The sequence below is a fragment of the Acidovorax sp. M14 genome (assembly GCF_049331375.1).
Taxonomy (GTDB): Bacteria; Pseudomonadota; Gammaproteobacteria; order Burkholderiales; family Burkholderiaceae_C; genus Acidovorax.
In genome coordinates this window covers 3,480,996-4,317,500 of sequence record NZ_CP186263.1, presented here as the reverse complement: position 1 = coordinate 4,317,500, position 836,505 = coordinate 3,480,996, and the positions used below count along the sequence as shown (strand labels likewise).

Here is an 836,505-nt window from a genome sequence, read left to right as displayed (position 1 = left end):
AAAGAGATGTCAAAGTTATAGGGTCAAGTGACTAAGAGCATGTGGTGGATGCCTTGGCGATTACAGGCGACGAAAGACGTGATAGCCTGCGATAAGCTTCGGGGAGCTGGCAAATAAGCTTTGATCCGGAGATTTCTGAATGGGGAAACCCACCTCGCAAGAGGTATCGCATGATAAATACATAGTCATGCGAGGCGAACCGGGTGAACTGAAACATCTCAGTAGCTCGAGGAAAAGACATCAACCGAGATTCCGAAAGTAGTGGCGAGCGAAATCGGAAGAGCCTTCTAGTGATAGCACGACTGTTAGCAAAACGGGATGGAAAGCCCGGCCATAGCAGGTGATAGCCCTGTATGCGAAAACAGACGTGTGGTACTAAGTTAGAGAAAAGTAGGGCGGGACACGAGAAATCCTGTCTGAATATGGGGGGACCATCCTCCAAGGCTAAATACTCGTAATCGACCGATAGTGAACCAGTACCGTGAGGGAAAGGCGAAAAGAACCCCGGGAGGGGAGTGAAATAGATCCTGAAACCGCATGCTTACAAAAAGTAGGAGCCCGCAAGGGTGACTGCGTACCTTTTGTATAATGGGTCAGCGACTTACATTCAGTGGCAAGGTTAACCGAATAGGGAAGCCGTAGAGAAATCGAGTCCGAATAGGGCGAATCAGTCGCTGGGTGTAGACCCGAAACCAAGTGATCTATCCATGGCCAGGATGAAGGTGCCGTAACAGGTACTGGAGGTCCGAACCCACTAGTGTTGCAAAACTAGGGGATGAGCTGTGGATAGGGGTGAAAGGCTAAACAAACTTGGAAATAGCTGGTTCTCTCCGAAAACTATTTAGGTAGTGCCTCAAGTATTACCTGCGGGGGTAGAGCACTGTTTAGGCTAGGGGGTCATGGCGACTTACCAAACCTATGCAAACTCCGAATACCGCAGAGTACAGCTTGGGAGACAGAGCACCGGGTGCTAACGTCCGGACTCAAGAGGGAAACAACCCAGACCGCCAGCTAAGGTCCCTAAAATTGGCTAAGTGGGAAACGAAGTGGGAAGGCTAAAACAGTCAGGATGTTGGCTTAGAAGCAGCCATCATTTAAAGAAAGCGTAATAGCTCACTGATCGAGTCGTCCTGCGCGGAAGATGTAACGGGGCTAAGCCAGTTACCGAAGCTGCGGATTTGCAATTTATTGCAAGTGGTAGGAGAGCGTTCTGTAGGCCTGTGAAGGTGTCTGGTAACGGATGCTGGAGGTATCAGAAGTGCGAATGCTGACATGAGTAGCGTTAAAGGGGGTGAAAAGCCCCCTCGCCGTAAGCGCAAGGTTTTCTACGCAACGTTCATCGGCGTAGAGTGAGTCGGCCCCTAAGGCGAGGCAGAGATGCGTAGCTGATGGGAAACAGGTCAATATTCCTGTACCGATCAATAGTGCGATGTGGGGACGGAGAAGGTTAGCTCAGCCAACTGTTGGATATGTTGGTTCAAGCCTGTAGTCGTGCCTGGTAGGCAAATCCGCCGGGCTTAGATGAGGGGTGATAACGAGTCTGCTTGCAGACGAAGTGAGTGATACCCTGCTTCCAGGAAAAGCCACTAAGCTTCAGCTATTGACGACCGTACCGCAAACCGACACTGGTGCGCGAGATGAGTATTCTAAGGCGCTTGAGAGAACTCAGGAGAAGGAACTCGGCAAATTGATACCGTAACTTCGGGAGAAGGTATGCCCCAAGTAGGTGAACTCGTACAGAGGGAGCCCAACGGGGTTGCAAAAAATCGGTGGCTGCGACTGTTTAATAAAAACACAGCACTCTGCAAACACGAAAGTGGACGTATAGGGTGTGACGCCTGCCCGGTGCTGGAAGATTAAATGATGGGGTGCAAGCTCTTGATTGAAGTCCCAGTAAACGGCGGCCGTAACTATAACGGTCCTAAGGTAGCGAAATTCCTTGTCGGGTAAGTTCCGACCTGCACGAATGGCGTAACGATGGCCACACTGTCTCCTCCTGAGACTCAGCGAAGTTGAAATGTTTGTGATGATGCAATCTCCCCGCGGAAAGACGGAAAGACCCCATGAACCTTTACTGTAGCTTTGTATTGGACTTTGAACAGATCTGTGTAGGATAGGTGGGAGGCTTTGAAGTGAGGACGCTAGTTCTCATGGAGCCAACGTTGAAATACCACCCTGGTGTGTTTGAGGTTCTAACCTAGGTCCATTATCTGGATCGGGGACAGTGCATGGTAGGCAGTTTGACTGGGGCGGTCTCCTCCCAAAGCGTAACGGAGGAGTTCGAAGGTACGCTAGTTACGGTCGGACATCGTGACGATAGTGCAATGGCATAAGCGTGCTTAACTGCGAGACTGACAAGTCGAGCAGATGCGAAAGCAGGACATAGTGATCCGGTGGTTCTGTATGGAAGGGCCATCGCTCAACGGATAAAAGGTACTCTGGGGATAACAGGCTGATACCGCCCAAGAGTTCATATCGACGGCGGTGTTTGGCACCTCGATGTCGGCTCATCTCATCCTGGGGCTGTAGCCGGTCCCAAGGGTATGGCTGTTCGCCATTTAAAGAGGTACGTGAGCTGGGTTTAAAACGTCGTGAGACAGTTTGGTCCCTATCTTCCGTGGGCGCTGCAGATTTGAGGAAGCCTGCTCCTAGTACGAGAGGACCGGAGTGGACACACCTCTGGTGTATCGGTTGTCACGCCAGTGGCATTGCCGAGTAGCTAAGTGTGGAAGAGATAACCGCTGAAAGCATCTAAGCGGGAAACTCGTTTCAAGATGAGATCTGCCGGGGCCTTGAGCCCCCTAAAGAGTCGTTCAAGACCAGGACGTTGATAGGCTGGGTGTGGAAGCGCAGTAATGCGTTAAGCTAACCAGTACTAATTGCTCGTGCGGCTTGACCCTATAACTTTGATAGCCAACACGCACACCACAATGGTTGTGTGAAAAGCTCAAAGTCTGTTATGCCAAGTTAGACGCAGTCAAAAGACACAAAATCTGATTCCAGACTCTATGAATTCGTTGTGTTGCCACAAAAGCAGCACGACAACAAGTTATGCCTGATGACCATAGCAAGTTGGTCCCACTCCTTCCCATCCCGAACAGGACAGTGAAACGACTTTGCGCCGATGATAGTGCGGGTTCCCGTGTGAAAGTAGGTCATCGTCAGGCTCTTACAGCCCAGAAAACCCCAGTCTCATAAAGACCGGGGTTTTTTGCTTTGTAGAACACGAAAACGCGCCAACAGCAACAGGCGCTACTCAACGGTTGCGTATGACATGGGGTTCACTTGGTCTGTCTTCCATACCAGACCTGTATCGCTGGCGCGAACCTATAAAGCCGCTCGGACCCTGAGCTCTGGATCATTTGCCTTGGGCAACGTCGCGCTGTCCGCTGGACTGGGGTGAGTCTTTTAAACCGCGCTGATTCGAATTGAATGCCCTGCCCTTGTCTCTATCCGCCACTCAATGAGCGTATGCGAGGCGCTTGCAGCCATACTTATTCAAGACTGGCCGCCCGAAATCTTTGAACACTACCCGGGTCGAGAAAACGCTCGAGCTTTCCCTCTATCCACAGATAGTGCAGATGCGCCAAAGCCTCTCCCATAGCAAAAGTCATTTGATGGGTGTCTAGCTTGCGCTTAAAGAGAATCGACAAAGTGTCCGCAGCACTCAAGGCATGGTCATGTGCCGCCTGCAGGATTTCTTCAAGCCTCTCCCGGTGATGGTCTTGGAGTTGTGCGATGCGCGTAGCCAGGCCTGTGAATGGCTTGCCATGTGATGGCAGTACCAATGTGCTCTCCGGAAGGTCCAGGTAGCGCAGCAGGGAGTCTAAAAACAACTGCAATGGGTTGGCCTCGGGCTCACTGGCATGGACGCTTACATTGGTCGATATGCGCGGCAGCACCATGTCTCCGCTGATCAGTGTAGTGAGCTCAGCGCAAAACAATGCCATGTGCTCCGGTGCGTGGCCATAGCCGCTGATGCAGCGCCAGGCGCGACCACCGATATTGAGGATGTCTCCATCCATGAGTCGGTGAAAACGGGTCGGCAAGGCGGGGACCAAGGTTGGAAAATACGATGCACGACCGCGTACATGGGCCAGAAAAGACGGGTCTTGCGCACCGTGCAACGCATAAAAATCCGCCCCCGCTGCCCCGCCAAACCCCTGTGGGTCATAGACAGCAACGCGTGCCACGTTGTAGTCGGTGGCACTGATCCACAAGCGCACATTCCAGCGCTCGCACAGCCAGTGCGCCAGCCCGATATGGTCTGGATGCATGTGGGTCACGATGACGCGCAGGATGGGTAGCCCCTCCAGGCAGTTCGCAAAGATCTGCTCCCACTGGGCGCGGGTTGCAGCACTGTCGATGCAGCAATCCACGATGGTCCACCCGTCTACCAGCGCCCCGCCTGCATCTGGCTGTCGATCGCGCAACAGCCACAGATTGATGTGATCCAGTGCAAAGGGTAGGCCCATGCGGACCCAGCGCACTCCGGGTGCGACTTCCAGGGTGGCGCCCTCGGCGGGAAGCGCGTCGCCGAACGGGTAGTGGATCTGGTGTTCGAGTGGATTCATGGAGACAGTGCGATGGGTTAGCATTGACGTTAACGTAAACGTCATGCACTCAATGCATTGTAGAGAGCAGTCGCCATACGACTGTCTCCTGTGCGAACCCAATAGCGCTGCGTGCAGCACCCACCATGGCCAATACTTACACCATCAGTGACCTCGCCAAAGAGTTCGATCTCACCACCCGGGCGATCCGTTTTTATGAAGACATGGGCTTGTTGCAGCCGGAGCGCACCGGCGCCGCAGGCCGCAACCGGGTTTACAGCGCACGCGACCGCACGCGGCTGCGCTTGACGCTGCGGGCCAAGCGCCTGGGTCTGTCTCTCACCGAGGCCAAGGAGATCATCGATCTCTATGACAGCCCCCGTGACACCGGCGTACAGCTCCGCAAGTTCCTGGACGTGCTGGTGGTTCATCGCAAACAGCTCGAAGAGCAAATGGCCGATTTGCAGGCCAATCTGGAAGAGGTGCGGGAGCACGAAGAAGAGGCGCGGTCGCTATTGGCCAAGGTAGAAAAGCAAAATTGATTCATAATTGACGTTTACGTAAACGTAAATCAGGAAACTACAGTGAGCACGCCCCCCTTTGAGCCGCGTTGCATCGACTTTGCCGACCGCGTGCGCGACAGCTTCGCGCGGCAGGGGGCTATGCACACGCTTGGCGCGTCGCTGGGGTTGGTGGCACCGGGCGCGGTAGACATTGAATTTCCCTGGGCTCCCGCGCTAACCCAGCAGCATGGTTTTCTACATGCGGGCATGGTGTCCACCGCGCTGGATTCGGCCTGCGGATATGCCGGTTTCACTCTCATGGCGGCCGATGCCGCCGTGCTCACCATCGAATTCAAGATCAATCTGCTGGCCCCTGCCAAAGGCGAGCGGTTCCGCATGGAAGGGCGGGTGCTGAAGCCCGGCCGCACCATCACCGTCTGTGAGGGCCGCGCCTTCGCCATCGACGGCAACCAAGAAAAGCTGATCGCCACCATGGGCTGCACCCTGATGGCGGTGACCGGACGCGACAACATCCAGGGCTGAGCCCTGCCCATTCCCCACCTTCTACGAGGAGACAACCCCCATGAGCATTCCTGCCAACCTTCCCGGCCTCAACTTCCAGTTGGGCGATGACATTGACGCCCTGCGCGACGCCGTGCGCGACTTTGCACAGGCCGAAATCGCGCCCCGCGCGGCCGAGATCGACCGCAACGACCAGTTCCCCATGGACCTGTGGCGCAAGATGGGCGACCTGGGCGTGCTGGGTATCACGGTGCCCGAGCAGTACGGTGGCGCCGCCATGGGCTACCTGGCCCACATGGTGGCCATGGAAGAAATCTCGCGCGCCAGCGCTTCGGTGGGCCTGTCCTACGGCGCGCACAGCAACCTGTGCGTGAACCAGATCAACCGCAACGGCAACGAGGCCCAAAAGGCCAAGTACCTGCCCAAGCTCATCAGCGGCGAGCATGTAGGCGCGCTGGCCATGAGCGAACCCGGCGCAGGCTCTGACGTGATCAGCATGAAACTCAAGGCCGAAGACAAGGGCGGCTACTACCTGCTCAATGGCAGCAAGATGTGGATCACCAACGGCCCGGATGCCGACACGCTGGTGGTATACGCCAAGACCGAGCCTGAAATGGGCGCACGCGGCGTCACGGCATTCCTCATCGAGAAGGGCATGAAGGGCTTCTCCATCGCACAAAAGCTCGACAAGCTGGGCATGCGCGGCAGCCACACCGGCGAGCTGGTGTTCCAGGACGTAGAAGTGCCCGCAGAGAACGTGCTGGGCGGCGTGAACAACGGCGCCAAGGTGCTCATGAGTGGCCTGGACTACGAACGCGCGGTGCTGACCGGCGGCCCCCTGGGCATCATGCAGTCGGTCATGGACAACGTGATCCCTTACATTCACGACCGCAAGCAGTTCGGTCAGAGCATTGGCGAATTCCAGCTCATCCAGGGCAAGGTGGCCGATATGTACACCGTGCTGCAGGCAGGGCGTTCGTTTGCCTACACTGTGGCCAAAAACCTCGACATGCTCGGCACTGACCACGTGCGCCAGGTCCGCAAGGACTGCGCCAGTGTGATTCTGTGGTGTGCCGAAAAGGCCACCTGGATGGCGGGCGAAGGCGTGCAGATCTACGGTGGCAATGGCTACATCAACGAGTACCCGCTGGGCCGCCTCTGGCGCGATGCCAAGCTGTACGAGATTGGCGCGGGCACCAGCGAGATCCGTCGCATGCTGATCGGCCGCGAGCTGTTTGCCGAAACCTGCTGACCTCTCCGTAACGCCAACCTTTCACCGCAAGGACCCCATGCCCTCCTCCATCGACGACCTGTTTGTTCACAACCGCGCCTGGGCGGCCCAGATGGAGCGGGAGCGGCCAGGCTTCTTCACCAGCCTGCTGGCGCAGCAGAAGCCCAAGTACATGTGGATCGGCTGCTCTGACAGCCGGGTGCCTGCCAACCAGATCACTGGGTTGGAGCCGGGCGAAGTGTTCGTGCACCGCAATGTGGCCAACGTGGTGGTGCCTACGGACCTCAACTGCCTGTCCACCATCCAGTACGCGGTAGACCAGTTGCAGGTGGAGCACCTGATGGTGGTGGGGCACTACGGCTGCGGCGGCGTGCTCGCCGCGCTGCAGGGCACGCGCGTGGGCCTGGCAGACAACTGGATCCGCCATGTGACCGATGTGCGCGACCGCCACCGCGACCTGATCGCCGCCACCGCACCCGAATGGCGCCACGACGTGCTGTGCGAGCTGAACGCCATCGAGCAGGTGGTGAACATCGCGCAGACCACCGTCATGCTGGACGCCTGGGGCCGCGGCCAGAAGGTGACCCTGCATGGGTGGTGCTATGGGCTCAAGGACGGGCTCATCAACAACTTGCACATGTCGGTAGACAGCACCGAAGGCCTGGAGTCGCTGTACAAGGCCGCGATTGCTGGTGTGGCTGCTACCCGGCGTCAGTAAGCAGGGCGCCCCCGCTTACGCATGCGACGGTTGCGCTGACAAGGATGCCTGCCATCATGTTCCCGCAACGCCTGGATGCTCCCCAGGCCTATGGCATTGCCAAGGCCATGATGGACGGCTTCAACCGGCACTACCGGCTGTTTCGCACCGAGTCCGCGCGAGCCAAGCACCGCTTTGAAACTGCCGACTGGCATGGCCAGCAGCGGGCGCAGCGCGAGCGCATCGAGTTCTACGACCTGCGGGTGAAGGAATGCGTGCGCCGCCTGGAGAAAGAGTTCGAGGCCGGCGCGCAGCCCATGGATGTGTGGCATCAGGTCAAGCTGCATTACATTGGCTTGCTGGTGAACCACCACCAGCCCGAGCTGGCCGAGACCTTCTTCAACTCGGTCACCACCAAGATCCTGCACCGCACGCATTTCCACAACGACTTCATCTTTGTGCGGCCTGCGGTCAGCACCGAATACATCGAGAACGACGAGCCCGCCGCGCGGCCCACCTACCGCGCCTACTACCCCACACGCGAGACGCTGGGCGACACCTTCCAGGCTATCGTGGAGAACTTCCAGCTCCAGCGCGAGTTTGCCGACCTGCAGCGCGACACCGGCTGCGTGGTGGCCGCCATGCGCAGCCGACTCGACAAGGTGCGGCTGCGCACCAACTTCCAGATCCAGGTGCTCACCAGCCTGTTCTTTCGCAACAAGGGCGCCTATGTAGTGGGCAAGATCATCAACGGCTTCAACGAGGTGCCGTTTGCGCTGCCCATCCTGCACGACGACAGCGGCAGGCTCTATATCGACGCGGCCCTGTTTGGCGAAGACGACATGCAGATGCTGTTCAGCTTTGCACGTGCCTACTTCATGGTGGACATGGAGGTGCCCAGCGCCTATGTGCAGTTCTTGCGCAGCCTCATGCCGCGCAAGCCGCGCGCTGAGATCTACAACGCCCTGGGCCTGGCCAAGCAGGGCAAGACGCTGTTCTACCGCGACTTTCTGTACCACCTCAAGCATTCCAGCGACCAGTTCCGCATTGCGCCCGGCATCAAGGGCATGGTGATGCTCGTGTTCGATCTGCCGAGCTTTCCGTTCGTCTTCAAGCTCATCAAGGACTACTTTCCGCACCAGAAGGAAACCACACGCGAGCAGATCAAGGCCAAGTACCTGCTCGTCAAGCAACACGACCGCGTGGGCCGCATGGCCGACACGCTGGAGTACAGCGAGGTCGCCTTTCCGCGCGACCGTTTTGACGACGCGCTGATTGCCGAGATCGAGAAGTTTGCCCCCAGCCAGCTCGAAATCAGCGACCGCGATGGCGACGGCCAGACCGAGGTGATCATCAAGCACCTGTACATCGAGCGGCGCATGATCCCGCTCAACATCTACCTGCAGGAAGCGTTCGATACCGGACTTTCGGACCCGCGCGCGCGCCAGCAGATGGAGCACAGCGTCATCGAATACGGCAATGCCATCAAGGACCTCGTGGCCGCCAACATCTTCCCCGGCGACATGCTCTGGAAGAACTTCGGCGTCACGCGCAACGGCAAGGTCGTGTTTTACGACTACGACGAGATCGAGTACCTCACCGACTGCAACTTCCGCCGCGTGCCGACGCCGCGCAACGAGGAAGAAGAAATGAGCGGCGAGGTCTGGTACAGCGTGGGCCCACGCGATGTGTTTCCCGAAACCTTCGGCCCCTTCCTGCTGGGCAACGACGCGGTGCGCGAGGTCTTCATGTTGCACCACGCCGATTTGCTCGATGCCGCGTTCTGGCAGTCGCACAAGGAGCGCATCCAGGCCGGCCAGATGCTCGATGTGTTCCCTTACGACCCGGAGCGGCGCTTTGCGCAGCGCGCTGAGGCGGGCTGAGCGCCTGCCTAGCCCCAATTTTCACCCACCCCTTTTCCTCTGACCCTTACCCCGGAGACCTTCACCATGTCCATCCAAGACCCCATCGTCATCGTCGGCGCTGCACGCACCCCCATGGGCTCGCTGCAGGGCGACTTCTCCAGCCTGGCCGCGCACGACCTGGGTGGCGCCGCCATCAAGGCCGCCATCGAGCGTGCCGGTGTCTCGCCCGATTCCGTGGGCGAAGTGCTGTTTGGCAACTGCCTGATGGCCGGCCAGGGCCAGGCGCCTGCGCGTCAGGCAGCCTTCAAGGGCGGCCTGCCCAAGGGCGCGGGCGCGGTCACGCTCAGCAAGATGTGCGGCTCCGGCATGAAGGCCGCGATGATGGCGCACGACATGCTGCTGGCCGGCACGCACGACGTGATGGTGGCGGGCGGCATGGAGAGCATGACCAACGCCCCCTACCTGCTGCAAAAGGGCCGAGGGGGCTACCGCCTGGGCCACGACCGCATCTTCGACCACATGATGCTCGACGGCCTGGAAGACGCCTACGAGGCTGGCCGCTCCATGGGCACCTTTGGCGAAGACTGCGCTGCAAAGTACCAGTTCACCCGCGAGCAGCAAGACGCGTTTGCCACCGCCAGCGTGCAGCGCGCCAAGGCGGCCACTGAGTCGGGCGCGTTCGCGGCCGAGATCGTGCCCGTGACGGTGAAGGACCGCAGCGGCGAGCGTGTGGTGTCGGTGGACGAAGGCCCCGGCAAGGTCAAGCTCGAAAAGATCGCTGCGCTCAAGCCGGCGTTCAAGAAGGATGGCACCATCACCGCCGCCTCCAGCTCCAGCATCAACGACGGCGCCGCTGCGCTGGTGATGATGCGCGAGTCCACTGCCAAGAAGCTGGGCGCCAAGCCCCTGGCCCGCATCGTGAGCCACGCCACCCACGCCCAAGAGCCCGAATGGTTTGCCACCGCACCGCTCGGCGCCACGCAGAAGGCACTCGCCAAGGCCGGCTGGCAGGTGGGCGACGTGCAGCTGTGGGAGATCAACGAAGCCTTTGCCGTGGTGCCCATGGCGCTGATGAAGGAGCTGGATCTGCCCCACGACAAGGTCAACGTAAACGGCGGCGCCTGCGCGCTGGGCCACCCCATTGGCGCCAGCGGCGCGCGCATCATGGTCACGCTGATCCACGCGCTCAAGGCCCGCGGCCTGACCAAGGGCCTGGCCACGCTGTGCATCGGCGGTGGCGAGGCCACGGCCGTGGCGCTGGAACTCGTCTGAGGCCGCTGGCTGGAGATGGGATGATCCCCGACTTTGTACAAGGACCGCGATGACCACTCCCTCTCCCGCCATCGGCGCCTTCTGGCGCGCGTTTTCTGATGCCCAGGCATCGCTCCAGGCCCTGCCGCTGCGCGAGCGCGTGGGGGCGGCCAATGCGCTGATCGATCAGCACCTGGAAGGCCTGGCGCTGGAGATGTCCGGTGACGATGCTGATGCGGTGGTGGACCTCATTGTCACGGCCCACGGCAGCATCGAACGGTTTCCGCTGGTGGCGCAGGTGGTGGCGGCCGCACCCGCGCTGCCGCACTACCGCGTGCGTGCGTTCCGCGAGCGCACCACGCAGCCGGACTTTCCCATCGGCATGGAAGGCTTCGAGCTGTCCACCGCCGAAGTGCTGGTGGCGCTGGAACAGGACGGCGGGCAGGCGGCGCTGGAGATCCGCTTTGGCCGCGAGATTCCCAGCGACTACCAGGACCACGCGCGCAACATGGCGTTCATCATGCTCGACCACGTGCTGGGCGAATACGACTTTGCCGTGAAGGTGGGCGCGGTGGACTTTGTGGGCGAGCCGGACGATGCCCACACCCCCTGGGTGCCGCTGAGCCAGCTGCCCCCGGTGTTCGACCGCTACTGGACCGAGACCCTGGGCCACACCGGCCACTTCCCCACGGGCGAGGCCGAGTGGGACGGGCTGGAGCTGCAGTTTGACTGCCCCATCGACGAAGACGGCAACGAGCTGCCACCCGACGACATCGACAGCGACGATGCGCCCGAGACCGGCGTGGTCATGGTCAACACCAGCGCCAACGCGGTGGCCATGCGCGCCGACCTGGCCTACGCCCTGACCGTGGATCTGGCCGTGCCCGACACCGACACCCTGACCGCCGTGCAAGACCTGCAGGACCAGGCCGCCACCGTGCTGCAAGTGCCGCAACTGGGCATTCTGGTGCTGACGCTGATGCGCGCGGGGCGCCGACAGGCGCTGTACTACGTGAGCGACGAACAGTTGGCCAAGCAGGCGCTGGCGCCCTTGCTGCTGCGCGACGAGGCAGCATCGCTGGAGCTGAAGGTGGCGTACGACCCCGCGTGGTCGGGCTATTTCGAGTACGCCGGCTACCTGTCTGCCTGAGCGTGCGACGTTTCTTTGAATACTCCTGAATTGATAGCTACTAGCGCATGATGTACTAGCGCTTGCGGCACATTGGGCTTGAAAATGAACTCCATACTCGTGATCGGCGCGTCCCGGGGCATTGGCCTGGAGCTGGTGCGCCAGTACACCGATGCCGGGCGCCGGGTGATTGCCACCGTGCGCGACGACGCGGGCCGCGAACGCGTGCTGGCGCTGGGCGCCGAGGCGCTCACCGTCGATGTGGCCAACCCCGCCAGCGTGAGCGGCCTGGCCTGGCAGCTCGACGGCGAAAAGCTGGACCTGGCGCTCTATGTGGCCGGCGTCATCCGCCGCCCCAACGCGCTCACCCCACCCACGCAGCAAGACTTTGACGCCGTCATGCACACCAACGTGCTGGGCGCCATGCAGGCCATTCCGCAGGTGGCGCCCCTGGTGGCGGACGCGGGCGGCGTGTTTGCGTTTCTGTCGTCCTCCATGTCGCAGATCGGCAGCGTGCCTGACAGCGGCTCCTGGCTGTACCGCACCAGCAAGGCCGCGCTGAACATGGCCGTGGCCGCCGCGCAGCACGACTACCCCGGCGCCACGCTGGTCACCATCGACCCCGGCTGGGTGCAGACCGACATGGGCGGCGGCGGTGCGCCGCTAACGGTGGAAGACAGCGTGCGTGGCCTTCGCAGCACGCTGGCCAGCGTGACCGCTGCCGACAAGGGCCGCCTGCTGCACCACGATGGCCGCCGCGCTGCCCATTGGTGAGCTTTTTGAACTTCTGAACAACGACTTTGGAGACAACCCATGCTGCTGACCCAAGACCAGGAAATGATCCGCGACGCAGTGCGCGACTTTGCACAGACCGAGCTGTGGCCGCACGCCGCGCGCTGGGACAAGGAACACCACTTCCCCAAGGAGGCCCACCAGGGCCTCGCCGCGCTGGGTGCCTACGGCATCTGCGTGCCCGAAGAGTTTGGCGGCGCCAACTTGGACTACGTGACGTTGGCCCTGGTGCTGGAAGAAATCGCGGCCGGTGACGGCGGCACCAGCACAGCCATCAGCGTGACCAACTGTCCGGTCAACGCCATCCTCATGCGCTATGGCAACGCGCAGCAAAAGCGCGACTGGCTCACGCCGCTGGCGCGTGGCGAGATGCTGGGCGCGTTCTGCCTGACCGAGCCGCATGTGGGCTCCGACGCCTCAGCGCTGCGCACCACGGCGGTGAAGCAAGGCGATGAATACGTGATCAACGGCGTCAAGCAGTTCATCACCAGCGGCAAGAACGGCCATGTGGCCATCGTGATCGCCGTGACCGACAAGGGCGCGGGCAAGAAGGGCATGAGTGCCTTTCTGGTGCCGACCAGCAACCCCGGCTATGTGGTCGCTCGGCTGGAAGACAAACTGGGCCAGCACAGCAGCGACACGGCGCAGATCAACTTTGACAACTGCCGCATCCCGGCCGAGAACCTGATCGGCGCCGAGGGCGAGGGCTACAAGATCGCCCTGGGCGCACTCGAAGGCGGCCGCATCGGCATCGCCGCCCAAAGCGTGGGTATGGCGCGCAGCGCGTTCGACGCGGCGCTGGCATATTCCAAAGAGCGCGAGAGCTTCGGCACCGCCATCTTCAACCACCAGGCCGTGGGCTTTCGCCTGGCCGACTGCGCCACGCAGATCGAGGCTGCGCGCCAGCTCATCTGGCACGCCGCCGCGCTGCGCGATGCAGGCAAGCCCTGCCTGAAGGAAGCCGCCATGGCCAAGCTGTTTGCGAGCGAGATGGCCGAGCGTGTGTGCAGCGCCGCCATCCAGACGCTGGGTGGCTATGGCGTGGTCAACGACTTCCCGGTGGAGCGCATCTACCGCGACGTGCGCGTGTGCCAGATCTACGAAGGCACGAGCGACGTACAGAAGATCATCATCCAGCGCGCGCTGGCCTGAGAGGCTGAGAGTCTTTGAACCATGTCCGCCTTGCACGCCAAAACGCCCCGGCTCTTCGTTGCAAATGCTCGCCACAGCGCGAGCTATGGCTGTGCTTTGCGCCTCGATCCGAGGCGTTTTGGCGCGCCTTTCGGGGTTGGCTCAAAAACTCTCAGCCTCTGAGCCTGCGCGCCACGGTGCCCGGCCTGCGGTGTGCAGGAGGCCTTTCGGGCGCGGTCCACAACGCTCAGCCCCTGAGGCGTAACTCGCGCTCCAGCAGCGCGAGCCGCTCGGGCTCGGCGTGGTGCCGGGCCACCGGCTGCACGCTGGCAAACACGGTGCGCCCCATTTCCGCGCGCCCGCTCCAGGCCAAGGCCAGCGCGTAGTCGCAGGTGCACACGGCCAGTGAGGGCCAGGCGCCCGGGGCCTTGCGCACCAGCCCCAGAAATTGCTCACACGCCTTGCCCAGGTGGCTGGCAGCCTCGCTTGCCCGGGCCGGGTCGCGCAGCGCAATCATGCCCCGCACCCAGTCGATGAATGCTTGCCCGTGGGGAGGCAGCATGGCGGGCTGCAGGGTGTCCACGAAGCGCTGCGCTTCGTCGGGATGGCCCGCGCGGGCCTCGCCCAGGGCCAGGTCCAGCTGCAAAGTGGGCTCTCCCGGCCGCTGCGCTATCAGGTCGCGCAGGCGCGCGGTAAAGCCCGCATGGTCGCCCGTGGCCAGGGGCAGGGTGTAGATGCGTGACAAGAATTCGCCTTCGTCCGCTGGGCGCATGGGGTGGATGCGCAAGCGCAGGATGGCGGCGTCCACCCCTTCGGCGCGCGCCTCGAACCAGGCCATGCGCACGGCGGCGTCCCAGGCGGGCTTTCGCAAGAACGCATGCCGTTCGGCTGCGCGGTCCAGCCGCTGGGCCAGCACGTCCAGGCGGGGCAGGTCGCCCGTGGCGTGTGCGTGCAGCATCTGCTGGTACATACGCTGAAACTGGTGCATGTAGGCAAACACCCCCAGCGGCGCCAGCATGGCCAGTACCAAAATGCCTTGCACCCACGGGCTCCACTGGCGCCACACGGCCAGCGCCACCAGGGCCGCGCACACCAGCAGCCAGGTGCGGTTGTTGCGCAGCAGCTGCCGCAGCGTGGTCCACAGGCCGGGGTTCTCCTGGGCTTCGATCTGGTCGCGCGCCAGCTGGCGCAGTGCCTTCACGTCCAGGGTGCCCAGTGCGTCGTCCGCCATCTCGGTCATCGCACGGGCATACAGCCCGGAGGTGTGCAGCTGCACCTGGGTCAGCGGGGGCTGCTGCAGCGCCGCAATAGCCTGCATGGCTTCTTCGGCCGTCTGGGCATGCACGAAGCCCTCGGTGGGGCGGCCTTGCGCGTCCTGCGCCTGGTACAGCCAGCGGGGCTGGCCGGGCGGTGGGGTGGTCCCGGTGGTGGTCATGGTGTGGCTCCCTCCTCATGTGACTTGCCAGCGTGTCGGTGTCGCCGGTCGATGGCTGCGGATGGTAGGGGGGCAGGGGATGGCTGCGTGCAGCGGGCAGACGGGCGGTGCACCGCTGGCGGACGGCCGGTGCTGTGGAAGGGCTTATTGGAAAGGCACGGGGTGCTGTTCCCGCTGGCTTTTGCCATGAGCCAGCCACTGCACCAGCACCGCATGCAGCTCTGCAGGGTTCACCGGCTTGCGCAGCACCAGGTAGCCCTCGTCCTCGGCGTCCCGCAAGGCGGGCGCGTCGAACTCGCCGCTGACCATCGCGCCCCGGGCGGAAGGGCAGCGTGCCAGCAGCGTGCGCAGGATGTCAAAGCCGCTCTCGCCCGAGCGCAGCCGCTGGTCGCAGAAGATGGCATCTGGCACCAGCCCTTCGTCGAGAAGGCCATGGGCTTCGACCCCGGTGGTGGCATAGGCTGCCGCCACGCCCCAGGCTTCGAGCATGGCGCGCCAGGCCTTGAGCACCTGGGGGTCATCGTCCAGCACCAGGCATTGGCCCTGCAGCGGTCGGCTCGCCACAGCCTGGTGGTGCGTTGCGGCAGAGGTGGTGGGCGCGCCTGCATCGGTGGCCACATGGGCTGGCAGCCGCAGCCAGAAGCGCGAACCCCGCCCCGCCAGCGAGTGCACACCGTAGGCCGCCCCCAACTGCTCGGCACAGCGCGCCACCACGGCCAAACCCAGGCCGTGCCCCGCGTCGTCCATCTGGTCGGCCCGCGATCCCCGGTAGTAGGGGCTGAACACCCGGGCCTGATCGGCCGGGGCAATGCCAATGCCCGTGTCCCGCACCTCCACCAGCCAGCCGCCGCCGCGTGCGCGGGCACTCACCAGCACCTTGCCCTGCGGCGTGTAGCGGATGGCGTTCTGCACCAGGTTCGCCAACGCCTGGCGCAGCAGCACCGGCTCGGCCCAGACGGTGGCGCCACGGCGCGGCAGCCGCAGCCGCAGGGTCAGGCCGCCCAGGCTGGCCTGCTCGCGGAACAGCCGCACCACATCTGCCAGCAGCGCGCCGAGGTCCACGGCGGTTTTGTGGCCCAGTGGCTGCCCCGACTCCAGGCGCGACAGGTCCAGCAGCGCATTGAACAGCTGGCTCATGGCCTGCATGCTGGCGCGCAGATCGGCCACCAGCGGACGCAGGACCGGGTCGGTATTGCGCAGGCTGATCGCCTCCACCATGAGGGACATGGCGTGCACGGGCTGGCGCAGGTCATGGCTGGCGGTGGCGAGGAACATGTTTTTCTCAGTCAGGGCGCTTTCTGCCTGTCCCCGGGCGGCGGCCAGGGCCTCGTTGGCCGTGCGCGTGCGGCGGTACAGCCAGAAGCTGGCGCCCGCCGCGAGCAGTGCCAGGGCCACAGCCGCCGCCAGTCCTATCTGCTGCATGCGGCGCACGCGCAGCTCGGCATCCTGCACCCGGTTGGCCTGCGCCAGCTGATCGATCTGGCGCTGGCGCTCAGCGCTGTCAAAGCGCTCCTGCAAGGTCGCCACGGCCTGGTCGCGCTCGGTATGGAACAGCTCCTTGGCCAGCGCCTGCTGCTTGCGGGTGGTGGCCATGGCTTCGCGGTACAGGCCCGCTTGTTCATACATGCGCGACAGCTCGCCCAGCAGCTGTTCTTCCATGGGCAGGGAGCCCGCTTCGTGCACAAACCGGATGCCCGCCTCCACCTCGTGCACACCGGCCGCAATGCGGCCCTGCCCCATGAGCGCAAAGCCCAGGTTGGCCTGGGCCAGTGCGGCACCATTCAATTCGTGTGCGTCGCGGTAGGCTGCCAGCGCCTCGCGCATCACAGGCTCCGCCTCCGCATACGCCTTGCGCTGCAGCAGGACGTCGCCCAGGTTGTTCAGCGCCGTGGCCTGGAGCCCGGCCAGCCCTCCTGCGCGCGCAATCTGCAGCGCTTGGCGGTATGCCGCTATGGCCGTGTCGAGGTCGCCCTGCACGTTTTCGACGTTACCCCGGTGCAGGTGCAGCCAGCCCAGCGCTTGCCGGGCATCCAGCTTCTCGGCCAGGGGCAGCGCCTCGCGGATGGTTTGCAGCGCCCGCTCCGGGTTCTTCATGTCGAAATGCAGCAGCTCCAGATGCGTGCGCGACCGCAGCTCTGCCGTGGCCGCCTGGCGAGGCAGCGTGCGCGACAGCTCCAGGCTGCGCAGCAGCTGGGCCAGTGCCTCTTCAAACTGCCCGTTGCCGCTGTGCAGCGCGCCCAGCGTCAGGTGGTACAGCCAGCGCACCCAGGGGTCGCCTACGGTCTCGGCCCCGGCCGCGACTTGCGCCAGCGCCGCCAGCCCCGCACGTGTCTTGCCCGCCACGGCCAGTTGCCGGGCCTCAAAGGCTGCGGCCAGCACCTGCGAGGACATGTCGTTCGACGTGGATGCCAGCGCCTTCAGTTGCGCGATGGCCTCCGTCACCACGGGGGCCTGCCCGGTCTCGAAGGCCGCGTCTGCCAGCGCGGCGTAGTAGGTGCGCCGGGTATCGACATGCGCCGCGCGGGCAAAGCGTGGGGCTGCCGCCTGCAGTGCCTGCACGGTCTCCGCGCTGTTGCGCTGCGACAGGGTCTGCAGGCGGTCCAGCTCGGCCAGGTCCTGGGACGGTGTCTGCGCGCTTGCGGACAGAGCTCCGAACAGGCCCAGCGCAGTGGCCAGCACCCAGGGCCGCAAAAGGCGCATCAGGACAGCTCCAGCCGCCGCCCACGCAGCAGGGTGATGGCCTCCACCCGTGTGCGCACGCGCAGCCGCTCCAGGATGCCCGTCACGTGCTCCTTCACGGTGCTCTCTGCAATGTCGAGCTGCGACGCAATGCGCTTGTTGGGCAGGCCTTGCAGCACCAGCGCAAGGATCTGTCCCTGGCGTGCAGACAGGCCCAGCTCTGCCGGTGTCACCGGCAGGTCGCGGCTGCGCGGCGGCTGGCTGCCGATCTGGCCGGGCTCAAACCACACCAGGCCGCCCAGCAAGGCTTCCACCGCCAGGCCAAAGGTGTCGGGTGCGGCCTGCTTGTGGATGAAGCCCTGGGCGCCCGCCTGCCGGGCCTGCGCCATCACCGCAGGGTCATCGTCGCCGCTGATCACCGCAATGGGGGTGCCCGGGCAGTGCGCGCGCACCTGCGCGATCAGGCCCAGCGCCGAGCCCTCGGCCAGCCAGAAATCAACCAGCACGATGGCCGGTGTGCCCCGCGTGCCCACCCAGCGAAGCAGGTCGTCCGCGCCGGAGGCCACCACCACGTCCATCTGCGGCATGCGGGCACGCAGAAATTCGGCCATGCCGTGTGCCACCAGCGGATGGTCGTCGAGGATGAGCGCGTAAGGAGAGGAAGGAGACATGCGGGGTGGGGGAGGGAGGCAGCCCGGCGGGCGGCCCATACCGAAAGGTATGCCTGCGGGCAAATTCTGCCAAGTGTTCAGCAGGATGGACGGCGCGCAAACCCTACCAGCGTAGGGTTTCGCATGGGAGGGGGTGCTGCACAGAATCCGCGCTCCATTCACCATCACGAGGTTTCTGTTCATGACACGACAAGCCAGCGCAACGGGTGCCGGGCGCACCTGGCACCCCGCACGTCCTATCTTCCGCTGGGCCCCCCTGGGCCTGGCTGCCGCCTTGCTGGCGGGCTGCGGCGGCGGTGATGACAACAACGGCACGCCGCCGCCCAGTGCGGGTGCATTCAGCATCGGCGGCGCGGTCAGTGGTCTGGGTGCTGGCAAGACAGTGACGTTGCAGAACGCCGGCAAGGACGACCTGACGGTGAACGCCAATGGCAACTTCGTGTTCGCCACGCGCCTGGACAACGGCATTGCCTATGCCGTCACCGTCAAGACCCAGCCCAGCGGTCAGCGCTGCACCGTGACGGAAGGCACTGGCACGGCCACCGCCAATGTGAGCACCGTGCAGGTGCGCTGCGAGAACCTGGCGGCGGCCACCTATACCGTGGGCGGCTCGGTCAGCGGCCTGGCGGGCGGCACCGTGGTGCTGCAGAACAACGGGCGCGACGACCTGTCGGTTGCCAGCAACGGCGGCTTCACCTTCGGCACAGCGCTGGCGGGTGGCACGGCCTACGCCATCACGGTGCGCACACAGCCTTCGGGCCAGAGCTGCACGGTGCGCAACGGTACGGGCACGGTGGGATCGGCCAACGTGAGTACGGTGGACGTGAGCTGCGCGACCGCTGCGCAGGGGCTGCCGGAGGGTGACTGGAAGCAGGGCCAGTGTTCCGTGGTGCGGCCTGGTGTGTGGGGGCGCGTGCTTTGGCGCATTGCCCGACAAAGCGATACCCGGGCAACGGCCGCACAAGGCGTCATGACCTATGCGACGGCCGACTGCTCGGGCCAGGGCACGATCGCGGGGCCGCTTACCGATCTGGGCGTGTTCAACTTCGACCGCAGCGGAAGCACGGCAAGCGCCACAGCTTTCTGGAGCACCTGGGTGACGCCGTCGGGCATCACGTCGCGCTCTGTGTGGACTCGCAAGGGTGCCTATCTGTGCGTTTTCGGTGACAGTACCCCCACGGTATTTCCTACGGCAGCCAGTGCAGAGGCTTACGCAGACCTCATCATTGCCAACAAGGCCTGCTACACGCAGAACTGATGGTGCTTGGGCGCTTCCTGGCAAGGGGGGCTGCCCTATCGCCCATCGCGTTCGATGTCTCCGCCGCGTGTGGAAAAGAGAGGCCGCCATGGATTGCCATGGCGGCCTTTTTCAATACTGAACCGGACGGTTACTTTGACAGCTCCACCATCGTGGCCGCGTCCAGTCTGCCCGACTGCGCGATGCCCCGGTCTTTCTGGAACGCGCGCAGTGCGGATGCGGTCTTGCCGCCCATGGCGCCATCGGGCGTGCCCGCGTTGTAGCCCAGCTCATTCAGGCGAGCCTGCGCGTCGCGCAGCGAAAGCCCGGCGGTGGCTCCATTGCTTTGCGCGCCAGCACGTGCGGCCGATGTCTGCGAGGGCGGTGCGGCGCCGTCCACACTCAGCCGCCCGCCGCCACCCAGGCCCTGGCCCTTCACCGTCTGGGCGCGGTAGTTGCGCAGCGACTGCACCATCTGGTTGAACGCATCCATGAAGGCTGCCGCAATCACCTTGCCTTCGGCCGTGTTGGAGTAGCCACCCATGCGCGCGCCGCCCGAGCCGCCCAGCAGCTGCCCCATGGCGCCAAAGTCGGTCTTGGCGGCGCTGCCTTCCGAGGCCGCCACCTGCACGCCCGAGCGGTTGTCGATGAGCGTGAGCAGCGCACTGGCCTCCTTGGTATTCATGCTGCCGCCAAGGGCTGCCAGCAAGCCGCCTGCGCGGCCGCCGACCAGGCCGCCCAGCGATGCGGAGGCCCCACCCGCGTTGTTGTTCTGGAACACGATTTCGGGCGACAGGCCATAGTCCGAGGCCACCATCTGGCCCTGGCCAAACTGGCTGCCCTGCCGCATTTCGCCCGACTGCATCAGCGCGCGCTCGCGCGTCATCGCGTTCATGCCGGCCGCACCCCGCTCCACCACCACAAAGCAGTTGGACTGCTGCACCAGCAGGCGCAGCAGGTTGGCCGTGGGGGGCAGGCGGTACTGGTCGCGCAGGATGGTGTACCAGCCGGCCTGCTGGTTTTCGATCAGCGAGACGGTACCCAGCGGGCTTTCGCAGCGCTCCAGCGAGTCGCTGGCGCCGGTGGACGCTCCGCCCGCAGCGCTGCCGGTGGCCACGGTCTTGGCATCGGCGCTGCCCATGCGCATGTTGGTGGTTTCGCAGCCGCTCAGCAGGGCAGCAGCGGCCACGGCGGCGCTGACCGCGCACAGGCGCAGCGGGGTGGAGGAACGGGACAGGTTGGCAGCGGCACGCGCGCGCCGCAGCGGGGCAGAAAAGGTGATGGTCATGGTGACGGATGTGGCCGCATGTGCAGCGAAAGGGAGGAACACAAAGTCCTGATCTTTCGCCGTGCGGCCAACCACCGACAACCCGACAGAAGTAGGGTGGCAGCAGCGTCACACCCGGCCCGGGGTGCGTCACAGCCCGTGGCTACGGTGTCAGCGGCTGGACAGCGCCGCGCTCTGCAACTGCGCCAGCGTCACGAACTCCAGCGCACGCGCATGGGTGCACTCCAGGATCACCGGCGGTGCCACACCCGCCTCGTAAGCCTCCTTCCAGCGCAGGGCGCACAGGCACCAGCGGTTGTTGGGCTTGAGGCCTGCAAACCGGTACTCGGGCCGGGGGGTGATGAGGTCGTTGCCCCGCGACAGCGAGAAGTCCAGAAACGCCTGCGTCATGCGTGCGCAGATCACGTGGGTGCCGTGGTCGTGCTCGTCGGTGTTGCAGCAGCCGTCGCGGTAAAAGCCGGTCAGCGGGTCGTAGGAGCAGGGCATCAGCATGGTGCCCAGAACATTCAGTGCAGTCATATCGGATGGTGTGGTTGGGGCGGTAGCAGAGGCTGGACGCGACGGGTCAGCCCTCGTCGCCACGGCGGCGCAGCACCACGGTGATCTGGCCGTTGGTTTCGATGGTCGCACGCTCCACCTCGTGCGCGTGCAGGCAGCCGCCAGCACGCAGCGCGGCCTCCACGTCGTCGCGGGTCAGCAGCTCTTTGCGCATCAGGGACTGGTTCAACTGGCCTTTGTCGATCAGCACCTGCGCCTGGCCGTCCACCCAGCGCCCGATGCGCGGAAAGTGAAACGCCAGCCGGGCCAGGGCCACGTGGCACAGCATCAGCGTGCTGGCTGAGATGAGCCCGCCCACCAGCGAGTTGTCGCCCGCGTTCATCGAGTTTTGCACCGCGTTCGACAGGATCAGCAGCAGGATCAGGTCAAACGGCTCGTACTGGCCGGTCTGCCGCTTGCCCGACAGGCGCATGAACACCAGCAAGAACAGATACACCACCACGCCGCGCACGACAAATTCCCACCACGGCACGCTCATTTCCCACATTGCAAGGTTCCTTGTTGGATGCTTGGGTGCTGGCAGTCTACGGCCTGCTGCGCCCCTTCGATGCGGTGAGCGAAAATCCCGCACTCACCGTCCCTGCGCGCTCCCCTGGCTCCCCATCGTGTGCCGCCCGCGCTCCTTCTGAAAGAACCGATCCATGCAACGCCGCCAATTCACCCAGGACAGCCTCGCCGGGGCTCTGCTGTGCGCCACCGCGCAACATGCCTGGGCCCTGTCGCTGGGCAATCTGACCAATGCCGATGCCGCCAGCGGACTCAAGGCCGCACTGACCCAGGGCGCGCAGGCAGCGGTGTCGCTGCTGGGCCGCAATGACGGTTTTCTGGGCAACCCCAAGGTGCGTATCGGCCTGCCGGGCTACCTGGACGACGCGGCCAAGGTCATGAAGTCCCTGGGCCAGGGCAAGCGCATTGATGAGCTGGTGGTGTCCATCAACCGCGCCGCCGAAGCGGCCGTGCCCATGGGCAAGGACCTGCTGGTGGGCGCGGTGCAAAACATGACGGTGACCGACGCCAAGAACATCCTCACCGGTGGCGACAACTCGGTGACCACCTTCTTTGCCGAGAAGACGCGCACGCCCCTGGGCCAGCGTTTTCTGCCCGTGGTGAACCAGGCCACCGAGAAGGTCGGCCTCACGCAGAAGTACAACGCCTTCGCCGGCAAGGCCGCGAGTTTTGGCCTGCTGAAGGCCGAAGACGCCAACCTGGCGCAGTACGTCACCGGCAAGACGCTGGACGGCCTGTACCTCATGATCGGCGAGGAAGAGCGCAGGATCCGCCAGGACCCGGCCGCCGCCGGCAGCGCCATCGCCCGCAAAGTGTTTGGTGCCTTGCGCTGAGGGGCGTCACGATGTCTTTGCCGCAGCCTAACGACCCCTGCCCTTGCGGGCGCCTGGCGCCTGCGGGCCCGGGTGGCAACAAGGGCAAAAGCGCTACCCCTTTGCCCTTTGCCAGCTGTTGCGGCCGCTACCTGGTCGCGCCTGGGTTGGAGGCCTTGGCAGCCCCTGATGCCGAAAGCCTCATGCGGTCGCGCTACACCGCCTTTGTGTGTGAGCGGGCCGACTACCTGCAGGCCACCTGGCACGCCAGCACCCGCCCGGGCACGCTCGACTTTGATGCGGGCGCCAAATGGCTCGGGCTGGACGTGCGCCGATACGCCACCACCGATGCCGACCACGCCGTGGTCGAGTTTGTGGCCCGCTACCGTGTCGCCGGGCGCGCCGTGCGCCTGCACGAGACCAGCCGTTTTGTGCGCGAGGGCGGGCGCTGGTTTTATGTCGATGGAGACCTGCATGGCTGAATTTCAAGCCAAAACCACCCCAGGCGCTAGTGCAACATGCCTTGATAGCTATGAAATTTGAAGCAATCCTGTTTGACTGCGACGGTGTGCTGGTAGACAGCGAGCCCATCACCAATGGCGTGCTGCGCGACATGCTGGCTGAGGCCGGTTGGGTGCTGACGCCCGAAGAGTGCATGCGCCTCTTCATCGGCAAGATGGTGCGCAGCGAGGCGGCGCGCATTGAGCACCACACCGGTCGCCCGCTGACCGACGAATGGATGTCGGCCTTCTACGCCCGCCGCAACGCCGCGCTGGAGGCGCAGCTCACCGCCATCGAGCACATCCATGGCGCCGTCGAGCGCGTGCACGCTCACCACGACGGGCGCATCGCCTGTGCCTCAGGGGCCGACCGCTTCAAGGTCGAGATGCAGCTGGCCAAGGTGGGCCTGGCACCGTACTTTGCGGGTCGCATTTTCAGCGGCCACGAGATGCCCGCCACCAAACCCGCACCCGACGTGTACCTGGCCGCTGCCGCAGCGCTGCAGGCCGTGCCCACGCGCTGTGCGGTGGTCGAAGACACCGTGACCGGCGTCACCGCCGGTGTGGCAGCCGGGGCCACCGTGTTTGCCTACGCCCCGCTGGACGATGGGGCCGCGCTGCGGGCTGCAGGGGCGCAGCACGTGTTTCGCAGCATGGCGGAGTTGCCAGAGCTGCTGGGCTGCTGACCGCAGAGCCTGTTTGCGGCCCCACGCGCGATCGCAAGCAAGTGTTCAGGGCTGCGTATCGGGCGCGGGCGTGGTCGGCACGCCTTGCTCTTCAGCGGCGCGCACCTGCGCTGCCATTGCCCGCTGGTAACCGGGCCGCTGCTGCAGCCGCTGCCAGTAGGCCTGCGTGGCCGGGCCAAATTGCGCACTCAGCCCCAGGTGCTGCGCCAGCAGCAGCGCATAACCCACCGCCACATCCGCCGCCGTGAAGCGGCCTGCACACAGGTAGTCGTTGGCGCCGTGGGTCAGCGCCGTCTCCACGGCGCGCAGCCGTGCCAGAAACCAGCGGCTGTAGTCCTCCACCACCTGCGGTTGCTTGCGCTCTGTCGGTTCAAACCGCCCATAGCGCAGCACCAGCGTCTGCGGAAAGGTCAGCGTGGCATCGCTCATGTGCAGCCAGTTCAGGTACGCGCCATACGCCGGGTGTGTGGGCGCCACATCCAGCCCCGCGTCGGGGTGCGTGGCAGCGAGGTACTGGCACATCGCGGCCGATTCGGTCATACGCACCTCGTTCGGCGCGGCGCCCTGCACCAGCAGCGGCACCGTGCCCAGCGGGTTCTCGTCCAGAAACCACCGCGCCTTGGCACGCGGTGGAAAGGGCAGCATGTGGAGCTGGTAGGGCAGTTGCAGCTCTTCGAGCATCCACAGGGGGCGGAAGGAGCGGGCGCTGACGCAGTGGTGGAGGTGGAGCATGGCAAGCAGGTCGAAGTCAAGGGCCAGTGTAGTGAGGCTGCAATGCCGTGGCGTGACGCCACCTGTCACGTTGGGTGCAAATCATGCCGTGTGGGTCTGGCGGCGAAATTCGGCAGGCGACAGCCCCGTCCACCCTCTAAACGCCCGGATAAAACTCTTCTCGTTCTCAAACCCTGCCGCCTCCGCCACCTGCTTGATGGGCCGCTGCGTGCGGTGCAGCAGCTCCACCGCACGGGTGCGGCGCACCTCGTCTTTCAGGCCTTGCAGCGTGGCGCCTTCTTCCTTCAACTGCCGGTGCAGCGTGCGCGGCGACACGTGCAGCAGCGCGGCCAGTGATTCGGCGCTGTGCTGAGGCAGGGCGTGGGCGGGCTGGCCAGGCAGGGAGGCGGCCAGCAACTGGCGCACGCGCTGCACCAGCAGGCGGTCGCGGCGGTAGTGCAGCACTGTCAGGGGCAGTGCATGCTGCAGCATCTGGCGCAGGGCTGCCTCGTCGCGGCGCAGGGGCAGGTTCAGGTAGCGGGCGTCGAAGTGGATGGCGGTGCGCGGCGCGTGGAAGGTGACGGGGCCCCGGAATAACACGGCATAGGCATCGGCGTGCGGCGGCGCGTCAAACGCGAACTCTGCGGCGATGAGCGGGATGCGCGAGTCCACCATCCAGCAGGCCAGGCCGTGGGCATTGCGCAGCACGGACACTAAACAGAACTCGCGCAGCGCGCCCAGGTCGCGGGCCTCGGTGATGGCCAGGGAGGCGGTGTCGCCTTGCGTGGTGAGGTGCAGGGCAATGTCGTCCGTCAGCAGCCCGTGGTGGCGGCACCAGCGGGCCAGGGCCACCTGCAGCGTGGGCGAGCTGATGCTGGCGCGGGCCAGCATGCCGTAGCTGCCCCAGGGCAGGCGGCGGCTGAACCAGCCCAGGGCTTCATCGTCCAGTTCCTGCATGGCGGCGTCGGAGATTTGTTCCATTTGCCAGGCGGTGATGCGGGCGCTGTCATCGTGCAGCAGCTGTGGCGCAATCTGTGCATGGGCCAGGGCATTCTGGGGGCCTAGGCCGCGACGCTCGTACGCCAGAACAATGGCGCGCACAAAGGCAATGGGCGTGGCGGCGGGCGCTGTGCCGACCGTGGTGGCTGGCGCTGCCGTGGGCTCGAGAGGCGAGGGCGGGGAGTTCACGGCCGCCAGTGTGCCTGAGTTCGCTGGGAGCACTGCTTCTGTGGCACGATTTGCAACCATTGTGGCAACCTGCCCTGGTACAAGGCTTCTATGCTTGAGGGTCGTTTGCCGCCGCTGCACCCGACGCCCCTCCCTCGTATCGCACCGGGTGCTGTGGCAGACCAGGAGACAAAAAACCATGACGACCAGCGCAATCGCCGCAATGCCCCGCGGGCTGACCGAAAGCTACGCCCGGGGCACCACCGATGTTCCTCTGATCGATCAGACCATCGGCGCATTCTTTGCCGACATGGTGGCCCGCCAGCCCGAGCGCGAGGCGCTGGTCAGTGTGCACCAGGGCCGCCGCTACACCTACGCCCAGTTGCAGGCTGAAGCCCACCGCCTGGCCAGCGCGCTGCTGGGCATGGGGCTCACCCCCGGCGACCGCGTGGGCATCTGGTCGCACAACAACGCCGAATGGGTGCTGATGCAGCTGGCTACCGCGCAGGTGGGCCTGGTGCTGGTCAACATCAACCCGGCCTACCGCACGTCTGAGGTGGAATACGCGCTGAACAAGGTGGGCTGCAAGCTGCTGGTGAGCATGGCGCGCTTCAAGACCAGCGACTACCTGGGCATGCTGCGCGAGCTGGCGCCCGAGTGGCACCACCAGCAGCCGGGGCAACTGGGCTCCGTAAAGCTGCCCCACCTGAACACGGTGGTGTGGATTGATGAGGCGGGGCAGGGCGCCGACGAGCCGGGCCTGATGCGCTTTACCGACCTGCTGGCACGCGGCAACGCGGCCGACCCGCGCCTTGCAGCCATCGCTGCGACGCTCAAGGCCACCGACCCCATCAATATCCAGTTCACCAGCGGCACCACCGGCTTTCCCAAGGGCGCCACGCTCACGCACCGCAACATCCTGAACAACGGCTTCTTCATTGGCGAGTGCATGAAGCTCACGCCCGAAGACCGCCTGTGCATCCCCGTGCCGCTGTACCACTGCTTTGGCATGGTGCTGGGCAACCTGGCCTGCTTTACCCACGGTGCCACCATCGTCTACCCCAACGACGGGTTCGACCCGCTCACCGTGCTGCAGACGGTGCAGGACGAGCGCTGCACCGGCCTGCATGGCGTGCCCACCATGTTCATCGCTGAGCTGGATCACCCGCGCTTTGCCGAGTTCAACCTGAGCACGCTGCGCACCGGCATCATGGCCGGATCGCCGTGCCCCACCGAGGTGATGAAGCGCGTGGTGGAGCAGATGAACCTGCGCGAGATCACCATTGCCTACGGCATGACCGAGACCAGCCCCGTGAGCTGCCAGAGCAGCACCGACACGCCGCTGGACAAGCGCGTATCGACCGTGGGCCAGGTGCAGCCGCACCTGGAAGTGAAGATCGTGGACCCAGACACCGGCGCCATCGTTCCCGTCGGCCAGCGCGGCGAGTTCTGCACCAAGGGCTATTCCGTCATGCACGGCTACTGGGGCGATGAGGCCAAGACCCGCGAGGCGATTGACGAAGGCGGCTGGATGCACACCGGCGACCTGGCCACCATGGACGCCGAGGGCTACGTGAACATCGTCGGCCGCATCAAGGACATGGTGATCCGTGGCGGCGAGAACATCTACCCGCGCGAGATTGAAGAATTCTTGTACCGTCACCCGCAGGTGCAGGACGTGCAGGTGGTGGGCGTGCCCGACCAGAAATACGGCGAAGAACTCTGCGCTTGGATCATCGCGAAGCCCGGCTCCAAGCCGACGGAAGACGACATCCGCGCCTTCTGCAAGGGCCAGATTGCGCACTACAAGGTGCCGCGCTACATCCGCTTTGTCACCAGTTTTCCGATGACGGTGACGGGCAAGATCCAGAAGTTCAAGATCCGCGACGAGATGAAGGACCAACTGGGCCTGGAAGAACAGAAAACCGCTTGAAAGAGCAAGACCGTATGACCATTCTCGACACCCAACTCAACGCCCGCTCGGCGGACTTTCTGGCCAATGCCGCCGCCATGCGCACGCTGGTGGATGACCTGCGCGCCCAGCTCGACAAGGTCGCCCAGGGCGGCGGCGAAGCGGCCCGCGCCAAGCACACCGCACGCGGCAAGCTGCTGCCGCGCGAGCGCGTGCAGATGCTGCTGGACCCCGGCACGCCGTTCCTCGAACTGGCGCCGCTGGCTGCGCTGAACATGTACAGCAACGACGCGCCCTGTGCGGGGCTCATCGCGGGCATTGGCCGCGTGAGCGGCGTGGACTGCATGATCGTGTGCAACGACGCCACGGTGAAGGGCGGCACCTACTACCCGCTCACCGTCAAGAAGCACCTGCGTGCGCAAGAGGTGGCGCATCAGAACCACCTGCCCTGCATCTACCTGGTGGACTCGGGCGGCGCCAATCTGCCCAACCAGGACGAGGTTTTCCCAGACCGCGACCACTTCGGTCGCATCTTCTTCAACCAGGCCAACATGAGCGCCATGGGCATCAGCCAGATCGCCGTGGTGATGGGCTCGTGCACGGCGGGCGGCGCCTATGTGCCTGCGATGAGCGACGAGTCCATCATCGTCAAGAACCAGGGCACCATCTTTTTGGGTGGCCCACCGCTGGTCAAAGCCGCCACGGGGGAGGTGGTGAGCGCCGAAGACCTGGGCGGTGGTGATGTGCACACGCGCCTTTCGGGCGTTGCCGACCACCTGGCGCAAAACGATCTGCACGCGCTGCAGCTGGCACGCAATGCGGTGCGCAATTTGAATAAAAACAAGCCGCAGGCGCTAGTGGATCATGCGTCGGTAGCTCCTAAATTTGCAGCAGAAGAACTCTATGGCGTGATCCCCGTGGACACGCGCAAGCCCTTTGATGTGCGCGAGATCATTGCCCGCATCGTCGATGGCAGCGAGTTCGACGAGTTCAAGGCGCGCTACGGCACCACGCTGGTCACGGGTTTTGCGCGCATTGAAGGGATGGCTGTGGGCATCATCGCCAACAACGGCATTCTGTTCAGCGAGTCGGCCCTCAAGGGCGCGCACTTCATCGAGCTGTGCTGCCAGCGCAAGATCCCGCTGGTGTTCCTGCAGAACATCACCGGCTTCATGGTGGGCCGCAAGTACGAAAACGAAGGCATCGCCCGCAACGGCGCGAAGATGGTCACGGCCGTGGCCACGGCGAGCGTGCCGAAGTTCACCATCATCATCGGCGGCAGCTTTGGCGCAGGCAACTACGGCATGTGCGGCCGCGCGTACAGCCCCCGCTTCTTGTGGATGTGGCCCAACGCGCGCATCAGCGTGATGGGCGGCGAGCAGGCTGCTGGCGTGCTGGCCACTGTGAAGCGTGACGGTATCGAGGCCAAGGGCGGGCAGTGGAGCATGGAGGAAGAAGAAGCCTTCAAGGCCCCCATCCGCCGCCAGTACGAAGACCAGGGCCACCCTTACTACGCCACGGCCCGCCTGTGGGACGACGGCGTGATCGACCCCGCCGACACCCGCCGCGTGCTGGCGCTGGGCCTGGCCGCAACGCGCAACGCGCCCATTGAAGACACCAAGTTCGGCCTGTTCCGGATGTAACCCCACCAAAGCCGGAACCGAGAGCTGCGATGGACGCTGTTGCCCACTTCACCCAGCTGGCACGCTACAACGTGTGGGCCACGGCGCGCGTGCTCGATGCCGTGCGGGCGCTGCCGGAGGAGGCCTACCGGCGCGACGTAGGCCTGTTCTTCAAAAGCGTCCACGGCACGCTCAACCACCTGCTGGTGGGCGAGCATCATCTATGGTTTGTGCGCTTTGCCGAAGGCATCTCGCCCAAGGTGGCCCTGGACGCCGAGCTGGAGAGTGACCGCGCGCAGCTCGATGCCCGGCTGCGCGAAGGCGCGGCCCGTTGGGCGCCGCTGATCGCCTCGTTCAAGCCCGAGCGCTGGACCGGCAAGCTCGACTACACCACCATGCGCGGCACGGCGGCATCGCTGCCGTTTGCGGCCACGCTGGCGCATGTGTTCAACCACGGCACACACCACCGGGGCCAGATCACTGCGGCATTGACCGCACTGGGCCAGCCTTGCCCCGAGCTGGATCTCGTCTACTTTCTGCAAAACCCGACCAAGCCATGAGCAGTCAGAACCTTTCCATCACCCAGACCGGCGCCGTGGCGCGCATCACGCTCACGCAGCCGGAGATTCGCAACGCGTTCAGCGACGAAGTCATTGCCGAGATCACCGCCGCCTTCATCGATGTGGGGGGGCGCGCCGATGTGCGCGCCGTGGTGCTGGCGGCCGAGGGGCCCGCGTTCTGCGCCGGTGCCAACCTCAACTGGATGCGCCGCATGGCTGACTACACGCGCCATGAAAACATCGCCGACGCGGGCAAGCTGGCCGAGATGCTGCGCGTGATCTACGAATGCCCCAAGCCTACGATTGCCCGCGTGCAGGGCGACGTGTACGCAGGCGGCATGGGCCTGGTGGCCGCGTGCGACATGGCCGTGGCAGTGGACACGGCGGGCTTCTGCCTCAGCGAAGTGAAGTTGGGGCTCATCCCCGCCACCATCAGCCCTTATGTGATCCGTGCCATGGGTGCGCGCGCTGCGCACCGTTATTTTCTGACGGCCGAGCGATTTGGCGCGGCCGAGGCGCTGCGCATCGGCTTTGTGCACGAGGTGGTGGCTGCCGACCAGCTCGACGCCAAGGTGGACGAACTGCTCAAGGCTCTGACCACCGCCAGCCCCAACGCCGTGCGTGTGTGCAAGAAACTGGTGATGGATGTGGCCGAGCGCGAAATCAACGCGGGGCTGATTGCCGCTACCGTGCAGGGCATTGCCGACATCCGCGCCAGCGACGAAGGCAAGGAGGGCGTGCAGTCCTTCCTGAACAAGCGCAAGCCCAACTGGTTGGGTTGATCGCTACATAACGGTCATGGACACCCTCTGGCTTCACATCGTGCAGTGGCTCCACACCGTGGGGCTGCATGTCGATGGCGGCACTGCGCGCGCCGTGGGCGACGCGGCGGCCACGGCAACCGCGAAGCTCGACATGCCCAGCCTGCTGGCTTTGGCCGCCGCGCTGGGCTGGGCCAGCGGCTTTCGCTTGTATGCCGTGGTGTTCATCGTCGGCATGATGGGTGTGCTGGGCTGGATGCCGCTGCCTCCCGGCCTGGCCATGCTGCAGCACCCTCTGGTGCTGATGGTCAGCGGCTGCATGTTGATGGTGGAGTTTTTTGCCGACAAGGTGCCCTGGGTGGACAGCGCCTGGGATGCGGTGCACGCCTTCATCCGCGTGCCCGCAGGGGCTGCGCTGGCCTACGGCGTGTTTGGGGCCGACAACGCCACGATGGCGGTTGTGGCGGGGCTGCTGGGGGGCTCGCTGTCTGCCACGGCGCTGGCGACCAAGATGACCACACGGGCGGCGGTGAACACCTCGCCCGAGCCCTTTTCCAACTGGGGGCTGTCGTTCTTTGAGGATGGCCTGGTGGTGGCCGTGGTGTGGCTGGCCACGCAGCACCCGGTGGCCTTTGGCATCGCGTTGGTGGTGATGGTGGCGGTGTCGGTGCTGCTGCTGGTGGTGCTGTTCAAGTTTCTGCGCGCCGTGGTGCGGCGCTTGTCTTCTTTCTTTTCTGGTTCTGCCAAGGTGGCTTAGATGTTTACGAAAATTTTGATTGCCAATCGCGGTGAGATCGCTTGCCGAGTGGCCGCCACGGCCAAGCGTCTGGGCGTGAAGACTGTCGCCGTGTATTCCGACGCCGACGCCAACGCCAAACACGTGGCCGTGTGCGATGAGGCCGTGCACATTGGCGGCAGCGCGCCCAAGGACAGCTATCTGCGCTGGGAGCGCATCATTGACGCCGCCAAGGCCACGGGCGCGCAGGCCATCCACCCGGGCTACGGCTTTCTGAGCGAGAACGAAGACTTCGCCAAGGCCTGTGCCGATGCGGGCCTGGTCTTCATCGGCCCGCCCGCCAGCGCGATCAACGCCATGGGGCTCAAGGCCGAGTCCAAGCGCCTGATGGAGCAGGCCCAGGTGCCCCTGGTGCCGGGCTACCACGGCGCTGATCAAGACCCCGCCATGTTGCAACGCGAGGCCGACCGCATTGGCTACCCCGTGCTCATCAAGGCCAGCGCTGGTGGCGGTGGCAAGGGCATGCGCGCGGTGGACAAGGCCGAGGACTTCGCCGCTGCGCTCGACTCCTGCAAGCGCGAGGCCATCAACAGCTTTGGTGATGACGCAGTGCTGGTCGAAAAGTACGTGCAGCGCCCGCGCCACATCGAGATCCAGGTGTTCGGCGACACGCACGGCAACTGCGTGTACCTGTTCGAGCGCGACTGCTCGGTGCAGCGCCGCCACCAGAAGGTGCTGGAGGAGGCCCCCGCCCCCGGCATGACACCCGAGCTGCGCGCCCGCATGGGCGAGGCCGCCGTGGCGGCCGCACGCGCCGTGAACTACGTGGGCGCGGGCACGGTGGAGTTCATCGTCGAGCAGCCCGGCGGCTACGACGCGCCCGAGCAGATGAAGTTCTACTTCATGGAGATGAACACCCGCCTGCAGGTGGAACACCCCGTGACAGAAGCCATCACCGGCCTGGACCTGGTGGAGTGGCAGCTGCGCGTGGCGTCGGGCGAACCGCTGCCGCTGAAGCAGGAAGACCTGCGCATCACCGGCCACGCCATCGAGGCGCGCATCTGTGCCGAGAACCCCGACAACAACTTCCTGCCTGCCACCGGAGCGCTCAATGTGTATGCGCTGCCCGAGTGCGTGACTTTCGAACGCGCGAATGTGAGCGACACAGGCGTCGCGGTCCGCGTCGATTCCGGCGTGCGCCAGGGCGATGCGATCAGCCCGTTCTACGACTCCATGGTGGCCAAGCTCATCGTGCACGGCGACACGCGCGAGCAGGCGCTGGCGCGGCTGGATGAAGCGCTGGCGCAGACCCACATCGTGGGCCTGGCCACCAACGTGCAGTTCTTGCGCCGCGTGGCGAAGACGGCAGCATTCGCGCAGGCCAAGCTCGACACCGCGCTGATCCAACGCGAGCAGGCCGTGCTGTTCCACCAGGAGCCGGTCGGCCTGCCGCTGGCTGCAGCTGCCGCCATTGCCCAGACCCTGCTGCAAGAGCGTGCCAGCGAAGCCGCCGACCCGTTCAGCCGCCGCGACGGCTTCCACACCCATGGTGTGGTGCAGCGCCGGTTCGAGTTCGATTTTGGTGGTGCACATGCCAAGGCCTGGCTAACGTACGAACGCGGCGGCAGCCTGCATCTTGCCGTCGGTGAGGGCGACGCTGCCGTGGCCGGTCCGCTGGTGTTTGCGGCCATTCCCGGGGGCATCGAGCTGCAGTTTGCCGGCCAGCGCACGCGCGCCGCTGTGTATGCACAGGGTGAGGTGGACCATGTCTTCACCCCGCTGGGCGCCACCCAGATCACGTCCATCGACCTGCTGGCCCATTCGGGCGAGTCGGCTGCCGAAGGCGGGCGCCTGACGGCGCCCATGCCTGGCAAGGTCGTGTCATTTGCCGTGAAGGCGGGCGATGCCGTGACCAAGGGCCAGCCGCTGGCAGTGATGGAAGCCATGAAGATGGAGCACACGATTGCAGCGCCCGCTGACGGCGTGGTGCAGGAGCTGCTGTACGCACCTGGCGACCAGGTAACTGAAGGGGCCGAGCTGCTCAAGCTCGTGGTGGCCGAGAAGGCGTAAGCACCATCGGGGCACCCCGTGCGTGACAGCGCGGGGTGCGCAATGCGGCTACGCTCGGGGCCCATGAAAATCACCTTTTGCTGTACTGACGCCAAGCCCGAGCCCTGGCTCCAGGGCTTTTCCGCCGCGCTGCCCGGCGCTGAGATTTCTGTGTGGCAGCCCGGCGCTCCCCAGGCCGACTACGCCGTCGTCTGGGCCCCGCCCCAGCAGTTCATGGACGAGCAGCCCGCGCTCAAGGCACTGTTCAACATCGGTGCGGGGGTGGATGCCCTGCTCAAGCTGCGCCTGCCGCCCCAGGCCCTGGTGGTGCGGCTGGACGATGCGGGCATGGCCGTGCAGATGGCCGAATATGTGTGCCACGCCGTCATCCGTCACTTCCGCGAGTTTGACGGCTACGAGGCCGACACGGCCGCTGGGCGCTGGGGCTACCGCAAGCCGCGCCTGCGCAGCGACTACCCCATCGGCGTGATGGGCCTGGGTGTTCTGGGCGAGCGTGTGGCCAAGGCGCTGGCGCAGTTTGACTTTCCGATCAACGGCTGGAGCCGCAGCCCCAAGGCCATCGAGGGTGTGCGCGCGTTTGCGGGGGCGGATCAGTTCAACGATTTTCTGGCCGCAAGCCGTGTGCTGGTCAATCTGCTGCCCCTCACACCCGACACCACCGACGTGATCAACAAGGACACGCTGGCCCGGCTGCAGCCCGGCGCCTATGTCATCAACGTGGCGCGCGGAGCGCATCTGGTGGACGAGGATTTGCTTGCCGCCATTGACAGCGGCCATGTGGCGGGTGCCACGCTGGATGTGTTCCGTACCGAGCCGCTGCCTGCGGGCCACCCGTTCTGGAAGCACCCCCGCATCACCGTCACGCCGCACACCTCTGCGCGCACGTTGCGCGATGAAAGCATCGCCCAGATCGCGCGCAAGATGGTGGCGCTGGAGCGGGGCGAGGCGGTGGCCGGGGTGGTGAACCCGGGGCGCGGCTACTGAGTCAATGTCCCCGCCGCCCGGTGCTCAATCCACCGTCACGCCCGCATCGCGCACCAGCTTGCCCAGCCGCTGCGCGTCGGCTTTGATCAGCGCGCCAAAGTCGGCGGCGTTGCCCGCCACCACCGGCGTGCCGATGGCTTCCCATTTGGTGCGGAAGGCGGGGTCCTTGAAGATCGCGTTCACGGTGGCGTTGAGCTTGTCGATGGTGGCTTGCGGGGTACCCGCGCGCACGGCAATGCCGTGCCAGCCCGTGATCTGGTAGCCCGCAATACCGGCCTCGGCCATCGTGGGCACGTTGGGCAGGACCTTGGCGCGCTCGCTGGACGTGACCGCCAGCGGGATCAGCTTGCCCGCCTGGATGTGGGGCAGCGAGCTGCCGACGATGTCGAACATCACGTTCACCTGCCCACCGATCAGGTCGTTGAGCGCCGGGCCTGCGCCCCGGTAGGGGATGTGGCCCATCTTCACGCCTGCCATGGTGTTGAACAGCTCGCCCGCCAGGTGCTGCGGTGTGCCGTTGCCGGCCGACGCAAAGCTGAGCACCGGCTTGCCCGCCTTGGCCAGGGCCAGAAATTCGGCCAGGGTCTTGACGCCCAGCGAGGGGTGCACTTCCAGCACCAGCGGAAAGGCCGACAGCTGGATTACTGGCGCCAGATCGGTCAGCGGGTTGAACGGCATGCTGGCGTAGAGCGAGGGGTTCACCGCCATCGGGCCACTGGCCGCCAGCAGTAGCGTGTGGCCGTCAGCGGGAGCCTGCTTGGCGACTTCGGCGCTGCCCGTGTTGCCACCCGCGCCGCCCTTGTTGTCCACCACCACAGGCACGCCCAGGCGGCTTTGCAGCTCGGGTTGCAGCATGCGGGCCATCAGGTCGGTGGGGCCGCCGGGCGGGTAGGGCACCACAAAGCGGATGGTCTTGCTGGGGAACGCGGTAGCGGCCGTCTGTGCGGCGGCCTGCCCAGCGAGGCCCAAGGCAAGGGGTACGGCCAGGGCTGCGTGAAGCACGGCGCGGCGGTCGGGGCGGGGCGTGGATGAGGAAATGGGGCGGTGGTGCATGTCTGTCTCCTGTGGGGATGGATAAGGCCCGTCTGCTGCGGGTTGATGTCGATGGAACAAGGGAAAGAGGACTTTCAAGAAGCACCAAAGCGCTGCCGGATGTCGGCGGCGGTGGCCAGCGGGCGGCCCAGCGCATTGGCGGCTTCTACCGCCTGGCGCACCAGTGCGGCGTTGTCGGGCGCAACGCTGCCGTCCTTGCACAGCAGGTTGTTTTCAAACCCCACGCGGGCGTGGCCGCCAAACACGGCGGCTGCGGCCACGCAGGCGTTCTCTGCCGCCCCGAACGCACACACGGCCCAAGGCTCGTTCCCCTCATGGGCGTTCAGAAACGGCAGCAGGTCGCGCGGGCTGGAGGTCTGGCCCGCGCTGTAGCGGCCCAGCACGAACAGCAGGAACCACGGCGCATCGGGCACCACACCACTGGCGCGCAAGGCCTGCCAGCGGCGCAGGTCGGTCACGTCGTACAGGATGACCTGCACCATGGTGCGGCGCTGGGCCAGGCCGGTGAAGAAGCGCTGCAGACCGGCTTCGCCAATCTCGGGCTTGTCCACCTCGCGCAGACCGATGGAGACGGCCTCGGGCTGTAGTGCGTCGACCATGGCGATCTGTGCCGGAGCCTGGTACACGCCGGCGGCTTCGGTGGTGATCTGGATGACCATGGCATCACCCACGGCCTGGCGCACCACGCGCTGGGCCTCACGGTAGCCCTCCACATCCAGGCTGTGGCGGCCTTGTGCGTCGCGGATGTGCATGTGCAGCATGGCCGCGCCCGCATCCAGGCAGGCCTTGGCCGTGGTCGCCAGCGTGGCGTGGGTGATGGGCACGGCGGGGTGGTCAGCGGGCTGTTTGTATGCGCCGTTGGGGGCGACGGTCACGATCAGCGGGTCGGCCCACTGGCTGGGAGTCGTGGGTGATGCAGGCGATGCGGTCATGAACGATCTCCGGTATGGGGGGCAGCGTTGGCAGGGGGCTCGATGGTGGGTAGCTCGCTCGCCAGCAGCGCCAGGCCCTGGCGCAGTAGCGTGTCATAGCGCGCGCGCTCGGCTTGCTTGCGGTCTTCGGGCCAATCGAAAAATCCCTTGCCCGTTTTCATGCCCAGCTGGCCCTGGGCCACCTTGTCGCGCAGGGCCTGGGCGGGCACGTCGGTGTTGGACAGCGTGGGGTACATGGTGGCCGCGGCGGCGGTGTGCACCTCAATGCCTGCATGGTCGCGCTGCAGCACCGGCCCCGCCGCCAGAAAGCGGAAGCCGAAGCCAAAGCGCACGGCGGCGTCCACGTCTTCGGGCGAGGCAATGCCTTCGTCGATGAGGGCAAACGCCTCGCGCGACAGCGCATGCTGCATGCGGTTGGCCAGAAAGCCCGGCTTGTCTTTCTTGACCAGCACCGGCACGCTGCCGCAGCCGCGCATGAAGGCGTGCAGCCAGGTGCCCAGGGCCGCGTCGCTGCGCTCGCCCAGCACCACCTCCACCAATGGCACCAGGTGGGCGGGCATGAAGAAGTGCAGCCCCAGCATGCGCTGCGCGGTGGCCAGCCCCTGGGCAATGGCGCTGATGGGAAAGCCCGAGCTGTTGCTGGCCAGCACAGCGTTTGCGGGCGCTACGGCTTCCAGCTCGGCAAACAGTTGCTGCTTGGCGGCCAGCTGCTCGGTGATGCATTCGACCACCAGCACCACGCCGGTCCAGTCCACCTCCTGCAGCGCAGCGCACACCTGCACCGGGCCTGCGTGGGTGGCCTGGCCTGCTGCGGCCAGCTCCTGGGCGATGTGGGGCAGCAGCCGGTTGCGGCGGTCGGTGTGCGGGTCTATCACCGTCACTTGGGCGCCCCCGCGCGCCAGGACCACCGCCACATCGGCCCCCATGGTGCCTCCGCCCACCACCACGGTGCGTGCGTTGCGAGGCGAACTTGTTTCCATCTTGTCTCCAGTTTTTGCTTGTCGTGCTGACGTGCAATGCAGTCTAGGTATCCTGAATTGCGCGGTCCAGACGTCTTTTTCGATAGACTGATCGGCCATGAAGATCAATTGGTCCGCCCGCGAGGTGGATGTGTTCCTGTCGCTGGCCGAGACGCTGAGCTTTCGGCGCACGGCCTTGCAGATGCACCTGTCGCAGTCGGCGGTGTCCGGCACGGTGGCGCGGCTGGAGGAGATGCTGGATGTGCGCCTGTTCGAACGCACCACGCGCACCGTGCAGCTCACGCTGGCGGGCGAGGTGTTTGCCGAGCAGGCGCGGTTCCTGCGCCACCAGATGGAAGAAACCGTGCGCCGCGTACAGGAGGTGGCGCAGCTGCAGGTGGGCCGCGTGGCGCTGGCGGCGCTGCCGTCGCTGGCCGCCGGGGCCGTGCCACGGGCCTTTGCCCGGTTTGCCGCGCAGCACCCGGGCGTGCAGATGGAGCTGATCGATAGCCTGGCAGGCCCGGCGTTTGACATGGTGCGCGCCGGGCGGGTGGACTTTGCCCTCACGGCCGCCAACCCCGCCTACGCGGACCTGGACTACACCCCGCTGGTGTCCGACCGGTTTGTGCTGCTGATGCCGCGCACGCACCCGCTGGCCCGTGGGCGGGGCGCTGTTGCCTGGGCCGATGTGGCCGAGCTGCCCCACATCTCCATGCCCGCGGGCACCAGCGTGCGGCAGTACGCACAAGAGGCCCTGCTGACGCACCGCATTCGCTTTGAACCCCACTACGAGGTGGAGCACCTGGCCACCATTGCGGCCATGGTGGCGGCGGGGCTGGGGGTGAGCGCGCTGCCCGAGCTGGCCGCCCAGGTGGTGCGTCGGCCCGAGGTGGTTACGCGTCCGCTCAAGGCGCCTGTGCTGCACCGGCCCATCGGGCTGATCACGCTGCGCGGGCGGTCCCTGTCGCTGGCGGCGCAGGCCATGGTGGCCTTGCTGCGGCAGGAGGTGGAAGACGCCGAGGCGCAGAGCGGCTGATGGCGCGTCCGGCGAGTGGTCTGGCACGATATGGGGTGGCCCTGTGAAGGCGGTGGCGAGACAATGGCGGCATTCCTTGATCCACCCTTGGTAGCCCCATGAGCATTCCCTCCCGCGTCCGCCTCATCGACGTTGGCCCCCGCGACGGCCTGCAGAACGAAAAGACCCCGGTGCCTGCCGCCGTCAAGATCGAGCTGGTGCACCGCCTGCAGCAGGCGGGCCTGAAAGAGATCGAAGTCACCAGCTACGTCAGCCCCAAGTGGGTGCCGCAGATGGCCGACAACCACGAGGTGATGGCGGGCATCACGCGCCAGAGCGGCGTCGCGTATTCGGTGCTCACGCCCAACCTCAAGGGCTTTGAGGCGGCCGTGCTCGACAAGCCCGACGAGATCGTCGTCTTCGGCTCCGCCAGCGAGGCCTTCAGCCAGCGCAACATCAACTGCAGCATTGCCGAGAGCATTGAGCGCTTTGCCCCAGTGGTAGAGGCCGCGTTGGCCGCAGGCATCCGCGTGCGAGGCGCCATGAGCTGCACCGTGGGCTGCCCGTACGAAGGCGATATTGCGCCCGAACGCGTGGCGTACCTGGCGGGGCTGCTCAAAGGCATTGGCGTGCAGCGCGTGGATGTGGCCGACACCATCGGCGTGGGCACGCCGCGCAAGGTGCAAAAGGCGCTGGAGGCGACGCTGCAGCACTTTGGCATCGATGAAGTCTCGGGACACTTCCACGACACCTACGGCCAGGCGCTGTCGAACACGCTGGCCGCGCTGGAGCTGGGTGTGTGGAACTTCCAGTCGTCCGTGGCTGGGCTGGGCGGCTGCCCCTACGCCAAGGGAGCCACCGGCAATGTGGCCACCGAAGATGTGGTCTACATGCTGCAGGGCATGGACATTGAGACCGGCATCGACCTAGACCTGCTCATCGACGCAGGCGCCTACATCAGCGGTTTTCTGGATCGCAAGCCCAACTCACGCGCGGCCAACGCCTTGCTGACCAAGCGCGCGGGCTGACCCCGCTGGTCCAACGCCACCCGGTCGCCGTCAACCGGCGTCCGGGGTGCCGCCCAGCACCTTCCAGAGCGTCACGCGGTTGACCTGCTCGGCCTGGCGCAGGCCGATCAGAGTCTGCTGCGCCGCATACAGGCTGCGTTGTGCATCCAGCACCGTGAGGTAGTTGTCCACCCCGGCCTTGAACCGGGCCTCCGACAGATCGAACGCCTTCTGGGTGGAGGCTACCAGGCGCGTCTGTGCCGCGATGCGCTCGTCCCATTGCGCGCGGTCGGCCAGCACATCGGCGGTCTCGCGGAACGCGGTCTGCACGGCCTTCTCGTACTGGGCCACTGCGATACGCTGGTTGGCCTCGGCCACCTGCACGTTGGCGCGGTTGCGGCCAGCGTCGAAGATGGGCAGACGGACCAGCGGCACAAAGCTCCAGGTGCCGCTGCCTGCGCCAAACAGGCCGTCCAGCTCACGGCTGCCGGTGCCTACGTTGGCCGTGAGGCTGATGGTGGGGAACAGGGCCGCCCGCGCAGCGCCGATGTTCGCCTCGGCGGCGCGCAGGGCGGCTTCGGCAGCCTGTATGTCGGGCCGGGCGAGCAGCACGCTGGAGGCCAGTGGCACCGGCACGGGCTGCAAGGCCGCCGGGGCCTGCGCGTCGGCACGCAGCGTGCTGGCGGTGGGCCAGAGGGCCGCAGGCACTGGGCCGCCCACCAGCAGTTGCAGGGCGTTGCGGTCGCGCTCCACCTGGGCCAGATAGGTCGCGACATCGCCGCGTGCAGCGTCTACCGTGGTCTGTGCCTGGGCCAGCACCAGCCCCGATGTGGAGCCGATGGCGTGGATGCGTTCGGTCAGCGCATAGGCCTTCTCGCGGCTGGCCAGGGTGTCGCGTGCCAGTTGCAGCCGTGCTTCGTCGGCGGCCAGGGTGAGCCAGGCGTTGGCCACATCGGCAATCAGGCCCGTCTGGATGTTGCGCTGGTTCTGCTGGCTCTGCAGAAACTGCTGCAGCGCCGCCTCGTTCAGGTTGCGCACGCGGCCCCAGAAGTCGATTTCGTAGCTGGCAAAGCCCAGTTGGGCTGTGTACTGCGTAGCCACTTGTGCGGGCGCGGTGGCGCTGCTCATGCCGGCGGCGGTGCGTGCGCGGCTGGCTTGCGCCTGCGCGGTGACGCTGGGCAACAGGTCGGCCCGGGTGATGCCGTACTGGGCACGGGCCCGCTCGATGGCCTCGATGGCTACGCGCAGGTCTCGGTTGTTGGACAGCGCCAGGGCAATGACATCACGCAACGGCTGGGCCTGCACCCAGCCCAGCGCAGCGGCCGCTTCCACGCTGGCGTCGCTGGCTACGGCGTGTTGTCCGCCGGTTGTGCCCACGGTGTCGGGCACAGGCAGGGCAGGGGTCTGGTGGATGGGAGCCAGGTTGCAGCCCGCGAGCAGTGCAGCAGCGGCCAGGGCGGCCGTCATGGCGGCAAGGGTAGTGGGCCGACGCTCGCGGCCTGGCGACAAGGGTGGGCGCGTCATGCTGCGCTCTCCTGTGTGGGGTGCGGTGGGGTGGTGGCTGGGGGCGGCGGGGCGTTGTCCTCGCTGCGCGACCGGCTCTTGAACCAGCGGCGAATCAGCAGGAAGAACACCGGCACCAGGAAGATGCCCAGCACGGTGGACGCCAGCATGCCGCCCAGCACGGCGGTGCCGATGGCCACCCGCCCGCCTGCACCCGCGCCGGTACCGATGGCCAGCGGGATCACCCCGAAGCCAAAGGCCAGCGACGTCATCAGGATGGGCCGCAGGCGCAGGCGCACGGCGGCCACGATGGCATCGAACAGGTTCTTGCCCTGCTCCTGCAGCTGCACCGCAAACTCGACGATCAGGATCGCGTTTTTGGACGCCAGCCCCACGGTGGTCAGCAGCCCCACCTGAAAGTACACGTCGTTGGTCAGGCCCCGGGTGTAAGTGGCCGCAAGCGCGCCCACCACGCCCAGCGGCACGGCCAGGATCACCGACAGCGGCACGGTCCAGCTCTCGTACAGGGCGGCCAGGCACAGGAACACGAACAGGATCGAGATTGCGTACAGCATGGGCGCCTGGGCGCCAGACTGGCGCTCTTGCAGCGAGGCGCCCGTCCACTCGTAGCCGATGCCGGGCGGCAGCGTGCGCAGGATGTCTTCCACGATCTTCATGGCGGCGCCCGAGCTCACGCCCGGTGCCGCGCGGCCTTCCAGCTCGTAGGCAGGGTTGCCGTTGTAGCGCAGCAGCTGCGGCGAGCCGTAGGCCCAGTAGCTGGTCGAGAACGCGCCAAACGGCACCATCTCGCCCTTGCTGTTGCGCACGCTCCAGCGCGCCACGTCTTGCGGCAGCATGCGTGCTGGCGCGTCGCCCTGGATGTACACGCGCTTGACCCGCTCGTTGTTCAAAAAGTCGTTCACGTAGGTGCCGCCAATGGCGCTGGAGAGCACGCTGTTGATGTCGTTGTACGACAGCCCCAGCGCAGCGGCCTTGCGGTCATCGATCTCCAGGCGCAGCTCGCTGGCGTCCTCCAGATTGGTCATGCGCAGGTTGGTCAGCTCGGGTCGCTTGCGCGCTTCGGTCAGGAAGGTGTTGGTGGCCGCCAGCAGCGCCTGGTGGCCCAGCCCGTTCATGTCCTTGATCACGAAGTTGAAGCCCGAGCTGGAGCCCAGGCCCCGCACGGCCGGCGGCATGACGACCAGCACCCGCGCATCACGGATGGAGGCCAGGTCGCGCGTGGCCTTGTAGGCGATCTGTGCGGCGGCCTGGTTGGGCAGCGTGCGGTCTTCCCAGGGCTTGAGGCGCACAAAGCCGCGTGCCGAGGCCTGGTCGCCGTTGATGCCCGAGACCTGGTAGAAGCTCAGCACATCGGGCTGCTGCGCAAAGTAGTCGCGCACCTGGTCCAGCACGCTCTGCAGCCGCGCATCGGCGGCGCCCGATGGCAGGTTCACGTTCACGTACAGAAAGCCCTGGTCTTCGTCAGGCAGGAAGGAGGTGGGCAGGCGCGCCATGAGCAGCCAGACCACGCCACACACGGCCAGAAAGATCAGCGCCATGCGCTTGGTGCGGCGCAGGGTGTAGGCCACAGTGCCCTGGTAGCGCGCCGCAGTGGCATCGAAGTGGTGGTTGAACCAGCGGAAGAACCGGTCGTTCAGGCCCAGCAGGCCGCGCCGAATGGGCCGGTCATGCCCAGCCGATGCGGCTGCGGGCTTGAGCAGCGTGGCGCACAGCGCCGGGGTGAGGGTCAGCGCCACAAACACCGACAGCGCCATGGCCGCCACGATGGTGATCGAGAACTGCCGGTAGATCACGCCGGTGGAGCCGCCAAAGAACGCCATGGGCACAAACACCGCCGACAGCGTGACGCCGATGCCCACCAGGGCGGGCGTGATCTCGCGCATGGACTGGCGGGTGGCCTCTTTGGCCGATTGGCCGGTCTCGTGCATCACCCGCTCGACGTTTTCGACCACCACGATGGCGTCGTCCACCAGCAGACCAATCGCCAGCACCATGGCAAACATGGTCAGCGTGTTGATCGAATAGCCCGCGAGCGACAGCACCCCAAAGGTGCCCAGCAGCACCACCGGCACGGCGATGGCGGGGATCAGCGTGGCGCGGAAGTTCTGCAAAAACACGAACATCACGATCACCACCAGGATCATGGCCTCGCCCAGCGCGCTGACCACTTCCTTGATGGAGGCGCGCACGAAGGGCGTGGAGTCCGAGCTGACGAAGTAGTCGATCTGGTTGGGGAAGTAGGGCTTCAGCTCGGCAAGCTTGGCGGCGATGGCGTCGGCCACCTGCATGGCGTTGGCGCCGTCGGCCAGCACGATGCCCATGCCCGCGCCGGGCATGCCGTTGAGTTTGGCCTTCACGGTCAGGTTCTCGGCGCCCAGCTCCACACGGGCCACGTCCTTGATGGTGACCACCGAGCCGTCGAGTGCCGACTTGAGCACGATGGCTTCGAACTGCTCCACGGTCTTGAGCTTTGTGCGGGCCGTGATGGTGGCGTTGAGCTGCTGGTCGGACACCGCTGGCAGGGCGCCCAGCTGGCCGGCGGACACCTGGGCGTTCTGGGCGTTGAGCGCGTTGACCAGGTCCGACGGCATCAGCGCGTACTTCTCCATCTTGGCCGGGTCCATCCAGATGCGCATGGCGTAGTTGGTGCCGAACACGGTCACGTCACCCACACCGTCGATGCGGCCGATCACATCCACCAGGCTGCTGGTCAGAAAGTCGCCGATGTCCACGGCGCTCATCGACGGGTCTTTGGAGAAGAAGCTGTAGGTGACCAGGAAGTCCTGCCCGCCCTTGTTCACGAACACGCCCCGGCTCTTGACGGCGTCGGGCAGGCGGTTGGTGGCGGCCTGCAGCTTGTTCTGCACCTGCACCTGCGCCACGTCGATGTTGGTGCCGGGCGCAAAGGTGAGCGTGGTGCGCGAGCGGCCCGAGGCATCCGAGGTCGAGCTCATGTAGAGCATGTTGTCGATGCCCTTGAGCTGCTGCTCGATGATCTGCGTAACCGAGTTCTCGACCGTCTCGGCCGAGGCGCCGGTGTATTGCGAGCCGATGGTCACGCGCGGCGGAGCGATGTCGGGGTACTGCTCCAGCGGCAGCGTGACGATGGACAGCGCGCCGCCCAGCATGATGATGATGGCGATGACCCACGCAAAGATGGGCCGGTTGATGAAGAACTGAGCCATGTGCTGCGTCCTTCGTGCTCAGCGGGAGGCTGCCGGAGCGGGATTGGACGCGGGTGCCGACGCGGGCGCGGCACCTGCGGCGGCGGGTGCGTCAGCGCCAGGGGCGCCCTTGCGGCCCTTGGCGGGGGCCTTCGGGTCCACCTCTACCGCGCGCACCTTGTCGCCGGGTTTGACGCGTTGGAAACCCTCGACCACCACGCGCTCGCCTGCAGCCAGCCCGCCTTGAAGTAGCCACTGGTTGCCCACGGCACGGTCGATGCTGATCGGGCGCTTTTCCACTACATCACCGTCCTTGACCACCAGCACGCTGGGCTTGCCGGTGAGGTCGCGGGTCACGGCCTGCTGGGGCACCAGCAGGGCTTCTGGCGCGAGCCCGGTGGGCAGCAGCGCCTGTACGTACATACCGGGCATCAGCGTGCCCTTGGGGTTGGGCACCACGGCACGCAGCGTGACAGTGCCGGTGGTGGCGTTCACGATCACGCCCGCAAACTGCAGCTGGCCGCGCTGTGCGTACTCGGTGCCGTCGTCCAGGCGAATGCGCACCGGGATCTTGTCGCCCTCGACCTTCTGGAAGCGGCCTGCGTCCCAGTCCCGCTGCAACTGCATCAGCTCGGTGGTGGACTGGGTGAAGTCCACATACATCGGGTCGAGCTGGACGATGGAGGTGAGTGCGTCGGCCTGGTTGGCCGTGACCAGCGCCCCCGGCGTGACGTTGGACAGGCTGATGCGGCCGCTGATCGGTGCCTCGATGCGGCTGTACTTGAGGTTGATGCGCGCCGTGGCCAGGTTGGCCTTGGCCACGGCCACGTCGGAGCGCGACTGGGCGGCGGCGGCCTGGCTTTCTTCAAACGCCTGCTCGCTGATGGCGTCGATCTTCACCAGCTCCGCATTGCGCTTGGCCGTGGCTTCCTGGGTGCGCGCGGTGGCCTCGGCCTTGGCCAGGGCGGCCTGCGCGCTGGCCTCGGTGGCGCGCAGCGAGGCGTCGTCGATCTGGTACAGCGGCTGGCCCTGGCGCACCAGCGCGCCTTCGGTGAACAGACGCTTTTGCAGGATGCCCGACACCTGGGGCCGGACCTCGGCCGTGAGCGAGGCGCGGGTACGGCCCGGCAGCGCGGCTTCGAGCTGCTGGCTTTGCTGCTTGAGCGTGACCACGCCCACTTCGGGGGCGGCCTTGGCCGGTGCAGGGGCCTCGTTGGGTTTGCTGCAGCCGGCCAGGATGCCTGCGATCAGCAGCAACCCCAGCAACGCTCCCCGGGACGGCAAGGCCCCCAGGGCGGGGCGGGCGGCGCGGCCTGACACGGGATCGGCAGGGGACGGCGCAGACAGGCTCGGGCACAGCAGGGACAACGCGGCATCGTTCATGGGCGTAGGGCTTGGGGCGTGGGGGTGGAAAGTTCGGCGCATTGTGGGGGGCGCACATTTCCTGTTTGTAAAGTGGCCTGATTTGGCCCGGGTGCCGGAGCGCCGTGCAGGGACATGCGGGGCAGGGCGCCGGGCAGGCCCTGGCGCGCGGCAAAATGGAGGGAGACCCGACCGAATCACGCCCCCATGGGGGCCCGCTGGAGACCGATGCGCATGTGTGGAGCCGAACTGAAAAACCTACCCGAGGGCGTACAGCGTGTGGCTGCCGAGCTGCAGCGGCTCGGCCACCCGCACCTGCCGCAGATGCTGGACGATGCCGCGCGCACTGCGCAGCAGGCCGCTGATGCGCTGGGCATCCTGGTGGGGCAGGTGGCCAAGAGCATCATCTTCCGGCGCAAGAGCGACGATGCAGCGGTGCTGGTGGTCACATCGGGCGACCGTCGCGTGGACGAGAAAAAGGTGGAAGCCCATGTGGGCGGCAAGATCGGCCGCGCCGATGCCGAGTTCGTCAAGTCGCGCACCGGCTTTTCGATTGGCGGCGTGTCGCCCGTGGCACATGCCACGCCGCCGGTCACACTCATCGACCAGGACCTGCTGCGCTTTGACGTGGTGTGGGCCGCAGCGGGCCACCCGCATGGCGTGTTCCCCCTGCACCCCAGCGACCTGCAGCGCCTGACGGGCGCTCCCGTGGTGGACGTGGTGCAAGCGCCTGTGGCGGACACCCCCGCGCCCCAGGTGGCCGCATGAATGCTATTGATTTGCTAGCTGCCAAGGCAAAAGACGCTAGCGCTACCGGCCATTTTGACCCCCAAAGCACCGAGCCGGTGCCCTCGCCCTGCATCTCGGTGTGCCGCATGACGCCCGACCGCAGCCACTGTGAAGGCTGCTTTCGCACGCTGGATGAAATCCGTGCCTGGTCGCGCGCCGACGCCCCGCAACGGCGCGCCATCTGGGCGCAGCTGTTGCAACGTGCGGGTATTGCCTGGCCCGTGCCGGAGACCGAAGCATGAAGCGCATCACGTTCTACCTGGACTTCATTTCGCCCTATGCCTGGCTCGCGTTTGAGCGCTTGCCTGAAGTGCTGGAAGGGCTGACCTACAGCGTGACCTACCAGCCCGTGCTGCTGGGTGCCCTGCTGCAGCAGCACGGCAACCCCGGCCCTGCGGGCATTGCCCCCAAGCGCGACTGGACCTACCGCCACGTGACCTGGCTGGGCCATGCGCAGGGCACGCCACTGCAGATGCCGGCGCGCCACCCGTTCAACCCGCTGCCCTTGCTGCGCCAGGCCCTGGCCTGCAGCGACGACGGCAGCATCAACCGCTACGTGGCGGGCACGGTGCTGCGCCACGTGTGGCAGGGCGGTGGGGACGCGCTCGACCCCGCGCGGCTGGCCGCGCTGGCCGAGGCGCTGGCGGAGCAAGTGCGCCCCGGGCAGGATGTGAACAGCGACGGCCCCAAGGCCTTGCTGCGCGCCAACACCGAGGCCGCGCAGGCCGCCGGTGTGTTTGGCGTGCCCGCGTTCGGGGTGGACGGCAAGTTGTTCTGGGGGCTCGACGGCCTGCCCATGCTGCGTGCCTACCTCGACGGCGACGCCTGGTTCGGCGGACCGGCCTGGGATGCTGTCAGCCAGCTCCCATCGGGTTTACCCGGCAAGCGCTGAGCAATTTCCGGATGCTGAAAGGGGTGCTGCGGGTTTCACCCTAAGTTGTCAGAGAGCGGTCAGTTTGATGAAAGCTCGTGTTGGTTTCGTGTCAGAGGGTGGTCAGTGCCATACAAAACAATGGCCTCAGCCCGCCGCAGTGCGGTCTGTAACACCAATAGGAGACACACACCATGGCAACTGTTCATCCCGCACCGCGGCCGATGTCGCCCGAAGAGAGGAAGGTCATCTTCGCCTCGTCGCTCGGCACCGTTTTCGAGTGGTACGACTTTTACCTGTACGGCTCGCTCGCAGCCATCATCGCCAAGCAGTTCTTCAGCGGTCTGGATGCCGGTTCGGCGTTCATCTTCGCGCTGCTGGCGTTTGCGGCGGGCTTCATTGTTCGCCCCTTCGGCGCCATCTTCTTCGGCCGCCTGGGCGACATGATTGGCCGCAAGTACACGTTCCTGGTCACCATCCTAATCATGGGCCTGTCCACCTTCATCGTGGGCATCTTGCCGACTTATGCGTCCATCGGTGTGGCCGCTCCAGTCATCCTGATTGCCTTGCGCCTGCTGCAAGGCCTGGCACTGGGCGGTGAATACGGCGGTGCTGCCACCTATGTGGCCGAGCACGCTCCGCACGGCAAGCGCGGCGCCTACACGGCCTGGATCCAGACCACTGCCACGCTGGGTCTGTTCCTGTCGCTGATGGTGATCCTGGGCACCCGTACCGTGCTGGGTGAAGAAGCCTTTGCCGACTGGGGCTGGCGTGTTCCGTTCATCGTGTCGATCCTGCTGCTGGCCATCTCCGTCTGGATCCGTTTGTCGATGAACGAATCGCCGGCCTTCCAGAAGATGAAGGCCGAAGGCAAGACCTCCAAGGCTCCGCTGAAGGAATCCTTCGGTGAGTGGAAGAACCTCAAGATCGTGATCCTGGCACTGGTGGGTCTGACCGCCGGTCAGGCCGTGGTGTGGTACTCGGGCCAGTTCTATGCGCTGTTCTTCCTGACGCAAGCACTGAAGGTCGATGGCGCCACCGCCAACATCTTTGTGGCCGTGTCGCTGCTGATCGGTACGCCGTTCTTCATCGTGTTCGGTGCCCTGTCCGACAAGATCGGCCGCAAGCCCATCATCCTGGCAGGCTGCCTGCTGGCCGCGCTGACGTACTTCCCCGTGTTCGGTGCCCTCACCAAGGCGGCCAACCCCGCTCTGGCTGAAGCCCAGGCCAAGAACAAGGTGGTGATCACCGCCGACCCTGCCGAGTGCTCGTTCCAGTTCAACCCCACAGGGACCACCAAGTTCACCAGCTCGTGCGACATCGCCAAGCAGGTGCTGGCTGGTGCTTCGGTGAGCTATGAAAACGCTGTGGCACCCGCCGGCACGGTGGCGACCATCAAGATTGGCGAAACCGCGATCCCCTCGTACTCCAGCAAGGGCCTGAGCGCTGACGAAGCCAAGAAGAAGGACGCCGAGTTCAAGAAGCTCGTGGCCGACGACCTGAAGGCCGCTGGCTATCCCACCAAGGCTGACCCAGCCCGCATCGACAAGGTGATGGTCACCATCATCCTGACCTACCTGGTGCTGCTGGTGACCATGGTGTACGGCCCCATCGCCGCCATGCTGGTCGAAATGTTCCCCACCCGCATCCGTTACACGTCCATGTCCCTGCCGTACCACATCGGTAACGGCTGGTTCGGCGGCCTGCTGCCCACCACGGCGTTTGCCATCGTGGCCCAGACCGGCAACATGTACAACGGCCTGTGGTACCCCATCATCATTGCCGGTGCTACGGTGGTGATCGGTGGCCTGTTCATCAAGGAAACCAAGGACGTTGACATCTACGCCAACGACTGATCGTTACTGACCGGTGTACAGGGCCCGTCCCGCAAGGGTCGGGCCCTGTGTTCCATCAAGGGGCTTGTACCGCGCACCAGTACAAACCACAACCCTGGGGATGCTGTGCATGATTCGAGCGGTAAGTGTGCGCTGCGGATCGGGATGGGCTGCAAGGCGCAAAACGCAGCAATAGCCGTAGCTATTGCGAGTATTTGCAACGCGGCAGGCCACCCGAGCCCGCAGATGCACACGGCGCGACGAATCGTGCACGGCATCCCGAGCCAGGCCCCTTGATTGAACAAACCCATCCCAGGAGATATTGATATGTGGAAGATTGTTGTTGGCTTCGTCTTGTTTGCTGCTTTGTCGATGTACGTGATCATCACGGCGGGCGACAAGGCCGACATGGGCGGTGAAAAGCACGGTGCCGATGCGGTGCACGCGCCCGAGGCCCCTGCGAGCGCTGCGGCACCTGCTGCCGCACCTGCACCCGCTGCGGCTCCTGCCTCGGCTGCCAGCGCGCAATAAGCACGTTGCCCGGCATGACAAAGGCCCTGCCAGCAACCGCTGGCAGGGCCTTTTTTGCGGTGACCTGAGGCTCGGGAGCGTGTGCCGTGTCAGCGCTTGAAGCGGCCGTCCGTGCCGATGATGGACAGGTCCGAGAAGTCCAGCCCGCTGTGGTCGGTAGGGCTGTAGCTCAGCTCCATGCCGCCCAGATCCCACTTCTTGATACTTTCCAACCCCATGTGGAGTTTGGCGCTGTCGGGCTTGGCGCCTGCACGTTTGAGGCCTTCCACGAGTACCTTGGCGCTCACAAAACCCTCCAGCATGGCGGGTGTCAGGTCGCCGATGTTCTTGGCCTTGGCCAGGTCCATGGCCTCCTTGACCACGGGGTAGTTGAGCGAGCGCTCCGACGGGAACACCTGCGTCACCACCACGCCCCGGGCCTGATCGCCCAGGGCCTTCACAAACCCGCCCGACGCGTTGTTCGACAGCGTGACGATCTGGCCGGCAACGCCCGCAGCGCGCAGGGCCTTGATGCCATCGACCACCGCCGCGCCCGTGCCGATGAAGATCACCGCCTGGGGCTGCTTGCCGGCCACGCGGGGTGCGATGGCACTGTAGTCGGGCTTGGCGCGGTCAAACTTCTCGATGAACAGCGCCTCGATGTTGTTGGCCTTGAAGCCGGCCTGGGCGCCCGCCAGGCCGTCCGCGCCAAACGTGTCGTCCACATGCACCACGCCAATGCGCTGGATGCCCAGCGTGTGCAGGTGCGAAATGGCCTTGGTCACCTCGCGCTGGTAGGGCGCACGCACGTTGAACACGTATTTGCTCACCGGCTGGTGCAGCGCAATCGCTCCGGTGGACGGGCCCACCAGCGGCACGCCATGCTGCTCCAGCACCGGGATGATGCCCTGCGTGTGGGGCGTGCCCCGGGTCATAAACATGCCGATCACGCCCTTTTGTTCAATCAGCGTGCGGGTGTTGTCCAGGGTCAGCTTGGGGTCGAACTTGTCGTCCAGCGACAGCACCTCCACCTTCTGCCCGCCCACGCCGCCCTTGGCGTTGATGTGGTCGATGTAGAGGGCGGCGCCCTGCATGGATTCGGCCACCGTGGCGGCGGCCGAGCCGGTGATGCCCACCGTCTGGCCGATCAGGATCTGTGCGTGGGCGGAACCGATGCCCAGGGCGGCAGCCAGGGCGCAGAGCGCACCGGCCAGGCCAGTTTTTTTCATGGGGTTGTCTCCTGCGTGTGGAGCGCCCGAGTGTAGGCAGGCTCCCGCGCGGGACAACTGTAAAAACGCGTAGACCTAGCGCCCAGGCGCTCAGCGGCGGAAGCGCCCGTCCGTGCCGATGATGGACAGGTCGGCAAAGTCCAGTCCGGTGTGGTCTTCGGGGCTGAAGTTCACCTCCAGCCCGCCCAGGTCCAGTTTCTTGATGCTTTCCAGCGCGGTCTGGATCTTGTCGCGGGTGGGCTTGGGGCCCGCGCGCTTGAGGCCTTCGACCAGCACCTTGGCGGCGGCAAAGCCCTCCAGCATAGCGGGGCTGATCTCGGTGAGCCCCTTGGTCTTGGCCAGCTCCTGGGCTTCCTTCACCATCGGGTAGGTCACGGCCCGCTCATTGGGGAACACCTGGGTCACGATGACACCCCGTGCGTTGGCGCCCAGACTCTTGATGAAGCCGCTGGAGGCGTTGTTCGACAGCGTCACGATCTGCGCGGCCGAGCCCGCCGTGCGCAGCGCGGTGGTGGCGTCCACCACCGCAGAGCCCGAAGCCACCATCAACACCGCCTGCGCGTCGGCCTTGGCTACCTTGGCGGCAATGGGGGCGAAGTCGGGTTTGGCGCGGTCGAACTTTTCGGACACCACGGCGGTCAGCTTGGCGGCTGCCAAGCCCTTTTGTGCGCCCTGGATGCCGTCCGCCCCAAAGCTGTCGTCCGCATACACCAGCGCCACGCGGCTGATGCCCATGGAAGCGAGGTGGGTGATCGCCTTTTCGGCCTCGCGCTGGTAGGTGGCCCGCACGTTGAAGATGTATTTGCGCACCGGCTGGTGCAGCACCATGGCACCCGTGGACGGCGCCACCAGCACCACGCCGTGCTTGTCCAGCAGGGGCAGGATGGCTTCAGTGTGCGGGGTGCCCCGGTTGAGGAACAGGGCCAAGACGTTCTTGTCCTCGATCAACGTACGGGCGTTTTCCGCTGCCAGCTTGGGGTCGAACTTGTCGTCCAGGGAGATCAGCTCGATCTTCTGGCCGTTGACGCCGCCCTTGGCATTGATGGCATCGATGTACAGCAGTGCACCATCGGTGGTCTCCTTCACCCCGGCGGCGACCTGGCCGCTGAACCCTGCTGTCTGGCCGATCAGGATCTGGGCGTGGCTGGCTGCACTGGCCGCCAGCGCCAGGACCAAGCCCGCCGCCCGCAGTTGCCATTGTTTTGTCATGGCGGTCTCCTCTTGTTTTGTGTGGAGGCCGCAGTCTAGCCGGATGTTCCCGGCCAGAACACCCGCTTTTCCCTAGCCGCTGCTCCATTGCGCGTGCTTTGTCCATGGTCAAAAGCACCGCAGTGCGCCTCGGGGGTAATCGGCGGGCGCAGGCGCAAACCCGGAGTGCGTCCCTAGAATGTCCCGCCTCACCCCAGAAAGACCGCCTCCATGACCCAGGGACAGATCCGTATCCGTGGCGCACGCCAGCACAACCTCAAGAACCTGGACCTGGACATCCGCACCGGCGAACTGACGGTGGTGACGGGCCCCAGCGGTTCGGGCAAATCCAGCCTGGTGTTCGACACGCTGTATGCCGAAGGCCAGCGCCGGTACGTGGAGACCTTCAGTGCCTACGCGCGCCAGTTCCTGGACCGCATGGACAAGCCCGCCGTGGACAAGGTCGAGGGCGTGCCCCCCGCGATTGCCATCGACCAGACCAACCCCGTGCGCTCCAGCCGCTCCACCGTGGGCACCATGACGGAGCTGAACGACCACCTCAAGCTGTTGTTCGCGCGTGCGGGCCAGCTCTTTGACAAGCAGACCGCGCAGCCGGTGCGGCACGACTCGCCAGAGACCATTTACGCGGAGCTGCAGCGTCGCAGTGCCGAGGCAGGCGACCCGCGCATCGTGCTGACCTTCCCCGTGGAACTGCCGGGGGGCACCTCCGCCGAACAGGTCGAGCAATGGCTGTCCGCCAGCGGCTTCACCAAGGTGCAGGCTGAGCGCGAGGTGGCCACGCCCACCGGCCCGCGCAAGGTGCTGGACGTGGTGGCCGACCGCTTCCGCCTGGGCAATGCCGAGAAGGCGCGCGTGATCGAGGCCATCGAGGTGGCGCTCAAGCGTGGCACGGGGCGGCTGAATGTGTACCGCCTGGTGGATGAGGGAGAGCCGGAACTGTGGAGGTTCTCGACAGGCCTGCATTGCCCCGACAGCGACTTGCGCTACAGCGACCCCATCCCCTCGATGTTCTCGTTCAACTCGGCCGTGGGCGCGTGCGAGAGCTGCCGGGGCTTTGGCCGCGTGATCGGCGTGGACTACGGCCTCGTCATCCCCAACGACAAGCTCACGCTGCGCGCGGGCGCCATCAAGACGATCCAGACCCCCGCGTGGCAAGAGGCACAAGACGACCTCATGCGCCATGCCGAAGCCGCAGGCATCCCGCGCGACACGCCCTGGTACAAGCTCACCGACGACCAGAAGAAATGGGTCATCAACGGCGCCCCCGGCTACAAGGACGGCCAGTGGAGCAAGCAGTGGTACGGCATCAAGCGCTTCTTTGAATACCTGGAGAGCAAAGCCTACAAGATGCACATCCGCGTGCTCTTGTCCAAGTACCGCAGCTACACGCCGTGCCCCACCTGCGCGGGGGCGCGCCTCAAGACCGAAAGCCTGCTCTGGCGCATCGGCCGCAAGGAAGACGCCGACGCGGTGCTGGAGCCCGCCAAACGCTTCTTGCCCGAGGGCGTGCAATGGAGCCGTGAGCAACTGGAGGCCTTGCCTGGCTTGTGCCTGCACGACCTGATGCTGCTGCCCATTGACCGCCTGCGCCAGTTCTTTGCGCGCATGCAGTTGCCGGTGGGGGACGACGCCAAGGGCGGCGACGCGCCAGCGCTGAAACTGCTGCACGAAGAGATCACCACCCGCCTGCAGTACCTGTGCGACGTGGGCATTGGCTACCTCACACTCGACCGGCAAAGCCGCACGCTGAGCGGTGGCGAAGTGCAGCGCATCAACCTCACCACGGCGCTGGGCACGTCGCTGGTCAACACGCTGTTCGTGCTGGACGAGCCCAGCATCGGCCTGCACCCGCGCGACATGCACCGCATCACCGAGGCCATGCTCCGCCTGCGCGATGCGGGCAACACGCTGGTGGTGGTCGAGCACGACCCTGCCGTCATGCTCGCGGCCGACCGCATGATCGACATGGGCCCCGGCCCGGGTCGTCTGGGCGGGCAGATCGTGTTCGACGGCACCACCGCCGACTTGCGCAAGGCCGACACCCTGACGGGCGCCTACCTGGGCGGCCGCAAGCATGTGGGCTTTGGCTTCAAGCGCATGGTGACGGAGTCAACCCCGCGCCTCATCCTTGAAGGTGCACGCGAGCACAACCTGAAGGATGTGACGGTCGAATTTCCGCTGCAGCGCCTGGTCACCGTGACCGGCGTGAGCGGCTCGGGCAAGTCGAGCCTGATCCAGGATGTACTGGCCCCCGCGCTGCTGCGGCACTTTGGCAAGGCCACCGACAGCCCCGGCGCGCACGACCGCATGCTGGGTGCGGACCATCTGTCGGACGTGGTGTTCGTGGACCAGTCTCCCATCGGTAAAACTGCCCGATCCAACCCCGTGAGCTATGTGGGCGCGTGGGACAGCATCCGCGAGCTCTTCGCCGTGGCGCCGCTGTCCAAACAACGCAGCTACACCGCTGCCAAGTTCAGCTTCAACAGCGGCGACGGGCGCTGCCCGACCTGCGGCGGCTCGGGCTTCGAACATGTGGAGATGCAGTTCCTGTCGGACGTGTATCTGCGCTGCCCGGACTGCGACGGCAAGCGCTACCGCCCCGAGATTCTGGAGATCACCATCGAGCGCGGCGGGAAGACGCTGAACGTGGCTGATGTGCTGGCGCTCACCGTGGCCGAGGCGGCCGCCGTGTTTGCCAACGACCGCGACGTGATCCGCGCGCTGCAGCCCATCGTGGACGTGGGGCTCGAATACGTGGCGCTGGGCCAGCCCGTGCCCACCTTGTCGGGCGGTGAGGCGCAGCGCCTCAAGCTGGCAGGCTTCCTGGCCGAGGCGGCAAAGACAGCTGCCAAATCCCGCCAGGCTGTGGCGCGCAAAGGCACGCTGTTCCTGTTCGACGAGCCCACCACCGGCCTGCACTTTGATGACATTGCCAAGCTGATGCGCGCACTGCGCAAGCTCATTGATGCGGGGCACTCGCTCATCGTCATCGAGCACAACCTGGACGTGATCCGCGCAAGCGACTGGCTCATCGACCTGGGCCCGGAAGGCGGCGATGCAGGCGGCCTCATCGTGGCCGAAGGCACGCCCGAAGACGTGCGGGCCCATGCCACATCCCACACCGGGCAGGCGCTGCGCGACTACGAACTGGCGCTGGGCGTGGGCGGCCACTCGGTGCACGAAAAAGCTGCGGTGCTACGAAAAAAGGAGCTTCTTGGGCAAGAGGGACGAGCGCAGGAGGCCAAAAATGCCATAGAAATCGTCAATGCCAAGGAACACAACCTCAAGAACCTGAGCGTGGACATCCCGCGCGGCAAGTTCAATGTGGTCACGGGCGTGAGCGGCTCGGGCAAGTCCACGCTCGCGTTCGACATCCTGTTCAATGAAGGCCAGCGGCGCTACCTCGAATCGCTCAACGCGTATGCGCGCAGCATCGTGCAACCGGCTGGCCGGCCCGAGGTGGATGCGGTCTACGGCATCCCGCCCACTGTGGCGATTGAGCAGCGCCTGTCGCGCGGAGGGCGCAAGTCCACCGTGGGCACCACCACCGAGGTGTGGCACTTCTTGCGCCTGCTGTACGTCAAGCTCGGCACGCAGCATTGCACCAAAGACGGCGCCGCCGTGCAGCCGCAAACGCCCGAGAGCATTGCCGCCCAGCTACTCACCCAGTTCCGGGGCCAACACATCGGCCTGCTTGCGCCGCTGGTGATGAACCGCAAGGGCGTCTACACCGAGCTCGCCGACTGGGCCCGCCCGCGCGGCTACACGCACCTGCGGGTGGACGGCAACTTTTTGCCCACCACCAAATTCCCGCGCATCGACCGCTTCAAGGAGCACACCATCGAGCTGCCTGTGGCCAGCCTCGATGTGTCGCCCGAGAACGAAGCGCAGTTGCGCACCGCGCTGGCCGACGCACTCACGCACGGCAAGGGCGTGGTGCACGTTCTCTCAGGCATTGCAGGCCTGCGCGAAGCTATGGAGGGCGGTCAGCCCACGGCGGGCATTGGTACGCTGCAGGCTTTTTCCACCAAGCGCGCCTGCCCCGTGTGCGCCACCAGCTATGCCGAGCTGGACCCGCGCCTTTTCTCCTACAACAGCAAACACGGCTGGTGCCCCGACTGCGTGGGCACGGGCGTCAAGCTCACCAAAGACCAGCGCAAGGTGTTTGACGACTCGGTGCAGGACGACAAAGAGAAAGGCCGCGAGCAGACCTTTGCCGAGCCCGAGGTGGAAGATCTGGCTGAAACGGCCTGCCCCACCTGCAGCGGCACCCGTCTGAACGCCACGGCCCGAGCGGTGCAGTTTGCAGGCGTGGGCATCACCGACATTGCCGCGCTGTCCGTCACGGACGTCCGCCGCTGGGTGGAGACCCTGCGCGTGGAGGGCGGCATGACAGCCCGCGAGGCCGACATCGCCCGCGACCTGGTGCCCGAGATCCAGAGCCGCCTTGAATTCCTCGAAGAAGTCGGCCTGGGCTACCTCACGCTCGACCGGGGCGCGCCCACATTGAGCGGTGGCGAGGCCCAGCGCATCCGCCTGGCTGCGCAACTGGGCAGCAACCTGCAGGGCGTGTGCTACGTGCTGGACGAACCCACCATCGGCCTGCACGCGCGCGACAACCAGATTCTGCTCAATGCCCTGCACAAGCTGGGCGACAAGGGCAACACGCTGGTGGTGGTGGAACACGACGAAGACACCATCCGCCGCGCCGACCACATCATCGACATTGGCCCGAGCGCCGGCAAGCGCGGCGGGCGCCTGGTGGCACAGGGTTCGGTGAGCGATCTCACGGCCGCAGAAGATTCACAAACCGGCCGCTACCTGCTGCACGCGATGAAGCACCCGCTGCAACTGCGCCGCAGCATGGTGGCAGGCGAAGTGAGCGCCGAGGCCACGGCCGCGTTTGCGCAGGCTGAAGCCGCAGCGCCCACCGGCCGCCAAAGCGCCGCCGTGAAGAAGCGCGCCGCCCAGGCCGCAGCCCTGGCGGCCGACGCACTCACCGAGGCCAAGGAACGCGCTGCCATGCGCTGGCTCACGGTGCACGGCGCGCAGCTGCACAACCTGCAGAACGTGACCGCCACCGTGCCGCTGCACCGCCTGGTGGCGGTGACGGGCGTGAGCGGCTCGGGCAAGTCCACGTTGGCGCGCGATGTGCTGCTGGCCAACGTGCAGGCCTGGGTGCAGCAGCGCAGTACCAAGGCCGGGCGTGATGCCATGGACGCTGGCAAGGCGCCGCCACTGGTCGGTTGCACGGGTCTGTCCGGCTTTGAGAGCATCGACCGTGTGCTCGAAGTGGACCAGACGCCCATCGGCAAAACACCGCGCAGCTGCCCCGCCACCTATATCGGCTTCTGGGACACCATCCGCAAGCTGTTTGCCGAAACGCTGGAGGCCAAGGCCCGTGGCTACGCGGCCGGGCGCTTCAGCTTCAACACCGGCGAAGGCCGCTGCCCCAGCTGCGAAGGCGCGGGCGTGCGCACCATCGAGATGAGCTTTTTGCCCGACGTGAAGGTGCCTTGCGAAACCTGCCACGGCGCGCGCTTCAACCCCGAAACGCTGGCCGTGACCTGGCGCGGCAAGAGCATTGGCGACGTGCTGCAGATGGAGGTGGACGAGGCGGTGGATTTCTTCGCCACCATGCCCAGCATTGCGCACCCGCTGCAGCTCTTGAAGGACGTGGGCCTGGGCTACCTCACGCTGGGCCAGCCGTCGCCCACGCTGTCCGGTGGCGAGGCGCAGCGCATCAAGCTGGTGACCGAGCTGACCAAGGTGCGCGACGAGGTCGGCCGCCGGGGCCAGAAGGCGCCGCACACGCTGTATGTGCTGGACGAACCCACCGTGGGCCTGCACATGGCTGATGTGGACAAGCTCATCCGCGTGCTGCACCGCCTGGTCGATGGCGGTCACAGCGTGATCGTGATCGAGCACGACCTGGATGTGATCGCCGAGGCCGACTGGATCCTGGACCTGGGACCGGAGGGCGGCAACGCCGGTGGCCGCATCGTGGCGGCCGCTACGCCCGAAGAGGTGGTGGCGGCAGGCACGCACACGGGCAAGGCGCTGGCGCCGGTGCTGGCGCGCTGAGGCGCCGAGGGCGGAGGGCAGAGGACCAGGGGCGCACATCCCTGTCGGCCTCTGTCCTACGTACAGCGCGGAACATGGCGCACGTGGCGCCTGGGTTGGTTTTCCTACGATGGGCTGCAGGGGATCGGTTCCCCACCTTCCATCCACATCCCAGGACACACCGCCATGAAAACGCTCCATTTCCTCAAGACCTGTACCGCGCTTGCGGCCACCTCTGTGCTGCTGGTGGCCTGCGGTGGCGGCAATGACGACGATCCATCCCCCAGCAACGAACCCGGCGTGCTCACGGTGAGCAACGCCACCGTTGATGGCCTGAACGGCGTCTACGGCAACGGCGCGCTCAACCTCACCGATGTGGACAAGAAGAACCCCATCGGCTCGGTGCCCGAGCTGTGCACCTTCCGCTTTGACGGTGCCAACAAGGTGGGCTCGTCCGCCACCGCGTTCGGCGACATCCGTTACCGCCCGGATGCCACCAGCCTGCACCAAGTGTTCCTGACCTTTGACGGCAAGGAATACGGCAGCGGCGAACCCACCGACACCGCTGTGGTGCGCGAGAGCGACCAGGTGCGCTTCACCGGCAAGACGCTGACGGCTTCCGACGGCTCGGGCGCCACGCTGCGCGTGAGCGGCATCGTGCCGATGCGCCCCAACCGCCCTGCGGGCTGCTAAGCCCAGCGCGCACCGCGCGTTCTACCGATCTCATTCGATCTCATTGCTTGTCTCCCTCCCCGGTCCTTCGGCCGGTTCAGCCCCTGCTGCCCTCGCAGCGGGGGCCTTTTTTTGGGGCATGGGGTGAGGGGCCCGCCGAGCTGGACGGGCGTCATCGCGGGGCCGGGACATTGAAGCTGGCGGCACAATGGGCCAAAGCGTGTGCGGTGTTGCCGTTGCGCTCTACGCCATTCGCAACTGATGTCCACACAACCCCCTGGCTCACCCACCGTGGTGTGGCTGCACCCTGAAGCACCGCCCAAGCCGGCCGAAGGCGCGCCCTGCAACGGCTGCGGTCTGTGCTGCCTGGCCGAGCCCTGCCCTCTGGGCGTGTTGGTGTCGCGCCGTCGCCGGGGCGCCTGTGCGGCCCTGCGCTGGAGCAATGCCGACCAGCGCTACTGGTGCGGCATGGTGGCCGACCCGGCGGCGGTGACGGGCATGACGCACCCGTGGGCGGTGCGTGCGATGTCGGCGCTGGCCCGGCGTTGGATTGCGTCGGGCATTGGCTGCGATGCGCGGCTGGACGCGCAGGTGTTGCCGCCGGGGCAATGACAGGATGCACTCCTGATTTGATAGCTGTTAGGGCGCTATGTACTAGCGCTACCAGACATTTTTATGGCTCTCTTCCATTTCGGGTGGAAAGCCACATTCCCCACCAGAGCCATGGTCAGGCCCTTGCTTTTTGCAAAGGACAGCCCGGCAGGTGAGTGAGCTTTCCCGCGATCAGGAACGCCATGGCGATGAAGTGATCGGTGGTGCCATAACCACGCGCCTTGGCCTTGGCTGCTTGCAGCAGTGAGTTCACCGCCTCCACATAGCCGGTGTGCAGGTGAGAGGCATCAAACGCCTGGAGTATTCCCGCCCAGTGCTGCTGGATGGTCTTGGCCAGATCAGTGAAGGGCCGCAAGCGGCTGCGCTGTGCCCATCGCAGCCACTTTTTGATTGCCAGCTCGCTTTGTGCAGCCTGAGTCTGAGCGAGCGCACTGCGGTAGATGTCCCGCAGCGCCTCCTTCATCCGCCACGCCCTGGCGGTCTTCAATCGGGTGCGGGGCAGCCAATCCATCTTTGCCTGCTCTTTGTCCGTCCACTTGGCTTTGTCCTTGAGCCAGCACCAACGCGTCTTCTTGAGCCAGCGCTCGCCCCGGGCCTCATCCCGCCGCACTGCGTCCACGGCCCGGTTGGCCAGTTGCACCACATGGAATCCATCAAAGGCAATGGCCGCTTGGGGCAAGTGCTGGCCAGCTCCTGCGATGAAGGCCTTGGACATGTCCATGCACACCACTTGGATGGCTTCGGCCTTGCCTTGGTGGCTCTTGAAGTCCTCGGTAAATCTCTGAACCGTGCTGGCATCCTTGCCGGATGTGGCGTAGATCAGTCGCGCTCGCTCTAGATCGTGCACCAGGGTGATATAGCTATGGCCTTTGGCGCAACTGGTCTCATCGATACCAATGACCGCCACACCCGCGTAGCTCTCCTTGGCGCGCGCCAAGCCAACATGGGCATCGATCTGGCGCCACAAGGCGTTGTCCGCGCAGCGCAGGATGCGCGCACACGCGGCCACCGGCATCTCACGGGCCAGCGTCAGAGCCAGCGCCTCGAACATGAGCGTGAAGCGGCTGCCCTCTCGCGCCCAGGGAACACTCAGCTGGCTCGTAGAGCCGCAGGCGCTGCACGACACCCGAGGCAGAGCGCAGTGCACGTAGGCTTCAAACTGAAAGAAATCCAGATGCCGCCAGCTACGCTGGCGGTGGTCATGCAGTCTCTGGTCAGCTGCGGCGCAAACGGGACAGGCTGCACTGCCGGATTGCCAGACCACGTACAGGTCGATGCGGCTGCGCTCGACGTCCAGTGCAACACGCTCCACAGCCCAGGGCGCGGCCAGCCCCAACGCTTGGCAGAACAACGCTTCTTGCATCGGGAGGGCTCCTGTTCAGGGGGTGTCAATGGATTTATTTGAACTGTAGTGTTCCACCCGAAATGGAAGAGAGCCATTTTTATGCCCAATGGGCCTGTGATGCGCTGGCGCAGACCGGTCGCACGCCGCTGGGTGCAAAGCTTGGCAGGGCACGACGGCGTGCTTCACGGGCATGGGGGACCTGGCACCCAAGCCACCAGAATGCGCAGAAAATTGCCGATCTGCCAGTTGCCCCGCCCACCATGACCAAGCTCGACGACACCGACCGCGAAATCATCAGCATCCTGCGCGCCGACGCCCGCACCCCGGTCGCCACGCTGGCGCAAAAGCTGCGCGTGTCGCGCGGTACGGTGCAAAACCGCCTGCACAAAATGGAAGAGAGCGGCGTCATCACCGGCTACACCGTGCGCCTGCGGCCCGATTCGGAACCCCAGCGCATCCGCGCCTGGATGAGCATTGCGGTGGAGGGCAACGCCGCCCCCGCCGTGATCCGCGCGCTGCGTGGCGAGCCCACCGTGGGCACACTGCACACCACCAACGGCCGCTGGGACATCGTGGCCGAGGTGCGCGCCGAGAGCCTGGAGGCGTTTGACGCCGCGCTTGGCCGCATCCGCCTCACGCCCGGCATTGCCAACACTGAAACCAGCATCCTGCTGTCCACCTACAAGGCGTGATGCAGCCCCAGCGGTGTACCAGCGCAAGGGCTGTGCGCTGGCGCCTTGGCGACATCGGCTAGGGGGTTTCCGCATACCCTCGTCGCGCGGCCGGCAGTCCAATGGCGACGTCCTTGTTTTTGCTTTTCAGGAGCCCGCCATGCAACGTCGCCAGATCATCCAATGGGGAGCCGCCAGCCTGGCCGCCCCCGCATTCCTGGCACAGGCCCAGAGCTTTCCCAACAAGCCCATCAAGCTGATCATCGCCTTCCCTGCCGGTGGCCCCACCGACATCACCATGCGGTCGCTGGCCGACAACGCCAGCAAGATCCTGGGCCAGCCCGTGATCGTGGAGAACAAGCCCGGCGCGGGCGGCACCCTGCCTGCGCAGCAGTTGCAAACGTCTCCAGCCGACGGCTACACGGTGGCGCAGATTCCGCTGGGCGTGTTCCGCCTGCCCTACACCACCAAGATCAACTGGGACCCGGTCAAGGACATCAGCTATGTGCTCAACGTCACCGGCTACGCGTTTGGCCTGGTGGTGCCCGCCGACTCGCCACTCAAGACCTGGACCCACTTCGTGGCCTGGGCCAAGGCCAACCCGGGCAAGCTGAGCTACGGCTCCACCGGCACCATGACCAGCCCGCACCTGACCATGGAACTCATCGCGCAGCAGCTGGGCATCGAGCTGCTGCACGTGCCCTACAAGGGCAGCGCGGATCTCATGCAGTCCATCCTCGGCGGGCAGATCATGGCAGCAGCCGACTCCACCGGCTTTGCGCCGCAGGTCGAGGCCGGCAAGCTGCGCGTGCTCAATACCTGGGGCGCCGAGCGCCTGGCCAAGTTCCCCGATGCGCCCACACTCAAGGAGCTGGGCCTGAACCTGGTGCAGAACTCGCCCTTTGGCATCGGCGCGCCCAAGGGCACGCCTGATACAGTGGTTAAGCGCCTGCACGACGCCTTCAAGCAGGCCATGGAGCAGGACAGCTACAAGACGGCCCTCGCCCGCTACGACATGGTGCCGATGTACATGAGCACGTCGGCGTACAAGAAGTTTGCGCAGGACACCTTCACCCGCGAGAAGGCGCTGGTCGAGAAACTGGGCTTGGCCAAACCCACCTGAGGCCACGCCCTTCGGAGGGGGCAATGCGTTCCGTGTGATGATCCGCAGCATTGAACGGAACTCACACACGATATGGCATCCCCCTCCGACAGCATCAGCATGGCCCTGTTCTGCGACTTTGAAAACGTCGCCCTGGGCGTGCGCGATGCGCAGTACGAAAAGTTCGACATCAAGCCCATCCTGGAGCGCCTGCTGCTCAAGGGCTCCATCGTGGTCAAGAAGGCCTATTGCGACTGGGAGCGCTACAAGGGCTTCAAGGCCACCATGCACGAGGCGAATTTCGAGCTGATCGAAATCCCGCACGTGCGCCAATCGGGCAAAAACTCGGCCGACATCCGCCTGGTGGTGGACGCGCTGGACCTTTGCTACACCAAGTCGCACGTCAACACCTTCGTCATCATCAGCGGTGACTCGGACTTTTCGCCGCTCGTGTCCAAGCTGCGTGAGAACAACAAGCAGGTGATCGGCGTGGGCGTGAAGCAGTCCACGTCCGACCTGCTGATTGCCAACTGCGACGAGTTCATCTTCTACGACGACCTGGTGCGCGAAAACCAGCGTGCCCAGGCCCGCCGCCAGAGCCCTGGCAGCAACCCGCCACCTGCGCCCCGCCGCAGCCCCGAAGAAGAGCGCAGCCGCAAGGAAAGCCAGGACGCGCGCCGCACCCAGGGCGTGGAGCTGGCCGCAGAAACTTTTGAGGCCCTGCTGCTGGAGCGGGGCGACACGGGCAAGATCTGGGCCTCGGTACTCAAGGAGGCGATCAAGCGCCGCAAGCCGGATTTCAGCGAAGGGCGCTATGGCTTCCGCACCTTTGGCAACCTGCTGGAAGACGCCCAGGCGCGTGGGCTGCTGGAGTTTGGGCGCGATGAAAAATCAGGCGCGTATGTGTACCGCAGCCATGGTGGGCCGAGCGCCCCAGCCGCATCTGCGCGGCCTGAAGGCACCGGAGAGCGTGGCAATGAGCGCACCAGCCAAGGCGGAGCGACACGGCACGATTTCCATGCGGTGGCGACGGCACCCGATTTGCGTTCTGACAACAGCGAAGGGCAGGGCGCACAGGGCCGCAGCCGGGGGCGTCGTGGTGAGGGTGCAGACCGCGCAGACCGTGGAGACAATCGCCCCGCGCAGCGCAACGAACACTTTGAGGCCGAGCAGGCCGATGCTCCCGCTGAGCGCCCAGCCAGCCGCTATTTCAGCCAGCCCGTGGCTCTTGAGGCGGTGCCGCCGGAGCCGGTGATCGATACCACCGCGCCACAAGCGCTGCGCTCCGAAGCAGAAGAGAGCGCGGAAACCCCGGAGGTCAGTGCGTCGACCGAGGCCGACCGCTCCGAAGCGGCTACCCCTCGCCGCAGCCGTGCGCGCAGTGGAGACAGCGCAAAGCCTGCCGCCAGCCCACGCAAGGCCGCCACGCCCCGTGCACGCGGTGCGCGTGCTGAGGGTGAAGCCGCCGATGCCACGGCCGCTGCGCCCGAGGACTCTCCTGCAGAGGCAGAAGGCACCACCTCCGCCAAGGCCCCTGCTGCCCGTCCCCGCAGCCGGGCCCGCAAACCGGCCGCCAAGCCCGCCGAGTAAAGGCTACCGGCCTGCGGCAGTCGCAGAGCGCCGCAGTGCCAGCCTTTCGCGCACTTCTTCGTAACGGGGGGGCGTGCAGCCCGCCCGCTCTACGCAATGGCTGGCACTCGCCAGCGCGTGGTGCAGCACGGTGCGCAAGCGGGCCTCCGTGATAGGCGCAGCAAGGCCCCTCGCGCGCAGGGCCAGTGCTTCTTGGCCACGTTCGGGTCCGGCCAACAAGGCGGTGATCAGCCCCGCCAGAAAACAGTCACCCGCACCCACGGTGTCCACCACCGTGATCGGTACTTCTTCGCGCGCATGCACGGCCAGCCCATCACGCTGCAGCAGCCAGGCACCTTCTGGCCCCAGGGTCAGGGCAAGCCATTGCGCCTGTGTTTGCTGCTGCAAATAGTGGGCACGTTCCAATGCGTTGGCGCCCGGCACCGCCAGCGCTTCCAGGTCGTCGTCGCTCACCTTGATGAGGTGGGCGTGCTGCAGGGCGGCCATCACATTGGCGCGGTAGGCGTCGGCGTCGTCCACGGCCGACAGGCGCAGGTTGGCATCCACCACCACCATGCGGCCTGCTGCGCGCTGCGCTGCCAGCCAGGGTTGGTAAACGGCAGCGTCCTGTGCCACCAGCGCCAGGCAGCCCGTGGCCACCACCTGCAGCTCAGGCAACGCGGCGCAGGCGGCCGTCAGTGCCGCTGCCGTCACCTGGCGGTCGGCCACGCCGTCGCGGTAGAAGCTGTAGCTGGCCTTGCCCTCGGCATCCAGCGCGGCCAGCGCCAGCGCGCTGGGCGCGCGCACCGGCGTGGGGGAGGCCAGGGCCACGCCCGCATCGTGCAGGCCACGCGCCAGTTGCCGCCCCTGCATGTCGCCCGACAGCGGGTTGAGGTACAGCGTGCCCACGCCCTGCAGGCCCAGCGCGCGCGTGAGGTTGTAGACCGCGCCGCCCGCGCAGGGTTTCAGGCGGCCGTCCGGCTCTTCGATCAGGTCAAACAGGGCCTCACCCGCCGTGGCCACGCGCAGCGGCCGTGGGGTGTGGGCGGGGGCAGAGCTGGCGGACTGGATAGGGAAAACCATAAGTAAATCCACTTGATTTATTAACTTGTCGACCACTATAGTTCGATCCCATCCACCCGACAAGAGTGGTTCACCTGCCAGCCGCGCAGCACGGGGCCGACAGGAATCTGCCATCCCAACACCTGGAGACAACGCCATGCAACGCATCCCCGCCTTCGCGCTTTCTGCCCTTGCCCTCACCGGCGCCCTGGCCTGTGGCCTGGCCCAGGCGCAAACGTCCGAGCCCGTCATCGGCCTCATCACCAAGACCGAGACCAACCCCTTCTTCGTGAAGATGAAAGAGGGCGCTACGGCCGAGGCCAAGAAGCTGGGCGCCAAGCTGGTGTCGGCCGCAGGCAAGACCGACGGCGACAACGCGGGCCAGGTCACGGCCATGGAGAACCTGATCGCCGCCGGTGCCAAGACCATCCTCATCACCCCCAGCGACGCCAAGGCCATCGTGCCCGCCATCAAGAAGGCGCAGGCACGCGGCGTGATGGTGATCGCACTCGACAGCCCCACCGAGCCCATGGATGCGACGGACGCGCTGTTCGCCACCGACAACTACAAGGCGGGCGAGCTGATCGGCCAGTACGCCAAGGCCGCCACCGCAGGCAAAAAGCCCGTGATCGCCACGCTGGACCTGTTCCCCGGCCACCCGGTGGGCGCGCAGCGGCACAACGGCTTTCTGAAGGGCTTCGGCCTGCAGGCCAACGATGCCAAGAGCAACGAGCTCTCGCGCCCCGCCGAGGTGGTGTGCATGGCCGACAGCTTTGGCGACCGCGCCAAGGGCCAGACCGGCATGGAAAACTGCCTGCAGAAGAACCCCGACATCAACATCGTCTACACCATCAATGAACCCGCTGCGGCCGGTGCCTACAACGCGCTCAAGGCGGCGGGCAAAGAGAAGAACGTGCTCATCGTCTCAGTGGACGGTGGCTGCGCCGGCGTGGCCGACGTGGGCAAGGGCGTGATCGCCGCCACCAGCCAGCAATACCCACTGCGCATGGCGGCCATGGGCGTGGCAGCCGGCGTGGAGTACGCCAAGACCGGCAAGAAGGTCAGCGGCTACACCGACACGGGCGTGACGCTGATCGCTGCCAAGCCCATGGCGGGCGTGGACAGCAAGGATGTGAAAACTGGCACCGACCTGTGCTGGGGCGCCAAGTAAGAGCCGTTCTCAAAACTCTTCTGGCGTCGTTGCTGCGTCTTGTCGTACTACCGTACTGCCTGCGACGCAGCGCCTAGCCAGAACCGCTTCGCTGAGTTTTGCGATCGGCTCCCAACCGACAACTGCTTTTTCTGAGCGCCACCTTTGTCCACCCGCACGGAGCCGCCATGTCCTCGACCGCTTCCAAACTACCGCCGCTGGCCACGCTGGGGCCGTTCATCGCGCTGATCCTGGCGTGCGCCTTTTTTGCCACGCAGAGCGAGCGTTTTCTGTCAGCGCAGAACTTCGCGCTCATCCTGCAGCAGGTCATGGTGGTGGCAGTCATTGCCATCGGCCAGACGCTGGTCATCCTCACGGCGGGCATTGATCTGTCGTGTGGTATGGTGATGGCGCTGGGCGGCATCGTGATGACCAAGATGGCGGCGGACTACGGCCTCTCGGCCCCCGTGGCAATTGCCTGCGGCATGGCGGTGACCATGCTGTTTGGTTTGGTCAACGGCCTCTTGGTCACCAAGATCAAGCTGCCGCCCTTCATCGTCACGCTGGGCACGCTCAACATCGCGTTTGCCGCCACGCAGCTGTACTCGGGTGCGCAGACCATCACCGACATCCCTGCGGGCATGACAGCGCTGGGCAACACCTTTCAGCTGGGGCAGACCGCCATTGTTTGGGGCGCGGTGCTGATGCTGGTGCTGTACCTCGTCACCTGGTTTGCGCTGCGCGAGACCGCGCCCGGCCGCCATGTATACGCCGTGGGCAACAGCCCCGAGGCCACGCGCCTCACCGGTATTGCCACCGACAAGGTGCTGCTGGGCGTGTATGTGCTGGCCGGCCTGTTCTACGGCATTGCGTCGGTGCTGTCGGTGGCCCGCACCGGCGCGGGCGACCCCAACGCGGGGCAGACCGAAAACCTCGACGCCATCAGCGCCGTAGTTCTGGGCGGCACCAGCCTGTTTGGCGGACGCGGCGTCATCCTGGGCACGCTGGTGGGGGCGCTGATTGTGGGTGTGTTCCGCAACGGGCTCACGCTGATGGGCGTGTCGTCGGTCTACCAGATCCTGGTCACCGGCATCCTCGTGATCCTGGCCGTGGCCACCGACCAACTCTCGCGCAAAGGAGTGCATTGATCATGACCAACTCCACCCACACAACGAAAGCTCCACTGGTGATGCAGGCCAAGGGCCTGGTCAAGCGCTACGGCCAAGTCACCGCGCTCGACGGCGCTGACTTTGAACTGCGCGCCGGGGAGATCCTGGCTGTGATCGGTGACAACGGTGCGGGCAAGTCGAGCCTGATCAAGGCGCTGTCCGGCGCCACCGTGCCGGACGAAGGCGAAATCCTGCTCGACGGCCAGCGCATCCAATTCAAAAGCCCCATCGACGCGCGCCGTGCGGGCATCGAAACCGTATACCAAGACCTGGCCGTGGCCCCGGCCATGACGATTGCCGAAAACCTGTTCCTCGGACGCGAGCTGCGCCGCCCGGGCCTCTTGGGCAGCGCGCTGCGCATGCTCGACAAAAAGAAGATGCTTGAAGAGAGCGTGGCCCGCATGGCCGAGCTGAAGGTCGGCATCCGCTCCATGACGCAGGCGGTCGAGACGCTTTCGGGCGGCCAGCGCCAGTGCGTGGCCGTGGCGCGTGCGGCAGCATTTGCACGCCACGTGGTCATCATGGACGAGCCCACCGCCGCCCTGGGCGTGAAGGAGGGCAACATGGTGCTGGAGCTGATCCGCCGTGTGCGCGACAAGGGCCTGCCCGTCATCCTCATCAGCCACAACATGCCCCATGTGTTCGAGATTGCCGACCGCATCCACATCGCCCGCCTGGGCAAGCGTGCGGCCGTGGTCAACCCCAAAAAGATCAGCATGAGCGATACCGTGGCCGTGATGACGGGAGCGATGGCCGCGTCTGATTTGCCTGCTGAATGCCTTGCCTGAAACGCCTCTCATGCTGAAGAACATTGATCCGCTGCTGACCCCCGACCTGCTCAAGGTGCTGGCCGAGATGGGCCACGACGATGCCATCGTGCTGGCTGATGCCAACTTCACCGCCATGAGTCTGGGCGCGGGCAAGCCCGTGCTGCGCCTGCCCGGCATTGGCATGGCGCGCGCCGTGCAAGCGGTGGCCAGCGTGTTGCCTCTGGCGCAGGACGTGGCCCACCCCGTGGCCTACATGCAGGTGGGCGGCACCGAGGTGCCTTACCGCTCGGCCCTGCAGCGCGAAACCTTGGACGTGCTGGCGCGCGAGGGCGTGGCCAGCGAACAGGCCGAGGGCGTGGAGCGTTTTGCGTTCTACGAGCGCGTCAAAAAAGCCTATGCCATCGTCGTCACGGGCGAGCGCCAGCCCTGGGGCAACTTCCTGCTGCGCAAGGGCGTCATCGGCGACACTCTGAACGCCTGACCGATTCATCACCATGCTGGACACCGAAGCATCTCCACCTGCCGTTGACAACGCTGCCGCCAGCCCCGCGCTGCTGCGCCAGCGCGGATCCAACCACGTGGGGCTGCGCCAGTTCAACGAGCGCGTGGTGCTGCAGGCGCTGCGCACCCACGGCAGCCTGGCCAAGGCCGAGATGGCGCGGGTCACGGGCCTCACGGCGCAGACCATCGGCCTCATCACTGCGCGGCTCGACGAAGACCAGCTGCTGCGCCGCGAAGCGCCTGTGCGTGGTCGTGTGGGCCAGCCCTCCGTGCCGATTGGCCTGAACCCTGACGGCGCGTTTGCCATCGGCATCAAGATCGGCCGCCGCAGCGCCGACTGGCTGCTGGTGGACTTCACCGGCCATGTGCGCGAGCGCATCGTGCTCGACTACGCCTTCCCCGACATCGACGTGCTGCTGCCCGCCATCCGCACACACCTGAACCAGTTGCTCGACGGCCTGGGCCCGCTGCGCTCGCGCGTGGTGGGCGTGGGCGTAGCCGCGCCGTTCCAGCTGGGTGGCTGGCACCGTATGCTGGGGCTCACCGAAGCGCAGTCCGAAGCCTGGAACAACATCGACCTGGCCGAGCAGGTGCAGCAGATGACCGAGCTGCCCGTGAGCTTTGCCAAAGACACTTCCGCCGCCTGCGTGGCCGAGCTGCTGCAGGGGCGCGGGCGCGACATCCCGAGCTTTTTGTACCTGTTCATGGACACCTTTGTAGGCGGGGGGCTGGTCATCAACTCGCACCTGCATCGGGGCCTGCACGGCAACGCAGGCGCCGTGGCCTCGCTGCCCCTGTCACCCGCGCAGCCGGGCCAGGCGCCCGCGCAGCTCATCAGCCAGGCATCCCTGTGGGAGCTGGAGCAGCGCTTTCGCGAACACGGCCTCGACCCCATGGCGGCCTACGACAAGCGTGTGCTGCAGGCCCCGTGGCTGGAACACAGCCGGGGCTGGATTGCGCGCGCTGCGGCGGGCCTGGCGCACTGCATCGTCTCGGCCACGGCGTTTTTGGACCTGGATGCCGTGGTGGTCGATGGCGCCGCAGCCCCCGAACTGCTGCAGGCCCTGTGCGAAGGTGCGCGCCACGCACTGGCCGACTACAACTGGGAAGGCCTGCACCAGCCGCCCCGGCTGGAGCTGGGCACCATGGGCTCCGACGCGCGGGCGCTGGGCGGAGCGCTGCTGCCGCTGCATGCGTGTTTTGCGCCGGATACGGACATCTTCCTCAAGGCTTGATGGTTTGCTATTGAAATAATAGCTGTTGTGGCATGTTTCACTAGCGCAGACGAGCGTTTTCAATCAAAACGACTTCCTGGCAGCCGCGCGCGCACAGTGTCCCGTCGTGGGGTGGCTGGCTTCATCGCGTCAATCAGCCAGGGGCGGTGGCGATCCCACCCTGCCGCTTGATTTGCTCGTCGTTAGCGGCCCGCCAGAATCGCCCTAGCCACTTCCGCAAACCCCGCGCCCCGTTCTCCCTGCGTCACATACCGTGGCAGATGTGAGAGCTGCGGCACAAACCGCGCGATGTTGGCCACGCCCACGCTGTGGGTGAAGTGCTGGAACATCGCCTGGTCATTGCCCGAGTCGCCCACAAACACCCAGCGGTCCAGCTCCTGCGCAAGGTCGCGGCCCAGCAGCTCGCGCACGATCCAGTTGGCACCCTGCCATTTGTTGAAGTCGCCAAAGCAGCCGTGGATGTGGATGCTGCTCACCGTGGTCTGCATGCCTTCGCGCTGCAGCAGAGCCAGCACCTGCTGCACGGTCTCCGGCGGGTGCCGGTCGAACTCGGCGTAGTCAAAGGCCAGGTCGGTCTCGCGCCCGGCGCTGTCGCGGCTCAGGGCCACACCTGGCACTTCCGAAGCCACCAGCGCGGCGATCTCACGCATGCGTGCCTGGTTGGCACTGCGCGTGGCGGCGTCTTGCTGGTAGCGCTTGACCAGCGGTGGTTGAGCGCCAGAGCCCCGGGTAAACGCCACAGCACCGTTCTCCGCCACCATGGCATCCACCGGCCAGGTCGCGCCTGCGGGCCCTGCCATGAACAGCTCGCACCATCCAATCGGCCGCCCGGTGATGGGGATGACCAACAGGCCCGCTGCCTTCAGATCAGCCAATGCCTGCAGTGCGTCGGGCGTGATGGCGCCTTCGGTGGTGAGCGTGTCGTCGATGTCGGTGAATATTCCAGTGATGGTGGAGCGGACGACCGAATTCCAGTGAGTCAGGGGCAGCATGTGGCAGATGCAGGAGGTATTCTGGCCCGATGATCAGCGCGCAGCTTGCAGGAGGGGCCTCTCGATGCAGCGGAACCACAGCATGCTGATGACAACAATTGCAACGGGAAGACAGAGCAGGAAGAGGAGCAATAACTGGGGTTCCGAAATACCAAGGGACATGCGCATTCGACCGCTGGCGTCGAGCAGGAATGTGTGAAGTAAATACAAACTGTAGGAAGCATCGCCCACTGCGACCAGCCAGGCGGGTGGTGAAAACCTGGTTTGCTCAAGGCTCAGGGCAATGATTAGAGTGGCAAGGCCTACCACCCCGAAGCTCGCCGCGCGCATGACTTCGACCCGATCAAAAAAAGGCGACAAGGAACCCAGACTGAATCCTAAGGCCATCAGCAGAAGGCACAGCGGGATGGTAATTTTGTGTGTTCGAAAGATTGAAGCGCGTCGGTCATAAGCGTGTGCCACTAGTGCCCCTGCGAGGAACTCTAGCCCCAGCCCAGTAAGTCCATACCGTAGTGGCTGGTCGCCTTCAAAAACACCTTGCGGATCTATGGTGACCCATGCGATGCCCCAAGCCGCAAGTACCAGCATTACCGAAACAATGACTTTGATCTGGTGTTGCCGCGGAAGGATTGCGATGGGAATGATCCATAGATAGAAGTAGATCTCCATTGTCAGCGACCAAGCTGGAGGCAGCCAGTTGTCCCAAATGTTGGGGTAAAGCAGAAGAGTGCTGAAAATCATCTTCTGCAGAGGCGGCAGACTCTCCTGGTATACCCAAACTGTCGTCAATGCGATGAGTAGCAGGACGGGCCAATAACCCATATAGATGCGTCGCAAACGGTTCACCACGAAACGTTTGATGCCGCTTGCAGGAATGGTGCGCAGGGCCGAGCGGTACACCACGAAGCCGCTGAGTGTGAAAAATATGTCGACCCCGGAGAAACCCCAGCGGGTGAACGCACTAGTGGTCGACAACAGTGGAACCAAGTTCCAGTGGGGGTGCATGTGGAAAAAGAGCACCATGAGCGCTGCCACGCCGCGCAGCGCCTGAATCCACAGTAAATCAGTCTGTGCAGCGGCAGTCGCACAGGCTGCGCTATTGCGAGAGCTTGATGTGCGTTCCACGATGCTCCAGGTATGGCGTACGAGAATTCAGCCTTTGTGGCGAAAGAGCCATTTAGTTGCCCCGGTAAAATTGACGACCATGCCCAGTAAACTGCCAATGCATACGTAGGTACTGAGCCATAGAGGCGATTGACTGAAGCGTGAAGCTAAGAAAGAATAAGCCGCTAGATTCACAAGGCCACCACCTAGCATAAGACCTAAGTAGCGCATATACTCGCCAAAAATATGCATGCCCGCAGAGCGATTCGCAAATGTAAACCGTCGGTTTAATATCCATGTAGCCGTAGCTGCTCCCAGAAAGGACGCTAAGCGAGCAGCATAGATGCCAATAGGCTCTCGCAATAAGGCGAGCAATGTTACATCCACCGCGAGTCCAATGATGCCCACCAATCCAAACCGCAATAGTTCGCGGGTTAGCGTCATGAGGAGTGGCTCGCCTTATTGCTGTCCGTGATACTCAAATAAACTAAGCGCTTGAGTTCGCGTCGCATCTGGGTGATGCCGTGAAGGATCAATCCACTAACGCCCGACACCACGCCGCAGAGCATCAATGCAGTCACCAGACCCAGCGTGGGAAAACGTCGCACAAGGCCTGTTTGCTCAAACTCTAGAATGATAGGGACTGCGAGTGCAACAGAAGCTGCCATAAGAAACGCACCCAACCAACCAAAGAACTGAAGTGGTTTCTCGCTCAGAACGAGACGTCCTATTGTTTTTAGAATGCGCCAACCATCCCGATAGGTTGAGAGTTTGCTGGTTGATCCTTCGGGACGAGCCCCATAGGGTGTATCGATTTCCGCACACGGCATACGCAACTCTAGTGCGTGTACGTTCAATTCGGTCTCGATCTCAAAGCCGTGTGATTGAGCTGGGAACGATTTTACATAGCGGCGCGAGAAAACACGATACCCCGACAACATGTCCCGGAAACTGCCTCCAAATATTTGCTGCACGCATCCAGTCAGAAGCTTGTTTCCCAGCCTGTGACCCGGGCGATACGTAGCCCCACCAACTCCTTGGTCTGACTCTACTCGGGCTCCGACGACCATATCTAGCCGTCCGTCAATTAGTGTCTTGATGAGCAAGCAAGCGGATGGTGCATGGTATGTGGCATCACCATCCGCCATGACGTAGATATCGGCATCAACATCTGCAAACATGCGTCGCACTACATTACCTTTGCCACGGAGCGCAACGTGAACAACGGTAGCGCCATGCTCTACAGCGACTTTGGCAGTTTGATCGGTGGAGTTGTTATCAAACACATACAGCTTGGCTTGCGGCAAAGCTGCCTTGAAGTTGTCTAAAACAATTCCGATCGCAAGCGCTTCGTTAAAGCACGGAATTATGACCGCGACATCAGGTTCAGTTCCACGGATCTTTTCCTTGTATCCATTCATGAGTTCTTGCCCAAGGTAGAAGACGCCGTGCTATTTAAATATCCAGTTGAGGAGGTTTGAGAGTACAAAACTGGGAGGAGGATCATAGGAGCTGCAAAAAATGTGAGCAAGTATCTATATTCTCCGGCTATTGAGAAAATAAAAACGGCTATTAGGTGTAATGTTAGTGTGCTGCATATAATGAAGCTGCCGTGGTCCTTATGTCTCCAAGTACGTACGCTGCCAGTAGCTACTAAAAATAATCCCAGCCATGGGGTCCATAGTATAAATCGATAGGCGAGCGAGAAATCGAACCAAGAAGATATTGCGCGATGGATAGCCCCGTTTCGAAAGCGTGGTTGGGATAGTGATTTTGTTTTGTTTAAAATTATCTCGGCGCTCGCAAGTCCTGGAATTCCGCCGTTGGCAAAAGCCGAGTACAAGAAGATATTAATGCGGCTCGCTGTAAACGCTGGAAGATTGTGCCAGAGGTTGTAGGTGAAGAATTCGCGAATGATTGTCTTCTTTGCCTTTGATGACAGACTCATTAAATTGGGTCCATCGTTAAAGTATACGAGTGGGTCCCAATAGTAGTGATCGTAGTATTGGTTGATACGATCTATGCTTTCGCCATTCGAGGTCAGGGCATCGAGCGTTTGAGGGGTTACTCGGGGCTCGTTGCGCTCCCACAGACCCATCGGGCGATGTTCCAGAAAGCCCACTGTTTCGTAGAGTGCCAAAGGAAAGATGGCGCCATGAGATTCTCTTTGAAAGTAGGTGCTCGCAAGAATGGCTGATGCACACCATGGTAGGAGGATTGCGGCTAATTTCCAGCGATCTCGTGTTGAGGAAATGGTTGCCAAAGCCACTATAGCTACTATACTAATTATTCCGTTTGGACGTGCAAAAAGTGCGAACGGAATTGTTAAAAATAGCATCCAAACAGCGGCGTGATCAATTTTTCTTGCCTTGTAGCAGCGCCAGACCTCGAATAGCATTCCAATTGATGCCATTGCGTACACCCCGTCTCCGTATAGACTGCTTGAATAATAAATAACACTAGGAGCCAGGGCGACAAAAAACAAGCAGTAAATAAAACTCTTGTACATTTCGTGGCTCAGCATCCAGCCTAAAATGCGCGCGCATACAATGGCACATAGTGTCATTTGAAAGATGATTGGAATTTCCGTCAGTCCCCAGGTGCCATATAGTAAGAGATTGTAGGCATACCAGAAAGATGGTTTTCCGGATGAAAAACCTCGATCTGTATCTACTTCTAACATAATTGCGAGACTGTCTTGTCCAAGAACGCCTGGCCAGCATGCAATCATCCAAACTGCATATGCCAAGCTCAAGGCTACTAGTAAAAATCCAAACCGCTGAAGTTCGGTCAGTTGTCGATTTTTATTTTTGAAGAAATTGAGTGGGGAGGAGCATGATAAGGCTGTCTTTTTTGTGGATGGCTTGAATTTTAGAAATTGCTTCTCAAGCCCGTGCCAACTAAGATATGCAAGAAAGGTGGTTGCTAAAAAGGCAAAGAACAGAGTTACCAAGAATCCTTGTGAGGGGAAAAGATAAAATATTATTGTTTGTTGAATCGGGAAGGCGAAAAGATATATTCCATAAGACGGATCGCCCCAGTGGCCAGCTTTCCTGATAAAAGGAGTTGATCGGGTGCCAAGATATATGATAAAAAATGGTAGGCCTATCAGGAGCGCGGTATGGTGTAAATTTGCCGTCCATGAGATTGCAGTAGCGGTAGCTATTGCCCCAGCCCATAGAGCTGGATGACGGGTCCAATTTTTTTCCAATGTCTGCAGTGCAACACCTGCCGCAAAAAAGGCACTTAATTCCCAGTTATAACTAACAATTTTTGTTAGATCGGCATTGTATTTTTGAAAAAACCAAGCGAAATAAATGAAGATACAAATTAATAGTATTGGTCGATATTTTAGTAGGCCGATTAAGCCTCCTAAGGCCAAAATGATGTAGCAACGAACCTCGATAGGAATGGTCCACAGTGAGCCGTTAACCCCCTTAGGGTAGGGATTTTCCTCAAAGACACCTGGTAAAACAAAGTGGATTTTCATCCACAGTCCCTGAAGGTAATTTGCAGTCGCTCGATGAGTGATGTAGTCTTTGAGTGGCAGCTCTGTGACCAAAGCACCCAGGCCATATGCCGTCAGAACTAGCGCGGCGGTCAGTGCTGGCCAGATGCGCAAAAAGCGCCGCAGCGCAAATCGAAAGAAATTTGGGTCACGCTGCCAACTAGCAGCGACCAAATAGCCGCTAATAATAAAAAATATTGCGACGGCCAAGCCCCCGTAGCTATGGATTCCAAAAAAGCTGGGCTCCATCTGACCCGTCAAGGCGTAATGGTGACTGATAAGCACCATAGAGGCCGCCACGATACGGATCGCGTCAAAGTTGTTGCCGGCGAATGAAGATCCCCCTGCGGGTATATGTGCTGCACTCATTTCAGTGTCAGCGCATCAAGCATTGGCCTGCAATGCCAACCCCGCATGCTCACGCAGCGGATGGAAGTGGATCTTGGGAAACCGCTCCTGCGCCAGCCGCACGTCATAGGGTGAAGTGCACAGGTAGGCCAGCGTGTCCGCCGCGTCGTGCGCCAGGCGCAGCGGGTAGGCATCGGTAAAGGCGCGCAGGTCGGCCGCGTTGTCGGCCGTGATCCAGCGCGCGCCCGTGTACTGGCAGCCTTCCAGACGCACGTCGGCGTCGTACTCGGCCTTCAGGCGGTGCTGCACCACTTCAAACTGCAGCTGGCCCACGGCGCCCAGCAGCATGTTGCCACCGGCGTCGGGCTTGAAGACCTGGATCGCGCCTTCTTCGCCCAGCTGGGCCAGGCCTTGCTGGAGCTGCTTGGTGCGCAGCGGGTTCTTGAGGACCACGGTCATGAACATTTCGGGCGCGAAGAAGGGCAGGCCGGTGAACTGCAGGTTGGCGCCGTCGGTGATGGTGTCGCCCAGCTGCACGCCGCCGTGGGTGGTGAAGCCAATGATGTCGCCCGCGTAGGCTTCTTCGACGGCCTCGCGGCGCTGGGACATGAAGGTCACCACCGATGTGGGGCGCAGCTCCTTGCCGGTGCGCTGTACCTTGAGCTTCATGCCCGGCGTGTACTTGCCGCTGGCCACGCGTACGAAGGCGATGCGGTCGCGGTGGTTGGCGTCCATGTTGGCCTGCACCTTGAACACCACGCCGGAGAAACCTTCGTCCTCGGGCTGGATGGTCTTGACGACGGGCTGTTTGTTCACCTCCAGCGTGCTCACGCGCGGGCCGGGCGGCGGGGCCATGTCCACCAGGGCGTCCAGCACTTCCATCACCCCGAAGTTGTTCACGCCGGAGCCGAAGAACACGGGGGTCAGTTTGCCGGCCAGGAAGGCTTCATGGTCCCAGGCGGGCGATGCACCGGTAGCCAGCTCCATGCTGTCCATGGCGGCGTCGAACTCTGCGCCGAAGCGGGCGCGCAGTGTGTCCACATCGGTGAGCGGAATGGATTCGAAGTCCTGCGGGCGGCGCTCGCTGCCGGACTCGAACACCGTCATGGTCTTCGTGCGCAGGTTGATGATGCCGCCGAAGCTCTTGCCCTGGCCCACGGGCCAGGTCATGGGGCAGCAGGGCATGCCCAGTTCGCGCTCCACCTCGTCCATGATGTCCAGCGGGTCGCGCACTTCGCGGTCCATCTTGTTGACGAAGGTGATGATGGGGGTGTCGCGCTGGCGGCAGACCTCGATCAGGCGGCGGGTTTGTGCTTCCACACCGTTGGCGGCGTCGATCACCATCAGCGCCGAGTCCACGGCGGTGAGCACGCGGTAAGTGTCTTCCGAGAAGTCCTTGTGGCCGGGCGTGTCGAGCAGGTTGATCACATGCTCGCGGTACAGCATCTGCATGACCGAGCTGGCCACCGAGATACCGCGCTGCTTTTCGATTTCCATCCAGTCGGACGTGGCGTGGCGGCTGGCCTTGCGGCCCTTGACGGCACCCGCGATCTGGATCGCGCCCGAGAACAGCAGCAGCTTTTCCGTCAGCGTCGTTTTACCGGCGTCGGGGTGGGAAATGATGGCAAAGGTGCGGCGGCGCCGGGTTTCTGGGGCGTAGGACACAGGGGTTCCTGAATGGGATGGGTGCGGGGCAGAGTGCCCTGCGCAAGAAATCTTCGGGCCGGGACCTGCAGGGGGCGCAGGTGCGGCAGTCGCGGGATTTTACTGTTCCGTGCAAGGCCCGGGACGGATTCACCCCGCGGGCGTGGCGCCGGAAATGCACTTGCTTTTATAATCCGCCGATCCGAGGAGCGTTGCAGCGTCCCCAGCACATGCGGGGCGTGAGGCTCGGAGTCATCTAGCAACGACGCTCATCCACTTCGCGTGCGGTGAGGCGTATCGACCATCCCCCCGCGCAGTGGCTTTTCAAACATGCTTTGGAGCACACCATCATGAACGCACGCGTCAACGCCCCGGTCAACACCGACTGCATCATTGCCGACATCGGCCTGGCCGAATGGGGCCGCAAAGAGATCCGCATCGCCGAAACTGAGATGCCCGGCCTCATGGCCATCCGCGAAGAATTCGCGGCCAAGCAGCCGCTCAAGGGCGCACGCATTACCGGCTCGCTGCACATGACCATCCAGACGGCGGTGCTGATCGAGACCCTGCAGGCGCTGGGAGCCCAAGTGCGCTGGGCCTCGTGCAACATCTTCTCCACGCAAGACCACGCCGCCGCCGCGATTGCTGCCGCTGGCACGCCTGTGTTCGCCATCAAGGGCGAAACCCTGGCCGAATACTGGGACTACACCCACCGCATCTTTGACTTCGGCGCGGCCGGCACCGACGGCGAAGGCCCCAACCTGATCCTGGACGACGGTGGCGATGCCACGCTGCTGATGCACCTGGGCAAGCGCGCCGAAAAGGACGCGTCCCTCATCGCCAACCCCACCAGCGAAGAAGAAACCTGCCTGTTCGCCTCCATCAAGGCCAAGCTGGCGCAAGACCCGACCTGGTACAGCCGCAAGAGCGCCCAGATCATCGGCGTGACCGAAGAAACCACCACGGGCGTGCACCGCCTGAAGGAAATGTCGGCCAAGGGCTCGCTGATGTTCCGCGCCATCAACGTGAACGACTCGGTGACCAAGTCCAAGTTTGACAACCTGTATGGCTGCCGTGAGTCGCTGGTGGACGGCATCAAGCGCGCCACCGACGTGATGATCGCCGGCAAGGTGGCCGTGGTGGCGGGCTACGGCGACGTGGGCAAGGGCAGCGCCCAGGCCCTGCGCGCCCTGAGCGCCCAGGTGTGGGTGACCGAGATCGACCCCATCAACGCCCTGCAGGCCGCAATGGAAGGCTACAAGGTCGTGACCATGGAATACGCTGCCGACAAGGCCGACATCTTCGTGACCACCACCGGCAACAAGGACGTGATCCGCCACGAGCACATGCTGGCCATGAAGGACCAAGCTATCGTCTGCAACATCGGCCACTTTGACAACGAAATCCAGGTCGCCACGCTCGAGCAGTACCAGTGGGAAGAGATCAAGCCCCAGGTGGACCATGTGATCTTCCCGGACGGCAAGCGCATCATCCTGCTGGCCAAGGGCCGTCTGGTGAACCTGGGCTGCGGCACGGGCCACCCCAGCTTTGTGATGTCGTCCAGCTTTGCCAACCAGACCATCGCCCAGATCGAGTTGTTCACCCACAGCGACTACTACGAAAACGGCAAGGTCTACGTGCTGCCCAAGCACCTGGACGAAAAGGTGGCGCGCCTGCACCTCAAGAAGGTGGGCGCCATGCTGACCGAGCTGACCGACGAACAGGCCGCCTACATCGGCGTGCCCAAGCAAGGCCCCTACAAGCCTGACACCTACCGCTACTGATCCCGGTGCTGTGCGCCCCGGCGACGGGGCGCGCGCACGGTGGTCTGGCGCCGTGATGCTGAGCAATGCCTGATTGCTCATAAATTGATAGCTGCTGGCGCATGATTCACTAGCGCTACCAGCCGATTTGACTCAAAAAGGATGGGCGCGATGCGCGCAGATGTGTTTTTGGTGGAACGTGGCCATGCCGCCACGCGCTCGCAGGCGCAGCGCCTGATCGCTTCGGGGGTGGAGTGGCGCTTGACGCCCTTGTCGCCCTGGAACAAGGTGGCCAAGAACGGGGATGACATCCCGTCCGTGGCCGAGGTGAGGCTGCTGGACGATGCCGAGGCCAAATACATCTCGCGTGGCGGGCTCAAGCTCGAAGGCGCCTTGCAGGCCACGGGCCTGGACGTGAAGGGCCTGCGCTGCCTGGATGTGGGGCAGAGCACCGGCGGCTTCACGGACTGCCTGTTGCAACATGGTGCGACCCAGGTGGTGGGTGTGGACGTAGGGCATGGCCAGTTGCATGAGCGCCTGCGCGATGATGTGCGCGTGGTCGGCGTGGAAGGGCTCAACGCCCGCGCCATGACGGCCGAGTCGCTGCTCGAAGGCTGTGAAGCGGCCTTGTCTGAAGAGCTGGTGCAAGACCATGAAGACAACGACACCCAGCCGGTCGCTCCTTACAGCTGGATGCGCAACGGCGGTCTGGTCGATGAAGAATACGACGACAGCGACGATGCCAAAGAGCAAGACGTAGAAGCCTTCAAAGCCGAGCGCGCAGCCAAGGCCCGCGCGCGGGCCGAGGGCACTTTGCCGGTGGTGCGCCAGCGCCGAGAGGGGCGAGAGGATGTGCGGGTCACGCCCGTGTTTGACCTGGTGACGGGCGACCTGTCATTCATCTCGCTCACCCTGGTGCTGCCTGCACTGGTGCCGTTGCTCGCGCCGCAGGGTGACTTGGTCATGCTGGTCAAGCCCCAGTTTGAATTGCAGCCGGGGCAGGTGGGCAAGGGCGGCATCGTGCGCGACGAGTCCTTGTATGCGGTGGTGGAACAGCGCATCCGCGACTGCTGCGTAGCGCTGGGCCTGGAAGTGCGGGCGTGGATCGACAGCCCGATCCAGGGCGGTGATGGCAATCGAGAATTTTTTGTACACGCAAGGAGAGCCACATGAATGCAGCCCACGCGCAAGGCACCGGGTTTCCGGTGAGTTTCGAGTTTTTCCCGCCCAAGACGCCTGAAGGCGCCGACAAGCTGCGCGTGGCGCGCCAGCAGCTGTATGCACTGCATCCGGACTTCTGCTCGGTGACCTATGGCGCGGGGGGCTCCACGCAAGAAGGTACGTTTGGCACGGTGCGCGAGATCCTGTCCGAAGGCGTGGTCGCTGCTTCGCACTTTTCGTGCATCGGGGCCACGCGTCAGTCGGTGCGCGAGCAGCTGGCCACGCTCAAGGCCATGGGCGTCAAGCGCCTGGTGGCACTGCGCGGCGACCTGCCCAGCGGCTACGGGGCGGGCGGCGAGTTCCAGTACGCCAGCGACCTGGTGGCCTTCATCCGCGCCGAAACGGGTCGGGACTTCCACATCGAGGTGGCGGCCTACCCCGAGGTGCATCCCCAGGCCAAGTCTCCCGATGCGGACCTGCAGGCCTACGTGACCAAGGTGCGTGCGGGGGCGGACTCTGCCATCACCCAGTATTTCTACAACAGTGATGCGTATTTCCGCTTTGTGGAAGACGCGCACCGCCTGGGCGCTGACGTGCCGGTGGTGCCGGGCATCATGCCCATTTCCAGCTCCACGCAGCTGATGCGGTTCTCGGACGCCTGCGGTGCCGAGATTCCGCGCTGGATCCGTCTGCGCCTGCAGTCGTTTGGGGACGACACCGCCAGCATCAAGGCGTTTGGCCTGGATGTGGTGACCGACCTGTGCGACCAGCTGCGCACGGCCGGGGTGCCCGCGCTGCACTTCTACACCATGAACCAAAGCGCCGCGACGCTGGAAATCTGTCGCCGGCTGGGGATTTGATGGCAGGGGGCGCCAAGCCTCCCGGGGGCCGTCGCGGCGCTGCCCTGCTGGTGCTGCTGCGGCGGACTATGGGTCTGTGGCTGCTGTGCAGCGCCTTCACTGCTGCGCACGCCCAAGGGCTGCAAGCAGAGCCGGACGCGCTGGCCCCCAACCTGCTGTCCGTACCGGGGGAGGCGATGCTGATCGATCCCCCGGCCAAACCGGAACCCACCACTCCCGGCGGGTCGCCGCTCAGCCTGGAGGCGGACGAGGTGGGGCTGGCCTCGTGGTACGGGGCGCAGTTCCACCGGCGGCGTACCGCCAGTGGGGAGCTGTTCGACATGCGTGCGCTCACGGCGGCACACCCCACGCTGCCCTTTGGCTCCCGCGTGTGTGTGCGCAGTCAGGCTACGGGGCGTACGGTGATCGTGCGCATCAACGACCGCGGGCCCCACACCCGCAACCGGGTGATCGACCTGAGCCGGGGCGCCGCCGAGGCGTTGGGCATGGTGGGCCTGGGGCTCAAGCCGGTGGAGCTGTTCGCCCTGCAGGACGACGACAAGGATTGTCCGGCGGCACCTTGACGCCAGGCAGAGTACCGGAAGGGGCGGTCAGCCGCCCGATTCCAGCGTGTGGGTGGCGTGTTTGTCCTGTGCTAGCAGCTCGGCCATCTGGGGCAGGGCGTCTTTAAGCGCGGCCTTGAGGGTGTAGGGCGGGTTGATCAGGAACATGCCGCTGGCCGGCAGGCCGGGGCGTTTGGTGTCGCCCGTGACGGTTTCCGTGATCTTGCTCGACTTGACGGTGAGCGTGGCGTGCAGCCAGCTCTTGCCCGCCTTGGTGGCCAGTGTCTTCAGGCGGCGGGGCAGGTCGTGGGCTTCGGGGCGCGGGATGATGGGGTACCAGAACGCATAGGTGCCCGTGGCAAAACGCTTGAGCGAATCGGCCGCCATGTCGAGCACCTTGGCGTAGTCGCTCTTGATTTCATAGCTGGGATCGCACAGCACCAGTGCGCGACGGGCCGGTGGAGGCAAAAACTTCTTGATGCCCTCAAAGCCGTCTTCGTGCAGCACCGCCACCTGGCGGCCTGCCTCCAGCTGGGCCACGTTGCCGGCCAGCGCGCGCAGGTCGGTGGGGTGCAGCTCAAACAGCTTGAGCTTGTCGTGGCTACGCAGCAGGCGCTGGGTGATGAAGGGTGAGCCGGGGTACACGCGCAGCGCCTTGCCCTGGTTGAAGTCGCCCACCATGTCCACATAGGCCTGCAGGGCTGGGGTGAGGGCAGGCGTGGTTGGTGCAAACAGCCGGGCCACGCCGTCGGCGGCTTCGCCGCTGGTGCTGGCATAGTCCCCGTCCAGCCGGTACAGGCCTGCGCCTGCATGGGTGTCCAGCACGGTCAGCGCCGCGTCTTTCTCGGTAAGGTGTTGCAAGGCAGCAATCAAAACGGTGTGCTTGAGCACATCGGCATGGTTGCCTGCGTGGAAGGCGTGGCGATAACTGAACATGACCCAATGGTAACGAGTGTGTTGTGCGTCGGGGCAGCGCCCTCGTCCGGGCGCGGCACAATCGGGGGTCTTGTGGTGGCGGGGGACGTGATGTTTTTGGCAGACAGGCCGTCCTTTGTTAGCCATTTGTTGCCAAATCCGGTGCGGCCATGCCTCATGATCGCGCCTGCGGTGGGGTCCGCTTTCCGCCGTTGCGCTTGTTGTCCCATTGATTTGCCTGTGAAATTGCCAGCCCGCCCCGTCTTCCGACCATGACCGAAAGCTCCAGCACAGCCCCCGCCAGTGGTGTCAGCCATATCGATGCGCTGCCCCCTGGCACACGCTTGGCGGAGTTCGAGATCCTGGGTTTGCTGGGGGTGGGCGGTTTTGGCATGGTCTACAAGGCGTTTGACCATTCCCTGCACCGGGCGGTGGCCATCAAGGAATACATGCCGTCGGCGCTGGCTGGTCGCTCGCAGGGGCAATCGCTCTGGGTGCGGTCTTCGTCCGATCAGCAAACCTTCCAGGCCGGCCTGGTGTCTTTTGTGGGCGAGGCGCGGCTGCTGGCGCAGTTTGACCACCCCTCGCTGGTCAAGGTGTTCCGCTTCTGGGAGGCCAACAACACGGCCTATATGGTCATGCCGCTGTATTCGGGCATGACGTTCAAGCAGGCCCGTGCCCAGATGCGCACGCCGCCGCCCGAGGCCTGGCTGCGCAAGCTGCTGTGGTCGGTGCTGGATGCGCTGCGTGTGCTGCACGACGGCAACACGCTGCACCGCGACATCTCGCCAGACAACATCTTCCTTCAAGACAACGGCCCGCCGGTGCTGCTGGACCTTGGTGCCGCCCGGCACGCCATCAATGACCAGGACCGCAAGCACACGGCCGTGCTCAAGGTGAATTACGCGCCCATCGAGCAGTATTCCGACGGTGACGAGGAACTGCGCCAGGGGCCTTGGAGCGATCTGTACTCTCTGGCAGCGGTCATGCACGGCTGTCTGGCCAACGACACGCCCCTGCCTGCCACGCTGCGCTCTATCCGCGACCGCATGGTGTCCTTCTCCCGCATCGCCAAGACCGTCAAGCGGCAGTTCGGTGTGGAGTATTCGGCGCCGTTTGTCGCTGCGATATCGCAGTCCCTGGCTCTGCGGCCCGAGGACCGGCCGCAGAGCATCGATGCCTTTCTCCAGGCCATGGAGATGACCTCGGCGCCGGACGATGTGCAGCACTTCGACTTTCGGGCGGAACTGGGCGACATCTGGGTGGAGCCCGCCGACCAGCCTGGCCCGGGGCTGCCCACGCCCACCGTGGATGTGACCTCTGCCCCCGGCATCGTGGCCGAGATCCAGGCGCAAGCCCAGCGCGCGGAATCAGTCGCAGCGGCACCGTCCCCGGTGCAGGCGGGCCGCCCTGGCGATGACTTTGGCGCGGACACGGTCATGCTGGCCGGTCCTGACACGGTGGCGGCCGATGCGGGCGACACGGTGTTCATCGACGCTGGCGACACCGTGGTCGCTGAGGACGATTCCCGCTTTGAGGACCTGCCGCACCACCGCTCGCCGGGCGCCAGCGGGTCGCGCGCGGCGGACCGGCGGTCCGCACCCTTGGAGCGGGATCTGGTGCGTGGCAACGGCAAGCCCACATCCTCATCGCGGCGTTCGCCCTTGGTGGCGGGCATTGTGGTGGCGGCGCTGGTGGCCGTGGTCGCCGGAGGCGCTTGGCGCTGGAGCCAAAGCAGCAAACCGCCGCGCGATGACATCATCACCGAGATGGCCGAGCCGCCAGCGGCAGGGGCTTCGTCAGCGGCTACACTGGTGGACGTCAGTGCGCCTGGGACGGCAGGCGCAGACGCAGCGGCCGTGGCCTCGGAAGGTGCTGACACGCCGGCCGACACGGCTTCCGCCGCCGTAGCTGCACCCGCCTTTGTGGTCGCCTCGGCGCCCAAGCCCTCCGCCCGTGTCACCAAGCGTGTGACTGCCGAGCCGGCCCCCACCCCCATCGTGGTGCACGAAGAGCCTGTGCCTGCGCCGCCCCCTGTGGTGGCCGAACCCAAGCCCCGTCCTGCGCCGCCACCCCGCCTGCCTTCGCCGCAGGAGGTGTGCGCTGACGCCAATTTCCTGGCCCGCCCCATGTGTATCCACCAGGAGTGCCAGAAACCGTCCCAGGCCAATCAAGCCATTTGCGTGGAGAACCGCCGTCGGTACGAAGCCGAAGAGCAGCGCCGCCGCCAGACGCCCAACTGACCGCTTTGGGGCTTGGACTGGGGGCCACTTGCGCGGCGGCCGCGCTCTTTCGTATAATGGAAGGCTTCGCAGCGCTTTTGTGGTCCCGCGGCGAAGACTGTTTGCCACCTAAGAGGCTTCCTTCAGAGAAGCACCGACCGTGGAAAAGGACCCGCCAAACCCCTCTTTCAAGAGAAAACTCATGACAACTACTTTCAGCGCAAAGCCCGCTGAGGTCGTGCACGAGTGGTTTGTGATTGACGCGACCAACAAGGTCCTCGGACGAGTAGCCAGCGAAGTTGCTCTCCGTTTGCGCGGCAAACACAAGGCCATTTACACGCCTCACGTCGATACCGGTGACTTCATCGTCGTTATCAACGCAGCCCAACTCAAGGTCACCGGCACCAAGTCCCTGGACAAGGTGTACTACCGTCACTCGGGTTACCCCGGCGGTATCACGGCCACGAACTTCCGCGACATGCAAGCCAAGCACCCCGGCCGCGCGCTGGAGAAGGCTGTCAAGGGCATGCTGCCCAAGGGTCCCCTTGGCTACGCGATGATCAAGAAACTCAAGGTGTACGGTGGTGCTGAGCATCCACACACCGCCCAGCAGCCCAAAGTGCTGGAAATCTAAGGAGCCTTGAGATGATTGGTGAATGGAACAATGGCACCGGCCGTCGCAAGTCCAGCGTCGCCCGCGTGTTTCTGAAAAAAGGCTCCGGCAAGATCACTGTGAATGGCAAAGACATTCAGCAGTACTTCGGCCGTGAGACCTCGATCATGATTGCCAAGCAACCGCTGGCGTTGACCAACCATGTCGAAACCTTCGACATCCAGATCAACGTGCACGGCGGCGGTGAATCCGGCCAGGCTGGCGCTGCCCGCCACGGCATCACCCGCGCCCTGATCGATTACGACGCATCCCTCAAGTCCGTCCTGAGCCAAGCCGGCTTCGTGACCCGTGATGCACGTGAAGTCGAACGTAAGAAGGTCGGTCTGCACTCCGCACGCCGCGCCAAGCAGTTCTCCAAGCGTTAAGTTTTGGGCCCTGCCGGATGCTGCCCTGGGCAGCATCCACTGCAAAGTGCTCCCTGCGAGTGCTTTACAGAGAAAAACCGCCTTCGGGCGGTTTTTTCGTTTATGGTGCGCTCTTTTCTTTTTTGGGGAGCGCCTTCCCGGGCCTGCCCGTCGAGCCCATGCGCTTTCGCCTGCTTCGCCGTCGGTTGACCATCAGCGCCCCCCGGGTGGCCATCCGCAGCGCCTTGCCCTGGCCCTTTCGCTGGCTGGCCCTGGCCGTGGTCATGGGTTTTTGTGCCGCCGTGGCGTTGTGGGCCTTCGAGTTCGGCAAGTCCATTGCCGGGATCGATACCGTGTCCCGCGATGAAGTGGTTCAGATGAGGGCAGAGATCAGCCGCCTTCGCGAAGAGGGCCAGGAGCGCCAGACGGTGGCGTTGACTGCCGAAAGTTTGCTGGCCACCGAGCGCGCCGCCAAGGAAAGCCTGATGGCCCAGGTGCGCCAGCTTGAAGCCGACAACCGCACGCTGCGCGAGGATCTGGGCTTCTTCGAAAAGCTGATCCCTGCCGCCAAGACCGATGGGCTGGCCATTCGCGCGCTGCAGGCGGAGGTGCTGGGCGGGATGCAACTGCGCTGGCAGGTGCTGGTCATCCAGGCGGCCCGCAATGCACCCGAGTTCAATGGGCGCCTGGAACTGGTGCTGGCGGGCACGCTGGACGGCAAACCGTGGACTCAGACCCAGCCCCCCCAGGGCCAGCCGCTGCAGGTCAAGCAGTACCGCCGCATCGAGGGGGTGCTCGATCTGCCCCCCCAGGCCGTGGTAAAAACCGTGACCGCGCGCGTGCTGGAGGGCGCCACCGTACGCACCAGCCAGACCATGGCCATCGAATAGTGCGGGTGGACGGTGGATGCGCTGATCTGGTTTCGATGCCCTCGCCCAGGCAACCTACGCAGCAGCCGCTGCCCACAACCTGCCGATTTGCTGGCACGTTTTCCATTCGCAAGCGGGCTTCTGTACCGCCTGCTCCTTCAGGAGTCTTCCGACCATGTTCTCGCGCAAAAAGCAGCCACCCATCAAAAGCCTGGTGGCACAGGGCACCAAGATCGAAGGCAATGTGCATTTTGCCGAGGGCATGCGCATTGATGGCGATGTGGTCGGCGATATCCGGGCGGCCGCGGACCAGCCCAGCATCCTGGTGATCTCCGAAACCGCGCGGGTCGAGGGCGCGGTGCATGCCGACCACGTGATCATCAACGGCCAGGTGCTGGGCCCCGTGCATGCGGGCGAACTGCTGGAGCTGCAGCCCAAGGCGCAGATCACCGGCAATGTGCATTACAAGGCGCTGGAGATGCACCAAGGGGCCGTGATCGCGGGGCAGTTGATTCCCACGGCGGTGCTGGTGGAAGAAAAGCCCCCACTGAAGTTAGCGTCAAACAGCCAGTGATCTGAATTCCCGAGAGGTTTGCAGTAGTATTCCGTACAAACCCTGAACCCGGAGTACCCCATGAGCGCAGTTGCCGAAAACATCCAGACCGAAATGCCCGCCCCCATTCTGTTCACCGACAGCGCGGCGGCCAAGGTGGCGGACCTGATTGCCGAAGAAGGCAACCCCGACCTGAAGCTGCGGGTGTTTGTGCAGGGCGGCGGCTGCTCCGGCTTCCAGTACGGGTTCACTTTTGATGAAATCACGAACGAAGACGACACCACCATGACCAAGAACGGTGTGTCGCTGCTCATCGACGCCATGAGCTACCAGTACCTGGTGGGCGCCGAGATCGACTACAAGGAAGACCTGCAAGGCGCGCAGTTCGTGATCAAGAACCCCAACGCCACGACCACCTGCGGCTGCGGCTCCAGCTTCTCGGCGTGAGGATCGTCGTGCCAGGCAAAGACCTGCACCCCCGCCGCTGACTGAATGAACCGCCTTCGGGCGGTTTTTTCATGGGGCCGCTTGTTTCGTTTGGAAAGCTCTGCAACCCATGCATCAGGAACCCTCCCAGAAAGTGCTGCTGTGGCTGGTGGCCGTCGGCTTTTTCATGCAGACGCTGGACGCCACCATCGTCAACACCGCGCTGCCCGCCATGGCGCAGAGCCTGGGCGAGAGCCCGCTGCGCATGCAGTCGGTGGTTGTGGCGTACTCGCTGGCCATGGCGATGCTGATCCCGGCGTCCGGCTGGGTGGCCGACCGGTTTGGTGCGCGCCGGGTGTACTTTCTGGCCATCGTGTTTTTTGTGGCGGGCTCGGTGTTCTGTGCGCTGTCGCACAGCCTGACCCAGCTGGTGGCCGCCCGGGTGCTCCAGGGGCTGGGGGGCGCGCTGCTGCTGCCCGTGGGGCGCCTGGTGGTGCTGCGCACTTTCCCGCGCGAGAAGTTCTTGCAGGCCATGAGTTTTGTGGCGATCCCAGGGCTGATCGGCCCGCTGATCGGACCGACCCTGGGCGGCTGGTTAGTGGAGGTGGCGTCGTGGCACTGGATCTTTCTGATCAACGTACCGGTGGGGCTGGTGGGCTGTGCCGCCACCATGCGCTACATGCCCGGGGTGGTTGCGCCGACGGTGGCACGGTTTGACCTGGCGGGCTATCTGATGCTCGCCTTTGGCATGGTGGCGCTGTCGCTGGCGCTGGACGGTCTGGCCAGCCTGGGGCTGCGGCAGGCGAGTGTGCTGGTGCTCATGATCTTCGGTCTGGCGAGCCTGGTGGCCTACTGGCTGCACGCGGCGCGGCGGCCTGACCCTCTGTTTCCGCCCCGGCTGTTCTCCGTCGACACCTTGCGCATCGGGCTGCTGGGCAATCTGTTTGCGCGGCTGGGCAGCTCGTGCATGCCGTTCCTGATTCCGTTGCTGCTGCAGGTCACCATGGGCTATTCGCCGCTGCAGGCGGGCATGATGATGCTGCCCGTGGCGGTGGCGGGCATGTCCATGAAGCGTTTCACCACCACGCTGATCACCCGCTTTGGCTACCGCCAGGTGCTGGTGGGCAATACGCTGCTGGTGGGGGTGACCATGGCCAGCTTCGGGCTGGCGGCGCCCTCGCAACCGCTGTGGGTACATGTGGTGCAGCTGGCGGTGTTCGGGGCGGTGAACTCGCTGCAGTTCACGGCCATGAACACCGTGACCCTGAAGGACCTGGGGCACGACATGGCCAGCAGCGGCAACAGCCTGCTGTCGATGGTGCAGATGGTGGCCATGGGCATGGGGGTGGCTGCGGCAGGGGCCGTGTTGGCGGCGTTCACCGATTTCTTCCAGCCTCCGGGCACAGCGCAGACCCTGCAAGCCTTTCAGGCCACGTTTGCCTGCATGGGGTTGATCACGGTGGCTTCAGCGGGCATCTTCTGGCAACTGTCGCCGCAAGACCGGTCCGGCACCCAAGTGGGGGCCTCGGTCGATGCCGGGGACCACGGCTAGTCGCCCTGCCCAAGGCTGCGTAGACCGGGGGTTTCAGGCCGGGTACACCGCGCCCAGCACGCGAGGGCCCACGGCGCCCGTCACGCTGGGGAGGTTGCCCGGTGCTCCGTTCAGCGCCTGGCGCGCCAGCCAGGCAAACGCGGCGGCCTCCACCTGTAGGGCGGGCAGGCCCAGCGCATCGGTGGCCACCACCTGCAAGGACGGGCAGGCAGCCTGCAGCCGCTGCATGAGCTGGCCATTGAGCGCGCCACCGCCGCATACAGCCAGGGTTTTGCTATTGTTTAGATAGCTGTTGGCGCATATTGCACTAGCGCTTGCGGTGAATTCGGTCAATGTAGCCTGCACATCGGCCGCAGCAGCCTGCACAAAGGGCTGCAGGTGTGCGGCCAGCCAGGCGGGGTTGAACAGGTCGCGCCCTGTGCTCTTGGGGGGCGCCTTGTGCAAATAGGGCTCCTGCAGCAACGCGGCCAGCAGGCCCGGCAGCACCTGTCCGGTGGCAGCCCAGGCGCCGTCCTTGTCAAACGGCTGGCCCGTGTGCTGCTGGCACCAGTGGTCCATCAGGGCGTTGCCCGGGCCGCAGTCGAAGCCCAGCACACTGCCATCTGCCTCCAGCACGCTGAGGTTGGAGATGCCGCCAATGTTCAGCACCAGCACCGTCTCGTCCGGCCGGCCGAACACGCCCTGGTGGAAGGCGGGCACCAGCGGCGCACCTTGGCCGCCTGCGGCCACGTCGCGGCTGCGCAGGTCGGCTACTACGGTGATGCCTGTCAGCTCGGCTAGCAGGGCGGGGCTGCCCAGCTGCAGGGTGTAGCCTGTGCCGTCAAATTCCTGGGGGCGGTGTCGCACCGTCTGCCCGTGGGCGCCTATCGCTCGGATGGCGCTTGCCGGGTGGCCACTGCGCTGCAGCAGGGTGTGCACCACCTCGGCGTAGGCTCGGGATAGCGCATTGCCTGCGAGGGCTGCGCGGTGCAGCTCGTTGTCGCCGGGGGTGTTGAGGGCCAGCAGCTCGGCGCGCAGTGCGGGGGCAAAGGCGGCGCTGGCGTGGTGCGTGACCCGCAGGCGCGGGCCTGAGAAATCGGCCAGCACCCCGTCGATCCCGTCGAGCGAGGTGCCCGACATCAGGCCGATGTACAGATCGGACATGGCCTTGACGGGTGGGGTGCGTCGTTGGTACGCCGGGATCAGTCTGCGCTGGCCTGCTCAATGAGCGCGGCCGCGTTCAGTTGAACGCGCATGTTGGCAGCTAGGCGGTCAAACGCAGGGCGCGCGGCTGCAGACACCGGTGCGGCGGCTTCGCTCTGGGCGACGATGGTCATCGGGTCCTGGTGCACGCCATTGACGCGGAACTCGAAGTGCAGGTGCGGGCCGGTGGCCCAGCCGGTGGCGCCCACGGCGCCCAGCGTCTGGCCTTGCTCGACCGACTGACCCTGGCGCACGTCGATGCGGCTCAGGTGGGCATACACGGTGACGTGCTGGTTGCGGTGCTTGACGAACACCACGTTGCCGTAGCCGTTCTGCACACCCGCAAACTCCACCACGCCATCACCCACGGTGCGCACGGCGGTGCCTGTGGGGGCTGCAAAGTCGGTGCCCAGGTGGGCGCGCCAGGTTTGCAGGATGGGGTGCAGGCGCATCTTGAAGCCGCTGGTCACGCGCGAGAACTCGACGGGCGAGGTCAGGTAGGCGCGGCGCATGCTTTCACCGTCCAGCGTGTAGTAGGCGCCCTTGGCGGCGTTGGGCTCCTGGAACCAGATGGCCTGGTGGGTCTTGCCGTTGTTGACGAACTCGGCGCTCAGCACGCGGCCGCTGGACAGAGGCTCGCCGTCGGCTTCCAGGGTTTCGTACACCACCGAGAAGCGGTCGCCCTTGCGCAGCGAGCGGCGGAAGTCGATGTTGCCCGAGAACAGTTCGGCCACCTGCACGGCCACGGCGTCGGGTATGTTCGACGCGTCGGTGGCGGCAAACAGCGAACTGTGGATGATGCCGCCCGCCAGACGGCTGTTGGTCGTCATCTTGGCGGTTTCGATGCGGGTCGCAAACTTGTTGTCGCCCGTGCGCTCGACGATCAGGCGGCGGAAGTTGCCGCTGTCGTCCGGCACCCAGCGCACTGTCAGGCGGATCAGGCGGTGGTCGTCGGTGGTTTCGGCTGACACGATGCGGCCCGTGCGGCCCAGCACGTTCTGGCGCACCGGCGTGTCGCTGCGCATGAAGGCGGCGGCGGCCGGGTCGGCCACGCCCATGCGCTGCAGCAGCGACTCGGGCGTGTCACTGCTGCGCACCTGTTCGGAGCGGAACAGCGAAAAGCTGGGAGCATCCATTTGGCCCAGCACCATGTTCTCGGCCAGCGACTCGACCGGGTAGTTCACCATGCGCACCGGCAGCTCGGCCGGATCGGGTGCAAAGGAGGCCACGGCGAATGCGCCGCCGCCACCCGTCAGCAGGATGGCTGCGACGGCGGCGGTGATGCGTTTGGGATGTTGCTGGATTGTGCGGGACAGCCGGTCAAGCAAAGCGATGCTGGCGGTGCGGACCGTAGTGAGGCCGTGAATCAAAGGTCTATCCCCAGGGTGATTGCGGTTCCGTGGCACACCCCCGGTGCGTATGCGGGGCGGGGCCAGGAGCACAGACTGTCAGGCTGCAGCCATTCGACAGGTTGATGAAAAACAGGTCGAAACGGCGGGCCCACTAGAATCCGCCTCTGCAATGTGGGCTGAAGTATAGCGGTGCATGCTGTCTAGACATCCCAAAAAACCCTTATGAATCAATCTGCTGTTACAACAACCCCGGTCTCTGATGGTGTAAGACAAGCCCTCGAAATCTCGCTGCGCGGTGTGCAAGAGCTGCTGCCACAGGACGAATGGGTCAAGAAGCTGGCGCGCTCGGAGGCCACCGGCCAGCCGCTGCGCATCAAGCTGGGCCTGGACCCCACGGCCCCCGACATCCACATCGGCCACACGGTGGTGCTGAACAAGATGCGGCAATTGCAAGATCTGGGCCACCAGGTCATCTTTTTGATCGGCGACTTCACCAGCCTGATCGGTGACCCCTCGGGCCGCAACAGCACGCGCCCTCCGCTCACGCCCGAGCAGATCAAGGTGAATGCCGAGACTTATTACAAGCAGGCCAGCATGGTGCTGGACCCGGCCAAGACCGAGATCCGCTACAACAGCGAGTGGAGCGAGCCCCTGGGTGCGAGCGGCATGATCCAGCTGGCCTCCCGCTACACCGTGGCCCGGATGATGGAGCGCGACGACTTCCACAAGCGCTTCACCACCGGCCAGTCCATCGCGGTGCATGAGTTCTTGTACCCGCTGATGCAGGGCTACGACTCGGTGGCTTTGAAGAGCGACCTGGAACTGGGCGGCACGGACCAGAAGTTCAACCTGCTCATGGGCCGCCACCTGCAGCAGGAATACGGCCAGGAGCCGCAGTGTGTGCTCACCATGCCGCTGCTGGTGGGCCTGGACGGCGTGGACAAGATGTCCAAGTCCAAGAACAACTACATCGGCATCGCCGAAGACGCCAACACCATGTTTGCCAAGGTGCTGTCGATCAGCGACACCCTGATGTGGGACTGGTTCACCCTGCTGTCGTTCAAGAGCCTGGCCGAGATCGCCGCGCTCAAGGCCGAGGTGGAAGGCGGGCGCAACCCCAAGGACGCCAAGGTGATGCTGGCCAAGGAGATCACCACGCGCTTCCACAGCGCTGCCGCCGCCGACGCGGCGGAGCAGGACTTCATCAACCGCAGCAAGGGCGGCGTGCCCGATGAGATCCCTGAGGTGAGCCTGTCGGGCGCGCCGCTGGGCATTGGTGCGCTGCTCAAGCAGGCCAACCTGGCCCCCTCGACCAGCGAGGCCAACCGCCTGATCGATGGCGGCGGCGTGCGCGTGGAAGGCAGCGTGGTCAGCGACAAGGGCTTGAAGCTGGCCGCCGGCACTTACGTGGTGCAGGTGGGCAAGCGCAAGTTTGCACGGGTAACGTTGGCCTGATTTGGGGTCAAAACAGCCGCAAGCGCTAGAAAAATATGCGCTGGCAGCTATCAAAATGAAAGCGCTGGGACCGCAAGGCCCAGCGCTTTTTTCATGATCCATCCAGGTTGTCGTTCAGGTCCGGGTCGGGCACATCGCCAATCGCCTGACGGGTGGCCTCGGCCTGCACCTGCAGCCAGGCGCAGAAGGCCTTGATCTCCGGCCGGTTGACGCTGCGCGGCCCCACCATGAGCCAGTAGGCCAGGGGCGAGTCGATGCGGTGGCCGGGCAGCACCTCCACCAGGTCGCCCGCAGCCAGCGCATCGGCAATCAGCGGCATCCGGGCCAGCGCCAGGCCCTGGCCGGCCAGCGCGGCCTGCACGATCTGGTGGGCGTAGTTGAAGTACAGCCAGCGCTGGGGCTGGAGCTTGGTCAGGTCGCGGGTGTCGAACCAGCGGCGCCAGCTCAGGTATTCCAGGTAGTGCGTGCGGTGGGCGTCGCCCGCCTCGATCAGGGTGAACTGCGCCACATCGGCGGGGGTGCGCAGCGGCTTGCCGCTTTTGAGCAGCCAGGGGCTAGCCACCACGGCCAGTTGCTCGCCAAACAGGCGGATGCCGCCCTGCGTGGCACCGGCAGGCATGGCATAGCGCAAGGCCAGGTCCACGTCCGACGTTTCGAGGTCCACCTGCACGTCGCTCGCATCAATGCGGATGTCGATGCCCGGGTTGTCACGTTGGAACTCCTCCATGCGCGGGATCAGCCACATCGATGCAAAACTGGCCCAGGTGGTGATGGCCACGCTGCGTCGCCCGGCCGTCTGGCGCACCAGGCGCACGGCGGCGTCCATGCGCTCCAGTGCCGGGCCCACGGCGCGCTGCAGTTGCGCGCCCGCGCTGGTCAGCTCCACCGCGCGTGTGTGGCGCAGGAACAGGGGCACGCCCACTTCTTCTTCCAGCGCCTGGATCTGGCGGCTCACGGCCGACTGGGTAAGGGCCAGCTCGTCGGCCGCCGCGCGGAAGTTGAGGTGCTTGGCCACGGCCAGGAAGGCGCGCCAGTGCCCTGTGGCCACGGGCCGGGTGCGCAAGACGGCGGGGGAGTATTCGGCAGAGGTCATGGCGGCATTCCTGCAAAGGATGATTCATGCGTCGATGGAATGAATAGCGTACCGCGTTTTCATTGGACTGTGTACGGTGCAAGGCGCACCATTCAGGCTCCTCAACACGTTTTGCTGAAGCCAAGGAGCCTGTCATGTCCGCCCGCAACGTTCTGGAATCGCAACAATCCGTCCACGCCGCCACGGCTGGCCGTCGCGCGGCCGGTTGCTGGAAACTGGCTACAGGCCAAGCCTTGTCCTTGCGGCCCCACTCCCATGGCGTGCTGCAGATCGCCCAGGGGCAGGCGTGGGTCACCTTGCGCGGCACATTGGCGGACCTGCCGGGCGCCGCGGTGGACCATGTGCTGCAGCCGGGCGAACAGCTGGCGGTTGCACCGGGGCAGCATGTGGTGATGGAGGCGTGGAACCACCAGGGCAGCGCGGAGGCCGTGGCCTTCCGCTGGGATGCGCTGCCAGCCTCTGCGCTGACAAGGCCCGCCAGCCAGGCCGCCCGGGACTGGGAATGTGGCGTGGTGCAGCCGCTGCGCGACTTGGGACAGGCGCTGGGACAGGGCGGCCGTGCGCTGGGCACGGCGCTGGCCGGTGTGGCGGGCGCTGGGGGCCGGTTTGCCGCTGGCCTGGCCCGGTTTGCTCTGCTTCGGATAGCAGCACCGCTACAGCGCAGGACCGTTTGAGCGGCTCATGCAGGAAAAGCATCAATCGGTGCCGTGCTTTTCATTGGACGTTGTTCTGCAACCGGCGCACCATACGGTCATATTAGGGTTAACCCGGAGAAAGTCATGACAACCTCTCACGCTTTGCATCTGTTTGCATCTTCCCGCGCCACGGGCGCTGCCGCCGGTGAGGCGGGGCAGGTGGCCGCAGGCGCCGCCGTCACCCTGGCCCCCAAGGCCGCGATGACCCTGCGCATTGCCGAAGGCCAGGCCTGGGTCACGCTGGGCCAGGGTCTTGGCGACGGCAGCGACATGTTCCTGTGCGCAGGTCAGTCGCTGCCCGTGGCGGCTGGCCAGGCGGTGGTGGTTGAACCCCTGAACGGCCGCCGCCTGCAGTACCGCTGGGTGCGCGGCGATGCCGCCGATGCACGCCCTGCCGCCTGGTGGCGCCGCGCGTCGGTGGGCAATGGGGCGCCTGCCTGGGGCGACGCCTGCTGCGCCTGATTTGATCCCTGGGGCGCCTTGCCCCCGGTGATGTGACTCTCGAAGGGCTGCCGGTGCTTGTTGAACAAGCGCTGGCAGCCCTTTTTTTATCGGTCCGAAGGGCTGGGGGTACCGTCTTCCAGCCAGTCTGTCAGCTGCGTCTGCAGCGTCTGCATCAGCTCGTTCGACAACGCGGGCTGGGCCGCTGCGGTGGCGCGCGCCAGCACCATCCCGCCCACCATGGTGGCCAGCACATGGATGGCGCGGGCGCGGTCTTGCGGCGATGGGGCGGCGCTACCGCTCGCATCGGCAGTGCTGTCGGCCAGCAACTGGGCAAACCGCTGGATGTTGCGCTCGATGCCCTGGGCAAACACTTCAGACACCCCGCCGCCCGCCCGCGCGGCGTCCACCGCCAGCGCGGCCACGGGGCAGCCCGAGCCCGGCGCGTCGCGGTGTTCGGGTGAGAGGTAGCGCCGGACGCGGTCGCTCACCGTGGCGTGGGGCCGCTCGCCGTCCAGCACGGGGATGGACCAGTCGAACGCCTGGGTGCACGCCTCCTGCGCCAGTGCTTCTTTGGAGGCGAAATGCCGGTACAGCCCGCCATGCGTCAGCCCGGCATCGCGCGTGATGTCGGCGACGCCCACACCGGTCAGCCCCCGCTCGCGGTACAGGCGGGCGGCTGCGTCCAGGATGCCCTGCCGGTTCTCTGCGGCCTGTGCTTTGGAAACCTTCATGGAAGCCTCTTATTGATTGCGGTCGTACGCAAAATGGGTTTGCGGTTTATGATGACGATTGCAATCATAAAGGTGCAGAACCGCTGCACCCAACTGTCTGACGAGGTGAATCCATGCAAAAAGCAAGTGGTGTGTGTAGCAACAAGGGAGTGGCCTGATGCGCCGCGTGGTGGTCACGGGCATGGGCCTGGTGTCGCCGTTGGGCTGTAGCGTGGAGCTGGCCTGGCAGCGCCTGCTGGCCGGGCGCTCCGGCCTGTCGCGCCTGCCGGACGCGGTGACCGAGGGCATTGCCGCCAAGGTCGCCGGGCAGGTGCCCGACGTGGCACAAGACCCCGAGGGCGGCTGGGATGTGGACGCCATCGTTTCGTCCAAAGACCAGCGCAAGATGGACCGCTTCATCCCCTTTGCACTGGGCGCCGCGCAGCAGGCGCTGGCCCAGGCAGGCTGGCCGCCAGCCGACGAGCGGGCGCGTGAGCGCACCGCCACGGTCATCGCCTCGGGCATCGGCGGCTTTGGCGCAATTGCCGAGGCCGTGCGCAACACCGACACGCGCGGGCCGCAGCGCCTGTCGCCGTTCACGGTGCCGTCGTTTTTGGTCAACCTGGCGGCGGGGCAGGTGTCGATCCGCCACGGGCTGAAAGGGCCGCTGGGCGCACCGGTCACTGCGTGCGCCGCCAGCGTGCAGGCGATTGGCGACGCAGCGCGCCTGATCCGCAGCGGCGAGGCCGATGTGGCCGTGTGCGGCGGCAGCGAGGCCGCCATCGACCGGGTGAGCCTGGGCGGCTTTGCAGCGGCCAAGGCACTGGGCACGGCATTCAACGACACGCCCGAGCAGGCCTCACGCCCGTTCGATGCACAGCGCGATGGCTTTGTGATGGGCGAGGGCGCGGGCATGCTGGTGATCGAGGCGCTGGACCACGCGCTGGCGCGCGGCGCGCAGCCGCTGGCCGAGCTGGTGGGCTACGGCACGTCGGCCGACGCGTACCACATCACCTCCGGCCCCGAAGACGGTGACGGCGCCGCGCGCAGCATGCAGGCCGCGCTGGCGCAGGCGGGCCTCACGGCGCAAGACGTGCAGCACCTGAACGCGCACGCCACCTCCACCGGCGTGGGCGACCGGGGCGAGCTTGCCGCCATCCGGCGGGTATTTGGTGCGAACGCGCCGGTGGCCATCAGCTCCACCAAGTCGGCCACGGGCCATCTGCTGGGCGCAGCGGGCGCGGTGGCTGCCATCTTCACGACGCTGGCGCTGCGCGACCAGGTGGTGCCCGGCACGCTGAACCTGCACCAGCCCGATGCGCTGGCCGAGGGGCTGGACCTGGTCGCGCTGCGGCCCCGACCCATGGCCCTCACGCATGCCATGCTCAACGGGTTTGGATTTGGCGGCGTCAACGCTACGCTGATCCTGCGGCGCTGGACCTAGGAATGGTTTAGAGCGACTAACAAAACTCTTCTGGCGTCGTTGCTGTGTCTTGTCGTACTGCTCGTACTGCCTGCGACACAGCGCCTGGCCAGAACCGCTTCGCTGAGTTTTGTTAGCCGCTCTTAGTTGAGAGCGGTGCGAGGCGGCGGGTCAGAGCACCAGCTCGCCCCGCACGGCCTCGAACGCGGCGAGCGCCGCGTCGCCATCCAGCAGCTCCATGCGGGCCAGTGCGTCCACGTCTTCCACGGTGCTGAACGCCAGGCTGAAGTGCTGGAATCGCCGTCCCGCCAGGGGGCCGTGGTGTAACACCTCGACGTTGATGTGGCGGGGGTCGTTGCGGATGCGCTCGATGAGCTTGAGCACGGCTTTTTGCGGGCCCTCCAGCTGCTGGCAAAAGCGCTGTCCGTCAAAGATCAGCAGGCCCGTGATGTCCAGCTCAGCATTCACAAAGCGCGCGCGCCCCGCAATTTCGGCCACCACGCTCAGCGGTTGATCGGGGGCGATGGTGCTCACGTAGAGCACCTCATACAGGGCGGGGGATAGATTCATAGATGCAGCCCAATGTAGGGGGCGCAGGGTGCCCGCGCAATGTCAAAAGACATAGAGGCGACAGCGATGGCGCATCGCGTGCAGCTTTGTTGCAACGAGCTGTTTCGGCATGATTCCCGTCCCTAGAATCGCTCCTTCATGAACGCCACCTTGCCCGCCCATGTCTGTCCTCCGGCCTGCACCAATTGCCGGCTGCGCAAGACCGGTGCATTCACCGCCGTGAAGCCGGAGGTGCTGGACTTCATCCAGGGCTTTCGCAGCGAGACCATGGCGGTGGAAGCCGGCGGTGCGCTGGTGCGCGAGAACCAGACCAACGCCAAGCTGTTCACGCTGTATTCCGGCTGGGCATTTCGCTACAAGACGCTGAGTGACGGGCGCCGCCAGATCCTCAACTTCTTGCTGCCCGGCGATCTGGTCGGGCTGCAGCAGGAGTTTGGCGATGTATCGGCGCACGGCATCGAGGCGCTGACCGACTGCTCGCTGTGCGTGTTCCAGAACGACAGCCTGTGGGCGCTGTTCCGTGAACACCCGCGTCTGGGCTACGACATCACCTGGCTGTCGGCGCACGAGGAGGGCCATGTGGACGACAACCTGCTCACCGCTGGCCGCCGCAACGCCACCGAGCGCGTGGCCATGCTGCTGATGCACCTGTACCGGCGGCTCGACCGCATCGGGCTGGTGGAGGAGGGCTCGGTGGCGTTCCCGCTCAACCAGCAGCACATTGCCGACGCGCTCGGGCTGTCGCTGGTGCACACCAACAAGACGCTGCGGCGCCTGGCCCAGCTCGGCCTGCACGAGCTGAAAAACGGGCGGCTGCGCCTGCTCAACACCCGCGCGCTGGCGCGCATTGCCGAGTACTACGACACGCCGCCCCGGCTGATGCCGCTGTTGTAGCGCCAGGTTTTGGTTCAAATAGGCCGCAAGCGATAGTCAATCATGTGCAGGCAGCTATTGTTTATGTAGCATCTTGCGCCCCGTGGGCCGCAGCCGATAATCCAGTCAATGCCCCCGCGCCGGGCGTGTGCTGCGCAACCCCCTTCCATTTTCATGACCCCAATCGACATCCTCATCATGGCGGCCGGCAAAGGCACGCGCATGAAAAGCCGCATCCCCAAAGTGCTGCAGCGCCTGGCCGGGCGCCCGCTGCTGCACCACGTGCTGGATCAGGCCGCGCACCTGCAGGCACGCAGCGCCATCGTCATCACCGGCCATGGTGCTACAGAAGTAGAAGCAGCTACCGCAAGCGCGACTAGCGCTACCGGCACTTTTGACTTGAAATTCGTACGCCAGGAGCCCCAACTGGGCACCGGCCATGCCGTGCAGCAAGCCGTGCCCCACCTGCGGGACGACGGCACGGCCGTGGTGCTGTCGGGGGATGTGCCGCTGACGCAGGCCGACACCCTGCGCGCGCTGGTGGCGGCCAGCGAAGGCGACAAGCTGGCCCTGCTGACGGTGACCCTGCCCGACCCCACGGGCTATGGCCGCATCGTGCGCAACGCCGACGGCGCCGTGCAAGGCATCGTCGAGCACAAGGACGCCACCGACGCCCAGCGCGCCATCACCGAGGTCTACAGCGGCATCATGGCCGTGCCGGCGCGGCGGCTCACGCCCTGGCTGGCAAGGCTGACCAACCACAACGCGCAGGGCGAGTACTACCTCACCGACATCGTTGCCATGGCCGTGGCCGACGGCGTGCCCGTGGTGGCCCACCGCATCACCGACGCGCTGCAGGTGGCGGGCGTCAACAGCCCGCTGCAACTGGCCGAGTTGGAGCGCGCCCACCAATTGCGCCAAGCCCGCGCGCTGATGGAGCAAGGTGTGCGCCTGGCCGACCCGGCCCGCTTTGACCTGCGCGACGACACCCGCACCGGCGTGCGCGGCGAACTGGTCTGCGGCCAGGACGTGGAGATTGACGTGAATTGCGTCTTCACCGGCCGCGTGGAACTGGGCGAGGGGGTGAGCATTGGCGCCAACTGCTGCATTGCCAACGCACGCATTGCGGCAGGCGCAGTTATCCACCCCTACACCCACATCGACGGCGAAAAGGCCGGCGCCGCCGTGGGCGAGGGCGCCTTGATCGGCCCCTTTGCCCGCCTGCGCCCCGGCGCGCAGCTGGGCCGCGAAGTGCACATCGGCAACTTTGTGGAAGTGAAGAACAGCACGCTGGCCGACGGCGCCAAGGCCAACCACCTGGCTTACCTGGGCGACGCCACTGTGGGCGAGCGTGTGAACTACGGGGCAGGCAGCATCACCGCCAACTACGACGGCGCCAACAAGCACCGCACGGTGATCGAGGCCGATGTGCACATCGGTAGCAACTGTGTACTGGTGGCCCCCGTCACCATCGGCGCAGGCGGCACGGTGGGCGGCGGCAGCACCATCACCAAGAGCACGGCGCCCGGCGCGCTGAGCGTGGCACGCGGCAAGCAGGTGAGCATTGCCAACTGGTCCCGCCCCGCCAAACAACCCAAGCCATGAACGAGTCAGGCACCGGCGTCGATCACGAACTGCAGCAACTGCGCGCCGACTTGGCCCGCAGCCAGCAGCAGGTGGCCGACATGGCGGCGGCACAGGAGGAGTTCTTGCGCGCCGTCTCGCACGACCTGCGTGCGCCGCTGCGGCATGTGACGTCGTACGGCACGCTGGTGCGCGAGGTACTGTGCGACCTGCCGCCCGAGGTGGTGCAGGGCGCCGAGGTGCAAGAGGCCCTGGGCTTCCTCGCCACCATGGACCAGTCCGCCCGCCGCATGGGGCTCATGATCGATGGGCTGCAAGCCCTGGTGCGCACCAGCCGGGCACCGCAGCGCCTGCAGCCCGTGCCGCTGGCCGATGCCGTGGCCCAAGCGCGCGCCACACTGGCCCCAGCCGAAGCGGGGCGCGCTGTGGAGTGGCGTGTGGCTGCCGACCTGCCCACGCTGCAAGCCGACCCCGCGCTACTGCAGGATCTGCTGGTGCAGCTGCTGGGCAACGCCCTCAAGTTCACCCGCCCCGTGGCTCAGCCGTGCATCACGGTGTTGGCGGATGCCGCACCGGTGGGCCAGGTTGCCTTCACGGTGCAGGACAACGGCGTGGGCTTTGACCCGGCGCGCGCGGGCAGCTTGTTCGGCGTGTTCCAGCGCCTGCACCGCGAGATGGAGTTCGAGGGGGTGGGCACGGGGCTCGCACTGTGCCGCGCCATTGCGCAGCGCCACGGCGCACAGATCAGCGCGACGGCGGTGCCGGGCGCTGGTTGCACGGTGCGGGTGAGTTGGCCGGTGAATCCAGCAGTCGCCAAGGAGTCCTGAAGCCGGCCGCAGTGCTGGCTGCTACACCGCCGGCACCAGCGCTGGCTCCATGCACCCCGCCACTTGATTGCGTCCGCCGTTTTTGGCGACGTACAGCGCCGCATCCGCTGCGTCGATCCACGCACGCAGGCTGCTGTGGCGGTGGTCGGCCGGGGCCACGCCGATGCTGCTGGTGATGCGCAGTTCGGGCAGGCTGCGCAGGCGCACGCCTTCTGTCTGCTCGCGGATGCGCTGGGCAATGGCCAGGGCGTCGCGCGCATGCATGCCGGGCAGCACGATGGCGAACTCGTCCCCGCCATAACGCCCCGCGCAGTCACCGGCGCGCACATTGCCCCGCACCACATGCGCCAGCGCGCGGATGACCTCATCACCCACGGTGTGGCCGTAGGCGTCGTTGATCTCCTTGAAATGGTCGATGTCCAGCATCAGCATGCAGGCGGGTTCGTCGGTGGTGTGGTGGCGGCGCAGTGCGGCCTCTGCCTGCTCTTGCCAGTGGCCGCGCCCGAACAGGCCGGTCAGTGCGTCCACGCGGCGCAGTTCGTCCAGCATCTGGTTCTGGCGCGCGGACTGCCGGATGAGCTGGTAGCTGACGGCGCTGACCGACAGCGTGTGCAGCGACATCACCGGCAGGCAGGCCACCATCACGCGCATGGAAGTCTCGGGCGCCCAGTGCAGCCCCATGACCGCAGTGCTGGCCACACCGGCCGCCAGCATCACCCACAGGGCGCGCACCCACAGCCCCCGGATGCCGGTGGTGATCTTGTCCACCATGGTCAGGGTCAGCAACATCACGCTGGGCAGCAGGTTGAAGTGCATCAGCGGCACCAGCGCAGCGACCAGCGCCGAGTCGATGAGCAGGTTGCGCACCTCGGCGGCGTACGGGTCGGCCGCGCGGCGGGTGAGCAGGTAGGCCACGTGCGGCCACACCAGCGTGGCCAGCAACAGCGCCGTCCAGGCCAGGGGGGATGCCTGGCGCTCCCACAGCACCGTCGCCACCACCATGCCGCCCAGCCCCATGCCCAGGATGCGCAAGGGGTAGATGCGGCGTGGCATCTGGCGGCGGGGCGTCGGCATGGGGGTGCAGGAGAAGGGCGGTGCTGCCACGCGGGCATCCACCGGCCAGGTAGGTTGAAAGTGCGGGGGAGCTTACAACGCCCGTTCAGGCGATACCAGCAAGAAATGACCGTGGTCCATTCCCATCAGTCGCATGGAGGACGTTGCTGGTGGTGAGGCGTGCTGCGGGGCCTGTCAGGGGTGGGGCTGAGGGGCGAGGTGGTGAGAAGGCACCCTTGAGGATTCAGATGGGTTTGCTAACAAATTGATAGCGGATAGCGCATATCAATCTAGCGCTACCGGCACTTTGGTCTCAAATTTGGCCCGCCGGGTTGCAAAGAACGCCTTCACATTGCGCACGTTGGCATCGCCGGTGAACAGCCGCTGCGACAGCGCCAGGTAGCCCGGCATGTCCCGCGTGTGCACCACCAGCACAAAGTCCGGCCCGGGCGAGACGCGCCAGCACTGCTGCACGGCGGCCTCCTGCACGGCGCGGGCTTCGAAGGCGTCGAGCTGTTCGGCCCCCTGGCGGTCTAGCGAAACCTCCACGATGCACGCCAGCCCGTGGCCTTGCAGGGCAGCCAGCCGGTCGGGCTGCAGGATGGCCACCTGCCGCTCGATCAGCCCCGCATCGTGCAGGCGCTTGACGCGGCGCAGGCAGGTGGGGGGCGACACGTGCACCTGTTCGGCCAGGGCCTGGTTGCTTTGCGCGGCATCGGTCTGCAACAGGTTGAGCAGTTGCAAGTCAATGGCATCGAGTGATATGGATTCCATTAAAAATCAAAAAATGAACAGAAATTTCACCACTAATGATTGGTGAAATTAAAGTTCATATTTCTATAAATATCAATCAATAATTTTTTTGCGCGCTGCCTACTATCGCCGCATCCCATCACATTCCATCCAAAGGCAACCACCATGTGCGGCATCGTCGGCGCAGTCTCTACGCGCAACATCGTTCCCCTCCTCGTGCAGGGCCTGCAGCGGCTTGAATACCGGGGCTATGACTCGTGCGGCGTGGCCGTGCATGCGTCCAGCCTGGACGCCACGCGCCCTGCCGGCCTGCAGCGCGCCCGCAGCACCGCCCGCGTGGCCGAGCTGCTGGAGCAGGTGAGCACCGAACACATCGACGGCGCCACCGGCATCGCCCACACCCGCTGGGCCACCCACGGCGCGCCAGCCGTGCACAACGCCCACCCGCATTTCAGCCACGGCACGGGCGCAGACGCCCATGCGCAGGCCGCAGGCCGGGTGGCGCTGGTGCACAACGGCATCATCGAGAACCACGAAGAGCTGCGTGCCCGCCTGCAGGCACGTGGCTATGTGTTTGCGAGCCAGACCGACACCGAGGTCATCGCCCACCTGGTGGACAGCCACTACAGCGGCGACCTGTTCGACGCCGTGCGGGCCACCGTGGCCGAACTGCATGGCGCCTACGCCATCGCTGTCATGCATAAGGACGAACCCCACCGCGTGGTGGGTGCACGCGCCGGGTCTCCGTTGATCCTGGGCGTGGGCAAGGACGCCACCGGCGCCCCGTCATCGCGCGAGCACTTTTTGGCCAGCGACGCCATGGCCCTGGCGGGCGTCACCGACCAGATCGTCTACCTGGAAGAGGGCGACCTGGTGGACCTGCAGCTGGGCCGCTACTGGATCGTGGGCAAGGACGGTAATGCGCTGACCACCGGGCAGCGCCCCGTGCGCACCGTGCAGGCCCACAGCGGCGCGGCCGAGCTGGGGCCGTATCGCCACTACATGCAAAAGGAAATCTTCGAGCAGCCCCGCGCGATTGCCGACACGCTGGAAGGCCTGGCCGGCATCGTGCCCGAGCTGTTTGATGGCGCAGGCCAGCATGGCGAGCCCGGCGCTGCTGCCTGGCGCGTGTTCAAGGAAATCGACAACGTGCTCATCCTGGCCTGCGGCACCAGCTACTACAGCGGCTGCACCGCCAAATACTGGCTCGAAGAAATCGCGGGCATCCCCACCCAGGTGGAAGTGGCCAGCGAATACCGCTACCGCACCAGCGTGCCCAACCCGCGCACACTGGTCGTCACCATCAGCCAGTCGGGCGAGACGGCCGATACCCTGGCCGCGCTGCGCCACGCGCAGTCCCTGGGCATGCAGCACACGCTCACCATCTGCAACGTCGCCACCAGCGCCATGGTGCGCGAATGCAAGTTGGCCTACATCACCCGCGCTGGGGTCGAGATTGGCGTGGCCAGCACCAAGGCCTTCACCACGCAGCTGGCAGGCCTCTTCTTGCTGACGCTGGCCCTGGCGCAAAGCAAGGGCCGCCTGAGTGAAGAGCAGGAGGCAGCCCACCTCAAGGCCATGCGCCACCTGCCCGTGGCCCTGCAGGCGGTGCTGGCGCTCGAACCCCAGCTCATCAGCTGGGCGGAAGACTTTGCGCGCATGGAGAACGCCCTATTCCTGGGTCGGGGCCTGCACTACCCCATTGCGCTGGAAGGCGCGCTCAAGCTCAAGGAAATCAGCTACATCCACGCCGAGGCCTACCCGGCCGGTGAACTCAAGCACGGCCCCCTGGCCCTGGTGACCAGCGCCATGCCGGTGGTGACGGTAGCGCCCAACGACGCCCTGTTGGAAAAGCTCAAGAGCAACATGCAGGAAGTCCGCGCCCGCGCGGGTGTGCTGTACGTGTTGGCCGATGGCGACACCCACATCGAAAGCAGCGAAGGCATCCACGTGATCCGTATGCCCGAACACTATGGCGCATTGAGCCCATTGCTGCACGTTGTGCCGCTGCAGCTGCTGGCGTACCACACGGCCTGCGCGCGGGGGACGGATGTCGATAAGCCCCGAAATTTGGCCAAGAGCGTTACTGTGGAGTGAGTTGTTGAAAACCCGTTTTTTTGCCAACAACTGACTGATCGATTGGCCAGTTGTTGTTTGCTTTGTGATGCCTCGCCGGTCAGTGTTCAAACCACTGTGCTGAACGCGGGACTGCTGTGATTGCAATTCAGGGATTGCAATACGCGCAGTGGCGAGGATCTGCCAATGCCCGCGTGGCTTTGCTCACTCTGGACTGGTATTCGCAGCGTGGGCACGACCACACCTCAGCGCGGCAGGATGCGGTAGGCCGTCCACACGCAGAGCAGGCAAGCCCCGGTATGCGTTTGGTGACCCAGTAACCTGGGGTGTTGCAGGTCGGGCAGCTGGACTGCAATCGCTGCAGCAAGTCCTGCGCAGCTTGCTCGATGAGGCGCATGCGGGTGGGGTTGGCAAAGGCCCTCAGGTCCGTCTCCACAAAGACCTGGCGGTTGCTGGCCTGGGCTTGGCAGGCGTCGAAGCAGTGCCGCAACCGGTCCCAGTCCGCGATGCCTTTGTGCATGCGGGTGTCGTCCTGGCTCTCCGGGCGCAGCACCAGTTGGTGCTGTGGGAAGCCCTCGCGCTGCGCAAATGCCTCCACGGCACTCCAGTCATCGCTCAGCAGGTGCCCGCTGCGCGCAGGCCCTTGTGCCATGCCGACGACCTCAATGCCCAGGCGGTCGTCCAGCCAGGCGATCAGCTCCACGTTCCAGGGCACCATGCCTGTGAACGGATCGGGACCAAAGCTGCCCTCGCTGGCCAGGCCGGCATCGAGGCCGGAAAGCTCCATGCCCTTGCGGGCTTTGCTCCGTGCTGCATCCAGTTGCGAGCCCGCACGTGCCGTTTCGCGGGTGAAGGTGCCCAGCAGGTCGGTATCGAACCCGCTGACGTGTTCAATCGTGCAACCCAGACCCGGCTCCAGCGCGGGCGCGATGACCCGCTCCTTGCCATGCTGGGTCAGCAAGGCGATGCGGCGGTCTGCATAGGGGCGTGCACTGGGGTGCATCACCCGTTCTCCGTGTGCAGCGGCTCCCAGACACCCTGGTCATAGCGCATCAGGTCGGCGCCTTCCCACCGCCAGAGGTGCAGCCACCCGTGGTCCACCAGTTGCTTGACGACGGCATGTTGATTTATCACCGCGTTGATGGACCGGCGAGGCGCATCAATCACCACGGTCAACCTCAGCGGTTCGTGGGCCCAGCGCTTCCCGTCGTGCACCGACTGCTGCGACAGGCCGATGCGCAGATCGCCGCCGTTGCCTTCAAAGACGCCGATGTTTCCGCCCACCACGTTGTGCAGCACCTTGTTGCCACTCCCCAGCCGTGTGGGGTCGCAGGTGGATGCGTGGTACTGCCAGTTGATCCAGTGGGTGACCAGCATGGGCGCGGTCATGAGCGCCTCCAGCAGGCTGCCGTCGGGGTCTCTTTGGGCGTCATAGTCGTGCAGAAAGCTGCGTCCTAGCAGTGCTGCGCCCAGCGTCCTGTGCCGGGGTGCGATGACGAAGGCTGCGTTGCCCGCCAGACCCCATTCCGGCCGTGTCTGGGCGCCGTCGTTGGCGCGCCTGCGCAATTGCTTCAGCAAATCGTTGTGCGGCGCCCGTGGGTCGAGGTGCAGGTGCGGCGCCCGTTCTCTGCGGACCTGGTCACTGGCATGGCGCAGCACCGGTTGCAGGCTGTCCCACCGTTGGCGAGCAGCTGGGGGCAGCAGGTCCAGATCAAAGCCCTCGATCTCATCGGTTGTGGTGTTGTGCAGGGCCGCCACGAAGGCTGTGGACTCCGGAATGGCGATGCCTTGTTCCGCCAGGCCCGTACGCACGGCAGGTTCGTTCAGCAGTTGTGCCAGGCTGCGGGCGCTGACTTCGCCGGTCTGGCCGCAGCATGCGCCGCAATCCAGCGCTGCCGCATGGGCGTTGTTGGCCGACTGGCTGCCATGCCCTACCAGCAGTACCAGGGGCGCCAGATATCCGTCCAGCCCCATGGAGCGCAGCACCCGCGCTGCCAGCGACACCTTGGTGCCGATGTCCAGCCCCATGAGCTGGGGCCGGCACAGGGGGCGATAGCGCGCTGGCAAACCTTCCAGTGCATCGTTGGCCCTGGCTTGCCGGGAGGGCCGCAGCCACTGGCCCAACTTGCCCGCATAGCCCACGCCCGCCGCCTCGACAAACGAGAACGCCGCACCTGGCCAGCGGCTGGCAGACAGCCATTGGTCGGCCAGCGCAAAGCGCCTGGAGCGTGCGTTGGTCGCTGCTTCTTGTAGCGTCGCATCGGTCTTCAACGCGCCCGCAGTGGATGGCACGATGCAGTCAGTGGCTTCTACTGCGGGTGCCAACAAGCCCGGCAGGTGGGGCGTGCGAGCGGTGGTGCCCAGCGGTGTGTAGGCGAGGGGCAGGCCGAAAAATCCCGCGAACCCGATGGTCTGTACGGCGGGCCAAATGGCCTCCAGGGACCTCCGCAGTGGCTCGCTGCGCACATCGATACAAAAAGCGGCTTGCACCTCAATCTCGTGCTGGTTGGGCGGGGCACTGCCGGCACCGAGGAGCCGCTGAGCCAGTTGGCGCTGGTAGCCGACTTCCAGAGCTACTTGCCACACTTCGTCGACCAGCAGAGCCTGCTCTGCCCGTTGCAACAAAGCTGGGGCCTGGCCCCAGGCCTGTTGCAGCGCCTGGAAGGCATGGGTGCCTGCGGCATCGTCCTTGCAATGCAGCAGAACCGCACCCCATGCCAGCCGGATCGCCAGCAACTCCCGCAGGTGCGGGTCGGTCGTCTGGTTCAGGTGGGCCTGCCAGCCTAGATAGGCGCACCACGAAGCCCAGCCATTCACCGTCAGCAGCACCGACTCCAGATAGTCTGGCCACACCGCCTTGGGAAGGCGCAGCCTGTGCAGCACCCAGCGTTCGGCGTCTTCCCGGGTGGCGGGCAGAGCCTTCAAGGCCTCGGCGAGGTGTGGCAAGCCCATCAGCAGGCCGATGGAGTGGTCGTGCTGCAGAGTCTCGCGCCAGAACTCATAAAGGCCCTCGGACCGCTGGGGCTGCCAGTCTGCCTGTGTCTGGTCGAAATACGCGGCACAAGTCTGGCTCACCTGGTGGGTGATGGCTTGGCGCCAGGACAAGCGGGTGTGGCGGTGGGGGTCGTTGTCCAGCACATCGATCAGTAGCGGCAATTGCTCCACAGGCTGGGTGTTGTGCAGGGCCTGTACGCAGTCTTCGGCCGTCAACCCGCTGGCTTGCGCCTGAGGCACCTGGCGGATCGCCTGATCAAGGTCCTGGGCGCTGATGCGTCCTTCCGTCCACGCTTGCAGTTGCCGGTCGCGCCCGGGAAAGACCTGAATGCCGCCCAGCGCTGCCATGCGCGCAGCCACCCGGCGCACCGGCATGCCGATGCGCGCCCAGTGCGGGTTGACTGCAATGGCACGGTCCAGGGGCCAGGCCGGTGCGATGGCCTGGCACGCTTGTGCGCAGGCGGTGTCGATGTCGTTGTGCGAGGCCGGGTGCTGCGCGGCGTGCGTGGGCGTTGGCGCCGCGAGCTCCTCGGTGGGGCAGTCGGTCAGTGATTCCATCATCGGGTTCTCCGGGTGCAGTGCGGTTCAGGGGGCGACTCTTTGCAACGTGGGGCCTGCTACACGGTGCACAGCGTCACGCGGGGCAGGGGGTGTCCAGGCGGTGGGCCAGATGTAGAGGGCCAGCCGGGTGTACGCCTCGTCGATGTAGAACCCCGCATAGCTCCACCGGCGCCACGTCCGCAGCATGTGGGGCTGCCTTTGCAGCAGCGCCAGAAAGAGGTAAAGGCCTAAAAGTCCGATCAGTGCCAGCCACCCCAGAACGTGCGCCGGAGCATCGCGCAAGCCCAGTGGCAGATGGTGGATGGCGACCGCCGCTGCGGTGAGGCCTGCCACCATCACCAACCCCGCCAGGCTGTGCCAGGCCGCAGTCTTGGCGCTGGCCTGGCCCTGAGGCGACCAGAGCAGCGGTGCCCAGGCCAGCCCCAGCACGGCAGACCACCATGCCGGCCAGGGCGCATCCGCCGCCAAGTTCAGCACCACCAGCACGGTGGCCGTGGCGGCGACGGGTGCCAGCGCCAGGCTGATGGCAGTCGGAGGGGTTGCGCTGTGCATGGCCTGCAGCCGGGTTTGCCGAACCGCGTTAGACGCCGACAGAAACACGTGGGCCTTGTACAACGAGTGGCCCACGAGGTGCAGCGCAGCCAGTGTGTACAGGCCCAGCCCGCATTCGAGCAGCATGAACCCCATCTGCGCCACGGTAGACCAGGCCAGTCGCACCTTGATGCTGATGCGCGTCAGCATGACCATGCCAGCGAGCACGGCTGTACCGAGGCCAAAAACGACCAGCACGACGCGGGCAGCGGCGGCGTTTTCCAGCAAGGGGGCGAACCGTATCAGCACGAACCCGCCCAGGTTGACCACGCCTGCGTGCAGCAGTGCAGACACCGGCGTGGGCGCCTCCATCACCTGGATCAGCCAGCCATGTACGGGCAACAAGGCCGTCCGCAAGATCACGGCCAGGGTCAGCAACACCGCGCTGGCGTGCAACAACGGGGACATGCCGTCGCGTGCGATGTACGCCCACAATGCCGACAAAGAACCGCTGCCGGCTTCCAGCCATGCCAGTGCCGCCGCACCGACCAGCAATACGTCGGCCACCCGGTCAGCCATCTGTTTTTTGTGGGCAGCCAGGCTGGCAAAAGCCCGGTCGGGGTAGAAGCACAACAGGTGCTGCAGCGCAATGCCCACCAGAGCCCAGGCAATGGCCAGGACGATCCAGTGGTCTGCCAGCAGCAGCATATGCACGGCAGCCAGCACGCCCGCCAGCGCCGCCATGTAGCGCGGCTGGCCGGGCTCTCCCTCCAGGTACCGCGCAGAAAACGCTGCGATGACGGTGCCCAGCAGTTGCACCAGAACACCCATGCACAAGCCCATCGGCGATGCCTTGAGCCAGCCTGCGAGGTCCAGACTGCCGATGCCAGCCATGGCCGCAATCGCCGCCAATACAGAACCCGCCAGCGCGGTACCGGACAGGATCAGCATCCAGCGCCACAACGTGGCAACCGAGCCTTTGTGGCACAGCGCCAGCGCCATGGCGGCCAGCATGAGCATGCCCGGTGCCCATGCGCTGGCGTGGGACAAAACGTGAAGAAATGGCATCACTCAACCTCCAGAAACAAGACTGGGGGCGATGATGCTGCGGGGTTATTGTTCTGTAAAATACATTGAAAAGAACAAGGAAATACTAAAAATAGAACAATGAGACTCGATCAACTCAACTTCAACCACCTGTTCTACTTTTGGCGTGTGGCCAAGCTGGGGCACCTCACCCAGGCAGCGCAAGAGCTCCACACGTCCCAGTCTGCGGTGTCCACCCAGATCCGGCAGCTGGAAGAGCGCCTGGGCGAAGAGCTTTTTTTGCGAGAAGGCCGCCGCCTGCTGCTGACCGACACCGGGCAATTGGTGCTGGCATATGCCGAGAACATCTTCGGGCTGGGTCAGGAAATGCTGGGGCGCCTGCAGGGCAGCGCGTCGGGTGTGACCCGGCTGCGTGTGGGCAGTGTGGCAACGTTGTCCCGCAACTACCAGGAGAACTGGATCCGCCCCTTGCTGGCCGACCCGTCCGTGGTTCTGACGCTGGAGTCAGGACTGCTGGAGGGGTTGATTACCCGCCTGGTGCAGCACCAGCTGGACGTGGTGCTGGCCAATGAGTCAGTGCCTTCCGACTCCGAGCGCCCCTTGCACTGCCAATTTCTCGGCAGCCAGTCCATCTCGCTGGTCGGCCCTGCCAGCGTGTGGCAATCGCGCTCGTTGCGCATACCTGAAGACCTAGAGGGCATGGAGGTGGCACTGCCTGGCCCCCGCCATGCGCTGCGCGCGCAGTTTGAGGCCCTGTGTGCATCGGCCGGGGTGACGCCCCGATTGCGCGCCGAGGTGGATGACATGGCCATGCTGCGCCTGATCGCCCGTGACAGCGGCTGGCTGACCGTGCTGCCCGAGGTGGTGGTTCAGGACGAGTTGCGCACGGGCATCCTGGTCAAGGTGGGCTACTCCGCCGGGCTGCAGGAGCATTTCTACGCCATCACCACCCGGCATCGGCACCGTATCGAGGTGCTGGAAACCCTGCTGGAACGTTCGTCGGGCCGCATGGGGCCGTCCTGACAGACCCAGCTGGGATTCGTCAAAAGATTGCCCCATGAAAAAAGCCCCGCAATGGGGGCTCGTTCATGGGCGATGCAATGTGACGCGGTGCACCGATGACGCCTTCGCTCAGCCGCAGTGGATGCGCCAAGCGGTGGCGTCCGAAACGCCCGCATCGGCTTGCATCACATGGCGTTGCCGATTTCGCCGTGGGAGATCTGGCCCGTGCGAACGGCTTCTGCGGCCTGGGCACGCACGGCAGCGCGGTCGGCGGTGGATTGGTAGGTGGCAACGCGCGAGCCAGCGGGTTCCATGCTGTGTGTTTTGGCTTCTACCACGGCCTCTGCGCGGACTTCGGCGCGGGTGCGTTGGGTTTCGAATTGGGTCGCAAATTGCGAAGCATCGGCTTCATCAGCGTGGGCGCCCAACGAGGCGAAAGCGGCAACAGCAGCGATGGAGAGGAAGCGTACGGTCTTGTTCATGATGCAAATCCTTGAATAAAAAAGCGTCTCGAAAAAAGCCGGCGTGAGGTGCACAAAGTGATGACGAAAAATCACTTCACTCCGGGTTCGGTGAGTCGCCAGAAGGGTTCGGCTCATCGATGGGATGAACTGTACGCCGATGGTGTTCAATTAAAAACTACTGAGTTTTTAATTGACTATTCTGGTATTAGAAATAATTGGGCTGAGATCTGAATGCACTGAGCGGCGATCTCTGCATGCCTTGCGGCAGCCGCAGCGGGTCAGGGCTTGCTGCGCGCCTTGCGTGCTGGACGGGGGGCGGGGGTGGGAGGCTTGTGGCTCGCCTGATCCAGCCACAGCAACGTGTCCATGTGCGCCATGAAGTGGCGCAGATAGTCCGGAGACAGGGTGCGCATGAGGCTGAGGGAGCGCAGCATCAGCTTGTGCGCGTTGAGGGGGCCCGCATTCTCCGGCCCTCGGTGCAGGGCCTGTACCACCTGCTGCTCTGCCGCGATGTGGGACCAGGCCTTGCTGAACTGGTGCACGCTTTTGAGCTCGGGCAATGGAGCGCTGTCCACCGCAAACGGGTCGCCCCCGGCGGCGCTGTGCCGGGGCATTCCCAAGGACTGATTCAGTTGTGCCAGCGCGGAGTCCGCGTTGGCATGGCGTTCGTGGCGGGTTGATGGCGTGGTGTGGGGCGCCTTCTGGGGGTAGCTCGCCAGCGCGGCTTCCAGCTTGTGCGCCAACAGGCGCTGCACAGCGGGCGGCTGGCTGGGCAGGCGACTTGCCAGCGTCTCCAGATAGTGGAAACGCACGGGGTCGTGATGGTGCGCGCCTGCTGCGCGCAAGGCCTCCAGGCGGGGATCGGTCATGGGGCTCGGGGGGACTCGGCCGGCCGTTGAGGCGCGGCCTTGGGGACGGGCGCCATCTCCACGCGGCGGTTTTGTGCACGGCCTTTTTCGTCACTGTTGTCGGCTACGGGTTGTTCGGCACCAAAGGCGGCAGCGAACACCTGGGACGACGGCATGCCTTCGTCAATCAGCGCCCGGGTCACGGTGAGTGCGCGCTGGGCCGACAGCTCCAGGTTGTCCGCAAAACGTTTCTGGCTGCCGCGCAGCAACGCGGTGTTGTCGGTGAAGCCACTGACCATGAGCATTTCATCGCGCTCGCGCAAATACACCCCCAGCGGCTGGACCAGGCTTTTGAGCAACTGCCGTCCCTCGGCACGCAGTTCGTCAGAGCCAGTGGCAAACAGCACACTGCCGCTGATGCCAATGCGTCCGTTGTTCACCGTCACGCGCCCAGCAGCCAGCGGAACGGCCAACGCCTTTTCAAGCGCCATGCGCCGCTGCTCTTCCATCTGGCGCTTTTGCACTTCTTGCTGCAGGCTGGCCACCAGGTCAATCTGCACCACCAGCACGCCGACGAGGATCAACACAAAAGCACCCAGCAGCCCCGCCATCAGATCGCCGAAGACGGCCCACACCGGGGCTGTCTGGTCGGTGGCATCGTCCAGAGTGTCGTCCACGCCGATCACGCAGGCACCCCTTGTTCTGCCGTGGCACGGCCATGCAGTCGGCGCAGGTCTTCCACGATGCCTTGTTGTGCGCTGATGCTCAGGTCGATCACCTCGCGGGCCTGTGCCACGTAGTAGGCCAGTTGCTCGTCGCTGCGGCCCATGGACTCGCGAAGCGCGCCCTCCATGCCTTGCAGGCTCTCCACCAGCTTGTCGTTGCTGGCGCTGAACAGGCCCACGCCGTGCTGGAAGGATTCACCGAGGCTGGACAACTCGATGGCGCTGGCTGCCACTTGCGCAGCGACCTCGTCCACCTTGCCCGCTTGCGCGCCCAGGGCCTGCGCAAACTGCTGGCCCGCCTGCTCCAGCACCTGGGCGGCTGAGCCCACCAGGGCGTCAATGGCCGCGCGTTGCCGCACAGCAGCTTCGTTCACGGATTGCAGCAGAGTGCCCAGCTGCTGCGTCATGGCCGTGCGCTCGGCCAGTGCCAGGTTGTCGCGTTCGCCCAAGCGTGTCATTTCCTGCCGTAACTGGGTAATGACTTCGGCTGCCGCCTGTGGCACATCGGAGGCGGTCTGCAGCAGGCGCGTGAGTGGGGCTTCCAGCGAAGCGCCGAGGGTGGCCAGGTGCTCTGCCACGGCGGCTTGCAGGGTCTCCAGGCGGTCCACGGCCGCCTGCCCGCGCGTCGCTTCGGCATCGCGCAGGGCGACCAGCTCATCGCGCCACACCTGGGTCAGTGCCTCCATGCGCTGGCCCTGGGCTTGCACCCACTGGGCTTCGGTGTCGATGCGTGTGCGCAGCAGCGCGTCGGATTGGTCCATCAGCGCAGTGGTGCTGCCCAAGGTGCGTTCCACCTGGGCGTTCAGTTGCTGGCTCACCTGTGTGGCAGTCTCCTCCAGCGTCTGCACCAGGACGCGTTGTTGTTCCACGGTCTGGGTGGCGGCGCGCTGCCATTCGGCGCTGAGCGTGTGCGCCAGGTTCTCCAGGGACTGGCTCCAGTCTGCCAACCGTTGCGTGTCGGCGTCGCGCTGTGCCTGCTGGGCATCGGCGGCTGTGGCTTGCAACGCAGCCAGCAGGGCCTCTGAGCGTTGTTCGAAGGCGCTATTGGCGGTCTGCAGGCGGTGTTCGATCTGCTGGGCGGCTTGGGCGAGTGCCGCGCTGGTGGCCTGGTGCTGTTCGGCAGTCTGTGCCCCGGCGCTCTGCCATTCGCCGCTGATTGTCTGGGCCATCTGGCGCATGGACTGGGTCCAGTCGGCAAGCCGCTGCGCGTCCGCAGACCGTTGTGCAGCGTGGGCTTCGGCCACGGTGGCTTGAAGCGTGGTGACCAGTGCTTCGGCCTGCTGTGCAAAGGCCTGGGTGGTGGCCTGCAATTGCCGGTCCATCTGCTGTGCTGTGCGCTCCAAGGCCTGGCCCACCTCCTGCTGTTGGGTCAGGGTGTGGGTGCCTGCACGCTGCCATTCAGCGGCGAGGTTGCGGGCCATGTCCTCCATGGTGTGCTCCCAGCCTTGCAGTCGCCGTTGGTCCACCTCCGCCTGGGCGGCCTGTTGCTGTGCGGCTGATGCGTGCAGGGAGTCCACCAGGGATTTCGAGCGGTCGTCAAAAGCCTGCGTGAGTGTTTGCAATGCGCCCTCGAACTGGGTTGCCAGTGCGCCCTGCGTGTTCGTCTGCTGGTCGAGCGCCCGGGCCCAGGTGTCGGCCACCTTGCGTGCGGTGCCCTCCCATTGCGCGCTGAGATTTTGCAGCTGCTGACTGGTGTGTTCTCGCAGCCGCTCGTGGGTGCGCTGGGACTCTTGTGCCAGCGTCGCCATGGCCTGTTCCACCACCGGGCACATGGCGGCAGTGGCCTGCTGGGCACTGGTGCTCAGGCTGTCTTGCAGCGATGCGCCCACGGCCTGCGCCAATTGGGTGTAGGCGGCAGAGGCCTCTTTGTGAAACCCCTGCTGTTGCGCCAGCAGCTGGTCGTTGAGCTGGCTGTGGCGGCGCTCCAGCCCCTCCATCATGGCTTGCAGGCGGTCGGCAATCAGCGGCAGGGCCTGGGCCTGCGCTTGCAGGGCCTGCAGTGTGTCCTCCCGCCGTTGAGCGGAAGAGAAGGCACGGAACAGCGTGGGGATGCGTGCATCCAGCTGGCGGACCGCCTGCAGCCGTTCACGGCGGCTCAGGGCGGACAACAGGCCCAGCGCGGCCGACGTAGCCACCCCCGCGACGGACGTCCCAAACGACAGGCCCAGTCCCTTGATGGGCGCAGCCAGTGCGTTGCGGATGGATTCCAGGTTGCCAGAGGCCTCCAGGGCGAACACCGCACCGTGGAACGTCACCACCATGCCCACAAAGGTGCCCAGCATGCCCAGCATCACCAGCAGTCCTACCAGGTAGGGTGTGAGCGCGGGGCCTGGCAAGGCCACTCTCTCGCCTTCGATGCGTTGCCGAACCGGGTGGCGTAGTGCCGGGTCCAGGCTTTCCAGCCAGGCCTCCAGCGCAGGAGGCTCTTGATGGGCGTCGAGCGCGCGCGTCAGCGATACGGTGGCCGCGCGATAGCGCATCAGCTCCCAGGCTCCCAGCAGGTAGGTGGCGGCGATCATCACCGTCATTGCCAGTGCCAGCGGGCTGTGGCCTATAAAACCCCAGCCCACCCAGCCAGCGGCCGCGAGGCCTGTGGCAAAGATGGTTGTCATCACACTCTTGTTCATTCCTGTTGTCCTGTCGTGTCGTTCTGGGCCGCTTCCAGCAGTCCCGTGATCGGTTCCATGCGCGTTTGCAGCTCTGCGGTGAGCAGGGCCTGCATGTCGCGTTCGAAGGCCCACAGCCAGCCTCCTGCCTGCCGCCAGCGCGCAGGCTCATCGGTCAGCCCCTGGGCGGTCAGCCGGTGCTGGTGTTGCCGATGGCGGTGCGCCAGGCGGCGCTCCAGGTGCGCGGGTAGCAAGGCCCACAGCCGTTGCTCACGCGGTGCCAGCATGTGCTCCATGACAGCGTCCAGCGCCGCTACCTGGCGCAACCTGGGGGTACCCTGTGCGATCGCCTGGCGCACTTGCGCCCTCAGGGGCTGCAGCCGCAGCTCCATCTGCTTTTGCAGGTCCAGATAGCGTGGCGCATGGGTGGCGAATTCCGTCTCCACCGTCGGGTCGGGCAGTTCCACGGGCGTGTTGTCCGCCCGGGCCCGCAGCGGTTTGGGGGCAGCGGGCCTGGTGGTCAGCTGCACTTCGAGATCGGCCTTAACCTTCGCTACCAGGCCGGTGAGTGCCGTCATGTTTAGCACCACGGGTGGGCGTTGTGCACTGGCTGCCTGCGATGGCAGGGTCTCGATCGCGTGCAGCGCTCGGCTGAGCTGGACGGCGTCCACGGTTCCGAGCCATTGGCTCAGCTGCTCTGCCACGTCGGGGGGCTTGACGGCTGGCACCGGACGCGCGGCCCGCTCAATGGCGTCCCGCGTCCATTGCTGGAGCAGGACCACGAGGGCTGAGCTGTTGAGTCGGTGGTGTTGGGTCATCCCGCGAAGGCTGTGCACTGGGTGGGCACGGCCGAGCGGGAGGGGCCGGCGGCGCGTGCAGGAGGGAACGGGTCCCCGTAGGCAAAGCCCGCTATTTTCGCAGGAACGAAAGGACGGTCGGCCGGTCAGCGTCCGGCGTTGCAGCTGTTACACGACGGAAAGAGCGCCATGCAGCGCCCAGAGGCCCGGCCGCTGGGCCTTTTGGAGGCTCCAGGGCTTGAATTAGAGAGAGACCTCAGGCCAAGGCCTTTGCGGCCTTAATAGGTTTCCAGGTGCAGTCGGCCTTCGCGCTGCAGCGTCGCGCCCAGGGTCTCCCAGCTCAGCCCTGCCTCTTGCGCGATTTCACGCAGTGCCATCACCACGCCTTCTTCCATGCCCTTGAGGCCGCAGACGTAGAAGTGGCTGTTGTCGTCGCGCAGCAGGGCCAGCAGATCGGCGGCGCGCTCGCGCATCAGGTCTTGCACGTAGCGCTTGGGCTGCCCGGGCGTGCGGGAGAAAGCCAGGTTGATGTCGATGAAGTCTTTGGGCAGGCTTTGCAGGGGGCCGAAGTAGGGCAGTTCCTGCTGCGTGCGTGCACCAAAGAACAGCAGGAGCTTGCCACCTTCGAACTTGCCGCTGTTGCGCAGCCTGCGCCGCCACTCGGTCATGGCGCGCATGGGAGCGCTGCCGGTGCCGGTGCAGATCATCACGATGTGCGATCGCGGGTGGTTGGGCATGAGGAAGCTGCTGCCGAACGGCCCCACCACTTGCACCTTGTCGCCCACCTTCAGGTCGCACACATAGTTGGAGGCCACGCCACGCACAGGGTTGCCATCGTGGTCCACGGTCACGCGCTTCACGGTCAGCGCCAGATTGTTGTAGCCGGGGCGTTCACCGTTGCGTGGGCTGGCCACCGAGTATTGGCGCGCATGGTGCGGTTTGCCCAGAGCATCGACACCCGGCGGGATGATGCCAATCGATTGCCCTTCCAGCACAGGGAACGGCATGCTGCCGAAGTCGAGCACCACATGGTGGGTTTCGCTCTCAAAACCCGCCTCGGTGCAGTTGAAGTTGCCGACCACGGTGGCTGTGGTCGGGCTTTTGGGTGGAAACAGATTGGTGTACGGATGGGCGGCGGACCAAGGCGGCACCGTGGCTCCGTACTGGGCAGACCGAAACACCTGCATGCCCGGCTCTGCAGGGGCCTCAACGGCTTGTTGTGGTGCTGCCGCCGCTGTGGCAGGTTCTGCGCCTGCTGCAACCAGTTCGTGGGGCGCAAGCTCGCCGGGCAGCTCTTCCCAGCTGAGCTGCTCTTCAATGCTGTAGGCCCTGCCCACCGGCACCGCGCGCCAGTTGTCGATGGAACCCGTGGGGCAGGGCGATATGCAGGCCATGCAGCCATTGCACACATCTGCCCGCACCACGTAGTTGTTGTCGTCGTGCGTGATCGCATTGACCGGGCAGGTGGCTTCGCAGGTGTTGCAGCGGATGCAGATCTCCGGGTCGATCAGGTGCTGCTTCAGGATGCCGTTGTCGATCAGCGTGTGGGTTTCCATAGTCGTTCTTCGTGCAATGTCTGTCGACGGGTACTGTGACCTTGCATGCGTTGGCTGGCTTCAGTCGATGCAGAGCAAAACCGCTGTGCCTGGCCGCACGCGCCGAGCTACCCCTGGGAGAGGCGGGCACTGGCGGCTCAGGCTCAGCAGGGGTCAATTGAAACGCACGTACTCGAAATCCACCGGCTGGCGGTTGATGCCCATGACCGGGGGCGCGATCCAGCCGGCGAACTTGCCCGGCTCGACCACGCGGCCCATCAACGACGCCACAAACGCGAAGTCTTCGGGCGTGGGCAGCCATTCGGCCTTGCGTGCGGTCCATTCCGCCTCGCTCACCACGCGGCCGTCAGGCGACATCTTGATGCCGGCCAGCGCGCCGATCTGGCGATTGAAGGCCTTGTGTGGGACCACCAGGCGGGTGGGAACGCCCGCTTTCTCCAGCACCTTGTTCCACCGGCCCACGCCCGCCATGGAGTCCTTGATGAAGTCGTCGCGTAGCACTTCGTTCAGCGCGTTGAGCATGGGCACTTCTTTTTCCAGCAACTGGCCGTCCTTGACCTCCAGCACCTTGTACGTATGACCCTTGAGCACGTGGTCGTCGGTGCGTTTGCCTTCTTCGTAGCGACCCTTGAGGCCCGAGCTGTAGAACGTGGCGGCGTTGCTCGACTGGTCTGCGCCGAACAGGTCGATGGTCACGCTGTAGTGGAAGTTGAGGTAGCGCTGGATGGTGGGCAGGTCGATGGCGCCCGCTGCACGCACCTGCGTAGGGTCATCGGTCTTGAGGTCGTTCATCACCTGCGCAGTGCGCGACAGCACGCGCGAGATGCCGCTTTCGCCCACAAACATGTGGTGGGCCTCTTCGGTCAGCATGAACTTGGTGGTGCGCGCCAGTGGGTCAAAGGCGCTCTCTGCCAGCGCCGAGAGCTGGAACTTGCCGTCGCGATCAGTGAAATAGGTGAACATGAAAAACGCCAGCCAATCCGGCGTTTTTTCATTGAAAGCGCCCAGGATGCGCGGGTTGTTCTCGTCGCCGGACTGGCGTTGTAGCAGCGCTTCGGCCTCTTCGCGACCGTCGCGGCCGAAGTGCTTGTGCAGCAGGTACACCATGGCCCACAGGTGGCGGCCCTCTTCCACGTTGATCTGGAACAGGTTGCGCAGGTCGTACATGCTGGGCGCCGTCAGGCCCAGGTGGCGCTGCTGCTCTACCGAGGCAGGCTCTGTGTCGCCCTGGGTCACGATGATGCGGCGCAGGTTGGCGCGGTGTTCGCCGGGCACGTCCTGCCAGGTTTTTTCGCCTTTGTGGTCGCCAAAGTGGATTTCGCGGTTCGTATCGCCGGGGTTCAGAAAGATGCCCCAGCGGTAGTCGCGCATCTTCACGTGGCCAAACTGTGCCCAGCCATTCGGGTCTACGCTGACGGCGGTGCGCAGATAAACCTCATGATTGGTCGATCCCTCTGGGCCCACGTCGTCCCACCAGTTGATGAAGTTGGGCTGCCAGCCTTCGAGCGCGCGCTGCAGCGTGCGGTCTTCGCCGAGGTTGACGTTGTTGGGGATCTTTTCGCTGTAGTTGATGCTGCTCATGGGGTGCTCCTCTGGATGTAAATCGAATGCAGGGCAGGGGGTCAGACGCGCGTCTGGTCAAACCCGGCCTTCTGGCCGGTGCCGTAGACCTTGAGCGCGCCCTTCTCGCCCACGGCGTTGGGGCGGTTGAAGATCCAGTTCTGCCACGCGGTCAGGCGCCCGAAGATGCGGGTGTTCATGTTTTCCTTGCTGGCAAAACGCAGGTTGGCCTCCAGGCCGGTCAGCGCGTCGGGCGACATGGCGGCGCGTTCTTCGATGGCGATGCGGATTTCGTCGGCCCAGTCGATGTCGTCGGGGGCAGCCGTGACCAGGCCCAGCGCCAGTGCACTGTCTGCGTCCAGCGGCCGGCCGGCGGCGGCGCGGACCGCTTCCAGCGGGCCCGCCTCTTCATAGAAGCGGCGTTGCAGGCGGCTTTGGTCGTTCACCATGGGCAACAAGCCAAAGTTGAATGCGTTCAGGGTGAGCGTTGGTGCCTGCTCGGGAGCGTCGGGCAGGGCCAGCATGTATGTGCGGTCCGCCGCCAGCGCCAGCTCTGCCAGGGTGCCGGCAAAAGCTGAGCCCGTCTCTATCAGCGCGAAGAGGGTGCGCGAAGACACATCCAGACGGGCAAAGGTGCGCCGCAGTGCGCCGATGGTCTCGCGCACCAGCCAGTGGTCCTGGTGGGCAAGCAGGACAGCATCGCTGGCCAGCACGGCTTGTGCGTCCCCTTCGGTCTTCAGCAGCCAGGTGCCAATGTCCAGCTCGTTGGTGCGCAGGTTCAGAATGGCGTCGTCCAGCTCGCGGGCCATTGCCAGCGGCCACCAGGCGGCGCCCGCTGCTTCAATGGCGGCCGTCTCTGCGGGTTGCGCCCCTTGAGGTGCCCGGATGCACAACGTGGCTGTGCGCCGTGCGCGGTCGATGTCCACCGTCACGTGCTGGTAGCGCATGCCGTCGGCATGGTCCTGCCGCTCCACGCGGGGCAGGGCAATGCCTTGTGCGTCGCTGGGGCGGGTGCTGGTCTGTGCATGGGTGGCGGCGCGCTCTTGTACCGTGGCGGCAAATTGCGCGGGCTTGGCGATACGGTCCACCAGGCGCCAGTCCACCGCGCGCTGGCCACGCACACCCTCCACGCTGGTGCAGAAGATATCGGCCAAGTCGTGCCGCACGCGGCGCTTGTCCGTGACGCGTGTCAGCCCACCGGTGCCGGGCAGTACGCCCAGCAGAGGCACTTCGGGCAGCGATACGGCAGACGACCGGTCATCGACCAGGATGATTTCATCGCACGCCAGTGCCAGCTCGTAGCCGCCGCCTGCGCAGGCGCCATTCACGGCCGCAATGAACTTGAGGCCCGAGTGTTTGGAGGAGTCTTCAATGCCGTTGCGCGTTTCGTTGGTGAACTTGCAGAAGTTGACCTTCCAGGCGTGGCTGGATACCCCCAGCATGAAGATGTTGGCACCCGAGCAAAAGATGCGGTCCTTGCCGCTGGTGACGATGACGCTGCGCACGTTGGGGTGCTCAAAGCGGATGCGGTTGAGCGCGTCATGCAGCTCAATGTCCACCCCCAGGTCGTAGCTGTTGAGCTTGAGCTTGTAGCCAGGACGGATTCCGCCGTCCTCCGCAATGTCGAGGGACAGCCGCGCAATAGCGCCCTCGACCGACAAGGTCCAGTGGCGGTACTGTGTGGGGTCAGTGCGGTAGTCAACGCGTTCGGGAGCGTGGGTGAGGTCTGCCATGAGGTCTCCGTGGAGAATTAATGCAATATAGTGCTTATTTCTTGCTGTTGATGTGCATCATCGTGCATGTTATGCGGTATGTCAATGCATTTTTTTGCCGATGGCAGTCGGGCAGATGTGCAGCGCTACTGAGGGCTGCGCAGGGGTGTGAGGGGGCGAACTGCACAGGCCACCGTGGCGGTGGCGCTGTGCGGTGCCGTGATGGGCGTGGGCGCTGCGGCGTCCGTGTCCGGGCTGCAGCCGCTCAGGGGGAGTGCGGGGTTTTACGCCGCCCGGGCCATGGCCTTGCGCACACTGGCACTCAGGGCTTGCAGGCTTTGCTCGGGCGTCTGGCCGGAGGTGTCCACCGTGATTTCGGCCTTGGAATAAAAAGCAGCGCGCCCGTCCAGGATGCGCTTGAGGTCGTCCATGGCCTCTTTGCTGGCGGCCATCGGGCGCATGTCGCCCTGGGCCACCACGCGCCCCATGTGTTCCTCGGGCGCGGCCCTTAACCACACGGTGGTGCAGTGGGCCAGCAGTTCGTTGAAAGTGGCAGGGTCCGACACAATGCCGCCCGGCGTGGCAATGACCACCTCGCTGTGGATCTGTATCGTTTCTTCCAGCGCTCTGCGCTCGTAGCGGCGGTAGGCGGTGGTGCCGTACAGGTCATGGATTTCGCGCACGCTGCACCCGGCAAGGGCCTCGATGGCGCGGCTCAGTTCAATGAACGGCACGTCCAGCTCGCGCGCCAGCAACGGCCCCAGTGTGGATTTGCCAGCCCCCCGCAGACCCACCAGCGCAATGCGGCGGTGCCTTGCGGCGTCGTTGTGCCCGCCGCTCAGCAGTTCGTGCAGCGCCAGGCGGGCGCGGCGCAGTTCGGGCTCGCTGCGGTGTTCCAGCAGTTCGCGGATCAGCAACCATTCGGGCGATTGCGTCGTGAAGTCGCCCACCAGCTCCGCCAGCGAGCAGTGCAGGGCATGGGCCACCTGCTGCAGCACCAGGATGGAGGCATTGCCGGTGCCGTACTCCAGGTTGGCCAGGTGGCGCTCCGACACATCGGCAGCCACGGCCACTGCCTTGCGGGTCAGGCCCCGCTGCGCACGCAGGTTGCGAACGCGCTCGCCCAGCGCCACCAGCAGGGGGTTCTTGGGCTCCTCGGCCGATGGCGGCGCACCCTCCTGCGCGGAGGCGGGTGCCAGCAGCCCCGCCGTTTCTGTTTCGTTCATACCCATCCTTTTCATGGAGCACCCTGGCTTCTCAGGGAAAACGCCATGCATGCACTATAGTGCTTGACATGGATCTTTGAGGTAACTATGGTTCGTTAATTGGCAAAATACTGCATGTTTTGGATGCGCGCAAGGCGGTGGATCAAAAACGGTGCAGATTGGGCCCCGACTCTAGCTGCACCCACTGCCCATGTCCGACAAAACTGCATTTCACCAAGCCCTGGCTGATCTGACCGCCCAGCTCGCTGGCAAACCCCTGGATGCCGCGCTCGCGCAATGGCTTAACACTGCGCACGGCCCCGCCAGTGCGACCTACCAGCGCTTGCGGGAGGCGTGTCTTCAGGGCGTGTGCGAGGGGTGGTTGTGTGAACGCGAGGGCGGTGACATTCGCTACGGCCGTGTGTTCAAGCCCGAAGATGCCTTGCACCGGTTTTCTGTGGACGTGGTGGACATGCAAAACATTGCAGGCCCCCACCACACCCATCCGCAGGGCGAAATCGATTTGATCATGCCGCTGGAGGGCGAGGCGGTGTTTGACGGCCACCCTGCCGGATGGTGCGTTTACCCACCCGGCAGTGCCCACCACCCCACGGTGGCGCACGGCAGGGCGCTGGTGCTGTACCTGCTGCCCGAGGGGCAGATCCAGTTCACCCGCTAGTGCTGGCGCCTGCGCTGCTCACCCATGGACCTTCTCGCTCTGAAAGACCGACTGCATGACTGAATTGCTCGCCAACCACGTTGCCGGCCGCTGGCAACACGGAACAGGGCCCGGCACCGAACTGCGGGACCCTGTGCTGGGCACCGCCTTGGTGCGGGTGGACGCCACGGGGTTGAACCTGCCCGAGGCCTTTGCATTTGCCCGCGAACAGGGAGGTGCTGCGCTGCGCGCCGCCACCTATCGTGAGCGGGCTGCCATGCTGGGCGCGGTCGCCAAGGTGCTGCAGGCGCACCGCGACAGCTACTACGACATTGCCACTGCCAACTCCGGCACCGTCAAGACAGACTCAGCGGTGGACATCGACGGCGGGATCTTCACGCTCGGCCAATACGCCAGATGGGGTGATGCGCTGGGCGATGTGCGCGTGCTGCGCGACGGGGACGCCGTCAGGCTGGGTAAGGACCCGGTCTTTCAGTCGCAACACCTGCAGGTGCCTCGGCCAGGGGTGGCGCTGTGCATCAACGCCTTCAATTTTCCCGCCTGGGGGCTGTGGGAAAAAGCTGCGCCCGCCTTGCTGTCGGGCATGCCGGTCATCGTCAAGCCCGGCACATCCACGGCGTGGCTGACCCAGCGCATGGTGCAGGACGTGGTGAACGCCGGGGTGTTGCCCGCCGGCGCGCTGTCGGTCATCGCGGGAAGCTCGGCGGGCTTGATGGACGCGCTGCAACCGTTTGATGTGGTGTCGTTCACCGGCTCTGCCGAGACGGCGGGCGTTGTGCGGGCGCATCCGGCTGTGGCGCAGCGTTCGGTGCGCGCCAATATCGAGGCCGACAGCCTCAATGCCGCGCTGCTGATGCCTGATGCGGCGCCCGGCAGCGCGGCCTTTGACTTGCTGGTGCGCGAAGTCGTCCGCGAGATGACCGTCAAGTCCGGCCAGAAGTGCACCGCGATCCGCCGCATCCTGGTTCCCTCCGCGCTGTACGCCGCGGTGGCCGAGACGGTCAGCGCCCAACTGGCCAGCGTGGTGGTCGGCAACCCCCGCAACCCGGAAGTGCGCATGGGCTCGCTGGTCAGTCGCGCGCAGTTCGATGGCGTGCAGGCTGGCATTGCCGCCCTGGCCGCCCATACCGACGTCCTGCTCGACGGCCGAACCCGCCCTCTGGTGGATGCCGACCCCGCCGTGGCCGCCTGCGTCGGCCCGGTGCTGCTGGGCGCGCGCGATGCCGACCGGGCCACCATCGTCCATGACGTAGAGGTGTTTGGCCCGGTGGCCACCTTGCTGCCCTACAACGATCTGCCCCATGCGCTGGCCCTGGCGCAGCGAGGCCAGGGCTCGCTCGTGACCTCGCTCTACGGCGCCGATGACAAGGCCCTGGCCCAGGCCGCCATTGCGCTGGCGGCGAGCAACGGCCGGGTGCATGTGGTGACGCCGGGCGTGGCCACTGCGCACACGGGCCACGGCAATGTCATGCCCATGTCACTGCATGGCGGGCCCGGCCGGGCCGGTGGTGGTGCCGAGCTGGGTGGCTTGCGGGCGCTGGACTTCTACCACCAGCGCAGCGCGGTGCAGGCCAGCCCCGAAGTGCTCGCGGCGCTGGGCTGCTGACCCCGAACCCACCCACAAAAACAACGCCATCGCGACGGAGACACGCCATGAACAGCCTTCCAGAACAGTTCAATTTTGCAGAGCATCTGTTCGCCCTGAACCGCGCGCGGGGTGACCGCATTGCCTACATCGACGACCAGGGGACCCTGAGCTACAGCGCGCTGGAAGACCGTGCGCGGCGGCTGGCGGCTGTGCTGGCCAACGCCGGTGTGCGGCGCGAGGAACGCGTGCTGCTGCTGATGCTGGACACCAGCGATTGGCCGGTGGCGTTTCTGGGTTGCCTCTATGCCGGTGTGGTGCCGGTGGCGGTCAACACCCTGCTCAAGCCCGACGACTATGCCTACATGCTGACGCACTGCCGCGCGCAGGCGGCGCTGGTCTCTGGAGCATTGCTGCCGGTGCTGAACGAGGCGCTGGCCCTGGCGCCCCACCACGAAGTGCGCGCTTGTGTGGTGTCGCAGCCGCAGGGCACGTTGGCTGCAGGGACTGTGGACATGCAGGCCGCCATTGCCAGCACCCCCGCACTGACTGCACCCGCGCGCACGGGGCCTGACGAGCCAGGGTTCTGGCTCTATTCTTCCGGCTCCACGGGCAAGCCCAAGGGTACGGTGCACACCCAGGGCAGTCTGTGGTGGACGGCGGAGTTGTATGGCAAGGCGGTGCTGGGCCTGACCGACAAGGACGTGTGCTTTTCGGCCGCCAAGCTCTACTTTGCGTATGGACTGGGCAACAGCCTGACCTTCCCGTTGTCGGTAGGCGCCACGGTGGTGCTGATGGCCGAACGCCCCACGCCAGAGGCCACGTTCGAGCGCTGGACGCGCCACCAGCCCACGGTGTTCTTTGGGGCGCCCACCGGGTTCGCCGGCATGCTCGCCTCGCCTCGCCTGCCTTCCCGCAGCGCGGTGGCGCTGCGCATGTGCTCGTCGGCGGGCGAGGCGCTGCCGGCCGAGATTGCACAGCGATTCAAGGACCATTTCGGTTGCGACATCATTGATGGCATTGGTTCGACCGAGATGCTGCACATCTTCCTGTCCAACCGCCCAGGCGATGTGCGCTACGGCACTACTGGCAAACCGGTGCCGGGCTACGAGATATCCCTGCGCGGCGAAGACGGCAGCGAGGTGCTGCAGGGCGAGATTGGAGACCTCTACATCCAGGGCCCCAGCGCTGCGCTGATGTACTGGAACAACCGCGCCAAGACCCGCGAGACCTTCCAGGGCGCGTGGACCAAAAGTGGCGACAAGTATGTGCGCGATGCTGAGGGCTACTACACCTACGCCGGGCGCAGCGACGACATGCTCAAGGTCAGCGGCATTTATGTGTCCCCTTTCGAGGTGGAGGCCACGCTGATGCAGCACACCTCCGTGCTGGAGGCCGCCGTGATCGGCACGCAGGATGCCGACGGCCTGACCAAGACCAAGGCGTTTGTGGTGCTCAAAGATGGGCAGGCGGTCACACCAGATGAACTCAAGGCCTTTGTGAAGGAACGCCTGGCGCCCTACAAGTACCCGCGTCTGATCGAGTTCCTGCCCGAGCTGCCCAAGACGGCCACCGGCAAAATCCAGCGCTTTCGGCTGCGCGAACTGGAGCAGCGGGCGTGAATGCCAACGTCGCCGCATCTGGCCCTGTGGGGGCCACAGAGCGCGTGCCCGTGGTCTGGCGCAACCGCACGGTCCACATCGAGTACCAGTGGATAGCCCCCGAGCGCAGCGACGCCCCCTTGGTGGTGTTCTTGCACGAAGGCCTGGGCTCGGTAGCGATGTGGAAGGACTTCCCGCGCCAGCTGTGCGATGCGGTCGGGTTGCGGGGGCTGGTGTTCTCCCGTCCCGCCTATGGCCGCTCCACCCCCCGGGGCCCGGACGAGGTGTGGGGCCCGGACTTCATGCACCAGCAGGCACATGAGGTGGTGCCTGCATTCCTCGATGCACTGGGAGTGCAGGAGGCCGCCTGGCTCTTTGGCCACAGCGATGGCGCATCGATTGCGCTGTTGATGGCTGCGCGCTGGCCGCAGCGCGTGCAAGGGCTGGTGGTGATGGCGCCACATCTCTTTGTGGAAGACGTGACGGTGCGGAACATCGAACGCGCGCGGGAGGCCTACGAACAGACCGATCTGCGCCACAAGCTGGGGCGCTATCACGACGATGTGGATTCCGCCTTCTGGGGCTGGAACCGTATCTGGCTGGACCCTGCTTTCCGTGCGTGGAACATCGAGCCCGAGGTTGCCCAGATCGGCGCACCCGTGCTGGCCATCCAGGGCTGTGACGACGAGTACGGCACCCTGGCGCAAATCCGGGGCATTGCCCAACGCGTGCCGGGCACCAGGCTGCTGGAGCTGCCGGACTGCGCGCATTCTCCGCACCGCGACCAGCCTGACGCGGTGGTGGCCGCTGCGGTTGCCTTCATCCAAGCGCACCACACTCCTGCATAGCTGCGGACGGGGCGGTGGCAGGGCAATAGCCCGTGCCCCAGCGAGTCCAAGAGAAAGCGCTATTCCACCTGGCGCCGCAGCCCTTCCAGGTCGGTGACGGTGATGCCGCCGTATTCAATCTCCAGCAGGCCCGCAGCCTGCAGCCGCTTCAGCGCCGCGTTGCAGCGCTGGCGCGACACGCCCGAGAGGTTGGCAATTTCCTCCTGCGACACCTGCAGGTGCGTGTCGCTGCCCGGGTGCAGCCAGGGGTGGAACAGGCCGGCGAGCGCACGGGCCACCTGGCTGTCGGTATCGAGCAAATGGTAGGCCGTGAAGTTGCCCAGAAACCAGTGCATGCGCTCGTTGATCTGGCGCAGCAGAAAGTGGTCAAAGCTGCGCTGCGTGGCGTGCAGCCATTCAAAGGTCTCCATCGGCACTAGCGCCACGCGGCTGGGGCGCAGTGCGATCACGTCGGCCGTGCGCGGCGTGCCGCGCAGCAAGGTGCCCTCGCCAAACCAGCTCCCCGCCGACAGCCCGCCCAGCGTGACCGAGCGGCCATCGCCGGAGGTCACCGTCCACTTCAGCAGCCCCTCGATGGCGCCATACCAGTGCACGGGGGTGTGGCCGCGCCGGCATAGCGCGCCGCCCTGGGGCACTTCGACCTCGCGCACATCGTCCATCACCCGCTGCTGGGCGGCGCTGTCCAGGGCCGGGAACCAGGCGGAGTGCAGCAGCAGATCGGTGAGGGTAGGGGGCGCCAGTTTGACCAACATGGTGAGAGTGTCTCCTGCGCCCCTGGGTGCTGTACAGGCGCGTGCGCGTATTCCCTGAGTCCAAATGTCATCGCGATGACTGAGTGGCGCGGGGCTACAAAAAATAATGACCGCTCCATCCACAGGAGACACATGATGATGCACACGCGCCGCCAGTTCATGCACCACGTCGGTTGCGCCTCTGCGCTGGGGGCTTTGTCGCCACTGGCCGCCTGGGCGCAGACCATCGACCAGGTCAAGATCTTCTACGGCTTTCCTGCTGGCAGCGCGGGCGACAGCGTGGCGCGCAGGGTGGGCGAGAAGCTGGCCGCATCGCCCTACACCCGCAACCCTGCGGTGGTGGAAAACAAGCCCGGCGCGGGCGGCCGCATTGCGCTGGAGTCGCTCAAGGGCGCGCCTGCCGATGGCAGCGTGCTCACGCTGTCGCCGTTTTCGTGCACCTCCATCTACCCGCATATTTACAGCCGCCTGAGCTACGACCCGGCCAAGGACTTTGTGCCGGTGTCCATCGGTGCCGTCATGCACCACGGTCTGGCCGTGGGGCCGCTGGTGCCCGCCTCCGTCAAGACGGTGAAGGACTTTCTGGCCTGGGCCAAGGCCAACCCCGGGCAGGCGAACTACGGCTCACCCGCAGCGGGCTCCACGCCGCACTTCATCGGTGCGCTGCTGGGCTTGAACAACGGCGTGGACCTCAAGCATGTGCCGTACCGCGGTTCCATCCCGGGGGTGACCGATGTGGTGGGCGGGCAGATCGCGTCGATGGTCACGCCCAGCGGAGACTTCATCCCCAACCACAAGGCGGGCAAGCTGCGGCTGATCGCCACCTCGGGCCAGGCACGGTCACCGTTTTCGCCCGAGGTCGCCACGTTTGCAGAGCAGGGCTTTCCAGAACTCACGACCGAGGAATGGTTCGGCTTTTACGCACCGGCGCGCACGCCAGCGGCCGTGGTGGCCGCCGCCAACGCTGCCATCAACACCGCGATCAAGGACAAGGCCGTCACGGACAGCCTGGCCGTGGTGGGGCTCATCGCCAAAGGCTCTACGCCCGCAGAGATGTTGGCCTCGCAACAGGCTGAGTACGAGCGCTGGGGGCCGCTGGTGAAAAAGGTTGGCTTCACGGCCGAGTCCTGAAAGGCCTCGCATGGCACACACCGTGAAGCGCGTGGCCGTAGTGGCCACCGGCACCATTGGCGCAAGCTGGGCCGCCTACTTTCTGGCGCGGGGCCTGGACGTGGAGGCCACCGACCCATCGCCCGGGGCCGAGCAGCGACTGCGGGAAGCCGTCGCTGCGCATTGGGTGGCACTGGCGCAGCAGGGGCTGGCGCCCGGCGCCAGCCCGCAGCGCTTGCGCTTTCACGCGCGGCTGGAAGACGCTCTGGCACAGGCCGACTTTGTGCAAGAGAACGGACCCGAGCGGCTCGACTTCAAGGTGGACCTGTTCCGCCGCATGGATGCAGCGACCCCGGCGCATGTGGTGCTGGCGTCCAGTTCCTCGGGGCTGGCGGTGACGGACATGCAGAAGGATTGCGCGCACCCCGGGCGCGTGGTGCTGGGCCACCCGTTCAATCCGCCGCACATGATCCCGCTGGTCGAAGTGGGCGGCGGCGAGCGCACCACGCCCCAGGCGGTGGCTAATGCCATGGCGTTCTATGCCCACATCGGCAAGCGTCCCATCCAGGTGCGGCGCGAGATCAAGGGGCACATTGGCAACCGCTTGCAGGCCGCTCTGTGGCGCGAGGCCTTCCACCTGGTGGACCAGGGCGTGGCCACCGTGGAAGACATCGACACCGCCATCTCGCAGGGCCCTGGCTTGCGGTGGGCGCTGATGGGACCGTTCATGAACCTGCACCTGTCTGGGGGCGACGGTGGCATCGCCCACCTGCTGGCCCACCTGGGTGGCCCCATCGAAAGCTGGTGGAAGGACCTGGGCGCCCCGTCCATGACCGAAGCCTTGCAGCGCCAGGTGACCGAAGGTGTGGCGCAGGCGCTGGGTGACAGGCAGGCCAGCGATCTGGCCCGTGGGCGGGATGCCTTGCTCATCGAGCTGTTGCGCGCCAAGCAGGCGTCTGGGCTGCTCGGTCAACCTGATCCCGATCTCGATGCCTGAGGCATAGCGCCTCAGTGTTTGAACCTCCATCGCTCCCGAGAACCCACCATGTACCCAGCCTTTCTTGATGACGAGCGCCAGATTGCCCCGGCGCGCGCCGTGCGCACCCAGTTTGACGATGGTTCTTTCACGCTGCGCTCTCCCATGGCGCTGCAACCCTATGCCCGCTGTGTGGGGGAATGGCTGGAGCGCTGGGCCAAAGAGACGCCTGATGCCCTGGCACTGGCCGAACGGAGCGACAGCGCAGAGGGCTGGCGCAGCCTGACCTATGCCCAGTTGCGCCGCCAGGTGGGCGCCGTGGCGCAGTCGCTGCTGGACCTGCGCTTGCCCGCCGGGCGGCCGATTGCCATCCTGTCCGACAACGCGGTGGACCACGCGGTGCTCATGCTGGCGGCCATGCATGTGGGTATCACCCCCTGCTCGCTGTCGAGCGCATACGCACGATCTCAGGACCACAGCCGCCTGCACGGCATGCTGTCGGTGCTGGAGCCCAGTCTGGTCTATGCGTCCGATGCCAGCGTCTATGCGCCAGCCCTGCAAGGCTGGGATAGTGGCGCCGTGCGCGTGTTCAGCCGCAACGCCGCTGCGTGTCCGGGGGCGCTGCCTTGGGAGCATCTGCTTGCCGGGCAGGAGACACCCCAGGTGCAGCAGGCCATGCAGGCGCTGCTGCCCGATGACCATGCCAAATACCTTCTCACCTCTGGCTCCACCGGCCGGCCCAAGGTGGTCATCAACACCCACCGCATGCTCTGCGCCAACCAGCAGATGATGGTCCAGGCATGGCGCTTTTTAGCGCATGAAAAGCCGGTGCTGGTGGACTGGCTGCCGTGGAGCCATACCTTTGGCGGCAACCACAACCTCAACATGGTGCTGTGCCACGGGGGCACGCTCTACATCGACGAGGGGCGGCCGATGCCGGGGCTCATCGACAAGACGGTGCGCAACCTGCGCGAGGTGCAGCCCACCATGCTGTTCAACGTGCCCCGGGGCTTTGACATGCTGGTGCCGTTCCTGGAGGCCGACGACCGCCTGGCCGCCGACGTGCTGGCGCGCATGCGGCTCGCCTTTTATGCGGCAGCGGCGCTGGCTCCATCGACCTGGCAGCGCCTGCAGGCCGTTGCCCGGCGCGTGCGCCCTGCGCAGCCGCTGTGGCTCACCACCTCGTGGGGGTCCACAGAGACAGCGCCCGCTGTCACCACCGCGCACTGGCACCTGGAGGGCGCAGGCTGCATTGGTGCACCCTTGCCGGGGTTGGAGCTGAAGCTGGTGCCCAACGGCAGCAAGCTGGAGATGCGCGTGCGGGGCGTGTCGGTGTTTGCGGGCTACCGCAATGCGCCGCGCGAGACGGCCGCCGCGTTCGATCACGAAGGGTTCTACCGCATTGGCGATGCGGGCTATCTGGTGGACGCGGAGCAGCCAGACAAAGGCGTGGTCTTCAACGGACGTGTGGCGGAGGATTTCAAGCTGTCCAGCGGCAGCTGGGTGTCGGTGGGCACCTTGCGGGTGGACTTGGTGTCGCAACTGGCGCCATTGGTGCAGGACATCGTGCTCACCGGGCATGACCGCGACGAGGTGGGCATGCTGGTGTTCCCGTCTGCGGCCGGCGCCGCCGACGCTGCGCGGCTGGAGCAAGCGCTGCAGGCCGTGATGCGCGCGCGCCGCGATGCTGGTGCGGGGTCTTCGCAGTGCCCCACGCGGGCCATGGTGATGGATTCCGCGCCCGATGCAGATGCCGGGGAGATCACCGACAAGGGCTACATCAACCAGGGGGCGGTGCTCTCACGCCGCGCTGCGGCGGTGCAGGCGTTGTATGCCCATCCTGCGGCGCCAGGGGTCATCAGGGCCTGATTGCGCAAGGCCCAGGGCGTGCATGGGGCATCGTCGCGCGGCCGTTGCAAGCTCCACCAAAGAAAAAGGGGCCTTGCGGCCCCTGTTGCTGACGCAAGCGCCTTGCGGCGCCGGGTGCATCAGACGGTTGCGTCCTTCAGCTTCTTCAGGGCGCGGGTCTTGATCTTGACCGAAGCAGGCTTGGCGGGGAACCAGCGCTCTTCACCCGTGAACGGGTCCTTGCCAAAGCGCTTCTTCTTGGCGGGCACTTGCTGCAGGCCGATCTTGAGCACGCCAGGCAGCGTGAATTCGCCAGAGCCCTTCTTGTGCACCGAGCCCAGGATGGCGGCTTCCAGCGCGGCCAGCACGGCCTTGGTGGCCTTGGGTTCCACGCCCGACTGTTCAGCCAGGTGGGCGACCAGCGTGGTCTTGTTGAACGCAGTCTTGATGGGCTTCAGCGCAGCTGCAGCGGCCACGGGCTTGGCGGCGGGCGCAGCAGCCTTCTTGGCGGCTGGCGCAGCCTTTTTGGCTGCAGGGGCTGCCTTCTTGGCGGCGGGTGCTGCGGCCTTGACGGCCACCTTCTTTGCGGGAGCGGGAGTTTTCTTTGCAGTTGCCATGATGTTTTTTCGTTGATTGGAATGACGATGGGCCCTGCCTCTGCGGGCGAGGACCTGCGTGATTTTAGGTGCGATAACGCCAGGCGCGATAGGGCCTGCATGCTGCAGGTGTTTGCAGCCGTTGCATCGATGCGGCATTGCCTGCTGGTGCAGGGCCCGCGAGGCGGTTGCAGGCGCGTGCGCTGCGACCGTTTTGGGTGGCTTGGCCAGGGCCTGTTGACCCTCATTTCGGGGTCGCGAAGGCCCTTGCCGGCTTGCCAATCTAGGCGCGCGACGCCGCTTGTGCATGTGCACACGCCAGGAGCGCAACGACGAGTGGCGCGCCGGCAAGGACCTTCCCTTCGGGTTGCCCCTGCCTGGGGGCCGTCTGCGGCGTTGCCCGTGCTTGCAAGGTTCCTACCTTGCTGCGCACCGGCGCCTTGCATCCAGCCCCCAGGCCGGACAACGCGATCCCCGAAATGAGTGTCAACAGGCCCTAGGTCACCGTCTGCAGGCCCAGCACCGCGATCACGTGGCAGCCCGTGCCTGCAATGACGCAGCCATGCCACACAGCGTGGGCATAGCGCACCACAGCATCCATTACGAAAAACACCACGCCAGCTGTGTACGCAGCCCCGCCGATGACCAGCCAAGCCGCACTCACGGCGGGCACATGGGCCATCAGGGGCAGGGCCGCCAGCAGCGCTACCCAACCCATCGCCACATACAAGACGGTGGAGAGCCAAGGTGCTGCGCGCCGCGTGCGCAACTGCAGCCAGCAGCCCGCCAGCGCCGCAACCCACACCAGCACCAGGGCCGCGATGTGGTGTCTGTGGCCTGGCGCACTCAGCGCAAACGGGGTGAAGCTGCCCGCAATGAACAGGTGGATCGCCGCATGGTCCAGCTGCTGCGCCCATTGCTTGGCCCGCCCCGGCGGCAGTGCGTGGTACAGGGTGGAGGCGCCATACAGCAGCGCCATGGTGGCCCCAAACACCAGCACGCCCCAGATGGCAGCAGGATGCACGGCGGGGGCTGATTGCAGCAGCTGCGGCACGGCCAGGCAGGCGCCCACCAGCGCAGCACCGTGCAGCGCACTGTTCGCCACCTCTTCGTGCAGGTCCTGCGGCCGGTCGCTCACGGCGGTCTCGCTAATGGTGGGCAGGCGTGTGCAGCCGCTCGCGCCACAGCTGCCAGCGCGCGCGCTGCAGGGCCAGAAACTCCACCACGCCCCAGGCCAGTGCGCAGGCCAGCATCGCCCAGCCCATGGCCCAGCGGTAGGCCTCAGTCTTGCGCGATGGCGGGTACATCGTCGTGGTCCCAGCCGGTGGTGCGGGGCAGGTCCAGGCTCAGCCATCCGCGTTCATCGAACAGCTCATCGAGCAGCCGCTGCAGTCCGAACAGTTTCCAGAGCATGGTGCGCCTCTTCCAAAGGGTGGTAACTGCTGGCAAGGTAGCGCCGTTGTGTGACGGTTTCGCGTCGGTTCGCGCAAACCCCACAGGCCCGCCGCAACGCTGTTCGTGCCGTGCCCCGGGCGCTATCCTCGCTGCTTGGCACGCGCTCTGGCGTGCTTTACACACCGACTTACCCCCAACCATTGAACATGCTGCCCGAGCTTGCGGCGCTGGAAAAAATCCTCGACCTGGGGGCGCCTCATCTGGAGGTGCAGGTCGTCCAGCAGGTGGCTGTGGCATCGGGGCCGCATTTGCCCATCTACGCCATCGGGTTGGGCAACCCGGCGCTGGACGTGCCTGCGGTGGGGTTCTTTGGCGGCGTGCATGGGCTGGAGCGCATTGGTGCCGAGGTGGTCATTGCCTACCTGCAGAACGTGGTCATGCGCCTGCAGTGGGACACCACCTTGCACCAGCAGCTGGAGCGGGTGCGCCTGGTCTTCATGCCCATCGTCAACCCCGGCGGTATGTGGTCTGCCACGCGTGCCAACCCGCGCGGGGTGGACCTGATGCGCAACGCGCCCGTCGATGCGGTGGACCCGGTGCCCTGGGGTGTTGGTGGGCAGCGCGTGAGCGCGGGCCTTCCTTGGTACCGGGGCAGGCTGGGTGAGCCCATGGAGGCCGAGAGTCAGGCGCTGTGCGACGTGGTAGCGCAGCAGCTGCTGGCGCGGCCGTTCAGCATTGCGCTGGACTGCCACTCGGGCTTTGGGGTGAAGGACCGGCTGTGGTTCCCGTTTGCCCACACCCGCCGGCCCATTCCGCACCTGGCCGAGCTGCATGCGCTGCAGGACATCTTTCTGCAGGCGCACAGCAACCACCAGTACATCATCGAGCCGCAGAGCGCGCAGTACCTCGCCCATGGCGACCTGTGGGACCACCTGTACCTGCAGGCCTGCCGCGATGTGCCCGCGCACACCTTCTTGCCGCTCACGTTGGAGATGGGGTCGTGGCTGTGGATCAAGAAGAACCCGCGCCAGCTATTCTCGCGCAACGGCATCTTCAACCCGCTCATCAACCACCGCCAGCAGCGGGTGCTACGGCGGCACCTGTCGCTGCTCGACTTTCTGTCGCGCGCCGCCTGCAGCCATGCGCGATGGGTGCCAGCGCCCGAGCAGCGTGCACAGCGCCGGGCCGATGCCCTGGCGGCGTGGTACTGAGATGCCCGCGCGCCCACCCCGCCAATGGATCCTGCTGCGCGGGCTGACGCGCGAGGCCGCGCATTGGGGCGCATTTGCCGAGGGCTTTTTACAAGCGGTACCTGGCGATGACGTGCTGGCGCTGGACCTGCCGGGCAACGGCGAGTTCCACCATCTGGCGTCGCCCTGGTCGGTACAAGGCATGGTGCAGGCCTGCCGCGCAGAGTTGGCGCGGCGCGCCGTGGCCCCCCCCTACCACCTGCTGGCCATGTCGCTGGGTGCGATGGTGGCCACCGAATGGGCACGCGTGGCGCCGCACGAGGTGGCGGGCTGCGCGCTCATCAACACCAGCTTGCGGCCGTTCAGCCCGTTCTGGCATCGCCTGCAGCTGCACAACATCGCGCCGCTACTGCGGCTGGCGTGGTGGTGGCGATCTGCCGAGGCCGCGGAGCAGGTGGTGTGGCAGATCTCCAGCCGTAGCGCACCCTCCGCCGCCGCGGGTGTGGTGGCGCAGTGGGCCGCTGTGCGCAGGCAACGGCCCGTGTCGGCCCGCAATGCAGTGCGCCAGCTGGTGGCGGCCGCGCGGTACCACGCGCCTGCAGCGGCACCCGTGGACCGTGTGCTGCTGCTGGGCAGCCAGAAGGATCGGCTGGTGTCCAGCCAATGCTCGCAGGCCATTGCGCAGGCCTGGGGGCTGCCGCTGCAGTTGCATCCGTGGGCGGGGCACGACCTGCCGCTGGACGACCCGCAGTGGGTCATCGATGCCGTGCTGCAGTGGCTGTCCAAGAGCGAGTCAACGGACGATTAACAAGGGCTACTGCGTGAGGCCATTCAACCCGCCTTGTGCCACCAGCTCGCGGTACCACTCGGCATAGCCCGCGCTGCTGGGGTGCAGGCCGTCAGCGGCATTCAGCTCCTGGCTGCGGGTCACGAACGGGTCCTGGTCGCGCGGCTTGAGCAAGCGCACATAGTGCACCTGCTGCGCGCTGGCCACCTCGCGCGCCAGGGCATGCAGCGCCTCGGACCGGCGCGACATGGCCCACGACAGGGGCGGCACAAAAAAGGGCGCGTGGCCCACGTTGCCACAAGGCATCAGCACCACCTGCTGCCCCTTCCGGCGTGCCAGCGCCACGGCCTGCTGTACCTCATCGCGCAGCGTGTCCTCGGGGGTGAAGCGGATAACGTCATTGCCACCCGCCAGCACCAGCACCAGGTCATAGCCGCCGTCTGCGCGCTCCAACTGCTGCACCACGTCGCCAAACTTGGCGCCGTTGGCCGCCAGGTTGTCGATGCGCCATTGGGGATGGTCCTGGCCCATGCGCCCCGGCAGGCTGTCTGCTGCCGTGCTGGCCCCGGTGCCCACAGCGGTGCTGTCGCCCACCACCAGCACGCGCCGCGTGGGTTGCGGGGGCTGCGCGGTATAGGGGCGGGCGTCGCGGGCCAGGTCGGCGGCCGTCCACATGCGCCAGGGGGCACAGCCCGTCAGCAGCAGGGCCCCTGCAGCCAGCGCTGCCAAGGTGGCCCATCGGCGGGTGGCGTTGTGGTGCGGGGCGGTCTTTCGCGGCATGGTGCGGGCGCTCAAAGTGGTGGTGCGCCCAGCGTACTGGCAGACCCGGCGACCCTGCGTCGGCGTCGGGCATTCGCGTGCGTAGGACAGTGCTACGCGCCGCGTCCAGACATTGCTATTGCTTGAACACGACGGCGTCCAGCGCCATTGCGCGGATCGCCTCGGCCGCGGTATCGGCCTGGGCGCGGGTGGCGTAAGGCCCCACCCGCACGCGGATGCGGCGGCCCTTGGAATTGTTCAGCTCCTGGCGGAACGCGGGCAGGCCTTCGTTGAGCAGGCGCGCCTGTGTCTTGCGGGCGTTGGCTTCCTCGGCAAACAGGCCCACGTTGATGTAGTAGCCCGGGGCTGTGCCCACCGTGGGCAGCGCGGTGTCGGCGCTGGACGCTGCAGCCGCTGGGGCCTTGGGCTTGGCGGATGCAGCGGGGCGGCTGGCGGCCTCACGGCGCGTTGGCGCTGGGGTGCTGGCCGCAGGCGTGGGGGCGCGGGTTGATGCTGCGGGTGTGGCGGGCTTGGGGGCGGAAGCTTTGGTGACCGGCGTGGAGGCCTTGGCTGCGGCGGGCGGTGCAGAGGCCGGGGGCTCGGTCGCTTTGGGGGCAGCAGTGGTGGCGGCGGGTGGTGCGACTGCTGCAGGCGCGGGTGCCACAGGTGCGGGGGCTGAAGCCGCAGCAGAGGCCGGGGGCGCTACAGGCGTTGCGGTGGCCTCGGCGGCAGGCGTTGGAGACGTGGGGGGCGTCTGTTCGGTCTCGGGCGTCGGCAACGCCCCCACGGGGTGGGTTGCAGAAGCGGCCTGGGCGGCTGCCGTGGCTTGTGCCACCGTGACGGCGGGCTCCAATGCCAGCGGCTTCACGTCCGACGGGGACAGTGCCAGGTAGGCAATCAGTGCGGCCAGGCCCAGCACCACGTTCGCCAGCACCAGCACCTGCAGCCGTTTGCGCGAGCTGGCCTGTTTTTCGAGCAGCGCACAGGCTTCGGGCACGGTGCGCGATGCGGCCAGCGCGCGCGCAATGCGCTTGCGGATGTCGGCGTACAGGATGGCGTTGCCGTACAGCCCCGGCACGGCAAAGGCCAGCACCGCAAAGGCGCCCAGCACGCCCAGTTCGATGCCCACGGGCCAGTGCAAGAACGAGCGGCCCACGCCAAACACGATCAGTGCCAAACCCTCGGCCGCCGCTACGTAGACCAGCGCAGCTCCCCACAGTTGGCGAAACAGCATCCAGTTCAGGGTGCACAGGCAAGCGGCCCAGTTCCAGGTGGTGGTCGTGCGGCCCGTGTCGTCAAAGCGCTCGAACACCTTCAGGTAGTAGTCCGTATTCACGGGCCCCAGGGCCAGGCGCGACATGGCGGCCATGGCGTTGTCGGACGGCGAATCGAGCGACATGGCCGGGATGATGGAGGCGACAGGATCCGTGTGGTCGAGCATGGTCGGATTCTGTCATGCACCGGGCGGTGTGTTACCTGCCGAATCGCAAGGTGCTGCGCGGCGGCAACGGGTGCGCGCAGCGTGGCGGTGCGCTGCGGGGCGTCTGGGCAGGCCCCTGCATGCCTGCGGGGCGGTTTTTAAGTCAAATCGGCCGCAAGCGCTAGTCGAATATGCGCAAGCAGCTATCAATTAAATAGCGTTCACTATTTGCCCCGCACCAGGGCCATGATCTGGCCCGCGTCCAGCGTGGCCGCCTTCTGCTGAATTTGCGGCAGGTACTGCGTCTGCAACTGCTTGGCGGGCGTGAGCAGGCCCTGAAAGGTCTCGCGCAGCATGGCCGTGCTCATGACCCGGCCCCCTGCGTAGTAGCGCTTGGCCACATGCCCCAGCGCGTAGGTGGTGGCAAACGAAAACGCCATGCCGGTGGCGGCGCCGCCCAGCCCGCCGAGGGTGCGGCCCGCCACCTTGCCCAGCAGGCCGCCCATCAGCTTGCGGCCAAACTGCTCCAGGTACTGTGATGTCATGCCTACGCCGGCGGCGGCGATGAACTCCTTGATATGGCCCTGGTCCAGCTCCACCCCGTGCGCCTTACCGATGCCGTAGACCATCTTCACCTGCAGCGGGATGATGGCCATCGATGCCCACGACTGCGGCAGCAGCTCCATAGCGCCGTTGAGCAGCGCGTAGTTGAGGATGGATTTGTCCAGCTCCGCATCCGAGGCATTGGAATGGATAGTGGCGGCTGCCGCCAGGGGCGCTGCCGCAGCGCTGACCACGGGCACCGCCATCGGCACGGCCTTTTCGGCCACGTCCACCAGCGCATCGGCTTGCTGGTCAAATGCCGCCGTCTGCGGCTCGCCCAGCTGCAGCGCCGCCTTGAGGCGGGTCAGAAACTCGCGCTCCGCTGCGGTCTGGCGGCCATCCACGTCGCACACGCACACGGCCATTTCGTAGGCCAGCTGGCGGTGCATGGGCTCGCTCAGGCCTTGCACGGCGGCCTGCACGCTGGTGCGCTGCAGCAGCACGTCCTGGTAGATACGCGGCAGGTCGGCCACGCCCCCGTCGCCCGCGAGCGACTGGGCAATGCGGCGTATCTCTTCGCGTTCGGCATCGTCCTTGTTGCCATCGGCAAACGCGGCCAGAAGGGCGATGGTGAGGATGGATTTTTGCTGGTCCAAGGTCATGGTCGTCGTGCGGGAAAAAGAGGTGGGAGGGGCTGCGCACCGCTTGCAGTGCGTCGTGCGGTGGCTTGTGGGCAGGTTCTTAGGTGCAGTCTAGGCAATGCGGTTTCAACGCCACAGCGTGTGGGGGATTGATGACGCGGGCACCGCATGGCGCCAGCGCTTCGGGTTTTCCCTTGGGTAGTTCGGCGACTGTGCGGACAGCCGTGGCTTGCCTACAGTGCTGCCATCGCGCCGTCGTGGCGCACATCAATGGAGGATGGACATGGGTGCAGCGATCGTGGGTTGGGCACATTTGCCGTTTGGCCGGCTGGACGGCATGGGCCTGGAAGACCTCATCACCCGCGCGGGCCGCGAGGCCCTGCAGCACGCGGGCATTGACGGCACGGTGGTGGATGGCGTGTGGCTGGGCAACCTCAATGGCGGCTTCACGCCCGATGTGTTTGCCTCGTCGCTGGCCCTGCAGTGCGACGACGCCCTGCGCTGGAAGCCCGCCACGCGGCTGGAGAATGCTTGCGCGTCGGGCTCGGCCGCCCTCTATGCCGCGTGTGATGCGATCGAAGCCGGCCGCGCCCGGGTCGCCCTCGTCATCGGCGCCGAAAAGATGACCGCTGTCTCCGGCGCCGAGACCACGCGCATCCTGGGCGACTGCGGCTACTCCGGCGAGGCGGGCCATCCGCCCGGTGGCTTTCCGGGCATTTTTGCGTCCATCGCGCAGGACTACTTTGCCGCGCATGGCGACCATTCGGCCACCCTGGCGCGCATCGCCGCCAAGAACCACGCCAACGGCGCGCTCAACCCCTGGGCGCACATGCGCAAGGACCTGGGCTTTGAGTTCTGCAACACCGTGTCCGACCGCAACCCGATGATTGCCGCGCCCCTGCGCAAGACGGACTGCTCGCTGGTGTCTGACGGCGCCGCAGCGGTCATCCTGGCGGCCGATGATGCAGTGGACGACTTCCCCCGCGCCGTGCGCCTGCGGGCGCGGGTGCAGGTGAACGACTACCTGCCCATGGCGCGCCGCCGTGTGGTGGACTTTGAAGGGCCCCGGCGCGCCTGGCAGCAGGCGCTGCAGCAGGCCGGCCGCGCGGTGCACGACCTGTCGCTGGCCGAGGTGCATGACTGCTTCACCATCGCCGAGCTGCTCACGTACGAGGCCATGGGCCTGGCGCCTGCAGGCCAGGGCCACCGTCTGCTGGAGGACGGCACCGTGCTGCGCACTGGCCGCTTGCCCGTCAACGCCTCTGGCGGGCTCAAGGCCAAGGGCCACCCGATTGGCGCCACGGGCGTGTCAATGCATGTGGTGTCGGCCATGCAGCTCATGGGCGAGGCGGGCGACCTGCAGGTGCCCGGCGCCACGCTGGCGGGCGTGTTCAACATGGGCGGATCGGCCGTGGCCAACTACGTGAGCATTCTGGAGCGCGCCCGATGAACATCGCCCACCTGCTGCGCCGCAGCGCCCTGCTGCACGCCCACCGGCCCGCGCTGCTGCATGGCGACCAGGTGCTGTGGAGCTACGGCACGCTGGCCGCCCGCACCGCTGCGCTGGCCGCCCATCTGCGCACACACTGCGGCGTGGCCCCCGGCGACCGCGTGGCCATCTATGCAGCCAATGCCCCCGAATACCTGGAGGCCCTGCACGCCATCCTGTGGGCGGGGGCCGTGTCGGTGCCGGTCAACTACAAGCTGCATGCCAAAGAACTCGCCTACGTGCTGGCCGACTCGGGCGCGCGCATGGTGTTGACCTCTGAAGCGCTGGCCCCCGCCGTGCACGAGGCCGGGGCGCCGCAGGACGCGGTGCTGGTCTTTGGCTCCGACGCATACCGTGCCGCAGTCGCCCACACGCCCATGGATGTGTGCGACCGCGCGCCGCACGACGTGGCCTCGCTGTTCTACACCTCGGGCACCACCGGCCGCCCCAAGGGGGTGATGCAGACCCACCGCAACCTGCTGGCCATGACGGCCTGTTACTTCACCGATGTGGACGACATCCTGCCCGGCGACGCCATGGTCTACGCCGCACCCATGTCGCACGGCGCAGGGCTCTACAACTACGCCCAGGTGCTGCGCGGCGAACGGCATGTGGTGCCGCGGTCGGGCGGGTTCGAGCCGGCCGAGCTGGTGCAGTTGGCGGCCAGCGTGGGCCAGCTCACCCTGTTTGCCGCACCCACCATGGTGCACCGCTTGGTGGACCATGTGCGCGCCACGGGTGCCGACGTGTCGGGCTTCAAGACCATCGTCTACGGCGGCGGCCCCATGTATGCCGACGACCTGCGCAACGCCCTGGCCGTGATGGGCAACCGCTTTGCACAGATCTACGGCCAGGGCGAAAGCCCCATGACCATCACCGCCCTGTCGCGCGCCCAGTTGGCCGACCGCGACCACCCGCGCTGGGCCGAGCGCATGGTGTCGGTGGGCGTGGCGCAGTCGCTGGTGGAGGTGCGCGTGGTCGATACTGCAGGCCAGCCTGTGCCTGCTGGCGAGACCGGCGAGGTCGTGGTGCGCGGCGACACCGTGATGCCCGGCTACTGGAACAACCCCACCGCCACGGCGCAGACGCTGCGCGACGGCTGGCTCTACACCGGCGACATGGGCGCGCTGGATGCCGATGGCTTTCTCACCCTCAAGGACCGGTCCAAGGACGTGATCATCTCCGGCGGCAGCAACATCTACCCGCGCGAGGTGGAAGAGGTGCTGCTGCTCCATCCCCGGGTGCGCGAGGTGGCCGTGGTGGGCCAGCGCGATGCGGAATGGGGCGAGGTGGTGGTGGCCTTCCTGGTCGCTGGCGAGGGCGGTGCAGTGCCCGGGGCAGAGCTGGATGCACTGTGCCTGGAGCACATTGCGCGGTTCAAGCGTCCCAAGGAATACCGGTGGGTGGAGGCGCTGCCGAAGAATGCCTATGGGAAGGTGTTGAAGACGGAGTTGCGTGCCAATAGCTAGTGCTGCGGCGGTGCGGCACGATGGGCAGTAGCGCGTCGAGACAGCCCGCTCTCACGGCGGGTCTTCGTCGGCGGGTTGTTTGTGGACAGTTGCCTGCGCAAGTTCGGACGCTTTTCAAACCGGCTTTCGACACCAGCGCCAGAACGTGGACCTGCTGACCCCCAGCTCTGCAGCGGCTGCGCCGGTGCGTCCTCCATGGCGCTCCAGCGCCGCCAGGGCCCGTGTGTGCCGGTCAGGTTTTTCTGGCGGGTGCTCTGTGGCGGTTGAAGCGTCTGGGGCTTCTTCGATGCGTGGCGTGCCCGCAAAGAGTTCCGGGCATTCGTCTCGCAGACTGCTCCACTCCACGCTGTCGCTGCGGCGGTACTGAGACAGCCATACGGCGATGCGGTCGCACAGGTTTTCCAGCTCACGCACGTTGCCGGGCCATGGATGCTGTTCCATGGCATCTCCGAATTGGGTCAATACCTCAGCGGCTGTGATGCCGGTTACGCCGACCCGGCTCAGACTGTCGGCCAGCAAACGCACGGCCAAGACTTGGACGTCGCCCTTGCGATCCCGCAGCGGGGGCAATGCCAGCGTGAGGGTGTTGATCCGGTAGTACAGGTCCTGGCGGAATTGGCGCGCGTTCACCATCTGCAGCAGTGGCTGGTGGGTTGCCGCTATCACGCGCACATCGACCGGGATGGACGTGACGGACCCCAAGCGGGTGATGCGCCGCTCCTGCAGTACGCGCAGCAAGCGGGTTTGCAGCGTGAGTGGCATGTCGCCGATTTCGTCCAGAAACAAGGTTCCCGTGTGGGCTGCTTCAAACAGCCCGCGCTTGCCGCCGCGGCGCGCACCGGTGAACGCACCTTCCTCATGGCCGAACAGTTCGCTTTCGAGCAGCGACTCAGGGAACGCGGCGCAGTTGATGGCAACAAACGGGCGGCGCGCCCTCTGGCTGGCGTTGTGCATGGCCTGCGCAAAGAGTTCTTTGCCGGTACCGCTCTCGCCGGTGATCAGTACGCTGAAGTCGGTGGCGGCATAACGGCAGGCTCTGGCGATGGCTTGCAAAAACGCCGGGGCTTGCCCCGCCAAGCTTTCAAAGCGGTGGCGCGCGGCGTGGTCGCTGCGGCGGTGCTGAATACGCAGGCTGTTGTCGGCCTCGTGGATGGTGCGCGCGTCGTACAAGGTCAGCGCCGCACCCGTGGTGTGGCCGCCTTCGTAAATGGGCGTGCGATTGGCAATCCAGTCGCGGCCTTGCAGGCGCAGCACCGCGCCATGTTCGGGCTGGCCGCCTTCCAGTGTCTCGCGCAACGACAGATCGGAGGTGACGGACGCGAGGGGTTCACCCAGGCGCGGCGCACGCACCAGGCCCAAAATGCGTTGCATCGCCGGGTTGATGGCAATGATCTGCTCGGACTGATTCACCGCCAGGACTGCCTCTTGCAGCGTGTGCAGCACCGTGTTGAGTTGTTCGTATCGCCCGGCCTCCAGCTGCGCCACCCGCGCCAGCTCCAGAGCGTCTTCAAAGCCCTGGCGGATGCTGGCATGCGAATACGCCAGCAGGCCAACCAGGCCTGCGTTTTCTGCCAGTTCCACCACGAGGCTGGAGCCCACGACCACGCGGATGCCATCGCTGTGCAGCTGGCGGATGCAATCGCGGGCTGAGTCGGGCGTCTGGTAGGCGTACTGGTGGATATCGATGTTCAACAGACCTTTGACGGATTCCAGCTCCGGAAGGGTGTGGCCGTACATCACGATGCCCACGCGGTCGGCCGTTGCCCGGGCCTTGATGAGCGCCTGCAGGATGTCAAACCCGCTCAACTGGATGGTGGCCACCGGGGCGCTGATCCCACGGCGCAGCAGGCTGGCGTTGGACCCTGCGCTGACAAAGACATCGACCAGTCCGCTGTCCAGCCGCTTGCGGGCCAGGTCCAGCGCCACCTCAAAGCTGCCATCGATCACCTCGATCTCCGCTCTGTCCCGGTACTCCGCCACGATGGGCATGGCCATCAGCCGGATCTGGCGATAGCTCATGAAGCAAAGGCGAGGGCGGCTGGCAAGTGGTGTGACGGGGGTTGGCATAGGGCGGACGGTTGCGCGGACGATGCGTTGGCTGTGCAAGCGTTTCAACGACCGATCGTTGTGTTTCATTCTTTCTTGATTGAAACACAAATATGAAACATTGGAGCGAGTAGTGAAACATGCATGCCGCTGCTGTACGACGTTACTGCGGGCACAGCCAATCAAATCAATGCCTTACAGCAGGTGGGCGGGCTGGCACGTACTGTGCAGTAGCTGCCTACACACAACCCTGTTTGCAACATTACTCCATGGCTATGTCTGAATCTGCTCCTTCTTCCAAGCCCTCCATGCCCGCTCCCATCTCTTTGCGCCAGCGCCTGACCCAGCCCGGGCTGGTGATCGCCCCCGGGGTGTACGACATGGTGTCGCTGCGGCTGGCCGACACCTTCGGCTTTGATGCCTTGTACATGACGGGCTTTGGCACGGTGGCCTCGCACCTGGGCTTGCCAGATGCCGGGCTGGCCACGTATTCGGACATGGTGGGGCGGGTGAAGGCCATGGCCGGCATGGCCCGCTCCCCGCTGATTGCGGACGGCGATACGGGCTATGGCGGTCTGCTCAACGTGCGCCACACGGTGCAGGGCTACGAGGCTGCTGGCGCGCAAGCCATCCAGTTGGAGGACCAGGAATACCCCAAGAAATGTGGCCACACCCCCGGCCGGCGGGTGATCCCGATGGAAGACATGGTGCGCAAGATCCGCGTTGCTGTGGACAGCCGCAGTTCGTCCGATTTCCTGGTCATCGCGCGCACGGACGCCCGCACCAGCCTCGGCCTCGATGAAGCCCTGCGCCGGGCAGAGGCGTACGCCCGCGCTGGGGCGGACATCCTTTTTGTCGAGTCGCCCGAGAGCGAGGAAGAGATGCGAAAGATCGGCCAAACCGTGGACAAGCCCCTGCTAGCCAACATGGTGGAGGGCGGGCGGACGCCTGTGCTGTCGCACAGCGAGCTGGAGTCCATTGGCTACAAGCTCGCCATTTTTCCGGTGACGGCCTTGCTGGCCGCCACCCAGGCCATGAAGACGGTGTATGCGCAGTTTCAGCGCACGGGCTCGTCGGTGAACAGCGACGCTGGCTTGATGCCCTTTGCGGAATTGACGCAGCTCATGGGTTTCGAGGACGTCTGGGCGTTTGAACGCCAGTACGCCGAGACCCCCTGATTGGCGAAGCACGCGCCAGCTGAAGCCTTTCACCCCTCGACAAGACGACACCAAAGCACAACACGAAGGAGACAAACATGAAGCCCCATCCATTTCTCATCCAACACAGCCATGTGCGGTCTGCGTCCTCCCTGCCGCGTCGGCGCATGCTGCTGGCCCTGTCAGCGCTGCTGTGCCTGGGCGTGGTGGCCGGTATGCCCAAGGCCACGCACGCGCAGGACGTGTGGCCCAGCAAACCCCTTCGGCTGATTGTTCCTTTCACGCCCGGGGGCGTCACCGACACCAGCGGGCGTCTGATTGCCGAAAGTCTTGGCAAGCGCCTCGGCCAACAGATTGTGGTGGACAACAAGCCGGGGGCCTCCGGAAACATTGGCACCGCGCTGGCCAAATCGGCGCCGGCGGACGGCTACACGCTGGTGCTGGGTTTTGACGGCACCATGGTGATCAATCCGCATGTGTTCTCCAAACTGCCTTTTGATACGGCCAAAGACTTCGCGCCGGTCGGCAAGATTGGGGATGCGACCCTGGTGCTGGTGGCAAACCCCGGCGTGCCGGTCAAGGGTCTGGCCGATGTGATTGCTCTGTCGAAGACCCAGCAAGGAGGCCTTTCATTCGGTACCTCGGGGACGGGAGGCACCCCCCACATTGCTGGTGAACTACTGAAGATCCGGACCGGCGCCAACCTGACCCACGTGCCCTACAAAGGTGGCGGCCAGGCCATGACCGATGTGCTGGGAGGCACGATCCCGCTGGTGTACACGGCGGTGGCGGGCGCGCATGGGCACATCAAGTCCGGCAAGCTCAAGGCCATTGCGGTGTCGAGTGCGCAGCGCACCAGCGCCTTGCCCGATGTGCCCACGTTTGCCGAGAGCGGTGTGCCAGACTTTGTCGTCAACTCCTGGGTGGGGCTGCTGGCGCCGGTGGGTACGCCTGCGGCGGTCATCACGCGACTCAACACTGAACTGAACGCGGTGCTGAACGATGCCGCCGTGCGCGAGAAATTGCGTGTGATGGGCATCGAGCCGACCCCTGGCACTGCCGAGCAATACCGCGATGAAATCAAGCGGGACCTGGACCGGTATGGTGCCGTGGTGAAGGCGGCTGGCATATCGATCGAATGAGGCGGCTGGTCCTGCACACTTCACCTTTCTCGGAGCAAGTCCATGGATCTGAATCTGAAGGAAAAGCATGTCCTCATCACGGGGGGCAGCAAAGGCATTGGTTATGCCTGTGCCGCGGCGTTTCTGGCCGAAGGGGCGCGCGTCAGCCTGGTATCCCGCAGCACCGAACACCTGGAGGCCGCACGTGGTCGGTTATCGGCGGATGTCCATGGCAGCGCTGGGCGCATCAGCGTTCATGCTGCGGACCTGCAGCAGCCCGAGTCGGCCGCACAAGCGCTGGTCGACGCTGAAGCCGCCTTCGGGGACGTCGATGTGCTGGTCAACTCTGCAGGGGCTGCCCGGCGCACCCCGCCCGAGGAGCTGAGCGCGCAGGCCTGGCACGACGCGATGAACGCCAAATTCTTCACGTACGTCCACATGGTGGATCTGGTGGTCAAGAAAATGGGCGCGCGGGGCCGGGGAGCCATCGTCAATGTGGTTGGTGCCGGAGGAAAGGTCGCCAGCCCCATCCACATGCCCGGCGGAGCCGCCAATGCGGCGCTGATGCTCATGAGCGCGGGCATGGCGGCCGCCTATGGGCCGAGGGGCGTGCGCGTGAATGCCGTCAACCCGGGCGCCACCCACACCGAGCGATTGCAGGCAGGGATGATCGCCACGGCACGCATGCACAACATCTCGGAGCAGGAAGCGCTTGCGCAGGCCACGAGCAAGGTGCCGCTGGGTCGCCTGGCGCAGCCGGAGGAGGTTGCCAACGTGGTGCTCTTTTTGGCGTCCGAGCGTGCCAGCTATGTCACGGGCGTGGTTCTGACGATGGACGGCGCAGCAACGCCCATGGTGGTGTGATACTGGCGGCACACTCTGGTTGGACAGCGCTTCAATCGCTACCGGAGGCGCTCATTAAGCCTGCGGCCTCCGCGGTTTTGAAGCCCGTCCTACCATCCTGGCTTGCCATCCACAGACTTGACCCATGACCACCACCCTCAAAATCGATTTCGTCTCCGATGTCTCCTGCCCCTGGTGCATCATCGGCCTCAAGGCGCTGGAGCAGGCGGCGGACCGGCTTCAGGGCGAGGTCGCGCTGGACTTGCACTTTCAGCCGTTCGAGCTGAATCCGCAGATGGGGCCAGAGGGCCAGGACATTGGCGAGCATCTGCAAGAAAAGTACGGCGCCACGCCCGAGCAGAGCCAGAAGAACCGCGAGGCCATCGCGGCGCGCGGTGCGGCCCTCGGGTTCACCTTCAGCATGGACAAGCGCAGCCGCATCTACAACACCTTTGATGCACACCGCCTGCTGCACTGGGCCGAAGAGAAGGGCGTGCAGGCTGCGCTGAAGAAGGCGCTGTTCAAGGCCTATTTCACCGACGGGCAGGACCCGAGCAACCACGAGGTGCTGGTGCGCGTGGCAAGCGAAGTGGGGCTGGATGCGGCCGAGGCGCGTGCGCTGCTGGCCTCAGACCGCTACGCCGACGAGGTGCGCGAACGCGAGCAGTTCTATCTGCAAAACGGCATCCATTCGGTGCCTGCCATCATCATCAACGAGCGCCACCTGATCCAGGGTGGGCAGCCGGTGGAGGTGTTTGAGCAGGCACTGCGGCAGATTGCCACGCAGGGTTGATTGCTATTTATTTGATAGCTTTTGGGATATATTGCACTAGCGCTACCGGCGGTTTTGATCAAAAAAGGGGCCTTGGGCCCCTTTTTTTATGTGTAAGCGGTGCCTGGGCGGCCGCGTGGGCCCGTCACTTGCGCAGCGGGATGGCGGTGGCGCGGTCCACCGGCACTGCGGTCACGCTGTTCTGCGGCGAGCCGTCGATGAGCTTGTCGGAGTAGGTGAGGTACACCAGCGTGTTGCGGGCCGGGTCCACCATGCGCACGATGCGCAGCCGCTTGAACAGGATGGACATGCGCTCGCTGAACACTTCTTCCTGCTTTTTCAACGGCTCGGGAAAGCTGATGGGCCCCACCTGGCGGCAGGCGATGGAGGCCTCGGCGCGGTCTTCGGCCAGGCCCAGCGTACCCTTGATGCCGCCAATGCGGGCGCGCGATACGTAGCAGGTCACGCCCTGCACGCCGGGGTCGTCATAGGCCTCGACGATGATGTCGTGGTCACGGCCGATCCATTGGAAGGCCGTGTCCACGGTGCCGATCTTTTCGGCAGTTGCAGCCTGCGCTGCGCCGCCTGCAAGGGCGGTGAGTGCAGCAACGGCCACGGCGGCTGCGGCTGCAGCTGCCAGCGTGCGCGCGGCGGTCATTCCGTGGTCTCGCCTTCGGTGCAGCGCTGGGCCAGGTGGGCCAGCGCTTCTTCCACCTGGTCCACAAGCACCAGGCACAGGTCGCCGGGTTGTAGGCGCGCCAGCGCGGCGTCGATGGCGATGAACTCGCCACGGATTTCTTCCACATGCGTGGTGCGGGGGGCGCCCGCCAGGCCTTCGCGCAGCAGGGCCATCACTTCGCCGTCGGCGCGGCCGCGCTGGGCGGCGTCCTGATACAGGATCACGTCGTCAAACGCGGCACCCAAAATCACGGTCTGCTCGCGGATGTCTTCGTCGCGCCGGTCGCCCGCGCCGCTGATGACCACGCTGCGGCGCTTGCCGGGCAGGGCGTCCACGGCCTGCACCAGGGCGCGCATGGCGTCGGGGTTGTGGCCGTAGTCGGCGATCACGGTGGCACCCCGGTAGTCCATGATGTTGAAACGGCCAGGGGCGTTATCGCTATCGTTCACAAAGCCCGACAGGCCCCGGCGGATGGTCTGCCAGGGCATGCCAACGCCCCAGGCGGCGGCCACAGAGGCCATGACGTTCTCCACCTGGAAGCCGATCTTGCCGTTGCGCGTGATGGGCACGTCGCGCAGGTGGATGGTCTCGCGCCACGAGCCTTCGGAGGCCACGATGGAGTCGCCATCCACATACACGGTGCGGTGGCCTTGGGCGCGGTGCGTGACCATCACGGGGTGGTGGCGGTCGCTCGCAAAGTAGATGACCTTGCCGGGGCACGAAGACGCCATGGCCGCCACGATGGGGTCGGCGGCGTTGAGCACGGCGTAGCCCGTGGGGGCCACGTTCTGCACGATCACGCGCTTGAGCACGGCCAGGTCTTCCACCGTGGTGATGTAGTTCAGCCCCAGGTGGTCGCCCGCGCCGATGTTGGTGACCACGGCCACCTGGCAGCGGTCAAAGCCCAGGCCTTCGCGCAGGATGCCGCCCCGTGCGGTTTCGAACACGGCGGCGTCCACCTCGGGATGCAGCAGTACATTGCGGGCGCTCTTGGGGCCGCTGCAGTCGCCGCTGTCAATCTGGCGGCCGTTCACGTACACGCCGTCGGTGTTGGTCATGCCCACGCGCAGGCCCTGCGCGGTGAACAGGTGCGCAATCAGGCGCGCGGTGGTGGTTTTGCCGTTGGTGCCGGTCACAGCCACGGTGGGTATGCGGCCGTCGTCGCCATGGGCAAACAGCTTGTCCACCATGGCAGCCCCCACGTTGCGGGGCTTGCCATAGCTGGGCGCCAGGTGCATGCGCAGGCCGGGGGCGGCGTTCACTTCCACAAAGCCACCGCCTTGTTCTTCGAGCGGGCGCAGCACGGTCTCGGCCACCATGTCCACGCCGCAGATGTGCAGGCCCACCATCTGGGCGGCGGCCACGGCGCGGGCTGCGACCTCGGGGTGCACGTCGTCGGTCACGTCGGTGGCAGTGCCGCCGGTGGACAGGTTGGCGTTGTTGCGCAGGATGACGCGCTGGCCTTTTTCGGGCACCGATTCGGGCGTCAGGCCTTGCATGGCCAGGCGGGCCACGGCGATGTCATCGAGGCGGATCTTGGTCAACGAGGTGGCGTGGCCTTCGCCACGGCGCGGGTCCTGGTTGACCACGTCTACCAGCTGGCGCACGGTGTGTTCGCCATCGCCCAGCACCTGGGGCGGCTCGCGGCGTGCGGCGGCCACCAGCTGGTCGCCCACCACCAACAGGCGGAAGTCGTGGCCGGGCAAAAAGCGCTCGACCATCACGGTGCCATAGTCGGCGGCGTTCTTGTAGGCCTCTTCGAGCTGGGCGCGGTCGGTGATGTTGACGGTGACGCCCTTGCCCTGGTTGCCGTCTTGCGGTTTGACCACCACGGGCAGGCCGACCTTCAGGGCCACTTCCCAGGCTTCGTCCACGCTGTCCACGGGCTTGCCCAGGGGCACGGGCACACCGGCTGCATGCAGCAGGCGCTTGGTCAGGTCCTTGTCCTGGCCGATGGATTCGGCCACGGCGCTGGTCGAGTCGACCTCGGCCGCCTGGATGCGGCGCTGCTTGGAACCCCAGCCAAACTGCACCAGGCTGCCGCGTGTGAGGCGGCGGTACGGAATGCCCCGGGCCACGGCGGCTTCGACTATGGAGCCGGTGCTGGGGCCCAGGCGTTCGTCCTCGTCCAGTTCGCGCAGGTCCGCGATCACGGCGTCCGCGTCAAAGCTGCCGCTGCCCAGTGCGGCCTCGACGAGCTGTTGTGCGTATTCAAACGCCTTGCGGCCCACAGCTTCTTCGCTGTATTCGACGACCACCTGGTACACGCCCGCATCGGTGGTGGCGGTGGTGCGCGCAAAGGTCACGGGGCAGCCGGCCTGGGCCTGCAGGGCCAGTGCGGCGGTCTGCAGCACGTGGGCCAGCGATACGTCGCCGCCACCGGTTTCCGGGTGCAGCGCGCCGATGGCGGGGAACAGGGCCCGCAGGCGGGCTTCGAATCCGGCCATCTGGCCCACAGCGCGCTCGTTCTCGGCGCAGGTCACCACGGCCTCGATGGCCATGTGGCGGCTCCAGAGGTTGGGGCCGCGCAGGGCCCGGGTGCGGGTTACATCCATGGAAGTCTCTTTCAGTGGTCCATCAGGGCACTGGGGCCCTGTTCAGGTCGTGGGATGTGAGGTCAAACAACAAAAAGCGGCAAATGCGCGGCGGGCCATCAAGACCGCAGGGCGGCAGTGGGGACCAGCTCGGGCTCGAAGGTCTTGATGCCTGCGCCGATCAGGTCGGGGGCAATGTCCAGCGCCCAGGCCGCGCCAATGGCGGCCAGCAGGGCGTCGGTATCGGGCACCACGGCGTTGCGGCCAAAGGTCAGGTCGGACAGGGCGCCCAGCACATGCTCGGCACTGCCCGTCGCCAGGACCACGCGGCCGTTCTTCACGAAGACCGCGCGGCCGTTGTCCTTGGCGCGGTGCTCGGCAATCACGGGCAGCGTGCCGTCCTGCGCATACAGCACCACGTCGCCGTCCGACAGCGGGGCCAGGTCGGCCACCTGGGGGATGGCCGCATTGAGCACCGCAGCGCCTTCGGCCAGCACCACGTCCACCTGGGTGCGCATCACCTTGGTCATCTGGTCCTGTTCGTGCACGTCAAACTCGGCCAGCGTTTCCACGCCATCCATGTCGGTCACCACGCCCACCTGGCAGCGGTCGTAGGCGAGGCCGTCGCGCAGGATGGTGCGGGCGTCGCTTTCGATCACGGCGGCCTGCACCATCTTGTTCATCAGCAGGCGGTGTGCGGCTTCCCAGTGGGCGCAGTCGGTGGCTTCCACAAGGCGGCGGTCCAGAAAGAGTCCATCACGGCAGGCCAGGCCGGTGTGGTGGCCGCTCAGGTGCAGCAGCCAGGCCACCACGCGCGAGATGGTGGCGGTGTTGCGCGTGCCTGCCACGCCCACCAGGGGGATGCGGCCTGCGGGGCCTTCGTCATCGGCGTCAGAGGGGAACAGATGCTCGGCAATCGCCTGGCCCACGGGGCGGGGTGCGCCCACCGCAGGCTTCAAGTGCATGAGCAAGCCGGGGCCTGCGTTCACTTCGACAATCGCGCCGCCTTGCGTGTGCAGGGGCTTGGAGATGTCACGGGCCACCAGGTCGATGCCGGCGATGTCCAGGCCCACCACCTTGGCGGCGAGCTGTGCGATGTAGGCCACCTCGGGGTGCACGTCGTCCGTGCAGTCCACGGCCACGTTGCCGTTGCGCTGCACCACCACCTGGCGGCCGGCAGCGGGCACTGAGTCGGCTTCGAGGTCCTGGCGCTTGAGTTCGAGCTGCACCTTGGTGTCGGTGGCCAGGTCGATGATTTCGAGCGGGTACTCTTCCTCGTAGCCACGGCGAGGGTCGGAGTTGAGCTGGCTGTCGATAAGTTCCTTGACCGTGTTGCGGCCGTTGCCGGTGATGCTGACCACCTCGCCGCGTGCGGCGGCAACCACCTTGCCGCCGACCACCAGGATGCGGTGTTCGTCGCCGGGGATGAAGCGCTCCACCATCACGTCACTGCCTTCGGGGTAGGCCACGTGGTAGGCCGCTTCGATGTCTTCCTTCTTGCGCAGGTCCAGCGTCACGCCCCGGCCGTGGTTGCCGTCGGAGGGCTTGACCACCACGGGCAGGCCAATGTCTTGCGCGGCTTCCCAGGCTTCTTCGGGGCTATTGACCACCTGGCCTTCGGGAATGGGCACGCCGCAGGACTTGAGCAGGCTCTTGGTCAGGTCCTTGTCGCTGGCAATGCCTTCGGCAATCGCGCTGGTGTATTCGGTCTCGGCCGTCCAGATGCGGCGCTGGCGGGCGCCGTAGCCCAGCTGCACCAGGTTGCCGTCGTTCAGGCGGATGTGGGGGATGCCCCGGTCGGTGGCGGCGGTGACGATGCAGGCGGTGCTGGGGCCGAGGTACTGGTCGTCCACCTCGGTGCGCACGCGGGCCACGGCGGCTTGCACATCAAAAGGCTGGTCGTTGATGGCCGCCATGATCAGCGCATGGCCCTGGGCCAGTGCCACGCGGGCCACGCTCTCGTCGCGGGCGCGGAACACCATGCGGTACACGCCGCGCTGGCTGGTACTGCGCGTCTGGCCAAAGCCGGTGGGCATGCCCGCTAGGTTGAGCAGCTCGATCACGATGTGCTCCAGCACGTGGCCGCACCAGGTGCCCTCCTGCAGGCGTTGCAGGAAGCCGCCGCGTTCGCCCACGCCGCAGTGGTGTTCGACCAGCGCGGGCAGCCACGCCGTCAGGCGGTCATTGAAGCCGGGGATGGTGTTGGAGGGGTAGTCCTCCAGCTCGCCCAGGTCCAGCCAGACTTCCAGGACCGGCCGGTAGGTCCAGATATTGGGGCCCCGCAGGTAGTTGATGCGAAGCAGTTGGATGTCGTTGAGTTTCGCCATGGATTGCAGCGGTTGTGGTTCCGGCCTTGGTAAGGGCTGTGCGGTAGGGGGACGAGAGGGAATTTTGTGGACGATGATTGTGCGCCAGTCCAGCGCCTGTGCGCAGTGTCAGCCAAAAGGCGGCCACAGACGTTACAGGAGGATGCCGTCGCACCGTGGCGTGCAGTATCGGTGAGAATTCTTGCTTTCGCGAGAGCGGCCACCGCAGGCAGCCGGTGGCGGAAAACCCAACCAAAAATGCAACATCACCATTCTGTGGACGCCTCGGGTGTCTTTTCTGGCCCTGTGGGGGCCGATTTGCGGGCCATGCTCGCTTCCAAAGAGAACGTGTTGGCAGCTTTGCCGGTTGACCTGAGCGCCACGCTGCGCTTTGCGGCAGGGTGGGTGGTGGTGACGTCCGAACGGCTGCTGGCTTGCGACCCAGGCACCACCACATGGCGCAGCTGGCCTCTGGGTGAGGGCCTGGCGCTCAAGCTGCATGACCACGGTGGGGTGGGCTCGCTGGAGTTGCACAACCCGGCCGAGCGCCTGGCGCAGTGGCGTTTTACGCTGGCGAACCATCCACAGGCGCTGCGCCTGGTGCAGCGTTTCGAGCAGCAATTGACCCTGGGCGCCGGCAACGTCTCCGCCGAGGACGACGAGCCCGCCTGCCCCACGTGCCATGCCCCCCTGCCGCCCGACACTGAAGAATGCCCGGCCTGTGCCCGCGCCCAGCCGCCGCAAACCTCTACCTGGGTGCTGCTGCGCCTGTGGCGTTTTGCCCGGCCCTACCGCAAGCAGCTGGCCGCAGGGTTTGCCCTGACGCTGGCGTCCACCGCCGCCACGCTGGTGCCGCCGTACCTCACCATCCCGCTGATGGACGACATCCTGATCCCGTTCCAGAACGGCAAGCAGATTGACCCCCTGCTGGTGCTGATGTACCTGGGTGGGTTGCTGCTGTCGGCCCTGCTGGCCTGGGGCCTCTCCTGGGCGCGTACTTACATATTGGCACTGGTGTCCGAGCGCATTGGCGCCGACCTGCGCACGACCACGTACGAGCATCTGCTGCGCCTATCGCTGGACTACTTTGGTGGCAAACGTACGGGCGATCTCATGGCGCGCATCGGGTCGGAGACCGACCGCATCAACGTGTTCCTGTCGTTGCATGCGCTCGATTTCATCACCGACGTGCTGATGATCGTGATGACGGCGGCGATTCTGTTCTCCATCAATCCCTGGCTGGCGCTCGTTACGCTGGTACCGCTGCCCTTCATCGGCTGGATGATCCACACCGTGCGCGACCGCCTGCGCACCGGGTTTGAAAAGATCGACCGGGTGTGGTCTGAGGTGACCAATGTGCTGGCCGACACCATCCCCGGCATTCGCGTGGTGAAGGCCTTTGCGCAGGAAAAGCGGGAGGCCCAGCGTTTCCGCGACGCGAACCAGCACAACCTGGAAGTGAACGACAAGCTCAACAAGACCTGGAGCCTGTTCACGCCCACGGTGTCGCTGCTGACTGAGATCGGTCTGCTGGTGGTCTGGGCGTTCGGCATCTGGCTGGTGTCACGCAACCAGATCACGGTGGGTGTGCTTACCGCCTTCATCGCCTACATCGGACGGTTCTATGGGCGTCTGGATTCGATGAGCCGCATCGTCTCGGTCACGCAAAAGGCGGCCGCCGGCGCCAAGCGCATATTTGACATCCTGGACCACGTGAGCAACGTGCCCGACCCTGCCCAGCCCGTCCAGGTGGACAAGGTGCAGGGCGCTATCAGCATGCAGGGCGTGGGCTTCCGCTACGGCAGCCGTGCGGTCATCAAGGGGCTGGATCTGGACATCCGCCCCGGCGAGATGATCGGCTTGGTGGGCCACAGTGGCTCGGGCAAGAGCACGCTGGTCAACCTGATCAGCCGCTTTTATGACGTGAGCGATGGCTCCATCCAGGTCGATGGCATCGACATCCGCCGCTTTGCCGTGGCTGACTACCGCCGCCACATCGGGCTGGTGCTGCAGGAGCCCTTCCTGTTCTTCGGCACCATTGCCGAGAACATCGCCTACGGCAAGCCCGAAGCCACGCGCGAGGAAATCGTGGCCGCCGCCCGCGCTGCGCACGCGCATGAATTCATCCTGCGACTGCCGCACGGCTACGACTCGCTGGTGGGCGAGCGCGGCCAGGGCCTGTCGGGCGGCGAGCGCCAGCGCATCAGCATTGCGCGCGCGCTGCTGATCGACCCGCGCATCCTGATCCTGGACGAGGCCACCTCGGCGGTGGACACCGAGACCGAAAAGGAAATCCAGAAGGCGCTCGACAACCTGGTGCAAGGCCGTACCACGATTGCCATTGCCCACCGCCTGTCCACCCTGCGCAAGGCCGACCGCCTGGTGGTGATGGACCGTGGCGAGGTGGTCGAAGTGGGCCCGCACGACGAGCTGATGGAAAAACAGGGCGCCTACTGGCGGCTGTACGAAGCCCAGGCCCGCCGCGCCGAGGAAGACGCGCAGGCCGCAGGCGTGATCATCGACAGCAGCCTGCTGCACCCGGCCCACCCCGCCGGCAACCCCTGAGACGCTGTGAGCAACCCTGCCATGAATGCTTCCCTGACCCCATCGTCGACTATCCCCGCCTTCCAGCTCACGCGCAACCCGCACGGCCGCCTGGTCCTGACCCTGGCCGACGGCACGGCCCATGAGGGCGTGACCCCCGTGCGCGCCTTTCCCATCGCTGCACCGGGCGAGGGGCTCTCGCTGGTGGGTGCCGACGGCCATGAACTGCTCTGGGTTCCCCGGCTGGAGGCCGTGACGGGCGCCGCCCGGCAGCTCATTGAAGAAGAGCTGGAAGTGCGCGAGTTTGTGCCCACTATCCAGAAAATCTTCGCCGTTTCTAGCTTTTCAACGCCCAGCACCTGGGATGTAGAGACCGACCGGGGGCCCGCCCGCCTGGTGCTCAAGGCGGAAGAGGACATCCGCCGCCTGGGCGGGCGCACCCGGCTGCTGATCGCCGGTGGCGACGGTTTGCAGTTCCGTGTGAAGGACACCACGGCGCTGGACAAGCATTCGCGCCGCCTGCTCGAACGTTTTCTGTGACCTTTTGCGGCGGAGTCAGTCCGGCTCTGCCCATGGCCCAGGCCCAGGCAGCTGTCCTGCCGCCGTGAGTTGTCTGTGCGCTACTGCGCGACCGTGAGCAGGCGCTGAAGAGTAAATAGAGGCTAGAAGAAGGGGCTGCGCCCCCTGCGCATTTCCAGGGATTTCCACGGGACGACTCGAGCGGTGCGTCTCCCTACTCGCTCCCTTGCGCTGGGTGACGCGCCCGGATAGCGCTCTCTCCCTCTCCGAACTGCGTGGTGCTGCCGCGACGTCCGCACACGTGCGCGGCGTACTTTGGAGCCCACTCGGAGGGCTCCTGCTCGACAATCCGACCCCGGGAAGGCGCTAAACCGTCCCCAAAGGCTGGATTTTCACTAGGGAAAACCCTAAATTTCGGCCAATCGGCGAAAAAGACCTAAATTCACCCTTCTTTTTGCCGTAATGGATGTACGAAGAGGCCGAAAGACCCTCTCCACACTTTTGTTCAACTACGGGCCAATGTCATGCAAATGCCACCTGTCGATCGATCGCCGTCCTGGCGTCCTCAGGGCGCTGATTTGTATTCCACTGGCGCCTCGGGTGCGCCTCCGGTGCGTCCCATCAACGCTCCCAATCCGGTCGAGTCCATGGACCGGCTGGGTGAGGGGGCGATCGTGCGCGAGCCGGACAAACCCTCGGCGCCCGAGGCGCCGAACCGGGACTGGACGGCGGTAAAAAAGAAGGAAACCGTCGAGGAGCCGCCGGAGCCTCCCAAAGAGCCGATCTACAAGCAGCTGCTGGAGTTCATCCAGTCAATGTGGCGCGCCAGCGGCAGCGCGGTAGAGGTAGCTCAGGACGTCAACAAGATGACCTTGCAGGAGCGCCTCGCCCAGCAGGCCAAGAACGAGCCGCTGACCTACACCGACCCCAAGGTCAAGCGCACCGGCGGCGTTTGAGCCACCGGCGTTGCCGGGCTGCCGCCGCGAAGGCGCCCCATTGCGTGTCATGGCGCCCGGTGCAGTTTGGCGAAGCCCCTGTGCAGCGGCAATCTGTGGCGTACAGGAGCCGTATCCGGTGGGCGCCACTTACCGTGCACATAGGCTGTGGGGACTGCCACGATGCATTCAGTATTTTTGCTATCAAATAGATAGCTGATGGCGCATATTGCACTAGCGCTCCTAGTCAATTGGATTCATTTTTTGGGTTTGCCGCTCAGCAAAGTGCAACCTGCGTTCCTCAGGGACGGGCCTCCGGTGCTGGGAGCGACGCAGTCGGGGCTGATGGCGTGGCTGCCGCTTGTGCGGCTGCCCGCTGACGATCGCGCTCGGCGCGGTACTTTGCGGCAAAGGCGCGCACTTCGGCATACGACACAAAGCCATCACCATCCGTATCGGCCTCGTCGAAGGCCGCCGCCAAACGCGGGAACAGTTTCACCTCGGAGCGGCTGAGCTTGCCGTCTCCGTTGAAGTCCAGCATCTTGAATTCGCGCTGGGCCTTCAGTTCGCCCGGGCTCACCGCCGCTGCGGGTTCTGTGGCCGCGTGTGTCTCCACTGGATGGGCAGGTGGTGGGGGTGTTTGTGCCAGGGCTGCACAGGCTGCAAACAGGGCCACCGTCGCCAGGACAGGCTTCTGCAGCCACAGGGGCGCCCAGGATGTGCGAATGCGCAAAGTTTTCTCCTTCAAAGTCTCAATGGCCATGGTGGCACATGAGGGGCGAGGGCGGTGGTTTGCAACCGGGGCTTTGCAGGCTTTCACCGGGCGTTGCAAGTCTTTGCAGATCTTTTCGCAAGGGCCGGGCACGGAGCGGCAGAGTCCGCAAGCTTGCAGGGGCGGCTTCAGCGGTCAGTTCCCCACAACCCGCACCGGATTCGAGATGCCACTGTTCACATGACCCGCAGGCACATGTCGCGCTGCCGACGTGACGTGACCGGTCTGGTCGTCAAAGAAGAAGTCGGGTTCGAATTCACGCAGAAACTCGCCTTTGGGCAGGCCGCCCAGAAACATGGCCTCGTCCACCGCAATGTTCCAGTCCATCAGGGTGCGGATGGCGCGCTCGTGCGCGGGGGCGCTGCGGGCGGTGACGAGCGCGGTGCGGATGCGCATGCCGGTGCCACCCGCTTCGCCCGCCGACTGCAGGCGGTGCAAGGCGGCCAGCAGGGGTTTGAACGGGCCGTCGGGCAGGGGCTGCGCGGCCTTGTCGGTTTCGTGTTGCTGGAAGGCGGCCAGCCCCTCCGCCTGGTACACGCGCTCGGCCTCATCGGAGAACAGCACCGCGTCGCCGTCAAAGGCAATCCGCACTTCGTTGGGGTTGGAGTCGCCGGCCTGCACCGACTCCGTCACCACCCGCGCTGCGGGGTAGCCCAGGTGCAGGGCCTCGCGCACATCGGCCTCGTTGGCGGACAGGAACAGGTGCGCGCCCAGTGGCCGCAGGTAGCGAAACGGGTCGCGCCCTTGCGTGAACACACCGCGCTGGATGGAGGGGAGCCCGTGGGCGTGGCAGGAGCGGAACACGCGCATGCCGCTTACCGGGTCATTGCGCGACAGCAGCACCACCTCCACGCGCTGGTGCTCGGAGGTGTTGAACGCGAGCAGCTTGCGCACCAGCGAAAACGCCACGCCCGGCGCAGCAGGCACGTCGAGCCGCTGGCGCTGCAGGTCCACGTAGGCGCGGTCATTGTCCTTCTCGAAGACGCGGTTCTCTTCCTCAAAATTGAACAGCGCGCGCGAGGAGATAGCGACCACCAGCTTGTCGTCGAGCGTTACAGCCATAAGGTCACTTCACAAACTGGTTGAGCTGGATGATCGGCAGCAGCACGGCCAGCACGATCAGCATCACGATCAGGCCCATGCCCACGATGAGCAGAGGCTCCAGGATGGTGGCCAGCGCCATGGCGCGGCGCTGCACTTCGGCCGAGAGCTGGCGGGCTGCGCGCTGCAGCATCACCGGCAGTTGCCCGGTCTGCTCGCCCAGGCGCGCAAACATCGACAGCAGGCCCGGAAAGCGTTTTTTCTGCGCCAGGGCCGATGCCAGCGGAGCGCCTTCGCGCACCAGCACCAGCGCGTCGAGCGCGTCGGCACGCAGCGCGCGGTTGTTCAGTGTTTCTGCGGCGGCCTGCAAGGCCTTCAGGATGGGCACACCGGCGCCCGCCAGCATGGCCAGCGTGCCGGCGAACCGCGCTGCGTTATAGCCGCGCGCCAGCTTGCCCACCAGGGGCAGATTGAGCCAGGCGGCATCGAATTTCTCGCGAATATGGCCGATGGTGAGCGCCCATCTTGCCCCAATTGCTATCAAAATAGAAGCAATCAGCATCACCCAGCCATAGCTGCGCACAAAGGCGCTCAGGCCCAGCATGGCCACCGTCAGGAACGGCAGCGCGCGCTTGGTGCCTGCAAACACGCTGGCCACCTGCGGCACCACATAGCCCACCAGGAACAGCACGATCACGATGGCCACCAGGGTCACGATGGCCGGGTACAGCGCGGCGCCCACCAGCTTGGCCTTGAGCGCCTGGCGCTCTTCCAGGTCGTCGGCCAGGCGCTCCAGCACCAGGCCCAGGTTGCCGCTGTGTTCGCCCGCGTCGATCACGGCGCAATAGATGTCAGAGAACTCGCGCGGGTGCTGTGACAGCGCGCGGGCAAAGGTGGCGCCCGCGTTGACCTCGGCGCGCAGCGCGGCGACCAAGTGGCGCTGGCGTTCGTCGTCGGCTTCTTCGGACAGCGCGGTCAGCGCGCGCTCCAGCGGCAGGCCGGACGACACCAGCCCGGCGATCTGACGCGTCCAGATGGCCAGCCCGGTCGCGCTGAACACCGGCCGGGTGAAGAGGCGCTGGCCCAGGCTGGCGGACCGGCCGTCCAGCGACTGGCCTGTCTGCACCATTTCCACTGCCAGCGGCACCAGCGCCTGGGCCCGCAGCAGGCTGCGCGCGGCCTTGGCGGTGTCGGCCTCCAGGAGGCCTTTGCGGGTCTGGCCCTGGGCGTCCAGGGCTTCAAAGGAAAAAGCAGGCATGCAAATGCGGGCGTGGGTGGTGGGGCGTTGGCGTGGCAATCACGCAGTCCTGCAACGGGCAAACATCCGTTGCAGGACCGGCAGCCCCTGATGGTAGCCGCTACCCAAGGCCCAGTGCCTCCACCCAGCTTCCATGCCCGGGGCATGACACAGGTCAAGGCGCTGACGCATTGCGCGCGCAGAATGAAAAGTGATCTGTGGCATCGGGTTGCAGGCGTTTTGAACGAACAAGGGGTCTTTCATGCTGAAGAACAAGGTGGCATTGGTAACGGGCGCATCGTCGGGCATCGGTCGCTCCATTGCGCTGGTGTGGGCGCGCGAAGGTGCCAAGGTGGTGGTGTCGGACGTGAATGTGCAGGCGGGCGAGGAAACCGCCGCGCTGGTGCGCGCGGCCGGGGGTGACGCGATCTTTGTAGCGGCCGATGTGGGCAAGCCTGAGGATTGTGAAGCGCTGGTACAGCGCACCGTCGCCCACTATGGCCGCCTGGACGTGGCCTGCAACAACGCGGGCATCGGTGGCCCACAGGCACCGACAGCCGATTACCCGCTGGACGGCTGGGCGCAGGTCATCAACATCAACCTGTCGGGCGTGTTCTACGGCATGAAGTACCAGATCGCCGCGATGCTGAAGAACGGTGGCGGCTCCGTCATCAACATGGCGTCCATTCTGGGCTCGGTGGGCTTTGCCACGGCGCCCGCCTACACGGCGGCCAAGCACGGCGTGGTGGGGTTGACCAAGGCGGCGGCCATCGAATACAGCGCGCACGGCGTGCGCATCAATGCGGTGGGCCCAGCGTTTATCCACACGCCCATGATCAGCGGGCTGGAGCAGGACGCCGGCATCAACGCCATGCTGGTCGGAGCCCACCCCATCGGCCGCCTGGGCCAGCCCGAAGAGGTGGCTGAATTGGTGACCTGGCTGGCGTCCAGCAAGGCGTCGTTCGTGACCGGGGCGTATTACCCCGTCGATGGGGGCTATCTGGCGCGCTGAAGCGCGAACAAACGACGGGCGCTCAGGCCGCCACGGCGGCCTGGCCCAGCGTGGCGTGCGCCTGGGCGGCGATGTCCAGCGAGCGCAAACGCAGTGCCGGGTCGTACACGTCGCTCACCAGCATCAGCTCGTCGGCGCCGGTGGCCTCTATCAGGCGCGCCAGCCCCGCACGCACTGTGTCCGGCCCACCGATCACGGCTGCAGCCAGAAAGTCGCCAATTGCTGCCCGCTCCTGCGGTTGCAGGCGCGCAGCGTAGCCCTCGATGGGCGGCAGCAGGCGTCGGCGGTCGCCCGTCAAGATGCCCAGAACCCGCTGGTAGGTGCTACTGGCCAGGTAGTCGGCCTCTTCGTCGGTCGGGGCCGCGATCAGTGGCACGCCAATGGCCACGTGGGGCTTGGGCCAGACAGCGGAGGGGCGGTACAGATTGCGGTACAGGTCAATCGCCTGGTGCAGCATGCGCGGCGCAAAGTGCGAGGCAAAGGCATACGGCAGACCCCGCTCGGCCGCCAGCTGGGCCGAAAACAGGCTGGAGCCCAGCAGCCAGATCGGCACATTGGTGCCCGCGCCGGGCATGGCAATCAGGCGCTGGCCGGGTTCGGCAGGGGCCAGCAGGCGCTGCAGTTCGGCCACGTCGCGCGGAAAGTCTTCTTCGGTCTCCACCCGGTTGCGGCGCAGCGCACGCATGGTGGTGGGGTCGGTGCCGGGCGCGCGGCCCAGGCCCAGGTCGATGCGGCCGGGGTACAGCTCGGCCAGCGTGCCGAAGGCCTCGGCCACCACCAGCGGGGCATGGTTGGGCAGCATCACGCCGCCGGACCCCACGCGGATGCGCGAGGTGCCACCGGCAATGTGGCCCACCAGCACAGCAGTGGCGGAGCTGGCAATGCCCGCCATGTTGTGGTGCTCGGCCAGCCAGTAGCGGGCAAAGCCCAGTTTTTCGGCATGCTGGGCGGTGCGCAGCGCAATCTGCAGCGCATCGGCCACGGTGCCGCCTTCGCGGACGGCCACCAGATCAAGCATGGACAGGGCAGGGCGGCGGGGAGTAGAGGTCATCCCCGGATTGTCCAGCGCGCGCGGCTTTTGCGCAGGCGGTGGGCGTAGAGCTGGCAGTGTCAGCAGGGTTGCCTGCGCCGATTTTTACCAGAGGGTCATTTTTTGGTAGCCAAAACGGCGGAGGCACCACAGAATGTTTCAAGACATTTCCGCGCTGGCTGCCATCCTGCGCTGCGCGGACCAGTCGTGCAAAAGGGATGACGCATGGGTTTTTTCAGCCGCTTGTTCAAGATCCGGGAGCAGGACCCCACCAGCCCCGAGACCACCTGGGCCATGGAAGACAACGGCAGCGAACTGGTGCTGGACGCTGAATACGCGGCCACGCTGATGACCGAGATCGATATCGATGCCGCCATCGCCAGCCACGAGCGCTGGCGCCTGCAGCTGCAGGACATGGTCAACGGCCGCTCCGACGAAGTCATGCGGCCCGAGCGCATCTGTCAGGACGACCGCTGCGACCTGGGTCGCTGGCTCTACGGCACAGGCCGGGTGCGTCTGGGGCACTACCCCGCGTTCGACATGCTGGTGGCGCGGCACAAGTACTTTCACCAGCAGGCGGCCGATGTAGTGACGGCCTTCCAGTCGGGCGACCAGCCCAAGGCGGCACAGCTGCTCAACGGCAGCTGCCGCCACGCGTCCAACCAGGTGCTGCTGCTGCTCAAGGAACTCAAGCGCGGTCTGGGGCGCTGAGACGCGTCGCTCCGAAGGGCGGATTCTTCTGCCAAGCCAGTCGGCCGTTTGAGGCCTTCACTTTCTATCGCGGGGCGTCAGGCCTTGTGGTGGCGAGGTGTCGTCAACCCTGTTGTGGGATGGCGGCCCGCACACAGCATCGGCACACAGCTCTTACATCTGCAGACAGGACCCACCCCCGGAAACAGGAGGTGGCGTCGCTATATTCCGGCGCATTTGAGAACCATTGCTTGCACAAGGTTGCTCAATAAAACATCCATACCTAAAGCAACGACCACAAAAAGAGAGGGAATTCGATGGACCGCCGCCAATTACTGACGCTTGTGACCCTGGCATCCGGCGTGAGTGCCGTATCGCCCGTCTGGGCGCAGTTTGACCTGGGCAAGATGCTCGACGCGGGCAAGGACCTGGCCAAATCCGAGTCGCTGACCGATGACGAAGTCAAGGCCGCCTTCGACCAGATGGCCGCCGAAAGCGACCGCCAGAACCGTATCGCCCCCTCAGGCAACCCGTATGCCACGCGCCTGAACAAGCTCACGGCGGGTTTGGGCACCTATGACGGCCTGAAGATGAACTTCAAGGTCTACCTCACCCCCGACATCAACGCCTTTGCCATGGCCAACGGCACCATCCGTGTGTACTCGGGCCTGATGGACAAGTTCACCGATGACGAAGTGCGCTACGTGATCGGCCACGAAATCGGCCACGTCAAAAAGGGCCACAGCAAGGCCCGTATCCAGGCCGCGCTGCGCACCAGCGCCCTGCGCAACGCCGTGTCGTCCAGCAACAGCCGCGCCGGCGCCATCGCCAACTCGCAACTGGGCGATCTGTTTGAAAAAGTGGTGCGCGCCCAGCACTCGCAAAGCAACGAGCGCGAGGCCGACGACTACGCCATGGGCTTTATGAAAGCCAAGCGCTACCAGCCCAGCGCCTGCGTGAGCGCTCTGCAAAAGCTTGCCGCGATGTCGGGCGGTGATTCGAGCAGCTTTCTGTCCACCCACCCCTCGCCAAAAGAGCGGGCGGAGCGGATGAAGACGCAGTTGGCTTGATCTATGAATAAAGGCAACGTCGAGATTTCTGCTCCTGTTGGAGCGTTGGCTGCTAACAAACCAAGTGACGTCAAACTGATTCAGAGCCTATTGAAGAGCCACGCAGTTGAGTTTTCGGGTTCTCGGTCATTCGGTATTAACGGTGTTTTTACATCAAGTCTCGTTGATGCGATTAAGGCATTTCAAACCGCTGGATCGATTCCTTATGTTACCCATGGTCGAGTAGAACCTCGGAGTCTCACATTACGCAGTTTAAATATGAGGCCTGAAGTATTTGGCTATCAGCAGAAAATCAAAATAAACGAAGTGATGGTGTCTGATGTACAGGATCAGGCTGTAGAGGTGTTCATTTTTGATGCCATGATGCTTAGTCCAGGATCTCAGTGGGGTCACGCTGCGGTAGATATTGATGATGTGATTTATACGCGAGCGCATTCACAATATTCATCCATTGCGAGGGGCAAGTATTTGCAGAATAATAGCTTTATTCGTGATTTTACTGGGTTGGTGCTTAAGGTTTCCTCGCGCGAGAAAAAAATCATGAAGCAAGAGTTCGAACGAAGAATCGCTGAACAGAAGCCGTACGACATTATTTCAAATAGCTGCTCTACAAATGTGGCTGAAGTTTTGGAGTCGATTGGGGTTCTTGCGCACGACCCTAGATTTCAGGTCAATCCGATATCGTTTAATGGTGTGACGCCGAAAGAATTACTGATTGTGGTATCTAGGTCTAATCGATTAATTGAGCGAATAAATTACAGCAAAGTAAAAAGTCAATGAAAATATTGTTGGTGTTTTTTGTTTGCATGTTATTGTCAGGTTGTTGGAGTTCTCCAGAGGGCCGTTGGGAAGCGGTTGAGCGCGTGGAGGTTTATAGGAATGATGATAGTTTCAAGGTTGTGTTTTATATTTCCCCTGGTGAGGTCTGTAGCATATCGCCGCGGTGGGAGATAAATAAGGCCGCTGCGTATAAAAAAGTCGTGTGTGAAAAGGGTGTTGGTTGGATTATGGATGATAGATTTTTTAAGAAAATTAATTAATCTTGGAATTGGAATTTGAGGGATTGCGGTAAGGTCTGTGGTGGGGTGTAATTTCCGTTTTTGGGTGGCAGTGAGGCTAAATGATGTTGAGAATTTTGAAATACTCAACGCGCCCTTTGTCTGTCCCTATTCTGGATGAATTTTTGGTCATCATCCATGGGATTGGTAGCGTTATTTGTTTTATAAAATTCTGATTAGTTGCCATGGCTGCCACCGTTATTCGGAGGAAACATAGTTATGTGTGAGGCAGACTGCTGGGGCCGGAAAACGCCATGGCGTAACGCTAGTTTTGGTGCTTTATGCTTGGTATTTACTGCTATTGCTGCGCCTATCGCAGTTGCTGCAAATATTCCTGACATCGATCGGGTGCCGGTAGAGCTGGAACCTTGGAGTGAAGAGATGAAGGACGGCATGGCACGTGCCTTGCGGATGACGCCCCATGCGTTTGTGGTCGTGCACACCCGTGTTGCCATCGAGCCTGTCATCGACGAGCGCACAGGGGCTAGTTTGCTGCATGGAGAAATGCCCTCAATAACAGAGGAGCGTCACATCTATGAGGCTCGGGTGCTAGAGACGCTGCGCGGCCGCACTATGCGGCGTATCCGCTACGAAGTAATTGTGGACAGCGGCGATAGCGCGGCTTTGTCCTCAAGGCCAGAAATTGTGATGTTGTGTCGAGGGGCGCGCGGTTTCTATGGGGCCGGCGTGGGTACGTCGTTCAGGGCCTCCCGTGATTCGGTAGTGCTTGCGCGGACTTTGGCAAAAGACTTGGCTAAAAAGCTCACAGACAAGTTTGGCTATTGCGATTGATGTGTGGACGCGGCGGGTGCCAAAAAGCCCTTCGAGGTCCATGCATGAGCTTGGCCCAGGGCCGATTTCTTTGTTCAATAACTCCGCCCATCCTTGTACATCGCATGCTGCCGCCGGTTCAGCGTGGCGGCTTCGCCCAGGCGGCCCATGGCGGACCCGGCATGGGCATGGGTGATGGCCATGCCCAGGCCATCGGCGGCGTCGGTGCCTGGCAGGCCTGGTAGTTGCAGCAGGCGCCGCACCATTTCCTGTACCTGGCTTTTGGCGGCGCGGCCGTGGCCGACCACGGCTTTTTTCATCTGCAGCGCGGTGTATTCGGCCACGGGCAGGTTGCTGGCCACCAGGGCGGTGATGGCGGCGCCGCGTGCCTGGCCCAGCAGCAGGGTGGACTGGGGGTTGACGTTGACGAACACGATCTCGACCGAGGCCACATCGGGTTGGTAGCGGGCTGCGACCTCGGTGATGCCGTCGAACAGGATCTTCAGGCGACCGGGCAGGTCGCCCAGTGCGAGGGTGGTGGTGCGGATGGTGCCGCTGGCCACGTAGCTGAGGTGGTGGCCGTCCATATCCACCACGCCGAAGCCGGTGGTCTGCAGGCCGGGGTCAATACCAAGGATGCGCATTTGCTCTCGTTTTTATAGCTATTGGGGCAATGGGGACTAGCGCTACCGGTCGATTTTTCTATAAACCGAAGTACCAGCGTGCCGAATGGAAGAAAACGGGCGCCGCAAAACACAGCGCATCCACCCGGTCAAGCAGGCCGCCAGCACCGGTGACGGACATACCCTGCATGCCCCAACTGGTGATGCCGCGGTCGCGCTTCAACGCCTTCATCACCAGGTGCCCCATGCTGCCCGCCACGCAGGCCAGCAGCGCCATGCCGAGCGCCTGGCCGGGCTTGAAGGGGGTGATGAAGGTGAGCAGCCCGCCCGCGAGGCCCCCGGCAGCCACGCCAGCCAGCCAGCTCGTCCACTGAAAGCTCTGGCTCACCTGCGGTGCCACCGGCTTGTGCGGAAAGCGCCGCCCCAGCAGGTGCTGCACCAGCATGCACGTCTGCACCACAAACACCAGGAAGAACACCAGAAACGCGCCCTTGTCGCGGTAGCCCGGAAAGTCCAGCAGCAGCAGCGCCGGCACGTGGCTCATGCCGTACACGCAGACCATGATGCCCCACTGCAGCTTGGCATTGCGCTCCAGAAAACGCTGGGGGTCATTGGCCAGTGCGCTCACCACCGGCAGCGCCAGGAACACGTACACGGGGATGAACACCGTGAACAGGTCAAAGTGCTTGCTGCCCACCAGCCAAAACTGCAGGGGCAGCACCACAAAGAACGCCAGCACCAGGCTGCGGTGGTCGCCCCGGCGGGTGGGCGACAGGGTGATGAACTCGCGCAGCGCAAAAAAACCCACGATGGCGAACAGCACGGTGGCCACTGTCTCGCCCAGTACCCAGCCCACCCAGAACACCGTAGCCATGACCCAGGAGGTCTTGAGCAGCCCCCAGAACCGCCGGGCCTCCAGGGCCTGGGCTTCGGCTTCGGGGTCGTCGCTCGGGTGCTCGCGCAGATTGCGCACAAAGGCCCACACGGTGACGATGGACAGGATGCCGAACACGACCAGGAACAAGGCCCCGATCTGCTGGGTGGCGGTGAGGTTGCGCAGGAATTGGTTCATGTCAGCGCGCGCTCCAGTGCGCAGCGTTCGGCAAGTTCAGGGGCTTCGCGCGGGTCATGGTCAGACTTCCCGCAGTGCAATGACGGCGCGGCGCGCGCGGTCGAGGAACGGGCGGCGTTCTTCACCCGCTTCGAGCTGGATGGGCGCGCCAAAGGTCACCGAACACAGGATGGGCACTGGCACCACTTCGCCCTTGGGCATCACGCGCTGCACGTTGTTGATCCAGGCGGGCACCAGCACCACCTGCGGAAACATCTGCGCCAGCTTGAACAGACCGGATTTGAAGGCCTGGGGCTCGTCGCCATGGCCGCGCGTGCCTTCCGGAAAGATCACGATGGAGTCGCCGCTCTCGAGGGCGCGCACCAGCGGGGCCAGCGGGTCCGATTCGGGCAGCGCGGCGCGCCGTTCTTCAGGCGTGGGTGCGCGGGGCAGCGCTTCGGGCGATGGGTCTGGGCCCCCGGCAGCTGCCGTGTCGGCATCGGCTGCGGCGGCCTGGGCCACGGTGGGATCGGCGGCCACGGGCGCTGCGGGCCGCGCGGGCGTGGCCTGGCGGTCCACATACACGGCGTTGAACACGGCGGTGGTGATCCACTGCCGGAACGGCGTCTTGGTCCAGTAGTCTTTAGCGGCAATGGGCCGCGTGATGCTGCGCAGCTCCTCGGGCAACGCCGCCCAGATCAGCACCATGTCGGCATGGCTCTGGTGGTTGGCAAAGTAGATACGCTGCTCGGCCTTGGGCGGACAGCCATACCAGCGGGCCTGGGAGCCGGTGAGAAACCGTACGATCCCCAGCAGAAGGAAACTCATCAACTTGGCAAGCATGGCGGGGATGATACGGGCAGGCTTCGATGCGCTTTGCCAAACGGTGTGCGCAGGAGCGCTAGGCATCCTCTGCACGAATCGAGCGGCAAGTGGGCACTGCGGATCGGGATGGGCTGCAAGGCGCAAAACGCAGCAATAGCCGCCGCTATTGCGAGTATTTGCAACGCCGCAGACCGCCCGAGCCCGCAGATGTACACGGCGCGCTGACTCGTGCAGAGGGTGCCTCGCAGCGTTTGCCTAGAATCCACCGCTTCCTTTCCCCCGCGCACCTTGTTTTGTGCGCCGCAGCGCCTATCTGGCCCGGTGCCTGATGTGCTGATGTGCGGGCCGCTGCTGGTGGCTGCGCGGCCGTGATTGCATGGTTCCTGCTCGCTCTACCCCGCCATGTTGGGCGGAGCGCCTTGCATTTTTGCCTCCCTTTTTCCTTCTGTGGGTCCATGGTTCTAGACATTGTGTTGTTGCTGCGCAGGTGCCTGCGCCCCTTGGGGCGACGCTCCGTTATGGCGTGGGCGGCGGCTTTGCTGCCGTGCCTGTGGGGGATGCATTTCGCCCAGGCGCAGCCCGCCACGGCGGGGGCGCCCTGGGTGGCCGCGCCCGCCTCTCCGGTCGCATCCCCCGCCTTGCCTGGAGCTACCACCCCGCCCGCAGCGCCATTGGCAGCACTGCCCCCGTCTGCGCAGGCGGGCTCTGCCAATGCGGCGAGGCTGGCGGCCGTCTTGCGGCTCTTTGTCCGGCCGCAGGGCCACTTGCTGATCGTGGGGGGAGGAGAAACGCCTGTCAGCGTGCAGCAGCGGTTTGTGGCGCTGGCCGGGGCAGAGAACGCCCGCATTGCCGTGTTTCCCATGGCCAGTTCCAAGTCGGACGAGGAGGCCCTGGAAGTGGCTCGCGACTTCAGCCGCCTGGGCGCGTTTGCGCAGGTGGTGGACATCCGCCCCGGTGAGGCCAACAGCGCTGCCGTGGTGCAGATGCTGGAGGGCTTCACGGGATTCTGGTTCTCCGGCGGCGACCAGTCGCGCCTGTCCACGCTGCTGGTGGGCACCCGCGCATTGCAGACCATCGAGTCGCGCTACGTGGCCGGGGCGGTGGTGGGCGGAACGTCGGCCGGGGCCTCGGTCATGAGCCGGTTGATGCTCACCGGCAAATGGCGGGCGCCGCGCAACTCCGATGAAGAAGAGCAGGTCAACATCGCCCGGGGCATGAAGGAGCTGGCACCCGGTTTTGGCCTCTTCCGGGGTGCGATCGTGGACCAGCATTTCATGCACCGTGCCCGCTACAACCGCCTCATCAGCGCGGTGCTGGACCACCCCCAGCTGATCGGTGTGGGCATTGACGAGGAAACCGCCCTGCTGGTGCGCCCGGACGGCATATGGGAGGTGCTGGGCAACTACTACGTCAAGCTCTTTGACGCCCGCCGGGCGCAGATCGTGGACGACGACGGCCCCATGGCCAAGGCTGCGGATATCCGCATGCATGTGCTGCCCGAGGGCGGCCTCTTCGACCCGCAGCGGCGCCGGGTGACCTTCCAGGAAACGCACATTCCGTGATTGGAATCGCCCCCGGGCCTTGTTCCGCGTTGTTGCCCTATACCCAGATCCGGTACACCCAGAACGCCTCGTCGCCATAGATGCCGTCATACAGCGCCTGCGGTGCGTAGCCGGTGATGCGGCGCGTGACGCGGCACAGGTGTGATTGGTCGGAGAACCCGGCGCCCGCTGCCACATCGGCCCATTTGACCGAGCCCTGCGCAGCCTCGGCGGCGATGGTGTCGAAGAACGCCTGCTCGGCCTTGCCAAAGCCGCGCAGCTCGCGCAGGGGCAGTCCGGCCCAGCGCTTGATGCGCCGCTCCAACTGGCGCAGGCTGCGGCCTGGGGCGGACAGGGCGGCGCGCTGTGCGAGGTGTGCAGCCCAGTCGCCGTAGCGCTGTGTGGGCAAGGATTGTGCGGGGCGGCAGGCCTGCCAGCGGGGCTCCAGAAAGTCTTCCAGGTGCTGCAGGCGGGTCGCGTTGTCGGGCAGGTTCTGCACTGCCTCGCACAGCGCCAGCCAATCGGGTCGCAACAGCGATTGCGCGTCCACCATGCGATCGGTCAGGGCCCCAGGGTCCACGCCGGTGAGCTGGTGCAGCGCGTCGGGCATGAACATCACCATCATGGCGTGTGTGGGGCCTGCGCAGTAGCTGGAGGTGGGGCGGGTCTGCGGGCCGGCCAGCACCCAGGGGCCGGGGTAGGCCTCGCGCGGGCTGTGCTCCGTGGGCATGGAGTCGGGACGCTCGGCCACCAGGGCCTCGCTGCGGCCTTCAAACCACCAGCTCAGGCTGCACAGCGGCGAGGCCGGAAAGCGGTTGATGCGCTGTGCATCGCTGAGCGTGCGGCCCACCGTGTTGCGCGCGATGGCAGCACGCAGGCAGGCCGTGAGACTGGGGCGCGGCAGCCACAGCTCGCCCGAGGGGATCAGCCCGGCAGGGTGCCGAGGGGAGAGGGGGGCCAAGCTTGCCATGGGGCGCGAGTGTAGGCGACGGGGGCTGTCGCAATCGTTCAATACCAAGTCGTCGCTGCGCTGCAGCATGTGGGGCATGAACACGACCACAGTCACCACCTCGTCTGTTTCTTCTGTTGCTTCTCCCACTCCTCCCACCACGCCTGCAACGCCACGCGGCCCGCGAACCCGCTGGTGGGGCCTGCCGCTGCTGCGCGCCATGCGGTCCGACTACCTGGGCTTTGTCACCCAACTGCAGCGCGAGCATGGCGACCTCACCCGCATGCGTTTAGGGTACGAAGATGCGTGGGACCTGATGCACCCCGATCTGGTGCGCGAAGCACTGGTCACCCATGCCGACCAGCTCATCCGCTGGGAGCGTGGCATGGAGGTGTTCGAGGAAGTGTTTGGCCAGAGCGTGCTGGTGACCGAAGGCGACACCTGGCAGCGCCAGCGCCGCATGCTGATGCCCGCCTTCACCCCTAAGCGGGTGGCAGGCTACGCGCAGTTGATGACCGATGCCGCCCGCAGCGCGCTCGACGCGGCCGTGCCGCGAGGCCAGCCCGGTGCGCTGGTGGCGGTGGATGCGCTGTGGACGGACGTGGCCATGGACGTGATCCTGCGCACGCTGTTCAGCACCTCGGCGCAGGCCGATGCGCGCGAAGCCGCCTGGGCCACGCAGACGCTGTCAGAAGCCGCCTTCCACGAAATGTTCATGCCCTTCACGCTACCCGACTGGCTGCCCCTGCCGGGCAAGGCTGCCAAGCGGCGCGCCATCCGGTCGCTGAAGGGGCTGGTCTGGCGCCACATCCACGCCCGCCAGGCCGAGGTGGCCGCACCCGGTGCCCCGGAGCGCTCAGACCTGCTGCACATGCTGCTGGCGCTGCGCGACGAGCAAACCGGCGAGGCCTTGTCGGCGCAAGAGGTGTTTGACCAGTGCATCGTCAGCTTCCAGGCCGGGCACGAAACCAGCGCCACCACGCTGCTGTGGTGGACCCTGCTCATGGCCCAGCACCCCGAGGCCGCACTGCGCGCCCAGGCCGAGGTCGATGCCGTGTTGCAGGGCGGCACCCCCGGCCCCGAGCATCTGGCCCAACTGCCCTGGCTGGGTGCCACGCTCAAAGAGGCGCTGCGCCTGTACCCCCCGATCGCCGCGCTGATGAGCCGCCGCACCACCGCGCCCATCACGCTGGGCGGCGTGCCGGTGCCCCAGGGCGCCATGCTGCGCATCACCCCCTGGGTGTTGCACCGCGATGCGCGCTGGTTTGCCGAGCCGGACCGTTTTGTGCCCGAGCGATTTCTGGACGGCGCGCCACCCATCCCCCGGGGCGCGTGGATTCCGTTTGGCCTGGGGCCGCGCGTGTGCATTGGCCAGCACTTTGCGATGCTGGAGATGACGCTGCTGGCGGCGATGCTGCTGCAGCGCTACACGGTGCGGCTGCCGGTGGGGGGCGCCGTGGGAGCGCCCCGGTTTCAAGTGACACTGCGGCCGGAGGGGACGTCTGCGCTGTGGCTGCAGCGGCGCGATGCGCCGCAGGGGCGATAAGGCGCGCTGTTTAGCGGTGGGTGACGTTCAGGGCAACTCCGCGCCGCCCATGCGCCCCAGGATCGTGCGCGTGCGCCCGGCCAGGTAGGCCGATCCGGGCGTTTTCTCAAAGCGCTTGGGCGCAGGCAGCATCACGGCCAGGCGTGCGGCCTCGGCGGTGTTCAGGCGGCTGGCGCTTTTGCGGAAGTAGTGCTGCGCAGCGGCCTCGGCGCCGAACACGCCCTCGCCCCATTCCACGTTGTTGAGGTAGATCTCCAGGATGCGCTGCTTGGAGAGCAACTGCTCCAGCGCCAGCGTGAGCACGAACTCCTGCCCCTTGCGCAGCAGCGTGCGTTCGCCCGACAGCAGCAGGTTCTTGGCCAGCTGCTGGGTGATGGTGGAGCCGCCCCGGATCTTGGGGGCACGCACCGGGCGCTCGGGGGCGCGGGCCTGCGCCTTGCTGGCCTGGGCTTCGGCCTTGGCGTTGCGCTCCCAGGCTTTTTCGATGGCGTTCCAGTCCACGCCGTCGTGGTTCACAAAACCATCATCCTCCGATGCGATCACCGCGCGCTTGAGGTGGTCGGAGATGTCCGCATACCGCACCCATTGCTGGCGCCAGGGCACATGGCCTTTGCTGGCCAGCAGCGTCCAGGCTTCGGAGCGCTGAAAGGTGGTGGACTCGGGGTTGATGGCCGCCATGGCGGCGATGCGCAGCACAAAGAACAGCTGCAGCGCCACGAAGGCAATCACCAGCAGTCCCAGCCAGCGCAGCACGGCTTTCATCGTGGCGTCCCCGGGGCTCAGGCGGTGGCAGACTGCTGCATTTCGCGCAGCACCTGGGCCGACGGCGGGCGTACGCCGCGCCACAGCAAGAAAGCCTCGGCGGCTTGCTCCACCAGCATGCCCAGGCCGTCGCGGGGCACCGCGCCGTGCTGCCGGGCCCAGTCGAGGAAGCCCTGCGCTGCAGGGCCGTACATCATGTCGTAGGCCAGGGCGCCGGGGCGCAGCACGCTGGCGGGCACCGGGATGCCGCCGCCAGAAAGGCTGCTGGCCGTGGCGTTGATGATTACATCGAAATGGGCCGATAGCGCTAGTGGATCTTGTGCTGATAGCTCTGCTTTTTGTAGCGCGGCCAGGGCACTGTGCGACTGCACCAGCGCCTGCGCCTTGGCCAGGGTGCGGTTGGCCACGGTGATGTGGCGGGCCCCCGCCAGCAACAGCGGGCCCAACACGCCTGCGGCGGCGCCCCCGGCGCCCACCAGCAGCACATCGCGCCCGGCCAGCGACACGCCCGCGTTGCGCGTGATGTCGGCCACCAGGCCCAGGCCGTCGGTGTTGTCAGCGTAGATGCTGCCGTCGGCGCGGAAGGTGAAGGTGTTCGCCGCACCCGCCAGTTGCACGCGCTCGCTGCATTCGGTCGCCAGGCCTGGCGCTTCGGTCTTGAAGGGCACGGTGACGTTGCAGCCGCGCCCGCCTTCGGCAGCGAACGCGCGCACGCCTTGGGCAAAACCGTCCATGGGCACCAGGCGGCGTTCGTAGGCGATGGACTCGTCCGTGAGTTCGGCAAAACGGGCGTGGATGGCGGGCGAGCGGCTGTGCGCCACCGGGTTGCCCATCACGCAGTACAGGTCGGGGGTTTGGCTCATGACAAAAGCTTGTGCGGGTGGCTCCGCGGGGGCCGCGCCGGGAACTACCGGACGGTGGTTTCGAGGGTCTGGTCGCGGGTGAACTTGAAGCGCGCCACCATGGCGATCTGGTCGGCCTTTTTGCGCATATCGGCGCCGAAGGCTCCAAAGGGACCGGCGGCACGGGCGATGGCTTCGGCACGGCGGTCCAGGGTGCTGTTGCCCGAGCCTTGCACGATCTCGGTGCCCAGCACGCGGCCGTCGTGGTTGACGGTGACGATCATGGTCAGCTCGCCATACAGCTTGCGCCCGGCCTGTTCGGGGAAGTTCTCGGTGCCTTTGTCCTCGACCTTGCGGCGCAACGCGTCGTAGTAGATGGCGTAGGCCTCTTCGCGCGTGGCAGGGCTGATGTAGCGCTTCTTGGGGCGCGAGTTTTCTTCGTTGATGCGCTTTTCGATCTCGGCCAGCAGCTTGACGAGCTGGCGGCGCTTTTCCTGTTCGTTCGCCTGGTCGGCGCTCTGGCTGGGCTTGCGTGGGTCGGGCTCGGGCATGGTGGCGAGTTGCTTGCGCAACTGGGCCAGCAGTTGCGCCTGCTGCTCCTGCATCGCGTCCATCTTGCGCTGGGCTTCTTCGTAGTCGTCACCCACCGTGGTCAGCGCGGTGTACGGCAGGGGGCTGGTGGCCCGGCCCTTCTCTGCATCGCCACCGCCCGCCAGATTGGCCTGGGCAATCGCCTGGGCCTTGTCGGGGCGCTCGTTGGACTTGGCGTTGACCAGGATGACTTCGAGTGGCGTGTCCTGGAACACGCGGTTGAAGCCCTCGGGGTCGATGAAGCGCACCGAGATGAGCGCAGCATGCACGGCGATGGAGACGCCCAGCGCCAGCTGCAGCGTGCTGAAGGTGCGGAGGAAGGCAGGGAGTTTCATCGCCGGCAATTATCAGGGGGCTGTCCGGGGCTTCAAGCGGTGGGGGCCGCTGCAGCAGCATCGGCAGGGGCCTCGTTCACATCCACCGCAATCGCAATCGGGCCGGCCACGGTGTCGTCGTCCTCGGCATCATCCACGGGGCCATCGTCGCTGGTGTCTGCGGGGTCGTCCAGGCGCTCGATCACGGTGCCGTGGATGTCCAGGGTGATCTCATCCACCTCGCCCAGCTTGACCTTGAGGCGCGCGCCGCGCGGCAGGTTCTGCGCGCCCAGCACGGGGAAGACCAGCGGAATGTCGTCCGCGCGGACGAGGAAGCTGCCGCCCGGGCCTTCCTTGAAGACAGTAGCGTTCAGCTCGGTGATGCCGTTCTGCTCCACGTACTTCAGCGTCCAGAAGCGTTCCATGCCCGCCTGGTAGCCGTTGTAGGCGCTGTAGGCCGCGTCAAAACTGCTGATGATGGAGAACAGGTCGGCGTCCTTGGGCTTGAAGGGCGCGGCCAGCGCGGCCGTCTTGCCGTGGCGCGCGCAGGCAATGATCTGCCACTGGTTCACCAGGTCGGTGTAGCGGCGCAGGGGCGACGTGGCCCACGAATACGCTTTGACGCCGATGCCCGCGTGCGGCAGCGCCTTGGTGCCCATGCGCACCTTCACGCCCGGCGCCATGCTGGCCTGGCTGCGGTAAATGCCGGGAACGCCCAGCTCCGCCATCCAGCTGCCCCAGGTGCTGTTGGCCACGATCATGGCCTCGGCCACGATCAGGTCCAGAGGCGCGCCGCGCTGGCGCACGCTGATCTGCACTTGCTCGTCGCCGGTGGGCTCGGCACCGTTGTTGCCGACCAGACGGAAGTTGTAGTCCGGCCGGTTGAAGTTTTCGGGCTTGCCGCGCACGACTTCGCGGCGGGCCTTGAGGTCCTTGGCGAGGCGGTGCAAAAACGATAGCTGCGGGCGCAATTCGGACAAGCGCTGCGGGTCACTTTGGTGCTCAAACGCCGGGTTGGTGAGCCATTCTTCCGTCACCACGCTGTCGAGCTGGTCGTGGCGCAGGTTGGCGGCCACATGCACGCGCTCCAGCTTGGTCTCGGAGCCTTTGAACTCCAGCGTCGCTTCGTCGATGGTCACGTACAGCGACACGGCCGGGTTGGCGCGGCCTTCGTCCAGCGTGTAGGTCTGCACCACGTCGTCGGGCAGCATGGTGATCTTGTAGCCCGGCATGTAGACCGTGGACAGGCGCGCACGGCCGAGCTGGTCGATGGCGCTGCCTGGCTGGATGGCCAGGCCGGGCGCGGCGATGTGGATGCCCAGCACCACGGTGCCGGTGCCCAGGCCCTGCACGGACAGCGCATCGTCGATTTCGGTGGTTTGCGAATCGTCGATGGAATACGCCTGCGCGGTGGACAGGGGCAGCTCGTCGGCAATGACGGGCGCCGTGACGGCCGGAAAGCCCGTGCCCTTGGGGAAGTTCTCGAACAAAAAGCGCTTCCAGTGGAACTGGTAGGCCGAGTCGATGGCGCCCGCTTTTTGCAGCAGATCGAGCGGCGCGGTGTGCGTGGCGCGGCTGGCCTCGACCACGGCCTTGTACTCGGGCGCGTTCTTGTCGGGCTTGAACAGGATCTTGTAAAGCTGGTCGCGGATGGGCTGCGGGCATTCGCCCCGGCCCAGTTGGGCGGCCCATTCGTCGATTTGCGCGAGGATGGCCTTCTTCTTCTCGATGGCGGCCAGGGCTTGCTGCAGGATCTCGGCCGAGGCCTTCTTGAAGCGGCCCTTGCCCGCACGGCGGAAGTAGTGCGGTGCGTCGTACAGGCGGAACAGCGCACCGGCCTGCTGGGCCAGGGTGGCGTTCTCGGAGAAATAGTCGCGCGCCAAGTCGGCAAAGCCGAACTCGTCTTCAGGCGCAAATTCCCACGCCAGATCCAGCTCGATGGTCTCCGCCACGGCCTGGGCCTGGGCAATGAGTTCTGCCGGGGCGGGTTTTTCGAACTTCAGAAGGATGTGGGCGGCCTTGACCTTGACCCGTTTGCCCGAGTCCAGCTCCACTTGGGCGGAGGTATCGGCTTCGGACAGGATACGGCCGGCGAGAAATTTGCCGGCTTCTTCAAACAATGCGTGCATAGCGGCGATTGTCCCATGGGCTCACACCGACCTGGCGGGACAAGCTGCCGTAGCCAGCCCCTATGATGTCCATCACTTCGCCGACGCCGTACTAGCGTTGAATCTATTTCGAGTGATCTCCATGCTTTTTGACGCCGTTGCTGCGCCTTTTTTTTTGCTGGCCCTGACACTGCCCTTTGTCTTTGGGTACACCCAGCCACCCATAGCTAACTTCTGGCCCCTAGTGGCTTCTTGGACATGCGGGCTTCTGGTGCTGCTACTTTGGTGGGCGCGCTGCGTACATGCTCGTGATCGCTTGGGGCACATGCCGCCTATGGTCAAGGCTGGTGGCGGACGAGTATTTATTGCCACACACCTTGCTGAAGGTTTATTGCTTGCCGCATTGCTGAGCAGCGTTATAGGCTTGGTTCAATACTTTGGAGGGGATGTAGGGTTGGCGCCATGGCTTCAGGCCTCAACGCCTGGTCAAGCCATAGGCAATCTGCGCCAACGCAACCAGCAAGCGACGCTGATAAGTCTTGGGACTTGGGCTCTATTGTGGATACTGGCGCAGATCCAAGTGCGACTGGAGACAATAGAAAAGGGAGTGACGGTGCAGCAGGTACTGCAAGGAGGAGGGCGGCCCTGGCCCTCCTGGCTGGTGGGAATCTTGTTAGCTTGGGGAATAGCGCTACTTGCGATCGGGGGCGCGGCTACTGCATCGCGCACAGGCGCGGCGGAGTGGGTTCTGATAGTAACGCTGATGCTGTTTTGGCGCGCTAGTTATGGTCGCGTGGCCTTGGGCTTGGCGATGGTGGGCATCCTACTTTACGCTGTGGCCGCTTGGCTGCTACCGCGCTTGCTATTTGATTGGACCGGGTTTACCACTGATGGCTTGTTCTCGCGCATATTGGGACATGAGCAAGATTGCACCAGCCGAAGGGTTCTCTGGGAGAACGTGCTTTATTTGATAGCACAAAGACCCTGGGTGGGCTGGGGTTGGGGGGAGCTGGATTACGCGCACTATGTCACCTTATTCCCGGGAAGCCGATTCTGCGTGCTGCTCGATAACGCTCACAATTTGCCTTTGCACCTAGCTGTGGAGTTGGGCTTACCTGTGGCGGTGTTGGTTTGCTTGGCTCTGATCCTTTGGTTGGTGCAGGCAAGGCCTTGGAACGAAAGGGATCCAGTACGCCAGCTGGCTTGGGGGGTGCTTGCAATTGTGGGCTTGCACAGCATGCTGGAATTTCCACTCTGGTACGGACCATTCCAGCTGGTGTCCGTTCTTGCTGTGGCCTTGTTGTGGAGAGGCGCTTTGCCGCGATGGGTTTTTTCGCCGCTAGCAAAGGTTGCGGGGGGCGTTGCGTTGGTCGGAGTCGCGGCTGTCGGTTGGATAGTTGCATCGGACTATTACCGGGTTAGCATGCTCTATCGCCCGGTGATGTTGAGACCAGCGGCTTATCGTGAGGACACGATAGCGAAAGTGTCTGACACCGCTTTTTTCCCCGATCAAGTGGATTTTTCTCTGCTGTCCACTACCCCTTTGACTAGAGATACAGCACCTCAGATTTATGTCATCGCTAATGCGCTGCTGCATTTCTCCCCTGAACCTCGTGTCATCGAGGCAGTTATTGAAAGCTCGCTGTTGATGGAAAAAGAAGACGAGGCTGCGTTCCACATGAAGCGCTACCGGATTGCATATCCAGCAGAATATGCACGTTGGAGAAGTACAGCGGAGAAGGTGCCTCGGCCTCAGTGATTCCGTCTCCCGCTGCGTATCAATTAGGGGTATTGGTCTAACCAAGGTCCAAGAACTCTGCCACAAGTTGCAGGTAGTCCCCATAGTTGCCCAGCGCGTGGTCGCCCCCCTCCAGCACCACCTGCTCAGCTTGCGGGTAGCGCCCCACCATCTCACGCCAGTCCAGCACTTCGTCGCCCTTGGCAATCAGGGCCAGTTCGCGGGCGGCAGCGGGGCGGGCCCGCATGTCCAGGGCCTGCAACTCTTCGATGTACTCCGGCAAAAAATAAAAGCGCTCGCTCGGGTCGTGCCAGCTGGTCTGCTCGCCGATGTAGCGGGCGAGGTCGCGTGCCGGGTCCACAGCGGGGTTGAGCATCACGCTGGGGCAACCCGCGTACTGCGCCACCCAGCTGGCATAGAAGCCGCCCAGCGACGAGCCAATCACGGCCATCGAATCCCGGGGCCAGCTGGCAATGCCCTGCGCTACCAGCGCCATGGCGGCCCGGGGCGATGGTGGCAGCTGCGGGCACCAGAAGGTCACGGAAGGGTGGTGGGCCGCCACGTGGGCCGCAGTCTGGCGCGCCTTGGCCGACGAGGGGGACGAGCGAAAACCGTGCAGGTACAGCAGGTGGGTGGTGGTCATGACGCAGAAAGTGATCGGGGCAGGGGAATCACTGCTTTTACCGGGCTGGCGCAGGCATAAGATGTGCGCACCAGGGCGCCACACCGTGCGGCGCCTGGTTTTGCTACTCGCACCATGACCGATTTTGCCCCGCTTTCCACTGCCAGACGATGGGCGCTCGGATCAGGCGACAAGCCGCCTGCGTCGCTGGGGCGGTTTGAACTCAAGAAGCAACTGGGCAGGGGCGCCCAGGCCACCGTGTGGCTGGCGCTGGACCCGCGCCTGCAGCGCGAGGTGGCCATCAAGCTGATGCGCCCCATGCAGGACCAGGACCCCTCCGTGCTGGAGCAGTGGCTGCGCGAGGCCCGCCACGTGGGGCGTCTGGCCCACCCCTACATCGTGCCGGTGTTCGAGGCCGATGTGCAGGGCGCGCAGCCCTACATCGTGTTCGAGTACGTGCCCGGAAGCACGCTGGCCGAGCACCTGGCCCAGCAGGGGCGCTGCACGCCCCACGATGCCGTGGCGCTCATGGTGGATGTGCTTGATGGCTTGCACGCCGCCCACCAGGCGGGCATCGTGCACCGCGATCTCAAGCCGTCCAACATCATGATCGACGCGCACCGGCACGCCCGGGTGATGGACTTTGGCATGGCGGCCCCTGTCCAGGCCGCACCGGATGCGCAACTGGCGAGCGGCACGCCTGCCTACATGGCGCCGGAGGCTGCGGCGGGCGCCGCGCCCACCCCCGCGATGGACGTGTATTCCGCTGGCTTGGTGCTCATCGAGATGCTGACCGGGCGCCCCCTTATCCACCAAAAGGACACCTGGCAGGCGCTGTACCGCATTGCCAACGAAAACCTGGCCCTGCCCGCCGACCTGGGCCCCGGCGTGGACGATGGCCTGCGCGCCATTCTTCAACGGGCCATGGCGCGTGACCCGGCGCAGCGCTACGCCACGGCGGCGGACTTTCGGGATGCGTTGCGCGCCTGGGCGGCACCGGCCAGTGCGCCATCGGCTGCCAGCAACGCCACGCTGGACTTTTTGCTGCGGCGCATGCGCCACAAGAGCGACTTCCCGGCCTTGTCGGATTCGGTGGCGCGCATCCAGCGGGTGGCCAATTCGGAAGACGACAGCATCAGCGACCTGACCCACGAAATCCTGAAAGACGTGGCGCTCACCAACAAGCTGCTGCGTCTGGTCAACAGCGTGCATTACGCCCACGCCAGCCGGGGCACCATCAGCACCGTGTCTCGCGCGGTGAGTCTGGTGGGCTTCAATGCGGTGCGCAACATGGCGCTGAGCCTGGTGTTGCTGGACCACATGCAGGACAAGGCCCATGCCAGCCAGATGCGCGAGGAATTTTTGCGCGCCATGATGGCGGGCTCGGTTGCGGCCGAACTGTGCAGCACCAGCCAGGCGGCCGAAGAGGCCTTCATCGGCGCGATGTTCCAGAACCTGGGGCGCATGCTGTGCGAGTTCTACTTTCCCGAAGAGGCGCGGCAGGTGCGCAGCCTGGTGGCGTCCGGGCGGCTGGAAGGGGGCGAGGAGGCCGCGTCCGTCCAGGTGCTGGGCCTGGGGTTTGAAGACCTGGGTGTGGGCGTGGCGCGCGTCTGGGGCTTGCCCGACAGCCTGCAGCGCTGCATGCGCAAGCCCCTGGGCTCGCCCATGCAGCGTGCGCCCGAGCAGGGCGTGGAGCGTTTGCGCTGGGCCGCCATGGCGGCCAACGAGGTCGCCAGTGCCCTGTTGTTCAGCGAGCCCGCCCAGCTGGAGGGACAACTGGGACAGGTGGGCACACGCTACGCCCGCACGCTGGCGCTGTCGGCCGAGGCCATTGCCGACGCCACGCTGCGCGCGCGGCACAAGCTGGTGGCGCTGGCCGAGGCGCTGGACCTGCGCGTGGACCCCGACACGCCGGCGGCCCGCCTGCTCAAGTTGCCCTCGGCCGCTGGGGCGCAAGCCGCACCCGACGACGCCTTGGGCGCCCACGAGTTGCGGGTGACGGAAACCCAGCCCCTGCCCGCCGTGCTCGAATCCCAGGCAGGTGGCGCAGTGTCGGTAGCGCAGGTCAATGAAGTGCTGGCGGCAGGCATCCAGGACATCACCAACGCGATGGTCGAGAGTTTTCAGCTCAACGATGTGCTGCGAATGATCCTGGAGACCATGTTTCGCGCCCTGGGTTTTCGGCGCATGGTGTTTTGCCTGCGCGAGGCCCGCACCGACATGCTGACCGGCCGCTTTGGCCTGGGGGAGGGCAGCGAGGGGGCGGTCCGGGCCCTCAAAGTGCCGCTCAAGGCCCAGGGCGACCTGTTTGCCGCCGTGTGCCTGCGCGGCGCCGACACCCTGATCAACGACGCTACCGAGCCCCGCATGCAGGCGCGGCTGCCCGAGTGGTACCGCAAGGGCGTCAATGCGCCGTCGTTTCTGTTGCTGCCGCTGCAGATCAAGGGGCAGCCCTTTGCCCTCATTTATGCCGACCAGGCCACGCCGGGCGGCATTGTGGTGGACGACAAGGCCTTGGGCCTGCTGCGCACCCTGCGCAACCAGGCGGTGATGGCCTTCCGGCAGGCGGGGTAGGGCTGCGGCTCGCGATGTCCCTGCAGGGGCGTGGGCTGCTCTGGTGTGCGGCATCCGCCCGATAATCGGGGGATGGCCGTCGTTTTTGAAAAGCCCACGCTCGTCCAGCGTCTGGCGCCCCTGTTCCGGGGCTTTGACCTCCCCCTCCTGTTGCTGGTTCTGATGCTGGCCAGCGCCGGGTTGCTGGCCATGTATTCGTCGGGCTATGACCACGGCACGCGGTTTGTGGACCATGGGCGCAACATGCTCATCGCCGGGGCCATCCTGTTCATGGTGGCCCAGGTACCCCCCCAGAAAATCATGGCCTGTGCCGTGCCGCTGTACCTCACCGGCGTGGCCCTGCTGGTGGCGGTGGCGCTGTTTGGCATCACCAAAAAAGGGGCGACGCGCTGGATCAACGTGGGCATCGTCATCCAGCCCAGTGAGATCCTCAAGATCGCCATGCCGCTGATGCTGGCCTGGTGGTTCCAGAAGCGCGAGGGCACGCTGCGCCCGCTGGACTTTGCCGCGGCAGGCCTGCTGCTCGCCGTTCCGGTGGGCCTGGTCATGAAGCAGCCTGACCTGGGCACCTCGCTGCTGGTGCTGGCGGCGGGGCTGTCGGTGATCTTCTTTGCGGGCCTGTCCTGGAAGCTGATCCTGCCGCCGGTGCTGATTGGCGGTGTGGGCATCGCTACCCTGGTGCTGCTGGGCGACCAGCTGTGCGCAGACGGCGTGCGCTGGGTGGTGCTGCACGACTACCAGCAGCAGCGTATCTGCACCTTGCTGGACCCCACCCGCGACCCGTTGGGCAAGGGCTTTCACATCATCCAGGGAATGATCGCGATTGGCTCTGGAGGGCTGTGGGGCAAGGGCTTCATGGCGGGCACGCAGACCCACCTGGAGTTCATCCCCGAACGCACCACCGACTTCATCTTTGCTGCCTATTCCGAAGAGTTTGGCCTGGCAGGCAACCTGTTCCTGCTGGTGTGCTTTCTGCTGCTGGTCTGGCGCGGGCTGGCCATTGCTGCAGGGGCCAGCACCTTGTTCGGTCGCCTCATGGGGGGGGCGGTGTCGATGATTTTCTTCACCTACGCGTTTGTGAACATGGGCATGGTCAGCGGCATCCTGCCGGTGGTGGGCGTGCCCTTGCCCTTCATCAGCTATGGCGGCACGGCCATGGTCACCCTGGGGCTGGCACTGGGCATCCTGATGTCGGTGGCGCGGTCCCAGAAGCAGGAAACCAAGGACCCTCTCCCTGCTGCGCTGTAGGGCCTTGTGCAAGCGGTTGCCCGCAGCACGCCCTCGGGGTACAAACCGGCTGGCCAACCGTGTTTTGGTCGCTCAGCATCCGGAGGGTTTCCTATGGCGGCGAAGTTTGAGCTTAAAAAGTCGAAAAACGACAAGTTTGTTTTCAACCTGCTGGCCGCCAACGGCCAGGTCATCCTGACCAGCGAGATGTACGAGTCCCGCGCCAGCGCGCTGAACGGCATCGAAGCGGTGCGCAAGAACGCCCCGAACGATGGTCGTTTTGGTCGGCTCAGCGCCAAGAACGGTGCGCCGTATTTCACCTTGAAAGCCGCCAACGGCCAGGTGATTGGCCAAAGCCAGATGTATTCGGGTGCCAAGGCCCGGGACGCAGGCATCGAGTCGGTGCAGGCCCATGCGGCCGAGGCCGGGCTTGACGACCAGACGGCCACCTGACGTGGTGGGCGGCGCTGAAGGTGCGCCGGGTGCACATAGGGGCATGTGGACCCCACCCGGGCAAGGGCTGGTCGGGCGCCTAAAATGCTTTGATGACTTTCCGCTCCACCATTGCCGCCCCCCAGCGTGCGGCCACCAGCCAGCGCATCGATGTTGCCCGTGAACTGCTGCTGACCCCTTTTGGCCTGGACGAAGGCCACCTTGCCCGCGCTTTGGCCGAAATCCGCGCCCACCAGGTGGACGATGCGGACCTGTACTTCCAGTACACCCGCAGCGAAGGGTGGAGCCTGGAGGAAGGCATCGTCAAGACCGGCTCCTTCAGCATCGATCAGGGCGTGGGGGTGCGTGCCGTCAGTGGCGAGAAGACAGCCTTTGCGTATTCGGACGACATCTCCGAGGCGTCTTTGCTGGATGCGGCCCGCACCGTGCGGTCTATTTCGTCTGCAGCGCAGGCAGGTAAAGCGCGAGTAGCTCCCAAAAAAGTAGCGGCTAGCCGCAACCTGTACCCGGGCGTGGACCCCATCGCCTCGCTGGACAGCACGGCCAAGGTGGCGTTGCTGGAGCGGCTGGAGCAGCGCGCCCGCGCCAAGGACCCGCGCGTGGCGCAGGTAATGGCCGGGCTGGCCAGCGAATACGACGTGGTGCTGGTAGCGCGCGCCGACGGCACGCTGGCAGCGGACGTGCGCCCGCTGGTGCGGCTGTCCGTCACCGTGATTGCCGAGCAGAACGGTCGCCGCGAAATGGGCTCTGCGGGCGGCGGTGGCCGTTTCGGCCTGGCCTATTTCGACGACGAGCAGATGGGTAAATACGTGGACGAGGCCGTGAATGCGGCCTTGGTCAACCTGGAGTCCCGCCCCGCCCCGGCGGGCGAGATGACCGTGGTGCTGGGCTCGGGCTGGCCCGGCATCCTGCTGCACGAGGCCATTGGCCACGGCTTGGAAGGCGACTTCAACCGCAAGGGCTCCAGCGCGTTCAGCGGCCGCATCGGCCAGCGTGTGGCGGCCAAGGGCGTCACGGTGCTGGACGACGGCACGATTGCCGACCGCCGAGGTTCGCTGAACGTGGACGACGAAGGTCACGCCAGCCAGCGCAACGTGCTGATTGAGGACGGCATCTTGAAGGGCTACATCCAGGACTCGCTGAACGCCCGCCTGATGGGCGTGGCGCCCACGGGAAATGGCCGGCGCGAAAGCTATGCCCACATCCCCATGCCGCGCATGACCAACACTTACATGCTGGGCGGTGACAAGGACCCGCAAGAAATCATCGCCAGCATCAAGAAGGGCCTGTACGCCAGCAACTTCGGGGGCGGGCAGGTGGACATTACCTCGGGCAAGTTCGTGTTCTCGGCCAGCGAGGCGTACTGGGTGGAAAACGGCAAGATCCAGTACCCCGTCAAGGGCGCCACCATCATCGGCAGTGGCCCCGAATCGCTCAAAAAAGTGACCATGATCGGCAACGACATGCGCCTGGACAGCGGCGTGGGCACCTGCGGCAAGGAAGGCCAGAGCGTGCCCGTGGGCGTGGGGCAACCCACGCTGCGCATCGAAGGTCTCACGGTGGGTGGCACGGCCTGAGGGTTGCGTTGGCAGTCTGTCGGCAGACGTTGGGTGGTGCGTGACTTCGCGTTTTCACCTGCTTTTCGGGGCTTGTACTGCGCATTGGCCAGCGCACAATGGGTGACACCATGCCCGCCACGCGCCCCAGTCAACTGCTGACGCTCCAGTCGTTTGGAGATATCAGCCGCTTCTTGCGCGAGGGCGTGGCGGACGAGGATTCGCGCCAGCTGCGTGACAGCCTGGGCGTGCTGTCCACGCAGATCGACGAGGCGGTGCGCACCCGCCGCACCAGCACCGACACCACCGAAATCACCCGCCGCGTGGTGGCCTTGTCCCACAGTGCGCGTGAGCACCAGCTGTTTTTGACCGGCCTGGGTTCTGCGTGGCACGCGCTGTACGAGTTTGGCGCCTACCAGCGCGCACTGCGAGAGCTGCGCAACGCCATTGCTGACTGGCAGTCGATGCTTGAGCAGCGCAGCACCAAAGAAAGCGCCAGTTTCGACCAGTTCGAGCTGCTGGCCTGGCGCACGCTGGGCGAGGCGTTGCTGCTCATTGACATGTACGAGCACCAGAGCAATCCGGCAAGTGATTTGCAGGACATGCCGCCGCCGCGCAAGCCCTCGGCACTGCAGCGCTTGCGGGCATGGTTTCGGGGCGGCCTGCGGTGAATGGCCGGGGCGCCACGTGTTGTAAGCGGGCGCGTGTCGTGCATTCGCAACAGACGGAGGGTGCCGAACCGGCGCACTCCTGTGCTACATTGGCTGCCATGCAAGTTCGCAGCGCGTTTTATTTTTGGTTTTTTATCTCGGTCCCCGGCGGATGAGAGGAAAACGCGCAAGCACACACAACCTCCCCATACCAACCGCCGACGCTGCAAAGCCCGGCGGTTTTTGTTTTTCAGCCCTCCCGTTTTTCCATCCACTCCAACCGACTCCACGAGGAAGCAACCATGACGGCCACTACCAACCCCACCAGCGATGCCTGGTACCGCAGCGTCGAGAAAACCAGCCAGACCGACGACGAACGTATCAAGGACATCACCGTGTTGCCTCCTCCCGAGCATCTGATCCGCTTCTTCCCGATCGGCGGCACGCCGGTCGAGTCGCTGATCACCCAGACCCGCAAGAACATCCACAACATCATGGCTGGCAAAGATGACCGCCTGCTGGTTGTGATTGGCCCTTGCTCCATCCACGACCCTGCCGCCGCCGTCGAGTACGCCCGCCGCCTGATGGCCGTACGCACCCAGTACGCCGACACACTCGAAATCGTGATGCGCGTGTACTTCGAAAAGCCACGCACCACCGTGGGCTGGAAGGGACTCATCAACGACCCCTACCTTGACGAAAGCTACCGCATCGATGAAGGCCTGCGCATTGCGCGCCAGCTGCTCATCGAGATCAACCGCCTGGGCATGCCCGCGGGCAGCGAGTTCCTGGACGTGATTTCGCCCCAGTACATCGGCGACCTCATCAGCTGGGGCGCGATTGGCGCGCGTACCACCGAAAGCCAGGTGCACCGCGAGCTGGCCTCGGGCATCTCGGCCCCCATCGGCTTCAAGAACGGCACGGACGGCAACATACGCATCGCCACCGACGCCATCCAGTCGGCGAGCCGGGGCCACCACTTCCTGTCGGTGCACAAGAACGGCCAGGTGGCCATCGTGAACACCAAGGGCAACAAGGATTGCCACGTGATTTTGCGCGGTGGCAAGACGCCCAACTACGACGCTGCGAGTGTGGCCGCCGCCTGCAAGGACCTCGAAGCCGCCAAGCTGCCAGCCACCCTGATGGTGGACTGCAGCCATGCCAACAGTAGCAAGCAGCACGAAAAGCAGCTGGATGTGGCCCGCGACGTAGCGGCCCAGGTGGCGGGCGGTTCGCGCAGCGTGTTCGGCCTGATGATCGAAAGCCACCTGACCGCAGGCGCCCAGAAGTTCACGCCTGGCAAGGACGATCCTTCGGCACTCGAATACGGCAAGAGCATCACCGACGCCTGCCTGGGCTGGGACGCCTCGCTGCAGGCGCTGGCCGAGCTGTCGGACGCCGTCACGGCACGCCGCGCCCGCTGATCGCTGGCTTCATTGCAAGGTCTAAACTGGGGCCTCTTGCTGCACGCACTCTAAGTGCAGCAGCGGTCACCAGTCACCGCAACAACACAGAAAGGCGATCCATCATGCACAGCGAAGTGTCGGTCAAGCTGGCCGCAAACCAGGAATACCGTTTTGATCTGGAGGGCGCCGAGCCCATGGCCCACGAGGCGGGGCGGCGCTGGCTCGACGATCAGTTCATCGCGCTGGACTGCGAGCCTCTGCGCGCCAGCGGCAAGGTGCTGCTGGCCGACAAGGTGCTGACCGTGGCCCGCGCCGCCGGTGTGGCGCTGATGCAAGACCCCACCTGGTCCCGCGACTTTGCGCGTGCCGCCAGCGCCGCACTGGCCAAGCCCATCGTGCGGGTGGACGTGCCGGGCATGGCGGTCACCTTTTGAACGCCATTTGATAAAAATTGGCTGCTAGCGCTAGTGGAATATGCGCCAGCAGCTATTATTTTTGTAGTGCCTGCAGCAGCTTGGTGTGGATGCCGCCAAAGCCGCCATTGCTCATACACACCACATGGTCGCCCGGGCGTGCGGCCTGGGTGACCTGGGCCACCAGCGTATCGATGTCCGGGGCCGTCTGCGCGCGCTGGCCGGGTCCGACGCCCAGCGGTGCCAGCGCCTGCGCAGCATCCCAGTCCAGCCCTGCCGTGTGGCAAAAGGCCAGATCGGCGGGCTCCAGCGCCCAGGGCAGCTGGCTTTTCATCGCGCCCAGTTTCATGGTGTTGCTGCGGGGCTCGAACACCGCCAAGATGCGTGCGCCAGCGCCTAAAGTACGGTGCAGGCCGTCCAGCGTGGTGCGCAAGGCGGTAGGGTGGTGGGCAAAGTCGTCGTAGACGGCCACACCGCCCACGGTGCCGCGCAGCTCCATGCGCCGCTTGACGTTCTGAAAACTGCCCAGAGCGGCTGCGGCCTGTGCGGGCGCCACGCCCACATGGTGGGCCGCTGCGATGGCCGCCAGCGCATTGAGCTGGTTGTGCACGCCGGTCAGCGACCATTCCACGCGCGCTACGGTTTGCCCCTGGTGCACCACATCAAAAGCCTGCGGGTCACCCACGGCGTGAAAGTCGCTGACGGCGGCGCCAAAGCTGGCCACCTCGCTCCAGCAGCCGGTGTGCAGCACGCGGGCCAGGCTTTCTTCCAGTCCATTGACCACCACGCGTCCCGACGGCGGAACCGTGCGCACCAGGTGGTGGAACTGGCGCTCGATGGCCGCCAGGTCGTCAAAGATGTCTGCGTGGTCGAACTCCAGATTGTTCAGCACGGCGGTGCGGGGCCGGTAGTGCACGAACTTGCTGCGCTTGTCGAAAAAGGCGGTGTCGTATTCGTCGGCCTCGATCACGAACAGCGGTGCGGCGCCGATCGGCGTGGCGGCTGGCGCGGGGCGCTGCGCAGCGCCCAGGCGCGCGGACACGCCAAAGTTCAGCGGCACCCCGCCGATCAGAAAGCCCGGTTGCTGCCCGGCCGATTCCAGAATCCACGCCAGCATCGAGGTGGTGGTGGTCTTGCCGTGCGTGCCAGCCACGGCCAGCACATGGCGACCCTGCAGCACATGCTCTGCCAGCCATTGGGGGCCGCTGGTGTAAGGCAGGCCTGCGTCCAGAATGGCTTCCATCAACGGAAACTTGGGGGAGCCGTCAGCCAACCGGGCGCGGCTGACCACATTGCCCACCACAAACATGTCGGGCTGGAGCGCGAGCTGGTCGGCGCTGAAGCCTTCGATCAGGTCGATGCCCAGCGCGCGGAGCTGGTCGCTCATGGGTGGGTAGACCCCGGCGTCGCAGCCCGTCACCTTGTGCCCTGCCTCGCGCGCCAAGGCCGCGAGGCCTCCCATGAACGTGCCGCAGATGCCCAGTATGTGTATATGCATGGGCGCAGATTCTAAGGCCGGGGGGTGGGTGCCTCCTTCAAGGCAAAAAGGACTGCAGGTGCCGACTCTGGCTGCCTGAGGTGCTCTCAAAATAGTAGTTCCGCTGCACGCCGGTTGTCTGGGGCGCCAGTGCCGCCTGGGGTCATCGGCCGCCGTGTCACGGCTTCGCGCCACAATGCAGGGTCTTTAGTTCTCCACCGCTGCCATGCACACACCCCTGAGCGAAGAAATCGCCCAAACGACCGCCCGCCTGGTGGTGGAAGAGGGGCTGGAATGGGGCCCCGCCAAGCGCCGGGCGCTGCGGCAGATGGGCCTGCCGGCCCGCACCCCGCTGCCGGACAATGATCTGGTGGAAGAGGCGGTGCGGGAGTACATCCAGCTCTTCTGTGCCGATACCCAGCCGCGCGAACTTCGGGCTTTGCGCCAGCTAGCCCTGGTGTGGATGGACCGCATGGCGGCCTTTCGACCGCATCTGGCGGGTGCGGTGTGGCACGGAACGGCCACGCGCCTGTCGGACATTTACCTGCAATTGTTCTGTGATGACCCCAAATCGGCAGAGATCGCGCTGATCGATCATCATGTGGACTACGAACCGCGCACGGTCACCGGTTTCCATGGCGAATCGGTGGAGGCGCTGAGCCTGGGTAGCAAATCGCCCGAGCTCAATGAAATGATCGGTGTGCACCTGCTGATCTATGACCTGGACGACCTGCGGGGTGCGCTCAAACCCGACTCGAAGGGCCGGACACCGCGCGGTGACATCACGGCCGTGCGCCGCTTGCTTCAGGAAACCACGACCCCATGACACAGCCTGCTGAATCTCTCGCCCCGGTGACTCCCGATGTCTCTGCTCCCTCGGCAGCGCGCAGGCGCCTGTTGTATGCGGGGGTGGCTGGGGCTGCGGCTCTGGGTGGCGCGGGCTTCGCATGGTGGAAATTTCAGCCCCATGCCGTGGAGCCGGGGGCCGAGCAGGCGCTCTGGGGGCTGGAGTTTGAAACGCCAGCCGGTAGCACCGTGGCCATGAAGTCCCTGGCTGGCAAGCCGCTGCTGCTTAATTTCTGGGCCACGTGGTGCCCACCTTGCGTGGAAGAGCTGCCCATGCTCAACGCCTTCTATCGCGAACAATCTGCCAAAGGCTGGCAAGTGCTGGGGTTGGCGATTGACCAGCCCTCGGCGGTGCGCAAGTTTCTGACGCGCATTCCGCTCGATTTTCCGGTGGGGCTGGCTGGCTTGGGCGGCACAGACCTGGGGCGGTCGCTGGGCAACCTGACAGGAGGCCTGCCCTTCACGGTGGTCCTGGGCGGGGAGGGGAAAGTGCTGCATCGTAGAATGGGGCAAGTGACCGCCCAGGACTTGCAGCTTTGGGCGGGGCTGCGTTGAGGATGCGCGCCCATATACACGGGCTGTATAGGGGTTCTCGACGTGTCTTCTCTCGATGAAACGGCACTTTCCCATGCCGAAGTTCATGAAAAATGCGGGTGGAAGACTGCGATAGGGTGAAATTGGAGTAAATTCGCGCCCTATTCAGTTTTATAGCCGTTGGAGCTTCCATGGATCTGCGAAAACTCAAAACCCTCATCGATCTCGTGTCCGAGTCGAATGTCTCTGAACTCGAAATCACGGAAGCCGAGGGCAAAGTCCGCATCGTCAAGAGCGGTGGTGCTGTGGTCCAGCAGTATGTGGCGGCCCCGGTGGCAGCCCCTGCCGCAGCGCCAGCAGCCGCGCCTGTGGCTGAACTGCCTGCCCCACCGGCCGCAGCAGCCCCTACCGGCCACATCGTGAAGTCCCCCATGGTGGGCACTTTCTACCGCTCGTCCAGCCCCGGCGCCAAGCCTTTTGTCGAAGTGGGCAGCCAAGTCAAGGAAGGCGAGACCATCTGCATCATCGAGGCCATGAAGATCCTCAACGAGATCGAGGCCGACAAGTCGGGCACTGTGACCCGCATCCTGGGCGAAAACGGCCAGGCCGTGGAATACGGACAACCTTTGTTCGTCATCGAATAAGGCGCGCATGTTCAAGAAAATCCTGGTCGCAAACCGAGGGGAGATTGCCCTTCGCATTCAGCGCGCCTGCAGTGAACTCGGGATCAAGGCCGTGATGGTCTACTCCGAGGCCGACCGCGACGCCAAATATGTCAAGCTGGCTGAAGAGGCCGTCTGCATTGGCCCCGCGCCCTCGCCACTGTCGTACCTCAACATGCCGGCCATCATCTCGGCGGCCGAGGTGACTGACGCCGAAGCCATCCACCCAGGCTACGGTTTCCTGTCCGAGAACGCCGACTTCGCCGAGCGCGTCGAAAAGAGCGGCTTTCAGTTCATCGGCCCTACGCCCGAGTCGATCCGCATCATGGGTGACAAGGTGTCGGCCAAGCAGGCCATGATCCGCGCTGGCGTGCCCTGCGTGCCGGGTTCCGAGGGCGAGTTGCCCGATGACCCAGTGCAGATCCGCCGCATCGCCAAGGCCATCGGCTACCCGGTCATCATCAAGGCTGCTGGCGGCGGCGGTGGTCGCGGCATGCGCGTGGTGCACACCGAGGCGGCGCTGGTCAATGCCGTGCAGATGACCAAGGCCGAGGCGGGCGCAGCATTCGGCAATCCGGCGGTGTACATGGAGAAGTTCCTCCAGAACCCGCGCCACATCGAAATCCAGATCCTGGCCGACAAGCACCGCAACGCGGTGTACCTGGGCGAGCGTGACTGCTCCATGCAGCGCCGCCACCAGAAGGTGATCGAAGAGGCGCCGGCCCCTGGCATCCCCCGCAAGCTGATCGAGAAGATTGGTGAGCGCTGCGTGGCAGCCTGCAAGAAGATCGGCTACCGCGGTGCGGGCACGTTCGAGTTTCTGTACGAGAACGGCGAGTTCTATTTCATCGAGATGAACACCCGTGTACAGGTGGAACACCCCGTGACCGAGTGGATCACTGGCGTGGACATTGTGAAGACGCAGATCATGGTGGCGGCTGGCGAAAAGTTGCCCTTCACCCAGCGCCAGATCGAAATCCGCGGCCACGCCATCGAGTGCCGGGTGAACGCGGAAGATCCGTACAAATTCATCCCGTCGCCGGGGCGCATCACCACGTGGCATCCACCGGGGGGGCCTGGCGTGCGTGTGGACTCGCATGCCTACAGCAACTACTTTGTGCCGCCGAACTATGACTCGATGATCGGCAAGATCATCGTGCACGGCGACACGCGTGAGCAGGCCCTGGCCCGCATGCGCACGGCGCTGTCCGAAACGGTGATCGAGGGCATCAACACCAACGTGCCGCTGCACCGCGAACTGATGGTGGACGCCAAGTTCATGGCGGGTGGCACCAACATTCACTACCTGGAAGAGTGGCTGTCGCAGCACAAGCGCTGAGCAGGCAGACTTGCAGGTCGTTCACATGCTGGCTCCTGGCAACGGGTGCCAGCATTTCACTTTTTTCGAGAGACGCCTATGTTTGAGCTGAGTCTGATGTGCCCCGAGGACCGGATTGAAGCGGTCAGCGATGCGCTGGACGCGCTGGATGCGCTTTCCGTATCGGTGGAAGACGCCGATGCGCAGACCGACGCCGAACAGGCGCTGTTTGGCGAGCCTGGCATGCCGCCGCCCAAGGATGGCTGGCAGCGCAGCCGTGTGGTCGCCTTGTTCCCCTCCGAGGTGGCGGCCCGCGAAGCGCAGCAGTTGCTGGTGGTGCAGGACTTTTTTGTGGGCTGCCAGGTGCTGGGCGTAGCCCAGGTGCCTGAGCAGGACTGGGTGCGGCTGACCCAGTCGCAGTTCGCACCGGTGGACATCACACCCGATTTCTGGATCGTGCCTACCTGGCATGAACTGCCCGCCCAGGCGGTACGCAGCATCCGGCTCGACCCCGGTCTGGCGTTTGGCACGGGCACACACCCCACCACACGCATGTGCCTGCGCTGGATTGCGCGCAACGGCGCTTCGCAGCCCGGTCAGGGCAACCCCCTGGGGCGGGTGCTGGACTATGGATGCGGGTCGGGCATTCTGGCCATTGGTGCGGCCAAGTTCGGCGCCACGGACATTGACGCAGTCGATATCGACCCTGCGGCTGTGGAGTCCACCGTACAAAACGCCGAGGCCAATCAGGTCACACTCAAAGCAGGTCTGCCGGACAAGGCACAAGGCGAATACCAGACGGTGCTGGCCAACATCCTGGCGACGCCGTTGCGGGTGTTGGCCCCGCTGCTGTGCAGCTATGTGGCTGCGGGCGGCCATCTGGTGTTGGCGGGCATTCTGGAGCGCCAGGCGGATGAGCTCAAGGAGGCTTACGCGCCCTGGCTGCCGCTGGAAGTGGCGGACACCGAGGATGGCTGGATTCTGATGACCGCACGCCGTTGAACGTGCGCGAGCGCTGCTCTGGCGGCCGTGGCATGGCCTCTACAATCCTTCGCTGATGAGCCAGATCACCCGCTGCCCGTCCTGCGCCACCACCTTCAAGGTCGTGGCGGACCAATTGCGCATCTCGGAGGGATGGGTGCGCTGCGGCCAATGCAAGGAGGTATTCGATGCCTCTGCCCATTTGCTGCCGGTGGCGCCTGAAGCGCTGCTGCCCGATGTGTCGCTCACGGACCTGCGGGCGCCCACAGCCCCGGTCGTCCGAAAGCCCGATGCGCTGGGTGCGTGGGGCGGCGGCAAATCAACTGGCGCCGCTCTGCCCGCTGCTGCGAATGCAGCCAAGGCGACCACGCCTGTCACGGGAAGCGTTTCGGAGTCCGTTACCCGGGCAGCGGCGACCAACACGGTTGACGCCCCGCTGTTCTGCGTGGTGGATGATGTACCTGCAGCCCCTGTGCTGGATATCCCCAGCCCGGCGGTGCCCGCGTTTCTCACGGCAGGCGCTCGCAAGGAAACCTCTCCTGAAGTTCTGGGGGATGACCTCCTCGCCCCCTTTGCATGGAGGGCCCACAGCGCGCCACGGGCTCCGACTGCGGTGGATGCCGGGGCAACGCTATCGGCCCCAGTGCCTGCGGAGATTCCGGGGCCGATAGTGGAACCCACCACGGCTCCACGCGCCGGTGATTCCGTATTGGATGCGAACGGGTCTGTACATGGACGCGGGGATGCTGCGGCGGCGCCCTCGGGCTCGGTGACACCCGTTGTCAGCGAGGATGCCAGCAGCTTGGTCGGTGGGGCTTTGCCGCCGGTGACCGAGCCCCCCAGCCCTGCTGGCTACGAACTGCCTTTTGCAGAACTTCGCGATTCCGAAGTGACACTGGATGCGTCCTTGGATGCGGATGCCGCTGGCCTCGTCGACCTGTCGGGCGATCCTATCCATTCAACGGGGGCATCGGAGGCTTTGGCGCCGCAGCCGTCCGACCCCAGTGCCGCGCTTCTGGACGAAGTGCGGAAGCTCGCGCCAGTGCCGGTCGCGGAGTCCGTTGCTCTGGCACCTCCGCTGCCTTCCGTCGACTTTGTGCCCAAGGCGGATGCTCCGGAGACGCCGGCCATGGAGCTGGTGAAGGACGAGTCGCACGCGGCCATCCTGCGGGCACGACCTCGGCGGGCTGCGGACGACGACGATGAGGCCGAGGACCAGGAGTCCGACCTCGAGGTCAGTTTTGTGCTTGCTGCGCGCCGTAAGGCGTTCTGGCGCAAACCTGTCGTGCGGATGGCGTTGGGGCTGGTGTTCTTTATTTCCCTGCTGGGCTTGGCCTTGCAGATTGCCGTGCAGGAACGCGACCGCATTGCCGCGCTGGACGCTCGCACCCGCCCCTGGCTGGTGAAACTGTGCGAGCCCTTGCGCTGCGAGCTTGCTCCCGTGCGCCAGATTGCCGATGTGGTCATCGACAGCTCTTCCTTCAACAAGGCGCGCGGCGACAGCTACCAGCTGGCGCTGACGATGAAGAGCACCGCCACCATCCCCTTGGCCATGCCTGCGGTGGAATTGACCTTGACCGATGCGCAGGACCAGCCCGTGTTGCGGCGGGTTTTGTTGCCCACCGACATGGCCGCGCCGGCGGAGTTGCCCGCGAAGGGGGAGTGGGGCACCTCGGTGTCGGTGCTCGTGACCACGGGCGGTGCACGTGTGGCGGGCTACCGGCTGCTGGCGTTCTATCCCTGATTTCTCCCAACAACTTACCGAGTTTCACTATCTATGGCTGCCCTCATTTGTGGTTCCCTGGCGTTCGACACCATCATGACTTTCGAGGGGCGTTTTGCTGAGCAGATCCTGCCGGATCAACTGCACATCCTGAACGTGTCCTTCCTGGTCCCTTCGCTGCGCCGCGACTTCGGGGGGTGTGCGGGCAATATCGCTTACAGCCTAAAGCTGCTGGGTGGTGAGCCACTGCCCATGGCCATGCTGGGCAGCGATGGTGCTGATTACTTGCAGCGGCTGGAGTCGCTGGGTATCAGTGCTCGCCACGTTGGGCAGGTGCAGGACACCTACACCGCACAGGCGATGATCATGACGGACCGTGACAACAACCAGATCACGGCCTTTCACCCCGGTGCCATGATGCAAGCCCATGCCAACCGCATTGGTGCCGACAGCCGTGTCGGCGTAGGAATCATCGCGCCGGATGGGCGCGATGCCATGCTGGAGCATGCAGCCCAGTTCGTCGCGGCGGGCATCCCGTTTGTGTTCGATCCGGGCCAGGGCCTGCCCATGTTCAACGGGCAGGAATTGATCCAGTTCATTGAACAAGCCACCTGGGTCACCGTCAATGACTACGAGGGGAAGATGCTGTGCGACCGCACCGGCTGGTCGCTGGCCGATATCTCCCGCAAGGTGCAGGGGCTGGTGGTGACATTGGGCGCAGAGGGCTGTGAGGTCTGGGTGAATGGTGACAAGACCCGTGTCCCCCCCGTGAAACCTGCCGCCGTGGTGGACCCTACGGGCTGTGGCGACGCCTGGCGCGGCGCGCTGCTGTTTGGTCTGGAAAAGGGCTGGCCACTCGTACGTTGTGCCGAATTGGGCAACCGGGTGGGCGCTCTCAAGATCGCGCAGCGTGGCCCACAGAACTACACGCTGGATTTCGATCCGCTGGCATAAGCCACTCAGCCAATGTCGCCCGCGTTGCGTTACGCCGGGCGCTACAGCGCAACTTGCTCACGGGGCAACTCCCGGGAGAGTCCCTACCAAGATGCAGACGAAAAAAACCCGGTGCGTGTGCACCGGGTTGAGCGCGTGGCGCGCCAGGATCAGGGCTTGTTGCCCGTAGGGAAAGGCCAAGCTGCCTGAGGGTTCAGCGTGGTTTGTGCTGCGGGGGCAGCGGCCGCAGGGGCAGGCGCCTTGGGGGCCTTCTTGGCCGGTGCAGCTTTCTTTGCGGGGGCAGCCTTGGCAGGTGCAGCAGCCTTCTTTGCAGCTACGGCCTTCTTGGCGGGAGCGGCTTTCTTTGCTGGTGCTGCTGCCTTCTTGGCAGGTGCAGCCTTCTTCGCAGCTACGGCCTTCTTGGCGGGAGCGGCTTTCTTTGCCGGTGCTGCTGCCTTCTTGGCAGGTGCCGCCTTCTTCGCAGTTACGGCCTTCTTGGCGGGAGCGGCTTTCTTTGCCGGTGCTGCTGCCTTCTTGGCGGGTGCAGCCTTCTTCGCAGCTACGGCCTTCTTGGCGGGAGCGGCTTTCTTTGCCGGTGCTGCTGCCTTCTTGGCGGGTGCAGCCTTCTTCGCAGCTACGGCCTTCTTGGCAGGAGCGGCTTTCTTTGCTGGTGCTGCTGCCTTCTTGGCAGGTGCAGCCTTCTTTGCGGCTACGGGTTTGGCCGTTGCAGCCTTCTTCGCGGGAGCAGCCTTTTTAGCGGCCGGTTTTTTCGCAGTTGCCATCATGTTCTCCTTGGGTCAATTTGCAAAGAGCACTTCCTGTCTGCAGTGGACAGAAAGCGATCCATGGGGATGGATCAAAACTCCATCTCCATGAACACGGGAACGCCTCGCAGGGCAGCACTCTGCGGCGCTGTCGGTGCTGGGCGTGGTGTAAAAATCCATGTGGTGTGGCCTGCAAAAAAAAGCGCTAGTCCCAGGACAGCGCACCACCGGACTGGTATTCAATAACCCGGGTCTCGAAGAAGTTGCGTTCCTTCTTGAGGTCGATCATCTCGCTCATCCACGGGAACGGGTTTTCTTCGTTGGGGAACAGTGTCTCCAGCCCGATCTGCGTGGCGCGGCGGTTGGCGATGTAGCGCAGGTAGCCCTTGAACATGGAGGCGTTCATGCCCAGCACGCCACGGGGCATGGTGTCTTCGGCGTAGCGGTACTCCAACTCGACGGCCTTGAGGAACAGCGCCTTGATCTCGGCCTTGAATTCCGCCGTCCACAGGTGCGGGTTTTCCAGCTTGAGCTGGTTGATCAGATCGATGCCGAAGTTGCAGTGCATCGACTCGTCGCGCAGGATGTACTGGTACTGCTCCGCAGCGCCCGTCATCTTGTTCTGCCGACCCAGCGCCAGAATTTGCGTGAAGCCCACGTAGAAGAACAGGCCTTCCATCAGGCAGGCAAAAACGATCAGCGACTTGAGCAGGGTCTGGTCGGTTTCGGGGGTGCCGGTTTTGAAGGATGGGTCCATGATCGCTTCGATGAAGGGGATCAGGAACTCGTCCTTGTCGCGGATCGACTGGACTTCGTTGTAGGCGTTGAAGATCTCGCTCTCATCCAGGCCCAGCGACTCGACGATGTACTGGTAGGCGTGGGTGTGGATCGCTTCTTCGAAGGCCTGGCGCAGCAGGAACTGGCGGCACTCAGGGGCCGTGATGTGGCGGTACGTGCCCAGCACGATGTTGTTGGCGGCCAGCGAGTCTGCGGTGACGAAGAAGCCGAGGTTGCGCTTGATGATGCGGCGCTCGTCGTCGGTCAGGCCGTTGGGGTCCTTCCACAACGCGATGTCGCGCGTCATGTTCACCTCTTGGGGCATCCAGTGGTTGGCGCAGGTGGCCAAGTATTTTTCCCACGCCCACTTGTACTTGAAGGGCACCAACTGGTTGACGTCGGTCTGGCCGTTGATGATGCGTTTGTCGGCTGCATTGACGCGGCGATGCGCTGCAGCGGTGACGGGGGTCGTGGAGGTGTGTGCTGCGGGGGATGTGGCGCCCACGGGTTGCAGCGAAGGTGTCTGGAAAGCGAGAGGCGGTTGTCCCACCTGGCGGTTGTTGGGCAGACCGCCGTCCAGTTGATTTTGCGATGAGGGCTTGACTTCTTCGTCCCAGGTCAACATAGATTTTCCAGTGTTCGGATTATGAAAGCAGTGCTGCGAAAAGAAAAGCACTGAAGCGTTGTGCAGCAAGGTTTTGTTGCTTCACAGCACCGAAGCAACGCCCCGGGCGATTCCGAAGCGTTGCTCGCAAAGTGCTTACTGGCAGGCCTCGCAGCCAGGATCGTCGATGGCGCAGAACTTCACGTCCGTCGCTGGCACCGCCGCGGCCTGTTGAGCAGCAGCTGTTGCAGCAGCTTCCAGCGGGCTGGGCTGCGCTTGCGCCGTGGCAGAAGCTGCCGATGCGCCGCTGTCTCCACCCGACGACACGGCATTGAGCTGGCGTGTGTTCACGGTGCTCATCTCGACGTGTGTGGCGCTCTGCGTACGCAGGTAGTAGGTGGTCTTGAGGCCACGGACCCATGCCAGCTTGTAGGTGTCGTCGAGCTTCTTGCCCGATGCGCCAGCCATGTAGATGTTCAGGCTCTGTGCCTGATCGATCCACTTCTGGCGGCGCGATGCGGCCTCCACCAGCCACTGAGGCTCGACTTCAAAAGCTGTGGAGTACAGCGCCTTGATGTCCTGCGGCACGCGGTCAATGGGATGCAGCGAACCCTTGAAGTGCTTGAGGTCCATGATCATCACGTCGTCCCACAGGCCCAGGCGTTTGAGATCGCGCACCAGCCCGCTGTTGATCACGGTGAACTCGCCCGACAGGTTGGACTTGACCGACAGGTTGCCAAACGAAGGTTCGATCGAGGCATCCACGCCGATGATGTTGGAGATGGTGGCGGTGGGCGCAATGGCCACGCAGTTGGAGTTGCGCATGCCGTCCTGCGCAATCTTCTTGCGCAGCGCGTCCCAGTCCATCGTGGACGAGCGGTCCACTTCCACATAACCGCCGCGGGCCTTGGCAAGCATGTCCAGCGTATCAAACGGCAGGATGCCGCGATCCCACAGCGAACCCTTGTAGCTGGAGTACTGGCCGCGTTCCTTGGCGAGCTCGGTGGAAGCCCAATAAGCGTAGTAGCAGATGGCTTCCATCGACTTGTCGGCGAATTCCACTGCTTCTTGCGAGGCATAAGGAATGCGCAGCGCATACAGGCTGTCCTGGAAGGCCATCACGCCCAGGCCCACGGGGCGGTGGCGCAGGTTGGAGTCGCGGGCCTTGTTCACGGCGTAGTAGTTGATGTCGATCACGTTGTCCAGCATGCGCATGGCCACGGTGATGGTCTTCTTGAGCTTCTCGTGATCGATCTGGCCGTCTTTGATGTGCTGCAGCAGGTTGACCGAGCCAAGGTTGCAAACGGCAGTTTCGGTATCGCTGGTGTTCAGCGTGATCTCGGTGCACAGGTTGGACGAGTGCACCACGCCAGCGTGCTGCTGGGGCGAGCGCACGTTGCAGGCATCCTTGAACGTGATCCAGGGATGGCCGGTTTCAAACAGCATGGTCAGAATCTTGCGCCAGAGGTCGGTGGCCTGCACGGTCTTGGCGGGCTTGATCTCGCCGCGTGCGGCTTTTTCTTCGTAGGCCACATAGGCCTTTTCAAAGTCGGCGCCGAACAGATCGTGCAGATCCGGCACGTTGGAGGGCGAGAACAGGGTCCAAGTGCCCTTTTCCATCACGCGGCGCATGAACAGGTCGGGAATCCAGTTCGCCGTGTTCATGTCGTGCGTGCGGCGGCGGTCGTCGCCGGTGTTCTTGCGCAGTTCCAGGAACTCTTCGATGTCCAGGTGCCAGGTTTCCAGGTACGTACAGACGGCGCCCTTGCGCTTGCCGCCCTGATTCACCGCCACGGCCGTGTCGTTCACCACCTTCAGGAACGGCACCACGCCTTGCGATTCGCCGTTGGTGCCTTTGATGTGGCTGCCCAGTGCGCGCACGCGCGTCCAGTCGTTGCCCAAGCCGCCCGCGAACTTGGACAGCAGGGCGTTTTCCTTGATGGACTCGTAGATGCCGTCCAGGTCGTCCGGCACCGTGGTCAGGTAGCAACTCGACAGCTGTGAGCGCAGCGTACCGCTGTTGAACAGCGTGGGCGTGCTGGACATGAAGTCGAAGCTGGACAGCACTTCGTAGAACTCGATGGCCCGTGCCTCGCGGTCGGTTTCGTTCAGTGCCAGGCCCATGGCCACGCGCATGAAGAAGGCCTGGGGCAGCTCGATGCGGGTCTTCTTGACGTGCAGGAAGTAGCGGTCGTACAGCGTCTGCAGGCCGAGGTAATCGAACTGCAGGTCGCGCTCGGCCTTGAGCGCAGCGCCCAGGCGGTTCAGATCGTATTGCTTGAGCAGGCGCTCATCCAGCAGCTCGTTGTCCACCCCCTTCTGGATGAAGGAGGGGAAATAGTCCTTGTAGGCCTGGCCCATGTCGCTTTGGGTCACGTCACGCCCTAGCACCTCACGCACGATGGTATGCAGCAGCAAGCGGGCCGTGGCGTAGGTGTAGTCGGGATCTTTTTCGATCAGGGTGCGGGCGGCCAGAATGGATGCCTTGTAGACCTCGTCCATGGGAACGCCGTCATACAGGTTGCGCATGGTCTCGGCGACGATGGGAGCGGCCTTGATGTCAGCGCCCAGGTTGGCGCAGGCCGACTCGATCAATGCGTGCAGGCGCAGGATGTCCAGCTGCACACGTTGGCCGTTGTCGATCACGTGCATCACCGGGGTGGCGGGAGCGAGCTGTTCCTGGTGGTGGGCGCGCTCCTGCGTGCGGCGCTCGCGGTACAGCACGTAGGCGCGGGCGACTTCGTGGTGCTCGCCGCGCATCAGGCCCAGCTCGACCTGATCCTGCACATCTTCAATATGGAAGGTGCCGCCGCCCGGGCGCGAGCGCATCAGGGCGCGGACCACGTTCTGGGTGAGCGTATCTACCACCTCACGCACGCTGGCAGAGGCGGCGCCCTGCGTGCCGTGCACTGCCAGAAACGCCTTCATCATCGCCACTGCAATTTTCTGGGGCTCGAACGGCACCACCGCGCCGTTGCGGCGAATGATCTGGTAATGCGTGAGCGGGTGCCCGGAAGCTGCGGCCGCTGCAGCGTGTGTGGCGGTATCTGCAGAGGCGGTGGGCGATGGGGAAGGCGTGTTCAAAGCAGCTTGCATGGGTGTCCTCTTCTGTGGGCTGTCTGGGGTGGCGTGCGGCCTGGAGCGCCGCCGCAGTGTGTGGGTGCTGCACCGGACTTCAGTCTGGCGCACACTATATATGGTGTGTCGAGGCGGTTCAAGACACTACCGGTAGTGTACCGCCGGAATGAGTCCCCAAAACCGAAACAGCATGTTCCCAACCCCGTTGCCTTGGCAATCGGCACCTGCGGCGAACCCTTGTAAACGCGATGTGGGCGATGCAAAACCTTGCAGTGGCGTACCTTGGCGGCGGATTTCCTGCGCCAGGCCGCGCAGTGCTTGGCTGCAAAAATATGTGCGAACGCACAAAGAAAAAATTGCCTTGATGCGCCCGTGCGACAGTGAAAGCGCGGCGTCAGCGAAGCTGCTGCGGGCCCGTCTGTGTGCCTTGCGGAAATCGCTGCGCTGGCCAGCCCAGGGCCTGTTGCAGCCTGGACCAGTCAAACCCCGGGCCCGGGTCAAGCTTACGCCCCGGGGCGATGTGTTCATGCCCCGCGATGTGCTCGATGGGGTAACGCAGCGTAATGTCCTGGCAGACCCAGGCCAGTGTCTCGTATTGGGCGGACTCGAAGGTGAGGCCCTCCAGGCCTTCCAGTTCAATGCCGATGGAATCGTCGTTGCACTGGCTCCTGCCACGGTAGAACGATTGCCCCGCATGCCAGGCTCGCTGGTCGCAATCCACAAACTGCCACAGTGCACCGGTGCGCTCGATGAAAAAATGGGCGGACACCTGCAGTCCGCGAATGCCCTGGTAGTAAGGGTGCGCGTCCCAGTCCAAAGTGTTGGTGAACAGCTGTTGCACAGCGCCGCCGCCGTATTCACCCGGGGGCAGGCTGATGGAGTGCACCACGATCAGGTCCACCCCCGAGGCCTGTACGGGGCGTGGTCCGAAGTTCGGCGATGCCAGCCGCTGGGCTGCCAGGTGCCATCCGCCGTCCCAGCGCGTGGGGGCTGCTGCCGGGGCGCTGTCAGCCCTGGTCGTCATGCGGGTCCTGGTCGTTGGGTACCGCGATGTTCAGCCGGGCAATGCGGTAGCGAATCTGGCGCAGGCTGATACCCAGGCGTGCCGCCGTGGCCGTGCGATTGAATCCGGATTCTTTGAGCGCGCGGATCAGTATCTCGCGCTCCTGCTGATCCAGCCAGGCCTGTAGGTCGCTGGGGAGGGGCACGGTGCATCCGCTGGCCAGGGGCTGCTGGGTTGGGGCGGTATCGGACGGGGAGGAGGTGCCGCCGGCCGAACCCTCTGCCGCAGTGGCCAACGCGGGTGTCGCGGGCCGCGCCATCTGCACCTCTGCCGCACCGCTGGGCGCATCCACCTGCAACTCGTCCCCATCGCTCAACGCCACTGCACGGTGCAGCAGGTTTTCCAGCTCGCGGACGTTTCCGGTCAGCGGGTGGACGGCGATGGCGTTCAGTGCACGGTCAGTGAGCTGGGGCACCGGCATGCCGGACTCGTTGGCAATGCGGGTGAGCAGTGCTGCACACAGTGCGGGCAGATCCTCCCGACGCTCGCGCAGTGGCGGGATGACGATCTCGATCACATTGAGCCGGTAGTACAGATCCTGGCGGAACCGGCCGGCCTGGACATCGGCCGCCAGGTCGCGGTGGGTGGCGCTGACGATGCGCACGTCCACGGTTTCTTCCTGGGTGGAGCCCAACGGCCGCACGCTGCGCTCCTGGATGGCGCGCAGCAACTTGGATTGCATCGCCAGCGGCAGGTCACCGATTTCGTCGAGGAACAGGGTGCCCCCGCGTGCGGCCTGAAAGTACCCATCACGGTCTTGCGAAGCCCCGGTGTAGGAGCCCTTGCGGGCGCCAAAGAATTCGGCTTCCAGCAGGTTTTCAGGGATGGCTCCGCAGTTCACGGCGACCAGGGGGCCATCCGCGCGCTGGCTGCTGGCGTGCAAGGCCTGGGCCACCAACTCCTTGCCGGTGCCCGACTCGCCATGGATCAGCACGGGCGCCATGCCACGCGACACCTTGGCCACGCGCTGTTTGACGTTGCGGATGGCGTCGGACTCGCCCACCAGGCGATCCAGGGCGGCGTTGGCACTGCCGAATTCGCTGGCCGCCGCCGCATTGGCAGACCGGCTGGAGCCGTTGCTGCGTGCCGCACGCGGAGGGGGGACTCCGCCGGTGCCCTGGATGGCCGAGGCCACCACCGAGCGGAACTGCTTGAGGTCCACGGGCTTGGTGAGGTAATCGAATGCCCCGGCGCGCAGCGCCTCGACCGCGTTTTCTGCCGATCCGTAGGCGGTCATGACCACGCAGCGCTCCCGGCGCTGCTGGTCGCGCAGGTCCTGCAGCAGTTCCATACCGAACCCGTCAGGCAGTCGCATGTCAGTGATCACCGCGTCAAAACGCTGGGCCTTGAGCTGCTCGCGGGCCTCCTGCACGTTGGACGCAGTCTCAACCCGGTAGCCCTCACGCAGCAAGGTGAGCTCGTACAGGGTGCGCAGATCGGGTTCGTCGTCAACGACAAGGATGGAGGCGGCAGGGGCGTTCATGGAGGCTGCAGTCAGACCACGATAGTGTCAAACAAGGTGGCATTGTCGGCGGGGCGGGTCGTGCGGCGGAAGCCCACGGTGAAGGCGTTGCCTCCGATGTCTCCGCGTGCGGTGGGGCGGTTCAGGCGCTGGTAGCTGATGGAGGCGCCATGGCGCTGGCACAGCTCCCGGCAAATATAGAGGCCCAGGCCGCTGGAGCGGCTCTCGGACGAGAAGAAGGGCTCGAACAGATGCCGCTCCACGGATTTGTCCATGGGCGCTCCGTCGCTCCACACCTGCAGGCTGACCTGGCCGGCAGGCGTATTGCGCGTGGTCACCGATAGCGAGTCGGGCTCCGGGCCCATGTAGCGCAGGGCGTTGTCCAGCAGGTTGACCAGAACGCGGCGCAGGTGCTCGGCGTCAAACTCCACCTGGGTGGCACCGGTATCCAGCGACACCACGGCGCGCCGCCGCGCGGGGTCCTGGGCCTGCCAGTCGTTCCAGATCTGGGCGACGGTTTCGTCCAGCACCACGGTGGAGGCGGGGGCGTGGCTGATCTGGTGCTGCACGCGGGCAATGTCCAGCACCTCTTCGGCAATGCGTGCCAGGCGGTCGGCGTTCTGCTGCACCATGTGCGCCAGGCGCTTTTGTGCCGGCTCGTGCAGGTCTTCTTCCAGCAGGGCATTGGCTTGCACGATGGCGGCCAACGGGTTGCGGATCTCGTGGGCCACGGCGGCAGACATGCGGCCCATGGCCGCGAGTTTTTCGGTGCGCAGCCGCGCTTCCATTTCCCGCAAGTCGTGCAGGAACATCACGCACAGCCGCTCGGAGTGCGTCTGCAAGGCTGCATTGCGTGTGGACGTGAGCCAGGTGCGCACATGCAGGCCGGTGGGGCTCTGGCCTTCGTGCAGCAGATCAACATCGGCCGTCTGGGGCTGTTCGTGACGGAAGGTGCGCCGCGCCAAAATCACCAGGGGGTGCCACGGCGCGGTGGAGGTCAGGGCAAACGGCAACTCGGTCAGTGCCACGCCACCCAACAGTTGCAGCCCTGCGGGGTTGGCAATGCGCACCACATCGGTCTCGTCCACCACCAGCACCCCGTCGGTCAGGTTCTGGATGACCAGTGCACTGACCTGCGTTTGCACGCGCGCCGCGATCTGGCTTTGTTGCGCCACTTCCTGTTCGCGCGCCAGGCGGGTGGCCAGCTGGTGCACCAGATAGCTCACGATGAAGTAGCCTGTGCCGGTCAGCGCACTTTGCAGGTAGCGCTGGCCCTCGTCGCCCGTGCTGTACTGGCCCACCCACCAGGCCCAGCCCAGCAGCAGCAGCGTGACTGCGGCAGTGGTGCCCAGGGCCAGGGTCAGCGTGCCCATGACCGCTGCGATCAGGATGGGCAGGCCGAACAGGGGCGTGTAGTTCATGGTGCCCGCATGCAGCAACTGCAGCGCAGTGATCGCCGCCAGGTCCACACCAATGGAGGGCAGCCACTGCGGGCCGGCGCCGGGCGACGGCGGGGCTTTGCGCGACAGCACCCGCAGCACCACGGTGGCCACGAGGTAGACCACGCAGACTGCGAGCACGGAAGGTGCCGCCGCTTGATTGATCAGCTGCCCGGCCCCCTGCAGCACCAAAAGTGCCAGGGCCACCATGACGCGGCCCGTCAGAAAACCGAGCCACAGCCGTGCGAAGGGGGCGTCTGCGGAAGGCGGCAGTGGGCCTGCGGGCGCTGCTTGCATGGTCACAACGGCAAGGCGTCGTTCAGGCCGGGCCCATGCGCCGGTGCTCGGCGCTGCAATAGGCCTGACTGCCCAGCATCAAGGCTTCGGCCTGCGGGATGTGCACGCCGCAGTGCGCGCAGGCCAGCATGTCCTGCGGCAGGGCAGGCGGTGTGGGGGGCGCTTTGGGCGCCGCCGCATCAGGGGCGCGGCGGCTGCGCCAGATACCTACGGCCACCGCGATGACGACCAACAAGACCAGGTACTTCATGCGCTGCGGCCCAGAACAACTTCCAATACAAAACGCGAGCCCACATAGGCCAGCAGCAACAGGGCCGAGCCCGCATACAACACACGCACCGCATTGCGGCCCCGCCAGCCAAAGCGGGCACGGCCCAGCAGCAACGTGGCAAAGGTCAGCCACGAGAGCATCGAGAACACGGCCTTGTGGTCCCACCGCCAGGCCCGGCCATACAGCGTCTCGCCAAACAGCCACCCGGCCAACAAAGTGGCGGTGAGCAGCACAAACCCCGCCGTCACGAACCGGAAGGTCAACCGCTCCAGCGTCAGCAGTGGGATGCCGCTGTGCGGGTCTTCAGCCTGCCGGATGTGGCGTTCGGCGCGTGTCATGAGCCAGGCATGCACCACCGCCGCTGCAAACAGGCCATAACACGCAATGCCCAGCGCCAGGTGCAAAGGCAGCCAGGCGGATGCGGTCACGTGCAGGGGCTGCCCCGGGAACAGCATGGCCAGCACGATGGCGGCCGCGCCCAGCCCTGCCAGCACCCAGCGTGACTGCATTTGTGGAAACAACTGCCGCTCCACGGCATAGACCGTGAGCACCAGCCAGGCCGTCATCGACAGCGCGGGCGCAAAACCAAACCGTGGCGCATCGCCCCACAGGCCCCAGACCAGCACGGCGCCGTGCAGCAACCACGCGACCAGCAGTGCATTGCGCGCTGCTGCAGCCCCCAGGCGGGAGGCCGCGGCAGCCGGCACGGCATAGGCCACGGCAGCGGCCAGGGCCAGCACCCAACTGACGGGGGAGCTACTCGTTAAAATCATGGGCACAGTTTAGCCTTTCGCCCACCGCCAGCGCCCTGGCGGGGCTGCGCACGCAACGCCCTTGTTGACGGCGCGCAGCCAATACCGGAAACACCCCTATGGCCTCCGCCCTTACCGACAAACTCACGCGCCTCGTCAAGGAGATGCGTGGCCAGGCCCGCATCACCGAATCCAACGTGCAGGACATGCTGCGCGAAGTGCGCATGGCGCTGCTCGAAGCCGACGTGGCCCTGCCCGTGGTGCGCGACTTCATCGCTCGCGTCAAGGAAAAGGCCCTGGGCCAGGAGGTGCTGGGCTCGCTCAAGCCCGGGCAGACGCTGGTCAGCATCGTCAACCGCGAACTGGCCGCCACCATGGGCGAGGGCGTGGCCGACATCAATCTGGCCGCCCAGCCGCCCGCCGTGATCCTGATGGCCGGCCTGCAAGGTGCGGGCAAGACCACCACCACGGCCAAGCTGGCCAAGCACCTGATCGAAAAGCGCAAGAAGAAGGTGCTGACCGTGTCGGGCGACGTGTACCGCCCGGCCGCCATCGAGCAGCTCAAGACCGTGACCAAGCAGGCCGGGGCCGAATGGTTCCCCAGCACGCCCGACCAGAAGCCGCTCGACATCGCCCGCGCCGCCCTGGACTACGCCAAGAAGCACTACTTTGACGTGCTGCTGGTCGATACGGCCGGCCGTCTGGCGATTGACGAAGCCTTGATGAATGAAATCAAGGACCTGCATGCTGCGATCAACCCTGTCGAGACCCTGTTCGTGGTGGATGCCATGCAGGGCCAGGACGCCATCAACACGGCCAAGGCCTTCAAGGAGGCGCTGCCCCTCACCGGCATCGTGCTCACCAAGCTGGACGGCGACTCGCGTGGTGGTGCCGCGCTATCCGTGCGCCAGATCACGGGGGCGCCCATCAAGTTTGCGGGTGTCTCCGAGAAGATCGACGGGCTGGAAGTGTTCGACGCCGAGCGCCATGCGGGCCGCATCCTGGGCATGGGCGACATCGTGGCGCTGGTGGAGCAGGTGACGGCCGGGGTGGACATGGAGGCCGCACAAAAGCTGGCGGCCAAGGTCAAGAGCGGTGACGGGTTCGACCTGAACGACTTTCTCTCGCAGATCCAGCAGATGAAGCAGATGGGCGGGCTTTCGAGCCTGATGGACAAGCTGCCCTCTCAGCTCACCGCCAAGGCCGGTTCGCTGGACATGGACAAGGCCGAAAAGGACATCAAGCGCAAGGAAGGCATCATCCAGAGCATGACCCCCCTGGAGCGCCGCAAGCCCGAACTCATCAAGGCCACGCGCAAGAAGCGCATCGCCAACGGGGCGGGCGTGCATGTGCAGGAGGTCAACCGCCTGCTCAAGGAGTTTGAGCAGATGCAGGGCATGATGAAGAAGATGAAGGGCGGCGGCCTGATGAAGATGATGAAGCGCATGGGCGGCATGAAGGGCATGGGCGGCGGAGGCATGCCCAAGATGCCTTTCTGAAAGGTTTTCAAGCCTTTTTGGCACCAGGCGCTACAACCATATGCCTGAGATGCTATGAAAATATGAGTGAACAAAAAAGCCGACATGTGTCGGCTTTTTTATGGCCCGCCCGGCTGGGAGCGGTGGTGCGGTCTGGCACCTCAGGCGGTTTGCAAGGCCATGGGCCGCCCCATGCGCCCCGCATGCAGCCAGGCGCGGCGCAGCACCGGGGGCGACCACGACTCCTCAGGAATCAGCAGCAGCCGCTGGGCACGCAGCGCCCGGCCCAGCGCGATCTGGCTGGTCCACACGGCCAGCGGAATTGCCAGTGCCAGCGGCAAGCCCACGGGCATCAGCCACAACAGCGCGCTGCTGTCGATCAGCGCCACGCCCGCCGCCAGCAGGGCGATCACGGTGCTCATGGGGGCCAGCTGGCGCACGGCGTGGCGCCAGGGCACGGCATGGGCCTCGCGCGGGGGCGACTTCCATTCCAGCTTCAGTCCAGTCAATGCGATCAGCACAAACAGCGAGTGCGCCAGCATGCGAACGGGCGCCTGCAGGATGGCCATGACGCTCTCCAGCAAAGCGCTCTTGAGCAAGCTGAAAGCGCCGCCGTACTGCTTTTGCTCGCGGCGCATGAACACGGCTGTGACGCCCAGGATGCGGGGCAGGAACAGCAGGCACAGGGTCCAGGCCCACAGCGCCAGCAGCTCGGCGGGCAGGATGTGCCAGTCCGCCACCAGCTTGGCGCCCGACAGCCACAGGGCCGTGCCCAGCGTGAGGAAGGCCAGCCACAGCGGCGCCGACAGATAAGCCATGGCGCCGGTGATGAACATGGAGCGGTGCACGGGGTGGATGCCGGGCTCGGCCATCAGGCGTGCGTTCTGCAGGTTGCCCTGGCACCAGCGGCGGTCGCGCTGCAGTTCGGCCAGCAGGTCGGGCGGCTGCTGCTCGTAGCTGCCGATCAGGTCGGCCACCAGCCACACGTGGTAGCCCGCGCGGCGCATCAGTGCGGCCTCCACAAAGTCGTGCGACATGATGCCGCCAGACAGACCCCCCGTGCCCTGGATGGGCGCCAGTGCGCAGTGCTGCATGAAGGGCGCCACGCGGATGATGGCGTTGTGGCCCCAGTAGTGCGATTCGCCCAGTTGCCAGTACTGCATGCCCAGCGTGAACAGGCGGCCCGTGACGCGTGAGGCAAACTGCTGCGCGCGGGCATGCAGCGTGACATGGCCGATGGCCTGCGTGGCGGTCTGGATGATGCCGGCCGTGGGGTGGGCTTCCATCAGCTTGGCCATGGAAACGATGCAGTCGCCGCTCATCACGCTGTCGGCGTCCAGCACCACCATATAGCGGTAGTCCTTGCCCCAGCGGCGGCAGAAGTCGGCCACGTTGCCTGCCTTGCGGTGCGTGCGGCGCGTGCGCAGGCGGTAGTACACCTGCACCTGGGGATGCTGGCTGTGCTGCGCCAGGGCGTTGCGCAGCTCTTCCCAGGCAGCGCGCTCGGCGCGGGCAATGGCGGGGTCGTTGCTGTCGGAGAGCACAAACACGTCGAACGTGGTGCCATGGCCGGTGGCGGCCACCGACTCGCAGGTGGCCCGCAGCCCGGCAAACACGGTGGCCACGTCTTCGTTGCAGATCGGCATGATGATGGCGGTGCGGGCGTCGGGCGCCAGCGTGTGCCTAGCCACGCTGCGCGCCGACAGTGCATGCCGGTCGCCGCGCAGCATCACCCAAAAGCCCATCAGCCCGGTCAAAAAGCCGGTCACCACCCAGGCGGACAGCAGGGCAAACAGCGCGATCTGGCCGTAGCTCAGCCACGCGTTTTCGTAGTCGGGCTGCACGCTGGCAAACAGGGTGCTGGCCAGGGCCGTCGTCAGCAGGGTGAGCAGCGCAAACGTCCAGCGGCGGCGCTGCGCTGCACCTTGCCAGGCGGCGGTGGATTCAGCGGGGGCTTGTGCCGCCGTGGCTGGTGCAGGTTGTGGGGATGTACGGCCCGTGAGGCGCAGCAGCACGGCAGTGCCCACGCTGTTCCAGAAGCCGCGCCAGGGCAGGGGCACCATGGAGCCGCGGTGCAGGGGCGGTGCCGTCACCGCATTGGGGTGGCGCTCTTCGCGCAGGGTGCTGCGTCGGCTGGGGGTTGGCCGAGGGTAGGCAACACCCCGCCGCGCGACCACGGCAGGGCCGGTGGATGCGTGGGTGCCGTGGGGGTCATGAGGGCTTACTCGGGAAGACTGATGTGCGTCCATGTTTCACTCACAGCGTGGTTGTCGTGTTGGAGAAAAGCGCGCAGCTCGATGGGCCGGTCAGCCTGCAGGCGCTGGATGCGAACGGTCATGCGCCAACCGCCGGTGGCGGGGTTGCGGTAGGCAATGTTTTCCAGCACCTTGCCGTTGGCATCGCTGGTCACAACGGCCTTGAGGGAGGCCTCCGCAGGCAGGGCCTTGAGAGCCGGGCCCTCGAAATCGACCACGTACTGAACCTGCTGGCGCAGAGCCTGGGCCGACAGCTTGGTGTAGCCCATGCCACGGCGCGACTGGGTGGCCCAGGCGCCGGGCGGGCGCTGCTGTTCGTCGCCTTGCCAGCTCAGCTCATAGGCAAATTCCAGCGGCTGGCCGGGGGCGGGCATCTGTGCGGGCACCCAGTACGCCACGATGTTGTCGTGCGTCTCGTCGGGCGTATTCAGCTGCACCAGCTCCACACGGCCCGCGCCCCAGTCGTTCAGGGGACGGACCCAGGCGCTGGGGCGGCGCTCGTAGCGGGCTTCCACGTCCTCGTAGCTCGCCCACTGGCGGTCGCGCTGCATCAGGCCAAAGCCCTTGGGGTTCTTTGTGGCGAACGAGGTGACCAGTGTTTGCCGGGGGTTCTGCAGCGGGCGCCACAGCCATTCGCCTTCGCCCGTGGCCACCATGAGGCCGTCGGAGTCATGCACTTCGGGGCGGAAGTCCTCCTTGCGTGGCTGGTTCTCGCCGAAGAAGAACATGCTGGTCAGCGGCGCAACGCCCAGCGTGGCGATGGGTGGGGTGCCCGAGGCGGCGCGCACAAAAATGCGGCTGCGCACCGTGGTGGTGGTCTGCGCGCCGGGCTGGATGTCGAAGCGGTAGGCGCCCGTGGCGCGTGGCGAGTCGAGCAGTGCGTACACCGTGACCTGGGTGGACAGCGGGTCGGGCCGCACCAGCCAGAACTCGGTGAAGCGGGGGAATTCCTCGCCCCGGCCGCCCACGGTGTCGATGGCCAGCCCGCGCGCCGACAGGCCGTACTGCTGGCCTTGGCCCAGCGCGCGGAAGTAGCTCGCACCCTGGAAGACCACCAGTTCGTCCTTGTAGGCGCTGGAGTTCAGGTGGTTGTGCAGACGAAAGCCTGCAAAGCCCAGATCGCCCCAGGCCTCGGGCCGCAGCTGGTTCTTGCCGTAGTCAAAGTCCGCGCGGCTGTAGGGGATGTGACGCACGCCCTGGGGCGTCACCTCGTTGATCAGCACCGGCTCTTTCTGGTAGAGCCCCAGATGGAAGAACATGGCCTCGTAAGGCAGCTTCTCGGCCCGCCACAAAGCGCGATCAGGGCGCCAGCGGATGTCGCGCACCTGGTCGTAGTTGAGCTTTGCGAGGTCGGCCGGGAGCTTGTCGCTCACGGGCCGGTAGGGTTGGCTGGCGCGGTCGCGGGCGAGGCGGGTCACGCTCTCGAAGTCAAAGCCCTGTGCGTGTGCACCCCCAGCCAGCAGGGCGGTGGCCAGGGCCATTGCGGGCCCTGCGCGCCTGCCGATCTGTCGAAAAAAGGAGGGAAGAACTGCGTGCATGCCAGACATAGGGCAAACCCTGTGCCAGCTGCAAAAAATGCTTTGAAATCAATGGGTTGGAGTGGCCTCTGCGTGTAAGCAGTTGTGCAATCGCCTGTGGGCGCCTATCAGCCCCCGCTTTTTGTCGCCAGATGGCGACAAGGGGTGGGTGCTTGGATCAAAACACCCAGTAAATCAATGACTTATTCGTGTCGCTCATCCACGACATCGTCCGCATCGCCTGCATCCTGCTTGAACTGCCCCGGCGTCAGCGCGTGCTTTTGCAGCAGGCGGTAGAACTCGGTGCGATTGCGTTGCGCCAGTCGCGCCGCATCGGCCACATTGCCGTCGGTCATCTTGAGCAGGCCCACGAGGTACTCGCGCTCGAAACGCTGGCGGGCCTCCGCAAAGCTCAGCACCTGGGTGGACGGGGTGCGCAGCGCGCGCTGCACCAGGGTCAGCGGGACCAGGGGGGTGGTGGACAGGGCGCACACCTGCTCGACCACGTTGTAGAGCTGGCGCACGTTGCCCGGCCAGGCGGCGGTGGTCAGTGCCTTGAGCGCCTCGGGCGCAAAGCCGGACAGGCGCTTGTCGTATTTGCGGGACAGCCGGTCCAGAAAGTGGTTGGCCAGCAGCGCAATGTCCTCGCGCCGCTCGGCCAGGGTGGGCAGCACCAGCGACACCACGTTCAGCCGGTAATACAGGTCCTCGCGGAACTGCGCGCTGGCCATGGCGGCCTCCAGGTCCCGGTGCGTGGCCGAGATGATGCGCACGTCGATGGGCGTGGCCTGGCTGGCACCCACGGGGCGCACGGCGCGCTCCTGCAGCACCCGCAGCAGCTTGACCTGCAGGGCCGGGGGCATGTCGCCAATCTCGTCCAGCAGCAGGGTGCCGCCGTCCGCCGCCTGGAACAGCCCCTTGTGGTTGCTCACCGCATCGGTGAAGGCGCCCTTGACGTGGCCGAACAGCTCGGACTCCAGCAGTGCCTCGGGGATGGCGCCGCAGTTGACGGCCACGAACGGACGGGCAGCACGCGGACTGGCGCGGTGGATGGCGCGTGCCAGCAGCTCCTTGCCCGAGCCGCTGTCGCCGCGCAGCAGCACGCTGGCGTCGGACTGGGCGACCATGTACGCCTCGGACAACAGGTCTGTCATGCGGTGCGACCGGCTCACGATCTCGGCCCGCCAGTCCTCGTTGGCATGCGGCTGCGCCACGGCAGGGGCGCTGAGCGCCAGCGCCTGCGCGATCTTCTCCAGCAGCTCCTTGCCGTCGTAGGGCTTGGTCAGGTAGGTGAACACCCCGCGCGACGTGGCCTCGACGGCGTCAGGAATGGTGCCGTGTGCGGTCAGCAGGATCACGGGCAGTGAGGGGTGGCGGGCGCGCACTTCGTCAAACAGGGCCAGGCCGTCGCGCCCGGGCAGGCGCACATCGCTGAGCACCAACTGCGGGCGCGCAATGTCCAGCTGCGCCAGTGCCGCTTCGGCAGAGCCCACGGCCACCACGTCGTGCCCGGCGGCTTTCAGGCGCAGCGACAGCAGCCGCAGCATGTCGGCGTCGTCGTCCACCACCAGGATGCGGGCGGGAGGGGCGGCACGGTGGGGGGCAGAGGAGTCCATGGCAGGGGGAGATGGTCAGGGGGCGGGCCGTGGCGCGGAGCCGTTGCCCATCGCTGGGGCGGACGGAGATGCGGCGGGCGCTGGGCGGGTGCTCAGGCTGCGTTCGATGGCGCGCACGGCTTCCAGGCGTTCGCTGAGCTGATCGTTGCGGCGTTGGGTGTCGCGCAGTTGCTGCGCCTGACGGTCGAGCTGGTCCTCCAGCCGGCGTTGTTGCAGCAGTCGGGCCTCCAGCAGCCGGGCCAGGGGATGCAGCGGCTGCGCTGCGGGGCTGGTGTTGCCCAGCACGCGCTGCACCAGGCCCAGCGCGCGGGCGGTATCCACGGCCTGGCGGGTTTGCGCCAGGGCCGTGGCCAGAAGCAGCGGCGTGTCGGGGGTGGCGTCTTCCGCTTCGCCCAGCCGGGCGATCTCCTTGGCGAGTTCGGCAGGGGGCAGCTTGAGCACACGGTCCGTCTGGGTCAGCAGCAGCGCGACGGGGGTGTGGTGGGTGTCCGCGTCGGTGCTCCTTGCTTCGGCAGGGTCCACTTCCACCGTCGGGGCCACGGGCACGGTAATGATCATCGCGACCGGTGGCGCCTGGGCGGGGGCGGGTGGGGGCGTGGTGGTGGCACAGCCTGCCAGCACGGCACCCAGCGCAAGCAGCGGCCATCGCAGGGCGTGGGAAGAAAGGGTGGGGCTGCTAGGCGGCATGGGGAAGTTCGATGCGAAAGAAGGAGTGTGCGCCTTCGTCCACCAGGCGCACGCTGCCGCCATGGGCCTGCACATATTCCTGCACGATGGACAGACCGATGCCGGTGCCGCGCACGGCATCGTCCGGTTGGCGAACACCCCGGTAAAAGGGTTCAAACACGCGGTCACGGTCCACCCGGTCCACGCCGGGGCCTTGGTCAAAGACGTCCAGACGCACATGACCGGGAGGTTGCGAGAGCACCAGCCGCACCGTGCCTTGGGGCGGTGAAAAGCGGATGGCGTTGGACAGCAGATTGCTGACGGCGGAGGTGATCTTGTCGGCGTCAACGGGCATGCGCACGGGCGGCCCCTCTATCCGCACAGTCAGGCCCTTGGCCTGCCACTGCAGCCGCTGGGCCTCGACCTGGGCCTCCAGCAGAGCCAGCAGATCGGTGTCGCGGCGCTGCAGCTGGCGAGCCTCAAAAGCGGCGGCATTGAAGCGCAGCAGGGCCTCGATCTCACCCTGCAGCTGCAGCGTGTTGTGGTGCAGGATTTGCGCGATCTCGCGCTGGCCAGCGGTGAGTTCGCCCGTCACGCCGTCCTGCAGCAGTGCTACGCCCTCGCGCAGCGCGGCCAGCGGCGTCTTGAGTTCGTGGGACACATGGCGCAGGAAACGCGCCTTGTCGGCGTCCAGCTCCAGCAGCCGCAGCCGCAGCCACTCCAGTTGCTGGCCCAGCCGGCGAACGTCGTCCGGGCCGGAGATCAGCACCGGCTCGTCCAGCTGGTTTTCGCCCAGCTGACGGATCGCACCCTCCAGTCGCTTGAACGGCCGCGCGAGCCAGATGCCCAGCGACAACGCCAGCACCAGCGCCAGCACAATCGCGCCCACCACCTGGTGCGTCACGCTGCGGCGGCTTTGCTCCACCTCGTCCTGCAGCGCGTTGTTGCGTTGGGTGTTGAGGTCCTGCACCGTCTGCACCATGGTGCCGTGCAAGGTCTCCAGGGCCACAAACTCTTCGGCAACCAGGCGTTCGTTGTCCAGTGCGCGGTCCGGCGGTGCGTCCAGCAGGGCTTTGACGGCATCGAGGTGGGTGCGCCATGCCCCGGTCTGCGCAGCGGGCAGGCCTGCGGCCTGCAAATGGTCGAGCACCGTGAGGGCCTCGACCGCCATGTCGTCGAAGCTGCGGCGCAGGGGCGCATCCCGCAGCACCAGGGACTGCCGCGCTGCGCGCTCCAGGGCCTGGCCGCGCTGGTTCAGGCCCTGTGCGGCTGCAGTCAGCGCAGTGGCCTCGGCTGTGCCGTGGCGGCTGAGCACCATGAGCTGCTCCAGCGTGTGCAAAGCCCGCAGCGAGCTGACCCCCAGCAAGCCGGCAATCAGCACGAACGCCAGCAGCAACAGTTGCTGGAAGGAGAGGCCATGCAACAGGCCTTCGGCGGGTGGCGGTGCCTTGGGCGGTGTGCTGGGGGTGGGCATTGCAGCCAAAAGGGCGCGGGGCGTGCGGGGTGTCGGTACCCGCGCGTCAGCCGGCCAGTGCGGCGGTTTCGTGCGTCAGCACCTCGCCCCGCAGGGTGTAGGCCTTGGCTTCGGTGATGGTCACATCCACCATCTGCCCCACCAGGCGGGGCTGCCCGGCAAAGTTGACCACGCGGTTGCATTCGGTGCGGCCCATCAGCTCGCCCGCATCGCGCTTGGAGGCGCCCTCCACCAGAATGCGCTGCACCGTGCCCACGCGGCTTTCGCTGATGGACTTGATGTTGGCGTTGATCACGCCCTGCAGGTGCTGCAAGCGGCGCAGCTTCACATCGTGCGGCGTGTCGTCGTGCAGGCCCGCAGCAGGCGTGCCAGGGCGTGGGCTGAAGATGAAACTGAAGCTGTTGTCAAAGTGGATGTCGTCGATCAGCTTCATCATCTTGTTGAAGTCGTCTTCCGTCTCGCCGGGGAAGCCCACGATGAAGTCGCTGCTCATGGCCAGGTCGGGGCGGATGGCGCGCAGCTTGCGCACCGTGCTCTTGTATTCCATGGCGGTGTAGCCGCGCTTCATCGCCATCAGAATGCGGTCGCTGCCGTGCTGCACGGGCAGGTGCAGGTGGCTGGCCAGCTTGGGCAGCTTGGCATAGGCCTCGATCAGCCGGGGCGTGAACTCGTTGGGGTGGCTGGTGGTGTAGCGGATGCGCTCGATGCCGGGAATGTCCGACACGTATTCGAGCAGCAGCGCAAAGTCGGCAATTTCGGCCGTGCCGCCCATCTTGCCCAGGTAGGCGTTCACGTTCTGGCCCAGCAGGGTGATTTCCTTCACACCCTGGTCGGCCAGGCCCGCCACTTCGACCAGCACATCGTCAAACGGGCGGCTCACTTCTTCGCCACGGGTGTAGGGCACCACGCAGTAGCTGCAGTATTTGCTGCAGCCTTCCATGATTGACACAAAGGCCGAGGCACCTTCGACGCGCGCGGGCGGCAGGTGGTCGAACTTTTCAATCTCGGGGAAGCTGATGTCCACCTGTGGCTTATCGAGCTGCTCGCGCTGGTTGAGCATCTCGGGCAGGCGGTGCAGGGTTTGCGGGCCAAACACCACGTCCACATACGGGGCGCGCTTGATGATCTCGGCGCCTTCCTGGCTGGCCACGCAGCCGCCCACGCCAATCTTCACGCCGCGCGCCTTCAGGTGCTTGATGCGACCCAGGTCGCTGAAGACCTTCTCTTGCGCTTTCTCGCGCACGGAGCAGGTGTTGAAGAGGATGAGGTCGGCCTCGTCCACGTTCTGGGTGGGCTCGTAGCCTTGGGCAGCGTTGAGCACGTCGGCCATCTTGTCCGAGTCGTACTCGTTCATCTGGCAGCCGAAGGTTTTGATGAAGACTTTTTTGGCCATGGCAATTTCGCAAAAAGGCAAGCAAACACCGCGCCCTGCGTGGCGCGGAGACTGTGAAGGGGCAGTGGCGCAGCGGCCTGGCAGTAGCGCGGCGGATGGGTTACTTCAGTGTGGCGCCCGAGCTGGTCGTGATGTTGGTGATGACAGCATCGCTGCCCTTGCGGGGCTGCGCGGCCTCGCCTTCGGTCAGGATCCAGGCAGCGTGCAGCATGCCGGTGCTGTTCTCCAGCACATAGTTGACCTTGAAGGTCTGGCCCATCACGGTGTGCGCCATGACCAGGGTGTTCTGGGGGCTGAACAACCGCATGCCCGGGGCCATGCGGATGGTCTTGCCATTGAGTGTGGCTTCGGACGCGGTGTTGATGCTCAACGTGCCACGCAGCGCGGCTTCGGGGAACGGGCGTGAGAGGCCCAGGCCGGGCTGGGTCTGGGCCGAGGCGGGTGCCACGGCGCAGAGGGCTGTGCTGGCCATCACTGCCAGCAATGCAGCTTGGAAAAATCGAGGTGCCCGGCGGGAGGGGGCTGGGCCGGAAGAGCGTGTGGTGCAGCGGTTCATGGTTTACATCCAGGGGCTGAAGGCACAATTTTAGAAGGGGGTTGCCAGCGTGGCACATCCCTCGGACAAGTCAAGCGGCCCGTGCATCAATGGTCACTGGAGCGGGTTCTTGGGCTTGCCTGAAAGAAAAAACCCACAGTGGGTTGCCTCACTGTGGGTTTTTGTATTTGGTGGTCGTAGGTGGACTTGAACCACCGACATCAGCATTATGAATGCTGCGCTCTAACCAACTGAGCTATACGACCGCAAACCAAGATTATAGAACAAAAATTATTGGTGTGTGAAGTTTGCCGTGCGTTTGTTCATGAACGCGTCCATGCCTTCCTTCTGGTCTTGGGTGGCAAACAGCGCGTGGAACAGGCGGCGCTCGAACATCACGCCGTCGGCAAGCGTGCCCTCGAAGGCACGGTTGACCGATTCCTTGGCCGCCATGACGGCAATCTGCGAGAAGCCGGCAATGATGATGGCAGCGCCCAGCGCTTCGTCCATGAGCTTGTCGTAAGCCACTACGCGGCTGACCAGCCCAGCGCGCTCAGCTTCGGTCGCGTCCATCATGCGGCCTGTCAGTGCCATGTCCATGGCCTTGGACTTGCCCACAGCGCGGGGCAGGCGCTGCGTGCCACCGGCACCAGGGATCACGCCCAGCTTGATCTCGGGCTGGCCGAACTTGGCATTGTCCGCAGCGATGATGAAGTCGCACATCATGGCCAGCTCGCAGCCGCCGCCCAGTGCAAAGCCGCTGACGGCTGCAATGACGGGCTTGCGGATGGAGCGGATGGTCTCCCAGTTGCGGGTGATGTAGTCGCCCTTGTAGGTGTCAGCAAAGCTGTACTTGGCCATGGCACCAATGTCCGCGCCCGCCGCAAAAGCCTTTTCGCTGCCGGTGACGATCATGCAGCCGATCTTTTCGTCCGCATCGAAGGCCTTGAGGGCAGCGCCCAGTTCATTCATGAGTTGGTCGTTCAGCGCATTGAGTTGCTTGGGCCTGTTGAGGGTGATGATGCCGACCTTGTCCGCTTCAACGCGCACCTCGATGGTTTCGTAAGCCATGAAATCTCCTGGGGGTTATGGTTGGTTATGAAAGCTGCAGCAATATACCCAAGGCAGTGGGGCTTTGCTGTCGTCAGGTCAGCCAGCGTCCCAGCGCGGCGGCGTCTGTCACCGTCAGGCTGATGGTGTCTGGCGCCATGGATGGAGCTGCAGCGTTGCGTCGGCCCTTGGCAGGGACTCCAGTCGACTGGACCGGCGGCATTTCCAAGGGCAGGCGCAGGAGCCGCCCGTCGCGTGCCACCAGGGCCTGCAGGGTGGTGTGGGTCCCCGCGTAGAAAGTGACGTCGTCGAGCTTGCTGACGCGCCAGCCCTGGCCCTGCACTTCTATGCCCAGCCACTCGTCGCCGGCAGACATTCCAGCCTTCTCTGCGGCTCCGCCACGCAGCACGGTCTTGATCTGCACGCTGTGGTTCTCGGCCACACGCAGGCCCAGGCGCTGCGCCAGTTGCGGCCGGTCGGCCTTGAGCGCCACGCCGTGGGCTGCCAGCAGCTCTTCCAGGGGCAGATCGGCAGTGCTGTGCACCCAGTGCGCCAGCTCTTTGTCGAATGGCCGCCCGGCCAGGTCGTGGAGCACGGCGCGCAGATCTGCTTCGGTCATCGGCCCGCCCGCGCAGCGCTCCCACAGTGCGCGCATCACATCGTCCAGCGTGGCTTGGCCCTCGCGCCGCAGGGCCAGGTCCAGACACAGGGCCACCAGCGAGCCCTTGGTGTAGTAGCTGACGGTGGTGTTGGGCGTGTTCTCGTCCTGCCGGTAATACTTCACCCAGGCGTCAAAACTGGCCTGGGCCACGGTTTGTACCGACCGGCCGGGTGTTTGCAGCACCTGGTTGATGGTTTTGGTGATGAGCTTGAGATAGGTTGCGTCGTCCAGCAGCCCGGCGCGGCGCAGCAGCAGGTCGTCGTAATAGCTGGTGAAACCCTCGAAGAACCACAGCAGTTCGGTGTAGTTCTCCTGCGCATAGTCGTAGCGGGCGAACTCGGCGGGCCGCAAGCGCTTGACGTTCCAGGTGTGAAAGTATTCGTGGCTGATGAGGCCCAGCAGCGTGGTGTAGCCCTCACTGGCCCGCGCCTCGCCCTGGCGCGGCAGGTCACGCCGTCCGCAAATCAGCGCTGTGGAGTTGCGGTGTTCCAGTCCGCCATAGCCGTCTCCCACGGCGTTGAGCATGAAGACGTAGCTTTTGAAAGGCGCCTTGCCTTCGCGGTGCCAGAAGCGGATGGCGGTTTCACAAATTTTCTGCGTGTCGGCCAGCAGCCGCTTGGCGTCGAACGATAGAGCCGAACCCGCCACCACAAACTGGTGGGCAATGCCGCAGGCCTTGAAGCGCCCCACCCAGAAGTTGCCCAACTCCACCGGGCAATCCACCAGCTCGTCGTAGTCGGCCGCCAGATACAGGCCAAAGCCTTGTTTGTCTGCATCCAGGGGCCGTAGGCCAGTGGCGGCAGCCCAGGTCGCCGTGGCAGCCGTGCGTGCTAGCTCCAGAGTGTGAGGCCGCGTCTCCTGCCCATGCACGCGCAGGCACAGGCTGGTGCCGTTGAAAAAGCCGCGTGAGGCGTCCAGCCAGGCGGTGCGTACGGAGCTGTCGTAGGCGCACACCTGATAGATCAGCACCAAGGGCTTGCCCTCTGCGCATTGCACTTGCCAGCGGTGCTTGTCCAGTTGGGTCGTTTGCAAAGCGCGTTGGCCTTGCCGAGCCGCCAGCGCTTGCAGATTCTTGGAGAACTCCCGCACCAGGTAGCTGCCCGGGATCCAGACCGGCAGAGACAGCTCTTGCGATGCCGTCGGCCGCTGCACCGTCAGTGTCACGGTGAACAGATGCGCATTCAGGTCTGTGGGTTCGACGCGGTAGTGAATGTCTGCGGCAGAGGCTGGGCGGGAGAGGGGCATGGCATGTGCCGCGCAAGGGCCGCGCGGAGTCGTCGGTCGGGGGCTTTCAGTGGTGGTTCAATTGGCGGAGGGTGTGTCGCTGGCGGCTTCGGCCAGGCGCTTTTCCACCTCCTGGGCACCGATGGCGCCGGGCACGCGTGTGCCGTTGGCAAAAATCAGGGTGGGGGTGCCGGTGATCTTGTACTTCTTGCCAAAGGCCAGGTTACGCTGCAGAGCACTGGTATCGCAGCTGGCGGCCGGTGCGGGCTTATCACGCACCATCTGGTCTTGCCACGCCGTGGCCTGGTCCTTCGAACACCAGATGTTGCGCGACTTTTCGGCGGAATCCGGGCTCAGGATGGGGTACAGGAACAGGTACACCGTCACGTTGTTGATCTGCTGAAGGTCGCGCTCAAAGCGCTTGCAGTAACCACAGTTGGGGTCCTCGAACACGGCCACCTTGCGCTTCCCATCGCCGCGCACAATGGTCACGGCATCTTTCAGGGGCAGGGCTGAGAAGTTGACCGCTGTCAGCTTATTGATGCGGTCTTCGGTCAGGTTGCGGCGCGCTTTGGAGTCGATGAGTTCGCCCTGGATCACATAGTCGCCCTTGGCGTCGGTGTAGAACAGGTCGGTGCCGATGCGCACTTCGTACAGACCCTTCATGGGAGTTGGGCGCACTTCGTCGATCTTGTCCATCTGAGGAATACGCTGGGCCAATGCCTTGCGGATGGCGTCCTCTTGCGCCGTGGCGCTCAGGCTCAGGGTGGCTGCCGCAACGGTCAGCAAAGCAGTGGTCAGTTTCATCGTATTCCTGTCTATCAAACTCGCGCGTTCAGCGCATTCCCATGGCTTGGCGGGCCACAAAATCTTTCAGCAGGCCGCTGCGTTCAAAACCCTTCATGCCCCAATTGCGCAGGGCTTGCCAGGGTGCTTCCTGGCGCGCAAACAGTTGCTGCAATCCATCGGTGGCCAAGCCCATCGCTGCCAGGGCTGCTTTTTGCTGCCGCTCATAGCGGCGCAGCAGTCGCAAGTCGGCCACGCTGCGCCAGTAGTCGCGGGTGCGCAGCACCTCGGCCAGGGCTGCCACATCAGCCAGCCCCAGATTCAGCCCTTGCCCTGCCAGCGGGTGCACGTTGTGGGCGGCATCGCCCGCGAGCACCCAGCTTCGTGCAGCATTTCCGGTAGAGGTCGCGCCGCACCAGCGGTCTGCCTTGGCCAGTTGCAGCGGCCACGTGGCACGCTCTGCAATGAGTTGAACGTTGCCCAGGGTTTGCTGGCTCGCCGTCTGCAACTCTTGCGCAAAAACGTCGGCAGACAATGCCATCAGCCCGGACACCCGGTCCTCAGGAACGGACCACACCACGGCCACAGAGTTCCCCTGGGCGCCCTCCAGCGGCAAAAAAGCCAGAATGCCTTGTGGCGAAAGCCACTGGCGTGCCACCTGTCCATGCGGGTGTTCGCAGCGCACCCGCGTGGCAATCGCGTGCTGGGCATAGGGCGTCACGTCAAAGCGCACGCCAAACTCGGCCCGGGTGGTGCTGGCGCGGCCTTCGCACACCACGGTCAGGGGCGCGGCCACCGGGCTGTCCACCACCTCCACCAGGGGCTGAAACCGCACAGCCTGGGCCAGGCGCTCTTCGAGGGCCGGCACGTCCACGATCCAGGCGAGTGCTTCCACCCCCTGGGGGGCGGCATCGAAATGCACGCAGCCGTCCTGATCACCCTGTACCTGCATGTGCTTGACGGCGGTGGCGTGTTCAGCATCGGGCCAGCTGCGCAGCGATTCGAGCAGGCTGCGGGACGCTGCATTCAAGGCATAGGCCCTTACGTCGGCGGTCGCCGCGCTGTGTGGGCCCGGGGCGGGCACCAGTGCCACCTTCAGTCGTTCCCGTGCCAGCAACAAGGCCAGCGTTCGGCCCACGATGCCGGTGCCACGAATACAGATATCAAAGGTTGGGGCCATGAGAGGCATTGTAGGAGGGGTCTTACCCCCTGCGATGAGAGGGCAGAATTGCGGTCTGGCCTTTCTGGCACCCTTCTTCAGGAGTACCCGGCGTGAGTTTCCCTTCCGAGTCTGATCTGTCCGGCACCATTGCGCGGCTGTTTGTGTACCCCGTCAAATCCTGTGCGGGCATCGAGGTGCAGCAGGCGCTGCTCACCGAGACCGGGTTGGATCTGGACCGCGCCTGGATGGTGGTGGATGCGCAGGGCATGTTCCTCACCCAGCGCAGCTTGCCCCGCATGGCGCTGATCCGGCCCCAGCTCAAGAGCGACGAATTGGTGCTGCGGGCTCCGGGCATGCTGGCATTGCATGTGGCGATCGACGCGGTGGAAGCGCCGGCCACGGTGACCGTCTGGCGCGACACGGTCCCAGCGTGGGACATGGGCCCTGTGGCGGCGCAGTGGTTCAGCGATTTTCTGGGGCAGCCTTGCCGCCTGGTGCGGTTTGACCCAGAGCATCGGCGCCTGTCCAGCCTGGAGTGGACGGGGGGCGTGGAGGTCCCCAACCAGTTTGCCGACGGGTTTCCGCTGCTGGTGACCAGTGAGGCCTCCTTGCAGGACCTTAATGTGCGGCTTGCCGCCGAGGGGCATCCCTCCGTCGGCATGGAGCGGTTCCGGCCCAATGTGGTCTTGGCCGGAGTGGATGCCCACGACGAAGACCGTGTGGACATGATTCACGTGGAGGGCGATGGCACCGCCGACGTCCACCTGCAGCCGGTAAAGCCCTGCGCGCGATGCCCTATTCCTGACATCGACCCGGCCACAGCTGAGAGCCATCCGTCGGTTGGTGACACCCTGCGCACCTACCGCCAGGACAAGCGGCTGGACGGCGCCATCACCTTTGGCATGAACGCCATCGTGCGCAGCGGTGCGGGGCAGTGGCTGCGCGTGGGGCAACGCATGGCCGCCGATTTGCGGTTTGAATGAAGGCCTGATGCAGGCCCTCGGCAGCGGGTGCTGGGCGGGCCCGTAAAATCGGCGGTTTGTCTCCAGAACACCAGAAAGCCCTGCCATGAGCCTCCAATGCGGCATCGTGGGCCTGCCCAACGTCGGCAAGTCCACCCTTTTCAACGCGCTGACCAAGGCTGGTATTGCCGCCGAAAACTATCCCTTCTGCACCATCGAGCCCAATGTGGGCGTGGTGGAAGTGCCGGACCCCCGCCTCCAGCAACTGGCCGAGATCATCCACCCAGAGCGCATCGTCCCTGCCATCGTCGAGTTTGTAGACATTGCCGGTTTGGTGGCGGGCGCCAGCCAGGGGGAAGGCCTGGGCAACCAGTTCCTGGCCCACATCCGTGAAACCGATGCCATCGTCAACGTGGTGCGCTGCTTTGAAGACGACAACGTGATCCACGTGGCAGGCCGTGTGGACCCGATCTCCGACATTGAAGTGATCCAGACCGAGCTGTGCCTGGCCGACCTGGGCACAGTCGAGAAAGCCCTGAACCGCTACACCAAGGCCGCCAAGTCGGGCAATGACAAGGATGCAGCCAAGCTGGTGGCGCTGCTCACGCGCATTCAGGCTGCCCTCAACGAAGGCAAGCCCGCCCGCTCGGTCGAGATCACCAAGGAAGAGCAGCCCCTGCTCAAGTCCCTGTGCCTGATCACGGCCAAGCCCGCGATGTTCGTGGGCAACGTGAGCGAAGACGGCTTCGAGAACAACCCGTTCCTAGACCGCCTCAAGGACTACGCGGCCAGCCAGAACGCCCCCGTGGTGGCCATCTGCGCCAAGATGGAAGCCGAGATGGCCGAGATGAGCGACGAAGACCGCGACATGTTCCTGGCCGAGATGGGCCAGACCGAGCCAGGCCTCGCGCGCCTGATCCGTGGCGCTTTCAAGCTGCTGGGCCTGCAGACCTACTTCACGGCGGGCGTGAAGGAAGTGCGCGCCTGGACCATCCACATCGGCGACACCGCCCCCCAGGCGGCGGGCGTGATCCACGGCGACTTCGAGCGCGGCTTCATCCGCGCGCAGACCATCGCCTTTGAGGACTTCATCGCATACAAGGGCGAGCAGGGGGCCAAGGATGCCGGCAAGATGCGCGCCGAAGGCAAGGAGTACGTGGTCAAGGACGGTGATGTGCTGAACTTCCTGTTCAACGTCTGACCACCCCCAGACCCGTGTGGGTCTGCCGTGCTCCCCGCCATCCCTGTCTGCCCTTGGGCTGGCAGGGATTTTTTCTGGCGATGCCGCGTTCGATCCCGCGGCTGTCCACCCATTTACCCGTTCTGGGTTTTTTGCGTATGAATACCGGAATCCTCTACGCCGCCCTGGCCTATGTCGCCTGGGGATTGTTCCCGCTGTACTTCAAGCAGGTGGCCGATGTGCCCTCGCTGGAGGTGGTGATGCACCGCACGCTGTGGTCGCTGGCCGTGGTGCTGGGGCTGCTGGCGGTGCGCAGGCAATGGGCGTGGATGGCGTCGGTGGTGCGCCAGCCGCGTGTGCTGGGGGCCTTTGCGCTGTCGGCAGTGCTGCTGTCGGGCAACTGGCTGACCTACGTATGGGCCGTACAGAACCACCACGTGGTCGATGCGAGCCTGGGGTATTTCATCTTGCCGCTGGTGAATGTGGCGCTGGGCTTCGTGTTCCTGCGCGAGCGCCCCCGGCCTGGGCAATGGCTGGCCGTGGCGGTTGCTGCGGCTGGTGTGCTGTGGCTGGCAGTGCAGGCAGGGCGCCCGCCATGGATCGCGCTGGTGCTGGCCCTGACTTTCGGGTTCTATGGCCTGTTGCGCAAGGTGGCGGCGCTGGGCGCGCTGGAGGGGCTCACGCTGGAGACCTTGATGCTGGCGCCGGTGGCGGCCGTGGTGCTGGCCTGGTGGAGCTGGCAAGGGCAGGGCGCTCTGGTGCAAGGTGACCTGTCCACGGTGGGTTGGCTGCTCCTGGCCGGGCCCATGACGGCCGTGCCTCTGCTGCTGTTTGCCGCTGGCGCGCGGCGCATTCCCATGTCCACGCTGGGCATCCTGCAATACATCTCCCCCAGCCTGCAGTTTGCACTGGGCGTCTGGGTGTACAACGAGGCCTTTCAGCCTGCGCGTCTGGTGGGCTTTGTGCTGATCTGGGCGGCGCTGGTGGTGTACAGCGTGGAAGGCTGGTGGGCGCGCCAGCGGGCGGTGCTCGCATAGCACGCCTGCGGGTGGGCGGTTGTCGCCTGGGCTACTGGAAAACGCGCAGATCGATTTTGTCAGCCACGCGTAAGATCCTGCGATTTGTCTGACGGGTGCTGCGCGAGTGTTGCTGCGCCACCTTTCCTTCCTCTTCCAGGCCTGAGCCCGCCACCACATGCTTTTTGGACGCAAAAACCTGTTTTCGGTGACGGATGCCTTCCCGTTGACCGATGCCGTGCTGGAGTTCGACGATTCTTCGTCGGTGGCCGTCCGACCTGGACGGCGCGCGCTGGACGGCTTCGGTCCCCGGGGCGAACGCAGCGCTTCGTCCAAGTGGTGGACCGTGGCGGGGCTGATTGGCCTGTATGCGGTGGCCCTGGCAGGGTTTTACGCCCTGGGCGTGGTGCGTGCCCAAGTGCTGTGGGTACTGGCTGGCCTCACGGCTGCGGGCTTTGCCGTGTTCGGTGCCGTGTTCCGGTCGGGCTTGCAGCGTAAGCTCAGGCTGCGGCATCTCAAGCTGGGCATTGTGACCACGGCCATCGGCGGCATGCTGGTGGTGTTTTATCTGGAGCCGGTCACGCAGATTCTGTTGGCACCGTTCATGTTCGTGGCAGTGGCCTACGGCATTTTCACCGTGCCCCGGCGCACGCTGCTGGTGCTGACGGCCGCTGTGTTGTGCGCCTATGCGGCGGTGATTGCTGCGCACTATGCAGAGCAGGGCAACGACGCCCTGTTGCGGCTGGAGCTGATGCACCTGCTGGCGCTGGCCGTATCGGTGCCGGCGTTCATCGTCCTCATGGGCCGCGTGCAGCGGCTGTACCGCAGCCTGTACCAGGCCAGCCGCAAGATCAAGAACATCCAGGAAGACGCGCAGCGCGACACCTTGCTGGGCTGCTTCAACCGCCGCTACATCCTGGCGGCGCTCGAAGAACAAAAGCAGCTGGCCGATGAAAGCGGGATTCCTCTGTGCCTGGCCGTGCTGGACATCGACCACTTCAAACGCATCAACGACGAGCTGGGCCACCTCGGGGGCGACGAGGTGTTGCGCACCTTTGCCCGCATTGCGCAGCAGGGTGTGCGCGGTGGCGACGTGTTTGGGCGGTATGGCGGGGAAGAGTTCTTGCTGATCTTCCCGGCCACCTCGCTCCTGCCCTCGCTCAACACCTGCGAGCGCATCCGGGCCCAGGTGGAGTCGCACGCCTGGACGGGCCTGCTCAAGGGCCGCGTGACGGTCTCCATCGGCGTGACGCAGTATGTGCTGGGCGAATCGGTGCTGGAGTTCTTCTCGCGGGCAGACACCGCCATGTACATGGCCAAGGAGGGTGGGCGCAACCAGGTGGTGGTCGAGGAGCCGATTGCCAAGGGCGATTCGCAGATGTCGGATTTGTCGATTCCCAGCAGCCACGCGTTCTTGTAGGGACTCGCCCGCATGGGTGCACAAGCCCCCGGGCGCCCTGCGCATCGGAGGCATCGACCCACCATGAGTCCATTGCCAAAGCCCATTGCAGCAGGGCTCTGACCGGCAACCTAAATCGCCAGATGACCAGGCATGAAATACAGCAGCACGCTGGTCATCGCCAGATAGCGCAGAAACTTGCCCACTGCCATATAGGCCAGGCATTGCCAGAACGGCAGCTTGAGCCAGCCGGCCACCGCGCACAGCGGGTCGCCCACCACCGGCAGCCAGCTCAGCAGGCAGGCGCGCGCGCCAAAGCGCTTGAGCCAGTTCAGTGCCTGTACCTCGGTGGCACTGCCGCGCGCCTTGTCCACGGCCTTGTGCGCCCCCAGACCCATCCACCAGCTCACGCTGCCGCCCAGGGTGTTGCCCACGGTGGCGACCAGGATGGCAGGCCAGAACAGGTCCGGGTTGAGCTTGATCAGGCCAAACACGGCGGGCTCGGAGCCCAGTGGCAGCAGCGTGGCCGAAACAAACGACACCACAAAGACCGTGCTCAGCCCGAACTGCGGCAGGGCCAGCCATTCGAGCAGCTGGTGCATCCAGATTTCCATAGCGGCTGAGTGTAGGGGGCTGCCGGGGCTCCGTTCGCCCCTGGGGGCTCTGTCCTACAGCGGCGCGCGCCATCGGCGCATGGCCGGGCCGGAGGGGCTTTTGTATCGTGAAAACACATTGGCCCTGAATGACACACCCAGGAGGTCGTCCATGCTGGCATTGCCCACCACGCCCACTCCCCGCCGCTTGAATCCCGTCGCTGCCATGCCGCCAGCGACCCGCTGGTCGTCCGTGGCCGTGGCCTTGCTGCTGTCCGCGTGCGTGCACAGCCCCCAGGCCGCGGTGCCCACCCCGGGGCTGCAAAGCGGGGTCATGCCGTGGGAGCAAACGGCCATCTCGCCCTGCGACAAGGAGCCCACCGCAAGGCCCGCGCTGGAGCGTATTGGCCGTGAGCTGCAGTCCCAAGGGATGGCATTGCAGGCCGCCTGCAACGCTGCCAGCGGGGGCTGGGTGGTGCAGGTGCAGGTGGTGGATGGCACCAAGGCCCACAAGGTGGTGCGCGGGCCGCTGGCCGACGGGCAGGCCGTGGACATGGGCACCCCGGCGGGCGCTGCGCGGTCCGAGGCGGCAGCGGGAGCCAAGGGCTTTTCCCCCGACGTGCTGCACAACCGCCAGTGGCTGCGTGCGCTCATGGCGCGCCACCAGTTCGACAACCTGCCGGATGCCTGGTGGCATTTCGCGCAGCGGAGTCTGCCGCCGGCGCAGGCTGCAGACACTGATCTCGCCGCACGGTGAAGTGAGGCTCCGTCCCCGGGGCACCTGACCTCAGGAGGAGACTAGGGGTGCTGGCCCATAACGGTCCATCAATGGAGCCTTGGCGGCAGATAGAAAGCGCGTGCACCCCATTTCAGTTGCTGAAATTTTGAGCAGGTACAATCCCGCCTCCTTTTTCAGCATCTTCTGCTGCCTCCCCGCTTCCTACCCCGCCCATGCAGATCGGCCACATTCCTTTGGCGAACCGGTTGTTCGTCGCCCCGATGGCGGGCGTCACCGACCGGCCGTTTCGCCAGTTGTGCAAGGCGCTGGGCGCGGGCTATGCGGTGAGCGAGATGGTGACCTCGCGCAAGGACCTGTGGAACAGCCTCAAGACCTCGCGCCGGGCCAACCATGAGGGCGAGCCGGGGCCCATCGCCGTGCAGATCGCCGGCACCGATGCGCCGATGATGGCCGAGGCTGCGGTCTACAACGTGGAACGCGGCGCGCAGATCATCGATATCAACATGGGCTGCCCGGCCAAGAAGGTCTGCAACAAATGGGCGGGCTCTGCGTTGATGCAGAACGAAGCCCTGGCGGTGGAGATTGCCGCTGCGGTGGTCGAGGCATGCGCGCCTTTCAACGTGCCCGTCACGCTGAAGATGCGCACGGGCTGGTGCCAGGAGCACAAGAACGCCGTTCAACTCGCGCGCCAGTTCGAGGCCGTGGGCATCCAGATGCTCACCGTGCACGGCCGCACACGCGAGCAGGGCTACAAAGGTCAAGCCGAGTACGACACCATCGCGGCCGTCAAGGCGGCGGTGAAAGTGCCCGTGGTCGCCAACGGCGACATCACCTCGCCCGAGAAGGCGCGGGACGTGCTGGCCGCCACCGGCGCCGACGCGATCATGATCGGCCGCGCCGCCCAGGGCCGGCCGTGGATCTTCCGCGAGATCGGCCACTTTCTGGCCACGGGCGAACACCTGGCGCCACCGCTGGTGGCCGAGGTGCGCCGCCTGCTGCTGGACCACCTGCACGACCACTACAGCCTGTACGGCGAGCTGACCGGGGTGCGCAGTGCGCGCAAGCACATTGCCTGGTACCTGCGCGCGCTGCCCGGCGGCGAGGCCCTGCGGGCACACATCAATACGATCGAAGACTGCACCACGCAGTGGCAGGCCGTGGCTGACTACCTGGACGCCCTGGGCCAGCAGATGGACCGGTTGCCTGCCGCCACCGACGTGGATGCCGACACAGAAGAACAAGAGGGATTGGCTGCATGAGCAAGAAACACATAGAAGAATGCGTGCGCGAGAGCCTGCAGGGCTACTTTCGCGACCTGGGCGGCGAGACGCCCGATGGCATGTACGACATGCTGGTGCGTGTGGTCGAAAGGCCGCTGCTGGAAGTCGTGATGCAGCAGGCCGACAACAACCAGTCGCGCGCCGCCGAATGGCTGGGCCTGAACCGCAACACCCTGCGCAAGAAGCTGGTCGAGCACAAGCTGCTCTAAGAGACTGAGAGTCTCTTGTCCGAACCCGCCATGCACGCCAAAACACTCCGGCTCGTCGTTCCAAATGCTCGCCATAGCCCGAGCTATGGCTGTGCTTTGCGCCTAAATCCGAAGCGTTTTCGCGCGCCTTTCGGGCTCGGCCAAAAAACTCTCAGCCTCTGACTGCTCTACAAGACATACAACTACTAAATTAATAGCTGCCAGCGCATGATGCAGTAGCGCTACAGCCCGTTTTTATTCAAAACCTCCGCACCACCACCATGAACGCACTCCTCTCCGTCTCTGACAAGACCGGCATCGTCGAATTCGCGCAAGCGCTGCATGCGCTGGGCATCAAGCTGCTGTCCACCGGCGGCACCGCCAAGCTGCTGGCCGACAAGGGCCTGCCCGTGACCGAAGTGGCTGAGGTCACGCAATTCCCCGAAATGCTGGACGGCCGCGTGAAGACGTTGCACCCCAAGGTGCACGGCGGCCTGCTGGCCCGTCGCGAGCTGCCCGAGCACATGGCCGCGCTGAAGGAGCACGGCATCGACACCATCGACCTGCTGGTGGTCAACCTGTATCCCTTTGAAGCCACCGTGGCCAAGGCTGGCTGCACGCTGGCCGACGCCATCGAGAACATCGACATCGGTGGCCCCGCCATGGTGCGCAGCGCTGCCAAGAACTGGAAGGACGTGGGCGTGATCACCTCGGCCGACCAGTACGACGCCGTGTTGGCCGAACTGAAGGCCGGTGGCAAGCTCAGCGACAAGCTGCGCTTTGCACTGTCGGTGGCCGCGTTCAACCGCATCGCCCAGTACGACGGTGCGATCAGCGACTACCTCTCGTCCGTCACGTTCGAAGAAGACAAGCTGTCGGAAACCTACGTGCCCACCCGCACCCAGTTCCCCGGCCAGAGCAACGGCATCTTCACCAAGGTGCAGGACCTGCGCTACGGCGAAAACAGCCACCAGCAGGCCGCGCTGTACCGCGACCTGCACCCTGCGCCCGGCTCGCTGGTCACCGGCGTGCAGCTGCAGGGCAAGGAGCTGAGCTACAACAACATCGCCGACGCTGATGCCGCGTGGGAATGCGTGAAGAGCTTTGAAGCCGCGGCCTGCGTGATCGTCAAGCACGCCAACCCCTGCGGCGTGGCCGTGGGCCTGGACGCGCTGAGCGCCTACAGCAAGGCCTTCCAGACCGACCCGACCAGCGCTTTCGGCGGCATCATCGCCTTCAACCGCGTGGTGGACGGCCCGGCTGCAGCGCAGGTCAGCAAGCAGTTTGTCGAAGTGCTGATGGCCCCCGACTTCACCTCCGAGGCGCTGGAAATCTTCAAGGCCAAGGCCAATGTGCGCCTGCTCAAGATCGCGCTGCCCGCCCACGGTGGCAAGACCGACTGGGAGCGCGGCCGCAATGCCATGGACGCCAAGCGCATCGGCTCGGGCCTGCTGCTGCAGACGGCCGACAACCACGAGCTGTCGCTCATCGACCTCAAGGTCGTTACGAAGAAGCAGCCCACGCTGGAAGAAATGGAAGACCTGCTGTTCGCCTGGAAGGTCGCCAAGTACGTCAAGAGCAACGCCATCGTCTTCTGCAAGGGCGGCATGACCATGGGCGTGGGCGCAGGCCAGATGAGCCGCCTGGACTCGGCCCGCATCGCCAGCATCAAGGCGGGCCACGCAGGCCTGACCTTGCAAGGCACGGTGGTGGCGAGCGATGCGTTCTTCCCCTTCCGCGACGGCCTGGACGTGGTGGTGGATGCGGGTGCGACCTGCGTGATCCAGCCTGGTGGCTCGATGCGCGACAACGAAGTGATCGACGCTGCCAACGAGCGCGGCGTGGCCATGGTCTTCAGCGGCGTGCGCCACTTCCGCCACTGAGATGATGGGGATAGCGACGGGGCCTGCAGCGGTGCGCGTGCATGATGCACCGCGACGATGAGACCCTGCCACCCCGGCCCCGCTGGCTGGGGTGGGCCCTGATGGGGTTCATGGCGCTGGTGGTGCTGGGCATGCTCAACCTGGGCTGGCGCATGTTGCAGCCGGTGTCGGGCGCTGGCGGGCAAGACAGCGCCGCCTCAACGCCCGCCGCATCGGCCGGACTTCGCCTGGTGGAAGCATCCGATTGCCTGCGCTGCCACGGTATGGAGCGCCACTACATAGGCCCCTCGTTCCAGCAGATTGCAGCGCGATACCGCGACCGCGCCGACGCCGTCGATTACCTGGCCGGCAAGATCCGCAACGGCAGTGTGGGCGCGTGGGGGCGCACCGTGATGCCCCGCCACCCGCAAGTCACAGAAGCCCAGGCGCGTGAGATGGTGCAGTGGCTGGTGTCGCTGCCGGTGCCGTCCGTGGCGGCACCCGGCGCGTCGGCCTCAGAGGCCGCATCGGCGCCACGCTGAAAGCGATGGCGGCCGGGGCTCAGGCCCCAAAGTTCATCGGCAGGCCCACATAGTTTTCCGCCAGCGACACCGAGGCCGCACGGGAGTGCACCAGGTAGTCCAGCTCCGCCTCCTGAATCTTCTGGCCGAATTCGCCCGTCTCTGGAAAGCGGTGCATCAGCGAGGTGAACCACCATGAAAAGCGCTCGGCACGCCACACGCGGCGCAGGCAGCGGTCGGAGTAGGTGTCGATGCCCACGGAGGATTTCTCGTTGTAGAACTCGGACAGTGCGGTCCATAGATAACCCACGTCGCTGGCGGCCAGGTTCAGGCCCTTGGCACCGGTGGGGGGCACGATGTGGGCGGCATCTCCGGCCAGGAACATGCGGCCAAAGCGCATGGGCTCGGCCACAAAGCTGCGCAGTGGGGCGATGCTCATCTCCAGCGCCGGGCCGGTCACCAGGTTGGCGCGGGCCTCGGGGTCCAGGCGGTTGCCCAGCTCGGTCCAGAACTGGTCGATGGTCCAGTTCTCGACCTTGTCAGTCGTAGGCACCTGCACGTAGTAGCGGCTGCGCGTGGCGCTGCGCATGCTGCACAGCGCAAAGCCGCGTTCGGTGTTGGCGTAGATGAGTTCGTGCGACACGGGCGGCACGTCTGCCAGCACGCCCAGCCAGCCAAAGGGGTACACGCGCTCATAGGTTTTGAGCAGATTAGCTGGCGCACTGGCGCGGCACACGCCGTGGTAGCCGTCGCAGCCCGCGATGAAGTCACAGGCCAGCTCATGGGTCTGGCCGTCCTTCTGGTAGGTCACGCGCGGGTTTTGGCCGTCAAAGTCGTGCACTTGCACGTTCTGCGCGTCGTACACGGTGGTCAGGCCTGCTGCGGTGCGGGCGTCCATCAGGTCGCGCGTGACTTCGGTCTGGCCGTACACCGTCACGCGGCTGCCGCCGGTCAACTCGTGCAGGTCGATGCGGTGGCGCTGGCCCTTGAACAGCAGCTCGATCCCATCGTGGGGCAGACCCTCGGCATGGGCACGGACGCTCACGCCCGCCTGGTCCAGCAGGTCCATGCAGACCTTCTCCAGCACCCCGGCGCGGATGCGGCCGAGCACGTAGTCGGGGCTGCGCTGCTCGATGATGACGGCGTCAACGCCAGACTTGTGGAGCAACTGACCGAGCAGCAGGCCGGCGGGGCCGGCACCAATGATGGCAACCTGGGTGCGCATGGGAAACCTCTGGGAAAGGGATGTGGAAGCTGGGGAGATACCGAAAACCAATGGCCTTGAGCGTAGGTTGATCCAGATCAAAGCGATATCCGACAACGCCGATTGCGTGCGATCAGTCGATGCTTTGTGCGATGATCGCGCAGTCTCAAGGGGGCCGACGTCTGTAACCTGGGCCGCCATGGCTCTGAGCCGCTGCAGGGTCTCCGCCAGCGCTTGTGTCCCCCCGAGTCCATCCACCTGCAATTCACTCATCACCTCTCATGGCCTCCACCCCCATCGCCAAGGCAGATTTCATTGAAGGCATGGCCAAGGGCATGGCCGTGCTGGAGAGTTTTGATACCGAGCGCCAGCGCCTGAACGCTACCCTGGCGGCACAACGCACCGGCCTCACACGCGCGGCAGCGCGGCGGCACCTGTTGACGTTGGCACACCTGGGGTACCTGGAGACGGATGGCAGCTACTTCTGGCTGGCGCCCAAGGTGCTGCGGTTTTCGGGCAGCTACCTTGCGTCTGCACGGTTGCCCCGCGTGCTGCAGCCCACGCTGAACCGGCTGGCCGCGCAAACCCAGCAGTCGTTCTCGGCGGTGGTGCTGGACGGGGACGAGGTGGTGATCGTGGCGCGCAGCGGCGTGTATGGCGCGCCGGCGCGGGTGCTGGCCTATGGTTTGCACCTGGGCGCGCGGCTGCCGGCCCACCCCACGTCCACCGGGCGGGTGTTGCTGGCGGCGCTGCCCCCGGCGGAGCTGACCGCCTGGCTCAAGAACCGGCCCCTGCACCGCCTCACGCCGCAGACGATCACGCAGGTGGGCCCGCTGCGGCAGGCGATCGCCAAGGTGCGGCGCGACGACTATTGCCTGGCGGTGGAGGAGCACGAGCTGGGCGTGCATGCGCTGGCCGTGCCGCTGCGCAACCTGCAGGGCCACACGGTGGCGGCGCTCAACGTGGTGGCATCGCCCAAGCAGATGGACGAGGGCAGTCTGCAGCGCGACATGCTGCCGTTGCTGCAAGACGCTGCCCGCGAGTTGCGCGGACTGCTGTGAGTCTCCTCCGTTGCAAGCCTTGCCGCCATGAAAAATGGCCCTCGTGAGGGCCATTCAGTGCCAAATTGGCAGTAAGCGCTAGTGCAATATGCGCAGGTAGCTATTATTTTGAGAGCGTCTTGAACACTTCGCGCGCAGCAGTCACGGTGGCTGCCACATCGTCGGCGGTGTGGGCGGCGCTCACAAAACCGGCTTCGTACAGGGCCGGTGCAATGTAGATGCCCCGGTCCAGCAGGCCGTGGAACAGCTGGTTGAAGCGTGCGCTGTCGGTCTTGAGCACCTGGGCGTAGTTTTGCGGCAGTTCGGGCAGCAGGAAAAAGCCGAACATGCCGCCCTCGCAGTCGCCGCAGAACGGCACCCCCTCTGCCGTGGCGGCGGCTTGCAGCCCATCGACCAGCGAGCGGGTGCGGGCCGACAGCGCATCGAAAAAGCCGGGCTTTTGGATCTCGCGCAGCGTGGCCAGCCCGCATGCCGTGGCCACCGGGTTGCCCGACAGCGTGCCCGCCTGGTACACGCCGCCCAGTGGCGCGAGGTGTTCCATGATGGCGCGCGGGCCGCCAAAGGCCGCCAGCGGCATGCCACCGCCAATCACCTTGCCCAGCACGGTGAGGTCGGGTTGGAAGCCGGGGATGCTCTTGGCGTACACGCTTTGGGCGCTGCCCAGGGCCACGCGGAAGCCCGTCATCACTTCATCCAGCACCAGCAGCGCACCGTACTCGGTGCACAGCTCGCGGCAGCGTTTCATGAACGGCACGCTGGCGCGCACCAGGTTCATGTTGCCCGCAATGGGTTCGATCATCACGCAGGCCAGCTCCTTGCCGTGCAGGGCAAAGGCTTCTTCGAGCTGCGGGATGTTGTTGTATTCGAGCACGATGGTGTGCTGCACCACTTCGGGCGGCACACCGGCGCTGGTGGCATTGCCAAACGTGGCCAGGCCCGAGCCGGCCTTGACCAGCAGCGAGTCGGCATGGCCGTGGTAGCAGCCTTCGAACTTGATGAACTTGCTGCGGCCCGTGGCGCCGCGCGCGAGGCGAATGGCGCTCATGCCCGCTTCAGTGCCCGAGCTGACCAGGCGGATCATCTCCATCGAAGGGACCAGGCTCAGGATCTCTTCGGCCAGCTCCACTTCGCGCTCGGTGGGTGCGCCAAAACTGAAGCCTTCGAGCGCGGCCTTCTGCACGGCCTCCAGCACCGCCGGGTGGCCGTGGCCGAGGATCATCGGGCCCCAGGAGCCGATGTAGTCGATGAAGCGCTGGTCGTTCGCATCCCAGAAGTAGGCGCCTTGCGCACGCTTGACAAAGCGGGGTGTGCCTCCGACCGCCTTGAAGGCCCGCACGGGCGAATTCACGCCTCCGGGGATCAGCGCCTTGGCGCGTTCGAACAGGGGGATATTGAGATCAGTGCTTGGTGTCATGGGGTGGCATCACAAAACCCTCCAGGGCCTGTGTTTCGTCAATCGTGGGTTCTTCTTCGTCGCCGCCGGTCTCGTCGTCCTCGGGCTGTGCCCAGAACATGCGGTCGGGCACGATGTGCCCCATGCCGGGGCGAAAGCCTGCATCCAGGCAGCGGTCCAGATAGCCCAGTGCTTCGCTGGTGGCTTCGCCCAGATCGTTGCCGGCGGCCACCAGGGCCGTGAGGGCTGCTGACAGGGTGTCGCCTGCACCGGAGAAGGTGGCATCGAACAGCTCGAACTTGCCACTGCCCAGCACGGTCTGCGGCGAGGCCAGCACGTTCTCGACAAACTGCTCGGGCAGCGGGATGCCGGTGACCAAGGTGTAAGGCACGCCCATCTCGGAGGCGGCACGGGCAATGTCACGGGCGGTGGGGCTGCGCTCGCCCGTCCAGTCCGGCAGCAGCCAGCGCCACAGGGTGCTGTGGTTTCCAACCAACACCGAGGTCTGGGGCAGCAACAGCTCGCGGAAGGCGTCGAGGTACTCGTCTATCAGCTCGTCGCGCCACCAGGACAGGTTGGGCATGTAGGCGATCACGGGGACTTCGTCGTAGTCGGTCGTGATCTCGGCAATGGTGCTGATGTTCTCGGTGCTGCCCACAAAGCCGACCTTGATCGCCTGCACGGGAAGGTCTTCCAGCACCGCGCGCGCCTGCTCGGACACCGCCTCGTCGTCGAAGCTGAAGTGGTCAAAAATCTGAGCCGTGTCGCGGGCATAGGCCCCGGTGACCACGGCAATCGGGTGTCCGCCGACGGAGGCGATGGTGGTGATGTCGGCGGTCAGTCCGCCCGCTCCACTGGGGTCGCTGGCGTTGAAGACCAGCACACAGGCCGGGCTCGCTTCCTCCGCGTCATCGTCGTCAATATCTGGGATTTCGGAGGGGGGAAGGGAGGCTTTGGTGGTCATGGACCAGATCCTGCTGGAGGGGTGGCACGGAAGCTGCAGGCCGCGGAAATCGCTAGATACAATCGTTGCATTCTATGTGAAGGCCCTTTAAGCTGTGACCGACTTTAAAACTTGGATGTGTTTGATTTGCGGCTGGATTTATGACGAAGCGGCGGGGTCTCCCGAGCACGGCATTGCACCCGGCACGCCCTGGGATCAGGTACCGATGAACTGGACTTGCCCAGAATGTGGCGCCCGCAAGGAAGATTTCGAGATGGTCCAGATCTGAGGCGCTTCAGCACCATTCGCTGCTGCGTTGTTTATTTTCTCCATCGGGAGCAGTGACAATTGACTACAACAGGCGCATCTTTCAAAGTGCTCGTGGTGGATGACAGCAACACCATCCGTCGAAGCGCCGAGATTTTTCTCAAGCAGGGGGGGCACGAAGTCTTGTTGGCCGACGACGGCTTTGATGCTTTGGCCAAGGTCAACGATTACCAGCCTCAGCTGATTTTCTGCGACATCCTCATGCCCAAGCTCGACGGGTACCAGACCTGCGCCATCATCAAGCGCAACGCCCGTTTTGCGGATACCCCGGTGGTCATGCTGTCCTCCAAGGATGGTGTGTTCGACAAGGCGCGCGGGCGCATGGTCGGCTGCCAGGAATATCTCACCAAGCCGTTTACCAAAGACCAGCTGTTGCAGGCCGTGCAGCAGTTTGGCAATTCCCAACAAGGAGCCCTCTAATGCCCATTCAGAAAGTATTGGTCGTCGACGACTCGAAGACCGAGTTGATGTTTTTGACGGACCTGCTTCAGAAAAAAGGCATGCAAGTCCGTACTGCAGAAAATGCCGAAGAGGCATTTCGCCGTCTGGCCGAAGACAAGCCCGATCTCATCCTGATGGATGTAGTGATGCCCGGCCAAAATGGCTTCCAGCTCACGCGTGCCATTACCCGCGACCCCCTTTACGCTGATGTGCCCATCATCATGTGCACCAGCAAGAACCAGGAAACCGACCGTGTCTGGGGCATGCGCCAAGGTGCGCGCGGCTACATCACCAAGCCGGTGGACCCCGCAGAGCTGCAGGCCAAAATCGACGCTCTGAACTGAGGCAGCGGCGCGCTCATGGCAAACCGCGAAGCCCTACGGGAGCTCCAGACCCGACTTGCCAGCCGCTTGCAGGCTGCAAGGTCCGAAGGTACGTCCGTGTCCTCCTGGCTGGCTGTAGAGTCCGCCGGGAATTCCTATTTGCTGCCCCTGGGGCAGTCCGGGGAGATCTTCCCCTGGGTGTCGGTGCAGGCCGTGCCTTACACCCAGAGCTGGTTTCTGGGCGTGGCCAACCTGCGCGGTGGCCTGGTGGGGGTGGTGGACCTGGCGGGTTTGCTCGGTTCCACCGTACCGCGCACCGAGCAAGCCTTGTCCGAGGCCAGCCTGCTCGCGTTCAACGCCGCGCTCGACGTCAATGCCGCCCTGCTGGTGGACCGCCTGGCCGGGCTGCGCGGCACGGACGCGTTTGTGTCGTCCGAACCGCCGGCCGAGGATTCGCCCAGCTTCTTCGGCACCACCTATATCGATTCCAGTGGCACACGCTGGCAGGAGCTGAACTTGCAGATCCTGTCCCAACATCCCGCTTTCCTGAGCATCAGTGCTTGAGTTTTTCTGTAAGGCTGCACCATGTCCGTCGTCAATCAATTTGGAAAACTGTTCAACCGGAAACCCGCCACGCCTGATACCGGCGCAGCCACCGGCGCGACCGACGATGGGCAGGACCTCCTGGCCACGGGAGCCCTGGATGGCTCGCAACTGCGCGACTCCTACCAGGCCGAAGCCATGAACAGCGTCCAGGGCGATCCCGACGGCTACACGCCGGAACTGACCGCGCCCGAAGCGGAAGAAGACCTCATCAGCCTGCCCTTGCTGGGCCGCTCGACCGCTGCCGGCCATCAGCGCCGGCTGCTGGCCTTGCTGGCCGTGGGGGTGGTGGTGCTGGCACTGATCGCCGGTTGGGTGCTGCAGCAGGCCGATCGTTCCGCGCAACAACTGGCGGCTACCGGCCAGTCGCTGATGCAGTCGCAACGTCTCGCCAAGTCGGTGTCGCAGGCGCTGGTGGGTAGTCCACAGGCGTTCCCGGACGTGGTGGAAAGCTCGGGCGTGTTGGCCCGCAACGTGCGCGCCCTGAATTCGGGTGACAACGAGCTGGGTGTGCAGTCGCTGGGCGAACCCTTCAAGCCCGATCTGGATGCCGTCAACCCCCTGATGGAGCGCGCGGAGCGCAATGCCAGCGTGGTGATGGGCCAGCAAAAGATCCTGACGCAGGTCGGTGATGCTCTGCGCACCATCAACCGCCAGTCGTCCGACCTGCTGGAAATCGCTGAAACGGTGTCGTCGCTCAAGCTGCAGCAAAACGCTCCTGCGGCAGAAATCTCTGCCGCAGGCCAGCTGGTGATGTTGACCCAGCGTATCGGTAAGTCTGCCAACGAGTTCCAGACCATGGAAGGCGTGAGCCCCGAGGCCGTGTTCCTGCTGGGCAAGGACTTGAACTCCTTCAAGGAAATTGCACAAGGCCTGCTGGAAGGCAGCCCCGAGTTGCGCCTGTCGGCCACCAAGGACGCGCAGACCCGCGAGCAGCTGGAGGCTCTGATCAAGCTGTACGAACAGACCCGTACCCAGGCCAGCGCCATTCTGGGCAACCTGCAAGGTCTGGTGTCTGCCCGTGAAGCGCAGTCCGCCATCATTGCCGACAGCGAGCCCCTGCGCCGCCAACTGGAAGGCCTGCAGAGCAAGCTGTCCGCCCAGACCGGTCTGGGCGCCGGCCAGTTCGCCGCTCTGGCGCTTGCTGGCTTGTTCGTGCTGCTTTGCGGTATCGGTATTTCGCGCGTTCAGCTGCTGGACAGCCGTGGCCGTCAGGCAGCTGCTGAAAACCAGCAACGCGACGCCAAGCGCCAGGAGCAGGAAGCCAAGCGCGTCAACGACGCCAACCAGGCCGCCATTTTGCGTTTGATGAACGAATTGCAGTCGGTTGCTGAAGGTGACTTGACGCAAGAAGCCACGGTGACGGAAGACATCACCGGCGCTATTGCCGACTCGGTGAACTACACGGTGGAAGAGTTGCGCCAGCTGGTGGGCAGCGTGCAGAACACGGCGACCCGCGTGGCGCAGACGACCGCTCAGGTGGACAACACCTCGACCGAGCTGCTGGCAGCATCGACCGAGCAGCTGCGCGAAATTCGCGAAACCGGCCGCTCCGTTCTGGACATGGCGACCCGAATCAACGAGGTGTCCACACAGGCGCAAGAGTCCGCCACGGTGGCCCGTCAGTCGCTGCAAGCTGCGGACTCGGGTCTGCAGGCCGTGCAGAACGCCATCGGCGGTATGAACTCCATCCGCGACCAGATCCAGGACACCTCCAAGCGGATCAAACGCCTGGGCGAATCGTCGCAGGAGATCGGTGAAATCACCGAGCTGATTTCTGACATTACCGAGCAGACGAACGTGCTGGCTCTGAACGCCGCCATTCAGGCCGCGTCTGCCGGTGAAGCCGGTCGCGGCTTCTCGGTGGTGGCGGAAGAAGTGCAGCGCCTTGCTGAACGCTCCGCAGACGCTACGCGCCAGATCTCGGCGCTGGTGAAAGCCATTCAGACCGACACCCAGGACGCCGTGGCCGCTATGGAGCGCTCCACGCAGGGTGTGGTGGAAGGGGCTCGGCTGTCCGACAGCGCCGGTACCGCACTGACCGAAATCGACCGCGTGTCGCGCCGTCTGGCTGAACTGATTGAGCAGATTTCGTCTTCGACTTCCCGGGAAGCTGTTCTGGCCAACGAAGTGGCCGACAACATCCAGCACATTTTTGCGGTGACCGAACAGACGGGTGAAGGTACCCGCACGACTGCGCAACAGGTGCGCGAGCTCTCGCACATGGCCGAAGAACTGCGCCAATCGGTGGCACGGTTCAAGATCGCCTGACGCAGCAGTTAGTCATCAACCAGCTGGCTCATTGCAGCCGGGGACGAATCCATGTCATCTATTGATGTCAACAATGCACCGGCCGCCGACGGGACCCAGGGAGATCAGGACCTGGGTCCTTTGGCTTGGGTGCTTGACGAGCTGCGCAAATCCCTGGACGGTGCCGTCAAGGCGATGCGTCGCTTTGTGCGTGATGCCGAGGTAGCACGCGAGTCCGATCTGGCGGCGCTGGACGCTGGCCCCTTGCGCATTGCACGCCAGCAGTTGCACCAGGCCTGCGGCGCGCTGGAAATGGTGGGCATGGGCCCGCCCGCGCTGGTGCTGCGGTCTATGGAATCGGCGGTGCAGAAGTTTGTTCAGCGCCCCGAGACCTGCAGCGATGACGCTGCCGCCGTTATCGAGCGTGCCAGTTTTGCGCTGATCGAATACCTGGAAACCGTGCTGGCCGGCAAAGCCGTGTCGCCCGTGGCGCTGTTTCCGCAATACCGTGATGCGCAGGCCCTGGCGGGTGCTGATCGTGTTCACCCCGCAGACCTGTGGCCGGTGGAACGCCGTTTCCGCGAGCCTGAAGGCGCGGTGTCGCTGCCTCCGTTGCCTTATGGTCCCGAGGCGCGTGCGCGGCTGGATGCTGCAGTGCTGCGCATCGTCAAGTCGGGTGATCTGAAGGCCGCCCTCAGCTTGCGCGACACCTGCCTGGGCTTTGTGGCTGCCCAGACGGACCGGCAGGCTCGCGCGTTCTGGAAAATCTGCGCGGGCTTCTTCGATGCCTTTGGCTCAGGGCTCTTGCCGCCGGATGTGTACGTGAAGCGCGTGGCGTCCCGTGTGCTCATGCAGTACGCCACCCTGGCCAAGGGTGATCCGACGATTGCCGACCGGCTGGTGCAGGATCTGCTGTTCTTCTGCTCGCAGGCGCGGGTGGCAGATCTCCCGGATGACGCTGCGCCATCGCTGCGGGCGGTTCGCCAAGCTTTTGCGTTGGACCGGTTCAAGCCGGTGGACTACGAGACCGCCCGCTTTGGCCGTTTTGACCCGGCGGTGCTGGCCCAGGCGCGCAAGCGCATTGCCTCCGCCACGGAAACCTGGTCCGCCCTGGCGGGCGGTGACCGCAACAAACTCAAGCCAGCCGCAGACCAGTTCAGTCTGGTGTGCGATTCGCTGCGCAAACTCCATCCCGGTAGCGAGAACCTGGCGCAAGCGCTGACGCGTGCCCTTGATTCCACCACCCGATCGGGTGAGCCTCCATCGCCCGCGTTGGCCATGGAAGTGGCCACCTCGGTGCTGTATCTGCAAGCGGCTTTTGAAGAGCTGGACACGGCGGACGAGCAGATGGAAGCCCGCGCCAGCCGTCTCGCAGAGCGTCTGGACGCGGTCACGGCAGGTGCCGAGCCCGAACCGCTCGAACAATGGATGGAAGAGCTGTACCGCCGGGTCAGCGACAACCAGACCATGGGCAGCGTGGTCGATGAACTCAGGGTGACCCTGGGCGAGGCCGAAAAGGCCATGGACCAGTTTTTCCGGAATCCCAAGGACACCGGCGTGTTGGCGACCGTGCCAGGGCATCTAGCGCAAATGCGTGGCGTGCTGTCGGTGCTGGGGTTGGACCAGGCGTCGCTGGCCGTGGTTCGCATGCGCGACACGGTGGAGCGTCTGCTGATCAATGAAGTGCCCGAAGAAGAACGCCAGGGCGCATTTGAAAAGCTGGGCAACAGCCTGGGAGCCTTGGGCTTCCTGATCGACATGCTGAGCTACCAGCGCACCATGGCGCGCAAGCTTTTCGTCTACGACGAAGATCTGGGCGAGTTGCGCATCCTCATGGGCAAGACCCGTGCGCGCGCCTCCGATGCGGTGGAAGAAGCGCCCGCCAAGCTGGAAGAGCGTTCAGCCACCGTGGTGCCCGACGTGATTCCCCGGTTCCCTGTGCAGGAGCCTGCCAGCGAGCCCACGGACTTTGCGCCGTTCCCTGATTTTGATTCGGCCCCTGCGGCCGATGCTGGCGTGGCGGCTGAGCCCGCCGGCCTGGCCCCGGACATTTCTTTTGACGTTCCGGCCCCTGCCGTGGTGGCCCCTGCGCCAGCCGAGGCGGCGTCCCCGGTGCCCGCCGCTGCGCCCGCCGCAGTGCCCGATGTGGAAGACGAACTGCTCGACGTGTTCCTCGAAGAGGCGCGCGAAGTGGTGGTGAACGGCCTGGCTGCCATCGAGCAGCTGCGGGGCGAGCCCGGTGACCTGAGCGAGCAGACCACACTGCGTCGTGCGTTCCATACGCTCAAGGGCAGTTCGCGCATGGTGGGGCTGAACGACTTTGGCGAAGCCGCGTGGTCGATGGAGCAGGTGCTCAACGTCTGGCTTGCCGAACAAAAGCCCATGCAGCCCAGCTTGCTGCAGTTGTCGACCGATGCCCTGCATGCCTTCAGCAGCTGGGCCGATGACATCGCTGCAGGCCGGGCGACGGGCTGGGACCCCGAGTCCTTCCGTCGATCTGCCGACGCCATGCGTCTGGACGGCACATTGGTGCCGCTGGCCATGGCCTCTGGCGGCACTGCCGCGCTGGAGCCCGTCCTGGACTCGGCAGTGGCAGACGTCGCAGAGGAGCCCGCACCGGAGCCGACCATGGCGGCGACGGCCCTCCCTGCTGATACGCTCGAAGACGAACTGATGGTGCCGGACTTCCAGGCCACCGAGATCTCGGACCATGTGCCCGAACAGCCTGCCGAAGCTGCCAGCGCTGCGCCAGAGGTGGCCGAGGAGATCGACTTCTCCGTGTTCACCGCAGCACTCAACGAGTCCGCTCCCGAGCCCGCACCGGCGGTGGATCCGTCCAGCGCAGACTTCGTACTCGACCTGGAGCTGCCCGATCTGGAACCCGTGTCGGCCGAGACGCCTGCGCCAGCAATGGCTCACGCAGAGCCCGTCGACGCGCCGCTGGAAGTCCCCGCAGACGCTCTGGGCGACGAATTCCTGCTACCGGAAGACCTGGTGCTCGACGCGCCCGAACCGGAAACCGGGGTGGTCACGGAGGCCAGCGTTCCTTCGGACGGGTTGGAAGCGCTGGATGTGGCCGAGCTGGAGAAGCTGCTGGAGGCCGAGTCGGCCGAGGCTGCTGCACTGCAGGCACCTGCCCCCGAGGACGTTGCCGAGGCAAGTCCCGAAGCCTTGCCAGACGACCTCGCTGAAGCAGAGTCCGCGCAAGACGTGGCGAATCTGCTCGATGCCCTGCCGCAGGAAGAAGGCGGCAGCGACGATGCCGTCAAGGTCATCGACACGCTGCGCATTGGCATCCCGCTCTACAACGTGTACCTGAATGAGGCTGATGAATGGTCTCGTCGCCTGGTGACCTGCTTGCAGGAATGGGCGCTGGAGCTGCACGAGCCGCTGCCTGACACGGCCGTGGCCTTGTCGCACTCGCTGGCCGGCAGTTCGGCCACGGTAGGCTTCACCGCGTTGTCCGAAATGGCCCGCGTGCTGGAGCACACGCTGCAGCATGTGCAATTGCAGTCGGGGGGCACCGAGGAACAGGCGGCCGCCTTCATGGCAGCGGCGGAAGACATCCGTCGCCTGCTGCACCAGTTTGCTGCCGGGTTCCTCAAAGAGCCCAGCCCGGAAGTGCTGGCCCAGCTGCGCCAGATTCTGGAAACCGAGGTGGTCAGCACCCAGTCTCCGCCCGAAGAGGATGCGCAGGCCTACCTCGACGCCGCCGAGCAGGAAGCGTCCGAAGCTGCCGCTGCCGAATTGGCACCAGAGCCGGTGGCGAAGGCGCCCGTCGCGGATGCCGAGCCAGAGCCAGCTGCACCTGCCGTGCCCGAGCCCGTGTCCGCACCTGCCGTGGGCCATGTGGCCCCCGCGCTGTCTGCGGTCATCCACGACCATGATCAGCACATTGACGATGCCATCGCGCACGCCATTGCCTCGATCCCGGACGCGGACGACGACATCGATGCGATCGACGTCATCGACCCTGACCTGTTCCCCATCTTCGAAGAAGAGGCGGCCGAGTTGCTGCCCCAACTGGGTGGTGCGCTGCGCCAGTGGGCCTCGCGCCCCGACAACCTCAGCGCCCGCAGCGAAGTGTTGCGGGCCCTGCATACGCTCAAGGGCAGTTCACGACTGGCCGGTGCGATGCGCCTGGGCGAAATGGCCCATCGGCTGGAATCTGCGATCGAACAACTGGACGCAGAGACCGTCACGGCCGACCAGATCGAGCCGCTGCAAGGTAGTTTCGACGGCCTGCAAGCCAACTTCGAGGCACTGCGTGCCATTGGTCAGGCTCCCTCGGACGGTGTGGTGGCCTTGCCGGTGGAAGCCGTGCCTGCCGCCCGCGCCAGCGTGGCGGATGTGTCGGAGGCTTCCGTCCCGTCGGTGGCCGCACCGTCTGCCAAGCCGGTGGCGATGACGGCCCCGGCCGTGCGCCTGCCAGGACCCTCGCAACTGGCGCCCCTGCGCGTGGCGGCCAACCAGTCGGTGCGCGTGCGTGCACAGCTGCTGGACCGCCTGGTCAACCAGGCGGGCGAGGTGATGATCAGCCGTTCGCGCCTCGACGCGCGCCTGGGCCAGTTCCGCAGCTCGCTCACCGATCTGTCGGGCAACCTGGACCGCTTGCGCCAGCAATTGCGCGACATCGAGGTGCAAGCCGAGTCGCAGATGCAGTCGCGCCTTGCGCTGTCCAAGGACTCTGCGGCAGGCTTCGATCCGCTGGAGTTCGACCGCTTCACCCGGGTGCAGGAGTTGACCCGCATGATGGCCGAGTCGGTCAACGACGTGGCCACGGTGCAGCGCAATCTGCAACGCGCCATGGAAGGCGCCGAAGACGACCTGATCGCCCAGGGCCGCCAGGCGCGTGAGCTGCAGCGCGATCTGCTGCGCACCCGCATGGTGGAGTTCGAAGGCATTGCCGAACGCCTGTACGCCGTAGTGCGCCAGGCCTCCAAGGAAACCGGCAAACAGATCAAGCTGGACATCACCGGCGGCTCCATTGAAATGGACCGTGGCGTGCTGGACCGCATGACACCCGCCTTCGAGCACTTACTGCGCAATTGCGTGGCCCACGGCATCGAAGAGCCCGAGGTCCGCATGGCGGCCGGCAAGCCGGCGTCGGGCACCATCACGGTGGACCTGCACCACGAAGGCAATGACGTGTCGGTCGAGTTCCGTGATGACGGTGCGGGCCTGAACCTGCCGCGCATCCGCGAAAAGGCCCTGTCCCAGGGCATCGTGGAACCCGGCGTGGAGCTGAGCGATGCTGACGCCGCCAACCTGATCTTCATGCCGGGCTTCTCGACGGCCTCGGAGGTCACGGGCCTGGCAGGTCGTGGCATCGGCATGGACGTGGTGCGTGCCGAAATCAACGCACTCGGCGGCCGCATTGAAACCACGACCGAGGCCGGTAAGGGCGCTGCGTTCCGCATGGTGCTGCCGCTGACCACGGCGGTGACGCAGGTGGTGATGCTGCGCTCGGGCGATCTGGCGATCGGGGTTCCGGCCAACGTGGTCGAGATCGTTCGCCGCACGTCGGCCCCCGACCTCGCAGAGGCGTATCGCACCGGTGTATTTGACGACGGCATGGAGAAGATCCCGTTCTTCTGGTCGGGAGCCCTGCTGCAGTCATCCGCCCGCAGCACCGAGCCAGCGGGCAAGACCCGCCCGGTGGTGATCTTCCGAAGCGCTGCCCAGCGCGTGGCCATGCACGTGGACGAAGTGCTGGGCAACCAGGAAGTCGTGGTGAAGAACCTGGGGCCGCAGTTGTCCCGTCTGCCAGGTCTGGCGGGCATGTCTGTGCTGGCCTCGGGTGCCGTGGTACTGATCTACAACCCGGTGGCCTTGGCCACGGTGTATGGCGACCAGGTGCGTGCGGCCAGTGCCGATATGGCGCCAGCACCCGACACCCCCGCTGCCAGCGGTACGGGCAAAGCCGTGGTGTCCCAGCAGTTGTCGGGTCCGAGCCAGGTGCCTTTGGTGCTGGTGGTGGACGACTCCATCACGGTGCGCCGCGTGACGCAGCGCCTGCTGCAGCGCGAAGGCTACCGTGTGGCCCTGGCGGCAGATGGTCTGCAGGCGCTGGAGCGTCTGCAGGAAGAGCGCCCGACGGTGGTTCTGTCCGACATTGAAATGCCGCGCATGGACGGCTTCGATCTGGCGCGCAACATCCGTGCGGACGGTGCCTTGCGTGATCTGCCCATCATCATGATCACCTCGCGCATTGCTGAAAAGCACCGCGAGCATGCGATGGAACTGGGCGTGAACCACTACCTGGGCAAGCCGTATTCGGACGAAGAGCTGCTGAGCCTGATCCAGCACTACGCCCGCATCGCCGCAGCGGCCGAGGCCTGACACCATGCAGGCCCACTCCCGACCCTGCGAGTCAGCCTGGGTCGGGAGTGCTCATTCATCACCATCGCTTGTGTCCCGTGCATGGATACGGCGGACCGAGTCTCCGTGATGGACCCGCTGACACCATCCCCGCCCCCCGATCCCCGGCTGCTGGCTTGCCTGGCCCTGGTGGCGCGCGAGCGGGCTTCGGACCTGTTTCTGATGGCAGGTGCAGCGCCCACCATCAAGCGGCAGGGCGCCTTCATCCCCATTGCGCAGCAAGTGCTCTCAGCCGACGATGTGCGGCAAATGGCCTATTCCATCCTGCGGGAGGCCCAGCGCAAGGAGTTTGAGGCCACGATGGAATGTGACCTCTCGCTGCAGACCGCCGATGGCGAGCGCTTTCGGGTGAATGTGCACATGCAGCGGGGGCAGGTCGGCATGGTGATTCGCCATGTGATTGCGCGGATTCCCACGCTGGAAGAACTGGGGTTGCCGCCCGTGCTTCAGCGGCTGGCGTTTCTCAAAGGGGGATTGGTGTTGACGGTGGGCTCGGCAGGCTCAGGCAAGACCACCACGCTGGCTGCACTGCTGGACCATCGCAACACGCACACCGGCGGGCACATCCTCACGGTGGAAGACCCCATCGAATACCTGCACAGCCACAAAAAATCCCTGGTGACGCAACGCGAGGTAGGGCTCGATACCCTGTCGTATGACGAAGCGCTGCGCCGCGCCATGCGTGAGGCGCCTAACGTGATCATGATTGGCGAGATCCGCGACCGGGCCACCATGCAGCACGCGCTGCACTACGCCGAATCCGGCCACCTGTGTGTGTCCACCCTGCACGCCAACAACGCCAACCAAGCCGTGCAGCGCATCGTCAACTTCTTCCCCGAGGATGCGCACCGCCAACTGCTCATGGACCTGTCGCTCAACCTGCGCGCCGTGATTGCGCAGCGGCTGGTCCAGGGGCTTGCGGGCCATCTGGTACCCGCTACTGAGATCATGCTGCTGACGCCCTATGTGGCCGAGCTGATCCAGAAGGGGCAGATCGACGAACTCAAGACCGCCATCACCCGCAGCGGCGAGCAGGGCATGTGGAGCTTTGACCAGTCGCTGCTGGGCATGGTGGAGGCGGGCGCGATATCGCCCGAAGAAGCCATCGCCAACGCGGACAACCGCACCGATGTCCGCTTGCGGCTGCGGCTGGCCGCGGGGGCCTCGCTGGGCGGCGAGGGCATGCAGATGGCGCCGGAGGAACCCCCGCCGGACGAACTACCGCCCACGACACATCGCTGACCCCCCGTGTGCCCTGCTCAACAGGGCGGGTGTTACCCCCCGGCCGTCTTGACGACGGCGTAGCGCTCCAGCGTGCGCTGCCGCGCTGCGTCATGCTCCACCACGGGCAGGGGGTAGGTGTCACCCAAGCGTACCCCCGCCTCCTGCAACTCCAGCGGCCGCGCCAGCCACGGGGCGTGCAGCGCCTTGGTGGGAAGCGCTGCGAGCAGGGGCAGGTAGCGGCGGATGAACTTGCCCTCCGGGTCGAACTTCTCGCTCTGGCTCACCGGGTTGAAGATGCGGAAATAGGGCTGGGCGTCGCACCCGCTGGAGCTGGCCCACTGCCAGCCGCCGTTGTTGGCGGCCAGGTCGAAGTCATTGAGGTGCGTGGCAAAGTAGGCCTCGCCGCGCCGCCAGTCGATGCCCAGGTCTTTCACCAGAAAGCTGGCCACTACCATGCGTAGGCGGTTGTGCATGTAGCCCGTCTGGTTGATCTGCGCCATGGCGGCGTCCACCAGCGGGTAGCCGGTGCGGCCCTCGCACCAAGCGGCAAACAGGGCATCGGCTTCGGGGCCGGTCTCCCAGGCGATGGCGTCGTAGGCCGGCTTGAAGCTCTGGCCCACCACATGCGGGTGGTGGTGCAGGATCTGGAAATAGAAGTCCCGCCAGATCAGCTCACTGAGCCAGGTCGTGGCTCCGGGGTTGCCTTCCAGCATCAGGCGGTGCGCCGTGCGCGCGAGCAAGCGCGGCGAGATGGTGCCAAACCGCAGGTGCACGCTCAGGTAGCTGGGCCCTTTCACTGCCGGAAAGTTGCGCGTGTCCTCATACCGCTCGATGCGGCCCAGAAAATCGTCGAACAGCTGCTGTGCGCCCCGGGCTCCCGTGGGCAGGCGCAGCTGGGACAGGGCCGTGGGCTCAAACCCGAGGTCCTGCAAGGTGGGCACAGGCTGGCATTGGGCCTCAGGGCGCGCTGCCAGATGGTGGGCGTGGCGCTCCACCGGATAGCTCTTGAGCTGGAACGCATCGATCTTCTTGAGCCACGCATTCTTGTACGGCGTGAACACGCTGTACGGTTTGCCGGTCTGCGTCAGCACCTCGCTGCGCTCCAGCAGGGTGTGGTCCTTGAAGGTGTGAAAGGCCTTGCCGGCCGCCGCCAGGCGCGTGCGTACCAGGCCGTCGCGGTCCAGCGCCTGGGGTTCATCGTCGTGGTTGGCAAAGACAGCCTGCACGTCCAGGGCGCTGGCCAGGGCCGGAATGGCGTCGCTGGCCACCGCGTGCCACACGATGAGGCCGCCCCTTTCCTGCCCCGAAAGCGCGCGCAGCGTGTCATCCAGCTCCACCAGCGACTCGCGGATGAACTCCACCCGCCGGTCGGCGCGGGGCAGGGCGTCGAGGATGTCCTTGTCGAACACAAAGGCGCAGAACACCTGCTCGCAGCGCGTCAGCGCGTGGTACAGGGCGGCCTGGTCGTGGGCGCGCAGGTCGCGGCGGAACCAGACCAGGCCGCGGGGGTAGCGGGGCTCGGGGGAGGGGGGCATGTTCACCGTTAAAATTGCGGGATGTCTTTCGATTCTGCGCCCATCAACCTGACGCATCATTTCCTGATCGCGATGCCCGGCCTGGAAGATGAGTCTTTTGCGCGCAGCGTCGTCTATCTGTGCGAGCACAGCGAGCGCGGTGCGCTCGGCCTCATCATCAACAAGCCCACCGATATCACCCTCAAGGGCCTGTTCGACAAGGTGGACCTGTCCCTGCGCCGCGAGGACCTCACCAAAGAGCCCGTTTTCCAGGGCGGCCCGGTGCAGACCGAGCGCGGTTTTGTACTGCACGAACCCATGCTCATGGACAAGGGGGAAACCGACGAGTCGGCCTATGCCTCCACCATGACCATCCCCGGCGGCCTGGAGATGACCACCTCCAAGGACGTGCTCGAAGCGCTGTCTACAGGCGCAGGCCCCCGCCGCGTGCTCATCACGCTGGGGTACTCGTCCTGGGGCGAGGGGCAGCTCGAATCGGAGCTGGCCGAGAACGCCTGGCTCACCGTGGCGGCCGATCTGTCGGTGATCTTCGATACCCCCGTGCCCGAGCGTTACGACCGGGCCCTGTCGCTGCTGGGCCTGCAGGCCTGGATGCTGTCGCCCGAGGCGGGGCACGCATGACCGGCGTGCCCGTTCAGTCGATCCAGCCGCCAGCCGTTCCTGCGCATTTCCAGACCTTTCTTGCTTTTGACTTTGGCCTCAAGCGCACGGGCGTGGCCTCGGGCAACCGCATGCTCAAGAGCGCCACGCCCCAGCGCACCATCCAGGCCGAGGGCGACGCCCGTTTTGCCCAGGTGGCCGAGCGCATCAAGGAATGGCAGCCTGACGCTTTGGTGATCGGCGTGCCTTACCACCCGGACGGCGCAGCCCACGAAAACACCGCACGTGCGCTCAAGTTCGGGCGCCAGTTGCGTGGCCGCTTTGGTCTGCAGGTGTTTGAGGTGGACGAGCGCTACAGCACCACCGAAGCCATCGCTGGTGGCGCCAAGGATGCCGACGCGGCCTCGGCCTGCATCATCCTGGAACAGTTTTTGAGGAATCTTCCATGACCACCCCATCCCCCGGAATGTCCGGCAGCCTGGTGCTAGACGCCGAGGCGCTGTACCGCGAACTGCTGCGCGGCGTGCGCAGCATGCTCACCCCCACCACGCGCCTGGCGGGCATTGCCTCGGGCGGTGCCTGGCTGGCCGAGCGCCTGCAAAAAGACCTGGGCCTGGAAGGGCCCGCCGGTGTGCTCTCGTCGGTGATGCACCGCGACGACTTCGCGCAGCGCGGCCTGTCGGCCAGCGCACAGACCGCGCTGCCGTTTGATGTGAACGGAGCCGACGTGCTGGTGCTCGACGACGTGCTTTACACCGGCCGCACCATCCGCGCCGTGCTCAACGAGCTGTTCGACTACGGCCGCCCCGCCAGCGTGCGCCTGGCCGTGCTGGTGGACCGGGGTGGGCGCGAGCTGCCCGTGCAGGCCGACTTTGCCGCCGCGCGCGTGGCGCTGCCCGCCGCCCAGTCGCTGGCCCTGGCGCGGGGCGACAGCGGCACCTTCCAATTCCAAGTCCAGGACAAAGACTAAAGAGGCCCGACCGTGCTGCACAAGCGCAACCCCCAACTCAACAAGAACGGCGAGCTGATCCACCTGCTGTCCATCGAGGGCCTGCCGCGCGACATCGTCACGCACATCCTCGACACGGCCGCCAACTTCGTGAGCGTGAACGACCGCGAAGTGAAGAAGGTGCCTCTGCTGCGCGGCAAGAGCGTGTTCAACCTGTTCTTCGAGAACAGCACGCGCACCCGCACCACCTTCGAGATCGCGGCCAAGCGCCTGTCGGCGGACGTGATCAACCTGGACATCGCGCGCAGCTCGGCCAGCAAGGGCGAATCGCTGCTCGACACCATCGCCAACCTGAGCGCGATGGCGGCCGACCTGTTCGTGGTGCGGCACAGCGAGTCGGGTGCGCCCTACCTGATCGCCCAGCACGTGGCGCCCCATGTGCACGTGATCAACGCCGGCGACGGCCGCCATGCCCACCCCACGCAGGGGCTGCTGGACATGTACACCATCCGCCACTACAAAAAGGACTTCAGCAACCTCACCGTGGCCATCGTGGGTGACGTGCTGCATTCGCGTGTGGCGCGCTCCGACATCCACGGCCTCACCACCTTGGGCTGTGCCGAAGTGCGCGTGGTGGGCCCGCGCACCCTGGTGCCCAGCGACATGGCGCAGATGGGCGTGCGCGTGTGCCACACGCTCGAAGAGGGCATCAAGGATGCCGACGTGGTCATCATGCTGCGCCTGCAGAACGAGCGCATGAGCGGCGCGCTGCTGCCGTCCAGCCAGGAGTATTTCAAGAGCTTCGGTCTCACGCAGGAAAAGCTGCAACTGGCCAAGCCCGATGCCATCGTGATGCACCCCGGCCCCATCAACCGCGGCGTGGAAATCGACTCCGCCGTGGTCGATGGCAAGCAGAGCGTGATCCTGCCGCAGGTGACCTTCGGCATCGCGGTGCGCATGGCGGTGATGTCCATCGTCGCGGGGAATGAAGCGTGATCCGTCGGGTGAATGCTCCTGTTTTAGTAGCTGTTAGCGCATATATCACCGGCGCTATCGGCCTATTTGGCTTGAAATCATGAAGATACTGATCCAGAACGGCCGTGTGATCGACCCCGCCTCGGGCCTTGACCAAACCTGCGACATCGCGCTGGCGGCAGGCCGCATCGTGGGGGTCAACCGTGTGCCTCCTGACTTTGCGCCCAACCGCACCATCAACGCTGCCGGCTGCATCGTGCTGCCCGGCCTGGTGGACCTGGCTGCGCGCCTGCGTGAGCCGGGCCACGAGCACGAAGGCATGCTCGAATCCGAAATGGCTGCCGCCGTGGCCGGTGGCGTGACCAGCCTGGTCTGCCCGCCCGACACCGACCCCGTGCTCGACGAGCCCGGCCTGGTGGAGATGCTCAAGTTCCGCGCCGAGAAGCTGCACCAGTCGCGCCTGTTCCCCCTGGGCGCGCTCACGCGCGGTTTGGCCGGCGAGGTGCTGACCGAGATGGCCGAGTTGACCGAATCCGGCTGCGTGGGCTTTGGCCAGGCCGAGGTGCCGCTGGCCAGCACCCAGGTGCTGCAGCGCGCGCTGCAATACGCCGCCACCTTTGGCTACACGGTGTGGTTGCGCCCGCAGGAGATGCACCTGGGCAAGGGTGTGGCCGCCAGTGGTGCGCTGGCCACGCGGCTGGGCCTGTCGGGCGTGCCCGTGGCGGCCGAGACGATTGCGCTGCACACCATTTTTGAACTGCTCAAGACCACCGGCGCGCGCGTGCACCTGTGCCGCCTCAGCAGCGCTGCGGGTGTTGAGTTGGTGCGCCGCGCCAAGGCCGATGGCCTGAAAGTCACGGCCGACGTCAGCATGAACTCGCTGCACCTCACCGAGAACGACATCGGCTTCTTTGACAGCCGCGCGCGCCTGACGCCGCCGTTGCGCCAGCAGCGCGACCGCGACGCCCTGAGCGCGGCGCTGCTCGATGGCACCATCGATGCGCTGGTGTCCGACCACACCCCGGTGGATGAAGACGCCAAGACCCTGCCGTTCGCCGAGGCCGAACCCGGCGCCACGGGCCTGGAGCTGCTGCTGTCGCTGGCACTCAAGTGGTCGCAGGACAGCGGCGTGCCCTTGCAGCGCGCGCTGGCCGTGGTCACCGCCGAGCCCGCACGCGTGCTGGGCAACGCGCTGGGCACCTTGCAGGCCAGCGTGGGCCAGATCGTGGAAGGCGGCGTGGGTGACCTCTGCATCTTCGACCCGCAGGCCGCCTGGACGGTGCAGGACGACGCGCTCGCCAGCCAGGGCAAACACACGCCGTTCTCGGGCTACGAGCTGCCCGGCCGCGTGCGCATGACCCTGGTGGGCGGACAGGTCGCTTTCGACCGCAGCTGAGACGACTCAACGCGATAAGGCCCAGCCGTGAAGTTCCTGCGCGCCAGCTGGCGCCTCTTGCGGCTGCTGGGCCATATTGCCAAGGGCCTGTGGATCGTGGCGCTGCGGTTTCCGTCGCTGTCGCCGGAACAGCAACACGCCCGCGTGCAGGTGTGGTCGATGGAGCTGCTGGCCCATGCGGGCATCAGCCTGCGCATCCTCGGGCGGCCCCCGGTCACCGGCCCGGTGATGCTGGTGGCCAACCACATCTCGTGGCTCGACATCCCGGTGATGCACGCCGCACGGCACTGCCGTTTTGTCTCCAAATCCGACGTGCAGGCCTGGCCGCTGATCGGCACCCTGGCCACGGCCGCTGGCACGCTCTACATCGAGCGCAGCTCGCGCCGCGATGCGCTGCGCATGGTTCGGTCCATGCAAGAGGCGCTGGAGCGTGGCGAAGTGCTGGCCGTGTTCCCCGAGGGCACCACGGGTGACGGGCGCGAGATGCTGCCCTTCCACGCCAACCTGTTGCAGGCTGCCGTAGCCGCGCAGGCACCGGTGCAGCCCGTGGGGCTACGCTTTGCCGACAAGGCCACCGGCGCCACCAGCTTCGCACCCAGCTACATCGGCGATGAAACCCTGGTGGGCTCGATCTGGCGCACGCTCAGCGCCCCGCCCATCGAAGCCGTGGTGCACTACGGCACGCCCGAGCTGGCGGGCGAGCGCGACCGCCGCACCTGGACGCAGCACCTGCACGACACCGTCGACAAGCTGCGCAAAGCCTGAGAACGCTCGCAGGCTTCGGGTCCTGCGCTAGGTTCCCCAAAAGCCGTCTTTGTGCGGCAAAAGCGTGCATATTCCACGCTTTGGGTCGTGCAGGCGATGGCGCGGGTGGTCTGCCCGGTGCAATGTCCCGTATCGTCCGCGCTTTCCGTTTGCCTGCGGGTCATCGCAGGCCTTTGCACACTGCCGGGAGGGCACCATGAACCTGATTGAACGCGCCAAAAGCATTCTTCTGCAACCCAAGGAGGCCTGGGCCACCATCGACACGGAGGCTACCGACACCGCCACCCTGTTCACCAGCTACGCCATGATCCTGGCCGCCATCCCGGCGGTCTGCGGTTTCATCGGCATGTCGCTGATCGGTTTTGGCGGCTTTGGCGTCACCATCCGCGTGCCGTTTGTGTCCGGGTTGGTGAACATGGTCGTGTCGTATGGGCTGAGCCTGGTGGGCCTGCTGGTGCTCGGTTTCATCATCGATGCGCTGGCGCCCACCTTCGGCGGGCAAAAGAACGCCATCCAGGCACAGAAGGTGGCGGTGTACGCCAGCACGGCTGCCCTGCTGGGCGGCATCTTCAGCCTGCTGCCCTCGCTGGCCATGCTGGGCCTGTTGGCGGCGGCGTATTCCATCTACCTGCTCTACACCGGCCTGCCGGTGCTCATGCGCAGTGCGCCTGAAAAGTCGGTGGGCTACACAGTGGTGGTCATCATTGCGGCCATCGTGATGGGTGTGGTCATCGGTGCCGTCAGCGCGCTGTTCATGCCGCGCAGCGGTGCACTGTTTGGCGGCGCCGACGCCCCTGCCATCACCATGAACACGCCCGGCGGCAAGGTCTCCATCGACACCGCAGGTCTCGAAGCAGCAGGCAAGAAGATGGAAGAAGCCGCCCGCAAGATGGAAGAGGCCCAGAAGAGCCAGGACCCGGCCGCCATCGCCGCCGCCACGGGCGATGCCGCCAAGGCTGCGGCCGGTGTGCTGGGTGGGGGGCAGGCCATCGCGGCCCAGTCGCTCAAGGCGGCACTGCCGGAGAAGCTGGCAGGCCTACCCCGCACGGGTTTTGATGTGCAGGACGGCGCCGCCCTGGGCTTGCCCACCAGCCAGGCCAGCGCGCAATATGGCAACGATGACAAGCAGCTGCGCCTGGAGATCGTGGATGTGGGCGGCCTCGGGCAGATGGCGGTGATGGCCATGGGCATGGTGCAGGGCGAGAAGGAAGACCAGACCAGCGCCGAAAAGACCTGGCAGGAAGGTGGTCGCACGCTGCACCAGCGCTACGACAAGGACGGCAGCCACGCCGAGTTCAAGACCATCCTGAAGAACGGCCTGGTGGTCAGCATCGAAGGGGACAAGATCGGTGTGAAAGAGCTGCGCGGCCTGATGTCGCAGGTGGACCTGAACGGCCTGGAGGGCCTGCAGCGCAAGGGCAAGTCCTGAGCGGAAGGGTAGTTGCTATTGATTCAATAGCTATTCAGGCATGTTCGACTAGCGCATCCGGCCGATTTTGATCCCAACACCCGTTTAGCCGCGCGGAAACGTCACCACGTGGTCCACCTGGGCACGGATGCCGATCCACTCGCCCAGCGCGTGGTCGTGGTGGCTGGGCACATGGGCCAGCACCGTGTGGCCGCTGGCCAGGCGCAGGGTGTACAGAAACTCCGAGCCCCGGAACGACTTGCGCACGATCTGCGCCTGCACGGGCGCATGGTCGTCGTGCACGATGTCGTCGGCGCGCAGCAGCACATCACATTCCCCAGCGGGGTAGCTGCTGGGCAGGGGGCACTCGTCCAGGTCGGTCAGGTCGCCCAAAGGGGTTTGGGCCACCACGTTGTTGCCGCGCTGCACCAGCGTCGCCGGCGCAAACACGCCGTGGCCGATGAAGTCCGCCACAAACCGCGTGGCGGGGCGGTGGTACAGGGTGTACGCGTCGTCCCATTGGTGCAAGTGGCCCTCGTTCATCACGCCAATCACATCGCCAATTGCAAACGCCTCGAACTGGTCGTGGGTGACGAACAGGGCCGTGGCGCCTGCAGCTTTCAGGATGCCGCGCACCTCGTGCGCCAGGCGCTCGCGCAGGTCCACATCGAGGTTGGAGAACGGCTCGTCCAGCAGCATGAGTTGCGGGCGCGGCGCCAGCGCGCGGGCCAGTGCCACACGCTGTTGCTGGCCGCCAGAGAGTTCGTGCGGGTAGCGGTGCTCGCTGCCTTCCAGCCCCACAAGCTTCAGCACCTCGGCCACCCGCGCGGCCTGCTCAGCCCGGGGCAGCTGGTGGATGCCAAACGCCACATTGCGGCCCACCGACAGGTGCGGGAACAGCGCGTAGTCCTGGAACACCATGCCGATGCGCCGCAGCTCGGGGGGCACGCTCAGGGTGGCGCTGCTGACCACGCTTTTGGTCAGGCGAATCTCGCCGCCCGTCACGGGCTCCAGCCCGGCCACGGCCCGCAGCAGGGTGGTCTTGCCGCAGCCGGAGGGGCCGATCAGCACGCCGATATCACCCGCTTTCAGGCTGAGCGTGACGCCTTGCACAGCGGCCTGTGCGCGGCCTGCGTAGCGCACTTCGAGTTGGGAGACCTCAAGAAACATATCCGCGCATTTTAGGCGGCGTGGAGTGAATGCTTAAAATTCGCATTTGCATTCCTGGGTGCTGGTGTAGTGTTGCGCGCTGGATGGCACATTGAAGACCGATGGATTTTTGGTCAGGGCAAGGCGCAAATCACAGCGATACCCGAAGGTGTCGCGAGGATTTGCAACGCAGCCCTGGCCGAAAAGACGCGGTTTTTGAGTGCCAGATAGCGTGCAACACTGCACCAGGGTGCCCATGCCCTTTGGCAGGTGTGCGCTTTCTTCCTTCTGCCGAGCCCACCGCCTTGCGCCGTACCCCGTTCTCTGTTTTTCGCAGCATTCCGCTGATCCTGTTTGCAGGCTTTCTGGCCTTGCCAGTGCTGGCGGTGCTGGCGTCGTGGTTGCCGTTCTCGGCCACGGGGCAGGGCGATGCGCAGGCGGGTGCCATCCTGCGCGAGATGGCATCCACCGTGCTGCCCGGCTACGTGTGGACCACGCTGTGGCTTAGCGTGCTGGTGGCATTGGGCGCCGCCGTGGTGGGCACGCTGGCGGCTGCGGCTGTGACGCTGTTCGACTTTCCGGGCCGCCGCACCTTTGAATGGCTGCTGCTGTTGCCCCTGGCCATGCCCGCCTACGTCACGGCCTATGCGTACACCGACTTTCTGCAGTTCAGCGGCCCGCTGCAGGTGGGCCTGCGCAACACCTTCGGCCTGGAAGGCCGCTTGCTGCCCGAGGTGCGCAGCCTGGGCGGCGCCGTATGGGTGTTCATCTTCTCGCTGTACCCCTATGTGTACCTGCTGGCGCGCACGGCCCTGGGCGAGCGCGCCGCCCACCTCATGGAGGCCGCTCGCCTGCTGGGCGCACCGCTGCCCCGCCGCATCCGTGCCGTGGCCCTGCCGCTGGCGCGCCCGGCTGTGGCGGCGGGCGTGGCGCTGGTGCTGATGGAAACCCTGGCCGACTTCGGCGTGGCCAGCTACTTCGGCATCCAGACCTTCACCACCGGCATCTACAAGGCCTGGCTGTCGATGGACAACCGCTTGGCTGCCGCGCAGCTGGCCACCATGCTGTTGGTGGTCGTGATGGCGCTGCTGCACCTGGAGCACCGCGCGCAAAAGCGCATGCGTTTTGCTACCGGTGGCGGGCGCGCAGGCTCGGCCGAGGCGCAGCCGCTGCGGCTGCAGGGCGGGCGCCGCTGGGCGGCCTGGGCCGTCTGTACCGTGCCTGTGCTCATGGGGTTTGTGGCGCCCGTGGCCTTCATGTTGCGGCCACTGGCGGCCGACTGGTCGGTGCTGCCGTGGGAGCGCTTCATGGAATGGGCCTGGCACAGCGTGCGCCTCGGCGGTATCACCGCCGCACTGGCCGTCGCCATCGCGCTCGCCCTGGCTTTTGCGGTGCGCCGCCAGCCCGACGCCATCACGCGTGGCGTGGTGCAACTGGCCAGCGTGGGGTATGCCGTGCCTGGCGCCGTCATCGTCGTGGGGCTGCTGTTGCCCGTGGGCTGGGTGCAGGCGGCCATGCCGCAGTGGGGTGTGGGCGCGCTGGTCACCGCCACGGCGTTTGGCATTTTGTGGGCCTACCTCGTGCGGTTCTGTGCCGTGGCCCTGCAATCCATGCAAAGCGGCTACGCGCGGATTCCGCCCAGTCTGGACGATTCCGCCCGCATGCTGGGCATGGGCAGTGCAGGCCTGCTGGCGCGCGTGCACTGGCCCCTGCTCAAACGGTCCACCGCCGCAGCCGCGCTGCTGGTGTTTGTGGATGTGATGAAGGAGCTGCCCGCCACCATGGTGCTGCGCCCCTTCAACAGCGACACCCTGGCCGTGGTGGCCTACCAGCTGGCCCGCGACGAGCGCCTGGGCGAAGCGGCCTTGCCGTCACTGGCACTGGTGGCCGTGGGGCTGGTGCCGGTGATTTTGCTCAGCCGTACGTTGCGCAGCCGGCACTGACCCCAGGACGCCTTAGCGCGCCTGCTTGCGGGGAACTGCTTAATGAGACTCCTTGCCCGGCTCGCGGGGCAAAGTCAGCGTGAAGCGCGACCCCTGGCCCTCCGAAGAGGACAGCGTGAGCGTGCCCCCCATCAGCACCGCCAACGCCCGCGATAACGCCAGCCCGAGGCCCGTGCCGCCGTGCTGGTAGCTCACCTGGTCGTTGCCTTGGCGAAATTTCTCGAAGATGGTTTCGTGCAGGTGCGCCGGGATGCCCGGGCCGGTGTCCACCACGTGGAAGCTCACGGCGTCTGGGCTGGCGTCCACCTCGATGGCGACCGAGCCCGTGTCGGTGAACTTCATGGCGTTGGACAGCAGGTTGTTGAGCACCTGCTTGAGCCGCAGTCCGTCGCACATCAGGGTGTGCGGGGCGTCCGGGGCGATGCGCACATGGAGCACCAGGTTCTTGTTGGCGGCCGTGACGGCAAAAAAATCGGCGGTGGACTGAACAATCTCCGCCACGTTTTGCTCGGTGGGGAGATGGGGCATGGCGCCGGCTTCCACCTTGGCCAGGTCCAGAATCTCGGTGAGCAGGGCGTTCAGGTGCTCGGCGGCTTTGCGGATCAGGCTGGCTTGTTCCTTGAAGCGGGGCTGGTCCAGCCGCATTTCCATCAGCTCGGCAAAGCCCCGGATGCTGGTGAGCGGCGTGCGCAACTCGTGCGAAACGGCGGCCAGAAACTCGCTTTTGGCCTGGCTGGCCGAGCGGGCCTCGGCCTCGCTGATGCGCAGGGCGGCGTTGGTGCTTTCGAGCTTGTGCACGCTGCGCAGAAAGATGACGGCCGCCCCCACGAGTGCCACGCTGAACAGTGCCATGGTGAACAGCGCCACGTTGCGGTTGCCGCGCCACCCGCTCAGGGCCTCGTCGGTACTGGTGGCCACCACCAGCAGCAGCGGGTAGTTGCCCACCCGGCTGTAGGCGTAGATGCGCTCGATGCCATCCAGCCCGCTGGCGCGTATGTAGTGACCGTTGGCCCCCAGTTCTTCGGCGTTGTTGTTGGCGGCACGGGCCACCACCTCGCCCATGCCGATGCTCTGGCCGCCCATGACGCGGGCGCGCACGGCACGGTCGTTACCGACCAGGGTCACGATGCCCGTCTTGCCCAGCTGCACGTCCCGGTACACGTCCTCGAAGTAGCCGGGGTTCACCGAGGCCACCACCAGCCCGGCAATGCTGCTGGTGCCATACGAGATGCTGCGCGACAGCTGGATGGTCGCCTTGCCTGAGACCTTGCCCACCACCGGTTTGCCGACGAACAGGCCGCTGGGCGTCATCTGCAGGCGCGCGGCTTCCGTTGTGGTGCGGGTCAGGTGCACCTGCACATGCTCACGCTCCGACAAGTCCACATGGCCTGTTTTTTCGCCGGTGGGATCGATGTTGCTGCCGACAAACCGGCCATCAGGACCTACCAGCGACAGCTGGGTGAGGATGTCGGGGGCGAGGCCCGTTTCGTTGGCAAAGCGCGTGAAGTCGGCCTTGTCAAAGTCACCTGCCAGCACTGCGTCGCGCATGCGGATCGTGGCCTGGTCTACCGCCGCCATGACCCGCACGGTCTGCTCGCCCAGGCTCAGTGCCAGGTTGCTGTTCTGGCGTATCTGCGCGTTCATCGCATCGCGCCACGACACATTGAGCAAGATCGCCACGGTGGCCCACGCCAGCAACAGCACCAGTGCGGTGCCCAGCACCACCATCGTCCGCAGGGGCAGGCTGGAGTGTGGTGGCTTGGACGGCGCAAGGTGCGCGGCCGGTGGGTGCAAGGCGGGGTTGTTTGCAGGCGGGGATGCTGGGGCCGTCATGGGCAGGTGTTTCAAAAGGCAACTGCAACCATCATAGGGCTGCGACCTGTCACGGTCACGGCCTTGCACCCCGACCCGGTATCGGCCGCAGTTTCACACCCAACCTGCGCCACCCCATTACGATGCCTGTCACGCTCATCACCGCCCCGCCCAAGCTCAGCGCGATGAGCAGCACATCCCACAGCGGTCTGCGCTCCAGCAGGGGCAGCCAGTCCCAGCTGTGCAGCATGGCAAACAGCCAGCGGCTGGTACGGCGGTGGCTGTCGGTGCGGCTTAGCACCGCACCGGTGTGCGGGTCGATGTGCACCCAGGTGGCGTGCGGGTCGTCGAACACCACGCGCAGTGCGGGCAGGGGTTTGTCGATGCCGCCAGTCATGGTGTGGGCAGCGCGGTCGTAGTAGTGCAGGTCGTAGGCCGTCAGCGTTTCGGTGCGCACCACCGCGTGGGGCAGCAGGTGCTCGGCGGCTTCTGCCACAGCACCCGGGGCCCACACATGTGCGGCGGCGTTGATGGCGTCCAGCACCGTCGGGGCGCCGGTGGGGCTGTAGGCTAGCACCAGCGTGTGTCCGGCATGGCGCACCCACCGCAGCTCACGGGTGTTGGGCGATGCCGCAGAGAGCAAGGCGTGTACCGCTGCTGCCTGCGCGGGCACTTGCAGGGGGCCGCCATGCATGGCCTGCTGGCGCAGTGGCACTGCACCGCTGTCGAAAATCTTCCATGGGTTCATGGACATGAGGCCGCTGAAGATCCAGGTGAACGTGATGACCGCAAAAACGAGCCCGAACACATGGTGCCAGCGCATCATGAAGCCCCGGTACGGCGTGCGCGCGCCCGTCTTGTACCGGCCCCGGAAGCGCCAGCGCAGCACGCCCACCACCGTGCCCGTCACCGTGAGCGTGATGCCCGCGATGGACAGCCAGTTGACGATGTCCGTCCAGTAGTCGTTGAAGACATTGCCCCGGAAGGGGTAGAGCCAGTGGATCCAGGCGCCTGCGTAGTTCCAGGCGCGCTCTTGCAGCGGCGCATCGCGCACCACCTCGCCCGTGGTGCCGGAGACGTAGACCACGGTGCCCGCGCTGTCGCCCAGGTGCAGGCGGTGCAGCGGGCGGTGCGCGTCCAACGCGCGCGAGTGGGTGAAGGCGTCTTCGTCGATCGTGCCCTGGTAGTCGATGGACGGGTTGGCTTCCTGCGCAAAGGCGCGGGCCGAGGCGATGGCGCGCGTGGCGTCCACACCCTGCAACCGCTCGCCGGTGATGGCGTCGATTACCGCAGGCGCGGGGGCCCTGCGCGGGCGTGGCGCGGCGTCGCTGGTGGAGGCTGCGGGCACCACCAGGTACACGGCGCGCCCGCCGCTGGCCAGCGCCAGCCGCAGGTCCTGCAGCGGGCCTGCCAGGCCTGCGCGGGCCAAGGCGTCGGCGGGCTCCAGCAGAGGCTCCGCGCCCAGCATGGCGCTACGCAAGGGCGGCAAATGGGCCAGGCGCTCGGCCTGCGTCAGCTTGGGGTAGCCCACATACATCATCACCACGCCTGAGACGAACCACATGGCGAAGAAGGCGCACAGCAGCACGCCCAGCCAGCGGTGGACGAGGTACAGCCAGCGTTTGGCGTGTGGCATGTCCGGTGCTCCGCCTGCGTCAGAACGCGGTGTGCAGCGTCACGTCCAGCGTGCGCGGCGCACCCAGGTAGACCTGGTCGCGCGTCTCGGCTGCGTAGATGCGGTCGGTGGCGTTGCGCACGCGGCCCGTGAGAGTGGTGGTCTTGTTGACCTTCCAGGCCAGGCCCAGGTCCAGCAGCGTGTACGACGGCCAGAACTTGGTGTTGGCCGCGTTGCCATACACCTTGCCCACATGGCGCGCCCCCGCGCTGGCGGTGACGGTGGGCGTGATCGCGTACGAGGCCCACAGGTTGGCGACCTGCTGCGGCACCAGTTGCGGCAGATTGCCCGCGCGCGAGACGCCGCCCTGCACAAAGTTCTCATACCGCGCACGGATCAGCGACAGGTTGCCCTGCAGCTGCCATTGCGGCGTGGGGCGGATACCGGCCGACAGCTCGATGCCCTTGGACGACTGTTCGCCCACCAGCACGGTGAGATTGGGGTTGGACGGATCTTGCGAGGCGATGTTCTTGCGGCGGATGTCAAACACCGCCACCGTGGCGCTGCCCTTGCCGTCCCAGAAGTCGAACTTGCTGCCCACCTCGAACTGGCGCCCCGTGGTCAGCTCACTGTTGTTGCGCACATCGGCAAACGAGGCCGAGGCCAGCGAACCCGAGGGCGGATCGGCCGCATTGGAGGCCTGCGCGTACAGGTTGGCGCCGGGCGCAATGTCCCACACCACGCCCAGGCGGCCCGTGGTGGGGCTGTAGCTGCGGCTGAAGGTGGCGGGCGATGTGGCCGTCACCGCTCGGCGGTTCACCAAGTCGAGGTCGATGCGCTCGTGCCGCAGTGCGGTGATGAGGTTCACCCCGGAGGCCACCAGGGTGCGGTTTTCCAGGTACAGCGCGGTGTTGGTGATCTTGTTGTCCTTGTCGGGGTTCAGGACGGGCGACATGCCGGGGATGTCGAAGAAGTTTTCAGTGGTGAAGTTGTAGGGATTGACCGTGCTCACGGTGACCGAGGGACCGAACGGGAAGCGCGTCTGCTTGTTCACGCTCACGTCCAGGCCAAAGGCCCAGTCGCTCTTTCGGCCTGCGAGCTGGCCCTGGTAGGTGCCCTCCAGCCGGTCGCCCACCAGCTGTTGGTCGTGGCGTTGCAGATAGGGCGCTGTGCGGGTGACAGCGGTGTTGTTCGCATTAAAGGTGTAGGTCTCCACGTTGCGGTAGTCGCGCAGCGCGTCGTACACGTAGAACGTGTTCTTGAGCTGCAGCACATCCGACACGCGCCACTGCGCCACCGAGCGCAGCCACTGCACGCGATGCTCGTACATGCCATCGGCGCTGTTGTAGTTCTTGAAGCGCGTGGCGGGGTCGATGGTCAGTGCACCCACGGCGGGGTTGAGCACCGGCGTGCCCCAGTACGGGCGGTCCACGTGGTCCCTCTGGTATTCGTAGGCCAGTGTGTGCGTGAAGCCGCCGCTCAGGTCCGACAGCAGCGAGGTCGCCAGCTGGGTGGACTGCGTTTTGGTGCCCTCGATCCAACTGCCTGCGTTGCGGTGGTTGAGGTCGATGCGCGCGTAGTGCGCAGGGCCTGCAGTGCCATCGCTGCCTGCGATGCGGCGGTTCAGGCCCACCGACACTTCCTTCAGGTCGTAGGAGCCCAGGCGCAGCTGGCCCTCGGTGAAGTCGCTGCGCTCGGCCGTCTTGGTGATGTAGTTGATGGAGCCGCCCACGCCGCCCGATCCGTACAGAAAACTCGACGCGCCGCCGATGGCCTCGACCCGGTCGTAGATCCAGCTATCGACCGCGCGTGTGGCGCTGCCGTATTGCGGATTGATGCCGTTGTAGAGCTGCGCGACCGAGTTGCTGGTAAAGCCCCGGTAGTGCGCGGCCATGGAGCCCGGCGCGTTGTGCGCCACTACGCCCGGCACGGCGCGCAGGATCTCCTGCGTGTCTTGCGCGCCGCGTGCGTCGATGGTGGCGCGGTCCACCACGGTGACGGAGGCGGGGTTCTCGCGCACCGTCAGGCCCAGGCGGCTGCCGGTGTCCACGGGGGTGTCCAGGTTGAGTTTGCCGTTGGGGGAGGCGGCGGCATCGACCACATCCACGGCCTGCATGGTGGGTGGGGTGTTGGTCTGTGCATGGGCTGCGACAGACGACAGTGCGCAGGTGGCAAGTACGCCCAGGCACAGAGGGGAAAGGGGCAGGCGCGGCAAGGCCGCAGCGCTGCGCGAAGCAAAGGAAATACGGGACATGAAAACGCTCTTGTCTTGAAGCGACAGCGCAGCCAGGCCCGCGTGGGTTGCACGCAGGCCTGCGCCATCTGGAAACCAGCGGGAACAGGGCAGCACCTGACCACCAGGTACCGGGCACTGCCAACAAGCTTCAGATCAAGAGCGCGATGGGGGCCCGCGTGCGGGCAGGGGGGCTGCCGTAGCGGCCGCAATGCGGGCGGCCTCGACGGGCTGCAGCGCATGGGCCAGGGGGTGGGGCGGCAGCACGGCGGCGACCGGTGTGGGGGGCGGGGCGCTGGGGGTGGAGCACAGCGGGCAGTCCATGCCCATTGCGCCCATTTCAACGGTGCCATCGTCGGTCTGCACCAGCAGCTTGATGGTGCCCGCGCCCGAGCAGATCACTTCAAAGGCCTGGGGGTGCACCAGTGGCGATGCGATGGCTACCCCCATCGACGCCACGAACCATGCGAGCACCCACAGGCGCAGCGCAGAGAAGGTTCGGAGGGCGGTCATGGGGCGCGATGATAGCGGCTGCCGTTGTGGCCGGAATCAGCGGCACAGAGCAGACGGATTGTTGTTGCTATATAAATAATAGCTGCCAGCGCATGATTCACTAGCGCTTGCGGTCGATTTGGCTGAAAACCGTTGGCGAATGACCTGTGCGATGCCCGTGCGCGCCAACGCGGTGCAGGCGCCTGGCCTCGCCACTCCGGGGCTGGAGTGGCGTCGCGGGCGCAGGCTTGTGTCGCGCCCGCCTCAGGCCTGCGTGTAAGCGGTCTTCACCGTGGTGTAGAACTCCGCCGCGTAGCGCCCCTGCTCACGCGGGCCGTAGCTGCTGCCCTTGCGGCCACCGAAGGGCACGTGGTAGTCCACGCCCGCCGTGGGCAGGTTCACCATCACCATGCCGGCTTGCGCGTGGCGCTTGAAGTGCGTGGCGTGTTTGAGGCTGGTGGTGGCGATGCCGCTGGCCAGGCCAAACGGCGTGTCGTTGGCCAGGGCCAGCGCCTCTTCGTAGTTCTTGGCGCGCAACACGCTCACCACGGGGCCAAAGATCTCTTCGCGGTTGATGCGCATGCCGGGCGTGGTCTCGGTGAACAGCGCGGGGCGCAGGTAGAAGCCGGGCGCGCCGTCGGCGTTCTTCTCCAGTGCCTCGCCGCCGTAGGCGAGCTTGGCGCCTTCCTGCTGGCCGATGGCGATGTACTCCAGGTCTTGCGCCAGCTGGCGGTCGTCCACCACGGGGCCGATGTCGGTGCCGGCCTTGCGGGCGTCATCCACCTTCAGGGTCTTCATCTTCTCGACCATGGCGGCCACGAAGCGGTCGTGGATGCCTTCGGTCACGATCACGCGGCTGCTGGCCGTGCAGCGCTGGCCGGTGGAGAAGAAGCCGCTGTTAATCGCAGCGCCCACGGCCACGTTCAGGTCGGCGTCGTCCAGCACCACAAACGGGTTCTTGCCGCCCATCTCCAGCTGCACCTTGGCGCCGCGTGGCACGCAGGCCGCCGCCACGCGCTGGCCCGTGCCAACGGAGCCGGTAAAGCTCACGCCCGCAATGCGCTCGTCTTCGAGCAGCACGGCGCCCACGTCTGAACCGCGACCCATCACCAGGTTGAATACACCGGCGGGCAGGCCCGCGCGGTGCAGGATGTCGGCCAGCGCCCAGGCAGAGCCCGGCACCACCTCGGCGGGCTTGAAGACCACCGTGTTGCCGTAGGCCAGGGCCGGGGCGATCTTCCAGGCCGGGATGGCGATGGGGAAGTTCCACGGCGTGATGATGCCGATGGTGCCCAGCGGCTCGCGTGTGATCTCGATGCCCACGCCGGGACGCACGGAGGGGATCATCTCGCCGCCAGGGCGCAGCGCCTCGCCCGCAAAGAACTTGAAGATGGCCGCCGCGCGGCCCACTTCGCCGATGGCTTCGGGCAGGGTCTTGCCTTCTTCGCGGGCCAGCAGGTCGCCCAACTCTGCCTTGCGGGCAATGATCTCGTTGCCCACCGCGTCGAGGATGTCAAAGCGCTGCTGGGGCGTGGACAGGCTCCAGGCCGGGAAGGCCGCGTGTGCTGCGGCGACGGCGTCGAGTGCCTGCTCGCGGCTGGCCACGGCGTAGTCGCCGATCACGTCGCGCGTGTCGGAGGGGTTGGTGTTCTGGTACGTGCGGACGCCTTCGGTCCAGTTGCCGGCGATCAGGTTTGCGTGCATGGCGGTGGTGGTGTGAAAGGGTGGGTGGTTGAAGAAAGTCGGATCAAAGCCCAGGGGCCAGGACGGCGTGGCCGAGAGCGCTGTCCGCTGCGGGCGGCGTCCATCCAGGCCACTTGGGGTACCAATGCGGGGCAATGGTGGATTTGTTGTATGTCATCGTACAACATAAGCGCATCTATGGGTACTTCGGGTAACTACTCATGAGATCACTCCTTGCCGCCTGGGCCCTGCTGTCGTATCTGGCTCATCGGACCCGCAGGGCGACAGGTCAGCGCGCCGGGTGGGCGGCATTGCCGGGTCCCCCGGACTTCAGCCGGCCTCGGCCTGCGCGCGCCGGCGGCGTTCGCGGCTGTTGGCCAGGTGGGTGCGCATGGCAGCGCGGGCGGCGTCGGGGTCCTGGCCGACGATGGCGTCGTAGATGCTTTCGTGCTCTCCATTCACGCGGCGCAGGTACTGCCTGCGCTCGTCATTAGGGGCCTCCACCGAATCCAGCCGCGCGCGCGGAATGATCATGCTGCCCAGCGTGCCCATCAGCTCGGCAAAGTGGCTGTTCTGCGTGGCGCGTGCGATCTCCAGGTGAAACTGAAAGTCCGCCGCCACCGCGTCGCGCCCGGCGTCCACGGCTGCTGCCACGGCGTCCAGCGCCTCGCGCATCGTCTTGAGGTTGGCGGGGGTGCGGCGCTGCGCCGCCAGCGCGGCGGCTTCGGTTTCTACGCCGATGCGCAGCTCCAGCACGGCAATCACATCGCGCAGGGTGCTGAACTGGTCGGGGGTGATCTTGAAGCCCGGGGCCTGCCCGAGACCCAGCACAAACGTGCCGATGCCATGCCGTGTCTCTACCAGGCCGGACGCCTGCAGCTTGGAAATGGCCTCGCGCACCACCGTGCGGCTGACGTTGAACTCGGCCATGATCGCGGCCTCGGTGGGCAGCTTGTCGCCCAGTGCCAGGCGCCCGTCGCGGATGCGGTCACCCAGGGAGTCCACCAGCTCCAGGGCCAGGGTGCGGGGCTTGCGGCGTGGGGCAATGTCGGTGCTCATGTCTCGGTGTTATCCCTATGTGTTGGACGGGTTGAAAGGAGTACATTGCCTCCTCGTTGTATGACAACTGATGACGTTCAACCACGTGTAACGCCACTGTACCAAGAACCTCCGCAAAAGCCATGCCCTGTCACCCGACACCGATCCGTTTTCAACGCTTGTTATTGACCGGGGCCGCTGGCGGACTGGGGCGTGAATTGCGCACGCGCCTGAAGGCGTACTGCACCACCTTGCGCCTGTCCGACATCGCCGACCTGGGCAGCGAGGCGCCGGGCGAAGAACTGCGCCCCGCGCGGCTGGAAGATGCCAGTGCCATGTTGCCGCTGCTCGAAGGGGTGGACGCCGTGGTGCACCTGGGGGGCGTGTCCACCGAGCAGCCCTGGGACCCCATCCTGCAGGCCAACATCGTGGGGGCATACAACCTCTATGAGGCCGTTCGCAAGCAAGGCGTCAAGCGCGTGGTGTTTGCCAGCTCCAACCATGTGACCGGCTTTTACCGCCAGGACGAAGTGGTGGGCCTGCGCGACCCGGCACGGCCCGATGGCCTGTATGGCCTGTCCAAGGCGTTTGGCGAGGACCTCTCACGCTTTTACTTCGACCGCTACGGCATCGAAACCGTGTGCCTGCGCATCGGCTCCTCCTTCCCCGAGCCGCGCAACCGCCGCATGCTGGCCACGTGGATGAGCTACGACGACCTGGAGCGCCTCGTGGTGGCCAGCCTCACGGCGCCAGTGGTGGGCCACAGCATCATCTATGGCATGGGCGACAACACCACCACTTGGTGGGACAACACACTCGCCCGCCACATCGGCTACCGCCCGCAGGACAGCTCCGAGCCCTTCCGCGCCAAGGTGGAGGCCGCAGACCCTCAGCCCGACCTGACCGACCCGGCCGTGATCTATCAGGGCGGGCCGTTTGTGCGCACCGGTCCGTTCGAGTGAGCGTGCCCATGGAACTCTTGCTGCCTCACCACCAGGACCAGGTGGGCGAAAGCCCGCTGTGGAGCCCTGCCGAGCAGGCGCTGTACTGGGTGGACATTGAAGGCCGCGCGCTACGCCGCCTGCGCTGGGCCGAACGGCAACTGAGGAGCTGGACGACCCCTGAGCGGCTGGCCTGTATTGCGCTGCATGCGAGCGGTGGGCTCATCGCTGGCATGGACACCGGCGTCTTCCACCTGCAGCCTGCCGACGACGGCACTTTGGTCTGCACTCTCATCTCTGCCGTGCAGCACCCGCAAGCTGGCATGCGCTTCAACGACGGCCGCTGTGACCGCCAGGGGCGCTTCTGGGCCGGCACCATGGTGCGCGACATGTCGCTCGCCCTGCCTGCGGGCGGCCTGTACCGGCAGGATGCACGTGGCCTCTCGGCGCCGCAGGTGCAGGGCCTTGTCACCCAGAACGGCCTTGCCTTCAGCCCCGATGGCGCCACCATGTACCTCAGCGACAGCCACCCCAGTGTGCAGAAAATCTGGTCGCTGGACCTGCACGACGACGGCAGCCTGGGGCCGCGCCGCGAGTTCGTGGACATGCGCGAACTGCCGGGCCGGCCCGACGGCGCTGCCATCGACACCGACGGTTGCTACTGGATCTGCGCCAACGATGCAGGCTTGGTGCATCGCTTCACGCCATCGGGCGTGCTGGACCGCTCGCTGGCCGTGCCGGTCAGCAAGCCCTCGATGTGCAGCTTTGGCGGGCCCGACATGGACCTGCTGTTCATCACCTCCATCCGCCCCGGCCAGCCGCAGGGCAACGATGCAGCCCACGGCGGCGCGGTCTTCGTGACCCGCCCGGGCGCCCAAGGGCTCGCAGAAGCCCCGTACCAGAGCGCGTGAGCGCAGCACGCCACCCCCCATTCAACCCAGGAGACAAAGCACCATGAACGTTCCACACCTCTTTGGCCGCGTGGCCATCGCCGCCGGCATCCTGCTCGGCAGCCTGGCCGCGCAGGCTACCGAGTTCCGCTCGTCCGACATCCACCCCGAGGACTACCCCACCGTGCTGGCCGTGCGCCACATGGGCGAGACGCTGTCCAAGGCCACCGGCGGCAAGCACAGCATCAAGGTGTACGCCAAGGGCTCGCTCGGCATCGAGAAGGACACCATCGAGCAGACCAAACTGGGCGCCATCGCCATGACGCGCGTGAACGTCGCGCCCATGAACAACATCTGCCCTGCCACCATGGTGCCCACCATGCCGTTTCTGTTCCGCGACAAGGAGCACATGCGCAAGGTGCTGGACGGCGCCATCGGCGACGAGATCCTGAAGGACTGCGAATCGCAGGGCTTTGTGGGCCTGGCGTTCTATGACTCCGGCGCACGCTCGATCTACACCGTCAAGAAGCCCATTAGGACCCTGGCCGACGTGAAGGGCCTGAAGGTGCGCGTGCAGCAGAGCGACCTGTGGGTCTCACTGCTGGAAGCCATGGGCGCCAACGCCACCCCCATGCCCTTTGGTGAGGTGTACACCGCGCTCAAGACGGGCCTGGTGGACGCGGCCGAGAACAACTACCCCAGCTACGAAAGCTCGCGCCATTTCGAAGTGGCCAAGTACTTCAACAAGACCGAGCACTCGATGGCGCCCGAGATCCTGTTGTTCAGCAAGCGCGTCTGGGACAAGCTGAGCGCCGACGAGCAAAAGGCGATCCGCGCAGCCGCGAAGGAGTCGGTGGTGTACATGCGCAAGCTCTGGGACGAGCGGGAGGAGAAGTCGCTGGCCGTCGTCAAGGCCGGTGGCGCTGACATCGTGGAAGTGGACAAGGCGCCCTTCAAGGCGGCCATGAAGCCGGTGTACGACAAGTTCCTGAAGGACCCCAAGCTCCAGGACATGGTCAAGCGCATCGACGCGGTCCAGTGAACCTGGCCATCCCTGCCGCAGGGCCCGACGCCCGGCGGCAGGTTTCTTTGTTTGTCTTCTGAATGTTCCTTCTATGTACACGCGACTCTGTGCCTTCATCGCGCGCACCTGCCTGAAGCTTGGCGTGGGGGGGCTTGTCCTCCTGGTGTGCGCCGTGCTCTACCAGGTCATCGGCCGCTACATCTTCAACGACACACCCACCTGGGCCGAGAGCGGCGCCGTGCTGCTGGTGCTGTACGTGACCATGCTGGGCATGGCCGTGGGCGTGCGTGACGCGGGCCATATCGGCCTGGAATCCTTCCTGGTGCTGGCGCCCGACTGGCTGCGCACCAAGCTCGAGTTGTTGATCCACGCCCTGGTGCTGCTGTTCGGCATCGTCATGGCCTGGAACTGTGGCGTGCTGGCTGAATCCGTGGCGCCTTACAAGATTCCCACGCTGGGCATCTCCGAAGCCTTCAAGTACGTGCCGCCCGCCATGGCCGGCGTGCTGGTGGCCATGTTCTCGCTGGAGCACATCATCGCCATCCTGCGTGGCGTTGAAGTCGAGCCTGCCTGGCACTAAAGAGACTGGGAATCCCTTGTCCATGCCCGCCTTGCACGCCAAAACGCCCCGGCTCGTCGTTGCAAATGCTCGCCATAGCGCTGGCTATGGCTGCGCTTTGCGCCTAGATCCGGAGCGTTGTGGCGCGCCTTTCGGACACGACCAAGGAATTCCCAGCCTCTAAGCCCGCTCCTTAAACGTCTTCATAAAAATTCCATCACCATCATGGCGTTGACCATCCTGTGCGTGAGCTTCACGCTGCTGCTGCTGCTGGGCGTGCCCGTGGCCTTCTCGATCGGCCTGTCCTCGCTGGCCACCATCCTGTACGAAGGCCTGCCGCTGGCCGTGGGCTTCCAGCAGATGATTTCGGGCATGAACCCGTTCTCGTTCCTGGCGATCCCGTTCTTCATCTTCGCGGGCGAGATCATGATGTATGGCGGCATTGCCGACCGCATCGTCAACTTTGCCAAGAGCGTGGCGGGCCATGTGCGTGGCGGCCTGGGCATGAGCAATGTGCTGGCTTGCACGCTGTTTGGCGGTGTCTCGGGCTCGCCGGTGGCCGACGTGTCCGCCATGGGCGCCGTGCTCATTCCGCAGATGAAAAAAGAGGGCTACCACGCTGACTATGCGGTGAACGTGACCACCCACGCCTCGCTGGTGGGCGCGCTCATGCCCACGTCGCACAACCTGATCATCTTCACGCTGGCTGCTGGGGGCAAGGTGAGCATTGCGGCGCTGATCCTCGCGGGCATCGTGCCGGCCCTGCTGCTGACCATCTGCAATCTCGCAGCCGCCTATTTCGTAGCCGTCAAGCGCGGCTACCCCGCCGGCACCTTCCCGGGCTGGGAGATTGTGTGGATCTCGTTCCGCGCCTCGGTGCCCGGCCTGGCGGTGGTGGTCATCATCATCGCGGGCATTTTGTCGGGGGCGTTCACCGCCACCGAGTCGGCGTCGGTAGCTGTGCTGTGGGCGTTGATCCTTTCGGTGTTCGTCTACAAAAAGCTCACGCGCGAGCAGTTCCTCAAGGCCGCGTCCAAGGCCGTCAAGACCACGGGCACGGTGCTGCTGCTCATCGGCATCTCGTCCATGTTCGGCTACCTCATCGGCCTGTACGGCGTGGCTGAGCTCACCGGTGATGCGCTCAAGTCCATGAGCACCTCGCCCTGGGTGATCTTCCTGTCGGTGAACATCATCCTGTTCGTGCTGGGCACCTTTCTCGACATGGCGGCCACCATCCTCATCTGCACGCCCATCTTTTTGCCCATCTGCCAGCAGTTCGGCATGAGTACCGAGCAGTTCGGCATCGTCATGCTCATCAACTGCGCCCTGGGCCTGAACACGCCACCCGTGGGCACCACCCAGTTCATCGGCTGCACCATCGGGGGCGTGTCGGTGGGTGAGGTGATGAAGACCATCTGGCCGTTCTACAGTGCGCTCATCGTGGCGCTGATGCTGGTGACCTATGTGCCCCAGTTTTCGATGTGGCTGCCAGACCTGGTGCTCAAGGGTGGCGGCTGACCCGGCGGGAGTGATGGCTCTGCCACTGCGTGGAGCGAAACCGGCATACCTTGTGAATTGAACGGACTTATGCGACAAGCTCTCACCATCCGCATGCACGCGGATGACAACGTCGCCATCGTCGCCAACGACGGTGGCCTGCCTGCAGGCACCCTGCTGCCAGCCAGTGTGCCGGGCGCAGGCATCACGCTGCGCGACAAGGTGCCGCAGGGCCACAAGGTGGCGCTGGCAGACATCCCTGAAGGCGGCGTGGTGCGCCGCTACAACGTGCCCATCGGCTATGCGCTCAAAGACATCGCGGCCGGCAGCTGGGTGCACGAGCGCCTGCTGCAGATGCCCTCGGCCCGAGCGCTCGAAGGCCTGCCCATGGCCACCGTGAAGCCACCGGTGCTCGAACCCCTCACGGGCTACACCTTCGAGGGTTATCGCAATGCCGATGGCTCGGTGGGCACGCGCAACATTTTGGCCATCACGACCACCGTGCAGTGCGTGGCCGGCGTGGTGGCGCAGGCCGCGCGCCGCATCAAGGCCGAGCTGCTGCCTCTGTACCCCCATGTGGATGACGTGATCGGCCTGGAGCACACCTATGGCTGCGGCGTGGCCATTGATGCACCCGACGCCATCATCCCCATCCGCACGCTGCGCAACATCAGCCTCAACCCCAACTTTGGGGGCGAGGTCATGGTGGTGAGCCTGGGCTGCGAAAAGCTGCAGCCCGACCGCCTGCTGCCCCCGGGCAGCTTCCCCATCACTGACGAGCGCGATGCGGCTCTGGGCCCCGAGACGGTGTGCCTGCAGGCCGACGAGCATGTGGGCTTCATGTCCATGCTCGACCACATCGTGCAAAGCGCCCGGCCCCACCTGGAGCGCCTGAACGCCCGCCGCCGCGAGACCATCCCCGCCAGCGAGCTGGTGCTGGGTGTGCAGTGCGGTGGCAGTGATGCGTTCTCGGGTGTCACTGCCAACCCTGCTGTGGGCTTCTGCGCCGACCTGCTGGTGCGCGCTGGCGCCACGGTGATGTTCAGCGAGAACACCGAGGTGCGCGACGCCGTGGAGCAGCTCACCAGCCGCGCCGCCACGCCCGAGGTGGCTGACGCTATCGTGCGCGAGCTGGGCTGGTACGACCGCTATCTGGACCGGGGCCGTGTGGACCGCGCGGCCAACACCACGCCGGGCAACAAGGCGGGCGGGCTGTCCAACATCGCCGAGAAGGCCATGGGCTCCATCATCAAGAGCGGCACTGCGCCCATTGCGCATGTGCTGGCGCCGGGCGAGAAGTTGCGCCGCGACCAGCGCGGCCTGGTGTACGCCGCCACGCCCGCGAGCGACTTCATCTGCGGCACGCTGCAACTGGCTGCGGGCATGAACTTGCACGTGTTCACCACGGGCCGGGGCACGCCCTACGGCCTGGCTGAATGCCCGGTGGTCAAGGTGGCCACGCGCACTGACCTGGCGCGCCGCTGGCACGACCTGATGGACATCAATGCCGGCAAGATCGCTGATGGCGAGGCCACCATCGAACAGCTAGGCTGGGAGATGTTCCACCTGCTGCTCGACGTGGCCAGCGGCCGCAAGAAGACCTGGGCCGAGCAATGGCAGCTGCACAACGCGTTGGTGCTTTTCAACCCGGCGCCGGTGACCTGAACCCCGTCGGGCCCCGGCCCTTTGTGTTCCCTCTTCAACAGCCCTTGCCTGCAAGGGCTGTTGTCCTTGAAAGACCGTTTCTCATGGGTCACACCCGTTTTTCCGACCGCAAGGTCGTGGTGGCGTTGGCGCTGCTGTGCTGCCTGCTCTGGGGCAGCTCGTACCCGGCCATCAAGACCGGCTACGCCTGGTTTGGCATCGCCCGCAATGACATCCCCACGCAGCTCGTATTCGCAGGCTGGCGGTTTCTGGGCGCAGGGCTGATCCTGCTGGCCTGGGCGGTGGCCACGCGCAAGGCCATCTGGGGCCTGGGGCCCGGGGCAGGGCGCCAGCTGGTGGTGCTGGGTCTGGCGCAGACCACGCTGCAGTACGTGTTCTTCTACGTGGGCCTGGCGCATACCACGGGCGTCAAGGGCTCCATCATGAATGCCACGGGCACCTTCTTCAGCGTGCTGCTGGCGCACTGGGTGTATCACAACGACCGGCTGAGCCACGCCAAGCTCTGGGGCTGCGTGGTGGGTTTTGCGGGCGTGATGGTGGTGAACCTGGGGCGCGGCACGCTGGACCTGGACTTCACGCTGCTGGGCGAGGGCTTTGTGGTGATCGCCGCGTTCGTGCTGGCGGCCGCCAGCATCTACGGCAAGCAGGTGTCGCAGCGCATGGACTCGGTGGTGATGACGGGCTGGCAACTGGGCCTGGGCGGTGTGGCGCTGCTGGCCATCGGCTGGGCGCTGGGGGGCTCGCTCACGGGTTTCACCGCGGGCTCGACCGTGCTGCTGGTGTATCTGGCGCTGCTGTCGTCGGCCGCTTTTTCGCTGTGGAGCATTTTGCTCAAGCACAACCGCGTGAGCCAGGTCACGGTGTTCAACTTCACGGTGCCGATCTTCGGCGCGGCGTTGTCGGCGCTGTTTTTGGGCGAGGCACTGTGGGAGTGGAAAAACCTGCTGGCCCTGGTGCTGGTGTGTGTGGGCATCTGGCTGGTCACGCGCGATACGGCCAGTGCCACCAAATAGACTCGGCCCATGGCTTACACACTTTCCCGCGAAGCGTTTCAACAAGAGCTGCACGGCCAGCGCACGGACCTCTTCACCCTGCGCAGCCCCGGCGGCCTTCAGGTGGCCGTGAGCAACTATGGCGCGCGCTTGGTGCAGGTGGCGGTGCCCGACGGTCAGGGTGCTCTGGCCGATGTGGCGCTGGGCTACGACAGCCTGCAAGGCTACCTGGACGGCCAGCTCTCCATGGGCGCACTCATTGGCCGCTGGGCGGGGCGGCTGCGTGCGGGCACGCTGACCCTGCCGGACGGATCGCACCGGCAACTGCCCACTAACAGCGGGCCACACCACCACCATGGGGGCCCGCGCGGCAGCCGCTTTCAGGTGTTTGCGGTGGAGCAGGTACAGGCCGATGCACTCACCCTGAGCCACACCTTCCGCACCGAAGACGACGGCGTGCCCGGCACGGTGTGCGTGCGGCTCCACCTGCAGGTCACGGCCGACAACGCGCTGCACATGGCCTGGACGGCCGAGGTGCTGGATGCGCCCACGGTGCTTAATCTCACCGGGCATGCGTTCTTTAACCTGGCAGGCCAGGGCAGCACCCACGGCCACACCCTGCAGGTGCCCGCCAGCCGCTACGTGCCATTGGCCGCTGACGTGTGCCCCACGGGCGGGCTGTCGGGAGTGCAGGGCACGCCGTTCGACTTCCGCCAGCCCCGCCGTGTGGCGGATGCCATCGCAACACCCCATGAGCAGCTGGCTGTGGCGGGCGGGCTGGACCACTACCTAGTGCTGGACGAACAGGCTCCGCCCCTTGCCCCTCCGTCGTCATCCATCACTCCAACGGGCTTGCGCCTGGCCGCGCTGCTGAGCGAGCCGGTGAGCCGCCGTGCGATGGAGGTGTGGAGCACCGCCCCTGGCGTGCAGGTGTATGCAGGCCACGGCCTCAAGGCCGACCCCGCCCGGGACCTGGGGCGTGGAGCGGGGCAGGGCGGCTGGCTGTGGCAGCCGGGCGACGGTATCTGCCTGGAGCCCATGGAGTACCCCGATGCGCCCAACCACGCAGGCTTTCCGGTGCGCTGGTGGCAGCCGGGCGAGGTGGTGCGGGGCGCTATCGTGTACCGCTTCGTCAGTGGTTGAAGGCCCGTAGTGGGGTGGCATGGGAGGCCCGTGCCGCGCTACCATGCCGCCTGGCTTTTAACCAAGGTGGCTCATGCACATGTCCAACGCCCCCAGCACCCAGTGGAAAGAAGTGGTGGCACCCGATGAAGCGCAGCGCTTTGCGGGCTACGCGCGCCAGTTTGCCGAGCTGCAGGCACGCAAGTCGCAAAAATATGGCAACGGACGGGGCTTGCACCGCAAGCAGCTCACGGCCGCGTATGGCCGCCTGGAGGTGCTGGGCGATCTGCCCGCGTTTGCGGCCCAGGGCTTGTTCGCGCGGCCAGCGCAGTACGACGTGCGGGTGCGGCTGAGCAACGGCGGCATGGACAAGGCGGCGGACCACAAGCCCGACATCCGGGGCTTTGCGATCAGTGTGCGGGGCGTGCAGGGCGACTCCGCGTTGGGAAACGGGCCCGCCAAAAGCCAGGACTTTCTGCTCATCAACCAGGAAAAGTTTGCCTTCCCCCAAAGCGCCGAGTTTGTGGATTTTGTGGTCGCTGCGTCGCACGGCGGCGGTGCGTTGATCAAGTTTCTGGTGCAGCGCCACGGCTTGCTGGGTGCGGCCCGGCAGATCGCCAAGACGGTCAAGACCTTTGGGCGGCCCTTTGGGGGCTTTGCATCGCATGCCATGTTCAGCGCTGCGCCCATTGCGTGTGGGCCCTATGCCGTGCGGGTGCGGCTGGTGCCCCATGCGTCCAACGGCGCGCCCGTCAGGCAGGTGCAGCACGACTGGGATGCCGAGTTCTCCGGCCGCCTGCGCCAGCAAGACCTGCAGTGGGACCTGCAGCTGCAGCCGTTTGTGGACGAGGCCACCACCCCGATTGAAGATGCCAGCGTGGACTGGCCAACGCCCTACACCACCGTGGCCCGGCTCACCCTGCCACGGCAGGACCCCGCCGCCGATGCCGCCCTGGCCGCCGAGGTGGAGGCCGCTGTGTTTGACCCCTGGCAGGCGCTGGCTGCACACCGGCCCCTGGGCGACGTGATGCGGGCCCGCAAGGTGGTCTATTTCGAGAGCCAGAAGGGCCGTGGCGCCGCGTGACCTGCGGGGTGCTGCGACCGGGGCGCTTCGTGAGGAGGCTCTCACATGACTCAGAAAAGCAAACAGGGACTTTGAACAGCTTCTAAGTTTCGTCTAAGTGTTGGTGCCCACACTGCCCTCCATCGCAACTCCGATTGGAAAGGCACCACACCATGAACACGACAACGCTGACCTCCACCCCCCGCCGCCTCATCCTGGCCCTGGTGGCCGCCGGTGCGGTGGGTGCCACGGGCGTAGGCCTCATCACCGGGCACCAGGCCCGCGCCCTGACCCCGCCCCCCGCCATCGTGGCCCAGACGCCCGCCGCCCCCGGCGGGGCCTTGCCCAGCTTCGCTCAGATCACTGCGCAAAACGGCCCGGCAGTGGTCAACATCAGCGTGACGGGCAGCACCAAGGCCGCCATGGCCGATGACGACGGTGAAGACGACGGCCAGCCCGCCGCGCGCCAGGGCCGGGCACCGCAAATGGACCCCAACGATCCGTTCTACCAGTTCTTCCGCCAGTTCGGCTTTCCGGGCGGCATGGGCCCGCAGGCACAGCCCAACGTGCCCACGCACGGCCAGGGCTCGGGCTTTATCGTCAGCCCCGATGGCCTGGTGCTGACCAACGCCCATGTGGTCAAGGGTGCCAGCGAAGTCATCGTCAAGCTCACCGACCGGCGGGAGTTCCGCGCCAAGGTGCTGGGCTCTGACCCCAAGACCGACGTGGCCGTGCTCAAGATCGACGCCAAGAACCTGCCCACCGTGCGCCTGGGCAGCACCCGCGACCTGCAGGTGGGTGAATGGGTGCTGGCCATTGGCTCGCCCTTTGGGTTTGAAAACAGCGTGACGGCCGGCGTGGTCAGTGCCAAGGGCCGGTCGCTGCCCGACGACAGCCTGGTGCCCTTCATCCAGACCGACGTGGCGGTGAACCCTGGCAACTCCGGTGGTCCGCTGTTCAACGCCCGTGGCGAGGTGGTGGGTATCAACTCGCAGATCTACAGCCGCTCGGGCGGCTACCAGGGGGTGTCGTTCTCCATCCCCATCGAGCTGGCCGCCAAGATCAAGGACCAGATCGTTGCCACCGGGAAGGTGCGTCACGCGCAACTGGGCGTGGCGGTGCAGGAGGTGAACCAGGCGTTTGCCGAGTCGTTCAACCTCGACAAGCCCGAAGGCGCGCTGGTGGCCAGCGTCAGCAAGGGCAGCCCGGCTGAGAAGGCCGGCCTGCAGGCGGGCGACGTGATCCGCCAGGTGGACGGCCAGCCCATCGTCGCTTCGGGCGACCTGCCCGCCTGGGTGGGCCAGGCGCAGCCGGGCCAGCAGGCCAAGTTGTCGGTGTGGCGCCAGGGCAAGCCGCTGGAGCTGACCGCCACCCTGGGCGACGCCAGCGACAAGGCAGTCAAGCAGGCGCGCAACGATGACGCCGTGGGCAAGGGCCAACTGGGCCTGTCGCTGCGCCCGCTGGATCCGCAGGAGCGGCGTGCGGCGGGCCTCAATGAAGGCCTGGTCATCGAGCAGGCACGCGGCCCCGCCGCTGCGGCCGGCGTGCAGCCGGGCGACGTGCTGCTGGCCATCAATGGCGCCCCCATCAAGGACATCACGCAGGTGCGTGCGGCCATGGCCAAGGCGGGCAAGTCGGTGGCGCTGCTGATTGAGCGCGACGGCGACAAGATCTTTGTGCCCGTGCGCCTGGGCTGATCCATGGCCTGCGCCCGCCGTCGGTTGAGGCCCTGCGGCGGGCGCTGCGCGTCAGCGCGGCAGGGGCTCCACTTCCTTCGTCCAGCGGTCGATCAGGCGCCGGCGCTCGGCGGCCTTACCGTATTTCTCGAAGTCGTATTTGATGAGCTTCACGTTGTCCAGTGTAGGGATGCGCGGGTCCATCTTGAAGGTCTTGTTGGCAGGCACCTGGTAGCTGCCCACCTGGGCGCCCACGGCCTGGCCTTCGGGGCTCATCAGCCAGTCGTAGTACTTTTTGGCGTTGTCCATGTTGCGCGCGCCCTTGACCAGCGCAATGCCGCCCACCTCGTAGCTGGTGCCTTCACAAGGCGCCTGGGTTTTTACCGGGTACTTGTCGGCCTTCCATTTTTCAAAGTTGAACATGAAGGTGATGCCCACACCCACCTCGCCCTTGGCCACGTTGGGCGCCTGCGCCTGGCCGCTGCGGGTGTAGGTGGTGGTGTTCTTGTGCAGGGCCTTGAGGTAGTCGAACGCCTTGTCTTCGCCCATCAGCTGCACCAGCCCCGCAATCACGGTGTAGGCCGTGCCGCTGGAGGCGGGGTGCGAGATTTCTACCTCGCCCTTGTAGGCGGGCTTGATCACGTCGGACCAGCACTGGGGCTCGGGCAGCTTTTTCTTCTTGAGCGTTTCGGTGTTGTAGCCAAAGCCGATGGCCGAGCTGTAAAAGCCTCCGACCTGGTGGCCCGACATGGCGTACTGGCGCACGCTCCAGCTATGCAGGTCATGCAGGTAGGCAGGGCGGTATTCGGCCAGCAGGCCCTGGTCGGCCGCCTGCAAGAAGGGGTCGCCCGTGCCTCCCCACCAGATGTCGGTCTTGGGGTTGTTGGCCTCGGCGCGCAGCTGCGCGGCAATCTCGCCCGTGCCTTTGTGAGCCTGGTTCACCTTGATGCCGGTCTTGCGGGTGAACTCCTTGGCGGCTGCTTCGCACCAGGGGGCGTCGGTGCTGCACAGCGCGTTGACCACGCCCTGTGCCTGGGCGCCCGTGGCAGACAGCGCGGCCAGCGCAACGGCTGCAGCAACGTGGTGGAGAGGGGGGAATGTGATTGGAATGGCCATCGGTCTTGCTCCTTGTGTGTTGTCGTAATGGCCCGGCCCCTGGGGCGGGCGGTGTGCGCGTGGCGCTTTCATTGTGACAGTGATGTGTCAAATTCAAGTCGTTCTGGCAGCCCGGTGCTGCGCCAGCGCCCATGCCGCCGCTATCCTTGGCAGCCAGCCCTTTTACTGAACTCCTGACCGACCGATCTTTCTGCCCCTTTGCCATGCGCCTGCTGCTTGTTGAAGACGATTCCATGATCGGCGAAGCCGTGTTGGACCTGCTGCGCGCCGAGCAGTACGCGGTGGACTGGGCGCGCGATGGCGATGCGGCCGATACGGCACTGCGCACCCAGGCATACGACCTGGTGCTGCTGGACCTGGGCCTGCCCAAACGCGACGGCCTGGCCGTGCTGCGCGACCTGCGCGCCCGCAAAAACCGCACCCCCGTGCTGGTGGCCACCGCGCGCGATGCCGTGGCGCAGCGCATCGAGGGGCTGGATGCCGGGGCCGATGACTACGTGCTCAAGCCCTATGACCTGGACGAGCTGCTGGCCCGCATCCGCGCCCTGCTGCGCCGCGCAGCGGGCCGGGCCGAACCGGTGTACGAGCACCAGGGCGTCAGCATCAACCCCGCCACGCGCGAGGTCACCGTGCGCGGCACACCGGTGGTGCTGTCGGGGCGTGAATGGGCGGTGCTGGAGCCGCTCATCGCGCGGCCTGGCATGGTGCTGTCGCGCCAGCAGCTGGAGGACAAGCTCTACGGCTGGGGCGACGAGGTGAGCAGCAACGCGGTGGAGGTCTACATCCACGGCCTGCGCAAGAAGCTGGGGCCCGAGCTGGTGCTGAACGTGCGCGGTGTCGGGTATCTGGTACCGAAGATGTGATGGAAAAAATCTTGCGCACCTTCCAGGGCCTGCTTCCGCGCTCCTTGCGCATGCGGCTGCTGATGTTCTTGCTCGCCGCCATCGTGCTGGCCGGGGCGGTGCAGGGCGCGCTGGCCTACCGGGGCGCGCTGGAAGAGGCCGATGCGCTGTTCGACTACCACATGCAGCAAACCGCGCTGGCCTTGCGTTCGGGCCTGCCGGTGGATGCGCAGGGTCTGGGCCCCGGGCTGGACCCCGAGGACGAAAACCACGAATTCATCGTGCAGGTGTGGACCAACGAGGGCCTGCGCATTTTTGAATCCGCCGTGGGCGCCGCACTGCCGCAGATCGCCGTGCTGGGCTTTACCAACGTGCAGGCGCGTGGCGGCACCTACCGGGTGTTCTCCATGCAGACGCGCTCGCAGGTCATCCAGGTGGCGCAGAACATGGCCGCGCGGCGCGACATGGCCCGCAGCCTTGCACTGCGCACGCTGGCGCCGCTGGCGATCATGGCGCCGCTGCTGGTGCTGGCCGTGTGGTGGGGCGTGAGCCGGTCACTCGCCCCGGTGGAGCGGGTGCGCCGCCAACTGGCAAAGCGCCAGGCCGACGACCTCTCGCCGGTCAGCGACGCACAACTGCCCGACGAGGTGCAGCCGCTGGTGAGCGAACTCAACCTGCTGTTCGAGCGTGTGCAGCACGCGTTTGAGGCCCAGCAGCACTTTGTGGCCGACGCCGCGCACGAGCTGCGCTCCCCACTGGCCGCACTGCGCCTGCAACTGCAGGGCCTGCAGCGTGCGGGTGACGATGCCGCGCGGGCGGCCGCCGTCGAACGCCTGTCGGCCGGCATTGAGCGCGCCACGCGCCTGGTCGAGCAGCTGCTCACCCTGGCGCGGCAGGAGGCCAGCACGGCCGTGAATGACCCTGTGGACCTGCGCGCCACTGCGCAGCTGGCGCTGTCCGACGTGGCCCCCGCTGCCCAGGCGCGCAGCATGGATGTGGGCCTGCTGGAATCGGACGCGGCCACCGTCACCGGCAACGCCGAGGCCCTGCGCATGCTGGCCCGCAACCTGCTGGACAACGCCATCAAATACAGCCCGCCCGGCGGCCAGGTGGACTTGCAGGTGCGCCGCGAGGGAGACCGCGCCGTGCTCACTGTGGAAGACAGCGGCCCCGGCATCGCCCCCGAGCACCGCGAGCGGGCCATGCAGCGGTTTGTGCGCGTCACCGCTGACGGTGCCCCGGGCAGCGGCCTGGGCCTTGCCATCGTGCAGGCCATTGCCCAAGGCCATGGCGCCACCGTGGTGCTGGACAGCTCGCCGCGCCTGTGCGGCTTGCGGGTGACCGTGCGGTTTGCAGCCGCCAAGCCTTGAGCTGTGTGATGAACTGTTTGCTATTAATTACATAGCTGTTCAGGCAAGTTGCACTAGCGCTACCGGCCAAAAAGCCTTCAAAAGCACCCGCAGAGCGCTTCAATGCGCCTCGTCACGTGTGCGCCACGCCGCCAGGGGCCTGCCCCGCACAATGCGGGGTAGCGCGCAGGCTGTGCCGGTTCCCGGTCTGCCTGCGTCCACTTCCACCTCAGCACACACGCATCGGCATGAACTTCATCGTTTTGGGCGCAGGCGCCATTGGTTGTTATGTGGGTGGGCGCCTGGCCGCGCACGGCCAGCCCGTGTGCCTGGTGGGCCGCCCGCATGCGCTGGAGCCCATCGCGCAGCACGGCCTGAAGGTCACCGACCTGGACGGCTTTGACCGCACCGTGCCCGCGTCCGCGCTGCAACTGGCCCCCACGCTGGCCGACGCCGCGCCCGGTGCCGACAGCGTCATCCTGCTGTGCGTCAAAAGCGGCGCCACCGAGTCGGCGGCGCGCGAGCTGGCGGCGGCCTGTGCGCCCGGCACGCCGGTGATCTCGCTGCAAAACGGCGTGGACAACGTGGCCCGCATCGCAGCCTTGGCGCCCGGCCTGAACGTGCTGGCGGGCATGGTGCCCTACAACGTGGTGCTGCGTGGCGCGCAGGCGCACCGCGCCACCGCAGGCCATTTGCAGCTGCAGCGTGACGCGGTCACCGAGCGCATCGCGCCCCTCTTCAACGCCGCCGGTCTGGCCACCACGCTGCCGCCAGACATCCGCGCCGTGCAGTGGGGCAAGCTGCTGCTCAACCTCAACAACCCGGTCAACGCGCTGTCCGACCTGCCCCTGCGGCAAGAGCTGCTGGACCGCGACTGCCGCCGCGTCTTTGCCGCGCTGCAGACCGAGGCGCTGCGCGTGATGGCGCGCGCGGACATCACCCCCGCCCAGGTCACCGCCGTGTCGCCCACGCTGCTGCCCCGTGTGCTGCGCCTGCCCAACTGGCTGTTCACGCGGCTGGCCAAGCGCATGCTGCAGATTGACGCCACGGCTCGCTCGTCGATGTGGGACGACCTGGAGGCCGGGCGCGTGACCGAGATCGACGCGCTGTGCGGCGCTGTGGTGCGGCTGGCCGCGCAGCAGGGCATGGCAGCGCCGCTCAATGCGCGCATGTGCGAGCTGCTGGGCGGGCCGCGCCAGCGCCTCACTGGCAAGCAGATGCGCCAGATGCTGGGGCTGTGATTGCGGTTGTGGCTTCGTGATCAGGCCACGGTTGCTGCGCTGTCCAGCGGCACGCGCAGCCCCGTCTTCAGGCTGGCCAGCGCCACCGAGGTCCGAAACCGCTTGATGTTGTCGTCCCCCTCAAACAGCCGCCGCGTCAGCGCCTCGTAGTCCGCCATCGACGCCACGTTCACCACCAGCAGGTAGTCTGCTTCGCCCGTCACGCTGTAGCACTGCTGCACCGCGTCTTCGGCCGCAATGCGCGCACGCAGCGGGGCGGTGCGGTCGGGGCGTTCGTTGTCCAGGTGCACCTCCAGCACGATGGTCAGCGGCTTGCCCACCTTCACCGGGTCCAGCACGGCCACGTTGGCGCGGATCACGCCGCTGTCCTTGAGCCGCTGGATGCGCCGCTGCACCGCAGGCGCCGACAGATTCACCGCCTGCGCAATCGCGCGCTGGGGCGTGGTGTTGTCGGCCTGCAGGATGTCGAGGATCGCGAGGTCAAAGCGGTCAAGTGCAGACGGAGTGGCCATGAGATTTCCTTGGAGCATGCTCTGAGGGTGAGCGAAAGTTGCGCGCAAGCCCCTAAATTCGAGCCAAAAGCACGCAGGGGTCGCACTATATTTTCAGCCCATGAGCGCTTTCCCTCTCCGTTCTCTTTTGCACCGTTTCTTTCCCTTCCTGGCCGTGCTGGGCTCCGTCACCGCACTGGGCATCGGCACCTCATGGGCCAAGCACTGGCTGTTCCCGGTGGTGGGAGCGCAGGGCACCACCGCCGTGCGCGTGGGCTTTTCTGCACTGCTGGTGTTGCTGCTGTGGCGGCCCTGGCGCTGGCACCTGTCGCGCGCGGACGCGCGGGCCGTCATGCTCTACGGCGCGGCGCTGGGCGGCATGAACCTCATGTTTTACATGTCGCTGCGCACTTTGCCGTTTGGCCTGGCGGTGGCCATCGAGTTTGCGGGACCACTGGCGGTGGCGATCTGGTCATCGCGCCGCGCGGTGGATTTTGTGTGGGTAGCGCTGGCGATCACGGGCCTGGGCATGCTGCTGCCGCTGGGGCTCAACGGCAGCACGCTGGACCCGGTGGGCGTCTTCTACGCCCTGGGTGCGGCCGTGTTCTGGGGGCTGTACATCGTCTTCGGCAAGCGCGCCGGGCACCTGCACGCGGGGCATTCGGTATCGCTGGGCCTGCTGGTGGCCGCGCTGGTGGTGGTGCCCGTGGGCGTGGTGCATGCGGGCGCTGCGCTGCTGTCGCCCACCGTGCTGCTCATTGGCGCGGCGGTGGCGGCGGTGTCCAGCGCCATCCCGATCTCGCTGGAGATGATGGCTTTGAAACGCCTGCCCAAGGAGGCCTTTGGCATCATGATCAGCATGGAGCCCGCCGTGGCCGCACTGGTGGCCATGGCGCTGCTGGGCGAGCACCTGAGCGCGGTGCAGTGGCTGGCCATTGGTTGCATCATGGCTGCGTCGATGGGCAGTGCCATGACGGCTGCGCGGCCCGCTGCTGCCGACCGCACGGCGCCGCAAGCGGCCTGAAGGCGCGGGCTGGCGGAGCGGGGCTGCCAAGCGGGCGGTGCCATGGCACGGCGCATTGCCTGACAGGCGTGCGGTCTGCAGGCTGGCTTGATCGGTTGGGTTGCAGGGCTAAAAAAGGACTGTGACGGCACCCCCTTGGCGCCGTCGTTCCCTGTCCAAGGAGCCCATCATGATTCCCTCTACCACCCCTTTCACTGCGGCCACCGCACCCGTGGACCAAGACCTGGCCGAGCAAGCACGCCCCGGCTACGGCATCCCATCGCAAGACCCCCGAACTGGCGCCCAGACCGCGCTGGAGCCTGAAGACGCAGAGCGCGAAGCCCACTCCGCCTTAATGGGCGGCGGCATGATGGCTGGTGCAGCAGCCGGCGCCGCTGTGGGCGTGGCCGTCGCGGGCCCGGTGGGGGTGGTGGTTGGGGGCACTTTGGGCGGCATCGCCGGTGCGTTGGGTGGTGCTGCAGCGGGCACCATGGTCAGCCCGGACGAGCCTTTGGCCAATGCTGTGGAAGACGATCACCTTGCGCAGTCTGCGCGAGGGCCTGCAGGCAAGAGGGACTCGAAGTAAGGCCGCCAAGGCGGCCACGCGCTGACTGGGGCAGTGCGCGTATTGTGTGCGGATGCTTCAGATTTGATAGCTGCCAGCGCATATTGCACTGGCGCTAGCGGCCATTTTGGCCATGAATCTGGTCCCCTCGACAGGAATCGAACCTGTATCTAGCGCTTAGGAGGCACTCGTTCTATCCATTGAACTACGAGGAGCAAGGCAGCCGCGCATTGTAGTGGCGCGCGGGGGGCTTCCTGGCCGCTGAGGCCTCAGTCGTACTTCACGGTGTAGATGATGTCCACCGCACTTTTCTCGCCAGTTTGCCCGCGCAGCGTGAGGCGGCGGGAGAGGTCGTAAAAGATGTACAGCGTGCCCAGCGTGCCCGACAGGCTGCGCTCATACGTCACGTACAGGTCTTTGGACAGGCGCTTGCCGAAGGTGAGGGCGGCGGCGCTGGCGTCTTCGCCCGTGGTGGCGCCGCGAAAGCCGATTTCGTCCAGGCCCAGGCGGCTGGCGGCGTTGGCCGTGGGGCTTTGGCCGCCGTTGCGGCCCAGCAGCGCCAGCGCGGCCTGTTGCAGCACGGCCGCTTCGGCGCCTCCGGCCGAGGCATTGCGGCCCAGCACCACCCACGACAGCTTTTCGGCATCGGGCAGTTCCGGGTCGGAGTACAGCGTGACGCGCGGCGCCTTCGCGCTGCCCGTGACCTGCACCCCCGCGCGCACGCTGATGTTGGGGCGCAGCGCTAGGATGTCGAGCGAGGGGTTGTTGTACGGGCCGTTGAAGCGGATGAGGCCCGTCTCCACGTCCAACATCTGGCCCCAGGCGCGGTAGCGGCCCTGGTCGGTGCGCACCTCGCCGGTCACACGCGGCGGGGCGCCGGGCACGGCGCTGCTGCGGATGTCCACCTCGCCCGTCAGCCGGGTGGTGATGCCCTGGCCCTGCAGCGCAAAGTCGCGCCCCAGGTTGAGGGTGACGGCGATGTCGGGCGGCTTGGCGGTCTCCGCCTGCGCGGCCACCTGGTTGGCCTTGGCGGCGGCCTGGGCCTTGGCCTGGTCTTCGCGGTCCTTGGCGGCGGAGCGCACGACCACGTCCGAGCCCAGTCGCGGTGCGGATTCATCGGGCAGGATGATGGTGGCGCGGTCGGTGGTGAGCTTGCCGCGCAGGCTGATCTGGCCCTGCTGCAGCTGGGCCTGCAACTGGCCCGACACGCTGACCTGCCGGTCGGCCCGTACTAGCACCTGCAGGGCCTTGGCCTCGGCCTGCAGGGACATGGTGATGCCCGACAGGCCGGTGGCTGCCGTGGCGCTGTCGCCCCAGGCCACGCGGCCGGTGGCGGTCAGCGTGCCGCCGTCTTGCGCGGCGGCTGTGCGGTTGCCGCTGAAGCCTGCGATGCGCGCGCTGCTGCCCCGCCCGCCTTGCAGGCGGAACTCGGTGATGTTGAGCTGGTTGCCCTGCAGCGTGGCGCGCAGGCGGCCGCCTTGCAGGTCCACGCCGTCTACCACCGATCTCACTGCCATGTCGTCGGCCCCCAGGGTGCCCGCCCAGCGAGGCGCATCGCGCGTGCCCGACAGGGTGGCGCTGGCATCCAGCGTGCCGCGCACGCGCCAGCCGGGCGGCGCCAGCGCAGACCACACGCCCACGTCAGGCAGTCGGGCGCGCAAGGTGCCGGCCAGTGGTGCGTCGGCAGGCCAGGTGATGGGGGCATCGGCGTTGGCAGCGGACAGACGCGTGCTGGCGGTGGCGTCGATCTCGCCCGCGCGGTCGCTGGCCCAGAGCAGGCGCGCGCGCAGCGTGTCACCTTCAGCGGTGACCGTGATTTCTGCCTGGCGCACACCGGCGGGCGTGCCTGGGGCGCTTGCTGCGCTGGATGCACTTGCAGGCGGCGTGGCCGCAGTCGCCACCACAGTGGTGGCGCCTGCACCGGTGCCCTGTCCGCTGCTTTGCACCGCCGTGATGGCCATGGCATCGCCCGCCAGGACGCTCAGGTCGCCACTGGCACGGCGCAGGCTGGCGCTGGCGCGCAGGGCGTCGCCCGTGGTGTCCACACTCCATTGCCCATCGAGCACGATGCTGCTGGCAAGGCCCATGCGCGCAAGCAGCGGCTGCGCGGGACGGCCTGCGGCGGCGGGCGTCTCGCCCAGGCCCAGCGCATCCACCCAGGCCATGGGCAGGCCCTGCAGCGTGCCCTGCGTTTGCAACCGCAGGGGGGTGTTGGATGCCGTGGCGGCAGACCATTGCACCGGCGACCAGCGCAGCGTCACGGTGCCCGGCAAGGGGCCTGTGACCCGGGCCTGACCGGCCGATGCCTGCAGGCTGAGGGCGCTGGTGGTGGGCGATGGTGCTGCACGCCCGCTGGCCGGTGACCTGGGGGCTCCAGGGGTAGGGGTGCCGGTGCGCACGGTCAGGCCCAGGGGCTCAGCCAGTTGCAGCGTCCACGGCCCGGGGCGCTGGGCGACCTGGGCTTGCAGGCGCAGTTCGCTGACCTGCAACTGCCATTGCCCGGCACCCAACAGGGTGCTGGCAAGGCGGGTCTGCACCGTGGTCTGCAGGGCCTGGGGCGCTGGCGTGCGGACCTCGCCGGTCAACGCCAGAGAGGCCTGCGCCAGGTTGCCCCCCAGTTCGGCCTTGAAGGCGCGCAGTTGCAGGGCTTGCCCGGCGGATGTGCCGCCGCTGGCGTTGGTGGTGGCCGGGAGCGTCAGGTCCAGCTGGGGGGTGTTCAGCGTGGCCTGCAGATCAAAGCGGTCGGGGTTGCGGGCGGGTGCGCTGTTGGCTGTGGCAGTCTGAAGTTGCTCAGTCAACGTCTGCCATCCACCCTTCCAGCGCGCGGTGATCTGTGCGGCGCCCTGGACGCTGGCCCCTTGCAGGGTGCGCTGCACGGAGGTGCCCACCACGGGCAGGCCGGCCAGCCAACGCTGCGCGAGTGCTGTATCGGCCCACTGCAGCTGCAGGTCGCCAGCGCCGCTGCGCGGGGCCAGTGTGCCTTGTGCCTGTGCAGTGGCGCCGGGCACTGCCAGGGTGACCTTGCCTTGCGCAGACTGTGTGCCCAGTGTGACCCGCAGTCCGCTGGCTTCCACGCGGGCCTGCAATGCGTCCAGCAACAAGCGGTCCAGCCGCACCGTGCCGCCGTCGGCGGCCTGCCAGGTGCCTTGTGTGTTGAAGGTATTGATGCGCAGCGGTGCGCCCGCTGCACCAGGGGTCTTTACGGTTGCTGCACGCGCCGCCGTGCCGGTGTCTGCCCGCACGTCGGCACTGAAGCGCACGGCGTCGCCCTGGGTTTGTGCGGTGACGCGGCCGGAGAGCGGGGCGGCGGCCAGCAGCGTGTGCAGGGCGTCGGGGCGCAGCGCGCGCAGGGTGGCCTGGCCCTCCAGCGCGTGGGTGGTGGGGGTGTAGTGGCCCTGTGCGGTGATGCTGCCCGCACCCGCCTGCAGGGTGGCGCTGGGCACGGTCCAGCGGGTGCCGTCATAGCTTGCGCTGGCGTCCAGCGCGGTCAGCGGCAGGCGGGCGGTGTCCCAGGGGCCGGGCAGGTCGTTGCGCAGCGCGGCTTGCAGACTCCAGCCTGTCGTGCCTGTGCCACCGGATGTCGGCCCGGCTTGCAGCGTGCCGTGCAGTTGCGTGACCGGTGCCTGCGGCCACAGGGCTGCCAGATTGACGGCACGCAGCGTGGCGTTGGCAGACTGCAGGGGCTGCTGTGCCCACGGTGCCAGCCTGGCGGTCAGGTCGGCCTGCATGGGGTCGGCAGCGGGCGCAGGGGTTGTGCGTGGGGAAGTAGGTTTTGATGCGCCCGGTTTACTGGCGGGCGCGGCTGCGGGTGGTGTGGCGGTTTCGCTGGTCGGCTCGGGCTTCAGGCGTGCCTGCAGTTGCAATTGGGCGGCGGCGGTGGCCAGCGTGCCCTGTAGCGTGGCGTGGGCGCCCACCTGCAGCGCGGCACCGCCCCCGGGCACGACGGTTTGCACGGTGCCGTCCACGGTGGCATCCAGCGCCATGGGGGCTTGTGCGTCCAGCGTGGCGCGAGCGCTGTAATGGCCCTGGGCCAGTTCTACCGCGCCGATGTTCAGGCGGTGCTGGCGGCCATCAAACCGGTAGTCGCCCACCAGGCCCTGGGCTTCCACGGCGGGTGACCCGGCCCACACAAGCTGGTCGACCCGGAACGGCACGCCCAGCTGCAGCGGCAGCACCAGGCTGGTAGGGGGCGTGGGGGGGGGCTCGGGTGTGTCAGTGGTTTTGGGCTGGGGGGTGATCGCCACGCGGGCGGCATGCACCTCGCCCAGCTCCAGGCGGCGCTGCAGCAAGGGGGCCAGCTGCCAGCCCAGGCGGATGTCGGTCACTTCCACCGCCAGGGTGGGGCTGCTCCAGCGCAGCCAGCCAATGCGCCCGCCGCTACGCAGCGAGCCACTGACATCGCGGCTCTCCAGTGTCTGGTCGGTGGGCAGGTATTGCGCTGCACGGGCCAGCGTGGTGGCCAGTGAGGTGCCGCTGCCCGCCCACCACCACAGCAGCGCGCTGGCCCCCAGCAACAAGGCCAGCAGCGTTACCACCAGCCAGCCCAGGGCCCGCAGCCAGCGCGGCGTGCGAGGGGGTTGAGGGCGGGGTGCCGAGGACGACCCGGCGCTGAAGTCCGACGCGCGGGCGCGGGGCTTGGGAGTGTGGGGGGCGTCGCTCATCGCTATCAGAAGCTGAACCCCAGGCGCAGGTGCAGCCGCACCTCTTTGGTCTTGATGCCGTAGGCCAGGTCGGCCTGCAGCGGGCCCACGGGGCTGCGCCAGCGCACGCCGGCACCCACGCCCACGCGCGGGCTCAGGTCACCCACCTTGTCGGCCACGGCACCGGCGTCCACAAACAGCGTGCTTTCCCAGTCGGTCATCGCCCCTTTGTAGACGATGGGGCGTTGCCATTCCACGCTGCCTACGGCCAGGTAGCGGCCCCCGTACAGCTGGCCGTTGTCGGTGCGCGCGCCGATGCTGCGGTAGCCGTAGCCGCGCACCGTGGTGTCGCCGCCCGTCACAAACAGCTGCGTGACGGGGATCTGCGCGCCCTCGCGCGCCAGCACTGCGCCTGCCTCGGCCCGCAGGGCCACACGGGCATTGCGGCCGATGCCTGCGTCGTCCTGCACGCGCCCTGCGGGGAGGAAGGACTGCCACCGCACCAGGGTGCGCACAAACGGGTCGCGCTCGGGTCGCAGCGTGGTGCCCAGGCCCAGCTCCACCGCCACGCCATGGCCCCGCATGGGGGCGGTCATGCTGTTGAAGTAGCGGCCGGTCCACCCGTAGTTGATGCTCAGGGCGGTGCTGGTGTCGGAGGGCGACCGCGTGTTGTCGGTCAGGCCCTGGCTGTTGGCGTAGTCGTACTGCAGGAAGTAGTTGCGGTCGATGGATTTGGTGCTTTTGCTGCGACCCGCGCGCAAGCGACCGCTGTTCACGTCGTAGTCGCCCGTGGCCTCGCGCAGCAACTGGCCGCCCGCAAACCAGCGCCAGCCGTTGTCATTGGGCAGGTCCGTCCATTCGGTGTTGGCGAGCTTGGTTTCGCGGTCGAGCGCGAGTTTGGTCACCGCGCGCCAGCCCAGCACGGGCATCTGGTTGTGGATGTGTTCCAGGGACAGGCGTGCGCCGCTGTCGGTCGAGAAGCCCGGACCAAAGACCAGCTTTTGCATCGGGGCCTCGCGCACCTGGGCCACCACGGGGGCGGCCTGCGGGTCGGTGCCTTCGGTGTCGAGGGTGAGGAACACGGCGTCGTAGTAGCCGCTGCTGGCCAGGCGCAACTGGGCGTCCAGCATGTCGGCTTCGTCATACACGGCGCCCGTGGGAAGGCGTGCCAGACGCCGCGCACCATCGCTGTCGTAGCGCTGGCTGCCTTGCACGCGCAAGGGGCCGAAGCGGTATGCCGGGCCGGGGTCGTAGCTCACGCTCAGCTGGGCTTCGTGCCGGTCGGCATCGATCTCGGCCCGACTGTTGGCGATGCGGGCCGTGGGGTAGCGCCGGGCCTGCAACTGGCGCAGCCCGTCGGTCTTGGCGCTGTCCCAGGCCGACTGGGTAAAGGGCTGGCCGGGGGCGAGGGACCAGTTGCGCTGCAGGCGTTGCTGCCGTCGCGCCAGGGTGTCCTTGTCGGCTTCGTCGGTGCCTGCCACCGTGATGTCGGCACGGGCAATGCGGGTTTGGGGGCCGGGCTCCACGGTGACAGTGACGGTGCGGGGCGCGCCCTTGCGGGTACCGGCAGTTTCCTGGGCCTCCGTCAGCTCCACGGTGATGGTGGGCGCGAAGTAGCCCAGGGTGCCCAGCAGTTCCCGCGCATTGGCATCAGTGGCGCCCAGCAGGCGCTGCAGCTCGTTGGCCTGCAGGTCGGGCAGCTGGCGAAAGCGCTGCAGCTCCAGGTGGCGCTCCAGCGTCTCGCGCACCGCGTCGGGGGCGCGCACCACCACGTCAAACGATGGGGCGCCACTGCTGGCTTCGGGGCTGATCAGGTCGCTGTGGGTGTCGCCGGTCGTGGGCTCATCGGCACGCGGCAGCAGGCTGCAGCCGCTCAGGCACAGCGCGCCGGAAAGCAGCAACGCCGACCACAGGGCCGGCGTTGGGGTACTAACAGTGGCGGGGCGCAAAACGCGGAAGGGCACGGTGCGAGAGGATGAGTCAGGGGATCGTGTGGGGAAGGCAAGCCTGCCAGCCCGCCCGATGCATCCCCGACTATGCCCTGAAACGGCGGCGCTCCCTGTCGGACAGATGCTCACAAGGCATCTGACCCCGGTACCGCGCCTATTTGGACAGCAGCCGCATGGTTTCTTCCAGCCCCTTGAGCGACAGCGGGTACATGCGGTTGCCCACCAGCTGCTGGATGATGCTGATGCTCTGGCGGTACTGCCACACGCCCTGGGGCTCGGGGTTGATCCACGCAAACTTGGGGAAGGCGTGGGTGAGCCGCTGGATCCACTCGGCACCCGGCTCCTCGTTGTTGTATTCCACACTGCCGCCGGGCTGCAGGATCTCGTACGGGCTCATCGTCGCGTCGCCCACAAAGATCAGCTTGTAGTCCTTGTTGTACTTGCGGATGATGTCCCAGGTCGGGAACTTCTCGGCAAAGCGGCGGCGGTTGTTCTTCCACATGAAGTCGTACACGCAGTTGTGGAAGTAGTAGAACTCCAGGTGCTTGAACTCGCTCTTGACCGCACTGAACAGCTCTTCCACGCGCTGGATGTGCTCGTCCATCGTGCCACCCACGTCCATCAGCAGCAGCACCTTCACGTTGTTGTGCCGCTCGGGCACCATCTTGATGTCCAGGTAGCCTGCGTTGGCCGCCGTGCTGCGGATGGTGTCGGGCAGGTCCAGCTCCAGCTCATGCCCTTCGCGCGCAAACTTGCGCAGGCGGCGCAATGCCACCTTGATGTTGCGTGTGCCCAGCTCCTGCTGGTCGTCGTAGTCCTTGTAGGCGCGCTGCTCCCACACCTTCACCGCGCTCTTGTTCTTGCCCGCGCCGCCAATGCGCACGCCCTGCGGGTTGTAGCCGCCGTGGCCAAACGGGCTGGTGCCGCCCGTGCCGATCCACTTGTTGCCGCCTTCGTGGCGTTCTTTCTGTTCTTCGAGGCGCTTCTTCAGCGTCTCCATGAGTTCGTCCCAGCCCATCTTCTCGATGGCGGCTTTCTGCTCGGGCGTGAGTTCGTTCTCCAGGATCTTGCGCAGCCAGTCGGCCGGGATCTGCTTGGTGAAGTCGGCCACCATTTCGACGCCCTTGAAGTAGGCGCCGAAGGCCCGGTCGAACTTGTCGTAGTGCTTCTCGTCCTTGACCAGCGTGAGGCGCGAGAGGTTGTAGAAGTCGTCCAGGCTCCACGCGTCATCTGACTTGGGGCCCACCACACCGGCTTGCAGCGCTTCGAGCAGGGTGAGGTATTCCTTGACCGACACGGGCAACTTGGCCGAGCGCAGGGTGTAGAAGAAGTCGATGAGCATGATTTTGGCCTCTAGCGCTAGTGTTTATTGCGCGTGACGCTCTAAAAGATATAGCAGCTGTGCCTTGGCCTCGGGCCATTCGCCAGCACGCATGCTGTACATCACCGTGTCGCGGATGGTGCCGTCGCGGCGCAGCGCGTGGCCGCGCAGCACGCCGTCCTTCTTGGCGCCCAGGCGCTCGATGGCGCGTTGCGACGCAAAGTTGTAGTTGTCGGTGCGCCAGCCCACCACATGGCAGCCCAGCGTGTCGAACGCGTGGCCCATCATCAGCAGCTTGGCGGTGGTGTTGACGTGGGTGCGCTGCACGCTGTGGCGGTACCAGGTCCAGCCGATTTCCACGCGTTTCACGGCGGGCACGATGTCGTGGTAGCTGGTGGAACCGAGCACTTTGTCGGTGGCATCTTCCACCACGGCAAAGGCAAAGCGGTTGCCGTCTTCGCGCATCTTGAGCGCGGCTTCGATGTACGCGCGGGTGTCCTGCGGCTCGGGCACCGAGGTGATGCGCAGCTTCCACAGCTGGCCATCGGCGGCAGCGGCCCGCAAGCCGTCTTCGTGGGCCAGCGCCAGCGGCTCCAGGCGGACGCCGCGATCCCGCAGCGTGACAGGTTCTACAAAAGCCATGGGTCTCTACCCTTTGATCATCAATCCTTGTACGGCTGGCTGCGGCGGCTGTTCTGCCAGCGCCGGGCCCCGTGCAGTCCCAGGCCACCACCGAGGCCCACCAGGGCAATGCCCACCAAGCTGCCGGTGCCGTAGCCGGGCGCGAAGATGTCGAGCCCCAGCAGCTGGCCGAGCCAGAAGCCCAGTAGCGCACCGCCCACGAAGCCCACGGCATCTGCGACGCCGTTGACTAGCAGCTGGCGGGTGTCGTCGTTGCTCACTCAGCGGTTCCTCTGGTTCATGAACACCAGCTTTTCAAACAGGCTCACGTCCTGTTCGTTCTTGAGCAGCGCGCCCACCAGCGGGGGCACGGCCACCTTGTTGTCTGCGCTTTGCAGGGCGGTGAGCGGAATGTCTTCGGCCACCAGCAACTTGAGCCAGTCGATCAGCTCGCTGGTCGAGGGCTTCTTTTTCAGGCCGGGCAGGTTGCGCACGTCATAGAACGTCTTCATTGCCACGGTGAGCAGCTCGCTCTTGAGCGTGGGGAAGTGCACGTTGATGATCTGCCGCATGGTGTCGGCTTCAGGGAACTTGATGAAGTGGAAGAAGCAGCGGCGCAAGAATGCGTCGGGCAGTTCCTTCTCGTTGTTCGAGGTGATGAACACCAGCGGGCGGTGCTTGGCCTTGATGAGTTCGCGCGTCTCGTAGCAGTAGAACTCCATACGGTCGATTTCGCGCAGCAGGTCGTTCGGGAATTCGATGTCGGCCTTGTCGATCTCGTCGATCAACAGCGCCACAGGGCGGTCGGCCGTGAAGGCCTGCCACAGCACGCCCTGGATGATGTAGTTGCGGATGTTCTTCACGCGCTCGGCGCTGTCCCCATCGTTGAGCTGGCTGTCCCGCAAGCGACTCACCGCGTCATATTCATACAGGCCTTGCTGGGCCTTGGTGGTGGACTTGATGTGCCACTGCAGGAGGGGCATGTCCAGCGCCTGCGCCACTTCCTCGGCCAGCATCGTCTTGCCCGTGCCGGGCTCGCCCTTGATCAGCAGCGGCCGTTGCAGCGTGATGGCTGCATTCACGGCAAGCATCAGGTCTTGGGTGGCGACGTAGTTCTGGGAGCCTTGGAATTTCATGGGGGAAAACACCGGATCGTTGATGAATGGGCTTGACAGGGCGCTGGCTATAATCAACGGCTGATCAGAGCCCAGAGCTGAACTTCCACGAGATTGTGCGCGCAAAATGAACAAAACGTTGACCACGCTATTTGCCCTGGCTGTCGCTTCCGTGACCGCCTTGTCCCACGCCCAGGAAGCCAAGGGCGACGTGGAAGCTGGCAAGCAAAAGATTGCCATGTGCATTGGGTGCCACGGCATCGTCGGCTATCAGGCCAGCTTCCCCGAGGTGCACAAGGTGCCCATGATCTCGGGCCAAAGCGCCAAGTACATTTCGGCAGCGCTGGTCGCCTACCAAAAGGGTGAGCGCAAGCACCCCACCATGCGCGGCATCGCCGAGTCGCTGTCTGAAAAAGACATCGCTGATGTGTCGGCCTATTACGAACAACACGGCAAGACCGGCGCCGAGCTGCCCGCCAAGCCATCGCGCGAGCCCAGCGTGCAAGTGGCCGAGCTGCTGAAGAAGGGCGCTTGCGTGTCTTGCCACGGCGACAACTTCGCCAAGCCCATCGACCCGTCTTACCCCAAGATCGCTGGCCAGCACGCCGACTACCTGTTTGTCGCTCTCAAGTCCTACAAGGTCGAGAAGAACGCCAATGTGGGCCGTGGCAACGCCATCATGGGCGGTGTGGCCAAGCAGTTCACCAACGCCGAGCTGAAGGCTTTGGCCAACTACGTGAGCAGCCTGGACGGCGACCTGCACACAGTGCCCCAGTCGCGCTTCCGTTGATCAGCAGTCTTGCTGAGCGCAACAAAAAAGCCCGCTTCGGCGGGCTTTTTGCTGGGCGTCTGAATCGTCAACGGCTGACGGCCCATGTCCCCACCGCCAGACACACGCAAGCCGTGACCGTGAGGCGCCATCGCAGCGGCAAGTACCACGCAGGAAGCGAGGTACGCGCAGCCAGCCGATGGTCTTGCACCAGGTGCGCAGCAAAGCCCGCGACCAGTAGCACCGACCCTACTACATGGGGCAATAGCGTGGCAGGCCAGGCCATCAGCGATGGCACCACGCTCCATATAAAGCAGCGCGTGCGCTCTGGGGCGCTCAGCCCGCTTTGCGCCATGGCAAAGCCCCAGTGCAGCGCCCCCACAAAACTCAGAATCACTGCGCCGTAGGCCAGCAGCGCTGCGCTCCACCACGGTGCGCTGGGTGACCACAGGCCCACGGCTGCCAGCGCCAGGAACGGCAGCAGGCCGCCGTAGCCCAGCCAGGCCACTGCCGGCGGGATGGGAGCCGAGGAGGGCGAAGGCAAAGGTGGTGTGGGCGTGTGGATATGCGTCGACATGAAAGCCTCCAGATGTGTGTCTGCATTGTCTGGAAAGTGAGACTCCCGAGTGCCATGCATGGTTGTGCGTGCAAGCCAGCCGTCTTTTCGCGGGTGCCTCAAGCCCTATGCCTACAAAGCAGCCCGGTATCGCCAGTTAAAATATTTGCTGGGTGTCGGCGCCATGGTGGCCCGGCAGGTTCATGCGCTGGTCGGGCCGCCGCGCGGTTTTTCTGCGACCCATGAACTCCTCCCCCGCCCTGATCCAGGTGGTTGGTGCCGTCCTGTTCGGCCTGGCCATTCTTCACACCTTCTCTACCAAGTATTTCGAGCACCTTGCGCACACACAGCCCCGGCATGCGGGCATCTGGCATCTGCTGGGCGAGGTAGAGGTCGTCTTCGGCTTCTGGGCGATGGTGCTCATGCTGTTCATGTTTGCCATCAGCGGCAAGCACGAGGCCACGGCCTACCTGGACTCGCGCAATTTCACCGAGCCGCTGTTCGTGTTCGCGATCATGGTGATCGCCGCCACGCGGCCCATCCTGGAGATGGCCGGGGCGCTCGTCCGGGCGCTCGCCGCCTTGCTGCCGGTGCAGCGCGGCATGGCCATGTACTTTGTGGTGCTGGCGTTCGTGCCGCTGCTCGGGTCGTTCATCACCGAACCGGCGGCGATGACGCTGGCCGCGCTGATGCTGCGGGACACGCTGTTCTCACACCCTATTTCCAGTCGGCTCAAGTATTCGACCATCGGCGTGCTGTTCGTGAATATCTCCATTGGTGGAACGCTCACTTCGTTTGCGGCGCCGCCCGTGTTGATGGTGGCTGCCAAGTGGGACTGGGACATTGGGTTCATGCTGTCCAACTTCGGCTGGAAGGCGGCGGTGGCCGTGCTCATCAACGCGGCCATCGCGATGCTGATCTTCCGCAACCAGCTGGGCCACATGGGCCGCAAGATCCCTGCCTCCGAGTCCCCCGTGCCGTGGACCGTGACGGGCGTGCACCTTGCCTTCCTGGTGCTGGTGGTGGTGTTTGCCCACCATCCCGCCGTGTTCCTGGGCCTTTTCCTGTTCTTCATGGGGTTCACCACGGCGTACCAGCGCTACCAAAGTCCGCTGATCCTGCGCGAGGCGCTGCTAGTGGCATTCTTCCTGGCTGGGCTGGTGGTGCTGGGCGGCCTGCAGCAATGGTGGCTGCAGCCCGTGCTCATGAAGATGGACGCCAACGCCGTGTTCTTCGGCGCCGCAGCGCTCACCGCGTTCACCGACAACGCTGCGCTGACCTACCTTGGCTCGCTGGTCGAAGGCCTCAGTGACGAGTTCAAGGTGGCCCTGGTGGCGGGTGCTGTGACGGGGGGTGGCCTGACGGTGATTGCCAATGCGCCCAATCCGGCCGGGGCATCCATCCTGAAGGAGAAATTCTCGGACGGCGTCATTAATCCGCTCGGTCTGCTGCTGGGGGCCTTGCCCCCTACGCTGGTGGCGGTGATTGCGTTTCGGGTGTTGTAGTTGCGGGGGCGGTCAGCGATCTGCCAGTACCGCCTGGTTGGTCATGGCCTCGCAGATGGAGCGGATCTGAGGTCGCATCAGCCGGGCCACCTCGTCACGTCGGTGAGATTCGAGTCTTCCTGAAATGGCGGCCACGCTGATGGCGGCGATGGGATTGTCCGGCGGAAACGCAATGCCGATGGCGGCTGTGCCAGGGGTGACCACGCTGTCCAGAAACGCGTACCCCTTGTCGCGGCCCACCTTGATCGCTTCGCGCAGGTAGGGGGCTGTGACGAACCCGTACTTCTCATACTTGGGAGCGTTGGCATCGATGATGGATTCGGCCTCGTCCGGTGGAAGTGCGCACAGGATGGCCAACCCGCCTGCTCCCACGCCCAGAGGGCGGCGAATGCCCACGTCCAGCGCCAGCGACTTGATCGGATAGTCGCCCAGTGCACGGTGGGTGCACACCGCCTCCAATCCGCTGCGTTCGCTCAGGTAGATGGTGTCCTGCGTCACTTCGGCCAGCTTCTGCAGCGCGCCGTCACACAGTTCCGACAGTCGGTAGCGGGGCCGTGCGAGCAAGCCCAGTTCATACAGCAGCGGTCCCAGGTAGTACTTGCGCGTGTGCATGTCCCGGTTCAACAAACCTTCTGCCTCCAAGCGATGAAGCATGCGAAAGCAGGTCGATTGCGGCAGCCCGCTTGTGGCGGCTATTTCGCCGATACGCATGCCACCTCTTCCGCGAGACGCCACGATGCGGAGCATCTGGACCACCCGTTCAATGCTTTGGGTACCTGTTTTAGAGTTTCCACTATGTGGCGGTTCTTTTGTCTCTAAGGAGACTGCTATGGCTTTTTTATTCATGATGTCTTTGTAGTTTGTATCCACATAGTGGGCAATATAGGGTTTACCCAAGGCAATTGCTGAACCGTTTGATTTTTTAATAAGTCATCAAACGATTTGTTCAACTTCCACATAGTGGATAACTGGGTAAAGCCGCATGTCTTACACGATGACTGAAAAGATCCTCGCCCGGGTTGCAGGAGTGCCTGCGGTCCGGGCGGGCGACGAGATCCTGGCGCGGCCGGATTTCGTGATTGCCTACGACTTTCCGGGCTACACCGATGTGTTCTTCAAAGAGGCCAAGGAGGAGTTCGGTGTGGACAAGGTGCCGAGTCCTGAGCGCTTTGTGCTGTTCATCGACCACATGGTCCCGGCGGCTGCCCCCAAAGAGGAAGAACTCCACAAGATCACCCGTGCCTGGGGCAAGGAGCAGGGTGTGCCTGTGCATGAGCGCGAAGGCATTGGCCACCAGGTGTCAGCCGAGCTCGGCTATGCCACGCCGGGGGCGTTTGCAGTGCACTTTGACGGGCATGTGAGCCAGCTGGGCGCGTTTGGTACCCTGGCGATGGGCGCCCGCAAGAGCGTGCTGGAGACCTTTGTCTCCGAGCGCATGGCGCTCGTGGTGCCCGGCACGGTCAAGATCGAAGTCACCGGTACGGTGCAGCCCGGCGTGATGGCGCGGGACATCTTCCACCACCTGGTGCGGGTGATGGGGCCTTCGTCCTGCCGATTCAAGGTGGTGGAGCTGTGCGGCCCCGTGATCGATGCCATGAGCATCGAAGGCCGCCAGACGATCTGCGGCCAGGCCATGTTCCTGGGCGCGACGACGATGCTGATCGCGCCCGATGCCAAGACGCTCGAATATGCCAAGGGCCGCGCCAAGATCGCTCTGGACCCGGTGTACCCTGATGCCGACGCGCACTACGACCGTGTCGTGACCGTGGATGTGAGCGATCTGGCCCCCATCGTGGTGGCGCCGCCCAGCCCTGCCAACACACGGGACCTGACCGAGTACGCAGGCCTGGAGGTGCACATGGGCTATCTGGGCAGTTGCGCCAGCGGCCGGCTGGAGGATCTGCGCGTTGCAGCGCAGGTGCTCAAGGGTCGCAAGATCAAGCCGGGCTTCCAGCTGCATGTGGTGCCCACCTCGCAGGCCATCATGTCGCAGGCCGCCAGTGAAGGCCTGATCTCGACCCTGGTGGATGCCGGCGCGTTCATCAGCTCGTCCAGCTGCGACTACTGCTATGGCCGCATTGCCACCATGACGGATGGCCAGCGCGCTGTCTCTACCGGCACGCTCAACACGCCCGGCCGCATGGGCAGTGCCGATTCTGAAATCTTCATCTGCAACGCCGCCGTGGTGGCTGCATCGGCCCTGGAGGGCTGCATCACCGACCCCCGGCCTTACCTCTCCAACACCGAAGGGAGTGCAGCATGACTCTGCCCACCTTGCACGGCCGCGCGGCCTGGGTCTTCACCGAAGACGACTACGACATCGACCTGATCGTCGGCATCAAGAACATCAAGATCACCGACATCAACGAGCTGGCAGCGGTCACCATGACCAGCTACGACCCCGACTTTGCCCAGTCTGTCAACAAAGGCGATCTGCTGGTAGGCGGGCAGAACTTTGGCTATGGCCACCCGCATTACCCGGCCATGCGCGCCATGCGCCACCTGGGCGTGGCAGGCGTGATTGCCGAGTCGTTCTCTCCCGGCTTCTTCCGGGGCGAGATCAGCATGGGGTTCCCGCTGATCACCTGCCCGGGCATCCGCGCGGCGACGCAGCGGTGGGACACCCTGCAGGTGGATTGGGAGCGCGGCGTGGTGGTCAACCAGCGCACGGGGCAGACACTGCCGTTCGAGCCCTGGTCGTCCACCGAACGCGCCACCATCGAGGCGGGTGGGTTCACGCCCTATCTCAAGGCCCGGCTGGCACGCGAGCGTGCTGCCGCAGCCGCAGCGTGACGCGCAAGGGCTCAGTATGTTGCAAATGATCGTGAGCGGCGTCGCCCTGGGCGCCATCTATGGGCTCATCGCTCTGGGCATCGTGATGGTGTTCAAGGCGACGGGCATCCTCAACTTCGCGCATGGTGAGGCGGCCATGCTCTCGGCCTTTGTGGCCTACACCCTGTTCAAGCTGGGTCTGCCGCTGTGGGCGGTGGTGCCGCTCACGTTGCTCTTTGGCGCAGCGCTGGGCATGGCGATCGAGCGGTTCATCATCCGCCGCTTCATTGGCAAGGCGCTGCTGTCGTCGGCCATTTGCACGCTGGGCCTGTTCCTGGTGTTTGGTGACCTGGCCATCTGGGTGTGGGGCAAGGATACGCAGGAGCTGCCCAGCATCTTCCCGGCCGCGCCCATCGACATCGGGGGCGTGATCGTTTCGGGCATCGACCTGGGCATCGTGGCCGTGTGCGCCACGCTGGCCGCCCTGCTGTTTGCGTTCTTCCGCTTTACGCGGCTGGGTATCGCCATGCAGGCGACGATGGAAAACCCCACGGCTGCGCGCCTCATGGGCATTCCGATCAAGCGCATCTATGCGTTGGCTTGGGCGCTGTCGCACGTGATCGCAGCTACGGCGGGCTTGCTGATTGCGCCGCTGACTTTCGTGCACTTTTCGATGATGCAGCACGCACTTCACTTCGCGTTCGCTGCTGCCGTGCTGGGTGGCATTGGCAGCATGCCAGGCGCGCTCTTGGGTGGCGTGATCATTGGTGTGTCGTCAAACCTCACTGGCGCCTACGTGTCCTCGGCCTGGAAGGACGCCGTGCCCTTCATCGTGATGCTGGTCATCCTGATCCTGCGTCCCCACGGTTTGCTGGCCCGCGCCCAGATCAAGAAGGTCTAAGGAGCCGCCATGACCAAAGTCTTTGACGCATACCCCTGGCTCGGCCCGGTGCTGTTCGTGCTGGCCTTCGTGCTGGCGCCGCTGGTGCCCGGTGGCTACGTGCTGTACATCTTCACGCTCGTCATCATCTACACGCTGGCTTCGTTCGGCACCAACATCCTCACGGGCTACACCAACCTGATCTCCATGGCGGGTGCCGTGTTCTTCGGCATCGGTGCCTATGGCTCGGCCATCCTGACCACGCACTTTGGTGTTCCGCTGGTGCTGTCAATGTTCATTGCAGCCAGCATGGCCACGGTGGTGGGCTTACTGCTTGCGCTCCCCGTGCTGCGTCTGGAAGAGGTGTTTCTGGCGATTGCCACGCTGGGGTTTGTGATGATCTCGGTAGAGATTGCCAAGTCCAGCGGTGACATGTCGGGCGGCGAGAACGGCATGGGCGCACCCGGCCCCACCCTGTTTGGCTGGGAGTTGGACGAGCGCGCGTACCACGTGTTCACAGCCGTCGTGCTGGCGGGGGCGCTGTGGGTTGCGCGCAATCTGGCACGCAGCCGCTTCGGGCGGGGCTTTCTTGCCATCAAGGGCAGTGAGACGGCCGCTCGCGCTCTGGGCCTGAACACCACAGCGCTCAAGCTGGTGGCATTTGGCGTTTGCGCTTTCTACACCGGGCTGTCAGGCGCTTTGTACGCGCCGCTGGTGCGCTTTATCGACCCATCGCTCTTCAGCATCATGGTGTCGATCAGCTTCGTCTCGATGGTTATCGTGGGTGGGCTGGGATCCATCCTGGGCTCGGTGCTGGGTGCAGTGTTCGTCATCGGTGCGCCGCAGCTGCTCACGTACCTCGGGTTCGATCAGTTCCAGCGTGCGCTGTATGGCGTGGCCATGATCTTGGCGTTGATGTTCCTGCCCGACGGGCTGGCCAGCCTCTTCAAGCGCAAGCGCCTGCCGGGTGCGGATGCAGCGCAGAGCGGGGGGGTGCGATGAGGGTAATGGACCACAAGACCTTGCCGTCGCAGGCGCCGGTATCGGCAGCATCCGGCCGACCAACGCCGTTGCTCAGCATCCAGGGTGTGCGCATGGCGTTCGGCGGCATCGTAGCCGTGCAGGACGTGAGCTTTGACGTGATGCCCGGCACGGTGCACGCACTCATTGGCCCCAACGGCGCTGGCAAGACGACGATGCTCAATTGCATCAGCCGCTTCTACACGCCCCAGCAAGGCGCTATGCGCTACCGCACGGCTTCCGGTGATGTGGAGCTGCTGGGCTGCAAAGCCCACCAGGTGGCGCGGCTGGGCATCGCCCGCACGTTCCAGAACCTGGAGTTATTTGCTGAACTGACCGTATTCGACAACGTGCTGATTGCCCGCTCGATGGCCATGCGTGCGACGCTGGCGGAGGCTTTGCTGGGCCTGCCGCGCCAGCGCCGCGAGGAGCGCACGGAACGCGAGCGTGTGGAGATCGTGTTGGAGAAGCTCAACCTGCAAGCCCATGCCCACGCCGTGGTGCGTGACCTGCCCTATGGCACGCAAAAGCTGGTGGAGCTGGCCCGTGCCATGGCATTGGAACCGCGCCTGATGTTGCTGGACGAGCCCGCTGCGGGCATGAACAACCGCGAGATCGACGCCCTGGGTGAAACGCTCAAGCGGCTGCAGGCCAGCACGCAAGCGACGCTGCTGCTCATCGAGCACAGCATGCCGCTGGTGATGTCCATCTCGGACACGATCACTGTGATGCACAACGGCGCGTTTCTGGCACAGGGCACACCCAGAGAAATCGAAAACCATCCCGCCGTGGTTGAGGCGTATCTCGGAGGAGGCAAGAGTGGCAAACGGCGTTGAGACATCCAATACACCCGCACTGCTGAGCGTGGACAACCTGAGCGCGGGCTACGGCAAGATCCGCGCGCTACACGGCGTCAGCCTGCGTGTGCCGCAGGCCCGCATCGTGTGCGTGCTGGGCGCCAATGGGGCCGGCAAGACCACGTTGATGCGTGCGCTATCGGGCCTGCTGCCGGTCAGTGAGGGCCAAGCCATTTTTGATGGCCAGTCCATTGCCAACGTGCCTGCCGAAGCGCTGGTGCGGCGCGGCATTGCCCATGTGCCGCAAGGCCGCATGGTTTTTGCGCAGCTTACGGTGCGCGACAACCTGGTACTGGGCGGCTACACGCGTCCCGCCGCCGAGGTGCGCGACGACATCGACCGGGTGCTGGGTTATTTCCCCCGGCTCAAGGAACGCATCACGTCCCGCGCCGGAACCCTGTCCGGCGGCGAGCAGCAGATGCTGGCCATTGCCCGGGGCCTGCTTGCCAAGCCACGCCTGCTGATGCTGGACGAGCCCTCCATGGGCGTTGCGCCCATCCTAAAAGACGCGATTTTTGAGACGCTACGCGACATCCGCGACCGTGAAAACCTCACGCTGCTCATCGTGGAACAAGACGCCGACATTGCGCTCGACATTTCTGACGATGGCTACGTCATTGAAACCGGCCGCGTGGTGATGCAAGGCCCGGCCGCCGAGCTGGCGGGCAATGAAGACATCCGCCGCGCTTACCTGGGTGGCTGATCACTGGCCCAGACCCCAAGTTCCTTTTCCCATGTTCCCTTCCCACCGATAAACACAGGAGACAAACCATGCGTCACTTCATTCCACGCCGTACGCTGCTGGCTGCCGCTGCAGCAAGCTGCCTGATGGCGACCACGCTGGGCGCGCAGGCTTTCGAGAACAAGGACGAAGGTGTGCTGACCCAGGAGATCGTTCTGGGCTCCTCGCAGCCGCTGTCGGGCACGCTGGCCTACATGGGCAAGGCCGTGGACGAAGGCATGCGCACCTACTTCGACATGGTCAACGAGCAAGGCGGCGTCAACGGCCGCAAGATCAAGCTCATCACCTATGACGACGAGCTCAAGCCCGCCAAGTCAGTGGCCAATGCGAAGCTGCTGGTCGAGCGCGACAAGGTGTTTGCCATGGTGGGCAATATCGGCCACGCCACCAACATCAGCGCCTACGAATACAGCTCCACCAAGAAGGTGCCCACCATCGGCGCGCTGAGCATCTCGGACCTGACCTCCAACCCGCCGCGCGACCTGCTGTACGTGCTGCCATCGCCCCAGTCCACCGAGACGGCGGCCTACATCGACCATGCGGTCGAGGTGCTCAAGGCCAAGAAGATCGCGATGCTTTACCAGAACGACGGCTGGGGCAAGCCAGCCTACGACATTGCCGTGCAGCGCATGGAAAAGCACGGCATGAAGCTGGTTGAGGCGCAGACCTTCGAGCGGTTTGCGACCGACCTTACCTCGCAGGTGTTCAAGCTCAAGCAGGCCGAGCCCGATGTAGTCATCGTCTACGCGCTGGGTCAGGAGGCCGTGCAGTTCTTCCGCGGTGCCGAAAAACTGGGCTGGAAGCCTACGGTGTTCGGTGCGGGCGGGCTCAACGACCCCAAATTCATCGAGCTGCTGGGCAAGACGCAGTCCAAGCTGTACGTGGCTTCGTACTACGACGCGGTGGACGGCAACAACCCGGCCATCCAGTCGTTCTTCCAGCGCTACGCCAAGCTGTACCCCAAGTCGGCACCCACGTCGATGGCGCTGATGGGCTATTCGTCGGCCGCTGTGACCGTCGAGGCGCTGAAGCGTGCCGGTGCCGAGCCCAGCCGTGCCAAGGTGGTTGCTGAGCTAGATGGCATGAAGGATTTTGACCAGAAGATCGGCCCCAAGATCACCTTCCAGCCTATCAGTGCTGGTGGTTATGCGCGGCGCGGCCAAACAGGCGTGGCGCTGATGGAACTCAAGGACCAGAAGTTCGTGTCCATGGGCAGCTATATCGACCCTGTGAAGCGCTGAGGACCTGACCATGACCAAGAGCTTGCGACAACAGCTGCGTGCGCGCATCCAGTCAGGCCCGACCTTCTGGATGGCGGGCGCGCAAGACGCCCTGTCGGCCCTGCTGGTGGACCAGTCGGACTTTGACGGGATTTTCACCACCGGCTTTGGCATCTCGGCATCCTTGCTGGGCCAGCCAGACATGGAGGTCTACACGTTGACCGAAAACGTGGGCGTGGTGCACAACATCGTCAATGTGGTGAAGAAACCGGTGTTTGCAGATGCCGACACCGGCTACGGCAACGTCATCAACGTTGCCCGTACAGTGCGTGAGTTCGAGAAGGCGGGTGTGGCTGCGATCTCGATCGAAGACCAGATCAGTCCCAAGCGCTGCCCGGCGGCGGCGGCCGTGACGCCCGTGGTCTCCATCCCCGACGCTGTAGCGCGCATCAAGGCAGCGGTGGATGCCCGCCATGACCCGGACTTCCTGATCGTGGCCCGCACCGATGTGGCCGACCCCGAGGAGGCTATCGAGCGTGCCGTGCGTTTTGCCGAGGCCGGTGCGGACCTGATCCAGCCCATCTCGCGCACCTTCAAGGGCTATGAGGATTTGGTGCGCTTGCGCAATGCCTCGGGCCGCCGCCTGTCGCTGCAGCTCATGCAGGGGCTGTGGATGTCGCGCCTGACGCGGTCGCAGATCGAAGAGGTGGCAGCCTTTGCGACCTACCCGGTGGTGACGCTGATGAGCACGGTGCATGCTTTGCAGAAGAATCTGGCGACGCTGTCGGCACGTCGCACGGGCGATGTGGACGGTTTGCCCTGTGGACAGACCAGCATGGCCGACTTCAAGGAAGTGATTGGCTGGAAGGCGATGGAAGAGCGCCAGACGCATTACGAAACGGCTTGATCGTCCCCGAAGGGCTTTCACCACCCAAAACAAAGGCCAGTGCCCATGGGGCGCTGGCCTTTGTCGCTTTCTCAGAGGCTTGCTGGATCAATCGCGCGTGGCGCGGCGTTGCACGGCGGCAATGTAGGCATTGCCATCCGGCGGTCGGCCGGAGCGCTGGCTTTCCCACAGCATCTCGCCCAGGCAGTCCATGGCGGCGTGGTGTGCGTCGTGCAGCGAGTCGAGGCGTGCTGTCAGCAACTCCACCGCCTGGCGGATGCCGCGGGGCTGGTCGATGCTGCACTGTTCGCTGATCGACAGGTGCATCGACAGGTGCAAAAACGGATTGGTCTGGTCCGGTGTTTCGTCGTAGTTGCGCGCCACGGCGGCGTCGACATCCGACAGGTCGGCGTGGTATTCGGGGTGCTCGGCGATCCACAGGCTGGCCAAAGTTTCGATGGCTTCCATGGGGGCGCCGCTCTGGGTCTTGGCGTGCACGCCGCACAGAAAGCGGCGCACATCGGCTTGGGAGGGGCTGAACATGGAGCGTGAGGGTAGCACGCAGGGCAAGGGCCTGGCATGCGCAGGGGTGGTGAGGGCGAGGCCAGGGCCGTGCGGGTCGCGCCGGCGCGCTACAGAGTGCCGGGGCGGCGTCCTACGCGGGCGGCGGGTTCGCGCACCTACATTGGGCTGGCGCAAAGCAGGGAGCCGGGTCCCCTTTGTCGCAGTCCTCAAAACCCGGCACGTTGGGAGAACTGTCATGAAGGCAATGCGAATTGTGGGTGTGCTGCTGTTGGTGCTGGGCCTGGCCGGGTTTTTGACCGGTGGCTTCAGCTTTACCAAGGACACCACCCAGGCCAAGCTGGGGCCGCTGGAACTCACCGTGAAGGAAAAAGAGTCCGTCAACATTCCGCAGTGGATGAGCCTGGGCGCGATGGTGCTGGGCGGCGTGGTGTTGGTGCTCGGCTTTCGCAAGAACTGATTTCACCCACCGTTCACCCGTCGTGGCGAGCGGCTGGGGTTGCGGCTCCGGCCCTTGCCCTATCCACGTAAGACGAGCGTTGGAGCTTCAGTTTCAGGCGCTCGTCGCGATGGGTGACCCCAACTCCCGTTCGGGATGTTCGGTTCATCCATAGGCGCCTATCCTCTTGGCGCCCCCATCATGCGCGAGATAGTCCGCGCCGCACTCAGCAGCGCGGGCAGCAGGCTCTCCCGCATCATGGCCGCACTTGTGCGATTGGCCTGACCGCTGATGTTGAGCGCGGCCACTGTCTGCCCCGTGCGGTTGGTCAGCGGCGCAGCAATCGAAATCAATCCCTCTTCCAGCTCCTGGTTCACCAGGCACCAGCCTTGCTGCCGCGCCTGACGGATGTGCGCCAGCAGCGCCTCCATATCCGTGGTGGTGTGCTCGGTAAAGCGCTGCAGGGGGTGGTCCTCCAGCCGGGCTTGCAATTCATCATCCGGCAACCCGGCCAGCAGCATGCGGCCCATGGAGGTCCAGCACGCGGGCAGGCGCGAGCCCACGCCCAGCGTGGTGCGCATGATCTTGTGCGTGGGCACGCGCAGCACATAGACGATGTCCAGGCCGTCGAGCACGGCGGCCGATGACGACTCGCGCACCTCTTCCACGAGGTCTTCCATCACCGGCTCGGCCAGGTTCCAGATGGGCAGCGAGGACAGGTATGCAAACCCCAGGTCCAGGATGCGCGGGCTCAGGCGAAACAGCTTGCCGTCCGTCTCCACATAGCCCAGCGTCTGCAGCGTGAGCAGGATCCGGCGCGCGCCTGCGCGGGTCAGGCCCGTCTGCGCGGCGACTTCACTCAAGGTTTGCTGCGGCGTGGCCGCGCTGAACGAGCGGATCACCTCCAGCCCGCGCGCGAACGACTGCACATAGCTGTCGCTCGGTTTGGGGTCTTTGGCCTCAGGGGTTTGGGAATTCATACGTATGCCAACTATAATTCTTTAAGCGAACATTTGTTCTATATGCGAACAAATTTCAAAGAGACAACAGAGAAACCAAGAAAGCGTTGCAATGATCAACAAACTGGCGGACTCGGTGGCCCAAGCCCTTGCGGGGGTGAAGGATGGTGCCACGGTGTTGATAGGCGGGTTCGGCACGGCCGGCATTCCGGGCGAGCTGATCGATGGCCTCATCGCCCAGGGGGCGCGTGACCTCACGGTGGTCAACAACAACGCAGGCAATGCCGATCAGGGCCTGGCCGCGCTGCTCAAGGCCGGGCAGGTGCGCAAGATCATTTGCAGTTTTCCGCGCCAGGTCGATAGCTACGTGTTCGACGGCCTGTATCGCAGTGGCAAGCTGGAGCTGGAACTGGTGCCCCAGGGCAATCTGGCCGAGCGCCTGCGCGCTGCGGGCGCGGGCATCGGCGCTTTCTTCTGCCCCACGGCCTATGGCACCGAATTGGCGGCGGGCAAGGAGACGCGCGAGATCAATGGCAAACACTACGTGCTGGAGTACCCCATCCACGGCGACGTGGCCCTGATCAAGGCCGAGAAGGGCGACCGCTGGGGCAACCTGACCTACCGCATGTCGGCGCGCAACTTTGGCCCCGTGATGGCCACCGCCGCCAAGACCACGATTGCCACCGTGCACGAGGTGGTGGAGCTGGGCGCGCTGGACCCCGAAGCCATCGTCACGCCCGGCATCTACGTGAGCCATGTCGTGAAGATCGCGCGCACGGCCACGCAGGCGGGTGGATTCAAAAAATCAGCATGAAATTGGCACCTACCGCCTGAGGAGTAAGCGTGAGTAGCTATCAAAAGCGTAGTAAAGACGAACTGGCGAAACGCGTGGCGCAAGACATCCACGACGGTGCCTACGTCAACCTGGGCATCGGCCAGCCGACCCTGGTTGCCAACCACATCCCCGAGGGCCGCGAGGTCATCCTGCAAAGCGAAAACGGCATTCTGGGCATGGGCCCGGCGCCCGCTGCGGGGCTGGAGGACTACGACCTGATCAACGCGGGCAAGCAGCCCGTCACGCTGCTGCCCGGCGGTGCGTACTTCCACCACGCCGACAGCTTCGCGATGATGCGCGGCGGCCACCTCGACATCTGCGTGCTGGGCGCGTTCCAGGTGTCGGCCACGGGCGACCTCGCCAACTGGAGCACCGGCGAGCCCGGCGCCATCCCCGCCGTGGGCGGGGCCATGGACCTGGCCATCGGCGCCAAGCAGACCTGGGTGATGATGGACCTGCTGACCAAGCAGGGCGCGAGCAAGATCGTCACGCAATGCACCTACCCGCTCACCGGTGTCGCGTGCGTGAAGCGCATCTACACCGATCTGTGCACACTGGCCTGCACACCCACCGGGCTGCAGCTCATCGACACCGTGCCCGGCCTGTCGCACGCTGAGCTGGAGCAACTGGTGGGCCTGCCCATCCGTGCAGCCGCCTGAATTCAACCCCTAGAAACGAGGAGACAAAACCATGAGCCCACAACGCCAAGCCTTCATCTGCGACGCCATCCGCACACCCTTCGGCCGCTACGGCGGCGCGCTCTCCAGCGTGCGCACCGATGACCTGGGTGCCATCCCCATCAAGGCGCTGATGGACCGCAACCCCGGCGTGGACTGGGCCGCTGTGACCGACGTGCTCTACGGCTGCGCCAACCAGGCCGGCGAAGACAACCGCAACGTGGCCCACATGAGCAGCCTGCTGGCGGGCCTGCCCATCGACGTGCCCGGCGCCACCATCAACCGCCTGTGCGGCTCGGGGCTCGATGCTGTGGGCACCGCAGCGCGCGCCATCAAGGCGGGCGAGGCGGGCCTGATGATCGCGGGCGGTGTGGAAAGCATGAGCCGCGCGCCCTTCGTCATGCCCAAGGCCGAGTCGGCCTTCAGCCGCAACAACGCGGTGTATGACACCACCATCGGCTGGCGCTTCATCAACAAGCTGATGAAGGAAAAGTACGGCGTGGATTCGATGCCCGAAACCGCCGAGAACGTGGCGACGGACTTCAAGATCGAGCGCGAAGCCCAGGACCAGATGGCCCTGCGCAGCCAGCTCAACGCCGTGGCCGCCATCAAGGCCGGCCACCTGGCGCGCGAGATCGTGCCCGTGCACATCCCGCAGAAAAAGGGCGACGCCATCATCGTTAGCCAGGACGAACACCCCCGCGAGACCAGCCTGGAAGCGCTGGCCAAGCTCAAGGGCGTGGTGCGGCCTGACGGCACGGTGACGGCGGGCAACGCCAGCGGCGTGAACGACGGCGCCTGCGCGCTGCTGCTGGCCGATGAAGCCAACGCCGCCAAGTACGGCCTCAAGCCCCGCGCCCGCGTGGTGGGCATGGCCGTGGCCGGTGTGGCGCCGCGCATCATGGGCTTTGGCCCCACGCCCGCCACGCTGAAGGTGCTGGCGCAAACGGGCCTGACCATCGATCACATGGACGTGATCGAGTTGAACGAAGCCTTTGCCGCGCAAGGCCTGGCCGTGCTGCGTGCGCTGGGCTTGAAGGACGACGACGCCCGCGTGAACGCCTGGGGCGGCGCCATTGCGCTGGGCCACCCGCTGGGCGCCAGCGGCGCGCGCCTGGTCACCACCGCCGTCAACCGCCTGCACGAGCACGCCGGCCAGTACGCGCTGTGCACCATGTGCATCGGCGTGGGCCAGGGCATTGCCGTGATCCTGGAGCGCGTGTGACCGTGATTGAGCGCAACCCCACGCCGGTCACCGTCATCACCGGTGCCAGCAACGGCATCGGCCGCGCGATTGCCGAAGCCGTGCTGGCCCAAGGCCACGCCGTGGTCAATCTGGACTACGTGCGGCCCAGCTGGAGCCACCCTCAACTCACCTCGTACCAGGGCGACCTGACCGACGAGGCATCGACCCGGGAACGTGCGGCCGAGATTGCGGCCAAGCACAACGTCACGGCGCTGGTGAACAACGCGGGCGCCACGCGCCCCGGCACCATCGATACCGCGACCACCGCGCAGCTCGATGACGTGGTGGGCCTGCACCTGCGTGCACCGATGCTGCTGGTGCAGGCCTTTCTGCCCACGTTGCGCGCCAGCGGCCAGGGCCGCGTCGTCAACATGTCCTCGCGCGCCGCGCTGGGTAAGGGCGAGCGCATCGTGTATTCGGCCACCAAGGCCGGAATGATCGGCATGACACGCACGCTGGCCATGGAGCTGGGCCGCGACGGCATCACGGTCAACGCCATCGGCCCCGGGCCCATCGCCACCGAACTCTTCCGCCAGAGCAACCCCGACGGAGCGCCGCAGACGCAGCGCATCCTGAACAGCATCGCCGTGGGCCGCATGGGCACGCCCGACGACGTGGCGCGCGCAGCGCTGTTTTTCCTCTCGCCCGACAACGGTTTCGTGACCGGGCAGGTGTTGTACGTGTGCGGAGGCACCACGCTGGGAGTGGCGCCTGTTTGACAACCTGAACTGATCTTCCCTGCCGCCCTGCAAGGGGCGCACCCCTGTTCTCGCCCGGAGGCCTCGGCGCCCGGTTGAGGCCACGGCGCGGCCGGATGTCGCGTCCGTGAGACCCCTTTCATCCACCTTCTTGAAGGAGACAAACCATGACCCGTTCCATCCAAACCACCCGCCGTTTCGCGCTGTCGGCCGCTGCCTGCGCGGGCATTGCCGCGATCGCAGGTGCGGGCCTGCTGGGCAGCAGCGCCGCACTGGCCCAGGCCTACCCGAGCAAGCCTGTCACCATCGTCGTGCCCTTTGCCGCAGGCGGCACCACCGACATCCTGGCGCGCATCATCGGCCAGGCGCTGACCACGGAACTCGGCCAGTCGGTCATCGTGGACAACCGCGCGGGCGCGGGCGGCAACATCGGCGGCGCCATGGCGGCCAAGGCCCCGGCGGATGGCTACACCCTGTTCATGGGCACGGTGGGCACCCATGCCATCAACGCCAGCCTGTACAAGAAGATGCCGTTTGACCCCATCAAGGACTTCGCGCCGCTGACGCGCGTGGCCAATGTGCCCAATCTGTTGGTGGCCAACCCCGCGCAGCCCTACAAGACGGTGAAGGAACTGATCGCCTACGCCAAGGCCAACCCCGGCAAGGTCAACTTTGGCTCGTCGGGCAACGGCAGCTCCATCCACCTGTCGGGCGAGCTGTTCAAGAGCCTCGCCAAGGTGGACATGGTGCACGTGCCCTACAAGGGCAGCGCCCCCGCCGTGACCGACCTGCTGGGCAACCAGATCGGCATCATGTTCGACAACATGCCCTCGGCCATCCAGCATGTGCGCAGCGGCAAGCTGGTGCCCATTGCAGTGACCACCGCCAAGCGCTCGCCCGAGCTGCCCAATGTGCCGACCATCGCCGAAGCTGGCGTGCCCGGCTACGAAGCCACGTCGTGGTTCGGCATGTTTGCACCTGCGGGCACGCCTGCGCCAGTGCTGGCCAAGCTCAATGGCGCACTGGTCAAGGTGCTGAACCAGGCCGATGTGAAGAAGAAAATCAACGAACAGGGCGCCGAGACGTACAGCGAAACGCCCGAGCAGTTTGCAGCCTTCATCCAGGCCGAGTCGGTGAAGTGGGGCAAGGTCGTGAAGGAATCTGGGGCGAGCCTGGACTGAGCGCTACCAAGATTTTTTGTAGCTACCAGATTGATAGCTGCTACCGCTCATGCATCGGGCGGTAGCAGCTATTTTTGTTTCACATTCGGGTCGGCAGGATCACTGCACCCGGTACACACGCCCCGTCTGCGCGCCTTCCACGCTGCGCTGGTAGGCCAGCGCCACGCGTGCAGCGGGCACCGGCTCGAACCCCGGGAAGAACGGCCCGTAGCTGCCCATCGACTCGGTCAGTACCGTGGGGCTGATGGCGTTGATGCGCAGGCCGCGCGGCAGCTCGATGGCGGCGGCGGCCACAAAGCCCTCGATGGCCGCGTTCACCGCCGTGGCATTGGCGCCGTTGCGGATGGGCTCGACCGACAGGATGCCCGCCGTGAGCGTGATGGAGCCGCCATCGTTCAGGTATTTCTGGCCCACCAGCGCCAGTTGCACCTGGCCCAGCAGCTTGTCTTGCAGGCCGATGTTGAACTGCTCGGCCGTCATCTCTGGCAGCGGGCCAAAGTGCAGATTGCCCGCCGTGCTCACGATGGCATCCACCTTGCCCACGGCCTCGAACAGTTGGGCGACCGAGCCTGGCTGCGAGAAGTCTGCACGGTGTGTGCCGCTGCTGCGGCCCACGGTGATCACGTCGTGGCGTGTGCCCAGGTTGGCCAGCACGGCTTGGCCGATGGTGCCACTGGCGCCGATGAGAAGAATCTTGGACATGGTGTTTTCCTTGGGTGTCAAAAGGGGTTGATGAGGAACTGACAGTCCGATTCTTTTGCTAATCAATCAATTCATAAAGAGGCTGCAAGTTATGCTTGAACTAACTATTGATTAGTAATTGAGGGGGTTGTCATGGACAAGCTGCGCAACATGGAAGTCATGGTGGCGGTGGTGGAGGCGGGCAGCTTTGCCGCCGCCGCGCGCCAGCTGCAGATATCCGCCGTGATGGTGGGCAAACACATCCAGCAGCTCGAAGCCCACCTGGGCGCGCGCCTGTTCCAGCGCAGCACGCGCCAGAACAGCCTGACCGAGGTGGGTGCTGCGTTCTACGAAGACAGCAAACGCGTGCTGGAGCAGGTGCGCTGGGCCGAGTCGGCCGTGGAGCGCAGCCGCGCCGTGCCCCAGGGCCTGCTGCGGGTGAGTGCGCCGTTCACGCTGGGCAACCACGTGATCGCACCGCTGGTGGCCGACTTTCTGCAGCGCCACGACCAGGTGCGTGTGGACCTGCAGCTCACCGACAGCGTGGTGGATTTGGCAGGCGAGGGCTTTGACGTGGCCGTGCGCATTGGCCAGGTGGTGAACGAGGGCCTGGTGGCGCGCCCGCTGCGTCCCTACCGCATGGTGATTGCCGCCGCACCCGCTTACCTGCAGCGCTACGGCACGCCCATGCGCGCGGCCGACCTGGCGCAGCACCAGTGCCTGAGCCACTCGGTGTGGCAGCGCCGGGTGGAATGGACGCTGCGCGATGGCAAGGAGGAGTTCTTCTGGCCTGAGAACGCGCGCTTTGTGTGCAACCAGGGCGATGGCCTGCGCCAGGCGGCACTGCGCGGCCTGGGCCTCATCATGCAGCCCGAGGTGCTATTGGCCGACGACCTGGCCAGCGGTGCGCTGGTGCCGGTGATGCAGCACTGCCTGCCTGCGCCGCGCCCGGTGCATCTGGTGTATGCGCCCGACCGGCGGCAGTTGCCCAAGCTGGCGCGGTTTGTGGAGTTTGTGGTGGGCGCGCTGGGCACCGCCTGAGCGGTGCGGATCAGTTTGCGCGCTTGGGCCTTGGGCTTGCTGCCCAGGGCCGCTCACTCCACCGCGTTGCTGGGCACCTCAGGCCCGATCTTGAACACCCCGCTCACCCGCGCACACGGCACGCCGTCGGCGGTGACCAGGCCCTGTGCAAACACCAGCGAGCGCGTGATGCGCAGCGGCTCGGCCTCGCCCTCCACCCAGGCACCCAGCGGGGCAGGGGCCAGGTAGTCAATCTGCAGGCTGATGGTGGGCAGGAAGCGGTTCGACACCTGGTCGCTTTTGCGGTGCACCGACAGGGGCACCAGCATGTCGCAAAAGGTGGCCATCATGCCGCCGTGCAGGTTGCCCATGGGGTTGGTGTGGCGCGGCTCCACGCGAAAGCCGAACTTCACCACTTTGCCCTGGTGCAGCACATACAGCGGGCCGTTGTGCTGGATGTAAGGGCCGCCCGCCACCAGCGGGGCAAAGCCCTCGGGAATGGGGGCAGTGGTGGCGTTCTCGGGGGCGTGCGTCATCAGCGGGCTTCCTTTTCAATGTCGTTGGCAAAACTGGCGTCCTGCAGACTGCTGCGCGTGGCGTCGCCCTGCAGCCAGCCGCTGTACACCGTGCGAAAGTCCGCCACGATCTGCGCGAGCGGCATGTCGTCAAACGCGCCGCGCTGGTGCACGTATTCCATGTGGCGTGCGCCCGACTTGTCGAACGGGTGGTAGATGGAATCGTTCTCGCCATCGAACTCCAGGGGCAGCAGGCCAAAGCGCTCGCACAGCTCGATGTTGAAGGCCGGTGTGGCCTTGCGCCAGGCGCCATCGAGCCAGATGTCGGTGTAGCCGTGCCAGATGAAGAGGTCGGTCTTCATGGTCTCGCGCATGCGCTCAGTGCTGAGGTGGTTGCGCACGTCGGCAAAGCCCATGCGCGCGGGGATGCCCGCTGCGCGGCACACAGCGGTGAGTAGTGCGGCCTTGGGCACGCACCAGCCGTAGCCGTTGGCCAGCACGGTGCTGGCAGTCATGCCCTGGGGCGAGAGGTCGATGCGGTAAGGGTCGTAGCGAAAGCCGTCGCGCACGGCGAGGTACAGGGCCACGGCGCGCTCGCGGTCGGTGGTGCCGCGTGCGTGCTGGGCAGCAAAGGCCTGGACGGCAGGGGCGTCGCTGTCGATGAGGGCCGTTGCAAGCAGGTGGGCGGGCGTGGGAGCTGTGGTCATTGTGGTGTGTCTCCTGCAGTCGGACGGGGGCCAGTGTGCGGGCCCCGGGCCCCTGATGCTGTCACAGGCGCGCCAGCCTTGCTCGGCACGGCTATATGCGCCTGTCACACCCGCCAGGCGGGTAGATCCCAGTTGCGCCACACCGCCAGCCCGCGCAGCCCGGCCGTGAGCACCACGCAGGCCACCAGCGGCGCCCAATCCGGCGCCTGCAGGTGGCGCAGGGCCACGTCGGCCCAGCCACCGGCAAATGCGCACAGGGCGTAGGGCCGGTGGTCGCTGAAGGCCTGGGGCACCTCGTTGCACAGCACGTCGCGCAGCACACCGCCAAACACGCCGGTGATCACCCCCATCATCACGCCGATGATGGGGGGCATGCCGATGGCGGTGGCAATGTCCAGACCCACGGCGGCGAACAAGCCCAGGCCGATGGCATCGGGCAGCAGCATGGCGCGTTCGGTGGGCTCAAAGTGCCGCTGGCGCATGAACAGCATGGCGCCAATGCACAGAGCCAGAATGCCCCACACAAATTCGGTGTGGCGGATCCAGAAGAAGGGCCGCTGGTCCAGCAACAGGTCGCGCAGCGTGCCCCCGCCAAACGCAGCCACAAAGGCCACGACACATACGCCCACAGCATCCAGACGCTTGCGTGCGGCGGCCATCACGCCCGACAGTGCGAACGCCACGGTGGCGGCCACCTCCAGAACGAGACGCAAGGTGTTCACCCAGGGGGCGTTGAGCAGGGATGGGTCCATGCCCGCGATTGTGCCGTGCGGAATGTGCTATTGAATAGATAGCTGAATGCGCATGATAGTTGAGCGCTTGGGGCCTTTCGGGACTAAAAGGCTGGCTCAACCCACGGTACGCAGCCCCACGACGCCCAGCGCCATCAAACACCCCGAACACCCCAAAGCCCCCAGCCGCATTGCCCAGCGCCGCGCCGCCGTTGGCCACTGGTTCATGCCCAGCACCAGCAGCCAGCCCAGAATCATCCATGCAGACACCACCAGTGCCGTGCCTGCTGCGGGCCCTGTTGCCGCCACGGCGGTCACGGTCTGCAGCAACAGTGTTATCAGCGCTGTGGCCCAGGCGCGCTTGCGCGCCAGCCCCTGCAGGCCATCGCCCCAGGCGCGTGTGGCTACGCACTGCGCCCAGTGCGTCAGCGCCATCAGCGAAGCCAGCGCGGCACTGGCGGCCATGAGTTCCGGGTTCATGCGATCTACGTGCGGTGGAGTTCGGTGGCGTGGCTGGGCAGGCTGCGCGATGGGAGTACCACCCGGCCCCGCTTTCGCAATAGGGGCACCGCAGCGGCCAGCACGCACAGCCCCGCTGCTGCCGCCCACTGCCACAGCCCGGCCTTGGCCGCCAGACCACCGTAGGCCAGCACGGCCAATACCCACAGCCCCATGGAAGTGTGGGGCGCCCAATGGCGCAGCGTGGCAGCGGGCAGGGCCACAAAAAAGGCGATCAGCAGGCCCAGCATGCCTGACGAGCGCGCGGGCTCGGTGGCCACGATGTGCGCCAGCCGGAACGACTCCACCGCCAGCACGCCGCTCAACCAAAACGGGCCATGGGCGGGTGCCAGCCAGCGGCCCCAGCCACGCAAATGCCGATGCTGACGCGCTGCGGGTGCATGCGTTGCTGCGCCTGCAGAGGCCGCGGCGTGACGCGCGGATTTGCGTCGGGGCGCTTGCACGCGCCCCGGCCCTACAAAAGCCGCAATGGCGCCGCAGCCCAAGCCCACAACGCCCAGGCTGATCAACATCGCCGGGCCTTGTGCGCTGCCCAGCGCCAGCCCGGCAAGGCCCGCCAGGGCCAGCAGCGCGCCCGCGCCCCCCAGCGCCACACGCCACAGCGCCAGCGTGCGCAGCTCCCACGCGGCCAGGGCCGACAACAACAGCCACACGCCGATGAGCACCCACACCGTCCATACGGGCCGCTGCGCCAGCGGGGCCAAGCCCGGTGGCCCCCACAGATGCACCAGCACCACCACGGCGAGTGCGGCGGGCATGGTGGCGTGCAGGGCCAGATAGAAGCGGTGCATGGCAGAGCGGTTGAAAAAATGAGACGTGAGCGATGGGTTAAAGCAGGTCAGCCCGCTGCCGCAACCTCTTCAGAGGCTGGCTGTGCAGCGTCGGCCTCGCGCCTGCGCTGCTGGCGTGCATCCAGCCAGATCAGCGTGCCCGAGATCGACAAGAACGCGGGCGTCATGCCCAGCAAGAAGTACAGCCACTTGAGCGCCAGCCCGCCAAAGTCGCCAAAGTGCAGGGGCTCCATGAGCCCATTGACCAGCGACCAGAAGCCCGCCGTGCGCGGGTCGTGCACCTTCTTCGGCACGCCCGTGGCGGCATGGATGTCCACCCGCGCGGTGCTGGCCAAGTGGCCCTGCAGGTTGCCGGTGAAGCCCGCCTCGGCCGTGCTGGTGCCCCAGCGGCGCAGCGACACATAACGCGCCTCCAGCCCCGGCACGGCCTGCTGCGCGGTGGCGTAGAGCGCATCCAGCGACTGCATGGGCGCGGGCTCGCTGCCCTCGGCCTTGCGCGCGGGTTTGGCGGCTGCCGCTTCTGTGCTGCCAGTGGTCACGTACTTGAAGCCCTGTTCAAACAGCGGCGCCAGCCCCATCCAGGCGCCCGTGGCTGCGATCAGGATGTGAAAGCCCAGCCCCCAGATGCCCGCAGACTTGTGCAGGTCCGACATCACCACGCGAAAGCTGCGGCCCCAGCGCTGGGTGAACAGCTCGGCCAGGATCTTGCGGTGGATGACGATGCCCGTGGCAATCAGCACCAGCATCGCCACGCCCAAAAAGCCCACGATCCAGCGCGGCCCGAAGAACAAAAACACATGCAGCATGCGCAGGTACTGGCCGAGCTGGCTGTCCACCGGGCCCACCACCGCGCCCGTGTCAGAGCGCAAGGCCACCTTGGTGCGCGTGTTGGCCGGGGCTCCGCGCTCGCGCACAAACGCAAAGTAGTTGGGGTTGACCGCGTCGGGCAGCCCAATGGTCTCTACCGTGGCGCCGGGGTAGCGGGTTTGCAGCTGCGCCAGCACCGCATCGAGTGACGCAGGTTTTTCAGAGCGCGGCAGCTGCGCCAGTGACGGGTTGGCCCACAGGTCGATTTCGTTCTTGAAAACCACCACCGCGCCCGAGAAGCACACGATGAACATCAGCAGCCCCGTGACGATGCCCGCCCAGGAGTGCAGGGTGAACAGGCGGTTGAGTGTGCGCTGGCTGGTCATGGTGTGCGGGCATCAGGGGGTGGGGCCGTGCGTCAGAAGAAGTACGTCACGCCCAGGCTGAAGTTGCGCGGCAGCGAGGGCGAGACCACGTTGGCGTTGATCGCGCCGTCGTAGTACGCCTTGTCGAACAGGTTCTTCACCCCCGCCGTGATGCGGTAGTTCTCACCCACGTAGCTGATGGACGCATCGGCCACAAAGTACGACGGCAGCGTGAACGGGTAGGAGCCGATCTGCTCGCTCACATAGCGCCCGCCCACGCCCAGCGTCACGCGCGGGTACTGCGGCAGCTTGTAGGTGGCCCAGGCCGTGAGTGTGTGGCGCGGCGTGAGGTTGAGCGGCAGGCCCACGATGGCGGCGTTGTTGTCGCGCGTGACCTTGGTCTGTGTGTAGGTGTAGGCGCTGGTGATCTTCCAGCCGTTCTTCAGGTCCGCACCCAGCTCCAGCTCCAGCCCGCGTGCACGCTGCTCGCCGGTCTGCACGCTGAAGCCCGTGTTCACCGGATCGGCGGTGGTCACGTTCTGGCGCACCAGGTCGAAGACCGCGAGCGCGCCGGTGATCTGGCCGTTGGGGGACTCGTACTTCACGCCCGCCTCCCACTGCTTGCCGGTTTCGGGCACGAAGTTCGAGCCTGCAAACGTCAGACCCGACTGGGGCAGGAACGATTCGCCATAGCTGCCATACGCGGCCCAGCCGGGCTTGAACTCGTACACCAGGCCGGCCGACAGCGTGGTGGCGCTGTCCTTCTGGCGCGTCTGTGTTTGGGCCACGCGGTTGTTGGTGTCGTTGGTGGACCAGTCGCGGCGCAGGCCCACCAGGGCCGTCCAGCCCTGGCCGAACTTGATCTGGTCCTGCGCATACAGCCCGGCCACGGCGAGCTTGGAAGGCGCGTCGCTGGTCAGCGCCTCGGGACAGGTGGCCTGCATGCCATACACGGGGGCGAACAGGTCCAGCGCGCCGATGCGGCAGGTGCGGCTGGCCAGCAGGCTGGTGCCGCTGCGCACATCCAGGCCCGTGACCAACTGGTGCTTCACGCCCAGCGCTTCAAAGCGCGAGAGCAGCGAGGTGTCGGTGGCCAGCAGGTCGTAGTCCATGTACTGGCGCGAGGCCTGTCGGTTCTGCAGCCGCTGGTTGGCCTGCAGCGCCTGGTTGGAAACGAAGTTGCCCGTGCCCTTTTCGGTCTCGTAGCGCACGTTCTGGCGGAAAGTCATGGCATCCGACAGGCGATGCTCCAGCGCGTAGCCCACCGTGGTGCTCTCCACGTCGTACACGCCAAAGCTCGGGTCGCCCGTGAACATGGTGCGGGACAGCGTGCCGTTGCGGTTGGGCAGCAGCGTGCCGTAGGGCGTGATGCCCTGCTGGCGCATCCACTCGCTCTGGCTGTAGGTGGCAAACAGCACCAGGTCGGTCTGCGCGCCCAGGTCGATGGAGAGCGAGGGTGCAAACCACCGGTCCTTGCGGTAGACGAACTGCGTGGGGTCGTCGGCGTTGGACACCTGTGCGTTGATGCGCAGCGCCGTCTTGCCGGATTCGGACAGCGGTCGGTTGATGTCGGCCTGCAGCGTGCGCTGGCCGAAGCTGCCCACTTCCACGCCCACCTCGTTGATCGCATCCTTCTTGGGCCGCTTGCTCACCGCGTTGACGATGCCACCCGGCTGCACCTGGCCATAGAGCACCGACGCCGAGCCCTTGAGGACTTCGAAGCGCTCGTAGCCGTAAGGCTGCAGCTTGGCCCACATGCCCGGGCTTTGCACCAGGCCATCGACCAGGATGGATTCGGTGGAGCGAAAGCCCCGGATGTTGAGGTCGTCAAACCCCCGGCGGCCAAAGTTGACGGGACTCACGCCCGCCACGGTCTGCAGCGCCTGCTGCACATTGGTGATCTGCCGCGACTCCATCTGCTCGCGCGTGACGACGCTGACCGACTGCGGTGTCTCCAGCCGTCGCATGGGCGCCTTGCTGGCAGTCTGGGCCTCAACTGGGGCAAAGCCCATGTCTTTTTCGGAGCTGGCGTTGATGCGGACTTCCTGTAACTGGGGGGCGGCCGTTGCCGGGTCTGCAGTGGGTGCGCTGGCCTGCTGTGCCGAGGCGGCTTGGGCGAGGCACAGGGCCAGCGGGGTCAGGGTGAAGAGGCGGGCGCGGCTGAGCCGCGGCAAGGGCGAGCGCGCAGGCGGTGACAAGCGCTGGGGTTGAGAAAGCATGGAGGTCCCGGTGAAGGTGAGCGGACAACAGACGCAGTGGGGCGCTGGCTCACGTGACGTATCGGGACGTTGGCTGGCAGTATGTTCAGAATTGTAATGCGAATAATTCTTGTTTAATGCCTAAAATGAGTGAGGGTATGGTGCCGGCGTCGGTGCTGGAATGGCGCGCCGCGCGCTTTGGCACTGATTTACACCGTCTTTGGCGCTAAATTTCGCTGCCTTTGGCGCTGAATGTCTCAAACAAAAGCCGCCCGGAGGCGGCTTTTAAACCCGGCTACTGGTCTTTTCACTCGCTGGACAGCATCGCCACGATCCTTTCCAGCTCCTCCTGCACGCTTCGCAAATCACCTGCGTAGCCCCAATGCCTGGGCTTGCTTGCCGCCTTGTGGCTATGAACAGCCAACCGGTCGTTCAGCGCGGCCAGAAGGATGGAAATGTTGGCCTGCCGGGCTTGATAGGTTTCCAAGGCGGTCGATTCCTGGTCCGCATCAATCAATTCGAGGCCGCTGGCATTTTGGAAGGTGATCATTGAGGGCTCTTTAAAGTGGTGTTGCGATGAACCCAGTACCGCTCTTTAAAGCCCCGCCAGCAAGCCAAGCCAGACCGCCGTTGTCTGGCACTAGGCCAGTTTAAAGTTGCTGATCAGCACCTCGGCCGCCTCCTGCTTGCTGCTGCCGCTGATGCTGTACCGGGTCTTCACTGCCTCAATCCGGAAGTCCGCGAAGGTCTCCCGCACCCCAGGGGTGTCATTCAGGCTCAGGATGAACTTGCCTTTCACAGCTCCCAGGAGGCACGCCAGGCGCGCGAAGTCATCCTTGCTGAACAATCCCTCGCCGTAGTCCTTCTCACAGTCCCAGTACGGCGGGTCAACGTAGAAAAACGTCCCCGGCTTGTCAAAACGCTGGATGACCTGGTCGTAGGGCTTGTTCTCGATGAACACCCGCGCCAAGCGCAGATGGGCTTCGCTCAGGTCCTCCTCGATCCGCAGCAGATTCAACCGAGGCGCGCCGGTCGCCGAGATGCCGTAGGTCGGCTTCACGATCCGGGCGCCAAAGCTGGACTTCGCCAGGTAGAAGAACCGGGCCGCCCGCTGGATGTCCGTGAGCGTGTCGGCAGGCGTTTTGAGGAAGCGGTCGAACTCGTCACGCGACACCAGCATCCAGCGGAACTGAGTGACCAGCTCGGCCAGGTGGAACTTCACGCACCGGTACAGGTTGGTGAGGTCCGAATTGATGTCGTTGATGATCTCGACCTTGCTTTCCGGCTTTTTAAAGAGCACCCAGGCCGCGCCTGCGAACACCTCGCAGTAGGTCTGGTGAACCGGCATCTTCTCGATGATCCGGTCTGCCAAGCGGCTCTTGCCGCCCAGCCATGCCAAAGGGCTTTTTTGCGTCGTCATTGCACATTGCTTTGTGACGCTCGTGGCGCTCTGGTGGGGGGCTCTGCCCGCTGCGATCAGCGGGGCTGGCTCTCCAGTGGTTCAGGCACCCGCAGCGCGGGCACTTGATCTCTACGATTCCATCGGCTCGGGCCAGCAACTTCTGGCACCGTCCGCATCTCACTTCCTGCATGTCGGCATCACCTATGATCAGCCCCGCCTAGCTAGGTGGCAGGGTCTTTGGTCGATGCCGTGCTCACTCACGGCGGAGGCGTTTGCAGGGGGTGTTAGCGCACCCCTTGCACTCGCCCTGTCTTTTTTGCTATCCCTCGGCCGACACATACGTCAGCGTCGGTGCACCTCCTTCAATCAGGCCAGCCCGCACAAACACGCGCTGGCCTGCCGTGCCCTCTCCCCGGGCCTGAAGCACCCCGCCGCCTGGCAGCGTGATGATTGCCACGCCCCCTGCGATGGAAGTGATCTCGCCGACTTCCAGGGGCTGATCTGGCATCAGGTCCATGAACTCCCGATAAGCGTTAGGCATGGGTCTCGATCTCCAGCGTTTGGCGCAGGCGGGGGAGGTTCCAATCGATGGCCGTGCTGCGCACGATGCCCATCACCGGGGTGTCACCCAGGTAGCGCACGAATTGGCCTGGCACGATGACGCCGGTCTCGGGCAGCACCTGCATGTTGAGCGTGATGCGCTCTTGCTTGCCGGTGTCCGACAGCTCGGCAATACCGCGCTGGCGATGGGCGTCCGGGTGGGTGATCAGGGCATGGTTCACCTGGGGGGCGATCACGTTGCCTGCTGTGCCCGTCCGCGTGAACGGACCAAACACCCCGGCGCCTATGCCGCCCAGGAACACGCGGTTGTAGGCGGGCTTGTCGATGTACTCGGTGCCCTCGACCTCGGCCGCATCGGCGGGAATCTCAAAGTCGGGCGTGATGCTGTCCCAGTACCAGGGCGCCAGCGGATAGCGCGGCAACACCCGCAGCGTGGCGGCCGTGTTGTGGGGTTGCACATAGCCGCCTGCGGCCCCTGCGATGTCGTTGATGGCGTCGATGTAGGTGCCCTGGATCGCCCAAGCCCCAGCAGGCACCAGCCAGTCGTCCAGCCCCCAATCCACCGTCCAGCCCATGGGTACGCCATTGACCGTGAGCACGTCGGCCATGAGCTGCTGGGCAGTGCGGTCCACCAGGTTGCGAAACGACTGCTTGGGAGCGTCGGCCGAGCCGAGCACCGAGGCCTTGCCCTTGCCAGACACCGCCCAGCGCGTGGGGCTGAAACGCCGGTCCCGCGACTTCGCTTCCAGCCGCAGGCGGAACTCCACCCCATTGACGAACACCGCCAGCTCGGCCGGATCGCCCGCACTGTCGCGGCCCAGGTGGTTTGCGGCATCGCTGTGCAGCGTTGCCGTCCAGGACCAGGTCCAGGACTGGTGGTCCAGCGACATGCTGAAGCTGTAGGCGCGCAGCTCGGCGCCCGTGTCCACCCGGTGCAGGGTGATGTTGTTGATCACGATGTAAGTCCTCCGAACTGGAACAACGATGGTCTCGCCTGGCTGCGGCCCCGGCCCATGCCGCTCACACACGAACACCAAGCCCACGGGCTGGCTGCTGTCGGCCAGCTCTTCAAACACCAAATGCGCGGGCAGGCTGGGCACGTAGCACGGGTCTTCGGCAGGCGGCTGCACGGGCCTGCTGATGCCTGGCGGTGGCTTGCGGGCCTCCTCATACCGCGAGGCCCACACGCGAGACAGCGGCAGCGCATGGTCGAAGCGGCCCAGGACATCGGCGTGGCGGCCCTGCGCCTCTTCAAAGCGCGACCGCACCAGATTGCGCAGGCGGGTGGCGTCTTCAAAGCGTTGCAGCGTTGGGGGCGCTGCGAGCTGCAGGGCCTGCTGCATGACCTGTAGTGCCACGGAGCGCAGTCGCGTCGCTTCCTCAAACCGCTGCAGTGCTGGGGCGCTGCCCAGGCGTTGCGCTTGCTGCATGACCTGGCGCACGACAGCGCCCCGGGGCTGCGCCTGCTGCCAGCGCACCTGGTGCACGGCGCCAACAACGCTGGCGTCTTGCCACACAGACAAGACTGCGGCCTGCATCGGCTGGCCCTGCTCATACCGAACCTGGTTGCTTGCCTGCAGCCCCCGGGCGTTCTGCCAGCCGTTCACGGTTGTGGCCGCCACGGGCCGCTCCACGTTCACATCAAACCGCACCTCGATCCTGCCTCGCAGGCCCGTCAAAGTGCCTGCCGCGCGCAGCCTGGTCGCCACGCGCACGCCGATGCGGCCGCGCAGACCGGTGATCGTGCCGCTGGCCAGCAGCTCGACGGCGCCAGGTGGCAGGCCACTGTCATCGCCAAAAACGATCTCGACGGGACCGCCTGGCGCGTTCGCCAGCTGACCAAAGAGCAGATCGGTGCTTGCCACAGCCCAGCCCTACGTGAGTGAGGTGGTGCCCAGCAGCACCAGGCCACCGGCCTGCAGCAGCGGGCTGGTCTCGCCGATGGGCGTGACGCCCCCGGCCACCCAGAAGTCGCCACCGTTGGCCTCGTCCGTCACGCTGCCCTCCGCCACGATCTGGCCTGCGCCATTGACCCACAGGCCCCAGCGCGGCATGCCCGTCGCCATCACCAGCGTGCCGTCAGGGTCTGCCACGTGCAGCACCAGGGCACCGTCCACGATGGAGGCGCAAGGCACAGCCAGCACCACTTCGGCCTGCGGCAGGTCGCCCGCAGCGCCATCCAGCGCCGAGTGCCGTGCGGTGGTGTACAGCTGGATCTTGCTGGGGCCCGGGCCTGCGTCAGCCAACTCGATGGTGGCCTGCAGCTGGGCCAGCGCCGTGGCAGGGCCGATGCGCCAGGTGCCGCTCATGCCAGCACCTCGGGCGTGAGCCGGTTGGCCGCCACGGGGCGAAAGTTACCCGCAGCGTCTTCAGCCAGCGTCAAAAACTGCTGGCTGGTATCGATGCCCCTGAACTCAAAATAGCCCGTCGTCTGGTCGCTCCAGGTCTCGCGCACCGGCAGCTTGCTGCGCTGGTGCAGCAGCACCACGCGGGCCTTGGCGGGCACGTTCGGAGTGCCCTTGGTCTTGGTGGTGCCGTAGATGGCTCCGGCGCCGCCCACCTCAACGTCCCGGGCCAGCTGCAGGCGCGCGGCGCTGCGGGTGCTGTGGCCTGGCACCAGAAACGACGCAGCCACGCCCGCGCGCGCGGCTCGGTAGCCCTTGAGCGGTGTCGCAGGCGCCGGGAACGTTGCAGTCGGCACCGGCAGCGGGCCGCCCGTGCCCCGTAGAGCCAAGCCCTGCGTGAACCGCATGGGCCCCAACAGGCCCAGAAAGCTTCTGCTCCCAAGGCCGCTGAGCGGGTTGCCGCCCAGCCGGATGTTGCCGGGCGACAGCGGCGTAAAGGTGCCCGAAACCGTGTACGAGATCACATCCACCGAATTGACGGCAGCGATCAGCGTGTTGCCCCTGCGCGTGACTTCCAGATATGACCAAAAGCCGTTGGGGACCGACCCACCTGAATAGCTGGACACGTTGACCCAGCTTTGCCCATCCAAAGAAGCGAGCACAGCGAGTGCCCCGGTGGACAACAGAGAAACGCCCACGTTGGCATAACCTGCAAATGGCGAAACGCCGATATCAATGATGTAGTTGCCATTCGCAGTGGTGGATGTCGGTTTGCACCACTGCTCCAGGGTCCACTCCGTGTTGCTGACCGCAGACCTGACATTGCCCGGGATCGTGGCGACCCCGCTGCTCGGGTCGAGGGCATCGCCACCAAAGGGGTCAGCGCCAGCCACCCATGCCGCGCCCACCAATGTGATGGGGGCACCGAATGCGCTTTCATCGACGCGGTTGCCCCGCAGCAGAATGGCGGATTCTGAGGACTGGTACATCAGCGGCTCCAGGGGCCGGTCATGTCCATAAAGACCGTGCCCACGGTGCCGCTTGCGGGCGGCCCGGTGCGGATGGCCATCAGCCGGCGCCCTGCCAAGTCGTCAGTGCCATCGACGATGGCGCCCGAGGCGAAAGCGCTGCCCAAGTCTTGCACCGGGTGCAGCAGGCCCGGCAGCGTGCCCCGGATACCGAGCGCGTGCAACTCCAGCGCGCCGGTCATCAGGCCGTTGTTGGGGCCGTTGGGATACGACCCGAGAGAGTACCCAGCCACCCCGGCATAGACATCCGTCGTGCCGCCGTTGTGGTGGGCGCCCAGGCGCTGCACAGAGGTCGATTGGCCGATGGCGGTGTGCGAGCGCACTACGTAGGCCCCATTGCGGGTGGTGCGCCCGGAGTAGCCAAGACAGCCATCGGGCGCCGTAGAGGCATTGGTCTGGTCGGCCTGGTTGCCGCTGAGCAGGTATCCGTAGGCATCGCCGCTTTTGAGACTGGCGATGTCACCGCTGAACACCAAGGTGTATCGGTCGCTGCCCGCAGAGGCGACGGCCAGATAGAACGCACGCTCATCGGCCACCAGATACCAGGTGCGGGCGGTGCTGTTGGCCGTGCTGCTCTTGGGCCAGTACAGGCCGCCAGAGAGCTGGCTATCGAGCGGCGTGGGGCCTGTGCCGGTGCTCGCATCGGTCATGGCCTCATAGGCGCGCACGCGGGCGTTGGTGGTGCCCGTGTCATCAATGCGCAGCACACAGCCGGTGGCCTCGACCACCGTGGGCTTGACGCACAGCACGTTGGTGACCGTGCCAGCAAACAGCTCCTGCCAACCCGCTGCGGCCACCTTGTGCGTGATGGTGCCGGTCGCCGTACCGTTTGCGATGCCTGTGGCATCGAAAGTGACCGAGTTGGTGGTGGTGGTGAGGATGCGCTTTTGCCCATTGAGGCCCGCAGGCGTAGCCCCGGCAAACTGCGACACGGTGCCGACGCGGTAAGGGTGCGCCCCGGCAAAAGTCGCAGTGGCAATGCCGGAGGCCACGGTGAGCGTGGCCACGGAGCCAGCCCCGAAGCCATCGACCAGGCAGGCTTTGATCAGCGCACGCAATGCGCCAGCGGAACCAGAAAGGACGGGCGCGCCCGTCATCGCGGAATCGAAGGTGTAAATCATGGTGGTTCTGGATCAGATGACTGGGGTGGTGGGCGCGCGGTCGATATCGCCGCGCTCGGTCAGTTCAAAGGCGTAGTCGGTGCCGATGGCCTCCGAGGGCTGCGTGGCGCGGATGACGGCCATGGGGTAGTAGGTGCCCACGGTGGGCAGGAACAGCGTGTTGCCCGGCACCCAGCCCGCGCCCCACCCTGCAGCAGCCAGCGTGAAGTAAGGCGCCCCGCTGATGGGGTTGATGGGGGCGATGGCCGTGTTGCGGCTGAAGGTGCCGAGGTTGCCGACGTGCTCGCCGATCACCTCTACGTCGGTGCCCCCGGTCAGCACGCGCAGGGCAAAGCGCTCGGTCACGGCGCCTGCGTTGGTCACCACCACAGGGAACGCGCCGTCGTTGTAGGTGGCGGGCGCGGGGTTGCCCACCGTGGCGTCGGCCCAGGTCACGCCGTCCCACGTCTGTTGGTCGAACACCGGCAAGGCCCGCGCGCGCAGGTTGCCCGCCATGATGGCGCTGCTGACCACACTGCCCACGGGGAACACATGCGCGAGCTGCTTGGTCAGCTTGAGGGTGCCATCGATTTGCACATCGGCCACGCGGGCCATCTGCTCGATGCGGTGCTTCACCGTCACGGGCTGCACCCAGCCAGTGATATCGGTGACAGCCACGGTGCCAGCGTCAAGATCGGGGGTGTAGCCCGTGCGGATCAGCTGCCCATCGGCGCCGACCAGGTACACCCGTGAGAGGCGCTCGCGGGCGCAGTTGATGGTCTGCCCGTTGGCATAGGTCGCGGCAGGCACCACACCGGTGTGGCCGATGACCACATAGCTGCCCACGCGGTAGATCGGCACGCGGCCATCGGGCGGCAGGCGTACCGGGTCCAGGCCCACGATATCGGCGTCCAGCGGCAGGTAGAAGTAGGCCACGCTGTTGTAGCGCAGGGTGGTGGGGTCCACAGGCCAAGGCCGCCAGATCTTGCCCGGCTCGACGGCACCGACGTCGGCGGCGTTGTACCACCACTCTGCCTTTTGCGCGGCGGTGAGGCTGGAGTCGAGAACGAAGTCACCGAACTGCAGCTCGGCCACCCCATACTGGTAGTCGAAGTACCCCAGCATGTGGGGTCCGATCAGGTTGCCGCTCAAGTCTCCGGTGGCCGTGAGGGCGTTGCCCTGCACGTCCAGCAGCGTCATCACGAAGCCTGTGGGCTTGATCGGCGCTGCCTGGGTGCGCATGAAGATGCTGGCGGTGCGCCAGGCGCCCTTCTGGGTCCACAGGCTGTTGAGCACAAAGTTGCTGGGCGAGCCGCTGACTACCCAGTCGGTCATGCGGGCCAGGCCCGCGCCATAGTCGATGGTGCCGCTGGCAAACCCTGTGGTGGTGGAGCTGCGGCCCCGGTAGATCACGCCCTCGAAATCCTCATACACCTCACCCATCCAGGTGAAGCGCACGCTGCCAGGCACGATGCGGTCTGTGGTGTATGGGCACAGGTCAATCACCACATCAGGCGGGGTGAACGACATGGTCTGGCTGGTGGGCGACGTGGTGCCCACCTTGTAGCGCGCCACCACGCTGGAGCCTGCGAGGATCTGTGCGCCCACGGCTGTGGTGCCATATTCGCCTCCACGCTGCGAGCTGCCTCCACTGGAAGACGTGCCACTGCCGCCCGCCGCATTGTCGAACTCGGTGGCGCTTTCGTGGTCGGCCTTGTAGCTGGTGGTGCTGGTGTCAAAAGACACCATGCGCAGCGACACGGTCTTGCTGGCGTAGGCCACCGTACCCATACCGCCGATGAAGCCTCCCGCACCGTCGTCGGTGATGGTGTTGAGGTCAAGCCGTCGCAGCGTGCCGCCCTGATCGCTTTGCCGCGTGAGCGTGCTCTTGCTGCTGTTGCTGCGCACCGTGGTGATGAGGGCCGAGACGTATTCGACCCCAGCGCTGCCCGGGTAGCCAGAGCTGCCGTTGAACCACAGTGCCACCCCGGTGCCACCCGCGCCAGTGGCCCCCGTGGCGCTGAGCTTGTCTTCAGCCGCCAGGCGGGGCACCTGCTGCACGACGGTGCTGCTGTCGGCGGTCTTGTTGCTGCTCTCGCTGGCGAGCGTGCCGCCGCTGGTGTTGGACACCTCGCGCGCGGTGACCCAGCTGATGGACAGCGAACCCGCCGCAGGCTGCTGGGCCAGCGTGAGGGTGGCAAAGCCGCCCCCGTCCACCGTGGGTGCGGGCAGGATCTCGGTTTGCTGCGTGCTGACCTGGTAGGCAACGCTGAACTGGCCGCCCGGGTCGATCATGTACGCAGGGCGGAGGAACACGGTGCCGCTGGGGGCGTCGATCTCCCCAGCCGCGTGGCCCGTGATCTTGCCCGCTGCATTGGCTGTGGCCGTGCGCGTCACGCCGCCAGAGGTCCAGGTGATGACAGCCGAGCCGGGCTCATAGCCGTCCTGCTCCAGCACAAAACAATACTCAGGGGGACGCACCTGGGCGCCCTGTGCACTGCGGTTGGTGAAGCCCACCCGCTCGCCCCACTGGATGATGATGCTGCTGCCCGCATCGGGCAGCGATGGCAAGGTCACAGAGCCGCTGCCGGTACCGTAGATGATCTGCCCGGCGCCGCTGCCGGTGAAGGCACCAGAGCCATCATCTTGCAGCGAGTACCAGGTGCCCAGCGCCATCCAGCTGATGGTGATGGTGGCAGGCTCTGGCAGCGGCTTGAGCAGGAACACGTAGTTGAACCCCCGGTTCTCCTGCCCGACCTTGATACGCTGGGTGTGCGGCGCTGCGGCCACCTCCACCTGGCGCGGCGACGTTGCCAGCACGATGCTGCGGGTGGCAGCGGGACGCTGGTCCAGCGCCGATGTCTCGGTGCGGGAGTTGGGCACCAGCTGCGTGTAGATGCTGGACACCTTGACGGCGCTGTCGCCGATAGCCCCTGCTACCGTCAGGGGCGATGCACCGTAATACACAGCGGCATCGGCCACGGTGGTGTCACGGATGAGGGTTTTGGTGGTGTTGCGGCCAAACGAACGGTCAGGTGGACTGCCGGGGAAGTTGTAGCGCAGCGCATCGGAGAGGTCGAGCTGACTGACCGAACCCTGGAAGTCGATATAGCTGCCGCTGGCCTGGTAGGTGAAAGTGCGCGTCTCTGTAGTGACCTTGGTCACGCGCACGTACTGGATGAGCTGGCCCGGCAGGTTCTCGTTGTAGATCAGCACCAGCGTGCGGCCGATGGGCGGGGTCGGCGTGCCTGGCCGGTGGAACAACTGGATGTTGCGCTGACCCACGACGTGGTTCTCCAGCAGGTAGCCCGACCACTCGCTGCCCTGAATCAGGTAGTTGGCAATGGCCGCCGCAATCTCGGTGCGGCGCGCGAACAGGTTGCACTTGGCGAGCGTGACCGACACATTGGGGTCGGTGGGCAGCATGGACAGGATGAAGTTGGCACCCATGTACTGCTCGGCGGTGGAGGTCATCACCGCTGCATGCACCTGCCGAATGCTGACGTTGCCACCGGCGCGGTCTGCCTCGGTGATGTCAGAGAAGATGTGGTTGCTGCCGCCGTAGGGGATGACGTTGCCGGTGGGGCCGCCGCCGCCCTCGGGCACATCGTCCATCACGCGGGACGCGAGCAGCTTGATGTCGCCTTCAAGGATGGTCATGGGTCAGACTTTCAGAAAACGGAAGGTGGGGCGATAGAACAGCTCGGGCGTGATCTCGCCGTCCAAGAGCTTCCAGATCGGCTGGGCCGAGAAGCCGCCCTTGGCGTGATCAAAGATGACCCGGTGCGTCTCGCCGCGCAGGACCAGGTCGAGCTGGATGCCTGGCAACTTGGCCCAGGCCTGCAAGGAGCTGCACAGGGCGCGGCTGATCCAGGCGTTGGTGTCGGTGCCTTCCAGCGTGATGGGCTGGCCCGCCTGCTTGACGGACACGTCCACCAGCAGTGCGCCGGTGGTGCTGTATCCCGTGGCCTGCTCGACCGGGGACCAGTCGAACTCATCCGCCCAGTGCAGGCGGTCGCTCAGGGTTGCGGTGGTGCCGCTGTAAGTCAGTGTGATGCTCATGGGGTCTACCGGACAGCCGTGCTCTTGGCCCGAGCCAGCCTGCGCAGCAGGTCTTCACCCTTGCCCTGGCTCTCTGCATCGGCAAAGCGCACGGTGGTGGGTTGGCCGTCGATAGTGATGTTGGAGACGTAGGTGGCGCCCGAAGAGCCGCCACTTCCGCCTGCAGACGTTGCCGGACCTCTTTGAGGAGTGGTTCGCCTTCTTCTTTCGAAGTCGAGCATCTGGTCCGCGTCGGCGTTGCCTTCGTCGGTGTATTTGTAGTACTCGGCCATGTTGCCCAGCGCTTCAGACAACGTGCCGAACTTTCCAGCCCACCGCTTTTGGACATCCTTGGCTGTGTATGGCACTTTGCCGTTGGCATCGACAAATTGCTCAGAGAGCTTCCGAGCGAGCAGCTCATCAAGCCCGGCCTGTTTGAGGTAGTCGATGATTGCGGTGCGCGTCCATATGCCTTGGGTCAGCGCACGGCCCATCGCATCGCTCGACCAGCCGTCCTTGTTGCGGAACTGCGAGCCGCCCGTGCCCACTTCCTGCACACCACCACCCAGCTCCTGGCCGTTGCTGGAGAACCGACCGCGTTCAAACAAGCCCTTGTCGCCCTCTCCCGGACGGCCGTAGGTCTGCTGCATGCGGCGCTGGTATTCCTGCAGGGCCTGCGTTGAGGTACGGATCGCCGAGGTCACGCCACCCCAGTCGCGCTGCATACCTGGCGCCACGCGACCGCTGGATGCACCGGTCTGCTCAATGGAGTCACGCAGCTTCAGCGTTGCCTTGCCCGCAGCGTCGAGCTGGACCTCGTAGCCGCGCACAGCCGCTTGCCCTTCAACCCAGGCTGGAGCAACCCCTTTGTTTGCTGCGATAGCCGCCTCCGCAGCCCGTTTAAAGCCCTCGCCCAATTCGCGGGCACTCGCTGTGCCGCTGGCGGTAAGCGTGTCGTAGGCTTCCTTGGCATCGGTCGCCGTCTTCTTGAGCGTCTCGTCGGACGTCACACCCAGTTGCTTCAGAGCCTCGCGCACGCTGTTGATGCCTGGAGTAGCTTGGTCCAGGGCATCTTTCAGGGCGAGTGCCTTTTCTTTTGCCTGGTCGAGCAAGCCATCAGCGATCTTGTCGCCCAGGACCTTGCGAACCTGCTCGATCTGAGAGCGCACGGTCTCCAGTGCTTTCTCGCTATCCGCCGACTGGATGGCCTTGCTCAACGACGCGGTGAGCGCGCGACCGGTGTCCACGCCCTCTGCCTTTAGCTTGTCTAGGCCCGCGATGATGGCTTCCACGTCGTTGATGGCGCTGCGGGAGGTGGTGCCGATCCGACCTTGCAGTTGTTCAAACTCAAGCCCTGTGCGCTTGACTGCCTCCCGAAGGAGCGCATCCATCAACTGAGCGGATCGATCCGCTTCTCGTGTCAGCACTGCGAAGGTCGCGTCAGCTGTTGCCTTAAGAGCCTTCAACTGTTCTTCGGCGACTCCTTGCGAGAATGCATCCTGGTATGCCTTAGCAGCTTTCTCAGCTTCGCTACGCGCCGCAAAGAATGCAGCCCGGGCCTTAGCTTCAAAGTCAGCCAGGTCTTTGCCATCCAGTGCTTTCGACCAGGCGGCTTGTAACTCGCTAGCAGTGATCTTTCCGTCAGCGGCCAATTTTTCAAGGACCGCTGAGAAGTCACGAATGCCTTGAACCTTCGTGAGATCGAACGCGTCCGTTGCCTTCTTCAACGCTTCGGCAACGCTCAAGCCCTCCTTGGTCAACTTCTCAAAATCCCCGAGGCTTACTCGCGCAGCCTTGGATAAGTCGAAAGTGCGATCAATAGCAGCTTGAATAGCAGCGGCCAACCTTGCCTTGTCTGCTGCCGCCTCCTTGGCAAGGTCTGCCGCCAGCTTGTCTGCGCGTGCCAGCTCATCGGTACGGTCCTTGTACCCCGCCAGCTTGGCGGCGGCCTCACCGATCCAGGTGCCGATGTCCTTGAAGTTGGCGACCAGGCCAATCAGGGTGAAGGTGCGCAGGCTGGCAAGGATCGTGGCGAATCGGCTCGCGCCCACTGCGGCTGTCGCGGCGGCGTTGCCAGACGCGACCATCTGAACATTGTTGGCAGCTACCGCTGCGGCCGAAGCCTGTGCGGCTACCCCGATTCCCAGGAAGTGCTGAGCGAGCCGGAGTGCCATGAAGGCAGCAGTGGCCTGTCCAACATCAATGAGAAGCCCTGCAACGGTCTTGAGGTTGTTGGCGAGTGCGCTGATCGCAGAGGCCGCCGTCGCACTAGCGCCGGTTGCCTTGTCGGTCTCGCTCACATAGAGGGTCCATTGGGTAGACAAGTCCTGCAGAGCCCGGCCCACCGTCGGTGGCAACTTTGAGAACTCGGCAGCTACCGTTTGGCTCTGCCCCTGCAGCGCTTTGATAACGGTGTCGCTGGTGAGCAAGCCAGCCTCTGCCATCTTGCGAAGCTCGCCAGTAGTGACGCCGAGGCCATCCGCCAAAGCGCGTGCCAGCCGTGGGCTCTGCTCCATGACGGAATTGAATTCATCGCCGCGCAAGGCGCCGCCCTGCAAGCCTTGCACCAGCTGGGTAATCGCCGCACTGGACGCCTGAGCGCTGGCGCCGCTGAGCTGGATCGTCTGATTGATCGTCTCGGTCAGCGCCAAGGCCTGGGTGCTGGCCGCGACAGTGGACAGGCCTGCGTCCTTGCCTGCCTGTGCCAGGCGCGTGAAAAGAACGCCCGTCTCTTCCAGCGCACTATGGGTGCGCAATGCAACTTGGGTGACTTCGTTCCAGGAGCGAGTGAAGTTGTCACCTTCGCCGGTCACCAGCTTCAAACGGGCCTGCAGGTTGTTGACCTGGTCTGCTGTCTCCGCCAGGTCCGATGCCATGGTCTTTAAACCCTGGAAGCCCTGGAGGGCTGCGTAGAAGCTCTGGAGACGGGCCAGTTGCTGGCTGATGGACTCCACACCGTCACCGATTTGGCGGTGGGTACGCACCATGGTCTCACCGGCATTGGAAGCTCCGGTGGCGGCCCCCTGGTAGGCGGGCACCAGGTCCTGAATAGCCTCACGAACTCCGGCCACCTCTTGGCGCAGTCTTTGCTGTGCATCACGGGCGTTCTGCCCGGACACACCAAAGCGCTGTAGTGCGGTCTGAGCGCCCGATAGCGCTTGCTCCTGCTGGCTCAGGGCTACACGTGCGGCATCGACCCCCGCCTGCAGGCGCTGCTGCGCTGCAACTTCCTGGGCAGTCGGAGGCCCCATGGCAGCAATTTGCCGACCATAGTTGGCGGCCTCGGTTTCTGCCGCCTTGAGCGCGCGACCCGCATCGCGTGCCTCGGTCTGCAGTTGCAAGAAGGCCGATATCGCAGCGTCTTGCTCGGCCAGCTCGCGCAGCCGGGCAGCGGCTGATTGTGCGGACTTTGACAGCTCGCCTGTCAGTACCTTGGAGACATCGTCCAGGTCATCCGCCAGGCCCGTGATGGACTCACGGCCCGAGACACCAACGCGGAGTTCTGCACTGACTTGCTTGTCGGCCATGTTTTCTTACAATGCAGGCATGCGCCCGATCCTCTTTTTGCTGTGTGTTGCGTTCCTGCTTGCTGCAGGTGGCTTCGTGTCGATTGGCATGGCCGTGGGCTTTGTTGCCTTTTTTGGCCTGGGCGCCTTCATCACCTGGCTGGTTCTGAACCCGTTTTTCAAGCGCCCGCAGTAGCTGCCATGACGTAACTGTCTCGCGCGAAGCACAAAAAAATAAGGCCGACAAATGTCGGCCTTATTCGTTTGGGGGAGTGGGTGGGTCGTTGTCAGACCTTGCGCACGCGGTAGTACTTGCTGACGCCGACCCCGCTCTTTGTGTCGTCCTTCAGGACGGCGCCGGTGACCGGCAGGCTTGCGAAGCCCTTGTCGGCCAGCAGGCCGATGGCAGACGCCACCCCCTGGCTTGCACGCCAGATTTCCACAATGCATGGCTTGCCGTCGTCAGCCTCGTTGAGCCCTTCAAAGATCAGCTCCAGCTCCTTGGCCTTGGTCGTCAGCGCTTCGATGATGGCGTAGCTGCCGTACTCATAGCTCAGCTTTACATCGTCATCGTCGGCCAGGTCCACGGCATCCGGCAGCACGTAGACACCGGAAGCACGCACTTCGTAGTTGCCAGCTTCGGCAATCAGATCACCCACCGTGGCATACGTGTAGTTCACCCAAAAGACGGAGCCATCGGCCACGCCGGGCGCATCTGCTGCCACCTGGATACCCCCTGCGACCACGGTGTAGTTGCCCGCAGCCGTCAGTGGTGTCGCCGTGGCCCCGTCTGCTCCCACTCGGATGCTGACGTTCGTAGCAGGCGCTGCGGTCAGATGCAACAGCGGCACGAGGGCTCCTTTGTTCACCCCGGAGTGTTGCTCATCCGTTGCCGTCGCTGTACCCGCAGTGCTACCTTTGCGCAGCGTCAGGTTCTTTGGGCCGATGTGCGCGGTGCGCAGCAGGCCACCCCGAGTGACCTTTTGCGCTTCGTTCGCAACTGTCCCAGCGTCCACGCCGTGCACGGTGCCCAACGATGCGCGCGCGAAGTTGGTCACGTTTAGGTCGGCCAGCTTCATCTTGATCTCGACATCGGTCACACGGCGCATCTCTGCGTGGGTGCCGCCGCCGAGAGCCGTCATGTCTGGTTGCTTCTGGACATCCTCCTTGTGGGACAGCTCCAGTTCCAGGACGTTGCCGATGGGCATGGGGGCGGCCGTAGTACCGCGCTCGCGGGCGTACACCTGGCCCATATAGCCTGCGGGTGCGAAGACGCGTTTGATGATGTCTGCAGAGGTCATAGATCAGTCCTTGGTGGTGGTGGGTAAGGGGGATACAACGCCCACGGCGCGCAGCCAGCGGGCAGTTTCTGGATGTACGACGAGGGGTGTGCCAGGTGGCCTTTTCTCGCCCAGGTGCTCATGCTCCCGGGCCAGAATCACTTGCTCCATCGCGGGTGGCGCGGGAGGTTGAGCGGCCTTTTTCCTCGGCTTGTTGGGGGTCGGTTTCATGGCTTTCTCCATTCGGCCCAGTTTCGGGTTTTGAGTTCGAGTGCCGCGCTGTGGCACAGCAGACCCGCGAAGAGCACAGGACCAGCACTGGCGACTTGCACGCCTCGCTCTTCCGACAGACCCGAGCCCAACAGGCCAGGCAGGCCCAAGGAGCCGTCCACGCGCACGGCATCGCGCATGCGCTCGACCAGGTCATCAAAGATCAGCTCGCTGTCAATGGCGGTCTGGAAGGACAGATAGCCGCGCACCAGCCAGGTGTGTTCGTTCAGGATGCGTCCGTTGGCATTCACCTCCGAGGTCGCCGTGCGTCGCACGTACCAGCCACGGATATGCGGCTCATTGGCAAAGGCATCCGTGGCAGGATCGGCATGGCTGTAGAGGTAGGCCTGTTTAAACCCCAGCTCACCGTCTGCATACCGTTCGCACGCATGCACCACGCCAACAGCAGACACGGAACGCAACAAGGCCAGCAATGCGGCACGCGAAGCGGCGAGGGTGTTGGGCATCGTCATTTGCGTGCCCCCACCAGGTGGGCCGCCACTTTGGCGGCAGCGCGGTCAAACATCGCAGCCACTTGCCCCTCGGTGGACTGGACGGCTCGCGCCATGGGGTGCTGCGCAGGTGTTCCCTCACGCGCAATCTTGCGGGCCACCAGGAAGGCAACCCTCTTGACCTCCTTGGGCTCACGGATACCCAGGACCGCCTGAACCCAAGGCTCAATCGCAGCGACTGGGGGCATGTGGGGACGGGTGCCCAGCTCCAGGAACAGTGCATTGGGCTGGCTGCTACTCACGATGCCAAGCACGCCAGCCGGTGTGCTGGCTACATCGCTGGTAATGCTCCTGGCCGTGAGGCCGGAGACGCGAGGCATGTTCTCCTGCCATTCGCGTTGCACCAGCAACGTGGCTTCGGTCATAGCCTCCTGCAGCACCTGGTCCGTATAGGCAGGGGCCTCACGCAGTCCGTTTGCGAACGACTGCAAGCCGCCGAGGCTGATCGACAGATTCACAGGCCACCTCGCTGCACCAGGCGGTGACGCGGATTGCGGCTCGGCCAGCTCACGACGCCTGCAGCGGCGGTAGAGCCTGAGCTGCCGCCCGTCGCCGGGGTGAACGGGTCGGAGACGCCAATACCGGCGTAGTAGGCAGACCGCAGTTCTTTGGCTCTGGCGGCGAACTCACGCGCCCGCGTCTCCGTCATGCTGGCGTCAGAACCAAAGCTGTTCTCGCGCTGCGCGCTGTAGTGGGTAGCCAGTTGGTGGCACAGCAGGTGCGCCGCGTACTGCGCCACAGGCAGGCGGTGCCGAGCTGGAATGGTGTCCTCAGTGGCCGAGAGCGCATGCTCGGCCATGAACTTCACGCGGACTACGCCACCCACTGTCACGTGATCCGCTGCCATGAGCTGCCAGCCAGTGGGAGACAGGTAGGCCGACACGTCGATGATCGCAATCGGGTCTCGACCGATGGGGTACTCCGCGCTTTGAATCCATGCGCCGTCCGTCCAGCCTTCCGGCGCAGGAGCCAGTGAACCACTGGGCCAGGTCACATCGCTCATCAGGCGGCGAGGAAGGTCCGCGCTGTACTGCAGACGGGCAGCTTCCAGTGCGCGGGCGCGGGTGTCCACAGTCAGCACAGACGCTTGATCACGGGCCAGATCGCTGAGCAGCGCCTGAAAATCGGCCAAAGCCATGGTGGGTCGGAGTCCTGTTTAAAGAAGGGGTGTTGGTCGGCTGGGTTGCCGAAGGCTCCACGTCGCAGGACTCGGGGCCTTGGACAACCCACCCCTTGCGGGGCGGGCCGGGTGCTTTGTCAGGCCACCAGCCTGTTGCGCCGAAGCGCTTCGCGCCGCTGGGTGTGTCCAGTGCGTTACGCCACCACGGCCTTGGTGAAGGCGCGGTAGTCGGTCACCGCGCCGCCGTAGATGTGGCGAATCTTGTAAGTCAGCTTGTCGGCCGCAAACATGGAGCCCACGTTGGGCGTGTCCTGCACAAACAGCTCGGGCTCCTCGCGCCCGTCCAGGAAGCCCACCTCAATGCCGGGGATGTCTGCGGGGTCGGCTGCGGTGCACCAGTCGTTGGCATCGGTCCAGTACCACACAGGGATGATGTTCATCGTCAGGGACTGGATGAACGTCTTCTCGTTGTTGGTGGACAGCTTGAAGAGATCGACCGCCGCCTCCTGCAGGTCGGAGGGAACAACCAGCCGCGAAGGGGCGATGCCGATGCGGTCGTTGCTGGACAGTTCGGTCTGCTTGAGCATCGCCAGACGGTGGACCGCCAGCTCGGCCTTGGACAGAGCCGCCGCGAACAGGTTGGCGTGGTCCACATGGAACAGCGCCTTCGTGTCATAGATCACCGGGTTGGTGCGCAGGAAGTCGAACACGAACTTGGCGAGCGTGCGCTTGGCAGCGCGCGACAGCTTGGTGGGGATGCGACGGATCACACCCACGTCATCGTTCTTGATCATCTCCAGGGTGATGTCTTCCGTGCCACCCTTCTTGCCCGCCTTGTAGGTGGCCTCTTCATCACCAGGGCTGGTCAGCGGTTGGTAGTCGGCACCTTCTGCCACAGTGGGCAGGTCGCCATAGCCACCCCAACGCGTGCGGTGTTGCATGCGGAAGTCGTTCACCGGCACCACGCTCACGAGCTGGCGCCAACCGTCGAAGTCCACCGCAGCGCGGTATTCGGCCAGCATGCGGCGGGTCACGCTGTCGCCCAGCACTTCACCCAGCGATGCGCTGCCCAGCGATTCCACCAGGCGCGACTGGTCGCACTCGCGGAGACGGCCGGTCACCAGGCGGTCGCCCGTCATCTCGATGTAGCACTCCTTAAAGGACTGCACGCGGCCGTGATCCTTGTGGGTCGGGTCCCAGAAAGCGTCGAGCATGTCACGCATGGTCAGGCTACGGTCACCCACCACCATGGAGCCTTCGCCGAACATCGGCACGCGCACGGTACCGCTCTCCGTCATGCGGGCGATGTACTCGCCCTCGGCCTTGATCAGGTCGCCCACGGCGGCCTCGGTCAGGCGGTCGGCGCCAGCGATGGATACCTGCGCCTGCAGGCGGTCCTTGGCGGCCTGGGGCAGCTTGGCCGTGTTGATGCGTTCGCGGGCTGCGCCACGCAGGGTGAACACTTCCAGGTCGGCACGGGTCAGAGGCGTGTTGTCGCCCTGGCCTTCGGTGATGCGGGTCGCACCAGGCGCGCTCGGCACCAGGGAGCCACACACGGCTTCGTGCAGGGTCACCAGCTCATCGTCACCGATGGTCTCGGCGTTGATGGTGGCGTGCTTGGCGGGGTCTTTGGCCTTGATGGCCTCCAGCAGGCGTTGCTTCCAGAGAGGCATTGCGTTTCCTTCAGGGTTGTTGAGAGGTTGGTCGGCAGCGGCTTCAGTCAGGCGATCCAGGCCGCCGCCAGCGCCCGGTTCGACAATCAGGTCAACGGAGTGCACCTTGGTGAACTTCACGGCCTCGCGCAGGGTCTCGGTCCCGGCCTTGCGCTGCTTGGTGCGGGCATCTGCGTCGATAGAGAGGCCCAGCAGGCTCTGCATGCCGCGCTTGACGGACTCGGTCATCTTGGTGACCGCCGCATCCGTGGGGTCCAGGGCTTTAAAGGTGCCCACCAGTGCCCCGGTGTCGGGCGCCTTGCCTTCCACAAAGCGCACGCCGTAGATGCCACCGATCAGGTTGCGCACGTCCTTGCCCTTGCCCGCGATGTGCTCTGCGTCGCTCTTGGTGAATACGCGCACACCCTCAAACATGGGCGCTGCCTCGCGCAGCGTGGCGTCGGGGTAGTAGTTGCGGTTGCCACTGCGGCCGGAGCGGATGAGGGTCACCTCGATAGACCCGTCAGCGGCCTCGCGGAAGGCCTCACTGCCCACTGCCTCGCGCACTGCTGCAGGCGCAGCGGCCGGAATAGTTGGAGCGGGTGCAGGGGTGGGCGCGGTGGGGACGTACTGCTCCACGACCTCAATGGGAGAGCCCAGCACTACCTGGTCAGTCCCCGCGATGTGCTTGAAGGAGTAGCTGTATTGAAAGTGCTTGCCGTCCAGCTCGATCACGGCGCGGTCGCTGTAGATGGCCGATAGGCCGATGTACCGACGCTGCTCGGGAAGGCGCCCGTTGTTGATCTGCTCGGAGATCGCTGCCCGCACCACGTCGATGAGCTGACGGAAGTCGCGCTCCGGGGCCGCTGCGGCCTCGCGCAGGGCGGTGTCCACCGCTGCCGCAGTGCGCAAGCCGCCACAGGCCGCCAGCGCTGCAATGAGTTGAGCCCAGTTCATGCGGGCTTACTCCTCACCCGTGCTGGTGAGCTTCTGGCCGTCCTTGGTGACTACGACCACATGGGTGCCGTAATCCTTGAAGGACAGGACTTCTTCAGCCTTGACGGCCACGCGCTTTTCGCGGGGCACCTTGGCGGCCTTTCCTTCTTCGCCTTTGCCGTCCACGAGTTCGACCACCGTTCGCTGTACGCGCTTGGCGGCCTCGGCGGAGGTCAGTTCTTTGGACTTGCCCTTGTCGTTCTCGGGCGTCGGGGTCGGGGTTGCGGACATGCATCACTCCATCCATGTGAGCCGCACTGGGCGGCGGGTTGCGATGGAGTGACTGTGCCGAGGGGGGCACAAAAAACTAAGGCCGACATATGTCGGCCTGTGAGAAGAGAAATTGCGAAAAGACTATAGCGTCACTGTTTGGGTTTTTGGTTGAGCGAAAAGAGCCCTTCAATTGCCCGTTTCCCTTCGTCCTCTCGATCCACGAAGGATTTGATGGTGTTTGCCGGGACCAACGTTAAAAGCACAGTCCACAATTGGAACAGTGTCAGAGCCACGAGCACTCCGTACGAAATTCCGCGACACCATTCCACATCTAATGGAAGTGGATATTTCTTCGCAATTGGCGCAATCACCCCCAGTAGCAATATCGCGCCAAGGATCAGTGTTGAGTTCATGACAGGGCTGAAGAGCTGCCCTATGCCAGTCTCGGACGGCGCCCCGTCCTTCTTCTGCTTAAAAGATAGCTTAAGACGCTCGGGATAGATGATTGCCAGCCATGCACCAATGACGCCAAAAATGATGGCGGCCGTCGTTCTCAGTGCCTCAAACATCGGCCATTGCTCGGCAAATGGTACGTTTCGGCCGAACCACCCCCCGGCGAGTACCGCCACAAGAGCAAACATCCAACCCAAAACCCGTAACACATTCATCCTTTCAATTCATTCGTCCTAGTAGGTGGTCGCGATGTCGGGCCAACTCACGTAGCAAGCCCTCTGGCCGCACCAGTTCTGTATTGTCTCGCTCTACTTCCAGTTGCAGGGTCTCGCGCACAAACTCCTTGCCAAGCCAGTGAGTTGCAGGATCGCCTTTGAAGACAAAGCCATAGTCGGATTCATCAGCATCCTCCTCTTGCCATTCTGAAACGATCTGTTGAACCTCGCCTTGCGTAAGGCCATCGACCTCAACTTGGTACTTGATTACTGCTTCCTGCTGATGCGTTTGGTGGTCCGCTAGGTGGAAGGCCGTAAGCAGCTTCTGGAAAAGAACCTTATCCGGTTGGATGGCGAGACTCAGCTTCGCCTTTCGTTCAAGCTTTCGGATATTTGCCGCCCGCTCGATAATTTGATCAATAGGCCCCGGCTTCTGATACACCTCAGTTTTAAACCGGGCCCTCAGATTCATGGGCGCAGTGTTCTCATCAGGACGGTAGCCAACGATAGTGTGTTGCCCCTGGGCATCTGGCTCGCTTAACACCACATAGGTCGTGAAGCGATCCACAAAACAACGCATGTACTTGTTCATCGAGGACACACCAGTCGTGGGGTGCTGGAAACGAACACTCATCATCAACCCTTGTGCTGGTAAAAACCAGAAGTAGGTTGCATGACCTGGGATGTGTCCCTCTTCAACCTCAGTCTCTGAGACATCAGCATTTCCAACTGCTGCTTGCCCATTGATGGACGTTACGGTCCCATCAGTGTTGTGGGACTCGTTCCACAAGGTAAGTAGCCAAGCATCACCCGCTTGGGTTGCGTCCACAAGGTAAACGGGTAGATGATTACCTCCGTCTGCGGGATCAAAGGTCTTTGTATGGGCCAAGCGCTTACCTATACCCCAGTTCTTCAAATCGCGAAGAACATCGTTGATCCCTGCAAATCTGGGATTCTTGCGATCCCCTCTAGGGTAGTAGCCGCATTCTGCGACCTTGTACAAAGATACCTTCACCTCTTCCATCAGTACAGCCTCCGCTCCATTTGTGGGTGAAAGGCATTACATCACGATACAAACATTGCTTTAAACCCCCTTTAAATCGCCCGGCAGGCCTGGTCTGCAGAAATTTCCAAGGGGTTGCCGCGCCAAGCCTGTTTAAAGCGACGTAGCCCGCGACAGCTCCACCCCCTCACTCCTGCCTCCGCCCCGCCTCCTTGGCTGCCTTGTCCAGGGCCGCCTTGCGCGCATCCAGCTTCAGCTCCAGCTCCGTGAACGGCTTGGCCCCCGGGGTGGCTACCTTCCAGCTCTTCAAGTAGGGAATGGCAAGGCACCCGCAGTTAATCACCTGTTCTGGCGGGGCTTTGGGGTCATGGGGGCACTGCATCAGGTCGATGCCGCCGCCGGGATTGGGCACCTTGAAGGACGCACCTGCCTCCACGACCTGGCCATCCATAAGGTCATGGGCCCACCGACTGTGAATCTTGCCGCTGCGCCGCCACTGCTTACCAAGGCCTGGCACCAGAGGGGCTGCTTGCATCAGACGCTCTTTGGATGCCACGGCGAACGCCCGGCTTACCTCGGTACGTACGATGGTGGTGGCGCGCTTGGTCGAGTCGCTTTCCAGCAGTGCCTGAACTGCCTTGATGGCCTGGAAGGGCGTCACGCTGCCAATGGTGACCAGGCCGAGCTGCTGCCCGATCTTGCCCAAGGCCTCGGCCGCAACGTTGTTCAAGCGCTCATGGCCAAAGGTACGCATGGCAGACAACACCCGCGCATCCAGGGCCGTGAGGCGCATCTCCACCGCGTGCCCTGCGGCCGCCAACGGCTTGTCCACCAGGTCCTCGCCTTGCTGCCAGGCATCACGCAGGGCCAGGTCGGTCTCCGCCCCTGCCTTTTGGCCTGTTGCGACGAGCACGGTCGAGATCTGGTCCCGCAGCCTTGTCAGATGCCATTGTTGCCACTCGGCGGGCTGGCTTGCGAGCTGGGCCGTGATCTGGCTCAACGCATCCCGAAGCAAGCCCACGACCTTTTGGTCGGCACCAATCAGCAGCCGAGCGCGCTCCGCCAGGCGCTCTTTAAGCACCGCCTCAAATCGCTTTTGCTCGGGCGTCACGCCTGGTCAGCCGTTGCAGGAACCGGGGCAGGTGCTGGTGCTTTGGGCTGTGCCTTGCCCGCCTGCAGCTCGTCGCGCAGGTCAGCGGGCAGATTGAAGCTGTCCTCCGCTGCCTTGGCCTTCTTGCGTTCCTGGTGTTCCTTGCGGGCCGCGTCCAGCTCGGCCTTGGCGTCGAAGTCTTGGCCGAACCGCTGGGCCACGTCAGCAACCAGTTTCAGGGCGGTTTCTTCGGTCAGCAGCCCCGCATCAATCATCTGGATCACCGCTGTGACCAGCGAAGCCATGGCAGCGGCAAACTTCGTCACGTCACGGTTCACCAGCTCGGGGAAGACCGCCGTCACCTGCCACTCGTCCTCAGACCAGTCGGGCTTAAGGCCTTTGGCGTCAGCAGCTCGCCACAGCACGAACCGTCCAACCTCTTCCAGCATCAGTTTCAGAAAATTCTGGCGTCCCGTGTATATCTTGAAAGTGGGCTCGCCCATCTCAGAGGCGGCAGCACGGTTCACGTCGCCGCCACCGCCGAACCAATGCTCGGGCGTGGTGCTGCCGCCCAGCACATGGTTGCGCAGCAGCCGGGCGCTTTCGCTGGTGTCGGCGGCCTGCAGGCTTGGGCTCTTGGCTTCCAGCTTCACGCTCTCGTTGTGCACAAAGGTGCTGTTGGGTGCCGGAGCCTTGAATTCCTTCTCGTAGTCCTTCACGGCCTGGGGGTCGGCCCCGGCCAACGTCACATCCCAGGTAAAGGCGCGCAGGTAACCAATGCGGTCCAGCTCGTTGAACAGAAACTCGTCGTAGGCGTCGAGCCAGTCGATCTGCCCCAGCAGGTCACTGCGGCCACGGCTGCCGTTGGGGAACTTGTTGAGCTGGTACAGCAGGCACTCGCCGTCTGTGAAGTCCTCGGCGCGGATGCGGGCGGTGTTGGTGCTGAACAAGTCGCTGTCCTCGCCCAGCACGATCACCCGGTACTTGTGCTGCTTGCCCCGGTTGTCGCGCTTGGTCACCACGCCGATGGGCTGCTCGGGGTTATCCGGGTCGGTCACCACGGTAGCGATCTGGCGAGGGTCCAGGTAGCCCAGCCGCACAAAGCCATCCCCTTCGCGCACGTTGGCGATGTAGCACTGCTCGCCCAGCAAGCCCAGGGCACGCACGCGGGGCGTGAGTTTTAAAGGCCAGTTGTTGATAGGGTCCGACCAGAAGGCATTGAGCAGCTTTTGGTGCTCTTCGTCCTTGCACTGCAGGGTGACGCCTTCGGCCAGCAGGTAGGCCAGCGGAAGCTCCACCAGGCGGTTGGCAAGCAAGTTGCTTTGCCACAGGTACTCGGCCACCTTCTGCATGCGGTCCTGCGCCATGGGCGAGAGGTCGCGGTCGTTCTGGTTGCTCAGGCCGTCGCCGCTCAGGCGGCGCCAGCCGGGCTCATCTGCGCCTTGGGCAGATGCTGCCTCACGGACAGGGTTGGATGGTTGGGCAGGGGCAGCGGTGATGCCCACGGCCTCTTTCAGTCGATCTATCAGCCACATGGTGTCATTCCTCTGCAGCCAGCTCGGCGCCCACAAGGGCGAGCGCCAGGCGGCCATGGTCGTTGTGGTGGGCGATCACCTCGCGCAGCTTTTGCGCGGCCAGCTCGATCCCCTTGCGGTCAGCGGCTGGCAGGCCAGCGATGTGGCCCCGAATGATCAAAAGGTTTTGTTGGTCTTCGGTCATGGCGGTCCCTGGTCACCCGCGCCGAAACATACGCTGGGCCGTGTGGCCATATCGCTCACGGGCAGACTGTTGACTGCCCGGGTTGTTGCCTCCTTGGGCGGCTGCAGCAACCCCACCGGTCACGGCCAGCATCCACAGCATCACGACCATATCGGGGCCGTCGTCGTGATCGGCCTTGGGGAAGTGGCGGAACTGGTCGACCAACGTGGTCTGGCTGCGGTGCAGTCGGATCAGGCCGTTGTGCATGTGCGGCTGCAGGCTTTCAATGCGCAGCAATTTGTCAGCGATGGGGAGCAACCCACGCGCCGGAACCGGCACGCCGAGCTGAGCGCTGCGCTTGACCAGCTCGGTGCGCAGGAACTCCTGGAACTGCACCGATTCCACGCCCCACACGATGCAGCAGTACTCCCGCTGGAAATCGATGATGTCGCTGATGATCCGGTCGGGTGTGCGCTTCTTGATCTTGGCTTCGACCACATCCAGGATGCCGGTGGTGCGCTGATAGCCACCGATGCCCAGGGCACTGGGGTCGCGGCTGTTGCCATGCTTGCCCAAGGATGGATCGGCCGCGCCATAGAACACCCACTCAGCCAGGCGGTTCACCCAGAACTGGATGCTGTGGGCAAAGGGGGCATCCTCGCCCGCAACCGGGTCGTTCTGCTGCTCGCTGTCGAAGGCGCTGTGGCCTTCTCGGGCGCGGCGGATCATGAGCTTGTGGATGGGGCGAAGGGCGGGCCAGCTCACCACCGCACCTTTGTCCATCTCGGCCTGCTGCTCGCGATACATCGCCATGGCTGCGGCCTCACCCTCCTGGGGCGTTTCGGCGCCCAGGAGCAGCCCTTCGAACTGCTCCCACAGATCCATGCGGTCAGGCCACTGGATGATGGCTTTAAAGACCTTGCGGTTCCACAGCGGGTTTTTGAGGAAGCGTGCGAGGACCGAGTCGTAGTGCAGCACCGTGCCGATCAGGATGGCATCCATGCTGTCGTCGGGAGGCCCCAGGTTCAACACCGAGGCCGTGACAAACTTCTGCAGCTTGTCGCGCTGAGCCGGGGTGGTTACGTTCTCATCGTTCTCGATGTCGTCCATCACCGCCAGGTCAGGACGGTGGGCACCGTGGCGGCGGCCCCGAATCTTCTTGGCGGAGCCGAAGGCTTCAACCTTGCGGCCATTGGCCGTGACGATCACGCCTGCGCGCCAGACCTTGCCCTGGCCGCAGGCTTCGGGGAAGTCCCCCTGCAGGCGCGGGTTGGCTTCCAACTCGGCCTTGATGGCTTCCAGCATCTCGGCGGCCTGCTCAAAGGCGTCCATGATGATCACGGGATACCACTTGATCCCGGTCACCACGCACCAGAGCACGAATGACATGCTGACTTTGGTGGACTTGGCCTCGCCCCGTGGGGCGGCCAGGGCGTCCCGCTGGCCGCTGGATGCATTGACCATTTCAGGCAGGCGCTTGTACAGGTACTGGTGCAGCGCGCTGGGCTCGGCGGTGCCGTAGTGCGGGAAGTAATTCCGGTCCCAGTATTCATACCCGGTCACCGGATCGAACACCTTGCGGCGGCGCTCGCCAATAGCCTCGGGCGATACGTCCCATCCGTCGAGGTTGGCGTCGATCTGGCGGCGCAGGCCATCGGCCAACGCGGCCAAGCCTTCGAGGAACTCCTTACTGCTCTTTGCCATGGCGTTACTTCACCTTCGCCAGTTCTTCGCCGAAGGGCTCCAGCAGCTCCACCATGGCCGTGAGGTGCTGCGGAAACCGGGCCTGGGCGAACGACACCAGGCGCTGCAGCACGTCGAGCTGGATGGCCTGCTTGTTCAACTCGGGCGACAGGCGCTTGAAGCTCGCCATGGTCTTGTTGAAGCTGTCGCTCATGCTGGCGAGCGTTTCCGCCCGTTGCATCGGCCCCATGTCCTTGGCTTCCCGCAGCAGGTCCATGGTGGCCTGGTGCTGCACCAGATAGTCTTCCAGCAGCTTCTTGCTCAGGCTGGCGAAGTTGTCATCGCCCAACGCCATGGCAGCGCGAACGCTGTCCCAGTCGTCGCCCTTGTCGGCGGCTTCCTGCTTCCATCGGTTGGCGGTGCTGCGTGGCACGCCCACCTTCTTGCAGGCGGTCTCCATCGGCAGGCGCTGGTACACATACAGGCCACGAAGCTGCGTGCGCTTCTCGGATGCGTGGGCCATTACTGTCCGGCGCCTCCACGGCCCAGCCATTGCTTCACGCCCTCGATTGCCAGGGCGATGCCGATGGACACGGCAGAGCCGCTGATGGCACCGGCCACGGCCGCCTTTTGTTCCACAACACGCAGGCGCTTGTCGATGGCGTTGTGGCGCTCTTCCATCCGCCGGTCGAGGGCGTCGATGCGCTGATCCTGGCGCCCCAGGTGGGCGGTAATGCTGTCGAGCTTGCCGTCCATCTTGCCCAGCAGCATCAGTTCGTCTTTTTCCATTGGCATGGATGCGTCACTTTCCGTTTAAATAGTCGATCAGATGTTGGTAGCGCTGCCGGTCGGCCGCACAGGCTTTGGCATTGGCTGCGTGGTTGGCCCAGGCGTCGTTGAGGGTGAGGCCGGAGCCTTGGGCACAAGCAGCGTCGGAGCCTTCGGTGGCACCAGCAGGGCCGCAGGCACCTGTCGCTTGGTCGGTGCCGATGAGGGCGCCGTTCCACATGCGGACAGCAGCAAGAGTGAGGACAGGGCTGCTATCGACAGCAGTTGCAGGCGCACTCCGCTCATCCGGGCCCGGCGAGTCAGGCCCAGGCGATTCGCTGCGGGTGACAACAACCACAGGCCCAGGAACAACAAGAGGCACGCGGCGGCGAAGGTCTTGATAAGTGGCGTTGAGGGCGGCATAGCGGTCTTCCTGGTCAAGGTGTTCGGTTAGGTAGTTGGCGGCGGCCTGGTCGGCGCGCTTGGTTTCCTTGGCGGTCTCTGCGCGCTCGGCCTCCAGAGCTTTCGCGTGCTTGGCCTGCCAGGCGTTGTCAGTGGCATTGCTGCCCCACCAGTACCCCCCGCCCACCAGGGCCAAGGAGAAAATCAGGGCGAATAGGAGACGTGCGGCCATGGCATCAATGGGGCATTTGGCCGACCATCCACATGGCGGTCAGGCTCAGGACAACGAAGGCGATAACGACGGCAGATGCGACAGCCCAAAGAAGGCGTTTGAGCGTCTTCATCACTGCAGCTCCATGCACTTCTTGTGGCGCTCAAGCTGGCGGGTCCAAACACCACGACAGACCTTGTTCCCGGGCGTGCTGCAGTCGAACTCCCAGCGCACCGGCTTGCCCTGGGCGTCGCGCCTGTTCACGGTCCAACCCGGCCCCTCCTGGCGGGCGCTGGTCAGCTTGTGGTAGTCAAGCAGGCCATCGCACGCGGGCTTGTAGTTTCCCGCGAGCAGCTCGCGCCGCATCGGGGAAGTGCGCCAGGCGCCCATGCCGTACTGGTACACCCAATCGAGATACAGGTCGTATTCGCCCTGGTGGAGCGCTACGCCTGGCAGGCTGTTGCGGAAAGCGGCCTCATCCTTGGTGATATGGGCATGGGCTTTGATGAGCGCACGCACCGGGGTGGTGGTGTCGCCCATCTGCACGGGGGTGCCGTCTTCGTGGATGGTGGAGCCGAAGCCCACAGTGGGACGGTCGCCCTGCGTGGGAACGATGGCTTTTTCGGTGTAGCTCTCGTGGACCACCAGGCCCACCAGTCCAGCCGCTGAGAGCGACATGACTGCAACGATCTGACGCGGGCTGGCGCTGCCACGCATCCCATCTTTTGATCGTGCTCGTGGCCCAGCCCCCCAGCTCAGGATGCAGGCGAGCAGCAGCACCGTGACGATGCCCAGAAGGAAAGAGGTGGTGATTCCCATGCCGCGACTGTCGAGGTCGGGGCACAAAAAACTAAGGCCGACATATGTCGGCCCCGGGGGGTAAAAAATACCTCAGAAGTATCGATGCATATCCGTTGGATCAAGGGCTGCCAGTAGGACAGGACTCTCGTGCAAGCTTGAAAGCCACCATGGCTTTTTCCGCGTCCTCGAAGTCACCCTTTGACAACACATCGCCCAATTTAAGTTCGTTGCGCATGAACACAAGGAACCCCTGCTCAGTGCTGCTCATGCTCTTGAGTAACTCAACCTTGCCAGCATCCAAGCAAGGTGGAGCAGTGATTTTCTCTGCGTCTCGTCTGATGGCCTGCAGTGTAGCCACCGGCCCGGAAAGAGATATTCGACTTGTCGTTCCTGCAACCTTGACAGCGTCGTTCCAGCGAAGGACCACGTCGTCAAATGCCTTCAGCGCCGTAGTCAAAGAATCGCGTTGAGCTTTCTCTTTGGCTAGTCGCTCTTCGAGTGCTTGGCGCTCCTGCTCTGCGCGGGTCTGCTGCGCTTGCTTCTCCGCAGTTTCCTTTGCCAAAAGCTTTTGTGCCGCCCGATATTCACTGAAGCGCCAAGCGCCGAGAACGGCGGCCACCAGCACCAAAAGTATGACCCAGACAGCGTAGCCGCGCTGGCGATCTGCTGCGGTCACTCCAACATTCTTGTTTCGATTGCTCATTCCTCTCCCTCCTAAAAGTTTGTTGCGACGCCATCGACTGGCAGCATCAAAGTTCGCCCCCATGCCAAACGACACGACCACAAATGCGTAGGTTGTTCGCCTGTGCACCTTCAAGAATTTGTACTGGGAAGTCGGGGTTGTAGCTGACGACTCTCACCCCGCCGGTTTGGAAGTCCCTCTGTAGCAACTTCACATAGTCCTCGCCATCAATCTCAATGACGTAGATGCCATCCTGTGTCAACGAATTGACAGATGTGTTGACGAGCAAGATATCTCCGTCGTTGATGCGGTCAGCCATTGATCGCCCCCTTGCTCGAACGATCTTGGCATTGCCTTTATGCAGGCCCTTGCTCTTGAGCCAAGACCTTCGGAAAGCAAATTTCCCGATCACTTCATCGTGGCCGTTGACTGCCCCATTGCCCGCACTGACTCGTGCGGCAAGCATGTCAATCAATACGAAGTCATCGTCGTCGTTGTCACGCGACACCTCACCTTGGGCCGCCTCTTCGGTACGGACCGGTGCATTGAAGTGCTCGACAGGCTTGCCGGAGAGTTGAGCAGCCAACAGAAGTTGCCGAATCGGTACCGCTCCTCTCTTTCGCCAGGTTCGGACCGTTTCAGGTTGAACCTCCAACGTGCTCATCCATTTCTCGCCCAGTGCCAGTGCTAGACGATGCAACACCGCGTCAACAGAGGGGTGTTCGGTGTCTTGTTGAGATGAATTTTTCATACCGACTAGTTGACTTTGGTTCAAATTGGCCCAAGAATACGGTTCACGTTGAAACGTTTCCTTTTGAACCACAAGCGTAGCACCGAAATGCACCCCGAACAAATCAAAGCGGAGATTCGCATGCAAGGGACCACTCCTGCGGCAATTGCAGACGGTCTCGGGCTATCCCGCATGACGGTTAGCAATGTCATTCATGGACGGACTAAGTCAGCCCGCGTCGCATCTGAAATTTCTCGTGTTCTCAAAAAGCCACTCGCCACTCTGTGGCCGGTTCAATACGGACCTAAGCAGCGTCGCAGCTTGAAACGGAGCAGCAAGTGAAGCCTCGTTTGAAGCCCCTTCGTGACGGAAGCCTCAGCGTGATCAAAAAGGGAACGAACCCCTGGGGCGAGGCCAGCGCCCGCACATACATCCAGGAACAGTACGGATCACTGTCCGCATTTGCTTCCCGCTACCGGTTTCCGTATGCCGCAGTCTGTAAAGCCCTCCGCTCACCTGTTGCAGACGAAATGGCGGGCTCAGTTGCAAAAGTGCGCCAAGTGCTAGGGCTTCCTTCGCGTCCAACCAAGATGGCCCAAATCGCTGCGCGCTCTGCAAAACGGAGGCAACAATGACTTGGCTCACCGCACGCGAAATCTCAGGCCTACCCGGCATGCCCAGCACAGAGTTCCGCACTCGCGAGAAGCTCGAAAAGTTAGGTATACCGCGCCAGCCTCGAGCAGGCCGGGTCGGCGGCGGACTCGAATACGACACCACTGCACTGCCCGCTGAGACCCGCGCGGCTATTGCAGCCCGCACGGTCGCCAAGGCTGCACGCACTGCTCTGGCACAGGTTGACCCCGCTCCAGTGGTGTCCTTCGTCCCGCCTGAAAAGCCATTGCCCACCCCCCTGGCCCCAATGCCAGAGCCCACCCGGCGCCCGCCCAGCCTGACCGACAAGGCCACGGCCGACGCACGCATGCTGCTGGTGAACATGGTGCTGGACCTGGAGCCCCTGCACGGCATCAAGCGCGCATGCAACTTGGTGGCCCTGCAGCTTGCCAGCGGCCAGGCCAACGCCGAGTTGCAGGCCACCGCCCGCAAGGCTAACCAGCGCGCTCGCGCTGACCAGGTCAGCGCCCGCACCTTAGAGCGTTACATCGGCATCTACCGCGCCGAGGGCTGGTGGGGCTTGCTGCCCGCGCCAGCACCGGAGCCAGCTTTGCAAGACGTGGAGCAGGACGTGGCCGCAGTGCTGGGTCTGTTCCACAGCCGGGACGCGCGGTTTCGCAAGCTCACAGGCGCAGCCAAGGAAGTGACCCGTCAGCTCGGCCGGGACTTCGATACCTGGAAGGCCCTGTATGCACGGGCACGCCGCGCCCTGGACAAGTTCGGCAAAAGCCACCAGGCCAACACCGCACTGATCAAGGCGCGCTTCGCACCCGGTGCGCAACGCGACGCCCAGCTGCCATTCAAATGGCGCGACACCTCGGTCCTGAAGGCCAACGATGTCGCCCTGATTGACGGCCACACGTTTAAAGCCAAGGTGCGCCACCCGGATCACGGGGCACCGTTCGCCCCCGAACTGACGGTGACCTTGGATGCAAAGACCCGGATGGTCACGGGCTGGTCAGTCAACCTGTCGGAGAACGTGCGTGCGGTGGGAGATGCCTTGAGGCATGCAGTAGGCCAGTGGGGCGTGCCAGCCATCCTCTACGGCGACAACGGTGCAGGCGAGACCGCCAAGCAGATGGATTGCCCGATTGACGGGTTCTGCGCTCGGCTGGGGATTGACCACCGCACCGGCATCGCTGGCAAGCCGCAAGGCCACGGGGGCATTGAGCGCCTGTGGCAAACGGTGGGCATCAACTGTGCCCGCAACTTCGCCACCTACCAGGGCAAGGACGTTGATGGCGGCACCTTCCGCAAGGTAGCGGCCGAGCTGCAGAAAGAGCAGCGCGCCGTGCGCCGAGCCCAGCAGACCGGTGAGGTGGTTGTGCTCAGCTCCAAGGTGCCGACCTGGCAGCAGTTCATCGACGCAGTCGAAAAGGCTGTGCATGAGTACAACCACGAGCACCGCCACCGCAAGCTGCCCAAGCGCGCTGACGGCAAGCACATGACCCCTGCCGAGGCATGGGCCGCTGAGTACAAGGTCGAAGAGCAGGAGCTGCTCACCCAGCTTGAGCTGCGCATGATGTTCATGCCCGCTGTGCTGCGCACCGCCAAGCGCGGGCAAGTGACCTTCTTCAACCAGACCTACGCAGCCCCCGAGCTGATGCGCCGAGACGTGGATGGCCGCGAGGTTAGCGTGCGCTACGACATCCACGACCCGAGCTTTGTGCTGGTCTACACGCTGGACGGTGACTACGTCTGCGAGGCCAAGTACGAAGCCAGCCGCCGCGACTTCTTCCCAACGCCCGTGATTGACATGGCCCGGGAGAAGCGCGTGAAGGCCGCCGTCAAGCGTCGTGAGCAGCAGATCGACCTCGCATTGCGCGAGCTGCAGACCACGGTGCAATCCGCCCAGTTTTCCCTGCCGGAGCCCAGCACGCCATTCGTGGTCGTGCCCTCCACCCCGGAGGTTTTCTCCTCCCTCCCTCCCTGTTCTTCCTCCGAGGGCGAGGCCGTGCAAGCGGCTTCGGGCAGGCCTTTCTTCGACACGTCCAGCGACCGCTACGAGTGGCTCATGGTCCACCGCGATCAATGGGACGCAAGCGACGAGCAATGGCTGCGTCAGTACGTGAAAAGCGAGGGGTATGAGGGCCTGGCCGACTACTACACGGCGCGGGGCCTGGGCTGGGATGACGCGGACGAGCAGTCCGGTTTTAAGAGTGCCCTGTGACGGCGGCAACCGTCACAGAGCGTGCCTGAGTGATTTTGAGAGACCCAAACGAAGGGGAATGTAAGGTGAAAAAAGGATTCGTGCAAACCACCAACTTCCGGCTGCTCAAGGAGGCCGAGAAGATCGTCGAGCGCCGGGGCGCCCGCGAGGCCAGTCTGGTGCTGATCCAGGGCAAATTCGGTATCGGCAAGTCTGAGATGACTGAGCGCTGGGCCAGCGAGAACGGCCATGTGTTCATCCGCGCCAAGAAGGTGTGGACACCTCGCTCCATGCTGGAAGACATCGCTGCCGAGCTAGGAGTGGCAGTACGCGGTTCTGCCAAGGACATCGAGAACCGCATTACCCAGCACCTGGCGCAGACCATGCAGGCGCTCATCGTTGATGAAGCCGACTATCTGGCCGACATGAAGAGCGCAGCCAAGCTGGAGACCATCCGTGATATCTCGGACGTGACCGGCACCATGGTGTTCCTGGTCGGCATGCAGGACTTCCCCGCCATCGTGCAGCGGTACGAGCACATCGCCAGCCGCGTAGCACGCATCGTGCAACTTCACCCACTGAGCCTGGCAGACGTGCAGGCGACCTGCAAGGCCAAAGCCGAGGTGGCGCTTTCGCCCGCCTTAGTAGAACAAATCCATCGCGACAGCAAGGGCCGCATGCGCCACGTTCTCAACGCCATCGCCAACATCGAGGTGTGGGCCGAAACCAATAGCTGGACCGAGGTGGATGTGACCCATGTAAAGGGCAAACCCCTTTGCACGGACTTCACCGGCCACATCGCGGCCAACAAGGGGGTGTGATGGCCTTCTTGCAATGGTTCTTTCTCCCTGCGCTGGCGGCTATCGGCGCCAACGTCCAGCGCACCACCCAGGCGATCACGGCCGCTGAGGTGAGTCGATGGGCCACCAGTGATCAGCTGGACTATCCCGTCGGCATCGCTGACCTGGCTCTGTCATCGCTCCAGAAGCATGGGTATGTCGAATCGCGGGCTTTGAAGCCGCAGCGGTCGCGCAGCCCCCGGCTCTGGTTCGCCACGGCGACGGGTCTGCAGGTCGCCCAGGCAGCGGTGCAGGCAATGCCAGGCGCCACGCCCGACCTGCAGGCCTTGCCCACCCGTGTGTGGAACCTGCTGCGCATCCGCCGCCGCCTGACCGCCGTCGAAGCGGCAGAGACGCTGATCGACGCAGACGACAACTTTGAAGCGCAGACCAAGCGGATCGGGGCGCTGCTCTTGACCTGGACAAAACATCCGACCTCTGCGGTTGTGACCGGCCAAAAGCGCGAGGCAGGTGGGCGCGTGCGCTACGTCCTGGTCAAAGACCTGGGGCGTTGGCCACCACCAACCAAACCTGGGCAGATACACCCCAGCCAGTTGCCAAACGCGAGCGCAGTGCCCGCACGCTATCGCAAAGCCTCGCCCGCCGTCGCCAGTGACTCCGAAGGGTGCCTCGACCAATGAAGCCACCGTATATGAGCGAGTCATGGTTTGAACTGCTGCAGAAGCGCACCGAGGGACAGCAACGCACCCAGGTGGCAAAGACGCTGGGTATCAGCCCCGCCACCTTGAGCCAGGTCCTCAACGGCAGTGGGGAATACGGCAAGGGCACCGCCAGCACGTCGCGTGTCGCCGACAAGGTGATCCACACCTTCGGCCGCTACGTGTGTCCTCACCTGACCGAAGAGGCAGGAGGCGTGTCCCAAGAGGTCACCGCCGATCAATGCCGTGCACATGCACACCGCAGCGCCCCATCGACGCCGAGGGACATGCGGCATTGGCAGGCCTGCAACCAGTGCCCCCACAAGGCCGCCAGCGCACCACCCGTTGCGCGTGCGGTCCAGCCCCGCAACAAGGTCATTCCCATCCACAGCACCCCGACCCCCCAGGAGGCCCCATGAACGTTTTTAAAACCATCGCCATAGGCGGCCCCGTGGGCTTGGCGCACGCGGTGCGCGAAGCCTGGGTGGCTCGCCGCATCCGCCGCATCGCGACCTACATGGACCGCGAGCGCGCATTGCACCGCGAGCACATGGCTCAGCTCCGCGCCGAGCTGGATGCGCTCCAGGCCAAGCAGATCAGCAGCACCGCCCGCGCGGCCAGCTTCTGGAAAGGGCTGTCATGAGTACCGCACCCAACTACCAGCGCCCGCCGCTTCGCTGGATCACACGGCGCGCCCGCTGCCTGCAGAACGGCTTTGGGATTGAGCGTCGCGAGGCTCTGCGCTTCGCTGTCATCGACTACGCATGGTTCCAGGGCATGCGTGGGCTCACAGTGGTCCAGGGAGGGCGCAGCCATGGCTAGAGGCATTACCCATTCCTGTGCCCACATCTGGCGGCACATCGCCCGCGCGGGCGGCTGGTGGAGTCTGCTGCGCGTATCCCGTGAGTGGGAGGGCGTTTTCTCGATGGATGAGATCGCCGAGCACCTCGCGACCCTCAAGCGCGGTGGCTTTTTGGCTTCGATGGAATACGTCCGCGAAGGCACCGTCTACGCCTACACACCGCAGTGCCGCCAACTCCCTGGCGAAACGCTGGTGGCGGTTACCTCTGACTGCCAGGAGGCAGCCAAGCAAATTCCGACGCCCAAGCGCGAGGTCATGACCGGCACCTACGTGCCCCCCTCTATGCCGACAGCTCGCCTCGGTGCGCTGGATCACACCCGTCACCCCAGCCTTTTGCAGGGCAAGCGTAGCTACAGGAGCACAGCCGCATGAACGTCGCAGCCGATTCCACCGAACGACACGCCGAGCGCATCCGTCGGGTGCAAGAGCTGGAGAACGTGATCTTGGGCATCCCTGCTCTCAAGGATGCGCCTCACGCTGACGTGCTGACTGCTCTGCTGGCCGTCTACATCCGTATGGCTGTGAGCCACCCCTGCTGCACCGAGTCCTGCGTGATCCAGACCACCAAGGCCGCAATCCTGCTGGCGCAGCACTCTGCAACGACCACTGCGCCCCAAGGCGCGCCCATCCACTGAGCACCGACCAAGGAGAGAAAAACCATGACAGAGAAAACCATCCCCAACGGCTATTGGGAAGACGCCAACGGCGCCCTGATCCCCGTGTCCAAGATCAAGGACATCGACAAGGACCGCCACCGCACAGTGTCCGACCTGTGCCAAGCCGCCGCCAAGCAGCACGCCGAGCTGGCCCGCTTTAAAGCCGCCGCCATGGCCGAAGTCAGCGACTTCATTGACCGTAGTCTGGCCCAGTACGAGGTGCAGCACGGTGGCAAGAAGGGCAATGTGACGCTGATCTCCTTTGATGGCCGCTACAAGGTGGTGCGCCAGATCCAGGAGAGCCTGGTGTTCGATGAACGCCTCATGGCGGCCAAGGCCTTGATTGATGAGTGCATCCAGGTGTGGAGCAAGGGCAGCAACGCACACATCAAGCTGCTAGTCAACGATGCGTTCCAGGTGGACCAGGCCGGGAAGATCAACACCGGCCGTGTCTTGGGCCTGCGCCGCGCCAAGATTGACGACGAGAAGTGGCAGCGCGCCATGGCCGCCATCGGCGACAGCATTCAGGTGGCTGGCAGCAAGCCCTATATCCGCTTCTACGAGCGCGATGCCAACGGTGTCTATCAGGCCATCAACCTGGACATGGCGGCCGTATGAACCAACGTACCAAGCCCACCCCCGAGGTCATCGAGGTCGAGATCGAGCGCTTAAAGGCCGTGCAACCGTTGGTGCCCACCCACTCGTACTTTGGCGATGACAACCGCGCGGCCATCACGGCGCAGATCAGAGTGCTGCAAGAGCGCATGTCGCTGGAGGAGGTGCACGACGCCTTCGGCGAATTGAGCGATGCGGGCGACTTCAGCCAGAACACGCTGGACTGCGCCTTGACCGCCCATGACTGGATGCAAGGCCTCTTGGCTGACGACGAGTCTCCACCTGCATTTGGCTGGGAGGGCATCGCCCGATGAGTGCATCCCCACGCATCGTATGTGTGTGCTGCCAGGTCAACGAAGTGGCTTGGTACGAGCTGACGTGCGAAGCCTGCCGCCCCGCGCTTGAAGCTGCAGGCCTGCTTGCCCCAGCACCTACCGACAACGAACCGGCCGATCAGCGCATCCAGATCGGCCCCACCGACATTTAAAGGAGAACCCTATGGTTCAAAACGCGAAGAGCGCGCCCGTTCCGGTGAAGCCCGCAAAGCTGCAGGTGAACACCGCTGGCGCCTGGAAGGACGTGGCGCGCTTTGATGTGGCCGACGAAGCGGCCTGCGCTGCTGTCATGAACGCGGCCCGCGACATCGGCTTCTATGCCACGCATGACGTGCGGTTTCGGGTGGTACGCGACGACGCGCTCAACGAACCGCTGATGACCTGGACGAAGCAGGACGGTTGGAAGGAGTGGCGTCATGCTGGTCGTTGAACTGCTCTCCACGCTGCTGGGCATGCTCGGCGCGGCCCTGCTTGCAACGCGCAGCCGCTGGGCCGGTTGGGCTTTCGTGGCCTGGCTCTTCAGCAACCTGGGCTGGTTGGTGTTCGGTGCAGGCAACCAGCATTGGGGATTCTTCCTGCAGCAGGGCGTATTTTTGGTGACATCGCTCCTGGGCATCTGGGAGTGGCTGATCAAGCCCCGGCTGCGCAACCGAGTCCAGACAAGTGCCGTGCCGCCTGGTCCAGCCATCATGACTCTGGAGCGTGCGAAAGCCATCGTGCGGCTGATCGATCTCCCGGGCTATCACTTCCAGGTGATTGGCAACTCCAGCCCCATGTACCTACAGGCCACGTTCCATGCGCCGTGCAGCGTCTCAGGCGGCCAGCCGATCAGACAGACCACGCGGAAGTGGCAGCTCTCTGCGCATATGACGCCCAGCGAGCTGGTACAGACCGCGCTCAAATGCGCGCTGACGTCAGTGGAGCACGAGGCGCGCGAGCAATTCCGCTATCGGGGTCTGGCGATCTTCGGTCCCCATTTCAATGTGGACCGCCTGGCGGAGCTTTGCATGTGCCCTGATGGGCAGGAGGTGCGTTCGTGAGCGCCCCCACCAAAAAACAATTGGCGTCCCGCCACATGCGCCGTCTGCGCACGATGCGCGAGCAGGTACTGGATATGGCTCGGCAGTGGGAAGACCTGGACCAATATGCCGTTAACGTGCTGGAAGACCTGGCCGAGGCCATGGAATCCACCGCGAGCAACTTGCTGGATGAAGATGCCGTTGAGGGAGCAATGCCGTGAACCGCGATGACGCCCTCAAGAAGATCAAGAAGTGCCTGGCTCTCAGCCGCAGTGCGAATGAACACGAAGCCGCCGCCGCGTTGCGCCAGGCGCAGGCGCTGATGCGTGAGCATGGCCTACGCGAGAAGGATGTCTCTCTGGCCGACGTGGTCGAGGTGAAGGTCAAGGCTTGCAGCACTGCCGCCAATGCCTGGGAGCTTCGCCTAGTGAGCGTCATCGCTGACGCCTTCGGCTGCGAAACCTTCGGATTGCTGGCAGGCCGATACAACCACGCGGGCAACTACGTACGGTCGCGCCACTGGGTATTTGTCGGCATGAATGCAGCTCCCTCGGTGGCAGGGTACGCCTGCGAGGTGCTACTACGCCAATGCGCCAAAGCCAGGCTGGCCCACATCGCCAAACAGCCACGCAACTGCAAGCCCATCACAAAGACTGCACGGGGGGATGCCTTTGCCATGGGCTGGGTATCCGCAGCATCCCAGCTCGTGGAGCGCTTTGCCCAGCCCGAGGCCGATAAAGCCCTGCTGCTCACCTACATCGAGCAGCAGCATGGTGAGCTGAAAAGCGACAAGGCCCGCAACATTGCAAAGGCACGGAAGACGGATTGGGGGCACTACTCGGCCGGACATCGTTCTGGCGAGAACGCCCAGCTTCATCGTGGCGTTGGCGGCACGGCTGCGCAGGGGATGCTGACATGAGCCGCTCCACCGCCAAGCCAACGCCGATGGCATGCCTGACCATTGGCTATCTGGACTACCTCATGCCCTCGGATAAGGCGATGAAGGTGGCAGAGCTGATGCAGCACGCCATCGAGTGCGAATCCAACTTTGAAGGCACAGGCTACGTCTACACCGCCAAGGATCAACCCAACGTTGAGTTCTCCTTGGTGCGACCGAACCAGGTACGCATGCCCAAAGGCGAAACCATGCCCGTGCCCACGACGCGTCAGAGGCTGCTGCGATGAAAACCGTCAGTCTCTATGTTGGTGCCGCTGTCCTCGTGCTGTGGGCGCTGGGTCTGCTCGGCTTCATTGACTTCCGCTTGTGCGTTGGCCCGGCCGGAACCTGCAACACGCTGAGCGCTGGCTCTAGGACTGCTTGATGCCGTTCTACCGCCTCAAGACCGGCATCGTTCACGTCAAGGGAACGCGCCTGCCCGCGCCCTGCTGTGTCCGATTCTCCTGGCCGACCAGAGGTAAGGAGCAGGACTGCATGGCCCCCAGCGCTTATCTGTGCGACGGCCCCAATGAAGCCAACCGCAGCGGCACCTGCGATGCCCCGCTGTGCGATGTCCATGCCCGCCAGATCGGCCCCAACCGGCACCTGTGCCCCGCGTGTCTCCAGTCCCACCGTGATACCGACCCACAGCGCGGCCTGTTCACCTCCCTCGTTTAAAGCATGGCAACCACTACACGCCGTTTCACTGCCCACAGCAACACGGGCAACGCAGACGCCCAGCGCAAGCGCGAGCTGGGCCACATCCACCAGGGCCGCGCCGCGCTGCGCTGGAGCGAGGACGACTACCGGTTTCACCTGCGCAATCTCACCGGCAAGGACAGCTCCGCCGAGCTGGACGCCGCAGGCCGCCGCAAGGTGCTAGACCATATGGCGACGCTCGGTTATGCCCCCAAGGCCAGCACCTTCAAGACATTTGACCAGGCCGCCAAGATCAAGTGGCTGTGGAAGAAGATCGGCGAGCACGGTGGTCTGCGTGACTCCAGCCCGGCCGCGCTGCTCGCCTTCATTGGCCGCACCACGGGTAGTGGCTACTCCGATGCGAAGTTCGTTCCTACCTTGGAAGCATCCAAGGTTATCGAAGCCCTCAAGGCGATGCTGGATCGCGCCAAGCGGGCGCAGGGCAAGGAAGGTGGCGAAGCATGAGCGCTCACAAGCATTCCCACGGCTGCTGCGCCGACAAGGTATGTAACGACAAGACCTGCATGGAGCTGCCCACCGGCAAGACCTGCGGCCACTGCGTCCATGAGCGTAGGTGCTGCACGATTTTTGGACACACGCCGTCCGACACCTATTGCGACTGGTTCCCCCGCCGGTTCTCGGAAAAGCCCACGCGCAAGGAAGAGGGCGGCAATGGCTGACACCTTCCAGCAACGCACCCCGACCTGCCCGCACTGCGGCTACGCCATGGACCACGACGACATGGTCAATGCACCCGATGACGTTTTCGAGGCCGCAGTCAATGAGCAGCGCCTTCCGGTTACCTGTCCCTCGTGCGATGCCCAGTACTGGCTGCAGGGCGGCTATAGCCCCCACTACACCACCGCGTTTTCCGAAGAGGAGTTGTCATGACCGCACCGACCAAGCCTTGTAAGAACGGCCCGCGCCACAAGTGGAAATGGCTGAAGAACGTCGCCAGCAGCCAAGTCGGTGGGCATGGCGCATATGCACACTTCACGCTGCGAGGCCTCTACCGCTGCGAATGCGGCGCCAAAAAGGTCGGCCGACCCGACAACAGCGGAGCCGATTTGCGCGACCTGTTCGAGTCACAAAAGGACCATCGCCCATGATCCGCCTCATCGACATCAACGGCCTGACCCACTACATAGCGCCGCAGTCCATCGCCAAAATCATAGAGGCGGGCACCAGCAGCCAGTGGCATGGCATCCGTGCATACGTACGCACCACCAACGGCGAGACCATCGAAGCGCGCGAAACAGCCGACCAGATCGCCATGATGGTCGCTGCAGGCGCCGAGAAGCTGATCGCCCTGCAGGCCGAGATCGACGCCCACGAGATGGCGAACAGCAACCTCTTCGCCCTGGTCAATGAGCTGCGCGCGCTGCTGCAGGACGCCAAGAGTGCAATGTCGGAACTGCACGTGGCCGCCATCCCCGACGAGTCCACCGAGGGCGTCCCGGCCATCATCCCGCCCGAGGCATTTCGCAAGTTCGTGGACACCCATGCACGCCTGTGCTTCCTCATGCACCAGCGCGGGCATAACCCAGCTCAGGAGGGCCAGCGCAATGGCTGACGCAGACACTCCGCTGGTCCCAGTTGTGGCCCGCCTGTACACCCAGTCAGGCTACCGTCGCGCGTCGACAAAGCCCGGACCAGGCGCTCCGCTGGTGCAGCTCTCTGACGCGCAAGCCGTCATTGGCACATGGCAGCAGCGCGCGGTGCAAAGCAAGGCGGCTTTCGCACAGGTCGTCAGCGAGCGGGATGCTCTTCTAGCCGCAGTGCGTCAGGCGGTCGAGGAGCTTTCTTCCGTCACCCCGTCTCAGGCCTACCCCACAGCCGTCTCTGCCTATACCCGGCTCCGTCAAGCCATCGTTCCGTTTAAATGACTCATCGGGCTGAAGCCATCTCTATCGAATTCCTGCCGCCGCTGCTGCAGGATTTCGAGCGCCTGATCGGCCTGGAGCCCACTATGGCCCTGGTCAGGCACTCGGGCGGGCTGCGCATTTACATCCCCACGCCCGAGCGCGTAACAGCCGACCATATATTCGCGCACGTCATCGGTCTGGAGAACCTTTTAAAGCTGGCGGAGGTGTATGGCGGCGAGTCCCACTTCCAGCTCCCCAAGGCCGAGCGAGCGCTGATCCAGGTGCGCAATGCACGCATCGCCCAGGCCTACACCACCCACAAAACGGCCCGCGAGTTGGCTGTTGAATACCACCTGACGGAGCGACAGGTGGAGCGCATATTGGCAGCGGCCGGGGCTGAAGCTCCTGAAGACCGGCGCCAGGCCGTTTTGTTTTAAAGCGGTTTTAAGGCGTGCGACTTGGTCGAAGTCGCACGTTGTGGATAAATGCGATGCGGCGTTCACTAACCCATTGATTTCAAAGCATTTATCCGAAGGTGCACCCTAGATTGCCGTGCGACTTCCTTGCGTGCGACTTTCCGAGGGCGCTCCAACCTCAACCAAGTGTCTATTTGGAGGGGGCCTAAAGCGCAGTTCTCCAATGAAAACGGGGCCACAGGGCCCCGAAACCACTTTAAGGCATCCAAGGCCCACCCGCGTCCAGAAAACGCCCATTTCGGCCATTTAGGCCCTTTGATCTGCCCATTCGGTGCCAATACCACCGGCAATACTCAAAAGCCCCAAATTGCCCGCAAACCCGCGCCAGTACTAGCAATGGCCAAATTTATCCACAGCCCCCGACCGTGCCAATTCGATCACCTCCCCACTCTGGGCGTGCAATGAAGCAGTTTGGTGCAAATGTTTCTGGCTTGGCACACCTTGGCATTCGAAGCAGTCCAGCAACCGCAGTTGCCACGGATACGATCACGCGCTTTGCTGATCCAGGCTGCGGGCAGTACGCAGGGCCTCCATGAACGCAGCGGCCAAGTTTTGGCATGGATCAGCGGCATCTTCGCAAACAAGCAACTCTTACATGACGCAGACGACAAGGCGCGATATCACCGCCAATGAAGCCCAGACCATCATCAAAGAGGCGGCCACTTGGAAGGGAACTGCCTACGCGTTGCGAGGTGCGGCTTCGGTCAAAGGGGTTGCCGGTGACTGCAGCGGCACGACCTTCTTGATCTATCGCGCAGCGGGTTTCCCGTACGACTACCAGCCTTCGGGCACATTCCCTTTGTATGCCCAGCGTTCCGGCCTGTTTCGTCTGCTCACTGCGGAGGAGTCGGCACAGGCGGGCGACGTCTTGTCGTGGCCCAATCACATGGCAATTTACGCGGGCTCTGCATTGCAGAAGGAAGACGCCACCACCCAGCGCACCAACGCGAGCGGCAGGAGCTGGACGCAACAAAATGACATCTACACGGCCACCCATCCGAATGGCGCAGCCTATATGCCAGCGTCCTTGCGCTACTGGCGGCCTGATCCGCCGAAGATCTACCGTTACCAGACCAGCGCACCATGACGAACGCGATGTTTGAACGGATGAAGCCCCTGCCATTTACCGCCCCGATGGCGATTGCCGCTCGGCTGGTGTTGCTGGTTTGTGGAGTTTCGGGCCTGGCAGGGGCCGCGCTGGCGGATGAGCGCAGCGACGGTGTCACACCCCGCATCGTGTTGGCACCGCAAGCTCCGCTGGCGCGTGGGGCGGAGATCGCGCGTGCTGTGGTTTACCTCGAAGCAGAAGAGGCCGATGTTTCGCTGACTCCGGGGCCGTTTCTCGTCAGCCCGATCCTGTTGAGGGTGCAAGGTCCGGTGTTCGGATGGTTGGGAGAATCGGAGCCTTATCCCGACCGCCACTTCCCCGAACTTCGGTTTTTCAGCAACGGCCAACCTGTGCCTTATTCAGAGTCTTTCCGCGCTACGGTGGGTACGGTGGATATCTCAGCGCTGCTCAGCGACGCCAAAGTGAGTCCATGGCTGATTGCTGACACACCGCCATTTGTTGCCACGGAAGATATGCCCGCCGAAACCCGGTCGAAGTTGACGCAGGCTGGTGCCATGAGTGCGTCCGGCGGCGACTATTTGGCCCAGTGGCGCGCGCAACGCACGTTGGGGGTTGCGTTGGTCCCAGGCCAAACGCTGGACATGCGCTATCGGCTTCGGCCTGGTTACGCCCTGCTGTCCCTGCAGGAGCTGGGCGGAGCAACGCTGCGGCAGCGCTACTGCCTGACCGGATCGCACCTGCAGGCGCTGCAAAAACGGTTTGGTCGTCAGGCCCAGTTCGTCACCCGGTACTACGCTATGGCTGTGGGATGGGAGGGGAGAGTCCCGCCCAGCGCGCGCCTGACAGTGGTGCCGCAGCCGGGGGTGGTGCAAGTGGCAGCTTGCACGCGCAGTGCCAAACAAGCATTTGGCATGGACGCGGTGTGGACAGATGTCGAGACGGTTCCGGATCGCCAATCCGTGCTCCACGTTCTCACGTTGGAGCCGGTCATTCCTTGATCCGGCAAAGGTGCGTCGCTCGACCGATGAGCCCCTGAGCACGATCGTTGCTGGCGCATAGGGAGCCTGCATTGCAGGCGCTTGCGTCTAGTGCGGAGGCGTTGCTTTCACGCTGTCAGGCAAGGCTGTCTCCGGCGCCTCGACGGGATGCTCCTCATAACCGGGATACGCGGAACTCGCTGCATTCATCGCCGCACTCTCCTGCCGCTCCCGCGCCATCTGCTCAGCAAACTGGTTGCGGCCTTCGCGCGCCACGGCAATGAACTTGGCGCGGTCCTTGTGGTGCGGGTACATGCGGTCGGCCAGCGCGATGTTGTGGGTGCGAAATCGCTGGGTGATGGCGGTGGCCTGCGCGGGGGGCAGGCCCATCAGCTCCAGCACGGTGTGGGCGCTTTGCAGGCTGGACTCGAACAGCTCGCGCTGCACCAGTGTCACGCCCAGGTCGCGCAGCTTGTTCCAGTGGGTCACATCCCGTGCGCGGGCCACGATCTGCAGGTGCGGGAAGTGCTCGCGCGCCAGCTTGGCGATCTGCAGGGACTGCTCGGCATCGTCCACGGCTACCACCAGGATGCGTGCGTGTTCGGCCCCGGCAATGCGCAGCAGGTCGAGCCGCGTGGCGTCGCCGTAGAACACGCGGTAGCCAAAGGTGCGCGCCACCTCCAGCATGTCCACGCTGTGGTCCAGCACGGTGGTGGGGATGCCCTGGGCCAGCAGCACGCGCGAGACGATCTGCCCGTAGCGGCCGAAGCCCGCGATGATGATGGGCGCCTCCTGCGGCTCGGAGATTTCCTCGGCCTGGGGCTTGGCGGACTTGAGTTGGGCATAGCGGCGCAGCAGCACGCGGTCCAGCAGCACCAGCAGCAGCGGGCTGATCAGCATGGACAGCGCCACGGCACCGATGAGCAGCGAGGCGGTCTCTGCCGGGAACACGCTGGCGCCCGCAGCGGCCTGGAACACCACAAATGCAAACTCTCCGCCCTGGGCCAGCAGCAGGGTGAAGACGGGGCGCTCCTGGTAGGGAATCTCGACCACCTTGGCCAGGGCGTAGATGACCACCGCCTTGGCAGCGAGGAAGCCGACCAGGATGGCAGCCATGAGCCCGGGGGAACGCAGGATCACGCCGAAGTCAATGCTCATGCCCACGGCGATGAAGAACAGCCCCAGCAGCAGGCCCTTGAAGGGCTCGATGTCGGCCTCCAGCTCGCGCCGGTATTCGCTGTCGGCCAGCAGCACGCCGGCGAGGAAGGCGCCCAGCGCCATCGACAGGCCCACCAGCACCATCAGGTAGGCAATGCCCACCACCAGCAGCAGCGCGGCGGCGGTGAAGATTTCGGGGGTTTTGCTCTTGGCGATCCAGCGCAGCACGGGGCGCAGCAGCAGGCGCCCGCCGAGGATGATGGCCGCGATCACGCCGACGATCTTGAGCACCTCCAGCACCATCTCGCCCGGTGTGTGGCCCGCGCCTTCACCCGCGGCGGCGCCCAGCACGGGCATCAGGGCCAGGATGGGGATGGCCGCCACATCCTGGAACAGCAGGATGGAGAAGCCCGCCTGCCCGCTCTGCGTGCGCATGAGGTTGCGCTCGGCCAGCGACTGCAGCGCAATGGCTGTGGACGACAGCGCCAGTCCCAGCGCACCCACCAGACTCACGCGCCAGGGCAGGCCGGCCAGCGCGCCCAGCGCAAACAACACCGCTGCGCAACCCAGCACCTGGGACGTGCCGGTGCCAAAGATGGGGCGACGCAGAGCCCACAGGCGGCTGGGTTGCAGCTCCAGCCCGACCAGAAAGAGCATCAGCACCACGCCGAACTCGGCAAAGTGCAGGATGTCCTGCACGTTGCTGACCAGCCCCAGGCCCCAGGGCCCGATGGCGATGCCTGCCGCCAGGTAGCCAATGATGGCGCCCAGGCCCAGCGCCTTGGCAATGGGCACGGCCAGCACGGCGGCGGTGAGGTACAGAAAACCGTAGGTGAGCCAGGTGGGGGCGTGTTCCATGGGGCAGAGTGCGCTGGAGGTCGTCGTGGGGAGGCAGAACACCGCGCCCCCGATGTGCGGGGCGGGTGTGCCAGATTCTGGCACCGCCGCAAGGCGTCGGGGCGGTTGCCGTGGTTTGGATCTGTGGCGCTATTTATTTGATAGCTATTCGGGCATGATTATCCAGCGCCTGCGCCTGTTTTTATGCAGATCATGGTGCCGGGGGTCCTGCGTTGCTAAGATGCGGGCCCTTCTTCGCACACAGGCACGGTGACCCATGGATTTGCAGACTTGGCTGGCTTTTTTTGCGGCGTCTTGCCTGATTGCGGTGTCGCCGGGCTCGGGGGCCGTGTTGTCGATGAGCCATGGTCTGTCGTTCGGCGTGCGCAAGACGAGCGCCACCATCGTGGGCCTGCAGCTGGGGCTGCTGCTGATTTTGCTGATTGCTGGGGCGGGTGTGGGCTCGCTGCTGCTGGCGTCCGAGGCGGCGTTCAGCCTCGTCAAGGTGCTGGGCGCCTGCTATCTGATCTATGTGGGTTTCAACCAGTGGCGTGCGGGCGATGCGCCCATCGCGCAAGGCGATGAGCATGAGGCCGCTGGCACCTGGCAAAAACGCTGCCTTACGGGCTTCTTGACCAACGCCACCAACCCCAAGGGCATCATCTTCATGGTGGCCGTGCTGCCCCAGTTCATGACCGACACGCGTCCGCTGTGGACACAGCTGCTGGTGATGGCCGCCACCACGGTGACGGTGGACGTGGTGGTCATGCACGGCTACGCTGCGGGGGCGAGCGCGCTGCGCCGCCTGATGCGCAGTGCGCGGGCCGTGCGGGCGCAGAACCGCGTGTTTGGCGGTTTGCTGATGGCGGTGGGGGCGGGGCTGTTCTTCGTCAAGCGCGGTGGTCAGCACGCCTGAGGCGGCTGTGGCACCGCTGGGGTGTCAGAGGGTGCTTCTGATTTGATAGCTGCTAGCGCATATGAATATTGCGCTTGAGGCTGATTTGGCTTGTATTTTCATGGACCTGCAGATTCCAAGGAGCTTGTCATGCCAGTAGTTGTTGTCGCCAACCCGAAGGGCGGAGTGGGCAAGTCCACGCTGTCCACCAACATCGCGGGCTACTTTGCCAGCCAGGGGCATCCCGTGATTCTGGGCGACACCGACCGGCAGGAGTCCGCCCGGCTGTGGCTGGGCCTGCGCCCGCCCGCTGCGCGCCCCATCGGGAGCTGGGACACCAGCTCGGACGTCATCAGCCGCCCGCCCAAGGGCACCACCCACGCGGTACTCGACACGCCCGCCGGCCTGCACGGCTGGCGCCTCAACGATGTGCTCAAGCTGGCCGACAAGGTCATCGTGCCGCTGCAGCCCAGCGTGTTCGACATCTTTGCCACGCGGGCCTTTCTGGACCAGTTGGCCGAGCACCGCCACGCCGCCGGGGTGCCCGTGGGCATCGTCGGCATGCGGGTGGATGCGCGCACCAAGGCGGCCGAGCAGCTGCACCACTTTGTGGACAGTCTGGGGTTTCCGGTGCTGGGCTATCTGCGCGACACGCAAAACTATATCCACCTGGCAGCACACGGCCTCACGCTGTTTGACGTGGCCCCCGGCCGTGTGGCGCGCGACCTGGAGCAGTGGCAAGGGATCTGCACGTGGCTCAATTCTTAAAGGACAGCGTGAAGCACGACGTACATCCATTCCCCCGGGAAAACACCTGTCACCCGGCAGACAAGGCGCGCCGGAGCGCGGGGCTACATTGCAAAGATGAAAATCTTCCGCTCTTATTCCGAAGTCAGCGCCTGCGTGGGCCAGGAGGTCGCTGTGACCGACTGGATCACCATCACGCAGGAACAGGTCAACCTGTTCGCCGAGGCCACGGGCGACCACCAGTGGATCCACGTGGACCCCGAGCGTGCCAAGGCCGGGCCATTTGGCGCGCCCATTGCGCACGGGTTTCTCACGCTGTCGCTGATTCCCAAGTTCTTCGAAGTGGGCCTCACGATCGAGGGGGCACGCATGGGCGTGAACTACGGGCTCAACAAGGTGCGCTTCACGGCGCCGGTGCCGGTGGGCAGCCGCTTGCGCGCGCGCCTCACGCTGCAGGCTGCCGAGCCCGTGGCGCCCGATGGAATGCAGATGACCTGGCTGGTCACTGTGGAGCGCGAGGGCAGCGACAAGCCGGTGTGCGTGGCCGAGTCGCTGGCGCGCAACTTCGGCGCCCCGGCCTGAGCCGGGCCACCAGCGGGCAGGAGGTCTGAACCATGGACCGCCTGCAAGCCATGAAAATTTTCGAACGCGTGGTGGAGGAGGGCGGCTTTGCCGCCGCCGCCCGCGCCATGGACATGTCGCCCCCCGTGGTCACCCGCATGGTGGCCGAGCTGGAGCAGCACCTGGGCACACGCCTGCTGCAGCGCACCACCCGCAAGCTGGCGCTCACCGACGCGGGGGAGTCGTACCTGCAGCGGGTGCGCGCCATCCTGCACGAGATCGACGACGCCGAGGCCGCCGCTGCCGCCAGCACGCGCGATCTGCGCGGCACCATCCGCATCGTGGCGGCGCCGGTGCTGGCCACCAACTTTCTGGCCCCCATGGTGGCGGTGTGGCATGCCTACTATCCCAAGCTCATGCTCGACATCAGCATGGACGCCTATGCCTCCAGCCGTGTGGATGAGTTCGACGTGACCATTATGGTGGCGGGCGAGGACTTTGATGCCAACATCGTCGCGCGTCCTCTGGTGCAGGGTGAGGCGATTGTGGTGGCGTCCCCCGATTACCTGGAGCGCCGGGGCATTCCGCGCGAGCCGCAAGACCTGATTCACCACGACTACCTGCGCGACTCGAGCGCGCCCGTGCGCCTGCAGTCAGGGCCTGGCCGCAAGCTGCGCCTGCAGTCGCTGCGGGCGGATGTGCCAGACGAAGAGGTGGACGCACCAGCGGTGCTGCAGTCCGTCAGCACCGAGCTGCTGATGCGCGCCGCTGTGGATGGGGCGGGCGTGGCTGTCACGTCGCGCCTGCTGGCCGAGGAGCACCTGGCCCGGGGCGAGCTGGTCCATATCCTGCCGGGCTGGATCTTTTCGCGTTACACGATCTATGCAGCGTTGCCCTCGGGCCGCATGCTGCCCGCGCGCACGCGGGTGTTTCTGGACTTCCTGACCGAACACGTGCCCCGCGCCATGGCGGAAAAATCCGGTCAGCTCAGTTGAGCTGTGCGAACCCGCTGATGATCGTGCCCTCGGGCTCGACCATCACCTGCCCGTCAGGCATGGCAAAGCTGTTCTGGCGCCAGGCCTCGAACACGGTCACCGCTACGGCGTTGGACAAATTGAGGCTGCGCTGACCGGGCACCATGGGCAGGCGCAGGCGCTGCGCTGGTGGGAAGCTCTCGCGCAGCTCGGGGGGCAGCCCCCGCGTTTCCGCGCCAAACACCAGCCAGTCGCCGGGCAGAAAGCAGGTGGAGTGCACGGGTTGCGAGCCGTGGGTGGTCATCGCAAACATCCGGGTCGGGTCCGGCTGGGTGTCCCGCAGAAAGGCCGTCCAGCCTGCGTGGACCTGCACGCTGGCATATTCGTGGTAATCCAGCCCTGCACGACGCATCTGGCGGTCTTCCATCGAGAACCCCAGGGGCTCGATCAGGTGCAGCGAGCACCCGGTGTTGGCCGCCAGGCGAATCACATTGCCGGTGTTGGGCGGAATCTCGGGTTCGACGAGGACGATATGGAACATGACCGCCATTGTCATCGTTGGACCTGTGAGTTGAGCAACCGCTCGTAATCAAAAGTATCCCTTTAGTACCTGTTCGGTGTTCGTTCGGTGCCGGTTCGGTACCTGTCTGGCGCTTTTCAGTCCAGCCCTGTGCGCGCCAGCACAGTGGCCGTGACATGCGCGACACCTGCCTCGCGCAGTGCCAAGGTGGCTGCATGCAGGGTGGCGCCCGTGGTCATCACGTCATCGATCAGTACCACCCGCTGGCCACGCAGGCTGGCTGCGCGGGCGGGCTCTACGGCGAAGGCGCCGCGGAGATTGCGCAGCCGCTGCACCCGGGGCAGGCCGCTTTGGACTTCGGTGGCATGCAGTCGCAGTAGGGTGTGGCAGTCCGCCTTGGTGCCAGCCAGTTGCCTTGCCAGAAGGGCCGACTGGTTGAAGCCCCGCTCGCGCAGGCGCTCGGTGGACAGGGGGACTGCCAGTACCCGGTCGGCCGCCTCCAGTGCCGGCTCCATCCAGGGCGTGCTGCGCATCAGGGTGGCCAGGGCGCTGGCCCAACCCGGATCGCCCCTGAACTTGAACTGCGCCAGGGCGTCGGCCCAGGGGTACGCGTAGTCTACGGCGGCAATGCAGGCGTCGAAGCTGGGCGGGTTCTGCAGGCAGGCGCCGCACACGGCAACCCCTGCGGGCACCCGCAGCGCGCAGCGCTGGCAACGCGTGGCAGGCTGGGCAAACCGCATCACACACGCATTACAGACACGCTGCGACGGCCAGGCGTGGCACACGGCGCACTGGCTGGGCACTTTGTCCACCCAGGCGTGGAGGCGGCGTGAAATCCCTGGCAAACCCAAAAAGAGCATGAATCAATATACTCGCGCGTCCTTCTGCCCCGCCCATGTCCTCCGAGCGTCCCCCCACCATTGATCCTGTTGCCGCCGCCCGCTGGCATGCTGCGGCCCCGGCCGCGTCCCCCTGGCTGCACGAAGAGGTGGCGCGCCGCATGGAGGACCGGTTGCAGTGGATTCGCCAGGCACCCGCCTCCTGGTGCCATTGGGACCCAGTGCGTGGGGGTCTGCAGGCGCATGCCCTGGTGAGTGCTCGATACCCGACGGCGCGTTGCCAGTTGTACGAGACCAGCGCACATTGCGAACCTGTGGCACGGCAGGCGTTGGCCAAGCCTTGGTGGAACCCCGCACGCTGGGGTGCTGGGGCCTTGCAAATGGGGCCGCCGGCCGATGCCAGCGTGCAGATGTTGTGGTCCAACATGGCGCTGCACATGGCGGCCGACCCGCAAGACCTGATCGGCCGCTGGCACCGTGCCCTGGCGGTGGATGGCTATCTGATGTTCTCGTGTCTCGGACCGGACACCCTCCGTGAGCTGCACGGCGTGTACGCCGCCATGGGGTGGCCGCCCGCGGGCCATGCCTTCACCGACATGCATGACTGGGGAGACATGCTGGTGCACGCCGGTTTTGCAGAGCCGGTGATGGACATGGAGCGCATCACGCTTACCTTTGCCACGCCCGAGCGGCTGGTTCAAGAGCTGCGCGAGCTGGGTGCGAATTTGCATCCTGATCGCTTTCCCTCATTGCGCGGACGGCGCTGGCGCGACAAGCTCTACCAAGTGCTGTCCGAGCGTCTGGCCGATCCGGGCCATGAAGGTCAGTTGGCACTGACTTTTGAAATCATCTATGGCCATGCCTTCAAGCCTGCACCCCGGGTGCGCGTCAGTTCCAGCAGTGCGGTGTCGCTGCAGGACATGCGCGCCATGTTGCGCAAGGGCGGCACTGAGAACTAACCTGTAACGGCGTGTCAATGACTTGGAACAAGGCACGCTACAATTCTTGGTTATTGAGATTTCGGGCATCTTCCCGCGCAATTTGGCAGGCTGTGCCTGTTGTGCCCAAGGCGCAACGTGTGCTGCAGCCGGCAGTCTTGTGAGCACTCACGGTGACGGGCTTGGTTTTTCGTTTTGCCACGGTGTCGGGTCAGCGCATTGACTGGCGTCTGGTTCGCAATTGTTCGGTCACGCCGACGCAATTGGGCTGGATGTATCTGTCGCTGTGTGTGGTGTCCCTGGGGATCGCGACATTCTTCTGGATGCTCGGCGCCCACCTGGTGATGCCCTTCGCCTGGCTCGAAATCGTGGCAGTAGGGATTGCATTCGCCATGTACGGTCGCCATGCGGCGGATGGCGAGAGGATTTCATTGCAGGGCTCACGCCTTGTGGTGGAGCTGGAGACAGCAGGCAGGCTGGAGCGCGCGGAGTTTGACCGGAGCCGGGTTCGCGTAGAGCCCAAGACGGGAGACCATTCGCTGATCACGCTGTCTGCACAGGGCCGTTCGGTGGAGGTGGGGCGCTATGTGCGCCCAGAGCTCCGGCCGGCCTTGGCATCGGAGATCCGCATGGCCTTGCGCGCTGCCTGACCCCACGCAGGCGCGCGAAAGGGATTGGTTAAATTGAGGCTTAGAAGTAAGTGAGAACTATGAAGAGCATTTCCAACAAGCTGGCTTCTCTGCTGCTGATTGCCAGTGCATGGGTGGGCTCCGCAGCCCATGCCGTTCAGGACCTGCCTGGCGGCCCTGCAGTCAACCAGCTGAACCTGGCGCCGCCCGTCACCAAGATCGCAGAAGAGCAGCATTTTCTGCATTGGATGATGCTGATCATCTGCACGGTGATCTTTGTTGCAGTGTTCTCCGTGATGTTCTACTCGATCTGGAAGCATCGCCGCTCCAAGGGCGCGAAGGCTGCCAACTTCCATGAGTCGGTGACGGTCGAAGTGGTGTGGACCATTGTTCCGTTCATCATCGTGATCCTCATGGCCTTGCCCGCCACCAAGGTGCTGGTCGCCCAGAAGGACACCACCAACGCCGACCTCACGATCAAGACCACGGGCTACCAGTGGAAATGGGGCTATGACTACATCACCGGCGAAGGCGAAGGCTTGGCCTTCATCTCCACGCTGGACAGCAGCCACCGTGTGATGTCTGACAGCGGCAACGTCAAGGACGCCCCCGCCAACTACCTGCTCAAGGTGGACAACCCCATGGTGGTCCCGGTCAACAAGAAGATCCGCATCATCACCACGGCCAACGACGTGATCCACGCCTTCATGGTGCCTGCCTTCGGCATCAAGCAGGACGCGATCCCTGGCTTTGTGCGTGACACCTGGTTCCGTGCCGAGAAGATCGGCGACTACTACGGGCAGTGCGCAGAACTGTGCGGCAAGGAACACGCCTACATGCCCATCCACGTGAAGGTGGTGTCCGCCGAGGACTACACCGCCTGGGTGGCCGAACAAAAGAAGAAGGCCGCAGCCAAGCTGGACGACCCCACGAAGGTGTGGGCGCTGGACGACATCCTCAAGCGCGGCGAGAAGGTGTATGCGGCCAACTGCGCTGCCTGCCACCAAGCCAACGGCAAGGGCGCTGGCCCCATCAAGCCACTCGACGGTGCTGCCGTGGTGCTGGATGCCGACCATGCCAAGCAGATCCAGGTCTTGCTCAAGGGCCAGAACAATGGCGCCATGCCTGCATGGGCGCAGCTGAGCGACACCGACATCGCCGCCGTGGTCACCTACACCAAGAACAACTGGTCCAACAAGACCGGCCAGCTGGTGCAGCCTGCTGAAGTTCTGGCCCTGCGTGGCAAGTAATCATCGCCCCATCGTATTGAGGAATTCACCATGAGCGCAGTACTCGACAACCACGGGCACGCTGGCGACCACGCACACGACGGCCACGACCACCATGGCCCCACCGGCTGGCGCCGCTGGGTGTTCGCCACCAACCACAAAGACATCGGTACGCTGTACCTGCTGTTCTCGTTCACCATGCTGATGGTCGGCGGCATCCTGGCGCTGCTGATCCGCGCCGAGCTGTTCCAGCCCGGCCTGCAACTGGTGAACCCGGAGCTGTTCAACCAGCTCACCACCATGCACGGCCTGATCATGGTGTTCGGCGCGATCATGCCGGCCTTCGTGGGCTTTGCGAACTGGATGATTCCGCTGCAGATCGGCGCCTCCGACATGGCCTTCGCGCGCATGAACAACTTCAGCTTCTGGCTGATGATTCCTGCCGCACTGATGCTGGTCAGCTCGTTCTTCATGCCCGGCGGCGCTCCCGCTGCCGGCTGGACGCTGTACGCACCGTTGACGTTGCAAATGGGTCCTTCCATGGATGCCGGCATCTTCGCGATGCACATCCTGGGTGCTTCGTCCATCATGGGCTCGATCAACATCATCGTGACCATCCTGAACATGCGCGCCCCTGGCATGACGCTGATGAAGATGCCCATGTTCGCCTGGACCTGGCTCATCACCGCCTATCTGCTGATTGCCGTGATGCCCGTGCTGGCTGGCGCGATCACCATGACGCTGACGGACCGTCACTTCGGCACCAGCTTCTTCAACCCCGCCGGCGGCGGTGACCCGGTGATGTACCAGCACATCTTCTGGTTCTTCGGTCACCCCGAGGTGTACATCATGATCTTGCCGGCTTTCGGCATCATCAGCCAGATCGTGCCTGCGTTCAGCCGCAAGAAGCTGTTCGGCTATGCCTCCATGGTGTACGCCACTTCGTCCATCGCCATTCTGTCGTTCATCGTGTGGGCCCACCATATGTTCACGACCGGCATGCCTGTGACTGGCCAGCTGTTCTTCATGTACGCCACGATGCTGATCTCCGTGCCCACGGCCGTGAAGATCTTCAACTGGATCGCCACCATGTGGCGCGGTTCGATGACGTTTGAAACCCCCATGCTGTTTGCCGTGGGCTTCATCTTCGTGTTCACCATGGGTGGTTTCACCGGCCTGATCCTGGCCATGGCCCCCATCGACATCCAGCTGCAAGACACCTACTACGTGGTGGCCCACTTCCACTACGTGCTCGTGGCCGGTTCGCTGTTCTCCATGTTTGCTGGCGTGTACTACTGGCTGCCCAAGTGGACCGGCGTGATGTATTCCGAAACTCGTGGTCAGATCCACTTCTGGGGCTCGCTGATCACGTTCAACATCACCTTCTTCCCGATGCACTTCCTGGGTCTGGCTGGCATGCCCCGTCGTTATGCCGACTACCCCATGCAGTTCGCTGACTTCAACGCGATTGCCTCGGTGGGCGCGTTTGGCTTCGGTCTGATGCAGGTGTATTTCTTCCTGGCCGTGGTGTTGCCAGCCATGCGTGGCAATGGCGCCAAGGCCCCTGCCAAGCCATGGGACGGTGCCGAGGGTCTGGAGTGGGAAGTTCCTTCCCCCGCGCCTTTCCACACGTTTGAGAATCCTCCCAAGCTGGACGCCACGGCAACCCGAGTGATTGGCTGAACACCATGTCCATGACCCCAGAGCAAAAGAAGAACAACCTGCGGTTGGCGCTGATCCTGGCGTCCGTGGCGGCGGTGTTCTTTGTCGGGTTCATGGTCAAGGTGGTGTTGCTGTCCCGCTGAGCCACCGGCCGACTCTATGAGCCTGCACCGCGAAAACGCCAAGATGGTCGGCAAGCTGGTCGTTATTGCGGCCGGCATGTTCGCCTTCGGCTACGTGCTGATCCCCATCTACAAGCACATCTGTGAGATGACGGGCATCAATATCCTGTCGCTGTCGGAGCGGCAGGTGCCGGGCAACGGTGTGGCCGGTAAGGACGTGCGCGTACCCGCCAACACCCAGGTGGACAAGTCGCGCACCATCACGGTGGAGTTCGACGCGAACTCGCGCGGACCTTGGGACTTCAAGCCGGCGCAGCGTTCCGTGCAGGTGCACCCTGGTGAGCTGACGACGGTGATGTACGAGTTCCAGAACGTGCAGAACCGCCGCATGGCCGCCCAGGCCATTCCCAGTTACGCGCCCCGGCAGGCCGCTGCGCACTTCAACAAGCTGGAATGCTTTTGCTTCAATCAGTACACCCTGGAGCCCGGTGAAAAGAAAACCTGGCCCGTGGCGTTCGTGATTGATCCGAAATTGTCCAAAGACGTCACCACGATCACGCTGTCGTACACCTTCTTTGAAGTGGGTGGCAAGACACCCGCAGCCCCCGAATCAACGGCTGCAGCCGTGATGCCGGGTGCCAATGCGGCGGCCTTGCAAGGAGCGGGCTCATGAGCGCGCCGCGCGGGCCATCCGCAGACGTGAAGCCGTCGCAACGCAAAGGCTCATTGCTGCGCACGGTGCGCGCGGTGGCATGGTCGCTGATTGGCTTGCGCAAAGGCAGCGAGTACCAGCAAGATGTCGAAAAACTCAACCCGATCCACATCATCGTGGTGGGATTGATGGCAGTTTTTTTGTTGGTCATGGGCCTGATCGGGCTGGTGAACTGGGTCGTGTGAGTGCGTTGGCTGGTTTGTGCGAACAAATACTGAAAACAAAGATTTTGAGAATCAGGAGCTGAAATGAGTGCATCAACCCATGGCGGAACCCCGTACTACTATGTGCCCGCCGAGTCCCGCCACCCGGTGATGGCTGCGGCCGGTCTGTTCTTTGTGATCCTCGGCGCAGGCCAGTGGATCAATGGTCATGACTGGGGCAAATATTCGCTGGCCGTGGGGCTGGTGTGGTGGCTGTTCACGCTGTACCAGTGGTTTGGCGACGCAGTGCGCGAGAGCGAAGGCGGCCTGTACGGTCACAAGATCGACCTGTCGTATCGCTGGAGCATGAGCTGGTTTATCTTCTCCGAGGTGATGTTCTTTGGAGCGTTCTTCACCGCCCTGTGGTGGGCGCGCTCGCACTCGGTGCCTGCGCTGGGCAGCCTGGACAACGCGCTGCTGTGGCCTGACTTCAAGGCCGTCTGGCCCAGCATGGCTGCAGGTGTCACGGCATCGCCCGCCGGCATCATCGAACCCTTCCAGACCGTAGGCCCCTTCTGGCTGCCCACGATCAACACCGCGCTGCTGTTGACCTCGGGCGTGACGCTGACCATTGCCCACCACGCCCTGCGTGAAAACCAACGTGGCAAGACCATCGGCTTCATGTGGGCCACGGTGCTGCTGGGCTTCGTGTTCCTGCTGGTGCAGGGTTACGAGTACTACCACCTCTACACCGACCTGAACCTCAAGCTCAGTTCGGGTGTGTTTGGTTCCACGTTCTTTATGCTCACCGGGTTCCACGGCTTCCACGTGTTCCTGGGTATGCTGATGCTGCTGGTGATCACGCTGCGCCTGCAAAAGGGCCACTTCACGGCCGACAAGCACTTTGGCTTTGAAGGTGCTGCCTGGTACTGGCACTTTGTGGACGTGGTGTGGCTAGGCCTGTACGTGCTGGTCTACTGGATGTAAGCCAGGCCCGGACGCCGTCAAAAAAAGCGCCTCGCGGCGCTTTTTTTGTTATACCGCTCGGTGGTGCGGGTCAGCAGTAGCCTGTGATGGGCGCAGGTTCTCCGGTTGGTGTGTCAAGCCCCTGCGTCAACGGGTGGCGGGCAGCCCGGTGGGCTGGATGTATCCCAACTGCCAAGCGACCAGAATGCACAAGAACAGCACGATGGACAGCCCCACACGCACCGCCAGCGCCTTGGCCATGTGGTTGCCCTTGCTCTTGTCGTCGCGTCCGTTGCGCATCATGAAGAACAAGGCCGATGCCAGGCTGGCCAAAATGGCGATGAACGCCAGCACTACGAGGTATTTCATGGAGCGCATTATCCTGTGACCCCCCTTCGCCGTCCTGCGGGCCTGCGTTTTTGGCTCATTACCCTGGCTGCCGTGGTGGGCATGCTGGTCACTGCCTCTTTGGGGCGTTGGCAATTGTCGCGAGCCGCCCAGAAAGAGTCGCTGCAGGCGATGCTGGATGCGCGGGCCAGCCAGCCGGCCATAGACGGGCGTACGCTGACAGACCAGGCTAGCGCGACGCCCGAGGCCCAACAAGCCCTTGTACACCGTGCTGTGGTGCTGCAGGGGCGCTGGCTGCCTGAGCACACGGTGTATCTGGACAACAGGCAGATGCAGGGGCGCCCTGGGTTTTTTGTGCTCACACCACTGCAACTTTCTGGCGCTGGGGTGGTGCTGGTGCAGCGCGGATGGGCAGCGCGCAATTTCCAGGACCGCACCCAGCTGCCTTCCGTGACCACGCCGACGGATACCGAGGTACGCGTTCAAGGCCGTGTGGCCCTGTCGCCCTCGCGGCTGTATGAGTTCCAGGGGGGCGATAGTGCACAGGGGTCTTCCCGCATCCGGCAAAATCTGGACTTGGCAGCGTTCCGCACCGAAACCGGTCTGGCGCTCGCCCCCCTCACGGTGTTGCAGACGGGCCCAGTGGGCGACGCGGGCGATGGCCTGCTGCGCGACTGGCCTGTGGTCGGCGCGGGTGTCGAAAAACACTACGGTTACGCATTTCAATGGTTCGGGCTCTGCGGCCTGATAGCACTCCTTTATGTCTGGTTCCAAATCGTCCGACGGTTCATTCGCCCGCGCAGCCAGCCTGCCGCCTGAGGCGCGTTCGGAGCACCCGCTGGGGTTGACCGTACACACCTTGCCCGAGGCGGGGGAGGCGGTCGCCACCGCACAGCGTGCGCGCCATGGGCGCTGGAAGATGCTGGGCGTGCTGCTGATCTGCGCCGCGCCAGTGGTCGCCTCGTACTTCACCTACTACGTGATCCGCCCGGAGGGGCGGCGCGTTTACGGCGAGCTGATCAACCCCCAGCGCACCGTGCCTGCGCTCACCGCCTCCACGCTCGATGGCGGGGCCAAGCGGCTGGAGTCCCTCAAAGGCCAATGGTTGCTGGTCAGTGTGGCCGGGGGCGATTGCGATCCGGCCTGCCAGAAGCACCTGTACCTGCAGCGCCAGCTGCGCGAGAGCTTGGGTAAGGAAAAAGACCGGGTGGACTGGGTATGGCTGATCAACGACAACGCCCTGCCACCCGCCGCTCTCACGCCCGCCCTGCAGCAAGCCACTGTCTTGCGGGTCGAGCCCAGTGCCCTCACGGCCTGGCTGGAGCCTGCTCCGGGCCAGCAACTTGCAGACCACCTCTATGTGGTGGACCCGATGGGCAACTGGATGATGCGTTTTCCGGCAGCCATGGACACGAGTGGCGCCGCCAAGGCCAAGCGGGACCTGGAGCGCCTGCTGCGTGCTTCTTCTTCGTGGGACGAGCCGGGGCGGCCGGTCAAGCCATGACCGATACCCAACCGCTGTACGACCTGGCCCCAGTGTTCGAGCTGATGCTGCTCGGCCTGGTGATCGCGCTGGGGCCGCTGGTCTGGGTGTGGGCGCGCAATCGCCGCAGCACGCCCATGCGGCGCTTGCAGGCGCTCACGGTGCTCACGCTGTTCCTCACGTTTGATCTGGTGCTGTTCGGCGCCTTCACACGCTTGACCGATTCGGGCCTGGGTTGTCCCGACTGGCCCGGCTGTTATGGCAGCGCCAGCCCGGTGGGTGCCCGCGCCGAGATTGCGGCCGCCCAGGAGGCCATGCCGACCGGCCCCGTGACGCACGGCAAGGCCTGGATCGAGATGATCCACCGTTACTTGGCCACAGGTGTGGGGGTGCTGATCATTGTGATCACTGTGTCGTCCTGGGTGCAGCAACGGCGTGCCCGGCGTGATGGCGGGCAGCAGGCGCCGCCGCTCAGCCCCTGGTGGCCCACGGTGACCTTGTTGTGGGTGTGCCTACAGGGCGCGTTTGGCGCGCTCACGGTGACCATGAAGCTCTTTCCTGCCATCGTCACCCTGCACCTGATCGGTGGTCTGGTGCTGCTGGCACTGTTGTGTGTGCAGGCCGTGCGCCATACCCACAGTGCCCAGGGGCGCTCACCGGTGGCCTTGTCCCCCGTGCTGCGCTGGGGGCTGGTACTAACGGCCCTGCTGCTGGCCCTGCAAGTCGTGCTGGGCGGCTGGGTCAGCACCAACTATGCGGTGCTGGCATGCACCACCTTCCCCACCTGCCAGGGCAGCTGGTGGCCCGCCATGGACTTTGCGCAGGGCTTCCAGATCTGGCGCAAGCTGGGCATGTTGCAGGACGGTAGCCACATAAGCTTTGCTGCGCTCACCGCCATTCATTACGTGCACCGCCTGATGGCCTATGTGGTGCTGCTGGCACTGGGCCTGGTGGCCTGGCGCTTCCATCGCAATGGCGTGTTGCCTACGCAGGCCCGGTGGATTGGCGGTCTGGCCTTGCTGCAGCTGGTGACGGGTTTGTCCAACGTGGTGCTGGACTGGCCCCTGGTGGCCGCGGTGTTGCATACCGGCGGCGCCGCTGCCCTGGTGGTGGTGCTGACCTGGGCCCTGGTGTCCAGCCGCGCGGCACCTGCGCCCCAAGAGTTTTCCGCGCCCACGGGCGCATCGAGAGTATCTGCATGAGTGTTGCCCCCTCCGCCGTTGCTGCGCCGCCCTCGCGGTTCCAGCAGTTTTATGCGCTGACCAAGCCCCGCGTGGTGCAGCTCATCGTCTTTTGTGCGCTGATTGGCATGGTGCTGGCCGTGCCCGGCCTGCCCAACGCTGCGCAACTGGCCCACATGGCGCTGGCGTGCCTGGGCGTGTGGCTGGTGGCCGGTGCTGCGGCCGCGTTCAATTGCATCGTCGAGCAGGGTATCGACGCCAAGATGAAGCGCACCGCTTGGCGTCCGACGGCCAAGGGCGAGCTGTCCAATGCGCAGACGCTGCTGTTCTCAGCCGTACTCTGTGCCGTAGGTTCCGCGCTGCTGTACGTCTGGATCAACCCGCTGACCATGTGGCTCACCTTCGCCACCTTTGTGGGCTATGCGGTGGTCTACACCGTGATTCTCAAACCCCTCACGCCCCAGAATATCGTGATCGGCGGCGCCTCCGGGGCCATGCCACCGGTGCTGGGCTGGGCGGCCATGACCAACGATGTGGGGCCCGAGGCGCTTATCCTCTTCCTCATCATCTTTTTGTGGACGCCGCCGCACTTCTGGGCACTAGCCCTGTACCGGGTGGAGGACTACCGCAAGTCCGGCCTGCCCATGCTGCCCGTCACGCACGGCAACGAGTTCACGCGGTTGCAGGTGTTCCTGTACACGCTGATCCTGCTGGCCGGGTGCATGATGCCGTTCATCTATGGCATGAGTTCCTGGATCTATCTGGCTGCCGCCGTGCTCCTCAGCCTCGGTTTTTGCGGGTACGCGTTCGCGCTGTGGCGCAATTATTCGGACGCTCTGGCCCGTAAGACCTTCCGCTTTTCACTCATCCATCTGAGCGTGCTGTTTGCGGCACTGCTGGTGGACCACTACGTGCTGTGATGACCTCCATGCAGAAACGAAATGCTCTTCAATTGATAGCTGCTAGCGCACTGTCTCTCTGCGCTACAGGCCTCCTGGGCGCATGTTCCGAGAAAAAGGCCGAATTCCGGGGTGTGGACGTCACCGGCGCTGAATACGCCCGCGACATTCCCCTGACCGACCACAACGGCCAACCCCGCCACATCAAGGACTTTGCCGGCAAGGTGGTGGTGGTGTTCTTTGGCTACACCCAGTGCCCCGACGTGTGCCCCACGTCGATGCAGGAGCTGGCCGAGGTTAAGCAGATGCTGGGCAAGGACGGCGACCGCCTGCAGGGTATTTTTGTGACCGTAGACCCGGAGCGCGACACGCCCGAGGTGCTCAAGGCCTACATGGCCAATTTCGATCCAAGCTTCCTGGCGCTGTATGGCACGCCCGAGCAGCTGGCTGCCGTGGCCAAGGACTTCAAGATTTACTACAAAAAGGTCGATGGCAAGACGCCCACCAGCTACACCATGGACCACTCGGCAGGCAGCTACGTGTACGACACCGCAGGACGCCTGCGGGTCTACAACCGCTACGGCAGCGGCGCGCAAGCACTGGCGGCCGATGTGAAGGTGTTGTTGGCCGAGGCCGGGGGCTAAAGCCCCAGCCTCTGAGTGCCCCGGGGCCTGTGCCAGGCCGCCGTGGCGCGGGGCGCTGTGCGGCCCCGCATGAGTTGGCGCCTTGGGGCCTTATTCGGCCTTGATACCGCGCATCGCAATCACGCCGCCCAGCAGATTGGTGTCGGCTTTGATGCGGTTGGCCAGGCCTTCGGGCGACGAGCCCACCGTCTGCCACCCTTGCTGGAACAGCTTGCTGCGCACGTCCTCGCTGCGGGCGATCTCGCTGAGCAGCGCGGCCAGCTTGGCCTGGATGGGCTTGGGCATGGTGGAGGGCGCTGCGAAGGCATTCCAGATCTCCAGGTTGAAGTTGCTGATGCCAGCCTCGGCCAGGCTCGGCACATCGGGGGCCAGCGGGCTCCGTCCGGACGAGGTCACACCGATCGCGCGCAGCTTGCCTGCACGCACCTGGGCCTGGGCCAGCGCCGGGGGCAGCAGCGCCATCTGCAACTGGCCGCCCAGCATCGCGTTGGCTACCTGCGGATAGCCGGGGTAGGGCACATGCACGGGGTTGATGTTGCTGCGTGCCTTGAGCAGTTCGGTGCCGATGTGGCCCACCGTGCCCACGCCGGGCGTGCCATAGCTCCACTTGTCGCCCCCGTTGCGTGCGGCCACGAAGAAGTCCCGCGCAGTGCCGTTGGCGGCCACGCCAGGCTGGTTGACGGGTGCGGTCAGGATCAGCGGCGAAGTGCCGATGAGGCTCAGCGGTGCCAGATCCTTGATCGGGTCATACGGAACCGCCGGGTTCAGCAGCTTGGCAATCGTCATGTTGCCGTTGATCATCAGCCCGATGGTGTGGTCGTCACGGGCCTTGGCCACAGCGTCGGCGCCAATGTTGCCGCCTGCGCCCACCTTGTTGTCCACGATCACGGGCTGGCCCAAGGCCTTGGACAGCGGTTCAGCGAACGTACGCGCCGTCAGGTCCGGCGACGAACCGGCTGGAAAACCCACAATGATCTTCAGCGGCTTGCTGGGCCAGGCCAGTGGCGCGGGCGCCGTAGCGGCAGCCTTGCCGGCGCTTTGCGCCAGCGCCCACGGGGACACGGCAGCCAGCGCGATCAACAGCGAAGCACGGCGGGAAACACGGCCGGTAAAGGCGGGACGTGAGGGCATGAGGTGCAATCTCCTTGAAGAATATTCGGGGGCCCAAACGACGCGGGGCCCCAGAACTGGGGCCCCGCGAGGCAACTTCTGCAGCCGGAGATATTAACCCCGCTGCCCGGCCCGGTCAGGCGTATTCGGCCAGGGCCTTTTTCATCTTCTTCATGGCGGCCACTTCGATCTGGCGAATGCGCTCGGCGCTCACGCCGTACACGGCGGCCAGGTCGTGCAGCGTCATGCCGCCGGAGCCATCGTCGTTGACCTTGAGCCAGCGCTCTTCCACGATGCGGCGGCTGCGGTCGTCCAGGCTGGCCAGGGCGTTGGCAATGCCGTCGGTGGCCAGCGCGTCGCGCTGGCGCGACTCGATCATGGCCGTGGGTTCGTGCGATGCGTCTGCCAGGTAGGCAATGGGGCCAAACGCCTGCTCGCCGTCATCGGAAGGGGCAGGGTCCAGCAGCACATCGCCACCCGACATGCGGGTTTCCATCTCGATGACTTCTTCGCGCTTGACGTTCAGCTGCTGCGCGACCGAGTCGATCTCGCTGTCCGACAGGGTGTCGCGGTGCGTGGCCGCATCGGCGGCGGCATCGGCCTTGAAACCCTGCTTCATGGACCGCAGATTGAAGAACAGCTTGCGCTGGGCCTTGGTGGTCGCCACCTTGACCATGCGCCAGTTCTTCAGAATGTATTCGTGGATCTCGGCCTTGATCCAGTGCATGGCGTAGCTCACCAGGCGCACACCCTGGTCGGGGTCAAAGCGCTTGACGGCCTTCATCAGGCCCACATTACCTTCCTGGATCAGGTCGCCATGGGGCAGGCCGTACCCCAGGTACTGGCGTGCAATCGAAACCACCAGACGCAGGTGCGACATCACCAGCCGGCCGGCGGCGTCCAGATCGTTGTTGTCCTTGAGTTGGCGCGCGTAGGTCTGCTCTTCTTCGTGCGTAAGCAGGGGCAGGCGGTTGACAGCCGAAATATAGGCGTCCAGGTTGCCCAAGGGGGGCACCAGCGCCCAGGGATTGGCGGGTGCCAGAGACATCGTCGCGGTTCCAGATTGAATTTTCATTCCGGGAATCCTTTCCTCTAAGCCATCATATTAGCACTCTCTCTGATTGAGTGCTAAGCCCGGAGTTCCCGTCAGGTTGCTCATTGATACCGTTTGACATTATCAGAGTCAAATCAGCATCGAGTGCTAGTGCTACATGCCTGAAAAGCTATCAAAAACATAGTGAATAACTGTCAACGTATCGCCCTCAAACGGTCGGTTCCAGCTGTTGTGGAGTGCCTCTGTCCCCTCTACACGCCCTGCCGCACCCGGTTTTCAAAGTCTTCCAGCGTGAGCGGCCGGCCGAACAAGTAGCCCTGAAAGGCCTGGCAGCCGTGCGCCAGCAGAAACTGATGGTGGGCGGTGGTTTCCACCCCTTCGGCGATCACAGACAGACCCAGGCTGCCGGCCAGCGCGATGATGGAGCGGGCGATGGCCGCGTCGCTGGCGTCCAGCAGCACGTCGCGCACAAAGCCCTGGTCGATCTTGATCTGGTCCAGTGGCAGGCGCTTGAGGTAGCTGAGCGACGAGTACCCCGTGCCAAAGTCGTCCAGCGAAAACCCCAGGCCATGGGCCTTGAGGGCGCGCATGGTGGCGATCACGCTGTCCACGTTGTCCAGCAGCAGGCTTTCGGTCAGCTCCAGCTTGATCTGGGCGGGATTGGCGCCGGTCTGCCGCACCAGCGCCAGCACCTGGGCCACAAAGTCGTCCTGCAGGAACTGGCGCGCGCTCACGTTGATGGCCAGGCTCAGGTGTGCAAACAGCGGGTCTTGCTGCCAGCGGGCCTGCTGGTGCAGGGCGGTTTCCATGACCCATTGGCCCAGCGGCAGGATCAGGCCCGACTCCTCGGCCAGCGGGATGAACTCTGACGGCGGCACCATGCCCTGCACCGGATGTTGCCAGCGCACCAGGGCCTCTGCGCCGGTCACGCGCCCCTGGCTGTCCACCTGCGGCTGGTACAGCAGCAGGAACTGCGCGCGCCGCAGGCCGTTGTGCAGTTCGGTCTCCAGCAGTGCGCGGCGGTTCACGGCCTCTTGCATTTCGGGGTCAAAAAAGCGCAGCGTGTTGCGCCCGGCGTCCTTGGCGCGGTACATGGCCATGTCGGCCTGCTTGAGCACCTCGTCCACCGAGTCGCGCTGATGGGTGAGCAGCGTCACGCCAATGCTGGCCGTGAAGTGGTGCTCGTGCCCCGCCAGCTCGTACGGCTGTCGCAACTGCGCCAGCATCAGCTCGCCCAGCGTGCGCGCCTGCGCGGCGGCCTCGGGGGCGTCGCTGCTCAGGTTCTGCAGCACCACCACAAACTCGTCTCCCCCCAGGCGGGCCACGGTGTCCTGCTCGCGCACGCAGCTGCGCAGGCGTTGGGCCACGTCCTTGAGCAGCAGGTCGCCGACTTCATGGCCCCTGGTGTCGTTCAGGGTCTTGAAGTTGTCCAGGTCCACAAACAGCACGGCCGTGGTCAGGCCTGATCGGGCACCGTTGACCAGTACCTGCTGCAGCCGGTCCACCAGCAGGCGGCGGTTGGGCAACTGGGTGAGCGCGTCGTAGAAAGCCAGGTAGCGGGCCTCGTCCTCGGCGGCCTTGCGGCCCGAGATGTCGATATCAATGCAGAACATCTCCGGCGGGTGGCCTGGCACCTGGATGTAGGCGTGGCTGGAGAACACGTGCACCGGCGTGCCGTCCTTGCGCTGCAGCTGCAGCTCGCCCGCGGGAATCACCTCGCCGGTGGCGAACATGTGCTGCATGTGCGCCCGCACATCGTTGCGCATGGGCGGGGGGATGATGAGGTCGAGCAGGTTACTGCCGATGGCTTCTTCGGCGGTGTAGCCGTACAGCTGCTCGGACGCCTGGTTCCAGTAGCTGGTGGTGCCGTCCTGCAGGTAGCCCTGTACCGAGATGGACGGAATATTGCGCAGCAGCGAGCGAAAGCGCAGCTCGGACTCGCGCAGCGCACTTTCTGCCTGCTTGCGCTTGGTGATGTCGCGGGCCAGAAACACCACGGCCGCCTGGCCGCCCACCTGCACGCCCAGGGGCTGGGTGCGCCCCTCAAACTGGCGCAGCCCTGACAGGGTCTGCATTTCATATTCCACGCTGTGGGTCTGGCCAGACTGCAGCGTGTCCCGGATGAGCGCCATGAACCGTTCGGCCTGCTCGGCGGGCAGCACATCGTGCAGCCGCTGGCCCACCAGCACGGGCGCGCTGGCCACCAGGGCGGAGTCGTTGGGGGACAGCACTTCTACGTACCGGCCCTGGGCATCCAGCACCAGCAGCACATCAGGAATGGCCTGTGTGATGGCATGCAGGCGCGCTGCCGTGCCCGTCAGCGCCCGCTCGGTGGCCATGCGCTGCTCCACATCGTGCAGCAGCAGGCCCAGCACCACCGTGGAGGGGGTGAAGGTCAGCAGATAGGGCAGGGCCAGCGTCTGGTTGATGCGCTGCACGGCCTCGGCGGGCAGCAGCTGAAACAGCGCGATCACCGCCGTGTGCAGCAGCAGCCCGAACACTGCCAGGGTGACGGGCTCCACCCCCAGCCGCCCCCGGGCCCGGCCCTCGCGGTACACCAGCCCCAGGGCGGTGCACAGCACGATCACCATCAGTCCCACCTCGGCCCCGGCGCCTCCCAGCCACAGGCGGCCCGTGGCCGCCATCAACGCCGCAATGCCAGCCACCAGCGGGCCGCCAAACAGGCCGGCCATGCTCAGCACCACCGAGCGTGCGTCAAAGATCACACCCGGCATCAGCACCACCGGGGTGAGCATGCCCACCACGCAGATGCCACCGAAGATCAGCCCCGAAAAGACCTGGCCCACCCACGGGTGTTGGCGCCAGACGCGGATGTTGAACCCGTGCAGAAAGCACAGCGCCAGCAGCAGCGCAACGCCTTTGACCAGCTCAATGAACATGGGCCTCCGTGCTTTCCAAGGTGAAAGCCCATGATGGAGGAAACGTTGCGATCCGTAAACGTGTAAATGGCCCCGGATGGGGCCATTTCTCACATCGGTTGAGCGCAGATCGTGAGGCTCAGCTCAGCAAGGCCTGGGCAAATTCGCGGGCATTGAAGGTTTCCAGGTCTTCGAGTTTTTCGCCCACACCGATGAAGTACACCGGGATCGGGCGCTCCTGCGCGATGGCGGCCAGCACGCCGCCCTTGGCCGTGCCGTCCAGTTTGGTGACGATCAGGCCGGTGAGCTGCAGCGCATCGTCAAACGCACGCACCTGGGCCAGCGCGTTCTGGCCGGTGTTGCCGTCAATCACCAGCAGCACCTCGTGCGGGGCGGTGGCGTCGGCTTTGGTGACCACGCGGCGGATCTTCTTCAGCTCTTCCATCAGGTGCAACTGCGTGGGCAGGCGCCCGGCGGTGTCCACCAGCACCACATCTTTGCCGCGCGCCTTGCCAGCGGTCACGGCATCAAAGCTCACGGCAGCGGGGTCACCGCCTTCCTGGCTCACGATCTCGACCGTGTTGCGGTCAGCCCACACACCGAGCTGCTCGCGCGCAGCGGCACGGAAGGTGTCGGCGGCGGCCAGCAGCACGGCGGCGCCTTCGTCTGCCAGGTGTTTGGTGAGCTTGCCGATGGAGGTGGTCTTGCCCGCACCGTTCACGCCGGCCACCATGATCACGGTGGGGGTGTGCTCGCCAATCACCAGGGCTTTTTCGAGCGGGCGCAACAGGTCGGCCAGTGCATCGGCCAGCAGGCCCTTGACGGCCGCAGGGTCGGTGGTTTTGCTGTCCTTCACGCGGCGCTTGAGGTCTGTCAGCAGGTGCGTGGTGGCCTTCACACCGGTGTCGGCCATCAGCAGGGCCTCTTCCAGCTCCTCATACAGCGCGTCGTCAATTTGGGTGCCGGTGAAGACGGTGGCAATGCTGCTGCCAGTTTTGCGCAGGCCCGCCTTGAGGCGGTCGAGCCAGCCTTTGCGCTCGGGCGCTGGGGCAGGGGATGCAGCCGACATGGCGGGTGCGGCCACGGGCGCAGGCGGTGGCGTGATGGGTGCGGGCGGAGTCACCGGCGCAGGCGCGGCAACGGGAACCGGGGGCGCGACGGGGGGGAATGCTGGGCTTGTGGCCACTGCGGCAGCGGCCGGTACGGTAACTGCAGGCGCCGCAGGGGGCGGTGTGACGATCGGCGCCACCGGTGGCATCGCCACAGGCGCCGGAGCGGGCTCGATGGCGGGCGCGGGTGCGGCGGGGGGCGGCGCCGCGGGCTCGGGGGCTTTGCTGCCAAACGGGTTGCGCAGCCAGCCAAAACCGGCCGGGGCGGACGCCGCTACGGGCGCGGGTGCGACCGGCGCAGGGGTGGTAGGGGTCGCCACGGGCGGCGTGGCGGGTGGGGGCGGCGCTACGGGCGCATCCACGGCGGGCGCCGGTGCGCCTACCGGCTGGGCCGGGGCGGGCGCATCGGTGGGGGCGGGCGAAGGAGCGGGCTTTTTCTTGAAAAAACTGAACATTGGCGGGTTCTTAGAATCTCCCCATTCTATGAAACGCGCTTTCACCCTTCTGGGCCTGCTGGCCTGCCTCTCGTCCGGGGCTGCCTTTGCGGCCACCACCCCGGTGTCTCAACCCTCCAGCGCGCCGTCTGCCACGGCCTCTGGCGCGCAGCAGTTCACCCTCAAGAACGGTATGCAACTCATCGTGCAGCCTGACCGCCGCGCCCCGACGGCGGTGCACATGGTCTGGGTGCGTGTGGGCTCGATGGACGAGGTGGACGGCACCTCGGGCGTGGCCCATGCGCTGGAGCACATGATGTTCAAGGGCACCAAGACCTTGCCGCCGGGAGAGTTCTCGCGCCGCGTGGCGGCGCTGGGCGGGCGGGAGAACGCATTCACCAGCCGCGACTACACCGGCTACTACCAGCAAATCCCGTCCAACCGGCTGGAAGACGTGATGAAGCTCGAATCGGACCGGTTTGCCAACAACCACTGGCCCGACGAGGAGTTCAAGAAAGAAATCGAGGTCGTCAAGGAAGAGCGGCGTCTGCGCACCGAAGACCAGCCCCGCGCCGTACTGGCCGAGCAGCTGTTTGCCGCCACCTTCAACGCATCGCCCTACCGCCGCCCCATCGTGGGCTGGATGAGCGACCTGGACGCGATGACGCCCGACGACGTGCGCGCCTTCCACCGCCAGTGGTACACCCCCACCAACGCCGCCGTTGTGGTGGCAGGTGATGTGGATGTGGCCCAGGTGCGTGCGCTGGCCGAGAAGTATTACGGCAGCCTGCCCGTGCACGCGCTGCCCGCGCGCAAGCCGCGCACCGAGCCCGAGCAAAAGGGCCTGCGCCGCATCGCCGTCAAGGCCCCGGCCGAGCAGGCCTATGTGGCCCTGGCCTTCCGCGCGCCCAGCCTGGACCGCGTGGACAACCTCACCGACGAAGACCGCGACGCCCTCGCGCTGATGGTGCTGTCGGCCGTGTTCAACGGCTACGACGGTGCCCGGCTGGACCGCGCGCTGACCCAGGGCCCCAATCGTGTGGCCGACAGCGCCAGCAGCTCCGCCATGGTCACGGGGCGCGGCCCCAGCCTGTTCATGCTCAGCGGCGTGCCTGCTGCGGGCAAGACCGCCCAGCAGGTCGAAGACGCGCTGCGCGCCGAGGTGACCCGGGTGGCGAAGGAGGGGGTGAGCGAGGCCGAGCTGAACCGCGTCAAGACGCAATGGATCGCCTCCACCGTGTACGAGCGCGACTCGGTGATGAGCCAGGCGCAAGAGCTGGGCGGCAACTGGATCCAGGGCTTTCCGCTGGACGCCAACGAGCGCCTGCTGGCCCTGCTGCGCACCGTGACCCCGGCACAGGTGCAGGCCGTGGCCGCCAAGTATTTTGGCGACGACCAGCTCACCGTGGCCACGCTGCTGCCCGAGCCGCTGGACGCTCCCCGCGCCCGCCCCCAGTTGCCTGCGGGTGCTGTCATCCGCTGAACCCGCCCTGCGGAAACTGCCCATGATTACTATCAAAAACATAGCTCTCCGTGCTTTATGCACTAGCGCTATCGCCCTTTTTTCTTCTAATTCGGCCTGGGCGCTGCTGCCCATCCAGCACTGGACGGAGCCCAATGGGGCCAAGGTCTACCTGGTCGAAAGCCCGGTCATCCCTATGGTGGATGTGCAGATTGACTTTGACGCCGGCACGCGCCGCGACCCGGCAGGCCAGTCCGGCCTGGCCAATGCGGTGGCGGCCATGGCGAGCAAGGGCGTGAAAGCCGGGCGCGACGCCACCGCCGAGCCCGCGCTGGACGAAAACGGCCTGGGCGAGGCCTGGGCCGACCTGGGCGCCAGCTTTGAAGCCAATGCCGACAACGACACGCTGCACTACGTGCTGCGCTCGCTGACCGACCCGCCGCTGCTCGAGCGCGCCGCACGCCTCGCGGCCCGCCAGATTGCGGAGCCCGTGACGACCGAAGACGTCTGGCAACGCGACCGCGCCCGCTGGAGCGCCAGCCTGAAAGAAGCCAACACGCGCCCCGCCACCGTGGCCAACCACGCGTTTGCCGCTGCGGTGTATGGCAACCACCCCTACGGCGTGCGCACCACCGAAGAAACGTTGGCCCGCATCAGCGTGGCCGACATGCAGGCCTTTCACGCACAGTACGTGGCCGCCTGCCGCGCCAAGGTCAGCATCGTGGGCGCTGTATCGCGCGCCCAGGCGCAGACACTGGTGGCCACGCTGCTGTCGCGCCTGCCCGCCACTGCAGGCTGCGCACCGCTTCCGCCGGTGGGCGAGGTGGCGGCGCTGACGGCACCTGCCGAGAAGGCCATCCCGTTCGCGTCGGCCCAGGCCCATGTGCTGATCGGCCAGCCGGGCTTCCAGCGCCGCGACCCGGACTTCCTCGCGCTGCTGGTGGGCAACCACATCCTGGGTGGCGGCGGTTTTGTCTCGCGCCTGACCCACGAGGTGCGCGAAAAGCGCGGCCTGAGCTACAGCGTCTACAGCTACTTTGCCCCCGGCCTGCACGCCGGGGCCTTCACCGTTGGCCTGCAGACGCGCCCCGACCAGGCCGCGCAGGCGGTGCAGGTCTCGCGCGACGTGATCGCCCGCTTTGTGGCCGAAGGCCCCACCGAGGCTGAACTGCGCGCCGCCAAGGACAACCTCATCGGCGGCTTTGCGCTGCGCATCGACAGCAACAAGAAGCTGCTGGGCAACGTGGCCAACATCGCCTGGAACGACCTGCCGCTGGACTATCTGGACCAGTGGGCCAAAAAGGTCGAGGCCCTCACGGTGGCCGACGTGCGCACCGCCATGGCCCAAAAGCTGCAGCCCGACCGCATGGTGACCGTGGTGGTGGGAGGCAAGCAGCCATGAGCCGATCCACCCTGCGCGGCAGCGCCATCACCGCCGAAATCCGCAAGGCCCAGGCCGCAGCCGCTGCGGCCCCGGTGGACCCCAAGGCCGCCAAGAAAAACGCCAAGGACACAGCTGCGGCGGCGGCCACCCCCAAGGGCGCGGGCGAAATCCGCATCATCGGCGGGCAATGGAAGCGCACCCGCCTGCCCGTGGCCCAGCGCCCCGGCCTGCGCCCCACGCCCGACCGCGTGCGCGAAACCCTGTTCAACTGGCTGGGCCAGGACCTGGCGGGCTGGCGCTGCCTGGACGCGTTTGCGGGCACGGGCGCGCTGGGGCTTGAAGCCGCCTCGCGCGGTGCCGCATCGGTGCTGCTGGTGGAAAACGATGCGGCCCTGGTCGCCCAGTTGCAGGTGCTGCAGGCCAAACTGCAGGCCAGCGCCGTGCGCGTGCAGCGCGGCGACGGCGTGTCTGCACTGAAGCAGGCCACACCCGCCAGCCTGGACCTGGTGCTGCTGGACCCGCCATTCGATGGCTCGTTTTTTGAACCCGCCCTGCAGGCCGCCGCCCAGGCCGTAGCGGCCGGGGGCTTCATCTACCTCGAAGCGCCCCGCGCGTGGGCGGACGAGGAACTGGCAAAACATGGCCTGGTGCTGTACCGGCACCTCAAGGCCGGTGCGGTGCATGCGCACCTGCTGCAGCGCGGCTGAGCGCCTGGGCACTGCAGACCCAGGGCGGGTGTTCCCCGAGTTTGCGCTGGCGGCTGGGGCGCTGTTTTTGGGGAAAATCGCTCCAAGCGCTAGTATTGTATGCGCTGGTTGCTATTGTTTTTGAGGCGACTGGCTGCTACGGACGGGGCCGGCCTCCGGTATCACCACCAACTGCAGCGCGCCACTTTCGAGCGCGTAGCTGAAGGTGTAGTGGCCCGGCGCCAGTGTGGCCCGCCCACCGGGGAAGGACTGGTCGGTGACATGCGTGAGCTGGCGCTGGCCGATCTGGATGCGGGTCTTGCGGTAGTGCGCCAGCGTGGCGGGCAGCGCGTGCCAGCGGCTGGTCTCGCCCGGCAGCAGCGGGCCCAGGTCCACATCGGAGCCCTGCTGCGGCAGGCCCTGCCAGACATGGGTAAAGGCCTCCTGACTCTGGTTGCGCACGCGCAGCCACACCTGGGCGCTGCCTTGCGCGCGGCTAGCGGTGGGACGCAGCAGTGGCGCCAAGGCGGCTGCCAGCAGGGGCAGGCGCTGCAGCAGTGCGCGGCGCATCATGGCGAATCCTTCAGGCTGTCCAGGTCGTTGGTGAGCGCGCACACGCGGGCGCGTCGGCGCTCCAGCGCCGCACCGCCAATGTTCAGCGCGGCCGAGCTGCCCTGTTCGGCAAAGATGGCGCTGTCCCACTGGCCCTGGGCGGTGTCAAACGCGAGCCAGGCGCGCTGGGCGGCCCGCAGGGTGTCGCGCCGACCGGGGCCAGCGGCCTTGAGTACCTGGGCGTAGATGCGGTTCAGCTCCTTGTCCCACGCGGCGTAGGCCGCGTTCTGGGCGTCGATCAGGTCCACCGTCACGCCGCCGCTGCGCTCGGAGGCGGCGCCCAGGGCCTTGTCGATGGGGTGGGCGGTGCGCTGGCCGCAGAAATGTTCGGCGGCTTGAGCGGCCTGCGGGCCAGAGGCCAGCAGCAGGAAGGTGGTCAGCAGCGCAAGTGCGGTGCGATGGAGGTTGCGGAGGCGGTGGTGATGGTAGTGGTGCATGTGGGTGTGTCCCTCGGGGTTTGCTGTCTTGCTGGCTTGATCGCTTGGGTCTATCCGTTGCGGCGTTGTCCGCTCATGCCCCCACCCACAGCAGCGCCGCCAGGGTGGACACCAGCGCCAGCACGGTGAAGGCGACCACCGCGCCGCCGCTGGCCGCTGCCACGCTGGCCATAGTGGACCAGCCGCGCGCATGGCTCCAGCGCGCCAGGTGGCGGGCTAGCCACAGCGCGGCGAGCCAGCCCAGCACCAGCAGCACGGCCAGAGTGCCCAGCAGCTTTCCGCCCTGGACGGAGTTCATGCCGTTGCTGCCCAGTAGTGCCGTGAACATGAAGAACAGCGCGGGCAGCAGGTTGGCGGCGCCTGCAATGAGCAGGGTGACGGCGGTGGATGACATGGACGGGACAGCGGCTTATTCGGTGACGGCGTAGCTCAGCACGTCCAGCGACTGCGTGTCCTTGGGGTTCCACGACAGGGCGGCCGCACGCGCGATGACCGTGTAGGTTTTGCCCTGTTCCAGCTTGCCGCCCGGTTGCAGTGCGGCGGTGCGCGGGTCCACATAGAGCATGGTGGTCAGGCCTTCAGCGCTGCGCAGCAGCACGGGCTGCTTGCCGCTTTGCACCTTTGCGTCGTTGACCCAGGCGGCCTTGTTGCCAGAGGGAGGGTTCAGGCTTTCCACGGTGCCTGACAGGCGCACGATCTTGCGCCACACCTTGCTGTCGTTGGGGTTGGTGACCTTGCCGTTCTCGGCAGCGTCTGCCTTCTGGATGTCGCCTAGCGACTGGTAGGCGATGGTCCAGTCGGCGCGGCTGGTGTCGCGGCGGATGTGGTCGGCCGCGAGCATCAGGTTCTCGGTCCAGTTGCCGCAGGCGTTCTTTTTCTTGCACAGCGCCCATGCGGTGTTCATCCAGCGCTTGAGCTGCTCGGTCTTGTCATGGCTGCCCATCTCCAGCGCCACGCCCGCGCCCAGCACGGCGGCGGCCTGGTTCTGCTCGGGCGCCACCACCAGCACGGCGCCGTTGCCCACGTCGAGCTTGCCCACGCGCAGCTGGCGCATCATGGCGTGCGCGTAGTCCTCGGCGCTCTTGCCGTCCAGGTCCTTCACCAGCAGGGTGACGATCTCCACGCCCGTCTTTTGCGCATGCTCGTACATCTGCTTTTCAAATTGGGCGCGGATGACCGGGTCCAGGATGCCGAACTCGTCGTAGATGAACTGCGTGCCCTTGGACGGGATTGCGGCCACGTCGACCTTGGGCAGGGTTTCGGCGGCGGCAGCTGCCAGGGCCGGGGCCGGCGCCTTGGCCGCAGGGGTGGCTGGCGTGGGGGTGGGCGCAGCCGTGGGTGCCGGGGCCTTGGCCACCGGGGTGGCGGGTGCCTGCGCTGGCGATGGTGCAGCAGGCGCCACTGCTGCCGTGCGCACCGGCAGCCCGCCGGAGCATTGTGGCCCGCCGCCCTGCAGCTCGCAGGCTTCCTTCCAGCCCGACTCGATGGCAGCCAGGCGCTTTCTGCGGCCGGGGTGGGTTTCGCCGTCCTTCTCGGGGATCAGCGTGGCGATGGCGCGCTGGGCGTCGGCCAGCGGCGCGCCCATCTTGTAGAGCACAAAGCCGCTGAACTTGTCGGACTCCAGCTCGATGGGCGGCTGGCTGCCGCCGGGCACGATGGTGTGGCCCGAGAGGTGGTGCCCGATCTCGTGCGCCATGATGCTCACGGGCGCCCAGTTGTTGGACTTGGTGGCCTCGATCACCTGGCCCATGAAGGCCGGGTTGTAGGCAATCACGCGGCGGGGCACCTGGTCGGGCCCCTGCATGATCACGGCGGCCGCGTTGGGCACCTTGCCCTCCACCACCACAAAGTTGGCGGGCAGGCCGGTGTATTTCATGATCTCGGCCACCACCTGCTTGCCGGTGCCGCCGCCCTTGGACAGGTCGGGCGGCGAAAACGCCAGTGGGCTGCCGTCGTACGAGCAGGCCTGCAGTGTGGCGGCGAGGTCGGCCACCAGCTGCGCCTTGCTGGGCTTGGCCACGGCGGCGTTCTTTTGGGCCATGGCCAGGCCGCCGACCGCCAGGCCGACGAGGGCGCAGCAGGCCAGGGCGATGGGTCGCAGTTGGCGCAGGTGGGGCAAGGAGTGGCGAGACAAGGTCATGGGCAGGGGCCTTTCATGCGGCGCTCGGCGCCGCGCTAGGAATAAAAGAGACAAAAACAGAGAGAAAGAAGTCAGGCCACCAAGGCCGCCACGCGCAGCACACGCTGGGCCAGTTCGGCCTGGCCCCGGGTGCCGGTCTTGGCGTACAGGCTGGCCAGCTGCGATCGCACGGTGGGCATCTTCACTTGGCGGGTGTCGGCCATTTCACGCGGTGTCATGCCTTGCAGCAACAGGGGCAGCAGGGCAGCTTCGGCAGGGGTGAGGCCATAGAGCGCGCTGCACACCGACACGGTGGCGCCTGCATGGGGCGGGGTTTCGGGCACCAGGATGAACTGGGCCAGCGCCTCGCCAGTGGCAGGGGCCGTACCGCCGCGCAGGGGTGCGGCGAGGGCCACCAGCGTGGCAGGGGCACCGGGGTGCTGGGGCTGCAGGCGGGCGGAGACCGGTGTCTGCGTGCTCAGGCTGGAGCCCAACAGTGGGATCAGCGCGGGGTGGATCTGTGCCAGCTGCAGTGGCTGGCGCGCCTGCCAGCCGGTGGCGCCGCGCAGCAGGATGCGGCAGGCGTCTTCAATGCCCAGCCAGGCGCGGGCGTGTTCGTTCAGGTAGCGCAGTTCGCCCCGGCGGTTCACATGCATCACGCCCAGGGGCAGCTGGTCCAGCGTGCGCTCCAGCGCGCTGGTGTGGCGCTGGGCCTGCTGCAGCCGCCGCTGGGCGCGCATGAGGCTGCGCACCCACGGCGTGGCGGCGCGCAGGCGGGCGAATTGTTCGGGTGTGAATTCGCTCTGGCCCAGATCGTTGTACATCGCCAGCACATGCATGCCCACCTCGGGCGAGGCCTCGACGATGCTGTTGACCATGGCATCGATGCCCAGGGGCCGCAGGTAGTCGGCATAAAACGCACCCCGCCGCAGCGCTGGGGTGCTGACCAGCTGCTGGCTCAGCGAGCCGCCGCGCGCCAGCGCGGCGCCCTGCTGGCGCTCCAGCGCCTCGCTCCAGGCATCGCAGCCCTGGATGAGGTTGGCGTAGCGCGCCAGAAAATCGTCGGGCATGCCCCACTGGTAGGCGGTCAGCGGGTCGTCCGAGCCGGGCAGGGGGCAGAACAGCACCACCTTGTGGCTGCCCAGCGCCTCGCCCAGGCGGCGCAGCAGGCGCTCCACCATGCCGGGCTCGCCCAGGGCCTCCAGGCTTTCGGCCATCAAGGCCTCGAAACCCGGGATGCCTGGGTGCTGCCCCATGCGCTGCATATCCCACTCCTGACCGGCCAAGGTGGCCTCCTTTTCGCTGTATGGGTTGAACTGCGGCGGATCGTAGGTGCGTTGCCGCCAGGGCGGCATCATTCAGGTGAAGGATGTGGTGGCACTCCGACACACAATCGTGAACTGGTTCACATTTTTCAGCGGACACCGGGTGGCTCAGCCGCCCATCTGCCAGAGCACCAGCTCCACCACGCCCCGGGCATAGAGCTGGGTGGCCTGCCACTTGAGCCCGGCAAACAGCGCCCCGGCCAGCAGCAGCCAGCCCGCGTCGCGGCGCAGGTCCAGCAGAAAGAACTGCCGCAGCGCCAGCATGAACATCAACGTCTGCAGCGCCGTCATGTACCAGGGCGACCACTGCTTGTGCCACTTGAGCAGTTCCGGCGAATGCGCCAGCACCAGCGGCAGCTGGTTTACCATCTGCAGCGCGATGAACACCGCCTGGCAGTACAACGCGAGCGCCAGCAGCTCGGCCAGGTTGTAGCCGCGCCGGCGGAACACCAGCCACATGCTGGCCAAAGCCGCCACCGCCCCCAGCGAAAACGACCACTTCGAATACCCAGTGACCAGCGCATACATGCGCTGCGCCGCCTCGCTGGGCAGCTCGGGCCGCAGGTAGTCGGTGTGTCCTAGCACGATGAGCAAAAAGCCGATGGACAGGAACAGCAGCGTGAGCGGGTGCGGGTGGTCCTTGCGCTGGCCCAGCACATACTCGCGCGCCATGGTGCCGGGCTGCGGCAGCACCCGCAGCGCGTTGCGGATGGTGCTCCACTCAAACCACCGGAACCGCTCCCAGGCCTCCTTGCGCACCATGCGGGTGCCCATGCGCGCCGCTTTCTTCTGCCCACAGTGTGCGCAGAACGGGCCAGTGAGCGCCGCGCCGCAGTTGAGGCAGGCGGTGGTGTCGAACAGCGCGTCGTTGATGGGGGTGCTGGGGGAGGTGTTGGGGGAGGTGTTGGGGGAGGAGGTCACAGGCGGGGCCTACCTTGGGGCAGAAAGGGCTGGGCATGGTAGGCCGCGAGCCTGCGCCTGGCATCGTTCAGGTGGACGATGCGGCGGTCGGGCGGATGTGGTGTCCGGGTTCATGTTGCACTGCACTGCATAATGCGCGCACGCGGCCCGGCGGGCCCTGCGGGGAGCGCCCCGGGGGCCGGGGCCAACGTCAATCGCCAGACAGGAGACAACCAGCCATGGCCCAGAACGTGCTCGCCGTGTACCCCGGAACCTTCGACCCCATCACCCTGGGCCATGAAGATGTGGTGCGCAGAGCCACCCAGTTGTTTGAACGTGTGATCGTGGCCGTGGCGGCGGGGCACCACAAAAAGACCCTGTTCTCGCTGGAAGAGCGCATCGACATGGTGCGCGAGGCCGTGAAGATGTATCCCCAGGTGCAGGTCGAGCCCTTCTCGGGCCTGCTGCGCGACTTTGTGGTGTCGCGCGGCGGCAAGGCCATGGTGCGCGGCCTGCGCGCCGTGACGGACTTTGACTACGAGTTCCAGCTCGCGGGCATGAACCGCAGCCTGATGCCGCAGGTCGAAACCGTGTTCCTCACCCCCAGCGACAAGTACCAGTTCATCAGCAGCACCTTTGTGCGCGAGATCGCGGTGCTGGGCGGCGAGGTGACCAAGTTCGTATCGCCCTCGGTGGAAGAGCGACTGGCGGTCAAGGTGCGTAGCCTCGCGGCGCCGGGCGGCTGAGGACACTGTCCGAAACGCACCCAGAGCCTCGGTTGTGGCTCTTTTGTGCTGATAGCGCCGGTGCGATATGCCCTGGATGCTATCAAAATCATAGTATCTAGATCCTGTGGCCTCAGTCCATGGCGGGCGGTAGCCTCTCCGCAATGGCGTGTGCCTGCGCGCGCAGGGCGTCCAGCATGGGCACGACCTCGGGCAGGGGTGGGCGGTACAGCGGCAGCAGCGCCGTCACGCTGAACGGGATGGAAAACGCCAGCCGCCGCAGCACCAGTCGCTCGCTGGCGGCGGCCAGGGCGGTGACCGGGTTGACGATGGCGATGCCCAGGCCCTGCTCGACCATGGCGCACACTGCGGCGGCGCTGTGGGTCTCCACGCGAAGCGTGCGCTCCACGCCCGCCTCGGCAAACCGGGCGTCGATCAGGCGGCGGTAGGGGTCTTCGGCCGAGAGGCTCACAAAAAACTCGCCCGCAAAGTCGGCCAGGTCCAGCACCGGCTGGTGCGCGAGTGCGTGGCCTGCGGGCAGCACGGCCACCTCGTCCAGCGTCAGCAGCACCTCCGCCCGCGTGCCGGGTGGGGCGGTGGTCTGCTCGCACAGGCCCAGGTCAAACCGCTGGGCACTCATCCATTCTTCCAGCAGGGGCGATTCCTGTGGCGTGACAGATAAGCGCGTTGTGGAGTGTGCCTCGGAGTGCGACCGCATCAGCCGTGCCGCCGCGCCCGGCAGCAGCGCATGGGCCAGCGCGGGCAGGCACAGCACCGACAACTGCACGGCCCCCGACCGGCCCAGCGCCACGGCCCGGTCCACCACGCGCTCCAGCCCCTGCCACGACCGTTGCACCTCGTCCCACAGCGCCAGCGCCCGCGCGTTGGGGCGCAGGCGGCCCTGCACGCGCTCGAACAGCGCGTAGCCCAGCAGCGACTCCAGCCGCGCCAGCTCGCGGCTCACCGTGGGCTGCGAGCTGTGCAGCAGGTCGGCCGCGCCGGTGGCGCTGCCAGCGGTCATCACGGCGCGGAAGACCTCGATATGGCGGTGGGTGATGCGGTGAGTGAGGGTGGGCTCGGTCATGCCAGTCATGCACAGAGCATATCCATATTGAATGGATGGCGTAAATCAAAGCATTCGACTGAATGCATGGATGGCGGCATCATCCGCGCATCGTTCACGCTGAGAGCGGCTAACAAAACTCTTCTGGCGCCGTTGCTGTGTCTTGTCTTACTGCTCGTACTGCCTGCAGCACAGCGCCTAGCCAGAACCGCTTCGCTGAGTTTTGTCAGCCGCTCTTAGTACCCCTGGAGCCTCCCCATGTCCAACCCTTTCTCCCCCGCCCAGCTCTGGGCCCTGGCCGACCAGTTTGGCACCCCGCTGTGGGTGTATGACGCGGCGACCATCCGCCAGCGCATTGCGCAGGTGTCCAACTTCGAGACCATCCGCTTTGCGCAAAAGGCTTGTTCCAACATCCACATCCTGAAGCTCATGCGTGAGCAGGGCGTGAAGGTGGATGCGGTCTCGCGCGGCGAGATCCTGCGCGCGCTGGCAGCGGGCTACGTGGCGGGCGGAGAGCCGTCGGAGATCGTCTTCACCGCCGACCTGTTCGACGCCGCCACGCTCGACTGCGTGGTGGAGCATGGCGTGCCCGTCAACGCAGGCTCCATCGACATGCTGCACCAGCTGGGCGCGCGCTCGCCGGGCCATGCGGTGTGGCTGCGCATCAACCCCGGCTTTGGCCACGGCCACAGCAACAAGACCAACACGGGCGGCGAGCACAGCAAGCACGGCATCTGGCACACCGACCTGCCTGCGGCGCTGGCCGCGATCAAGCAGCACGGCCTGAAGCTGGTGGGTCTGCACATGCACATCGGCTCGGGCGTCGATTACAGCCACCTGCAGGAAGTGTGCGGCGCCATGGTCAACCTTGTGCGCACTGCGCATGCGGCCGGGCATGACCTGCACGCCATCTCGGCGGGAGGCGGCCTGTCCATCCCCTACCGCAGCGGTGACCCGGTGGTGGACACGCAGCACTACCACGGCTTGTGGGACGCCGCACGCCAGCAGGCCGAGGCCATCGTGGGCCACAAGCTCGGCCTGGAGATCGAGCCCGGCCGCTTTCTGGTGGCCGAATCTGGCGTGCTGCTGGGCCAGGTGCGCGCCACCAAGAACGCGGGCAGCAACCACTTCGTGCTGGTCGATACCGGCTTCAATGAACTCATGCGCCCGTCCATGTACGGCAGCTACCACGCCATGAGCGTGCTGCACCGCGATGGCTCCACGGCCGCCGAGCAGCCCACGGTGGTGGCAGGCCCGCTGTGCGAGTCGGGCGACGTGTTCACCCAAGGCGACGGCGGCGTGGTGCTGCCGCGCGACCTGCCCGCCGCCCAGGTGGGTGACCTGCTGGTGATCCACGACACGGGCGCGTACGGCGCCAGCATGTCCTCCAACTACAACACCCGTCCGCTGATTGCCGAGGTGCTGGTGGACGGCGGCCAGGCCCGCCTGATCCGCCGCCGTCAGACAGTGGACGAACTGCTGGCGCTGGAACTGGGGCTGTAAGCTAGGCCACAGCGCTGCTCAGGGGCGCCGTGGGCTGAACCTGCAAAAGGTGCGGGTAGGTGAGGGACTACGGTTTTGGGGTGCAAAGCCGGACAAGCGCCAGACGGGGTGAGAAATACAGTGAAACCACCTGAACTTCTCACCCTTTCAAGGAGATTCCCATGCCTCTCATTGCCTGGCTACTTGGCGTACCGCTGTCGGTTGTGCTGCTGCTGATGTTGTTTGGGGTGTTCTGAATCCAGACCCCGGTGCGCATTGCAAACAGCGCCGCAAAAAAGGCCCCTGAGGAATTCCGCAGGGGCCTTTTGTCTTGGGGGAGCAGTAGGGGGTCACACCAACTCAGAGGCCGGCCCGCGCCCCATCAGCGTGACAACCGCATCGGCCGGGGTGAGCTGGCCATCCAGCAGCGCCACCACCGCGCGGGTGATGGGCATGTCCACCCCCAGCGCTGCTGCCCGCTGCGCCACGGTGCGGGCGCTGTAAACGCCCTCGGCCACATGGCCCAGCGACTCGACGGCCTGCGGCAAGGTCTTGCCCTCGGCCAGCAGCATGCCCACGCGCCGGTTGCGCGACAGGTCGCCCGTGGAGGTCAGCACCAGGTCGCCCAGGCCCGACAGGCCCATGAAGGTATCGGGGCGCGCGCCCAGCGCCAAGCCCAGCCGCGTCATCTCGGCCAGGCCGCGCGTGATGAGTGCGGCGCGGGCGTTCAGCCCCAGCGCCAGCCCGTCGCACAGGCCGGTGGCAATGGCCAGCACGTTTTTCACCGCGCCACCCACCTCCACGCCCACAATGTCTTCGTTGGCATATACACGCACGCTGGGGCTGTGGAAGGCGCTGACCAGCGCATCCCGCACCTGCGCATGGGGGCTGGCTGCCACCAGGGCGGTGGGCTGGCCCAGTGCCACCTCCTGCGCAAAGCTGGGGCCGCTGAATATGCCTGCTATTAAATCAGGAGCTATCTGCGCTTGTATCTCGTGCGCTAGCAGCCCAAACGATGCCGGGTCGGCCCCCGCAGGCACGGCTTCAAAACCCTTGCACAGCCAGGCCACGGGCGCGGCGCAGCCGTGCAGGGCCTGCAGCATGCCGCGCAAGGCGGCCATGGGTGTGGCCACGATGACGAGGTCGGCGCCGGTCCATAGCGCAGCAAAGTCGCCATGGGCCAGCGTGAGGGAGGGGGGGAGGGTGATGCCGGGCAGGTAACGCGCGTTGTGCCGCTGCGTCTGCATCTGGGCCGCCTGGGCGGCATCGCGCGCCCACAAGGTGACGGCATGGCCTGCGGGGTGCAGGGCGGCACTCATGGCCACCGCCGTCCCCCAGGCTCCAGCGCCCAATACTATGATTTTCATAGCTGTATGCGCTTATTCATCCAGCACTACAGGCATAAACGCCTGTGAGTGCTTACTGCGTGATGATGGGCGAAGCTTGGCCGGCAGCCTGGGCTTGCTGTTGCTCGTACATGGCCTGGAAGTTGATTTCGGCCAGGTGCACGGGCGGGAAGCCAGCGCGGTTGATCAGGTCGGCCACGTTGCCGCGCAGGTAGGGGTACACGATCTGAGGGCAGGCGATGCCCATGATGGGGCCCATCTGGTCTTCGGGCACGTTGCGGATTTCGAAGATGCCGGCTTGCTTGGCTTCGACCAGGAACACGGTCTTGTCCTTGATCTTGGTCTGCACGGTGGCCGTCACGGCCACTTCAAAGATGCCTTCGGCCACAGGGGTGGCTTCCACGCCGAGCTGGATGTCCACGCTGGGCTGCTCTTGTTCGAGCAGGATGGCGGGGGAGTTGGGCTGCTCCAGCGACATGTCCTTGAGGTAGACGCGCTGGATCTGGAACACGGGGTTTTCTTGGTCGGCCATGGTGAAGTCTCTTTGCTCTTACGAAATTGCTAGCAAAACAAAACCCGCCGGGGAGCAGCTCCCGCAGCGGGCACATGGGGCTGCATTATGCAGCGCCCGAAGAGGCGGTCAGGCGCCGAGCAGGGGCATCAGCTCGCCACGGCTGTCCAGTGCCACCAGGTCGTCGTGGCCGCCCACGTGGGTGTCGCCGATGTAGATCTGCGGCACCGTGCGGCGGCCGGTGATTTCCATCATGTGGCTGCGCGCGGCGGGGTCGGTGTCGATGCGGATCTCCTCGATCTGCTCCACGCCCTTGGACTTGAGGATCTGCTTGGCCCGGATGCAGTAGGGGCAGACGGCGGTGGTGTACATCTTCACGGGTTGCATGGCGAACCTTCCTCTTTCTTCTTCCTGTGGGACTGAAAAACCAGTCGCAAGACTAGCGCTGACCGAATAACTGGGGGCGGATCAGGCTTTTTCCACAGGCAGGCTGGCTTCGCGCCAGGCCTTCATGCCGCCAGCCATGGCCTGGGCGTTGTCGTAGCCCAGCTTTTTGGCAATGCCGACAGCGCGATTGGCGCGGGCACCGCTGGCACAGACCAGCACCACGGGCAGGGCCTTGTTCTTGACCACAGTGGGCAGGCGCTCTTCCAGTTGGGAGACGGGCACGTTCTTGGCGCCGGTGACGTGGCCGGCCGCGAATTCCTCGGCTTCGCACACGTCGATGACCACCGCTTTTTCGCGGTTGATGAGCTGCACGGCGCGTGCGGGTGTCAGCGAGCCGCCACTGGCGTTCTGCAGGACCGGCCACAGCAGCATGCTGCCCGAAGCCAGTGCAACGAGGAACAGATACCAGTTATCAATAATGAATTTCACGAAGCTTCCTTGGGTTGGCGAACCGCGTAATTCTAGAATGCCGGGTTTGGTCTGCTTTTTCTTTAGCCCGTATTTCCTGGGGAAACCATGTACAAGCTCGTTTTGATCCGCCACGGCGAATCCACCTGGAACCTTGAAAACCGCTTCACCGGCTGGACCGATGTGGATCTCACGCCCACCGGCGTCTCCCAGGCCATGTCGGCCGGCAAGCTGCTCAAGGCTGAGGGCTACGAGTTCGACCTGGCGTTCACCAGCGTGCTCAAGCGCGCCATCCACACCCTGTGGTACGCCCTGGACGAGATGGACTGCACCTGGCTGCCCGTGGTCAAGGACTGGCGCCTGAACGAGCGCCACTATGGCGCGCTGCAGGGCCTCAACAAGGCCGACATGGCAAAGAAGTACGGCGACGAACAGGTGCTGGTGTGGCGCCGCAGCTATGACACGCCGCCGCCCGCACTGGAAGCCACCGACCCCCGCAGCGAGCGTGGTGACCGCCGCTACGCTGGGGTGGCTGCCGAGAATGTGCCCCTGACCGAGTGCCTGAAAGATACCGTGGCCCGCGTGCTGCCGTTCTGGAACGAGGCCATGGCGCCCGCCATCCGTTCGGGCAAGCGGGTGGTGGTGGCTGCGCATGGCAACTCTATCCGCGCGCTGGTGAAGTACCTGGACAACATCTCCGAGACCGACATCGTGGGCCTGAACATTCCCAACGGGATTCCACTGGTATACGAGCTCGACGCCGACCTCAAGCCCATCCGTCACTACTATTTGGGCGATGCCGAAGCGGCGGCCAAGGCTGCAGCTGCCGTGGCATCGCAGGGCAAAGCGTAAATCGCAGGTAAAGAGCGGGGAAAACCCCGCTTATCCCCGCCAAAGTGAGCGTGCATGCGGAACTGCGGCGGGTTTGGCCCTTCCAAGGTGTATATTGGTTTCGAAGCGGTAAAAGGTGTTGTATGGGCCACAAACTCAAGATTGCAGGATGGGTATCGGTAGGTGTGGTGGCGGGTGCGCTCACCACGGTGTCACTGCAAACGGTGGCGCGCGGCGCCATGACACCGTTGCCACTTGAGGAAATCCAGCAACTCTCCGCCGTGTTTGGTCTGGTCAAGACCGATTACGTCGAGCCGGTGGATGACAAGAAGCTCATCACCGACGCCATCTCCGGCATGGTGTCCAGCCTGGACCCGCACTCCCAGTATTTCGACAAGAAGTCCTTCAAGGAATTCCGCGAGGGCACCTCCGGCCGCTTTGTGGGCGTGGGCATCGAGATCACGCAGGAAGACGGCCTGATCAAGATCGTGTCTCCCATCGAGGGCTCTCCCGCCTTCCGCGCCGGCCTCAAGACCAACGATCTGATCACCAAGATCGACGAAACCGCCGTCAAGGGCCTGGCGCTGAATGACGCCGTCAAGCGCATGCGTGGCGAGCCCAGCACCAAGGTCACGCTCACCATCTTCCGCAAGGACGAGAACCGCACGTTCCCTGTCACCATCACCCGGGAAGAGATCAAAACCCAGTCCGTCAAGGGCAAGGTGATCGAGCCGGGCTACGCCTGGATCCGCCTGTCTCAATTCCAAGAACGCACGGTGGATGACTTTGTGCGCAAGGTGGAAGAGGTTTACAAGCAGGAGCCCAATCTCAAGGGCCTGGTGCTGGACCTGCGCAACGACCCGGGCGGCCTGCTGGATGCCGCCGTGGCTATCTCTGCGGCCTTCCTGCCCGAGAACGTGACGGTGGTGACCACCAACGGCCAGCTGGCCGACAGCAAGGCCACCTACAAGGCCGCGCCCGACTACTACCAGCGCCGGGGCGGCGGTGATCCGCTCAAGCGCCTGCCAGCGTCCCTCAAGTCGGTGCCTCTGGTGGTGCTGGTCAACGAGGGCTCGGCCTCCGCCAGTGAGATCGTGGCGGGCGCATTGCAGGACCACAAGCGCGCCACCATCATGGGCAGCCAGACTTTTGGCAAGGGCTCGGTGCAGACCGTGCGGCCGCTGGGCCCTGACACGGGCATCAAGCTGACCACTGCCCGCTACTACACCCCCAGCGGCAAGTCGATCCAGGCCAAGGGCATCGTGCCCGACGTGATGATTGACGAGTCGGAAGAGGGCAACATCTTCGCCGCCTTGCGCATGCGCGAAGCGGACCTGGACAAGCATTTGAATAGCGGCCAGGGTGAAGAGAAGAAGGACGAGGCCCGCGAGAAAGCCCGCGAGGAAGCCCGCAAGCGCATGGAAGAAGAGGCCAAGAAGCCTGCGGCCGACCGCAAGGTGCCCGAGTTTGGCTCCGACAAGGACTTCCAGCTGGTGCAGGCCCTCAATCAGCTCAAGGGCCGCCCCGTGCTGGTCAGCAAGACGCTGACAGAGCGCAAGGAAGAAAAGAAAGAGAATTGAGCCCTTCGCGCTCTGAACCCGGGCTGGATTTCGCGAGGAATCCAGCCTTTTTCATGTCCGCCTGTTTCACCGTTGATTTTTTGGCCGCTGCAGGCCAGCCTTCCCATGACCGACGACCAGCTCCTGCGCTATTCCCGCCACATCCTGCTCGACGAGGTCGGCATCGAAGGGCAGGAGCGGGTGCTGGCGGCCCATGCGCTCATCATCGGCGCTGGCGGATTGGGGTCGCCCGCTGCGCTGTATTTGGCATCTGCCGGTGTGGGGCGCATTACCCTCGTTGATGACGATGTGGTGGACCTGACCAACCTGCAGCGCCAGATCGCGCACACCACAGCCCGTGTGGGCACTCCCAAGGTCCAGTCGGCGGCGCAGGCCATGGCCGACATCAACCCCGAGGTGCACGTCACCGCCCTGCAGGCCCGGGTGGATGCTGCGGCTTTGGACAGCCTGGTGCGCGATGCCACGGTGGTGCTCGACTGCAGCGATAACTACGCGACCCGCCAGTCGGTCAATGCGGCGTGTGTGCGCCATCACAAGCCTTTGGTGGCAGGGGCTGTGATCCAGTTTGACGGGCAGATCACGGTGGTGGACCCGCGCGATGCGCAGTCGCCTTGTTATGCCTGCATCTTCCCGCCCGACGCGGAGTTTGAGGAAGTCCGCTGCTCCACGATGGGGGTGTTTGCACCGCTGGTGGGTGTGGTGGGCGCGATGCAGGCGGCCGAAGCGCTCAAGCTTATCGCGGGGGTGGGGCAGTCGCTGGCGGGTCGGCTGCTCATGCTGGATGGCCGGGCCATGGAGTGGAACACCATGCGGGTGCAGCGCCATGCCGACTGTCCGGTATGTGTTGCGCGGTAGGACTCTTCCTACATGGCCAGCGTGCTGTGGCTGGCAGAATCCGGCGGACAGAAGCCTTAAATTCAAGGCTAGGACAGGGTGATCTGCGCTGTCCGTACAGATGGACCCGCCCGTGAAACTGCGCACCTACATTGTTGAAGACAACGCCACCATCCGAGAGAACCTGATCGGGACTCTGGAGGAGTTGGCGTCTGTGGAAGCAGTGGGCGTGGCAGAAACGGAAGACGAGGGCACGAACTGGTTGTCCACCCACCCCGAGGAATGGGACTTGGCCATCGTCGATCTGTTCTTGCGGCAAGGCAGCGGGCTGGGTGTGTTGGCGGCTTGCCGTACGCGTCGGCCGGGGCAAAAGATGGTCGTGCTCAGCAACTACGCCACGCCCGATGTGCGCATGCGCTGTGCGCAACTGGGCGTGGATGCGGTGTTCGACAAGTCCAACGAGATCGATGCCCTGGTGGACTATTGCGTGCAACACAGCAGCCTGTCGCACACCATGGGCGCAACCAGCAGCGGCGGAGCGCCAGCTGCCTCATCAGGCGCGGCGCAGTGACACCACCCGCCGCCGCGTGCGTAGGTGCATGCGGTGGTCGCGGTGTTTGCTTTTCTTCCCTTTTTTGGAGTGCGGCAGGTGACCTTGCCCGAGCCCTGCGAGGCAGCAGGGCGCAGGCAGGCGAGGCGATGTCAGTCGATCAGGCGATTCTTGAGCGCGTAGTAGGTCAGGTCGCTGTTGGACGACAGGCTCATTTTTTCCATCAGGCGTGTGCGGTAGGTGCTCACCGTCTTCACGCTCAGCGACAGCGACTTGGCAATGTCCCCCGCCGTCTCTCCCTTGGCCAGCTTGAGGAACACCTGGAACTCGCGCTCCGACAGCTGCTCGTGCGGCGGCGCGTCGTCCTTGCGGTTGAGTTGCTGCGCAAGCAGCTCGGCAACGGCAGGCGTCAGGTAACGGCGGCCCAGCGCGATGGTGCGGATGGCTTCCACAATTTCCGACGGCTCGCACTCCTTGTTCAGGTAGCCGCTCGCGCCCTGGCGGATCAGGTTGATCGCATAGTGTTCTTCGGGGTACCCGCTCAGAATCAGGATGCCCATGTCAGGCGCCTTGGCGCGCAGCATAGCCAAGGCATCCAGCCCGCTTTGCCCGGGCATCGACAGGTCCATCAGCAGTACATCGATTTCCTTGTTGCGCACCAGGTCGATGGCCTCGCGGCCGTTGGCGGCTTCGCCCTCGACCCGAAGGTCCACATGCTCGGACAGGAACTGCTTGAGCCCGGAACGAACAATCGCATGGTCATCCACAATGCCGATCTTGATCATTGATGCTTCTTTCGAGGCGGCAGCCACAGACTGCCGGTGTGTGTTGAAGTCCAGATGCCCCATCGTGTCATGGCACGGCAGGGGCGTCAAAACGGTAGTCGGTCATTATCCAGAATAAGCGTATGAATCTCCAAGAAAACACCCGGCGTTGGTTACCAAAAGTCCGACAGATGGCCTTGAGCCTGCCCATGGCGCTGCTGGCGGCCATGGTGCTGGTGGGCATCAATGAAACGGGGCACATGCGTTCGCAAGATGCGGTGGAACAACTGGCCCAGGGGCTCACCACACGGTCTGATGTGAACAAGCTGCTGCAGAGCATGCTGGACGCAGAAACTGGTCAGCGCGGCTATCTGCTCACGGGCAACGAAACCTACCTGGAGCCCTACGACAAGGCCGTAGCCACCGTGCAGACCAATCTCGACAGCCTGCGTATGCAGTTCATGGCCTCGCCGGAAGACATGCAGGAGTTTGCGCTGTTGTCGCGGCAGATATCGCGCAAGCTGGCCGAGATGGAACTGAGCCTACGCCTGCGCCGCCAGGGCAACGAAGACGCGTGGAAGTTCATCCTGAACACTGATGTGGGCAAGGAACACATGGAGGCGATCCGCCAACATGCGCAAGAGCTCATCGCCCGCAGCGACAAGCGCCTGCAGCAGGGCCGCGAGCAGATCGAGCAGTCGCTGATGCTGTCGCGCATCGGCATTGCCACGGTCACTGCCATCGGCCTGCTGGCCTTTTACATGTACCTGCGCCAGACGCAGGCCGTGCAAACGGTGAACCTGCGCGAGCAAGAGTTGCTGGAGCGCGAGCGCGACCGTCTGGAGGGCCTTGTGCGGGACCGCACCGCCACGTTGTCTGAACTGGCCAACCACCTGCAGCAGGTGCGCGAAGAAGAGCGCGGCCATCTGGCGCGAGAGCTGCATGACGAGCTGGGTGCGCTGCTGACGGCCGCCAAGCTCGATGTGGCGCGCCTCAAGTCCAAGATCGACGCCACCGCACCCGATGTGTCGGAGCGGCTCAAGCACCTGACGGAGACGCTCAACAGCGGCATTGCGCTCAAGCGCCGCATCATCGAAGACCTGCGGCCTTCGTCCCTGTCGAACCTGGGGCTCACGGCCGCGCTGGAGATCCTGACGCGCGAATACGCCGAGCGCGCGGGCATCGACGTCGAGACCAGCCTGGAGCCGGTGCAATTGCCCGATGCAGCGCAGCTCACGGTGTACCGCATGGTGCAGGAGGCGCTGACCAACATCGGCAAGTACGCCAAGGCCAGCAAGGTACTGGTGTCGGTGCACGGCTACCCCACACATGTGGCGGTGCAGGTGCGCGACGACGGTGTAGGGTTTGACCCCGGCAGCGTGCGTCCCACCTCGCATGGCCTGGCTGGCATGCGCCACCGGGTCGAGGCGGCTGGTGGGCGCCTCACGCTCACCTCGCGCCCAGGCAATGGCACGCTGCTGTCGGCCGTTTTGCCACTGCCGCGAAATACGCCGGAGTTGCGCCACAACGCCGCTGCGCACGACGCCTAAAGCGCAGACCGGCGGCTTTTCCCTTCCCTCTTCTTTCCCTCTCGCCGCAGTGCACGGCGAACTGGTGACAGCTATCACGGGCACGGGGCGCTGCACCTGGGCCGCAGCACCGCCCTGCGCGGCGTAGCCGTCGGCATCTGCCCGTGCGTGCCGTCCTACACCACCCCCACTGCGCCGCCGACACGGGGGCGCGCCGCACACCGGCATTCAGGGCTGCGGGCGATACCTACAGTTGACCCCAGGCGCTGAGGTTTTGGCGCCACCCGATCTGCCGGCAAGCCGGCCACCCATAAGGAGATGGAAATGTTGCACTACGCAGTTGTTTTTCTGGTGATCGCGCTGATTGCAGCCCTCTTCGGTTTTGGCGGTATTGCTGCCGGCGCCGTGGGCATCGCAAAGATTCTGTTCTTTGTGTTCGTGATCATGGCCGTGGTCACCTTCGTGCTGGGTCTGCTCAAAAAGGGGTAAGCCTGGCCTGACGGCCCGGCCTTCGACCCACCCCCTCGCGCATTCCCCTTTTGCATATCCCAAGGAGTTTTCTGATGAGCCTTCAGACCGCAACCGACAAAGTGACGACGGGCGTTCGCAACCTCACCGATGACGTGCTGCAAAGTGCCCAAGAGGCTGTGCAGACCACGCGTGCTGCCGCAGACCAGTCGCTCGATAAGGCCGAAGCCAGCGTGCGTGCCCTGCGCCGCCAGGCAGACCCCGCCATTGACGACCTGGCGGCCCGTGCCCAGGACCTGGCTGCCCGCAGCATTGACTACTGCGCCGAGACCAGCGCGCGTGCACGCCGCCAGATGCAGCAGGCCGCAGAGGCTACCAGCAAGTACGTGGCCGAGCAGCCCGGCAAGTCGCTGGTGATCGCCGCCGCATCGGGTGCCCTGCTGGCCACCGTGGCGATGCGGATATCGCGCCGCCGCGATGCATACTGAGCGTTGAAGGTGGGGGATGCTGGCGTTCATCCGCCGGTGCCCCGCCAGCGCTGATTTTTTGGCCCCTTTCCCACAGTCCGCCGGTCGCGGAGGGTGCAACAGACCGGTGGATTGAATATGTCCCAGCACCCGCGTTCCCAACCATTCTTGAACAAGGAAAACACCATGAAATACGCACGTGCCCTCGCTTTCGCCGCAGTCGCTGGCATCACCATCGTTACGGCCACGGGCTGCTCGGTGGCTCGCGAACAGCAGACTGTAGGTTCTTATGTGGATGACGCCGGCATCACCGCTGCCGTGAAGGCCAAGATGGCCGAAGACAAGAACGTGTCCGCCACCTCCATCAGCGTGGAAACGCTGAACGGCACGGTCCAGCTGTCGGGCTTTGCCAAGTCACAGACCGAAAAGAACCAGGCTGAAAACATTGCCCGCAACACCAAGCACGTGCGCGAAGTGCGCAACAGCATCGTTGTGCGTCCCTGACCGGACGGGGCTTGCGCCACGCGCATGGGCCTAGCGCTCCCGCCTGATGGCGTTACCCCCTGAAGCAGGCTCCAGGCATGTCCCGGGGCCTGTTTTTTTATGGGCCCACCCTGTTGATGTATCGGGTGGAACCTGCACTGTTCATTCACCTTGCTCCGGGCCACGGGGTATAAGCTCCACACCATGCGGGTATTCAATTGCGACCATTGCGGTCATCTGGTTTTTTTTGACAGCGTGCAGTGCCTGCATTGCGGCAGTGCGCTGGCATTTGTGCCCGATGTGCTGACCATGGCTGCACTGACCCCTGCGCCACAGGATGGTGCAGACCTGTGGCGCCGCCGGGGCAGGCAGGGCGACGCTCATTCCAGCGGGCGCCTGTACCGCATGTGCCGCAACCACACGGACCACCAAGCCTGCAACTTTGCGATACCCGTCCACGATTTCACAGAGCTGTGTGTGTCGTGCCGCCAGACCCGTGTGATGCCCGACCTGTCTGAGCCTGCGAACATGGGACGCTGGATGCAGATCGAAGCCGCCAAGCGGCGGCTGTTCTACAGCCTGGCCCGTCTGGGCCTGGAGCCTGCGCCCGGCGGCACAAGCCCGGTGTTTGAATTTTTGGCGGAGGTGCCGGGCGGCCCACCCGTGTTGACGGGCCACAACAACGGCACCATCACCCTCAACGTGGCGGAGGCCGATGACGATGAACGTGCGCGCCGCCGCATCGCGCTGGGTGAGCCCTACCGTACGCTGATTGGCCATTTGCGCCATGAGTCCGGGCACTTCTACTGGGACCAGCTGGTGCGCGATGGCGGGCGGCTGGACGACTTTCGCCAGATGTTTGGTGACGAGCGCCAGGACTATGCAGCGGCCCTGGAGGCGCACTACGCCAAGGGCAATGACGGCAACGACTGGGCCGACCACCATGTGAGCGCCTACGCCGCCGCGCACCCCTGGGAAGACTGGGCCGAAACCTGGGCGCACTACCTGCACATGATCGACCTGCTGGAAACCTCGGCCAGCTATGCCACCGAGGTCACCGTGCCCGGGATTTACGGCCCGCAGCGCAGCAGCGCCATCGACCCCTTTGCCAGTCCGGCGCCCGACTTCCAGTCCATGGTGCAGCACCTGGTGCCGCTGACGCTGCTGCTCAACAGCCTCACACGCAGCCTGGGGCAGCCCGACGCCTACCCGTTTGCGCTGGCAAGCGCGGTGTTGGCCAAGCTGCGCTTTGTGCACGACATGGTGCGCGAAGCGGCCGCACGGCCGGCCCCTGTGGCCTCTCCGGCCCCCGTTCCGCCAGCCCCACCTGCTGCCCATCAAAATATCAAAAAGAATAGCAAATCAGCCAATAAAGACCGGCGCTAGCAGGCGGTTTGGCTTAAACTCGGCGGCCATGCCATCCGCTGGGCTTGAAAACGGCCTGGAACTTGCTTGAGGGCTTGCAGGAGATTGGCTCTCATGCAGAAGTTCGACGAGATGGTTACCTGGCTGCCCCTGGCCGGCCTGGACGGTGCGGCAGGCTGGGCGGGCAGCGATGTCCGGCCCCACTATGCGCGGTTTGCGCAATGGCTGGCGCGCCAGAGCGCCGAGTCCATGCAGGCGCGCCGCGCCGAGGCCGAGGTCATCTTCCGGCGCGTGGGCATTACCTTTGCCGTGTATGGCGCCAAGGACGAGGACGGCGCGGGCACCGAGCGGCTCATCCCCTTCGACCTGATCCCGCGCATCATTCCGCAGCAGGAATGGGCGCACATGCAGCGCGGCCTGGTGCAGCGGGTCACGGCGCTCAACCGCTTCATTCACGACGTGTACCACGGCCAGGACATCCTGCGCGCCGGCATCGTGCCCGCCGAGCAAATCCTGCGCAACGCCCAGTTCCGGCCCGAGATGGTCGGCGTTCATGTGCCGCTCGACATCTACTCCCACATCAGCGGCATCGACATCGTGCGTGCGCCGGATGCGTCGGGCGAGGGCGTGTACTACGTGCTGGAAGACAACCTGCGCGTGCCCAGCGGCGTGAGCTACATGCTCGAAGACCGCAAGATGATGATGCGGCTGTTCCCCGAACTGTTCGCACAGCATCAGGTGTCACCGGTGGCGCACTACCCGGACCTGTTGCTGGACACCCTGCGCGCCAGCGCCCCGGCCGGCGCGGCCGATCCAACCGTGGTAGTGCTGACGCCCGGTATGTACAACAGCGCCTACTTTGAGCACGCCTTCCTCGCGCAGCAGATGGGCGTGGAGCTGGTCGAGGGACAGGACCTCGTGGTCAAGGACCAGTTTGTGTACATGCGCACCACGCGCGGGCTGCAGCGGGTGGATGTGATCTACCGCCGCGTGGATGACGATTTCCTCGACCCCGATGTTTTCCGCCCCACTTCCACCCTGGGCTGTGGGGGGCTCATGGCCGCCTACCGGGCGGGCAATGTCGCCATCTGCAACGCCGTGGGCACGGGCGTGGCCGACGACAAATCCATCTACCCCTATGTGCCGGACATGATCCGCTTCTACCTGGGGGAGGAGCCCATCCTGCAGAACGTGCCAACGTGGATGTGCCGCAAGCCGGATGACCTGCGGTACGTGCTGGACCACCTGCACGAACTGGTGGTGAAGGAGGTGCACGGCGCGGGCGGCTACGGCATGCTGATTGGCCCCGCAGCCACCCGGGCCGAGATCGAGGCCTTTCGCGCCGCAATCATCGCCAAGCCCGACGGCTACATCGCCCAGCCCACGCTCAGTCTCTCCAGCTGCCCCACCTATGTGGACAACGGCATTGCACCCCGCCATATCGACCTGCGGCCCTTTGTGCTCAGCGGCCAGAAGGTGCAGATGGTGGCGGGCGGCCTCACGCGCGTGGCCCTCAAGGAGGGATCGCTGGTGGTCAATTCGTCGCAGGGCGGGGGCACCAAGGACACCTGGGTGCTGGGCGACCAGCCTGCGGCAGCGCAGGGCTCGTCCCTGCCCATGCAAACACAACGCCAAGGGAGGGAATGACCATGCTGAGCCGCACCGCCGATCATTTGTTCTGGATGGCCCGTTACACCGAAAGGGCAGAGAACACCGCCCGGATGCTGGACGTCAACTACCAGAGCGCGTTGCTGCCCCAATCGACCGAGGTGGCCACCCTCGGCTGGCAGGGCTTGCTGTCCATCAGCGAGCTGCTGCCCGCCTACACCGCCCAGCATGGCGAGGTGACGCCCGTCAAGGTGCTCGACTTCATGGTCAAGGACCCGAGCAACCCTTCGTCCATCGTGGCCTGCCTGCAGGCCGCGCGCGAGAACGCGCGGGCGGTGCGCGGGGCGCTCAACACCGAGGCCTGGGAGATCCAGAACCAGACCTGGCTTGAAGTGAACCGCCTGATTGCGAGCGGTGCGTTGGAGCAGGACCCTGCACGGTTCTTCGAATGGGTGAAGTTCCGCTCGCACCTGTCGCGCGGGGTGACGGTGGGCACCCTGCTGCAGGACGAGGCGCTGCACTTCATGCGGCTGGGCACGTTTCTGGAGCGGGCCGACAACACAGCGCGGCTGCTGGACGTGAAGTTCCACGCGGTGCAAAGCGACTTCAGGGGCGCGGCCGCGGCGCAGGACCAAGACTATGACTTCTATCACTGGAGCGCCATCTTGCTCAGCGTGTCGGGCTTCGAGACCTACCGCAAGGTGTACCGCGATGTGATCACCCCCGAGCGTGTGGCCGAGCTGCTGATCCTGCGGGCCGACATGCCCCGCTCGCTGCACGCCTGCATGAAGGAGGTGTTGGGCAACCTCGACATGCTGGCCAGCGGCCAGTCGGCCGAGACCCAGCGGCACGCGGGGCGGCTGCTGGCGCACCTCAAGTTCGCGCGCATCGATGAAATCCTGACCCATGGCCTGCACGCCTACCTCACCCAGTTCCTGGAGCGGGTGAACGACCTGGGGGCGCGGATCAGCCGGGACTTCCTGGTGCCTGCGGCAGTGTGAGGGGTGTGTATGACGCAGTCGGTGCAGCGGCCGCAGCACTAGCGGCTATGGCTTCGGGCACCGGCTCGACCGTCACCCCCACCTGCAGCACATGGTGGTCGCCGCCGTGGATCACGCCGCGCAGCGGCGACACATCCGAAAAATCGCGGCCGATGGCCAGGGTCACGTAGTCTTCGCCTGCCGGGCGGTCGTTGGTGGGGTCCAGGTCAAACCAGGTGGTCTCGTCCAGCGCGCCGCCCCTGTCATCCGCTGAAGGCGACCACACCGACACCCACGCGTGTGAGGCATCGGCGCCCACCAGCCGGGGCTGTCCGGGCGGGGGCTCGGTCAGCAGGTAACCGCTGACATAGCGGGCTGCCAGGCCCAGGCTGCGCAGGCAGCCGATCATCACGTGGGCAAAGTCCTGGCACACGCCCCGGCGCAGCCGCAGCGATTCGAGCGCGGGCGTACCCGCGTCGGTGGCATTGGCGGTGTAGGCAAAGTCGGCATGGATGCGCGACATCAGGTGGCTGGCGGCCTGCATCAGCGGTCGGCCCGGCGCAAAGCTCTCGGCGGCATAGGCCACAAAGTCGGCGTGCCTGGGAATGTAGGGCGAGGCAAAGCTGAACTCGGTGGCCGCATGGTAGGGCTGACCGCGCCGGTAGCTCAGGCGCTCGCGCACGGCCTCCCATGGCTCGCCGGGCGGTGCGGCGGGCACGGGTCGGGTCTCCAGCAGGCTTTCGGCGCGTACCCGCAGTTGCTCGTGGGTGAAGGGCAGGCTGAAGAACGTGCGGGTGTTGCCAAACACGTCCTGCACCATGTTGCACTGGGTTGGGGCGGGGTCCACCTGCAGGCTGTGGGTCAGCACGCGCTGCACCACGCCGGTGCGCGGGCGCAGATGGGCCATGTGCTGGGCGTTCTGCACCGTGGGGGTGTAGTGGTACACCGTTTCGTGGATGACGCGCAGCTTCATGGTCAAGCTCCTACGCTGTGCCGCAACGCATCGATGGAGTGGGTGAAGTAGCGCGTGGCTAGCACATCCGACAGTCCCAACACGCCCCGCACACAGCGGCCCAGATACTCCTCCAGCGCGGCATGGCGGCCCTCGGCATCCTGTGTGCACAGGGCCACCAGCGACAGGTCGGAGGCCTCGGGGATGCCCATGGCGGCGGATTCGCCGGGCGTGCCCGCAGCCGCTTCGATCTTGGCAATGCGCCCGCGCAGCGTCTGCGCCACCCAGGCCAGCGAGCGGGGGTTGTCGCGGTCGATCACCAGCAGGTCCAGCAGCGCGGGCATGTCGCGCCGCTGCTGGTACTGCGCGTGGAACGTGATGGTGCTGTCAAACAGCGCCACCATGGCCTCAAAGCCGCCTTCATCGTGCACGGCGCCGGTCTGCAGGCCGCTTTCCAGTGCCGAGGCCAGAAAGCCCAGGCGCTCCAGATGCCGCCCGATGGACAGCAGGCGCCAGCCGTCGTCGCGGGTCATGCGGTCGGTCTGCTGGCCGGTCATGGCGGCGGTGTGGCCGCTCAGCACTTCCAACTGGCGCAGCGCATCCAGCGGCGAATAGTCGCCGTCGTCTTCGGCCCCGGTGCGGGGCGCAAAAAACTCCGCTTCGGCGCGCACGATGAGGTTCCAGTGCTCTTGCGACAGGCGGTCGCGCACGGCCGATGCGGCGCCCAGAATGCCGCGCAGGTTGAAGCCCACGCTGGTCACCTGAGCGGGCTGCGTCAGCCCGGCGATCAGCGAGCGCTCGAACACGCGCCGCGCCTGCCCCGCGGCAGGCACCGTGGGCAGCACCAGCCCCTGGCTCACGCCCATGGCGCTCAGCCAAGCCAGCAGCGGTTGCGAGGTCTGGTCCTCGCCGTTCAGGCATTGCAGCGTGATGCGCGCCAGGCGCGTGACGTTCTCGGTGCGCTCGGTGTAGCGGCCCAGCCAGAACAGGTTTTCGGCCGCGCGGCTGGTCACCTGGCGGCTGCGGTGCACCACGGCGGGCGCAGCCTGGTTGTGGGCCAGCAGCGTGGTGGTGTCCACGGGGCCATCGGTCTGCACCCACACGTCGGCACTGCTGCCGCCGCGCTGCATCGATGTAATGCCGCTGTCGCCTTGGGCCAGGCGGGCCAGTCCGCCCGGCAATACGCGCCAAGAGCCCGGGCCATCACACACCGCAAACACGCGCAGCATCACCGAGCGGGGGGCGATGGGGCTGCTTTCCGGCGCTGCACCCTCCGTGTCCTTGGTGCGCCAGGTGGGCATTTGCGACAGCGGCAGGTGGGCCTGCACCGTGTATTCATCGCCCTGGGCCTCGATGCGTGCGGACCACTGCACCAGGTCTTGCGCCGACAGCGCACCGCCCAGCACGGGCACGCGCTGCGCCATGGGCCAGGTGGGGCGGATCACGCTGTGCGCGAGCTGTGGCAGCACCGCCTGCATGGCCGAGCGCTCGCCACACCACCAGGTGGGCAGCGACGGCAGGGCCAGCTCCTCGCCCAGCAGGTGGCGCGACAGCGCGGGCATGAAGCCCAGCAGCGCCGACGATTCGAGGAACGCCGAGCCCGGCGCATTGGCCACGAGCACGTTGCCCGCGCGGATGGCCTGCAGCAGGCCGGGCACGCCCAGGCGCGAGTCGCTGCGCAGCTCCAGCGGGTCCAGAAACTCGTCGTCCAGGCGCTTCAAGATGCCGTGCACCGGCTGCAGGCCATGCAGCGTCTTGAGGTACAGGCGCGCGTCGCGCACCGTGAGGTCGTTGCCCTCCACCAGCGTCAGGCCCAGATAGCGCGCCAGGTAGGCATGCTCAAAGTAGGTCTCGTTGTACGGGCCGGGCGTGAGCAGCACGATGCGCGCATCCGCTCCCGCCGGGCTCATCTGCCGCAGCCCGTCGAGCAGCGCGCGGTAGGTGGCGGCCAGGCGCTGCACATGCATCTGGCTGAACGCCTCGGGGAACAGGCGCGAGATGAGCAGCCGGTTCTCCAGCAAATACCCCAGGCCTGAGGGCGCCTGCGTGCGCTGCGTCACCACCCACCAGTCGCCCTGCGCGTCGCGCGCCATGTCAAACGCCGCGATGTGCAAATGGGTGCCGCCCACGGGCTGCACGCCATGCATGGCGCGCAGGTAGCCCGGGTGGCCCTGCACCAGCGCGCTGGGCAGCAGGCCTTTGCGCAGCAGCTCCTGGGGGCCATACACGTCGGCCATCACGCGGTTGAGCAGGCGCGCGCGTTGCAGCACGCCGCGCTCGATGTGTGCCCAGTCGCCCTGCGAAAGGATCAGCGGAAACAGGTCCACCGACCAAGGCCGCTGCGGGCCATCGGCGTCGGCATAGACGTTGTAGGTGATGCCGTTGTCGCGCACCTGGCGCTGCAGGCTCTGCATGCGCCGGTCCAGGTCCTGAAAGCCCTCGGGGCCCAGTTGGTCGAAAAATTGGGCCCAGGCGCTAGTGATATTTGGGTCGGTTGCTATTGATTTAGGAGCTGATGCTGCGGTGGCCGTGCTGGAGTCGTCCGGCACACGGGCACCCCGCAACTCGTCAAAATGCCCGGCCGCCGCAGCAGGCGCCAGCGCAGCCGCCCATTGGGCCGCGCTGTCGGAAGGGTCGGGGGATGGAAGGCTGTCGTTGAGATGGTTCACTGCGCTCGATTTTCGGGCATTTGGTCTCCGGCACTCTGCGGGTTACCCACAGCCTGCAAAGCCAGCGCGGCCCCGACCAGTGGACGCCGTGGAACTGGCTTTGCCAGGCCACTGGCGTCGTCCCCCTGGGGGGAAGGCGCGCAGCGACTTAGGGGGGCTTTCCTACGGCCGCATTTTTCGCCGCAGATCCAGCGTGAACGGAAACTCCCGGCTGCCCGGCAGCTCAATCGTCGCAGGCGGCACCGCCAGCCGCCCCGGCGTGTGCCCCATGCGCGAGAAGCGCGCCAGGCGGCGGCTTTCGGCCTCGTAGGCGTTGACTGGGAAGGTGTCGTAGTTGCGCCCACCCGGGTGGGCCACGTGGTACTGGCAGCCGCCCAGCGAGCGGTTCATCCAGGTGTCCACGATGTCGAACGTGAGCGGTGCGTGGGCGCCAATGGTGGGGTGCAGGGCCGAGGGCGGGTTCCAGGCCTTGTAGCGCACGCCCGCCACAAATTCACCGGTCGTGCCCGTGCTTTGCAGCGGCAGGGGCTGGCCGTTGACGGTGACCACATGGCGGCTTTCGTTCATGCCCGTCACGCGCACCTCGATGCGCTCCAGCGACGAGTCCACGTAGCGCACCGTGCCACCGGCGGAGCCTTCTTCGCCCATCACATGCCAGGGCTCCAGCGCGTTGCGCAGGGTCAGCTCCACGCCCATCGATTTCACCGTGCCGACCATGGGGAAGCGGAACTCGAACTGTGGCGCAAACCAGGCGGGGTCGAATGCATAGCCTGCGGCGTTCATCTCGGCCACCACGTCGTGCATGTCCTGCTGGATGAAGGTGGGCAGCATCCAGCGGTCGTGCAGCTCGGTGCCCCAGCGGGCGGCGGGGGCGCGGTAGGGCGCCTTCCAGAATCGCGCAATCAAGGCGCGCAGCAGCAACTGCTGCACCACGCTCATGTGGGCGTGGGGCGGCATCTCAAAGGCGCGCAGCTCCAGCAGGCCCAGGCGGCCGGTGCTGCTGTCGGGCGAGAACATCTTGTCGATGCTGAACTCGCTGCGGTGCGTGTTGCCGGTCACATCCACCAGGATGTTGCGTAGCGTGCGGTCCACCAGCCAGGGCGGCATGTCCTGGCCATAGATCGCGCGGTTGGCCTCGATCTCGCGCAGGGCGATTTCCAGTTCGTAGAGCTGGTCGTTGCGGGCCTCGTCCACACGCGGCGACTGGCTGGTGGGGCCAATGAACAGGCCGCTGAACAGGTAGCTCAGGCTCGGGTGGTTGTGCCAGTACAGCAGCAGGCTGGCCAGCAGCTCGGGCTTGCGCAAGAAGGGCGAGTCCGCCGGGGTGGCGCCGCCCATCACAAAGTGGTTGCCGCCGCCGGTGCCGGTGTGGCGGCCATCGGTCATGAACTTCTCGGCCGACAGGCGGGTCTCCCACGCGGCTTGGTACAGAAACTCGGTGTGCTGCACCAGCTCCTTCCAGTGGCTGGCGGGGTGGATGTTCACCTCGATCACGCCGGGGTCGGGCGTCACGGCCAGCACCTTCAGGCGTGCGTCGCGCGGCGGCGGGTAGCCTTCCAGCACGATCTTCATGCCCAGTTCTTCGGCCGTGGCCTCGATGGCCGCCAGCAGGTCCAGGTAGTCCTCCAGGCGCGCCAGCGGGGGCATGAAGACGTAGAGCACGCCGTACTTCTCACCCACCTTCTCGGCCTTGGGGCCGCTGGCGCGGCGCGGGTCGCGCACTTCCACACACAGGGCAGTGCGCGACAGGCCTGCGGCCGACTGGAACTTGCCCGGGGGCTGCATGCCCGCATGCGGGTCGGGCTGCCCGGCCTGGCGTGCGTGGTCGCCGCCTGCGGTGCCTTGCACCACGCGGCGTGCTTCGCCCGGTGCGGTGGCGCCCGCCAGGTAGGGCAGGTCGCGGTCGCCGGTGACGGGGCCCGCTGGAAGGGAATACCGCACCCGCAGCGTGGTCGCAGCGGGCAGCGGGCCTTGGGGTGCGGTCGGGTCTTGCGGGATCAGGTGCTCGGTGTCCGACGCCTTCACCCAGGGCAGGGCGTCCAGCGGCAGGCGGTAGCCCATGGGCGAATCGCCGGGGATGAGCAGCATGCGGTCGTCGCGGAAGAACCAGGGCCCGGTGCTCCACACACTGCCCGCCAGCGTGCCCGCACCCACACCCGCCTGCAGCGGCAGCACATAGCCCACCACGCTGTCGAGCTTTTGCTCGAACACGCGGCGCAGGCGGGCGCGCTCCAGCTCGTCGTCCAGGCGCGCGTCGAACGGGTCCACATTGATGGGCAGGCGCCGCTCGCGCCATAGGTAATAGAAGGTGTCTTCGTAACCGGGCTGAATGTAGCGGTCGGTGATGCCCAGCTTGCGCGTGAGGTGGCGCACAAAACGTTCGGCGTCGGCGCTGGTGTAGTGCGAGGGATCACGCTCGTCGGCAAACAGCGCGGGGTTCTGCCACGCGGGCTGGCCGTCGGCGCGCCAGCAGATCGACAGCGCCCAGCGCGGCAACTGCTCGCCGGGGTACCACTTGCCCTGGCCAAAGTGCAAAAAGCCGCCCTGGCCGTATTCGGCGCGCAGCTTGTGCGTGAGTTCGGTGGCAAAGCCGCGCTTGGTGGGGCCCAGGGCATCGGTGTTCCACTCGGGCGCGTCGCGGTCGCTCACGGCCACAAAGGTGGGCTCGCCGCCCATGGTCAGGCGCACGTCGCCCGCTACCAGGTCGGCGTCCACCTGCTCGCCCAGGGCCAGCACGGCCTGCCACTGGTCTTCGGTGTAGGGCTTGGTCACGCGGGGCGATTCGTAGATGCGCGTCACGCGCATCTCGTGGCTGAAGTCCACCTCGGCCTTGTCCACACCGCCTTCAATCGGCGCAGCCCCGGAGGGTTGCGGTGTGCAGGCCAGCGGGATGTGGCCCTCGCCCGCCATCAGGCCGCTGGTGGCATCCAGGCCAATCCAGCCTGCGCCGGGCAGGTAGACCTCGCACCAGGCGTGCAGGTCGGTGAAGTCGTGGTCGGTGCCGCTGGGGCCGTCCAGCGCCTTCACGTCGGGGGTCAGCTGGATCAGGTAGCCCGACACAAACCGCGCCGCCAGCCCCAGGTGGCGCAGCAGCTGCACCAGCAGCCAGCCCGAGTCGCGGCACGAGCCGCTGGCTTTTTGCAAGGTCTCCTCGGGCGTTTGCACGCCGGGCTCCAGGCGGATCAGGTAGCGAATGTCCTGCGACACCTGCTGGTTCAGCTTGACCAGAAAGTCCACTGTGCGCCGTTTGCTGCGGTCGATCTTGTCCAGGTACGCCTGCACCAGCGGCGTCATCGGCTCGGTGGCCAGGTAGGGCGCCAGCTCCTGCTGCACATCGCTGCTGTACTTGAAGGGGATGTGCTCGGCCTCGGGCTCCAGGAAGAAGTCGAAGGGGTTGTACACCGCCATCTCCACCACCAGGTCCACCGTGACCTTGAACTCGCGCGTCTTCTCGGGGAAGACGAGTCGCGCCTGGTAGTTGGCAAACGGATCCTGCTGCCAGTTGATGAAGTGCTGCGCGGGCTCAACCTTGAGCGAGTACGAAATCACATTGCTGCGGCAATGGGGCGCAGGCCGCAATCGGATGGTCTGCGGCCCAAGGCCGACCAGCCGGTCGTATTGGTAATGCGTGACGTGGTGGAGCGCGGCGTGGATGGGCATATGCAGGCCATGCTAGCAAGTCCCGAGCCATCGCGGGCAACTATTCCGGGGGCGGTGACAAGCGGTCATCGGCTGTTCACAATGTGCGGTCCGTGCCCCGCTGCCGGGGCTGTCTGCATGCTTCTCATTGCGCACCAACTTGGTGATGCCTCTTTTCATCCATGTCCCACTCCCCCCAACTTCTGCTCCTGCCCGGTCTGGCCGCCGATGAACGCATGTGGCGCGGCGTGCTGCCGCTGCTGCCCGCCGCGCTGCGCCCCGAGGTCGCCACCGCCCACCAGGATGTGAACCTGCATCGCATCGAGGACTTTGCCGCACGGCTGCTGGCGCAGCACGCGGGGCCGCTGGTGCTGGCGGGCGCATCGATGGGCGGCATGGTCGCCATGGAGGCCGCGCGCCAGGCACCGCAGCGGGTTGCAGGGCTGGCCTTGCTGGGCACCACCGCGCGACCCGAGACACCCGACATGCGCGCCCTGCGCGAAGGTGCCATCGAACTGTTTGAACAGGGCCGGGTGCGCGAGGTCATCGAGCCCAACGTGGCCCTGGCCTTCCACCCCGTGAACGCCGCCAAGGCGGAGCTGGTGCAGACCTATCTGGACTTTGTACTGGACGCGGGCCCCGACCACCTGGTGCGCCAGAACCGTGCCGTGATCCACCGCCCCGATGCGCGGGTGCACCTGCCGCAGGTGAGTTGCCCGGTGCTGGTGGTGTGTGGCGCAGCCGACCAGCTCACGCCGCCCGAATGTTCTGCAGAGATTGCGGCGCTGGTGCCCGGCGCCGAGCAGCACCTGCTGCCGGGCAGCGGCCACATGCTGACCATGGAGCAGCCCGAGGTGGTGACCGGCTTGCTGGTGCAGTGGCTGGCCCGCAGCGGGTGGATGTGAGTGAGTTGAAGCGTTTTTGGCTGGAAGCGCTAGTGGAATTTGCCTGAGCAGCTATGAAAATGGTAGCTAATCAAAACTCCAGGTTGTCAATCAACCGCGTGCTGCCCAGCCGCGCAGCACCCAGCGCCACCAGCGTGCCTGCAACATCGTCGGCCGTGGCGGGCAGCAGGTCGGCCCGGCGGCGCACCGTGAGGTAGTCGGGCGCCCAGCCCCGCGCGCGCAGCGCGTCCTGCGCCTGGGCCTCCAGCGCGCTGCGGTCGCTGGCATCCAGCCACTGCTGCGCCAGCCGCTTCAGGGCCTGCGACAGGGCCACGGCCTCCTGGCGTTCTTCCAGGCTGAGGTAGCCGTTGCGCGAACTTAGCGCCAGGCCGTCGGCCGCGCGGCAGGTCTCGCCCGCCACGATCTCGATGGGCAGCGCAAACTGCCGCACCATGTGGCGGATCACCATGAGCTGCTGGTAGTCCTTCTTGCCAAACACGGTCACGCCACCGGTGGCGCCCAGCACGCAGGCAAACAGCTTCATCACCACCGTGCTCACACCCACAAAAAAGCCGGGGCGGAAGTGGCCTTCGAGCATGTCGGCGAGCTGCGGGTCGGGGTGCACCTTGAAGGTCTGGGGCTCGGGGTACAGGTCCGCCTCGCGCGGGGCAAACAGCACATCACAACCGGCGGCCTGCAGCTGTGCGCAGTCGGCCTCCCAGGTGCGCGGGTAGCTGTCAAAGTCCTCGTGGGGCAGAAACTGCAGGCGGTTCACAAAGATGCTGGCCACGGTCACATCGCCCAGGGGTTGGGCCTGGCGCACCAAGGCAATGTGCCCATCGTGCAGGTTGCCCATGGTGGGCACAAAGGCCGGGCGGCGGTAGGGGGCCAGGGCCTGGCGCAGGTCGGCAATGGAGCGGGCAATCAGCATGGGTGGGAAGGGTCAGAGAAAGGAAGGAAAAGGGCTTACCAGGCGTGTACAGCGTTGTCCGGGAAACGCCCTTGTTTCACGGCCTGCACATAGGCCTCCATGGCGCCGCGCACGCTGCCTGCGTCCTGCATGAAGTTGTGCACAAACTTCGGCATCTTCCCGAGGTTCATGCCCAGCATGTCGTGCAGCACCAGCACCTGCCCGGCCGTGCCGTTGCCCGCACCGATGCCGATGGTGTGGCAGTGCGGCAGTTCGGCCGTGAGGTCGGCGGCCAGCGTGGCGGGCACCATCTCCAGCACCAGCATGGCGGCGCCTGCGTCCTGCAGTTCGTGCGCCTCTTTGCGCAGCGTGCGGGCGGCATCGTCGGTCTTCCCCTGCACGCGGTAGCCGCCCAGGGCATGCACCGTCTGCGGCGTGAGGCCCAGGTGGGCGCACACCGGCACGCCGCGCTGCACCAGGAATTCCACTGTGGGCGCGGTCCAGCCGCCACCTTCGAGCTTGACCATGTGTGCGCCCGCCTGCATCAGCACGCAGGCGCTGCGCAGCGCCTGCTCGCGGCTTTCGGCATAGGTGCCATAGGGCAGGTCGGCCACCAGCCAGGCCGTGCCCTGCACGCGGTGCAGGCCGCGCGCCACGCTGGCCGTGTGGTAGGCCATGGTGTCCAGCGTCACTCCCACCGTGCTCGGCAGGCCCTGGCACACCATGCCGAGCGAATCACCCACCAGAATGCATTCCACCCCCGCCGCATCGGCCACGGCGGCAAAGGTGGCGTCGTAGGCGGTCAGCATGGTGATCTTCTCGCCCGCTGCGCGCATCTGCGCCAGGCGCGGCAGGCTCACAGGGCGGCGCTGGGGCAAGGGCGATGCGGGCGGCAGCGTGCCGTAGGGCGTGGCAGAAACAGGGCTGGTGGCGGTCATGGAGCGCGGTGGTGCCAAAAAATTGCCGCGAGTCTATGCGACCAATACTGGGTGTACTTATTGGTTTCCTGCGCGGGCAGGGCGGGCCTGCGCTGGCACAGTGGCCTTTGCGTTCCCGGTATGCTCGCGGCCCATGACAGCAGCGACACCCCCCGCGAAAAGCACTATGAGAGACAACGATGTAAAGGCCCTGGCCCAGGCCGACGTGGCCCGCGCTCTGGCCGAAGACGTGGGCACTGGCGACCTCACCGCCGGCCTGATCGACCCCGCCCGCCGTGCCCGCGCGCGCATCCTGGCGCGTGAAGAAGCCGTGATCTGCGGCGCCCCTTGGGCCGAAGCCGCGCTGCGCGCCCTCGACCCCACGGTGCAGATCACCTGGCATGTGGCCGAAGGCCAGCGCTGCGCCCCCGACCAGGTGGTGCTGGAGCTGGAAGGCCAGGCCCGCGCACTGCTGAGCGCCGAGCGCACCGCACTCAACTTTCTGCAGCTGCTCTCGGCCGTCGCCACCAAAACCCGCACCTATGTGGATGTGGTGGCGGGCACGCGCGCGCAGATCGTGGACACGCGCAAGACCCTTCCCGGCCTGCGCCTAGCGCAAAAGTACGCCGTGCGCGTGGGCGGCGGCACCAACCACCGCATTGGCCTGCACGATGCGGTGTTGATCAAAGAGAACCACATTGCAGCCGCCGGTGGCGTGACGGCGGTGCTGCGCGCCGCACAGGCCGTGGCCGCGCAGGCGACCTTCATCGAGATCGAAGTCGAAACCCTGGAGCAGCTGACCGAGGCGCTGAATGCGGGTGCCAAGATGGTGTTGCTGGACAACATGCCGCTGCCCATGCTGCGCGAGGCGGTGCGCATCAATGCGGGCCGCGCGATTCTGGAAATCTCGGGCGGTGTCACGCTCGAAGGCCTGCGCGAACTGGCCGAGACCGGCGTGGACCGCATCTCCATCGGCACGCTGACCAAAGACGTGAAGGCCACCGACTTTTCGATGCGCCTGCAGGAGCTGGCATGAGCACCGCAACCCTGAACCGCATCGACGTCGAATACGAGCAGCCCGACGAGGCGACATCGGGCGCCGTCTGCTCCACCAAACACGCCTGGGCGCGCGTGCCGCCCGAGCCGTCACAGGCTGAGCGTGCAGCGCTCAAAGACAGGATTCGCCGCCTGCTCAAGGAAAAGAATGCGGTCATGGTGTCGCACTACTACGTGCACCCGGACCTGCAGGACCTGGCCGAGGAAACCGGCGGCCTGGTGAGCGACTCGCTGGAGATGGCCCGCTTTGGCCGGGACCACGCGGCGCAGACCCTGGTGGTGAGCGGCGTGCGCTTCATGGGCGAGACGGCCAAGATCCTGAGCCCGGAAAAGACCGTGCTCATGCCCGACCTGGACGCCACCTGCTCGCTGGACCTGGGCTGCCCCATCGACGAATTCAGCGCGTTCTGCGACCAGCACCCCGACCGCACTGTGGTGGTCTACGCCAACACCAGCGCGGCCGTGAAGGCGCGGGCTGACTGGCTGGTCACATCGAGCTGCGCGCTCGACATCGTGAGTGCCCTCAAGGCTGCGGGCCAAAAAATTCTGTGGGCGCCCGACCGCCACCTGGGCGCATACATCCAGCGCGAGACAGGCGCCGACATGGTGTTCTGGAACGGTGCCTGCATCGTGCATGACGAGTTCAAGGCGCTGGAGCTGGAGCTGCTGAAAAAGCAGCACCCACAGGCCAAAGTGCTGGTCCACCCCGAAAGCCCCGCCGACGTGGTGGCCCTGGCCGATGCCGTGGGCTCCACCAGCGCCATCCTCAAGGCCGCGCGCGAGATGGATGCCACCGAGTTCATCGTGGCCACCGACAACGGCATGATGCACAAGCTGCGCACGCTCAACCCCGGCAAGACGTTTTACGAAGCCCCCACGGCGGGCAACAGCGCCACCTGCAAGAGCTGCGCGCACTGCCCCTGGATGGCAATGAACGGTCTGGCCGATGTGGCCCGCGTGCTGGAGACGGGTGCGAATGCCGTGCATGTGGACCCCGCGCTCATCCCGCGTGCGCGCCGGCCGATTGACCGCATGCTGGCCTTCACGGCGGCGCTCAAGAACGGTCAGCCCACCGGCGCATTGGTGCCCCATCTGGGCGCTGCCTGAGAGCACACGGCGTGTTGATGCTTGCTCATTTTTTTATAGCTATAGGCGCATGATCCGCTAGCGCCTCCGCCTGCTTTGACCCACAGTTGCCACATTGACTTCACCCAGCCGCTGACTGCGGGCGCCACGCGCCTGCGCCACCGGTTTGAGGCACCGCGCGAGGTGCTGGTGGCCCACGCACTGCACGAGGTACGCAGTGTGCTCGACGCCGTGTTCGCCGCCGCCCAGCAGGGTCGTTGGTGCGTGGGCCATGTGCGTTACGAGGCCGCGCCGGCCTTTGATGCCGCATTGCAGACCCACGCGGCCGACGGCCCGCTGGCCTGGTTTGCGTTGTACGACGCGCCCCAACCCGGGGCCGACGACGCGGCCGACGATGCGGCGGCCGCTGCCCCTGCGCAGGTGGTGTGGAACGACAGCCCCGAGCGCGAGGCGTTTGACGCCGCGCTGGCGCAAATCCAGCAGGCCATCGCAGCGGGTGAGCTGTACCAGGTCAACTACACCGCGCCCTTTCGCGGCACGCTGCAGGGCTCGCCGCAGGCGCTGTTTGCTGCGTTGCTGCGCGCTCAGCCTGGGGGCTATGCCGCCTACCTGCAGGCGTGTGACGAGCAGGTGCTGTCGGTGTCGCCCGAGCTGTTTTTTGACTGGCAGGACGCGCCGGAAGGCGGCACCCTGCTGGCCCGCCCCATGAAGGGAACGGCCCCGCGCGGCGCCACTCCAGAACAGGACGCGCAGCAGGCCGAGCACCTGCGCACGGCGCCCAAGGAGCGTGCCGAGAACGTGATGATCGTGGACCTGCTGCGCAACGACATGTCGCGCATTGCGCTGCCGCACAGTGTGCAGGTGCCTGCGCTGTTTGCCACGCAGGCCTTGCCCACGGTGTGGCAGATGACCTCGGACGTGACCGCACGCACGCGGCCCGGCACCACGCTGACGGATGTGTTTGCGGCGCTGTTCCCTTGTGGCTCCGTCACGGGGGCGCCCAAGGTGCGCGCCATGCAGATGATCCGCGCGCTGGAGCCCGCGCCGCGCGGCGTCTATTGCGGCGCGGTGGGCGTGGTGCGGCCGGGCGGCGCAGCGGGGCCGGACGGCCTGCACCCGGTGGCGGCTACCTTTAACGTGCCCATCCGCACCGTGGTGCTGCGCGGCGTGGGTACTGGTGCGGGCTCGGGTGCGGATGCCTCCCCCGTCGTGGCCGAGGCCACCTGCGGCATTGGCAGCGGCATCACCTCCGGTGCCGAGGCGGGCGCCGAATGGGCCGAGTGGCACCACAAGCGCGCCTTTGTCGAGCGGGCCAGCGCTCCGTTCGAGGTGCTCGAAACCCTGGGCTTGCACCACGGCAAGTTCGTGCACGCTGACCAGCATGTGCGCCGAATGGGCGAGGCGGCCGCGCATTTTGGCTTTGCATTCAACGCCCATGCGGTGCGCCAGGAGCTGCAGATTGCCGCCCTACAACACCGCGATGGCGACTGGCGGGTGCGCCTGCTGCTGGCGGCGGACGGCAGCTCGCGCGCCGAGGCCTTTGCGCTGCAGACCACGGCAGTGCCAGTGCGCCTGCAACTGGCGCCACGCCCCTTTGCGGCCGCACACAGCGAGTTTGTGCGCTACAAGACCACGCGCCGCGCGCACTACGCGGCGTTTGGGCCCACGACCCCCGGCGTGTTCGACACCGTGCTGTGGAACGAGGCGGGCGAGATCACCGAAGGCACCTTTGGCAACATCGCCGCGCTCATCGATGGGCGCTGGGTGACGCCGCCCTTGTCCTGCGGCCTGCTGCCCGGCGTGGGCCGCGCCGTCGCACTGCAGGACGGCCACGTGGTGGAGGCCGTGCTGCGCGTGGCCGACATTCCCCGCGTGCAAGGCTGGGCGTTCATCAACAGCCTGCGCGGCTGGCTGGACGCCACGCTGGACGCGTAGCGAGCCCTTTTCCCTCTATCTCCCTGTTGGCAAGCAGGTGCCCACGGCGCCTGGCCGCCGTGGCCTTGGCCGTTCCAACGCGCATCCGGTGCATCAGGATGTGACGCTGCTATCCGTTCTGTAGGCGCTTGCCATGGCGCCCGCTCAGCTTGACAGCGTCCACCGCGCGAGGCCTGTTACTGCAGCCCGGCAAATACCTCCTTGCATCCCGCAACCTCCTGTGCGCTTGCTTACACCGCATGGCGCCCAGCCCACAGACCTATAGGACACGGCCTACAAAAAGCGCTGCGGGGCCCCACGAACATGAACCCACACAAGACGCGTTTCAACGCTTTGTGTGCAACGTTTGTTCAACCCTTTCGACAGGAGCCACCATGTCTCAGCACAACCCGCAGAATCAGCACAACACCCCCTCGTCTCAGCGTCAGTCGCCCTCCGGGCAGCAGCAGGCCGAGCAGAGCACGGGCAACCACAGCAACCGCCAGCAAGGAGCCCGCAACGACGCCGACACGCATGCGCAGGGCCGCGAACAGAAGCAGCAAGGCAGCCGCGATTCGCACAAGAGCCAGCCGTGAAACCGGGCAGGCCACGGCATCACGTAGCCGGCCCCACCTTCTCATCCCCATTCACTTTCAATTTTTGATATTCCCATTGACCGCAAGGAGAACATCATGGGCTACAGAGACAGCGACGACAGCAACTTTTCCCGCCATGGCATGGGCCGCGATGCCGACGACATGCGCTTTAACGAGCGCGGTGACCACCAGGGCTACGGCAGCGACGACCATCGCGGCAGCAGCCCTGGCGGTTACCGCCAGGAGTTCGAGAACCGCAATGACCGCAGCGACCGTTATGAGCAAGAACGCTATGGCCAGGAACGTTATGGCCAATACGGCCTGAACCGTAGCCGTGGCGAATCGCAGGGCTACCCACGCTCGGGGCGCGAAGGCTTTGGCTCGTATAGGTCTCAAGACCGTTCGAGCTACTCCAACGGCCCAGGCCGTCAATACCAGGCCTGGGGCGCCCCGTATGACAGCCAAGGCTATCGCGATGACGACGGGCGCTTTGCCTCGTCCTATCGCGATGATGAACGCGGCCAGGGTGGCTATGGCAACGCCTACGGCTTCACCCGCAATGCACCGCCCGCCCAGCAGAGCCGGGGCCACCGCGATCCCGACTACCAGCAGTGGCGCGACGAGCAACTGCGCATGCTGGATGACGACTACGACAGCTGGCGCAAGGAGCGCTACCAGAAGTTTTCGGATGACTTCAGCCAGTGGCGCTCCAGCCGCACCGGCGGCAGTTCGGGCCAGCCGCAGTCCGGCCCGCAGAACCAGAAAGGCGGAGGTTCCCAGAGCGCGTCCAGCAGTGCATCGGGCGGCAGTCAGGGCAATACCGGCAAGTCCAAGGACGCCAGCTGACGTTTGCTGTTACTCACGTGGCCGGGCCGGGGCGGCATGTGCTGTCCCGGCCCGGTCGTTCACAAACCTGGGCCCCCGCCGCTGCGGGGACTTGTTCAGCGTTGTTTTTGAGCCCCTCGCGCCCGAAAGACATACCACCATGACCACCTCCGTTCCCCTTCGCTCTCGGCCCTCCACGAAATCCGGTTCCAGCGCATCCGGCCATCAGACCGCAGAGAAGCAACGCGCTATTCAGGCCCGGCAAGACCTGCACGACCACGACCAGGCTGCGCAGCACCAGGGGAAGACCGCGCGACACGGAGCCACCACCCAACGTGCAGCACCAGGCCCCGGCCATGAAGAGCCTACGCCGCCACTGCCGCGCGAGCATCTGGACAAGCCCGGCCTGGAAGCCGATATGCAGCTGAAACCGTGCTACCAGGCCCAGCACTACCGGGGCAGTGGCAAGCTGGATGGCATGTCGGTGTTGATCACCGGCGGAGACTCCGGCATTGGCCGCGCTGTGGCCGTACTCTGCGCCCGCGAGGGAGCCGATGTCGCGATCGCCTACCTGAGCGAACATGAAGATGCCCGTGAGACCTGCGCCCTCATCAAAGCCGAACGCGGCCGCAGTCTGGCGATGGCGGGTGATGTGAAGGATGCGGATTTCTGCAGCGAGGCAGTGGGCAAGGTCGTGAAGGCCTTTGGCAAGCTCAATGTGCTGATCAACAACGCGGCGCTTCAGGAGCACGCTGCGTCGCTTGACGAATTAGGGCCTGTTCACCCAATTTTTGCCAGATGCGTTGTGATGCCCAAGGGCCAGGCGCAAGGCGACAAACGAAGCTGGGGTGTGGCCCCAGCGAGGCTTGGCAACGCCGCGGATGGCCCTTGGGCATCGCAACCCGAAGGGAAGGCCTCCCCCGCCGCGCCACTCGTCGTTGCGTTCCTAGCCAAGGCCCCGGCCTTGGCGTCGTCGCGCGCCTAGATTGGCGTGGCGGAAGAGGCCTTCGCACTGGCAAAAATTGGGTGAACAGGCCCTAACCGAGGAACGGTTTGACGAGACTTTCCGCACCAACATTTACGGCTACTTCCACATGGCCAAGGCGGCACTGCCGCATCTGCAACGTGGCGATTCGATCATCAACACCGGCTCGGTCACGGGCCTGCGCGGTAGCAAGGAACTGCTGGACTATTCGGCCACCAAGGGCGCGATCCACGCATTTACCAAGGCGCTGGCGCACAACCTGGCCGACCGGGGCATTCGCGTGAACGCGGTGGCGCCGGGGCCGGTGTGGACACCGCTGAACCCGGCGGACCGCCCCGCCAAGGAGGTAGAAAAGTTTGGCGCTTCAACGCACCTGGGCCGCCCGGCGCAACCCGAGGAAATCTCTCCCGCCTACGTGTTCCTGGCGGCGCCTTGTTGCTCCAGCTACATCACGGGCATCGTGCTGCCCATCACCGGCAACGCAGGCGACGGGGCCTGAGTCCGGTGAGCGGGGGCCGCGTCAAAGCCGTTCTTTGGCGTACGAACCCCGGTCCATATCGACGATCTCCACACTGAGCTGCACCATCACACCCTGCGGCCGGGGCGTGCGCTCGCGCAGCACGGCGGCAATGAGGTCGGACAGCTCCTTCTTGGCCTCGGGCGTGCGCCCGGCGAGCAAGCGCAACTGGGCATGCACAAACGCGCGGTTGGCAGGCGCAATGCCGATCTCGAAGCTGTCGGCCACGATGAAGCGAGTCTTCAGGTCCGCCTCGTCCTGCACCTGGGGGTGGGCGCACAGGGCGGCGTTGAGGGCGGTCAGCGTTTCGGCCTCGGGGTAGTGGGGCAGATTGGCCGAGTATTCGATGGTCAGGTGGGGCATGGAATCGTCTCGCTGAAGGGATAAGAAGGGGCCTGCGTGGGCAGGTGGCCTGGGCTGTGCATGGTACTGCGGTGCATCAATGGCTGAGTGACTGCGTTGCCAGCGCATGCAGCGCCTCTATCAACTGCGCCACGTCGTCGGTGGTGTGCGCGGCCGACAGCGCAATGCGCAGCCGCGCCGTGCCTGCCGGCACGGTGGGCGGGCGAATGGCAGGCACCCACAGGCCTTGGGCGCGCAGGCCTTCCATCACCGCCAGCGCGGCCTCATTGCTGCCGATGATCAGCGCCTGCACCGGCGTGCGCGAGGGCAGCAGGTGCCAGCCCAGGGGGGCAGGCAGTGTGGCCAGGCCTTGGCGCAGCTGTGCGATGAGTCCGTCCAGGTGCGCGCGCCGGTCGTCGGCCGCCTCCATGAGATGCAGGCTCTGGCGCAGCGCGCTCGCCAGCAGCGGCGGGGCGGCGGTGGCAAAGATATAGGTGCGCGTTTTCTGCAGCAGCCATTCGATGAGCGCGGCATCTCCCGCCACAAACGCACCGGCCACGCCCGCTGCCTTGCCCAGCGTGGCCATGTACAGCACGCGGCGTGAGGCGTTGGGCCCCGTCAGCCCGGCCTGTGCCAGACTGCCGCGCCCCTGCGGCCCCAGCACGCCAAAGCCGTGGGCATCGTCCAGCAGCAGCAGGGCGTCATGACGCTCGCACAGCGCCAGCAGGGCAGGGATGTCGATCAGGTCGCCATCCATGCTGAACACGGCATCGCTGATCACCAGCTTGCGCCGTGCAGGGCTGGCGGCGAGTTGCGCCTCCAGCGCAGCCAGGTCGGCGTGTGGGTAGCGGTGGATGGTGGCGCGTGACAGGCGGGCGCCGTCGATCAGGCAGGCGTGGTTGAGCGCATCGGAAAACAGCGCATCGCCGTCGCCCACCAGCGCAGGGATGATGCCGGTGTTGGTGGCATAGCCCGCATAAAAGTACAGCGCGCGGGGCAGCTGCACGTAGGCGGCCAGGTCGTGCTCCAGGGCATCGTTGGCGGCGCTGTGGCCGCTGACCAGGGGCGAGCCACCCGAACCCACGCCAAAGCGCTTGGTGGCCTCGCACGCGGCCTGGGCCAGTGCTGGGTGGCTGGCCAGGCCCAGGTAGTCATTGCTGCAAAAGGCCAGCATGGGCTGGCCGTCCACCCGCAGGCGGGCGCCGCCTGCGGGCTCCACCACACGACGGCGGCGCAGCAGGTGGGCGCGTTCGATGTCGGCCAGCCGGGCAGGAATCTCGTCGAGCCAGGACGCTTGTGGCGCGGTGGGGGCCGTCATCGCCAGTCCTTCGGCAGGTCAAACACCAGGCTGCCGGGTTCCGGCAGTTCCTGGTACGGCACATCGGCCAGCAGTGGTGCATTCAGCCGTGCACGCAGGTAGGCGATGTTGTCTTCCACCGCCTCCATGTCGGGGTCCACGCGGTTGGCCACCCAGCCCGCCAGCGTGAGGCCGCGCGCGCGGATGGCCTCGGCCGTGAGCAGGGCGTGGTTCAGGCAGCCCAGGCGCAAACCCACCACCAGCACCACAGGCAGCGCCAGGGCCTGGGCGAGGTCGGCGCCCGTGAGTGTGTCGGTGAGCGGCACATGAAAGCCCCCTGCACCCTCCACCACCACGGCGTCGGCCTGCGCGGCAAGTGCCTGGTAGCTGCGCACGATGGCGGCGATGTCGATCTGCACGCCCGCCCGCGCCGCAGCGATGTGGGGCGAGAGCGGGTCGGGCAGCAGCACGGGGTTGTCCAGCGCTGGCGGCACGGCCAGGGTGGAGGCCGAGCGCAGTGCGATCGCGTCTTCACTGGCCCAGTCGTCCCCCCAGGGCACCAGGCCAGCCGCCACAGGCTTCATGCCCACCACGCGGCGGTGGTGGCGCGCCAGCGCGTGCAGCAGCCCGGCGGACACCAGCGTCTTGCCGACACCGGTATCGGTGCCGGTCACAAAACATCCCATCATCAACTTTCCTCCTGCAGGGTGGCGTTCAGTGCATCCAGCGCGCCATGGGCCAGGCATTGCACCGCCTCGTCGTCGAGCGCATAGGGCGGCATGGCATACAGCGTTTTCCCAATCGGCCGCAGCACCAGTCCCCGCGCCATGGCGTGCTGGTGGTAGCGGCGCGCAAAGTCGGGCAGGGGTGTGTCCACATCCCAGGCCCAGATCATTCCGATGCGGCGTGCATGCCGCACGCGTGGGTGCTGGTTGAGCGATGCGCAGGCAGCGTCGATGCGCTGCGCCAGCGCCCTGTTGGCGTTCAGCGCATCCAGCTGCTCAAACAGTTCCAGCGTGGCCAGCGCTGCGCGGCAGGCCAGCGGGTTGCCGGTGTACGAGTGCGAATGCAGAAAGCCGCGCGCCACATCGTCGTCGTAGAAAGCGGCATACACCGCGTCCGTCGTCAGCACGGCCGACAGGGGCAGCGTGCCACCCGTGAGGCCCTTGGACAGGCAGATGAAATCGGGCCTGATGCCTGCCTGCTGGTGCGCGAACATCGTGCCTGTGCGGCCAAAGCCCACGGCGATTTCATCGACCACCAGATGCACCTCGTAGCGGTCGCACAGCGCGCGCGCCAGGCGCAGGTATTCGGGGTCGTGCAGGGCCATGCCGGCTGCGCACTGCACCAGGGGCTCGACGATGAGCGCAGCGGTGGTGCTGTGGTGCTCTTGCAACCACGCCTCCAGCGCCGCAGCGGCGCGCCGGGCCACGTCCTGTGCCGTCTCACCCGGGGCTGCGCCGCGTGCATCGGGGCTGGGCACGGTGTCGGCCAGGCGCACCAGGGGCGCATAGGCCTCGCGGAAGATGGCGATGTCGGTTACGGCCAGCGCGCCCACGGTTTCGCCGTGGTAGCCGCCGGCCAGGCCCACAAAGCGGCTCTTGGCGGGGCGGCCGGTGTTGCGCCAGTAATGCGCGCTCATCTTGAGCGCAATCTCGGTGGCGGCGGCGCCATCGCTGCCGTAGAACGCGTGGCCCAGGCCGGTGAGCGCGGCCAGGCGTTCTGACAGCTCCACCACCGGTGCGTGCGTGAAGCCCGCGAGCATCACATGGTCGAGCCGGCCGAGCTGGTCCACCAGCGCGGCCTGGATGTGCGGGTGGCTGTGGCCGAACAGGTTGACCCACCAGGAGCTGATGCCGTCCAGGTAACGCTGGCCATTTGTGCCATAGAGCCACGGGCCCTGGGCGCGGGCAATGGCCACGGGCGGCTGGGCCTCGTGCCGCTTCATCTGCGTGCAGGGGTGCCAGACGCTGGCCAGGCTGCGGGCCACCAGAGCGTCGTGTGTCGGCTGCTGCATGTTCAGACGGCCTGCGTGGGCACGGCGTGGCGCAGTTCCGTCTGGCGGTTGTGCTCGTCCACAAACACCAGCTGCGGCTGGTGTGTGGCCACCTGGTCCTCATGCACCTGGGCAAAGGCCGCAATGATGATGAGATCGCCTGCGGACGCGCGGCGTGCGGCCGAGCCGTTCACCGAGATCATGCCGCTGCCGCGCTGGCCCTTGATGGCGTAGGTGACAAAGCGCTCGCCGTTGTTGATGTTCCAGATGTGGATCTGCTCGTTCTCGGCGATGTTGGCGGCGTCTAGCAGGTCTTCGTCGATGGCGCAGGAGCCTTCGTAGTGCAGCTCGCACTGGGTCACGGCCACGCGGTGGATCTTGGATTTGAGCAGGGTGCGGAACATCGGCTTCCTTGAATGAAGTCTGTGGATGGGGGAGGGCCTGCCGGTGGCAGGGCCGTGGCCGGTCAGGGCTGGGAGAAGTCCAGCGTGCAGCTGTCGCCCAGTGCCTCGCGCCACACGCGCACGCGGCTCACGCTGGCGCGCAAGTCGGCGGGCAGTGCCTGGGCGATGAACAGGCACAGGTTTTCCAGCGTCGGCGTGCCCAGGCCGGGCACTTCGTCCAGCATGTGGTGGTCCAGCTGCTCGCGCACCACGGCCAGGCCCTGGCGCAGCAGGCCCAGGTCCAGCACCATGCCGGTGGCGGGGTCGCGCGTGCCGGTCAGGAACACTTCGGCATGGTAGGTGTGGCCGTGCACACGGCGGCTGCCTTCGGCCTCGATCTCGCGGCGCAGGGTGTGGGCGGCGTCGAAGAAGAAGCGCTGGGATATGGTGAACAACATACGGTGATTTAGAAGGACTTGGAGAGGCTAACAAAGCTCAGCGAAGCGGCCCTGGCTAGGCGTTCCGCCGCAGGCAGTACGAGTAGTACGACAAGGCGGGACAACGACGCCGGGGGAGTTTTGTTGGCCTCTCTCACCTGATGCCGGTGAGCTTGTGGGTTTGCAGGCTCAATCGCCATGCAGGGTGGGCCAGGCAGGCGTCAATGCAGGCGGCAGTGTTCTGGCGCTGCAGCAGGCCGTCCATGGGCTGCAGAAAGCGGTGGGTGAACTGCGTGTCCTGCTCCAGCGCCTGCAGGTCAAAGCCGGGCTGGGGCCAGACGAGTTTCAGCTCCTGCCCGCTGCGCTGCACCCACGGCGCGCCGGCCTTGGGGCTGATGCACAGCCAGTCGATGCCCTCCGGTGCGGCCACGGTGCCGTTGCTTTCGACGGCAATGCGGAACTGCTGGGCGTGCAGCGCGTCGATCAGCGCCGCATCCACCTGCAGCAGGGGCTCGCCACCCGTCAGCACCACCAGGCGGTGGCCTGCGCCCGCAGGCCATTGGGCGGCGATCAATTCGGCCAGTGCCGTGGCCGTCTCGAACTTGCCGCCCAGCGTGCCGTCGGTGCCCACAAAGTCGGTGTCGCAGAACTGGCAGATGGCCTGCGCACGGTCTTGCTCGCGGCCTGTCCAGAGGTTGCAGCCTGCAAAGCGGCAGAACACCGCGGGCGTGCCCGCTTGGCCGCCTTCGCCTTGCAGGGTGTAGAAAATTTCTTTGACGCTGTAGGTCATCGGGGCACCGGGGGAACGAGGATGGTGGGGGCGGCAGGCGCTGCCACCTCGGGGTAGTCGCGGCTGAAATGCAGGCCCCGGCTCTCGCGGCGCAGCTGGGCGCTTTTCACGATCAGGTCGGCCACCTGCACCAGGTTGCGCAGCTCCAGCAAATCGCGTGTGACGTGGAAGTGCGCGTAAAACTCCTGAATCTCACCCTGCAGCATCGCAATGCGGTGGGCGGCGCGCTCCAGGCGCTTGTTGGTGCGCACGATGCCCACGTAGTCCCACATGAAGCGGCGCAGCTCGTCCCAGTTGTGGGAGATGACGACGGACTCATCGGCATCGGTCACGCGGCTGTCGTCCCAGGCGGGCACGGTGGGCAGTTCCGTGGCCGGGGCGGCTGCAATGGCTTGCGCGGCGGCGCGGGCGAACACCATGCATTCGAGCAGCGAGTTGCTGGCCAGGCGGTTGGCGCCGTGCAGGCCGGTGCAGGCCACCTCGCCCACGGCAAACAGGCCGGGCAGGTCGGTGCGGCCCGCCAGGTCGGTCAGCACACCGCCACAGGTGAAGTGGGCTGTGGGCACCACGGGGATGGGTTCCTTCGTGATGTCGATGCCCAGCGACGCGCAGTGCGCGAGGATGTTGGGGAAGTGCTCCTGCAGGAAGGCCGGGCATTGGTGCGAGATGTCGAGGTGCACGCAGTCCAGCCCGTGCTTCTTCATCTCGAAGTCGATGGCGCGGGCCACCACGTCGCGCGGGGCCAGCTCGGCGCGCGGGTCGTGGTCCAGCATGAAGCGCGTGCCGCCTGCCGAGGGGGGGAGCTTGAGTTGCCCACCCTCGCCGCGCACGGCCTCGCTGATGAGGAAGGATTTTTCGTGCGGGTGGTACAGCCCTGTGGGGTGGAACTGGATGAACTCCATGTTCGCCACGCGGCAGCCTGCGCGCCAGGCGGCGGCAATGCCGTCGCCCGTGGCGGTGTCGGGGTTGGTGGTGTACAGGTACACCTTGCCCGCGCCGCCGGTGGCCAGAATGGTTTGGGGGGCGCGGAAGGTGACGACCTCATCGGTGTCGCTGTCCAGCGCATACAGGCCCAGGCAGCGGTTGCCGCTCAATCCCAGCTTGCGCGTAGTGATCAGGTCCACCAGCGTGTGCTGCTCAAACAGCGTGATGCCGGGCGTGCTGCGCACCACGTCGATCAGCGTGCGCTGCACGGCGGCGCCCGTGGCATCCGTCACATGCGCAATGCGGCGGGCGCTGTGGCCGCCTTCGCGCGTCAGGTGCAGCTGGTCGCCTTCGAGCGTGAAGGGCACGCCCAGGCCGCGCAGCCAGGCGATGGACTCGGGCGCGTTCTCCACCACAAAGCGGGTGGTGGCCAGGTCGCACAGGCCTGCGCCTGCGACCAGCGTGTCTTCGATGTGCGCGGCAAAGCTGTCGTCGTCGGCCAGCACGGCGGCAATGCCGCCCTGGGCCCAGCCGCTGGAGCCATCCTGCAGCGTGCGCTTGGTGATCACGGCCACGCGGTGGGTGGGCGCCAGGTGCAGCGCGGCGGAGAGGCCTGCGAGGCCGCTGCCTACGATGAGAACGTCGAAGTCGTGGGATGCCATGGCTTGCGGGTATGGAGTAATGCCACGGCCACCGGCCAGGGCGGTGAACAGTGGGAAGCGGCGCTAGGCCGGCGTGTAGGCCAGGCGCACGTAGATGGGCGCAAAAGCTTCGGCCTGCGTGATCTCGATCAGCGTCTCTTTGGCCAGCTCCAGCAGCGCGATGAAGGTCACCACCAGCACGGTGCTGCCTTTTTCGGGCTCGAAGAGTTCTTCAAACTCCACAAAGCGGCGGCCCTGCAGGGTCTTGAGCACCATGCTCATGTACTCGCGCACGCTCAGTTCTTCGCGCGTGATCTTGTGGTGCTGTACAAGCTTGGCGCGCTTCAAAATGTCGCGCCACGCCTCCTGCAGCTCCACCACATGCACATCGGGAAAGCGTGGCTGCAGGCTTTGTTCGATGTAGACCTGCGCCTTCAAAAAGTCGCGGCCGTACTGCGGCAGGTTGGCCAGGCGCATGGCGGCCATCTTCATCTGCTCGTATTCGAGCAGGCGGCGCACCAGCTCGGCACGCGGGTCTTCGGGTTCCTCGCCGCCTTCCTGCTTCTTGGGCGGCAGCAGCATGCGCGACTTGATCTCGATGAGCATGGCCGCCATCAGCAAATACTCGGCCGCCAGCTCCAGGTTGCGGCTGCGGATCTCGTCCACATACGCGAGGTACTGCTTGGTCACCCCCACCATGGGGATGTCGAGAATGTTGAAGTTCTGCTTGCGGATCAGGTACAGCAGCAAGTCCAGCGGGCCTTCAAAGGCTTCGAGGAAGACTTCGAGCGCGTCGGGCGGGATGTACAGGTCCTGCGGCAGCGCAAACAGCGGCTCGCCATACAGGCGCGCCAGGGCCACCTGATCGACCACATCAGGCATGCCCGCCGCATCCAGCGAGGGCGCGCCGGGCGAGTCTGCCGCTTCGGCTGCGTTCGCGGTGGTCATGATCTGCTATTGAATCAGTAGCTGCCAGCGCAATAAATACCTGCGCTTGTGGCTAAAAACATGCTCAATCGGCGTTGGTCTGGTACACGTAGGGCTTCTGGGGCACCTGGGCGTCGCGGTACTCGCCCCAGATCTTGCGGTCCACTTGCTTGTCCCACAGCAGGGCACGGCCGGCTTGCTGCTGCTGGTCCAGCTCGGGACGGCTTGCCTTGAGCTGGTTGATGAACTGGGTGGCGTCGGATTGGTAGTCGGGGCGGCGGAAAATAGACATGGACTGTGAACTCTTTCTTGGAACGCGTCAGGCACAGTGATGCACCGAAGGTCCAAGATTTTACCGGGACGAATTTATGCGCTTGATATATCGCTCGGCCGCCATGGCGGCGGCCACCTTTTCCCTGCTGGTGCTTGCCGCCTGCGACCCGCAACGCATCAGCGAGCTCAAAGAGGGCGTCTCGACCGAAGCCGACGTGCGCGACCGCTTCGGTGCCCCCGAGAATGTGTGGGACGAGCCCGGTGGCGCGCGTACCTTCGAATACAACCGCCAGCCTGCTGGCCAGGTCAACTACATGATCACCATCGGCCCCGACGGCCGCATGAGCGCGCTGCGTCAGGTGCTCACACCCGAAACCTTTGCCCGCGTGTCGCCCGGCATGCGCATGGACGAGGTGCGCCGCCTGCTGGGCAAGCCCGCCAAGGTCACGCCCTACGAGTTGAAGAAGGAGACCTGGGCCGACTGGCGCTACCTGGAGGCACCCAACCAGTCCAAGGTCTTCACGGTGGTCTATGGACCCGGCCAGTTCGTGCTGCGCACGCAGACGGGCGCCGACACGGAGGCGCCTGAGTTCAAGGGCGGGAAGTAGCGGCATCTTCGCGCACTGGCCCGCTCTGGCCCGCACTGGCGCGTTGCTTGCTTCTCATCTTGCAGACTGACCGCTGGCTGCGCGCCGGGCTGCCCCCAAGTTCCTAGTGCTCCACCGGCGGAAAGCCTCCGCGCCTTTGCCACGCCACCCATCGCTGAACGCCCATGCCCGATACCCCGCCAACCGCCAACGACACTGCCCCGCCACTGTCCGCCCTGCGCCATGGCGCCTTTGAAGATGCCCAGGCCCTGTTCGCAGGCACCTTGTTTGTGGCCATGGCGCTCATGCTGTTCAACCAGGCGGGGCTGCTGGTGGGCGGCACGGCGGGCGTGGCGTTCTTGCTGCATTACGTCACCGGCATTTCGTTTGGCAAGCTGTTCTTTGTGGTCAACCTGCCGTTCTATTGGTTCGCCTGGACGCGCATGGGGCGCGAGTTCACGATCAAGACTTTTGTCTGCGTGGGCCTGCTGTCGCTGCTGACCGAATTGTTCCCGCACGTGATGCATGTGGACTATCTCAACCCGCTGTTCGCCTCGCTGCTGGGTGGGCTGCTGCTGGGCACGGGCTGCCTGTTTCTGGCACGCCACCGATCCAGCCTGGGCGGGGCCACGGTGGTGTCGCTGTACCTGCAAGGCCGCCACGGCATGCGTGCGGGCAAGGTGCAGATGATGATTGACGGCACCGTGGTGCTGCTCGCGTTGTTCGTGGTGCCGGTGGAGCGGGTGGCGTATTCGGTGCTGGCAGTGCTGGTGATGAGCGGGTTCCTGTGGATCAGCCACCGGCCGGGCCGCTACGTGGGCCATTGAGAAAGAGAGCCATCCGCGTGGTGGCTGAACGCCTCGTACGATGAGCGAGAGCCTGGGGTTCTGGGCCCCGCCCAACGCCTTCGGGCCATTCCATTCCCTGCGTCAACCCTGCTTCAGTGGGGTGCGCTTGCGCGTCCTCCCGCCATAGAGTTCCAGGCACCCCGCCTGCATCCGCACGAGGGAGCCGGACCCGTCTGTGCCTCCCGAGGGGTGAAGCGTCCCCCCCGTTCACAGACCCGGAGAACCCCTGATGTATCGAAATTTTTCCGCCACGGCCGAGGCCTTGAGTGCGAGGCTTGCCGGTGCGGCCCGGACGTTGTCCCTGGTCGTGGCTGGCGCCCTGGCAGCTTGTGGCGGTGGCGGAGAATCTGCCGAGCCACCGCCTCCACCCCCACCACCTTCCGTGGTGCAGCATCCGGTAGGGGGCACGGTGACGGGGCTGACGGGCACGCTGGTGCTCGCCAACGGAGCAGGTGCGGAAGTGACCATCACGGCCAGCGGCAGTTATGTCACCAACGTTGCGCAGGGGCAGACTTACACCATCGTTGTGCGCACCCAGCCAGTGGGCCAGACCTGCGTGGTGGAAAACGGCACGGGCGTGGTGACGGGCCCTGTCTCCAACATCCGGGTGACCTGCACCACCAACACCTATGCCGTGGGTGGGACCGTCACGGGCCTGGCGGGCGCATTGAGGCTGCGGCTGAACGGCGCTGCTGATCTGCTGCTGACAGAGAACGGCGCTTTCCGGTTTGAATCTCTGGTCTCTCACGGTAGCGCCTACGCGGTCACGGTGGTTGCGCAGCCTGGGGATCAGGCCTGCTCGGTCGAAGCTGGCACCGGAGTCGCCGTGGCGCCGGTCACCCAGGTGAGGGTGCTCTGCAGCACGATCTATACCCCGCCTCCGCCACCGCCCCCACCGCCGCCAGCCCCACCGGCACCGGGTGGCCTGGGCATTGGCTACGGAACGAAGGCCCTGGTCTTCTCGTGGACTTCGGCACCGGGTGCCACCAGCTACACGGTGTACGAGGACCCGGATGGCGCAGGCCCGTCGGCACCCGTGCAGATCGGATCCACCACCACCACGGGGCTGACCTATGCCGTACCCGTGCAGCTGCATCTGCGGCTGAATGCCACCTATACCGTGCAGGCCTGCAATGCGGGGGGCTGCAGTGCCCCGTCAACTTCTGTGGCGGCCGACATGGTGCGCGCCGTGGGGTACTTCAAGGCATCGGCGACCACGGTGGAAGGCCGGTTTGGCAACCGTGTGGCCTTGTCCAGCAACGGCACCACCCTGGCTGTGGGGGCGTATGGAGAGGGGGGCAACACCGGCGCGGTGTACGTCTTCACGAAGAGCGGCGCCACGTGGTCGCAGCAGGCACGCATTGCGGCCCCCAACGGCGAGGCCAACGACTATTTTGGCAATGCCGTGGCGCTGTCGGCCGACGGCAACACCTTGGCCATTGGCGCGGATGGCGAGAGCGGCGACCAGAAGGGCACGTTTGCGACCATGCCCGCCACCAACAACCTGGCCAGCAGCTCAGGCGCTGTCTATGTGTATTCGCGCGCTGGTGCGGTCTGGTCGCAGCAGGCATTCATCAAGGCCAACAACGCGGATGCCGACGATCTTTTCGGCTCGTTCGTCGCCCTCTCGAACGACGGCAACACCCTGGCAGTCGGGGCCTACAACGAGGATGGCGACCTGACCGGAACACACGGCAATGCCGCCTATGCTGCGTCCGGTGCGGCTTACGTCTTCACCCGCACGGGCACCAGCTGGGCGCAGCAAAGCTACCTCAAGGCGTCCAACGCGGGTGCGGGAGATTTCTTCGGCATCTACCTCAGCCTGTCGGGCGCGGGAGACACTTTGGCGGTAGGCGCGTTCTTCGAGCGCAGCGCCCTGGCGAGTGATCCGGCGGATGACACCCTGACCAACGCTGGTGCGGCCTATGTGTTCCAGCGCAATGCAGGGGCGTGGTCGCAGCAGGCCTACCTGAAGGCCCCCAACCCCCAGGCACAGGACCGCTTCGGTGTGTCGGTCATCCTGTCGGGCGACGGCAACACGCTGGCGGTTGGCATGGATGGAGACAGCAGCAACTACACCGGCACCTTCGTCGTGCCGCCGCCCAGCAACACCCTGGCACTCAGCTCTGGCGCGGTGTTTGTGTTTATTCGCGCAGGTGGCGTCTGGCAGTCACAGGCGTATTTGAAAGCCTCCAACACCCGTACGCCCCATCGTTTCGGCAACAACCTGGCCATGTCCAGCGACGGAAACACGCTGGTGGTGCCGTCATACCGCGACGACAGCAATGCGCGCGGATTCAATGGTGACCAGGCCAACACCACGGCCGCAGATGCTGGCGCTGTGCTGGTGTTCCGCCGCAGTGCGGGCACCTGGGCGCAACAGGCCTACCTGAAGGCGCCCAACACCGGCCCCGGTGACCGGTTTGGTGGCCGTGTGGCGATATCGGGGGACGGCACTACGCTGGCCGTGGGTGCGTCCACCGAAGACAGCGGATCGACTGGCATTGGTGGCAACCAGGCGGACGAAAGCAGCACCAACGCGGGCGCGGTTTATCTGTACTGAGCGCTTGCTGAAGGGCAGTCGTCACCGGGCTGCCCTGTTCTCATTCGGCGCATGGGGGGCTCAGCGCCCCCCCGGTACCCTTGACCGTCGCTGTATTTACCAGCCCTGCGTGCCTTACCGCACCCGCATGCCCGGCGTGGCGCCCGGCCAGGGGTTGAGCACGTAGATGCCAGGGTTGGCCTTTTCATCGCCATGACTGGCGGCCAGCACCATGCCTTCGCTCACGCCAAACTTCATCTTGCGTGGGGCCAGGTTGGCCACCATCACGGTGTGTTTGCCCACCAGGTCTTCGGGCTTGTAGGCGCTGGCAATGCCGGAGAAGACATTGCGCATGCGGCCTTCGCCCACGTCCAGCGTCAGGCGCAGCAGCTTGGTGGAACCTTCCACCGGCTCGCAGTTCACGATCAGCGCGATGCGCAGGTCGATCTTGGTGAAGTCGTCGATGGTGATCGTGGGGGCGAGTTCTTCACCACCAGGGGTTGCTACGGTTTCAGTAGCTGCTGGCGCTTGCTCTGCTTGCGCTGGGGGCTCAAACAGTGCTTCAAGCTGCTCGGGCGTCACGCGCTGCATCAGGTGCTGGTAGGGCTGGATGGCCTGCACGTCGCCCTGCACGGTCCACTGCTGCATGTTCACGCCCACAAAGCCTTGCACCGCCTGGGCCAAGCCCGGCAGCACGGGGGCCAGGTAGCGGGTGAGGGTGGCAAAGGCGTTGACCAGCACCGAGCACACCTGGTGCAGCGCCTCGTTGTTGGCGGCGTCCTTGGCCAGGTCCCAGGGCTTGTTCTGGTCCACGTAGGCGTTGACCTTGTCGGCCAGCAGCATGATCTCGCGCGTGGCCTTGCTGTACTCGCGCGTTTCGTACATCTGCGCGATGGCGTCGCTGGCACCGCGCACCTCGGCCAGCAGGGCAGCGCCTGTGGTGCCAAAGTTGCTGGTGAGCTTGCCGTCAAAGCGCTTGGTCAAGAAGCCCGCTGCGCGGCTGGCGATGTTCACGTACTTGCCGATCAGGTCGCTGTTCACGCGCAGCATGAAGTCTTCGGCATTGAAGTCGATGTCTTCGTTGCGCGCCGACAGCTTGGCGGCCAGGTAGTAGCGCAGCCACTCGGCGTTCATGCCCAGGCTCAGGTACTTGAGCGGGTCCAGGCCGGTGCCACGGCTTTTGCTCATCTTCTCGCCGTTGTTCACCGTCAAAAAGCCGTGCACGAACACGTTGTTCGGCGTCTTGCGGCCGCTGAAGTGCAGCATGGCGGGCCAGAACAGGGTGTGGAAGGTGACGATGTCCTTGCCGATGAAGTGGTACTGCTCCATGGCTGGGTCGGCCATGTAGGCGTCGTAGCTTTCGCCGCGCTTTTCCAGCAGGTTCTTCAGCGACGCGAGGTAGCCCACGGGCGCATCCAGCCACACGTAGAAGTATTTGCCCGGTGCGTCCGGGATCTCGATGCCGAAGTAGGGCGCGTCGCGGCTGATGTCCCAGTCGCCCAGGCCTTCGCTGGTGGTGCCGTCGGGGTTGGTGCGGACGGTGAACCATTCCCTGATCTTGTTGGCCACCTCGGGCTGCAGTTTGCCGTCTTGTGTCCAGTTCTCCAGAAACTCCACGCAGCGTGGGTCCGAGAGCTTGAAGAAGAAATGCTCGGAGTGCTTGAGTTCGGGCTTGGCGCCGGAGAGGGCCGAGAAGGGGTTGATCAGGTCGGTGGGCGCGTACACCGTGCCGCACACCTCGCAGTTGTCGCCGTACTGGTCCTTGGCGTGGCACTTGGGGCATTCGCCCTTGATGTAGCGGTCGGGCAGGAACATGTTCTTCTCGGGGTCGAAGAACTGTTCGATGGTGCGCACCTCGATCAGGCTGCCGTCGGCGCGGTCGCGCAAGTCGCGGTAGATCTGGCGGGCCAGGTCGTGGTTTTCGGGCGCGTCGGTGCTGTGCCAGTTGTCAAAGCTGATGTGAAAACCGTCCAGATACTGCTTGCGGCCCGCCGCGATGTCGGCCACGAACTGCTGGGGTGTCTTGCCTGCCTTTTCGGCGGCAATCATGATGGGCGCGCCGTGGGTGTCGTCGGCACCACAGAAGTTGACCGCGTTGCCCTGCATGCGCTGGAACCGCACCCAGATGTCGGCCTGGATGTATTCCATGATGTGGCCGATGTGGAAGTTGCCGTTGGCATACGGCAGGGCGGTGGTAACGAAGAGTTTGCGGGCGGAGGTCGTCATGAAAAGCAGCTTTCTCAGGCGGAACCCGCGATTTTAGGCGGTCGACAGCACTTTGGGCGGCTGTGGGTTCTGATCTGCCAAGGCCGGGTCGCGCAGGTGCCAATCAGGGCGTGCGTTCAGCCCGCCGGTGGCCCCACAATGCCCCGCATTCCAACCAACAACAGGGGACAACACATGGCCAGCACATGGGCAAAGCGGGTGGGATGGGGCGTGGGTGGCGTCGTGGTGGCGGTGGCCGCCTATCTGGCGGCGTGGCCGGTCCCCATTCAGCCGGTGGCGTGGGCCGCGCCTGTGGCCCCCGGCTACCAGGGCGTGCATGCGCCCAACCAGCGCCTGGCGCGGCTGAACATCATCGACCTGAAGGGCGAGGTGGGCCCGGAGCACATCGCTTTGGGCAAGGACGGCAAGCTCTACACCACGGTGCTCAGCGGCAACATCCTGCGCATGAACCCCGACGGCTCGGGCCAGGAAGTGTTTGCCAACACCGGCGGGCGGGTGCTGGGCTTTGACTTTGATGCGGTGGGCAATCTGATTGCGGCCGATGCGGTCAAGGGCCTGCTGTCCATCGCACCGGACGGCAAGCTCACCGTGCTGGCCGACAAGGTGGGTAACGACCCCATCCGCTACGCCGACGCCGTGGTGGTGGCCCAGAACGGCAAGATGTACCTGAGCGATGCCTCCACCCGCTTTGCCCCCAAGGACTGGGGCGGTACGTTTGAAGCCAGCGTGCTCGACATCCTGGAGCAGGCCAGCACGGGCCGGGTGATCGAATACGACCCCGCGACGCGCAGCACGCGCGTGGTGGCGCGCGGCATCAGCTTTGCCAACGGCGTGGCGCTAAGCCAGGACGAAAAGCACCTGTTCGTCAACGAAACCGGCAAATACCGGGTGTGGAAGATTGCGGTGGATGCGAATGATCTGGACATCGGCCAGGTCAATGGCCGCACCGGCAGCCAGCCCAGCTCCCAGGCCCGCGTGCTGCTGGACAACCTGCCCGGCTACCCCGACAACCTGATGCGTGGGCTGGGCGGCAAGGTGTGGCTGGGTTTTGCCAAGCCACGCGGTGCGGCCATCGACAACATGGCGGGCAAGCCCTGGCTGCGCAGCCTCACCCTGCGCCTGCCGCGTGCGCTGTGGCCCATCCCCCAGCCCTACGGCCATGTGATTGCTTTCACCGACGACGGCAAGGTGGTGGCCGACCTGCAGGACCCGAGCGGCGCCTACCCGGAGACCACGGCCATCACCGAGACGGCTGACCGGCTATATGTGCAGAGCCTGCACGCGCATGGTTTGGGTTGGTTGCCCAAGCCCTAGGGCTCAAGCTAAGGGGCGCCTCAGGCGGGTTCCCCATGGTGCCGGGTCTTGACCTCGGCACCGGTATCCGTCCACCCAAAAAACCGGCACACCTCGGCCCGCATGGCCAGAGTGTCGGCCCGGCCCAGGGCCATCAGTTCCTGCGTGTAGCCGGACTCGAACAGCAGGTAGCTGGCCAGCGCCGCGCCACGCACATCGGCCATGTTGGAGGTGACTCCAAGCGCGCCCAGCATGGTGCGAACAGGGCCGGGCAGGTCGCCTACATGGCGCGCCGCCACTGCGTCCAGGCGCTGGGAGGGGGCGATCACCAGCAGCTCAATAGGGCGCAGCGCGCTGTGCAGGCGCTTTTCTTCGGGGATGAGGGACAGGGTCTGGTTGATGCGCTGCACGCGCTCCACGTCCACCGCCAGCGCGTCCAGAAAGATGTTGGACAGCGCATGCCCCGCGATCTGTGCCAGGGTAGGGTAGTTGGGTGTGGGGTTGGCGGCAGCGTCGCCCTTGGGCTCGTGCATGCGGCCTGCGCCGATCACCAGGATTCGCTCGGCCCCCAGGTGGATGGCCGGGGCGATGGGCGCCGACTGGCGCATCGAGCCATCGCCAAAGTATTCGATGTGGTCATCCACCTCGATGCCCTTGGCCGGAAAGATGAAGGGAATGGCCGAGGACGCGAGCAGATGTTCGTGCGTGATGCGGTCGCTGGCGGCCTTGCGCTGCGAACGCACCCAGGGCTTGACGGGCGTGGCCGCTTCAAAAAAGGTGACGTGCTCGCCCGAGCTGTAGCTCGACGCCGTCACGGCCAGCGCGGTGAGATGCCCCTTGCGGATCAGCCGGGGCAGGCGCACCAGCGGCACCATCTTGACCAGCAGCTTCTCCAGCGGGGAGTTGTCCAGCAGCGATTTGGGCCGCATGCGCCGCCAGCGTGCCAAGGCCCAGCCCAGCGACACCAGCGTGAGCCAGCGCGCACCGCTGCGCATCACGCTCAGCGAGTCGGCGCCATACACCTGGCTGGCATGGAACTGGCGCCACACGCGGGCAATGCGGCGCACGGCGCGGTCAAAGTGGTCCGCCCCGCAGGCGAGCGCGGCCGCGTTGATGGCCCCCGCCGAGGTGCCGGTGATGATGGGAAAGGGGTTGGGCCCGTGCGCTTCGCCACAGGCCTGGCGCAGGTCGGCAATCGCCTCCAGCACCCCCACCTGGTAGGCGGCACGGGCACCGCCGCCGGTCAGTAGCAGGCCCGTGGCGGGTGCAGAGGGCGCGGTGCCAGGGGCTGCGGTGGAGGATGTGGACGGCATGGACGGTCGGAGGGTGTGAGGCCCCCAGTGTGGAGGGGCCCCCGGCGCCGTTCATGTGGGAAAACCCGCATGTGCGGGCCACCCCACAGGGGGTGGGGTGGTCTTAACGCTGCTTGAGCAGCAACTGCGCCACCGCGTCACCTTGCAGCACCACAATGCCGTGCTCGCGGGCAAACGCGTGGGCGTTCTCGCTGACCTGGCCCAGGGCGGCCACGTACACGCCCGCTGAAGCATCAGCGGCGGTCATGGCCGTGTGCAGCTCCCGCAGCGGCTCCACCCCGTGGGTAGCGGCCTTCCAGCGTTTGGCGCTGACCAGCGTGGTCTTGCCGCCCTGGCTCAGGCGCATATCGGCCCCGTTGGCGTTGTTGCCAGTCAGGCGTTCCACACTGTAGCCCGCGCGCTCCCAGGCGGTGGCCAGGGTGTTGGCAAAGCTGCGCCAGGGCATGCTGCCCACGGCCTCCAGCATTTCCACGACCTTGGCTGGGTTGGGCGCGCGCAGTTGCCGCCAGGCGGCCATGCAGCCCACCACAAAGATGGGGAAGCCCGCCAGCGCGCCCACCACAAAGTATTCCTTGGGCAGCAACGCCCCGGCCGCCAGCGCGATGAGGCCCACCACCACAAAGCTGATCCACCACGGCGAGCGCAGCAGGACGGCAAACAGGGAGTTTTCGGACATCTTGAATTTCACGGGAGGCCTTTTGGGGAAGAGTGCGACGGTGCAATGCGGTGCGCATTGTCCTTCAGCGGCAGGGGGCGGGAGCTTGGGAATAGACTACCGGCCCCACAGGAGTTATTTGAATGTCAGTCACCGAACAGGGCCTTTTGGCCGCACTTTCCAGCGTGCTGGACCCCCACACGGGCAAGGATTTTGTCAGCACCCGCGCCCTGCGCAACCTGCAGATCACCGGTGGCGACGTGGCTTTTGACGTGGAACTGGGCTACCCCGCCAAGAGCCTGGTGCCCGAGCTGCGCCGCCAGCTGGTGGCCGCCGCCAAGGGCGTGGCCGGGGTGGACAACGTGTCGGTCAACATCACCACCAAGGTCATCGCCCACGCCGTGCAGCGCGGCGTGCAGCTCTTGCCCCAGGTCAAGAACATCATCGCCGTGGCCTCGGGCAAGGGTGGCGTGGGCAAGAGCACCACGGCCGCCAACCTGGCCCTGGCCCTGGCCGCCGAGGGCGCCAGCGTGGGTGTGCTGGACGCCGACATCTACGGCCCCAGCCAGCCCATGATGCTGGGCATCAACCGCCGCCCCGAAAGCGACGACGGCAAGACCATGGAGCCGTTGGAGAACTACGGCGTGCAGGTCATGTCCATCGGTTTTCTGGTGGACCAGGACGAAGCCATGATCTGGCGCGGCCCCATGGCCACCCAGGCGCTGGAGCAACTGCTGCGCCAGACCAACTGGAAAGACCTGGACTACCTCATCATCGACATGCCGCCCGGCACCGGCGACATCCAGCTCACCCTGAGCCAGCGCGTGCCCATGACCGGCGCCGTCATCGTCACCACCCCGCAGGACATCGCGCTGCTCGACGCGAAGAAGGGCATCAAGATGTTCGAGAAGGTGGGCGTGCCCATCCTCGGCATCGTCGAGAACATGGCCGCCCACGTGTGCAGCAACTGCGGCCATGTGGAGCACATCTTTGGCGCCGATGGCGGCAAGAAGATGGCCGCTGACTATGGCATGGACTACCTGGGCGCGCTGCCGCTGAACATGAGCATCCGCCTGCAAGCCGACAGCGGCAAGCCCACCGTGGTGGCCGACCCGGACGGTGAAGTCGCCGCCATCTACAAGAAGGTGGCGCGCGACGTGGCGGTGAAGATCGCCCAGCAGGCCAAGGACTTCTCCAGCAAGTTCCCCACCATCTCGATCAGCAAGAACACCTGATCCTCCCGAGCCGCCCAAATCGCCGCGCTGCGCCATGAACCTGCTCGCGTCCCTGCGCTACCTAGTGGCGCTGCACGAGCACCGGCACTTTGGCCGGGCGGCGCAGGCCTGTCATATCACGCAGCCGGCCCTGTCCAACGCGCTGCGCGCGCTGGAAAAAGAGTTTGGCGTGGTGGTGGTGCGCCGGGGCCGCAGCTTTGAAGGCTTTACGCCCGAGGGCGAGCGGGTGCTGGCCACGGCCCAGCGCATGCTGCACGAGCACCAGGTGCTGCAGCAGGACCTGAGCAGCGACGCCGCCCACCCGCGCGGCACGCTGCGCCTGGGCGCGGTGCCCACCGCCATGCCCATCCTGGCGCGGTTTGCGGCGCAGCTGCAGGCGCGGCACCCGGGCATCGTGCCGGTGGCGCTGTCGATGAGCTCGCAGGCGCTGGAGGCGGGGCTGGAAAACATTTCGCTAGACCTGGCGCTGGGCTACACCGAACGCATGCCCGCACGCGGCGGCCCGCTGCGGGCCTGGCCGCAGTATGTGGAGCATTACTTTCTGCTGCGCCGCGCGTCGCGCCCCAAGGGTTCGCCGCGCGGGCTGCAGATCGGCCCGCCCATGGCCTGGGCGGATGCGGCGGCGCTGCCGCTGTGCCTGCTCACCCCCGAGATGCACAACCGCAGCCTGGTTGATGGCGCCTTCCGCGCTGCAGGCGCCACGGTCATGCCCGCCATGGAAACCGATTCGGTGCTGACCCTGGCGCTGAGCGTGGTGGCAGGCCAGGTGTGCAGCGTCCTGCCAGGTGCGCTGGTCGATGCCGTGCGCGGCCACGATGGGCTGGAGGCGCTGCCGCTAACGGGCCCGGTGCTGACCACGCCCATCGGATTCATGTCGCACCGGCAGGTGCAGCCCACGCGCGCCCTCGATGCGGCACTGGCGCTGGCGCAGGACCCTGACTGGCTGCAGCACGCCGCAGCGCACAGTGGGCTTCTGGTCGCCGATTGAGCGCTGACCGCACGGGTTGCGGTGTTTGATTCATGGGCCGTTGTTAACGCGGCTGTTTCATTTGTTTTTGTGATCGACCCATGTGCATCGGCAATTTGACGCCGCAGGCGCCCGTGGCCGACACTGCGGCGGCCCAGGCGCCCTATGCAGGTGCCTGCATACAACCACATCAACGCCCCCGGTCCATGGATCTTGCCCCCGAAGCCCCCACCGTCGCCGCTGTGTCGGTCAACGACATGCGCGAGCGCATCCGCCGCAAAAGCCGCCTCAAGGGCCGCCAGCCCGAAGACGCAGCCATGGCCGAGGTGGCGCAGCTGCTGGGCCCGCGCCCGGCCACGGGCTTTCGGCGCAGTCTGCTCATTGAATACCTGCACCGCCTGAACGACCACTTTGGCGTGCTGCACGACCGGCACCTGGTTGCGCTCGCCAAGCAGATGAACCTGCCGATGGCCGAGGTGTACGAGGTGGCGAGCTTCTATCACCACTTCGAGATCGTGCGCGGCGAGGAAGCTCAGGCGCCCCGCCTTGTGGTGCGGGTGTGCGACAGCCTGACCTGCAGCATGGCGGGCGCGCGCGAGCTGCTGGCTGCGCTGCCCGAGCGCCTGCGTGCGGCCGGGCAGAGTGATGTGCAGGTGTTGGCCGTGCCCTGCGTGGGGCGGTGCGAGCAGGCGCCCGTGGCGGTGGTGCACCAGTGCCCGGTGCCCCACGCCACGGTTCATGGTGTGCTGGAAGTCGTCGATTTGAAGCCCAATCGGTCGGTAGCGCTACATCCATACGCCCAAGGTGCTATCAATTTTGATATTGCTGAGTGTGTGGAGGCGAGCGTGCCTGCGCAGCCCGAGGGCGTCAGCCCCGCGTACACCGACATCGCCACTTACCGCGCCCACGGGGGCTACCAGACCGCTGCCGCCTTGGTCAATGGCGAGATGGATGTCGAGGCGGTGCTGTCCGCCATGGAAGACTCCGGCCTGCGTGGCCTGGGCGGCGCGGGCTTCCCGGCCGGGCGCAAGTGGCGCATCGTGCGGGACCAGCCCGCGCCACGCCTCATGGCCGTCAATATTGATGAAGGCGAACCCGGCACCTTCAAGGACCGTACTTACCTCGAACGTGACCCGCACCGTTTTCTGGAAGGCGTGCTCATCGCCGCCCAGGTGGTGGGCACCGAGGCCGTCTATATCTACCTGCGCGACGAATACCACGGCTGCCGCGCGCTGCTGCAAAGGGCCCTGGACGACTTGCGGGCCGAGCCGCCATGCCCGCTGCCCCACATCGAGCTGCGGCGCGGCGCGGGTGCCTACATCTGCGGCGAAGAGTCAGCCATGATCGAGAGCATCGAGGGCAAACGCGGCGAACCCCGCATGCGCCCGCCCTACATCGCGCAGGTGGGGCTGTTTGGCCGCCCCACGCTGGAGCACAACTTTGAAACCCTGTACTGGGTGCGTGACATCGTGGAGCGCGGCCCGCAGTGGTTTGCCAGCTTTGGCCGCCACGGGCGCAAGGGGCTGCGCAGCTTCAGCGTGAGTGGCCGGGTGAAGCACCCCGGCGTCAAGCTCGCGCCTGCGGGCATCACCCTGCAGGAACTCATCGACGAATACTGCGGCGGCATGCTGGACGGCCACCAGCTCTATGCCTACCTGCCCGGCGGCGCCTCGGGCGGCATCCTGCCCGCCAGCCTGAACCAGATTCCGCTGGACTTCGATACGCTGCAGCCTTACGGCTGCTTCATCGGCTCGGCCGCCGTCATCGTGCTCAGCCAGCACGATCGCGCGCGCGAAGCGGCGCTGAACGTGATGCGCTTTTTTGAACACGAGAGCTGCGGCCAGTGCACACCCTGCCGCGTGGGCACGGCCAAGGCGGCCACGCTGATGCAGGCACCGCAGTGGGACGAAGAACTGCTGGACGACCTGGCGCAGGTGATGGGCGATGCCTCCATCTGCGGGCTGGGCCAGGCTGCGCCCAACCCCATCCGCTGCATCCACAAGTACTTTGCCCACGAGGTGGGCGAGGGCCCCTGGCCGGGCGACCTGCCCAAGCCGCGCAACAGCCCGCTGGCGGAGCAACTGCCCCAAGGAGGCCAGCCATGAGCGCGCTGCCCCACACTCCAGGCGTGGCCTTCGAGCTGGACGGCCAGCCCGTCACCGCCCATCCTGGCGAAACCATCTTGAAAGCCGCGCAGCGCCACGGCGTGGAGATCCCGCACCTCTGCTACACCGACGGCCTGCGCCCCGACGGCAACTGCCGTGCCTGCGTGGTCGAGATTGCGGGTGAGCGCACGCTGGCGCCCAGCTGCTGCCGCGCACCGACCGAAGGCATGAAAGTGCAGGCCGCAAGCCCGCGCGCCCGCAAGAGCCAGCAGATGGTGGTGGAGATGCTGTTGTCCGACATGCCGGACGTGGGCTATCAATGGAACGATAACGAACCAGATGCTCCTGAATTGATAGCTGTTAGCGCATGTGCATCTAGCGCTACAGGCGAATTGAATTCAAAAAATGCCCCGGCGGTAGGGCAGCACGGTGAACTGAGCGCCTGGGCTGATCGCTTGGGCGTTTCGGTGCGCCCGGCCCTCAAAGCCCTGCGCCGCGAGCAACCCGCGCCCGATCTGAGCCACCCCGCCATGGCCGTGAACCTGGACGCCTGCATCCAGTGCAACCGCTGCGTGCGCGCCTGCCGCGAAGAGCAGGTGAACGACGTGATTGGCTACGCGCTGCGCGGCGCGGAGAGCAAGATCGTCTTCGACCTCGACGACCCCATGGCCGAAAGCACCTGCGTGGCCTGCGGCGAATGCGTGCAGGCCTGCCCCACGGGCGCGCTCAGCCCCAAGACGCACATCGGCTCGCAAAAGGTGGACCGCAAGGTCGATTCGGTCTGCCCGTTCTGCGGCGTGGGCTGCCTCATCACCTACAACGTGCGCGATGAAAAGATCGTCAGCGTCGAAGGCCGCGACGGCCCCGCCAACCACGGCCGCCTGTGCGTGAAGGGGCGGTTTGGTTTTGACTACGCCCACCACCCCGACCGCCTCACGGTGCCGCTGATCCGCAAGCCCGGTGTGCCCAAGGAGGTGCGGCCGTACGGTGCCGACTGGCAGGGCACCTTCCGCGAAGCGACCTGGGACGAGGCGCTGGACCTGGCCGCAGGCCAGCTCAAGACCCTGCGCGACACGCATGGCCGCAAGGCGCTGGCGGGTTTTGGCTCGGCCAAGGGCAGCAACGAAGAGGCCTACCTGTTCCAGAAACTCGTGCGCACGGGCTTTGGCAGCAACAACGTGGACCACTGCACGCGGCTGTGCCATGCGTCCAGCGTGGCCGCGCTGCTCGAAGGCGTGGGCTCGGGCGCAGTCAGCAACCCGGTGAACGATGTCGAGCATGCCGAGCTGATCTTTGTGATCGGCTCCAACCCCACGGCCAACCACCCGGTGGCCGCGACTTGGATGAAGAACGCCGCTCAGCGCGGGGCCAGAATCGTGCTGGCCGACCCGCGCATCACGGACATCGGCCGCCACGCCTGGCGCACGCTGCAGTTCAAGGCCGATACCGATGTGGCCATGCTCAATGCGCTGATCCACACGGTGATCGACGAAGGCCTGGTGGATGAAGCCTTCATCAAAGATCGCGCGAACAACTTCGAAGCCCTCAAGGCCAACGTGATGGGCTGCAGCCCCGAAGCCATGGCGCCCGTGTGCGGTATCCCGGCGGAGACGCTGCGCGAGGTGGCGCGGGCGTTTGCCACGGCGAAGGCATCGATGATTTTGTGGGGCATGGGCGTGAGCCAGCACGTGCACGGCACGGACAACGCGCGCTGCCTGATCGCGCTGTGCGCTGTCACCGGCCAGATCGGCAAGCCCGGCTCGGGTCTGCACCCGCTGCGCGGCCAGAACAATGTGCAGGGCGCGAGCGACGCGGGGCTCATCCCCATGATGTTCCCCAACTACCAGCGCGTGGACAACGCCGGGGCGCATGCGTGGTTTGAGGACTTCTGGGGCACCCCGCTGGATGAAGCGCCCGGCTACACGGTGGTGGAAATCATGCACAAGGCATTGGCAGACGACAGCGACCCGCACAAGGTGCGCGGCATGTACATCATGGGCGAGAACCCGGCCATGAGCGACCCTGACCTGAACCACGCGCGCCACGCTCTGTCCAGCTTGTCGCACCTGGTGGTGCAGGACATCTTTTTGACCGAAACCGCCTGGCTGGCCGACGTGGTGCTGCCCGCCAGTGCCTGGCCGGAGAAGACCGGCACCGCCAGCAACACCGACCGCATGGTGCAGATGGGCCGCCGCGCGCTGAGCCCGCCGGGTGGCGCGCGCCCGGACCTGTGGATCATTCAGCAGATCGCGCAGCGCATGGGACTGGGCTGGAACTACGAGGGCAAGGAATCCGGCGTGGCCGCCGTGTACGACGAAATGCGCCAGGCCATGCACGCGAGCATCGAGGGCATCACCTGGGACCGGCTGGAGCGCGACTCCAGCGTGACCTACCCGTGCCTCACGCCCGATGACCCTGGCCAACCCATTGTCTTCACCGACAAATTCCCCACGCCCACGGGTCGCCTGCAACTGGTGCCCGCCAGCGTGATCCCGGCGGCCGAAAAGCCCGACGCCGACTTTCCGCTCGTGCTCATCACCGGCCGCCAGCTGGAGCATTGGCACACCGGCAGCATGACGCGGCGCAGCAGCGTGCTCGACGCCATCGAGCCCATGGCCACAGCGTCGCTGCACGGCGACGAGCTGGCGCGGCTTGGCGTGGAGCCCGGGTCGCTGGTGGGTATTCGTTCCCGGCGTGGCATGGTGCAGGTGCGTGTGCGCCGCGACGACGGCACGCCGCGCGGCACGGTGTTCATGCCGTTTGCGTACGTGGAGGCAGCGGCCAATCTGCTGACCAATGCGGCGCTGGACCCGTTTGGCAAGATCCCTGAGTTCAAATATTGCGCCGTGGCGGTGGAGGTCTTGCAGACCACTAGCGTGCCGGGCTGACACCGCGATCTGTACGCTGGCTGTGGGGCTTTGCGCGGCGCGCTGGGGGCGCTGGGTTCCTCCGGGGTACAGTCGCAGCCCATGACAGAGCGCCCCTACACCGACGTTGCCGTGATCATGCGGTGCGAACACATCGACAACCGCTGGCAGCCCTGGCGGTGGTCGCTGGCCGAGGTGGTGGTCCACGAACCCACCTTCGGCAGCGAACCCCGGCCGCTGATCCAGGACGAGCGCGAGCAGCGCTGGTTGTTCCCCGGCTTTCGCGTGGAGCTGTTCCGCGACGACGCCGAGGGTTACCACCTCAACCTCACTTCTCCGGCCCCCTGCTGGTTTGTGATGTGGCGCTGCGATGAAGACACAGGCACCGGTGCTATCCCCCTGGCCCGCCCCGTGGCGGTGAGCCTGAGCTATCACGACGCTGGCCGCTGGCTGGACGCGCAGGAAACGGTCGAGCAGGTGCCTGCCGACCCCGAGGTGGTGGAGGCGCTGCGTGCCTTTGTGGCCGAGCATTACCAGCCCGAGCCCAAGCGCCGCAAGCGTCCGGACAGCTTCCGCACCTTGCAGGACCGCTTTGGCAACCCGGCCTCGGTGTCCACGGAGAAGCTCCGTGGTGGAGGCGGAGGGGGCGGCCATGGCTGATGGATTCCTTGGGCGCTGGTCGCGCCGCAAGCAGGATGTGCAGGCGGGCAAGGCTGTTCAGGACCCTCCGTCGCCTGCACGCACCCCTGCACCGCAGATAGCGCCTCCAAGCCCGTCGCCAGCGCCAGTGTCTGCGGTTGCACCAGCTGCCCCCGTCACCCCGGCACCCGATGCGCCATCACCGCCCACGCTGGCGGATGCCGAGGCGCTCACCCCCGCATCGGACTTCAAACCATTCGTGTCCCGCGCGGTGTCGCCCGAGGTGCGCAACCTGGCCATGAAGAAGCTGTTTGCCGACCCGCACTTCAATGTGATGGACGGTCTGGACATCTACGTCGGCGACTACACCCAGCCCGACCCGCTGCCCGCGGGCATGCTGCGCAAGATGGCCAGCGCACATGCGCTCGGCTTCTTTGACCACGAGAAAAAGGCATCGGCCGCTGCACCCGGTCTGCCGGGCGAACAGGCGCCGGATGCGGCTGCTGTGGCCCCAATATCCCCGCCGGCCAGTCAGCCTCGGGATGATGCGGAGGCGCAAGGCCCCGCAGACGTGGCACAGTCCCGGGTATGCAACGCTGTTCCTAGCGTTTCTTCCAGCGAGCCTGAGGTGGCCCCGCGCCCTGCCCAGGATGCGGTGGTCACGCCAGCCAGCCATACCCACAATGACCACGACGCTCATTTGCGACTGCAACCAGACGATGCCCCTCAACGCCAAGGCGTTGGGCGAGGCACTGCATGAAGACCTGACCCTTCACTCCACCCTGTGCCGGCGCGACGCAGGGGCGTTCCAAAAGGCCATCCAGTCCGGGCAGGACGTGGTGGTGGCCTGCACCCAGGAGCAGCGCCTGTTTGGCGACCTGGGCCAGCAGACCGAAGGGGCGGTGTCGCCCATCCGGTTTGTGAACATCCGCGAAACCGGGGGCTGGAGCCGCGATGCCGCCAAGGCCAGCCCCAAGATCGCCGCCCTGCTGGCAGCCGCGCGTCTGCCCGACCCGCCACCCGTGCCTACGGTCACCTACAAGAGCACGGGCCGCTTGCTCATCATCGGCCCGCTGGACCAGGCCGAGCAGGCCGCTGCCCTGGTGTCGGATGTGCTCGATGTGACGCTGTTCACCCAAGGCCCCGGCAATGCCGGCGGCGCCCAGGCGCGGCGCTATCCTGTGCTGGGTGGTCGCATCACGGGCCTCACGGGCTGGTTGGGCGCGTTTGAGCTGCATTGGTCGGCCGACAACCCCATCGACCTGGACCTGTGCACCCGCTGCAACGCCTGCGTGGCGGCTTGTCCTGAAAATGCCATCGGCCTCGACTACCAGATCGACCTGGCCGCCTGCCAGTCGCACCGTGCCTGCGTCAAGGTGTGCCAGGTGGCGGGCGCCATCGACTTCACCCGTGATGCCACGGCGCAGATAGAGCGTTTTGACCTGGTGCTGGACCTGCGTGCGCCCACCGCCACGCCCACCTTCTTGCAGCATGCGCTGCCGCAGGGGTACCTGCGCTGGGACGGGCGGGACCTGGGCACGCTGTTCAAGCTGCGCGAGTTGGTGGGCGAGTTTGAGAAGCCCAAGTTTTTTGCCTACAAACAAAAGCTCTGCGCCCACAGCCGCAACGAAACCGTGGGCTGCAATGCCTGCGTGGACATCTGCTCGGCCGAGGCCATCGCCAGCGACAAGAGCCGCCAGCAAATCAAGGTGAACCCCAACCTGTGTGTGGGCTGCGGCGCCTGCACCACCGTGTGCCCCACGGGCGCGCTGACCTATGCCTACCCCAGCGCAACGGATCAGGGCACCAAGCTCAAGACGCTGCTGTCCACCTACGCGGCTGCCGGTGGCAAGGATGCGGTGGTGCTGCTTCACAGCCAGGAGCGCGGCCAGTCGCTGGTGGAAGAACTGGGGCGCGCTGCCCAGCTGAAGCTGGCGCACGGCGTGCCGGCCAACGTGATCCCGGTGGCTCTGTGGCACACGGCCAGCACGGGGGTAGACCTGTGGCTGAGTGCCATCTCCTACGGTGCTTCGCAAGTGGTGGTGCTGAGCACCGACGAAGAAGCCCCGCAGTACCTCGATGGCCTGCAGGCGCAAATGGATGTGGCGCAGGTCATCCTGCGTGGGCTGGGCTACACCGGCACCCATGTGCAATTGCTGCGCGCCAACCACCCCACCGCGCTGGACGCAGCACTGCAGGCTTTGGGCCAGACGCGTCAGAAGACCCCGGCCGTGGCGGCCCGCTTTGCGGTGGCCCAGGAGAAGCGCAGCACGCTGGAGATGGCGCTCGACCACCTGACGGAGCAAGCCCCCATGCCCGTGGCGGAGCGGCCTGCGGCTATTGCGCTGCCCGCGGTGGGCTCCCCTCTGGGCACCATCGAGGTCAACAAAGACCGCTGTACCCTGTGCCTGAGCTGCGTGAGCGCGTGCCCCGCCAGTGCGCTGCAGGACAACCCGCAGCTGCCGCAATTGCGCTTCATCGAAAAGAACTGCGTGCAGTGTGGCCTGTGCGCCACCACCTGCCCGGAAGACGCCATCACCCTGCAACCGCGCCTGCTGCTCACGCCCGAGCGCGCGCAACTGCGGGTGCTCAACGAGGCCAAGCCCTGGGCCTGTGTGCGTTGCAGCAAACCCTTTGGCACGGTGAAAGCCATCGAGGCCATGCTCGGCAAGCTCTCGGGCCACCCCATGTTCCAGGGCGAGGCGCTGGAGCGCTTGAAGATGTGCAGCGACTGCCGTGTGATCGACCTGTATTCCGCAGAAAACGAGACGAAAGTGACCGACCTGTGAGCGCCTCATCCACCTTGACTCCCCTGGGCGGCAGCTCTGCGCTCGATGAGGAAACCGCCCGCGCCGAGCTGTACGGTTTGTTATCGCAGCTGTATTACGCGGCGCCCAGCCCGGAGCTGTTGTCCGCCTTGCGCGTGGCCGTGACCGAGGCGCCCGCCAGCGGGGGCTTTTTGCAGGAGCCCTGGCAGCAACTCGTGGCAGCGTCGCGTGCGCTCAGCGACGCCGAGATTGCGCAGGAGTTTGATCGGCTGTTTGGCGGCGTGGGCAAGCCTGAAGTGTTTCTGTACGGCTCGCACTACCTCAGCGGGTTTCTCAATGAAAAGCCGCTGGCGCGCCTGCGCACCGATCTGCAGCAACTGGGCCTGGCGCGGGATGAGGCCATGCCCGAGACCGAAGACCATGTGGCCTACCTGCTGGAGGTGATGCGCTACTTGATCGCGGGAGACGATGTAGCTGTCTGCAACCTGACATCCCAGCGTGAATTTTTTTCAACGCATCTGCAGCCCTGGGTTTTGCAACTCTGCGATGCCTTGGCTGCACAGCCACAAGCACGGTTTTATGCGGGTGTGGCGCACTTCACGCGGGCCTTTGTGTCGGTGGAGACCCAGGGCTTCGACATGTTGGATTGATCCCTTGGAGTGCTCGTAAACCCTAGTTCGACCGCTACAAAAGATGAGTGTGTTACTGGGAGTTGTAAAGCCCGATGGCGGGTTTTTACACACTGACATAGACTGTATGAATTCCGTTTCATAGCTGCCAGCCTTTCTGGAGACAAGCATGCAGAACAGCCAGCCAAATTCCTCCCGCCGGAGCTTCTTCTCCGGTGCTGCCACCGTAGGTGCTGCCGCAGCCGCCGTGGTGGCCCTTCCCCAAGTGGCTCCGTCCGATGCCGTGGTGTCCGAGCCCGCGCGCGTCGCTCCCGAAAAGGGCGGTGGTTACCACCTGTCTGCCCGCGTGAAGCAGTACTACAAGACCACCCAACTCTGACATCGGGGCACGCCATGTTGCTAACCAAGAAGTCTTCCCATTCCGTGCAGGGCAACAGCTCTGCGTCGCCTTTTGTGCACAGCCTGCGCCGTGGCCTGTCGCAGGCCCTGCCCACCATGGACCGCCGCTCGTTCCTGCGTCGCTCCGGTCTGGGGGTGGGCGTGGGCATCGCCGCGTCCCAGCTCACGCTGGTCAAGAAATCCAACGCCGCCGAAGGTGCCAAGGTTGGCATCGGCGACAGCAAGATTGAAGTGCGCCGCACCGTGTGCACCCACTGCTCGGTGGGTTGCGCCGTGGATGCGGTGGTTGAAAACGGTGTGTGGGTGCGCCAGGAGGCGGTGTTCGACTCGCCCATCAACCTGGGCGCCCACTGCGCAAAGGGCGCGGCCTTGCGTGAGCACGGCCACGGCGAGTACCGCCTGCGTTACCCCATGAAGCTCGTCAACGGCAAGTACGAGCGCATCAGCTGGGACACGGCACTGAACGAGATCACTGCCAAGATGCAGGAGCTGCGCAAGGCCAGCGGCCCTGACAGCGTGTACTTCGTGGGTTCGTCCAAGCACAACAACGAACAGGCCTACCTGCTGCGCAAGTTCGTGAGCTTCTGGGGCACCAACAACTGCGACCACCAGGCGCGCATTTGCCACTCGACCACGGTGGCAGGTGTGGCGAACACCTGGGGCTATGGCGCCATGACCAATTCGTACAACGACATGCAGAACAGCAAGGTCGCTCTGTACATCGGCTCCAACGCGGCCGAGGCCCATCCGGTGTCCATGCTGCACATGCTGCACGCCAAGGAAACCGGCTGCAAGATGATCGTGGTGGACCCGCGCTTCACCCGCACGGCGGCCAAGGCCGACGAGTACGTGCGCATCCGCTCGGGCACCGACATTCCGTTCCTGTTCGGTCTGCTGTACCACATCTTCAAGAACGGCTGGGAAGATAAGAAGTACATCAACGACCGTGTCTATGGCATGGACAAGGTGCGCGACGAAGTGCTGGCCAAGTGGACCCCGGACAAGGTCGAAGAGGCCTGCGGCGTCAAGGAAGACCAGATGTTCAAGGTCGCCAAGATGCTGCACGACAACAACCCCGGCACCATCGTCTGGTGCATGGGGCAGACCCAGCACACCATTGGCAACGCCATGGTGCGTGCGTCGTGCATCCTGCAATTGGCCCTGGGCAACGTCGGCAAGAGCGGCGGCGGCACCAACATCTTCCGTGGCCACGACAACGTGCAGGGCGCGACCGACGTCGGCCCCAACCCCGACTCGCTGCCTGGCTACTACGGCCTGGCCGAGGGCTCTTGGAAGCACTTCGCCAACGTGTGGGGTGTGGACTTCGAGTGGATCAAGAAGCAGTACGCATCGCCCGCGATGATGACCAAGAACGGCATCACCGTGTCGCGCTGGATCGACGGCGTGCTGGAGAACAACGAGCTGATCGATCAGGACTCCAACCTGCGCGGCGTGTTCTTCTGGGGCCATGCACCCAACTCGCAGACCCGTGGCCTCGAAATGAAGCGCGCCATGGACAAGCTCGACCTGCTGGTGGTGGTGGACCCGTATCCATCGGCCACCGCCGCCATGGCCGCCATGCCTGGCAAGGCTGAGGACTTGAACCCCAACCGCGCGGTGTACCTGCTGCCAGCGGCCACGCAGTTCGAGACCAGCGGATCGTGCACCGCCTCCAACCGTTCCATCCAGTGGCGCGAGAAGGTGATCGAGCCGCTGTGGGAGAGCCGCTCCGACCACATGATCATGTACCAGTTCGCGCAAAAGCTCGGCTTTGCCGACGAGCTGTGCAAGAACTACAAGATGCAGAAGGTCAAGGGCATGGACGAGCCCGTGCCCGAGGACATCCTGCGCGAAATCAACAAGTCGGTCTGGACCATTGGCTACACCGGCCAGAGCCCTGAACGCCTGAAGGCCCACATGAAGAACATGCACTTGTTCGATGTGAAGACCCTCAAGGCCAAGGGTGGCAAGGACAAGGAAACCGGCTACGACTTTGGCGGCGACTACTTCGGCTTGCCCTGGCCCTGCTATGGCACGCCCGAGCTCAAGCACCCCGGCTCGCCCAACCTGTACGACACCTCCAAGCATGTGATGGACGGCGGCGGTAACTTCCGCGCCAACTTTGGGGTGGAAAAAGACGGCATCAACCTGCTGGCCGAAGACGGCTCGCATTCGCTGGGCTGCGAGATCACCACGGGCTACCCCGAGTTCGACCACGTGCTACTGAAAAAGCTGGGCTGGTGGGACGACCTGAGCGATGCCGAAAAGGCCAAGGCCGAAGGCAAGAACTGGAAGACCGACCCCACGGGCGCGATCATCCGCGTGGCCATGAAGCATGGCTGCCATCCTTTTGGCAACGCCAAGGCGCGCGCTGTGGTGTGGAACTTCCCCGATGCCATTCCGCAGCACCGCGAGCCCTTGTATGGCACGCGGCCGGACCTCATGGCCAAGTACCCCACCCACGACGACAAGAAGGCCTTCTGGCGCCTGCCCACGCTCTACAAGTCCGTGCAGGAAAAGAACATTGCCGACAAGGTGAGCGAGAAGTTCCCTCTCATCATGAGTTCGGGCCGTCTGGTCGAGTACGAAGGCGGCGGCGAGGAAACTCGCTCCAACCCCTGGCTGGCCGAACTGCAGCAGGAGTCGTTCGTCGAGATCAACCCCAAGACTGCTGCCGACCGGGGCATTCGCAACGGCGAGCGCGTGTGGCTCAGTTCGCCCACGGGCGCGCGTATCAACGTGCAGGCGCTGGTCACCGAGCGCGTGGCACCCGACACGGTGTGGATGCCGTTCCACTTCTCGGGCCGCTGGCAAGGGGCGGACATGCTGGCGTACTACCCCAAGGGTGCAGCCCCTGTGGTGCGCGGTGAGGCCGTCAACACCGCGACGACCTATGGCTACGACAGCGTGACCATGATGCAAGAAACCAAGACCACGATCTGTAACGTGGAACGCGCCTGATCGCGCCACGCAAGGAGACACACATGGCACGAATGAAATTCATCTGCGACGCAGAGCGCTGCATCGAGTGCAACGGCTGCGTGACCGCCTGCAAGAACGAACATGAAGTACCCTGGGGCGTGAACCGCCGCCGCGTGGTCACACTGAACGACGGTGTACCGGGCGAAAAGTCCATCTCGGTGGCCTGCATGCATTGCAGCGATGCACCATGCATGGCGGTTTGCCCCGTCAATTGCTTCTACCGCACCGAAGAGGGTGTGGTGCTGCACGACAAGGACGTGTGCATCGGCTGCGGCTACTGCAGCTATGCCTGCCCCTTCGGTGCACCGCAGTTCCCCGCGTCCGGCACGTTTGGTGTGCGCGGCAAGATGGACAAGTGCACCTTCTGCGCTGGCGGGCCTGAAACCCATGGCAGCCAGGCCGAGTTTGAAAAATACGGCCGCAACCGGCTGGCCGAGGGCAAACTGCCCGCCTGCGCCGAAATGTGCTCCACCAAGGCCCTGCTGGCCGGTGATGGCGATGTGGTGGCGGACATCTTCCGCAACCGCGTGGTGCAGCGTGGCAAGGGTGCCGAGGTGTGGGGCTGGGGCACGGCCTACGGCTCACAACAGGCAGGCCAGCCTGCAGGAGGCAAGTCATGATGCAGCGCACCGTACACCTGACCTTGGCCGTTGCGGTGGCCGCCCTGGCACTCACAGCCTGCGGCGAGAAACCGCAGACTGGCATGGGCATCCGCAGCGATGCTCCTCCTTACGCGGGCACTGGCAGCAACTTCACGCAGCCTGGCTGGAAAGCCGGTGACAAATCCAGCTGGGAAGCGCAATTGAAAGCGCGCCAGCAGTACGGCCAGAACGAATACACCCGCACCCAGGCGAAGTGAGGTCCACCATGAAATACATCGTGTGGTCCATGGCCCTGGTGGCCAGTCTGGCCTGTGGGCTGGCTGGAGCACAGGCGCAGCCAGCTGCGCCAGACGCAGCGGCAGTGGCCCCCTCGGCGCCCGATGCCGTCACCGCGCCCGCTGCCGTGGGCGGCGTGCAAAGCCAGAACATCTTTCAGGTCAAACCCGACGCCAGCGCTGATCCCAAATACGCGGAACAGAGCAACGGCGAACGCATGAAGGTGCAGCCCGGTAACAACGCGCCCATGTGGCGCCAGGTGGGGCAGGGCGTAACGGGCTACAGCAGCCTGCCGGTGACCCAAGCGCCCGAGGCGGGCAACCTGATCCAGCGCTTTGTGCAGTACCCCGGCTCGCGGGTGACCAACGCGGGCGAAGCCTGGCGGCAAGTGCGTAACCACTGGATCATCCCCTATGGTGCGGCGCTGTTTGCCATCGTGTTGCTGGCTTTGGGCATCTTCTACTTTGTGAAAGGCCCGCTGGGGCATGAGCATCCCGACGGCACCGGTCCCCGCCGTATCGAGCGTTTCACCCCGTTCGAGCGCGCGGCCCACTGGGCCAATGCGTTTGCATTCATCGCGTTGGCCATCTCCGGCATCGTGATGGCGTTTGGCAAGTTCTTCCTGTTGCCTATTCTGGGGACCACGCTGTTTGGCTGGTTGACCTATGCGCTCAAGAACGTGCACAACTTTGTGGGCCCGCTGTTTGCTGTGTCGCTGTTGGTGATCATCCTCACCTTCATCAAAGACAACATCGCCAACCGCGCCGACTTTGTCTGGCTGGCCAAGGGCGGCGGCATGCTGGGCAAGGGCAATCACGAGGTGCCCTCACACCGCTTCAATGCGGGCGAGAAGGGCCTGTTCTGGTGGGGCATCACCATCCCCGGCATCTTCGTGGTGGCCACTGGCCTGGTGCTCGACAAACTCATCCCCGGCTTTGGCGACGTGCGTGGCGACATGCAGATCGCCCACATGATCCACGCCACTTTGGCCATCTGGATGATGGCGCTGATCTGTGGTCATATCTACATGGGCACAGTGGGCATGAAGGGTGCCTACAAGGCCATGCGCACCGGCTATGTGAGCGAGGGCTGGGCCAAGGAACACCATGAGCTGTGGTACGACGATGTGCAGGCCGGCAAAATCCCGCGCCAGCGCAGCGCCAGCCAGTCAGCGACTGACGTAACAGCATCTGCGGGCCAGCAGCCCGCCCAAGTATGAGGATCCACTCCATGACGAGATCAAGCATCCGCACCTCTTTGCTGGCGCTGTGCGCGGCAGCCGTATGCACGGTGGCGTCCGCCAAGCTGCCCGCCCCGTCCCCCGAGGCCGCTGCCAAGGCCGCTGAAGCTGCCGCCAAGGCCGCATGGGCCGGCAAGGTGGACAACTACAAGCTGTGCCTGTCGCAAGACAAGGTGGCCGCGCACTACCGCAAGACCACGCCCTCGGCTAAGCCAGCGGCTGCGGGTGGAGCTGCTTGCGCCGATCCCGGCCCCTTCGCCTACACACCGCCAGCCGCCAAACCGGCCGAGGCTGCAGGCGCCCATTCGCCACCAGGCACGGCCAGCAGCCCTCCGAGCACGCAGGTGCCCGCAGCAGCGGCTGCGCCTGCCTCCAAGTCCTGACGCACGCTGTCGCTTCAGGCTACGAGCCGCGTTCCCTTGTGGGGCGCGGCTTTTTTGTGGGCGGTGGTGCGAAGGGTGCCTGACGGGGCCCACATGCCGGGGCACTGTGGCGCAACCACTTCGCAACCTATTCCCTTTCGCCCACCGCTGGCGTGTCGCACTGCGTATATTTGCCCCATGAGTTCTTCATCTGCCCCTTCCGGCTCGTCCATGCCCGCGCTGCCGCGCTTGACGCGGGCCCATGCCCCGCTCACCCATGCGGTGGAGATCGTGAATGAGCTGGGCGAGCGCGAGCAGGTGCAGATCCCGGCCGAGCGTCCGTTGACGATTTATGTGGACAAGCGCGAGCTCGTCACGCTGATGACATTGGGTGCGCAACCGGAGTTGCTGGTGCTGGGCTACTTGCGCAACCAGCGGCTGGTCGAGTCGGTGTACGACATCGAATCCATCACGGTCGACTGGGAGGTGCATGCGGCCGCCGTGCGCACGCGCCACGGTATTGCGCGCATTGAAGAGCGCACGGCCAGCAAGGTCGTCACCACGGGCTGCGGGCAAGGCAGCGTGTTTGGCGGGCTGATGGACGAAGTGGACCGCATTCAGTTGCCCGACGCCCGCCTGACCCAGGGCCAGCTTTACGGCATCGTCAATGCGATTCGCCTCAAGGAGACCACCTACAAGTCGTCCGGCTCGGTCCACGGCTGCGCGTTGTTCCAGGGCGAAGAGTTGCTCACCTTTGTGGAGGATGTCGGACGCCACAACGCCATCGACACCATCGCCGGCTGGATGTGGATGAACCCTGAAAAGCCTGCGTCAGGCAGCCCCGCTGAAGGCTCTGCGCCCGTTCCCATGGCGGGGGCGGACAAGGTGTTCTACACCACGGGCCGCCTCACCAGCGAGATGGTCATCAAGTCCGCGCAGATGGGGGTGCCCATCGTGGTATCCCGCAGCGGCATGACACAGATGGGCCACGCCGTGGCCCAGCAGTTGGGCCTGTGCGCCATCGGGCGCGCCACGAATCGCCGCTTTGTCTGCTATAGCGGTGCGCACCGCCTGGTTCTGCAGCCGGAGCTGGCGCAGGCACCCGTTGTGCCACCCGCGCAGACCGCTGGCCCACGCTGAGGCCCAGAGGTGCTTGGCGTGCACCGCTTGGTGGGGGCGGGACGATAAAAAGCCGGCGTCTGAGCGCCGGCTTTTCGTGGTGGGTAGTCGGGGCTCAGTAGCGACCGCCGCCAAAGCCGCCGTTGCCATAGCCAACGTCCGAGCGCTTGTTGGTGTTGTAACCTGAGGCGCTGTAGCCACCGGCGGCGCCGGTGGTTTCACGGGGACGGGCGAGGTTGACCACGATCGAGCGTCCATCCACAGACATGCCGTGCAGCGCGCTGATGGCCGCCTGGGCCACTTCGGCATTGGCCATTTCCACGAATCCAAAGCCTTTGGAGCGGCCGGTTTCGCGGTCCATCATGACCTTGGCGGAAGACACGCCGCCGAACTCGGCGAAGTTGCTTTCGAGGGTGGCGTCGGTCACGGAGTAGGGCAGGTTGCCCACGTAGATTTTGCTGCTCATAGAAGAGCCTTTCTGAGAGGTGGTGCGCACGAAAAGCGAACCGTGGGGAGACAGCTGCGCGCGCCGGCTGGCCTGGCAACTGAAGGGGTGGATGGGGGTGACTGGTGAAAACGATCTGGCGTTGGCTGATCAATCCATCAGCACACGGGCGGGTGCGCCATGCAGGTCTGGAGCCAGCCCTGGGTGACTGCATAGAGCCGCGCCGCCTCGCGCGAGGCAAAGGCTTTGTCAAAACGGAATACGCGGCAGTAGCTGCCGTTGCCTGCGGCGCGCTGGACCGAGAAGGAGGCGCGAAAGCCGCCGCAGTCGGTAGGGTGTGTCGCGGGCGAAACGACGTACTGGCCCATGGAGATGGCGTTATTGGAAATCTGGTGCATTCGGGAACGCAGACCTGCACAGGTTTGCGTGAGCATCGATGGACTCGGTGGGCTGCAGCTCTTCAGACCCACTGGGCGACAAGCGTCGCCAAAGGCGTCCCGCCTGGGACGTTGAAATCGCGTGGAGGCAGGGGTTGCGATGACAGCTCGCTTCGTGAGCGGTAACTGCAACAAGCCGAATTATGCTCCATGAGTTATTTAATATCAAATCAATATTATTTTTGGTTTTATTTTGCCATTGGGAAGGCCGCTTGCCAGCGGTACGAGCGCCGGGGCAATGGCGCCATGGAGCAGGCTATGGATTGCTCAGCTCAGGGGCTCGCGGAGTGGCGCGCAGCCTCCGAGTTTCGGCTGCGATCATGCGCATCGAGACGTCAACCTGCGATGGCATGATGCGCGCATGAAAGACCTGAACGCCAGCAGCAGCACCTGGGCCGACACGTTACCCAGCCAGTGGGGCCCCGAGTTGGCCCACACAGAGATTGAAGTTCCTTTGGGCCGATCGCCGCAAGACCCGCCGCCATCGCTGGTAGGCAGGGCGGCTCTTGCGCCGGAACGCCTTTCGCTGTGGGGCTGGATGCGCGAGGGATTGCGCGCGGCCTTGTTCCTTGCGCCGCGCACGGGGGCCGCAGCGCCTACGCCCTGGCAATTGCTGGTGCTGTCGCTGATCAGCGCGGCGCTGCTGGTGGGGGCCGCACGGTGGCAGGTGGTGGGCCCTGCGCAGTTCAGCCTGCGGGGTTGGCTTGCACCCATGTGGAGCGGCCTGGTGCTGCTGTGGCTGGCATGGTGGGCCATGGCGCCCGCACAGCGAGCGCCGGCCCTGGCGGGCGAGCCTGGGTCCCTTGGCCCTTTCGGCGGATTGGCGGCCTGGTATGTGCTCTCGGCATGGGCCCCTCTGGGCCCCTTGCTGGTGCTGTATGTGTTGATGGGGATGGCGGTTCACCAGCCGGAGTGGTGGAGCGGCGCGGTGGCCAGCATCGTTTTCTGGGTCGCCTATGGTGTGCTCACTGTGTGGGTGCTGGCCGCCCTGGTGGTTGTGAGTGCACGCTTCATCCGCTCCCGTGTGCGAACCGCGGTGTTTGGGCTGGCGATGGCCGCAGTGGTGGGCGTGGGCATGTGGCAGTTTCAGGACCAGCCCTGGGAGGAGGATGCCCAGGCGCTGGCGGATGCCTCTGCGCAGTCTGCCGACGGTGCACCGCTTCCCGAACCTGCACACCTGGCACTGTCACAGGGCCTGTTTGAAGACCAGCAGCTGCTGTGGCAACAACAGGTGGAGGCCCTGGCGCCCGAGCGCCCCGGGGTGACGGATGTTTACGGGCTGGTGTTTTCCCCGTATGCGGATGAAAACGTGTTCCGCCGCGAAAGCAGCATGGTCAGCACGCTGCTGCAGGAGCGGTTTGACGCCCAGGGGCGGGTGCTGCACCTGCTCAACCATGCGGACACTGCGCAGACCCACCCGTGGGCAACGTCCGAGAACCTGCAGCGCGCCATTGCGGCCCTGGCCGCACGCATGGACCGGGAGCGCGATGTGCTGGTGATCTACATGACCTCGCACGGCGCGCGCAACCATGAGCTGGCGGCGTCGCACTGGCCGCTGGAGGTGCCGCCGGTGACACCCGAGATGCTGCGTGCAGCGCTCGATGAGGCGGGTATCCGCAACCGGGTGATCGCGGTGTCTGCATGCTTCTCCGGGGGCTGGATCGAACCGCTGGCCACGGACAGCACCCTGATCATGACCGCGGCCGATGCCACCCACACCTCGTATGGCTGCGGCAGGTTGTCGGAGCTGACCTTTTTTGGCCGCGCGGTGTTCCATGAACAACTGCGCCAGACCCATTCTTTTACCGAGGCATTTGCCAAAGCGGTTCCGCTGATCCAGCAGCGCGAGGTCGAGGCCGGAAAAGCCGATGGCTTCTCGAACCCGCAGATCCGCGTGGGCCCGAAGATCACCCCGGTGTTGCAGGCCCTGGAGCAACGGCTGCAGGCGCTGGAGACCAACGCCACCAACGAAATCCCCGCCGTGGCAGGGGGCAGCGCAGAACCGGCGCTGTCGCCGGCTGCGGCGACCGCGCCCGCTGCCACCCCCACCGCGCGGCCGTGAAGGTTGGCCTTGATCCGGCACTAACACCCCACAGACCGCCAGCCCGTTGGCTTTGCGCTAAGGTCCGCCCATGAACCTGTCTTTTTTGCGCCTTGGCTGGCGCACCCTGGCCCGGGACCTGCGTGCGGGCGAGTTGCGCCTGCTGATCGTGGCCGTCACCCTGGCCGTAGCCGCGCTCACATCGGTGGGGTTTTTTGCGGATCGCCTGCAAGGCGGTCTGCAGCGCGATGCCCTGCAGCTACTGGGGGGCGATGCGGTGGTGGCCAGCGACAATCCGACGCCAGCCGCTTTTGTGGAGCGCGCCAAGGCGCTCGGGCTCCAGTCTGTGACCACGCTGGGCTTTCCGACCATGGGCCGCGCGAGCGATGCGCAGGGTGGCGCCAGCAAGCTGGTGGCGCTCAAGAGTGTGCAGCCGGGCTACCCGCTGCGCGGCAGCCTCACGGTGGCGGATGCTCCTGGCGCGCTGGAGCAGCCGACGCGCGACATCCCGGCGCCCGGCGAGGTGTGGGTGGATGCGCCGCTGCTCGAATCGCTGAACCTTGCCATGGGCGACAAGCTGTTGCTCGGCGATGCACAGCTGCGCATTGCGCGCATCATCGTCATCGAGCCGGACCGGGGCGCGGGCTTCATGAGCTTTGCGCCGCGGGTGATGGTCAACGAACGTGACCTGCCCGCCACGGGCCTGGTGCAGCCAGCCAGCCGCCTGACGTATCGCTTTGCCGTCATCGGCCCGGCGCCTGCCATCCAGGCGTTCAACGAGTGGGCAGTGGCCGAAGCCAAAAAACCCGAAGTGCATGGCGTGCGCGTGGAGTCGCTGGAAAGCGGCCGCCCCGAAATGCGCCAGACGCTGGACCGCGCCCAGAAATTCCTGAGCCTGGTGGCGCTGCTGGCTGCGTTGCTCTCGGCCGTGGCCGTGGCGCTGGCCGCGCGCGGGTTTGCGGCCGAGCACCTCGACGCCTCGGCCATGTTGCGCGTGCTGGGGCAGAGCCAGCGCACCATTGCGGGGGCCTACACCACCGAGTTCGCGCTCATTGGCCTGTTTGCCAGCTCGCTGGGTGTTGCGCTGGGCTACGTGGTGCATTACGCCTTTGTGCTGCTGCTGGCGGGCCTCGTGGAGTCGGCGTTGCCGCCGCCCAGCCTGTGGCCGGTGGTGTTTGGTCTGGGCATGGGGCTCACGTTGCTGTTCGCGTTTGGCCTGCCGCCGGTGCTGCAACTGGCGCAGGTGCCACCGCTGAGGGTGATCCGGCGCGATGTGGGCGGACTCAAGCCTGCCTCGCTGGCGGTGCTGGGAGTCGGCATAGCGGGCTTTGCGGCGCTGTTGCTGGCGGTCAGCAGCGACATCAAGCTGGGGCTGATTGCCGTGGGTGGCTTCGCGGGCGCGGTGGCGCTGTTTGCGGGGTTGTCTTGGGTGGCAGTCAAGCTGTTGCGCAAGAGTGTGAACGAGGCCACGGCCCCGCGCTGGCTGGTGCTGGCCACGCGGCAGATCTCTGCACGCCCGGCCTATGCCGTGGTGCAGGTCAGCAGCCTGGCCGTGGGCTTGCTGGCCCTGGTGCTGCTGGTGCTGCTGCGCACCGACCTCATCAGCAGCTGGCGCAAGGCGACGCCGCCCGACGCGCCCAATCGCTTTGTCATCAACGTGATGCCCGACCAGTCCGAGGCGTTTCAGCAAACGCTCAAGGACAGTGGCGTGGCGCGCTACGACTGGTACCCCATGATCCGGGGGCGCCTGGTGGCCGTGAACGGCAAGCCGGTGGGCCCCGACAACTACACCGACGACCGCGCCAAGCGCCTGGTGGACCGTGAATTCAACCTCTCCAATGCCGTGGAGGCGCCGCCGCACAACCAGGTGGTGGCCGGACGCTGGACGCCGGGTGAGGAGGGCGCCATCAGTGTGGAAGAAGGTATTGCCCAAACTTTGGGCCTGCAGTTGGGGGACCGCTTGCAGTTCGATATGGGCGGTGTACAGGACGAGGCCCGCATCACCAGCCTCCGCAAGGTGGACTGGGGCTCCATGCGAGCCAACTTCTTTGTGATGTACCCGGTGGCAGAGGTCAAGGACGTTCCGGTGACCTACCTGGCCGCCTACCGCGCCCCCGAAACCCACGGTTTCGACAACGCACTGGTACGCCAGTTTCCCAACATCACCAATGTGGACATGGGCGCCACCATTGCCCAGGTGCAGCGGGTGCTGGAGCAGGTGATCCGGGCGGTGGAGTTTCTGTTTGCCTTCACGCTCGCGGCCGGGCTGGTGGTGCTGTTTGCCGCCGTCACCGCCACCCGCGAGGAGCGCGCACGGGAGTACGCCATCATGCGGGCCGTGGGTGCCCGGGCCAGCCTGCTGCGCCAGGTGCAGCGGGCCGAACTGGTGGGCGTGGGTCTGCTGGCGGGCTTTCTGGCCAGTGCCGTGGCCGTGGGCGTGGGCTGGGCACTGGCCCGCTACGTTTTTGACTTCACCTGGACCGCCGCTCCCTGGGTGCCGCTGGCGGGGGCGCTGGCAGGGGCGGTGCTGGCGTTGGCTGCGGGCTGGTGGGGCTTGCGCGAGGTGCTGCTGCGCCCTGTGGTGGATACGCTACGGCGCGCCGCTGAATAGCGCGCTGGCACACAGGTCCAGTTCACTGCCTGGACAGGCGGTGGGTGTCATGGGGTGGCTTCTTCCGCGCTCGGTGGCAGACCTGTTCTTTGGGTGTTTGTCCGGCCCGCCGTCCTGACAATGCCCTGCCGACCACGCAACGCCCGCACGCGGAGCAAGGGGTTGCAGCACGTTGCCCCGCAGGGGTGATATTTGTGTAAAACGGGCGATGGTGCTGGTTGAATATGCACTTTTAGCTATCGAATATGTAGCATTTGCATGTTAGTCCACTGATCGCGCATACCGCATTTTTGTGGCTCCGGGCCCGAAAAATCGCTTTTTGGGCCACCGGTGCGACAATAGAGGGCTAAATGACAAGTTCCTTTTCCAATCTATCGCTGGCTGAGCCGCTGGCGCGCGCCGTAGCCGAAATGGGCTACGAGTCCATGACGCCCATCCAGGCGCAGGCCATCCCGGTGGTGCTCACCGGCCAGGACGTGATGGGCGCCGCCCAGACCGGCACCGGCAAAACGGCGGCCTTCTCGCTGCCCCTGCTGCAGCGTCTGCTCAAGCACGAGAACAGCTCCACATCCCCTGCGCGCCATCCTGTGCGCGCCCTGGTGCTGCTGCCCACCCGCGAGTTGGCGGACCAGGTGGCTCAGCAGATCGCCCTGTACGCCAAGCACACCAAGCTGCGCAGCACCGTGGTGTTTGGCGGCATGGACATGAAGCCCCAGACCATCGAACTGAAAAAGGGCGTCGAGGTGCTGGTGGCCACCCCCGGCCGCCTGCTCGACCACATCGAGGCGAAGAATGCGGTGCTCAACCAGGTCGAGTACGTGGTGCTCGACGAGGCCGACCGCATGCTGGACATCGGCTTTTTGCCCGACCTGCAGCGCATCCTGAGCTACCTGCCCAAGCAGCGCACCACGCTACTGTTCAGCGCCACTTTCTCGCCCGAGATCAAGCGCCTGGCCAGCAGCTACCTGCAAAACCCCATCACCATCGAGGTGGCCCGCCCGAACGAAACGGCCTCCACCGTGGAACAGCGCTTCTACAGCGCTAACGACGATGACAAGCGCCGCGCCATCCACCAAGTGCTCAAGACCCGTGGCATCAAGCAGGCGTTCATCTTCGTGAACAGCAAGCTCGGTTGCGCCCGTTTGGCGCGCAGCCTGGAGCGCGAGGGCCTCAAGACAGCCGCGCTGCATGGCGACAAGAGCCAGGACGAGCGTCTGAAGGCGCTGGAAGCCTTCAAAAAGGGCGAAGTCGATCTGCTGGTGTGTACCGATGTGGCTGCGCGCGGCCTGGACATCAAGGACGTGCCTGCGGTGTTCAACTTCGACGTGCCGTTCAACGCCGAAGACTATGTGCACCGCATCGGCCGCACGGGCCGTGCGGGCGCGTCGGGTTTGGCGGTTACGCTGGTGTCGGGCAGCGATGCCCGCCTGGTGGCCGACATCGAGAAGCTGATCAAGAAAAAGATCGATCTCGAAGCCATTGAGTACGAAGAAGACCGCCCCCGTGGTCGCATCAATGATGGCCGCCGCGCATGGCGCGAATCGGGCGAGGCCGGAGACCCGCGCGACGTGATTCCCGCCGCCGTGCGCGAACGCAACGAGCGCCGCGAGCCGCGTGAACACCACCGAGGCTTCCGCCCAGCGGTCGCATCGCGTGACCCCTTCTTTGAAAAGCCTTACGAACCCAGCAATGCGGATACCGCCCCCGCCTGGGAGGCCGCAGCCAAGTCGCCCGCGCGCAGCAGCATTTCGGCCAATATCAAACCCAAGCGCAAAGTGGCCGCCTTGTTCAAGGCTGTGCAGCCAGAAACCTCCACGCAATAAGCGCAAGCGCTCTCTTTGCGCTGACTGCGGTCTTGACTGTCCCGGGTTTGTTTTCCGCCCGGGCCTCTCATCTCCCTGGCGCCTGCTCTCTCTAGCCCGGCTGCAGCGCCTGTTCGCAGTGCACCTGCAGCAGTTCGCGGTCAGCCAGCGTCTTGCCAAAACGCACGGCGCTTAGGCAGCCTCCCCACACACAGCCGGTGTCCAGGCCCAGCAGGTCGCTGCGGTTGAGCCAGCCCAGCGTGGACCAGTGGCCAAAGGCCATCAAATTGCCAGCAGTGCGCCGGCCCGGCACGTCAAACCAGGGCATCAGGCCCTCCGGGGCCGCGCTGGCGCTCTCGGTGCTTTCAAAATCCATCACCCCACCCGATGAGCAAAAGCGCATGCGTGTCAATGCGTTGACGATCACACGCAGCCGGTCCGTGCCGGTGAGTGCGTCATCCCAGTGATCGGGCGTGTTGCCGTACATGGCGTGCAGAAAGGCGGGCAAATCCGGGCTGCGCAGCACATCCTGCACCTCCTGCGCGCGCGCCAGCGTGTCTGCGGCGCTCCAGGCAGGGACCACGCCTGCATGCACCATCAGCAGGGTCTGACCGGAATGCTCGTGGGACCGCGCCAAGGGTTGATGACGCAGCCATTCGAGCAAAGCGCTGCGGTCCGGGGCGTCGAGTACCGAGGCCAAGGTATCGCGGCGCGACGGCTTGCGTGCGCCATGTGCGGCAGCGAGCAAGTGCAGGTCGTGGTTGCCCAGCAGGCAGCGGATGGCATCCCCCTGCTGCATGCAGCGGCGCAACACGGCGGCGGAGTCGGGGCCGCGGTTGACGAGGTCCCCGAGCAGGTACACCGTGTCCCGGCTGGCAGAAAAGCCGATGGTGTCCAGCAGGCGCCCCAGAGCGCTGTCGCAGCCCTGGATGTCGCCGATACAGTAAATAGCCATGATGGTTTGGGGTCGTAAAGGGTGTGGAGTGAAGCCTTGATTTTCTGCTGAGGCGCAATGGGCTTCGCGCGAGGCTTTTCACGTGGAGCACTGCCCCTCACTGCGCAGTGGGTGTTGGGGAGCGTGGGTTGCCTGGATGGGCGCAGGCGTGTCTGCTAACCCAGGGTGTGCCAGCATATTCAGACCCTTGCCCGAGGGAGATAGCGCACGACATTACATCGCAGCCGCATTTTGATGGCAGAAGCTGCGCGTTTATCTGCCGTAGACGAAAAGAGGATGTGTATGGGCTGGATATTTCAAGCGCTGGGGGTGTAGGCCAGCGCATTGACCTGTATGGGTGCAGATCCGAAGTGCTCTTTGAAGTTTTTACGGGGCTTTGCGCCAGGAGATAGCTTTCTGATAAATATGCAGGCCACATTTCTGTGGTTTCTTAATGCAGAATTTTTACCGCGGCATGTGACATGCCTCCTGTTATTCATATAATCGCCAAGTCTCCAACCCTAATTCCTTATTCAGACACCATGACCAGCTACAAAGAACTTTTGAAGCAGCGTGAAGCCCTTGAGCAACAAATCAGCGAAGCCCGTCGCCGGGAATTGGCGGATGCTGTGTCCCAAGTGCGCTCTCTGGTGGCCGAATATGGCTTGACTGCCCAGGACGTGTTTCCAGCCGGCAAAGCTGCTGGCAAGACCGGCCGTAGCTCCACGGCGGGCACCAAGGTGGCTCCCAAGTACCGCGACCCAGCCACTGGCCAGACATGGACGGGCCGTGGCAAGGCGCCCAAGTGGATTCAGAACGAAAACCGCGAAAAATTCGCCATTTGAGAATCTGCACCCCCTGTGCCCAAAAATAGCCCGCTACTGCGGGCTATTTTTTTGGCGTGGCATGGTTGGAGGTTTTGGGGCATGGCTATCGCGTCCCTTCCGGCATCTAGAGTACCGGTACATCCCACAGCCGCCAAAAATCCGCATGCTGCTCCTATTGGAGGGTTATCTCGATGCAGACCGGGCAGGCCTCAAGCTGACCATCGCGCCAAACAAGTGTCGGCGTGTTGTCGGCACTCGGGCGCTCGGTGGTCAATCCGCAGCATATTGCTGTGCCATCTCCCGCAGTACCTGCGCGGTAAATGCATCGGCCGGGAAAAATGATTCCACGGCCAGTTCCTGCAAGGTCACATCCACCGGGGTGCCGAATATGGTCGTGGTGCTGATGAGGGACAACATGCCATGCACGCTTTCAAAACAAAACGGCATCACGACCCCCAACATTTCTCCGGCCATGACGAGCGGGGGCGATTCCTCGGGTGCGGGGTATTCGAGCAGCTCTGCCTGCAGGGCCAACAAGGCGGGGTCGGCCGTGGCATGGATCTGCTGTCGCAGGCGCTCGAAGAGGTGGTGGCGCCATTGCGCCAGATTGGCGATGCGTGAGGCCAGTCCGTCGGGGTGCAGGCTCAGGCGGAATACGTTGACAGGGGGCGCGAGCAGTTCGGGGCTGACATGTGCAGCCAGCAGGGCTTGTGCAGCGCGGTTGGCGGCCACCACGTTCCAGCAGCGGTCCAGTGCGATGGCGGGGCAGGGTTCGTGGCCCCTGAGGACCAATTCCACCGCCTGGCGCGCGGCGGCCAGTGCCGGGTCGTCCAGCGCGCGCTCGCGGTACATGGGGGCGTAGCCAGCCGCCACCAGCAGTGCGTTGCGCTCGCGCAGCGGGATGGCCAGGCGCTCGCACAGGCGTAGCACCATGTCGCGACTGGGGTTGGTGCGGCCGGTCTCCATGAAGCTCACGTGCCGCGTGGAGATGTCCGCCTCGTCGGCCAGCTCCAGCTGGCTCAGGTGCCGCTGCTGACGCCAGGTGCGCAAATGGTCCCCAAAACTGGCGGGCCCAGGTGCTGCAGCGCGGTGCGGCAGCGGATGGCGCGGGGTGCGGCGGGAGGGCGTGGAAGGTGTGGACGTCATGCCCAGCATCCTAGGCCCAAGCTGCGCACAGGCCATTACCTGGCACGTTATCGACGCCATGCGCCTTGGCGGCAACGATGCAGCCTTCTTCACCCCTCCAAGGAGCTTGTCATGTTCAACCTGCTGTCTTCCCCCGCCTTCTTGCGTGCCCTGGTCTGGTTCGATGCGTCCACCGGGCTGCTGCTGGGCGCTTTGCATTTGCTGCTGACGGCGTCATTGGCCGAATGGCTGGGGCTGCCGTCCGGCCTGCTGGTGGTGTCGGGCGTCTTGCTGCTGGGCTACGCCGCGCTGGCCACCCGCATTGCCCGTGCGCACACCATGCCGCGTGGCAACCTGTGGGTGCTGATCGTTGCCAATTTCGGGTGGGCGCTGGCCAGCCTGGCGCTGCTGCTGGGCAATGCCGTCGCACCCACATTCCTGGGCCAGGCCTACCTAGTGGTGCATGTGGTTTCGGTGGCAGTCATTGCCGAGCTGCAGTGGATGGGGGTGCGCCGCCTGCCCGCATGGGCGGTAGCCTAGTGGGTGGTTGCTATAAATTTAATAGCTATCAGGGTATGTTCATGTAGCGCTTGGGCGACTTTTTCCTTGAAAAGGTGGGTAACGCGTCGCCTAAGCCCTTCCGATGGGTCTGTGGGCACGGGGGCACATACCCCCAGCGATTGCACCGTCATGGGGGACTGCCAGAATAGGCGCTGTCGCCTTTTCATCAAGGAGTTCGCCATGGCCTCATCGCCCAAGCCGCCAGCCACCCCATCGTCCCGGCCCGCCCGCCACGCCTTTGCCAACACGCTCAAGGGCTTCAAGACCGCATCGGGCAAGGAGGGCAAGTTCTACTCCCTGCCCGCGCTGGCCCAGCAGTTCCCGCAGATCCAGCGCTTGCCGGTGTCGATCCGCATCGTGCTCGAATCGGTGCTGCGCAACTGCGATGGCCGCAAGGTGACGCCAGAGCATGTGGAGCAACTGGCCCGCTGGGCGCCCAATGCCGAGCGCAAGGACGAGATCCCCTTCGTTGTCTCTCGCGTAGTCCTGCAGGATTTCACCGGCGTGCCGCTGCTCGCCGACCTGGCCGCCATGCGCAGCGTGGCCGCCAAGCTGGGCAAGAACCCCAGGAAGATCGAACCCCTGGTGCCGGTGGACCTGGTGGTGGACCACTCCATCATGGTGGACCACTACGGCAAGAAGAATTCGCTCGACCTGAACATGAAGCTCGAATTCCAGCGCAACCGCGAGCGCTACGAGTTCATGAAATGGGGCATGCAGGCCTTTGACACCTTTGGTGTGGTGCCCCCAGGCTTTGGCATCGTGCACCAGGTCAACCTGGAGTATCTGGCGCGCGGCGTGCACAAGCGCAAAGACGGCGTCTACTACCCCGACACCCTGGTGGGCACTGACAGCCACACCACCATGATCAACGGCATTGGCGTGGTGGGCTGGGGCGTGGGCGGCATCGAGGCCGAGGCCGCCATGCTGGGCCAGCCCGTGTACTTCCTCACCCCCGATGTGGTGGGCTTTGAGATGACGGGCCAGCTGCGCGAGGGCGTGACCGCCACCGACCTGGTGCTGACGGTGACCGAGCTGTTGCGCCAGCACAAGGTGGTGGGCAAGTTTGTGGAGTTTTTCGGTGAAGGCACGCGCACCCTGGCGTTGCCCGACCGCGCCACCATCGGCAACATGGCGCCCGAATACGGCGCCACCATGGGCTTCTTCCCGGTCGATGAAAAGACCATCGACTACTTCAAGGGCACGGGCCGCACCAAGGGCGAAATCGAAGCCTTTGAGGCCTACTTCAAGGCCCAGGGCCTGTTTGGCGTGCCCCTGGCCGGCGAGGTGGACTACTCGCAGGTCGTGACGCTGGACCTGGGCAGCGTGACGCCCAGTTTGGCGGGCCCCAAGCGTCCCCAGGACCGCATCGAACTGGGCAAGGTCAGCAGCCAGTTTGCCGACCTGTTCAGCAAGCCCAATGCGCAAAACGGCTTCAACCGCCCGGCGGAGCTGTTGCACACGCGGTTCCACATCCACCGCGCTGCAGAGGTGGTGACTGATGTGACCCCCGACGGCAAGCCCACACCTGCCGGTGCGCCGCGTTCGGTGGTGGAGATGGAGGCCAACAAACCCGCGCTGGCCACGGCCCGCGACCACGCCCAGGCCACCACGCTGCCCAGCAAGGGGGCCGATCCCACGGTGGGCAACGGCGATGTGCTGATTGCCGCTATCACCAGCTGCACCAACACCAGCAACCCCAGCGTGCTGCTGGCTGCAGGCCTGCTGGCCAAGAAGGCGGTGGAGGCGGGGCTCAAGGTGCAGCCGCACATCAAGACCTCGCTGGCCCCCGGCTCGCGCATCGTGACCGAATACCTCACGCAGACCGGCTTGCTGCCCTACCTGGAAAAGCTGGGCTTCGCGCTGGCCGGTTATGGCTGCACCACCTGCATCGGCAACGCGGGCGACCTCACGCCCGAGCTGAACGAGGTCATCACCAGCAACGACCTGGTGTGCGCGGCCGTGCTCTCGGGCAACCGCAACTTCGAGGCGCGCATCCATCCCAACCTCAAGGCCAACTTCCTGGCCAGTCCACCGCTGGTGGTGGCTTACGCCATTGCGGGCACGGTGCTCAAGGACCTGATGACCGAGCCCGTGGGCAAAGGCAAGGGCGGGCGTGATGTGTACCTGGGTGACATCTGGCCCACCAGCGACGAAGTGCATGCGCTGCTGAAGTTCGCCATGAACGGCAAGGCCTTCCGCGAGAACTATGCCAAGGTGGCCACCGACCCCGGTGCGCTGTGGGAGAAGATCAAGGGCGTGAGCGGCACGGCCTACACCTGGCCCGCCAGCACCTACATTGCCGAGCCGCCGTTTTTTGCCCAGTTTGCGCTCGACCAGGGCGCGGCGGCCGCGTCGGCGGTGCATGGTGCGCGCATCATGGCGCTGTTTGGCGACTCCATCACCACCGACCACATCTCGCCTGCGGGTTCCATCAAGGAGAGTTCGCCCGCAGGACAGTGGCTGCTGCAGCACGGCGTGCAAAAGGCAGACTTCAACAGCTACGGTGCCCGCCGTGGCAACCATGATGTGATGGTGCGTGGCACCTTTGCCAACGTGCGCATCAAGAACCTGATGATCCCACCCACCGCTGATGGCTCGCGCGAGGAGGGTGGCGTCACGGTGTTCCAGAACGAGGGCGCGCTGCAGGGCGAGAAGATGTTCATCTTCGACGCCGCCATGCAGTACATGGCCCAGGGCACGCCCACCGTGATTTTTGCGGGGGAAGAGTACGGCACCGGCTCCAGCCGCGACTGGGCCGCCAAGGGCACCCAGCTGCTCGGCATCAAGGCCGTGGTGGCGCGCAGCTTCGAGCGCATCCACCGCTCCAACCTGGTGGGCATGGGGGTGCTGCCGCTGCAGTTCAAGGCGGGCGATTCGTGGGAAACGCTGGGCCTGACGGGTAACGAGGTGATCGACGTGGTGCCCGACGCCGCACTCACGCCGCAAAGCGATGCGCGCCTGGTCATCCACCGTGCCGACGGCACGCGCCAGGAAGTGACGGTGACCCTGCGCATCGACACCCCCATCGAGGTGGACTACTACCAGGCCGGGGGCATCCTGCCCTTTGTGCTGCGCCAGTTGCTGGAGGGGTGAAAAGGGGGGGCGCCGCGCCCCTCGCTGATGCGTGCGCGCAACGCCGGGGCGTGGTGCTGTCCTGCGCTGTCTGGAACGGGGCTTCGGCCCCGTTTTTCATGGGGCGAGCGCTCTGGTTATTTCCTTACGCGTAGATACACTTGTGACGTTGTGCGGCCATTTCGCCGGCACTGCCTTTCACCCCTTTGCCCATGCCCCCTCCCACCAGCTCTCCGACCGCGCGCATGCCCTGGTCGGATGCGCCCGCCATCACTGTGGTGTTGGTGGTGGCATTGCTGGCGCTGGTCGTGGTGCCACTGGCGCAGATGCTGGGCGATGGGGCAGGCGCGCAGCACGGGCTGGAGCCGCTGCTGGAGCTGGTGGCGGTGCTGCTGGGGTTGCTGGTGGTGTCCGTGTCCCTGCATGCGCTGGAGGCGCAGGAGCAGGCGCGCGCCAATGTGCTGGTGGTGGGCTTTGGCGTGGCGGCGGCCTGCAACTTTCTACACGGCGTGCTGGTGCATTCCGGCCCCGTGCACATGCCCCCGGGCAGTGCCGACATGTCGCTGTGGCTGAGCAGTTGGGCGCGTGTGGCCGAGGCGCTGACCCTGGGGCTTACCGCCACGCGCCTGTCGGCCCCCGGCCCGGCCCGTGCGTGGCTGGCGGCAGCGGGGGGCGTCGCGCTGGTGCTTGCGGGGTCGGCGCTGGGGCCGCTGCCCCACTGGTTTGCCCATGCTGCAGACGGGGCCTTGCGCCAGGTGGCGGCTGTGGGGCTGGCCCTGGCACTGGCCGCCAGTGCGGTGTTGCTGTACCGCCGCAGCCACAGCGAAGAGGCGCCGCGCGAGCGCCTGTTTGCCTGGGCGGCCGGTGCCTTCGTGTGCGGTGAGGTCACCGTGGGCTCGCTGGGCGGGCATTCGACGCTGGGTGGGGTCTTGTCCCATGGCTTTCGGGTGGTGGCGTATGCGCTGCTGTACCAGGCGGTGTTTGACGCAGGCATTCGTCGCCCGTTTGCACGCATCCAGGAGGCCGAAAGCCGTTTGCGCGAGAGCGAGGGGCGTCTGTCACTGCTCGGGCGCAACCTGCCGCACAGCGTGTTGTTCCAGATCGTGCGCGAGCTCGATGGCCGGGTGCATTTTGTGCACATGGGAGACGCCATCGAGCGGCTGAACGGTGTGCGGGTCGAAGACGTGCTGCAGGACCCGCGCGTGCTGTACCGGCAGATCCTTCCTGAAGACATCGACCGCCTGCGCCAGGCCGAGCGCCAGTCCTACCTGTCCATGACCAGCCTGGAGGCGGTGTTTCGCGTGCGCCGCACCGACGGCCAGTTGCGCTGGATGCACCTGAGCTCGTCGCCGCGCCGGTTGCAGGATGGCCGGGTGCTGTGGGACGGCGTGCAGACCGACATCACCGCCCACCATCAGGCTGAAGAGGCCGCGCACGCCCAGCAGGCGCTCATGGCCAACACGCTGCGCCATGTACCGGGCGGTGTGTCGCGGATCGATCGGGACTTGCGCGTGCTGTACGTCAATGAGCAGCAGGCCCGCTGGCTCTACACCACGCCCCAGGAGCTGGAAGGACAGCTGCTGCGGGATGTGATTCCGCCCGAAGTGTTCGCACGCATCCACCCGCACCTTGAAAAAGCCTTTGCGGGCGAGACAGCGGTGTTTGAGAACCACATTGATGGCCCCGACGGCACCCAGTTCCGCCACACCACCATCGCCCCCGAGAGCGTGACGGCGCAAGGGGTGGCAGCCGTGGTGCTGTTTGCTTACGACTTGACGGCGCTCAAGCGCATCGAACAGGAACTTGCCCAGCAGAAGGCGCACCTGGCCAGCGTGGTCAACGCCATGCCGGACATGGTGTTCATGAAGGACACCAACGGGGTGTACCTGTCGGTCAACCCCGTGTTCGAGCGTTTTGCGGGCCGGCCAGAGAGCCAGGTCGTGGGCTGCAGCGACTTTGACCTGGTGGCACCCGCCGACGCCGAGCGCTTTCGCAAGTACGACCAGCGCGCCATGCAGGCCTGGCAACCATTGGTGTACGAGGAGACGCTCACCTTCGCGGAAGACGGCTACCAGGGCCAGTTCGAAACCATCAAGACACCCATCCGTGACTTGCACGGCCGCGTGACGGGCATCCTGGGCGTGTGCCGCGACATCACCGACCGTAAACGTGCCGAGCAAGAAATCGAACGCCTGGCCTTCTACGACGCCCTCACCGGTCTGCCCAACCGCCGCCTGCTGCTGGACCGCCTGCAACGCTCCATCGCCGCCTGCCAGCGCACCAGGAACCTCGGGGCCCTGCTGTTCATCGACCTGGATAACTTCAAGGATTTGAACGACACCCTGGGCCACGACATGGGCGACCAGCTCCTGGCCCAGGTCGCCGCCCGCCTGGTGGGCAGCGTGCGCGAAGCCGACACCGTCGCCCGCTTTGGCGGCGACGAATTCGTCGTCATGCTCGAAGCCCTGGCCCCTGACCTGCAAAACGCCGCCACCCAGGCAGAAACCGTCGCCGAGAAACTCCTGGCCAGCCTGAACCAGCCCTTTGACCTGGACGGCGCCCAGCACTACAGCACCCCCAGCATCGGCATCACCCTCTTTGGCGACGAACGCCTCACCGTGGACGAACTCCTCAAACGCGCAGACCTGGCCATGTACCAGGCCAAAGCCGCAGGCCGCAACACCCAGCGCTTCTTCGACCCCGACATGCAGGCAGCGGTGAACGCCCGCTCCAACCTCGAAGCCGACCTGCGCCAGGGACTGGCCCGGGGCGAGTTGCTCGTGCACTACCAGCCCGTGGTCGACCACCACGCCCGCCTGCTGGGCGCAGAAGCCCTGGTGCGCTGGCGCCACCCCCAGCGCGGCATGATCAGCCCGGCCGACTTCATCCCCCTGGCAGAACAGACCGGCCTCATCCTCCCCCTGGGCCAATACGTGCTCCAGACCGCCTGCGAACAACTGCAGCGCTGGAGCCAGCACCCGGACACCGCCCACCTGTCCATCTCCGTCAACGTCAGCGCCCGCCAATTCCGCCAACCCGGCTTCGTGGCCGAAGTGCTGCAAACCTTGAAGAACCACAACGCAGACCCCCGGCAACTCAAGCTCGAACTCACCGAAAGCCTGCTGCTGGGCGACATCGAAGACACCATCGCGCGCATGGTCCAGCTCAAGAGCGAAGGCGTGGGCTTTGCGCTGGACGACTTCGGCACCGGGTACTCCAGCCTGAGCTACCTCAAGCGCCTGCCGCTGGACCAGGTCAAGATCGACCAGAGCTTCGTGCGGGACGTGCTGACGGACCCGAACGACGCGGCGATCGTGCGGACGATCCTGGCGCTGGCCAAGAGCCTGGATTTGGAGGTGGTGGCGGAGGGGGTGGAGACGACGGGGCAGTTGTCGTTCCTGAGGCTGCACGGGTGCGAGGGGTTCCAGGGGTATCTGTTTGGAAGGCCCGGGCCCGTGGAGTTGTTCGAGCGTGAGCACTTGCCGGGCCATTCGGCGCCCTCGCTCGCTACCTCGCAGCCCGCACAGCAGGAGCAACGGCCATGAACGGCGTGGGCATCCTGTGGGTGGACATCGATACCCAGCACGCAGCGGCCGCGCGGCGGTTGATCGCGGCGCGTTACCCGGATTGGCGGGTGGTCAACAGCCCTACGCCCGAAACCGCCAAGGCCCCCCTCGCCAGCCAGGCCTGGGACGCCGTGGTGTTGTGCCTCAAACCCAGCGACCAGGAACTGCCCGGCCTGCTGGAGCTGTGCGCCGGCCGCCCGGTGCTGATGTGCATCGATGCAGCGCAAGAGGCCCTGGCCGCGCGCGCGTTCCGCTGCGGGCTGGGCGACTATGTGCTGCGCGAGGCCGACGGTGCTGCGCACCTGAGCGAGCTGCTCAACCGCCTGGTGGCGCTGGTGCAGGGCGCGCAGGGGCGGGGCCAGCCCGTGCGCATGGTGGACGCCCGCATCTGGCAAGAGGCGTTGACCATGCTGCAGGAACAGCGCTCGGCCCTGCAGGCCACGCTGGCCAGCATGAGCCAGGGCATCTTCAAGACCGGGCCCGATGGGCGCATCACTGTCTACAACGAGCGCGTGCTGGAGCTGCTGAATTTGCCCGAATCACTGATGGCCACCCGCCCCACGCTGGCCGACCTGACGCGTGTGCAGGCCGAGCGTGGCGACTTTGGCGAGGGCTACAGCCTGGTGGACCGGCGCGGGCACGACTACGTGGCCCAAGGCGCAGTGGCTCCGGCCCCGGCCTTGTACTGGCGCACCACGCGCGATGGCCGCACGTTCGAGGTGCGCACCACCTCGCTGGCCGATGGCAGCCTGGTGCGCACCTTTGCCGACGTGAGCGACTACGTGCGTGTGGAGAACGAGCTGCGCGAGAGCGAGGCGCGCTTCCGGTCCCTGAGCGATCTGTCGTCCGACTGGTATTGGGAGCACGACGCCGAGGGCCGCTTTGTGCAGCTGGCCGGAGACCTGAGCGTGAACGGCATCCCGCTGTCGGACGTGATGGGGCGCACACGCTGGGAGATCGGCGCCCTGAACATGACCGAGGCCGACTGGGCTGCGCACCGTGCGGTGCTGGCGGCACACCAGCCGTTCCGCGACCTGGAGCTACAACGCCGGCGCGCGGATGGCAGCATGCACTGGATCTCGGTCAGCGGCGTGCCCGTGTTCGATGCCAATGGCGCCCTGCGTAGCTACCGGGGCGTGGGCCGCGATATCACGGAGCGCAAGCAGGTCGAGAGCCAGATTGAACGCCTGGCGTTTTATGACTCGCTGACGGGCCTGCCCAACCGCCGCCTGCTGGTGGACCGGCTGCAACATGCCACGGCGGCGGTGGCACGCTCTGGCACCCAGGGTGCACTGCTGTTCATCGACCTCGACAACTTCAAGGACCTCAACGACACGCTGGGCCACGACACCGGCGACCAGCTGCTGCTGCAGGTGGCGCAGCGGCTCAAGGGTTGCGTGCGGGAGTCCGACACCGTGGCCCGCTTTGGGGGCGACGAGTTCGTGGTGCTGGTGGAGGGCCTCAGCGCCGACCCCGCCCATGCCAGCGCCGAGGCCGCGCTGGTGGCCAGCCACATCACCACCACGCTGGGCAAGCCCTACGCGCTGGGCGATGCCAGCCACCACAGCACACCCAGCATCGGCATTGCGCTGTTCGGCCAGCAGACCGTGAGCGTGGACGAGCTGCTCAAACATGCGGACCTGGCCATGTACCAGGCCAAGGCGGCGGGGCGTAACACCCAGCGCTTCTTCGACCCCGACATGCAAGCGGCCGTGAGCAACCGCTCGGCCCTGGAGGCCGACCTGCGCCGGGGCCTGCAAGAAAAGGAGCTGGTGCTGTACTACCAGCCGGTGGTGGATGGCAAAGGCCGCTTGCAGGGGGCCGAGGCCCTGGTGCGCTGGCGCCACCCGCGCAGGGGCATGGTGTCCCCCGCCGAATTCATTCCGCTGGCCGAGCAGACCGGACTCATCCTGCCTCTGGGCCAGTGGGTGCTGGAAGCGGCGTGCGCGCAGCTGGTGGCCTGGTCGCGCAGCTCGCTCACCCGGCAGTTCTTCCTGTCGGTGAACGTGAGCGTGCGGCAGTTCCGCCAGCCCGACTTTGTGGAGCAGGTGCTGGGCGTGCTGGACGCCACGGGCGCCAACCCGGAACGCCTGAAGCTCGAACTCACCGAGAGCCTGTTGATGGCCGATGTCGAGGACGTGATTGCGCGCATGGAGCACCTGCGCCGCTACGGTGTAGGCTTCTCGTTGGACGACTTTGGCACGGGCTATTCCAGCCTGAGTTATCTCAAGCGGCTGCCGCTTGACCAGCTCAAGATCGACCAGGGTTTTGTGCGTGACCTGCAGACCGACCCCAACGACGCCGCCATCGTGCGCACCATCCTGGCCTTGGCCGACAGCCTGGACCTGGCGGTGGTGGCCGAGGGCGTAGAGACCACAGGCCAGCTCGAATTTTTGCAGCGCTACGGCTGCAAGGCCTTCCAGGGTTATCTGTTTGGTCGGCCCATGCCCGCCGAGGTGCTGGAGCGGGCGCTGCGGCCTGCGCTATGACCTGCGTTAAGGCAAAGGCCCGCCAGCGCGCGCAGTTCACAATCGCGCCATGAAAAAACAGGTGTTGGTCGCCGGTGGCGGCATTGGCGGCTTGGCCGCTGCGTTGGGCGCATCGCGGGCGGGATGGGAGGTGCGGCTGTACGAGCGCGCTGCTGCCTTCAGCGAAGTGGGTGCGGGTGTGCAGATCGGGCCCAACGTGGTGCGCCGCTTGCAGGCCTGGGGCCTGCAGCAGCCACTGCAAGCGGTAGCGGCCTTCCCCAGCCGGCTGCAGGTGCGCAATGCCGTCAGCGGCAAGGAACTGGCCGTGTTGTCCCTGGGGCCCACGGCGGTGGAGCGCTACGGCGCGGCCTACGCCACCATCCATCGTGCGGACCTGCATGGCCTGCTGCTCTCTGCCGTGACCCAATACACCGACACGCAATGGCATCTGGATCAGGCGATCGACAGCTTTGCCGATGCCGACGGCGTGGTGACCGTGCGTACCAGCCGGGGCAAGCAGGTCGAGGGCGATGCCCTGATCGGTGCCGATGGCCTCTGGAGCCGCACACGCACCCAGCTTCTGGGCGCTGTGCCGCCGCGCGTGACGGGGCACCTGGCCTATCGCGCGCTGGTGCCGCAGCATGCGCTGCCCGACGCCTTGCGCACGGCGCAGGTCACCGCGTGGCTGGGCCCGCGCCTGCATGCGGTGCAGTACCCCGTGCGCCGGGGCGAGCTGCAGAATCTGGTGGTCATCGTGCAAGGGCCCGCGCCGCAAGATCTGGAGAACTGGGACCACGCCGCCAACGCCGCTGGCCTGGATCATGCGCTGCAAGGCACCTGCACTGCGCTGCAGGACGTGGTGCGAAGCGTGAGCGCCGTGGGTGGTGCTGGCTGGCGCCTGTGGCCCTTGTGCGACCGCCCGCCGGTGCGCAGCGCCGACGATATGGCACAAGGCCTGGTGGCCCTGCTGGGCGATGCCGCGCACCCCATGCGGCCGTACCTGGCGCAGGGGGCTGGCATGGCCATTGAAGACGCGGCCGAGCTGCAGCGGGCGCTGGCCATGCACGACCTCGATGTACCGCTGCGCCTGCGCCGCTATGCGCTGAACCGCTGGCAGCGCAACGCGCGGGTGCAGGCCAGGTCTACGCGCAATGGTCGCATCTTCCACGCCACGGGGCCCGTGCGCTGGGGGCGCGACCTGTCGTTGCGCCTGCTGGGTGAACGCGTGCTGGATGTGCCGTGGCTTTACCGGGGCGATGGCTCCAGCGCCAGCTCCTTGTGACGGGGAGTGTGGGCAGGCCCTGCGAATAAGCCTCAGGCGCAGGGGGCGCGTACGGGGCTTTGGAAGGACCTCCCGGTTGTCAGGATATTCCCTATCCGGGGCAACCCCTGCCAGTGTTTTGCAGGGTGAACTTCATGCAGTGTGCCACGCTCTATCCCTGTATGTGCAACGCCACAAAAAGGCCAGCCACATGCCCGCGAATTGGCTGTTCAAGCGCAGTTCGTGGTGCTACAAAGTACCAAGCCGGTAGCGATTGCCAATGCAACACCGTGGTACCACCTGAGCCCGCCAGGGGTGCCGCCACAGGAGGTCGTATGGATGCCATCAGCAACTTCGCCGCGCGCTACGCCCGTAGCCGCGAAGAGGAAATGTCGATCGACGAGTACCTCGCCGAGTGCAAACGTGATCCCATGGCCTACGCCACATCGGCCCAGCGCATGCTGGCCGCTATTGGCGAGCCCGAGATGGTGGACACGCGCAACGACCCGCGCCTGTCGCGGCTCTTTGCCAACAAAGTCATCAAACGCTACCCCGCCTTCACCGAGTTCTACGGCATGGAGGAGTCCATCGAACAGGTGGTGAGCTTCTTCCGCCATGCCGCGCAGGGGTTGGAAGAGCGCAAGCAGATCCTTTATCTGCTGGGCCCGGTGGGTGGTGGCAAAAGCTCCATTGCCGAGCGCCTCAAGGCGCTGATGCAGAAGGTGCCGTTCTATGCCCTCAAGGGCTCGCCGGTCAACGAATCTCCACTGGGCCTGTTCGATGCCGCAGAAGACGGCCCCGTGCTGGAGGAGCAGTTCGGCATTCCGCGCCGCTACCTGCAGCGTGTGCTGTCGCCCTGGGCGGTGAAGCGGCTCGAAGAATACGGTGGCGACATCCGCCAGTTCCGTGTGGTCAAGCGCTACCCCAGCGTGCTCAAGCAGGTGGGCATTGCCAAGACCGAGCCGGGCGACGAGAACAACCAGGACATCTCCAGCCTGGTGGGCAAGGTGGACATCCGCAAGCTCGAAACTTTTGCACAGGACGACACCGACGCCTACAGCTACAGCGGCGGCTTGTGTCTGGCCAACCAGGGGCTGCTCGAATTCGTGGAAATGTTCAAGGCGCCCATCAAGGTGCTGCACCCGTTGCTTACGGCCACGCAGGAGGGCAACTACAAGGGCACCGAAGGTTTTGGGGCGATTCCGTTTGACGGCGTGGTGCTGGCCCATAGCAACGAAAGCGAGTGGAAGGCATTTCGCAACAACAAGAACAACGAGGCGTTTCTCGACCGCATCTACATCGTCAAGGTGCCGTACTGCCTGCGCGTGAGCGAGGAGATCCGCATCTACGAAAAGCTCATTCGCGAATCGTCGCTGGGCAACGCCGTGTGTGCGCCCGGCACGCTCAAGATGATGGCGCAGTTCGCCATCCTCACGCGGTTGAAGGAGCCCGAGAACTCCAGCATCTTCAGCAAGATGCAGGTGTACGACGGTGAGAGCCTGAAGGACACCGACCCGCGCGCCAAGAGCTATCAGGAGTACCGCGACTACGCGGGCGTGGACGAGGGCATGACGGGCATCTCCACGCGTTTTGCGTTCAAGATCCTCTCGAAGGTGTTCAACTTCGACAGCGCCGAGGTGGCCGCCAACCCGGTGCACCTGATGTATGTGCTGGAGCAGCAGATCGAGCGCGAGCAGTTCCCTGCCGAGCTGGAGACCAAGTACACCGGCTACATCAAGGAGTTCCTGTCGCCGCGCTACGCCGAGTTCATCGGCAAGGAGATACAGACGGCGTACCTGGAAAGCTACAGCGAGTACGGCCAGAACATCTTCGACCGCTACGTCACCTATGCCGACTACTGGATTCAGGACAACGAGTACCGCGACACCGACACCGGCGAGGTGTTCGACCGCAGTGCGCTCAACGCCGAGCTGGAGAAGATCGAGAAGCCCGCAGGCATCGCCAACCCCAAGGACTTCCGCAACGAGATCGTCAACTTCGTGCTGCGGGCGCGCGCCAACAACCAGGGCAAGAACCCGAGCTGGACCAGCTACGAAAAACTGCGGCTGGTGATCGAGAAGAAGATGTTCTCCAACACCGAAGAGCTGCTGCCGGTGATCAGCTTCAACGCCAAGGCCAGCGCCGAAGAGGCCCGCAAGCACGAGGACTTCGTCACCCGCATGGTGAACAAGGGCTACACGCCCAAGCAGGTGCGGCTGCTGTGCGAGTGGTACCTGCGCGTGCGCAAGAGTAGCTAGGGTCGGTGCCTGGGCCACAGACCCTGCATGGGGAACGGGAGCAACGGATGGCATTGCAAATCATCGACCGCAGGCTCGCTGGCAAGAACAAGTCGGTGGGCAACCGCGAGCGATTTGTTCGCCGATACAAGGAACAGATCGCGGATGCGGTGCGCCGTGCCGTCTCGCAACGCGGCATCCGCGACATGGAGCAGGCCGAGAACATCACCATCCCGCGCAAGGACATCAGCGAGCCGATTTTTCACCACGGCCAGGGCGGCATCCGCGACACCGTGCACCCTGGCAATGCCGAGCATGTGCGCGGCGACCGCATCGAGCGGCCCCAGGGCGGTGCGGGCGGGCGTGGGTCGCAGGCCAGCGACAGCGGCGAGGGCGAGGACGACTTCACCTTCACGCTGACCAAGGAAGAGTTCATGCAGCTCTTTTTTGAAGACCTGGCGCTGCCGCACCTGCTGCGCACCCACATTGGCGAGAACCCGCAATGGAAGTCGCGCCGTGCAGGCTACAGCCAGGATGGCATCCCCAACAACCTGGCCGTGCTGCGCACCATGCGTGGTGCCTTGGGGCGGCGCATTGCACTGGGAAAGTCGGCCCACCGCGAGCTGCTGGCGCTGCAAGCCGAACTGGACGCACTGCTGGCGCAGGACGACGGCACCAGCGAGGCGGTGGCTGAGTTGCAGCGCCGCATCGATGCGCTCACGGCGCGCATCGGCAAGATTCCGTACCTCGACCCCATCGACCTGCGCTTTCGTGCCCGCACGCCGGTGCCCGTGCCCAGCAGCCAGGCGGTGATGTTCTGCGTGATGGATGTGTCGGGCTCCATGGATGAGACGCGCAAGGACCTGGCCAAGCGCTTCTTCATCCTGCTGTACCTGTTTCTCACGCGGCATTACGAGACCATCGACATCGTGTTCATCCGCCACCACACCCAGGCGGCCGAGGTGAGCGAGGAGCAGTTTTTCCACTCCACCGAAAGCGGCGGCACGGTGGTGAGCAGCGCGCTGGTGCTGCTGGACCAGATCATCCGCGCGCGCTACCCGCAGGGCGACTGGAACATCTACGTGGCCCAGGCCAGCGACGGCGACAACTTCACCAACGACAGCGGCATCTGCCGCAACCTGCTGGTGGACAAGATATTGCCGCTGGTGCGCTACTTTGCCTATGTGCAGGTGGCCGAGGAAGAACAGAACCTGTGGGACGAGTACAGCCAGCTGGCGCCGCTGTACTCGCACTTTGCGATGCGCAAGGTGGGCGCACCCGGTGACATCTACCCCGTGTTCCGCGACCTGTTCAAGAAAGAGGGGGTGGCCGCATGAACAACGTGGTGCAGTACCCCGTGCTGGAGCGCCGCCAGAGCGACAACCCCTGGAAGGCCGCTGCCGTGGGCGAGCGCCGCCACCGCGCCGTGCCCGGCCAGCCTCTGCCTGCGGGTGCGCGGCCTGCGGAGCCATTGCCCGACCCGAGCGACTGGACGTTCGAGCTGATCGAGCGCTACCACGCGGCCATTGCCGCCACGGCCGAGCGATTTGGCCTGGACACCTACCCCAATCAGCTGGAGATCATCACCGCCGAGCAGATGATGGACGCCTACTCCAGCGTGGGCATGCCGGTGAATTACCGGCACTGGAGCTACGGAAAGGAGTTCTTGGCCACCGAGCGGCGCTACCGGCGCGGGCACATGGGGCTGGCGTACGAGATCGTCATCAACTCCAACCCCTGCATCAGCTACCTGATGGAGGAGAACACCACCGCCATGCAGGCGCTGGTGATTGCCCACGCCGCCTATGGCCACAACAGCTTCTTCAAGGGCAACTACCTGTTTCGCATGTGGACCGATGCGTCCAGCATCATCGACTACTTGGTGTATGCCAAGGACTACGTGGCCCAGTGCGAGGAGCGCTACGGCACGGGCGAAGTGGAGCGGCTGCTGGACTCGTGCCATGCCTTGGCGAACTTTGGTGTGGACCGCTACCGCCGCCCCTCCAAGAAAAACCTGGCGCGCGAACGCCTGGAGCGTGCACAGCGCGAGGCTTACGCTCAGCAGCAGGTGAACGAGCTGTGGCGCACGTTACCCACCCGCCCTGGCAAGGAGGATGCGGCGCAAGAGCACAACCGCTTTCCGCAGGAGCCGCAGGAGAACATCCTGTACTTCATCGAAAAGAACGCTCCCCTGCTGGAGCCCTGGCAGCGCGAGATCGTGCGCATCGTGCGCAAGATCGCACAGTATTTCTATCCGCAGCGCCAGACCCAGGTGATGAACGAAGGCTGGGCCACCTTCTGGCACTACACGCTGCTCAACACGCTGTACGACGAGGGGTATCTGAGTGATGGCGTGATGATCGAATGGCTGGGCTCGCACACCAACGTGGTCTACCAGCCGCCCGTGGGGCACCGCGCCTACAGCGGCATCAACCCCTATGCGCTGGGCTTTGCCATGTACCGCGACATCCAGCGCATCTGCCAGAACCCCACAGCGGAAGACCGGCACTGGTTCCCCGACATTGCAGGCACCCCCTGGCTGCCCGCGCTGGACCATGCCATGCGCAACTTCAAGGACGAGAGCTTTATCGGCCAGTACCTCAGTCCGCACCTGATGCGCGAGATGCGCCTGTTCGCGCTGCATGACGACGCCGCCGAGCGCGACCTGGTGGTCAGCGAGATCCATGACGAGAACGGCTACCGCAGCCTGCGCCAGCTGCTGTCACAGCAGTACGACCTGGGCACGCGTGAGCCCAACATCCAGGTGTGGAACGTAAACCTGCGCGGCGACCGCAGCCTGACCTTGCGCCACACCCAGTACCAGGGCCGCCCGCTGGCCGACGACACGCACGAGGTGCTCAAGCACGTGGCGCGGTTGTGGGGCTTTGGGGTGCAGATCGAGAGTGCGGACGCCGACGGCAACCACCCGGTGCTGCTGCACCAGGTGCCCGCCTCCGCCACCTGACGGGGCTGCGCTGGTACCTGCGCCGCGGGTGAAGGATTGTTGCTCTGTTTTTGATAGCTGCTGGCGCATGATGCACTAGCGCTACCGCCCGATTGGGCTCAAAAAGCAGGCGAAGAGGCCCTGGCCCGTGGCGACCGGGCCTGCAGCGGGCAGTCGGTGGCGACGCGCTCGGCCAGGGTCTGGCGCAGGGCCTGCAGTGCGGCAATGCGGTCATCAATCTCCTGCAGCTTGGCGGCGAGCACCTGCGTCAAGGCGGGGCCGGGCTCGGCGGTGTCCCAGATGGCGGGCAGCCGGTCTCCGATCTCCGCCAGGGTAAAGCCCAGCTGCTGTGCGGTGCGGATGTACTGCACCAGCGTCACCACCTCGGGCGGGTAGTCGCGGTAGCCGTTGTCCAGGCGCCGCGCGCGGATCAGGCCCTGCTGTTCATAAAAACGCAGAGCCTCGCGGCTCAGGCCCGAGGCCGTGGCCAGTTCACCGATCAGCATGATCTGCTCCCCCTCACAAAGTGCTTGACCCTGAAGCGTACTTCAAGGTGGAAGCTCGGGGCCTCGTTATTCATTCACAGAGGCTTCCTGTCATGCCCATCCCCGCCTTCGCTTCCGACCGTTACCTGCGCATCGTGCGCGCCAGCGGCTGGTACGACCTGCTCGTCACCTGGCCGTTTGCCTTGCCCTGGACCTTTGCCTGGCTCTATGCCCAACTGAACCTGCTGGCCCAGGCGCTTGCTCTGCCCGGCACCTTGCACCCTTTGGACACCACGCACATGCTGCTGGCCAACCTGCTGGGCTCGGTGGTGGTGGTGTGGTCGCTGGCGCGCATTGTGGCGCCCACGGTGCTGCTCGGGCGGCTGGACGGCGTGGCGCGGTTTCTGTTTGCGGCCTGGCAGATCTACGCGGTGGCACACGGCGCCAATGCCATCGTGCTGGGTTTTACCGCGTTCGAGTTGCTGTTTGGCGTGCTGCAGTGGTGGCGCGTGGCGGGCAGCAGCACGACACTGTGCCCGCCCGGCCCCGCACGGGGGAATGATCGGGTCAATGGGCGGGCGCGGGCAGCAGCCTGAAGGCCAGTGCACCCACCACCAGCATGGCCGCAATGGTCAGCATCACCGCCACATACGCGTCTGCACCCTGTGCGGCGGCGATGGAGGCCGCCACGCCCGTCACCCACTGCATCAGCGCCACGCCCAGGAACAGCGCCATGGTGAACACCGCCATGGCCCGCCCCGTGACCGCAGGGGCGTAGGCCGAGCGCACGTCCGAATACTGCAGCACCATGTAGCCCGACAGCAGGCCCACGGCCACGGAGCCGCCCACGTCCAGCCATTCGGCATGCAGAAAGCCCATGGCCGCAAACAAGGCCGCCAGCAGGACGGTAAAGCCCAGCAGCCAGCGCCTGCGCCGTGTGGGGCCAGGGTCCAGCCGACCAAAAAAGGCCGGGCTGAACAGCGACACCAGCGATGACAGCATGGCCACATTGCCGCTGGCTACCAGCGAATAGCCGTGCCGCTCGATCAGCAGCGGCCCCAGCCACAGCCCGCGCAGCGTGAGGAAAGAGGCGTACGTCATCAGTGCCAGCAGCATGATGCCGGCGGTGTGCGGCAGCAGGAACAGCGCGCCGAAGCCGCGCACTGCCTCCAGCACCGATTCGCGCGGGGCGGCATCGTCGAGGGGTTGTGCGGGCTCATGCACCTTCCAGAAGATCAGCAGCCAGGCCAGCGCCGCCAGGCCCGCCAGCACGCCAAACCCCATGCGCCAGGACGACTGCTGCACCAGCCAGGCCAGGGGCGTGCCGGTAAACAGCATGCCCAGCCCACCCACCCCCATGGCCACGCCCGACACCATGGCAAACCGCGACGCGGGGAAGTAGCGCGCGATGAACACGGTGCACACCAAAAACGCGGGCGCGCAGCCCACGCCGATCAGCACCTGCCCCAGCAGCACCGTGCCATAGCCCGGCGCCAATGCCGACAACACCGCGCCCGCAATGGTGAGCGGAAACGCCACCAGCAGGGTGCGCCGCACGCCGTACAGGTCGATGCCGATGCCCATGAACAGCTGCATGGTGCCGAAGGCAAACGCAAACGCCCCGGCAAACACCCCCAGCGCCTGTGCCGACAGCCCGAACTCGGCCCGCAAGCCCGTCGCCATGATGGCCGTGATGGTGCGAAACGCCTGGCTCAGCGCAAAGCCTGTCACCAGCGCCAGCAGCATGGCCCATGCGGCGCGGGGGGCAAGAAGCGGTGGGGAAGGCGGCGAAGGGGGCACGGGGGCGGTCTCCTGGGCAGATGGCGGTGGCGTTTGGGAGCAGCTCTCCGTTGGCCATCAGGCCCGGTGAGGTTACCCGCAGAGCAGAACTGCCGCTGTCGCCGACGGACGGGGCGGTGCCCGCAGGTGGGCTGGTTCGCAGGCTCTTAGGGTATGTCCCAGTCTGCCCGCTGCATACCCCACCAAACGCATCGGATGTTGCCCGTTTTGGGGTGCTTGTGCCAGCAATCGGATGGTTACGCGGTGGATTGGGCTTTTGAATGCACCCAATCGGGCCTTGTCTGCGGGTCGCAGGCGCCGTCATGAGGGCGCCACAGGGCGTTGGCAGACTTTAGAGGAGGCTCTCGATGTGGGGATGACCCCAATGACGGTGCCGGGGGCGTGGGGCACTCTTGTGCCCAAGCGCTGCACCGGGCGTGTGCCACGGTTCTGGAATCGCAGATTTCGGTCTCTCGCAATCAGGATGGTCCAGGTGGTGGTGAATGGCAAGGTTTGTGCTTAGTGGCAGCCAGGGGCGCTGAAAAGACCCTGTGGGCCGGTGGCCACAAGCCGTTGGATGGAAGTTGTCGGGCGCGCTGCGAGGCTGCGCCGCGATGTCAGGAGTGACCGATGAAGACGATGGTTTTGCTGGGTTCGGGTGCTTTGGCTACCCTGTTGTTGTCGGGCTGCGCGAGCCAGCCCCCCGCCATGCAGGCGTTCAGCGCCCCCGCCGACGGCAGCAGCATGCAATATGCCTGCGGCAATGGCGAAAAGGTCGAGATGCAGTTCTACCCCGAGCAAGGCCGCAGCGTGATGCGCCGCAGCGGCTGGACGGTGGAGCTGCCCAAGCAGCCGGCTGACAGCGGCTACGCCTACAGCAACGGCCCCACCACGGTGCTGGGCAAGGGCAACGAATTGACGATCCAGATTGGACACCTGGCACCGATCTGGTGCCGCAGCAACCGCGGCATGATGGTGGCGGGCGTCCAGTAACCTGCTCCCTTTGACCCCAGCCTGTGATGGGCTGGTTGGGTTCTCGTTTTTTTCAGGGCCTGTGCAGCTGTCTGCACAGGCCCTGTGTCGTTTCAGCGCGCCTCGGGCGTGCAGGCGCCGGGGGCGGCTGCGGCAGACGCAGGGCGCTGCTCCAGCATGCGGGGGGCGACCAGCAGGTTGCCCTGTGCGTCCCGCACGGTGACGACCACCTCGCGGCTGCTGTCGGCGCGGGTGTCGCTGAAGTGCAGCTGCATCTCGGCGGCCGAGGTGCGCGTTTGGGGCTCGCCGCCGTTGGCAAATTCCGTGGTTTCCAGTGTGCCCTGCAGCAGAGCCACGCCCTGCGCATCGATCTGCCACGGGCCGGTGAACACAAAGCGCTGGCAGGTAATGTTGAGTTCCACCCGCTCGTTTTCCAGCTGCAGCTCTGCGCCACCGCAATGCAGCGCGCAGGGGGCACCCACCGTGAAACCCGCGCCCGAGAAATAGACCGCGCCGTTGATCGGGCCGGTGCCCGTGCCACCGGTGCCGGGACCGCAGGCGGCCAGCACCAGCACGGCCGTGGCGGTGGCCAGCAGCCGGGCCGCCCGGGCCCAGAGTTCAGGAAGGACGTTCATCTTGGTCTGCGGCATAGAAGTAGCTGCCAAAGCGGGCGCGCCGGTTGCGTTCGCTGGGCGGGGTGTTTTTCTGGTCGTGGTCGTAGCGGGCCTGCGCCTCGGTCATCACGGTCTTGAAGGCCTGGCGCCAGGCCTTGGCGGCCACCACGTGCAGGCGGCGGGCGGATTCTTCGCTGAGCTGGTCCACAAACACGGCCTGCTCCAGGTAGTTGTGCTCGCCCTCCAGGTTGAGGCTGGCGGCGGCCAGGTGGTCGTGCAGGTTGTCCTGCATCAGCTGCGCCATCTCGGCAAAGCCCTGGCGCGGTACAAAACCGGCGACAAGCAGGCGGATCTGGCCGTCCTCACCTTCCTCGGCCATGCCCAGGCGCACCAGCTCGTCAAGCACCGCGCGGGGCCGCACATCGCTGCTGATGCTGGCCACCAGGCCGTCGAAGTGCGGGGGCTCGCCACTGCGGGGCAGGGGGCGGGGCTGGCCCTCGTCATCCAGGCAATCTGTCTGGCTCAGCCAGCGCGCGGCCACCTGGCTGGCCATGTTCAGCGGGGTTTCGCCCGCTTCTTCTTCAGCGGCGGGCTCGGCCAGGCGGCCCAGGTTGCGCACATCGCGCCGGTGCACGCCCGACATCAGGCTCACCGCGCTGTCGGTGGTCTTCTTGCCCGTGCGCTGTAGCTCGTCGTGCGCGGCGTCCAGAAACACCTTCTTCATCGCCGCCGCAAACGCGGGGTAGGCCACGCCATTGCGCAACAGCAGGCGCGCCAGAGGGCGCAGCACGTGCAGGGCAGAGGCCAGAACGATGGCGGAGCGGGAGGGCATAAAAAAGGGCCGAAGCGCGGAGAGTGTTAGGTGCAGGCTGTGATTGTCATCTCGTTGACGGTTGGAAATTTTGTGGGATATTATCCCACTTAACTACGATGCGGTGGGAGCTCAAGCCGACGCCGCGCCGTGGGTATCCGCATTCACAGGGAGAACAATCACATGAAGAACCGAGGGTTGATGAACACATTGGCGGGCATGTCCCATGCGTCGCCCGCATGGCTGGCCGTGGCCACCGCCGCATTCGTGGCGGGCTGCGGTGGCGGGGAGGGCGGCAACCCGCAGACCCCCAACGAGGCGCGGCTGCAGGTGGCGCGATCCGGCGATCTGGTGGCGTACTTCAAGGCCAAGATTGCGCAGCGGGTGGCGCTGGGCTATCCGGGCACGGCCATCACAGTGCCCACCGTGGGGGGCTTGAGCAGCGCGGGCAGCGTGGTCACCCACACCGGCGTGCCACTGGCGGGTACGGTAGTGGAGGAAGATGACCTCATCAAGGCCGAGGGCAACATGGTCTACGGCCTGCACCGCGCCTATGCCACCGACACCGGCCGCGAGCCGCCGCGCCTGGCCGCCCTGGCCCGCGCGGCCGATGGCAGCCTGTCCAGCGTGGGCAGCGCCGTGCTGGACGCCAAGTTCATCCCCCAGGGCTTTTATGTGGCGGGTGGCGGCACGCGCGCCGCCGTGCTGTCGCAACAAGACCCGTATGCCGACCGCCAGCCCGTGGTGGCTGCGGCCGACGCGAGCATCGCCGTGTTGCCAGAGTACAGCCGCACGCTGTCGCTGGACCTGTTCGCCATCCACAAGGACATGGCGCCCGCGCAGATCAAGCAGATGCGCATCGATGGCCTGCTGGTGGGCAGCCGCTTGATTGGCAACACGCTGTACCTGGTCACCACCTGGTCGCCCGACCTCACACGTTTTACCGTACAGGCAGGGGCCACGGCATCGGCGGTGGATGCAGCACTCAAGGACCTGAACACCGCCGCGCTGATCCCTACCCTGCGCGTGGATGGCGGCCAGCCGCAGCCGCTGGTCAACGAGGCCGACTGCCTGGTGCAGACGGGCAACGCGTCGCTGTCGCTGCAGCTCACGTCCATCACGGCCATCGACCTCACCTCGTCCAGCCTGGCGCGCACCAGCCGTTGCTTTGCGGGCGGCAGCGAGGCGGTGCACCTGGGCGCGCGCAGCGTGTATGTGGCCAGCTCGCGGCAGTACCGCTATGGCGGCGATGTGGCCAACGCCGTGTTCCCGGCCGACAGCCGCACGGACATCCACAAGTTCACCTTCCGTGGCGCGCAGGTGGACTACGACGCATCGGGCAGCGTGGACGGCCACCTGGGCTGGGACCTGCGCCGCCTGCCATCGCGCCTGAACGAATACCAGAACGATCTGCGCGTGCTGACCTTCACCGGCAAGACGGGCCAGAGCGGCATGCCGCCGGTGACCATTCAGGCCCAGCAGGCCTCCCCCGCGCTGCTGACCGTGCTGCGCGACAGCGGCCGCGACAGCTATTTGGGCCCGCAGGCCAAGCTGCCCATCCGGCTGCGCACAGCGCGGGGCGACCAGCAGATTGACAACCTGTTCTTTGCAGGCACTCGGGCCTATGCCACCCCCTTTGCCACCACCGAACCCGTGTGGGTGCTGGACCTGGCCAACCCCGCCAACCCCGCCAACCCCGCCAATCCCGCCAATCCCGCCGTGGCAGGCGAGCTGCCGGCGGGCGGCCATGCCGACCACCTGGTGCCGCTGCCGAACGGCCTGTTGCTGGGCGTGGGCAAGGACAGCGCCCTGGGCGGTGTGGCCGACGGCATTCAGCTTGCGGTGTTTGACGTGCGCAATGCCGCGCAAGGCAAGCGGTTGACCACGCAGGCGGCGGGCGGCCGGGGCAGCATCACCACACTCGACAGCGCCCGCCCGGTGCTCAACCTGCAAGCCATGGATGGCAAGGTGCGCCTGGCCTTCCCCGCCCGCGTCTACCAGGCACCCACGGGCGTAGGCACGCCACCACCCGTGCGGGGCTACCAGGGCGCTTTGCGGCTGGAGGTGAACACGACCACCGGAGCGCTGGCCCAGCGCTCCATGGTGGTGTCCACCGCCATCCTGAACGGCGACACGGCTGGGCTCTACAGCCGCTTTGACATCGCCAACGAGCGCAGCCTGCAGGTGGACAACGTGGCCTACCAGCTCTCGGGGGGGCAGGTGTTCACCAGGGCCGGAGACTGAAGCGCTGCCGGTTGCGACTCAGGGAGAGAACTATAAAAACGATAGCTGCTTGCGCTTTTCTGTAGGGCGCGGGCAGCAGTTAAAAGGCCTGTTCACCGGGGTGGTGAACAGGCCTATTTTTTCGGCGCGCCGTTGTGCTTACAGATCCGTGCGCAGTTTCCAGATCTCGGGGAACAGCACCACATCCAGCATCTTGCGCAGGTAGCTCACCCCGCCCGTGCCGCCCGTGCCGCGCTTGAAGCCGATCACGCGCTCCACGGTGGTCACGTGGCGGAAGCGCCAGAGGCGGAAGGCGTCTTCCAGGTCGGTCAGTTCCTCGCCCAGCTGGTACAGGTCCCAGTGCTTGTCGGGGTTGCGGTACACGGTGAGCCATGCCTGTTCCACCGCATCGTTTTCTACATACGGCTCTCTCCAGTCGCGCTCGGTGTGGCTGGCGGGCACGGCCAGGCCGCGCCGGGCCATCAGGCGCAGGGCTTCGTCGTACAGCGACGGGGCTTCGTAGGCGGCCTGCACCTGCGCTAGCAGGTCGGCGCGGTGCTCGTGGGGCTTGAGCATGGCGCGGTTCTTGTTGCCCATCGAGAACTCGATGCAGCGGTACTGGTAACTCTGGAAGCCGCTGGACTGGCCCAGGTACGGCCGCATGGCGCTGTACTCGGGCGGTGTCATGGTGGCCAGCACGTCCCAGGCGTGCACCAGCTGCTCCATGATCTTGCTGACGCGCGCCAGCATCTTGAAAGCAGGCGGCAGCTCGTCGCGCGCAATGTGGCCGATGGCCGCGCGCAGCTCGTGCAGCATGAGCTTCATCCACAGCTCGCTGGTCTGGTGCTGCACGATGAACAGCATCTCGTCGTGCGCGGGGGACAGCGGCTTTTGTGCGGTGAGGATGGCGTCGAGCTGCAGGTAGTCGCCATAGCTCATGGATTGGCTGAAGTCGAGCTGGGCGCGCTCTTCGTGCACGATGGATTCGGGCAGGGCGGCCGATGCCGCGTTGCTGTTGTCACCCGCAGGGGTTTGCGAGAAAGGGCACATGATGGTGGTTTGCCTTTCCGATCAGGTGACGGCGTGCGTCTGGTTGAACTCGGCCTTCTGCCACTCGCCGCTCTCCAGCACTTGGCGCAGGTGCTTCACGGCATTCCACACGTCTTCAAAGCCCAGGTACAGCGGCGTGAAGCCAAAGCGCAGGATGTCCTTGTGGCGGCCCGTGCCGCCGTCGCCCTTGCGGAAGTCGCCGATCACGCCGCGCGCAATCAGCGCCTGCACGATGGCGTAGGCACCGCTGCCCTGGCCGTTCACGCCCGCGCCTTCGTCGCGGGTGAGGCACACCTGCGAGCCGCGCTGCGCATGGTCACGCGGGGTGGCTAGGCCCAGGCCATGGCCTGCGCAGCGCTCTTCCACCAGTTGGATGAACAGGTCGGTGAGCGCTAGCGACTTGGCCCGCAGCGCGGTCATGCCGCCCAGACTTTGCGCAGCGGTGAACACATCCAGCCCGCATTGCAGCGCCGACAGGCTGATGATGGGCTGTGTGCCGCACAGGTAGCGTGTGATGCCCGGGGCGGGTTGGTAGTCGGGCGTGAAGGCAAACGGTGCAGCGTGACCCCACCAGCCGGACAGCGGCTGCCAGAAGCGGTCAGCATGGCGTGGGTGCACCCACACAAAGGCCGGTGCGCCAGGGCCGCCGTTCAAATATTTGTAGCCGCAGCCGATGGAGAAGTCGGCGCCCGCGCCGTTCAGGTCCACAGGCACCGCGCCCGCGCTGTGCGCCAGGTCCCACACGCACAGAATGCCCTGGGCGTGCGCCGCAGCAGTGATGGCAGCCATGTCGTGCATGGCGCCGGTGCGGTAGTTCACGTGCGTGAGCATCAGCACGGCCACGTCGCTGGTCAGCGATGCGGCAATTTCTTCAGGCTCCACCAGCACCAGCTCCAGCCCGCGTTCCTTGCACAGGCCTTCGGCAATGTAGAGGTCGGTGGGGAAGTTGCTGCGCTCGCTCACGATGCGCTTGCGGGTGGGGCTGTCTTCGCGGGCGATGTTGAGGGCCGCGCTCATCACCTTGTAGAGGTTGATGGAGGTGCTGTCGGTGCACACCACTTCGTCCTTGCCCGCGCCGATCAGCGGGGCAAGCTGGTTGCCCAGGCGCTGGGGCAGGTCAAACCAGCTGGCGGTGTTCCACGATTTGATGAGGTCCGTGCCCCATTCGCGGGTGACCACATCGGCCACGCGCGCGGCAGCGGCCTTGGGGGCCGCGCCCAGCGAATTGCCGTCGAGGTAGATCACGCCGGGTGGCAGGGCGAAGTGGTCGCGCAGGGCGCGCAGCGGGTCTTGGGCGTCGCGGGTGCGGCAGTCTTGAAGGGTGATGGACATGGGTGTGGGGAGAGGTGAATGCTATGTTATTGATAGCTTTTGGCGCATGTTGTACTGGCGCTTCCAGCCAAAATGCTTGAAATTCTGGGTGTCGCGCTAGTCCAGCGCCCGCAGCACGGCCCGCACGGGGGATGCATCGGCCGTGGTCAGCTTCAGCGGCAGGGCGATGAGTTCGTAGTCGCCCTCGGGCACGGCGTCGAGCACCAGGTTTTCGAGCACACGCAGACTCCGGCGGCGGATGACCTGGTGGCTGTCCAGCGTCTTGCTGTCGGCCGGGTCGATGCTGGCGGTGTCGATGCCCACCAGCAGCACGCCCAGGTCGGCCAGGCGCTCGATGGTGTCGGGCGCGTAGGCGGCCAACTGGCCGTCCCAGCGGTCCACGGGCATGTGCTCATACGTGCGCACCAGCACGCGCGGGGACAGGGTGGCGTCCACGGCGTGGGCGATGTGCTCCCAGGTGATCAGCGGCCCGCAGCCGATGGCGTGGATCACGCGGCAGGGGCCCAGAAAGGCTTCGAGCGACACGTCGCCAATGGTGGCGCCCTGTGCGTCGTAGTGCAGCGGGGCATCGGCATGAGCGCCCACATGGGGCGACATCGTGATCGCGCTCACATTGACCGGGCAGCCGGGGCCGATGGTGGCGCACCACTGCTGGCTGTAGGCCGTGTCGCCGGGGAACACGGGGCTGCCTGCGTGCACGGGCGGCGAAATATCCCAAAGCCGGCGGGCGGTGGGGGAGGAAGGCGTTGACATGGGACAAAGTTTGCATGTCCCGAAAAACCCGTGGTGTCGGTTATTTCCAACACCATGTCGATTTTTTGTTGAGGCCTAAACTATTTTGATGCGGCAGTAGCCCGGCTGCTGGAAGGGTGCCACCTTCACAGAATCAGGCCTTCCGCCAGTGGTGCCAGCGGCGCCAGCCCGTGCCGCGCACGCGCCTTGTGGCAGGCGTAGTCGCCCGCCGAGAACTCGCGGCAGGGCGCCGGGCGCAGTTCGTAGATGCTGCACGCCACCTGCTGGCCCACCTGGCCGGTGAGCGCAACGCAGCGGATGGGCACCTGCTCCGTGCCCCGCATGCGGCAGGTGCTGCCGTTCACATCCAGCGCCAGGCCGTCGGGCACCGTGCCGCCCATGGCCTGCATCTCGTACACGGCAAAGTCAACCCGAAAGCTGGCGCAGCAGGCGCCGCAGCTGAGGCACGGGTGGGCGGAATCGGCGGTGGTCATGGTGGTCGCGTCGTCGGACATGCAGTGCGTGCGTTCGGCCTGCGGCGGGGCCGTCAGGCGCTGTGGGGGAGCGGAATGCTAACGAAAAAGCCCACGCCTTTGCCATTCACACCCACGCCGATCTGCACCTGCCCGCCCATGCGCAGCACCGCCTGCCGCACGATGGCCAAGCCCAGGCCCGAGCCATTGGCGGCGTGGCCCGCGCCCCGGTAAAAGCGCTCGAACACCCGCTGGTGTTCGGTGGCCGGGATGCCCGGCCCGTCGTCCTGCACCGACAGTTGCAGTGCCGCGCCCTCGCGCCGCAGCGCCACCGCCACGTTGCCGCCGTGGGGTGTGTAGCGCAGTGCGTTGTCGATGAGGTTGTGGGCGATGGATTCGAACGCAGGCTGGTCGAGGCGGGCGGGCAAGGTGTCGGGCGCGTCCAGCGACAGCTCGATCTGCCGCGCGATGGCCTGCGGCGCAGCCTGTGCCAGCGCGCCACGCAGCCATTGCGCCACGTCCAAGTCGCGCGGCGCGGGGCGCTGCGCGTCGTCCAGCGCAGCCAGGTCCAGCAGTTGCTGCGCCAGGTGCGAGGTGCGGGCGATGGCCTGTTCCAGATGGGCCTGGGCCTGCGTGCGCTCCTCTTCGCTGGGCGAACGGGCCATCACATGGGCCTGGGCGGTGATCACGGCCAGCGGTGTGCGGATCTCGTGCGCCGCGTCCTGCACAAAGGCGCGTTCGCGTTCCACCTTGTTTCGCAGCTGGGCGAAGAGGTGGTCCAGCGACTGCTCCAGCGGCTTGAGTTCGCGGTGGCGGGCGTTGAAGCCCACCGATTGCAGGTCGTCCTGCCCGCGCTGCGCAATGCGGCTGGCCAGTTGCTGCAGCGGCCGAAGGCCATGGCGTACCGACAGCCACACCGCCAGCAGCACAAAGGGTGACGCCAGCAGCAGGTAGGGCAGCAGCGCGCGGCCGTTGTACTGCAGAAAGTTGGAGTCGGTGCGCTTGGTCTCGAACACCCGCAGCACCCAGCGCGCATTGCGGCCGGTGTAGATGCGGAATGACCGGCCTTGCAGGGCGGCTTCTTCAATAAAAGGCTCAGCGCGTTGTGAGGCGGGCGGCACGGCCACGTTCTGCAGCCCCGGCGATGCAAACACGCGCTGGCCCGATGCCGCGTCCAGCAGCTCGTGCATCTGCACCCCGGGCAGCAGCCCGATCTGGCGGCGGCGGATGTTGGTCCAGTGGTCGGTGGCCGCCACGGCCGTGGCAGCGTGGGCGGGGTCGGTGATGGAGGCCAGCGAGTCCAGCACTGCGTCACCGTATTTCATCAGGCCGGGGTCGCGGGTGATGGTGTGCTTGTAGTTGACGAAGTTGTAGCCCAGCAGCACCGCCCACACCACCACAAACGCCACCAGCACCGAGGCCACGCTGCGACGCATCAGCGTGGGCTCGGCCAGCCAGGCCCATGTGCTGCGCAACGCGTGTTTCATCGTCGTGGTCATGCTTGCAGCAGATAGCCCACGCCCCGCACCGTGCGGATCAGCTCCGCCCCGATCTTGCGGCGCAGGTTGGACACATGCACTTCAATGGCGGCAAAGTCCACGGGCTCGCCCAGCGGGTCGAGCCGCTGCGACAGCACGCTTTTGGACACCACCACGCCGGGCTCGCGCGCCAGCTCCAGGAGCAGCTGGAACTCGCGCGGCGACACGTCCAGCACCGCACCGTTGCGCTGCACCGCGTGGCGGCGCGGCTCGATCACCAGCTCGCCCAGCACCCAGCGCTCGCTGGCCTGGCGCGCACTGCGACGCAGTACGGCGCGGATGCGGGACATCAGCTCGGCCGTGGCAAAGGGCTTGATCACAAAGTCGTCCGCCCCACCGTCCAGGCCCGCCAGCCGGTCCTCCACGGCCGAGCGGGCCGTGATCACGATGATGGGCACCTGCCCGCCGTCACCCATCTGCGCACGCCAGCGCGCCAGCAGGTCGAAGCCACTGCCGTCGGGCAGCGTCAGGTCCAGCAACACGCAGTCCACCGTGGTGGCATCGACCGTGGCCGGGGCGTCCACCGCGCGGCGCAGCCACTCGCTGGTCAGGCCCTCCACCTTCAGGGCCGACTGCAGCGCGCGGCCCAGGTCCAGGTCGTCTTCGATGAGCAGGATGTGCATGGGGGGATTGTGGCGGGCGGCAGCTTAAGCCATGCCAAATGCAGAGCCTGGGTGCTGAAGTAGCCGCCAACGCGGGCGCCACTTTGGGTAGAGTGGGCGCAGCGCACGACCCAGCCGCCCCACCAGGGCGCCCTGGACGGGCGCTGCACTGCAGTCAACCCTCCGCTGACAGAAAGATAGAAAGGTATTCCTATGCAGATTGGCTTTATCGGACTGGGCGTCATGGGCCTTCCCATGGCACTGAACCTGGCGCGCGCCGGCACCCCGTTGTGGGTGTGGAACCGGTCGCCCGAGAAATGTGAGCTTCTGCGCGCCGCTGGCGCGCAAGTGGGCGCAACACCCGCCGAGGTCTGCGCGCAGGCGCAGGTCATCGTCCTCATGCTGGCCAACGAGCCGGCCATGGATGAAGCGCTGCGGCGCGGTACGCCGGCTTTTGCAGAACAGGTGCGGGACCGCACCATCGTGCACATGGGCACCACCTCACCCGAATATTCCAAGGCGCTGGAGCAGGACATCCTGGCCGCCGGCGGGCGCTATGTCGAGGCGCCTGTTTCGGGCTCGCGCAAGCCGGCAGAGGCTGGACAGCTGGTGGGCATGCTAGCGGGCGACCCGGCCAGCGTGCAGGCGGTGCAGCCCTTGCTGGCGCCCATGTGCCGCACCACCTTCGTTTGCGGGGCGGTGCCGTCGGCCTTGCTGATGAAGCTGTCGGTGAACCTCTTTCTCATCACCATGGTGACTGGACTGTGCGAAGCCGCGCACTTTGCCGACCGCAATGGCCTGGACATGGAGCTGTTCCGCTCGGTGCTCGATGCGGGCCCCATGGCCAGCAGCGTGTCGCAGATGAAGTTGGCCAAGCTGGTTGCGCGCGACTTCGAGGTGCAGGCCGCCATCCACGATGTGCTCAAGAACAACCAGCTCGTGGCCCAGGCGGCTCGTAGTGCACGGCTGGCGTCGCCGCTGCTGGATGCGTGCCACGCACTGTTCGCGCAGACCGCCGACATGGGCCTGGGGCAGGAGGACATGGTGGCGGTGGTCAGAGCGCTGGAGGCGCGTACCGAGGCGCTGTAGCGGGCCCCTCGGCCCGCAGCACGCAGCGATATGCGTGCCGCTGTGCCGGCCCGGCCCTTTGGCTGGCGCAAAGGTTGGGCACTCCACAATGCCGCCATGTTGTACGAGATGAGGAGGAGTTCCATGGCGCCAAGATGGATAGGGTGGTGTGCGGTGTTGTCGGGAGTTTTGTTGGCGGGCTGTGCCAGTGGCCCGACGCATCCCGCACTGGCAGGAGCCCAGCTGCCCGAATTGATCCCCGTGCGCGACTTCGTCGCCAGCCGCCAGTCCACCGGCGGCTACCGCGTGTCGCCCGATGGAAAGCGCATTGCCTGGTTTGGCACCGACGGCGTGGTGCCTGCGATCTGGGTGCAGTCCATCGATGGGGGCGACGCCAAGGCGTTTCGCATCCGTGCGCGCACCATCCGCTTCAGTGCCGACAGCCGCTGGCTTGGCATCACGGCCGACCCCACGGGCGATGAAAACACCCGCATCTATGCGGGCGCGGTCGAGGGCCCCGGTACCGACTTGCGCGAGCTGATGCCCGCACCGCGTTCAGTGGCGCATTTTGCGGAGGCGGTGGATGCCTCGTCCGACTTCATCGTCACCTCCAACCAGCGCGACAAAAAGGTGTTTGACCTGTACCGCGTGAACCCGGCAGGTGGCGCGCCGGTGCTGCTGGCCACCAACCCCGGCAACGTGAACTGGTGGGGCGTGGACACCACGGGCCAGCTGCGCGCCCGTGCACAGATCCAGGGCGAGCAGGTGCTGCTGGAGCGGCCCGGCACCGCGCCAGGCACCTGGGTGACCGTGGCAGAGCGCAGCCGATGGGACACGCTGAACATCTTTGGCGTGCACGATGAGGGGCGCAAGGCCTGGGCCTTGTCGAACCGGGGCCGCGACAAGCTGGCGCTGGTGCGGCTGGACCTAACCACGGGCGCCGAGGAAGAGTGGTTTGCCTCGCCCGACGTGGACCTGGATAACGTGACGCTGAGCCGCCGCACTCGCGAGCCGCTGCTGGCGTACTTCATGCCGGGCTACCCCGCGCGCAAGGTGTTCGACCCTGCGCTGGATGCTCGCCTGTCTGCGCTGGCCGGTGACAAGCCTGCAGAGGTGCTGGTGACCAGCCTGGACCAGACCGACAAGGTGCTCACGGTGGCGGTGGCCACCGACCGGGGCACGCGCAGCTACCTGCTGCGCGATGGGCACGAACTCCGCTTTCTGGGCGAGAACCGCCTGAGTCTGATTGCCAAGGACCTGGCGCCCACCGCGCCCATCTCCTACACCGCGCGCGATGGTCTCACCATCCACGGCTACCTCACGCTGCCCGTGGGGGCAGCGCCGCAGCGGCTGCCCACCGTGCTGCTGGTGCATGGCGGCCCGTGGGCGCGTGACCGCTGGGGCGACGGTGCTACCAGCCGCGCCATGCAGCAGTTTCTGGCCAACCGGGGCTATGCGGTGCTGCAGGTCAACTACCGGGGCTCCAGCGGCTACGGCCGCAACCACATGGAAAAAGCCCGGGGCGAGTTCGCGGGCCGCATGCACGACGATCTGGTGGACGGCGTGCGCTGGGCGGTGGAAAGCGGCGTGGCCGACCCGCAGCGCGTGGCGATCTATGGCGCGAGCTACGGCGGCTATTCAGCCCTGGTGGGCGCCACCTTCACGCCCGAAGTGTTTGCGTGTGCCGTGGATGTGGTGGGCGTGACGGACATCGCGCGCCTGCTGGAGGCCGCGCCGCCGTATTGGGAGCTGGGCTTGCCCTGGTGGCACCGCTATGTGGGCAACCCGGCTGTGCCGGAAGACCGCGCCCGCATGGATGCGAAGTCGCCCCTGTACCGGGCGGAGCATGCGCAAAAGCCCATCCTCATCATGCACGGCGTGAACGACCCGCGCGTGAAGCTGGAGCAGTCCGAATGGATGGTGGCGGCCCTGCGCAAGGCGGGTAAAGAGGTCGATTACGTCACCTTCAAAGGGGACGGACACGGCAACCAGCGCTGGCCCAATAACCTCACCATGTACCGCAAGACCGAGGACTTCCTCGCCCAATGCCTGGGTGGGCGGACCAGTGGTTTTGACTACTACCAGCTGGGCGCGTGGGCGTTCTGATGGGGCAGGCCGTCACTTGGTTGCTTGCCCGTTGGGAGCAGCGCGGCTGCGGGGTTGCCACCGCACTGGTCTTGGCCGCCGTGTGGGGTGCGGCAGGCGCCCAGCCCGTTGCACCAGCGGGCGCGGCCTCGGCTGCTGTAGAGGGTGCCGCCCCTGCGGCTCCGGTCTACACCCGTGCGCGGCTGGTGTCTGTGGAGATGGATGCGAGCGGCAACGCCACGCTGGTGCGGCTCAAGCTGCTGCCCCGCGCCAAGTTGCCATTCACCACACAGACCTTCCGGGTGGCCAACCCTGGATTGCTGCACGGCATTTCGCAGGGAGCCTGGGTGCAGTTCACTGCCCGGCACATCGACGGCGAAAACACGCTCACGTCCATCCGCGTCACGGCGGAGTGCAAGCGGTTTGAGCGATGTGACTGACTGCTCTGGCGGGGCAGGGCGCATTGCAGCTTGCGCTGCATCAAGGAGAGATTGCGACGGCGACCACTGCGATACAGATATTGATAGAATGAGAATCACTATTATTTGTATCGAGGCCAGTCACCATGAAAACCATGGACGATGGCGCTGCGGCGCGGTTGCATCTTCCTACGCAGCAGAACCTGTCCTCGCGGCTGGACCAGTTGCCGCGCCGCGCCTTGGGCCGGGTCACGGGCTTGTTGCCCGCGCAGGACGCGGAAGAGCACAGCATGCTGCTGCGCTTGCTGGAGATCGGCTTTCTGCCCGGTGAAACCGTACAGGTGGTCGCGCGCGGCGGCTGGGGCGGCGACCCCATCGCGGTGCGCGTCGGGCAGGCCACGTTTGCGCTGCGCCGCCAGGAGGCCTCCATGGTGCAGGTGCAGCCGCTGGATGACGCCACCCTGCCTGCCAAGGAGCTGGCATGAACGCTCAGGCCACTGTGAAGCCCACCCCCGTCGATGCGCCCCTGCGCGTAGCGCTGCTGGGCAACCCGAACTGCGGCAAGACCGCGCTGTTCAACCTGCTCACCGGCGCGCGCCAGAAGGTGGCCAACTATGCGGGCGTGACGGTGGAGCGCAAGGAGGGCCTGCTGCAGACCGCCGCCGGCCGCCGCGTGCGCGTGCTGGACCTGCCGGGCGCCTACAGCCTGCATGCACACAGTGTGGACGAGGCCATCACCCGCGACATCGTGCGCGGGCGCCGCGCGGGCGAGCCCGTGCCGGATGTGCTGGTGTGCGTGACCGATGCCACCCACCTGCGCCTGAACCTGCGCCTGGTGCTGGAGGCGCGCGCCCTGGGCCTGCCCATGGTGCTGGTGCTCAACATGATGGACGTGGCTGAGCGCCAGGGCATCGCCATCGACCGCGAGGCGCTGTCGCGCGAGCTGGGCATGCCCGTGCTGGCCACCGTGGGCGTGCGCGGCAACGGCGCCCAGGAGCTGGTGCAGTGGCTGGATGGTGCCAACCTGCAGCAGCTGCAGCGCCCCGTGGTGGCGCCGGATGCGGCGGCGCGCCTGGACGCGAGCGATCTGGAGGCGCAAAACGACGTCATCCGCACCCACCAGGAGGTGCGGCGCATTCTGGACCAGGCCGTGCGCGTGCCGGTGGTCAGCCTGCGCACGGACGACCGCATCGATGCGGTGGTGCTGCACCCGGTGTGGGGCCTGCTGATCCTGGCGGCCACGCTGTTCCTGATGTTCCAGGCGGTGTTCAGCTGGGCCGAGCTGCCCAAGTCATGGATCGAAGATGGCGTGGGCTGGCTGGCAGCCCTGGTCAACGCCCACATGGCCGACGGCCCCTTGCGCAGCCTGCTGACCGACGGGGTGCTGGCGGGTGCGGGCGGGGTGCTGGTGTTCTTGCCGCAGATCCTGTTCCTGTTCCTGTTCATCCTGGCGCTGGAGGACTCGGGCTACCTGCCGCGTGCGGCGTTCTTGCTGGACCGCGTGATGGGCACGGTGGGCCTGTCGGGCCGCTCGTTCATTCCCCTGCTGTCGAGTTTTGCCTGCGCCGTGCCAGGCGTGATGGCCACACGCTCCATCACCCACTGGCGCGACCGGCTGGTGACCATCATGATCGCCCCGCTCATGACCTGCTCGGCGCGCCTGCCGGTGTATGCGTTGCTGATCGCAGCCTTCATCCCCGAGCGCACGGTGGCGGGGGTGTTCAACCTGCAGGGCATGGTGCTGTTTGCGCTGTATGTGGCGGGCATCGTCAGCGCCATGGCCGTAGCCGCAGTGGCCAAGCTCGCCCGCAGCGACACGCGCGCCACCCCGCTGATGATGGAGCTGCCCGCGTACCGCTGGCCCAGCGTGCGCGGCCTGGCCTACGGGTTGTACGAGCGGGCGGTGATTTTCATCAAGCGGGTGGGCGGCATCATCCTGGCCGTTACCGTGTTGTTGTGGTTCCTGTCCACCTACCCCGGCGCACCAGAAGGCGCCACGCAGCCCGCCATCACCTACAGCCTGGTCGGCCAGTTGGGCCGTCTGCTGGAGGTCATCGTCGCGCCCATCGGCTTCAACTGGCAGATCGCCGTTGCCCTGGTGCCCGGCATGGCGGCGCGCGAGGTGGCGGTGAGCGCATTGGGCACGGTGTACGCGCTGTCTGCCACGGGCGACGAGGTGGCGAGCCAGCTGGGGTCGCTGATTGCGGGCTCGTGGTCGCTGGCCACTGCGCTGTCGCTGATGGCCTGGTATGTGTTTGCGCCCCAGTGCATCTCCACCATCGCCGCCGTGCGGCGTGAGACCAATGGCTGGCGCTACCCCCTGCTCATGGTGGGGTACCTGTTTGCCATGGCGTATGCCGCCAGCTTTGTGACCTACCGCGTGGCGCTGGCGCTGGGCGGGGGCTGAGGAGAAGCGTTGTGATGGCCCAGCAATTCATCGTTGGTCTGATCGTGCTCGCCGCGGCGCTCTATGTGCTCTGGCGGTACCTGCCCGGGCGCTTGCGCCAGGGGTTGGGCAAGGTCCACCCGGGCCTGGTCCAGTCGCCGGGCTGTGGTGCGAGCGATGGTGGGTGCAGCAGCTGCGGCAGTTGCGCGGCGCCATCCGATGCAGCAGCTGCAAAACCCGTGGCGATGCCTGTTCGTCGAGGGCCTGCTTCTCAGTGAGGGCTATCTTTTGTATAGCTACTAGCGCATGATTCACTAGCGCTGCAGGCTGTTTTGGCTCCAATTGACTACTGGTACATCTGGCCCTGGCCCAGCGCGCTCAGCGCCTGTTGCAGGTTGACGCGCGCCTGGGCCTCGTAGCGCTGCGCAAAGTAGTCCGTGCCGTAGATGTGCGGGCGGTCCAGAAACCCCTGCAGCACGGCGCTGCGCCCTGCCACATAGCGCGGCCAGCGCACAAAGAAGTATTCACGCCGCACGTTGCGTTCGAACTGGCGGTACACCGCGGCGTTCTGGCCCAGGATAGCGAGGTCTATATCCACCACCCACAACGCATCGCCGGTGAGTGGGCCCGGGGTGTGGCGGGTGTCCATCACATGCTGGTGCACGGTCTCGGCCAGCGTGGTGGGCAGCCCTTGGCTCAGCAGAAACTGGTGCGCCCGGTCGGCGCTGCGCTCTTCGTTGTGTGCACTCCACGGCCAATAGATGGCGTCGTGGTACCACAGGGCGAGGGCCACAGTATGGGGGTCATGGATCGCGCCGGGTTGGTGGCCCTGCAGCGCCTGCAGGTGCCGCAGGCAGGCCCGAAGGTGGGTGGTGTCGTGGTAGGCGCGGGGCCAGCGGGCCCAGCTGCGCAGCAGGCGCCGGCCCTCGGCGCGCCAGGCGGATGTATCGCGCCCCAGCGCTTGGCCCAGGGCCTGCCAGTGCGCCAGCAATTCGGCGCTGTGGGCGGGCTGGCGGCGCCAGGGCATGGGGCTGTCAGGCCAGTTTGCCCAAGAGCAGATATTCCATCAGTGCTTTTTGTACATGCATGCGGTTCTCTGCCTCATCCCACACCACCGACTGCGGCCCGTCGATCACGTCGGCCTCGACCTCTTCGCCCCGGTGTGCGGGCAGGCAGTGCATGAAGAGGGCGTCGGGTTGGGCCGCAGCCATCATTTCGGTGTCCACGCACCAGTCGGCAAAGGCCTTCTTGCGCGCTTCGTTCTCGGCTTCGTAGCCCATGCTGGTCCACACATCGGTGGTGACCAGATCGGCACCCCGGCAGGCCTCCATGGGGTTGCTAAAGAATTGATAGCTGTCAGCGCTGATTCCATGGGCGCCAGCGGCCAATTTCTCGTCCACTTCGTAGCCGCGTGGCGTGCTCACATGCACCTTGAAGCCCAGCAGCGACGCCGCCTGCAGCCAGGTGTTGGCCATGTTGTTGCCATCGCCCACCCAGGCCACCGTCTTGCCCTGGATGGAACCACGGTGCTCGATGTAGGTGAAGATGTCCGCCAGGATCTGGCAGGGGTGGTATTCGTTGGTCAGGCCGTTGATCACGGGCACGCGCGAGTTGGCGGCAAAACGCTCGATCTTGCTTTGCTCGTAGGTGCGGATCATCACCAGGTCGGTCATGCGGCTGATGACCTTGGCGCTGTCCTCGATGGGCTCGGCGCGGCCCAGCTGGCTGTCGCCCGTGGTCAGGTGCACCACACTGCCGCCGAGCTGGTACATGCCCGCCTCAAAGCTCACGCGCGTGCGGGTGCTGGCCTTCTCAAAGATCATGGCCAGCGTGCGGTCCACCAGCGGGTGGTGCTTTTCGTAGGCCTTGAACTTCTTCTTGATGAGCGCGGCGCGCTCGAACAGGTAGGCGTACTCGTCGGCGGAGAGGTCGGTGAACTGCAGGTAATGTTTCAGCGTCGTCATGGCAGTGGGACTATTCTTCATTCAGCCAGGATGGCTTTGACCAGCGGGGTCAGCTTGGCGACGATTTCGTCGGCTTCAGCCGTGGTGAGGATCAGCGGAGGCACCAGGCGGATCACGCTGTCGGCCGTGACCGACAGCAGCAGGCCTGCCTCGGCCGCGCGGCCAATCAGTGCGCCGCAGGGCTTGTTCAGCTCGATGCCCAGCATCAGGCCCTGGCCCCGGATCTCCTTCACACCGGGCAGGCTGCCCAGCTCGCGCTGCAGTGCCGCCTTGAGGTGCTCACCCACCGTGGTGGCATTTTGCAGCAGGCCGTCTTCTTCCATGATGCGAATGGTCTCGACCCCGGCGCGCATGGCCAGCGGGTTGCCGCCAAAGGTGGTGCCGTGGTTGCCGGGCTGCAGCACGTTGGCGGCCTTGGGGCCCGCCACCACTGCGCCAATCGGCACTCCGGAGCCCAGGCCCTTGGCCAGCGGCATTACGTCGGGCACGATGCCGGCCCACTGGTGGGCAAACCACTTGCCGGTGCGGCCCATGCCGCACTGCACTTCGTCGATCATCATCAGCCAGCCGCGCTCGTCGCACAGCTTGCGCAGCTGCTGCAGGTATTCCACGCGCATGGGGTTGATGCCGCCTTCGCCCTGGATGGTCTCGAAGAACACAGCCACGACGTTGGGATTGCCTTCAGTGGCCTTCTTGATGGCCTCGATGTCGTTGAGCGGCACGCGGATGAAGCCCTCGACCAGCGGGCCGAAGCCGCTGTAGATCTTGGGGTTGCCGGTGGCCGACATGGTGGCAATCGAGCGGCCGTGGAAGGCCTTTTCGTACACCACGATCTCGGGCTTGGCGATGCCCTTGTCCACGCCGAACTTGCGTGCAATCTTCAGGGCCGCCTCATTGGCCTCCAGGCCCGAGTTGCAGAAGAACACGTTCTGCATGCCCGACAGCTCCACCAGCTTGGTGGCCAGCTGCTCCTGCAGGGGCGAGTGGTAGTAGTTGGAGGTGTGGATCAGCTTGGTGATCTGGTCCTGCAGCGCGGGCACCAGCTTGGCGTGGTTGTGGCCCAGCGTGTTCACGGCAATGCCACCCAGGCCGTCCAGGTATTCCTTGCCGTTCACGTCCCACACGCGGCTGCCTTGCCCGCGGGCCAGCGCGATCGGTACGCGGCCATAGGTGTTCATCACGTGGGGCGAAGCTGCCTCAATGAAAGCGGTCATGCGGAAATCTCCAGACGGTGCAGTGGCGAAAAAACGAGTCACGATTCTAGGGGGAGCAGGGCGACGGTCTGTTGACGATTGCGCATCACTGCAATGCTGCCTGCTAGCCGACTTTTGCCTGCTTGGTGGAGCCTGGCATAGGGATTAGAGGGGTAGCTCTTATATAAGAGTTAGAATGTCGCGCTGCGGTGCAGCATGCAGTGATCCTGCGTCTGAACCCTCACTACCACTCCAATCCCCGATGGTTTCCCCCTCCTCCAAAGAAGTCTTCATCCAGGGCATCACCCACGACGGGAAAACCTTTCGTCCCAGCGACTGGGCCGAGCGGCTGGCCGGGGTGATGAGCAGCTTTCGACCCGGTGGAGCCAGGCCGGGCAGCCACTTGAGCTACTCGCCCTGGTGCATTCCCACCACGCTCAATGGCGTGAAATGTGTGGTGGTGCACCGCGACCTGCAGGGGCACGAACCCATGGCCTGGGACTTCGTGATCAATTTCGCCCGCGACAACAACCTGCAGGTGGCCGAGGCCTGCCTGCTGCCTGACGTTCCCCCGCTTCCAAAGCCCTGAGGGTGCGCCTGCCGAGGCGCTGACGGCGGCCTGCGCGCCGTGGCGCCCCTCAATAGCGCACGATGAGCGCAACGATGCCAAGGAACGCGGCCACCGCTGGTTCCATGCCAGGCAAGTCGATCACAAGCTCCCGTTTGAAGGTGATGGGCGACCTTTCCCGGATGCACCCCAGCGGTTGTCCGGTGGACAGGTGGGTGACGGGGAAGTTCTTTGTGAGCCAGCCGGAGGACGTTCCGATCTCGATGTCCGCTGGCTGCGCCATCACGATGCGCGGCAGGCGCTGACCGGCGCTTTGGCCCAGAGCGTCTGCCTGGGCGTGGATGGATTCGTCGGTGGTTTCGAGCGTATAGCGGATATCGCTGACGTATCCCCGGCTCAGGTAGCAATGCCGCACCCTCCAGGCCTGGCCATGCAAGGTCATCTGAATGTCGCCCTTGGTGGCATCTTCGGCGCTGAAGACGCGCAACCGGGCATTTTTGGCCTGCGCAAACCACGCATAGTGGAATCCGCCCAACACCAGGCTTTCGGTGTCATCCAGAAACTCGTAGGCAAAACCATCCAACGCTGATTTCTGACGCAGGATCATGGGGCCTCGTGGAGTGGGGGGTATTGCCGGGCAATGTAGCCGGTTGCTATGTGGACGCCCACAACGAAAAAACCGCCCGAAGGCGGTTTGTTCGTTTTTTTGCTGGCAGCGCACCCGTTACAAACGGCGAACGGCAGGTGCCATTCGGGCTGTTTGCCTGCCGGGGCAGGCGATGAATTGATTAAGCGGCTGCGGGTGCCAGGGCTTTCACCTTGGCAGACAGACGGCTCTTGTCGCGAGCAGCCTTGTTCTTGTGGAAGATGCCCTTGTCAGCCACGGTGTCCACCACGGCTTGCATCTTGGCGAACAGTTCGGTCGCCTTGGTCTTGTCGCCAGCCAGAACAGCCTTTTCGACGTTCTTGACAGCGGTACGGTATTTCGAACGCAGCGAGGTGTTTGCAGCGTTGATCTTGACGTCCTGACGGACGCGCTTGCGGCCCGACGCCAGGCGCGGGTTCTTCTTCTTGGGTTTTGCGGATGCCATTGTTTAGTTCCTTAGGTCTGTGGATGATGCCAGCAAAGCCCGCGATTATAGCCCAGAGCCTTTCGTTGCGCCACTGCGACAACGCTTCACGCCCACCTCACCCACTTCCTGTTCGCCTCACACGCACCGTTCACAGTGGGTGATCCACTCCCTCAAGAAGGATCGTTCTTTGAAGCTTCTGCCGCCTATTGGGTCTGAACTGCCTGCTGAAAGTGCGCGCCTGCAAGCGCATACACTCCCGCCGGTGTCACTGTTCAAAGCCGCCTCCACCGTTTCCCTGTTGACCCTCGTCTCCCGCATCACGGGGCTGGTGCGCGAGTTGCTCATGGCCTCCGTCTTTGGGGTCAGTGCCATGACGGACGCTTTCAATGTGGCGTTCCGCATTCCCAACCTGTTCCGCCGGGTGCTGGGCGAGGGCGCCTTCAGCCAGGCCTTTGTGCCGGTGTTGGCTGCCACCCGGGCCGAGGAGGGCGACGACGTTGCCAAGGCGCTGATCGATCATGTGGGCACCTTGCTGGCCTGGACGCTGGTGCTGCTGTGCATCGCAGGTGTGCTGGGCGCGCCCTGGATGGTGTGGGCGATGGCCAGTGGCATGAAACAGTCCCCCCAGGGGTTTGACGCCGCCGTCACGATGACGCGCTGGATGTTCCCCTATATCGGCTTCATGTCGCTGGTGGCGCTGGCGGGGGGCATTCTCAATACCTGGAAGAAATTTGCGGTGCCCGCCGCGTCGCCGGTGCTACTCAACATTGCCCTCATCTTGTCCATCACGCTGGGCGCGCCCTTGTTTGCGCGGCATGGCATTGAGCCCATCTATGCCCAGGCAGCGGGCGTGATGCTGGGCGGTCTGCTGCAACTGGGCATTCAGGTGCCTGCGCTGCTGCGCCTGGGACTGCTGCCGCGCATTGGCGTGCGCTGGGCGGCCATCCGTGCGGCCTGGGCCGACCCCACCACCCGCAAGGTGGCGCGCCTGATGCTACCCGCCTTGCTGGGGGTGAGCGTGGCACAGGTCTCGTTGCTCATCAACACACAGATTGCCTCGCACCTGGCCACTGGCAGCGTGAGCTGGATCACCTATGCCGACCGCCTGATGGAGCTACCCACCGCGCTGCTGGGCGTGGCGCTGGGCGTGGTGCTGATGCCGCAACTGGCCAGCGCCCGCGCCAAGCAAGACGACGAACGCTACTCCGCCATGCTCGACTGGGGGCTGCGGCTGGTGGTGGTGTTGTCGGTGCCCTGCATGGTGGCGCTGCTGGTGTTTGCCAAGCCGCTGGTGGCTGTGCTGTACCACTACGGCGCCTTTGCGGACCGGGATGTGCAGCAGACCACGCTCGCGCTGGCGGGCTACGGGGTGGGCATTGTGGGCATCGTGGCCATCAAGGTGCTGGCGCCGGGCTACTTTGCCAAGCACGACATGCGCACCCCCATGCTGATTGCGGTGGCGGTGCTGGTGTTCACGCAGATGATGAACCTGGTGCTGGTGCCCTATTTGCAGCATGCCGCGCTGACGCTGTCCATCGGCGTGGGGGCGGTCATCAACGCGACGTGGCTGCTGGTGGGGCTGCTGCGGCGTGGCAGCTACCGGCCGCTGCCAGGCTGGGGGCGGTTTGCCCTGCAGGTGGTGGCTGCCAGCGCCTTGCTGGCTGTGCTGCTGGCGTGGGGTGCGCAGCATTTCGACTGGGTGGAAATGAAAGCGCAGCGCCTGCAGCGCATCGGCCTGTTGGCAGCAATGATAGCGACCGCTGCGGTGCTGTACTTTGGCGCCCTGTGGGCCGCCGGTCTGAAGCTGCGCCAGCTGCTGCGCCGCTGACCGGCATCGGCCGTTCGGCCCCCGAAATACCCTGCAAAGCCCGTGCTTCTGTGGCTTGACGCCATGGCAGCCGCCCCGTACAAAGCTGCCATGTCCCTGAGCCTTTCCGTGCCCACCTCGCTGGAGTACTTTGCATCGCTGGTGCAAAGCGACGACCACTTTCCCTTGCTCGAAGCGGCCGCCAGCCTTGCGCAGGATGAATACCCCGAATTCGACGTGCAGCAACTGCTGGGCGATGTGGACCAGCTGCAGGCCCGCATCAAGCGCCGCCTGCCTGCCGATGCCCCTGCGCTGCAGCGGCTGCGCACGCTCAACCAGTTCTTTTTTGCCGACCTGGGCTTCGGCGGCAACATCAACAACTACTACGACCCCGAGAACAGCTACCTGAACGCCGTGCTGCGCACGCGCCGGGGCATTCCCATCAGCCTGGCCGTGCTGTGGATGGAGCTGGCCCAGGGGTTGGGCCTGCATGCGCGGGGCATTGCGTTCCCGGGGCACTTCATGGTCAAGGTGCTGCTGCCCAAGGGCCAGGTGGTGTTGGACCCGATCTCGGGCCAATCCCTGAGCCGCGAGGAACTGGCCGAGCGACTGGAGCCCTACAAGCGCCGCAACGGCTTGGTGGACGACTACGACGTACCCCTGGGCCTGTATCTGCAGGCGGCCACGCCGCGCGACATCATTGCGCGCATGCTGCGCAACCTCAAGGAAGTGCACCGCACTCAGCAGGACTGGCAGCGCCTGATTGCCGTGCTGGACCGGCTGATCGTGTTGTTGCCCGAGGCGTGGGGCGAGCGGCGCGACCGGGGGCTGGCGCACGCCGAGCGCGGCAACACGGCCGAGGCTGTGGCCGACCTGGAGGCCTATCTGGCCCACAGTGAAGACGGGCTTGACCTGGACCTCATCGCCGACCGGCTGAGCGCGCTGCGCAACGCCAACGGGTGAACCCCGGCGGCCGACTCCCCAGACAGTTTTAGAACGGCGTGCTGTCTGCAGGCAGCGCTGCCTGCAACTGCGCTACCTGGCGGCGCAGCTCGGTGTTCTCCGCCGTCAGCTCTGCCACACGCAGGCGCAGGGCGTGTAACTCGTCGGTGTTCCCTTCGGCACCGGCGGCCGGCTCTGCATGGGCTCTATCGTCTGACGGCGCCTCCTCGCGTGGCTTGCGCTTGTTGAGCTCGCGCACGCGTTTGGCCGCCTGCTTGAGTTCGTCCTTGCCGGCCGCTGCGGCCGCCACCTGTTCCTCGGCGGGCAGGGTGGCCACGGCGGCTGCGGCGTTGATGGAAATGGTGCCGGACTTGACGGCGGCCACCAACTCGGGCGCCGCCTGTTTCTGGATCTTTTCGATCATCACCACCTGGCTGCTGCTCAGCCGCGCGGCCTTGGCAATGGCCTCGCGGCTGTTCAGCGGGTCGGGAGCGGGCAGAGCGGCTGCGGCCTCGGGCACATCCGCCGTGGGGGTGGCTTCGGCGGTCTCCGTGGCGCTGGCTGCGCGCGCCTTGCGCTCGGCCATGATCTCGCGCTTGCGCAGGGCCAGCACACCGCGCTGGAAGTCGGACACGCTGCGGCGGCCCAGGTGCTGGTCGATCATCCACAGGTGCACGTCTTCCATCGACTGAAAGCGCGGGTTCTGCACGGTCTGGAACGGCAGGCCATGCTTTTGGCAGATGCCGTAGCGGTTGTGCCCGTCTACCAGCACATCGCCCCACAGCACCAGTGCGTCGCGGCAGCCTTCGGTGAGGATGCTGCGTTCCAGCGCGTCGTGTTCGTCGGGGGTCAGGGGTTCGATGTAGGCTTTGAGTTCTTCGTTGACGACGATGTTCATGGTGGCAGGCGGTCGGGGGAGCTGGGCAAGGGGCGGCATTGTAGTGGGGCTAGCCACCGGGCCTGTCGTGCATCGAACCTGCCGAACAGAGCCCCACCTACTGATCGCGCGTGCCCCGCAGGGCCAGCCAGCCCGCCACCGCCGTGAAGGCCGCCACCACGGCCACGATGATCCAGAACCCGTGGCCGTTGTCGGCCAGCGGCACACCGCCCACATTCATGCCAAACAGGCCGGCCAGGATGTTGATGGGCAGGGCCAGCACAGTCACCACCGTCAGCACAAACAGGCTGCGGCTGTTGGCCTCCTGCACGCTGGCGGCAATTTCCTCCTGTAGCAGCTTGATGCGCTCCTGCAGGCCCTGCATGTCGCGCAGCACCACAGAGAACTCTTCGGTCGAATCGCGCAGCTCCTGCGCATCGTCGGCGCCCATCCAGGCTGGTGGGTGCTGCAGCAAGCGGAACAGCGCAGCAGGCTCGGGGGCCAGCAGCCGCTGCAGCCGCACCAGCAGGCGCCGCAGCACACCCAGCCGTGCGCGCTTGTGGTCCAGGCGGCCAGCCAGCAGCGCGTCTTCCACATCGTCGATGCGCTGGGTCACACCCCGCACGATGTCCACGAGGCCTGACGCCTGCGTGCGCATCAGTTCGGCCAAAAGCGCCACGCTGGAGCACGGAGCATTGCCGCTGCGCACCGTGGTGCGCAGGGCATCCACCGACCGCAGCGGACGTGTGCGCCCGGTCACCATCAGGTGGGGCGCCACGCTGGTCCACAGCGTGGCGATGTCCGAGGGCTCGAACGCAAAATCAAAGTGGGCGTCGTTGAGCACCGCGATCAGCGTGTCATCGTCGCGTTCGATGCGCGTGGACACCGAGCGGTCCTTGAGCGCATCAAAAAAAGCTTCCGGCAAATGGGCGTGCCGCTCCATCCAGCGCACTGCCTGCGCGTGGCTCAGGTTGAAGTGCAGCCACAGAAACTGGTCTGCTGGCGCAGCACCGGCCTGCAGGCTCGCCAGCCACTGCGCAGCCTGGGCCGAATCCACCTCCTGGGGTGGGGTATCGGTGCCCAGCAGATAGCCGCAGATCAGCCCGGCGGCGTCTGCGCCGTAGTTCTGGCTGGCACTGGCGGGGAAGGGGCTGGACAAAGGCGGGGAATGGTCTGCGGGCGGCACGGCCTCGCATGCTGGCCTGTGGTTGTGACAGCGTTGTGACGGATCACGCCAGTGTCACGGCGCTGTCACCGCAGCGGTCCACCATCGCGCATCTGTTTTGCACTACTGTCGGATGGTTGCCCATGTTCCACAACAACGCCCTCGACACACAGGAGCTGATGCAACGCATCGCCAACGACCTCATTGACAGCTACGACGAAGAGATTGAGCTGGAGATCGAAGACCGCGAGGTCGATGACATCGGCGCCCCCAGCCCCGGCGACAAGCTGGCGCGCCAGCAATATTTCAAGGACCTGTTTCGCCTGCAGGGCGAGCTGGTCAAGCTGCAGGACTGGGTGCAGCACAGCCGCCAGAAGGTGGTGATCCTGTTCGAGGGGCGCGATGCCGCAGGCAAGGGCGGCGTCATCAAGCGCATCACGCAGCGCCTGAACCCCCGTGTGGCCCGCGTGGCCGCGCTGCCCGCGCCCAACGACCGCGAGCGCACGCAGTGGTACTTCCAGCGCTATGTGGCGCACCTGCCTGCGGCGGGCGAGATGGTGCTGTTTGACCGCAGCTGGTACAACCGCGCGGGCGTTGAGCGGGTGATGGGCTTTTGCACCGACGACGAATACGAAGAGTTCTTCCGCACCGTGCCCGAGTTTGAAAAGATGCTGGTGCGTTCGGGTATCACCCTCGTCAAATACTGGTTCTCCATCACCGACGAAGAGCAGCACCTGCGCTTTCTGGGCCGCATCCACGACCCGCTCAAGCAGTGGAAGCTCAGCCCCATGGACCTGGAAAGCCGCGTGCGCTGGGAGGCCTACACCAAGGCCAAGGAGACCATGCTGGAGCGCACCCACATCCCCGAAGCACCCTGGTGGGTGGTGCAGGCGGTGGACAAGAAAAAGGCGCGCCTGAACTGCATTGCGCACCTGCTGTCACAGCTGCCGTACCAGGAGGTGCCACACCCGCCCGTGGTGCTGCCCGACCGCGTGCGCAACCCCGAATACCTGCGCCAGCCCGTGCCGGCCAGCATGTACGTGCCAGAGATCTATTGAGATGGAGGCACCCGGCGGGCTGCGCGGTGGGGACGCGGCTATCTGTCCTTCAGCAGGCCAATGGTGGCGATCACGTCCCGCACCTTGAAGGGCTTGATCAGCACCCGCCGCACCTGCAAGGCCTTCATCTTCACGGCGGTGGATGCGTCCACCTGTGTGGTGGTCACCGCCACCGGCACATCGGCGCTGACGGCCAGGGCGTCGTTGCGCACCTGCTCCAGCAGGGCGACAGCCTCTTGCTCTTGCTCGTCCAGCGAGACGATCACGCCCGCATAGCTCTGATGGCTCAGCCGCTGCTGGGCCATGCGCACGCTGTTCACCTGCCGCACCACGGGCAGGTTCAGCTGGCGGGCCGTGGCCACGATGATGCTGCCGCTCAGCGAACTGGGTTCGACCAGCAGGATGTCCTGGGGGCTGCGGTCGCTCATGGGGCGGGTGCTCCCTGTTCGCGCCGTACCAGCTCTTCGACCGCCAGATCGCGCAGCGAGCCCAGGATGGCCAGATCGATGTCGTCCAGGGTGCGCGGTTTGTTGTCGATCAGGCACAGCGTGCCCACGTTCTGCCCGCCCGGCAGCTTGAGCGGGGCGCCGGCATAGAACTGGATGTGGGGCTCGCCCGTCACCAGCGGGTTGTCGATGAAGCGCTCGTCTTGGTTCACATCGGGCACCACCATGATGTCGTCCTGCAGGATGGCGTGGCCGCAGAACGAGATGCCCCGCGAGGTCTCGCACTGGTCCATACCCACGCGGGACTTGAACCACTGGCGGTCGTCGTCGATGAGCGAAAGCAGCGCCGTGGGCACATCGAACTCCTGCGCGGCAAAGGCCGTCAGGCGGTCAAACCGCTCTTCGGGCGGCGTGTCCAGAATCAGCAGCTGGCGCAGCGCCTGCAGGCGGTCGGGCTCGTTGGCAGGGCGGGGTGGTTCTTGCATGGAGGCAACCCAGGCGGGTGGTGCAGCAAAGAGCCTGATTATCAGCCGGTGCCGGGTGGTTTGCACGGTATGGCACGGCCTGGGCCACCTCCCTCAATGGCTGCGCGCACTGCCTTGCGACGGGGTGCCGCCACGCCCGAACTGGTGCCAGGCCCGGCGCAGCTGCGTGTCGGAGCTGAAGCCCGCCATCAGCGCGGCCTGTGTCACGTTCTGGCCCGAGCGCAGCGCGGCCTCGGCCGTGGCCAGGCGGATGCGGCGCAGGTACTGCAGCGGGGCAATGCCCGCATGTTCCAGAAACAGCCGTGTCAGATGGCGTGGCGACGTGTGCGCCACCTCAGCCATCTGCGGCACGCTCCAGTCGGCCTGGGGCTGCTGGCCCACGGCGTCCTGCACGCGGTGCAGGGCCGGGTGCAGGTGGTTGCGGTGGTGCAGAAAGGGCGAGAACTCGGGGTCGTTGGGCCCCCGGCGCAGCGCCACCACCATGGCCTGTGCCACCTGGGCTGCCAGCGCGGGGCCGCAGGTGTCGGAGATGCGGTGCAAGAGCAGGTCGATGCCCGTGGTCACGCCCGCGCTGCTGTACACCGCGCCATCGGCTACAAACACGCGGTTGGCCACCACGTCGCAGCGCGGGTCCACGGCGGCCAGTTCATGAAGGTGCTGATGGTGCGTGGTGGCGCGGCGCCCCGTCAGCAGGCCGGCGTGGGCGGCCAGCACCGAGCCCGCACACACGGTGATCAGCTCCAGCTGCCCCGCCACGGGGCGCAGCCCGCGCAGCCAGTGCAGCAGTGCACGCGCCTCGTCGCCGTCCACCGCGATGTGTTGCCCGGCCAGGCCCACCAGCACCACCCAGGCGGGGCTGGGCAGGGTGGCGGGCAGTGGCTCCAGCCGGGTGAGCACGGCGCCGACCGACGAGACAGACTCGGGCGTGGGGCTCACAAAGTGCTGCACAAACCGCTCGGGCTGGCCTTGCTTGGCCAGGGTCTGGTTGGCGATGCGCAGCGCCTCGGCGGGGCCCGCCCAGTCCAGCACCAGGCTGCCCGGCAGCAGGGCGAAATAGACGTGGATGGGGGAGGGGACCGGGTTCGGCATTGATGGCGTTGAGTGGCTAAAAGCGTGTCATGGCTGAGGGTTCCAGGGCGTGTCCATCTGGCGGGCCGTGCGCTCGGCCAGCGCCGCGCCCAGCAGTCGGGTGACCAGGTGCAGGCTCATGTCGATGCCCGCGCTGATGCCAGCGGACGTGACCAGCGCGCCCCGGTCCACCCAGCGCAGATTCTCCAACACGTCGAGCGCGGGGTACTGCGTGCGCAGGTCGGCAATGTCCTCCCAGTGCGTGGTCGCCGGGCCTTCGGTCAGCACCCCGGCTGCGGCCAGGATGAAGGCCCCCGTGCACACCGAGGCCGTGATCTGCGCGGCCCCAGCCGCCTGGGCCACCCAGGCGCGGGTGGCGGGGCAGGCGGCAGCGGCATCGACCACGCCGCCGGGCACGATCAGCACATCGGGTGAGGCGGCGCTGGCAAAGTCCGCATCGGGCAACACGCGCAGGCCCGCGCGGGCGCGCACCGGGTCCAGGCTGCGGGCCACACACTGCACCACGAACGGTGCGACGGCCTCCGGGTGTTGCCGCTGGTGCATGCGGCTGGCGGTGGTGAAGACCTCGTAGGGCCCGCCCAGGTCCAAGGCCTCCACTTCGTCGAACACCAGGATGGCGACCTGTAGTGGCTGCGTGCTCATGCGGCCGCCCGGTCCAGCGCCTGCTGCACGGTGCACAGCGTGGCAAAGCGGCCCTGCAGCACTGTGGCGGTACGGGTCTTGATGTCGGCGGCTGCCAGCACCTGGCCGTCGGGCTGCACCATGTCCCAGGTCAGGGTGGCGTCGGTCACGTAGTCCACGTCCCAGCCCAGGTCGGATGCGTGACGCGTGGTGGTTTCGCAGCACTGTTCGGTGCGGATGCCGCTGATGATGAGGCGCTGAATGCCATGGCGCGTGAGCCACACATCCAGCCCCGTGCCCACCAGCGCGCTGTGGCGCGACTTGGTGAAGGTGGCCGCCGCCTCGAAAGGCGCCAGGCCATCGAGCGCACGCACCTGGCCGGAGGCCTGCGAGAACGGGTTCTCGGCCACTTCGGGGCCGTCGCTGTGGAACACGCGCAGCACCGGGATGCCCTGGGCGACGCAACCGGCGATCAGCGCGTTCTGCGCCTGCAGGTAGGCGGGCAGGTCGCGTTCGGTGAAGAAGGGGCGGTGGCGGAAGGATTCCTGGACATCAATCACTATCAGACAGGTTTTCATGGTGTGCTCACAGAGGCAGTGGTTTGGATGTGCTTATGTTCGCTGCGCGGCGGCCGACGGTCCGCACTGACGGAGACAGGATTCGATCAATTTCAGCCATCATTCTGTGGCGAATGACGGGCCTGGCTGGCGCCCCAGCCCATTTCAGGTGCCGCGCTGGCCCTGTGAAGCGGGTTTTGGAGCCATATCAGCGTTATGCGCCGGTACATATTGCCTTTAAAGCTATCAAAGACATAGCGCTATCCGAGCTATGCGGGAAGCTGTTAAGGTGGCTAGGGTTTTCCCTGATTTTTGAACATCGACCGCCAGACCCCCTGCCCGCCTATGCCCCGCCGCTCCCGCCTGTTCTCGCTGTCGTCCCTGACGCGGGCCTACCAGCGCAATCTCAAGGCCTTCGCGCGGGCTGCGCGGGCCAGCACCCGGCCGGTGCGGGCCAAGGCAGCATCGAAACTGCGGACAGCGCCGCGCAAGGCGGCGGTTGCCAAGATGCCCTCCACGGCCCGCACACCGCGCCCCGCTGGCAAGCCGGTGCCGTTGCGGGGCGAGTGGATGTCTGGCGTGGCCCCCGGCCCGGCGGGGGCGCGGCGGTTTCATGCCTATGTGCCTGCCGGGCTGGCCCTGCGCCCGGGCGAAAAGCTGCCGCTGCTGGTCATGCTGCACGGCTGCGGCCAGACGGGGCGGGACATTGCCGCCGTGTCGCGCATGAACCCGCTGGCGGCGCGCCATCGGTTTGTGGTGCTCTACCCAGAGCAGGAGCGCATGGCCAACGCCCACGGCTGCTGGAACTGGTTTGAACGCCGCAATGGCCGGGCCGAGGCCGCCACGCTGCTGGCCGCCGTGGACAAGGTGGCGCGCCGCCTGCCGGTGGACCTGGCGCGGGTGGCGGTGGCCGGGTTGTCGGCAGGCGCCAGCATGGCGGTGCTGATGGCGGCGCTTTACCCCCACCGGTTCTGCGCGGTGGCCATGCATTCCGGTGTGGCGCCCGGCACGGCCGAATCCGCCGCCACGGCCCTGGCGGCCATGCATGGCCGCCGCGAGGCCCATCTGCCGGACCCTCCTGCGGTTGCCGCTGCGATCGCACCGACGGACGCTACCGTGCTGCCCGCCAGCGCCCCTGCGGCCTTGCCACCGCTGCTGATCGTGCATGGCGACGCCGATGGTGTGGTGTCGGTGCGCAACGCGGCGGCGACCGCCTTGTTGTGGGCCGGTGCGTTGGGGGCGCGGGCGGGTGCCATCCGCACCTTGCAGAGGGGCCAGCGATACCCCATGCGGGTGACCGAATTCAAGGCCCGGGGCCGTACCGTGGTGGCGCTGCGTGAGGTGGTCGGGCTGGCCCATGCCTGGAGCGGCGGCGCCGCGCAGTTGCCCTACAGCGACCCGGCCGGGCCCGATGCGTCGGCGCTCATCTGGGCCTTTGTGGCCCGTCAATTCGCAAAATAATCAAGAAAATGGCCGCAAGCGCTAGTGCTGATTGTGCTTGCTGCTATCAAAAAGTGACTATCCGTGCGGGTGGCTCCAGGGTGCCCGCAGGCCACTGCCCGGCTGCGGTCACACCAGCCGAGCGGCCACCAGTTCCTTCTTGAGGTAGGCGTAGAACAGCGGCGCCGCCACCAGCCCCGCAGGGCCAAACACGGCCTCGGCCACGAACATCACGCTCAGAAGCTCCCACACGCCCATCTGCGTGCGGCGGCCCACCACCTTGGCGTTGATCACATATTCGGCCTTGTGGATCAGGATCAAAAACCCCAGGCAGGCGGCGGCCGCCAGCGGCGACACCGACAGCCCCACGATGGTGATCACCACGTTGCACACCAGGTTGCCCACGATGGGCACCAGCCCGGCCACGAAGGTGAAGGTGATCAGCACCGGCGTGTAAGGCAGCTGCAGCCCCCACACCGGCAGCACGAACAGCAGGAACAGGGCGGTGAGCAGGGTGTTGAACGCCGCGATCCAGAACTGCGCCGCCACGATCTGGCGGAACGCCTCGCCAAACAGCGTGATGCGCAGCTTGAGCTGCTGGGCCAGCGGGCCGCGCGCCAGCACTGGCGGGCGCACGGCGGCGAGCGCGCCGATGAGCAGGCCCACATAGGCAAACAGCACCCCGGCGAGCCAGGCCCGCCCCGCCATGGCCAGCGCACCGGCCTTGGCGCCCAGATAGCTGGCAATGATGCGCTGGATGTCGGCCACGCCCTCGGGCAGGTGGGAGGCCATGTCGGCGGGCAGCTTCAGGCGCAGCTCCAGGACCGTGCGGGCCATGTAGGTGAGCAGTTCCTGGTACTGCTGCGGTGCGCTGACCAGGTAGCCACGCGAATGGGTCAGGCCCAGCGCCAGCAGCGCCAGGGGCAGCAGCATCACCAGACCAGCGGCCGTGACCTGGGCCACGCGCAGGTGGGTGGCGGACGGTGTGGCCTGGCGCTGAATGCGGCCCAGTCCCGCAGCAAACCAGCCCGTGAGCGCGCGGGTGAGCAAAAAGCCCAGGCACACGCACAGCAGCCCGGGCAGCAGGCCACGCCACATCACCAGCAGCAGCGCAGCGGCCACCAGCAGATAGCTGGCCACCACGATGCCCTGGTTCAGGGCGCGCGGCGGCAGGGTGGTGGGCGTGGGCTCAGGTTGCGCTGAGGGGGGTGGAGCGGGGCGCTGCGCCATGCGCGGTGAGGGGGCAGTGTTCCAGGCTGGGTATCAGGCCACCACCACGGCAGCGCCTTCGCCACGCGCTGCAATCGTGCCAATCGCGTAGACCGGTTCACCGGCCGCTCGCAGCGTGGCGGCCGTGGCTTCGGCGTGGGCCGCATCCACCACCACCACCATGCCGATACCGTTGTTGAAGGTGCGGTTCATCTCGATGTCGTCGATGCCCGCCGTCTTCTGCAGCCAGGCGAACAGCTCGGTCTGGGGCCAGCTGCCCTTCTTCAGGTGCGCGGCGGTGCCGTCGGGCAGCACGCGGGGGATGTTCTCCAGCAAACCACCGCCGGTGATGTGGGCCAGGGCCTTGATGGGGTGGGTGGCCAGCGCGGCCAGCACGTTCTTCACATACAGGCGGGTGGGTTCCATGATGGCCTGCTTGAACGGCTTGCCGTCCAGCGTGGCGGGCACGGTGCCAGCGGCTTCGGCACGGTCAATGCACTTGCGCACCAGCGAAAAACCATTGGAGTGCACGCCAGCCGAGGCCAGGCCCAGCACCACGTCTCCAGGCTTCACGTCCTTGCCGGTCAGGATCTTGGACTTTTCGACCGCGCCTACGGCAAAGCCGGCCAGGTCGTATTCGCCCGCCGGGTACATGCCGGGCATTTCAGCGGTTTCGCCGCCGATCAGCGCGCAACCGGAGAGTTCGCAGCCCTTGGCAATGCCGCCGACCACGGCGGCGGCCGTGTCCACGTCGAGCTTGCCGCAGGCAAAGTAGTCCAGGAAGAACAGGGGCTCGGCGCCCTGCACCAGCACATCGTTCACGCTCATGGCCACCAGGTCGATGCCCACGGTGTCGTGCATGTTCCATTCAAACGCCAGCTTGAGCTTGGTGCCCACGCCATCGGTGCCGGAAACCAGCACGGGCTCCTTGTACCGCTTGGGCACTTCAAACAGTGCGCCAAAGCCGCCGATGCCCGCCAGCACGCCTTCGCGCATGGTCTTCTTGGCCAGCGGCTTGATGCGCTCGACCAGGGCGTCGCCCGCGTCTATGTCAACGCCGGCGTCTTTGTAGGAGATGGGGGTGGAGGGGGCAGAAGAGCTCATGGATGGTGTGGTGCTGGTAGGCCCGCCGGGCGGGCTGGAATCCGGGGATTTTAAGGGGCACGCCTCGGCGCTCTCACTCAGCCCTGTGTGGCAGGGGGCTTTGGGGCGCGGCTATGCCGGGTAGATTGCACCAGCACACCCGCCAGCGCCAGCGTGGCAAACAGGATTCCGGCGCCAAACGTGGCGCTGGCGCCCAGCCGGTCCCACAGCAGGCCTGCCAGGCCGCTGGCCACCAGCAGCGCCACGCCGCTGACCAGGTTGAACATGCCAAACGCCGTGCCCCGCAGGTCGGCCGGTGCGGTGTCGGCCACCATGGTGGCCAGCAGCCCTTGCGTCATGGCCATGTGCAGGCCCCACAGCGCAATGCCCAGCCAGACGGCGCCGCCCCGATCGCTGAAGGCCAGCAGCGCATCGGCCGCGATCAGCACCACCAGCCCCCAGGCCAGCAGCGTGGTGTGGCGGGTGCTGTCTGCCAGTTTGCCCAGCGGATAGGCACCCAGCGCAAACACCACGTTCATCAGCACCAGCACCAGGGGCGTCCAGGCCAGCGGCAGGCCGCCCTGCTGTACGCGCAGCACCAGAAACGCCTCGCTGAAGCGGGCCAGCGTGAACACGGCGCCCAGCGCCACCACCCACCAGTAGGCGCCACCCAGGCGGCGCAGGTTCTCGCGGCGGATGGGGTTGGTGCGCACGGTGCTGGCGGCGCGCTCGGGCTCTTGCACGCCCACCAGCAGCAGGGCCACACACAGGGCCGCCGGAATCACCGCCACCCAGAACACGGCGCGGAAGTCATTGGCCCACAGCAGCATCAGCCCCATGGCCAGCAGCGGGCCCAAAAAGGCGCCCGCGGTGTCCAGCGACTGCCGCAGCCCGAACGCCGCGCCCCGCATGCCGGGCGGCGCCAGGTCGGCCACCAGTGCATCGCGCGGCGCGCCGCGGACGCCCTTGCCCACGCGGTCGATGAGGCGCGCGGTGACCACCCAGCCCACGGTGGGCGCGATGGCAAACAGCGGCTTGGACAGCGCCCCGAGCCCGTAGCCCAGCACCGCCAGCGGCTTGCGCCGCCCCCACCAGTCGCTCAGTACGCCCGAGAACACCTTGAGCACCAGCGCCGTGGCCTCGGCCGCGCCCTCGATGAGGCCCACAGCCAGCATGCTGACCCCCAGCGAGGTGACCAGGAATACGGGCAGCAGGCTGTGGATCATCTCGGACGACACGTCCATCAGCAGGCTGACGAAGCCCAGTGCCCAGATGCTCGCGGGCAGGCGCTTGGCGGGGGAGGCGGGAGCTGTCATGGTGCAAGGCAGGCGAGGGTGGGGCCGAGCGGCGGCTCAGGGGGCTGGCAGCAGACTAAAATCGCGGCCATTGTCGCCCAGCCCCTGCCAGGGAGCCGGTCGGTGACCACGCGCCGTACGCCACTTTGTCGCCGCGCCTGGCCGGAGTCATCGACGGCCCGGTGCCTTCCCACCCACTTGTGATGCCGCTGCTGACCTTCTTCCTGACCGCCGTTTCCGCACCTTCTGCCACGGTTCAGCCTGCGCTGTGCGGGTGCCGCGCATGACGATGAAGCAACTGGCGCTGGACATTGGCCTGGCCACCGGGCCGACCCTGGAGCGGTTTTTTGCCGGGCCCAACGAGGCCGCGCTGCAGCACCTGCGCCTGGCCGCCGGGGCAGGCAGCAGCGAAACCACGCGGTCGCCGGTGCCCACCTACCTGTGGGGCGAACCGGGCAGCGGCAAGACCCATTTGCTGCAGGCCGTGCGCCAGGCCCTGCGCGAGCAGGGCTCCAGCGTGGGCTGGCTGGACCCTACGGTGGGCGAGCCGCCAGACTTTGACGAGCGCTGGGCCGCCGTTGTCATGGACGATGTGCATCTGTACGACACCGCCCAGCAGGCCACCGCCTTCAACTGGTTTGTCAACGCCATCAGCCCCGCCAGCGGCAGCCAGCGCTGGGTGCTGGCGGCGGGCGACCTGCCCCCCGCCGACCTGCCGCTGCGCGACGACCTGCGCAGCCGTCTGGGCTGGGGCCATGTGTTCCAGCTGCAACTGCTGGGCGAGGCCGAGCGCCGCGCCGTGCTGCGCCAGGAGGCCGACGCGCGCGGCGTGTTCCTGGGCGACGAAGTCATGGACTACATGCTCAACCGCTTTTCGCGCGACCTGGGCAGCCTGATGCAGTTGCTGGACCAGCTCGACGCGTTTGCCCTGCGCACCCAGCGCGCCATCACGATTCCGCTGCTCAAGACGATGCTCGAATCTGAATGAAGCCGCGCACCTCTTTTTGCCCTTTGTGACCCTGAATGACTACTGAATCTCGCCGCCTGCGGCTTGCACTGTTTGACCTGGACCACACGCTGCTGCCGCTCGACTCCGACTACGAGTGGGGCGAGTTCACCATCCGCATCGGCTGGAACGACCCGGTGGAGTTCGCGCGCCGCAACGACGAGTTCTATGCCTACTACCAGGCCGGCACGCTCGACGTGCACGACTACGTGCGCTTTGCCACCGAGGCCGTGCGCCTGCGCGGGCCCGAGGCCGCAGCAGCGGCGCACCAGCAGTTCATGCGCGAGGTCATCACCCCCGCCATCAAGCCCCAGGCGCTCGACCTGATCCGCCAGCACCAAGCGGCGGGTGACGAGGTGCTGATCGTCACCGCCACCAACGAGTTCGTGACCACCCCCATCGCCCAGGCCCTGGGCGTGCCGCAGCTCCTGGCCGTGCAACTGGTGCGTGATGCCAGCGGCTGGTACACCGGCGAGATCGACGGCATCCCGACCATGCGCGAAGGCAAGGTGCGCCGCATGGAACAATGGCTGGCCGAGCGGCAGCTCAGCTGGGCCGACGTGGAGAGCACGTTCTACAGCGACTCCATGAACGACGTGCCCCTGCTGGAGAAGGTGAACCACCCGGTCGCCACCAACCCCGACCCGCGCCTGCGCGCCCTGGCCCAGCAGCGCGGCTGGCGCATACTGGACCTGTTCTCGGCACCCTCCGCCGAGCCCGCCAGCCAGACGGCCTCCTGACCCCTGCGCGCGCAGCCTCCTGAACCCTCCCTACCCATGATCAAGAAGTTCATCGACAAACTGCTGGGCAAATCGACGCCCGGCACCGCGGGCGGCAAGCCCCATTTCGGCAAGCGCGAAGAGGTGCCTGCCAGCGTGCATGGCATCAACCCCGAACTGGTGGACCGCCGCGCGGCCGAGGTGGTGCAGACGCTCAAGGACGCGGGCTTCGAGGCCTACATCGTGGGCGGTGCCGTGCGCGACCTGCTGCTGGGCCTGCGCCCCAAGGACTTTGATGTGGCCACCAACGCCACACCCGAGCAGGTCAAGGGCCTGTTCCGCCGCGCCTTCATCATCGGCAAGCGCTTTCGCATCGTGCACGTGGTGCACGGCCGGGGCCGCGAGCACGAGGTGATCGAGGTCTCCACCTTCCGCGCCTACCTAGACAACAGCGCCGCAGGCCAGGTCAGCGGCAACGAAAAGACCTCCAAGGCGCAGCTTGCGGGCATGCAGCACGCCGTGGACGCCAGCGGCCGCGTGCTGCGCGACAACGTCTGGGGCCCGCAGGACGAAGACGCCACGCGCCGTGACTTCACCGTCAACGCCATGTACTACGACCCGGTGAGCCAGATCGTGGTGGACTACCACAAGGGCATCCAGGACGCGAAGAAGAAGACGCTGCGCATGATTGGCGACCCCGCCACGCGCTACCGCGAAGACCCGGTGCGCATCATCCGCGCCGTGCGTTTTGCCGCCAAGCTCAGCCCGCTGGGCTTCACCATCGACGCCAAGTCGGCCGCCCCCCTGGTGCAGTCGCAGGCCCTGTTGGCCGAGGTGCCCCAAAGCCGCATGTTTGACGAAATGCTCAAGCTGCTGCAAACCGGCCACGCCATCGCCACCATCGAGCAGCTCAAGAAGCTGGGCATGGCCAAGGGCATCTACCCGCTGCTGGACGTGGCCGTGGAGCGCGCTGACACCCCGTTTGTCAAAGCCGCTTTGGTCGACACCGACCGCCGCGTGAACGAAGGCAAGCCCGTGGCCCCCAGCTTCTTGCTGGCCTGCGTGCTGTGGGAAGACGTGCGCAACGGTTGGCAGGAGCGCCTGAACCAGCGCCAGCACCCGCTGCCCGCGTTGCAAGAGGCCATCGACGAAGTGTTCGACAAGCGCATCGGCGACGTGTCCGGCCGGGGCAAGCTGGCCGCCGACATGCGCGAGATCTGGGTCATGCAGCCGCGCTTTGAAAAGCGCGTGGGCAACACGCCCTTCGGCATGGTCATGCAGCCGCGTTTCCGTGCCGGGTTCGACTTCATGCGCCTGCGTGCCGATGTGGGCGAGGTCGAGGAAGCACTGGCCGAGTGGTGGCAGGACTTCCAGACGGCCGACGATGAGCGCCGCGACGACCTGATGGACCAGGCGAAGGAAGAACAGCGCGCCCGCCAGAAAGCTCAGCAGCCGGTGGTCAAGCGCGTGCCACGCAACGCGCCCGTGGCAGCCCCGCGTGCTGCGGGGGATGCGGAGGTGTCGGAAGAGGGCACGGAGTGTGCCACCGAAGGCAGCGCCCCCAAAAAGCGCCGCCGCCGTCGCCGCAAACCCGGTGGTGGTGCGGGTGGTGGTGAAGGCGCTGCGCCTGCCGCTGCAGGCCAGTGAGTGATTCAGTGAGTGAGCGGGACGTGGGCGCACAGCCCACCCTGGTCTACGTAGGCCTGGGCGCCAACCTGGGCGAGCGCGAAGCCGCCCTGCGCAAGGCCCTGGCTGCCCTGGGCCAATACCCCGGCACCCGCGTGCTGCGGGTGTCGCCACTCTATGGCAGCGCACCTGTGGATGCCGGTGGGCCTGACTACCTCAATGCCGTGGCCGAATTGGCCACCACGCTCACCCCCGAGGCCCTGCTGCAGGCGCTGCAGGCCATCGAACAGTCCGCCGGGCGCGAGCGCCCCTACCGCAATGCACCCCGCACGCTGGACCTGGACATCCTGTGGTTTGGCGACCAGGTGATCGACACCCCCACCCTCACCGTGCCCCACCCCCGCATGGCCGAACGCGCGTTTGTACTGCGTCCTTTGGCCGATCTGGTGCCGGAGCGCGTGGCAGCGGAAGCCCTGCAGGCGGTGACCACGCAGAGCATCTACCCGCTGGCCGACGGGCGCTGGGCCGAGGGTGTGGTGGGTGGTGCTTGCTCCTGAATCAGGAGCTGCTTGCGCTTGATGGACGGGCGCAAGAGGCCAAAAAATCTTAAAAACCTGCTTGCCCTGCGCCGGGTTTACCCATACCGGGTGATGCGGGTGATGCCCCACACCAGCGCCACCGTGGAGCCGGCTCCGCCGGGCCAAGGGTGGCGTCTTCCTTGTTGGAAGACGCGCAGCGGCTCAGGGGGTCAATCCACCTTCGCGCCCGACGCCTTCACCACCTGCTGGTACTTGGCACGCTCGGCCGCCATGAAGCTGTCGAACTGCTGCGGCGTGGTGGCCACGGGTTCGGCCAGCAGGGCGGCAAAACGGGTCTTGGTCTCGGGCGCATTCAGCGCTGCCACGAAGGCCTTGTTCAGCTTGTCGATGATGGGCTTGGGAGTGGCCGCAGGCGCCACCAGGCCCCACCAGGTGTCGATGGAGAAACCCTTGAAAGTCGCGGACAGGGGCGGCACGCCCGGCAGCGAGGCCGAGGCGTCGAGCGAGGTCACGGCCAGCGCCTTGAGCTTGCCCGCGCGGATATTGGGCGCGGCGGCGGCCAGGTTGTCGATGTTGAAGTCCACTTCGCCCGCCAGCAGCGCCAGCTGGGCCGGGTTAGCGCCCCGGTAGGGGATGTGCAGCGCGAAGATGCCCGCGCGTTGCTTGAACATTTCGCCTGCCAGGTGGCCCGCGCTGCCGTTGCCGCCGCTGCCGTAGTTCAGCTTGGCGGGGTTGGCCTTGGCGTAGGCGATCAGGTCGGCCACGGTGTGGATCTTGAGCTGCTCGGCCTTGGCGGCGTTCATGACCAGCACGTTGGGCACACGCACCATCTGCGTGATGCCGGCAAAGTCCTTGCCCGCGTCATACGGCATGCGCGCATACAGCCAGGGGTTAACCGCATGGGTGGCGGTGGCGGCGATGCCGATGGTCAGCCCGTCAGGTGCGGCCTTGGCAATGGCGTCGGCGCCGATGTTGCCGCCTGCGCCGCCCTTGTTGTCGATGATCACCGTGCCCAGCGAATCGCGCACGCGCTCGGCCAGCGCACGCGCTGTGACGTCGATGGGGCCGCCGGGGGCGTAGGGCACGATGAGGCGGATGGGCTGGCCCGTGTCCTGCGCCGAAGCGATGGAGGGAGAAAACACCGTTGCGGCGGCAACGGCGCTGGCGAGGAGGATGTTTCTGCGGTTCATGGGTGCCATTGTGCAAAAAATTCGTAAGAAAGCTTATGAACCCCTGAGGAGGTGATGGTCGGGTGGAGAGGGGAACGCGGGGATTTTCATGCCGGACGGGGTGCTCCAAGCGCCACGCCCAGGTCTTCCACCAGCATGCCCAGTTCGTGCGATGAGCGGATGTCCAGCTTCAGGAAGATGGCGGATCGGTGCGTGTCCACGGTGCGTGGGTCGATGGGGCGCTCCGGGTCACGCTGCGCCAGTGCGCGGGCCACTTCCTTGCTGCTGAGGCCGGTGCCCAGCAGTTGGGCCACCTCTTGCTGGCGTGGGCTCAGGGCGTTCCAGCGCTCGCGCAGTTGCTGCTGCCGTTGCGTCTGCCGTGCCTGCGCCTGCGACAGCGCGGAGGCTTTCTCCACAGCGGCCAGCAAGGTGGCTTCGTTGCAGGGCTTTTCGAGCCAGTCCACCGCCCCTTGCTTGACGGCTGCGACGGCGGAGGACAGCTCGCCATGGGCCGACAGGAACACGGTCTTGAGCGCGCTGTGGCGCTGGCCGAGTTCGTGGAATACCTGCAGCCCGCTCAGGCCCTCCATGCGCAGGTCCAGCAGCACGCAGCCGGGGTGGTCCAGCGCGGCCTCTGCCAGGAAGGACTCGCCGCCGCCAAAAGTGTGCACCGTGTACCCGCGCGCCAACAGCAGGGCCGCCAGCGATTGGCGCACGCCTTCGTCGTCGTCCACGATGTAGACCACGGTGTCACCGGGGGATTCGGCGGCGGTGGGTAGGGTGTCGTAGGTCATGGTGCGACGGCATTCTCAGGGGTTCTCATGGACGTTGGCGAGCGGCAGGCGGATTTCGAAAACGGCGCCACCGCCCTCGCGGTTGCGTGCTTGCAGCTGGCCGCCCATGCTTTCGATGATGGACCGGCAGATGTTGAGGCCCAGGCCCAGCCCGTCGGAACGGGTGGTGAAAAAAGGCTCGAACAGGCGCTCGGCAATGCCGGGCGGCAGGCCCGGGCCCCGGTCGAGCACCTGCACCAGCGCGTGGCCGTGGTCTGCGGCCAAACGCAGCCGCAGTTCGTGCCCCTCGGGCGGGGGCTGGTGCGTCTGCATGGCCTGCAAGGCGTTCAGGCCCAGGTTGATCACCACCTGCTCCAGCAGCACACGGTCGGCGTGCACCTGCAAAGGGGCTCCGGCCTGCTCGACGCGCACCGCAATCCCCTGGCGGCGGGCCTCGGCGCGCAGCAGCAGCTCCAGCGACTGTTCCACGATGGCTGCTAGGTCGCAGGGCTCGCGGCTCTCAGGGTGTTGGCGCACCCAGCGGCGGATGCGGCCCACGATGTCGGCAGCCCGCAGCGCCTGGGCCGACAGGGCTTCGAGGCTGTCATTCAGGGGCCCGGTTTTGCCCTGCGCGGCCAGCGCGCGGGCAGCCGCCGCGTAGTTGACCAGGGCCGCGAGCGGCTGGTTCAGCTCGTGCGCCAGGGTGGAGGCCATCTCGCCCACTGTGATCACGCGTTGTACCCGCTGCAGCTGGGTCTCGCGTTGCTGCTGTTGTTCCTCGGCCCGCTTTTGCGCGGTGATGTTGACCACCGAACTCATCCAGCCGATGTGCTGGCCGCTGCCGTCGATGAGGCGCGTGGTGTAGAACATGGTGTACACGTCCGACCCGTCGCGGTGCCGCAGGCGGTTCTCACGCCCCTGGGGAAACGCGTTGCCCGCCAGCACGGTGTCGCTGTCGTTCCAGTGCCGGTCGAGGTCGTCGGGGTGCCAGTAGGGGTAGGGCGGCAGCTGGCCGATGAGTTCGTCAGCCCGGTAGCCCACCATGTCGCACATGGCGGCGTTGACGTAGACGATGCGGCCTTCGAGGTCGCGCGCGCGCATGCCCACCAGCAGCGAGTCTTCCATCGACTGGCGAAACGCCTGGGCCTGCTGTAGTGCGTGGGTGCGTTCCTGCACGCGCTGCTCCAGTTCGATACGGGCCAGTCGGGTCTCTGCCAGCCGCCGCTCGCGCAGTTGCCAGTAGAGCGCGCCCAGCACCAGCAGCCCCGAGGCCAGTGTGGCCAGCGCCCAGGCTTGCTGCCGTGCCAACGCCACCACGCGGCTGTCGGCGGTGACGGTGAGGGTCCAGCCCAGATCGGGCAGCTTTTCCTCAAAGGCCAGATACCGCTTGCCGCCCGGGCCGTCCAGGCGCAGTTCGGCGCCGGGCGAGTCGTCCTGGGGGCGCAGGGTCCAAGGCACGGCGCGCGGGGCCCAGCCCGTGCCGTACTGTTCGTTGTGCTGCAACTGCTGTACCAGCGGTGCGGGCAAGGGGCGGCTGGTGCGGTAGAGCCAGCCGGGCACGGAGCCCAGAAACACAATGCCCTGCTCGTCCGTCACGAACACCGGGTCACGCAGCTGGGCCCAGGGGTCGGAGATGGGCTCCATGCGCACCTTGACCGCCACCACGCCGATCACCCGGCCCGCCTCGACCACAGGGGCGGAGACAAACAGGCCGGGCTCGCCCGTGGTTTTGCCCACGCCATAAAAGCGGCCCGTCTGGCCTGCCAGGGCATCGCGAAAGTACGGGCGGTTGCCGTAGTTCTGGTGCACAAAGCTGTTGGGGGTGTCCCAGTTGCTGGACGCGAGCGTGAGGCCCTGCGGGTCCATCACGTACAACATGTCAGAGCCCGCGTGCTGGTTCACCGCCTGCAGGTAGGCGTTGGCGGCGTCCCGCACGGCCTGTGATGCGGGCCGCTGCAGTAGCTGCCGCACCAGCGGGTGCTGCGCGGCCGTGAAGGGCAGGTAGTTGTACCGCGTGGCCACGCCACGCAGCGCCAGGGCTTGTACCTCGCCCAAGCGGCGCAGGTTGTCCCACTGGGCATCGCGTTCGCTTTGCTCGGCCCATTCGCCTGCGCCCCACACCAGCAGCGCTGCCAGGCACAGCAGCGTGGCAATGAAGCCGGCGCGCCGGGCCTGGGGCCAGCGCTGCGGCGCGCCCTGCGTGGTGGGCTGGGCGGGCGCTGGGCGCACGGTCAGTGGGGTGGCTGGTGCCGTGGGGTGGCCAGGTCAGCCGCCGTGCTTGTCGGCTTCTGAGGTGAAGGCGTCGGCAAAGAATTCCTCGGGCGGCAGGCCGCGCTGGGCGCTATAGGCATCGCGGGCGGATTCGACCACGATGGGGGCACCGCAGGCATAGACCTGGTGGCCCGAGAGGTCTGCAAAATCATCCAGCACCGCCTGGTGCACAAAGCCGGTGCGACCCGTCCAGCCGTCCTCGGGCAGCGCATTGGAAATGACCGGAACGTAGCGCAGCCACGGTAGCTCTGCCACGCGGGCCTGCACCCAGTCGTCCAGATAAAGGTCGCCCGGGCGACGGCCGCCCCAGTACAACACGGTGGGGCGGCTGATGCCCTTGAACTGCAGGTGCTCGATCAGTGCCTTGATGGGGGCAAAGCCGGTGCCGGACGCCAGCAACACGATGGGCTTGTCTGAGTCTTCGCGCAGGAAGAAGCTGCCGAACGGGCCCTCGACACGCAGGATTTCCTTCTCTTTCATCGCGCCGAATACATGGTCGGTGAACTTGCCGCCCGGCATGTGGCGGATGTGCAGTTCCACGCCCGGCGCTTCGGCCTGGGTGTGCGGCGCGTTGGCCATCGAGTAGGCCCTGCGCGCACCGTCGCGCAGGATGAATTCAATGTACTGGCCCGCGTGGTAGCGGAAGGTGTCTGCCGCTGGCAGCTGCAGGCGCACCTGCATCACGTCGTGCGACTTCTTCTCGAGCGAGGCCACGCGCACCGGCATCTTCTTGATGGGGTAGGCACTTTCGTCGGTGACCTGGCGTGATTCGAGCACCACGTCGGACAGCGGCTGCGCGCAGCAGGTCAGCACCAGGCCTGCGGCTTCTTCGTCGGCCGAGAGGGCCTTGGACTGGTGAGCGCCGTGCAGCACGGTACCGCTGATTTTTTTGCACTTGCACGAGCCGCAGGCGCCGTCCTTGCAGCCATAGGGCAGGCCCACGCCGCTGCGGATGGCGGCGGCCAGGATGGCTTCGCCCGCATTGGCACTGAAAGCGCGGCCGCTGGGCTGCACGGTGATCTGGAAAACGGACTCAGCACTGGTCATGGAGTGGGTATCCTCGGGGGCTCTTGTAGTCAACGGACGGTCCCGATTTTGCCTTCAAACCAAAACCCCCTCGGCGCCCTGCCAGCCCGCTTTCGCCGCGAACGCCTGCTGATCGTGGGCTGTGGTGATGTAGGTCAACGGGTGCTGCGCAATTTGCAGACGGGCCCTGGGGCTGGCCGCATGCAGGTGCTGGCGCTGACCTCCAGCGCAGGGCGGGTGGCGGGGCTGCGTGCGCAGGGCGCCCGCCCGCTGGTGGGCAACTTAGATGATGCGGGGACGTTGCGCAGGCTGTCTGGCCTGGCCACGCGCGTGCTGCATCTGGCGCCACCGCCGGGCGAGGGCGCAGGGGGTGATGCCTGGTGGCGCGACCCGCGCACCGTGGCGCTGACCCGGGCGCTGCGGCTGCGCAGCCTGCCCGTGTCACTGGCGTATGCGTCCACCAGCGGCGTATATGGCGACTGCCAGGGCGCCCTGGTGCCGGAGACGCGGACCGTGGCCCCTGGCACACCGCGCGCGCAGCGCCGAGTGAATGCCGAGCGCGCCGTGCGCCACCTGGGTCGTGCCGGCGTGCGGGCCACGCTGCTGCGCATTCCGGGCATCTATGCGCCTGACCGGGAGGGGGGCACCCCGGAGGCGCGTCTGCGCCGGGGCACGCCCGTGCTGGTGGCCGAGGACGATGTGTTCACCAACCACATCCACGCCGATGATCTGGCCCGCGCTTGCATGGCGGCGGTGTGGAAGGGACGGCCGCAGCGCGCCTACAACGTGAGTGACTCCACCCACATGAAGATGGGCGACTACTTTGACCTGGCAGCGGACCTGTATGGTCTGCCGCGCCCCCCGCGCGTGCCACGCAGCACGGCGCAGGAGCAGCTGTCGCTGATGCTGTTGAGCTTCATGAGCGAATCGCGCCGGCTGGACAACCAGCGCATGCTGCGCGAGTTGGGGCTGCGGTTGCGCTACCCCAGCGTGGCCGAAGGGCTGCGGGCCTGAGAAGCCGCGCAAGAGCCTTGAAGGTTGCTCAATCAACCTGCAACGGGTGCCCAATCAGCGGGGGTAGCTGTTGCCCTGAGCGTCGTAGCAGCGGAACACGTTGCACTGCGTGAATTTTTTGGGGGCTGGTGTGGGCGGCGGTGGCTGCACGGGCGCAGGCCGCACCGGGTAGTACGGAGGGGGAACGACCACCACGGGTGCCGTGGTGTTGGACCGGGGCCGGGATTTTTCCACCTCTGCATAGCCCTGGGGGCCCAAGCAGTCCAGGTCGACCTGCCGCTGCGCCGCCTCCACCCGCAGGTTTTGTTCGTAGCCGCCGCCGGTGACACTGCTCAACACCACATCCAGGTTGCGCCGTGAACGGGCGCACTCCGGGGAGCGTGCGTAGTCTGTGGTTTTGGCAGGAGCGGTCTGGTCGCGTTGTGTATTGCGCCGTGATTCGGTCTCGGCGGCGGTCGCCTCGGCCTGCAAGCGCTGCTGTTTGCGCGCCAGCGCCTCGGCGGCTTCTTCGCGCTCCTGCTGGATCTCCTGCGGAGTTTTGCGGGCCTCCACCTCACGCACGGTGGTGCCGCTGGCGCATTTGCCGTCGGTGTAGGTGACCTTGCCCGTGGCAGCGTCGGTGCAGCGCACCACCTGCGCCTGGGCACCCAAGGGAGCCCAGGCACCCAGGAAGACCACGCACAGACCGGTGATGAGGATGTGTTTGCGTGGCTTCATGGTGATGAAAAAAGTGACTGGGACAGCGGGGTCAGCGAGAGGCCGTCAAGGCTTTTCCTGGCTGTTGGACTGCTGGCGCGAGCGCCAGTCGTACGGGCTCGGGGTGTAGCTGTCAGGCGCCAGACGGCCGGGACGGTTCTCGCGATTACGGCGGTCTTCGGCGGCGCGGCGGTCTCGTTCGGCCTGCTCTCGGCGGGCCTGATCTTGCTCACGGGCGCGGCGGTCGGCTTCGCGGGCTTGCTGGTCGCGCCGCTCACGTTCGCGGGCGGCCCGGTCGCGTTCGGCGCGGTCACGCTCACGTTCCCTTTCGCGCCAGTCACCGCGGTTGCGGTCGTTGTCCCAGCGGTTGTCGTCCCGGTCACGTCCGCCGTAGTACACAGCGGGCGGTGGGGCCGAATAGATCACGCCGGGCGCGCGGTACACGGGCGGGGCCTGGTACACCGGCTGCGGCGCGCTGTAGATGTAGCCGGGTTGTTCGTACACGGGGTAGCGTGGAGCGTCGTAGTACGGGTCGCCGGGTACGGTGGCGCACCCTGTCACCAGGGCCCCCAGAACCGTGGCCGAAAGGATGCGTGTGATGGTGTAGGTCATGGTATTCAGACTCCGGCCGGGAGGGCGCGTTCCGCCCCGTCCGTAAAGCCCATGAAAAGCGCTCCGGTGGAACGTTACAAATTTCAGGAGCCTGGCACAGAGGTGCCAATCACTTTAGCGCGTGGGGCGGGCGTTTGGTTGACCCGCCGTAAGCACAGGTGCAGAGAAAGGCTGTAACAACCCGTGAAGGCAGGCGCCACCTGCCGGTTGATATCTACAAAAACGATAGCTGCCGAGGCATATTCAATCGGCGCTACACGCTGTTTGGATGCGGTGTGGCATCCGTCAAAACACCAACGGCCCCGCAGGGCCGTTGTGATTGGGGGAGGGGCCGCCGGTTTACTTGGGGAGCACGCGGCGGATGGTTTCCGCCAGGTCTTCCGCCACGAACTTGGCCACGTAGCCATCAGCCCCGACGCTGCGCACATGGTCTTCGTTGGCCGAGCCCGACAGCGAGGAGTGGATGACCACCGGCAGGCCGTGAAAACGGGCGTCCTGCTTGATGTTGCGCGTCAGCGTGAAGCCGTCCATCTCGGGCATTTCCAGGTCGGTCAGCACCATGGCCACGCGGTCCAGCACGGTTTTGCCTTCAGCCTCGGCACTCTTGGCGATGGCGTTGAGCCGGTCCCAGGCCTCCTTGCCGGACTTGACCATTTCGTAGGGTGCGTTGAGCACCTTGAGTTCCTGCTCGATGAGCGAGCGAGCGACAAACGAGTCGTCAGCTGCCAGGATGATGCAGCCGGGTTTGAGCTTGAGCTTGGCGCCCACCTTTTCCTCGGTGACCTCATGACCGTCAGAAGGCGAGATCATTTGCAGGATCGCCTCCACGTCCAGCACCTGGGCCAGGCGGGACTCGTCGGTGTTGCCATCCAGGCGGGCGATGCTGGTCACCAGCTTGCCGGCTGCGCCGCTGGTCTCTGCCGACAGCACCTGTTTCCAGTCCAGGCGCACGATGTCTTCCACCGACTCGACTGCAAATGCCTGGGTGGTGCGCGCGTATTCGGTCACCAGCATGATGTTCAGGCCCGTCTGGGGCTTGCAGCCGACGATGGAGGGCAGGTCCAGCACCGGAATCACCTGTCCGCGCAGGTTGACCACCCCCAGCGAATGGGCCGTGGTGCCAGCGATCGGCGTGATGCTGGGCATGGCCACGATCTCGCGGATCTTGAAGACGTTGATGCCGAACAGCTCGGACTTGCCCAAGGCGCTGTCGATGCCCAGGCGGAACAGCAACAGCTCGAACTTGTTGGTGCTGGTGAGGTTGGTCCGCTCGTCGATGTCCTGCTGGATGGCTTTCATGTTGGATCCTTCGCGCGGTAATGAAGATACGAAGATACGCGCTTTTACAAATTCTAGGACCCAAACGGCATGCGCAGTGCGCTAAATCTTCAGGCAATACCCGAATAGTGCGCTGCAGCATCCGTGCGTGGCGGCGCCGTCACACCCTGTCCGGCGTGACGGGCTCAAAGTGCACAACCGTGGGGAACGGATCGTAAAAATGGTGCAGCAGCCGCTTCCATTCCTGGTACTGGGCGGACTGGCGGAACCCCACCTCGTGGTCGGTCAGGGTGGCCCAGCGCACCAGCAGCACATAGTCCTGCGGTCGCTCCATGCAATGGCCCAGCTCATGGGACAAATAGCCGGGCACGGACGCAATGATGCGCTGCGCCTGGGCAAAAGCCTGCTCAAACGCGCTGTTCTGACCGGTGCGGACAGTGAGGTGGGCAACTTCAAGAATCATGGATGTCTCCGCAACGGTCTGGTCAAGATATCAGCCCCTGTGCAAGGTCTGCCGCAGGGGCGTGGCGTTGCCGTGGGGCTTCCGCGCAGTAGTGGGCCGGCAGGGTTTCACAGTATCGCCGGGCCTCAGTCCGAAATGCCCGGCACCTGCTTCAGGTAGGCGTGCAGCGCTGCAATCGCCTGGCGCACCTTTGCGGGCTGGGCATCGCGCTGGGGTGTGACGGCCCAGATATCGAGCGTGCCGAACGACCACTCGGGCAGCAGCCGCACCAACCGCCCGGCCTGCAGCGCCTCGTGCGCGTCCATGCTGCCCACCAGCGCCAGGCCCAGCCCGGCTTCGCACATCTGCTGGATCGACAGCTGGTTGTTGCTGGCGATGCGCGGCTCCACGCGCAGCGCGCGGGGCTCGCCGGTGGGGCTGCGCAGGTCGATGAGCAGCCCACCCCCCTCCCGCGCAAAGCCCAGCCAGCTGTGGGACAGCAGCGCGTCCGGGTGCTGGGGCATGCCATGTGCGGCCACCCATTCGGGCGACGCGCACAGGTACCAACGCATGCCCCCCAGGCGCCGTGCGGCCCAGGTCGAATCCGCCAGACGCCCGTAGCGCACCGCCAGATCGATGCGGGCGTTGATGAGGTCGATGGTGGAGTCGTCCACCAGCAGCCGCAGGCGCAGCGCCGGGTGCGCGGCCAGCAGTTCTCCCAGGGCGGGCGCAATGTGCCGCGCAAAACCTACGGTGGCCGACATCCGCAACTCGCCGCTCGGCGCATCGCGCGAGGCCGCCAGTTCGGCCCGCGCCTGCTCCGCCGCCGCCCACATGGCAGCGCAGCGCGCGTGGTACCGCTGGCCTGCCTCGGTCAGCGCCAGCTTGCGTGTGGAGCGGTGCAGCAGCGTCACGCCGCCATCGCTTTCGAGCTTGCGCACCTGCTGGCTCACCGCCGAGGTGCTCATGCCCAGGGCGCGCGCGGCGCCGCTCATCGAGCCGTGTTGCACCACAGCGGCAAACACGGCCATGCGTTTGAGGTCTTCCATCAGGGGTAGCGCGAGGAGGTAAGGAGTTGATTGTGAAGCGGGGCCTCAAAGAAAAGGCTGTTTTAGCCCTCTACCGCGTGCTTTGACAAGCTCCTATTCTCACTGCATCGTAACTTTGACCCCAAGGACACCGTATGAACATCGCCCTGATTGGCGCCACCGGCTTTGTCGGCTCGGCCGTGCTGAACGAACTGCTGCAACGCGGCCACCGCGTGACCGTGCTGGCCCGCAATCCCGCAAAGCTCACGGCCCGCGAAGGTCTGACCGTGGTCGCCGCAGACGCGCAGGACGCCACCCAGGTGGCCAAGGCCGTTGCAGGCCACGACGCGGTGGTGAGCGCCTACAACCCCGGCTGGACGGTGCCAGACATCCACGACCAGTTCCTCAAAGGCACGCGCGCCATCATCGACGGCACCAAGGCGGCTGGTGTGCGCCGACTGCTGGTGGTGGGCGGCGCAGGCAGCCTGTTCGTGGCGCCCGGCGTGCAGCTGGTGGACACGCCCCAGTTCCCGGCCGAATGGAAGCAGGGCGCCCTGGCCGCGCGCGAGGCGCTGAACTGGATCCGCACCGAGAGCACGCTGGACTGGACCTTCCTCTCGCCCCCCATCCTGCTGCAGCCCGGCGAGCGCACCGGCCAGTACCGACTGGGCGACGAGGCCCCGCTGATGAATGGTGACCAGCCCGGTAGCATCAGCGTGGCCGACCTGGCGGTGGCAATGGCCGACGAGCTGGAAACGCCGCGCCATGTGCAAAAGCGGTTCACGGTGGCCAACTGAATGGTGCTCGGGAGTGATTGGCTCCTGATTTGATAGCTGCAAGCGCAATATCCACTAGCGCTTGCGGCATTTTTTGCTTCAAGCCTGTAGATTCATCCCGTAAACCACCGCATCGGCACCAGCACCAGCGACGGAAACAGCACCATCAAGAACATCACCGCGAACTGCGCCACCATGAACGGAATCACGCCCCGCGTCACGTCGTCCATGCGCATCTTGCCCACGCCTGCCACCACGTTCAGCACCGTGCCCACGGGCGGGGTGATGAGCCCGATGGCGTTGTTGATGATGAACAACACGCCAAAGTAGACCGGGTCGATGCCCGCAGCCTTCACCACGGGCATCAGCACGGGCGTCAGGATCAGGATGGTGGGCGTCATGTCCATGGCGGTGCCCACGGCCATCACCAGCACCATGATGGCGATGAGCAGCAGCGTGGGGTGTTCCATCAGCGGCTTGAGCAGGCCCACCAGTTGGCGCGGGATGTCGGCCACGGTGATGAGCCAGGCGCTGACCATGGCGGCGGCCACCAGGAACATGATCACGGCCGTAGTTTTGGCGGCGCTGGTGAACACCTCGGTCAGCTGGCGCCAGTGCAGCTCGCGGTACACCACCGTTGCCACAAACAGGGCGTAAACCGCAGCCACCGCCGCCGCCTCTGTGGGCGTGAACACGCCCATCTTCAAGCCCACAATCACGATGACGGGCAGGAACAACGCCCAGGTCGATTCCTTGAGCGCCTGCAGCTTCTCGGCCGTGGAGGCCTTGGGCGGCGGCGTGACGTTTTCGCGCTGCGACACCCAGTACCAGGTGACCGCAATCGCGAGGCCCATCAGCAGGCCCGGGACGATGCCCGCCAGGAACAGCTTGCTGATCGACACATTGGCTGCCACGCCAAACACCACGAAGCCGATGGAAGGCGGAATGACCGGCGCAATGATGCCGGCCGAGGCAATCAGCCCGCCCGCGCGCGCCTTGTCGTGCCCCGCCTTCACCATCATGGGCAGCAGCAGGGCTGCCAGTGCTGCCGTGTCGGCCACGGCCGAACCCGACAGCGCCGCCAGCATGCAGGCGGCCAGGATAGCCACAAAGCCCAGCCCGCCGCGCTTGTGCCCGACCAGCGTGAGCGCGAGCTTGACGATGCGCTGCGACAGCCCACCCACGTTCATGATTTCGCCCGCCAGCATGAAGAAGGGCACCGCCAGCAGCGGAAAGCTGTCGGCGCCGTTGATCACGTTCTGCGCCAGGATCTGTGCGTCAAACAGGTCCAGGTGCCACATGAGGGCGACGCCGGACACCAGCAGCGCGTAGGCAATCGGCACGCCAATGGCCATGGCGGCCAGCAGGGAGCCGAGGAAGATAAAAACGGTCATGGAAGAGCGCTCCAGGTCATTGCGGTGGGCGGCTCACTGGCGCGAGGCCGTGGGCGCGGGGGCTGCGTGTGGCAGTTGGCTGCCCACGGCGGCCAGTTCTTCGGACTCGGAGATCTGCACCAGTTCGCTGTCCGGCATCTGCCCCGACACAATGCGCCACAGGTCCAGCGCCAGCAGCAGGCCCGCCGCCACGGCAAACACCACGCCCGAGGCATAGAAGATGGCCATGGAGGCGCCCGTGACCGGCGCGTCCACGTCCCAGTTGATGCGCGTCTGCGCCAGTGCGCCGCTGAACAGCAGCCAGGTGCACCAGAGCATCAGCGCGTAGCTCAGGGCCAGGCAAATGCGCTGGCCCAGCGGCGGCAGGCGCGCCAGCAGAAAATCCGTGCCCAGATGCCCGCGCTCGCGCACCGCCACGATGGCGCCGAGGAAAGTGATCCACACGAACAGCCAGCGCGATACCTCTTCGCTGACGGTGATGCCGGAGTTGAACGCATAGCGCAGCACCACATTGCCGAACACCATCACCACCATGACGGCCAGCGCCAGGGCGATGATCAGGTTGATGGCGCGGCAGCAGCGGTCGATGAAGGCATTCAGCATCTTTGTCTCCTGTTTTTCTTTGGGGCGTCAGAGCGTTGAGCCCTGCAGTAGCCCGCGCTGCGCCAGGTTGGCCATGAAGGCGCGCAGGCCAAAGCGCCAGGGCGGCGCAGCCTCGCTGTGCGCCACGCGGTTGTGCAGGCCGCCCAGCCAGGCACTCTGAATGGACACCAGGTCGCCCAGGTGGTGGGTGAAGCCGCCGCCCGGCTGGTCGCGGTCTTCGATGGGGGCGAACAGTGTGCCCATGAACAGCATGAAGCCGTCCGGGTACTGGTGCGCGGCCAATGTCTGCGCCACCAGGTCCGCAGGGTCGCGGCTGATGCTGGCCATGGTGTTGATGCCGCGCAGCTCAAAGCCGTCTTGGCCCGCCACGCGCAGGTGCACCGTCTCATTGCGCACCTGTTCCAGCCCGAAGCTGGCATCGAACAGGCGGATAAACGGGCCCAGCGCGCACGATGCGTTGTTGTCCTTGGCCTTGCCCAGCAGCAGGGCGCTACGGCCCTCGATGTCGCGCAGGTTCACGTCGTTGCCCAGCGTGGCTCCCACGATCTGGCCCCGGCTGTTCACGGCCAGCACCACCTCGGGCTCGGGGTTGTTCCAGGCCGAATCGGAGCGGATGCCGATGTCGTCGCCACAGCCCACCGAGGCCAGCACCGGTGCCTTGGTGAACACCTCGGCGTCGGGGCCGATGCCCACCTCCAGGTACTGCGACCACAGGCCTTTGTCTTGCAGCAGCGCCTTCAGGCGCATGGCCTCGGGTGAGCCGGGGCGGATGTCGGCCAGGTTCTCGCCGATGAGGCCGATGACCTGGCTGCGCAGGCCCTGCGCGCGGGTGGCATCGCCGCGCGCCTGTTCTTCGATCACGCGCTCGATGAGGCTGGCCGCAAAGGTCACGCCCGCCGCCTTGACCACCTGCAGGTCGCACGGCGCCAGCAGCCAGGGGCGGGTGGCCTCGCGCGCGCCGGGTTGGCTGTTGGCCAGCAGGTCCTCCACACTGCACAGGTACTGGCCGGTGGCGGTGCGCGCAGCCTCGGCAGGCGCCAGGGTGTCGAGCAGCGTGCTCATGGTGGGGTAGTGCGCGCTGAGGTCAAAAACACCTTCGGGCCGCAGTGCGACGACCGCCGGGCCGGGAACGGCACCGCTGGGTGCCCACACGCGGCCGACCAGCGTGCCCTGTACGCCGTCGTCGGGAAGCACTTGCAATGTGGCGTGGGGCGCACGGGCCCGTTCGGCAACTGCCGCTGCCGTCATGTCGTTCATGGAAAGTCCTTTGAAAAAAGCCGGGTGAGCGCGAGCGCCCCACCTGGTCGTTGTCAGTGGTTGTGGCGTGGCGTCTTTTCGGAAATGCGCTGAAAACCTAGCGCAAAGTCCAGCGTGGCGCCATCCGCCAGTTGCCCCGTTTTCTCGCGATACAGCGCTTCCCAGGGGGACTGGCTCGCGGGCACGGGTGGGGCGGGCAGGTCGCGTTTGCGGCGCTCGATCTCTTCGGGGGCGATCAGCGCGTCGCAGCGCCCGGTGTTGAGGTCGATGCGGATCGTGTCGCCGCTTTGCAGCCAACTCAGCCCGCCACCCACGGCGCTTTCGGGCGATGCGTTGAGGATGGACGGGCTGTCTGCCGTGCCCGACTGGCGCCCGTCGCCCAGTGTGGGCAGCGTGTTGATGCCGCGCCGGATCAGCGCGTCGGGCGGCTGCATGTTCACCACCTCGGCCGAGCCCGGCCAGCCGATGGGGCCCGCGCCGCGCATCACCAGGATGCAGCCTTCGTCGATGTTCAGTGCCGGGTCGTTGATGCACGCGTGGTAGTCGTCCGCGCCTTCAAACACCACGGCACGGGCTTCAAAGATGCCCTCCTGCCCCGGGCGGCTCAGGTAGCGTTGGCGAAAGGCTTCGGAGATGACCGAGGTCTTCATGATCCCGAAGTCGAACAGGTTGCCGCTGAGCACCATGAACCCCGCCTTGTGCATGAGCGGGTTGCTGAAGGGGCGGATCACCTCGCGGTCATGGGTCTCGCGGCCCTGCAGGTTCTCGCCCACCGTCTTGCCGGTCACGCTGGCGCAGTCTGCATGCAGTTTGCCCGCCTGCTGCAGCTCCCACATCAATGCCGGTACGCCGCCCGCACGGAAGAAGCGCTCGCCCAGAAACTGGCCTGCAGGCTGCATGTTCAGCAGCAGCGGCAGGTCGTAGGCGTGGTCGGTCCAGTCCTGTGCATCGAGCTGCACGCCCGCGTGCCGCGCCATGGCCATGATGTGCACCTGCGCGTTGCTGCTGCCGCCCGCCACGCTCACCACCGACAGCGCGTTCAAAAAGCTCTCGCGCGTCAGGATGCGCGAGGGGCGCAGGTCTTCGTACGCCATCTCCACAATGCGCCGTCCGGTTTCGTACGCCATCTGCCCACGCTCGCGGTACGGTGCCGGGATGGCCGCACAGCCGGGCAATGACAAGCCCAGCGCCTCGGCCACCGCGTTCATGGTCGAGGCCGTGCCCATGGTGTTGCAGTGCCCGGCGGAGGGGGCGCTGTTGCAGGCGCGCTGCAAGAATTCTTCCTCGTCGATCTCGCCCGCAGCCAGCTGGCGGCGGCTGCGCCAGATCACGGTGCCCGAGCCTACCAGCTGTCCTTCGTGCCAGCCGTCGAGCATGGGCCCGCCCGAGAGCACGATAGCCGGAATGTCCACCGTGGACGCGGCCATGACGCCCGCGGGCGTGGTCTTGTCGCAGCCCGTGGTCAGCACCACGGCGTCGATGGGGTAGCCGTACAGGATCTCCACCAGGCCCAGGTAGGCCAGGTTGCGGTCCAGCGCGGCAGTGGGGCGGCGGCAGTTTTCAAAGATGGGGTGGACGGGGAACTCCATCGGAATGCCACCCGCATCGCGGATGCCGTCGCGCACGCGGCGCGCCAGATCCAGGTGGATGCGGTTGCAGGGCGACAGGTCGCTGCCCGTCTGCGCAATGCCGATGATGGGCCGGCCCGAGCGCAGTTCTTCGGGCGTCAGCCCGTAGTTCATGAACCGCTCCAGGTACAGCGCGGTCATGTCCGAGCGCTCGGGCGCGGCAAACCATTCGCGGGAGCGGAAGGGGCGGCGGGGTATTTTTGTCATGGGGTCGGGGCGTCGCAAAAGAGGGGCTGGGCGCAGCCGGACGCTGCGCCCCGGGAAGCGTGCAAATTACTTGCCGCCCCGCGCCTTGGCCAGCTCGCCCATCAGCTCGCTGGTGGTCTCTTCGCCAAACTCCTTGCCGTACTTGGCCAGCACGGGCTGCAGCTTGGTGCGCAGCTTGGCCTGCTCGGCGGCGGGCAGCTCGGTGATCTGCATGCCGGCCTTCTTCAGCTCGCCCAGGGCGGTTTCGCTGAAGGCGCGGATGGTCTTGCGCTCGAACACCGTGGCCTCGCGCGCGGCCTCCTGCACGATCTTCTTCTCGTCGGCCGAGAGGCCGTCCCAGGTTTTCTTGGAGATGAGCAGCACCCAGGCGCTGTACATGTGGCGCGACAGCACCAGGTGCTTTTGCACCTCATAGAACTTGCTGGCCAGGATGGTGGCGGGCGGGTTCTCCTGGCCGTCCACGGCCTTTTGTTCCATGGCGGTGTACAGCTCGGTGAACGGCATGGGCGTGGCGTTGGTGCCCAGGGCATTGAAGGTGTCGAGGAACAAGGGGCTCTGGATCACGCGCAGTTTCAGGCCCGCCAGGTCGTCGGCCGTGTTGATGGCCCGGCGCGAGTTGGTCACGTGGCGGAAGCCGTTCTCCCAAAAGCCCAGGCCGATCAGGCCCTTGTCGGGCAGCATGGCCAGCAGTTTCTGGCCGAAGGGGCCGTCCAGCACTGCGTCGGCTTCTGCCTCGTTGTTGAAGGTGAGCGGCAGGTTCAGCACGCCAAAGGGCTTGATCAGCGACATCAGCGTGGACGAATCCGGGATCGTCATCTCCAGCGTGCCGCCGCGCAGGGCAGACGTCATGCTCACGTCGTTGCCCAAAGCGCCGCTGGCAAACAGCTTGGCATTCATCTTGCCGCCGCTTTTGGCCTGCAGGCGCTCGGCAAAGTGCCGCACGGCCTGGGCCTGCGGGTGGTCGTCGCTCAGGCCGATGCCGACCTTGAAGGTGTGTTCCTTGACTTGCGCGGCGACGGGTGCGGCGAGGGCCGCCAGCAGCGTGGCGCCGAGTGCCAAGGATTTGGCGAGGGAAGTGAATTGCATGGTGTCTTGTCTCCGTTGGAATGGCTGACCCCGTTGGCGAGGCCTTTGGCGCCTGCGGCTTTTTGGGGCAGCCGTTATCGACGCAGAGACAAGGTTAGGTTTCGCGCCCCGGCCGGTCCACTGAATGTTTTGCGACAATCCATTCCAAACGCTTATGAGTCCAGACGAATTTCCGGGTAAACCCTTGTCTTTGGCGCAGGCCTGCGCGCGGCTGCGCTTTCGGCATTTGCAGTTTCTGGACATCCTGGGCCGCACGCGCAACCTGCGGCTCACGGCCGAGCAGATGCATGTCACGCAGCCGGCGGCCACCAAGATCCTGATGGACATCGAGGAGATCCTGGAGGCGCGCCTGTTCGACCGCCTTTCGCGCGGCATGCGGCCCAACGAGCTGGGGCTTTTTACGCTGCGCTACGCCAGCGCAGCGCTCGATGGGCAGCGCAAGTTTGTCGACGAGTTCAACGCCCTCAAGCAGGGCGGCCACGGCCATGTGACGGTGGGCGCCATCACCGGCTCGGCCGCGCATGTGCTGGTGGCCTCGGTGGTGGAGATCCAGCGCCTGCGGCCCCTCTTGGTCATCAAGATCCTGGAGCAGAGCAGCGACCAGCTCATCGCCTGGCTGGCCGAGCACAAGATCGACCTGATGATTGGCCGCTTCACCAGCGAGGACCAGCGCAGCCAGTTCCGCTACGAGCACCTGTCCGCCGAGCCCATGTCGGTGGTGGCCGGGCCGCAACACCCGCTGCGCGGCGCGGCCGACCTGTCGCTGACCGAGCTGGCGCACTGGCCGTGGATTCTGTACCCGCCCTCCACGGCGGTGCGCAAGGTGTCGGACGACCTGTTTGGCGGTGCGGGCCTGTCGCTGACGGCGGGCGTGGTTGAAACGCCGTCCTTTCTGTTCGCGCTGGAGTTGATGAACACCACACCCATGCTGTCGCTGCAGCCCGCGGCGCTGGTCGAAAAGTATGTGCGCCGCGGCCTTTTGGCGCGCATCCCCGTGGGCTGGCCCGACCGCATGCCGGGCTATGGCCTTATCACCCGCCTGGGCGAGCCGCCCACGCCGGCCGCGCAGGCCTTCATGGCGGTGCTGCGCGAGACGGCGGGTGTGCGGGGTGATCCACCTCAATAACCGCCGGTTATTGAAAGCCTGGCCCGGGTGCCCGTGCCGTTATGCTCTGCGCCCCCTTGCCCGCCTTGCCATGACCGACTCCTTCGACGCCCCCGACACCATCCAGGAACCCCGCCTCTGGAGCGACGGCCGCTGGACGGCGCGCGTCATCAAGAACGAAGAGGACGACGGCTGGGCTGTCTCCATGACCCTTCAGGGCGAAGCCGAGCCCGCGCTGGTGGGCCCCTGGACCATGGGCCGAGACAAGAAGAATCCCAAGCCGCTCGATGTGTCCGCCTTCCACACCCTCGTCAAGACGGCCAGCGAGGTTCTGCGCCGCCACGAGCAGCAGTTGCATGCGCAGCTGAACAAGAGCGTGCACATCACCACTGCCGACGGCCAGCGCCTGCGCGTGGCGCTGGCCATCGTGCCCGATGAAGAAGGGGCCACGGCCACGCTGAGCGCGCAGGACGAGCTGGGTGAAGAGGTAGCCCGTGCGTCCGCACCGCCCACTTTCAAGCTCACACCCGCCAGCGCAGCGGCTTGGGCCGAAGGCGGGTTTCAGCGCGTGCCCTGAGCCGTCTCGGCGTTCAGCACAGCCTGAGCCACAGAAGCCGTCACTGCCAGGGCAGGCAATCGCCTGCGCGACGGCATCGAGCCATCCACCCGCCTAAAATGCCATCGTCGGCCCCGAATGACCTTCGGGGCCGACAGCGTTCTCAGGGCGGGGCGAAATTCCCCACCGGCGGTATTTGTTGGCTGAAAAGTCCGCAAGAGCCCGCGAGCGCCTGCTGTGCCGTTTTTCGGAACAGGCCTGCAGGGTCAGCAGATCTGGTGCGATGCCAGAGCCGACGGTCACAGTCCGGATGAAAGAGATCGCGAAACCCACAGCGCCCGCACCGGGCGGCTGGGCCTATGGTGTTTGCGTGCGTGTTTTCAAAGCCCGCGTGCAAGCGCCGGGAGGCCTGCGCCGCCCTGTGCAGGTGCCGTGCTCGCGCGCGCCCTGATTCTGGTACGACCTGTTTTGAGGAACCCATGAATCAGTCTTCTGCTACTTCTTCCGTCTCTCCCCTGGCCCCCGTCGCCGCCCACCGTGGCGCCCGCGTGGCCATCATCAGTGCCAGCTGGCACCAGGACATCGTGCACCAGGCCCGCGACGCGGCCCTGGCCGAGTTCGACCGCCACGGACTGCCGCCTGCGCAGGTGGCGCTGTTCGATGTGCCCGGCGCGTTCGAGATTCCGCTCTTGGCTCGCAAGCTCGCGCGCAGCGGGCGCTACGACGCCATCGTGGCCTGTGCGCTGGTGGTCAACGGCGGCATCTACCGCCACGAGTTTGTGACCACTGCCGTCATCGACGGCCTGATGCGCGTGCAGCTCGACACCGAGGTGCCCGTGATGTCGGCCGTGCTCACGCCGCGCGACTTCCACGACCACGAGGACCATGTGCGCTTCTTCCGCGAGCATTTCGTGAAGAAGGGCACCGAGGTCGCCCAGGCCTGCCTTCAGACCATGGCCTACCTGCGCAAGCTGGCATCGCCCACGCTGGCAACGAGCCAGCAGGCAGCGCCCGTGATGGAAGTTGCATAGCTTGAATTGCTATTGAATGAATAGCTGCTGGCGCTTTCTGTGAAAGTGCTGGAGGCTTATTTGGTTCAAATTTTCCCCTGCCCAGCGGGCTTCCCCATGGGTATCACTCCCTCTCCCGCGAGGGGAGAGGGAGCAAAGACCCGGCTCCGCCTCCGCCCATAACCTCAGCCCGCAGCCAGCCGAGGCTGCCGAGGGCCGGGAGCGCCCACGCGGGGCACCGGCGCAGCGCTGCTTGCCATGTCCGCCAGCCGGAACACCGCCACCGCCTGTACCAGTTGTTGCGCCTGCACCTTCAGGCTGTCGGCAGCCGCTGCGCTTTGCTCGACCAGCGCGGCGTTCTGCTGCGTGGCCTGGTCCATCTGCATCACCGCTTCGCCCACCTGGGCCACGCCCGCGCTTTGTTCGCTGCTGGCGGCGCTGATCTCGCCCACGATGTCGGTCACGCGGCGGATGGCGCTGACCACCTCGTTCATCGTCGCACCTGCCTTGTCCACCAACGTGGTGCCCAGCTCCACACGCTCCACGCTGGCGTGGATCAGGGTCTTGATCTCCTTGGCTGCGTCGGCGCTGCGCTGCGCGAGGTTGCGCACTTCGCTGGCCACCACGGCAAAACCCCGGCCCTGTTCGCCTGCGCGGGCTGCTTCGACCGCAGCGTTCAGCGCCAGGATATTGGTCTGGAAGGCGATGCCGTCGATCACGCTGATGATGTCGGCGATCTTCTTGCTGCTGTCGTTAATGCCCTTCATGGTGGTCACCACCTCGGCCACCACGTCGCCGCCTTGCACGGCCACGGTGCTGGCGCTCACGGCCAGCTGGTTGGCGGTGCGGGCGTTTTCGGCATTGGCCTGCACGGTGGAACTCAGCTCTTCCATCGATGCCGACGTTTCCTCCAGCGCGCTTGCCTGCTGCTCGGTGCGCGCGCTCAGGTCGTTGTTGCCCAGCGCGATCTCGGTGCTGGCGGCGGCCACGCTGTCAGCGTTGTTGCGCACGTTGCTCACCACCTGCGACAGGCTGTTCTGCATGTCGTGCAGCGCGTTCAGCAGCAGTGCGATCTCGTCCTTGCCCTGCACATGCCGCGCCACCGTCAGGTCGCCGCTGGCCACGGCCTGCGACACGCGCACCGCGTTGTCCAGCGGGTTCACCACCGTGCGGCTGAAGGCAATGGCGCCGGCAATGCCCAGCGCGCACACCACCAGCATCACCACCAGGCTGATGGTGGTGGCGCGCTGTGCGGTGGCTGCGGCACGTTCGGCCACGGCGCTGCTGGCCTTTGCGATCAGGTCGCCCGCCTGGTCCAGCAGTTGCGAGGGCTCGCGGTCCATGCCGGCCACGGCCTTGTCGCCCGCCTGCGGGTCGTGGTCGGCGGCCTTGAAAGCCTCGAATCCCTTGCGGTATGCGGCGCCCATGCGTTCGTGCGCTTGCGCAAACTGGCTCACGCGCTCTCGGCCTTCGCCGGCGGGCAGGGCTGCGATCAGCTTTTGCGCCTCGTCCTTGATGGCCTGTTCCTGCTTTTCAAACGCGGCCCAGTAGCGCGTGAGCTGGGCCGGGTCCTTGCCGCGCAGCAGCACGTTTTTCCACTCCTGCACCTGCACCTTGAAGTTGTTGAGCATGCCCGCTGCCATGCGCTCGTGCTCAAAGCTCTGGGCCACGGTGGTCTGGTAGGTGTCGAGCGCCTGATTCAGACGGCTGATGCCAAACAGGGCCGCTGCAAACAGCAAGAGCAGCGACACGGTGAAGGCCAGGGGGAGCTTGAGGCTGAGCTTCATGAGGAACTCCTTGAGGGTCCAGAAACGTCGCAGTGGGGCCAGTGGCCCTCCATCCTGGTTCAGCGGCGCGTGGTGGGCAGGGCCGCGGGCAGGGTGTCTCTAGGATTATGGAGACGGATGTAAATTTTTGTACATGTCTTTTTTGCCGTGGGGCAGGCGTGCGCGGAATAGGGCCGGTGACTTATCGAATGCAGCCGGCCCAAACAAAACGGCCTTGCCGGTGAGGGCAAGGCCGTGCAGTGGTCAGGGCATCGCGCAGACCGATGCCGCGAGGGGCTGCCTAAACAACCCCGCTGGCTCGCAGCGCTGCAATGCGCGCCGCATCCAGCCCCATCTCGCGCAGCACCTGGTCGGTGTGCTGCCCCAGTGCCGGTGGAGCATTGCGCAGCACGGGTGGGGTGGCCGACAGGCGCAGCGGGCTGGCCACGCCGGTGATCTGCTGCACGTTGTCGGTGGCGGCCTCGCCGTCCTTCCAGCGCGGCAGCGTCACGGCCAGGCCACGGGCCTGCACCTGGGCGTCGTCAAAGGCCTGGGCAATGGTATTGATGGGGCCGCAGGGCACGGCCTTGTCTTCCAGCAGCGTGATCCAGTCGGCCGTGGTGCGTGTGCGGGTCACGGCCTCCATGGCGGGGATCAGAGCGGTGCGGTTTTGCACGCGCAGGGTGTTGGTCGCAAAGCGCGGGTCGCTGGCCCACTGGGGCTGCTCGGCCGCCGCGCAAAAGCGCTGGAACTGCCCGTCGTTGCCAATGGCCAGCAGCATGTTGCCGTCCTGCGTAGGGAAGTCCTGGTAGGGCGCGAGGCTGGGGTGGCTGTTGCCCATGCGGCCGGGTGCCTTGCCGGTGGCGAGGAACCCGGAGGCCTGGTTGGCCAGCACGGCCATACCCACGTCGAGCAGGGCCATGTCGATGTGCTGGCCCTCGCCGGTGCCATTGGTGGCGTTGTCGCGCACGTGCAGCGCGGCCAGGATGGCGTTGCTGGCGTAGAGGCCGGTGAACAGGTCGATGACGGCCACGCCCACACGCATGGGGCCACCGCCGGGCTGGTTGTCGGCCTGGCCGGTGATGCTCATCAGGCCCGTCATGGCCTGCACCATCAGGTCGTAGCCCGCGCGTTCCGCATACGGGCCGTCTTGCCCAAAGCCGGTGACGGAGCAGTAAATGAGGCGCGGGTTGAGTGCGCGCAGGCTTTCATGGTCCAGGCCGTACTGCTTGAGGCCGCCGACCTTGAAGTTCTCCACCACGATGTCGGCCTCCAGCGCCATCTGCTTGATGAGCGCCTGCCCCTCGGGCGAGGCCATGTCGATGGTGACCGAGCGCTTGTTGCGGTTGCACGCGGTGTAGTAGCTGGCCTGGTTGGTGTCGTTGCCGTCCGCGTCCTTCAAGAAGGGCGGGCCCCACTGGCGGGTGTCGTCGCCCACGCCGGGGCGCTCCACCTTCACCACATCCGCGCCCAGGTCGGCCAGGATCTGCGTGCACCACGGCCCGGCCAGCACGCGGGAGAGGTCGAGCACCTTGATGCCTGCGAGGGCGCCGGGGGCGGTAGAGGAGGTGGTCATGGTGTGCTTACTATGAAATTGATAGCTATTGGCGCATGATGGACTAGCGCTACAAGGCAAAAACACCGCAAAGGCGGTGTTTTTGCCGGCTTTCGGGGCGCAGGCCGATCAGTTGGCGAACGCGGCGATGCCCGTCTGGGCGCGGCCCAGGATCAGCGCGTGCACATCGTGCGTACCTTCGTAGGTGTTCACCACTTCCAGGTTCACCAGGTGGCGGGCCACGCCAAACTCATCGCTGATGCCGTTGCCGCCCATCATGTCGCGCGCCAGGCGGGCAATGTCCAGCGCCTTGCCGCAGCTGTTGCGCTTGATGATGGAGGTGCCTTCCACGCTGGCCGTGCCCGCGTCCTTCATGCGGCCGAACTGCAGGCAGGCCTGCAGGCCGATGGCGATTTCGGTCTGCATGTCGGCCAGCTTCTTCTGGATGAGCTGGTTGGCGGCCAGGGGGCGGCCAAACTGCTTGCGGTCCAGCGTGTACTGGCGGGCGGTGTGCCAGCAGAACTCGGCGGCGCCCAGGGCGCCCCAGGCGATGCCGTAGCGCGCGCTGTTCAAGCAGGTGAAGGGGCCCTTGAGGCCTTGCACTTCAGGGAACGCGTTTTCTTCGGGCACGAACACATCGTCCATCACGATCTCGCCGGTGATGGAGGCGCGCAGGCCCACCTTGCCGTGGATGGCGGGGGCTGTCAGGCCCTTCATGCCCTTTTCCAGCACAAAGCCGCGGATGGGGCCCACGGCGCCGCCTTCGGACACTTCCTTGGCCCAGACCACGAACACGTCGGCCACGGGGCTGTTGGTGATCCACATCTTGCTGCCCTTGAGCTTGTAGCCACCATCGACCTTGTAGGCGCGCGTGGCCATGCTGCCGGGGTCGGAGCCGTGGTCGGGCTCGGTCAGGCCAAAGCAGCCAATCCACTCGCCGCTGGCGAGCTTGGGCAGGTACTTCTGGCGCTGGGCTTCGCTGCCGAATTCATAAATAGGCACCATCACCAGCGACGACTGCACGCTGGCCATCGAGCGGTAGCCCGAATCCACACGCTCCACTTCGCGGGCGATCAGGCCGTAGGCCACATACGACAGGCCGGGGCCACCGTATTGCTCGGGGATGGTGGGGCCCAAGAGGCCCACTTCACCCATCTCGCGGAAGATGCTCACGTCCATCTTTTCGTGGCGGAAGGCGTCCAGCACGCGGGGTGCCAGCTTGTCTTGGCAATAGGCGGCGGCGGCGTCGCGGATGGCGCGCTCGTCGTCGGTCAGTTGCTGGCTCAGAAGGAACGGGTCATCCCATTGAAAAGCGGCGTGGGCCATGTGTGTCTCCAGGTCGAAAAAAGGGTGAACAAAAACGAATCTGGAACGCATCGTAGGCCTGGGGGTAGTAGTCCGCAAGCGAGTTCTTTTCATCCAGACATGCGTTTGTGGAATGTATGGAATACTTGCTGCGGCCAGCCTGAAGGGCTGGATGCCTCTTTACAAGTTCCTCTTCATCATGCGCCGCAACATTCCATCGACCCAGGCCCTGGCCTGTTTTGAAGTGGCCGCCCGCCACGAGAGCTACACCCGCGCCGCGCAGGAGCTGTCGCTCACCCAAAGCGCCGTCTCACGCCAGATCCAGGCGCTGGAAGAGTTTTTGGGCGTTGCGCTGTTCCGCCGCACGCGCCACGGCGTGGTGCTGACGCCAGCGGGCGCGCACTATGGCCGCCAGGTGGCGCGCTGGCTGCAGGGGCTGGAGCGTGACACGCTCGATGTGATGGCCCACCAGGGCGAGGGCGGCACGATCACGCTGGCGGCCGTGCCCACCTTTGCCACGCGCTGGCTCATCCCGCGCCTGCCGCAGCTGGCGCAGGCGCACCCCGACATCGTGGTGCACATCGACACGCAGACGCGGCCTTTCTTGTTTGCCGACACCACCTTCGACGCCGCGCTGTACGCAGGCACGCCCGAGCAGGTGAGCAACTGGCCTGGCGTGCAGGCGCAGCTGCTGATGCATGAAGACGTGGTGCCCGTGTGCAGCCCGCGCCTGCTCGAATCCGCCGCGCCGCGGGGCCGGGGCCGCGCCCACCAGCCCGTGGCCGCCGAGGCGCTGGCCGAGCTGCCGCTGCTGCAGCAAAGCACGCGCCCGTATGGCTGGCGCCAGTGGTTCGATGCCATGGCAGTGGATGCGCCGCATGCGCTGGATGGCCCGCGCTACGAGCTGTTCTCCATGCTGGCCGTGGCCGCCACGCACGGCATGGGCGTGGCGCTGATCCCGCCGCTGCTCATCGAGGCAGAGCTTGCCAGTGGCGAGCTGGTGGTGGCCTGCAACCGCCCGCTGCGCGGCGAGCGCGCGTACTACCTCATCAGCCCCGCACAGGCCCAGCCCCCGGTGCTGGCCACGTTTGCGCGCTGGCTCCAGCACATGGCAGAGGTGGGTAGCCCGCCGGTTGCGGGATGACGCGCTTGCGCCCACGGGGGCTGTGAACTAATCTGGCCGCGCGGAAGTCTGTCTTTCATTCAGCAACCTTGTTGGAGAGCGACCACCATGACCACTTACCACGCTCCGCATTTCGACCCCACCGTGGACGAGATCGAGACCCTCAAGCAACTGGAGATGGGCGAAGTCATCACGCTGCCCCACGCGCTCAAGGACCATGTGTCGGGGCGACTGCTCGAATGGGGCTTCATCACCAAGGGGACGGGGGGTGAGCTGGCCATCACCGCCAGTGGCCGCCAGCTGATCCGGCGACAGGACAACTGACCCCGCGCGTCAGCCGGCCCCTTGTGCGCATCCTTCGCAGGGTGTGGCGTGGGACCTCCGTGCGGGTGGGTGCCTTTGGCTAAATCCTGGTGCGCGGGCTGGGGTATCCGGGCCCTGTGCCCACCGTGTGCAGCGTTGGGCCTATCCTGTGCCATTCCCCTTGTCTGGAGCCGCCGTGCCCGCTTTGTCCCGTCTGCGCACCACCCTGTGCATTGCCGCCCTGGCCCTGGCCGGTGCGTTGCTGGCGGGCTGCAGCACGGTGCGGCTGGCGTACAACCAGGTGCCCCACCTGGCGTACTGGCAGCTCAACCGTTACCTTGACCTGTCGGACGCGCAGACAGAGCGCGTGCGGGGCGACCTGGGCGAGCTGCACCGCTGGCACCGCGACACCATGCTGCCCCAGCATGCCGAGCTGTTGCAAAGGGTGCAGCAGCAGTTGCCTGCCACCATCACTGCCGAGCAGGCCTGCCGCATTTACGAGGAAGCCCGTGCCCAGGTAGATAGGGTGCTGGCCCAGGCCGAGCCCAAGGTGGTGTGGCTGGCCTCGCAGCTGACCGAGGCGCAGATCCGCAACCTGGAGCGCAAGCAGGCCGACAGCAATGCCGACTGGAAATCCGAATGGCTGGACCCGCCGCCCGACAAGCTGCGCGAGCGCCGCTTCAAGGACCTCTCATCGCGGCTCGAAACCTTTTATGGCGCGCTGGACGAGCCCCAGAAGGCCGTGCTGCGCGCCTTTATCGCCCAGTCGGCTTTTGACCCGCAGCGCACCTATGCCGAGCGCGTGCGCAGGCAAAAAGACCTGGTGCAGGTGCTGCGCAGCATCCAGGCCGACCGCAGCAACACCGCCCAGGCCCGCACGCTGATGCTGGGTTTTCTGGACCGCGTGGTGACGTCACCGGATGGCGCCTACCAGCGCTACGCCCAAGCACTGGTGGCCGAGGGCTGCGAGGGGTTTGCGCGCCTGCACAACGCCATGACGCCTGCGCACCGGCTGCGTGCGGCGCAATCGCTCAAGGGTTATGAGCAGGATTTCTTGTTGCTGGCTGCGCGTTGAGGTGCCGTGCCATCGGCCATGCGCACGCGTTGCTGCAGCAGGGGCGTGAAGGTCAGCAGAACATCATCGCCAGCAGCGCCGCATCCTCGGCCATGTTCTGCAGGGCATAACCCGCCAGCCGGTAGGCCAGCACGGTGGCGTGCGCGATCAGATCCTGGGCGGTCATGGCGGTGGCTGGGTGTGCGGGTCTGGGGGTGTGCAGAAATCACATGCCGCCGCCACAGCAGCTGGCCCAGCAAAAAAGCCGATAGCTCGTGGAAGCTACCGGCCTTGTTGACTGTGGTGCCCGGGGCCGGAATCGAACCGGCACGCCTTGCGGCGGGGGATTTTGAGTCCCCTGCGTCTACCAATTTCACCACCCGGGCGGAATATGTGAAGCCCTGAATTATGGCACAGTAGGGCGTATGAAATATCCGACGATTGAAGACGCGGTAGGCAACACGCCGCTGGTGGCGCTGCAGCGCATTGGGGCCCAGGACAACGCGGCGCGTGGCAATGTGGTGCTGGGCAAGCTCGAAGGCAACAACCCCGCAGGGTCCGTCAAGGACCGGCCTGCACTGTCGATGATCCGCCGCGCAGAGGAGCGGGGCGACATCCGCCCCGGCGACACTCTGATCGAGGCCACGTCGGGCAATACCGGTATCGCGCTGGCGATGGCCGCAGCCATCAAGGGCTACCGCATGGTGCTGGTGATGCCGGAGGACTTGTCCATCGAACGTGCGCAGACCATGAAGGCCTTTGGCGCCGAGCTGGTGCTGACCCCCAAGAGCGGCGGCATGGAGCACGCCCGCGACCTGGCCGAGGCCATGCAAAAACGGGGCGAAGGCAAGGTGCTGGACCAGTTTGGCAACCCCGACAACCCGCGCATTCACTACGAAACCACGGGCCCCGAGATCTGGGAGCAGACGGGCGGGCGCATCACCCACTTTGTGAGCGCCATGGGCACCACGGGCACCATCACGGGCGTGTCGCGGTTCTTCAAGGAGAAGAACCCGGCCATCCAGATCATCGGTGCGCAGCCTGAAGAAGGCTCGCGCATCCCGGGCATCCGCAAGTGGCCGCAGGAGTACCTGCCCAAGATCTACGACGCCAGCACCGTGGACGAGCTGGTGTACGTGAGCCAGGACAACGCCGAAGACATGTGCCGTCGCCTGGCGCGCGAGGAAGGCATCTTTGCGGGCATCTCGGCTGCAGGTGCCTGCTGGGTGGCGCAGCAGATCGCCGCGCGCGACAGCAATGCCACCATCGTCTTCATCGTGTGCGACCGGGGCGACCGGTATTTGTCGACCGGGGTGTTTCCTGCATGACCGGTGGTGCGGGGTGCAGGATGGGCTCCTTGGGCGTCGCCAGGTGCCTTTGCACAGGTTTTTGAATCAAAATGGTTGCTAGCGCTAGTTGAATATGCCTCAGTAGCTACATAAAAGATAGCATATGCACTACGAAGTCCGTTTTTGCCCCCACTGCGCGACCGAGCTGCAGCCCATCACGCTGGCCGAAGATGGCGGCGACAAGGAGCGGTTGCGCTGCCCCGCCTGCGGCTGGACGCACTGGAACAACCCCACGCCCGTGCTGGCCGCCATTGTGGAGATCGACGGCAAGGTGCTGCTGGCGCGCAACGCGGCGTGGCCGGGCAAGATGTTTGCGCTGATCACCGGCTTCATGGAGGCAGGCGAGTCGCCCCAGGAAGGCATTGCACGCGAGGTCAAGGAAGAGACCAACCTCGATGTGCAGTCCACGACCCTGGTGGGCGCCTACGAGTTCTTGCGCATGAACCAGGTCATCATTGCCTACCACGTGGTGGCCACGGGGCAGGTCAAACTGTCGCCCGAGCTGGTGGACTACCGGCTGTACGATCTGCCAGATCTCAAATGCTGGCCTGCGGGCACGGGCTACGCGCTGGCCGACTGGCTGCGCACGCGCGGCCATGAGCCCGTGTTTTTCACGGCTGAAGAAAATGCAGAGCGCCGCCGGGGGCTGGACGAACAAGCCCCGGCCGCGACGCCGCCTAAGGATTGATGACCATGGACATTCACAAAGAAATCGACACCCGGGGCCTGAACTGCCCCCTGCCCATCCTCAAGGCCAAGAAGGCGCTGTCGGACATGGCCAGCGGCCAGCTGCTCAAGGTGGTGGCCACCGACAACGGATCGCTGCGCGACTTTCAGGCGTTTGCCAAGCAGACCGGCAACGAGCTGGTGGAGCAGCAGACGGTGGGCGAAGAGTACATCCACGTCCTGCGCCGCCGTTGAACGCAAAAATAGCTGCCAGCGCTGTTTGCATCAGCGCTGGCAGCTATCAATTTTGATATCAATCGAGAGCTTGGACGGCCGGGTTTACAGCGCCAGGTTCTTCAGGTAGTCCCGGAAGTGCGCCCCCACCTGCGGGTGCTGCAGAGCCAGTTCCACCGTCGCTTCCAGAAACCCTTCCTTGCTGCCGCAGTCGTAGCGCTTGCCTTCGTACTGGAAGGCGTACACGGCCTCGTTATTCATCAGGCGCGCAATGCCGTCGGTGAGCTGGATCTCGCCGCCCACGCCCCGTGGCTGGTTGCGGATTTCGTCAAACACCCCAGGCGTGAGGATGTAGCGGCCGGCCACGCCCATGCGCGAGGGGGCCTCGGCGGCCTTGGGCTTTTCGACAATGCGCTGGATGCGGATCAGCGGGCCGCCGGCGGGCTCGCCCGCCACGATGCCGTACTTGTGCACCTGGTCCTCGGGCACCTCTTGCACGGCGATCACCGAGCGGCCTTGCTGGCGGAAGGCGGTTGCCATCTGCGCCAGCACCGGCTGCCCACCCTGGGGGCCGACCATCAAATCGTCGGCCAGCAGCACGGCAAACGGCTCCTTGCCCACCAGCGGCTCGGCGCACAGCACGGCGTGGCCCAGGCCCAGGGAGCGGGGCTGGCGCACAAAGGCGCAGTCCATGTCGCTGGGCTGGATGGAGCGCACCAGCTCCAGCAATTCCTTCTTGCCGGCCGCTTCCAGCTCGGCCTCCAGTTCGTAGGCGGTGTCGAAGTGGTCTTCAATGGCGCGCTTGCTGCGGCCTGTCACGAAGATCATGTGGCGGATGCCCGCGGCGTAGGCCTCTTCGACGGCGTACTGGATCAGCGGCTTGTCTACCACGGGCAGCATCTCCTTGGGGCTGGCCTTGGTGGCGGGCAGAAAGCGTGTGCCCAGTCCGGCAACGGGGAAAACGGCTTTGCGAACGGTGGTGGCAACAGTCATGGGGCTCCTCTGGACGGATGGGACGGTGTGTGGGCTGCAAGGCAGCCGCACGCACACCGGCAGAACATGAAAACAAGGCAATCGGCCCGCGCAGGGCGGGCCGCCATGGCGCAGTATGGCCCGGGTTTTAGCCCAGCCGTGTCAGCTGATCGCGCAATCTGCCCAGCGTGGCGCCGAAGTCGGCAATGCGCTTTTTCTCCTGCTCGATCACCGCCGCAGGCGCCTTGGCCACAAAGGCTTCGTTGGACAGCTTGTTGTTGGCCTTGGTGATCTCGCCGTCGATGCGGGCGATTTCCTTGGACAGGCGGGCTTTCTCGGCCGCCACGTCGATCTCCATGTACAGGCACATGCGGGCGTCGCCCACCACGGCCACGGGCGCAGCCTGGGCGGCGGCGGCCCAAGCGGCCTCGTCGTCAAACACCTTGACCTCGCTGAGCTTGGCCAGCGCCTGCAGCACCGGGCCCACGCCACGCATGAACTCGGTGTCGCCCACCACGTACAGGGGCAGGCGGGTGGAGGGAGACACGTTCATCTCGCCGCGCAGCGCGCGGCACGCGTCCACGAGACCCTTCACGCGGCCCATGTGGGCAATCGCAGCTTCGTCGATCTTGGCCGGTTGGGCTTCGGGATAGCGCGCGATGCTGACCGATTCGCCCGGGATGCCCGCCACGGGCGCCACCACCTGCCACAGGGCTTCGGTGATGAACGGGATGATGGGGTGGGCCAGGCGCAGGATGGCTTCGAGCGTGCGGATCAGCGTGCGGCGCGTGGCGCGCTGCTGGGCGTCGGTGCCGTTCTGGATCTGCACCTTGGCGATTTCCAGGTACCAGTCGCAGTACTCGTTCCAGACAAAGTCGTAGATCGTGTTGGCCACGTTGTCCAGGCGGTACTCTTCAAAGCCCTTGGCGACTTCGGCCTCGGTCTTTTGCAGCAGCGAGGTGATCCAGCGGTCGGCCTGGCTGAACTGCATGTAGCCGTGGGCGCTGCCGCCGGGCTGGCATTCTTCCTTGGTGTGCTCTTTCAGGCCGCAGTCCTGGCCTTCGCAGTTCATTAGCACGAAGCGGCTGGCGTTCCAGAGCTTGTTGCAGAAGTTGCGGTAGCCCTCGCAGCGCTTGCTGTCGAAGTTGATGCTGCGGCCCAGCGATGCCAGCGCGGCAAAGGTAAAGCGCAGCGCATCGGCGCCATAGGCCGGAATGCCTTCGGGGAATTCCTTTTGCGTATTCTTGCGCACGGTGGGCGCGGTCTCGGGCTTGCGCAGGCCGGTGGTTCGCTTGTCAAGCAGCGGTTCCAGCGCAATGCCGTCGATCAGGTCCACGGGGTCGAGCACGTTGCCCTCGGACTTGCTCATCTTCTTGCCCTGCGCGTCGCGCACCAGGCCGTGGATGTACACGTGCTTGAACGGCACGCGGCCCGTGAAGTGCGTGGTCATCATGATCATCCGGGCGACCCAGAAGAAGATGATGTCGTAGCCCGTGACCAGCACGGTGCTGGGCAGGTACAGGTTGAAGTCGTCGGTTTCGGCGGTGCCTTGGTTCGGCCAGCCCATGGTGCTGAAGGGCACGAGGGCGGACGAGTACCAGGTGTCCAGCACGTCCTCGTCGCGGCGCAGCTTTTTACCCGGGGCCTTGGCCTGCGCCTCGGCTTCGGTGCGGGCGACGATCACGTTGCCGTCTTCGTCGTACCACGCCGGGATCTGGTGGCCCCACCACAGCTGGCGGCTGATGCACCAGTCCTGGATGTTGTTCATCCACTGGTTGTAGGTGTTCACCCAGTTTTCGGGCACGAACTTCACATCACCGCTGGCTACGGCATCAATGGCCTTTTGCGCAATGCTCTTGCCGGTGGGGTCCTGGTCGGACACCTTGCTCATGGCGACGAACCACTGGTCGGTCAGCATGGGCTCGATCACCTGGCCGGTGCGGGTGCAGATGGGCACCATCAGCTTGTGCTTCTTCACCTCGACCAGCGCGCCGATGGCTTCCAGGTCGGCCACCACGGCCTTGCGGGCCACGAAGCGGTCCATGCCCTGGTACTTGGCGGGCGCGTTCTCGTTGATGGTGGCCTGCAGCGTCAGCACCACGATCATGGGCAGCTTGTGGCGCTGGCCCACGGCGTAGTCGTTTTGGTCGTGCGCGGGGGTGACCTTGACCACGCCCGTGCCGAATTCCTTGTCCACGTACTCGTCGGCGATCACCGGGATCTGGCGGTCGCACAGCGGCAGGTTGACCATCTTGCCGATGAGGTGCGTGTAGCGCGCGTCCTCCGGGTGCACCATTAGCGCCACGTCACCCAGCATGGTCTCGGGGCGGGTGGTGGCCACCGTCAGGCTGCCCGATCCATCGGCCAGCGGGTAGGCGATGTGCCACAGCGAGCCGTCTTTTTCTTCGCTCTCGACTTCCAGGTCGGACACGGCGGACTGCAGCTTGGGGTCCCAGTTCACCAGGCGCTTGCCGCGGTAGATCAGGCCTTGTTCGTACAGCTTCACGAAAGTGTCGGTCACCACGGCGCTGAGCTTGTCGTCCATGGTGAAGTATTCGCGGCTCCAGTCCACGCTGTCGCCCATGCGGCGCATCTGCGTGGTGATGGTGTTGCCGGACTTTTCCTTCCACTCCCACACCTTGCTCACAAAGTTCTTGCGCGCCTCGGGCGGGGTGGGGCCCATGTCATAGCGGCTGATGCCTTGCTCTTGCAACTGGCGCTCCACCACGATCTGCGTGGCGATGCCTGCGTGGTCGGTGCCCGGCACCCAGACGGTATTGAAGCCCTTCATGCGGTGGTAGCGCGTGAGGCTGTCCATGATCGTCTGGTTGAACGCATGGCCCATGTGCAGCGTGCCCGTCACGTTGGGCGGGGGCAGCTGGATGGAGAAGGCGGGCTCGCCCGCCTGGGGCTGGCCCGTGCCACGGTGGCCTGCGGTGCCATACCCGCGCTTTTCCCATTCGGGGCCCCAGTGGGCTTCCAGTGCAGCGGGTTCAAACGACTTGGACAGGCTTTCGAGGCCGGGTTGTGGTTGGGGCGTGCTCATGGGTCTGGCAGTGGGGTGTGGCAGTGGGGGCCGTGGGGCGGAGCGGCCGCAGGGAGCGCTCCGACGAACAAGAGGGTGAACCGCACATTTTAAGGGACCGCCACCCCGGCGCTGGCCCCGCGGGGGCTTGGGCCGTTTGGCAATCGCGCGCCGTCTGTCGGCCGATTCTTTCCAATGGTTACCTTGAGCCTGGGTGCGCGGGTGAATGCGTCCTGATAATCCCGCCCGGCGGAGTGGGAAGGGCGCGGCAACGTGAACCAGGCTTCGCCTACGGATCACGATTTACAACAAGGACCGGTGCGGTGGCTTGCGGGGGGCGTTCAGCCTTCCGGTGCCACGGTGCCGGGCCGTCACAACCATCCGAACCTATGACGTTTCAATCTGCCTGGCGCCTGGGCCTGGTCAAGGTCTTTGCCTATGCGCTGCTGGCGCTGTTTCTGGTGCCTGCGGTCACCTACGTGTTCACCCGCCATGTCCAGACCGACCAGGACACCCGTTTTGTGGCCGGCATCAGCCAGCGCATCGATGCCGAAAAGGGCCTGCCCGCCGACGAGAAGCAGGCGCGCAAGGACTATTACCGCAGCAACCCGCCGTCCACCATTTGCAGCAATGCAGACCCCGAGGCCCGCGAATACCGCGAGGCGCTGTGCGACACCTTCTCCGATGTCTGGCAGTTCCACATGGCGCGCAAGCTGTCGCTGTGGACGCTGGTGGCCAGCGCGGCGCTGCTGCTGGCGGTGCTGGGGCTGGGGGCGCTGGCGTTTGCCGACCGCACGCTGCAGTACGCGAGCTTTGTGGCGGGCTGGCGCCTGACGTCCTGGGCCAGCGCCACGGCGCTGGTGGTGCAAGGGACGATGGCGGTGTGGCTGTCGTTCTGGGTCACTGCGTTTTTCTTCCACAAGTACTCGCCGAAGCTGGTGCTGTTTGTAGGCTTTGCCGTGGGGGCCGGGGTGCTGGTGGCCGTGGCGGGCATCTTCAAGCGGGTGCAGTCCAGCAACCAGGTGGTGGGCGAGCTGGTGGGCGAGGCCGATGCGCCGCTGCTGTGGCAGCGCATTCGCCACCTCGCGCAGCGCCTGAAGACCGAGCCGCCCCGGCACATCGTGGCTGGCATCGATGCCAACTTCTTTGTGACCGAGGCCCCGATCACAGTGGGCCAGCAAACCCTCACGGGCCGCACGCTGTTTGTGAGCCTGCCGCTGCTGCGCATCCTGGACCAGACCGAGGCCGACGCCGTGCTGGGCCATGAGTTGGCCCACCTGCGCGGGGGCGACACTCGACGTAGCGCACAGCTGGGGCCCAAGCTGGTGCAGTTTGACCACTACCGCCACGCCATCCGCACCGGCGGGCTGTCGGCCATGGCGTCGCCGCTGCTGGACCTGTACCGCACCATCTTCGAAATCGCCCTGGCCAGCGACAGCCGCGAGCGCGAGTTCAAGGCCGACCGCCTGGCGGCCAAGCTGGTGAGCCCGGCGGCGATTGCACAGTCGCTGGTCAAGATTGCCGCCTACGCCCAGTACCGCTACCGCATCGAGGACGAACTGTTCGGCCGCAACGAGCGGCACGACAACAGCACGCTGGGCATTGCGAGTTTTGTGGCCCAGGGCTTGGCGCCGTACGCGGCATCGCCCGACTTTGTGGATGCGATGAAGACGGCCAATGTGCCGCATCCCTTCGACTCACACCCCGCCATGCCCGAGCGCCTGCGCAACGTGGGTATGGCCCTGAAAGAGCGCGACTACGGCGCGATTGCCGTGCGTGCGCCCGCCACCACCTGGGTGCAGGAGATATTGACCGCCGACGCCATCGAACAGCGGCTGTGGAGCGCTTACGAACAGCAGTTTGCGCAGGACCACGAGCGCAGCCTGGCCTACCGCTACGAGCCCGCCAACGAGCAGGAGCGAGCCCTGGTGTTGCAGTACTTTCCGCCCGTGGTGTTTGCCCTCAAGGGCGACGCGACGGTGGAGGTGAGCATCGACGGCATCCGCACCTCGGCCGATGAGACCACGGTGTTCTGGGACGCCATCAAGGGTCTGGAATTCAAGGAAAGCAGCTTTGGCAACGCGCTGATCGTGACACACCCCGAGAAGAACGCCCTGGGCCTGGGCGCCAAGACCAGCAAGATCAAGCTGCCCGGCCTCAAGAAGGACAAGGACCAGTTCAACGCCGTGGTCAGCCACTACTGGCAGCGCCACCAGATCATGCGGGCGCAGCAACAGGCAGCGGCATGATTGCTATCTTTTGTATAGCTGCTCGGGCAATGAGATGTAGCGCTTCAGCGCTATAAGAACCTGTTCAAGATCTTTAAGGGGATCGTATTGGAGTGCAACCGGGATGAGTGGATGCTTCGGATGCGCCGCATCGGCTCGTGCCCATGCAAGCAGCCGGGGCGTCCAATCGCCCGATTTCACTCCAACCCTTCGGGCAAGTGCCTTGCCGGGCGGTCTGCGGCGTTGCGGCGCTTGCGGATAGCCGGGCTATCCACTGCGCACCGCGCCTTGCGTCCCATCCCGGCAAGGTACTTGTGCGACCCCGAAAAGATCTTGAACAGGTTCTAAGGCCCAAAACCCTATCGCAAAGCGGTGGGAGAGCCGTTTGACGGGGCTGCGCACCCCATCCAGCGCAGCCAGCCCCGTGGACTGTGGAGGCCTGGGGGCAGGTTGGCTTACTTGCGCACAAACTCCGGCCGGTCGTTCTGTTGGGGCTTGAGCGGCGCATCCACCTTGCCTTCGGCGCGTTCCTTGCGCCATTGCTCCTTGCGCGCCGTCCACTCGCGCAGGCGGGCGTGGGCCACAGTGCTGTCTTTTTCCATTTGCTCGTCGTTGGCCAGCTGGGCCGACAGCTCCAGGCGGATGCCGTTGGGGTCGAAGAAATAGATGCTCTTAAAGATGTGGTGGTCCGTCACGCCCAGCACTTCCACGCCGTGCGCTTCCAGGCGGCGCTTGGTGTTCTCCAGCTCCTGCACGGTGTTCACGCGGAACGCAATGTGGTTGACCCACAGGGGGGTGTTGGGCGAGGGCTCGGCCTTCACGTCGTCGCCCAGGTCGAAGAAGGCGATGAACGAGCCGTCCTGCAGGCGAAAGAAGAAATGGGTGTAGGGGCAGTACTCGCCGGTGCTAGGCACATAGTCGCTCTGGATGATGTGGTACAGCGGCAGGCCCAGGATGTCTTCATAGAACTGGCGCGTTTCCTCGGCGTCGCGGGCCTTGTAGGCGTAGTGGTGCAACTGCTGGATGGGGGCGGGTGCCGGCAGGCTGGCCAGGTCGGTCGGGTTCAGAACGGCGTTCATGCAGAGTCTCCTCAAATCGGTGAACGCAATTCTACTATTCGTAATTGATTTACGTTAAGTTAATTTTCGTCTATCCGCCGGTGGATTACACTGCGCATCCCATTGGTTATTTCCGCCGTCGCGGAGGCCCGACTCCCATGCGCCTGTAAGCCCCTCCCAAGCAGTTCCCCCTGATCGCCCGCACCGGGCGGGGGGTTGTGTGTCTTGTACGGAGCGCAGGCTATGCCGACATCCAAGCGAGGGGCTGGGGCCCCTGGCAACCGCCGTGTTGCCGATTCTTTTACTTCTCCATCGTTTCCTTCTTCGTCCGCGGCACCTCTGCATACCGATGCGGCAGGCTCCCCTACGGGACCGCTGCATCTGAAGTTTCAGGATGTCCGCTGGCATCTGCCGGATGGTCAGGCGCTGTGGGACCGCCCGCTGAACGTGGCCGTGGGCCCTGGCCTGACCGGTGTGGTGGGCGCCAATGGCAGCGGCAAAAGTGTTTTTCTGCGGTTGGCGATGGGGCTCTGCCAACCCCATGGCGGGAGCGTTTGGCGTTGCGAAGCCACCTTTGCCGTGGCGCAGGATGTCCCGGCAGAGCCCGGCTCGACCGTGGCCGATCTCGCAGGCCTGGGACCGGTGTTGCAGGCACTGGCGCGGCTGGATGCAGGGCTTGGCACTGCCGATGACCTGGTGCTTGCCGAAGGCCGTTGGGACTTGCCGGCGCGCTGGACGCGGGCGTTGTCGGCCCTGGGCCTGGCGGGCTTGTCGCCAGGGCATGCGGCGCACCAGCTCAGCGGCGGCGAGCGCATGCGCGTGGCGCTGGCCGGGGCCTTTTTGTCCGGCGCCGACTTGCTGCTGCTGGACGAGCCCACCAACCACCTCGACCGCCCGGCCCGGCGATGGCTCCTGGAGGCCTTGGCAGAGTGGGGTGGTGGCGCATTGGTGGCCAGCCACGACCGGGAGCTGCTGGCCGACGTGGGCAGCATCCTGGAGCTGTCACCCGCTGGGCTGCAGCGCTACGGCGGAAACTGGGCCCTGTACCAGGAACAGCGCGCTGCCGAAGCCGCAGCGGCCCGCGCTGCACTGGAGCACGCCCGCACCGAGCGCAGCCGGGGTTTGCGGTTGCTGCAGCGTGAGCACGACGCTCAGTTGCGCCGCGCGGCCCGGGGGCGCGAGGAGGGGCGCACCGCCAACCAGGCGTCTGTGCTGCTGGACCGGAAGAAGAACAATGCCCAAGCCCATGCGGGCCGCGAACATGAACGCCAGCAACAGGAGCGCCAGCGGTTAAACAACGCGGTACGCGAAGCGGCCGCCCGCGTGCCGCCGCAGGTCTTGCCCACGCTGGTGTTGCCACAGAGCAGGGTGCCAGCGGGCAAGCTGGTGCTCGCGTTCGAGGACGTGCAGGTGCCCCACGCGCCACCGGGCCAGCCACGGCTGGACGGCACCTGGAGCGGTCCCCTGCGCATTGCCATCACAGGGCCCAACGGTTGTGGCAAAAGCAGCCTGCTGCGGTTGATCGCTTCGCCCGATGAACCGGCGGCTGGCAGTGTGCGTCGCCCCGTGCGTGCGGCCTGGCTGGACCAGCACCATGCGGCGCTGCGGTCTTCACAGCACGGGGTGCTGCACCACCTGCAATCGCTCCACACGCCGCTGCCGGAGGCCGTCTTGCGCACGCATCTGGCGCAGCTGGGGCTGGGGGCCGACCGGGTGCAGCGTCCCGCCTGCGCGCTCAGTGGCGGTGAGCGCATGAAAGCTGCGCTGGCCTGCGCGCTGTGGTCGGGCGAGCCCGCGCAGATGCTGCTGCTCGACGAGCCCACCAACCATCTGGATGTGGAGGCCACGCAGGCGTTGCAGTCCGCGTTGTTGGCCTTTACTGGCGCGGTGATTGTGGTGTCACACGACTTGGCGTTCCTGCAGGCCGTGCGCCCTGACAGGGTGTGGGCCTGGCGCCCTACCGGTTGGGATCTGGATGCATCCCTCGGCGATGTCTGAGCGCGCATGAAAAAGCCGCCCGCTGCGCTATGGCAGGGGCGGCTGTGCAGCGCCATGCCGCCCTGGGGCGGCCGCTGTGTTGCTGCGTGTTGTTTACTGCTTCACGGCTTCGATCTGCACCACCAGGCGCACGTTCTTGGGGAAGCCCCATTCCACGCCGTAGTTCATGCCCCACTGGGTGCGGTCGATGGTGGCTTCAAAGTCGCCGCCGCACACTTCGCGCTTGAGCATGGGGCTGTCGTAGCAGTTGAACTGGTTGGCCTTCAGGGTCAGGGGGCCGGTCTTGCCCAGCAGCGTGAGCTGGCCTTCCACGCTGGCGACCTTGTCGCCGTTGAAGACGAACTTGCTGGAGACAAACTTCATCGTGGGGTGCTTGGCCGCGTCGAACAGGTCGGCGCTTTGCAGGTGCTTGTCAAACGCAGGGGTGCCCGTGTTCACCGAGGTCACGTCGAACGTGATCTCGGCCTTGCCCGACTTGCCGGCCTTGTCGAACTGGACGGTGCCTTCCTTCTTGTCGAAGCGGCCACGGTTCACGGCAGCGCCAAAGTGGCTGATTTCGAACGAGGCGAAGGTGTGCGTCGGGTCGATGGCGTAGTTGGCCGATTGGGCTTGGGCAGCACCGGCGAACAGGGTGGCAGCGGCGGCCAGGGCGAAGAGGGACTTGCGCATGGAAACTCCTGATGGGTCAAAAAGGAAAGGACAAAGGGAAAGGGGAGGCCGCTAGCAGCGGCGGCCAAATGCAGAAGGGCGCAGCGCTCAGAGCTTGCCGATGCCGGTCAGCGCGAGCTTGAACTTGACCTGTACGTCGTCGGCCACCATGGAGGTGTCGGCCCACTCGTTTTCACCGATCTTGAAGGCCAGCCGCTTGATGGGCAGCGCGCCTGTGGCGGTGGTGGTGGTGCCGTTCTGGGTCAGCGTTACGGGCACCACCACGTTCTGGCTGTTGCCCTTGATGGTGAGCGCGCCCGCCACTTCAAACTTGCCGCCGCCCAGGGCCTTGATGCTGGACGACACGAACTGGGCTTGCGGGAACTTGGGCACGTTGAACCAAGCGGGCTTTGGCAGCTCCGCATCGGTCTCGCGCGAGCCCAGCGTGGCGCTGCCGGTGTCCACCGTGAAGGCGATCTTGCTAGTGGCCAGCTTCGCGGGGTCAAACGCGACCTGTGCGCTGAACTTCTTGAACTGGCCTTCGAGCGGCACACCCATCTGGCGGGCGGTGAACTGCACCTCGCTTTGTACGGGCACCAGTTGCTGCTGGGCCAGGGCGGCCTGCGCGCCAGCGGCGAGCGCAGCGCCGATCACGATGCGGGACAGGGTAGTGGACAGTTGCATGCAGAAACTCCGTTCAAATCTCAAAAGGTGAAAGCGGCGGCCGGGGCGCGGATGGGTGCGTGGCCTTTGGGCTGGCAAGGCGCCCGCCTGGCGGGGCGGCGGCGCATGAAGGGCGGAAGCGGGTTATTTCCCCGGCAGCATGCGGTGCAGCAGCCCGTCTCGGTCCACCAGATGGTGCTTGAGCGCGGCGGCGATGTGCAGCACGGCCAGCGCAGCCAGTGCAAACGCGGTGTACTGGTGCCAGGGCTTGATGGCCTCGGCCAGGTCCTTGCTCACCGGCACAAAGTCGGGCAGCTGCCACAGGCCCAGGAACACAATGGGGAACCCCGCCGCCGAGCTGTAGGCCCAGCCAATCAGGGGCACGGCAAAGAACAGCAGGTACAGCAAATGGTGGGTGCCGTGGTGCGCCAGCTTTTGCCAGCCGGGCATGGTCTTCTCAACCGCCTTGGGCAGCGCCGGGGGGCGGTGCGTGACGCGCCACAGCAGGCGCAGCGCCGACAGCACCAGGATCGTCACGCCGGCCCATTTGTGCCAGTTGTAGAGCTTGAGCCGCTGGGGCGAAAAAGGCAGGTCGGCCATGTAGACGCCGACGCCAAACAGCGCGATCAGCGCCAGGCCCAGCACCCAGTGCAACAGCATGGCCGTGCGCGTGTAGCGGCGGGGGGTGTCGAAGGTCGTGGTGGCAGTGGCTGTCATCAGCGAATCAAAAAAGGGCGTGTGAAAAAGAGAGGGAGCGCGGGCTGCGAAGGCCATCCCGTGGGGTACCGCCACAGTGGGCCGATGGGGCAGTGTAGGAAGCGCCGGCGACGATCGGCTTCAAGCAGATTGATGCTTCAGTTCAAATTTATTGAACCGATAGGCCTTGAGCGCTCAAAGTTCCCCAATGCTGTGCAAATTTTGTAGCGCAGCGATGGGGCACGTTGGCCCTGCACCGGGGTGGAGCCTGCAGCGCACGCGCTGGTGCACGCGCACGGCCGGTGAAGGCAAGGGGCGGCGGTTGAAAAAGCACAGCGGTGAAGGCCGCTGTGCAGGTGCGGAAGGCGCTACAGCGCCCTTGCGGTGCCTGCCTGAGTAATGCCTCGGTAATGCCTCGGTAAGGGGCTTGTCGGCTTATCGGGCCAGCGCAGCCTGCTTCCAGGCGCTGGCAGCGGCGGTGTCGTCGTCGCGCTGCTCGGCCAGCTCGGCTAGGTGGCGCCAGGCGCTGGCACGCAACTGGGGGTCGCTGAGCTGCTGCGTTGCCTGTGTCAGCAACTGCTGGGCCTTGCCCCACAGCTGGCGCTTGAGGCACGCCATGCCCGCCAGGTACTGCAGGCGCGCGTCGCGCGGGTTGGCTTGTTGGGCCGATTCGATGCGGGCCAGCCAGGGGGCGTCGAGCGCATCCAGCCCCGCCTCCAGTGCGCGCACCAGCTTGAGGGCGTGTTGCTCGGCCAGGGCATCGGGCAGCTCGACCATGCGGTCCCACACGGGCAGCAGCCAGGCCCGCACCTGCGTGGCATCACCGCCCAGGGCCGCCAGCCGCTGGGCGGCGTGGATGGCCAGTTCGGGCATGTTGCGCTCGCTGGTTTCCAGCGACAGCCAGATCTGCTGCAGCTGGGCCGTGTCGTGCGCGCTGTTGATGAGTTCGGTGGCCAGGCCGCGCACGATGCTCTGCGCCGCATTGGGCGAGAACGCACGGTGTTTGCCCAGCAGGCGTGCGGTGTCCAGCGCCTCTTGTGTCTGGCGTGCCAGCCGGGTGGCCTTGAGCTTGATGCGCAGCGCCAGCGTGCGGCGGGCTGCGCCCTGGGGCAGGGCAGCCAGGCGGTCGAGCGCAGCAGGGGCATCGCGGTCGTCCAGCGACCAGCGGGCCGCGCGCATCTGGGCGCCTTCGTGCATTTCCTGCTCGTTGATGGAGCCGCGCATGGGGGCTTCCTGCAGTGCGTCCTGCAAGTGGCTTTCGCGCGTGGCGCGGTCTTGCAGCGCGTGGGACGCCTCTGCCGCAATCATGTGGGCCAGCGCGCGCAGCTGCTTGCCGTGGGGCACGGCCTCGCCGCTGGCCTCCAGGGCGTGTTCTTGCGACAGTGCCGCCACAGCGGCCTTGCGCGAGCGGATGAACCGGCCGCCCAGCATGTGGGTCAGCGCGTCGAGCAGCGCGCCATGCATGGCACGCTCTTTTTGTTGAACGCGCCAGCGGCGTGCCTGGTGCGGCAGTTCCAGCAGTGCCGCCAGGGCCCGCAGCGCCGCGTACACGGTGACGAAGCCGCCGACCAGCAGCAGCACCACCATGTTGAGCGACAGATCGATGCGGTAGGGCGGCCAGTACAGGGTGACCGTCCCCTGGTTGTTGCCCGCAAACAGCGCGGCCGCCACCGCCACCCCGAACAAGCCCAGAAGCCAAAGTGCTGCGCGCATGGTGTCAACGTCCGGCAGCGGCGGTGGCCAGGGCCGACAGGGTTTCGTCCAGGCGCGGCAGCTCGGCCGCCTTCATGCTGGCCTGGGCCTGCTGCAGGGTCGAAGCCACGTTCTGCGTGCGGCGCGATGCGGGGTCGAAATATTTGTTGAGCGCTGCGGTGGCTGCGGCCAGGTCCGAACGGGCGGACTCGAACTGCCGGGCCAGGATGCCCAGGCGCGCGTTGAGCAGCTTGAACTTGAGGTTTTCGCGCAGGAAGAAGGTCTGCTCGGGGGCCAACAAGATGGCCTCGGGCTGGTCGATACGGCTCACGCGCACCAGGCTGCGGGCCTCGTCGCGCACCACCTCCCAGCTGCGCTGCAGGGCCGCCTGCCACCACGCCAGGCCCTCGGTGGGGGCGGGGGCGCTGCCGGGCATTGCGGGGCCGGTAGACAGCCGCTTGGTCGAAGCGGCCTGGGCCACGGCATTCAGCACGGGCAAATCGTCCACCTGGCGCACCAGCTCGTCCAGGCGGGCGAGCAGGCCGGCGGTGTCGGTCACGGTGGCGCGGGTCAGGCGGTCCAGGTCGCGGCCGATGGCGCGTTGCACAGGGGCCAGGCGGGGTTGGGCGGAGCGCTCGATGCGCTGGTTGGCGCTTTTGAGGGCGGCCACCAGGGGCTCCAGGCTGCCGGTCAGCTGGGCCTGCTGTTGCGCCAGACGGATGGCCGACTCAATGTCCACCACCAGGTTTTCATCGCGCGAGCGCGACAGGCTCTGCATGAGTTCTTCGAGTTGGCTGCGCTGCAGGGCGACTTCGCTCACGCGGGCCTCTGCCACCGAAAGACGTGCGGCCGTGTCGCGCACTAGCTCTTCGGCCTGGCGGGCCATGGTGCGGGCCTCTATGGCCAGCGCGCCCGAGTCGGCGGACTGCCGGGCCAGTTGTTCCTGGATGGCGCTGAGCTTTTGCCACAGCAGGCCGCTGCTGACCAGTGCAGCCACCGCCACGGTGCCCAGCAGCAAGGTCATGGCGCCGCTCCGGCCGGCGGCGGGGGCTGCTGCCGAGGGGGCCGGGCTCACTGCCGGCGCGCCCACGGCGGCAGCCACAGGGGCTGGAGGGGGCGTGGAGGGCAGATCGTCAGGGGGCGCAGAACTCATGCGGCCGATTCTATCGAGGCCACCACGTCTTCCAGCGCCGGACGGCATTCCCGCACGGTGCCAAAGCCCGCTGCGCGGGCTGCTTCGGCGATGCGCGGGTGGGTGGCCAGCGCATGGGCAGCGCCCCAGTGCTGGCCCGGCAGGGCCTCGGCCAGGTGGGCCACCGCCTCCGAACTGCTCAGCAGCCAGACGGAGCCATCTTGGGCTGCCTGTTGCGCCAGCGCCACCTCTTGCGCCGTGAAGCGGGGGGCGCCGCGTTGGTAGGCCACCACAAACTCCACCTGACCACCCCGCGCCTCGATCTGCTGGGCCAGCCACTCGCGGCCGTTGCCCTGGGGCGATTCGTGTGCGCCCTGGGGTGTGGCGGAGCGGCCGCGCACGATCAGCACGCGGTCGCCGGGCTGCACCTGGGGGCCCACCTGCTGCCACAGTGCCTCCGAGTCGAACTGGGGTGCGTCGGGCGCAGGTCCGTCGATGGCGCTGCGCGGTACGCCAGCCTGCTCCAGCGCGCGGGCTGTGCCCGGGCCGGGTGCCCATGCTCTTGTTTTTATAGCTGCCAGGCCATGAATATCTAGCGCTACAGGGCGTTTTTGCTCAAAAAAGTGCACCACGGCATTGCCACTCACAAACATCAGGGCACGGTAGGTGCCGATGTTGGCGCGGGCCGCGTCCAGCGCCTGCTGCATGGCGGTGTCCGTGCAGGGGCCAATCGCAATCAGGGGCAGCGCCACAGCCTGTATGCCGTGTGCGCCCAGTTGCGCCACCCAGTGCGTCGCTTCGCGGGCAGGGCGTGTGACGATGACCCGGGGCGCTGAGGTGCCCATCTCAGGCCGGGGTGATGCCGCGCGCACCCCCAGCACGCAGGCGCTGCGCAATCGCGTCGCCCAGGGCTTCTGCCTGCGCTAGCGTGGTGACCGGGGCGGAGGCCTGGGCGCGCACCAGCGGGGCTTTGTCCTCGGGGTCGCCCCAGGCAGCGTCCAGCTGCAGCACGCCCTCGGTGAAGGTGCCGTGCGCTGCCAGGGGCATCGAGCAGCTGCCGCCCATGGCGCGGCTCACAGCGCGTTCGGCGGCCACGGTCAGCCAGGTGGTCTGGTGCGCCAGCGGCGCCAGCGCGTCAATCAGGTCTTGCCGGTCGCTGCGCACCTCGATGCCCAGCGCGCCCTGGCCTGCAGCGGGCAGCATCGCATTGGGTTCGAAGGTGGTGCGGATCCGGGCTTCCAGCCCCAGGCGCTTCAGGCCCGCGGCGGCCAGCACGATCGCGTCGTACTGGCCTTCATCCAGCTTGCGAAGGCGGGTGTCGAGGTTGCCGCGCAAGGGCTCGATCTTCAGGTCGGGCCGCAGGGCCTGCAGCAGCACCTGGCGGCGCAGGCTCGATGTGCCCACCACGGCACCCTGCGGCAGCGCGTCCAGGTTCTCATAGCGGGGGGAGACAAAGGCATCGCGCGGGTCTTCACGCTCCATCACGCAGGCCAGGGCAAAGCCCTCGGGCAGCTCCATGGGCACGTCCTTGAGCGAATGGACGGCAATGTGGGCACGCCCTTCTTCCAGTGCCACTTCCAGCTCTTTCACAAACAGGCCCTTGCCACCCACCTTGCTGAGGGACTTGTCCAGAATCTGGTCGCCCTTGGTGGTCATGCCCAGCAATTGCACGCTGTGGCCCCGGGCTTCGAGCAGCGCTTTGACATGCTCGGCCTGCCACAGTGCAAGGCGACTTTCGCGCGTGGCGATGACGATGGGGGGCGTTGGCGAGGGGCTCAAGTTCGTAACCTGTTTGTAATTATTCAGCGGCGCAGGATGCTAGCATGCGCCCGCACTGGGGCTGGTGCGGCCTGCGGCCATGCGGGCTCCACGCGCCAGGCCATCCCACCCATCCCGGAGACTCCCGCATGAAACGATCCGACAAGGACCAGCCCCTGATTGACGACATCCGCCTGCTGGGCCGCATTCTGGGAGACGTGATCCGTGAACAGGAGGGGGTGGAGGCCTACGAGCTGGTCGAGCAGGTGCGCAAGCTCTCGGTGGCCTTCCGCCGCGACGCCGACCAGGAGGCCGACCGCGCGCTCAAGAAGCTGCTCAAGTCGCTGTCGGGCGACCAGACGGTGAGCGTGATCCGCGCCTTCACCTACTTCAGCCACCTGGCCAACCTGGCCGAAGACCGCCACCATATCCGCCGCCGCGCCGTGCACGAGCGTGCGGGCGACACGCAAGAGGGCAGCATCGAGGTCGCCCTGTCGCGCCTGCGCTGGGCCGGCATTGCACCCAAGACCATTTCGCAAACGCTGGCCGGTAGCTATGTGGCGCCCGTGCTGACCGCCCACCCTACCGAAGTGCAGCGCAAGAGCATTCTGGACGCCGAGCGCGACATTGCCCAGTTGCTCGCCACGCGCGACGACATCCAGGTGCGCGCCCAGCTCTACAACAGCGCCAAGGACGCGCTCACCCCCCGCGAGCTGGCCGCCAACGAAGCCCTGCTGCGTGCCCGCGTGGCCCAGCTGTGGCAAACGCGCCTGCTGCGCTACAGCAAACTCACCGTGGCCGACGAGATCGAGAACGCGCTGTCGTATTACGAAGCGACCTTCCTGCGCGAGATCCCCAAGATCTACGCTGACCTGGAGAGCGAACTCGGCCAGTACCCCGTGCACAGCTTCTTGCGCATGGGCCAGTGGATTGGTGGGGATCGTGACGGCAACCCCAATGTGACGGCGCAAACCCTGCAATACGCCCTGAGCCGCCAGGCCGAAGTGGCTCTGCGCCACTACCTGACCGAGGTGCACTACCTGGGCGGCGAGCTGTCGCTGTCCGCCCGCCTGGTGCAGGTGTCGGCCGAGATGGAGGCCCTGGCCCAGCGCTCGCCCGACACCAACGAACACCGCGTGGACGAGCCCTATCGCCGCGCGCTCACTGGCATCTATGCGCGCCTGGCCGCATCGCTGAAAGACCTGACCGGTGGCGAAGCCGCGCGCCATGCTGTAGCGCCACAAAACGCCTACGCCAGCGCCGAAGAGTTCCTGGCCGACCTGCGCGTGATCGAAGCGTCACTGAAGTCCCACCACGGCGAAGCGCTGGCCGCAGAGCGCCTGCACCCGCTGATCCGCGCCGTGCAGGTGTTTGGCTTTCACCTGGCCACGGTGGACTTGCGCCAGAGCTCCGACAAACACGAAGAAGTGGTGGCCGAGCTGCTGGCCAAGGCGCGCATCGAACCCAACTACGCCAGCCTGCAAGAAGCCGCCAAGCGCGCCCTGTTGATCAAGCTGCTGAACGACGCGCGCCCGCTGCGCGTGGTAGGCGCCGAGTATTCCGCGCACGCCCAGGGCGAGCTGGCCATCTTTGAAACCGCCCGTGTGATGCGCGAGCGCTTCGGGCATGAGGCGATTCGCCACTACATCATCAGCCACACCGAGACGGTGAGCGACCTGCTGGAGGTGCTGCTGCTGCAAAAGGAAGTGGGGCTGATGAACGGGACCTTGGACGCCGAGTCCAAGAACCACCTCATCGTGGTGCCGCTGTTCGAAACGATTGAAGACCTGCGCAACGCCGCGCCCATCATGCGCGAGTTCTATGCGCTGCCCGGCGTGGCAGCACTGGTCCAGCGCAGCGGTGGCGAGCAGGACATCATGCTGGGCTACAGCGACAGCAACAAGGACGGTGGCATCTTCACCAGCAACTGGGAGCTGTACCGCGCCGAGATCGCCCTCGTCGAACTCTTCGACGAACTCGCCACCAGCCATGGCATCCAGCTGCGCATGTTCCATGGCCGGGGCGGCACCGTGGGCCGTGGCGGTGGCCCCAGCTACCAGGCCATTCTGGCGCAGCCGCCCGGCACCGTGCGCGGCCAGATCCGTCTGACCGAGCAGGGCGAGGTCATTGCCTCGAAATATGCCAACCCCGAGATCGGCCGGCGCAATTTGGAAACGCTTGTTGCCGCCACGCTCGAAGCCACCCTGCTGCAGCCCACCAAGCCCGCCACCAAGGCGTTTTTGGATGCTGCCGCGCAGCTCTCGCTGGCCAGCATGGGCAGCTACCGTGCGCTGGTGTACGAGACCCCGGGCTTTACCGACTACTTCTTCAACTCCACGCCCATCCGCGAGATCGCAGAACTCAACATCGGCTCGCGCCCTGCATCGCGCAAGGCCAGCCAGAAGATCGAAGACCTGCGCGCCATTCCCTGGGGCTTCAGCTGGGGCCAATGCCGCCTCACGCTGCCCGGCTGGTTTGGTTTTGGCTCGGCGGTGGAAGCCTTCATCAACACCGAAGGCAAGGACCCCAAGGCCCAACTGGCGCTGCTGCAGAAGATGTACCGCCAGTGGCCGTTCTTCCGCACCCTGCTGTCCAACATGGACATGGTGCTGGCCAAGAGCGACCTGGCCCTGGCCTCGCGCTACAGCGAACTCGTCACCGACGCCCGCCTGCGCAAAAAGGTGTTCACCAGCATCGAGGCCGAGTGGCACCGCACGGCCGATGCGCTCACCCGCATCACGGGCGACAAGCAGCGCCTGACGCACAACACGGCGCTGGCGCGGTCCATCAAGCACCGCTTCCCTTACATCGATCCCCTGCACCATTTGCAGGTCGAGCTGGTGCGCCGCTGGCGTGCAGGGCAGGGCGACGAGCGGGTGCAGACCGGGATTCACATCTCCATCAACGGTATTGCGGCGGGGCTGCGCAATACGGGCTGATCGAACCGCAAAGCAGTCCAGTCTTCGCCTCTGGACCTGCCGCCTGCGCGGCGCGAACCCATAACAAAAAGGGCTCCCCATGGGAGCCCCGTTTGTTTGGCCAGTGCGGGAGCGTGTGTTGAAAACACCTCCCATGGCAGCAGCACCCGCACCGCGCGAAGTGCCACCACCATGGGAAGTCCCGCAACTGCGTCAATCGGTCATGCGATTACATCGCGCTGAATTCGCCCGAAGGGATCTGGCCGGTGCGAACCGCTTCAGCAGCTTGGGCACGCACGGCAGCGCGGTCGGCGGTGGACTTGTAGGTCACCACACGCGAGCCAGCAGGCTCGATGCTGCGTGTTTGTGCCACGGTAGCGGCTTCGGCAGCCACTTCAGCGCGGGTGCGGTTCGTGTCGAACTTCAGGGCAAATTGCGAGCCATCGGCTTCGTCAGCATGGGCGCCAAAGGCAGCGAAAGCGGCAACAGCAGCGACGGAGAGGAAACGAGCGGTCTTGTTCATGATGAAAATCCTTGAAAGTTAAAAAGCGTCTCAAAAAAACCGGGTCAAAAACCATTCCTGAACCGGGTTCGGTGAGTCGCCTTGCGGGTTCGGCTCATCGATGGGATGAACTGTACGCCGATGGTGTTTAGAGAAAAACCACCCAGTCGCGAACTAACTGTTCCAGTATTGGAAACAATCACCAAGAACGGGGGGAGGGCTTTGATGCGCCCTGATGTCCAGCAATGTTTGGCGCTGCATCTCTGGGGCAAAGCCAGAGGCTGCTCTTGCAGCAGGCGCAAAGACACTCGCCGCGCGAGCCTCAGAGACGGCATGCGTGGCAGCTGCCGCGTCGCTTGTGGACTCAGTCGCCCAGCAATTCGCCCACGGCCTTCAGGTCTTCCACCCGGTCGCACACGGCCTTCACGGCCATCATCACCGGGATGCCCAGCAGCAGGCCCCACAGGCCCCACAGCCAGCCCCAGGCCAGGACGCTGATGAACACGGCCACGGGGCTCATGCTGCTGGTGCGGCTGGTCAGCCATGGCGTGAGCAGGTTGCCGATCAGCGTGTGGATGACCAGCGAGGCACCGCCAATGGCCATGGCCATGTCGAGCGTGCCGAACTGCAAGAACGCCACCAGGGCCGAGGCCCCTGTGACCAGCGCCGAGCCGATGTACGGCGCGAGGTTGAGCACCGCGGCCACCACGCCCCACACGGCCGCGTTTTCCAGCCCCAGTGCCCAATAGGCCGCGCCAGTGGCCAGGCCGACCAGCACGCTGGTGAACACCTGTAGCAGCAGATAACGCTGTATCTGCTGCGTAATGTCCTGCAGCACATGGATGGTGACCTTGCGCCGCTCCAGGCTGGTGCCTGCAATGCGCAGCAGCTTGTCGCGAAACAGGTTGCCCGAGGCGAGGGCAAAGTAGGTCAGAAACACCACCACCATCAGCTGCCCCAGGGCCGACATCAGGCCCATCGTGCCGCTCCATAGGTAGTCGCGGATGTTGAAAGGTGGGCGCTCCACGATCACCCGCTGCACGCCCCGGCGGGGCGCTGTGGTGGCGGTGCTGTTTTCGTTGGCGGCCTGCTCGATCTGGGTGGCCGCTTTCTGCACGGTGTCCAGCGGGCTGCTGCCGCCCGCGCGCGCCTTGAGGTTGTCACGCACCTTTTTGGCGGCAATGGGCACCGAGTCCACTAGTTGCGCCGCCCCGTCGCTGAGCGACCAGGCTGTGCTGGCCAGCCCGGCAACGATGGCCACCAGCAACACCCCCGCCCCCAGCGCCCGTGGCACATGCCACCGGGCCATCATCTCCACCGCAGGCCGCAGTGCAATCGTCAGCAGCAGGCTCAGCATGATCGGGATGAACACTGCACTGGCCCAGTGCAGCAGCGCCACGCTGGCAAACAGTGCCAGCAGGGCGAGCGAGAGGTTGCGCACGTCCACGGGCATGTGGAGCATGAGGGGTGCGTGAGGCGCTGGCGCCGAGACCGGAGGCGCAGGGACTGTGGGTGCGGCTGCTTGTGCGTCGGCAGCTGGAGTGTGGCTGGCATCTGCTGCGACCTGGCTGGTCACCGCTGGGTCGGAGCGGCCATCGTCAACGCCGGTTGTCGTTGGGCTGGTGGGGGCGGAAGGAGCGGCAGAGGGCACGGTCATGCGCGGATTGTGCGGCAGGCCGGGTACGGGCTTTGTAGGTGGCCATCCCATCGCCAGCGGCGTTGGCAAAGTGCGACGGAAAACGGGCTTTGTTCCCGCGATGGTGCTTTGCCGAGGCCATTAGGATGATGCGATGCAATTGGACGGCATCACAACATGACAAGGGGCGTGTGCGCATGAATCCTCAACACTCCCTTCGTGGGCGCGTGTTCGCGACGGCAGCACTGGCGGTGTTGCTGGGCGGATGCTCGTCGCTGGATGTTCCGCGTGCCGACAACTATCCGGCCACCGACCAGAAGAAAGCGCGCGCCGTGCACCACTGGGATGTGCTGGCCGACGACGTGGCGGGTCGCATCGCGGGCAAGATCAGTGCCTGGCCAGCCGGCGAGTACCCCATCTATCTGGCTCCGAGCCCTGGCGACACCAGTTTCAACAACGGCTTTCGCAAGCTGCTGATCACGCGTCTGCTGGATCGCGGCGTAGTGCTGTCCACGCAACCGACGGCAGTCACGCTCACATTCGAAACCCAGGTGGTCCAGCACAACGCCCGCGTGCAAACCTGGGGACCCATGCCGTGGACACGTCTGGCGCTGGGCGTGGGCGTGGCGCGAGACTGGTATCTGTTCCGCCAGGGCGCTGGCTCCATGCTGGCGGGTGTTGCCGCCCTTGGCGCGGTGACGGACCTCACGCAATACGCCATCGACGGATCTGCCGCAGGCGGGCCGACGCGCACAGAGGTGCTCATCACGACATCCCTCGAAAGTGGCGACCGCTACCTCGCGAGCACGGCAGATGTGTACTACGTCGAACCCGATGATTCGCCGCTGTACAAGACGCAGTTGCCACCGCCTCCACCACCACCGCCTCCCCCACCCACCCCCGTAAAAACCTGGCGGGTGGTTGCACCATGATGCGCCGTTTCCAACCCGGCAAGCTCAAGTCCATGTGGTGCCTGGGCATGGTCGCCGTGTCGGCCCTGGCGCTGCAGGGCTGCTCGACCAACCCGGTCCACAGCTACTACTACGGCAACAGTGCGGGCGGCATGTCGCGCACGGACCTGATTGAGGTCAACGAACGGGCGACAGATGCCTTGCTGCTCAGCGCGCCGCTGGACGCGAGCCAGCCGCTGCTGGTGGCCACCTTGGTGAATGTGGACCGGCTCAACGAGTCGTCGCGGCTGGGGCGCATCTTTTCGGAGCAGATTGCGGGGCGCATGGTGCAGCGCGGCCTGCGCGTGACGGAGGTGAAGCTGCGTGACAACCTGGTGCTGCACCGCGAGCAGGGCGAGTTGCTGCTGTCGCGCGAGGTGCGGGAGGTCAGCCAGGCGCAGAACGCACAGGCCGTGGTGGTGGGCACGTACGCAGTGTCGGCCTCGGTGGTGTACATCAGCCTCAAGCTGGTGAACCCGGTGGGCAACCAGGTGATTGCGGCACACAACTACGCGGTGCCTGCGGACGAGAACGTGCGGACCTTGCTGGCCGGGCGTTGATGGGAAACCGTTTGGTGTTCTGCCTTGCACCACATTCCATCGGCAGACAGCAGAAAGCAAAAAGGCCCCGAATAGGACCTTTTTGTTTGCTATTCAATTGATAGCTATCGCGGCAATATGCACTAGCGCATTGGGCGCTTTTGGCTCAAAAGATCATGCAAGGCATCAATGCAGCATCAGCGCGCCGGCGGTCTTGCTCTTGCCAGCACGGGCGGGAGGGTTGCACAGGCCGCAGGTGAAGTGGCGGTTCTCGTACAGCTCGGTCACGAACTGACCGCTGCACTGGCTGCACTTGGTGCGGGTCAGCATGCCGGCGTCCACAAATTTCACCAGGCGCCAGGCGCGGGTGAAGGACAGCAGGGGCTCGATCTCGGCCGTGGCGACTTGTTCGTTGTACAGACGATAAGCTTTGGTCAGCAGTTCCACCGAGTCCAGGTCCACGCCCTTGGACAGGTATTCGTAGATGTTCAGGAACAGCGAGCTGTGGATGTTCTCTTGCCACGTCAGGAACCAGTCGGTGGAAAAGGGCAACTGGCCTTTGGAGGGTGACTTGCCAGCGATCTCCTTGTACAGGCGGATCAGGCGTTCATACGACAGCGTGGTCTCGGACTCCAGCACCTGCATGCGGGCGCCCATCTGGATCAGCATGGCGGCGCGTTCGATCTGCTTGGATTCGTTCAGAACGCTCTTGGCAGGGGCTTTGGCGGCGGTGGTGGTGGTGGACATGGCGGGCTTTCGGTGAGAACGGGGCAACTACGCTGCGGGCAACTGCTTCAGAGCACTTCCGACACGCGGCTGGCCATCAGAATGTTGGCGTGCAGGGTGTTGGTGGCGTCGTTGCCCACCTTCTTGGCCGAGTGGTTGGTTAGCAAGCTCCACACCAGGTTGTCGTCCACACGGAAGCTGCAAAGTAGCGTGTTGCGGGAGGCCAGTTTCATCACTTGCGCTGCCGACAGCGAAGCGAGAATATCGGCAGACTCTTCGTTCATGCCCAGACGGAAAACTGCTTCGGCCTTGTCCTGACGGATCAGGGTTTGGGCCAGCATCAGGTAGGTGAGGTTGGCTTCGCGGATTTCAGCGAGGATTTGTTCGTTGGTCATGGCGGCTTCCTTTTTTCCAGTACCGGGTCTTGCGTTGCCTGCTGACTGCAGGTTTTGCGTGATCCGTTGAAATGGATTGTGAAACCGCCCCAATCAGAAATTAAGTCGGGGTTTGGCTGCGCCGCGTGTCTGGTTTCGCGGTGGGCTGTGTAGGAATTTGCCCTACATGCAGATCAGGCGTTGGCTGGCTTTCAAGAGGGGCGCATCTGCTGCGCTGGCAGGCACCGGTCTGCGAATTCTGCTCATGGTTTTGATAGCGCCTGCAAAACCATCTTTTTTGCGCTTTTGCAACCCGCGACGTCCGTTAGACGCCGCAACTGGGGCGTTTCAACCCTTTTCGACCGGGCGCGTGGGGTCTGAACACCATTCGCTCCAGCTGCCCGCGAACAGTGCGGTGTGCCCCAGGCCGGCAATCTCCATGGCCAGCAGATTGGGCACCGCGCTCACGCCGCTGCCGCACTGGTGCACCACGGTTGCAGGATTGCGGCCTGCCAGCAGGGCATCGAACTCTGCGCGCAGTGTGGCTGCGGGTTTGAAGCGGCCGTCGGCGCCGATGTTTTCGGCAAACGGCCGGTTGAGTGCGCCCGGAATGTGGCCGGCCACCGGGTCCAGCGGCTCCACCTCGCCCCGGTAGCGGGCACCGGCGCGGGCGTCGATCACGGTTTGGTCTGCGGGGCTCTGCAGGCGGGCCAGGACATCGCTGGCCGTGGCCAGCTGGCGCAAGGGCTCGTTCAGTGCAAAGTGGGACTGGAAGTGCGAAGGCTCTTCGCCGCTGTTGACTGCGCCCCCTGCGGCCTGCCAGGCCTGCAGCCCGCCGTCGAGCACGGCCACGGCGTCATGGCCCGCCCACTTGAGCATCCACCACAGGCGGCCGCAATAGTTGGCGCCCTGGCGGTCGTAGACCACGGCCTGCATGTTGTTGGCAAAACCCACGCTGGACAGCCACATGGCAAACCGTTCGCGGCTGGGCAGCGGGTGGCGGCCGCCCGATGCGGGCTGGTCGGCCTCCTGCGCCGTCACAGTGCCGGTGGCGCCGGGTGCGCCGTGCTTGGCGCTCAGGTCGTTGTCCAGGTTGGCATACACGGCGCCGGGGATATGGGCCTGCGCATATTGCTGCGCGCCGGCGGTCGGTTGCATGAGTTCGAAGCTGCAGTCAAACACCATCAGCGGCGCACCGCTGGCGATGAGGGCTTGCAGGTCGGGGGCGGAGATGAGCGTGGTGTAGGTGGTCATCGGCAGATCAGGTGCAAAGCAACCGGTAGGACTGGGAGGCCTCCATTGTGGCCATCCCGATCGGCTGTGTCCTCGCCAGCGCGCATGGGTTTTTGTATCGGTCAGTGTTCTTCGGCCGGTGCGCCGGGTGCGGCCCGGGCCCGCAAGATGGTGGCCACAATGCCGCTGCCCACGATGAGGACCATGCCGATCCAGCCGATGGGCGGAATCTTGTCGCCAAACAGGGCCACGCTGTAGATGCCCGCAAACACGATGCCTGAATACTGCAGGTTGGCCACCACCAGCGTGCCGCGCTGGGTCTTGGCGCTGGCATAGGCGCGCGTCATGCACAGCTGCCCGCCCGCAGCCAGCACGCCGATGGGCAGCAGCCACAGCGCTTGCCAGCCCGGCCAGTCCGACATGCCGGTGAACAACATGGCCACGCCGCCCGCGACTGCAGAGCCCACCGCAAAGTAGAAGACGGTGCGCGATTCAGGTTCGCCGAGGCGCGACAGCGCCACCACTTGCATGTAGGCAAAGGCGGCTGACAGGCCCGACATCAGACCGATCATCCCGGCAAAGGCCTGGTTCTGGTCCAGGCTGGGGCGCAGCATCAGCACCACGCCGACGAACCCGGTGAGCACCGTCAGCACCAGCGGGCCTTGCAGGGCGGGCCGGGGCGTGGCGGCAGAAGGCCGCCAGGCCAGCAGCGTGCCGCCGACCAGGAAGGCCGCGATCCACACGCTGCTCATGTAGTTGAGCGTCATGGCGGTGGCCAGCGGCAGGTGCGCAATGGCGTAGAACCACGCACCCAGCGACGCCACCCCCACGAGGCTGCGCCAGGCGTGCATGCCGGGGTACCGTGTGGCGAGCGTCACGTTTTGTGAGCGTGACAGCAGCCACAGGATGAACATGCCGATCAGCCCCCGGTAACACACCAGTTCCGCCGAGTTAAAGAAGTCCGAGGCGATCTTGACGCACACGCCCATGCTGGCAAAAAGGAACGCGGCCAACACCATCCAGAGGGCTTGCATCGGGTTGTGATCTCTTGAGGGGCGCCGTGGAGCGCACAAATGAAAATAGCTGCCAGCGCTTATTTTTTAAGCACTGGCAGCTATTGTAATGAGAGCAAGCCCCGGCGGGCCTGCAGATTGGCGGGGTTTTGCCGCTGTATTCAGCGTTTTGCCGCAGCCGGGTCGATGGTGCCGCTCCCCATGGCCTCGCGGTACCACTCGTGGAAGTGCTGCATGCCATCTTCCATGGGGCTCTGGTAAGGGCCCACCTCGTTGTCGCCACGGGCCAGCAAAGCCTTGCGGCCGGCGTCCATGCGCTCGCCGATTTCGTCGTCCTCGATGCAGGTCTCCATATAGGCAGCTTTCTGCGCCTCGACGAATTCGCGCTCAAAAGCGGCGATTTCCTCGGGGTAGTAGAACTCCACCATGTTCAGCGTCTTGGTCGGGCTGATGGGGTGCAGCGTGGACACCGTGAGCACATGCGGGTACCACTCGATCATGATGTGTGGGTACAGCGTGAGCCAGATGGCGCCGTACTTCGGCGGCTTGCCTTCGCGGTAGTCCAGCAGCGCCTTGTGCCAGCGCTCGTACACCGGGCTGCCCGCCTTGCCCAGGCGGTTGGCAACGCCCACGGTCTGCACCGAATAGTTCTTGCCAAACTCCCAGCGCAGGTCGTCGCAGGTGACGAATTGCCCCAAGCCCGGATGGAACGGGCCGACGTGGTAATCCTCCAGATAGACCTCGATGAAGGTCTTCCAGTTGTAGTTGCACTCGTGCAGCTCCACGTGGTCGAGCACGTAGCCATCAAAGTCCAGGTCGGCGCGGGGTCCCATCTGGGCCAGGTCGGCGGCTACGTCATAGCCGTTGTCTTCAAATAGAAGACCGTTCCATTCGCGCAGCTTGTAATTGTTGAGGTTCAAGCATGGGTCGTGCGCGAAGTGCGGCGCGCCCAGCAACTCGCCTTTGGGGTTGTACGTCCAGCGGTGCAAAGGGCACACGATGTTGCCGCCCGCGCTGCCCTTTTGCTGGGTGTTCAGCGATCCCTTGCCTTTGAGCATGACCGCTTGCCGATGGCGGCACACGTTGGAGATCAGCTCGATGCCTCCATGGGCGTTGCGCACCAGGGCGCGGCCCTCGCCCTCCTGGGGCAGCGCGTAGTAGTCGCCCGTGTGGGGCACAGCCAATTGATGCCCCACGTAGCGGGGCCCGCGCTGGAAGATGGTCTCCAGCTCGCGCTGGAACAGCGCATCGTCAAAGTAGCTCGAAACTGGTAGTTGGCTTGCGGCCTGCTGCAGTTGAAGACTTAAATCAGACATGGGTGACCTGACCTAAAGACTCCCCACAGAGAGAGTGCGGGAGGTGCGCCGGCGAAGGCGCATCTGGAAAAAGAAAACCGGCTAGGGTGGGTAGCCGGCTCGACGGGAATGGGATTATAGGCGGTGGGGTTATTCCCGCACCCCCGCTACGTGAATAGAAAACACCGGTTCCATCAAAAATAGAGGCCTCCCACGGATCGGCCGCTGTCTGACACGGGCGTCACAGCGCTGCGCCTAAAATCACCGGTTTTTCACCCGCGCACTGCCGCCCCCTCCATGCCCAAGGCCACTGCAACCCCTGCTCCTCCCGCCGAACCTGCCAGCTACGAGGCGGCCCTGGAGGAACTGGAGCAACTCGTGGCCCGCATCGAGTCGGGCCAGCTGCCGCTGGACCAGATGCTGGCGGGCTACCAGCGCGGCGCCACCTTGCTGGCGTTTTGCCGCCACCGGCTCGACGCCGTGCAGGACCAGATCAAGGTGCTGGACGACGGTCAGCTGCAACCATGGAACCAGGAATGAGCGCATTGCCGATGACCTCCTCGACGGCGTTGAACCCGCCCCTGGACACGAATCTCTGGAGCCAGAATCACCTCGCCCGTGTGGAGCAGGCGCTGTCCTTGTGGGTGGGCGACGGCGCTCCGGCAGGGCTGGGCGACGCCATGCGCTACGCCGTGCTGGATGGCGGCAAGCGCCTGCGGCCCCTGCTGGTGTTGGCTGCGTACGAGGCGGCGCGCAGCGGTTCCTCGGATTCCGCCGCACCTGAGGGCGCGGCGGTGCTAGCAGCTTTGGATGAAGCCGCCTTGCGGGCCGCGTGCGCAGTCGAACTGATCCATGCCTATTCGCTGGTCCATGACGACATGCCCTGCATGGACAACGACGTGCTGCGCCGTGGCAAGCCCACCGTGCACGTGCAGTTTGGCGAAGCCCAGGCCCTGCTGGCGGGCGACGCACTGCAGGCCTTCGCGTTTGAACTGCTGACCCCCGACAACACGTTGATCCCCGCCGCCACGCAGGCGGCCCTGTGCCGGCTGCTCGCGCGGGCTGCGGGCTCGGCCGGCATGGCGGGTGGCCAGGCGATTGACCTGGCCAGCGTGGGCGTGGCGTTGACCGAGGCCCAACTGCGCCAGATGCACCGCCTCAAGACGGGCGCCTTGCTCCAGGGCAGCGTGCTCATGGGGGCCCTGTGTGGCCATGCGGCGCCCGCTGCCTACCAGGCACTGTCCGACTATGGCGCCGCCATGGGGCTGGCGTTTCAGGTGGTGGACGACATCCTGGATGTGGTGGCGGACTCGGCCACGCTGGGGAAAACGGCTGGCAAGGACGCGGCCGCAGACAAACCCACTTACGTCTCGTTGCTCGGTCTGGAACGTGCGCAGGCTTACGCGCAGGAGCTGCTGGCCGAGGCCCATGCAGCGCTGGGGCGCAGTGGCCTGCCCGACACCCGTGCCCTGGCAGCCCTGGCGGACATGGTCGTGCGCCGTTCGCACTGAGCAAGGCCCTGGTTCCTGGCGACTCCATGAATGTCCAAATGCCTGCTAGTGCTTGAATCTCTTGCGCTGGTAGCTATCAAAAGAATAGTCAATGTCCACGACACCCTTTCCCTTGCTGCAGACCATCAATGACCCGGCAGACCTGCGTCGGCTCTCGCGCGCTGACCTCAAGGTGCTGGCGACCGAGTTGCGCGAGTTCGTGCTGCAGAGCGTGTCGCAGACCGGTGGCCACCTCAGCTCCAACCTGGGCACGGTGGAGCTGACCGTGGCCTTGCACCATGTCTTCAACACCCCGGAAGACCGCCTGGTGTGGGACGTGGGCCACCAAACCTACCCGCACAAGATCCTGACCGGCCGCCGCGACCGCATGCACACGCTGCGCCAGCTGGGCGGCATCTCGGGCTTTCCGCAGCGTGCCGAGAGCGTCTACGACACCTTTGGCACGGCGCATTCCAGCACCAGCATCTCCGCCGCCCTGGGCATGGCACTGGCCGCCAAGCGCAAGGGCGACAACCGCCATGCGGTGGCCATCATTGGTGATGGCGCGATGAGCGCCGGCATGGCGTTTGAGGCGCTCAACAACGCGGGCGTGGCCGACTGCAACCTGCTGGTGGTGCTGAACGACAACGACATGAGCATCAGCCCGCCCGTGGGCGCGCTCAACCGCTACCTTGCGCAGCTGATGAGCGGGCAGTTCTATGCCGCCGCCAAGAATGTGGGCAAAACCGTGCTGCGCCCGGTGCCGCCCCTGCTCGAATTTGCCAAGCGCTTCGAGCAGCAGGCCAAGGGCATGGTGGTGCCCGCCACGCTGTTCGAAAAATTCGGCTTTAACTACATCGGCCCCATCGACGGGCACGACCTCGATTCGCTGATCCCTACGCTGGAGAACATCAAGAGCCTGAAGGGCCCGCAGTTCCTGCACGTGGTCACCAAGAAGGGCCAGGGCTACAAGCTGGCCGAGGCCGACCCCGTGGCCTACCACGGCCCCGGCAAGTTCGACCCCAGCGTGGGCCTGACCAAGCCCGCCACGCCGCCCAAGCAGACGTTTACCCAGGTGTTTGGCCAGTGGTTGTGCGACATGGCAGCGCAAGACCCGCGCCTGGTGGGCATCACCCCGGCCATGCGCGAGGGCTCGGGCATGGTCGAGTTTGAAAAGCGCTTTCCGGACCGCTACTACGACGTGGGCATCGCCGAGCAGCATGCCGTCACATTTGCCGCAGGCATGGCCTGCGAAGGCGTGAAGCCTGTGGTGGCCATCTACTCCACCTTTTTGCAACGGGGTTACGACCAGTTGATTCACGACGTGGCCCTGCAGAACCTGCCCGTGGTGTTTGCCCTGGACCGTGCGGGCCTGGTGGGCGCTGACGGTGCCACGCACGCAGGCGCCTACGACATCCCGTTCGTGCGCTGCATTCCGAACATGAGCATGGCCTGTCCCGCCGACGAGCGCGAGTGCCGACAGTTGCTGAGTAGTGCGTTTGAGCAGGGCCATCCCGTGGCCGTGCGCTACCCGCGCGGCAGCGGCGCAGGTGTGGCGCCGCTTGCAGCGCTCGACGGTCTGCCGTTCGGCAAGGGCGAGATCCGCCGCGAGCGCAAGGGCGAGGCCGACTGCAAGGCGCCCCGCATTGCCATCCTGGCATTTGGCACCTTGCTGTACCCCGCGCTCGAAGTGGGCGAGGCGTTGGATGCCACCGTGGTCAACATGCGCTGGGCCAAGCCCATCGACGAAGCCTTGCTGCGCGAGGTGGCGGAGCGCCACGATGCGCTTGTGACGGTGGAAGAGGGCGCCATCATGGGTGGTGCGGGCAGTGCAGTGACCGAGGCGCTCAACGCCATGGGCATCGTGCGCCCCGTGCTGCAGCTGGGGCTGCCCGATGTCTTCATCGAACATGGCGACCCGGCCAAGTTGCTGGCATTACAAGGGCTGGATGCGGCAGGTATTCGCGCATCGATTGCCGCCCGGTTTTTGCCTGGCAACGCGGGCTGAACGGAGGCGGGCTGCGGGCAGCGCGTCGTGCTGGCCGTGGGTGCCGTGAGGGCTTTCGCACTGCTGTCGCGCAGATGCTTGCAGAACCCTGAAGGTGTGTGTTGAGGCCGGAATTTCGCGGGAAAACCCGCAAGAGTCCTGGGGGTCATGTTCCTACAATGGTCCCGGCTGAAACATGTCCTTGGCGAGCCGTGCACAACGCGTGCGCACCAAGTTTTGCAATCAATATATCGGAGAGAACCTCATGGATCGTCGTTCAATCATCAAGCACGCTGGCATCGCCGGTGTGCTGGCTGCAGGCGCTGCGCCCGCCGTCCACGCCCAGGCTGCCATTCGCTGGCGTCTGGCCTCCAGCTTCCCCAAGTCGCTGGACACCATCTATGGCGGCGCTGATGTGTTCTCCAAGGCCGTCAAGGCCATGTCGGGTGGCAAGTTTGAAATCTCCGTGCACGCTGGTGGCGAGCTGATGCCTCCCTTCGGCGTGGTGGACGGCGTGCAGCAAGGCACCGTGGAAATGGCACACACCGTGCCTTACTACTTCTACGGCAAGAACCCCGCCTTCGCGCTGGGCTCTGCAGTGCCTTTCGGCTTCAATGCCCGCCAGATGAACGCCTGGATGTTGCACGGCAATGGCCGCAAGCTCATGAACGAGTTCTACGGCGGCTTCAACATGATCAGCTTTGCAGGTGGCAACACCGGCACGCAGATGGGTGGCTGGTTCCGCAAGGAAATCAAGTCGCCTGCCGACTTCAAGGGCATGAAGATGCGCCTGGGCGGCGGCCTGATCGGTGAAGTGATGCAGAAGCTGGGTGCAGTGCCCCAGAGCATCCCTGGCGGCGAAATCTACCAAGCCCTCGAAAAGGGCACGCTCGACGCTGCCGAGTGGGTGGGTCCTTACGACGACCAGAAGCTGGGCTTCAACAAGGTTGCTCCGTTCTACTACTACCCCGGCTGGTGGGAAGGTGGTCCTGAAGTGGACTTCTTCGTCAACCAGAAGGCGTTTGACAGCCTGTCGGCTGAGAACAAGGCCATCATCGAAGCCGCTACCAACGTGGCCCACGTGGACATGCTGGCCAAGTACGACGCGCTGAACCCCACGGCCCTGAAGCAGCTCGTGGCTGCCAAGACCAAGGTGCTGCCTTTCTCGCAAGCCGTGATGGACGCTTCGTTCAAGGCTTCGATGGAAGTGTTCGCCGAGAACGACGCCAAGAGCCCTGAGTGGAAGAAAATCTACGCCGATATGCGTGCCTTCCAGCGCGACCAGATCCTCTGGTTCCGCTTTGCCGAAGCCCGCTACGACACCTTCATGTCCGCACAGAAGATCTGATGGCCCCGCTGCGGCGCAAGCCGCAGGGCATCTCGATCAGAAAACCCGCCCGGTTCGCCTGGCGGGTTTTTTTGCGTCTGGTGTATGGGGTTGGATACTCGGTCCCGAGGTGCTGCGGGGCAGAAGACGCTGCTGGGTCGCACGGCGAACTCGGCCGACTAGGGCTCAAGGTGTCGCCCCTGTTGCTGTGATCTGCACGTCTGCGCGATCCCTCGGTAGACGCTTGCCAGCGGGTTCTGTGGTCCGCAGAAGGAAACACCTCAGGGCGCAGCGGCCTGTGGGCTGTGGGACCAGGTCGATCATGTTGGTTGCGTACCTTGGTTGGGTTGGGTGCCGAGCCTTCTGTTAGTGGCCCTGTCTTGGGCCACGCGCTGCGCGAGACAAGCCCATGAAAAAAGCCCCGGCAGACGCTATCTGCCGGGGCTTCTTTTGTCTCAAGGGCTGGCCAACAGCCCTGAAGGGTTCATCCGATCACTTCTTCTCGTTGGCCATGGAATCTTGCAGCGCCTTGAGCGGGTCGTCTGCAGCAGGGGCAGCAGCGTCGCCAGGGGCAGAGCTGGCGCCTTCCATGCCTGCGGTGGGGTCGGTGGCCTCGGGGGCTCCGGCCGCGTCGGGCATAGTGGCTTCCATTTCCATGCGGACCTTGTCCAGATCGTAGACCTCGGCCTTGTCGAGGCCTCCGGAAACGATGCCGGGGAAGGTGATCACCAGGGCCACCATCAGCAACTGGATGCACAGGAACGGTATCGCGCCCCAGTAGATCTGTGGGGTGGTCACCGGTGCAATCATCTTCTTCGTGACCTTGTCCATGTATTCCTTGGCCGGCGCCACGCTGCGCAGGTAGAACAGCGCAAAGCCGAACGGAGGGTGCATGAAGGAGGTTTGCATGTTGATGGCCAACAGCACGCCGAACCAGATCAGGTCAATGCCCAGTTTGTTGGCTACCGGGGCCAGCAGGGGCACCACGATGAAGGACAGCTCAAAGAAGTCCAGGAAGAACGCCAGGAAGAACACCATGATGTTCACGACGATCAGGAAGCCCAGCTGGCCACCGGGCAGGCCGGTCAGCAGGTGTTCCACCCACAGCGGGCCGTCCACGCCCTGGAAGGTCAGGCCGAACATGGTCGCGCCCACCAGAATGAACACCACAAAACACGACAGCTTGGTGGTGGTGGTGACTGCCTGCTTGAGCAGCGAAAAGCTCAGGCGACCACGGATGATGGCCATGATGCCCGCGCCCAGTGCGCCCATGGCGCCGCCTTCGGTGGGGGTTGCAACGCCCAGGAAGATGGTGCCCAGCACCAGGAAGATCAGCAGCAGCGGGGGGATCAGCACGAACGTCACGCGTTCCGCCGCCTTGGACAGCAGGCCCAGGCGGGTGATCTTGTTGACGCTGGCGACCACGAAGGCCAGGGCCACGCCAAAGCACATGGCCACGACGATGGTTTCGTCCAGCGCCACGCGTTCCACCGTCTCGCCCGACCACCAGGTGTGCAGGGCGGCCATGTTCTTGGCCACATACATCGAGGCGGCCACGCAGATGCCGGTCAGCACCAGCAGGGAGGTCACGCCACTCTTGCCGTTTTCGTCACGCAGCGTACGGGCTTCGGGAGGGATGGCAGGCACCCATTGGGGCTTGAAGATCGCCAGCAGGATGACGTACAGCGCATAAAAGCCGGTGAGCATCAGGCCGGGCAGGAAGGCGCCTTTGTACATGTCGCCCACGCTGCGGCCCATCTGGTCTGCAATGATGATCAGCACCAACGACGGCGGAATGATCTGCGCCAGCGTACCGGACGCGGCAATCACGCCAGTTGCCAGCCGGCGGTCATAGCCATAGCGCAGCATGATGGGCAGCGAGATCAGGCCCATCGAGATCACCGATGCGGCCACCACGCCCGTGGTGGCAGCCAGCAGCGCGCCCACGAAGATCACGGCCAATGCCAGGCCACCCCGGATGGGGCCAAACAGCTGGCCAATGGTGTCCAGCAGGTCTTCCGCCATCCCGCTTCGCTCCAATATGAGCCCCATGAGCGTGAAGAATGGAATGGCCAGCAGGGTGTCGTTCTGCATGATGCCGAAGATGCGCAGCGGCACAGCTTGCAGCAAGGCTTCGGGCAGTACGCCCAGCTCGATGCCGATGAAGGCGAAGAACAGTCCGCAGGCGCCCAGGCTAAAGGCGACCGGGAAGCCCACCAGCAAGAAGCAGATGAGCCCCGCGAACATGATGGGGGCGAGGTTGTGGGTGAGAAATTCCATGGTCTTTGCTCCGCTCAGTGGGCCTCGGCCTTGTTCTTGCCATTGCCCTTGGCCGCTTCGGCCAGGTTGCGGATGGATTCAGCCAGTTCTTCCTCGGCCGTCTTTTCGACCTTCTTGACCGTCGGGTCTTCGATCAGGCCTTGCAGGAAGCCCAGGCGCTTGATGAGTTCAGAGATGCCTTGCAGCCACAGCAGCGTGAAGCCGAGGGGCATCATCAGGTACACAGGCCAGCGGATCAGGCCGCCCGCGTTGTTGGACATTTCGCCCGACGCGAGAGCGCGCGTGAAGAACGGAACCCCGTACCAGAGCACGGCCAGGCACATGGGCGTGAGGAAGACGATGTAGCCGAACACGTCGATCCAGATCTGCGTGCGCTTGGAAAATCGGCTCGAGATCACATCGACCTTCACATGCTCGCCCTGCAGCAGCGTGTAGCCAGCTGCCAGCAGGAACGATGCAGCGAACAGGTACCACTGCACTTCCAGGAAGGCGTTGGAACTGATGTTGAACGCCTTGCGCACCACGGCGTTCACGCCGCTGATGACCGTGGAGGCCAGGATCAGCCAGACCACGTACTTGCCGACCTGGGTGTTAAGCCAGTCGATCCCTCTTGATAACTTCAATAGAGCCTGCATGGTGTCTCCAATAAAAAGGCTGTGTGTGCGAGATACCCAGCCCCCGCGCGGGTAGGCACTGGGGCTGGGCATGCTTTGACGACGGCGCGATTCTACGGAGCACTGTAGGCGGAGTCTGACAGCAGCGTGACGGTGTTATCCCGCAGCGGCTGCTTATTCTTTAGCTATCAAAACTGCAGCAATTAGGGTTTCTTCCTAGGCGCTGAGGCGCGCTTTTTCCGCGCGAATTGCCACCACGGCAGCACGGTGCTCATGGCCAGCACCTCGCCGCAGTGCCAGGCGCTGTAGCCCGGCAGCGTGGCCATGTGCGCCAGCCACTCGGGGGTTTGCAGCAGGTTGCGCAGCGCCAGCGTGGCAGGCTGGTCCAGGCTGTCTTTCAGGCACGCCAGGTGGTAGCGCTCGTGCACCAGGGGGACAAAGTCCAGCCCCCGCGCACGGGCTGCCAGCTCGATGCCCATGCCCACATCGGCTGCCCCTGCGGCCACGGCCTGCGCAATGGCGGTGTGGGAGGGTTCGTTGAGGGCGTAGCCCACGATGCTCTCCGGGTCCATGCCGGCTTGGGCCAGCAGGTCGTCCAGCAGCACCCGCGTGCCCGAGCCCAGCGGGCGGTTGATGAACCGGGCACCGGTACGGGCCACGTCGGCCAGGCTGTGCAGGCCCAGCGGGTTGCCGGGCGCCACCATGAGCCCCTGGGTGCGCTGCGCAAAGCCAATGATCTTGTGCAGCCCGGGCTGCAGCAGCGGCTGGTAGGTGCGCGCTGTGAGCGACTGCGCGGCTGCGTCGGCCACGGTGTGAAAACCCGCCAGGGTGCAGCGCCCCTCGTTCAGCGCACGGATGGCGTCCACGCTGCCGGTGAACCGGATGTCGAGGTGCAGTGCGCCCACATCGGTCTGCGTGGCGGCATGGGCGCGCAGCGCTGCCAGTGCGTCGTCGTGGCTGGCATACAGGGTCAGCACGTGGGCATTGGGGTCGAAGGCCACGGCGAATGCGCGCTCCAGGTCGGCGTGGAGCGCGGCAATCTGCGGCGCCAGGCGCGCCTGGGCCTGGCGCTCGGCCCACAGCAGCTTGCTGCCGAACTCGCTGAGCTGTGCCGACTGGCCCTTGCCCCAGATGATCAATTCGCCGCCCAGCTGGTCTTCCCAGCGCTTGAGGGCACCCCAGACATGGCGGTAGGACAGGTCCAGCGCGCGCGCGGCGCCCGAGATGGAGCCGCGCTCGGCCACGGCCTGCAGCAGCTCGGGCAGCGGGTTGCGGATGAGCGCAGTGCCCGCGTCCCGGCTGAGTGTGTAATGAAGTTGGACCCTATGCACGGGAGTTCATATCGCTGGATATTGGATGGGTGCCTACGATAGCCCAAACCGATCCCCTGGCCCATGTCCACCCTCACCGAAAGCGCGACCACAGCGCTTGAACTCACCCTCTCGTCCGACCCCGTCCTCTGGACCATCGTGGGCCGCTCCTTGTCCGTCAGCGCCACCGCCTGTGTGATGGCCTGTGGGGTGGGCCTGGTGCTGGGCGCGTGGCTAGGCGTCGCGCGCTTCGCGGGCCGTGGCGCCGTGCTGGCCGTGCTCAACACCTTGCTGGCTGTGCCGTCGGTGGTGGTGGGACTGGTGGTGTATCTGGTGCTGTCGCGCAGTGGGCCGCTGGGCTCGCTGGGCTGGCTGTTCAGCTTCAAGGCCATGGTGCTGGCGCAGGCTATCTTGGTGCTGCCGGTGGTCACCGCGCTCACGCGCCAGACGGTGGAAGATGCCGAGCGCGCGCATGGCGAGCAACTGCGCTCCATGGGCGCGGGCCCGCTGCTGCGCAGCCTGCTGCTGGCGTGGGACGAGCGCTATGCGCTGCTTACCGTGCTGCTGGCATCGTTTGGCCGGGCGATCTCCGAGGTGGGTGCGGTGATGATCGTGGGCGGCAACATCGACGGCTTCACGCGGGTGATGACCACCGCCATCGCGCTGGAGACCAGCAAGGGCGACCTGCCGCTGGCGCTGGCGCTGGGCATGATCCTGCTGGCCGTGGTGCTGGCGCTGAATGTGCTGATTGCGTTGCTGCGGCGCTGGCGCGAGCGGGTGGACGGCTCGGCATCGAGCACACCGGTAGGAGTAGCCGCATGAGCGGACCTGTGCCAACCCCCTGGGTGGATCTGCGCCACGTGACCGTGCGCTACGGCCGTGTGCAGGCGCTGGACCATGTCACGCTGCGCATCGCGCCCGGCGAGCGTGTGGCGCTGGTGGGCGCCAACGGCAGTGGCAAGAGCACCCTGCTGCGCGTGCTGCATGGCCTGGCCGACACGCATGGGGGCGGCCTGCAGTGCGATGCATCGTTGCGCCAGGCCATGCTGTTCCAGCGCCCGCACATGCTGCGCACCAGCGCCCAGAACAACGTGGCGCTGGCCCTGTGGCTGCGTGGTACCCGCTGGCGCGATGCGCGCCCATTGGCCCTGACGGCCTTGCAGCGGGTGGGCCTGCAGGGCATTGCTGCGCAGAACGCACGCACCCTGTCGGGCGGCCAGCAGCAGCGGGTGGCGCTGGCCCGCGCGTGGGCCCTGCGGCCCGACGTGCTGCTGCTGGACGAGCCCACCGCCAGCCTCGACCCCCACGCCAAACGCGAGGTCGAGGCCCTGATGGCCGACTTTGCGGCCAGCCATGGCGCTGCGGGCCCAGCGCACCCCGTGACCATGGTGTTCAGCAGCCACAACCTGGGGCAGGTCAAGCGCCTGGCCAGCCGCGTCATCTACATGGAGCACGGCCGCCTGGTGGCGGACTTGCCGGTGCACGATTTTTTCAACGGCCCCTTGCCGGAGGCCGCCCGTTTGTTTGTCAAAGGAGAGCTGGTATGACGCGAATTGACCCCCACGCTTCCCACTTCGTGTGGTCGCTGCCCCCAAGGGGGCCTTTTCATCTTGGGGCGGCCCGGCGATGAAAAATTTCAAGCCTTTTCGCGCGGTAGCGCTAGTGTCCAAAGCGGTGGTAGCTATCGTTTTGGTAGCGTCTGGTTCTGCATTCGCGCAGAGCATCACCATGGCGTCCACCACCTCCACCGAGCAGTCGGGCCTGTTTGGCTACCTGCTGCCCGAGTTCAAGAAGGCCAGCGGCCTCGACATCAAGGTGGTGGCGCTGGGCACCGGCCAGGCGCTCGATATGGCGCGCCGGGGTGACGCCGACGTGCTGTTTGTGCACGACCAGGTGGCCGAAGAAAAGTTTGTGGCCGACGGCTGGGGCGTGAAGCGCTACCCCGTGATGTACAACGACTTCATCCTCATCGGACCCAAAAACGACCCGGCCGGCACCAAAGGCAAGGACATCGTGCAGGCGCTGCAAAAGCTGGCCGCCACCAACGGCAACTTCATCTCGCGCGGCGACAAGAGCGGCACCCACGCGGCCGAACTGCGCTACTGGAAGATGGCCGGTGCCGAGGCCGCAAATACATCAAAAGGCAGCGGCTACAAGGAATGTGGCTGCGGCATGGGGCCCGCGCTGAACATCGCAGCATCGAGCGGCGCTTACGTGCTGGCCGACCGTGGCACCTGGCTCAACTTCAAGAACCGCGCGGACCTGGCCGTGCTGGTCGAGGGCGACACCAAGCTCTTCAACCAGTACGGCGTGATGGTCGTGAACCCCGCCAAGCACCCGCACGTGAAGGTGCAGGACGCGCAGAAGTTTGTGGACTGGGTGGTGTCGCCCGCCGGCCAGCAAGCCATTGCGGGCTACAAGATCGGCGGCGAACAACTGTTCTTCCCCAACGCCACGCAGTGAGCGGACGCGATGGCACACCGTTCTGTGTTGGCGGTGACTGCAACCGCCGTGTGGGCCCTGGCCGGTTGTTCTGCGGGCCCTGCCAAGGTGCCCATGGCTGATGCGGCCCCCGTGCAGGTGTATGCCGCTGGCAGCTTGCGGGAGGCGTTCACCGAGATCGCGCGCGACCACGAGGCCCGCACGGGCCAGAAGGTGGTGCTGACCTTCGGCGCCTCGGGCCTGCTGCGCGAGCGCATCGAAAAGGGCGAGCCCGCACAGGTCTTTGCCTCGGCCGACACCGACCACCCGCAGCGCCTGGCGGCCCGGGGTGGCTGGCAGGCGCCCGTGGTGTTCACGCGCAATGCGCTGTGTGCGTTGACCAGCGAGCAGACCAGCGCCACCCCAGACACCTTGCTGGCCACCTTGCTGCGCAGCGATGTGCGCGTGGGCACCTCCACGCCCAAGGCCGACCCGTCGGGCGACTACGCCTGGGCGCTGTTCCGCCAGGCCGACAAGGTTCAGCCCGGTACCTACGCCCAGCTGGACGCCAAGGCCCTGAAGCTCACGGGCGGTGCAGATTCGCCCAAGCCACCAGCGGGTCGGGGCACCTACGCCTGGGTGATGGACCAGCGCCAGGCCGACGTGTTTCTGACCTACTGCACCAACGCCGTGGCCGCCCAGGCCGAGGTGCCGCGCCTGCGCGTGGTGCAGCTACCGGCCGCACTGCAAGTGGGCGCAGCCTATGGTCTGACCGTGCGTGCCGACGCGCCTGCTGCGGCGCAGGCGTTTGCCAGTGCGCTGCGCCAACTGCCTGCCCAGGCGGTGTTGCAACGCCTGGGGTTTGGGCAGCCCTGAACACGGGCTGCCGACTGGCGGTGAGTGTGTGCACACGCCGCGTCTGTCTGCCTGGTGGGGCGGCGCGGCGTGTGTTGTTTAGAGCCTGTTCAAGGTTTTTTTAGAGTCGCACAAGTCCCTTGCCGGGATGGGACGCAAGGCGCGGTGCGCGGCCAATAGCCCGTGCTATTGGCAAGCGCCGCAACGCCGCAGACCGCCCGGCAAGGCACTTGCCCGAAGGGTTGGAGTGAAATCGGGCGATTGGACGCCCCGGCTGCTTGCATGGGCACGAGCCCATGCGGCGCATCCGAAGCATCCACTCATCCCGATTGCACTCCAATGCGATCTCCAAAAAGACCTTGAACAGGCTCTTAGACCTGCTGTCTGCTGCGCTCAGTCGTCATCACGGTGATGGCTGCTGCGCCAGATGGCGCGTACCAGCCACAGGCCACACACCACCGCGCCGAAGAACCCCAGGAAGCCAAACGCGGGCAGGCCGAACAGCGTAGGCCCGCCCTTCACGGTCATCACGATGGACGAGCCGATGATCAGCGCCGCAATCACCAGCGCCATTGCCAGACGGTTGGCTGACCGGTCAATCTGGTCGCCCACACGCTTGAGGTGGGCCAGCTCGATGCCCACTTGCAGGTGCCCGCGCCGCGCGTTGCGCAGCAGCCGCCCGATGTCGTCCGGCAACTGCTCCACCGTGGCCAGCGCGCGCCGCAAGGTGCTCCAGGCGCGCCCGGCCAGCACCTTGGGCTCGTAGCGCGCGCGCACCACCTGCTTGAGCAAGGGCAGGGCTTCGGTCGCCATGTGAAAGTCTGGGTCGAGGTTGCGGCCCATGCCTTCGAGCGAGATGAAGGCCTTGATCAACAGCGCGAGGTCGGACGGCAGCCCCAGGTGGTGTTCGCGCAGGATGGCCGTCACATCGGCCAGCATCTGCCCCAGGCTCAGCTGCGCCAGGGGAACGCCGTGATACTGGTCCACAAAGGCCTCGATCTCTGTCTCTAGCTGGCCCAGGTTCAGGCCCTGCGCGTCGCCCGTCCAGTCCAGCAGCACGTCGGCCACGGCTTGCGGCTGGTGCTCGACCAGGCCCAACAGCAGCTGCAGCAGCTCGTCGCGCCGGCGCTGCGACAGGCGGCCCACCATGCCGAAGTCAATGAAGGCAATGCGGTTGCCGGGCAGGTAAAACACATTGCCCGGGTGCGGGTCTGCGTGGAAGACGCCGTCTTTGACGATCATCTGCAGCACCGCCTGCGCGCCGCGCTGCGCCAGCACCGTGCGGTCAAAGCCGGCCTCGGGTGTCAGCGCGGCCAGGGCGCCGCCGGGCGTGCCGTCGATGAAGTCCTGCACGTTGATGCGTTCGCGGGTGTAGGCCCAGTGCACGCGTGGGATAACGATGTGGGGCAGCACGGCCATGTTGGTGGCAATGCGCTCGGCCTGGCGGCATTCGCCCGCCAGGTCCAGTTCGCGGCGCAGCGAGCGGGCGAACTCGCGCACCAGTTGCTGGGGCCGGTAGGGCTTGAGCGCGGGCAGCTCGGCCTCGGCCAGCGCAGCCAGGCGCTGCAGCAGGCGCAGGTCGGCCTGGATGGTGTCTGCAATGCCGGGACGGCGGATCTTGACGATGACCTCGCTGCCGTCCTGCAGACGGGCGCGGTGCACTTGCGCAATCGATGCGGCGGCCAGCGGCGTGGTGTCGAACCAGGCAAACACGGCTTCGGGCTCGGCACCCAGGTCTTCGCGCAGCTGCGGGCGCAAGGCGTCGATGGGCAAAGCGGGCACATTGCTGTGCAGCTTCTCGAACTCGGCAATCCATTCCGGGCCAAACAGGTCGGCCCGCCCCGCGAGGATCTGGCCAAACTTGACGAACGCGGGGCCCAGTTCTTCGAGCGCCAGCCGCACCTGCACCGGCGGCTCCACGCGGGCCAGGTCGGCGGCGTGGGTCCAGTTCAGTGCCTGGCCTGCGCGCTCCAGGCGGTCGGTCAGGCCCAGGCGGCGCACGGTGTCGCCAAACCCGTGGCGCACCATCACGCCCAGGATTTCCTTCAGGCGCCCCAGGTCGCGGGCGGTGTCCAGCGTCTCGATCAGCATGGGGCGATCATAGGTTCAGAAGGTCAGGGTGGGTTTGTTCACCATCAGGTAGAACACCACGGCCATGGCCACAAAGGCCGGGTAGCCCAATGCCTCCCACCAGCGGGCGTAGCGCCAGTACAGGGGCGGCAGCACGCCATCACCGTTCGCGGCCTGCGCTGCCTCTGCAGTCTCGATGGCCATGTCCCGCATGCGCAGCTGCAGCCACACCACGGGCAGCCAGCAGGCACCGGCCACCAGGTACAGCGCGATGGAGACGGCGAGCCACGGCGTGCTCCAGGGCAGGCCCGCCATGGCTGCCATGGCCAGCCCCGTGGCGGGCTGGATGAACACCGTGGGCGTGGTGAACCACCAGTCCGCCCGCACCACCAGGCGTGTGACCACCGCCTGCGCCTGCACATTGCCGCTGCGGTTGGTAAAGAACATGTAGAACGCCGATCCCAGCCCGGTGCCCACCAGCAGCACGCTGGAGATGATGTGCAGCCATTTGAGGGTGAGATACAGGCTCATGGCTTTTGCAGAGAAGTGGCCTCGTCTTGCCGCAGCACCCACAGGATGGCGGCAATCGGCAGGTTTTTGGTCAGCGGCCCGAAGGGGTGCAGCCACCAAGCGGGGTGTATGGCCGTGGCCAGCAGTGTCATGGCCAGCATCATCAGCAAAGCAGCGCCATACGCTTTGCGGCCCGGGCGGAGCGCCAGCCACAGCCCCAGCACCGCATCGGCCGCCGCCCCAGCCAGGATGATGGCGGTGGGCAGCCATGGGGCGTGGCCCCCGGCCCAGGCTGTGGGCAGCCCTGCCAGCAACTCGCGGCTTTGGCCGTGCAGCTCCCACACGCTGACCACGGCGGTGGCCAGCCAGACGACCACGAGGCTGGCACGCAGCAGGCGGGCTGACACTTGGTTCATGGGCGCGCCCTCTGCGCGACAGAGGGCGCCGGGCCCTGCGTCTGTTGCCAAGCTGCAATGTCGGCAGCACGGACCGCCAGGAACTGCGCTAGACGCTGGAACCGCTGGCGTGTCTTGCGGACAAAGACCCAGTCCACCACAGGCTCCATCACCGTCCGCAAGGCTGCCGGGCCGACTTGAAAGGTGTAGGTGTAGATCAGCAGGGACTGGTGGGGGCCCTGCGCCTGGTGGCGCATGGAGGCGGCCCACTGGGTGAAGGGAAACGACTGGCCCACCATGGCCGCAGCCGCGACCACAGGGCGGTCATAGCTGACGAACTGCGTGCGCATGGACAGCGCCCGCAATGCACCGGCGCCCAGGTTCTCGGTGGTGGCGCCCACACTGGGGCAGGGCGCACCGCTTTCCACGCCGGTGCGGCTTACCAGCGAATCCCACTGGCACCGCCACTCGTGGTAGTGGAAGGCATCGAACACAACGTCGGCCCGCGCTGGCATGGGGAAGGTCAATTTCCGGTGGGCCATGGGCTCATTCCTCCACCACATCCGTCACCATGCCCCACTTCGCAAACTCGGGGGCAAAGGCCTCCAGGGGCAGCAGGCTGGTGCTGGTGTGCGCCCCGGTGGGCAGCGGCTGCCCGGCTGCGAGCTGGCGGGCCAGCAGGATGGCGGCCATGCAGGGGATTTCGGGGCCGTGGTCGTTATCGGCCGCAATGTGCCATGCGCGGCGCCGGGGCTGGCCTTGTGCGTCGGCACCCGCCACACGCACCACCATGCCGCCCAGCGGCGTGCCCAGAAAGTCCAGCGCGCCGCCCGCGTGGTGCATCAGCCAGGCCAGCTTTTCAGGGTGGGGCAGTACGCCCCAGCGGCGCAGCGTTGCCAGGGTGGCAAAGGCTCTCTGCGCCAGGCCGACCTCCAGGGCCGCGCGGAAGGTGACGCGGTCGCGGGCCCGATAGTGGGCGGGAAAGATCTCCAGGTCCGGGATGTCGCAGACCGCCCCCAGGCGAGGGCGCAGTCGCTGAAACTGGACGGGGCTGGGCCGCGCCCAGCCGCTGTGCGGCTGCCACCGGCCACCATCCCACACGTCAATGGGCAGGCCGCAGTAGCTCAGCACCGCCGCCAGCGTGGCCTGGCCCCGGGGCGCACGTTGCGCAGGGGCAATGCAGATGTCGATGCTGTCAATGCGCTGCCAGCCCGCGCACAGGTGGTCGATGACGGCCGAGGACAGCGCGGGTACCGTGCTGGCACCCGCGATGGCCGTGCGCCCGGCGGCAGTGAATGCAGCCTGCATGGCGGCGGGAAAGTCGCACACAAACCGGCGGCCGTCGGCCAGGTCGATGTAATGCGCGCCCGCCTCGGCCGCCGCCTGGGCCACGTTGTAGGCCTGTGCCTGAAAAGGGCCCGCCGTATGGATCACCAGACCCACACCCCACTCGCGCAAGGTGGCGGCCAGGCCGGGCGCCTGGTGGTCCAGCGCAACGCCCTGGGCACCGTGGCCCAGCGCGTCCGCCAGAGCCTTCGCTTGCGATGCGTCCCGGCCCGCCACCAGCAGGGCCATGTGGTGGCGTGTGGCCTCATCGCTCACCAGGGCGCGGCAGATGCGCGCCCCAAAGTTGCCGTAGCCGCCCAGGACCAGGGTTTTGAATGCAGCCATGAGGGTCATGCCCCTGAAGCCCAATGCATGCTGGGCTGCGTGGGCACAAAGGAGGTATCGCTGCCCCTGCCACTGCCCGGCGTGTGCAGCAAGGCCTGGAGGGCGGCACGCTGCGACTGCAGTTGCGTGCGGTGCCAGGTGGGTACGTCAGGCGCTGCAATGGGGCGGCTGAACAGGTAGCCCTGGATGTGGTGCAGCCCGGCGGCGGCCAGGGCCCGCAGCTCCTCCGGCGTCTCTACCCCCTCGACCACCACCGACAGGCCCAGATCCCGCGCCAGCGCGCAGATGTGCCGCAGCAGTTTCTGACGGCGGCGGTCTTGCGGCAATTGGCGCACGAACAGGCGGTCGCACTTGATGCCCGCAATGGGCAGCTCGGCCAGCATGCCCAGCGACGAATAACCGGCGCCAAAGTCGTCCATCAGCACGGCCACGCCCAGGGCGCTCAGCGCGCTGATGGCCGCCACCATCTGGGGGCCCAGCGCAATGACGGCATGCTCGGTCATTTCGAGCTTCAGGGTGCGCGGGGGCAGGCCGCGCTGCGCCAGCTGCAGGCCCAGCCAGGGCGCAAAGCTCTCGTGCATCAGTGTGACCGGTGCCACATTGACGCTGATGGCCACTGCATCCAGCCCCTGCGCCCGCCAGTGGCACAGATGGTCGAGCGCATTGCACACAATCATGCGGTCCACCTCCGCCGTCTTGCCCTGCAGCTCGCACACCAGCAAGAAAGTTTCGGGGTTGATGCGGCCCAGGGTGGTGTCGGTCAGCCGCAGCAGAGCCTCCAGCTGCACCCCGCTGCGCTGGGTGTGGATGATGGGCTGGAAATGCAGGGCCAGGTTGTCGGGGTGCAGCAGCCGGTCCAGGTGATCGGCAATCAGCGACTGCTGAATATCGCTGTGGGCGTTGTGGGCTAGTGCCGAGGTGCGCATCATCGACAACCCGCGCCGCAGCAGCTGCTGTCGCCCCGCGTCCGAGCGCAGGTTGCTCAGATGTTCCATGGCCACCGCCATCGCAAACACCAGCATCACAACGAGCAAGGCGGCGCCATCGGACGCCGTATCGTGGTTGCCCTGGTGCATGGGAAAGGTGTTGACCAACAGCCAGTGCAGTACCAGGATCGCGCCGCCGCACAGCAGCTTGTCCAACCAGTTCTGGGCGCGGTAGCGGGGGGTGAGCACACTGAGCTTGGCGGCGCGATGGCGGATCGCGCAATAGCACGAAATGCCGGTGGCAATGCCCAGCGACAGCACGGTGGCCAGCAGGTTGATCTGCCCAAAACTCTGCACATGGCTGCTGGTGATGGTGAAGTGCCCGGCCAGCGTGCCCACCGCCAGCCACAGGCTGGCCAGCGCAATGCGGCGTTTGCTGGCGCCGGTGCTGAGGGTGGGGATGGTGAGCCGCGCACTCACCACCATGATGACCAGGCCGCTGAGCGCGGGCACCAGCTCCAGCACGTGGTGCGACAGCTCGTTGTACAGGAACAGGCCAACCACATCCAGCGCCCACACGATGGAGCCAATGCACAGCGATGCGTGGGATGCGCTGATGCGGCGGCTGGACGGGTCCACCGAATACGCGGTGTGCTCCACCAACTGCTGGCACACGTGCACGACGAGTGCCGCAAACACCCAGAACAGCAGGCTTTGCAGCAGTGGCGGAAACCCCACCACAAACACCTGCATGGCGCCATGCCAGATTGAAACCATATCGTCCACGTGCTCCCGCCCTTTTTTGTACGCGGGTCATCATACGACTGTAGGGTGGGGCCAAAACGTAACGGCCTGTGGCGGGTACGCGCTCTTGGGCACTTGGCGACCATCTGTGGCAAGAGTGGTTTTTCAATACGTGTTTGGAAGCCGCTTTCAATAATTCAACAATCGTTGTATTATCGATTCATGCAAGAAACCGATGTTGTCCGTGCCCTCGCAGCCCTGGCCCAGGAGGTCCGCCTGCGGGTCTTCCGTGCGCTGGTGGTAGCGGGCCCCGCAGGGTTGACCCCCAGCGACTTGGCCGCCCAGCTGGAGGTGGCGCCCAACACCCTGTCTTTTCACCTCAAGGAGCTGTCGCATGCCGGGCTCATCAGCCAGGAGCGACAGGGCCGCAACCTGATCTATCGCGCCGCGTTCGACACCATGAATGCGCTGCTGGCCTACCTCACTGAAAACTGCTGCGAAGGCCAGGGCTGCGCGCCTGCCGACGCGGCCGCGTCCTGCCATTGCTGACCGTCTCTGTCCCTCTGTCCATTTCCCCCGAGGAGAACCCCATGAAACGCTTCCACGCCCATGTGCATGTCGATGACCTGACCCAGAGCATCGCCTTCTATTCCAAGCTGTTTGCTGCCGCCCCCGCGCGGGTGGAGGCGGACTATGCCAAGTGGATGCTGGAGGACCCGCGCGTCAACTTCGCCATCTCCACGCGGGGCGCCAAGCCAGGCCTGGACCACTTTGGCATGCAGACCGACGACGCTGCGGAGCTGGCCGAACTGAAGGCCCGTGCCGAGGCCGCCGACATGGCCTTGCTCGACGAGGGCAACACCACATGCTGCTACGCCCGCAGCGAAAAGCACTGGGTGACCGACCCGCAGGGCATTGCGTGGGAGCACTTCCACACGCTGGGGGACATTCCTGTTTTCAACGAGGCGGCTCCGTCCTCGGCACCGGGTGCCTGCTGCACGCCTTCGGCGGCAGCCCCTGCGCCAGCGGCGCCTCGGGCGGCGTGCTGCGGCCCGGCCACGGCCACAAACTCCAAAACCAGCTGCTGCTGAGAGCGCCGCATGACCGCCTTGAACGTTCTCTTTCTCTGCACCCACAACTCGGCCCGCAGCATCCTGGCCGAGGCCTTGCTCAACGACATGGCGCCGGGCCGGTTCCACGCGTACTCGGCGGGCAGCAGCCCGCGCGACAACCAGCAGCCGAACCCTCTGGGCCTGGAGGTGCTGCGCGCCGCAGGCATCTCGACCGCAGGCCTGCGCAGCAAAAGCTGGGACGAGTTTGCCGCCCCGGGCGCGCCGGTGATGGACCTCATCATCACCGTCTGCGACAACGCGGCCGGCGAGGTCTGCCCCATCTGGCCCGGCCACCCGGCCACTGCGCACTGGGGCTACGCCGACCCGTCTGAGGGGAATGGCTCGGACGATGAAAAGCGCGAGGCTTTCCGCAAGACCTTGCATGCCATCCACCAGCGGCTGGAGCTGCTCATCAACCTGCCCGCCGACAAGCTCGAAAAGACCCTGCTGCAGCACACCGCGCGCGAACTGTCGCGTGCCGCCACCACGCCATGACGGTGCAGTGCAACCCAGCCGGAGCCGTCGTCCCGGCCCCCATGAGCGTGTTCGAGCGCTACCTCACCGTGTGGGTGCTGTTGTGCATCGTGGTGGGCATTGCGCTCGGGCAATTCTTCCCCTCAGTGTTTCAGGCGGTGGGCCGCATGGAGATTGCCAAGGTCAACTTGCCCGTGGGCCTGCTGATCTGGGTGATGGTCATCCCCATGCTGGTGAAGGTGGACTTCGGTGCGCTGGGCGAGGTGCGCAAGCACGCCCGGGGCATCGGCGTGACGCTGGTGGTGAACTGGCTGGTCAAGCCGTTTTCGATGGCGTTGCTGGGCTGGCTGTTCATCCGCCACTGGTTTGCGCCCTACCTGCCTGCGGACCAGCTGGACAGCTACATCGCAGGCCTCATCCTGCTGGCAGTGGCCCCCTGCACGGCCATGGTGTTCGTGTGGAGCCGCCTCACTGGCGGCGACCCGCTCTTCACGCTGTCGCAGGTGGCGCTGAACGACAGCATCATGGTGGTCGCGTTTGCGCCGCTGGTGGCGTTCTTGCTGGGCATCTCGGCCATCACCGTGCCATGGGACACCCTGCTGACCTCGGTGGTGCTCTACATCGTGATCCCGGTGGTGCTGGCCCAGTGGCTGCGCCGGTCGCTGCTGGCCAAGGGGCAGGCGGTGTTCGATACCGTCATGGCGCGCATGGGGCCCTGGTCCATCGCCGCATTGCTGGCCACGTTGGTGCTGCTGTTTGCGTTCCAGGGCCAGGCCATCCTGCAGCAGCCGCTGGTGATTGCGCTGCTGGCCGTGCCCATTCTGATCCAGGTGTTCTTCAACGCAGGGCTGGCCTACTGGCTCAACCGCGCGGTGGGAGAGACGCACAGCGTGGCCTGTCCTTCGGCGCTGATCGGCGCCTCCAACTTCTTCGAGCTGGCGGTGGCCGCCGCCATCAGCCTGTTCGGCTTTCACTCGGGTGCCGCGCTGGCCACCGTGGTGGGCGTGCTGATCGAGGTGCCGGTGATGCTGCTGGTGGTGCACCTCGTCAACCGAAGCAAGGGCTGGTACGAGCGGGCGTGAGCGGCGCGGCGCAGCCCGCCCGCACGCTCAGCCCCTGGCCGTGAGCAGCGCCACCGCCTTGCGCGCCATTGGCGCTGCCAGCATCACCGCCGGGAAGGCGAACAGCCACCCGGTCAGCCATGCGCCCGCCCACAGGCTCACAAAGTCCTGCTGCGGCTGCAGTGCGCGAAAGGTGGAGATGCCCGACACCAGCAGCGACATCACGCCCGACAAGATCAGGCTGAACAGCACCGGGCCATAGCGGGCGGGGATCATGCCGCCACCTCTTCGCCAGTCTGGCGTGCGGCTGCACCGCCCACACTGCCCAGGCGTTGCAGCGTCTCGGCAAAGTGCTGGCCGAACATGCGGGCGGTTTTGGTGTCTCCGGGGACAAACGCATCGGCGGCTGCCCCATGGCCCGCCTGCGCCATCAGGCCCGACCAGGAGCCGAGCCGGTTGGCCGCCTCGTCGTACGGCACCCCGGCATGCTGCTCGGGCAGGATGGGGTTGCCCACCCACACCATGCCGTGCTGCATGGCAAACACCCACATCGACATCAGCGTGGACTGTTTGTCGCCCGCTGGCAGTGACGACACGGTAAAGCCCGCCGCCAGCTTGTTCTTGAGCTGATGCGTCTTCCACAGGCGGCCTGTGGAATCCATGAAGGTCTTGAACGGCCCGGAGACCCTGCCCAGGTAGGTGGGCGAGCCCAGGATGACGCCGTCGTAGCGCAGCAGGCGGTCGGGGGCCTGCGCCAGGTCTTCGGCCCTGACCAGTTCAGCGAGGATGCCCGGCACGGCGCGTGCGCCGTCCAGCACGTGGTGGGCAATGTGCGCGGTGTGTCCGTGGGCGCTGTGATAAACGATGGCAATGTGTTGCATGGTGTGGTTTCCTTGAGTGTGATTTCGGGGGGAGAAGGCGCGGGACAGGTCAGCGTGAAATCAGTGCGATGACCAGCGCGGAGAGATACAGGCCCAGGCCAAACACGGTGTGGTTGGCGAGGCTGCGCAGGCAGTTCTTGAGCGGGGTGGGCGTGCGCGATGCCGCAAAGCCCGAGCCCATGGCAGGCTGCATGACCAAGAGCGGCGCCGCCACGGTGCCTATGCCCACGGCCAGCGCGGGCAGCAGGGTGGGGCTGTGGACCCAGGCGGCGCCCTGCAAAGACAGCAGTACCCCGGCAAAGGCCACGCCCACGGCGTAATGCGTGAGCCAGCCCCAGGCCAGCTCGCCGCGCACCGGAGCCGCCTTGGCGATGGCCGCGTGGGCGACCTGCCCGCGCAGCAGGTGGCCCACCCAGCGGCCGATAAAAGCGAAGTTGAGCGTGGGCACGCCCAGCCTTTTGAGCAGCAACAGCCACGCATCCATGACGGCGGTGGCGCCGATGCCCAGGAGCACGGCGAGGGGAATGTCTTGCAGTGAGAGAGTCATGAAAACACCTCGAAAAGTTGACGGAAGAAGGTTTTGAACGGAATATAGAAGTTCAAGTCAACTTGAGGTCAAGAGGTTTTTTCATGGACATTGCCGAAGTCGCCAAACGCTCCGGGCTGCGGGCGTCCACGCTGCGGTATTACGAGGAGAAGGGGCTGATCCAGTCGGTGGGGCAACCGGGTGAGCGCCGCCGGTTTGCGCCCGGCGTGATGGACCAGCTGGCGCTGATTGCGCTGGGGCAATCGGCCGGGTTCTCGCTGGACGACATCCGGTCGATGTTTTTGCCCGGTGGTGAACCCAACATCGACCGGCAGCTGCTATCGGCCAAGGCGGACGAACTCGACACCATGGTCAAGCGCCTCAAGGCCATGAGCAACGGCCTGCGGCACGCGGCCGCCTGCCCGGCCGAGAGCCATGCCCAGTGCCCGTCCTTCCAGCGGCTGCTGAAAGCCGCCGCCGATGGCGCGCTGGAGCGCCAGCAGCGGCGCAGCGCGCAGCCCGTGGTGGGCCTGCGCCGGCCGCGTGCCTGAGCGGCCCGAGGCGCCTCGGTTGATGGGGTGATTGAGTTGCTACCTATTTGATAGCTGCTTAGGCATATTGCACTAGCGCTATCGGCCAAAAAGGCTTGAATTAGAGGCGTCAGAAGCTCGCACAGCGGTGTGGGCAGCGGCGCGGGCCCTTCACCCGCCTTTGTGGGCGCCCAGCTTGCGGTACACCGTGGCGCGGCTGATGCCCAGCGCACGCGCCGCCTCGGCCACGTTGCCGCGCGCCTCCTGCACGGCGCGGCGGATCATTGCGACCTCGGCCTCTCGCAGCGGGGCGGGCGCCGATGCAATGCCTGGCACCGCTGCCGTGTGGGTGTCGCCCACGGTGCGGGCGTGCGCAGGCAGCTGCGCCAGGGCGTGCAGCCGCAGGCCCGACCACAGCGGCAAATCCAGCGGCTCTCTGCGCTGCTGGCGGGCCGCGTCGAACAGCATGGTCCAGGGCATGGCCAGCAGGTCGCTGCAGTGGGTGCGGGTGCCGGGCAGGCCGGGGGCGCGCAGGGGTTGGGGCACGAGCTGGCGGGCCACGCTGTTGGCACCCACCACGCAGCCGTCGGCATCCAGCGTCAGCAGGCCATCGCCTTCGCCGCCCAGCGGGCAGCCCGGCCAGTTCAGGCGCAGCAGCAGGGCGTGGGGCAGCTGCAGCAGCAGTGCGTCTTCCATGGCGCGGGCCGACCGGGCCACCAGGTGGCGCAGCTCGGGCCGCTCGGGCACATCCACACCCGTCAGGTCCAGCATGCCCATGCAGCGGCCCTGGGGGTCGAACAGCGGGGCCCCGGCGCAGCTGTAGCTGGCGTTGTCGTCAAAGAAATGCTCGCCCCGGTGCAGCCACACGGGCTGCAGCTCTTCCAGCGCGGCGCCGATGGCAGTGGTGCCCACGGCGGCTTCCGACAGGTCAATGCCCACGCGGCCAATGGCGCTGGCGCGCGGGTCGCTCCGGTCGCAATGGCCCTGCACATCGACCACGATGCCGCGTGCATCGGTCAGCATGGCGAAGTAGCGCATGCCCGCAATGGCCCGGGTCAGCTGCTCCAACACCGGCCGGGCCGCGCGCAGCAGGTGGTGGTTCTGCTCCTGGCTGTGGCGCAGCGCCGTGGCGCTGACGGCGTCAAACGCCACGCGCCGCGTGGGCTCCAGACCCCGCGCCAGGCAGCGTTGCCAGGACCGCGCAATCCACGGTTCCACCTCGGCGCGCACGGGCGCTGCACCGTCGGACAGCAGGCTCTGGCGCGCCTGCGCAATCAGCGCGTGGCGGTCAGCAGCGGGGTGGGGCGCGGAGATCAGCATGTGAATGGGCTCCTGAAGGACCGCATGATGCGGTAGTCCACTGAATCCGGGAAATCGGGGGTGCGTGAGGGTCTGGCAAGGCCGCAATCTAGGCGCCGGGCGCAGCCGTGTTGTACACCCGGCGAGCACGGCAACAACGAGTGCGGCCTTGCCAGACCCTCACCCTCCGGGCCAGGGCTGCGGCGGGTACCCGGCGGCGTTGCCTGACTTGCCAAGGCAGCCAGCATTGGCTGCGCCAGGCGCCTTGCCGTGCATCCCGCCGCAGCCCTGGCGCACCCCCGATTTCCCGGATTCAGTGGACTAGTGTGCATTGCAGCATGTTTCATTTTGAGAATATCCAGCCAGGGGCCCTGGAAATCTAGGGTTGTCCCTAGGGATGGTCGTTGGGGCGCGGCAGAAGATGCGCGAGCGATGAGCGTGACTCTGATCCCCTCCGCGAGGTCGTGAGCGCGCTCCTATCCAGCCAGAACCACTCCAGGAGACAGCCAGATGCAAGTCCAGTTCACGGTCAACGGGCGCGCTGCCAGTGTTGACGTCCCTCCCAATACCCTGCTTGTCCATGCGCTGCGAGAGCACCTGATGCTCACCGGCACCCATGTGGGTTGCGACACCAGCCAGTGCGGGGCGTGTACGGTGCATGTGAACGGCCGGGCCGTCAAATCCTGCGCCATGCTGGCGGTGCAGGCGCAGGGGGCCGAGGTGACGACCATCGAAGGCATGGCGGCTGCTGACGGCACCATGCATCCCATGCAGGCGGCGTTCAAGGAGTGCCATGGCCTGCAGTGCGGCTTCTGCACACCCGGCATGGTGATGAGTGCGGTGGACTTGTGCAAGAACCACCCCAACGCCAGCGAAGGCGAGATCCGCGAGCTGCTCGAAGGCAACATCTGCCGCTGCACCGGCTACCAGAACATCGTGCGCGCAGTGCAGGTCGGCCAGAAGGCCATGGCCGGCGCCTGAGCGCGCCCGCCGTCCCCACGCAGAACAATCCAAGGAGACAAGACCATGGGTGCATCCGACTTTTCCAAGCTGCCGCACATCGGCGAATCGCTCAAGCGCAAGGAAGACTACCGCTTCCTGACCGGCGCGGGCCAGTACACCGACGACGTGGTGCTGGCTGCGCAGAGCCATGCGGTATTCGTGCGCTCGCCGCACGCCCACGCCAAGATCAACAGCATCAACATCGACGCCGCCAAGGCCGCGCCCGGCGTGCTAGGCGTGTTCACCGGCGCCGATGTTGCCGCCGACAACATCAACGGCCTGCCCTGCGGCTGGCTCATCACCAGTACCAACGGCGAGCCCATGAAGGAGCCGCCGCACCCCATCCTGGCCCAGGGCAAGGTGCGCTATGTGGGCGACCACGTGGCCATGGTGGTGGCGCTGACCCAGCAACAGGCGCGCGATGCGGCCGAGCTGGTGGAGGTGGACTACGACGTGCTGCCCGCAGTGGTGAATGTGGCCGACGCCGCATCGGGTGCCGTGGCCGGTGCTGCGCTGCACGACATTGCGCCCGACAACCACTGCTTCAAGTGGGCCATCGGCGACAAGGGCGCCGTGGATGCCGCATTTGCCAACGCGGCGCACGTCACCAAGCTCGACCTGATCAACAACCGCCTGATCCCCAACGCCATGGAACCGCGTGCGGCCATCGGCAGCTACAACCGCGCGAGCGACGAATACACGCTGTATGTCAGCAACCAGAACCCGCACGTCGAGCGCCTGCTGATGACGGCGTTTGTGATGGGCCTGCCCGAGCACAAGGTGCGCGTGATTGCGCCCGACGTGGGCGGTGGCTTCGGCTCCAAGATCTATCTGTACGCCGAGGACGTGTGCCTGACCTGGGCGGCCAAAAAGCTCAACCGCAACATCAAGTGGGTGGCCGACCGCAGCGAGGCGTTCCTCTCCGACGCGCATGGTCGCGACCACGTGAGCCATGCCGAAATGGCGATGGACAAAGACGGCAAGTTCCTGGCCATGCGGGTACACACCCATGCCAACCTGGGCGCGTATCTGAGCACCTTTGCCAGCGCCGTGCCCACCATCCTGTACGCCACGCTGCTCGCAGGCCAGTACACCACACCGCAGGTGTATGTGGAGGTGGATTCGTGGTTCACCAACACCGCGCCCGTGGATGCCTACCGGGGCGCGGGCCGGCCCGAGGCGACCTACCTGCTGGAGCGCTTGGTCACACGTTGCGGCTGGGAAATGGGCCTGGGCCAGGACGAGATCCGCAAGCGCAACTTCATCACCAGCTGGCCCTACCAGACGCCAGTCGCACTGCAGTACGACGTGGGTGACTACCACGCGTGCATGACGCAGGCCCAGCAGCTGGCCGACGTGGCGGGCTTTGCCGCGCGCAAGGCGGCCAGCGAGGCCAAGGGTCTGAGGCGCGGCATTGGCTACAGCAGCTACATCGAGGCCTGCGGCATTGCGCCGTCCAACATCGCAGGTGCTTTGGGCGCACGCGCAGGCCTTTTTGAATGCGGCGAGGTCCGCGTGCACCCCACGGGCAGCGTGACGGTGTTCACCGGCTCGCACAGCCACGGCCAAGGGCATGAGACTACCTTTGCGCAGGTGGTGGCCGCGCGCCTGGGCATTCCGGTGGAGAACGTGGACATCGTGCACGGCGACACGGGCCGTGTGCCGTTCGGCATGGGCACCTATGGCTCGCGCTCCATCAGCGTGGGCGGGGCGGCCATCATGAAGGCGCTGGACAAGATCGAGGCCAAGGCCAAGAAGATTGCCGCGCATTTGATGGAAGCCAGCGACGCCGACATCGACTTCAGCGGCGGCGAATTCACTGTGCGGGGCACGGACAAGAAGATCCCGTTCGGTCAGGTGGCACTTACGGCCTATGTGCCGCACAACTACCCGCTGGACAAGCTGGAACCCGGCCTGAACGAAACCGCGTTCTACGACCCGACCAACTTCACCTTCCCGGCAGGTACCTACATCTGCGAGGTGGAAATCGACCCGCAGACCGGCGTGACGCGCGTGGACAAGTTCACCGCCGTGGACGACTTTGGCACCATCATCAACCCCATGATCGTGGAAGGCCAGGTGCACGGCGGTCTGGTGCAGGGCATTGGTCAGGCGCTGCTGGAGAACTGCGTGTACGACCGCGAAACCGGCCAGCTGCTCACCGGCAGCTTCATGGACTACGCCATGCCGCGCGCTGACGACTTCCCCGAGTTCAAGCTGGGCCATGTGTGCACGCCCTGCACCCACAACCCGCTGGGCACCAAAGGCTGCGGCGAGGCCGGGGCGATCGGCTCGCCACCGGCGGTGATCAATGCTGTGCTGGACGCGCTGCGGCCTCTGGGCGTGAAGGACTTCGACATGCCCGCGTCGCCGCACCGCGTGTGGGAAGCCATTCAGTCCGCCAAGGCATAAGGAGACCAACCATGTACGCATTCACCTTTGAGGCTCCTTCCTCCACCGCTGCGGCCGCGCAGCTCATCGCCCAGGGCGGCAAGCTGCTTGCCGGCGGGCAAAGCCTGCTGCCGTCCATGCGGCTGCGCCTGGCCAACCCCGAAAAGATCGTGGACCTGAACGGCATTGCCGAGCTGGCGGGTATCCGCCGCGAAGGCAACGCGCTGGTCATCGGTGCCATGACGCGCCACATGGACGTGGCGGCCAGCAGTGAGGTCAAGTCGGCCATCCCGGCGCTGGCCGACCTGGCTGCCCACATCGGCGACCGCCAGGTGCGCGCACGGGGCACGCTGGGCGGCTCCGTGGCCAACAACGACCCCGCCGCCTGCTACCCCAGCGCGGTGCTGGGCCTGGGCGCCACGGTCATCACCAACCGCCGCGAGATCCAAGCTGACGACTTCTTCGTGGGCATGTACACCACGGCGCTGGAGGAGGGCGAGATCATTACTGCCATCCGCTTCCCCATCCCTAAGCGTGCCGCGTACATGAAGTTCAAGCAGGCGGCATCGCGCTTCTCGCTGGTGGGGGTGTTTGTGGCGCAGACCGACAGCGGTGTGCGCGTGGCCGTCACCGGTGCGGCCAGCAGCGTGTTCCGCCATGCGGGGCTGGAGGCAGCGCTCAACCAGAGCTTCACGCCGCAGTCGGCGGCCAGCGTCAAGATCGACGCGAGCGACCTGAACGCCGACATCCACGCCAGCGCTGCCTACCGCGCCAACCTCATCAGCGTGCAAACGCAGCGCGCTGTGCAGCAGATGCTGGAATGACATGAGGGCAACCCCACCACCGTGGTGCGGCACCCGGTGGCGGGTTTTTGAGTGAAATGGGCCGCTGGCGCTAGAAGCATATGCGCTGGCAGCTATGAATTGGATAGCAATGAACTCGTTGAACGCCGCGCCGGTTCCGGCTTCTATCGACGCCCTGGTGCAGGCCCTGCAAAGCGTGGGCTATTTTGCCGACCGTCGCCTGGCCACGGCGGTGTTTCTGGCGCTCAGGCTGCAGCGGCCTGTGCTGCTGGAGGGTGAGCCTGGCGTGGGCAAGACGGCGCTGGCCAAGGCCCTCTCGGAAGTGCTGTCGCGCAGCCTGATCCGCCTGCAGTGCTACGACGGCCTGGAGCAGCGCGAGGCGCTGTACGAGTGGAACTACGCCGCTCAGTTGCTGCACATGCGGGCTGCGGAAGGGCAGGGCGGTGCCGACATGGCGCAGGTGGAGCGCGAGGTGTACCAAGACCGCTACCTCATCCGCCGCCCGTTGCTGCAGGCGCTGCAGGCGCCAGCACCGGGCGCCGTGCTGCTGATTGACGAGGTGGACCGCGCCGACGAACCGTTCGAGGCCTTTTTGCTGGAGTACCTGGGCGAGTACCAGGTGAGCATTCCCGAGATCGGCACCGTGCGTGCAACGGCCACGCCCGTCACCATCCTCACCAGCAACCGCACGCGCGATCTGCACGATGCCGTCAAGCGCCGCTGCCTGTACCACTGGCTGGACTACCCCGAGCGCGAGCGTGAGCTGGCCATTGTGCGCGCCCAGGTGCCGGGTGCGAGCGAGGCGCTGGCCCTGCAGGTGGCAGAGTTTGTGGGCCGGCTGCGCAGCCAGCCATTTGCCAACGCCTTCCAGCGCGCACCGGGCATTGCCGAGAGCGTGGAATGGGCCAAGGCGCTGGTCGCGCTGGACACCCTCGTGGTGGACCCCGAGGTGGTGTCCGATACCGCAGGCATCCTGTTCAAGCAGCGCGAGGACGTCGCGGCGCTCACCCGCGACATGGCGGTGCAGTTGCTGCAACCCGCTGATGCCGATGCATGAGAGCCGTCCCATGGCCGAGGGCGCGACGTTCTCTCAACTTGGCGATGCCCGCACCGGCAAGCTGGCCGACAACCTGAGCGGCTTTGGCCGCACGCTGCGCCGCGCTGGCGTGCGGGTGGACGCTGCCCGCATGGCGCTGGCCCAGCAGGCGGTGATGCTGGTGGGCCTGCAGCGCGAGGATTTCAGCGCCGCACTGGAGGCCGTGCTGGTCAGCCGCGAGCAAGACCGCATGGTGTTCCGCGAGCTGTTTGACGCCTACTTTCGCAATCCCAACGTCGCACAGAAGCTGCTGGCACAGATGCTGCCCAGCGCCGAGTCCAAGGCCGAACCCGTCAAACGCCGCCCGCGTGTGAGCGAGGCGCTGGCGCCCGTGCGTGCCGCGCGCAACGCACCGCCCGCGCGCGAAGAAGACAAGATCGAATTCGATGCCGCCATGACGGCCAGCGACCTGCGGCGCCTGCGGCAGGCTGACTTCAACCAGCTATCAGCCAGCGAATACATCCTGGTGGAGCGCCTGGCGCGCGACGTGCCCTTGCCCTTGCCGCACTACGCCGCCCGCCGCACCCGGCCGGGTGCACGCGGCAGCCGTCCGCACTGGCCCGGCGCCATGCACCATGCGGCGCGCAGTGGGGGCGAGGTGCTGCACATCCCCTTGCTGCAGCGCCGCCAGCAACCGCTGCCGTTGTTGGTGCTGGTGGATGTGTCGGGCTCCATGGAGCGCTACGCGCGTTTGCTGCTGGCCTTTTTGCATGCGGCCACCGCACCGCGCCACACCGGCGCCGCTGTGCGCCGTGACGTGTTTGCGTTTGGCACCGGCTTGACCGATCTCACGCCCGCCTTCCGCCTGGCCGACACCGATGCGATGCTGGAGACTGCCAGCCATGCCATCACCGACTTTGCGGGCGGTACCCGCATGGGCGACAGCCTGGGCCAGTTGCGCCTGCAGCATGCGCGGCGCCTGGTAGGGCGGCGCACGCTGGTGCTGCTGATCAGCGACGGGCTGGACACGGGCACGCCCGAGGTGCTGGAGCGCGAACTGGCCTGGCTGCGCCGCCACTGTGGCCGCCTGCTGTGGCTCAACCCCCTGCTGCGCTACGAGGGCTATGCCCCCACGGCGCGTGGTGCGTCGGCCCTGCACCGCCAGGCCCATGGCATGGTGGCCGTGCACAACCTGAGCCACCTGAAGGACCTGGCTGCCAGCCTGGCGAGCGTGCTGCGGCAATGACGGCGCCGTGCTGCAGCGCTGCACGGCATCGCTTCGTACCCAGCCATGCAGCCAACCGATTGAATTCCCACCACATCCACACACATTAAAGACCGAGAGGACCCACCATGGAAATGCAAGCCAGCCGAACCCTTGCCGTCAGCCAGCAACAGGCCTGGGAGGCACTCAACGACCCCGAGGTGCTCAAGCTGTGCATTCCCGGTTGCGACAAGGTCGAGCCCACGGGCGAGAACCAGTATTCGGTGGCCATGGCGCTCAAGATCGGGCCTGTGTCGGCCAAATTTGCGGGCAAGATCACGCTGTCCGACATCGTGCCACCCGAGAGCTACAACATCGCCTTTGACGGCTCCGGCGGCGTGGCAGGCTTTGGCAAGGGCAACGCCCAGGTCAAGCTGGTTCCGCTGCCCGCCGATGCGGCCGGGCAGGCCAGCTGCGAGCTGCACTACACCGTGCACGCCTCGGTGGGCGGCAAGATCGCGCAGCTGGGCCAGCGCCTCATCGACGGCGCTGCCAAGAGCATGGCCGAAGACTTCTTCAAGCGGTTTGACGAGGAGATGCAGCGCCGCTTTCCGCGCGCTGAAGCTGCCCCAGCAGATGCAGCGACCAGTGCCGATGCCATCACCGAGCCAGGCATCGTGGACGGGGGGAGCGCCGCTCAGGGTGCGGGTATCCCTGCGTGGGTGTGGGGTGTTGGCGTGGCGGCCCTCGTATTGCTGGCCTGGTGGTTCAATCGGGGCTGATTGCTCGGGGCAGCGGAAGGAAGTGAGTCATGGAAAATTTGGACGTCGTCGTGCTGCGCACTCTGCATGGCTGGCGGGCCGCAGGGCGCCGCGCGCTGCTGGCCACGGTGGTGCGCACATGGGGCTCATCACCCCGGCCGGTGGGCTCGATCATGGCGCTGTGCGAAGACGGCGCGGTGGTGGGGTCGGTGTCGGGCGGGTGCATTGAAGACGATTTGATCGACCGCCACACCCGCGCCTATGCACAGGCGGGTGCGGCGGCAGACGGTACCGACCACCGCATCCCCAGCGGTCCGCCATCGTTTGTCAAATACGGCGTCAGCGCCGACGAGGCCCACCGCTTTGGCCTGCCCTGCGGTGGCACGCTGGAACTATTGCTGGAGTACGACCCCGATCCCGCGCTGCTGGCCGACTTGATTGCTCAGCTGGCCGCCGGGCGCCTGGTGCAGCGCACCGTGCGCCTGTCCGACGGCGCCGTGACCCTGGCACCCACCCAGGCCCCTGAGGATCTCAAGGTGGATGCGCAGCAGCTCACCAACACCTTCGGCCCCGAGTACCGCATGTTGCTCATCGGAGCGGGGCAGCTCACCGAATACCTGGCCACCATGGCCTTGTTCAACGGCTTTGCCGTGACGGTGTGCGACCCGCGCGAGGAGTACCGGGGCAGCTGGAGCGTGCCCGGCGCCACGGTGGTGAGCGACATGCCCGACGATGTGGTGCTGGCCTTCAAGCCCGACCGCCGCACCTGCGTGGTGGCCCTCACGCACGACCCCAAGCTGGACGACCTGGCGCTGCTGGAGGCGCTGAACACCGAAGCGTTCTACGTGGGCGGCATTGGCTCGCGCCGCAACAACGAGGCGCGGCGGGCCCGCATGATCGAGCACTTTGACCAGACCGAAGCCAGCCTGCAGCGCCTGCGCGGGCCCATTGGCATCTACATCGGCAGCAAGACACCACCCGAGATTGCGGTGAGTGTGATGGCCGAGATTTTGGCCGTGAAGAACGGCGTAACCTTGCCGCGCGATATGGAAGTGGCCCAGGCCAAGAACGACCGGGAGCTGGCTCACAACGACCCGGGCGCCCTGGTGTGCGGCGTGCGGTAGATCGTGTCGTAGCGGTGGTCAGTGCTGCACCGGTGGCACCTGGGCCTGCAGCTGCCGCTGTACGTGCCTGAGCAGTCCTTCGCAGGCGTCTTCCACCAAGTCCAGCACCTCTTCAAACCCCTGGCTGCCGCCGTAGTACGGGTCGGGCACCACCGGGCTGTCGAACTGCAGGCAGAACTCCGTCATGCGCCGCAGCTTGTGCGCGTGTGCGGGTGGGCACAGGTCTTGTGCCAGGGCGAGGTTGTCCCAGTCCATGGCCAGGATCAGGTCGTAACGCGCAAAGTCCGCATCCGTGATCTGCCGGGCCCGCAGGTCCGACAGGTCATAACCGCGCTGCGCCGCGTGGCGCTGGGTGCGGGTGTCGGGCGGCTCGCCGGGGTGGTAGTTGTGCGTGCCGGCTGAGTCCACCACCACGCTGTGCGCCAGGCCGCTGTGGGTGATCTTGTGGCGGAACACACCGTGGGCTGTGGGGCTGCGGCAGATGTTGCCCATGCACACAAACAGGATGGCGTAGCGGGACATAGTGATGGCCGTGTGCGTTCAGGCCTCGATCACCACCGGGCCGCCCTTGGCAATGCCGCGCTGGTAGGCCGGGCGGGCGTGCATGCGCTCCAGGTAGGCCTGCAGGTGCGGGCAGCGGCTTGCGTCGTTGGCGCGGGACATCAGCGCCTCCACCGCAAAGCTCATCTGAAAGTCCGCCATGGTCAGGTGCTCCCCGGCAAACCAGCGGTGGGTGCCCAGGTGCTCTTCAATGAATGCCAGCGCCGTGTCCACGTTGGGGTCGATGAGCTTTTGCTGCACCGTGCCGCACAGGGCGCGCGCAATGGGCTTCACAAAGAACGGCATGGGCTGGGTGGGGATGGTCTTGAACACCAGCTTCATCACCAGCCAGTTCATCAGCGAGCCCTCGGCATAGTGCATCCAGAAGCGGCACTGGCGGTGTTCGGCGGTGCGTGGCGCGGGCTGCAGGTGGGCCAAGTCGCCCCGGGCTTGCTCGCCATAGGTTTCCACCAGGTACTCGATGATCGCACCCGATTCGGCGATCACTTCGTCGCCATCCGTGATGACCGGTGACTTGCCCAGGGGGTGAATGGCCTTGAGCGCCGGTGGGGCCAGCTTGGTGGCCTTGTCGCGCGCGTAGATCTTGAGCTCGTAGGGCACGCCCAGCTCTTCCAACAGCCAGAGAATGCGCTGCGAGCGCGAGGTTTCGAGGTGGTGCAGGGTGATCATGGCCGCCATCTTATTGAAGAGTGGGCCGAATCCACCCTGCCTCGGTCCTTGTTTTTTGCGCGAGCTTTGGCTGATCTGATGGGTTCAGGCGGTGCGGCGCCGCTGCTGCCCGATGGAGCGCTGCATCCACTGCACGTACAGGTCCACAGAAAGCAGCACAGCCATCGCAAAGGCGCAAGCGGCCACGGTGGGCCCCAGACCCAGCGAACTGACCAGCCCGGTGCCCTGCACGGTGGCAAAGCGGTTGGGGGTGGTGCAGATGAACTCGGCCGCGCCCATGCCGGTGTAGTGCATGGCGCACACGGCAGCGGCCATGAGCAGGGCGGCCCCTGCGCGGCTGGCCATGCTGCGGGTGTTGAAGGCCAGCCACAGGGCGGCCGTGCCTGCTGCCACCGCGATGAGCACTGAAAGCGCCACGGCCCGCAGGTCCCAGTTGATGTAGCCGCCAATCTTCATGCCGTACATGCCCAGGTAGTGCATGCCCGCCACACCCAGGCCCAGCAACAACCCGGCGCCCAGAATGCGTGCCAGGTCTCGAGGCGCCTTGGACACGACGCCGAGTGCGGCCGAGGTGCAGACCACGGCAGCCACCAGGGACACCGCGCTTTCGACAATGCCGTAGCTGCTGGCTACATCCAGCCGCAGCGCCACCATGCCCACAAAGTGCATGGACCACACGCCGATCCCACCCAGGGCCACACCCGCCGTGACTGCGGCTGCGCGGTTCAGCGAGCCATCCTGGTAGCGGATGCGCCGCGTGACCATCAGCGCGATCAGCGAACCGATGAACGCCAGTGCGAACGAGGCGGCGACGAGGTGGGGGCGGTATTCGGAGACAACGGTGGAGTCCATGGAGAGCTGCCTATGAGGGGTGAAAGGGGCGTTTCACACCGCTCAGGGAGCAGTTGAAACCAATTGTTTCCATATTAGACCAATTGGTTATTTTTTGCTTTGAATGGTTATTTTGGAGAAAAGTGGTGCCGTCCCCCGATGGGGTGGGTGTTTTCAGGTGGGGGTGGCTGGGTGGAAGATCGCCCGCTGCCGGACCTCTGCAAGGCCACGCGGTGGGCCCGCAGCGCCGCTGGCGCCGGATCAGAGCTGCAGGAGAAACGCCCGCAGCAGGCGCCAATGTTCCAGGCATGCCTCCGGGGCAGGCTGGGCGGCCGCGTTTTCCAGCTGGCGCGCGCGCACGCTCTGGGCTGGGTGGCCGAGGGTGAGCAGCACGGTGGCGAGGCTGTGTGCCAGGCGCCGCAGCGCGGGCCAGTCTTGCGCCGTGCAGGCGGCGTCGCCTTGCCGTATGTCGGCCGGGAACTGCTGCAGGCAGCTGGCGCGGTAGGCCTTGAACAAAAACTCGTCGCCCGCAAAGTGGGTGGCAATGGCCTGCGCCTCATCGTCGGCCGCTTCATCGGCCAGCGTGGTGGTTGCGGCTGGCACGTTGGCAGGGGGCTCGGCCACCAGCGCCAGCGCATCGGTCACACAGGCCTCCAGCTCTGCCACCGACGCGGGCTTGGACACCATGCGCCACACCTTCATGGCCTGCAGTTGCTCACGCACGGGGGGTGTCAGGCCTGCGCTGAACACCGCGACTGGAATCCGGCGGCCGTGCACGGGCTCTTGCAGCAGCCGCTGCACGAGGTCAATGCCGGACTCGCCGGGCAGCATGAGGTCCGTGATGATGAGTTCCACCCCCCCGGCGTGCAGCGCCTGCATGGCGTCCGGAACATTGGCGCAGGTCACCAGCTCGATCGGAAGCTCCTCCAGCGCCATCTGCACAAAGCGTGCGATGGAGCTGTCGTCTTCCACCAGCAGGACCTTGGGCGTGCTCATGCGGGCACCTGGGCCTGTGGAATACAGGCTGCCAGTGCGCTCGGCAGCTCGGCCACCAGCCGGGGTTTGTGAATGACCTTCACGCCCTGCAGGGCGAACGCGTAGGGCTCGCGCTGTTGCTCGTCGAGTGAGGTGACCACGATGAGGTGGCTGCGCGCAAACTGGGGGTGCGAACGCAGCGTGGTGATCAGGGTGGCGCCGTCAATGCCCGGCAGCAGGATGTCCACGATCAGCACCTCGGGCTGTATCTGCCCATACAGCGCCAGACCGGTGATGCCATCGTTGGCCACCTGCAACTGCACACCCGGAAAGTGTTGCTGCACGATGAGGCCGACCAGATTCTGGAAATGGATCGAGTCTTCAATCAGCAGGATCTGCGGCGCGCGCCCTTTGGCGGGGGCCACGGGCGGTGCCAGAGGGGGGCGGCTGGTCACCGGCGTGCCGGCTGCGGGTGCCGGGGCCGCGCCCCCGGCGCCGTGGGCGGTCATCCAGCGTTCCACCGATGCGCGGGAGATACGGCGATGTCCGCCCGGCGTCTTCCAGGCCTCCAGCTCGTTGCGGTCCACCATCAGCTGGACGGACCGTACGGCCATCCCCAGCATCTTGGCGACTTCGAGCGTTGTGTAGTGGTCGGCCATGGCGCGCTCCGCGAGGGAATGGTCAGATTGCATAGATCGCGCATTTTCTCCTAATTTTTTCAAACACGTGTCTTGTATTTGATAAAAATGATTGATATGATTCTATCAATGGCAAAAAAACACCCTGATGTGTGCTTTTTTGTATTTCCAAGCCGACCTCTGCCCCACAAGGGTTCCCGCCATGAAAAAGATCCTCATCGTCGAAGACCACATCGATATCCGCAAGCTGCTCAAGATGACGCTGGAGTTTGATGACTTCGAGATCCACGAAGCCGCCACGGGCGACGCGGGCTGGGTGCTGGCCCAGGAGCTGCAGCCGGACATCGTGCTGCTCGACGTGATGATGCCGGGCACCCTGAACGGCCTGGATGTGTGCCGCCGCATCAAATCGGCCCCGGGCATGCGCCACACCAAGGTGATCATGCTGACGGCCCGGGTGCAGTCGGACGACCGGGCTGCGGGCTTTGCGGCAGGCGCCGACGACTACCTGATGAAGCCCTTCAGCACGCTGCAGGTGCTGGAGACCATCTACCGCATGGAGGCAGCGCAGTGACTTCGCTGCCAGTGCTGGAGCCTGCACCCCAAGCGCCGCCAGACACCCGGTGCTTTGACGAGGCCGCAGCGGCGCAGATGGAGCGTTTTGTGCGTGACTTTGGCCGCATGTACCGGGAGCGCAACGAAGCGCTGCGCGAGGTCACCCGCGCGCACCACGCGGCACTGCTGCACCTGTCGGCCGCCGCAGACCTCAAAGACGATGACACCGGCGTGCACATCGTGCGCATCGGCTATCTGGCCGAGGCCTTGGCCCTCGCGCTGGGGCAGACGGTGGGCTACGCCCGCATGCTGCGCAAGGCTGCGCCCATGCATGACATCGGCAAGATCGGCACCCCGGACAGTGTGCTCAAGAAGCCCGGCAAGCTCACCCCGGAAGAGCGCCAGACCATGAACTGCCATGCCGCCATGGGTGCCGAGATCCTCGGGCGTTCGCAGATTCCCGTCTTTCGCATGGCGGCCGAGGTGGCGCTCACGCACCACGAACGCTACGACGGCCAGGGCTACCCTGCAGGCCTGGCGGGCGATGCCATTCCGCTGTCGGGCCGCATCACGGCCGTGGTGGACTTTTTTGACGCACTGACGATGGACCGGGTGTATCGCCCCGCCTTCACCGTGCCGGTGGCGCTGGAGATGCTGGCAGCCGAGCGTGGGCGCGCGTTTGACCCGGTGATCGTGGACACGTTTTTGGCGCATGCTGCGGCCATTGACGCACTGCGGTGCAAGATCACGCAGGAATGCCCGTCGTTCGATGCACTGATCGATGCGCCCTGACCCTTTTTTGGCCGCTCTGCGGCAGGCCACTGTGGGTACGGTGGTTGGATTGATTCAAGGATTCCCCATGATGATGACGATGATGCAGTGGCTGAAACCGGGGGCACGTGCCATCACCCGCCTGCTGCTGGCGGCGTGCGCCACCAGCGCGCTGGCAGGGCCTGTGGCCGACCGGGTCCAGAGCCAGTCGGTGCTGCGCGTGTGTGTGTGGCCGGACTACTACGGCGTGACCTTTCGCCACCCGCGCACGCAGCAGCTGGGCGGCATCGACATTGACCTGTCGGGCGAGCTGGCGCGCGATCTCAAGGCCCGGGTCGAATACGTGGACTCTTCCTTTCCCACCCTCATTGATGACCTGAACCAGGACCGTTGTGACGTGGCCATGTTTGCCATCGGCATGCTGCCCCAGCGCATGGAGAAGCTGGCTTTCACCCAGCCCTATATGCGCAGCGACATCTACGGCATCACAACCAAGACCAACACGGTCATCAAGCAGTGGGCCGACATCGACAAGCCGGGCGTGCTGGTGGGTGTGCAGGCAGGCACGTTCATGGAGCCCATCATGGCCCAGCGCCTCAAGCAGGCCACGCTGGTGCGCATCCAGTTGCCCGCAACCCGGGAGCGCGAACTGACGGCCGGGCGCATTGACGTGTTCATGACCGACTACCCCTATAGCCGGCGCCTGATGGACAACGCCGACTGGGCCCGACTCATCGAGTCGTCCGAACCTTTTTCGGTGCTGCCCTACGGTTATGCGGTCAAGCGTGGTGATGCTGCATGGCTGGCCACGGTGGAGGCCTTTGTGGCACGCATCAAGGCGGATGGTCGCCTGCAGCGCGCGGCCTCCCAGAACGGCCTGAGCGCCATCGTGGTGCGCTGACATGGCAGCTCTTCAGCCTCTCTCCCGGCGCTGGGCTCGACTGCGCGCGTGGGTGTTGCAGACCAGCCACCTGGTCCTGGTCATCGGGGGGCTGTCGGCATTGGCGGCGTTGGTGGGGGTGGGTGCGTTGGCCGTGAACGACTTTCGCACGGTGCGCATCAGCCACCAGAACCATGCGGCCATGCTGGCCCGGGTGCTGGAAGACCAGGCCACACGCACCATGCAGACGGCCGAGCTGGCTCTGGAGTCACTGGCCACATCGCCCGCCCTCACGGCTGTGGCCTCCGAGCCCCGGCGGATGCAGGACGCCCTGGGCCAGGCACTGGCCGCACTGTCGTTTCTTCGGGGGCTGGCCGTCGTGGACCCAGGTGGACGGGTGATTGCAAGCACATTGCCCGGGGATGCCGAGAGTTTTGTGGACCTGGCCCAGTTGGGCCCGCCGGTGGCGGTGGGGCGGACGGTGCAGGGTGGCCTCACGCCGGGCCGTAGCCTGCAAAGCGTGCGCCTGGGGGGCAAAGCGGTGGCGGCCCCTGCCGGGGTGGCTTTCATCCCTGTGATGCATGGCTACAAGACGGAAGCCGGGCAAGTGCTGGTGCTGGTGGCGTTGGTCAACCCTGATTCACTGTCCAACTTTCAGCACCTCACGCTGGAGTCCGAGATTTTTGATTCGGTGGTGACGGCGTACAACGGCCAGGTGCTGGCGACTTCGGGCGCAGCGGCGGCGCTCGCAGGCGCGCGGGTGAATCACATCCCCGTGTTCAGCCAGTTCTTGCCCCGGCAGGAACATGCCACCTACCTGGGCGCGGGCGTGCTGGGCGAGCGGCAGATCGTCAGCTTTCGAGCCTCGGCCGCCTTGCCGCTCGTGGTGGTGGTGGAGACTTCGTACCAGGCCGTTGTGAAGAGCTGGCTGGCGGATGCCAGAGCGTTGCTCGGCATTGGCCTGGCCCTGGTGGCGCTTGTGCTGGTGTTGACCGTTGCGATATGGCGGGGCATCCGCACCCGTGAGCGGGCGCGGCTGGCCATTGATGCGGCGCAGGCCCGCATTGCCCGTAACGAGCGGGACCTGTCGGTGCTCATGCGCAGCGTGCAGGAGCTGATCTTTCGCACCGATGCCCAGGGCGTGATCACCTATGTGAACGCCCACTGGACCGTCATGACGGGCACTTCCCCCGACCGCGCCATTGGCAAGCGCCTGCACGATCTGGTGGAGCCGCAAAGCCGCAACGAGGTGGTGCGGGCCATCGACCCGCGATCGCCCGATGGCGTGCGGGTGTGCCAGGTGCTGTCCCGCTCTGCGGCGGGCAAAGAGATGACGTTCAAGGTGGCAGTGGTGCCCTTGGTGGCGGCCGGGCGCGTGATCGGTTTCGCAGGCAGTGCGGTGGATGAAACCGAACGCTGGATGGCCCAGCAGCAGCTGCAGGCGCAGATCGCTTTCCAGGACCTGCTGCTGGAGACCAACCCGCTGCCCATTTCTGTGACCGATGCGCAGGACCGCTTTGTGCGCGTGAACAAGGCGTGGGAGGAATACAAGGGCCGCGAGCGCACCACCGTGCTGGGCAAGGCAGTGGCCGAATGCCTGCCCCCTGACGAAGTCAAGGTGCACCAGTCGGCCAACAAGCAGTTGCTGCGTTGGGGCGGACGGACGCTGGTGGAAACACAGGTGCGCCATGGGGACGGATCGCGCCGCGATACGCGCCTGGCCAAGGCGGCCATTGCGGATGAACATGGCCAGGTCACCGGCGTGCTCACCATCCTGATGGATGTGAGCGAGTTCCGCGAGGCCGAGCGCGCCACTCAAGAAGCGCGTGATGCGGCCGAAGAGGCGTCACGTGCCAAGTCGGAGTTCGTGGCCAACATGAGCCACGAGCTGTGCACGCCGCTGCAGTCCATTCTGGGCTTTGCCGAGCTGGGCATGTTGCGTGGCCGCACGCAGCCCAAGTTGGCGGGCATGTTTGAAGACATCCATTCCGCAGGCCAGCGCATGCTCACGCTGGTGAATGACCTGCTGGAGGTCTCCAAGCTGGAGAGTACGGTGGGGACCTTTCACATGGAGCGCATCGACTTGCGCGGTGTTGTGCGCCCCGTGATCCGCGAACTGGAGCCCTTGCTGGAGCGTAGCCATCTGATGATGGACTTGCGCATGCCCGACCTTCCGCTGGTGGCCAAGGCCGACCCGCTGCGCTTTCAGCAGGTGATCCGAAATGTGGTGGCCAACGCCATCAAGTTCTCTCCGCCTGGCAGCACCATCACGCTGGAGGGCTACGCAGACCCCCAGGGCCAGACGCACCTGGTGGTGCGCGACGAAGGCCCAGGCATTCCCCCGTCAGAGTTGCACAGTATTTTTGAGGCCTTTGTGCAGTCCAGCAAAACCAAGGATGGATCGGGCGGCACGGGCCTGGGCCTGGCCATTTGCCGCAAGATCGTCGAGGCCATGGGCGGGCGGATCTTCGCCGAGAACGTTCCCGCCAGCGGCGCCGCGTTCCACATCATTCTCCCCGCCAGAGGCCAGGCGGAAACCATGCCCGCACCGCTGGAATAGGCCGTGGCAATGGCAGTGCAACGCCCACAAAAAAGCCCTCGGAGGAGGGCATTTTTGTAGATGCTGGCGGGACGCCGCAGCGCCCCGGGTAGCCGATCAGCCGCCCTTGCGCGAACGCTTGCCAGGGTTCTTCTTGCTGCGCGTGGCGACACCACGCTCCAGGCTCACGCGCTGGCCGCGGCCGGGGGTGTTCAGCGTCACGCCGGGCAGTGGCTTGGGTTGGGGGGTGCGCTTGCGGTCTGCTTCGGTGACGATCTTGTTGCCCATGATTGGTCTCTGAGAAAGTGGAGAAAAGGGCCATATTAGGCCACAGGTGCAGCGTGGGCCCCAAAACGAGTGGCACCACGCCCTGCAAGGAAAGGGGCCGGAGGTTCAGCCGGGCAGGGCCCATCGCGCCAGAACCTGCGGGGCAGCGCCGCCCTGTTGGCGCAATATGAGAGCCTCGCCAGAGCGCGTGCTGTCCTGCGCCAGGTCGGCCTGTACAAACATGTGGCTCACCCACACTTCAAACCGGCCGCTGCGTGCGGAGGCGGTGGCCAGCGCGTCGCGCAGAGCGCGGAGATGGGCCGCTCCGGTCGTCTCGGGATAGCCCCGGGGCGAGCCCAGCGGCGCCCAGACCTGGGGTGCGCCAAAGGCCAGCGTGGCGGTGTCGATGCACCGGCACCATGGGCTGGACAACACCTTGGCTGGCTGCAACTGCCGCGCCTGAAACCATTCGCCAATGCGGCGCGCCTGGGCCCGGCCTTCGTCGCTCAGGTTGCGCTGGGTGCCGCAGTCGCCCAGACGGAACCCTGGCGGATCGAACGTGCCAGGGGCCAGCGCGTGGCGGAACAGCGCGACCACGCCGCCCTGGCGCAGCAAGGCTTCTGCTCCCGCCTCCTGGGCGGCCCAGCTTTGCAAGGCCGCGATACCCAGGACGCCACCCACGGCGCCCGACGCGCCCCTGCCCAGCAGGGTGCGCCGCGTGAGGCGTGCGCCGTCCGCACCCGCCGTACCCCCGGCAGCGTCGGTGTCTGTATCAGGCCGCAGGCTGAAAGGCATAGCCATTGCCCGATGCCGCCATGCGGCCAAACGCGGGGAACGGGAAGTGGAAGCCACCCAGCATGGCGTTGCTGGCGGTGATGCGGGCAAACACTTCGCGCCGTACCTTGCGGGCTGCCTCGGCATCCATGTCAAAGGTCACGGCCCAGTCGGGGTTGCGCGCGAACAGCGCGGGCACGTTGGTCAGGTCTGCCACATAGAAGAAGTTCTGGCCTGCCGACTTCAGCTCAAACAGCGTGTGGCCAGGTGTGTGGCCATAAGCGGCCACCGACTGGATGCCCGGCGCCACTTCGTTGCCCGCTTCAAACCGCACCAGCGTGTCGGTCGGCATGGTGGCAAAGGTGCGGCGTGCGTTCTCGAACGCGCCCTTCATGCCGGCAGGGGCCGCCGCCATGCGCGCATCGTCCATCCAGAAGGCGTGTTCCGCCGCCGGCACCATCACCTTGGCCTTGGGGAAGGTCCATTCGCCCGCCTTGTTGCGCAGCCCGTTGATGTGGTCGCCATGGAAGTGGCTGATGAGCACGGTGTCGATGTCCGCAGCCTGCATGCCAGCGGCACGCAGGCTGTCGAGCAGCTTGCCAGTGGTGGGGCCGCCAAACTCGCCCAGGCCGGTGTCGATGAGGATCTTGCGCGCCCCTGCCACCACCAGGAACGGGGTGTAGGGCACGTCGATGTAGTCGGTGGGCAGGTTCTGCGATGCGAGCAGCGCACGCACCTCGGCCAGCGGTGCGTTCTTCACGAACTCTTCGCCCAGGGGGCGGCGGGTGATGCCGTCGTTCAGTGCAATCACTTCCACATCGCCCACCTTCATGCGCCTGAAGCCTGGGCTGGGCAGGGTGGGCGTACCAAAGTTGGGTGCGTTCTGAGCCCAGACGGGCACGAACGAGCCTGCAGCGTAAACGGTGGTGGCCAGGCTTGCGCCCAGGAAGTGACGGCGTGACAGCATGAAACTCTCCAGTCTCGGGTTGAACTAATGAGTCGCAACTGTAGCGCCGGACCCCAGAAAGGCGTGGCCTAGGGCACTAACCTGTTTGCAACGTGGGGCTTTTTGTCGCTAATTGGGGATAAGGATGTCCTGCATCACTCCCTGCGGTCTGTGATAGCGCGGCCTCGGGCCATCCGCTGCGTTGTTTTTTTGCCAATAGCTCGGCTATTGGCTGCAAAAAGACGCCTTGCGGCCTGTCCCGATCCGCACTACCACCGACTCGCGAGGGTGATGCAGGACATCCTTAACCCTTTGGTCTGGCTTGGGGAGGCGGGCCGTGAATAGGAGGCTCATTCCATCTCGAAGGCTTCGCGCAACGCGGTGCAGAAGTCGCTGCTGCCGCTGAGGGTCAGGGTCAGCGTGGTGCGTGGCGGCGCGGCACTGCCTGTGGTGGTGTGCAGTTGCCCGGTCGCTTCGTCAAAGGACAAAGTCAGCGGGCTCTGCACTTCTTGCACGCCATGCAGGTCGTAGTGCCAGGTGCCGCCGTCTTCCAGTGGTGTGCAGGCGCCAGGCCAGTGTGCATGCGCCCAGGCCAGCACGGCGGCGATCTCGCTCTGCAAAGCGGGCAGTTGGGCGGGCAACACGCTGGCCATGGCATCCAGGGTGCCGTTGCCATCAGCGTCTTCGCTGTAGTCAAAGTCGAGGTAGTTCAGTGGCATGGTGAGAGCAGGTGGTGAATGCGTCAGGGAGTTGCTGCGTGATGGCTCAAGCCCAGGTCCGGCCCAGCGCCTGTGCGGCTTCTCCCAGCCGGGGTACCAGTTGCAGCGCCCGCGTCAGTGGCATGCGGGCAGAAGGTGCCTGCAGTGCCACGGCGCTGCGCACCTGCCGCCGCCCGCCCGCCATCACGGGCACAGCCACACAGACGAGGCCGTCCACAAACTCCTCGGCATCGGTGGCATAGCCTTGTCGCAGGATCTGCTCCAGCTCGGACTCCAGTGCGGCGCGGTCGGTCAGGGTGGTGGCGGTGTGGCGGGTGAGGGGCAGACCGTCGAGGATGGCGGCCCGGCGTGCGGGCGACAGGTGGGCCAGAAACAGCTTGCCGCTGGCCGAGCAGTGGATGGGCACGCGGGTGCCGGGCCGCAATTCCATGCGCAGCGGAAAGGCTGACTCCACCCGGTCTAGGTAGATCACTTCAGCGCCGCTCAACGCCGTGAGGTTGCAGCTTTCGCCAATGTCGGCCACCAGTTGCCGCAGCACGGCGTGGCGCACCCCATGCTGGGTGCCCGCACTCAATGTGCTTTCTGCCAGGCGCAGCAGGCGTGGCGCGGGGGTGTAGCGCCGCCCGTCGGGCTCGCGTGCCAGTAGGCCGCCTCCTTCCAGCTGGCCCAGCATGCGATGCACGCTGGGCTTGGGCCAGCCGGTGGCCTCGATGGCATCGCCCAGGCTGAAGGGCTGGCCGCGCGCACACATCGTTTCCAGCAGTTCAAACAGGCGCAGACTGGGCGGCGTGTTGGTCATAAATCTCGGAATTCGAGACGAATTCATAAAACATTTCGGGATTATTCAGCATTGTGGCTAAGCTGCAAACCCAACTCACCGGGAGCTTCATGACCGCCTCTTTCCAGAACGTAGTGCTCACTGGCGCCTGTGGCGGGCTGGGCCAGGCGCTGGCGCGCGAGCTGATCGGCCGGGGCGCTGCCGTGGCGCTGGTGGGCCTGAATCGGTCCGTGCTGGAGACCCTGGCCGCGCTGGCGCCAGAGCGCTGCGCCGTCTATACGCCCGATGTGGCAGACACCACCGCCATGCAGGCCATGGCCGCCGACTGGATGGGCCGGCGTTGGACGCCTGACCTCGTCATCGCCAATGCGGGGGTGGCCGGTGGTTTTGACACCGCCCAGGCCGACGACCTGGCCGTGATGCGGCGCATGCTGGAGATCAACCTGCTGGGCGCTGCCACCACTTTCCAGCCGTTTGTTGCAGCCCTGCGCGCCCAGCGGCGAGGTGCGCTGGTGGGTGTGGCCAGCATTGCGGGCTGGCGGGGCATGCCGGGCAACGGTGCGTACTGCGCCAGCAAGGGTGGGCTGATCCGTTACCTGGAGAGTCTGCGTGCCGAGCTGCGCAGCGATTCCATCGTGGTGAGCACGGTCAGCCCCGGCTATCTGCGCACCGTGCTCACCGCAGGCAACCGTTTTGCCATGCCTGGCCTGATGGAGCCCGAGGACGCGGCGCGTGCCCTGCTGGCCGCTGTGGCCCGGGGGCGCACCCACATCGTGTTGCCCGCGCGCATCGGTTGGCTGGCGCGCCTGTTGAACCTGTTGCCCGACGCCCTGCACGACCGGCTGCTGCTGGGCCAGCCACGCAAGCCGCGCGTGGGCGAGGCGGGGGCCACCGCCATTCCGGGGCTGCCCATGCGCGCCGACAAGAACATCGACACCTGAGAGAGAAAACAGCGAATGACGACAACAACAACGATGCCGGAGACAAGCCCTGCAACGCCCGCCGCGCAGGATCTGCGCGGCCACATCGCCCTCATCGGCGCGGGCCCCAGCGGGCTGGCCGCGGCGCGCAACCTGCAGAAGCTGGGTGTGCCTTTTCAGGGCTTTGAAGCGCACACCGATGTGGGAGGGCTGTGGAACATCGACAACCCGCGCAGCACCGTTTATGAATCGGCGCACCTGATTTCGAGCAAGCACACCACGGAGTTCACCGAGTTCCCCATGCGCCCCGAGGTGGCCGACTACCCAAGCCACCGGGACATGCGCCAGTATTTCTTCGACTTTGCAGAGCACTTTGGCCTGCGCCAGCACTACTGGTTTGGCACGCGCGTGCTCCGGGTCGAGCCGGTGGGCGAGGGCGCCGCGCCGCTATGGCGCGTGACGTGGACGCAGCACGGTGGCCCCGCGCAAACCGCAGAGTTCAAGGGCGTGGTCATTGCCAACGGCACGCTGGCCGAACCCAGCATGCCGCGCTTTGAGGGGCACTTTGACGGGGAGCTGCTGCACACCAGCGCCTACAAGAGTGCCGAGCTGTTCAAGGGCAAGCGTGTGCTGGTGGTGGGTGCGGGCAACTCGGGCTGCGACATTGCGGTGGACGCGGTGCACTACGCACGCAGCGTGGACATCTCGGTGCGGCGCGGCTATTACTTTGTGCCCAAGTACGTGTTCGGCAAGCCTGCAGACACGCTGGGCGGCAAGTTCAAGATGCCACCCTGGCTCAAGCAGAAGGTGGACAGCGTGGTGCTGCAATGGTTCACCGGCGACCCTGCGCGCTTTGGCCTGCCCAAGCCCGACTACAAGATGTACGAGTCGCACCCGGTGGTCAACTCGCTGGTGCTGCACCACCTGGGCCATGGCGACATCCACGTCAAGCCCGACATCGCGCGTTTGGAAGGCCACACGGTGCACTTCAAGGACGGCAGCGCGCAGGACTACGACCTGGTGCTCTGCGCTACCGGGTACAAGCTGCACTACCCCTTCATTGACCACAGCCTGCTCAACTGGCAGGGCATGGCACCGCAGCTCTACCTCAACATCCTCTCGCCCCGGTTCGACAACCTGGCTGTGATGGGCATGATCGAGGCCAGCGGCATCGGCTGGCAGGGGCGCTATGAACAGGCGGAGCTGGTGGCGCGCTTCTTCAAGGCGCAGGCCGAGGGCTCGCCGCGCGCCGAGGCCCTGCGCCAGGCCAAGTCCGGGCCGCCGCCCGATCTGTCGGGCGGCTTCAAGTACCTCCAGCTCGAACGCATGGCGTACTACGTGCACAAGGACACCTACCGCAACGCGGTGCGTGCTGCCGCCGCAGCCCTGGAATGAAAGCCCCCCTGAGGCGCTGCGCGCCTTCCCCCGCTCTCGCAGCGCTGCGCACTGCGGGCAAGGGGGCGACGCCCTCGCTGCGGGGCGGCCCTTGCTCGGCGTCCCGCGCTGTCGCTGCGACAGTTTCGTGCGTTGCGCGTTTCGCAATACGCGGTGAAGAACTGAAATCAAAGGTTATCTATGCTGCCTGTGGACGAAATACGCCTCAACTTCAACCCCGCGTCGCTGGTGGTGCTCAATGGGGTGCTGGGTTTTCTCATGTTCGGCATTGCGCTGGATACGCGCGTGGCCGACTTCAAGCGCGTGCTGCGCATGCCGGGTGTCATGGCGGTAGGCATTGCCGCGCAGTTCATCGTGCTGCCTGCGGTGACCTTTGTGCTCACGCTGCTGCTCAAGCCCGGGCCCAGCATCGCGCTGGGCATGATCCTGGTGGCCTGCTGCCCGCCCGGCAATGTGAGCAACATCCTCACCCACCGAGCGGGAGGCAATGTGGCGCTGTCGGTGTCGATGACGGCCATCTCCAACGCGCTGGCCATCGTGCTCATGCCGCTCAACTTTGCGTTCTGGGGCGGCATGCATCCCACAGCGGCGCCGCTGCTGCGCAGCATCGCGCTCGACCCGCTGGAAATGGCGGGGCACATCGTGGTCATCATCGGGCTGCCCTTTGTCCTGGGCATCCTGTGTGCCGAAAAGCTGCCGCGCCTCACGCAGCGCGTGAACAAGCCCGTGCGCATCCTCAGCTTTCTGTGCCTCATCGGCTTCATCGTGGGCGCGGTGGCGGGCAACTGGCGCTACTTTCTCGACTACGTGGGCCTGGTGCTGCTGGCTGTGGCACTGCACGATGCGCTGGCCTTCGGCACCGGCTACGCCTGCGCGCGGCTCAGTGGCTTGCCCGACTACGACCGGCGTGCGGTGAGCATTGAGGTGGGCATTCGCAATGCAGGCCTGGGCCTGGTGCTGATCTTCAGCTTCTTTGGCGGGCTGGGCGGCATGGCCGTGGTGGCGGGCGTGTGGGGCTTCTGGGACATCATCGCGGGGCTGACTTTGGCGAGCTGGTGGGGGCGCAGGCCTGCGCAGATACCGCCGGCCGACACCCTCCGGGAGCAGCGCACATGACCGGCGTAGTGTGGGAGAGCCGCCGCATTCTGGTCACCGGCGCAGACGGCTTTCTGGGCCGCAGCGTGGTGGCCGCACTGGCGCGTGAAGGGGTAGGGACTATCGTGGCGGCTGATGTGCGTGAGGTGCCCGCCGAGCGCCGCCTGCCCGGTGTGACCTACCGGGTGCAGGACGTGCGCGACCCTGCATTGGCGCAGACGCTGGCGGACCACGCCATCGACAGCGTGGTGCACCTGGCGTCCATCGTCACGCCCGGAAAGGGTTCCAGCCGCGAGTTTGAATATTCGGTGGACGTGCTGGGCAGCCAGAACGTGCTTCATGCCTGTGTGGCCACCGGCGTGAAGCAGCTGGTCGTCAGCTCCAGCGGCGCGGCGTACGGTTACCACGCTGACAACCCCGCATGGTTGCGCGAGACCGACGCGCTGCGGGGCAACGAGGTGTTTGCCTATTCACACCACAAGCGGCTGGTGGAAGAGATGCTGGCGCAATACCGCACGCAGCACCCGGGGCTGGCACAGACGGTGCTGCGCATCGGCACCATCCTGGGCGAGCGGGTGGACAACCAGATCACCGCCTTGTTTGAAAAGCCGCGCCTGCTCGCCATCCGGGGCAGCGAGAGCCCGTTTGTCTTCATCTGGGACGAAGACGTGACCGGCGCCATCCTGCATGCGCTGCGCACGCAGCGGGCGGGCTGCTTCAACCTGGCGGGCGATGGTGCCTTGCCCTTGCGCGAGATCGCCCGGCGCCTGGGCAAGCCCGTGCTGGAGCTGCCCGCCGGGCTGCTGCGCACCGCGCTGGCCGTGGGCTCCGCGCTCGGTGTCAGCCGCTACGGACCCGAGCAGCTCGACTTTTTGCGCTACCGGCCCGTGCTGCTGAACACAGCACTCAAGGAGGTGCTGGGCTATGTGCCCGGCAAGACCAGCGCCCAGGCGTTCGACGCCTTTGTCGCTGCCCGGGCGCGGCAGGGCCGTCCGGTGGCTGCGGGCGCTGCGGTGGCGGCAGCATGAGTGCGCCAGCGGCCTTGAGCCGTGGCGACCTGTTGCGCGCCCTGGCGGTGGTGGTCATCTGGGGGCTGAACTTTGTGGTGATGAAGCTCGGCCTGCAAGGCCTGAGCCCCATGCTGCTGGGCGCGCTGCGCTTTACGGCGGCATCGTTGCCCTTTTTGCTCTTCGTGCCGCGCCCGGCTTTGCCCTGGCGCTTTGTGGTGGGCTACGGGCTGGCGCAGGGGCTGGGGCAGTTCGGCTTTCTGTTTCTGGGCCTGCAGCTGGGCATGACGGCGGGCATGGCGTCGGTGGTGATGCAGACCCAGGCGTTCTTCACCTTGTTGCTGGCTGCGCCGTTGCTGGGGGAGCGCGCCAAGCCCTGGCAGTGGGGCGGCTTGTTGCTGGCGTTCGGCGGCTTGATGACCATCGGCCTCGCGCATGGCGAGGGGCCGGGCCAGATGACGCTGGCGGGGTTTGTACTCACCCTCGGCGCCGCATTTATGTGGGCGGTGTCCAATCTGGTGGCACGCCGCGCGGCGCAGGCTGGGGCGTATGCGCCGTTTCCGTTCATCGTATGGAGCAGCGTGGTGCCCATCGGGCCGTTTTTTGCGCTTGCTTGGTGGAGCGATGGCTCCGCCGCCGTGTGGGCACAGCTGCAGTCTTTGAATGGCACGGGGTTGCTGGCCGTGGCCTACCTGGCCTTTTTGGCCACCTTGCTGGCCTACACGCTGTGGACGCAGCTGCTGCAACGCCATGCGGCGGGACGGGTCACGCCGTTTTCGCTGCTGGTGCCGGTGGTGGGGCTGTGGGCGGCCTATGCCTTTCTGGGTGAAACGCCTGCGCCTGTGCAGTGGGCGGGTGCGGCTGCGGTGCTCTGTGGGCTGGTGGTGAACCAGGTGGGGGGCTTGTGGTGGGCCCGCCGTGCCGCAGCTTCCTAGAATGGCTGCTTTCCGCGTCGAGGAGGCATGGTGGCTGAGAGCGCGTTTTTGTGGGTAAAAGGGTTGCGGTTTGCATACCCGGAGTGTGCGGTGCTGGACAACCTGTCGCTGGCCTGGCCCCCGGGTCTGGCTTTGGTGCGCGGTGATGAAAGCACCGGCAAAACCACGCTGCTGCGAGTGCTGGCTGGTGAACTGATAGCGCAGGCCGGCAGCATCACGCTGCAAGGGGTGGACCTGAACCCAGCCGCCAAGGCCTCGGCACCACTCGTCTTCTGGGCGGACCCGCGATCCAGCGAGTGGGACCCGTTCACGGCTCGGGGTTGGCTCGACAGCCTGCCCGCGCGCTACCCCCTGTGGGATGCGGCAGCCCTGATGGAGCACATCGACGGGTTCAGCCTGCACGAGCATCTGGACAAGCCTTTTTATGCCCTGTCTACCGGCAGCAAGCGCAAGGTGCTCATGGCAGGGGCCTTGGCCTCGAATGCACCACTGACCTTGATCGACGAGCCGGTGGGAGGGCTGGACAAACCTTCCGTCCGTTACCTCGCGCAGGCACTGGCGTCGCAGGCGGACCGATCAGACCGCCTGACCGTGGTGGCGCACTACGAAGCCCTGCCCGATGTGCCCTGGGACTCGGTGCTGGACCTGGAGCGGTTGTAAGGCGCTCTAAGGTGGTCGATGGCGCCTTGGGGGCATGTGCCCTGGGGGCGGTTGTGTCGGCAAGGTCTGCCGTAGACTGCAGCGCTGACCGTTTCCTCTCAAACTGCCTCACCCTGCAAGGACCGCACCATGGATGCGCTGCTATTTGTTCCAGTTGCCATCGCCATTTCGCTCACCCCTGGGCCCAACAACTTTTGTGGCCTCAACAACGGCATCCGTGCAGGCGTGGGCCCTGCGCTGATCGCCACGGTGGGCCGCGCAGCGGCGTTTGCCATTTTTCTGACGGTGTCTGCGGTGGGGCTGGGCGCGATGCTGCTGGCGTCCGAGGCGGCATTCACGGCGGTGAAGTGGGTGGGCGCCGCCTACCTGTTCTGGCTGGGCTGGAAGGCCTGGCACAGCCGCGAGTTCAGCGGCCTGGCACTGGATGATGCGCCCAGCGGTGCCCTGGCATCGGGCCAGCCAGCGCAGTTCTCTCTGCGTGCGCTCATCACCCAGGAGTTTCTGCTGGGCATCACCAACCCCAAAGCCATCATCCTGTTCGCAGCGATCTTTCCGCAGTTCATCGACCCCGCGCAGCCTGCAGCGCGCCAGTTTCTGGTGCTTGGCTCCATCTATCTGGGCAGCGAATTCGTGTCGACCGCTGTGTATGCCAGCTTCGGGCGCCAGATCCGCCGCTTCATCCGCACTTCGCGCGGCGTGGCCCGGCTGAACAAGGCCACGGGCGGTTTCTTCATGGGCGCTGGTGGCCTTCTGCTGGCCACCAACCGCTGATTTCGAGCCCCGGGCGGGGCTGAGCCGATACATCGGTAAACCCCGCCCAAAGCGCGCGTAAATCCCCGGTAAAGGGGGCCTGCCGGACGGCAGCCCCGGGGGATGCGCTGGCTACCATACCCCTTCGCTCATTCCTGGTTGCGCCCCACCATGCCCCTGAACCGTTCGTTTGCCCGTCCACAGAGGCCCGCACAATTACAGTCCGGCAAGCTGCGTTGGACCTCCGCGTTGTTGATGGCCGCCATTGCGCTGGCGGCGGTGGGAGGTGGTGCCTGGTGGTGGAAGCAGCGCCAGGATGCAGCGGCTGCGGCCACCGCTGGTGGTGCCGCCACGGGCACGAACGCGGCGCGCAGGCCGGGCGGCGGCCCCGGGCGCTTTGGCGGCGGCAACGTGCAGCCCGTGTCGGTGGGCACCGTGCAGCGGGGCGATGTGCGGGTGGTGGTGAGCGCCATCGGCACCATGAGCGCCCGCGCCACCGCCGTGGTGCGCGCCAAGGTGAGCGGTGAGCTGACGTCGGTGCGCTTCAAGGAAGGCGACGAGGTGCGTGCAGGCCAGGTGCTGGCCGAGATCGATGCGCGCAGCTACCAGGCTGCGCTGTCGCAGGCCCAGGGGACGCTGCAGCGCGACCAGGCGCTGCTCAAGAATGCGCAGCTCGACCTCAAGCGGTATCAGGACCTGCTGGCGCGCGATTCCATCGCCAGCCAGCAGGTGGACACCCAGGCCGCACTGGTGCGCCAGCTGGAAGGCACCGTGGCCTCGGACCAGGCGCAGGTCGATGCCGCGCGCCTGCAACTGAGCTACACCCAGGTCACTGCACCCTTTGCGGGTCGGCTGGGCCTGCGCCAGGCGGACAAAGGCAACGTGGTGGGGCCGAGCGATGCGAACGGCATCGTCACCATCAACCAGGTGCGGCCCATCGATGCCGCGTTCTCCGTGCCCGAGGCGCACCTGCCCCAGATGCGCCGCCGCATGGCCGCTGGCGAGGAACTGCCCGTGGAGCTGTGGGATCGCGACAGCCGCCGCCAGCTGGCCAAGGGCCGCGTGGTGGCGCTGGACAACGCCATCGACAGCACCACCGGCACCATCAAGGTCAAGGCCGCTTTTGCCAATGAAGACGGCGCCTTGTACCCCAACCAGTTCGTCAATGTGCGCCTGCAGGTCAACCTGCTCCAGGGCGTGCTGACCGTGCCGGCTACGTCCGTGCAGAACAACTATGTCTACCTGGTGCAGGAAGACAGCACCGTGACCCAGCGCCGCATCCGCGTGGGCGTGACCGATGGCGACCGCGTGAGCGTCGAAGGCGAGCTGCGCGAGGGCGAGCAGGTGGTCACGGACGGCATCGACCGCCTGCGCGAAGGCGCCAAGGTCGCCGTCATCGATGCCGGTGCCGTCACCCGCGCCGACCAGGCGGCCCAGGACCAGGCCGCGCAGCGCCGTGCGTTTATCGCATCGCTGCCCCCCGATGTGCGTGAAAAGCTGCAGAAGATGAGCCCCGAAGAGCGCCGCGCCTTCTTGCGCGAGCGGCGAGCGCAGACGGGCGCGAGCGGCGCAGCGGCTCCAGCGTCGGCGGCGTCTGCTGCAGCCTCTTCGGCGTCGGGTGTGGGTGCTCCCGGCGCTGCCCCGGCGTCCGCCCCGCAGGCCTCTGCAGCGCCACAACAGCAGCGCAGCGAAGCACCACCCAGAGCAGCTGCACCGCAAGCATCCCCAGGCGCTGCACCGCCTGCACCGCATGCAGCCCCCGCAGCGCCTGCAGACCGTAGCCCTGAACCCCCGCGGGGCATCCCTCCGCAGGTGAAGGCACTGCTGGACCAGATGCCCGCCGACGAGCGCGCCCGCGTGATGGCAATGCCGCAGGAGGAGCGCCGTGCCTACATCCGCGAGCGGCTGCAACAGCAGCCGCCGTCCCAGGGTGGCGCAGCCAGCCCGGCGCGCTGAGCGCAGCGGCACCCCGGTTTCTCCCCTGCCTGTCTTGCCAGCGCACCCGCCGCCATGAACCTGTCGCGCCTTTTCATCCTGCGCCCCATCGCCACCGCGCTGCTGATGGTGGCGATCCTGATCGCGGGGCTGATGGCCTACCGGCTGCTGCCCACCTCGGCCCTGCCCGAGGTGGACTACCCCACCATCCAGGTCACCACGCTGTACCCGGGCGCGAGCCCCGACGTGATGACCTCCAACGTCACGGCCCCGCTGGAGCGGCAGTTCGGGCAGATGCCGGGGCTGTCGCAAATGTCGTCCACCAGCTCGGGCGGGGCTTCGGTGATCACGCTGCGTTTTGCGCTCGACATGGCGCTGGACGTGGCCGAGCAGCAGGTGCAGGCGGCCATCAACGCGGGCAGCAACCTGCTGCCCAGCGACCTGCCCATGCCCCCGCTGTACAGCAAGGTCAACCCCGCCGATGCGCCCATCCTCACGCTGGCCATCACCTCGCCCTCGCTGCCCGTGATCCGCGTGAACGACTTGGTGGAAAACCGCCTGGCACCCAAGCTCTCGCAGGTGCAGGGCGTGGGCCTGGTGGCGATTGCGGGCGGCCGCCGCCCGGCTGTGCGCATCCAGGCCAACCCCACGGCATTGGCGCAGCTGGGCCTCACGCTGGAGGACGTGCGCACCTCCATCGCAGCCGCCAACGTCAAGCAGGCCAAGGGAGGCTTCGACGGCCCGGCCCGTGCATCCACCATCGATGCCAACGACCAGCTGCAGTCGGCGGCTGAATACCGCGACCTCATCATCGCCTTCAAGAATGGCGCCCCCGTGCGCCTGAAGGACGTGGCCGACACGGTGGACGATGCCGAGAACACGCGCCTTGCCGCCTGGGCGGGCACGGCTGACACGGGCGCCAAGCCCGGCGTGATCCTCAACATCCGCCGCCAGCCCGGCGCCAACGTGATCGACACGGTAGACCGCATCAAGGCCCTGCTGCCGCAGCTGCAAAGCACCTTGCCCGCGTCGCTGGATGTGCAGGTGCTGACGGACCGCACGGTGACGGTGCGCGCCTCGGTGCGCGACATGCAGGTGGAGCTGGGCCTGGCCGTGCTGTTGGTGGTGGCGGTGATCTTTGTCTTCCTGCGCAGCCCGTCGGCCACGCTGATCCCGAGCGTGGCCGTGCCGCTGTCGCTCATCGGCACCTGTGGGGTGATGTACCTCGCGGGGTTCTCCATCAACAACCTCACGCTGATGGCGCTGACCATCTCCACCGGCTTTGTGGTGGACGATGCCATCGTGATGATCGAGAACATTGCCCGCTATGTGGAAGAGGGCGAGGCACCCCTCGCGGCTGCGCTCAAGGGCTCGCAGCAGATCGGCTTCACCATCATCTCGCTCACCATCTCGCTGATCGCCGTGCTGATCCCGCTGCTGTTCATGGGCGATGTGGTGGGCCGGCTGTTCCACGAGTTCGCCATCACGCTGGCCGTGTCCATCCTGATCTCGGCCGTGGTGTCGCTCACGCTCACGCCCATGCTGTGCGCGCGCCTGCTGCGCCACACGCCCGAGGAGAGCCACGGCCGCCTGTACCGCGCCACAGGCCATTTCTTTGACCGCACCATCGCGGGCTATGGCCGCATGCTGGGCTGGGTGCTGAACCACCGGGGCACCACCTGGCTGGTGTTTGCGGCCACGCTGGCGCTCACCGTGGTGCTGTACCTGTTCATCCCCAAGGGCTTCTTTCCGGTGCAGGACACCGGCACGCTGCAGGCCACCACCGAGGCCGACCAGTCGATCTCGTTTGCCGGCATGGCAGAGCGCCAGCAGGCTGTGGCCGAGCGGCTGCTGCAAGACCCCGCCGTGCGCAGCGTGTCGTCGTTCATTGGTGTCGATGGCGCCAACACCACGCTCAACACCGGTCGCCTGTTGATCGACCTGCAACCCCATGCAGACCGCGACAAGGCCGATGTGGTGCAGCAGCGCCTGGCTGAGCGTGTGCAGAACCTGCCGGGCATTCGCCTGTTCATCCAGCCCGTGCAGGACCTGACCATCGAAGACCGGGTGGCGCGCACGCAATACCAGTGGCTGCTGTCGTCGCCCGACATGCAGCAGCTGACCACCAGCACCACCGAGCTGCTGCGCCGCCTGCGCGCCTTGCCCGAGCTGACCGATGTGGCCAGCGACCTGCAGGACCAGGGCCGCCAGGCTTATGTGCAAATCGACCGCGCCCAGGCCAGCCGCCTGGGCGTGACGGTGGCGGGCATTGATGCGGCGCTGTACAACGCCTTTGGCCAGCGGCTGATCTCGACCATCTTCACCCAGTCCAACCAGTACCGCGTGGTGCTGGAGGTGGCGCCGCAGTTCAAGGTGGGGCCCGAGGCGCTGCAGAGCATCTATGTGCCCTCCAGCGTGGGGGCGCCGGTGCCGCTGTCGTCGGTGGCGCGCATCGAGGAGCGCAACATGCCGCTGGTGGTCAACCACGTGGGCCAGTTGCCCGCCGCCACGATTTCCTTCAACACCGCGCCGGGCGTGTCGCTGGGCAACGCCGTGGCCGCCATTGAGCGCGAGAAGGCGGCTGTGCAGGCCGAGGGGCAGTTGCCGCTGTCGGTGGAGACAAGTTTCCAGGGCGCGGCGCTGGCGTTCCAGGCGTCGCTGTCGAACACGCTACTGCTGATTCTGGCGGCGGTGGTCACCATGTACATCGTGCTGGGCGTGCTGTACGAGAGCACGGTTCACCCGGTCACGATCTTGTCCACACTGCCCTCGGCCGGGGTGGGCGCACTGCTGGCGTTGATGGCGGCGCGGCTGGACCTGGACATCATTGCCATCATCGGCATCGTGCTGCTGATCGGCATCGTGAAGAAGAACGCGATCATGATGATCGACTTTGCGCTCGAGGCGCAGCGGGACGAGGGCTTGAGTGCGCGCGATGCGATTTATCAGGCGTGTCTGTTGCGATTCCGGCCGATTCTGATGACGACGTTGGCGGCGTTGCTGGGGGCGTTGCCGATGATGTTGGGGACGGGTGTGGGCAGTGAGCTTCGGCATCCGCTGGGGGTGACGATGGTGGGGGGGCTGATCCTGAGTCAGTTGCTCACGCTGTTTACGACGCCGGTGATTTACCTCACGTTTGAGGGGTGGGCGCAGCGGTGGCGTGGGCGTTCCGAGGTCGTGAATGCCTGAAGCGTTGGCCCTTATGAATAGCGTGCTTGGTTTGAGCGCGGGAGCCGGGTTGTCGCCCCGGCGGGCGAGGTACTTTTCTTTGCTTCGCCAAAGAAAAGTACCCAAAAGAAAGGCGACCCCCAGTCTGCGACCCCTGCGCTTCGCTACGGGGCAAACCTGCGTCGTGTCGGTTGCGGGGTGCGCCGTGGAACTCACTGCGCTGCGTTGCAGCTTCGTTCAGACATCCACGGCGAGTCAGAGCACGAAGCATGGGCGCTGCGACGCCCATGCCACCCCCCAACCGCCCCGCCGCAGGCGCAGCCAGCAGGGGTGGGACATCCGAACAGCCGAACAGCCAACATCCATTCGGGCCATTGCTGCGCTCGGCATCGTCTCGCGGGCGCAAGCGCCACGCGCTGCGCAAGCTGGGCCGAGCGAAGCAAAGGCCCGTGGGGATGTTTGGTTCCCCACTCCCCTCTGGATGCGCCGAGGAGCGCAGCGGGCGGGGTGGCGCGTGTGCCGCAGGACACACGCGCTTCGTGAACTGACTCGCTGCGGCTGTTTGAGCGGAGCGCGTCAGCGCGCAGAGAGTTCCGCAGCGCACACCGCCCGCGAGCACCGCAGGTTGCCCCGTAGCGAAGCGCAGGGGACGCAGACAGTGGGGTCGCCTTTCTTTTGGGTACTTTTCTTTGGCGAAGCAAAGAAAAGTGCCTCGCCTGCCGGGCGACTCCCGGCCTCCGCCCTCGAAACCAGCACGCGGCCAAATCAACGCACAAAAACCAACACTACAAAAACAATAGCTACCAGCGCATATCCCACTAGCGCACCCAGCCAAAAACACCAAAAAACCGCCCGGAGAGCCCACCCATGAGCCTCTCCACCCCCTTCATACACCGCCCCATCGGCACCATGCTCCTCACCCTGGGCCTGGCCCTGGCGGGTGCCGTGTCGTTCTTCCTGCTGCCCGTGGCGCCGCTGCCGCAGGTGGACTACCCCACCATCTCGGTCAGCGCCAGCCTGCCCGGTGCCAGCCCCGACACCATGGCCGCCACCGTCGCCACGCCGTTGGAGCGCTCGCTGGGCGCGATTGCGGGCGTCACCGAGATCACCTCGCGCTCCATCCTGGGCAGCACCTCCATCACGCTGCAGTTCGACCTGGACCGCAACGTGGACAGCGCCGCGCGCGATGTGCAGGCCGCCATCAACGCTGCGCGCACGCTGCTGCCCACGGGCATGCCCAGCAACCCGACCTACCGCAAGGTCAACCCGGCCGATTCGCCCATCATGATCCTGGCGCTCACGTCGGACCTGCTCACCCGCGGGCAGATGTACGACGCGGCCTCTACCGTGCTGGCGCAAAAGCTCTCGCAGGTCGAGGGGGTGGGTCAGGCCACGGTGAGCGGCGGCGCGCTGCCCGCCGTGCGGGTCGAGCTGGACCCGGTGCGGCTCGCGTCCAACGGCATCTCGCTGGAGCAGGTGCGCAGCGCCATCGTCAGCACCAACGCCAACCGCCCGCTGGGCGCGGTGGAGCGGGAGGACCACTACTGGCAGGTGGCCACCAACGACCAGGCCCGCGTGGCGGCCGACTACGCGCCCCTGGTGCTGCGCTGGAAGAACGGACAGGCCGTGCGCCTGCAGGACGTGGCCGATGTGGTGGATTCGGTGCAGGACGTGCGCAACTTTGGTGTGGCCAACGGCAAGCCGGCGGTGCTGCTGCAGGTCTACAAGCAGCCTGGCGCCAACATCCTCGAAGCCGTGGAGCGCGTGCGCTCGCTGCTGCCCGCGCTGCAGGCGTCCATCCCGGCGGCCATCGACATCGAGGTGGTGTCCGACCGCACACCCACGCTGCGTGCGTCGGTCAAGGAGGTAGAGCGTGCACTGCTGATTGCCGTGGCGCTGGTGGTGCTGGTGGTGTTCCTGTTCTTGCGCAACGGGCGTGCCACGCTCATCCCCAGCGTGGCGGTGCCGGTGTCGCTGGCCGGCACGTTTGGCGTGATGTATCTGGCGGGTTATACGCTCGACAACCTCTCGCTCATGGCGCTCACCGTGGCCACGGGCTTTGTCGTGGACGACGCCATCGTGGTGCTGGAGAACATCATGCGCCACATGGAGCGGGGCAAGACCGCGCTGCGGGCGTCGCTGGACGGCGCGCGCGAGATCGGCTTCACCGTGGTGTCGATGAGTATCTCGCTGATTGCGGTGTTCGTGCCCATCTTGTTCATGGGTGGCATCGTGGGGCGGTTTTTCCGCGAGTTCGCCATCGTCATGTCCTCGGCCATCCTGGTGTCGATGGTGGTGTCGCTCACCACCACGCCCATGATGTGTGCAGCGCTGCTCAAGCACCACAGCCCGGCCCCGGCGCGGCGCAGGGGCTGGGCGGCAGCCCTCAGCCATCGGATCGGTCGCTGGGTAGACCGTCTCCAGGTGCGGGGCATGCGCCTGTACCGCCGCAGCCTGGCCTGGTGCCTGCGCCACCAGCCCGTGGCCTTGCTGGCGCTGGCGTGTGTGGTGGGGCTCAACGTGTATCTCTACACCGCCATCGACAAGGGTTTCATGCCCGAGCAGGACACCGGGCGCATCTCGGGCTTCATCCGGGCCGACCAGGCCACGTCCTACCAGGCCATGGAGCAGCGGCTGCAGCGTTTCCTGTCCATCGTGCAGGCCGACCCGGCTGTGGAGCATGTGACCGGCTTCACGGGGGGCTGGCAGCGCAATGCGGCGCAGATGTTCATGACCCTCAAGCGCGGGCCCGGGCAGGAGAGTTCCGAGGCCGTGATAACGCGGCTGCGCGAGCAGCTCAAGAACGAGCCGGGCGCGCGCCTGTTCCTGGTGCCCCAGCGCGACATCCGCATTGGTGGGCGGCAGAGCGGTGCGTCCTTCGACTACACCCTGCAGGCCGACGACATTGGCGACCTGCGCACCTGGGAGCCGCGCATCCGCCAGGTGCTGAGCCAGCTGCCCGAGCTGGAGGACGTGAACAGCGACGTGCAGGACTTTGGGCTGCAGACCTCGCTGGTCATCGACCGTGATGCGGTCACGCGTCTGGGCCTGACCATGGCGCAGATCGATGCCACGCTGAACAACGCCTTCGGCCAGCGCCAGGTGGGCGTGATCTACAACCCGCTCAACCAGTACCGCGTGGTGATGGAGGCCGCACCGCGCTACCTGCAGAACCCCGAGACGCTGCGCGGCTTCTTCTTCGTCAACAGCCAGGGGCAGCAGATTCCGCTCACGGCGTTTGCGCGCATCACCACCACCAACACGCCGCTGTCGGTCAACCACGACCGGGGCACGCCCGCCAGCAGCATCAGCTTCAGCCTGGCGCCGGGGGTGTCGCTGTCGCAGGCCACCGAGGCCGTGAACAACGCGGTGGCCGAGCTGGGCGTGCCAGTGTCGGTGCGCGGTTCGTTCAGCGGTACGGCGGGGGCGTTTCAGGACGCGCTGGCGGGACAGCCGCTGCTGATCCTGGCGGCCATCATCACCATCTACCTGGTACTGGGCATGTTGTACGAGAGCCTGGTGCACCCCATCACCATCCTGTCCACGCTGCCGTCTGCGGGTGTGGGCGCGTTGCTGGCGCTCATGCTGTTCAAGACGGAGTTCTCGCTCATCGCGCTCATTGGCGTGATCCTGCTGATCGGCATCGTGAAGAAGAACGCGATCATGATGATCGACTTTGCCCTCACGCGGCAACGCCAGCAGGGCGAGCCGGGCCGGGCGCCCGTCACTGCAGCGCAGGCCATCTACCGCGCATGCAACCTGCGGCTGCGCCCCATTCTGATGACCACCGTGGCCGCCATCTTTGGGGCCCTGCCACTGGCACTGGGGCGGGGCGATGGTGCCGAGCTGCGCCAGCCGCTGGGCATTGCGATTGTGGGCGGCCTGCTGGTAAGCCAGTGGCTCACGCTCTACACCACGCCGGTGGTCTATGTGGCGCTCGACCGGCTGCGTGCGCGCGCGCTGCGTGCCGTGCAGCGGCGCCGCAAGCCAGCAGGCGCCGTACCTGCAGGCCCGGTGGTATTGCAAGGAAACGACGGATGACCTCTTTCATTTTTTCACGCCAGGTCACCTGGCCTGCGGCGCATGTCAGCCGGGCTGCCATGCCTGCGTTGCTGGCCAGCGGCCTGTGGCTTGCGGGCTGCGCGCAGACGCCGCCGTACGAGCGGCCCGCCATGGACATTCCGGCCGCCTACAAAGAGCAGGCCGCCGCCCAGACCCAGGGCATCTGGAAGCCCGCGCAGCCGCAGGCCTCCACGGCTCCGCCCGAGACCTGGTGGACCGTGTACGGCGACGCCGTGCTGGACCGCCTGCAGCAGCAGGCCGAGGCCAACAGCCCCACCCTGGCGCAAAGCGCCGCCCGCCTGCGCGCGGCCCAGGCAGCCGTGACCAGCAGTGGCGCAGCGGCCTTGCCCACCGTGGGGGCCAATGCCAGCAGCAGCCGTGCCCGCAGCGGCACACAGCTGTCCAGCCAGGGCGACGGTAGCAGCACCGCCCGCATCAGCACCAGCCATTCGCTGGGCCTTACCGCCAGCTGGGAGCTGGACCTGTGGGGGCGCGTCTCCGCCGGGGTGAGTGCGGCCCAGGCCAGCGCCCAGGCCAGCGCCGACGATCTGGCCGCTGCGCGCCTGTCGCTGCAGGCGGCCGTGGCGCAGACGTATTTTTCACTGCGTGCAGCCGAGGCACAGGCGGCGCTGCTGGGCGAGACGCTCAAGGCCTACGACCGCAGCTGGGAGCTGACGCGCAACCGCCAGGCGGCGGGTGTGGCCTCCAGCGCCGATGTGGCGCAGGCCGAGGCGCAGTACAAGTCCACCCAGGTGCAACTGCTGGAGGCCCAAACCACGCGCAGCCAGTTGGAGCACGCGCTGGCCGCGCTGCTGGGGCAGGCGCCTGCCGCCTTTGCGCTGGAGCCCACCGCTGCGCTGCCCGCACCGGCCGATGTGCCCCAGGCCCTGCCGTCCGACCTGCTGCAGCGGCGACCGGATATTGCTGCTGCAGAACGCCGCGTGGCGGCGGCCAACGCTCAGATTGGCGTGGTGCGCGCGGCGTATTTCCCCACGCTCACGCTGTCGGCAGCGGGCGGATACCGGGGGGCGCCGCTGGCGGATCTGTTCAGCGCGCCCAACCTGTTCTGGTCGCTGGGGCCGGCGCTGGCGGCGTCGATTTTTGATGGCGGCGCGCGCAGTGCGGCCGTTGAGACGGCCCGTGCCAACCACGCGCAGGTCACGGCCGCCTACCGCCAGACGGTGCTGACCGCGCTGCAGGAGGTGGAGGACAACCTCACGGCCGCTGCTGCGCTGGCGCAGGAGGAACAACTGCAGCGCGAGGCCACCGCCGCCGCCCAGCGTGCGCTGGAGGTGGTGGAGAACCAGTACCGTGCAGGCACCGTGGGCTACCTGAATGTGCTGGCGGCCCAGACCACCGTGCTGTCGTCGCAGCGCAGCCTGATCGACGTGAAAAGCCGCCGCCTGACGGCCGTGAATGCGCTGCTGAAGAACGTGGCCGGGCGCTGGGAGGCGCTGCCGCCCGCTTGAAGCCCGCGTCAAGTCCACGTCGGGCCCGATTGAACTGCGGGGCGCAGCTACATCGCCTTGAACAGGTGCGCGTAGAGGCGGCTCACCGGCAGCCGCTCGGGCCGCCCGCGCAGGCTGATGTGCTGCTTGCCCGCCTCGTCGCGCGTGACGGTGGCAATGGCCGTGGCGCGCACGAGGGTGCTGCGGTGCACCTGCCAGAACTCCTGCGGGTCGAGCTGCTCGATCAGCTCCTTGAGCGCGGTGCGGATCAGGTATTCACGCTCGGCCGTGAGCACTCGCACGTACTTGTCGGCCGCCTCGAAGTACACAACGTCCGCCACCGGCACCATGTGGATCTGCGTGCCGTGGCTGGCCTGGATCACATTCAGCCGCGTTGCGGCGGTGGCAGGCGCGGCGGCGGGTGCAGTGCCCACGCCGGGCGCGCCCAGCAGCGCGCGCAGCTGGGCCATGGTGGCTTCGAGTTCGGGTGAGGACAACGCCGCCGAAGGTGCAGCGGGTGGCGCACCGGTTGCTGCAACGGCTGAGGCGCGCTGGGCCAGCACGCCCTGCACCTTGGCCACGGTGCGCGCCAGCCGGTCGGCCTGGATGGGTTTGAGCAGGTAGTCCACCGCCTGCGCTTCAAACGCCTGCACGGCGTACTGGTCGTAGGCCGTGGCAAACACCAGCGCCGGAAAGGGCAGGTCATCCGGCCATGCGTCGGCCAGTTCGGCGGCCGCCTCGATGCCGCTCTGGCCGGGCATGCGGATGTCGAAGAACAGCACGTCGGGCCGCAAGTCCAGCGCCTGCCGCACCGCCGAGCGGCCGTCGCCCACCAGGGCCACCACTTGCAGCTCTGGCCATGCGCGGGCCAGGTCTTGCTGCAGGGCGGCGGCCAGCAGCGGTTCATCTTCGGCAATCAGGGCGCGTGGCACGGGCTCTGTCATGGTGTGTCGGCAGATTTCAAGGGAAAAGTGACGGTAGCGCTAGTACCGCTTGGCTGAACAGCTATCAATTCAAGAGCGCCTGCGAAACCGTGCAGCGTGGCCAGGCGTTCGCGCACCTGGGCCAGGCCAAAGCTCTGGCCGGGGCCCGGGGCGGGCAGTGTGGCGGGCAGGCCTGCGCCGGTGTCTTGCACCTCGATGACCAGCAACGGGCCGTGGGGGCTCTCCTGGGTGGTGGCGCGCACGGTGATGTGGCCGCCTTCCACCTGGGGCTCCAGCCCGTGGCGGATGGCGTTCTCCACCAGCGGCTGCAGCAGCAGGGGCGGCACCGGCACATCGCGCAGGGCCTCGGGCAGGTCCAGGGTGTAGGCCAGGCGCGGTCCCATGCGCACGGCCATCAACTCCAGGTAGTCGCGCAGGCGCTCAAACTCCAGGGCCAGCGGGTGCTGGGTGCTGCGCGATGCGCTGAGCGTGGCGCGCAGGTAGGCAATCATGCGGTCCAGCATGTGCTGCGCCCGGGCCGGGTCGGTGCCGATGAGCACGCGCAGGTTGGCCAGGGTGTTGAACAGCATGTGGGGTTCCAGCTGTGTCTCCAGCAGCTTCAGGCGCGATTCGCTGGCGTGCATGCGCGCCTCGGCCATCTTGCCTTCCAGGTACGCCGACTTGTTGACCGCGTAGAAGTAGAACGTGCCCACCAGCCCCGCAATGGCGGTGATGAGGATGGACGTGCGCTGGTCAGCGCCGGAGATCAAGGAGCCCGCCGGGTAGAAGTGAAAGTAGTGCACGCACAGCGTGTCGGCCAGCAAGGTGCCGGCCAGGTAGCCAACGACGATGCCCACCAGGACCAGCGCAATGCCCTGCCAGCCGTGCGGCCAGCCGGTTTCGGCAGCGGACGGTATCAGCTCCCGCCCCAGGTCGATGATGGCCCAGGTGAAGGTGCCGATCAGCACCGAATACACCACCGGCGGCCCGTAAGGCTTGTCGGGCATGAACGTGCACTGGATGGTGGCCACCACCAGGGTGAAGGCCACCACCTGCAGGTAGTGCCGCAGCTTGCTGACCCCGTTGAACTCGCGGTGCAGCTTCATGGCCGGTCTTGGCGGCGCTGCAGGGCCTCGCGCTCGCGCTGCACCATGCGCTCGCGCAGGCCGCTGCCAGTGCCCAGCAAAAACACCGACACCCCATGCAGCACCAGCCCCAGCCCCCAGCCCAGCAGCGGGTACACCGACCACGGGCGGGTGCCAAACGCATAGCGCGACATGGCAAAGATGAGGGCGTTGACCAGCACAAAGGCCATCGCATGCACGTACCAGCCCAGCTTGGCGTTGGCGCGGCGGCGGGCGAGTCGGTCGAGGTCTTCGGGTGTCATGGGCATGGAGCTTGGCATTCTAGGCGGCGCAACGGACGCGACAACGCGCCAGCATGGGCACTGTCATGGGCGTTGCGAGGCCGTCGCCGGTTTCAGCGGCTGCAGATGCTTGGCAAAGAACGCCACGGTGCTTGCATCCACCTGCGGCAGCACGCTGCGGTCAAAGCCGGGCGGATCGCCCAGCAGCTCCCGGGTCAGGTCGTTCATGCGGTCCAGCGGCGGCATGGGCGACAGCATGATGCCGTGGCTGCCGTCCTGCAGGTCGGCAATGTGGGTGCAGCGGTCCTGGCACGCGGCCAGCACGGCGCTGCTGTGAAAGTGTGGGATCTGGTTCACGTCCTTGCCTGCGGTGATGAGCCCTAGCGCGATGCGGGGGGTGGCCAGACTGCCCATGTCGAAGTCGGCTGCAAACGGCACTACGGCAATCGTGGCCGCCACGCGCGGGTCGGTGTGTGCATACAGCGTCTCGTCGCCAAACCGATGGCGGATGATGGTGATGGCCACGGCCTTTTTGATGCCGTCCAGCCAGTTGCCGTGCAGGCGGGTGGTGAAGCCGACGCAGGATGAAAAATCCTCCGCCAGATGGGCCTCGCAGTGCTGCTTGAAGCGGGCGGGCGACCATTGCCCCCCGGCAAAAACCAGGGCGGTGTGGCCCCCGGCCGAGCCTCCGAAAACGCCCACCTTGTCCAGCGCCAGCAGCGGTGCCAAGCGTGCATCCTGCGCCACGGCGTCCACGGCGCGGGAGACTTCGGCGGGGCGGCGCTTCCAGCTCTCCGGGCCCGGGGTAGAGTGGTCTTTGTAGTTGTCGCCCGCATGCTCTGGCAGGGCCACCACAAACCCGGCCCGCACCAGCGCACGCGCCAGGTCGGTGTGTACCCAGGGGCTGCCGCCCGAGCCGTGCGACACCACCACCAGTCGGCCGTTGCCAGGCACGGGAGTGCCCTGCCAGGCCAGCTGCAGCGCAAAGGGGCCGCGCTGCACGGGCTGGTCGGCCTCTTGTGCGGGGTAGAACACCGTGACGGGGCCGTCGCCCTGCTGTCCGGGCAACTCTGCGAGGCCCACGCCCGCATGGGCAGGGTTGGCCGTGATGACCGCGGCGGCCAGCAAGGCCAGGCACCAGGCCATCCAGGTTTTGGTCATGGCCGTGTTTTTGTAATTGGAGGTCATCGTCAGCCGATCAGCGAGGGGTTTGCGCAGCAGACAGGCGGTCACGTTCTGCCTGCACCATGCGCTCGTGCAGGTTGCTGCCGCCCGCCAGAAAGAACACCACCATGCCATGGATGGCCAGGCCGATGCCCCAGCCCAGAGCGGGGAACACCGCCCAGTGCCGCCCGCTGCCCACCGACAAGGCGACCAGCAGCAGGTTGACGAGGAGGTACACGCTGGCATGGATGTGCCAGCCCATTTTGGCCCCGGCACGGCGGCGGGCCAGGCGTTCGATGGGGTCGGTCGTGAGAGTGTGGTTGCGCATGGGATGCTCCTGTGCAGAGGGATGGTTATGGGGGCTCAGGCGGTGGCGGGCGATGTGGCCAGGGGGGCGCTGCGTTGCACCAGCTTCCACAGCCGCAGTGCGCGGGCCGCAAACAGGCCGTTGAACACGCCATACAGCGCAGCAATCTGCAGCGCAAAGCCGCTGTCACGGGCCAGCGCGGGTTGCAGGGCCAGTTCCACCCCCACGAGGTATTTGGTGAGGAAGATGCCCAGGATCAGGGCCAGCGGCATGGCACTGCCTGGAATGTAGAAGCAGCGCGACTTGCTTTCGTACAGCGTGCCCTGGGGCGCTGAGGGTTGCAGCCACAGCGCCACGCTGGCGATGAATACGGCGGCCACCAGCCAGGCGCCCACCGGCAGCAGGGCCTGGCCTGCGGCGCCAAAGGCCGAGACGATGCCGTACACCGACAGACCGGTCATCGCCACCGGCATGACCATGGCCCGCACCAGGCTCACGTTGCGGGCCAGCAGCTGGCTGCCGCCCAGCCAGAGCAGACCGGCCAGCAGGGCCCAGACCCAGTAGGGCGTGTTTTCGATGATGCGACCCAGCATCTGGGGTTGTTGGACAAGGAGGTTGAGCAGCATGGTGGTCGTCCTGTAAACAATGAAGGGAGGGGGGTCAAATCAGTCCGAGTGCGGACCAGACCGTGTGGCCCAGAAAACGCCCTGGCAGCAACGTGAACACCCCGGCGACCACGCAGGCGCCGATGTAGGTGCGCTGCATCATCTTGCGGTGGCCTACGACGTTGCGGCGGGCCAGATAGACAAAGGCCATGACCAGCATCCCCAGCGTTACCGGGATCAGCAGGTGAATGAGCCCAAAGCTGCCCAGGCGCGGCCCGCCGCCGCCGGAAATGAAGAGGGCCGACACGGCAGTGGCGACCATCAGGGTCACCCAGGCGTAGCCGGCCGCGCGGTGAATACGGGGGCGCTGCGTGGCGCCTTGGCGGGCCCAGAGGGCAATGGGGCCGATGGCAACGGCCGCCAGTGCGGCGGCCATGTGGATGGCGATGACAGGCGTGATTTGCATGGTGGGGGCTCCTGGCGGGTTCGATGGGGTGGACTGTGCCGGGAGCCCCCAGAGGCAGCCAGTGCCTTGCGACGAAATGCAGCCTTCGGGCCGTGAAATGCACGGGCGTGGCGTGAGTTGCGGGCCGTTTTTGCGCTGAAAGCGGCCCGCACAGGTGACAGACGGGCCCCGCCGCCCGCTGCCCCAGCATGCCCGGCGGATAATCCCGCACCTATTTGCAAGGAGTGCGCGTGGACGTTGTATTGCTGGTCAAGGCCGCCATCATGGGGGTGGTCGAGGGGTTGACGGAGTTTTTGCCCATCTCTTCTACCGGGCACCTGATCCTCGCCGGGTCGCTGCTGGGGTTTGACGATGCCAAGGCCAAGGTGTTCGACATTGCCATCCAGACGGGGGCCATTTTTGCGGTGATCCTGGTGTACTGGGCCAAGATCCGCTCCACGCTGGTGGCCCTGCCCACCGAGCGCCAGGCGCAGCGGTTTGCGCTCAACGTGTTCATCGCCTTCGTGCCCGCCGTGGTGCTGGGGCTGCTGTTTGGCAAGGCCATCAAGGCGCACCTGTTCACGCCCGTGGTGGTGGCCAGCACTTTCATCATTGGCGGCTTCATCATCCTGTGGGCCGAGCGGCGACCGCCCTCGGCCACCCGCATCCATAGCGTGGACGCGATGACGCCGCTGGATGCCCTCAAGGTCGGCCTGGTGCAATGCCTGGCCATGATTCCGGGTACCAGCCGCAGCGGGGCCACCATCATCGGGGGCATGCTGCTGGGCCTGTCGCGCCAGGCAGCGACTGATTTTTCGTTCTTTCTGGCCATTCCCACGCTGATCGGGGCCGGGGTGTACAGCCTTTACAAGGAGCGCGCGCTGCTGTCGGCAGCCGACATTCCGCTGTTTGCCACGGGGCTGGTGTTCTCCTTCCTCAGCGCCTGGCTGTGCGTGCGCTGGTTGTTGCGCTATATCAGTACCCACAGCTTTGTGCCGTTTGCCTATTACCGCATCGTGTTCGGCGTCATTGTTCTGGTGACTGCGTGGACGGGCTGGGTGCAGTGGGCCGACTGATAATCGGGCCATGCGTTTCACTACCGGTCGAGTCTCCGCTTCCTTGATTTCCTTGCGGGCGATGGCGCTCGCGGGCTTGTGTGTCAGCCCCTGGGTGGGCGCCCAGGGCTTGCCGGAGACTCCCGGCACGGACACCGCTGTGTCCGACAAGGCAGAGAGCCAGCAGGCCGCTGCTCCCAAATTCAACTACGCGATTGGCGCCATCGTGGGCAGCAGCCCCGACTATGCGGGTGGCGACGGCCGCAAGAACAGCCTGCGTCCCGCCTGGGCCATCGAGTACGGCCGGTTTCGCCTGAGCACCTCGCGCGGTAGCGCCTTCATGGGCCATGGCCTGGGGCCCCGCGAGTCCGGCGCCAGCGCCACGCTGGCGCAGAGCGACCGCTTCAGCCTGAGCGCAGCCTTGCGCATCGACAAGGGCCGCGATGGGTCGGATGCGCCCATTCTGGTGGGGCTGCCGTCGGTGCGGTCCACCTTGCGGGCGCGGATCAGCGCGGGCTATGCCATCACCGACCGCTGGGCCGTGGGCGCCGGGGTCTCGCAAGACATCCTGGGCCGTGACGGTGGCGCGCAGTGGTCCACCAGCATTGGCTACACCTGGCCCGTGACGGAGCAGACCAAGGTCAGCTTCGGGGCGGGCGCGAGCTTTGGGGACCGCACCTACCTGCGAGGCCATTTCGGGGTGCCTGCGGGCAGCAACAGCCCCTTGCCCGCGTTCGAGCCACGTGGTGGGCTTTACAGCGTCGATGCCGGGGTGGAGGTGATGACGGCGCTCAACCGTCACTGGGTGGTGCTGGGCGCGGCCCGGGTGTCGCAGCTGCAGGGCGATGCGCGCCGCAGTCCGCTGACCGTGCAGCCGGTGGGTTACTCGGTTTCGGTGGGGCTGGCTTACCGCTGCTGCCGCTAGGCCGTCCCCGGCGGCAAGGGTTGGCTGGGAGAGGGAGCGGCTGGCGAAAGTGCTAAGCTGCCGCTCACAGACAGTTACGCCCAGGCGGCCGCACCCTGTGCCATCACCCGTTCACGGTGTGTGAGGCCGCCTCTTCGCTGATCCTCTCCCCCACTGGGGTATTGCCGCATGACGCCAGAAGCGCCTGAGTTGTCCACGCACCCGGAGACCGCCCGCCAGAAGGTGTGGTCCAAGGCAGACCTGCTGGATGTGATCACCCGCAGCGCGGGCGCCACCATGGCCGTGATCGACCGCAGCCTGTCGATGATCTATGTGAACGACGAATACGCGCGCTGGTTCGGCACCGTGCCGGAGGAACTGGTCGGCAAGACGCTGGTGGAGGTGTATGGCGAGCAGGATTGCGCCCGTTTCATGCCCTTTGTGAACCGGGTGCTCAGCGGCGAGCGGGTGCAGTACCAGCGCATGCTGCGAACGCCCTATGGCTTTGACGAGTGGCGCACCATCTGCCTGACGCCCTGGCACAACCCGCAAGGCGCGATCGACGGTTTCATCACCACGGCGCTGGACGTGCACGAGCTGCAGGTCACCATGAATGCGCTGCGCGCTGCCAACCAGCGCCTGTCGTCCCACATGGAGAACAGCCCCCTGGCCGTGGTGGAGATGGACCACCAGCTGCAGCTGCTGCATTGCTCGCAGCGTGCGGTGCAACTGCTGGGCTGGCTGCATGTGGCGGGGCTGGAGGGGCGGCTGCTGACGGACCTGCTGGCCCCCGCATCGATGGACGACAGCCTGCAGCAGGCGCTGCAGCGGCTGCAGTCCGGCCAGGAGTCGCAGAACAGAGCAGAGACCTGCTTTGTTCGCAGCGATGGCACCGAGGTGCACTGTGAGTGGTTCAACTCTGCCCTGACCGACGCGGACGGCCAGGTGACCTCGATCATGGCGCTGGTGCAGGATGTGTCCGCCAAGATCCAGATCGCGCGGCAGCAGCACTACCTGGCCAACCACGACTCGCTGACCGGGTTGCTCAACCGCGCTGCTTTCCAGGGGCGGCTGGAGCAGTCGCTGCTGCATGCGCGGCACACAGACGGCTCGGTGGCGCTGTTGTTCATTGACCTCGACGGGTTCAAGCACGTGAACGACGCCGAAGGCCACCGCGCGGGCGATGAGGTGCTGCGCATCGTGGCCCAGCGCATTGCCAGCACGGTGCGTGCAGGCGACACCATGGCGCGGCTTGGGGGCGACGAGTTTCTGGTGATGCTGGACCGCGAGGTGACGCGTGAGGTCACAGATACCATCGGCCACCGCATCATCGACGCCCTGCAGCAGGGCATGAAGGTGGACGGACGCGAGCTGCGCATTGGCGCCAGCATTGGTGTGGCGGTGTACCCCCCGCTGGAGGGAGACATCGACGCGCTGATGAACCGCGCCGACCAGGCCATGTACGCAGCCAAGCGGGCAGGCAAGGGCCGCCTGCATTACGCGCAGACGTCCTGATCTACCGGGCCTCTTAGCGTGCCCCCTCGGGGCAGGTGCATCAACTCACCGCATCACCGCATTGGCGCGTTACGGCAGCCGAATGCTTTGCTGGAAGTGGAAGAAGTTGCCAGGGTCGTAGGCCGCCTTGATCCGCTGAAGCTGCGGGTAGGCGGGGCCCCAATAGGCCGAGGCAAAGTCGGTCAGCCGCGCATCCGGATAGTTCTGGTACACGTGGCCGTTCAGGAATGGCCGCACCAGCTGCATGAAGCCGTCGAGCCAGGCTTCCATCTGGGCGCGCTCCGCCGGGTTGCGCCAGAACACATCCACCACCAGGTCAGCGTCCACATTGCGATGCACAAAGGCGCTGTCGCCCACCGGGTAGCGGTTGATGGCGCCGCCGTAGGGCTCCAGGTAAGCCAGCGACCAGGGGTTGGGCGAGGTCTTGAAGTAGTCGATGATGCGCTGCCAGTCGGCGGGCGAGAGCCGGGTATTGATGTATCCGCTGGCCTTGGTTTCGGCGATGCCGTCCGGCAGGTTGTCGGGCAGGGTGTAGGGGTGGTCTTCCAGCCACACGTTCATGTCGGGGTAGGTGCCGGTCTTGTCCACCAGCAACTGCGCGCTGGGGATGGCCATCAGCGGCGCAATGGCTGCCAGCCCTTCCTCGCGGCTGCCGCAGAACATGCCCTGCACCATGTACACAGGCACACTGTTCTGGAAGCCCAGGTTCATCATGTAGCCCAAGGCATCGGGCGCACCGGTCTTCATGTAGCCAGCCTGCATCAGCGTGAGTACCTGGGCCGCGTGCACGGCGTCCCAGCTGATGGCCCAGGCCCACACCTGGTCCAGCCGCTGCATGCGGTAGGTCACCTGCAGCACCACGCCAAAGTTGCCGCCCGTGCCGCCGCGCAGGGCCCAGTAGAGGTCGGGGTGCTCCTGCGCGCTGGCGGTGATGATGGTGCCGTTGGCCTGCGCCACACGGAAGGAGTCCACCAGATCGCTCTGGATGCCGAACGCGCGCGAGGTGTAGCCGTAACCGCCGCCTTGCACAAAACCCCCCACGCACACGCTGCCACAGGCGCCCGTGGGCACGTGCCAGCCCGTATGGTTCATGGCGCCGTTGAAGTGGTCGAAGTTGGTGCCGGGCAGCACGTGCACGCGTTCGCGCGCTGGGTCCAGCACCACGCCCTGCAAGTCGCTCAGGTCCACCACCATGCCGCTGTTGACCGAGTAGCCTGCCGTGCTGTGGCCGCCACAACGCACGGCCACCCACACGCCGTAGGTGCGGGCCACGGCCAGGCACTCCAGTACATCGTTTTCGCAGGCGCAAAAGACGATGATCTCCGGGTACGACTGAAAGGCCGGGTTCGACTCCTGCCGCGCAGCGTTGTAGTCGGGGCTGGAGGGCAGCACGATGCGCCCGACGATCCGCGCCTCCAGTGCGGCCACCGCCTCCCAGGTGAGTACCGGTGCGCTGGCCTGCGCAGCGCTCAATGCCGGCTGTTTTGCCGCCAAAGATAAAAAGTGCGCGACGCGTGCGTCTTTGGCGAGGCGGGCCGAACTTTTGCGATGGGCCATGGCGAGCGATCCTTCAGGAAGTTGCGAAGCCCCGGGTGTACCGGAGCCGGATCGCTTTGACCAGAGGGAAATGGCAGGCGCATGTTGTTGGCCTGCATCGGTGTCTGCAGGACAGGCCTGTCAGGCGGAGGATAGTGCGAGGTCGCCCGTATTGCGCCGCAGGCAGAACTTGCCGCCCTGTTTGCCGCTGTACATGGCGGCGTCGGCCAGTTTGAGCAGGCCAATCGCGTCAGTGCTGTCGTGTGGTGCGATGGCGTACCCAATGGTCAGACCAATCTCCACCTGCACGTTGTTCAGCGAAAACGGCGAACGGAACGCGTCCAGCAGCTTGTGCCCCAGCTCCTGTGCCTGTTGCAGGCTCTGCAACTGTCCGGCCATCACCACGAACTCGTCCCCGCCCAGGCGCGCCACCAGGTCACTTTGGCGCACATGGCCCTGCAGGCGCCTTGTCACGGCCACGAGCAGTTCGTCGCCCACGTCGTGGCCGTGCTGATCGTTGACGGGCTTGAATCCGTCCAGGTCCATCACGTACACCGCGAGCATTTTTTCGGCACTGCAACGCGAAAGCGCGGACGCGAGCGAGATGTTGAGCCCGCGCCGGTTGGGCAGGCCGGTGAGCGGATCGGTGTGGGCGAGCGAGCGCATCACGTCGCGCTCGCGGTTGGCGTCCAGTGCCTCCAGGCGAAGGGCCTTGGTGCGCAGGCCCAGCACGCGCATGAACAGCAGCATGTCCAGCGTGGCGCCAAACTGGAAGGAGTGCAGCGTCCAGAAATTCACAGGTACCCATCCCTGGATCACGCCGATGACCGTGGCAGTCGCCAGAAAGTACACCAGCCAGGCGAGTAGCAGCGTGGATCCGACCGGGTCTCCCAGCCGTGCGCGGCGCACCGCCCCCGGGATGCCCATGAGCGCAGGCACCAGCCCCAGGATGCTGACGATGCCCGTCACTGCGCGGGTGCTGAGCAGGTCGAGGGCATAGAGTGCGGCCAGCACCACGCACAGCACAGCACCGCCCCGCATGCTGCGCAGCAGCCGGCTGCGGGGCCGGTCACCGGCCAGGGCCTGGCTGATGAAAAGGAAGGAGCCGCAGGTGGCTGTGAGCGCGGCCAGGCTGGCGGCATGCAGTTCCGCCCAAGGCATGTCGCGCCACAGGTATTGGGTGCCCAGGCCAAACAGGTGCAGCGAAAACAGCAGGCTGCCCGTGATGAGCAGTGCGTACTGGATGAACAGCACGTCCCGCAAATTGAGCCACTGCGCCAGGCTGTAGATCAGCAGGCACAGCGCCAGCCCCGTGAGAATGCCCTGCAGCATCTGCTCGTTCAAGGCCTTGCTGTGCCAGGTGGTGGGTTTGTTCAGGGTGATGGGCAACACCATCGCGCCCCGGGTTTCCACCCGCAGCAGCAGCTCGTAGGCGTGCCCCGGCAGCATGGTCAGCGGCAGGGCGTGCGTGCGGCTGCGCAGCGGGCGCTGGGTGTAGGGCTGCAGGCTGCCCAGCGTGGCCTGCTGGGTGACGTGACCGTCTGTAGCCAGGTACACCTCGATGCGCTGCAGCACGGGATAGTCGATATCCAGCACCCACAGGCCATTGGATGCCACCGGCACGGTGACCGGGATGCGCACCCACACCGGTTCCGCCCGCACGCCCAGGGTGCCGCTGGTGCCGGGTGGGGTTTGAAAGCGGGCCAATTCCGCAAGAACATCATTCACGAGCAAGGTGCCGGTGGGGTCTGGCAGCACGGTGACTGCGGGCCAGGCCTCGATGGAGAGCAGGTCATCCCGCAGTTCGAGGGGCGCAGCCCGGGCGCTGGTCGGGAATGCTCCCTGTAGCAGACACAGTACCACCAGCAGGCAGGCCACCCGCCACCAGCTTGCCAGAACCGGGCGGTGACCAAAGCCAATGAGGCGCGTGTAGGTCATGAGGGCAGCGCCAGTTCGCCCGGATTGCGACGGATGCAGTGTTTGCCGCTCTCCTTGCCTGCATACATGGCGGCATCCGCCAGCCGGACCAGATGCTGCGCATCGTCGCTGTCCAACGGTGCCAGTGCGTAGCCGATGGTGAGGCCCACCTGAATGGACAGGTGGCTCAGCCGGAATGGCTGTTCAAACGCATACAGCAAGGCACGCCCCAATTCATGGGCTTGCTCAGGCGTTGCCAGCTCTCGTGCCATGACGATGAACTCGTCGCCGCCCAGGCGGGCTACCATGTCGGTGTGCTGTCGCACGTTGGCCTGCAGCCGATGGCCCACGGCCACCAGCAGGTCATCGCCCACATCGTGGCCATAGGTGTCGTTGACCGGCTTGAAACCGTCCAGGTCCATGAGGTAGACGGCCACCAATCGTTGGGGACTGGCCTGTACCAGCGCCGACTGCAGCGCCATTTGCATGCCGCGCCGGTTGCTGAGCCCGGTGAGCGAGTCGGTGTAGGCCAGAGAGCGCATGGTGTCGCGCTCGCGCAGCGCTTCAGAGGCTGCGTGGCGCAAGGCGGCAGAGCGCTGACCGAGCACCCGCAGGAACAGCAGCATGTCGGCGGCCGCCCCGAGCTGGAAGGAGTGCAGCGTCCAGAAGTTGACCGGCAGCAGGCCTTGCACCAGACACACCATGGTCACGGCTGCCGTGAAGTACGCGACCCAGGCCGCGAGCAACGTGGTGCTGACGGAGTCCCCCCGGCGTGCACGTGCTACGGCAATAGGAAGGCTGATGAGCGAGGGCAGGGGGCCCAGCACGCTGATGATGGCGGTGGTGGTCCGGGTGTTGATCAGATCGACCAGGAAGGCCGCGAGCAGCACGAGGCTCAGCACTGCGCCAGCCTGCATCACCCGCAAGAACCGGCTGTGGGGCATGTGGCCCATGAGCGCATGGCCCATGAAGAGGAACGAGCCCGCAATGGCCAGCAGCCCTGCCGCCCCTGCGGCGTGGACCTCGATCCAGAGCTGGTCGCTCCACAGGAATTGGGTCCCCACACCGAAGAACTGAAGCGAGAAACCGGCACTGCCCACCACCAGCATGCAGTAGTAGAGGAACAGCTTCTCGCGCTGGCTAGCCCATTGGGTAAAGCTGTAGACCACCAAGCACAGGGCCAGCCCTGCCAGCACGCCCTGGAACATCTGCTCGCGCAGAGACCGGTGCACCAGATAGGGCGCCTTGCTCAGGGTGATGGGCAGGATCATTGCGCCCGAAGTCTGTACGCGGATTAGCAGCTCATAGGGCGTGTCCGCCGCCAGGTCCAGCGTCATCGCCGGGGTGCGGCCGCGCAGCGGGCGCTCGGAGTAAGGCCGCAAGTTGCCCAGCGCCGCGTGCTGAATCAGCTGGCCTTGCTTGGTAAGGTAGATGTCGACTTCATTGAGCACCGCAAAGTCGATGTTCACGATCCATTCATTGCCCGACGCCACGCGCGACATCAGCGGCACCCTCAGCCAGATGGCCTCCTTGCGCACACCCAGGCTGCCGCCCCGGCTTGGAGGCTCTGCAAACTCGGGCAAACGTGCCAGCGCGTCCTGCACACCCCATTGCTGTGAAGGGTCGGCCAGTAGGGTGGCTACCGACCAGACGTTGACCGGGCGGGAGTCGGCGGGCAGCACGAGCGGGCCGGGGGCTGCGGCCCGCGCGGTGGCGGGCAGGGCCAGCACGTGCGAGATTGCCAGTAGCAGCAGCCACAGCAGAGGGCGTGGGAGTGTGGGCCGACCAGGGGGCAGGGCGTTACGATGCATCGTCGTCATGCCAGTGCTGCCGTGGCAGGGATGCGCTGCACCGAGTGCTTGCCCCGTTGTTTGCCTGCGTACATCGCGGCATCTGCATACCGCAGAAGGCCCTGCGGATCGTCGCTGTCCAGCGGCGCGAGCGCGTACCCGATGGTCAGGCCCACCTGGATGCGCAAATGGCTCAGCGTGAGCGGATGCTCAAAGGCCCGCAGCAGCGAACGGCCCAAGTCCTCGGCCTGCTCGGGCGTGGCCAAGTCGCGGGCCATGATGATGAACTCGTCCCCGCCCAGCCGTGCGACCAGGTCTGTCTGGTGACGCACATTGGCCAGGAGGCGGTGGCCCACGGCCACCAGCAGGTCGTCCCCCACATCATGGCCGTGCGCGTCGTTGATCGGCTTGAACCCATCCAGGTCCATCAGGTAGACCGCAACCAGTCGCTGGGGCGAGCAGTGGGCGAGCGCGGCGTGCAACGCGTGCTGGAGACCGCGCCGGTTGCTCAGACCGGTGAGCGGATCGGTGTTGGCCAGTGACTGCATCAGATCGCGCTCGCGCATGGCCTCCTGGGCCTGAACCTGGGCCGCCCGGGCGCGCAGGCCGAGCACGCGGAAGAACAGCAGCATGTCCAGGGTAGCACCGATCTGGAACGAGTGCAGCGTCCAGAAGTTTGCCGTTACCCAGCCCTGCACCAGGCACACCATCACACCGGCAGCGATGCCGAAGGCGACCCAGGCCACGAGCAGGGTGGCGCCAATGGGGTCTTTCTGCCGCACGCGCGCTAGAGCTGCTGGAAGGCTGATGAGCGAGGGTAGTGCGCCCGCCAGGCTCATGAACGCAATCGCAAAGGGCACACTCAACCAGCCCAGCACCAAGGCGATGCACACCGCTGCCGTGATGCCTGCACCCACGCGCATGGTGCGCGCGTACCGGCCGTTGGGGTTGTCTCCAGCCAGTGTGTGGCCGAGGAAAAGGAACGATCCCGTCAGCGCCATCAACCCGGCTGCTGGGCCGGAGTACCGGTCCATCCAAGGGTTGTTGGGCCACAGATACTGCGGGCCAATGCCAAAGAACTGCAGCGAAAAGCCCGCACTGCCCAGCACGACCAGTGCATAAAAGCCGAACATGCGGTCCCGCTGCGTGACCCACTGGATCAGGCTGTATGCAAGCAGGCAAAAAGCCAGTCCGTTGAGAAGCCCTTGAAGGATCTGCTCACCCAAGGCGTGGCGCAGGTGAATGGGCATTTCGCTGACCGTGATGGGCAGAATCAGCGGGCCCGTGGCCTGCACGCGTACCAGCACGTCGTACGGTTGCCCGGGCTGCAGGTCGAAGGCCATGGCAGGCGTTCGGCCTGCCAGCTGCGCCGGGTCGGACTGGCGTGCGCGGGCCTGCTGCAGCAACTTGCCTCCCTGGGCCAGATACAGGTCGGCCCTCAGCGAGCTGTAGCCGAGGTTGACCACCCAGGACGTGCGCTGCGCCTCGCGCGCAACGATGGGGATGTGTAGCCACATGGCCGCCTTGTGCACGCCCAGCGAGTTGCCAGGGCGCGCCGGCGGTTTGAATTCGCCCAGGCGGTTCAACATGTCCTCGACCGAGAGCTGGTAGGTGGGGTCGGCCTGGAGTGTGATGGCTTCCCAGGCGTCCACCTCCGGCCTGTCGTGTGTGAGCACCAAAGGCTCGCCTGCCTGCACTTGCCCGGGCAATGCGGTGAGCACCAGCAGGCACAGCACTACGCTCGCCACGCCGCAACCCGCACGCCACAGGCGGGCCAGCATCGGGAGGTTGCGCAGCGCGGTAGGCATGGGTGATGGTGCTATGGCGTGGTGGCTTGAGGTGCTTGGCCTGCTGCACCTGCTTGTGTTGACTGGGCCCTGCTGGCGAGGCCCCGGCTCCAGCTGCCGGAGGTGGTCAGCCGGTCCTCGATGCGGTTGAGCCATCCGGGGGCGTTGGGGTCGTCGCTCCAGCTGTGCACCACGGTGTCCACCTGGTTGAGCAGCTCGGTGGGCAGTTGCAATGGGCGCGTCTGGCTCATCAGCACCCGACTCATGAAGTGGTAACCCAGGGCCCGGGTCAGCATGCGCACGATCGAAAAACGCGGCATCAGCATGCCGACCACGGTATCGATCAAACGTGCCAGCAGGAGCACACCCCAGAACAGCAGGGCCGACAGCCAGGGTACAGGCTGGTTCAGCCCCAGGTCCTCGGCGGTCTCGCGCCCGCACAGGTAGCGGGTCATGAGCTGCGGGAAGGGTTTGACGATGCGCCAGGGCAGCGCGTTGGCCATGGTCTGCATCAGCGCCTGGCCCAGCGCCGGGCGCGGGTCGGGTGTGACCGGCTCGGCGCGGCCGCGCGCCTGCATGAGCTCCATCAGCACATCGCCCTGGGTCATGGTCTCCACCATCAGGGAGCGGTCAATGCCCAGCACGTGGCCCACCACGTTCCAGGCATGCAGGTAGGCCTCCTCGTCGTGGGCGGGCAGCCCGAGACCCAGCCGGCGCAGGCTGCGCAGGAACACGTAGCCGAAGGTCAGCAGCGTGTAGGCCAGCTCTTCCTGGTTGCAAGGGAGACCTTTGGCGGCGAGGTTCCAGCCGCGTGCATAAAGCGTCTGGTACATCATGGACCGACCGCCGCCAGCGGGGGCAACGCCAGGCACGACCAGGCCGTCTCCACCCGCCTGCCATTGCGCCATGGCATGTTCGGGGCTGCCGTGCAGGATGAGATTGCGCACCGTCGCGTGGATCAGCCGCACCTTGAGCACCTGCGCCACGCCGGCGCCGCGTTGGCTGAGGCCGCCATGCAGCATCACCGGGAAGATCATGGCGGCGGTGGAGCGGATACGGTATTCGGTGTTCTGCTCCAGCTGGCCGGTGGTGTGCAGCACGCTCGACAGGTCCGGCACCACATAACACTCGGGCAGGCTGGCGCAGAACAGCAGGATGCACGATAGCGCACCGTGGTCCATGAACAGTTTTTCAGCGCGCTCGATCTTGTGGGCGTCAGCCCAGGGGGGAAGCACCTGCCCCGCCTGCACATAGTGGTTCAGCGCCTCGGCCATCTCCGCAGTCACATAGCCTTTGGCGGATTTGTCACCTTCTCCCACCTGCACCGGGCCTTCTGTTGCTTGCCAATGGGTCAACGTGGCGTTGTCGGCCCACTGGCTGAAAAGCAGGTTGACCGTATTGATGTGCGCCCACTGCGGGGCGTCGGCGGCCACGTCGCCGGGGGGCCACGGCCCCAGGATCTTGGCGATGGTCTCGTCGGCCAGCGGATCGGCGTGGTGCTGCATGGGGGCCAAGTCAGCGGCTGGCAGGTGGGGGCTGGGGTGGGTTCCGGTCATGGCGCGACCTTACCCGGAGCGCGCCAGCGTTGGAAGCCCGCCAGCGCGCACAGCAGCGGAATCCCCAAGGCGAAAGCGGCGATGGTCCGGATCTCCACCGGGTTGCCCAGAATCATCTGGAACACCATGCCCGCCGCGTAGATGGCCAGCGGCACCATGGCGTGGCGCCGCAGGAAGGGGCTGGCGGGCTGCAGCGGGCGCTGGCGCACCGACATGCGAAAGCCGAAGACGATCACAAAAGCCACAAACACCCAGCCGAAAAAGCCCTGCACGGTTTCTCCAAACCAGGCGCCATCGGTCTTGGCCATGATCCACGCCTTCAGGGTGTACACAAAGTAGGGGTCTGCGCCCAGGTCGAACGCAGTCACGATCATGGCCGCCAGAAATGACAGCATGGCGGCATTGCCCAGGCCGGGTGCGCCGTCCACCGCCGATTGCCAGACGATGAGGTTGCTGATCACATAGCCCGCATACGTCAGCGCAAACCACATCATCGGGATCACCAGCGGCACATCCAGCAGGCGGGGGCCCAGCACATCGGTGTAGGTGTAGTGCCCGAAGAACCAGCCCCGGCTGGAGCCCATCTGCTCCGCAAACCACCCCAGGCTGACCGCAATCAACACAAACTGCAGCGCTGCGCGGGGGCCCAGCAGGTGCGCGGCGCTGGCCCAGCAGCAGGCAAACATCAGCACCGAGGCGATGACGATGGCGATGGTGGTGTCGTTGTGGGTGCGAACGGCTGTGGCGATGACAAAAGCGGCAAGAAGAGCAAAGCTGAGCGCGGGTAAGCGCCCGGCCGTCGAGGGCAGTGCAGACATGCCGGGTGTATCGCGCTGTAACAATTTCACCAGTGTAGGGGATTGGTGCGTGGCGTGTGTCCCCTGTTTCCCCTGATCCGGGGCTCTGGCGGCTGCTTATTCGCCCCCAAACGTCTGAAATCGGTGGTAAGCAGAACCCGGCGACCCTGGCTGGGGTCTCTTTGAACAGGTTCTTGGCAACGGTTCAGCGCTGCTGGGGCGTGAGCGCGGCCAGGTTGAGCAGGGCCGCCTCGATGGCGGCCGCCGTGGCCACGGGCTGCTCCATGGGGAACAGGTGGCTGCCGTCCAGCATCATGGTGCGGCCCTCGGTCACACGCAGCGTCATGGCCATCCCGACCTGCTTCATCTCGTCCGAGTCGCGCCCGCCGATGAAGGCGGCCGGGCACTGCAGCGGGTGTTTGCTCAGCAGCCGGCCCAGGTTGTGGGGCAGCGTGTTGTAGATGGCCGTTTCCACCGCGCGGTCGAAGCCCAGCACGCGTTTGCCGTCCTGGTCCTGCAGGCCATGGGTGATGTAATCGTGCAACACCTCGGGGTGCCAGCGGGCAAACGCCTTTTTCTTTCGGAAGTGCTCCAGCGCTTCTTCATTGCTGGCCCAGCTGAAGCGGCGCTGGCGGCTGACGCGGCCTGGCGATATCGAGCCCACCACCTGGGTCCGCTTGGCCACGCCCACCACGTTGGCCTTCCAGCCGCCAATGAGCGGTGAGTCGATCAGCAGCACGCCGCGCACCAGCTCGGGGTGGCGCGCTGCCGCCATCACGCTGAGGAATCCGCCCAGCGAATGGCCCACCAGGAACACCCGCTGGCCGAGGCGCTGCACCTCGGGGCCGGCAAAGTCGGCCAACTGCTGCACCAGGTGGGGCCAGTTGCTGGTTACTGGGTACTTGGGGTCGTGGCCATAGCGCTCGACCGCGCTGACTTCAAACCCCCGGGTCTTGAGGTGCTGGAACAGCACGCGGTAGGTGCTGGCCGGAAAACTATTGGCGTGCGAGAAAACGATGGGCAGCATGGCGGTGGTGGCAGGGCAGCATGGCAGCAGGGCCGACCGGCAAAGGCGTGCGCGGTCGGGATGCAGCGGGCGAGCAGGCCCGCAGCAGAGCGTCAGATCAGCCGGTCGGTGTGGTTCGTGATCTTCTTGAGCGGCTTGCTGCGCGAGGGGGTGACCATGATCGGCACCTCGGTGGCGCCGCCGCTCCAGGCCGGGTCTTCGATGCTGTCGAACACCTGGCGCAGCTTCTGGCCCCAGCTGTCGTGCAGCATGCGGAAGTAGGGGTTGTTCTCGTCGATGCAGATCACCTTGTCGGTGGCAAAGCGGTCGGCCTCGTACACCACCAAGTCCAGGGGCAGGCCCACCGACAGGTTGGATTTGAGCGTGCTGTCCATCGACACCAGTGCGCACTTGGCGGCCTCGTCCAGCGGGGTTTCGGGCGTGAGCACGCGGTCGAGCACGGGCTTGCCGTATTTGGATTCGCCCACTTGGAAGTACGGCGTTTCGGACGTGGCCTCGATGAAGTTGCCCGCCGAGTAGACCTGGAACAGGCGCATGCCCTCGCCCTTGATCTGGCCACCAAACACCAGGGACACGTTGAAGTCCACACCCGACCGCTTGAGGGCGGCGCCGTCGCGCTCGTGCACGTGGCGCACAGCGGCGCCCAGCACGCGGGCGGCATCAAACATGCTCTTGGCGTTCCAGATCGTGATGGCCTCGCCCGACTCGCTGTCCTTGATCTGCTCGGTCTGCAGGATCTCGCGCACCGACTGCGAGATGGACAGGTTGCCCGCCGACAGCAGCACCATGAAGCGGTCGCCCGTCTTCTCATAGACCATCATCTTGCGGAACGAGCTGATCTGGTCCAGGCCGGCATTGGTGCGGGAATCGGACAGGAAAACCAGCCCGGCGTTGAGTTTGATGGCGACGCAGTACGTCATGGAGCAATGGGGTTCGTTGGAGGGAGAGAACCCGCGAGTTTAGTCGCCCAAGCCACCGAGGCCTTGCACCCCTATCGGGTGCCCCCGAATGACCAAGGCTGCAGTTGATTCAAAAATGATAGCAATTGAGGCATGTAGCACTAGCGCTTGGGGCGATTCGGGCTTAAAAAACCTCCCTATGCGCTGCCAGAGGCCCCCTTGGCAGCGTTCTGCTGGGCAGGCTGTGCGCCGCGTCAGCCCAGCATCTTCTTGAGCTGGTACAGCGCATCCAGCGCCTCGCGGGGGCTCATCGCGTCGGGGTTGATGCCGGCCAGCGCGGCTTCCACCGGGCTGGCGCCCGCGCTCTCGGGCACCTCGGCCGCGGCGAACAAGTCCACCTGCAATTCATCCTCGCCCGCGCGCTCTTCGAGCGCGGCCAGCGCATGGCGGGCGTGGTGCAGCACGGGCGAGGGCATGCCCGCCAGCTTGGCCACCTGAATCCCGTAGCTGCGGCTGGCCGGGCCGGGCTGGATTTCGTGCAGGAACACGATGTCTGCGCCGCTCTCGGTGGCGCTCACATGCATGTTGATCGCGTGGCGCGCCTTGGCGGGTAGTTCGGTCAGCTCGAAATAGTGGGTGGCGAACAGCGTGAAGGCGCGGGTCTTGTCGTGCAGGTGGGTGGCGATGCCGCTGGCCAGCGCCAGGCCGTCGAACGTGCTGGTACCCCGGCCGATCTCGTCCATCAACACCAGGCTGTGGGGCGTGGCGGCATGCAGGATCTGCGCGGCCTCGGTCATCTCCAGCATGAAGGTGGACTGTGCGTTGGCCAGGTCGTCGGCCGCGCCGATGCGGGTGTGGATGGCGTCGATGGGCCCCAGGCGGCAACTGGCGGCAGGCACATGGCTGCCCATGCTGGCCAGCAGCACGATCAGCGCCACCTGCCGCATGTAGGTCGATTTACCGCCCATGTTGGGGCCGGTGATGACCTGCATGCGCGTGTTGGCGTTGAGCCGCGTGTGGTTGGCGATGAAGCTGCCGCTCGATGTCTCGGCCAGGCGGGCTTCGACCACGGGGTGACGGCCGCCCTCGATCTCGATGCAGGGCTCGGGCACAAACTGCGGCGCGCACCAGTTCAGGGTGAGCGAGCGCTCGGCCAGTGTGCACAGCACGTCCAACGTGGCCAGCGCCTGCGCCAGACGGGTCAGCTGCGGAATGTGGGGCTGCAGCTGGTCCAGGATCTGTTCATACAGCCACTTCTCGCGCGCCAGTGCACGCTCGCTGGCTGATAGGGCCTTGTCTTCAAACGCCTTGAGTTCGGGCGTGATGAAGCGCTCGGCGTTTTTCAGCGTCTGGCGGCGGCGGTAGTCATCGGGCACCTTCTCGACATGGCTGCTGGTGACCTCGATGTAGAAGCCATGCACCTTGTTGAACTGCACGCGCAGGTTGGGGATGCCGGTGCGTGCCTTCTCGCGGACTTCCAGGTCGAGCAAAAAGGTGTCGCAATTGGTCTGGATGGCGCGCAGCTCGTCCAGCTCGGTGTCGAAGCCATTGGCGATCACTCCGCCGTCGCGCACCAGGGCGGCAGGCTCTTCGGCAATCGCGGCCTGCAGTAGGGCCATGCAGCCCTCGGGCGGCTGCAGATGGCTGAAAATTTGCATCAAAAAGGGCTCTGGCGCCCGTCCATTGAGCGCAAGCAGCTCTGCTTTTTGTAGCGTCTTGCCCAGCGCGACCAGCTCGCGCGGGCGCACCTGGCGCAGCGCAACGCGGGCGGTGATGCGCTCCACATCACTCACGCCCTTGAGTTCGCCACGCAGTGTCGACCAGGGGCCCGCACCGCCACCTGCGCCGCCCGCGCCCCGCAAGGCCGTGGTGGCCGACAGGCGCTGGCGTGCCTCGGCGCGGTCGCGGCGGGGTTCCAGCAGCCAGGTCTTGAGCAGGCGGCTGCCCATGCCCGTCATGCAGGTGTCCAGCAGCGAGAACAGCGTGGGCGCATCGTCGCCACGCAGGGTCTTCACCAGCTCCAGATTGCGGCGCGTGGTGGCGGGCAGGTCGATGAGGTCGTCGTTGCGCTGCACCTGCACACTGTGCACGTGGGTCAGCGTGCGGCCCTGCGTGTGTTCGGCATAGGTCAGCAGCCCGGCGGCGGCGGCATGGGCCTCGCCCAGGTCTTGCGCACCCCAGGCCTGCAGGCTGGCCGCGCCCAGGTTTTCGAGCAGTTTGCGCTCGCCCAGGGCGCTGTCAAACTGCCAATCGGGCCGCAGGCTCATCGGGCAGGTGAAGGCGCCGCCTTGGCGCAGCACCTGCAGTTGTTGCTCAAAGCGTTCGGTCACGCCTGCGCTGTAGATCAGCTCGCTGGGCGCCACGCGCGCCAGCCAGGCGCCCAGTTCGTCCAGCGCGCATTCGGCCAGGAACACGCGGCCCTGCGTCACGCTCAGCCAGGCCAGGCCGCACCGTGCGCGAGGCGCCTGGTGCACGGCCATCAGCAGCGATTCGGATTTGTCGGACAGCAGCTCCGTGTCGGTCAGCGTGCCGGGGGTGACAACGCGCACCACCTTGCGCTCCACCGGGCCCTTGCTCGCGCCCACCTCGCCCACCTGCTCGGCAATGGCCACCGACTCGCCCATCTTGATGAGGCGCGCCAGATAGTTCTCCAGCGCGTGGAAGGGCACACCGGCCATCACCACCGGCTGCCCGCCCGACTGGCCGCGCTGCGTGAGCGTGATGTCGAGCAGGCGCGCGGCCTTTTCGGCGTCTTGCCAGAAGACCTCGTAGAAGTCGCCCATGCGGTAGAACAGCAGCGTCTCGGGGTACCCGGCCTTGAGGGCCAGGTACTGCTGCATCATGGGCGTGTGGTGTTCGAGCGTGTCGGACATGCAGGGGGTGGCAGGAATGAGGCGTGGACTGTAGCAGTTCGGTCATCGGGTTTCCCCTTGGTGAATTCCACTGCGTTCTGCCAAGATGTTACGTTTTGACATACTCTTGGCTGTATGCTGGCAGCTTGACCCTGAACGGAGCCATCCTCCGTTTGCGCATTGGTGTTTCAACCCCAGGATTCAGAGGCTTCAGAGCGACCGTGATTTCGTCCGAACTGCTGACCGACCTCCTCGCCCCTGCCGGGGACGGCCTCATCGAGCCCATGGCGCAGGCGCGCCTGCAAGCGCTGGTGGATGCAGTGCCGGTGGCGCTCATGGAGTTCCGTCTGCAGGACGGCCGCCTGCTGCTGCTGGCCGCCAATGCCGCGGCCCGGCGTATGCCGGGGCTGGGCGCGGTGCGGCACCCGGGCGTGGACGCATCCGAGGTGTTCGACCTGCTGGCCAATACGCCCTTGATGGACCAGTTGCTCGGCGTGGTGCGCGTGGGTGCACCGCTGGAGTGCCGCCAGGTGGTGCGCGAGCCCGGCCGGCTGTTGCTGGCCTGGGACCTGTCGGCCCGCCGGGTGACGAACGACTGCATCGTGGTCACGGTGCGCGATGCCTCGGAGGCCGAGAATCTGCGGGTGTCGCTGGCCGCGTCCGAACGCGCGCTGGAAGAAGTGCGGCGCGAGTTGCGCGAACAGACCGATGTGTTCAACACCATGGAGAGTCTGGCGCGCACCGGCCACTGGCGGCGCATTGAAGACCCGGGCGAAACGGTGCTGCTCTGGTCGCCGGGCCTGTGCGACATCGCCGGGTTTGAGCAGCAGGAATGGGTGGACCCCGAGCGCGCGGTGAGCGGCATCCTGCCGGAAGACCGGCACGTGTTCGACAAGATCCGAGAACGGGGATCTGGCCTGGATGTGGAGTACCGCTGGCGCCGGCCAGATGGCGAAGTGCGCTGGATGCGTTCGCGGGTTCAACGCACGCTGCCGCGCGACGGTGTGCAGGTCGTCATGGGGGTGGTGCAGGATGTGACGGACGAGCACCGCGCTGCGGAGCAATTGCGCGAACAACTCTTGTTCATTCAGCGCATTGCCAGCCGCATCCCCGGCTTCATCTACGAATACCGGCTGCATACCGATGGTGGCACCAGCGTGCAGTACATCAGCGATGCCGTGCGCGAATTCATGGGCGTGGAACCGCACGAGGTCACGGCCGACCACGGCGTGCTCATGCACCGCGTGGTGCCCGAAGACCTGCCGCTGGTGCAGCGCTCGGCCATGATGTCGGTGCGCAAGCTGGTGCCCTGGCAGTGCGAATACCGTGTGCGGATGAATGACGGGAGCGTGCGCTGGCACATGACCAACGCCATTCCACACCGCGAGGCCGATGGCTCGGTGGTGTCCCATGGCTTCACCATGGACATCACCGACCGCAAGCTGGCCGAACAGGAGATCGAACGCCTGGCGTTCTACGACGCGCTCACGGGTCTGCCCAACCGCCGCCTGCTGCTGGACCGCCTGCAACGCTCCATCGCCGCCTGCCAGCGCACCCGCAATCTCGGCGCCCTGCTGTTCATCGACCTCGACAACTTCAAAGACTTGAACGACACCCTGGGCCACGACATGGGCGACCAGCTCCTGGCCCAGGTCGCCGCCCGCCTGGTGGGCAGCGTGCGCGAAGCCGACACCGTCGCCCGCTTTGGCGGCGACGAATTCGTCGTCATGCTCGAAGCCCTGGCCCCCGACCTGCAAAACGCCGCCACCCAGGCAGAAACCGTCGCAGAAAAACTCCTGGCCAGCCTCAACCAGCCCTTCAACCTGGACGGCGCCCAGCACTACAGCACCCCCAGCATCGGCATCACCCTGTTTGGCGACGAACGCCTCACCGTGGACGAACTCCTCAAGCGTGCCGACCTGGCCATGTACCAGGCCAAAGCCGCAGGCCGCAACACCCAGAGATTCTTCGACCCCGACATGCAGGCAGCGGTGAACGCCCGCTCCAACCTCGAAGCCGACCTGCGCCAGGGCCTGGCCCGGGGCGAGCTGCTCGTGCACTACCAGCCCGTGGTCGACCACCACGCCCGCCTCCTGGGCGCAGAAGCCCTCGTGCGCTGGCGCCACCCCCAGCGCGGCATGATCAGCCCGGCCGACTTCATCCCCCTGGCAGAACAGACCGGCCTCATCCTCCCCCTGGGCCAATACGTGCTCCAGACCGCCTGCGAACAACTGCAGCGCTGGAGCCAGCACCCGGACACCGCCCACCTGTCCATCTCCGTCAACGTCAGCGCCCGCCAATTCAGGCAACCCGGCTTCGTGGCCGAAGTGCTGCAAACCTTGAAGAACCACAACGCCGACCCCCGGCAACTCAAACTCGAACTCACCGAAAGCCTGCTGCTGGGAGACATCGAAGACACCATCGCACGCATGGTGCAACTCAAAAGCGAAGGCGTGGGCTTTGCGCTGGACGACTTCGGCACCGGCTACTCGTCCCTGTCCTACCTCAAGCGCCTGCCGCTGGACCAGGTGAAGATCGACCAGAGCTTCGTGCGGGACGTGCTGACAGACCCGAACGACGCGGCGATAGTTCGGACCATCCTGGCGCTGGCCAAGAGCCTGGATTTGGAGGTGGTGGCGGAGGGGGTGGAGACGACGGGGCAGCTGTCGTTCCTGAGGCTGCACGGGTGCGAGGGCTTCCAGGGGTATCTGTTTGGAAGGCCCGGGCCGGCGGAGGCTATCGATGCATTGCTGGACCCCGCAGGCTGACGGTAACCGATCCGCAGTGCAGAGAGCCCGCGTGGCAAGGACGTAGGCATGTGGTTTGACAAACTTCTGGACCGCAAAGCGCCTGGCCTGCGTGGCTTGCTGCTGGTCGTAGTCCTCGCGCTGTTGGGTGCAGTGCTGGTGGTACAGGGTGCGCAACACTGGCGTGCCGGCGAGAGGTCTGCCGAGCGCTCGCGCCTGCTGCAGCAGACAGCAGACACCTTGCAAGCACAGACCACCGGTGGCTCCATGCTGGGGGCGGTCTCTTTGATGGGGCTGAGCGAGCCGCTGCTCAAGGACATGGCGCTGGGCCGCTTGCCTCCCGATCACCCCGAAGCCCTGTCCCGACTGGCCGTGGCGCGGGGGCGCTTTCTGGTGCAGGGCGTGTATGTCATGTCGGCAGACGGCACTGTGGTGGCCCATGAGACGCCGGGCGAAAGGTCCACGGGCTTGAACTTGGCGTTTCGCCCCTATTTCCAGCAGGCCATCCAGGGTGCGACCAGCGTGTATGCGGCCATTGGCAGCAACACCCAGGAGCGCGGGCTGTACTACGCGGCGCCGCTGTACGAAAGCGACACGCCTTCGAGCAACATCATCGGCGTGGTGATGTTCAAGGTGGGCTTTGAGCCGGTGGACCTGCTGCTCAAGCGCGCGGGCCTGCCCATGGTGTTGCTGTCGCCGCAGGGCGTGGCTTTTGCCGCTACGCGGCCCGAGTGGCAGTTTGCGGTGGCACCGCCGCTCACCCAGGCGCGCATCGACGCCATCCGGGCCACGCGCCAGTTCGGCCGCCACTTTGACAACGGCGTGGCCTCTGCACTGCCGTTTGCGGCCGATGCGGGTGAGGTACAGATCAATGGTGTGCCCCATGCGGTCGAGCGCCGGGCCATCGACTGGCACGACCCGACCGGTGAGTGGCAACTGGTGGCGTTGGACGACATCAGTGCCTTGATGACGTCGTCACAGCGCGCCCGCATCGGGGCTGTGGCCTTTGTGCTGTTTTGCCTGCTGGGCCTGTTGCTGCTGGATTTGCTGCGCAGCCGCGCGCGCGTGGCCAGCGCGCTGGAGCGCTTCCGGGTGCTGGGGACCGCGCTGGAGAGCAGCCCCGTTTCGGTGGTGATCACCGATGGCGAGGGCCGCATCGACTGGGTCAACCCCCAGTACGAGCGCAATACCGGGTATTCGCTCGACGAGGTGCGGGGCAAAAAGCCCTCGCTGGTGGCGAGCGGCCAGACGCCCGCGCAGACCTATCAACTGATGTGGTCGGCACTGCTGTCGGGCAAATCCTGGCAAGGCCAGTTCGTCAACCGGCGCAAGGACGGGACCATCTACCACGACGAGGCCACGCTGTCCCCCGTGTTTGACGGGCATGGCAAGCGCATCGGTATTGTGGGTTTGCACGAGGACGTGTCCGAGCGCATCCAGGCGCAAAAGGAGCTGGAGCGCCGCGAGCGCTTGCTCAATGAACTGCTGGAGCAGCAGACCGCCATCTTCGACAACGCACCGCCCATCGTGCTGGTGTGCGACGGGCAGTTCCGCCAGTTCAACCCCGCGTTTGTGGACCTCATGGGCGGCACGGCATCCCAGCTGCTGGGCCTAGGGGTGTCGGTGCTGTTCGGTGGTGCGGGCCATGCCGACCTGTTCACCGCCCGCGTGACGCCCGGATTGGCGTCGGGCCAGGCGCTGCGCGAGACCGCGACGCTGTACCGGCTGGATGGCACCCGGTTCGAGGCACGCCTGGCGGGCCGCAGCCTGAAGATGGACGACTTTGGCACCGCCTCGATCTGGGTGATTGAAGACGTCAGCGAGCAGCGGCGCGCCGAACAAGTCATTCAGCAGGCCCAGGAGCGCCTGGAGCTGGCGCAGGAGGCGGGCAAGATCGGGGTGTTCGACCTGAACCTAGTCACCGGCGAAATCGTCTGGTCGGACAAGCTGGCGCAGATGATGGGCCTGCCGCCTGGCACCCAGCCCGACGGACGAGACTTCTGGCTCAACTGCCTGCACCCCGAGGACCGCGACCAGGCGGGTGCTTATTTCGACAGCTGCCTGGCTGGCACCGAGGATTACCTGCGCGACTCCTGGCGCATCGTGCGCCCGGACGGAGAGGTGCGTTGGTTCCTGGAGGCTGCACGCATTTTTCGCAATGCCCAGGGCCAGCCCGTGCGGGTGGTGGGGGTCAACGTGGATATCCACGATCAGAAGCTCCTGGAGGAACAGGTGGCGGGGCAGCTGGATTTCCAGCAGGCGCTGATCGATGCCATCCCGGTGCCCCTGTTCTACAAAGGGGCAGACGGGCGGTACATCGGGGTGAACCGTGCCTACGAGCAGGCTTTCGGGGTAACGCGCGAGGCGCTCATCGGCAAGACGGTGATGGACCTGGACTACCTGCCGCAGGAGACCCGCACCCGCTTTGAGCAGGACGCGGTACAGGCCATGGAAGGCGAGCGCAAGGTGCACCGCGAGGTCGACTTGCCGTACGCCGACGGTGAGCTGCACCACACGCTGTTCTGGCTGCATGGCTTTGCACGCCCGGATGGCACGGCGGGTGGCACCATCGGCACCTTTGTGGACATCACCGACCGCCAGCGTGCTGAACAGGAACTGCGGCGCGCCAAGGAGCTGGCCGAGGAATCCACCGCGCTCAAGTCCAACTTCCTGGCCAACATGAGCCACGAGATCCGCACGCCGATGAACGCGATCATCGGCATGTCGCATCTGGCGCTCAAGTCGGGCCTGAGCCCGCGCCAGCACGACTATGTGAGCAAGATCCAGCAGGCGGGCCAGCACCTGCTGGGCGTCATCAACGACATCCTGGACTTCTCCAAGATCGAGGCGGGCAAGCTGGTGGTTGAGCGCCAGCCGTTCCTGCTCGACCGCATGCTCGAAAGCGTGTCGGACGTGGTGGGCTACAAGGCCGGAGCCAAAGGGCTGGAGCTGGTCTGCGATGTGGCCAGCGACGTGCCCCCCAACCTGGTGGGCGATGCGTTGCGGTTGGGCCAGATCCTCATCAACTACGCCAACAACGCCATCAAGTTCACGGAGTCGGGCGAGATCAGCATTGCCGTGCGTTTGCTGGAGGAGATGGGAAACCGGGTGCGGCTGCGTTTCGAGGTGCGTGACACCGGCATCGGGCTCACCGACGAGCAGATGGCGCGCCTGTTCCAGAGCTTCCAGCAGGCGGACACCTCCACCACGCGCCGCTACGGCGGCACCGGCCTGGGGCTGGCGATCTGCAAGAGCCTGGCCGAGCTGATGGGTGGCGAGGTGGGCGTGGAAAGCCGCTTCGGCAAGGGCTCCACCTTCTGGGTGTCGGTGCCGCTGGAGCGCGGCGCGCCGGCTCGGGTGCTGCTGCCACCGCCCGACCTGCGGGGCACCCGGGTGCTGGTGGTGGACGACAACCACACGGCGGCCACGGTGCTGTCCGACATGCTGCAAGCCATGGGTTTTGTGGTGGAACAGGCGCATTCGGGCCTGGAGGCGCTGGACCGGCTGCGCGAGTCCATGACCCATCAGCAGCCTTTTGGCCTGTTGCTGCTGGACTGGCACATGCCGGGCATGGATGGCGTGGAGCTGGCCGGCCACATCCGCAGCCTGGGCATGCCCAAGGTGCCGCAGATGCTGATGGTGACGGCCTACGGGCGCGAGGACGTGATGCGGGCCGCACGTGCGCAGGGCATCGAAACCGTGCTCATCAAGCCCGTCAATGCCTCGCTGCTGTTCGACACCCTGATGCAGCCGCTGGAGGCATCGGGCTCGGAGCGACGCCGTGCGGTCACCCCCGCCCCTGCGGCCGACGAGCTGCCCCTGGACATCCGGGGCGCCAGCGTGCTGCTCGTCGAGGACAACGAGCTCAACCAGATGGTGGCGATGGAGCTGCTGCTGGACGCAGGCTTTGCCGTCGACGTAGCCGAGAACGGGCAGATCGCTATCGACCACATCGAACGCAAGCACTACGACGCCGTGCTCATGGACATGCAGATGCCCGTCATGGACGGCGAGACGGCCACGCGCCTGCTGCGCGGCAACCCGCGTTATGCGCAGTTGCCCATCATCGCGATGACGGCCAATGCCATGGAGGCGGACCGGCAGCGCTGCTTCGCGGCCGGCATGAACGACCATGTGGCCAAGCCCATCGAGCCTGCGGCCCTGTGGGCTGCGCTGGCCCGGTGGATTCGCCCCCGCGAGGGGCTGGGTGCTGCAGTCCCACCCGCGCGCAGCAGTGCGGCGCCAGTGGCGGCATCGGTGGCGGCAGGGGCTGCCGGTGCGACGGCCGCTGGCTGGCTACCGGTGGATGTTCCTGATCTGCCGGGCCTGGACACCAACCTGGGTCTGCAGCGTGCCCTGGGCAAAACTGGTCTGTATGCCGAGATGCTGCGCCGCTTTGTACAAGGGCAGGCCCCGGTGCTGCCAGAGCTGCAGCGCGCCCTCGCGGTGCATGACGTAGCGCTGGCCGAGCGCCTGGCCCACACGCTGCGGTCGGTGGCCGCCAACATTGGCGCGCAGGCCGTGTCGGACCGCGCGCAGGCGCTGGAGCACGCGCTGCGCTTTCGCCATGGCAACGAGGCCATCGTGCCGTTGCTGGCGGAGCTGCGCGCTGCGCTACAGCCGCTGCTGCAGGGGCTGCAGGACTGGGTGCTGCAAGCGGTGCAGGGGCAAGCGGCACCGGGGCCCGGCATGGCGCGATCTGCGGGCGTATCTGAGCCGGACATGACGCCCGCCGAGGCCGAACACCATTTGCGCCACTTGCTGGAGCAGGACGACCCTGCAGCCACCGAGTTTTTCCAACACAATGGTGTGTTGCTCAAGGCGGCCCTGGGGAGCGCTTTCCAGGCTGTTGAAAAGCACACCCTGAACTTTGATTTCGAGCAGGCACTGGAGGCCATGGCTGCGGTGCCTGGCTCCGAATCCACCGCCCTCGAATCCCCCTGAACGGCACTTACGCAGGACATTTGCATGGACAACGCGCCTTTTGCCTCCAGCCCGGCGACCTTGGTAGACAAGCCGATTGCCACCGTGCTCGTGGTGGACGACACGCCCGAGAACCTCACCCTCATGGGCAGCCTGCTGCGCGAGCATTACCTGGTCAAGGTGGCGAACCACGGCGAGAAGGCGCTCAAGATTGCGCAGTCGGCCACGCCGCCCGATCTGATCCTGCTGGACATCATGATGCCCGAGGTGGATGGCTATGAGGTCTGCCGCCGCCTGAAGGAGGCACCCGCCACGCGCGACATCCCGGTGATCTTCCTCACGGCGCGCTCCGATACCGACGACGAGCGCATGGGACTGGCGCTGGGCGCGGTGGACTACATCACCAAACCCATCAGCCCGCCCATCCTGCTGGCCCGTGTCAACACGCATCTGGCGCTCAAGGCCACGGCCGACTTCCTGCGCGACAAAAGCGCTTATCTGGAGCGCGAGGTCGCCATGCGCACGCTGGAGGTGCAGGCCATCCAGGACGTGACCATCATGGCCATGACCTCGCTGGCCGAGACGCGTGACAACGAAACCGGCAACCACATCCGCCGCACCCAGCTGTATGTGAAGACGCTGGCCGAGCGCCTGCGCCACCACCCGCGTTTTGAGCATCTGCTCAACGACCGCATGATCGAGCTGCTCTACAAGTCGGCCCCGTTGCACGACATCGGCAAGATCGGCATCCCCGACAGCATCCTGCTCAAGCCCGGCAAGCTCACGGTGGAAGAATTTGAGGTGATGAAGACCCACACCACGCTGGGCCGCGACGCGATCGAAGAAGCCGAGCGGCGCCTGGGCATGCGTGTGGCGTTTTTGAGCGTGTCCAAGGAGATCGCCTACAGCCACCAGGAAAAGTGGGACGGCTCCGGCTATCCACAGGGCTTGGCGGGCGATGCCATCCCGGTGTCGGCCCGCCTGATGGCCGTGGCCGACGTGTACGACGCGCTCATTAGCAAGCGGGTGTACAAGCCCGCGTTTTCGCACGACCAGGCCTGCAGCACCATCGTGCGGGGCAAGGGTACCCACTTCGACCCCGACATGGTGGATGCGTTTGTGGACATTGCGGAAGACTTCCGCAGCATTGCGCAGAAATATCCAGACCCCGCCTAGCGCCTCGCCCCGAAGGGCGAGGGAACGGAAGATCAGAACGGCGCGTCTTCGCCCTTGGCGGCGTCGGCCTGCGGGGCGGCTGGTTCTGCTGCATCCGCGCCTTCGTTAGTGTCTTGGGTCTCGGTGGCTGGCGCATCGGCCGCAGCCGCCTGGCGCACAGCCGCCTTGTCGCCAGCGCTCGCAAACTTGCTGTACTTGCCCAGGATGGGCACCAGCTGGCCGTACACGCGGGGGTTGCCCGCCAGGCACTCGCGCTGCTCCAGGAAGTCGGCTTCGCCCGTGAAATTGCCCACCAGGCCGCCGGCCTCAGTCACCAGCAGCGAGCCCGCTGCCACGTCCCAGATCGACAGACCCGTTTCAAAGAAGCCGTCGGTGAAGCCCGCAGCCACATAGGCCAGGTCCAGCGCAGCGGCGCCGGGGCGGCGCAGGCCGGCGGTGCGCTGCATCACGTCGGCCATCATGTTCAGGTAGCTCTTGAAGTTGTCGCCGGGGCGGAAAGGGAAGCCTGTGGAGATCAGACAGTCCTTGAGCTGGGTGCGCTTGCTCACGCGGATGCGGCGCTCGTTCAGGAAGGCGCCGCGGCCCTTGGTGGCGGTGAACAGGTCGTTACGGGTGGGGTCGTACACCACGGCCTGCTCGATCTTGCCCTTCACGGCCAGCGCAATGCTGATGCAGTACACCGGAAAGCCGTGGATGAAGTTGGTGGTGCCGTCCAGCGGGTCGATGATCCAGACGAACTCCGAATCCCTCGCGCCGTATTCCTTGCCCGACTCTTCCGCCAGGATGCCGTGGCCGGGGTATGCCGTCAGCAGCGTCTCGATGATGATCTTTTCGGAGGCGTGGTCCACCTCGGTCACAAAGTCATTGATCTGCTTTTGCGAGATCCGCACCGATTCCACGTCCAGGGCCGCGCGGTTGATGATGGCGCCGGCGGCGCGTGCAGCCTTGATGGCCACGTTGAGCATGGGGTGCAGAGTAGACGACATAAATTGTGGTGGTTGGCAGCGCACGGCCAGGGTGGCGCGGGCGTCTGCGTACAGGATGAGCGGGGAGGTCCGACCCGTCCCGGCGATGCGGGCGGCGACAATAGAGGGCGGGATTTTACCCGCAGAGCCCTTTTTTGCCTAACCGGCCGCTTTCTCCCTCTCGCCCCGCCCGTCCATGAAGACCCGTTTTGTCCTGATCAACACCAGCCACGCCGGCAATGTGGGCGCCGCCGCCCGCGCCATGAAAACCATGGGGTTTGACGACCTGGTGCTGGTCGCTCCACGCTGGGCCAACGTGCTGCGGCGCGAGGAAACCATCCAGCGCGCCAGCGGCGCCCTCGACGTGCTGAACAACGCGCGCATCGTCGCCACGCTGGACGAGGCCCTGGACGGCATGAGCCACTTGTGCGCCACGGCCATGACGCCCCGCGATTTCGGCCCGCCCACGGCCGCGCCACGTGCCCACTTTGAACTGCTATTAAAAAGTGAGCTGCTCAGGCATGAAGCACTAGCGCAAGAGGCCCAAAACCCTTCAAATTCATCCGGCGACACCCCTGCAGACCCGGGCGCGGCCCCGCAAGCCGGCGTGGCCTTTCTCTTCGGGTCCGAGCGGTTTGGCATGACCAACGAAGACGTGTACCGCTGCCATGTAGCGCTGTCGATTCCCACCAACCCCGGCTTTGGCTCGCTCAACCTGGGTGCTGCCATCCAGGTGATCGCCTACGAATGGCGCCAGGCATTGGGCGGTTTTGCGGTGCAGGACGCCACCCCGCCGCGCGCGCTGGCCGACGCGGCGCAGGTGGCGGGCATGCTGGGCCACTGGGAGCAGGCGCTCACCTCCATCGGCTTTCTGGACCCGGCCGCGCCCAAGAAGCTCATGCCCCGCCTTAACCAGCTTTTCAACCGCGCGCAGTTGAGCCCCGAGGAAATCCACATCTTGAGAGGTGTCGCCAAGGCCATGATCGAGGCGTCACAGGCGAAACGATAGACTGTGCAGCCCATTTACAAATAACCATAACAACCAATGCTCGCCCGCCTGCGCTCCGATATCCAGTGCATCCTCGACCGCGATCCTGCCGCGCGCAGCACGTGGGAGGTGATCACCTGTTATCCGGGCCTGCATGCGATCTGGCTGCACCGCCCCGCGCACTGGTGCTGGCACCACGGCCTCAAGTGGCTGGGCCGCTTCATCTCGCACTTTGCGCGCTGGTTCACCGGTATCGAGATCCACCCCGGCGCCAAGATCGGCGAGCGGGTGTTCTTCGACCACGCCATGGGCGTGGTGGTGGGCGAGACCGCCGAGATCGGCGACGGCTGCACCATCTACCAGGGTGTGACCCTGGGCGGCACCTCGCTGTACAAGGGCACCAAGCGCCACCCTACGCTGGGCAAGGACGTGGTGGTGAGCGCGGGCGCCAAGGTGTTGGGCGGCTTTGAGGTGGGTGATGGTGCCAAGATCGGCTCCAACGCCGTGGTCATCAAGCCGGTGCCTGCAGGCGCCACGGCGGTGGGTATCCCGGCGCGCATCATCCCGTCCAAAGAGGGGCAGAGTGCCGACGTGACCGAATCCCAGCCGGCGCGCAAGTTCACCGCCTATGGCATTACGCAGGAAGACGACCCACTGTCGCAGGCCATGCGCGGCTTGATCGACAACGCCTCATCGCAAGAGCATCAGATTGCGCTGCTGTGGCGGGCCATCGAAAAACTCTCGGCCGCCAACCAGCAGGCCAAGGACTGCGTGCCTTGCGACGCGGCGATCAAAGAACAGTTCGAGGCAGGCAAGCTCAACGAGCTGGTGGGCAAGTAGCCAACAGAGACCAGGGCTGGGTCTGCAGCACAGGTACTATCAAAAAATAGCTGGTGGCGCTTGATCATCAAGCGTCACCAGCTATTTCTGTTTCCAATGAGTGACGTCAGGCGGTGCGAGGAGGGCGAATAGCCGTCTTGGGCCGGAACGCCTTGCACACCTCATCGCGCGTTTCCAGGTAAGGCCCGCCGATCAGGTCGATGCAGTAGGGCACTGCAGCAAAGATACCAGGCACGATCTGCTTGCCGTCGGCGTCCTTGAGCCCCTCCAGCGTCTCGGCAATCGCCTTGGGCTGGCCTGGCAGATTGATGATGAGGCTGTTTCCCCGGATCACTGCCACCTGGCGCGAGAGGATGGCCGTGGGAACGAACTTCAGGCTGATCTGGCGCATCTGCTCGCCAAAGCCGGGCATCTCCTTGTGCGCCACGGCCAGCGTGGCCTCGGGCGTCACGTCGCGCAGTGCGGGGCCGGTGCCGCCGGTGGTCAGCACCAAGCTGCAGCCAGCGTCCACCAGCTCGATCAGCGTGGCGCTGATGCCAGCCTGTTCATCGGGGATCAGGCGCGGCTCGAAGCTGATGGGGTTGTGCAGCGCACGCGTCAGCCAGTCTTGCAGCGCGGGCAGGCCCTTGTCTTCATAGACGCCGGTGCTGGCGCGGTCGCTGATGGAGACGATGCCGATCTTTACCGGGTCGTGCAGGGGCTCACTCATCGCTGTTGTCCTCGTTGGTGTCGCTAGCATCAGCCATGCCCGTGCCACCCAGGTGCTCGCGTACCAGCTGGAACAGTTCGCGGTATGCGCGGCCCTTGCGCGGGGCCAGACCTTGCGAGACCTGGACATTGGCCTCCTTGCCCGCAGGTTGGGCGTCCTTGCGGGCCTGGCGGATCAGCGCGCGCAGCTGCTGCGTATCGGTGGTGGGGTGCTCGGCCATCCAGGCGGCCAGCGTGTCGTCGTCGGCAATCAGCCGGTCGCGCCATTGTTCGGCCAGGTGCAGCTGCAGCTTTTCGGTGGCAGAGCCCTTGTGTTGCTCTTCCAGGGCCTGGCGGGCGGCGTCCACCAGTTCGGGCTCCAGTTTGCGCATGAGCTTGCCCACGTACTGCATCTGGCGGCGCTTGCCTTCAAAGTTGGTGATGCGCTTGGCCTCGGCCAGCGCTTCCACCAGTTTGTCGGGCAGGCCCACGGCGTCGAACAGGTCGGCGCGCAGGGTCAGCAACTCCTTGCCCAGGTCTTGCAGTTCATCGCTCTCGCGTTTGAGATCGGTGCGGCTGGCATCGGGCGTGCCTTTGAGTTCGGCCTTGAGTTGAATGTCCAGTTCGCTGCCTTCGGCAACAAAATGGCCCTTCACAAAGTAGCCTTTTTTGGGTTTGCGTGACATGGGGTGGGGGCAAAGAGAGAGGTGGCAGCGAGTGCGCCAAAGTGGCAAGTATCATAGCCGCCGCTATGAATAAACCCTCCAAACGCGCCCCGCGCACCCCCGGCGCGCTGGCTGCTGCGCCCACAGCAGCCACCTCCCGCACCCCCGACAGCGGCTTCAGCTACAGCCGCCCGTTTTTTGAAGAGCTGGTGGACCGCGCCCTGGCGCATGCCAAGAAGCTGGGCGCCACCGACGCTGGCGCCGAGGCGTCTGAAGGCTGCGGCCTGTCGGTCAGCGTGCGCAAGGGCGAGCTGGAGAACGTGGAGCGCAACCGCGACAAATCGCTGGGCGTGACGGTGTACCTTGGCAAACGCCGTGGCAATGCCAGCACTTCCGATTTCTCGAACAAGGCCATCGAGCAGACCGTGCAGGCAGCCTACGACATCGCCCGTTTCACGGCTGAAGATCCCATGGCAGGCCTGCCGGACGCCGATGACATCGCCCCGGCCGACACGCACCGTGACCTGGACCTGTTCCACCCCTGGGCCATCACCAGCGAAGAAGCGGCCGAGATGGCCAAGGCCTGCGAAGCCGCTGCGTTCAAGACACACCGCCGCATCACCAACAGCGAAGGTGCTGGCGTGTCCGCCCAGCAAAGCCATTTCTTCAGCGCCCACACGCGCGGCTTTCGCGGTGGTTATGCCAGCTCGCGCCACAGCTTCTCGGTGGCACCTATTGCGTCCCTGCCCGGCAAGAACGGCGAGATGCAGCGCGATGCCTGGTACAGCTCCATGCGCAATGCCGCCGAACTGGCATCGCCCGAGGCCGTGGGCCGCTACGCCGCGCAGCGCGCGCTGAGCCGCCTGGGCAGCCGCAAGATCCCCACCACGCAATGCCCCGTGCTGTTCGAATCGACCTTGGCCGCAGGCCTGCTGGGTGGTTTTGTGCAGGCCGTGAGTGGCGGCGCGCTCTACCGCAAGAGCAGTTTCTTGCTCGACTCGCTGGGCAAGATGGTCTTCCCCAAGCACATCGACATCCTCGAAGACCCGTTCATCCTGGGTGGCAAGGGCAGCTCGCCGTTTGACGAAGAAGGCGTGCGCGTGGCACCGCGCAAGGTGGTCAAGGGCGGGCGGGTGGAAGGCTACTTCCTGTCGAGCTACTCGGCGCGCAAGCTGGGCATGAAGACCACGGGCAACGCCGGGGGCTCCCACAACCTGGTGATGACCTCGCGCCTCACCCAGGCCAGCGACAACCTGGACGCCATGCTGCAAAAGCTGGGCACGGGCCTGTTTGTGGTGGAGCTGATGGGCCAGGGCGTGAATTACGTGACGGGCGACTATTCGCGCGGCGCGAGCGGGTTCTGGGTGGAGAACGGCAAGATCGCCTTCCCCGTGCACGAGATCACCATCGCGGGCAATCTGAAGGACATGCTCAAGGGCATTGAGGCCGTGGGCGCCGACGCCTACAACTACGGCGCCAAGACCGTGGGCTCCATCCTGGTCAACCGCATGAAGGTGGCGGGGAGCTGATGTTTGGCTCGTAGCGCAGCCGCAGCAAAAGGGCTACGCTGATGCAAAAAGGCCCTCGCGAAGAACGAGGGCCTTTTTTGTTTTTGAGCAGTTGTTGCGCTACGTATTACCTGCCTGCGCACCCGCCAACAAGGCCTGCACTGCGGCCTGCAGCACAGGTGTTGCCTCCTCGCCGCTGAGCAGGCCTGAACTCACAAAAGCCCCATTGATGAGCACAGCCAGCTGGGCCGCCAGGGCCTCGGGTTGGGGCACGCCCAGCCGCTGGGCAATGCCGTGCAGGCGGCCGCGCAGCGTCACCATGTGCTGCCGGGCCACCAAGCGGGCCGGGTGGTCCTGCTCGGCAAATTCGGCCGCCACGTTGATCTGCGGGCAGCCCCGGTAGTTGGACCGCCCCAGCCGCTCGCCGATCCACTGCATATGGGCCTGCAGCTCGGCGGCCGGGTCGTTGGCATGCTGCGCCGCCACCGCATCCCACAGGCCCCAGAAGTCCACGTCTTCACGCTCCAGAAACGCCACGATGAGGTCGTCCTTGGTGGGGAAGTAGCGGTACAGGCTGGTCTTGGCCACGGCCGCTTCGGCCACCACCAGGTCCACCCCCACGGCGCGCACACCGCGTTGGTAGAACAGGCCCGACGCCGTGTCGAGGATGCGCTCGCGCACGTCCTGCACGGGCTCGCTGGAGGCCGTCGCAGCGCGCCGTGACGCAGGCTTGGGGCGGGTGCCGGGCGCGGTTGCCGGGAGGGGATGGGAAAAAGAATGTGCAGCCATGCTTGACATGATACAGACCTGTCTGTAATCTTCAAACAACAGACAGGTCTGTATCGTCAATTTTCTCCTCCACTTCTTTCCCGAAAGGTTCTCCATGACATCCTCTGTTCCTTCCATCGCGGTGTACGGTGCCAGCGGCCATACCGGCCAGTTTGTGGTGCAGGAGGCCTTGCGCCGTGGCCTGCGCGTGGTGGCCGTGGGGCGCAATGCCGCCCGGCTGGCTGCGCTGTTTCCCTCGGGGGTGGAGTGCCGCGTGGCGGCGCTGGACGACCCGGCGGCGCTGGTGCAGGCCTTTGCCGGTTGTGGCGTGGTCATCCACTGCGCGGGGCCCTTCATGGACACGGCCACCCCGGTGGCGCAGGCCGCGCTGCAGGCGGGCACCCACTACATCGACGTGACCGCCGAGCAGCCCAGCGCCCAGGCCACTTTTGCCGATTTGCATGCACCCGCCGTGGCCGCCGGGCGTGTGGTGGTGCCCGCCGCCGGTTTTTATGGCGGCCTGGCTGACCTGCTGGCCAGCGCGCTCGCCGCGCCCGGCCCCATCGACGAGGTCACCGTCGCCATGGGGCTGGACCGTTGGTGGCCCACCGAAGGCACGCGCCTGACAGGCGAGCGCAACAAGGCGCCGCGCCAGGTGGTGCAGGGCGGGCGCCTGGTGCCGCTGGTGCCCGCGGCTGATGTGCCTGACTGGACCTTTTCCGCGCCCCTGGCGACCTATGCCATGGTCGAGCTGCCGTTCAGCGAGACCATCACCCTGGCCCACCACCTGCAGGCCAACACCATCCGCTCGCTCATCAACCGCTCGGCCCTGGCCGACATCCGCGATGCCAGCACCCCACCCCCCACGGCGGTGGATGGCAGCGGCCGGTCGGCCCAGCGTTTTGAGCTGGTGGTGCGGCTGGTGCAAAACGGCGTGGTGCGGACGGCCGGTGTGCGCGGCCAGGACATCTATGCTGTCACGGCGCCCCTGGTGCTGGAGGCCGCGCAGCGCCTGATGGCCCCGGCGTACCAGCGCAGCGGTGCGCTGGCCTTGGGCGAGGCGGTGGACCCGGTGGACACGCTGCGAGCGCTGAATGGACAGGCGCTGGAAGTCTTTGGCGAGGTGCTGGCCCGCTGAATAGCCGGCGTGCATCGCAGCGGCTTTTCTTACCCATGCAGGGTTGGGGCAACACGCTGGCGGCGGGCGGCTTGGCCGGGGCGTCAATCCGCAAATTCGGCCAGCAGTTGCAGCACGCCCTCCACCGCAGGTGAGGGCGGTGGCTGGTGGCGGTGCGCCACAGCCATGGGGCGCATGAGCGGCGGCTGCAAAGGGCGGATTTGCACATCGGGCGTGCCCTGCAGGTCCTCCACTTCCTCCATCGGCAGCAGCGCCGCGCACTGGCTGGCCACGGCCAGGCTCTTGAGCGCGCCGGGGTAGCTCAGCGCCAGAAAGGGGCGCGGGTGGTGGCCCGCCTGGCCAAACCAGTTGGCAATCAGCCCGTGCATTTGCGTGGCGGGCGCAAACGACGCCCAGCGGCGGGTGGCCAGCCAGTCGGGGCCGACCTGTTCAGGCGCGTCCCAGGCGGCGGGCAGCAACGCCACCATGGGGTCGTTGCGCCAAGGGGTCTGGCGTACCTCGGCCAACGGTGGTTGGGGGCTGGCGATGATGCCAATGTCTAGCGTGCCTGCCTTGAGCCGCTGCATGGACTCGGCCGATCCGACGGCCTCCAGCCGGATCTCCACCCCGGGGCAGCGCGCCGCCAGCGCTTCCAGCATGCGCGGCAGCAGGCGCGTGCTCACGCCCGCCGACACCCCCACGCGCACGATGCCCTCGCGCCCCGAGGCGCGGCGGCGCACGCGCTCCATCAGATCGTCGCAGGCAAGCAGCAGCTGGCGCCCCTCCTGCACCAGCACTTCGCCGGCGGGGGTCAGCTCGGCCTGCCGCCGACCCCGCACCACCAGGTCGGCCTGCAGGCGCGATTCCAGTTCCTTGATGTGCAGGCTGACGGTGGGCGGCGCCAGGTGCAGCGCCTGCGCGGCAGCTGCAAAGTTGCCCAGGTCGGCGATGGCGATCAGCGTCTGCAGGTGGTCCAGGTTGAAGTTGCGCATCAGTTTTTATGAATTAAGGCTTCATTGAATTCAACTTTACAGATGGTACGCCAAGCCCGAGCATGCGGGCCATGTTGCATCCCACCCGTCTGGACCCCGAAAGCACGACCCGCCAATCCCACGCCTGCCAGCCGCCGGGGGTTGTGCCACAGCACTTGGGCCGTGGGGGCCGCTGGCCCCGGCGGGTGCGGCGTCTGGGCGGGCGGTGGCTGCGGGCGCTGGGTGCCGCCCTCGCGCGGGCGGAAAAACACATCAGCGAGAACTTCCGGGTGCCGCCCCATGGGGGGTGACGGGGGCGGTCCTCCTCACAGCCTGCACTGCTTGCACTGGTGAGGCGGCGGGGATCGGCCTACACTGCACCACCGGTCAGACGGCCCGGACCGGGGCCTGGTGTGCACCAGGGGGCTGCAAGGCCCGGGGCCGGATTGAGCGAAAGGACCAGGTATGTTGTCCGATGCCTCCGTAACCACCATGCTGCCTGTGATGGACATGGACCGCGCCCGCGCCTTCTACGAGGGTTGTCTGGGGCTCAAGCCCGGCGGGTTCCGGCCCGATGGCAAGTTTGTCTATGCGGTGGGGGGCAGCACGCTGGCGCTGTTCCCCAAGCCGGAAGGCACCAAGGCCGACCACACGGCCATCAGCTTTCAGGTGGCCGACATCGCCGTTACCATCGAGGCACTGAAACGCGCGAAGGTGGTCTTCGAGGACTACGACTTCCCGGGCCTCAAGACCGTCAATCACGTGTGTGTGCTGGGCGCCGAGAAGGCCGCGTGGTTCAAGGACACCGAGGGCAACTACCTCTGTCTGCACGAGGACATTGCCACATAACCCGTTTTTTCAAGCAAAAAAGGCCGTTACCGCGCGGTGGGTATGCTTTTTAAGCTATTGAATTAGAAGCGTTTGAGCGTAGGCCGTGGCTCAGTGCCGCGCCACCCGCGCCGCCCCGGTCCGGCGTGCGCGGGCCGCTTTTGATCACCTCTGCGAAGTGCCGCCGCAGCATCGGAGCGCGCGCAGGCTCACATCACGGCCCAGTTCGGGGTGTCGCCGGGTGATGGCTGTTTACCCGCAGGCGAATGGCCTTCGCAATCGACTCCAGCAAGTCTTGTCCACCAGCAGCGCTTGCTGCGTCGGCCCTGAGTCGGTCGGAGGGTTGGGTGAAGATGGCGCATTATTTCAGCAGCCTGATCGCTCACCCATTTAGCTCTCTAAGAAAAATTCTTGTGGCAATAATGGATAACATCAAAAATGAAATAGAACAAAAGATACCCAAGGTGACTCAAGTTCATCCAGGCTTCCGATGGTAATCATTGCGTCTATTCCATTCTTTGTAGGGTTCTGGAATTTATCTTACGTGCTGGATTCCATTTCAAATCCTGCTTTAATTGGTGTCTGACCCAATACGTTTGGCGCAGCGTGCAATAAGGCCTTCTGTTTGCGCTTGGGGTGATTGATGGCTGTGTAGATCACCAACGAAGAAAATACCGCCGTCTCCCACCTCGATGCTGTATGTGGGGTGCAACATCTCTGGTGGAAGATAGCTTTCCTCAAATGAATCAAATTCCACAGTGGCTTGGCTGAAGTCCACATGCGGATAGCGAGTGAAATCAATCAACTGGCCCCAGCCGCAGTCCGGTGCATCATCCGTAGAGTGCAGTCCATGAAGAGGATTGTGTGTTTTTAAAACAGCGGCGGCCGAGGCCGAAACATACGCATAGCCCTCATTTTTTATCCCTAGACATTCGCCACGGCCTATTCTTTCTGCTTCCATCCAGCCACCCATCATGGTTTGCAGAGGTTGCTTGGCTCCCATGATGATCATTCGTGTGGCGAGTTGTTCATCCGGTACTGAAAGCCGCTTGATGCGATCTTCATTCAAGATCACTTGTATGGCCAGCGCGGGTTGTTCTGGAAATTCCCATACTTTTGTAACCTGTTTGCACAGCAGTTCGGCACCCATTTCTGCCTTGGTCCAGACCCAATCACCTACGCGAATTTTCTCAATGGACACCAAGCCATTGCGGGTGTGAACCGGGGTGCCTGCGATGAAGCCAATATCATGACTTGTCGTGCTTTTGCTCACTGCTGAATATTTTTTATGGAGATGGACGGGCGGATTTTTCGGAGGATAGATTTTTTGAGCCAGGATACCCACCAATCTCCAGATCGCCAGGGGTGGAATGATGATGCTGAAAATCAGGATTCCGAGTTTCATGAAGCGGATGTCCCAGCGCGGAAAGACATCGTTGATGAGATAGACCGCCCAGGGAATGGTCCCGAGTACTGCCAGGAACAGTGCCCAGTTCTCGATGATCTCTGCCCTGCTGATTTCCTCGGCGGGCAATGGGGCGGGTGACTTCATGGGCATGGCGGGGAGTCCGGTGGGTGTTGGGTCTGAGAGTGGCTACTTGTTCTTGTCGAAATATTCTTCAACTTCTTTTGTATTGGATGAATACCTTGCCGAAATAGGCCATGAACGACAGATGCTGGTGGTCAACTTGCCTTTATTGTTATGGGCAAACACCATGTACTCTGTATTTTTTTGAAAAAACTGTCCGCAGGTATTCCTTGGGCTGTAGATGGTGATGGGTTTTCCTTGATCGCCTTTGTATATTTTTGTGGGTGAAAATTTATAATAATCTGCTTCTTGAGTGATATCAGTGGGTCCTTCTGTTGCAATTCCTTTGAATATGATCGTGGTTTGTGGGCCATCTCTTTCTGCGGAGGCCAGGCTGCAGCTGCATGCATGGGCGTTGCCGATGGCGACCGATGCCATGGCGCTGATGTAGACGATGGTGGTGGCGATTTTCATTTTGGATCTCATTCAAAATAATTGGTTATGGGCAGATTTCTATTTACTCAACCGGAATTGAAGTAGTAGCTGGGTGAAGTTATCGCTGGCGACCTGCCGTTCATTGTCAGCGGTAAGTTTCCGAGCTTCGGTGCCGCTATGCGGCTGTGGTGACCCGCTCCGCAATGGCCCGTCCCACCTGCGTGGTGCTGGCCGTGCCGCCCAGGTCCGGCGTGCGCGGCCCGCTTTTGATCACTTCTTCGATGGCGTTGACGATGGCATCGTGCGCCGCGCGGCCCGCACCCTGGCCTTGCGTGAGGAAGTCCAGCATCAGCGCGCCCGACCAGATCATCGCAATCGGGTTGGCGATGTTCTGGCCGTAGATGTCGGGCGCCGAGCCATGCACGGGCTCGAACAGGCTGGGGAAGCTGCGCTCGGGGTTCAGGTTGGCGGAGGGGGCCAGGCCGATGGTGCCGGTCGTGGCCGGGCCCAGGTCACTGAGGATGTCGCCAAACAGGTTGGTGGCGGCCACCACGTCAAAGCGCCCAGGCTGCAGCACAAAGCGGGCCGTGAGGATGTCGATGTGCTGCTTGTCCAGCGTGACCTCGGGGTAGTCCTTGGCGACATCGTCGGCACGCTGGTCCCACCAGGGCATGCTGATGGCGATGCCGTTGCTCTTGGTGGCCAGGGTCACGTGCTTCCTGGCGCGGCTCTGCGCCAGGTCGAAGGCGAACTTCAGCAGGCGGTTGGCACCATGGCGGGAGTAGACGGATTCCTGGATGCAGATTTCGCGGTCGGTGCCTTCGTACATGAGGCCGCCCAGGGACGTGTACTCGCCCTCGGTGTTCTCGCGCACCACGTAGTAGTCAATGTCGCCGGGTTGGCGGCCCGCGAGCGGGCAGGGCACACCTTCGAACAGGCGCACCGGGCGCAGGTTGATGTACTGGTCGAACTCGCGGCGGAACTTGAGGAGGGACCCCCACAGGGACACGTGGTCCGGCACGGTGGCAGGCCAGCCCACGGCGCCGAAGAAGATGGCGTCCATGCCCGACAGCTGTGCCTTCCAGTCATCGGGCATCATTTTTCCGTGCGCGGCGTAGTAGTCGCAGCTGGCCCAGTCGATGGCGGTGGTTTCAAGAGCAATGCCAAAACGCGCTGCAGCAGCCTGCACCACACGCAGGCCTTCGGGCATCACCTCCTTGCCAATGCCGTCTCCGGCAATGAGGGCGATGCGGTAGGTTTTAGGGGCGGCGGAAGAGGTCATCAAGCAGTCCTTGCGGTGTGGGGAGGAGCGCTGCTGCAAGGCGCAGCCAGCGGTTTGGCATGCATTGTTCCCAGCGCTTTTGAAAACTACAATCCGCCGACTGTGGCTTCATTATTTACAAATCGTGCATAAAAATCCTGCAGCCGAAGACCTGCGTGTGTTCACCGCCGTGGTGCGCAAGGCCAGCTTTGGCGGCGCGGCCACCGAGCTGGGCACCTCACCCGCCTACGTGAGCAAGCGCATCCGTCTGCTGGAGCAGGACCTGCAGGTCAAGCTGCTGCACCGCACCACCCGCCGCGTGGCGGTGACGGAGGAGGGCGAGCGGGTGTTCCACTGGGCGCAGCGCATCCTGGACGACATGGAGCAGCTGATGCAGGAGGTAGCGGTGACGCGCAGCGAGCCACGCGGCCTGCTGCGGGTGAGCAGCAGCTTTGGTTTTGGCCGCCAGATCGTGGCGCCCGCGCTGTCGCGGTTGGTGGAGCAGCACCCGGGGCTGCAGGTGCGGCTGGAGGTGTTTGACCGGCTGGTGGACGTGGCGGGCGAAGGGTTTGACCTGGACGTGCGCGTGGGGGACGAGATTGCGCCACACCTGATCGCCCGCCGCTTGGCCGACAACCACCGTGTGTTGTGCGCAGCACCCTCGTATTTGCAGCGCAAGGGCGCACCGTGCACGGTGGCCGACCTGGCGGCGCACGACTGCCTGGTGATCAAGGAGCGCGACCACCCGTTTGGCGTGTGGCGTCTGCGCAGCGGTGCGCAGGAAGAATCGGTCAAGGTACGCGGCCCGCTGTCGGCCAATAACGGCGAGATGGCCGTGCAGTGGGCGGTGGATGGGCGCGGCGTGGTACTGCGCTCGCTGTGGGATGTGGGCGCGCACCTGCAGGCGGGGCGCCTGGTGCAGGTGCTGCCGCAGTGGCAGCAGGAGGCCAACATCTGGGCTGTGTACCCCACGCGGCTGGAGCGCTCGGCCAAGGTGCGGGTGTGCGTGGAGTTTCTGCAGGCGTATTTCCGCGCGGGGTGGGCGGTGCGGGGCGTAGAGGCCGGAGCGGGTGCAAACGCCCCAGGTTGAAGCAAAAATAGCTGCAAGCGCCCGTGCTACAAGCGCTAGCAGCTATCAAAAAGATATCGGTCGTACCGTGGGCACGACCGCAGGGGCGATCAGCCCGCCAGTGCCGCCTTCACGGCGGCCGACACCTGGCCCATATCGGCCTTGCCGGCCAGGCGGGTCTTGACCACACCCATGACCTTGCCCATGTCGCCGGGGCCCGAAGCACCCACTTCGGCCACGATGGCCTTGACGGCGGCCAGCGTTTCTTCGGCCGACATGCGCTCGGGCAGGTAGGCCTGCAGCACAGCCATCTCGGCCTTTTCCTTGTCGGCCAGGTCCTGGCGGCCTGCGCCTTCAAACGCGGTGATCGAGTCCTTGCGCTGCTTGATGAGCTTGTCCACGATGGCGACCACGGCGGCATCGTCCAGGGTGATGCGCTCGTCCACTTCCTTCTGCTTCATCGCGGCCTGCAGCAGGCGGATGGTGCCCAGGCGCTCGCTGTCCTTGGCGCGCATGGCGGTTTTCATGTCTTCGGTGATCTGGTCCTTGAGGCTCATGGCGGCTTCCTTGGTTGGTTTTAGACAAGAACAGGGGTTTGCCAAAAGGCTTTCTGGCTAGGCGTCAACGCCGCAGACAGTAGTGCTGCTACGGCAAGGCGTTGCAACGACGCCAGAAAGCCTTTTGGCAAACCCCAAAAACAAAAACCCGCGCTTGGCGTCCCTAGCGCGGGTTTGTCGGCACTCCGTATCAGGACGGTGCCAAAGCGGTACTTAGTACAGCTTCTTGGGCAGTTGCATGCTGCGAACGCGCTTGTAGTGACGCTTCACGGCCGCAGCCTTCTTGCGCTTGCGCTCGGCGGTGGGCTTTTCGTAGAACTCACGGGCGCGCAGGTCGGTCAGCAGGCCGAGCTTTTCAATGGTGCGCTTGAAGCGGCGCAGGGCAACGTCAAAGGGTTCGTTTTCTTTTACGCGGATCGTAGTCATTAGCTAATGTTTTCCAAATGGTGCCTGCAGAGGGGCTTGGGGAGATCGGGCCTCAAGTCCGTACAAAGCGGTTTCCCCGTCTGTAACTAGTATTTGGCCGACGGGGCATTGCCAGCAAAGCCGGAGATTATAGCCTTTATCCACGCCCATGGCGCAAGGGGTGGGCGCGTGCCCGTGGGCAGGGCGCTGGGCGGGCTGCTTTCAGACGGACTGCACCGCAATGGCGCGGAAGTTGCTTCATGTTGTAACGCTCCTAATCACCGGTGGGGAGCCCTGGCCATCCGCCCGGGCAGCCCCGCCGCAGACACCATGGCATTCATGCACCGCGTATCGGGTTGGCTGGGCCGGCTCAGTGTGGGCCGCAAGCTCATGCTCATCTATCTGCTGGACCTGACGGCGGTGATCTACGTCTCCAGCATCCTGATCCACGAAAAGTACCTGGCGATCGACTTCACGCGCAAGGAGGTGGTGGGCACGACCTATGCGGCGGTGGTGCGCGACGGGCTGATGGGGCAGTTTCTGGACGCGTCGCAGCAACCGCCCCTGGTGGCCGACGTGCTCACCCGGCTGGAGGCCGTGCGCGCGGCCCACGACGAGCAGCTGCGCACCGCCGATGTCGCCCAGCGGTTTGGCGTGGCGCTGCAGCAGCTGGCGGGGTCGCCCCCGGGGGGCTCGCCCACCGTCGATCTGCAGACGCTCACCCGCCAGCGCAGCCAATTGCTGCGCGAGGGGCGCGAGCTGCTCACCACCGTGGGCAACCAGTCCAACCTGATCCTGGACCCGGACCTGGACAGCTACTACGTGATGTCGCTGGTGGTGCTGCGGTTTCCCGAGCTGCTGCAGGCGGTGCATGACACCGTCAGCTTCCTGAACGCGGCGCCCTCGCGGCGCGGGCCGCAGTGGTCGTCCGAGCTGCTGACGCTGGTGGGGCGGCTGGATGCGGTGATGCTGGGCATCGAGTCGGACTACAACCAGGCGTTCATCGCGGGCTCGCCCGAGATGCGGGCTGCGCTGGTGCGCCAGCGCGAGGCGCTCAAGGCGGCGCAGGAGGGCTTTCAGGCCTTGCTGCAGGGCATTGCATCGGGCGAGTCGCGCCTGACGGTGGCGCAAGTGGGGGTGCAGGAGGCCCTCGTGCTGGGCGCGCTGCGCGATGCGTGGTCGGTGGGCATTGTGGACCTGGAGCGGTTGCTGAACCAGCGCGCCGACAGCCTGTTTGCCCGCATGTGGCTGCACCTGGGCACGGCGCTGGTGCTGCTGGGTTGCATCCTTTCGCTCGTCACCCTGGTCGCGCGCCAGATCGCCAAGCCGCTGCAGCAACTGGCCCGTGTGGCCGACGAGGTGCGCAAGAGCGGCGACCACACGTTGCGCGCGCAGTGGAACAGCCGCGACGAAATCGGCCGCCTGGTCACCGCGTTCAACGAGATGCTGTCGCAGCTCGACCGCGACCGCCTGCTGCAGCAGGAACTGGCCGCCAGCGCCCGCGCGGCCGAGGCGCAGCGCGAGCTGGTGGAGGCCTTCCCCATCCCCATGGTCGTCACGTCCATCCCCGAGCATGAGGTGCTGCACTCCAACGCGCCCGCCGCCCACTGGCTGGGTGGCCGCAAGACCGACCCCTGGGCCGTGGGGCTGGAGCCCGGCGTGCGCGCGCGGTTCTTCCAGCGCCTGGCGGACCAGGGATCGGTCGATGAATTTGAAGTGCGCTGGAAGGGCAGTCCCGAGCCCTCCTGGGCCGTGCTGTCGGCACGGCGCCTGCAGTTCCAGGGGCGCGATTCGGTGCTCACCGCCTTCACGCCCATCAACGTGCTCAAGGTGATGGAGCAGCGCCTGGAGCTGTGGGCCAAGGTGTTCGAGGCCTCGTCCGAGGGCATCATCATCATGAACGCCGAGCAGCAGATCATCAGCGTGAACAAGGCGTTCTGCCGCAGCACGCACTACGACTTTTACGAGGTCATTGGCGAGGACCTGGGCTTTCTGCTGGAAGAGTCGGGCACCGAGCCGCTGTCCGCACAGATCCAGCGCACCATGCTCGACAAGGAGTCGTGGCAGGGCGAGGTGCGGTTTCGCCGCCGCTCGGGCGAGACCTACCCGGCCTGGCTCATGGTGTCGGCCGTGCGCGAGGGCAAGGGCGGTGCGGTGGCCAACCACATCGGCATCGCCATCGACATCACCGACCGCAAGCTCAACGAGGAGCGCATCCAGTTCCTGGCGCACCACGATGTGCTCACCGAGCTGCCCAACCGGTCACTGTGCGTGCAGCGCCTGCAGATGGCGCTGGCACAGGCGCCCATTACCGGCGAAAAGGTCGCGGTGCTGTTCATCGACCTGGACCGCTTCAAGGCCATCAACGACACGCTGGGCCACCACATTGGCGACGGCCTGCTGCGCTCGGTGGCCGCGCGCCTCACGCAGGCCGTGCGCAGCCGCGACACCGTGAGCCGCCTGGGCGGCGACGAGTTTGTGGTGGTGATGCGCGACGTGGCCGGGCGAGAAGACGTGCAGCAGCTGGTGGAGCGGCGGCTGATCCCGCTCATTCGCCAGAGCCATCCGGTCGAGGGCCACGAGCTGAATGTGTCCTGCAGCGTGGGCATTGCCGTGTACCCCGAGGATGGCAGCGACATCGACGAACTCATGCGCCGCGCCGACGCCGCCATGTACGAGGCCAAGACCACCGGCCGCGACATGGCGCTGTTCTACTCGATGGAGACCGACCAGCGCGCCGTGGCTCGCCAGACCATGGAGCAGCAACTGCGCCGCGCGCTGGAGCGCCACGAGCTGAGCCTGCACTACCAGCCCCGCCTGAGCGCCCAGGGCGCCCAGCTGCTGGGCGTGGAGGCGCTGCTGCGCTGGACCAGCCCGGTGCTGGGCTCCATACCGCCCAGCGAGTTCATCCCCATCGCCGAGGAGACCGGCATGATCCGCGCCATCGGCAGCTGGGTATTGCAACAGGCCTGCGAGCAGTGGGTGCGCTGGCAGCAGCTGGTGCTGGACGCGGGCGTGGGCGATGCCGCATCGCTGCACCCGCTGGCCCGGGTGTCGATCTCGGTCAACCTGTCGGCCGCGCAGATGTCCGACCCCGCGCTGGTCACCGACATCGAGGCACTGCTGCTGCGCACCGGCATGCCCGCGCACCGGCTGGAGCTGGAGATCACCGAATCCCAGCTGATGGACAACGCCCATGCGGCCGAGCAGCAACTGGCGGCGCTCAAGGCGCTGGGTGTGCAACTGTCCATCGACGACTTCGGCACCGGGTATTCCAGCCTGGCCTACCTCAAGCGCTTTGACATCGACCGCCTCAAGGTGGACAAATCCTTTGTGCGTGACATGCTCGCCAACCCTGCCGACATGGCCATCACCCGCGCCATCATCGCGCTGGGTCACACACTGGGGCTGCGCATCGTGGCCGAGGGCGTGGAAGACCTGGCCACGGCCCAGGTGCTGAGTGCGCTGGATTGCGAGGAACTGCAGGGCTACCACTTCAGCCGGCCGCTGCCCGTGCCGGAACTGGAGGCCTGGGCCTGCCAGCACCAGCCCTCGGGCGCGCCGGTGCGGGAGGCCGCTGTGCTGGTCTGAGGGACTTTTACGGGGCCGTCAGTGCGCAGCGCCCGCAGGCTCTGCCTGTGGCAGTGGCAGCGCCTGCGCGCAGGCATATGCGCTGGCCCAGGCCCATTGAAAGTTGTAGCCGCCCAGCCAGCCTGTCACGTCCACCACCTCGCCAATGAAGTACAGCCCCGGCTGGGCCTTGCACTCCATGGTCTGCTGCGACAGCGCCTTGGTGTCCACGCCACCCAGCGTCACCTCGGCCTTCTTGTAGCCCTCGGTGCCCGTGGGCGTCAGCTCCCAGCGCGCCAGCTGCTCTGCCAGGCGTGCCAGGGCCTTGTCGCTGGCTTCGTTGATGGGGCGCTGCCAGTCGGCCTCGCGGCTGGCCCAGGCATCGGCTAGGCGGCTGGGCACCAGGGTGGCCAGTTCGTTGGACACCAGCTTGCGCGAGCGGGCCTTGCCCTGCGCCAGCGCGGCGGGCAGGTCCACCGTGGGCGCGAGGTTGATGGCCAGCGGCGTGCCCTCCTGCCAGTAGCTGGAGATCTGCAACACCGCCGGGCCCGACAGGCCCCGGTGGGTGAACAGCAGGTCTTCGTCAAACGCCATGCGGGACTTCTTGGCACCCGTGCTGATCTGCACCGGCAGCGCCAGCCCTGCCAGCTGCGCATACGGCGCCCAGCCCGCGCCATCAAAGGTCAGCGGCACCAGGCCCGGCTTGCGCTCGACGAGCGGGATGTTGAACTGCTGCGCGAGCCGGTAGCCAAAGTCGGTGGCACCGATCTTGGGGATGGACAGGCCGCCCGTGGCAATGACCAGCGCACCCGCCGACACCGGACCGCGATCAGTATCAATTTGATAGCTGCCTCGGCATGATTCACTAGCGCTTGAGGCCAAAAAGTCTATTTTTCTGACGCCACAGGGCTGCCAGCGGGTCACGCCGCCCGCCTCGCACTCGGCCAGCAGCATGGCGATGATGTCCTCGGCCGAGCGGTCGGCAAACAGCTGGCCCTTGTGCTTTTCGTGAAACGGGATGCCGTGCTTTTGTACCAGCGCGATGAAATCGGCGGGGGTGTAGCGCGACAGCGCCGAGCGGCAGAACTGCGGGTTCTGCCCCACAAAGTGCTTGTGCGGCGCGGCCGGGTCCAGGTCGCGGTTGGTGAAGTTGCAGCGCCCGCCGCCCGAGATGCGGATCTTCTCGGCCACCTTGTCCGCATGGTCGATGAGCAAGACCTTCAGGCCCCGCTGGCCCGCCTGGCCCGCGCAGAACAGGCCGGCAGCGCCGGCGCCGATGATGATGGCGTCAAAAAATGGAAGGGACACGGGGAGGCATCAAAAGGGACAAAGGCGTGATTGTCCCCCGGCTGACCCGGGGCCTGCTCCGCACGGCGCGATGCCGCTGCGGCGCAAGCCCCGGTCGCTCCCTCTCTCCCTCTTGTGTTGCTGGTCGGCCGGTCAGAACGCTGCGCGCAAGGTCACGCTCAGATTGCGCGGGTCGGCATAGTTGCCGTAGTCCAGGTTGGCCCAGTACTTCTGGTTGGTCACGTTGTTCACCGCCAGCGTGGCGCTCACCTTGGGGTTGAACTGCCAGGACGCGCGCAGGTTGAGGATGGCCTTGGGCGACTGCTTCACCGTCACCGTGCCGCTGGGGTGCGGGATGTTGAAGCCCTCGATGGCGCTTTGCCAGGTCAGATTGCCGCCCACCGACAAAGGTGCCAGCGCGCCCGACAGCTGGTAGTCCGTGCCCAGTTGCAGCAGGTAGTCGGGCATGTTGGCGTAGATCAAGTCGGTGGGGGCGCGCGTGACCTTGGCGCGGGTCAGGCCCGCGCTCACTCGCCACTGCCGGGTGGCCATGCCTGCGAACTCCAGCTCGAAGCCGGTGGATTTGGTGCCGTTCACGGCCACGTAGGGCAGGGTGCCGTCGGGCAGCGGCGTGGTGATGGCGCTGTCGCGAATGCCGAAGTTGTCTTGCTTCGTCTGGAACACCGCAAAGTGGGCCTGGATGCGGCGCTCGAACAGCTCGGCCTTGAGGCCGGCCTCGGCATTGCTGCCGATGACGGGCGACAGCGGATTGTTGTTGCGGTCCTTGTAGTTCTGCGGGTTGAAGATGCGCGCGTAGCTGGCGTAGGCCGACAGCGTGGGTGTGATGTCGTACACGGCGCCGATGAAGGGCGTGACCTTGCGGTTCTCGTCCTGAATGGCTGAGCGGCCCGCATAGGCGCCCGTGGTGCCATAGGTGTCGGAGTGGCGGTGCCAGTCGGTCAGCCGCAGGCCGGTGAGCACCGACAGCGGGTCGGCCAAGCGCCAGCGTGCCGAGGCGAACAGGCCCGTCTGCTGCGTGATCTGTGTGCGCCAGGCGCCGGTCTTGGAATACGTGGGCGCGGGCGCGTTGCCATCCCAGGTGTAGATGTTGGGGATCACGTAGCTCCAGCCCGCCACCGAGGTGTAGCCATCGGTGCGCGTGGCGGTGCGGGTGGAGCTCATGCCCACCACCAGGTCGTGCTTGCGGCCGCCCAGTTCGAACTTGCCCGACAGGTAGGCGTCCACCGTGTCCTGCGTTTCGCTGCCGCCGCTCACGGAGGCATACAGGGTCGTGCCTGCGCCAGTCACCGGGTTGATGAAGGGGGCCTGGCTGGTGGTGGCGCCATAGCCGTAGGTGCTCAGGCGGAAGGTGTCGCCCTTGGTGTGGTTCAGTGCGGCCTTCAGGCTCCAGTCGTCGTTGATCTGGTGGTCCAGCGTGGCGTACAGCGTGCCGGAGGTGCGCTCCCACCGTGTCCACGATGGCGAGAAGCTGGTGGAGATCGGCAGGTCGATGGGCACGCCCGTGGTGGCAAAACGCGGGATGGTGCCCCAGATCGGCGCCTTGGGGTCGTTGGACTGGCGCTGGTAGCCCACCGACACCACGGTGGATGGGCCGATGTCGGCCTCTACCGCAGCCAGCAGGGCGGTCTTGTCCTCGGAGTAGCGGTCGCGGAAGCTCTCTTTCTTCTGCGGGGCTACGACCAGGCGGCTGCGCACGCTGCCGTCGCTGTTGAGCGGTGCATTGATGTCCAGCTCGCCCCGGTACAGGTTCCACGACCCGGCGGTGAGCGCTACAGACGCGGCGAACTCGCGCTGCGGGCGCTTGCGGATCATGTTGATGGTGGCCGAGGGCACGCCCACGCCGGTCTGGATGCCGTTGGCACCGCGCACGATGTCGATGCGCTCGTACAGCGCGGTGTCGAACTCCTGGTTGGTGCTGCTGCTGTAGCTGGGCAGGCCGTCGGTCTGGAAGTCGGTGACCTGGAAGCCGCGCGCGTAGTACAGCGGGCGCTGCGTGTCGTAGAAGCTCACGGCAATGCCATTCACGTTGCGCAGCACGCTGTCGATGCTGGTGAGCGACTGGCGCTCGATCTGCGCGCGCGTCACCGTGCTGACGGACTGCGGCGTTTCACGTGGGGTGAGCTGCAGGCGGGTGGATGCGCTCTCGCGCGCGCCCGACACGGTGACGCTGTCCAGCGCCTTGGGCTCCACGATCTGGTCGGTGCGGGTGGCGCCTGCAGGCGAGGTCTCGGTGGTATCTGCGGGTGACCCGGCGGTGGTCTGGGCACTGGCGGTGCCCGCTAGGTTGGCTGCGAGGAAGGCGGCCACCGCCAGCGGATGGAGGGCACAGACAAGGTGTCTGCGGGGTGCGTGCATGAGAGGGCTCCTGGGGGAAATGCGTTGGCAGGCTGGCTGGCAACGCTCCTCCGACGGGATGCACGGCTGGCTGGAATTTGTAAAATTTTAAATACAAATGCGAACTATTCGCAAAAACATGGCAGATATGGCACCCAAGGTGCGGGTTTTTGTTGTTCTGGCAGCACAACTCACCGGGAGGGACGCAGCCCGCTGCACCTAGTAGCCGGGTGGTGCCTTTGCGTGGCGCTGTGGTGGTGACTGCGGCACGGCCACGCTGTGTGCCATGTCCTGCAGACCCGCTGGCGCCGAAGCCGCCAGCGACTGCTGATGCGGCGCTTACTGCCGGTACACCCCGCCCGTGCCCACCACCGCAATGTCCACGTAGTTGGACCCATGGTGGTTCTGCGGGCTGAACTGGTAGCTGAAACCGCCCAGGTCCAGGTTGCCCAGGCCCTCCATGGCCGTGACCAGGCTGGCGCGTGTGACACCGGGGCCTGCGGCGCGCAGGCCTTCGATGAGCACGCGTGCGTCCATGTAGCCGGTATAGCGGTCGTAGTCCGCCGGCTTGTCGTGGCGCTTCATGGAGGCCTGGAAGTCGCGCGTGAGCGCAATGGTGGGCTTGGTGGGGGACGGGCCGGTGCGCGCCACGGCCAGGCCACGCGCGTCGTCGCCCAGCGCCTTGAGCACGGCGCTGCCTGCGCCCAGCGACAAGGTATAGATGGGCACGCCCAGGTGCGCGCGGTTGGCCCGCACATAGGCCACCACGGACGGGCCTGCCGCCACCAGCAGCACGGCCTGCGGCTTTTGTGTGGCCAGGGCCTTGGCAGCAGCGTTCGCGTCTTCACCCGAAGAGGCCAGTGCGTGCGAGCCGGCCAGCGCAGCACCCTCGGCGGCAATCGTCTTTTCCACCAGGGGCAGCAGCAGCTTGCCGAAATCGTTGTTTTCGTAAGCCACGGCGATGCGCGAGGTCTGCACGGCCACCAGGTTGCGCACGATCTTCACCAGCTCGTCGGCATAGCTGGCGCGGGTGGTGAAGAGGTAGGGGTGCTGCTGCGCGCGCACGGCAGGGCTGCCTGTGTACACCGAGATCAGTGGCAGCTTGGCTTGCGCCAGGTAGGGCAGCAGCGTCATGACCTGAGAGGTTCCGGCCACACCAAACAGCGCCAGTACCCCGTCCTTTTCGCTCAGCTGTTTGGCGTTGTCCAGCGCACGGCGGGCGTCAAAGCCATCGTCCAGCGACACCAGCCGGATCTTGCGGCCACCGATGCCGCCCTTGGCATTGACGTCCTCCACAGCGGCCTCCTGCCCCTCGTGGATGGGCGACAGGAACGGCGCCATGCCGCCAGACAGCGCGGTAGATCGGCCAATGAGGACGTCTCCCTTGCCGCCTGCAGTGGACTGTGCGCGCGCTGGAAGGCTGGCCAGGGCGGCGCCACCCGCCAGCGCCAAGACCAGGCTGCGGCGGCGCGCCAGGGGCAGTCGCTGCTCGGCGGGCTCAACATTCACATTCGGGGTAGTCATCACGCGGTGTCTCCTGCTCAGAACGGGCCACAGCGGCCCCAGCGAGCGGCGATGGTAGGAGGGCAGCACGCAGCGTGCGCACCGGGTTTGTACCGGGGAGGCGTCATGTTAGGGACAGGTGCATACCTCCAGCGGCGCTGTCTGCCTCTGCACTCGGCGTTGCCTGCCGGCCGCTCCTCGCATCGCGGTAGCATGCGGCATGGACCTGCCAAGGAAGACACCATGACTTTGATCCGCTACGCCCTTTGTGCCCTGGCGCTGGGCTGCCTGCCCCCGGCGTGGGCCATCAACAAATGCACGGATGCCAACGGCAAGGTGTCGTTCCAGGACGCACCCTGTGTGGGGGAGGGCGAGAAGATCGACGTGCGCCCCACCACCCGTGGCGCCACTCCGGTGCAGCCCTTAGCAGCACCCGTGGGCGAGGGCGCATTTGGCCCCACCTGGCAGCGCAAGAACTACCTGCAGACTCAGGGCATCCCGCAGGCCCGCGCCGCTGTCGAACGCAACCAGCGCGAATGCACCGCCCCGCCCGGCGCCGTAGCGACGGCGGGCCCGCTGCGGCGCGGCAACCTGCCGGCAGGCAATCAGTTTGTGCAGGAGGGCGCGGAAAAAGCCGCCGATGCCAAAGCCGCGTGTGAAGAACGGACCGAGGCTTTGCGCGAGCAACTGCGGGTGCTGGAGCGAGAGCTGGCGGCCATGCCCTGAGACAGCGTCTCAGTCAATGAGGAGCCCTCACCCCTTCCAGGTGAACGGAAACTTGAACTGCTTCACAAAGCCGTTGGGCACGTAGTCGCCCAGCACGCCGTAGTGCTCGGGCCAGAGCTTGGTGCTTTTGACGGCAGTGCCAAACAGGTAGTCCAGAAACGCGAAGTGCGCAGCGTAGTTCTTGTCCAGCGCCTCCTGGTCCTGGCTGTGGTGCCAGTGGTGGAAGTTGGGCGTGACCAGCACGTAGCGCAGCGGCCCCAGGCGCACGCTCACATTGGCGTGGTTGAACACGGCCTGGAAGCCCACCACCACGATGTATGCATCGATCACTTCCTTGCTGAAGCCCAGCACATAGATGGGGGCCAGCACCAACGTGCGGGTGATCAGCAGCTCCAGGATGTGCTGGCGCGAGCCGGCCATCCAGTCCATGCTTTTGACGCTGTGGTGCACGGCGTGCAAGCGCCACAGCAGCGGCACCTCGTGGTAGGCGCGGTGCGTCCAGTACTGCACCAGGTCGGCCACCAGAATGATGAGGAACAGCGCCACCCAGAAGTTCAGGCCCTGCACCCAGCCGCGAATGCCGTCGCTGGCCGCCCAGCCAAAGAACTTGTGCACGATGAGGTTGGTGGCCAACAGCACAAAGCCCACCACCATGTGGTTGACGATGAAGTGGTGAAAGTCCGTCTGCCACTCGGCGCGGAAGATGGGCTGGTCCTTGCGCAGCGCGAACAGCTTCTCGATGAAGATGAAGATCAGCGAGCTGCCCAGCAGGTCGAGGATGAACCAGTCGAGGCCGATGTACGGCGTGTTGTCGGGAAAGTTCGGGTCCACCTCCACCTTGTGGCCGCCCAGCAGCGCAGTGATCGCCACGATGGCAAACGCAAAGGTGGCCAGCCAGCGGGCGCGGTTGAACACAATGTTGACCAGCGAGATGCCGCCCGCAATCGCCATGGCCACCAGCATGATGTTGCGGATCACCGTCACGTCGTAGCTTTTGCGCAGCTGTGGCGTGGTCAGGTACTCGGGAAAGTGAAAGGCCAGCACGCCCAGAAAGCACAGGATGGCCAGCGTGAGCGCAATCACGCCCGACACCAGTCCCTTGCCGGTGCGCAATGCGCCATGGCTTTCGGTGAATTCGTTGAGTTTTTCTAGTTCGATCATCGGTTCCTCCTCGCACCCGATCTGCAGGTGCTGCGCGAGTGTAGCGAAGCCGCCACCCGCAGTGCCAGGGGCTCAACTTGCACGCGACGCAGCGCGCATGGCTTTCTAAAATCGCTGCATGAACATCCCTTCACACCAACTGAGCATGACCGTGCTCATGTCGCCCGACATGGCCAACTTTTCGGGCAACGTGCACGGCGGCGCCATCCTCAAGCTGCTGGACCAGGTGGCGTACTCGTGCGCCAGCCGCTATTCGGGCTGCTACACCGTGACGCTGAGCGTGGACCAGGTGATGTTCTTGCAGCCCATCCACGTGGGCGAGCTGGTGACCTTTCTGGCCAGCGTGAACTACACGGGCAGCTCGTCGATGGAAGTCGGCATCAAGGTGGTGGCCGAAGAGATCCGTTCGCAGGTGGTGCGGCACGTCAACAGCTGCTTCTTCACCATGGTGGCCGTGGACGAGGCGCGCAAGCCCGTGCAGGTGCCCCCACTGACGCCCTCCACCCCCGACGAGCGCCGCCGCTGGGACGCTGCGTTGATGCGCAAGACGCTGCGCAAGGAGCTGGCGCAGCGGTTTCAACAGGTGCGCGAAACCGCCGGGCAGTAGTGCGTTGAGGGGGCGCCTTGAATGGGCGCCTTGAATGGACGCCATCGAAGGCCCTGGGTCCATCGCCCCGGGCCTTCTCTTTTTCTCGCCCACGCTCAGCCGCTCAGGCCGCGCTGCGGCTGCGCCCGGCCAGTGACACGGCCTGCAGGGACAGGCCATCGATCTCGTTGGTGATGCCCGACAGCACATTGGCCACCACCGCAAACTCGCGCCCGTGCTGCCCGGCACGCGCCGCCATCACCTGGGCGTTGAAGCTGACCACCTTGGCCTCGCGCGCCACGGTCTGGATCGAGGCCACGATGCCGGCCAGCTCTTTCATCAAGGTTTCTGACTGCGCCTTGCTCACCTGGTCGAACGCCGTGGTGGCCGTGTTGAGTGCGTCGAGCACACCGTCGGTGGTTTCCACCAAGCGGGCCAGCGCGTCTTCCACGCGCGGGCTCTGGCGCTCGGCCAGGTCCAGCGCTGTGCCGACCTGCTCCGCGAACGCGTCGATGGTGGCGCCCACACCCTGGGGGCCGTGGTAGGCCTTGCGGATGATCTCGGCGCTGGTGGCATCAAGATGGCGCGGCGTGTCCACCAGCCGCGCCTGGCTGTCGGTGAACAGCGTGAGCGAGCTGCGCGCGGCCTTCAGGTGCAGGTCGCTGCCGCGTGCGGCCAGCACGGTTTGCAGCACCATGCGTTGAGACAGCATGCGCTGGCGTGCTGCGATGTTGACGAGTGACATGCCCGCGTCGCGCGAGGAAGCCTGTGCGGAAGACGGCAGCGTGGGCAGGCTGGAGGTGCGTGCAGGGAGGGGAAAGGCTGCCATGGTGCTCCTTGTGCGGGTTGCATTCAGATGCATGCTTTCAAGCAATACCCGGGCCAATGTGCATGCAGGCGCGTGACCCAATGCGGTGCTGTGTAGAGGGAGCCCGTGCTGAATGAAACACGCGACGGCGCAGCGCGTAGACATGCCTTGGAGCGCCTTGTTTTGCGCCCGTGCACAGTGAATGACCGACCTGCGAAGCGGGCAATCGGGCCGGTGGAATTGTGGAGGTCGTTGTGTGTGCTCAGCCCGCGCGCCGGGCCTGCAACGGCGCTGCGTCCGCGTCCTGCACGGCCAGCGCGACGCCGCGCACCACATCGCCCACCACAATCACCGAAGGACTGGCCAGCCCTTCGCGGGTGATGGTGGCGTGCAGCGCGCCCAGGGTGGTGATGGCATGCCGCTGGTGCGGCAGGCTGGCGTGCTGGATGACGGCCACAGGCGTGTCGGCGGGCAGGCCGGTGAGCAGTTCCTGCTCGATGGTGGCGGCGCCGCTCACGCCCATGTAGATGACCAGCGTGAGCTTGGCGTCACGCGCCGTGGCGGCCAGTTGGCGCCAGTCGGTGCCCGCGTCGCCGGGCTTGGCGTGGCCGGTGACAAACACCACGCCATGGGCATGCTCGCGGTGCGTGAGCGGTGCGCCCAGCGAGGTCAGCCCTGCGAGCCCTGCGGTGATGCCGTTGATGACGGTGACCTCAACACCTGCGGCACGCAGGTGCTCCACCTCTTCGCCGCCCCGGCCAAAGATGAACGGGTCGCCGCCCTTGAGGCGCACCACGTTCTCGCCTTCGTTCACGGCCATCAGCATCAGCTTTTCGATGAAGGCCTGGGGTGTGCTCTTGCAGCCGCCGCGCTTGCCCACATAGACGATGCGCGCCGTGGGCGAGGCATGGGCCACGATGGCATCGCTCACCAGGTCATCCACCAGCAGCACCGTGGCCGCCTGGATGGCCTTGAGCGCCTTGAGGGTGAGCAGCTCCGGGTCACCCGGGCCTGCGCCCACCAGCGTGCAACGGCCGCCGGTGCCCAGGTGCGGTGGGGTCGTGGGCGGCGTGGTGGAAGGCGTGGGGCGGGTCATGGGGATGTCTCCGAAGCAGTTTGACCAGCAACGTGCAAGATGTGTTCCACCTGCCGCTTGATGGCGGGTGGAATCGGCAACTCGCCCGCCAGCACCTGGCGTGTGTAGGTGGCCGTGGTGGCCACGTCGATCTCGGCAGGCAGGCCCGGCACCTCGCTGGCCGTGCCCGGTTGCTGTGCCTCCAGCACCGTGTGCTCACCGCGCACAAAGCCGTCGTAGCGCGGCGTGCGGCGCGGGTCGGTAGCGACCTCTCCCTCCAGCCCGCGCGAGAGCAAGGCGTTCATGCCCAACGTGCGGAAGGTGGTCTGCAGCATCTCGAAATATTCGGGGTGTGTGTACGCCGTGACCACCACCGACGGCCCCGCGCACGGGCTCATCAGCTTGACCACGCTGTGCCCCGGGTTGCGCAGGCCCACCACCTCGCGCACGGCCAGCAGGCGCGCCAGCCCCGCGTGCAGGTGCTGGGTGTGGATATGGCGCACCGTGCCGTTTGCTATCTTTTCAGGAACTTGCAGGGCAGGTATTTCTAGCGCATCCAGCACATCCGATGCCAAAACCCGCCGCGCCTCGGTGCGCATGCCGTGCAGCAGCACCGGCAGACCCTCGCGCGCCAGCAGCAGTGCCAGCAGCGGGGTCAGCACCGGCAGCCTGCGGGCGCCGTTGTAGCTGGGCAGCACGATCAGCGGCCGGTCGGTGGCGGGCATCAGGGCCAGGCGCTGGTGCGTGGCATCCAGAAAGCCGCACATCTCTTCGGACGTTTCGCCCTTGATGCGCATGGCCAGGCAGAAGGCGCCGATCTCCAGGTCGGTCACGGCACCGTCCAGCACCTGGCCGAACAGGTCGGCAGCCTGCTCGCGCGACAGCGGCTTGGCGCCGCGCGCGCCGCGTCCGATTTCCTTGATGTACTGGGCGATGGCCATGGTTCTTGGTGGCGGGACTTGTGAAACAGGGCTCTAGTGTGGTGTTGCACGCTATCTGGCACTGCAAACCGTGTCTTTTCGGCCAGGGCTGCGTTGCAAATCCTCGCGATACCTCCGGGTATCGCTGTGGTTTGCGCCTTGCCCTGACCAAAAATCCATCGGTTTTCATGTGCCAGTTAGCGTGCAACACCACACTGGCGTCGTTATCTCGGCTTGCCGTACAGGCGTACTGTCTGCGCCGAAAGCGCCTAGCTGGAGCCCTGTTGCACAAGTCCTGGTGGGGTTTGTTGGTCTGAGGTCTATTTTCCTGCAAGCAAGAGAACTTTTGGTTATATGACGGCCTGCGCGATCGGCTTGGATGCCAGTGGCCACGTGGCCCGCACCATGCGCTTGAGTTCGGGCACACACGAGCCGCAGTTGGTACCGCAGCGCAGTTGGCCCTGTAGCTGGGCCAGCCGGTCATCGTCAGTGCCGTGGCAGTGGGCGAGTTGGGCGGTGATGGCGGCGTCTGTCACGTTGAAGCAGGTGCACACCGGCTTGCCGCGCGACTGCACGGCCACAGGGGCCTTGGCGCCGGGCACCAGCAGCAGGCGGCCGTAGGTCTGTGCAGGAAGCTCTTCCTGCAGCAGGGTCTTGAGCCAGCCTTCGGCGCTGGTGTCGCCAGCGAGCACGATGCCTTCGAGCGTGGTGTTGTCGCCCTGGCGCGCCAGCCGTGCGGCGCGGCGCTGGCCGCGTTTTTTGTCGGCATAACGCAGCGTGTCGGCGCCTGCCATGCCCAGCAGGGCCTCGATCTGTGCAATCAACGCATCGGGCGGTGCCTCGTGGGCGGCGGCGCGCAGCAGCACCCCGGTGCGCTCGCGGCCGGGCTCATCCAGCGGGGTGTTGTTGCTGAAGGGCACGCAGCTGGCAAATGGAAACCGAACCATCAATGCGGACAGGGTTTCGCGCGCAGCCAACGCATCTTCAGCCGGCAACCAGGCCATGGCCAGCAGCGTCCAGGGCAACTCAGCCTTGAGCACCTTGACGGCCGCGTGCTTCAGCTCGGGTTGTTTGGAGGTGGGGCAGAACGCCGAGGTGGTGAGCGCATTCACACCCGCCAGCCGCTCGCCGGTGGAGGACACGCCGCTCAAAAATTCGCTGCCCCAGTGCATCGCCATGAACACCTGCGACAGGCCCAGCGTGGTGTCGGCCTGCACGGGCACCACGATGGAGCCGCGCTTGCTGGTCACGTGCACCAGGTCGCCGCTGGCCAGCTTGCGCCGCTCCATGTCCTGCGGGTGCATCTGCAGGCTGGGTTCGGCCACATGGCCAAACAGACGGCCCAGCGTGCCGGTGCGGGTCATGCCGTGCCATTGGTCGCGCAGCCGGCCCGTGGTCAGGCTGAAGGGGTAGCGCGATTCGCGGGGCTCGGCGGTGGGTTGCCATGCATGCGCGGCAAAACGCGCACGGCCGTCGGCGGTGGGGAAGATGCCATCTTCGTACAGACGGGCCTTGCCGGTGGTGGTGCCGTCAGGCAGCGGCCATTGTTGTGGCCCTTGAGATTCGAGCATCTCCCACGTCAGCCCTGTGATGTCCAGGTCGCGCCCGCGCGTGCTTTCTCGGTGCTCGTTCCACACGGCCTCTGCGCCTGGATCGGCTGCGTCTGTGGCGTAGGGGAACAACGTCGGCGCGCCGGGCCGCAGGCGCGCCTCCAGCTGGTGCGCAAACTGCACCGCAATGGCCCAGTCGTGTCGCGCCAGGCCGGGTGCGGGCACGGCCGTGCGCACGCGCGAGATGCGGCGCTCGCTGTTGGTCACCGTGCCGGTCTTTTCACCCCAGGTGGTGGCGGGCAGCAGCAGGTCGGCAAAGTCGCAGGTGGCGGCCGTGGCAAAGGCTTCTTGCACCACCACAAACTCGGCGCGCTGCAGCGCGCGGCGCACGGTGGCCTGGTCGGGCATGCTCTGCGCGGGGTTGGTACAGGCAATCCACAGGGCCTTGATCTCGCCGTCGGCAGCGGCCTGGAACATCTCCACCGCCGTCTTGCCGGGCTTGGATGGCACATCGGCCACGCCCCACAGCGCGGCGACTTCGGCGCGGTGCTGTGGGTTGGCCAGGTCGCGGTGGGCGCTGAGCAAATTGGCCAGCCCACCCACTTCGCGCCCGCCCATGGCGTTGGGCTGGCCCGTCAGGCTGAAGGGGCCCGCGCCGGGTTTGCCGATCTGCGCGGTGGCCAGGTGCAGGTTGATGAGCGCGGCGTTCTTGGCGGTGCCGCTGCTGCTCTGGTTCAGACCCTGGCAGTACAGGCTGAGCGTGGGTTTGCGAGTGGCGAACCCCTGGCCGTCAAGGCCAGCAAACCACCTTGCGGCGGTGGTCAGGTCGGCCACGCTGATGCCGCAGGTCTGCGCCACGCGTTCGGGTGTGGCGTCGCGCACCAGGGCCTTGAGCTCGTCGAAGCCCGCGGTGTGGGCGGCGATGTAGGCGGTGTCGACCCAGCCCTCCCACAGCATGATGTGCAGCATGCCGTTGAATAGCATCACGTCACTGCCAGGCTGGATGGGCAGGAACAGGTCGGCCATGCCCGCCGTGTCGGTGCGGCGCGGGTCGGCCACGATGACCTTCATGCCCGGGTTGGCGGCGCGTGCGTCTTCGATGCGGCGGAACAGGATGGGGTGCGCCCAGGCCGCATTGCTGCCCACGATGAACAGGCACTGCGCGTGGTTCACGTCGTCGTAGCAGGCGGGCGGCGCGTCGGCACCCAGCGTTTGCTTGTAGCCGGCCACAGCGCTGCTCATGCACAGGCGCGAGTTGGTGTCGATGTTGTTGGTGCCGATCAGGCCCTTGGCGAGCTTGTTGAAGACGTAGTAGTCCTCGGTGAGCAACTGGCCGCTGACGTAGAAGCCCACGGCGTCAGGGCCGTGCTGGGCGATGGTGTGGGCGAACCGGTCGGCCGCCAGCGTCAGTGCGGCATCCCAGGTCACGGGCAGGGCGGCCTCGTTGCGCTGTGCACGTTGCAGGGGGTGCAGCAGGCGGGTTTGCAGGGTGACCGGGCTGGTGGCTGTGAGGTGCAGGGTCGAGCCCTTGGTGCACAGGCGGCCAAAGTTGGCGGGATGGGTGGGGTCGCCGCGCACGCCGGTGATTTGTGCGCCTTCGGATTCGATGATCACGCCGCAGCCTACGCCGCAGTAGGGGCAGGTGGATTTGGTTTCTTGCATGGCGTGTTTTGGGCTGTTTTGGCCTCAGGCGCTAGTGCATGTTGCGCTGTCAGCTATTGTTTTGATAGTTTTTCGTGTCCTCGCCGTGGTGCATGCGGCGCCTGGGGCGCAACACTCTGCACGGCTCACACACCCACCGCCCTGCGCGCGGGCCCGGCGATGGGGCGCGTCAAATCCGTGGCCACCGTTGCCAGCTCGCTCGCGTCCAGGTACACCGCGCCGTCTTCCACCTTCACGGCAAACTTCGGCGTGCAGCCTTCATCGGGCGCCGAGGCCTGGCCGTCGCACAGGCCAATGGTCCAGTTGTGCAAGGGGCACGCCACATGCGTGCCAAACACGATGCCCTGGCTCAGCGGGCCGCCCTTGTGCGGGCAGCGGTCCAGCAGCGCAAACACACCACCGGCGTCGTTGCGGAAGACGGCAACGTCCAGGCCCTGGGGGCGCGCCACGCGGCGCGAGCCCAGCACGGGGATGTCGTCCACCCGGCAGATCAGCTTCCATTCAGGGGTTGGGTTGTTGGTGGTCATGAGAATGGTCCTTGGTGTTGTTGGGTGAGATGTCGGGGGCGCGTGTGGGGCCGTTGCAGGGCAGGCTGTCAGCTGCTGCCCAGTGCGGCATACAGGCCGGTCACGCGGTCCATGCTGGCCAGCAGGTTCTCGCTGCTCACAAACACTTCCGACACCTGGCGGAAGGTGTTGTTGCTGGTGCCCAGGCGCTGCAACGCAGCGTCAAAAAAGACCCACTGGCCGTCGGCCAGCAACAGCTCCTGCCGGATGCGATTGGTGGCCTGCGGCGCGTTGCGCAGCAGCTCGGTGGCGCTGATGAACTCGTCGCGTGCCTTGGCGATCTCGGTGGTGGCGGTGGAGGTGTCCACCCCCAGCATGGCAGACAGGCAGAACTTGGCCATGCGCTGGCTCAGCATGCGCTGGCGCCCCGCCACGTTGACCAGCTTGCCTACGGGCTTGCCCGAGGCGGCTTCGTACTGCACAGTGCCCTGGTGGGCCAGCGCCAGCACCTTGGCGTCGGCCTGCAGCAAGGCGGCAGCGCCGTCGCGCGACGGGCTGGTGCCCAGCAGCGTGGCCTTGTGGTCAGCCCACGCCGATTCCAGCTTCGTGTAGGTGTCGCGGATGGTGGGTGAGGGCGCGTAGGCCTTGAGTTCGCTCAGCTGGCGCTCGAACAGCGCCAGCGACTGGTCCAGCACGGCGCGTGCAGCAGGCGTGTCGGACTTGTGGGCCAGCGCCAGCCAGGCCTTGCCCATGCGCTGGCTCAGCATGCGCTGGCGGCCTGCCTTGTTGATGGCGTCGTTCAGGTCGGTGACCTGGGCCTGGGCGGTGCCCAGCGACATGATGCCCAGGGTGCTCCAGGCCGTGGTGTAGCCGGCGGCGGTCAGCAAGGTGCGGCGTTGCATGGTGTGGGGCTCCGGGCGCTTCAGGCGGCGGTCAGCGGGGCAAACTGGCGCGTGTCCACGGCGGCCTTGTCAAACTCGAACCAGGGGTCGGGCTCGCCGTCCAGCGCAAACTGCAGCTGCTCCCACAGCGCCTTGCGGCCTTCGTGGTCTTCCAGAATGCGCTTTTTCACATAGTCCAGGCCCACGCGGCTCACGTAGTGCACGGTGCGCTCCAGGTACCAGCCTTCCTGGCGGTACAGCTCGCAGAACGCGCCGGTGTATTCCAGCACTTCCTCGGCGGTTTTCAGCTTGGTGAAGAAGTGCGCCACCTCGGTCTTGATGCCGCCGTTGCCGGCCACGTACATCTCCCAGCCGCTGTCCACGCCGATGATGCCCACGTCCTTGATGCCGGCCTCGGCGCAATTGCGCGGGCAGCCGCTCACCGCAAACTTGACCTTGTGCGGGGCGTACATGCGCCACATGGCGCGCTCCAGGTCCTTGCCCATCTGCGTGCTGTCTTGCGTGCCCATGCGGCACCACTCGCTGCCCACGCAGGTCTTCACCGTGCGCAGCGCCTTGGCGTAGGCGTGGCCGCTGGGCATGCCAATGTCCTTCCACACGTTGACCAGGTCTTCCTTCTTCACGCCCAAGAGGTCAATGCGCTGGCCGCCCGTGACCTTGACGGTGGGGATGTTGTACTTGTCCACCGCATCGGCAATGCGGCGCAGCTCGTCGGCCGTGGTCTCGCCGCCCCACATGCGGGGGATGACGCTGTAGGTGCCGTCTTTTTGGATGTTGGCGTGGCTGCGCTCGTTGATGGCGCGGCTTTGCGGGTCGTCCTTGGCGTCCTTGGGCCAGGTGCTGATGAGGTAGTAGTTGACGGCAGGGCGGCAGCTGGCGCAGCCGTTGGGTGTCTTCCACTCCATGAACTTGAACACATCGCCAATGCTCAGCAGCTTGTTGGCGCGGATCGCGTCGCGCACCGCCTGGTGGCCGTGGTCGGTGCAGCCGCACATGGCCTTGGTCTTGGGCGTGGCGCTGTAGTCGCCACCGGCAGTGAACATGATGATCTGCTCGACCAGGCCCGTGCACGAGCCGCAAGATGCACTGGCCTTGGTGTGCTTGCGCACTTCATCCAGCGTGAACAGGCCCTTGTCCTTGATGGCCTTGCAGATGGCGCCCTTGGTCACGCCGTTGCAGCCGCAGACCTCGTCGCTGTCCTGCATGGCGGCGGCCTTGCTCTGGCCCTGGTGGCCGGTGTCGCCCAGGTGCGATTCGCCAAACATCAGCTTGTCGCGGATGTCGCTCACGCTGCGGCCGTCACGCAGCAGCTTGAAGTACCAGCTGCCGTCCACGGTGTCGCCATACAGGCAGGCGCCCACCAGCTTGTCGTCTTTGATGACCAGCTTTTTGTACACGCCGCCAAAGGGGTCGCTCATCACGATCTCTTCGGTGTTCTCGCCGCCCTGGAAGTCGCCCGCTGAAAAAAGGTCGATGCCCGTCACCTTGAGTTTGGTGGAGGTGAGCGAGCCCTGGTAGCGGCCAATGCCGAACTCGGCCAGGTGGTTGGCCAGCACCTTGCCCTGCTCGAACAGCGGGGCCACCAGGCCATAGGCAATGCCCCGGTGCGCGGCGCATTCGCCCACGGCGTAGATGCGCGCGTCGGTGGTGGTTTGCAGCGTGTCGCTCACGACAATGCCGCGGTTCACGTGCAGGCGCATCTTTTCTGCCAGCGCGGTGTTGGGGCGAATGCCCACGGCCATCACCACCAGGTCGGCGGGCACCTCGGTGCCGTCCTTGAACTTGACGGCGCTCACGCGGCCTTCCGCGTTGCCCACCAGCTCCTGGGTTTGCGCACCCATCAAGAAGCGCATGCCACGGTCTTCCAGCGACTTCTGCAGCATCTTGCCCGCCACGTCATCGAGCTGGCGCTCCATCAGCGAGGGCATCACGTGCACCACGCTCACGGTCATGCCGCGCTTCATGAGGCCGTTGGCGGCCTCCAGGCCCAGCAGGCCGCCACCGATGACGACGGCGTGCTTGTAGGTGGCGGCGGCGTCGATCATGGCCTGTGTGTCGGCGATGTCGCGGTAGGCCAGCACACCCTTCAGGTCTTTGCCGGGCACGGGCAGGATGAAGGGGTTGGAGCCCGTGGCCATGATGAGGCGGTCGTACTCGGCGGTGATCACATCGCCGTCCTTGCTGCTTGCGCTCACCACGCGGCGCACGCGGTCCACATCGGTCACGGTGAAACCGGTGTGCAGCGTGATGTGGTTGTCGGCGTACCACTGCCAGTCGTTGAGGATGATCTCGTCGATGGTCTGCTCGCCAGCCAGCACCGGCGACAGCAGAATGCGGTTGTAGTTGGGGTGCGGCTCGGCCCCGAAGACCGTGATGTCATACAGATCGGGGGCAATCTTGAGCAGCTCTTCCAGCGTGCGCACACCGGCCATGCCGTTCCCCACCATCACCAGTTTGAGCTTTTTCATCGTGACTCCGTCGGTTCCATCGCCTGGGCGATGCCAAAAACAAAAAAGGCGTCCACACGATGCAGCTCCGACCTTCCATCGAAACCGCATGTGGGGACGCCTTCGTCCATACAACCCCTTGGTGCGCCGTTGCACCGCTGAATTGCGTGGCCCCGTGGGGCCGTTGCTTGGGTTAAGCAATGGCCGTGCCAGAGTTTGTGCACTGATCTGGGGTGACAGCACAGGGGCCTGCCCTGTGCAGCGCGCGTTGGGGGGCGGTAGCCGTGGACCGGGCTGCGCGCAGCGGTGCATGCATGCACCAGCTTGGGCATGGAACCTGCATGGAGCTGGTGCATGAGTTTTGAACTGGACATCGGCCACACCTCGCAGGCTGGGCGCAACGAAGTCAATGAAGACTTTGCCGCCCTGTTGCAGGGGCAGGGGCGCGACCGCGAACGTGGCGCCATTGCAGCCATTGCCGATGGAGTGAGCACCGGAGGCAACGGGCGCGAAGCCGCCCAGACCACGGTGAACACGCTGGTGAACGACTACTTCGCCACGCCCGACACCTGGGACACCACCGTGGCGCTGGACCGCATCCTGAGCGCGCACAACGGCTGGCTCGCGTCGATGAACCGGCGCCGCCAGCCCGCCGTGGGCCTGACCACGCTCACCGCCATCGTGCTGCGCGGCCAGTCGTACACGCTGGCCCATGTGGGTGACACGCGCGCCTATCTGTTGCGGGGCGGCCGGCTGCAGCTGCTGACGACCGACCATGTGATGGCGCAGCGCGACTTTGCCCACCAGCTCACCCGCGCCATGGGCCTGGACGACCATGTGGTGGTGGACTACAGCCAGGGCGAACTGCACAGCGGCGACCTGCTGGTGCTCATCTCCGACGGCGTGCACGGCAGCCTGCCCGAGCGTGAACTGCGTCAGCTTCTTGGAGTGGACGCGAGTGCCCAGGCACTGAGCGACGAGATCACGCGCGCAGCCCTGCGCCGGGGCAGCGCCGACAACGTGACCGCGTTGGTGGTGCGGGTGCAGGGGGCGCTGGAGGCCACCTTGCAGGACGAGTCCCGCCGTGCCCTGGAGCTGCCCGTGCTGCCGCTGCTCAAGGTGGGCGACCCGGTGGACGGCCTGGTGGTGACCGCGCTGGTGGCCGACAGCGGCGTGCATCGCATCTACCAGGTGCGCGACCCGGCCACCCAGCGGCTGTATGCGCTCAAGACCCTGGTGCCCGCCCGCGCGCACGATGCGCAGGAGCGCGCCACGCTGGCGCACGAAGCCTGGGTGGCCCGGCGCATGCAGTCCGGCCACGCGGCGGTGCACCTGGCGCGCCTGAACACCTGGCCGCCCGAGCAGGGCGGTGCAGGCCCCGGCGCCAGCGCGTTTTATCTGCTCTACGACTGGCACGCAGGGCAGACCCTGGGCCAGCGCCTGCGTGCCCGCCAGCACCTGGGGGTGCCCCAGGTCGTGTCGGTGGTGATGCAGGCGGCGCAGGTGCTGGGCTGGCTGCACCGGCAAGGCGTAGTGCACCGCGACATCAAGCCCGACAACCTGCACCTGGGCGACGACGGCGTGCTGCGGGTGCTGGACCTGGGCGTGGCCCTGTCAGGCCGCGAGCCCGAGGCCACGCGCCGCCTGCACGCAGGCACCCCCAGCTACATGAACCCCGAGCAGTGGCCCGGCTACGAGAAGAACGGCGACCCGGCCGGCCAGTTGCCCGATGCGGGCAGCGACCTGTTTGCCCTGGGTGTCACGCTGTACCAGCTGCTGAGCCATGGGCGCCTGCCCTATGGCGAGGTGGTGCAGTACCAGCTAGGCCGCTACCATCGCGACCCGGTGGCGCCCAGCCGCCACCACCCCAGCGTGCCCATCTGGCTGGACCAGATCGCCTTGAAGGCCGTGGCCCGCCAGCGCACACAGCGCTTTGAAACCGCCGAGGAGTTGCTGCTGGCGCTGGAACGGGGTGCGTCACGCCCTTTGTCCGCCCCGGGCCCACAGCCGCTGATGCAACGCGACGCCACGGCGCTGTGGAAGATCGCGTTGGCGGTGAGCGTGCTGGTGAACCTGTTGCTGGTGTACTGGCTGCTGTTTTTGCCTAGGTGAGGCGATTGATTTGCTATTAGAAATATAGCTATCAAGGTATGAGGAAATTCCGCTGGGCGCCTATTTGGCTTGAAATGCGGCAAGGTGCTGCCGCGCCCTAACGGCTACGCCGTTCACGCGCCACGCGCGCGTCCACCTTTCTCCGCCCACGTGCGGGTCCAGCGGATCTGCATCACCCGCAACAACACCAGCATGGCAGCGGCACACACCGCAATGGCCACGAAGCCCCACAGGTAGGTGCCGGTGTACTGCCGCGAGAGGCCCATGCCGTTGGGGATGAGGCCGCCGCCCAGCGCGCCGATCTCACCAATCATCGAGCCCGCCACCGCCGTGGACAGCGGCCAGCGCAGCGGCACCAGCTGGAACAGCGCGCCGTTGCCTGCGCCCAGTGCGGCAAAACACACCAGAAACAGCAGCATCGTCACCGGCAGCGAGTTCTCGGCCAGGCCGCACAGCACCATGCTCACGGCGGTGATGGCCAGCACACCCGTGAGCGTGTTGACGCCGCCCCAGTGGTCCGACAGCCAGCCGCCCATCACCCGCAGTGCGGCACCCAGAAAGGCCGCCAGCATGGTCAGCTGCCCGGCCTGCACCTTGCTCACGCCAAACTGGTCGTAGAAGTAGCTGGGCAAGAAGGCCGTGAGACCGATGAAGCCGCCAAACGTCACGGCGTAGATCAGGCTGAAGGCCCAGCCGTCTTTTTCAAACAGGCAGGCAATGTGCTCGCGGAATGTGGCGTGGGGCGCGAGGTCGGGGGGCTCCTTGGCATACACCGCCATCACCACGGCGGGCACAGCCACGCTCACGGCGGCAAAGCCATACACCGCCTGCCAGCCAAATTGCTGCGCCAGAGCGGGCGCCAGCAGTGCGGCTACCGCCGTGCCCACATTGCCTGCGCCCACGATGCCCATGGCCAGCCCCTTGAAGCGCGGTGGGAACGAGCCCGAGCCCAGCGACAGCGCCACGCCAAAGCTCGCCCCCGCCACGCCCAGCAGAATGCCCAGCGCCAGCAGGTCGTTGAAGGTGTGCACGAACAGGTAGCCATAGCCCATGGCCACAAAGATGCCTGCCATCTCGACCAGCGTGGCGCGCTTGCGCCCGATGTACTGCGCCAGGATGCCCAGCGGAAACCGCATCAGCGCGCCCGCAAAAATGGGGATGGACAGCATCATCCCCATTTGCGTGGGGGAGAGCTGGAAGCTCTCGCGGATGAACGGCGCCATCGCACCGTTGATGACCCACACCGCGCACGAAAAACCGAAGTACAGAAACGACGCCCACAGCGTGGGGGCGTGGCCGGATTTGAGGAACTCTCTGAAGTAATGCATGGGTGTGAGTGCAAAGGGCAGGGGGGCTTGCCCCTTGGCCCGGCCAGAAAACAAAAAAGCGTCCACACGGACCACGCGGGCTGACCAGCCCCAACGCACCCCATGAAGACGCCAACGTCCTGTTCGCCCAATCCGCCATTGCACCGGGCTGACACGCGGCCAGCGTTGGCCGCGCCTAGTGGCAAGCAATGGCTATGCCAGTGCCGCCGGAGGCGGCGCCAGGGCTACCGCCAGCCGTGCTGTGAAGACTGGATAAACCTCTGCAGCTATCAAAACTGAAGCGAGTGGTCTGCCTGTTGTTCACATTGGTGCGTTGCAGCGGAGGGCGTTGCACTGTGTTGGTGTGGCGCACCAGGCTGGTGAATTCGCGATGGCGGCGCTATTTATCTGTTTCAAATCCCCGGCATTCGTCATAGGATGTTCCTGACTTTTCCACTGCCGAGTTGCCCGGTTCTGGAGCGACAAGGCACCCAAGAAATGGGGATCCCATGCGCGTCAATTTGCCGGTCAGCCAGCACGAATATGCGTTTCCCAAGGGCCAGACCCTGGTGTCCACCACGGACCTCAAGGGCCGCATCCTGTACTGCAACCCGATGTTCATCGAGGTCAGCGGCTACGAAAAGGAAGAGTTGCTGGGCCAGCCCCACAACATCGTGCGACACCCCGACATGCCCGAGGAGGCCTACCGCGACATGTGGGAGACCATTGCCAAGGGCATCCCCTGGTCGGCCCCCGTCAAGAACCGGCGCAAGGACGGCACGTTTTACTGGGTGATGGCCAACGTCACTCCGCTTATGCAGGGCGACCAGCCCACCGGCTACATGTCGGTACGCACCGAAGCGACGCGCGAGCAGATCCAGGCGGCGGATGCCTTGTACAAGCAGATGCAGGCCGAAAAGCAAGCCGGTACGCTGGTGCACCGGCTGTCGGCCGGTCAGCTGGTCAAAGACACTCTGTGGGGCCGCGTGGGCCGGGCTCTGGCGCTGGGGCCCATGGGCAAGATGATGGCGTGCACCCTGCTGCTGGTGGTGGCCTCGTGGTGCGCGGCCTTGCTGGGCGGGCACACGCTGTCGCTGGCCTCGGGGGCGGCGTGGCTCGGGGTTGTGGTGTTAGCGCTGGGCATGGCGGTCTACCTGCACCAGGTCACGGTGGCACCGTTGTCGCAAATGCTGTTGTGGGCCAACCGCATGGCGGCGGGTGACCTTACCCAGAAGATATCGGCCACGCGCAGTGACACCGTGGGCCAGCTGCAAAAGGCGCTGGCGCAGCTCAACGTGAACCTGCTGTCCATCGTGCGCGACGCGCGGCAGGAGAGCGAGCATATGCAGGTCTCCACCCGGGAGATCGCCCAGGGCAACCAAGACCTCTCGTCCCGTACCGAGTCGCAGGCCAGCAACCTGCAGCAGACGGCGGCGTCGATGGAAGAGATCACCGGCACCGTCAAACAGACCGCAGAATCCGCGCGCCAGGCCTCGGTGTTGGCCACCCAAGCGACCGAGGTTGCCGAGCGCAGCAGCAGCGCGGTGGACGGTGTGGCCGACACCATGAAGCAGATCCAGGCCGCGTCCGGCCGCATCAGCGAGATCACGCAGCTGATCGACTCCATTGCCTTCCAGACCAACATCCTCGCGCTGAACGCAGCGGTGGAGGCGGCCCGCGCTGGCGACCAGGGGCGTGGCTTTGCGGTGGTGGCCTCGGAGGTGCGCAGCCTGTCGCACCGCACGCTCTCGGCTGCCAAGGAAATCCGCCAGCTGATCGATGACTCGGCCACCAAGGTCACCGAAGGCCATGAAAAGACCGATGCCGCGCAAAAGACCATGGCCGAGTCGCTGGAGCTGGTGCGCCGGGTCAACACGCTGATCGGCGAGATCCACAGCGCCTCCAACGAGCAGCTCAGCGGCATCTCGCAGGTCAACTCAGCCGTGGCGCAGCTCGATACCATCACGCAGCAGAACGCTGCGCTGGTGGAAGAGAACGCCGCATCGGCCATGCAGCTCAATGGCCAAGCGCAGACCATGACCGAGACGGTGCAGGTGTTCCGCATCGACGCGTCGGCACCCACCCAGTCGCGCGATGCGGTGGCGCTGCGCAAGGAGATGAAGGCCTCATCCAGCAGCCGGGCGCTGGCGGCGGCCTGAGTTTTTGCGGAGCCGCGCCGCACGGTGCCGCCCCCGAGCCGGCACGGTGCCTCAGTGCCTCCCTGCAACGGATGTCGCCAAGCCTCGGTCAGCGCCTTGCTGGAGGGCCGGCGCGCAGCGGATCAACAGACATCAGGTGCTCTCGCGCACCGTCAGCTCAAACCCCAGATTCACCGAGTTGTGCTCGGGCACCTCGCCGCGCATCAGCGCCAGCAGCATGCGCGCGCTGGCCTCGCCCACGGCAGCACGGGGTGTGCGCACCGTGGTCAGCGGCGGCAGCATCTGGTCGCTGCCTGCCAGGTCGTTGAAGCCCGCAATCGCCACCTGGCCGGGCACCGAAAGACCCAGGCGCTGCGCGGCCAGCAGGCCACCCTGGGCCAAGTCGTCGTTGCAGAAGAACACGGCATCGACACCTGGGCGTGTGCGCAGCAGCTCTTCCAGCAGTTCGCAACCCAGGCGCATCGACGAGGGCTGAGGGCTCAGCAGTTCCAGCTTGGGGTCGTACAGGCCTGCGTCGCGCAGACAGCGGCGGTAGCCCTCGGCGCGCTGCATGGTGCGCGGGTCCAGCTGGGCGGCCACAAAGGCGATCTTTTGGTAGCCCCGTGCCAGCAGGTGGGCCGTCATGCTGTGGCCCGCGTCCTGCTGCGAAAAGCCTACGCAGAACACGCCGGGCGCCGAGGTCATCTCCATCAGGTGCACGCAAGGCACGCCGCTAGCGGCAATCAGGTGGCGCGACGCCTCGGTGCGGTCAAAGCCGGTGACCAGCAGGCCCGCCGGGCGGTGCGCGAGGTAGGTGCGCAGCAGTTGCTCTTCCTCTTGCGGGTCGTAGTGCGTCACGCCGATCAGCGCCTGGTAGCCCTGCGGGAACAGGGTGCGGTGCACGGCCTCCAGCACGTCCACAAACAGCGCGTTGGACAGCAGCGGCACCAGCACCGGCACCTGCACGCTGCGCTGTGACGCCAGTGCGCGGGCGGCGGGGTCGGGCACATAGCCCAGTTGCTCTGCCGCGGCCTTCACGCGCTGCACCAGTTCTTGCGCCACCCCGCGCTCGCCCCGCAAGGCGCGGGACGCGGTGATGGGGCTGACCTCGGCGGCCTTGGCCACGTCGCTCAGCGTGATGCGGCCGCTGGAACGGCGTTTGGCGTCGGGTTTTGTCTCGGGTTTGTTCAAGGGTTAACCCTCATGGGGCTGGGGGTGGATCTGGTTAGGATAGCGCTGTCCAAACTCTTGGGCAAGGCAACGCCAGCCATTTTGGATCAAGTTGCTCAGCTTGCCACAGTTTGTGCGGCATCCAGACCGGGTGCCTTTTTTATGGATTGTTTGGATAGCGCTACCAATATGAGTTTTCAAGCGTCACCCGCTTTTGTGGTCGTCATGGGCGTGGCGGGCTGTGGCAAGTCCAGCCTGGGTTCTGCCCTGGCACAGGCCGAGGGCCTGCCCCTGATCGAAGGGGACGACCACCACAGCCCCACGAGCCGCGAAAAGATGCGCCAGGGCATTGCACTGACCGATGCAGACCGGGAAGGCTGGCTGACCACCTTGGGGCAACTGCTGCAAGCCCAGCCCCAGGGCGCGGTGCTGACCTGCTCGGCGCTCAAGAAGGTCTACCGGGACCGCTTGCGCAACGCCTGCCCCGGGCTGCGTTTCGTCTTTCTGGAGATCGACCGCGCGAGCGCAGGCCAACGCGTGGCCGCCCGTGCGGGTACCCATTTCTTCTCCAGCGCCTTGGTGGACAGCCAGTTCGCCACGCTGGAATCCCCCGTGGGCGAGGCGGGCGTGCTGCGCCTGGATGCATTGCTGGACCTGCCCACGCTGCAACAGCAAGCCTCGGCCTGGCTGGCCACGAAGGAGACTGCATGAGTTCCCCCGCACATCAAGCCGTGCCGCAGAGCCGCTTTGCACGGACTTCCCAGGTGCTCATGGCCAGCTGCCTGGGCGTGATGGCCGTGGCCGTGTTCATCAACGTGGTGCTGCGCTACGGCTTTGGCAGTGGCGTGGCGGCCAGCGAAGAGCTGTCGCGCCTGCTGTTCGTCTGGATGGTGTTCATCGGTGCCGCAGCGGCTTATCCGGCCGGTGAACACATGGCCTTCACCAGCCTCGCGGGCCTGCTGGCCAAGCGCCCCGTGGCGTTTGGTTTGCTGACCGCCGTGATCCGCCTGCTGGTGATCGCCGCCTGCGCCATGCTGGCCTGGGGCGCCTGGCAACAGGTGGTGGTGGGCATGGGCAGCCGCTCGGTGGTCATGGCCTACCCGGCGGCCTTGCTGCCGCTGCCAGCCTTTTTGTGTGCGGTGGCCATCGGGGTGATGGCGACCATTGAATTGATTCAACGCAAGCCCTTGGACCTGGGCCGCGGCGCGGAGGTGGAGTGATGTTCGGACTGACGCCTGAAGCCTTGGCCTTTGTGGTCTTTTCGCTGGGCATGCTGGTGCTGATGGGCACCGGCATGAACATGGGCCTCGCCCTGGTGCTCACGGGCGCTGGCATGGCCTGGGTGCTTGACTTCTGGGACGCGCAGCTGCTGGCCCAGAACCTGGTGGCGGGGGTGGACAGCTTTCCGCTGCTGGCCGTGCCCTTCTTCATCCTGGCCGGTGAGCTGATGAACTCGGGTGGCATCAGCCGCCGCATCATCGACATGGCGCAGGCCTGGGTGGGGCACATCCGGGGCGGGTTGGGCTATGTGGCCATTGGCGCTGCGGTGCTCATGGCCAGCATGAGCGGCTCGGCCCTGGCCGACACGGCGGCCCTGGCCACCATTCTCTTGCCCATGATGCGGCAGCAGGGCTACCCCATGAACACGTCTGCCGGGCTGATCGCCTCGGGCGGCATCATCGCGCCCATCATCCCGCCGTCCATGCCGTTCGTGATCTATGGCGTGACGACCAACACCTCGATCTCGGCGCTGTTTGTGTCGGGCATCGTGCCCGGGCTGATGATGGGTGTGGGCCTCATCTTTGCCTGGCGCTGGGTGCTGCGCGGCATGGACCTGCCCCAGGGCGAGCCCCTGCCCATCAAGGACCGTCTGCGCGCTACCGTGCGCGCCTTCTGGGCCATGCTGATGCCGCTCATCATCATCGGCGGCATGAAGACGGGGGTGTTCACCCCCACGGAAGCCGCCGTGGTGGCCGCGTTCTACGCCCTGGTGGTGGCGCTGTTCGTGCACCGCGAGATGAAGCTGGCCGACATCTATGGCGTGCTGGTGCGCGCAGCCAAGACGACTTCTATCGTGATGTTTTTGTGTGCTGGCGCCCAGGTGGCCAGCTACATGATCACGCTGGCCGACTTGCCCAACGTGCTCACCAACTGGCTGGGCCCGCTGGTGGAGAACCCACGCCTGCTGATGGCCGTGATGATGATCGTGCTGGTGCTCATCGGCACGGCGCTGGACCTTACGCCCACCATCCTGATCTTTGCGCCCGTGATGCTGCCCATCGCCGTCAAGGCGGGGATCGATCCGGTGTATTTCGGTCTGATGTTCGTGCTCAACGGCGCCATCGGCCTCATCACCCCGCCGGTCGGCACCGTGCTCAACGTGGTCGCCGGGGTAGGGCGCATCTCGATGCACAGTGTCATCAAGGGCGTGAACCCGTTTCTCATCACCTACGTGCTGATCCTGGCGTTGCTGGTGGTCTTCCCGCAGATCGTGACTGCGCCCGTCGTCTGGCTGCGCTAGCCGTTAGCTGTTTGCTTGTTCCTCTTTCCCGTTTTTCTTGCCAATGGAGACAACCATGAAAACTTTCCGTCGCACCCTGCTGGCCGCTCTGTCGGTCGCTGCCATCACCTGCTCGTTCCAGGCCGCAGCCCAAGACTTCAAGCCGCGCATCATCCGTTTTGGCTACGGCCTGAATGAGGACTCCAACCAGGGCCGGGCCACCAAACTGTTTGCCCAGGAAGTGGAAAAAGCCTCGGGCGGCAAGATGAAGATTCGCGCCATCGGTGCCGCCGCGCTGGGCTCGGACGTGCAGATGCAGCAGGCTCTGATCGGCGGCGCGCAGGAGATGATGGTGGGCTCCACGGCCACGCTGGTGGGCATCACCAAAGAAATGGCGATCTGGGACACGCCGTTCCTGTTCAATAACGCCAAGGAAGCCGACGTGGTGCTGGACGGCCCCGTGGGCCAGAAGGTGATGGACAAGCTGCAGGAAAAAGGCCTGGTGGGCCTGGTGTACTGGGAGAACGGTTTCCGCAACCTCACCAACAGCAAGCGCCCTGTCAACAAGCTGGAAGACATGGACGGCATCAAGCTGCGCGTGATGCAGAACAACGTGTTCCTCGACAGCTTCAAGACCCTGGGCGCGAATGCTGTGCCGCTGCCGTTCTCCGAACTCTTCACCGCGCTGGAAACCAAGACGGTGGACGGCCAGGAGAACCCCTACAACACCATCCTGTCGAGCAAGTTCTATGAGGTGCAGAAGTACCTCACGGTGACCAACCACGTCTACAGCCCCTGGATCGTGCTGGTCAGTAAGAAGTACTGGGATGGCCTGTCGAAGGCCGAGCAGAAGGTGCTGCTCGATGCCGCCAAGAAGAGCCGCGACTTCGAGCGCCAGGACACGCGTGCCGAGGCCGACAAGGCGCTGGCCGACCTCAAGGGCAAGGGCATGCAGGTCAACGAACTGCCCGCCGCCGAAGCCAACCGCATGCGCGAAAAGCTCAGTGCTGTGAACGCCAGCATTGCCGCCAACGTGGGCGAGGGCTTGTGGAAGGAAGTGCAGGGAGCCGTGGCCCAGGCGCGCGCTGGCAAGTAAATCGGGGTGGACGCCATTGGCAGCCTTTGAGCTGTCGATGGTGGGCTTTGACCTCTCCGTGTAGCGAAGCGCCATGAAAAAGGCCGAGACCCCAACAGGGGCCTCGGCCTTTTGGCATTTGCAATCTTCCACCTGCACCGGAGTGCAGGCCGATCCAATTACAGGGAGCCGATTTCGCCGGAAGAGATCTGGCCGGTGCGCACGGCTTCAGCAGCCTGGGCACGCACAGCAGCACGGTCAGCGGTGGACTTGTAGGTCACCACACGCGAACCAGCGGGTTCGATGCTGCGTGTTTGAGCCACGGTAGCGGCTTCGGCTTGCACTTCAGCGCGGGTGCGGTTGGTTTCGAACTTGGTGGCGAATTGCGAAGCATCGGCTTCGTCAGCCTGGGCACCAAAAGAGGCGAAAGCAGCCACAGCAGCGATGGAGAGGAAACGGGCAGCGTTGTTCATGATGAAACTCCTGTGAAATTCAAAAAATTGGGGACGATGTGTCTGGAATACGCGGTGGGTGACGTGGTGGATTCAACGGGTTGAATCAGCCGCCTTCAGCAGGGCCCACGCGGCCAGTGCGCATGGCTTGTGCAGCAGCTTCAGCACGCACGGCAGCGCGGTCAGCCGTGGACTTGTAGGTCACCACGCGGGAGCCAGCGGGCTCTTGGCTGCGCATTTGCACGGCGGTGGTGGCTTCAGCGATCACTTCAGCGCGGGTGCGGCTGGTCTGGAATTGGGTGGCGAATTGCGAAGCGTCGGCTTCGTCAGCCTGGGCGCCAAAAGAGGCGAAAGCAGCGACAGCGGCGATAGACAGGAAACGTGCGGTGTTGTTCATGATGGAAATCCTTGAAGTTAAAAAAGCGTCTCAAAAAAACCGGGTGAAGATCAGAAACGACTCGCTTCGCACCGGGTTCGGTGAGTCGCCTTGCGGGTTCGGCTCATCGATGGGATGAACTGTACGCCGGTGCTGTTCAGAGAAAAACCACTGAGTCGCGAACTAACTGTTCCAGTATTGGAAACAATCTTTCGGGCTGTCTGCCGTGTTTGCCGGCCTTTGGAACCCTGGCGGCTAGCCAAGGAAACCGCTGGGCGCTGGCACGCGGCAGATGTCGAAAAGAGGAGCGTGGTCGGTGCGGTGAACATGGGCTCCATCGTGCCGGGGCAGCCCGGGGGCGTCGTCTCGCCGCGGTTTCGCTTCTTTTCAGTTTGTTTCGCAGCGTGCGCTCTGCAACGGTACAGAAACATCCGTTGCGTTCGCTGCGCAACAGCACGCTCAAAAAGCGCCGCACATGGGGCTTGCGTGGGTTGCGCCCACGGGGCTTATGGGCTGAAATCTCTCTGTGCCTGTTTCCGTTTTCACGAGGGAGGTTTCCATGACCGCAGTCGCCAAGATTCTTCAGTCCAAACCCGACGCCACCGTCCACACCATCAGCCCTGCTGCCTCCGTGCTGGACGCTCTCCAGCTCATGGCCGACAAGGGCATTGGCGCGCTCATCGTGACCGAGGGCGCGTCCATCGTCGGCATCTTCACCGAGCGGGACTACGCCCGCAAAATTGCCCTCATGGGGCGCACGTCGGCCGTCACCCAGGTCAAGGATGTGATGACAACCGCTGTGATGTTTGTGCGCCCGGACCAGACCAGCGAGCAGTGCATGCAGCTCATGAGCAACAATCGCCTGCGCCACCTGCCCGTGGTGGACAACGGCAAGCTGGTGGGCATGATTTCCATTGGCGACCTGGTCAAGGACATCATCTCCGAGCAGAAATTCATCATTGAGCAGTTGGAGAACTACATCACCGGGAGCCATTGAGGGCAGCTCCCCGAGGCGCTATGCGCCTTCTGCCCCTTCTCTGAAGGGTTGTGCCGTTCGGGAAGGGGGACGCACCCGGCGCGATGGGGCGCCCCTTGGGGGGGGGGCTATGGTCCTGGCATGGGTACCTAAACAAAAAGGGCTCTGACCGATCTGGTCAGTGCCCTTTCCTTTTGGTGGTCTGCGCGGTGTCTGAGCTGGCCGCTCAGGCAGCTTTTTCGACGTGGCCCTGCCGCGTATAGAGAAAGTCGATCACCGCCTTGCGGTAGTGCACGTACTGCGGGTCCTCGGCCAGTTCCACGCGCTTGCGGGGGCGGGGCAAGTCCACGGTCAGCACCTCGCCAATCGTGGCGGCCGGGCCGTTGGTCATCATCACGATTTTGTCGGACAGCAGCACGGCCTCGTCCACGTCGTGGGTCACCATGACCACGGTGCTTTGGGTGCGGGCCACGATCTCCAGCAGTTCGTCCTGCAGCTTGGCGCGGGTCAGGGCGTCGAGCGCGCCAAAGGGCTCGTCCATCAGCAGCACCTGGGGCTCCATGCTCAGGGCCCGGGCAATGCCCACGCGCTGCTTCATGCCGCCCGAGATTTCGCCGGGGCGCTTTTGCCCCGCGTGGGTCAGGCCCACCAGCGCCAGCGCGGCATCGGTGCGGGCCTTGAGCTGGGCCTTGCTTTCCTTGGCGCCAAACACGCGCTCCACCGCGAGGTAGATGTTGTCAAAGCAGGTGAGCCAGGGCAGCAGCGAGTGGTTCTGGAACACCACGGCGCGTTCAGGCCCCGGGCCCTTGATCTCCTTGTTGGCGCACAGCAGCGCGCCATTGGTGGGCGTGGTCAGGCCCGCGATCAGGTTGAGCAGGGTGGACTTGCCGCAGCCCGAGTGGCCGATGAGCGCGACGAACTCGCCCTTGGCAATCGTCAGGTGAATGTCGCGCAGCGCCGGGAACAAGCCCTTGGCCGTCTTGAAGGTCTGCTCGACGCCGTGGATCTCGATGAACTTGGTGCTCATGGAGGGGTGTGCGGATGCTGCCGTGGTGGTCGTGTTCATGCTTTTACCTCTTCGAACGTAAACGCGGTGGCCAGCTTGATGAGTGCAAACTCCAGCAGCAGCCCGACGATGCCGATCACAAAGATCGCGATGATGATGTTCTTGACGTTGAGGTTGTTCCACTCGTCCCACACCCAAAAGCCGATGCCCACGCCGCCGGTGAGCATCTCGGCCGCCACGATGACGAGCCAGGCGGTGCCGACGGCCAGACGCACACCGGTCAGCATGTAGGGCAGCACGGCGGGGAAGAGGATCTTGGTGGCGATCTTCCACTCGCTCAGGTTCAGCACGCGGGCCACGTTCATGTAGTCCTGCGGCACGCGCTGCACGCCCACGGCGGTGTTGATGATCATGGGCCAGATGGAGCAGATGAAGATGGTCCAGATGGCGGCCGGGTTGGCGCCCTTGAAGACCAGCAGCCCGATCGGCAGCCAGGCCAGCGGCGACACGGGGCGCAGCAGACTGATCAGCGGGTTGAACATGCGCGACAGAAAGCTGAAGCGTCCGATCACAAAGCCTGCCGGAATGCCCACCAACGCTGCCATGCCAAAACCGATGGCCACGCGCTGCAGGCTCATCAGCACGTTCCAGCCCACACCCTGGTCGTTAGGGCCGTTGCGGTAGAAGGGGTTGCTGAACACCTCCAGCGCCTGCAGCCAGGTGTCCTTGGGGCTGGGGATGCTGCCGCCCGTGGTGGTAGATACCACCGCCCACAGGCCGACGAGAAAGCCCAGGCCACACAGCGGCGGCAGCACGGCCAGCCAGAAGCTGCGCGAGAGGGCGGACCAGTCGCGGCCAGTGGCCGCCGTGGCGGGCGCTGCAGGTGCCTTGGGGGCAGATATTGCGGCTTTTTGGCTTCTTGCGCTAGTGGATGTTGTGCTTGCAGCTACAGTATTCATAGCATTCTGTGCGGCCACGGGGGCTGCATCCAACGGGGAGTGAAAGACGGCACTGACCATGGTTTTCTCCTGTGCAGGGCTGGCTGGCGGGGTGGTCGGGCGGGCGCTGGGGCAGGCTTGCCGTCAGGCCTTGATCTTGAAGCCGTCGGCGTACTTGGCGGGGTCCTTGCCGTCCCACACCACGCCGTCGATAAGCTTGCTGGTGCGCAGCACATCCTTGGGCACGCTGATCTTCATGGCGCTGGCCACCGACTTGTACAGCTCGACCTGGTTGACTTCCTTGGCCACGGCCAGGTAGTCGGGATGGCTCTTGAGCAGGCCCCAGCGCTTGTGCTGGGTCAGGAACCACATGCCGTCCGACAGGTAGGGGAAGTTCACCGCGCCGTCGTTGAAGAACTTCATGTGGTTGGGGTCGTCCCAGGTCTTGCCCAGGCCGTTCTGGTAACGGCCCAGGATGCGCTGGTTGATGGCGTCCACGCCCGTGTTCACATACGCCTTGCCGGCCACGGTCTCGGCCATCTTCATCTTGTTGGACAGGCTGGCATCGATCCACTGGCTGGCTTCGAGCACGGCCATCATCACGGCGCGCGTGGTGTTGGGGTACTTCTTGACGAACTCGGACGTGGTGCCCAGCACCTTTTCGGGGTGGTCCTTCCAGATGTCCTGCGTGGTGTTGGCCGTGATGCCGATGCCGTCCATGATGGCGCGGTGGTTCCAGGGCTCGCCCACGCAAAAGCCGTCCATGTTGCCCACGCGCATGTTGGCCACCATCTGCGGCGGCGGCACAGTGATGAGCTTGGCGCCCGACAGCGGATTGATGCCCGCAGCCGCCAGCCAGTAGTGCATCCACATCGCGTGGGTGCCGGTGGGGAAGGTGCCCGCAAACGTGTATTCGCGCTTCTCGCTGGCCATGAGCTTGGCCAGGGATGGGCCGTCCGCCGCACCCTTGTCGGCCAGGGCTTTGGAGAGGGTGATGGCCTGGCCGTTGTTGTTCAGGTTCATCAGCACGGCCATGTCCTTCTTGGGACCGGCGGTGCCCAGGTGCACCCCATAGACCAGGCCGTAGAGCACGTGGGCAAAGTCCAGTTCGCCGTTCACCAGCTTGTCGCGCACGCCGGCCCAGCTGGCTTCCTTGTTGGGGACGATGGTCACGCCGTATTTCTTGTCGAAGCCCAGCACCGAGGCCATGACCACGCTGGCGCAGTCGGTCAGCGGAATGAAGCCGATCTTGACTTCCTTCTTCTCGGGGGCGTCGGAGCCCGCTGCGTGGACAAGCGCGCGCAGCGCGGGGCTCACACCCACAGCGCCCACGGTGGCGGCCTGCAGCACGGTGCGGCGGTTGAGGCTGGTTTTCAACAGATCGGTCATGGGGCATCCCTGGTGGCGTGAAAAACAAAAAAGGCGTCCTCACACCGCACCTGGCTGGCTGCATCAAAGCAACGCCGGGAGCGGGTGGGGACGCCTTTGTCCGTGGTGGAGCCTGGAACGGGTCCGGGGCTCCTTGCCAGCACCGGCCCGCCGTTGGGTCAGTGCTGTCAGTGGTCAGACCTGCATTGGTCTTGCACTGTGCAATGCAAAGCGCGTGCCAGCGCCTGTTGCGCCATGTTGGAGCGCTGGATGCTATGGAATAGATAGCTGTTTGCGCTTGATCAATAAGCGCTACAAGCCTGCTGGGCTTGCAGCAGGGATATTCTTGTTGTGATGAGAGTGGTCGCACTGCCTTTGTGCGGCGCACCATTTGGGAGGGGCCTTGGAATTGGGCGCGGCCCGGGCGAGGGATGCCAAGCAAGGGGCGCCGAGCCGCGTATGCGGCGCTTCGCTTGGGTGCGAGGGCATCGTCCCCCTTCCCGAATGACGCAGTCATTCGAGAGAAGGGGGAAGCGGCGCAGCCGCTCAGGGGGTAGTTCTCTGGTTTTACCCCAGCAGATCCATCACATCCAGCATGCGCTGCGCCACGTCCACCAGCTTCAGGCCCTTGTCCATGGCCGTCTTGCGCAGCTTTTCGTAGGCGGCCTGTTCGGTCAGGCCTTGGCGCTGCATCAGCAGGCCCTTGGCGCGGTCGATGGTCTTGCGGTCGCGCAGTTCGGTCTTGGCATCGGCCAGCTCGGCGCGCAACGCCTGCTCGTGCTGGAAGCGCGCCATGGCCACGTCCAGGATGGGCCGGATGCGCTGGGGTGCCAGCCCTGCCACGATGTAGGCAGACACGCCCGCAGCCACGGCATCCTTGACGTGCGAGGTGTCCTCGTCGTTGGTGAACATCACGATGGGGCGGCGCTCGTCGCGCGTGGCCATCACCACATGCTCCAGCGCGTCGCGGGCTTCGCTCTCGGCGTCCACGATGATCAGGTCGGGCTGTAGCTGGGCGATGCGCTCGCTCAGGAACACATCGGCGGGCAGCGTGGCCACCAGGTTGAAGTTGTTCTCCAGCAGCCCGATGCGCAGCGCCCGCGACCGCTCCGCCTGTTCCACGGCGTGTTCGTCGTCAGGGTCGGCGACTGCCAGATCCGGGGCCACCACCACGATGCGCAAAGCCTCATTCATACCGGCGAGGATAAGCAATTTTTACGCCACAAATTGGTGCGCCGGGGTGGTGCATGGCCTTGGAGGGGGGCTGCGATGGGACTTCACCCAGGGGTAATCCCGGCCCCAGGCCCGCCATGTCTGGATACTCGGCCCCCCGTTGCAGGGCCTGAAAGTTGCTAATACTGCCGCCATGGGAGGGCATACCCGGTAGCCCGCCCAGCAGGGCGTCGCATATACATCTGCACACACAGTCACACTGAAATGGAGTTTTTTGCATGAACAAGCACATCAACCGGCGCCGCTTCTCGGCCAGCATGGCCTTGACCGCAGTGGCGACTGCCGCACTCCTGACCGGATGCGGCAAGGTGCCGGACACCATCAAAATTGGTGTAGCGCAGCCCCTCTCTGGCCCGCTGGGCGCCCTGGGGCAGGATCTGCTCAACGGCGTGAAGCTGGCGGTAGATGAACTCAACAAGTCCGGCTACACCGTGGACGGCAAACGCGTGACGCTGGAGATCGTGTCCGTGGACGACAAGGCCGACGCGGCCACCGGCAAGGCTGTGGCGCAGCAACTGGTGGATGCGGGCGTGGTCGCGGTGGTGGGCCACCTCAACTCGGGTGTGAGCATCGACACGGCCCCCATCTACGCCGCCAAAGACATTCCACAGATCGCCATCTCGACCAACCCCAAGTTCACGCAGCTCGGGTTCCCGACCACGTTCCGCATGGTGGCCAACGACACCCTGCAGGCGCGCGCCATCGGCTCGTTTGCCGCCACGCAGCTGGGCGCCAACCGCTACGCCGCGCTGGACGATGGCACGCCCTACGGCAAGGGCTTGGCCGACGGTGCTGCCGCGCAACTCAAGGCCGAGAAAAAAGAAGTGGTGATGCGCAAGTCGTTCGACGACAAGACCGTGGCCTTTGACGAACTGGCCGGTGAACTCAAGGCCGCCAACGTGGAGGTGATCGTCTCGACCCTCAACGACTTCCAGGCCCTGGCGCTGCTTGAATCGCTCAAGAAGGTAGACCACACCAAGGTCAGCCTGCTGGGCGGCGACACCATCAAGACCACCGACATGACCAAGGGCGCGGGCATCGTGCAGGGGCTCTACGCCACCTCGCCCGTGCTGGAAGCCAAGGAGTTCACCACTGGCAAGCCCTTCCTTGAAAAGTACATCGCCGCTTTCAAGAAGCCCCCAGCCTACGGCGGCCACTACAGCTACGACAGCACCTACGTGCTCTCGGCCGCCATCCAGAAAGCCAAGTCCGCCGACCCCAAGGACATCACCAAGGCCCTGCATAGCATCAACGGCTATGCACCGGTGATCGGCACCATGACCTGGGACGACAAGGGTGAGCAGCGCTACGGCGCCGTGGGCGTGTACGAGCTGCGCAGCGGCAACTGGGAACTGCGCATGCGGTCGGACCGCTGGTAATCAGCCCTGCAAGAACGGATCAGCCCCGGGTTTTACACTCGGGGCATGAGCTTGCTGATCCTGGGTATTGAATCTTCGTGCGACGAAACCGGCGTGGCATTGGTCCGTTCCACGGGCGATGCCGTGCCTACGCTGCTGTCGCACGCGCTGCACAGCCAGATCGAGATGCACCAGGCCTATGGCGGCGTGGTGCCCGAGCTGGCCAGCCGCGACCACATTCGCCGTGTGCTGCCGCTGGCCAAGGAGGTGCTGGCCGAGTCCGGCCAGACGCTGGCCGATGTGGATGTGGTGGCCTATACGCGCGGCCCGGGCCTGGCGGGTGCGCTGCTGGTGGGCGCGGGCGTGGCCTGCGCGCTGGGCGCGGCGCTGGACAAGCCGGTGCTGGGTGTGCACCACCTGGAGGGGCATTTGCTGTCACCCTTCCTCAGCGCCGACCCACCGGAATTTCCTTTTGTGGCTCTGCTCGTTTCGGGCGGCCACACCCAGCTGATGCGTGTGGACGGCGTGGGACGCTACGAGATCCTGGGCGAGACCATTGACGATGCAGCGGGCGAGGCGTTCGACAAGTCCGCCAAGCTCATGGGCCTGGGCTACCCGGGTGGCCCTGCGCTGTCGCGCCTGGCAGAGCAGGGCAGCGCCACGGCTTTCAAGCTGCCACGGCCTTTGCTACACAGCGGTGATCTCGATTTTTCGTTTGCCGGACTCAAGACGGCCGTGCTCACACAGGCCAAGAAGCTGGGCGATGAACTCGAGGCACGCAAGGCCGACCTGGCCGCCAGCACCGAGGCCGCGATTGTCGAAGTGCTGGTGAAGAAGACCCTGGCCGCCCTCAAGCAGACCGGCCTGAAGCGCGTGGTGGTCGCCGGTGGCGTGGGCGCCAACCGGCACCTGCGCGCCCAGCTCAATGCCGCCTGCGCGGCCGCCAAGGTGCGCGTGCACTACCCCGAGCTGCACCTGTGCACCGACAACGGCGCCATGATTGCCATGGCTGCTGCGATGCGCCTGCAGGCCAGGCAGCAGCAGGCCAACACCGACTACGCGTTTGACGTGAAGCCGCGCTGGCCGCTGGATGCCATCACGGTGTGATTCTGAATAAAAAAGGCTCTCTTCCATTTCGGGTGGAAAGCCACATTCCCCACCAGAGCCATGGTCAGGCCCTTGCTTTTTGCAAAGGACAGCCCGGCAGGTGAGTGAGCTTTCCCGCGATCAGGAACGCCATGGCGATGAAGTGATCGGTGGTGCCATAACCACGCGCCTTGGCCTTGGCTGCTTGCAGCAGTGAGTTCACCGCCTCCACATAGCCGGTGTGCAGGTGAGAGGCATCAAACGCCTGGAGTATTCCCGCCCAGTGCTGCTGGATGGTCTTGGCCAGATCAGTGAAGGGCCGCAAGCGGCTGCGCTGTGCCCATCGCAGCCACTTTTTGATTGCCAGCTCGCTTTGTGCAGCCTGAGTCTGAGCGAGCGCACTGCGGTAGATGTCCCGCAGCGCCTCCTTCATCCGCCACGCCCTGGCGGTCTTCAATCGGGTGCGGGGCAGCCAATCCATCTTTGCCTGCTCTTTGTCCGTCCACTTGGCTTTGTCCTTGAGCCAGCACCAACGCGTCTTCTTGAGCCAGCGCTCGCCCCGGGCCTCATCCCGCCGCACTGCGTCCACGGCCCGGTTGGCCAGTTGCACCACATGGAATCCATCAAAGGCAATGGCCGCTTGGGGCAAGTGCTGGCCAGCTCCTGCGATGAAGGCCTTGGACATGTCCATGCACACCACTTGGATGGCTTCGGCCTTGCCTTGGTGGCTCTTGAAGTCCTCGGTAAATCTCTGAACCGTGCTGGCATCCTTGCCGGATGTGGCGTAGATCAGTCGCGCTCGCTCTAGATCGTGCACCAGGGTGATATAGCTATGGCCTTTGGCGCAACTGGTCTCATCGATACCAATGACCGCCACACCCGCGTAGCTCTCCTTGGCGCGCGCCAAGCCAACATGGGCATCGATCTGGCGCCACAAGGCGTTGTCCGCGCAGCGCAGGATGCGCGCACACGCGGCCACCGGCATCTCACGGGCCAGCGTCAGAGCCAGCGCCTCGAACATGAGCGTGAAGCGGCTGCCCTCTCGCGCCCAGGGAACACTCAGCTGGCTCGTAGAGCCGCAGGCGCTGCACGACACCCGAGGCAGAGCGCAGTGCACGTAGGCTTCAAACTGAAAGAAATCCAGATGCCGCCAGCTACGCTGGCGGTGGTCATGCAGTCTCTGGTCAGCTGCGGCGCAAACGGGACAGGCTGCACTGCCGGATTGCCAGACCACGTACAGGTCGATGCGGCTGCGCTCGACGTCCAGTGCAACACGCTCCACAGCCCAGGGCGCGGCCAGCCCCAACGCTTGGCAGAACAACGCTTCTTGCATCGGGAGGGCTCCTGTTCAGGGGGTGTCAATGGATTTATTTGAACTGTAGTGTTCCACCCGAAATGGAAGAGAGCCATAAAAAAGGCAGCTAGCGCAGGCAAATAGTGCGCTAGCTGCTATCTTTTTTGATTTTCAGAATGGATAGTGGCGTGGCGTGGTTTGCACCGTCACCCAGCGCAGCTCGGTGAATTCACGCACGCCGGCCATGCCGCCAAAACGGCCGTAGCCCGAACTCTTCACACCCCCAAACGGCATCTGGCCTTCGTCGTGCACCGTGGGGCCGTTGACGTGGCAAATGCCCGACTCGATGCGCGCCGCCACGTTCCAGGCCTTGGCCACGTCACGGCTGAACACGGCGGAGGACAGGCCGAACTCGTTGTCGTTGGCGCAGGCAATGGCTTCTTCCACGCCGTTCACGCGCACCACGGGCTTCACGGGGCCGAACGACTCTTCGCGGTAGATGTCCATCGCGGCCGTCACATGGTCGAGCACCGTGGCCTGCATGAGTGTGCTGTCGCTCTTGCCGCCGCAGACCAGCTTTGCGCCCTTGGCCAGCGCGTCGTCGATGAGGGCGTTGCAGCGGTGCACTGTGGCCATGTCCACCACCGAGCCCAGCACCACCGGGCCTTTGCGCGGGTCGCCCAGGGGCAGTGCCTTGGCGCGCGCACCCAGCTTGGCCACGAACTCGTCGGCCACGGCGTTGTCCACGATGATGCGTTCGGTGGACATGCAGATCTGGCCCGAGTTGGCGAACGCGCCAAACACGGTGCCCGCCACGGCGGCGTCAATGTCCGCATCGTCCAGCACCAGCAGCGGGGCCTTGCCGCCCAGCTCCAGCACCACGGGCTTGAGGTACTTGGCGCAGGTCTGCGCAATGATGCGGCCCACCTTGGTGGAGCCGGTGAAGTTGATCCGGCGCACGGCCGGGTGGGCCACAATGGCTTCGACAACGGCACCGGCGTCGGCTGGGGCGTTGGTCACAAAGTTCACCACGCCGGGGGGCAAACCGGCTTCCTGCAGCGCCTCGATGATGAGGCCGTGCGTGGCGGGGCACAGTTCCGAGCCTTTCAGGATCACCGTGTTACCGCAGGCCAGCGGCGTGGCGATGGCGCGCACGCCCAGGATGACCGGAGCGTTCCACGGCGCAATGCCCAGCACTACGCCCGCCGCCTGGCGCACGCCCATGGCCAGGCTGCCGGGCACGTCGGACGGGATCACCTCGCCCGCAATCTGCGTGGTCAGCGCGGCGGCTTCCTGCAGCAGGCCCGCAGCCAGGTGCACGTTGAAGCCCGCCCACATGCCGGATGCGCCGGTCTCCGCCGCCATGGCCACGGCAAAGTCGGCCGTGCGGGCTTCCAGCGCGTGTGCGGCCTTGAGTAGCAAAGCGCGGCGTGCGTTGGGGCCCAGGGCGGACCAGGCCGGGAAGGCCTTGGCGGCTGCGTCGGCAGCGGCCTTGGCATCGGCCACGCTGGCGGCGGGAGCCGTGGTGGCGATAGAGCCGTCGAGCGGGTTGCGACGCTCAAACGTGGCGCCGCCGGTGGCTTGCACGCGCTCGCCGTTGATCAGCATGGAAATGGCAGTCATGGATGAAAGCTCCTGAAAAAGAACAAATGAAAAAGGGGGCGGAAGGGGTTTCACGCCACGCCGAGATAGGCCTGGCGCACCACATCGGACTGCAGCAGTTCAGCGGCCGCGCCAGACGCCACGATGCGCCCGCGCTCCAGCACGTAGCCGCGCTGCGCTATCTGCAGTGCCTTGCGCACGTTCTGCTCGACCATGAGCACTGTCACGCCCTGCGCGGCAATGCGCTGCACGATGGCCAGCAGCTCATCGACCATGCGCGGCGCCAGGCCCAGCGAGGGCTCGTCCAGCATCAACAGGCGCGGGCCGCTCATCATCGCGCGGGCCACGGCCACCATTTGCTGTTCGCCGCCGCTCATGGTGCCTGCGAGCTGCGTGGCGCGCTCCTTGAGGCGCGGGAAGTCTTCGAACGCCTGGTGCAACCGCTCGGCCCGCACCCGTGAGGGCACCAGCCAGCCGCCCAGCTCCAGGTTCTCGGTCACCGTCATTTGCGGGAAGAGCTGGCGGCCCTCGGCCACCAGGGCCAGGCCGCGCTGCACGCAGGCGGTGGCGTTCATCGCGGGCAGGTCGCTGCCGTCCAGCGCCACGGTGCCCATGCGCGGCAGCAGCCCGGCCAGCGCCTTGAGCAGCGTGGTCTTGCCCGCGCCGTTGGGGCCGACGATGACGGTGATGCCGGGTGCGGCCTGCAGCGACAGGTCTTGCAGCACCTGAAATCCGTGGTAGCCCGTGGTCAGATTCTGCACGGTGAGGTGTGCGCCGCTCATGCCGTGGCTCCTTGTGCAGTGTCGCTGGTCATCTCGTCACCCAGATAGGCCTCGATCACCTGCGGGTCGCGCACCACCTCGGCGGGCGTGCCGTCGGCAATCTTGCGGCCCTGGTGCAGCACCAGCACGCGCTCCACGTACTTGAGCAGCGTGGTCACCGCATGCTCGATCCACACCACCGTCAGCCCCCAGTCGTCGCGCAGGCGGCGGATGCGCTGGGCCATGGCGTCAACCTCTGCTTCCGTCAGGCCTGCGGCGACTTCATCGAGCAGCAGCAGGCGCGGGCGGGTGCCCAGGGCCATGCCGATCTCCAGCAGGCGCTGCTGTGACGGCGTCACATCGGCGGCAGAGCGGTCGGCCAGGTGGGCCAGGCCCAGCATGGTCAGGATCTCGCCTTCGCTGCGCAGGCCCTCCGGCCCCTGGCGGTGGCGGCCTGCGAACTGCATGCCAAAGCGCACGTTGTCGCGCACCGTCATGTCGGGGAACACGCGCGGTGTCTGGAAGGTGCGCGCAATGCCGTGCGCCGCATAGTGGTGCGGGCCCTTGCCGGTGAGGTTGTCGGTGCCTCTCACCAGCGTGCCCGAGGCGGGCGGCTGCACGCCCGAGATGGCGTTGAAGAACGTGGTCTTGCCCGCGCCGTTGGGGCCGATGATGCCGATCAGCTCACCCGTGTGCAGCGTGGCGCTCACGCCGTCCACGGCCGTGAGGCCGCCAAAGCGCACGGTCACGGCGTCGATGGTCAACAGGGCTTCAGCCATGGTGTGCCTCCGCAGCTGCAGGCTTGCGCCGCTGCCACAGCGTGGCCAGGCCATTGGGCAGGTACATCACGCACAGGATCAGCAGCAGGCCCAGCACCATCATGTAGCCGTAGGGCAGCTGCAGGCGCAGCGTTTCGGCCAGCAGGCTGAACACGATGGCCGCCAGGATGGGGCCGCCAAGGCTGGTCGCGCCGCCGATCAGCGCGATCAGCACGGTCTGGAAGCCGATGAAGGGGCTGAACACGGCTGCGGGTTCGATGTACGTCCAGCGCACCGCCATGGCTGCGCCCACGGCGCCTGCAAAGGCGGCGGTGATGCCAAAGCCCGCAATCTTGGCCAGGCGCGTGTCCACCCCAAGGGTCTGCGCGCGCTGCTCGTCGGCGCCAATGCCGGAGAGTGCCAGGCCAAAGCGGCTGCGCTGGATGGCAATCGCCGTGGCAATTGCGCCCGCGGCAATCAGCAGCACCGTGAGGTACACCGTCTCGTTGCTGGGCACCACCATGAGCACGCGCCCCACGGTACCGGAGACCTGCTTCTCGACAAAGGTCACGGCGTGGCGGATCAGCTCCGTCATGCCGAACGTCAGCACCGCAAAGTAGGTGCCGCGCAGGTGCAGCACCGCCGCGCCCATCACTACCGCCACCACGGTGGCAATCAGTGCGCCGCTCAGAATAACCAGCGGCCAGGGCAGCACGCCCAGCAGCATCGCGCTGGTGTACGCACCCACACCAAAGAAGGCCGAGGTGGCCAGCGACAGGTAACGCGTGGCGCCGCAGAACAGCGACCAGCTGGTGGCCAGCGCGATGTACATCAGGCAGCTGAGCAGCACGGAGGCCATGAACTCGGACACCAGCCAGGGCAGGGTGGCGACCACCGCCACCCCCGCAGCCAGCGCCAGCCAGGGCTTGTTGGAATAGAGAGCGGTCATTTTTTGGAGAACAGTCCGTTGGGGCGCCAGATCAGCACGCCGATGAATACGGCATAGCTCAGCAGCATCTTGAGAGACGGGCTGCTGAAGTGCATGCCCAGGGCCTCGACCACGCCCAGCAGCAGGCCGCCTGCCAGGCTGCCCGCCAGGCTGCCAAAGCCGCCCAGCGTGATGACGATGAGCGCGGTGACGGTGTAGGGCTCGCCCATCGACGGCGAAATCTCGTACGTCATCGACAGCAGCGCCCCCGCCACGCCCGACAGGCCCAAGCCGATGCCAAACATCATGGGGTGCAGGCGCCGCGTGTTGATGCCCACCAGCTGCGCGCCCGTGGGCGACTGCATCAGCGCTCGCACGGCCTTGCCCAGCAGCGTGAGCTTGAGCAGCGCGATCAAACCTGCGGATAGCGCCAGCGCCACGCCAAACAGCACCAGCTTGTTCTCGGTGAAGCGCATGCCCGCGATCTGCACCGGGTCGGCCAGGTATTCATACCCGCGCAGGTCGCCGCCCCAGATCAACAGGGCGGTGTTCTGCACCAGAAACATCAGGCCAAAGCCCACCATCAGGCTGCGCGCCTCGAACACGTCCACATTCGGTGCGCGCGCGGCCAAGCGCTTGAAGCACAGCGCATGCACCACCACGCCCAGCGCGAACAGCGCGATGAAAGCCAGCGGCATCAGCAGCAGCGGCGAGATGCCCCACAGGGTGTGCGCCGACCAAGTCAGGAAGGCGCCCAGCATCAGGAACTCGCCATGCGAGATGTTCATGATGCGCATCAGCCCGTATTGCAGGTTCAGGCCCATGGCCACCAGTGCATAGATGCCTCCGGTAATGAGGCCGCTGGCGACCAGTTCGGCCCAGGAAGTCAGAGACACTTTGTTACTTCCACGCAGGCTTGTTGGTGTTGAGCTGAGCCGTGGCGCGGTCTTTGGGCCACACGACTTCGAAGTCGTTGCCCTGCCACTGGCTCACCGTGCCGGGGATGGACGCGTTCTCGCTGCCCTGGAAGCGGATGCCGCCCAGGATGGTCTTGAACTCGTTCTTGGCGATGTGCTCGCGCAGGGCCTTGCGGTCCAGGCCCGCCTTTTCCACGGCCTGCTGCAGGATCTGCAGTGCAGCCCAGGAGTGGCCGCTGGCCCAGCGGTCGGGCTCCTTGTTGAACTTCTTCACATGGGCGTCGAAGTACGCCTTGGCCTCGGGGCTCGTCTTCACGCTCCACGAGCCCATGCCGATCACGCCCTCGGTGTTGGCCTGCATCACGTTCTTGTAGAGCTGGAAGGCCGTGCCCACCGAAGCGTAGAAGAACTTGGGGTTCAGGCCCACCTCGCGCGCCTGGCGGCTGGCCAGGATGGTGTCGGGCGGGTAGGTGATGCCGATGAAGGCGTCGGGGTTCTGGTCCTTGATGCCGCGCAGCACGGGGGCCAGGTCCTTCACGCCCAGCGGATAGCTCTTGCGCTCCAGCACCTGGATGCCGGTCTTCTTGAGGGCGTTGTTCAGCGCGGCAAAGTTCTCCAGGCCAAACAGATCGTCCATGTAGACGATGGCAATGGTCTTGACGTTGTTGGCCACCAGCATGTCCACCAGCGCGCCCATCATCTTGTCGGGCTGCTGCAGCAGCGAGAAGAAGTAGGGCAGGTTCATGTCGATCAGCTTGCGCGACAACGCTGTGGGCGCCAGCAGCGGGTAGCCAAAGCGGTTGGCCAGCGGCGCAATGGCGAAGTTGGCACCCGAGCCCCAGGGCGGCAGGATCAGGTCCACCTTGTCGCTGCCCATCAGCTTTTCGTAGGTGCGCACGCAGGTCTCGGTCTCGCTGCGGTCGTCGTAGCCGATGAGTTCGATGGGGCGCTTGGTGCCCTTCACGCTCAGGCCGCCCGCTGCGTTCACCTGCTCTGCCCACAGCAGGTAGTTGGGCTCCTGGCTCACCTGCGCGCCGGCGGCCCAGGGGCCTGTGCGGGCGATGGCATAGCCAATGCGGATGGGGGCTGCGCTGCTGCCCTGGGCCCACAGCTGCGGGGCCACGGCCAGGGGCCGACAGTGGCAGCGGCGCCTTTGATCCAGTGGCGCTTGGAGGGTTGGTGTGCTGTCATTGTGTGTCTCCTCGGGTGGGGCGTGCGTGGTGCACGCCGTGCCAAGAATCGTAGGGAGACGGGCCCCAGCGCGCTGCGCTCAGCGTGCACAAAACGCTTGCCTCAGCGTGCAGGCGGCAGCGGGTTTACCCGGATTTCCCTCGGTGGCACGGGGTAACGGGGCGTCCGATAATTCAGCTGCATAACCATCAGGCTTGCGAAACCCGCACTGGAGACACCATGGCCCATCCCCTGACCGAGGTATCCACCGACGCAGTGCCTGCGCGCGACCGCCTGCACCTGTGGGGCGATGCGGTGTGGCGCCTCATTGGCGGGCTGGAGTCCGACGCGTTTGGTGACGATGCCTTTGCTGGCCACATCACCTCGGGCCAGGCGGGCTATGTGAACCTGTGCCAGCTGGACGTGAGCCGCCACCGCGTGGTGCGCACCCCCAGCCTCATCCGGGGCAGCGACCGGGCCTACATCAAGGTGGTGGCCCAGCTCGAAGGGCGCGCGTGCTTCGAGCAGAACGGTCGCCAGGTATGGTTGTCGCCGGGTGAATGGAGCGTGTACGACACCACACGCGCCTATGCCGTGAGCAACCCCGAGGCCGTGCGCCAGATGGTGCTGATGATCCCCAAGGAACAACTGCCCGAGCGCAAGCTCAAGCTCGATGACCTGATGGTGCAGCGCTTCTCGGGCACCAGCGGCGTGTCGCGGCTGGCCTGGGACACCATGCGCGCCGCGTTTGCCGAGCTGCCCACCATGTCCGACGCCGCCGCCGATGGCGTGGCCGATGTGATCACGCACCTGGTGCAGCTGTCGCTGCTGGAGCGCAATGGCCAGCAGAGCCTGCTGTCGCAACGCGAGGCCCTGCGTGACCGCATTAGCCAGTACATCGACCGCCACCTGGGCGACCCCGACCTCACCATCGACCGCATGGCCCAGGCGCTGAACTGCAGCAAGCGGCACCTGTACAACGCGGTGGCCGATGACGACGAAACCCTGGCCGCCATGATCCAGCGCCGCCGCCTGGAGGCCTGCCTGCGCGACCTGCGCCACCCGGCGCACGCGCAGCGCTCGGTCACCGATATTGCGCTGTCCTGGGGCTTCAGCAACAGCGCACATTTCAGCCGGGCGTTCCGCTCGCATGTGGGGTGCAGCCCCAGCGAATACCGGGCCCGCGCATTGGCGCCGGTGTTGCTGTTGCGTGACGAATCGCGGCTCGCGCACTGAGCGGCACCCCGGCACCTTGCGTGTGGGGCCGTCTGCGCGGTAAAACACGCTCACCCGCTCTACGCATGCGCATGTGAATGCATCGGCATGCAGTGGCGTGAGCTTTGCCTTGCATCAATTCTTTACGCAGGCTTGACCCAGTGGGTACCTTGTGGGCGCAATCGCTGCTCACAATGGGGTTTTCCCTTGCGTAGCCATTGCCCATGCGTTTTCTCCCACTGGCCTCTCCCTGCACACCCACTGCCCGCGCAGCGCGACCTTTGCGTGCTGTGCCGTGGAGGCAAACGGCCTTGTTGTTGTGCGTGCTGGCCACCGCCGGGTGTGCCAGCCTGGCACCCACGGATGGCGCATTGCCCGCAGTGGCCGTTCCCCCGGCCTGGTCTGCGGGGGGCAACGGCACAGCGCAAGGGGCTACGGCTACGTCCCTCGCCCAGTGGTGGCAGCGGTTTGACGATGCAGTGCTCACCACGCTGGTCGAGCAAGCCTTGCGCGCCAACACCAGCGTGCGCACTGCCCAGGCTTCGCTGCAGCAGGCGCGTGCGCAGGTAGATGTGCAATCGGCCGGGCTGTTGCCCAGCGTGGGCGCATCCGCCTCGGCGCAGCGCAGCCGCGCGAGCAACAGCACGGGCAACACCTTCCAGGCCGGCTTTGACGCAAGCTGGGAGCCCGATGTGTTTGGCCGCCTGCGCAGTGGCGTGAACGCCAGCGAGGCCGATGCGCGCGCCGCAGAGGCCAGCCTGGCCGACGTGCAGGTGTCGCTGGCGGCCGAGGTGGCCGTCAACTACATCGAGCTGCGCGGGCTGCAGCAGCGCCTGGCCATTGCGCGCAGCAACCTGGCCAGCCAGCAGGAGACCCTGCAGCTCACGCAGTGGCGCCTGCAGGCGGGGCTGACCACCTCGCTCGTCACCGAGCAGGCCCGCGCAGCGGTCGAGCAGACCGCCGCGCAGATCCCCTCGCTCGAAGCCAGCCTTGCGCAGTCGCGCTACAGCCTGGCCGTGCTGACGGGGCAGGTGCCCGGTGCGCTCGACGCCACCCTGGCCGCCAGCGCGCCGGTACCGCAACCGACCACAGAGCTGGCCCTGGCGATACCGGCTGAGACCTTGCGCCAGCGCCCCGATGTGCGCGCTGCCGAGCAGCGTATTGCCGCCGCCCTGGCGCGTGTGTCGCAGGCCGATGCGGCGCGTTACCCCAGCTTCTCCCTCGGCGGCTCGCTGGGCCTGCGTGCCCTCACGCTGGGCGCGTTGTCGGGGGGCAGTGCCGTGACCAGCGCCTTGCTGGGCAGCGTGTCCATCCCGCTGCTCGACGGAGGCGCCGCCCGCGCGCAGGTGCGTGTGCAGTCGGCCGCGCTGGAGCAAGCCCGCGTGGCCTACGAATCCACCGTGCTCACGGCCCTGCAGGATGTGGAGAACGCGCTGGTGGCCCTGCGCGGCGACCGCGAAAAGCTGGAGCGCCTGACCGCTGCCGCAGACGCAGCCCGCAACGCCGCCTTGCTGGCGCAGCAGCGCTACAGCAGCGGGCTCATTGATTTTCAGGCGGTGCTTGAGACGCAGCGCACGCTGCTTTCGACGCAAGAGAGCGTGGCCACCACCACCGCTGCTGTCGCGGCGGACCATGTGCGCCTCTACAAGGCGCTGGGGGGCGGCTGGCAGCCGGCCCCGTAATCTGGTCGCCCCGTTGCTTGCCCCCATTTTCTGAATCACGTCCCATGCCCCATACCGAACCCTCCGTGACTTCTACCGCCTCCACGACCGCCAAGGCGGCCCCCGCTGACCTGAGCGCCTTGCTGGGCGCTGACCGGCCCCGCCGCTGGTGGCAGCGCACCACCGTGTGGCTGGGAGTGGCGGCGCTTGTCATAGTGGGTGGTGGCTTGTATGCCTGGCAATCGCGCCAGAGCGCCAGCACCGCACCCACCTACGTCACCGAAGAGTTGCGCCGGGGCAACCTCACCCTCACCGTGTCGGCCAACGGCACGCTGCAGCCTACGCGCTCGGTCACCATCGGCAGCGAGTTGTCAGGCACCGTGCGCAATGTGCTGGTGGATGTGAACGACAAGGTCAAGAAGGGGCAGCTGCTGGTAGAGCTGGACACTGCCAAGCTCGAATCGCAAGTGCTGCGCTCGCGTGCCTCGCTGGCATCGGCGCAGGCCCGCCTGGCCCAGGCCGTGGCCACCACCAAGGAGGCTATTGCCAACCTGGGCCGGCTCGAAGAAGTGGCCCGCCTGTCCGGCGGCAAGGTGCCCTCGGCCTCCGAGCTGGACGCAGGCCGCGCCACGCTGGACCGCGCCCGCGCCGACGAAACCAGCGCGCGTGCCACGGAGGAAGACGCCCGTGCGGCGCTGTCCACCGACGAGACCAATCTGTCCAAGGCCTCCATCCGCTCGCCCATCGACGGCGTGGTTCTCACCCGGTCGGTGGAGCCCGGCAACGCGGTGGCCGCATCGCTGCAGGCTGTGACGCTGTTCACCGTGGCCGAAGACCTCACGCGGCTGCGGCTGGATGTGAGCGTGGACGAAGCCGACGTGGGCTCGGTCAAGGTGGGGCAGGACGCGAGCTTCACGGTCAGCGCCTATCCCTCGCGCCGCTACCCGGCCCAGGTCACGCGCGTCTCGTTTGGCTCCACCAAGACGGACAACGTGGTCACCTACATCACCTGGCTGGAGGTGAACAACAGCGACATGAGCCTGCGCCCCGGCATGACGGCGGCGGCCACCATCACCTCCACCGAGCGCAAGGACGTGCTGCTGGTGCCCAACACGGCGCTGCGCTTCACGCCCGCTCAGGCCGCAGGGGCCGATGTGAAGCCCGGAGCGGGTGTTACCAAGCCTGCCGCGTCGGGCAGCGGCAGTGGTGGCGGCATCATGTCGCAGCTCATGCCGCGCATGCCACGCTCGGGCTCGGGTCCACGCAAGCCGGGTGCAGGTGCAGAGGCAGGCGATGGTGCGGGCAAGACGCGCCAGGTGTGGGTGCTGCAAGACGGCGCTGCCAAGCCTGTGACCGTGCAGGTGGGCATCAGTGACGGCCGCCATACCGAGGTCAGCGGCGAGGGCCTGACCCCCGGCATGGCCGTGATCACCGACCAGCGCACGGCAGGGGCCAAGCCATGAGCGTGGCGGGCGACCCTCCCCTCATCCGCCTGCGTGGCGTGACCAAGGTCTATGGCGAAGGGGCGCTGGCTTTTCAGGCGCTCAAGGGCGTGGACCTCGACATTGCACAGGGCGACTTTGTGGCCATCATGGGCCCCAGCGGCTCGGGCAAGTCCACCGCCATGAACACGCTGGGCTGCCTGGACCGGCCCACCACGGGCGAGTATCTGTTCAAAGGCGTACATGTGGAATCGCTCTCGCGCGACGAGCGGGCGCGGCTGCGTCGGCGCTACTTTGGCTTTGTGTTCCAGGGCTTCAACCTGCTGGCGCGCACCTCGGCGCAGGAGAACGTGGAGCTGCCCCTGCTGTACCGGGGCGAGGCCGCTGCAGCACGTCATGCGGCGGCGGCGCGCGCGCTGGATGCGGTGGGCCTCAAGGGCTGGGAGCACCACACGCCTGCTGAGCTGTCGGGCGGGCAGCAGCAGCGCGTGGCCATTGCGCGGGCCATAGTCACCGAGCCCGATGTGCTGCTGGCCGATGAGCCCACCGGTAACCTCGATACGCAGCGCAGCATCGAGATCATGGAGCTGCTGTGGCGCCTGAACGCCGATCACGGCATCACCGTGCTGATGGTCACGCACGAGCCCGACATGGCGCAGTACGCGCGGCGCATCGTGCGGTTTGTCGATGGCGTGGTGGACAGCGATGCGGCCAACCCACACCCCAAGGGGCTGGACGAGGATGCGGTATCGAAGGCATCGAACGCATCGAACGCAGCGGCTGTGGTCAGCAGTTCGGATGCAGGAGGCCACTGATGTTGCTCAACACCCTGCTGCTGGCGTTGCGTTCCATCCGGCGCAACCTGATGCGCTCTTTCCTCACCATCCTGGGCATCGTGATCGGCGTGAGCGCGGTGATCACCATGGTCACGCTGGGCAACGGCGCCACCCTGGCCATCCAGAACCAGATATCGGGCCTGGGCACCAACCTGCTGCAGGTACGCCCCGGCCAGCGCATGGGGCCCGGCGGTGGCACCGGCGCCCCGGCCTTCAAGGACACCGATGCCGACATGATCGCGCAGCAGATCGGCGGCATCCTGGCCGTGGCGCCCGAGGCGCGTGCCGCCGCCACGGCGGTGGTGGGCGGGCGCAACTGGACGACCAGCGTGATCGGCAGCACCAACGCCTGGCTGGAGACCGGCAATTGGACGGTGCGCACTGGCCGCGTCTTTACCGACGCCGAATTGCGCGCGGGTGCCGCCGTCTGCCTGATCGGCGAGACCGTGCGGCGCGAGCTGTTTGGTACCGCCGATGCCGTGGGCGGCCAGCTGCGCGTGAAGGCGTTTTCGTGCGAGGTGGTGGGTGTGCTCGCGTCCAAAGGGCAGGGCGCGTTTGGCAACGACCAGGACGACACCGTGCTGGTGCCCCTGCGCACGCTGCAGCGCCGCGTGACGGGCAACACGCGGGTGAACACGCTGCTGGTGTCGATGAAGGACGGCAGCGACCCCGAGCGGGTGAAGGCCAGCCTCACGCAGTTGCTGCGCGAGCTGCGCAAGCTGTCGGACTCGGACGAAGACAACTTCAACGTGCTCGACACCAAGCAGCTGGCCGACACGCTCTCGGGCACTACCAAGGTGTTGACCACGCTGCTGGGCGCCGTGGCAGCCGTGAGCCTGCTGGTGGGCGGCATCATGAACATCATGCTGGTGAGCGTGACCGAGCGCACGCGCGAGATTGGCCTGCGCCTGGCCATTGGCGCGCTGGAGCGCGAGGTGTTGCTGCAGTTCCTGATTGAGGCCGTGGTGCTGGCCGCGCTGGGTGGGCTCATCGGCATCGTGCTGGCCACGGGCGCGTCCCTGGCGCTATCGGGGCTGATGGGGGTGCCCTACCTGTTCAACCCTGGCGTGAACCTGCTGTCGTTTGTGTTTTCGGCCGGGATCGGTGTGGTGTTTGGCTACTTCCCGGCGCGGCGCGCGGCACGCATGGACCCCATCGATGCGCTACGGCACGAGTGAGCAAGGCCGTGGGCTGGCTGCCGAATGGCGTCTGACCGGGTGCCCTGGAAGAAAAAACAAGCAAAAAAGGCATGAAGCGCTAGTGCATCATGCCTTGATTGCTATTGAAAATATAGCGATGGCCGTCATGCGCCATCGCCTTGGGAGCGGCTGGCTTCAGTGAATGGTCAGCGTGGTGGCCTTGCTCACGGGCTCCAGGCGGACCAGCGTCAGGGTCAACACGCCGTTTTCCAGCTTGGCGGTGCTGGCGCTGGCATCGATCTCGGTGGGCAGCTCCCATGCACGCTGCACCTTGCGCGGTGCGCCTTCCACGCTTTGCACCTGCACCACCTGGCCCTCAATGCTGATCGAGAGCTGCTCGCGCGCCAGGCCGGGCACGTCCAGCTGCAGGGTGGTGGCCTTTTCGTCCTGCGTCACGGTGCAGCCGCCGGCGGGTGCTGCCGCTGCGGATGCAGGCTGCGCCAGAGCGCCCATCAGAAAACGTTGCAGTGCCAGGTCGGCGGAACGGGGGGCTTGGGCATAAGCGGCGCGGCGGATCACGGGGGCGAAGATCATGGGTAACTCCTATACACTGCGCGGCTCTCGACGTGGTCGCCGCATGGCAGAGAGTTGTGTGCGGCCACGCCGCATTTCAAGGGAAAAATGCCATGAATAAATTGCAATCTGTGGGCTTGAAATCAGGCGCTGCGGCATTACGTCACACCGTTTGGGCAGCCGCAGTGGCTCTTGCAGGCGCCGTGGCGTTGGCGCCTGCCGCGCAGGCGCAGGCCCCAGCCCCTGCCGCCGTGGCCCAGGCCAAGCCGGTCAAGCTGGCACTCATCGAAAGCCTCTCGGGCCCGTTCGCCAACACCGGCGAGGCCGTGTACCGCAACATCTACTGGGCCATGGAGCGTGTGAACGCGCGCGGCGGCGTGCAGCTGCCTGCCAGCAGTGGCGGTCCCCGCCCGCTGGTGCTGGAGCGCTACGACAGCAAGGGCCAGAACGAAGAGGCCCTGTCCGCGCTGCGCGCCGCGATCGACGATGGTGCGCAGGTCATCCTGCAGGGCAATTCGTCGTCCACGGCCGCCGTGTTGATCGAGGCCATCAACAAGCACAACGAGCGCGAGCCGAACAAGCGCGTGCTGTTCCTCAACTACTCGGCGGTGGACCCCATCCTCACCAACGAGAAGTGCAGCTTCTGGCACTTCCGCTTTGATGCCCATGCCGACATGCGCATGGCAGCGCTGATGGAGGTGATGCGCGAGGACAAGGCCTTGAAGAGCGTGTACCTCATCGGCCAGGACTACAGCTTTGGCCAGGCCGTGCTGCGCGAGGCGAAGAAGCAGCTGGCCGCCCAGCGCCCCGATGTGGCGGTGGTGGGCGAAGAGCTGCACCCCATCGGCCGCGTGAAGGACTTTGCGCCTTACGCCGTCAAGATCAAGAGCAGCGGCGCGCAGGCCGTGGTCACTGGCAACTGGGGCAACGACCTCACGCTGCTGGTCAAGGCCGCGCGGGACGTGGGCTACGAGGGCAGCTTCTACACCTTCTACGGCAACGCGCTGGGTGCGCCCGCCGCCATTGGCGACGCAGGCATTGGCAAGGTAGTGGCCGTGGCCGACTGGCTGCCCAATGTGCCGGGCGCGCAGAGCGAGGCGTTCTACCAGTCCTTCCGCACACGCTTTCCCAAGCCGCAGGATGACTATGTGCACATGCGCATGCAGCTGATGGTGGAGGCGCTCGCGCAGTCGATCGAGCGTGCGGGCAGCACCGATGTGGTGGCGGTTGCTCGCCAGATGGAGTCGGCCAACGTGCAGCTGGCCGGCCAGGGCGGCACGATGCGCGCGGCCGACCACCAGTTCCAGCAGGCGCTGGCGGTGGGCGTGATGGACAAGAAAGGCGCGCCCGGCGTGAAGTTCGACGTGGAAGGCTCGGGCTACGGCTTCCGCGTGGTGCGGCAGATTGCAGCCACCAAGGCGCAGCAGCCGCACAGTTGCCAGATGCAGCGTTATTGATGCTGCGCTACTGATGCGTGGGGCCGCCCCGGGCTGTCGGGGCGACCGAGGTGATCGCGCTCAGCGCCGGATGCGGTGGCCGGTCTTGAACACCCACCACACCACGGTGAGACACAGGGCCATGAACACCAGCGTCATGCTGGTGCTCACCGCAATGTGCACGTCGGCATGGCCATAGAACGCCCACCGCAGCCCGCTGATGAGATAGACCACCGGGTTGAACAACGAGACGGTCTGCCAGAACGGTGGCAGCATGCTGATGCTGTAAAACGCCCCGCCCAGAAAGGTAAGCGGCGTGATCACCAGCAGCGGGATGACCTGCAGCTTTTGAAAGCTGTCCGCCCACAGGCCAATGAGGAAGCCGAACAGGCAGAACGTGACGGCAGTGAGCACCAAAAAGCCCACCATCCACACGGGGTGCGCCACCTCGTACGGAACAAACACCCGGGCGGTGGACAGGATGAGCACCGACACCAGCAGCGACTTGCTGGCTGCCGCGCCCACGTAGCCCAGCAGCACCTCCACCCAGTTGACCGGCGCGCTCAGCAGTTCGTAGATGGTGCCCGACCATTTGGGCATGTAGATACCGAAGGCCGAGTTGGAGATGCTCTCGGAGAGCAGCGACAGCATGAGCAGGCCGGGGATGATGTAGGCGCCATAGCTCACCCCGCCGATGTCACCCATGCGCGAGCCGATGGCGGAGCCGAAGACGATGAAGTACAGCGCGGTAGTCAGCACGGGTGCAATGAGGCTCTGCATCCAGGTGCGGAAGGCACGGTTCATTTCAAAGCGGTAGATGGCGCGCACGCCATGCAGGTTCACACCGGTCATGCTGGGATCGCTTTCTGGGCCGAAGCGGTGGGGGCCTTGTCCTGGTGCACCAGGCTCACGAAGATGTCTTCGAGCGAGCTTTCACTGGAATGCAGGTCCTTGAAGTCGATGCCGTGCTCGGCCAGGGCGCGCAACAGGGCGGCGATGCCGGTGTCCTCGCGCTGCGTGTCGAAGGTGTAGGTCAGCACGGTGCCACCCTGGCTCAAAGACAGCGGCCAGCGGGCGAGCGCTGCGGGCACCTGCTCCATGGGCTGCTGCAGTGTGATGGCAAGTTCCTTCTTGCCCAGCTTGCGCATCAGCACGGCCTTGTCTTCCACCACGATCAGCTCGCCCTTGCGGATCACGCCGATGCGGTCGGCCATGTCCTCGGCTTCTTCCAGGTAGTGGGTGGTCAGGATGATGGTGGTGCCCGCGTCGCGCAGCGCCCGCACCAGGCGCCACATGTCGTGGCGCAGCTCCACATCCACGCCAGCGCTGGGTTCGTCGAGGAACAGAATCTTGGGCTCATGCGACAGCGCCTTGGCGATCAGCACGCGGCGTTTCATGCCGCCCGACAGCGCGAGGATCTTGTTGTCCTTCTTGTCCCACAGCGACAGGTCCTTGAGGATCTTCTCGATGTACGCGGGGTTGGGGGCCTTGCCAAACAGGCCCCGGCTGAAGTTCACTGTTGCCCACACGGTCTCGAACGAGTCGGTGTGAAGCTCCTGGGGCACCAGGCCAATCGCAGCACGGGCTGCGCGGTAGTCGCGCACCGTGTCATGACCATCTGCCGTGACGGTGCCCGCCGTGGCGTTGTTCATGCCGCAAATCACGCTGATCAGCGTGGTCTTGCCCGCGCCGTTGGGCCCCAGCAGCGCAAAGATCTCGCCGCGCCGGATGTCCAGGTCGATGTTCTTGAGTGCCTGAAAGCCGCCGGCGTAGGTTTTGCTCAGGCCGCGTACGCGGACGATGGCGTCCGTGTCGGGTGCTGGAGAAGGTGATGCAGGCATGGGGAAGGTTCTCTTGGAGGATCAGGGCGCGCCGCCTTGGCCGGGCCGCTGTGCAAGCGGTCGAAGCCGGGCATTGTGGACTGACTTGCGCAAGCGTGCAGGGCAGGGGCTCCGTGCCCGCAGAAACCTCCGGGTTCAGCCGGTAGGTGTTTGGTTAGCAGCGCAGGGGTTCGCCATCAGCGCGCTGCCGCCACCTCGCGGCCCAGCTCGATCACCGCCATGGCGTAGTAGCTGGACCAGTTGTAGCGCGTGATGGCGTAGAAGTTCTCGGTGCCCGCCACGTAGCTGGGGGCATCGTTGCCGTTCTGCAGTTCCACCAGCGCCAGCGGGCCCGTGTGCTGCGCACCCTGGGCATCGAGTACAGCGCCCTTGGCCAACATGCTGGCGGCACTGAAGGTGGGCAGGATGTCGGGGGCGAGCAGGTCGTCCAGCTGCAGGCGCGCGTTGTCGAACTGCACCCCAAAGTGCGTGGGCATGCCGGGCGTCCATCCGTGGCCGCGGAAGTAGTTGGCCACTGAGCCAATGGCATCGGCCGGGCTCTTGAACAGGTCCACGCGGCCGTCGCCATCAAAGTCCACCGCGTAGCGCACCCAGCTGGAGGGCATGAACTGGCCCAGACCCATGGCGCCAGCGTAGCTGCCGCGTGGCTCAAAGGGGTCGGTGTTGCTGCGGTTGGTGAGGCTCAGGAACTGCTCCAGCTCGCGCCGGAAGAACTCGGTGCGTTCCTTGGCGCGCGGGTGGGCAGAGGGGAAGTCGAACGCCAGCGTGGCCAGCGCGTCCATCACGCGGAAGGTGCCCATCTGCTGGCCGTAGATGGTCTCCACACCGATGATGCCCACGATGATCTCGGCCGGCACGCCAAACTCGCGTTCGGCACGCTCCAGCGTGGCCTGGTTCTCTTGCCAGAAACGCACGCCTGCACGGATGCGAATGGGGTCGATGAAGCGGCTGCGGTACACGCGCCAGTTCTTGGCCGTACCCTTGGCCGGCGGCAGCATGAGGCGTGGCACCTGGGGCAGAAAATGCGCCTGCCCAATGGCCTGGCGCACCCATTCGCGGTCCAGGTCGCGGCGCGTGGCCAGGTCGTCGGCAAAGTCCATGGCCTCGGGGCGCGATGCATAGAGCACCGGGGCCTTGGCACTGGCCCGCCCCTGGTGGGCCTGCCCGGCTTTGGCATGCGCTTTCTGTGCTGCTGGTTTGGGTTGATTTTCGGGCTTTGCGCTAGCGGGTAATGCCCAGGCAGCTATCAAAAATATAGCTGCTGCGGTCCATGGTGCTGTCTTCTTCATGTCAATGGTTCGTCATGTTATGGCTCCCTCGAGCGTCCGATACCGGCGCGCTCCAAGACCAGGGATGCCAAGCAAGGGCCGCCCCGCAGCGAGGGCATCGTCCCCCTGGGGGGAAGCGGCAACGCCGCTCAGGGGGGTCAACTTCTCGGCCAGGCAATGCTGCGGAACTCCCGCCGCAAATCGCCCAGCGCGGCCTCCGGGTGGGGGGCGTAGCGCACGCGCTCCAGCCGCAGCAGCCAGTCGGCCACCGCCGCAGCGGGTGCGCCGAATTGTGCCTGCACCCGCTCGGCCATGGCCCTGGGCGGCAGGGTGTCGGGCACCACCAGCCCGGCGCGGGCCAGGCGCTGGCGGGCGCGTGCCAGCAGGCGCAGCCACGGGTCGTGCTGGCTGCGCTCCCACAGGCTCCAGCCCATGCCCCCAAGGGCCGCCACGATGATCAGGATGCCCAGCACCATGGTCAGGTCCTGCCAGCTGGGCGACTCAAAGCCCAGCGACTTGAGCAGGTCCAGCTGGCGGCTTTGGGTGTAGTTGAGCACCCACTGGTTCCAGCTGTTGTTGACGGCCTCCCACACGGCGCGCAGGTTCTGCGCCAGGCCCGGGCTGATGACCGTGCCCATGGCTGTGGCAAAGGCTCCTTGGGGGGCGCGCAGCCGCTGGAAGGCTCCGATCCGGCCAGGCGAGACTGCGCCCGTTGGGTCCACGCGTACCCAGCCGCGGCTTTCCATCCACACCTCGGCCCATGCGTGGGCATCTGCGTTACGCACTGTCCAGTAGCCGTCCACCGGATTGCGCTCGCCGCCCTGGTATCCGGTGACAATGCGCGCGGGCACGTCCAGCGCACGCATCAGCACTACAAAGGCTGATGAAATGTGTTCGCAGAACCCTTCCTTGCGGTCAAACCAGAATTCGTCGGCCGTGTGTTCGCCAAATACTCCCGGGTCCAGCGAATAGCTATAGCCGCCCGTACGCAGGCGCTGCAGCACGGCATCGACCAGCTGCTGGGTGTCGGCGTTGGTGAGTGTTGGGTCTGCGCGCATCTGTGTGGCCAGTTCAAGCGTGCGCGGGTTGAAGCCTGGGGGTAGCTCGGTGTGCACGCGCAGCTGCCGGCTCGATGTTGTGGGGCCGTGGCGGAAGCTGGGGTAGCTCACTGCTTGGTAGCGCAGTACCTCGGTGATTGGGCGCGCGGTCATCCACTGCAAATCTTGCGTCATGTAGGCCTGCATGTTGGGCAAGGTAGGAGCCTCGGGCGTGGCCTCGAGTACCATCAGCCAGGGCTGGCGTTGGGGCTCCAGCGTGACTTCGTAACGCACGGCCGGGCCGCTGACCTTAAGGTTTGCAGGCACAGCTACGCGAGCGGCCCAAGGGCTGTCTTCGCGGAATGGCTCGGCTTGCCACTGGCGGCCATCAAAGCCCGTCATCACCGGCCCGCGGAAGTACAGCGCCGACTGCGGCGGTATGCTGCGCTCGTCGCCTTCAAACCGGAGGCGGATCGCCACGCGGTCATCCAGTGCAATCTCAGCCATATCGCCGATCTTCATGGTGCCCGACAGTCCACTTCGGCCGGTGAGGTTGTCGGCCGGCATGCCCCACAGCGGCGCCATGCGCGGGAACAGCATGAACAGCGCCGCCATGATGGGCGCGCCCAGCAGCGCCATGGTGCCTGCGGTGCGCAGTGCCTGCGACAGCGGTGGCCGCCCCACAGGCATGTGGGCGTTGACCAGGGCCGTGAGCAGCCCCAGCAGCGCCACCAGCATGGCAGCAGCCGTGAACAGCGACTGCGAGAAGAAGAAGTTGCTGAGCATCGTGAAGAAGCCCAGGAAGAAGACCACCAGCGCGTCGCGCCGCGCGCGCAGTTCCAGCATCTTGAGCGCCAGCAGCATCACGATCAGCGTCACCCCGGCATCACGGCCCAGGATGGTGCGGTGGGTGTACAGCGTGCCCGCCACCGCGATCACCAGCGGAACGGCCAGCACCCAGCGCGTCGGCAGCGGGCGGCCCTTGAAGGCCAGCCAGCCGCGCCACAGCATCAGTCCGGCCGCCAGCAGGCTCGCCCATACAGGCAACACGTTGACCTGCGGGGCGATGACCCACGCAATCACGACGAGCAGAAACAGCGTGTCGCGCGCGTCGCGCGGCAGTGCGTGGAGCGTCTGGCGCAGGCTCATGGCTGCGCGGCGGGGTGGAGGGCGATGGATTTCATTTTGCTATGTATTTGATAGCTTCTGAGGCAATATGAACATGCGCTTGGGGCCAATATGGACTGAAATAAGCGGCAGCGGGTCAACACAGGGCCAAGGCCTCCAGGCAGCGCCTACGGTGGGCTGCCCCGGTGTCGGGTGCGATCTCGGTGCCAGGCAGGCGCAGGCCATAGTCCAGGCCCAGGCGGTCGGCCTGCAGCACCCAGGCCGTCAGTCGCGACACGCGTGCCTCGTGGTTGGGCAGGGCGGCGTGGGCCAGGTCCAGCCACAGCTCATGCCGCTGCGCCTGTTGCGCGTCACGGCTCACCAGGTCGTCGGTGCCGGTGGCCAGCGACTTGGCGGCCTTCTTCCAGACCACCAGTTTGAGTGGGTCGCCCCGCCGGTAGGCCCGCACCCCGTCGAATTCGCCAATGCCCTGCGACGGCGCATTGCCCGTGCCCCCGGCGCGGGGCTCGCCCGGCGGCAAGGGCTGTGGCGGCACCTCGGGCGCAGGGTACACCAGCACCTCGGCAGCGGGGCGCCAGTAGGTCCATACGCGGAAGGTGCCCAGCGGAAACCGCGTCTCGGCCGTCAGGGTGGGCACGCGGTGCAGCCCCCGGCGCCCGGGCTGGAAGGCGACCTGCACGCTGGCCTGGCCCTGGGCGGGCACATCGGTCCATGCCCAGTGGTGTTCGGCCTTGCCGGTGCCGTGCACCGCCAGGGCAATGCCATAGCGGGGCGACTTGCGATCGCTGGAGAGCTGAATCTCGAACGCCGTGCTCGTGCCCAGAAAATGCGGCTCGGGCGCCTTCAGGTGCAGCGTCAGCCCGCGCAGGTTGGCATGGCAGAGGTGCATGCCCACCACCGCGCTGCCGGCCAGCAAAAAGGTCAGCAGGTAGCCCAGGTTGAGCTGGTAGTTGATGGAAGCCACCAGCAGCACCACGAGCGTGAGCGCCAGCATCCAGCCCGAGCTGGTGGGCAGGATGTAGACATTGCGCTGGGTGAGCTGCAGCGTGTCGGACAGCGGCAGGCGTGCCTGCCACCAGCGCTGAAAGCGCCTGCGAAGGCGTGCCACGGGGCTGAGCCGCGCAGCCAGGCCGCGCCAGCCCGTGGGCGTGGTGAGGGAAGGGTGGACGGCGGATTCCATCGATCAGGGCAGCGGCACGGCATCGACCATGGCGCGCACCTGCTCGACCGCGCCGCGCCCGGCGTCGCCCACGGGCACCAGGCGGTGGGCGATGGTTTGCGGCAGCACGGCCTGCACATCGTCCGGTGCCACGTAGTCGCGCCCGCTGATGAGCGCCTGGGCTTTGGCGGCACGCAGCAGGGCAATGCCCGCGCGGGGCGACAGGCCCTGCAAGAACCAGCGGCCCGAGCGGGTGGCGGCGATCAGGTCCTGCACATAGTTGAGCAGCGGATCGGCGGTGTGCACGGCCTGCACCTGGCACTGCAGCTCGGTCAGCTCCTCGGCCGACAGCAAAGGCAGCAGGCTGCTCACCATGTCGCGGCGGTCGTCGCCCGACAGCAGCAGGCGCTCGGCGGCGCGGTCGGGGTAGCCGATGGAGATGCGCATCAAGAAGCGGTCAAGTTGCGACTCGGGCAGTGCAAAGGTGCCCAATTGGTCGTGCGGGTTCTGGGTGGCGATCACGAAGAACGGGTGGGGCAGTGCGCGGGTTTCGCCCTCGACCGAGACCTGCTTTTCTTCCATGGCTTCGAGCAGGGCGCTCTGCGTTTTGGGGCTGGCGCGGTTGATCTCGTCGGCCAGCAGCACCTGGGCAAACACCGGGCCGGGGTGGAACACAAAGGCTTCCTTGCCGCGTTCGTACACCGACACGCCGGTCAGGTCGCTGGGCATCAGGTCGGCAGTGAACTGGACGCGCGAAAACTGCAGCCCAAAAGTGTGGGACAGCGCGTGCGCCAGCGTCGTCTTGCCCACGCCCGGCACGTCTTCGATGAGCAGGTGCCCCCCTGCCAGCAGGCAGGCCACGCAGTCCTGAACCTGGGCCTTTTTGCCCACGATCACCGTGTTAAGCTGATCCAGGAGCGATTTGATCTTGTGCTGTGCATTCATGGCACGACGTTATCCGAAAAACGGCAAAAAATGCGAGACGCGGGGACAAGACTGTGAGCAAGACGGGCTATTTCACCCACCGGGATTGTTGGAAGCACGAGATGGGCCCGGGCCACCCCGAATGCCCCGAGCGGCTGGATGCGATTGAAGACCGTTTGCTGGTCACCGGCGTGGGGGATGCGCTGGAGCGCTACGAGGCGCCCGAAGCCTCACTGGCCGACATCGAACTGGCCCATGGCCGCATGCACATTGCGGCGCTGCGCGGCCTGTCCGACCGGCTCAACGAAGAGCTGATGGCCGGCGGCCCGAGCTACGCGCAGATCGACACCGACACCTCCATCAACGCCCACACCTGGAAGGCGTCCCTGCGTGCCGCAGGTGCCGCGCTGGCTGCCACCGATGCGGTCATGGCGGGCGAGGTCGAAAACGCGTTCTGCTCTGTACGCCCCCCAGGGCACCATGCCTGCCGCGACAAGGCCATGGGTTTCTGCTTTTTCAACAACGTGGCGGTGGCCGTCAAATACGCCTTGCAGCGCTACAACCTGCAGCGCGTGGCGGTGGTGGACTTTGACGTGCACCATGGCAACGGCACCGAAGACATCCTGGCCAACGACCCGCGCGCGCTGATGGTCAGCATCTTCCAGCACCCGTTCTACCCCTACAGCGGCGACCACGACCCGGCCCCCAACATGGTCAACGTGCCGGTGCCTGCGTACACGCGCGGCATGGACATCCGCGAGATCATCGAGATGATGTGGATGCCCCGGCTGGAGGCCTTCAAGCCCGAGATGATTTTTGTGAGTGCCGGTTTTGACGGCCACCGCGAGGACGACATGGGCCAGCTGGGCCTGACCGAGCAGGACTACACCTGGATCACCCAGCGCGTGAAGGATGTGGCCCGGCGCTACTCGAAAGGGCGCATCGTGTCTTGCCTGGAAGGTGGCTACGTGATGGGGCCGCTGGCGCGCAGCGTGGAGGCGCATCTGCGAGTCCTTGCGGATCTGTAAGCCCCCTGACCGGGGTGTCTCCGGCGCTCTGACCGGCCGCCTGCCTGGTGGCGATGGCCTGGAGACGCGCCAGTCTCGGCGGTGCCGGTCGTGCAAAACACTGGAGAAGAATGATGACGAATTCCCATGAGCTGCTGCAAATTGCCCGCGACACACGCGGCGTGGTCACCCTGACCCTGAACGACCCTACCCGCTTCAATGCGCTGGGCAGCGAGATGCTCACGGCGCTGCAGCAGGCGCTGGACGACGCGGGCCGCGACGAATCGGTGCGTGTGGTGGTGCTGGCGGCAGCCGGCAAGGCGTTTTGCGCGGGCCACAACCTCAAGGACATGGCGGCCCACCCAGAGCTGGCGTACTACCAGAAGCTGTTTGCGCAGTGCAGCCGGATGATGCTGACGATCCACAAGCTCAGCGTGCCCGTCATCGCACGGGTGCAGGGCATGGCGACGGCTGCGGGGTGCCAGCTGGTGGCGCAGTGTGATCTGGCCGTGGCGGCCAACACGGCCAGCTTTGCCACAAGCGGCATTCATTACGGCCTGTTCTGTGCCACGCCCAGCGTGCCGTTGGTGCGCAACGTGCCCGCCAAGCGGGCGATGGAAATGCTGCTCACCGGTGATTTCATCGATGCGCCCACCGCGCTGGCGCAAGGGCTGGTAAACCGCGTGGTGCCCGCCGATGCGCTGGATGCCGAGGTCGAGCAACTGGTGCAATCTATCCTGCAGAAGCCGCGCGTGGCCGTGGCCATGGGCAAGGCGCTGGTGTACCAGCAGCGCGAGCTGGGCATCGATGCCGCCTACCAGCTGGCCGGCCAGACCATGGCCACCAACATGATGGACGAGGCCGCCCAGGAGGGCGCCCGTGCGTTTGCCGAGAAGCGCCAGCCCGCCTGGAAGCGTTGAGGCACGGCACGATGGACAAGCCGATGCTCGACGACGTGGGCCTGTGGGTGCAGGCCTTTCTCAGCCCCACGGTGCTGGTGGAGCTGGCTGTCCTGGCCGTTTGTGTGGGCCTGGCCTGGGGGCTGGTGGCGCTGCTGCAGCGCGGCCTGCGCCAAGGCGATCCGCGCTCCATCCTGTTTGGGGTGCGGATTGTGGACGGCGCGCTGTTCCCGCTGGTGCTGCTGAGTCTGGCCTACATCGCGCGCACCTTGCTGCACCACTGGGTGGCGCTGGCGGCTTTCAAGATTGCGATCCCCGTGCTGGTAGCGCTGGTGGTCATTCGCATCGGCGTGAAGGTGCTGCAGGTGGCCTACCCGGACGCTGCCTGGGTGCGGCCCATCGAGCGCTCCATCTCCTGGATGGCGTGGCTGGGCATGGTGCTGTGGGTCACCGGGCTGTTGCCGCTGGTGCTGGACGAGCTGGACCAGATCCACTGGAAGGTGGGCGGGGCGACGCTGTCGGTGCGCACCATCATCGAAGGGGCGGTCACCGCTGCAGCGGTGCTGCTGATCGCCTTGTGGATCTCGGCGGCCATCGAGTCGCGCCTGCTGCGCTCGGCCACGGGCGCCGAGCTGTCGCTGCGCAAGGCCGTGAGCAATGCGGTGCGGGCGCTGCTGGTGTTTGTGGGCTTGCTGGTGGCCTTGTCGTCGGTCGGCATCGACCTGACTGCGTTGTCGGTGCTGGGTGGTGCGGTCGGCGTGGGCATTGGCTTTGGCCTGCAGAAGCTGGCGGCCAACTATGTCAGCGGTTTTGTGATCCTGGCTGAGCGCAGCATGCGCATTGGTGACAACGTCAAGCTCGACAACTTCGAGGGGCGCATCACGCAGATCAACGCTCGCTACACGGTCATCCGCTCATCGTCCGGCCGCGAGTCTATCGTGCCCAACGAAATGCTCATTACCCAGCGGGTAGAGAACCTGTCGCTCAGCGACCCTAAGGTATGGATGTCCACCGTGGTCAGCGTTGCCTATGAGAGCGATGTGGACCAGGTGGCCCAGTTGCTCACGAATGCCGCCCTGGTCAGCCCGCGCGTGTTGCGCGACCCGGCCCCCAGCGCCGCGCTGTCGGCCTTCGGTGCCGATGGGCTGGAGTTCACCGTGGGGTTCTGGATTGCGGACCCTGAAAACGGGTCGTTGGGACTGCGTTCGGACATCAACCGGGCCATCCTGAGTGCGCTGCGGGCCCACCAGATCGAAATCCCTTACCCGCAACGGGTGATGCATGTCCAAGTCGATGGCGCAGTCCCGGCTGTGATGTCGCCGGGCGGGACTCCCGCGCCAGCACCCCCTTCGGCGGGCTGAGCCGGGGGCTCGCCGATGTCCTGGTGGGTGCCCGGTAGCGCAGGCGACAGCCCACTCTAGACATTGGCCTTGTGCACTCGCCTATAATTCACAAAAAGCACGATCGTTCTTTTTTGTGATTGTGCAGTCTGTGTGGTGGCTCCGTAGCGCTTTCGCTGCAGTGCGACATAGAATGTTCTAGTTTACGTAAACGTCAATTCAACCAACTCTCTAGGAGCCGCAGCAATGAAGGTCTTGGTCCCTGTCAAGCGCGTGGTGGACTACAACGTGAAGGTCCGCGTGAAGTCGGACAACACGGGTGTGGACATCGCCAACGTGAAGATGAGCATGAACCCCTTTGACGAAATCGCCGTTGAAGAGGCCGTGCGCCTGAAAGAAAAAGGCCTGGTGACCGAAGTCATCGCAGTCTCCTGCGGCGTGGCCCAGTGCCAGGAAACCCTGCGCACCGCCATGGCGATTGGCGCCGACCGCGCCATCCTGGTCGAGACCGACGTGGAACTGCAGCCCCTGGCCGTGGCCAAGCTCCTCAAAGCCCTGGTCGACAAAGAGCAACCCTCGCTCATCATCCTGGGCAAACAAGCCATCGACGACGACGCCAACCAGACCGGCCAGATGCTGGCAGCCCTGGCCGACCTGCCCCAGGCCACCTTCGCCAGCAAGGTCGAACTCGCTGCCGACAAAGTCAGCGTGACCCGCGAAGTCGACGGCGGCCTGGAAACCCTGCAGCTTTCCCTGCCCGCCGTCATCACCACCGACCTGCGCCTGAACGAGCCCCGCTACGTCACCTTGCCCAACATCATGAAGGCCAAGAAAAAACAGCTCGATACCGTCAAGCCCGAAGACCTCGGCGTGGACGTGGCGCCCCGCCTGAAGACCCTGAAGGTGACCGAACCCGCCAAGCGCGGTGCTGGCATCAAGGTGGCCGACGTGGCCGCCCTGGTCGAAAAACTCAAGAACGAAGCGAAGGTGATCTAAATGTCGGTACTCGTTATTGCTGAACACGACAACGCGTCCATCAAGGGCGCCACGCTGAACACCGTCACGGCCGCCGTCGCCTGCGGCGGCGACGTGCACGTGCTGGTGGCTGGCCACAATGCCGGTGCAGCCGCACAAGCCGCCGCCAGCATCGCCGGTGTCGCCCAGGTCATCCACGCAGACGCAGCAGGCCTGGAACACGGCCTGGCAGAGAACGTGGCCGCCCAAGTGCTCGCCATCGCCTCCAACTACAGCCACATCCTGTTCCCCGCCACTGCCAGCGGCAAGAACGTGGCCCCCCGCGTGGCCGCCAAGCTGGATGTCGCCCAGATCAGCGACATCACCAAGGTCGTCTCTCCTGACACCTTCGAGCGCCCCATCTACGCTGGCAACGCCATCGCCACCGTGCAAAGCAGCGACAGCGTCAAGATCATCACCGTGCGCACCACCGGCTTTGACGCCGCAGCCGCCACCGGTGGCAGCGCACCAGTCGAAACCGCCGCTGCAACGGCCGACGCCGGCAAGAGCAGCTTTGTGGGCAGCGAAATCGCCAAGAGCGACCGCCCCGAGCTGACCGCTGCCAAGATCATCGTCTCCGGTGGCCGGGCGCTGGGCAGCAAGGAAAAGTTCGACGAAGTCATGACCCCGCTGGCCGACAAGCTGGGCGCCGCTCTGGGTGCCAGCCGCGCTGCGGTGGACGCAGGCTACGCGCCCAACGACTGGCAAGTGGGCCAGACGGGCAAGATCGTGGCGCCGCAGCTGTACATCGCGGCCGGTATCTCGGGTGCCATCCAGCACTTGGCGGGCATGAAGGATTCGAAGGTGATCGTGGCGATCAACAAGGATCCTGAGGCACCGATCTTCAGCGTGGCTGACTATGGGCTGGAAGCGGATCTGTTCACGGCGGTGCCGGAACTGGTCAAGGCCCTGTAAGAACGCCCCTGTGCACACAAAGGCATCGCTCGCGATGCCTTTTTTTTGACGAAATTTTGCTTTCCCGGAGACACCCATGAGCTACACCGCCCCCGTCAAGGACATGCTGTTCGCCATCGAGCACCTGGCCCACATTGAACAGATCGCGCAGATTCCCGGCTTTGAAGATGCCGGACTCGACACGGCCTCTGCCGTGCTGGAAGAGTGCGCCAAGTTCAATGAGGGCGTGCTGGCTCCGCTCAACTGGGAAGGCGACAAGAACCCATCGAGCTGGAAAGACGGCGTGGTCACGACCACTCCAGGCTTCAAGGAGGCCTTCCGCCAGTACGCCGACGGCGGCTGGCAAGGCCTGCAGCACCCTGCCGACTTCGGCGGCCAGGGCCTGCCCAAGACGATTGGCGCCGCCTGCATCGAGATGACCAACAGCGCCAACATGAGCTTCGCGCTGTGCCCGCTACTGACGGATGGCGCCATCGAGGCCCTGCTGACAGCAGGCAGCGATGAGCTCAAGGCCACCTATCTGGAGAAGCTGGTGACCGGCCAATGGACCGGCACCATGAACCTGACCGAACCTCAGGCGGGCTCGGACCTGGCCCTGGTGCGCACCCGCGCCGAGCCGCAGCCGGATGGCACTTACAAGATCTTCGGCACCAAGATCTTCATCACCTACGGTGAGCACGACATGGCCGAAAACATCGTGCACCTGGTGCTGGCCCGCGTGCAAGGCGCGCCCGAGGGCGTGAAGGGCATCAGCCTGTTCGTGGTGCCCAAGTTCATGGTCAACAAGGATGGCACGCTGGGTGCACGCAACGACGCGCACTGCGTGAGCATCGAGCACAAGCTGGGTATCAAGGCATCGCCCACGGCCGTGCTGCAGTTTGGCGACCACGGCGGTGCCGTGGGCTACCTGGTGGGCGAAGAAAACCGTGGCCTCGAATACATGTTCATCATGATGAACGCGGCCCGCTACGCCGTGGGCATGCAGGGCATTGCGATCTCCGAGCGCGCTTACCAAAAAGCCGTGCAGTACGCCAAAGACCGCGTGCAAAGCCGCCCTGTGGACGGCAGCATTGCCGCCAGCGCGCCCATCATCCATCACCCTGATGTGAAGCGCATGCTGATGACGATGCGCGCCACCGTCGAGGGCTGCCGCGCCATGGCCACCGTGGCGGCGGCGGCGTTTGACGCCGCCCACCACCACCCCGATGCCGACACGCGCAAGCAGAACCAGGCGTTCTACGAATTCATGGTGCCGCTGGTCAAGGGCTACAGCACCGAGACCAGCCTGGAGGTGACCAGCCTGGGCGTGCAGGTGCACGGCGGCATGGGTTTCATTGAAGAAACTGGCGCGGCCCAGTACTACCGCGACGCCAAGATCCTGACCATCTACGAAGGCACTACCGCCATTCAGGCCAACGACCTCGTGGGCCGCAAGACAGCCCGCGATGGCGGCCAGGTGGCCAAGGGCATTGCTGCGCAGATCGAGAAGACCGAGGCCGATCTGCTGGCCAGCGGCACCCCTGCCGCGCTGGCCGTGGCCAAACGCCTCACGGCGGCGCGCAAGGCGCTGCTCGACGTGATCGACTTCGTGGCCGGTGGCACCAAGGCCCAGCCCAACGCCGTGTTTGCAGGTAGCGTGCCTTACCTGATGCTGGCAGGCAATGTGGTGGCTGGCTGGCAGCTGGCTCGCAGCCTGCTGGTGGCGCAAGACCTGTTGCAAAAGGGACAGGACGAAGCCTTCATGCGCGCAAAAATCACCACGGCCCAGTTCTACGCCGACCACATCCTGGTGAAGGCCCCCGGCCTGCGCGACAGCATTGTGGAAGGCGCAGCCAGCGTGACCGAGCTGGCGCTGGAAGCCTTCTGAAGGACTGGCGTGCTGTGAGGAGACGGGCCACCTGCAGGGCAGGGGCCTTGATATAAAAATGATAGCTACGGGCGCATGATTCACTAGCGCGTCCGGCCTATTCCATCCCTATTCTTGTTCTGGAAGTTGTAGCCATGTCCAAACTGCCTCCCGTGTTGCAAAACCTGTCGCTGCCCGTCATCGGGTCGCCGCTGTTCATCATCAGCAACCCCAAGCTCGTGATCGAGCAGTGCAAGGCCGGTGTGGTGGGCTCCATGCCTGCCCTGAACGCCCGCCCCGCAGAGCTGCTGGACGAATGGCTGGCCGAGATCACAGAAACCTTGGCGGCCTACAACAAGGCCAACCCCGACAAGCCTGCCGCGCCCTTCGCCATCAACCAGATCGTGCACAAGAGCAACGACCGCCTGGAGCACGACATGCAGGTCTGCGCCAAGTACAAGGTGCCGATCATCATCACCAGCCTGGGCGCGCGCGAGGATGTGAACCAGGCCGTACATGCCTGGGGTGGCGTGGTGCTGCACGACATCATCAACAACAAGTTCGCGCACAAGGCGATCGAAAAGGGCGCTGACGGCCTGATCGCCGTGGCGGCCGGTGCCGGTGGCCACGCTGGCACCAAGAGCCCGTTTGCGCTGATCCAGGAAATCCGTCAGTGGTTTGACGGCCCCGTGGCGCTCAGCGGATCCATCGCCTCCGGCGGCGCCGTGCTGGCTGCACAGGCCATGGGGGCGGACTTTGGCTACATCGGTTCGGCCTTCATCGCCACGCACGAGGCGCGTGCCAGTGAGGCCTACAAGCAGGCCATCGTGGACAGCAACTCTGACGACATCGTCTACAGCAACCTTTTCACCGGTGTGCACGGCAACTACCTGGCGCCGTCGATCCGTGCGGCGGGCATGGACCCCGATAACCTTCCCGAGTCCGACCCCAGCAAGATGAACTTTGGCGGCGACGCCAAGAAGGCCTGGAAGGACATCTGGGGCTGCGGCCAGGGCATTGGCGCCATCAACGCCGTGACCAGCACGGCCGAGCTGGTGGCCCGCCTGCGCAGCGAGTACGAGGCCGCCCGCGCACGCCTGAAGCTGTGATGCGCTTCTGCCCGGCGCGGCGCGGTGCCGCGGCCGGACTACCCGCTGATCTGCAGCTCTGGTAGACAGCGCTTTCCACCCCCTTTCTCCCTTTCGCCCGCCTTGTGCATCTGCACAGGGCGGGCGAAACGCTTTTGGGCACAGGCACAAGGGCAAACCCCCATCAATACTTTGGGATGCTGCCGCGAAAATGGTGATGTTTAGTAACTAATTACCGATGACTGTGCAGCGCTGGGAATGGCTGCCAACGGTGCTGCCGATGCCGTCCCGATGGGGTGACTTGCACGGCTGACACCGGTGTTGTCGACAAAGGAGGGAAACGTTTTGCGCAATTTCATGATGCTGCTGCTGGTGGCACTGGGTATGGCGGGAGCGGTCCACGCCCGCAATGAGGGGGTGACCGACACCGAAATCCACCTGGGTGCATCGGTCGTGCTTTCCGGGCCCCTGGGGCCGCAGACGGTGCAGTACACCGAAGGCTCGCGGCTGCTGTTCGAGTCCGTCAACGCCAAGGGTGGGGTGCACGGCCGCCAGATCCGCTACACCACGCTGGACGACGGCTTTGACGCCCAGAAGGCCGTGGCCAACACGCGCCAGCTGCTCGAAGCCGCCAAGGTCTTCATGATCTACCACAGCACGGGCACGGCGCAGACCGCCGCGATCCTGCCCCTCATCAATGAACACCGCACCTTGCTGTTCGGACCTGTCACGGGCGCCTCGGCGCTGCGCGAAACGTTTAACCCCCTGGTATTTCATGTGCGTGCGGGCTATGAGAGCGAAGCCCAGAAGATCGTCTCCCAGCTTCAGCGCCAGGGCATCACCCGCGTTGCGGTCCTGTATCTGGACGATGGCCTGGGCAAGGCTCTGGTGGCGGAGCTGCGCAAGGCGTCACAGGCACTTCAGCTGCCCTTCATGGCCGAGTTCAAGCTCGATCCGCAGAAGCCGGACTTCGCTGCGGCAGCGGCGGCCACGGAGAAAGCCCAGCCACAGGCAGTGATCATGGCCACCGGGGGCGCTTCCTTCACGAATTACATCAAGGAGGTGCAGGCCACCAGCGCTCGGCCCGCCTATTACGGTTTCTCGGTCATGAGCCTGGACGTGATCAACCGCGAGCTCAAGGAAAAGGCGCGCGGCATCATCCTGGCGCAGATCATGCCGTCGCTGCGCAACACCACCATCCCGGTGGTCGCAGACTACATCAACCTGCTGCGTGCCAAATCACCTGGCGCTCAGCCGTCGGCAGCGCAGTTCGATGGGTTCGTGCATGCTCGACTGCTGGTCGAGGGGCTGCGCCGCACGGGGCGCAACCTGACCACCGAGAGCTTCATCAAGGCCATGGAAGAAGCGGGCGATATCTCGTTCGGCCGCTTCAACGTGAAGTACTCTCCCAAGACCCGCAATGGTTCCACGTACGTGGAACTGGCCATTGTGGATGCAGAGGGTAGCCTGCGCTATTGAGGGCCCCTCGGGCCGGACAGAGCGGGGTGATTTGCGGGTCTGCCAACCCGTGCTTGTGAGGAGCGAACCGGGCGGGACAGCAGGGCCGTGCAAAAAATCCGGTAACCGAGGACAATAGGAGGCTTTGTTACTCCATCTCTGGGTTCGTTCGTCTCGCGGCCATGCACGGCAGACAACGCGGTAGGGGATGGATCAGGATGTCTGGCGGCGCTCCGTCTGCTGGAGTTCACAAACACACCCTATGTCCTCGCCCACATCCCGCACACCTTTGATCGACATGATCAAGGGCACGGCTTGCGCCACCATCGTGTGGCACCACTTGGCCTTCTATGGTCCGATGTCCGACATTGCCCACCCTTTGGCTCCAGCCCTCATGGCCTGGCTGTACGACTACGGGCGCATGGCGGTGCAGGTGTTTCTGGTGTTGGGCGGGTATCTGGCTGCTGCGAGTCTTGCGCCCCAGGGCGTTGCCCGCTTTGAACATGCTGGTACCGCTATTGCCAAGCGTTTTGTGCGCTTGGTAGTGCCTTACGCCGTGGCGCTGGTGCTGGCGGTGCTGGTGTCTGCCCTGGTTCGGCCTTGGATGGACCACCACTCCGTGCCCGACCAGCCCACTTTCTCGCAGCTGCTGGCGAACGCATTGCTGCTGCAGGACATTGTGGGTGCAGGTGCGTTGTCGGCCGGCGTTTGGTACGTGGCCATCGATTTCCAGCTCTTTGCCCTGACCGTGCTCATGCTCGCCGGGGTGCGTGCGCTGCCAGTGCCCCAGTTACGGCACCAGGCGGCGGCCGTATCGCAAGGATTGGTGTTGCTGATGGCGGGCGCCTCATTGTGGCTGTTCAACCGCATGGCGGGGCTGGACATGTGGGCGCTGTACTTTTTTGGTGCTTACGGCCTCGGCATGCTGGCCTACTGGGCGACCCGCGCCCCCCAGGCGCAGGGGTGGATGACGATGATGGCCTTGTTGGCGGGCGTGGCACTGGCTGTGGACTTCCGCGCGCGCATTGCCGTGGCCGCAGTCACGGCGCTGTGCCTGGCGGTGGCCATGCGCTCCGATCGCGTGCGCAGTTTTGCCGGCGTATCACCGATCGTCCAGCTCGGTCAGATGTCGTATTCAGTCTTCCTGGTGCACTTTGCTGTGTGCTTGCTGGTCAACGCGGTGGTCTGCCACCTCTGGCCCACTTCGCCCGTGTTGAACGCCTTGGGCATGCTGCTGGCCTTCGCACTGTCGCTGGCCGCCGGCCGCCTCCTGTATCTGCGGGTGGAGCGCCACGTTCCATCGTGGTCCACGGCGCTGCGCTGGCAGCTGGGTCTGGTAGGGGCGGGCATGCTGGTGGTCATTACCAGCAACTGGGCGTAGCCTTTGGTTGAAACCGCCTGGGCGAGTTGGTGGGTCCGCTTTTTTTGAGCATGGCCCGCCCTTTCGCCGGGTGCAGCGCTATCGCAAAAGCTTGCGCTCCCGGCGCTTGCGCTGTTTGTCCAGAAACCATGCCATGAGGGGCAGTAGCAGCATCGAACCCGGGATCACCCAGATGAAAAGGTAAGGGCTGACCGAAGAGGCGGACCGCATGACATCCCGCAGGTGGGCACGCTCCTCTGCACTCCAGGTGCCCTGTCGGCGCTGCTGCACCAGCCAGACCACTGAGCCTTTCATCGTGGCCAGCTCGCGGCGCAGGCGGCTCTTTTCTCTACTGTTGCCTGCCAGAAACGAACAAAACCATTCGGGAGCCTTTTCCATCCGACGCTGGAATGCCAGGGTGGAGTCTGGGTCAAAAGTGTCGGTTGGGGTGGGGGCTTTAGGCCCGTGCTGTTCGCTCATCGGAAACGCCAAGCTCTAGAACGAGGCACCGAAAAAGTGTGAATTGGCCGGTGAAAACGGCAGAAAAACCCACACGTCCTTACTTGCCCCAACAGTCAGCGTTATATCCAGCTTCTCCGGATGTTTTTCCAGCGGCCCCACGGAGGCCGCTATTTGTCAATGTATACGTTCCGCACTTATCGCTGGCCTGGGCACTGCCCGACTTTGGAGTGGCAGTCAGCGTGTAAGAGGTGGCCGTATTGCTGGCAGCCAGTGCAATTGTGTACCGCTTGCTGCTGTCTGTTGACCACGTGAGTGACGTCGGCAGTGAAGCTGTGGGATAAGTGCCGGTCGCTGTCGCCGCTCGTTCAAGCCACTGCTGCGTCTGTAGCAGGCCTGCCCGAGCTTCAGCCCGGTGACCTCTCCGTACATATTCCTGATAGCTTGGGTAGGCTACGGCCGAGAGAATACTCACCACAGCAACCACAATCATCAATTCAATCAGCGTGAATCCGCGGACTTTATGCAGCGATGTTCTTAGGTACATATAACCTCTGATAGGACCTGTGCTCATTATTTCAATTGTCGCCAGTTGGGGCGAACCAGCAACGAGGGATAAATTTTAAGTGCATCGGTTTTGCCGTCATTGCCCTTGCGAATTTGTTTCTTTCCTGTGGTGAACCTGAGTTCTTTTCCGGACGCTGACATACGTGCGTAATTCTTGGTCCCGCTCATATCGGAGGCGTTGTAGAGGCCGTCACCATTCACATCCATGATCGTCAAAGGAGCTGGCACACCAGTTGCGATGTTGACTAAAGTGCGATAGGTCTTCGATGCGCTGGGTTGGGGGGCGCAGACTTCATTACCGCTGGCAGTAGCACTACCAGTAGCAGGCTTCTCGCTAATGATCTCGAGTGTATTGCCGCCGTTGAAGAAGGTTGGGCTGGTCGTGACACGCTCGCCAGATACTGGTAAGTCCAGATACCACCCCTGTTTGACGGAGCAGGAAGTATCGGTGGGTTTGCATGTGTACGTTACCTCCTGAGTTGTTAGAGTCCAGAACGAACGCCCCGTGCTTACACCACTACCTGCAGTCCCCAGCCCTGTGCCTGCGGTCGTATTGTCGGCACCGTTGTCCACTACTTCAGCCTGCAGCACGCTACGCCCGCTCACGGTTGCTGGGGTGGGGTTTGATGACTTTATCGCGACTTTACCTGCGTTGGCTCCAGTAGTTTCGATTTGATAACGTGTGTTGTCCAGAATGGAATAAAACGATTGGACGGAGGTGTCCGTGCGATCGCCCTCTGTCAGATTTTGACCGGTCCCAAAAGCTACCATCAGGCCTCCCACTGTCCGATTGGCGCGAAGAACGGGTGGAGTCGTAATAGGTTGCCGATTAGTTGATCCGCCAGATGTATATGAGGCAGTAAACAACGGGCTACCACCAAATGCTACGCCCCATTGCGAAGCATCCACTTTGGAAATATCGAATTTCCACATGTTGCCTCGCAGGTCGCCCGCATACACAAAATCCGGAGACCCGTCACCGTTGACGTCCAAGAATTCTGGTGTTGAAAGTCCATTGCCAACGGCCTCAGCACCCGTCGTTGCGGCGGGTATGGTAAAAAGTGACTGATTGCCATCTAGGTACTGAATAAGCAAAACAGGTCGCTCATTTGTACTGTTGTATCCATTGCCGGTTACATAAGCCCACCGACCGTTGTTTAGTCGTGCTATTTGCTTGGAAAGTTGCTGGTTGCTCTCAGAGACTACGGGTGGCCCAAAAATGTGACCTATATCCGCATGGGAGTTGGCATCGGCTGGTTTGGAGGGAGGGACAGCATCACTGATAGGTGCAGCAGTTTTATCCATCACCACCAACGAAGCGGCATTGGACTCCGTAAAGTTGGTGGCTGGAGCCGGTACGGACGACGAGGCGTCAAGGGGGCCGGGCTTAGTCACATCCAGCACAAAGAAACCGCGCCCACCGGCGCCCAAGGTTCCGACCAAATAAGTGCGCCAATCTGGCGTGGAAGTATCACCAATATTGATGTCACCGGATTGCGGTGATCCGTCCACATAGTATCGGTGTTCATAATTGGTGTTTGTAAGTGCGGAAAGGTTCTGAACCACTCCATGAGGCACGTACGCGATTTTTTCTGTGCCATCTTTCGCGGAGAATCCGTGTAACATGCCATCATTACCACCAACGTAAAGCATGGGTAATCGTCCGCGATTATTTGCGGCAAACGTGGTGTAGGAGCTAGTGGAGTATCCACTAGAAGGCGCGCCCACATACCATATCGCTGAATTTACAATATCGCCCTGGCGATTTTTTCTATTTCTGAATGTTGCTGTGGTATTCGCAAGGGAGTAGTTTGCCGCCTCTTTGGATTGATCGCCGCGGATGAAATTAACGCGATCTTCTCCTCTGCCGTCACCAGCGATTGTCGCGGCAGTGCCGACAGTTCCATTGTTAAGCCACATCTGTTGTGAGGCCGTGCTCGTCGAACTGCTCAGATTTGACCATTTGAAGGAAATGCCTGTCGAAGTCGGTTGCTTGTAGGAAAGCACCAAACGTGTACTGGTGTTAACAGTAGCTAGCTTGTCGGCCGTGGACAATCCCTTCGTCGTACTCCCGCCCACCAATCCCCAGTCAGGGTTGGGAGTGAAATTGCCAGAAGTGTCGATGGAGTTCGAAGTTACGTAACCGTACCAGCGGTTATCGTTGGAGTTTCCATCATCTGCGGCGATATAACTGGTTTGGAAAGACTGGGTGCCAACACGGCTGACGGATCCCGAAGCAGATGTAAAACCAGAAATTGGTGCAGTCGTGTCGACAACGATGTCGTCGAAAATGTCTGCGAAGACGGAAGTCAAATCGCCCGTGACAGGGTAATATTTGCCACGGCTATTGATTGCCATGTGCCACATTTCCTGTGGGCGAAAGTCGTCATAGTCAGAATCAGCATTGGCAGATGTGACGTCGTCCCATTTGGTGCTGCCTGCGGCTAAGCTGGCAAAGCCGGAGTCATACATGCCAAAAATGCCGCCAGTCCATTGCGGAGATGTGGACGAATTTTCGCAGGTGGTTTTGCTCGAGCCTGTGTAGTTTGAGCAAGCTTCTCCATTGTAGGTGGACGATGATGCGCCACCAATTTTTCTCATATTACTCGCGGTCGATCCATATCCAATTGTATATTGGACTAGATGCTGCCATTCTGCAGGATCATTCTTTGGATTCCAATATTCATTTAATGTGACTGAATTTGAACCGCTCGTAAAAGTTTCATTTCCAGATTTTCTTATTTTTGGGATGACCTCGTTGCTGATCCCTGGCTGTAGATCGGTCGCCCAGAAGTAAAAACCAATGTCTGCCAGGCTAGGATAGGCATAGTAAGTATGGGTATATCTTGTGCTACCTCCAGAGCCACTACTTGTCCGAGTAGTAACAATTCGGTCTCCATATCCGTCCCGGTATATTCTCGTTTGATCGACTGTCGGATCAGCCGTAGGGGTGATTGAGTAGGACTTCACACCGTATGGGGAGGCTGGATGCGAAGATGTCGCGGGTGCAGGTGTTGGCAATGCGGCTATCGATTTGCCGTCGAAATTTCGAACGGGAACATCTGCTGGATTTGAAAGGGTAGGTGCTGTGCTGCTTGTTGTATTGCTCACTGTGCCAAGCAGCATATCGGACTTAAATGAGGTACCGGTTAGTCCGCTATCCGTGTACTTAAAGTTCCAACCACCGTCAGTTAAGAAAATATGATAGGCGCGGCGGCAGCTGATCGGTGAGCTGTCTGCAGTACCTGGAGTGGCATTCCAAGGGCTGTCTGCCCCAGTTGTCTGCATATATTTTCCTGCACTCCAAGCCAACACTTGAGATGGCGTGGTGCCTGACGCTGAAAGTTGTCCAAGCCAAGTGTCAAAAGCCGTCTTCTTTGCACCAGAAAATTTTCCCATTGCATTGTCATTGGAGCAGCCACCAGAACTCGATGGAATGCCCTTGCACGCAAATGATTGCCACGCCAGCCGAAATTGGTCGTCATATTTGGTGGTATTGATAAGAACAGATCTCAACCCTTCTTGTACGTGCTGAATCCGAGTTTTAACGCCGTCGTCTTTTGTGCCCATACTTCCCGAGGTGTCAATGGACATGATGACATTCGGTATAGGGGCTTTGTAGGCTGTTCCTGCTGGATACTGCACCAAGGGTATTTGAGCGGAAAAAGCAGGCAGAGGATTCCAAATTGTTGCTATGAGGATAGCAAGCAGTTTGAGTTGAGGGTGTGATGCTGTGCGCATGGCTGGACTCCGATTGTTGTGGTTCAGCTGTGTACTATGAGACTATTTGGAATTGTTCGGGTCCTGAAGCGAGAGTGTGGACTGTAATACGACCTCACTCCCCGGCTTGTTGCCCCGTGCAATTGCAGTGATGCGATAGACAAATAATTTTGTGCGCATCGGCGCAAACCTTTCCACATTGGATCCAGGAGGCATGCCAGAAAGTAATGACAACCCGTCGGGATCAATATATGGCATTATTTCTACCCAGTACCAAGCCCCTTTACCTGATGCAGTTTCAGCCAATATCGGATTTGCAGTGGCCGCTGCGCTTGCGCCGGTAAACTGACCGTAACGCGCGCCTACATTGGCTGCTGTCATCGCGGTCATTTTGGTGCTGTCGTTCCAGAAATCTTGCGGATCGGGGCGCTTTTGACAAATACCCTTGTAGCAAAGTGTTCCGTTAGGGCTCAAGCTTTGCACTGTGGAGAGCATATTGCCCAAATCCTTGGTTTCAAAATCGAAGTAGACGTCTGCGCCTGCCGTGGCCGGTGTCGCAGGAGTCGCACCACTGGCTGGAATCGCTGGCGACGGAGGCGGGCGGCACAAATCACTGTTCCCGGCTGTTCGGGCACAAGCACTTCCATCCGGTTGCAGCCCTCGGATATCAAACTCGGCGTCCTGGATCATCGCCTGCGCCGCTTCGAAAGTTCGACGATAGTCGGCGTCATTTCCTACAAGAATCTCGTTAAAAAGTGCGCTTCTCGCCGCCCATAGGGCCAGCAGCATCGACAAAAGCACGAAAACGATCACCACATAAAGTGCCATGCCACGTTGGCCACTAGGCCGGCGACAGTGGGTGGATGTGTATGCGACTTTCATGATGGGATTCGCTGTAAATCGGTCGGACTTCATCAAATCTGTCCCTGACTGCGGATTTGGTAAATGTTGCGAAAGACCATCTTGAGGCGGTCACCATAGGAGGTGGATGTGCCGCTGCAATTGGTATAAGTCGCTCCTGCCGTAGGGGCAGGTTCAGTGCCAGTGAGTTCAAGGCACACCTCTACTGCATAAACATTGGTCCAAGTGGCGGTAGCGCTGGCTGCATTGGCGATAACGCCCGAAGCTGCTAGGTATTGCAAATTGGTGGTGTTGGGCGCCTGCTGGACGTATCGCACTTGGAAGTCAGTGAGGTTGCCAATAATCGGCTGACTCACTCCGCCCGCTCCAACGCATTCCAGCTCTTTAGTGCTGGCGTTGCGTTGAAATTTACTGCTCAGTATCGGCGTAGCGCCCACGCTACCGCTGGCGGCCAGTGCCGGGTTCTGTCCAAGGCAGTCCCTAAGCAACGAGGATAGGATGGGAGTGGACGCAGGCGCAGGGGGCGTCACTGTCTCGGTGTAGTTCTGGTAGCCGACCGTAAAACTAGGTGTGGTGTCCGCAACGAGTGTGCTTGAGGCGCGGCTGAAAGGAGGGCGGGTGCCTGTGGGATCCGGTGGATCAAAGGCCACTGCAGTCATGGCCGCCACCGCGTCTGAGGCTGCGGGTGCTATGCTCGGAGTGAGGCTTAACTCCAAGCTCCCGGCTTGTCTAATTTGCTGGCCAATGACCCGGAATGCATAGGAGGCTTGCTGTTGTAATGAGGTTGCTTCCGACACGGTTCCAGAAATCCCGCGAGAGGCCATGAGTGCACCCAGAGCAACGGCCACAACCATCAAGCCGATGGCGATACCCACCATGAGTTCGACGAGCGTTACACCGTGCTGCCGCGCCTTGGACCGAGGAGCAAATGTGGAAAGTGCGGAGTAGTACTTCATTGGCGGGGATTCAATTGGGGCAATACAAAGTGCCCGCCTCAGGCGTGCAACGCTGGGTCGGCTGTACATATTGAATATGGCATGTGTAACCGCTGGGGCAGCTAATAGCAGCGCCCGTCGAGTCAGTTCCAGAAACGGCGAGTGGAGCATTTAATGCCGTCAGATCTGACGTTGAAAAACTTTGGCCGTTCTGGTTGTAGCGGGTCTCATTCCATCCGATCAGTACTCCCAATTGACGGGAGGCTCCCTGCGGAATGAATACGGCGGTTTTGGCTCCAGGAAGCGTACTGTCAACTCTGAGGCGCCACTGCCGAAGATCGCAGGCTGCTAGGTCAGCTGTGTTGCAGGCAGCAGCAGTGCAGCAGTCGCTTGTGTTTGTAGGGAGTGGGTCGGTGAGAGCAACTTGATAGCTTGCCAAGTTATTGAGCGCATCAGGACTATTGACCAAACGCTCCCCAATATCCTCGATTAGTCGAATGGCCTGGCCTCGGCGGACCCCCGCTTGGGTATCCGTGAGCGTGCGCATTTGAACTCCAAGAATTCCCAGAATACCAAGTGTCATTACAACGATAGCGACCAAGGCTTCGATCAAGCTGAAGCCAGTCTGATTTTTCGCCGGTCGCACTAATTTTTTCAGTTGGAGCATGGAACGTCCTCGATAACTCTGATTCGACCACCTGCTGCCATGCATATGCCTCGAGTGGCGGATGATGAAATGCCTGTTGATGCTGGTGAAATGATGAATCCTTTGGCATTCAGGCCACTCATCTTTCCAAAGCGATCTACATTAATATTAGTGCCACCTGACTTGTGAATGACGTCAATGTTGGTCGGCGTTGCGATGGTTTGTAAAATCTCTTCGCCAGATTTGTATTTTCCATTGCCATCACTGTCGACGAAGACAATCCAGCCACAACCCCACTCTTGGTTAGTGCTTGCCAGCTGACAGCCATGAGCGACATTCGATAATTTCTGAATTCCAATCTTGCCGCCGCGCTTTATGGCTTCTGATCGTGCAAAATAAAATGTATCAATCAGGGACTGGGTTGTATTGCGCACTCGCCAACGATCAATAATAGTTGTGAACTGTGGACCAACTAGAGCGGTCAAAACTCCTAAAATAGTTATCACAACCATGAGTTCAATGGTGGTGAAGCCGCGTAAACTAAGATAGTAGTCGCGTACTAGCACGAATCACTACCCTTTTTCAGGATGATGCGGCCTCCGGTGCCTGCACATAATCTACTCGCATTCGTGGAGCTTGCGCCCATGCCTTTGGGCGTGATTAAAAAATTCATGGTAGTTGGCGCAGTGGCATTAATGGAATCTGCCAGCATTCCCCATCGATCTATGGCAATAATTCCGGTACTTCCGGTCAATGTGATGCTGGTATTGGGAGGGGGGGTGTTGATTTTAATATTGCACTCGTTGGGCGTATTTGCAGTATTACAGGTATCTTGACTCCCATTATTGTTTGCGTCATAGAACACGCGCCATCCACAACTCCAATCAGTATTTCCTGAGGATGTGCAGCCACTATCGCTTGTATTTCTCGCAATAATGACGCTGCCCCCTAGCCGGATCGCCTCAGAGCGCGCGAAATACAGTGCTGTTGAAAGATTCTCGGCCGCATCCCGAACTCTCCACCGTTCGATAATCGGCGTAAAACTGGGGGCTGCAAGAGCAGCCAACACAGCAAGGATGGCCACCGTCACCATCAGTTCGATAGCTGTAAACCCACGGGCACTGGCGGGCGACGAAGATGAGGTGGAAAGCATGGTCATATGGTAGGTAGAAGGGGGGAGGGGCGTTTGGCACCCTAGATGAGTGGTACACGTTACACGATGATCGGTATCAGCATGTACTCAAAGAATCGTCTCGCTATTTCATAGCCTGTGCGATCTCCATACGAAATTCGTTGATGTTAGTCAATCCCCTCGGTCTGTGATGTCTTGAAATCTGACGCGCTGTACCTCAAGTTCAGTGCAATTCGGAGGACATAGATCATGCGTCTCGACAAATTCACCACCAAGTTTCAGGAAGCCCTGAGCGACGCCCAGAGCATTGCGCTGGGCAATGACCACGCCTATATCGAGCCCGTGCATGTGCTGCAGGCCATGCTGCAACAGGAAGACGGCCCCAAGGCGTTGCTGCAACGTGCAGGCGCCAATGTGCCCGGGCTGCTGGCGGCGGCTGAAGCCGCCGTCAAGCGGCTGCCTCAGGTGCAAGGCAACGACCAGGTACAGGGCGGGCCCGAGTTGGGCCGTGTTCTGCAAGCCACTGAGAAAGAAGCCATCAAGCGCGGTGACCAGTTCATTGCCAGTGAGCTGTTTCTGCTGGCTGTGATCGACAGCAAGGGCGATGCCGCCAAGATTGCCAAGGACAACGGCCTCACGCGCAAGAGCCTGGAGGCTGCAATTGAAGCTGTGCGCGGCGGCCAGAAGATGGATAGCGCCGAGGCCGAGGGCCAGCGCGGTGCCTTGGCCAAATACTGTCTGGACCTGACCGAGCGCGCTCGCATGGGCAAGCTGGACCCGGTGATTGGCCGTGACGACGAGATTCGTCGCGCCATTCAGGTGCTGCAGCGGCGTACCAAGAACAACCCCGTGCTGATCGGTGAGCCCGGTGTGGGCAAGACCGCTATCGTTGAGGGCTTGGCCCAGCGCATCGTGGCGGGCGAGGTGCCCGAGAGCCTGAAGAACAAGCGCGTGCTCAGTCTCGACATGGCGGCGCTCCTCGCCGGTGCCAAGTACCGTGGCGAGTTTGAAGAGCGCCTGAAAAGTGTCCTCAACGAGCTGGCCAAGGATGAAGGCCAGACCATTGTCTTTATCGATGAGTTGCACACCATGGTGGGCGCCGGCAAGGGCGAGGGCGCGATGGATGCGGGCAACATGCTCAAGCCCGCGCTGGCGCGTGGCGAGCTGCACTGCGTGGGGGCCACCACCCTCGACGAATATCGCAAGTACATCGAAAAGGACGCGGCGCTGGAGCGTCGCTTCCAGAAAATCCTCGTGGGCGAACCCACCGTCGAGGCGACCATTGCCATCCTGCGCGGCCTGCAGGAGAAGTACGAGGTGCACCATGGCGTGGACATCACCGACCCGGCAATCGTCGCAGCGGCCGAGCTGAGCAATCGCTACATCACGGATCGCTTCTTGCCGGATAAGGCGATCGATCTGATCGACGAGGCTGCGTCCAAGATCAAGATCGAGATGGACTCCAAGCCTGAGGTGATGGACAAGCTCGACCGCCGCCTGATCCAGTTGCAGATCGAGCGCGAAGCCGTCCGCAAGGAAAAAGACGAGTCCTCTCAAAAGCGCTTTGCGCTGATCGAGGAAGAGATCACCCGGCTGCAAAAGGAAATCGCCGATTACGACGAGATCTGGCAGTCCGAAAAAGCCCAGGCACAGGGCAGTGCGCATGTGCGCGAGGCGATCGACAAGCTCAAGTTCCAGATCGAAGAGTTCACCCGCAAGGGCGACTTCAACAAGGTGGCCGAGCTGCAATACGGCAAGCTGCCCGAGCTGGAAAAGCAGCTCAAGGAAGCCCAGGCGCAAGAAGCTGGCAAGGACGGTGCGCCCGCCGCGCGCCGCCTGTTGCGCACACAAGTGGGCGCCGAGGAAATCGCTGAGGTGGTAAGCCGTGCCACGGGCATTCCGGTCGCCAAGATGATGCAGGGCGAGAAGGACAAGCTCTTGCAGATGGAAGCCAAGCTGCACGAACGTGTGGTGGGGCAAAACGAGGCGATTTCTGCGGTAGCCAATGCCATCCGTCGCTCGCGCTCGGGCCTGTCTGACCCCAACCGGCCCACGGGTTCGTTCCTGTTTTTGGGCCCCACGGGCGTGGGCAAGACCGAGCTGTGCAAGGCATTGGCCGGCTTCTTGTTCGACAGCGAGGAGCACCTGATCCGCATCGACATGAGCGAGTTCATGGAGAAGCATTCGGTGGCCCGCCTGATCGGCGCACCACCCGGTTATGTGGGCTATGAGGAGGGCGGCTACCTGACCGAAGCCGTGCGTCGCAAGCCCTACAGCGTGTTGCTGCTCGACGAGGTGGAAAAGGCCCATCCCGATGTCTTCAACGTGCTGCTGCAGGTGCTGGACGACGGCCGCCTGACGGATGGCCAGGGCCGCACCGTGGACTTCAAGAACACGGTGATCGTGATGACCAGCAACATCGGCTCGCACCTGATCCAGGCCATGGTGGGACAGGACTCGGACGACATCAAAGAAGCAGTGTGGGGCGAACTCAAAAACCACTTCCGGCCGGAGTTCCTGAACCGCATTGATGAGACCGTGGTGTTCCACGCACTGGATGCACAGCACATTGCCTCGATCGCCAAGATCCAACTGCAGCTGCTGCAATCCCGGTTGGCCAAGATGGATTTGGAATTGCAAGTGTCCGACGCTGCCTTGGCAGAATTGGCCAAGGTGGGGTTTGACCCGGTGTTCGGTGCGCGGCCGCTCAAGCGGGCGATTCAGCAGCGCATCGAGAACCCGCTGTCCAAGCTGTTGCTCGAAGGGCGATTCGCGCCCAAGAGTGTGATTCCGGTCACCGTGAACCCTGTGCTGGAGCCTGGTGTGTTCCAGTTCGGAGTGGCTCCGCAAGAGTGATGCGGGCCCGGGATGCGATTGCGGTGTGATTCGGCACCGCAATCGCATCCCAAGTTGTGAAGGAGAGGTGTCGTTTGAATGATTTTGTTGCGGGTGTCGTCAGCCTGCTGCTGCGTGTGATCGTGATCGCCATGGGGCTGGTCTTGTTTGCCAGCCTTTTGGTCGCGGCTATGTTGCTGGCGCTGGTGTGGGTGCTGCGTGCAGGTTGGGCCCGCCTGACCGGTCGGCCGGTGACGCCGTGGGTGATGGGTGTGGACCCGCGCACAGGCTTCAGCAAAGTCTTTCGGTCCACGGAGCGGTGGTCTGCGGGCCGCCGTGGCAGCAGGGCGCCGGAAGCTACCGGTGAGGACGCTGCAGCGTCGCGCCGGGGTGGCATCCTGCCAGGGTCGACGCAGGTCACAGACGTGGAAGCGCGCGAAGTCCGTTGATAGGGTGGTGGCGGCCGCTGCACTACGGTGGCAACCAGCTTCCTTTCGTCAGGGCCCATGGCACGGGCGCAAGCCAACGGGCATCAACCCTAACGCGCATGCCTTTTTGTGACGTGCCCGTCTGGGTGTCTCCTATCATCCGACCATGACACCCACCGATATCCGCGCCCATTTCGATCTTCAGTTCCAGGCCAGCCGTGCGCATGTGGATGTGCCGCTGCTCGTGCGCCGGGAGCGATTGCTGCGCCTTCGCAAACTGCTCGATGAGAATGGGCCTGTGCTGGCGGCGGCCGTGCAGACCGACTTTGGCATGCGGTCCCCCCGCCTCACGGAGGTGGCCGACTTCTTTGTGCTGCGCACCCTGCTGTCGCACACGCTGCGCCACTTGGCCAAGTGGGTCAAGCCCCGCAAGGTACACACGCCGATTTACCTGCAGCCGGCCCACGCCTTCATCCAGCGTCAGCCCATGGGAGTGGTGGGGGTGATTGCGCCGTGGAACTACCCGGTGCAACTGGCCCTGGCACCCGCCATCACGGCACTGGCGGCGGGCAACCGCGTGATGCTCAAACCCAGTGAGCTGACGCCCCATACCTCTGCCCAACTGGCACTGTTGGTGGCGCAGTTCTTCGCTCCCGACGAATTCTGTGTGGTGCAGGGCGACGCCAACCTGTCCGCCTTGTTCGCCTCGTTGCCTTTTGATCACCTCGTGTTCACGGGCTCCACGGCGGTGGGCCGCAAGGTGGCGCAGGCGGCGGCGCAGAACCTGACGCCCACCACGCTGGAACTGGGGGGCAAGTCTCCCTGCATCATCGACGGCCATTGCGACATGCAGGACGCAGCACTCAAGATTGCGCACGGCAAGCTGCTCAACGCAGGGCAGACCTGCGTTGCCCCTGACTACGTGCTGCTGCCGCGCGGCCGTGAGGGCGAATTTGCACAGGCTTACCGGGCTGCGGTGGTGCGCCTGTTTCCCACCATCGAGGGCAACGCCGATTACGCCTCCATCGTCACGCCCCGCCACCATGCCCGCCTGCGCACGATGCTCCAGCAGGCGCAAACACAAGGGGCAGAGGTGCACACCATCGACCCGACCGATGGCAAGCAGGTGGCTTCTACGGTTGGTACGCTGGGTGACGGTGCCAGCCGCCAGATGCTGCCCACGCTGGTGTTTGGCGCCACGTCGCAGATGCAGCTCATGCAGGAAGAGATATTCGGCCCCATCCTGCCGGTGATCTCGTACGAGCGGCTGGACGACGCCATCGCCCACATCAACGCCGGGCCCCGCCCGCTAGCGCTGTACTGGTTTGGCCAGAGCGAGGCCGTGCGCGACGATGTGCTGCGCCGTACCGTAAGCGGCGGGGTGACGGTGAACGACACGCTGATGCACATTGCACACGACAACCTGCCGTTTGGCGGCGTGGGCGACAGTGGCTGGGGCGCCTACCACGGCGAGCAGGGATTCCTGCGCTTTTGCCACCAGAAGTCGGTGCTGGTGCAGTCGCGCTGGGCCATGGGCTCGCTGTTCTATCCGCCCTATGGCGCCAAGTTCGACCAGGTCATGGGGCTGCTGCGCCGCTGGTTGTAGTGCTTTGTGTGAGTTGCCCGGGTGCTGTTTGACCGTCTTCCGGTTCGTCGTCCACCATGGCCGCAGGGAGGGGCGGCTGGGTGATGAGCTGCACCATTGCATCGCGCAGCTGGCCGGTGGAGACCGGCTTGTGCAGCAGCAACGCGGAGGTGGACTGCGCGTCCCGCAGGCGCTGGGGCGAGGTGTCACCCGTCATGATGATCGCGGGCACGTTGGTTCCCAGGTAGGCACGCAGCGCCTGCAGCACCTGTTTGCCGGTTTCTTCATGGCGCAGGCGGAAGTCGGTGATGATGATATCGGGCGTCACGTCCTCCAGGACTTCGAGGGCATCCGCGCTGGACTCTGCGGTCATGCACTGACAGCCCCAGCTTTGCAGCAATGACTGCATGCCCAGGCGCACGGCCTCGTCATCGTCGATGGCCAGCACCTTCAGGCCCATCAGGCTACGGCCGTCCTGGGGTGTGGTGGCATCGTCTTCCAGCGCACCCTGCCAGCGGTCCAGCCACAGCCGGAAGACCGATCCTTTGCTAGGCTGCGAGCGCAACTCCACAGACGTGCGCATTTCACGCGCCAGGCGCTGCACGATGGCAAGTCCCAGGCCCAGCCCCTTGCGGCGGTCGCGCTCTGGGTTGCCGAGCTGGTGGAACTCCTTGAAGATGTTTTCCCACTGGTGCTCGGGGATGCCGGCTCCGGTGTCCCACACCTCCAGCGCCAGCCGTTTGCCGCGCGTGCGGCAGGCGATCAGCACACCGCCGTGGGCGGTATAGCGCAGGGCGTTGGAGATGAAGTTGTGCATCACCAGGCCGACCAGAGAGCGGTCGGCGAACGCAGCGGCTGAGGTCTCCCGGGTGCGATACACCAGCCCGGCCGTGTCGGCCTGCACGCCAAACTCCTGCTCCAGCGCGGTGAGCAGGGGCTGCACCGCAAAAGCGGCCGGCCGTACCTTGACCACGCCCGCTTCCAGCCGGGAGTAGTCGAGCAAGGTGGTGAGCATCTCGGCCGCAGCGCCTGATGCCGCATGGGCGTGCTTGAGTACGGTGCGCTGATGGTCGTTGAGCGGGCTGCGGTGCAGCGATTCCAGAAACAGGCCCATGGCATGCAAGGGCTGGCGCAGGTCATGGCTGGCCGCTGCCAGAAAACGGGATTTGTCGCGGTCGGCCTGCTCGGCGGCCTCTTGCGCCGCCAGGGCCCGCTGCGACTCGGCCCGCAGCTGGCTGACCAGGCGCTCGTTTTCCAGCTTGAGCGCAATGCTGCGCCGCGTGGCACGGTCGGCCGTGCGAGCCTGCAGGCAGGTCAGCGCGTAGTACACCCCCGTGAGGAACAGCGCAGGCCACATCACGGGCCCCCCGGCCAGTGCCACCGACATCATCACACCGCCGATGGCGCTGGTGAGGTAGGTGACGTAGGCGCGGTATAGCGGTGCGCCCAGCCCTAGCGCCCCTGAAGAGACCGTGCTGATGATGCCGATGGCGTAGATGACGCTGTCGGAGTTGCCCCAGTACAGCACCACATAGCCCAGGCTGCCCCAGCTCAGGCCCATGGCCGCCATGCAGGCGATGAGCTTGCGCGCAGCCTGCGGCGCCGGGTCTACAAAGGGTGCAATGCTGCGCAGCGTGAGGTACACCCCCGCCACCACCAGCGTGTGCGAGACCAGCCACACCGTGATGGCCTGTGTGTCTGCCACCCGGGCCATGACCCAGAGCGTGCCCAGGGCCGTGGCCAGCGACGCCAGAAGCGTCATCGGAAAGTTCTGCCGCAGCAGGGCCACCTGTTCGCGCAGCACCTCGTCGCGCTCCCACACCGGCCAGCCCCAGCGTGTGGGCGGAATCACCGGTTCGAGGGGGAGCGGACTGGTCTCAGAGGGGGTCATGGAGCTGCGGGGTGGACAGGCCCAGGCGCTGGGCTGCCAGCAGCGCAGCGCTGCGGCTGTTGACGCCCAGCTGCGCAAAGATGGCCGCCACATGCACACGCACCGTGTTCTCGCTCAGCCCCAGGTCGCGGGCGATCACTTTGTTGGGCCGGCCGGTGCACAGCAGCGACAGCACATCCAGCTGCCGCGCCGTGAGCGACGGCGTGTCGGGTCCGCGCACCGTGGCGCTGTTGCCGCTGTTGATCGGAAAACACGGCTGGCCAGACAGCGCACAGCTGATGGCCTCCAGGATGTCCTCGGCGCTTGCAGACTTGGGCAGAAAGCCATCTGCACCACGCGCACGCGCTTCGTGAATCGCATCGGGCGCCACGCTGGCGGACACCAGCACGATGCGCGCCTTGGGGCAGGCCTGCCGCAGCAGCCGCAGCCCGTCCAGTCCGCTCATGCCTGGCAACTGGATGTCCAGCAGCACCAGATCCGTGTCGGCCTGCTGCAGTGCGCAAGCATCGGCGATCGAGCCGGCCTCGGCAATGCTGCCCACGCTGGGATGGTCTTGCACGATCAGGCGCAGCCCCGTGCGGAACAAGGTGTGGTCATCCACGAGCAAAAGACGGGCAGTCATACAGGCAAGTATTGCGCACAACCGGGTGTTGCGGGCTAGTCCATTTGTGCGATGGACGCCTCTATGTGCACTTTCTAGACTTTCCGTCAAGCATTGAAAAGCACTTTGGGTGCGCACCAATGCGCAAACCTTCGTAACCACATTCCGTTTTCAAAGGGTTCCCATGACGATCAATGCACACACCCATGGCGCCGGCACCTCCGAAGCAGGCCTGCACCGCAGCGAACGACGACCGGCCGCCGACGCTGGCACAGGCCTGGGGGGCAACAGCGTGGCCCACATCGTGCAGGAGCATTGCCCCGACATGCTGGCCGCCGCAGGCGTGGTGATCGAGCACCTTGACGCCCAGGCGGGCACGTGGCAATTCTCGGCCGACGCGGGGCAGACCTGGCGCGCCATCCGCACCGACCTCATCAATCGCCCCGGCAATCTGGGCCTGGCGCTGGACCGCGATGCCCGCCTGCGGGTGCTGCCCTTCGGCGGGCACCGTGTGACGGGCGCCCGGGTGGCATTCCACACAGTGCAGCGCAGCCACGGCCAGGGCAACGGCAGCTACCGTGCCTATGCCAGCGAGGACCGCGACGGTGGCTCGCGCACCGTCACCCTGGTGCTCAGCCTGGCGGCCATCAATGGGGCCCCGCCCGCCGTGCATGTGCCGCGCCCACGCAACAAGCGCGCGATGGTGCAACGCGCGGCTGCGGCCACTGCAGCCGCGGGCAGCGCCCTGTCGGGCGCCATGGCCATGGCCTGATGGCGTTGCCAGCGCCCTCGTTGGGAGGGGCTGAAGGGGGCGAAAAGCGGGGTGGGAAAGCATGGCCTTCAGGGCCGTACTAACCGCCTGTCAGGGTGGAAAAACCGTTTGCGGCGACAATGCCGGTCCTTTTGTTTTTTCATTCCCCGTTTTCGTTCGGTTTTTTCATGTCAAGTATCCAGGTTCGTCCCGCTACGCTTCGCGATGCCAAAGCCATTGCCCAGATCCACACTGTCTCTGCCCAAGAGGCTTACAAAGGACTGGTGCCAGACGAGCAGTTGAAATCCATGTCTTCGGTCGAAAAGCGCCAGGCCTACTGGCGCGAGGCCATTGAATATTGCGAGCCCCAGGTCCAGGTGGCGGTCGACGGCGAGAAGATCGTCGGCTTTGTGGGCTACGACCGCTCGCGCGATGAAAAGTCCCGCCCCACCACCGGTGAGATCTGGGCCATCTACGCCGCCCCCACCCATTGGAACCAGGGCGTAGGCCTGGCCCTGTGGGACGCCGCCCGCGACGGCCTGCAAGAAGAAGGCTGCACCAACGTCACCGCCTGGGTGCCGTTGCGCAACGAGCGCGCACTGCGCTTTCACGAGCTGGCCGGCTTCAAGCGCGAGCTGTCCACAGCCAAGACGGCCGTGATCGGTGGCGTGAAGATTGAAGAAGTCCGCCTCAAGCGCCCGATCAACGCATAAGGTGCCACGACACCCCGCCGCGTCGCCGCGCCCCTTTCCAACCCTTCGGACTGTGCGCGGCACTGTCAGACGCTGATGCCCACAACTCCTTCCACCATCCACTGGACCCACCAGGGCCAGCCCCAGCAAGCCCTGTGGCGCTCCGAAAGTGGCGCTGCGGCGCCGCGCAGGGTGGAGACGGCCGACGACACGTTGGCCGCCGACACCGCCTACCGCATGGCCTGCGAGGGCACGGGGTTGTTGTGGCAGGGCGATTTTCAGAATGCGCGGCACCTGCTGCAGGCGCTGATGCGCCGGGCTGACAAGAAGCCGCGCAAGGCGGCGGCAAAAGCGTCCCAGAAGCTCGCGGCGGCGACCCCGGCCGAGGCGTTTCACCTGCACCGCCAGGCGCAGGCTCAGCGCGCGCGGGTGCTGGCGTCGGTGCTGATCCCGCTCGAAGGCGACTACAGCATTGCGCTGCGCCGCGCCCCGGACTGGCGCCAGGCCTGTACCGAGGCCTGGGGGCCAGCGACCGGCGAGCGCTCGGTGGCCACGCTGCGTGAGCTGCTGGGGCTGGTGGGCGCGCACGAGTGGCGCAAGAAAGGGGTCGAAATCCCTGCGCTGGGTGCCCCGCCGCTCAACCGCATCCACCCGCACTATGGGGTGTTCTCGCCGGTGCGGGGCGAATACGTGGGCTTGGTGGCCGCAGCCCCACTGCCTAGCAAAGCGCTGGCGTTCGACATTGGCGTGGGCACGGGGGTGTTGTCCGCCGTGCTGGCGCGCCGGGGTGTGCAAAGGGTGGTCGCGACTGACCAGGACCCGCGCGCGCTGGCCTGTGCGCGCGAAAATCTGCAACGACTGCAGCTGCTGGACCGTGTGGAGCTGCAGCAAGTAGACCTGTTTCCACCGGGCCGTGCGCCGCTGGTGGTGTGCAACCCCCCGTGGGTGCCAGCGCGCGCTAACTCCCCCATCGAGCACGCCGTGTACGACGAAGGCAGCCGCATGCTCAAGGGCTTTCTGGCGGGTTTGTCGGCCCACCTAGAGCCCGGCGGCGAGGGCTGGCTGATCCTATCGGACCTGGCAGAGCACCTGGGCCTGCGCTCGCGCGAGCAACTGCTGGCGTGGATTGCCGAGGCGGGCCTGGTGGTGCGTGGTCGCCATGACGTCAAGCCGGTGCATGCTAAGGCCGCCGACGCGCAGGATGCGCTGCACGCTGCGCGCGCGGCCGAGGTCACGTCCCTGTGGCGGTTGGCTGCGGCCTGAATCCGCACTGAACGGCTCAATCCAGCAGCGCAGGCTGCGTAGCGGCAAAGTTTTCAGCCACCGGGCTGGTGGGCAGCAACTGGTCCAGCCGCTCGCGCAGGCTGGCGGCGCGTTCGGCACCTGCTGCAAGCGCGACTTCCTCGAACATGGCCTCGCCCACATCCAGCATGCTGGTGCGGTCCTTGGCGGCGCGCAGCGCCTCGCGAAAGTGCTGCGCCAGCACCGGGTCTCGGCGCGCAAAAAGGCGCTCGCAGGTGTCAAACAGGTACATGCGCGCCCCGGCCAGCGACCGCAGGGATTCGCCAGGCGCGGGGCGCTCGATGGACGGTGTGGACGTGTGTGTAGTGGGCTCTGGGGTGGGCGGCAGGTCTGCCGGCCCGGTCAGGTAGCCCTGGCGCATCAGGTTCTCGACAATCTGCGCGCCAATGCCGTTGTACATGGCTTGCAGGTCTGACAGCGGTTTGCCGTCGGCCAGCAGGAGCAGGGAGCGTTCGCGCAGGCTCAGGGTGCGCACACCGGGCGAGAGTTCCAGGCGGGCTTTCTCGGTTTTTTGCAGCAGCATGGGTGGCTCCTTGGCAGTCTGAGGCGGGCATTGCACCAGCCGGGCGTGACGCCGTGATGACCCCTTGGGTGTCCTGCATCACAATCGCGGGCTGACCGGCGCTGCGTTGGGCGCCACCGGTCCGTACATTTGCTCCTTATTTGATAGCTGCTAGCGCATATTGCACTAGCGCTTGGAGCTGTTTTTGTTTGATTTTTGTTGCTGAGTGCCTGTGAAGGCCCCTTTTTCCGAGAGGGCCCATCGAGCCAGCAGCCCCCTGAGATGACCTTGCTGCTCGCCCCGATGGAGGGGCTTCTGGACTTTGTGCTGCGTGATGTGCTGACCCGTGTGGGGGGCGTGGACCGCTGCGTGTCCGAGTTCATCCGCATCACCGGCACCCTGCTGCCCGACAAGGTGTTCCTGCGCTATGTGCCTGAGCTGCGCAATGGCAGCCGCACCCTGGCCGGTGTGCCCGTGCGGGCGCAGTTGCTGGGCTCCGACCCCGTCAGCATGGCCGAGAACGCTGCACGCCTGGCAGCACTGGGCCCGGAGGGTATCGACCTGAACTTTGGCTGCCCGGCCAAGGTGGTCAACCGCCACGGCGGGGGCGCTGCGCTGTTGCAGGAGCCCGAGCGCATCGCGGCCGTGGTGGGGGCCGTGCGCCGCGCTGTGCCCGCGCACCTGCCGGTGTCGGCCAAGATGCGCCTGGGCTTTAACGATACGGGGTTGATGCGCGAATGTGCCCAGGCCATGCAGGCGGGCGGCGCGGCTGAGTTGGTGGTGCACGCGCGCACCAAGGCCGACGGCTACCGCCCGCCGGCGTATTGGGAACACATCCCCACCATCCGCGCGGCGGTCTCCATTCCGGTGGTGGCCAATGGCGAGATCTGGACGGTGGCAGACGCGCAGCGCTGCCGTGAGGTGTCGGGCTGCGACGCGCTGATGCTGGGGCGCGGCATTGTGGCGGACCCCGGCCTGGCACGTGCCATTCGCGCTGCCGATGCCGGGCGGCCGGACACGGACACCGTGGTGTGGGCCGATCTGGTGCCACACCTGGCCGCCTTTTGGCAGCTGGTGTGTGACGACCTGGAGCCGCGCCAGCGCGCAGGGCGTCTCAAGCAATGGCTCAACCTGCTGCGCCGCCGGTTTGCCGAGGCAGAGGTGGCCTACCAGCATGTGCGCACCATGACGGACCAGCGGGCCATCACCGTGTGGGTGGCAGAGCTGCAGGCCCGGGCTGGCTGCGCCCAAGGGGCTTAAACCGGCTACAGCAAGTGGTCCGGGGCCAGCGGTCCCAGCAGCTGCAGCATCAGCCGCAGGGGGGCGCTGGCATCGGGCTCGGTGGTGGCGTCGGGGAGCCCGCTGCCCTCAGGAGCACGCCAGCGCAGGCCCTGGTCGGTGGCCTGTACCTGCCAGGCGGACTCTTTCAATGCCGCGTCAATCTGCGTGGTGGCCCGGCGGGATAGCTCCGTGCTGCGAATCAGCAGCGCCACCTCGGTGTTCTGCCGTTGCGAACGCATGTCCAGGTTCATCGACCCCACCGCCAGCAAGCGGCCGTCCACGATCAGCAGCTTGGTGTGCAGCATGGCGCGCGAGCCGCCTTGCGAACCCACAACACCCGCACTGTTGCCCATGCTGCCCGACACGCCCAGGGCCCCCAGCAGCACGCCGGGCAACTCGCTGTGCATCTCGTACAGCTCCACCCCCATGGCCAGCAGCTGCGGCCGGTGGCGGGCGTAGCCGGCATGCGCAATGGGCGCGTCGTTGGAGGCCAGCGAGTTGGTCAGCACCCGCACGCGCACGCCGCGTGCGCGCGCAGCCGCAAAGGCGGCCTCCATGTCTGGCCCAGGCACAAAGTAGGGCGAGATGATGAGCAGGTCGCGCCGCGCCTGGCCCATGAGCTGCAAAAGGCCATCCACCACCGTATCGGTCTGCGCCTCGTTGGCCTCCGTGCCGGTGCGGGACAGGGAGCTCGGTGGACTGTCTGCCGCCGCTACTTTGCGGGAGCCCGACACCAGGGCGGCGGCAGCGGCCTTGGGGCTGTTGGGGCCGCTCAGGTCGCCGGGTACCCCTGCCGGGGTGCTCGCGGCAGGACTGGGTGGCGCTCGGGACACTGCAGGGGCGGCCCCATTGGGCACGCTGCCCGCCGCTGCGCTGTCGGCCGGAATCTTGGCGGGCTGGTCTACCAGGACCGCTGCTGCTGCCCAGACAAAGGGCGTGCGCTCCAGGTCCATGGGCTCGTAGTTCCAGATGCGCGCCCGCTGCGCAGCGGTGGTGCCGGGCCCCATGTCGGGCGGTGAGCGGTCGGGCGCCGTGGTGCCACCCTGGCCTGCGACACGGCGCCTCCGCCCTTCGTCGGCCACACGGATGCTGTCGCGCAAGTGGTCGAGTTCGCTCTGGGTGATAAGCGACTGCACCGGGTAGGCGCGTTCGTTGTTCCAGTAGCTGTCAAAGCTGCGCGAGAGGTCCTGCACGATGGGGCCCGCGGCCAGCACATCCAGGTCCACAAAGTTGCCCGAATCGGCGTTGCCGAAGTAGGCATCGCCCAAGTTGCGTCCTCCGGTGACGGCCATGGCGTTGTCGGCAATGAACAGCTTGTTGTGCATGCGCTGCTGCACGCGCGAGAAGTCGCCCAGCAGGCTCAGCATGCGGCCGATGGGCGAACCCCGGGCACCGGTCACGGGGTTGAACATCCGCATCTCAATGTTGGGCACAAACGCCAGCCGCATCACCTGCGCGTCGCGCCCGGTGCTGTGAAAGTCGTCCAGCAACACGCGCACCCGCACACCACGCTGGGCTGCGGCCATCACGCTGAGCAGCAGGCGCTCGCTGCTCGCGTCTGCGTGGATGGCGTAGTACTGCAGGTCCAGGGTTTTCTGGGCGGAGTCGACCAGGGCCAGGCGGCTGCTGTAGGCAGCCTGTGGGCCGCTGAGCAGTGCAAACCCTGAGGCATGCCGTGCCCCCTCGGCGGCCCTGCGTGCTGCGACGAGCTGCCCCAGCGGGGTATCGCCGGGGGCAGCCAGAGCAACCGACACCGGGCGGTCCACCTCCTTGGGCAGGCCCGCGCAGCCCGCGAGGGCCATGGCGACCAGCAGCACGACCCAGAGCGGCCAGCCGGGGCGGGTTGACTGGGGCGGGGTGAGGGACAAGGGGGGCGAAGACAGCATGGCGCGATTGTGACCGTGGAGCCGCTGGGGCGCAGGGCTCAGGTATAGCTGCGCGCCGGTCCATCCGCTGTCAGACAGCGCGCCAAGGCGAAGGCTTGGGCCCGCATCTGGCCCTGCACCGGGTCCCGCGCCGGTCCCAGGCCGTCGCCAGTGGGCTGGGCTACCAACTCACTTCGCGGTCGGGCGTGGCGCTGATCTTGTGGATGCTCAGGTCGGCGCCGTCAAACTCTTCTTCCTGCGTCAGCCGGATGCCCACCGTCTGCTTGAGGATGCCGTACACCACCACGCCGCCGATCAGGGCCCACACCACGCCCAGGCCTGTGCCGATGAGCTGGGCCGACAGGCTGACCCCGCCCAGACCGCCCAACGCCTTGCTGCCAAAGAGGCCTGCCGCCAGCCCGCCCCAGGTGCCGCACAGCCCGTGCAGCGGCCATACGCCCAGCACGTCGTCGATCTTCCATTTGTTCTGGGTCAGGGTGAACATCAGCACAAAGATGGCCCCGGCCACCGCGCCCACCACCAGCGCACCCAGCGGGTGCATGAGGTCTGAGCCCGCACACACGGCCACCAGACCGGCCAGCGGGCCGTTGTGCACAAAGCCCGGGTCGTTCTTGCCCAGCACCAGGGCGGCGAGCGTGCCGCCCACCATGGCCATCAGCGAGTTCACGGCGACCAGGCCCGAGAGCTTGTCCACGGACTGCGCGCTCATCACATTGAAGCCGAACCACCCCACCACCAAGATCCAGGCGCCCAGCGCCAGGAACGGAATGTTCGATGGCGGGTGGGCCGAGATTGCGCCATCCTTGCGGTAGCGGTTGGCGCGGGAGCCTAGCAGGATCACCGCTGGCAGGGCAATCCAGCCGCCCATGGCGTGCACCACCACCGAGCCCGCAAAGTCGTGAAACTCCTCCCCCGTCACGGCCTTGATCCAGCCCTGCACACCAAAATGCTGGTTCCAGGCGATGCCCTCAAAAAACGGATAGAAAAAGCCCACGATGACCGCCGTTGCCATCAGTTGCGGCCAGAACTTGGCGCGCTCTGCGATGCCGCCCGACACGATGGCCGGAATGGCGGCTGCGAACGTGAGCAGGAAGAAGAACTTGACCAGCGCATACCCGCTGAGCTGCACCAGCGACTCTGCGCCAACAAAAAAATGCGTGCCGTAGGCCACGGTGTAACCGACGACGAAATAGACCACCGTGGATACCGAAAAGTCCACCAGGATCTTGACCAGCGCATTCACCTGGTTCTTTTTGCGAACCGTTCCCAGCTCCAGAAACGCAAACCCGGCGTGCATGGCCAACACCATGATCGCCCCCAGCAAGATGAACAAGGCATCTGTGCCCTGTTTGAGTGCTTCCATAACGTCCTCGCGATAGTGATTGATCGAGTCTGGTGCGTTTTCGTGATGCGCCACAGATTTGCACCAACTTGAAGCAAGAAGCGCGCCAAGAGTTGGTGCAAGGATTTGCACTGATTTGGGGCTTGATCGCGTTAGGAAAAAATGGGTGGTCAAAATACTGTATAAATAAACAGTTTTCTGGCGCCAAATCCACCCCTGCTCGCTATGGGCCTCCTACCTACTCCCGAAGATGACCTGCCCGAAGAACCGCAGGAAATCCGCGTTCCGCTACAAGCCATTCGCGGCCGAGGGGCGGCGACGGCCATGGCGCATCGGTTTGCCAAAGACCAGCGCGAGCGCGCAGATGATGGGTGGAGCCCTGTTCGGGCTCTTGGCAATGCGGAGGGCTTGGCTCCGGGCCACGGATGCCGGGAGGGCGGTGATGAATGGGACATCGGGGTGCCGGGCGGGCTTGCTGCGTGCGAAGACGGGGAGGGCGACATCCGTCCTTCGCCCGCCACCCGCGTGCATTTCGAGACCGCGCGCAGTGCCCTGTGCGCCAACGACTCGCCCGACATCTTCTTTGAGCTATCGGTCAATCCCTACCGGGGCTGCGAGCATGGCTGCATCTACTGCTACGCGCGGCCCACGCATAGCTACCTCAATTTCTCCCCCGGGCTCGACTTTGAGACGCAGATCGTGGCCAAGCACAACATTGCGCAGGTGTTGCGCCAGGAGCTTGCACAGCCGCGCTATGTGCCGCGTCTGCTCAATATCGGCTCGGCCACCGACTGCTACCAGCCTGTGGAGCGCGACCTGAAGCTCACGCGCAGCGTGATCGAAGTGATGCGCGAGGCGCGCCACCCGTTTTCGCTGATCACCAAATCCAGCGGCGTGGAGCGCGACCTGGACCTGCTAGCACCGTTGGCCGCACAGCGCCTGGCGGCGGTGTACGTCACCATCACCACGCTAGACGCCACACTGGCCCGCCGCATGGAGCCCCGTGCTGCCGCGCCCCACCGGCGGCTGCGCACCATACGTGCCTTGGCCGAGGCGGGAGTGCCGGTGGGCGTGAGTGTGGCGCCGCAGATTCCCTTCATCACCGAAGACATGGAGCAGGTGCTGGAGGCCGCGCGCGACGCCGGTGCGCGCACCGCCTTCTACACCGTGCTGCGCCTGCCCTGGGAGCTGGATGCGCTGTTTCGCGAGTGGCTCACGGTGCACTACCCGCAGCGCGCGGCGCGCGTCATGGCGCGGGTGCAAGACCTGCACCACCTCACCGATGCGCAGCGCGCCGCCGGCAAGACCTATGACAGCGACTTCGCCACGCGCATGAAGGGCAGCGGGCTGTGGGCCGATTTGCTGCGCCAGCGCTTTGCCAACACCTGCCGCCGCCTGGGGCTCAACCGCGAGCGTGAGGGCCTGGACCTGGGCCAGTTCAGGCCTGGGCTGTTGCGCGGGCAGGGGAGCTTGTTTTAGCGGCTCTTTGCGATCTCGACGGGCGCGGGTTGGGGCGCTCGAATTGTTTGCTGGTCCCTGCGGAACTAGGTCCGGCGGGCCGCATCGTCCACGGGCCCGTCAGGCCAGCACGTCGCGGATAGACGCGTCCTTGCCGAACTGTGCCTTGGCAAACGGGCACAAAGGGACCACCTTGGTGCCCGTGGTCCGTGCCCACTCCACCAGCGCCCCCAGCAGCGCGCGCCCCACACCCTGGCCGCTGAGCGACGGGTCCACCTCGGTGTGGTCCACGATGATCATCGTGGCGTTGGTGCGGCTGTAGGTCATTTCGGCCAGGCGCTGGCCGTCGTGCGCGATGTAGAACGCGCCTTTGGCGTCCTGCTCCTGGTGGTGAATGGTGTGTGACATGGTGCGTTGCAGTGGCAAAGATGTGCGCCAGAGTATGGGGCACAGGATGCTGGAGCCGCACTGGACGTCGCTCGCAGGCCAATACGCGAAGGGCTGACTCCATCGGTGAGGGTGCTACCCGATCTGGAACGCCTCGGACAGAAACTCTGCGGTGGCGCGCACCCGGGCGGTGCGTTGCAGGTCGGGGTGCATCACCTGCCAGACCTCGTAGTCGTTCGCCCGGCGGCGCTCGGGCCAGATACGCACCAGGCCTTCGCGCTCGCCCATCCACACCGGCATCTCGCCCAGCCCAATGCCCGCCGCCACGCCCTTGCGCACCAGCAGACTGGAGCGCACCGCCAGCGCGATCCGGGCCTGGCGCGCGGGCACACCCGCCATGGTGAGAAACGCGTTGTGCTCCAGGTAGGGCGCGTAGGCCACCAGGTGGTGGCCGCGCAGTTCGTCCTCGGGCACGGGCATGCCAAAACGCTCGACGTAGCCTGCACTGGCAAACAGGGCAACAGGCCACGACACCACACGGCGCACCACCAGGTCAGGGGCCTCGGGCCGCACGTTGCGGAACGCGATGTCCACCTGTCGGCGGGTGAGGCTAAGCAACTGGGTGGACACCTCCAGGTCCACGCGGATGTGGGGCCAGTGCTGTTGCAGGCGTTCGATGGCGGGCATCAGCAGGTCGATGGCGATGGAGTCGGTGCTGGTCACGCGCACCAGACCGCCCGGGCTGGTGTCCTGACCCTCGATGCGGGTGCGCAGGTCCAGGGCCGCGCTTTCCATGCGGCGGGCGGCGGCCAGCGCTGTCTCGCCCGCAGCGGTGAGCAGGTAGCCGTCCTTGGCGCGCAGAAAGAGCTTCGCGCCCAGCTCGGCCTCCAGCGCATTCAGCCGCCGCCCCACGGTGGCCTGGTCCACGCCCAGGCTGCGCGCGGCGGCGCGCAAGGAGGGCGCTCGCGTCAGGGCGAGAAAGATGCGGGTGTCGTCCCAGTTCATGGTCGTGCCGAGGTTGCGGATGAAAGCCGAGTGTGATGCAAATTTGCATCGCTGTAGAGCGAAATTGCTGCGTTTAAAACACCGCTTGCAGCCCTATCCTTGAAGGCATTGGAAGCCATGCCTGAGGAGCAACCCCATGTCCACACCCACGACCGCACTGCCTGTGACCGAACAGCCCGCAACCACCCCACGCACCATGCAGGCCGTCGTGTTCGATGACTTCGGCGGCCCCGAAGTGCTGGTGGCGCGCGAGATCCCCGTCCCCGAGGTGCGCCCGCACGACCTGCTGGTGCGCAACGCCTCCATCGGCGTCAACCGGGCCGACCTGTTGCATCGCAAGGGGGCCTACGGCCGTGCCTACTTTGGCGATGCCGACACCATGGGGCTGGAGATTGCGGGCACCGTGGTCGCCATGGGGGCCGAAGTGCAAGGCTTTGCCGTGGGCGACCGCGTGATGGGCATCGTGGGCGGCGGCGCCTACGCGCAGCTGTCGCGCATCGACCACCGCCTGGCCATGCCGGTGCCTGCGGGCATGGACCTGGTGGCCGCTGGCGCCGTGGCCGAGGTGTTTGTGACGGCGCATGAGGCGTTGTTCCACCTGGCGCGCCTGCACGCGGGCGAGTCGGTGCTGATCCATGCGGCGGCGGGCGGCGTCGGGTCAGCCGCCGTGCAGCTGGCCCATGCGGCGGGTGCGCGCGTGTTTGCCACGGCGGGAGGCGACAAGCGCGGCGCTGTGCTGGGCTGCGGGGCCGATGTGTGCATCGACTACCGCAGCGAAGACTTCCAGGCGGTGGTGGCGCAGGCCACGCAGGGCCGGGGCGTGGATGTGGTGATCGACTTCATCGGGGCTCCGTACCTGCAGCGCAACGTGCGGTCGCTGGCCGACGGCGGGCGCCTGGTGTCGGTGGGGCTGCTGGGGGGCGCGCAGGGGGCGGAACTGCCCATGGACGTGGTGCTGTACCGCCACCTGCAGATCTTTGGCACCGTGATGAAGTCCCGCCCGCCCGAGGTCAAGCAGGCCATGGTCCAGCGGTTTGCGCAGCAGTGGCTGCCAGCCCTGGCCGCAGGGGTGATCCGGCCGGTAATCGACAGCACGTTTGCACTGGCCGATGCCGCACAGGCCCATCGGCGCATGGAGTCTGGCGCCAGCATCGGCAAGATCCTGTTGCTACCCGAGGCGCGCTGAGCGGGCAGGGCGTAGCGCCCATCGCCCAGCTTTCGGCCTGCCTCTGCCCGCCTCAGCCCGCCGCCGCAGGCTTGCGGCAGGCAGCAAACATGTCCAGCTCGGTGTTGTACGCCTCGGTCTTCACATCCATCAGGCCCAGCACCGAGTGGAAGTAGTGGTCGTGCGTGATGCGACGCTCGCCCAAGTCTTGCTGCAGGCAGCCCGTGGTGAGGTGGGTGCGGGCCTGCATGGCGGGTGACAGCCAGGTGATCCAGGGCACATGTTTTTGCACGTCGGGCGCAATGGAGTAGGGGAGGCCGTGCAGGTAGATGTTGTTCTCCCCCAGCGACTCACCATGGTCTGCTACGTAAATCATAGCTGTCTGGACATGTTGTTCCTGCGCTCCCAGCCACTGGAGCACTGAATCGAGGAAATGGTCGGTCTCGACGATGCTGTTGTCGTAGGCGTTGACCACCTGCTCGCGCTGGCATTCCTGCAAGGCAGTGGAGGTGCATTCGGGGCCAAACTTCTTGTTCTCGGGCGCGGAGCGCTTGTAGTACGCGGGGCCGTGGCTGCCCATCTGGTGCATCACCACCACGGTGCCACGCTGGCGCTGCTCGGCGGGCAGGGCGGCGATCTGGGCGTCCAGATCCTTGAGCATCACGCGGTCAAGGCACTCGCCGCCGACGCACAGCGCGGGGTCTTTCTGGGGGCTGGTGCTGGTTTCACCCACGCGGTCGCACACGCCCTTGCAGCCCGACTGGTTGTCCACCCACAGCACCGCCAGGCCGGCGTGGTGCAGCACGTCGATCAGGCTTTCGTAGTTGGCCGAGCGGCCCTCGTAACCCGTGCGGCCCAGGTGCGAATACATGCAGGGCACCGACGCGGCGGTGCTGGTGCCGCACGACCAGGCATTGCGTGCGCTCACCAGGTCCTTGCGGGCCGACAGGCGGGGCGTGGTGTCGCGCTCATAGCCGTTCAGGCCAAAGTTGCCGCTGCGGCCTGTCTCGCCCAGCACCAGCACCAGCAGAGGAGGCTTGGCCTGGCCGGCGTAGCTGGCGCCCAGCTGGGCGTCACGCCCCAGGGGCAGGATCTTGCTGGTGTCCATGCGCAAAGGCTTGGTGGCAATATTGCCCAGCGCGTACACGCTGTTGAGCGGGTTGATCAGGTAGCGCAGCTTGGTGTGGTTGCGCATGGTCGAGGCAAAGTCCTGGAACACCAGCAGCAGGCACACCACGATGACGGCGATGGAGCCCACCAGCAGCAGCCCGTTGTGCGCCACATGGCGCAGGGCCGTGAGGCGCTGCACGGGGCGGCGGTACAGCCACAGCAGCGGCGGCGCCGCCAGGATGAGCACCGTGCCCAGCATGCGCAGGTTGAGCAGGTCGCCAGCCTCCTTTACGTCGGTCTGCATCACGTTGACCAGCATGCTGGCGTCGATGGCGATGCCGTAGGCCAGCATGAAGTACGCACCAAACGCGGCCATCAGCACCAGCACCAGCACGGCGGGCTTGAGCGTCCAGCGCCAGGCCAGCAGGCTCAGCAGCGCGGCGTTGCCCGCCGCCACAATGAGCGCAAACGCCAGTGCAAAGCCCCAGCCGCGCAGGCTGCCCTGGCCGGGCAGCTGGGCCACTTCTTGCCACAGCGGCACGTTGCAGGCCGTGGCCAGCCAGGTGCTGACCAGCACCACCACCCAGGCGGGGTGCATGGGGCGGGGGGCAGGGGAGGCGGTGGGGGGCTCCGAGCGTGAAGCCGAGGCAAAGGGCAGCAGGCGCCGCAGGGACAAAAGCATAGCCCGCTAGTGTGCTGCCAGTTGCTTAAGTGCGCATTAATGTCCGGTGCCAAGACCCCGCGCATGGTGGGCCAAATGGTCGCCCACAAAGCTCTGCACAAAGTAGTAGCCATGGTCGTACCCCGCGTGCTGGCGCAGCGTGAGCGGCTGGCCGATGGCCTCGCACGCGGCCTCGAACAGGTGGGGATGCAGCTGGTCGGCCAGGAATTTGTCGTCCAGCCCCTGGTCGATGAGGATGCCGGCCGGGTAGGGCGCGATGGGCTGGTGCTGCATCAGCACCGTGGCGTCGTGCTCCAGCCAGGTGGTGCGGTCGGGGCCCAGGTAGCCGGTGAAGGCCTTTTCGCCCCAGGGGCACTGGGTGGGCGCGCAGATGGGCGCAAAGGCCGACACCGTCTTGAACCGGCCAGGGTGGCGCAGGGCCAGCGTGAGCGCGCCGTGGCCGCCCATGCTGTGGCCGAAGATGCCCAGGCGCTGCGCGTCGATGGGCAGGTGCTGGCCCACCAGGGGCAGCAGCTCTTGCAGCAGGTAGCTCTCCATGCGCCAGTGGGTGTTCCAGGGGCTCTGTGTGGCGTCGAGGTAAAAGCCCGCACCCACGCCAAAGTCCCAGCTGGCCGTGGCGCCGGGCAGGGCCGACACGGCTTCGCCGCGCGGGCTAGTGTCGGGTGCGATCAGGGCCAGGCCCAGTTCGGCGGCCAGGCGCTGGGCGCCAGCCTTGATCGCAAAGGTCTCTTCGGTGCAGGTCAGCCCCGCCAGGTACAACACGGCGGGCACAGGGCCCTGTTGTGCCTGGGGCGGCAGGTACACCGAGAACTTCATCGGCAAGCCGATGGTGGTGGAGGCGTGCTGGTAAAAGCGCTGCTCGCCGCCAAAGCAGGCGTGGCTGCTGAGCAGGTCCAGGGGAGTGGTCATGGTGATTGCTCTTGAATTGATAGCTGCTCAGGCAATAGCTCGTAGCGCTTGAGGCAATTTTCGCTTGTAGGTGCCCTAAAAGACGGCTCCAGGCCGTTTTTCATGGCCCGCCGGGGCCAGCACCCAGACTGTCCCGTTGTTTCTGGGGCTGTGGGCGCTGGCGAGTGGCCGAGTTACGCGGCGTACTTGACGACCGAGCGGATCGACTTGCCCTCGTGCATCAGGTCAAAGGCTTCGTTGATGTCCTTCAGGCCCATGGTGTGGGTCACAAACGGCGCGAGCTGGATCTTGCCCGCCATCGCGTCTTCGACCATGCCGGGCAACTCGCTGCGGCCCTTGACGCCGCCAAACGCTGTGCCCAGCCATTTGCGGCCGGTGACGAGCTGGAAGGGGCGGGTGCTGATCTCCTGGCCTGCGCCTGCCACGCCGATGATGACCGACTGGCCCCAGCCGCGATGCGCGCATTCGAGCGCAGCGCGCATCACGTTGACGTTGCCGATGCATTCAAAGCTGTGGTCCACGCCCCAGGTCGTCATCTCCACGATGACCTGCTGGATCGGCTTGTCGAAGTCCTTGGGATTCACGCAGTCGGTGGCGCCAAAGGTGCGGGCCAGGTCGAACTTGCTGGGGTTGGTGTCGATGGCGATGATGCGCCCGGCCTTGGCCAGCTTGGCGCCCTGGATCACGGCCAGGCCGATGCCGCCCAGGCCGAACACGGCCACCGTGTCACCCTCTTGCACCTTGGCGGTGTTCTTGACGGCGCCCAGGCCCGTGGTCACGCCGCAGCCCAGCAGGCAGACCTGCTCGGGGTTGGCGTTGGGGTTGACCTTGGCGAGCGACACCTCGGCCACCACGGTGTATTCGCTGAAGGTGCTGCAGCCCATGTAGTGGTAGATGGGCTGGCCGTTGTAGCTGAAGCGCGTGGTGCCATCGGGCATCACGCCCTTGCCCTGCGTGGCGCGCACGCTCACGCACAGGTTGGTCTTGCCGCTCTTGCAGAACAAGCATTCGCCGCATTCGGCGGTGTAGAGCGGGATCACATGGTCGCCGGGCTTCACGCTGGTCACGCCCTCACCCACTTCCACCACGATGCCCGCACCTTCATGGCCCAGCACGACGGGGAACAGGCCCTCGGGGTCGTCACCGCTCAGGGTGAAGGCGTCGGTGTGGCACACGCCGGTGTCAGTGATCTTGATGAGTACCTCGCCCTTCTTGGGCGGGGCCACGTCGATCTCGACGATCTGCAGGGGTTCTCCGGCTTTGAAGGCAACGGCGGCGCGGGATTTCATGGGGTGGCTCCTTGGGTGGGCGGTGGTGAAGAGGGGCAAAGGCTACTTCAGGTACGAGCGAAGCAGCGTGAGTGTCTCGTCCAGCGCCTGCGGTGCGGCGGAGGGCTGGGCCATCAGCGTTTCGCGCACATGGCTGTCCAGCAGGTCGGTCATCAACCCGTGCACGGCCCCGCGCATCGCCGCCAGCTGCTGCAGGATGGGCGCACAGTCGCTGCCCGCCTCGACGGCGCGCTCCAGCGCTTCCGCCTGGCCACGGATGCGGCGCAGGCGGGTGATGGCGCGTTGCTTGTCTTCGGCGGAATGGGGCATGGGGGCGGCGCCCGTCACGGCCAGGGGTGGCGGGAGGGGCGTATGGAACGAGATACTAGGCGGTAGTATAAATCTGAAGCGCTTGATAGATAAGCGCTACGAGTGCAAAAGATGCTTTTACTAGGGGGTAGTATGTGCTGGCGTTCGCCTTTGCCCCTCGCCCCCGGGGTTTACGCCGCGCTGCTGCCGTGAAGTACCGCAGCCTGGGCTTCCGCGTCGGCGCCCGCAGGCAGCCGGATCGGGCAGGTCGGATCGGTGGCGGCGCGCCACACCGCCTGGGCCACGTCGGCAGCATGGGTGACCAGCGCATTGGATTGCGCCCACCCCGCGAAGACACGCTGGGCCACGGCGTCGTAACTCTCGGGAACCGAGCCCATCCGTGGGCGGGCGTTTTCCCCAAAGCGGGTTTGCGGTGCGCGCCCCGGGAGGACAAGGCGTACCTGCACGTTGAAGGACTCCAACTCCAGCGCCAGCGATTCGGTGAACGCGTTGACTGCCGCCTTGCTCGCCCTGTACACAGACAGCAGCGGCAACGGCTCCAGCGTCACGCTCGACGTCACATTCACGATCACCCCGGAGCGCCGCTGCCGGAGCTGCGGCAGCACCGCCTGTGTCATCGCGATGGTGCCGAGCGTGTTGGTCTCGAACACATCCCGCACGGTCGCCATCGATGTGCCCTCCAGCGCATTCAGCAGCCCGATCCCGGCGTTGTTGACCAGCACGTCGAGTGGGCCGGCCGCAGCGACAGCGTCGCGGATGCTGTCCTCATGGGTCACGTCCAGCGCCACGATGCGCAGGCGCTCGCTGGTCGGAAGCAGTTGTGGCTGCGGCGTGCGCATCGTAGCGACCACGTTCCAGCCTTGGTCCAGGAAATGGCGGGCGGTTTCGAGGCCGAAACCGGAGGAGCAGCCGGTGATGAGGACTGTTTTCATGGGGATTCCAATCAGTGGTTGAGGTGCCCCAACGATAGGCCGGCGAGGCAGGACTGGATACACTAAAAAGTCGCAAAATATGTTCTGAAAGTCCAGATGTCCGACCCCTTCGCCGATGTGGTGGCCCTGCTGCAGCCGGGCGCGCCTTTCTCCAAGGTCGTCACCGCGGCAGGGCTATGGCGTGTGCGCCGCAGCGAGCCCGGGCGTACGTTCTACTGCGCCGTCCTTGACGGTGCATGCCAGCTGGAAGCGCAAGGGCATGAGCCCGTGGTGCTGCAAGCAGGGGATTTCGTCCTCATCCCTTCCACCCAAGGCTTCTCCATGTCCAGCCTGCCGCCCCCAGGGCAGGACCAGCCAGAGGCGGTGCCGGTGGTCTTGCCGGACGGTGAATTCCGCCTGGGCAGCACCACGGCGGCGCCAGAGGTGCGGTACCTGGTCGGCTACTGCGTGTTTGGCGCACCCGACGCGGACCTGCTGGTGACGCTGCTGCCCCAGCTGGTGCACGTGCGCGGAGACAGCCGCTTGGAAACCCTGGTGCAGCTGGTGGCTGAGGAATGCCGGGCAAACCGCCCCGCCCGCGATGTGGTGCTCGCCCGCCTGCTCGAAGTGCTGCTGGTGGAGGCGCTGCGCTCGACGGCCGGGACGGCGGCCTCGGCGGGCCTTGCGCGCGGGCTGGCGGACGAGCGGCTGGCGGCGGCATTGCGGAGCATGCACGCCAGCCCTGCGCAGCCCTGGACGGTTGCGCAGCTGGCCAGGGAGGCTGCGTTGTCACGCTCCGCCTTCTTTGAACGCTTCAGCCGCGTGCTGGGTGTGGCGCCCATGGAATACCTGCTGACCTGGCGCATGGCGTTGGCGAAAGACCTGCTTCGGCGCGACGATTGCGGCATGGCAGAGATTGCCGAGCGCACGGGCTACAGCTCGGTCAACACCTTTGGCGTGGCGTTCACCCGCCACGTGGGCATGCCACCTGGGCGCTACGCTCGGGCGCAGGTTCGGGATCATGCCCACCACTCCGCGGCGGTCGCTGAAGCGCATGCGTGAGGCAACCAAAAAGCCCGCAGGCATTGCCTGCGGGCTTTTTGGTTGGGAGCGTACGGCGCAGTGCGCCGCACCGATCAGCGGCTGGCGAGGGGAGGCACGTCGCGGCGCACGGAGCCGGTGAACAGCTGGCGGGGGCGGCCGATCTTGTACTCGGGGTCGCCGATCATTTCGTTCAGCTGGGCGATCCAGCCCACGGTGCGGGCCAGGCTGAAGATGCCGGTGAACAGGTTCACCGGGATGCCGATGGCACGCTGCACGATGCCGGAGTAGAAGTCCACGTTCGGGTAGAGCTTGCGCTGCACGAAGTAGTCGTCTTCCAGGGCGATCTTTTCCAGTTCCTTGGCCAGCTTGAACAGCGGGTCGTTTTCCAGGCCCAGCTCGGCCAGCACTTCATTGCAAGTCTCTTGCATGAGCTTGGCGCGGGGGTCGTAGTTCTTGTACACGCGGTGGCCAAAGCCCATGAGCTTGACGCCGGAGTTCTTGTCCTTGACCTGCTTGATGAAGTCGCCGATCTTTTCCACGCCGCCTTGGGCCTGGATGTCGTACAGCATGTTGAGGGCTGCTTCGTTGGCGCCGCCGTGGGCAGGGCCCCACAGGCAGGCCACGCCAGCGGCGATGGCAGCGAACGGGTTGGTGCCCGACGAGCCGCACAGACGCACGGTGGAGGTCGAGGCGTTCTGCTCGTGGTCAGCGTGTAGGATGAAGATGCGGTCCAGCGCGCGTTCCAGCACGGGGTTGACCTTGTACTCTTCGCAGGGCGTACCGAACATCATGCGCAGGAAGTTGCCTGCATAGCTCAGGTGGTTCTGCGGATACATGTAGGGCTGGCCCATGCCGTACTTGTAGGCCATAGCGACCAGGGTAGGCATCTTGGCGATCAGGCGGATAGCGGCGATCTCGCGGTGCTGCGGATTGTTGATGTCCGTGCTGTCGTGGTAGAAGGCCGACAGAGCGCCCACCAGACCGGTCAGCACAGCCATGGGATGCGCGTCGCGGCGGAAGCCACGCAGGAAGAACTGCATCTGCTCGTTGACCATGGTGTGGTTGGTCACGCGGCTGGTGAAGTCGGCCTTCTGGGCTGCGTTGGGCAGATCGCCGTACAGCAGCAGGTGGCAGGTTTCCAGGAAGTCGCAGTTTTCGGCCAGCTGCTCAATGGGGTAGCCGCGGTACAGCAACTCGCCCTTGTCGCCATCGATGTAGGTGATGGCCGACTGGGTGGCTGCTGTGGACAGGAAGCCCGGGTCATAGGTGAACATGCCCGTCTGCGCATACAGCTTGCGGATGTCGATGACGTCCGGGCCGATGCTGCCCTGATAGACCGGCAGGTCCACGCTGGGGCTGCCGTTACTGAACGACAGGGTGGCTTTGTTGTCAGCTAGCTTCATTGTTACTTTCCTTGGGTAGGTTGCCGATACGAATCCGGTCTTGGTGCGAGGGCCGGGTGTCAGGCATGCACTGCCGTGGCGCCACCGCTTTGTCTCAGCATGCCGAGCACTTCACGCGCTTCTTGTGTGTCTTGGTCGCCCGAGGGCTCTCGCCGCCGCAGCAGCAGGTCCAGCAGGTCGTTGTCCGCCAGATCCATCAACGCGTTGAGGCCTTGCGCATGGCGCTGCGTCAGCGTCGATTCGAAGCGGTGGAAGAACTTCTCGATGAACAAGTCGTTCTCCAGCAGGCCGCGCCGGCAGCGCCAGTGCAGCTTGCTCAGCTCGCGTTCGTCCAGCAGCGGCGAAGCCGCTTCTGGCGCGATGGATGGGGTGGACGTCGTTTGCATGGACCGGGGTGCTGGACGATGAACGGGCCGCGCTCAGATGGCGCGGCGCACCATCAGTTCCTTGATCTTGCCGATGGCCCGGGTGGGGTTCAGACCCTTGGGGCACACGTCCACGCAGTTCATGATGGTGTGGCAGCGGAACAGGCGGTACGGGTCTTCCAGGTTGTCCAGGCGCTCCGTGGTGGCTTCGTCGCGGCTGTCGGCGATGAAGCGGTAGGCTTGCAGCAGACCAGCGGGGCCCACGAACTTGTCGGGGTTCCACCAGAAGCTGGGGCAGCTGGTCGAGCAGCTGGCGCACAGAATGCACTCGTACAGGCCGTTCAGCTCTTCGCGCTCTTCAGGCGACTGCAGGCGCTCGGTTTCGGGCGGCACGTTGTCGTTGACGAGGTAGGGCTTGATGGAGTTGTACTGCTTGAAGAACTGCGTCATGTCCACGATCAGGTCGCGGATGACGGGCAGGCCGGGCAGGGGCTTCAGGACCACGGTGCCGGGCAGCGTGTTCATGTTGGTCAGGCAGGCCAGGCCGTTCTTGCCGTTGATGTTCATGGCGTCCGAGCCACAAACGCCTTCGCGGCAGGAGCGGCGGAACGACAGCGTGGGGTCTTGCGCCTTGAGCTTCATCAGGGCGTCCAGCAGCATGCGTTCGCTGCCGTCGAGTTCGACTTCGACGGTCTGCATGTAGGGCTTGGCGTCCTTGTCAGGATCGTAGCGGTAGATTTGGAAGGTGCGTTTTGCCATGGTGGGTGCTCCTGTATCCGTTTAGAACGTGCGAACCTTGGGCGGAACTGAGTCCACGGTCAGGGGTTTGAGTTTGACGGGCTTGTAGGTCAGGCTGTTGCTCTCGCTGTGCCACAGGGTGTGCTTCATCCAGTTGGCATCGTCGCGGCCCAGCGGTGCCACTGGGTCGTCTGCGGGGCGCTCGTAGTCGCTCACCGTGTGGGCGCCACGGCATTCCTTGCGGGCAGCTGCAGACACCATGGTGGCTTGCGCGGCTTCGATCAGGTTCTCGACTTCCAGCGCTTCGATGCGGGCGGTGTTGAACACCTTGGAGTGGTCCTTCAGGCCCACGCTGTTCACGCGGTTGCGCAGCTCGGCAATCTTCTTGACGCCTTCGTCCATGCTCGCTTGCGTGCGGAACACGCCGGCGTGCAGCTGCATGCTGGCGCGGATGTCGTTGGCCACGTCTTGGGCGTATTCGCCGCTGCTCGCGCCTTGCAGGCGGTTGAGGCGCTCCAGGGTGCGGTCGGCCGCGTCCTTGGGCAGGGGCTTGTGGTTCTTGTTCTTGTCGTTGAACTCAACGATGTGGTTGCCAGCCGCGCGGCCGAACACCAGCAGGTCCAGCAGCGAGTTGGTGCCCAGGCGGTTGGCGCCGTGCACGCTGACGCAAGAGCATTCGCCCACTGCGTACAGGCCGTTGACCACCAGGTTGTCGTTGCCGCCTTGCTGCACCACGACCTGGCCGTTGATGTTGGTGGGAATGCCACCCATCTGGTAGTGGATGGTGGGCACGACAGGGATCGGTTCCTTTGTGATGTCCACGTTGGCGAAGTTGACGCCGATTTCGTACACCGAAGGCAGGCGCTTGTGGATGGTGTCTGCTCCCAGGTGGTCGAGCTTGAGCAGCACGTAGTCCTTGTTGGGACCACAGCCACGGCCTTCCTTGATTTCCTGGTCCATCGAGCGGGACACGAAGTCGCGCGGTGCCAGGTCCTTCAGCGTGGGCGCATAGCGCTCCATGAAGCGTTCGCCGTTGCTGTTGAGCAAGATGGCGCCTTCACCCCGGCAGCCTTCGGTCAGCAGTACGCCCGCGCCGGCCACGCCGGTGGGGTGGAACTGCCAGAACTCCATGTCTTCCAGCGGAATGCCGGCACGTGCGGCCATGCCCAGGCCGTCACCGGTGTTGATGAAGGCGTTGGTCGATGCCGCAAAGATGCGGCCTGCGCCGCCGGTGGCCAGCAGCGTGGTCTTGGCTTCGAGGATGTGCAGGTCGCCGGTTTCCATTTCCAGCGCCGTTACGCCCACCACGTCGCCGTCGGCGTCGCGGATCAGGTCCAGGGCCATCCACTCCACGAAGAAGTTGGTGCGGGCCTTGACGTTTTGCTGGTACAGCGTGTGCAGCATGGCGTGGCCGGTGCGGTCGGCCGCAGCGCAAGCGCGTTGCACGGGCTTTTCGCCGTAGTTGGCCGTGTGGCCGCCGAACGGGCGCTGGTAGATCGTGCCGTCGGTGTTGCGGTCAAACGGCATGCCCATGTGTTCCAGGTCGTACACGACCTTGGGGGCCTCGCGGCACATGAACTCGATGGCATCCTGGTCGCCGAGCCAGTCGGAACCCTTGATGGTGTCGTAGAAGTGGTAGTGCCAGTTGTCCTCGGACATGTTGCCCAGCGACGCGCCGATGCCGCCCTGGGCCGCCACGGTGTGCGAACGGGTGGGGAAGACCTTGGAGAGAACCGCAACGTTCAGGCCCGCGCGGGCCAGTTGCAGGGATGCCCGCATGCCGGAGCCGCCGGCCCCGATGATGATGACGTCAAACTTGCGCTTGGTGATGTTGGCTTGTGTGTAGCTCATTGTGTACCTTCAATCGCGGGAATCAGAGACGCCACAGAACCTGGATGCCCCAGCCGGCGCAGCTGACCAGCCAGACGATGCTGAACACTTGCAGTGCCAGGCGCAGGCCCACGGGCTTGATGTAGTCCATCAGGACTTCGCGCAGGCCGACCCACGCATGCCAGGCGATCGCGACGATCACGGAGAAGGTCAGTACCTTCATCCATTGGGCCGAGAAGATGCCCGCCCATTTGTCGTAGCCGATGGGGCCTTTGGAAAAGATGACCTGGGCCAGCAGGGCCAGGGTGAACAGCGCCATCAGGACTGCCGTGACGCGCTGGCTGAGCCAGTCGCGCAGACCATAGTGGGCGCCGACGACGACGCGCTTGGAACCGTAATTGACGGACATGGAAATTTCCTCTCGTTCTTCAACAGGCGCTGACTTACAGCGGCCGCCGTTTTTGTGGGTTGATCAGTACAGGCCGAACAGCTTGGCGCCCAGCACCAGGGCCAGCCCGATGCTGATGACCAGAACGGTCAGTGCGGAGCTTTTGCCAAATTGCTTGTTTACGGCGCTGTGGCTCACGTCCATCCACAGGTGGCGCAGGCCGGCCGTGAAGTGGTGCAGGTAGGCCCAGATCAGCGCCAGAGCGACCAGCTTGATGAACCAGCCGGGCACAAAGCCGATGCCGATGTTGAAGGCCGCCGAGAATTTGGCGAACGAGATTTCGGAAGACACCGAGGTGTCGAACATCCAGATGATGAAAGGCAGCAGCAGGAACATGATCAGTCCGCTGGCGCGGTGCAAGATCGAAACCCACGCGGCAGGCGTCATGCGGTAGGTCGTCAAGTCCTTGAAGGCATTGATGTTGCGGAATTCAGGCCGTTTTTTGGCTAGTTCTGTCATTTCTGGTGCTTTCGTGGATGTAACTGCTTTGTAATTTGAAGATGCAAAGAACACAAAATTCTATTGCAACGCAACACAAGGGTTTAGCCGGGCTTGAAATTTTCGACGTTAATGCTCGGGTGCCAGCCTGCTGTCAGCTCAATTCATTACGGTAGTGGTGGGTATCGGTGCGATACAGCCCCCGGCGTAACTCCATGGGAACATCGTTATAGGTGTAAGCAATGCGCTCGACGCTCAGCAGCGGCGTGACGGGGGTGATTTGCAGCAACTGGGCCTGTTCTTCGTCGGGCAGCACGGCGCGGATTTTCTCTTCGGCCCGCACCATGCGCACGCCAAAGTCGAGTTCAAACATTGCGTAAGTCGGCCCTTGGTAATTGGCAAGCTGTTCTGCTGTGAGGCCCTTGAAGGCCTGGCCGGGCAGCCAGATGTCTTCCAGAATGGTGGGCACTCCCGCGAAAGACAGAATGCGCCGGGCCTGCATGACGGCATCGCCACTGCGCAAGGCCAGAGCACGGGCCACATCGGCGTTGGCGCGCACACGGCGGCAATCGATCACGCGGCGCTGCGCAGGGCCCTCCACGCGGGCATCTCCGGTGTCGGGAAGCAGCTTCAGAAAGCGGTACTGCACATGTTGCTCGGCGTGGGTGGCCACAAAAGTGCCTTTGCCCTGCCGGCGCATCACCAGGTTTTCGGCGGCCAGTTCGTCAATGGCCTTGCGCACCGTGCCCTGGCTGACGCGAAAGCGCGCGGCCAGCTCCATTTCGCTTGGGATGGCCTCGCCAGGCTTCCATTCACCCTGTTGCAGGCTCTGCAGGATCAGCCCCTTGATCTGCTGGTACAGCGGGCTGAACGCTGGCGTGGCGACGCCCGCAGCGCCTTGCGGAGCGGCGGGGTTGTCGGCTGCGAACGGAAGCGATGACATGGTGTGGGTGTGTAGGTTGTGCGTGTGCTGTGGTGCGGCAGTGCGGTTGCCCCATGACAATCGGACGACAAACGGGTTGCAATCATATCTTATATAAGACATAAGACAAATTGACCGAGGTGTCCAAACAGGGGTAAACTCCAATGCTGTTTTGCGGGGCACGGGCTACTGGTGACAGGCGCTGGTGCTTGCGTTGCACTCACACCTGTTTTCCTCACTTCCTGGAGTTTTCACCATGAGCAAGAAGCCCGTTCGCGTCGCTGTCACCGGCGCCGCCGGTCAAATCGGTTACGCCCTGCTGTTCCGTATCGCCTCCGGCGAAATGCTGGGCAAGGACCAGCCGGTCATCCTGCAATTGCTCGAAGTGCCTGTCGAAGGTCCTCAAAAAGCGCTCAAGGGCGTGATGATGGAACTGGACGACTGCGCCTTCCCGCTGCTCGTCGAAATGACCGCCCACAGCGACCCCATGACCGCGTTCAAGGACGCTGACTACGCACTGCTGGTCGGTTCGCGCCCCCGTGGCCCCGGCATGGAGCGTGCCGAGCTGCTGGCTGTCAACGGCGCCATCTTCACGGCACAGGGCAAGGCCCTGAACGCAGTGGCATCGCGTGACGTGAAGGTGCTGGTGGTGGGCAACCCTGCCAACACCAATGCCTACATCGCCATGAAGTCGGCCCCTGACCTGCCACGCAAGAACTTCACCGCCATGCTGCGCCTGGACCACAACCGTGCTGCCAGCCAGATCGCTGCCAAGACCGGCAAGGCCGTGGCTGACATCGAGAAGCTGACCGTGTGGGGCAACCACTCGCCCACGATGTACGCCGACTACCGCTTTGCCACCATCAAGGGCGAAAGCGTGGCCAAGATGATCAACGACCAGGAATGGAACGCCAACACGTTCCTGCCCACCGTGGGCAAGCGTGGCGCAGCCATCATCGAAGCCCGTGGCCTGTCGTCGGCGGCGTCTGCAGCCAATGCCGCCATCGACCACATGCGCGACTGGGCCCTGGGCACCAACGGCAAGTGGGTCACCATGGGTGTTCCATCCAATGGCGAATACGGCATTCCCAAGGACGTGATGTTCGGCTTCCCCGTGACTTGCGAAAACGGCGAGTACAAGATCGTTGAAGGTCTGGACATCGACGCGTTCTCGCAAGAGCGCATCAACATCACGCTGGCCGAACTGCAAGGCGAGCAAGACGGCGTCAAGCACCTGCTGTAAACAAGCTGGTGAACGACGCAATGCAGCCGACGCCTGTGGCATCGGGCCTTCGGGCCGCCCAAGCCCCCGCACCGGGGCAGGGCGCTGCGTCTGTCCATCCGCGTGATGTATTGCTCGGCGCCCAGGCGCAGACCGGTTTTCTTCCGGTTTGCGACCACTACAGCGGCGTCGAAGCGCGCATGCGCAAGAGCCTGCAATTGCAGGCCGAGATGGCGCAGGAGTTTGGCACCTGCGTCTTTGATGTCACCCTCGATTGCGAAGACGGGGCCCCTGTCGGGCTGGAGTCCGCGCATGCAGCGTTGGTGGCAAGCCTGGCACTGAATGCAGCCCCGGGCGCACGGGTTGCGGCCCGCGTTCATGCGGTAGACCACCCTGCATTTGCCAACGACGTCGCCACCATTGCAGGCGAGGCGGGGCACAGGCTGTGCCACATCATGATTCCCAAGGTCGAGTCGGTAGACGATGTTCTGCTGGCTGAACGTGCGCTGGAGCGCGCGTCGGCGGCCCATGTGCCTTTGCACGTGTTGATCGAGTCTCCCGCTGCCGTGCAGCGTGCGTTTGAAATCGCGGCCCACCCCCGCGTGCAGAGCCTGAGTTTCGGGCTCATGGATTTTGTGTCGGCCCATGGCGGCGCCATTCCCGCGCAGGCCATGACCTCTGCCGGGCAGTTCACGCACCCGCTGGTGGTGCGAGCCAAGCTCGAAATCGCCTCGGCCTGCCACGCGCATGGCAAGGTGCCGTCCCATTGTGTGGTCACCGAGTTTTCGGACATGGCGGCCCTGCAAGGTGCTGTCGGCCGCGCATCGCGCGAGCTGGGCTACACCCGGATGTGGAGCATCCATCCGGCGCAGATCCGCACCATCCTGCAGGCCTTTGCCCCCCAGCAGGACGATATCGACACCGCATCCCGGATCATTGCGGCGGCAGCGTTGGCTGACTGGGCCCCTATCAGTGTGGATGGGGTATTGCACGACCGGGCCAGCTACCGCTTCTATTGGCAAATTTTGGAGCGCGCCCACCGTACCGGGCGCGCGCTACCCTTGGCGGTGCGTCAATGGTTTGACACATCCGCTTTCGTTCCATCGTGAACACCCCTGGACATTTCCACGCAGGACATCCTATGAAATTCGTCATTGCCTCCGCCCTCATGCTGCTGGCCCCGGCCTTCGCCCTGGCGCAAACAACTGCCCAGCCAGCGGCCAAGTCCGACACCAAGGCTGCCGCCAAACCCGCAGCCAAGCCAGCCGCCAAGACGGCTGCCAAGCCTGCAGAGGGCAAGACCGCGGCCAAGGCTCCTGCCAAGAGCCATGCCAAGGCCGAACCCACCAGCAGCCGCACCCAGCTGAAGAGCGCCACCAACCAGGTGGCGGCCGGCATCATTGCTGCCGAAGCAGCCCTGTCGCCCGCCGAACTGGCGATTGCCGAGCGCGTCCATGTGGGGCGCATGCCCTGCGAACTGGGCGCTTTTGTCACGGTGACCGCAGACCCCGCAACCCCCGGCCACTTCCACGTGGAAGGCAAGGGTTTCAAGTACTACATGTCGCCGGTGGCCACGACCACAGGCACGGTGCGTCTGGAGGACGCCAAGGGCGGCGCCGTGTGGCTGCAGATCGCCAACAAGTCCATGCTGATGAACCAGCGCGCGGGTCAGCGCTTGGCTGACGAGTGCATGAGTCCCGAGCAGGTCGTAGTGGCTGAAGCCATCAAGAAGAACCCACCCGTGAGCGTGCTGGACCCGCTGCCCGCTGCCAAATAAAAAGATCGCGCGCACCTCTCAACGACCGGTGTGTGCCGAGCCCGCCGCCACACCCTACGCCCCACTTTAGAACGCAACTGGAGAAAATAATGTTGAAAGCCTACCGAGACCATGCTGCCGAACGCGCTGCACTGGGTATCCCGCCCCTGCCCCTGGACGCAAAGCAGGTGGCTGAACTGATCGAACTGATTAAGAACCCACCCGCCGGTGAAGAGGCCTTCCTGCTGGATCTGCTGACCCATCGCGTGCCACCGGGTGTGGACGACGCTGCCAAGGTCAAGGCCAGCTTTCTGGCGGCCGTGGCGCATGGCGACATCAAGGTGGGCCTGATCTCCAAGGCCAAGGCCACGGAACTGCTGGGCACCATGGTGGGCGGCTACAACGTGCACCCGCTGATCGAATTGCTCGACGATGCCGAAGTGGCCGGCGTGGCCGCAGAAGGCCTGAAGAAGACCCTGTTGATGTTCGACTTCTTCAATGACGTCGCCGCCAAGGCCAAGGCGGGCAACGCCAAGGCGCAGGAAGTCATCAAGAGCTGGGCCGATGCCGAGTGGTTCACCACCCGTCCTGAAGTCGAAAAGAAGATCACGGTCACCGTGTTCAAGGTGCCTGGCGAAACCAACACCGACGACCTGTCGCCCGCGCCGGATGCCTGGAGCCGCCCCGACATCCCGCTGCACTACCTCGCTATGCTGAAGAACACCCGCCCCGATGCGGCGTTCAAGCCCGAGGAAGATGGCAAGCGCGGTCCGATGCAGTTCATCGAAGACCTCAAGAAGAAGGGCAACCTCGTGGCCTACGTGGGCGACGTGGTGGGCACCGGCTCCAGCCGCAAGTCGGCCACCAACAGCGTGATCTGGGCCACTGGCCAGGACATCCCGTTCGTGCCGAACAAGCGTTTTGGCGGTGTGACCCTGGGCGGCAAGATCGCTCCCATCTTCTTCAACACGCAAGAAGACTCGGGCTCGCTGCCGATTGAAGTCGATGTGTCCAAGCTCGAAATGGGCGACGTGGTCGACATCCTGCCCTACGACGGCAAGATCGTGAAGAACGGCGCCACCGTGGCCGAGTTCAAGCTCAAGAGCGATGTGCTGTTTGACGAAGTGCGGGCGGGCGGCCGTATCAACCTCATCATCGGCCGTTCGCTCACGGCCAAGGCCCGCGAGTTCCTGGGCCTGCCAGCCTCCACGCTGTTCCGCCTGCCCCAGGCACCTGCCGCTTCGAAGGCCGGCTTCACCCTCGCTCAGAAGATGGTGGGCCGCGCCGTGGGTCTGCCAGAAGGCCAGGGCGTGCGCCCCGGTACCTACTGCGAACCCAAGATGACGACCGTGGGCTCGCAAGACACCACCGGTCCGATGACCCGCGACGAGCTGAAAGACCTGGCCTGCCTGGGCTTCTCGGCCGATCTGGTCATGCAGTCGTTCTGCCACACGGCGGCCTACCCCAAGCCCGTGGACGTGAAGACCCACCGCGAACTGCCCGCGTTCATCAGCAACCGTGGTGGTGTGGCCCTGCGTCCTGGCGACGGCGTGATCCACAGCTGGCTCAACCGCCTGCTGCTGCCTGACACCGTGGGTACGGGCGGCGACTCGCACACGCGTTTCCCCATCGGTATTTCTTTCCCCGCAGGCTCTGGCCTGGTGGCCTTCGGCGCCGCTACGGGCGTGATGCCTCTGGACATGCCCGAGTCGGTGCTGGTGCGTTTCAAGGGCGAAATGCAGCCGGGCGTGACGCTGCGCGACCTGGTGCATGCCATTCCTCTGTATGCGATCAAGGCCGGTCTGCTGACGGTGGCCAAGGCGGGCAAGAAGAACATCTTCTCGGGCCGCATCCTCGAAATCGAAGGCCTGCCCAACCTGAAGGTTGAACAAGCGTTTGAATTGTCCGACGCCTCTGCAGAACGCTCTGCCGCTGGTTGCACCATCAAGCTCAACCCCGAGCCGGTCAAGGAATACCTGACCAGCAACGTGGTGCTGATGAAGAACATGATCGCCGACGGTTACGCAGACGCCCGCACGCTGCAGCGCCGCATCGAGAAGGTCGAGGCCTGGCTGGCCAACCCCAACCTGCTCGAAGCTGACAAGGATGCGGAATACGCCGCCGTCATCGAGATCGATCTGGCCGACATCAAGGAACCCATCCTCTGCTGCCCCAACGATCCGGACGACGCCAAAACCCTGTCGGAAGTGGCTGGCACCAAGATCGATGAAGCCTTCATCGGCTCTTGCATGACCAACATCGGCCACTTCCGCGCAGCCGCCAAGCTGCTCGGCGGTAGCCGTGACATCCCCGTCAAGCTGTGGGTGGCACCGCCCACCAAGATGGACGAGAGCGAACTGATCAAGGAAGGCCATTACGCCAACTTTGGTGCCGCCGGTGCTCGCACTGAAATGCCCGGCTGCTCGCTGTGCATGGGCAACCAGGCGCAGGTGCGCGAAGGCGCTACGGTGGTGTCCACCTCCACCCGCAACTTCCCCAACCGCCTGGGCAAGAACACCAACGTGTTCCTGGCCTCCGCCGAGCTGGCCGCCATCGCTTCCAAGCTGGGCAAGATCCCCACAGTGGCCGAATACCACGAAGCCATGGGCATCGTGAACAAGGACGGCGCGTCGATCTACAAGTACCTGAACTTCGACCAGATCGAAGAGTACGCAGAAACCGCCAAGGGCGTCACCGCCTGATCCTCGCGTTCTTTGCGCAACAGAAGCGGCCCTCAGGGGCCGCTTTTTTTTGGCCCGCCTTGGGTGTCACACAAACGTCATCCATTCGTCACTATGCTGGAGCCCATAACAAGACATCCACAACAACAATAAAAGGAGGGAGCCATGGGCAACACAATGGGACGAGGGGTTTTGCTGGTTTTCTGCGCCATCTTTGCGGTGGTGTTCGGTGCTGGCGGGTATTGGGCAGGTTTGCGCCCCTTGGCCGAAACGGCGCAGGCAGCCTGGACGGTGCGCTCATGGCAGCCTGTACCAGCCCAGGTGCTGGATGTGCAACTGAAGCAGCACGCGGGCAGCGAAGGGGGCACCGCCTACCAGGTGCTGGCCCGGTACCGCTACGCCGTGGCGGGCCAAACGTACGAAGCGCAGCGCGTGGGGCTGGACCCGAACTCCCGTGCTGACAATGTCGGCGACTGGCAGGCGCAATGGCACCGCACCCTGCGCCAAGCGCAGGAGCGGGGCGAATCCATCACCGCCTGGGTCAACCCACAAGCCCCGGCCCAAGCCCTGCTGGACCGCAGCATCCGCTGGCGGCTGCAAATTTTTCGGCTGCCGTTTGCCCTGGTGTTCACCGGCGTCGGGGTGACTGCTGCATGGATGTTTCTGCGCATCTTAAGGCGCCCCCAGGACGATGTGCCCGACCTGGAGCCAACGCATTCCCTGGCCAAGGGGCAGGGGGCGTTGTGGTTCTTCGCGTTGTTCTGGTGTGGCATCGCTTTCCCCATGGCCGCCTTGTTCTGGTCGGACGGCAAAGGGCCCTGGTGGGTCAAGGGCTTCATGGGCGTCTTTGTGGTGATCGGCGTGGGCTTGGTCGCTGCTGCTTGGCAGAACAGCCGCAAGGCCTGGCGCTACCACGGGGTTGGTATGACGGCCCTGCCATCGCGGCCCACGGCGGGGCGTTCTGTCGAAATCACGCTGGTGCTGCCTGCGCGGGCTGTGCAGCAAGCTGGGGCTGAAAACATGCGCCTGCAAGTGGCGCAATACCGTGTGGACGAATCCAGCTCCGGCTCGCCCGAGCGCCAGGTGGAGGTGCTGCAGGCCACGGCTCGGCGCCAGCCGACGGGCGAGGGCGGCATGCGACTGGTAGCGCGTTTTGACCTGCCTGATGACGCCCCCACCCACAGTGCGCGGCGCGGTGGCGAGCGGGTGGACTGGCGGCTGGAACTGGTGCGTGCTGATGGTGCGCTGGAGCTGGCGTATGACTTGGCGGTCGAGGCCTCCACCCCGTCCTGGGCGGAGGCTGCTTCGGTGCCAGACCGCTTTGATCGGCGGGCACAGTGGGTGCAGGAAGTCCCCATCGAGCCACCCGGCTTAGGGCGCGATGCCGCCTCTCCGCCGTTGGATTCTCCGGGCATAGGTAAGTCCGCTGAATCCCCAGGCTTTATTCCCCCTGGCGTGCGTTTGACCGAGACACCAGACGCCTGGTCCCTCGCGTTCAAGCAGACCGCTTGGCGCTGGTCCGCGGCGGTGGCCCTGGCTTTGCTGGCGCTGGAGTGGTGGGTGAACGACCGCATCCAGCCGGGCGCCCTGGTGCTGCCGAGCGGCTTTTGGGGTTGGTTGGCTCTATTGGTGCTGCCCGCCTGGGCCTTGCATGTCGCCACCCGGCGGTGGACGCTGCGGGTGCAGGACAATGGCCTGGTCGTGCGTCGCGGCTCTTGGGTTTGGTCTCGCGTGGCAACGTTGCCAGGCGAATCCAGCCAGTCGCTGGTGCACAAGCTGCAGTTCACGGCGGGGACCCAGGCCTACCACGCGGTGCTGGGCAAGGATGCGTCAGGGCATTCGCAAACGCTGACACCCGGGCTGAGCGGCACAGCTGCCGCGCAGGCCGTGGGCCAGGCCGTGGCCCGTGCGTGGCTGGATAGGCGGGGACGCTTCACGCCAGGGGCGCAGCGGCCCCAGGTGGCTGCCCATTCACGCCCAGCCTGGGGTTGCTGGGCATGGCTCTTGGCCTTTGGCTTGCTCGTTTGGTGGGCCCATGGCGGGCGTGCGGTGTGGGGGGCAGGTCGCAGCGCAGTGCTGCAAGCCCCTGCGCCGGTTGCCTCATCGCGCATTTGGGCGCCTGCAGATGCCCGCCTCATGGACGCTCAGAATGCGGGCGATGCCACCGCACTGACTCAGGCCCTGCACGACGGCGCCAACCCCAACCTGCTGGCAGACACCGGCTCCTCCGTGCTGATGCTGGCCGCCCACCGAGGGCAGCTGGCGCATGTGGAGGCGCTGTTGCAGGCTGGGGCCCAGCCCGATTTGCGGCAGACCGCCAAAGACAGTGAGCGTGGTGACACGGCCCTGCTGCGGGCCTTTTATGGCGGCCATCTGGTGGTGGCGCAACGCCTGGTGCAGGCAGGTGCCAGCCTGCAAGCCCGCAACCGCTGGGACTGGGGCCCCGTGCACATGGCCGCGCAAAGCGGCTGCGTGCCGTGCCTGGATTGGCTCAAAGAGCAAGGGCAATCGCTGACCGAACCCGCCCCCGCCAGCCGGGGCGAGACCCCCGCCATGCTGGCCGCAGCCAAAGGACAGGTGGCCGTGCTGCGTTGGCTGGATGAACAGGGGGTGGATCTTTCGCAGAAAGACCCGCACGGAAAGAGCGCGTTGGATTGGGCTCGCTGGGGTGGGCAGCAGGCGGCTCAGGAATGGCTGGAGCAAAGGGCCCGGCCGCGCTAGCCAGAGGCTGGCGCCGGGTCTGCGCTCGGTGCGAAGGCTGATTGGCCGGTGTCTGCACTTTAGGCGGATGGCCGGCGGCATTGTTTGCCGCGGAACGATCATTGCGTGCGGCACTCAGAATTCGCAGAACCATTCCAACACGGCACCACGATGTTCAAGTCCTTCTTTTTCGCCCGCCGCTGGTGGGCCTGGTCACTCCTCGGTTCTGTCGTCATTCTTCTGGCCACCGCTTACCGTGTGCAGCTGGACGTGCAGATCAACGACTGGTTCGGCAGCTTTTACGACCTGATCCAAGAGGCTCTGGGCAAGCCCGGCAGCATTACCGCAGAGCAGTTCTGGGGGCAGCTTTCGACCTTTGCACGTATCGCCATGATCTATGTGACGACGGCGGTGCTGGTGGATTTTTTCAGCAAACACTACATCTTCCGCTGGCGCCAGGCGATGAATGAGCACTACATGGCGGCCTGGCCACGCCTGCGGCACATCGAGGGCGCGGCACAGCGTGTGCAGGAGGACACCATGCGTTTCGCCCGCACCATGGAGGACCTGGGCCTGAGCTTTATGCGCAGCCTCATGACGCTCGGGGCCTTTCTGCCGGTGCTGTGGACGCTGTCCGAAAAAGTCACTGCGCTGCCCCTCATCGGTGCCGTTCCGCATTCCCTGGTCTGGGTCGCTCTGGCCTGGTCTTTGGGGGGCACGCTGCTGCTGGCCTGCGTGGGCGTGAAGCTGCCAGGGCTGGAGTTTCACAATCAGCGGGTCGAGGCGGCGTACCGCAAGGAGCTGGTATTGGGCGAGGATGACCCGACCCGGGCTTCTCCCCCCACGGCGGCCGAGCTGTTCGCAGGCGTGCGCCGCAACTACTTCCGGCTGTTTTTCCATTACCTGTACTTCGATGTGGTGAAGTGGTCCTACCTGCAGGTGAGTGTGCTGGTGCCCCTGGTGGCGTTGGGCCCCACGCTGATCGCGGGGGTGATCACCCTGGGGGTGATGCAGCAGATTGCCCGGGCCTTTGACAAGGTGCTGGAGTCGTTCCAGTTTCTGGTGCTGAACTGGAGCACGGTGGTGGAGCAGATCTCGATCTACAAGCGCTTGCGCGCTTTCGAGCAGCAGATGCTCAAGGCAGAACCTGAGGCTGCCTGAGTGCGGTTCAGAAACCTACGGGGGCGCATGGTCATGGTGGACGCACAGACTGTGCTCCACCTGGATGGCCGAGTAACGACGCAGGAGAGGGCTGCTCCAAGGCCGCTGGCGCTAGCGCACCTGCTTCTTTTCAAGCTTGCGCGTGAGGGTGCGGCGGTGCATGCCCAGGCGCCGCGCGGCCTCCGACAGGTTGAAGCCCGTTTCTGCCAGCACCTCGTTGATGCGTTCCCATTCGAGCGTCTTGATGGAACTGGAGCGGTTGGTCAACTCCACCTCGGCATTGCCTTCCCTGAGGCCAAATGCCGCTTCGATGTCGTCCGTGTTGGAGGGCTTGGCGAGATAGTGGCAGGCGCCTAGCTTCACAGCTTCCACAGCGGTGGCAATGCTCGCAAAACCCGTGAGCACCACGATCAGCATATCTTCGTCCGCAGCGTGCAACGTCTGCACACAGGCCAGACCGGAGGCCTCACCCTTGAGCTTCAGGTCCACCACCGCATAGCCGGGCTGGTACTGCTCCAGCAACACCTCCACGTCGGCCAGGCTGGCTGCCTGCAACACGCTGTAGCCGCGCCGTTCAAACGAGCGGGCCAGCGTGCGCGCAAAGGCTTCGTCGTCTTCGACGATCAGCAGCTGTCGTTGCGCTTCTTCAGTGTCCACAGTGGGTTCTTTCGTTCATTCATACCTTCTGGGGCAGCGCAATCGAGGCCAGGGGCAATTCGATGGTCACCTGTGCGCCGCCTTCGGGCCGGTTGCGCGCCTCCACGCTGCCACCCAGGGTGCGGGCGACATTTAGCACCAGATACAGCCCCAACCCTCCGCCAGGGCGGTTCTTGGAGGACTGGTACGGCGTGCCTAGCTTGGACAACATGTCGGGTGCAAAGCCGGGGCCGGCATCGGTCACAGTCATGCACAAGGCATCTGCATTGCGCGTGACCGCCAATCTCACCCAGCCTGGCGAGGCGTCACGTGCATTGTCCAGTACATTGAAAACCATTTGCTTGAGGGTGGTGTCCGACACCATGGGCGTGTCGGTGCCGAAGTCGTTGTCGTAGTCAAACTGGGGGATCGTGCGGGTGCTGCGCCATTCCTCGGCCAGCGCATCTACGAACTTGCGCACGGTGGTCTGCACCGACGCCTCGCCGCGCGTTTCACCCGCCGACAGCAGGATGCCGCTCACGATGCTCTTGCACCGCTGTACCTGCGTCTGCATCTCGGCAATGTCTTCCTTGAGCGCTGCGTTGCTGGTCAGCCGCTTGTCGTGCTGCCAGTCGCCAAGGATCACCGCCAGGGTGGACAGGGGCGTACCCAGCTCGTGTGCGGCCCCCGACGCCAGCAGGCCCATGCGCACGATGTGCTCTTCTTCCACGCGGCGCCGGCGTGCGGCCGCTAGGCGGGCATCGCGCTCGCGCAGGTTGCGGTGGATGCGGGTGATGAACACCATCACCAGCGTGGCGTTGAGCACAAAGCACACCAGCAGCCCGAGCACATACAGGCTTGACAGGCCCTGGTGCAGGTCCTGCGGCAGGGCCAGCGGCAGGTGGTGGTCTGCCAGTGCCGCAAAGCACAGGACGGTGATGATCACGATGGACCAGATGTAGGCACCGCGCAGCAGCACGGCGCCCAGAGTGATCTGCAGCAGGTACAAAAACACGAAGGGGTTGCTGGTACCACCACTCAGGTACAGCTGCACCGTGAGCACTGCCACGTCAATCAGCAGCGCCAGAAACAGCTCCACATTGCGCACCGCGCGGCCCGTGCGCAGGCGCAGCAGGCTCACCACGTTGAAGACTGCCAGGCAGCCGACGACGAGCAGCATCTCCTGCAGCGGCAGCTTCAAGCCCAGGCTGTAGTGCGCCATCTCGATGGTGAACACCTGGCCCACCACCGCAATCCAACGCAGCTCAATCAGTTGCTGCAGGTTCTTGATACCGGCGGCTGCGTCAGCGGAGCGTGCGTTGCGCGGCGCAGTGGCCAGCGCAGGGTCAGGGCGTGGTGGGTGGGTGTTCATCGTGGGTCGGGAGGCGGCTGGCAGCCCGTGCGCCCATGCGGCGCTCATAGCGTGCCACATACCAGCCGGCAACGACAACCATGAGCGCAAGACCATACCAGGTCAGGGCGTACACCAGGTGGCTGTTGTGAAACCGGATGACGGTCAGGCCAGCGCGGGGCCAGCCAGAGGCGGCTGAAGGAGCCGCTGCGGTACCGGGTAGCCCGGCATCCACAAAAAACGGAGCCGCCCGGGGCAGACCCAGCGCGCTGCTGATGGCGGCCACATCGCGCGAGTACCAGCGCTGCTGTGCCGGATCGTTGGTGCGCAGAAAGCCACCGCCGGGCTCGGTCATCCGCAACAGCCCCTGGACGGTGGCTGTTCCATCAGCGGAGGGGGTGGCCTCCAGCCATTGGGCGCGTTGCTCCTGGGGCACAAAGCCCCGGTTCACCAGCACCTGGGTGCCGTCGTCCTGTTGCAGAGCCGTCATCACCCAGAACCCCGCGCCCAGCTCGGTGACGGCCTGGGCCACCACCGTCTTGCCGGGCAGCCAGCGGCCCTTAAAGACCACCGGCAGGTACTCGTGCTGTGCGGCACTGATGCCCGGCCATTGGTCTACCGGTGGCAGAGCGACCGGTGCGGCGTGTACCCGTTGGTCCACCCTTTCGATGAGGTCCAGCTTCCAGGTGCGGCGCTGGACCTGCCAGGTGCCCAGCGACACAAAGCCCAGGAACAAAGCCATGCCCAGCACCAGCAGGACTGCGCGGCGCAAGCCCCGGCGCGGCACTGCCATGGTGGTGGGGGCTGTGTCCATCAGGGCGTGGAGTGTCCGGGCGCCTCGTGCGTGGGCGGTGTGGGCGTGGGGTGCTCCGGCATCATGTTGGCATTCATGTGGAACATCACCCACAAGGTGCCCGCAATGGCGATGGCCACGAACACCACCGTGAAGATAGTGGACAGCAGCGTCCAGCCGCCTTCGATCTTGCCGTTCATGTGCAGGAAGAACACCATGTGCACCAGGATCTGAATCACGGCGAAGCCGCCCAGCACCAGCACAGCCGTGTTGCGGTCTGCAATCACCTTGGCCATCACCAGCCAGAAGGGAATGGCCGTGAGGATGACGGACAGCACAAACCCCGTCATGTAGCCCGAAAAGGTGCTGTGGGGGCCTGCGTCGTGGTGGTGATCGTCATGCCCATGCGCATCGTGCGCACCGTTGGCGTGTGTTGCGTGTTGTGCGCTCATTTACAGCACCCCCATCAGGTACACAAAGGTGAAAACGCCGATCCAGACCACGTCCAAGAAGTGCCAGAACATGGACAGGCACATCAGGCGGCGGTTGTTTTCGGGGATCAGGCCATGCTTGCCGATCTGGACCATCAGCACCACCAGCCAGATCAGGCCGAAGGTGACGTGCAGGCCGTGGGTGCCCACCAGCGTGAAGAACGCCGACAGGAAGGCGCTGCGCTGTGGGCCTGCGCCCTCGTGCAGCAGGTGCGAGAACTCATACAGTTCCAGGCCCAGGAAGCACAGGCCAAACACGCCCGTGATGGCCAGCCACAACAGTGTGCCCTTCACATCGCCCAGCTGCTTGCGCAGCATGGCAAAACCGAAGGTGATGGACGACAGCAGCAGAAACGCGGTGTTGATGGCCACCAGGGTCAGGTCGAACAGTTGCGCGCCGGTGGGGCCTGCGGCATAGCTGCGGCCCAGCACGCCGTAGGTGGCGAACAGCGCTGCAAAGATGAGGCAGTCGCTCATCAAGTACAGCCAGAAACCCAGGGCCGTGCCGTTTTCAGGATGGGGCTCGTGCGCGAGGTGGTACTCGCGCGGGGCCAGGGCGCCTGCTGCGGCGCCAGCGTGGATGCGGATATCAGACATGGCGGGCCAGTTGGAGTGTGCGGGCTTCTTCGGTGGAGATCACTTCGGATGCCGGGATGTAGAAGTCACGCTTGTAGTTGAACGTGTGGATGATGGCGGCCAGAACGACAGCCGCAAACGAGACGGCCGCCAGCAGCCACATGTGCCAGATCAGCGCAAAGCCTAACACCAGCGACAGCCCCGAGATCACCACGCCAGCGCCGGTGTTGGCCGGCATGTGGATGGGCTGGAAGCCCGCCAGAGGACGCTTGTACCCGTGCTTCTTCATGTCCCACCAGGCGTCGATCTCGTGCACCACAGGGGTGAAGGCGAAGTTGTAGTTGGGCGGGGGCGACGAGGTGGCCCACTCCAGCGTGCGGCCGTCCCAGGGGTCGCCCGTCCAGTCGCGCAGCTGTTCGCGCTTGAGGAAGCTGACCACCAGCTGGATCAGGAAGCACCCAATGCCGGCGGCAATCATGGCCGCGCCGATGGCAGCGATCACGAACCAGATCTGCAGCGACTGGTCTTCGAAGTGGTTGGCACGGCGGGTGACACCCATCAGGCCCAGCACATACAGCGGCGTGAACGCCACCCAGAAGCCCACCAGCCACAGCCAGAAGGAGCGCACGCCCCAGGTGCGGTCCAGCTTGTAGCCAAACGCCTTGGGGAACCAGTAGTTGATGCCGGCAAACATGGCAAACACCACGCCGCCGATGATCACGTTGTGGAAGTGGGCGATCAGGAACAGACTGTTGTGCAGCACGAAGTCGGCCGGGGGCACGGCCAGCAGCACGCCCGTCATACCGCCGATGGCAAACGTCACCATAAAGGCCACGGTCCACATCATGGGCAGCTCGAAGCGGATGCGACCCTTGTACATGGTGAACAGCCAGTTGAAGATCTTCGCGCCCGTGGGGATCGAGATGATCATCGTCGTGATACCGAAGAAGGTGTTCACGCTGGCGCCCGAACCCATGGTGAAGAAGTGGTGCAGCCACACCAGGTACGACAGGATGGTGATACACACGGTGGCGTACACCATGGAGGTGTAGCCGAACAGGCGCTTCTTGCTGAACGTGGCGACCACTTCGGAGAACACGCCGAAGGCCGGCAGCACCAGGATGTAGACCTCAGGGTGGCCCCAGATCCAGATCAGGTTCACATAGAGCATGGGGTTGCCGCCCAGCTCGTTGGTGAAGAAGTTGGTGCCCACGTAGCGGTCCAGCGACATCAGCACCAGCGCAGCCGTCAGCACGGGGAAGGACGCCACGATCAGTGCATTGGTGCACAGGGCCGTCCAGGTAAACACGGGCATCTTCATCAGGCTCATGCCTGGCGCGCGCATCTTGATGATGGTCACGATCAGGTTGATGCCCGAGAGCGTCGTGCCCACCCCGGCGATCTGCAGCGCCCAGATGTAGTAGTCCAGACCGGTGCTCGGGCTCTGCGCCCCCAGGTTGGACAGCGCCAGCCAGCCGGACGTGGAGAACTCGCCCAGGAACAACGACACCATCACCAGCACGGCGCCCGCCGTGGTCATCCAGAAGCTGAAGTTGTTCAGGAACGGGAAGGACACGTCGCGCGCGCCGATCTGCAGCGGCACCAGGTAGTTCATCAGCCCGGTGACCAGCGGCATCGCCACGAAGAAGATCATGATCACGCCGTGGGCGGTGAAGATCTGGTCGTAGTGGTGCGGCGGCAGGTATCCCATGTTGTCGCCAAACGCCATGGCCTGCTGCAGGCGCATCATTACCGCGTCGGCAAAGCCGCGCAGCAGCATCACCAGGCCGAGGATCATGTACATGATGCCGATGCGTTTGTGGTCAATGCTGCAGATCCAGTCGCGCCACAGGGGGCCCCACAGGCGGAATTTGGTGATACCCGCCATGACGACGAGGCCGCCCAGGACCACGGCAATGAAGGTCCACAACACAATGGGCTCGTGCGCCATGGGCACGGCGTCCCAGCTCAGGCGGCCCAGCGCCCAGTGGGATGGAGAAAGGGTTTCGGAGGTCATAGGGAAGCTCATTGACGGATGCTGGCGCCGGATGCGGAGGCCGGTGCGTTGCGGGATTCGAGTGCGGCCACCACCTGGGCGGCGTTTTGCACGGTGCAGACGTCCTGGGGCAGGTTCAGCCCCATGGCGCGCACATAGGCGTCGCCGCCCTGGGCATCAATCGCCATCATGTGGTGCATGCACATCTTTCCGTCTTCGACGCAGCGGTTGAGCACCTTGTCGTAAAGGCCTTCTTCGACCGAGGCAAAGCGCTGCACCGGGTCGCGTTCGCTGGGCTTGACCAGGTTCAGGTAGGTGCCCTTGTCGAGCGGCTTGCCTTCGGTCTTGGCTTTTTGCACCCACTGGGCAAAGTCTTCATTGCTCAGGCCGTGGAACTTGAACGTCATGCCCGAAAAACCTGCGCCGCTGTAGTGCGACGACATGCCCTTGAACACGCCAGGCTTGTTGATCACCGCGTTCAGCTCGGTCTGCATGCCGGGCATGGCGTAGATCATGCCGGCCAGGTCGGGCACGTAAAACGCGTTCATGGTGGACGTGGCTGTCAGCTTGAACAGGATGGGGCGGTCCACCGGGGCGGCCACTTCATTGACGGTGGCGATGCCTTGCTCGGGGTAGAAGAACAGCCATTTCCAGTCCATGGCCACCACCTGCACTTCGAGCGGCTTCACATCGGCAGGCACGGCGCGCTGCGCGTCGATGCGGTCGAGAGGCCGGTAGGGGTCCAGCTTGTGGGTGCCGATCCAGGTGATGGCGCCCAGCGCAATGATGATCAGCAGCGGCACCGTCCAGATCACCAGCTCCAGCGTGGTGGAGTGGTGCCACTCGGGGTCGTACTCGGCCTCGGTGTTGCCCTGGCGGTATTTCCAGGCAAACAGCAGGGTGAGCGCGATCACGGGCACGATGATGATCAGCATCAGCAGCGTGGCGGTGATGACCATCTGGCCCTGCTGGGCAGCGACGTCACCGGCCGGGTTGAGCACGACAGCCTTGCTGCAGCCTGCCAGGCTGCCCAGCGCTGTCAGGGCGAGCAGCCAGGTGGGCCCACGAAGTTGGGGAAGTTTGAGCATGTGAAGAGCGCGATCAATGCGTTTCAGGGTAAACGCGGATAACGGGATGTGTGCGAATGTACTAGCGCTAGCTTTTTTGTCGATTGGACATTTTGTCCAAGGTCAAAAGCGCAGACTGTTTTTGCACCAAAGTGGTGCATTCGAGGGCTTTGAAGGACATTTCCTGCAGCCGGCATAGTGAAACCGCACTTGTGGCCCATAGAAGTTGCGTGTAGAACGGAACGGTCTGAGTTAGCTACACAACGTCAAGGAGCCATGTTCATGAGCAGCCCCGCCACTGCCACTTACCCTGCGGCCGGTTTTCACGAAAGCGCCGCCTCTCTCTCGCGGGCTGATACGCATGAGGACGTCACCCCCAGCGAAATCGCTGTGGGCGTGATCATCGGACGCTCGTCCGAGTATTTCGACTTCTTCGTTTTCGGGATCGCCTGCGTTCTTGTCTTCCCATCCTTCCTGTTTCCCTTTATGTCCCGCCTGGACGGTACGCTGATGGCCTTTGCGCTGCTGGCCGTTGCGTTCGTGGTGCGCCCGGTGGGTACCGCCATCTCCATGGCCATCCAGCGGCGCTGGGGGCGGGGCACCAAGCTGACCATTGCGCTGTTCATGCTGGGCGTCTGCACCGTGGGCATGGCGTTTTTGCCGGGCTACAAGGATGCGGGCACCGCCGCCATCGTGGCCTTGCTGATCCTGCGTGTGGGCCAAGGGCTCGCACTGGGCGGGTCGTGGGACGGCCTGCCGTCGCTGCTGGCCATGTCGGCCCCCAAGGAGCGCCGGGGCTGGTACGCCATGATCGGCCAGTTGGGCGCACCGCTGGGCTTTGTGCTGGCTGCTGGCCTGTTTGCCTACCTGTACAGCAGCCTCACGGTGCAGGAGTTTCTGGCCTGGGGCTGGCGCTATCCGTTTTTTGTGGCCTTTGCGGTGAACGTGGTGGCCCTGTTTGCGCGTCTGCGCCTGGTGGTGGGGCAGTCGTACTCTGAACTGCTGAAGGAGCGTGAGCTGCAGCCGGTGCCGGTGAGCCGCGTCATGCGCGACGAAGGCAGCAACGTGCTGCTGGGGGCTTTTGCTGCACTGGCCAGCTTTGCGCTGTTCCATCTGGTCACTGTGTTCCCGCTGTCGTGGATCACCCTGTACTCCGAGCAGCCCGTGACCCAGATCCTGGGCGTGCAGATCGTCGGCGCGTTCCTCGCGGCGGGCGCCATCATGGTGTCCGGCTGGCTGTCAGACCACCTGGGCCGCCGCAAGCTGCTGGGCGGCATGGCGGTGCTGATCGGCGTGTTCAGCTTCATGGCGCCTGTGCTGCTCAACACCGGCGAAGTGGGCAGCACCATGTTCCTGCTGCTGGGCTTTGTGCTGCTGGGCCTGTCGTACGGTCAGGCCTCGGGCACCGTGACGGCCAATTTCTCGCCCCAGTACCGCTACACCGGTGCGGCCCTGTCGGCCGACCTGGCCTGGATCATCGGCGCAGCGTTTGCGCCGCTGGTGGCTCTGTATCTGTCGTCGCAGTTCGGTCTGCTGGCGGTGACGGTGTACCTGCTGTCGGGCGTGGCCTGCACGCTGGGTGCGCTGAACCTGAATCGCCGCATGGAGCGACGCGACCGCTGATGGGTGAGATTGATTTGCTATTGAATGTATAGCTGCTAGCGCATATTCCACTAGCGCTACAGGCGTAAAAAGCCAAAAAAAGCGCCCGGTTCTGCCGGGCGCTTTGCTTTGGGGCCTCACAGGTCACGGCTCAGTCCAGCGTGCCAGTGCCAACTGCAACGGGGTTTCAGTCGCAGGCGGTGAGCGCGTAGCGCGTGGGCCTGGGCAGCGCATCGGCAGGGCCGGGGATCCGCCACGGAAGGGCAAGCCCGTTCAGGGCTGGGCGCCCCGCTCAGTCCTGGGGCCGGAAGCCAATGGTCAGGGACGGAGGCACACGCCCATCCACATCGCGCGGCAATGTTTCGGTCTTGTCCAGGGCCCGCAGCACCGCGTCGTCCCAGGCCTTGTTGCCGCTGGACTGCACCAGCCGCTTGCCCACAATGGTGCCGTCGGGTGACAGGCGTACCTCGACCTCGGCACGTGGGTTGCCCGAGATGGCGTCCGGGTACACGATGTTGGGCTTGACCTTGGCCGCGACCTTGCCGCCGTAGCTGCCCGAGGGGCCCGCGCTGCGCTGGGCCGTGCCGGTGGCGTTTTCGGCCCCGGTCGCACCGGCCAGGCCCTGCAAGCGGCGCATGTTGTCTTCGCGCATCTTAGCCAGCTGCTTTTCTTCCGCCTCTGCCTTGCGCTTGGCGGCCTCGTCGGCCTTGCGCTTGTCTTCGGCCAGCTTCTTCTGCTTTTCCTGCTCGGCCTTCTTCTGCTCGGCCAGCTGCTTTTCGCGCTGTTCCTTCTCTTTTTCGCGTTCCTTCTGTTGGCGCTCTTTCTTCTCGTGCTCCAGGCGTTCGCGGCGTTCTTCTTCCTTGCGCTCGCGCTCCCGCTTCTCGCGCAGCTCCTGCTGCTCGCGGGCCTTCTTTTCCTGTTCCAGGCGCTTCTTTTCGCGCTCGATGGCAATGTCTGCCTCGCGCGTGTCCGGCGGCTCTGCGGCCCGCACCGGCGGTGGCGGCGGGGCGGGCGGGGTGGCCTGCTGCACGGGAGGGGGTGGAGGAGGCGGTGGCGGCTCCACAGCGCGTGGCGCTGCTTGTGTGGGCACAGCGGCCCACAACTCAGCCTCTACGGCGGGCTGGTCGGCCGTGTTCTTCCAGTTCACGCCCCAGGTCAGCGCGCCGATCAGCACTGCGTGCACCAGCACCGCAAGCGTGATGGCGCGCAGGCGCGCCGGTGGGCGGGGCGGGGCAAACTGATCGCGGTCGGTGTGGGCGTGCATGGGCGTCTGAGCGGTGCCGGGCGGGTTCGGTTCAACCGCCTTGCTTGACCGACAGGCCGACGCGTTGCACGCCTGCCTTTTGCAGGGCGTCCATCGCCTTCACCACGGTTTCGTACTGCACGCCTTTATCGGCGCTGATGACCACGGCGCTCTCGGGCCCCTGGCCCTTTTGCCAGCGGCTGGCGGCATCGCCGATCTCGCGCTGGTTCAGGCTGCGCGTGGCCTCGGGGGTCTTGAACTGCAGCGTGCCGTCCTTGTTCACGATGACCTGGGCCACCACCTTGGGCATGTTCTTGCTCTTGCCCACACTGGGCACATCGACCACGCCGGGGGTGAGCATGGGCGCCGTCACCATGAAGATGATGAGCAGCACCAGCATGACGTCGATGAACGGGACCATGTTGATCTCGTTGATGGTGCGGCGGCCTCGGCCGCGGGATGCCATGGCGGGCATGGGGCGCCTCCCGGATCAGTGGCCCGAGGCCGTGTGGCCTGTGGACGCGGGCTGCGCGCCCAGGTTGCGCTGCAGGATGTTGGAGAACTCTTCGATGAAGGTCTCCTGGTGCGTGGCTACGCGGTCGATGTCGCGCGCAAAGCGGTTGTAGGCGATCACGGCCGGGATGGCCGAGAACAGGCCGATGGCGGTGGCGACCAAGGCCTCGGCAATGCCCGGGGCCACCGTGGCCAGCGTGACCTGTTCCATGCCTGCAAAGCCGGTGAAGGCGTGCATGATGCCCCACACGGTGCCGAACAGGCCCACGTATGGAGACACGGAGCCGACCGAGGCCAGAAAGGACAGGCTGGACTCGACCACATCCATCTCGCGCTGGAAGCTTGCGCGCATGGCGCGGCGCGCGCCGTCCAGCAAGGTGCCGGGGTCGGTGATGCGGCGTTCGCGCAGCTTTTGGTACTCACGCATGCCGCTGGCAAAAATTCGCTCCATGGGGCCGGCCTGCTTGGCGTTTTGGGCGGCCGCGGCGTACAGATCGTTCAGGCTGGTGCCCGACCAGAACTCGCGCTCGAAGTCCTCGTTCAGTGTCTTCACGCGCTTCAGGGCAAACAGCTTGCGGAAGATGGCGGCCCAGCTGGCCACCGACACGCCCAGCAGCAGCAGCATCACGAGTTGCACCACCCAGCTGGCGTGCAGCACCAGGGAGATGATGGACATGTTTTGGGAATTCATGGTGTGAGTTGTTCCAGGAGGGTGCTGGGAATTCTGGCGGGGCGCATTGTCGCTGCGTCCACCCATCCGATGCGGATGGTGCCTTCGGTCAACAAGGTCGGGGGCTGGTCGGTCATCTGCTCTGGTTTCAGGAGCGCCTGCTGCACTATTGTCAACGATGCGCGGCCACTGCTTTGCAGGGCGGCAGTAACAATCAGTTCATCGTCCAGCCGCGCGGGGCGGTGGTAGCGCAGCTGCGCGTCGGTTACGACAAACATGCCGCCGGTTTGTTCCCGCAAGCGTTGCTGGCCCACGCCCAGCGAGCGCAGCCATTCAGTGCGCGCGCGCTCGAAGAACTTGAGGTAGTTGGCGTAGAACACGATGCCGCCGGCATCGGTGTCCTCCCAGTAGATCCGGATCGGAAATTCAAACGCCATCGTGGGGTCGCTCGCCTTGGTCATCCGAGCAGCTTGCGCAGCCGCTCCACGGACTCCTGCAATTGCGCCATGGAGTTGGCTGTCGAGAAGCGGATGAACCGCTCGGGCTCGGCCGTGCCAAAGTCGCGCCCCGGTGTCACGGCGATGTGCGCGCGGCGCATCAGCTCAAACGCAAAGTCCCAGCTGCCGCTCACG

At 65.5% G+C, this 836,505-nt stretch carries 753 protein-coding genes, 3 tRNA genes, 2 rRNA genes, 2 pseudogenes and 2 riboswitches (1 of these 762 cut by a window edge); of the genes and pseudogenes, 382 read left to right on the top strand and 378 right to left on the bottom strand.

Annotated features, from left to right (window positions below; translation table 11 throughout):
• The first annotated feature begins 21 nt into the window (after nucleotides 1–21).
• Together ACOYR4_RS20110 and rrf are read left to right on the top strand one after the other, a co-directional pair.
• Nucleotides 22–2,900 (top strand): 23S ribosomal RNA (locus ACOYR4_RS20110).
• 154 nt (nucleotides 2,901–3,054) lie between these two features.
• Nucleotides 3,055–3,167, top strand: a 5S ribosomal RNA gene (rrf, locus tag ACOYR4_RS20105).
• Nucleotides 3,168–3,494: 327 nt separating this feature from the next.
• Here rrf and ACOYR4_RS20100 read toward each other — a convergent pair.
• Complete coding sequence (locus tag ACOYR4_RS20100; RefSeq protein ID WP_422847831.1) at nucleotides 3,495–4,574, bottom strand: MBL fold metallo-hydrolase; 1,080 nt, start codon at nucleotides 4,572–4,574, stop codon at nucleotides 3,495–3,497.
• Between the two features lie 125 nt (nucleotides 4,575–4,699).
• On the opposite strand from ACOYR4_RS20100, the gene ACOYR4_RS20095 reads away from it, so the two are divergent.
• The 9 genes from ACOYR4_RS20095 (at nucleotide 4,700) to ACOYR4_RS20055 (ending at nucleotide 13,695) form a co-directional block, all read left to right on the top strand.
• Entirely contained in the window at nucleotides 4,700–5,095 is a 396-nt protein-coding gene (locus ACOYR4_RS20095) for a MerR family transcriptional regulator (RefSeq protein ID WP_015015787.1), read from the top strand.
• 42 nt (nucleotides 5,096–5,137) lie between these two features.
• Nucleotides 5,138–5,599 (top strand): PaaI family thioesterase, encoded by a 462-nt coding sequence (locus ACOYR4_RS20090; protein WP_422847830.1) that lies wholly within the window; start codon nucleotides 5,138–5,140, stop codon nucleotides 5,597–5,599.
• Nucleotides 5,600–5,639: 40 nt separating this feature from the next.
• Entirely contained in the window at nucleotides 5,640–6,830 is a 1,191-nt protein-coding gene (locus tag ACOYR4_RS20085) for an isovaleryl-CoA dehydrogenase (RefSeq protein WP_422847829.1), read from the top strand.
• A gap of 37 nt (nucleotides 6,831–6,867) precedes the next feature.
• Nucleotides 6,868–7,527: a carbonate dehydratase gene (can, locus tag ACOYR4_RS20080; protein WP_110960356.1), complete on the top strand. Its 660-nt coding sequence runs from the start codon at nucleotides 6,868–6,870 to the stop codon at nucleotides 7,525–7,527.
• 56 nt (nucleotides 7,528–7,583) lie between these two features.
• Nucleotides 7,584–9,389: a bifunctional isocitrate dehydrogenase kinase/phosphatase gene (gene aceK, locus ACOYR4_RS20075; protein ID WP_422847828.1), complete on the top strand. Its 1,806-nt coding sequence runs from the start codon at nucleotides 7,584–7,586 to the stop codon at nucleotides 9,387–9,389.
• A 66-nt stretch (nucleotides 9,390–9,455) separates the two neighbouring features.
• Nucleotides 9,456–10,643, top strand: coding sequence for an acetyl-CoA C-acyltransferase (locus ACOYR4_RS20070; RefSeq protein ID WP_422847827.1), 1,188 nt, complete (start codon nucleotides 9,456–9,458; stop codon nucleotides 10,641–10,643).
• A gap of 49 nt (nucleotides 10,644–10,692) precedes the next feature.
• A complete protein-coding gene (locus ACOYR4_RS20065; RefSeq protein ID WP_422847826.1) occupies nucleotides 10,693–11,772 on the top strand; it encodes a DUF695 domain-containing protein in 1,080 nt (359 codons plus the stop codon).
• Nucleotides 11,773–11,856: 84 nt separating this feature from the next.
• Complete coding sequence (locus tag ACOYR4_RS20060; protein ID WP_422847825.1) at nucleotides 11,857–12,525, top strand: SDR family oxidoreductase; 669 nt, start codon at nucleotides 11,857–11,859, stop codon at nucleotides 12,523–12,525.
• Nucleotides 12,526–12,564: 39 nt separating this feature from the next.
• On the top strand, nucleotides 12,565–13,695 hold the full coding sequence (locus tag ACOYR4_RS20055) for an acyl-CoA dehydrogenase family protein (protein WP_015015779.1): 1,131 nt from the start codon (nucleotides 12,565–12,567) through the stop codon (nucleotides 13,693–13,695).
• Between the two features lie 226 nt (nucleotides 13,696–13,921).
• Here ACOYR4_RS20055 and ACOYR4_RS20050 read toward each other — a convergent pair whose 3' ends face one another.
• From ACOYR4_RS20050 to ACOYR4_RS20040, 3 genes are all read right to left on the bottom strand, one after another.
• Nucleotides 13,922–15,109: a hypothetical protein gene (locus ACOYR4_RS20050; protein ID WP_422847824.1), complete on the bottom strand. Its 1,188-nt coding sequence runs from the start codon at nucleotides 15,107–15,109 to the stop codon at nucleotides 13,922–13,924.
• 144 nt (nucleotides 15,110–15,253) lie between these two features.
• Nucleotides 15,254–17,809 (bottom strand): ATP-binding protein, encoded by a 2,556-nt coding sequence (locus tag ACOYR4_RS20045; RefSeq protein ID WP_422847823.1) that lies wholly within the window; start codon nucleotides 17,807–17,809, stop codon nucleotides 15,254–15,256.
• Nucleotides 17,809–18,459 (bottom strand): LuxR C-terminal-related transcriptional regulator, encoded by a 651-nt coding sequence (locus tag ACOYR4_RS20040; protein WP_043565694.1) that lies wholly within the window; start codon nucleotides 18,457–18,459, stop codon nucleotides 17,809–17,811. The genes ACOYR4_RS20045 and ACOYR4_RS20040 overlap by 1 nt, the downstream gene beginning before the upstream one ends.
• 181 nt (nucleotides 18,460–18,640) lie before the next feature.
• Here ACOYR4_RS20040 and ACOYR4_RS20035 point away from each other — a divergent pair, with 181 nt between their 5' ends.
• Nucleotides 18,641–19,717 carry a hypothetical protein gene (locus ACOYR4_RS20035; protein WP_209817873.1) on the top strand — a complete coding sequence of 359 codons (1,077 nt, stop codon included), beginning with the start codon at nucleotides 18,641–18,643 and terminating at the stop codon, nucleotides 19,715–19,717.
• 130 nt (nucleotides 19,718–19,847) lie between these two features.
• On the opposite strand, the gene ACOYR4_RS20030 is transcribed toward ACOYR4_RS20035, so the two are convergent.
• From ACOYR4_RS20030 to ACOYR4_RS20020, 3 genes are all read right to left on the bottom strand, one after another.
• Nucleotides 19,848–20,984: a peptidoglycan-binding protein gene (locus ACOYR4_RS20030; RefSeq protein ID WP_422847822.1), complete on the bottom strand. Its 1,137-nt coding sequence runs from the start codon at nucleotides 20,982–20,984 to the stop codon at nucleotides 19,848–19,850.
• 150 nt (nucleotides 20,985–21,134) lie between these two features.
• Complete coding sequence (locus tag ACOYR4_RS20025; protein ID WP_015015773.1) at nucleotides 21,135–21,503, bottom strand: DUF2237 family protein; 369 nt, start codon at nucleotides 21,501–21,503, stop codon at nucleotides 21,135–21,137.
• A 46-nt stretch (nucleotides 21,504–21,549) separates the two neighbouring features.
• Nucleotides 21,550–22,029, bottom strand: coding sequence for a DUF421 domain-containing protein (locus tag ACOYR4_RS20020; protein ID WP_422847821.1), 480 nt, complete (start codon nucleotides 22,027–22,029; stop codon nucleotides 21,550–21,552).
• A 154-nt stretch (nucleotides 22,030–22,183) separates the two neighbouring features.
• On the opposite strand from ACOYR4_RS20020, the gene ACOYR4_RS20015 reads away from it, so the two are divergent.
• The 3 genes from ACOYR4_RS20015 to ACOYR4_RS20005 are packed head-to-tail and all read left to right on the top strand — an operon-like array spanning nucleotide 22,184 to nucleotide 24,047.
• Nucleotides 22,184–22,882 carry a DUF4197 domain-containing protein gene (locus ACOYR4_RS20015; protein ID WP_422847820.1) on the top strand — a complete coding sequence of 233 codons (699 nt, stop codon included), beginning with the start codon at nucleotides 22,184–22,186 and terminating at the stop codon, nucleotides 22,880–22,882.
• Between the two features lie 11 nt (nucleotides 22,883–22,893).
• Nucleotides 22,894–23,343, top strand: a complete 450-nt coding sequence (locus tag ACOYR4_RS20010; RefSeq protein ID WP_060985596.1) for a YchJ family protein — start codon at nucleotides 22,894–22,896, stop codon at nucleotides 23,341–23,343.
• 50 nt (nucleotides 23,344–23,393) lie between these two features.
• A complete protein-coding gene (locus tag ACOYR4_RS20005; protein WP_060985597.1) occupies nucleotides 23,394–24,047 on the top strand; it encodes an HAD family hydrolase in 654 nt (217 codons plus the stop codon).
• A 45-nt stretch (nucleotides 24,048–24,092) separates the two neighbouring features.
• Here ACOYR4_RS20005 and ACOYR4_RS20000 read toward each other — a convergent pair whose 3' ends face one another.
• Nucleotides 24,093–24,779, bottom strand: coding sequence for a glutathione S-transferase family protein (locus ACOYR4_RS20000; RefSeq protein ID WP_343733698.1), 687 nt, complete (start codon nucleotides 24,777–24,779; stop codon nucleotides 24,093–24,095).
• 81 nt (nucleotides 24,780–24,860) lie between these two features.
• Entirely contained in the window at nucleotides 24,861–26,006 is a 1,146-nt protein-coding gene (locus ACOYR4_RS19995) for an AraC family transcriptional regulator (protein ID WP_422847819.1), read from the bottom strand.
• Nucleotides 26,007–26,124: 118 nt separating this feature from the next.
• Here ACOYR4_RS19995 and ACOYR4_RS19990 point away from each other — a divergent pair, with 118 nt between their 5' ends.
• From ACOYR4_RS19990 to ACOYR4_RS19960, 7 genes are all read left to right on the top strand, one after another.
• Nucleotides 26,125–27,858, top strand: coding sequence for an AMP-binding protein (locus ACOYR4_RS19990; protein WP_422847818.1), 1,734 nt, complete (start codon nucleotides 26,125–26,127; stop codon nucleotides 27,856–27,858).
• 14 nt (nucleotides 27,859–27,872) lie between these two features.
• Nucleotides 27,873–29,480: a carboxyl transferase domain-containing protein gene (locus tag ACOYR4_RS19985; protein ID WP_422847817.1), complete on the top strand. Its 1,608-nt coding sequence runs from the start codon at nucleotides 27,873–27,875 to the stop codon at nucleotides 29,478–29,480.
• Between the two features lie 29 nt (nucleotides 29,481–29,509).
• The gene (locus ACOYR4_RS19980; protein ID WP_422847816.1) at nucleotides 29,510–30,019 is read left to right on the top strand and encodes a DinB family protein; all 510 of its coding nucleotides are present in this window, start codon (nucleotides 29,510–29,512) and stop codon (nucleotides 30,017–30,019) included.
• The gene (locus tag ACOYR4_RS19975) at nucleotides 30,016–30,801 is read left to right on the top strand and encodes an enoyl-CoA hydratase/isomerase family protein (protein WP_422847815.1); all 786 of its coding nucleotides are present in this window, start codon (nucleotides 30,016–30,018) and stop codon (nucleotides 30,799–30,801) included. The genes ACOYR4_RS19980 and ACOYR4_RS19975 overlap by 4 nt, the downstream gene beginning before the upstream one ends.
• A 16-nt stretch (nucleotides 30,802–30,817) precedes the next feature.
• Complete coding sequence (locus ACOYR4_RS19970) at nucleotides 30,818–31,537, top strand: DUF4126 domain-containing protein (RefSeq protein ID WP_422847814.1); 720 nt, start codon at nucleotides 30,818–30,820, stop codon at nucleotides 31,535–31,537.
• Complete coding sequence (locus tag ACOYR4_RS19965) at nucleotides 31,538–33,586, top strand: acetyl/propionyl/methylcrotonyl-CoA carboxylase subunit alpha (protein WP_309821832.1); 2,049 nt, start codon at nucleotides 31,538–31,540, stop codon at nucleotides 33,584–33,586.
• Nucleotides 33,587–33,649: 63 nt separating this feature from the next.
• Nucleotides 33,650–34,570 (top strand): glyoxylate/hydroxypyruvate reductase A, encoded by a 921-nt coding sequence (locus ACOYR4_RS19960; protein WP_309821834.1) that lies wholly within the window; start codon nucleotides 33,650–33,652, stop codon nucleotides 34,568–34,570.
• Nucleotides 34,571–34,594: 24 nt separating this feature from the next.
• On the opposite strand, the gene ACOYR4_RS19955 is transcribed toward ACOYR4_RS19960, so the two are convergent.
• The 3 genes from ACOYR4_RS19955 to ACOYR4_RS19945 form a co-directional block, all read right to left on the bottom strand.
• On the bottom strand, nucleotides 34,595–35,623 hold the full coding sequence (locus ACOYR4_RS19955; protein WP_422847813.1) for a Bug family tripartite tricarboxylate transporter substrate binding protein: 1,029 nt from the start codon (nucleotides 35,621–35,623) through the stop codon (nucleotides 34,595–34,597).
• Between the two features lie 74 nt (nucleotides 35,624–35,697).
• Nucleotides 35,698–36,555: a 3-keto-5-aminohexanoate cleavage protein gene (locus ACOYR4_RS19950; RefSeq protein ID WP_422847812.1), complete on the bottom strand. Its 858-nt coding sequence runs from the start codon at nucleotides 36,553–36,555 to the stop codon at nucleotides 35,698–35,700.
• Entirely contained in the window at nucleotides 36,552–37,535 is a 984-nt protein-coding gene (locus tag ACOYR4_RS19945) for a 3-hydroxyacyl-CoA dehydrogenase family protein (RefSeq protein WP_422847811.1), read from the bottom strand. Before ACOYR4_RS19945 ends, ACOYR4_RS19950 begins: the two co-directional genes overlap by 4 nt.
• Before the next feature lie 97 nt (nucleotides 37,536–37,632).
• On the opposite strand from ACOYR4_RS19945, the gene ACOYR4_RS19940 reads away from it, so the two are divergent.
• Both ACOYR4_RS19940 and ACOYR4_RS19935 read left to right on the top strand, forming a co-directional pair.
• A complete protein-coding gene (locus tag ACOYR4_RS19940) occupies nucleotides 37,633–38,550 on the top strand; it encodes a LysR family transcriptional regulator (protein ID WP_209817905.1) in 918 nt (305 codons plus the stop codon).
• Nucleotides 38,551–38,648: 98 nt separating this feature from the next.
• The gene (locus ACOYR4_RS19935; protein ID WP_422847810.1) at nucleotides 38,649–39,557 is read left to right on the top strand and encodes a hydroxymethylglutaryl-CoA lyase; all 909 of its coding nucleotides are present in this window, start codon (nucleotides 38,649–38,651) and stop codon (nucleotides 39,555–39,557) included.
• 30 nt (nucleotides 39,558–39,587) lie between these two features.
• Here the strand turns inward: ACOYR4_RS19935 and ACOYR4_RS19930 are convergent, their stop codons facing one another.
• The 3 genes from ACOYR4_RS19930 to ACOYR4_RS19920 are packed head-to-tail and all read right to left on the bottom strand — an operon-like array spanning nucleotide 39,588 to nucleotide 45,607.
• Entirely contained in the window at nucleotides 39,588–41,060 is a 1,473-nt protein-coding gene (locus tag ACOYR4_RS19930) for an efflux transporter outer membrane subunit (protein ID WP_422847809.1), read from the bottom strand.
• Nucleotides 41,057–44,245 (bottom strand): efflux RND transporter permease subunit, encoded by a 3,189-nt coding sequence (locus ACOYR4_RS19925; RefSeq protein WP_422847808.1) that lies wholly within the window; start codon nucleotides 44,243–44,245, stop codon nucleotides 41,057–41,059. Before ACOYR4_RS19925 ends, ACOYR4_RS19930 begins: the two co-directional genes overlap by 4 nt.
• Nucleotides 44,246–44,263: 18 nt before the next feature.
• A complete protein-coding gene (locus tag ACOYR4_RS19920) occupies nucleotides 44,264–45,607 on the bottom strand; it encodes an efflux RND transporter periplasmic adaptor subunit (protein ID WP_422847807.1) in 1,344 nt (447 codons plus the stop codon).
• A 213-nt stretch (nucleotides 45,608–45,820) separates the two neighbouring features.
• Here ACOYR4_RS19920 and ACOYR4_RS19915 point away from each other — a divergent pair, with 213 nt between their 5' ends.
• The 5 genes from ACOYR4_RS19915 to ACOYR4_RS19895 all read left to right on the top strand — a co-directional run bounded on the left by ACOYR4_RS19915 (nucleotide 45,821) and on the right by ACOYR4_RS19895 (nucleotide 49,612).
• Nucleotides 45,821–46,354 carry a YbaK/EbsC family protein gene (locus ACOYR4_RS19915; RefSeq protein WP_110960405.1) on the top strand — a complete coding sequence of 178 codons (534 nt, stop codon included), beginning with the start codon at nucleotides 45,821–45,823 and terminating at the stop codon, nucleotides 46,352–46,354.
• Nucleotides 46,351–46,617, top strand: a complete 267-nt coding sequence (locus tag ACOYR4_RS19910; RefSeq protein WP_209817915.1) for a DUF1289 domain-containing protein — start codon at nucleotides 46,351–46,353, stop codon at nucleotides 46,615–46,617. The genes ACOYR4_RS19915 and ACOYR4_RS19910 overlap by 4 nt, the downstream gene beginning before the upstream one ends.
• Complete coding sequence (locus ACOYR4_RS19905; protein WP_422847806.1) at nucleotides 46,614–47,267, top strand: 2-hydroxychromene-2-carboxylate isomerase; 654 nt, start codon at nucleotides 46,614–46,616, stop codon at nucleotides 47,265–47,267. The genes ACOYR4_RS19910 and ACOYR4_RS19905 overlap by 4 nt, the downstream gene beginning before the upstream one ends.
• A gap of 173 nt (nucleotides 47,268–47,440) precedes the next feature.
• Entirely contained in the window at nucleotides 47,441–49,102 is a 1,662-nt protein-coding gene (locus tag ACOYR4_RS19900) for an MFS transporter (RefSeq protein ID WP_015015744.1), read from the top strand.
• Between the two features lie 306 nt (nucleotides 49,103–49,408).
• Complete coding sequence (locus ACOYR4_RS19895) at nucleotides 49,409–49,612, top strand: hypothetical protein (protein ID WP_015015743.1); 204 nt, start codon at nucleotides 49,409–49,411, stop codon at nucleotides 49,610–49,612.
• Between the two features lie 89 nt (nucleotides 49,613–49,701).
• Here the strand turns inward: ACOYR4_RS19895 and ACOYR4_RS19890 are convergent, their stop codons facing one another.
• Both ACOYR4_RS19890 and ACOYR4_RS19885 read right to left on the bottom strand, forming a co-directional pair.
• On the bottom strand, nucleotides 49,702–50,820 hold the full coding sequence (locus ACOYR4_RS19890; protein WP_422847805.1) for an ABC transporter substrate-binding protein: 1,119 nt from the start codon (nucleotides 50,818–50,820) through the stop codon (nucleotides 49,702–49,704).
• Nucleotides 50,821–50,910: 90 nt separating this feature from the next.
• Nucleotides 50,911–52,029 carry an ABC transporter substrate-binding protein gene (locus ACOYR4_RS19885; RefSeq protein WP_110960327.1) on the bottom strand — a complete coding sequence of 373 codons (1,119 nt, stop codon included), beginning with the start codon at nucleotides 52,027–52,029 and terminating at the stop codon, nucleotides 50,911–50,913.
• A gap of 210 nt (nucleotides 52,030–52,239) precedes the next feature.
• Here ACOYR4_RS19885 and uvrA point away from each other — a divergent pair, with 210 nt between their 5' ends.
• The 3 genes from uvrA to ACOYR4_RS19870 all read left to right on the top strand — a co-directional run bounded on the left by uvrA (nucleotide 52,240) and on the right by ACOYR4_RS19870 (nucleotide 59,376).
• Nucleotides 52,240–58,113, top strand: coding sequence for an excinuclease ABC subunit UvrA (gene uvrA, locus ACOYR4_RS19880; RefSeq protein WP_422847804.1), 5,874 nt, complete (start codon nucleotides 52,240–52,242; stop codon nucleotides 58,111–58,113).
• A gap of 165 nt (nucleotides 58,114–58,278) precedes the next feature.
• Complete coding sequence (locus ACOYR4_RS19875; RefSeq protein WP_295939928.1) at nucleotides 58,279–58,785, top strand: hypothetical protein; 507 nt, start codon at nucleotides 58,279–58,281, stop codon at nucleotides 58,783–58,785.
• A gap of 240 nt (nucleotides 58,786–59,025) precedes the next feature.
• On the top strand, nucleotides 59,026–59,376 hold the full coding sequence (locus ACOYR4_RS19870; RefSeq protein ID WP_295939927.1) for a hypothetical protein: 351 nt from the start codon (nucleotides 59,026–59,028) through the stop codon (nucleotides 59,374–59,376).
• A gap of 115 nt (nucleotides 59,377–59,491) precedes the next feature.
• Here the strand turns inward: ACOYR4_RS19870 and ACOYR4_RS19865 are convergent, their stop codons facing one another.
• Entirely contained in the window at nucleotides 59,492–60,739 is a 1,248-nt protein-coding gene (locus ACOYR4_RS19865; protein WP_422847186.1) for an ISL3 family transposase, read from the bottom strand.
• A gap of 242 nt (nucleotides 60,740–60,981) precedes the next feature.
• Here ACOYR4_RS19865 and ACOYR4_RS19860 point away from each other — a divergent pair, with 242 nt between their 5' ends.
• From ACOYR4_RS19860 to ACOYR4_RS19850, 3 genes are all read left to right on the top strand, one after another.
• Complete coding sequence (locus tag ACOYR4_RS19860; protein ID WP_015015737.1) at nucleotides 60,982–61,413, top strand: Lrp/AsnC family transcriptional regulator; 432 nt, start codon at nucleotides 60,982–60,984, stop codon at nucleotides 61,411–61,413.
• A gap of 139 nt (nucleotides 61,414–61,552) precedes the next feature.
• Nucleotides 61,553–62,515, top strand: coding sequence for a Bug family tripartite tricarboxylate transporter substrate binding protein (locus ACOYR4_RS19855; protein ID WP_422847803.1), 963 nt, complete (start codon nucleotides 61,553–61,555; stop codon nucleotides 62,513–62,515).
• 72 nt (nucleotides 62,516–62,587) lie between these two features.
• Nucleotides 62,588–64,084: an NYN domain-containing protein gene (locus ACOYR4_RS19850; protein WP_422847802.1), complete on the top strand. Its 1,497-nt coding sequence runs from the start codon at nucleotides 62,588–62,590 to the stop codon at nucleotides 64,082–64,084.
• A gap of 3 nt (nucleotides 64,085–64,087) precedes the next feature.
• Here ACOYR4_RS19850 and ACOYR4_RS19845 read toward each other — a convergent pair whose 3' ends face one another.
• Nucleotides 64,088–65,146, bottom strand: coding sequence for a PfkB family carbohydrate kinase (locus tag ACOYR4_RS19845; protein ID WP_422847801.1), 1,059 nt, complete (start codon nucleotides 65,144–65,146; stop codon nucleotides 64,088–64,090).
• Between the two features lie 136 nt (nucleotides 65,147–65,282).
• Between ACOYR4_RS19845 and ACOYR4_RS19840 the strand changes: the two genes are divergently transcribed.
• The 5 genes from ACOYR4_RS19840 (at nucleotide 65,283) to ACOYR4_RS19820 (ending at nucleotide 69,950) form a co-directional block, all read left to right on the top strand.
• Nucleotides 65,283–66,296, top strand: coding sequence for a sugar ABC transporter substrate-binding protein (locus ACOYR4_RS19840; RefSeq protein ID WP_422847800.1), 1,014 nt, complete (start codon nucleotides 65,283–65,285; stop codon nucleotides 66,294–66,296).
• A gap of 167 nt (nucleotides 66,297–66,463) precedes the next feature.
• The gene (locus tag ACOYR4_RS19835; protein WP_422847799.1) at nucleotides 66,464–67,423 is read left to right on the top strand and encodes an ABC transporter permease; all 960 of its coding nucleotides are present in this window, start codon (nucleotides 66,464–66,466) and stop codon (nucleotides 67,421–67,423) included.
• 2 nt (nucleotides 67,424–67,425) lie between these two features.
• A complete protein-coding gene (locus tag ACOYR4_RS19830; protein ID WP_209817937.1) occupies nucleotides 67,426–68,232 on the top strand; it encodes an ATP-binding cassette domain-containing protein in 807 nt (268 codons plus the stop codon).
• Nucleotides 68,233–68,242: 10 nt separating this feature from the next.
• Nucleotides 68,243–68,695 (top strand): RbsD/FucU family protein, encoded by a 453-nt coding sequence (locus ACOYR4_RS19825; RefSeq protein ID WP_422847798.1) that lies wholly within the window; start codon nucleotides 68,243–68,245, stop codon nucleotides 68,693–68,695.
• Between the two features lie 13 nt (nucleotides 68,696–68,708).
• Complete coding sequence (locus ACOYR4_RS19820) at nucleotides 68,709–69,950, top strand: ROK family transcriptional regulator (RefSeq protein WP_422847797.1); 1,242 nt, start codon at nucleotides 68,709–68,711, stop codon at nucleotides 69,948–69,950.
• Nucleotides 69,951–70,132: 182 nt separating this feature from the next.
• Here the strand turns inward: ACOYR4_RS19820 and ACOYR4_RS19815 are convergent, their stop codons facing one another.
• Genes ACOYR4_RS19815 through ACOYR4_RS19790 form a run of 6 tightly spaced genes read right to left on the bottom strand, consistent with a single transcriptional unit; the run spans nucleotide 70,133 to nucleotide 77,567 of the window.
• A complete protein-coding gene (locus tag ACOYR4_RS19815) occupies nucleotides 70,133–70,942 on the bottom strand; it encodes an HAD-IIB family hydrolase (RefSeq protein WP_422847796.1) in 810 nt (269 codons plus the stop codon).
• A gap of 33 nt (nucleotides 70,943–70,975) precedes the next feature.
• Complete coding sequence (locus ACOYR4_RS19810; protein ID WP_422847795.1) at nucleotides 70,976–72,067, bottom strand: acyltransferase family protein; 1,092 nt, start codon at nucleotides 72,065–72,067, stop codon at nucleotides 70,976–70,978.
• A gap of 27 nt (nucleotides 72,068–72,094) precedes the next feature.
• On the bottom strand, nucleotides 72,095–72,490 hold the full coding sequence (locus ACOYR4_RS19805) for a GtrA family protein (RefSeq protein WP_422847794.1): 396 nt from the start codon (nucleotides 72,488–72,490) through the stop codon (nucleotides 72,095–72,097).
• Nucleotides 72,487–73,467 carry a glycosyltransferase family 2 protein gene (locus tag ACOYR4_RS19800; protein WP_422847793.1) on the bottom strand — a complete coding sequence of 327 codons (981 nt, stop codon included), beginning with the start codon at nucleotides 73,465–73,467 and terminating at the stop codon, nucleotides 72,487–72,489. Before ACOYR4_RS19800 ends, ACOYR4_RS19805 begins: the two co-directional genes overlap by 4 nt.
• Nucleotides 73,464–75,923 (bottom strand): acyltransferase family protein, encoded by a 2,460-nt coding sequence (locus ACOYR4_RS19795; RefSeq protein WP_422847792.1) that lies wholly within the window; start codon nucleotides 75,921–75,923, stop codon nucleotides 73,464–73,466. Before ACOYR4_RS19795 ends, ACOYR4_RS19800 begins: the two co-directional genes overlap by 4 nt.
• A 15-nt stretch (nucleotides 75,924–75,938) precedes the next feature.
• Nucleotides 75,939–77,567, bottom strand: coding sequence for a peptide chain release factor 3 (locus ACOYR4_RS19790; RefSeq protein ID WP_422847791.1), 1,629 nt, complete (start codon nucleotides 77,565–77,567; stop codon nucleotides 75,939–75,941).
• A 177-nt stretch (nucleotides 77,568–77,744) separates the two neighbouring features.
• A riboswitch (S-adenosyl-L-homocysteine riboswitch) is annotated at nucleotides 77,745–77,824 on the top strand.
• A gap of 72 nt (nucleotides 77,825–77,896) precedes the next feature.
• Here ACOYR4_RS19790 and ahcY point away from each other — a divergent pair.
• From ahcY to ACOYR4_RS19770, 4 genes are all read left to right on the top strand, one after another.
• Nucleotides 77,897–79,330, top strand: a complete 1,434-nt coding sequence (gene ahcY / locus ACOYR4_RS19785) for an adenosylhomocysteinase (protein WP_110960404.1) — start codon at nucleotides 77,897–77,899, stop codon at nucleotides 79,328–79,330.
• A gap of 150 nt (nucleotides 79,331–79,480) precedes the next feature.
• A complete protein-coding gene (locus ACOYR4_RS19780; RefSeq protein WP_422847790.1) occupies nucleotides 79,481–80,482 on the top strand; it encodes a TlyA family RNA methyltransferase in 1,002 nt (333 codons plus the stop codon).
• Nucleotides 80,479–81,330 (top strand): methylenetetrahydrofolate reductase [NAD(P)H], encoded by an 852-nt coding sequence (gene metF, locus ACOYR4_RS19775; protein WP_422847789.1) that lies wholly within the window; start codon nucleotides 80,479–80,481, stop codon nucleotides 81,328–81,330. Before ACOYR4_RS19780 ends, metF begins: the two co-directional genes overlap by 4 nt.
• A gap of 68 nt (nucleotides 81,331–81,398) precedes the next feature.
• Nucleotides 81,399–81,893, top strand: coding sequence for a septal ring lytic transglycosylase RlpA family protein (locus tag ACOYR4_RS19770; protein WP_422847788.1), 495 nt, complete (start codon nucleotides 81,399–81,401; stop codon nucleotides 81,891–81,893).
• Nucleotides 81,894–81,920: 27 nt separating this feature from the next.
• On the opposite strand, the gene ACOYR4_RS19765 is transcribed toward ACOYR4_RS19770, so the two are convergent.
• The gene (locus ACOYR4_RS19765; protein WP_015015722.1) at nucleotides 81,921–82,808 is read right to left on the bottom strand and encodes a 23S rRNA (adenine(2030)-N(6))-methyltransferase RlmJ; all 888 of its coding nucleotides are present in this window, start codon (nucleotides 82,806–82,808) and stop codon (nucleotides 81,921–81,923) included.
• A 251-nt stretch (nucleotides 82,809–83,059) separates the two neighbouring features.
• On the opposite strand from ACOYR4_RS19765, the gene ACOYR4_RS19760 reads away from it, so the two are divergent.
• The 7 genes from ACOYR4_RS19760 (at nucleotide 83,060) to mdtD (ending at nucleotide 89,426) form a co-directional block, all read left to right on the top strand.
• On the top strand, nucleotides 83,060–85,030 hold the full coding sequence (locus tag ACOYR4_RS19760; RefSeq protein ID WP_422847787.1) for a serine/threonine protein kinase: 1,971 nt from the start codon (nucleotides 83,060–83,062) through the stop codon (nucleotides 85,028–85,030).
• Between the two features lie 181 nt (nucleotides 85,031–85,211).
• On the top strand, nucleotides 85,212–85,643 hold the full coding sequence (gene rplM / locus ACOYR4_RS19755) for a 50S ribosomal protein L13 (RefSeq protein WP_015015720.1): 432 nt from the start codon (nucleotides 85,212–85,214) through the stop codon (nucleotides 85,641–85,643).
• 11 nt (nucleotides 85,644–85,654) lie between these two features.
• Nucleotides 85,655–86,047: a 30S ribosomal protein S9 gene (rpsI, locus tag ACOYR4_RS19750; protein WP_110960312.1), complete on the top strand. Its 393-nt coding sequence runs from the start codon at nucleotides 85,655–85,657 to the stop codon at nucleotides 86,045–86,047.
• A 158-nt stretch (nucleotides 86,048–86,205) separates the two neighbouring features.
• Nucleotides 86,206–86,916 carry a DUF6776 family protein gene (locus ACOYR4_RS19745; RefSeq protein ID WP_110960311.1) on the top strand — a complete coding sequence of 237 codons (711 nt, stop codon included), beginning with the start codon at nucleotides 86,206–86,208 and terminating at the stop codon, nucleotides 86,914–86,916.
• A 154-nt stretch (nucleotides 86,917–87,070) separates the two neighbouring features.
• A complete protein-coding gene (locus ACOYR4_RS19740) occupies nucleotides 87,071–87,469 on the top strand; it encodes a bactofilin family protein (protein WP_060986949.1) in 399 nt (132 codons plus the stop codon).
• 60 nt (nucleotides 87,470–87,529) lie between these two features.
• Entirely contained in the window at nucleotides 87,530–87,895 is a 366-nt protein-coding gene (gene erpA / locus ACOYR4_RS19735) for an iron-sulfur cluster insertion protein ErpA (protein WP_008907234.1), read from the top strand.
• Between the two features lie 109 nt (nucleotides 87,896–88,004).
• Complete coding sequence (gene mdtD / locus ACOYR4_RS19730) at nucleotides 88,005–89,426, top strand: multidrug transporter subunit MdtD (RefSeq protein ID WP_422847786.1); 1,422 nt, start codon at nucleotides 88,005–88,007, stop codon at nucleotides 89,424–89,426.
• A 33-nt stretch (nucleotides 89,427–89,459) separates the two neighbouring features.
• On the opposite strand, the gene ACOYR4_RS19725 is transcribed toward mdtD, so the two are convergent.
• Nucleotides 89,460–90,569 (bottom strand): anhydro-N-acetylmuramic acid kinase, encoded by a 1,110-nt coding sequence (locus ACOYR4_RS19725; RefSeq protein WP_422847785.1) that lies wholly within the window; start codon nucleotides 90,567–90,569, stop codon nucleotides 89,460–89,462.
• A gap of 38 nt (nucleotides 90,570–90,607) precedes the next feature.
• Nucleotides 90,608–91,978, bottom strand: a complete 1,371-nt coding sequence (locus tag ACOYR4_RS19720; RefSeq protein ID WP_422847784.1) for a peptidoglycan DD-metalloendopeptidase family protein — start codon at nucleotides 91,976–91,978, stop codon at nucleotides 90,608–90,610.
• Between the two features lie 204 nt (nucleotides 91,979–92,182).
• On the opposite strand from ACOYR4_RS19720, the gene tyrS reads away from it, so the two are divergent.
• Nucleotides 92,183–93,415, top strand: a complete 1,233-nt coding sequence (tyrS, locus tag ACOYR4_RS19715) for a tyrosine--tRNA ligase (protein WP_060986952.1) — start codon at nucleotides 92,183–92,185, stop codon at nucleotides 93,413–93,415.
• A gap of 91 nt (nucleotides 93,416–93,506) precedes the next feature.
• Here the strand turns inward: tyrS and ACOYR4_RS19710 are convergent, their stop codons facing one another.
• Nucleotides 93,507–94,508, bottom strand: coding sequence for a LysR substrate-binding domain-containing protein (locus ACOYR4_RS19710; RefSeq protein WP_422847783.1), 1,002 nt, complete (start codon nucleotides 94,506–94,508; stop codon nucleotides 93,507–93,509).
• A gap of 134 nt (nucleotides 94,509–94,642) precedes the next feature.
• Here ACOYR4_RS19710 and ACOYR4_RS19705 point away from each other — a divergent pair, with 134 nt between their 5' ends.
• Both ACOYR4_RS19705 and ACOYR4_RS19700 read left to right on the top strand, forming a co-directional pair.
• Nucleotides 94,643–95,182: a DUF2917 domain-containing protein gene (locus ACOYR4_RS19705; protein WP_422847782.1), complete on the top strand. Its 540-nt coding sequence runs from the start codon at nucleotides 94,643–94,645 to the stop codon at nucleotides 95,180–95,182.
• Between the two features lie 105 nt (nucleotides 95,183–95,287).
• Complete coding sequence (locus ACOYR4_RS19700) at nucleotides 95,288–95,665, top strand: DUF2917 domain-containing protein (protein WP_422847781.1); 378 nt, start codon at nucleotides 95,288–95,290, stop codon at nucleotides 95,663–95,665.
• Nucleotides 95,666–95,751: 86 nt separating this feature from the next.
• On the opposite strand, the gene ACOYR4_RS19695 is transcribed toward ACOYR4_RS19700, so the two are convergent.
• Nucleotides 95,752–96,378, bottom strand: a complete 627-nt coding sequence (locus ACOYR4_RS19695; protein ID WP_422847780.1) for a TetR/AcrR family transcriptional regulator — start codon at nucleotides 96,376–96,378, stop codon at nucleotides 95,752–95,754.
• Nucleotides 96,379–96,535: 157 nt separating this feature from the next.
• On the opposite strand from ACOYR4_RS19695, the gene fabF reads away from it, so the two are divergent.
• Entirely contained in the window at nucleotides 96,536–97,801 is a 1,266-nt protein-coding gene (gene fabF, locus ACOYR4_RS19690; protein WP_422847779.1) for a beta-ketoacyl-ACP synthase II, read from the top strand.
• Nucleotides 97,802–97,951: 150 nt separating this feature from the next.
• Here the strand turns inward: fabF and ACOYR4_RS19685 are convergent, their stop codons facing one another.
• Nucleotides 97,952–98,350 carry a BLUF domain-containing protein gene (locus ACOYR4_RS19685; RefSeq protein ID WP_015015707.1) on the bottom strand — a complete coding sequence of 133 codons (399 nt, stop codon included), beginning with the start codon at nucleotides 98,348–98,350 and terminating at the stop codon, nucleotides 97,952–97,954.
• Between the two features lie 138 nt (nucleotides 98,351–98,488).
• Here ACOYR4_RS19685 and ACOYR4_RS19680 point away from each other — a divergent pair, with 138 nt between their 5' ends.
• The 3 genes from ACOYR4_RS19680 to ACOYR4_RS19670 all read left to right on the top strand — a co-directional run bounded on the left by ACOYR4_RS19680 (nucleotide 98,489) and on the right by ACOYR4_RS19670 (nucleotide 101,634).
• Entirely contained in the window at nucleotides 98,489–99,244 is a 756-nt protein-coding gene (locus ACOYR4_RS19680) for a Crp/Fnr family transcriptional regulator (protein ID WP_422847778.1), read from the top strand.
• A 153-nt stretch (nucleotides 99,245–99,397) separates the two neighbouring features.
• Complete coding sequence (glmU, locus tag ACOYR4_RS19675) at nucleotides 99,398–100,828, top strand: bifunctional UDP-N-acetylglucosamine diphosphorylase/glucosamine-1-phosphate N-acetyltransferase GlmU (RefSeq protein WP_422847777.1); 1,431 nt, start codon at nucleotides 99,398–99,400, stop codon at nucleotides 100,826–100,828.
• Nucleotides 100,825–101,634 (top strand): sensor histidine kinase, encoded by an 810-nt coding sequence (locus ACOYR4_RS19670; protein WP_422847776.1) that lies wholly within the window; start codon nucleotides 100,825–100,827, stop codon nucleotides 101,632–101,634. Before glmU ends, ACOYR4_RS19670 begins: the two co-directional genes overlap by 4 nt.
• A gap of 21 nt (nucleotides 101,635–101,655) precedes the next feature.
• On the opposite strand, the gene ACOYR4_RS19665 is transcribed toward ACOYR4_RS19670, so the two are convergent.
• Nucleotides 101,656–102,708: a diguanylate cyclase gene (locus ACOYR4_RS19665; protein ID WP_422847775.1), complete on the bottom strand. Its 1,053-nt coding sequence runs from the start codon at nucleotides 102,706–102,708 to the stop codon at nucleotides 101,656–101,658.
• Nucleotides 102,709–102,972: 264 nt separating this feature from the next.
• Nucleotides 102,973–103,461: an Lrp/AsnC family transcriptional regulator gene (locus ACOYR4_RS19660; protein ID WP_209817989.1), complete on the bottom strand. Its 489-nt coding sequence runs from the start codon at nucleotides 103,459–103,461 to the stop codon at nucleotides 102,973–102,975.
• Nucleotides 103,462–103,605: 144 nt separating this feature from the next.
• On the opposite strand from ACOYR4_RS19660, the gene glmS reads away from it, so the two are divergent.
• Nucleotides 103,606–105,537, top strand: a complete 1,932-nt coding sequence (gene glmS, locus ACOYR4_RS19655; protein WP_422847774.1) for a glutamine--fructose-6-phosphate transaminase (isomerizing) — start codon at nucleotides 103,606–103,608, stop codon at nucleotides 105,535–105,537.
• 127 nt (nucleotides 105,538–105,664) lie between these two features.
• Here glmS and ACOYR4_RS19650 read toward each other — a convergent pair whose 3' ends face one another.
• From ACOYR4_RS19650 to ACOYR4_RS19640, 3 genes are read right to left on the bottom strand one after another with little or no spacing between them, the layout of a single operon-like run.
• Nucleotides 105,665–106,519 carry a DUF6671 family protein gene (locus ACOYR4_RS19650; protein WP_422847773.1) on the bottom strand — a complete coding sequence of 285 codons (855 nt, stop codon included), beginning with the start codon at nucleotides 106,517–106,519 and terminating at the stop codon, nucleotides 105,665–105,667.
• The gene (locus ACOYR4_RS19645) at nucleotides 106,519–109,071 is read right to left on the bottom strand and encodes a YbcC family protein (RefSeq protein ID WP_422847772.1); all 2,553 of its coding nucleotides are present in this window, start codon (nucleotides 109,069–109,071) and stop codon (nucleotides 106,519–106,521) included. The genes ACOYR4_RS19650 and ACOYR4_RS19645 overlap by 1 nt, the downstream gene beginning before the upstream one ends.
• Before the next feature lie 24 nt (nucleotides 109,072–109,095).
• Nucleotides 109,096–110,670: an NADH-quinone oxidoreductase subunit L gene (locus tag ACOYR4_RS19640; protein ID WP_110960275.1), complete on the bottom strand. Its 1,575-nt coding sequence runs from the start codon at nucleotides 110,668–110,670 to the stop codon at nucleotides 109,096–109,098.
• Between the two features lie 99 nt (nucleotides 110,671–110,769).
• On the opposite strand from ACOYR4_RS19640, the gene ACOYR4_RS19635 reads away from it, so the two are divergent.
• Complete coding sequence (locus tag ACOYR4_RS19635) at nucleotides 110,770–111,672, top strand: LysR family transcriptional regulator (RefSeq protein ID WP_015015695.1); 903 nt, start codon at nucleotides 110,770–110,772, stop codon at nucleotides 111,670–111,672.
• A gap of 164 nt (nucleotides 111,673–111,836) precedes the next feature.
• On the opposite strand, the gene ACOYR4_RS19630 is transcribed toward ACOYR4_RS19635, so the two are convergent.
• The 9 genes from ACOYR4_RS19630 to ACOYR4_RS19590 all read right to left on the bottom strand — a co-directional run bounded on the left by ACOYR4_RS19630 (nucleotide 111,837) and on the right by ACOYR4_RS19590 (nucleotide 123,145).
• A complete protein-coding gene (locus tag ACOYR4_RS19630) occupies nucleotides 111,837–112,133 on the bottom strand; it encodes a DUF4148 domain-containing protein (protein WP_015015694.1) in 297 nt (98 codons plus the stop codon).
• A 260-nt stretch (nucleotides 112,134–112,393) separates the two neighbouring features.
• A complete protein-coding gene (locus ACOYR4_RS19625) occupies nucleotides 112,394–112,984 on the bottom strand; it encodes a DUF2894 domain-containing protein (protein ID WP_422847771.1) in 591 nt (196 codons plus the stop codon).
• Nucleotides 112,981–113,649, bottom strand: coding sequence for an OmpA family protein (locus tag ACOYR4_RS19620; RefSeq protein ID WP_422847770.1), 669 nt, complete (start codon nucleotides 113,647–113,649; stop codon nucleotides 112,981–112,983). The genes ACOYR4_RS19625 and ACOYR4_RS19620 overlap by 4 nt, the downstream gene beginning before the upstream one ends.
• Complete coding sequence (locus ACOYR4_RS19615) at nucleotides 113,646–116,315, bottom strand: DUF802 domain-containing protein (RefSeq protein ID WP_422847769.1); 2,670 nt, start codon at nucleotides 116,313–116,315, stop codon at nucleotides 113,646–113,648. The genes ACOYR4_RS19620 and ACOYR4_RS19615 overlap by 4 nt, the downstream gene beginning before the upstream one ends.
• Nucleotides 116,312–117,112 carry a DUF3348 family protein gene (locus ACOYR4_RS19610; RefSeq protein WP_422847768.1) on the bottom strand — a complete coding sequence of 267 codons (801 nt, stop codon included), beginning with the start codon at nucleotides 117,110–117,112 and terminating at the stop codon, nucleotides 116,312–116,314. Before ACOYR4_RS19610 ends, ACOYR4_RS19615 begins: the two co-directional genes overlap by 4 nt.
• A 257-nt stretch (nucleotides 117,113–117,369) precedes the next feature.
• Entirely contained in the window at nucleotides 117,370–118,647 is a 1,278-nt protein-coding gene (boxA, locus tag ACOYR4_RS19605) for a benzoyl-CoA 2,3-epoxidase subunit BoxA (protein WP_422847767.1), read from the bottom strand.
• Between the two features lie 153 nt (nucleotides 118,648–118,800).
• Nucleotides 118,801–120,228, bottom strand: a complete 1,428-nt coding sequence (gene boxB, locus ACOYR4_RS19600) for a benzoyl-CoA 2,3-epoxidase subunit BoxB (protein ID WP_422847766.1) — start codon at nucleotides 120,226–120,228, stop codon at nucleotides 118,801–118,803.
• 41 nt (nucleotides 120,229–120,269) lie between these two features.
• Nucleotides 120,270–121,940: a 2,3-epoxybenzoyl-CoA dihydrolase gene (gene boxC / locus ACOYR4_RS19595; protein ID WP_422847765.1), complete on the bottom strand. Its 1,671-nt coding sequence runs from the start codon at nucleotides 121,938–121,940 to the stop codon at nucleotides 120,270–120,272.
• A gap of 263 nt (nucleotides 121,941–122,203) precedes the next feature.
• Nucleotides 122,204–123,145, bottom strand: coding sequence for a helix-turn-helix transcriptional regulator (locus ACOYR4_RS19590; protein ID WP_060985647.1), 942 nt, complete (start codon nucleotides 123,143–123,145; stop codon nucleotides 122,204–122,206).
• A gap of 190 nt (nucleotides 123,146–123,335) precedes the next feature.
• On the opposite strand from ACOYR4_RS19590, the gene ACOYR4_RS19585 reads away from it, so the two are divergent.
• From ACOYR4_RS19585 to ACOYR4_RS19570, 4 genes are read left to right on the top strand one after another with little or no spacing between them, the layout of a single operon-like run.
• Entirely contained in the window at nucleotides 123,336–123,803 is a 468-nt protein-coding gene (locus tag ACOYR4_RS19585) for a DUF4863 family protein (RefSeq protein WP_422847764.1), read from the top strand.
• Nucleotides 123,804–123,858: 55 nt separating this feature from the next.
• Nucleotides 123,859–125,409 (top strand): 3,4-dehydroadipyl-CoA semialdehyde dehydrogenase, encoded by a 1,551-nt coding sequence (locus ACOYR4_RS19580; RefSeq protein WP_422847763.1) that lies wholly within the window; start codon nucleotides 123,859–123,861, stop codon nucleotides 125,407–125,409.
• A gap of 47 nt (nucleotides 125,410–125,456) precedes the next feature.
• The gene (locus ACOYR4_RS19575; protein WP_422847762.1) at nucleotides 125,457–127,010 is read left to right on the top strand and encodes a benzoate-CoA ligase family protein; all 1,554 of its coding nucleotides are present in this window, start codon (nucleotides 125,457–125,459) and stop codon (nucleotides 127,008–127,010) included.
• Nucleotides 127,007–127,837, top strand: a complete 831-nt coding sequence (locus ACOYR4_RS19570) for an alpha/beta fold hydrolase (protein WP_422847761.1) — start codon at nucleotides 127,007–127,009, stop codon at nucleotides 127,835–127,837. Before ACOYR4_RS19575 ends, ACOYR4_RS19570 begins: the two co-directional genes overlap by 4 nt.
• Nucleotides 127,838–127,896: 59 nt before the next feature.
• Here the strand turns inward: ACOYR4_RS19570 and ACOYR4_RS19565 are convergent, their stop codons facing one another.
• The gene (locus ACOYR4_RS19565; RefSeq protein ID WP_422847760.1) at nucleotides 127,897–128,589 is read right to left on the bottom strand and encodes a Crp/Fnr family transcriptional regulator; all 693 of its coding nucleotides are present in this window, start codon (nucleotides 128,587–128,589) and stop codon (nucleotides 127,897–127,899) included.
• Nucleotides 128,590–128,727: 138 nt separating this feature from the next.
• Between ACOYR4_RS19565 and ACOYR4_RS19560 the strand changes: the two genes are divergently transcribed.
• Genes ACOYR4_RS19560 through ACOYR4_RS19550 form a run of 3 tightly spaced genes read left to right on the top strand, consistent with a single transcriptional unit; the run spans nucleotide 128,728 to nucleotide 132,544 of the window.
• Nucleotides 128,728–129,720 (top strand): Bug family tripartite tricarboxylate transporter substrate binding protein, encoded by a 993-nt coding sequence (locus tag ACOYR4_RS19560; RefSeq protein WP_404976527.1) that lies wholly within the window; start codon nucleotides 128,728–128,730, stop codon nucleotides 129,718–129,720.
• Between the two features lie 10 nt (nucleotides 129,721–129,730).
• Complete coding sequence (locus tag ACOYR4_RS19555) at nucleotides 129,731–130,696, top strand: 3-hydroxyacyl-CoA dehydrogenase NAD-binding domain-containing protein (RefSeq protein ID WP_422847759.1); 966 nt, start codon at nucleotides 129,731–129,733, stop codon at nucleotides 130,694–130,696.
• Nucleotides 130,697–130,744: 48 nt separating this feature from the next.
• Nucleotides 130,745–132,544: a feruloyl-CoA synthase gene (locus ACOYR4_RS19550; protein ID WP_422847758.1), complete on the top strand. Its 1,800-nt coding sequence runs from the start codon at nucleotides 130,745–130,747 to the stop codon at nucleotides 132,542–132,544.
• A gap of 119 nt (nucleotides 132,545–132,663) precedes the next feature.
• Here ACOYR4_RS19550 and ACOYR4_RS19545 read toward each other — a convergent pair whose 3' ends face one another.
• The 4 genes from ACOYR4_RS19545 to ACOYR4_RS19530 form a co-directional block, all read right to left on the bottom strand.
• A complete protein-coding gene (locus tag ACOYR4_RS19545) occupies nucleotides 132,664–133,140 on the bottom strand; it encodes an HU family DNA-binding protein (RefSeq protein WP_056637466.1) in 477 nt (158 codons plus the stop codon).
• A gap of 475 nt (nucleotides 133,141–133,615) precedes the next feature.
• A complete protein-coding gene (gene trhA, locus ACOYR4_RS19540) occupies nucleotides 133,616–134,257 on the bottom strand; it encodes a PAQR family membrane homeostasis protein TrhA (protein WP_422847757.1) in 642 nt (213 codons plus the stop codon).
• Between the two features lie 10 nt (nucleotides 134,258–134,267).
• Nucleotides 134,268–134,426, bottom strand: coding sequence for a hypothetical protein (locus tag ACOYR4_RS19535; protein ID WP_172727655.1), 159 nt, complete (start codon nucleotides 134,424–134,426; stop codon nucleotides 134,268–134,270).
• Nucleotides 134,401–134,532, bottom strand: coding sequence for a hypothetical protein (locus ACOYR4_RS19530; protein WP_255342784.1), 132 nt, complete (start codon nucleotides 134,530–134,532; stop codon nucleotides 134,401–134,403). The genes ACOYR4_RS19535 and ACOYR4_RS19530 overlap by 26 nt, the downstream gene beginning before the upstream one ends.
• 188 nt (nucleotides 134,533–134,720) lie before the next feature.
• Between ACOYR4_RS19530 and ACOYR4_RS19525 the strand changes: the two genes are divergently transcribed.
• On the top strand, nucleotides 134,721–135,725 hold the full coding sequence (locus ACOYR4_RS19525; RefSeq protein WP_422847756.1) for a M14 family zinc carboxypeptidase: 1,005 nt from the start codon (nucleotides 134,721–134,723) through the stop codon (nucleotides 135,723–135,725).
• Between the two features lies 1 nt (nucleotide 135,726).
• Nucleotides 135,727–136,512, top strand: a complete 786-nt coding sequence (locus ACOYR4_RS19520; RefSeq protein WP_422847755.1) for an alpha/beta fold hydrolase — start codon at nucleotides 135,727–135,729, stop codon at nucleotides 136,510–136,512.
• A 6-nt stretch (nucleotides 136,513–136,518) separates the two neighbouring features.
• On the opposite strand, the gene ACOYR4_RS19515 is transcribed toward ACOYR4_RS19520, so the two are convergent.
• The 3 genes from ACOYR4_RS19515 to ACOYR4_RS19505 form a co-directional block, all read right to left on the bottom strand.
• Nucleotides 136,519–137,271 (bottom strand): SGNH/GDSL hydrolase family protein, encoded by a 753-nt coding sequence (locus ACOYR4_RS19515; RefSeq protein WP_422847754.1) that lies wholly within the window; start codon nucleotides 137,269–137,271, stop codon nucleotides 136,519–136,521.
• Between the two features lie 115 nt (nucleotides 137,272–137,386).
• Nucleotides 137,387–138,691: an SPOR domain-containing protein gene (locus tag ACOYR4_RS19510; RefSeq protein WP_422847753.1), complete on the bottom strand. Its 1,305-nt coding sequence runs from the start codon at nucleotides 138,689–138,691 to the stop codon at nucleotides 137,387–137,389.
• A gap of 203 nt (nucleotides 138,692–138,894) precedes the next feature.
• On the bottom strand, nucleotides 138,895–139,875 hold the full coding sequence (locus tag ACOYR4_RS19505; protein ID WP_422847752.1) for a YcjF family protein: 981 nt from the start codon (nucleotides 139,873–139,875) through the stop codon (nucleotides 138,895–138,897).
• A gap of 262 nt (nucleotides 139,876–140,137) precedes the next feature.
• On the opposite strand from ACOYR4_RS19505, the gene ACOYR4_RS19500 reads away from it, so the two are divergent.
• Both ACOYR4_RS19500 and ACOYR4_RS19495 read left to right on the top strand, forming a co-directional pair.
• A complete protein-coding gene (locus tag ACOYR4_RS19500; protein WP_422847751.1) occupies nucleotides 140,138–141,304 on the top strand; it encodes an acetyl-CoA acetyltransferase in 1,167 nt (388 codons plus the stop codon).
• Nucleotides 141,301–142,812 carry an AMP-binding protein gene (locus ACOYR4_RS19495; protein ID WP_422847750.1) on the top strand — a complete coding sequence of 504 codons (1,512 nt, stop codon included), beginning with the start codon at nucleotides 141,301–141,303 and terminating at the stop codon, nucleotides 142,810–142,812. Before ACOYR4_RS19500 ends, ACOYR4_RS19495 begins: the two co-directional genes overlap by 4 nt.
• A gap of 114 nt (nucleotides 142,813–142,926) precedes the next feature.
• Here the strand turns inward: ACOYR4_RS19495 and prpR are convergent, their stop codons facing one another.
• Nucleotides 142,927–144,831, bottom strand: coding sequence for a propionate catabolism operon regulatory protein PrpR (gene prpR, locus ACOYR4_RS19490; protein WP_422847749.1), 1,905 nt, complete (start codon nucleotides 144,829–144,831; stop codon nucleotides 142,927–142,929).
• Nucleotides 144,832–145,166: 335 nt separating this feature from the next.
• Between prpR and ACOYR4_RS19485 the strand changes: the two genes are divergently transcribed.
• Entirely contained in the window at nucleotides 145,167–146,036 is an 870-nt protein-coding gene (locus ACOYR4_RS19485) for an isocitrate lyase/PEP mutase family protein (RefSeq protein ID WP_422847748.1), read from the top strand.
• Here ACOYR4_RS19485 and ACOYR4_RS19480 read toward each other — a convergent pair.
• Complete coding sequence (locus tag ACOYR4_RS19480; RefSeq protein ID WP_422847747.1) at nucleotides 145,981–146,298, bottom strand: twin-arginine translocation signal domain-containing protein; 318 nt, start codon at nucleotides 146,296–146,298, stop codon at nucleotides 145,981–145,983. The genes ACOYR4_RS19485 and ACOYR4_RS19480 overlap by 56 nt on opposite strands.
• Here ACOYR4_RS19480 and ACOYR4_RS19475 point away from each other — a divergent pair.
• From ACOYR4_RS19475 to ACOYR4_RS19465, 3 genes are all read left to right on the top strand, one after another.
• Nucleotides 146,183–147,157 (top strand): Bug family tripartite tricarboxylate transporter substrate binding protein, encoded by a 975-nt coding sequence (locus ACOYR4_RS19475; RefSeq protein ID WP_422847746.1) that lies wholly within the window; start codon nucleotides 146,183–146,185, stop codon nucleotides 147,155–147,157. The genes ACOYR4_RS19480 and ACOYR4_RS19475 overlap by 116 nt on opposite strands.
• Before the next feature lie 42 nt (nucleotides 147,158–147,199).
• Entirely contained in the window at nucleotides 147,200–148,000 is an 801-nt protein-coding gene (locus ACOYR4_RS19470; protein ID WP_422847745.1) for an SDR family oxidoreductase, read from the top strand.
• 124 nt (nucleotides 148,001–148,124) lie between these two features.
• The gene (locus ACOYR4_RS19465; protein WP_015015664.1) at nucleotides 148,125–148,772 is read left to right on the top strand and encodes a DsbA family oxidoreductase; all 648 of its coding nucleotides are present in this window, start codon (nucleotides 148,125–148,127) and stop codon (nucleotides 148,770–148,772) included.
• Between the two features lie 124 nt (nucleotides 148,773–148,896).
• Here ACOYR4_RS19465 and ACOYR4_RS19460 read toward each other — a convergent pair whose 3' ends face one another.
• From ACOYR4_RS19460 to cphA (ACOYR4_RS19450), 3 genes are all read right to left on the bottom strand, one after another.
• The gene (locus ACOYR4_RS19460) at nucleotides 148,897–149,409 is read right to left on the bottom strand and encodes a CreA family protein (protein ID WP_422847744.1); all 513 of its coding nucleotides are present in this window, start codon (nucleotides 149,407–149,409) and stop codon (nucleotides 148,897–148,899) included.
• Entirely contained in the window at nucleotides 149,406–151,985 is a 2,580-nt protein-coding gene (gene cphA / locus ACOYR4_RS19455; RefSeq protein ID WP_422847743.1) for a cyanophycin synthetase, read from the bottom strand. Before cphA (ACOYR4_RS19455) ends, ACOYR4_RS19460 begins: the two co-directional genes overlap by 4 nt.
• A gap of 98 nt (nucleotides 151,986–152,083) precedes the next feature.
• Complete coding sequence (gene cphA, locus ACOYR4_RS19450; protein ID WP_422847742.1) at nucleotides 152,084–154,291, bottom strand: cyanophycin synthetase; 2,208 nt, start codon at nucleotides 154,289–154,291, stop codon at nucleotides 152,084–152,086.
• Nucleotides 154,292–154,528: 237 nt separating this feature from the next.
• On the opposite strand from cphA (ACOYR4_RS19450), the gene ACOYR4_RS19445 reads away from it, so the two are divergent.
• The 3 genes from ACOYR4_RS19445 to ACOYR4_RS19435 all read left to right on the top strand — a co-directional run bounded on the left by ACOYR4_RS19445 (nucleotide 154,529) and on the right by ACOYR4_RS19435 (nucleotide 158,289).
• Nucleotides 154,529–156,835, top strand: coding sequence for an ABC transporter ATP-binding protein (locus tag ACOYR4_RS19445; protein WP_422847741.1), 2,307 nt, complete (start codon nucleotides 154,529–154,531; stop codon nucleotides 156,833–156,835).
• A 21-nt stretch (nucleotides 156,836–156,856) separates the two neighbouring features.
• Nucleotides 156,857–157,354: a DUF1854 domain-containing protein gene (locus ACOYR4_RS19440; RefSeq protein WP_422847740.1), complete on the top strand. Its 498-nt coding sequence runs from the start codon at nucleotides 156,857–156,859 to the stop codon at nucleotides 157,352–157,354.
• A gap of 503 nt (nucleotides 157,355–157,857) precedes the next feature.
• The gene (locus ACOYR4_RS19435; protein ID WP_060984310.1) at nucleotides 157,858–158,289 is read left to right on the top strand and encodes a hypothetical protein; all 432 of its coding nucleotides are present in this window, start codon (nucleotides 157,858–157,860) and stop codon (nucleotides 158,287–158,289) included.
• Between the two features lie 280 nt (nucleotides 158,290–158,569).
• On the opposite strand, the gene ACOYR4_RS19430 is transcribed toward ACOYR4_RS19435, so the two are convergent.
• The 3 genes from ACOYR4_RS19430 to gspF form a co-directional block, all read right to left on the bottom strand.
• Complete coding sequence (locus tag ACOYR4_RS19430; RefSeq protein ID WP_422847739.1) at nucleotides 158,570–159,001, bottom strand: EF-hand domain-containing protein; 432 nt, start codon at nucleotides 158,999–159,001, stop codon at nucleotides 158,570–158,572.
• Nucleotides 159,002–159,175: 174 nt separating this feature from the next.
• Nucleotides 159,176–160,102, bottom strand: coding sequence for a 5'-nucleotidase (locus ACOYR4_RS19425; RefSeq protein ID WP_422847738.1), 927 nt, complete (start codon nucleotides 160,100–160,102; stop codon nucleotides 159,176–159,178).
• Between the two features lie 4 nt (nucleotides 160,103–160,106).
• Nucleotides 160,107–161,339 carry a type II secretion system inner membrane protein GspF gene (gene gspF, locus ACOYR4_RS19420; protein WP_422847737.1) on the bottom strand — a complete coding sequence of 411 codons (1,233 nt, stop codon included), beginning with the start codon at nucleotides 161,337–161,339 and terminating at the stop codon, nucleotides 160,107–160,109.
• Between the two features lie 241 nt (nucleotides 161,340–161,580).
• Between gspF and ACOYR4_RS19415 the strand changes: the two genes are divergently transcribed.
• A complete protein-coding gene (locus ACOYR4_RS19415; RefSeq protein ID WP_295943046.1) occupies nucleotides 161,581–162,330 on the top strand; it encodes an SDR family NAD(P)-dependent oxidoreductase in 750 nt (249 codons plus the stop codon).
• A 22-nt stretch (nucleotides 162,331–162,352) separates the two neighbouring features.
• On the opposite strand, the gene ACOYR4_RS19410 is transcribed toward ACOYR4_RS19415, so the two are convergent.
• Nucleotides 162,353–163,381 carry an LLM class flavin-dependent oxidoreductase gene (locus ACOYR4_RS19410; protein ID WP_110960242.1) on the bottom strand — a complete coding sequence of 343 codons (1,029 nt, stop codon included), beginning with the start codon at nucleotides 163,379–163,381 and terminating at the stop codon, nucleotides 162,353–162,355.
• A 204-nt stretch (nucleotides 163,382–163,585) separates the two neighbouring features.
• Here ACOYR4_RS19410 and ACOYR4_RS19405 point away from each other — a divergent pair, with 204 nt between their 5' ends.
• From ACOYR4_RS19405 to ACOYR4_RS19390, 4 genes are all read left to right on the top strand, one after another.
• The gene (locus ACOYR4_RS19405; RefSeq protein ID WP_015015652.1) at nucleotides 163,586–164,071 is read left to right on the top strand and encodes a CZB domain-containing protein; all 486 of its coding nucleotides are present in this window, start codon (nucleotides 163,586–163,588) and stop codon (nucleotides 164,069–164,071) included.
• Nucleotides 164,072–164,394: 323 nt separating this feature from the next.
• Nucleotides 164,395–165,120 (top strand): M48 family metallopeptidase, encoded by a 726-nt coding sequence (locus tag ACOYR4_RS19400; RefSeq protein ID WP_422847736.1) that lies wholly within the window; start codon nucleotides 164,395–164,397, stop codon nucleotides 165,118–165,120.
• A gap of 3 nt (nucleotides 165,121–165,123) precedes the next feature.
• Nucleotides 165,124–165,900 carry a peptidoglycan-binding domain-containing protein gene (locus ACOYR4_RS19395; RefSeq protein ID WP_422847735.1) on the top strand — a complete coding sequence of 259 codons (777 nt, stop codon included), beginning with the start codon at nucleotides 165,124–165,126 and terminating at the stop codon, nucleotides 165,898–165,900.
• Between the two features lie 497 nt (nucleotides 165,901–166,397).
• Entirely contained in the window at nucleotides 166,398–166,970 is a 573-nt protein-coding gene (locus ACOYR4_RS19390; RefSeq protein ID WP_422847734.1) for a hypothetical protein, read from the top strand.
• A gap of 74 nt (nucleotides 166,971–167,044) precedes the next feature.
• On the opposite strand, the gene ruvC is transcribed toward ACOYR4_RS19390, so the two are convergent.
• The 3 genes from ruvC to ACOYR4_RS19375 are packed head-to-tail and all read right to left on the bottom strand — an operon-like array spanning nucleotide 167,045 to nucleotide 169,466.
• Complete coding sequence (gene ruvC / locus ACOYR4_RS19385) at nucleotides 167,045–167,593, bottom strand: crossover junction endodeoxyribonuclease RuvC (RefSeq protein WP_015015650.1); 549 nt, start codon at nucleotides 167,591–167,593, stop codon at nucleotides 167,045–167,047.
• A 58-nt stretch (nucleotides 167,594–167,651) separates the two neighbouring features.
• Nucleotides 167,652–168,644 (bottom strand): phosphatidate cytidylyltransferase, encoded by a 993-nt coding sequence (locus ACOYR4_RS19380; RefSeq protein ID WP_422847733.1) that lies wholly within the window; start codon nucleotides 168,642–168,644, stop codon nucleotides 167,652–167,654.
• 60 nt (nucleotides 168,645–168,704) lie between these two features.
• Entirely contained in the window at nucleotides 168,705–169,466 is a 762-nt protein-coding gene (locus ACOYR4_RS19375) for a lysophospholipid acyltransferase family protein (protein ID WP_422847732.1), read from the bottom strand.
• A gap of 539 nt (nucleotides 169,467–170,005) precedes the next feature.
• Here ACOYR4_RS19375 and ACOYR4_RS19370 point away from each other — a divergent pair.
• Complete coding sequence (locus tag ACOYR4_RS19370) at nucleotides 170,006–171,010, top strand: cyanophycinase (RefSeq protein ID WP_422847731.1); 1,005 nt, start codon at nucleotides 170,006–170,008, stop codon at nucleotides 171,008–171,010.
• 37 nt (nucleotides 171,011–171,047) lie between these two features.
• On the opposite strand, the gene ACOYR4_RS19365 is transcribed toward ACOYR4_RS19370, so the two are convergent.
• Nucleotides 171,048–171,959, bottom strand: a complete 912-nt coding sequence (locus tag ACOYR4_RS19365; protein ID WP_422847730.1) for an AraC family transcriptional regulator — start codon at nucleotides 171,957–171,959, stop codon at nucleotides 171,048–171,050.
• Between the two features lie 76 nt (nucleotides 171,960–172,035).
• Between ACOYR4_RS19365 and ACOYR4_RS19360 the strand changes: the two genes are divergently transcribed.
• Entirely contained in the window at nucleotides 172,036–173,484 is a 1,449-nt protein-coding gene (locus ACOYR4_RS19360) for a cytochrome P450 (RefSeq protein ID WP_422847729.1), read from the top strand.
• Nucleotides 173,485–173,511: 27 nt separating this feature from the next.
• Here the strand turns inward: ACOYR4_RS19360 and mtgA are convergent, their stop codons facing one another.
• Genes mtgA through ACOYR4_RS19340 form a run of 4 tightly spaced genes read right to left on the bottom strand, consistent with a single transcriptional unit; the run spans nucleotide 173,512 to nucleotide 178,122 of the window.
• Complete coding sequence (mtgA, locus tag ACOYR4_RS19355) at nucleotides 173,512–174,246, bottom strand: monofunctional biosynthetic peptidoglycan transglycosylase (protein ID WP_015015645.1); 735 nt, start codon at nucleotides 174,244–174,246, stop codon at nucleotides 173,512–173,514.
• A 17-nt stretch (nucleotides 174,247–174,263) separates the two neighbouring features.
• Nucleotides 174,264–175,109 carry a shikimate dehydrogenase gene (gene aroE, locus ACOYR4_RS19350; protein ID WP_422847728.1) on the bottom strand — a complete coding sequence of 282 codons (846 nt, stop codon included), beginning with the start codon at nucleotides 175,107–175,109 and terminating at the stop codon, nucleotides 174,264–174,266.
• Between the two features lie 44 nt (nucleotides 175,110–175,153).
• Nucleotides 175,154–176,014 carry an energy transducer TonB gene (locus ACOYR4_RS19345; protein WP_422847727.1) on the bottom strand — a complete coding sequence of 287 codons (861 nt, stop codon included), beginning with the start codon at nucleotides 176,012–176,014 and terminating at the stop codon, nucleotides 175,154–175,156.
• Between the two features lie 32 nt (nucleotides 176,015–176,046).
• Nucleotides 176,047–178,122, bottom strand: coding sequence for a ribonuclease catalytic domain-containing protein (locus ACOYR4_RS19340; RefSeq protein ID WP_422847726.1), 2,076 nt, complete (start codon nucleotides 178,120–178,122; stop codon nucleotides 176,047–176,049).
• 121 nt (nucleotides 178,123–178,243) lie between these two features.
• Between ACOYR4_RS19340 and ACOYR4_RS19335 the strand changes: the two genes are divergently transcribed.
• On the top strand, nucleotides 178,244–179,860 hold the full coding sequence (locus ACOYR4_RS19335; protein ID WP_422847725.1) for a Wzy polymerase domain-containing protein: 1,617 nt from the start codon (nucleotides 178,244–178,246) through the stop codon (nucleotides 179,858–179,860).
• A gap of 37 nt (nucleotides 179,861–179,897) precedes the next feature.
• Here the strand turns inward: ACOYR4_RS19335 and ACOYR4_RS19330 are convergent, their stop codons facing one another.
• On the bottom strand, nucleotides 179,898–180,482 hold the full coding sequence (locus ACOYR4_RS19330) for a YqiA/YcfP family alpha/beta fold hydrolase (RefSeq protein ID WP_422847724.1): 585 nt from the start codon (nucleotides 180,480–180,482) through the stop codon (nucleotides 179,898–179,900).
• A gap of 114 nt (nucleotides 180,483–180,596) precedes the next feature.
• Here ACOYR4_RS19330 and ACOYR4_RS19325 point away from each other — a divergent pair, with 114 nt between their 5' ends.
• From ACOYR4_RS19325 to ACOYR4_RS19295, 7 genes are all read left to right on the top strand, one after another.
• Entirely contained in the window at nucleotides 180,597–183,035 is a 2,439-nt protein-coding gene (locus ACOYR4_RS19325; protein WP_422847723.1) for a protein kinase domain-containing protein, read from the top strand.
• Nucleotides 183,036–183,107: 72 nt separating this feature from the next.
• Complete coding sequence (rodA, locus tag ACOYR4_RS19320) at nucleotides 183,108–184,283, top strand: rod shape-determining protein RodA (protein ID WP_209818162.1); 1,176 nt, start codon at nucleotides 183,108–183,110, stop codon at nucleotides 184,281–184,283.
• Between the two features lie 93 nt (nucleotides 184,284–184,376).
• Nucleotides 184,377–184,715, top strand: coding sequence for a YegP family protein (locus ACOYR4_RS19315; RefSeq protein WP_015015637.1), 339 nt, complete (start codon nucleotides 184,377–184,379; stop codon nucleotides 184,713–184,715).
• 92 nt (nucleotides 184,716–184,807) lie between these two features.
• Complete coding sequence (gene tldD / locus ACOYR4_RS19310; protein ID WP_422847722.1) at nucleotides 184,808–186,292, top strand: metalloprotease TldD; 1,485 nt, start codon at nucleotides 184,808–184,810, stop codon at nucleotides 186,290–186,292.
• Between the two features lie 110 nt (nucleotides 186,293–186,402).
• The gene (locus ACOYR4_RS19305; RefSeq protein ID WP_422847721.1) at nucleotides 186,403–186,942 is read left to right on the top strand and encodes a hypothetical protein; all 540 of its coding nucleotides are present in this window, start codon (nucleotides 186,403–186,405) and stop codon (nucleotides 186,940–186,942) included.
• A gap of 281 nt (nucleotides 186,943–187,223) precedes the next feature.
• Nucleotides 187,224–188,345, top strand: a complete 1,122-nt coding sequence (locus ACOYR4_RS19300) for a 3-deoxy-7-phosphoheptulonate synthase (RefSeq protein WP_343733596.1) — start codon at nucleotides 187,224–187,226, stop codon at nucleotides 188,343–188,345.
• Nucleotides 188,346–188,449: 104 nt separating this feature from the next.
• Nucleotides 188,450–188,761 (top strand): hypothetical protein, encoded by a 312-nt coding sequence (locus ACOYR4_RS19295; RefSeq protein ID WP_015015633.1) that lies wholly within the window; start codon nucleotides 188,450–188,452, stop codon nucleotides 188,759–188,761.
• Nucleotides 188,762–188,816: 55 nt separating this feature from the next.
• Here the strand turns inward: ACOYR4_RS19295 and mpl are convergent, their stop codons facing one another.
• Nucleotides 188,817–190,238 (bottom strand): UDP-N-acetylmuramate:L-alanyl-gamma-D-glutamyl-meso-diaminopimelate ligase, encoded by a 1,422-nt coding sequence (gene mpl / locus ACOYR4_RS19290; protein ID WP_422847720.1) that lies wholly within the window; start codon nucleotides 190,236–190,238, stop codon nucleotides 188,817–188,819.
• Between the two features lie 205 nt (nucleotides 190,239–190,443).
• Here mpl and ACOYR4_RS19285 point away from each other — a divergent pair, with 205 nt between their 5' ends.
• The 7 genes from ACOYR4_RS19285 to ACOYR4_RS19255 all read left to right on the top strand — a co-directional run bounded on the left by ACOYR4_RS19285 (nucleotide 190,444) and on the right by ACOYR4_RS19255 (nucleotide 197,235).
• On the top strand, nucleotides 190,444–191,043 hold the full coding sequence (locus ACOYR4_RS19285) for a hypothetical protein (RefSeq protein WP_110960224.1): 600 nt from the start codon (nucleotides 190,444–190,446) through the stop codon (nucleotides 191,041–191,043).
• Nucleotides 191,040–191,618, top strand: a complete 579-nt coding sequence (locus ACOYR4_RS19280; protein ID WP_422847719.1) for a TlpA family protein disulfide reductase — start codon at nucleotides 191,040–191,042, stop codon at nucleotides 191,616–191,618. The genes ACOYR4_RS19285 and ACOYR4_RS19280 overlap by 4 nt, the downstream gene beginning before the upstream one ends.
• 170 nt (nucleotides 191,619–191,788) lie before the next feature.
• A complete protein-coding gene (accB, locus tag ACOYR4_RS19275; RefSeq protein ID WP_060985129.1) occupies nucleotides 191,789–192,241 on the top strand; it encodes an acetyl-CoA carboxylase biotin carboxyl carrier protein in 453 nt (150 codons plus the stop codon).
• Between the two features lie 7 nt (nucleotides 192,242–192,248).
• Nucleotides 192,249–193,598 (top strand): acetyl-CoA carboxylase biotin carboxylase subunit, encoded by a 1,350-nt coding sequence (gene accC / locus ACOYR4_RS19270; protein ID WP_209818176.1) that lies wholly within the window; start codon nucleotides 192,249–192,251, stop codon nucleotides 193,596–193,598.
• A 78-nt stretch (nucleotides 193,599–193,676) separates the two neighbouring features.
• Nucleotides 193,677–194,579: a 50S ribosomal protein L11 methyltransferase gene (prmA, locus tag ACOYR4_RS19265; protein ID WP_422847718.1), complete on the top strand. Its 903-nt coding sequence runs from the start codon at nucleotides 193,677–193,679 to the stop codon at nucleotides 194,577–194,579.
• A 55-nt stretch (nucleotides 194,580–194,634) separates the two neighbouring features.
• Nucleotides 194,635–196,302: a DUF3426 domain-containing protein gene (locus tag ACOYR4_RS19260; protein ID WP_422847717.1), complete on the top strand. Its 1,668-nt coding sequence runs from the start codon at nucleotides 194,635–194,637 to the stop codon at nucleotides 196,300–196,302.
• Nucleotides 196,303–196,335: 33 nt separating this feature from the next.
• Nucleotides 196,336–197,235: a carbohydrate kinase family protein gene (locus ACOYR4_RS19255; protein ID WP_422847716.1), complete on the top strand. Its 900-nt coding sequence runs from the start codon at nucleotides 196,336–196,338 to the stop codon at nucleotides 197,233–197,235.
• Between the two features lie 149 nt (nucleotides 197,236–197,384).
• Here ACOYR4_RS19255 and ACOYR4_RS19250 read toward each other — a convergent pair whose 3' ends face one another.
• The 8 genes from ACOYR4_RS19250 to ACOYR4_RS19215 form a co-directional block, all read right to left on the bottom strand.
• Nucleotides 197,385–197,996 carry a histone gene (locus ACOYR4_RS19250; RefSeq protein WP_291443756.1) on the bottom strand — a complete coding sequence of 204 codons (612 nt, stop codon included), beginning with the start codon at nucleotides 197,994–197,996 and terminating at the stop codon, nucleotides 197,385–197,387.
• A gap of 187 nt (nucleotides 197,997–198,183) precedes the next feature.
• Nucleotides 198,184–199,380 carry a ribonucleotide-diphosphate reductase subunit beta gene (locus ACOYR4_RS19245; RefSeq protein WP_060985124.1) on the bottom strand — a complete coding sequence of 399 codons (1,197 nt, stop codon included), beginning with the start codon at nucleotides 199,378–199,380 and terminating at the stop codon, nucleotides 198,184–198,186.
• Nucleotides 199,381–199,515: 135 nt separating this feature from the next.
• Nucleotides 199,516–202,455, bottom strand: coding sequence for a ribonucleoside-diphosphate reductase subunit alpha (locus ACOYR4_RS19240; protein ID WP_110960218.1), 2,940 nt, complete (start codon nucleotides 202,453–202,455; stop codon nucleotides 199,516–199,518).
• 376 nt (nucleotides 202,456–202,831) lie between these two features.
• Nucleotides 202,832–203,461 carry a 1,6-anhydro-N-acetylmuramyl-L-alanine amidase AmpD gene (gene ampD, locus ACOYR4_RS19235; RefSeq protein ID WP_422847715.1) on the bottom strand — a complete coding sequence of 210 codons (630 nt, stop codon included), beginning with the start codon at nucleotides 203,459–203,461 and terminating at the stop codon, nucleotides 202,832–202,834.
• Complete coding sequence (locus ACOYR4_RS19230; RefSeq protein ID WP_422847714.1) at nucleotides 203,445–204,983, bottom strand: sigma-54-dependent transcriptional regulator; 1,539 nt, start codon at nucleotides 204,981–204,983, stop codon at nucleotides 203,445–203,447. The genes ampD and ACOYR4_RS19230 overlap by 17 nt, the downstream gene beginning before the upstream one ends.
• An 11-nt stretch (nucleotides 204,984–204,994) precedes the next feature.
• Complete coding sequence (locus tag ACOYR4_RS19225; protein WP_422847713.1) at nucleotides 204,995–206,698, bottom strand: two-component system sensor histidine kinase NtrB; 1,704 nt, start codon at nucleotides 206,696–206,698, stop codon at nucleotides 204,995–204,997.
• A 22-nt stretch (nucleotides 206,699–206,720) separates the two neighbouring features.
• Nucleotides 206,721–206,948, bottom strand: a complete 228-nt coding sequence (locus ACOYR4_RS19220; RefSeq protein ID WP_056637344.1) for a PP0621 family protein — start codon at nucleotides 206,946–206,948, stop codon at nucleotides 206,721–206,723.
• Nucleotides 206,945–207,742, bottom strand: coding sequence for a cytochrome C assembly family protein (locus ACOYR4_RS19215; RefSeq protein ID WP_422847712.1), 798 nt, complete (start codon nucleotides 207,740–207,742; stop codon nucleotides 206,945–206,947). The genes ACOYR4_RS19220 and ACOYR4_RS19215 overlap by 4 nt, the downstream gene beginning before the upstream one ends.
• Before the next feature lie 98 nt (nucleotides 207,743–207,840).
• On the opposite strand from ACOYR4_RS19215, the gene ffh reads away from it, so the two are divergent.
• The gene (gene ffh / locus ACOYR4_RS19210; RefSeq protein ID WP_291443769.1) at nucleotides 207,841–209,220 is read left to right on the top strand and encodes a signal recognition particle protein; all 1,380 of its coding nucleotides are present in this window, start codon (nucleotides 207,841–207,843) and stop codon (nucleotides 209,218–209,220) included.
• A 140-nt stretch (nucleotides 209,221–209,360) separates the two neighbouring features.
• Here ffh and mdoH read toward each other — a convergent pair whose 3' ends face one another.
• The 12 genes from mdoH to ACOYR4_RS19150 all read right to left on the bottom strand — a co-directional run bounded on the left by mdoH (nucleotide 209,361) and on the right by ACOYR4_RS19150 (nucleotide 223,565).
• On the bottom strand, nucleotides 209,361–211,448 hold the full coding sequence (mdoH, locus tag ACOYR4_RS19205) for a glucans biosynthesis glucosyltransferase MdoH (RefSeq protein ID WP_422847711.1): 2,088 nt from the start codon (nucleotides 211,446–211,448) through the stop codon (nucleotides 209,361–209,363).
• Nucleotides 211,421–212,935, bottom strand: a complete 1,515-nt coding sequence (locus tag ACOYR4_RS19200; RefSeq protein WP_422847710.1) for a glucan biosynthesis protein G — start codon at nucleotides 212,933–212,935, stop codon at nucleotides 211,421–211,423. Before ACOYR4_RS19200 ends, mdoH begins: the two co-directional genes overlap by 28 nt.
• A gap of 239 nt (nucleotides 212,936–213,174) precedes the next feature.
• Complete coding sequence (locus ACOYR4_RS19195) at nucleotides 213,175–214,587, bottom strand: sigma 54-interacting transcriptional regulator (protein WP_110960211.1); 1,413 nt, start codon at nucleotides 214,585–214,587, stop codon at nucleotides 213,175–213,177.
• 15 nt (nucleotides 214,588–214,602) lie between these two features.
• Nucleotides 214,603–215,274, bottom strand: coding sequence for a hypothetical protein (locus ACOYR4_RS19190; protein WP_422847709.1), 672 nt, complete (start codon nucleotides 215,272–215,274; stop codon nucleotides 214,603–214,605).
• Complete coding sequence (locus ACOYR4_RS19185; RefSeq protein WP_422847708.1) at nucleotides 215,264–216,727, bottom strand: sensor histidine kinase; 1,464 nt, start codon at nucleotides 216,725–216,727, stop codon at nucleotides 215,264–215,266. Before ACOYR4_RS19185 ends, ACOYR4_RS19190 begins: the two co-directional genes overlap by 11 nt.
• A 46-nt stretch (nucleotides 216,728–216,773) precedes the next feature.
• Entirely contained in the window at nucleotides 216,774–218,120 is a 1,347-nt protein-coding gene (gene miaB, locus ACOYR4_RS19180; RefSeq protein ID WP_015015610.1) for a tRNA (N6-isopentenyl adenosine(37)-C2)-methylthiotransferase MiaB, read from the bottom strand.
• Between the two features lie 100 nt (nucleotides 218,121–218,220).
• Nucleotides 218,221–218,676 (bottom strand): hypothetical protein, encoded by a 456-nt coding sequence (locus ACOYR4_RS19175; RefSeq protein WP_422847707.1) that lies wholly within the window; start codon nucleotides 218,674–218,676, stop codon nucleotides 218,221–218,223.
• 168 nt (nucleotides 218,677–218,844) lie between these two features.
• Nucleotides 218,845–218,921, bottom strand: a tRNA-Met gene (locus ACOYR4_RS19170).
• Between the two features lie 25 nt (nucleotides 218,922–218,946).
• A complete protein-coding gene (locus ACOYR4_RS19165; RefSeq protein WP_291443782.1) occupies nucleotides 218,947–219,726 on the bottom strand; it encodes an enoyl-CoA hydratase in 780 nt (259 codons plus the stop codon).
• Nucleotides 219,727–219,799: 73 nt separating this feature from the next.
• Entirely contained in the window at nucleotides 219,800–221,611 is a 1,812-nt protein-coding gene (locus tag ACOYR4_RS19160; RefSeq protein ID WP_422847706.1) for a M61 family metallopeptidase, read from the bottom strand.
• A gap of 57 nt (nucleotides 221,612–221,668) precedes the next feature.
• Nucleotides 221,669–222,397, bottom strand: a complete 729-nt coding sequence (locus ACOYR4_RS19155) for a DsbC family protein (protein WP_422847705.1) — start codon at nucleotides 222,395–222,397, stop codon at nucleotides 221,669–221,671.
• 28 nt (nucleotides 222,398–222,425) lie between these two features.
• Nucleotides 222,426–223,565 (bottom strand): FAD-dependent monooxygenase, encoded by a 1,140-nt coding sequence (locus ACOYR4_RS19150; protein WP_422847704.1) that lies wholly within the window; start codon nucleotides 223,563–223,565, stop codon nucleotides 222,426–222,428.
• A gap of 83 nt (nucleotides 223,566–223,648) precedes the next feature.
• Here ACOYR4_RS19150 and ACOYR4_RS19145 point away from each other — a divergent pair, with 83 nt between their 5' ends.
• From ACOYR4_RS19145 to ACOYR4_RS19130, 4 genes are all read left to right on the top strand, one after another.
• On the top strand, nucleotides 223,649–224,521 hold the full coding sequence (locus ACOYR4_RS19145; RefSeq protein ID WP_422847703.1) for an MOSC domain-containing protein: 873 nt from the start codon (nucleotides 223,649–223,651) through the stop codon (nucleotides 224,519–224,521).
• A gap of 85 nt (nucleotides 224,522–224,606) precedes the next feature.
• Nucleotides 224,607–225,701 (top strand): redox-regulated ATPase YchF, encoded by a 1,095-nt coding sequence (gene ychF, locus ACOYR4_RS19140; protein WP_015015603.1) that lies wholly within the window; start codon nucleotides 224,607–224,609, stop codon nucleotides 225,699–225,701.
• Nucleotides 225,702–225,838: 137 nt separating this feature from the next.
• Nucleotides 225,839–226,717, top strand: a complete 879-nt coding sequence (gene rarD, locus ACOYR4_RS19135) for an EamA family transporter RarD (protein ID WP_422847702.1) — start codon at nucleotides 225,839–225,841, stop codon at nucleotides 226,715–226,717.
• Nucleotides 226,718–226,874: 157 nt separating this feature from the next.
• A complete protein-coding gene (locus ACOYR4_RS19130; protein WP_422847701.1) occupies nucleotides 226,875–228,116 on the top strand; it encodes a diguanylate cyclase in 1,242 nt (413 codons plus the stop codon).
• Nucleotides 228,117–228,226: 110 nt separating this feature from the next.
• Here the strand turns inward: ACOYR4_RS19130 and ACOYR4_RS19125 are convergent, their stop codons facing one another.
• Nucleotides 228,227–228,709 (bottom strand): YqaA family protein, encoded by a 483-nt coding sequence (locus tag ACOYR4_RS19125; RefSeq protein WP_295942497.1) that lies wholly within the window; start codon nucleotides 228,707–228,709, stop codon nucleotides 228,227–228,229.
• A 151-nt stretch (nucleotides 228,710–228,860) separates the two neighbouring features.
• Between ACOYR4_RS19125 and ACOYR4_RS19120 the strand changes: the two genes are divergently transcribed.
• From ACOYR4_RS19120 to ACOYR4_RS19100, 5 genes are all read left to right on the top strand, one after another.
• Nucleotides 228,861–229,445 (top strand): M15 family metallopeptidase, encoded by a 585-nt coding sequence (locus tag ACOYR4_RS19120; protein ID WP_422847700.1) that lies wholly within the window; start codon nucleotides 228,861–228,863, stop codon nucleotides 229,443–229,445.
• A 194-nt stretch (nucleotides 229,446–229,639) separates the two neighbouring features.
• Nucleotides 229,640–230,686, top strand: a complete 1,047-nt coding sequence (gene dusB / locus ACOYR4_RS19115; RefSeq protein WP_422847699.1) for a tRNA dihydrouridine synthase DusB — start codon at nucleotides 229,640–229,642, stop codon at nucleotides 230,684–230,686.
• Complete coding sequence (locus ACOYR4_RS19110; RefSeq protein ID WP_015015597.1) at nucleotides 230,683–230,916, top strand: Fis family transcriptional regulator; 234 nt, start codon at nucleotides 230,683–230,685, stop codon at nucleotides 230,914–230,916. The genes dusB and ACOYR4_RS19110 overlap by 4 nt, the downstream gene beginning before the upstream one ends.
• Nucleotides 230,917–231,176: 260 nt before the next feature.
• Nucleotides 231,177–232,778, top strand: a complete 1,602-nt coding sequence (gene purH, locus ACOYR4_RS19105; protein ID WP_422847698.1) for a bifunctional phosphoribosylaminoimidazolecarboxamide formyltransferase/IMP cyclohydrolase — start codon at nucleotides 231,177–231,179, stop codon at nucleotides 232,776–232,778.
• A gap of 41 nt (nucleotides 232,779–232,819) precedes the next feature.
• The gene (locus ACOYR4_RS19100; protein ID WP_422847697.1) at nucleotides 232,820–233,299 is read left to right on the top strand and encodes a c-type cytochrome; all 480 of its coding nucleotides are present in this window, start codon (nucleotides 232,820–232,822) and stop codon (nucleotides 233,297–233,299) included.
• A gap of 19 nt (nucleotides 233,300–233,318) precedes the next feature.
• On the opposite strand, the gene pobA is transcribed toward ACOYR4_RS19100, so the two are convergent.
• Nucleotides 233,319–234,503 (bottom strand): 4-hydroxybenzoate 3-monooxygenase, encoded by a 1,185-nt coding sequence (gene pobA, locus ACOYR4_RS19095; RefSeq protein WP_422847696.1) that lies wholly within the window; start codon nucleotides 234,501–234,503, stop codon nucleotides 233,319–233,321.
• A 260-nt stretch (nucleotides 234,504–234,763) separates the two neighbouring features.
• Between pobA and ACOYR4_RS19090 the strand changes: the two genes are divergently transcribed.
• Nucleotides 234,764–235,543, top strand: coding sequence for an IclR family transcriptional regulator domain-containing protein (locus ACOYR4_RS19090; protein WP_422847695.1), 780 nt, complete (start codon nucleotides 234,764–234,766; stop codon nucleotides 235,541–235,543).
• A 103-nt stretch (nucleotides 235,544–235,646) separates the two neighbouring features.
• Here the strand turns inward: ACOYR4_RS19090 and hemL are convergent, their stop codons facing one another.
• Together hemL and thiD are read right to left on the bottom strand one after the other, a co-directional pair.
• Nucleotides 235,647–236,957 (bottom strand): glutamate-1-semialdehyde 2,1-aminomutase, encoded by a 1,311-nt coding sequence (hemL, locus tag ACOYR4_RS19085; RefSeq protein ID WP_422847694.1) that lies wholly within the window; start codon nucleotides 236,955–236,957, stop codon nucleotides 235,647–235,649.
• Entirely contained in the window at nucleotides 236,941–237,900 is a 960-nt protein-coding gene (thiD, locus tag ACOYR4_RS19080; protein ID WP_422847693.1) for a bifunctional hydroxymethylpyrimidine kinase/phosphomethylpyrimidine kinase, read from the bottom strand. Before thiD ends, hemL begins: the two co-directional genes overlap by 17 nt.
• Nucleotides 237,901–237,994: 94 nt before the next feature.
• Here thiD and ACOYR4_RS19075 point away from each other — a divergent pair, with 94 nt between their 5' ends.
• From ACOYR4_RS19075 to ACOYR4_RS19045, 7 genes are all read left to right on the top strand, one after another.
• Nucleotides 237,995–238,168: a rubredoxin gene (locus ACOYR4_RS19075; protein ID WP_082753119.1), complete on the top strand. Its 174-nt coding sequence runs from the start codon at nucleotides 237,995–237,997 to the stop codon at nucleotides 238,166–238,168.
• A 59-nt stretch (nucleotides 238,169–238,227) separates the two neighbouring features.
• On the top strand, nucleotides 238,228–238,626 hold the full coding sequence (locus ACOYR4_RS19070) for a response regulator (RefSeq protein WP_060984016.1): 399 nt from the start codon (nucleotides 238,228–238,230) through the stop codon (nucleotides 238,624–238,626).
• The gene (locus ACOYR4_RS19065) at nucleotides 238,626–238,991 is read left to right on the top strand and encodes a response regulator (protein ID WP_007853160.1); all 366 of its coding nucleotides are present in this window, start codon (nucleotides 238,626–238,628) and stop codon (nucleotides 238,989–238,991) included. Before ACOYR4_RS19070 ends, ACOYR4_RS19065 begins: the two co-directional genes overlap by 1 nt.
• Nucleotides 238,992–239,006: 15 nt before the next feature.
• On the top strand, nucleotides 239,007–239,534 hold the full coding sequence (locus tag ACOYR4_RS19060) for a chemotaxis protein CheW (protein WP_422847692.1): 528 nt from the start codon (nucleotides 239,007–239,009) through the stop codon (nucleotides 239,532–239,534).
• A gap of 21 nt (nucleotides 239,535–239,555) precedes the next feature.
• Nucleotides 239,556–241,844 (top strand): methyl-accepting chemotaxis protein, encoded by a 2,289-nt coding sequence (locus ACOYR4_RS19055; protein ID WP_209818236.1) that lies wholly within the window; start codon nucleotides 239,556–239,558, stop codon nucleotides 241,842–241,844.
• Nucleotides 241,845–241,895: 51 nt separating this feature from the next.
• Nucleotides 241,896–248,165, top strand: coding sequence for an Hpt domain-containing protein (locus tag ACOYR4_RS19050; protein WP_291443821.1), 6,270 nt, complete (start codon nucleotides 241,896–241,898; stop codon nucleotides 248,163–248,165).
• A 108-nt stretch (nucleotides 248,166–248,273) separates the two neighbouring features.
• Nucleotides 248,274–249,446 (top strand): PilT/PilU family type 4a pilus ATPase, encoded by a 1,173-nt coding sequence (locus ACOYR4_RS19045; RefSeq protein WP_422847691.1) that lies wholly within the window; start codon nucleotides 248,274–248,276, stop codon nucleotides 249,444–249,446.
• A 32-nt stretch (nucleotides 249,447–249,478) separates the two neighbouring features.
• On the opposite strand, the gene ACOYR4_RS19040 is transcribed toward ACOYR4_RS19045, so the two are convergent.
• Nucleotides 249,479–250,963: a cryptochrome/photolyase family protein gene (locus tag ACOYR4_RS19040; protein ID WP_422849690.1), complete on the bottom strand. Its 1,485-nt coding sequence runs from the start codon at nucleotides 250,961–250,963 to the stop codon at nucleotides 249,479–249,481.
• A gap of 21 nt (nucleotides 250,964–250,984) precedes the next feature.
• Here ACOYR4_RS19040 and ACOYR4_RS19035 point away from each other — a divergent pair, with 21 nt between their 5' ends.
• From ACOYR4_RS19035 to ACOYR4_RS19005, 7 genes are all read left to right on the top strand, one after another.
• The gene (locus tag ACOYR4_RS19035) at nucleotides 250,985–251,584 is read left to right on the top strand and encodes a YqgE/AlgH family protein (protein WP_015015583.1); all 600 of its coding nucleotides are present in this window, start codon (nucleotides 250,985–250,987) and stop codon (nucleotides 251,582–251,584) included.
• On the top strand, nucleotides 251,581–252,012 hold the full coding sequence (ruvX, locus tag ACOYR4_RS19030) for a Holliday junction resolvase RuvX (RefSeq protein ID WP_110960191.1): 432 nt from the start codon (nucleotides 251,581–251,583) through the stop codon (nucleotides 252,010–252,012). The genes ACOYR4_RS19035 and ruvX overlap by 4 nt, the downstream gene beginning before the upstream one ends.
• On the top strand, nucleotides 252,009–252,533 hold the full coding sequence (gene pyrR, locus ACOYR4_RS19025) for a bifunctional pyr operon transcriptional regulator/uracil phosphoribosyltransferase PyrR (RefSeq protein ID WP_015015581.1): 525 nt from the start codon (nucleotides 252,009–252,011) through the stop codon (nucleotides 252,531–252,533). The genes ruvX and pyrR overlap by 4 nt, the downstream gene beginning before the upstream one ends.
• A gap of 12 nt (nucleotides 252,534–252,545) precedes the next feature.
• On the top strand, nucleotides 252,546–253,508 hold the full coding sequence (locus ACOYR4_RS19020) for an aspartate carbamoyltransferase catalytic subunit (protein WP_015015580.1): 963 nt from the start codon (nucleotides 252,546–252,548) through the stop codon (nucleotides 253,506–253,508).
• A 79-nt stretch (nucleotides 253,509–253,587) separates the two neighbouring features.
• Entirely contained in the window at nucleotides 253,588–254,883 is a 1,296-nt protein-coding gene (locus ACOYR4_RS19015; protein WP_209818242.1) for a dihydroorotase, read from the top strand.
• Between the two features lie 27 nt (nucleotides 254,884–254,910).
• Nucleotides 254,911–255,648, top strand: a complete 738-nt coding sequence (locus ACOYR4_RS19010; RefSeq protein ID WP_422847690.1) for a lysophospholipid acyltransferase family protein — start codon at nucleotides 254,911–254,913, stop codon at nucleotides 255,646–255,648.
• A gap of 196 nt (nucleotides 255,649–255,844) precedes the next feature.
• Entirely contained in the window at nucleotides 255,845–257,077 is a 1,233-nt protein-coding gene (locus ACOYR4_RS19005; protein WP_110960188.1) for a Yip1 family protein, read from the top strand.
• Nucleotides 257,078–257,161: 84 nt separating this feature from the next.
• On the opposite strand, the gene ACOYR4_RS19000 is transcribed toward ACOYR4_RS19005, so the two are convergent.
• A complete protein-coding gene (locus tag ACOYR4_RS19000; RefSeq protein WP_422847689.1) occupies nucleotides 257,162–258,226 on the bottom strand; it encodes an ABC transporter ATP-binding protein in 1,065 nt (354 codons plus the stop codon).
• A gap of 284 nt (nucleotides 258,227–258,510) precedes the next feature.
• Here ACOYR4_RS19000 and ACOYR4_RS18995 point away from each other — a divergent pair, with 284 nt between their 5' ends.
• Complete coding sequence (locus ACOYR4_RS18995) at nucleotides 258,511–260,148, top strand: ABC transporter permease (protein ID WP_422847688.1); 1,638 nt, start codon at nucleotides 258,511–258,513, stop codon at nucleotides 260,146–260,148.
• 39 nt (nucleotides 260,149–260,187) lie between these two features.
• Here the strand turns inward: ACOYR4_RS18995 and ACOYR4_RS18990 are convergent, their stop codons facing one another.
• The 6 genes from ACOYR4_RS18990 to ACOYR4_RS18965 all read right to left on the bottom strand — a co-directional run bounded on the left by ACOYR4_RS18990 (nucleotide 260,188) and on the right by ACOYR4_RS18965 (nucleotide 269,042).
• The gene (locus ACOYR4_RS18990; RefSeq protein WP_422847687.1) at nucleotides 260,188–261,981 is read right to left on the bottom strand and encodes a sensor histidine kinase; all 1,794 of its coding nucleotides are present in this window, start codon (nucleotides 261,979–261,981) and stop codon (nucleotides 260,188–260,190) included.
• Between the two features lie 55 nt (nucleotides 261,982–262,036).
• Nucleotides 262,037–263,596, bottom strand: a complete 1,560-nt coding sequence (locus tag ACOYR4_RS18985; protein WP_422847686.1) for a PepSY domain-containing protein — start codon at nucleotides 263,594–263,596, stop codon at nucleotides 262,037–262,039.
• A 19-nt stretch (nucleotides 263,597–263,615) separates the two neighbouring features.
• Complete coding sequence (locus ACOYR4_RS18980) at nucleotides 263,616–265,829, bottom strand: TonB-dependent receptor (protein WP_422847685.1); 2,214 nt, start codon at nucleotides 265,827–265,829, stop codon at nucleotides 263,616–263,618.
• A 135-nt stretch (nucleotides 265,830–265,964) separates the two neighbouring features.
• Nucleotides 265,965–266,321, bottom strand: a complete 357-nt coding sequence (locus ACOYR4_RS18975) for a DUF2946 family protein (RefSeq protein WP_422847684.1) — start codon at nucleotides 266,319–266,321, stop codon at nucleotides 265,965–265,967.
• Between the two features lie 243 nt (nucleotides 266,322–266,564).
• Nucleotides 266,565–268,004 carry an aldehyde dehydrogenase family protein gene (locus tag ACOYR4_RS18970; RefSeq protein ID WP_422847683.1) on the bottom strand — a complete coding sequence of 480 codons (1,440 nt, stop codon included), beginning with the start codon at nucleotides 268,002–268,004 and terminating at the stop codon, nucleotides 266,565–266,567.
• A gap of 309 nt (nucleotides 268,005–268,313) precedes the next feature.
• On the bottom strand, nucleotides 268,314–269,042 hold the full coding sequence (locus tag ACOYR4_RS18965) for a FadR/GntR family transcriptional regulator (protein WP_015015564.1): 729 nt from the start codon (nucleotides 269,040–269,042) through the stop codon (nucleotides 268,314–268,316).
• Nucleotides 269,043–269,164: 122 nt separating this feature from the next.
• Here ACOYR4_RS18965 and ACOYR4_RS18960 point away from each other — a divergent pair, with 122 nt between their 5' ends.
• The 10 genes from ACOYR4_RS18960 (at nucleotide 269,165) to ACOYR4_RS18915 (ending at nucleotide 280,471) form a co-directional block, all read left to right on the top strand.
• Nucleotides 269,165–269,983: an NAD-dependent epimerase/dehydratase family protein gene (locus ACOYR4_RS18960; protein WP_056637251.1), complete on the top strand. Its 819-nt coding sequence runs from the start codon at nucleotides 269,165–269,167 to the stop codon at nucleotides 269,981–269,983.
• An 8-nt stretch (nucleotides 269,984–269,991) separates the two neighbouring features.
• Nucleotides 269,992–270,873 (top strand): SMP-30/gluconolactonase/LRE family protein, encoded by an 882-nt coding sequence (locus ACOYR4_RS18955; RefSeq protein ID WP_422847682.1) that lies wholly within the window; start codon nucleotides 269,992–269,994, stop codon nucleotides 270,871–270,873.
• 43 nt (nucleotides 270,874–270,916) lie between these two features.
• A complete protein-coding gene (locus tag ACOYR4_RS18950; RefSeq protein WP_422847681.1) occupies nucleotides 270,917–271,894 on the top strand; it encodes a TRAP transporter substrate-binding protein in 978 nt (325 codons plus the stop codon).
• A gap of 73 nt (nucleotides 271,895–271,967) precedes the next feature.
• Complete coding sequence (locus ACOYR4_RS18945; RefSeq protein ID WP_015015560.1) at nucleotides 271,968–272,456, top strand: TRAP transporter small permease; 489 nt, start codon at nucleotides 271,968–271,970, stop codon at nucleotides 272,454–272,456.
• Between the two features lie 204 nt (nucleotides 272,457–272,660).
• Complete coding sequence (locus ACOYR4_RS18940; RefSeq protein WP_056066169.1) at nucleotides 272,661–273,953, top strand: TRAP transporter large permease; 1,293 nt, start codon at nucleotides 272,661–272,663, stop codon at nucleotides 273,951–273,953.
• A gap of 69 nt (nucleotides 273,954–274,022) precedes the next feature.
• The gene (garD, locus tag ACOYR4_RS18935) at nucleotides 274,023–275,597 is read left to right on the top strand and encodes a galactarate dehydratase (protein ID WP_422847680.1); all 1,575 of its coding nucleotides are present in this window, start codon (nucleotides 274,023–274,025) and stop codon (nucleotides 275,595–275,597) included.
• An 83-nt stretch (nucleotides 275,598–275,680) separates the two neighbouring features.
• Nucleotides 275,681–276,610: a DMT family transporter gene (locus tag ACOYR4_RS18930; RefSeq protein WP_422847679.1), complete on the top strand. Its 930-nt coding sequence runs from the start codon at nucleotides 275,681–275,683 to the stop codon at nucleotides 276,608–276,610.
• Nucleotides 276,611–276,619: 9 nt separating this feature from the next.
• Nucleotides 276,620–277,732, top strand: coding sequence for an aldose epimerase family protein (locus tag ACOYR4_RS18925; RefSeq protein ID WP_422847678.1), 1,113 nt, complete (start codon nucleotides 276,620–276,622; stop codon nucleotides 277,730–277,732).
• Nucleotides 277,733–277,811: 79 nt separating this feature from the next.
• Nucleotides 277,812–278,795, top strand: a complete 984-nt coding sequence (locus ACOYR4_RS18920) for a catalase (RefSeq protein ID WP_296335510.1) — start codon at nucleotides 277,812–277,814, stop codon at nucleotides 278,793–278,795.
• Between the two features lie 152 nt (nucleotides 278,796–278,947).
• The gene (locus ACOYR4_RS18915) at nucleotides 278,948–280,471 is read left to right on the top strand and encodes a DegQ family serine endoprotease (protein WP_422847677.1); all 1,524 of its coding nucleotides are present in this window, start codon (nucleotides 278,948–278,950) and stop codon (nucleotides 280,469–280,471) included.
• Nucleotides 280,472–280,522: 51 nt separating this feature from the next.
• Here ACOYR4_RS18915 and ACOYR4_RS18910 read toward each other — a convergent pair whose 3' ends face one another.
• The gene (locus tag ACOYR4_RS18910; RefSeq protein ID WP_422847676.1) at nucleotides 280,523–281,566 is read right to left on the bottom strand and encodes an ABC transporter substrate-binding protein; all 1,044 of its coding nucleotides are present in this window, start codon (nucleotides 281,564–281,566) and stop codon (nucleotides 280,523–280,525) included.
• Between the two features lie 203 nt (nucleotides 281,567–281,769).
• Here ACOYR4_RS18910 and ACOYR4_RS18905 point away from each other — a divergent pair, with 203 nt between their 5' ends.
• The 3 genes from ACOYR4_RS18905 to ACOYR4_RS18895 all read left to right on the top strand — a co-directional run bounded on the left by ACOYR4_RS18905 (nucleotide 281,770) and on the right by ACOYR4_RS18895 (nucleotide 284,998).
• Nucleotides 281,770–282,429 (top strand): response regulator transcription factor, encoded by a 660-nt coding sequence (locus ACOYR4_RS18905; protein ID WP_015015552.1) that lies wholly within the window; start codon nucleotides 281,770–281,772, stop codon nucleotides 282,427–282,429.
• On the top strand, nucleotides 282,429–283,778 hold the full coding sequence (locus tag ACOYR4_RS18900) for an ATP-binding protein (protein WP_422847675.1): 1,350 nt from the start codon (nucleotides 282,429–282,431) through the stop codon (nucleotides 283,776–283,778). The genes ACOYR4_RS18905 and ACOYR4_RS18900 overlap by 1 nt, the downstream gene beginning before the upstream one ends.
• 227 nt (nucleotides 283,779–284,005) lie before the next feature.
• Nucleotides 284,006–284,998 carry a 2-dehydropantoate 2-reductase gene (locus ACOYR4_RS18895; protein WP_422847674.1) on the top strand — a complete coding sequence of 331 codons (993 nt, stop codon included), beginning with the start codon at nucleotides 284,006–284,008 and terminating at the stop codon, nucleotides 284,996–284,998.
• Between the two features lie 20 nt (nucleotides 284,999–285,018).
• On the opposite strand, the gene ACOYR4_RS18890 is transcribed toward ACOYR4_RS18895, so the two are convergent.
• On the bottom strand, nucleotides 285,019–285,510 hold the full coding sequence (locus tag ACOYR4_RS18890; RefSeq protein WP_422847673.1) for an Lrp/AsnC family transcriptional regulator: 492 nt from the start codon (nucleotides 285,508–285,510) through the stop codon (nucleotides 285,019–285,021).
• Nucleotides 285,511–285,610: 100 nt separating this feature from the next.
• Here ACOYR4_RS18890 and ACOYR4_RS18885 point away from each other — a divergent pair, with 100 nt between their 5' ends.
• Nucleotides 285,611–286,513, top strand: coding sequence for an EamA family transporter (locus tag ACOYR4_RS18885; RefSeq protein ID WP_422847672.1), 903 nt, complete (start codon nucleotides 285,611–285,613; stop codon nucleotides 286,511–286,513).
• Between the two features lie 169 nt (nucleotides 286,514–286,682).
• A complete protein-coding gene (locus tag ACOYR4_RS18880) occupies nucleotides 286,683–287,078 on the top strand; it encodes a hypothetical protein (protein WP_422847671.1) in 396 nt (131 codons plus the stop codon).
• A 119-nt stretch (nucleotides 287,079–287,197) separates the two neighbouring features.
• Here the strand turns inward: ACOYR4_RS18880 and ACOYR4_RS18875 are convergent.
• The 7 genes from ACOYR4_RS18875 to ACOYR4_RS18845 form a co-directional block, all read right to left on the bottom strand.
• Nucleotides 287,198–287,272, bottom strand: a tRNA-Arg gene (locus tag ACOYR4_RS18875).
• Nucleotides 287,273–287,326: 54 nt separating this feature from the next.
• Nucleotides 287,327–291,718 (bottom strand): translocation/assembly module TamB domain-containing protein, encoded by a 4,392-nt coding sequence (locus tag ACOYR4_RS18870; RefSeq protein ID WP_422847670.1) that lies wholly within the window; start codon nucleotides 291,716–291,718, stop codon nucleotides 287,327–287,329.
• Between the two features lie 5 nt (nucleotides 291,719–291,723).
• Nucleotides 291,724–293,661, bottom strand: a complete 1,938-nt coding sequence (locus tag ACOYR4_RS18865) for an autotransporter assembly complex protein TamA (RefSeq protein WP_422847669.1) — start codon at nucleotides 293,659–293,661, stop codon at nucleotides 291,724–291,726.
• Nucleotides 293,662–293,800: 139 nt separating this feature from the next.
• A complete protein-coding gene (locus ACOYR4_RS18860; protein WP_209818289.1) occupies nucleotides 293,801–294,988 on the bottom strand; it encodes a vWA domain-containing protein in 1,188 nt (395 codons plus the stop codon).
• A 24-nt stretch (nucleotides 294,989–295,012) separates the two neighbouring features.
• A complete protein-coding gene (locus ACOYR4_RS18855) occupies nucleotides 295,013–295,609 on the bottom strand; it encodes a GNAT family N-acetyltransferase (protein WP_422847668.1) in 597 nt (198 codons plus the stop codon).
• Between the two features lie 20 nt (nucleotides 295,610–295,629).
• Nucleotides 295,630–295,869: a hypothetical protein gene (locus ACOYR4_RS18850; protein WP_422847667.1), complete on the bottom strand. Its 240-nt coding sequence runs from the start codon at nucleotides 295,867–295,869 to the stop codon at nucleotides 295,630–295,632.
• A complete protein-coding gene (locus tag ACOYR4_RS18845; RefSeq protein ID WP_015015541.1) occupies nucleotides 295,870–296,724 on the bottom strand; it encodes an AAA family ATPase in 855 nt (284 codons plus the stop codon).
• A gap of 106 nt (nucleotides 296,725–296,830) precedes the next feature.
• Between ACOYR4_RS18845 and ACOYR4_RS18840 the strand changes: the two genes are divergently transcribed.
• Nucleotides 296,831–297,493, top strand: coding sequence for a c-type cytochrome (locus ACOYR4_RS18840; protein WP_110960166.1), 663 nt, complete (start codon nucleotides 296,831–296,833; stop codon nucleotides 297,491–297,493).
• A 67-nt stretch (nucleotides 297,494–297,560) separates the two neighbouring features.
• Here the strand turns inward: ACOYR4_RS18840 and ACOYR4_RS18835 are convergent, their stop codons facing one another.
• Nucleotides 297,561–298,049 (bottom strand): DUF3429 domain-containing protein, encoded by a 489-nt coding sequence (locus tag ACOYR4_RS18835; protein WP_422847666.1) that lies wholly within the window; start codon nucleotides 298,047–298,049, stop codon nucleotides 297,561–297,563.
• Between the two features lie 221 nt (nucleotides 298,050–298,270).
• On the opposite strand from ACOYR4_RS18835, the gene ACOYR4_RS18830 reads away from it, so the two are divergent.
• A complete protein-coding gene (locus tag ACOYR4_RS18830; RefSeq protein WP_422847665.1) occupies nucleotides 298,271–299,533 on the top strand; it encodes a putative Na+/H+ antiporter in 1,263 nt (420 codons plus the stop codon).
• A gap of 12 nt (nucleotides 299,534–299,545) precedes the next feature.
• Here ACOYR4_RS18830 and ACOYR4_RS18825 read toward each other — a convergent pair whose 3' ends face one another.
• A complete protein-coding gene (locus ACOYR4_RS18825; RefSeq protein ID WP_238544127.1) occupies nucleotides 299,546–300,145 on the bottom strand; it encodes an IclR family transcriptional regulator in 600 nt (199 codons plus the stop codon).
• Between the two features lie 382 nt (nucleotides 300,146–300,527).
• On the opposite strand from ACOYR4_RS18825, the gene ACOYR4_RS18820 reads away from it, so the two are divergent.
• From ACOYR4_RS18820 to ACOYR4_RS18785, 8 genes are all read left to right on the top strand, one after another.
• Nucleotides 300,528–301,796, top strand: a complete 1,269-nt coding sequence (locus tag ACOYR4_RS18820; RefSeq protein ID WP_422847664.1) for a 3-isopropylmalate dehydratase large subunit — start codon at nucleotides 300,528–300,530, stop codon at nucleotides 301,794–301,796.
• Complete coding sequence (locus tag ACOYR4_RS18815) at nucleotides 301,793–302,326, top strand: 3-isopropylmalate dehydratase (RefSeq protein ID WP_422847663.1); 534 nt, start codon at nucleotides 301,793–301,795, stop codon at nucleotides 302,324–302,326. The genes ACOYR4_RS18820 and ACOYR4_RS18815 overlap by 4 nt, the downstream gene beginning before the upstream one ends.
• Nucleotides 302,327–302,351: 25 nt before the next feature.
• The gene (locus ACOYR4_RS18810; RefSeq protein WP_422849689.1) at nucleotides 302,352–303,206 is read left to right on the top strand and encodes a branched-chain amino acid ABC transporter permease; all 855 of its coding nucleotides are present in this window, start codon (nucleotides 302,352–302,354) and stop codon (nucleotides 303,204–303,206) included.
• 9 nt (nucleotides 303,207–303,215) lie between these two features.
• On the top strand, nucleotides 303,216–304,187 hold the full coding sequence (locus ACOYR4_RS18805; RefSeq protein WP_422847662.1) for a branched-chain amino acid ABC transporter permease: 972 nt from the start codon (nucleotides 303,216–303,218) through the stop codon (nucleotides 304,185–304,187).
• A 5-nt stretch (nucleotides 304,188–304,192) separates the two neighbouring features.
• The gene (locus ACOYR4_RS18800; protein WP_422847661.1) at nucleotides 304,193–305,041 is read left to right on the top strand and encodes an ABC transporter ATP-binding protein; all 849 of its coding nucleotides are present in this window, start codon (nucleotides 304,193–304,195) and stop codon (nucleotides 305,039–305,041) included.
• Complete coding sequence (locus ACOYR4_RS18795) at nucleotides 305,025–305,765, top strand: ABC transporter ATP-binding protein (RefSeq protein WP_422847660.1); 741 nt, start codon at nucleotides 305,025–305,027, stop codon at nucleotides 305,763–305,765. The genes ACOYR4_RS18800 and ACOYR4_RS18795 overlap by 17 nt, the downstream gene beginning before the upstream one ends.
• Nucleotides 305,766–305,833: 68 nt before the next feature.
• Nucleotides 305,834–307,045, top strand: coding sequence for an ABC transporter substrate-binding protein (locus tag ACOYR4_RS18790; protein ID WP_422847659.1), 1,212 nt, complete (start codon nucleotides 305,834–305,836; stop codon nucleotides 307,043–307,045).
• Between the two features lie 10 nt (nucleotides 307,046–307,055).
• Nucleotides 307,056–307,931 carry an isocitrate lyase/PEP mutase family protein gene (locus ACOYR4_RS18785; RefSeq protein WP_015015529.1) on the top strand — a complete coding sequence of 292 codons (876 nt, stop codon included), beginning with the start codon at nucleotides 307,056–307,058 and terminating at the stop codon, nucleotides 307,929–307,931.
• 87 nt (nucleotides 307,932–308,018) lie between these two features.
• Here ACOYR4_RS18785 and ACOYR4_RS18780 read toward each other — a convergent pair whose 3' ends face one another.
• Nucleotides 308,019–308,453, bottom strand: a complete 435-nt coding sequence (locus ACOYR4_RS18780) for a DUF1841 family protein (protein ID WP_422847658.1) — start codon at nucleotides 308,451–308,453, stop codon at nucleotides 308,019–308,021.
• A gap of 217 nt (nucleotides 308,454–308,670) precedes the next feature.
• On the opposite strand from ACOYR4_RS18780, the gene ACOYR4_RS18775 reads away from it, so the two are divergent.
• A complete protein-coding gene (locus tag ACOYR4_RS18775; RefSeq protein ID WP_015015527.1) occupies nucleotides 308,671–308,892 on the top strand; it encodes a hypothetical protein in 222 nt (73 codons plus the stop codon).
• 158 nt (nucleotides 308,893–309,050) lie between these two features.
• On the opposite strand, the gene ACOYR4_RS18770 is transcribed toward ACOYR4_RS18775, so the two are convergent.
• Nucleotides 309,051–309,851, bottom strand: a complete 801-nt coding sequence (locus tag ACOYR4_RS18770) for an IclR family transcriptional regulator (RefSeq protein WP_422847657.1) — start codon at nucleotides 309,849–309,851, stop codon at nucleotides 309,051–309,053.
• Nucleotides 309,852–309,942: 91 nt separating this feature from the next.
• Between ACOYR4_RS18770 and ACOYR4_RS18765 the strand changes: the two genes are divergently transcribed.
• From ACOYR4_RS18765 to ACOYR4_RS18745, 5 genes are all read left to right on the top strand, one after another.
• Nucleotides 309,943–310,644 (top strand): 3-oxoacid CoA-transferase subunit A, encoded by a 702-nt coding sequence (locus tag ACOYR4_RS18765; protein WP_422847656.1) that lies wholly within the window; start codon nucleotides 309,943–309,945, stop codon nucleotides 310,642–310,644.
• A gap of 29 nt (nucleotides 310,645–310,673) precedes the next feature.
• Entirely contained in the window at nucleotides 310,674–311,324 is a 651-nt protein-coding gene (locus tag ACOYR4_RS18760; RefSeq protein WP_422847655.1) for a 3-oxoacid CoA-transferase subunit B, read from the top strand.
• Nucleotides 311,325–311,355: 31 nt separating this feature from the next.
• Nucleotides 311,356–312,567, top strand: a complete 1,212-nt coding sequence (gene pcaF, locus ACOYR4_RS18755) for a 3-oxoadipyl-CoA thiolase (RefSeq protein ID WP_422847654.1) — start codon at nucleotides 311,356–311,358, stop codon at nucleotides 312,565–312,567.
• Nucleotides 312,564–313,307 (top strand): SDR family NAD(P)-dependent oxidoreductase, encoded by a 744-nt coding sequence (locus tag ACOYR4_RS18750; RefSeq protein ID WP_422847653.1) that lies wholly within the window; start codon nucleotides 312,564–312,566, stop codon nucleotides 313,305–313,307. Before pcaF ends, ACOYR4_RS18750 begins: the two co-directional genes overlap by 4 nt.
• Before the next feature lie 146 nt (nucleotides 313,308–313,453).
• Nucleotides 313,454–314,467 carry a Bug family tripartite tricarboxylate transporter substrate binding protein gene (locus tag ACOYR4_RS18745; protein WP_422847652.1) on the top strand — a complete coding sequence of 338 codons (1,014 nt, stop codon included), beginning with the start codon at nucleotides 313,454–313,456 and terminating at the stop codon, nucleotides 314,465–314,467.
• A 99-nt stretch (nucleotides 314,468–314,566) separates the two neighbouring features.
• Here ACOYR4_RS18745 and ACOYR4_RS18740 read toward each other — a convergent pair whose 3' ends face one another.
• The gene (locus ACOYR4_RS18740) at nucleotides 314,567–315,169 is read right to left on the bottom strand and encodes a short chain dehydrogenase (RefSeq protein ID WP_422847651.1); all 603 of its coding nucleotides are present in this window, start codon (nucleotides 315,167–315,169) and stop codon (nucleotides 314,567–314,569) included.
• A gap of 132 nt (nucleotides 315,170–315,301) precedes the next feature.
• Here ACOYR4_RS18740 and ACOYR4_RS18735 point away from each other — a divergent pair, with 132 nt between their 5' ends.
• Entirely contained in the window at nucleotides 315,302–316,189 is an 888-nt protein-coding gene (locus ACOYR4_RS18735) for a LysR family transcriptional regulator (RefSeq protein ID WP_422847650.1), read from the top strand.
• Between the two features lie 53 nt (nucleotides 316,190–316,242).
• On the opposite strand, the gene ACOYR4_RS18730 is transcribed toward ACOYR4_RS18735, so the two are convergent.
• The 18 genes from ACOYR4_RS18730 to ACOYR4_RS18645 form a co-directional block, all read right to left on the bottom strand.
• Nucleotides 316,243–316,704, bottom strand: a complete 462-nt coding sequence (locus ACOYR4_RS18730; protein ID WP_422847649.1) for a PaaI family thioesterase — start codon at nucleotides 316,702–316,704, stop codon at nucleotides 316,243–316,245.
• On the bottom strand, nucleotides 316,704–317,390 hold the full coding sequence (locus tag ACOYR4_RS18725; protein ID WP_422847648.1) for a transglutaminase-like domain-containing protein: 687 nt from the start codon (nucleotides 317,388–317,390) through the stop codon (nucleotides 316,704–316,706). Before ACOYR4_RS18725 ends, ACOYR4_RS18730 begins: the two co-directional genes overlap by 1 nt.
• A gap of 104 nt (nucleotides 317,391–317,494) precedes the next feature.
• Nucleotides 317,495–318,142 (bottom strand): trimeric intracellular cation channel family protein, encoded by a 648-nt coding sequence (locus ACOYR4_RS18720; protein WP_422847647.1) that lies wholly within the window; start codon nucleotides 318,140–318,142, stop codon nucleotides 317,495–317,497.
• 96 nt (nucleotides 318,143–318,238) lie between these two features.
• Nucleotides 318,239–318,601, bottom strand: coding sequence for a hypothetical protein (locus ACOYR4_RS18715; protein WP_422847646.1), 363 nt, complete (start codon nucleotides 318,599–318,601; stop codon nucleotides 318,239–318,241).
• Nucleotides 318,602–318,606: 5 nt separating this feature from the next.
• On the bottom strand, nucleotides 318,607–319,431 hold the full coding sequence (locus ACOYR4_RS18710) for a hypothetical protein (protein ID WP_422847645.1): 825 nt from the start codon (nucleotides 319,429–319,431) through the stop codon (nucleotides 318,607–318,609).
• Between the two features lie 47 nt (nucleotides 319,432–319,478).
• Nucleotides 319,479–320,624 carry a PepSY-associated TM helix domain-containing protein gene (locus ACOYR4_RS18705; RefSeq protein ID WP_422847644.1) on the bottom strand — a complete coding sequence of 382 codons (1,146 nt, stop codon included), beginning with the start codon at nucleotides 320,622–320,624 and terminating at the stop codon, nucleotides 319,479–319,481.
• A 32-nt stretch (nucleotides 320,625–320,656) separates the two neighbouring features.
• Nucleotides 320,657–322,822 (bottom strand): TonB-dependent siderophore receptor, encoded by a 2,166-nt coding sequence (locus ACOYR4_RS18700; RefSeq protein ID WP_422847643.1) that lies wholly within the window; start codon nucleotides 322,820–322,822, stop codon nucleotides 320,657–320,659.
• Between the two features lie 286 nt (nucleotides 322,823–323,108).
• The gene (locus ACOYR4_RS18695; RefSeq protein WP_422847642.1) at nucleotides 323,109–323,351 is read right to left on the bottom strand and encodes a hypothetical protein; all 243 of its coding nucleotides are present in this window, start codon (nucleotides 323,349–323,351) and stop codon (nucleotides 323,109–323,111) included.
• Nucleotides 323,352–323,441: 90 nt separating this feature from the next.
• On the bottom strand, nucleotides 323,442–324,200 hold the full coding sequence (locus ACOYR4_RS18690) for a DNA adenine methylase (protein ID WP_422849688.1): 759 nt from the start codon (nucleotides 324,198–324,200) through the stop codon (nucleotides 323,442–323,444).
• On the bottom strand, nucleotides 324,091–324,393 hold the full coding sequence (locus ACOYR4_RS18685) for a Com family DNA-binding transcriptional regulator (RefSeq protein ID WP_422847641.1): 303 nt from the start codon (nucleotides 324,391–324,393) through the stop codon (nucleotides 324,091–324,093). Before ACOYR4_RS18685 ends, ACOYR4_RS18690 begins: the two co-directional genes overlap by 110 nt.
• A 129-nt stretch (nucleotides 324,394–324,522) precedes the next feature.
• Nucleotides 324,523–324,744 carry a hypothetical protein gene (locus tag ACOYR4_RS18680; protein ID WP_422847640.1) on the bottom strand — a complete coding sequence of 74 codons (222 nt, stop codon included), beginning with the start codon at nucleotides 324,742–324,744 and terminating at the stop codon, nucleotides 324,523–324,525.
• Complete coding sequence (locus ACOYR4_RS18675) at nucleotides 324,737–326,629, bottom strand: hypothetical protein (RefSeq protein ID WP_422847639.1); 1,893 nt, start codon at nucleotides 326,627–326,629, stop codon at nucleotides 324,737–324,739. Before ACOYR4_RS18675 ends, ACOYR4_RS18680 begins: the two co-directional genes overlap by 8 nt.
• Before the next feature lie 9 nt (nucleotides 326,630–326,638).
• Nucleotides 326,639–327,073 carry a hypothetical protein gene (locus ACOYR4_RS18670; protein ID WP_422847638.1) on the bottom strand — a complete coding sequence of 145 codons (435 nt, stop codon included), beginning with the start codon at nucleotides 327,071–327,073 and terminating at the stop codon, nucleotides 326,639–326,641.
• Nucleotides 327,070–328,098, bottom strand: coding sequence for a LamG-like jellyroll fold domain-containing protein (locus ACOYR4_RS18665; RefSeq protein ID WP_422847637.1), 1,029 nt, complete (start codon nucleotides 328,096–328,098; stop codon nucleotides 327,070–327,072). Before ACOYR4_RS18665 ends, ACOYR4_RS18670 begins: the two co-directional genes overlap by 4 nt.
• Entirely contained in the window at nucleotides 328,098–329,258 is a 1,161-nt protein-coding gene (locus ACOYR4_RS18660) for a hypothetical protein (RefSeq protein ID WP_422847636.1), read from the bottom strand. The genes ACOYR4_RS18665 and ACOYR4_RS18660 overlap by 1 nt, the downstream gene beginning before the upstream one ends.
• A gap of 12 nt (nucleotides 329,259–329,270) precedes the next feature.
• Entirely contained in the window at nucleotides 329,271–332,897 is a 3,627-nt protein-coding gene (locus tag ACOYR4_RS18655) for a hypothetical protein (protein WP_422847635.1), read from the bottom strand.
• A 3-nt stretch (nucleotides 332,898–332,900) separates the two neighbouring features.
• Nucleotides 332,901–333,299, bottom strand: coding sequence for a hypothetical protein (locus ACOYR4_RS18650; protein ID WP_422847634.1), 399 nt, complete (start codon nucleotides 333,297–333,299; stop codon nucleotides 332,901–332,903).
• A gap of 5 nt (nucleotides 333,300–333,304) precedes the next feature.
• Complete coding sequence (locus ACOYR4_RS18645; protein WP_422847633.1) at nucleotides 333,305–336,805, bottom strand: tape measure protein; 3,501 nt, start codon at nucleotides 336,803–336,805, stop codon at nucleotides 333,305–333,307.
• Between the two features lie 19 nt (nucleotides 336,806–336,824).
• Here ACOYR4_RS18645 and ACOYR4_RS18640 point away from each other — a divergent pair, with 19 nt between their 5' ends.
• Nucleotides 336,825–336,980, top strand: coding sequence for a hypothetical protein (locus tag ACOYR4_RS18640; RefSeq protein ID WP_422847632.1), 156 nt, complete (start codon nucleotides 336,825–336,827; stop codon nucleotides 336,978–336,980).
• Between the two features lie 91 nt (nucleotides 336,981–337,071).
• Here ACOYR4_RS18640 and ACOYR4_RS18635 read toward each other — a convergent pair whose 3' ends face one another.
• The 19 genes from ACOYR4_RS18635 to ACOYR4_RS18545 form a co-directional block, all read right to left on the bottom strand.
• On the bottom strand, nucleotides 337,072–338,085 hold the full coding sequence (locus ACOYR4_RS18635) for a hypothetical protein (RefSeq protein ID WP_422847631.1): 1,014 nt from the start codon (nucleotides 338,083–338,085) through the stop codon (nucleotides 337,072–337,074).
• 3 nt (nucleotides 338,086–338,088) lie between these two features.
• Nucleotides 338,089–338,295, bottom strand: coding sequence for a DUF7210 family protein (locus tag ACOYR4_RS18630; protein ID WP_422847630.1), 207 nt, complete (start codon nucleotides 338,293–338,295; stop codon nucleotides 338,089–338,091).
• Nucleotides 338,292–338,801, bottom strand: coding sequence for a hypothetical protein (locus tag ACOYR4_RS18625; protein ID WP_422847629.1), 510 nt, complete (start codon nucleotides 338,799–338,801; stop codon nucleotides 338,292–338,294). The genes ACOYR4_RS18630 and ACOYR4_RS18625 overlap by 4 nt, the downstream gene beginning before the upstream one ends.
• Before the next feature lie 2 nt (nucleotides 338,802–338,803).
• Nucleotides 338,804–339,304, bottom strand: a complete 501-nt coding sequence (locus ACOYR4_RS18620; protein ID WP_422847628.1) for a hypothetical protein — start codon at nucleotides 339,302–339,304, stop codon at nucleotides 338,804–338,806.
• Complete coding sequence (locus tag ACOYR4_RS18615; RefSeq protein ID WP_422847627.1) at nucleotides 339,301–339,984, bottom strand: hypothetical protein; 684 nt, start codon at nucleotides 339,982–339,984, stop codon at nucleotides 339,301–339,303. Before ACOYR4_RS18615 ends, ACOYR4_RS18620 begins: the two co-directional genes overlap by 4 nt.
• A 176-nt stretch (nucleotides 339,985–340,160) precedes the next feature.
• Nucleotides 340,161–342,575, bottom strand: a complete 2,415-nt coding sequence (locus ACOYR4_RS18610; RefSeq protein ID WP_422847626.1) for a hypothetical protein — start codon at nucleotides 342,573–342,575, stop codon at nucleotides 340,161–340,163.
• Between the two features lie 6 nt (nucleotides 342,576–342,581).
• Complete coding sequence (locus ACOYR4_RS18605) at nucleotides 342,582–342,845, bottom strand: hypothetical protein (protein ID WP_422847625.1); 264 nt, start codon at nucleotides 342,843–342,845, stop codon at nucleotides 342,582–342,584.
• A 131-nt stretch (nucleotides 342,846–342,976) separates the two neighbouring features.
• Nucleotides 342,977–343,495: a hypothetical protein gene (locus ACOYR4_RS18600; protein WP_422847624.1), complete on the bottom strand. Its 519-nt coding sequence runs from the start codon at nucleotides 343,493–343,495 to the stop codon at nucleotides 342,977–342,979.
• Nucleotides 343,496–343,499: 4 nt separating this feature from the next.
• Nucleotides 343,500–344,519: a hypothetical protein gene (locus ACOYR4_RS18595; RefSeq protein ID WP_422847623.1), complete on the bottom strand. Its 1,020-nt coding sequence runs from the start codon at nucleotides 344,517–344,519 to the stop codon at nucleotides 343,500–343,502.
• A 166-nt stretch (nucleotides 344,520–344,685) separates the two neighbouring features.
• Nucleotides 344,686–345,609: a hypothetical protein gene (locus ACOYR4_RS18590; protein ID WP_422847622.1), complete on the bottom strand. Its 924-nt coding sequence runs from the start codon at nucleotides 345,607–345,609 to the stop codon at nucleotides 344,686–344,688.
• Nucleotides 345,606–347,123, bottom strand: coding sequence for a hypothetical protein (locus ACOYR4_RS18585; protein ID WP_422847621.1), 1,518 nt, complete (start codon nucleotides 347,121–347,123; stop codon nucleotides 345,606–345,608). The genes ACOYR4_RS18590 and ACOYR4_RS18585 overlap by 4 nt, the downstream gene beginning before the upstream one ends.
• Nucleotides 347,124–347,127: 4 nt before the next feature.
• On the bottom strand, nucleotides 347,128–347,307 hold the full coding sequence (locus ACOYR4_RS18580; protein WP_192420140.1) for a hypothetical protein: 180 nt from the start codon (nucleotides 347,305–347,307) through the stop codon (nucleotides 347,128–347,130).
• A 12-nt stretch (nucleotides 347,308–347,319) separates the two neighbouring features.
• Entirely contained in the window at nucleotides 347,320–348,990 is a 1,671-nt protein-coding gene (gene terL, locus ACOYR4_RS18575) for a phage terminase large subunit (protein ID WP_422847620.1), read from the bottom strand.
• A gap of 4 nt (nucleotides 348,991–348,994) precedes the next feature.
• Nucleotides 348,995–349,492, bottom strand: coding sequence for a DUF1804 family protein (locus ACOYR4_RS18570; protein ID WP_343734693.1), 498 nt, complete (start codon nucleotides 349,490–349,492; stop codon nucleotides 348,995–348,997).
• Entirely contained in the window at nucleotides 349,492–349,764 is a 273-nt protein-coding gene (locus tag ACOYR4_RS18565; protein ID WP_422847619.1) for a hypothetical protein, read from the bottom strand. The genes ACOYR4_RS18570 and ACOYR4_RS18565 overlap by 1 nt, the downstream gene beginning before the upstream one ends.
• Before the next feature lie 7 nt (nucleotides 349,765–349,771).
• A complete protein-coding gene (locus tag ACOYR4_RS18560) occupies nucleotides 349,772–350,371 on the bottom strand; it encodes a hypothetical protein (RefSeq protein ID WP_422847618.1) in 600 nt (199 codons plus the stop codon).
• A 111-nt stretch (nucleotides 350,372–350,482) separates the two neighbouring features.
• The gene (locus tag ACOYR4_RS18555; protein ID WP_422847617.1) at nucleotides 350,483–351,169 is read right to left on the bottom strand and encodes a glycoside hydrolase family protein; all 687 of its coding nucleotides are present in this window, start codon (nucleotides 351,167–351,169) and stop codon (nucleotides 350,483–350,485) included.
• 100 nt (nucleotides 351,170–351,269) lie between these two features.
• Nucleotides 351,270–351,854: a hypothetical protein gene (locus ACOYR4_RS18550; RefSeq protein WP_422847616.1), complete on the bottom strand. Its 585-nt coding sequence runs from the start codon at nucleotides 351,852–351,854 to the stop codon at nucleotides 351,270–351,272.
• Between the two features lie 46 nt (nucleotides 351,855–351,900).
• The gene (locus ACOYR4_RS18545) at nucleotides 351,901–352,710 is read right to left on the bottom strand and encodes a S24 family peptidase (protein WP_422847615.1); all 810 of its coding nucleotides are present in this window, start codon (nucleotides 352,708–352,710) and stop codon (nucleotides 351,901–351,903) included.
• Here ACOYR4_RS18545 and ACOYR4_RS18540 point away from each other — a divergent pair.
• From ACOYR4_RS18540 to ACOYR4_RS18410, 27 genes are all read left to right on the top strand, one after another.
• Entirely contained in the window at nucleotides 352,672–352,905 is a 234-nt protein-coding gene (locus ACOYR4_RS18540) for a helix-turn-helix domain-containing protein (RefSeq protein ID WP_422847614.1), read from the top strand. The two genes, ACOYR4_RS18545 and ACOYR4_RS18540, sit on opposite strands and share 39 nt — an antisense overlap.
• 289 nt (nucleotides 352,906–353,194) lie before the next feature.
• Nucleotides 353,195–355,405: a Mu transposase C-terminal domain-containing protein gene (locus ACOYR4_RS18535; RefSeq protein WP_422847613.1), complete on the top strand. Its 2,211-nt coding sequence runs from the start codon at nucleotides 353,195–353,197 to the stop codon at nucleotides 355,403–355,405.
• An 80-nt stretch (nucleotides 355,406–355,485) separates the two neighbouring features.
• The gene (locus ACOYR4_RS18530; protein ID WP_422847612.1) at nucleotides 355,486–356,205 is read left to right on the top strand and encodes an AAA family ATPase; all 720 of its coding nucleotides are present in this window, start codon (nucleotides 355,486–355,488) and stop codon (nucleotides 356,203–356,205) included.
• The gene (locus tag ACOYR4_RS18525) at nucleotides 356,205–356,864 is read left to right on the top strand and encodes a hypothetical protein (protein ID WP_422847611.1); all 660 of its coding nucleotides are present in this window, start codon (nucleotides 356,205–356,207) and stop codon (nucleotides 356,862–356,864) included. The genes ACOYR4_RS18530 and ACOYR4_RS18525 overlap by 1 nt, the downstream gene beginning before the upstream one ends.
• An 11-nt stretch (nucleotides 356,865–356,875) precedes the next feature.
• Nucleotides 356,876–357,301 (top strand): hypothetical protein, encoded by a 426-nt coding sequence (locus ACOYR4_RS18520; RefSeq protein ID WP_422847610.1) that lies wholly within the window; start codon nucleotides 356,876–356,878, stop codon nucleotides 357,299–357,301.
• Nucleotides 357,298–357,525: a hypothetical protein gene (locus ACOYR4_RS18515; RefSeq protein WP_422847609.1), complete on the top strand. Its 228-nt coding sequence runs from the start codon at nucleotides 357,298–357,300 to the stop codon at nucleotides 357,523–357,525. Before ACOYR4_RS18520 ends, ACOYR4_RS18515 begins: the two co-directional genes overlap by 4 nt.
• Entirely contained in the window at nucleotides 357,522–357,704 is a 183-nt protein-coding gene (locus tag ACOYR4_RS18510) for a hypothetical protein (protein ID WP_422847608.1), read from the top strand. The genes ACOYR4_RS18515 and ACOYR4_RS18510 overlap by 4 nt, the downstream gene beginning before the upstream one ends.
• A complete protein-coding gene (locus ACOYR4_RS18505; RefSeq protein WP_422847607.1) occupies nucleotides 357,697–358,116 on the top strand; it encodes a hypothetical protein in 420 nt (139 codons plus the stop codon). The genes ACOYR4_RS18510 and ACOYR4_RS18505 overlap by 8 nt, the downstream gene beginning before the upstream one ends.
• Complete coding sequence (locus ACOYR4_RS18500) at nucleotides 358,113–358,379, top strand: hypothetical protein (protein ID WP_422847606.1); 267 nt, start codon at nucleotides 358,113–358,115, stop codon at nucleotides 358,377–358,379. Before ACOYR4_RS18505 ends, ACOYR4_RS18500 begins: the two co-directional genes overlap by 4 nt.
• A gap of 24 nt (nucleotides 358,380–358,403) precedes the next feature.
• Nucleotides 358,404–359,018: a DUF3164 family protein gene (locus ACOYR4_RS18495; protein ID WP_108616324.1), complete on the top strand. Its 615-nt coding sequence runs from the start codon at nucleotides 358,404–358,406 to the stop codon at nucleotides 359,016–359,018.
• Nucleotides 359,015–359,329, top strand: coding sequence for a hypothetical protein (locus ACOYR4_RS18490; RefSeq protein WP_422847605.1), 315 nt, complete (start codon nucleotides 359,015–359,017; stop codon nucleotides 359,327–359,329). Before ACOYR4_RS18495 ends, ACOYR4_RS18490 begins: the two co-directional genes overlap by 4 nt.
• On the top strand, nucleotides 359,326–359,502 hold the full coding sequence (locus ACOYR4_RS18485; RefSeq protein ID WP_422847604.1) for a hypothetical protein: 177 nt from the start codon (nucleotides 359,326–359,328) through the stop codon (nucleotides 359,500–359,502). The genes ACOYR4_RS18490 and ACOYR4_RS18485 overlap by 4 nt, the downstream gene beginning before the upstream one ends.
• 11 nt (nucleotides 359,503–359,513) lie before the next feature.
• A complete protein-coding gene (locus ACOYR4_RS18480) occupies nucleotides 359,514–359,780 on the top strand; it encodes a hypothetical protein (protein ID WP_422847603.1) in 267 nt (88 codons plus the stop codon).
• The gene (locus ACOYR4_RS18475) at nucleotides 359,767–360,390 is read left to right on the top strand and encodes a hypothetical protein (RefSeq protein ID WP_422847602.1); all 624 of its coding nucleotides are present in this window, start codon (nucleotides 359,767–359,769) and stop codon (nucleotides 360,388–360,390) included. The genes ACOYR4_RS18480 and ACOYR4_RS18475 overlap by 14 nt, the downstream gene beginning before the upstream one ends.
• Complete coding sequence (locus tag ACOYR4_RS18470; RefSeq protein ID WP_422847601.1) at nucleotides 360,387–360,590, top strand: hypothetical protein; 204 nt, start codon at nucleotides 360,387–360,389, stop codon at nucleotides 360,588–360,590. The genes ACOYR4_RS18475 and ACOYR4_RS18470 overlap by 4 nt, the downstream gene beginning before the upstream one ends.
• On the top strand, nucleotides 360,587–361,288 hold the full coding sequence (locus ACOYR4_RS18465) for a DUF7168 domain-containing protein (protein ID WP_422847600.1): 702 nt from the start codon (nucleotides 360,587–360,589) through the stop codon (nucleotides 361,286–361,288). Before ACOYR4_RS18470 ends, ACOYR4_RS18465 begins: the two co-directional genes overlap by 4 nt.
• On the top strand, nucleotides 361,285–361,554 hold the full coding sequence (locus tag ACOYR4_RS18460; protein ID WP_422847599.1) for a hypothetical protein: 270 nt from the start codon (nucleotides 361,285–361,287) through the stop codon (nucleotides 361,552–361,554). Before ACOYR4_RS18465 ends, ACOYR4_RS18460 begins: the two co-directional genes overlap by 4 nt.
• Before the next feature lie 247 nt (nucleotides 361,555–361,801).
• On the top strand, nucleotides 361,802–361,984 hold the full coding sequence (locus ACOYR4_RS18455) for a hypothetical protein (RefSeq protein WP_422847598.1): 183 nt from the start codon (nucleotides 361,802–361,804) through the stop codon (nucleotides 361,982–361,984).
• Nucleotides 361,985–361,987: 3 nt separating this feature from the next.
• Complete coding sequence (locus ACOYR4_RS18450) at nucleotides 361,988–362,470, top strand: regulatory protein GemA (RefSeq protein ID WP_422847597.1); 483 nt, start codon at nucleotides 361,988–361,990, stop codon at nucleotides 362,468–362,470.
• Nucleotides 362,467–362,685, top strand: coding sequence for a hypothetical protein (locus ACOYR4_RS18445; protein WP_422847596.1), 219 nt, complete (start codon nucleotides 362,467–362,469; stop codon nucleotides 362,683–362,685). The genes ACOYR4_RS18450 and ACOYR4_RS18445 overlap by 4 nt, the downstream gene beginning before the upstream one ends.
• Nucleotides 362,678–362,896, top strand: coding sequence for a hypothetical protein (locus tag ACOYR4_RS18440; protein WP_422847595.1), 219 nt, complete (start codon nucleotides 362,678–362,680; stop codon nucleotides 362,894–362,896). Before ACOYR4_RS18445 ends, ACOYR4_RS18440 begins: the two co-directional genes overlap by 8 nt.
• Nucleotides 362,893–363,114, top strand: a complete 222-nt coding sequence (locus ACOYR4_RS18435) for a hypothetical protein (RefSeq protein ID WP_422847594.1) — start codon at nucleotides 362,893–362,895, stop codon at nucleotides 363,112–363,114. The genes ACOYR4_RS18440 and ACOYR4_RS18435 overlap by 4 nt, the downstream gene beginning before the upstream one ends.
• Entirely contained in the window at nucleotides 363,111–363,578 is a 468-nt protein-coding gene (locus ACOYR4_RS18430) for a hypothetical protein (RefSeq protein WP_422847593.1), read from the top strand. The genes ACOYR4_RS18435 and ACOYR4_RS18430 overlap by 4 nt, the downstream gene beginning before the upstream one ends.
• A gap of 94 nt (nucleotides 363,579–363,672) precedes the next feature.
• Nucleotides 363,673–363,891, top strand: a complete 219-nt coding sequence (locus ACOYR4_RS18425; RefSeq protein ID WP_422847592.1) for a hypothetical protein — start codon at nucleotides 363,673–363,675, stop codon at nucleotides 363,889–363,891.
• The gene (locus tag ACOYR4_RS18420; RefSeq protein ID WP_422847591.1) at nucleotides 363,888–364,307 is read left to right on the top strand and encodes a Mor transcription activator family protein; all 420 of its coding nucleotides are present in this window, start codon (nucleotides 363,888–363,890) and stop codon (nucleotides 364,305–364,307) included. Before ACOYR4_RS18425 ends, ACOYR4_RS18420 begins: the two co-directional genes overlap by 4 nt.
• A gap of 634 nt (nucleotides 364,308–364,941) precedes the next feature.
• Complete coding sequence (locus ACOYR4_RS18415) at nucleotides 364,942–365,433, top strand: C40 family peptidase (RefSeq protein ID WP_209818355.1); 492 nt, start codon at nucleotides 364,942–364,944, stop codon at nucleotides 365,431–365,433.
• The gene (locus tag ACOYR4_RS18410; RefSeq protein WP_422847590.1) at nucleotides 365,430–366,413 is read left to right on the top strand and encodes a hypothetical protein; all 984 of its coding nucleotides are present in this window, start codon (nucleotides 365,430–365,432) and stop codon (nucleotides 366,411–366,413) included. The genes ACOYR4_RS18415 and ACOYR4_RS18410 overlap by 4 nt, the downstream gene beginning before the upstream one ends.
• 87 nt (nucleotides 366,414–366,500) lie before the next feature.
• Here the strand turns inward: ACOYR4_RS18410 and kefC are convergent, their stop codons facing one another.
• On the bottom strand, nucleotides 366,501–368,408 hold the full coding sequence (gene kefC, locus ACOYR4_RS18405) for a glutathione-regulated potassium-efflux system protein KefC (RefSeq protein WP_422847589.1): 1,908 nt from the start codon (nucleotides 368,406–368,408) through the stop codon (nucleotides 366,501–366,503).
• 256 nt (nucleotides 368,409–368,664) lie between these two features.
• Here kefC and ACOYR4_RS18400 point away from each other — a divergent pair, with 256 nt between their 5' ends.
• The 4 genes from ACOYR4_RS18400 (at nucleotide 368,665) to ACOYR4_RS18385 (ending at nucleotide 371,585) form a co-directional block, all read left to right on the top strand.
• Nucleotides 368,665–369,303, top strand: coding sequence for a LysE family translocator (locus ACOYR4_RS18400; RefSeq protein ID WP_422847588.1), 639 nt, complete (start codon nucleotides 368,665–368,667; stop codon nucleotides 369,301–369,303).
• A gap of 129 nt (nucleotides 369,304–369,432) precedes the next feature.
• Complete coding sequence (locus tag ACOYR4_RS18395; RefSeq protein ID WP_056066024.1) at nucleotides 369,433–370,050, top strand: ParA family protein; 618 nt, start codon at nucleotides 369,433–369,435, stop codon at nucleotides 370,048–370,050.
• Between the two features lie 96 nt (nucleotides 370,051–370,146).
• Nucleotides 370,147–370,611: a MaoC family dehydratase gene (locus ACOYR4_RS18390; RefSeq protein ID WP_015015512.1), complete on the top strand. Its 465-nt coding sequence runs from the start codon at nucleotides 370,147–370,149 to the stop codon at nucleotides 370,609–370,611.
• Nucleotides 370,612–370,643: 32 nt separating this feature from the next.
• Nucleotides 370,644–371,585, top strand: a complete 942-nt coding sequence (locus tag ACOYR4_RS18385) for a LysR family transcriptional regulator (RefSeq protein ID WP_056746814.1) — start codon at nucleotides 370,644–370,646, stop codon at nucleotides 371,583–371,585.
• On the opposite strand, the gene ACOYR4_RS18380 is transcribed toward ACOYR4_RS18385, so the two are convergent.
• Both ACOYR4_RS18380 and ACOYR4_RS18375 read right to left on the bottom strand, forming a co-directional pair.
• Nucleotides 371,578–372,105 carry a tRNA (cytidine(34)-2'-O)-methyltransferase gene (locus ACOYR4_RS18380; RefSeq protein WP_015015510.1) on the bottom strand — a complete coding sequence of 176 codons (528 nt, stop codon included), beginning with the start codon at nucleotides 372,103–372,105 and terminating at the stop codon, nucleotides 371,578–371,580. The genes ACOYR4_RS18385 and ACOYR4_RS18380 overlap by 8 nt on opposite strands.
• Before the next feature lie 116 nt (nucleotides 372,106–372,221).
• Entirely contained in the window at nucleotides 372,222–372,944 is a 723-nt protein-coding gene (locus ACOYR4_RS18375) for a ComF family protein (protein ID WP_422847587.1), read from the bottom strand.
• A 35-nt stretch (nucleotides 372,945–372,979) separates the two neighbouring features.
• Between ACOYR4_RS18375 and ACOYR4_RS18370 the strand changes: the two genes are divergently transcribed.
• The 8 genes from ACOYR4_RS18370 (at nucleotide 372,980) to ACOYR4_RS18335 (ending at nucleotide 379,345) form a co-directional block, all read left to right on the top strand.
• Nucleotides 372,980–373,882, top strand: a complete 903-nt coding sequence (locus ACOYR4_RS18370) for a class I SAM-dependent methyltransferase (RefSeq protein WP_422847586.1) — start codon at nucleotides 372,980–372,982, stop codon at nucleotides 373,880–373,882.
• A 152-nt stretch (nucleotides 373,883–374,034) separates the two neighbouring features.
• The gene (locus ACOYR4_RS18365) at nucleotides 374,035–374,511 is read left to right on the top strand and encodes a DUF2244 domain-containing protein (protein ID WP_056066007.1); all 477 of its coding nucleotides are present in this window, start codon (nucleotides 374,035–374,037) and stop codon (nucleotides 374,509–374,511) included.
• Between the two features lie 59 nt (nucleotides 374,512–374,570).
• The gene (gene coxB, locus ACOYR4_RS18360) at nucleotides 374,571–375,740 is read left to right on the top strand and encodes a cytochrome c oxidase subunit II (RefSeq protein ID WP_291443930.1); all 1,170 of its coding nucleotides are present in this window, start codon (nucleotides 374,571–374,573) and stop codon (nucleotides 375,738–375,740) included.
• 30 nt (nucleotides 375,741–375,770) lie between these two features.
• A complete protein-coding gene (ctaD, locus tag ACOYR4_RS18355) occupies nucleotides 375,771–377,402 on the top strand; it encodes a cytochrome c oxidase subunit I (protein ID WP_015015505.1) in 1,632 nt (543 codons plus the stop codon).
• A gap of 11 nt (nucleotides 377,403–377,413) precedes the next feature.
• On the top strand, nucleotides 377,414–377,524 hold the full coding sequence (locus ACOYR4_RS18350; RefSeq protein ID WP_209819187.1) for a cytochrome oxidase small assembly protein: 111 nt from the start codon (nucleotides 377,414–377,416) through the stop codon (nucleotides 377,522–377,524).
• 16 nt (nucleotides 377,525–377,540) lie between these two features.
• Entirely contained in the window at nucleotides 377,541–378,176 is a 636-nt protein-coding gene (locus ACOYR4_RS18345) for a cytochrome c oxidase assembly protein (RefSeq protein WP_422847585.1), read from the top strand.
• A complete protein-coding gene (locus ACOYR4_RS18340; protein ID WP_422847584.1) occupies nucleotides 378,173–378,400 on the top strand; it encodes a DUF2970 domain-containing protein in 228 nt (75 codons plus the stop codon). Before ACOYR4_RS18345 ends, ACOYR4_RS18340 begins: the two co-directional genes overlap by 4 nt.
• Nucleotides 378,401–378,463: 63 nt before the next feature.
• Nucleotides 378,464–379,345, top strand: a complete 882-nt coding sequence (locus ACOYR4_RS18335) for a cytochrome c oxidase subunit 3 (protein WP_015015501.1) — start codon at nucleotides 378,464–378,466, stop codon at nucleotides 379,343–379,345.
• A 126-nt stretch (nucleotides 379,346–379,471) separates the two neighbouring features.
• Here the strand turns inward: ACOYR4_RS18335 and ACOYR4_RS18330 are convergent, their stop codons facing one another.
• The gene (locus tag ACOYR4_RS18330; RefSeq protein WP_015015500.1) at nucleotides 379,472–379,693 is read right to left on the bottom strand and encodes a twin transmembrane helix small protein; all 222 of its coding nucleotides are present in this window, start codon (nucleotides 379,691–379,693) and stop codon (nucleotides 379,472–379,474) included.
• A 15-nt stretch (nucleotides 379,694–379,708) separates the two neighbouring features.
• Here ACOYR4_RS18330 and ACOYR4_RS18325 point away from each other — a divergent pair, with 15 nt between their 5' ends.
• The 5 genes from ACOYR4_RS18325 to ACOYR4_RS18305 are packed head-to-tail and all read left to right on the top strand — an operon-like array spanning nucleotide 379,709 to nucleotide 383,879.
• Nucleotides 379,709–380,491 carry an SURF1 family protein gene (locus ACOYR4_RS18325; protein WP_422847583.1) on the top strand — a complete coding sequence of 261 codons (783 nt, stop codon included), beginning with the start codon at nucleotides 379,709–379,711 and terminating at the stop codon, nucleotides 380,489–380,491.
• A complete protein-coding gene (locus ACOYR4_RS18320; protein ID WP_422847582.1) occupies nucleotides 380,433–381,176 on the top strand; it encodes an SCO family protein in 744 nt (247 codons plus the stop codon). The genes ACOYR4_RS18325 and ACOYR4_RS18320 overlap by 59 nt, the downstream gene beginning before the upstream one ends.
• Nucleotides 381,173–382,357: a COX15/CtaA family protein gene (locus ACOYR4_RS18315; RefSeq protein WP_422847581.1), complete on the top strand. Its 1,185-nt coding sequence runs from the start codon at nucleotides 381,173–381,175 to the stop codon at nucleotides 382,355–382,357. Before ACOYR4_RS18320 ends, ACOYR4_RS18315 begins: the two co-directional genes overlap by 4 nt.
• Nucleotides 382,354–383,256 (top strand): heme o synthase, encoded by a 903-nt coding sequence (gene cyoE, locus ACOYR4_RS18310; protein ID WP_422847580.1) that lies wholly within the window; start codon nucleotides 382,354–382,356, stop codon nucleotides 383,254–383,256. The genes ACOYR4_RS18315 and cyoE overlap by 4 nt, the downstream gene beginning before the upstream one ends.
• An 8-nt stretch (nucleotides 383,257–383,264) precedes the next feature.
• Complete coding sequence (locus ACOYR4_RS18305; RefSeq protein WP_422847579.1) at nucleotides 383,265–383,879, top strand: SCO family protein; 615 nt, start codon at nucleotides 383,265–383,267, stop codon at nucleotides 383,877–383,879.
• 90 nt (nucleotides 383,880–383,969) lie between these two features.
• On the opposite strand, the gene ACOYR4_RS18300 is transcribed toward ACOYR4_RS18305, so the two are convergent.
• From ACOYR4_RS18300 to ftsY, 4 genes are all read right to left on the bottom strand, one after another.
• Nucleotides 383,970–385,010 carry a Bug family tripartite tricarboxylate transporter substrate binding protein gene (locus ACOYR4_RS18300; protein WP_060983873.1) on the bottom strand — a complete coding sequence of 347 codons (1,041 nt, stop codon included), beginning with the start codon at nucleotides 385,008–385,010 and terminating at the stop codon, nucleotides 383,970–383,972.
• Nucleotides 385,011–385,125: 115 nt separating this feature from the next.
• Nucleotides 385,126–386,064, bottom strand: a complete 939-nt coding sequence (gene rpoH, locus ACOYR4_RS18295) for an RNA polymerase sigma factor RpoH (protein ID WP_422847578.1) — start codon at nucleotides 386,062–386,064, stop codon at nucleotides 385,126–385,128.
• 230 nt (nucleotides 386,065–386,294) lie between these two features.
• A complete protein-coding gene (locus ACOYR4_RS18290; RefSeq protein ID WP_422847577.1) occupies nucleotides 386,295–388,943 on the bottom strand; it encodes an EAL domain-containing protein in 2,649 nt (882 codons plus the stop codon).
• 118 nt (nucleotides 388,944–389,061) lie between these two features.
• Nucleotides 389,062–390,486: a signal recognition particle-docking protein FtsY gene (ftsY, locus tag ACOYR4_RS18285; protein WP_422847576.1), complete on the bottom strand. Its 1,425-nt coding sequence runs from the start codon at nucleotides 390,484–390,486 to the stop codon at nucleotides 389,062–389,064.
• 28 nt (nucleotides 390,487–390,514) lie between these two features.
• Here ftsY and ACOYR4_RS18280 point away from each other — a divergent pair, with 28 nt between their 5' ends.
• From ACOYR4_RS18280 to rsmD, 3 genes are read left to right on the top strand one after another with little or no spacing between them, the layout of a single operon-like run.
• Nucleotides 390,515–391,948, top strand: a complete 1,434-nt coding sequence (locus ACOYR4_RS18280; RefSeq protein ID WP_422847575.1) for an insulinase family protein — start codon at nucleotides 390,515–390,517, stop codon at nucleotides 391,946–391,948.
• 22 nt (nucleotides 391,949–391,970) lie between these two features.
• A complete protein-coding gene (locus tag ACOYR4_RS18275) occupies nucleotides 391,971–393,329 on the top strand; it encodes a M16 family metallopeptidase (RefSeq protein ID WP_422847574.1) in 1,359 nt (452 codons plus the stop codon).
• Nucleotides 393,326–394,018 (top strand): 16S rRNA (guanine(966)-N(2))-methyltransferase RsmD, encoded by a 693-nt coding sequence (gene rsmD, locus ACOYR4_RS18270; RefSeq protein ID WP_422847573.1) that lies wholly within the window; start codon nucleotides 393,326–393,328, stop codon nucleotides 394,016–394,018. The genes ACOYR4_RS18275 and rsmD overlap by 4 nt, the downstream gene beginning before the upstream one ends.
• 111 nt (nucleotides 394,019–394,129) lie before the next feature.
• On the opposite strand, the gene ACOYR4_RS18265 is transcribed toward rsmD, so the two are convergent.
• From ACOYR4_RS18265 to ACOYR4_RS18240, 6 genes are all read right to left on the bottom strand, one after another.
• A complete protein-coding gene (locus tag ACOYR4_RS18265; protein WP_422847572.1) occupies nucleotides 394,130–394,570 on the bottom strand; it encodes a hypothetical protein in 441 nt (146 codons plus the stop codon).
• Nucleotides 394,567–395,046: a lysozyme inhibitor LprI family protein gene (locus ACOYR4_RS18260; RefSeq protein WP_422847571.1), complete on the bottom strand. Its 480-nt coding sequence runs from the start codon at nucleotides 395,044–395,046 to the stop codon at nucleotides 394,567–394,569. The genes ACOYR4_RS18265 and ACOYR4_RS18260 overlap by 4 nt, the downstream gene beginning before the upstream one ends.
• A gap of 73 nt (nucleotides 395,047–395,119) precedes the next feature.
• Entirely contained in the window at nucleotides 395,120–395,440 is a 321-nt protein-coding gene (locus ACOYR4_RS18255) for a hypothetical protein (protein WP_422847570.1), read from the bottom strand.
• 15 nt (nucleotides 395,441–395,455) lie between these two features.
• On the bottom strand, nucleotides 395,456–397,186 hold the full coding sequence (locus tag ACOYR4_RS18250; protein WP_422847569.1) for a TPM domain-containing protein: 1,731 nt from the start codon (nucleotides 397,184–397,186) through the stop codon (nucleotides 395,456–395,458).
• A gap of 71 nt (nucleotides 397,187–397,257) precedes the next feature.
• Complete coding sequence (locus ACOYR4_RS18245; protein WP_422847568.1) at nucleotides 397,258–398,523, bottom strand: hypothetical protein; 1,266 nt, start codon at nucleotides 398,521–398,523, stop codon at nucleotides 397,258–397,260.
• A gap of 75 nt (nucleotides 398,524–398,598) precedes the next feature.
• Nucleotides 398,599–399,411: a DUF3667 domain-containing protein gene (locus ACOYR4_RS18240; RefSeq protein ID WP_422847567.1), complete on the bottom strand. Its 813-nt coding sequence runs from the start codon at nucleotides 399,409–399,411 to the stop codon at nucleotides 398,599–398,601.
• 218 nt (nucleotides 399,412–399,629) lie between these two features.
• Between ACOYR4_RS18240 and coaD the strand changes: the two genes are divergently transcribed.
• Complete coding sequence (coaD, locus tag ACOYR4_RS18235; RefSeq protein ID WP_015015486.1) at nucleotides 399,630–400,136, top strand: pantetheine-phosphate adenylyltransferase; 507 nt, start codon at nucleotides 399,630–399,632, stop codon at nucleotides 400,134–400,136.
• Between the two features lie 112 nt (nucleotides 400,137–400,248).
• Here the strand turns inward: coaD and ACOYR4_RS18230 are convergent, their stop codons facing one another.
• Complete coding sequence (locus ACOYR4_RS18230; RefSeq protein WP_422847566.1) at nucleotides 400,249–401,199, bottom strand: LysR family transcriptional regulator; 951 nt, start codon at nucleotides 401,197–401,199, stop codon at nucleotides 400,249–400,251.
• 237 nt (nucleotides 401,200–401,436) lie between these two features.
• On the opposite strand from ACOYR4_RS18230, the gene lysA reads away from it, so the two are divergent.
• Entirely contained in the window at nucleotides 401,437–402,681 is a 1,245-nt protein-coding gene (gene lysA, locus ACOYR4_RS18225) for a diaminopimelate decarboxylase (protein WP_422847565.1), read from the top strand.
• 329 nt (nucleotides 402,682–403,010) lie between these two features.
• On the opposite strand, the gene ACOYR4_RS18220 is transcribed toward lysA, so the two are convergent.
• The 4 genes from ACOYR4_RS18220 to ACOYR4_RS18205 form a co-directional block, all read right to left on the bottom strand.
• Nucleotides 403,011–404,027 carry an NAD(P)H-dependent glycerol-3-phosphate dehydrogenase gene (locus ACOYR4_RS18220; RefSeq protein ID WP_422847564.1) on the bottom strand — a complete coding sequence of 339 codons (1,017 nt, stop codon included), beginning with the start codon at nucleotides 404,025–404,027 and terminating at the stop codon, nucleotides 403,011–403,013.
• A gap of 52 nt (nucleotides 404,028–404,079) precedes the next feature.
• A complete protein-coding gene (secB, locus tag ACOYR4_RS18215; protein WP_060985051.1) occupies nucleotides 404,080–404,538 on the bottom strand; it encodes a protein-export chaperone SecB in 459 nt (152 codons plus the stop codon).
• 108 nt (nucleotides 404,539–404,646) lie between these two features.
• Nucleotides 404,647–404,904 carry a glutaredoxin 3 gene (gene grxC, locus ACOYR4_RS18210; RefSeq protein WP_015015481.1) on the bottom strand — a complete coding sequence of 86 codons (258 nt, stop codon included), beginning with the start codon at nucleotides 404,902–404,904 and terminating at the stop codon, nucleotides 404,647–404,649.
• Nucleotides 404,905–404,985: 81 nt separating this feature from the next.
• The gene (locus ACOYR4_RS18205; protein WP_110960116.1) at nucleotides 404,986–405,393 is read right to left on the bottom strand and encodes a rhodanese-like domain-containing protein; all 408 of its coding nucleotides are present in this window, start codon (nucleotides 405,391–405,393) and stop codon (nucleotides 404,986–404,988) included.
• A gap of 87 nt (nucleotides 405,394–405,480) precedes the next feature.
• Here ACOYR4_RS18205 and gpmA point away from each other — a divergent pair, with 87 nt between their 5' ends.
• The 4 genes from gpmA (at nucleotide 405,481) to ACOYR4_RS18185 (ending at nucleotide 409,188) form a co-directional block, all read left to right on the top strand.
• On the top strand, nucleotides 405,481–406,224 hold the full coding sequence (gene gpmA, locus ACOYR4_RS18200) for a 2,3-diphosphoglycerate-dependent phosphoglycerate mutase (RefSeq protein WP_422847563.1): 744 nt from the start codon (nucleotides 405,481–405,483) through the stop codon (nucleotides 406,222–406,224).
• A gap of 122 nt (nucleotides 406,225–406,346) precedes the next feature.
• A complete protein-coding gene (locus ACOYR4_RS18195; protein WP_015015478.1) occupies nucleotides 406,347–407,783 on the top strand; it encodes a S41 family peptidase in 1,437 nt (478 codons plus the stop codon).
• A gap of 105 nt (nucleotides 407,784–407,888) precedes the next feature.
• Nucleotides 407,889–408,638, top strand: coding sequence for a HesA/MoeB/ThiF family protein (locus tag ACOYR4_RS18190; RefSeq protein ID WP_422847562.1), 750 nt, complete (start codon nucleotides 407,889–407,891; stop codon nucleotides 408,636–408,638).
• Between the two features lie 112 nt (nucleotides 408,639–408,750).
• Nucleotides 408,751–409,188 (top strand): response regulator, encoded by a 438-nt coding sequence (locus ACOYR4_RS18185; RefSeq protein ID WP_043566880.1) that lies wholly within the window; start codon nucleotides 408,751–408,753, stop codon nucleotides 409,186–409,188.
• A gap of 131 nt (nucleotides 409,189–409,319) precedes the next feature.
• Here the strand turns inward: ACOYR4_RS18185 and ACOYR4_RS18180 are convergent, their stop codons facing one another.
• Nucleotides 409,320–409,952 carry a response regulator gene (locus ACOYR4_RS18180; protein WP_015015475.1) on the bottom strand — a complete coding sequence of 211 codons (633 nt, stop codon included), beginning with the start codon at nucleotides 409,950–409,952 and terminating at the stop codon, nucleotides 409,320–409,322.
• A gap of 122 nt (nucleotides 409,953–410,074) precedes the next feature.
• Here ACOYR4_RS18180 and ACOYR4_RS18175 point away from each other — a divergent pair, with 122 nt between their 5' ends.
• The 7 genes from ACOYR4_RS18175 to ACOYR4_RS18145 all read left to right on the top strand — a co-directional run bounded on the left by ACOYR4_RS18175 (nucleotide 410,075) and on the right by ACOYR4_RS18145 (nucleotide 416,852).
• Complete coding sequence (locus ACOYR4_RS18175) at nucleotides 410,075–411,481, top strand: CHASE3 domain-containing protein (protein WP_422847561.1); 1,407 nt, start codon at nucleotides 410,075–410,077, stop codon at nucleotides 411,479–411,481.
• 303 nt (nucleotides 411,482–411,784) lie between these two features.
• The gene (locus ACOYR4_RS18170) at nucleotides 411,785–411,949 is read left to right on the top strand and encodes a DUF1328 domain-containing protein (RefSeq protein ID WP_010463174.1); all 165 of its coding nucleotides are present in this window, start codon (nucleotides 411,785–411,787) and stop codon (nucleotides 411,947–411,949) included.
• 74 nt (nucleotides 411,950–412,023) lie between these two features.
• The gene (locus ACOYR4_RS18165) at nucleotides 412,024–412,416 is read left to right on the top strand and encodes a hypothetical protein (protein WP_422847560.1); all 393 of its coding nucleotides are present in this window, start codon (nucleotides 412,024–412,026) and stop codon (nucleotides 412,414–412,416) included.
• Between the two features lie 165 nt (nucleotides 412,417–412,581).
• Nucleotides 412,582–412,899 (top strand): BON domain-containing protein, encoded by a 318-nt coding sequence (locus ACOYR4_RS18160; protein ID WP_015015472.1) that lies wholly within the window; start codon nucleotides 412,582–412,584, stop codon nucleotides 412,897–412,899.
• 183 nt (nucleotides 412,900–413,082) lie between these two features.
• Nucleotides 413,083–414,264: a zinc-binding metallopeptidase family protein gene (locus ACOYR4_RS18155; protein ID WP_422847559.1), complete on the top strand. Its 1,182-nt coding sequence runs from the start codon at nucleotides 413,083–413,085 to the stop codon at nucleotides 414,262–414,264.
• Nucleotides 414,265–414,357: 93 nt separating this feature from the next.
• A complete protein-coding gene (locus ACOYR4_RS18150) occupies nucleotides 414,358–415,890 on the top strand; it encodes a circularly permuted type 2 ATP-grasp protein (protein WP_422847558.1) in 1,533 nt (510 codons plus the stop codon).
• Nucleotides 415,891–415,892: 2 nt separating this feature from the next.
• On the top strand, nucleotides 415,893–416,852 hold the full coding sequence (locus ACOYR4_RS18145) for an alpha-E domain-containing protein (RefSeq protein WP_422847557.1): 960 nt from the start codon (nucleotides 415,893–415,895) through the stop codon (nucleotides 416,850–416,852).
• Here ACOYR4_RS18145 and ACOYR4_RS18140 read toward each other — a convergent pair.
• The 3 genes from ACOYR4_RS18140 to ACOYR4_RS18130 form a co-directional block, all read right to left on the bottom strand.
• Entirely contained in the window at nucleotides 416,818–417,804 is a 987-nt protein-coding gene (locus ACOYR4_RS18140; protein WP_422847556.1) for a transglutaminase family protein, read from the bottom strand. The genes ACOYR4_RS18145 and ACOYR4_RS18140 overlap by 35 nt on opposite strands.
• Nucleotides 417,805–417,806: 2 nt before the next feature.
• Nucleotides 417,807–420,452, bottom strand: a complete 2,646-nt coding sequence (locus tag ACOYR4_RS18135; RefSeq protein WP_422847555.1) for a circularly permuted type 2 ATP-grasp protein — start codon at nucleotides 420,450–420,452, stop codon at nucleotides 417,807–417,809.
• 162 nt (nucleotides 420,453–420,614) lie between these two features.
• Nucleotides 420,615–424,112, bottom strand: coding sequence for a DUF2126 domain-containing protein (locus ACOYR4_RS18130; protein WP_422847554.1), 3,498 nt, complete (start codon nucleotides 424,110–424,112; stop codon nucleotides 420,615–420,617).
• A gap of 161 nt (nucleotides 424,113–424,273) precedes the next feature.
• Here ACOYR4_RS18130 and ACOYR4_RS18125 point away from each other — a divergent pair, with 161 nt between their 5' ends.
• A complete protein-coding gene (locus tag ACOYR4_RS18125; RefSeq protein ID WP_422847553.1) occupies nucleotides 424,274–424,996 on the top strand; it encodes an alpha/beta fold hydrolase in 723 nt (240 codons plus the stop codon).
• A 70-nt stretch (nucleotides 424,997–425,066) separates the two neighbouring features.
• On the opposite strand, the gene panC is transcribed toward ACOYR4_RS18125, so the two are convergent.
• A complete protein-coding gene (gene panC / locus ACOYR4_RS18120) occupies nucleotides 425,067–425,906 on the bottom strand; it encodes a pantoate--beta-alanine ligase (protein WP_422847552.1) in 840 nt (279 codons plus the stop codon).
• A 35-nt stretch (nucleotides 425,907–425,941) separates the two neighbouring features.
• Complete coding sequence (gene panB / locus ACOYR4_RS18115; protein WP_422847551.1) at nucleotides 425,942–426,823, bottom strand: 3-methyl-2-oxobutanoate hydroxymethyltransferase; 882 nt, start codon at nucleotides 426,821–426,823, stop codon at nucleotides 425,942–425,944.
• 166 nt (nucleotides 426,824–426,989) lie between these two features.
• Between panB and nadC the strand changes: the two genes are divergently transcribed.
• The 7 genes and pseudogenes from nadC to ACOYR4_RS18080 form a co-directional block, all read left to right on the top strand.
• Nucleotides 426,990–427,838 (top strand): carboxylating nicotinate-nucleotide diphosphorylase, encoded by an 849-nt coding sequence (gene nadC, locus ACOYR4_RS18110; protein ID WP_422847550.1) that lies wholly within the window; start codon nucleotides 426,990–426,992, stop codon nucleotides 427,836–427,838.
• Nucleotides 427,835–428,965, top strand: coding sequence for a quinolinate synthase NadA (nadA, locus tag ACOYR4_RS18105; protein WP_422847549.1), 1,131 nt, complete (start codon nucleotides 427,835–427,837; stop codon nucleotides 428,963–428,965). Before nadC ends, nadA begins: the two co-directional genes overlap by 4 nt.
• A gap of 75 nt (nucleotides 428,966–429,040) precedes the next feature.
• Nucleotides 429,041–430,879 (top strand): chorismate-binding protein, encoded by a 1,839-nt coding sequence (locus tag ACOYR4_RS18100; protein ID WP_422847548.1) that lies wholly within the window; start codon nucleotides 429,041–429,043, stop codon nucleotides 430,877–430,879.
• A 374-nt stretch (nucleotides 430,880–431,253) separates the two neighbouring features.
• Nucleotides 431,254–431,454 (top strand): hypothetical protein, encoded by a 201-nt coding sequence (locus ACOYR4_RS18095; RefSeq protein WP_060984396.1) that lies wholly within the window; start codon nucleotides 431,254–431,256, stop codon nucleotides 431,452–431,454.
• Between the two features lie 96 nt (nucleotides 431,455–431,550).
• Complete coding sequence (locus ACOYR4_RS18090; protein ID WP_422847547.1) at nucleotides 431,551–432,300, top strand: hypothetical protein; 750 nt, start codon at nucleotides 431,551–431,553, stop codon at nucleotides 432,298–432,300.
• Between the two features lie 139 nt (nucleotides 432,301–432,439).
• Nucleotides 432,440–433,264, top strand: a complete 825-nt coding sequence (locus tag ACOYR4_RS18085; protein ID WP_422847546.1) for an SDR family NAD(P)-dependent oxidoreductase — start codon at nucleotides 432,440–432,442, stop codon at nucleotides 433,262–433,264.
• 52 nt (nucleotides 433,265–433,316) lie between these two features.
• Nucleotides 433,317–433,763: pseudogene (locus tag ACOYR4_RS18080) on the top strand (SDR family oxidoreductase); the annotation flags it as partial.
• 21 nt (nucleotides 433,764–433,784) lie between these two features.
• Here the strand turns inward: ACOYR4_RS18080 and ACOYR4_RS18075 are convergent.
• The 10 genes from ACOYR4_RS18075 to ACOYR4_RS18030 all read right to left on the bottom strand — a co-directional run bounded on the left by ACOYR4_RS18075 (nucleotide 433,785) and on the right by ACOYR4_RS18030 (nucleotide 441,810).
• Nucleotides 433,785–434,144, bottom strand: a complete 360-nt coding sequence (locus ACOYR4_RS18075; protein WP_291447394.1) for a 5-carboxymethyl-2-hydroxymuconate Delta-isomerase — start codon at nucleotides 434,142–434,144, stop codon at nucleotides 433,785–433,787.
• A gap of 76 nt (nucleotides 434,145–434,220) precedes the next feature.
• The gene (gene bioF / locus ACOYR4_RS18070) at nucleotides 434,221–435,441 is read right to left on the bottom strand and encodes an 8-amino-7-oxononanoate synthase (protein WP_060985105.1); all 1,221 of its coding nucleotides are present in this window, start codon (nucleotides 435,439–435,441) and stop codon (nucleotides 434,221–434,223) included.
• Nucleotides 435,438–436,109 carry a dethiobiotin synthase gene (bioD, locus tag ACOYR4_RS18065; RefSeq protein ID WP_060985106.1) on the bottom strand — a complete coding sequence of 224 codons (672 nt, stop codon included), beginning with the start codon at nucleotides 436,107–436,109 and terminating at the stop codon, nucleotides 435,438–435,440. The genes bioF and bioD overlap by 4 nt, the downstream gene beginning before the upstream one ends.
• Entirely contained in the window at nucleotides 436,109–437,437 is a 1,329-nt protein-coding gene (gene bioA / locus ACOYR4_RS18060) for an adenosylmethionine--8-amino-7-oxononanoate transaminase (RefSeq protein ID WP_422847545.1), read from the bottom strand. The genes bioD and bioA overlap by 1 nt, the downstream gene beginning before the upstream one ends.
• Before the next feature lie 2 nt (nucleotides 437,438–437,439).
• The gene (gene panD / locus ACOYR4_RS18055) at nucleotides 437,440–437,820 is read right to left on the bottom strand and encodes an aspartate 1-decarboxylase (RefSeq protein WP_343733453.1); all 381 of its coding nucleotides are present in this window, start codon (nucleotides 437,818–437,820) and stop codon (nucleotides 437,440–437,442) included.
• 62 nt (nucleotides 437,821–437,882) lie between these two features.
• Nucleotides 437,883–438,257, bottom strand: coding sequence for a 6-carboxytetrahydropterin synthase (locus ACOYR4_RS18050; protein ID WP_422847544.1), 375 nt, complete (start codon nucleotides 438,255–438,257; stop codon nucleotides 437,883–437,885).
• Between the two features lie 133 nt (nucleotides 438,258–438,390).
• Nucleotides 438,391–439,026, bottom strand: coding sequence for a 7-carboxy-7-deazaguanine synthase (gene queE, locus ACOYR4_RS18045; protein WP_056746775.1), 636 nt, complete (start codon nucleotides 439,024–439,026; stop codon nucleotides 438,391–438,393).
• Nucleotides 439,023–440,612, bottom strand: a complete 1,590-nt coding sequence (gene nadB / locus ACOYR4_RS18040) for an L-aspartate oxidase (RefSeq protein WP_422847543.1) — start codon at nucleotides 440,610–440,612, stop codon at nucleotides 439,023–439,025. Before nadB ends, queE begins: the two co-directional genes overlap by 4 nt.
• A gap of 63 nt (nucleotides 440,613–440,675) precedes the next feature.
• On the bottom strand, nucleotides 440,676–441,539 hold the full coding sequence (locus ACOYR4_RS18035; protein ID WP_422847542.1) for a segregation and condensation protein A: 864 nt from the start codon (nucleotides 441,537–441,539) through the stop codon (nucleotides 440,676–440,678).
• 64 nt (nucleotides 441,540–441,603) lie between these two features.
• A complete protein-coding gene (locus ACOYR4_RS18030; RefSeq protein WP_015015445.1) occupies nucleotides 441,604–441,810 on the bottom strand; it encodes a DUF3460 family protein in 207 nt (68 codons plus the stop codon).
• Between the two features lie 76 nt (nucleotides 441,811–441,886).
• Here ACOYR4_RS18030 and ACOYR4_RS18025 point away from each other — a divergent pair, with 76 nt between their 5' ends.
• The 3 genes from ACOYR4_RS18025 to ACOYR4_RS18015 all read left to right on the top strand — a co-directional run bounded on the left by ACOYR4_RS18025 (nucleotide 441,887) and on the right by ACOYR4_RS18015 (nucleotide 445,789).
• Nucleotides 441,887–442,399 (top strand): outer membrane protein assembly factor BamE, encoded by a 513-nt coding sequence (locus ACOYR4_RS18025; protein WP_422847541.1) that lies wholly within the window; start codon nucleotides 441,887–441,889, stop codon nucleotides 442,397–442,399.
• Between the two features lie 164 nt (nucleotides 442,400–442,563).
• Complete coding sequence (locus tag ACOYR4_RS18020) at nucleotides 442,564–443,205, top strand: YitT family protein (RefSeq protein ID WP_422847540.1); 642 nt, start codon at nucleotides 442,564–442,566, stop codon at nucleotides 443,203–443,205.
• A gap of 250 nt (nucleotides 443,206–443,455) precedes the next feature.
• Nucleotides 443,456–445,789 carry an integrin gene (locus ACOYR4_RS18015; protein WP_422847539.1) on the top strand — a complete coding sequence of 778 codons (2,334 nt, stop codon included), beginning with the start codon at nucleotides 443,456–443,458 and terminating at the stop codon, nucleotides 445,787–445,789.
• Nucleotides 445,790–445,903: 114 nt separating this feature from the next.
• On the opposite strand, the gene metG is transcribed toward ACOYR4_RS18015, so the two are convergent.
• Complete coding sequence (gene metG / locus ACOYR4_RS18010) at nucleotides 445,904–447,994, bottom strand: methionine--tRNA ligase (RefSeq protein WP_422847538.1); 2,091 nt, start codon at nucleotides 447,992–447,994, stop codon at nucleotides 445,904–445,906.
• A gap of 174 nt (nucleotides 447,995–448,168) precedes the next feature.
• Here metG and ACOYR4_RS18005 point away from each other — a divergent pair, with 174 nt between their 5' ends.
• Nucleotides 448,169–449,308 (top strand): SMP-30/gluconolactonase/LRE family protein, encoded by a 1,140-nt coding sequence (locus ACOYR4_RS18005; RefSeq protein ID WP_422847537.1) that lies wholly within the window; start codon nucleotides 448,169–448,171, stop codon nucleotides 449,306–449,308.
• Between the two features lie 20 nt (nucleotides 449,309–449,328).
• On the opposite strand, the gene ACOYR4_RS18000 is transcribed toward ACOYR4_RS18005, so the two are convergent.
• Nucleotides 449,329–450,600, bottom strand: a complete 1,272-nt coding sequence (locus ACOYR4_RS18000; RefSeq protein ID WP_422847536.1) for a patatin-like phospholipase family protein — start codon at nucleotides 450,598–450,600, stop codon at nucleotides 449,329–449,331.
• A gap of 103 nt (nucleotides 450,601–450,703) precedes the next feature.
• Nucleotides 450,704–451,276, bottom strand: coding sequence for a restriction endonuclease (locus ACOYR4_RS17995; RefSeq protein WP_422847535.1), 573 nt, complete (start codon nucleotides 451,274–451,276; stop codon nucleotides 450,704–450,706).
• A 122-nt stretch (nucleotides 451,277–451,398) separates the two neighbouring features.
• Here ACOYR4_RS17995 and apbC point away from each other — a divergent pair, with 122 nt between their 5' ends.
• The 15 genes from apbC to ACOYR4_RS17920 all read left to right on the top strand — a co-directional run bounded on the left by apbC (nucleotide 451,399) and on the right by ACOYR4_RS17920 (nucleotide 469,466).
• Complete coding sequence (apbC, locus tag ACOYR4_RS17990) at nucleotides 451,399–452,490, top strand: iron-sulfur cluster carrier protein ApbC (protein WP_015015437.1); 1,092 nt, start codon at nucleotides 451,399–451,401, stop codon at nucleotides 452,488–452,490.
• Between the two features lie 34 nt (nucleotides 452,491–452,524).
• Nucleotides 452,525–453,478: a LysR substrate-binding domain-containing protein gene (locus ACOYR4_RS17985; protein ID WP_422847534.1), complete on the top strand. Its 954-nt coding sequence runs from the start codon at nucleotides 452,525–452,527 to the stop codon at nucleotides 453,476–453,478.
• Between the two features lie 185 nt (nucleotides 453,479–453,663).
• Nucleotides 453,664–455,562: an NAD(P)H-dependent oxidoreductase subunit E gene (locus ACOYR4_RS17980; RefSeq protein WP_422847533.1), complete on the top strand. Its 1,899-nt coding sequence runs from the start codon at nucleotides 453,664–453,666 to the stop codon at nucleotides 455,560–455,562.
• Entirely contained in the window at nucleotides 455,559–458,450 is a 2,892-nt protein-coding gene (gene fdhF, locus ACOYR4_RS17975) for a formate dehydrogenase subunit alpha (protein ID WP_422847532.1), read from the top strand. The genes ACOYR4_RS17980 and fdhF overlap by 4 nt, the downstream gene beginning before the upstream one ends.
• Before the next feature lie 81 nt (nucleotides 458,451–458,531).
• Entirely contained in the window at nucleotides 458,532–459,089 is a 558-nt protein-coding gene (locus ACOYR4_RS17970; RefSeq protein ID WP_094291277.1) for a DUF3305 domain-containing protein, read from the top strand.
• Complete coding sequence (locus ACOYR4_RS17965; protein WP_422847531.1) at nucleotides 459,082–459,828, top strand: DUF3306 domain-containing protein; 747 nt, start codon at nucleotides 459,082–459,084, stop codon at nucleotides 459,826–459,828. The genes ACOYR4_RS17970 and ACOYR4_RS17965 overlap by 8 nt, the downstream gene beginning before the upstream one ends.
• On the top strand, nucleotides 459,788–461,857 hold the full coding sequence (locus tag ACOYR4_RS17960) for a 4Fe-4S binding protein (RefSeq protein ID WP_422849687.1): 2,070 nt from the start codon (nucleotides 459,788–459,790) through the stop codon (nucleotides 461,855–461,857). The genes ACOYR4_RS17965 and ACOYR4_RS17960 overlap by 41 nt, the downstream gene beginning before the upstream one ends.
• Entirely contained in the window at nucleotides 461,854–462,486 is a 633-nt protein-coding gene (locus tag ACOYR4_RS17955; RefSeq protein WP_422847530.1) for a TorD/DmsD family molecular chaperone, read from the top strand. The genes ACOYR4_RS17960 and ACOYR4_RS17955 overlap by 4 nt, the downstream gene beginning before the upstream one ends.
• A 148-nt stretch (nucleotides 462,487–462,634) precedes the next feature.
• The gene (locus tag ACOYR4_RS17950; protein WP_015015429.1) at nucleotides 462,635–462,844 is read left to right on the top strand and encodes a hypothetical protein; all 210 of its coding nucleotides are present in this window, start codon (nucleotides 462,635–462,637) and stop codon (nucleotides 462,842–462,844) included.
• Between the two features lie 14 nt (nucleotides 462,845–462,858).
• Nucleotides 462,859–465,825, top strand: a complete 2,967-nt coding sequence (locus ACOYR4_RS17945) for a formate dehydrogenase subunit alpha (RefSeq protein ID WP_422847529.1) — start codon at nucleotides 462,859–462,861, stop codon at nucleotides 465,823–465,825.
• A gap of 23 nt (nucleotides 465,826–465,848) precedes the next feature.
• The gene (gene fdh3B, locus ACOYR4_RS17940; protein ID WP_015015427.1) at nucleotides 465,849–466,466 is read left to right on the top strand and encodes a formate dehydrogenase FDH3 subunit beta; all 618 of its coding nucleotides are present in this window, start codon (nucleotides 465,849–465,851) and stop codon (nucleotides 466,464–466,466) included.
• Nucleotides 466,463–466,705 carry a hypothetical protein gene (locus tag ACOYR4_RS17935; RefSeq protein ID WP_422847528.1) on the top strand — a complete coding sequence of 81 codons (243 nt, stop codon included), beginning with the start codon at nucleotides 466,463–466,465 and terminating at the stop codon, nucleotides 466,703–466,705. The genes fdh3B and ACOYR4_RS17935 overlap by 4 nt, the downstream gene beginning before the upstream one ends.
• 8 nt (nucleotides 466,706–466,713) lie before the next feature.
• A complete protein-coding gene (locus ACOYR4_RS17930; RefSeq protein WP_422847527.1) occupies nucleotides 466,714–467,943 on the top strand; it encodes a formate dehydrogenase subunit gamma in 1,230 nt (409 codons plus the stop codon).
• Nucleotides 467,944–467,954: 11 nt separating this feature from the next.
• On the top strand, nucleotides 467,955–468,347 hold the full coding sequence (locus ACOYR4_RS17925) for a hypothetical protein (RefSeq protein ID WP_291447355.1): 393 nt from the start codon (nucleotides 467,955–467,957) through the stop codon (nucleotides 468,345–468,347).
• 177 nt (nucleotides 468,348–468,524) lie between these two features.
• Complete coding sequence (locus ACOYR4_RS17920) at nucleotides 468,525–469,466, top strand: formate dehydrogenase accessory sulfurtransferase FdhD (RefSeq protein WP_422847526.1); 942 nt, start codon at nucleotides 468,525–468,527, stop codon at nucleotides 469,464–469,466.
• A gap of 94 nt (nucleotides 469,467–469,560) precedes the next feature.
• On the opposite strand, the gene ACOYR4_RS17915 is transcribed toward ACOYR4_RS17920, so the two are convergent.
• Both ACOYR4_RS17915 and ACOYR4_RS17910 read right to left on the bottom strand, forming a co-directional pair.
• Nucleotides 469,561–469,911 carry an RNA recognition motif domain-containing protein gene (locus ACOYR4_RS17915; protein WP_422847525.1) on the bottom strand — a complete coding sequence of 117 codons (351 nt, stop codon included), beginning with the start codon at nucleotides 469,909–469,911 and terminating at the stop codon, nucleotides 469,561–469,563.
• A gap of 137 nt (nucleotides 469,912–470,048) precedes the next feature.
• The gene (locus tag ACOYR4_RS17910; RefSeq protein WP_422847524.1) at nucleotides 470,049–470,288 is read right to left on the bottom strand and encodes a hypothetical protein; all 240 of its coding nucleotides are present in this window, start codon (nucleotides 470,286–470,288) and stop codon (nucleotides 470,049–470,051) included.
• 400 nt (nucleotides 470,289–470,688) lie between these two features.
• On the opposite strand from ACOYR4_RS17910, the gene ACOYR4_RS17905 reads away from it, so the two are divergent.
• The 3 genes from ACOYR4_RS17905 (at nucleotide 470,689) to ACOYR4_RS17895 (ending at nucleotide 476,802) form a co-directional block, all read left to right on the top strand.
• Entirely contained in the window at nucleotides 470,689–472,389 is a 1,701-nt protein-coding gene (locus tag ACOYR4_RS17905; RefSeq protein ID WP_422847523.1) for a C13 family peptidase, read from the top strand.
• Nucleotides 472,390–472,459: 70 nt separating this feature from the next.
• On the top strand, nucleotides 472,460–474,979 hold the full coding sequence (locus ACOYR4_RS17900; RefSeq protein WP_422847522.1) for an ABC transporter permease: 2,520 nt from the start codon (nucleotides 472,460–472,462) through the stop codon (nucleotides 474,977–474,979).
• A gap of 350 nt (nucleotides 474,980–475,329) precedes the next feature.
• The gene (locus tag ACOYR4_RS17895; protein WP_060986511.1) at nucleotides 475,330–476,802 is read left to right on the top strand and encodes a DEAD/DEAH box helicase; all 1,473 of its coding nucleotides are present in this window, start codon (nucleotides 475,330–475,332) and stop codon (nucleotides 476,800–476,802) included.
• Between the two features lie 91 nt (nucleotides 476,803–476,893).
• Here the strand turns inward: ACOYR4_RS17895 and ACOYR4_RS17890 are convergent, their stop codons facing one another.
• On the bottom strand, nucleotides 476,894–477,736 hold the full coding sequence (locus ACOYR4_RS17890) for a symmetrical bis(5'-nucleosyl)-tetraphosphatase (protein ID WP_422847521.1): 843 nt from the start codon (nucleotides 477,734–477,736) through the stop codon (nucleotides 476,894–476,896).
• Nucleotides 477,737–478,257: 521 nt separating this feature from the next.
• On the opposite strand from ACOYR4_RS17890, the gene ACOYR4_RS17885 reads away from it, so the two are divergent.
• A complete protein-coding gene (locus ACOYR4_RS17885) occupies nucleotides 478,258–478,560 on the top strand; it encodes an H-NS histone family protein (RefSeq protein ID WP_015015416.1) in 303 nt (100 codons plus the stop codon).
• Between the two features lie 252 nt (nucleotides 478,561–478,812).
• Here the strand turns inward: ACOYR4_RS17885 and ACOYR4_RS17880 are convergent, their stop codons facing one another.
• Nucleotides 478,813–479,688 carry a helix-turn-helix domain-containing protein gene (locus ACOYR4_RS17880; protein ID WP_422847520.1) on the bottom strand — a complete coding sequence of 292 codons (876 nt, stop codon included), beginning with the start codon at nucleotides 479,686–479,688 and terminating at the stop codon, nucleotides 478,813–478,815.
• A gap of 111 nt (nucleotides 479,689–479,799) precedes the next feature.
• On the opposite strand from ACOYR4_RS17880, the gene ACOYR4_RS17875 reads away from it, so the two are divergent.
• The 8 genes from ACOYR4_RS17875 to ACOYR4_RS17840 all read left to right on the top strand — a co-directional run bounded on the left by ACOYR4_RS17875 (nucleotide 479,800) and on the right by ACOYR4_RS17840 (nucleotide 495,800).
• A complete protein-coding gene (locus ACOYR4_RS17875; protein WP_422847519.1) occupies nucleotides 479,800–480,207 on the top strand; it encodes a hypothetical protein in 408 nt (135 codons plus the stop codon).
• A 201-nt stretch (nucleotides 480,208–480,408) separates the two neighbouring features.
• A complete protein-coding gene (locus ACOYR4_RS17870) occupies nucleotides 480,409–483,324 on the top strand; it encodes an aconitate hydratase (protein WP_422847518.1) in 2,916 nt (971 codons plus the stop codon).
• 191 nt (nucleotides 483,325–483,515) lie between these two features.
• Entirely contained in the window at nucleotides 483,516–486,848 is a 3,333-nt protein-coding gene (locus ACOYR4_RS17865; RefSeq protein ID WP_422847517.1) for an EAL domain-containing protein, read from the top strand.
• The gene (locus ACOYR4_RS17860; RefSeq protein ID WP_422847516.1) at nucleotides 486,845–489,358 is read left to right on the top strand and encodes a putative bifunctional diguanylate cyclase/phosphodiesterase; all 2,514 of its coding nucleotides are present in this window, start codon (nucleotides 486,845–486,847) and stop codon (nucleotides 489,356–489,358) included. The genes ACOYR4_RS17865 and ACOYR4_RS17860 overlap by 4 nt, the downstream gene beginning before the upstream one ends.
• A gap of 49 nt (nucleotides 489,359–489,407) precedes the next feature.
• On the top strand, nucleotides 489,408–490,619 hold the full coding sequence (locus tag ACOYR4_RS17855) for an FAD-dependent monooxygenase (RefSeq protein WP_422847515.1): 1,212 nt from the start codon (nucleotides 489,408–489,410) through the stop codon (nucleotides 490,617–490,619).
• Between the two features lie 314 nt (nucleotides 490,620–490,933).
• Nucleotides 490,934–492,856 (top strand): PrkA family serine protein kinase, encoded by a 1,923-nt coding sequence (locus tag ACOYR4_RS17850; RefSeq protein WP_060984991.1) that lies wholly within the window; start codon nucleotides 490,934–490,936, stop codon nucleotides 492,854–492,856.
• A 47-nt stretch (nucleotides 492,857–492,903) separates the two neighbouring features.
• Entirely contained in the window at nucleotides 492,904–494,172 is a 1,269-nt protein-coding gene (locus ACOYR4_RS17845; RefSeq protein ID WP_422847514.1) for a YeaH/YhbH family protein, read from the top strand.
• Entirely contained in the window at nucleotides 494,169–495,800 is a 1,632-nt protein-coding gene (locus tag ACOYR4_RS17840; protein WP_422847513.1) for a SpoVR family protein, read from the top strand. Before ACOYR4_RS17845 ends, ACOYR4_RS17840 begins: the two co-directional genes overlap by 4 nt.
• A 98-nt stretch (nucleotides 495,801–495,898) precedes the next feature.
• Here the strand turns inward: ACOYR4_RS17840 and ACOYR4_RS17835 are convergent, their stop codons facing one another.
• On the bottom strand, nucleotides 495,899–496,285 hold the full coding sequence (locus ACOYR4_RS17835) for a MerR family transcriptional regulator (RefSeq protein ID WP_422847512.1): 387 nt from the start codon (nucleotides 496,283–496,285) through the stop codon (nucleotides 495,899–495,901).
• A 92-nt stretch (nucleotides 496,286–496,377) separates the two neighbouring features.
• Here ACOYR4_RS17835 and ACOYR4_RS17830 point away from each other — a divergent pair, with 92 nt between their 5' ends.
• Nucleotides 496,378–496,860 carry a hypothetical protein gene (locus ACOYR4_RS17830; RefSeq protein ID WP_422847511.1) on the top strand — a complete coding sequence of 161 codons (483 nt, stop codon included), beginning with the start codon at nucleotides 496,378–496,380 and terminating at the stop codon, nucleotides 496,858–496,860.
• On the opposite strand, the gene ACOYR4_RS17825 is transcribed toward ACOYR4_RS17830, so the two are convergent.
• Nucleotides 496,832–498,010 carry an MFS transporter gene (locus tag ACOYR4_RS17825; protein WP_422849686.1) on the bottom strand — a complete coding sequence of 393 codons (1,179 nt, stop codon included), beginning with the start codon at nucleotides 498,008–498,010 and terminating at the stop codon, nucleotides 496,832–496,834. The two genes, ACOYR4_RS17830 and ACOYR4_RS17825, sit on opposite strands and share 29 nt — an antisense overlap.
• A 663-nt stretch (nucleotides 498,011–498,673) precedes the next feature.
• Here ACOYR4_RS17825 and ACOYR4_RS17820 point away from each other — a divergent pair.
• Nucleotides 498,674–499,036: an MliC family protein gene (locus tag ACOYR4_RS17820; RefSeq protein WP_015015403.1), complete on the top strand. Its 363-nt coding sequence runs from the start codon at nucleotides 498,674–498,676 to the stop codon at nucleotides 499,034–499,036.
• Between the two features lie 92 nt (nucleotides 499,037–499,128).
• Here ACOYR4_RS17820 and ACOYR4_RS17815 read toward each other — a convergent pair whose 3' ends face one another.
• Both ACOYR4_RS17815 and ACOYR4_RS17810 read right to left on the bottom strand, forming a co-directional pair.
• Complete coding sequence (locus ACOYR4_RS17815) at nucleotides 499,129–499,650, bottom strand: hypothetical protein (RefSeq protein ID WP_422847510.1); 522 nt, start codon at nucleotides 499,648–499,650, stop codon at nucleotides 499,129–499,131.
• The gene (locus ACOYR4_RS17810) at nucleotides 499,634–500,461 is read right to left on the bottom strand and encodes a DUF6502 family protein (RefSeq protein WP_110960057.1); all 828 of its coding nucleotides are present in this window, start codon (nucleotides 500,459–500,461) and stop codon (nucleotides 499,634–499,636) included. The genes ACOYR4_RS17815 and ACOYR4_RS17810 overlap by 17 nt, the downstream gene beginning before the upstream one ends.
• Nucleotides 500,462–500,641: 180 nt before the next feature.
• On the opposite strand from ACOYR4_RS17810, the gene ACOYR4_RS17805 reads away from it, so the two are divergent.
• Nucleotides 500,642–502,684 carry a beta-propeller domain-containing protein gene (locus ACOYR4_RS17805; RefSeq protein ID WP_422847509.1) on the top strand — a complete coding sequence of 681 codons (2,043 nt, stop codon included), beginning with the start codon at nucleotides 500,642–500,644 and terminating at the stop codon, nucleotides 502,682–502,684.
• Nucleotides 502,685–502,822: 138 nt separating this feature from the next.
• Here ACOYR4_RS17805 and kynA read toward each other — a convergent pair whose 3' ends face one another.
• The 6 genes from kynA to ACOYR4_RS17775 all read right to left on the bottom strand — a co-directional run bounded on the left by kynA (nucleotide 502,823) and on the right by ACOYR4_RS17775 (nucleotide 508,411).
• Entirely contained in the window at nucleotides 502,823–503,713 is an 891-nt protein-coding gene (gene kynA / locus ACOYR4_RS17800) for a tryptophan 2,3-dioxygenase (RefSeq protein WP_422847508.1), read from the bottom strand.
• A gap of 21 nt (nucleotides 503,714–503,734) precedes the next feature.
• Nucleotides 503,735–505,045, bottom strand: a complete 1,311-nt coding sequence (gene kynU, locus ACOYR4_RS17795) for a kynureninase (RefSeq protein WP_422847507.1) — start codon at nucleotides 505,043–505,045, stop codon at nucleotides 503,735–503,737.
• A 96-nt stretch (nucleotides 505,046–505,141) separates the two neighbouring features.
• The gene (gene kynB / locus ACOYR4_RS17790; protein WP_422847506.1) at nucleotides 505,142–505,798 is read right to left on the bottom strand and encodes an arylformamidase; all 657 of its coding nucleotides are present in this window, start codon (nucleotides 505,796–505,798) and stop codon (nucleotides 505,142–505,144) included.
• A 125-nt stretch (nucleotides 505,799–505,923) separates the two neighbouring features.
• A complete protein-coding gene (locus ACOYR4_RS17785) occupies nucleotides 505,924–506,292 on the bottom strand; it encodes a YkgJ family cysteine cluster protein (RefSeq protein WP_422847505.1) in 369 nt (122 codons plus the stop codon).
• 32 nt (nucleotides 506,293–506,324) lie between these two features.
• Entirely contained in the window at nucleotides 506,325–507,737 is a 1,413-nt protein-coding gene (locus ACOYR4_RS17780) for a sensor histidine kinase (protein WP_422847504.1), read from the bottom strand.
• Between the two features lie 8 nt (nucleotides 507,738–507,745).
• Complete coding sequence (locus ACOYR4_RS17775; protein WP_422847503.1) at nucleotides 507,746–508,411, bottom strand: response regulator transcription factor; 666 nt, start codon at nucleotides 508,409–508,411, stop codon at nucleotides 507,746–507,748.
• Nucleotides 508,412–508,603: 192 nt separating this feature from the next.
• Between ACOYR4_RS17775 and ACOYR4_RS17770 the strand changes: the two genes are divergently transcribed.
• The 5 genes from ACOYR4_RS17770 (at nucleotide 508,604) to feoB (ending at nucleotide 514,369) form a co-directional block, all read left to right on the top strand.
• Nucleotides 508,604–509,479 (top strand): NAD(P)-dependent oxidoreductase, encoded by an 876-nt coding sequence (locus tag ACOYR4_RS17770; RefSeq protein ID WP_309822537.1) that lies wholly within the window; start codon nucleotides 508,604–508,606, stop codon nucleotides 509,477–509,479.
• Between the two features lie 240 nt (nucleotides 509,480–509,719).
• The gene (locus tag ACOYR4_RS17765) at nucleotides 509,720–511,564 is read left to right on the top strand and encodes a S9 family peptidase (protein WP_422847502.1); all 1,845 of its coding nucleotides are present in this window, start codon (nucleotides 509,720–509,722) and stop codon (nucleotides 511,562–511,564) included.
• Nucleotides 511,552–511,983 (top strand): hypothetical protein, encoded by a 432-nt coding sequence (locus ACOYR4_RS17760; RefSeq protein ID WP_422847501.1) that lies wholly within the window; start codon nucleotides 511,552–511,554, stop codon nucleotides 511,981–511,983. Before ACOYR4_RS17765 ends, ACOYR4_RS17760 begins: the two co-directional genes overlap by 13 nt.
• A gap of 134 nt (nucleotides 511,984–512,117) precedes the next feature.
• The gene (locus tag ACOYR4_RS17755) at nucleotides 512,118–512,447 is read left to right on the top strand and encodes a FeoA family protein (RefSeq protein ID WP_422849685.1); all 330 of its coding nucleotides are present in this window, start codon (nucleotides 512,118–512,120) and stop codon (nucleotides 512,445–512,447) included.
• A complete protein-coding gene (feoB, locus tag ACOYR4_RS17750) occupies nucleotides 512,444–514,369 on the top strand; it encodes a ferrous iron transporter B (RefSeq protein WP_422847500.1) in 1,926 nt (641 codons plus the stop codon). The genes ACOYR4_RS17755 and feoB overlap by 4 nt, the downstream gene beginning before the upstream one ends.
• A gap of 325 nt (nucleotides 514,370–514,694) precedes the next feature.
• Here the strand turns inward: feoB and ACOYR4_RS17745 are convergent, their stop codons facing one another.
• From ACOYR4_RS17745 to ACOYR4_RS17735, 3 genes are read right to left on the bottom strand one after another with little or no spacing between them, the layout of a single operon-like run.
• Entirely contained in the window at nucleotides 514,695–515,375 is a 681-nt protein-coding gene (locus ACOYR4_RS17745; protein WP_422847499.1) for a hypothetical protein, read from the bottom strand.
• A 7-nt stretch (nucleotides 515,376–515,382) separates the two neighbouring features.
• Nucleotides 515,383–516,312 carry an ornithine carbamoyltransferase gene (gene argF / locus ACOYR4_RS17740; RefSeq protein WP_422847498.1) on the bottom strand — a complete coding sequence of 310 codons (930 nt, stop codon included), beginning with the start codon at nucleotides 516,310–516,312 and terminating at the stop codon, nucleotides 515,383–515,385.
• Nucleotides 516,313–516,329: 17 nt separating this feature from the next.
• Nucleotides 516,330–517,526, bottom strand: a complete 1,197-nt coding sequence (locus tag ACOYR4_RS17735) for an aspartate aminotransferase family protein (protein WP_015015388.1) — start codon at nucleotides 517,524–517,526, stop codon at nucleotides 516,330–516,332.
• A 241-nt stretch (nucleotides 517,527–517,767) separates the two neighbouring features.
• On the opposite strand from ACOYR4_RS17735, the gene ACOYR4_RS17730 reads away from it, so the two are divergent.
• Nucleotides 517,768–518,094: a DUF3579 domain-containing protein gene (locus ACOYR4_RS17730; RefSeq protein WP_015015387.1), complete on the top strand. Its 327-nt coding sequence runs from the start codon at nucleotides 517,768–517,770 to the stop codon at nucleotides 518,092–518,094.
• Nucleotides 518,095–518,143: 49 nt separating this feature from the next.
• Here ACOYR4_RS17730 and ACOYR4_RS17725 read toward each other — a convergent pair whose 3' ends face one another.
• Together ACOYR4_RS17725 and rpsT are read right to left on the bottom strand one after the other, a co-directional pair.
• Nucleotides 518,144–518,680 (bottom strand): hypothetical protein, encoded by a 537-nt coding sequence (locus tag ACOYR4_RS17725; RefSeq protein ID WP_422847497.1) that lies wholly within the window; start codon nucleotides 518,678–518,680, stop codon nucleotides 518,144–518,146.
• Nucleotides 518,681–518,861: 181 nt separating this feature from the next.
• Nucleotides 518,862–519,164, bottom strand: a complete 303-nt coding sequence (gene rpsT / locus ACOYR4_RS17720) for a 30S ribosomal protein S20 (RefSeq protein ID WP_015015385.1) — start codon at nucleotides 519,162–519,164, stop codon at nucleotides 518,862–518,864.
• Nucleotides 519,165–519,408: 244 nt separating this feature from the next.
• Between rpsT and murJ the strand changes: the two genes are divergently transcribed.
• On the top strand, nucleotides 519,409–520,974 hold the full coding sequence (gene murJ, locus ACOYR4_RS17715) for a murein biosynthesis integral membrane protein MurJ (protein ID WP_422847496.1): 1,566 nt from the start codon (nucleotides 519,409–519,411) through the stop codon (nucleotides 520,972–520,974).
• 90 nt (nucleotides 520,975–521,064) lie between these two features.
• Nucleotides 521,065–521,916, top strand: a complete 852-nt coding sequence (locus ACOYR4_RS17710) for a SirB1 family protein (RefSeq protein ID WP_015015383.1) — start codon at nucleotides 521,065–521,067, stop codon at nucleotides 521,914–521,916.
• A gap of 28 nt (nucleotides 521,917–521,944) precedes the next feature.
• Here ACOYR4_RS17710 and ACOYR4_RS17705 read toward each other — a convergent pair whose 3' ends face one another.
• Both ACOYR4_RS17705 and ACOYR4_RS17700 read right to left on the bottom strand, forming a co-directional pair.
• Nucleotides 521,945–522,793, bottom strand: coding sequence for a plasmid replication/partition related protein (locus tag ACOYR4_RS17705; RefSeq protein WP_422847495.1), 849 nt, complete (start codon nucleotides 522,791–522,793; stop codon nucleotides 521,945–521,947).
• Nucleotides 522,794–522,890: 97 nt separating this feature from the next.
• The gene (locus ACOYR4_RS17700) at nucleotides 522,891–523,931 is read right to left on the bottom strand and encodes a transporter (RefSeq protein WP_422847494.1); all 1,041 of its coding nucleotides are present in this window, start codon (nucleotides 523,929–523,931) and stop codon (nucleotides 522,891–522,893) included.
• Nucleotides 523,932–524,080: 149 nt separating this feature from the next.
• Here ACOYR4_RS17700 and ppk2 point away from each other — a divergent pair, with 149 nt between their 5' ends.
• Nucleotides 524,081–524,995 (top strand): polyphosphate kinase 2, encoded by a 915-nt coding sequence (ppk2, locus tag ACOYR4_RS17695; protein ID WP_060985813.1) that lies wholly within the window; start codon nucleotides 524,081–524,083, stop codon nucleotides 524,993–524,995.
• Nucleotides 524,996–525,033: 38 nt separating this feature from the next.
• Here the strand turns inward: ppk2 and ACOYR4_RS17690 are convergent, their stop codons facing one another.
• The 5 genes from ACOYR4_RS17690 to ACOYR4_RS17670 form a co-directional block, all read right to left on the bottom strand.
• A complete protein-coding gene (locus tag ACOYR4_RS17690; protein ID WP_422847493.1) occupies nucleotides 525,034–525,423 on the bottom strand; it encodes a histidine kinase in 390 nt (129 codons plus the stop codon).
• Nucleotides 525,420–525,926, bottom strand: a complete 507-nt coding sequence (locus ACOYR4_RS17685) for a GAF domain-containing protein (protein WP_110960039.1) — start codon at nucleotides 525,924–525,926, stop codon at nucleotides 525,420–525,422. Before ACOYR4_RS17685 ends, ACOYR4_RS17690 begins: the two co-directional genes overlap by 4 nt.
• Nucleotides 525,927–526,019: 93 nt before the next feature.
• Nucleotides 526,020–527,015 (bottom strand): GlxA family transcriptional regulator, encoded by a 996-nt coding sequence (locus tag ACOYR4_RS17680; protein ID WP_422847492.1) that lies wholly within the window; start codon nucleotides 527,013–527,015, stop codon nucleotides 526,020–526,022.
• A gap of 27 nt (nucleotides 527,016–527,042) precedes the next feature.
• The gene (locus ACOYR4_RS17675; protein ID WP_422847491.1) at nucleotides 527,043–527,657 is read right to left on the bottom strand and encodes a DJ-1/PfpI family protein; all 615 of its coding nucleotides are present in this window, start codon (nucleotides 527,655–527,657) and stop codon (nucleotides 527,043–527,045) included.
• Nucleotides 527,654–528,214 carry an isochorismatase family protein gene (locus ACOYR4_RS17670; RefSeq protein WP_422847490.1) on the bottom strand — a complete coding sequence of 187 codons (561 nt, stop codon included), beginning with the start codon at nucleotides 528,212–528,214 and terminating at the stop codon, nucleotides 527,654–527,656. Before ACOYR4_RS17670 ends, ACOYR4_RS17675 begins: the two co-directional genes overlap by 4 nt.
• Before the next feature lie 324 nt (nucleotides 528,215–528,538).
• Here ACOYR4_RS17670 and ACOYR4_RS17665 point away from each other — a divergent pair, with 324 nt between their 5' ends.
• Nucleotides 528,539–529,654 carry an alpha/beta hydrolase family esterase gene (locus ACOYR4_RS17665; RefSeq protein ID WP_422847489.1) on the top strand — a complete coding sequence of 372 codons (1,116 nt, stop codon included), beginning with the start codon at nucleotides 528,539–528,541 and terminating at the stop codon, nucleotides 529,652–529,654.
• Nucleotides 529,655–529,762: 108 nt separating this feature from the next.
• Here the strand turns inward: ACOYR4_RS17665 and ACOYR4_RS17660 are convergent, their stop codons facing one another.
• The 3 genes from ACOYR4_RS17660 to ACOYR4_RS17650 all read right to left on the bottom strand — a co-directional run bounded on the left by ACOYR4_RS17660 (nucleotide 529,763) and on the right by ACOYR4_RS17650 (nucleotide 533,241).
• Entirely contained in the window at nucleotides 529,763–530,863 is a 1,101-nt protein-coding gene (locus tag ACOYR4_RS17660; protein WP_422847488.1) for an AI-2E family transporter, read from the bottom strand.
• Nucleotides 530,864–530,896: 33 nt separating this feature from the next.
• Nucleotides 530,897–531,946 (bottom strand): phosphoribosylformylglycinamidine cyclo-ligase, encoded by a 1,050-nt coding sequence (gene purM, locus ACOYR4_RS17655; RefSeq protein ID WP_422847487.1) that lies wholly within the window; start codon nucleotides 531,944–531,946, stop codon nucleotides 530,897–530,899.
• A gap of 77 nt (nucleotides 531,947–532,023) precedes the next feature.
• Nucleotides 532,024–533,241 (bottom strand): MFS transporter, encoded by a 1,218-nt coding sequence (locus ACOYR4_RS17650; RefSeq protein ID WP_422847486.1) that lies wholly within the window; start codon nucleotides 533,239–533,241, stop codon nucleotides 532,024–532,026.
• A gap of 268 nt (nucleotides 533,242–533,509) precedes the next feature.
• Between ACOYR4_RS17650 and hda the strand changes: the two genes are divergently transcribed.
• From hda to folK, 4 genes are read left to right on the top strand one after another with little or no spacing between them, the layout of a single operon-like run.
• On the top strand, nucleotides 533,510–534,208 hold the full coding sequence (gene hda, locus ACOYR4_RS17645) for a DnaA regulatory inactivator Hda (RefSeq protein ID WP_015015370.1): 699 nt from the start codon (nucleotides 533,510–533,512) through the stop codon (nucleotides 534,206–534,208).
• Nucleotides 534,209–534,243: 35 nt separating this feature from the next.
• Complete coding sequence (locus tag ACOYR4_RS17640; protein ID WP_422847485.1) at nucleotides 534,244–534,966, top strand: HAD family hydrolase; 723 nt, start codon at nucleotides 534,244–534,246, stop codon at nucleotides 534,964–534,966.
• Nucleotides 534,967–535,002: 36 nt separating this feature from the next.
• Nucleotides 535,003–536,592 carry a polynucleotide adenylyltransferase PcnB gene (gene pcnB, locus ACOYR4_RS17635; protein ID WP_422847484.1) on the top strand — a complete coding sequence of 530 codons (1,590 nt, stop codon included), beginning with the start codon at nucleotides 535,003–535,005 and terminating at the stop codon, nucleotides 536,590–536,592.
• 8 nt (nucleotides 536,593–536,600) lie between these two features.
• Nucleotides 536,601–537,128 (top strand): 2-amino-4-hydroxy-6-hydroxymethyldihydropteridine diphosphokinase, encoded by a 528-nt coding sequence (folK, locus tag ACOYR4_RS17630; RefSeq protein ID WP_422847483.1) that lies wholly within the window; start codon nucleotides 536,601–536,603, stop codon nucleotides 537,126–537,128.
• A 191-nt stretch (nucleotides 537,129–537,319) separates the two neighbouring features.
• Here folK and ACOYR4_RS17625 read toward each other — a convergent pair whose 3' ends face one another.
• The 4 genes from ACOYR4_RS17625 to ACOYR4_RS17610 all read right to left on the bottom strand — a co-directional run bounded on the left by ACOYR4_RS17625 (nucleotide 537,320) and on the right by ACOYR4_RS17610 (nucleotide 542,370).
• Entirely contained in the window at nucleotides 537,320–538,300 is a 981-nt protein-coding gene (locus ACOYR4_RS17625; protein ID WP_422847482.1) for a Bug family tripartite tricarboxylate transporter substrate binding protein, read from the bottom strand.
• Between the two features lie 86 nt (nucleotides 538,301–538,386).
• The gene (locus ACOYR4_RS17620; RefSeq protein WP_422847481.1) at nucleotides 538,387–539,073 is read right to left on the bottom strand and encodes a response regulator transcription factor; all 687 of its coding nucleotides are present in this window, start codon (nucleotides 539,071–539,073) and stop codon (nucleotides 538,387–538,389) included.
• A gap of 15 nt (nucleotides 539,074–539,088) precedes the next feature.
• Complete coding sequence (locus tag ACOYR4_RS17615) at nucleotides 539,089–541,281, bottom strand: ATP-binding protein (protein WP_422847480.1); 2,193 nt, start codon at nucleotides 541,279–541,281, stop codon at nucleotides 539,089–539,091.
• Nucleotides 541,282–541,317: 36 nt separating this feature from the next.
• Nucleotides 541,318–542,370: a CDP-6-deoxy-delta-3,4-glucoseen reductase gene (locus ACOYR4_RS17610; RefSeq protein ID WP_422847479.1), complete on the bottom strand. Its 1,053-nt coding sequence runs from the start codon at nucleotides 542,368–542,370 to the stop codon at nucleotides 541,318–541,320.
• Nucleotides 542,371–542,418: 48 nt separating this feature from the next.
• Between ACOYR4_RS17610 and ACOYR4_RS17605 the strand changes: the two genes are divergently transcribed.
• Nucleotides 542,419–543,363, top strand: coding sequence for an NAD-dependent epimerase/dehydratase family protein (locus ACOYR4_RS17605; protein ID WP_015015362.1), 945 nt, complete (start codon nucleotides 542,419–542,421; stop codon nucleotides 543,361–543,363).
• 54 nt (nucleotides 543,364–543,417) lie between these two features.
• Here the strand turns inward: ACOYR4_RS17605 and ACOYR4_RS17600 are convergent, their stop codons facing one another.
• The 5 genes from ACOYR4_RS17600 to ACOYR4_RS17580 form a co-directional block, all read right to left on the bottom strand.
• Nucleotides 543,418–544,080 carry a DUF4124 domain-containing protein gene (locus ACOYR4_RS17600; RefSeq protein WP_422847478.1) on the bottom strand — a complete coding sequence of 221 codons (663 nt, stop codon included), beginning with the start codon at nucleotides 544,078–544,080 and terminating at the stop codon, nucleotides 543,418–543,420.
• Between the two features lie 45 nt (nucleotides 544,081–544,125).
• Complete coding sequence (locus ACOYR4_RS17595) at nucleotides 544,126–544,671, bottom strand: hypothetical protein (RefSeq protein WP_015015360.1); 546 nt, start codon at nucleotides 544,669–544,671, stop codon at nucleotides 544,126–544,128.
• Between the two features lie 339 nt (nucleotides 544,672–545,010).
• Nucleotides 545,011–545,970: a chemotaxis protein gene (locus ACOYR4_RS17590; RefSeq protein ID WP_015015359.1), complete on the bottom strand. Its 960-nt coding sequence runs from the start codon at nucleotides 545,968–545,970 to the stop codon at nucleotides 545,011–545,013.
• Between the two features lie 139 nt (nucleotides 545,971–546,109).
• Nucleotides 546,110–546,412: an antibiotic biosynthesis monooxygenase family protein gene (locus tag ACOYR4_RS17585; protein ID WP_422847477.1), complete on the bottom strand. Its 303-nt coding sequence runs from the start codon at nucleotides 546,410–546,412 to the stop codon at nucleotides 546,110–546,112.
• Between the two features lie 125 nt (nucleotides 546,413–546,537).
• Nucleotides 546,538–547,440: a LysR family transcriptional regulator gene (locus ACOYR4_RS17580; RefSeq protein WP_422847476.1), complete on the bottom strand. Its 903-nt coding sequence runs from the start codon at nucleotides 547,438–547,440 to the stop codon at nucleotides 546,538–546,540.
• Nucleotides 547,441–547,574: 134 nt separating this feature from the next.
• On the opposite strand from ACOYR4_RS17580, the gene ACOYR4_RS17575 reads away from it, so the two are divergent.
• A complete protein-coding gene (locus ACOYR4_RS17575) occupies nucleotides 547,575–548,216 on the top strand; it encodes an NAD(P)-dependent oxidoreductase (RefSeq protein WP_121942247.1) in 642 nt (213 codons plus the stop codon).
• A gap of 92 nt (nucleotides 548,217–548,308) precedes the next feature.
• Here ACOYR4_RS17575 and ACOYR4_RS17570 read toward each other — a convergent pair whose 3' ends face one another.
• The 5 genes from ACOYR4_RS17570 to ACOYR4_RS17550 form a co-directional block, all read right to left on the bottom strand.
• Nucleotides 548,309–549,589: a TRAP transporter large permease subunit gene (locus tag ACOYR4_RS17570; RefSeq protein WP_015015355.1), complete on the bottom strand. Its 1,281-nt coding sequence runs from the start codon at nucleotides 549,587–549,589 to the stop codon at nucleotides 548,309–548,311.
• A gap of 33 nt (nucleotides 549,590–549,622) precedes the next feature.
• Nucleotides 549,623–550,192 carry a TRAP transporter small permease gene (locus ACOYR4_RS17565; protein WP_422847475.1) on the bottom strand — a complete coding sequence of 190 codons (570 nt, stop codon included), beginning with the start codon at nucleotides 550,190–550,192 and terminating at the stop codon, nucleotides 549,623–549,625.
• Nucleotides 550,193–550,219: 27 nt separating this feature from the next.
• Nucleotides 550,220–551,449: a fumarylacetoacetate hydrolase family protein gene (locus tag ACOYR4_RS17560; protein ID WP_422847474.1), complete on the bottom strand. Its 1,230-nt coding sequence runs from the start codon at nucleotides 551,447–551,449 to the stop codon at nucleotides 550,220–550,222.
• 53 nt (nucleotides 551,450–551,502) lie between these two features.
• The gene (locus ACOYR4_RS17555; RefSeq protein ID WP_422847473.1) at nucleotides 551,503–553,284 is read right to left on the bottom strand and encodes an IlvD/Edd family dehydratase; all 1,782 of its coding nucleotides are present in this window, start codon (nucleotides 553,282–553,284) and stop codon (nucleotides 551,503–551,505) included.
• Between the two features lie 66 nt (nucleotides 553,285–553,350).
• Entirely contained in the window at nucleotides 553,351–554,370 is a 1,020-nt protein-coding gene (locus tag ACOYR4_RS17550; RefSeq protein WP_015015351.1) for a TRAP transporter substrate-binding protein, read from the bottom strand.
• A 154-nt stretch (nucleotides 554,371–554,524) separates the two neighbouring features.
• Between ACOYR4_RS17550 and ACOYR4_RS17545 the strand changes: the two genes are divergently transcribed.
• From ACOYR4_RS17545 to ACOYR4_RS17535, 3 genes are all read left to right on the top strand, one after another.
• The gene (locus ACOYR4_RS17545; RefSeq protein WP_422847472.1) at nucleotides 554,525–555,496 is read left to right on the top strand and encodes a LysR family transcriptional regulator; all 972 of its coding nucleotides are present in this window, start codon (nucleotides 554,525–554,527) and stop codon (nucleotides 555,494–555,496) included.
• A gap of 70 nt (nucleotides 555,497–555,566) precedes the next feature.
• Nucleotides 555,567–556,052: a hypothetical protein gene (locus tag ACOYR4_RS17540; protein WP_422847471.1), complete on the top strand. Its 486-nt coding sequence runs from the start codon at nucleotides 555,567–555,569 to the stop codon at nucleotides 556,050–556,052.
• A gap of 134 nt (nucleotides 556,053–556,186) precedes the next feature.
• Nucleotides 556,187–556,357: riboswitch (FMN riboswitch) on the top strand.
• Between the two features lie 153 nt (nucleotides 556,358–556,510).
• Nucleotides 556,511–557,062, top strand: coding sequence for a 6,7-dimethyl-8-ribityllumazine synthase (locus ACOYR4_RS17535; protein WP_422847470.1), 552 nt, complete (start codon nucleotides 556,511–556,513; stop codon nucleotides 557,060–557,062).
• 164 nt (nucleotides 557,063–557,226) lie between these two features.
• Here ACOYR4_RS17535 and ACOYR4_RS17530 read toward each other — a convergent pair whose 3' ends face one another.
• From ACOYR4_RS17530 to ACOYR4_RS17520, 3 genes are all read right to left on the bottom strand, one after another.
• Nucleotides 557,227–558,828 carry a methyl-accepting chemotaxis protein gene (locus ACOYR4_RS17530; protein WP_422847469.1) on the bottom strand — a complete coding sequence of 534 codons (1,602 nt, stop codon included), beginning with the start codon at nucleotides 558,826–558,828 and terminating at the stop codon, nucleotides 557,227–557,229.
• 280 nt (nucleotides 558,829–559,108) lie between these two features.
• Nucleotides 559,109–560,383 carry a CaiB/BaiF CoA transferase family protein gene (locus tag ACOYR4_RS17525; RefSeq protein ID WP_422847468.1) on the bottom strand — a complete coding sequence of 425 codons (1,275 nt, stop codon included), beginning with the start codon at nucleotides 560,381–560,383 and terminating at the stop codon, nucleotides 559,109–559,111.
• A 108-nt stretch (nucleotides 560,384–560,491) separates the two neighbouring features.
• Entirely contained in the window at nucleotides 560,492–561,688 is a 1,197-nt protein-coding gene (locus ACOYR4_RS17520) for an acyl-CoA dehydrogenase (RefSeq protein WP_015015345.1), read from the bottom strand.
• Nucleotides 561,689–561,866: 178 nt separating this feature from the next.
• Between ACOYR4_RS17520 and ACOYR4_RS17515 the strand changes: the two genes are divergently transcribed.
• The 3 genes from ACOYR4_RS17515 to ACOYR4_RS17505 all read left to right on the top strand — a co-directional run bounded on the left by ACOYR4_RS17515 (nucleotide 561,867) and on the right by ACOYR4_RS17505 (nucleotide 564,168).
• Nucleotides 561,867–562,811, top strand: a complete 945-nt coding sequence (locus ACOYR4_RS17515; protein ID WP_422849684.1) for a LysR family transcriptional regulator — start codon at nucleotides 561,867–561,869, stop codon at nucleotides 562,809–562,811.
• A gap of 87 nt (nucleotides 562,812–562,898) precedes the next feature.
• Nucleotides 562,899–563,114: a hypothetical protein gene (locus ACOYR4_RS17510; RefSeq protein ID WP_015015343.1), complete on the top strand. Its 216-nt coding sequence runs from the start codon at nucleotides 562,899–562,901 to the stop codon at nucleotides 563,112–563,114.
• A 175-nt stretch (nucleotides 563,115–563,289) separates the two neighbouring features.
• Complete coding sequence (locus tag ACOYR4_RS17505; protein WP_422847467.1) at nucleotides 563,290–564,168, top strand: DUF6279 family lipoprotein; 879 nt, start codon at nucleotides 563,290–563,292, stop codon at nucleotides 564,166–564,168.
• Between the two features lie 280 nt (nucleotides 564,169–564,448).
• Here ACOYR4_RS17505 and ACOYR4_RS17500 read toward each other — a convergent pair.
• A tRNA-Leu gene (locus ACOYR4_RS17500) sits at nucleotides 564,449–564,533 on the bottom strand.
• 39 nt (nucleotides 564,534–564,572) lie between these two features.
• On the opposite strand from ACOYR4_RS17500, the gene cysM reads away from it, so the two are divergent.
• The 3 genes from cysM to ACOYR4_RS17485 all read left to right on the top strand — a co-directional run bounded on the left by cysM (nucleotide 564,573) and on the right by ACOYR4_RS17485 (nucleotide 566,417).
• Entirely contained in the window at nucleotides 564,573–565,475 is a 903-nt protein-coding gene (gene cysM / locus ACOYR4_RS17495) for a cysteine synthase CysM (protein WP_422847466.1), read from the top strand.
• Between the two features lie 124 nt (nucleotides 565,476–565,599).
• Complete coding sequence (locus ACOYR4_RS17490) at nucleotides 565,600–566,184, top strand: NUDIX domain-containing protein (RefSeq protein WP_015015340.1); 585 nt, start codon at nucleotides 565,600–565,602, stop codon at nucleotides 566,182–566,184.
• A 5-nt stretch (nucleotides 566,185–566,189) separates the two neighbouring features.
• Nucleotides 566,190–566,417, top strand: coding sequence for a sulfurtransferase TusA family protein (locus ACOYR4_RS17485; RefSeq protein WP_015015339.1), 228 nt, complete (start codon nucleotides 566,190–566,192; stop codon nucleotides 566,415–566,417).
• Nucleotides 566,418–566,501: 84 nt separating this feature from the next.
• Here the strand turns inward: ACOYR4_RS17485 and galU are convergent, their stop codons facing one another.
• Complete coding sequence (gene galU / locus ACOYR4_RS17480; RefSeq protein ID WP_110960010.1) at nucleotides 566,502–567,389, bottom strand: UTP--glucose-1-phosphate uridylyltransferase GalU; 888 nt, start codon at nucleotides 567,387–567,389, stop codon at nucleotides 566,502–566,504.
• A 127-nt stretch (nucleotides 567,390–567,516) separates the two neighbouring features.
• Complete coding sequence (locus ACOYR4_RS17475) at nucleotides 567,517–570,414, bottom strand: valine--tRNA ligase (RefSeq protein ID WP_422847465.1); 2,898 nt, start codon at nucleotides 570,412–570,414, stop codon at nucleotides 567,517–567,519.
• Nucleotides 570,415–570,782: 368 nt separating this feature from the next.
• Between ACOYR4_RS17475 and ACOYR4_RS17470 the strand changes: the two genes are divergently transcribed.
• Nucleotides 570,783–572,642, top strand: a complete 1,860-nt coding sequence (locus ACOYR4_RS17470; protein ID WP_422847464.1) for a M48 family metallopeptidase — start codon at nucleotides 570,783–570,785, stop codon at nucleotides 572,640–572,642.
• Nucleotides 572,643–573,076: 434 nt separating this feature from the next.
• On the opposite strand, the gene ACOYR4_RS17465 is transcribed toward ACOYR4_RS17470, so the two are convergent.
• Entirely contained in the window at nucleotides 573,077–573,700 is a 624-nt protein-coding gene (locus ACOYR4_RS17465; protein WP_060985565.1) for a VOC family protein, read from the bottom strand.
• A 222-nt stretch (nucleotides 573,701–573,922) separates the two neighbouring features.
• Here ACOYR4_RS17465 and ACOYR4_RS17460 point away from each other — a divergent pair, with 222 nt between their 5' ends.
• Entirely contained in the window at nucleotides 573,923–575,677 is a 1,755-nt protein-coding gene (locus ACOYR4_RS17460; RefSeq protein WP_422847463.1) for an ABC-F family ATP-binding cassette domain-containing protein, read from the top strand.
• Between the two features lie 93 nt (nucleotides 575,678–575,770).
• Here the strand turns inward: ACOYR4_RS17460 and ACOYR4_RS17455 are convergent, their stop codons facing one another.
• The 7 genes from ACOYR4_RS17455 to hemC all read right to left on the bottom strand — a co-directional run bounded on the left by ACOYR4_RS17455 (nucleotide 575,771) and on the right by hemC (nucleotide 582,287).
• The gene (locus ACOYR4_RS17455; protein ID WP_422847462.1) at nucleotides 575,771–576,346 is read right to left on the bottom strand and encodes a YceI family protein; all 576 of its coding nucleotides are present in this window, start codon (nucleotides 576,344–576,346) and stop codon (nucleotides 575,771–575,773) included.
• Between the two features lie 87 nt (nucleotides 576,347–576,433).
• Entirely contained in the window at nucleotides 576,434–577,009 is a 576-nt protein-coding gene (locus ACOYR4_RS17450) for a YceI family protein (RefSeq protein WP_422847461.1), read from the bottom strand.
• Between the two features lie 123 nt (nucleotides 577,010–577,132).
• Nucleotides 577,133–577,705, bottom strand: coding sequence for a cytochrome b (locus tag ACOYR4_RS17445; protein ID WP_422847460.1), 573 nt, complete (start codon nucleotides 577,703–577,705; stop codon nucleotides 577,133–577,135).
• A gap of 414 nt (nucleotides 577,706–578,119) precedes the next feature.
• Entirely contained in the window at nucleotides 578,120–579,397 is a 1,278-nt protein-coding gene (locus tag ACOYR4_RS17440; protein WP_422847459.1) for a heme biosynthesis protein HemY, read from the bottom strand.
• Nucleotides 579,398–579,401: 4 nt separating this feature from the next.
• Nucleotides 579,402–580,529: a uroporphyrinogen-III C-methyltransferase gene (locus tag ACOYR4_RS17435; protein ID WP_422847458.1), complete on the bottom strand. Its 1,128-nt coding sequence runs from the start codon at nucleotides 580,527–580,529 to the stop codon at nucleotides 579,402–579,404.
• Nucleotides 580,526–581,353, bottom strand: a complete 828-nt coding sequence (locus ACOYR4_RS17430) for a uroporphyrinogen-III synthase (RefSeq protein WP_422847457.1) — start codon at nucleotides 581,351–581,353, stop codon at nucleotides 580,526–580,528. The genes ACOYR4_RS17435 and ACOYR4_RS17430 overlap by 4 nt, the downstream gene beginning before the upstream one ends.
• Nucleotide 581,354: 1 nt before the next feature.
• Nucleotides 581,355–582,287: a hydroxymethylbilane synthase gene (hemC, locus tag ACOYR4_RS17425; protein WP_422847456.1), complete on the bottom strand. Its 933-nt coding sequence runs from the start codon at nucleotides 582,285–582,287 to the stop codon at nucleotides 581,355–581,357.
• A gap of 128 nt (nucleotides 582,288–582,415) precedes the next feature.
• On the opposite strand from hemC, the gene ppc reads away from it, so the two are divergent.
• Nucleotides 582,416–585,205 carry a phosphoenolpyruvate carboxylase gene (gene ppc, locus ACOYR4_RS17420; protein ID WP_422847455.1) on the top strand — a complete coding sequence of 930 codons (2,790 nt, stop codon included), beginning with the start codon at nucleotides 582,416–582,418 and terminating at the stop codon, nucleotides 585,203–585,205.
• A gap of 208 nt (nucleotides 585,206–585,413) precedes the next feature.
• On the opposite strand, the gene ACOYR4_RS17415 is transcribed toward ppc, so the two are convergent.
• The gene (locus tag ACOYR4_RS17415) at nucleotides 585,414–585,707 is read right to left on the bottom strand and encodes a DUF4148 domain-containing protein (RefSeq protein WP_108498094.1); all 294 of its coding nucleotides are present in this window, start codon (nucleotides 585,705–585,707) and stop codon (nucleotides 585,414–585,416) included.
• A gap of 343 nt (nucleotides 585,708–586,050) precedes the next feature.
• On the bottom strand, nucleotides 586,051–587,343 hold the full coding sequence (locus ACOYR4_RS17410) for an AI-2E family transporter (protein ID WP_422847454.1): 1,293 nt from the start codon (nucleotides 587,341–587,343) through the stop codon (nucleotides 586,051–586,053).
• Between the two features lie 176 nt (nucleotides 587,344–587,519).
• Here ACOYR4_RS17410 and ACOYR4_RS17405 point away from each other — a divergent pair, with 176 nt between their 5' ends.
• Together ACOYR4_RS17405 and ACOYR4_RS17400 are read left to right on the top strand one after the other, a co-directional pair.
• Nucleotides 587,520–588,254, top strand: coding sequence for a hypothetical protein (locus ACOYR4_RS17405; protein ID WP_043565609.1), 735 nt, complete (start codon nucleotides 587,520–587,522; stop codon nucleotides 588,252–588,254).
• Entirely contained in the window at nucleotides 588,251–588,832 is a 582-nt protein-coding gene (locus tag ACOYR4_RS17400) for a FlgO family outer membrane protein (RefSeq protein ID WP_422847453.1), read from the top strand. The genes ACOYR4_RS17405 and ACOYR4_RS17400 overlap by 4 nt, the downstream gene beginning before the upstream one ends.
• 165 nt (nucleotides 588,833–588,997) lie before the next feature.
• Here ACOYR4_RS17400 and flhC read toward each other — a convergent pair whose 3' ends face one another.
• The 5 genes from flhC to ACOYR4_RS17375 all read right to left on the bottom strand — a co-directional run bounded on the left by flhC (nucleotide 588,998) and on the right by ACOYR4_RS17375 (nucleotide 593,473).
• Nucleotides 588,998–589,558, bottom strand: a complete 561-nt coding sequence (gene flhC, locus ACOYR4_RS17395; RefSeq protein ID WP_291446635.1) for a flagellar transcriptional regulator FlhC — start codon at nucleotides 589,556–589,558, stop codon at nucleotides 588,998–589,000.
• 47 nt (nucleotides 589,559–589,605) lie between these two features.
• Entirely contained in the window at nucleotides 589,606–589,932 is a 327-nt protein-coding gene (gene flhD / locus ACOYR4_RS17390; protein ID WP_015015270.1) for a flagellar transcriptional regulator FlhD, read from the bottom strand.
• 327 nt (nucleotides 589,933–590,259) lie between these two features.
• Nucleotides 590,260–591,165, bottom strand: coding sequence for a sulfurtransferase (locus ACOYR4_RS17385; RefSeq protein ID WP_015015269.1), 906 nt, complete (start codon nucleotides 591,163–591,165; stop codon nucleotides 590,260–590,262).
• A 101-nt stretch (nucleotides 591,166–591,266) separates the two neighbouring features.
• Complete coding sequence (locus tag ACOYR4_RS17380; protein WP_015015268.1) at nucleotides 591,267–592,178, bottom strand: DMT family transporter; 912 nt, start codon at nucleotides 592,176–592,178, stop codon at nucleotides 591,267–591,269.
• Nucleotides 592,179–592,318: 140 nt separating this feature from the next.
• Nucleotides 592,319–593,473, bottom strand: coding sequence for an aromatic ring-hydroxylating oxygenase subunit alpha (locus ACOYR4_RS17375; RefSeq protein ID WP_295939520.1), 1,155 nt, complete (start codon nucleotides 593,471–593,473; stop codon nucleotides 592,319–592,321).
• Nucleotides 593,474–593,749: 276 nt separating this feature from the next.
• Between ACOYR4_RS17375 and xseB the strand changes: the two genes are divergently transcribed.
• The 4 genes from xseB to ACOYR4_RS17355 all read left to right on the top strand — a co-directional run bounded on the left by xseB (nucleotide 593,750) and on the right by ACOYR4_RS17355 (nucleotide 598,277).
• Nucleotides 593,750–593,992, top strand: a complete 243-nt coding sequence (xseB, locus tag ACOYR4_RS17370) for an exodeoxyribonuclease VII small subunit (RefSeq protein WP_295939524.1) — start codon at nucleotides 593,750–593,752, stop codon at nucleotides 593,990–593,992.
• Nucleotides 593,989–594,963 (top strand): polyprenyl synthetase family protein, encoded by a 975-nt coding sequence (locus tag ACOYR4_RS17365; protein WP_422847452.1) that lies wholly within the window; start codon nucleotides 593,989–593,991, stop codon nucleotides 594,961–594,963. The genes xseB and ACOYR4_RS17365 overlap by 4 nt, the downstream gene beginning before the upstream one ends.
• A gap of 91 nt (nucleotides 594,964–595,054) precedes the next feature.
• Nucleotides 595,055–596,950, top strand: a complete 1,896-nt coding sequence (dxs, locus tag ACOYR4_RS17360; RefSeq protein WP_422847451.1) for a 1-deoxy-D-xylulose-5-phosphate synthase — start codon at nucleotides 595,055–595,057, stop codon at nucleotides 596,948–596,950.
• Nucleotides 596,951–597,194: 244 nt separating this feature from the next.
• Nucleotides 597,195–598,277 carry a TRAP transporter substrate-binding protein gene (locus ACOYR4_RS17355; protein WP_209818885.1) on the top strand — a complete coding sequence of 361 codons (1,083 nt, stop codon included), beginning with the start codon at nucleotides 597,195–597,197 and terminating at the stop codon, nucleotides 598,275–598,277.
• 471 nt (nucleotides 598,278–598,748) lie between these two features.
• Here the strand turns inward: ACOYR4_RS17355 and ACOYR4_RS17350 are convergent, their stop codons facing one another.
• From ACOYR4_RS17350 to ACOYR4_RS17340, 3 genes are all read right to left on the bottom strand, one after another.
• On the bottom strand, nucleotides 598,749–600,536 hold the full coding sequence (locus tag ACOYR4_RS17350) for a TRAP transporter large permease (RefSeq protein WP_422847450.1): 1,788 nt from the start codon (nucleotides 600,534–600,536) through the stop codon (nucleotides 598,749–598,751).
• Between the two features lie 14 nt (nucleotides 600,537–600,550).
• Nucleotides 600,551–601,171 carry a TRAP transporter small permease subunit gene (locus tag ACOYR4_RS17345; RefSeq protein WP_043565607.1) on the bottom strand — a complete coding sequence of 207 codons (621 nt, stop codon included), beginning with the start codon at nucleotides 601,169–601,171 and terminating at the stop codon, nucleotides 600,551–600,553.
• Nucleotides 601,172–601,353: 182 nt separating this feature from the next.
• Nucleotides 601,354–602,481, bottom strand: coding sequence for a substrate-binding domain-containing protein (locus ACOYR4_RS17340; protein WP_422847449.1), 1,128 nt, complete (start codon nucleotides 602,479–602,481; stop codon nucleotides 601,354–601,356).
• A gap of 63 nt (nucleotides 602,482–602,544) precedes the next feature.
• Between ACOYR4_RS17340 and ACOYR4_RS17335 the strand changes: the two genes are divergently transcribed.
• From ACOYR4_RS17335 to ACOYR4_RS17320, 4 genes are all read left to right on the top strand, one after another.
• A complete protein-coding gene (locus ACOYR4_RS17335) occupies nucleotides 602,545–603,282 on the top strand; it encodes an ABC transporter permease (RefSeq protein WP_295939538.1) in 738 nt (245 codons plus the stop codon).
• Nucleotides 603,279–604,007: a phosphate ABC transporter ATP-binding protein gene (locus tag ACOYR4_RS17330; protein ID WP_295939540.1), complete on the top strand. Its 729-nt coding sequence runs from the start codon at nucleotides 603,279–603,281 to the stop codon at nucleotides 604,005–604,007. Before ACOYR4_RS17335 ends, ACOYR4_RS17330 begins: the two co-directional genes overlap by 4 nt.
• Before the next feature lie 79 nt (nucleotides 604,008–604,086).
• Nucleotides 604,087–604,923, top strand: a complete 837-nt coding sequence (locus ACOYR4_RS17325) for an extracellular solute-binding protein (RefSeq protein ID WP_422847448.1) — start codon at nucleotides 604,087–604,089, stop codon at nucleotides 604,921–604,923.
• 9 nt (nucleotides 604,924–604,932) lie between these two features.
• Nucleotides 604,933–605,757 (top strand): molybdate ABC transporter substrate-binding protein, encoded by an 825-nt coding sequence (locus ACOYR4_RS17320; RefSeq protein ID WP_422847447.1) that lies wholly within the window; start codon nucleotides 604,933–604,935, stop codon nucleotides 605,755–605,757.
• Between the two features lie 372 nt (nucleotides 605,758–606,129).
• Here the strand turns inward: ACOYR4_RS17320 and ACOYR4_RS17315 are convergent, their stop codons facing one another.
• The 6 genes from ACOYR4_RS17315 to ACOYR4_RS17290 are packed head-to-tail and all read right to left on the bottom strand — an operon-like array spanning nucleotide 606,130 to nucleotide 612,085.
• Nucleotides 606,130–607,827: an ABC1 kinase family protein gene (locus ACOYR4_RS17315; protein WP_056639461.1), complete on the bottom strand. Its 1,698-nt coding sequence runs from the start codon at nucleotides 607,825–607,827 to the stop codon at nucleotides 606,130–606,132.
• Between the two features lie 15 nt (nucleotides 607,828–607,842).
• On the bottom strand, nucleotides 607,843–608,337 hold the full coding sequence (locus ACOYR4_RS17310) for a DUF2269 family protein (RefSeq protein WP_209818898.1): 495 nt from the start codon (nucleotides 608,335–608,337) through the stop codon (nucleotides 607,843–607,845).
• Nucleotides 608,334–608,732: a DoxX-like family protein gene (locus tag ACOYR4_RS17305; protein WP_422847446.1), complete on the bottom strand. Its 399-nt coding sequence runs from the start codon at nucleotides 608,730–608,732 to the stop codon at nucleotides 608,334–608,336. The genes ACOYR4_RS17310 and ACOYR4_RS17305 overlap by 4 nt, the downstream gene beginning before the upstream one ends.
• Nucleotides 608,729–609,253 (bottom strand): hypothetical protein, encoded by a 525-nt coding sequence (locus tag ACOYR4_RS17300; protein ID WP_422847445.1) that lies wholly within the window; start codon nucleotides 609,251–609,253, stop codon nucleotides 608,729–608,731. The genes ACOYR4_RS17305 and ACOYR4_RS17300 overlap by 4 nt, the downstream gene beginning before the upstream one ends.
• A 4-nt stretch (nucleotides 609,254–609,257) precedes the next feature.
• Nucleotides 609,258–610,382 carry a saccharopine dehydrogenase family protein gene (locus ACOYR4_RS17295; RefSeq protein ID WP_422847444.1) on the bottom strand — a complete coding sequence of 375 codons (1,125 nt, stop codon included), beginning with the start codon at nucleotides 610,380–610,382 and terminating at the stop codon, nucleotides 609,258–609,260.
• 5 nt (nucleotides 610,383–610,387) lie between these two features.
• A complete protein-coding gene (locus ACOYR4_RS17290; protein ID WP_422847443.1) occupies nucleotides 610,388–612,085 on the bottom strand; it encodes an EAL domain-containing protein in 1,698 nt (565 codons plus the stop codon).
• Between the two features lie 189 nt (nucleotides 612,086–612,274).
• Between ACOYR4_RS17290 and ACOYR4_RS17285 the strand changes: the two genes are divergently transcribed.
• The 4 genes from ACOYR4_RS17285 to arsB are packed head-to-tail and all read left to right on the top strand — an operon-like array spanning nucleotide 612,275 to nucleotide 614,720.
• Nucleotides 612,275–612,601: an ArsR/SmtB family transcription factor gene (locus ACOYR4_RS17285; protein ID WP_108499698.1), complete on the top strand. Its 327-nt coding sequence runs from the start codon at nucleotides 612,275–612,277 to the stop codon at nucleotides 612,599–612,601.
• Between the two features lie 41 nt (nucleotides 612,602–612,642).
• On the top strand, nucleotides 612,643–613,143 hold the full coding sequence (locus ACOYR4_RS17280; protein WP_295939570.1) for an ArsI/CadI family heavy metal resistance metalloenzyme: 501 nt from the start codon (nucleotides 612,643–612,645) through the stop codon (nucleotides 613,141–613,143).
• A 9-nt stretch (nucleotides 613,144–613,152) separates the two neighbouring features.
• Nucleotides 613,153–613,659, top strand: a complete 507-nt coding sequence (locus ACOYR4_RS17275) for an arsenate reductase ArsC (protein WP_295939572.1) — start codon at nucleotides 613,153–613,155, stop codon at nucleotides 613,657–613,659.
• The gene (arsB, locus tag ACOYR4_RS17270; protein ID WP_422847442.1) at nucleotides 613,656–614,720 is read left to right on the top strand and encodes an ACR3 family arsenite efflux transporter; all 1,065 of its coding nucleotides are present in this window, start codon (nucleotides 613,656–613,658) and stop codon (nucleotides 614,718–614,720) included. Before ACOYR4_RS17275 ends, arsB begins: the two co-directional genes overlap by 4 nt.
• A 27-nt stretch (nucleotides 614,721–614,747) precedes the next feature.
• On the opposite strand, the gene ACOYR4_RS17265 is transcribed toward arsB, so the two are convergent.
• From ACOYR4_RS17265 to ACOYR4_RS17255, 3 genes are read right to left on the bottom strand one after another with little or no spacing between them, the layout of a single operon-like run.
• A complete protein-coding gene (locus tag ACOYR4_RS17265) occupies nucleotides 614,748–614,975 on the bottom strand; it encodes a DUF2798 domain-containing protein (RefSeq protein WP_116747691.1) in 228 nt (75 codons plus the stop codon).
• Entirely contained in the window at nucleotides 614,972–615,580 is a 609-nt protein-coding gene (locus tag ACOYR4_RS17260; RefSeq protein WP_422847441.1) for a flavodoxin family protein, read from the bottom strand. Before ACOYR4_RS17260 ends, ACOYR4_RS17265 begins: the two co-directional genes overlap by 4 nt.
• A 49-nt stretch (nucleotides 615,581–615,629) precedes the next feature.
• Nucleotides 615,630–616,127, bottom strand: a complete 498-nt coding sequence (locus ACOYR4_RS17255) for a DUF2938 domain-containing protein (RefSeq protein WP_291446614.1) — start codon at nucleotides 616,125–616,127, stop codon at nucleotides 615,630–615,632.
• Nucleotides 616,128–616,210: 83 nt separating this feature from the next.
• On the opposite strand from ACOYR4_RS17255, the gene ACOYR4_RS17250 reads away from it, so the two are divergent.
• On the top strand, nucleotides 616,211–616,657 hold the full coding sequence (locus tag ACOYR4_RS17250) for a helix-turn-helix domain-containing protein (protein WP_110959976.1): 447 nt from the start codon (nucleotides 616,211–616,213) through the stop codon (nucleotides 616,655–616,657).
• 150 nt (nucleotides 616,658–616,807) lie between these two features.
• Here the strand turns inward: ACOYR4_RS17250 and ACOYR4_RS17245 are convergent, their stop codons facing one another.
• A complete protein-coding gene (locus ACOYR4_RS17245; protein ID WP_291446613.1) occupies nucleotides 616,808–617,956 on the bottom strand; it encodes a helix-turn-helix domain-containing protein in 1,149 nt (382 codons plus the stop codon).
• 489 nt (nucleotides 617,957–618,445) lie between these two features.
• Here ACOYR4_RS17245 and ACOYR4_RS17240 point away from each other — a divergent pair, with 489 nt between their 5' ends.
• From ACOYR4_RS17240 to ACOYR4_RS17210, 7 genes are all read left to right on the top strand, one after another.
• The gene (locus ACOYR4_RS17240; protein WP_116747689.1) at nucleotides 618,446–618,916 is read left to right on the top strand and encodes a (2Fe-2S)-binding protein; all 471 of its coding nucleotides are present in this window, start codon (nucleotides 618,446–618,448) and stop codon (nucleotides 618,914–618,916) included.
• 45 nt (nucleotides 618,917–618,961) lie between these two features.
• The gene (locus ACOYR4_RS17235; RefSeq protein WP_295939591.1) at nucleotides 618,962–621,349 is read left to right on the top strand and encodes a xanthine dehydrogenase family protein molybdopterin-binding subunit; all 2,388 of its coding nucleotides are present in this window, start codon (nucleotides 618,962–618,964) and stop codon (nucleotides 621,347–621,349) included.
• A gap of 11 nt (nucleotides 621,350–621,360) precedes the next feature.
• Nucleotides 621,361–622,152 (top strand): FAD binding domain-containing protein, encoded by a 792-nt coding sequence (locus ACOYR4_RS17230; protein WP_209818922.1) that lies wholly within the window; start codon nucleotides 621,361–621,363, stop codon nucleotides 622,150–622,152.
• A gap of 109 nt (nucleotides 622,153–622,261) precedes the next feature.
• Nucleotides 622,262–623,188 carry an AAA family ATPase gene (locus ACOYR4_RS17225; protein ID WP_422847440.1) on the top strand — a complete coding sequence of 309 codons (927 nt, stop codon included), beginning with the start codon at nucleotides 622,262–622,264 and terminating at the stop codon, nucleotides 623,186–623,188.
• 10 nt (nucleotides 623,189–623,198) lie between these two features.
• Nucleotides 623,199–624,413 carry a vWA domain-containing protein gene (locus ACOYR4_RS17220; protein WP_422849683.1) on the top strand — a complete coding sequence of 405 codons (1,215 nt, stop codon included), beginning with the start codon at nucleotides 623,199–623,201 and terminating at the stop codon, nucleotides 624,411–624,413.
• A gap of 107 nt (nucleotides 624,414–624,520) precedes the next feature.
• A complete protein-coding gene (locus ACOYR4_RS17215; RefSeq protein WP_422847439.1) occupies nucleotides 624,521–625,153 on the top strand; it encodes a CoxG family protein in 633 nt (210 codons plus the stop codon).
• A gap of 29 nt (nucleotides 625,154–625,182) precedes the next feature.
• Nucleotides 625,183–626,256 carry an XdhC family protein gene (locus ACOYR4_RS17210; RefSeq protein ID WP_422847438.1) on the top strand — a complete coding sequence of 358 codons (1,074 nt, stop codon included), beginning with the start codon at nucleotides 625,183–625,185 and terminating at the stop codon, nucleotides 626,254–626,256.
• A gap of 18 nt (nucleotides 626,257–626,274) precedes the next feature.
• Here ACOYR4_RS17210 and ACOYR4_RS17205 read toward each other — a convergent pair whose 3' ends face one another.
• From ACOYR4_RS17205 to ACOYR4_RS17185, 5 genes are all read right to left on the bottom strand, one after another.
• Complete coding sequence (locus ACOYR4_RS17205; RefSeq protein WP_209818930.1) at nucleotides 626,275–626,778, bottom strand: low molecular weight protein-tyrosine-phosphatase; 504 nt, start codon at nucleotides 626,776–626,778, stop codon at nucleotides 626,275–626,277.
• An 18-nt stretch (nucleotides 626,779–626,796) separates the two neighbouring features.
• Nucleotides 626,797–627,486, bottom strand: a complete 690-nt coding sequence (locus ACOYR4_RS17200; protein ID WP_192419965.1) for a glutathione S-transferase family protein — start codon at nucleotides 627,484–627,486, stop codon at nucleotides 626,797–626,799.
• An 84-nt stretch (nucleotides 627,487–627,570) separates the two neighbouring features.
• Nucleotides 627,571–628,338 carry an MHYT domain-containing protein gene (locus ACOYR4_RS17195; RefSeq protein WP_422847437.1) on the bottom strand — a complete coding sequence of 256 codons (768 nt, stop codon included), beginning with the start codon at nucleotides 628,336–628,338 and terminating at the stop codon, nucleotides 627,571–627,573.
• Nucleotides 628,339–628,578: 240 nt separating this feature from the next.
• The gene (locus ACOYR4_RS17190; RefSeq protein ID WP_422847436.1) at nucleotides 628,579–629,313 is read right to left on the bottom strand and encodes an Hpt domain-containing response regulator; all 735 of its coding nucleotides are present in this window, start codon (nucleotides 629,311–629,313) and stop codon (nucleotides 628,579–628,581) included.
• Complete coding sequence (locus ACOYR4_RS17185) at nucleotides 629,310–629,984, bottom strand: helix-turn-helix domain-containing protein (protein ID WP_060985686.1); 675 nt, start codon at nucleotides 629,982–629,984, stop codon at nucleotides 629,310–629,312. The genes ACOYR4_RS17190 and ACOYR4_RS17185 overlap by 4 nt, the downstream gene beginning before the upstream one ends.
• 148 nt (nucleotides 629,985–630,132) lie before the next feature.
• Here ACOYR4_RS17185 and ACOYR4_RS17180 point away from each other — a divergent pair, with 148 nt between their 5' ends.
• The 4 genes from ACOYR4_RS17180 (at nucleotide 630,133) to ACOYR4_RS17165 (ending at nucleotide 634,696) form a co-directional block, all read left to right on the top strand.
• On the top strand, nucleotides 630,133–630,504 hold the full coding sequence (locus ACOYR4_RS17180) for a response regulator transcription factor (protein ID WP_015015228.1): 372 nt from the start codon (nucleotides 630,133–630,135) through the stop codon (nucleotides 630,502–630,504).
• A gap of 77 nt (nucleotides 630,505–630,581) precedes the next feature.
• On the top strand, nucleotides 630,582–631,277 hold the full coding sequence (locus ACOYR4_RS17175) for an HD-GYP domain-containing protein (protein WP_083871677.1): 696 nt from the start codon (nucleotides 630,582–630,584) through the stop codon (nucleotides 631,275–631,277).
• 67 nt (nucleotides 631,278–631,344) lie between these two features.
• On the top strand, nucleotides 631,345–632,157 hold the full coding sequence (locus tag ACOYR4_RS17170) for an ABC transporter substrate-binding protein (RefSeq protein ID WP_422847435.1): 813 nt from the start codon (nucleotides 631,345–631,347) through the stop codon (nucleotides 632,155–632,157).
• Between the two features lies 1 nt (nucleotide 632,158).
• Nucleotides 632,159–634,696 carry a PAS domain S-box protein gene (locus ACOYR4_RS17165; protein ID WP_422847434.1) on the top strand — a complete coding sequence of 846 codons (2,538 nt, stop codon included), beginning with the start codon at nucleotides 632,159–632,161 and terminating at the stop codon, nucleotides 634,694–634,696.
• A 96-nt stretch (nucleotides 634,697–634,792) separates the two neighbouring features.
• On the opposite strand, the gene ACOYR4_RS17160 is transcribed toward ACOYR4_RS17165, so the two are convergent.
• From ACOYR4_RS17160 to ACOYR4_RS17140, 5 genes are all read right to left on the bottom strand, one after another.
• Complete coding sequence (locus ACOYR4_RS17160; RefSeq protein ID WP_015015224.1) at nucleotides 634,793–634,963, bottom strand: hypothetical protein; 171 nt, start codon at nucleotides 634,961–634,963, stop codon at nucleotides 634,793–634,795.
• Nucleotides 634,964–635,068: 105 nt separating this feature from the next.
• Nucleotides 635,069–635,737 (bottom strand): histidine phosphatase family protein, encoded by a 669-nt coding sequence (locus ACOYR4_RS17155; RefSeq protein WP_422849682.1) that lies wholly within the window; start codon nucleotides 635,735–635,737, stop codon nucleotides 635,069–635,071.
• Nucleotides 635,715–636,683, bottom strand: a complete 969-nt coding sequence (locus ACOYR4_RS17150; RefSeq protein ID WP_422847433.1) for an MBL fold metallo-hydrolase — start codon at nucleotides 636,681–636,683, stop codon at nucleotides 635,715–635,717. The genes ACOYR4_RS17155 and ACOYR4_RS17150 overlap by 23 nt, the downstream gene beginning before the upstream one ends.
• A 329-nt stretch (nucleotides 636,684–637,012) precedes the next feature.
• On the bottom strand, nucleotides 637,013–637,381 hold the full coding sequence (locus ACOYR4_RS17145; RefSeq protein WP_422847432.1) for a hypothetical protein: 369 nt from the start codon (nucleotides 637,379–637,381) through the stop codon (nucleotides 637,013–637,015).
• Nucleotides 637,382–637,427: 46 nt separating this feature from the next.
• On the bottom strand, nucleotides 637,428–638,180 hold the full coding sequence (locus tag ACOYR4_RS17140; RefSeq protein ID WP_291446599.1) for an IclR family transcriptional regulator: 753 nt from the start codon (nucleotides 638,178–638,180) through the stop codon (nucleotides 637,428–637,430).
• Between the two features lie 89 nt (nucleotides 638,181–638,269).
• On the opposite strand from ACOYR4_RS17140, the gene ACOYR4_RS17135 reads away from it, so the two are divergent.
• The 11 genes from ACOYR4_RS17135 (at nucleotide 638,270) to ACOYR4_RS17085 (ending at nucleotide 655,555) form a co-directional block, all read left to right on the top strand.
• Nucleotides 638,270–639,100 carry an SDR family oxidoreductase gene (locus ACOYR4_RS17135; protein WP_422847431.1) on the top strand — a complete coding sequence of 277 codons (831 nt, stop codon included), beginning with the start codon at nucleotides 638,270–638,272 and terminating at the stop codon, nucleotides 639,098–639,100.
• A 15-nt stretch (nucleotides 639,101–639,115) separates the two neighbouring features.
• The gene (locus tag ACOYR4_RS17130; protein ID WP_422847430.1) at nucleotides 639,116–640,474 is read left to right on the top strand and encodes a flavin-containing monooxygenase; all 1,359 of its coding nucleotides are present in this window, start codon (nucleotides 639,116–639,118) and stop codon (nucleotides 640,472–640,474) included.
• Nucleotides 640,475–640,654: 180 nt separating this feature from the next.
• Complete coding sequence (locus ACOYR4_RS17125) at nucleotides 640,655–641,590, top strand: bile acid:sodium symporter family protein (protein ID WP_422847429.1); 936 nt, start codon at nucleotides 640,655–640,657, stop codon at nucleotides 641,588–641,590.
• On the top strand, nucleotides 641,587–642,597 hold the full coding sequence (locus ACOYR4_RS17120; protein ID WP_422847428.1) for an SDR family oxidoreductase: 1,011 nt from the start codon (nucleotides 641,587–641,589) through the stop codon (nucleotides 642,595–642,597). Before ACOYR4_RS17125 ends, ACOYR4_RS17120 begins: the two co-directional genes overlap by 4 nt.
• Nucleotides 642,594–643,511, top strand: coding sequence for an EamA family transporter (locus tag ACOYR4_RS17115; protein ID WP_422847427.1), 918 nt, complete (start codon nucleotides 642,594–642,596; stop codon nucleotides 643,509–643,511). The genes ACOYR4_RS17120 and ACOYR4_RS17115 overlap by 4 nt, the downstream gene beginning before the upstream one ends.
• A gap of 90 nt (nucleotides 643,512–643,601) precedes the next feature.
• Complete coding sequence (locus ACOYR4_RS17110; RefSeq protein ID WP_422847426.1) at nucleotides 643,602–644,171, top strand: ABC transporter ATP-binding protein; 570 nt, start codon at nucleotides 643,602–643,604, stop codon at nucleotides 644,169–644,171.
• A 129-nt stretch (nucleotides 644,172–644,300) separates the two neighbouring features.
• The gene (locus ACOYR4_RS17105) at nucleotides 644,301–644,942 is read left to right on the top strand and encodes a LysE family translocator (protein ID WP_422847425.1); all 642 of its coding nucleotides are present in this window, start codon (nucleotides 644,301–644,303) and stop codon (nucleotides 644,940–644,942) included.
• 150 nt (nucleotides 644,943–645,092) lie between these two features.
• A complete protein-coding gene (locus tag ACOYR4_RS17100; protein ID WP_422847424.1) occupies nucleotides 645,093–646,877 on the top strand; it encodes an efflux RND transporter periplasmic adaptor subunit in 1,785 nt (594 codons plus the stop codon).
• 54 nt (nucleotides 646,878–646,931) lie between these two features.
• On the top strand, nucleotides 646,932–650,045 hold the full coding sequence (locus ACOYR4_RS17095; RefSeq protein WP_422847423.1) for an MdtB/MuxB family multidrug efflux RND transporter permease subunit: 3,114 nt from the start codon (nucleotides 646,932–646,934) through the stop codon (nucleotides 650,043–650,045).
• Nucleotides 650,046–650,891: 846 nt separating this feature from the next.
• Nucleotides 650,892–654,065, top strand: coding sequence for an efflux RND transporter permease subunit (locus ACOYR4_RS17090; protein WP_422847422.1), 3,174 nt, complete (start codon nucleotides 650,892–650,894; stop codon nucleotides 654,063–654,065).
• 59 nt (nucleotides 654,066–654,124) lie between these two features.
• On the top strand, nucleotides 654,125–655,555 hold the full coding sequence (locus ACOYR4_RS17085; protein WP_422849681.1) for an efflux transporter outer membrane subunit: 1,431 nt from the start codon (nucleotides 654,125–654,127) through the stop codon (nucleotides 655,553–655,555).
• A 47-nt stretch (nucleotides 655,556–655,602) separates the two neighbouring features.
• On the opposite strand, the gene ACOYR4_RS17080 is transcribed toward ACOYR4_RS17085, so the two are convergent.
• From ACOYR4_RS17080 to ACOYR4_RS17050, 7 genes are read right to left on the bottom strand one after another with little or no spacing between them, the layout of a single operon-like run.
• Nucleotides 655,603–656,478: a LytR/AlgR family response regulator transcription factor gene (locus tag ACOYR4_RS17080; protein WP_422847421.1), complete on the bottom strand. Its 876-nt coding sequence runs from the start codon at nucleotides 656,476–656,478 to the stop codon at nucleotides 655,603–655,605.
• Nucleotides 656,475–657,563: a sensor histidine kinase gene (locus tag ACOYR4_RS17075; protein WP_422847420.1), complete on the bottom strand. Its 1,089-nt coding sequence runs from the start codon at nucleotides 657,561–657,563 to the stop codon at nucleotides 656,475–656,477. The genes ACOYR4_RS17080 and ACOYR4_RS17075 overlap by 4 nt, the downstream gene beginning before the upstream one ends.
• Nucleotides 657,560–657,850: a 2TM domain-containing protein gene (locus ACOYR4_RS17070; protein WP_015015206.1), complete on the bottom strand. Its 291-nt coding sequence runs from the start codon at nucleotides 657,848–657,850 to the stop codon at nucleotides 657,560–657,562. The genes ACOYR4_RS17075 and ACOYR4_RS17070 overlap by 4 nt, the downstream gene beginning before the upstream one ends.
• Nucleotides 657,851–657,907: 57 nt before the next feature.
• Nucleotides 657,908–658,984: an alpha/beta hydrolase family protein gene (locus tag ACOYR4_RS17065; protein WP_422847419.1), complete on the bottom strand. Its 1,077-nt coding sequence runs from the start codon at nucleotides 658,982–658,984 to the stop codon at nucleotides 657,908–657,910.
• 37 nt (nucleotides 658,985–659,021) lie between these two features.
• On the bottom strand, nucleotides 659,022–659,315 hold the full coding sequence (locus ACOYR4_RS17060; protein WP_422847418.1) for a 2TM domain-containing protein: 294 nt from the start codon (nucleotides 659,313–659,315) through the stop codon (nucleotides 659,022–659,024).
• A 35-nt stretch (nucleotides 659,316–659,350) separates the two neighbouring features.
• Entirely contained in the window at nucleotides 659,351–659,920 is a 570-nt protein-coding gene (locus ACOYR4_RS17055; protein ID WP_422847417.1) for a DUF6622 family protein, read from the bottom strand.
• A gap of 34 nt (nucleotides 659,921–659,954) precedes the next feature.
• On the bottom strand, nucleotides 659,955–660,365 hold the full coding sequence (locus ACOYR4_RS17050; protein ID WP_015015202.1) for a DUF2306 domain-containing protein: 411 nt from the start codon (nucleotides 660,363–660,365) through the stop codon (nucleotides 659,955–659,957).
• Between the two features lie 230 nt (nucleotides 660,366–660,595).
• Here ACOYR4_RS17050 and ACOYR4_RS17045 point away from each other — a divergent pair, with 230 nt between their 5' ends.
• The 3 genes from ACOYR4_RS17045 to ACOYR4_RS17035 all read left to right on the top strand — a co-directional run bounded on the left by ACOYR4_RS17045 (nucleotide 660,596) and on the right by ACOYR4_RS17035 (nucleotide 663,818).
• Nucleotides 660,596–661,420: an undecaprenyl-diphosphate phosphatase gene (locus ACOYR4_RS17045; protein WP_343736107.1), complete on the top strand. Its 825-nt coding sequence runs from the start codon at nucleotides 660,596–660,598 to the stop codon at nucleotides 661,418–661,420.
• 10 nt (nucleotides 661,421–661,430) lie between these two features.
• Nucleotides 661,431–662,324 carry a MipA/OmpV family protein gene (locus ACOYR4_RS17040; protein WP_422847416.1) on the top strand — a complete coding sequence of 298 codons (894 nt, stop codon included), beginning with the start codon at nucleotides 661,431–661,433 and terminating at the stop codon, nucleotides 662,322–662,324.
• Between the two features lie 168 nt (nucleotides 662,325–662,492).
• Nucleotides 662,493–663,818, top strand: a complete 1,326-nt coding sequence (locus ACOYR4_RS17035; protein WP_422847415.1) for a diguanylate cyclase domain-containing protein — start codon at nucleotides 662,493–662,495, stop codon at nucleotides 663,816–663,818.
• A 69-nt stretch (nucleotides 663,819–663,887) separates the two neighbouring features.
• Here the strand turns inward: ACOYR4_RS17035 and ACOYR4_RS17030 are convergent, their stop codons facing one another.
• From ACOYR4_RS17030 to mutS, 9 genes are all read right to left on the bottom strand, one after another.
• On the bottom strand, nucleotides 663,888–665,375 hold the full coding sequence (locus tag ACOYR4_RS17030; RefSeq protein ID WP_422847414.1) for an FAD-binding oxidoreductase: 1,488 nt from the start codon (nucleotides 665,373–665,375) through the stop codon (nucleotides 663,888–663,890).
• Nucleotides 665,376–665,495: 120 nt separating this feature from the next.
• The gene (locus ACOYR4_RS17025) at nucleotides 665,496–667,292 is read right to left on the bottom strand and encodes a diguanylate cyclase domain-containing protein (protein WP_422847413.1); all 1,797 of its coding nucleotides are present in this window, start codon (nucleotides 667,290–667,292) and stop codon (nucleotides 665,496–665,498) included.
• Nucleotides 667,289–669,082: a diguanylate cyclase domain-containing protein gene (locus ACOYR4_RS17020; RefSeq protein ID WP_422849680.1), complete on the bottom strand. Its 1,794-nt coding sequence runs from the start codon at nucleotides 669,080–669,082 to the stop codon at nucleotides 667,289–667,291. The genes ACOYR4_RS17025 and ACOYR4_RS17020 overlap by 4 nt, the downstream gene beginning before the upstream one ends.
• Nucleotides 669,083–669,087: 5 nt before the next feature.
• Nucleotides 669,088–670,869, bottom strand: a complete 1,782-nt coding sequence (locus tag ACOYR4_RS17015; protein ID WP_422847412.1) for a diguanylate cyclase domain-containing protein — start codon at nucleotides 670,867–670,869, stop codon at nucleotides 669,088–669,090.
• Nucleotides 670,870–670,880: 11 nt separating this feature from the next.
• The gene (locus ACOYR4_RS17010) at nucleotides 670,881–672,404 is read right to left on the bottom strand and encodes an oxygenase MpaB family protein (RefSeq protein WP_422847411.1); all 1,524 of its coding nucleotides are present in this window, start codon (nucleotides 672,402–672,404) and stop codon (nucleotides 670,881–670,883) included.
• Nucleotides 672,401–673,222, bottom strand: a complete 822-nt coding sequence (locus ACOYR4_RS17005; RefSeq protein WP_422847410.1) for a carotenoid biosynthesis protein — start codon at nucleotides 673,220–673,222, stop codon at nucleotides 672,401–672,403. Before ACOYR4_RS17005 ends, ACOYR4_RS17010 begins: the two co-directional genes overlap by 4 nt.
• A gap of 184 nt (nucleotides 673,223–673,406) precedes the next feature.
• A complete protein-coding gene (locus ACOYR4_RS17000) occupies nucleotides 673,407–674,228 on the bottom strand; it encodes an alpha/beta fold hydrolase (RefSeq protein WP_422847409.1) in 822 nt (273 codons plus the stop codon).
• Nucleotides 674,229–674,320: 92 nt separating this feature from the next.
• Nucleotides 674,321–675,148, bottom strand: a complete 828-nt coding sequence (locus ACOYR4_RS16995; RefSeq protein ID WP_015015191.1) for a proteasome-type protease — start codon at nucleotides 675,146–675,148, stop codon at nucleotides 674,321–674,323.
• A 233-nt stretch (nucleotides 675,149–675,381) separates the two neighbouring features.
• Nucleotides 675,382–678,000: a DNA mismatch repair protein MutS gene (gene mutS, locus ACOYR4_RS16990; protein ID WP_422847408.1), complete on the bottom strand. Its 2,619-nt coding sequence runs from the start codon at nucleotides 677,998–678,000 to the stop codon at nucleotides 675,382–675,384.
• A 200-nt stretch (nucleotides 678,001–678,200) separates the two neighbouring features.
• On the opposite strand from mutS, the gene ACOYR4_RS16985 reads away from it, so the two are divergent.
• Genes ACOYR4_RS16985 through ACOYR4_RS16975 form a run of 3 tightly spaced genes read left to right on the top strand, consistent with a single transcriptional unit; the run spans nucleotide 678,201 to nucleotide 686,825 of the window.
• Nucleotides 678,201–680,747: a putative bifunctional diguanylate cyclase/phosphodiesterase gene (locus ACOYR4_RS16985; protein WP_422847407.1), complete on the top strand. Its 2,547-nt coding sequence runs from the start codon at nucleotides 678,201–678,203 to the stop codon at nucleotides 680,745–680,747.
• 48 nt (nucleotides 680,748–680,795) lie between these two features.
• The gene (locus ACOYR4_RS16980) at nucleotides 680,796–685,670 is read left to right on the top strand and encodes a PAS domain S-box protein (protein ID WP_422847406.1); all 4,875 of its coding nucleotides are present in this window, start codon (nucleotides 680,796–680,798) and stop codon (nucleotides 685,668–685,670) included.
• A 24-nt stretch (nucleotides 685,671–685,694) separates the two neighbouring features.
• Complete coding sequence (locus ACOYR4_RS16975; protein ID WP_110959927.1) at nucleotides 685,695–686,825, top strand: response regulator; 1,131 nt, start codon at nucleotides 685,695–685,697, stop codon at nucleotides 686,823–686,825.
• 32 nt (nucleotides 686,826–686,857) lie between these two features.
• Here ACOYR4_RS16975 and ACOYR4_RS16970 read toward each other — a convergent pair whose 3' ends face one another.
• Nucleotides 686,858–687,811, bottom strand: coding sequence for an inositol monophosphatase family protein (locus ACOYR4_RS16970; protein ID WP_043565586.1), 954 nt, complete (start codon nucleotides 687,809–687,811; stop codon nucleotides 686,858–686,860).
• Nucleotides 687,812–687,986: 175 nt separating this feature from the next.
• Here ACOYR4_RS16970 and ACOYR4_RS16965 point away from each other — a divergent pair, with 175 nt between their 5' ends.
• Nucleotides 687,987–688,799 carry an RNA methyltransferase gene (locus ACOYR4_RS16965; protein ID WP_422847405.1) on the top strand — a complete coding sequence of 271 codons (813 nt, stop codon included), beginning with the start codon at nucleotides 687,987–687,989 and terminating at the stop codon, nucleotides 688,797–688,799.
• Nucleotides 688,800–688,835: 36 nt separating this feature from the next.
• A complete protein-coding gene (gene cysE / locus ACOYR4_RS16960; protein ID WP_422847404.1) occupies nucleotides 688,836–689,618 on the top strand; it encodes a serine O-acetyltransferase in 783 nt (260 codons plus the stop codon).
• A gap of 106 nt (nucleotides 689,619–689,724) precedes the next feature.
• Here the strand turns inward: cysE and mog are convergent, their stop codons facing one another.
• Both mog and yjgA read right to left on the bottom strand, forming a co-directional pair.
• A complete protein-coding gene (gene mog / locus ACOYR4_RS16955) occupies nucleotides 689,725–690,327 on the bottom strand; it encodes a molybdopterin adenylyltransferase (protein ID WP_422847403.1) in 603 nt (200 codons plus the stop codon).
• Entirely contained in the window at nucleotides 690,320–690,991 is a 672-nt protein-coding gene (yjgA, locus tag ACOYR4_RS16950) for a ribosome biogenesis factor YjgA (RefSeq protein ID WP_094286951.1), read from the bottom strand. Before yjgA ends, mog begins: the two co-directional genes overlap by 8 nt.
• Before the next feature lie 65 nt (nucleotides 690,992–691,056).
• Between yjgA and pmbA the strand changes: the two genes are divergently transcribed.
• Nucleotides 691,057–692,499 carry a metalloprotease PmbA gene (gene pmbA, locus ACOYR4_RS16945; protein WP_422847402.1) on the top strand — a complete coding sequence of 481 codons (1,443 nt, stop codon included), beginning with the start codon at nucleotides 691,057–691,059 and terminating at the stop codon, nucleotides 692,497–692,499.
• 99 nt (nucleotides 692,500–692,598) lie between these two features.
• Here the strand turns inward: pmbA and ACOYR4_RS16940 are convergent, their stop codons facing one another.
• Nucleotides 692,599–693,267 carry a TetR/AcrR family transcriptional regulator gene (locus ACOYR4_RS16940; RefSeq protein ID WP_422847401.1) on the bottom strand — a complete coding sequence of 223 codons (669 nt, stop codon included), beginning with the start codon at nucleotides 693,265–693,267 and terminating at the stop codon, nucleotides 692,599–692,601.
• Between the two features lie 94 nt (nucleotides 693,268–693,361).
• On the opposite strand from ACOYR4_RS16940, the gene ACOYR4_RS16935 reads away from it, so the two are divergent.
• Nucleotides 693,362–694,384: a saccharopine dehydrogenase NADP-binding domain-containing protein gene (locus ACOYR4_RS16935; protein ID WP_422847400.1), complete on the top strand. Its 1,023-nt coding sequence runs from the start codon at nucleotides 693,362–693,364 to the stop codon at nucleotides 694,382–694,384.
• An 83-nt stretch (nucleotides 694,385–694,467) separates the two neighbouring features.
• Here the strand turns inward: ACOYR4_RS16935 and ACOYR4_RS16930 are convergent, their stop codons facing one another.
• Nucleotides 694,468–695,355 (bottom strand): LysR family transcriptional regulator, encoded by an 888-nt coding sequence (locus ACOYR4_RS16930; protein ID WP_422847399.1) that lies wholly within the window; start codon nucleotides 695,353–695,355, stop codon nucleotides 694,468–694,470.
• A gap of 444 nt (nucleotides 695,356–695,799) precedes the next feature.
• Between ACOYR4_RS16930 and ACOYR4_RS16925 the strand changes: the two genes are divergently transcribed.
• A complete protein-coding gene (locus ACOYR4_RS16925; RefSeq protein WP_422847398.1) occupies nucleotides 695,800–696,183 on the top strand; it encodes a VOC family protein in 384 nt (127 codons plus the stop codon).
• A gap of 550 nt (nucleotides 696,184–696,733) precedes the next feature.
• On the opposite strand, the gene ACOYR4_RS16920 is transcribed toward ACOYR4_RS16925, so the two are convergent.
• The 3 genes from ACOYR4_RS16920 to ACOYR4_RS16910 form a co-directional block, all read right to left on the bottom strand.
• Entirely contained in the window at nucleotides 696,734–697,720 is a 987-nt protein-coding gene (locus ACOYR4_RS16920; protein ID WP_422847397.1) for a hypothetical protein, read from the bottom strand.
• Nucleotides 697,721–697,756: 36 nt separating this feature from the next.
• The gene (locus ACOYR4_RS16915) at nucleotides 697,757–698,164 is read right to left on the bottom strand and encodes a hypothetical protein (protein ID WP_422847396.1); all 408 of its coding nucleotides are present in this window, start codon (nucleotides 698,162–698,164) and stop codon (nucleotides 697,757–697,759) included.
• 136 nt (nucleotides 698,165–698,300) lie between these two features.
• A complete protein-coding gene (locus ACOYR4_RS16910; protein WP_422847395.1) occupies nucleotides 698,301–699,407 on the bottom strand; it encodes a tartrate dehydrogenase in 1,107 nt (368 codons plus the stop codon).
• 124 nt (nucleotides 699,408–699,531) lie between these two features.
• On the opposite strand from ACOYR4_RS16910, the gene ACOYR4_RS16905 reads away from it, so the two are divergent.
• On the top strand, nucleotides 699,532–700,476 hold the full coding sequence (locus ACOYR4_RS16905; RefSeq protein ID WP_422847394.1) for a LysR substrate-binding domain-containing protein: 945 nt from the start codon (nucleotides 699,532–699,534) through the stop codon (nucleotides 700,474–700,476).
• Nucleotides 700,477–700,565: 89 nt separating this feature from the next.
• On the opposite strand, the gene ACOYR4_RS16900 is transcribed toward ACOYR4_RS16905, so the two are convergent.
• Together ACOYR4_RS16900 and rpsU are read right to left on the bottom strand one after the other, a co-directional pair.
• A complete protein-coding gene (locus tag ACOYR4_RS16900; protein WP_015015172.1) occupies nucleotides 700,566–701,012 on the bottom strand; it encodes a GatB/YqeY domain-containing protein in 447 nt (148 codons plus the stop codon).
• 213 nt (nucleotides 701,013–701,225) lie between these two features.
• Nucleotides 701,226–701,438, bottom strand: a complete 213-nt coding sequence (gene rpsU, locus ACOYR4_RS16895; RefSeq protein WP_007833691.1) for a 30S ribosomal protein S21 — start codon at nucleotides 701,436–701,438, stop codon at nucleotides 701,226–701,228.
• A gap of 309 nt (nucleotides 701,439–701,747) precedes the next feature.
• On the opposite strand from rpsU, the gene ACOYR4_RS16890 reads away from it, so the two are divergent.
• Nucleotides 701,748–705,008, top strand: a complete 3,261-nt coding sequence (locus ACOYR4_RS16890) for an EAL domain-containing protein (protein ID WP_422847393.1) — start codon at nucleotides 701,748–701,750, stop codon at nucleotides 705,006–705,008.
• A gap of 18 nt (nucleotides 705,009–705,026) precedes the next feature.
• On the opposite strand, the gene ACOYR4_RS16885 is transcribed toward ACOYR4_RS16890, so the two are convergent.
• The 3 genes from ACOYR4_RS16885 to ACOYR4_RS16875 all read right to left on the bottom strand — a co-directional run bounded on the left by ACOYR4_RS16885 (nucleotide 705,027) and on the right by ACOYR4_RS16875 (nucleotide 710,153).
• Nucleotides 705,027–706,295 carry an NAD(P)/FAD-dependent oxidoreductase gene (locus tag ACOYR4_RS16885; protein ID WP_422847392.1) on the bottom strand — a complete coding sequence of 423 codons (1,269 nt, stop codon included), beginning with the start codon at nucleotides 706,293–706,295 and terminating at the stop codon, nucleotides 705,027–705,029.
• 132 nt (nucleotides 706,296–706,427) lie between these two features.
• On the bottom strand, nucleotides 706,428–708,650 hold the full coding sequence (locus ACOYR4_RS16880; RefSeq protein WP_422847391.1) for a TonB-dependent siderophore receptor: 2,223 nt from the start codon (nucleotides 708,648–708,650) through the stop codon (nucleotides 706,428–706,430).
• Between the two features lie 318 nt (nucleotides 708,651–708,968).
• Entirely contained in the window at nucleotides 708,969–710,153 is a 1,185-nt protein-coding gene (locus tag ACOYR4_RS16875; protein ID WP_422847390.1) for an ABC transporter substrate-binding protein, read from the bottom strand.
• Nucleotides 710,154–710,375: 222 nt separating this feature from the next.
• On the opposite strand from ACOYR4_RS16875, the gene ACOYR4_RS16870 reads away from it, so the two are divergent.
• Complete coding sequence (locus ACOYR4_RS16870; protein ID WP_422847389.1) at nucleotides 710,376–710,858, top strand: DUF4124 domain-containing protein; 483 nt, start codon at nucleotides 710,376–710,378, stop codon at nucleotides 710,856–710,858.
• Nucleotides 710,859–710,885: 27 nt separating this feature from the next.
• Here ACOYR4_RS16870 and ACOYR4_RS16865 read toward each other — a convergent pair whose 3' ends face one another.
• Entirely contained in the window at nucleotides 710,886–712,019 is a 1,134-nt protein-coding gene (locus ACOYR4_RS16865; protein WP_015015166.1) for a sterol desaturase family protein, read from the bottom strand.
• 118 nt (nucleotides 712,020–712,137) lie between these two features.
• On the opposite strand from ACOYR4_RS16865, the gene ACOYR4_RS16860 reads away from it, so the two are divergent.
• The gene (locus tag ACOYR4_RS16860) at nucleotides 712,138–712,626 is read left to right on the top strand and encodes an acyl-CoA thioesterase (RefSeq protein ID WP_015015165.1); all 489 of its coding nucleotides are present in this window, start codon (nucleotides 712,138–712,140) and stop codon (nucleotides 712,624–712,626) included.
• Nucleotides 712,627–712,729: 103 nt separating this feature from the next.
• Here the strand turns inward: ACOYR4_RS16860 and ACOYR4_RS16855 are convergent, their stop codons facing one another.
• The 7 genes from ACOYR4_RS16855 to nirB all read right to left on the bottom strand — a co-directional run bounded on the left by ACOYR4_RS16855 (nucleotide 712,730) and on the right by nirB (nucleotide 722,496).
• Nucleotides 712,730–713,434, bottom strand: coding sequence for a methyl-accepting chemotaxis protein (locus ACOYR4_RS16855; RefSeq protein ID WP_422847388.1), 705 nt, complete (start codon nucleotides 713,432–713,434; stop codon nucleotides 712,730–712,732).
• 241 nt (nucleotides 713,435–713,675) lie between these two features.
• Entirely contained in the window at nucleotides 713,676–714,509 is an 834-nt protein-coding gene (gene cobA / locus ACOYR4_RS16850; protein WP_422847387.1) for a uroporphyrinogen-III C-methyltransferase, read from the bottom strand.
• A complete protein-coding gene (ybiB, locus tag ACOYR4_RS16845) occupies nucleotides 714,506–715,429 on the bottom strand; it encodes a DNA-binding protein YbiB (RefSeq protein ID WP_422847386.1) in 924 nt (307 codons plus the stop codon). The genes cobA and ybiB overlap by 4 nt, the downstream gene beginning before the upstream one ends.
• 329 nt (nucleotides 715,430–715,758) lie before the next feature.
• The gene (locus tag ACOYR4_RS16840; protein WP_422847385.1) at nucleotides 715,759–718,620 is read right to left on the bottom strand and encodes a molybdopterin-dependent oxidoreductase; all 2,862 of its coding nucleotides are present in this window, start codon (nucleotides 718,618–718,620) and stop codon (nucleotides 715,759–715,761) included.
• Between the two features lie 125 nt (nucleotides 718,621–718,745).
• Complete coding sequence (gene nirD / locus ACOYR4_RS16835; RefSeq protein ID WP_343736137.1) at nucleotides 718,746–719,147, bottom strand: nitrite reductase small subunit NirD; 402 nt, start codon at nucleotides 719,145–719,147, stop codon at nucleotides 718,746–718,748.
• Nucleotides 719,148–719,215: 68 nt separating this feature from the next.
• A complete protein-coding gene (locus ACOYR4_RS16830) occupies nucleotides 719,216–720,028 on the bottom strand; it encodes a type IV pili methyl-accepting chemotaxis transducer N-terminal domain-containing protein (RefSeq protein ID WP_422847384.1) in 813 nt (270 codons plus the stop codon).
• Nucleotides 720,029–720,048: 20 nt separating this feature from the next.
• Complete coding sequence (gene nirB, locus ACOYR4_RS16825) at nucleotides 720,049–722,496, bottom strand: nitrite reductase large subunit NirB (RefSeq protein WP_422847383.1); 2,448 nt, start codon at nucleotides 722,494–722,496, stop codon at nucleotides 720,049–720,051.
• Nucleotides 722,497–722,829: 333 nt separating this feature from the next.
• On the opposite strand from nirB, the gene ACOYR4_RS16820 reads away from it, so the two are divergent.
• A complete protein-coding gene (locus ACOYR4_RS16820; RefSeq protein ID WP_422847382.1) occupies nucleotides 722,830–724,587 on the top strand; it encodes a protein kinase domain-containing protein in 1,758 nt (585 codons plus the stop codon).
• A 113-nt stretch (nucleotides 724,588–724,700) separates the two neighbouring features.
• Here the strand turns inward: ACOYR4_RS16820 and ACOYR4_RS16815 are convergent, their stop codons facing one another.
• On the bottom strand, nucleotides 724,701–725,915 hold the full coding sequence (locus tag ACOYR4_RS16815; RefSeq protein ID WP_422847381.1) for an MFS transporter: 1,215 nt from the start codon (nucleotides 725,913–725,915) through the stop codon (nucleotides 724,701–724,703).
• A 488-nt stretch (nucleotides 725,916–726,403) separates the two neighbouring features.
• Between ACOYR4_RS16815 and ACOYR4_RS16810 the strand changes: the two genes are divergently transcribed.
• Nucleotides 726,404–728,053 carry a methyl-accepting chemotaxis protein gene (locus ACOYR4_RS16810; protein ID WP_422847380.1) on the top strand — a complete coding sequence of 550 codons (1,650 nt, stop codon included), beginning with the start codon at nucleotides 726,404–726,406 and terminating at the stop codon, nucleotides 728,051–728,053.
• Between the two features lie 132 nt (nucleotides 728,054–728,185).
• On the opposite strand, the gene ACOYR4_RS16805 is transcribed toward ACOYR4_RS16810, so the two are convergent.
• Nucleotides 728,186–729,223: a LacI family DNA-binding transcriptional regulator gene (locus ACOYR4_RS16805; protein WP_422847379.1), complete on the bottom strand. Its 1,038-nt coding sequence runs from the start codon at nucleotides 729,221–729,223 to the stop codon at nucleotides 728,186–728,188.
• 168 nt (nucleotides 729,224–729,391) lie between these two features.
• Between ACOYR4_RS16805 and ACOYR4_RS16800 the strand changes: the two genes are divergently transcribed.
• The 4 genes from ACOYR4_RS16800 to ACOYR4_RS16785 are packed head-to-tail and all read left to right on the top strand — an operon-like array spanning nucleotide 729,392 to nucleotide 732,798.
• Nucleotides 729,392–729,913, top strand: a complete 522-nt coding sequence (locus tag ACOYR4_RS16800) for a gluconokinase (protein WP_343736144.1) — start codon at nucleotides 729,392–729,394, stop codon at nucleotides 729,911–729,913.
• Entirely contained in the window at nucleotides 729,910–730,422 is a 513-nt protein-coding gene (locus ACOYR4_RS16795; RefSeq protein WP_422847378.1) for a TRAP transporter small permease, read from the top strand. The genes ACOYR4_RS16800 and ACOYR4_RS16795 overlap by 4 nt, the downstream gene beginning before the upstream one ends.
• Nucleotides 730,422–731,723: a TRAP transporter large permease subunit gene (locus ACOYR4_RS16790; protein WP_309822955.1), complete on the top strand. Its 1,302-nt coding sequence runs from the start codon at nucleotides 730,422–730,424 to the stop codon at nucleotides 731,721–731,723. The genes ACOYR4_RS16795 and ACOYR4_RS16790 overlap by 1 nt, the downstream gene beginning before the upstream one ends.
• A gap of 55 nt (nucleotides 731,724–731,778) precedes the next feature.
• Nucleotides 731,779–732,798, top strand: a complete 1,020-nt coding sequence (locus ACOYR4_RS16785) for a TRAP transporter substrate-binding protein (protein WP_015015151.1) — start codon at nucleotides 731,779–731,781, stop codon at nucleotides 732,796–732,798.
• Nucleotides 732,799–732,956: 158 nt separating this feature from the next.
• Here ACOYR4_RS16785 and ACOYR4_RS16780 read toward each other — a convergent pair whose 3' ends face one another.
• Both ACOYR4_RS16780 and ACOYR4_RS16775 read right to left on the bottom strand, forming a co-directional pair.
• Nucleotides 732,957–733,250: a hypothetical protein gene (locus ACOYR4_RS16780; protein ID WP_060984433.1), complete on the bottom strand. Its 294-nt coding sequence runs from the start codon at nucleotides 733,248–733,250 to the stop codon at nucleotides 732,957–732,959.
• 85 nt (nucleotides 733,251–733,335) lie between these two features.
• Nucleotides 733,336–733,626, bottom strand: coding sequence for a DUF4148 domain-containing protein (locus ACOYR4_RS16775; protein WP_015015149.1), 291 nt, complete (start codon nucleotides 733,624–733,626; stop codon nucleotides 733,336–733,338).
• 538 nt (nucleotides 733,627–734,164) lie between these two features.
• Between ACOYR4_RS16775 and ACOYR4_RS16770 the strand changes: the two genes are divergently transcribed.
• Nucleotides 734,165–734,602 (top strand): CBS domain-containing protein, encoded by a 438-nt coding sequence (locus tag ACOYR4_RS16770; RefSeq protein WP_060985047.1) that lies wholly within the window; start codon nucleotides 734,165–734,167, stop codon nucleotides 734,600–734,602.
• A gap of 205 nt (nucleotides 734,603–734,807) precedes the next feature.
• Here ACOYR4_RS16770 and ACOYR4_RS16765 read toward each other — a convergent pair whose 3' ends face one another.
• The 4 genes from ACOYR4_RS16765 to ACOYR4_RS16750 all read right to left on the bottom strand — a co-directional run bounded on the left by ACOYR4_RS16765 (nucleotide 734,808) and on the right by ACOYR4_RS16750 (nucleotide 739,087).
• Nucleotides 734,808–735,647: an ABC transporter ATP-binding protein gene (locus ACOYR4_RS16765; protein WP_295941125.1), complete on the bottom strand. Its 840-nt coding sequence runs from the start codon at nucleotides 735,645–735,647 to the stop codon at nucleotides 734,808–734,810.
• Complete coding sequence (ntrB, locus tag ACOYR4_RS16760; protein WP_422847377.1) at nucleotides 735,644–736,606, bottom strand: nitrate ABC transporter permease; 963 nt, start codon at nucleotides 736,604–736,606, stop codon at nucleotides 735,644–735,646. Before ntrB ends, ACOYR4_RS16765 begins: the two co-directional genes overlap by 4 nt.
• 63 nt (nucleotides 736,607–736,669) lie before the next feature.
• Nucleotides 736,670–737,914 (bottom strand): CmpA/NrtA family ABC transporter substrate-binding protein, encoded by a 1,245-nt coding sequence (locus ACOYR4_RS16755; protein ID WP_422847376.1) that lies wholly within the window; start codon nucleotides 737,912–737,914, stop codon nucleotides 736,670–736,672.
• 546 nt (nucleotides 737,915–738,460) lie between these two features.
• The gene (locus tag ACOYR4_RS16750; RefSeq protein WP_015015144.1) at nucleotides 738,461–739,087 is read right to left on the bottom strand and encodes an ANTAR domain-containing response regulator; all 627 of its coding nucleotides are present in this window, start codon (nucleotides 739,085–739,087) and stop codon (nucleotides 738,461–738,463) included.
• Between the two features lie 257 nt (nucleotides 739,088–739,344).
• Between ACOYR4_RS16750 and ACOYR4_RS16745 the strand changes: the two genes are divergently transcribed.
• Both ACOYR4_RS16745 and tsaD read left to right on the top strand, forming a co-directional pair.
• Nucleotides 739,345–740,505: a branched-chain amino acid ABC transporter substrate-binding protein gene (locus tag ACOYR4_RS16745; RefSeq protein ID WP_422847375.1), complete on the top strand. Its 1,161-nt coding sequence runs from the start codon at nucleotides 739,345–739,347 to the stop codon at nucleotides 740,503–740,505.
• 45 nt (nucleotides 740,506–740,550) lie between these two features.
• Nucleotides 740,551–741,591, top strand: a complete 1,041-nt coding sequence (tsaD, locus tag ACOYR4_RS16740) for a tRNA (adenosine(37)-N6)-threonylcarbamoyltransferase complex transferase subunit TsaD (RefSeq protein WP_422847374.1) — start codon at nucleotides 740,551–740,553, stop codon at nucleotides 741,589–741,591.
• Between the two features lie 64 nt (nucleotides 741,592–741,655).
• Here tsaD and ACOYR4_RS16735 read toward each other — a convergent pair whose 3' ends face one another.
• The 7 genes and pseudogenes from ACOYR4_RS16735 to ACOYR4_RS16705 form a co-directional block, all read right to left on the bottom strand.
• A complete protein-coding gene (locus ACOYR4_RS16735; protein ID WP_422847186.1) occupies nucleotides 741,656–742,903 on the bottom strand; it encodes an ISL3 family transposase in 1,248 nt (415 codons plus the stop codon).
• A 132-nt stretch (nucleotides 742,904–743,035) separates the two neighbouring features.
• Complete coding sequence (locus tag ACOYR4_RS16730) at nucleotides 743,036–744,487, bottom strand: aldehyde dehydrogenase (protein ID WP_422847373.1); 1,452 nt, start codon at nucleotides 744,485–744,487, stop codon at nucleotides 743,036–743,038.
• A gap of 50 nt (nucleotides 744,488–744,537) precedes the next feature.
• Nucleotides 744,538–745,248, bottom strand: a complete 711-nt coding sequence (locus tag ACOYR4_RS16725) for an ABC transporter ATP-binding protein (RefSeq protein ID WP_422847372.1) — start codon at nucleotides 745,246–745,248, stop codon at nucleotides 744,538–744,540.
• Nucleotides 745,245–746,006, bottom strand: coding sequence for an ABC transporter ATP-binding protein (locus tag ACOYR4_RS16720; protein ID WP_015015139.1), 762 nt, complete (start codon nucleotides 746,004–746,006; stop codon nucleotides 745,245–745,247). Before ACOYR4_RS16720 ends, ACOYR4_RS16725 begins: the two co-directional genes overlap by 4 nt.
• Nucleotides 745,999–746,934 carry a branched-chain amino acid ABC transporter permease gene (locus ACOYR4_RS16715; RefSeq protein ID WP_422847371.1) on the bottom strand — a complete coding sequence of 312 codons (936 nt, stop codon included), beginning with the start codon at nucleotides 746,932–746,934 and terminating at the stop codon, nucleotides 745,999–746,001. The genes ACOYR4_RS16720 and ACOYR4_RS16715 overlap by 8 nt, the downstream gene beginning before the upstream one ends.
• Nucleotides 746,931–747,809 (bottom strand): branched-chain amino acid ABC transporter permease, encoded by an 879-nt coding sequence (locus tag ACOYR4_RS16710; protein ID WP_060986563.1) that lies wholly within the window; start codon nucleotides 747,807–747,809, stop codon nucleotides 746,931–746,933. The genes ACOYR4_RS16715 and ACOYR4_RS16710 overlap by 4 nt, the downstream gene beginning before the upstream one ends.
• Nucleotides 747,810–747,813: 4 nt before the next feature.
• Nucleotides 747,814–749,021: pseudogene (locus ACOYR4_RS16705) on the bottom strand (amino acid ABC transporter substrate-binding protein).
• A gap of 219 nt (nucleotides 749,022–749,240) precedes the next feature.
• Between ACOYR4_RS16705 and ACOYR4_RS16700 the strand changes: the two are divergent.
• The 5 genes from ACOYR4_RS16700 (at nucleotide 749,241) to ACOYR4_RS16680 (ending at nucleotide 755,332) form a co-directional block, all read left to right on the top strand.
• A complete protein-coding gene (locus ACOYR4_RS16700; protein WP_422847370.1) occupies nucleotides 749,241–750,236 on the top strand; it encodes a helix-turn-helix domain-containing protein in 996 nt (331 codons plus the stop codon).
• A 350-nt stretch (nucleotides 750,237–750,586) separates the two neighbouring features.
• Complete coding sequence (locus tag ACOYR4_RS16695; protein ID WP_422849679.1) at nucleotides 750,587–751,897, top strand: efflux transporter outer membrane subunit; 1,311 nt, start codon at nucleotides 750,587–750,589, stop codon at nucleotides 751,895–751,897.
• A 44-nt stretch (nucleotides 751,898–751,941) separates the two neighbouring features.
• Entirely contained in the window at nucleotides 751,942–753,339 is a 1,398-nt protein-coding gene (locus ACOYR4_RS16690) for an efflux RND transporter periplasmic adaptor subunit (protein ID WP_422847369.1), read from the top strand.
• Nucleotides 753,336–754,133, top strand: a complete 798-nt coding sequence (locus ACOYR4_RS16685) for an ABC transporter ATP-binding protein (protein ID WP_422847368.1) — start codon at nucleotides 753,336–753,338, stop codon at nucleotides 754,131–754,133. The genes ACOYR4_RS16690 and ACOYR4_RS16685 overlap by 4 nt, the downstream gene beginning before the upstream one ends.
• Nucleotides 754,133–755,332, top strand: a complete 1,200-nt coding sequence (locus ACOYR4_RS16680) for an ABC transporter permease (protein WP_422847367.1) — start codon at nucleotides 754,133–754,135, stop codon at nucleotides 755,330–755,332. Before ACOYR4_RS16685 ends, ACOYR4_RS16680 begins: the two co-directional genes overlap by 1 nt.
• 156 nt (nucleotides 755,333–755,488) lie before the next feature.
• Here the strand turns inward: ACOYR4_RS16680 and ACOYR4_RS16675 are convergent, their stop codons facing one another.
• Entirely contained in the window at nucleotides 755,489–755,887 is a 399-nt protein-coding gene (locus ACOYR4_RS16675) for an Hsp20/alpha crystallin family protein (protein WP_121942370.1), read from the bottom strand.
• Nucleotides 755,888–755,979: 92 nt separating this feature from the next.
• On the opposite strand from ACOYR4_RS16675, the gene ACOYR4_RS16670 reads away from it, so the two are divergent.
• Nucleotides 755,980–757,323: a branched-chain amino acid ABC transporter substrate-binding protein gene (locus ACOYR4_RS16670; RefSeq protein ID WP_422847366.1), complete on the top strand. Its 1,344-nt coding sequence runs from the start codon at nucleotides 755,980–755,982 to the stop codon at nucleotides 757,321–757,323.
• Between the two features lie 60 nt (nucleotides 757,324–757,383).
• On the opposite strand, the gene ACOYR4_RS16665 is transcribed toward ACOYR4_RS16670, so the two are convergent.
• The 6 genes from ACOYR4_RS16665 to ACOYR4_RS16640 form a co-directional block, all read right to left on the bottom strand.
• On the bottom strand, nucleotides 757,384–758,145 hold the full coding sequence (locus ACOYR4_RS16665) for an ABC transporter permease (protein WP_056640850.1): 762 nt from the start codon (nucleotides 758,143–758,145) through the stop codon (nucleotides 757,384–757,386).
• Nucleotides 758,146–758,150: 5 nt separating this feature from the next.
• Nucleotides 758,151–759,143: an ABC transporter ATP-binding protein gene (locus ACOYR4_RS16660; RefSeq protein ID WP_422847365.1), complete on the bottom strand. Its 993-nt coding sequence runs from the start codon at nucleotides 759,141–759,143 to the stop codon at nucleotides 758,151–758,153.
• A gap of 176 nt (nucleotides 759,144–759,319) precedes the next feature.
• Complete coding sequence (gene mltB, locus ACOYR4_RS16655) at nucleotides 759,320–760,432, bottom strand: lytic murein transglycosylase B (RefSeq protein ID WP_422847364.1); 1,113 nt, start codon at nucleotides 760,430–760,432, stop codon at nucleotides 759,320–759,322.
• Nucleotides 760,433–760,569: 137 nt separating this feature from the next.
• The gene (locus ACOYR4_RS16650) at nucleotides 760,570–762,597 is read right to left on the bottom strand and encodes a transglutaminaseTgpA domain-containing protein (protein ID WP_422847363.1); all 2,028 of its coding nucleotides are present in this window, start codon (nucleotides 762,595–762,597) and stop codon (nucleotides 760,570–760,572) included.
• A gap of 115 nt (nucleotides 762,598–762,712) precedes the next feature.
• Nucleotides 762,713–763,756 carry a DUF58 domain-containing protein gene (locus ACOYR4_RS16645; RefSeq protein WP_422847362.1) on the bottom strand — a complete coding sequence of 348 codons (1,044 nt, stop codon included), beginning with the start codon at nucleotides 763,754–763,756 and terminating at the stop codon, nucleotides 762,713–762,715.
• 3 nt (nucleotides 763,757–763,759) lie between these two features.
• Nucleotides 763,760–764,680 (bottom strand): AAA family ATPase, encoded by a 921-nt coding sequence (locus ACOYR4_RS16640; protein ID WP_422847361.1) that lies wholly within the window; start codon nucleotides 764,678–764,680, stop codon nucleotides 763,760–763,762.
• Nucleotides 764,681–764,733: 53 nt separating this feature from the next.
• On the opposite strand from ACOYR4_RS16640, the gene ACOYR4_RS16635 reads away from it, so the two are divergent.
• The 9 genes from ACOYR4_RS16635 (at nucleotide 764,734) to ACOYR4_RS16595 (ending at nucleotide 775,607) form a co-directional block, all read left to right on the top strand.
• A complete protein-coding gene (locus tag ACOYR4_RS16635; RefSeq protein WP_015015122.1) occupies nucleotides 764,734–765,687 on the top strand; it encodes a histone deacetylase family protein in 954 nt (317 codons plus the stop codon).
• A 113-nt stretch (nucleotides 765,688–765,800) separates the two neighbouring features.
• The gene (locus ACOYR4_RS16630) at nucleotides 765,801–766,586 is read left to right on the top strand and encodes an enoyl-CoA hydratase (protein ID WP_343736166.1); all 786 of its coding nucleotides are present in this window, start codon (nucleotides 765,801–765,803) and stop codon (nucleotides 766,584–766,586) included.
• An 11-nt stretch (nucleotides 766,587–766,597) separates the two neighbouring features.
• Nucleotides 766,598–767,926 carry a mechanosensitive ion channel family protein gene (locus ACOYR4_RS16625; RefSeq protein ID WP_422847360.1) on the top strand — a complete coding sequence of 443 codons (1,329 nt, stop codon included), beginning with the start codon at nucleotides 766,598–766,600 and terminating at the stop codon, nucleotides 767,924–767,926.
• 225 nt (nucleotides 767,927–768,151) lie between these two features.
• Complete coding sequence (locus ACOYR4_RS16620) at nucleotides 768,152–768,901, top strand: electron transfer flavoprotein subunit beta/FixA family protein (RefSeq protein ID WP_295941090.1); 750 nt, start codon at nucleotides 768,152–768,154, stop codon at nucleotides 768,899–768,901.
• Nucleotides 768,902–769,834 (top strand): electron transfer flavoprotein subunit alpha/FixB family protein, encoded by a 933-nt coding sequence (locus ACOYR4_RS16615; RefSeq protein ID WP_422847359.1) that lies wholly within the window; start codon nucleotides 768,902–768,904, stop codon nucleotides 769,832–769,834.
• A gap of 76 nt (nucleotides 769,835–769,910) precedes the next feature.
• Entirely contained in the window at nucleotides 769,911–771,701 is a 1,791-nt protein-coding gene (locus tag ACOYR4_RS16610) for an acyl-CoA dehydrogenase (protein WP_422847358.1), read from the top strand.
• A 134-nt stretch (nucleotides 771,702–771,835) separates the two neighbouring features.
• Nucleotides 771,836–772,789 carry an NAD(P)H-dependent flavin oxidoreductase gene (locus ACOYR4_RS16605; RefSeq protein ID WP_422847357.1) on the top strand — a complete coding sequence of 318 codons (954 nt, stop codon included), beginning with the start codon at nucleotides 771,836–771,838 and terminating at the stop codon, nucleotides 772,787–772,789.
• Between the two features lie 324 nt (nucleotides 772,790–773,113).
• Entirely contained in the window at nucleotides 773,114–774,247 is a 1,134-nt protein-coding gene (locus ACOYR4_RS16600) for an ABC transporter substrate-binding protein (protein WP_422847356.1), read from the top strand.
• Between the two features lie 241 nt (nucleotides 774,248–774,488).
• Nucleotides 774,489–775,607: an acyltransferase family protein gene (locus tag ACOYR4_RS16595; protein WP_422847355.1), complete on the top strand. Its 1,119-nt coding sequence runs from the start codon at nucleotides 774,489–774,491 to the stop codon at nucleotides 775,605–775,607.
• A 78-nt stretch (nucleotides 775,608–775,685) separates the two neighbouring features.
• Here ACOYR4_RS16595 and ACOYR4_RS16590 read toward each other — a convergent pair whose 3' ends face one another.
• The 8 genes from ACOYR4_RS16590 to ACOYR4_RS16555 all read right to left on the bottom strand — a co-directional run bounded on the left by ACOYR4_RS16590 (nucleotide 775,686) and on the right by ACOYR4_RS16555 (nucleotide 783,927).
• Nucleotides 775,686–776,066: a hypothetical protein gene (locus ACOYR4_RS16590; protein ID WP_422847354.1), complete on the bottom strand. Its 381-nt coding sequence runs from the start codon at nucleotides 776,064–776,066 to the stop codon at nucleotides 775,686–775,688.
• Nucleotides 776,067–776,145: 79 nt separating this feature from the next.
• Nucleotides 776,146–776,592, bottom strand: coding sequence for a type IV pilin protein (locus tag ACOYR4_RS16585; protein ID WP_422847353.1), 447 nt, complete (start codon nucleotides 776,590–776,592; stop codon nucleotides 776,146–776,148).
• Nucleotides 776,593–776,618: 26 nt separating this feature from the next.
• The gene (locus ACOYR4_RS16580; RefSeq protein WP_422847352.1) at nucleotides 776,619–780,206 is read right to left on the bottom strand and encodes a pilus assembly protein; all 3,588 of its coding nucleotides are present in this window, start codon (nucleotides 780,204–780,206) and stop codon (nucleotides 776,619–776,621) included.
• 189 nt (nucleotides 780,207–780,395) lie between these two features.
• A complete protein-coding gene (locus ACOYR4_RS16575) occupies nucleotides 780,396–781,160 on the bottom strand; it encodes a pilus assembly PilX family protein (protein ID WP_422847351.1) in 765 nt (254 codons plus the stop codon).
• 86 nt (nucleotides 781,161–781,246) lie between these two features.
• Entirely contained in the window at nucleotides 781,247–782,149 is a 903-nt protein-coding gene (locus tag ACOYR4_RS16570) for a prepilin-type N-terminal cleavage/methylation domain-containing protein (RefSeq protein ID WP_422847350.1), read from the bottom strand.
• A gap of 10 nt (nucleotides 782,150–782,159) precedes the next feature.
• Nucleotides 782,160–782,795 (bottom strand): type IV pilus modification protein PilV, encoded by a 636-nt coding sequence (gene pilV, locus ACOYR4_RS16565; RefSeq protein WP_422847349.1) that lies wholly within the window; start codon nucleotides 782,793–782,795, stop codon nucleotides 782,160–782,162.
• Entirely contained in the window at nucleotides 782,783–783,340 is a 558-nt protein-coding gene (locus ACOYR4_RS16560; RefSeq protein ID WP_422847348.1) for a GspH/FimT family pseudopilin, read from the bottom strand. Before ACOYR4_RS16560 ends, pilV begins: the two co-directional genes overlap by 13 nt.
• On the bottom strand, nucleotides 783,334–783,927 hold the full coding sequence (locus ACOYR4_RS16555; RefSeq protein WP_422847347.1) for a GspH/FimT family pseudopilin: 594 nt from the start codon (nucleotides 783,925–783,927) through the stop codon (nucleotides 783,334–783,336). Before ACOYR4_RS16555 ends, ACOYR4_RS16560 begins: the two co-directional genes overlap by 7 nt.
• A 228-nt stretch (nucleotides 783,928–784,155) precedes the next feature.
• Here ACOYR4_RS16555 and clpB point away from each other — a divergent pair, with 228 nt between their 5' ends.
• The 3 genes from clpB to ACOYR4_RS16540 all read left to right on the top strand — a co-directional run bounded on the left by clpB (nucleotide 784,156) and on the right by ACOYR4_RS16540 (nucleotide 788,775).
• On the top strand, nucleotides 784,156–786,762 hold the full coding sequence (clpB, locus tag ACOYR4_RS16550; RefSeq protein WP_422847346.1) for an ATP-dependent chaperone ClpB: 2,607 nt from the start codon (nucleotides 784,156–784,158) through the stop codon (nucleotides 786,760–786,762).
• 74 nt (nucleotides 786,763–786,836) lie between these two features.
• Nucleotides 786,837–787,190, top strand: coding sequence for a hypothetical protein (locus tag ACOYR4_RS16545; protein ID WP_422847345.1), 354 nt, complete (start codon nucleotides 786,837–786,839; stop codon nucleotides 787,188–787,190).
• Nucleotides 787,191–787,335: 145 nt separating this feature from the next.
• Nucleotides 787,336–788,775 (top strand): coniferyl aldehyde dehydrogenase, encoded by a 1,440-nt coding sequence (locus ACOYR4_RS16540; protein WP_422847344.1) that lies wholly within the window; start codon nucleotides 787,336–787,338, stop codon nucleotides 788,773–788,775.
• On the opposite strand, the gene ACOYR4_RS16535 is transcribed toward ACOYR4_RS16540, so the two are convergent.
• Nucleotides 788,747–790,645 carry a hybrid sensor histidine kinase/response regulator gene (locus ACOYR4_RS16535; protein ID WP_422847343.1) on the bottom strand — a complete coding sequence of 633 codons (1,899 nt, stop codon included), beginning with the start codon at nucleotides 790,643–790,645 and terminating at the stop codon, nucleotides 788,747–788,749. The two genes, ACOYR4_RS16540 and ACOYR4_RS16535, sit on opposite strands and share 29 nt — an antisense overlap.
• Nucleotides 790,632–791,267: a response regulator gene (locus ACOYR4_RS16530; protein ID WP_060986041.1), complete on the bottom strand. Its 636-nt coding sequence runs from the start codon at nucleotides 791,265–791,267 to the stop codon at nucleotides 790,632–790,634. The genes ACOYR4_RS16535 and ACOYR4_RS16530 overlap by 14 nt, the downstream gene beginning before the upstream one ends.
• 163 nt (nucleotides 791,268–791,430) lie before the next feature.
• Between ACOYR4_RS16530 and ACOYR4_RS16525 the strand changes: the two genes are divergently transcribed.
• From ACOYR4_RS16525 to ACOYR4_RS16515, 3 genes are all read left to right on the top strand, one after another.
• Nucleotides 791,431–792,018 carry a hypothetical protein gene (locus ACOYR4_RS16525; protein WP_110960971.1) on the top strand — a complete coding sequence of 196 codons (588 nt, stop codon included), beginning with the start codon at nucleotides 791,431–791,433 and terminating at the stop codon, nucleotides 792,016–792,018.
• A 167-nt stretch (nucleotides 792,019–792,185) separates the two neighbouring features.
• Nucleotides 792,186–792,710, top strand: a complete 525-nt coding sequence (locus ACOYR4_RS16520) for a GNAT family N-acetyltransferase (RefSeq protein ID WP_015015097.1) — start codon at nucleotides 792,186–792,188, stop codon at nucleotides 792,708–792,710.
• 75 nt (nucleotides 792,711–792,785) lie between these two features.
• Nucleotides 792,786–793,952 (top strand): methyltransferase, encoded by a 1,167-nt coding sequence (locus ACOYR4_RS16515; protein WP_422847342.1) that lies wholly within the window; start codon nucleotides 792,786–792,788, stop codon nucleotides 793,950–793,952.
• Nucleotides 793,953–793,968: 16 nt separating this feature from the next.
• Here the strand turns inward: ACOYR4_RS16515 and ACOYR4_RS16510 are convergent, their stop codons facing one another.
• Nucleotides 793,969–794,514: a hypothetical protein gene (locus ACOYR4_RS16510; RefSeq protein WP_422847341.1), complete on the bottom strand. Its 546-nt coding sequence runs from the start codon at nucleotides 794,512–794,514 to the stop codon at nucleotides 793,969–793,971.
• A gap of 261 nt (nucleotides 794,515–794,775) precedes the next feature.
• Here ACOYR4_RS16510 and ACOYR4_RS16505 point away from each other — a divergent pair, with 261 nt between their 5' ends.
• Nucleotides 794,776–795,753, top strand: coding sequence for a tRNA dihydrouridine synthase (locus tag ACOYR4_RS16505; protein ID WP_422847340.1), 978 nt, complete (start codon nucleotides 794,776–794,778; stop codon nucleotides 795,751–795,753).
• Between the two features lie 5 nt (nucleotides 795,754–795,758).
• On the opposite strand, the gene ACOYR4_RS16500 is transcribed toward ACOYR4_RS16505, so the two are convergent.
• Together ACOYR4_RS16500 and ACOYR4_RS16495 are read right to left on the bottom strand one after the other, a co-directional pair.
• Nucleotides 795,759–797,660, bottom strand: a complete 1,902-nt coding sequence (locus ACOYR4_RS16500; protein WP_422847339.1) for a phospholipase D-like domain-containing protein — start codon at nucleotides 797,658–797,660, stop codon at nucleotides 795,759–795,761.
• Between the two features lie 160 nt (nucleotides 797,661–797,820).
• The gene (locus tag ACOYR4_RS16495; RefSeq protein WP_422847338.1) at nucleotides 797,821–799,023 is read right to left on the bottom strand and encodes an ammonium transporter; all 1,203 of its coding nucleotides are present in this window, start codon (nucleotides 799,021–799,023) and stop codon (nucleotides 797,821–797,823) included.
• Nucleotides 799,024–799,227: 204 nt separating this feature from the next.
• Here ACOYR4_RS16495 and ACOYR4_RS16490 point away from each other — a divergent pair, with 204 nt between their 5' ends.
• The gene (locus ACOYR4_RS16490) at nucleotides 799,228–800,481 is read left to right on the top strand and encodes a PA0069 family radical SAM protein (protein ID WP_422847337.1); all 1,254 of its coding nucleotides are present in this window, start codon (nucleotides 799,228–799,230) and stop codon (nucleotides 800,479–800,481) included.
• A 99-nt stretch (nucleotides 800,482–800,580) separates the two neighbouring features.
• Here ACOYR4_RS16490 and ACOYR4_RS16485 read toward each other — a convergent pair whose 3' ends face one another.
• Both ACOYR4_RS16485 and ACOYR4_RS16480 read right to left on the bottom strand, forming a co-directional pair.
• Complete coding sequence (locus ACOYR4_RS16485) at nucleotides 800,581–800,868, bottom strand: GNAT family N-acetyltransferase (RefSeq protein WP_422847336.1); 288 nt, start codon at nucleotides 800,866–800,868, stop codon at nucleotides 800,581–800,583.
• A gap of 114 nt (nucleotides 800,869–800,982) precedes the next feature.
• Entirely contained in the window at nucleotides 800,983–801,852 is an 870-nt protein-coding gene (locus tag ACOYR4_RS16480) for a LysR family transcriptional regulator (RefSeq protein WP_209820640.1), read from the bottom strand.
• A 136-nt stretch (nucleotides 801,853–801,988) separates the two neighbouring features.
• On the opposite strand from ACOYR4_RS16480, the gene ACOYR4_RS16475 reads away from it, so the two are divergent.
• Entirely contained in the window at nucleotides 801,989–803,038 is a 1,050-nt protein-coding gene (locus ACOYR4_RS16475) for an NAD(P)H-quinone oxidoreductase (RefSeq protein WP_422847335.1), read from the top strand.
• A 52-nt stretch (nucleotides 803,039–803,090) separates the two neighbouring features.
• Here the strand turns inward: ACOYR4_RS16475 and ACOYR4_RS16470 are convergent, their stop codons facing one another.
• The 5 genes from ACOYR4_RS16470 to ACOYR4_RS16450 all read right to left on the bottom strand — a co-directional run bounded on the left by ACOYR4_RS16470 (nucleotide 803,091) and on the right by ACOYR4_RS16450 (nucleotide 808,248).
• Complete coding sequence (locus ACOYR4_RS16470; RefSeq protein WP_422847334.1) at nucleotides 803,091–804,809, bottom strand: phosphoethanolamine transferase; 1,719 nt, start codon at nucleotides 804,807–804,809, stop codon at nucleotides 803,091–803,093.
• Nucleotides 804,810–804,845: 36 nt separating this feature from the next.
• Entirely contained in the window at nucleotides 804,846–805,718 is an 873-nt protein-coding gene (gene fghA / locus ACOYR4_RS16465; protein WP_422847333.1) for an S-formylglutathione hydrolase, read from the bottom strand.
• Nucleotides 805,719–805,891: 173 nt separating this feature from the next.
• Nucleotides 805,892–807,007, bottom strand: coding sequence for an S-(hydroxymethyl)glutathione dehydrogenase/class III alcohol dehydrogenase (locus ACOYR4_RS16460; RefSeq protein WP_015015063.1), 1,116 nt, complete (start codon nucleotides 807,005–807,007; stop codon nucleotides 805,892–805,894).
• 42 nt (nucleotides 807,008–807,049) lie between these two features.
• Complete coding sequence (locus ACOYR4_RS16455; protein WP_015015062.1) at nucleotides 807,050–807,316, bottom strand: metal/formaldehyde-sensitive transcriptional repressor; 267 nt, start codon at nucleotides 807,314–807,316, stop codon at nucleotides 807,050–807,052.
• 170 nt (nucleotides 807,317–807,486) lie between these two features.
• Nucleotides 807,487–808,248: an SDR family oxidoreductase gene (locus ACOYR4_RS16450; protein ID WP_422847332.1), complete on the bottom strand. Its 762-nt coding sequence runs from the start codon at nucleotides 808,246–808,248 to the stop codon at nucleotides 807,487–807,489.
• 96 nt (nucleotides 808,249–808,344) lie between these two features.
• Between ACOYR4_RS16450 and ACOYR4_RS16445 the strand changes: the two genes are divergently transcribed.
• Entirely contained in the window at nucleotides 808,345–809,289 is a 945-nt protein-coding gene (locus ACOYR4_RS16445) for an AraC family transcriptional regulator (RefSeq protein ID WP_209820636.1), read from the top strand.
• A gap of 74 nt (nucleotides 809,290–809,363) precedes the next feature.
• On the opposite strand, the gene ACOYR4_RS16440 is transcribed toward ACOYR4_RS16445, so the two are convergent.
• The 7 genes from ACOYR4_RS16440 to ACOYR4_RS16410 form a co-directional block, all read right to left on the bottom strand.
• Complete coding sequence (locus tag ACOYR4_RS16440; RefSeq protein ID WP_015015059.1) at nucleotides 809,364–810,674, bottom strand: citrate synthase; 1,311 nt, start codon at nucleotides 810,672–810,674, stop codon at nucleotides 809,364–809,366.
• A 59-nt stretch (nucleotides 810,675–810,733) separates the two neighbouring features.
• Nucleotides 810,734–811,060, bottom strand: coding sequence for a succinate dehydrogenase assembly factor 2 (locus ACOYR4_RS16435; RefSeq protein WP_015015058.1), 327 nt, complete (start codon nucleotides 811,058–811,060; stop codon nucleotides 810,734–810,736).
• Between the two features lie 33 nt (nucleotides 811,061–811,093).
• Nucleotides 811,094–811,798, bottom strand: a complete 705-nt coding sequence (locus tag ACOYR4_RS16430; RefSeq protein WP_015015057.1) for a succinate dehydrogenase iron-sulfur subunit — start codon at nucleotides 811,796–811,798, stop codon at nucleotides 811,094–811,096.
• A gap of 21 nt (nucleotides 811,799–811,819) precedes the next feature.
• Nucleotides 811,820–813,628 (bottom strand): succinate dehydrogenase flavoprotein subunit, encoded by a 1,809-nt coding sequence (sdhA, locus tag ACOYR4_RS16425; protein WP_015015056.1) that lies wholly within the window; start codon nucleotides 813,626–813,628, stop codon nucleotides 811,820–811,822.
• 22 nt (nucleotides 813,629–813,650) lie between these two features.
• A complete protein-coding gene (gene sdhD / locus ACOYR4_RS16420) occupies nucleotides 813,651–814,016 on the bottom strand; it encodes a succinate dehydrogenase, hydrophobic membrane anchor protein (protein WP_015015055.1) in 366 nt (121 codons plus the stop codon).
• Nucleotides 814,017–814,079: 63 nt separating this feature from the next.
• Entirely contained in the window at nucleotides 814,080–814,514 is a 435-nt protein-coding gene (sdhC, locus tag ACOYR4_RS16415) for a succinate dehydrogenase, cytochrome b556 subunit (protein ID WP_056064896.1), read from the bottom strand.
• A 133-nt stretch (nucleotides 814,515–814,647) separates the two neighbouring features.
• Nucleotides 814,648–815,436 carry a GntR family transcriptional regulator gene (locus tag ACOYR4_RS16410; RefSeq protein WP_015015053.1) on the bottom strand — a complete coding sequence of 263 codons (789 nt, stop codon included), beginning with the start codon at nucleotides 815,434–815,436 and terminating at the stop codon, nucleotides 814,648–814,650.
• 235 nt (nucleotides 815,437–815,671) lie between these two features.
• Here ACOYR4_RS16410 and ACOYR4_RS16405 point away from each other — a divergent pair, with 235 nt between their 5' ends.
• From ACOYR4_RS16405 to sbmA, 6 genes are all read left to right on the top strand, one after another.
• Complete coding sequence (locus tag ACOYR4_RS16405; protein WP_015015052.1) at nucleotides 815,672–816,658, top strand: malate dehydrogenase; 987 nt, start codon at nucleotides 815,672–815,674, stop codon at nucleotides 816,656–816,658.
• Between the two features lie 20 nt (nucleotides 816,659–816,678).
• Nucleotides 816,679–817,746 carry an HpcH/HpaI aldolase/citrate lyase family protein gene (locus ACOYR4_RS16400; protein WP_422847331.1) on the top strand — a complete coding sequence of 356 codons (1,068 nt, stop codon included), beginning with the start codon at nucleotides 816,679–816,681 and terminating at the stop codon, nucleotides 817,744–817,746.
• 32 nt (nucleotides 817,747–817,778) lie between these two features.
• The gene (locus ACOYR4_RS16395) at nucleotides 817,779–818,414 is read left to right on the top strand and encodes a hypothetical protein (RefSeq protein WP_015015050.1); all 636 of its coding nucleotides are present in this window, start codon (nucleotides 817,779–817,781) and stop codon (nucleotides 818,412–818,414) included.
• Nucleotides 818,415–818,503: 89 nt separating this feature from the next.
• Nucleotides 818,504–821,095 (top strand): bifunctional aconitate hydratase 2/2-methylisocitrate dehydratase, encoded by a 2,592-nt coding sequence (acnB, locus tag ACOYR4_RS16390; RefSeq protein WP_060984690.1) that lies wholly within the window; start codon nucleotides 818,504–818,506, stop codon nucleotides 821,093–821,095.
• 144 nt (nucleotides 821,096–821,239) lie between these two features.
• Entirely contained in the window at nucleotides 821,240–823,795 is a 2,556-nt protein-coding gene (locus tag ACOYR4_RS16385) for an ankyrin repeat domain-containing protein (protein WP_422847330.1), read from the top strand.
• A gap of 150 nt (nucleotides 823,796–823,945) precedes the next feature.
• Nucleotides 823,946–824,935: a peptide antibiotic transporter SbmA gene (sbmA, locus tag ACOYR4_RS16380; protein WP_422847329.1), complete on the top strand. Its 990-nt coding sequence runs from the start codon at nucleotides 823,946–823,948 to the stop codon at nucleotides 824,933–824,935.
• A 111-nt stretch (nucleotides 824,936–825,046) separates the two neighbouring features.
• Here the strand turns inward: sbmA and ACOYR4_RS16375 are convergent, their stop codons facing one another.
• From ACOYR4_RS16375 to cyoA, 7 genes are read right to left on the bottom strand one after another with little or no spacing between them, the layout of a single operon-like run.
• Nucleotides 825,047–825,592, bottom strand: coding sequence for a response regulator transcription factor (locus ACOYR4_RS16375; RefSeq protein ID WP_422847328.1), 546 nt, complete (start codon nucleotides 825,590–825,592; stop codon nucleotides 825,047–825,049).
• 19 nt (nucleotides 825,593–825,611) lie between these two features.
• On the bottom strand, nucleotides 825,612–826,943 hold the full coding sequence (locus ACOYR4_RS16370) for an ATP-binding protein (protein WP_060984686.1): 1,332 nt from the start codon (nucleotides 826,941–826,943) through the stop codon (nucleotides 825,612–825,614).
• A complete protein-coding gene (locus tag ACOYR4_RS16365; protein ID WP_422847327.1) occupies nucleotides 826,918–827,736 on the bottom strand; it encodes an SURF1 family protein in 819 nt (272 codons plus the stop codon). Before ACOYR4_RS16365 ends, ACOYR4_RS16370 begins: the two co-directional genes overlap by 26 nt.
• Nucleotides 827,736–828,167 carry a cytochrome o ubiquinol oxidase subunit IV gene (gene cyoD, locus ACOYR4_RS16360; protein ID WP_295943103.1) on the bottom strand — a complete coding sequence of 144 codons (432 nt, stop codon included), beginning with the start codon at nucleotides 828,165–828,167 and terminating at the stop codon, nucleotides 827,736–827,738. The genes ACOYR4_RS16365 and cyoD overlap by 1 nt, the downstream gene beginning before the upstream one ends.
• Complete coding sequence (gene cyoC / locus ACOYR4_RS16355) at nucleotides 828,168–828,803, bottom strand: cytochrome o ubiquinol oxidase subunit III (RefSeq protein WP_422847326.1); 636 nt, start codon at nucleotides 828,801–828,803, stop codon at nucleotides 828,168–828,170.
• On the bottom strand, nucleotides 828,796–830,799 hold the full coding sequence (gene cyoB / locus ACOYR4_RS16350; protein ID WP_422847325.1) for a cytochrome o ubiquinol oxidase subunit I: 2,004 nt from the start codon (nucleotides 830,797–830,799) through the stop codon (nucleotides 828,796–828,798). The genes cyoC and cyoB overlap by 8 nt, the downstream gene beginning before the upstream one ends.
• Nucleotides 830,800–830,807: 8 nt before the next feature.
• Complete coding sequence (gene cyoA / locus ACOYR4_RS16345; protein WP_060984683.1) at nucleotides 830,808–831,866, bottom strand: ubiquinol oxidase subunit II; 1,059 nt, start codon at nucleotides 831,864–831,866, stop codon at nucleotides 830,808–830,810.
• Nucleotides 831,867–832,127: 261 nt separating this feature from the next.
• On the opposite strand from cyoA, the gene ACOYR4_RS16340 reads away from it, so the two are divergent.
• Nucleotides 832,128–833,468 carry an MFS transporter gene (locus ACOYR4_RS16340; RefSeq protein WP_110961307.1) on the top strand — a complete coding sequence of 447 codons (1,341 nt, stop codon included), beginning with the start codon at nucleotides 832,128–832,130 and terminating at the stop codon, nucleotides 833,466–833,468.
• Between the two features lie 271 nt (nucleotides 833,469–833,739).
• Here the strand turns inward: ACOYR4_RS16340 and tolA are convergent, their stop codons facing one another.
• The 5 genes in view from tolA to ACOYR4_RS16315 are tightly spaced (at most 31 nt apart) and all read right to left on the bottom strand, a layout consistent with a single transcriptional unit that may run on beyond the window.
• Nucleotides 833,740–834,711, bottom strand: a complete 972-nt coding sequence (tolA, locus tag ACOYR4_RS16335) for a cell envelope integrity protein TolA (protein ID WP_422847324.1) — start codon at nucleotides 834,709–834,711, stop codon at nucleotides 833,740–833,742.
• Nucleotides 834,712–834,742: 31 nt separating this feature from the next.
• Nucleotides 834,743–835,165 carry an ExbD/TolR family protein gene (locus tag ACOYR4_RS16330; RefSeq protein ID WP_056064849.1) on the bottom strand — a complete coding sequence of 141 codons (423 nt, stop codon included), beginning with the start codon at nucleotides 835,163–835,165 and terminating at the stop codon, nucleotides 834,743–834,745.
• A 15-nt stretch (nucleotides 835,166–835,180) separates the two neighbouring features.
• Nucleotides 835,181–835,894, bottom strand: coding sequence for a protein TolQ (gene tolQ, locus ACOYR4_RS16325; RefSeq protein WP_015015035.1), 714 nt, complete (start codon nucleotides 835,892–835,894; stop codon nucleotides 835,181–835,183).
• Nucleotides 835,891–836,310, bottom strand: a complete 420-nt coding sequence (ybgC, locus tag ACOYR4_RS16320) for a tol-pal system-associated acyl-CoA thioesterase (RefSeq protein WP_110961308.1) — start codon at nucleotides 836,308–836,310, stop codon at nucleotides 835,891–835,893. The genes tolQ and ybgC overlap by 4 nt, the downstream gene beginning before the upstream one ends.
• A gap of 20 nt (nucleotides 836,311–836,330) precedes the next feature.
• Nucleotides 836,331–836,505 carry the 3' end of a pyridoxal phosphate-dependent aminotransferase gene (locus ACOYR4_RS16315; protein WP_422847323.1) on the bottom strand. It continues 1,010 nt past the right edge of the window, so only the last 175 of its 1,185 coding nucleotides appear in the window; the start codon falls outside the window, past its right edge — the gene reads right to left on this strand; it ends in the stop codon at nucleotides 836,331–836,333.

Bases quoted from the DNA above. Each gene is read 5' to 3' on its own strand.
- ACOYR4_RS20100 (WP_422847831.1), bottom strand. From the start codon at position 4,574: ATGAATCCACTCGAACACCAGATCCACTACCCGTTCGGCGACGCGCTT.
- ACOYR4_RS20095 (WP_015015787.1), top strand. From the start codon at position 4,700: ATGGCCAATACTTACACCATCAGTGACCTCGCCAAAGAGTTCGATCTC.
- ACOYR4_RS20085 (WP_422847829.1), top strand. From the start codon at position 5,640: ATGAGCATTCCTGCCAACCTTCCCGGCCTCAACTTCCAGTTGGGCGAT.
- can (WP_110960356.1), top strand. From the start codon at position 6,868: ATGCCCTCCTCCATCGACGACCTGTTTGTTCACAACCGCGCCTGGGCG.
- aceK (WP_422847828.1), top strand. From the start codon at position 7,584: ATGTTCCCGCAACGCCTGGATGCTCCCCAGGCCTATGGCATTGCCAAG.
- ACOYR4_RS20070 (WP_422847827.1), top strand. From the start codon at position 9,456: ATGTCCATCCAAGACCCCATCGTCATCGTCGGCGCTGCACGCACCCCC.
- ACOYR4_RS20065 (WP_422847826.1), top strand. From the start codon at position 10,693: ATGACCACTCCCTCTCCCGCCATCGGCGCCTTCTGGCGCGCGTTTTCT.
- ACOYR4_RS20060 (WP_422847825.1), top strand. From the start codon at position 11,857: ATGAACTCCATACTCGTGATCGGCGCGTCCCGGGGCATTGGCCTGGAG.
- ACOYR4_RS20055 (WP_015015779.1), top strand. From the start codon at position 12,565: ATGCTGCTGACCCAAGACCAGGAAATGATCCGCGACGCAGTGCGCGAC.
- ACOYR4_RS20050 (WP_422847824.1), bottom strand. From the start codon at position 15,109: ATGACCACCACCGGGACCACCCCACCGCCCGGCCAGCCCCGCTGGCTG.
- ACOYR4_RS20045 (WP_422847823.1), bottom strand. From the start codon at position 17,809: ATGCGCCTTTTGCGGCCCTGGGTGCTGGCCACTGCGCTGGGCCTGTTC.
- ACOYR4_RS20040 (WP_043565694.1), bottom strand. From the start codon at position 18,459: ATGTCTCCTTCCTCTCCTTACGCGCTCATCCTCGACGACCATCCGCTG.
- ACOYR4_RS20035 (WP_209817873.1), top strand. From the start codon at position 18,641: ATGACACGACAAGCCAGCGCAACGGGTGCCGGGCGCACCTGGCACCCC.
- ACOYR4_RS20030 (WP_422847822.1), bottom strand. From the start codon at position 20,984: ATGACCATCACCTTTTCTGCCCCGCTGCGGCGCGCGCGTGCCGCTGCC.
- ACOYR4_RS20025 (WP_015015773.1), bottom strand. From the start codon at position 21,503: ATGACTGCACTGAATGTTCTGGGCACCATGCTGATGCCCTGCTCCTAC.
- ACOYR4_RS20020 (WP_422847821.1), bottom strand. From the start codon at position 22,029: ATGTGGGAAATGAGCGTGCCGTGGTGGGAATTTGTCGTGCGCGGCGTG.
- ACOYR4_RS20015 (WP_422847820.1), top strand. From the start codon at position 22,184: ATGCAACGCCGCCAATTCACCCAGGACAGCCTCGCCGGGGCTCTGCTG.
- ACOYR4_RS20010 (WP_060985596.1), top strand. From the start codon at position 22,894: ATGTCTTTGCCGCAGCCTAACGACCCCTGCCCTTGCGGGCGCCTGGCG.
- ACOYR4_RS20005 (WP_060985597.1), top strand. From the start codon at position 23,394: ATGAAATTTGAAGCAATCCTGTTTGACTGCGACGGTGTGCTGGTAGAC.
- ACOYR4_RS20000 (WP_343733698.1), bottom strand. From the start codon at position 24,779: ATGCTCCACCTCCACCACTGCGTCAGCGCCCGCTCCTTCCGCCCCCTG.
- ACOYR4_RS19995 (WP_422847819.1), bottom strand. From the start codon at position 26,006: ATGGTTGCAAATCGTGCCACAGAAGCAGTGCTCCCAGCGAACTCAGGC.
- ACOYR4_RS19990 (WP_422847818.1), top strand. From the start codon at position 26,125: ATGACGACCAGCGCAATCGCCGCAATGCCCCGCGGGCTGACCGAAAGC.
- ACOYR4_RS19985 (WP_422847817.1), top strand. From the start codon at position 27,873: ATGACCATTCTCGACACCCAACTCAACGCCCGCTCGGCGGACTTTCTG.
- ACOYR4_RS19980 (WP_422847816.1), top strand. From the start codon at position 29,510: ATGGACGCTGTTGCCCACTTCACCCAGCTGGCACGCTACAACGTGTGG.
- ACOYR4_RS19975 (WP_422847815.1), top strand. From the start codon at position 30,016: ATGAGCAGTCAGAACCTTTCCATCACCCAGACCGGCGCCGTGGCGCGC.
- ACOYR4_RS19970 (WP_422847814.1), top strand. From the start codon at position 30,818: ATGGACACCCTCTGGCTTCACATCGTGCAGTGGCTCCACACCGTGGGG.
- ACOYR4_RS19965 (WP_309821832.1), top strand. From the start codon at position 31,538: ATGTTTACGAAAATTTTGATTGCCAATCGCGGTGAGATCGCTTGCCGA.
- ACOYR4_RS19960 (WP_309821834.1), top strand. From the start codon at position 33,650: ATGAAAATCACCTTTTGCTGTACTGACGCCAAGCCCGAGCCCTGGCTC.
- ACOYR4_RS19955 (WP_422847813.1), bottom strand. From the start codon at position 35,623: ATGCACCACCGCCCCATTTCCTCATCCACGCCCCGCCCCGACCGCCGC.
- ACOYR4_RS19950 (WP_422847812.1), bottom strand. From the start codon at position 36,555: ATGACCGCATCGCCTGCATCACCCACGACTCCCAGCCAGTGGGCCGAC.
- ACOYR4_RS19945 (WP_422847811.1), bottom strand. From the start codon at position 37,535: ATGGAAACAAGTTCGCCTCGCAACGCACGCACCGTGGTGGTGGGCGGA.
- ACOYR4_RS19940 (WP_209817905.1), top strand. From the start codon at position 37,633: ATGAAGATCAATTGGTCCGCCCGCGAGGTGGATGTGTTCCTGTCGCTG.
- ACOYR4_RS19935 (WP_422847810.1), top strand. From the start codon at position 38,649: ATGAGCATTCCCTCCCGCGTCCGCCTCATCGACGTTGGCCCCCGCGAC.
- ACOYR4_RS19930 (WP_422847809.1), bottom strand. From the start codon at position 41,060: ATGACGCGCCCACCCTTGTCGCCAGGCCGCGAGCGTCGGCCCACTACC.
- ACOYR4_RS19925 (WP_422847808.1), bottom strand. From the start codon at position 44,245: ATGGCTCAGTTCTTCATCAACCGGCCCATCTTTGCGTGGGTCATCGCC.
- ACOYR4_RS19920 (WP_422847807.1), bottom strand. From the start codon at position 45,607: ATGAACGATGCCGCGTTGTCCCTGCTGTGCCCGAGCCTGTCTGCGCCG.
- ACOYR4_RS19915 (WP_110960405.1), top strand. From the start codon at position 45,821: ATGTGTGGAGCCGAACTGAAAAACCTACCCGAGGGCGTACAGCGTGTG.
- ACOYR4_RS19910 (WP_209817915.1), top strand. From the start codon at position 46,351: ATGAATGCTATTGATTTGCTAGCTGCCAAGGCAAAAGACGCTAGCGCT.
- ACOYR4_RS19905 (WP_422847806.1), top strand. From the start codon at position 46,614: ATGAAGCGCATCACGTTCTACCTGGACTTCATTTCGCCCTATGCCTGG.
- ACOYR4_RS19900 (WP_015015744.1), top strand. From the start codon at position 47,441: ATGGCAACTGTTCATCCCGCACCGCGGCCGATGTCGCCCGAAGAGAGG.
- ACOYR4_RS19895 (WP_015015743.1), top strand. From the start codon at position 49,409: ATGTGGAAGATTGTTGTTGGCTTCGTCTTGTTTGCTGCTTTGTCGATG.
- ACOYR4_RS19890 (WP_422847805.1), bottom strand. From the start codon at position 50,820: ATGAAAAAAACTGGCCTGGCCGGTGCGCTCTGCGCCCTGGCTGCCGCC.
- ACOYR4_RS19885 (WP_110960327.1), bottom strand. From the start codon at position 52,029: ATGACAAAACAATGGCAACTGCGGGCGGCGGGCTTGGTCCTGGCGCTG.
- uvrA (WP_422847804.1), top strand. From the start codon at position 52,240: ATGACCCAGGGACAGATCCGTATCCGTGGCGCACGCCAGCACAACCTC.
- ACOYR4_RS19875 (WP_295939928.1), top strand. From the start codon at position 58,279: ATGAAAACGCTCCATTTCCTCAAGACCTGTACCGCGCTTGCGGCCACC.
- ACOYR4_RS19870 (WP_295939927.1), top strand. From the start codon at position 59,026: ATGTCCACACAACCCCCTGGCTCACCCACCGTGGTGTGGCTGCACCCT.
- ACOYR4_RS19865 (WP_422847186.1), bottom strand. From the start codon at position 60,739: ATGCAAGAAGCGTTGTTCTGCCAAGCGTTGGGGCTGGCCGCGCCCTGG.
- ACOYR4_RS19860 (WP_015015737.1), top strand. From the start codon at position 60,982: ATGACCAAGCTCGACGACACCGACCGCGAAATCATCAGCATCCTGCGC.
- ACOYR4_RS19855 (WP_422847803.1), top strand. From the start codon at position 61,553: ATGCAACGTCGCCAGATCATCCAATGGGGAGCCGCCAGCCTGGCCGCC.
- ACOYR4_RS19850 (WP_422847802.1), top strand. From the start codon at position 62,588: ATGGCATCCCCCTCCGACAGCATCAGCATGGCCCTGTTCTGCGACTTT.
- ACOYR4_RS19845 (WP_422847801.1), bottom strand. From the start codon at position 65,146: ATGGTTTTCCCTATCCAGTCCGCCAGCTCTGCCCCCGCCCACACCCCA.
- ACOYR4_RS19840 (WP_422847800.1), top strand. From the start codon at position 65,283: ATGCAACGCATCCCCGCCTTCGCGCTTTCTGCCCTTGCCCTCACCGGC.
- ACOYR4_RS19835 (WP_422847799.1), top strand. From the start codon at position 66,464: ATGTCCTCGACCGCTTCCAAACTACCGCCGCTGGCCACGCTGGGGCCG.
- ACOYR4_RS19830 (WP_209817937.1), top strand. From the start codon at position 67,426: ATGACCAACTCCACCCACACAACGAAAGCTCCACTGGTGATGCAGGCC.
- ACOYR4_RS19825 (WP_422847798.1), top strand. From the start codon at position 68,243: ATGCTGAAGAACATTGATCCGCTGCTGACCCCCGACCTGCTCAAGGTG.
- ACOYR4_RS19820 (WP_422847797.1), top strand. From the start codon at position 68,709: ATGCTGGACACCGAAGCATCTCCACCTGCCGTTGACAACGCTGCCGCC.
- ACOYR4_RS19815 (WP_422847796.1), bottom strand. From the start codon at position 70,942: ATGCTGCCCCTGACTCACTGGAATTCGGTCGTCCGCTCCACCATCACT.
- ACOYR4_RS19805 (WP_422847794.1), bottom strand. From the start codon at position 72,490: ATGACGCTAACCCGCGAACTATTGCGGTTTGGATTGGTGGGCATCATT.
- ACOYR4_RS19800 (WP_422847793.1), bottom strand. From the start codon at position 73,467: ATGAATGGATACAAGGAAAAGATCCGTGGAACTGAACCTGATGTCGCG.
- ACOYR4_RS19795 (WP_422847792.1), bottom strand. From the start codon at position 75,923: ATGAGTGCAGCACATATACCCGCAGGGGGATCTTCATTCGCCGGCAAC.
- ahcY (WP_110960404.1), top strand. From the start codon at position 77,897: ATGAACGCACGCGTCAACGCCCCGGTCAACACCGACTGCATCATTGCC.
- ACOYR4_RS19780 (WP_422847790.1), top strand. From the start codon at position 79,481: ATGCGCGCAGATGTGTTTTTGGTGGAACGTGGCCATGCCGCCACGCGC.
- metF (WP_422847789.1), top strand. From the start codon at position 80,479: ATGAATGCAGCCCACGCGCAAGGCACCGGGTTTCCGGTGAGTTTCGAG.
- ACOYR4_RS19770 (WP_422847788.1), top strand. From the start codon at position 81,399: ATGGGTCTGTGGCTGCTGTGCAGCGCCTTCACTGCTGCGCACGCCCAA.
- ACOYR4_RS19765 (WP_015015722.1), bottom strand. From the start codon at position 82,808: ATGTTCAGTTATCGCCACGCCTTCCACGCAGGCAACCATGCCGATGTG.
- ACOYR4_RS19760 (WP_422847787.1), top strand. From the start codon at position 83,060: ATGACCGAAAGCTCCAGCACAGCCCCCGCCAGTGGTGTCAGCCATATC.
- rplM (WP_015015720.1), top strand. From the start codon at position 85,212: ATGACAACTACTTTCAGCGCAAAGCCCGCTGAGGTCGTGCACGAGTGG.
- rpsI (WP_110960312.1), top strand. From the start codon at position 85,655: ATGATTGGTGAATGGAACAATGGCACCGGCCGTCGCAAGTCCAGCGTC.
- ACOYR4_RS19745 (WP_110960311.1), top strand. From the start codon at position 86,206: ATGCGCTTTCGCCTGCTTCGCCGTCGGTTGACCATCAGCGCCCCCCGG.
- ACOYR4_RS19740 (WP_060986949.1), top strand. From the start codon at position 87,071: ATGTTCTCGCGCAAAAAGCAGCCACCCATCAAAAGCCTGGTGGCACAG.
- erpA (WP_008907234.1), top strand. From the start codon at position 87,530: ATGAGCGCAGTTGCCGAAAACATCCAGACCGAAATGCCCGCCCCCATT.
- mdtD (WP_422847786.1), top strand. From the start codon at position 88,005: ATGCATCAGGAACCCTCCCAGAAAGTGCTGCTGTGGCTGGTGGCCGTC.
- ACOYR4_RS19725 (WP_422847785.1), bottom strand. From the start codon at position 90,569: ATGTCCGATCTGTACATCGGCCTGATGTCGGGCACCTCGCTCGACGGG.
- tyrS (WP_060986952.1), top strand. From the start codon at position 92,183: ATGAATCAATCTGCTGTTACAACAACCCCGGTCTCTGATGGTGTAAGA.
- ACOYR4_RS19710 (WP_422847783.1), bottom strand. From the start codon at position 94,508: ATGACCTCTGCCGAATACTCCCCCGCCGTCTTGCGCACCCGGCCCGTG.
- ACOYR4_RS19705 (WP_422847782.1), top strand. From the start codon at position 94,643: ATGTCCGCCCGCAACGTTCTGGAATCGCAACAATCCGTCCACGCCGCC.
- ACOYR4_RS19700 (WP_422847781.1), top strand. From the start codon at position 95,288: ATGACAACCTCTCACGCTTTGCATCTGTTTGCATCTTCCCGCGCCACG.
- ACOYR4_RS19695 (WP_422847780.1), bottom strand. From the start codon at position 96,378: ATGAAGGTTTCCAAAGCACAGGCCGCAGAGAACCGGCAGGGCATCCTG.
- fabF (WP_422847779.1), top strand. From the start codon at position 96,536: ATGCGCCGCGTGGTGGTCACGGGCATGGGCCTGGTGTCGCCGTTGGGC.
- ACOYR4_RS19685 (WP_015015707.1), bottom strand. From the start codon at position 98,350: ATGAATCTATCCCCCGCCCTGTATGAGGTGCTCTACGTGAGCACCATC.
- ACOYR4_RS19680 (WP_422847778.1), top strand. From the start codon at position 98,489: ATGAACGCCACCTTGCCCGCCCATGTCTGTCCTCCGGCCTGCACCAAT.
- glmU (WP_422847777.1), top strand. From the start codon at position 99,398: ATGACCCCAATCGACATCCTCATCATGGCGGCCGGCAAAGGCACGCGC.
- ACOYR4_RS19670 (WP_422847776.1), top strand. From the start codon at position 100,825: ATGAACGAGTCAGGCACCGGCGTCGATCACGAACTGCAGCAACTGCGC.
- ACOYR4_RS19665 (WP_422847775.1), bottom strand. From the start codon at position 102,708: ATGCCGACGCCCCGCCGCCAGATGCCACGCCGCATCTACCCCTTGCGC.
- ACOYR4_RS19660 (WP_209817989.1), bottom strand. From the start codon at position 103,461: ATGGAATCCATATCACTCGATGCCATTGACTTGCAACTGCTCAACCTG.
- glmS (WP_422847774.1), top strand. From the start codon at position 103,606: ATGTGCGGCATCGTCGGCGCAGTCTCTACGCGCAACATCGTTCCCCTC.
- ACOYR4_RS19650 (WP_422847773.1), bottom strand. From the start codon at position 106,519: ATGCACCCCAGTGCACGCCCCTATGCAGACCGCCGCATCGCCTTGCTG.
- ACOYR4_RS19645 (WP_422847772.1), bottom strand. From the start codon at position 109,071: ATGATGGAATCACTGACCGACTGCCCCACCGAGGAGCTCGCGGCGCCA.
- ACOYR4_RS19640 (WP_110960275.1), bottom strand. From the start codon at position 110,670: ATGCCATTTCTTCACGTTTTGTCCCACGCCAGCGCATGGGCACCGGGC.
- ACOYR4_RS19635 (WP_015015695.1), top strand. From the start codon at position 110,770: ATGAGACTCGATCAACTCAACTTCAACCACCTGTTCTACTTTTGGCGT.
- ACOYR4_RS19630 (WP_015015694.1), bottom strand. From the start codon at position 112,133: ATGAACAAGACCGTACGCTTCCTCTCCATCGCTGCTGTTGCCGCTTTC.
- ACOYR4_RS19625 (WP_422847771.1), bottom strand. From the start codon at position 112,984: ATGACCGATCCCCGCCTGGAGGCCTTGCGCGCAGCAGGCGCGCACCAT.
- ACOYR4_RS19615 (WP_422847769.1), bottom strand. From the start codon at position 116,315: ATGAACAAGAGTGTGATGACAACCATCTTTGCCACAGGCCTCGCGGCC.
- ACOYR4_RS19610 (WP_422847768.1), bottom strand. From the start codon at position 117,112: ATGACCCAACACCACCGACTCAACAGCTCAGCCCTCGTGGTCCTGCTC.
- boxA (WP_422847767.1), bottom strand. From the start codon at position 118,647: ATGGAAACCCACACGCTGATCGACAACGGCATCCTGAAGCAGCACCTG.
- boxB (WP_422847766.1), bottom strand. From the start codon at position 120,228: ATGAGCAGCATCAACTACAGCGAAAAGATCCCCAACAACGTCAACCTC.
- boxC (WP_422847765.1), bottom strand. From the start codon at position 121,940: ATGGCAGACCTCACCCACGCTCCCGAACGCGTTGACTACCGCACTGAC.
- ACOYR4_RS19590 (WP_060985647.1), bottom strand. From the start codon at position 123,145: ATGAACGAAACAGAAACGGCGGGGCTGCTGGCACCCGCCTCCGCGCAG.
- ACOYR4_RS19585 (WP_422847764.1), top strand. From the start codon at position 123,336: ATGTCCGACAAAACTGCATTTCACCAAGCCCTGGCTGATCTGACCGCC.
- ACOYR4_RS19580 (WP_422847763.1), top strand. From the start codon at position 123,859: ATGACTGAATTGCTCGCCAACCACGTTGCCGGCCGCTGGCAACACGGA.
- ACOYR4_RS19575 (WP_422847762.1), top strand. From the start codon at position 125,457: ATGAACAGCCTTCCAGAACAGTTCAATTTTGCAGAGCATCTGTTCGCC.
- ACOYR4_RS19565 (WP_422847760.1), bottom strand. From the start codon at position 128,589: ATGTTGGTCAAACTGGCGCCCCCTACCCTCACCGATCTGCTGCTGCAC.
- ACOYR4_RS19560 (WP_404976527.1), top strand. From the start codon at position 128,728: ATGCACACGCGCCGCCAGTTCATGCACCACGTCGGTTGCGCCTCTGCG.
- ACOYR4_RS19555 (WP_422847759.1), top strand. From the start codon at position 129,731: ATGGCACACACCGTGAAGCGCGTGGCCGTAGTGGCCACCGGCACCATT.
- ACOYR4_RS19550 (WP_422847758.1), top strand. From the start codon at position 130,745: ATGTACCCAGCCTTTCTTGATGACGAGCGCCAGATTGCCCCGGCGCGC.
- ACOYR4_RS19545 (WP_056637466.1), bottom strand. From the start codon at position 133,140: ATGGCAACTGCAAAGAAAACTCCCGCTCCCGCAAAGAAGGTGGCCGTC.
- ACOYR4_RS19535 (WP_172727655.1), bottom strand. From the start codon at position 134,426: ATGTACCCGCCATCGCGCAAGACTGAGGCCTACCGCTGGGCCATGGGC.
- ACOYR4_RS19530 (WP_255342784.1), bottom strand. From the start codon at position 134,532: ATGCTCTGGAAACTGTTCGGACTGCAGCGGCTGCTCGATGAGCTGTTC.
- ACOYR4_RS19525 (WP_422847756.1), top strand. From the start codon at position 134,721: ATGCTGCCCGAGCTTGCGGCGCTGGAAAAAATCCTCGACCTGGGGGCG.
- ACOYR4_RS19520 (WP_422847755.1), top strand. From the start codon at position 135,727: ATGCCCGCGCGCCCACCCCGCCAATGGATCCTGCTGCGCGGGCTGACG.
- ACOYR4_RS19515 (WP_422847754.1), bottom strand. From the start codon at position 137,271: ATGCCGCGAAAGACCGCCCCGCACCACAACGCCACCCGCCGATGGGCC.
- ACOYR4_RS19510 (WP_422847753.1), bottom strand. From the start codon at position 138,691: ATGCTCGACCACACGGATCCTGTCGCCTCCATCATCCCGGCCATGTCG.
- ACOYR4_RS19505 (WP_422847752.1), bottom strand. From the start codon at position 139,875: ATGACCTTGGACCAGCAAAAATCCATCCTCACCATCGCCCTTCTGGCC.
- ACOYR4_RS19500 (WP_422847751.1), top strand. From the start codon at position 140,138: ATGGGTGCAGCGATCGTGGGTTGGGCACATTTGCCGTTTGGCCGGCTG.
- ACOYR4_RS19495 (WP_422847750.1), top strand. From the start codon at position 141,301: ATGAACATCGCCCACCTGCTGCGCCGCAGCGCCCTGCTGCACGCCCAC.
- prpR (WP_422847749.1), bottom strand. From the start codon at position 144,831: ATGAGCTATCGCCAGATCCGGCTGATGGCCATGCCCATCGTGGCGGAG.
- ACOYR4_RS19485 (WP_422847748.1), top strand. From the start codon at position 145,167: ATGCCCGCTCCCATCTCTTTGCGCCAGCGCCTGACCCAGCCCGGGCTG.
- ACOYR4_RS19475 (WP_422847746.1), top strand. From the start codon at position 146,183: ATGCTGCTGGCCCTGTCAGCGCTGCTGTGCCTGGGCGTGGTGGCCGGT.
- ACOYR4_RS19470 (WP_422847745.1), top strand. From the start codon at position 147,200: ATGGATCTGAATCTGAAGGAAAAGCATGTCCTCATCACGGGGGGCAGC.
- ACOYR4_RS19465 (WP_015015664.1), top strand. From the start codon at position 148,125: ATGACCACCACCCTCAAAATCGATTTCGTCTCCGATGTCTCCTGCCCC.
- ACOYR4_RS19460 (WP_422847744.1), bottom strand. From the start codon at position 149,409: ATGACCGCCGCGCGCACGCTGGCAGCTGCAGCCGCAGCCGCCGTGGCC.
- cphA (WP_422847743.1), bottom strand. From the start codon at position 151,985: ATGGATGTAACCCGCACCCGGGCCCTGCGCGGCCCCAACCTCTGGAGC.
- cphA (WP_422847742.1), bottom strand. From the start codon at position 154,291: ATGGCGAAACTCAACGACATCCAACTGCTTCGCATCAACTACCTGCGG.
- ACOYR4_RS19445 (WP_422847741.1), top strand. From the start codon at position 154,529: ATGCAACATCACCATTCTGTGGACGCCTCGGGTGTCTTTTCTGGCCCT.
- ACOYR4_RS19440 (WP_422847740.1), top strand. From the start codon at position 156,857: ATGAATGCTTCCCTGACCCCATCGTCGACTATCCCCGCCTTCCAGCTC.
- ACOYR4_RS19435 (WP_060984310.1), top strand. From the start codon at position 157,858: ATGCAAATGCCACCTGTCGATCGATCGCCGTCCTGGCGTCCTCAGGGC.
- ACOYR4_RS19425 (WP_422847738.1), bottom strand. From the start codon at position 160,102: ATGGCTGTAACGCTCGACGACAAGCTGGTGGTCGCTATCTCCTCGCGC.
- gspF (WP_422847737.1), bottom strand. From the start codon at position 161,339: ATGCCTGCTTTTTCCTTTGAAGCCCTGGACGCCCAGGGCCAGACCCGC.
- ACOYR4_RS19415 (WP_295943046.1), top strand. From the start codon at position 161,581: ATGCTGAAGAACAAGGTGGCATTGGTAACGGGCGCATCGTCGGGCATC.
- ACOYR4_RS19410 (WP_110960242.1), bottom strand. From the start codon at position 163,381: ATGACCTCTACTCCCCGCCGCCCTGCCCTGTCCATGCTTGATCTGGTG.
- ACOYR4_RS19405 (WP_015015652.1), top strand. From the start codon at position 163,586: ATGGGTTTTTTCAGCCGCTTGTTCAAGATCCGGGAGCAGGACCCCACC.
- ACOYR4_RS19395 (WP_422847735.1), top strand. From the start codon at position 165,124: ATGAATAAAGGCAACGTCGAGATTTCTGCTCCTGTTGGAGCGTTGGCT.
- ACOYR4_RS19390 (WP_422847734.1), top strand. From the start codon at position 166,398: ATGTGTGAGGCAGACTGCTGGGGCCGGAAAACGCCATGGCGTAACGCT.
- ruvC (WP_015015650.1), bottom strand. From the start codon at position 167,593: ATGCGCATCCTTGGTATTGACCCCGGCCTGCAGACCACCGGCTTCGGC.
- ACOYR4_RS19380 (WP_422847733.1), bottom strand. From the start codon at position 168,644: ATGAACCAATTCCTGCGCAACCTCACCGCCACCCAGCAGATCGGGGCC.
- ACOYR4_RS19375 (WP_422847732.1), bottom strand. From the start codon at position 169,466: ATGCTTGCCAAGTTGATGAGTTTCCTTCTGCTGGGGATCGTACGGTTT.
- ACOYR4_RS19370 (WP_422847731.1), top strand. From the start codon at position 170,006: ATGCATTTCGCCCAGGCGCAGCCCGCCACGGCGGGGGCGCCCTGGGTG.
- ACOYR4_RS19365 (WP_422847730.1), bottom strand. From the start codon at position 171,959: ATGGCAAGCTTGGCCCCCCTCTCCCCTCGGCACCCTGCCGGGCTGATC.
- ACOYR4_RS19360 (WP_422847729.1), top strand. From the start codon at position 172,036: ATGAACACGACCACAGTCACCACCTCGTCTGTTTCTTCTGTTGCTTCT.
- mtgA (WP_015015645.1), bottom strand. From the start codon at position 174,246: ATGAAAGCCGTGCTGCGCTGGCTGGGACTGCTGGTGATTGCCTTCGTG.
- aroE (WP_422847728.1), bottom strand. From the start codon at position 175,109: ATGAGCCAAACCCCCGACCTGTACTGCGTGATGGGCAACCCGGTGGCG.
- ACOYR4_RS19345 (WP_422847727.1), bottom strand. From the start codon at position 176,014: ATGAAACTCCCTGCCTTCCTCCGCACCTTCAGCACGCTGCAGCTGGCG.
- ACOYR4_RS19340 (WP_422847726.1), bottom strand. From the start codon at position 178,122: ATGCACGCATTGTTTGAAGAAGCCGGCAAATTTCTCGCCGGCCGTATC.
- ACOYR4_RS19335 (WP_422847725.1), top strand. From the start codon at position 178,244: ATGCTTTTTGACGCCGTTGCTGCGCCTTTTTTTTTGCTGGCCCTGACA.
- ACOYR4_RS19330 (WP_422847724.1), bottom strand. From the start codon at position 180,482: ATGACCACCACCCACCTGCTGTACCTGCACGGTTTTCGCTCGTCCCCC.
- ACOYR4_RS19325 (WP_422847723.1), top strand. From the start codon at position 180,597: ATGACCGATTTTGCCCCGCTTTCCACTGCCAGACGATGGGCGCTCGGA.
- rodA (WP_209818162.1), top strand. From the start codon at position 183,108: ATGGCCGTCGTTTTTGAAAAGCCCACGCTCGTCCAGCGTCTGGCGCCC.
- ACOYR4_RS19315 (WP_015015637.1), top strand. From the start codon at position 184,377: ATGGCGGCGAAGTTTGAGCTTAAAAAGTCGAAAAACGACAAGTTTGTT.
- tldD (WP_422847722.1), top strand. From the start codon at position 184,808: ATGACTTTCCGCTCCACCATTGCCGCCCCCCAGCGTGCGGCCACCAGC.
- ACOYR4_RS19305 (WP_422847721.1), top strand. From the start codon at position 186,403: ATGCCCGCCACGCGCCCCAGTCAACTGCTGACGCTCCAGTCGTTTGGA.
- ACOYR4_RS19300 (WP_343733596.1), top strand. From the start codon at position 187,224: ATGACGGCCACTACCAACCCCACCAGCGATGCCTGGTACCGCAGCGTC.
- ACOYR4_RS19295 (WP_015015633.1), top strand. From the start codon at position 188,450: ATGCACAGCGAAGTGTCGGTCAAGCTGGCCGCAAACCAGGAATACCGT.
- mpl (WP_422847720.1), bottom strand. From the start codon at position 190,238: ATGCATATACACATACTGGGCATCTGCGGCACGTTCATGGGAGGCCTC.
- ACOYR4_RS19285 (WP_110960224.1), top strand. From the start codon at position 190,444: ATGCACACACCCCTGAGCGAAGAAATCGCCCAAACGACCGCCCGCCTG.
- ACOYR4_RS19280 (WP_422847719.1), top strand. From the start codon at position 191,040: ATGACACAGCCTGCTGAATCTCTCGCCCCGGTGACTCCCGATGTCTCT.
- accB (WP_060985129.1), top strand. From the start codon at position 191,789: ATGGATCTGCGAAAACTCAAAACCCTCATCGATCTCGTGTCCGAGTCG.
- accC (WP_209818176.1), top strand. From the start codon at position 192,249: ATGTTCAAGAAAATCCTGGTCGCAAACCGAGGGGAGATTGCCCTTCGC.
- prmA (WP_422847718.1), top strand. From the start codon at position 193,677: ATGTTTGAGCTGAGTCTGATGTGCCCCGAGGACCGGATTGAAGCGGTC.
- ACOYR4_RS19260 (WP_422847717.1), top strand. From the start codon at position 194,635: ATGAGCCAGATCACCCGCTGCCCGTCCTGCGCCACCACCTTCAAGGTC.
- ACOYR4_RS19255 (WP_422847716.1), top strand. From the start codon at position 196,336: ATGGCTGCCCTCATTTGTGGTTCCCTGGCGTTCGACACCATCATGACT.
- ACOYR4_RS19250 (WP_291443756.1), bottom strand. From the start codon at position 197,996: ATGGCAACTGCGAAAAAACCGGCCGCTAAAAAGGCTGCTCCCGCGAAG.
- ACOYR4_RS19245 (WP_060985124.1), bottom strand. From the start codon at position 199,380: ATGTTGACCTGGGACGAAGAAGTCAAGCCCTCATCGCAAAATCAACTG.
- ACOYR4_RS19240 (WP_110960218.1), bottom strand. From the start codon at position 202,455: ATGCAAGCTGCTTTGAACACGCCTTCCCCATCGCCCACCGCCTCTGCA.
- ampD (WP_422847715.1), bottom strand. From the start codon at position 203,461: ATGACGACCAGGGCTGACAGCGCCCCGGCAGCAGCCCCCACGCGCTGG.
- ACOYR4_RS19230 (WP_422847714.1), bottom strand. From the start codon at position 204,983: ATGAACGCCCCTGCCGCCTCCATCCTTGTCGTTGACGACGAACCCGAT.
- ACOYR4_RS19225 (WP_422847713.1), bottom strand. From the start codon at position 206,698: ATGCAAGCAGCGCCCGCAGGCCCACTGCCGCCTTCCGCAGACGCCCCC.
- ACOYR4_RS19220 (WP_056637344.1), bottom strand. From the start codon at position 206,948: ATGAAGTACCTGGTCTTGTTGGTCGTCATCGCGGTGGCCGTAGGTATC.
- ACOYR4_RS19215 (WP_422847712.1), bottom strand. From the start codon at position 207,742: ATGATTTTAACGAGTAGCTCCCCCGTCAGTTGGGTGCTGGCCCTGGCC.
- ffh (WP_291443769.1), top strand. From the start codon at position 207,841: ATGGCCTCCGCCCTTACCGACAAACTCACGCGCCTCGTCAAGGAGATG.
- mdoH (WP_422847711.1), bottom strand. From the start codon at position 211,448: ATGGACGCACATCAGTCTTCCCGAGTAAGCCCTCATGACCCCCACGGC.
- ACOYR4_RS19200 (WP_422847710.1), bottom strand. From the start codon at position 212,935: ATGGCCCTGGCCACCGCCCTGCTGGCTGGGGGTGCACACGCACAGGGC.
- ACOYR4_RS19195 (WP_110960211.1), bottom strand. From the start codon at position 214,587: ATGGACTCCTCTGCCCCCCACCGTGCCGCCCCTCCCGCCCGCATCCTG.
- ACOYR4_RS19190 (WP_422847709.1), bottom strand. From the start codon at position 215,274: ATGCCGCCTAGCAGCCCCACCCTTTCTTCCCACGCCCTGCGATGGCCG.
- ACOYR4_RS19185 (WP_422847708.1), bottom strand. From the start codon at position 216,727: ATGCCCACCCCCAGCACACCGCCCAAGGCACCGCCACCCGCCGAAGGC.
- miaB (WP_015015610.1), bottom strand. From the start codon at position 218,120: ATGGCCAAAAAAGTCTTCATCAAAACCTTCGGCTGCCAGATGAACGAG.
- ACOYR4_RS19175 (WP_422847707.1), bottom strand. From the start codon at position 218,676: ATGAACCGCTGCACCACACGCTCTTCCGGCCCAGCCCCCTCCCGCCGG.
- ACOYR4_RS19165 (WP_291443782.1), bottom strand. From the start codon at position 219,726: ATGGCTTACGAAACCATCGAGGTGCGCGTTGAAGCGGACAAGGTCGGC.
- ACOYR4_RS19160 (WP_422847706.1), bottom strand. From the start codon at position 221,611: ATGCCCCTCTCCCGCCCAGCCTCTGCCGCAGACATTCACTACCGCGTC.
- ACOYR4_RS19155 (WP_422847705.1), bottom strand. From the start codon at position 222,397: ATGAAACTGACCACTGCTTTGCTGACCGTTGCGGCAGCCACCCTGAGC.
- ACOYR4_RS19150 (WP_422847704.1), bottom strand. From the start codon at position 223,565: ATGCCTCTCATGGCCCCAACCTTTGATATCTGTATTCGTGGCACCGGC.
- ychF (WP_015015603.1), top strand. From the start codon at position 224,607: ATGAGCCTCCAATGCGGCATCGTGGGCCTGCCCAACGTCGGCAAGTCC.
- rarD (WP_422847702.1), top strand. From the start codon at position 225,839: ATGAATACCGGAATCCTCTACGCCGCCCTGGCCTATGTCGCCTGGGGA.
- ACOYR4_RS19130 (WP_422847701.1), top strand. From the start codon at position 226,875: ATGCTTTTTGGACGCAAAAACCTGTTTTCGGTGACGGATGCCTTCCCG.
- ACOYR4_RS19125 (WP_295942497.1), bottom strand. From the start codon at position 228,709: ATGGAAATCTGGATGCACCAGCTGCTCGAATGGCTGGCCCTGCCGCAG.
- ACOYR4_RS19120 (WP_422847700.1), top strand. From the start codon at position 228,861: ATGCTGGCATTGCCCACCACGCCCACTCCCCGCCGCTTGAATCCCGTC.
- dusB (WP_422847699.1), top strand. From the start codon at position 229,640: ATGCAGATCGGCCACATTCCTTTGGCGAACCGGTTGTTCGTCGCCCCG.
- ACOYR4_RS19110 (WP_015015597.1), top strand. From the start codon at position 230,683: ATGAGCAAGAAACACATAGAAGAATGCGTGCGCGAGAGCCTGCAGGGC.
- purH (WP_422847698.1), top strand. From the start codon at position 231,177: ATGAACGCACTCCTCTCCGTCTCTGACAAGACCGGCATCGTCGAATTC.
- ACOYR4_RS19100 (WP_422847697.1), top strand. From the start codon at position 232,820: ATGATGCACCGCGACGATGAGACCCTGCCACCCCGGCCCCGCTGGCTG.
- pobA (WP_422847696.1), bottom strand. From the start codon at position 234,503: ATGCGCACCCAGGTTGCCATCATTGGTGCCGGCCCCGCCGGCCTGCTG.
- ACOYR4_RS19090 (WP_422847695.1), top strand. From the start codon at position 234,764: ATGGCCTCCACCCCCATCGCCAAGGCAGATTTCATTGAAGGCATGGCC.
- hemL (WP_422847694.1), bottom strand. From the start codon at position 236,957: ATGACACCAAGCACTGATCTCAATATCCCCCTGTTCGAACGCGCCAAG.
- thiD (WP_422847693.1), bottom strand. From the start codon at position 237,900: ATGACCACCAAAGCCTCCCTTCCCCCCTCCGAAATCCCAGATATTGAC.
- ACOYR4_RS19065 (WP_007853160.1), top strand. From the start codon at position 238,626: ATGCCCATTCAGAAAGTATTGGTCGTCGACGACTCGAAGACCGAGTTG.
- ACOYR4_RS19060 (WP_422847692.1), top strand. From the start codon at position 239,007: ATGGCAAACCGCGAAGCCCTACGGGAGCTCCAGACCCGACTTGCCAGC.
- ACOYR4_RS19055 (WP_209818236.1), top strand. From the start codon at position 239,556: ATGTCCGTCGTCAATCAATTTGGAAAACTGTTCAACCGGAAACCCGCC.
- ACOYR4_RS19050 (WP_291443821.1), top strand. From the start codon at position 241,896: ATGTCATCTATTGATGTCAACAATGCACCGGCCGCCGACGGGACCCAG.
- ACOYR4_RS19045 (WP_422847691.1), top strand. From the start codon at position 248,274: ATGGACCCGCTGACACCATCCCCGCCCCCCGATCCCCGGCTGCTGGCT.
- ACOYR4_RS19040 (WP_422849690.1), bottom strand. From the start codon at position 250,963: ATGCCCCCCTCCCCCGAGCCCCGCTACCCCCGCGGCCTGGTCTGGTTC.
- ACOYR4_RS19035 (WP_015015583.1), top strand. From the start codon at position 250,985: ATGTCTTTCGATTCTGCGCCCATCAACCTGACGCATCATTTCCTGATC.
- ruvX (WP_110960191.1), top strand. From the start codon at position 251,581: ATGACCGGCGTGCCCGTTCAGTCGATCCAGCCGCCAGCCGTTCCTGCG.
- pyrR (WP_015015581.1), top strand. From the start codon at position 252,009: ATGACCACCCCATCCCCCGGAATGTCCGGCAGCCTGGTGCTAGACGCC.
- ACOYR4_RS19015 (WP_209818242.1), top strand. From the start codon at position 253,588: ATGAAGATACTGATCCAGAACGGCCGTGTGATCGACCCCGCCTCGGGC.
- ACOYR4_RS19005 (WP_110960188.1), top strand. From the start codon at position 255,845: ATGAACCTGATTGAACGCGCCAAAAGCATTCTTCTGCAACCCAAGGAG.
- ACOYR4_RS19000 (WP_422847689.1), bottom strand. From the start codon at position 258,226: ATGTTTCTTGAGGTCTCCCAACTCGAAGTGCGCTACGCAGGCCGCGCA.
- ACOYR4_RS18990 (WP_422847687.1), bottom strand. From the start codon at position 261,981: ATGACGGCCCCAGCATCCCCGCCTGCAAACAACCCCGCCTTGCACCCA.
- ACOYR4_RS18985 (WP_422847686.1), bottom strand. From the start codon at position 263,596: ATGCCACACGCCAAACGCTGGCTGTACCTCGTCCACCGCTGGCTGGGC.
- ACOYR4_RS18980 (WP_422847685.1), bottom strand. From the start codon at position 265,829: ATGTCCCGTATTTCCTTTGCTTCGCGCAGCGCTGCGGCCTTGCCGCGC.
- ACOYR4_RS18975 (WP_422847684.1), bottom strand. From the start codon at position 266,321: ATGACCGCCCTCCGAACCTTCTCTGCGCTGCGCCTGTGGGTGCTCGCA.
- ACOYR4_RS18970 (WP_422847683.1), bottom strand. From the start codon at position 268,004: ATGCACGCAAACCTGATCGCCGGCAACTGGACCGAAGGCGTCCGCACG.
- ACOYR4_RS18965 (WP_015015564.1), bottom strand. From the start codon at position 269,042: ATGAGCACCGACATTGCCCCACGCCGCAAGCCCCGCACCCTGGCCCTG.
- ACOYR4_RS18960 (WP_056637251.1), top strand. From the start codon at position 269,165: ATGCCCTGTCACCCGACACCGATCCGTTTTCAACGCTTGTTATTGACC.
- ACOYR4_RS18955 (WP_422847682.1), top strand. From the start codon at position 269,992: ATGGAACTCTTGCTGCCTCACCACCAGGACCAGGTGGGCGAAAGCCCG.
- ACOYR4_RS18950 (WP_422847681.1), top strand. From the start codon at position 270,917: ATGAACGTTCCACACCTCTTTGGCCGCGTGGCCATCGCCGCCGGCATC.
- ACOYR4_RS18945 (WP_015015560.1), top strand. From the start codon at position 271,968: ATGTACACGCGACTCTGTGCCTTCATCGCGCGCACCTGCCTGAAGCTT.
- ACOYR4_RS18940 (WP_056066169.1), top strand. From the start codon at position 272,661: ATGGCGTTGACCATCCTGTGCGTGAGCTTCACGCTGCTGCTGCTGCTG.
- garD (WP_422847680.1), top strand. From the start codon at position 274,023: ATGCGACAAGCTCTCACCATCCGCATGCACGCGGATGACAACGTCGCC.
- ACOYR4_RS18930 (WP_422847679.1), top strand. From the start codon at position 275,681: ATGGGTCACACCCGTTTTTCCGACCGCAAGGTCGTGGTGGCGTTGGCG.
- ACOYR4_RS18925 (WP_422847678.1), top strand. From the start codon at position 276,620: ATGGCTTACACACTTTCCCGCGAAGCGTTTCAACAAGAGCTGCACGGC.
- ACOYR4_RS18920 (WP_296335510.1), top strand. From the start codon at position 277,812: ATGTCCAACGCCCCCAGCACCCAGTGGAAAGAAGTGGTGGCACCCGAT.
- ACOYR4_RS18915 (WP_422847677.1), top strand. From the start codon at position 278,948: ATGAACACGACAACGCTGACCTCCACCCCCCGCCGCCTCATCCTGGCC.
- ACOYR4_RS18910 (WP_422847676.1), bottom strand. From the start codon at position 281,566: ATGGCCATTCCAATCACATTCCCCCCTCTCCACCACGTTGCTGCAGCC.
- ACOYR4_RS18905 (WP_015015552.1), top strand. From the start codon at position 281,770: ATGCGCCTGCTGCTTGTTGAAGACGATTCCATGATCGGCGAAGCCGTG.
- ACOYR4_RS18900 (WP_422847675.1), top strand. From the start codon at position 282,429: ATGGAAAAAATCTTGCGCACCTTCCAGGGCCTGCTTCCGCGCTCCTTG.
- ACOYR4_RS18895 (WP_422847674.1), top strand. From the start codon at position 284,006: ATGAACTTCATCGTTTTGGGCGCAGGCGCCATTGGTTGTTATGTGGGT.
- ACOYR4_RS18890 (WP_422847673.1), bottom strand. From the start codon at position 285,510: ATGGCCACTCCGTCTGCACTTGACCGCTTTGACCTCGCGATCCTCGAC.
- ACOYR4_RS18885 (WP_422847672.1), top strand. From the start codon at position 285,611: ATGAGCGCTTTCCCTCTCCGTTCTCTTTTGCACCGTTTCTTTCCCTTC.
- ACOYR4_RS18880 (WP_422847671.1), top strand. From the start codon at position 286,683: ATGATTCCCTCTACCACCCCTTTCACTGCGGCCACCGCACCCGTGGAC.
- ACOYR4_RS18870 (WP_422847670.1), bottom strand. From the start codon at position 291,718: ATGAGCGACGCCCCCCACACTCCCAAGCCCCGCGCCCGCGCGTCGGAC.
- ACOYR4_RS18860 (WP_209818289.1), bottom strand. From the start codon at position 294,988: ATGCTCATCGACTTCTTCTACACCCTGCGCTCGGCCAAGTTGCCCGTG.
- ACOYR4_RS18855 (WP_422847668.1), bottom strand. From the start codon at position 295,609: ATGGCTTTTGTAGAACCTGTCACGCTGCGGGATCGCGGCGTCCGCCTG.
- ACOYR4_RS18845 (WP_015015541.1), bottom strand. From the start codon at position 296,724: ATGAAATTCCAAGGCTCCCAGAACTACGTCGCCACCCAAGACCTGATG.
- ACOYR4_RS18840 (WP_110960166.1), top strand. From the start codon at position 296,831: ATGAACAAAACGTTGACCACGCTATTTGCCCTGGCTGTCGCTTCCGTG.
- ACOYR4_RS18835 (WP_422847666.1), bottom strand. From the start codon at position 298,049: ATGTCGACGCATATCCACACGCCCACACCACCTTTGCCTTCGCCCTCC.
- ACOYR4_RS18830 (WP_422847665.1), top strand. From the start codon at position 298,271: ATGAACTCCTCCCCCGCCCTGATCCAGGTGGTTGGTGCCGTCCTGTTC.
- ACOYR4_RS18825 (WP_238544127.1), bottom strand. From the start codon at position 300,145: ATGCACACGCGCAAGTACTACCTGGGACCGCTGCTGTATGAACTGGGC.
- ACOYR4_RS18820 (WP_422847664.1), top strand. From the start codon at position 300,528: ATGACTGAAAAGATCCTCGCCCGGGTTGCAGGAGTGCCTGCGGTCCGG.
- ACOYR4_RS18815 (WP_422847663.1), top strand. From the start codon at position 301,793: ATGACTCTGCCCACCTTGCACGGCCGCGCGGCCTGGGTCTTCACCGAA.
- ACOYR4_RS18810 (WP_422849689.1), top strand. From the start codon at position 302,352: ATGATCGTGAGCGGCGTCGCCCTGGGCGCCATCTATGGGCTCATCGCT.
- ACOYR4_RS18805 (WP_422847662.1), top strand. From the start codon at position 303,216: ATGACCAAAGTCTTTGACGCATACCCCTGGCTCGGCCCGGTGCTGTTC.
- ACOYR4_RS18800 (WP_422847661.1), top strand. From the start codon at position 304,193: ATGGACCACAAGACCTTGCCGTCGCAGGCGCCGGTATCGGCAGCATCC.
- ACOYR4_RS18790 (WP_422847659.1), top strand. From the start codon at position 305,834: ATGCGTCACTTCATTCCACGCCGTACGCTGCTGGCTGCCGCTGCAGCA.
- ACOYR4_RS18785 (WP_015015529.1), top strand. From the start codon at position 307,056: ATGACCAAGAGCTTGCGACAACAGCTGCGTGCGCGCATCCAGTCAGGC.
- ACOYR4_RS18780 (WP_422847658.1), bottom strand. From the start codon at position 308,453: ATGTTCAGCCCCTCCCAAGCCGATGTGCGCCGCTTTCTGTGCGGCGTG.
- ACOYR4_RS18775 (WP_015015527.1), top strand. From the start codon at position 308,671: ATGAAGGCAATGCGAATTGTGGGTGTGCTGCTGTTGGTGCTGGGCCTG.
- ACOYR4_RS18770 (WP_422847657.1), bottom strand. From the start codon at position 309,851: ATGAATTCCCAAACCCCTGAGGCCAAAGACCCCAAACCGAGCGACAGC.
- ACOYR4_RS18765 (WP_422847656.1), top strand. From the start codon at position 309,943: ATGATCAACAAACTGGCGGACTCGGTGGCCCAAGCCCTTGCGGGGGTG.
- pcaF (WP_422847654.1), top strand. From the start codon at position 311,356: ATGAGCCCACAACGCCAAGCCTTCATCTGCGACGCCATCCGCACACCC.
- ACOYR4_RS18745 (WP_422847652.1), top strand. From the start codon at position 313,454: ATGACCCGTTCCATCCAAACCACCCGCCGTTTCGCGCTGTCGGCCGCT.
- ACOYR4_RS18740 (WP_422847651.1), bottom strand. From the start codon at position 315,169: ATGTCCAAGATTCTTCTCATCGGCGCCAGTGGCACCATCGGCCAAGCC.
- ACOYR4_RS18735 (WP_422847650.1), top strand. From the start codon at position 315,302: ATGGACAAGCTGCGCAACATGGAAGTCATGGTGGCGGTGGTGGAGGCG.
- ACOYR4_RS18730 (WP_422847649.1), bottom strand. From the start codon at position 316,704: ATGACGCACGCCCCCGAGAACGCCACCACTGCCCCCATTCCCGAGGGC.
- ACOYR4_RS18725 (WP_422847648.1), bottom strand. From the start codon at position 317,390: ATGACCACAGCTCCCACGCCCGCCCACCTGCTTGCAACGGCCCTCATC.
- ACOYR4_RS18720 (WP_422847647.1), bottom strand. From the start codon at position 318,142: ATGGACCCATCCCTGCTCAACGCCCCCTGGGTGAACACCTTGCGTCTC.
- ACOYR4_RS18715 (WP_422847646.1), bottom strand. From the start codon at position 318,601: ATGAACCCGGAACTCATGGCCGCCAGTGCCGCGCTGGCTTCGCTGATG.
- ACOYR4_RS18710 (WP_422847645.1), bottom strand. From the start codon at position 319,431: ATGCACCGCTTCTATCTGGCCCTGCACGCCACCATGCCCGCCGCACTC.
- ACOYR4_RS18705 (WP_422847644.1), bottom strand. From the start codon at position 320,624: ATGACCAGCCAGCGCACACTCAACCGCCTGTTCACCCTGCACTCCTGG.
- ACOYR4_RS18700 (WP_422847643.1), bottom strand. From the start codon at position 322,822: ATGCTTTCTCAACCCCAGCGCTTGTCACCGCCTGCGCGCTCGCCCTTG.
- ACOYR4_RS18695 (WP_422847642.1), bottom strand. From the start codon at position 323,351: ATGATCACCTTCCAAAATGCCAGCGGCCTCGAATTGATTGATGCGGAC.
- ACOYR4_RS18685 (WP_422847641.1), bottom strand. From the start codon at position 324,393: ATGCAGGAAGTGAGATGCGGACGGTGCCAGAAGTTGCTGGCCCGAGCC.
- ACOYR4_RS18680 (WP_422847640.1), bottom strand. From the start codon at position 324,744: ATGCCTAACGCTTATCGGGAGTTCATGGACCTGATGCCAGATCAGCCC.
- ACOYR4_RS18670 (WP_422847638.1), bottom strand. From the start codon at position 327,073: ATGAGCGGCACCTGGCGCATCGGCCCTGCCACGGCGCTGGCCCAGCTG.
- ACOYR4_RS18665 (WP_422847637.1), bottom strand. From the start codon at position 328,098: ATGTACCAGTCCTCAGAATCCGCCATTCTGCTGCGGGGCAACCGCGTC.
- ACOYR4_RS18660 (WP_422847636.1), bottom strand. From the start codon at position 329,258: ATGATTTACACCTTCGATTCCGCGATGACGGGCGCGCCCGTCCTTTCT.
- ACOYR4_RS18655 (WP_422847635.1), bottom strand. From the start codon at position 332,897: ATGACCATCCTTGAAGGCGACATCAAGCTGCTCGCGTCCCGCGTGATG.
- ACOYR4_RS18650 (WP_422847634.1), bottom strand. From the start codon at position 333,299: ATGAGCATCACACTGACTTACAGCGGCACCACCGCAACCCTGAGCGAC.
- ACOYR4_RS18645 (WP_422847633.1), bottom strand. From the start codon at position 336,805: ATGGCCGACAAGCAAGTCAGTGCAGAACTCCGCGTTGGTGTCTCGGGC.
- ACOYR4_RS18640 (WP_422847632.1), top strand. From the start codon at position 336,825: ATGCGCCCGATCCTCTTTTTGCTGTGTGTTGCGTTCCTGCTTGCTGCA.
- ACOYR4_RS18635 (WP_422847631.1), bottom strand. From the start codon at position 338,085: ATGACCTCTGCAGACATCATCAAACGCGTCTTCGCACCCGCAGGCTAT.
- ACOYR4_RS18630 (WP_422847630.1), bottom strand. From the start codon at position 338,295: ATGAAACCGACCCCCAACAAGCCGAGGAAAAAGGCCGCTCAACCTCCC.
- ACOYR4_RS18625 (WP_422847629.1), bottom strand. From the start codon at position 338,801: ATGCCCAACACCCTCGCCGCTTCGCGTGCCGCATTGCTGGCCTTGTTG.
- ACOYR4_RS18615 (WP_422847627.1), bottom strand. From the start codon at position 339,984: ATGGCTTTGGCCGATTTTCAGGCGCTGCTCAGCGATCTGGCCCGTGAT.
- ACOYR4_RS18610 (WP_422847626.1), bottom strand. From the start codon at position 342,575: ATGAACTGGGCTCAACTCATTGCAGCGCTGGCGGCCTGTGGCGGCTTG.
- ACOYR4_RS18605 (WP_422847625.1), bottom strand. From the start codon at position 342,845: ATGTCCGCAACCCCGACCCCGACGCCCGAGAACGACAAGGGCAAGTCC.
- ACOYR4_RS18600 (WP_422847624.1), bottom strand. From the start codon at position 343,495: ATGAATGTGTTACGGGTTTTGGGTTGGATGTTTGCTCTTGTGGCGGTA.
- ACOYR4_RS18595 (WP_422847623.1), bottom strand. From the start codon at position 344,519: ATGGAAGAGGTGAAGGTATCTTTGTACAAGGTCGCAGAATGCGGCTAC.
- ACOYR4_RS18585 (WP_422847621.1), bottom strand. From the start codon at position 347,123: ATGTGGCTGATAGATCGACTGAAAGAGGCCGTGGGCATCACCGCTGCC.
- ACOYR4_RS18580 (WP_192420140.1), bottom strand. From the start codon at position 347,307: ATGACCGAAGACCAACAAAACCTTTTGATCATTCGGGGCCACATCGCT.
- terL (WP_422847620.1), bottom strand. From the start codon at position 348,990: ATGGCAAAGAGCAGTAAGGAGTTCCTCGAAGGCTTGGCCGCGTTGGCC.
- ACOYR4_RS18570 (WP_343734693.1), bottom strand. From the start codon at position 349,492: ATGGCCCACGCATCCGAGAAGCGCACGCAGCTTCGTGGCCTGTATGTG.
- ACOYR4_RS18565 (WP_422847619.1), bottom strand. From the start codon at position 349,764: ATGCCAATGGAAAAAGACGAACTGATGCTGCTGGGCAAGATGGACGGC.
- ACOYR4_RS18560 (WP_422847618.1), bottom strand. From the start codon at position 350,371: ATGGCCGCACGTCTCCTATTCGCCCTGATTTTCTCCTTGGCCCTGGTG.
- ACOYR4_RS18555 (WP_422847617.1), bottom strand. From the start codon at position 351,169: ATGGGAATCACCACCTCTTTCCTTCTGGGCATCGTCACGGTGCTGCTG.
- ACOYR4_RS18550 (WP_422847616.1), bottom strand. From the start codon at position 351,854: ATGAGCAATCGAAACAAGAATGTTGGAGTGACCGCAGCAGATCGCCAG.
- ACOYR4_RS18540 (WP_422847614.1), top strand. From the start codon at position 352,672: ATGCACCCCGAACAAATCAAAGCGGAGATTCGCATGCAAGGGACCACT.
- ACOYR4_RS18535 (WP_422847613.1), top strand. From the start codon at position 353,195: ATGACTTGGCTCACCGCACGCGAAATCTCAGGCCTACCCGGCATGCCC.
- ACOYR4_RS18525 (WP_422847611.1), top strand. From the start codon at position 356,205: ATGGCCTTCTTGCAATGGTTCTTTCTCCCTGCGCTGGCGGCTATCGGC.
- ACOYR4_RS18520 (WP_422847610.1), top strand. From the start codon at position 356,876: ATGAGCGAGTCATGGTTTGAACTGCTGCAGAAGCGCACCGAGGGACAG.
- ACOYR4_RS18515 (WP_422847609.1), top strand. From the start codon at position 357,298: ATGAACGTTTTTAAAACCATCGCCATAGGCGGCCCCGTGGGCTTGGCG.
- ACOYR4_RS18510 (WP_422847608.1), top strand. From the start codon at position 357,522: ATGAGTACCGCACCCAACTACCAGCGCCCGCCGCTTCGCTGGATCACA.
- ACOYR4_RS18505 (WP_422847607.1), top strand. From the start codon at position 357,697: ATGGCTAGAGGCATTACCCATTCCTGTGCCCACATCTGGCGGCACATC.
- ACOYR4_RS18500 (WP_422847606.1), top strand. From the start codon at position 358,113: ATGAACGTCGCAGCCGATTCCACCGAACGACACGCCGAGCGCATCCGT.
- ACOYR4_RS18495 (WP_108616324.1), top strand. From the start codon at position 358,404: ATGACAGAGAAAACCATCCCCAACGGCTATTGGGAAGACGCCAACGGC.
- ACOYR4_RS18490 (WP_422847605.1), top strand. From the start codon at position 359,015: ATGAACCAACGTACCAAGCCCACCCCCGAGGTCATCGAGGTCGAGATC.
- ACOYR4_RS18485 (WP_422847604.1), top strand. From the start codon at position 359,326: ATGAGTGCATCCCCACGCATCGTATGTGTGTGCTGCCAGGTCAACGAA.
- ACOYR4_RS18480 (WP_422847603.1), top strand. From the start codon at position 359,514: ATGGTTCAAAACGCGAAGAGCGCGCCCGTTCCGGTGAAGCCCGCAAAG.
- ACOYR4_RS18475 (WP_422847602.1), top strand. From the start codon at position 359,767: ATGCTGGTCGTTGAACTGCTCTCCACGCTGCTGGGCATGCTCGGCGCG.
- ACOYR4_RS18460 (WP_422847599.1), top strand. From the start codon at position 361,285: ATGAGCCGCTCCACCGCCAAGCCAACGCCGATGGCATGCCTGACCATT.
- ACOYR4_RS18455 (WP_422847598.1), top strand. From the start codon at position 361,802: ATGGCCCCCAGCGCTTATCTGTGCGACGGCCCCAATGAAGCCAACCGC.
- ACOYR4_RS18450 (WP_422847597.1), top strand. From the start codon at position 361,988: ATGGCAACCACTACACGCCGTTTCACTGCCCACAGCAACACGGGCAAC.
- ACOYR4_RS18445 (WP_422847596.1), top strand. From the start codon at position 362,467: ATGAGCGCTCACAAGCATTCCCACGGCTGCTGCGCCGACAAGGTATGT.
- ACOYR4_RS18440 (WP_422847595.1), top strand. From the start codon at position 362,678: ATGGCTGACACCTTCCAGCAACGCACCCCGACCTGCCCGCACTGCGGC.
- ACOYR4_RS18435 (WP_422847594.1), top strand. From the start codon at position 362,893: ATGACCGCACCGACCAAGCCTTGTAAGAACGGCCCGCGCCACAAGTGG.
- ACOYR4_RS18430 (WP_422847593.1), top strand. From the start codon at position 363,111: ATGATCCGCCTCATCGACATCAACGGCCTGACCCACTACATAGCGCCG.
- ACOYR4_RS18420 (WP_422847591.1), top strand. From the start codon at position 363,888: ATGACTCATCGGGCTGAAGCCATCTCTATCGAATTCCTGCCGCCGCTG.
- ACOYR4_RS18415 (WP_209818355.1), top strand. From the start codon at position 364,942: ATGACGCAGACGACAAGGCGCGATATCACCGCCAATGAAGCCCAGACC.
- ACOYR4_RS18410 (WP_422847590.1), top strand. From the start codon at position 365,430: ATGACGAACGCGATGTTTGAACGGATGAAGCCCCTGCCATTTACCGCC.
- kefC (WP_422847589.1), bottom strand. From the start codon at position 368,408: ATGGAACACGCCCCCACCTGGCTCACCTACGGTTTTCTGTACCTCACC.
- ACOYR4_RS18400 (WP_422847588.1), top strand. From the start codon at position 368,665: ATGGATTTGCAGACTTGGCTGGCTTTTTTTGCGGCGTCTTGCCTGATT.
- ACOYR4_RS18395 (WP_056066024.1), top strand. From the start codon at position 369,433: ATGCCAGTAGTTGTTGTCGCCAACCCGAAGGGCGGAGTGGGCAAGTCC.
- ACOYR4_RS18390 (WP_015015512.1), top strand. From the start codon at position 370,147: ATGAAAATCTTCCGCTCTTATTCCGAAGTCAGCGCCTGCGTGGGCCAG.
- ACOYR4_RS18385 (WP_056746814.1), top strand. From the start codon at position 370,644: ATGGACCGCCTGCAAGCCATGAAAATTTTCGAACGCGTGGTGGAGGAG.
- ACOYR4_RS18380 (WP_015015510.1), bottom strand. From the start codon at position 372,105: ATGTTCCATATCGTCCTCGTCGAACCCGAGATTCCGCCCAACACCGGC.
- ACOYR4_RS18375 (WP_422847587.1), bottom strand. From the start codon at position 372,944: ATGCTCTTTTTGGGTTTGCCAGGGATTTCACGCCGCCTCCACGCCTGG.
- ACOYR4_RS18370 (WP_422847586.1), top strand. From the start codon at position 372,980: ATGTCCTCCGAGCGTCCCCCCACCATTGATCCTGTTGCCGCCGCCCGC.
- coxB (WP_291443930.1), top strand. From the start codon at position 374,571: ATGAAGAGCATTTCCAACAAGCTGGCTTCTCTGCTGCTGATTGCCAGT.
- ctaD (WP_015015505.1), top strand. From the start codon at position 375,771: ATGAGCGCAGTACTCGACAACCACGGGCACGCTGGCGACCACGCACAC.
- ACOYR4_RS18350 (WP_209819187.1), top strand. From the start codon at position 377,414: ATGACCCCAGAGCAAAAGAAGAACAACCTGCGGTTGGCGCTGATCCTG.
- ACOYR4_RS18345 (WP_422847585.1), top strand. From the start codon at position 377,541: ATGAGCCTGCACCGCGAAAACGCCAAGATGGTCGGCAAGCTGGTCGTT.
- ACOYR4_RS18340 (WP_422847584.1), top strand. From the start codon at position 378,173: ATGAGCGCGCCGCGCGGGCCATCCGCAGACGTGAAGCCGTCGCAACGC.
- ACOYR4_RS18335 (WP_015015501.1), top strand. From the start codon at position 378,464: ATGAGTGCATCAACCCATGGCGGAACCCCGTACTACTATGTGCCCGCC.
- ACOYR4_RS18330 (WP_015015500.1), bottom strand. From the start codon at position 379,693: ATGAAATACCTCGTAGTGCTGGCGTTCATCGCCATTTTGGCCAGCCTG.
- ACOYR4_RS18320 (WP_422847582.1), top strand. From the start codon at position 380,433: ATGTCTGGTTCCAAATCGTCCGACGGTTCATTCGCCCGCGCAGCCAGC.
- ACOYR4_RS18315 (WP_422847581.1), top strand. From the start codon at position 381,173: ATGACCGATACCCAACCGCTGTACGACCTGGCCCCAGTGTTCGAGCTG.
- cyoE (WP_422847580.1), top strand. From the start codon at position 382,354: ATGAGTGTTGCCCCCTCCGCCGTTGCTGCGCCGCCCTCGCGGTTCCAG.
- ACOYR4_RS18305 (WP_422847579.1), top strand. From the start codon at position 383,265: ATGCAGAAACGAAATGCTCTTCAATTGATAGCTGCTAGCGCACTGTCT.
- ACOYR4_RS18300 (WP_060983873.1), bottom strand. From the start codon at position 385,010: ATGCCCTCACGTCCCGCCTTTACCGGCCGTGTTTCCCGCCGTGCTTCG.
- rpoH (WP_422847578.1), bottom strand. From the start codon at position 386,064: ATGAAAATTCAATCTGGAACCGCGACGATGTCTCTGGCACCCGCCAAT.
- ACOYR4_RS18290 (WP_422847577.1), bottom strand. From the start codon at position 388,943: ATGTTCATTGAGCTGGTCAAAGGCGTTGCGCTGCTGCTGGCGCTGTGC.
- ftsY (WP_422847576.1), bottom strand. From the start codon at position 390,486: ATGTTCAGTTTTTTCAAGAAAAAGCCCGCTCCTTCGCCCGCCCCCACC.
- ACOYR4_RS18280 (WP_422847575.1), top strand. From the start codon at position 390,515: ATGAAACGCGCTTTCACCCTTCTGGGCCTGCTGGCCTGCCTCTCGTCC.
- ACOYR4_RS18275 (WP_422847574.1), top strand. From the start codon at position 391,971: ATGATTACTATCAAAAACATAGCTCTCCGTGCTTTATGCACTAGCGCT.
- rsmD (WP_422847573.1), top strand. From the start codon at position 393,326: ATGAGCCGATCCACCCTGCGCGGCAGCGCCATCACCGCCGAAATCCGC.
- ACOYR4_RS18265 (WP_422847572.1), bottom strand. From the start codon at position 394,570: ATGATGCGCCGCGCACTGCTGCAGCGCCTGCCCCTGCTGGCAGCCGCC.
- ACOYR4_RS18260 (WP_422847571.1), bottom strand. From the start codon at position 395,046: ATGCACCACTACCATCACCACCGCCTCCGCAACCTCCATCGCACCGCA.
- ACOYR4_RS18255 (WP_422847570.1), bottom strand. From the start codon at position 395,440: ATGTCATCCACCGCCGTCACCCTGCTCATTGCAGGCGCCGCCAACCTG.
- ACOYR4_RS18250 (WP_422847569.1), bottom strand. From the start codon at position 397,186: ATGACCTTGTCTCGCCACTCCTTGCCCCACCTGCGCCAACTGCGACCC.
- ACOYR4_RS18245 (WP_422847568.1), bottom strand. From the start codon at position 398,523: ATGATGCCGCCCTGGCGGCAACGCACCTACGATCCGCCGCAGTTCAAC.
- coaD (WP_015015486.1), top strand. From the start codon at position 399,630: ATGGCCCAGAACGTGCTCGCCGTGTACCCCGGAACCTTCGACCCCATC.
- ACOYR4_RS18230 (WP_422847566.1), bottom strand. From the start codon at position 401,199: ATGACCGAGCCCACCCTCACTCACCGCATCACCCACCGCCATATCGAG.
- lysA (WP_422847565.1), top strand. From the start codon at position 401,437: ATGTCCAACCCTTTCTCCCCCGCCCAGCTCTGGGCCCTGGCCGACCAG.
- ACOYR4_RS18220 (WP_422847564.1), bottom strand. From the start codon at position 404,027: ATGAAAATCATAGTATTGGGCGCTGGAGCCTGGGGGACGGCGGTGGCC.
- secB (WP_060985051.1), bottom strand. From the start codon at position 404,538: ATGGCCGACCAAGAAAACCCCGTGTTCCAGATCCAGCGCGTCTACCTC.
- grxC (WP_015015481.1), bottom strand. From the start codon at position 404,904: ATGCAACCCGTGAAGATGTACACCACCGCCGTCTGCCCCTACTGCATC.
- gpmA (WP_422847563.1), top strand. From the start codon at position 405,481: ATGTACAAGCTCGTTTTGATCCGCCACGGCGAATCCACCTGGAACCTT.
- ACOYR4_RS18195 (WP_015015478.1), top strand. From the start codon at position 406,347: ATGGGCCACAAACTCAAGATTGCAGGATGGGTATCGGTAGGTGTGGTG.
- ACOYR4_RS18190 (WP_422847562.1), top strand. From the start codon at position 407,889: ATGACCGACGACCAGCTCCTGCGCTATTCCCGCCACATCCTGCTCGAC.
- ACOYR4_RS18180 (WP_015015475.1), bottom strand. From the start codon at position 409,952: ATGATCAAGATCGGCATTGTGGATGACCATGCGATTGTTCGTTCCGGG.
- ACOYR4_RS18175 (WP_422847561.1), top strand. From the start codon at position 410,075: ATGAATCTCCAAGAAAACACCCGGCGTTGGTTACCAAAAGTCCGACAG.
- ACOYR4_RS18170 (WP_010463174.1), top strand. From the start codon at position 411,785: ATGTTGCACTACGCAGTTGTTTTTCTGGTGATCGCGCTGATTGCAGCC.
- ACOYR4_RS18165 (WP_422847560.1), top strand. From the start codon at position 412,024: ATGAGCCTTCAGACCGCAACCGACAAAGTGACGACGGGCGTTCGCAAC.
- ACOYR4_RS18160 (WP_015015472.1), top strand. From the start codon at position 412,582: ATGAAATACGCACGTGCCCTCGCTTTCGCCGCAGTCGCTGGCATCACC.
- ACOYR4_RS18155 (WP_422847559.1), top strand. From the start codon at position 413,083: ATGCGGGTATTCAATTGCGACCATTGCGGTCATCTGGTTTTTTTTGAC.
- ACOYR4_RS18150 (WP_422847558.1), top strand. From the start codon at position 414,358: ATGCAGAAGTTCGACGAGATGGTTACCTGGCTGCCCCTGGCCGGCCTG.
- ACOYR4_RS18145 (WP_422847557.1), top strand. From the start codon at position 415,893: ATGCTGAGCCGCACCGCCGATCATTTGTTCTGGATGGCCCGTTACACC.
- ACOYR4_RS18140 (WP_422847556.1), bottom strand. From the start codon at position 417,804: ATGAAGCTGCGCGTCATCCACGAAACGGTGTACCACTACACCCCCACG.
- ACOYR4_RS18130 (WP_422847554.1), bottom strand. From the start codon at position 424,112: ATGCCCATCCACGCCGCGCTCCACCACGTCACGCATTACCAATACGAC.
- ACOYR4_RS18125 (WP_422847553.1), top strand. From the start codon at position 424,274: ATGTCCCACTCCCCCCAACTTCTGCTCCTGCCCGGTCTGGCCGCCGAT.
- panC (WP_422847552.1), bottom strand. From the start codon at position 425,906: ATGCTGATTGCCCGCTCCATTGCCGACCTGCGCCAGGCCCTGGCCCCC.
- panB (WP_422847551.1), bottom strand. From the start codon at position 426,823: ATGACCGCCACCAGCCCTGTTTCTGCCACGCCCTACGGCACGCTGCCG.
- nadC (WP_422847550.1), top strand. From the start codon at position 426,990: ATGAGAGACAACGATGTAAAGGCCCTGGCCCAGGCCGACGTGGCCCGC.
- nadA (WP_422847549.1), top strand. From the start codon at position 427,835: ATGAGCACCGCAACCCTGAACCGCATCGACGTCGAATACGAGCAGCCC.
- ACOYR4_RS18095 (WP_060984396.1), top strand. From the start codon at position 431,254: ATGTCTCAGCACAACCCGCAGAATCAGCACAACACCCCCTCGTCTCAG.
- ACOYR4_RS18090 (WP_422847547.1), top strand. From the start codon at position 431,551: ATGGGCTACAGAGACAGCGACGACAGCAACTTTTCCCGCCATGGCATG.
- ACOYR4_RS18085 (WP_422847546.1), top strand. From the start codon at position 432,440: ATGACCACCTCCGTTCCCCTTCGCTCTCGGCCCTCCACGAAATCCGGT.
- ACOYR4_RS18075 (WP_291447394.1), bottom strand. From the start codon at position 434,144: ATGCCCCACCTGACCATCGAATACTCGGCCAATCTGCCCCACTACCCC.
- bioF (WP_060985105.1), bottom strand. From the start codon at position 435,441: ATGACGGCCCCCACCGCGCCACAAGCGTCCTGGCTCGACGAGATTCCT.
- bioD (WP_060985106.1), bottom strand. From the start codon at position 436,109: ATGATGGGATGTTTTGTGACCGGCACCGATACCGGTGTCGGCAAGACG.
- bioA (WP_422847545.1), bottom strand. From the start codon at position 437,437: ATGCAGCAGCCGACACACGACGCTCTGGTGGCCCGCAGCCTGGCCAGC.
- panD (WP_343733453.1), bottom strand. From the start codon at position 437,820: ATGTTCCGCACCCTGCTCAAATCCAAGATCCACCGCGTGGCCGTGACC.
- ACOYR4_RS18050 (WP_422847544.1), bottom strand. From the start codon at position 438,257: ATGTTGTTCACCATATCCCAGCGCTTCTTCTTCGACGCCGCCCACACC.
- queE (WP_056746775.1), bottom strand. From the start codon at position 439,026: ATGACCTACAGCGTCAAAGAAATTTTCTACACCCTGCAAGGCGAAGGC.
- nadB (WP_422847543.1), bottom strand. From the start codon at position 440,612: ATGGCATCCCACGACTTCGACGTTCTCATCGTAGGCAGCGGCCTCGCA.
- ACOYR4_RS18035 (WP_422847542.1), bottom strand. From the start codon at position 441,539: ATGACCACCGCGAACGCAGCCGAAGCGGCAGACTCGCCCGGCGCGCCC.
- ACOYR4_RS18030 (WP_015015445.1), bottom strand. From the start codon at position 441,810: ATGTCTATTTTCCGCCGCCCCGACTACCAATCCGACGCCACCCAGTTC.
- ACOYR4_RS18025 (WP_422847541.1), top strand. From the start codon at position 441,887: ATGCGCTTGATATATCGCTCGGCCGCCATGGCGGCGGCCACCTTTTCC.
- ACOYR4_RS18020 (WP_422847540.1), top strand. From the start codon at position 442,564: ATGCCCGATACCCCGCCAACCGCCAACGACACTGCCCCGCCACTGTCC.
- ACOYR4_RS18015 (WP_422847539.1), top strand. From the start codon at position 443,456: ATGTATCGAAATTTTTCCGCCACGGCCGAGGCCTTGAGTGCGAGGCTT.
- metG (WP_422847538.1), bottom strand. From the start codon at position 447,994: ATGACGACCTCCGCCCGCAAACTCTTCGTTACCACCGCCCTGCCGTAT.
- ACOYR4_RS18005 (WP_422847537.1), top strand. From the start codon at position 448,169: ATGGCCAGCACATGGGCAAAGCGGGTGGGATGGGGCGTGGGTGGCGTC.
- ACOYR4_RS18000 (WP_422847536.1), bottom strand. From the start codon at position 450,600: ATGCCGTCCACATCCTCCACCGCAGCCCCTGGCACCGCGCCCTCTGCA.
- ACOYR4_RS17995 (WP_422847535.1), bottom strand. From the start codon at position 451,276: ATGTCCGAAAACTCCCTGTTTGCCGTCCTGCTGCGCTCGCCGTGGTGG.
- apbC (WP_015015437.1), top strand. From the start codon at position 451,399: ATGTCAGTCACCGAACAGGGCCTTTTGGCCGCACTTTCCAGCGTGCTG.
- ACOYR4_RS17985 (WP_422847534.1), top strand. From the start codon at position 452,525: ATGAACCTGCTCGCGTCCCTGCGCTACCTAGTGGCGCTGCACGAGCAC.
- ACOYR4_RS17980 (WP_422847533.1), top strand. From the start codon at position 453,664: ATGGATCTTGCCCCCGAAGCCCCCACCGTCGCCGCTGTGTCGGTCAAC.
- fdhF (WP_422847532.1), top strand. From the start codon at position 455,559: ATGAGCGCGCTGCCCCACACTCCAGGCGTGGCCTTCGAGCTGGACGGC.
- ACOYR4_RS17970 (WP_094291277.1), top strand. From the start codon at position 458,532: ATGACAGAGCGCCCCTACACCGACGTTGCCGTGATCATGCGGTGCGAA.
- ACOYR4_RS17965 (WP_422847531.1), top strand. From the start codon at position 459,082: ATGGCTGATGGATTCCTTGGGCGCTGGTCGCGCCGCAAGCAGGATGTG.
- ACOYR4_RS17960 (WP_422849687.1), top strand. From the start codon at position 459,788: ATGCCCCTCAACGCCAAGGCGTTGGGCGAGGCACTGCATGAAGACCTG.
- ACOYR4_RS17950 (WP_015015429.1), top strand. From the start codon at position 462,635: ATGCAGAACAGCCAGCCAAATTCCTCCCGCCGGAGCTTCTTCTCCGGT.
- ACOYR4_RS17945 (WP_422847529.1), top strand. From the start codon at position 462,859: ATGTTGCTAACCAAGAAGTCTTCCCATTCCGTGCAGGGCAACAGCTCT.
- fdh3B (WP_015015427.1), top strand. From the start codon at position 465,849: ATGGCACGAATGAAATTCATCTGCGACGCAGAGCGCTGCATCGAGTGC.
- ACOYR4_RS17935 (WP_422847528.1), top strand. From the start codon at position 466,463: ATGATGCAGCGCACCGTACACCTGACCTTGGCCGTTGCGGTGGCCGCC.
- ACOYR4_RS17930 (WP_422847527.1), top strand. From the start codon at position 466,714: ATGAAATACATCGTGTGGTCCATGGCCCTGGTGGCCAGTCTGGCCTGT.
- ACOYR4_RS17925 (WP_291447355.1), top strand. From the start codon at position 467,955: ATGACGAGATCAAGCATCCGCACCTCTTTGCTGGCGCTGTGCGCGGCA.
- ACOYR4_RS17920 (WP_422847526.1), top strand. From the start codon at position 468,525: ATGAGTTCTTCATCTGCCCCTTCCGGCTCGTCCATGCCCGCGCTGCCG.
- ACOYR4_RS17915 (WP_422847525.1), bottom strand. From the start codon at position 469,911: ATGAGCAGCAAAATCTACGTGGGCAACCTGCCCTACTCCGTGACCGAC.
- ACOYR4_RS17910 (WP_422847524.1), bottom strand. From the start codon at position 470,288: ATGCACCAGATTTCCAATAACGCCATCTCCATGGGCCAGTACGTCGTT.
- ACOYR4_RS17905 (WP_422847523.1), top strand. From the start codon at position 470,689: ATGAAAGACCTGAACGCCAGCAGCAGCACCTGGGCCGACACGTTACCC.
- ACOYR4_RS17900 (WP_422847522.1), top strand. From the start codon at position 472,460: ATGAACCTGTCTTTTTTGCGCCTTGGCTGGCGCACCCTGGCCCGGGAC.
- ACOYR4_RS17895 (WP_060986511.1), top strand. From the start codon at position 475,330: ATGACAAGTTCCTTTTCCAATCTATCGCTGGCTGAGCCGCTGGCGCGC.
- ACOYR4_RS17890 (WP_422847521.1), bottom strand. From the start codon at position 477,736: ATGGCTATTTACTGTATCGGCGACATCCAGGGCTGCGACAGCGCTCTG.
- ACOYR4_RS17885 (WP_015015416.1), top strand. From the start codon at position 478,258: ATGACCAGCTACAAAGAACTTTTGAAGCAGCGTGAAGCCCTTGAGCAA.
- ACOYR4_RS17880 (WP_422847520.1), bottom strand. From the start codon at position 479,688: ATGACGTCCACACCTTCCACGCCCTCCCGCCGCACCCCGCGCCATCCG.
- ACOYR4_RS17875 (WP_422847519.1), top strand. From the start codon at position 479,800: ATGTTCAACCTGCTGTCTTCCCCCGCCTTCTTGCGTGCCCTGGTCTGG.
- ACOYR4_RS17870 (WP_422847518.1), top strand. From the start codon at position 480,409: ATGGCCTCATCGCCCAAGCCGCCAGCCACCCCATCGTCCCGGCCCGCC.
- ACOYR4_RS17865 (WP_422847517.1), top strand. From the start codon at position 483,516: ATGCCCCCTCCCACCAGCTCTCCGACCGCGCGCATGCCCTGGTCGGAT.
- ACOYR4_RS17860 (WP_422847516.1), top strand. From the start codon at position 486,845: ATGAACGGCGTGGGCATCCTGTGGGTGGACATCGATACCCAGCACGCA.
- ACOYR4_RS17855 (WP_422847515.1), top strand. From the start codon at position 489,408: ATGAAAAAACAGGTGTTGGTCGCCGGTGGCGGCATTGGCGGCTTGGCC.
- ACOYR4_RS17850 (WP_060984991.1), top strand. From the start codon at position 490,934: ATGGATGCCATCAGCAACTTCGCCGCGCGCTACGCCCGTAGCCGCGAA.
- ACOYR4_RS17845 (WP_422847514.1), top strand. From the start codon at position 492,904: ATGGCATTGCAAATCATCGACCGCAGGCTCGCTGGCAAGAACAAGTCG.
- ACOYR4_RS17840 (WP_422847513.1), top strand. From the start codon at position 494,169: ATGAACAACGTGGTGCAGTACCCCGTGCTGGAGCGCCGCCAGAGCGAC.
- ACOYR4_RS17835 (WP_422847512.1), bottom strand. From the start codon at position 496,285: ATGCTGATCGGTGAACTGGCCACGGCCTCGGGCCTGAGCCGCGAGGCT.
- ACOYR4_RS17830 (WP_422847511.1), top strand. From the start codon at position 496,378: ATGCCCATCCCCGCCTTCGCTTCCGACCGTTACCTGCGCATCGTGCGC.
- ACOYR4_RS17825 (WP_422849686.1), bottom strand. From the start codon at position 498,010: ATGCTGCTGGCGCTGGTGACAGGCTTTGCGCTGAGCCAGGCGTTTCGC.
- ACOYR4_RS17820 (WP_015015403.1), top strand. From the start codon at position 498,674: ATGAAGACGATGGTTTTGCTGGGTTCGGGTGCTTTGGCTACCCTGTTG.
- ACOYR4_RS17815 (WP_422847510.1), bottom strand. From the start codon at position 499,650: ATGAACGTCCTTCCTGAACTCTGGGCCCGGGCGGCCCGGCTGCTGGCC.
- ACOYR4_RS17810 (WP_110960057.1), bottom strand. From the start codon at position 500,461: ATGCCCTCCCGCTCCGCCATCGTTCTGGCCTCTGCCCTGCACGTGCTG.
- ACOYR4_RS17805 (WP_422847509.1), top strand. From the start codon at position 500,642: ATGAACACATTGGCGGGCATGTCCCATGCGTCGCCCGCATGGCTGGCC.
- kynA (WP_422847508.1), bottom strand. From the start codon at position 503,713: ATGTGCCCTTTCTCGCAAACCCCTGCGGGTGACAACAGCAACGCGGCA.
- kynU (WP_422847507.1), bottom strand. From the start codon at position 505,045: ATGTCCATCACCCTTCAAGACTGCCGCACCCGCGACGCCCAAGACCCG.
- kynB (WP_422847506.1), bottom strand. From the start codon at position 505,798: ATGTCAACGCCTTCCTCCCCCACCGCCCGCCGGCTTTGGGATATTTCG.
- ACOYR4_RS17785 (WP_422847505.1), bottom strand. From the start codon at position 506,292: ATGTCCGACGACGCGACCACCATGACCACCGCCGATTCCGCCCACCCG.
- ACOYR4_RS17780 (WP_422847504.1), bottom strand. From the start codon at position 507,737: ATGAAACACGCGTTGCGCAGCACATGGGCCTGGCTGGCCGAGCCCACG.
- ACOYR4_RS17775 (WP_422847503.1), bottom strand. From the start codon at position 508,411: ATGCACATCCTGCTCATCGAAGACGACCTGGACCTGGGCCGCGCGCTG.
- ACOYR4_RS17770 (WP_309822537.1), top strand. From the start codon at position 508,604: ATGCAGATTGGCTTTATCGGACTGGGCGTCATGGGCCTTCCCATGGCA.
- ACOYR4_RS17755 (WP_422849685.1), top strand. From the start codon at position 512,118: ATGGACGATGGCGCTGCGGCGCGGTTGCATCTTCCTACGCAGCAGAAC.
- feoB (WP_422847500.1), top strand. From the start codon at position 512,444: ATGAACGCTCAGGCCACTGTGAAGCCCACCCCCGTCGATGCGCCCCTG.
- ACOYR4_RS17745 (WP_422847499.1), bottom strand. From the start codon at position 515,375: ATGCCCTGGCGCCGCCAGCCCGCCCACAGCGCCGAATTGCTGGCGCAC.
- argF (WP_422847498.1), bottom strand. From the start codon at position 516,312: ATGACGACGCTGAAACATTACCTGCAGTTCACCGACCTCTCCGCCGAC.
- ACOYR4_RS17735 (WP_015015388.1), bottom strand. From the start codon at position 517,526: ATGACCGCTTTCATTGAGGCAGCTTCGCCCCACGTGATGAACACCTAT.
- ACOYR4_RS17730 (WP_015015387.1), top strand. From the start codon at position 517,768: ATGGTTTCCCCCTCCTCCAAAGAAGTCTTCATCCAGGGCATCACCCAC.
- ACOYR4_RS17725 (WP_422847497.1), bottom strand. From the start codon at position 518,680: ATGATCCTGCGTCAGAAATCAGCGTTGGATGGTTTTGCCTACGAGTTT.
- rpsT (WP_015015385.1), bottom strand. From the start codon at position 519,164: ATGGCATCCGCAAAACCCAAGAAGAAGAACCCGCGCCTGGCGTCGGGC.
- ACOYR4_RS17710 (WP_015015383.1), top strand. From the start codon at position 521,065: ATGTCCCTGAGCCTTTCCGTGCCCACCTCGCTGGAGTACTTTGCATCG.
- ACOYR4_RS17705 (WP_422847495.1), bottom strand. From the start codon at position 522,793: ATGAACATCGTCGTCAACGAAGAACTCAAAGCCTACATCGAACCCCTG.
- ppk2 (WP_060985813.1), top strand. From the start codon at position 524,081: ATGTTCCACAACAACGCCCTCGACACACAGGAGCTGATGCAACGCATC.
- ACOYR4_RS17690 (WP_422847493.1), bottom strand. From the start codon at position 525,423: ATGAGCGACCGCAGCCCCCAGGACATCCTGCTGGTCGAACCCAGTTCG.
- ACOYR4_RS17685 (WP_110960039.1), bottom strand. From the start codon at position 525,926: ATGCAAGAACCACCCCGCCCTGCCAACGAGCCCGACCGCCTGCAGGCG.
- ACOYR4_RS17680 (WP_422847492.1), bottom strand. From the start codon at position 527,015: ATGCCGAACCCGGTCCCCTCCCCCATCCACGTCTATTTCGCCCTGCTG.
- ACOYR4_RS17675 (WP_422847491.1), bottom strand. From the start codon at position 527,657: ATGAGCACGCAGCCACTACAGGTCGCCATCCTGGTGTTCGACGAAGTG.
- ACOYR4_RS17670 (WP_422847490.1), bottom strand. From the start codon at position 528,214: ATGAAAACCTGTCTGATAGTGATTGATGTCCAGGAATCCTTCCGCCAC.
- ACOYR4_RS17665 (WP_422847489.1), top strand. From the start codon at position 528,539: ATGCCCCGCCGCTCCCGCCTGTTCTCGCTGTCGTCCCTGACGCGGGCC.
- ACOYR4_RS17660 (WP_422847488.1), bottom strand. From the start codon at position 530,863: ATGGCGCAGCGCCCCGCTCCACCCCCCTCAGCGCAACCTGAGCCCACG.
- purM (WP_422847487.1), bottom strand. From the start codon at position 531,946: ATGAGCTCTTCTGCCCCCTCCACCCCCATCTCCTACAAAGACGCCGGC.
- ACOYR4_RS17650 (WP_422847486.1), bottom strand. From the start codon at position 533,241: ATGACAGCTCCCGCCTCCCCCGCCAAGCGCCTGCCCGCGAGCATCTGG.
- hda (WP_015015370.1), top strand. From the start codon at position 533,510: ATGAAGCAACTGGCGCTGGACATTGGCCTGGCCACCGGGCCGACCCTG.
- ACOYR4_RS17640 (WP_422847485.1), top strand. From the start codon at position 534,244: ATGACTACTGAATCTCGCCGCCTGCGGCTTGCACTGTTTGACCTGGAC.
- pcnB (WP_422847484.1), top strand. From the start codon at position 535,003: ATGATCAAGAAGTTCATCGACAAACTGCTGGGCAAATCGACGCCCGGC.
- ACOYR4_RS17625 (WP_422847482.1), bottom strand. From the start codon at position 538,300: ATGAACCGCAGAAACATCCTCCTCGCCAGCGCCGTTGCCGCCGCAACG.
- ACOYR4_RS17620 (WP_422847481.1), bottom strand. From the start codon at position 539,073: ATGACCTACGACACCCTACCCACCGCCGCCGAATCCCCCGGTGACACC.
- ACOYR4_RS17610 (WP_422847479.1), bottom strand. From the start codon at position 542,370: ATGACCAGTGCTGAGTCCGTTTTCCAGATCACCGTGCAGCCCAGCGGC.
- ACOYR4_RS17600 (WP_422847478.1), bottom strand. From the start codon at position 544,080: ATGAAGCCACGCAAACACATCCTCATCACCGGTCTGTGCGTGGTCTTC.
- ACOYR4_RS17595 (WP_015015360.1), bottom strand. From the start codon at position 544,671: ATGACCTACACCATCACACGCATCCTTTCGGCCACGGTTCTGGGGGCC.
- ACOYR4_RS17590 (WP_015015359.1), bottom strand. From the start codon at position 545,970: ATGAAAGCCATCCAGCAGGACATCGACGAGCGGACCAACCTCACCAGC.
- ACOYR4_RS17585 (WP_422847477.1), bottom strand. From the start codon at position 546,412: ATGATTCTTGAAGTTGCCCACCTCACTGTCCGCACCGGTCAGAACAGC.
- ACOYR4_RS17580 (WP_422847476.1), bottom strand. From the start codon at position 547,440: ATGGAAGACCTCAAACGCATGGCCGTGTTTGCCGCTGTGGTGCAACAC.
- ACOYR4_RS17575 (WP_121942247.1), top strand. From the start codon at position 547,575: ATGAACATCGCCCTGATTGGCGCCACCGGCTTTGTCGGCTCGGCCGTG.
- ACOYR4_RS17570 (WP_015015355.1), bottom strand. From the start codon at position 549,589: ATGACCGTTTTTATCTTCCTCGGCTCCCTGCTGGCCGCCATGGCCATT.
- ACOYR4_RS17565 (WP_422847475.1), bottom strand. From the start codon at position 550,192: ATGCTGAATGCCTTCATCGACCGCTGCTGCCGCGCCATCAACCTGATC.
- ACOYR4_RS17560 (WP_422847474.1), bottom strand. From the start codon at position 551,449: ATGAACGACATGACGGCAGCGGCAGTTGCCGAACGGGCCCGTGCGCCC.
- ACOYR4_RS17555 (WP_422847473.1), bottom strand. From the start codon at position 553,284: ATGACAAAAATACCCCGCCGCCCCTTCCGCTCCCGCGAATGGTTTGCC.
- ACOYR4_RS17550 (WP_015015351.1), bottom strand. From the start codon at position 554,370: ATGCAATTCACTTCCCTCGCCAAATCCTTGGCACTCGGCGCCACGCTG.
- ACOYR4_RS17545 (WP_422847472.1), top strand. From the start codon at position 554,525: ATGAGTCCAGACGAATTTCCGGGTAAACCCTTGTCTTTGGCGCAGGCC.
- ACOYR4_RS17540 (WP_422847471.1), top strand. From the start codon at position 555,567: ATGACCGACTCCTTCGACGCCCCCGACACCATCCAGGAACCCCGCCTC.
- ACOYR4_RS17535 (WP_422847470.1), top strand. From the start codon at position 556,511: ATGAATCAGTCTTCTGCTACTTCTTCCGTCTCTCCCCTGGCCCCCGTC.
- ACOYR4_RS17530 (WP_422847469.1), bottom strand. From the start codon at position 558,828: ATGAAGCTCAGCCTCAAGCTCCCCCTGGCCTTCACCGTGTCGCTGCTC.
- ACOYR4_RS17525 (WP_422847468.1), bottom strand. From the start codon at position 560,383: ATGACCACCTCCTCTACCGCCCCCGGCGCCCTCGCAGGCATCAAGGTG.
- ACOYR4_RS17520 (WP_015015345.1), bottom strand. From the start codon at position 561,688: ATGGCCCACGCCGCTTTTCAATGGGATGACCCGTTCCTTCTGAGCCAG.
- ACOYR4_RS17515 (WP_422849684.1), top strand. From the start codon at position 561,867: ATGCGCCGCAACATTCCATCGACCCAGGCCCTGGCCTGTTTTGAAGTG.
- ACOYR4_RS17510 (WP_015015343.1), top strand. From the start codon at position 562,899: ATGACCACTTACCACGCTCCGCATTTCGACCCCACCGTGGACGAGATC.
- cysM (WP_422847466.1), top strand. From the start codon at position 564,573: ATGAAATATCCGACGATTGAAGACGCGGTAGGCAACACGCCGCTGGTG.
- ACOYR4_RS17490 (WP_015015340.1), top strand. From the start codon at position 565,600: ATGCACTACGAAGTCCGTTTTTGCCCCCACTGCGCGACCGAGCTGCAG.
- ACOYR4_RS17485 (WP_015015339.1), top strand. From the start codon at position 566,190: ATGGACATTCACAAAGAAATCGACACCCGGGGCCTGAACTGCCCCCTG.
- galU (WP_110960010.1), bottom strand. From the start codon at position 567,389: ATGACTGTTGCCACCACCGTTCGCAAAGCCGTTTTCCCCGTTGCCGGA.
- ACOYR4_RS17475 (WP_422847465.1), bottom strand. From the start codon at position 570,414: ATGAGCACGCCCCAACCACAACCCGGCCTCGAAAGCCTGTCCAAGTCG.
- ACOYR4_RS17470 (WP_422847464.1), top strand. From the start codon at position 570,783: ATGACGTTTCAATCTGCCTGGCGCCTGGGCCTGGTCAAGGTCTTTGCC.
- ACOYR4_RS17465 (WP_060985565.1), bottom strand. From the start codon at position 573,700: ATGAACGCCGTTCTGAACCCGACCGACCTGGCCAGCCTGCCGGCACCC.
- ACOYR4_RS17460 (WP_422847463.1), top strand. From the start codon at position 573,923: ATGCCGACATCCAAGCGAGGGGCTGGGGCCCCTGGCAACCGCCGTGTT.
- ACOYR4_RS17455 (WP_422847462.1), bottom strand. From the start codon at position 576,346: ATGCGCAAGTCCCTCTTCGCCCTGGCCGCCGCTGCCACCCTGTTCGCC.
- ACOYR4_RS17450 (WP_422847461.1), bottom strand. From the start codon at position 577,009: ATGCAACTGTCCACTACCCTGTCCCGCATCGTGATCGGCGCTGCGCTC.
- ACOYR4_RS17445 (WP_422847460.1), bottom strand. From the start codon at position 577,705: ATGACAGCCACTGCCACCACGACCTTCGACACCCCCCGCCGCTACACG.
- ACOYR4_RS17440 (WP_422847459.1), bottom strand. From the start codon at position 579,397: ATGCGCGCAGCACTTTGGCTTCTGGGCTTGTTCGGGGTGGCGGTGGCG.
- ACOYR4_RS17435 (WP_422847458.1), bottom strand. From the start codon at position 580,529: ATGAGTTCTGCGCCCCCTGACGATCTGCCCTCCACGCCCCCTCCAGCC.
- ACOYR4_RS17430 (WP_422847457.1), bottom strand. From the start codon at position 581,353: ATGGGCACCTCAGCGCCCCGGGTCATCGTCACACGCCCTGCCCGCGAA.
- ppc (WP_422847455.1), top strand. From the start codon at position 582,416: ATGAAACGATCCGACAAGGACCAGCCCCTGATTGACGACATCCGCCTG.
- ACOYR4_RS17415 (WP_108498094.1), bottom strand. From the start codon at position 585,707: ATGAACAAGACCGCTCGTTTCCTCTCCGTCGCTGCTGTTGCCGCTTTC.
- ACOYR4_RS17410 (WP_422847454.1), bottom strand. From the start codon at position 587,343: ATGACCGTGCCCTCTGCCGCTCCTTCCGCCCCCACCAGCCCAACGACA.
- ACOYR4_RS17405 (WP_043565609.1), top strand. From the start codon at position 587,520: ATGAATCCTCAACACTCCCTTCGTGGGCGCGTGTTCGCGACGGCAGCA.
- ACOYR4_RS17400 (WP_422847453.1), top strand. From the start codon at position 588,251: ATGATGCGCCGTTTCCAACCCGGCAAGCTCAAGTCCATGTGGTGCCTG.
- flhC (WP_291446635.1), bottom strand. From the start codon at position 589,558: ATGTCCACCACCACCACCGCCGCCAAAGCCCCTGCCAAGAGCGTTCTG.
- flhD (WP_015015270.1), bottom strand. From the start codon at position 589,932: ATGACCAACGAACAAATCCTCGCTGAAATCCGCGAAGCCAACCTCACC.
- ACOYR4_RS17385 (WP_015015269.1), bottom strand. From the start codon at position 591,165: ATGACCACCTACACCACGCTCATCTCCGCCCCCGACCTGCAAGCCCTC.
- ACOYR4_RS17380 (WP_015015268.1), bottom strand. From the start codon at position 592,178: ATGCAAGCCCTCTGGATGGTGTTGGCCGCGTTCCTTTTTGCCAGCATG.
- ACOYR4_RS17375 (WP_295939520.1), bottom strand. From the start codon at position 593,473: ATGTCTGATTTAAGTCTTCAACTGCAGCAGGCCGCAAGCCAACTACCA.
- xseB (WP_295939524.1), top strand. From the start codon at position 593,750: ATGCCCAAGGCCACTGCAACCCCTGCTCCTCCCGCCGAACCTGCCAGC.
- ACOYR4_RS17365 (WP_422847452.1), top strand. From the start codon at position 593,989: ATGAGCGCATTGCCGATGACCTCCTCGACGGCGTTGAACCCGCCCCTG.
- dxs (WP_422847451.1), top strand. From the start codon at position 595,055: ATGTCCACGACACCCTTTCCCTTGCTGCAGACCATCAATGACCCGGCA.
- ACOYR4_RS17355 (WP_209818885.1), top strand. From the start codon at position 597,195: ATGGATCGTCGTTCAATCATCAAGCACGCTGGCATCGCCGGTGTGCTG.
- ACOYR4_RS17350 (WP_422847450.1), bottom strand. From the start codon at position 600,536: ATGGAATTTCTCACCCACAACCTCGCCCCCATCATGTTCGCGGGGCTC.
- ACOYR4_RS17345 (WP_043565607.1), bottom strand. From the start codon at position 601,171: ATGCAGGCTCTATTGAAGTTATCAAGAGGGATCGACTGGCTTAACACC.
- ACOYR4_RS17335 (WP_295939538.1), top strand. From the start codon at position 602,545: ATGTCCACCCTCACCGAAAGCGCGACCACAGCGCTTGAACTCACCCTC.
- ACOYR4_RS17330 (WP_295939540.1), top strand. From the start codon at position 603,279: ATGAGCGGACCTGTGCCAACCCCCTGGGTGGATCTGCGCCACGTGACC.
- ACOYR4_RS17325 (WP_422847448.1), top strand. From the start codon at position 604,087: ATGAAAAATTTCAAGCCTTTTCGCGCGGTAGCGCTAGTGTCCAAAGCG.
- ACOYR4_RS17320 (WP_422847447.1), top strand. From the start codon at position 604,933: ATGGCACACCGTTCTGTGTTGGCGGTGACTGCAACCGCCGTGTGGGCC.
- ACOYR4_RS17315 (WP_056639461.1), bottom strand. From the start codon at position 607,827: ATGCTGATCGAGACGCTGGACACCGCCCGCGACCTGGGGCGCCTGAAG.
- ACOYR4_RS17310 (WP_209818898.1), bottom strand. From the start codon at position 608,337: ATGAGCCTGTATCTCACCCTCAAATGGCTGCACATCATCTCCAGCGTG.
- ACOYR4_RS17305 (WP_422847446.1), bottom strand. From the start codon at position 608,732: ATGAACCAAGTGTCAGCCCGCCTGCTGCGTGCCAGCCTCGTGGTCGTC.
- ACOYR4_RS17300 (WP_422847445.1), bottom strand. From the start codon at position 609,253: ATGGCCCACCGGAAATTGACCTTCCCCATGCCAGCGCGGGCCGACGTT.
- ACOYR4_RS17295 (WP_422847444.1), bottom strand. From the start codon at position 610,382: ATGGCTGCATTCAAAACCCTGGTCCTGGGCGGCTACGGCAACTTTGGG.
- ACOYR4_RS17290 (WP_422847443.1), bottom strand. From the start codon at position 612,085: ATGGTTTCAATCTGGCATGGCGCCATGCAGGTGTTTGTGGTGGGGTTT.
- ACOYR4_RS17285 (WP_108499698.1), top strand. From the start codon at position 612,275: ATGCAAGAAACCGATGTTGTCCGTGCCCTCGCAGCCCTGGCCCAGGAG.
- ACOYR4_RS17280 (WP_295939570.1), top strand. From the start codon at position 612,643: ATGAAACGCTTCCACGCCCATGTGCATGTCGATGACCTGACCCAGAGC.
- ACOYR4_RS17275 (WP_295939572.1), top strand. From the start codon at position 613,153: ATGACCGCCTTGAACGTTCTCTTTCTCTGCACCCACAACTCGGCCCGC.
- arsB (WP_422847442.1), top strand. From the start codon at position 613,656: ATGACGGTGCAGTGCAACCCAGCCGGAGCCGTCGTCCCGGCCCCCATG.
- ACOYR4_RS17265 (WP_116747691.1), bottom strand. From the start codon at position 614,975: ATGATCCCCGCCCGCTATGGCCCGGTGCTGTTCAGCCTGATCTTGTCG.
- ACOYR4_RS17260 (WP_422847441.1), bottom strand. From the start codon at position 615,580: ATGCAACACATTGCCATCGTTTATCACAGCGCCCACGGACACACCGCG.
- ACOYR4_RS17255 (WP_291446614.1), bottom strand. From the start codon at position 616,127: ATGACTCTCTCACTGCAAGACATTCCCCTCGCCGTGCTCCTGGGCATC.
- ACOYR4_RS17250 (WP_110959976.1), top strand. From the start codon at position 616,211: ATGGACATTGCCGAAGTCGCCAAACGCTCCGGGCTGCGGGCGTCCACG.
- ACOYR4_RS17245 (WP_291446613.1), bottom strand. From the start codon at position 617,956: ATGCTGATCTCCGCGCCCCACCCCGCTGCTGACCGCCACGCGCTGATT.
- ACOYR4_RS17240 (WP_116747689.1), top strand. From the start codon at position 618,446: ATGCAAGTCCAGTTCACGGTCAACGGGCGCGCTGCCAGTGTTGACGTC.
- ACOYR4_RS17235 (WP_295939591.1), top strand. From the start codon at position 618,962: ATGGGTGCATCCGACTTTTCCAAGCTGCCGCACATCGGCGAATCGCTC.
- ACOYR4_RS17230 (WP_209818922.1), top strand. From the start codon at position 621,361: ATGTACGCATTCACCTTTGAGGCTCCTTCCTCCACCGCTGCGGCCGCG.
- ACOYR4_RS17225 (WP_422847440.1), top strand. From the start codon at position 622,262: ATGAACTCGTTGAACGCCGCGCCGGTTCCGGCTTCTATCGACGCCCTG.
- ACOYR4_RS17220 (WP_422849683.1), top strand. From the start codon at position 623,199: ATGGCCGAGGGCGCGACGTTCTCTCAACTTGGCGATGCCCGCACCGGC.
- ACOYR4_RS17215 (WP_422847439.1), top strand. From the start codon at position 624,521: ATGGAAATGCAAGCCAGCCGAACCCTTGCCGTCAGCCAGCAACAGGCC.
- ACOYR4_RS17210 (WP_422847438.1), top strand. From the start codon at position 625,183: ATGGAAAATTTGGACGTCGTCGTGCTGCGCACTCTGCATGGCTGGCGG.
- ACOYR4_RS17205 (WP_209818930.1), bottom strand. From the start codon at position 626,778: ATGTCCCGCTACGCCATCCTGTTTGTGTGCATGGGCAACATCTGCCGC.
- ACOYR4_RS17200 (WP_192419965.1), bottom strand. From the start codon at position 627,486: ATGATCACCCTGCACCACCTCGAAACCTCGCGCTCGCAGCGCATTCTC.
- ACOYR4_RS17195 (WP_422847437.1), bottom strand. From the start codon at position 628,338: ATGGACTCCACCGTTGTCTCCGAATACCGCCCCCACCTCGTCGCCGCC.
- ACOYR4_RS17190 (WP_422847436.1), bottom strand. From the start codon at position 629,313: ATGAGCACGCCCAAGGTCCTGCTGGTGGAAGACGACAGCTCCATCGCA.
- ACOYR4_RS17185 (WP_060985686.1), bottom strand. From the start codon at position 629,984: ATGCAATCTGACCATTCCCTCGCGGAGCGCGCCATGGCCGACCACTAC.
- ACOYR4_RS17180 (WP_015015228.1), top strand. From the start codon at position 630,133: ATGAAAAAGATCCTCATCGTCGAAGACCACATCGATATCCGCAAGCTG.
- ACOYR4_RS17175 (WP_083871677.1), top strand. From the start codon at position 630,582: ATGGAGCGTTTTGTGCGTGACTTTGGCCGCATGTACCGGGAGCGCAAC.
- ACOYR4_RS17170 (WP_422847435.1), top strand. From the start codon at position 631,345: ATGATGATGACGATGATGCAGTGGCTGAAACCGGGGGCACGTGCCATC.
- ACOYR4_RS17165 (WP_422847434.1), top strand. From the start codon at position 632,159: ATGGCAGCTCTTCAGCCTCTCTCCCGGCGCTGGGCTCGACTGCGCGCG.
- ACOYR4_RS17160 (WP_015015224.1), bottom strand. From the start codon at position 634,963: ATGGGCAACAAGATCGTCACCGAAGCAGACCGCAAGCGCACCCCCCAA.
- ACOYR4_RS17155 (WP_422849682.1), bottom strand. From the start codon at position 635,737: ATGCCTTTCAGCCTGCGGCCTGATACAGACACCGACGCTGCCGGGGGT.
- ACOYR4_RS17150 (WP_422847433.1), bottom strand. From the start codon at position 636,683: ATGCTGTCACGCCGTCACTTCCTGGGCGCAAGCCTGGCCACCACCGTT.
- ACOYR4_RS17145 (WP_422847432.1), bottom strand. From the start codon at position 637,381: ATGCCACTGAACTACCTCGACTTTGACTACAGCGAAGACGCTGATGGC.
- ACOYR4_RS17140 (WP_291446599.1), bottom strand. From the start codon at position 638,180: ATGACCAACACGCCGCCCAGTCTGCGCCTGTTTGAACTGCTGGAAACG.
- ACOYR4_RS17135 (WP_422847431.1), top strand. From the start codon at position 638,270: ATGACCGCCTCTTTCCAGAACGTAGTGCTCACTGGCGCCTGTGGCGGG.
- ACOYR4_RS17130 (WP_422847430.1), top strand. From the start codon at position 639,116: ATGACGACAACAACAACGATGCCGGAGACAAGCCCTGCAACGCCCGCC.
- ACOYR4_RS17125 (WP_422847429.1), top strand. From the start codon at position 640,655: ATGCTGCCTGTGGACGAAATACGCCTCAACTTCAACCCCGCGTCGCTG.
- ACOYR4_RS17120 (WP_422847428.1), top strand. From the start codon at position 641,587: ATGACCGGCGTAGTGTGGGAGAGCCGCCGCATTCTGGTCACCGGCGCA.
- ACOYR4_RS17115 (WP_422847427.1), top strand. From the start codon at position 642,594: ATGAGTGCGCCAGCGGCCTTGAGCCGTGGCGACCTGTTGCGCGCCCTG.
- ACOYR4_RS17105 (WP_422847425.1), top strand. From the start codon at position 644,301: ATGGATGCGCTGCTATTTGTTCCAGTTGCCATCGCCATTTCGCTCACC.
- ACOYR4_RS17100 (WP_422847424.1), top strand. From the start codon at position 645,093: ATGCCCCTGAACCGTTCGTTTGCCCGTCCACAGAGGCCCGCACAATTA.
- ACOYR4_RS17095 (WP_422847423.1), top strand. From the start codon at position 646,932: ATGAACCTGTCGCGCCTTTTCATCCTGCGCCCCATCGCCACCGCGCTG.
- ACOYR4_RS17090 (WP_422847422.1), top strand. From the start codon at position 650,892: ATGAGCCTCTCCACCCCCTTCATACACCGCCCCATCGGCACCATGCTC.
- ACOYR4_RS17085 (WP_422849681.1), top strand. From the start codon at position 654,125: ATGCCTGCGTTGCTGGCCAGCGGCCTGTGGCTTGCGGGCTGCGCGCAG.
- ACOYR4_RS17080 (WP_422847421.1), bottom strand. From the start codon at position 656,478: ATGACAGAGCCCGTGCCACGCGCCCTGATTGCCGAAGATGAACCGCTG.
- ACOYR4_RS17075 (WP_422847420.1), bottom strand. From the start codon at position 657,563: ATGAAGCTGCACCGCGAGTTCAACGGGGTCAGCAAGCTGCGGCACTAC.
- ACOYR4_RS17070 (WP_015015206.1), bottom strand. From the start codon at position 657,850: ATGCCCATGACACCCGAAGACCTCGACCGACTCGCCCGCCGCCGCGCC.
- ACOYR4_RS17065 (WP_422847419.1), bottom strand. From the start codon at position 658,984: ATGACCAAAACCTGGATGGCCTGGTGCCTGGCCTTGCTGGCCGCCGCG.
- ACOYR4_RS17060 (WP_422847418.1), bottom strand. From the start codon at position 659,315: ATGCGCAACCACACTCTCACGACCGACCCCATCGAACGCCTGGCCCGC.
- ACOYR4_RS17055 (WP_422847417.1), bottom strand. From the start codon at position 659,920: ATGCTGCTCAACCTCCTTGTCCAACAACCCCAGATGCTGGGTCGCATC.
- ACOYR4_RS17050 (WP_015015202.1), bottom strand. From the start codon at position 660,365: ATGCAAATCACGCCTGTCATCGCCATCCACATGGCCGCCGCACTGGCG.
- ACOYR4_RS17040 (WP_422847416.1), top strand. From the start codon at position 661,431: ATGCGTTTCACTACCGGTCGAGTCTCCGCTTCCTTGATTTCCTTGCGG.
- ACOYR4_RS17035 (WP_422847415.1), top strand. From the start codon at position 662,493: ATGACGCCAGAAGCGCCTGAGTTGTCCACGCACCCGGAGACCGCCCGC.
- ACOYR4_RS17030 (WP_422847414.1), bottom strand. From the start codon at position 665,375: ATGGCCCATCGCAAAAGTTCGGCCCGCCTCGCCAAAGACGCACGCGTC.
- ACOYR4_RS17025 (WP_422847413.1), bottom strand. From the start codon at position 667,292: ATGACCTACACGCGCCTCATTGGCTTTGGTCACCGCCCGGTTCTGGCA.
- ACOYR4_RS17020 (WP_422849680.1), bottom strand. From the start codon at position 669,082: ATGCATCGTAACGCCCTGCCCCCTGGTCGGCCCACACTCCCACGCCCT.
- ACOYR4_RS17015 (WP_422847412.1), bottom strand. From the start codon at position 670,869: ATGCCTACCGCGCTGCGCAACCTCCCGATGCTGGCCCGCCTGTGGCGT.
- ACOYR4_RS17010 (WP_422847411.1), bottom strand. From the start codon at position 672,404: ATGACCGGAACCCACCCCAGCCCCCACCTGCCAGCCGCTGACTTGGCC.
- ACOYR4_RS17005 (WP_422847410.1), bottom strand. From the start codon at position 673,222: ATGTCTGCACTGCCCTCGACGGCCGGGCGCTTACCCGCGCTCAGCTTT.
- ACOYR4_RS17000 (WP_422847409.1), bottom strand. From the start codon at position 674,228: ATGCTGCCCATCGTTTTCTCGCACGCCAATAGTTTTCCGGCCAGCACC.
- ACOYR4_RS16995 (WP_015015191.1), bottom strand. From the start codon at position 675,148: ATGACGTACTGCGTCGCCATCAAACTCAACGCCGGGCTGGTTTTCCTG.
- mutS (WP_422847408.1), bottom strand. From the start codon at position 678,000: ATGTCCGACACGCTCGAACACCACACGCCCATGATGCAGCAGTACCTG.
- ACOYR4_RS16980 (WP_422847406.1), top strand. From the start codon at position 680,796: ATGTGGTTTGACAAACTTCTGGACCGCAAAGCGCCTGGCCTGCGTGGC.
- ACOYR4_RS16975 (WP_110959927.1), top strand. From the start codon at position 685,695: ATGGACAACGCGCCTTTTGCCTCCAGCCCGGCGACCTTGGTAGACAAG.
- ACOYR4_RS16970 (WP_043565586.1), bottom strand. From the start codon at position 687,811: ATGTCGTCTACTCTGCACCCCATGCTCAACGTGGCCATCAAGGCTGCA.
- ACOYR4_RS16965 (WP_422847405.1), top strand. From the start codon at position 687,987: ATGAAGACCCGTTTTGTCCTGATCAACACCAGCCACGCCGGCAATGTG.
- cysE (WP_422847404.1), top strand. From the start codon at position 688,836: ATGCTCGCCCGCCTGCGCTCCGATATCCAGTGCATCCTCGACCGCGAT.
- mog (WP_422847403.1), bottom strand. From the start codon at position 690,327: ATGAGTGAGCCCCTGCACGACCCGGTAAAGATCGGCATCGTCTCCATC.
- yjgA (WP_094286951.1), bottom strand. From the start codon at position 690,991: ATGTCACGCAAACCCAAAAAAGGCTACTTTGTGAAGGGCCATTTTGTT.
- pmbA (WP_422847402.1), top strand. From the start codon at position 691,057: ATGAATAAACCCTCCAAACGCGCCCCGCGCACCCCCGGCGCGCTGGCT.
- ACOYR4_RS16940 (WP_422847401.1), bottom strand. From the start codon at position 693,267: ATGGCTGCACATTCTTTTTCCCATCCCCTCCCGGCAACCGCGCCCGGC.
- ACOYR4_RS16935 (WP_422847400.1), top strand. From the start codon at position 693,362: ATGACATCCTCTGTTCCTTCCATCGCGGTGTACGGTGCCAGCGGCCAT.
- ACOYR4_RS16930 (WP_422847399.1), bottom strand. From the start codon at position 695,355: ATGCGCAACTTCAACCTGGACCACCTGCAGACGCTGATCGCCATCGCC.
- ACOYR4_RS16925 (WP_422847398.1), top strand. From the start codon at position 695,800: ATGTTGTCCGATGCCTCCGTAACCACCATGCTGCCTGTGATGGACATG.
- ACOYR4_RS16920 (WP_422847397.1), bottom strand. From the start codon at position 697,720: ATGCCCATGAAGTCACCCGCCCCATTGCCCGCCGAGGAAATCAGCAGG.
- ACOYR4_RS16915 (WP_422847396.1), bottom strand. From the start codon at position 698,164: ATGAAAATCGCCACCACCATCGTCTACATCAGCGCCATGGCATCGGTC.
- ACOYR4_RS16910 (WP_422847395.1), bottom strand. From the start codon at position 699,407: ATGACCTCTTCCGCCGCCCCTAAAACCTACCGCATCGCCCTCATTGCC.
- ACOYR4_RS16900 (WP_015015172.1), bottom strand. From the start codon at position 701,012: ATGAGCCTCAAGGACCAGATCACCGAAGACATGAAAACCGCCATGCGC.
- rpsU (WP_007833691.1), bottom strand. From the start codon at position 701,438: ATGACTACGATCCGCGTAAAAGAAAACGAACCCTTTGACGTTGCCCTG.
- ACOYR4_RS16890 (WP_422847393.1), top strand. From the start codon at position 701,748: ATGGCATTCATGCACCGCGTATCGGGTTGGCTGGGCCGGCTCAGTGTG.
- ACOYR4_RS16880 (WP_422847391.1), bottom strand. From the start codon at position 708,650: ATGCACGCACCCCGCAGACACCTTGTCTGTGCCCTCCATCCGCTGGCG.
- ACOYR4_RS16875 (WP_422847390.1), bottom strand. From the start codon at position 710,153: ATGACTACCCCGAATGTGAATGTTGAGCCCGCCGAGCAGCGACTGCCC.
- ACOYR4_RS16870 (WP_422847389.1), top strand. From the start codon at position 710,376: ATGACTTTGATCCGCTACGCCCTTTGTGCCCTGGCGCTGGGCTGCCTG.
- ACOYR4_RS16865 (WP_015015166.1), bottom strand. From the start codon at position 712,019: ATGATCGAACTAGAAAAACTCAACGAATTCACCGAAAGCCATGGCGCA.
- ACOYR4_RS16860 (WP_015015165.1), top strand. From the start codon at position 712,138: ATGAACATCCCTTCACACCAACTGAGCATGACCGTGCTCATGTCGCCC.
- ACOYR4_RS16855 (WP_422847388.1), bottom strand. From the start codon at position 713,434: ATGGCAGCCTTTCCCCTCCCTGCACGCACCTCCAGCCTGCCCACGCTG.
- cobA (WP_422847387.1), bottom strand. From the start codon at position 714,509: ATGACCCGCCCCACGCCTTCCACCACGCCGCCCACGACCCCACCGCAC.
- ybiB (WP_422847386.1), bottom strand. From the start codon at position 715,429: ATGGCCATCGCCCAGTACATCAAGGAAATCGGACGCGGCGCGCGCGGC.
- ACOYR4_RS16840 (WP_422847385.1), bottom strand. From the start codon at position 718,620: ATGCAAGAAACCAAATCCACCTGCCCCTACTGCGGCGTAGGCTGCGGC.
- nirD (WP_343736137.1), bottom strand. From the start codon at position 719,147: ATGACCACCAACAACCCAACCCCTGAATGGAAGCTGATCTGCCGGGTG.
- ACOYR4_RS16830 (WP_422847384.1), bottom strand. From the start codon at position 720,028: ATGCAACGCCGCACCTTGCTGACCGCCGCCGGCTACACCACGGCCTGG.
- nirB (WP_422847383.1), bottom strand. From the start codon at position 722,496: ATGAAAAAGCTCAAACTGGTGATGGTGGGGAACGGCATGGCCGGTGTG.
- ACOYR4_RS16820 (WP_422847382.1), top strand. From the start codon at position 722,830: ATGAGTTTTGAACTGGACATCGGCCACACCTCGCAGGCTGGGCGCAAC.
- ACOYR4_RS16815 (WP_422847381.1), bottom strand. From the start codon at position 725,915: ATGCATTACTTCAGAGAGTTCCTCAAATCCGGCCACGCCCCCACGCTG.
- ACOYR4_RS16810 (WP_422847380.1), top strand. From the start codon at position 726,404: ATGCGCGTCAATTTGCCGGTCAGCCAGCACGAATATGCGTTTCCCAAG.
- ACOYR4_RS16800 (WP_343736144.1), top strand. From the start codon at position 729,392: ATGAGTTTTCAAGCGTCACCCGCTTTTGTGGTCGTCATGGGCGTGGCG.
- ACOYR4_RS16795 (WP_422847378.1), top strand. From the start codon at position 729,910: ATGAGTTCCCCCGCACATCAAGCCGTGCCGCAGAGCCGCTTTGCACGG.
- ACOYR4_RS16790 (WP_309822955.1), top strand. From the start codon at position 730,422: ATGTTCGGACTGACGCCTGAAGCCTTGGCCTTTGTGGTCTTTTCGCTG.
- ACOYR4_RS16785 (WP_015015151.1), top strand. From the start codon at position 731,779: ATGAAAACTTTCCGTCGCACCCTGCTGGCCGCTCTGTCGGTCGCTGCC.
- ACOYR4_RS16780 (WP_060984433.1), bottom strand. From the start codon at position 733,250: ATGAACAACGCTGCCCGTTTCCTCTCCATCGCTGCTGTGGCTGCTTTC.
- ACOYR4_RS16775 (WP_015015149.1), bottom strand. From the start codon at position 733,626: ATGAACAACACCGCACGTTTCCTGTCTATCGCCGCTGTCGCTGCTTTC.
- ACOYR4_RS16770 (WP_060985047.1), top strand. From the start codon at position 734,165: ATGACCGCAGTCGCCAAGATTCTTCAGTCCAAACCCGACGCCACCGTC.
- ACOYR4_RS16765 (WP_295941125.1), bottom strand. From the start codon at position 735,647: ATGAACACGACCACCACGGCAGCATCCGCACACCCCTCCATGAGCACC.
- ntrB (WP_422847377.1), bottom strand. From the start codon at position 736,606: ATGGTCAGTGCCGTCTTTCACTCCCCGTTGGATGCAGCCCCCGTGGCC.
- ACOYR4_RS16755 (WP_422847376.1), bottom strand. From the start codon at position 737,914: ATGACCGATCTGTTGAAAACCAGCCTCAACCGCCGCACCGTGCTGCAG.
- ACOYR4_RS16750 (WP_015015144.1), bottom strand. From the start codon at position 739,087: ATGAATGAGGCTTTGCGCATCGTGGTGGTGGCCCCGGATCTGGCAGTC.
- ACOYR4_RS16745 (WP_422847375.1), top strand. From the start codon at position 739,345: ATGAACAAGCACATCAACCGGCGCCGCTTCTCGGCCAGCATGGCCTTG.
- tsaD (WP_422847374.1), top strand. From the start codon at position 740,551: ATGAGCTTGCTGATCCTGGGTATTGAATCTTCGTGCGACGAAACCGGC.
- ACOYR4_RS16735 (WP_422847186.1), bottom strand. From the start codon at position 742,903: ATGCAAGAAGCGTTGTTCTGCCAAGCGTTGGGGCTGGCCGCGCCCTGG.
- ACOYR4_RS16730 (WP_422847373.1), bottom strand. From the start codon at position 744,487: ATGACTGCCATTTCCATGCTGATCAACGGCGAGCGCGTGCAAGCCACC.
- ACOYR4_RS16725 (WP_422847372.1), bottom strand. From the start codon at position 745,248: ATGAGCGGCGCACACCTCACCGTGCAGAATCTGACCACGGGCTACCAC.
- ACOYR4_RS16720 (WP_015015139.1), bottom strand. From the start codon at position 746,006: ATGGCTGAAGCCCTGTTGACCATCGACGCCGTGACCGTGCGCTTTGGC.
- ACOYR4_RS16715 (WP_422847371.1), bottom strand. From the start codon at position 746,934: ATGACCGCTCTCTATTCCAACAAGCCCTGGCTGGCGCTGGCTGCGGGG.
- ACOYR4_RS16700 (WP_422847370.1), top strand. From the start codon at position 749,241: ATGGCCCATCCCCTGACCGAGGTATCCACCGACGCAGTGCCTGCGCGC.
- ACOYR4_RS16690 (WP_422847369.1), top strand. From the start codon at position 751,942: ATGCCCCATACCGAACCCTCCGTGACTTCTACCGCCTCCACGACCGCC.
- ACOYR4_RS16685 (WP_422847368.1), top strand. From the start codon at position 753,336: ATGAGCGTGGCGGGCGACCCTCCCCTCATCCGCCTGCGTGGCGTGACC.
- ACOYR4_RS16680 (WP_422847367.1), top strand. From the start codon at position 754,133: ATGTTGCTCAACACCCTGCTGCTGGCGTTGCGTTCCATCCGGCGCAAC.
- ACOYR4_RS16675 (WP_121942370.1), bottom strand. From the start codon at position 755,887: ATGATCTTCGCCCCCGTGATCCGCCGCGCCGCTTATGCCCAAGCCCCC.
- ACOYR4_RS16670 (WP_422847366.1), top strand. From the start codon at position 755,980: ATGAATAAATTGCAATCTGTGGGCTTGAAATCAGGCGCTGCGGCATTA.
- ACOYR4_RS16660 (WP_422847365.1), bottom strand. From the start codon at position 759,143: ATGCCTGCATCACCTTCTCCAGCACCCGACACGGACGCCATCGTCCGC.
- mltB (WP_422847364.1), bottom strand. From the start codon at position 760,432: ATGAAGAAGACAGCACCATGGACCGCAGCAGCTATATTTTTGATAGCT.
- ACOYR4_RS16650 (WP_422847363.1), bottom strand. From the start codon at position 762,597: ATGAGCCTGCGCCAGACGCTCCACGCACTGCCGCGCGACGCGCGCGAC.
- ACOYR4_RS16645 (WP_422847362.1), bottom strand. From the start codon at position 763,756: ATGGAATCCGCCGTCCACCCTTCCCTCACCACGCCCACGGGCTGGCGC.
- ACOYR4_RS16640 (WP_422847361.1), bottom strand. From the start codon at position 764,680: ATGAATGCACAGCACAAGATCAAATCGCTCCTGGATCAGCTTAACACG.
- ACOYR4_RS16630 (WP_343736166.1), top strand. From the start codon at position 765,801: ATGACGAATTCCCATGAGCTGCTGCAAATTGCCCGCGACACACGCGGC.
- ACOYR4_RS16625 (WP_422847360.1), top strand. From the start codon at position 766,598: ATGGACAAGCCGATGCTCGACGACGTGGGCCTGTGGGTGCAGGCCTTT.
- ACOYR4_RS16620 (WP_295941090.1), top strand. From the start codon at position 768,152: ATGAAGGTCTTGGTCCCTGTCAAGCGCGTGGTGGACTACAACGTGAAG.
- ACOYR4_RS16615 (WP_422847359.1), top strand. From the start codon at position 768,902: ATGTCGGTACTCGTTATTGCTGAACACGACAACGCGTCCATCAAGGGC.
- ACOYR4_RS16610 (WP_422847358.1), top strand. From the start codon at position 769,911: ATGAGCTACACCGCCCCCGTCAAGGACATGCTGTTCGCCATCGAGCAC.
- ACOYR4_RS16605 (WP_422847357.1), top strand. From the start codon at position 771,836: ATGTCCAAACTGCCTCCCGTGTTGCAAAACCTGTCGCTGCCCGTCATC.
- ACOYR4_RS16595 (WP_422847355.1), top strand. From the start codon at position 774,489: ATGTCCTCGCCCACATCCCGCACACCTTTGATCGACATGATCAAGGGC.
- ACOYR4_RS16590 (WP_422847354.1), bottom strand. From the start codon at position 776,066: ATGAGCGAACAGCACGGGCCTAAAGCCCCCACCCCAACCGACACTTTT.
- ACOYR4_RS16585 (WP_422847353.1), bottom strand. From the start codon at position 776,592: ATGTACCTAAGAACATCGCTGCATAAAGTCCGCGGATTCACGCTGATT.
- ACOYR4_RS16580 (WP_422847352.1), bottom strand. From the start codon at position 780,206: ATGTCCATTGACACCTCGGGAAGTATGGGCACAAAAGACGACGGCGTT.
- ACOYR4_RS16575 (WP_422847351.1), bottom strand. From the start codon at position 781,160: ATGGCACTTTATGTGGTGATCGTTTTCGTGCTTTTGTCGATGCTGCTG.
- ACOYR4_RS16570 (WP_422847350.1), bottom strand. From the start codon at position 782,149: ATGAAGTACTACTCCGCACTTTCCACATTTGCTCCTCGGTCCAAGGCG.
- pilV (WP_422847349.1), bottom strand. From the start codon at position 782,795: ATGCTCCAACTGAAAAAATTAGTGCGACCGGCGAAAAATCAGACTGGC.
- ACOYR4_RS16555 (WP_422847347.1), bottom strand. From the start codon at position 783,927: ATGCTTTCCACCTCATCTTCGTCGCCCGCCAGTGCCCGTGGGTTTACA.
- clpB (WP_422847346.1), top strand. From the start codon at position 784,156: ATGCGTCTCGACAAATTCACCACCAAGTTTCAGGAAGCCCTGAGCGAC.
- ACOYR4_RS16540 (WP_422847344.1), top strand. From the start codon at position 787,336: ATGACACCCACCGATATCCGCGCCCATTTCGATCTTCAGTTCCAGGCC.
- ACOYR4_RS16535 (WP_422847343.1), bottom strand. From the start codon at position 790,645: ATGACCCCCTCTGAGACCAGTCCGCTCCCCCTCGAACCGGTGATTCCG.
- ACOYR4_RS16530 (WP_060986041.1), bottom strand. From the start codon at position 791,267: ATGACTGCCCGTCTTTTGCTCGTGGATGACCACACCTTGTTCCGCACG.
- ACOYR4_RS16525 (WP_110960971.1), top strand. From the start codon at position 791,431: ATGACGATCAATGCACACACCCATGGCGCCGGCACCTCCGAAGCAGGC.
- ACOYR4_RS16520 (WP_015015097.1), top strand. From the start codon at position 792,186: ATGTCAAGTATCCAGGTTCGTCCCGCTACGCTTCGCGATGCCAAAGCC.
- ACOYR4_RS16515 (WP_422847342.1), top strand. From the start codon at position 792,786: ATGCCCACAACTCCTTCCACCATCCACTGGACCCACCAGGGCCAGCCC.
- ACOYR4_RS16510 (WP_422847341.1), bottom strand. From the start codon at position 794,514: ATGCTGCTGCAAAAAACCGAGAAAGCCCGCCTGGAACTCTCGCCCGGT.
- ACOYR4_RS16505 (WP_422847340.1), top strand. From the start codon at position 794,776: ATGACCTTGCTGCTCGCCCCGATGGAGGGGCTTCTGGACTTTGTGCTG.
- ACOYR4_RS16500 (WP_422847339.1), bottom strand. From the start codon at position 797,660: ATGCTGTCTTCGCCCCCCTTGTCCCTCACCCCGCCCCAGTCAACCCGC.
- ACOYR4_RS16495 (WP_422847338.1), bottom strand. From the start codon at position 799,023: ATGGAAGCACTCAAACAGGGCACAGATGCCTTGTTCATCTTGCTGGGG.
- ACOYR4_RS16490 (WP_422847337.1), top strand. From the start codon at position 799,228: ATGGGCCTCCTACCTACTCCCGAAGATGACCTGCCCGAAGAACCGCAG.
- ACOYR4_RS16485 (WP_422847336.1), bottom strand. From the start codon at position 800,868: ATGTCACACACCATTCACCACCAGGAGCAGGACGCCAAAGGCGCGTTC.
- ACOYR4_RS16480 (WP_209820640.1), bottom strand. From the start codon at position 801,852: ATGAACTGGGACGACACCCGCATCTTTCTCGCCCTGACGCGAGCGCCC.
- ACOYR4_RS16475 (WP_422847335.1), top strand. From the start codon at position 801,989: ATGTCCACACCCACGACCGCACTGCCTGTGACCGAACAGCCCGCAACC.
- ACOYR4_RS16470 (WP_422847334.1), bottom strand. From the start codon at position 804,809: ATGCTTTTGTCCCTGCGGCGCCTGCTGCCCTTTGCCTCGGCTTCACGC.
- fghA (WP_422847333.1), bottom strand. From the start codon at position 805,718: ATGACCACTCCCCTGGACCTGCTCAGCAGCCACGCCTGCTTTGGCGGC.
- ACOYR4_RS16460 (WP_015015063.1), bottom strand. From the start codon at position 807,007: ATGAAATCCCGCGCCGCCGTTGCCTTCAAAGCCGGAGAACCCCTGCAG.
- ACOYR4_RS16455 (WP_015015062.1), bottom strand. From the start codon at position 807,316: ATGCCCCATTCCGCCGAAGACAAGCAACGCGCCATCACCCGCCTGCGC.
- ACOYR4_RS16450 (WP_422847332.1), bottom strand. From the start codon at position 808,248: ATGAAAACAGTCCTCATCACCGGCTGCTCCTCCGGTTTCGGCCTCGAA.
- ACOYR4_RS16445 (WP_209820636.1), top strand. From the start codon at position 808,345: ATGTCCGACCCCTTCGCCGATGTGGTGGCCCTGCTGCAGCCGGGCGCG.
- ACOYR4_RS16440 (WP_015015059.1), bottom strand. From the start codon at position 810,674: ATGAAGCTAGCTGACAACAAAGCCACCCTGTCGTTCAGTAACGGCAGC.
- ACOYR4_RS16435 (WP_015015058.1), bottom strand. From the start codon at position 811,060: ATGCAAACGACGTCCACCCCATCCATCGCGCCAGAAGCGGCTTCGCCG.
- ACOYR4_RS16430 (WP_015015057.1), bottom strand. From the start codon at position 811,798: ATGGCAAAACGCACCTTCCAAATCTACCGCTACGATCCTGACAAGGAC.
- sdhA (WP_015015056.1), bottom strand. From the start codon at position 813,628: ATGAGCTACACACAAGCCAACATCACCAAGCGCAAGTTTGACGTCATC.
- sdhD (WP_015015055.1), bottom strand. From the start codon at position 814,016: ATGTCCGTCAATTACGGTTCCAAGCGCGTCGTCGTCGGCGCCCACTAT.
- sdhC (WP_056064896.1), bottom strand. From the start codon at position 814,514: ATGACAGAACTAGCCAAAAAACGGCCTGAATTCCGCAACATCAATGCC.
- ACOYR4_RS16410 (WP_015015053.1), bottom strand. From the start codon at position 815,436: ATGTCATCGCTTCCGTTCGCAGCCGACAACCCCGCCGCTCCGCAAGGC.
- ACOYR4_RS16405 (WP_015015052.1), top strand. From the start codon at position 815,672: ATGAGCAAGAAGCCCGTTCGCGTCGCTGTCACCGGCGCCGCCGGTCAA.
- ACOYR4_RS16400 (WP_422847331.1), top strand. From the start codon at position 816,679: ATGCAGCCGACGCCTGTGGCATCGGGCCTTCGGGCCGCCCAAGCCCCC.
- ACOYR4_RS16395 (WP_015015050.1), top strand. From the start codon at position 817,779: ATGAAATTCGTCATTGCCTCCGCCCTCATGCTGCTGGCCCCGGCCTTC.
- acnB (WP_060984690.1), top strand. From the start codon at position 818,504: ATGTTGAAAGCCTACCGAGACCATGCTGCCGAACGCGCTGCACTGGGT.
- ACOYR4_RS16385 (WP_422847330.1), top strand. From the start codon at position 821,240: ATGGGCAACACAATGGGACGAGGGGTTTTGCTGGTTTTCTGCGCCATC.
- sbmA (WP_422847329.1), top strand. From the start codon at position 823,946: ATGTTCAAGTCCTTCTTTTTCGCCCGCCGCTGGTGGGCCTGGTCACTC.
- ACOYR4_RS16370 (WP_060984686.1), bottom strand. From the start codon at position 826,943: ATGAACACCCACCCACCACGCCCTGACCCTGCGCTGGCCACTGCGCCG.
- ACOYR4_RS16365 (WP_422847327.1), bottom strand. From the start codon at position 827,736: ATGGACACAGCCCCCACCACCATGGCAGTGCCGCGCCGGGGCTTGCGC.
- cyoD (WP_295943103.1), bottom strand. From the start codon at position 828,167: ATGAGCGCACAACACGCAACACACGCCAACGGTGCGCACGATGCGCAT.
- cyoC (WP_422847326.1), bottom strand. From the start codon at position 828,803: ATGTCTGATATCCGCATCCACGCTGGCGCCGCAGCAGGCGCCCTGGCC.
- cyoB (WP_422847325.1), bottom strand. From the start codon at position 830,799: ATGACCTCCGAAACCCTTTCTCCATCCCACTGGGCGCTGGGCCGCCTG.
- cyoA (WP_060984683.1), bottom strand. From the start codon at position 831,866: ATGCTCAAACTTCCCCAACTTCGTGGGCCCACCTGGCTGCTCGCCCTG.
- ACOYR4_RS16340 (WP_110961307.1), top strand. From the start codon at position 832,128: ATGAGCAGCCCCGCCACTGCCACTTACCCTGCGGCCGGTTTTCACGAA.
- tolA (WP_422847324.1), bottom strand. From the start codon at position 834,711: ATGCACGCCCACACCGACCGCGATCAGTTTGCCCCGCCCCGCCCACCG.
- ACOYR4_RS16330 (WP_056064849.1), bottom strand. From the start codon at position 835,165: ATGCCCGCCATGGCATCCCGCGGCCGAGGCCGCCGCACCATCAACGAG.
- tolQ (WP_015015035.1), bottom strand. From the start codon at position 835,894: ATGAATTCCCAAAACATGTCCATCATCTCCCTGGTGCTGCACGCCAGC.
- ybgC (WP_110961308.1), bottom strand. From the start codon at position 836,310: ATGGCGTTTGAATTTCCGATCCGGATCTACTGGGAGGACACCGATGCC.